The sequence below is a fragment of the Actinoplanes sp. CA-051413 genome, assembly GCF_050955795.1.
GTDB lineage: Bacteria > Actinomycetota > Actinomycetes > Mycobacteriales > Micromonosporaceae > Actinoplanes.
On record NZ_CP192100.1, the window covers coordinates 1,657,672 to 2,560,059 of the forward strand.

Genomic DNA, 902,388 nt, shown 5'->3' on the forward strand with positions numbered 1-902,388 from the left:
GGACCGCCTCGTCGACCGCGGCGTCGTCGGCCGCCGCGACCAGCGCCGCGCTGGCCTCGCGCAGTACGCGTTCGCGGGTCAGGGCCTGGCTGTTCTGCGTCACGGAGTCGGCCAGCCTGGTGAAGGCCAGCACCACCGTCAGCGCGCCCGCCACCGCGATCACCACACCGTCGCGGACCTCGCCCTGCAGCGCCTCGATGAGCAGCACCAGCGGCGGCGTGGCCACCGACAGGCCCAGCAGGGTCGCCCAGCGGCCCTGCCATGGCTTCGGCCGCATCGGCAGAGGAGTCGTCAGCTGGACCATCGACGGGTGCAGCGCCGCGCCGCCCCAGGCCAGGTAGAGGAGCATGTAGCCGGCCTCGGACCAGTGGCTCGGCGCCAGCGAGTACGCGATGTCGCTGCCCAGGCAGCCCAGCGCTCCGACGCCCAGCAGCACCGCCGACCAGTTGAACCAGACCGCCACGGCCAGCCGGGCGCAGATGCCGACCAGCAGCAGGGCGCCGAGCATGTCCTCCGGCGCTATCCCGCCCAGCCAGCTGCTGCCACCGATCAGGAAGACCCAGATCACCAGCAGCACCGCGCAGGCGAAGGCGACCAGGTCGATCACCCGGGCCCGGTCCATCAGGATCGCGCCGGCCCGGGTCAGCTGCAGCAGCGACAGCGCCACCAGGGCGAACATCGCCAGGTAGGCGATGTCGGCGGCAGCGTACTTGTGCAGGGCGTGCAGGATGTCGCCGATGGCCACCGCGACGACGGACGCCGTCAGCAGCAGCCAGGGCCCGATCCGGGCGGGCTTGTGCCGGCATATCCCGAAGATGATCGCGGCGACGCCGACGGCTCCCAGATGGATCCACTCGATGGCTTGGAGCACGACTAACTAGTACCAGTCCGGTCGCTGTCTGTCCACGTCGATGTATACGCAGCGCTATGACCAGGCAACATCGTGATCGTGACTCGTCCGGGCATGAATAAACGTGAATATGAAGGCTGATCGCCTAGCTGAAGACCTCGGCGATCACGGTGTCGTTGCCGGCGCCCTTGCCGCCGGTTACGGGCTGCCACTTACCGTCGGGTGCGTTCCACTCCCGGTCGGCGAAGCGGACCCGCTCCACGCCCGTGCTGCTGGCGTGCGCAACGAGCCAGTGGGCGTACCGCCAGCCGGCGTTGACGTCCTTGACCGCGACGGTCAGGCCACCGCTCTGGGTCGCCTCGATGGTGTTGAGGCCCTTGCCCCAGTCGAGGCGCATGCCCTCGGCCAGCGCGGCCGCCGCGGTGGCCCCGCGCAGGGCGGGCTCGCCGCTCACCGTGCACTCGACCGCGCCGGTGGCCCGGCCGGTCAGGGCCTTGGCGAGCACGGTGGACTCGTCGGCCCACTTCTCGTACGCGTTCGGGTAGGCCGACCGCTGCACCTTCTGGGCCGCGTCGGTGACCCGCATCTTCTGCCAGCCCTTGACCTTCTTGAGGGCCGAGTAGAACTTGCCCGCCGCGTACCTCGGGTCCTGGATCTTCTCCGGCGTGCCCCAGCCCTGGCTGGGGCGCTGCTGGAACAGCCCGACCGAGTCGCGGTCGCCGGTGTCCAGATTTTCCAGCTTGGACTCCTGGAACGCGGTCGCCAGCGCGATGACCACGGCCTGCTCGGGCATCTTGCGCCGCAGGCCGACGGCGGTGATCGTGGCGGCGTTGGCCATCTGCACGAGGTCGAGGGCGACCTCGCCGTCGGCGCGCACGATGCACTCCGGGCCGAGCTGCGGCAGCTTGATCTTGCCGCCGACGGAGTTGACGGCCACGACCACGCCGAGAGCGCCGAGGAGCGCGAGCAGAACGACCACGACTACTGGCTTTCTCCGCACGCACACTCCCTCCGTCGGGGGACAAGAGTAATCAACGAGTGCCCGTCTCCTGCGTCGCCGGCACCCAGGAGGCCGGGCGCTTCTCGCGGAAGGCCGCGACACCTTCGCGGCCCTCGGCCGACCGGAAGTAGCCGGCCGAGCGCTCCGACAGTTCGGCCAGGTCGGCGCGCACGGTCTCGGCCGGCCGGCGGCGCAGCAACTGCTTGGTGCCGGCCAGGGCCAGCGGGCCACCCCGGACCAAAGACTCCGTGTACGCGGTGACAGCCGCGTCCAGCCCGTCCGCCTCGACAGCCGCTGTGACCAGCCCGATCTCCGCCGCGCGCGCCCCATCGAAGACATCGCCGGTGAGATAGAGCTCGGCAGCGGCCCGAGGAGCCAGCCGGGGGAGCACGGTGGCACTGATCACGGCCGGGATCACGCCGAGGCGTACCTCGGAGAACGCGAACGTCGCCGTACGGGCGCAGACCGCGATGTCGGCCGCGGCGATCAGGCCCAGCCCGCCCGCGCGGGCCGGACCGGCGATCCGGGCCAGCACCGGCTTCGGGAACTCCCAGATCGCGGCGAGCACGTCGGCCAGCAGCTCGGCCGGGATCCGGCCGGACTCCCGGGCCTCGGCGGTCTCCTTCAGGTCGGCTCCCGAGCAGAAGACCGGGCCGGTGTGCGAGATCACCACCGCCCGGACCGCCGGGTCGGTGAGCGCGGCGCCGAGCGCCGCCAGCAGCTCGCTCATGAGCTGCGAGGACAGCGCATTACGGTTCGCCGGGCTGTCCAGCGTCACGGTGGTCACCCCGGCTGCGGTGACGGTACGGACCAACTCCATGCCGGAACCCTAACGGTGTACGTGCACACTTGACGGATGCCTGGTCCCGCGCCCGAGGGCGAGCCCGTACCGAGTGACGGCTCGCTGCCCGACAGTGCCCTGCGCGACGTCGGCGGACGCGGTTTCGGGGTCTATGTCCACGTCCCGTTCTGCGCCAGCCGGTGCGGGTACTGCGACTTCAACACGTACACGGCCAGCGAGCTGGGCGGGGGTGCCAGCCGGGAGGGTTACGCCGACGCGGTCCTGGCCGAGCTGAAGCTGGCCGCCTCGGTCACCGGCGCGCGCGTCGACACCGTCTTCGTGGGCGGCGGCACGCCGACCCTGCTCGACCCGGGTGACCTGGGCCGGATCCTCGAGGGCATCGACCGCACCTGGGGGCTGGCCGCCGACGCGGAGATCACCACCGAGGCCAACCCCGAGTCGGTCACCCCGCAGTCGCTGCAGGCCCTGCGCAAGGCCGGCTACACCCGGATCTCGCTGGGCATGCAGTCCGCGGCCCCGGCCGTGCTGCGCATCCTGGAGCGCCGGCACACCGCCGGACGGGCGCCGCAGGCCGCGATCGAGGCCCGGGAGGCCGGCTTCGACCACGTCAACCTCGATCTGATCTACGGGACGCCGGGGGAGACGCCCGACGACTTCGCCCGTTCGCTGGCCGCGGTGCTCGACGCGGGGGTGGACCACGTCAGCGCGTACTCGCTGATCGTGGAGGACGGGACGCGGATGGCGGCCCGGATGCGCCGCGGCGAGCTGCCGTACCCGGAGGACGACGTGGCCGCGGACCGCTACCTGGCCGCCGAGGCGGCGCTGGGCGGGGCGGGTTTCTCCTGGTACGAGGTCTCGAACTGGGCGACGACGCCGGACGCCCGCTGCCGGCACAACCTCTTGTACTGGACCGGCGGGGACTGGTGGGGGCTCGGGCCGGGCGCGCACAGCCACGTCGGCGGGGTGCGCTGGTGGAACGTCAAGCACCCGGCCGCGTACGCGAAGCGGGTGGAGGCCGGTCTGTCGCCCGGGCAGGGCCGGGAGATCCTGACCGATGCGGACCGCCACGTCGAGGACGTGATGTTGCGCGTACGGCTGCGCGACGGCCTGCCGCTGACCGCGCTGGACGCGGCCGGGCTGACCGGCGCGGCCGGGGCCCTGGCCGACAGCCTGCTGGACCCGGCGGCGTACGAGGCCGGCCGGGTGGTCCTCACCCTGCGCGGCCGGCTGCTGGCCGACGCCGTGATCCGCGACCTGCTGCCGTGACGCCGATGGCGCCGGGCCGGGGCCCGGCGCCATCGAAGCGCTACTTGATGAGCGAGACCGTCATCGGGTAGTTATACGGCTCGTTGTTGTTCGCCTTCACGCCGGCGACGATGCCGAAGATCGTGGCGATCGCCCAGGCCGCGATACCGACGAAGAAGCCGATCACGATGCAGGTCAGCACCCAGCCGACGATGGCGATGATCGACCAGAGGATCTGGAAGTTCAGCGCCTTGACCGCCTCGGCCCGTACGACCGGGGACTGGTTGCCCTTGGCCAGCAGCGCCACCAGCGGCGCGATCCAGCCGGAGCAGCCGCCACCGAGGAACGCGCCGGCCGCGCCCCCGAAGTGGGCGACCAGGATCCAGGTCTTGTCGTCGTTGCCCGGCGCGTAGCCACCCGGCGGGTAACCACCGGGCTGCTGGCCGTAGGCGCCGGGCGGCGGGCCGTAACCGCCGGCACCGGAGCCGGGCGGCGGGCCGTAGCCACCGGCACCGGAGCCGGGCGGCGGGCCGTAGCCACCCGCGCCGGAGCTCGGCGGCGGGCCGTAGCCACCCGCACCCGAGCTGGGCGGCGGGCCGTAACCGCCGGCACCCGAGGTGGGCGGCGGGGTGCCGTAGGTCGGCGGCTGCTGCGGCGGGGTGCCGTAGCTCGGCGGCTGCGGGGAGCCGTACGCCGGGGGCGGCGGCGGGGCCGATCCGGGAGTCGGATCGTTACCCGGATATGGGTTGAGCGGCGCGGTGGGATCCGAGGGATTGCCCTCACCGGGCGGACGCGGCGGTTCAGTCATGCGCACACGGTAGGACCGCACGTCGAACGTGGCGAGAGCAACACCCGGGTGACGTCGGAGAATAGACAGTCGGCTAAGTGGCCCGGGCCCTGACGGCTGATCATCGCGCGGCGGGCGCGGGCGACGTAGACTGGCACTCGACTTCGCGGAGTGCCAGCTGAGAGGTGGAGGGGTACGACATGAGTCTCGACGACCGCAAGCTCGAAGTACTCCGCGCCATCGTCGAGGACTACGTCGCCACCCAGGAGCCGGTGGGCAGCAAGGCCCTGGTCGAGCGGCACCAGCTGGGCGTCTCACCGGCCACGGTCCGCAACGACATGGCCGTGCTAGAGGAAGAGGGCTACATCCGGCAGCCGCACACCAGTGCCGGTCGGGTGCCCACCGACGCCGGTTACCGGCTCTTCGTCGACCGGCTCTCCCGGGTCAAGGCGCTGAGCCCGGCCGAGCGCCGGGCCATCGAGCGTTTCCTGGTCGGCGCGGTCGACCTCGATGACGTGGTGCACCGCACGGTGCGCCTGCTCGCGCAGCTCACCCGCCAGGTCGCCGTCGTGCAGTATCCCAGCCTGGCCCGTTCCGCGGTGCGCCATCTGGAGCTGGTGCCGATCTCCACCACCCGGATCATGCTGGTGATGATCGCCGACACCGGCCGGGTCGAGCAGCGCCTGGTGGAGCTGCCCGGGCCGACGCCCGGCGACGACGTGCTCGACATGCGCCGCGTGATCAACGCCAAGCTCACCGGGCAGAAGCTGGCCGACACCCCGCCGCTGGTGCAGACGCTGGTCGACGAGTGCGCCCCGGAGAAGCGCACCACGATGGCCTGCGTCGCCTCGGTGCTGCTGGAGACACTGGTGGAGCGCAGTGAGGAACGCCTCGCTCTGGCGGGCACGGCCAACCTCACCCGCGGCGGCGTGCTGGACTTCCAGGGCTCGCTGCGGCCGGTCCTGGAGGCGCTGGAGGAGGAGGTCATCCTCCTCAAGCTCATCGGTGAGGTGGAGCCGAGCACCACCCGGGTCCGCATCGGCGACGAGAACGAGATCGACAACCTGCGGGCAGCCTCGGTGGTCAGCACGGGTTACGGCCCGGGCACGACGATCGTTGGTGGGCTCGGCGTGCTGGGGCCGACCCGGATGGATTACCCCGGCACCATCGCCACGGTACGAGCCGTGGCACGCTACGTTGGCGATTTGCTGGCACAAAACTGACGGAACCGCTCAGCGCTGGGCAGACATGAGGACTCGAACCCCTGTGGCCAAGGACTATTACGGAATTCTCGGGATCAGCCGGGAAGCCACCGACGACGAGATCAAGCGCGCTTACCGCAAGCTGGCCCGTCAATACCACCCGGACGTCAATCCCGACCCCGAGGCGCACGAGAAGTTCAAGGACATCAACGCGGCGTACGAGGTGCTCTCGGACGACCAGAAGCGGCAGATCGTCGACCTCGGTGGCGACCCGCTGGCCCCGGGCGGCGGCGGCGCGGGCGGACCGGGTGGCCCCGGCGGGGCGGGCCCGTTCGTCGGTTTCCAGGACATCATGGATGCGTTCTTCGGCACGGCCGCCGGTGGTGGCTCCCGAGGACCTCGGCCGCGCACCCGGCCCGGCGCCGACGCGATCCTGCGCCTGGAGCTCGACCTGGTCGAGACGGCCTTCGGCGTCGAGGCGCCGATCACGGTCGACACCGCGGTCCTGTGCACCCAGTGCTCCGGCGCGGGCACCGCACCCGGCACCCACCTGGCCACCTGTGAGACCTGTGGTGGCCGCGGTGAGGTCCAGTCGGTGCAGCGCACGTTCCTGGGCCAGGTCGTCTCGTCCCGCCCGTGCCAGGTCTGCCAGGGCCACGGCACGGTCATCCCGCAGCCCTGCCCGACCTGCGCCGGCGACGGCCGGATCCGCACCCGCCGCTCGCTGACCGTGAAGATCCCGGCCGGCGTCGAGGACGGCATGCGCATCCGCCTGGCCCAGCAGGGCGAGGTCGGCCCGGGCGGCGGCACGGCCGGCGACCTGTACGTGGAGATCCACGAACGCCCCCACGACGTCTACTCCCGCAAGGGCGACGACCTGCACTGCCGCGTGACGCTGCCGATGACGGCCGCCGCGCTCGGCACTCGGCTGACCATCAAGACACTGGACAGCGAGGAGAACATCGAAGTCAAGCCGGGCACCCAGCCGGCCTCGACGCTGCGGATCCGGGGTAAGGGCGTGCCGCACCTGCGCGGGCAGGGCCGCGGTGACCTGTTCGTGCACCTGGACGTCAAGACGCCGACCAAGCTGACCGCCGACCAGGAGCGGATGCTGCGCGACTTCGCCAAGACCCGCGGTGAGGACATCGCCGAGCTGAGCAAGCAGGGCGGATTCTTCTCCCGGATGCGGGACGCCTTCAACGGGCACTGAGGGACCGGCGGCGTTCGGCTAGCGTGAGCGGGTGTCTGCGCCTCTTTTCCTCGTTGACGACCTGCCCGGCGGTAAGCGGTTCACGCTCGCCGGTGCGGAGGGGCATCATGCCGCCACCGTGCAGCGGCTCCGGGTCGGTGAGGTGCTGCTGCTCGGGGACGGGCGGGGCGGGACTGCTGCCGCCGAGGTGACCGGGGTCGGCCGGGGCAGCATCGACGTCGAGGTCACCGGCCGGGATTTTGTCGCCGCGCCCGATCCACGCCTGGTGGTGGTGCAGGGCATCGCCAAGGGCGACCGCGGTGAGCTGGCGGTGCAGGCCATGACCGAGATCGGCGTCGACGAAATCGTGCCGTGGGCCGCCTCCCGGTCGGTCGCCCAGTGGCGCGGCGACCGCGGGGTCAAGGCCCGGGAGAAGTGGGTCAGCACCGCGCGGGAGGCCGCCAAGCAGGCCCGGCGTCCGTGGCTTCCGGTGGTCTCGGGCAGCCCTGATGTCTCCACCAAGAAGGTCTCCGGGCTGCTGTCCGCGGCCGCTGCGGCGTTCGTGCTGCACGAGGAGGCCACCGACCGGCTCAGCCAGGCGAAGCTGCCCGATGCCGGCGAGATCGTACTGGTCGTCGGGCCCGAGGGCGGGATCAGCGATCAGGAGCTGGGCTCGTTCGTCGCGGCCGGCGCGCAGCCGGTGCGGCTCGGGGAGTCCGTGCTGCGCACCTCCACGGCCGGGATGGCCGCCCTCGCCGTGCTGTCCGCCCGCCTGGAGCGCTGGTGACGGCCGATGAGGTCGGCCGGTGGATCGCCGCGGCGCGGCCCCGCCCACCGCGGCGGTGCTGGTGACGACCGGAAGGTGACGGGTAAGGAAGGTTAGCCTAAGCTTCGCGGCATGGTGCTGACGCGGACGGCCGCTGCGACGCGACCGGGGCCCAGGGCCGCGCCGGCCGCCGCCGGGCTCGCCGCGACCCAAGCCCGCCGCACCCTCGGCCTGCTGATCTGTCTCGGCGTGCTGGCCCTGGTCTGCCTGCTCAGCGTCGCCCTCGGCACCCGCACCATCTCTCCGGGCGCCGTCTGGGACGCGTTCTTCCACTTCACCGACACCGACGACCAGTCGATCGTGCGGGACCTGCGGGTGCCCCGCACGGTGCTCGGGCTGCTGGCCGGCGTCGCCTTCGGACTGTCCGGCGCGGTCATCCAGGCCGTCACCCGCAACCCGCTCGCCGACACCCAGATCCTGGGCATCAACGCCGGCGCCGGGCTGTTCGTGGTGTTCGCGGTCGGGGTGCTCGGTCTGACCAGCCTCGCGCAGTACATGTGGTTCGGGTTCGCCGGGGTCGCGTTCGCGCTCACCCTGGTCTACCTGCTCGGGTCCACCGGGCGCGGCGGTGCCACCCCGATCCGGCTCACCCTGGCCGGGGTCGCCCTGGGCGCGGTCATGGACGGCATCTCCGGCGGCATCCGGCTCGTGCGGCCCCGCGCCTTCGACTACCTGCGGTTCTGGGACATCGGCTCGCTGGCCGGGCGGCCGCTGGACGTGGCCACCACGATCCTGCCGTTCGTGCTGGCCGGGACGGTGCTCGCGCTGATCGTCGCCCGGTCGCTGAACGCGGTGGCGCTCGGTGACGATCTCGCCCGTACCCTCGGTGCCCGGATCGGCCGCACCCGGTTCCTGGCCACCGTCTCGGTCATGATGCTGGCCGGCGCGGCGACCGCCGCGGTCGGGCCGATCGGGTTCGTCGGGCTGATGGTGCCGCACGTGGTGCGCTGGATCGTCGGCCCGGACCAGCGCTGGATCTTCGTCTACACCGTGGTCTGCGGTCCGGTGCTGCTGCTGCTCGCCGACATCGTGGGCCGGCTCGTGGTGCGGCCGGGTGAGCTGCGGGTCGGCGTGGTCACCGCCTTCATCGGCGCGCCCGTGCTGATCTGGTGGGTCCGCCGGGCCCGGGTGAGTGGCCTGTGAGCGTCGACTTCGGCCGCAAGGTCGTGGTGCTGCGCCCGCACCGCAACGCGTCCGCCCGGATCTCGCTGCGTCCCGCGCTGGTCTGTGCGGTGCTCGTGCTGGCCACGCTTGCCGTCGGGGTGCTGACCCTGGGCACGGGTGAGTTCACCCTGACCCCGGCCGAGGTGCTGCGGGCGCTGTCCGGCGAGGGCACCCGGGCCGCCCGGCTGGTGGTCGTCGAGTGGCGGCTGCCGCGGGTGCTGCTGGCGCTGATCATCGGCGTCGCGCTGGGGCTGGCCGGGGCCGTCTTCCAGGCGCTGACCCGCAACCCGCTGGGCAGCCCGGACGTCATCGGGTTCAGCACGGGCGCGTACACCGGGGTGCTGCTCGTGACCGTGCTGTTCGGCAACGGCTACTACGTGGTCGCGGCCGGTGCACTTGCCGGTGGGCTGGCCACCGCCGTCGCGGTCTACCTGCTCGCCTTCAAGCGCGGCGTGCAGGGCTTCCGGCTGATCATCGTGGGCATCGCGATCAGCGCCATGCTGGCCTCGGTCAACCAGTGGTTCATCATCAAGGTCGACCTGCAGGCGGCCTTCGCCGCCCTGATGTGGGGGCAGGGCAGCCTCAACGGCCTGGGCTGGGCGCAGGTCACCCCGGTGGCGGTCACCGTCGGCGTGCTCTGCCTGCTCCTGATCGGGTACGGCCCCCGCCTGTCCCTGCTGGAGATGGGTGAGGACGCGGCCGCCGCGCTGGGCGTACGGGTGGAACCGACCCGGCTCGCGTACCTGGTCATCGGGGTTGCCCTCACCGCGGTCGCGACAGCGGCCGCCGGTCCGATCTCCTTCGTCGCGCTGGCCGCCCCGCAGCTCGCCCAGCGCGTCACCCGCACGCCCGGCATCGCGCTGCTGCCCTCGGCCGCGATGGGCGCCTTCCTGCTGATGTTCAGCGACTTCCTCGCCCAGCGGGCGTTCGCCCCGACCCAGCTGCCGGTCGGGGTCGTGACCGTGTCGGTGGGCGGCATCTACTTCGTCTGGCTGCTGATCCGCCAGGCGCGACGACAGGGGTCCTGAATGAGCATCGCCGCCCGCGACATCACCATCGGGTACGACCGCAGGACGATCAGCGAGCACCTCGATCTCGAGGTGCCGGAGAGCCGGTTCACCGCGATCATCGGCCCCAACGCCTGCGGCAAGTCCACGTTGCTGCGCGCGCTGGCCCGGCTGCTCAAGCCCAGCGCCGGCGAGGTGCTGCTGGACGGCCGGGACATCCACTCGCGGCCGGCCAAGGAGGTGGCCCGCCGGCTCGGGCTGCTGCCGCAGTCGTCGATCGCCCCGGACGGGATCACGGTCGCCGAACTGGTCGCCCGCGGCCGGTTCCCGCACCAGAAACTGATCCGGCAGTGGTCGGCCGGGGACGAGGCCGCCGTGGTCGCCGCGCTGGCCGCCACCGGGGTGACCGACCTCTCCGGCGACCTCGTCGACACGCTGTCCGGCGGGCAGCGGCAGCGGGTCTGGGTGGCCATGGTGCTGGCCCAGCAGACGCCGATCGTGCTGCTGGACGAGCCGACCACGTTCCTGGACATCGCCCACCAGATCGAGCTGCTGGAGCTGTGCGTGCGGCTCAACCGCGAGCAGGGCACGACGATGGTCGCGGTGCTGCACGACCTCAACCAGGCCGCCCGGTACGCCGACCACCTGGTGGTGATGAAGGCCGGGGTGATCGTGGCTCAGGGCGACCCGCGCGAGGTCATGACGGCCGAGCTGGTCGAGGACGTCTTCGCGCTGGGCTGCCGGATCATCGACGACCCGGAGACCGGTACGCCGCTGGTGATCCCGCGCTCGAAGGTGACTCAGCGCGTAGGTTAGGCTGTCCTTACTTTCGGCCGACCTGTGGGGAGACGTCGTGTCCAGCAACCCGTTCGACGACGAGAACGGCACCTTCCACGTCCTCGTGAACGACGAGGAGCAGCACTCGCTCTGGCCGTCCTTCAAGGAGATCCCGTCGGGCTGGCGCAGCGTCTTCGGGCCCGCGCCGCGGCAGCAGGCCATCGACTACGTGGACGCCAACTGGACCGACCTGCGCCCCAAGTCGCTGCGCGACAGCATGGCCCAGTGAGCAAGTCCGGCGCTCGGATTCTCGTACGCACCACCACTCGTAACGCCAAGCGGCTGTGGCTCGGCACCGGCCTCATCGCGGTGCACCAGGCCTGCGAGACGTTCGTCCCGGTCCTGATCGGCGTGGTCATCGACCGGGCCGTCACGCCGGGCGACCTCGGTCAGCTGCTGCTCTGGGTGGGCGTGCTCGCCGTGCAGTTCACGGTGCTGACCATGGCGTACCGCTTCGGCGCGCGGCAGCTCATGGCCGCCATCGCCGAGGAGGGGCACCAGCTGCGCCTGGAGGTGTCGGCGAAGATCCTGCATCCGCGCGGGGTGCGTACCGACCTGCGGGCCGGGGATCTGCTGACGGTGTCCACGAGCGACGCCGACAACACCTCCTACCTGCTGGACTACGTGCCGCGGATCGTCGGTGCCGTCGTCGCCACGGTGATCAGTGCGGTGGTGCTGCTGCTGATCTCCGTACCGCTGGGTCTGGTCGTCCTGGTCGCCACCCCGCTGGTGCTGGTGCTGCTGCAGATCAGCTCGCCGCTGATCACCCGGCGGGTCGCCGACCAGCAGGAGCAGGCCGGCCGGGCCACCTCGCTGGCCACCGACCTGGTCACCGGGCTGCGGCCGCTGCGCGGCATCGGCGCGCAGGACGCCGCCGCCGGGAACTACCGGGCGGTCAGCCGCCGCTCGCTGGCGGCGACGCTGCGCGCGTCGCGCACCCAGGGCGGCTACCTGGCCGCCTCGACCGTGCTGAGCACGCTGCTGGCCTGCGGCATCGCCATCCTGGCGGGCTGGTTCGCGCTCACCGGCCGGATCACCGTCGGGCAGTTCATCACCGTGATCGGCCTCGCCCAGTTCCTCATCGAGCCGTTCGGGACGCTGGCCGTGGTGCCGAGCTGGATCGCCGAGGCGCGCGCGTCCGCGGACCGGGTCGCGCTGGTCACCGACGCCGGGCTGGTGCTGCCGGAAGGCGCCGACCGGCCCGCCGAGCACCCGTGCGACCTGCGCCTGTCCGGCGTGCGGCACGGCCCGCTCGACGGCCTCGACCTGCACGTGCGGCCGGGCGAGTTCGTCGGCGTGGTCGCCCGCCGCCCCGGCGACGCCGAGGCGCTGGTCAAGCTGCTCAGCGTCCCCGCCGACTACCAGGGCAGCGTGCTGCTGGGCGGCTCACCGCTGGAGCAGGTCGACCGCGCCCACGCGCGCCGGCTGCTGCTGGTCGAGCCGCACCACACCGACCTGTTCACCGGCACGATCGCCGCCAACGTGGCCGTGCACGCTGACGGGGAGATCCCGGCCGACGTGCTCAGCGCCGCGGCTGCCGACGAGGTGCTGGACACCCAGCCGGAGCGGCTCGACGCGCTCGTCGCCGAACGCGGCGCCAGCCTCTCCGGCGGCCAACGGCAGCGGATCGCCCTGGCCCGCGCGCTGCTCGCCCGGCCGCCGGTGCTGGTGCTGCACGACCCGACCACCGCCGTCGACGCGGTCACCGAGCACGCCATCGCGCAGGGCATCCGCGCGCTGCGGCACGGCCCGGCGTCCGGCTTCGCCACCGTCGTCATCACCAGCAGCCCGGCCCTGCTCGCCGCCACCGACCGCATCGTCGTCCTCGGCGACGGCGTGGTCACGGCCGAGGGCGAGCACGAGGAGCTGGGCGCGAGCGACGAGACCTACCGACGGTTGGTGCTGCGATGACCCAGATCCTGCCCATCGCGACCGCCCGGCAGACCCGCGGCTGGCTGTGGGCCGAGCTGCGCGGGCGCCCGGCCGAGGTGCTCGGGACGCTGCTGGTCGGCCTGCTCGCGGCCGCGGCCTCGATCGTTCCCGTGTACGCCCTGGGCATGCTCGTCGACCGGGTCCGCGACGGCGCCGGCACGGGGGCGATCGTGTCGATCTCCGTCGTCATCGTCACCGCCGCGCTGATCGGTGGGGGTGCGATCGGGCTGTCCTCGTACCTGATCGGCCGGCTCGGCGCCCGGATGCTCGCCGACCTGCGCGAGAGCACCGTCGCGACCGCCTTGCGGCTGCCGGCCCTGGTGCTGGACCGGGCCGGGCGCGGCGACCTGCTCTCCCGGGTCGGTGCCGACATCGCGGCGATCGGCAAGGCCGTCTCCGACGTGCTGCCGAACGTGATCTCGGCGCTGCTGCTGGGCGTGCTGAGCCTGGTGGCCATGGCCGGCATCGACTGGCGGCTGGGCCTGGCCGGCGCCGTGGCCGTGCCGTTCTACGTGGTCGCGCTGCGCTGGTACCTGCCGCGCTCGGCCCCCCGGTACGCCGCGGAGCGCAAGGCTGTCGCCGAGCGGTCGCAGCTGCTGGTGGAGAGCATGCAGGGGTTGCGGACCGTGCACGCGTACCGGCTGGAGCAGCGGCACCTGGCGGACATCGACACCGCGTCGGCCAAGGCGCGCGACATCGACGTCGGCGTCTTCACGCTGTTCACCCGCTTCGTCGGCCGGGTGAACCGGGCTGAGTTCTTCGGGCTGGCGGCGATCCTGACGGTCGGCTTCTGGCTGATCCGCGACGGCTCGGTGACCGTCGGCCAGGCCTCGGCCGCCGCGCTGCTGTTCCACCGGCTGTTCAACCCGGTGTCCACACTGCTGTTCACCTTCGACGAGATCCAGGCGGCCGGCGCGAGCCTGTCCCGGCTGGTCGGCGTCGAGACGATGCCGGTCGAGCAGCGCGGCGCGGGCCGCCCGCCGGCCGACGCGGCGCTGACCCTGGACGACGTCAGCTTCAGCTACGACGGCCGCACGCCGGTGCTGCGCAAGGTCAGCCTGCGGCTGGAGCCGGGAGAGCGGGTGGCCCTGGTCGGCTCGACCGGGGCCGGCAAGACCACGGTGGCCTCCATCGCCGCCGGTGTGCTGCGCCCCGCCGCGGGCGTGGCGCGGGTCGGCGGGGTGCCGGTCGCGGAGCTGCCGGGCGAGACCGTGGCGATCATCAGCCAGGAGACGCACGTCTTCGCCGGGCCGCTCATCGAGGACCTGCGGCTGGCCCGCCCGTCGGCGAGCGTCGAGGAGGTCTCAGCCGCGCTGGATACCGTAGGCGCCCTGCACTGGGCGCTCGCGCTGCCCGAGGGGTTGGAGACGCTCGTTGGTGACGGCAGCCACGAGCTGACCGCCGCGCAGGCGCAGCAGCTGGCGCTGGCCCGGCTGGTGCTGCTGGACCCTGCGGTCGCGGTGCTGGACGAGGCGACGGCTGAGGCCGGGAGCGCGGGGGCCCGGGCGCTGGAGGAGGCCGCGGCTGCGGCGACGCGGGGGCGGACGGTGCTGATCGTGGCGCACCGGCTCACCCAGGCGGCGTCGGCGGACCGGGTCATTGTGCTGGAGCATGGAGAGATCGTGGAGTCGGGGCCGCACGCTGAGCTGGTCGCTGCGGGCGGGCGCTATGCGCAGCTGTGGTCGGCCTGGGAGACGCGCAGCTCAGCGCCGGCACAGACCTAGCGAACTCTGCTCACGCATTAAGCCGCGAGGCTTGGACCGTCGCCTCGATGGTGTGCGACAAGGTCGGGCGGAAACGCTCGATCTCCGCTGCCGTGACGCCGTTGCCGCGCGCCCGGGCTTCCCAGCCGGCCGCGGCATCGGCGACTTCCCGCAATGTGGTCCGGGCTTGGGCGTCGGTGAGGCCGAAGGACGACGCGTACATGACGAGGGCCCGCAGATCATCCGCTGGATTGTCGGCTCCGCCGATGCTGGTGACCCGGTGGGCGGCGAGATCGGGATTGGGATTCACGTCGAACGCCGGGGCGAGTCGCCAACCGGCTCCTCCACGAAGGAATCCATGGTTGCGGAGATGGTCGTCGGTGTTGTGCACCGCGACCGAGAATGCGATGCGCCGCCAGAGTTGCCGCAGGTCGTCGTTTGTCGCTGAGCTGTGTTCAGGAATGGCTTCCGCGATCTCGGTGTAGTCGCGTGACTCACCGTCGCGAGCTTCGAGGAGCGTCATCGCACTGATGTAGCCGACGCGGGCCGCTCGGTGCCGATCGAATCGGTCGAGCAGCAGCACCGCGTGCCCCTCGACACCTATCAACCGGCGGTTCGGCACCGAGATGCCGGCGTTCTCCGCCAGATCAAGAGCAGTCATCTCCCACCGCATGACACTCCATCCATCGGAGGGATGGGGAAACTTGGCGATGAGAAGGCGGTCGCCGTCCTTCACCGACGCCTTGGGCCGCGCACCGCCCAGCGATCCGGTGCCGGCGTCCAGCAGCGTCTTGATCGCCGCCAGGTTGTCTGGCTCGTCCCGGGCGACCGCGGTGGCTGCGTGCAGCAGACTCGGCAACGCAATGAGTTTCGGGACCTCCGGCGCCGGATGCTGGAACTCCCCGGCGGCGTCAGTTTTGAAGCGCAACGCCCCTTGGCGCGTTTCGTCGCTCACACCGAGCAGATAGTCCCGGTCGTCGAGTGCTGGGAGCGGTCGTCCGGCGGCGCTCGCGGTCGCCCGAAGCCGCTTCGCGATCAGTCCGCGACCCCAGCGGTCGGGGGCGGCGTCACTGAACGCTCCGGGGAGCCCGTACGGCAGAGGCCATGAACCGGCCGAGAGTCGCAACGCGGGATCGACGGCATAGGCCCCACGGGCGGAGAGATAGTCACGCTCATAGGAGAAGTTGGCGGTGAGCCGGTTGCGTCGGAATGTGAAGTAGGCGTCGCCCACCTTCCGGGTTTCTCCGTCGAGGTCCAGGTAGGTGAGGATGTGGCTCACTGGCGTACCCGCTTGGGAAGGATGTCGTCGGCTCGTGCCCGGCCGAGGTCGGTCTCATAGGGATCCGTAGCCGTCACCACGGCGTCCAGCACGCCCAGAGCCCGAGCCACCCCCAGGAAGGCCTGGAAGCTGACGCCGGCGTCTCCGGTCTCGATGCGGCGCAGGGTGTTCCTGGAGATGCCGGCTCGTTCGGCCACCTGGGCCGCCGTGAGGCCTTGCAGCTTGCGCCACGCAACCGTCTGTTCGCCGATGCTCTTGGCGGCGGAAGTCACCCGGACCGATGGGGGACGAGGCACAGGACACCTCCTTAAGGGCAAGGACCTCACCATAATAGCGCTTTATGCGCAGGATACTGAGCATTATTGAGAGTGAGTGCGCAGCTAGGCGGGTCCGGGGGCCTCGGGGAAGGAGACCTGGACCCGCAGGCCGTCGTGGCCGGTGGACGACGCTGCGATCACGCCGTCGTGGGCTCGAGTGATCGAGCGGGCGATCGACAGTCCGAGGCCCGCGCCGCCGCCCTGGTGGATGCGGGCGGCCGACAGCCGGCGGAATGGTTCGAACAGGGCGGACACCGCCTCGGCCGGGACGTCGTCGCCGGTGTTTGTGACGGTCAAGGCCGGGTCGTCGCCGACCTGGACGTCGATGGTGCCGTCCGGGCGGTTGTAGCTCACGGCGTTCTGCACCAGGTTGCTGACCAGGCGTTCCAGCAGTACCTGCTCGCCCAGGACCAGGCGTGGGCGCAGGGTGCTGGTGATCGTGATGCCGGCCTCGGCGGCCCGGGCGCGGTGGGCGTCGAGGACCTCCGCGGTGATCAGGTCGAGCCGCAGCGGGGTGCGGGACAGCAGGCCGCGGTCGCTTTCGGCCAGGACCAGCAGGCCCTCGATCAGCTGCTCGTTGCGTTCGTTGGTCTCCAGCAGCTGGGCGGTCAGCAGTTCGAGCTGGTCCTCGGTGCGGGCCCGGGCCATGCCGACCTCGATCAGCGTCCGTTGCACCGCGAGCGGGGTCCGCAGCTCGTGGGAGGCGTCGGCGGCGAACCGGCGCTGGGCCTCGTACCCCACCGCGATGCGGTCCATCATGTCGTCGATCGTGCGGCCGAGCAGCGCCACTTCGTCCTGGCCGGGCCCGGGGCGCAGCCGGTGGCCCAGATTTTGCGGGCCGACGTTCGCGATCACCGGGACCAGATCGCGGACCGGCCGCATACACCACCGTGCCGCCGGGACACCCGGCGCCAGCAGGCCGGCGAGGACCAGGAACAGGACCGGTCCGGTCACGACGCTGGGCCGCCGGAAGACCTGCTCGCAGAGGAACGAGGCTTCGGCGTCGGGGGCCCGCGGCCCGCCCATTCCGCACCAGGACACCCCGAACTCCCGCGACAGGGTGAGCACCTGGTCGGCGACCGTCGGGGCGAACTGGGCCGCGACCAGGGCGATCCCGCAGACCAGGAGGATTCGGCGGACCGGGGACGGTGACCTCATGGGGCGAGCCGGTAGCCGACCTTGGGCACCGTGTGGATCACCGGCGGGTCGCCGAGCTTGCGGCGCAAGGTCATGACGGTGGTACGGACAGTGTTGGTGAACGGGTCGGCGTTCTCGTCCCACGCCTGCTCGAGCAGGTCCTCGGCGCTGACCACCCGACCGCCCGCGCGCATGAGCACGTGCAGGACGGCGTACTCCTTCGGCGAGAGTGACAGCGTCAGCCCGTCGCGGGCGGCCGTGTGCCGGGTCACGTCCAGCACGATGCCGGCCTGTTCCAGCACCGGGGGCAACGCCGGGGTCGAGCGGCGGGACAGCGCCTGCAGCCGCGCGACCAGCTCCGCGAACGCGAACGGCTTGGTCAGGTAGTCGTCGGCGCCCAGCCCGAGGCCCTCGACCCGGTCGCGGATCCCGGCAGCCGCGGTCAGCAGCAGCACGCGCGTGCCCAGCCCGGCCCCGGCGATCCGCCGGCACACCTCGTCGCCGGTGCTGCCGGGCATGTCCCGGTCCAGGACGGCGACGTCGTAGCGGTTGACGCCGAGCTTCTCCCAGGCGGTGACGCCGTCGTAGACCACGTCGACGGCCATGGACAGCCGGCGCAGCCCCTCGGCCACCATGTCGGCGAGCACCCGCTCGTCGTCCGCCACCAGCACCCGCAACGCCGCGCCTCCTCGCCGTCCGTGACCGCCCGCCAGGCTGGCACAGCCGGGATAAAGATTCCATAAGGACCGTGCTGACGTCCTCCGGACGGGCGCTTACGCAGCATGGCATCCCATGAGATCTGTCCGTCGATGTCTCACCGCGGTCCTGGTCGTCGTGGCGCTGACCGCCGCACCGGTGAGCGCACAGCCGGCGTCCGCCATCGCGCACGGTGAGGATGTGGACGCCGGCGCCTATCCGTTCACGGTGTTGCTGACCATGACCGGCCTGCCCACCGACGGCCCCGGCACCCGGGACAGTTCCTGCTCCGGTGCTCTGGTCGCGCCCCGGTGGGTGATCACGGCGGGGCACTGCTTCCGTACGGCCGACGGGCGCCGGGTGAGCCGGACCGTGGCCGACCGCACCACCGCCACCATCGGGCGCGCGGACCTGAGCAGCGGGGTGGGGCACGAGGCCGAGGTTGTCGCCGTACGCCAGGCCGAGGGCGCCGACGTGGCGCTGGCCGAGATCGACCCGGCGGTCACCGACATCACCCCGCTGCGGGTCGGCACCGCACCGCCCACGGTGGGCGAGGTCGTGCGGCTCACCGGGTACGGCCTGACCGCCGGTGACGGCTCCGAGCCGGCGCAGCGGCTGCAGACCGGGCAGTTCGTCGTCGGCCGGACGAGCGACTCGCTGATCGAGACCTCCGGCAAGGCGCCGCGGGCGGACACCAGCCCGTGCCCGCACGACTCCGGCGGGCCGTACTTCCGGCAGCAGCGGGACGGGACCACGGTCCTGGTGGCCGTGGTCAGTGGCGGGCCCCGGTGCCCCCACCCGGGGCCGGACTTCAGCGCGCGGACCGACAATCTCGCCGACTGGATCGCCGGTACGACGGGCGGGCCGGGCTCCAGCGGCCGCCACCTGGTCGCTTACGGCCTGAGTGCCTTCGCCGCGCTGGCGGCCATCGTCCTGCTGGGTCTCGCGGTGCGGTGGCGTCGGCGATGAGTTTCCTCGGTGAGGCCGTCGTCGACCTGGCGGCGGTCGCGGCCAATGTCCGTACCGTGGCAGCCGTCGCCCGCACGGACCTGATGGCGGTGGTGAAGGCCGACGGTTTCGGGCACGGCGCGATTGCGGTCGCGCGTGCCGCGATCGCCGCGGGCGCCGGCTGGCTGGGCGTGACGTCCTCGGCGGAGGCGCTGTCGCTGCGTTCCGCCGGGCTCACCGCGCCGATCCTGAGCTGGCTGCACGCCCCGGACGAGGACTTCGGCCGGCTGATCGCCGCCCGCGTCGACCTCGGCGTCTCCACCGTGCCGCACCTGCACGCGGTGGCTGCGGCCGGCCGGCGGCTCGGCGCCCGGGCGGTCGTCCAGCTCAAGGCGGACACCGGGCTCTCCCGCAACGGGGCCGTGGGTCACGAGTGGCCCGAGCTGACCGGCTGGGCCCGCAAGTACGAGCAGGAGGGCAGCCTGCGGGTCCGGGGCGTGTGGTCGCACCTGGCTGACGCCGAGACGCCGGGCTCGGTGAGCGTCGCCCGGCAGGTCTCGGCCTTCGACGAAGCGTTACGGATCGCCCGCGCGGCCGGCCTCGACCCCGAGCTGACCCACCTGGCCAACTCCGCGGCGGCGCTCACCGCACCCGCCGCCCGCTACGACCTCTGCCGGATCGGGATCGCCCTCTACGGGATCGATCCGCTCGGCGCCGGCACACCCGGCCTGCGTCCGGCGCTGACGCTGCGATCACGCGTGGTCAACGTCAAGCGGGTCGGCCGCGGCACCGGCGTCTCGTACGGCCCGGACCACGTCACCACGCGCCCGACGACCCTGGCCCTCCTGCCGCTCGGCTTCGCGGACGGTCTGCCCCGCGCGGCGCAGGGCCGGGCCGAGGTGTGGCTGCACGGTCGCAGATGCCCGGTCGTCGGACGCATCGCCATGGACCAGTGCGTGATCGACGCGGGTGAGCTGCCCGTCGCCGTCGGGGACCCGGTGACGGTCTTAGGCCCCGGCGGCACCGCGCCGACGGTCGCGGACTGGGCCCGCTGGGCCGGCACCAGCCCCCACGAGATCTTGACGGGCATCGGCGCCCGGGTGAGACGGACCTACCGGTACGGAGAGGCAGCAGCACTGTGAGAACCCGGATGGCACTGGTCTACGGCGGCCGCAACGGCGAACATGCGGTGTCCCGCGGCTCGGCGGCGAGCATCCTGGCCCACCTCGACCCCGACCGGTACGACGTCACCGAGGTCCTCATCGAGCAGGACGGGCAATGGCAGGTCGGCGGCCGGTCCGTGGCTCTGTCCGAGGCGCTGCGGGTCATGCGCGATCAGGACGTGGTGTTCCCGGCCCTGCACGGCGCGTACGGCGAGGACGGCCGGCTCCAGGCCCTGCTGGAGTGGCTGGGGGTGCCGTACGTCGGCAACGGGGTCTTCGCCGGCGCCGCGGGCATGGACAAGATCGTGACGAAGAAGCTGCTCGCCGCGGACGGGATGCGCGTCGCCGAGAGCGTGACGATCGACGGTGACGACCTCCCGCTGTCCGAGCAGCGCCGGCTCGGGCTGCCGGTCTTCGTCAAGCCGGCCCGGGCCGGTTCCAGCCTCGGCGTCACGAAGGTCCGCGATTGGGAGCATCTCCCGGCCGCCGTGCGCCTGGCCCGCGGCTTCGACGACAAGGTCCTGGTCGAGCGGGCGATCACCGGGCGGGAGATCGACGTGGCCGTCCTGGAGCATCCCGACGGCCGGGTCGAGGCCGGCCCGCCGCTGGAGATCACGGTGACGGAACGGACCTTCTTCGACTACGACGCCAAGTACCGGGGTGGCGCCGCGTTCGAGATCCCCGCTGTCCTCGACGCGGCGACCACCGATCTGCTGCAGGAACGCGCTGTGCAGGCTTTCCGGGCGCTCGGCTGCCGCGGTCTGTTGCGCGTCGACTTCTTCCTGCCGGCCGGTGGATCCGGTGAGCCGGTGGTCAACGAGGTCAACACGTTCCCGGGGATGACGGCCGAGTCGCAGTTCCCGCAGATCTGGCAGCGGGCCGGCATTCCCTTCGCCGCCCTGCTGGACCTGCTGGTCGCCGGCGTCACCCGGCCCCGAACCACCGGAGCCGGAGGTTAGGCTAACCTAATCTCGCGTCGGTGACGCGCGCCCGGCAGGGCGTCCACATCGGAGGGCGAGATCAGATGACGGCAGGGCTGCAGGGTGTCGAGGAGCTTCTCGCGCGGTGGAACAACCACACGCGGCCGGCGACCACCTCGACCGCGGTCGCCGACTTCGCCGCGCAGGCCCGGCGTACCCCCGATGCCCTGGCCCTGGTGGCCGGGGAGACCCGGCTCACCTACCGGGAGCTGAGCGGCCGGGTCTATGCCGTCGCGCGGCACCTGCGCGAGCAGGGCGTCCAGGCCGAGGATGTGGTCGGCATCGGGATGCCGCGCTCCGCCGAGATGGTCATCGCCGTCCTGGGCGTCATGGTCGCCGGCGGCGCGTTCGTGCCCGTGGACCCGGCCTGGCCCGCCCAGCGCCGCGAGCAGGTGCTGGCCGAGGCCCGCGCCGGGCTCGTGCTGACCGAGCTGCCGCCGGGGGTGGCCGAGGACCCGGAGATCCCGGTGGCGCCGGGTCAGCTGGCCTACGTGATCTTCACCTCGGGCTCGACCGGCACGCCGAAGGGCGCGATGATCCGGCACGAGGCCATCGCCGAGCGGCTGCGCTGGCAGGTCGAGCACGTGCTGCACTTCGGCCCGGGCGACGCCTCGCTGTTCAAAGCACCGCTGTCCTTCGACATCAGCGTCAACGAGATCCTGCTGCCGCTGGTCTCCGGCGGCTACGTGGTGGTGGCCGAGCCCGGCGGCGAACGGGACCCGCAGTACCTGCTCGACCTGATCGCCACCGAGGGTGTGACCTTCGTCTACCTGGTCTCGTCCATGCTGGACGTGCTGCTGCAGCTGGCTCGGGGCACCCACCTGCTGGACGGCCTCAAGCACGTCTGGTGCGGCGGCGAGGTGCTCACCCCGGAGCTGTTCGACCGGTTCCGCGCCCAGCTCAGCACCACGCTCTACCACGGTTACGGGCCCGCCGAGGCGACCATCGGCGTCTCGCACGTGATCTACCGCGACTCGGCCGAGCGGATCGCCACCTCGATCGGCCGGCCCAACCCGCACACCCAGCTCTACGTGCTCGACGACGAGCTGAACCCGGTCGGCGTAGGCGTCACCGGCGAGCTCTACGCCGCCGGCTTCCTGCTGGGTCGCGGCTATGTCAACGCACCCGCGCTGACCGGCGCCCGGTTCGTCGCCAACCCCTTCGGCGCGGCCGGCGAGCGGATGTACCGCACCGGCGACCTGGCCCGCTGGCACGCCGACGGCACCCTGGAGTTCGTCGGCCGGGCCGACAACCAGGTCAAGATCCGCGGCATGCGGCTGGAGCTGGAGGAGGTCGAGGCGGTCGTCGCGACCCACCCGGCGGTGCGCCAGGCCGTCGTGGTCGTGCACGACCGGCACCTGATCGGGTACGCCGTTACGAGCGACCCCATGACGGCCGGCGCCAGCAGCCCGGACGATTTGCGCGGCTGGTGCGCGGACCGGCTCCCGGAGTACATGGTCCCGTCCGCGTTCGTGCTGCTGGACGCGTTCCCGCTGACTCCCAACGGCAAGGTGGACCGGCGCGCGCTGCCCGCACCCGTACTGGCCGGACCGGCCTCCCGGGCACCGCGCACGCCCACCGAGGCCGCACTCTGCGAGGTTTTCGCCACCGTGCTCGGCCTGGACACCGTAGGGGCCGAGGACGACTTCTTCGCGCTGGGCGGGGACAGCATCGTCGCCATCGGGGCTGTCCGCGCGGCTCGCCGGGTTGGCTTCACGCTGCGCGCCCGGGACCTGTTCGCCAACCCCACGCCCGCCGCGCTCGCCCTGGTCGTCGCCTCCGCCGCCGAGCCCGAGACCACCGCGGTGGACCCGACCGGGCCGGTCCCGCCGACGCCGATCGTCGCCTGGCTGGACGAGGTGGGTTCGGCGACCGACGGCTTCCTCCAGGCCGTCACGCTGCGCACCCCGGAGGGCCTGACGCAGCCGGAGCTGCACGAGCTGGTGGACGGGCTGCTCGCCGCGCACGACGTGCTGCGCGCCTCGCTCGACGGCGCGGTGCTCACCGTCGCCGCGGTCGGGTCGGTCACTGCCCGTGACGTCGTCCGGGTCGGCGAGGACCTGGACGCGACTGCCGCGCGCCTGAGCACCGACCGGATGGTGGCCTTCTCCTTCCACGAGCAGGCCCGGCAGCTGATCGTGGCTGTGCACCACGTCGTCGTGGACGGGGTCTCGCTGCGCGTGCTGGCCGAGGATCTGCGGACCGGGCTGCCGATCGCGCCCGCGCCGACTTCGTACCGGCAGTGGGCGACCGCACTGTCCGAGGCGGACTTCAGCGCTGATGAGCCGTACTGGGCGGCGGTTGCGGCCGAGCCGGTGCCGCTGCTCGGCAGCCGGGCGCTGGACCCGGCCCGGGACACCGTGGCCACCGAGGAGACGCTGACCGTCACGCTGGCCCCCGGCGTCACCGAGCGGCTGCTCAGCACGGTGCCCGCGGCCATCCACGGCGGCGTCAACGACGCGCTCGTGGCCGCCCTGGCGCTGGCGCTCTCCCCGGACGCGCCGCTGCTGCTGGAGCTGGAAGGACACGGCCGCGAGGAGGACGCGGTCGACCTGGACCTGTCCCGCACCTTCGGCTGGTTCACCACGCTCTTCCCGGTCCGGCTGGACGTCACCGGGCTCTCCCTTCCGGCCGCGGTGAAGGCGGTCAAGGAGCAGCTGCGGGCGGTGCCGGCGAACGGCCTGTCCTACGGCGCTCTGCGGTATCTGGCGCCCCGGCCGGAGCTCGCCGTGCAGCCGCAGGTGCTCTTCAACTACCTGGGCCGGTTCGGTGCGGATGAGGAAGTGGTCGAGCGGCGGGACCCGCGCATGCCGTTGCCGCGGGCGCTGGAGGTCAACGCCGTCACCGTCGACACCGCGCTCTCCGCCACCTTCAGCTGGGCCGGCGGCGTGCTCACCCGGGCACGGGCCGAGGAGATCGCCGGTCGCTGGGTCGAGCTGCTCACCGCGATCGCCACTGACCCCGGCATCAGCGGACACACGCCGTCGGACTTCCCGCTGGTGGGCCTGAGCCAGGCCGATGTGGACGCGTTCGGTGCGGACGTGACCGACGTGCTGCCGCTGACCCCGCTGCAGGCCGGGCTCTACTTCCACGCCACCTACTCGCCGGGCGCCGACCCGTACGTGGTGCAGCAGCTCATCGAGCTCGACGGGCCGCTGGACGGGGAGCGGCTGCGCGGCGCCGCCGGGAAGCTCTTCGACCGGTACCCGAACCTGGGCGCCGCGTTCCGTCCGGTCGGCGACGGCGAAGTGGTGGCCGTCGTCGGTCGCCGCCCCGAGCTGCCGTGGCGCCTGGTCGTCACCGATGACGTCGACACCGTGGCCGCCGCCGAGCGCGCGCAGCCCTTCGACCTGGCCCGCCCGCCCGGCATGCGTTACGCCCTGGTCCGGCTGGCCGCCGACCGGCACGTGCTGGTGCAGACCGTGCACCACATCGTCGCCGACGGCTGGTCCGTCCCGCTGATCCTCAACGACCTGCTCGCCCTCTACGCCGGCCAGCCCCTGCCGCCCGCCCCGGCCTACCGCGACTTCCTGGCCCACCGCGGCACCGGCGACCCGGATGCTTTCGCGCGCCTGCTCGACGGCGTGGACGAGCCGACCCTGCTCGCACCCGGCGCCGACGCCCCCGCCGCCCGCCTCTCGGCGACCGTCGACGGTGCCGGTGTGCAGGCGGTCGCCCGCGCGTACGGGATCACCGTCAGCAACGTCCTCGCCGCCGCCTGGGGTGTGCTCGTCGGCCGGGTGACCGGCCGCACCGATGTGGTGTTCGGCTCGACGGTGTCCGGCCGCGGCGCCGAACTGCCCGGCATCGACGCGATTGCCGGCCTGCTCATCAACACCGTGCCCGCCCGGGTCCGCTGGACCGGCGCCGACAGCCTGGCCGACGTGCTGCGTGGCTTCGCGGCGGCCCAGCGTGAGGTGGTCGAGCACGAGCAGACCGCGCTGGCCGACGTCCAGCGCCGCCTGGGCCTGCCCGAGCTGTTCGACACCCTGGTCGTGGTCGAGAACTACCCGGCCGCCACCGCACCCGACGGCGGTGACCTGCGGATCGCCGGGATGCGCGTGATCGAGGCGCCGCACTACCCGGTGACGCTGATGGTGAAGCCGGGCGACACCATCGCCGTCGATCTGACCCACCGGCTCGCCCCGGAGATCGCCGAGCTGCTGCTGGAGCAGTACGTCCGCGTGCTGACCGCGATCGCCGCCGACGCCAACCGCCCGGTCGCCGCCCTCGACCTGCTGTCGGCGGAGCAGCGGGCCGCCGCGCTGGCTCTCGGAACGGGTGCTCCCGCGCTGGTCACGGCAACCGTGCCGGACATGATCGCGGCCGTCGATCCCACCCGGACCGCCGTGCGGACAGGCGCGGTGGAGCTCACCTACGCCGAGCTGTGGTCGCGGGCGGGCGAGGTGGCCGGTGCACTGCACGCGGCCGGGGTGCGCCGCGGTGACGTCGTCGCGGTCGCCACCCGGCGTACTGCCGAGTTGCCGGTCGCGCTGCTCGGCGTGCTGCGCGCCGGGGCCGCGTACCTGCCGGTGGACCCCGGCTATCCGGCCGCCCGCATCGAGTTCATGCTCGAGGACGCGGCACCCGTCTGCGTGCTGGTCGACGACCCGAGCGCGCGGACGCTGCCCCCGCACGAGCTGCCGACTGTCCGGGTCCGGACCGCCCGGGGTGCCGCACCGGCGGTGCCGCTGGACGGGAATGACGCCGCGTCCGTGGTCTACACCTCCGGCTCCACCGGTCGGCCCAAGGCTGTCGTCGGCACCCACGCCGGCCTGGCCAACCGGCTGGCCTGGGCCCGCGACGCCTGGGACGGCGAGGTGCGGGTGGCCAAGAGCTCGATGAGCTTCATCGACGGCACCACCGAACTGCTCGGCGGGCTGGTCGCCGGGGCCACCGTCGTCGTCGCGGACGAGACCGCGGCGGCCGACGGCACGGCCCTGGCCCGGCTCGTCGCCGAGTCCGGCGCGACCCAGCTGCTCGCCGTGCCGAGCCTGGCCGCCGCGCTGGCCGAGACCGCCCCGGACCAGGTCCGCGGGCTGCGCCGGTGGATCACCAGTGGTGAGGCCCTGGACGCGGACACCGTCGCCGCGCTGGTGGCGGCCTCGCCCGGCGCCACCGTCGTCAACTCCTACGGCGCCTCGGAGAACACCGGCGACGTGCTGGCCGGGGTGGTCATCTCGGGGGAGCCGGTCACCCTGGGCCGGCCCGTGCCCGGGGTACGGATCCACCTGCTCGACGCCGCCCTCGAACCGGTCGCCCCGGGTGCGGTCGGCGAGCTGTACGTCGGCGGTGTCCAACTGGCCCGTGGCTACCGGGGCCAGGGCGGCGCGACGGCAGCCCGGTTCGTGGCCGACCCGTTCACGCCCGGCCAGCGGCTCTACCGCACCGGCGACCTGGGCCGCTGGCTCGGCGACTCGGTGGAGTTCCTGGGGCGCAACGACGACCAGGTCAAGGTCAACGGGCACCGGGTGGAACTGGCCGAGGTGGAGGCGGCACTGCTGCGCCGCCTGGGGGTCCGCGAGGCGGTAGCGGTGGCGCGCAACCGGAAGAGCCTGCATGCCTATGTGGTCGGCGAGGACCTCGACCCGCAGGGACTGCTCGCCACTCTGCGGGAGGAGCTGCCGGCGTATCTCGTACCGGCGACGGTGACCGTGCTGGACGCCGTACCGCTGCTGCCCAACGGCAAGCGGGACAGGCGCGCGCTGCCCGACCCGGCCGCCACCGTGGCTGCCCCGCCGCGCACGCCGCGCGAGGCCCTGGTCTGCGAGCGCCTGGCGAGCGTGCTCGGCGTCGGCTCCGTCGGCGTGCACGACGACTTCTTCGCCGCCGGCGGGGACAGCATCTCGGCCATCCGCCTGGTCAATCTGCTCGCCCGGGACGGGATCGTGCTCACCACCCAGGACATCTTCCGCACCCGGACCGCCGCCGCGATCGCCGCCACCGGCGAGGAGCCGGCCACCGAGCCGGACAGCGCGCCGGCCGCCGAGGTCTGGGAGCTCTCGCCGCTGCAGCAGGGCGTCTACTACCAGGCCACGTTCTCCGACGGCGCCAGCACCTACATCGCCCAGAACGTGTTCGACCTGGACCGACGCATCGACGTGCCGGCCCTGGAGCTGGCCTTCGCCGCGCTGCTCGACCGGCACCCGACGCTGCGGGTCAGCTTCACCGGTGACCCGCGCCCGCTGCAGACCGTCAGCCCGAGCGTGCCTGCCGTCGTCACGGTGCTCGACGGCGACCCGGAGCTGATCGCCGCCGAGGACCGTGAGCGCCCGTTCGACCTGACCGCGCCGCCGCTGGTCCGGCTCACCGTCGTACGCCGGCCCGACGGCACCGACCGGCTGCTGCTGACCTGCCACTTCCTGCTCTGGGACGGCTGGTCGCGCGAGCTGGTGCTGCGCGAGCTGTTCGCCCTGTACGACTCGCGCGGCACCCGCGGGGCCCTGCCGCTCGACGGCCCCGGCTTCACCGACTACCTGGCCTGGATCGCCGCGCAGGACACCACGGCCTCGGCCGCCGCCTGGAAGTCGGCACTCGGGGAGCCGACCATCGTCGTGCCGGAGGCCGTCGGGCGCGAACCGGTGCTCTCCGACCGCGTCCTAGCCGCACTGCCCACCGGCGTCACCACCCGGCTCAACGAGCAGGCCCGCCGGGCCGGCGTCACCCTGAACTCGGTGCTCACCGCCGCTCTGGGCCTGGTGCTGGGCCACCGCACCGGCCGCGGCGACGTCACCTTCGGCACCACCGTCGCCGGGCGCCCGACCGACCTGCCCGGCATCGAGAACGTCATCGGGCTGTTTCTCAACACCGTGCCCGCCCGGGTCACCGCCACCGGTGGCACGCCGGTCGTCGAGCTGGCCCGCCGGGCCCAGCAGGACCGGCTCGACCTGGCCCCGCACGAGTACCTCGGCCTCGGCGACATCCAGCGCGCGGCCGGCCACGACCAGCTTTTCGACACCCTGTACGTGCTGCAGAACTTCCTGGCCGACGACACCTTCGCCGACCTGGAGGCCGCCCAGGGCATCGTCGACGTCGAGTACACCGACACCACCCACTACCCGCTGACCTGGGTGCTCACCCCGGGCGCGAACCTGCGGATCAAGCTCGAGTACCGCCCGGACGTCATCACCGAAGCCACCGCCCGGTCCATGGTGGACTCGGTGGTCACCGTGCTCAGGACGCTGGCCGACGGGCTCGACGTGGCCGCCGGTGCGGTCCCGCTGAGCGCGGCGCAGTATCCGGCCGGCCGGACCGCCGAGATCCCCGACGAGACCATCGCCGAGATGCTGGCGGCTCAGGCCCGGCGGACCCCCGCGGCGGTCGCGCTGGTCGCGGGCGAGCAGCAGCTCACGTACGCCGAGCTGGACGCCCGGATCGACGCCGTCGCCCGTGGCCTGGTCGCCCGGGGTGCCGGACCGGAGCAGATCGTCGCGCTGGCCCTGCCGCGCGGCGTGGACATGGTCGTCGCGCTGTTCGCCGTGCTGCGGGCCGGGGCGGCGTACCTGCCGCTGGATCTGGACCTGCCGGCCGAGCGGCGCCAGCAGATGATCGACGACGCCCGGCCGCTGCTGGTGCTGACCTCGCTGGACGGCCTGGCCCGAGACGAGGGGCCGGTGACCCACCCCGGCTTCACCGGGGTCCGGCTCGACCGGCCGGCGTACGTCATCTACACCTCCGGCTCCACCGGCAAGCCCAAGGGTGTCGTCACGCCGTACCGGGGGCTGACGAACATGCAGCTCAACCACCGGGCCGAGATCTTCGACCCGACCGTGGCGCGGGCCCGGGCGGCCGGCGTCGAGCGCCTGCGGATCGCGCACACGGTCAGCTTCTCCTTCGACATGTCCTGGGAGGAGCTGCTCTGGCTGGTCGAGGGGCACGAGGTGCACGTCTGCGACGAGGAGCTGCGGCGGGACGCGACGGCGCTGGTGGCGTACTGCCACGCGCGTGGGATCGACGTCATCAACGTGACCCCGACGTACGCCCACCACCTCTTCGCCGAGGGCCTGCTCGACGGGCACCGGATGTGGCTGGTGCTGCTGGGCGGCGAGGCCGTCACCGAGGCGGTCTGGTCCCGGCTCAGCGACCCGGACGGCCCGACCGGCTACAACCTGTACGGCCCCACCGAATACACGATCAACACCCTGGGCGCGGGTACGGCCGACAGCACCACCCCCACCGTCGGCAAGCCCATCTTCAACACCCGCGGCCACGTGCTGGACAACTGGCTGCGTCCTGTCCCGCCCGGCGTGGTCGGCGAGTTGTACATCGCCGGCGCCGGCCTGGCCCGGGGCTACCTGCACGCGCCCGGCCTGACCGCCGCCCGTTTCGTCGCCGGTCCGGACGGCACCCGCCTCTACCGCACCGGCGACCTGGTCCGCGAACGCCCGGACGGCAACCTGGACTTCCTCGGCCGCAGCGACGACCAGGTGAAGATCCGCGGTTACCGGATCGAGCTGGGTGACGTGGAGAGCGCGGTCGCGGCCGTGCCGGGCGTCCGCCAGGCCGCCGTGCTGGCCCGCGACGGCAAGCTGGTCGCCTACCTGGTCGGCCCGGTCGAGCCGACCGAGGTCCGGGCCGCGCTCACCGAACGCCTGCCGTCCTACATGGTCCCGGCCCTGTACGCCGTCGTGGCCGCCCTGCCGCTGACCGTCAACGGCAAGCTCGACACCGCCGCGCTGCCCCCGGGCGCCCCGGTCATGTCGGCCGCCCGAGGCCCGCGCGACGAGCGGGAGAGCCTGCTCTGCGGCATCTACGCGGACGTGCTGGGCCTGCCGCAGGTCGGCATCGACGACGACTTCTTCGCCATCGGCGGGGACAGCATCTCCTCGATCGCGGTCGCCGGCCGGGCCCGCAAGGCCGGGCTGCACGTCACGCCGCGGGACGTGTTCCGCCGCCGTACCGTGCAGGCGCTCGCTGCCGCGCTGCCCGCGGCGACCGTGGAGGTCCGCACCGACAGCGGTCTGGGAGACATCGCGCTGACCCCGATGCTGGCCGAGACGGTGAAGTCGGCGACCCCGCTGGGCCACTTCTACCAGTCGATGGCCTGGCACACCCCGGCCGCGCTGACCCGCGCGCAGCTGGAGACCATCCTGCAGGCGCTGCTGGATCGGCACGACCTGCTCCGGGCCACATTCGACGGCACCCTGCACGTGCCGCCGCCCGGCGTGCGGGCCGCCGACCTCTTCGCCCCCGACGAGGACGAGGCGATCCGGCGGCTGGACCCCGCCCGCGGGATCATGCTGCAAGCGGTCTGGACCGGCCGCAAGCTGACGCTGGTGATCCACCACCTGGTGATCGACGGCGTCTCCTGGCGGGTCATCACCGGTGACCTGGCCCGCGCCTGGGCCGATGTCCGCGCCGGCCGCCCGGTCGCGCTGGACGAGGTCGGCGCGTCGTTCCGCACCTTCGCCGCCGCCGGGGCCGACTACTCCGACCAGGCCGGCTTCTGGCGCGCGACCCTGGCCGACCCGGGCCCCGACCTGGGTGACCGGCCCGTGGACCCGGCCGTCGACACCGCCGCCACAGTCCGCTCGATCACGGTCAGCCTGCCCGCCGACGTGACCGTCCCGCTGCTGTCGACCGTCCCGGCCGCCATGTCCGGCGGCGTCAACGACGTGCTGCTCACCGGCCTCGCCGTCGCGGTCAACCGCTGGCGTGGCCGGAACGCGCCGGTGCTGGTCAGCCTGGAAGGCCACGGCCGTACCGGCGACCTCGACCTGTCCCGCACGGTCGGCTGGTTCACCGCCATCCACCCGGTGCGGCTGGACCCCGGGCCGGACGGCGACGTCGCCGCCGCGGCCCGCGCGATCAAGGAGCAGCTGCGGGCGGTGCCGGCCGACGGCATCGGGTACGGCCACCTGCGCTGGCTGCACGACGAGGACTTCGGCCCGGCGCCGCAGATCCTCTTCAACTACCTGGGCCGCTTCGGCGCCGAGGGCGGCGGCGACTGGAGTCCCGCCGCGCCGCTGCGCGAGGGTGTCGGCCCGGCCAACCCGGCGATGCCGCTGGAGATCAACGCGCACGCCACCGGCGACGTGTTCACCGCGACGCTGTCCTGGCCGGCCGGCATCCTCGGCGAGGACCGGGTCATCGCCCTGGGCGAGCAGTGGATGGCCGCGTTGCGCGAGCTGGCCGCCGCCGACGTCGCCGGGCACACGCCGTCGGACTTCCCGCTGGTCACGCTGACCCAGGACGACGTGGACGCGTTCGCCGACGCCACCGACGTGCTGCCGCTGCTGCCGTTGCAGGAGGGCATGTACTTCCACTGGGTGACCGCCGAGGTGGACACGTACGCGGTGCAGCAGATCGCCGAGCTGACCGGCGAGGTCGACCCAGCCCGCCTGCGCCGCGCGGTCGAGGCCGCCGTCCGCCGCCACGACGCGCTGCGGGCCTCGTTCCGCGAGCTGCGTGACGGGCGGGTCGTGCAGGTCATCGCGGCCGACGTGCAGGTGCCGTGGCGCGAGTACGTCGCGGACAGCCCTGAGCGCCTCGCCGAGATCGCCGCGGCCGAGCTGGCCCAGCCGTTCGACCTGGCCCAGGCGCCGGTGCTGCGGTACGCGCTGGTCTCGCTCAGCGCCACCGAGCACCGGCTGATCGAGACGATGCACCACATCCTGGCCGACGGCTGGTCGTACCCGCTGGTGTTCTCGGACGTGGTGGCGGCGTACCACGGGCGCGAGCTGCCGGCCCCGGCCGCGACCTTCCGCGACCACGTGGAGTCCGTCGTCACCCGCGACCGCGAGGCCGCCCGTGCCGCCTGGGCCACCGCGCTGGCCGGCGTGGAGCCGACCGCCCTGCACCCGGACATCACCACGGTGTCGCACCACGACAGCGCCTTCGCCGTCTTCGCCCGCAGCAACGAGCTGGCCGAGGTCGCGCGGGCCAACGGCGTCACGGTCAGCACGCTCGTGCACGGCGCCTGGGGTCTGCTGCTCGGCCGGCTGCTCGGCCGCGACCGCGTGGTCTTCGGCTCCACGGTTTCCGGCCGCGGCGGCGATCTCAGCGGCGTGGAGACCATCGTCGGGCTGCTCATCAACACCGTGCCGGTGCCGATGGCCTGGCGTCCGGACGAGCCGCTGGGCGACGTGCTGCGCCGGCTCCAGGAGCAGCAGACCGACGTGCTGGACGTGCAGCAGGTCGGCCTGGCCGAGCTGAACCGGCTCGCCGGGGTGCGGGAGCTGTTCGACTCGATGGTCGTGGTGGAGAACTTCCCGGCCGTCGAGGGCGGCGACGCCGAGGGCCTCGGCGTGCGCGGCTTCACCGGTACGGACTCACCGCACTACCCGGTGTCACTGGTCGCCTTCCCCGGCGACGACCTGACGCTGGAGATCAAGTACGACGCCGCGATCGGGGCGGCGGCCGCCGAACGGCTCGCCGGTCTGGTGCACCGCATCCTGGACCAGTTCACCGACGGGCTCGACCGGCCGGTGTCCACCCTGGACCTGGGCGCGGCGGCCACCGGCGGCGAGACCCTCGAGGTCCGCGACACCACCCTCGACCTGTGCCTGGACCGCCCGGACGCCGTCGCGGTGACCGCCGGCGACAGCACCCTGACCTACGACGAGCTGGAGGCCCGCTCGAACCGGCTGGCCCACGAGCTGATCGCCCGCGGAGTCGGCCCGGAGTCCCGGGTCGCCGTCGCCCTGCCCCGCGGCGCCGACCTGATCGTGGCGCTGCTCGCCGTCATCAAGGCCGGTGGCTGCTACGTGCCGGTGGACCTGGGCGCCCCGGCCGCCCGGCAGGAGTACATCCTCGGCGACGCGGCACCGGTCTGCCTGATCGGCGACGGCGGTGTGCCGGTCGACGCGCCGGGCCGCCCGGACACCCGCCCGCAGGTGGCACTGAGCAGCGCGAACGCGGCGTACGTCATCTACACCTCCGGCTCGACCGGCAAACCCAAGGGTGTCGTGGTGACCCACCGCGACGTGCTGGCCCTGTTCGCCGCGGCCGAGCGGCACTTCAGCTTCGGCCCGGACGACGTGTGGACGATGTTCCACTCGTACGCCTTCGACTTCTCCGTCTGGGAGCTGTGGGGACCGTTGCTGTACGGCGGCCGGCTGGTCGTTGTCCCGCACGACGTGGCCCGTGACCCGCAGCGCTTCCGGGCCTTGCTGCGCGACGAGGGCGTCACCGTCCTCAACCAGACACCGTCCGCGTTCTACCCGTTGATCGAGGCGGACGCGGCCGAGCCCGACCGGCTGCCGCTGCGCTACGTCGTCTTCGGCGGCGAGGCGCTGGACCTGTCCCGGCTCACCGCCTGGTACGCCCGCAACACCACCCCGCAACTGATCAACATGTACGGCATCACCGAGACCACCGTGCACGTCTCGTTCCGCGCCCTGCACCCGGACGACGTGAGCCGGCCCAGCGTCATCGGCACCGCCCTGCCCGGCCTGACCGTGCACGTCCTGGACGCCTACCTGCAGCCGGTGCCCGAGGGCGTGACCGGCGAGATGTACGTGGCCGGTGACCAGCTCGCCCGCGGCTACCTGGACCGGCCGGCGCTGACCGCGTCCCGGTTCGTGGCCAACCCGTTCGGGCCGGGCCGGCTCTACCGCTCCGGTGACCTGGCCTGCTGGGAGGACGGCGAGCTCGTCTACCTGGGCCGTTCCGACCACCAGGTGAAGATCCGCGGCTACCGCATCGAGCTGGGCGAGATCATCTCGGCGTTGCTGGCGCTGGGCGGTGTCTCCGACGCGACCGTGATCGTGCGGGACGGCCGGCTGGTCGCCTATCTGGTCGCCCGGGCCGGCACCCGGCCCGACGTCGATGCGATCCGCGCGCACCTCGCCACGACCCTGCCCGACTACATGGTCCCGGCGGCGTTCGTGACGCTGGACGCGCTGCCGCTGACCGTCAACGGCAAGCTCGACCGCGACGCCCTGCCGCCGCCGGCCGCCGAGACCCGGGCAGTGCCGACCGCCGCGGACGAGCCGCCCGCGGTCACCACGCTGCGGCAGCTGTTCGCCGAGGTGCTCGGCGTGCCGGTGCCGGCCGACGGTGACTTCTTCGCCCTGGGCGGCGACAGCATCGTCGCCATCCAGCTGGTCAACCGGGCCAAGCGCAGCGGCGTACGGATCTCCCCACGCGATGTGTTCGTCAAGCGCACGCCTGCCGCGCTGGCCGAGGTGAAGATCGCCCCGGCGGCCGCGCCGAGTGACGGTGTCGGAGAGGTGGCGCTGCTGCCGATCGTGCACCGGCTGGCCGAGTTGGGCGGCGATGTCAGCCGCGTGCACCAGTCCGATCTGCTGCGCACCCCGCCCGGCGCGACCGCGGCCCGCCTGCAGCAAGCGCTGGACGCCCTGGTCGAACGCCACGACGCCCTGCGGTTGCGCCTGAGCCGCCCCGCCCCGATGTTCTGGTCCCAGGAGATCACCTCGACCGGCCAGGTCACGCTGACCACTGTGGAGGGTCTCGACGCCATCCAGCGGGAGGCCGAAGCCGCCGTCGCCCGGCTCGACCCGGACGCCGGCCGCGTGCTGGAAGCCGTCTTCTTCGACGCCGGGCCGGACCGGCAGGGCCGCCTGCTGCTCGTCGCCCACCACCTGGTTGTGGACGGCGTCTCGTGGCACATCCTCACCGAGGACCTCCGCCAGGCCTACGAAGGCCGTGCCCTCGACCCGGTCGGCACCTCGCTGCGGACCTTCGCCCGGCTCCTCACCGAGGAGGCCGGCAGCGCGTCCCGGCTGGCCGAGTTCCCAGCCTGGCAGGCGGCTCTCGCTCCCGGCGGGGAACTCGTGCCGGGTGTGCTCGCCGGCGGGCCGACCCGAGACCATGAGATCCGCATCCCGGTGGGTCAACTCACCGGCGACGTCACCGCGACGTTGCTCACCGCCCTGCACGCCGCGGTCAACGGGTGGCGGGGCACCGGGGCCGACCTGGTGGTCGACCTCGAACGGCACGGCCGGGAACCAATCGGCGACGCGGACCTGTCCCGCACGGTCGGCTGGTTCACCTCGGTCTCCCCGGTGCGCCTGCCCGCTCTGCCGACGGACGACGGGCTGGGCTTCGGCCTGCTGCGCTACCTCAACCCGCGATCAGCGGCGGCGCTGGCCCGGCTCGGCACTCCGCAGGTGCTCTTCAACTATCTGGGGCGCTTCACCGAGGACACCACGGACTTCTCGCCCGCGGACGAGGACATCAAGGTACGGCTCGACGGGGTCACGCCGTACCTGTTGGAAGTGAACGTCTGGATCCGCGGCCGGGAGCTGCACGCGGTGCTGACCTATGCGGACGAAGGGCTGGGGCTGGACGCCACCCGGGCCATCGCGGACGGCTGGGCGGCGGCGCTGGCCCCAGCCGAGCAGCAGTGGCCGCTCTCGCCGCTGCAGGACGGGCTCTTCTTCCAGGCCAAGCTGGCCGGGGACGCGGACGTCTACATCGCGCAGAACGCCTTCGACGTCGGCTACCGGCTCGACGTGCCGGCGCTCGAACGCGCCTTCGCGGCCGTACTCGCCGCACACCCGGCGACCCGGCTGGGCTTCACCGACGAGGGCCGCGACCATGCGGTGGCCATCCTCGGCACCGAAGTGCCCGCCGTCGTCGAGGTCGTCGACACCGACGAGGCCGGACTGGACGAGATCATGGCGGCGGACCGGGCGCGCCCCTTCGACCTCGCGAAGCCGCCGTTGGCCCGGCTCACCGTCGTGCGGCGGCCCGGCGGACGGGACCGGCTGCTGTTCACCTACCACCTGCTGCTCTGGGACGGCTGGTCCCGCGAACTGGTGCTGCGGGACCTCTTCGGCGCGTACGCCGGCCGGCCGGTCCCCGGGCCTCGCGCCGGTTTCACCGACTACCTGGCCTGGCTGGCCCGGCAGGACAACGAGGCGTCCGAGCGGGCCTGGACCGAGCGGCTGGGCGAGCCGACGATCCTCTACCCGGCGGCGGCCGGCACGCAGCCGGTGCTCGCCACCAGCCTCGGCGTGCAGTTCACCGAGGCGCAGACCGCCCGGCTCACCGAGCAGGCGCGGGCCGCGGGCGTCACCCTGAACGCCGTGCTGAGCACCGCGCTGGGGCTCGTGCTCGGGCACGCCTCCGGCCGCACGGAGGCCACGTTCGGCACCACGGTCGCCGGGCGCCCCACCGAACTCGACGGCATCGAGGAGGTCGTCGGCGTCTTCCTCAACACTGTGCCGCAGCGGGTCACCTTCGCCGCCGCCGAGCCGGTCCGCGACGTGCTGCGCCGGGTCCAGGCCGAGCGCATCGACCTGATGCCGCACGAATACCTGGGCCTGGGCGACATCCAGCGCGCGGCCGGGCGCGGCCCGCTCTTCGACAGCCTGTACGTGCTGCAGAACTTCCTCGACGACGACACGTTCACCGACCTGGAGACCGAGCACGGCATCGTCGGGGTCGAGGCGGTGGACGCCACCCACTACCCGCTGACCTGGGTGGTCACCCCGGGACGGCAGCTGCGGGTACGCCTGGAGTACCGCTCCGACGTGGTCGCCGAGACCGACGCCCGGTCCCTGCTCGACCGGTTCGCCGAGGTGCTGCACACCCTGGACGCCGACGCGCCGGTGGCCGCCGTGCCGCTGTCCGGGGCGCCGGCCCTGCTCGGTCACAGCGCGGAGATCCCCGACGTGACCATCGCGGAGATGCTCGCCGAGCAGGCCGCGAACACCCCGGCCCGGGCCGCGCTGACCCACGACGGCGTGACATTGAGCTATGCCGAGCTGGACGGGCGGGTCAGTGCCGTGGCCCGCGGACTGCGGTCGCTGGGGGCCGGACCGGAGACGATCGTCGGGCTCGCCCTGCCGCGTGGCATCGAGATGGTGGTGGCGCTGTTCGCGGTGCTGCGCGCCGGGGCCGCGTACCTGCCGCTGGATCTGGACCTGCCGGCCGAGCGGCGCCAGGACATGATCGACGACGCCCGGCCGCTGGTCGTGCTGGAGTCGCTGGCCGGGCTGTACGAAGAGGTCGGCGAGCCGTGGCGGGCCGACTTCGCCCCCGGTACGCCCGGACGGCTGGACCGGCCCGCGTACGTCATCTACACCTCCGGGTCCACCGGGCGGCCCAAGGGGGTCGTGACGCCGTACCGGGGGCTGACGAACATGCAGCTCAACCACCGCGAGGCGATCTTCGCGCCGACGGTGGCGGCGGCCGGCGGCCGGGTGCTGACCATCGCGCACACGGTCAGCTTCTCCTTCGACATGTCCTGGGAGGAACTGCTCTGGCTGGTCGAGGGCCACCACGTGCACGTCGCCGACGAGGAACTGCGCCGCGACGGCCGGGCCCTGGTCGCCTACTGCGCGGCCCACCGGGTCGACGTGGTCAACCTGACCCCGACGTACGCGCAGGCCCTGCTGGACGAGGGCCTGCTCGACGGCGACCACCGGCCGTGCCTGGTGCTGCTCGGCGGTGAGGCCGTCTCCGAGAAGCTCTGGACGGTCCTGCGTGACACCGGGGGCGTGGCCGGCTACAACCTCTACGGCCCGACCGAATACACGATCAACACCCTGGGCGGGGGTACGGACGACAGCGTCACCGCCACCGTCGGGAAGCCGATCTGGAACACCACCGGCCACGTCCTCGACGCCTGGCTGCGGCCGGTCCCGCCCGGCGTCGCGGGCGAGCTCTACATCGCCGGCGCCGGCCTGGCTCGCGGCTACCTGAACCAGCCGGGCCTGACCGCGTCCCGCTTCGTCGCCGGGCCGGACGGCACCCGCCTCTACCGCACCGGTGACCTGGTCCGCGAACGCCCGGACGGCAACCTGGACTTCCTCGGCCGCACCGACGACCAGGTGAAGATCCGCGGCTACCGCATCGAACTGGGCGAGGTGGAGACGGCCGTCTCGGCGGTGCCCGGCGTCCGGCAGTCCGCGGTGCTGGCCCGCGACGGGGCGCTGCACGCCTACCTGGTCGGCCCGGCCACCCCGGCCGAGGTAAAGGCCGCCCTGGCCGAGCGCCTGCCGTCCTACATGGTCCCGTTCCTGTACGCCGTCGTGGACGTGCTGCCGCTGACCGTCAACGGCAAACTCGACACCGCCGCGCTGCCCGCACCCATCCCGGTCACCACCGAGTCAAGGCCGCCCGCCGACGACCGGGAGCGCCGGCTGTGTGAACTCTTCGCCGAGGTGCTGGACCTGCCGTCGTTCGGGGTCGAGGACGACTTCTTCGACGCGGGCGGGCACTCGCTGACCGCGCTGCGGCTGCTCGGCCGGATCCGCGCCGAGCTGGGTGGGGACCTGTCGCTGCGGGTGCTGTTCGATGCCCGTACCCCGGAACGCCTGGCCCGGGCCACCGCCGGCCCGGCGCGGGCCGCCCTGGCTGCGCGGACCCGGCCGTACGTGCTGCCACTGTCCCCGGCGCAGCAGCGGCTCTGGCTGCTAGACCAGATCGACCCCGGTTCCAGCGCCTACAACTATCCGCTGGTGCTGCGCCTGGCCGGCCGGATCGACGTGGCGGCGCTGTCGCTGGCCCTGGCCGACGTGGTGGCCCGGCACGAGGTGCTGCGCACCCTGATCTCCGGCTCGGCCCAGCACATCACCGACCCGCCCGCCACCGTCCCGGTGCTGGTCGGGGTGCCGGTGGACGAACTGGTCGCCCGGCCCTTCGACCTGGCCACCGACCTGCCGATCCGGGCCGCGGTCAACGAGGAGGGCGACAGCTCGGTGCTGGCGCTGGTGCTGCACCACATCGCGATGGACGAGTGGTCCGACGGCCCGCTGCTGCGCGACCTGAGCACGGCGTACCTCGCCCGCCTCGAAGGCGAGGCGCCGGCCTTCACCCCGCTCCCGGTGCAGTACGCCGACTACGCACTGTCCCTCGTGGACGATCCGGCGCAGCTGGACTTCTGGCGGTCCGCGCTGGACGGGCTGCCGGACGAGATCACCCTGCCCGCCGACGCGCCGCGCCACCCTGCCCGCCGGACGGCCGGTCTGGTCCGCGCCACCCTGCCCGCCGAGCTGATCGACCCGTTGCGGGAGATCGCCCGCGCCGAGTCGGCCAGCCTCTTCATGGCCCTGCACGCCACCCTGGCCGCGCTGCTCTCCCGGCACGGCGCGGGCACCGATGTGCCGATCGGCAGCCCCACCTCCGGCCGCGGTGACGCCGCCCTGGACGACCTGGTCGGCTTCTTCGTCAACACCGTCGTGCTGCGCGCCGACCTGTCCGGCGAGCCCACCTTCGCCGAGCTGCTGCGCCGGGTGCGCGCCGCCGACCTGGCCGCGTTCGAGCACGCGGCGGTGCCGTTCCAGCAGGTCGTGGAGCTGGTCAACCCGCCGCGGGTGGCGGGGCGCAATCCGCTGTTCCAGGCGATGATCGGCTACTTCCACCGGCCGGTGGAATCCGGGCCGGTGCTGGGGCTGCCGGTGCTGCCGGCCCCGGAGGTGGCGGCCGATCCCAAGGTGGACCTGAACGTCACGTTCATCGACGGCGGGGCGGACGGGGTCGAGGTCACCTGCGAGTACGACGCTGGGCGGTTCCGGGCGGAGACCGCTCGGCGGTTGCTGGACCGGTTGGTGCGGCTGCTGGGCGCTTTCGCCGCGGACCCGGCGCAACTGGTCGCCGAGGCCGACCTGCTGACCGACGACGACTTGCAGGAACTGCGTCTCCTGAACCCCGCGGCCGGTGCTCGTCCTGCCGCTGAGCCGTGGTTTGCCGCACTTGCCCGGCATGAGGGTAAGGCGCTTGTTGCCGACGGGGTGAGCTGGAGCTATGCCGAGCTGGACCGGGCGTCCGACGCCGTCGCCGCGTTGCTGGTGGCGCGCGGGATCGGTCCGGAAAGCATCGTCGGGATCAACCTGCCCCGCTCGGCTGACCTGATCGTCGCCGTGCTCGGCGTGGCCAAGGCCGGCGCCGCGTACCTGCCGCTCGACCCGGCGTTCCCGGCCGCCCGGCTCGCTTTCATGGTCGAGGACGCGCGGCCGGCCGCCGTCATCGGTGACACGGTTTTCGACGGCGTGCCCACCGTCAGGCTGACCGAGGCGGTGCCCGCCGCAGCGCCGCCCGTGCGGATCCGGCCGGAGCACGCCGCGTATGTCATCTACACCTCCGGCTCGACCGGGCGGCCCAAGGGCGTTGTTGTCACCCATCGGGACCTGGCGACGTTCCTGGCCGCCGTACCGGTGGGGGGTGATGATCGCCTGCTTGCGGTCACGACGCTGTCCTTCGACATCTCCGTGCTGGAGCTGATGGGTCCGCTGCTCGCCGGCGGGACCGTTGTGCTGGCCTCGCCGGATCAGGTCCGGGACCCCCTGCTGCTGGCCGCGCTGCTGCGGGAGGAGCGCGTCACCACGATGCAGGCAACCCCGTCACTGTGGGCGGCGCTGCTGGAGTCGTCCGATGTGGACCTGTCCGAGGTGCGGGCGTTGGTCGGCGGTGAAGCTCTGCCGGTGTCGCTGGCGGCGGATCTGGTCGCGCGGGCGGCGGCGGTGGTCAACCTGTACGGGCCGACCGAGGTCACCGTCTGGGCCACGCGCGATGACATCGACGCGAGCTGGGACGGCACCATCGGGCGTCCGCTGCCCGGGACCTCGGTGCACGTGCTCGACGAGCGGCTCCAGCCGGTGCCGCCGGGCGTGGTGGGGGAGCTCTACCTCGGCGGAGCCCAGGTCACCCGGGGCTATCTGGGGCGGCCGGCGCTGACCGCGTCCCGCTTCGTCGCCGGACCGGACGGAGGACGGCTCTACCGCACCGGCGACCTGGTCGTGCTGCGCGGCGGCCGGCTCGTTTATCTGGGCCGGACCGACCACCAGGTCAAGGTCCGCGGTTTCCGGATCGAGCTCGGCGAGATCGAGGCTGTAGCGCTGGCGCACCCGGACGTGACCCGGGCCGTCGTGGTGGCCCGCGACGACCGGCTGGTGGCGTATCTGACGACCGCCAGCCGCACGGTGCCGAACGGGCTGTGGGACGACGCGCTGCCGGGCTACATGATTCCGGCTGTGTGTCATGTGCTGGACGCGTTGCCGCTGACGCCGAACGGCAAGGTGGACCGGGCCGCGCTGCCGGACATCGCCGTCACCGCCGCCGGTACGTCGCCACGGTCGCGGGTCGAGGCAACAGTCGCCCGGATCGTGGCGGAGATGCTCGGCGTGCCCGAGGTGGGCGTCCACGACGACTTCTTCGCGCTCGGGGCGCACTCGCTGCTGCTGGTGCGGCTCGCCACCGCGTTGCGCCGGGAGGTGGCTGTGGACGTACCGGTGGCCCGGCTCTTCACCGCGCCGACCGTCGCGGGTGTGGCCCGGCTGCTGGCCGACGACGCACCCGCCGGGGATGCCCTTGATCCGGTGCTGACGCTGCACGCGGGCGGTGACCGGCCGCCGCTGTTCTGCCTGGCTCCGGCGAGCGGGTTGAGCTGGCAGTTCGCCGGGCTGAAGCGGTATCTGCCGGCGGACATCCCGCTGATCGGGTTGCAGAGTCCGCTGCTCTCCGGCGGGACGCTGCCGTCGTCGCTGACCGAGCTGGCCGCGGCGCACGCTGATCGGATCACGGCACGGCAGCCGAGTGGGCCGGTGCGGCTGCTGGGCTGGTCGTTCGGTGGGGCGCTTGCGTTGTGCGTGGCGGCCGCCCTGAGCGCGCGCGGCCGCGAGGTGGAATTCGTCGGCATGCTGGACGCACGCCGGGAGACGGTCCAGGTGCCGTCGACGGTCGCGGCCCTGCTCACCGAGATGGGGTACGCCGTCAGCGATCCTGGGCTGTTACTGGCTGACGCGGTGGGGTTCGTGCGTGCGGCTGGGGGGAGTGTGGCTGCGTTGACGGATGGCGAGATCGCGTCGGTGTTGGAGAGCTATCTGGCTGCGGATCGGCTGATGGCTTCGGCGGAGTATCCGGCTTATGGGGGGACGGTGTTCTTCGTGGAGGCGACTGTGGCTGAGCAGGGGTTCTCCGGCCCGGCTGCGCCGTCGTGGCGTCCGTTGGTGGGCGGTATGGAGGTGCATTCGCTGGCGGTTGCGCATTCGGAAGTGCTCGATCCGGCGACGTTGGAACGCCTCGGGCCGCTGCTGGCTGAGCGCCTGGGGTAGTTCACCGGACGAGGGGAACTACGTCCTCGCCGAGCAGGCTGCGCAGGCCGATCAGGGTGAGGCTGATGGCGAAGCCGAGCAGGATGGAGACGCCGATCCCGGCCCACCACTTGAGGCGGTTGTCCCGGGCGGGCGGGCCGAAGCGGGGCTGGGTCTGTGGTCGCCATGGGCGTTCCCGGGCCAGCCACCAGAGCAGGCCGAGGCCGAGCGGTACGCCGGAGACGAGCCAGAACCAGAACCACTTCGTGCCGGTGACCGGGTCGGGCGCGGAGACCAGCGCCCAGAGGAACAGCAGACTGCCGGCAATGAGCAGGCCGGCCTGAATGGCTCCGACAGGCGGGTCGGCTGGGCGCCGGGCTTCGTAAGCCTGCAGCTGCTGGTTGAGAGCGTTCGCTTCAGGAGCGCTGTCGTCGCTGGTGTTCTGCTCCTCCACGGTGGTGTGGTGGCGGCGGCCGTCGGTGGTGTGCCAGAGGAGGATGGGGCCGGGACCGCCGGACTCCTGAAGGTCGGCGGGGAAGGGGCTGACGAGGCCGCCCTGGTTCCGCCAGCCGTCGCCCCATTCGTAGTAGGTGAGGCGCTGTGCAGCGATGTCGGCTCGGACCTGCTCGGGGGTGGACTCGCGTGGGGCGGCCCACCAGGTGACGGCCGCCCAGGCGACCCAGCCGAGCACCAGGATGACGCGTAGCACCTGCCACCACGAGATTGTCGGCCGCCCCCCAACCTCCTGCACTACCGCGTCACCCGTCACGGGCACATCGTCGCAAAGAGTGGCAACGGCCGGCGCACCCGATCGCATCGACGAGGCTCGCTGAGTCGGGCACAATGCGACTGTCCGTTGTGTGCCCGCTACACAAAGTTGTAGTCGGTGTCGTGGAGAGGTTGCGACAGTGTTCGTCCGACGCCTGGGAAAGAATCCGCGTGAGCGGGGCAGCTTGAACAACGCGACATGCCCCGACATCTTCGAGTTGAGTGACGGCTCGTTCGCCGTGATCGGAACAGATCGCACCGCGGAACTGGAAGCACTGCTGCCGGCGGACGCGTCTCGTGCCCAGAATGAACGCATCGTCGTCATCACCAGGGAGACGTTGGTTGCGGCGAAGGCGGATATTCCTGAAATCTAACCGCCCGAGGGATACTTATGGGCGGTTTCGCGCTGCGGGCACATCTTGTGATATTCACTCCAGGTGCGGTCGGCGCACTGGGAGCGCAGGGGGTCAGACGGGTGGAGTTCGTTCGACGGCTGGGAAAGAGCCCGCGGGAGCGTGGCAGTATCAGCCACGACACCTGCCCCGACATTTTCGAGCTGAGTGACGGCTCGTTCGCCGTGATCGGAACGGACATGACCGAGGAACTCGAGGGTGCGCTGCCCGCGGATGCCGGCCGGGCCGGCTATGAGCGCATCGTGGTGATTACCCGCGAGACGTTGATTGCCGCGCAGAGCGATATTCCGGTCGGCTGATCATTTACGCCGCCTTGGGCGCGTCCGACCGATCCGGCACGAGTGTGGGGCCGGCCGAAGAGGAGCGCCCACTCCTGGCGACGACCTCCTCGTATTCGGCGCAGATTCTGTCCACCTGCTGTGCGTAGGAGAACTCCGCGCCATCGGGTTCGAGGTACTTTCGGCCGCTCTCCGTCGCACGCCAATATGCGCGCATCACCGGACTGGAGAACAGGTGGCGCATCATTCGGATGATCCCGGCCTCGGTGTAGATCTCGGACTGTAGTGCTCTCACCTCGAATGAGAAGATCAGGTTGGCGTAGAGGAACTGCCGTTTCGTGCTCGGGGGCAGGTCGAGGTCGAAGTCCGGCCAGACCGCGGCCAGTTCCTCGTCGTCGATGCTCATCTTCAGCAGATTCTGGTGGAGCATGCCGAGGTTGGCGTGTGACGTGCGCCGGAGCTCCGCATGGTTGTGGATCAGAAACTGCCTCTGGCGCGCGAGTTCGGCACTGTTCTGACGTGCGGTGATCACCACCGCAAGCAGGGCGAGACTGCTGATGATGGAACTGAGCACGCCGAAGGTCTGGCCCACGTCGCTCCAGGTGCGCCACTCCTCGGAGGCGCCCTGGCGAGCCAGTACGGCGGCGACGCCCACTCCCGCGAGCAGGGTGACGAGCACGACCCCGCAGACGACCGCCAGCCAGGTGGCGACGCGGCTCAGCATGGTGGTTCTTCGCGGTGCGATACCGACCGATGACTCTTTCATGGTGTCACGACCCTCAAGGACTCGCGGCAGAGATCGTCGCACACCGCGACCGCTCTCTTCTATTCTCTGCTCTCATATTGCATTGCCGTATCAAGCGGCGCCAGCATGGAGCGGTGAATGATTGTCGTGAGGGCCTTGTATCGATCGGCTAACTAGCAAGTTGCGGTGTAGCAATAATCCAGCTATATGATTTTTAAGGAGAGGAAAGGGCGGCCGGTTTCCCCGCCGCCCTTTCCGCTCGCACGTATCTGAGATCAAGCGGCGTTCGACAGGTCCGTGACGGCCGTCGCCTTGTTCCCGTCAGTCGCGTTCTTCAGCTGCGGCACCAGCACCTCCAACGCATACAGCAACGCATTGGGCCCGCTGTAAGCCAACGCCCCACCCAACGGCGTCGAGAACGACGTGTACAAAGCCCGGTCCTCACCAACCACCTTCAACCGGCTGAAAGCCGGCGAGGCCAGCATGTCCTTCTTCGTCGCCCCGTTCACGAAGAGCACATCCCGGTCCAGCAGGTCGAGCCGCTCCTCGCTGACGTCCTCCGACTCGCTCTGCGCCGCGAAGCCGAGGGCGTCGAACAGGGCCCGCCGCGGGTCCTTGGCCGGGATCAGCCAGTGCTGCCCCTTCTCCGGGCCGAAGTCCACCACCAGCGTCTTCCCCGCGAACTGGGGGTTCGCCGCCTTGGCCTCGTCGATCTTCGCGTTCACCTTGGCCACCAGAGCCTGCGCCTCGCTCGACTTGCCCAGCGCCTTGCCCGTGGTCAGCGTCTGCACGTCCCACGGGGTCTGCTCGTCCGCGTAGTCCTTGGACTGGATGACCGTCGGGGCGATCTGGGAGAGCTTGTCGTACGTCTCCTTGTTGATCGTCTCGTAGATCGCCAGGATCAGGTCCGGCTGCTGCTTGATGATCGCCTCGAAGTTGATCTCGGCCGAGAACGTGGTCAGCTGCTTGCCGGCCAGCGCCTCCTTGACCCACGGGTACGTCGGGTACTCGGTGAACCATTCGCGGGTGCTCACCGGGACCACGCCCAGCGCCAGCACCGGGTCCTGGTCGTTCCAGCCGACGGTGACGACCCGTTCCGGCTGCTTCTCGATCGTGGTCGAGCCGAACTTGTGCTCGATGCTGACCGGGAAAGCGGCGGCGGCCGAGCCCGATGCGGCGGGCGCGGCGGCACCGTCCTCTTCGGACCCGCAGGCGGTGATGGTGGTGGCGGCGAGCAGACCGGCGGCGACGGCGGTGAGGGCGCGTCGCCAGCCGCCCAGGCGGCGGTTCATCTATGTGGCTCCTAGCTGAGGGGGCGTTGGATCAAGGATGAGGTTAGGCTAGGCTAACTTTGCTTCCGCGACGACCCCCTCGCGGGCCTCATCCACCCCAGGAGGACGACACATGCAGCGGACCCTGCTCGGCGGCAAGATCCACCGCGCCACCGTGACCCAGGCTGACCTGCACTACGTGGGTTCGATCACGATCGACAAGACCCTGATGGACGCGGCCGACCTGGTCGAGGGCGAGCAGGTCCAGGTGGTCGACATCGACAACGGTGCGCGGCTGGTGACGTACGTCATCGAGGGTCCGGCCGGCTCCGGCGTGATCGGCATCAACGGCGCGGCCGCCCGGCTCGTCTCGGTCGGCGACCTGATCATCATCATGTCGTTCAAGCAGGTCGACGAGCGCGAGCGCGCCGACTACGTGCCGCGCGTCGCGCACGTCAACGCGCAGAACCAGCTGATCGAGATCGGCTCGGACCCGTCGGCACCGGTCCCCGGCGCGGACGACCAGATCTCCGGCGTTCTGGTCCACTGAGGCTGGCGGGGCCGGGGGCACTGCGATGGGCGCGCTGACGATCTGCCGGGACTGCTGCTGCGGCAGCGCCGACAAGCATCCGGAAACCGACCACGACGCCCAACTGGAGGCGATCCGCGGCGCGGTGGGTGACAGACATCGCGTACGCGTGAGCGAATGCCTACGAGTCTGCGAACGCTCGAACGTGGTCGTGGTGCACCCGACCCCGGCCGCCCGCCGAGCCGGCGCCCGCCTGGTCCACCTGGGCGACGTCCTCGACGACAATCTCGTCGGCGCGGTGGCCGCCTGGCTGGACGCAGGCGGCCCAGGCATCGCAAAGGTCCCGGAGCCCCTGACCGCCCGCATCTTCAACCCGGCCGACTACGCCGACTGACGCCCCGGCCCGAGGCTCAGTCCATGCGCAGCGGCGCGGCCACGAGCACCAAACAAGCCAGAACCGCGATCCCGATACGGACCCCGCGCAGCCCCCGCCACCAAGGCAGCAACCACAACCCCAGCCACAGCACCCCGAAGACGGCGACGTGCTGGCCGACCACTTCGAGGGTGATCTCCTCACACCGGTTGTCGGCCAATGACTTCGCGCACACCTCGGGGACCTCGCCGAAGGCTTCCCCCAGCACCATCAGCATGCCCACGGCGGCCGCGACAGCCGGCCCGAGCACCAGAGTGACCAGCGGTGTCAGCAACCACCCGGCCAGATCCCGGCGACGGTCCGTTCGCGGGCCACCAGTCGCATTCTGCACGCCCGCACCCTAGCCTCAGACCGGGTAATCAGTCCGGTGCGCGTAGGTGAGCTGGTCCGCAGCGACCCCCCACTCCACGAGGATCCGGCTCAGCTGGCCCTCGTCGCCGGCCTGCGCACTCCGCGCTTCGGTCATCCCGTCGTCCGGCCCGAAGCACCAGTCGTTGTCGATATAGGTGTTGTCGAACTCTCGCTGAAGCACGTTGAACGCACCCCCGGCGAGCGGGTAGACCGCGACCCACGCCCGACGACCGTGTACCGCCGCCGGCACCTCAGCGACGATCAGCCGGCCGCGCCGCAACGCGGTACGCAGGGGGAGGGGCCACTCGTCGATCACGGCCGGAATTGAACCACGAGGTTCTAAGCTGCTGCGGTGGGACGACGAGTGCTGGTAACCGGCGCAAGACGAGGAATCGGCGCTGCGATCGCCGTCGACCTGGCGGCGCCCGGCTGGACGCTCCTCCTGCATCACCTGGACGCCGCCGAAGAGACCGAATCCGTAGCGCGGCAATGCCGGGACCGCGGCGCCCGTACCGAGATCCTCGAAGCCGATCTCGCCGACCCGGCCGCCGTCTCCGCACTCGCCAACCGGGCCGGCCCCGTCGACATCCTCATCAACAACGCCTCCCGGGCCTCGAACGTCTCCTTCGACGCTCTGTCCCTCGACGAGTGGCAGGAGACCTTCGCCGTCAACGTCACCGCGCCGATGCTGCTCGCGCAGGCGTTCGGCGCCGGGATGGCCGAGCGGGGCTGGGGCCGGATCGTCAACGTCACCTCGGCCACCGTGGCGCTCGGCGGGCCGTCCGGGCCCTCGTACGTGGCCAGTAAGGCCGCCCTCGTCGGCCTCACCCGCTCGCTCGCGCGGTCGCTCGGCACCGCCGGGGTCACGGTCAACGCGCTCTCGCCCGGCGCCATCCTGACCGAGCGCGAGCGGGAGATCCTGGGCGACGACCCGCACCCCGGGCTCGTCGCCGCCCAGGCCGTGCCGCGCACGCTGGTCCCGGCGGACCTGCTCACCGCCGTACGGTTTCTGGTTGCCGAAGGCTCCGGGGCGATGACCGGTCAGGTGGTCGAGGTCGGTGGGGGACTGGTGCTCGGTTAGCGGTCCGGGTGGCTGGTCAGGTAGCCACCCATCGTCGTGAAGTACTCCTGAGCCGGCATCTCCACGCCCTCATCGGTGCGGACCGAGCGGATCAGCAGCGCCTTGCTGCGGCCGCGGCGGGCCTCCGCGCCCGCCACGATCGCCACGCCGTCGCCCTCGCGGAAGAAGATGCGGCCCGGCGTGCCGCCATAGACCGCCTGCGAGACCGCGGCCGTGACAATTTCCAGCCGGCGTCCCTTGTGGAAACAGAAGGCCTGGGGGTACGGCGTTGACTGCGCCCGGACCAGCCGTTCCAGTTCCTCGGCCGTCCAGGTCCAGTCGATGCGAATGTCCTCCTCCGACCGCTTGTGGAAGAAGCTCGCCTTCGAGCGGTCCTGCGGCACGAAGTCACGCCGGCCGCTCGCGATGGCTGCCAGGCCGTCGACGGTGATCGGGCCGAACAGCTCCAGCGTCTTGTGGAACAGGTCCGTCGTAGTGTCGGCCGGGCCGACCGGGACCGCGCGCTGCAACACGATCGGCCCCGCGTCCAGCGTGTCGTCCATCATGTGGGCGGTGACGCCCACTTCGCGTTCATCGTTGAGCAGGGCCCAGATCAAGGGCGAGAAGCCCGCGTACGCCGGCAGCAGCGCGTCGTGCACGTTGAGGGTGCCGAACGGCGGCAGGTTGAAGATGCGCGGCGGGATCCAGGTGCGCCAGTTGGTGGCCACGATGACGTCCGGCGCGACCTGCTTCAGCGCCTCGTACAGCTCCTCGTCGTCGGGGCGTTCGCGCAGCATGACCGGCACGCCGTGGGCCTCGGCGAGCTCGGCGACCGAGTCCGACCAGACCTTCTCGTACGCGCCCTCGCCGACCGGGTGGGTGACCACCATGACCACGTCGTGTGCCGAATCCAGCAACGCCTGCAGGGTCCGGTGCCCCCAGGTCTGGAAGCCGAACATGACGACGCGCATGAATTTTTCTCCCTCACTCGGCACTGCGGACGCCTCCGCAGATGCTTAGGTTAGGCTAACCGAAATCTGGGGTCAGGTCGGCCCCGCCGTGGAGGGGACGGACATGTCTGAACCTGAACTCGATGTCGTGGGGATCGGCTTCGGCCCGTCCAATCTGGCCATGGCCATCGCCGTGTCGGAACACAACAGCGGGCGGGGTCCGGATGCGAGGGTGCGCACCCGGTTCCTGGAACGGCAGGCCGGCTTCGGCTGGCACCGCGGCATGCTGCTCGACGACGCCACGATGCAGGTCTCCTTCCTCAAGGACCTGGTGACCCTGCGGAACCCGACCAGTGAGTTCACCTTCCTGCGCTATCTGCACAGCCAGGACCGGCTCATCGACTTCATCAACCACAAGAACCTGTTCCCGCTGCGGGTCGAGTTCCACGACTACTTCGCCTGGGCCGCCGCGCAGGTCGACGACCAGGTCACCTACGACGCCGAGGTGCTCTCGGTGACCCCGGTCGCGTCCTCCGGCGGTGACGTGGTCGCGGTCGACGTGCTCTCGCGCCACGGCGGACAGCTCAGCACCCACCGCGCCCGGAACCTGGTGATCGGCACCGGGCTGCGCCCGCGCCTGCCCGAGGGTGTGACGGCGTCCGACCGGATCTGGCACACCAGCGACCTGCTGCACAACATGCCGAAGCTGCGCGGCACCGAGCCCCGCCGCATTGTCGTGGTCGGCGCCGGGCAGAGCGCGGCGGAGGCGGTCGCGACCCTGCACCGCGAGTTCCCCACGGCCGAGATCTGCGCGGTCTTCTCCCGGTACGGCTACTCGCCGGCCGACGACAGCAGTTTCGCCAACCGCATCTTCGACCCGGCGGCGGTCGACGACTTCTACGTGGCCCCGGAGGACGTGAAGCGGCAGCTGATGGGCTACCACGCCAACACCAACTACTCCGTGGTCGACATGGACCTGATCGACGACCTGTACCGGCGGGCGTACCAGGAGAAGGTGCTCGGCAAGCAGCGGCTGCGGATGCTGAACGTGTCCCGGCTGACCGAGGTGGCCGACGGACCGGACCAGGTGGTGGCGAGCGTACGGTCGCTGGTCACCGGGGAGACCCAGCGGCTGGCCGCGGACGTGGTGGTCTGCGCGACGGGCTACCACCAGGCCGACCCGTACGCGATCCTGGGCGAACTCGCCGACCTGTGCCACCGCGACGAGCTGGGCCGCCCGAGGGTCGAGCGCGACTACCGCGCGGCGACCGACCCCCGCCTGCGGGTGGGCATCTACCTCCAAGGCGGCACGGAGCACACGCACGGCATCACGTCGGCGCTGCTGTCGAACACCGCGATCCGGGTGGGGGAGATCCTCGACTCGGTGGTGACCCGCCGTTCGGCGCCGGCCCTGGTCAGCGTCTGATATTCATTTCCTTGCACGCATAATCATGCATAGGATCGGGTCATGTCCGATCCTCAGCATGGTGCCCGGCCGGCCCGGATAGAGCAGTCGGCCGCGGCGGCGTGGCCGGCCGGCCGCACCGAGACCGCGGCCGGTTGGCTGCTGCGGCACACCCCGGGCGTGGCCCGCCGGCGCTCCAACTCGGCCCTGCCGCCGGCGCCGGACCAGCATCCGGAAGATGCCGTGGACGCGGTGGAGGCCTTCTATAGGGCGGCCGGCCTGCCGGTGACGGTCCAGGTAAGCCCGGCCGAGCAGCATTCTGCGCTGGACGCGGCACTCGCCGCCCGCGGCTACCGCCGCGAAGCCCCCACCCTCGTCCTGACCGCTCCCACCGCCGACGTGATCGCCGCGACGCCCCCGGCATCCGCGGCCGTGGTGATCCACCCAGCGGCAAGTGCCGAGTGGCTGGCTGCTTATCAGGAGCTCAACGGGCCCGAGGACACCTCGGCACTGGCCGAGCGGGTCCTCGCGCGGGTCCCGTCGCCGGCCGCGTTCGTGCTTGTCCGGGTGGACGGCCGGGATGCCGCGATCGGGATGTTCGTGGCCGATGGCGAGCGCGCCGGAGTGTTCTGCATGGCGACCCGCCAGGAGTACCGGCGTCGCGGCCTCGCGCTGACCGTCCTCGGCGCCGGAGCGCGCTGGGCAGCCACCCTGAACTGCCACTCGCTGTATCTCCAAGTCGAAGAGGGCACCGTCGCCGCCCGTGAACTGTACTCCCGGGTAGGTTTCGCCCATTCCCACCGCTACCACTACCGGGTCCACTGACGACCGAGAGTGCTGACATTGCGCTGCGTCAACCCCTGCTCTCTGACAGTGGTAAATATAACTCTGCGTGACTGATCATGAGGGGTCTGGTAAGACTTATTTCCACAGTCGACTCGTCCGATTAGTCAGTTCGCAGTGTGATCGTTGTCTTGTCGCGTGTCGTAGCGCACACTTTCGTCCGCGCGTCCGCCCCCTCCCCTGGCGCGAAGGAACCCACATGACGCAACCCCGCCAGCTCCCACCAGCACCGGTACCGCACGTCCGGAAGCGCAGCCCGATCCCTTGGGTGATCTTCGCCGTCCTCGTCGTCGTGGCCGGCATCGTGCTGGTGCCCAAGCTCCTCGACGACGGGAACGCCGACAATGGACCGCAGCCCGTAGCGGCCGCGGAGCAGGATCCGCTCCTCGTCGCGGTGCAGAAGTGCGACCCCGCCAAGAACGGTATGAGGCTCTCTGACAGCAACCGCAAGCTGACCGTCAAAGGCGTCGGGGACAAGTCCCCGGACGGCCTCTCCGCAAGCGCCATGACCTGCGTCTTCGACACTCTGCAGGTGCCCGGCGCGCTGGCCGACCGGATGTACGGCACGGTCGAGGCCGACGGCCGGTTGCAGGGCGACTGGCCCGGCTACTCGGTCTCCTGGACCAACGACCAGAACGAGGGCCTGAACCTGACCGTCACCCGCAACTGAACCACCACGCGAAAGGGGCCACGATCGCCGAGCGGTCGTGGCCCCGTCGTATGCGTCGGCGGCTAGAGCGACAGGGTGGCGGTCAGCCGCGGGTCGTCGAGGGCGTGCGCGGCGGTCACCTCGTACGGGCCCGGAACGGTCTGCCAGCCCTCGTCCCAGACCTGCCAGGTGCGCGGCGGCAGGGGGACACGGACGGTCACGGTCTCGCCGGGGTGGGCCTCGACCGGGTGGAAACCGGCCAGCCACCGCACCGGCCGTTCCGGCGCCGGCGACTCGCCCTGCGCACCGGCGTACACCTGGACGACCTCGCGGCCGAACCGGGCGCCGGTGTTCGTCAGGGTCACGACCGCCTCGGTGGCCGACACCGACAGCGTCTCGTACTGCCAGCTGGTGTAGCCCAGGCCATGGCCGAAGGCGTACAGCGGGGTGGTGCCGGCCCGCTGCCAGGCCCGGTAGCCGATGAAGATGCCCTCGTCGTAGGCCACCTGGCCGTCGCGGGGGACCACCTCCAGAATCGGGCAGTCCTGCTCGCGGCGCGGCCACGTGGTCGGCAGCCGGCCGCCCGGTTCGGTGACGCCGAGCAGCACGTCGGCCAGCGCCGCCCCGGCCTCCTGCCCCGGGAACCAGGTCAGCAGCACCGCAGCCACGTCGTCGGCCCAGGGCAGCAGCACCGGCGAGCCGGCGTTGACCACCACGACCGTGCGCGGGTTCGCGGCTGCCACCCGTACCACCAGCTCGTCCTGCCGGCCCGGCAGCGAGAGTGACGTGCGGTCGAAGCCCTCGGACTCGACCTGCTCGGTCGTGCCCACGACGACCACCGCGACGTCCGACGCCGCCGCCAGGGCCACCGCCTCCTCGATCATGCTGTCCGCCGAGACGCCCGGCGCCAGGTGGCCCAGCGTCGCGCTGACCGTGTGCGCCATGCCCGGCTGGATGCTCTGGCGCAGCACCACCTCGACCGGCTCGCCGGCCGTCAGCTTCGCGACCGCCCGCTGCTCGCGCGGGGAGAGCAGCAGGTCGGCGCGGGTGGCGCCGGGCGGGTGCAGCGTGCCGCTGTACAGCTGCTGGGCGCCCACCCGCAGGTCGAAGGTGCCGAAGCCGGACACTGCGAAGGTGTGCTCGCCGTCCTGCTCGGGCGTGAACGTCGTGCGCATCTCCAGGCCCGTGACAACGGCCGGGTCCAGGCCCGCGGGCAGGTCGCCGATCCAGCGCACGGCGGCGGTGTCGACGCCGAAGCGGTGCCCGGCACCCAGCAGCTCGATCGACGCCGGCTGCGGCAGCGCGGGCAGGAACGGGCGCGGGTCGGCGCCGACGGCGTGCACCACGTCCACGCCGGACAGCGCCCGGCTCAGGCCGTCCAGCGGGGAGATCACGTGCGGCGGCACCACCTGGGCGCTGCCGCCGCCGAGCACCCGGGCGTCCGTGGCCAGCGCCCCGATCACGGCGACCTTGGTCAGCGCCGCCGGCTCCAGGGGCAGCGTGAACTGCTCGTTGCGGGCCAGCACGAAAGACCGGGCCGCGACCTCGTGCGCCACGGCGTCGCCGTCCAGGTCCGGCGGGGGAGACCCGACCGCCGGGGGTACGCCGTCAAGCACGCCCACCCGGCCGGCCAGACGCAGCACCCGCCGTACCTTGTCGTCGATCAGCTCCTCGGCCACCTCGCCGGCCCGCACCGCCGCGACCAGCTTGGCCCCCCACGGGTTCTCCAGCGCCGGCATGGCGATGTCCAGCCCGCCCAGCGCGGCGGCGACCGTCTCCCGGGCCGCCCGCCAGTCAGAGACCACGATGCCGTCGAAGCCCCACTCGTCCTTGAGGATGTCGGACTGCAGCCGGCCGTTCGAGGCCATCGGCTCGCCGTTGACGCCGTTGTAGGCGCTCATCACACCCCAGCCACCGGCCGCCACCACCCGTTCGAACGGCGCCAGATACAGCTCGCGCAGCGCCCGCTCGCCGATCCGCACGTCGACGGTCATCCGGTCGGTCTCGAAGTCGTTGCCCACCAGATGCTTCACCGTGGTGCCGACGCCGTGCTCCTGCACCCCGTCCACGAAACCGACCGCGATCTCGCCGCTGAGCAGCGGATCCTCCGAGTAGCACTCGAAGTGCCGGCCGCCCAGCGGGGTGCGCTGCAGGTTGACCGTGGGGCCGAGCAGCAGGTGCACGCCCTTGCGCCGGGACTCCTGACCGAGCAGGTGCCCGGCCTTGCGGGCCAGCGCCGGATCCCAGGTGGCGGCCAGCGCGGTCGGGCTGGGCAGGGCGATCGACGGATCGTCGGGGGCCCAGCCGGTGCCGCGGACGCCGATCGGCCCGTCGGACATCACCAGCGAGCGCAGCCCGATCTCCGCGATCGCGGGCAGGGACCAGAAGTCCTGGCCGCCCAGCAGCGACACCTTCTGCTCGAGGGTCAACCGGGCCAGCAGGTCATCCATGGAAGCGCTCCCATCACGTCGAATACCAAGATCCTACGTGCGCAGGTAGGAGGCCCCGTTGAGGTCGATGATCGTCCCAGAAGCCCACTCCGCCTCGGCCGACGCCAGCCAGTGCACCGCACTCGCGATCTCCGCCGGCCGCGCCACCCGGCCGAACGGGCTCTGCGCCCGGATCGCGTCCCCGCGCGGCGACTTCAGGTGCTCGTTGGTCATGTCGGTCTCCACAAAACCCGGGGCCACACAAGCCACCCCGATCCCGTACGGGGCCAGCGCCACCGCCAGCGACTGCGCCATCGAGTTCATGGCCGCTTTGCTGGCGCCGTACGCGGGCTGGTCCGGCTCGCCCCGGAAAGCGCCGCGCGACGACACGTTGATGATCCGGCCCCCGCGCTCGCGCATGTGCTGCGCCGCCGCCCAGGACGCGTTCGCCGCCCCGAACAGGTTCACGTCGAAGGTGGCCCGCCAGTTGGCCAGCCACTGCTCGTAGCCGGTGCCGAAGATCGGGTGCGGGCGGTCCGTGGGGCCGAACACGCCGGCGTTGTTGACCAGCACGTCCAGGCCGTCCAGCCGCTGCGCCGCCTCGTCGACCATCGCCCGTACCGCTGTGGGGTCGGCCAGATCCGCCCGTACCACGATGTGGCCGCGGCCCGGCAGCGCCGCGGCCAGTTCCTCGGCCAGCGCGGCCGAGTCCCGGTGATGGATGGCGACCCGGTCGCCGGCCTCGGCGAACCGGGTCGCGACGGCCCGGCCGATGCCGCGGGAGGAACCGGTCACGAGGATCGCGCGTCCTGTCATGGCCTCACTCTAGGATCTTCGGCGTGGACAACGACTGCCTGTTCTGCCGCATCGTCGCCGGGGAGATCCCCGCGAGCGTCGTGCACGAGACCCCCACCACGCTGGCCTTCCGCGACATCGACCCGAAGGCCCCGGTGCACGTCCTGGTGATCCCCAAGGCGCACCACCGGGACGTCGTCGCGCTGGCCGCCGACCCCGCCGCGGCCGCCGACGTGCTGGCCGCGTCGGCCGCGGTCGCCGAGGCCGAGGGGCTCACCGGCGACGGCTTCCGGCTGATCTTCAACACCGGCAGCCACGGCGGCCAGGAGGTCTTCCACGTGCACGCCCACGTCGTCGGTGGCCGGCCGCTCGGGCCGATGGTGGCCCGGTGACCCCGGAGCAGCGCCTGGAGCGCGCCGTCCGCAGGGTCCAGGCCGACGCCCGGGTGCCCGCCCTCTCCGTCGCCCTGCACCGCGCCGACCGCAGCCTCTGGACCTGCACCGTCGGCACCTCCGGCCACCCCCGCGCCCTCGACGCGCAGAGCCGCTTCCGGATCGGCTCGGTCACCAAGACCTTCACGGCCGTACTGGTCATGCAGGCCCGCGACGACGGCCTGCTCGACCTCGACGACCCGATCGCCACCCACCTCGACGTGCCCTCGCACGGCACCGCCACCATCCGCCGGCTGCTCTCGCACACCGCCGGCTTCCAGCGCGAGCCGTACGGCGACGTGTGGGACCTGCTGGTCGCACCCGACGACGCCGCCCTGCTCGCCGACCTGGCCAAGGCCGAGCGGGTGCTGCCCAACAACCGCCGCTACCACTACTCCAACCTGGGCCTGGCCGTGCTCGGGCAGCTCGTCGCCAAGCTGCGCGGCGGCACCTGGGCCTCGGTGCTGCACGAGCAGATCCTCGAACCGCTCGGCCTGACCTCCACCACCGTCGAGCCGACCGGCGACGCCGTGGTCGGCTACCTGGTGGACACCTATTCCGACGCCGCCCGTCCCGAACCGCAGCTCGACATGGGCGGCGCCGCCCCGGCCGCGCAGCTCTGGAGCACCGCCGGCGACATGGCCCGCTGGGCGGCCTTCCTGGCCGGCCCGGAGCTCGTCGACCCCGGCGCGCTGGTGCTGGCGCCCGAGACCCTCGACGAGATGCGCTGGCCGCAGACCACGACCGACGAGACCCTCTGGTCCGGCGGCTTCGGCCTCGGTCTCATCCTCGCGCCCCAGGGCCGCCGGGTGATGCACGTCGGGCACGACGGCGCCATGCCCGGCTTCCTCGCCGGCGTCTACGGCCGGCGCGGCGGCGAGGGCAACCCGGGCGCGCTGGGCGCCGCGGTGCTCGCCTCCTCCGGCACGGCCACCGAGATCAACGACCTGGTCCACGAGCTGCTCGCCCTGGCCGTCGAGGCCGACCCCGCCGAGGTCCGTGCCTGGTCACCGGGCCGGGCCGCCCCGCCGGCGTACCGCTCGGTGCTCGGACCCTGGTGGAGCGAAGGCTTCGCGCACGTCTTCAGCTGGCACGACGGCGCGCTGCAGTCCCGCGGGGCCGACGCGCCGGCCGACCGGCCGCCGTCGATCTTCCGGCCGCTGCCCGACCAGCCCGACGTGCTCCGGACGATCTCCGGGCGCGAGGCCGGCGAGCTGCTCCGGCTGACCCGCGACGCCGACGGCCGGGTGGTCCGGATGCACTGGGCCACCTACCGGTTCACCCGGGTCCAGGAGACCTTCGACGGCGTGCCGGTCTCCGAGGGCTGACCCGCTGTTCCCGGCCCGGCCGACCCGCCGATAATGGCATCGGCGCGGGTGCCGCCGACCGGATACGATGGCACGATCCTTACGCGGACCGCCGGAGAGGCGGGCCTCTCCGAACCGGGACGAGAATGAGAGCAGGTGGCTGAGGCCTCACGGCCGCCCCTATGACCGGCACCGATCCCAGCAACGCTGCCGCCCGGGCCCAGACCAGGATCTCGGTCTCCGACCCGAAGATCATGGTGAACCTGCTCGGCGCCAAGGACGAGATCCTGCGGCACATCGAGCGGACCCTCACCAGCGACGTCCACGTCCGCGGCAACGAGATCACCATCACCGGCGTGCCCGCCGACAACGCCACGGCCGAACGACTCTTCTCGGAGCTCATCGAGCTGATCGAGAGGGGCGAGACCCTCAGCGTCGACGCCGTCCGCCGCACCGTCGCGATGCTCGAGCAGAACACGGCCGAGCGCCCCGCCGAGGTGCTGACCATCAACATCCTCTCCCGGCGCGGCAAGACGATCCGCCCCAAGACGCTCGGGCAGAAGCGCTACGTCGACGCCATCGACGAGAACACGATCGTCTTCGGCATCGGCCCGGCCGGCACCGGCAAGACCTACCTGGCGATGGCCAAGGCCGTCCAGGCGCTGACCGCCAAGCAGGTCAACCGGATCATCCTGACCCGTCCGGCGGTCGAGGCGGGCGAGCGGCTGGGCTTCCTGCCCGGCACGCTCAACGAAAAGATCGACCCGTACCTGCGGCCGCTGTACGACGCGCTGCACGACATGCTCGACCCCGAGTCGATCCCCCGCCTGATGGCAGCGGGTACGATCGAGGTCGCCCCGCTAGCCTATATGCGGGGTAGGACTTTGAACGATGCGTTCATCATCTTGGACGAGGCGCAGAACACGACGCCCGAGCAGATGAAGATGTTCCTGACCCGGCTCGGCTTCGGCGCCAAGATCGTGGTCACCGGTGACGTCACCCAGGTCGACCTGCCCGGGGGCACCACCAGCGGGCTGCGTATCGTCCGGGAGATCCTGCAGGGCGTCGATGACGTGCACTTCTCCGAGCTCACCAGCTCCGACGTCGTCCGGCACCGGCTGGTCGCCGAGATCGTCGACGCCTACGGCCGCTACGACGTCGAGCAGGAACAACAGGCCACGCAGTCCGTCCATGCCGTGCCGGGCCGGGCCGCCAGCGGTGGCCGCCCGAACCGCCGGCGCTGATAAGGGGTTACGCACTACATGTCCATCGAGATCGCCAACGAGTCGGGAGTCGAGGTCGACACCGACGCGATCCTGGCGGTGGCCCGGCACGCGCTCGAGGAGATGGGGGTCAACCCCCTCGCCGAGCTCTCGATCCTGCTGGTCGACATCGACTACATGACCGAGCTCAACCATCGCTGGATGGGCAGTGACGGTCCCACCGACGTGCTCGCCTTCCCCATGGACGAGGGCAGCGTCGACCACGGTCCCGGCGAGGCCGGCACGGGTGAGCCGGCCCTGCTCGGCGACATCGTGCTGGCCCCCGAGGTCGCGGCGAAGCAGGCCGCGGTCGCCGGGCACACCCCCGCGGACGAGCTGCACCTGCTCACCGTGCACGGGGTCCTGCACCTGCTCGGCTACGACCACGCCGAGCCCGAGGAGGAGCGCGAGATGTTCGCGTTGCAGGCCCGGCTCCTGCAGAGCTGGCGCTCCGGACGGCGGGCCGGCTGATCCCCGTGGAGCCGTTCTTACTCGCGGCCGGCCCGACCAGCGGGCTGCCCGACGTGCAACTGGTGATCTACGCCGCGGTCCTGGTCTTCCTGGCCGGCCTGGCGTCGATGACCGACGCGGCGCTGGCCACGGTCTCCTCGGCGCGCGCCGCCGAGATGGCCCGCGAAGGCCAGCGCGGTGCCGCCGCCCTGGAAGCCGTCGCCGGTGACGTCGTCCGCCACCTCAATCTTCTGCTGCTGCTCCGGCTGCTCTGCGAGCTGACCGCGACCACGCTGGTCGCGCTCGTCGCGGTGGACAGCTGGGGCGTCGGCTGGCGGGCCGCGCTGGTCACGGCCGGGGCGATGACGCTGGTCAGCTTCGTCGTGGTCGGTGTCGCCCCGCGTACGGTCGGGCGCCAGCACGCGTACGCGGTGGGTAAAGCCGCCGCGCCGCTGGTCCGCTGGCTGGGCCGGGTGCTGAATCCGCTGGCGTCCCTGCTGATCCTGATCGGTAACGCGGTCACGCCCGGCAAGGGCTTCCCCGAGGGCCCGTTCGGCAGCCAGGTCGAGCTGCGCGAGCTGGTCGACCTGGCCGAGCAGCGCGGCGTCGTCGAGCACGGCGAACGCGAGATGATCCACTCCGTCTTCGCGCTCGGTGACACCATCGCCCGCGAGGTGATGGTGCCGCGCACCGAGATGGTGTGGATAGAAGCACCCAAGACGTTGCAGCAGGCGCTGTTCCTCTTCCTGCGCTCCGGCTTCTCCCGCATCCCGGTGATCGGCGAAAGTGTCGACGACGTGCTCGGCGTTCTGTACCTCAAGGACGTCGTGCGCAGCACCCAGAACGGCGACCCGGCGGCCTCGGCCATGCCGGTCGCCGAGCTGATGCGCGGCGCGACCTTCGTGCCGGAGTCCAAGCCGGTCGACGACCTGCTGTCGGAGATGCAGGCGGCCCGCACCCACCTGGTCATCGTCGTCGACGAGTACGGCGGCACGGCCGGCCTGGTCACCATCGAGGACATCCTCGAGGAGATCGTCGGCGAGATCACCGACGAGTACGACGTCGAGCGCCCGCCCGTGGAACACCTCGACGACGGCTCGGTGCGGGTCACCGCCCGGCTGCCGATCGAGGACCTCGGCGAGATTTTCCATGTCGAGCTGCCGGCCGACGAGGTCGAGACCGTCGGCGGCCTGCTCGCCCAGACCCTGGGCCGGGTGCCGATCCCGGGCGCGTCCGTCGACGTCGGCGGCCTGCACCTGATCGCCGAGGGCACCACCGGCCGCCGCAACCGGATCGACTCGGTGCTGGTGTGCCGGGTCGAAACCGCCTCAGACGAAGCTGAGGACACCGAGAACATCCCCGAGACCGAGGAAAGACAGCACGCTGATGCCTGACCAGACCAGCCCCGCCGGACCCGCCGTCCCCGCCGCCGAGGGCGAGCTCACCGCCGAGGACGCCAAGCTGGTCACGCTGGCCCGCGGCGCCCGCGCCCGGGTGGGCGCGGTCGAAGGAGCAGCGGTACGCGACCAGGACGGCCGCACGTACGCGGCGGCAACCGTCGTCCTGCCCAGCCTGGCGGTGACGGCGCTGCAGCTCGCGGTGGCCTCCGCGGCGGCAGCCGGCGCGACCAAGCTCGAGGCGGCGGCGGTGGTGACGGAAGCATCGACGCTGGACGGCGCCGGGCACGCGGCTGTGCGTGATCTGGCGGCGGACGCCCCGATCCATGTGGCGTCGCCGACCGGGGCCCTGCTGGGCACGGTGACGGCGTGACGACGGGTGGCGAGGCTTCGGGTCGGGATGGGGACGCGGCGCGCGGTAAGGCCGGGCGCTCGTCGGGGGCCCGCGGTGGCGCTGAGGGTTCGGCTGCTGGGGGTCTCGGGCGGAAGGCTCGTGCCGGAGATGCTGAGGGCGCCGGAGGCGTCGGTGGTTCGCGAGGCGCTGGTGGCCTCGGTGGTTCGCGAGGCGCTGGTGGTGGCGCAGGTGCAGGCGGTTCTCGAGGCGGCGGAGTCGCTGGAGGCGGCGGAGGCCGCTCCGGGAGCGTCGCTGGGCGCGATGGTGAAGCCCGTGGCTCGGCCGGCGCTCGCGGCAGCGGTGGCGCCCGCGGCGCTGGGGGAGCGCGGGGAAGCGCTGGTAGGCCTGCGGGTGGTGCCGGTGCGGGGCGGCAGGTGCTGCCGACGCGGTCGGATGCTGTCAGTGAGACCGGGGAGCTTCGGCCGGCGCGTTCCAAGCCCAAGTGGAGTCCGCGGACTGCGGCCGGGGGGACCGGGCGTTCCCAGGCGGCTGCGGCTGGTGGGCGTTCGCAGAGCACCGGTGGGGAGCGGCGGGCTGCGGGCGGCCGGGGGAACCGGGCTGGTGCTGAGGTCGGTGGCGCGGAGCGTCCTGTCGTTGGCGGTGCCGAGGAGCGGCAGCTGACTGCGGGGGAGCGGAACGAGCTTCGGCGGCAGGAGCGGCGGGCGGCTCGGCGCGAGCAGGGCGGTGCGGCGAGTGGCGGGGCGAAGCGTGGCGTCGGTGCGGGCAAGCGTGGTGAGGCCGGCGGGGCTGCGAAGCGAGGCGAAGCCGTGGGCGGAGCGAAGCGCGGTGAAGCCGCTGGTGGTGCGGCTGCGGCCGCGGGTGGCGCCGCGGTGAGCGGCGGAGCAGCGGGTAGTGCGAAGCGTGGCGCGGCGGGTAGCGGCGAAGCGGCGGGTAGTGCGAAGCGTGGCGCGGCGGGTAGCGGCGAAGCCGCGGGTAGCGCGAAGCGTGGCGCTGCGGTGAGCGGCGGAGCTGCGGGTAGTGCGAAGCGAGGTGCCGCTGGAAGCGGCGGAGCCGCGAGCGGTGCACGGCAAGGCGAAGCCGTGGGCGGAGCCAAGAAGCGAGGCGCAGCGGGGAGCGGCGGAGCCGCGGGCGCGAAGCGCAGCGAAGCCGGAGGCGCAGCGAAGCGCAACACCACGAGCGGCGAGAACGTCCGTGGGGCGAAAACTCCCGCTGAGCGCGACAGTGCCAGTGCTTCCGTGCCGGCCGCCGCCGGGGCGGGCGTTGGTGCGGACGGCGCGACTGAGTCAGGCGACCTGAGCCCGGGGCCACGGGCTTCCGGCGGCGCGGCTGATGCCCGTACGGGAAGAAAGAAGCATCGGCACAAGGCGGCCAGCCGGGAGATCAAGGTCGCGGATGATGTCTACCGTGCCGGGTTTGCCTGTTTTGTTGGCAGGCCCAATGCGGGTAAATCCACGCTGACCAATGCAATCATCGGTCAGAAGATCGCCATCACGTCCAACAAACCGCAGACCACCCGGCACATCATCCGCGGCATCCTGCACCAGGAGCACGCCCAGCTCGTGCTGGTCGACACCCCCGGCCTGCACCGGCCCCGGACGCTGCTCGGTGAGCGCCTCAACGACCTGGTCCGCGAGACCTGGAGCGAGGTCGACGTGATCGGCATCTGCTTCCCGGCGGACGAGCCGGTCGGCGCCGGTGACCGGTTCATCTCGGCCGAGATGGCCGAGCTCAAGGCCACCGTCATCGCCGTGGTCACCAAGGTCGACCTGGTCGATCCGGCGACGCTGGCGCAGCGGCTGATGGATGTCAGCAAGCTCTACGACTTCGCCGACATCGTGCCGGTCAGCGCCGTTTCCGGCCACCAGGTGGAGACCCTGGTCGACGTGATCGTCAAGCAGCTGCCGGAGTCGCCGCCGCTGTATCCGGACGACGTGCTGACCGAGGAGCCCGAGCAGGTGCTCATCGGGGAGCTGATCCGCGAGGCCGCGCTCGAGGGCGTCCGGGAGGAGCTGCCGCACTCGATCGCCGTGCTGGTCGAGGAGATGGTGGTCGAGGGCCGGTCGATGAAGATCTACGCGAACCTGTACGTCGAGCGGGACAGCCAGAAGTCGATCGTGATCGGCACCGGGGGCGCCCGGCTCAAGAATGTCGGCACCAAGGCGCGCGCCGAGATCGAACAGTTGCTGGGCCGCAAGATCTATTTGGATCTGCACGTGCGGATCGCCAAGGAATGGCAGCGCGACCCCAAGCAGCTTCGTCGACTCGGTTTTTAATCGCTTTTGTGGGTCTTATCACCGGATGCCGGTTTCGGTTTGCTTTGTGGGGGCTTATTTAGATAGCCCTTTACGTCATGCGGAATCGGTACCTGGACCTGTTGCGTGCCATCGCCATCGTCCGGGTGGTGGTCTACCACTCCACCGGCTGGGTCGCCCTGACCATCGCGTTCCCCGCCATGTCGGTGATGTTCGCGCTGGCCGGCTCGCTGATGGCGGCCTCGCTCGACCGGTCCGGGCCGCTCGCCGTCGAGCGCCGGCTGCGCCGCCTGCTGCCGTCGCTGTGGGCGATGTCCGCGATCGCCGTGCCGGCCATGCTGCTCACCGGCCTCGCCTGGGACTGGAAGATCCTGTACTGGGCGTTTCCGGTGCAGGACCCGCCGGCCAACGGCTGGGGCTCGATGGCCCTGAGCGCCACCTGGTACCTGCGGGACTTCCTCTGGTTCGTGCTGCTCTCACCGCTCGCCCTGCCGGTCTTCCGCCGCTTCCCGAAACTGTCCCTGGCGACGCCCTACACCGCCCTGGCGGTCATCACCCTGCTCGGCCTCACCCCGCACCCGATCGTGCGCGACATGGCCCTCTACGGCGGCGCTTGGCTGCTCGGCTTCGCCCACCACGACGGGATGCTGCGCCGGCTCGCGCGGCGCCGGCTGGCCGGCTTCGCGGTGCTGCTGGCGACGGCCGGCGCCGGCTGGGTGCTCACCCATCCCGGACCCCGGGGGTACGACCTCAACGACATCCCGCTCGGCAACGCGCTCTGGTCCGCGGCGTTCATCCTCGTCGCGCTCGGCCTGGCCCCGGCCGTCACCGCGACCCGGGCGTCCCGGCTGGTCACCGTGCTCAACGCGCGGGCCCTGACGATCTACCTCTGGCACGTGCCGATCATCGTGGCGGTGACCCGCATCGGGGAGACGCACGGCCTGCCGGTGCGCGGCGCGACCGGGATCGGGTGGCGGCTCGTGGTGATCGTCGCGCTGGTCGGGCTCGCCGTCGCGCTCTTCGGCTGGATCGAGGACTTCGCCGCCGGACGCCGGCCCGTGCTGCTGCCCGGCGGCCGTCCACGCCGGCCGGCCGTGGCGCCGGTGTCGCCCGCTGTCGGGCAGCTCGCCGAGACCGTGCGCTCCTGAGCCGGTTTGCTCCGGTCAGCTCTGGCAACCCTCGCGACCGTGGGCGCGGAAGTACTTGGTGACGTCCTCGGGCACGCCCTTGCAGTATCCGTCGCTGCCGCCCACGAAGGTGCGCCACGCTCCGTCGGTGTAGCGGAAGGTCTCGACCTCGGTGTCGCCCTGAGGGTCGACAGCGCGCCGGGTGGAGATGGCGTAGTCCTTGTGGCAGGTGATGTCGGTCAGCTCCTGCTTGCCCCAGTCCGGGTGCTCTTTCTTGATCGCCGCCAGCAGGGTCGCGGTGGTCACCGGGCAGCTCGCCGAGCCGCCCTTGCCCTCCTCGCCGGCCTTGTCGGTCGGCTTCTGGGTGGCGGGCGCCGTTTCGGTGGCGCTGACGGCCGGTGCCGACGATGCCGCGGCCGGAGCCTTGGCAGCGGTGTTCTCAGTGCCGGTGCTGTCACAGGCGGCGAGGCCCACGATCAACAGACTGCCAAGGGCGACGAATGAACCAGAACGTGTGGACATGTGACTTGCTCCCCGTGTGACTTGCTCGATGTCGAGAACCCTATTGATCGGCGCGTCCGACGTGCTCCTGCCTTCGTGCCACCGTCCACGGTGAGACCGTGCATACATGACCATCACCGCCGCGCACGTCCGCCGGACGTACTACGTGCTCGGTCTCGGCAACACCCTGGCGGCCTCGCTCATCTGGGGCGTCAACACGCTGTTCCTGCTGGACGCCGGGCTGACCAACTTCCAGGCATTCGCCGCGAACGCGTTCTTCACCGCCGGCATGGTGCTGTTCGAGGTGCCCACCGGCATCGTCGCCGACTCCTGGGGGCGCCGGGCGTCGTACCTGCTCGGCACGGTGACGCTGGCGGCGACCACCGTGCTCTACGTCTGGCTGTGGCGCATCGACGGGCCGTTCTGGGCCTGGGCGGTGTCGTCGGCGCTGATCGGGCTGGGGTTCACGTTCTTCTCCGGCGCCACCGAGGCCTGGCTGGTCGACGCGCTGGCCGCCACCGGCTACACCGGCAGCCTGGACCGGGTCTTCGCCCGCGGGCAGGTCTTCATGGGCATCGGGATGCTCGTCGGCGCGGGTGGCGGCGGATACCTCGCCCAGGTCGCCGGGCTCGGTGCGCCGTACCTGCTGCGGGCGGCCGTGCTCGTGGTGATGCTGGTGGTGGCCGCGCTGCTGATGCACGACCTCGGCTTCACCCCGGACCGCGGCGGGGGCTACCGCACCGAGGTACGCCGGATCGCCGCCCAGTCCGTGGAGTACGGCCTGCGGGTCCGCCCGGTGCGCTGGCTCATGCTGGCCGCGCCCTGCACCGGCGGCGCGATGATCTACGTGCACTACGCGTTGCAGCCGTACCTGCTGGAGCTGTGGGGTGACGAGACCGCGTACGGGATCGTCGGTCTCTCCGCCGCGTTGCTGGCCGCCGCGCAGATCGTCGGTGGGCTGGTCGCGCCGGCGCTGCGGCGGGTCTTCGCGCGGCGCACCTCGATGCTGCTCGTCACCCTGGGCCTGAGCGTGCTCGCGGTGCTGCTGATCGCCCTGATCCCGAACTTCTGGGTGGTGCTGGCCCTGGTGGTCGCCTGGGGGCTGCTGTCGGCGGCGGGGCAGCCCGTACGGCAGGCGTACCTGAACGGCATGATCCCGTCGCAGCAGCGCGCGACCATCCTGTCCTTCGATTCGCTGATGGCCTCGACCGGCGGGGTCGTGGCCCAGCCCGCGCTGGGCCGGGCCGCCGACGTCTGGGGCTACCCGGCCTCGTACGTGATCTCGGCGGGTGTCGCCGCGCTCGCGCTGCCGTTCGTCTGGCTGTCGCGGCGCGAGCGGCACCCGGCCGACGTTCCTTAGCTGCCCGGGATGGCGGTGATGGTCGCGTCCCCGCTGCCGGTCTGCACCTCGATGACGTTCTTGGCCGTCGCGTCGTTGACGATCCCGAGCAGTTCCGCGTCGCCCGAGCCGGTGCGCGTCTTCACCTGGTAGGCACCGTCCGGCACCATGAGCTCGATGTTGCCGCTGCCGGTGCGCGCGGTCACCGAGGCCACCTTCGTGACCTCGACCGTGACGTCGCCGGAGCCGGTCTGGGCCCGGACCGCCTTGCCGCCGCCGAGGCCGTGGGCCTCGACGTCGCCCGAGCCGGTGACCAGCGTCGTCTCGCCCAGCAGGTCGTTGGCCAGGATGTCGCCCGAGCCGGCCTTCAGTGACACCGTGCCGCTCGCCCGGTCGATGGCGGCGCCGCCGGAGCCCACCGTGACGTCGGCCGAGCCGATGTCGCTGAGCGTGAGGTCGCCGGAGCCGAGCTTGCCGCGTACGGCCACCCCGGTCGGGGCCTGGATCTCGTACGAGACCTGGCAGTTCGGCCCGCAGTTGGTGTCCAGGGTCAGCACCGTGCCGGACAGCTGGTACGAGCCCTGCGGGTCGTCGGAGCCGTCGCTGCGCACGATGCGCTTGATCCGGGTGTCGGCGATCGCCGCCGTGGTCACGGTGACGTCCCCGCTGCCGCCCGTCAGGACGATCTCGGAGACCTTCACCTTCTCGGTGTCGTCGTAGGTCAGCCGGGCGCCGATCCCTCCGCCGCAGCCGGCCAGGGCGGCCGCGGTCGCGGCGATCAGGGTGACGGCGCCGGCGCGCCGGGCGAGAGTCGGGGTCATGCCTGTGACGCTAGGCGGCGCCGGCCCCCGGGCACCATCAGTCCTCCCACTGAGGCGGCCCCGAGAAGACCCTGAGATCCGGGTCAGGGTCTGTCGTACCCAGGAGGCAGAATGACCCCGTGCCCGCCGGATACCGACGCCATCTCTACCGCGACGACGCGGTGGTCCTGCGCGTGCAGAAACTGGGCGAGAGCGACCGGATCATCACCCTGCTGACCCGCCGGCACGGGCGGCTGCGCGCGGTCGCCCGCGGGGTGCGCCGCACCAGCTCCAAGTTCGGCGCCCGGCTGGAGCCGTTCGGCCACATCGACCTGCAGCTCGCCGGCTCGCCCGAGGGCGTCGGCAGCAGCCTGCACTCGGTCAGCCAGGTCGAGGCCCTGATGCTGTACGGGAAGAGGTTCCTCACCGACTACCCCCGCTACACCGCGGCCAGCGCCATCGCCGAGACCGCCGAGCGGCTCTCCCCGGTCGAGCGTGAGCCGGCCCTGCGGCTGTTCCAGCTCACCCTCGGCGCGTTCAAGGCCCTAGCGGCGGGGGAGCACGCCAGCAGCCTGGTCCTGGACGCCTACCTGCTGCGCGGCATGTCCTTCGCCGGCTGGGCGCCCGCCCTCGGCGAGTGCGCGGTCTGCGGCAGCCCGGGGCAGCACGGCGCCTTCTCGGTGCCGGCCGGCGGCGCGGTCTGCCCCGACTGCCGGCCGCCCGGCGCGGCCCATCCGGCCCCGGCGACGGTCGCCCTGATGCAGGCCCTGACCAGCGGTGACTGGCAGCTCGCCGACGCCACCGAGCAACCCGTACGCCGTGAGTGCAGCGGGCTGGTGGCAGCACACCTGCAGTGGCACATGGAGCGCAACCTGCGCGCGCTGCCACTGGTCGACCGACGGGAGAGCACTTCGTGACACGTCCGCCCACACCGCACAGCTCCGGCGCCCGGCCGCCTGCCCTGCCCGCGGCGGCGGTGCCGAAGCACGTGGCGGTGGTCATGGACGGCAACGGCCGCTGGGCCAAGGAGCGCGGCCTGTCCCGCACCAAGGGTCACGAGCAGGGGGAGCATTCGCTCTTCGACACCATCGAGGGTGCGATCGAGCTCGGCATCCCGTACCTGTCGGCGTACGCCTTCTCCACGGAGAACTGGAAGCGCTCGCCGGAAGAGGTCCGCTTCCTGATGGGCTTCAACCGCGACGTCATCCGGCGCCGCCGCGACCAGCTCGTGGAGCTGGGGGTGCGGGTGGTGTGGTCCGGGCGGCCGGGCCGGCTGTGGAAGAGCGTGATCTCCGAGCTGCAGACCGCGGAGGAGATGTCGAAGGACAACAAGACCCTCACCCTGCAGTTCTGCGTCAACTACGGCGGCCACGCGGAGATCGCGGACGCGGCGGCGGCGATCGCCCGGGACGTGGCGGCGGGCAAGCTCAAGGCCGACAAGGTCAACGAGAAGACCCTGCGGAAGTACCTGTACCACCCGGAGATCCCGGACGTGGACATGTTCCTGCGCCCGTCCGGGGAGGAACGCACGTCGAACTTCCTGCTCTGGCAGTCGGCGTACGCGGAGCTGGTCTTCCTGGACACCCTCTGGCCGGACTTCGACCGCCGCCACCTGTGGTATGCCTGCGAGCTCTACGCCCAGCGCGACCGCCGCTTCGGCGGCGCGATCCCCAACCCCGTCGCCCCGCAGTGAGCCACCGCTTCCTCTACCTGGCCCGCCACGGCGACGCCGTCAGCGAGGACGCCGGCCTCAGCGACCTGGGCCGCCGCCAGGCCGAGCTGCTGGGCGCCCGGCTGGCCGACGTGCCGTTCGCCTCGGTCACCCACAGCCCGCTGCCCCGCGCGGTCGAGACGGCCGCCGCCTGGCCGCAGGCGCAACCGTCGGAGGTCGTGGGCGACTACCCGCCGTGGGTGCCGGCTGACGTGCCGGCCCCGTACGCGATGCTGACCGAGGGCTGGAGTGACGCCGAGCTGCGGGACGGTCCGAAGCTGGCGGAGCAGGCGCTGGCGCGGTTCGCGGTGCCGGCCGAGCAGGAGACTTACGAGCTGGTGATCACGCACAGCTTCCTGATCGCGTGGTTCGTGCGGGACGCGCTGGGGGCACCGCCGGAGCGGTGGATGGGCCTGAACACGGGCAACGCGGCGCTGACGGTGATCCGTTACAGCGGGGACCGGCCGCCGGCGTTGATGCTGCACAACGACATGGCGCATCTGCCGCCGGAGCTGCGCTGGACCGGCTTCCCACCCCACCTCCGGGTGCGGTAGCGCCGGGCTTTTGGCCCTGGGCCGCGCCGGGCCGCCCTTTCGCGGCGGCCGGGCCGGCGCGTCAGGCGGTGATGACGGCGACCGCTGCGTCCACGTCGGACAGGTCGGGCAGCACGGCGTGGGCGCCGGCCAGCACCAGCTCGGCCATGCTGGTGGAGCCGGTCGCGACCCCCACGGCGAGCGCGTCGTTGGCCAGTGCCGCCGACACGTCGTTGGCCGTGTCGCCGATGACCACCGGCCGGAAGCGCTCGCCGTACTTGGCCTCGGCCCGTTCCAGGCAGCGCCGCACCAGCGTCGCCCGGACGCTGTCGTCGGTGCCGTAGCCGCCGATCTCCGCGTCGAAGGCCCCGGTCAGCGCGAACGCCGCGATCTTCGCCGCCGCGACCTGCGGCACGTTGCCGGTGACCAGCGTCTGCACCACGTCGGGCCGGCTGCCCAGCTCGTCGAGCACGGCACGCACCCCCGGCATCAGCGCGCCCTGCTCGGCGAACTCGTGCCGCGAGACGTGCACCTCCTCGACGTAGCGGGCGAAGAACCGCTCCGGCGTGCAGTCGTGACCCCGTGGGTGGCGAAGACCTCGGCGCAGATGTCCAGGTCGGTCCGCCCGCCGAAGTTCGGCGTGGCCCGCCACGCCACCCCGGTGAGCTCGGTGAAGGCGGCCTTCCAGGCCCGCGCGGCCACCCCGCCGCCGCGCAGCAGCGTGTAGTCGATGTCCCACATGATCAGGCGTTTCACTGCTCGGCCAGCCGCCGCTCGATGTGCTCCACCTTGCCGTGCAACGCGTCGGCGACCCCGGGCCTGATGTCGGCCTTCAGGGAAACGGTGACCCGCGGCGCATGCGCGGCGACGGCGTCGACAGCCTGCTTGATGACGGCCATGACCTCGTCCCACTCGCCCTCGACGGTGGTGAACATGGCATCGGTGCGGTTGGGCAGCCCGGAGGCACGGACCACGCGTACGGCCTCGGCGACCAGATCACCGACGGAATCACCCACGCCGAGCGGCGTGACAGAAAAGGCAACCAGCATGGTCCCCAATCTAGATCAAGATCAAGATTCCCCGGCCGGCGTGATGTCCGAGACGAGTCCGGTGTGCGTGGTCGGGTAGGCCACCGCTCCGGCGGTGAGTTCGTGGATCACGCCGTCGAGGAGGTCGAATGCCTTCGCGTACGCGGCTTGGGCCGCAGGCAGGTGCCAGGGCAGAGCAACATAAGCCGTCCCCACCGTCAGCCGACGCAATCCGGACCCCGCGACCGGCGGCGCGCTCGGCCCGTCCGGAAACCCGGCCTCCTCCAGCGCACCCCGCAACGCCTCCAACGCCGCCGCCTCGACCCGGCCCGTCCAGCCCCGGGTGGCGAGCGGCCCCGGGAAGTGGTGGCGCAGCGACACCCGGCCGTCCGGTTCGATGCTCAACTCGCTGCGGCCCCAGGGGTCGCCGGGGTCGCTCTCGTTGCCGACGCTGTACCCGTACCGGCGAGCTGCCATGGGCAGAGCTTAGGCCCCCGTCCAGCGGCTGCTCAGCGCCGCGATTCCCATGCTCAGGGCGGCCGCCACCGCGACGAACGCCGTCACGCCGGCCGTCGTCTCCCCGGTTCGCAACGCCCACACGCCCAGGCCCGCGAGTGCGCCCGCGTCACCGATCGCCGCCGCGCCGAACAGCGCGTAGTCGCGCCCGAACGCGAGGCCGCCGACGACGAGGGCCAGCCCGCCGCCCACGATCGCCGTGATCCCCGCCGCGCTGTGGGTGCCCAGGACCGCGAATCCACCGACGAGGGCGGCCGCACCCCAGCCCAGCACGGCCACGGCCAGCAGCAGGGAGTCGGCCCGCAGCATGGCGACCCCGCAGGCGAGGACGGCCACCCCGATGCCGGCGATCGACACGCCGGCCAGCACCGCACCGTCCTGCCCGGCCGCGACACCGGCCCGCAGCAGCGCCACTCCGATGCCCAGAGCCGCGACGCCGGGTAACAGCCCGCCCGCGTCCGTCCGGAAGGCCAGCCAGCCCACCGCGGCGATGATCAGTGCCGCGGCAGCGACGCCCGCCGGGATCTGCCACGCCGGGTGCAGCGCCGCGGCCGCCGCGACCACGGCCAGAGCGACCAGAGCCGGGACGACGCGGCCGATCGCGGCTACCAGCAGGACAACCGTCAACCACCGGTACGGGACGGCCGCGCCCGACAGGTTCACCAACTGGTTCCCGGCAGCGGCCCCGAGCAGGAACGCAGGCCCCCTCTGCCTACCCATGACGTTCACCGGTCACGTCGACGGCGTCCCAGGTCAGCTCCCGGGACTCGTCGCCGCGGCTACGGGTCAGCGTGATCCGTACCTCTGCCCGCACCTCGCCCCCGCTCTCCGGGCAGGCGCCGGTCAGCGTGCCGGCGAAGCCGTCCTCGGACTCCGCTGTCCGGTCGTCGTCGTGATAGAGCCACTTCACCGGGCCCTCGGTGCGCACCGGCGTGCCGCAGCCCGGACATCGCGCCTGGAGGACGGCCGACAACGGCAAAGAGCTGGACCGCATCGGGTACGGCCGGCGCAGCTCCAGCGCCGGGGACGGGCTCTGGTGGTGCGTGCCCACCCGCAGCGCGTCCGGGCCGTGCAGGAGCATCGGGCTCAGCGGGCCGGGCGGCAGCGGGTCGACGCCGGCGCGGAGCTGCCGGGCCGTGCAGAGGTGGGCCAGCCGGGTCAGTTCGGCCGCCCGGCTCACCCCGGCGTCCGGCCCGAGACGCTGCCAGCCGGGGGCCGGGTCGTGGCGGGCGGCCTCCTCGGCGGCCCGCACTCCCGCCGCCATGGCTTGTCGGACATCACCGGCGGCGGCGGCTTGCAGCAAGTCCGCGACCACGCCGCTGCCGGACCAGTCCAGTTCGGTCACCCGCAGGGCGGCCAACGGGTCCTGCGCATCGAGCGGTTCCTGCCCCAGCGCGATCACAGCCCAGCGCAGGACCTCGCGGAGCAGCCGGGCCTGCTGCACAGCATCCAGGCCGTCCGCCGGGTCGGCCGCGGGGATCGGCACCGGATCTGCTTGCAGCGCTGTGGCCAGCTGCCGGCGCAGCCACCCGTACGGCGTGTGCCGGTGCAGCTGCGCCAGCAGGCCGCGCAGCTCGGGGACGTACGTGAGCAGCCGCTCGTGGCCGACCAGCTCGGCCAGCCACCGCTCGTCGGGGTGGATCAGGATCCGCGAGGCGATCGCCGCCGCCACCCCGGGATCGTCGGTCTGCGTCAGGGCATCGGCGACTGTGCGCTGCCCGTACCCGCCGTCGGCCAGGTATCCCACCAGCGTGGGCCGGGTGGACTCGGTGTGCCGGCGGTGGATCAGCCCGGGCAGGAACGCCTCGCGGACCTCCGGCACGGTCTCGGTGCGCGCGGCGGTCACGTAGGCCTCGCTCTGGGTGGCGTACCGCAGATGTCTCGCTGCCGCGCGCCGCACCTGCGGGACCGGATCGGTCAGCATCCGTTCCAGCTCGGCCAGGGTGGCGCCCTTGGCGCCCTCGATCGCCTCGATGCGCAGCTCCGGCGCCGGGTCGGCGAGAAAACGCAGGGTGAGTTCCCGCGTACGGTGCAGCGACAGCACCGCCTTGAGCCCGCGCATCCGCAGCCGGGCCTCGCCGCTCGCAGCCAGTTCCTCCCGCACGGGTTCGCAGCGGGAGCCGAGGTGATACAGCAGCTTGGCGATGCGGTCGTCGTCCTCCGCCAGGTCGAGCGCCACCTCGCGGATACGTTCGTCGAGGCCGTCCTGCCGGCTCAGAATCTGCTTCAGCGCGTGGGCCGCGGTGCTGCCGACCTCCCGGTACGCCTCGGCCATGCCGCCGGCGACCTGCACCTCGCCGAGATCGTGCAGCGCCATGTCCAGCAGGGTGCCGATCAGCTCGGCGGAGCCATCGCGGGCAGCCCGCTCGGCCGCTCGCAACCGGACCATGTCCTCGGCACTGCGCAGGTCGTCGTGCAGCGACATGGCAGCAATCTAGCGGCTGCCGGCGCGGCCGCGACTCCCCTCAACGTGTCAGCCGGCCACGGCCTTCCAGCCGCGCTGCACCGACCGGCGGCATCGCTCCGGCTCGTCGCCGGTGCCGACGAACAGAGCGGTCAACATGGGTACGCCGTGAGCGAGCGTCTCGCGCGGCAGGGGACCGGGGGTGACCAGGGAGACCAGACCGTGGCCGATCACCCAGCTCTGGATCGCCAGTTCCAGCGGCACGGTAGCGGCTCGGAAACGGCCGGCCTCTCGGCCCCGGCTGGCCGCCTGGACCAGGTACTCCAGCGTCTGGTCGGCAGCCTCGGCGTCCTCCAGCTCGTAGGTCGCATCGAACATGACCCGGTACAGGTCCGGATGGTCGAGGGCGTTGCCGAGGTACGCCGCGACCAGCGCGGTCAGGTCCCGTACCGGATCGGCGGACATGGTCACCGCGGCCAGCCGGTCCGCCAGCCGGGTGAAGCCCTCCTGCCGCAGCGCCTTCCACATGCCGTCCATGCCGCCGAACCAGGTGTAGACCGCCATGGTCGAAACCCCGGTCCCGGCCACCAGGGAGCGCAGGGTGATCGGCTCGCGGGTGCGCAGCATGTGCCCGGCGCGTTCGAGGAGCAGGGTGCGGACTGCCGGGTCCTTCGTCCTCGCCATGGCCTCAGGATACATAGCATTGCACTGCTATAGTTTCGGCAGTCGAGCCCACCGGCTCCCGGAGACATGGAGGCAGCATGGCCGTCACACTGGTGAACCCCGAAGGACTGCCCAAGGTCGACATCTACCGGCAGGTGTCGATCGGCACCGGGTCGAGGATGGTGTTCATCGCCGGGCAGATCGCCCGCGATGCCGACGGCGGCCACGTCGGCGAGGGCGACTTCGCCGCTCAGGTCGAGCAGTGCTACCTCAACATCGGCACGGCGCTGGCCGAGGTCGGTGGCTCCTTCGACGACGTGGTCAAGCTGACCGTCTACCTCGTCGACTGGACGCCCGACAAGATGCCGCTGTTCGTCGAGGGCGTCGCCCGGGCCGCCGCGAAGCTGGGCGTCACCCCGATGGCGCCGCTCACCGGGATCGGCGTCGCCGCGCTGGCCGAGCCGGACGTGCTGGTCGAGGTCGAGGCGACCGCGATCCTCGGCTGAGGTGGGACCATGGTGGCATGCGCCGCGATGTGCTGGACCTGATCGACCACGTGCTCCGTGACGTCTCGCTGAGCGACGACGCGATGCGCTGGGCGCCGGACAGCGTTCCCGACCTGCGGCTGCTGATCCACCGGGAGTGGCCGGCCCGGCGCCAGGCGACGTGGCGCTGGTGGTGCGAGACGTGCCGGCAGCCGCTGCCGCAGCCGCACTGGTGGATCGACGGCGTGCCCGCCGGTGGGGTCGTGCTGAGCAGCGGCATGCGCGCCTTCCACCACACGATCGATCCGCGGACGCCGCGGCACGCACTCGTCGAGCGGGCGTCGCGAAGCTGAGTCAGTGGGCCGCGCAGCAGGGGGTCGGATACCGGGTCTCGAACGGCACCAGCCGCCCGCCCGCCGCCGGGCCGGCGAGCAAGGTCAGCTGTCCAGCCCGCCACTGTGGACGGACGAAGTCGCCCGTGTCGATCAGGGTGGCCGGGTCGGCCGCGCCACCGCCGAGGACCTCGACCTTCTCGATCGCGCTCAGCTCCAGCACCTCGGCGACGCTCAGCGTGCCGACCAGCCGCTCCACGCCCGGATAGAGCACCGCACGACCCGAACTGCGCGCCACATGCTCAGCAACAGCCTCCGGACACGCGGCACCAAGGCCAGTGGGCGAGGCGTCGGCGAAGACGAGGGTCAGTGCCACGTGTGGCCGCGGTGAGCGCACGAGGTGCGTGAAAGCCAGCACCGGCGCCGGGGAGAGCGACGCCAGCCAGTGCTCCGCCGCGACCGTGTCGGGATGCTCCAGGCTGACCCCGAGCACCGGCAAGTCGTCCAAGGCCAGGGCGGCCGCCGCCGGGGTGGTGGCGGCGGCCGCGGTCCGGTCGGGCATCACCGGGGCAGGACCCAGATCGGGTTGGTGTAGAACCACAGGTCGCCCCACGGGTCGGCATCGCCGAGCACGTCGAGCTTCGGGCCCGCCGGGTCCACCGCCGCGCCCATCAGGCCCGGCTGGGTGCGCTTGCCGTCCGTGCCGCGCAGGCGCAGGTAGAACGGCTTGTCCAGGCGGCCCAGCCGGTACGTCACCGACAGCTTGCGGGCCCCCGGCGTCACCTCGTACGACTTCACGACCCTGGTGTCCGGCGCGGTGAAGGTGTCGCGGGCGGCGACCGGGCCGGTCACCGAGCCGACGATCACGTCCACCCGGGACAGCACCGGGACGAACTGCGCCCAGTTCGGCACATCCTGGAGATCGATCTCCAGGGTCAGCTCGGTGGCTGTGCCCCGCTTGACGTGCAGGACACCGCCCAGCGGCGTACCCGTGGCGGTCCGGCGGTCGCCCGCCACCCGGACCCGCGCGTCCAGGCTCTTGATCAGGCGGCCGTGGTCGACCCACACCCGCCCGGCCCGCAGGCCGTCCATGACGGCCTGGTAGGAGAACGACGTCGAACCGACGTTGGTGCGGCCGTAGAAGCCGGGCCAGAAGTCGCCGGCGGTGGTGTTCACCTTGCCGGTGTAGACCGGGTCGTGGTAGCGGCCGTTGGCCTCGAAGTCGCTGCCCGGGCCGCGGTCGGACTGGTCCAGGTAGTTGACGTGGCTGTCCGAGTTGACCGTCACCCACCAGGCCCGGCCCTCGGCCAGCAGGCTGTCCCAGAGGCCGCCGACCGTGGCGGTCATCCAGTCGAAGCCGCCCCAGGTGCGGTAGGTCTCCGGCGGGTAGCCCTGGTACGACGCGGCCGACGGGTTGTTGTCGTAGAGGCCGCGCGCGCCGCCGCGGCCGTTCGGGGCGGGGATGCCGGCGGCCTGGTGGCCGGGGGCGCCCTCCATGCCGATGGCGATGGTCGGGTCGGCGTCGCGCCAGTTGCGGATCTCGTGCGGCGAGTCGATGCCGCGCCGCGACGGGTGGTTGGCCAGGAACAGCGCGCCCTCGACCTTGCGGGCGCGGACCTGCTCGCCGAGGAACTTGATGCCGGCGATCGCGGCGGCCTCGTTCTGCTCGGTGGTGTTGGTGGCCGGCAGCTGCGAGCCGTCGAAGGTCTGCTCGAACTGTTTGAGCACGCCGACCTCGTTGCGGCCCGGGTGCACGAAGACCGTGGCGTGCTCGGCGGCCGGGATGTTCCACTCCAGACCCTGGAAGGTCAGCAGGTCCGGCAGTTCCTCGCGGGTCCTGCGGATGTCCGGGTTGACCTTCTCCACGCCGATCTTGGCGTGCGCGTTGCTGCCGTGGTCGGTGATGACCACCCAGTCGAGGCCGAACGCGCGGCCGTGCCCGGCCTGGTCGATGACCCGGTACTGGCCGTCGGAGCTGTGCTGGGTGTGGATGTGGTGGTCACCCGCGAGCCAGCGGAACCCGCCCGTGGCGGTGCCGCCGCCGGCCGGGCCGTGCGAGTGCGGCAGCCCGGCGGCCGCGGCCGCCGACGGCGTGGCGAGCACCGACGCGGCCGCGCCGGCACCGAGCAGGCCCGCGCTGCGCAGAAAACCGCGGCGGGAGACGTCCGAGGGCGACAGCTCGCTGTCCGGGACGCTCAGATCAAGGGCCGGGGGTACGTCGGCAGCACCGCCGGCGTCGTGTGAGTGGTCGTGATCGTGGTGGTGATGGCCGTGACCCATGTCCCATGGCTCCCGAAGATCGACAAGGATGACCTGGCCAATCTCGCGGCCGCACCGCAACGCCGGATGGCGCCGGGGTGACCGGTGCGCGAACACGGGAGGGTTTCATGCACAGCCGCGCATCAAAAGGCGCGGGTGGGGCGAACTACCGGTGCCGGACGATGGAGCCGGCCATCATGTCGTGCAGGGTGCGCGCGTCCGCCCGGAAGACCATGAGGGCGTCCGCGACGCCGAAGAGGCCGAGCGTGAGCATGTTGGGGATCCAGAACAGGAGCCCCTCGATGAGGAACTCACGCAGGAACATCCGGCCCCAGCCGAACGCCTCGCCCGTGGTGGCGTCGGCGACCACGTGACCCAGCAGCTGTTTGCCGGGGGTCTGCCCGTCGCTCCAGGTGATCATCGACCAGATCAGCCAGCCGATCCCGAAGGTCACCACCATCAGCAGGACGTCCAGGACCGCCGCCCCGAGCCGGCCGCCGGCGCTGACCGTCGCGGACGCGGGCCGGGTCCAGGCCACGGCCGGGCCGGGCGCGTAGACGGCCGGAGCGTGCTGGACCGGGGGAGCGTAGGGCTGCACGGCCCGGCCGGGCGGCGGGTAGTGGGCCGCGGCCGGCGCGTGCGGGGCCCGGAAATGGGGATCGGTCATGGGGTCCACAGTGCCCTTCATCGACTACACAGCGTGGCGCCCGTGACGCTACGCGGCATCATCGCCGGTGGACAGCGCGTGGTCACCCGGCTGCGGTAGGTCACCCGGGCGGACTCGGCGGTCCCCGGGGCGGCGCGTCCCGACGTTCAGCCGATGATCGGCCGGAACAGTCCGAACAGGACGCTGGTGGTCAGGGCGGCGGCGGACACCAGCGTCGCGCCGGCCATCAAAGCGGCGTCGGCGCGGCCGAAGGTCTGCCGGCGGGCGTACGTCCTGGGCGTGCCCGCGTCGAAGCCCCGCGCGTCCATCGCCACCGCCAGCCGCCCACCCCGCCGCAGCGCCCCCACCAGCAGCGCGAACGCCGTCGACACGAACAGCCGCAGCTTGGCCACCGGGTTACGCCCGGCGTCGATGCCACGGGCGCGGCGGGCCAGGCTGAGCATCTGCCACTCCTCGCCGAGCAACGGCACCAGCCGGAACGCGGCCAGCGCGCCGATCGCAAACCGGGCCGGCGCCCGCACGTTCTGCACCAGGGCGTCGGCGAGGTCGGTGGGGTCGGTGGTGGCGAACACGATGATGCCCGGCAGCGCGATCGCGAAGACCCGCAACACCATGCCCAGCGCGGTGACCAGCACCCCGGTGGTCACCTCGAACGGCCCGAGCGTCGCCACCGTCGCCCCGGTGCGCTCGGCCGCGAACAGCACCAACGTGATCACGATGCCGCCGGCGGCGAGCACCAGCGGCCAGGCCCGCCGGAACAGGGTGCCGTAGCGCATCCCGAACAGCGGCAGCACCGCCAGCTCCACGGCCAGGGCGATGGTCGGGGTCAGCGGGTCCAGGGTGGCGATCAGCGGGGCGCTGAACAGCAGGGCGGCGGCGAGCTTGGCGACCGGGTTGCGCCGCGCGAGCGGTGCGGTGCCGGCCTCGAACGTCGGCAGGGTGAGCGTCATGCGGCCCGTTCCAGGCGGTGGACGGAACCGGCGAGAGCCGCCACGAAGTCGTCGTCGTGGGTGACCGCGACGATGCCGTGGCCGTCGTCGCGCAGCCGGGCCAGCAGGTCGACCAGCTCGATCCAGGTGCGCCGGTCCTGGCCGAACGTCGGCTCGTCCAGCACCAGCAGCCGGGGCGCGGTGGCCAGGGCCGTCGCGACGCTCAGCCGCCGGGCCTCCCCACCGGAGAGCGTGTACGGGTTCGCGCCCGCCAGCTTCTCCAACCGCAGCCGCTGCAGCAGGTCGTCGACGACCCGGCGGACCTCGGCCTCCGGGCGCCCGATCCGGCGCGGGCCCAGCGCCAGCTCGTCGGCGACCCGGTGGGTGACGAACTGGTGCTCCGGGTCCTGGAAGACCGAGCCGATCCGGGTGGTCAGGTCGGCGGCCCGCCACCGGTGCGGTGCCCCGCCCGGGACGGCGTCGATCGTGCCCGAGGACGGCTTCAGCAGCCCGCCGAGCAGCAACGCCAACGTGGACTTGCCCGCGCCGTTGGGGCCGGTCACCGCCAGCACCTCGCCCTCGCGGGCGGTCAGCGTGGTGGGCGCGAGGCGGTTGCGCAGGGTGACGGCTTTGGCGCGTACCAGAGGGGCACCCGGACCGGTGACGGCCTGGCGGGGGGCGATCGGGTGACCCGGCACCCAGACCCCTTCGTCCGCCAGCCGGTCGCCGTGCGCGGCGAAGACCGCGCCCGGCGGGCCGTCGGCCCGGACCCCGCCGCCCGGCTCGAGCACGACCACCCGGTCGACGAGCGTGAGCGCCTCCGCGACCCGGTGCTCGACGATGATCAGCGTGGTGTCGTCGCCCAGCGCGCGGGCGACCGCGGCCCGGATCAGCGCCGCCCCGGCCGGGTCGAGGTTGGCGGTCGGCTCGTCGAGCAGCAGCAGGCCCGGGCGCAGCGCGAGGGTGCCGGCCAGCGCCAGCCGTTGCTGCTCGCCGCCGGACAACGCCGCGGTCGGCCGGTCCCGGCCGTAGCCGAAGCCGACCCGGTCCAGCGCCTCGTCGACGCGCGGCCAGATCTCGCCGGCCGGTACGCCGCGGTTCTCCAGCCCGAACGCCACGTCGTCACCGCTGCGCGACATGACCAGCTGGGTCTGCGGGTCCTGGAAGACGATGCCGACCCGCTCGCGGGCCTTGCGCGGGTCGAGCCCGTCGATCTCGACCGTGCCCTCGGACTCGCCGGAGTCCTCGGGCAGCAGCCCGGCCAGCGCGGCCAGCAGCGTGGACTTGCCGGCCCCGGACGGCCCGAGCAGCAGCACCCGCTCGCCGTGCGCGACACGCAGATCGACCCCGCGCACCGCCCACGCCTTACGACCGGCGTGCCGCCACCCGAACCCCCGCAGGACCAGCTCGCCCATGGTTAAACGGCGGCGCGTTCGCGGCCGGAAGCGAAGCGGTCCAGCACGCCCGTCTGGGCCAGCGCCCGGACCAGCAGGATGCTGCCCAGACCGGCCACCAGTACGGCGCTGACCGCGGTGATCGCGATGTACGGCAGCCGCAACGTCGCCCACGACGTCCCGCCGTACCAGACGAAAGCGTCGTAGACGGACGCGGCGATCCCGGCCGCGGCCGCCGCCAGCGCCGCCACCGGCAGGTTCCACACCCGGTACGCGAACGCGGCGAAGACCAGCTCGGCCGCGGCCGCCTCGATCGGTCCCTGCAGCACCAGCGTCCAGCCCCAGCTCGTGCCGAGCGCGACGGACACCAGGGCGGCCAGGGTCAGCGTGTAGAAGGCGGCGCCCGGCTTACGGATGACCAGGGCGCCCAGGACGGCCGGCACCAGCCAGACGCCGTACAGGATGGCCCGGCCGGGCAGCGGGATGGCGTCCGCCGGGCCGTTCCAGAGCAGGCCCCAGGCCCAGAAGATGACCCCGAACGCGACCGCGATGATCGAGGCGATGACGATGTCGATGGTGCGCCAACGGTGCTGCATGTGATGTGCCTCCCAGCTCGTACCGGGAGGAGACGCGACGCCGTGGCCGGGGACGTCTCCCGGACACGGCGCGGCTGGAGAAAGACCGAGCTCCCTGCGCTGGCATTACCCAGATCAGGTTCGAGGGTCTGCGGTGTCACCCGCACTCTCAGCGCTGTGCGCTCCCCTGTCGGTGAAGTTTGTTAGCGACCTACCTCGACCCGCGCATCGCGTAGGCGATGCACCGCGTCTGGGCCGTCGCTAACAAACTTCATTGCATGTTCGTCGAACTACTTGTGTTTCGATGAACGCTAACACCGTACGGCTGTACGGGACAGCGTAGGAGGCGTCACATGCAGATCAAGGCCAGAGGTCTCACCTTCGACGTGTACGAGGGCGGCCCGGCCGGCGGTGCACCGGTGCTCCTCCTGCACGGATTCCCCCAGGACCATCGCGAGTTCGACCTGATCCTGCCCCGGCTGCACGCGGCCGGGCTGCGCACGTACGCCCTCGACCAGCGCGGCTACTCACCCGGCGCGCGCCCTCCCGCGGTCGCCGACTACCGCCTCGACGAGCCGACCGCCGACGCGGTCGCGGTGCTGGACGAGCTCGGTGTCGGTAAGGCACACGTCATCGGCCACGACTGGGGTGCGCAGGTGGGCTGGCTGCTCGCCGCCCAGCACCCCGACCGGGTCAGCACCCTGACCGCAGTGTCGGTGCCGCACCCGCGCGGGCTCGGCGTCGCCCTGCACAACCAGCCGTCGCAGAAGCTGCGTTTCGCCTACATGGGGGTGTTCCGGTCGCGGGTCGCGGAGCGGCTGCTGCTCGGGGCCGGCGGTACGGCGCTGCGTCAGATGATGCGCCCGATCGGAGCCCGGGCCGGCCTCTATGCCACGGCCATGCGCGAGCCGGGCCGGCTCACCGGCGCGCTGAACTGGTACCGCGCCCTGTCCAGTGGGCAGCTCGCCAAGGTCGGCAAGGTCACCGTGCCGACCACGTACGTGTGGAGCGACGGCGATCCGGTCGTCGGCAAGCCGGCCGCGCTGGCCACCGCGACCTGGGTGGAGGCCGACTACCGGATGGTGACGTTGCGGGGGATCGGCCACTGGATCCCGGAGGAGGCGCCGCGCGCGCTGGCGGACGTGGCGCTGGCCCGCATCGGCGTTTGACGCCGTTCACGTCCGGGCAACCATCCGTCCACCGAGAAGGAGGTTCGATGGCCGCCGAGAAGCGACGGAGCAAGCACGAGACCGAGAAGCAGCGGTGGGACCGTAACTTCGCCGACCTGCTGCAGGAGCTGCGCGTGGCCCAGACGGGCGTGCAAATCCTCTTCGCGTTCCTGCTGACTCTGCCCTTCAGCAACGGCTTCCCGAAGACGACGGCCTTCCAGAAGGACACCTACATCGTCGCGCTGCTGGCCGCCGCGGCCGCCACCGCGATGATCATCTCGCCGGTGGCGTTTCACCGGGCGCTGTTCCGCCAGGGCCGCAAGCCCGAGCTGGTCCGCTACGCGCACAAGATGGCCACCGGTGGCCTGGCGTTCATGCTGATCTCGATGGTCAGCAGCGTGCTGCTGATCACCGACTACCTGACCAACATCTGGGTCGCGTTGATCCTGACCGGCATCGCCGCGCTCTTCTTCCTGACCTTCTGGGCCGCCGTCCCGTGGGCCCGCCGCAACTGGGTCGACGATGACGACGAGGAGGAGGACGAGGAGTTCGCCGAGGACGCCGCCGAGCCTAACGAGGCTTCGCGGGCTTGAGCCCGAGGTCCTCGAGCTCGAGCGCGGCCAGCGCCTGCACCGCGGCGGCGTCGCCGTTGCGCCAGGACTGGGCGATGTCCGGGCCCAGCTTGGCCAGCTCGTTCAGCGGCCGGCTGGCCAGGGCCCGCAACGCCAGCAGGTCCTGACCGGCCGGCTCGGTGCGCACCTGGGCGGCCACCGCGGCCCGGCGCATCCAGCGCAGCCGCTTCGGCAGCCACAGGAAGAGCACCAGCGCCAGCGGGACCGCGACGATCAGCAACGCCATGGTCAGCGCCAGATTGTCGACGACCTCCTGCTGCTGACGGCCGGCCTCGGCGATCGACTTCGCGGCGTCGGCGGCACTGTTGAACGGCGCGGTGAGGTCGTCGCCGACCAGCGGCACCCGACCCACCTTGCCGCCGATGTCGCCGAGGTTGCCGGCGATCCCGGTGCCCGCCTCCTGCAGTTTCTGCCCCGGCACACCGAGTTTCTCGACCATGTCGTTGATCCAGAGACCAGCCCGGATCCAGGCGTAGACCCAGAACACGACCAGGAGATCGGTCAGCAGCTGGCGGACGGCGGTGGGCAGCCGGTCGGCGTACATCTTCACGCGCGACAGCGTCCCACGCGCGGGCTAGGAACGCTTCGCCGCGCACTCCGGGCAGGTACCGAAGATCTCCATGGTGTGCGAGACGTCGACGAAGCCGTGCCGGCCGGCGACCTTGTCCGCCCAGGTCTCCACCGCCGGGCCCTCCACCTCGACGGCCCGCCCGCAGGACCGGCAGACCAGATGGTGGTGGTGGCCCTGGCTGCACCGGCGGTAGAGGTGCTCGCCGCCGGGCGGGCGCATCACGTCGATCTCGCCGGCGTCGGCGAGACCCTGCAACGTGCGGTAGACCGTGGTCAGGCCGACCCGTTCACCCCGCTCACGCAGGATGGCGTGCAGCTCCTGGGCGCTGTTGAAGCCCTCGGCATCGGCGAGAACGGCGCTGACCGCACTGCGCTGCTTGGTGTTCCGGACAACAACGCTGTCCTCAGTCATGAGACCTCCCTCGCGTGGCTGACGGCATCGGCGACGATGTGGGCGACGTGTTCGTCCACGAGTGAGTATGCGATCTCGCGGCCCCGCCGTGCACCCCGCACCACGCCGGCGCCGCGCAACACCCGCAGGTGCTGCGAGACCAGCGGCTGCGGCGCGCCCAGCTTCTCCACCAGCTCGTGCACGCACCGTTCGCCGGCCCCGAGCTCCGCGACGATCGCCACCCGGATCGGCGCGGACAGCGCGCGCAGCAGCTCGCCGGCCGCCTCGTACGCCTCGTAGCCGCTCGTCGGCACAGGTGCCACGTTACTGCTCATCGGGCCTCCGCCTGCAGCACGACCTCGGGTGGTTCGAGCTGGGCCGCGGCGTGCTGCCGGCCCGGAGCCGAACGCCGGCGCAGCACCCGCCAGGTCCCGGCGCCGACGGTCACGGCGACGAAAGCGGCGATGGCCAGGATGACGATCGTGGCGCCCGGCGCGGTGTCCACCTCGCCGGCCAGCCAGACCCCGGCGGCGGCCGAGCCCACCCCGATCACCATGGCCGCGGCCATCGTGCTGCGGAACCCGCGGGTGACCTGCTGGGCCGCCGCGACCGGCACCACCATCAGCGCGCTGACCAGCAACAGGCCGACGGTGCGCATGGCGATCGTGACGGTCACCGCGGTGGTCACGGCCATCAGCAGATTGAGCGTACGCACGGGCAGCCCGGACACCCGGGCGTACTCCTCGTCGTTGCAGACCGCGAACAGCGCCTGCCGCAGCCCCAGCATCGCGACCAGCACAGCGATGCCGAGAACGGCGATGACGATCAGGTCCTGCCGCGACGTGGTGGTCAGCGAGCCGAAGAGGAACTGCATCAGGTTGGCGTTGCTGCTGTCCTCGGAGAGCCCGACCAGCACCACCCCGCCCGCGATGCCGCCGTAGAAGAGCAGGGCCAGGGCCAGGTCACCGGAGGTACGGCCCCGCTCGCGGACCAGCTCCACCCCGATCGCCCCGATGACCGACACGACCACCGCGGTGAGCACGGGCGACTGGTTCAGCAGCAGGCCGACGCCGACGCCGGTGAGCGCGACGTGCCCGATGCCGTCACCGATCAGCGACAGCCGCCGCTGCACCAGGTAGATGCCGAGCGCGGGGGCGATCAGGCCGATGATCAGCGCGCCGAGCAGGGCGCGCACCATGAAGTCGTAGGCAAAGAGATCCATCGTCAGCTCGCCGGCATCCGGTCGGTGGGGGCCACGCAGATCCGGGCCCGTTCGGCCTCGGCGTGCGGGTGGACGTGGTCGTGGCCGGGCTCGGCGTGGTGGCCGGCCGGCTCGGGCACCGCACCCTCGTACGCGATCCGCCCGTGGTGCACCACGACGGCCTTGTCGATGAGCGGCTCGATCGGCCCGAGCTCGTGCGCGACCAGCAGGATGGTCCCGCCGGCCTCGGCGAAGCGGCGCAGCGCCGCGGCGAAGGCGTCCTGGCTGGCCGCGTCGACGCCGGCCGTGGGCTCGTCGAGGATCAGCAGGTCCGGCCGTCCGGCCAGGGCGCGGGCGATCAGGGTGCGCTGCTGCTGGCCGCCGGAGAGGGTGCTGACCGGGTCGGCGATCCGGTCCAGCAGGCCGACGTCGGTCAGCGCGGCCCGGACGGCCTCACGGTCGGCGGCCCCGGACGGCCGGAAGATGCCCCGGCGGGCCAGCCGTCCCGACGCCACGACCTCGCCGACGGTCGCGGGCACGCCGCTGCCGGCGCCCATCCGCTGCGGGACGTAGCCGATCCGCTCCCACTGCCGGAACCGGCGCTGCGGGATGCCGAACAGCGTGACCGTCCCGGCCTCCAGCGGCACCAGGCCGAGGATGGTACGGATCAGGGTGGACTTGCCGGAGCCGTTGGCGCCCAGGATCGCGACGACCTGGCCGGGTTGCACGTCCAGGTCGATGTCCTGCAGCACGGCCCGGCCGCCGTAGGAGACGGCGGCGTGCGAGACGGTGACGACGCTCATGACGGGCATCCCAGGGCGGTGGTCAGGGCGGTCAGGTTGCTGCGCATGACGGAGAAGTAGTCCGTATCCGGCTCGGTGAGCCCTTCGAGGGGATCGAGGACGGCGGTCCGCGCGCCGACCTCCCGGGCGATGGTCTCGGCGACCTTCGGGCTCACCAGGGTCTCGAAGAAGATCGTGGTGGTGCCGGTGGCCCTGGCCTGCTCGGCCACCTCGGCGAGGCGCTGCGGCGACGGCTCGGACTCCGGCGAGATGCCGGTGATGCCGATCTCGGTGAGCCCGTAGCGGTCGGCGAGGTAGTGGAACGCGGTGTGGCTGGTGACGACCTCACGGCGGGCACAGCTCTTCAGTGCGGTCGCGTATTCCGTGTCCAGCGCGGTCAGCTCGCGGTGCAGCGTGGCGGCCCGCTCGGTGTAGCCCGCCGCCCGGGCCGGGTCGACCTGGCCCAGGCGCTGCGCGAGCTTGTCGGCGATCGCGGCGAAGCGCACCGGATCCAGCCAGACGTGCGGGTCCGTCGAGCCCTCGGCGTGCTCGGGCTCACCCGGGACGTGCTCTTCCTCGTGCTCGGCGGCGGGCAGCAGCTGCACCGCGGTGCCCACGTCGAGGGCCTTGTCCGCGGCCTCCTGCTTGACGGCCTCGTCGACGGCCGGCTGGAAGCCCTTGAGGTAGACGACGAGTCCGGCGTCGCTGATCGCGGCGACCTGGCGGGTGTTGAGCTCGACGTCGTGCGGCTCGGCGCCCGGCTTGGTCAGCTGGCTGACCGCGACCGAGTCCGCGCCGATCCGCTCACTGAGGAACTGCAACGGGTAGAAGGCGGTCACCACGTCCAGACGCCCGTCGGTGCCGAAGCCGCTCGCCTTCTCGGCGCAGCCCGCGCCGGCAGCCACCAGCAGAGCGGCGGCGGCGGCGAGCAGGCGGCGGCGCATCATGCCACCTACTGTGCGCCGTATTGGTAATGATTGTCAAAAGCGCATGTGTCAGATGACCTTGGCGACGACGGCGGCGAACAGCAGCACCAGCATCGTCACCCGCACGGCGCGCACCGGCCCGGACTGCACCGGCCAGGTCGTGAAGGTCAGCGCCACCAGGGCCGCGCCCAGCAGGAAGAGCAGCGCGGCGCCGATGATCCCCGGGAGGAACAGGCCGGCCAGCAGCACGGCCAGGGCCGCCAGGAAGGCCGTCGTCGGGCTGACCCGGGCCAGCCGGCGCAGCAGGTTGTCGGACGGAGGTGGTGTCACGTCGGCCGTACTCCTTCGGTGCGTAGGCTCAGCCCATGCTGGTGCTCAACCGCTTCATCGTCCCGGGCGACACGCAGGACTCGTTCACCGAACGGGCGCACGCCGCCCTCGCCGCCCTCGCGGAACGGCCCGGTTATCTCTCCGGCCGGCTCACCCGCGCACTGGACGACCCCGCCTACTGGACCCTGGTCACCGAATGGGAGTCCGTGGGAGCCTACCGGCGCGCCCTCGGCGGCTTCGACGTGAAGGTGCACGCCACCCCGCTGCTGTCCGAGTCGCTGGACGAGCCGTCGGCCTTCGAGACCCTCGCCGCGGCCGAGCCCGGGGCCGCGGTCGTGGTCGTGGCCAGCGACCGGGCCACCGAGCCCTGGCGCTGAGTCGTACGCTGGATCCCATGACCCTTCTCGGGCAGCAGCCGCCACCGCCGCCGCAGGGCCCGGGTGTGTTCCCGCCCTTCCCCGCCCCGCCCGTCGAGGGCCGGGGCCGGCGCGTCGGCGTGGCGCTCGGCCTGGGCGCGGGCGTGCTCGTGCTCGTCTGCGGCGCCGGCGCGGCCGCCGCCGTCGGCCTGACCCGGGTGATGAGCAGCGCGCTCAACGAGCAGGCCGAGGTGGTCGTGGGCGACTACCTCGAGGCGCTGCGCGACCGCGAATGGTCGCAGGCCTACGACCAGCTCTGCCCGCAGGCCAAGGAGCAGGAGAACGTGGCCCAGTTCACCAGCCGGGTCTCCGCCGGGGAGCCGATCACCGCCTGGGACGTCGGCAACGTCGAGCTGGTCCAGCTCTCCGCGCCGGTCACGGTCACCTACGCCGACGGCGACCGCGCCGACCTGCGCGCCTACCTCGGGCAGAACCGCCAGACGGGCGGCTTCGAGGTGTGCCGCGTCGAGGAGTAATCTCCTCATTTTGTCCGATCCCGACGTCCCCGCCGACAACCAGCCGGCGTAGGAGGAACATGCCCGCCGATCGTATCGACGCCGTCGTCAGCCTGGCCAAGCGCCGGGGATTCGTCTTCCCCTCCAGCGAGATCTACGGAGGCACCCGCTCGGCGTGGGACTACGGTCCGCTCGGTGTCGCGCTGAAGGAAAACGTCCGCCAGCAGTGGTGGAAGACGATGGTCCAGCAGCGCGACGACATCGTCGGCCTCGACTCCGCCGTCATCCTGGCCCGCGACGTGTGGGCCGCCTCCGGCCACCTGGAAGCGTTCGTCGACCCGCTGACCGAGTGCCAGTCGTGCCACAAGCGGTTCCGCGCCGACCACCTCGAGGAGGCGTACGAGCACAAGCACGGCACGCCGCCCTCCTCGCTGCAGGAGCTCAACTGCCCCAACTGCGGCAACAAGGGCACCTTCACCGAGCCGAAGATGTTCAACGGCCTGATGAAGACGTACCTGGGCCCGACCGAGAGCGCCGAGGGCCTGCACTACCTGCGCCCGGAGACCGCCCAGGGCATCTTCGTCAACTACAACAACGTGGCCACCGCCGCCCGCAAGAAGCCGCCGTTCGGCATCGCGCAGGTCGGCAAGTCGTTCCGCAACGAGATCACCCCGGGCAACTTCATCTTCCGGACCCGCGAGTTCGAGCAGATGGAGATGGAGTTCTTCGTCCCGCCGGGCTCGGACGAGGAATGGCACGAGTACTGGCTCCAGCAGCGCTGGAACTGGTACCGCGATCTCGGCCTGTCCGAGAGCAACCTGCGCTTCTTCGAGCACCCGAAGGAGAAGCTCTCGCACTACTCCAAGCGCACGGTCGACATCGAGTACCGCTTCCAGTTCGGCGGCACCGACTTCGCCGAGCTCGAGGGCATCGCCAACCGTACGGACTTCGACCTGACCACCCACTCCAAGCACTCCGGGGTGGACCTGAGCTTCTTCGACCAGGAGAAGCAGGAGCGCTGGGTGCCGTACGTGATCGAGCCCGCGGCCGGCCTGACCCGAGCGGTGCTGGCCTTCCTGCTCGAGGCGTACGACGAGGACGAGGCCCCGAACACCAAGGGCGGCGTCGACAAGCGCACGGTCATGCGTTTCGACCCGCGGCTCGCACCGATCAAGGTCGCGGTGCTGCCGCTGTCGCGCAACCCGGAGCTCTCGCCCAAGGCCCGCGGCCTGGCCGACCTGCTGCGCAAGCGCTGGATGGTCGAGTTCGACGACTCGCAGGCGATCGGCCGCCGCTACCGGCGCCAGGACGAGATCGGTACGCCGTTCTGCGTCACGGTCGACTTCGACACCCTCACCGACGACGCGGTGACGGTCCGCGACCGCGACACCATGAAGCAGGAACGGGTCGCACTGGACCAGATCGAGCGCTACCTGATCGAGCGCCTGCCAGGCTGTTAAATGGCCTCGCCTCCGGCTCGGCGGGATTGCGCCCCACGAGGTCGGTGTCGAGGGCACCAAAAATGACCACGGCAAAGAGCGCCTAGTCATTTTTGGCACCCTAGACACCGACGGGCGCAATCCGACCGGGTTGCGCTCAAAACTTAAAACTCAAAACCGCCCGGTCGGTCGTTGCGGTCGGCGATCAGGCCGGCCAGGGTCGCCACGGCGATCTCGGCCGGCGTACGGCTGCCGATGTTCAACCCGATCGGGCGGTGCACCCGGGCGATGTCGTCGTCGCCGACCCCCAGCTCCTTGAGCGCGGCGATGTGCGGGCCCTCGTGCTTGGGGTTGCCCATGATGCCGACCCAGCGCGGCTCACCGGCCAGCACCTCCTTGAGCACGGCGCCGATCTCCGGCCGGTGGTGGTCGGTCAGCACCACGTCGGTGTGCTCGTCGATGCCGGCCCCGGCCAGCTCGGCCACGTACGTGTCGCCGTGCGGCCGCGGCGGGCCGAGCAGCCGGGTCGGGTCCGGCTCGACCAGGATCGACTGGAAGCCCAGCTCGGTGCCGAACCGCAGCAGCACCTCGGCGACCGGCGAGGAGAAGACGGCGACCAGCCGCCGGGGACTCTGTTCCGCATCCACGTTTTGACTCTGCCAGATGGTCGTATGCCATGCTCGATGACGTGACTCTCGCTCTTTCCAACGCCCCGCTGACCCTGGGCAAGCACCAGGTGTGGCCGCCCGTCGTGCTCGCGCCGATGGCCGGCATCACCAATGTCGCGTTCCGCAAGCTCTGCCGCGAGCAGGGCGGCGGCGTCTACGTCTGCGAGATGATCACCACCCGGGCCCTGGTCGAGCGGATCCCCAAGACGCTCAAGATGATCGCCTTCGGCCCGGACGAGGACTTCCGCAGCCTGCAGCTGTACGGCGTGGACCCGGACGTGACCGCCGCGGCCGTGCGGATGGTCGCCGAAGAAGGCCTGGCCGACCACATCGACCTCAACTTCGGCTGCCCGGTGCCCAAGGTCACCCGCCGCGGCGGCGGCAGCGCCCTGCCCTGGCGACGCAAGCTTTTCGGCCGCCTGGTCAAGCAGGCGGTCGACGCGGCGGCGCCGGCGGGCGTCCCGCTGACGATCAAGATGCGCAAGGGCATCGACGAGGACCACCTGACCTACGTCGAGGCCGGGCTGATCGCGCAGGAGGCCGGCGTGGCGGCGGTCGCGCTGCACGCCCGTACGGCGGAGCAGCGCTACTCGGGCACCGCCGACTGGGAAGCGATCGCCACCCTCAAGCAGGCCCTGGACGTGCCGGTGCTGGGCAACGGCGACATCTGGGAGGCCTCGGACGCGATCCGGATGGTCGAGCAGACCGGCGTCGACGGCGTGGTCGTGGGCCGCGGCTGCCTGGGCCGGCCGTGGCTGTTCAAGGACCTCCAGGCGGCGTTCAACGGCGAGGTGTCGCAGGAGCTGCCCAAGCTGGGCGAGGTAGCAGCGATCATGTCCCGGCACGCGCACCTGCTCGTCGAGGCCCTGGAGGACGAGCGGCACGGCTGCGCGGACTTCCGCAAGCACGTGGCCTGGTATCTCAAGGGCTTCCCGGTCGGCGGGGACCTGCGCCGCTCCCTGGCGATGGTCAAGTCGCTGGCGGAACTCGACGACCTGCTGGCCAAGCTCGACCACGAGGAGCCGTTCCCCCGGGAGTCGCTGGGCCAGCCCCGCGGCCGCATCAACGCCCCGGGCAAGGTCTCGCTGCCGTACGGCTGGCTGGACAGCCGCGACGACGACACCGTCCCGGAAGGCGCCGAGATGGAGAACAGCGGCGGCTGACACTCACCCGTGGTGGCAGACGGCCTCGAGGTTGATGCCGTGCGGATCGAGCACAAAACCGCCGTAGTAGTCGGCGTGGTATTCGGGCCGTACCCCGGGCTCCAGCAGCGACGTCGCGCCGGCGGCTAGCGCCGCCCGGTAGAACGTGGCCACGTCCTCGCGGGTGTCGACGGTGAAGGCCAGGTGCATGTTCGTCCCGACCGTGCCGCCGTCGATGAGCCAGAAGTACGGCTTGACGTCGGCCAGCCCGAAGCCCGTCATGGCGGTCGGCTGGTTCGGGGTGGCGTTCGGCGGGATCTGCAGCATCTTGGTGATGCCGATGCTGGCCAGCACAGGCTCGTAGAAAGCCACGGCCGCGGCGAGGTCGGGCACGGCGAGGTTGAGGTGGTCGATGCGGGATCCGGATCGGTTCATGACCGCATCGTGGCAGCGGTAGCGGACACGGAATGACCGCTACTCGCGGCAGGATCGGTCCGTGGCCACCACGTCAGCGCGTCTGCTCACTCTGCTGTCCCTGCTCGGCGCGCGGGCGAGCTGGTCCGGGCCCGAGTTGGCCGGCCGCCTCGGGGTCAGCACCCGGACCCTGCGCCGGGATGTGGAGAGCCTGCGCGACCTGGGCTATCCCGTGCCCGCGGTCAAGGGCCCCGAGGGTGGCTACCGGCTCGGCGCGGGTAGCAAGCTGCCACCGCTGCTGCTCGACGACGAGCAGGCCATCGCCGTCACGGCCACCGCCTGCACCCGGGCGAACCGGGCTTCGCGCCGGCCCGGCGGGTCGAGCCGCACCACCTGGTCACCTGGGCCGGCCGCTGGTATCTCGTCGCCTACGAGCCGGCTGACGAACGGTGGACAGTCCTGCGCGTCGACCGGATCCACCCGCAGGCCGCTACCGGTATCCCGTTCCAGCGCCGCGAGCTGCCCGAGCGCAGTGTGGCCCGCTACGTCATGCGCAGCTACGACCGCGGTGACACCCCGGCCCGCTGGCAGTGCCTCGGCGTCGTGCTCATCGAGCTGCCCGCTGAGGTCGTGGCCCGCTGGGCGCCCGGCGGGTCGGTCATCGAGTACGTCGCGCCGGCCCGTACGCGTCTCACGCTCGGCGCCTGGTCCTGGGCCGGGATCGCCGGCCTGCTCGCCACCTTCGACGCCGACCTGATCGTCGTCGAGCCGGACGAACTCAAGGCCGCCTGCCGGACCATCGCCGACCGGTACCGCAAGGCCGGGCAGTAGCCCCCTGGGCCGCCCGGAACGCCCGAATGGCTGATTCCGGGCCGGAACCGGACGCCCACACTGTGCGAGTGAAAAATCAGACCTGGACCCGGCTCAGCACCGCGCAGAAGGCCGGCGTCATCGTCGCGGCCGTGGTGGTGCCCGTGGCCGGCGTACTGGCGGTGATCGGTGCCGTCGGCGGCGACTCCTCCGCGCCCACGGCCAACCCGGAGCGTCAGCCGGCCGCCTCCGCCACGGCGGTCGCGTCGGCGTCGGCCCCGGCCCCGGTGGCCGGGAAGTCGCCCGGGGTCCGCAAGCGCACGATCACCGAGACCGAGCCGATCGCCTTCAAGTCGCGCACGGTCAAGGACAACTGGCTGCCCAAGGGCACCCGCGAGCCGCGCACCGCCGGCATCGACGGGGTACGGACCAAGACGTACGAGGTGACCCTGGTCGACGGCCGCGAGACCAAGCGCAAGCTGCTCAAGTCCGAGGTGACCCGCGAGCCGGTGCTCGAGGTGGTCGCGGTCGGCACCAACACCGGCCCGGACGACAACGCCAACGGCTGACAGCCGCCCGGCACGGCGGACGGGGAGGACGCTCAGCGCCCTCCCCGAGACCGTGGCTGTGACCGGCTCAGACGTCGAGGTCGTTCTCGATGCGCTTGAGCTGATGGCGGGCCATCGCCAAGTTGGAGCGGTCCCGGCGCAGCGCCACGTACAGGAACAGGCCCTTGCCCGAGCGGCTGGTCAGCGGCCGGATCAGGTGGTACTGGCTGTCCAGCGTGATGAGGATGTCCTCGATCTTCTCGGTGATGTTGAGCATCTCCATCGCCCGCAGCTTGGCCCGGACCACGTCGGTGTTGCCGGCCGCCGCGACCGTCAGGTCGAGCTCCTTGCCGCCGCCGACAGTGCCCAGGGCCATGCCGCTGGTGTGGTCGACCAGCGCGACACCGACAGCACCGTCGATGTCCATGATCTCTTTCAGTGCGGTTTCCATGTCAGCCATGAGTGTGGTTCCTCTTTCGTGTGGGTCAGCCGGCTTGCCGGCTGCGGAAGGTGCTCTGCAGGGTGGCCATCGGCGTACGCCGGGCCAGCGGTGTGGACGGCCCCATCTGCGTCGGGATCTCGGGGCGGTGCGGCGCCGGCGCCTCCAGGACGAGGATGTTCACCAGCCGCCGTACGGCCCGGCGGGCCTCGAGGTGCACCATGGCCAGGTTGGCGTTCCCGGTCGTGACGAGGGTCAGCAGGGCGTTCGGGCCCGCGGTGTACGAGGTGATGTAGCCGCCGTCGCACTCCACCACCGACTCGCGCAGCTCGCCGTGGTTGACGGCGTGCGCGAAGCGCCGGGCGAGGGCCAGGTGGGCGGCGGCCAGGGCGGCGAGGCTGTCCGGTTCGATGCCGTGCGCGTCGTGCGCGACCACCATCCCGTCGGCGGTGGCGAGGACACTGCCGGAGAGCTCAGGCACCCGGGAGCGCAGATTGCCGAGTTCCGTCAGTACCGCCGGATCCACCGTCATCCTGGGTCTCTCCTTCCTGGTCGGGCCGCACCGGTGGGGGAGGGGCCCGGGTCATCGCAGGGCTCGCAGCGCGGTGCGGATCCGTTTCAGCAGCACCTCGTCGGTGCCGGTGTGCAGCTGGCCGGTGTCCGCGGCGACGTCTTTGGGCAGCTTCGCCCCGGGCTTGCGGCGGGCCAGCCGCGGTGGCCGGTCCGCTCCGGGCGTCGTGGCCGGGCCGGACTCCAGGGCCGGGCCGGGCGGATCGCCCGAGGCCGGAGCCGGTCGCGGCCCGGCGATGATGGGTACGGTCGGACTGTCCGCGGGCGACAGAGCCGGCCGGCGTACGTCCACAGCGGTGCCCCGGGCGCGCGGTAGCCGTACGAAATCGGGTTGGGGTGTCTCCCGCTCGCGGACCTCGGGCCGCTCGATCAGGCCGAGTGCCGCCAGCCGGCGCAGCTCCTGGATCGTCGCGTAGCCGGCCCGGCCGAGCAGCTGGGCCAAATCCGCCGGGGTGCGCTGGCCGTCGGCGTGCACCAGCAGCTCCCACTGCGCCGCGGTGAGCGTGACCCGTTCGACCGGCGGGCGCGGCACCGGGATGACCGGCGCCGTGTCGAGCTGCGGATGCGGGTAGATCTCGTCCAGCAGCCGCGCCCGCCGGCGGGCCTCGCGGGTGACCGCCGCCGGATCGACCCGCACGATCTGGCCCAGCCAGTGCGTGGCCCCGTCCAGGAAGTCGACCGGCGCCGAGGCGGGGGACAGCGCGAAGTAGGCCGCGTCGTAGGTCGCGCCCAGCACGCACAGCTCCAGCTCGCCCTGCGTCAGGTGGCCCTGGTCGAGCAGCAGCCGCCCGACCTGCGCGCGGGAGGTGCCGGCGTCCAGCGCGGCCTGCCAGGTACGCGCGGCCAGCCGGCCGGAGGCGGTCAGCAGCTCGCCGACGCCCGGCGCGGCCGCCGACTCGGCGTAGCTCACCTGACCCTCGATGAGGTAGACCGTGCCGCCGGGGTGGCCGCCGACGACCAGTGCGCCGGTCTGCCGCTCGCCCGCTGCCTGCGTGAGCAGACGCCCGGGCGCAGCGGTCTTCGAGGGCTTCACCGTCACTCCTTCTCACCGGATCGGTACGCGACATCAGGTCGCCACGAGCTCGTCGGCGAGGGTCTGCATGCGCCGCCGGGCCACGGCGAGGTTGCCGCGGATCCGGTCCAGCCACACGTAGAGCACCAGCCGGCTGTCGAAATCGGTCTGGACGAGCCGCAGCAGGTGGTAGCCCCCCGCGGTCGTGATGATCAGGTCCTCGAGCAGGTCGTGCGGTACCGCCGAGACGAACAGCGACCTGCTCTGGGCGGCCTGCACGACGTCCGCCGTGCCCGCCGCCGCTGCGTCGTGGTCCTCGTTGGGTGCGGCTCCGGTCGTCGCGACCGGGAAGCCGGTGGTGTAGTCGACGATGCTGGCGCCGATCGCGCCCGGTATCGCCATGGCCTCCTGCAGGCAGTTCTCAACCCCGGGCACATCTCTCCTCAGCCGAGTGATGTTCCCGCCGTTCGCCGTGCCCGGCCGCTGGCGGGACTGCCGGGCTTCTTTGCCGCGGCCGGCCGGGGTGGTGCTGGGTGTGGCCGGCCCGGATCTTGTCGTCCGCGCCGTCACAATGGGCCATCCTGCGGCCACCCCGATCGGGGCGGTCGCACCCGGTGTGCGTCATCGCCATCGGCGTTCATCTCGTTGTTGTCACGCGGCGGCGAGGCCGCCGGGCGGCCCGCAGCCGGTGCGGTGCGGGCCGGGTGTAGAGCCGCTTGGCGGCCTGCGTACCGAGCGAGCCGAGCTCGATCGGGGCCACCGCGCCGAACCAGTGCCGCTCGCCCGGCACGAACCGCATCGGCGCCTCGTCACTGCCCTGCAACAAGGCGTGGGTGGCCGCGGTGATCGCGGCGACGACCCGGCAGGCCAGCTCGTGATGGCCGAGGTGACCGTCGCGCACGAGCGCCCGGCCGACGGTCCCGGTGCCGCGGCCCGCCGCGTACGCGGACTGCCACGCCGCCGCGGCCAGCCGCCCGGAGGTGACCAGCCGCTCCCCGATGCCCGGGCAGGCCGCCGACTCGGCATGGGTGATCCGGCCGGCGACCAGGTAGATCACCCCGGCGGGGGCACCGCCGACGTGCAGGGCCCCGGTACGCCCGGACTCGGCCAGGTTGGTGAGCAGGCGGCGCAGTGCGTTCACGGTGGGCTCTCCTCCGGCCGACCAGGCATCGACCTTTCAGTGGAGTCTCGGCCGCCGTTCGGCAGGAGGTCGCACGGGCGGTGCGTTGTTCCGATCGTGGCCGCGCAGCCGCGTGCGCGTAACATCATCGCCACTTTCGATGGCGTCACGTGAAGGAGTGCCGATGCCCGCTCAGTGGGAGCAGGTCGTTGTCGACGCGGAGGATCCCGCCCGGCTGGCCCGCTGGTGGGCGGAAGCTCTCGGCTACCAGATCGTGCACGAGGAGCCCGGCGAGGTGGAGATCCGGCGCACCCCGGACACCATGCCCGGCCTGCTGTTCACGCCCGTGCCGGAGGCCAAGAAGGGCAAGAACCGCCTGCACCTGGACCTGCGGCCGGACGACCAGGAGGCCGAGGTCGAGCGCCTGGTCGACATGGGCGCCCGGCCGGTCGACATCGGCCAGCACGAGGTGAGCTGGGTGGTGCTCGCCGACCCGGAGGGCAACGAGTTCTGCGTGCTCTCCTCCCGCAAGCCCGCTAGTACGTGAACTGACCGATCAGCCCCTGGATCTCACCGGCGGCGGCGCTGACCCGCTCGGCCGAGCGCCGGGTGGTGTTGGCCCCGTCGGCGGTCGCCCCGGTGGACGCGGTGATGTTCGTGACCGTGCCACTGATCTCGGTGGCCGCGGTGGAGACCTCGCTGACGTTGCGGGCCATCAGCTCGGTGGTCGTGGACTGCTCCTCGACGGCCGCGGCGATGGTCCGCTGGCCGTCGTCGATCCGGGTGATGACCCCGGCGATGGTGTCGATGGCTCCGGCCGTACGCGTGGTCATGTCCTGGATCGCACCGATCTTGGCGGTGATGTCGCTGGTCGCCCGCGCGGTCTCCTGGGCCAGGTCCTTGACCTCCGAGGCGACCACGGCGAAGCCCTTGCCGGCGTCGCCGGCCCGGGCGGCCTCGATCGTGGCGTTCAGCGCGAGCAGGTTGGTCTGCTCGGCGATGGCGGTGATCAGCCGGACGATGTCACCGATCTCCCGGCTGGCCTCACTGAGCGTGGCCACCAGTGCGGTGGTGGTGGCGGCGTTCTCGCTGGCGGCGGCCGTGGTGGTGGCGGCGTCGCTGGTCTGCCGGGCGATCTCGCGTATGGAGGCGGACAGCTCCTCGGTCGCGGCCATCATGTCGGTGACGGAGTGTGACACCTGTTGGGCGGCGCTGTCCGCGTTGCGGGCCTGCCCGGAGGTCTGCTCGGCCGAAGCGTCGAGCTGGCCGGCCAGGTCGCGCAGGTCTCCGCTGGCCGAGGTGAGCGCGCCGGCGCTGGTCGCGGTGGCGGCCACGGTGGACCGGATCGCGCGCAGCGCCCGGTTCAGCGCCTCGGCCATCTCGCCCAGCTCGTCCCGGCGCACGACCTCCACCTCGACGGTCAGGTCGCGCCCGGCAGCCGCCCGCAGCGCGGTGACCATCTGCCGCAGCGGACGGCGCACGGCCCGCACGGTGAACATCGCGGCCGCGGCGGTGAGCAGCGCGCCGGCCAGGCCGGCGGCCAGGATGAGCCAGCCACTGGTACGGCTGGAGTCGACCCCGGCCTTCGCTGCATCCTGCACCGCGAGCAGCATGTCGTCGTCGATGGTGCCCAGCCCCTCCTCCAGCTGCCCGAAACTGTCCAAGAACTCCGGCAGCTGGGCGACGGCCGCGGCATGGTCCCGCTCGGCCAGCGCGACCAGGCTCTTGGCCGACTCCCCGTACGCCACCACGGCCGGGCGGACCTGCGCGTACTCGGCGGTCAGCCGGTCGGGCGCCAGCTTCGAGGCGGCGTCGTACTTGGTCACCAGCGTCGTCGCGTGCTCGCTCACCTCCGCCACGGCATAGGCCTCACGCTGGGCCGGCGTGGTCGCGTAGAGCGCCGACATCACGTCGGCGCGCAGGCCGTCGTGCATCATGTCCGCGTTCCACTGGCTGCTCATGCCGTCACTGATCGCCGCGATCTCGTCGGTGGCGTCGGCCTGGTTCGCCGATCCCCACTCCGCGGTGATGCCGACCAGGGCCACCGAGGCGACGCCTATGCCCGCCATCAGGACCAGCCGGGCGACGATGGTGAACCGGGACTGGGTGTGCGAATCGGACTCCACACCAATCGCATCGGCCGACGCGACGGACGCCTTAGGGTGGGGACATGACGGACGGCGATGCCCACCGCTGGGTGCGCGAGCCCGCCAAGGACAGCGGCTACGGGCGCACCCAGTACGAACGCGACCGGGCCCGTGTCCTGCACTCGGCCGGATTCCGCCGGCTCGCCGCCAAGACCCAGGTGCACACCGCCGGCTCCGACGACTTCCTGCGTACCCGGCTCACCCACTCGCTGGAGGTCGCCCAGATCTCCCGCGAGATGGGCGCCCGGCTGGGCTGCGACCCGGACGTGGTGGACGTGGCCGGGCTGGCCCACGACATCGGCCACCCGCCCTTCGGGCACAACGGCGAGGCCGCGCTCAACCAGGCCGCCGAGGCCTGCGGCGGCTTCGAGGGCAACGCGCAGACCCTGCGCGTGCTCACCCGGCTGGAGGCCAAAGTCGACGGCGCCGGCCTCAACCTGACCCGCGCCTCCCTCGACGCCAGCTGCAAGTACCCCTGGCCGCGCGGGCCCGGCCGGCGCAAGTTCGGGGTGTACGACGACGACCGCCCGGTCTTCGACTGGATCCGCAGCTCCGCCCCGGACGGCGAACGGCAGTGCCTGGAGGCCCAGGTCATGGACTGGGCGGACGACGTCGCCTACTCCGTGCACGACGTCGAGGACGGCGTGCACGGCCGCTACCTGTCGCTGGCCCCGCTGCTGCACGACGCCGACGAACGCGCCGAGCTGTGCGCCGACGTGGCCGCCACCTATTCGGACGAGACCCCCGAAGCTCTGGGTGAGGCCCTGCGGCTGCTGCTCGCCGACGAGGTGGTGACCGCCGTCGCCGGCTACGACGGCGGCTACCGCTCCCAGGTCGCCCTCAAACGGATGACCAGCGTGCTGACCGGCCGCTTCGTCTCCTCGGCGGTCGGCGCGACGAACAGCCGGCACGGCTCCCGCCCGGTCCGCCGCTACGACGTCGACCTCATCGTGCCGCGTACGGTCCGTAACCAGTGCGCCCTGCTGAAGGGCATGGCGTTGCGCTACGTGATGCGCGCCCGCGCGGCCGAGGACTGGTACGAACGCCAGCGCGAGATCCTCGTCGAGCTGGTCACCGTGCTGGGCGAGCGGGCGCCGGACCATCTCGACCCGATGTTCGCCGAGCTGTGGAAGGCCGCGGAGACGGATGCGGCCCGGCTGCGCGTGGTCGTCGACCAGGTCGCGTCGCTGACCGACCCGGCGGCCGTCGCCTGGCATCGGACCCTGATGGCAGCGGGCCGGTGACGCGAGGCAGTATGTAGCCGTGGCGGGCAGGGTCAAGGACGAGGACATCGCGTTGGTCCGCGACCGGACCTCGATAGCGGACATCATCAACGAGACAGTGACGCTGCGCTCGGCGGGCGGCGGCAACCTCAAAGGGCTGTGCCCGTTCCACGACGAGAAGACCCCGTCGTTCACCGTGTCACCCGCCCGAAATGTCTATTTCTGTCATGGCTGTGGCGCGGGCGGCGACGCCATCAAGTTCCTGATGGACGCCGAGCACCTGACCTTCCTCGAGTCCGTCGAGCGGCTGGCCGGCCGGGCCGGCATCCAGCTGCGCTACGACGAGTCCGGCTTCAAGAACGAGGGCCCGCGCCAGCAGCCCGGGCAGAAGCAGCGCCTGATCGCCGCGCACGCGGCCGCCGCCGAGTTCTACGCCGAGCAGCTCAGCACGCCCGGCGCCCGCAAGGCCCGCGAGTTCCTGGCCCAGCGCGGCTTCGGCCGCGACGCCGCCGAGAAGTACGGCTGCGGCTTCGCCCCCGACGGCTGGGACCTGCTCGCCAAGCACCTGCGGCAGAAGGGGTTCACCGCCGAGGAGCTGACCGTCGGCGGGCTGGCCAAGCCGGCCCGGTCCGGCTCGCTCATCGACCGGTTCCGCCGCCGCCTGCTGTGGCCGATCCGGGACCTGACCGGCGACGTGATCGGCTTCGGCGCGCGCAAGCTGTTCGACGACGACGACGGCCCGAAATACCTGAACACCCCGGAGTCGCCGCTCTACAAGAAGTCGCACGTGCTCTACGGCATCGACCACGCCAAGCGGGAGATGGCCAAGCAGGGCCGCGCGGTCATCGTCGAGGGCTACACCGACGTGATGGCCTGCCACGAGGCCGGTGAGCCGACGGCCGTGGCCACCTGCGGCACCGCCTTCGGCATCGACCACATCGGCGTGCTGCGGCGGCTGCTGATGGACAGCGACAGCTTCACCGGGGAGATCATCTACACGTTCGACGGGGACGCGGCCGGGCAGAAGGCGGCGCTGCGGGCGTTCGAGGAGGACCAGCGTTTCGTCGGGCGCACCTTCATCGCGGTCAGCCCGGACAACATGGACCCGTGCGAGCTGCGGCTGGCCCGCGGTGACCTGGCCGTCCGCGACATGATCGCGAGCCGGGAGCCGCTGGTCGACTTCGCGCTGCGGCAGACCCTGTCCCGCTTCGACCTCGACACGGTCGAGGGCCGGGTCGAGGCGATGCGCCGGGCCGCGCCGCTGGTGGCCAAGATCAAGGACCGGGAGAAGCGCCCGGAGTACGCCCGCAAGCTCGCCGGTGACCTGGGGATGGATCTGGAGCCGGTGCAGCGGGCCGTGGCCGCCGCCTCGTCGCCCGAGCAGTCCGGTGCACCCACCCCGCGCAAGCCGGCCGACAGCCCGCAGCGCCTGGTGGAACGCGAGGCCCTCAAGCTGGCTCTGCAATATCCGGTGCTGTCCGGCCCGATGTTCGACGCGCTGGGCCCGGAGTGTTACGGCGACCCGGTCTTCCAGGGCATCCGCAAGGCGATCGCGGCGGCCGGCGGCACCGCCTCGGCCACCGGCGGCGCCGGCTGGATCGAGGCGGTCCGCGACCTGTGCGACGACCTGGGCGGCAAGGCCCTGGTCGGCGAGCTGGCGGTAGTCCCGCTGCACGTCGACGGCGAGGCCGATCTGCGGTACGTGCAGGTGACGCTGGCCCGGTTGCAGGTCGGCGCGGTCACCACCCGGATCAAGGAACTGAAGTCCAAGGTGCAGCGGATCAACCCGGTCGCGCACAGGGACGAATATCTGGCTCTAGCCGGGGAGCTCTTCTCGCTCGAACAGCACGCTCGCGCCTTGCGCGACCAGGCGGCAGGTGGATTGTGAGTCTCTTTCGTCGGCGTCCGAAGCTCCCCGCCGCGCTGCGGCCGGCCCTCGAGGCGGAGGAACGCGTCCTGGCGTGGGCCTTCGTCGGGGACCCGGGTGGTGAGCAGGTGCTGGTCGCGACCAACCGCGGCCTGTGGCTGCCCGGTGGCGAGCGGCTCGGCTGGCACGAGATCCACAAGGTGGCGTGGTCGGGCCGTGAGCTCGTGATCACCCCGGCCGAGGTGGCCCAGGAGCGCGACGGCTACACGGTGCAGGTCGACGCGCCGGTGCGGGGTTTCCTGCTGCTGGAGCCCGGTGAGCTGCCGGATCAGGTGCGCACCCGGGTGACCCGCTCGGTGGCGTACACGTCGCACCACCCGTTGCCGCCCAACGGCGGGGTCCGGGTGGTCGGCCGTCGGGTGAGCGGGGTGGACGGGCTGAGCTGGGCGGTCCGCTACGACGCCCGGACGGCCGTGGACGCCGAGCCGATCATCGAGGTCACCGACCAGCTCGTCGGTTCCGCGCGGGACGCGACCACCCCGTCGCTCTGATTTTTGTCGGACCCCTTCACTAGGGTCGGCCGGGTGACGCTCATTCACGCCCGGGGGCTGGTCAAGAGGTTCGAGGGGTTCACCGCGGTCGACGGCATCGACGTCGACGTGCGCCGGGGGGAGGCGTTCGGCTTCCTCGGTCCCAACGGCGCGGGCAAGAGCTCCACCATGCGCATGATCGGCTGTGTCTCCCCGCCGACCGACGGCGTGCTGCGCATCCTCGACATGGACCCGCGGCGCGACGGCCCGGCGATCCGGGCCCGCCTCGGCGTGTGCCCGCAGCTCGACAACCTCGACCTCGAGCTGACCGTCCGGGAAAACCTGACCACGTACGCCCGCTTCTTCGGCATCCCGCGCAAGGTGGCCCGGGCCCGGGCCGACGAGCTGCTCGACTTCGTCCAGCTCACCGAACGGGCCGACAGCAAGGTGGAGCCGCTGTCCGGCGGCATGAAACGCCGGCTGACGATCGCCCGGGCGCTGGTCAACGAGCCCGAGATCGTGCTGCTCGACGAGCCCACCACCGGCCTCGACCCGCAGGCCCGCCACCTGGTGTGGGAGCGGCTGTTCCGGCTCAAGCAGCAGGGCGTGACGCTGGTGCTCACCACCCACTACATGGACGAGGCCGAGCAGCTCTGCGACCGCCTGGTGGTGATGGACGGCGGCAAGATCGTGGCCGAGGGTTCCCCGCGCGACCTGATCGAGCAGTATTCGACCCGCGAGGTCGTCGAGCTGCGCTTCAACGCCGAGTCCCAGGAGGTCTTCGCGGACAAGCTGGCCGGGGTGGGCCGGCGGCTGGAGGTCCTGCCCGACCGCATCCTGCTCTACGTGACCGACGGCGACGACGCGGTCGCCGAGGTGCAGCGCCGGGCGCTGAGCCCGGCCAGCGTGCTGGTGCGCCGCAGCAGCCTGGAGGACGTGTTCCTGCACCTCACCGGCCGGACGCTGGTGGACTGAGATGACCCGCTACGTCCTGGAGTATCACCTCGTCAGCTATCGCCGCATCTGGCGGTCCAGCGTGCTGTCCTCCTTCGTGCTCCCGCTGCTCACCATGCTGGGCTTCGGGGTCGGCGTCGGCGCGTACGTCACCAGCGGCGTCGAGGGTGTGCCCTACCTGGACTGGATGGTGCCCGGCCTGATCGCCTCCACGGCCATGCAGGTGGCGATCGGCGACTCGACCTGGCCGGTGCTGGGCGGCTTCGAGTGGCAGCGGATCTACTTCGGTCAGGCGGCCGCCCCGCTGCGCGTCGCCGACATCCTCGACGGGCATCTCGCGTTCGTCGTCTTCCGCACGCTGATCAGCTGCGCGGCGTTCCTGGTCATCGCCACGGCGTTCGGCACGATGCATTCGTGGTGGGCAGTGCTGACGCTGCCGATCGCCGCGCTGGTCGGTCTGGCGGTGGCCACCCCCGCGTTCGCGTATGCGGCGACGGTCCGCATCGACAGTTACCTGGCGGTGCTGTTCCGGCTGGGAGTGATCCCGATGTCGCTGTTCTCCGGCGTGTTCTTCCCGGTCGAGTCGCTGCCGGGGTTGCTGCGCTGGATCGCGTACGCGCTGCCGCTGTGGCACGGCGTCGACCTGAGCCGGGCCGCCACGCTGGGCGTCGCGCCGGCCTGGTCCCCGGTCGGGCACGTGCTCTATCTGGCCCTGTGGGCGGGTGCCGGCTGGCTGCTGGCCTACCGGGCGTTCCGCCGCCGGCTCGTGGTGTGAGGGGCTGACATGCTGACTCTGGTCCTGCCGCGGCTGATCTCGTTCGAGGGCGCCGGCCGGCGTTCGGCGTCCGTGGTCGAGCGCAACGTGACGACGCTGCAACCGTCGTACTGGCTGGTGATGGCCTCCGGCTTCATCGAGCCGATCCTCTACCTGTTCTCGATCGGCATCGGCGTGGGCGCGCTGGTCGGCGACCTGACGCTGCCCGACGGCCGGGTGATCGATTATGCGGCGTTCGTCGCCCCGGCCATGCTGGCGTCGTCGGCGATGAGCGGGGCGCTGTCGGAGACGACCTTCAACTTCTTCGGCAAGATGAAATTCATGAAGCTGTACGACGGGATGCTGGCCACCCCGTTACGGCCGATCGAGATCGCGCTGGGCGAGCTGGCCTGGGCGATGATCCGCGGCAACATCTACGCTGCGGCGTTCCTGGTGGTCATGGTGGCGATGGGCCTGACCACGCCGGGCCTGGCGGTGGCCGCGTTCGGGGCGGCCGTGCTGGTCGGCTTCGCCTTCGGCGGCACCGGGATGGCGCTGTCCACGTTCATGCGCAGCTGGCAGGACTTCGACCTGGTGGCGTCGGTCCAGTTCGCGCTGTTCCTGTTCTCCGGCACGTTCGTCCCGGCCCAGGCCTACCCGGCGGTGCTGCGCTGGGTGGTCGAGGTGACCCCGCTGTACCGCTCGGTCGACCTGATCCGCGCGATCACCACCGGCGAGGTCGGCTGGCTCCAGGCCCTGGACGTGCTCTATCTGCTGGCGTTGTTCGCGCTCGGCCTGGCGGTGGCGGGCCGCCGGATGGGCCAGCTGCTCTGCCGATAGCTGAAAGGTGGCTGAGATCAGGTGATTAGACGGGCATAACACCGGGCAACACCCCAGCTGAGGTCGTCTTTCGTGCGCGGTGTGTCTCCGGGGCACGAGGGCGGAAGCCGACCGAACGGACACTGCCGCAGCGCCCGGAGGGACCCGTCATGAAGCTTCACAAGGACAACGACTCGAAGAGCGAGGCCGAGGACAGAGCCCGCCACGACGTCGCGACGACCAAGACGGGGGAGGACAGGGACAACGACCTGTCGGCTCCGAGCCCCGACGAAGGCCCCGACAACCCGGCGAAGCTGAAGGGCAAGGGCATCTTCGCGGCGCTCAAGCGCACCTTCAAGCAGTTCTCCGAGGACAACGTCACCGACTGGGCCGCCGCGCTGACCTACTACGGCGTCCTGTCCATCTTCCCCGGCGTGCTGGTGCTGGTGTCGATCCTGGGCATGCTCAGCGACAACGGTCAGCAGACCGTGCAGGACACCGTCAGCGAGATCGCCCCGACCCAGATCAAGGACCTCCTCGACCAGGTCCTCACCCAGGTCTCCGACCCGGGTACGGCCGGCTTCGCCGCGATCCTCGGTCTGGCCACGGCGTTCTGGTCGGCGTCCGGCTACATCGGTGCGTTCATGCGCGCCTCGAACGCGATCTACGACGTCCCCGAGGGCCGCCCGATCTGGAAGACCCTCCCGATCCGCCTCGGCGTCACCGCGGTCGTCGGCCTGATGCTGATCCTGTCGGCCGTCATCGTGGTCTTCACCGGCGACCTGGCCCAGGCGGTCGGCGACACCATCGGCCTGGGTTCGGCCGCCGTGACCACCTGGAACATCGCCAAGTGGCCGGTCCTGATCATCCTGGTCAGCCTGATGTTCGCGATCCTCTACTGGGCCTCCCCGAACGCGAAGACCGGCGGCTTCCGCTGGGTCAGCCCCGGCGGCATCTTCGCCGTGGTGATCTGGCTGATCGCCTCCGGAGCCTTCGCCCTGTACCTGGCCAACTTCGCCAACTACAACAAGACGTACGGCACCCTGGGCGGCGTGATCGCCTTCCTGGTCTGGCTGTGGATCTCGAACATCGCCATCATGCTGGGCGCCGAACTGGACGCCGAACTCGAACGCGGCCGAGCGATCGCCGCAGGCCACCCGGCCGACGACGAACCCTTCCTCCAGCTGCGCGACGACCGCAAGCTCAAGAAGGGCAGCGAAAAAGGCCTGAGCACCAACTGACCACCCTTTCCGCCGAACCGACGGCCGCGACCCTTCGACCGGGTACGCGGCCGTCGGCCTGTCCGGGCTTTGCCTATTGCTGGATGTTGTAGCTGGTCGGGCGATGCTGACGGTCCTGCACAGCCGACCCATGTCGGGTGCCCCGAGCACCTCGGACCCTTGTCAGGTCCTGCTCAACTAACCTCACCTCTTCCGCCGAGCGGGTCGCGTCATAGGCGATGGCCTTGCGCTGGTGGGCGGTTGTGGGCCCCGAGACCTTGGTAATTTTCGGCCCCTATAGAGGCCAGATTTTCCCAAGATCTACGTTGGTGCGCGGACCCGACCTTTGGTCGGACCTCGCATGTGCTCAGCCCGATTCCGCGCGTGCCCACACGCTCCGGCCGCGCACTCGTTTCGCGCCCTGCTCGCCCCGCGCTCCGCGCTCAGTGTTCGCGCGGCTGGCGTCTCGGCGCGTGCCGCGTGCCTTGGGTCCCGCGCGTCCTGCGCGCCGCGCCTGCATGTTTGGCGTTCCGTGCGCCGCTTGTTCGCGTGCCCCGCGCTTGGTGGCCCGCGAACCTTACGTTCGGCGCGTGTGCGTGGCGCGTGCGCATGCCCGTCGGCCCAAGCCTGACTGCCCCCTGCGCTCCCTCAAGCCCGGCCCCGCCGGCAACCTCAGGCCTGAGTCGCTTCCTCGTTCTCGTCCTTGACCGCCGCGCAAGATCGCCTTATCAGACCGCGGCGGGCAGCGTTGCGTGCGTCGACGGGCACGCTCCGGATGGCTTACTGTCCAGGGCGGCGGATGCAGTTACTTTTGAATCAGGCGACAAAAGTTTGTGGTGATCATCGAGAAGGTATGGACGAGCCCACCGGAAGGGCCCTAGTGTGACGGTCGTGACACCGTCCCGTTTCGGCGGTGTGAACGGCCGGAGGTGCCCGTGCATGTCGTCGACGCCCCCCATTTGCGCTTGTTGCGCTTGTTGCGGGACGAGGGTCCGATCTCTCGGGCCGAGCTCGGTGATCGGCTCGATCTGACCCGTCCCCGACTGCTCGCCGAGGTTGAGCGACTCGTCGCCGCGGGCTACATCGCGGAGGCCGGGATGGCCGCTTCGCGGGGTGGCCGGCGTTCCACTCTTGTCGAGTTGCAGCCGCGACTTCGGTTCGCCGCTGTTGACCTCGGCGCCAGCTCCATCGATGTCGAGGTGACCAACGGGCGGCTCGAGCCCGTCGCGGCGTACCGCGAAAGCGCTGACATCCGGTCCGGGCCGAAGGTCATCCTGCACCGGGTCAATGAGCTGCTCGCCAAGGCCCGCACCGACGGTGCTTTTGACCGGCTCGATGCCGTCGGCATCGGGGTGCCGGGGCCGGTGAGTTTCCGGGACGGGGTGCCGGTGTCGCCGCCGATCATGCCCGGCTGGGACCGCTACCCGGTGCGTGAGTTGCTCGCCCGCGAGCACGGGTGCCCGGCCGTCGTGGACAACGACGTCAACATCATGGCCATCGGGGAGCGGCACGGCGGGGTCGCCCACTCTGTGGACGACTTCCTCTTCGTCAAGATCGGTACGGGCATAGGCTGCGGCATCCACCTCGGCGGCGGTGTCTACCGGGGTGTCGACGGCTGCGCGGGCGACATCGGCCACATCCAGGTCGACGCGCACGGGCCGATGTGTTCCTGCGGCAACGCCGGTTGCCTCGAAGCACTGTTCAGCGGTGCCGCCCTGGCCCGCGATGCCGGTGCGGCGGCCCGCAGCGGTGAGTCCCCGGCGCTGGCCGAGCGGTTCGAGGCCAACGGTGAGATCGGCGCCCGGGATGTGGCCGACGGCGCCGCGGAGGGCGACGTCACCTGTATCCGGCTGATCCGCGACGGTGGTCGCCGGGTCGGGGCGACGCTGGCCACGCTGGTGAGCTTCGCGAACCCGTCGATGATCGTCATCGGGGGCGGGCTCGCCCAGCTCGGCCACATCCTGCTCGCCGAGATCCGCAGCGTGGTCTACCGGCGCTCACTACCGCTGGCCACCGGCAACCTACCGGTGGTGCTCAGCGAGCTCGGCGCCCGCGCGGGCGTGAGCGGCGCGGCCGTCCTGGCCAGCGACACGGCCTTCGAGCAGGCGTCATGACCGCCCCCGAACCGGCCCGCGACGACCGGCCCACCGCAGCCCCGGCGCCGGAAACCCCGGCCCCGGCCGCAGAAAGCTCGCCCGCAACCGGCACCCAGCAGCGCGAACGCGACGGCATCGGCGAGGTCGTCCTCCGCCTGGACGGCGTGGTCAAGACCTTCCCCGGCGTCCGCGCCCTCGACGGCGTCCAGCTCGAGGTCCGGGCCGGCGAGGTCCACTGCCTGCTCGGCCAGAACGGCGCCGGCAAGTCCACTCTCATCAAGGTTCTCGCCGGCGTGCACCACGCCGACGAGGGCAGCATCACCTGGCTGGGGGAGCCCTTCGCCCCGGCCAGCCCGCAAGCCGCCATGCGGGCCGGGATCGCCACCATCTACCAGGAGCTCGACCTCGTCGACGATCTTTCCGTCGCCGAGAACGCCTTCCTGGGTCACGAGGAGAGCCGCGCCGGTTTCCTGCGGCGGGGTTCCACCGCGCACCGTACGAGGCAGATCCTGGCCCGGCTCGGGCATGAGCACATCTCTCCGCGCCGCCTGGTGCGGTCGCTGCCCGCGGCCGGCAAGCAGATCGTCAGCATGGCCCGTGCGCTCTCGCACGACGCCCGGCTGATCGTCATGGACGAGCCCAGCGCTGTGCTTGCTCATGACGAGGTCGAGAACCTGTTCCGGATCATCCGCGAGCTCACTGCGCAGGGCATCGCGGTCATCTACATCTCGCACCGGCTGGAGGAGATCCGCGACATCGGCGACCGGGTCACCGTGCTCAAGGACGGCCGTACCACCGCCGCTAATCTGCCCGCCCGCAGCACGCCCACGCGGGAGCTGGTCAGCCGGATGACCGGGCGGACCATCGAGTACGTCTTCCCGCCGCGCGAGGTCAAGACCGGCACCACGCCGCTGTTGCAGGTGGAGGGGCTGACCCGGGCCGGGGAGTTCGCCGATGCGTCGCTGACCGTCAAGGCTGGGGAGATCGTCGGGATCGCCGGGCTGGTCGGGTCGGGACGTTCGGAGCTGCTCGAGACGATTTTCGGGGCCCGGCGGGCGGACAGCGGCACGGTCACGCTCAACGGTAAGCGGATCACGTCGATCGGGGGCGCGGTCCGGGCCGGCATGGGCATGGCCCCGGAGGAGCGCAAGAGCCAGGCTCTGCTGCTGGACGAGCCGATCTACCGGAACATGACGCTGGCCACCTTCAGCGGTTACGCGCGCGGTGGTTTCACCGATGTCGGCAAGGAACGTTCGGCCTCGATGGAGACCGCCGATGCGCTGGAGCTGCGCCCGCGGGACGTGAGCCGGCCGGTGCGCACGCTTTCCGGCGGCAACCAGCAGAAGGTCGTCGTCGGGCGGTGGCTGCTCGGCGGGACCAAGCTGTTGCTGCTCGATGAGCCGACCCGTGGCGTGGACGTCGGCGCGCGGGCCGAGCTCTACCAGGTCATTGCGGATCTCGCCGCCCGTGGGGTGGGCGTGCTGCTGGTCTCCAGCGAGGTCCCCGAGGTGCTCGGTCTGGCTGACCGGGTGCTGGTCATGCGCGAGGGGCACCTGATCCACGAGGCGCCCGCGAGCGAGATCGACGAAGCCACTGTTCTTGATCTCGTCATGGCGGGATCTCTGATGGAAGGGGAGCCGGCATGACCGATCAGACGACCAAGGCGAGCCTGCCGGCGCAGAGTCCGCCGGTTGAGCCGCCACCGCCAGCGACCGGCCAGGCCCGGTCGCGGGGCAACTGGTTCAAGGGCGACGGCGCCGAGCCGCTGCGCCGCAACCTCGGCCTCATCGGGGTGCTGGTGATCCTGGTGATCATCGGTGCGGTCACCCGGCCCGAGCTGTACGGCGACGCCACCTGGGTCAAGAACAACACCTTCACGATCCTGCAGCAGGCGTCCGCGATCGGTGTGGTCACCGTCGGCATGACGTTCGTGATCATCGGTGGTGGCATCGACCTGTCGGTCGGCGCGATCATCGCGGTGGCCGGCGTCTGGTCCACCACGCTGGCGACGCAGAGCTACGGCACCCTGGGCATGATCTTCACCGCCCTGGTGGTGGGCGTCTCGGTGGGGCTGATCAACGGCGTGCTGATCTCGTACGGCCGGTTGGTGCCCTTCATCGCGACCCTGGCCATGATGGTCGCGGCCCGCGGTGTGGCGGCGCAGATCTCCGGCAAGCAGACCCAGGTGTCGGCGAACACCACGATCAACGACATCGCCAGCACCCGGTGGCTCGGCATCCCGCTGCTGGTCTACATCCTGGCGCTGGTCGTGGCCGCGGGCTGGGTGCTGCTGAACCGCACCACCTTCGGTCGCCGCACGGTGGCCGTCGGCGGCAACCCGGAGGCGGCCCGGCTGGCGGGCATCAACGTCAAGTTCCACACCGTGCTGCTGTACGCGTTGTCCGGCCTCTGCTGCGGCATCGCGGCGATCATGCTGACGTCCCAGGCGACCAGTGCCCAGGCCGCCATGGCGAACCTGTACGAACTGGACGCGATCGCCGCGGCGATCATCGGTGGCACGCTGCTCAGCGGCGGCCGCGGCACCATCATCGGCGCGCTCTTCGGCGTGCTGGTGTTCTCCACCATCACCAACCTTTTTGCGATCAACAATCTCTCCACCGAGGCCCAGAACATGGTCAAGGGCGCGATCATCGTCGCGGCCGTGCTGGTCCAGCAGTTCCGTTACAAGTCACTCACTCAACTCCTGGGTCGTACCAAGAGCTGACCTACCCCACAAACCCCCACGGCGACCGGTGACGGCCGCCCGGTCACCCCTGGAGAAAACATGTCGAACTTGTCCCGCCGCCGCATCCTCTTCGGTGGCGCCGCGGTCGGCGCCGGCGCCCTGCTGACCGCCTGCACCAGCAACACGCCGCAGGAGAACACCCAGGTCAACACCGGCAACGAGGACTCGAACCCGAACGCCGCCCCGGGCACCAAGGTGGTCATCGGCTTCTCGGCGCCGGCCGCCGACCACGGCTGGATCGCGGCCATCACCAACAACGCCAAGGCGCAGGCCCAGGCGTACAAGGACGTGGAGCTGCGCGCCGTCGAGGCCGGTGCGGACGCCGCGACCCAGCGGGCCGCGCTGGCCACCCTGATCGCGCAGAAGCCGAACGTGCTGGTGATGCTGCCGCACGACGGCAAGGAGCTGAACGCCTCCGGGCTGGAGGCCATGAAGGCCGGCATCCCGGTGGTCAACCTGGACCGGGCCTTCCCGGACCGGGCCGCGTACCGGCTGCAGATCAAGGGCGACAACTTCGGTATGGGCATCGCCGCCGGCACCTACATCGGCCAGCAGCTCAAGGCCAAGGGCGTCACCAACGCGATCATCGGCGAGATCCCCGGCATCGACTCGCTGGAACTGACCCAGGAGCGGTCGAAGGGCTTCGTCGCGGCGCTGGCGACCTTCGGCTTCAAGGTCGCCAACCGGCGGCCGGCGGACTTCACCGCCGACGGCGGCCAGCGGGCCGCGACCGACCTGCTGCAGGCGCTGCCCAAGATCGACGCCATCTGGAACCACGACGACGACCAGGGCATCGGCGTGCTCGCGGCGATCAACCAGGCCAGCCGCAAGGAGTTCTTCATGGTCGGCGGCGCCGGCTCGAAGGCGGCCATCGACGCGATCACGGCTGACAACAGCCCGCTCAAGGCGACGGTGACCTACAGCCCGTCGATGGCCTCGTCGGCGATCTCGCTGGCCCGGTTGATCGGCCAGAACAAGGGCATGTCGGACCTGGTGGAGCTCCAGGTCCCCAAGGAGATCACCCTCGCCTCCGAGACGATCACCAAGGAGAACGCCGCCCAGTACGCCAAGCTCGGCTTCTGAGCGGGTCCGTCCACTTCGGCGTAGAAGGAGATCACATGGGGCAGCTGCGGGTCGGCATGGTCGGGTACGCGTTCATGGGCGCCGCGCATTCACAGGCATGGCGCACCGTGAACCACGCCTTCGACCTGCCGCTGTCGGCACGGATGTCGGTCGTCTGCGGCCGCGACGAGGACAAGGTCGCGGCCGCGGCGGCCAAGCTCGGCTGGGAGGGGCACGCCACCGACTGGCGTGCGGTCGTCGAGCGTGACGACATCGACCTGGTCGACATCTGCACGCCGGGCGACACCCACCGCGAGATCGCGCTGGCCGCGCTGGCCGCGGGCAAGCACGTGCTGTGCGAGAAACCCCTGGCCAATTCGGTGGCCGAGGCCCGGGAGATGGCCGCGGCCGCGGCCCAGGCCCAGACCCGGGGGGTACGGGCGATGTGCGCGTTCAACTATCGCCGGGTCCCGGCGGTGGCGCTGATGCGGCAGCTGGTGGCCGCCGGCCGGATCGGCACCATCCGTCACGTGCGGGCGGTCTACCTCCAGGACTGGATCGTCGACCCGGAGTTCCCGCTGGTGTGGCGGCTGCGCAAGGACGTGGCCGGCTCGGGCGCGCTGGGCGACATCGGCGCCCACATCGTCGACCTGACCCAGTACGTCACGGGCCAGTCGATCACCGGGGTGAGCGCGCTGACCGAGACCTTCGTGAAGGAGCGGCCGCTGCCCACCGCGGCGGCCGGGCTGTCGGCGGAGGGCAACGGCAGTTCGGGCCGCGGTCAGGTGACCGTGGACGACGCGGCGTTGTTCCTGGCCCGGCTGGACGGGGGAGCGGTGGCCACGTACGAGGCGACCCGCTTCGCCACCGGCCGCAAGAACGGGCTGCGGGTGGAGCTGAACGGCTCGCTGGGTTCGCTGGTGTTCGACTTCGAGCGGATGAACGAGCTGCAGTTCTACGACGCCGCGCTGCCCAGCGCGGAGCAGGGCTTCAGCCGGATCCTGGTGACCGAGCCGGACCACCCGTACATGGCGGCGTGGTGGCCGGCGGGTCACCCGATCGGTTACGAGCACACCTTCACCCACGAGATGCGGGACCTGATCGAGGCGATCGCCACCGGACAGGACCCGACGCCCTCGTTCGCCGACGCGTTGCAGGTGCAGCTCGTCCTCGACGCGGTGGAGCGCTCGGCCGCCGCGTCGTCCTGGGTGGACGTGGAGGCCGTGCTGGCAGGTGTGTGACCCAGACCTCCGCCGTACGCCGCGAGGGACGAACCGGTTGCGCCCCGGGTCGTCGGGCGGGCGACGGAGCGGCTGTCCGGCATCGACCGTCCGGGTTCCCGGCCGGTGCCGGACAGCTGTGGGACATCCGCACGTGTGATCGTTCCGTGCGTGTCCAAGTGTGCATTTGATGCACAGATAACGCTCTCTCCGATGGTGTGTCGACTTGCCCTCGGAAGGGTCCACAAGCAGGTCATGGTGGGCGGTGGCATCGGCACGAGCCGATGCCACCGCCCTTTGTGGATCATGTCTGCGCCGGTCAGGGCGTCGCACGGCCGGTACGCCGCTGATCCGGCAGGCGGTCGAGGCTCGTATCCGGGGGCAGACAACCCACGGATGGAGGCGTCATGGCACCCCGTCGGTCCGCCACGACCGCATCGGAAAATCGCGGCCAGATGATCCATACTGGACGCTGCACGAACCGATGCACGTGCGAATGCACCGGTGACGCCCCGCTCCAGGAGGGATTCTGATGCGTTTGCGCCACCACTCGGGCCGGGTCGTCCACCTGAGCCACGGCACCCACGAGCGGCCTGCCCGGGATCTCCCGGCCGTCGTCGAGCACCTCGACGCGTACGCCGCCGTCCGTGACCGGCTGGCCGTGGACACCCTGGGGGTGAGCCTCTGGCTCCCGCCCACCCTCGCCGCCGCCCTCGCGATCGACGGGCGCTCCCGCACCCGGCTGCGTGCCGAGATCGAAGCCCGCGGGCTCGAGATCGTCACGCTGAGCGGAGCGCCCTACGCCGAGGGCGGCGACGAGGACCCCGCCGTCCCCGACTGGAGCCACCCGGCCCGGCTCGAATACACCCTCGACCTGGCCCGCATCCTCACCGACCTGATGCCCGAGGACGCCGTCCGCGGCGCGGTGACGACCACCGGCCTCGGCCCGCGCGAGGGCTGGGACGCCGCCAAGCAGAAGGCCGCCGCCCGGATCCTCTCCCGGCTCTCCGCCGGCCTGGCCGAGGTGGCCTGGCACACCGGCCGGGCGGTCCGCGTCGGCTTCCAGCCCGAGCCCGGCTTCGTGCTCGACGACACCGACTCGATCGTCGAGGCGTTCGGCCGGCTCGACCGTGACCGCCTCGGTGTCTGCCTCGACCTGGCCGACCTCGCCTGCACCTGGGAGAGCCCGGTCGCGGCCCTGGACCGGCTGGCCGCGGCCGGCATCGCGGTCATCCGGGTCGAGATCGCCGCGGCGCTCGAGGCCACCGATCCGGTCGCGGCCGCGGAGGCTCTGCGGGGGTACGTGGAAGCCGGCCACCCGCACCAGGTGACCAACCCCGCCGGCGCGAAGGTCGACGACCTGACCCAGGCGCTCGCCGACCTCCCGCCCGGCCCGTGGCGGGTGCGGTGCCACGTGCCCCTGCACAACCCGCCCGCGCCGCCGCTGACCGCCACCACAGAGGTCTGGCAGGCGGCGCTGCGGCACCTGCTCGGGGGTGAGCACCCCGGCACCGAATACCTGGCCGTCGAGTCCCCCGCTGGGGGCACCGGCGCCCAGCTCGCGTACCTGAAAAGTGCCCTGGGTGAGCTCGGGCTATCGCCGCCCGCCGAGGCCTGCGCCGCACACTGATCGCGGGGCTTTCGCGGCCGCGGCCGCGGCTCTAGAGTCGGTGCAGGCACCGCCGCGACGGGCGGGCCGGCCCGGGAGGCGCAAACCCGGCCCGGCCGCGACGTCCCGACCGGTGATGCCGCCGGCCCGCCGCCCTCGCGCGGGCCACCGGAACCCTTTTCGTGCACCGGCGAACAGGGAGTTTTGACAATGGCGCGACCCATCACGCTCTTCACCGGCCAGTGGGCCGACCTGCCGTTCGAGGAGGTCTGCCGGCTGGCGGCGGAGTGGGGCTACGACGGCCTGGAGATCGCCTGCTGGGGTGACCACTTCGAGGTCGACCGGGCGCTGGCCGAGGACGACTACGTCGACCGCAAGCGCGAGCAGCTCGCGAAGCACAACCTGAAGGTCTTCGCGATCTCCAACCACCTGGTCGGCCAGGCGGTCTGCGACCACCCGATCGACGAGCGGCACCAGGACATCCTGCCCGCGGTGATCTGGGGCGACGGCGAGGCCGAGGGGGTGCGGCAACGTGCCGCCGAGCGGATGAAGGACACCGCCCGGGCCGCCGCCCGGCTCGGCGTGGACACCGTCGTGGGCTTCACCGGCTCCTCGATCTGGCACACCGTGGCCATGTTCCCGCCGGTGCCGCCGGCCATGATCGAGCGCGGCTACCAGGACTTCGCCGACCGGTGGAACCCGATCCTGGACGTCTTCGACGCCGAGGGCGTGCGGTTCGCGCACGAGGTGCACCCCAGCGAGATCGCGTACGACTACTGGACCACCCGGCGCACCCTGGAGGCGATCGGCAACCGGCCGGCGTTCGGGCTCAACTGGGACCCGTCGCACTTCGTCTGGCAGGACCTCGATCCGGTGAACTTCATCCTCGAGTTCGCCGACAAGATCTACCACGTCGACTGCAAGGACGCGAAGGTCCGTACCGGTGACGGCCGCCGCGGCCGGATGGCCTCCCACCTGCCGTGGGCCGACCTGCGCCGGGGCTGGGACTTCGTCTCCACCGGGCACGGCGACGTGCCGTGGGAGGACTGCTTCCGCGCCCTGAACGCGATCGGCTACACCGGCCCGCTGTCCGTCGAATGGGAGGACGCCGGCATGGACCGCCTGGTCGGCGCCCCGGAGGCGCTGCAGTTCGTACGCCGGCTGGCCTTCGACGCGCCCAGCGCGGCCTTCGACGCGGCCTTCTCGTCGTCCTCCTGACGCGCTCGTCGTCCTGAAGCGCCAAAGGCCCGGTCCACCGTCGGTGGGCCGGGCCTTGAGAAGCGGTACTTGTCAGTACGTGGTGCCGGTGCCGTTCGACGAGGTCATCCCGGACCCGCTGGTGGACAGCGTGCTGGTCTCGGTGCCCGTGCTGGAGCTGGTGCTGGCGGACTTGAGCTTCTCACCGAGCTTGGACTCGTTGAGCTTGTCCTTGCCCTCGGTGTAGAGCTTGTTGGCCTGCGCCTGGGCGACTCCGGCGGCCTCCTGGACCGTCGGGTGCTCCCACACCTTCTTGGCGTTGGCCGTGATCTCTTCGTACTTCTCCCGGCCGGCACGGCTGCCCAGGACGAAGCCCGCCGCGAGACCCGTGATGAACATGAGCTTTCCGCGCATGGCGGCTCCTTCCGTTCGGTGACGCTCGTGCGTCGAACAGGTGCTTACCCATCCTGCACCGCAGTCATGCCCCTGGTCCGTGTTTCATCCCTGTTGCGCGCGCCCCGGCGCGCCGGGTCACCCGTTTTCACCCGGGGCGGGCGGTCATGTATTGTCGTTCCGGTCGCCACCACTACCGCGGAAGCGGGAGCGGAGGTGACGGTTCGATCCCCTGTAGCTCAATTGGCAGAGCAGCCGGCTGTTAACCGGCAGGTTATTGGTTCGAGTCCAATCGGGGGAGCTTTTCCGCAGGTCAGGGGCCACTTCGGTGGCCCCTTTTCCGTATCCGGCCCCCGGGCACCGCCACCTCGACGGCCGCGCCGAACCCCGCCCGCACCGGAAAACCGGTCGCGGCCGCTGCGGCGGCCCGGTATATCTGCATGACGACGCCGCGGCTGCCTGCCGTCGCGCCGGCCCGACCATCTTCACGAGGAGTGACAATGCGAGCAGCTTCCACGCTCCGGACCTTTGACCGTCCTACCGTGGAGATCTGTCTTGCCCTTGTTGAACCTCGGGATCGTCGCCCATGTTGACGCCGGCAAAACCAGCCTGACCGAGCGCCTGCTGTACGAGGCCGGGGCCGTGTCCCGGCCCGGGAGCGTCGACGCCGGCACCACCCGCACCGACTCGATGGAGCTGGAGCGGCAGCGCGGCATCACCATCCGGGCCGCCGTCACGTCCATCGCCGTCGGTGATCTCATGATCAACCTGCTGGACACCCCGGGCCACCCCGATTTCATCGCCGAGGTCGAGCGTTCGCTGGCCGTGCTCGACGCCGCCGTGCTCGTGGTCTCCGCCGTGGAGGGCGTCCAGCCGCAGACCGTGGCCATCTGGCGGGCGCTGCGCCGCATCGGCGTGCCCACCGTGGTGTTCGTGAACAAGGTCGACCGCGGCGGCGCCGACGTCGGTGCCGTCCTGACCCAGCTCCGGCGCCGGCTCGCGGCGCACCCGGTTGTGCTCACCACGGTCACCGGGCAGGGCGGGCGCGACGCCCGGGTGCACCCGGCCGGTCTCGACACCGAACCGGTGGTGGAGGCGGTGGCCGAGGTCGACGACGCGGTGGCGGCCCGGTGGCTGATGAACCGGCCGGTACGCGCCCGTGACGTCCGGCGGGCGATCCGGCGCGCGGTACGAAGCACCGAGCTCACCCCGGTCACCTGCGGCTCGGCGATCACCGGCGCCGGCGTACGCGAGCTGTGCCAGGTCCTGGCCGAGCTGCTGCCCCGCGGCGAGCACCGGGACGGGCCGCCCGCCGGTACGGTCTTCGCCGTCGACCGCGACAGCCACGGCCGGCGCGTCTGGCTGCGGTTGTGGTCCGGGCAGCTCCGCGTACGGGATCGGGTGCTGTTCCCCGGCGCCCGGCCCCAGACGGTGACCGAGATCGCCGTCACCGAGCCCGCCGGTGTGCTCGTGCGACCGTCGGTGTCGGCCGGGCAGATCGCGGCGGTACGCGGCCTGTCCGCCCGGGTGGGTCAGCTCGTGGGGGATCCGCCGCGGCGCCACGCCTACCGTTTCCCGCCGCCGACCCGGCAGGCTCTCGTCGAGCCGGTCGAACCGGCACAGCGCCTGGCGATGTTCGCCGGCCTGGCCGAGCTGGCCGACGAGGATCCGCTGGTCGACCTGCGGCTCGACGAGCAGCAGGAACAGGCGGTGGTCCGCCTGCACGGCGAGGTCCAGAAGGAGGTGCTCGCCGCCCTGCTGCAGGACCGGTACGGCGTCCGGGTGCGGTTCTCCGGCACTTTGACGGCGTGCATCGAGCGGGTCGCCGGCACCGGTACGGCCGAGGAGCGGATCCGGGAGCGGGGCAACCCGTACCTGGCGGGCGTCGGACTGCGTGTCGACACCGCCCCGATCGGGCACGGCATCGAGTTCAGTCCCGGGATCGAACCCGGCCGGCTGACGCCGGCGTTCGTCGCGGCCACGGAGCAGGGGGTACGGGCGGCGCTGCGGCAGGGCCTGCGCGGCTGGCCGGTGACCGACTGCACGGTCACCATGACGTCCTCGCAGTACTGGCCGCGACAGAGCAAGCCACATCAGAAGTTCGACAAGTCGATCTCCTCCGTGGCGGCGGACTTCCGCAACCTCGCCGCGGTCGTGGTGACCGCGGCGTTGCGCCGCGCCGGCAGCCGGGTGTGCCAGCCGATCGAGCGGTTCGAGATCAATCTGCCGCCCGACGCGGTGGATCCGGTGCTGGCCCTGCTCGGCCGGCTGGGCGCGGTCGTCCGGGACACGACGCCCGCCGGTGGATACCTGGAGGTGAGTGGTGACCTGCCGTCCGCCCGAATCCCGCAGGTCGTGGCCGCGTTGCCCGACCTGACCGGCGGCGAGGCGGTGCTCACCACGCGCTTCGACCACTACGCGGCGGTCACGGGCGAGGAGCCGCCGGTGCTGCCCCGGCGCGGACCGGACCCGGGGGACCGGGAGGCCTGGTTCCGCGCCGTACCCAGGTAGGCGCTTCTTTCTTTCTCCCTGCCGGGGACCGGTACCGCCGTTAGGCTGAGGTCTGCGTTGTTTGTCCTCCAGTGAGGTGTGCCCGTGTCGCAGCCCGTATCGGTGGACGTCGTCATCGTCGGCGGCGGTCTCGCCGGACTCGCCGCTGCCCGGCGCCTGGACCGCGCCGGGGTGAACTGGCTGCTGGTGGAGGCGGCCGACCGGATCGGCGGCCGGGTGGCCACCGACGTGGTGGACGGCTGGCGGCTCGACCGCGGCTTCCAGGTGCTCAACACGGCGTACCCGCGGGTCCCCGCACTGGTCGACGTCGACGCCCTCGACATGCGCTACTTCACCTCCGGCGTGCTCGTACGCCGCGGCCCGGGCCTGCACCGCCTGGAGAATCCGCTGCGTGAGCCGCGCTCGGCGCCCCGCACGCTGACCTCGGGGGTGGGCTCGCTCGCCGACCGCCTCAAGTTCGCGGCGCTGGCCACCCGCTACGCGACGTTCCCACCGGCCCGGCTGCTCGACGCCCCGGAGACGACGACCCAGGAAGCGCTGCGGCGTGCGGGCCTGTCGCACCGGATGATCGAAGAGGTGCTGCGGCCGTTCCTGTCCGGCGTCTTCGCCGACCGCTCCCTGGACACGTCCAGCCACGTGCTGGCGATGGTGCTGCGCTCGTTCGCGCGGGGCCGGATCGGGGTGCCGGCGAGCGGGATGGCTGCCCTGCCGGCGGCGGTGGCGGGTCCGCTGCCGTACCCGCAGCTGCTGGTCGGCGCCCGGACCCTGTCGGTCAGCCCGGGCCAGGTCGTGACCGACGGCGGGGAGCTGCGCTGCCGCGCGGTCATCGTGGCGACCGACCCGGCAACGGCGGCGACCCTGCTGCCCCGGCTGCCGGTGCCGGACATGCGCGGCCTGACGACGTACTACTTCGGCGCGGACCAGGCCCCGATCGACGAGCCGACCCTGCTGCTGGACGGCGACCGCCGCGAGATCGTGGCCAACACGGTCGTGATGTCGAACGCGGCCCCCGAGTACGCCCCCGCGGGCAAATCCCTGATCGCCGCCTCGTCAGTGGGCGTCTCAGCCCCGTCCGGCGCGTCGGAGGCGGTGATCCGGGTCGAGCTGGCCCGCATGTACGGCATCCCGACCGACGACTGGGAACTGCTGAGCGTGGTGACCCTGCCGCACGCCCTGCCCGCGGCGAACGTCCCGCAGGCGCGCCTCCGTAAGCCGGTGGCGCTGGGCGACGGCCTCTTCGTGGCGGGCGACCACCGCGACAGCCCGTCGATCCAGGGAGCTCTGGCCAGCGGCTGGCGTACGGCCGGCGAGGTCCTGTCCTCGCTGGGCGCGACGGTCAGCTCGCCGGCGGCCTGACCGCCAGCGCGGGCAGCCCCCGGGCCGGCGCGTCGGTGACCAGGACAGCTCCGTCGTCCGGTCCGGGCTGGTCGAGACCGCCGCGTCCGCTCGTGACGACCAACTGCGAACCGGCCAGGCACACACTGGTCGGCTGCCGGGCGGGAACAGGCACGATGCGATCCAACTGCCCGTCCGGCCGGTAACGCCGCACCGCGCTCCCGCCGAAACACGCCATCCACAGGAAACCGTCGGCGTCGACGGTGAGCCCGTCAGGGGAGCCCTCGCCTTTGTCGAGCTGAACAAAGTCCTGCCGCCCGCTGAGCTCCCCGGTGGCCGGGTCGACGTCGAAACGCTGCACCAGCCCGAGCGGGGTGTCGGACAGGAACATCGTCCGCCCGTCTGCGGTGATCGCGGGCCCGTTGGCGATGGTCAGCCCGGTGAGAACGGTGTGCACCTTGCCGTCCGGGTCGAAGCGGTACAGCGCGCCACCCTTCGGCGACTGGTCGCAGGCCATGCTGCCGGCCCAGAACCGCCCGGCCGGATCGGCGACAGCGTCGTTCATCCGCCACTCCTTGCCGGTGACCGGCTCAGCGCCGGCAAGCTCCCGGACCCCGGCGGGCTCCAGCAGCCAGAAACCGGTCCCGGCCGCGGCGAGCCAGCTTCCGGGCGCATCCCGTACGGGGGCCACGGCGGCCAGTGGCACGTCGAGCTCGGCGAGCAGGGTGAGGGACTGGGGGCCGGAACCGGTCGGTGTGGGCGTACCGAAAAGCCGCCCAGCCGGAATGTCGACCAGCACGACCTGATCACCGACCCAGCGGCTGCCCTCGCCGAGCTCGAACCGGTCGGAAGAGAGCGCACGCACATCGGTCATGCCCGGCACATCCCCTCAGGCGCCGGGCCTGAAACAGGCGGGGACGGGTAGAGACCGGCCATGGACAACGACAAGGAACCCGCCACTCAAGGCCCGCAGGACCCGGAGCAGGAACACCCGCTGCAGGAGGCCCACGGAGGAAGCATGGCCCCGGATCTGGTGGACGACACCGGCCACGCGAAGCCGCAGGACGACGAAAAGTAGCCGCTCACCGTGCCGTCGGCGAAGATCGGTAGCTCGGAGTTGAGCAGCCGGGATAGGATCGCCGCCGGTACGGGGCGGTAGCTCAGTGGGTTAGAGCAGGGGACTCATAATCCCTCGGTCGCGGGTTCGAGTCCCGCCCGCCCCACGGTATTGGCTCCGGGGGCGACCCCCGGACACCCCACGGTGCGATGGTTGCGCTTGGCGGGTCGGCCGCGCGGATGCCTGAGGCCGCCATGAAAGCAACCCGCGGTAGCGAATGTGAAGCGGTGGGCTCGGGCGTACCTGAGTGATCGGCGTAGGCACGGGTGGCGGACAATCGGACCGTGACAATGCCCGAGCCCGTCGGCGCTCATCAGCGGATCGTCCTCGACGTGCTCTGGGTGTTGCTGCTGCGCGGCGGCCGGTGGCCCACTTTCCAAGAGCTTGATCTACATCTGTATCGGGCTCTTGATCTTGACGCAGCGCAGCTGCTGGTGAAGGTGCCACCAGGTCTGCTTTACGGCGTCAATACCGGCAGTGCCATGCCCATCGCTGGGACTACGACAATTGGACTGACCGCTGCGGGCGCTTACGCGACCGGACGCGCGCAGCGAGAGCTCGATCTGTTTCTGGCCGTCGTCCGCCAGGCAGCCGCGATGGAACGCGACTTCGACCCACCAGCTGACCGGCCAGACCTACAGGCGGATTTGGTCTCGGCCGATGTTGCGATGCTCTTGGGACTGTCTTTGCCCGAAGACTCGGCATTGCTCAAGCGGCTCAGCGCGATCTTGTACACGGAGAGGTGGGGGTGGACCAGCTTCGGTGGCCTGGGCACCGATACGTGGAAGATCCGAATCGGCCGGGAGGTTCGCCGGTTCCAGCAGGTTCGTGACATTGCCACGTACTGGGAACTTCGCCCCAAGCACTGGCTGCCGGACAAGCCTGTGCCGGTTGCGATGCGCTCGCCGGCGGCGACTCGGCGGCAGGGTGCCGTTGTGCAGGCCGCCCGCGACAGCATCGCCAAACAGTCCCTGAGACACGTCGATGTACTGGTCGTAGCAGCGACACCCGAAGAGTTCGACGCGGCCCGAAAAACGGCGTCAGCCGCCGACCCTAGCTGCCGCGGCGTCGTCCGGTGGGAACAACGAGACTCGGACGGGCCGTCGCCGTACTTATTGGGTGAGTATCGGATTGACGGGAAGCCCCCGTTCACTGTGGCGTTGGCCCGGCCGACGCAGATGGGTGCCCGCTCGACGGGGCCGGTCGTCGCGAGACTGGTTGAACGCCTGCGGCCTGCGTCCCTGGCTATGTGCGGCGTATGCGCGGGTAATCCCGCGAGCACGGCGCTGGGTGACGTCGTGATCGGCACACCTGTCTTCGAATGGGACGAGGGCAAGCACTCAGCTGCAGGGTTCGAGGGCGCTTATCAACAATTCTCGTTGAGTCCGCGCTGGCGGCGTACTGGGGAAGACTTCAACCCTGTCAACCTTCCTAGCTATGGCAAGCCGAGCGAGCCCGAGGCTTTTCTGTGGTTGCTCGAACAGCTGTATCGCGGGCAACAAACACGCGACCATCCCGCACGCGCCCAATACTTCCCGAACGGCACCTGGCTCCCGGGTTTGGAGCGACTTGAGGAACAAGATCTAATCGGGCGCGAGCCGACCGGCGAAGCCGTCCTGACCCGCGACGGATCCGCGTATGTACAACGACGGCTGTATGACGACGTAGATGGACCGCAGCGGCTTCCGTTTCGCGTGTTGGTCGGTCCGATGGCCAGCGGCAGTGCTGTCATGGCCGACCCCGACGTCTGGAACTGGTTGAAGGCGATGGGGATGCGGAAGATCGCCGCGGTCGACATGGAGGCGGCGACGATTGCGACGATCGCCGATCAACAGGAACTTTCCTGGCTTGTCGTCAAGGGCGTGACAGACCATGCCGACGCCCAAAAAGACGACCGCTACAAACAATTCGCTGCCCGCGCCTCGGCGCAGGTGATGTTTGCCCTGCTGGAACGCTTGGTGCACGCACCCGTGGTCGCGGCCGGCGACCCAACCGTCGAGCCTGTCATCTACGTCCCCAACGAGCCCATTGTGGACCCGACAACAGTCAGGCCCACCGGCAAGCCAGTGCCGGCGGAGCAGCAGAATGCCGTCCGCTCGGCCAAGAGATATCTCCAGACCGCTGCGTTCTCTCGCAAGGGGCTCATCGAGCAGCTTTCCTCGGACGCCGGCGACGGTTACTCGTCGGAGGCAGCAACCCTCGCGGTGGACTCCTTGGACATCGACTACGACGAGCAGGCGGCCAAGTCGGCCCAGAACTACCTCCGCATGTCAGGCTTCTCCCGCAAGGGACTGATCGAGCAGCTGGAGTACGAAGGCTTCACCCACTCGCAAGCCGTCCACGGAGTCGACGAGGCCGGCCTCTAACGGGCCCTCAACCTATGGCGTGAGCGTCACCGTCACCGTCCGCGTGTAGAAGTCACGAGCCGCCGTCCCCTGCTCCCGCGGCCCGTAGCTCGACTCCTTCTCCCCGCCGAACGGTGCGTGAAAGTCCACCCCCGTAGTAGGCGCATTCACCTTCACCATTCCCACATCCAGCCGATCCGTCAGCGTCAGCGCCGCCCCCAGATTCTGCGTATACACAGCCGCCACCAGCCCATGCCGTACGTTGTTGGCCGTCCGCGCCGCAGCCTCCGCCGATTCCGCGGGCAGCACCACGCACACCGGCCCGAAGTGCTCCTCAGTCAGCAGGTCGTCGCCGGCCGGCACATCCGCCAGCACGGTCGGCGCCTGGAACCAGCCGTCGCCGGAAGGCTGCCGGGCAGCCGTCAGCACCTTGGCACCCCCTGCCCCGGCACGCTGCACCGCCGCCCGGATCGCCTCGCGGGGACGGGATTCGATCAGGGGGCCCACCACCGTCGCAGGGTCTGCCGGGTCGCCCACGGGCAGCGCCTCGACCGCTGCGGCCAGCCGCTCGGCGAACGGGGCCGGGTCGCCGACCACGATCACCCGGCTGGTCGCGGTGCATTTCTGTCCGGCGTACCCCATCGCCGCCGCCGCGATTGCCTTTGCCGCTGCTTCCTGGTCTGCGTCCGGTAGGACGATGGCGGCGTTCTGGCCGCCCATTTCGCATTGCACCGGGATGCCGCGGGTGACCGCCCGCCGGGCGACCGCCTGCCCGGCGGCGACCGAACCCGTGAACGAGACCGCATCGGCTGTGTCGACGATCGCTTCGCCTGTGCCGCCGAGGCCGGTCAGGACGGTCAATACGCCGTTCGGGAGCGTTCCGGCGAAGAGTTCGGCCAGGCGCAGCGCCACCGCGGAGGACTGTGGGGCGGGCTTGAGGAGCACCGTGTTGCCGAAGGCCAGGGCCGGCGCCGCCTTCCAGAGGGGGATCGCCACCGGGAAGTTCCATGGGGTGATCAGGCCGACGACGCCGTGGGGGCGGCGGCGGGTGTGCAGCAGGGACACGCCGTCGGCCGGGGGGTACACCTCGCCTTCGGGGTGCAGGGTCTGCTGGGCGAAGTAGCGCAGGATCGCCACGCCGCGGCCGATCTCGGCGCCTGCCTCGGCGCGGGGCTTGCCGACCTCGCGGACCACCAGGTCCGTCAGTTCGGCGGACGCGGCCAAGACCGCCTCGGCGCAGGCGTGCAGAGCGGCTGCCCGGGCGTGCGCCGGCTGGCGCGCCCAACCGGTGGCCGCTTCCCGGGCTACGTCGGCCGCTGCGGCCACCTTGTCCGGCGCTGTGTCCGGTACGCGCACAACAACGTCCGACGGCGCTTGCGGGGAGAGGCTCTCGATCGTGGTCATGCTTGTCCCTTCCCGTTGGTGGCCCCGCCGACCGCGACGACGGAGTTGGTCAGTGTGCCGAGTTCCGCCGACGTTATCTGGATCGTGTCTCCGACGTGCGTGGTGAAGTCGGCGTCCGGCACCACCCCCGTGCCGGTCAGCAGCACCACACCCGCCGGGAAGCTCAGTGCCCGGAACAGCCAGCCGGCCAGGTCCGTGAAGCCGCGGGCCATCTCCGCCGTCGACGTCGTACCGGTGTAGGCCTCCCGGCCGTCCCGCAGCACCCGCAGCCCGATCTGGAACGGACCCGGCCCGACCGCCCAGCTCGGGATGATCGCCGGGCCGATCGCGCAGCAGCGGTCGTAGATCTTCGCCTGCGGCAGGTAGAGCGGGTTCTCGCCCTCGATCGACCGGCTGCTCATGTCGTTGCCGAGGGTGTAGCCGAACACCTCGCCCGCCGCGTTGAGGACCAGGCCGACCTCGGCCTCGGGGACGTCCCAGCCGGAGTCGGCGCGGATCCCGACGGCGTCGCCGTCGCCGACGACCCGCCACGGGCTGGACTTCAGGAACAGCTCGGGGCGGTCGCTGTCGTAGACCTGGTCATAGAGGGAGCCATGCCCGGACTCCTCCTTACGGCCGTCGCGGCTGCGCAGGTACGTGACCCCGGCCGCCCACACCTCCTGCTCGTCGACGGGTGGCAGCACCTGCTGCCCGGGCATGTCGCCGCGGGTGTCGCGGGCGGCGGCCTCGACCACGGCGCGGGCCTGGTCGAGCGGTACGGCGAGCAGGCCGGCGAGCGTACCGTCGAGCTCGCCCCACCCGCCGTCCTGGCACACCGCCCAGCGCGAGGTGTCGCCGTCGCGCAGGTGGTGAATGGAGATCGGCATTGGCTATCCTCGGTGTGTAGTAGTGCGGGAAAAATGTGCGGTTACCCTCTGCAGGTGCCGGTCCGGCATTTCGAAGGGACTATCGACATGCCCCGTGTGGTACCGGCGGTCATCCGCGCTCTCGACATCCTCGAACTGTTCCTGGACCGCCCCCAGCTGTCGGCGCGCGAAGTGATGGAGCGGCTCGACCTGCCCCGCACCACCGTGCACGAGCTGCTCGTCACGCTCGAGGCCCGCTCGTACCTGATCTCCGTACCCGGCCAGCCGGTCCAGTACCGGCTCGGCATGCCCCTGTTCCAGCTCGGCGCGGCGTTCGCCGGCCGGCTCGACCTGGTCCGTGAGGCGCAGAGCGTCGCGCGGGACGTCGGCGCCGCCTGCAACGAGGCCGTCCACGTGGCCGTGCTCGACGGCCCCGATGTCATCTACCTCGTCAAGGTCGACAGCACGCACCCGGTCCGGATGGTCTCCGCGGTCGGGCGGCGATTGCCGGCGCACTGCACGGCGGTCGGCAAGATCCTGCTGGCCGACCTCGATCAGGCGGCCCTGGACGCCGTGCTGACCAAGGGCACCCTGTCCGGCATGACGCCGGACAGCATCACCGACCCGGACCGGCTGCGGGCCCATCTCGAACGCGTACGGTCCGAGGGCATCGCGGTCGACAACGGCGAGTCCGACAGTGCCATGCGGTGCGTCGGCGCGGCGATCCGCGACCACTCCGGCGCCGTCATCGCCGGCATGAGCATCTCCGCGCCGATCATCCGCTGGACCCCGCAGACCCAGGTGGAATGGACCGAGCTGGTGCGCGAGGGCGCGGCCACGCTGTCCACCCGGATGGGCTACCGGGCCCGCTCGCACTGACCGGCTTGCCCGTACTGCTCCGAAATCGCATCGAAACATTGACACCTCTCGCGGTGGTCCTCTAGCGTCGCGTCCACCCAATACGATATCTCGAACTGAGTTCGAAATCTCGAACGGCGGTGCCCGTGATGCGAATCGATCTCGACGTCAGCGCCGCCTCGACCCGGTCGCCGCTCGCAGCCTGCGAAGTTCTTCGGTCACCGGATTCAAGACACAGCTAGAGCCACGCCCTTCGGCGGCGGCGGTGCGAGGAGACGGAGGAGGCGAATGTCCATGGACAAACCGGCCTGGTCCCGGCGCGGCTTTCTGGGGATGGGGGTGGGGGTGCTCGGCGCAGCCGGTCTGGCGGCGTGCGGGGACACCTCCGATACACCCGCCAAGGTGCAGCCGGAGGTTCCGAAGGAGCTGATCGACGCCGCGGCGACGATGAAGGGCTCCTCGATGGGGGTGCTGTCGCAGAAGCTGTACTCGACGGCGGCGAACGAGGCGCTCGACAGCTCGATCGCCAAGTTCGCCAGCGCCACCGGCACGAAGATCGAGAACAGCCTGGTCCAGGCGGACGCCGGTGACGTGGTGGCCAAGATCGACGCCGAGGTCAAGGGCGGGGTGGCGCGCGACCTGGCGTTCATGACCGACTCGCGATTCGTGGCGCAGTTCCAGGCGCTGGGCGACCTGGAGGACGTGACGGACGTCGTCAAGACGCTGACGGCCCAGTACGGCGAGCCCTGCGCCGAGGCCAAGAACTTCTGCGTCTTCGACGGCAAGTGGTTCGCGATCCCGTACCACTTCATCGGGATCGGGTCGTTCCTGCGCAAGGACTGGATGCAGGACAAGGGCATCACCCCCAAGGAGGGCTACAGCTGGGAGGAACTGCGGGACCTGTGCCTGGCGATCTCCGATCCGGCCAAGCGCCGGTACGGCTGGGGCATGACCGTGAACCGGTCCGGCGACGCCAACGGCATGATCGAGGCACTGATCAACTCGTACGGCGGGGCGATCGCCTCCAACGACGGCAAGAAGGTCACCTTCGACACCCCGGAGACGGTCCAGGCGGTGACGTTCCTGGGTGACATCTACACCAATCCCAAGTTCAAGCCGATGCTGCCGCCGGGCGTGGCCAGCTGGACCGACACCAGCAACAACGAGAACTGGCTGGCCGGGATCCTCGGCTACACCCGCAACCAGTTCAGCGTCTACGCCGACTCCCGGACCAAGAAGAACCCCGTCCACGAGAACACGTACGTCTTCTCCGACTGCACCGGGCCGGCGACCGACAAGCCGCTGCTCCTCGGCCAGTCCCAGGGCTTCGTCGTCTTCAAGGGCGCCAAGAACCCCGGGCTCGCCAAGCTCCTGGCGCAGTACCTGGTCAGCGCGCCCGCGCTCGCCGGGGTGGCCAAGGAGGCGCCCGGCCTGGTCATGCCCGCCTGGCAGAAGGTCTGGGACGCCGACCCGTTCTTCACCAGCGGCGACCCGGCGTTCCCCATGCTCCGCAAGATCACTGAGCTGTCGCTGCCGCTGTCCACCAAGAACGGGCTGACCTTCCCGCAGAAGGCCAGCGCGGGCCAGCAGGCCGTCGGTGGCGCGTACGTCCTGACCGACATGATGCAGCAGGTCGTGCAGGGAACAGCGCCCGCACAGGCCGTGAAAGCCGCTCACGCCAAGATGGTGCAGATCTTCGCCCAGCAGGGGCTGCCACAGTGAGCTCCGTCCGTTCCGCGCCGGCCCCGGCGAAGCGGACATCTCCGCCGCCGGGGCCCGGCTCTCTGACGAAGACCCAACGGCGGCTGGGTCGTGACTGGCGGCTGGCGGCGCTGTTCCTGGCGCCCACGGCCCTGCTCGTCGGCGGTCTCGTGCTCGTGCCGATCGCCCGGTCGATCATCACGAGCACCACGGAACGGCACGGGCAGGAGAGCGTCTTCGTCGGCCTGGGCAACTACTTCGCCCTGGCCGGGGACCAGCAGTTCCACACGGGCGTGGTGAACTCGTTCGTCTTCACCGCGTACGCCGAGGTTTTCAAGGTTGTCCTGGGGCTGGCCGCAGCCCTGCTGCTGCACCAGCAGCGGCGTGGCCGGGCCGTGCTGGCCGGGCTGCTGCTGGTGCCGTGGGTCGTGCCGACCGTGGTGACGGCCTTCAGCTGGCGCGCGCTGCTCGACCCGATCTTCGGCAGCGTCAACACCCTGCTCACCTCCTCGGGGATCGGTCCGCTGCTGGCCGACCTGCATCTGGTCGACAGCTGGCCCGCGGGCTGGCTCTCCGACCCGTCGCTGGCCATGCCGTCGGTGATCCTGGTCAACGTCTGGAAAGGCGTGCCGTTCTTCACCGTCTGTTTCCTCGCGGGACTGAAGGCCATTCCGGCCGACCTGTACGAGGCAGCGACCATCGACGGCGCCTCGTCGTTGCAGCGGTTCGTCAACGTGACGCTGCCCGGGCTGCGCCACGTGATCACCGTGACGGTGACCCTGTCGTCGATCTGGACCTTCAACAACTTCGACCTCATCTGGTTGCTGACTCAGGGCGGCCCGGGCGACGTGACCGCGCCGTACGTGCTGGTCGCGTACTCGAAGGCGATTTTGCAGCTGCAGTACGGCGCCGGAGCGGCGGTCACGCTCGTCATGCTGCCGGTCATCGGCGCGCTGGTGTTCGTCCTGGTCCGGTTGCTGCGCCAGGACGCCGGCACCCCGCTGCCCCCGCGCACCCGCACGGGGCGGTGGCTCAGTTCGATGCAGCAGGCCGGTACGGCGCGCAAAGCGCTGCCGTGGGTCATCGCGGCGGTGGGCACCGCCCTGCTGGCCTGGGCATCGCCGCAGATCTTCTGGAAGGCGGCGGTGGTCCTCGCGGTGATCCTGCTGATCGCGGCGGCGGTCGGCCGGCTCGTCTCGGCCCTGAAGTCGAGCGGAGGCCGCCGCGCGTCGTCGCTCGTGTCGGGCGTCGGGCGGGGTGTCGCCCTGGCCGGGCTGCTCGCCTTCGTGCTGGGCCCGCTGTACTGGATCGCCGTCACGGCCTTCAAGTCCGAGAACCAGGTCGTCATGCGCGACCACGACCTGTGGCCGACGCCGTGGACCCTGGAACAGTTCGGTGCGCTGTTCAGCAACCAACCGTTCGGCCGCTGGTACCTCAACACCCTGCTGGTGTCCGCGGCGTCCACCACGGTCGCCCTGATCTGCGCCGCCCTGGCGGGCTACGCGCTGGCCCGGCTGCGGTTCCGCGGGGCGCAGGGCTTCACCGTCACGGTGCTGCTCACGTACGTGATGCCGGGCGCGCTGCTGTTCATCCCGCTGTACCAGATGCTCATCGGCGTGCGGCTCACCGACTCGTTGTGGTCGCTGGTGGTGACGTACCCGACGTTCACGCTCCCGTTCGCGACGTGGCTGCTGGTGGGCTACTTCTCGTCGATCCCGGTGGAGCTGGAGGAGGCCGCGCTGGTCGACGGCTGCACCCGCCTGCAGGCGTTCGGCCGGGTGGTGCTTCCCCTGGCCAAGCCGGGACTGCTGGCGGTCGCGCTGTTCACCCTGACCAACGCCTGGAACGAGTTCCTGTTCGCCTTCGTGTTCATCACCAAGGACGAGTACAAGACCCTCCCGGTGGGGATGCAGTCGATGATCGCCGGAGACGTCGTACCGCAGGGACAGCTCGCCGCGGCGTCGCTGCTGGTCAGCATCCCGGTGGTGATCATGTACGCGTTCGGGCAGCGCTTCCTGACCGAGGGCCTCACCGCGGGGGCGGTCAAGGGCTGACCGGCGTCACTCGCACTCCGGGTCGTCCGGCAGGTCGATCAGCGCGGCTTTGTCGTCGAGGAAGTCGCGGAAGCCGATCGGCCAGTGCACCGGCGCCGGGAACAGGCCCGGCTGGGGCTCGACGGCCAGCGCCACCCGGACCAGGATGTCCGCGACCGCCGGTGGCACCGGCCGGCTGTCGCGGGCATCCAGCAGCAGGGACCGCTCGGCTTCGCCCAGGGAGTTCCAGGCGTCCTCGAACTGCTCCATGACCCCACCGTAGGACGGCGCCGCGGGGTGCCGAGCTGGTTCGCTCCGGAGCGGTGAATTACGCCGACGTAGTTTGTTTGAGCTGGTAGCGGCCTTGATCGACAGGACGTAGCGTCGGTCGGGTGGAGCCCAAGGTCCAGTACGCGATGCAGACGGCGGACGGCGCGTGGCGCGTCGAGATCGTCAAGCGCGGGCGGACCCAGTGGTACCGGGTCGTGCACGAGGACAACGTTCTCGACTGGCTGAGCATCGCCGCCGTCCAGCGGATCCTGGGCGAGGCCGGCATCGACATGGCCGACCTCGGTGAGGCCGCCGCCTGAACGCCCTGAGCCGGCTCGCCACACCACCGTCACGGCGCCGGCGTCAGCTCCCACCCGGTGACGACCGTGTCCGACTCCGAGCCGTCGGCGGTGCGGGCGCGGGCCTGGACCTCCAGGTATTCGCCGACGAGGGTGTGCCGGAAGGTCGCGACAGAATTGGTCAGCGGTAGTGGCAGGTGGCTCCTACGCTCGGGGCGTGGACCGACAGCGAGAGACCACCGACCCGGCTGCCCTGTTGGTGCTGGCCCGGGACCTCAGGACCGCCGCCGTCATCGCCGGACGCGCTGATGTTGTCGCCAAGGTTGACGAGGTCATTCTTCTGATCGCGGGCGAGGACAAGCCGGCCGCCACCGAACGCGACAGCGACAAGGCCAACGCCGTCGTCCGGATCCTCGACGGGCTCGGCTTCTGAGCGGATTCAGTCCTGCTTCAGTGACCAGTCCGCGTCGTCGTCCTTGACCGTGCCGTCGCTGTACTGGGCCGAGTTGGATGTCGGCCACACCTTGTTCGGGAAGCTGGACGGGTCGACCGCGTCGCCGTGCAGCAATGCCAACGCCGTGACCTGTGCTCCCACGAAGGCGGTCACCGTCGCCAGGGCGGTGCCGATGATGGCCGTGTTGACACCCGCTTCCTCCAGCATCAGGGCCGCGCCGGCCCAGGAGAACGCGGCTGAGGCGTACGCGGCGATGATGGTGATGGTCGCCGCGATCAGCTTGGCCAGGACGCCCGCCAGGGTGAGGTAGAAGGCTGCTCCGGCCAGCGCGCAGGTCAGCAGGTTGGCCGAGGTGCTGGTCGCGATCGAGCCGATCCGGGAGGCCGCCGCGGCCTGCGCGCCGACCGCCGTGCCGTACGCCTCCCGCGCGTCGCCGGACCACTCCGAGTTGTCGATCGCCAGGTTCTGGTCCGTCAGGTTCGCCGCGACGAGGTTGGCCTCGCCGCGGATCTCCAGCCACTTGAAGCCGTCGATGGCCATGTAGATCGGGGCCACCGCGCCCTTGAGCAGGTCGATGAACCAGTTCAGGATGTCCTGGCCGATCTCCACCGTCTTGGTCGCCAGCCAGGTGATGCCCTCGGCCACGGCGTCGGTGATGTACCAGTGGTCGGTGGCCCGCTGCGCCGCCGGCGGGATCTTGCCGAGGTTCGCCGAGAACGTCGCCATGCCGGACTCGATCTCGGCCAGCGTCGCCTCGAACTGAGCAGTGCTGAAAGTCATCGCAGGGTCCCCGTGGTCAGTAGATGTTGCGGATGCGGTGCTCGCTCGCCTTGTCCTCGGCGTCGTAGGTGTCGGCGACCGAGCGCAGGGTGCGCCCGATGTCCGTCATCGCGGTGGCGCCCTCACGGGTCCGCGCCGCCACCGCGTCGATGATCTCGTTGTACGGGCCGACCATGATCTGGAACAGTCCCGCCTCCAGCCGGCCGAACTCCCGGGCGGCGACATCGGTGCTCATCTTGCTGAGCTTGGCGCTCTGCTCGTCCCAGATGCCCGCCTCCTGGCGCAGCACATTGGTGGCGACCGTGACCTCGTCCGGGGTGGGCAGATCACTCATGAGTTGTTTCCTCCAGCCGGGCGTCGGTCGGTGATCGCGCGCAGGGTCGCCAGCGCGTCGCCGAGCAGGCCGTCCAGGTCGGCGCTCGGCGCGGTGGGAGGCGGGACGGCGTGTCGGGCGGCGCGCAGCGCCTCGGTGAGCGCGGCCGTGATGGCGTTGCTGTCGCGCCGGGCGGCCCAGTCGGGGTCGATGGTGCAACGGGCGAGGCCGCCGGGACCGAGCGCCACTGTCACGTACCGCTGCGGGTCCGAGCCCTCGACCGCGCCCGGCGCGGTCTCCGCCGGCTGCTGCACCGTGTGCAGGGCCTTGAGCACGTCCTCGGTCAGCTCGCCGGGATCGCGTTCCGTGCCGGCCGGCGGACGGGCGACCGGGCCGGCCGACGGGTCCGGGCCGTCCTCCTCGGCGTGGGCGCGCTTGGTCCACCAGCGGTTGTCGTCGAGCTGGTCGGAGAAGGCCTTCATGCCCTGCCGGATCGCGTCGGCGTTGGCATCCATGACGGCCGCGCCCAGCCCGGCAGCCTCGATGCGGCGGTCCCAGCCGTCGCGCACGCTGATCGCCGTGGGCAGGCCGTCGCCGCCGAGCACGACCCGGACCCAGCCGGACGCGTCGCAGCCCTCGGCCTGCTTCGGCACGGCCTGGGCGAGCTGGGTCGCGAGCTCACCGAACTGGGTCACCTTGGCCTGCAGCTGCTGGAGCCGGGCGAGCATGTCGCCGTCCATGGCCGTCACCGTCCGTTCCCTGCGGGGGAGCGCAGTGCGGCCCGCCCGATCAGTGCGATGAACAGCGCGGAGTGGGCCATCAGCAGGGTGAACAACGCCAGGATGCCGGCGGTCGCGAAGCTGACGCCGAGGGCCACGGTCAGCGCCGCCGCGATGAACAGCGCGGTCGCGGTGATCCACCGGAGGGCGCCGGAAACCCCGCGCCACACCAGGATCGTGCCGACCACGGTCACCGCCAGCACGATCACCGCGAGGATCTCGGTGGCCGGGCTGCCGAACGCGGTGTCCTGCGCCAGGTCAGGCGCCGCCGCGCAGAACAGCAGCACCCCGCCCAGCTCCACCAGCGGCGCGACGAACCACAGGAAGAGCAGGAAACCACGACTGCTTCTGGTACGAGCCGACGACGCGGCCACCGCAACACCCCCGAATATGACAGAACCGTCAGCCTGCCCGACCCGGCCGCAGCTCAGCAACCCCGCTCCGGCGGCCGTACGGGCCCGCGGCTCTTGCGGTGCCGAACTAACTCAGTAAGTATTGAGTCAATGGAAACTGAGCGGAGTTCTCTGAGGGAGCGGGCGCGGATCCATGCCGCGCTCGGTGACCCGGCCCGGCTGGCCATCGTGGACGCGCTGAGCCTCGGTGACGCCTCGCCCGGCGAGATCGCCCGGGACCTGGGGATGCCCAGCAACCTGGTCGCCCACCACGTCAAGGTGCTGGCCGCGGCCGGGCTGCTGGAGCGCACCAAGTCCGAGGCTGACCGGCGGCGCACGTACCTGCGCTTGCGGCCCGGCGCTCTCGCCCGGCTGACGCCGCCCCGCCTGCCGGACACCGCCCGGGTCGTGTTCGTGTGCACCCACAACTCGGCGCGTTCGCAGCTGGCCGCCGCCCTGTGGGCCGACCGCACCCACCGGCCGGCCGCGTCGGCCGGCACCCATCCGGCCGAGCGGGTGCATCCCCGCGCGGTGCGGGTCGCCCGCCGGCACGGGCTGCGGCTCGGTCCGGCCGCGACCGCGCACGTCAGCGACGTCGTGACCGACGACGATCTGATCATCGCGGTCTGCGACCGCGCCCATGAGGACCTGACTGCGACGGTACGGCCACAGCTGCACTGGTCCGTCCCCGATCCGGTACGCGCCGACACCGACGCGGCCTTCGAGGACGCCTACACCGACCTGGCCGGCCGCATCGAACGGCTCGCAGCATGACCGGCACCGCGACCTGGCGACGGCTGCTGGCCGAGTTCGTCGGCACCGCGCTGCTGGTGACGGCCGTCGTCGGCTCGGGCGTCATGGCGACCACGCTGTCGCCGGACGATGTCGGCCTGCAACTGCTGGAGAACTCGGTCGCCACCGCGTTCGCCCTGGCCGCGCTGATCCTGACGTTCGGGCCGGTCTCCGGGGCACACTTCAACCCCGTCGTCTCGGCCGCCGACTGGTTCCTCGGACGCCGTACCGGAACCGGCCTGACCGCCGCCCAGCTGGGCGGATATGCCCTCGCCCAGACCGCGGGAGCGATCGCCGGCTCGGTGCTGGCCAACCTGATGTTCGACCTGGCGGCGGTCGACCTGTCCAGCAAGGAGCGTGCCGCCGGGCACCTGTGGCTGGGTGAAGTCGTCGCGACCGCCGGGCTCATCCTGCTGATCTTCGCTCTGGCCCGGTCCGGCCGGGCGGCGGTGGCTCCGGCGGCGGTCGGCGCGTACATCGGCGCCGCGTACTGGTTCACCAGCAGCACCAGCTTCGCCAATCCGGCCGTGACGATCGGCCGGGCGTTCACCGACACCTTCGCCGGGATCGCGCCCGCGTCGGTGCCGGGCTTCGTCGTCGCCCAGCTCATCGGTGCCGCGGCCGGGACCGGTCTGCTGCTCGCGCTTTATCCCGGCGCCGGCGCGGCCGCCGGTGACGTGGTCGTCCCCGACACCTCCGAGGAGTCCGTCCGATGAGCAAGCCCAGCGTCCTGTTCGTCTGCGTGCACAACGCCGGCCGTTCCCAGATGGCCGCCGGCTGGCTGCGCCACCTGGCCGGCGACCGGGTCGAGGTCCGCTCGGCCGGCTCCGAGCCCGGCAGGACGATCAACCCGGCCGCCGTCGAGGCGATGGCCGAGGTCGGCATCGACATCACCGGCCAGACGCCGAAGAAGCTCGAATGGGAGACCGCCGAAAGCTCTGACGTGATCATCACCATGGGCTGCGGCGACGCCTGCCCGATCTTCCCGGGTAAGCGTTACGAGGACTGGAGGCTCGAGGACCCGGCCGGCCAGGGCGTCGAGTCGGTGCGCCCGATCCGCGACGAGATCAGGACGAGGATCGAGAAGCTGCTCACCGAGCTGGTCCCGGCGACCTGACCGGCCTGCCCAGCTCAGTGCAGTGGGCGATCGTCGCGTCGTCGGCGGTCACCCCGCGGTCGGCTTCCGCCGCCCGGACCCGATCGATGACGGCGGCGGGTCCGCTCGCCGCCAGGACGGCCAGGACCTCAGGCCAGCCGGCCAGCCGGAAATCATCGACGATCCGGCCGGCGCCATTGCTGAGCAGGGCGGCACTGTCCAGCTCGGCGACCGGGCAGCTGCCGGTGAGCGCCTCGTACGCCGCCCGCGGATCGTCCTTGGCCACCCAGAAACCGCCCGGCTCGTTGCGGTTGCCGCGCAGCTCGTCCAGGACCCGCTGGTACTCCTCGGTGCCCTGGCCGGCGGCCGCCAGCGCGGGCAGATACGACCGGCTGACGACCACCTCGCGGGGATCATTGACCACCAGCGGCGCGCTGCCCACCCGGTCGAGCACCACAGTCGAGTCGCCGAGCACGAGGTAGTCGGCGCGGCCGGCGGACACCCGCAGGACGGCCACGGTCGCCGACGGACTGATCCGGCTGGCGATGTCGCAGGTGTCCCGGTGATCGTCGGTCACCCGCACGATGGCCTCGGCGAGCAGCGCCGGAAGATCGCTGTCCGGCATCAGCGCGAGCAGGCTGAGAAGACTGCCGCCCAGCCGGGTGGCATACCACGCGACACCGTGCCGGCAGACCGAGCCGGCCCCGGGAATCCCGGCGCCGTCGACCACCACCGCCGCCATCGGTACGGCACCGGCGAAGTCCTCGTTCACCCGGCCGGCCCGAGCCACGGCACTGACCATCGCCACCCGCATGCCTGCTCGGCTACTTGCTGGTCCGCGGCGTGCCCGCGGAGACCGGTGCGCGGGACCCGGCGTAGTCGTCCGGGGCGGCCGCGAAGGGATCGCCGTACTGGCGCATCGCGCTGCGGGCGTGGACCTGTTGCAGCGTGGTCACCCGTTCCGAGCGGCCGCGGCCCAGGAAGCTGACCGCCCAGTGCAGCACCGCGGACACCCGGTTCTTGAACCCGACCAGGTAGAACAGGTGCACCACCAGCCAGATCAGCCAGGCCGGGAAGCCCGACAGGCGCAGGCCGCCGATGCTCGCCACCGCCGAGAAGCGGGAGATCACTGCGAGGCTGCCCTTGTCGAAGTAGTGGAACGGCTGCCCGCCCGGCCGGCCCGCGAGGCGGCGCTTGATCTGACCGGCCGCGTGCCGTCCGCTCTGGATCGCCACCTGGGCGACCCCGGGCAGCTGCTTCCCGTCGTCACCCGGCAACGCCATCAGGTCGCCCACGACGAAGATCTCCGGGTGGCCCGGTACGGTGCCGTCCGGCTCGACGTGGATGCGTCCGGCGCGGTCGGTCCCGGCGCCGGTGACCTCGGCCAGCCGGCGGGCCAGCGGCGGGGCGGACACCCCGGCGGCCCAGACCTTGGTCATGGCGGGGATGCGCTCGTGGCCGCGTACGGTCTCGACCTCGATGCCCGTCGGGTCGACGCCGACGACCTTGGTGTTCAGCTCCACCTCGACGCCGAGCTGGTGCAGCTCTCGCAGCGCGCGGGTGGACAGCCGGTCGCCGAAGGTGCTGAGCACCGCGCCGACCGCGTCGACCAGCACGACGCGGGCCCGGTGCGGGTCGATGTGCTTGTACTGACCCGGCAGGGTGCGGTGGGCCAGCTCGGCGATCTGACCGGCCATCTCGGTGCCGGTCGGGCCGGCCCCGACGATCACGAAGGTCATCCACCGCTCGATGTCGGCCGGATCGGTCTGCAGGTCGGCGATCTCGAACGCGTGGAAGATCCGGGCCCGCAGCTCCAGGGCGTCGTCCACACTCTTCATGCCGGGCGCGTCCTCGGCGAAACCGTCGTTGCCGAAGTACGACTGGGAGGAGCCGGCCGCGAAGATCAGCGTGTCGTAGCCGACGGTGTAGGAGACTCCCGGGCCGGCCACGTCGACGATCTTCGCCTCGACGTCCACGTCCCGGACCCAGCCGAGCCGGACGTCGACGTTGCGCTGCTTGCGCAGGATCTCGCGGATCGGCGGCGCCACCTCACCCTCGGAGAGGATCCCGGTGGCGACCTGGTAGAGCAGCGGTTGGAACAGGTGGTACGTCGTACCGTTGATCAGTGTCACGTCCACATCGGCGTTCCGCAGCGCCTTGGCGGCGAAAAGCCCGCCGAAACCCGCTCCGACGATGACGACCCGGTGCCTCTGCGCAGTTCCTGACATCTTCAATTCCACCTTTCACCCAGTAGAACGCCGTGGACCGGCGGCTACTGCCCGAAAGGGGTCCCGCTGAGGTGTGATCTGCGGAACCGGGGCTGCAGGTCAGGCGCGGCCGGCGCGGGTGCGGGCGGCCGGGGCCGGGGCCGGGGCGAAGCGGGCGAAGCCGTTGTTGCGGGTGCGCCGGACCGGGGACGGCGTGGTCACCGTCGGAGCGGGCGGGGTGGAGAGCACTGGCTGGGACGGCTTGCTCGGCGCGACAGCCGGGGCCGGGGCCGGCAGCGGGACCGGGGCCGCCGCGGCCGGTGGCAGGCTGGGGGCCGGCGGTGGCGGCGGGGTGTAGCTGCCGGTGGGCTCGTCCGGGCCGCGGGTCCAGCCCGGCCGGTAGGTCAGCAGGACGCCCGAGACGGCGCAGATCGCCAGCACGCCCATCAGGATCATTGTTTGCGTCATCCCGCCACGACCTTCCGCTCCACGCCCGAGCCGTTGGTTATCTAACCAATGACGGTAGCAGTGCCTGTGTCTTCAACCAATTGCCCAGCCGAGGTGGGCCGGATCCGATCGGACTGGGCCTATCCTTGGCCGGTGACGCCTTCCACGCCGGAGGCCGGCTTCGGCGGCTACCTCAAGGAAGCGATCCAGGCTGCGCGGTTCCCGACGCCGACGCACTTCGCCCGGGCGGCCGGCACCGATCCGTCCGTTGTGCTGCGCTGGCTCAGCGGTGAGCAGCGGCCCACCATCAGGTCCATCGAGCGGATCGCGCCCGTGCTGGGCCGCAGCATCAACGAGATCGTGGTGGCCGCCTATCCCGACCGGGTCGGCGGGTCGCCGCCGGCGCCGCCGGTCACCTCGCCGATCGTGCACGAGCTGGGCCGGATCCTCGCCCCGGACTCACCCATCCCGGAGGCCGACCGCAAGGCGCTGGAGGCGGTCCTCGACCGGATGCTCGACCCGTACCGGAAGGTCCTGCGCCGGCGCCGGTCGGCATGACCGTCACGATCAGCTTGCCGGGTGTCGCGCCCGGGCTCGGATATCCGTAATCTCGGACCATGACTGAGCGGGCCCGCGCCGATCATGGGTCCACCGTGGGCGGACTGCATCTCCAGCTGAGCAAACTGCTGCTCGGCTCGCTGATCGCCGCGGTGGCCGCCACCGGCGCGCTCATTCTCACCGTGATCGTCGGGATGCCGCCCGGGCATCCGCCACCGCCCCCGCCCGGCGGCGGCATGCCTCCGCCGCCCCCGCTGACGTCGCTCGCGGTCTTCCCGGTCATCACCGGGTTGTTCGTGCTGGCCTGGCTCGCGGTCGTGGTGGCGTTCTCCCGGGACCAGATCCTGCGCCGGATCGAGCAGCTGCGCGACGGCCCGGTGCCCGACGGGCGGCAGTTCGACGAGGTCCTCGCCGAGCTGCGGGCCCAGCTCGCCGCCGACCGCGAGCGGGAGCTGCACGTGCTCGAGGAGCGCATCGCGGAGCTGACCGAGGAGTACGGCGAGCAGCGCGAGACCGACGGCTACCTCAACGGCATGCGCGTGGCGACGGGCGAGGAGCCCGTTTCGGCCAAGGTGCACTCGATCCGCCGCACGCCGCCGCAGCGCTGACGCGCCCAGGTGATTCGAGCGCCTCGTCCGTTTCCGGGGCCCTTCCGGCGGGGTACAGGGAGATCAGGAACATCCCCGAGCCGAAGGGTCAGCGAAGATGGTGACCGTACGACTGAGCACCACCCGGTCCGTGTCCGCCCGGCGGCAGGAGGTGCGGCGATGAGCGCTGTTGCGAATCCCGCCACCGTCGACGAGTGCCTGCGCGTGGGCGCCGGCTTCTCGCAGGGTGACCGGAGCTGGATCGCCGAGCAGTTCGGCACGCTCGACGCCCGGCTCGCCGGTTTCCACGCCGACACCACCGAGCTGGAGGTGTCGGTCAAGGACCGCGAGGCCCCGGGGCAGAAGGTGACCCTGGAGTGCTGGATCGCAGGCCGGCAGAAGGTCGTCACCACCTCCTCCGAGGAGGACCTGCACGCCGCGCTCAACGACGTGCGCGACGACCTGCGCCGCAAGCTCAACGACGCGAAGACCAAGCAGGAGCCGCGGCACAACCGCCACCTGCGGGAGAACGCGCTGCCCGACCCGGCGGCGATCGACGAGGGCGACCTGCTCAAGAACGACCAGATCTGAGCGTCGCGCGTCCTGCCCGCCGCTCAGCCGGCGGGCAGGACGCGGAACCGCAACAGGGACGCGAGCGGCACGCCTGAGAGGTGGATGCGCTCCAGCGCGACGGTACGGCCACCCGGCTGCTCGAACAGCCGCACCCCGTCCCCGAGCAGCACGGGCGCAACACAGGTCAGCACCTCGTCCAGCACGCCCGCCGCCAGGCACTGCCGGGCGACGTCCGCACCGAGCACGTTCACGTACTTGTCGCCGGCTGCCTCCTTCGCCTGCCGGACCGCCTCGGCGAAGTCGCTCACGAACGTGATGCCCGGCCAGGCGGTCTCGGGCACGTGGTGGGTCAGGACGATCTGCGGCCCGGACCAGCCCCCGCCGAACGCCTCACCCTCGGCCGGCGTGTCCTTGTAGGGGTCGTCGCCGCGGAACGTGCGGTTGCCGACCAGCAGCGACCCGATGTCACCGATCAGCTCGTCCACATACGGATTGGGCCCGAGGTACGGGGTCAGCCACGACATGTCCCCGCCCGGCCCGGCGATGAAGCCGTCCAGCGACATGGTGACGGAGTAGAGCAGTTTGGCCATGCCCGCCAGTCTGCCGCTTGTGCTCAATCCGGGTTCAGGGTGCAGGGTGATCGGATGATCGATCCGCTGGTTTCCGTACGCCTGGCCCGGCCGTGCCGTGATCTCGCCGCCGCGCGCCGCTTCTACGTCGACGGTCTCGGGCTGGAGGTGCTCTACGAGGGTTCGGGTCCGCACGACATCGTCATGCTCGGCTGGCCTCAGGCGGCCTGGCACCTCGAGCTGGTCGGCGGGTCGTCGAGCGAGCCGGCGCCGACCGAGCAGGACCTGCTGGTGCTCTACCTGGCCGGGCCGGTCGACGAGGAGTTGGTGGCCCGGCTGGAGGCGAACGGCGGCACCCGGGTGTCTCAAGGCGGCTACTGGGACAAGTGGGGAGTGACCGTGGCTGACCCGGACGGATATCGGCTCGTTCTTTCCACCCGGAGCTGGTGAGCAACGGCAGAAAATCCGGCATAGTTCCGTGCTGGGCAAGAAGGCGCGCCCGCGACGTCACATCCGGATGGTGATCAGGGTGCTGCGCTTCGCACAGTGAGGCATGAGCCTGACCCTCGCCCCTGGAACAGCCTGGTCCGACGTCCTCGCCCGGGTCGCGGCCGCCGCGCCCGAGGCGCTCACGGCCGACCGGCTGCGCAATCTCTACGCCGGCAAGTGGCATGACGTCGGCACGCCGGCTGAGCTCCGTACCCCCGTGGACGGCACCCTGCTCACGCACCTGGCCAAGGTCGATGCCGGCACCGCGGCCGAGGCCGTGCGGGCCGCGACCGCGGCCCACCGGATCTGGTCGGCGACGCCGCTCGCCGAACGCAAGGCCCGCGTCGCGGCCGCCGTCGAGGCCCTGGCCCTGCACCGCGACCTGCTGGCCCTGACCCTGGCCTGGGAGATCGGCAAACCGTGGCGGCTGGCCTGCGCCGACGTCGACCGGGCTCTGGACGGCGTGCGCTGGTACGCCGAGCAGATCGACCGGCAGGTCGCCGGCCGGGAACCGTTGCCTGGACCGGTCAGCAACATCGCCTCCTGGAACTACCCGATGAGCGTGCTCGTGCACGCCGAGCTGGTGCAGCTGCTGGCCGGCAACGCGGTCATCGCCAAGACGCCGTCGCAGGGCGGCGCCGTGTGCCTGACGCTGGCCCACGCGCTGATGGTGCGGGCCGGGCTGCCCGTGACGCTGCTCTCCGGCAGCGGCGAGGAGCTCTCCGAGGTGCTGGTCCGGGCGCCGGAGATCGGCGCGGTCGCGTTCGTCGGCGGCCGCTCCAACGGCGGCAAGGTGGCGGCTGCGCTGCTCGACTCCGACAAGCGGCACTTCATCGAGCAGGAGGGCCTCAACGCGTGGGGGATCTGGGACTTCTCCCAGTGGGACCTGCTGGCCGGGCACCTGCGCAAGGGTTTCGAGTACGGCAAGCAGCGCTGCACGGCGTACCCGCGGTTCGTGGTGCAGCGGGAACTCGTCGACGCGTTCCTGGACGTGTACCTGCCGGTGGTCAAGGCGGTCCGTTTCGGGCATCCGCTCGCCGTCGAGACGCCCGGCGACCCGCTGCCGGAGCTGGACTTCGGGCCGCTGATCAGCGCGGCCAAGGCCGGCGAGCTGCGCCGCAAGGTCGACGAGGCGATCCGCGGCGGGGCGGTGCCCCTGCACCGGGGCGCGAGCTCGGCGGGCCGGTTCCTGGACGGGCAGGACACCAGCGCGTACGTGGCGCCGGCCGCGCTGCTGGCACCGCCCGGCCGGTCCCGGCTCATGCACGCCGAACCGTTCGGTCCCGTGGACACGATCATCGTGGTGGACACCGAGGACGAGCTGCTGTCGGCGATGAACGCCAGCAACGGCGCCCTGGTGGCGAGCATCGCGGTCGACGACGAGGAACTGGCGGCCAAGCTCGCCCAGGACGTGCAGGCCTTCAAGGTCGGCATCAACCGGCCGCGCTCGCGGGGCGACCGTGACGAGTGCTTCGGCGGCCGCGGCGCCTCCTGGAAGGGCGCGTTCGTCGGCGGCGACCTGCTCGTGCACGCGGTCACCGAGGGCGAGCCCGGCGAGCGCCTGTACGGCAACTTCCCCGACTACAGCAGCTACCCGCCGGACATGTGAGCGCCGGGCTGCACCAGACTGGACGCCATGCCCAGGACGATGCGGATCAGCACGCGCAATGCGACGTTCCAGCAGTGGGAGGCCCTGCTGACCAACCGGAACAAGCGGCAGCGCGCCGGTGAGTTCCTGGTCCAGGGTGTCCGCCCGATCTCCCTGGCCGTGGAACGCGGCTGGGAGATCCGCACCCTGCTGGCCTCGGACGGGCCCGGCCTGTCCAAGTGGGGGCGCGAGGTCATCGAGACGGCCGGCGCGCCGCGGGCCGTGGTCGCCGCCGAGCTGATGCGCGAGCTGGGCGGCAAGGACGAGGACGCGCCGGAACTGCTGGCCGTGGTGGGCCTGCCGCCGGACGACCTGACCCGCCTGACGCCCGGCGCGAACCTGCTGGTGGTGGTGTTCGACCGGCCCACCACGCCGGGCAACATCGGCACGCTGGTGCGCTCGGCGGACGCGTTCGGCGCCACCGGCGTGGTCGTCACCGGGCACGCCGCGGACCCGTACGACCCGAAGGCGGTCCGGGCCAGCACCGGGTCGCTCTTCGCGCTGCCGGTGGTGCGGGTGCCGAGCCACCGGGAGGTCCTCGACTGGGTCGGCGATCTGCGCGCGGACGGCGTACCGGTGCAGGTCGTCGGCACCGACGAGCGCGGCCCGGTCGAGATCGCCGAGCACGACCTGACCGGGCCGACGGTCCTGGCGGTCGGCAACGAGACGCACGGGCTGAGCGCCGGCTGGCGGGAGGCCTGCGACCAGATGGTCCGGATCCCGATCACGGGCGCGGCCAGCAGCCTGAACGCGGCCTCGGCGGCCAGCGTGGCACTGTACGAGGCCGCCCGCCAGCGGCGCCGCCGTTAGGTCTGGAGCTGCTTGCCAGCTTCGCCGCCGTTAGCTCCGGGCGAACTTTTCGATGGCTGCCGGGGTTACCGGGGTGAAGAAGTTGACGAGGTTGCCGTCGGGGTCGCGCACCAGCAGCGACCGGTTGCCCCAGGGCATCGTGGTGGGCTCGGCGACGACCTCGTCGACCCGGCCGGCGATGCCGCGGTAGACAAGGTCCACGTCGTCGACGAGAAACTCGATGATCACGGTGCGGTTGTCGGCCGGCCGGGCCGCGCCGGGCGCGAACAGATCAACGGTACGGGTGCTGCCGATCGCGAGAGTGGCCCGCTCGGTGGTCAACTCGGCGAAATCCTCGGTGAACCAGTGCGCCTGCACCCCCGTGACCTGCTCATAGAAGGCGACCAGCCGCGCGGCGTCAGCGGTGATGATGCGGATCGAGACGATGTTCATGAGGGCACGCTAGAACCGATACTGGACAGAAACGGCCCAGTATTCGCGCTAAATTTTCGCCCATGGCCCGACCCACCGCCCAGGTCCTCACCCTGCTGGAGCTACTGCAGTCGGGCGGCATCCGAACCCTGACCGAGCTCGCCGACCGGCTGGGCGTCGACCCTCGCACCGTACGGCGGTACGTGGCCCACCTGATCGACCTGGACGTGCCCGTCGAATCGGTACGCGGCCGGCACGGCGGCTACCGGCTCGCCTCAGGTTTCCGCATGCCACCGCTGATGCTCAGCGACGACGAAGCACTCGCCGTGCTGCTCGGCCTGATCGCCGGTCGCCGTACGGGCCTGGCGACGACCACGGGCACGGCGAGCGAGACGGCGGCGGCCAAGATCCGGCGGGTGCTGCCCGAGCGGCTCGCCCGCAAGCTCGACACCGTGCTCGAGTCGCTCGCCTTCACGGCCGCGCCCGGCGAGTTCGCCCTGCCGGAGACCGCTGTGCTGCTGACGATCGCGGACGCGGTGCGGCACTGCCGGCCGGTCGCGATCACGTACACCGGGGGCGACGGGCGGCGCAGTGCGCGGACTGTGCATCCGTACGGGCTGGTCGCGCACTCCGGGCGGTGGTACGTCACGGGCGTCGACCCGGACCTCGGGGCGGACCGGACGTTTCGGCTCGACCGGATCGCTGACGCCAGGACGTTGCCGGGCTCGTTCGAGGCGCCCGCCGGGGTGGATCCGGTGCGGCGGGTGCTGTCCGGGTTGGCTGGGGCGCCGTACCGGCATCGGGTGACTGTACGGATCCAGGCGACGGTCGAGCACATCCGGAGCCGGCTGCCCGCGGGGGTGGCGGAGCTCGACCCGGATCCGGAGGGCGGGGGGTGGGTGCGGGCTGAGCTGCGGGCTGAGCGGCTTGACTGGATTCCGGGGGTGCTGGCGTCGCTCGACCGGCCGTTTGTGATCGAGCGGCCGGACGAGTTGCGGGGGCTGGTCGCCGCCCTCGCCGAACGACTCGCGGCTGCCGCCCGCGCCACTCCAGGCGCCGGGTAACCCGGTCGCCGGGTGTGGGCCGCGACCGTACGGTCGCAGCATGGTCCCCACCCTGCGCTCGATAGTCGACCCCACAGCGCTGGCCGGCATCGCCGCCCGGGAGTACGGCCTCGACGTCACCCGCTGCGTCCTGCTGCGCTCGCTCGTCAACGACGTCTACCGGCTGGACACGCCGTCCGGTCCGCAGGTGCTCAAGCTCTACCGAGCCGGGTACGCGTCCGCCGCCTGGGAAGTGGCACTGGCAGCGCACGTAGGGGCGGGCGTCGCTCAGGGCGTACCGCTGCTCGACGGCCGCCCGGCCGGCACGCTCACGGCGGCCGAGGGTCCGCGGGCCTTCACGCTTTGGGAGTGGGTGCCCGGTGGCAAACCGCCGAAGCCACGCACCGACGAGCCCTACCACCGTTTCGGCGTTGCCACGGCCGCGTTCCACGAGGCCGCCTCCGGCTTCCCGGGCCCGCCGGCTGTCGACGTTGGCGAGCTGGTCGACGAGGTCCTGGCCCGGGTGCCGGACGCCGCCGACCGGTCGTTGATCGCCGCGCTGGCGGCCGAGGCCGGCCGCCGGGTAAGCGCGGCCGAGCTGGACCGCGGCATCTGCCACGGCGACGTGACCCTGGACAACGTGCACCAGGACGGCGACCGGATCATCTTCTTCGACCTGGACCGGGCGGCGGACGGCTACCGGGCCGCGGATCTCGCCCCCGTGGCTGGGACGCCGCACTGGGCGGCGTTCCTGGCCGGCTACCGCTCGGTGCGCCCGTTCCGGGCCGCGGACGAGGCGGCGGTGCCCTGGCTGGGCGTGCTGCTGCGGATCGACTACCTGCACTTCCACCTGTACGCGAAACCGGCGATGCGTGGCACCGAATCGCTGACCGAGGGCTGGGTCGAGCAGAACCTCACCGAGCTGCGCGCCGCGGGGCGGCGGTTCGGCGTCTCAGCTGGGGGCTTCGCCGGCCGATGAGAGGGGCAGTCCGGCTGGACCGAGGAGGCGATCGTGCGGCACAAACGCAACGAGGCTGAGCAGCAGGTCGCGGAGTTGTTGCGGACCGCGCGGGAGTCGCTGGGGCTCAGCCTCGCCTTCATGACCCGGATGGACGGGACCACCCAGCATCTGGAGGTGGTCGAGTCGCCGCTGCCGTGGGTGTTCCGGGACGGCAACACCCAGCCTCAGGCGACCACGTTCTGCCAGGCGATCATCGATGGCAAGCTGCCCGCGGTCATGCCGAACGTCAAGGATTTTCCGGCCGCCATGAAGCTGCCCTCGGCCCGGATGCCGCGGATCCGCAGCTTCGTCTCGGTGCCGATGGTGCTCAGTGACGGCACCGTCTACGGCACCTTCTGCGCTGCCGGGTTCGCCGCCGACAAGGAGCTCAGCAAGCGGGACAAGGCGTTGATGGAGGTGTTGTCCCGGGCCGCGTCGGTGATCATCGAGCCCGGGGTGCGGGAGCGGAAGCGCAACGCCGAGATCGAGAGCCGGCTGCGGCCGGTGATCGACAGCGGTGGCCCGCTCGTGCTGTTGCAGCCCATCGTCGACCTCGTCACCCGGCGGCGGGTCGGCACCGAGGCGCTGAGCCGGTTCCCGCGGGAGTGGAACCTCGCGCCCGACCTGTGCTTCGCCGACGCTGACCTGATCGGCGAACGCGAACGCCTCGAGGTGCTGGCTCTGCGGCGGGCCGGGGAGCACCTCGACCGGGTGACCGGCTACGTGGCCATGAACGTCTCGCCGGAGACGCTGTTCACCGACGACTGCGCCGACTTCCTGGCCCGGCTGCCGCTCGACCGGGTGGTGCTGGAGCTGTCCGAGCACGAACCGATCGAGGACTACGACGCCCTGAAGGCCGTGCTGGCGCCGTTGCGGGCCCGCGGCATGCGGCTGGCCATCGACGATGTCGGCGCCGGCTTCTCCTCGTTGCGGCACATCGTCATCACCGCGCCCGACGTCATCAAGCTCGACCGCAGCATCGTCACCGGGCTCAGCGACGACCCGGTGCTCTCCGTGGTGGTGCACTCCCTGGTCGACCTGGCCCGGGCCACCGGCGCCCAGGTCGTCGCCGAAGGCGTCGAGACCGAGGCGGACGCCGCGGCGCTGGCGAAGCTCGGTGCCGGCCTCGGCCAGGGCTGGCACTTCGGCCGCGCCACCACCCCCGGCGAGCTGCACGACGAATACCCCGTGGCCGCGCCGGCGCCCGCGTTCGGCTGACCGCCGCGGCGTACCGGTGGCCGGAACGCCCCGGTCCGCCCCATTGAGCTGCGAAGACTGTCCGGTTGTCGGCAGTGCCGGACGGCCGTGCGTCAGTACGCTCGGCCGCGATGGACCTTCTGGAGCGCGACAGCGCCCTCGCCGACCTGGACGCGCTGCTGGCCGACACGGCCGGTGGCGGGCGGATCGCTGTCGTCTCCGGTGAGGCCGGCGCCGGCAAGTCCAGTCTGGCCACCGCTTTCGCCGCCGCGGCGGGTCCGCGCGCGTGGGTGCTCTGGGGCGCCTGCGATCCTCTGCTCACCCCGCGGGCCCTCGGGCCGTTGCACGACATCGCCCGCGAGGTGGGCGGTGCGCTGCGGGAACGGATAGCCGCGGGGGAGCGGAGCGCGGTCTTCGACGCTCTGCTCGACGCGCTCGACGGTCCCCGGCAGCGCCGCCGGCCCGTGGTGGTCATGGAGGACCTGCACTGGGCCGACGAGGCGACCCTCGACCTGGTGGCGTTCCTGGGACGCCGGCTGGCGGTGCTGCGGGTGCTGCTCGTTATCACGTACCGCGATGACGAGATCGGTCCCGACCACCAGCTGCGGACCGTCCTGGCCGGCCTGCCGCGGACCCTGGTCCGGCGGTTTCCGCTGGCCCCGCTGTCGGTCCAGGCGGTCGACGAGCTCGCCCGCCGCGCGGGCCGGGCTTCCTCCTCCGTGTACGCGGTGACGGGCGGTAACCCCCTGCTGGTCACCGAGGTCCTCGCCGCAACCGACTCCGCTGTACCCGCCACCGTGCGCGACCTGGTGCTGTCCCGGCTGTCCGCGCTGTCACCGGAGGGCCGGGAGGCCGCCGGTTTCGTGGCCGTCGTGCCGTCCCAGGCCGAGCCCGCGCTGCTCGCCTCACGCGGCGCCGGCGTCGAGGAATGCCTGGCCGGAGGCGTGCTGAGCGCCACCGCGGACGGGGTCGCGTACCGGCACGAGCTGCTGCGCCGGGCGGTGGAGCAGGAGTTGTCGCCGGTGCGCCGGGCCGCCCTGCACGCCGACGTGCTCGCCCAGCTCGCCGCCCGGGCCGGCGTGGACCCGGCCCGGCTCGTGCACCACGCCCACCACGCCGGGGACGCCGCCGCGGTGCTGCGCTGGGCGCCCGTCGCCGCCGTACGGGCGGCCGGGGTCGGCGCCAACAAGCAGGCCGCGGCCCACTACGAGCTGGCGCTGCGGCACGCGGCCGGCGCGCCGGCGGCGGAACGGGCCGAGCTGCTGGAGGCGTACGCGACCGTCGCCTATCTGGCCGGGCAGATCGTGGAGGCGCTGGAGGCCCGGCGGCAGGCGCTGACGTTGCGCGAGCAGGCCGGTGACACCGTACGGATCGGCGAGAACCTGCGCTGGGTGTCCCGGCTCAGCTGGTGGCGGGGGTACACCCGGCAGGCCCGGCAGGCCGGCGTCCGCGCGGTGGAGGTGCTCGAGTCGATCGCGCCCGGACCGCAGCTCGCGATGGCCTACAGCAACCTGTCGCAGCTGCACATGCTCGCCGGCGAGGCCACCGCCATCGAGTGGGGCGAACGCGCCATCGACCTGGCCCGGCACTTCGGCGACCTCGACACCGAGGTGCACGCCCTGGTCAACGTCGGCTCGACCCGGATGGAACGCGACCCCGGGCAGGGCGGCGCGGAGCTGGAACGGGCCCACGCGCTCGCCGCCGCGGCCGGGCTCGACGACCACGCCACCCGGGCCCTGGCCAACAAGGCCTGCCAGGCGGTCGAGTGGTGCGACTTCGACATCGCCGAGGACGTGCTGGAACGGGTGCTGAACTTCGCCGAGGCCCGCGACCTGGACGGCTACGTGCGCCATCTGCTCGGCTACCGGGCCGCGATGCAACTGGCCCGCGGCGACTGGGCCGGCGCCCAGGCCGACGCCGAGACCGCCATGTCCGGTCCGGAACGTCCCGGGCCCTCCCGCAGCACCGCGCAGGTCGCGCTGGGCAAGCTGCGGGCCCGCCGCGGCGACCCGGACGCCGTCGACATCCTGTTCAAGGCCGAGGGGCCGGCGTACGAGGCGGACGAGGTGCAGTTCGTCGGGCCGGTCTCGACCGGGCTGGCCGAGTACTACTGGATCGCCGGGGATCCGGCCCGCGCGGCCGCCGAGGCGCGACGCGGGTACGAGCTGGCGGAACGGTTCGGGCATGCCTGGTTCGCGGGACAGCTCGCCTACTGGCAGTGGCGGGCGGGGGAGCCGATCCCGGTCACCGAGCTGATCGCATTGCCGTACAGGTTGCTGATCGAGGGTGACTGGCGGGGTGCCGCCGCCGAATGGGAGCGGCGGGGTTGCGCGTACGCCCGGGCCGAGGCGCTGAGCTGCGGTGACGAGGAGGCGACCGCGGAGGCGCTGCGCATTGTGGACGGTCTCGGCGCGGTGGGCACGGCCAGGCGGCTGCGCGCCGAGCTGCGGGACAAGGGCGCCAAGGTGCCGCGCGGGCCTCGTCCGGCGACGGCCGCCCATCCGACCGGGTTGACGGCCCGGCAGCGGGAGGTGCTGACGCTGCTCGCCGAAGGGCTGAGCAACGCCGACATCGCCGCGCGGCTGACGCTGTCGGCGAAGACCGTCGACCATCACGTGTCGGCGGTGCTCGGCAAGCTCGGCGTACCGTCGCGAGGCCAGGCCGCCGCGGCCGCCCGCCGCCTCGGCCTGCTCGCGCCCCGCTGACGCCAACATGGGGAGAACTCCCCACGCGAGCCCCGGCCCGCCGCTCCTAGCGTCAGCCGCATGACGAGTTCACTTGCCCTTGACGGCATCAAAGCACGCCAGCAGAAGACCTGGGCCAGCGGCGACTACGGCGCGGTCGCGGCCCTGATCCAACCCATCTCCGAGGCGCTCGTGCAGGCGGCGGACCTGTCCGCCGGGTCGCGGGTCGTCGACGTGGCCACCGGTACGGGCAACGCGGCCATCGCGGCGGCCCGGTGCCTGTGCACGGTGACGGGGGTCGACTACGTACCCGAACTCCTGGACCGCGGCCGGGCCCGGGCCGCCGCCGAGCACCTCCCGGTCGGCTTCGTCGAGGGCGACGCCGAGGCCCTGCCCGGTCGCGACGGCGAGTTCGACGCGGTCCTGTCCGTCGTCGGCGTCATGTTCGCCCCCGACCAGGAACGCGCGGCCGTCGAACTGACCCGGGTGTGCCGGCCGGGCGGCACGATCGCCCTGGCCAACTGGACGCCGGACGGCTTCATCGGCGAACTGTTCCGCACCGTCGGCCGCCGCGTCCCGCCGCCGCCCGGCGTGCGCGCGCCCGTCGAATGGGGCAACGAGCCGCGGCTGCGCGAACTCTTCGGCGACCGGGTCACCGACCTGCGGGTGACCCGGCGCGAGTTCGTCTTCCGGTTCGGGTCGCCGGAGGACTTCGCCGACTACTTCCGGGCGCACTACGGGCCGACGCTGAAGGCCTTCGAGGCGCTCGGCGAGGACGGCAAGCTCCTGCACGCCGACCTGGTCGACCTGATCACCCGGTACGACGTGGCCACGGACGGCACCACGAAGGTCCCGTCCGCGTACGTCGAGGTGCTGGCCACCCGCGTCTGACCCGGCCGGGTCCGGTCAGTCGACCGGCCGGCGCTGCTGAGGGACGGCGGCCCGCAGAGCCCCGTCCCCGGCCAGCTCGGTCAGCACGTCGTTGAGGGCGTCGACCTGGTCCTCGGTGTGCGCCGCGGTCAGCTGCACGCGGAAGCCGATCTCGTCGCGGGGCACCCCCGGGTACGGCGCCAGCGTCACGTACTGCCCGGCCCGCCACAGCCGCTCGGAGACGGCGATCAGGTCGTGCTCGGGTGAGATCGGGATCTCCACGACCGGGGTGTCGTCCCGGTTCAGGGTGTGCACCCCCAGGCCCCGGACGTGCGAGAGCAGCTTCATGGTCAGCCGGTAGAGGTGCGTGCGCAGCTCGTCACCGCGCTTGTCGTTGACGTCCAGGCCGGCCATGACCGTGGCCAGCGACGCCACCGGGGACGGGCCCGAATACAGGTACGTCGGCGCGGCGACCTTCAGCCGGTCCTTCACCGCCGTCGGCAACGCCAGGTACGCCAGCAGCGACGAGTAGGCCTTGGAGAAGCCGCCGACCAGGATGATGTCGTCGTACGTCTCGCCGCTGTGCTTGACGATGGCGTTGCCCCGCAGCCCGTACGGGGACTGCTCGACGGGACTGCGCTCGCCGATCACGCCCATGCCGTGGGCGTCGTCGACGTACAGGACCGCGCCGTACTCCCGGCACAGCCGGGCGTACGTCTTCAGGTCCGGGATGTCGCCGGTCATGCTGTTGACGCCGTCCATGCAGACCATGACCGGCCGGGCGGTGGCCTCCCGGAGCAGGCGGGCGAGCTCGTCGGTGTCGCCGCTGCGGAAGCGGCGCAGCGTCGCGCCCTGCCCCCGCGCGAAGACACAGCCGTCGTAGATGGTCTTGTGCGCCCGGCTCTCCATGATCAACGTGCCCTGCTGGGCCAGCGCCGGGATGACGCCGAGATGGATCTGGGAGATGGTGGGCAGCAGCAGGACGTCCTCGGCGCCGAGCAGGTCGCTCAGGCGCTCCTCGAGCTGCGGATAGAGCCGCGGGCTGCCGAGCATGCGCGACCAGCTCGGATGGGTGCCCCACTTGCGCAGCTGCCCCTCGACCGCGCCGATGACCTCCTCGTCGAGGTCCAGGCCGAGATAGTTGCAGGACGCCCAGTCGACCAGCCAGTCCTGGCCGATCCGGATCCGGCGCCCCTCGATCTCGTCGATGACGGCGTCGTACATGCGGCTGTGCAGGCGCAGGTCTTCGATGTCGTGCGTCATTGCCGGCACGAGTGAACCCCTCTCACAGAACGAATCATGAAGCCGTACCCGGGCGGCTCGCGGATGAACCCGAGCGATGCAGAATGCAGGCCCAATCACGTCAGGCGGGCTTTCGCGGTAGTGAACTCGGTCCCGCCCACTGTGCCGTTTCGCCCGATCATGAGGCTTTCGCGTGGTGGAATCGGGGCATGCGGATGACGGTGGGGGCCGAGCACGCGGCGTACCGGGATCGGCTCTAGCCCGCGATGCAGAGCGAATCCGCCGCCCCGGCGCTGCTGCGCCCGGTCCTGCCCATCGCGGACCGGATGCGCACCAGCACCCGCCTGGCCGCCCTCATCCTGGTGCTGATGATCCCCGGCATCGTGGCCACGTCCGCCTATGTCCGCGAGGCCCGGGCGCAGATCGCCTTCAGCGAGGCCGAACGGCAGGGCCTCGAGGTGGTCCGGCCGGCTCTGCTGGCGCTGGCGAACACGGTCGCCGCCAAGGAACCCGACCTGGCCGGTGTCCGGGCCGCCGTGGCCGCCCATCCCGAGCTGCGGCTCGACGACTCCGTGCGGGCCGTGCCGGGGCGGCTGGGGCCCACCCCGATCCAGCGGTTCGCGCTGGCCACGGCGCTCGCCGGGCTGATCACCGACGCCGGCAACAACTCGAACCTGATCCTGGACCCGGACCTGGACTCGTTCTACGTCATGGATGCCCAGATCGTGCAGCTGCCGAAGGCGCTGCTGGGCGCGGCCAAGATCGCCGCGGCCGATCTGACCGGCGGGACCAACGCCATCGCGACCCAGGCGGTCCGGGCCGGGGAGCTGGCCACCGCGGCCGACAATCTCCGGTACGACGTGAGCACCGCGGCCGCCAACACGGCGATGGACGGGCTCGACGGCCGGCTGACCGAGATCGGCGCCGCGGCCGACGCCATGACCACACTGGCCGAACAGCTCACCGACAACCTGGGCCGGCCCGGCCCGGCCGACGTGGGCCCGGTGGCCTCCGCCATGTCCGGCGCGGTCGGCCCGCTCGCCGAGGTCCTGGACGACCTGCTCGAGATCCGGGTGGACGGTTTCGAACGGGAACGGCTGATCGTCCTCTGCGTCACCATCGGCGGTTTTGTGCTCGCCGCGTGGTTCGCCGTCGGCGTGCTGTGGCGTACCCGGCACGACGTGGCCCTGGCCGTCCGCGGCGTCACGGCGATCGCCGACGGTGACCTGGAGACGCGCCCGGTCCCGGCCGGCCGGGACGAGCTCGGTGACATCGGCCAGGCCCTGACCACCGCCCGGTCCCGGATGCTGGCCCAGGAGGAGGAGCTGGCCCGCGCCCAGGTCGTCCGCGAGGAGCAGCTGCGGACCAGCTTCCAGCATCAGCGGCAGGCCGAGCTGCGGCTGCGCGACCGCGCCCAGCACATCATCGACGGTTCGACCACGGTCATCGCCGAGGAGCTGCGCCGGGTCACCGATCAGGTCGGCGACGTCCGGCGGGCGGCCGAGACCATCGACAGCGGCATCTCGGCCACCGGCGCGGCCACCGAGGCGGTGGTGGCCGACGCCCGGCGGGCCGAGGACGTGATCGCCTCGCTGGAGCAGAGCCTGCGCCGGGTCGCCGAGACGGCCACCCTGGTCAAGGGCATCGCGGGCCAGACCCGGCTGCTGGCCCTCAACGCCACCATCGAGGCCGCCCGCGCGGGCGAGCTGGGGCTGGGCTTCACCGTCGTCGCTGACGAGGTCAAGGAGCTGGCCAACAGCACATCCGTCTCGACCGAGCAGATCGCCGGGACGATCAGCGAGCTCGAACGCGACACCCAGCAGATGGCCGACACCATCGCCACGATGGTCGCCGGTATCGCCGGGGTGGGCGACGCCGCGACGTCGCTGCGCGCGGTCGCCGCCGACCAGGGCACGGTGGTGGGCCGGCTGGCCGACCAGATGGGCCGCACGATCGGCCGGGTCGAGGAGATGTCGGGCCTGTCCGCGCAGCTCGAACGCCGGGAGAGCGACCGGGTGACCATGTCCGGCACCGTCCGGGTGCAGCGGGCCGGGGACACCTACACCACCGAGCTGATCAACGTCAGCCGCGGCGGCATCCGGGTCCACCTGGACGCGGCCAGCCCCCTGGGCATCGGCGACGCCGTCCGGATCGAGAGCCTGGGAACACTGCACGAAGGCATCCCGGCCCGGGTCGTCAGCCTGGGCACCGGCGACGAAGCGGGCGAGGCCGGCCTGCAGTTCATGATCCCGGACGACGCCCTGGCCGAGCGGGTCGACCGCTACGTCGCCGACCTCATCGAGGGCGCCGCCCTACCGGCCACCTAGGCCGAGCGGGCCGCGCCGAGCGGACCGAGCCGGCCGCGCCGAGCCAGCCGCGCCGAGCCGGGCCGCGCCGGTCGCCGCCGGCCGGCCGGTGGGATCGGCGTCAGGGGAACGTCCGGACGTAGCGGCGCTGCCAGGGCGTCTCGACCGCCCCGCGGTGATAACCGGCGCGGACGTAAGCCACCGCCTCCGACGGGGGCACGCCGTCGAGCACGGCCAGGCAGGCCAGCGCCGTACCCGTGCGCCCCCGGCCGCCGCCGCAGGCGACCTCCACCCGCTCGTCCGCGGCCCGCTCCCAGGCCTCGCCCAACAGCTTCACCGCCTGGGCCCGGTCGGCCGGCAGCCGGAAATCGGGCCAGCGCAGCCACCGGCTCTCCCACGCCACCGGGGCCGGTTCGGCGCCGAGCAGGTACACCCCGAACTCCGGGACCGGCCCGGGCGGCAGCGGCCGGCGGAGTCCCCGCCCGCGCACCAGCCGCCCGGACGGCAGGGCCAGGATCCCGGGTCCGGCGGGATCCCAGGTCATGCCGGGAGCAGGGACGACGCCACGGACGACAGCCACAGCACCACGGCGCGGGCGCCGGGGTCCGGGTGGCCGATCACCCGGTCGCCCAGATAGCTGGACCGGCCCAGCCGGGCCCGGATCGCCGTGGTGCCCTGCGCCCCGTTGCGGGCCGCGTCCACCGCGGCGGCCAGGGCGTCACGGCCCGAGGCGCCGTCGCGCAATGCCGCTGCCATGGCCTCCGCGGCCGGGGCCAGGGCGTCGACCATCGTGCGGTCGCCGACCTCGGCCCCGCCGACCTCGCGGACGCCGTCGGTGCCCGCTCGCAGCGCCGCCGACCACGCGCGGGCCGGGTCGTCCGGGCCGGCCTCCTCCAGGGCGGCCGCCGCGCGGAGCAGCATGATCGCGTACAGCGGGCCGGAGGTGCCGCCGATGCTGCGCCGTACGGTCGCCGACGTGGCCCGCAGCACCGCCGCCGGGCCCTGCTCGCCGGGGTATTCGGGGCACTCCGCCAGGACCGCCGCCGCGCCCCGGGCCATGCTGATGCCCATGTCGCCGTCGCCGACCTCGCGGTCCAGCTCGGTCAGCTCGTCGCGGTGGGCGACCAGCGTCTCCGCCACCGCCTCCAGGGCCCGGCGCACCGGGTCGTCAGCCGGCAGCGTGCCGGTCGGGCCCTCGGCCGGGGCCGGCGCCGGAATGACCGCACCCTCGGCCGCCGGGGTGGTGTGCGGCCAGGCCGGCGCGGTGGTCGGCGCGTCCAGCGCGGTCAGCAGCTCCTCGTCGACGGCGAGCAGGCTGACCGAGACGCCGGCCATGTCCAGCGCGGTGAGGAAGTTGCCGGCCCAGAGCCGGGCCACCGGGTTGCCGCGTTTGCGCAGCTGCCGGACGGCGGCGTCGGCCACGATGGACAGTTCCATCGGCGGGGTCGCGCCGAGGCCGTTGACCAACAGCGCGACGGGCTGATCGGGGGCGATGCCGCGGTCGTCGGCGATCGCGGTGACCAGCCGCTCGGCCACGTCGTGGGCCTCCTGCAGGGCGGCGCGTTCCACCCCGGGCTCACCGTGGATGCCCAGGCCCCACTCGGCCTCGTCGGCGTCGAGCAGGAAGCCGGGCTGGCCGGCCGCGGGCACGGTGCACGCGCTGAGGGCGAGGCCCATCGTGCCGACTGTGTCCGCGACGCGCTGGGCCCGGCGGGCCACCTCGGCCAGCGGCAGACCGGCCGCGGCAGCCGCGCCCGCGACCTTGTGGACCAGCACGGTGCCCGCGAGGCCCCGGCGGCCGGCGCCTCCCTCGGCGGCCAGCGCGACGTCGTCGGCGACCACCACGGTGGCCACGTCGACGCCCTCGGCCCGGGCCAGCTCGGCGGCGAGCCCGAAGTTGAGGCGGTCGCCGGTGTAGTTCTTGACGATCAGCAGGACGCCGCCGGGTGTCGCCACCGCTCGGATGGCGTCGAGGACGGCGTCCACGGACGGCGAGGTGAACACGTCGCCCGCGACCGCCCCGGTCAGCATGCCGGCGCCGACGTAACCGGCGTGGGCCGGCTCGTGCCCGGCGCCGCCGCCGGAGAGCAGGGCGACGTGCCCGGCCGCGCGGACGTCGTCGATGTCGGTACGGACAGCGGTGGTCGAGCCGGCCAGGCGGGCGATGCCGGCGGCGGTGAGCGTGAGTCCGTCCAGGGCCTCGCTGACGACGTCGTCAACGGCATTGATCAGCTTCTTCACCCGGATCATTCTCCTACCCATCGCGCGGATTGACCCGGTAACATCGCCGCCGTGCACAGCAACTACAGCGAGCGACGCCGGATGAGCCCCCTCCGGTTGCGTTAGCACGTGCCTCCAGCCGGCGGGTCGATCCCGCCGGCGCGAGTGGCACCGGCACCTGTCGACCCGTCTCCGCGTCGAAGTCGATGGGTCGTCATGAATCTCGAAGCTCTTCTCACCGCCCGGCTCGCCCAGGACACGTTGCGGCAGTGGCGGCACTTCGTCGCGGCGTCGCAGCGGTATCTGCTGGCCGCGTACCACCGGCTGCGGGTGACGCTCGCCCCGCAGGACTTCACCGGCGAGAGCTTCTACAACGACAAGCTGGAGCCCGTGGTGGCCGAGCTGGCCGCACAGGGCCTGCTGCGGGAGAGCGAGGGCGCGCTGTGTGCGTTCCCGCCGGGCTTCACCGGCCGGGGCGGCGATCCGCTACCGCTGATCGTGCGCAAGAGCGACGGCGGTTTCGGGTACGCGGCCACCGACCTCGCCGCCCTGCGGTACCGGACCGGTGAGCTGGGCGCAACCCGGCTGCTCTACGTCGTCGGCGCCCCGCAGCGCACCCACTTCGCGATGGTCTACGCGGTGGCGGCGGCCGCGGGCTGGCTGCCGGCCGGCGTACGGGCCGAACACGTCGGCTTCGGCTCGATCCTGGGCACCGACGGCAAGATGTTCCGGACCCGCTCCGGCGACTCGGTCAAGCTGGCGGCCGTGCTGGACGAGGCGGTCACCCGGGCCGCGGCGCTCGCCCCGTCGGCCGAGGTGGCGCGGGCGGTGGGGATCGGCGCGGTCAAGTACGCCGACCTGTCCGGCGACCGGATGTCGGACTACGTGTTCGACTGGGACAGGATGCTCGCGCTGACCGGCAACACCGGGCCGTACCTGCAGTACGCGTACGCCCGGACCCGGGGCATCCTGCTCAAGGCGCAGGCGGCGCCGGGACCGATCCGGATCACCGCCCCGGCCGAACGCGCCCTGGCACTGGAACTGCTCGGCTTCGCCCCGGTGGTGACCGGGCTGACCGAGTCGCTGGAGCTGCACCGGCTGGCCGGCTACCTGCACGGGCTGGCCCAGACCTTCAGCGCCTTCTTCGAGGCGTGCCCGGTGCTGAAGGCGCCGGCCGGCGTCCGGGAGAGCCGGCTCGGCCTCTGCGAGCTGACCGGCCGGACCCTGCGGCAGGGCCTCGACCTGCTCGGCATCGAGACACCGGAGCGGCTCTAGAGCGGACGCCCCTCCTCCTTGACGACGCCGAGCAGCGGCCGGTTGGCGCCCGCCGGGTCCCAGGTCGGGTCGGTGACGGCCGGCTGGGCCCAGTCCAGCCGGCCGAAGCCGGGCCAGATCCGCTGGGTCAGCGCGCGGGTGGTGTGCACCCGCCGGCCGGCCCGGCGGCGGCGCTCGGCCAGCACCGCGCTGAGGAACATCCAGGGCGGGGTGCCGGGCGGTGGCGTCTGGGAGATCTTCTCGGCGACCTCCTGGGCCAGCGTGTGCGCGAAGCGCCCGTTCTGCGGCTGCCGGATCTCGCCCGCCCGGGCCAGGTAGTGCCGGGTGGCCAGGGCCAGCTCGTCGTCGAGCCCGCTGAGGTCCAGCTCGGCCGCCCAGCCGGCGAGCTGTGGCGGCATCGACGGCACCCAGCCCCACGGCGCCGGGGACCGCTCGTGGATGACGAACGTGCCCGCCGCCTGGTCGCCCAGCCGCCGGCCCTGGGCCGAGAAGATCATGGTGGTCAGCGCGACCGCCCAGGTCAACGGCGGGAACAACAGCCCGGGCCACTCCACGGCCACGCCGACCAGGGTGCGGGTCAGCGCGTGCCGCAGCCGGATCGGGCCGCCGTCGACCCGGACCACCCGCAGGCCCATCGCGCGCTTGCCGATGCTGCGGCCGTTGGTCAGCGTCTCGGCGATCGTCGGGTAGGCGATGAACACCAGGATGACGCCGATGGTGAAGGCGGCCTGCATGAAGGCGCCGTCGGCCACGCCCGGCGGCAGCACCGACGTGCCGATCCCGATGATGATGACCGTCAGCAGGACGAAGACCAGCTGCATGGCGATGTCGATGATCAGCGCCAGGCCGCGCGAGCCGACCCGGGCCGGGCGTACGTCGACCTCGACGGCCTCCCCGTTGACGATCGGCTCGTCGCTCCCGCCGGTCGCCGGCACCGCCACAGTCATGCGGGTAGTTAACCCGATCGGCGTTGGCTACGCTGCGCCGGTGGACCTGGACGCGTACGTCGCCGAGCGCCGCGGGGAGTGGAACCGCCTCGAGGTGCTGGCCCGCCGCCGGCGGCTGTCCCCGGACGAGGCCGACGAGCTGGTCCTGCTCTACCAGCGGGCGGCGACCCACCTGTCCGTGGTCCGCAGCCACTCACCGGACCCGATCCTGCTGGCCTCGCTGTCCCAGCTGGTCATCGCCGGCCGCTCGGCGGTCACCGGCGGCCGCAGCTTCTCCTGGCAGCCCGTCCGGCGCTTCTTCACCTCGGCCTTCCCGGCCCAGCTCTACCAGGCCCGCCGCTGGTGGCTGACCGTGATGGTCGTCGACGTCCTGGTGGCCTGGGCCCTGATGTGGTATTTCTCCGCCAACCCGGACGTGATCAGCACCTTCGGCACCGGCCAGGAGCTGCAGCGCTACGCCGAGCAGGACTTCGTCGACTACTACAGCGAATTCCAGGCGCAGAACTTCGCGGCCAGCGTCTGGACCCACAACGCCCTGATCGCGGCCCAGTGCCTGGCCTCGGGTGTGCTGATCCTGCCGGTCATCTACATCCTCGGCCAGAACATCTTCGCCCTGGGCATGTCCGGCGGCGTGATGATCTACACGGGCCACGCGGACACCTTCTTCGGCTTCATCCTCCCGCACGGCCTGCTCGAGCTGACCTGCATCTTCGTCGGCGCGGGGGTGGGCCTGCGGATCGGCTGGGCGTGGATCGCGCCCGGCCCGCACCGCACCCGCGGCCAGGCGCTGGCCGAACGCGCCCGCGGCGGCATGCTGGTCGCGCTGGGCCTGGCCGTGACGCTGGGCGTCGCCGGGCTGCTGGAGGCGTACGTGACACCGTCCGGCCTGCCGACCGTGCTGCGGATCGGGATCGGGGCGGTGGTGTGGGTGGCCTTCATGGCGTACGCGCTGGGCGTGGGCGGGGCGGCCCACCGCCGGGGCGAGACCGGTGACCTGGCCCCGGAGCACTCGGCCACCCCGGTCCCCACAGCTTGATCAGGCTGCTGTCCATGCTGATCCTGCTGGCGGCGGCAGCCTTGCACCTCGGCTTCCAGCTGACGGTGTCCCTGGTCGTCTACCCGGCGCTGGCCGACGCGCCGGAGTCCGCCTGGCGCGAGATCCACGACGCGCACAGCCGCCGGATCACCCCGGTGGTGGTCATCGTCTACGGCCTGCTCGTCGTCGCCTGCGGCTGGGCGGTGCTGGCTGGGCCGGACGGCTGGACGAGCGTGTCCGTCGCCGCGGCTGCGGTCGCCGGGCTGCTGACCGCCTTCGGCGCGGCGCCGACGCACGGCCGACTGGGGCGGGGCTGGTCCCGGGAACTGCTGCACCGGCTGCTGCTGATCGACCGGGGCCGGACCGCGGCGGCGGTGGTGTGCGCCGTAGCCGCGTTCCTGGCCGCCCGCTGAGCGGGTCAGAGGCGCCCGGCGGCTTTCAGCATCAGGTAGACGTCGGCGACCTTCGAGGCGAAGTTCTCGCGCAGCTCGTCCACGACCAGCACCCCCTGCTGTTCCAGCAGCGCCCGTACCCGCCCGCGCTCGGCCAGGGCCAGCTCCGCCGCCGCGGCCACGTGCACGTCCGCCGCGGTGGCGCCCTCCGGCGGCAGTTCAGCCAGCTGGGCGGTCTCGGGGTCGCGCACGCTGGCCAGCACCACCCGGTGCCGGGTGGTCAGCCGAGACAGCATCGGCAGCAGGCCCTCGACGATCGGTGCCGCGTCCAGCGCCGTGAAGATGACCACCAGGGAGCGTTTGTGGTCGCGGCGCAGCAGGTCGCCGGCCGCCAGCCCGAAGTCCGTCTCGACCAGCGCCGGCTCCAGGGCGGCCATCGAGCTGATCAGGCGGGGGAGCTTGGTGCGGTGGCCGCCGCCCTCCACCTTGGCCCGGACCGCCGTGTCCAGGGCCAGCAGGTCGACCCGGTCGTCGGCCTTGGCGGCCAGCACGGCCAGCAGCAGGGCCGCGTCGATGGCGGCGTCGAGGCGCGGCTCGTCGCCGATCCGGGCCGCCGACGTGCGGCCGGTGTCCAGCACGCAGATCACCCGGCGGTCGCGTTCCGGGCGCCAGGTGCGGACCACCACGTCATGCGTACGGGCACTGGCCCGCCAGTCGATCGAGCGCACGTCGTCGCCGATCACGTACTCGCGCAGCACGTCGAACTCGGTGCCCTGGCCGCGCCCGCGGGTCACCACGGCGCCGTCGAAGATGCGTAGCTTGGCCAGCTTCTCCGGCAGCAGCCGGCGGGACGGGAAGCGCGGCAGTACGCGCAGCGTCGACTCCGGCGTGACGGCCTCGTTCCACTTCTGCCGCCGCTGCCGGTACGCGAGCCCGAGCGGCCCGTACGAGCGCAGCGTCACCCGCACCGCCCGCCGGTCACCGTGCCGGGTCGGGGTGAGCGTGGTGGTGAGCTCCTGTTCCTCGCCGGGCAGCAGGTTGAACCGGTGTTCGGTGTTGTCGGCGCCGGCGGACGGCACCCAGCGGTCGCGCAGCCGCAGCCACAGCGGCCGCCGGGCGGCGTTGCCCACGGTCAGCGCCATGGTGGTCGTCTCGCCCAGCCACACCGTCGCCTCGCCCGAGCGGCGCAGGGTGACCCCGGTGAGCGGCGCCGCGACCAGCACGTCCAGCGTTGCCGCCACGACGGCGAGCCCCAGCACGGCCGCGGTCAGCAGCCACGGGCTCGGCAGCAGCGCGGGCAGCGGGAGGCCCAACGCCAGCAGCAGCGCGAAACGCCTGGTGATCACGGTCGGCTCAGCGGGGCGCGGGCACGGCGCCCAGCACGGTCCGCAGCACCGAGTCGGTGGAGACGCCGTCCAGCTCCGCTTCGGCGCGCAGGCGTACCCGGTGCCGCAGGGTCGGGATAGCGAAGGCCTTCACGTCGTCGGGCAGCACGTAGTCACGGCCGCTGAGCCAGGCGCGGGCCTTGGCCACCGCGAGCAGCGCGGTCGTGCCGCGCGGGGACGCGCCCAGCTCCAGCGCCGGTGACACCCGGGTGGCCCGGCACAGGTCCACGATGTACTCCAGCACCGGCTCGGCGACGGCGACCCGGCGGGCGGCCTCGCGGCCCGCGGCCAGGTCGGCGGCGGTCGCCACCGGCCCGACCCCGGCGGCCTTCAGGTCCCGCGGGTCGAAGCCGTGGTGGTGGGCCTTGAGCACGCCGAGCTCCTCCTCGCGCTGCGGCAGCGGCACGGTGAGCTTCAGCAGGAACCGGTCCAGCTGCGCCTCCGGCAGCGGGTACGTGCCCTCGTACTCGATCGGGTTCTGGGTGGCGACCACGATGAACGGCTCGGGCAGCCGGCGGGTCTCGCCGTCGGTGCTGACCGTGCGTTCCTCCATGGCCTCCAGCAGCGCCGCCTGCGTCTTCGGCGGGGTCCGGTTGATCTCGTCGCCGAGCAGCAGGTTCGTGAAGATCGGCCCGGGCCGGAAGTTGAACGCGGCGGTACGCGCGTCGTAGACCAGCGAGCCGGTCACGTCACCGGGCATCAGGTCCGGGGTGAACTGCACCCGCTTGGTGTCCACGTCCAGCGCCGCGGCGAGCGCCCGCACCAGCAGCGTCTTGGCCACCCCGGGTACGCCCTCGAGCAGCACGTGGCCGCTGCAGAGCAGTGCGATGACCACCCCGCCGACCACCGCGTCCTGGCCGATGACCGCCTTGGCGACCTCGACCCGGAGGCGCTGCAGCGCGTCGCGTGCCGCCATGGCCTCCATTCCTGCGGAAGACGTCACGTCAGATTCCCCTCGTCTGTTCCCTGTTGCCAGTTCTGCTGCCCCGTCACGAACCGGACCAGGTTCTGCACGGTCGTCGCGGCGCGGGCGAGCTCCTCGTCGCTGTCCTCGACCCCGCCGCTGAGCATGTGCCGTACCTCCAGCACCGGCTGGCCGACGGTGGCCGCGACGCGCTCCGCCACCTCGTCGGCCGGGATGTCCGCGGGCAGCCCGTAGTGCTCGGCCAGCCGCGCCCGGGCCGCGCCCTGCAGAGTGGCCAGCGACGTGCTGCGCGCTCCGGCCCGCTGGTAGAGCCCGCCCAGGCCGCGGACGGTCTCGGCGGCCCGGACCCGGACCGGCAGCGGCTCGGCCACGGGGGCACCGAGCCGGCGCGCGGAGGCGGCGGCCAGCGCGAGCGCGGCCAGGGCCAGCAGGGCCAGGGTGGCCCACACCGCCGGTGGGAAGGCCCGGGCCAGTGGGCTGTCCGAGACGCGGTTGCCGCCGCCCTGGGTTGAATCGGCCTCGCCGCCGTCCTGCGGCGCACCGGTCGGCTCCTCGTCGGGCAGGTCGTCGTCGGGGCGTTCGCCGCTGTCGTCACCCTGGTCGTCGTCGGTGCCGGGATCCGGCTGCTGCGGCTCGGTGGGTGGGACGGCGTCGTCCGGGTCCGGCTCGCGCTCGTGCAGGTCGAGCCAGATCACCGTCGGGTCGCGGGCCAGCAGACCGCGGGCCAGCGCCCGGTTGCCGTGCTCGTCGGCCCGGTCGTTGCGGAACGGGTCCGCGGCGCCGACCAGGGTCATCGCGACTTGCGCGCTGCGGAACTCCACCAGGCCGTCGTTGTAGCAGCGCACGGCCTGGTAGGCGGAGACGTCGTAGCGCAGGCGCTGCGCCGCGGCCGGGCCGGCGGCGTTCACGTAGTCCGTCGAGCAGCCCGGCTGGGGCGCCGTGGCCGTCCAGCGTGGCCCGCCCACCGGAACGGAGAGACCGGCCGCGGTCAGCTGGTCCTGGCCCGGCGCGACCATGACCACCCGGACCTGCTCCGGCAGCGCGGCCAGCCGTGGCAGGTAGGACGGGTGCATCAGCTCAGGGGTGGTGACGAAGAGCGTGACCGGCCCGCCCACCTCGGCGTCGGAGAGCGCGTCGAGGCTGGTGCGGTGCACGGTGATCCGCACCCCGGCGCTGGTCAGGGCGTCGGCGAGCAGCCGCGCGCCGTCACCTTCGGCGCTGGTGGGGGACAGGAACGAGGCATCGGTCGGGTCCGGCTGCTGCACCACGTGCGCGACACCGGTCATCGTGGCCAGCCCGGCGACGACGGCGAGCGGCAGGGCGAAACGCAGCCAGCGGCGTGACTTCACGACGGGACCCCGCGCATCCGCATCCGGACGTCGCCGGTGAGGGCGCGCATGCGTTCGTCGTGGGCGGGCAGGGCGGGGCGGTTGCCGTACCAGATCTCGGAGAACAGGTCGGTGGCCCCGGCGAGCGAACCGGCGACGGCCGGGCGCTGCGCGGCCGCGGCCGCCGCGACCTCGGCGGCGGTGTTGCCGGGCAGCGGCGCGACCACGCCGGCGGCGGTGAGGTCGCCGACCACGTCGCGCAACCGCTGCCGGATGGCCTCGGCATAGCGGCCCTCGGCCGCCAGCCGGTCGGCCAGCAGCGTGCCGTCGGCCAGCACGACGGTCGGGGCGAAGACCGGCTCGACCTTGGTCTTCGCCTTCCGGGCGGCCTTCGGCTTACGGGTACGGCGCCAGCGCGGCAGCCGCCAGCGGGGCATGCGCAGGCGCGGCATCCGGGGCAGCCGGGTCGGCACCCACGCCGGGTACCAGTACCAGAGCGCGCCGGCCAGCCCCGCGATCGCCAGCAGGAGCAGGAGCAGGACCTGCGGCGGGACGACGTCGAACACCGCCGCCGCGAACTCGTCCCAGACCCGGGTCACCGGGCGTACACCAGGGCGGCGGAGTCGTCCTCGCCGCGGCTGCGGGCCCGGCCGATGGCGATGTCCAGCCCCTCGGTGCGGATCCGCGTCTCCAGCAGCAGGACGGCGGCGACGCAGGCCAGCGCGGAGTAGGCCACGGCGTTGGCGAGCACCCAGGCGGCCGGGGTGAGCCAGGTCAGCCAGGCCGGCTCGCCCCCGCTGAGCTGGGTCAGGACCCACACCCACCCGCTGCCCAGCGCGAACCGGATGACGAACCAGGTCAGATAGGCGCTGAGCAGGGTCCAGAAGCCCCGCAACGCCCCGCGCGTGGTCAGCCGGGCCGAGCGCCACAGCGCACTGAACGGGTTGCCGGCGCGGTCGATGACCAGGACCGCGGAGGTGAGGCTGAACAGGCCGTACATGATCAGCCACGGCACGAACCCGGCGAACAGCGCGACCCCGCCGGCCACGCCGAGCACGAGGGCGATGCTGACGGTGGCCAGTGGCCGGGTGCGCGACCAGAGCTCCCGATGGCGTACCGCCCGTCCGAGCAGGGCCGGAGCAGCGGCGGCCGCGGCGAGGGCGCCGAGCAGCGTGAGGATGACGGTCTCGGTGGCGAACCCGAGCGCGGTGACGATCCACCACTGCCCGAAATGGCCGCGCGCCGGACCGTAGTAGGGCGCGGTGACGAAGGCGGCGGTGCGCAACGGCACCAGCAGGGCCTGCTCCAGCAGCCCGAGGACGGCGGCCGTGGCCAGCAGGGGAAGGGCCCGGGCCCGCAGCAGGGCCATGGCGGCGTCCAGCAACTCACCGAGCGTCATCGGACGCAGCGGCAGTTCCGGCTGCGCAGGCATGGCGGCGATCCTACGAGATGCCCGCCGGTCCCGTGACATCTGCCGGGTCCCGCGGCAGCTCTCGCCTGGAAATGCATCGGCGGTTATGGTGCCTCGTGGGCGCCCACGAGGCGCGTGCACTTTTCCCCTCGAAAGGTTCCTGATGACCCTTCCCGCAGGCGTCTCGCGGCGTGGCGTTCTCGCCGCCGCAGCTGCCGGTGCCGCCGCTCCGCTCGTGCTCGGTGACGCGGCCGGCGCCGCTCCCGCGACACGTCCCGGTCACGGCCACCACCCGAAGGCGTACGACCTGACCGTGCTCGGCACCTCCGACACCCACGGCAACGTCTACAACTGGGACTACTACAAGGACCTGGAGTACGACGACAGCGCGCACAACGACGTCGGTGTGGCCAAGCTCGCCGCCCTGGTCAACCAGATCCGGGCCGAGCGGCGGGGCAAGGCCACCCTGGTGCTCGACGCCGGCGACACGATCCAGGGCACGCCGCTGGCCACGTACTACGCCAAGCAGGAGCCGATCACCTCGACCGGTGAGAAGCACCCGATGGCCAAGGCCATGAACGTGCTGCACTACGACGCGGTCACGCTGGGCAACCACGAGTTCAACTACGGCCTGCCGCTGCTCAACCTGTGGATCCGCCAGCTGGGCTTCCCCGCGCTGGCCGCCAACGCGCTCGACGCGACGACCAAGCGGCCGGCCTTCACGCCGTACGTGATCAAGAAGGTCTCCCTCGGGCACGGCGCACCGACGCTGCGCGTCGGGATCCTCGGTCTGACCAACCCCGGCGTGGCCATCTGGGACAAGGGCAACGTCGAGGGCAAGCTGGTCTTCGCCGACATGATCGCCACGGCCGCCAAGTGGGTGCCGGTCATGCGGGCCCGCGGCGCCGACATCGTGCTGATCTCCGCGCACGGCGGCGACAGCGGCACGTCCAGCTACGGCCCCGAGCTGCCGAACGAGAACCCCAGCGCGCTCATCGCCGAGCAGGTCCCGGGCATCGACGCGATCCTGTTCGGGCACGCGCACGCCAACGTCCCGCAGCGTTTCGTCACCAACAAGCAGACCGGTGCCCAGGTGCTGCTGTCGGAGCCGTCGAAGTGGGGCCAGCGGCTGAGCCGGATGGACTTCACGCTGACCCGCGACCGCGGCCGGTGGACCATCACCGACAAGAAGTCCGACCTGCTCAACACCAACACGGTCACCGAGGACCCGCGGGTGCTGGCCGTGGTCAAGGCCCAGCACGCCAAGACGGTCGCGTACGTCAACCAGGTCGTCGCCACCTCCACGGTGGAGCTGACCACGGTCGAGTCGCGGTACAAGGACACGCCGATCCTGGACTTCATCAACAAGGTGCAGACCGAGACGGTGACCGCGGCGCTGGCCGGCACCCCGTACGCGTCCCTGCCGGTGCTCTCGCTCGCCGCGCCGTTCAGCCGGACGGCGGTGTTCCCGCAGGGTGACGTCAAGATCCGCGACGTGGCCGGCCTGTACGTCTTCGACAACACGCTCGAGGCCGTGGTGCTGACCGGGGCCGAGGTGAAGGCGTACCTGGAGTATTCGGCGAAGTACTTCGTGACGCTGCCGGTGGGCGCCACGCCCGACCCGGCGACGATCAGCGACCCGGCGGTGCCGGACTACAACTACGACGTGTTCTCCGGCGTCGACTACGACATCGACATCAGCCGCCCGGTCGGTGACCGGATCACCCGGCTGGAGATCGCCGGTGCCGCAGTCGCGCCGGACGCCCAGTTCGTGGTCGCAGTGAACAACTACCGGCGCAGCGGCGGCGGCAACTTCCCGGGCATCGTCAAGACCCAGGTCTACAACGCCCAGCAGGAGATCCGGCAGCTGCTGATCGACTGGGCGCAGGCCAAGGGCGAGATCAACCCGGCTGATTTCTTCGTCGCCAACTGGCGCCTGGTCCGCGCGGGCGTCCCGGTCTTCTGACCGAGGGCCGCCGACAACAGGAGGCCGTCGTGATGTTCCCCCCGGAACATCACGACGGCCCACCCACCCCATCCCGGCCGGCCACTGTTACGGCCGGGAAGCTCGCCGCCGGCCGCTCTTTCGGCCGGGAGGCTCATTGCCGGCCGCTCTCTCGGCCGGGAAGCTCACCGCCGGCCGCTCTTTCGGCCGGGAGGCTCATTGCCGGCTCAGCGGCCCGGCCCCGAGTGCCACTGGCCGTCCTCGTCGGCGGTCAGGGTCAGCGAGGCGGTGTGCCCGTCGTCGAGGGTCAGCCGGCACAGGTAGTCACGCATGCCCTCGACATCACGCTCGCCCACGGCCCGGCACTGCGCCGCGGTGACGTTGATCCGGGCCGCCTTGAGCTGGCCGTCCCCGACGACGTTGCGCTGCACGGCCTCCAGCCGCTGGTTCTCCCGGAGCTCGGTGACGAGCGGGCCGACCAGCACCGCCGAGGCCACGAAGGAACAGAAGGCGCCGGCCACGAGGGAGACCAAGAACGTGATCCAGTACGGGGCAGTGCTGTTCCGGGTCCGCCGGGCCTGATCGGCGCGGCGCTTGGCGGAGATGGCCCCGAGGATGCCGAACAGCATGGTGAAGACGGCCACCGGCCAGACCGCGGGGGCCTGGGCGCGGGAGGCGTGCCGCATCTCGTCGGGGAACGGGACCAGCAGGCCGCCGTACTGCGGCAGCGGCTGCTCCGGCGGCGCGGGCGCCTGCCCGGCGGTGGCCCACGGCGGGGCGGTCGGATAAGCCGAGGGCGGGGGATGGGCGGCGGCCTGCGCCGGGCCGCCGGGCTGCGGATACGGTACGGGCTCCGGGTAGCCCGCCGCGCCCTCCTGCGGGTACGAGACGGCCGGGTAGCCGCCGCCGGCCGGCTGCTGGGGCGGATATTGCGCGTAGCCCGTTGTGAACTGGGGGTAGTCCTGGGGCGCGACCGCGTTCTCGGGGCCGGGGGGAACCTGAGTGGTCATGCGGGGCCTTTCCGGGGGCGGCTCGGGAGCAGTGCCGTGCCAGAGCCCCTCTCATCGGTCCACCGCCGCCCGACTTGAGAAACACTCGCCCGGCGCCGCGTCGTGTTCCCGACTCATTCGATGGACATCGATGGCAGAAGGAGGAAGGTCGAGCCGTATCGGGAGGCGCATCATGCGAAAACTTCTTGTCGCGGCGACAGCCGGCCTGCTCCTGGCGGGCCTGACCACCCCGGCCCAGGCTGACAGCGGCCCGGCGGCCGGATTCGACGGGGTGCGAGCCTGGAACTTCGACGGGGTGCGAGCCTGGAACGAGGCGGCATTCCAGGCGGTACGCACGACCCGGGCGAGCGACGCCGACGCCGCCCGCTGGTACGCGATGCTCAACGTGGCGATGTACGACGCCGTCAACGGCATCGTCGCCGGCCGTTTGGAGCCGGCCCGCCACCACGCCCTGATCCCCGGCCCGGGCCCCCGCGACGCCGACCCGTACGCGGCGGCGGTGTCCGCGGCGCACGTGGTGCTGGTGGCGGTCGATCCGGCCCGGACCGCGGCCTACGACACCCGGCGCGACGCCGACCTGGCGCGCGTACGCCCCGGACACCGCCGCGCGGCGGGCGCCCGGTGGGGCGACGAGGTCGGCCGGGCAGTCGTGCAGGCGCGGGCCGACGACGGCTCGTCACCGGTACGCACCCAGCCGGCGGGAACGGGACCGGGGGTGTTCCGGGCGGAGTGGTCCGGGGTGCAGTACCGCGATGTGCGCCCGTTCGCCGTCCGTGACCCGGCCGCGTACGTGCCCGGCCCGCCGCCGCCCCTGGCAAGCGTCGAGTACGCGGCGGCGTTCGCCGAGGTCGCAGTGCTGGGAGACGCCGCTGTGCCGGCACCGGAGCTGCTAGCGACGTACCAGTTCTGGTCGGTCCCGGCGGGCTCGGACCAGCCACCGGGCGAATGGCTGCGGATCGCGCTGACTGTGGGCGGCGATCTGTCGCTGGCCCAGGGGACACGGATGACGGCGCTCGTGAGCATGGCGCTGGCGGACTCCACCGTGACGACCGTGCGGACCAAGGAGACGTACCGGCACTGGCGGCCGACGACGGCGATCCGCGAGGCGGACACCGACGGCAACCCGCTGACCACGGCGAACCCGACGTGGTCGGCGCGGGCGGGTTCGGTGGGAGGCAGCCCGGAGTGGACGTCGGGGCACAGCTCGTACAGCAACGCGGGGGCTGTGGTGCTGGCCGGCTTCTTCTGCTCGGACAACGTGCGCTTCACGCACGTGAGCGACACGGCGCCGGGTGGGCAGGCCCGCAGCTATCCGAGCTTCTCGTCGGCTGCGACGGAGGCGGGGCGGTCGCGGGTGTTCGGCGGGCAGCACTTCGCGTTCAGCGACCGGGCCGGCCAGGCGATCGGCCGAGGCGTCGGGGATGAGGTGCTGGCCACGCGGCTGCTGCGGGTCCACGGGAGCACCCACGTCGGCTCGTGTCCGCGCTGATCGCCGGCGCGGCCATAATGACCGACCATGGACCTGGACGAGTACCAGCGCGGTGCCCTCCGCACCGCCGCTCCCCGTGACAAGAAGAACGAACTGCTCCACCTGGTCCTCGGCCTGGTCGGCGAATCCGGGGAGATCGCCGAGAAGTTCAAGAAGTGGGTCCGCGACCTCGACAGCGACGAGTCCCGGATCGACCGGGACGACATCACCAAGGAACTCGGTGACGTGCTCTGGTACGTCGCGGTGCTGGCCGACTACCTCGACCTCTCACTGGACGACATCGCGCAGGCCAACCTGGCCAAACTGGCCAGCCGGCAACACCGCGGCGTGCTGAGCGGCAGCGGCGACGACCGCTGATCCGTCAGTTGTTGCCGGTGCCCGTGCCGCCGCCGTCCTCGCCGCCGCCGCCACCTTCCGGCGGTGGCGGCTCGGTCGTGGGCGCCGCCGGGGTGGTGGTGGCCGGCTCGGTCACGGGCGGCGTTGTCGTCTTGTCCGGGGTCGGGGACGTGGACGTCGAGGCCGACGTCGACACCGACTTGCTGACGGACGGCTTCTGGGTGGGCTTCTGGGTGTTGGCCGGCGGGTTCACCGGGCGGGGGGCCGCGGTCGTCTCGGTGGGCTCCACCGGATCTTCGGTTTCGTCGTCGGCTGTGGTCGACTCGGTCGGCACGATGGTGTTCGGCTTCTGGTCCGCGTCGGCGTCGCCGCTCTGCAGGGCGATGGCCAGGGCCAGACCGCCGGCCAGGATGAACAGGCCGATCACGGTGAGCAGGACGGCGAGCTCGTTCTTCGTGCGGCCGCGCTTGCGGGGCGGGGCCTGCATCGGCGGTGCGGCTTCGAGCAGGTTGCGCTGGCCCGGCATGGTGCGGCGGGGCGCGGCCGGGCTCATCGGCCTGGTCAGCGAGGTGCCGCTCATCGACGTGCCGGTCTGTCCGAGGCCGGCGCCGGTCAGGCCCGCACCGCCCAGGCCCGCTCCGGCCACGCCGGCACCGCCCAGGGTTGTGCCGGTGGTCGACGGGCCGTGCATCGTCGGGCGGCGCAGGGCCGTGCCCGTCATCGAGGTGCCGGTCTGCGAGCGCCAGTCCAGAGTGCCGGCGGCGGCCAGTGCGGCCACGGCGAACTCGGCGGCGTCGGCGAACCGGTCCTCCGGGTGCTTGGCCATCGCGCGGCTGATCAGCTCGCGGACAGCCGGCGGCACGGTGGTCTCCGGCAGCGGCTCCGGGTCGTCCTCCAGGTGACGCAGCGCCACCTGCAGAGCGTTGTCACCGTCGAACGGTGGGTGGCCGGCCAGGCAGTGGTAGGCGACCGCGCCCAGCGCGTACACGTCGGTGGCCGGGGTGACGTTGCCCTTGGCGACCTGCTCGGGCGCCATGTACAGCGCGGTGCCGACGATCGCGTTGAGCCCGGTCACGCTGGTCACGGCGGCGGAGCGGGCCACGCCGAAGTCGACCAGGATCACCGTGCCGTTGGGCTTGACGATCAGGTTGCCCGGCTTGACGTCGCGGTGCACGGTGCCGTTCTCGTGGGCGGCGTGCAGGGCCTCGGCCGCCTGCGCCACGATCGACATGGTCTCGGCGACACCCAGGCGGCCCTGCTCCTTGAGCCGGGCCGAGAGCGGCTCGCCGTCGACGTACGCCATCACGAGGTACGCGCAGTTGTCCTCGTCGTTGACGTCACCGGCGCTGTAGTCGTACACCTCGACGACGCCGGGGTGCCGGAAGGCAGCCATCATCCGCGCCTCGCCGTAGAAGCGGGCGGCGAACTCCGGGTCGGACAGCATGGCGCTGCGCAGCACTTTGACGGCGATCGTGCGGCCGAGCACCACGTCGGTGCCGCGCCACACGTCGCCCATGCCACCCGTGGCGATGCGCTCGTCCAACCGGTAGCGGTTGTCCAGGAGACTTCCCGAACTGAGCACCAGCGGACCTATCTACTCGGGTGTCGCCACGGACGGATGACGCGGAACGGAGGCCCGGCTGCGAGCCGGGGCCAACTGTACAGATTCACGTCACCTCCAGGCGAGGTCGGTCGGTCGCCGGCCGGGCGTGGTGCCGGCTCATCGGCGGGTCAGTGGCGGCACCGTCCGGCCCGCCGCGGAGTCGGTGATCAGCTGGCCGAGGCGCCGTTGCCGGGTTTCCTCCCGTTTGGCGCTGACCACCCAGTGCACGGCAGCCCGGCGGTAGGACGCGGGCTGCGCCGAGAACCAATTCCATGCCGCCTCCTCGCCCTCGAACCGGGCAGTCTGCTCAGCGTCGAGCACCGCGTCCGCGGGCTGCTCGTACGAATACGCCGCCACCCGTTCGGGCTTGCGGGACTCGAAGGCGTGCAGCCCGGCCGGGTGCATCTGCCCCGCCGCGGTCAGCTCGGCGATCTTGGCCACGTTGACCGCGCTCCACACGCTGCCCTTGCGCCGCGGAGTGAACCGGACCTGGTAGCGCTCGTCGTCGATGCGGCGCCCGATGCTGTCGATCCAGCCGAAGCACAACGCCTGCTCGATCGCCTCGGTGTGCTGCACCGTCGGCCGGCCGGTGTGCTTCTTGTAGTAGCCCACCAGCAGCTCGGGCGCGTCGGCGTGATGCTCCAGGAACCAGGCACGCAGCTCCGACGCGTCGGCGAAGAACACGGGCTCCATGGCGAAGAGCCTAGGCGCGGGGCCCGACAGAAAACAGCGACCGCCGGGCGGCAAAGGGCTCCGTCCGGCGGCCGCCGCCGGTCAGTTGTCGTAGGTCGGTGTGACCACTACCACCGCGTCGGGCTCGGACTCGGCCAGCTCCAGCTGCTCGTTCTCCGCCTGGCGCTCCAGCGCGGCCCGGGCGGTGGTCGCGGCAGCCCAGCCCAGCGCGACACCGAGCAGGCCGGCGCCGATGAGCAGGCCCCAGGGCAGGCCCGGCTTGCGGCCGGCCAGCGCGTTCGCGGCCAGGTTGGCGCGCTCGTACGCCTCGTCGCTCACCTCGGCGAGCTTGGCAGCGGCCTTGTCGGCCAGCTTGCTGCTCTTCTTGCCCGCCTTGCCGGCGAGCTTGCCGCTCTGCTTGCTCGCCTTGTCAGCGAACTTGGTGGCGGTGGCCGCGGCGACTGCCGCCTTGGCGCTGGCCAGGTCGGCGGTGTGCTTGCCGGCGTCCTTGGCGCTCTCGCCGGCGCCCGCCATCGCGGACGACAAGTAGTCCCAGGCCTGCGCGGCTGTGCGCTCGGCAGTGTTCTTACGAGAGAGCATCTCCTCGGTACCTCCTGCGATCGCCGGTGCCGGCGGGTGGGTCGTCGACTTGTCGAACGTGCCCAAGCGCCACGAAAGGCAAACGTACCGGTGAACGGGCGACGTCAGTCGGATGTGGACAGCGTCACGTCGGATAAAACGGTGGACATCGCTGGGTACGCTTGCGTCGGTTCACACGGGGCACACAGGTGCCTGCCAGGTTCACGCACTACGGTTCGAGCAGTTTCACCGAACCCGACGGGGGTATTCATCGCGGCCCCCGACGACAGCGGCATCAGGTACGGCCGCCGTCGTGCAGAGGAGCAGACGCTCGGGGCATCCCGGGCGGGTGGAGGTAGTGGCGTGACGCTGTCGATAACGACGTCGACACTCCCCGCAGGGGTGGTGGAGATCTCCCCAGCGGGTGAGATCGACGTCGAGAACGCGTACGAGATCAAGGACGCCGTGGCGGGTCAGCTCGCCGCCGGCCGTCCCGAGCGCATCGAGCTCGACATGCACGGCGTGACCTTCATCGATTCCGTGGGCATCAGTGCCCTGGTCGCGGCGTTCCAGCTGGCCAGCGTCAGTGGCGTCAAGCTGGTCGTCACGCGTCCCAGCCGGTTCGCGCACCGCCAGCTCTGGGTCACCGGCCTGCTCGGCCTGTTCGGCGCACCCCAGCCGTGCGCGGATTGCGACGAGCCTTCTCATCAGCCCCTCGTGTCCGGCGCCTGACCGCGAGTGATCATGGAAGTTAAGCCTTCCTGAGGCGGCTTGTCCGGGTGCTCGGCGGTAGGGGATAGTGCCCTGCGTGGCGAAACTTCCGATGGGCACCGCCATCCTCCGGCGATATGTGCTGATCGGCGCCATCGGCCAGGGCGGTGTCTCGACCGTCTACTCGGCCGTCGACGCCCGCCAGGGTCGCAAGCTGGCGGTGAAAGTGCTGGCCCCGAGCCTGGCCGACGACATGCAGGCCCGCGAGGACGTACGGCGCGAGGCGCTGATCACCGACCGGCTGCGGCACCCGAGCGTGCCCCGGGTCTTCGAGTACGGCGAGGCGCCGCTGCCCGACGGCAGTGTGGTGCCGTACGTGGTGCTGGAGTTGCTGGCCGGGGTGCCGCTCACCGAGCGGCTGGCCCGGGGGCGGCTGGAATGGCCGGAGGCTGTGCGGATCGCCGCTACGGCCGCTGACGTGCTGGCCGTGGCGCACCGGCGGGGCGTGGTGCACCGGGACCTGACCGCCCGCAACATCATGGTCAGCCCGGCCGGCATCAAGATCATCGACTTCGGCCTGGCCACGGCCGCGCTGCGCACCGGCGACTCCGGCGCCCACCCGGTCCTGATCCGTCGCAGCGCCTCCCGCGAGGCCCCCGCCCGCGGCGCGGTACTCCACGGCGGCGGCGGCCCCAGGCACGGTGCCCCTAGGCATGGTGCTCCGGATCACGGTGTCGCCCGTCACGCTGACCCGGCCCGAGGAGCGGCAAGGCACAGCGACCTGGACCGCGACGGCGACGCGAACGCCCTGCCCTCGCATCCCAAGACGGCGTTCGCCCGCCCGGCCGACGACGTCTACACCCTGGGCGTGCTTCTCTACGAGATGCTGACCGGTCGTTCCCCGTACCCTCCGGCGGTCGCGGCCATGATCGTGGCCGCCGGCCGGGTCGGTCACCTCGCGCCGACCCCTGTCCTGGCCATCCCCGGCCTGCCGCCGCCGCTGCGCGATCTGGTCCGCGCCTGCATGGCGAAGCGCCCCGAGGACCGCCCACTGAGCGTCGACGTCGCCCTGGACCTCTGGCGGATCCTGGACGGCGTCACCCTGCCCGAGCCCTCGGTCAACTGACGCCGCAGCTAGATCGCCGGCGTCTGCACGACGATCGACTCGAGGTTGAACTTCACGTCGGTGGCCTCGGCCGGTGAGCGGATCGGGGTGACCACCGCGAAGCCTTCGGCCAGCGCCGCCAGGTCGGTTCCCGGTTCCAGCGGCTCGTCGGCGGCCTGCACCGCGGTGCGGACGAAGCCCTCGCCGGCCTCCGCGATGCTCATCTGCACCTGACCGAATCTGGCCAGGGTGGCCCGGCGCAGCCCGCGGATGCCGTCCACGTGCAGGTCCGGCACGTTCAGGTTGAGCACCGTGCCCGGCGGCGTGTGGGTCAGTGTGGGCAGCAGTTTCATCGCCAGGCCGGCGGCGCTGTCCCAGTGCCGGTTCTCGTCGTCGGCGTGTTCCAGGTCGGCGATGGCCTGGCCGCCGCTGGCCGCGGTGCCGTTGGCCGGGGAGAGCACGTCCAGGGAGACGGCGAGGCCGTGCAGTCCCGCGTGCGAGGCCGTCAGGGTGGCGCCGACCGTGCCGGAGTGCACGACCGCCGCGCCCGCGTTGGCGCCGCGGTTGATGCCGGACAGGACGATCTGCGGGGGCGGGCCGAAGGCGCTGCGCAGGGCGAGCAGCACGATGAAGGCGGGGGAGGCCGCCACCGCGTACGCGGGCACGTTGCGCACCCCGGGCAGCTCCCGCTGCGACACCACGATCTTGCCGTTCTTCTCCACCGCCGTCATGGCGGCGCTGGTGCCGCTGGCCTCGGTCAGCGGCGCCGCGACCACGATGTCGAGGCCCTGGCGGGCGGCGGCCCGGGCCAGGTGGCGCAGCCCGGGCGCGTCGATCCCGTCGTCGTTGGTGATCAGGATCCGTGGCGTCGTCATACCGGCACCTTCGTGTCGACGGGCGTCAGTCTCACCCGCTCGGTCAGCACCTGGACGGCGTCGATGCGTCCGGTGCCGAGCCCGTGGCGGGTCACGTTGAGGGCGCCGGCCGCGGCGCCCGTCCGTACGGCGTCACACAGCGTGCCGCCCTGGGCGAGCACCGCCGCTACTCCGGCGGTCATCGAGTCGCCGGCCCCGCGGGACTCGGCGGCGATCATCTTCGGCATGTCGACCTCGTACACCTGGTCCTCGATCAGGGCCAGCGCGCCCTCGTCGGCCCGCGAGACGAGCGCCATCTCGGCCCCGTCGTCGTGCAGTTTGTGCAGCGCGCGGGTCAGCGACTCGGTGGAGCCGTCCTTGACCATGCCGTCGCGGATGAGTTCCTCGTGGCTGACCTTGACCACGTGCGGGCGGGCTTCGAGCGCGGCGGCGAGGTGGGCCGCGGACAGGTCGACGATGACCTTGCAGCCGTTGGCGCCCAGGTCGGTGGCGAGCCGCCGGTAGATGTCGGCGGGCACGACGGACGGGTGGGCGGGCCCGCTGAGCACGGCGATGCCCGCCCGCAGCCCTTCGGCGAGCGCGAGGCTGTAGAGCTCGTCCATCTCGTGCCGCGACAACGGCTGGCCCGGGTCCTCGGCCAGCTCCTGGCGCTGGCCGCTGCGCCGGTCGTGGACGTACCAGCCGGTGCCGGAGTCGCGCTTGATCGTCTTCAGCGTCACGCCGTGGAACTTCAGCAGCGGCTCCAGCACCCGCCCGACCTCGCCGCCGGTGGCCGAGCAGAGGGTGACCTGGGCCCCCAGCAGCGTGATCATCCGGGCCTGCCAGACGCCCTGCCCGCCCGGGTGCACGTGCAGCTCCGCCTTGTCGTGCTGCTGCTCGAGCGTCACGGTCAGCTGGGGCGCAGGCACGAACACCATGACGCCTTTGTGGCTCATGAGCACAGTCTTGCGGACGGGCCCCCGCCGCCGGGCGTGATCGCTGATTTAGCCGGTCGGCTTGATTCCCAGCACGGCGCCGTTGGCTCCCGGCGCGTCGAAGCGAACCGTACGGACCTGACCGAAGCCCGCGCCGGTCAGCCAGTCGGCATACTCCGCGTCCGAGTAATTGCGTCCGCCCACCGTCTCGACCAGCATGTTCATCCCCATCAGGGCGGCCGGGGCGGGTCCGGTGCGGTCCGCGTCCAGCAGCAGCTCGGAGATGATCACCAGGCCGCCGGCCGGCAGGGCCGCGTAGGCCTTGGCCAGCAGCTCCCGGTTGGTCGCCTCGTCCCAGTCGTGCAGGATCATGCTGAACAGCACCGTGTCGTGACCGCCGGGGAGCGCGGCGTCGGCGAGGAAGTCGCCGGCCCGGGTGGTGATCCGGTCGGCCAGTCCGGCCAGCTCGATCTTGCCCGCGGCGATCTCGCAGACATGCGGGAGATCCAGCACGGTGGCGGTCAGGTCCGGCTGCTGCCGGCAGAGCTCAATCGGGTACGCCCCGGAGCCGCCACCCACGTCCAGCAGCCGCTGCCGCCCGGCCAGGTCCACCGCACCGCCCAGCGCCCGCGCGGTGAAGATCGACGTGGAGTACATCGCCTCCCAGAACGTGGCCAGCAGTTGCGGGTCGGCGGTGGTGAACATCGACTCCTGGGTGTCCGGATCCCAGGTCAGCGGCCGGTCGGTACGCAGCGCCTCGCCGATGCGGTGCCACGGCAGATAGGTGCGGTGGTCGCAGTAGGTGACCTGCCCGCCGAAGTAGTACGGCTTGCCGCGGACCAGGAACTCCTCGGCCAGCGCGGTGTTGCGGTAGCCGTCGCCGGCGCGTTCCAGCAGCCCGAGCGAGGCGCAGGCGGTGAGCAGCAGGTCGGCCGGGCGATCGGGCAGGCCCAGTTCCTGCTCGGCGGCCGCGACGGTCAGGGTGCGGCCGCCCGCGAGCCGGGTGAACAGGTCGAGCTCGACGGCGGCGGCGAAGGTCTTGAAACTCCAGAAGCCGGTGACGAGGTCCATCAGGGGTGTCGGCGTCAACATGACGCAGATCATGGCAAAGGGGCGCTCGCGGCGCGCCCGGGCAGTTATCGGGCAGCGGCCTCGGTCAGCTCGCGCAGCGGCGTGACCAGCGACGGGTCGCTGCGCAGCAGGTCCTCCAGGCGGACCCGCCACCGGCCGGCCTCGATGTCGGCGGTGAACCGGTCGCTGTCGCTGCTCTGCACCGACGCCTCGAGCAGGCGCTGGCGGGTGTTGGCCAGTTCGCCGTACATCTCGGTGCCGAGGCGGCTGAGCACCCGGCCCGCGTACGCGTCGTAGCTCGGACCGGCGGCCATCCGGACGAATGCGCGGGCGGCCTCCCAGGCCACCCGGGGCTGGTGGATGACGGATTGCGTCATGGCGATCCCCTCTGTGGTTGGCGTCACAAGGAGTGTAGGAGCCGGACGCCTTCCGGGGGATGCTTCGAACGGCTTGCTACCAACCGGCCGGGGTGCACGGGCCGCCCGCGCCGACCGGTTCGACCTGCAATGTCGCGTGATCGATGGCGAAGTCGTGGTGGAGAGCCTCCCGCGCGGTGGCCAGCACCGTGCCGAGTTCGGCGGTGGGCTCCAGGCTCAGGTGGGCCGAGGCGACGTCCATGCCCGAGGTCAATGTCCAGACGTGCAGATCATGGACGTCGCAGACGCCCGGTACGGCGGCCAGTCGCGACCGCACGTCGCCCACGTCCAGGCGCTCGGGGGCGGCCTGCACCAGGATGCGGACCGCGGCGCGACCCAGGGCGAAGGTGCGGGGCAGGATCGACAGAGCCACGACCACGGCGACGATCGGGTCCGCGTACGACCAGCCGGTGACCGCGATGATCGCGGCCGCGACGATGACGCCCGCCGAGCCCAGCAGGTCGCCGAGCACCTCCAGATACGCCCCGCGGACGTTGAGGCTCTCCTTGGCCCCGGCCCGCAGCAGCAGGAAGGCGACGATGTTGATCAGCAGACCGCCGGTCGCCACGATCAGCATCGCGCCGGCCGGCACGTGCGGAGGATCGGAGAAGCGCCGCACGGCCTCGATGAGCACGTAGATCGCGACACCGGTCAGCAGCAGGGCATTGGCCAGGGCGGCCAGCACCTCGAGCCGGTAGAGCCCGAAGGTGCGCTGCGAGTCGGTGGCGGCCCGGCCGGCGGCGTGGATCGCGGCCAGGGCCATCGCGATGCCGAGCACGTCGGTGAACATGTGCCCGGCGTCGGAGAGCAGGGCCAGTGAGCCGGTGGACAGCGCGGCTGCCGCCTCGACCAGCATGAACGCGGCCAGCAGCCCGGCCGCCCACCACAGGCGGGTGCGGTGCCGCTCGCCGGCCCGCAAGGCCTGGCCTCCGTGGTCGTGCCCGGCTCCCATGAGCCCTACCTTCCGTCGCCGCGCTGGGCCTCGGCCAATATATGTTCACATCGCTATGTATGCAACTTGAACTTGAATGCCATTCCGCGGGTACAGAGGGGTGCCAGAAAGTTCCCGCCTGGAAGGAATCACCCCTTGTCCAGAGGCACTCTCGCACTCGTCACCACGGCAGCCCTGGCCGTGGTGCTCGGCGCCGCTCCCGCCGAGGCCGCCCACCGCGGTGGCTCCCTGCAGTCCACCATCCAGCTGCCGGACGGCTTCCAGCCGGAGGGCATCGCGATCGGCAAGGCCCCGTACGCGTACTTCGGCTCCCGGGTGGACGGTGACATCTACCGGGCCAGCCTGCGCACCGGCCGCGGTGAGGTCATCAGCCAGGGCCCCGGCACGCAGTCGCTCGGTCTCAAGATCGACAACCGGGGGCGGCTCTTCGTCTCCGGCGGCAGCGGCGGCAACGCCCGCGTGATCAACGCCGCCACCGGTGCGGTGCTGAAGTCGTACACGCTGCAGACCGTCCCGTCGTTCATCAACGACGTGACCCTGACCGGTGGCGCCGCCTGGTACACCGACTCCACCAACCCGGTGCTGTTCAAACTGCCGCTGGGCCGGCACGGCAAGCTGCCCGCCGAGGCGGTCCGCGTGCCGCTGACCGGCGACATCACCTACCAGACCGGCAACAACGCCAACGGCATCGCGCCGACCCCCGACCGCCGGGGGCTGATCATCGTGCAGTCCAACACCGGCAAGCTTTTCCGTACGTCGTACAGCGGGCGCACCACCGAGATCGACCTCGGCGGCGAGTCCGTGCCCAACGGTGACGGCCTGTGGCTGCGCGGCAGCACCCTCTACGTGGTGCAGAACCGGCTCAACGTGATCACCCGGATCCAGCTCGACAAGCGCGCCACCAAGGGCACGGTGGTCAGCCGCACCACCGACCCGCGCTTCGACGTGCCCACCACCATCGCGGAGTACGGCAAGTACTTCTACCTGCCGAACGCTCGCTTCACCACGCCGGCCACGCCGGAGACCGAATACACCGCGGTAGGGGTCAAGCGCCCCTAACGAGTCGCACCGTGCCAGTCGCGGGTCCCCACCGTCGTGAGGCGCTGGGTGGCCCGCGACAAGGCCACGTACAGGGTCCGGGTGCCGCTGGCGTCGACCGCGATCTCGGCCGGCTCGACCAGCACCACCGCGTCGTACTCCATGCCCTTGGCCTGCAACGCGGTGACCACCTGGATCCGCTCGGGCAGACCGGCCACCCACCCGGCCATCTCGTCGCGGCGCAGCACCGGCGTGATCACGCCGATGGTGCCGTCGACGTCGGACAGGTGCTTCTCGGCCGCCTCGCGGACCGCCTCCGGCAGCTGCGCGGCCCCCACGACCAGGTCCACCGGCTCCACCCCGGTGCTGCGTACCGCCGAGGGCAGCGGCAGGTCCGGCATGATCGTGAGGATGACCCGGGCGGCGACCGCGAAGATCTCCGACGAGTTGCGGTAGTTCGTGGTCAGCGAGTACGTGTTGCGGCGCCGCGAGCCCAGCGCCCGGTCGCGGGCCCGGTCCAGCTCCTCGGCGTCGCCGGACCAGGCGGTCTGCGCCGGGTCACCGACGATCGTCCAGGACGCGTACGCGCCGCGCCGGCCGATCATCCGCCACTGCATCGGGGTCACGTCCTGCGCCTCGTCCACCACCACGTGGGCGTAGTCGCGGTAATCCTCGTCGCGGACGATCTGCGCGCGGCTCAGCGCCTGGCGGTCGGCGAACGTGCTGACCTCCTGCACCCCGTCGCGGACGTGGAACGGGTTGTTGCGGTTCCTCTTCGCCGGCTGCCGCGGGCGGCCCATCAGCTCGTCCAGCTCGTCCAGCAACGCCACGTCGGCGATCGTCGGCCCGTGCTCGGCCAGCCCGTCGAACGAGCCCTGCAGCAGCGCGATCTCCTCGCGGGCCAGCAGCCCGTTGGCGTACCCCCGCAGCCGGGCGGGCTCGGCCAGCCAGCGCAGCACCCGCATCGGGGTGAACCGAGGCCACCACGCCCGCAGGAAGTCCCGGAAGTCGGTGCGGTCGGCCAGCTCGGCCTCGAACTCCTGCTTCTCCGGCAGCGTCTTGACCGAGCCCTTGGCCTGCGTCCACAGCGCGTCGAAGATCCGGTCGAAGCCGGTGCCCCGGACCTCGTTGCGGCGCGCGCCCCGCGGCAGCGCCTTGCGCCGGATCCGCTCCAGGTCGGCGGAGTCCAGGCGCAGCAGGGCACCGCGGTAGAGAAGGCGCAGCTCGGTCGGGGCGCCCGGCACCGCGTCGTGCGAGGCGCGCTCCAGCACCCGGCGCATCCGCAGCGAGCCCTTGAGCGCGGCCACCGCGGTCGGGTCGGTGCGGGTGGCGTCGTACCCGGCGACCAGTGAACCGAGCGAACGCAGCGTCGCGGTGTCCTCGCCCAGCGACGGCAGCACCGTGGCGATGTAGTCGACGAACACCCCGGACGGGCCGACCACCAGGATGCCGCCGCCGGCGAACCGGCTGCGGTCGGAATAGAGCAGGTACGCCGCCCGGTGCAGCGCCACCGCGGTCTTGCCCGTGCCCGGACCACCGGTGACGATCGTCACACCGGAGGCGGGGGAGCGGATCGCGTCGTCCTGCTCCCGCTGGATGGTGGCGACGATGTCGCGCATACCCCGGCCGGTCGCCTTGGAAAGACTGGCCAGCAGCGCGCCGTCACCGACCACCCGCATGTCGGCGGGAGCGGCCTCCGGGTCGAGCAGGTCGTCCTCGATGTTGGTGACCCGCTCGCGCGCCGACTGGATCATCCGGCGCCGCACCACACCCAGCGGATCGGCCGGCGTGGCCCGGTAGAAGGCCGCCGCGGCGGGCGCACGCCAGTCCACGACCAGCGACTGCGACTCCTCGTCGCGGATGCCCATCCGGCCCACGTAGTGCACGGCGCCGCTGGTCAGGTCCAGGCGGCCGAAGACCAGGCCCTCGTACTCGGCGTCCAGGGCGTGCCGGCGGCGGGCCCGGTGGAACACCATGGCGTCCCGCTCGACCAGGGCGCCGAAGGTGCCGACGCCGGCCAGCTGATAGCCCTCCTTCTCGGCCCGGGACGCGTCCTGGCGCAGGTCGGCGAGCCGGGCGTACACCCGGTCGACGTGCTGCTGCTCGACGGCGATCTCCTGCTGCAGGACGGTGGCGTCGCTCAAGTCCGTTGTGCTCCCCGCTGGTGCTCCGCGTGCTCTTGCCGCCGCCCGGCACCGGCGCCAGGGGGCAATCGAACTTACTCCTGTTGCGGCACCTGCGTCGACGGCGGCACGCCCTTCCGCGGCCGGGACCGTCGCGGCACGCCCCTTCCGCGGCCGGGGCCGTCGGGTTCGCGTCGGAGCGCCTCGGCCGGTCGGATCAAGCCGCCTGGTCGTAGCCGGTGCGCCGGGCGGGGGCCGGCGCGCGGCTCGGGGTGCTCTTCGCTGCGCGGTCGACGACGGCGAGCAGGGCGGCGGAGACCTCGGCCGGGCGTTCCATCATGAGCATGTGGCCGGCGCCCTCGAAGACGGTCAGCTCGGTGCCCGCGAGAGCCCCGGCGATCGACTCGGCACACGGCGGCGGAGTGAGCCGGTCCCGGTCGCCGACCAGCGCGGCGGCGGGCACGTCACCGAGCGCGGCCAGGGTGTCCAGCCGGTGCTGGGCGCCGACCGAGGCCCGGAAACCGCCGATGGACCGCAGCGAGGCCCGCCCGAACGCCGACATGGTGACCTCCAGGTCGCCGGGCTCGTAGTCGTCGCCGAAGAGCAGCCAGCGCACGGTCGGACGCAGTACGGGCAGCATCGCGTTGTGCGGGCGCCAGGCGCCGAGCCGGGCCAGCAGACCGGCACCGGCCTCCTCAGCGGCCCGCAGGACCGGCGTGATGGTGGTGGGCAGGCCGTAACAGGTGTGGGTGGCGCCCTCGGCGGTGGTCGAGACGAAAACCAGCCCGGCCACCCGCCCAGCGAACTCCTGCGGATACGAGTCGGCGAACTCCATGATCGTCATGCCGCCCAGCGAGTGCCCGACCAGCACGATCGGCCCGGCCGGGGCGTACTCCCGGAGCACCTCGGCGAGATCGTCACCGAGCTGGGCCAGCGTGGCCGAGCGCAGCCGGGTCGGGGAGGAACGGCCGTGCCCCCGCGCGTCGTACGCGACCACCCGGGCGTCGACCTGCTCCAGCGCCTTGCTCTGGTGATGCCAGGTCCGCCGGTCGAGACACCAGCCGTGCAACAGCACCACGGTCACCGGCGCGTCGGCCGGGCCACTGGTCTCGACATGCAGCCGTACGCCATCGGCGAGGGTGAGCTCCGACCGCTCGGACATGGGCACCTCCGTGATTCGCACGGCCCCGTTGTACCCACGGGTAATAAGCATCACGCGCGAAAGACCGAATTGCCAGACCCATGGAAGATCTTGCGCCGACCGGCCCGTCCCAGTCGGTGGGCGGAGCGACGTGATCTGCCTCGCACAGGCTGTCCCCGGCTGGTCACTCGTAGAGAATCAGAGCCATGACGGCTTCCTCACCTGCGGAACAGGCAGCGCCGGTGCACCCGGCGGCCGCCTCGAGTTCATCGACCATGGTCGGAGCGGTCCCGGCCGCGGGGCCCGCGCCTGCGACAGTCGCCGACCGCCCGGACGCCCCGGCGCGGATCGTGCGGCCGGATGACGCGCTCGCGGAGCTGATCGCCGGCAACCGCCGGTTCGTCAGCGGCCGGCCGCTGCACGGCCACGACGTGTCGGCTGCTGCGGCGGCGTCCGGTGGGCAGCTCCCGCACGCCGTGGTCCTGGGCTGCATCGACTCGCGGGTGCCGCTGGAAGCGATCTTCGACCAGACATTCGGCTCGATCTGCGTGGTCCGCTCCGGTGGTCACGTGGTCGACCACGCGGTGCTCGGCTCGGTCGGCTTCGCCGTGTCGGCCCTCAACGTGCCGTTGATCATGGTGCTGGGCCACGTTCGGTGCGGCGCGGTGGACGCTACGGTGACCGCCCTGCGGGCGGGGGACCGCCCGGACGGGGACGTGGGGTATCTGGTGGATGAGATCGAGCCTGCGGTGCGGGCGGTCGGGCTGGATGATCCCGAGGTGACGGCCAAGGCTATGCGGGCTCATGTGGCGCGGACGGTGCAGCGGATGCAGGACGTGGCGGGGGTGCCGGCGGCGATTGCTGCGGGGAAGGTCGGGGTCGCGGGGGCGGTCTACGACCTCGACACCGGGCTGGTCGAGCTGCTCAGCTGATTGGGCCGTGGGTCGTGGCTGGCTGCACTCCGTAGCGCTCGCAACGGCAGCGACCGGTGAGGTCGTTCTGGTCTCCGTGGGTTGGCTGCGCCACGCCGGCCCGGCCCCGTCGCCCGAGCGCGCCCGGGCGCCCTGGCCACCTCACCCTTGCGGGCGACGTCGGCCGGGCCACCTCGCCCGGGCCAGGCCTGGCGCCGTCGTGCCCGTTTCGTCGGCCCGTGGTCTGGGCTGCGTCGTCCTGGCCTGGCCATCGGTGGCCTCGGCTGACGGCCGCCATTGCGCGCTGCCTTGCCGCCCGAGTGACCACGCAGCCCCCGGCGCGCTGATCAACTTGTCGTGATCTTCAGTGGGCGCAAAAAGGCGCTCCCCGGACCTCGTGGTCTGGAGAGCGCCTTTGTAGCGGGGTTGCTCAGCTCTCGAAGACGCCGGCGTCCGCGAGGCGCTTCTCGGTCGCGCCCCAGCCGTGCTGCGGGAACGAGGCGTCCAGGCCCTCGATCTCGGCGCGGATCTTGGCGCCGTGGCCGGCGGCCGCGAGGGTGCGGATCTCCTCGACGAAGGCGTCCGAGTCGGTGCGGAGGTGGTTGGTCTTGCCGTTGGTCAGGTTACGCACGTAGGCGAAGCGCCCTTCGGCGAGCGGGATGAGGTACTTGAACTCACCCAGCACGCTCAGGGCCCCGCCCTGACCGGCCTGGCCGGCGCGGACTGATGCGCGGGCGGTCTTTGAGGTGTTGCTGGCCACGGCGGTACTCCTAGCTAGGTATTCCTCGGCAAAGTTGTCGGCAGAAAATGCCGCAGCCAGCCTACACGAACCCGGCATGGCCGTGCCGCCGGACGGGGTTCGGCCGTTAGGTCAGGTGTGCCTCGACGGCCATTCACATGTCGATATTGCGGTTTCTCTGGCGCACCATCCGTACCACCCGGCATCATGGAGCACGATCAACCGCGGTCGAGGTCGTAGGGGAAGACGCACCTCGGTCTCCGGGAGGTCACCGTGCCAACGTGTGGCGTCGTATACGTCCACTCGACTCCACTCGCCGTGTGCCAGCACGTCGAGTGGGCGATCGCGCGCGTCCTGACCGCGCCGGTCAATCTGCACTGGACGGCGCAGCCGGTAGACCCCGGCATGCGGCGTTCCGAGTGCAGCTGGACCGGACGGCCCGGGACTGGCGCCGAGCTGGCTGCTGCCCTCCGGCAGTGGCCCATGATCCGTTTCGAGGTCACCGAGGAACCGAGCCCCGGAGTCGACGGGGAGCGTTTCATGCACGTCCCGGGCCGCGGACTGTTCCGCGGCACCATCGGGGCGTCCGGTGACATCCAGATCGGTGAGGATCGGCTGCGGGCCATCATGGCCGCGGCCAAGGCTCCGGAGGCGCTCTCGCATGCCCTGGAGAAGGCGCTGGGCACAGCGTGGGACGCCGAGCTTGAGCCGTACCGGTACGCCGGTGACGGTGCGCCGGTCACCCTGCTCACCCGGGTGGGCTGATCCAACGCCAGGAGTGGTCCTGCGTCATGTGGCTGGATCATGGCCGGGGAACCGGGCCGGTTACCTGCTGATAGCTGCGGGCGGGCACCCGCCGTGATAGCTGCGGGCGGTCACCCGCCGACTGCGGGGGCTGGGCGCTGGCCTACGCCGTTCCTCGCCAGCGGGACGTTGTCCTGGCGAGGCCCTACCTCGCCGACTGACCGCCTGCTGGTCAGCCGCTGGCTTCGCAGCCCGGTCGAGCGCCGACTTCCCGTCGACCTTGCCGTTCGGGCCGGAAGTCGGCCCGACCTTTCCCTTAGCGGCACGTCGTTGGTGGGGTCGGCCCGCCCGTTGTCAAGGGGGTGCGCCTGCCCCCGTTCCTGGGGTGGACCGGTTTGTCTACGCGCTCGGGAGCTGATCGAATGACAGCCGTGAAGAGGGCGTTTCGCGTTGCTGTGGCCGTACCCGTGGCTTTGTCTCTGCTGGCCGGGTGCGGCAGCAGTGATGCGCCGCAGCAGCCGCGACCTGCTCCAGCCTCAGCGTCTCCCGCCGCTTCCGCGCCTTCCGTCAGCGCTGCCCCGACCGGCGATCCTGCCGCCCGGGCGCGCGAAGCCGTCAAGACCTTCACCGACGCCCAGCTGGCCGGCCAGGTCCTGATGCCCTATGCCTACGGCGACAAGGCCGACCAGGTAGACGAGACGGCCGCCGCCGGCAACAAGCGGATCGCCGGCGTGGCGACCCCCGCCGAGATGGTCACCAAGTTCGGCCTCGGTGGGCTGATCCTGGTCGCGTTCACCCCGGACGACCCGACCGGCGCCACCAATCCGGCGACGAATGTGGACGATCCGAAGCAGGTGCGGGCGCTGACCGACGGCCTGCAGCGGGTGGCGACCGGCCTGCCCGGCGGCGCGCCGCTGCTGATCGGCACCGATCAGGAGTACGGCGTGGTCACCCGGGTCAAGACCGGCGTGACCCTGCTGCCGTCCGCGATGGCGTTCGGGGCGGCGGGCAGGCCCGAGCTGACCGAGGGCGCCTGGCGGGCGGCCGGCACGGAGCTGGCCGCGATGGGGATCAACCTCGACTTCGCCCCGGTCGCCGACACGCTGGGGCCGCAGGGCAGTTCGGTGATCGGCTCGCGGTCGTTCGGCGCCGACCCGAAGGCGAATGCCGCCCAGGTCGAGGCCGCTGTGCGCGGGATCCAGGGCGCCGGGGTGGCCGCGGCGCTCAAGCATTTCCCTGGTCATGGGCACACCGCGGGGGACAGCCACGACGACCTGCCGGTGGTCGCGCAGAGCCGGCCGAAGTGGGAGAGCGAGGACCGGCCGCCGTTCGCCGCCGGGATCGCCGCGGGTGCCGGCGTGGTCATGTCCGGGCACCTGGATGTCGAAGGCCTCGACAAGGGGGTCGCCGCGACGTTCTCGCGCAAGATCATGACGGATGTCCTGCGGGGTGAGCTGAAGTTCGGCGGGGTGGCGATCACCGACGCCATGAACATGCCGCCCGCGATGAAGTGGCCGGCGGGCGAGGCGGCGGTCCGCGCGCTGAACGCCGGGAACGACATCCTGCTCATGCCGCCGGATCTGGTCGGTGCGCGGGACGGCATCCTGGCCGGGCTCAAGGACGGCAGCCTCAAGCGGGAGCGGCTCGTCGAGGCGGTCACCCGCGTCCTGACGCTCAAGTTCCGTACCGCCGCGCAGGTGCGGCCGGAGCTGTCCGCGCTCGGTTCGGCCGAGCACGTGCGGGCCGTCGGCGCCGCCGACGCGGCCGCGATCACCCTGCTCAAGGGCCCGTGTTCCGGGCCGCTGGTGTCCGGGCCGGTCACGGTCACCGCGTCCGGCGGCCGGGAGGCCGCCCGGATCACCCTGGTCAAGGCGTTGCAGGACGCGGGCGTCAAGGTCCAGGCGGCGGGCGGCACGGTCGTGCACCTCATCGGGTACGGCGACCGGCAGACCGACCTGAGTCCGGACGCGACGATCACTGTCATCATGGACACTCCGCAGCTGCTGGCCGGGTCGCGATCGCCGACGCTGCTTGCGACCTACTCGTCCAGTCCGCTCGCGCTGACGGCCCTGGCCACGGTGCTCGCCGGCAAAGCGGCGGCGCCGGGCAGATCCCCGGTCGCGGTCGGCAAGCTACCGCGCAGCGCGTGCGTCAAGTGAGCCGCCGGAAGCGTCCCGGCGCTGACCCGTGCCGGCGCCGGAAGGCGGTGGCGAAGGCAAACTCGGAGGCGTAGCCGACCCGGTGCGCGACGGTGGCCACAGTGGCGTCCGAGTCACGCAGCAGCCGTGCCGCCACGGTCATCCGCCACCAGGTCAGGTAGGCCAGCGGCGGCCGGCCGACCAGGGCGTTGAAGCGACGGGCGAAGGGCGCCCGGGACAGGCCGGCGTGCGCGGCGAGGGTGGCCACCGTCCAGGGGCGGCCGGGGTCCTCGTGCATGGCGTGCAGGGCGGCGGCGGTCACCGGGTCGCGCAGGGCCGCTGCCCAGCCGGTCGGTGCGGCGGGCTGCTCGGCGTACCAGCGGCGCAGCAGGTAGAGCAGGAGCATCTCCAGCAGCGCGGGCACGACGGCGTCCGTGCCGAGGCGGGGGTGTTCCAGCTCGGCGGTGAGCAGGCCGACGGCGGCGCGCAGTTCGTCGGTGGGGCTCAGGTGGATCACTTCCGGCAGGTCGTGGACCAGCGGGTGGACCTGCGCCGGGTCGATCTCGTACGCGCCGCAGAGCGTGACCACCTCCTGCCCGTGCGGCCGTGTCCCGGGCTCCTCCGCGAACGGATCCGGAGTGCCGGCGCCGGGGACTGACCCCGGACGATTCCATCCGGGCGGCAACGGCGGCGGCCCGCCGATGCCCAGCCCCGAGACATTGATCATGCGGATGGTCGAAGCGTCCGTGCACGGGGCCGGCACGGCGTCCGGCCTGTCGGCGAGGGCGTGCGCACGACCGTGCGGCCGGAACACAACATCCCCGGCGTGAAGCCGAACCGGCGCGGCACCACCGGGTGGAAGCAGCCACGGCGACCCCCGCAGGACCACCTGAAAGCCCATCCCCCCGGGCACCTCGGCGAACTCCTGCGCCCACGGCGCATCCCACCCGAGCAGCATCGACCGCGGCCGCCCGGTCCGCTGCACGGCGAGCACATCACTGAGCACATCCATCGCCGCACCCGCCGAGACGATCGCGAAGGTTTCCAGGACTTGAAAGCATAGGTCGTCCTCACCGACCCGCCTACGGTCGGTGGTCATGAGAGCTGCGCGCATCCACGAGTACGGCGGCCCGGACGTCATCCGCGTCGAGGACATCCCCCAACCGCTCCCGGGACCCGGTGAGGTCCTGATCCGCGTGGCCGCCACGTCTCTGAACCCGACCGAGACGGCGCTGCGTTCCGGCTTGCTCGCAACGATGTTTCCGGTCGTACTGCCGGTAACCGTGGGCTGGGACGTCGCGGGCACCGTCGACGGCGACCCAGTTCTCGGAATGCTCGACGCAGGCGCGGCCGCCGAATTCGCGGTGGCCCCGGCCACGTCCCTGGTCCCAGCCCCCGCCACGGTCCCGCTTGCCGACGCGGCTGCCCTGCCGCTGGCCGGGATGACCGCCTGGCAGACCGTCACCGAACACGCCGCCATCACCCCGGGCGAACGCGTCCTGGTCAACGGCGCAGGCGGCGGCATCGGCGGCTTCGCGGTCCAGCTGGCCAAGCATGCGGGCGCGTACGTGCTGGCCACCGCAAGCCCCCGCAGCGCCGCGACGGTCCGGAGCCTCGGCGTCGACGAGGTGCTCGACTACACCGCCGGCCGGTTGACGGTGGGGGAGCCGGTCGACGCCGTGCTGAACTGCGCGGCGATCGACCCCGCCGCCGCGGCCGCACTCGTTCCCTTGGTCCGGCGGGGCGGCCGGATCATCACGGTTGCCACCCCGATCGAGTCGTCCGCGTCGGTGACCGCCCGGTACATGGTCACCCGCAACGATCCGGCCGACCTCGCCACGCTGGTACGGCTGGTCGACGAAGGCGTGCTGCGGTTGGTGATCACTGACCGCCGTACGCTCGACGACCTGCCGGAGCTGCACCGGCTCGCGGAATCAGGCCGTACCCACGGCAAGATCATTGTGACGCCGTCCCGCTGACCGGGTCAGAGTGGGATGTTGCCGTGCGCGCCGCGGGCCGCCGGCGCCGCGGCCAGGGCTTCCGCGATGCGGCGGCGGGTCTGGTCCGGCGTGATCACGTCGTCGACCACGCCGATCTCCAGGGCCCGGTTGACCCCGCCGGCCGTGTGCAGCTGCTCCTCGACCAGCGTCTCGCGGAGCGCCTCGCGCTCCTCGTGCGGGGCTGCCGCCAGCCGCTTGCGGTGCAGGATGTTCACCGCCGCGCCCGCGCCCATGACCGCGATCTCGGCTGTCGGCCAGGCGAACACGGCCGTGGCGCCCAGCGCGCGGGAGTTCATCGCGATGTACGCGCCGCCGTACGCCTTGCGGGTCACCAGCGTCACCCGCGGCACGACCGCCTCGGCGAACGCGTGCAGCAGCTTCGCGCCGCGGCGGACCACGCCGTCCCACTCCTGGCCGAGACCCGGCAGATACCCGGGTACGTCCACCAGCACGATCAGCGGTACGCCCAGCGAGTCGCACATCCGCACGAACCGGGCGGCCTTCTCCGCACTGGACGCGTCCAGGCAACCGCCGAGGCGCAGCGGATTGTTGGCGATGACGCCGACCGTACGACCACCGAAGCGGCCCAGCGTCGTCGACACGTTCGGGGCCCACTTGGCGTGCAACTCCACGCCGGGCTCGTCGAGCAGCGCCCGCACCACCGGCTTCACGTCGTACGCCCGGTTTGCCTGGGCCGGCATGGCCTGGGCCAGGTCATGGCCCGGCGTGCTGCCCGCCGCGACGTCCGCCGGGGTGAGCCGGCCCTGCCGGCCGAGCAGGACGGTCAGCTTGCGCGCCTCGGCCAGCGCGCTCTCGTCGTCCTTGGTGGTGATGTGCACGACGCCGGAGCGGCGGCCGTGCGGCTCGGGACCGCCGAGGCGTTCCATGTCGACCTGCTCACCGGTGACACTGCGGACCACCTCCGGCCCGGTCACGAAGATCCGGCCGGCCTTGCTCATGATCACGATGTCGGTCAGCGCCGGGCCGTAGGCCGCGCCGCCGGCGGCCGGCCCGAGGACCACGGAGATCTGCGGTACGCGCCCGGACGCGCGCACCATCGCCGCGAAGATCTGCCCCACCCCGTCCAGCGCGACCACGCCCTCGGCCAGCCGCGCCCCGCCGGAGTGCCACAGCCCCAGCACCGGCACCCGCTCGCGGACCGCGGTGTCGATCGCGTCGACCACATGCCGGCAGCCCTCGACGCCCATCGCCCCGCCCATCCGGGTGGCGTCGGTGGCGAAGGCGATCGCCGGCGTGCCGTCGACCTCACCCCGGGCCCACAGCACGCCCGAGTCGTCCGCCGGAGCGAGCAGACGCAGGGTGCCGCCGTCGAACAGCGCCCGCAGGCGAACCTGCGGATCACGGGTGTCGATGGTGGGATCGGCGGGAGATGAGGTCGTGGTCACGGCGCTTCTCCTAACGGTTCACAGCGCGGGGTGAGGAACCGGACCGGTCACCGTGCGGGGTCAAGACCGGATCGCGCGGCGTGAGCACCGGGCCGGTCACCGTGCGGGCGGAAACCGGACCGCGCGAGGTGAGGATCGGCCGGTCACCGCGCGGCGTGGAAACCCGACCGCGCGGTGACCGACCGGACCCGTCAGGCGCGGGTGAAGACCAGGGCGACGTTGTGCCCGCCGAAGCCGAACGAGTTGTTCAGCGCCGCCGGGATGTCGAGCTGGCGGGCCTTGTGCGCGGCCACGTCGAGCGACAGTTTGTCGTCGGGGTCGTCGAGGTTGATGGTCGGGGGGACGACGCTGTCGCGGATCGCCAGGATTGTGGCGATCGACTCCAGGGCGCCGGCCGCGCCGAGCAGGTGCCCGGACATCGACTTGGTGGAGGTGAGGACCGGGTGGTCGCCCACCGCCGTGAGCAGCGCCGCGATCTCCGTCATGTCCCCGGCCGGGGTGGAGGTCGCGTGCGCGTTGACGTGCACGATGTCGGCCTTGGTGAGGCCCGCGTCCTCGATCGCCCGGCGGATCGCCCGGATCGCGCCGGCGCCCTCGGGGTGCGGCTGCACGATGTCGTAGCCGTCCGAGGTGATGCCGGCTCCGGCCAGCCGTGCGTAGATCGTCGCGCCGCGGGCGATGGCGTGGTCGGCGCGCTCGAGGACGAGCGCTCCCGCGCCCTCGCCGAGCACGAAGCCGTCGCGGCCCTTGTCCCACGGCCGGGACGCCTTCTCCGGCTCGTCGTTGCGGGTCGACATGGCCCGCATCGAGGCGAAACCGGCGATCGGCAGCGGGTGGATCACGGCCTCGGTCCCGCCGGCCATGACCACGTCGGCCCGGCCGGAACGGATGATGTCCAGGCCCAGCGACAGCGCCTCGGCGCCGGTCGCGCAGGCGCTGGCCATCGAGTGGACGCCCGCCTGGGCGCCGAGCTCGAGGCCGACCCAGGCGGCGGGGCCGTTGGGCATCAGCATCGGCACGGTGTGCGGGCTGACCCGGCGCGGCCCGGAGGCCTCCAGGATGTCGTCCTGGTTGAGCAGAGTCTGCGCACCGCCTATGCCGCTGCCGAAGCTCACGGCGAAGCGCTCGGGGTCGAGCCCGGAGTCCTTCAGGCCGGCGTCGGCCCAGGCCTGGTGGGCGGCGATCAGCGCGATCGCCTCGGAGCGGTCCAGCCGGCGCAGCTTGACCCGTTCCATCACCTCGGACGGGTCGACGGCGAGCTCCGCGGCGATGCGGACGGGCAACTGCGCGGCCCACTCCTGGGTGAGGGCTCTCACCCCGGAGCGGCCGGCGAGCATGGCGTCCCAGGTGGACGCGACGTCCCCGCCGAGCGGGGTCGTCGCGCCGAGCCCGGTGACGACGACGTCAGTGGTGCTCATGTCAGTGGTTCGCCTCGATGAAGGAGACGGCGTCGCCGACGGTCTTGAGGTTCTGCACCTCGTTGTCGGGGATCTTGACGCCGAACTTCTCCTCGGCGGCCACCACGACCTCGACCATGGACAGCGAGTCGACGTCCAGGTCGTCGGTGAAGGACTTCTCCTCGGCGACGTCGTCCGGGTTCACCCCGGCGACCTCCTCGAGGATCTCGGCGAGGCCGGAAGTGATCTCAGCGCGGGTTGCCATGTTCGGTGGTTCCTCTCGATGGTGGGAAAAGCTACGGGCAGCGGATGACCTGACCCGCGTACGTGAGGCCGCCGCCGAAGCCGAAGAGCAGGACCGGGGCGCCCGAGGGCACCTCGCGGCGCTCGACCAGCTTGGACAGGGCCAGCGGCACACTCGCCGCGGAGGTGTTGCCGGACTCGACCAGGTCCTTGGCGACGACGACGTCCGGGCCGAGGCCCAGGCGCTTGACGATGCCGTCGATGATGCGGGTGTTGGCCTGGTGCGGCACGAAGGCGGCGAGCTCCTCCGGCCGGACGCCGGCCCGCTCGCACGCCTGCAGGGCGAACGGCGCCAGCGCGGTGGTCGCCCAGCGGAAAACGATCTGGCCCTCCTGCTGGATGTACGGCTGCCAGCCCTCGATCCGCAGCACGTCGCCCTTCTCCGGGGCCGAGCCCCAGAGCACCGGGCCGACACCGGGCTGCTCACCGTCGGGGACCGCGGAGACGACGGCCGCGCCGGCGCCGTCACCGAAGAGCACGGCGGTGGTGCGGTCGGTCCAGTCGGTGACGTCGGAGAGCTTCTCCGCGCCGATGACGATGGCGTTGCGGCTGGCGCCCGCCCGGATCGCGTGGTCGGCGGTGCCCAGGGCGTACGAGAAGCCGGAGCAGGCGGTGTTCAGGTCCATCGCCGCCGGGGCGGTGATGCCCAGCCGGGCGGCGACGCGGGTCGCGACGTTGGGGCAGCGGTCGATGGAGGAGCAGGTGGCCACGACGACCATGTCGATGTCGGCGGCGCTGAGCCCGGAGCCGGCCAGGGCCTTCTCCGCGGCGAAGGTGGCCATGTCGGCGACCGACTCGGCGTCGGCGATGCGACGCTCGGCGATGCCGACCCGGTCTTTGATCCACGCGTCGTTGGTGTTGACGATCTTGGCCAGATCGTCGTTGGTGACAATGCGCGAGGGCTGGTAGTGGCCCATCGCGACGATGCGGGAACCCGCGGTCATCGTGTTGCTCCTTCGTTCGCGACGGACGTGGTCACTGCTGTTGCCCGCCGATGCGGGCCACCGGCTGGCCGGGGGCTACCGGGTCGTCGTGGTGGGCGAGCCACTCGGTGAGGATCCCGGCGGCGTGCGCGGCGACCTCGACCGGTCCCTGCCGGGTGGTCACCTGGCCGATGACCTGACCCTGCCGCAGGTCCACGCCCTCGGCCAGACCCTCGGCGGGCTGGAACAGCCCGGCGCTGGGGGCGACCACGACCCGGAAGAGCGGGGTGGGCTCGTGGGTGGAGGCGGTGCCGTGCCGGGCGATGAGGTCGCGGGCGGCGGGCAGGTCGTCCGGGGTGTTGAGGGTGACGATCTCGGGGGCGTTCTCGCCCTTGAGCTCGCGCTTGGCCAGCCCGGCCAGGGTGCCCGCCGGGGGCAGCTCGATGATGCCGGTGACGCCCAGGTCGCGCAGGTTGCGCAGCACCAGGTCCCAGCGGACCGGGGCGGTGACCTGGCGGACCAGGCGCCGCAGCATCTCGCGGCCGTGGTTGACGGCGGCGCCGTCCAGGTCGGACAGCAGGATCCGGGCCGGGTCGGCGACGGGCACGCCGGCCGCGACGGCCCCGAGGGCCTGCTCGGCCGGCGCCATGTACGGCGTGTGGAAAGCCCCCGCGACCTGCAGCGCGATGACCCGGGCCTTGGCCGGCGGCTCGGCCGCGAACTTGGCCAGCGCGTCCAGCGCACCGGCGGCAACGACCTGACCGGCACCGTTGCGGTTGGCCGGGTAGAGCCCGTGGCGCTCGATCGCGGCGATCACCTCGTCGGCGTCGCCCCCCAGCACGGCGCTCATGCCGGTGGCCTCCAGCGCGCAGGCGGCGGCCATCTCGCGGCCGCGGACCCCGGCGAGGGTGATGGCGGACTCGGCGGACAGCACCCCGGCGAGGGCGGCGGCGCCGAGCTCACCGACGCTGTGCCCGGCGACCAGGGCGACGTCGTGCATCGGCAGGTGCTCGGCGGCGAGCAGGGCGGCCGCGACGAGCAGCGGCTGGGTGCGGGCGGTGTCCTTGATGTCGTCCGCGCCGGCTTCGGTGCCGAGGTGGATCAGGTCGACGCCGGAGAGCGCGGACCACCAGGTCAGCCGGGCCTCGGCCCCGGGCAGGCCGAGCCATCCGGAGAGGAAGCCGGGCTTCTGGGAACCCTGGCCGGGCGAGAGTACGGCGAGCACGGAGTCGACTCTTCCGGATGCGAGGTCGTTCCGGGGTTGCTGCACGGGACCAAACCCTACGACCGGCGTTGTAGCTTTCCTACAAACACCCCTGTGCTTCGCCCAGATTAGGCATGATATCGGGGCTCTTCCGGCGGTGCGTGAAGGACCGCGAAGCCCGGTGATTTAGCTCGCAGGGTCGAGGCGCCCGATGGTCAGAGCCATCCGCAGCGCGAACGCGTCCCGGCCGTCCAGCGGCGACAGACTGGTCACCTCGGCGACCCTTTTGAGCCGGTACCGCACGGTGTTCGGGTGCACGAACAGCTCGCGGGCGGCACTTTCCAGCACGCCGCCGGCCGCGAAGAAGGCATCCAGCGTCTCCAGCAGCCCGCCGCCGGCGCGCGACAGTGCGCCGTACACGTCGTGCCGCAGCGCCCGCCGGGCCTCGGAGTCCCCGGCCATGGCCCGTTCCGGCAGCAGGTCGTCGGCAGCCACCGGGTTCGGGGCGCCGGGCCAGGCGCGCGCCGCCCGGAAGCCGGCCAGGGCGGCCCGGGCCGACTCGGTGGCCTGGTCCAGCGAGGGGACGGCCGGGCCGACCACGATCGGTCCCTCGCCGAAGCTCGCGGCCAGGTGCCCGGCGGCGACCAGCGGGTCGGCGACCCCGCCGAGCACGACCACCAGCCGGTCGCCGTGCACGCCGCCGATGACCTCGACCCGGGCCCGCCGGGCGGCCCGGTAGACCGAGTGCAGCACCGCGGTGATGTCACCGCCGGGGGTGCGTCCCACCACCACGGCCACCGGGGGTGCGTCGGCCCAGCCCAGGGCGGCGGCCCGGCTGGCCAGCACGTCGGAGGAGTCGCCGCGCAGCAGGGCGTCGACCAGCAGCGCCTGCAGCCGGGCGTCCCAGGCGCCGCGGGACTCGGCGGCGCGGGCGTAGACCCGGGCGGCCGAGAAGGCGATCTCCCGGGAGAACTTGAGGATGGCGACCGCGAGGGCCTCCTCCTCGCCGGCCGCGGCCAGGCTGGTCACCTCGGCCTCGGCCACGTCGATGGTGACCTTGATGAGGGCGACGGTCTGGGTCAGCGTGATCGAGCGGGCCAGGGCGCGCGGGGCGGCGGCGAAGACCTCGTCGGAGATCTCCTGGGTGCCGGCCGCGGTGCCGCCCGAGCGCAGCCACTCGACCAGCGAGCGGACGCCGGCCTGGGCGACCAGCATGACCCACGAGCGCTGGTCGGCCGGCAGGGCCCGGAACCAGGGCAGGGTCTCGTCCATCCGGGCGACGCTGGCGCTGGCCAGGGCCCCGGCGCGGCGCTCGACGCGGCGCAGGGTCGCGGCCAGCGGGGGGCGTTTCGCCGTACCGCCGGGTTTCGCCTCCTCTGCCACCCGGCCAGCCTGTCACGACCGGGCTCGCGGGCGGTCGCCGGTGCCTGGCATGTCTTTCCATGGCCGTGACCTGCCTGCTGGCTGTACCGTTCCGCGCGGTTGCCGAGCATTCTTCATCTGTAACCTTTGGGTTATTTGTCCGATATAGCGGTGCGCCTTCACCGTGATTTCGGTCGGTGACCTGGCAGGGTGTCGTCCTAGCACCGCACGACTCGTAGGTGCGAGGTCTTATGACGGGCGGCGCGGTGCCGATGAGACCCGGTGGTCCGGACGGCGGGCAGGAGAGGGGGCAGGGATGACGGAACGCGAGGACGGCCAGCTGTACGCCGAAGCGGAGCAGGTCGCCGCGGAGGAGCCGTTTCCCTCGGTCGCGTCCGCACAGGCCACCGAGGAGCCGGTCGACGACATCCCGCACCGGGTCGGCTGCCGCACCGAGCTGCGCGGCTGGGCCGGTGCCCACCTGCACGGCGCGGTCCGGCCCCGGCGCCGGGCAGTGAGCCGGGGGCGTCCGCCCGGCCGCTGGTGCTGAAGCGGCGTCCCGCTCACCCTCGTGGGTGACTGACTGCGGTGTGGCGGGCTGGTTATGGCCCATCGTCCGGCCCGTCTCGGCACCGTGTGTGTCCGTGGACGACAAGAGACGACTCATCCTCGACCAGGCCCTCGCCCTCGTCGACGAACACGGCCTCGGTGCCATGTCCATGCGCGCCGTCGCCGAACGGGTCGGGCTCACCTCGATGGCCCTCTACCCGTACGTCGGTGGCAAGGACGCCCTGCTGGACGGGCTCGTCGACCTGCTGCACCTGGAGCTGGGCACCGAGTACGGCGAGGACCCCGGCGACATTGACTGGCGGCAGCGCCTGCGGGCCCTGGGCCGGGCGGTACGGGCGTTGTCCCGGGCGCACCCCGGCGCGTACCCGTTGCTGCTGAACCGCCGCTCCGCCGGCGCCTCCGCCTCCTGGCTGACCGCCGCCCTGCGCGGCTGCCTGCACGACGCCGGCGTGCCGGGGGAGCAGGTGCCGCGGCTGACCCGGATGATCTGCGCGTTCCTGCTCGGCTACACCGTCGGCGAGGTGACCGGGGGGCTGCCCGCGGACGAGGCGGCCTGCCACGAGGACGCCGCGGGGGAGTTCGACGCCGACCTGGACGACCTGGTCCGGCTGGTGGAGGTCACCGTTAGCGGCACGTGAGGCCGTTCGGCATCGCCGCCCGGGTGCTGTGGCCTATAAAGAGGCTTATGTCCGACGGGTACGTTCTGGAGCGGTACATCCAGCTGCGCCGCGCCGCGTTCCTGATGTGCGGCGACTGGGCGCTCGCCGACGAACTGGCCCGCACCACCCTGGCCCGGGTGCTCGCCGATCCCGACATCACCGAGCCGGACCTGTGGGCGTACGCCGATCTGATGGCCGCCTTCAAGAAGCCCCGCGGCCGGCGCGAGCACGTCTTCGTCGCCCCGGAACCAGCCCTGCTCACCGAACCCGTCCCGGCCGATCGAGGCTCGGGCGGCGGTCAGCTGCAACTGGCCACCGCGCCTGCCGAGGTCGACGCCGTGCACACCGTGCTGGTGCTGGACGCGCTGCACGGCCTCAGCCCGCGCTGCCGGGCCGTGCTGGTGCTGCGGCACTTCTGCGGGCTGGCCATCGACGAGACCGCCGACGCCCTCGACCTGGACGACAGCAGGGTGCTCGCCTTCGAGGCGGAGGGGCTGGGCGCCTTCGCGGGCCTGCTGGCCGCCGCCCGGCCGGTGGACGTGCGATGAGTGCGCTGCTCACGGCGGTGCTGGAGAAGGCCTGCGAGAGCGAGCCGCCGCCCGGCGACGCGGTTCCGGACATCAACCGGCGGGCCGACCGGCTGCGCCGCCGCCGGGCCTGGCGCGTGGTGCTGGCCGGCCTGGTCGCGGTGGCCCTGGTCGTGCTGCTGGGCTTCGTCCTCACGAACGTCCTGCTGCCCGGGCACAAGGCCCGCTCGACCGCCGCGGTGCCCGTCCCGCAGCCCCGCCCGTCCGCCGTCCTCGACCCGGTGCTGAGCGTGCTGGCACCGCCGGTGGACGCCAAGGGTTACCGGATCGTGCCGCGCCCGCCCAGCGCGGGCACGGGCTGGCGGCAGTACGCGGTGCTGAACGCGGACGGGGAGCCGCGGGGTCTGGTCGAGGTCGCCGTCTACGACGCGCCGGCCGGGCTCTGCCTGCCCGTGCAGGCCGAGCCGGAGGCCTGCGCGCTGCCGGACCGGACCCGCGGCGGCATCGAGTACGCGCGCTACGCCGAGACCGGCGACGTCGACTGGCAGGTCCACGAGGTGATCGCCCGCCGGGTGGTCGACGGCCGCACGGTGGCAGTGATGGCCACCGGGGAACGGGGCACCGGCAGCGCCGAGCTGGGCGAGCCTCCGCTGACCACGGTGGAGGTGGCTCAGGCGGCCACGAACCGGCGCCTGCCGGACGCCTTCGGGGTGGGTGAGCGCTGCAACGCGCCCGCCCCCGCCTGCCCGATCCTGCGGGTCCCGGTGCGCCCGGCCGGTTGAGGTCAGACCCGGCGGCGGATCAGGAACGCGATGCCGCCCAGGCCCAGCAGGATCGTGAGCAGGACCGCGCCGTTGAGCAGGTACAGCCGGCGCATGTCGGCCAGCACGTCGTTGACGCCCTCGACCGGGTCCAGCTCCTCGGCCTGCACGTCCTCGCCGATGCCGCCACCGATGCCGCCGCTGACCACGTCCGGCTTCTCCTTGAGCGGCACGCCGCTCAGACGCAGCGACTCCGACATGGTCAGCCGCCCGTAGAACCAACCGGGCGTCTTCTTGCCGGTCGGCTGCTTGGCCGGCCGGAACGCCCGCGGGCCGCCGGCGGCGTTCGGGTAGAGCTCGTAGGTCTGGTTGGCCTTGTCCTTGATCAGCACGGTGACCGTGAACTTGGGGCCGAGCTTCTTCGCTTCCGGCTTGGAGGTGGTCGGCGGCGTGGTCGCCAGCCAGCTGACCTCACTGAGCAGCTGCTTGAACAGGTCCGGCCGCTCGCTCTGCTGCACCGTCACACTGTTGCCGGGGAACTTGCCGGCGATCTGCACCGCCGTGGGCTTGGCCGGCGCCTTGGGCGCGGCCGGCGCGGCACCGGCGGCGAGCCGGTCCGGCGCGGCCTGCGCAGCGCTGGGTGCGGCGACTCCCGCGCTCAGCGCAACAGTCGCCGCGAACACTCCGGTCGCCGACAGCAATCGGGCGATCACCCCTTGAACCACCGTCCGGCCTCCCCGCCCCGTGGATGACATCCGTGCGCCGGCCGGAACGGCGCGCCCGCAAGGACCCGTCGCCGGCACGGCCCAGTCCTCACAGCCTGCCCGCAGATCGTCTCGGCCGCATCCCGGAACGGGACGAATTGGAGCTATCTGGGATCGACTGCATCGGTGGACCTTGGCCGCTGATCAGCGGGCGAATAGTACCCAGCGAGGGCAAGCCGAGGGGGTTCCGGTCACCCGTGCTGCTGACGTTCATACCCCTTTGACGGGCTGAACTGGCCAGGACGTTGCCTGGTGAGGTACGCGCGCGCCGTCATCGAAGCGCGCGCGTACCGAAATGGTCACGAAACCTCAGGCCAGGCGGGACCGGGCCGCCGCCAGCCGGGCCAGGGTGCGCTCGCGGCCCAGCACCTCCAGTGATTCGAACAGCGGCAGGCCGATCGTGCGGCCGGTCGTCGCGACGCGTACCGGTGCCTGGGTCTTGCCCAGCTTGAGCCCGCGCTCCTCGCCGACCCGCTCGAGGGCGGCCTTCAGCGGCTCGGCCGACCACGTCTCCAGCGCGCCGAACGCCGCGACGGCGGCGTCCAGGATGTCGCCCGCGCCCCCCTTCATCGCCTTGTTCCACGACTGCTCGTCGCGGACCGGCTCGGCCAGGAAGAGGAAGTCGACGTAGTCGACGATCTCGCTGAGCACGGCGATGCGGGTCTGGGCCAGCGGCGCCACCGCGGCGAACACGTTGGAGTCGAAGGCCGACGGCTCCCACGGCGGTGCCGGGATCGTGTCGGTGCCGCCCAGCCAGGGCGCGCACACCGCGGCGAACTCCTCGGCGTCCAGGGCCCGGATGTAGTCGCCGTTGAACGCCCGCAGCTTCTTCACGTCGAAGAACGCGGGGGAGTGGCTGACGTTCTCGAGCCGGAACTCCTCCTCGACGACCGACCAGGGCACGATCTCACGGTCGCCGGAGGGTGCCCAGCCGAGCAGCAACAGGTAGTTGCGCATGGCGGCGGCGAGATAGCCCTCGTCGCGGTACGACTCCAGGGCCACCTTGTCCCGCCGCTTGGAGAGCTTCTGCCGCTTCTCGTTGACGATGACCGGCACGTGTCCCCACACCGGGGGCTTGACCCCGAGCGCCTCCCAGAGCAGCTGCTGCTTCGGGGTGTTGGGCAGGTGCTCCTCGGCCCGGATCACGTGGGTGATCCCCATGGTCATGTCGTCCACGACGTTGGCCAGCAGGAAGACGGCCGAGCCGTCGCTGCGGGCGATGACGAAGTCCTCGAGCAGTTTGTTCTCGAAGGTGGGCTCGCCGCGGACCAGGTCGACGACCACGGTCTCGCCCTCGTCGGGCGTGCGGAAGCGCAGCGCCCGTCCCTCGCCGGGGCCCAGCGCCCGGTCGCGGCAGAAGCCGTCGTAGCCGATGTGGGTGTTGCCGGTGCGGGCGATCACGTCGTCGCGGGTGCAGTCGCAGTAGTAGGCGCGACCCTCGCCGTAGAGGCGGGTCGCGGCGGCGGTGTGCTCCGCGGCGTACGTCGACTGGTAGTAGGGGCCCTCGTAGGAGCCGCGCTCGATGCCGATCCAGTCGAGCGCCGAGAGGATGCCCTCCGTCCACTCGGGACGGTTGCGGGCGGCGTCGGTGTCCTCGATGCGCAGGACGAAGACGCCACCGTGCTGCTGGGCGAAGATCCAGTTCTGCAGCGCCGAGCGGGCACCGCCGACGTGGAACATTCCGGTCGGAGAAGGGGCGAAGCGTACGCGTACTGTCACCCGACCAGCCTACGGCGCTTGTCGAGTCCCTTGTCAGCGACCTTTTATCACGTCTTATATTGACGACTATTAGTTAACCTTCTTAAACTTCAGCCGCCCGATGTCATCCCCGACGGCGCCCCCACGCCGGACAGAGAGGTCCCTGATGAAGAGAAGACTGGCTGCCGCAGCCGCTGCGGTCGCCGTGGTGGCCACCAGCGCGATCGCCATGCAAGGCACGTCCGAGGCCGCCGTACTGCCCAACAACTTCAAGAGCGTCGGCTACATGCCGTCCTGGGCCGGCAGCGTCAACAGCATCCAGTACAGCAAGCTCACCCACATCAACTACGCCTTCGTGCTGCCGAACTCCAACGGCACCCTGCAGGCCGTCCCGGACCCGGCCAAGCTGCAGTCGCTGGTCTCGCTCGGACACCAGAACAACGTCAAGGTCGGACTCGCCCTCGGCGGCTGGAACGACGGCAACGACTCGGCCTTCGAGGCGCTCGCCGGCAACTCCGGCGCCCGCACCACCTTCGTCAACGCCGTCATGGGCCTGGTCGGCCAGTACAACCTGGACGGCATCGACATCGACTGGGAATACCCCGACCCGGGCACCTCGGGCAACAACTACACGGCCCTGATGCAGCAGCTCAGCACCGCCCTGCACGGCCAGGGCAAGCTGCTCACCGCGGCGGTCGTCTCCGAGGGCGGCACGGCCAACGGCGTGCAGCCGGCGGTGTTCGGCATGGTCGACTGGCTCAACATCATGGCGTACGACGGCGGCAGCCCGCACGCCAACTACGACTGGTCGATCGCCAGCGTCAACTTCTGGAAGGGCCGCGGCCTGCCCGCCAGCAAGGCGGTGCTGGGCGTCCCGTTCTACAGCCGTCCCGGCTACAAGACGTACGCGCAGATCGTCGCCACCAACCCGGCCTTCGCCAACCAGGACTGCGCCACGATCAGCGGCGTGCAGGAGTGCTACAACGGCCTGCCGACGATCCGCCGCAAGACCCAGTGGGCCATGGCCAACGCCGGCGGCATCATGAACTGGGAGCTCTCCCAGGACGCGACGGGCGCCAACTCGCTGGTCAGCGCCATCTACGCGACGGCGACCGGCGGTGGCACGCCGACCACCCCGCCGCCCTCGGGGCGCACCGGCCGGATCACCGGCATCGGCGGCAAGTGCGTCGACATCGCCGCGGCGTCGTCGGCCAACGGCACCGCCGTGCAGCTCTACGACTGCAACGGCAGCGCCGCGCAGAACTGGACCGTCGCGACCGACGGCACCCTGCGCGGGCTGGGCAAGTGCCTGGACGTGGCGGCGGCCGGCACCGCGAACGGCTCGCTGGTGCAGATCTACGACTGCAACGGCACCGGTGCCCAGCAGTGGCAGGCGCAGAGCAACGGCACGCTGCGCAACCCGGTCAGCAACAAGTGCCTGGACGCGTCGAACAACAGCTCGGCCAACGGCACCCGGCTGCAGATCTGGGAGTGCTTCGCCGGTACGAACCAGCGTTGGACCCTGCCCGCGTGACAGCTGATCCGCGCGGTTCCGCTGACTCAGGGGACCGCGCGGATCCGTACCACCAGGACCGCGCCGAGCAGGGTGACCGCCGCGGTCAGCGCGTACAGGGTGGAATAGCCGCCCAGGTGGGTGACCAGCGGCGCCGCGATGGCCGGCCCCAGCACCTGCGGCGCGGCCGTCGCGATGTTGATCACCCCGAGGTCCTTGGCCCGGTCCACCGCGGCCGGCAGCACCTGGGTGATCAGCGCGGTGTCGACCGCCAGATAGACTCCGTAGCCCGCGCCCAGCAGCACCGAGGCGACCAGGGCCACCGGCCAGGTCGGCCAGATCGCCAGCAGCAGGGCGGCGACCGCGATGACCACACCGGACCACACCACGAAGATCTTGCGGCGCCCGGACCGGTCGGAGAGCCGGCCGCCGAGCACCGCGGTCGCGACCATGCCCGCCGTGTAGAGCAGGATCATGATCAGCAGTCCGGTGTCCGGGTCGGCCAGCCGGAGCCGGTCGGTGAGGAAGTACAGCAGGTAGAGCGTGCCCAGGGCGTTGCCGAGCTGGACCAGGAACCGGGTGCCCCAGGCCCAGCCGAAGTCGGGATGCTCCCGCAGGACCCGCCACAGCCCGGTCCGCGACCGCGGCCGGGCCGGCCCGGCGGGCAGCGGATCGTCCGGGGTCAGCAGCACGAACGGCACGGCCAGCAGCAGCAGGACCAGGGCCATCACCAGGTAACCCGCGGCGACGCCGGTGACCACCGCGGTGACCAGCACCGCGCCGAGCACCAGGCCGAGCGCCTGCGGCATGCCGATCCAGCCGGAGACCATGCCCCGCTGACGCACCGGCACCCGGTCCGGGACCGCCGCGGTCAGCGTGGCCAGCATGATGTTGAGCCCGAGCTGGGCGCCGGCCCAGCCCAGTGCCACTCCCGCGAGGTGCCGCTGACCGGCCAGGGCCAGCAGCGACAGGGCGGCGATCAGGGCGCCGGCCAGCGTCCAGACGTGCCGGCGGCCGTACGACCGGCCGCCGAGGCGCAGCCGGGTCCGGTCGGAGTACAGGCCGGCCAGCGGGTTGACGACGATCGCGACCAGCGCGCCCAGGGCGGTGACCCAGCCCAGCGCGGCTTCCTTGCCCTCGATGCCCAGCTCGCTGATCTGTCCCGGGAGCAGCACCTGCACCGGCGTGAAGAACGCCATCCACAGACCCAGGTTCGCGGCGGACAGCAGGGCGACCCACGAGCGGTGGACCGGCCGTACGGGCTCGGCCAGCGCGGCGGGCGCGTCCTGCATGACGCTCATCGGACCCCCGGAGCGGGCTTCAGCGGATGACGGACCCCTCGGGCAGGGCCCGCCGGGTCGCGGCGGACAGCGGGGCGAACGGCGTGACGACTGGGTGGCCGTCGGCGAGCTCCCACACCCCCTCGATGCGGCCGTTCACCACCAGCGTGGGGGAGATCCAGCCCTGCGGCCGGGAAACCGCCGACTTCGGCCCGCTGCTCACCGTTTCGAGCCGGCGCAGGCTGCCCACCACGTACGGGTCGAAGGCCGGCAGCAGCAGCACCGTGTCCCCGCCGCCGGCGTCCGGCGCGTCGATCGGCAGGAAACCCTCGTCCCCGACGGGCCGAAGCCGGTCGGCCAGCCGGGCGAAGGACTTCTTGGCCAGCGGTGGCTTGAGGTCGAACCAGCGGGCGAACTCGGCGGCGTCGGCCGGCCCGTACGCGTCCAGGTGATGGAGCACCAGCTGGTCGATCGCGTCCTCGGCGGGCACCGGCTCCCAGTCGCCCAGCCAGGCCCGCGGCGCCACGAACGTCACGTGCCGGCCCCGGGGCGGACCCGAGCAGAGCAGTCCGCGGAAGGCCAGCGGCTTGAGGATCGCCCCGAACCCCTGGATCAGCGGCCCGCGCAGGTCCTCGTGCCCGGTGGCCTCGATGATCGCGCCGGCCAGTTCCTCGCGGGTCAGAGGCGTGGCCCCCAGCAGGTCGGGCAGCGCAGCGATGATGTCGCGCATCTGCTCCGCCGTCACGCCGTGGAACTTGAGCCACGAGCCGGTGGTCTCGCGGGTCCGGGTGCTCATCGCGGCCACCCAGAGCGGCAGGTCGGCCGCGGGCAGCAGGTGCAGCGTGCCCCGCGCGGCCCAGGTCCGGACCAGCGACTTCTGCCGGTACAGCGCGGCCTCCAGATCCGGCTCGGTGCCCAGCCGCAAGGTCGCCGAGGCGAGCGCCGAGGAGGCGACCTGGGCGTGCAGGCCGCCGACCCGCCGGGCCGCCGCGACCACGTCGCCGGCCTTGGTGCTGCCGAGGTGGTGCCGGTCGATCCGGCGTCGCAGGATCTCGTCGAGTTTCACGCGCTGCAGCGTCGCATGTTGAGGTGGCGCAGCGGGACCGGCTGAGGCAGGCTCAGCTGTTCGATCGCCATAACGCGGGAGGCCGGCAAGCATGGGAAAGACCATCGCGGTGGAGTACGTGACCCTGGACGGCGTCTTCGAGGAGCCGGCCTGGAGCGGGCCCTACTTCAACGACGAGCTCGGCGCCTGGCAGAGCAGCAACCTCATGGAGGCCGACGCGCTGCTGCTGGGCCGGCGGACGTACGAGGGCTTCAAGGCCGCCTGGCCGCAGATGGAAGAGGCGACCGGCGACTTCGGCAAGAAGATGAACGGCATGCCCAAGTACGTCGCCACCACCACGCTCACCGAGCCGGAGTGGAACGCAGAGTTCCTCCAGGGTGACGTGGTCGAAGCGGTGACCAGGCTCAAGACCGACTCCGGCCCGCTGCTGATCAACGGCAGCGCCTCGCTGGTCAACCTGCTGACCCGGCACAACCTCATCGACGAGTACCGGATCATGGTCTACCCGGTGGTGGTCGGCGAGGGCCGCAAGCTGTGGGACGAGGGCACCAAGGTCGCACTGAAGCTGAGCAGCACGTTCACCACCACGACCGGCGTCGAGGTGCTCACCTACCTGCCGGCCTGACCGCTGCCCGCGCTCAGACGGTGAACCGTCCCACCAGTCCGGTCAGCCGCCGGGCGGTCGCGTTCAGCTCGTCGGCCGCCTGGTGGGACACCGCCACCGCGGACCGGGTGCTGTCCACCGCGCCGCTGACCGCGGTGATGCCCACCGCGATGTCCTGGCTGCCGGTGGCCACCTCGCTGATGTTGCGGGCCATCTCCGCGGTCGTCGCGGCCTGCTCCTCCACCGCCGCGGCGATCGCCGTCTGATAGTCGTTGACCTGGGCGATGGTGGCGGTGATGGCGTTGATCGCCTCGACCGCGCGGGCGGTGTCCCCCTCGATCGCGGCGACCCGGGCCGTCACGTCGTCGGTCGCCCGGGCCGTCTCCTGGGCCAGCTCCTTGACCTCGCCGGCCACCACCGCGAAGCCCTTGCCGAGGTCGCCGGCGCGGGCCGCCTCGATGGTGGCGTTCAGCGCGAGCAGGTTGGTCTGCTCGGCGATGCTGGCGATCAGCCGGACCACGTCGGCGATCTTGCTGGTGGAGACCCGCAGCTCGTCGATCACGCCGCTGGCCGTCTCGGTCAGCCCGACGCCGTCGCGGCCGGCCCGCGCCGCGTCCTGGGCGTTGCTGGAGATCTCGCCGATCGAGGCGCCCATCTCCTCCGCGCCGGCCGCGACCGTCTGCACGACGTGGCTGATGCCCTCGGCGGCCACGCTGGCCGCGCCGGCCTGGCCGGACGCGTCCTCGGCGGAGGTGGTCAGCTCGCTGCCGGTGGCGGCAACCTGCCCGGCGGACCGGGAGACGCCGTCCGAGGCGTTGGTGACCTCGACCATCACCTCGCGCAGCTCGGCGACGGCGGTGTTCAGGGCCGTGCCGGCCCGGCCGATCTCGTCCTGGGCGCTGGGCGGCACGGAGACGGTCAGGTCCCGCTGGGCCAGCCGGGCCAGGGCGGCGGTCAGGCCGCCGAGCCGGCCGGAGATGCGGCGCGCCTGCCAGGCGGCGAACAGGCCGCCGGCCACGGCCAGCAGCAGGGCGGCGATGAGGAACGCGGTCAGCATGGCGCGCCGCCCGTCGCGGACCGCGTCCACCGCGCCGGAGGCGTCGGCGTCATAGCCACCGACGGCGATCGCCCACGAGTACGGCGCGTAGTAGGCGACCGTCGTGGTCGTGGGACCCGCACCCGCGCCCGCGGAACCCGGCAGCCGGTACGTCTTGCGCCAGGTGGCCCCGCCCTCGAGCTGCGGTGCCTGCGCGACGATCTCCTTGACGTACCCGGTGCCGGCGGCGTCCGTGGCGTCCAGGTCGGTCCGCCCGACCGCCCCGTCGAGACTGGAGGCGATGACCCGCCCGGTGTCCGCCTTCGCCGTGCTGTAGACGGTGACCCAGCCGTTCTCGCGGACCGAGGTGGCCGCGATCGCGTCGGTGAGGTTCTTGAGGGCGGCCGCCTGCTGCACGCCGACATAGAGCGCGCCGATCACCTTGCCGGAGGCGTCCTTGACCGGGTCGTACGCGGAGATGTACCAGGTGTCGACCACCTGGGCCACACCCCGGTACGGCTTGCCGGCCTTGATCGCGGCGGCCACGGCGTTCGGGGTCCCCTCCGCGGTCACCGCGGGGATGAACGTGCCGATGGCCCGGTTGCCGGTCTTGGCCCGGACGTTGGTCGCCACCCTCAGCAGGTCGCCGGCGTCGTTCATCCGCTGGAAGACCGTGACCGTGCCGCCCAGCAGCGACTGCACGTCGTCGACGAACGGCGTCGCCTTCTTGACGTCGGTGTTCTGACCGAGCCACTGCCCACCGACCGTGGCCCGCGGCAGCTTCACCGACTGCTTGGCCTGCGACAGCTGGTTGGTCGCAGTCCAGGTCGTGGTGTCGCCGTCCAGGCGCAGCCCGCCGCGCTGCTTGAGCAGCGCGTCGGCGGCCTGCATGTCGCTGTCCACCCCGCCCTGCACCTCGTCGCCGACCGAACCGACCAGCCGGGTCACGTTCGCGGTGGTCTGGTCCAGGTCCTCGGCATTGAGGGTGGCGACCGCGGCGCCGGTCTTGTCGGCGAACGCGTCGCTCTGCCAGGCACCGACGCCCACGAGGACGGCCGCGGTGCTGACCACCCCTCCCAGACCGAGCGCGAGCAGTTTGTGGCTGATCTGGAACCCCATGTCCGGCTTTTCGGCGGGATCCGGGCCCAGCTGAGGATCTTGGCGCAGAAAAAAGGGGAGCCCCGCGGGGCTCCCCTTTCTCGTCCGATCGCCTAGCTGTCGCCGCCGGTCTCGCCCACCGGAGCGGCGTTGACGTCGTCGATCGCGTACTTCTTGGCGGCCTCGGCCGGCACGTGCGCCGGCACCTTGCCGCTGAGCGCGAGCCGGCGCAGCGTGGCCACCGCGATGGACTCCGCGTCCACGTGGAAGTGGCGGCGCAGCGCGTGCCGGGTGTCGCTCATCCCGAAGCCGTCGGTGCCAAGCGACGTGTATTCGTTCGGGATCCAGCGGCTGATCAGGTCGGGCACGGCCCGCATCCAGTCGCTGACCGCGATGGCCGGGCCCTCGGTGCCCTCCAGCTTGGTCCGGATGTACGGCTTGCGCGGCGCGTCACCCGGGTTGAGCAGGTTGTGCTCCTCGGTCTCGACGGCGTCGCGGCGCAGCTCCGTCCACGACGTCACCGACCACACGTCCGCGCCCACACCCCAGTCCTGGGCGAGCAGCTTCTGAGCCTTGAGCGCCCACTGCATGCCCATGCCGGAGGCGAGGATCTGCGCCTTGGGACCGTTGGTCCCGGGCGCCGCCGCATAGCGGTAGATGCCCTTGAGCAGACCCTCGACGTCGACCTCGTCCGGCTCCACCGGCTGCAGGATCGGCTCGTTGTAGATGGTCAGGTAGTAGAAGACGTTCTCCTGGTGCTCGCCGTACATCCGGTGCAGGCCGTTCTCGACGATGTGCGCGATCTCGAACGCGAACGCCGGGTCGTACGCCACCACGGCCGGGTTCGTCGCCGCGATCAGCAGCGAGTGCCCGTCCTCGTGCTGCAGGCCCTCACCGTTGAGCGTGGTCCGCCCGGCGGTCGCGCCGAGCAGGAAGCCGCGGGTCATCTGGTCCGCCGCCGCCCACAGCTCGTCGGCGGTGCGCTGGAAGCCGAACATCGAGTAGAAGATGTACAGCGGGATCATCGGCTCGTCGTGGGTGGCGTACGAGGTGCCGGCCGCGATGAAGCTGGCGGTCGAACCGGCCTCGTTGATGCCCTCGTGCAGGATCTGCCCGCTCGTCGACTCCTTGTACGACAGGAAGAGCTCGCGGTCGACCGACGTGTAGGTCTGGCCGTGCGGCGAGTAGATCTTCTTGGTCGGGAAGAGCGAGTCCATGCCGAACGTGCGCGCCTCGTCCGGGATGATCGGCACCCAGCGGGACCCGAACTCCTTGTCGCGCATCAGATCCTTGAGCAGCCGGACGAAGGCCATCGTGGTGGCGACCTTCTGCTTGCCCGAGCCGCGCTTGACGTCACCGAAGGTCTTCGACTCCGGGATCGCCAGCGACTTGTGCTTGGTGCGCCGGCTCGGCACGAAACCGCCCAGCTCCTTGCGGCGCTCGAGCATGTACTGCAGCTCGTCGGACTTCTCACCCGGGTGGTAGTACGGCGGGAGGTACGGGTTGTCTTCCAGCTGCTTGTCCGGGATGTCGAGGTAGAGCCGGTCCCGGAACTGCTTGAGGTCGTCCAGGGTCAGCTTCTTCATCTGGTGCGTGGCGTTGCGGGCCTCGAAGTGCGAGCCGAGCGTCCAGCCCTTGACGGTCTTGGCCAGGATCACGGTCGGCTGGCCGGTGTGCTCGGTGGCCGCCTTGTAGGCCGCGTACAGCTTCTTGTAGTCGTGGCCGCCGCGCTTGAGGTTCCAGATCTGGTCGTCGGTCATGCCCTCGACCAGCTTGCGGGTGCGCGGGTCGCGGCCGAAGAAGTTCTCCCGGACGTACGCGCCGGACTCGCCCTTGTACGTCTGGTAGTCGCCGTCCGGCGTGACGTTCATGAGGTTGACCAGGGCGCCGTCGCCGTCGGCGGCCAGCAGCGAATCCCACTCGCGGCCCCAGACGACCTTGATGACGTTCCAGCCGGCACCCCGGAAGAACGACTCCATCTCCTGGATGATCTTGCCGTTGCCGCGCACCGGACCGTCGAGGCGCTGCAGGTTGCAGTTGATCACGAAGGTCAGGTTGTCGAGCTCCTCGCGGGCCGCCACCCCGATCGCGCCGAGCGACTCGACCTCGTCCATCTCACCGTCGCCGAGGAACGCCCAGACGTGCTGCTGGCTGGTGTCCTTGATGCCGCGGTTGTGCAGGTAGCGGTTGTAGCGGGCCTGGTAGATCGCGTTCAGCGGGCCGAGGCCCATGCTGACCGTCGGGAACTCCCAGAAGTTGTTCATCAGCCGGGGGTGCGGGTACGACGGCAGGCCGCCGCCCGGGTGGCTGAGCTCCTGGCGGAAGCCGTCCAGGTCGTTCTCGCTGAGCCGGCCCTCGAGGTACGCGCGGGCGTACATGCCGGGGGACGCGTGACCCTGGAAGAAGATGTGGTCGCCGCCGCCGGGGTGGTCCTTGCCGCGGAAGAAGTGGTTCATGCCGACCTCGTAGAGGCTGGCGCTGGACGCGTACGTCGAGATGTGCCCGCCGACGCCGATCTCCGGCCGCTGCGCGCGGTGCACCAGCATCGCGGCGTTCCAGCGGATGTACGCCCGGATCCGGCGCTCGACGAACTCGTCACCGGGGAACCAGGGCTCCTGCTCGGGCGAGATCGTGTTGATGTAGTCCGTCGACGTCAGCGGCGGGACACCGACCTGTCGCTCCCGGGCCCGCTCGAGCAGGCGCAACATCACGTAGCGGGCGCGCTTGGCGCCACCTTCGTCGATGACTCCGTCGAGCGACTCGACCCACTCGCTGGTTTCCTCGGGGTCGATGTCCGGAAGCTGGCTCGGCAGGCCGTCGCTGATCACCGGGCGCTTGCGTTCCGTGGCCACAGGCATTCCTCTTGGTCGGTGTCGGACCGTGCGACTCATTGTGTGAACCGCACGGGAATGGTTCCATCCTGCCCCCTGTCGGTGTCTGTCGTCACGCCTACCGTCCGGGTACGCGACGCTCGACACACGTACTGAGCAGTAACTTGAAGTCAACCTGCGAGAAAGCTGAACCTCACCTGGCGCGACGGGTTGTCGCCGTTCGGGTCGACCAGGCAGATGGACTGCCAGGTGCCGAGCTGGATGCGCCCGCCGATGACCGGCAGGGACGCGTACGGGGGGATCCAGGCGGGCAGGACGTGATCGCGGCCGTGCCCGCGCGAGCCGTGCCGGTGCCGCCACTTGTCCTCGGCCGGCAGCAGCTCGTCGATGGCGGTGAGCAGGTCCTCGTCGGAGCCCGCCCCGGTCTCGATGATCGCTACCCCGGCGGTGGCGTGCGGCACGAACACGTGCAGCAGTCCGTCGCCGCGGCCGCTGACGAACTGCTCGGCCTCGCCCGTGATGTCCCGGACGACCGGCCGGTCCCCGGTCCGGACGGTGATCACCGTGGTGTCCATAGCCGGGAAGTCTGCCATTCGTGCTGACACGCTACGTATAGAGGTCGAGCACGAGGAAGCAGACACCCACGATCACAAACCAGAACCCGCACTGCGCGAGCCGGCCCAGCACCGCCATGTTCCCAGCTGAGCACCTGTCCGCCGGCCCGCGCAGCCGTTCGGCGCACTGTCACCCACCGATGTCCCGGCGGCCGAAGCGGTAGACGCCCACCGCGGCCAGGACGACCGCCGTGCCCGCCAACGCTGCCGCGCCGCCCCACTGCACGCCGTTGGTCAGCGGCTCACCGCCCAGATACCAGTGGAACGGTGAGACGTTCCGGGTCCACTCCAGGGCGGCGACCTGTGGGAAGACGCTGTTGGCCAGGTACGCCAGCACCGCGACGCCCGCGCTCACCCCCAGCGCCAGGCTCTTGCTGCCGGTGGCCGCGCCGACCGCGAAGGCCAGCGTGCCGAACATCGCGCCGAACAGCGCCAGCTGGACGTTCATCGCCAGGAAGCCACCGACCGCGACCGTCTCCAGCTCGAACGGCGCCCGCAGGGCCACCAGCAGCGCGAACAGGACCACCGCGACCACCGCCATGCCGGTCAGCGCCGCGCCGAGCCGCTGCAGGGCCAGCCCGCGCCGGCTCACCGGATGGGCCAGGACGAGGTCGAGGGTCCCGGCCTCCTCGTCGCCGGCGACCGCGCGGGCCCCGGCGGCGATCATGAAGACCGCCACCAGCAGCGGCACCAGCAGCCCGTAGACCGCGCCGCCCAGGTAACCCTGCGCAGTGCCCAGGTCGCCCGAGTTGAAGGCGGCCAGCACGTCGTCCGGGTACGCCGCGAGCGCGTCCGCCATCTCCGGCGAGTTCACGGTCGGCCAGAACGCCGCGTACATCAGGGCGACCGCCGCGATCGCCACCGTCCACCCCGGCAGCGACCGCCGGGCGTCCCAGAGGGCCTTCGGGTAGACATCACGCAGGAACATGGTCGGCCTCCGGCCGCGCGTAGTAGTGGAAGAAGATCTCCTCGAGATCCGGCTCCTCGCACAGCAGGTCCCGCACCGTGTACCGCGACGCGGCCTTGACCAGCTCGTCCGTGTGCCCGGCGAGCCGTCCGCGCAGGGTCGGGCCAGCCACGGTCAGGTCGGTGAAGCCCGGCACCCGCGCGAAGTCGGCGGCGTCGAAGGCACCGTCGAAGGTGAGCGTCACGCTGCGCAGGGCGTGCGCGCGCAGCGACTCGACACTCTCGACGGCGACCAGCCGGCCGTCGCGGATGATGCCGACCCGGTCGGCGGTGTGCTGCACCTCGCTCATCACGTGCGACGACATGAAGACCGTCGCGCCCTCGCGCCGGGCTTCCTGCACCAGCCGTACGAACTCCTGCTGCAGGAACGGGTCCAGCCCGCTGGTCGGCTCGTCGAGCACCAGCAGCTCGGGGGAGTGCATGAAGGCCTGGATGACCCCGGCCTTCTGCCGGTTGCCCTTGGACAGACCCCGGATCTGGCGATCCAGCTCCAGACCCAGGCGGTCGGCGAGCTCGGCGATCCGCGCGGCCGGGACGCCGCCGCGCAGATTCCCCAGGTACGTGAGCAGCTGGCGCGACGTCTGCCGGCCGTCGACGACGAAGTCACCGGCGAGGTAGCCGATCCGCCGGCGCAGCGCCACCCCGTCGGCGCGCGGGTCCAGGCCCAGTACGCGGACGGTGCCGCTGGTCGCTCGGATCAGGTCCAGCAGGATGCGGATGGTGGTCGACTTGCCGGCGCCGTTGGGGCCCAGGTAGCCGTACACCTCATTGGTCTTGACCTCGAGGTCGAGTCCCGCCAGGCCGCGCGTGCCGCGGCCGTAGGTCTTGACCAGGTCCTGGGTGGAGATGGCCAGGTCAGCCATCACTCCGTCCTCTCTGTTCGTCCTTGAATCGCTGGATGAGCTTGGGCACCTCGACCTCGAGGAAGGCGTAGAAATCCCGGTTCGTCCGCAACCGTTCGGCGCCGGGGGCGTCCTCGCCGCCCACGACTTCGAGGCCGCGGTCCATCAGCTGCCGGAAGTAGGTGAACTTCTCCGAGCCCGCGGCGCGCATGATCGCGTCCGGGGTCATCTCGTAGAAGGAGCCGCGGCGCCCGGGCATGGCCACCCGCCGCGCCAGCCCGCTCGCCTCCAGCGTGCGCAGGCCGGCGCTGACCGAGCCCTTGGAGAGCCCGAGGGCGGCGACGAGCTCGGCGCCGCTCTGCGCGGCCGGGGTGCAGATCAGCAGCCAGCCCAGCAGCTTCCCGTACGCCTGCGGCATGCCCATGCCGGCCAGCACGACCCCGGCCTCCTCGGCGTAGCGGCGCTCGGCGCTGATGTCCACGTGTTCCCCTAGTCTTCAATGTTCAGTACGTTCTGAACTTAGTCCTCGCGGAGATCGAAGACCAGCCATAAATCCGACCGAGTGTCCTACGGCACTCACGCGCGGTGGCGGTGCTCGCCAGGGTCGGCAATGCTGGGTCGCGTGACCACCCCGCAGAACCTCGACGAGCGCTTCCGTGACGCCGTCTCGGCCCTGCAGCCGAGCGGCCGGCGGCCGGCACCCGACGAACCGATCCGCGACGGCTCGGCCCTCACCGGGGCCCGGGCCAGAGAGCTCTTCGACGCCCAGCTCACCAGCCGCCACCTCGACCTGGCCGCGCGCTGGCTGCGCAGCTTCAACGAGGGCTTCTACACGATCGGCTCGTCCGGCCACGAGGGAAACGCGGCGGTGGCGGCCGCTCTGCGGGTGGACGACCCGGCGCTGCTGCACTACCGGTCCGGCGGGTTCTACTGTGCACGCGCGCTGCAGGCCGGCGTCGAGAGCGACGACGAGTCCCGCAAGGACCCGCTGGTCGAGGCGGCCCGCGACGTGCTGCGCGGGGTGGTGGCCGCGGCCACCGAGCCCATCGCGGGCGGCCGGCACAAGGTCTTCGGCCGCGCCGACCTGCAGATCATCCCGACCACCTCGACCATCGCCTCGCACCTGCCGCGGGCCGTCGGCCTCGCCTTCGGCATCGCCCGCGGCAAGCAGACGCCCTGGCCCGGGGACGCCGTCGCGGTGGCCTCCTTCGGCGACGCGTCGGTCAATCACGCGACCGCTACCGCGGCCTTCAACACCGCCGGCTGGTACGACCACACCGGGCAGCGGTTGCCGCTGCTGCTGGTCTGCGAGGACAACGGGTACGGCATCAGCGTCCCGTCACCCGACGGCTGGACGGCTGAGACGCTGCGCGGCCGCCCCGGCATCCGCTACTTCAGCGCCGACGGCTGCGACCTGGCGGCCACGTACGACGCCGCGCGTGAGGCCGCCGACTGGGTCCGCGAGCAGCGCCGCCCGGCCGTGCTGCACCTGACCATGGTCCGGCTCATGGGTCACGCCGGCGCCGACGCCGAGGTGGCGTACCGCTCGGCCGAGGAGATCACCCGCGACCTGGAACGCGACCCGCTGGTCGGCACCGCCCGGCTGCTCGTGGAGAGCGGCACCCTCGGCGTCGAGGAGCTGCTGACCCGCTACGACGAGGTCGGCTGGCAGGTCCGCAAGGTCGCCGAGGAGGTGCTCAACGAGCCCAAGCTGACCAGCGCGGCCGAGGTCATGGCCCCGCTGGCCCCGCGCCGCCCGCTGCGCACGGCCCGGGTGATCGCCGACGCCGCCACCAGGGCGGGCGGCCCGGGCGCGCACGCCCGCTCCCAGACCTTCGGCGGCAAGCTGCCCGAGCAGGGCGGCCCGCTGACCCTGGCGCAGACCATCAACGCCACCCTCACCGACGCCCTGCTGGCCACCCCGGGCGCGGTCCTGTTCGGCGAGGACGTGGCCGTCAAGGGCGGCGTGTACGGCGTCACGAAGAACCTGCGGGACCGGTTCGGGGCCGAGCGGGTCTTCGACACCCTGCTCGACGAGACGTCCGTCCTGGGCCTCGGCCTGGGCGCCGGGCTGGCCGGCCTGCTGCCGATCCCGGAGATCCAATATCTGGCGTATCTGCACAACGCCGAGGACCAGCTGCGCGGCGAGGCGGCCACGATGGGCTTCTTCTCCAAGGGAGCCTTCCGAAACCCGATGGTCGTGCGGGTCGCCGGCCTGGCCTACCAGCAGAGCTTCGGGGGCCACTTCCACAACGACAACTCGGTGGCCGTGCTGCGCGACGTACCCGGGCTGGTCCTGGCCGTGCCGGCGCGGGCCGCGGACGCCGCACCGATGCTGCGGGCCTGCCTGGCCGCCGCGGCGGCCGACGGCAGCGTCTGCGTCTACCTGGAGCCGATCGCGCTCTACCACACCCGCGACCTGTACGAACCGGGCGACAACGAGTGGCTGGCGCCGTACGCGGGTCCTCTGGAGTGGGCGAACGCACACACGCCGATCGGGCGCGCCCGGACCTACCCGATCGGATCGGCCGACAATCTCACCATTCTGACGTTCGGCAACGGGCTGCCGATGTCGCTGCGGGTGGCGGCCCGGCTGGCCGCCCAGGGGTACGGCTCGCGCGTGGTGGACCTGCGCTGGCTGTCCCCGCTGCCCACAGCCGACCTGGTCAGGGAGGCGTCGGCGACCGGACGGGTGCTGATCGTGGACGAGACGCGACGCTCGGGCGGCGTCGGCGAGGGCATCCTGGCGGCTCTCGTGGACGGCGGATTCGTCGGCGCGGCCCGCCGGGTGGCCGCCGCGGACTCGTTCGTTCCGCTGGGTCCGGCAGCACAACAGGTCCTGATCGGGGAAGATGCCATCACACAGGGTGCCCACGCGCTGCTGGCGCGGTAAATTGCCACACACTCGGTGCGCCACTTGCGCGCAGAGCCACAACTGTGTGGACTACCCAGACCGGGACCGGCATCGGTCCCGACCACGGAACAAGGAGGCATTCGACAGTGAGCGCGACCGCTGGTCAGGCCGACGGCGTACGTAGCCCGGCGGACCGGTTCGGGATCGAACCGGACTCGGTCGTCATGGAGATGGGCTACGACGACGATGTCGACGAAGACCTCCGTGACGCCCTGGCCGAACGTTGTGGGGAGTTGGAAGACGAGGACACCGATGAGGTGGTCGACGCGGTACTGCTCTGGTACCGAGACGGCGACGGTGACCTGTTCGACCTGCTCACCAATGCTTTGGGGCCGCTGGCCGACACCGGAGTGGTGTGGCTGCTGACCCCGAAGGCCGGCCGCGAAGGCCACGTCGAGCCGAGTGAAGTGAGCGAGTCCGCGCAGACAGCCGGCCTCCAGCAGACCTCGACGGTGAACGCGGGCAAGGACTGGACGGCAGCCCGGCTGGTGTCCCCGCGAGGCGCAAAGAAGAAGTAGCTGCGGTACTTCTGCCGGCCGGCGCCCTGAGGACGGGCGACCGGCCATTCGACGTACGCCCGCTATCGTGATCCCATGCCGATCGAGGTGGGAACGCAGGCGCCGGACTTCACGCTGAAGGACCAGAACAACCAGGAGGTCACCCTCGCGGACTTCACCGGCCGCAAGGCGGTCCTGCTGGTGTTCTACCCCCTGGCGTTCTCCGGCACCTGCCAGGGGGAACTGGCCGAGATCCGCGACAACCTCCCGCAGTACGCGAACGACTACGTACAGGTGCTGACGGTGAGCGTGGACTCGGTCTACAGCCACAAGATCTGGGCGAACACCGAGGGCTACAACTTCCCGATGCTGTCAGACTTCTGGCCGCACGGGGCGGTGGCGCAGGCCTACGGGGTCTTCAACGAGCAGGCCGGCGTGGCCAACCGCGGGACCTTCGTGATCGACAAGCAGGGTCAGGTCCGCTACGCCGACGAGCAGGCCCCGGGCCAGCGCCGGGACCAGAGAACCTGGCGGGACACCCTGAAAGAAACGATCTTCTAGGCCCTCCGGACGCCGGAAACCGGAAGGGTACGATGACCACTCCGGTTACTGCGGGAACCGGGCGCGTAGCTCAGTGGGAGAGCACTCGCCTTACAAGCGAGGGGTCGTAGGTTCGAAACCTACCGCGCCCACCATTCTGGCTCCGGGAGCGACCCCCGGACTCCCCACGGCGCGGTGGTCGCGCGGGGGAGCTCCGGCGCGGCAGCCGGGTGACGCGCCCGGGCTCAACGACCGTCTCGTCCCGTCGGTCTCAGTTCGTTTGGCGGTGACCAGTCGAGCGAGCTCAAGAGGTGCGGCAGGACGCGTTCGTACTCGGCCTGCGTGCCGATAGCCGGGCGATGCTGGGGATGGGCGTTGTAGTACCGGATGGCGGCGCAGAGAAATCGTGGGTCGATGGCGTGCGGACGCAGTTGATTTCGGTACAGGTGGAGGCCGCGTCGACGCACCAGGTCAGGGCGGCCGTAGCTCAGCCGCACGGTCTTCGCGTCCGGGTCCGGCGGTAACGCCGGGACGGCGGGCGAGGCCTCCCAGGGGACGACGAGCGAACCCATAGCGCCTCGCTGCCACAGCCCATCGGGACGAAGCTGCACACCTGAATCCCGCCACGCGAGGGCGACCCACAGGATGGCGATGCACGGGTAGGCCAGCTCAACCAGCTGATCCGGCAGAAACGACTCCGATGCCCGGTCCCGGACGACGTCGGCCGCCATTCCGGTGCCCAGAACCAGGAAGGCGAGCCCCATGAAGGCGAACATCGGCTGTGGTGGAGTGCTGAATGCCGGCACGTGTGGCTGAACCATGAAGGACCGTGGTCGGCTCCAGGACGCCGCGACAACGCCCATCAGCAGAAGGACTGCCGTGGTGGCGACCATTGCCGGAAATGTGCGTCGTCCGAGAGCAGGGAACCAGAGGTGAGCCAAGACGTAGGCGGCCGACAAAACGAGACCGACGGCCAGGATGCCCCGCCGACGACGACCGACCGCGGCGAGGAGCTGTGTGATCACCCCGGCAGGGTACGGCCTTCGATGTTGTAACCATGAAGCATCAGCTGTGACGGGACACAGGCCGCCGCCGGCGATGTCAGGCTTCGCTTGATGCGTCAAGGATTCAGGTCAAGTGATCTGTAACCTCGTCGACGATGGGGTCGGCCCAAGCCGCGTGGCCGAACTCCCACGTCCAGAGAATATCGTCGGACTCGCCGGTGGCCATGTCCAGAGCGGTAGCGGTCAGGTCTCGACCGGGTTGGATGTAACCGACGCGCTCGCGGACTCGCTTGGCGTGACGGATGCAGTACTTGAGGCCCCAGGGTCGGATGCGTCGGGCGCAGATCGCGGCCGCCACCGTCGGCCCGTTGCATCGTGCCGTTGTCGAGATCAAGGTCTGTCCCACGCCCCCTACGACGTCCGATCGAGCTATGGACAGGGTCTGGGACCGGGCGGATGGTGTCAGTGCGGGGGTTCTCCACTGGCACTGAGGCCGGGGAACCATTTCGGTCTCCAGAAGCACCAAGGAGTTCCGATGAAACGCCGCCGCCTGCTCATGATCGCACCAGCCGTAGTGCTCCTGGGGGCTGCTCTCCTGCCGCCACCTGCCCTCGCATCGCCCGGAAGTGGTTTCACCGCGCCCGTCCTCGTGACGGCGGACCTCGATCACAAGGTCAAGATCAACAGCGACGGGGTCAAGGTGCTGACGAACAAGCGGACCGATGTTCGCGTCCAGCGGTTCATCTTCGAGGCCGGCGGCCACACCGGCTGGCACCACCATCCCGGTGTGGTGATCATCGCCGTCGAAACGGGCTCGTTGACGTTCTGGGATTCCAAGTGCCGTGCCAAGACGTACGGACCCGGTCTCCCTAATGGTTCGGTGTTGACCGAAAGCGGCGACGCGGCGGGGCAGGTCACCAGTGCCAACGGGGGAACGTCCTACGTGACATACCTTGCGCCGAGCGCTGACCCGCCCGTCTTCCGGATTGAGGACAACCCGCCGCGATGCGCGAGCGGTCGGCTGCTGAGTGGATCCTCGACCACAGCCCACTGATCTCAACGCCCACCCAGAACCTCATATCGCCGAGCTTCTGCCGCAGGTTGATGCAACGATCAAGTCTCACGATGGAAGGGCAGAAGTCGTGGGCGAGTCCTGGTGGGGTGAGCTCGACGTCGCGCTGAACGAGTCCGACGTGGTGGGCATTCAGGAGCGATCAGGAAGCATCGTGCTGTTGCTGCATGTCCTCTCGGTGCCTGAGTATGGTCCGGTTGATCCGGACACCCGCAGAATGCTCGTCCTGTCCAATCCGTCGAGGGTGCGGGTTCTGCTCCGTCGCGATCGGATGGGGGTGGACGCCTACGGGCCGGCCGTGCCCTTGCCCGACCTGCAATCGGTGGACGAGTTCTTGGCCTCGTTGTCACGGTCCGGGTCCATGTATGGCTGGCAGTTCCTGGACGCGCCAGAGTTGATCGACGACTGGCCGGATCTCCTGAGCCTGGACCTCGGACTGGCGTCGACGCCGGCGAGGCACAGCCTGTACTGGTTCAACGAGTGCGGCCGCGAGGAGGACGGCGACCAGGTCGCCTACTGCATCGAGGGCGTCGTGGAATTCGAAGGGCTTCGGGTCCTGCGCGCCGATGGGACTCCGGTTGCGCTGGAGGATTTTGTCGCCGACGGCAAGCGCTGGTGGTCGGGACTTCACGCCGGCGATCCTCGAGTTGGGTATGAGGCGCAGAAGGCACAGGCCAGACCCCCGTCGTGGCGGCCGGAATCAAATTCTCGCTGACCGCAACCGCCGCGGATGATCCCGGCGAAGAAGCATCCGCGGTACCACCGAACAAGAAGGATAAACACCCGGTATTCAGGACTGTTTCACCAGGACCGCGCGGGTGTAGAGAAGATCGAACCCTTGGCGCTGCACATTCTGCTGAGATTTGGAACCCGGCTGTGTCGTTACTACAGCGATGTCACAGCCCGCGGAGGCCGCATCGGCGAGCCGGGCCGAAGTCAACGCCGTCTGTACGCCTCGGCGGCGGTGCTCGAATGCCGTAGCCGCGCCGGTCAGTTGGGCGATGCCGTCGGACATGCGAAGGCTGGCTCCGCCGGCGATGACCCCATCGCGTAGTGCGGTGTAGCGCGTTGCCCCGGCCGCAGTGGCATCACGTTCGGCATCCTCGAGGATCTGGCGCGGGAACTCCTCGTGCCACGGCACTCCTTGCGTATCCGGATGGAGGGTGGCATCCACGACTACGGCGAGCCAGGCCTCGAACTCGTGGTCGTTGCTCGGCTGGACTTCGATACCGGGCGGAATGACTCGCTCGACGCGGTCGAGGGCACGACCCAGCACGTTCTCGAACGAGACGAGCCGGTATCCGCGTTCGATGAGAAAGGTGCCGATCTCAGGATCGCCGAGGTGCGCGAGCTCGATCTGGACGGGGCTGTCGCAGGCGGCGAAGGCCTCCTCGATCTCGTCCATTTCGGCCGCGCTCGGCACTCCGCTGAAGCCCAGCCCGGCGACCTTGTTGAACGGCGAGTCACTCTCGGCGAAGCTCGCCACGCCGCCGGCCACAGAGGTGACGAACCCTGTCGTGGTCCCGGTGCGACGCTGAGAGGCGCGGCTGCATTCGGTGATGAGCTGCGCCTCCGCCTGCTCGATGCGCCTGGCCAGGTTGACGTCACAGAAGAGGGGCGACCGGCCGACATCCACGGAGTCACCTTAGGCCGGGTGTTCGGGAAAAGGTGGGCGCGGAGGTTGGGGAACCTACCGCGCCCACCGCCCGGTTCTGATCGTTACCAGGTCCACTTCTGGAGTGCGTTGCCGTTGCAGGTGGCGATCAGGATCGCCGCCTTGCTGGCTGTTGAGGCCGACGCCAGGCACAGCGCCGTATTCCCTAGCGGCCGCACCGTGCCGTCCGTACGGAACTGCCACGTCTGGGCCGCTGAGTTGTTGCATCGGTAGGTCCAGATCTTCTGACCCGTCACGTACGTCGACGACGGTACGTCGATGCAGTTGCCCAGCACCCGCAGTGTGTTGTCATTCGGCAGACGGGTCAGAGCCTGCGCCTTGGTGTTGTTACACGCGTACGCCTGCAGATATGTCTTGATCGCCAACGCCGAGGACGGTACGTCGATGCATTGGGTGCCGTTCTTGACGCCGCTCATCAGCGGGTTCGGGCTCTTGGCGACCTGGACCATCTTCGCGATCGACGGCACGCCCTCGGAGTTGATGACAAAGAGCATGTAGTAGCCGGGAGGCGTCACGCCGCCGGTCGGTGGGCCGGTGACCGTCAGTGTTGTGCCTGAGGCGGTGAACTTCAGCGGGACGTAGCGCTGCCCCTGGTCCACGCCGTGCGTCACGTCGCTGAGGCCGACCAGCGCCACCTTGCTGATGTCGGTCGCGTCGCCGACCGTGACCGAGAAGTTCGCGTTGATGGCGACGCTCGCCGGTGCCGCCGAGATGGTCGGGCGGGTCGCCGGCTCGCCGGTGCCGTCCTTCTTGAACAGGTACGGCGGGCTGAAGTACTCGATGTTCTTCTCGAGGTATCCCGCCGTCATGCAAATGCCGCAGATGCCGCCGCCTCCGGTCATGACCCGCCCGTCCGGAAGCAGCGCTGCCGTCGAGTGGTACTGCCGGATACGGCTCGCGCTCGCGAGCTCCGTCCACTGGCCCGTCGCCGGATCCCACCGCTCGGCCGATGTCGCCGCGTTGTTCAGGTCGACCAGGCTGTTGGTCGCGGCACTGGTCATGCCCCCGGTCGCCAGCACCGAGCCGTCAGCGAGCACAGTGGCGTTGTGCTGCCGGCGTCTCGTTGTCATGGAGCCGGTCGCTGCGACGGTCGGGATCAGGCCGGTCGTGCTGTTCATGACGACCGCGGTCCGGCTGGGGACCTTCGCGACGCCATCCTCGGTGATGTTTCCGCCTCCGACGACGATTGTCTTCCCCACGTCGTACGTGGCGAAGCTGCCGTAGTCCCGGGTGATGGCGTCCCGGGTCGCGGTTCCCGTGATCACGCCGTTTCCCGCGGTGTTGATGGTGTATCCGGTTGTGTAAGGGCCGATCAGTCCGAGCTGCGTGTCGGGACGCGAGCCCATGAATGGATACAAGCGAGCGCCGTATTTTGTGAAGCCGGTCAGCGCGCGAATGGCGCCGTTCGCCTGGTACACCTCGGCTGTGGTCGGTCCACCGCCGATGATGACCTCCTCGCCGTTGGCCATCTGCGTCACCGCCGGATACCAGCGGGCGGCGGCCATGTCCTTGCCGCGGGTCCACGTCTCGGTCTGCCAGTTGAACACATAGGTGCGGACGGTTCCGGCGAGCTGCGCGTTGGCGTTTCCACCGGCGATCAGAATGTTGCCGTTCGCCAGGTGCGCGAAGCCGGCACAGAAGATGTTGGAGCCCTGCAGGTCGACCCGTTTGGTGGTGTTGTCGGCCGGATTCCACACCATGGCGCGGGTGAAGGTGTGATTCGGATAGGACTCGGCCGCGTTGTCGCCGACGGAATCCCAGATCAACAGTTTGCCGTTCGGCAGCACCGCCTGGAACACCGGGACGACCGACGTGGCGGTGACCGGGCTCCACGATCCCGACTGCCCGGGATCGGCGGCCAGTGCCCTGTTGGTGGCGCGCGCCGTCCCGGGGCGTACCCCGGTTCGGCGTTCGATCTGTCTAGCCTTTTCTCCGGTCTTCTGCTCGATTTCCCGCATCGGCGTGCCCACCAGGTCCTCGGCCATGTGCTCGGCGTCGTCCGCCAGATGAGCGTGCTCATGGGCCTGTTCGTGGGTGTGGGTGTGCGGCTCAACCGCCGGCTGGCCGGGTGCGCCGGCGGCCGTTGCCGAGCCGCCGAAAAGTAATGCCGCCGACAACAGAGAAGACCAGATCAACCTACGACGGGTACGCATGGCAGGGTCCTTTCGCCGGAGATCAATGATCAGCAGCTGTGGACGGCGCGCCGGAACCCACGTCGAGTTGTATCCCCGTTGGTGCGAGATCCGCGAATGTCGTCTCGCTGACCGTCTGATGTGTTCAGTGGCGTCACCTTAACTTTTATTAAATGGATCATCAATGCCTGCTGGACGTGCCTTACGGCCGATTCGCAGCTCCGTCCGGGCACGTGATACAACCGAACGGACAACGTCGGATGGCGAGTGGACAATTGGCTCCGCACGGTCCTGCGGCAAGCCGTTACACAGGCTGAAAAAGGTGGAAATTCCGAACTAGACCCAACGGGTGCCCAGCCACATCCGGTCGTACCAGTTTTCGTAGGTCATCAACTGGCCGACAAAGATCGGGAAAAAGTAGGCGAAGCACAGGGCGACCGCGACCACGTATCCCGCGGCGACGACCGTGCCGATCAACCGGCGGTCCGGATGGGCGCCTTCGTCCCGCGCGGGCGTCATGATCGCGCCCAGGACGTACACCACGGCCAGGATCAGGAAGGGCAGGGCGGGCAGCGCGTAGAACGAGAACATCGTCCGGCCGTCCTTGACGGCGTACCAGAACCAGGGCAGCAGGCCGGCCACCACGCCCGTACCGATGGCCAGGGCCCGCCAGTCCCGCCGGGCGATGCCGAACCAGACCAGCGCGCCCAGCGCGGGCAGGAACGACCACCACAGAATGGGCGTGCCCAGCAGCAGGATCTCGCGGGCGCAGCTCGGGGCGCCGCAGTCGCCGGCGCCGTTCCAATAGAACGGCACCGGGCGGCCCAGCAACAGCCATTGCCAGGGCCAGGACTGCGACGAATGCCGGTCGGTCAGGCCGCTGTGGAAGGTGTACGCCACCGAGTGGTAATGCAGCAGATTGAGCAATGGACCCAGGATCGGTGGCTCGTTCAGGCCGATCGCCTCCCGGTAATGCCGGAAATAACCGGAGTCGGTGACGAACCAGCCGGTCCACGAGGCCAGATAGACGATGCCGGTCAGAATGAAACTCAGCACGCCCCAGCCCAGATCACCCACGATGCCGGCAATGAGCGGGCCACGGATACCGGCGGAACGGCGCGCGCCCACCCGCCACGCAACGATCAGCGCGGCCAGGAACGGCAGGAAGAACAGCGCGCTCCACTTCACTCCGCATGCCAGCCCGAACAGCACGCCGGCGACGAGCAGCCACCACGGCACGATCCACGGCACTTTCGGCGTGCTGCTGGGGTCGTAGCCGTTTTTGAGCGCGCGCAGCAGGCGGCGACGGTAATGGTCGCGGTCGAGCAGCACCGCCGCGAAGGTCGCCAGGATGAACAGCCCCAGGAAGATGTCGAGCAGAGCGGTGCGGGAAAGCACCAGCTGAAAGCCGTCGAGCGTCATCAGCAGGCCGGCCGTTCCGGCCAGCAGGACCGAGCGGAACATCCGGTACGCGACCCGGATCAGAATCAGAATCATCAGCGTGCCGGCGATCGCGGCCGAAAAACGCCAGCCGAGCGGATTGTTGCCGAACACCTTCTCGCCCAGCGCGATCAACCATTTGCCCAGCGGTGGATGCACCACGTACGCGGGGCCGTTGGCCGTCTCGTCCCACTCCACGCCGCGCCGCAGCATGTCCCACGCGTCGGTCGGGTAGTACTTCTCGTCGAAGACCAACCGGCGCGGGCTGCTGATGCCGTTCAGGCGCAGGATCGCCGCCATCGCCACGATGACCGCGGTGACCACCCACGAGTACGGATCGAGCCAGTTCTCGAGCGTCGCCAGCCGCCGCCGCACGATGTCGGGCACACTGCCCGATCCCGCGGCACCGGTCGGCGCAGGTGGTGGCGGGGTGAGCGCAGTCCGAGCTGCCGCCGCGATCGTCACCGGGCGATCGTAGGGTCCGCCGTCGAGGTCTGATCGCCTTGATCGCCGGAGTTCCCTACTAACGGGGCAGGAGGCCGCCCGGCCGCTCATAGACGAATCTGCGGTGGGTGAGCGGCCAGGCGACGTACGACGCGACCGTGATCGTCGCGAAGACCAGGCGGATCCGCGGAGGCGCCAGCGGGCGGTCCGGCCGGTAGATCAGGCCGGCGTCGCTGTGGAAGCTGGGCTCGAACCTGCCGTCCCGCATCGGCAGGAGAATCATCGCCTCAAGACGCTGCAGATGCACAGAACGCATGCGGGAGGCCGCGACATTCAATACCAGGAATCCGACGAACGAGATGGCGACAGCGGGCGCCACCAACGGCAACCACGCGGGAATCTTGCCGTCGCACTTCAGGCTCTGGCAATGATCGGTGAAGAAAGCGGTAGCCGCGATCACATACGTCAGGCAGGTGGTCGTAATGGCGAACGCGACCGCCAGGGCCGTGGAGTCGTCCTGCCGCTCAATGGCATAGGCGGCCAGGAGCTCACTGCGAGTGGGCGCATCCATCGCGTCACCGTGTGTCCACCTAGGTGCGACCAGATGTAACCGGCTGGATCGGCGGGCTGGCCCGAACGGGTAGCCGTCACGTCTGATCTGTACCCGCTCGCGAATTCACGGACAGACGGATCGGTCGGGGGTTCGCTATGGTGGCGCGGCTGATCATCCACGGGGAGTGTTTGCCATGACGTTTCGCCTGCGCGCGCTCGGCGCCATCCTGCTGACCGCCGGCGTGCTCGCGGTCCCGTCGGTCGCGCATGCCGCCGACGCCGACACCGCGAAGCTTGCCGCGCTGACCGAGCTTGACAGTGACGGCAAGGTCACCTCCTACCCGGTCAAGCCCGGCGAGTCTGTCCCCGTCGTGCTGGGGGTCGCCAACCTCGGCACCGAGCCCCTGCCGGGCGTCGTCGTCAACGTCCGCGTGGTCAACGACGTCGACCTGCCGAAGGAGTTCGGCAACTGCCAGTACTACGTCGACTCCAACCTCGACGGCGCCTGGTGCGAGATCGATCGGGAGCTGGCCGTCGGCAAGACGTACGCTCTCGCGTCGTTCCCCGTGGCCGCCGCGGCGCAGGCGCGGGCCCACCGCTGGTCCTCGGTGATCTTCCAGTGGTATTCGAAGGCCTGGGCCGACCGGCAGGGCGGCATCGAAGCGCTGGCCAAGGCGGACAGCGGCCGCGGCACGACGCCCGCACCCGGCCCCGGCGCGGACATCGATCTCACGGTGCGCGAGCTCCCCGTCCCGGCCGAGCCGCGGGCGATCGGTTTCGCGCGGGTCAAGCTGGTCCTCCCGCCGACGAGCGAGCCGACCGCCACCCCGACTGCCACCGCGACCGCGACTCCGACCGCGACGCCCGCCACGACCGAGCCGACGGCGGCGCCCGCCACCACGGAACCGGCTGACGGCAGCGGCGGCGGGCTGCCGGTCACCGGCAGCCAGACCGCGACGGTCGCCGGGATCGGCGCCGCGCTGCTGCTCGGCGGCGCGGGAGCTCTGGTGGTCGCCCGGCGCCGCCGCAGGAGCTTCACCGCCTGACCGAGGGAACCACATGACTTCGCCGTTCGACGACGGTCCGGGGCAGTGGACCGGACCGCCGCTGACCGGGGACATGGTCCGGCAGGCCGAGGCGACTCTCGGCGTGCGGCTGCCGCAGGCGTACGTGTACCTTGCTGCGACTGCGCAACGGCGGCGTGCTGCGGGACACGCGTCATCCGACGAGCTTCCGGACGTCCTGGGCCGCTGATCACTTCGCGGTGGACGTCCTGCTGGGCATCGGATACGCCGAGGGTGCCGACGCTCAGTCCGCGTACCTGATCGCCGAGTGGGACTATCCGGACATCGGGGTGGTGATCGGGGTGACGCCCTCGGCCGGCCACGACACCGTCATGCTGGACTACTCCGGTTGCGGACCCGCCGGCGAGCCCGCGGTCGTGTACGTCGACGAGGACCGGCTCCCGAGGCGGGTCGCCGACTCGTTCGCGCAGTTCATGAGCGGTCTCGAGCCGGACGATGAGGAGTAGCGGCCGTTTCAGGCGACGCAGAACTCGTTGCCCTCGGGATCCTGCATGACCACGTGGTCCAGGTGACCGTAGGACTCCTCGCGGACGGCGGTCGCCCCGGCGGCGACCAGCTCGGCCACCTTCGCGCGGATGCGCTGTTCGCGTACCGCTGGATCCATCGGCTGCCCGGCGGCGACCCGGATGTCGAGGTGCAGCCGGTTCTTGGCGGTCTTGCCCTCCGGCACCCGCAGGAAGCTGATCGCCGGCAGCCTGCCCTCGGGGTCGATCAGCGCCGCGCCGTCGGCGAAGTCGTAGCCCGGCTCGTCGACGTAGCCGAGCGCCAGCGCCCAGAACCGGGCGAGCCGTTGCGGGTCCGCCGCGTCCCCGCTCACCGTCCAGTGTGTGGTCATGCGTTACATCATGGCCCGGTGGTGACGCTCTGTTCCGCAGTGGCCGACCAACTCGCCAGCAGGCGGAGCGCGTCCTGGGCCGGTGAGCCCGGCTCGGCGCTGTAGGCCGTCAGGGTCAGGCCGGGATCGGCCGGCATCGGCATCGCCTCGAAGCCGAGTTTGATCTCGCCGACGACCGGGTGCCGCAAGTGCTTCGTCCCGGTCAGGTGCAGGCGTACGTCGTGCGCGGCCCACCTGGTCCGGAAGGTCTCGCTGCGGGTGGAGAGCTCACCGACCAGGTCCGTCAGCCCCCGGTCGTACGGGTCCCGTCCGGCCTCCGTGTGCAGCAGCGCGACCGTCGTGTTCGCCGCGTCCTCCCAGTCGGGGTAGAAGTCCGTCGCCCGCGGGTCCAGGAACGCGAAGCGGGCCAGGTTCGACGGCCGGGCCGGATGCTCGAAGACCGGCGCGTACAGCGCGTAACCCAGCTTGTTGGCGGCGAGCACATCGAGCCGGCCGTTGCGGATGAACGCCGGTGCGTCGGTCATCGCGTCGAGCAGCTGCTGCACGCCCGGGCGGATCCGCAGCGTGACCGGGCGCCGCCGGGCCCGCGCCGGGGTGTTGCTGGCCCGGGCGAGGTCCGTCAGGTGCGCACGTTCGGCCTCGTCGAGCTGCAGCGCGCGGCAGATCGCGTCCAGCACGCTGTCGGAGACGCCGCCGAGGTTGCCGCGTTCCAGCCGCGTGTAGTAGTCCGGGCTCACGCCGGCGAGCAGGGCCACTTCCTCGCGCCGCAGTCCGGGGACCCGCCGGTGGCCGCCGTAGTTCGGCAGGCCGGCCCGCTCGGGTGTGATCCGGGCGCGCCGTGAGGCGAGGAACTCGCGGATGTCGTTGCGGTTGTCCACGCACTCCACGGTACGGGCGGTCCGGCCGGCGATGGAGGTTCTGTCATTACCTGCCTCCCCTGGAACAGCGGCGGGCCCGCGATCTAGCGTGGCGGTCACAGGCCGGCGCTTTCCGCCCGGCCCCCTGATCGAGGAGCGCGCATGGCGGCCGCCGTCACCCCCGGCGCCGGGCTGGCCCGCCTGGCGACCATCTACCGCGAGGGCACGCTCGGCCGGCGGCCGGTCGTGCCCGCCGACTTCGCCGAGCTCGAGCGCCGGGCCCGCCGGGTGAGCAGCAGAAAAGCCTGGGCGTACGTCGCGGGCGGGGCCGGTGAGGGCCGGACGATGCGGCGCAACCGGGCGGCCTTCGACCAGTGGGCGATCGTGCCGCGGATGGCCGCCGGCGCCGTGGAACGGGACCTCTCGGTGCAGCTGCTCGGCGCCCGGCACTCCACGCCGGTCCTGCTCGCGCCGGTCGGTGCCGCCGCGCTCATGGGCCGCGACAGTGACGTGGCCATCGCCCGGGCCGCCGCGGCGACCGGGACCGCCTACGTCTTCTCCAACCAGGGCTGCAACCCGATGGAGGAGTGCGCGGCGGCGATGGGCGACACCCCGCGCTGGGTGCAGCTCTACTGGAGCAGGGACGAACGCCTGGTGGACAGCCTCATCCAGCGGGCGGAGGCGATCGGCGCCGGAGCGTTGGTCGTCACCCTGGACACCACCGTGCTGGGCTGGCGCCCGCAGGACCTCAACCTGGGGTCGCTGCCGTTCAGCCGGGGTCTCGGCATCGCGCAGTACACGTCCGATCCGCGGTTCCGGCAAATCGTCACCGATCGGCTGGCGGCACCCCAGCCCGACAAGACACCGGTACGGGTGACGCCCGGTGCCGTTCGCGCGTTGCTCGCGATGACCCGCAACCACCCGGGCCCGTTCTGGCGCAACCTGCGCTCGCCCGTCCCGCGCGCCTCGGTCGAGACGTTCCTCGACATCTACTCCAATCCCGGGCTGAACTGGGAACACCTGGCAACCCTGCGCGACCGGACGCGGCTGCCGATCGTGCTCAAGGGGATCCTGCATCCCGATGACGCCCGCCGCGCGCTGGACCTGGGCGTGGACGCCATCGTGGTCTCCAATCACGGCGGCCGGCAGGTCGACAACGCCGTCGCCGCGCTGGACGCGCTGGTCGCCGTGCGCGAGCGGGTCGGCGCGCAGCCCACGGTGCTGTTCGACAGCGGCATCCGTACCGGAGCCGACGTCTTCACCGCCCTGGCGCTCGGCGCCGACGCCGTGCTGCTGGGCCGCCCGCACCTGTACGGCTTCGCGCTGGCCGGCCGGCGCGGCGTCGAGGACGTGATCCGCAACGTGATCGCCGAGCTGGACCTGACCATGGCCCTGACCGGTGCCCCGAGCATCGCGGCGATCACCGGGGACCTGCTGCGACGGGACAGCTGGCAGAGTGCGCCGCATGGCTGAGGTCGACGTGGTGTTCCGCAAGTTCGACGGCCGGCTGCACCGCCGCGCGGTCGAGATCCACCTCGGTGAGGACGAGTGGGGAACGTGGCTGGGCGTGCCGGTCGGTACGGAGGTGCACTACGTCGCGGCCGGTGTCACCCGCGCCGACGAGCACCGTGGCGTCCGCCTCATCCCGCACGACGGTTGGTACACGCCGCTGTTCTTCGCCCCGACCCGCAACCTCGAGATGTACTGCGACATCACCGCCCCGGCCGTCTGGTCGGGCCGGGAACAGGTCACGATCGTCGACCTCGACCTGGACGTGACCCGTACGCACCGGGGCCGCGTCACGCTGCTGGACGAGGACGAGTTCGCCGCCCACCAGCTCAGCTACGGCTACCCGGCCGAGACGGTCACCCGGGCGGCCGAGGCGGCCCAGCAGGTCCTCGCCGCGTGCCGGGAGCGGGCCGAGCCGTTCGGCACCCACTACCGCACCTGGCTCGAACGCGTCTGACCGGCCACGAAGCCGGCGATGGCCGCGACGACCGGCCGGTACGGCTCCTCCGGCTCCTGCGGCCACCCCGCGGCGTCCCAGGTGCCGAGCCGGTAGACCGCCGCCCGGACCAGCAACTGTCCCCACTCGGGCAGGTGCGCCCACCGCTCGATCACCCCTGTGCCGACGCCGTGCCACACCATCGCGTCCACCGCGGCGACGGCCGACGCCCATGCCGGCGGCCGCCAGTACGCCGGCCAGTCGATCACCGCCGGTGGCAGGCCGTCGGCGAACAGCACGTTGCCGAGCAGATCGCCGTGCACGATCTGCTCCGGCAGCGCGATCGGCCGCCGGTACGTCAGCAACTGGTCCAGCAGGGCGGAAGGTCTGCGCCGCGCCGGGGGCAGGTCGTCGCCGAAGGCCAGCTTGTTGCCGTACTCCCAGGGGTTGTCGCGGGTGTCGAGCAGCGAGGGTCGCGGCACGGCGGCGACCGCCTCGTGGAACGCGGCCCCGGTCCGGATCACGTCGTCGACGCGGCGCTGGTCCGGCTGCCCGGCGACGGCTCGGGCGGCCTCCCAGCCACCGGCCAGCCAGTCACCGTCGGCGGCCCGCACCGGCCGGGCGATCCGGAAGTGCGGCGACTCCGGCAGGGCGGCCAGCACGGCACTGCGCCAGCGGACCTCCTCGTCGCCCTCGGACGGCTTGAGGACGAGATCGCCGATTCGCCACGTGCCGCCCTTGCCGCCGGCCAGCCGTACCGCCTCGCCCTGCGCGCCGAACGCTGCCCGCACCTCGGGCGGCGGCCCTTGATCTGTCATGGGTGACCGTCTTCCAGATAGAGCGTGGTGCTCGTGTGCAGTGCGCGTAGAGCGGCCGCGGCGCGCCGGGCCAGCAGGGGAAGCAGCCGTTGCGCGGCTTCGCCGGGATCGGACCAGGCCCAGCTGCGCAGCTCGGCTTCGGGCAGCCGCACCGGATCGCCGCACCGGCCGCCGTCGAAGACCAGCATCAAACCGTCGGTGCGAGCGTCCCGTGGTGGCACCCAGTCGACGACGAGCAGCCGCCCCGGCACCACGCTGAGCCCGAGCTCCTCGGTGATCTCCCGCGCGGCGGCGGCCCGCGGTGACTCACCGGCCTCGACCACCCCGCCGGGCAGCTCCCAGTAGGGCTTGTAAGTGGGCTCCACCAGCAGAATCCGGTCGTCGCTGTCACGCAGCAGCAGCGCGGCACCCATCCGCTTGCCCGGCAACGTGGCGGTCCAGTCGGTCGTCACGGCGGCCAGAGTACGGGCCGCGTGAGGGCCGCCGGCGACGTTAGCCTGTGCCTGTGGATATCCAATCCGCGATCGCCGACGAGCGGCGCCGCGTCGCCGATCTGGTGGAGTCGCTGACCCCGGAACAGCTGGAAACCCCTAGCCTGTGCGGCGAATGGACGGTCCAGCAGGTGGCCGGCCACCTGCTGGCGGCGATCGGCAAACCGGTGACACCGGTGCTCCCGCTGCTCGCCCGCAACGGCTTCAGCATCCACCGGACGAACGCCCGGCTGGCGGTCCTCACGGCGGAGCAGCCGGCGGCCGAGCTGGCCCGCAGCCTGCGCGACAACGCGGAGAACCCGTTCCGCCCGCCGATCGTGGGATATCCGGGGCAGCTGACCGACCTGCAGGTGCACGGCCAGGACATGCGCCGGCCGCTGGGACTGCCGCACGGGCTGCGGCTGGAGCGGCTGCGGGTGTCACTGGACTTCCTGGTGGGCGGCCGGGCGGTCGGCTTCACGCCGAAGCGGCGGCTGGCCGGGTTGCGTTTCGAGGCGGCGGATCTGGACTGGTCGACGGGCGCGGGGCCGCTGGTGACCGGGCCGGCGGAGGCGCTCATGCTGGCGATGACCGGGCGCGGCGTGGCGCTGAGCGAACTGGACGGGCCGGGCGTGCCGATCCTGCGCAACCGGTTGAGCTGAGCCTGATCGGCCTGTCCTTTTCGGATAGTTGTCCGGGACGCGCGGAGACCCCGAACCGCGCGCCACGCCGGGGACAAAAATGTCAGTCGCCGGTCATAGCGTCGCGGCATGGATGACAACGAGTACGTACCCGAGAACGACCACCGCCCGCACCTCACCCTCGAGCGGCACCTGACGATCGGACCGCACGTCTACCAGCTCACCGCGTCCGGCACGGGCGACGAGAGCATCGGCCTGACCGTGGTCGGCTGGGGCCCCACGGGCGAGGTGGTGAGCGAGATCAGCGGAGGGATCTCACCCGCCGACCTCGCCCCGGTGGCGGACGCGCTGACCTCGACCCTGGCCGGCCTGGCGGCGCTGCGCCGGCAACGCCTGTCATCGGTGACACCGGCGCAGGCGACGCTCGGGGAGCGGCCGAAGCGCCACCGTAACCAAGGCACGCGGTGGTCGGCCGAGGACGACGAGCGGCTGGTCGCGCGGCACCGGGCGGGCGCGAGCCCGAGGGAGCTGATGGAGGAGTTCGGCCGCAGCCGGGGAGGCATCCTCGCCCGGCTGGAGCACCTCGGCCTCATCACCGCTGACGGAGTGCCGATCGCCGCGTCGGAGGAAGGCGGTCCCGGCGAGGGGACGGAGGTGGTCGCCGAGGCGGCGTGATGCACCCGCGCTGCACCCGGAGGTGAGCTCAGGTAGCCGAGCACCCACCCGATTCCTCCAGGTACCGGCGGACGGCTCCGCCGGTGAGCGGGCCCGGGCGTACCCCCCTCGGCGTCCGGGCCCGCTCAGCTTCCCGCAGGCGGAAAGGGTGCACCGTGGCCACACCGGGGCCCAAGGGTCTGCACATCGGCATCGACACGGAGAAGGTCGTCGTGTCGCCCAGCCCGCTCAAGATGCGTACCGGCCGGGCCCGGCGGGTCCGCTGGGGTTCCGTCACCGAGGTCGTGCCGGTCGCGCCCAGTGGACGCAGCCGTCAGGACCGGATCCGGTTCGCCTCCCAGCTCACTCTTGTCCTGGTGATGCTGTCCGGGGTGCTGAGCGCGCTCGGCATTGCCTGGTGGCTGGCGGCGGGTGGCTCGGTCGCGCTCATCGCTTTCGTGGCGGTCGAGCAGGCGCGTGCTGCCCGTACCGCGATCATCGCCATGCCCAAGGGCGACAGCGCCCACGTGCTCGTCGCTCCTGAGGAACGGGCCGCTTTCGAGCGGGCGTTCGTGGTGGCCAAGCGGGTGCGGCGCACCTGGCCCGCGCTGCGGCACATGATCGACTCCGACGACGCGGATCGCAGCCTGTCGGCGGCGCTGGAGGAGCTCGCCGCCATCATGGCCCGCCGCCAGCAGGTCCGCTGCCTGCGGGAGGAGCTCGCTCAGGCGACTCGACACGACCTGCCGGCGGACAGCCCGGCGGTGCAGGCCCTGGCTGAGCAGCGGCTGCGGGTCGAGGCGCTCTGGCGATCCACGGCCGGTGCGGCCAACCGCATCCTGGCCAGCATCAACGCCGCCGCGCTGGCGGGGGAGAACCTCATCCGCGAACAGCGCATCGGCGACACCGCCCGCGAAGCCGAACTGGCGATTTCCCGGCTGACGGCGGCCGGTCCGCCCCGCACTGAGGCCGGCCCGGAGCTCGCCGAGCGCACCGCCGCGGTGATCGCCGCCTATCGCGAGCTGGCCTCCGGCCGCTGAAGAGCGCCTCTGAAGTTGTCCGCGTTGGCGCGGGCGTTCGCGCCCAGATCTGCCAGGTGCAACGCCGCCCCCTGCAACGACTCCGGCACCAGCCGATAGAACGTGTACCGCCCCCGGGGCTCGGCCTCGACCACCCCAGCCTCCCGCAGCTGCTTCAAATGGCCGGACACGTTCGGCTGCTTGGCCCCGGTCTCGGCGACCAGATAAGCCGTACACGCCGGCCCGCCCGCCAGGATCTCCACCAACTGCGCCCGCAGCGGATCAGCCAGCAACCGGACAACATCAGATCCAGCTGATATCAGTGAATCCTGATGCGACGGCGCCGCGGAAGACGTCAGCAGACCACCCAGCAGGTTCATCGCGTCTTTCTTGACCCAGTAATAGACCCACGTCCCGCGCCGCTCGCAGTCCACCAGGCCGGTCTCCCGCAGCACCCGCAGGTGGTGCGAGATGGTCGCGCCCGTGACCTCGAACGCGTCCGTCAGGTCGCAGACGCAGATCTCCGTAGTAGCCGCGATCAGCGACAACAGCCGCAGCCGCACCGGATCACTGAGTGCCTTGAACATCGGCGCCAGCTCGACCGCGGCCTGCGGGGCGAGCGCCTGCGCCGACAGGGGAGGGCAGCAGGCCGCCGCCGGCGGGATCTCGACCACGGGAAGAACGGACATGCGGATAGCTTGACACTCGTCTAAGTCCGATGCAAGGTGGGGAAGGAGTTAGACCGCTGTCAAGCAAGAGGAGCTAGGGGCCATGAGCGAGAAGTGCTGCGGAACCACCGAGGCGACCGTGGAGCAGCGCAGCGAGGCATCAGGCGGGACTGATGAGTTGACGGCGTTGCCGGTTGTTGTCATCGGTGCCGGTCCGGTCGGGCTGGCCGCCGCCGCTCAGCTGCGGGAGCGGGGCCTCTCCTTCCAACTCCTCGAGGCCGGTGCCGGCCCGGCCGCCGCCGTCCGCAGCTGGGGGCATGTCCGCCTGTTCTCTCCGTGGCGCTTCAACATCGACGCCGCGGCGGCCCGCCTGCTGACCGACGCCGGCTGGGTGCGTCCCGCCGACGACCAGCTTCCCACCGGCGCGCAGCTGGCCGCCGACTACCTGCAGCCGCTCGCCGACCTGCCCGAGATCAAGCCGCACGTCCGCTACGGCGCCCGCGTCGTGGCGATCACCCGGCTCGGCCTCGACCGCATCCGTACCGTCGGCCGCGCCGCCGCCCCCTTCCTGGTCCGCCTCGCTGACGGCGAGGACATCCTGGCCCGCGCGGTCATCGACGCCTCCGGCACCTGGGGTACGCCCAACGTCCTCGGCGCCTCCGGCATCCCGGCCCACGGTGAGGCCGAGGCGGCCGCGTTCATGGAGTCGGCTCTGCCCGACGTCCTGGGACGCGACCGTGATCGGTTCGCCGGCCGGCACACCCTGGTCGTCGGCGCCGGGCACTCCGCCGCCAACACGCTGCTCGCCCTGGCCGAGCTCGCCGAGCAGGTTCCCGGCACCCGGGTGACCTGGGCGATCCGGGCCACCGATCCGGCCCGCAGCTACGGCGGCCAGTCCGCCGACGCGTTGCCGGCCCGCGGTGCGCTGGGCAGCCGCCTGCGCGCCCACGTCGAGAGCGGCGCCATCACGCTGCTCGACGGCTTCGGCGTCCAGCGGGTCGCGGCCCGGCCGGACGGCACGGTCGAGGTCTCCGACGGCACCCGTACGGTCACCGCCGACCGGATCGTGTCGGCCACCGGTTTCCGCCCGGACCACTCGATCGCCGCGGAGCTGCGGCTGGATCTGGACCCGGTGCTCGGCTCGACCCGCGCGCTGGCTCCGCTGATCGACCCCAACGAGCACTCCTGTGGCACCGTCCCGCCGCACGGCGTCGACGAGCTGGCGCACCCGGAGCCGGACTTCTTCGCCATCGGGGTGAAGTCCTACGGCCGCGCGCCGACGTTCCTGCTCGCCACCGGGTACGAGCAGGCCCGCTCCGTGGCCGCCGCGCTCGCCGGTGACTGGGCCGCGGCCCGCGACGTGCAGCTCGACCTGCCCGAGACCGGGGTCTGCAACAGTAACCCGGTCGACGGCGACGCCGGGCGGGGGCTGACCACGGGAGTCGCGGGCGGGCTGCTGTCCGCGCCGCTCGTTCTCGTCTCCGTGTCGGCTGGGGACAGCCAGGCCGGCAGCTGCTGCGGGTGACCGGGGGACGCCCCGGCCCGGTGGCCGCCGATCCCGCGATCGGCGGTCACCCCGGCACCCGGGTGCGCGCCCGCCGCACGGTCGCCGCGCTCGCGATCACCCAGACCGTCGGCTACGGCACGCTCTATTACTCCTTCGCGGTTTTCCTGACCCCGCTCGCCGCCGAGCTGCACACCACGACAACCGCGATCACCGGTACGTTCACCGCCTCCGTCCTGGCCGCGGCGATCCTTGCCGTGCCGGTCGGGCGGTGGCTGGACCGGCACGGCGGCCGCGCGCTGATGACCGCCGGCTCACTGCTCGGCGCGCTGCTGCTGGTGGCCTGGTCACAGGTGGACAGCCTGTGGCAGCTGTACGCGGTCCAAGTCGGTCTCGGCGCCGCCGGTGCCGCCAGCCTCTACGAAGCCGCCTTCGCCGTGGTCATCGCCTGGCACACCGCCGCCGAACGCCCGAACGCGCTGCTCGTGCTCACCGTCGTGGCCGGCTTCGCCAGCACCGTCTTCCTCCCGCTGACCGGCCACCTCGTGGAGCAGTACGGCTGGCGCACCGCCCTGCTGATCCTCGCGGCCATTCAGGCGCTGCTCACGGTCCCGTTGCACGCGCTCGTCCTGCGTCCCGCCGCGCCCGTCGCTCGTGCGGCCCGGGCCCCGTTCCGTCCCGACCGGGCGTTCTGGCTGCTCGCGCTGGGCTTCACCGCCAACACCGCCGCCATCTCCCTGGTCACCGTGCACCTGGTGGCGGCCCTGCTGAGCTGGGGTCATCCGCTGTCGTTCGCGGCGACGACCGCCGGGCTGTTCGGCCTGCTGTCGGTGACCGGCCGGCTGGCCACCACCGCACTGCAACGCCGGTTCCGCACCGCCACAGTCGTCGCCGCCGTCTTCACCGTGCAGGCCGTCGCGGTGGCCACGCTGCCGTTCACCGGCCGCACCGCGGTCGGGGCCGTGGTCGGCGTGGTCGGCTTCGGGCTCGGCTTCGGCGTCGCCACCATCGCCAAGCCGGTGCTGCTCGCCGACCGCTACGGCACCAGCCGCTACGCCACCATCGCGGCGATGCTGGTCGTGCCGGTGACGATCGCCAAGGCGACCGCCCCGCTTTGCGCAGCGGCGCTGCTGACCCGCGCCGGCAGCTACACCAGCGTCTTCCTGACGACCGCCGGCCTGTGCATCGTCGCCGCGGCAGCGCTGCGGATCACCCGAGAGCCGTGACGGCCCGGTCGGCGGCCGCAAATCAGGCCAGAGCCGGGACCGCCGGCCTGTGTGCCATCGCCGCGGCAGCGCTGCGGATCACCCGAGAGCCGCGACCGCCCGGGCGGTGTCCTCCATGATCAGGTCGGCGTTGAGCTGGGCGCCGACGTGCAGGCCGGCGGCGGCCGCGCTGACCACCTGGGCCATCTGGTCGGTGACGTTGCCGGCGACCCAGACCCCGGGCACTTCGGTACGCCCGTTCGGCTCGGCCACCACCGCGCTGCCGAAGTCGTTGTCGGTCGCGGTCAGGCCCAGGGACGGCAGCGGTTCCGTGTTGGCCAGGAAACGGGGGGCGACGACCAGGGTCTCCCGGGCGACCACGGTGCCGTCGGCCAGCCGTACCCCGGTCAGTTTGTCGCCCTCGGCCAGCACCTCGGCGACCTTCTCGGTGATCACCGAGATGCCCCGGGCGGTGAACTGCCGGGCCTGCTCGGCGTCCGGCTCGGGCGCGGTGTGCAGGAACAGCGTGATGTCGTCGCTCCATTGCCGCCACATCAGCGCCTGGTGCAGCGACATCGGCGACGAGCCGATGATCCCGATGGCCTGGCCGCGCGCCTCGTAGCCGTGGCAGTACGGGCAGTGGATCACGTTGTGCCCCCAGTGCTCGCGCAGGCCGGGGATGTCGGGCAGCTCGTCGGTGAGCCCGGTGGTGACGAGCAGCCGCCGGGCCGCGTACGACCGGCCGTCGGCCAGCGTCACGGTGAGCAGGTCGCCGTCGCGGCCCGCCCCGGTCACCCGGCCGTCGACGATCTCACCGCCGTAGTGCCGTACCTCGCTCTGCCCGGCCGTCCGGAAGTCGGCCGGCGCGATGTCGTCGCGGGTCAGGTAGTTGTGGATGCCGTCGGCGGGAGCGTTGCGGGGCTCGCCCGCGTCGATCACCAGCACCGACCGCAACGCGCGGCTCAAAGCCACCGCGCCACTCAGTCCGGCGGGCCCGCCGCCGATCACGATCACGTCGTATGTCATGGCACCACGGTCGCCCCACCCGGCGAAAAGTGGCAAGCTTTGTTGCCATGACGGCAAACGACGACGTTCTGGCGGCGGTCGGGCCCCGGCTGCGCGCGCTGCGCCAGGAGCACGGGACCACGCTCGCCGCGCTCTCGGAGACCACCGGGATCTCGGTGAGCACCCTGTCCCGGCTCGAGTCGGGGCAGCGGCGGGCCACGCTGGAGTTGCTGCTGCCGCTGGCCGGGGCCTATCGGGTGCCCCTGGACGAGCTGGTCGGCGCCCCGCCCACCGGCGACCCGCGGATCTACGCCCGGCCGCTGCGGCACAGCAGCGGCCAGACCATCCTGCCGCTCAGCCGGCAGGCCACCGGTCTGCAGGCTTTCAAGCACATCATCCCCGCCGGGGCGCGGGCCGAGCCGGACCCCAAGACCCATGAGGGGTACGAGTGGCTGTACGTCCTGCACGGCCGGTTGCGTCTGGTGCTCGGCGAGCACGACCTGGACCTGCCCGAGGGCGAGGCGGCCGAGTTCGACACCCGGGTGCCGCACTGGTTCGGCAGCGCGAACGGCGAGGCGGTCGAGTTCCTCAGCATCTTCGGCCGCCAGGGTGAGCGGATGCATGTCCGCGCCCGCTCGACCCGCTCGTAGCGGCTACCAGCGCAGCGGCAGCGTCGCGAGGTACGCCTCCAGCCGGTCGGCGATCACCTGGTGGTCGCGCAGGGACGGGTGCCAGTGGCAGCCGCCGTAGTCCAGCCCGGCGCTGTCGTAGTACCAGTACCGGACCCGGCTGTCGCCACGGTCGTTGCTCTCCTGCACGACCTGCCGCGCGGTGTCGGCGAACGCCGTGGTGCCGGAGACTGCCGTCGCGCTCACCACGATGATCGTCCGGGGTCCGTAGCGGGCCCGCAGCTTGTCGAGGAAGCCCAGGTAGGCGGTGCGGTACGCGGCGATCAGGCTCTCCGGCGTCCACTGCTCGCCCGGGTTGATCGCGGTGGAGAAGTCGTTGATGCCCAGGCCGACCACGACCAGCTGGGGCCGCCACCGGCCCGGCCGCCAGACGTCGCCGTCCACGCTGAGCAGCGCCCGGTCGTAGTAGGTGCGGTAGCTGGTCCCGGGTTCGCCGCCGTTGTAGTTGCGCACCATGCCGCGGCCGGAGAAGGCGTTGAGCTGGTAGTCGGCGTTCAGGCGCCGGGCGGTGAGGGCGCCGAAGCTCAGGTCCGCGTTCGTGGTCCGGTTGACCTCGTCGCCGGTGCAGTCGCGGGACGCGGAGAGGTTGCCGTAGCCCGCGGTGTACGAGTCACCGATGAACTCGATCTGCCGGTGCCGTGCCGGGGGACCGGGCAGGATCGCGCCGCCGGCCGCGGGCACGAATCCGCCGAACTCGCTGACCGCCCACGGGCTCTCCGACCGCTTGACCAGCCGGACCCGGTGCGGGCCGGGGGCCAGGTCCCGCACCCAGTAGGTGGTCCGGCCGGGCATGACCAGGGTGGCGACCGTCGCGCCGTCGACCTGCACGTCGTAGTCGGCGGCGGCGTCGTTGAGGACGATCCCGACGCCGGTGCCCCGGAAGCGGCCCTCGAAGTAGACCCCGGGCCAGCTGTACTGCAGCGCGTCCGCGGTCGCCTGGACGCGCCCGGCGGTGTGCACTGCGGACAGCGTGGCGGCGGGCCCGGCCGGCGGAGGTGCCGCACCGGCGCTCGTGGACAGCAGCAGGGCCGGCATCAGGGCGGCGGCCAGCAGGGTTCCGGTCAGACGGCTCGGTCGCACGGGCTCTCCTCGGGGGTCACTCCCGGCTAACTCATTCGTGAGCGTCGATGCCACCACTGAACCGGTCAAGTGTCAACGGTCAACGAAGGGCGGATAGCCGATCGGGCGAACTTCTGCGCAGAGTGATCAGGTGTTCACCCAATCGGGTGACTCGACTACCCCAAGGTAGGCAAATACGTTGTCAACTGACATGAGTGCCCCCGACCATGCCCGGATACCGTCCGCCACGTGGATCCTCGATCCGGGCGACGGGCAGTTCGCGGCGTCCGGTGGGCCTCGGTCAGGCCGCCCGGCGAGCGGTGGACATCTGCCGGGGCACGATCACCGGGGCGGGAGGCTGCGGCCGTCGGCCGAGGACTTCCAGCGCGTCCAGCAGCATCGTCTGGACGACCGCCGACTCGGGCAGCTGCCAGCCGGTCTGCTCCGGGGAGACGGCCCAGCGGACCGGGCCCTGCGGGGTACGGCTCGGTGCCGCCGGGATCCACGAGCCGCGACCGTGGCGCAGGACGTCCAGACAGGACCCGAGCTCCGGCCGCAGTTCCGCTCCCGGGCGTACCAGGAACATCCAGCGTCCGGACGGCGTCACCACGACCGGACCGCGGGCGTCCCCACTCGCCGGGCCGAGGACGCCGGTGTGCAGGCGCACCGCGCCCAGCACCCGCAGGCCGACGGCCGCAGGCACCTCCAGCACGTCGAACTTCCAGCCGGTGGCCAGCAGCACCGTGTACGGCCGGCGGTGCCACCAGCGGGCGACCCGCGCCGGGTCCGTGCTCGAATCCTCTTCCCAGGACTCGATGGCCGGGTGGCAGCCCATGATCGGGCAACCGGCCCGGCCGCAGGCGAAGCGGTGACCGGCCAGATAGGCGCCCGGGGTCACGGCCCAGCCGTGCGCGGCGTACCGCAGGGCGGCCCGTCGCAGTCGCAGCCGATCAACGTACTCCCATGGGCCGATCGGCCATCGGTTGCTCCACTGCATGGTCGGAATACCTCCGATCCGGCACTAGTGGCCGCTATAGCAGTCGCAACTGCCGTTACCAAGCTCGACACGCCTCGTTTGTCGGGGCAGATCACGTATTGCAACTTGCATGAGAAACTATCGAGCATCGGTGGGCAGACGATCACACAACCTGTGCGACCCGCACAGAGGAGTGAGGTCCAGACTGCAGCTGACACACCGCAATGCTCACCGGCGGGGGTCGCCGGATGAGTGGGGGAGGCACCGTGGACGAGCTGCCGATCGGCCGCCGAGTCGCCTACTGGCGCGGCCGTCGAAAGATGTCCCAGCAGGTCTTCGCGGACCGGCTGGGAAAGTCGAAGAGCTGGGTGGACAAGGTGGAGCGGGGCGTCCGCCGGCTCGACAAGTTCTCCGTCGTCTATGAGATCGCCGACGTCCTGCAGATCGACGTCCAGCTGCTGCTGGGCAAGGACGTCGAGCGCAGGCCGGAGACGCAGAACTGCATCGACCAGGTCGAGGTCGAGGAGATCCGCGCGGCGCTGGAACGCTACGACCAGATGAGCGCGTTCTTCCACCCGGTGCCGATGGCACCGCCCCTGGCGGAGATGCGCAAAGCGGTGAGCCACGCCTGGCTGACCTACCAGCACGCCAAGTACGGCGTCCTCGCCCGCAAGCTGCCACAGCTGCTGCGCGACGCCCAGGCCGCCGACAGTGCCCACGCCACGGGTGCGGAAGCCCGCGACGCGGCGCACCTGCTCGGGCAGGTCTACCAGATCGCGTCGTCGGCGCTGCGCAAGGTCGGCGAGCACGAGCTCTCCTGGCTGGCCGCCGACCGGTCGATCGCCGTCTCGCAACGCGCCGGCGACCAGCTGCTCGCCGGGATGGCGACGCACCGGGTCGGCATGGCGCTGCTCTCCCTCGGCCGGATCCGCTCCGCGCTCGAGGTCAACGTCAACATCGCCAACCGGCTGGCGCCGACCACGCCGGAGTCGGCCACCCCCGAGCGGCTCTCCGTCTACGGCCTGCTGCTGCTCACCGGCGCCATGGCCGCCGCGCGGATCGGCGACAGTGCCACGGTCCGCGACCTGGTGTGCGGCGCCGAGCAGGCGGCCGGCGCGCTCGGCGGCGACTACAACCACTACTGGTCGTCCTTCGGGCCGACCAACGTGGAGCTGCACCGGGCCGCCGCCGCGGTCGAGCTGGGCGACGGCGGCAAGGCGATCGAGACGCACAACCGGATCAACAAGGAGAGCTTCGCCGCCATGCTGCCGGAGCGGCGGGCCCACCACTACCTGGACATCGCGCGGGGCTACACGCAGGTCGGCGACGTGGAGATGGCCAGCGAGATGCTGCTGGAGGGCGATCGGCTGGCCCCCGCGGAGATCCGCTGCCGCCCGCTCGCCCACGAGGTCATCTCCGACGTGTTACGACGCACGCGGGGTACACCGCCGGCACCCATCGCGGAGCTGGCCGAGCAGATGGGAGTCGGCGTATGAGGTGGGTTCTCGGGTGATGGACATCAACACCTCGCCCGGCGTGCTGTACGTCCTCGTGTGCGGCTCGCCCATCGCCCGCGACGTCGGCGTGCTCGTCGACCTGGCGCAGCGGGACGGCTGGGAGGTCTGTGTGATCACCACGCCGGACGGGCGCAAGTTCATCGACGCCGCCGCGCTGCAGGCCCAGACCGGGCACGCGGTGCGCAGCTACTACAAGAACCCCGGCGACGAGGACCTGCTGCCGCCGGCCGACGCGATGATCGTGGCCCCGGCGACGGTCAACACGATCAACAAGTGGTCCGCCGGCATCACCGACACCCTGGTGCTCGGGCTGCTGGTCGAGGGGTACGGCTTCAACATCCCGACGGTCGTGGTGCCGTACACGAACAGGGTCATGGCGCTGCACCCGACGTTGCACGAGAGCATCGCCCGGCTGCGCAGTTGGGGCGTTCAGGTGCTTTACGGCGACGACGTCGTACGCCTCGGCGGACCGGGACAGAACGACCGTTTCCGGAGCCAGTTCCCGTGGCGGCGAGCGCTGCAGGCCCTGCACACCCGTTTCCCGGCCGACAACCGAGTCGAGCCCGGAGCCCGCTCCTGAAGCTGGGTAGAGTGGGCGGCCGTGAGCGACTCTGCCCTACCCCCGCCGACCGTCCGTGATGTGGTGGCTGCCCTCGACGCCCGTTATCCGCGTGCCTGGGCCGAGCAGTGGGACAGGGTGGGCCTCGTCCTGGGCGAGTTCGACACCCCGGTCAGCACGGTTCTCTGCGTGGTCGACTGCGTCCCGGAGACCGTCGAGGAGGCGGTCGAGGCCGGGGCGAGCCTGATCGTCGCCCACCACCCGCTGCTGCTCAAGGGCGTCTCGTCGGTCGCGCCGGACACGTACAAGGGCCGGATCGTGCACCGGCTGATCAAGGCGGACATCGCCCTGTACGTCGCGCACACCAATGCCGACGTGGCGAACCCGGGTGTCTCCGACGCGTTCGCCGCCCGGCTGGATCTGGTCGATCTGCGCCCGCTGGTCCCGGCCGCGCCGGGCAGCCCGGCCGCCGGCGCGGGGCGCGGCGTGGGCCGGGTGGGCGAGCTCGCCGCCCCGATGCCGCTGGCCGAGCTGACCACCTTCGTCGCCCGCCGGCTGCCGCCGACCGCCGCCGGGGTGCGGGCCGCGGGTGACCCGCAAAGACTGATCCGTACGCTCGCCGTCTGCGGGGGAGCGGGCGACTCGTTCCTGGCCGACGCCGGCCGGGCCGGAGCCGATGCGTATCTCTGCGCCGATCTGCGGCATCATCCCGCCAGCGAGCACCTGGCCACCGGCGGCCCGGCTCTGCTCGACGCTGCCCACTGGGCCACCGAACGCCCCTGGCTCGACGAGCTGGCGGGCTGGCTGCGCGCCCAGTTCCCGGTCACGTCCCTCGTGTCCGACCTCGACACCGACCCCTGGACCGTGCACGCGGTCAGTGGAAAATAAGGAGACCTGACGTGAAGGCCGCCCCGCAAGACCAGCGCCGACTGCTCGATCTGCAAGCCGTCGACATCGCCCTGTCCCAGCTCGCCCACCGCCGCAAGTCCCTGCCGGAGCTGGCGGAGATCGCGACGATCTCCCGCGAGCTGTCCGCGCTGGAGGACCAGCGGGTGCGCGCCCAGGTGGCCGTCGACGACCTCGACCGCGACATCGCCCGCTTCGAGAAGGACATCGAGCAGGTCCGCACCCGCAAGGACCGGGACCAGGCCCGGCTGAACGCCGGCGGCGCGCTGCGCGAGATCGAGGGCCTGCAGCACGAGCTGGCCACGCTGAACCGCCGCCAGTCCGAGCTGGAGGACGCCGAGCTCGAGCTGATGGAGCAGCGGGAGACCGCCGAGCAGGCCCTCAACGACGTGAAGAAGAAGCTGGCCGAGGCGAGCGAGCGCCGGGCCGCGGCCGAGGCCCGCCGGGACGAGGCGAACGCGGAGATCACCAAGGAGCAGGAGTTCAAGACGCAGGCCCGCGGGCCGCTCGTCGCCGACCTGCCGGCCGACCTGATCACGCTCTACGACAAGATCCGCGCGGACTCGGGCCTGGGCGCTGCGCTGGTGCGCTCCGGGCGCTGCGGCGGTTGCCGCATCGAGCTGTACGGCGCCGACCTGGCGCGGGTGAAGTCCGCGCCCGCCGACGAGGTCGTCCGCTGCGAGGAATGCCGCCGGATCATGATCCGCACCGCGGAGTCCGGGCTGTGAGCGACCGAGTTGGCGCGGCGGCGTTCTGCCGTAGCGCAGCGGAGGCAGGACGTCGCCCTTCCGGCGCCGCACGAGGGAGCGAATCATCAGTACAGTGACCAACGAGCTCAGGGTCGTCGTGGAGGCGGACGGGGGGTCGCGGGGCAACCCGGGGCCGGCCGGTTACGGTGCGGTCGTGCTCGAGGAGGGCACCGGCGAGGTGCTGCTCGAGCGTTACGCCTCACTGGGCGTCACCACCAACAACGTCGCCGAGTACCAGGGGCTGATCGCCGGCCTGCGCGCCGCCGCCGAGCTGGGCGCCGCCCGGGTCGACGTACGGATGGACTCGAAGCTGGTGGTCGAGCAGATGTCCGGCCGCTGGCAGATCAAGAACCCGGGGCTGCGCCCGCTGGCCGCCGAGGCGGCCAAGCTGGTCGACGGCTTCGCCGCGGTGACCTTCGACTGGATCCCGCGCGAGCGCAACAAGCTGGCCGACGCGCTGGCCAACCGGGCGATGGACGAGGCGGCCGGCAGGCCGGTGGCTTTCGACTCGCCCACCGAGCCCAAGGCGCCCCGGAACTGGGCGCCGCCGTCCCTGGACACCGCGACCCGGCTCATCCTGGTCCGGCACGGCGAGACCGCGATGACCGCGCAGGGCCGCTACTCCGGCCGCGGCGACGTCCCGCTCTCCGAGCAGGGCGAGGCCCAGGCGATGGCCGCGGCCGGGCGGGTGGCGGGCATCTCCCGCGACGTCACGGCTGTCGTCTCATCCCCCCTGGCCAGGTGTACGCGCACCGCCGAGCTGATCGCCGCCGAGCTGGGCAACGTCACGGTCACCATCTTGCCGGAACTGATCGAGTGCGACTTCGGTGACTGGGAGGGCCTGACGTTCGCCGAGGTCCGCGAGCGCTGGCCGGACGAGCTGGACCGCTGGCTGGACTCGACGGCTGTCGCGCCGCCCGGCGGGGAGTCGTTCAAGACGGTGTCGAAGCGTGTACGCGGGGCCCTGGCGACGCTGCAATCGGCGTACCCGTCGGGGACCGTCGTCGTGGTCTCGCACGTCTCGCCGATCAAGCTGATCCTGCGCGACGCGCTCGCCGCCGGCGACGCCTTCCTGCACCGGCTCTTCCTGGACGCGGCCGGCGTCTCCACCATGGACATGTGGCCCGACGGCGGGATCGCGGTCCGCTCGGTGAACGAGACGGCGCACCTGCGCTGAGGTATTGACCCCGCCGGGTGCGGACGTTTAGCTTCCTCGATTAGGAAAGTTTCTTCACCATTCCTCTTCGACAAGCTCCGTCCGCCCCTGGAGGGCTCATGCGCGGATTCTCCCGTCGTCTGCTGGCCGTCGGCGCCGCCGTACTGGTCGGCGTCACGGCCGCACCCACCACCGCCCAGGCACACCAGAAGAAGTCGTACGTCAAGGTCGGATACTTCACCCAGTGGGGTATCTACGGCCGCGATTTCCAGCTCGCCAAGGTCCAGCAGTCCGGCGCCGCCGCCGGCCTCACCCACCTCAACTACGCCTTCGGCCCGGTCACCGCGGCCGGCGTCTGCGAGTCGGCCGACTCGTGGGCCGACTGGGGCGTGCCGTTCACCGACGCGCTCAGCGTCGACGGCGTCGCCGACGTGGCCGGCCAGCCGATCGCCGGCAACCTCAACCAGCTCGCCGAGCTCAAGAAGAAGAACCCGAAGCTGCGGGTGCTGATCTCGCTGGGCGGCTGGACCGGCTCGGCGACCTTCTCCGACGCCGCCCTGACCGACGCGTCCCGCCAGAAGCTGGTCAGCTCCTGCGTGGACCTGTGGATCAAGGGCAACCTGCCCGGCCTGTCCGCGGGCGTCGCCGCCGGCATCTTCGACGGCGTCGACCTGGACTGGGAGTGGCCCGGCTCCGAGGGCAACGCCGGCAACGTGATCCGGCCGGAGGACAAGCGGAACTTCACCCTGCTGACCGCCGAGTTCCGCCAGCAGCTCGACGCGCTGGGCCGCAAGAACCGCAAGCACTACGAGCTCACGGCGTTCCTGCCGGCCGCCCCGGCCAAGATCGACGCCGGCTTCGAGGCGAAGAAGATCTTCAAGTACCTCGACTTCGGCACGGTGCAGGGCTACGACTTCCACGGCTCCTGGGAGGCGCGGGCCAACCAGCAATCCGCCCTGCGGGTCCCGCCCGGCGCGCCCGACAACCCGGACTTCTCCGTGGATGGCACCATCGACGCATGGCGTGACCGCGGCGCACCGGGCCGCAAGCTCGTGCTCGGCATCCCGTACTACGGCCAGGGCTGGACCGGCATCACCGCCGCCGGCAACGGTCTCTTCGCCCCGGCCACCGGCGGCGCGCCCGGCAAGTTCGCGGTCGGCACCGAGGACTACAAGACCCTGAAGAACCTGCCCGCGCAGGGCTTCAAGGTGCACCGGGACTGGCGTTCCGGCCACTCGTGGCTGTTCGACGGCACCACCTTCTGGACGTACGACGACCCTGCGCAGATCCTGCAGAAGACGGCGTACATCCGTACCGAGGGGCTGGGCGGCGCGATGATGTGGTCGCTCGACGGCGACGACGAGAAGGCCTCGCTCACCCGTACCATCTCGGCGGGTCTCTGGACCCCCTGGCGATAGCAGGTCCGGGGCCGGGGTGGTGTGCCGTTCGGCGCACCGCCCCGGCCGTTCGGCGCAGGGTGATCACGGCCTGGCGCACCGTCTCCGAAGCCTCTCGGTAACCTGCGGCGATGGCCGTGACCACGGTCACCACCTCGTCTGAGCTCCGATGAGGAGGCCTTGATGTCCGCACCGCGCAGCGATCGCAGTCCTTGGAACTGGCTGCTGGTCATACCGATCGTGCTTCCGCTGATCACCCCGTTCTACAACTTCGACTCACCGAGGCTCTGGGGCTTTCCGGCCTTCTACTGGCTGCAGTTCTCGTTCATCCTCGTCGGCGTCATCACGACCTCGATCGTCTACCAGATGACCCGGAAACCACCGGCCGTCCCCGCGGGGGACCGCACCACGTCGCCGGAGGCCTCCGATGAGTGACCACATCACCGAGATCGTCGTCTTCACCTTCCTGTTCCTGCTGGTCAGCGGCATGGGCTTCATCGCGGCCAAGTGGCGCCGGCCGACCGACATGGCGCACCTGGACGAGTGGGGACTCGGCGGGCGCAGCTTCGGCGGCTGGATCACCTGGTTCCTGGTCGGCGGTGACCTCTACACCGCGTACACGTTCGTCGCGGTGCCCGCGCTGATCTTCGGCGCCGGCGCGGCGGGCTTCTTCGCGGTGCCCTACACGGTGGTCATCTACCCGCTGTTCTTCCTGATCCTGATCCGGCTCTGGTCGGTGTCGCACCGGCACGGTTTCGTGACCCCGGCCGACTTCGTCCGCACCCGCTTCGACTCGCCGCTGCTGGCGCTGCTGATCGCGATCACCGGCATCGTCGCGACCATGCCGTACATCGCGTTGCAGCTGGTCGGCATCGAGGCGGTGCTCAAGACGATGGGCGTGACCGGGGAGAGCGCGCTGGCCCGGCACGCGCCGATCATCGTGGCGTTCGCGATCCTGGCCGCGTACACGTACCAGTCCGGGCTGCGGGCGCCGGCGCTGATCGCCTTCGTCAAGGACACGCTGATCTACATCGTGATCATCGTGGCGGTGCTGTACCTGCCGTACAAGCTGGGCGGCTGGGGCTCGATCTTCGACGACGCCAACGCGAAGTTCCAGGCGTCACCGGCGCCGGGCGACGGCATCACGCTGAATGCCAACAACCAGATCCAGTACATCACCCTGGCCCTGGGCTCGGCGCTGGCGCTGTTCCTCTACCCGCACAGCATCACCGGCGTGCTGGCCAGCAAGAACCGCAACGTCATCAAGCGGAACATGTCGGCGCTGCCGGCGTACAGCTTCCTGCTCGGCCTGATCGCCCTGCTCGGCTACATGGCCATCTCGGCCGGGGTGAAGCCGCTGCCCGGCAACACCGCGGGCAGCGTCGACAGCAACACGGTCGTGCCGCTGCTGTTCGACCAGCAGTTCCCGGCCTGGTTCGCGGGCGTCGCCTTCGCCGCGATCGGCATCGGCGCCCTGGTCCCGGCGGCGATCATGTCGATCGCGGCGGCGAACCTGTTCACCCGCAACATCTACAAGGAGTACATCCGCAAGGACGCCACCCACGCGCAGGAGGCCGGCGTCGCCAAGATCGCCTCGCTGGTGGTGAAGGTCGGCGCGGTCGCGTTCATCATCTTCCTGGACCCGCAGTTCTCCATCGACCTGCAGCTCATCGGCGGCATCATCATCCTGCAGACCGCCCCGGCGGTGGCCATCGGCCTCTACACCCGGTGGCTGCACCGCAACGCCCTGATCGTGGGCTGGGCGGCCGGCATGGGACTGGGGCTGTGGATGCTCTACCAGATCCCGAACGCGGCGACCAAACGCGCCCACTTCGGCGGCTCGGCGTTCCCGCTGGAGAAGTTCGGCTTCGACACCCCGAAGACGATCTACGTCGGCTTCGTGGCGGTCGCGCTGAACCTGCTCGTCGCGGTGATCATGACGCTGATCCTGCGGGCCATGAAGACCCCGGACGGCTTCGACGGCACCGAACCGGACGACTACTTCGCCGACGAGGGCGACCCGCGGCTGGAGAAGGCCCGTACCACTCCGGAGACCCTCGGCTCCTCCACCTGACCGTGACCCGCTCGCGATCCGCGGCCCCGGATGTCCTATCCGGGGCCGCGGCCTTTCAGGTACGCGTCCATGTCCCGGGTCAGCCGCTCCAACATGCCGGCCAGCTCCTGGCGCTCGTCGGCGGTCCAGTCCCGCAGCACCTCGTCATAGACCTCGCGGCGGGCCTTGCTCACGGCGTCCACTTGCGCAAGGCCCCGCTCACTGGCGGCCACGACACTGCCGCGGCCGTCCAGCGGATCAGGCGTACGCACGACGAGGCCGTCGCGGTGCAGGCCGCCGACCTGCCGGGTCACCGTGGAACCGTCCAGATTGAGGCGGGTGGCGACGGCGGAGACATTCTGCGGGCCGGCCTCCTGCAGGAAGCGCAGAATCACGTACGCGGCGCGGTCGAGCGCACGGTGCGGCCGCGGCGCGGAACGGCGGGTGGCCTCACCGAGCCGCATGAGCATGGCCACCTGGGTCTCGATGACCCTGAGAGCCGAGTCGTCGTCCGCCATCTGTCCTTCCCCGGTACTGCTTCTACTCTTCAGCGAAATGCCCGCCACAACAGGATGAGCCCGACAACGGTCCCAAAGGTGACGATCAGCACTTTCAGCACCCGCGCGGGCAACCGGCGTGCGATGTGCGCCCCCACATAGCCGCCGACAACGGTGGCCGGGGCGACGGCGAGCACCGCACCCCAGTGCACCGGCGCGAAGAACGCGAAAACCACCACGGTGACCAGCCCGACACCGGCGGAAAGCACATTCTTGAGCGCGTTGATCCGATTCAACGTCTCGTCCAGCACCAAAGCAAGCGCAGCGACGTACATGACCCCCAGCGCGGCGCCGAAATACCCCCCGTAGACCGCCCCGACGAAGACGACGATCTGAAGGGTGACCTTCTTCTCGCCGGTCGACCGCCCGACCAACGCCCGCAGCCGATCCTGGAAGAAGAGGATGGCCGCGGCGCCGAGCACCAGGAACGGCACGACGACCTCGAAGGCGCGGGCGGGCGTGCCGAGGAGGAGGAAGCAGCCGAGGGTGGCGCCGACCAGGGCGGTGGGGACGATGGCCCGCAGCCGCCGTCCCTGGCCGGTGAGGTCGGCGCGGCTGCCGACGACGCTGGAGACGTAGCCGGGGAAGACGGCGGTGGAATTGGTGACGTTGGCGTCGACCGAGGGAAGGCCGACGACGATGAGGCTGGGGAAAGTGATCAGCGAGCCGCCACCGGCGATCGCATTGACCACGCCGGCGGCGAGACCGGCGGCGACCAGCAGCACGATGTGGGCGAGATCCATGATGCCGAAGAATCTACGGGCCGGGGGTTGGGGGTGCTGGTTCGAGGCCCGGGTGTGTGGTTGGGATCCTGGTTCGGCCGGGTCATGGCCGCCGAGGCCGGGCACCGGCCGGGTTGTTGGCCGGCCCGGCCGGGCCCGGGGCGGCTTTCGGTCCGTCGCCCGCGGGGTCGTCGTTGGCGTCGGTAGGATGGTCATGCGACGGACGAGTCGACCGGGCGGTCGCGTCGGTGTTCCTCCGGGAGCACCGCCGAGGAACGTCCGGACTCCACAGAGCAGGGTGGTTGCTAACAGCAACCCGGGGTGACCCGCGGGAAAGTGCCACAGAGAAGAGACCGCCGGCCTCGTGCCGGTAAGGGTGAAACGGTGGGGTAAGAGCCCACCAGCACCCCGGGCGACCGGGGTGGCTCGGTAAACCCCACCCGGAGCAAGGCCAAGCAAGGTCACCGCCGCGAGGCGGGGGCCGGCGCAGGCATTCGAGGGCTGCTCGCCCGAGTCTGCGGGTAGGCCGCAAGAGCATGTCGGCAACGGCACGCCTAGATGGATGACCGCCGCCGGCGGCCGCGAGGCCGTCGCGCACAAAATCCGGCGTACAGGTCGACTCGTCCGTCGCCCACCTGGCCGAACCGGCATTGTGTGTCCACATATCGGAAGCCCGGGTGCAGGTCCTGAGCTGACGATGGACGCGGCCGGCGCAAAGTCAGAGTGGTGTCAAGGCAGACAAGCGAAGAGCCATCTCGTCGCCCCGTCCCAACGCTCGCCCTAGGGCCCGGAGGCCCATATAGAGCGGCATGGACACCTGGTCGCGAAAGCGGTCTTCCAGCGCCAGGAGGCTTGCTGGATCTCGGCGTAGTTCTGCGAGGTCGAGCTTGCCGTCGAATTCAAGGCGCTGAACGAATGGCGTCTCGACGAGGCGGACGTCGCGTCCGAAGAGCTCATCTGCGCTGAGCTTGAGCAGCGTTACACCGACGTATTCGGGTTTGGCTCCCTTGTTCAGCCAGCGAAAATATCCTAGTACTTCGGTCCAGGCGATGTCGTGATAGCGGATGTTGGATTCTTCCACGAGTTCGCGCTGCATGGCGCACGCCAGGAATTCGACCAGGGCGCGTTGGCCGCCGCGATGCCGTTTGACATCTCGAAGGTCGACGGACCCCGACCCGGCCGGCGCGAACAGTCCGGGCTCGGACGCTGAGCGGGCTCCCTGAAGGGTGAGGACCAACTTGCCGTCAGAGGTGAAGGCCAGAGTCGACACGCCGATTGCGTTGGCCTGCCAGCTGTCGGTCAATGGGATGATCTTGCCGTCACGGATGATGAGCTTTCCGCCGTCGACCAGCTCGCTGCCGGTCTGCCGGTCGAGGACCTGCCACCCGGTCAGGTAGTTGGAGCACATCATGCTGAAGTAGTCGGTTCGGCTCAGCCGGACCGTGCCGCCGTCCATGAGCAGGTCACCGTCGAGGTCGTCGTCCTGACGCACCAGCTTTCCATTGAAGGTGTTCTGGGATTTTGCCCGCAAGGTCAGGATCTCGTGGGCGAGTCGACTGATGCGGCCAGGCAGCTGTCTCTGCTGAGGACTGAAGCTGCATTTCGCGGGTGAGGTGGGCAAGGCGTTGTCGACGGCGTTCCACACGACAGCGAGTTCACTGCCACTGCGCGTGCCGCTGTACGGCAGTTGCACCAATTCGCTTCCTGCCTCTGTCGAATGAACCGTCGGCAGGGTGGAAGGAACCATGGCGATGGTCGACCGACGGACGCGGATCCACTCCGGCACCAGGAGCGCAACCGACAATGCGACTCCTGCCAACCCGACGCCATATCCCCAGCTCAAGCTGGCGGTACCCGCGAGTATCCCGGCCAGGCCGAGGACGAGCCCTATCACTGCGCCGTAGTAAGTGATCCGCCTTCGCAGCCCTATGCGTCGAAGGTCCCAGTTCCGTCGGAGACCCATTGCGAGCAACCACAAGCGCTGAGTCTCACGCGCGTGAGGATCTGGTTTCGGCGACATTGAGCCCCTCGTCGCTCTTGGACGATCCTGAAGACCCACAGTAGGACATTGAAGCATTGGATGGATGCCCAGGAGCGGCCACCCGAGAAGCATTCCCATCTTTGGCAAGGATGGGCCGGTGGCAGTCGACCTGCATCTGACCCCTCTCGTACCACCGGCTTCGCCGGCACCTGCCTGATCGCCGAGATCCTGGCGCCGAGCCGCTTGGGTGGATGTAGCTGGCCAATGACCTTTCCGACCGTGGACGGGCCGCCACGCCCTCGACGGGCTCAGCGTCTGCTATCGCGACGCCGGGGAGAGCGCCCGCCCCACCGAGCCGGGCCACACCTTCGTCCCCGGCAATCCGTATGCCGCCGACTGGGACTGGCCCTTCCGGCGCATCGACTACATCCTCGTCGGGTGCAGTGAGCACGGCGGGCCCACGCTCGCCGTCACCGACTGTGCGCTGGCCTTCGATCAGCCCGAAAATACCGTCAGTGACCATTACGGCGTTGTCGCCGACCTCAGGATTCCGGCTCAGCGTCGGCCGTAGAGGCTTGTGGGAGAGGCCGAGCGGGTATGAACCGGTCCGTGACCGCGAACCAGAAGGACAAGCGAGGCACCGCCACGGCGATGCATGAGACCGCCGAGGCGCTCGAGCGCAGCGAGGCCATCCTGCATGAGAGCGCCGAGGATTCTCCCGATGCCGAGACTCGGCGGCGGTTGCATCGGCTCGGCGATGAGGTCACCCGGCAGGCCATGGACATCGAGCGGCGGGCCGACCTCCTGCCGCCACCGGACAGTCAGGATCGTTGACGCCGGCCCGGCGTGGGCTCACGCTGGGTGCATGGCGGTTTTCCGGGTACGGCAGAGCGGCCGGCGGGTCTCCGCGGTCGACGCGTACGAGTTCCCCAGCGGGGTGCGGCAGCGGTTCGCGCTCCGGCACGGGGAGCTGTCCGGTGATGCCGTCCGGTCGGTTGAGGCCGCGGCCCGGCAGTGGTTCCGGCTCGCCGCCCGGCATCCGAAGGCGCGGCTGGCCATGCCGTCCGTGATCGTCGATGAGTTCTGCCGGGAGTTTCAGTTGCACACCCGGGAGTACGCGGACTTCTGTGTCACAGCACTCGGGCGTCCGGCTATGCCCGCCGCCGAGAGCCGGCCCGGGGAGCTGGCCGCTACCTTCCGGTTCGCGCAGGAGGACGAGCCGCGCGAGGCCGGGCTGCTGCCCGCGTTGTTCCGGGTCGACCGGGAGGTCGCCGTCGCGGGTGGGCGGCGCTATCTGGCCGACTGCGGCGGCCGCGGCATCTGCTACGAGCTCGAGGGCATCGTCTGCCTGCAGCATCTCGGCGGCACCGGTAAGGCCCTCACCGGCCGCCGGTGGGATCTCAAGCGAGGCGGATCCGGCGCCGATGGCATGTCCGGGGACGGCTACGGCGGCGGTGGCGGCGGTGGCTGTGGCGGCGGTAGCTGTGGTGGCGGCGGTTGTGGTAGCGGCAACTGACATCGCAGCATGAATGAACTGTGCCAATTTCGGTGACCGGCCCGGCCACTGGTGCCGACCGGGCCGGCGACAATCGTCGGAGAACGGCTTGCCGGTCGGGCCAGCGGATCGTTGGCCGGGGTCGTCGGTCAGGCCGGGTTTGAATGGTCGACGGGCCGGCCGACCATCGAAAGAGTTGACGATCAAAATCGGGCGGTAAATGCGCCGCTATACCGGGGTCGTCATCGTACCGATTCGATGCCCTTCACCTGCGCTTATTCACGGAACCGTCCGATGTGTGGTGAGCGCCGCGGTGGGCGGGGGCCGGGTGGCGGTGAGCCGGCCCGGTTACTCAAGTGGGCAGGTCAGGTCGGGTAAGCCGTTTGCCGGAGGGCAAGTATCCGCAGGTGGTCGGCACTGTCCAGTGCGGACCCGCGGGTGAGTAGACTGCTCGGCCGGAACGCCTCACCGGGTGCCCGGCTTGTGAGTTTCTCCTCTGCCCGCTCCGGTTGACGTGCAACTTGCACACTCATAGTGTCTGAAGGGTGACGGCGGGTGCTCACTGGGTAGGATCCCGGTACGGTCGCGCCACGGTACGTCCGTCGACCATCCGGCCGTAGGGAGTTCTTGGTGAGTATCGCGATCGGCATCAACGGTTTCGGTCGGATCGGCCGCAGTGTGATGCGTATTGTCGGTGCCTCAGCGGACACGGGAATCACCGTCGCCGCCATTAACGACATCGCTCCGGTCGACCGTTTGGCATACGGCCTCAAACGCGACAGCGTGCGCGGAAGATTCCCCGGAACGGTGGCCGCCGCCCCCGGCCAGCTCATCGTCAACAATCGCCCGATCTGGGTGTTCCAGGAGTCGCAGCCGAGCCGCATCCCGTGGGCCGAGGCCGGCGTCGACGTGGTCATCGAGGCCAGTGGCCGGTTCCGCAGCGGCGCCGGAGCGCGGGACCACATCACCGGCGGCGGCGCCCGCAAGGTCGTCATCAGCGCCTCGGCCGACGACCCCGACGCGGTGCTGGTCTACGGGGCCAACCACGAGCTGTACGACCCCGCCCGCCACGACGTCGTCTCGCCCGCCTCCTGCGGTGTCAACGCGTTGTCGGTGATGGCCAAGGTCCTGCTGGAACGCTTCGGCCTGCGCTCGGTGCACACCTCGGTCGTGCTGGCGATCCAGGGCTGGCAGAAGGCGCAGGACTCCCTCACCGGCTCCTCGCGCGACGACCCGCGGCTGGGCCGGGCGATGCACGACAGCATCATCCCGCACAATCACGTCGCCGGTGACCTGCTCAGTGTCGCGCTGCCGCAGCTCGGCAAGGTGCGCTACAGCTACTACTGCGTGCCCACCCCGATCGGCTCGCTGGCCGAGCTGACCGGCTTCACCGACCGGCCGGTCAGCCGCGACGAGATCAACCGGGCGATGGCCGAGGCGGCGGCGGGCTTCCTCGGCGGGGTGCTCGACTACGAGCCCGATCCGACGGTCTCGGTGGACGTCCGGGACAACCCGGCGTCCTGCCTGTTCGACCCGTCCGGCACCCAGACCAGCGCCGACGGCGGCGTGCAGGTGCGCGGCTGGTTCGACAACGAGTGGGGCTTCTCGCACCGGCTGCTGGATCTGGCGCGCCTGATGGGGGAACGTGAGGCCGTACCGGTGGGGGCCCCGTACCGGTCCGGCGTCGTGTAGAACTGATCGGTGATTGCCACCAGTGAGGTCGAGATCGCGGCGCGCCGCATCGCCGGGCGGATCAGGCGCACCCCGGTGTTCCGGGACGGGCCGGCACTGCTGAAGCTCGAGTTCCTGCAGCACGCGGGGTCCTTCAAGACCCGGGGCATGTTCAACCGGATTCTCGCCGCGGCCGAGCACGGGCTGCCGGCGGCGGGCGTCATCGCGGCCTCCGGCGGCAACGCCGGCCTCGCCGCGGCGTACGCGGCCCGCGAGCTGGGCGTGGCCGCCGAGATCTACGTGCCGGTCACGGCCCCGCCGGTCAAGGTGGCGAAGCTGGCCAAGCTCGGCGCCCGGGTGGTCCAGGTCGGCCACGAGTACGCGGAGGCGTACGAGGCCGCAGTCGTGCAGGCCGAGGTGACCGGGGCACTGTTCTGTCACGCCTACGACGATCCGGACATGGTGGCCGGCAACGGGACCCTCGGGCTGGAGCTCGCCGAGCAGCTGCCGGACGGCTTCGACACCGTGCTGGTGGCGGTCGGCGGGGGCGGCCTGATCGCCGGGGTCGCCGCCGCCCTGCACGACCGGGCCCGCGTCGTCGCCGTCGAGCCGGTCACCACCGCAGCCCTGCACGCGGCCCTCGATGCCGGTGGCCCGGTGGACATCCCGGTCTCCGGGGTGGCGTCCGACGCCCTGGGCGCCCGGCGGGTCGGGACGATCGCTTACGAGACGGCCGTTGCGGCGCAGCTGCCGTCTGTGCTGGTCGACGATCAGGCGATCGTGGAGGCCCGGCGGCAGTTGTGGGAGGACTATCGGATCGTCGTCGAGCACGGCACCGCCGCCGCGCAGGCCGCATTGACCTCGGGCGCCTACGTGCCGGAGCCGGGGGAGCGGGTCGTGGTGCTGCTCTGCGGCGCGAACACGAATCCGGCCGACCTTGCTTGAGCAGGTCCGCCTCATCGAGCGGGTGCGGGAGGTGTGCCGCGCCGACAGCCGGGTCGAGGCCGCCCTGATGTACGGCTCGTTCGCCGACGGCACGGCCGACGAGCACAGCGACATCGAGTTCTGGATGTTCTTCACCGCCGTGCCCACCGACCCGCGGGCCTGGATCGAGCTGGTCAGCCCGGTCACCCACCTGGTCCGCAACGAGTTCGGCGCGCACGTGGCGTTCTTCCCGGGGCTGATCCGCGGCGAGTTCCACTTCGCCGGCACCGCGGACATCGCTTCCGTCCGCGACTGGCCGGCCTGCGACATCGTGCCGGTCGTCGACAGACACGGTCTGCTGGAGCAGTCACGCCCGCAAGGCGTCACGGACCGTACGGCGGATGTCTGCGGTCGCTTTGCCAACTGGCTGCTGCTCGCCCATCACGTCGGGCAGCGCGGTGAGGTGCTGCGGCAGCGGGACGCCCTCGCGCACGCCCAGCGCCATCTGCTGTGGATGGCCCGGCTGGCCGAGGGCCGCACCGAGCACTGGCTCACCCCGTCGCGGCAGGCCGAGGCCGAGCTCAGCGCGGCCCCGATCGCGGCGCTCTCGCGTACCCATGAAGATGTGAGCGCGGCCTGGCAGGCAGGCCGCGCCCTCTGGATCAAGCTTGAGCCGGACCCTCCGGAGCGGCTTTTCGCCGAGCTGGACCGGGCACTCGGGAGCTGACCGCGGTCACGCCCAGCAGGACCAGCAGCACCCCGCTGAACCACAGCATCGCGGTGGTCGCCGGCAGGAAGTGGGTCGCGATGCCCAGGCCCAGCGCCGGGCCGATCAGGCCCAGGTAGGCGATGAGGAAGAGCCCGGCCAGGGCCTCGCCGCGGACCGCGGGCTCGGCCATCGCCGCGACGGCGCCGACCGCGGACTTGAAGAGCAGGCCCGCGCCGCCACCGGCGACCGCGCCGCCGAGCAGGAACAGCGCCAGCGAGGACAGGTGCATCCCGGCGCCGAGCACGACGAGCCCGGCAGCCTCGGCGGCCAGGCCGGCGGTGAACCGGTGGGCCGGGCTGAGCAGCGTCGAGCCGGCCTGGGTGGCGGCCGCGGCTCCGAAGACCAGGAACACCACGACGCCGGCGAGCAGCCGGCCGGGGTGGTGCAGCGAGCCGGCGACGAAGCTGGGCGCCAGCGAGGTGAACAGGCCGAAGACCGCGAAGCCGGCGAACGCGCCGGCCGCGGCGACCGCGTAACCCAGCCGGTCGGCGGCGGCGACCCGGATCCGCTGCGGCCGGTAGCGGGGTGCGACGGCGGGCGCGACCACCGTCTCGGGCGTGGCCGCGACGGCGACCGCGCTGAGCGCGAGCAGGACCAGAAAGACGAGGTACGGGGTACGCAGGGGAGCGTCGACGAACTGCGCCAGCGCCCCGGCGACCAGGGTGCCGGTGCCCAGCCCACCGAGGTTGGCCGCCGCGGAGATCAGCTCGAAGCGTCCCCGCCCGGCGTGCGGCCGGTGCGCGACGTGCAGTTCCAGCAGGTACGCGGTGGCGGTGGCGGTGATCATGCCGACGCCGAGGCCGGTGACGAACCGGGCGATCAGCAGTCCGGGCAGGGCCGGCCAGAGAAGGAACAGCACCGCGGCGACGGCTTCCAGGGCCAGGGCCGGCAGCAGGACGCGCTTGCGGCCCACCCAGTCGGAGACGTGGCCGGCGAGCAGCAGGCTGGTGACGACGCCGACCGCGTACACGGCGAAGACGACCGTCACGGTGAACGGGGAGAAGCCGTCCTGCTGCTGGTAGAGCGGGTAGAGCGGGGTGGGCACGGCGGAGAACGCCATCGAGATCGCGAAGACGGCGGCGATCAGCCAGAAGCCGGTGCCGTGCCGGGCGGAGCCCTGACGGACCTGCGGCGACTGGGATGGGGCAGTAACGGTCATGTCCTCACAGTGCGTCGCGGCAAGCATCATGTCCAACGAAGGTTCCTGCTCGTACCTATCACCGAATGCGATAGTTGCGGGTATGGAGCTTCGTCACCTCGCCTACTTCGTCGCCGTCGCCGAGGAGGGCAGCTTCACCCGGGCCGCCACCCGCCTGCACGTCGTGCAGTCCGGCGTCTCCGCGGCGATCAAGGCGCTGGAGCACGAACTGGACGCGCCGCTGCTGGAACGCACGTCCAAGCGGGTCGCGCTCACCGACGCCGGTGCCGCACTGCTGCCCCGGGCCCGGGCCGCACTCGACGCCGCCCGGGCGGCCCGGGACGCGGTGGACGAGGTCCGCGGCGGACTGCGCGGCACCGTACGGATCGGCACGCTGACCGCGATCGGGCTCGTCGACCTGCCGGCGCTGCTGGGCCGCTTCCACCGGACCCACCCCGCCGTGACCCTGCAACTGACCGTGTCCACCCGGGGCTCCGGCGGCCTGGTCGACGCGCTCACCGACGGCCGCCTGGACCTGGCGATGGTCTCGGTGCCCGGGCGCCCGCCGGCCGGGGTCCACTTGCGGCAGTTGCTGTGGCGCCCGATGGAACTGGTGCTCCCGGCCGGTCACCGGCTCGCCGGACGGCCGGAGGTGCGGGTCGAGGACCTGGCCGGCGAGCAGTTCGTGGACTTCCCGGTCGGCTACGGCAACCGCACGGTGGTGGACCGGGCGTTCGCGGCGGCCGGGTTGCAGCGCCACGTGTCGCTGGAGGTGGTCGACATCAGCACCGGTGCGGGCTTCGTGCGGCACGGGCTGGGCATCGCGATCCTGCCGCGTTTCGCCGTACCGGATGAAGTGGATCTTGTGGTCGTGCCGGTCGCGGACGCCGACCTGGACTGGCCGCTCGGGGTCGCCACCTCGGCGGTCCGGGCGCCGGGCGCGGCCGCGCGGGCCCTGCTCGGCATGATCGACGATCACCTGCGCCCGCCCGGCGCTCTCCGCGATGCTGGGTGAATGTCCTCCGACCAGCAGATCCAGTCGGTTCGCCAGTTCCGCCGGTTCGCCCTGGTGGTCTGCCTCGTCGGCGTGGCGGTGCAGCTGGGCCTGACCGCCTATTACCTGGGCATGGGCCACAAGGCCACCCCGCACGACGTACCGGTGGGCCTGATCGCGCCGGACGCCAAGCGGGCGCCGATCGTCGAGCTGCTGGAGCGCGACGGCGTCTTCGCGGTGAGCGACTACGCCAACGTCACGGACCTGCGGGCCGGGATCAAGAGCCGCGAGGTGTACGGCGGGGTCGACGCGAGCGCCGCGCAACCGCACCTGTATCTCGCCTCCGCCGCCGGTCCCGCCGCCGCGAGTCTGCTGCGCGCCACCTACACCTCGGTCGTCGGCCAGCAGAACGCCGAGCAGCTCGCGGCTCTGGCCGGGCAGGGCGACACGATCTCGGTCGAGCAGGCACGGGCACTCGCCGCGGCCCCGGCGGTCACCGACGTGGTGGCGCTGCCGGCCGACGACGTCAACGGCGCTTCGCTCGGCTTCCTCACCCAGGCGCTCGCGCTGGGCGGCACCATCGCCTCGGTCGGGCTGGGCCGGCTGATCCCGCGCACCCGGCGCTCCTGGAAGCGCGGCATCGGCCACCTCAGCACCCTGATCGTGTACGCGCTCGGCTCGGCGGCCGTGGTGCTCTGGTCGATGACCTGGTTCGGCGTCGGCGCGGAGGCCGACCACCCGGAGATGTTCGGCATCTTCGCGCTGATGTCGCTGGCGATCACCGGCTCGACGGCCGGCGCGGTGGCCCTGTTCGGTCCGGGCGGCGCGCTGCTCGGTGGCCTCTACTTCACCGTGGGCACGGTCATCTCCGGCGCGAGCATCCTGCCCGAGTTCCTGCCGGCGTTCGGCCGCCTCCTCGGCGAGAACCTGCCGACCGGGGCCGGCGTGCAGGCGGTCCGCGACAATCTTTATTTCCCGGCCGCCCCGATCGGCGCGCACCTGCTGGTGCTGTCCCTCTACGCCGGGCTCGGGTGCCTGATCGTCCTGGTCACGAACCTGCTGCCCAACCGCGGAGACCGCACCAGCGAGGTCGAGCTGGAGCTGCGGGACCGCATCGAGGGCGCCGAACTGCGGGAGCCGGTGCCGATTCCCCCCGGTATTTCTTGATCCGTTGTGACGTTCGGCTCGTGGTTCCCTTAACAAGTGCGGCGTAAGGTCAATCCCGTGCTTGAAGCGTCAAGTGCTAAGGGAGCTGTCATGTCTTTGGGTATTCGCAGCCGGGTCACCGTGCCGCTGAAGTTCGCGGACGGATACGTCACCACGGCCGAGGTGATCACCTTCGACGGGCTCGCCGACGGCAAGGAGCACCTCGCGCTCGCCCTCGGCGACGCCTTCGGGGCCGAGGTGCCGCTCGTCCGCCCGCACTCCGAGTGCCTCACCGGCGACGTGTTCGGCTCCGAGCGCTGCGACTGCGGCCCCCAGCTGCGCGAGGCCGTCGAGCGGATCGCCGGCGTCGGCGGCTTCCTGCTCTACCTGCGCCAGGAGGGCCGCGGCATCGGGCTCTACGCCAAGCTCGACGCGTACGCGCTGCAGGACCTGGGCCTGGACACGTACGAGGCGAACCGGGCACTCGGGCACGCCGACGACGAGCGGGACTACACCGCCGCGGCGCAGATGCTGACCGCCCTCGGTGTGGGCCCGGTGGATCTGCTCACCAACAACCCGGACAAACCGGCCCAGCTGCGGTCGTTCGGGGTCGACGTCCGCGAGGTGGTGCCGACCCACGTGCACGCTTCCGCCGCCAACGTGCGCTACCTGCAGGCCAAGGTCGCGCACACCGCGCACACCATCGACCTGCCCCTGGCGGTCTGACTTCCGGTTTCCGCTCAGTCATATTTCCGGAGCGCCGAACGGTAGGGCGACATGCCGTAGGAGCACGGAGGTATTTCGCTGTGGGGATCGAGGCCGTCAACAGCCGGATCGCGGACATCCAGAGCCGGATGATCGCGATGCAGACCCAGCAGGCCACGGCGGCCAAGACGTCGTCGGCCACGTCGACCGACCCCGCGTCGGGCGGCAGCTTCGCCACCGCGCTCGCGGACGCCATGGGCACCCAGTCCTCGGCGGCGTCCGCGGGCCCGGCCAAGTCGTACTCGCTGAACGGCAAGGGGATCCCGACCGAGCTGGTCGGCTACGGCAACGGCAAGATCCCCGCCAACGCGCTGGAGAAGGTGGGCAACACCAACCACAAGCTGTGGGCGCCGGCGGCCGAGTCGCTCAACAAGATGATCAGTGATGCCAAGGCGCAGGGTGTGACCATCGGGATCACCGACTCCTACCGTTCGTACTCCGAGCAGGTCGACGTGGCCCGCCGCAAGGGCCTCTACTCGCAGGGCGGGCTGGCGGCCAAGCCCGGCACCAGCGAACACGGCTGGGGCATGGCCACCGACCTCGACCTGAACAACAAGGCGCAGGCGTGGATGCGCGCCAACGGCGAGAAGTACGGCTTCGTGGAGAACACGCCGCGGGAGCCGTGGCACTGGGCGTACAAGCCGAAGTCCGTCTAAGCCGGCTTCTGCCAGAGCAGCTCGCCGTGCAGCAGTGACATCCAGCCGTCCGAGTGGGCGGCCCAGGCCCGCCACGCGTCGGAGATCTTCTGCAGGTCCGCACCCTGCTCGGCGGCCTGCCGGGCCAGGTCCGACTTGAGGATGCGGTCGGCCCACATGCCGCCCCACCACTGGCGGTCCTCCGGCGTCGCGAAGCACCAGGTGCTCGACGTCACGACCGGGTCGCTCAGCCCGGCGGCGTGGGCCCAGGACAGCAGCCGGCGTCCGGCATCGGGCTCACCGCCGTTGCCACGGGCGATCCGGCGGTACAGGTCCAACCACTCGTCCAGCTCCGGCAGCTGGGGGAACCAGGCGAACGCCGCGTAGTCGCTGTCGCGTACCGCGACCACGCCGCCGGGTTTGGTGACCCGGCGCATCTCGCGCAGGGCGGTGACCGGGTCGCCGACGTGCTGCAGCACCTGGTGGGCGTGCACGACGTCGAACGTGTCGTCGGCGAAGTCCAGCGCGTGCACGTCGCCGACCGCGAAGTCGACGGTGTCCAGCCCGCGCCGGGCGATCTCGGCCCGGGCCAGGTCCAGCGCCGGCCCGGTGGGCTCCAGGGCGGTGACCCGCCCGGGTGTGACTTGCGTCGCGAGATCAGCGGTGATGGTGCCGGGTCCGCACCCGATGTCCAGCAGGGTGTCGCCGGATTTCAGCCGTGGCAGCAGATACGCCGCCGAATTTTCTGCGGTGCGCCAGCGGTGCGAGCGCAGGACCGATTCGTGATGCCCGTGGGTATAGACAGCAGCCATGCCGCGAACGCTATGCCGACGTCTCGCATTTCGGGAGCATAATCCTATATTTTGAGATGACGGCGAATACCCGATTTCGTGTAGTGGCAGCCAGGCCGTAGTTTTGTGGCCATGAGGATCGGCATCGTAGGCGCGACGGGGCAGGTCGGCGGCGTCATGCGCCGCATCCTGGCCGAGCGCCAGTTTCCTGTAGACCAGCTCCGGCTCTTCGCCTCCGCCCGCTCCGCCGGGCGCACCCTGTCCTGGGGTGACGGCGAAGTGACCGTCGAGGACGCGGCCACGGCCGACTACCGCGGACTGGACATCGTCCTGTTCTCCGCGGGCAAGGGCAGCTCCAAGGAGTACGCCCCCAAGGTCGCCGAGGCGGGCGCGGTGGTGATCGACAACTCGTCGGCGTACCGGATGGACCCGGACGTCCCGCTCGTGGTGGCGGAGGTGAACCCGGACGCGATCGCGCAGCGCCCCAAGGGCATCATCGCCAACCCGAACTGCACCACGATGGCCGCGATGCCGGTGCTGCGCCCGCTGCACGACGAGGCGGAGCTGGTCGCGCTGGTCGCCACGACGTACCAGGCGGTCTCCGGCGCCGGGCTGGCCGGCGTGGCCGAGCTCGACGACCAGATCAAGAAGGTCGCGGACCGGGCCACCGAGCTCGCCTTCGACGGCAGCGCCGTCGAGTTCCCGGCGCCCCGCTCGTTCAGCCAGCCCATCGCGTTCAACGTCCTGCCGCTGGCCGGGTCGATCGTCGACGACGGCCTCGGCGAGACCGACGAGGAGCAGAAGCTCCGCAACGAGAGCCGCAAGATCCTGGGCATCCCCGGCCTCAAGGTCTCCGGCACCTGCGTGCGCGTACCGGTCTTCACCGGTCACTCGCTCCAGGTGAACGCGCGCTTCGCCCGGCCGATCAGCCCGCAGCGCGCCCGGGAGCTGCTCGCCTCGGCGCCCGGCGTGGAGCTGTCCGACGTTCCCACGCCGCTGCAGGCAGCCGGCCGGGACCCGACGTTCGTGGGCCGCATCCGCGCCGACGAGACGGTCGACAACGGTATCGCGCTGTTCCTCTCCAACGACAACCTGCGCAAGGGCGCGGCCCTGAACGCGGTCCAGGTCGCCGAGCTGGTGGCCGCCGCGCTCTGAGTCCCTGCTCCGGCCCGTTCCACCCTTGGGTGGGACGGGCTTTGTCGTTCCTTCGGGGAGTCTTTTCGACAATCCACTATGGAAAAACCGGGCTTTTTGCCTGAATCGGTAGCGCATGGTCGATTTGAGGTGCACAGTGATTGCATGAACGACAGTGGGCCCGGCGGCGGCTACTTCTGGTGCCTCCGCCACAACCGGGTCGAGACCGGGGACGACGTGTGTCCTGCGCAGTACCGGCTCGGTCCGTACGCCTCCGCTGACGACGCCACGCGGGCGCTCGAGACCGTCGAGAAGCGCAATGCGACGTGGGATGCCGAGGACGCCCGCTGGACCGGGGAGGTCAGCTAGGCCGGCTCGACCCCTGTGTCCAAGCCGGAATCCTGCAGTCTCCAGGCGGAGACGAGCCCGCAGTCATTCGCAAGGAGGAACTTCCCCATGGCCGTGCCCAAGAAGGCCCCGACCCGGACCGCCACGACCGGCGCCAGAAGCGCGCGGGTCGCCGCGTCCCCGGCAGCTGCCAAGCCTGCTGCCAAGCCCGTTGCTGCCAAGCCTGCCGCTGCCAAGCGGACTGCTGCTGCTAGTTCTGCCAATGGGCAGTCGGTTGCTGTGCGGTCTGCGGTCAAGCCCAAGACCTCGGCTGCTGCTGCCGCCGCCAAGCCTGCGGCCAAGCCGGTTTCTGCCGCTAAGTCCGGTGGGGCCAGCAAGGCTCCGGCCAGTAAGACGACCGCCAAGAAGGCGCCTGCTACCAAGTCGGCTTCGGCTTCGGCTCGGGCGGGCGCTGTGAAGCGGGCTTCCGGGGCTGCCAAGCCGGTTACTGCTGCGGCTGCGCGTTCTGGCGCGGCGGCCGGGAAGTCGTCGACTGCTGCTAAGTCGTCGACCGCTGCGCGGTCTGCGGGTGCCAAGTCGTCGGTTGTGAAGTCTGCGGGTGCCAAGGCCACCACCGCCGCGAAGTCGACTTCCGCGAAGTCCGCGGCGGGGAAGTCGACGGCTGGGAAGTCTTCGGCGGCTGCGAAGTCCACGGCCGTGAAGTCCGTCGCCGCCAAGTCCACGGCTGCGAAGTCTGCGGCTGGCAAGTCTTCCGCGGCCGCGAAGTCGACCGCCAGGTCCGCTGCTGCGAAGTCCACGGCCGCTAAGTCCACGGCTGCGAAGTCCACCGCGGCGAAGACCACGGCGAAGTCTTCCGCGGGCAAGTCGGCAGCGGCGGCCAAGTCGGCTTCTGCTCGTTCCGCTTCGGCTCGTTCGGGTTCGGCCGGTGGGACGTCGGTTCGTTCCACGGCTGCGAAGCCCACCGCGGCGAAGACCATGGCGAAGTCCTCGGCCGTCAAGTCGACGGCGGCCAAGTCGACCGCCGCGAAGTCGATCGCCACTAAGTCGACCGCCGCCAAGTCTGCTGCCAAGTCGACCGCCACTAAGTCTGCTGCCGCGAAGTCGACCGCCGCCAAGTCGACCGCCGCCAGGTCGGCTGCCGCCAAGTCGACTTCCTCGAAGGCCGGGGCCGGTAAGTCGGGTGCCGGTAAGGCGACTGCGGGTAAGGCCACCACTGCCACGTCCGCCGCCGGCAAGGCTTCGGCCGCGGTCAAGGCCGCCGCCAAGTCCGCCGCCGCGGCCAGGACCTCGGCCGGCGCGGCGAAGAAGGCCGCGGCTCGCAGCACCGGCAACGCGGCCGCCACCAAGGCCCGGACGACCACCGCCGGCAAGGCCGCCAACGCCAAGCCGGCCGGCATGACCAAGACGTCGGCCACCAACGCCGGCCGGGTCAAGAAGCCCGCCTCGGCTGCGGCCGCGCGTACCGCCACCGCCGGCAACAGCGGCCTCTCCGGGAACGGCCGCGTCTCCACCGTCGCCGGCTCGGCCCGCAAGGCGACCGCCAAGCGCTGAACCCGGGCACACCAGGGCCGCGCCGATCACGGCGCGGCCCTTCTGCGTACCGGAATTGTCGGTGCGGCCTGGTAGGAATGACCCGTGCCGATCAAACGGGTGTGGGCGCCACACATCGACTTCTCCGTGCTGCGCCGCGAGCTCGAGTTACCTGCCGAGTTCCCGGCCGACGCGATGCGGGAGGCGCAGGAGGCCGCGACCGGGGTCGCACCGCCGGGCGTCGACCGCACCGACATCCCGTTCGTCACGGTGGATCCGGCCACCTCGCGCGACCTCGACCAGGCGATGGAGCTTACCCGCCGGCCCGGCGGAGGCTATCGGGTGCGCTACGCGATCGCCGACGTCGCCTCCTATGTGCGGCCGGGCGGCGCGCTCGACACCGAGACCTGGGTGCGCGGCCAGACCATCTACTTCCCGGACGGCAAGGTCCCGCTGCACCCGCCCGTGCTCAGCGAGGGCGCGGTCAGTCTGCTGCCCGACGCGGACCGCGCCGCAGTGCTGTGGACCATCGACCTGGACGCCGACGGCGAGATCACCGGCATCGCCCTGGAGCGAGCGCGGGTGCGCAGCCGGGCCAAGCTCGACTACGCCGGCCTGCAAGCGGACGTCGACGCGGGCACCGCCCCCGAGCCGATCGCCCTGCTGCCCGAGCTGGGCACGCTGCTGGCCCGCCGCGCAGCCGATCGCGGCGCGGTCAACCTGCCCCTGCCCGAGCAGGAGGTCGAGCAGAACGGCGGCGGCTGGCAGCTGGTCCTGCGGGCGCCGCTGGCCGTCGAGGAGCACAACGCCCAGATCTCCCTGCTCACCGGCATGGCCGCCGCCACCCTGATGCTGGAAGGAGAGATCGGGCTCCTCCGCACCATGCCGCCCGCCCGCCCCGAGGCAGTGACCAAACTCCGAGCGGCCGCCGCCTCCCTCGACGTCCCCTGGCCTCCCGACGCCTCCGTCGGCGCGGTCGTAGCCTCCGTCGACCCGGCCAGCCCCCGCGGCGCGGCCTTCCTCAACCAGGCGGCCGAGCTCCTGCGCGGCGCGGGCTACACGGCCTTCGACCAGGAGACGCCCGCCGAAACCGGCCACGGCGGAGTGGGCGCGCCCTACGCACACGTGACCGCACCGCTGCGCCGCCTGGCCGACCGCTACGCGACGGAAGTGTGCCTCGCTCTGCACGAGGGCCGCGAGGTGCCGCAGTGGGCCCGCGAGGCCCTGCCCCGCCTCCCCAAGTGCATGGCGACGACCGACCGGGTTGCGTCAGCGGCCGACCGCGGCGCCGTGGGCCTCGCCGAAGCGGTGCTGCTCGCCCACCGGGTAGGGGAGACCTTCGAGGCGGGCGTCCTCGACGTCGACGAAGACCGCGCAGGCGCGAAGGGTGGCCAGGACGCCGCCCCCGCAAAGCCGGACGACCAGGCCGCTGCGAATGCGGCCGAGCCGGCGGCGGCCCCGAAGCAGAACGGACGCGACAAGCCGAACAACCGCCGTCCCCGAGGCGGCAAAGTCGCCATCGACGAACCGGCCGTCCAGGCCCGCTGCGTGGGCGAACTCCCCCTGGGCGATCGCATCCAGGTCCGCCTGACCCAGGCCGACCCCAAAACCAGAGAGGTCCTCTTTGAACGAATCTGACCCACCAGGCCGCCGCCCGCCGCGCCCGAACCGGGGTCCGCGACCCGTCGGCCGCGACGCACACGGCCCCACGAGCAAGGGCCGACATCTGCCTGCGTCGTAGACCCCCGATCAGGGGAGTTGCGGGACGCCCGCCTGGTCCAGGGGCCAGGCCGGGTTGTGGGTGATCTCCCACAGGTGGCCGTCCGGGTCCGTGAAGTAGCCGAGATATCCGCCCCACTCCGCTGCGCCGCCGGCCTTCACCAGAGTCGCGCCGGCCTGGACCGCTGAGCGCAGCGCCTCGTCCACCGCCGCTGGGCTTTCCACGTTTATCGCCAGCATTGTGCCGCGGAAGTCGGCGGCCGGGTTCGGTGGCGGCTGGCGGGTCGGCAGGCCCGCGTCCGCCGTCATGTCGTCGGTCGCTACCAGGGACAGCAGACCGCCGGCGGTGTGGAAGAAGCTGACCACGCCGGGCACCGAGGCCGTCGACAGCCGCCAGCCCAGCGACTCGTAGAACTCGGTGGCTCGGGCCACGTCGGCCACGCCGAGGGTGGCCAGGCTGACTCGGGCAGGAACGGACATGGCAGGAAGTCTGCCACTTGTCCGATCTTGCCCGGGCCGTACCCCTGGCTCAGAAGGTGTGTTCCTCCGCCGGGAACTCACCGCCGCGGACCTCGTCCGCGAACTGCCTGGTCGCTTCGGTCAGGATGCCCGACAGGTCGGCGTAGCGCTTCACGAAGCGCGGCGCCTTCCCCTCGCGCAGGCCCGCCATGTCCTGCCAGACCAGCACCTGCGCGTCCGTGTCCGGGCCCGCGCCGATGCCCACCGTCGGGATCGTCAGTTCCTTGGTGATCTGCTTCGCCACCTCGCCGGGCACCATCTCCAGCACCACCGCGAACGCGCCGGCCTCGGCCACCGCGCGGGCGTCGGCGATGACCTCTTCCGCGTCGCTGCCGCGGCCCTGCACGCGGTAGCCGCCGAGGGTGTGCTCGCTCTGCGGGGTGAAGCCGATGTGGGCCATGACCGGGATGCCCGCGCCGGTGATCGCCCGGATCTGGTCCGCGGTGCGGCGGCCGCCCTCAAGTTTCACGGCGTGGGCGCCGCCTTCCTTCATGAAGCGGACCGCGGTGCGCAGCGCCTGGGTCGGGCCCTCCTCGTACGAGCCGAACGGCAGGTCGCCCACCACCAGGGCCGTCTTCGTCGCGCGGACCACTGCGCGTACCAGAGGAAGCAGCTCCTCCGTGGTGACCGGGAGGGTCGTCTCGTAGCCGAAGACGTTGTTGGCCGCGGAGTCGCCGACCAGCAGGACCGGGATGCCGGCGCGGTCGAAGATCGCGGCCGTGTACTGGTCGTAGGACGTCAGCATCGGCCAGCGGTCGCCGCGTTCTTTCGCGGCGATCAGGTCGCGGGTGCGCACGCGGCGAGTGGCGGGGCCCCCGTACAGGGTGGGGATCTCGGACATCTCTGTCTCCTTCCCTCGAGGCCGCGGTGTGCGGTCCCCGGGTCTGCCCCAAATCGTCGCACCCGGCATGCCGCACCGGTCAGGGTTCAGTGGAGCCGGTCACACCCCTTCGCGGAAGCGGTTGGTGATCGGCAGGCGGCGGTCGCGGCCGAACGCCTTGATGGAGATCTTGGTGCCCGGCGCGGACTGCCGGCGCTTGTACTCGGCCAGGTCGACCATGCGCAGCACCCGGTCCACCAGCGCCGCATCGTGGCCCGCCGCGATCAGGTCGTCGCGGCCCTGGTCGCCGTCGATGTAGCCGGCCAGGATCGCGTCCAGCAGGTCGTAGTCGGGCAGCGAGTCGCTGTCCACCTGGCCCGGGCGCAGCTCCGCGCTGGGCGGCTTGGAGATCGAGTTCTCCGGGATGGGGGAGTCGGCCTGGGTGTTGCGCCAGCGGGCCAGCTTCCAGACCATCGTCTTCGGTACGTCCTTGAGCGGGTTGAAACCGCCGACCGAATCGCCGTACAGGGTCGAGTAGCCCACCGCCAGCTCGCTCTTGTTGCCCGTCGTCAGTACCAGGTGTCCTTCCTGGTTCGACAGGGCCATCAGGATGACGCCCCGGACCCTCGCCTGGAGGTTTTCCACCGCGAGGCCGGAGAGCGACATGTTGGCCAGGAAGGCGTCGACCATCGGCTGGATCGGCTCGCTGCGGTAGTCCAGGCCGGTGCGCTTGGCCAGGTCCGCCGCGTCGTCGCGGGAGTGGGTGGACGAGTAGCCGCTGGGCATCGAGAGGCCCACCACGCGTTCCGGGCCGAGCGCGTCGACGGCGATCGCGGCGACCACCGCCGAGTCGATGCCGCCGGACAGGCCCAGCACGATCGAGCGGAAGCCGTTCTTCTCCACGTAGTCGCGCAGGCCCAGGGTGAGCGCCGACCAGATCTCCGCCTCGTCGTTGACCCGGTCCGCGATGCCGCCGACCGCCGGGCCGTCGGTGAGCGGGCGCAGCGCTCCGGCGACGGTGACGCGGGTGATGCCCATGGCGTCGTTCGTGCGCTCCTCGACCCGAGGCGCCTCGGCGGCGGGAGCCGGGCCGGGCTCGTTCTCGACCGCGTCCGCCTCGGGCAGCTCCAGGTCGTGGATCAGCAACTCGGTGGTGAACTGGCCGGCCCGGGTGAGCAGCTCGCCGGCGGCGGTGACGATCATCGAGTCGCCGTCGAAGACCAGCTCGTCCTGGCCGCCGACCATGTTCACGTACGCGATGGTCGCGCCCGCCTCGGCCGCCCGGCGCTTGACCAGCGGCAGCCGGATGTCGTCCTTGTTCAGCTCGTACGGTGAGGCGTTGATGTTGACGACCAGCCCGACGCCGGCCCGCCGGGCCGCGGCGAACGGGCCGCCGGCCTGCCACAGGTCCTCACAGACGGTGAGGCCGACGTCGACGCCGCCGACGCGCACCACCGTCAGCGAATCGCCCGGCTCGAAATACCTGTCCTCGTCGAAGACGCCGTAGTTGGGCAGGTGGTGCTTGAAGTAGGTCGCGGCGATCCCGCCGCCGAAGAGCAGCGCGGACGCGTCGCGCCGGCCGCTGCCGGGCACGGCGTCGGCGCTGGTCGGCGCCGGGCCGTCGGCGTCGACGTAACCCACCACCACGGCGATGTCGCCCAGGCCGTCCGCGGCCAGGTCGGCGGCCAGCGTACGCAGCGCGCCCTGCGACGCCCGCACGAACGAGTCCCGGAACACCAGGTCCTCGATCGGATAGCCGGTGAGCATCATCTCCGGGAAGGCGACCAGCTGGGCACCGGCGTCGGCGGCCACCCGGGACCAGTGCCGGACAGCCGCGGCGTTGCCGGGGATGTCCCCGACGGTGGAGTTCACCTGGGCAAGAGCGACGCGCAACGAAGGCATGACGGTATTCTTCCCCAGCGCCGGCGAAGCGCGCAGCGCGCCTTACCCGGGGCAGGCTGTGCGCCATGGTCAGCGTAATCTCGGCGTAACGGGACCGGGAGACACTGAGCGCCGGCAAGTACGAGGGGTTGACGTGGACCGACAGCAGGAGTTCGTGCTTCGTACGCTCGAAGAGCGCGACATCCGTTTTGTCCGGCTTTGGTTCACCGACGTGCTCGGCACGCTCAAAAGCGTGTCGGTGGCGCCCGCGGAGCTGGAGTCCGCCTTCGAGGAGGGCGTGGGCATCGACGGCTCGGCCATCGAGGGCTTCGCCCGGGTCTCCGAGTCCGACATGGTCGCCATGCCCGACCCCACCACGTTCCAGGTCTTCCCGTTCGAGGGCGGCGCCAGCGGCGAGAGCGCCCGGATGTTCTGCGACATCCTGCTGCCCGACGGCAGCGCGGCCTGGGCCGACCCGCGGCACGTGCTGCGCCGGATGCTCGCCAAGGCGGCCGAGAAGGGCTTCACCTTCTACACCCACCCCGAGGTCGAGTTCTTTCTGGTCCAGGACGGCCCGCTGGACGGCTCGGTGCCGGTCCCGGTCGACGGCGGCGGCTACTTCGACCACACCACGCACTCGGTCGCCCGCGACTTCCGGCGGCAGGCCGTGCTCGCGCTGGAGCGGATCGGCATCTCCGTCGAGTTCAGCCACCACGAGGTCGCCCCCGGCCAGCAGGAGATCGACCTGCGGTACGCGGACGCGCTGACCACGGCCGACAACATCATGACCTTCCGGCACGTCGTCAAGGAGGTCGCGCTCTCCCAGGGCGTACGCGCGACGTTCATGCCGAAGCCGTACACGGACCAGCCCGGCAGCGGCATGCACACGCACCTGTCGCTGTTCGAGGGCGAGCGCAACGCCTTCCACGACGGCGAGGACCCGCTGAAGCTGTCGAAGACGGCCCGCGCGTTCATCGCCGGCCTGCTCGTGCACGCCCGGGAGTACACCGCGGTCACCAACCAGTGGGTCAACTCCTACAAGCGGCTCTTCCCGATGCAGCTGCCCGACCGGATCACCGAGTCGCCGGCGTTCGTGAGCTGGGGCGCGCTGAACCGTTCCGCGCTGGTGCGGGTGCCCGCCTTCGGCAAGCCCAACTCGGCCCGGGTCGAGGTCCGCTCGCTGGACTCGGCGACCAACCCGTACCTGGCCTTCGCGGTCATGCTCGGGGCCGGCCTCAAGGGCATCGAGGAGGGCTACGAGCTGCCCCCGGGCGCCGAGGACGACGTCTGGTCGCTCTCGCCGGCCGAGCGCAAGGCGGCCGGCTACGACGCCCTGCCGGAGAACCTGGCCGAGGCGATCGACGTGATGGCCAAGTCGGAGCTGATCCCCGAGGTGCTGGGCGAGCACGTCTTCGACTTCTTCCTGCGCAACAAGCGGCAGGAGTGGGAGCAGTACCGTCGCGAGGTCACGCCGTACGAGCGTCAGCGCTACCTCGGCGCACTCTGATATCCACAATCGGCCCGGCGGTGGATCACCGGAGTGCGCTGGTCCGATACGGTGCCCTCTGACGTCGTGACGAGGGAGAAGCCGTGCTGGAAGATCTGCTTGAGGGTGCCGGGCGCAGCGTTGTGTTCGGCCTGGTCGGTATCGGGCTGATGGCTGTCGGCTTTCTGCTGGTCGACCTGCTGACCCCGGGCAAGCTGCGGGACCTGATCTGGGTGGACCGCAACCCGAACGCCGCCCTGCTGCTCTCGGCGAACCAGCTCGGCATCGCGCTGATCGTCTTCACGGCGATCTTCACCAGCTACGACGAGTTCGGCCGGGGCCTCGCGTCCACGGTGATCTTCGGCCTGCTGGGCATCGCGGTCATGGCCGCGGCGTTCGTGGTGCTGGACTGGATGACCCCCGGCAAGCTGGGCGAGGTCATCTGCACCCCGGACCGGCACCCGGGGGCCACGGTCAGCGCGGCCTCGCACTTCGGCGCGGCGCTGATCGTCTGCGCCTGCATCGCCTGACCCGGCCGGCGGCTCCCCGGGTTCTCAGGAGCCCGGGGTACGCCCGAAGTCGCTGATCGCCGTGCTGCCGGTGCGCCGCACGCCCGGCAGGTCCTCGATGATCGCGGCCGCGGCCATGATCAGCGGGATCGCGGCGAGCTGGGCCACCGCCACCACGTGCCCGAGCGGGATGGTCGCCAGCACGATGAGCGCGGCCCCGACGCGGTGCCGCCAGCCGCCGATGCCGAGCCGCAGCAGGAAGCCCGCGTGCCCGAGCTGGTAGATCGCGACCCCGCCGGCCAGGGCGATCGCCTCACCCCAGTGCAGCGGCTCGAAGGCGTGCCCGACCGTCTTCTTGATGCCGACGGCGAGCACGACCACGCCGAGCAGCATCACGTAGTGCGCGTACCCCCAGCCGTCGAGCGCGAGCCGGGCGCGCCGCCGCGGATCGGTGGTGCCGGCCAGGACGTGCTCGGAGCGGTCGTTGTCGCCGGCGAAGTAGATCCACCACAGGTAGTAGGCGATGCAGAGGCCCAGGACCGCCACCAGGATCGCGCCGCCGCCGAGGTGGACCCCGCGGAAGCCGAGCCCGATGGCGACGATCGACTCGCCGATCGCGACGATCATCACCAGGCCGTGCCGCTCGACGAAGTGCCCGGCCAGGATCGAGTGCATCTCGATGTCGTGCACGTAACCGGCGGCGATCTGCACCAGCGGCGCGGCGATCCAGCACAGGTGCCGGTACGGCTCGGGCAGCAGCCCACCGGTCAGCACCAGCAGGGCGGCCAGGATGTTGAGCGGGGCCAGCTGCCGCATGGCCTTGCGCGCCGCGGGACCGGCCTGCAGGAACAGCGCCGAGTGGACCAGGTTCACCACCAGATAGCTGACGCCGAAGAGCCAGCCGTACTCGCCGAAGGCCTCGGGCACCGCCAGGGCCATCACCAGGAAGCCGGCCATGCCGGCCAGCAGCAGGGTGCGCCGGACGGAGCTGTTCGGGGCGACCGCGTTGGTCAGCCAGGCGTACCCCGAGTACATCCACCAGATGACGAAGAGCATCAGCATCACGTCGCCCAGGGTGGCCAGGGTGACGTGCTCGGCGAGCGTCTCGGTCAGCTGGGTGATCGTGAAGACGAAGACGAGGTCGAAGAAGAGCTCCAACGTCGACACCCGGACCCCGGACTCCGGCGTGGCGGTGGCTGATTCCGTCATGGCCCGCAGCCTAGGGGCCGGGGCGGGATTCTGTCGTACCCCGGCACTAGCGTCGCCGGCGTGAACCGTACCGACCGGCTCTACGGACTCGTCGAGGAGTTGCGGGCTGTCGCGCCCCGGCCCCGCAGTGCACGCTGGCTCGCGCTGCGGTTCGAGGTCTCCGCGCGCACCATCGAGCGCGACATCTCCGCGTTGCAGCAGACCGGCGTGCCGATCTATGCCGAGCCCGGGCGCACCGGCGGCTACTGCCTCGACCGCACCCGCACCCTGCCGCCGGTCAATCTCACTCCCGCCGAGGCCGTCGCCATGGCGCTGGCCCTGCAGAGTCTGGGCGGCACGCCGTTCCGGTCCGCCGCGCGTACTGCCCTGCACAAGCTGGTCGCCGCGATGCGGGAGGACGACGCCTGCGCGGCACGGGAGCTGGCCGGGCGGGTCCATCTGGTCGGCCGCGACGGGCAGGCTGCCCCGATGCCCCGGCTCGTCGCCGACGCACTCTCCGCGCGGCGCGTGCTGCGCATCGGGTACGGCGACCGCGCCGGCGCCGCCACCGTCCGGGAGATCGAGCCCCTGGGGTACGTGGGCAGCCCCACCCACTGGTACCTGGTGGCCTGGTGCCGGATGCGCGCCGCCGTACGCGCGTTCCGTACCGATCGGATCAGCACCGTGACCGTGACCGCCGAGGCCGTCCCGCCGCGCCGGCTGGCCCCCGGTGAGCTGGACATCCCCCACCACGTGGTGACGCAGCTGACTCTGGGCTGAAACCGGTCGACCCGCCCGCCCGCGGTCCGCGAGGATGCCGGGCGTGGATCTCACCCTCGAAGCCGTGACCGCCGCCAACTGGCGGTCGTGTGCCGCCCTCACCGTGCATCCCGATCAGCACGAGTTCGTCAACGCTGTCACCCACTACCTCTGCGTGTGCAACTACGGCGACACCTGGCAACCGCTCGCGGCCGTGCGCGACGGGGAGGTCGTCGGCTTCTGCATGTGGGGGATCGACGACGACCGCAGCCGGTGGATCGGCGGCGTGGTGGTGGACGCCGCGCGCCAGCGCACCGGGATCGGCCGGGCCATGATCGGCGCGCTGCTGGAGCGGCTGGCCGCCGACCCGGACTGCCCGAACGTCGCCCTCAGCTACTCCCCGGACAACAAGGCCGCCCGGGCGCTCTACGCCTCGCTGGGCTTCGTCGAGACCGGCGAGCTGGAGGACGACGAGATCGTGGCCCGCTGGACGAGATCGTAAACACCGACAGGGGGTTGTCGCCGGGCTCCGCGAAGGTCGTCACAACGACCTGAGGAGAGAAGAAGATGACCATGAACAACGGCATCGGATGGTTCGAGATCGGCACCGACCGGCCCGCCGAGGTGGAACGGTTCTACGGCGAGGTGCTGGGCTGGACCTTCGGTGATGACGACGACTCGACGGCGGCCGACGGGACGGCGTACCGGATCATCACGACGCCCGCCGCCGAGAGCGTCCGCGGCGGCCTCTACGCCACCGGCGGGAAGGTCCCGAACTACGCGGTGTTCACCGTGCTGGTCGCCGACACCGCCGCGACCTGCCGGCAGGCCGAGGCCGCCGGGGGCAAGGTGCTCCTCGAGCCGGTGACCGCGCCGGGCGGGCTGACCTTCGCGCACCTGCTGGACCCGTCCGGCAACCACTTCGGGGTCTTCACGCCCCCGGGCGAGCCACGAAGGCTGAACGACGGCTGAACGACGGGAACGGGTGGGCCGGGGTCCGGTGTCGGTCCCACCCGATAGCCTCGGAGCGTGGGTACAGCGCTGGTAATCGAGAACGATCCGTCCGACGATCTCCGCAGGCTGGGTGAGTGGCTCACCGAGGCCGGCCTGGAGCTGACCGTCGTGCGCCCGCACGCGGGCGACCCGCTGCCCGAGACGCTGGACGAGCACGTGGCCCTGATCGTGCTCGGCGGCGACCAGAGCGCCTATCCGAACGCCGCGGGTGATCCGGGCGCGTCCTGGTTCCCCGCGGTGGAGGGGCTGCTGCGCAAGGCGGTCCGCTACCACGTGCCCACGCTGGGGGTCTGCCTCGGCGGGCAGTTGCTCGCGACGGCGCACGGCGGCCTGGTCGAGCGCAGCACCTCCGGCCCGGAGATCGGGCCCGGCCTGGTCGGCCGGCGCGACGCGGCGGACGGCGACCCGCTGTTCAAGTACGTGCCGCTGCTGCCCGACGTGGTGCAGTGGCACAGCGACGAGATCACCGAGCTGCCCATCGGCGCCGTGCTGCTGGCCGCCTCCTCGCGGTATCCGCACCAGGCGTTCCGGCTCGGTGACCGGGCGTGGGGCCTGCAGTTCCACATCGAGTGCGACGCCGAGATGATCGCCGACTGGACCCGGACGGACGTGGCTGCGCTCGACGAGCTCGGTTACGACGCCGAGGCGGTCGTGGCGGCCACCGCCGAGATCCTGCCGGACGTCGAGGAGGTCTGGCAGCCGTTCGCGGCCCGCTTCGCGGCGCTGGCCCTCGGCACCCTCCCTGATGCCGACATCCCCAATCCCGGGACCATCCGCACCCTCCCGCTGCTGGGGCAGTAGGCATGACCGCCTGCACCGAGCGGCACCAGGCTGCGGCGAACGACGGCATCGCATGCGAGGGCCAGGGCATGCCGAAGGAGGGCGCCGCATGACCAGGCCCAGCCGGCTGGCCCGGTACGGCTTCGCCGACAACGGCACCCGCGCCGCCGACCTGCTCGGCCCCGGCGGTCTGCGGCTGTGGGACGCCGAGGCGCAGGCCCCGGTCGACGGCGACGCGGGTGAGCTCATCCACGCCCTGTCCCGGGCCGCCGACCCCAACCTCGCCCTGCGCCAGCTGCACCGGATGGTCGACGCGGTGGCCCGGGCGGCCCAGCGCGGCAGCGGCGGCCCGGTGACCGGGCCCGGCGAGGAGATCTCCGACAGCCCGGCGGCCGACGCCGTGCTGCACGCCATCTACACCGACGCCGGGCTGCGACGCCGGCTGGTCGCGGTGCTCGGCGCCTCCTCCGCGCTCGGTGATCACCTGGTTGCGAACCCCGATCAGTGGCGAGTGCTCGCCACCGGCAAGACCGGCCTGCCGCCGAACGCCGAGGGGCACCTGGAGTTCGGCGACTCGACGGGGGAGGGGCCGCCGACCGTCCCGCTCCTGCGTACGGCGTACCGGGTGGCCCTGCTGCGGATCGTCGCGGCCGACCTGACCGGCGGCCGGGGCCTCGAGCCGACCATGGCGGCGCTGTCCCGGCTGGCCGACGAGACCCTGGCGGCGGCGTACGCGATCGCACTCGCCGGTCTGCCCGCGAGCACCGCTCATCCGAGGCTGGCGGTCGTCGCGATGGGCAAGTGCGGCGGCTACGAGCTGAACTACGTGTCCGACGTGGACGTCATCTTCGTGGCGGCCGGCGACGAGGACCTCAGCGCGGGCACCGCCGTCGCGGCCCGGCTCATCGAGGTGTGCGGGCAGGTGGCCTGGCCGGTCGACGCCGCGCTGCGCCCGGAGGGCAACCGCGGTCCGCTGGTCCGCACCCTGGCCAGCCACCAGGCGTACTACCGCCGCTGGGCCCGCACCTGGGAGTTCCAGGCGCTGCTCAAGGCCCGTCCGGCCGCCGGTGACCTGGACCTGGCGGCCGAGTGGATCGACGACCTGGCCCCGCTGGTCTGGCACGCCGCCGAGCGCCCCGAGGCGGTCGAGGACGTCCGGGACATGCGCCGCAAGATCATCGACAACGTGCCGGCCCGGGAGGTCGAGCGCGAGATCAAGCGCGGTCCCGGTGGCCTGCGCGACATCGAGTTCGCGGTGCAGCTGCTCCAGCTCGTGCACGGCCGGATCGACGAGAGCCTGCGCGAGCCCGGCACCCTGCCCGCGCTGCGCGCCCTGGTGGCGGGCGGCTACGTGGGCCGCGAGGACGGCGAGACGCTGCTGCGCGGTTACCGCTTCCTGCGCAGCGTCGAGCACCGGCTGCAGCTGCAGAACCTGCGGCGTACGCACACCGTGCCGGACGATCCGAAGGCGCTGCGCTGGCTCGCCGCCGCGCTGGGCTACAAGGCGGTGGCCGGGCGCGACGCGGTCGAGGCGTTCCGCTCCGACTGGGTCGCGCACGCCGCGCACGTCCGGCGACTGCACGCCAAGCTGCTCTACCAGCCGCTGCTGGAGGCGGTCGCCCGGGTGCCGGCCGAGGCGCTGCGGATGACCCCCGAGTCGGCCGGCCGCCGCCTGGAGATCCTCGGCTTCGCCGACCCGGCCGGGGCGCTGCGCCACCTGCAGTCGCTGACCGGCGGGGTCAGCCGTACGGCGGCGATCCAACGCACGCTGCTACCGATGTTGCTGCAGGACTTCGCGGACTCACCCGAGCCCGACCGCGGCCTGCTCAACTACCGGCACGTGTCGGAGAAGCTGGGCACCACCCCCTGGTATCTGCGCCTGCTGCGCGACGGCGGCCCGGTCGCACGCCGGCTGGCCCGGGTGCTGAGCCTGTCCCGGTACGCCACCGACCTGCTCACCCGCGACCCGGAGGCGTTGCGCCTGCTGGCCGACGACGCCGAACTCCAGCCGCGACCCCGCGACGTGCTGCGCGACGGCTTCATCGCCGCCGCCGACCGGCACCTGGATGCGGGGGCCACCGACGCGACCAAGGCCATCACCGCCGTGCGGGCGCTGCGCCGCCGGGAGCTGTTCCGGCTGGCCTGCGCAGACATCCTCAGCCGGGCCGGCGAGCTGGCCCCGGCGCACCCGCTGGACGTGCACGCGATCGGCATTGCCCTCTCCGACGTCGCGGACGCCACGCTGGGTGCGGCGCTGCACGCTGCCCGGCGGGTGCATCCCGGACCGGAGGGACTGCGGTTCGCGGTGATCGGCATGGGCCGGCTCGGCGGGTACGAGCTGAGCTACCCCTCCGACGCCGACGTGCTGTTCGTCTACGCCCCACCGGAGGGCATGTCCGACGGCCAGGCCAGCGCGTCGGCGCACGCCATCGCGGAGGAGATGCGCCGTACCCTCGGCGCCCCGGCGCCCGACCCGCCGCTCGGTGTCGATGCCGACCTGCGCCCGGAGGGCCGCCAAGGCCCGCTGGTGCGCAGCCTCAACGCCTACGCGCAGTACTACGCCCGCTGGTCGAAGGTGTGGGAGTCGCAGGCGTTGCTGCGGGCCCGGTTCGTGGCCGGCGACGCGGAGCTGGGCCGCGAGTTCGAGCAGCTCGCCGACGGGATGCGCTATCCCAGCGGCGGCCTGACCCGCGAGCAGGTGATCGAGATCCGCCGGATCAAGGCGCGGGTGGAGACCGAGCGGCTGCCCCGCGGCGCGGACCCGAACACCCACACCAAACTCGGCCGCGGCGGCCTCGCCGACGTCGAATGGGCGGTGCAGCTGCTGCAGCTGCGCCACGGGTACGCGCTCCCGGCGCTGCGCATGACCCGCACGCTGGAGGCGTTGTCCGCGGAACTGCGGGGCAAGCTGATCGACAAGGTCGACGCGGCGGCGATGACCGCGGGCTGGACCCTGGCCGCCCAGGTCCGCAACGCGCTCACCCTGGTCCGCGGCCGCCCGACCGATCAGCTCCCGCGCCACGGCGTGGAACTGGCCGGGGTGGTGCTGCTGCTCGGCGGCGGCGACCCGGGCGAGTTCGTGGACCGGTATCTGCGCATCACCCGCCGCTCACGGGCGGCGATGGAGCGCGTCCTCGATGCATGAGGAGCAACGGCGCGGCCTCCTGCGAGTGCTGGCGCCGACGCTCGGCGCCGCTGTGGTGCTGGCCGGCGCGTTCCTGCTGGCGCCCCGGATGGGCACCGACCTGGCGGCGCAGCAGGCCCGCGCGGACTTCTTCGCCGGTCACGGCTGGGCGCCGGTCGACTTCGGCTGGTACGGCGGGGTCGGCCAGTTCGGCTACAGCCTGCTGACGGCGCCGCTGGGATCGCTGATCGGGATGCGGGTGCTCGGGGCACTGGCGGCGGTGGTCGCGTCGGTCCTGTTCGGGTGGCTGCTGTGGCGCACCGGGGTGCGGCGGCCGGTGGTGGGTGCGCTGGTCGGGGCGCTGGTCTTCGCCGCAAACCTGGCCAGCGGCCGGGTCACGTTTGCGGTAGGCCTGGCTCTCGCGGTGGCTGCCCTGTGCGCAGCAGCCGACGCCCCACCGTCCCCGGCCGAGCCGGGCGCGGGACCAGCGGACGCCGTTGAGGCGGCCAAGGGCGAGGAGAAAGAGCCGGCCGGACCGGGACGGCGGTGGCGGATCGTCGCCGTCTTCGTGCTGGGCGCTCTCGCGACCTGGGCGAGCCCCGTCGCCGGCCTCTTCGCCGGGCTGGCGGGCGCCGCCCTACTGCTCACCGGCCCGGTCCGGTCCGGCCTCCGGTCATGGCGCCCGGACCCCCACTGGCCGCAAGCGCTGGCCCTCTGCCTGGGCCCGGTGCTGGCCCTCGCCCCCATGGCCCTGCTCTTCGGCAACGGCGGCCGCCAGCCCTTCACCGCCGAGTCCATGAAGATCCACGTCGCACTCGCCGTACTGGTCGCCGTCGTTGTTCCGCCGCGCTGGCTCGCCGTGCGGATCGGTGCCGCGCTGACCGTCGTGCTGCTGCTCGGGGCGTTCTATCTGCCCAGCCCGATCGGGTCCAACGCGCTGCGCCTGCCCATGCTCTTCACGATCCCCGTGCTCGGCGCCCTCGTCGCCTTCGGGCGGGTCCGGCTGGCCCTGCTGCTCGTCGCCGTCTTCTGGTGGCAGCCGTTCGTGGTCACCGGCGACCTGGGCCGCGCGGGGTCGCCCGAGTCGCGCCCCGCGTTCCATCAGCCGCTGGTCGACGAGCTGGCCCGGCGGGAACCGGGCCGCGTCGAGGTGGTCCCGCTGCGGGACCACTGGGAGTCCGTGTACGCCGCCGCGCAGGTCCCACTGGCCCGCGGCTGGGAACGCCAGGTCGACACGGACCGCAACGCTCTCTTCTACCGCGACGTCATGTCCCCGCAGGACTACGTCGCCTGGCTGCGCGCCAACGCCGTCACCTACGTCGCCATCGCCCCCGGCGCGGTGCCCGACCGGTACGCGCGCACCGAGTCCGCCCTGGTCCTCAACGGATTGCCGGAGCTGCGACCGGTGTGGCAGAACGACACCTGGCGCCTGTACGAGGTCACCGACGCGACGCCATTGGTGTCGGCGCCGGCCGAGCTCGCGCGTAGTGACCGAGGCGGCGTCACCGTGCGCGTCCCCGCGCGCGCCGACGTGCTGGTCCGCGTGCACTGGTCGCGCTGGCTGAGCGTGCAGCAACCGGGCGCGTGCCTGGCGTCCGGCCCCGACGGCTGGACGGAGCTGCGCGTCACCACCCCGGGTGAGTTCCGGCTCACCAGCTCACTGCGGCCCGGACCGGCGTGCTGAGCGCAGGCCGATGGGTACGCTGACGCGCATGCCACGGTCACGAGGGGTCCGCACGAGGCCGTTGTCATGATCCAAGGGCTGCTGGCCCGCCCCGCGTTCCTGCGCTGGCTGGGCTTCTTCGGTGCTGTGTGCTGTGCCGTGGACGCGTTCCTCTACGGCGCCGCCCCGTTCATCCGTCGCAACGTCAACGTGGTCAGCGTGCTGCGCGAGCCGGCCGGCGCCCTCATCCTGCTGCTGTGGCTCGCGGGCCTGGCCGCGCTCTGCGTCGCCTGGTGGTACGGCCGCCGCCTCCAGCTCACTCCCCGGTGGATCCTGGTGACCGCCGCGCTCTGGTCCGTCCCGCTACTCATTGTGCCGCCGCTGGCCAGCCGGGACATGTACGCGAACGCCTGCCAGGGCGCCCTCGTGCACGCCGGCTTCAACCCGTACCTGGTCGGGGTGTCGGCCCAGCCATGTCCCTGGCTGGACTCCGTCTCGGTGGTCTGGCGCGACACGCCCACCCCGTACGGTCCGGTCTTCCTCGTCCTGGCCGGACTGGCCGCGGCGTTCGGGTCGCAGCTGGCCGCCCTGATCTCCTTCCGGGTCCTCGCGGTGCTGGGCGTCGTCGCGATCGCGGGCTGCCTGCCCGTGCTGGCGCGACGGGTGGGCGCTCCTGTGGACCGGGCGCTGTGGCTGGTGCTCTGCTGCCCGCTGGTGCCGGTGCATCTGGTCGGCGGCGGCCACAACGACGCGCTCACGGTGGCGTTCATGGTCGCCGGGTTCGCGGTGCTGGCGGCGCCGGTGAAGAGCTGGACCACCCTGCTGGTCGGCGGGGCGCTGCTCGGCCTGGCCATCTCCATCAAGATCACCATCGGGGTCGTGCTGCCGTTCGCCGCGCTGTTCGCCGTCGGTGGTCTGCGGGCCGCGGGCTGGGGCGGGCTGATCAAGCGCGGGGGAGCGGTCATGGCGTCCGCGCTCGTCGTGCTGGTGGCCGGCTCGTTCGCCTCCGGGCTGGGTCTGGGCTGGCTGACCGCGTTGTCCGGCGCGGGGGAGTCGGTGAACTGGTCGTCGCCGCCGACCGCCATCGGTCTCGCCGTCGAGGCGGCCGGCCGCTGGTTCGGCGCCGATCTCGAGGTCGTGCCCGCTGTCCGCGCGGTCGCATTGGTCCTGCTCGGGGTGTCCCTGCTGGTGATCCTCTGGCGCTCCCGGGACCGTGACCCGCTGGTCGGGGCCGGGCTGGCGCTGCTGGCCGTGATCTTCTTCGCGCCGATCACCCAGCCCTGGTATCTGATCTGGCCGCTGGCGCTGTTCGCGGTCGGCACCGCGCGGGCCCGGTGGCTGGCCGGGACGGTCGTCTTCGCGATGGCCACGATCCTGCCCGAGGGCACCGGGGTGTTCCGGCCGCTGGGCGTGCCGATGTCGTTCGCGATGATCGTCCTGATCGGCTGGGTCGCGTACCGCAGCGTGACCTGGCTGCGCGGGAGGGAACTGGTGACCGCGGCGTGAGGCTGATCCGGTGGGGCGGGCTGGCCGGGAGCGTGCTGGTCGCGGCGGCCGCCTACCTCGGCGGTTCACCGTTCGCGCGGGGCACCACGGTCACGCCGGGCACGATGCTCGCCGGGCGCGAGGGTGTGCTGCTGCCGTTGTGCTGGGTGCTCGGCCTGGCGGCGTTGCTGTGCGCGTGGTGGTTCGGGCGGCACCGGGTGCCGTCGACGCGGTGGGCGCTGGTCACCGCGGGGCTGTGGATCCTGCCGGTGCTGCCGATGCTGCCGCTGGGCAGTGAGGACATCTACTCGTACGCCTGCCAGGGTTTTGTCCAGCACTCGGGCGGCGATCCGTATGCCGGTGGCGTGCAGGATTTCGGCTGCCCGTGGCTGGGTTCCGTGTCGACGACCTGGCGCACCTCGCCGGCGCCGTACGGTCCGCTCTTCCTGCTTGTGGCAGGTTGGGCCGTGGCGCTGGGCGACTCGCTTTCCGGGGTGATCGCCGGGTTGCGGGTCATCGCCCTGGCCGGTCTGGGCCTGGTCGCGGCCGGGTTGCCGGTGCTGGCCCGGCGCGCGGGCATCGACCCGGCCCGCGCGGTGTGGACGGTGCTGGCCTGCCCGCTCGTGCTGATCCACCTGGTGTCCGGCGCCCACAACGATGCGCTGATGGTGGGCCTGCTGGTGGTCGGGCTGGCCCTGGTCGCCGCCCGGCCGTCGCCGTCGCTGCTGGTCGCGGCCGGGGTGGCGCTGGGCCTGGCCGTGGCGGTCAAGGCGACCGCGGTTGTCGTGCTGCCGTTCGCCGTCCTCGCGGCGGTGCCCCCGTCCGCACCGGTACGAACCCTGTGGCGCCCCGCCGCCCTGATCGCCGCCGGTGCCGTCGGCGCCGTGGGCCTGGTGTCCCTGGTCTCCGGGCGCGGTCTGGGCTGGATCGCGGGCCTGCTCCGCAGCGGCGACACCGTGGCGTGGACCTCACCCTCGACCGCCGTCGGACTGACTGTGCAGGCCGTCACCGGCGTGGACGCCGTGGGAGTGACCCGGATCCTCGGTGTGCTGCTGCTGGTGGTCCTGCTTCCCGTGCTGTGGTGGCGGGCCCGCGACGGCGAAGCGCTCCCGGGCGCCGGCTGGGCGCTGGGCTTGACGGTGCTCTGCGCGCCCGTCTTCCACCCCTGGTACGCGATCTGGCCCCTCGCCGTGCTGGCGGCCACCACGGCGGAACGGCGCTGGGTGCTGGGCCTGTGCGCGCTCGCGGCCACCCTGACCCTGCCGGCCGGCTACAACTGGGCGCTGTTCACCCGCGTGCCCGGTGCGCTGGCCGTCACTGCTGTGCTGCTCGGGCTGGCCGTACGGCAGGTCCGCGAGCTGCGCCACCGTAGAGTGTCCGCGTGACGCGCCGGGCCTGGACCATCGCCGCCCTCGCGGCCCTCGTCTCCGCCGGCGTGCTGTGGTGGGCCGCCGAGCTGCACTTCTTCTTCGACTCGCGGGTCTACTCGGGCGCCGTGCGGTACTGGTTCCGCGACGACGGCATGGTCTACGACTGGCTCGAGGACGGCACCCCGTACGGCTTCACCTATCCGCCGTTCGCCGGCCTCGCCATGCTGCCGATGGCGTACCTGCCGTTCTGGCTGATCCTGGTGATCGCGGGCGCGGCGACGGTGGCCAGCACCGCGCTGGTGACCTGGTGGCTGGCCGGGCCGATCATCCGGCGCTCCCGCCGGCCGCTGTGGCTGGCCGGCAGCGTCGCGGTCGCACTCGCGTTGTGCTTCGAGCCGGTCCGCGAGACGTTCGGCTTCGGCCAGGTCAACACCGTGCTGCTGGCGCTCGTGGCCGGGGACGTGCTCTTCGGGGTGGCCAGAGGGCGCAAGTGGGGCGGCGTCGGCATCGGGCTGGCCACCGCGATCAAGCTGACCCCCGGCGTCTTCATCCTCTATCTGCTGGTCACCGGGCGCTGGCGGGCAGCCGGTACGGCCATCGCCGCGGCCACCGCCGCGACCCTGATCGCCGCGGGCCTCTTCCCGGACGAGTCCCGCGAGTTCTGGACCGCCGCGCTATGGGACACCAACCGGGTCGGCAACCTCGAGTACCTGTCCAACCAGTCGCTGCGCGGCCTGCTGGCCCGGCTGCCGCTGGACAGCGTGGAGGCTCAGGTCTGGCTGGTCTGCGTGCTGGCCACGCTGGCGTTCTGGGTGTGGCGGGTCCGCGCTGCCGCCCGCGCGGGGGACTACCTGGGCGGGCTGGCCCTGACCGGTCTGCTGGGCTGCCTGATCAGCCCGGTGACCTGGGTGCACCACTGCGTGTGGCTGCTGCCGGCGATCGTCCGCTGCGTCGACACCGGCCTGTCCGCGGGCCGCGACCGGCGCGCACTGTGGCTGGGCGGGGCCGCGTACGTCGTGCTGACGTCCCGGCTCACCTGGGCCTGGGAGAACGGGCCGCGGCCGCCGCTCGCGATCATCGGCAGCAACCTCTACGTCTGGTTCAGCCTGGCCCTGCTGATCTGGATGCCGCTGCGCGCGTCGTCGCGCGTCGAAGCGCCCGACGAGCAGCGGATCGCTGCACCGGCGGTCACCTGACGACCCGGATCAGGTGGCCGGGCGCAGGCCGGTCGCCTCGATGGCAGTTGCCATGGTGATCGAGGTGCCCGAGTCGTAGGCCCGCTCGTAACCCGCGTCCCCCAGGGCGGCGCGGGTCAGCACCGTGATCCGGTCGGTGTCCGGCATCGACCGGTCCGGTGCGCCCCGGACCGCGTCGGCCGCGCCGAGCAGCATCGCGGCCCGGGCCGGTTCCCCGATCCGTACGGCGTAGTCGGCCACCCCGACCAGGACCTGGGCCATCACCGGCGCGTCCAGGGAGTCCACCGCCATCTCCACCGCGCCCCGGTGCAGGTCGTGCGCGGCGGCCAGGTTCCCGGCGGCGCCCTCGATCAGCGCCTGCGTCGAGCGGGTCATCGCGCGGAACTGCGTCATGTGGGCGGAGTTGTCGATGAGGCGCGCGGCCCGGGCCATCCGCTCTCGGGCCTCCTCCAGGGAGCCCTCCTCGCGGGCGATCGTGGCGTAGCCGTACTCGACCGACGCCAGCACCTCGGACAGCCCGACCTCCTCGGCCGACTCCCGGGCCTGTTTGAGCATCCGGCGTGCCTCGGTGCGGTCGCCGGCCAGCCAGAGCTGGTGGGCCAGCTTCATCTCCAGCTGCGGCAGGTCCTCGCGGATGCCGACCTCCCGGACCAGCGCGAGGGCCTCCCGCTGCCAGGTCACCGCGTCCTGGAACTCGCCCTGGGCCGCGGCCATGTCGCCGAGCGCGCTCAGCGTGAAGCCGACTCCCCAGCGTTCGCCGATCGCCCGGAACCCGTCGAGGGCCTCGCGCAGCTCCTCCCGGGCGACGCCGGGTCGCTGCCCGAAGTTGAGCCGCAGCTGCGCGACGATCATCCGGGCGATGGCCCGCAGCCACGGATCGGTGTCGGTGAACAGCGGCTCGACCTGCGCGAAGGCACCCAGCTGCCCGCCCGACTCGAAGATCGACGCCAGTGGCCCCAGCAGCCGCAGCACGGGATGCGCGGCGTCGGGGCCGGCGCCTTCCCGTCCGGCGGCCTGGAACCACCCCTTGACCTCGTCCATCGGCGCGGCGCCCTCCAGCCCGTTGAGCGCCGAGTACGCGTACGCCAGCGCCCGGTCCTCCGGGTCCGTCTCGCCGGTCAGCGTCAGCACGTCGCGGGCCAGCCCGCAGCCTTCGGCCCGGTGCCCGCGCAGCCACCAGTACCAGCCCAGCCGGGCGGTCAGCGCCGTCGCGGTCCGGGCGTCGCCGGCCTCGATCGCGGCCCGGACCGCCGCGTGCAGGTTGTCGTGCTCGACGCTGAGCCGGTGCAGCCAGCTGAGCTGGTCCCGCCGGCGCAGCTCCGGCTCGGCCCTGCCGGCCAGGGCCAGCAGGTAGCGGGCGTGCGCGACGCGCAGCTGCTCGGTCTCACCGGCCTCGGCCAGGCGTTCCAGGCCGTACTCGCGGATGGTCTCCAGCATCCGGTAGCGGTCCCCGGACAGCACCAGCAGCGACTTGTCGACCAGCGCGCCGAGCAGATCGATGTCCGCGCCGCAGACCTGCTCGACCGCGGTCACGTCGGCCCCGCCGTGGAAGTAGGCGAAGCGCCGCCACAGCGCCCGCTCGTCGTCGTCGAGCAGGTCCCAGCTCCAGTCCACGACCGCCCGCAGCGTCTGGTGCCGGGGCAGCGCGGTGCGGCTGCCGTTGGTGAGCAGCCGGAACCGGTCGGTCAGCCGGGCCGCCAGCACGTCGACCGGCAGCGTGCGCAGCCGGGCGGCGGCCAGCTCGATGGCCAGCGGCATGCCGTCCAGCGCGCGGCAGATCCGGACCACCGGACCGATGGTCCCGGGCTCGAGCGCGAAGCCCGGCCGGGCCGCGACCGCCCGGTCCAGCAGCAGCCGTACGGCCGGATAGTCCGCCGCCTGCACATCCGTCGGCGGCAGCGCGAGGGGCTCGACCGGCCACAGCTGCTCGCCCGGAATGCCCAGCGGCTCGCGGCTCGTGGCGACCAGCCGCAGCCCTGGCGCACACCGCAGCACCGCGTCGGCGACCTCGGCCGCGGCGGCGATGAGATGCTCGCAGTTGTCGAGGATGAGCAGCAGTTCCTTACCGGCGAGGGCGTCCGTCAGCCGGGTCAGCGGCGGCACCGGCTCGCTCGCCGGGTGACTGCCGGCCAGGCTGATCACGAACTGGCTGCGCAGCTGCAATGCGGTCAGGATGGCCTGCGGCACCTCGGCGGGGTCGGTGAGTGGCGCCAGCTCGACCCGCCACACCCCGTCCGGATGCCCGGCGGTGAGCGTCTGCCCGGCCTCCACGGACAGCCGCGTCTTGCCGCTGCCGCCGGGGCCGATCAGGGTGACCAGCCGGTGCGCGGCCACCAGGTCACGGACGGCCCGCAGGTCCGCCTCCCGGCCGACGAAGCTGCTCACCTCGGCCGGCAGGTTGCCCCGGGCCTGACGGTGCTGCCCGCGCAGCGTCTCCACGTGCAGCGCGGCGAGCTCGGCCGACGGGTCGGCACCCAGGGCCTCGGCCAGCTCGGCGCGGATCCGCTCGAAGACCGTCAGGGCGCGACCGGGATGACCGGCCGCGATCAACGCGCGCATCAGCAGGCCGGCCAGCGGCTCGTGCAGCGGGTGCTCGGCGGCCAGCGACTCCAGCTCGCCGACCAGATCGGCGTCGCCGCCGGTCCGCAACCGGGCCTCGGCCCGCTGCAGCCGGGCGGTCAGGCGGAGCTCATCCAGGCGTACGGCCTCAGCGCGCGCCACGTCGGGGAACTCGGTCGGGCCCCGCCACAACGCCAGCGCCTCCTCCGGCCGGCCCTGCGCGACCAGCCGCGTGAAGCGGTGCGCGTCGACGCAGTCCCGGTCCAGGTCCAGGCGGTAGCCGGACGGCGTGACGGCGATCGCGAGCCCGGGGGCGGCGCGGCGCAGCCGGGAGATCAGCGCCTGCAGCGCGCCGGCGGCGCTGCCGGGCGGATCGGCACCCCACACCCCGTCGACGAGCCGGTCGGTTGAGACGGCGCGGCCGGCGTCGAGGGCGAGCAGGATGAGGAGGGTACGCAGACGCGCGCCCGCGACCGGCACCGCCGTACCGGTGTCGGCCCGAAGCTCGACGGGGCCGAGCAGCGCGATGTCCACGCTGTTGATTCTGCTCCCCGTCCGCGACCCGGTTCCGGCAAGCCTAGGGTTGCCGGATGCCAGTCGCCCGCCGCAGCCCGGTCCGTCAGACCGCACCCCGCAAGCCGGCCGTGCCCGCCGCCCTCGAAGTGCCCCAGCAGGAGCTCGAGCCGGAGACCACTTTCCGCGCCGTCGCGTTCGACGGTCACGACCTGTCCGGGCGGGAGGCGGAGTCGGTGGAGTTCGCCCAGTGCCGGTTCCGCGGGGCGGACCTGTCCTCCTCGGTGCTGGCCCAGCTCACCATGACCGACTGCGTGGTGCAGGTCGCGAACTGGGCCAACGTGCGCGCCGACGGCGGGGCGGTACGGCGGGTGACCTTCGACGAGTCGCGGATGACCGGCTTCTCCGTGACGAACGGCAAGCTCGGCGACGTGACCTTCGACCAGTGCCGGCTGGATCTGTCGGGCTGGCGCTTCACCGGCTTCGACAGCGTGCGCTTCACCGGCTGCAACCTGACCGGGGCCGACTTCACCAACGCCGACCTGCGGGGCGCCCGGTTCACCGGATGCGACCTGACGGGCGCCCAGTTCCACCACGCCACCATGGACGGCGCCCGGTTCCGGCGCTGCGAGCTGGACGGCATCGCCGGGATCGCGAGCTGGCGGGGCGCGGTCGTGCACCCGGACGACCTGCCGGCGCTGAGCTACACCCTGGCCGGCGGTCTCGGCATCAAGGTCGACCCTTCGGACTGACCCGTCTCCGCGGCCTCTCGGCCGTTTTCGTTCCCTCAGGCGGTCCCCGCGGCCTTGGGCGGGTCCGCGGCCTTGGGCGGGTCCGCGGCCTTGGGCGGGTCCGCGGCCTTGGGCCGTTCCGCGACTTCGGGCCGTTCCGCTACCTCTTGGGTAGGGCTACGACGATGGAGCCGGCGGCGCGGTCGTGCAGGCCGCGGCGCTGGGCGTCCATGATGATCGCCGGGATCAGCAGGGCCAGCAGGACGCCGCGCAGCAGGCCGCGCAGGATGCCGATGGCGCCGCCGTCGGCCACGGACACCGCGCGGATCCGGGCCAGCGACATCCCCAGGGTCTGTCCGAACAGGCCGATGAACAGCGCGTTGAACAGGATCAGCACGACCACGGGCGGCCAGGCCACGACCCGCGGATCGGCGTAGAAACTGGCGATGACCAGGCACAACGCCCAGTCGATGAGCAGCGCGGCGAGGCGGCGGCCGAACTTGGCGGGCTGCAGCGTCGACAGGTCGAGAGCCGCCGCCTTCTCGGGCGGGGTGGGTGATCCGTTCGCGCTTGTCGCCACGGGGACGAGCGTAGTCGCGGGCGTACCGTTGCGGCATTTCCGCCCCCGGCGGCCCATCCCCGGCGGTAGGGTCGTCGATGATCTCGGCTCTGTAAGCCCTCGGGTAACCCAGGTCTCAGGCTCCGTAACACGGCGGAAACAATAGGGATACGCCTGGGCAACTACGGGGCCATAGCGTCGCGACAGCCTAGCCTCGTGGCGGCTCACGCCGCCCCGGTTCGAAAATCATGTGCCAGGAGGACGTGTGTTCGCCAATCCCGAGGAACTCCTGCGATACCTCAAAGACGAGGACGTCAAGTTCGTCGACGTACGGTTCTGTGACCTTCCCGGCGTGATGCAGCACTTCAACATGCCGGTGGAATCGTTCGACGACAGTGTCGTGACCGACGGCCTCGCCTTCGACGGATCCTCGATCCGCGGGTTCCAGGCCATCCACGAGTCCGACATGATGCTGCTGCCGGACGTGACGACGGCGTTCGTCGACCCGTTCCGCATCCAGAAGACGCTGGCCCTGAACTTCTTCATCCACGACCCGTTCACGCGGGAGGCCTACTCGCGTGACCCGCGCAACGTGGCGAAGAAGGCCGAGACCTACCTGGCCTCCAGCGGCATCGCCGACACCGCGTACTTCGGCGCCGAGGCCGAGTTCTACATCTTCGACTCGATCCGTCACGAGACCGCCGCCAACCAGGCGTTCTACTACATCGACTCGATCGAGGGCGCCTGGAACTCCGGCAAGGACGAGGAGGGCGGCAACCGCGGTTACAAGACCGCGTACAAGGGCGGCTACTTCCCGGTCTCGCCGATCGACCACTACTCCGACCTGCGCGACTCCATGGTGCGCCGGCTGATCGACGTCGGCTTCACCGTCGAGCGCTCGCACCACGAGGTCGGCACCGCGGGCCAGGCCGAGATCAACTACAAGTTCTCGACGCTGCTGCACGCCGGCGACCAGATGCAGATGTTCAAGTACATCATCAAGAACACCGCCTGGGAGCACGGCAAGACGGCGACGTTCATGCCGAAGCCGCTCTTCGGTGACAACGGCTCGGGCATGCACACCCACCAGTCCCTGTGGCTGGGCGGCGAGCCGCTGTTCTACGACGAGACCGGCTACGCGGGTCTGTCGGACACGGCCCGCTGGTACATCGGTGGTCTGCTGCACCACGCGCCGTCGCTGCTCGCGTTCACCAACCCGACGGTCAACTCGTACCGCCGCCTGGTGCCGGGTTACGAGGCGCCGGTCAACCTGGTCTACTCGCAGCGCAACCGCTCGGCCTGCACCCGCATCCCGGTGACGGGCAGCAACCCGAAGGCCAAGCGCGTCGAGTTCCGCGTGCCGGACCCGTCCTCGAACCCGTACCTGTCGTTCTCGGCCCAGATGATGGCCGGTCTCGATGGCATCAAGAACAAGATCGAGCCCCCGGCCCCGATCGACAAGGACCTGTACGACCTGCCCCCGGAGGAGTGGGGCAGCGTCAAGCAGGTCCCCGGCTCCCTGGACGCAGTCCTGCAGTCCCTGGAGAACGACCACGAGTTCCTGACGGCGGGCGGCGTCTTCACCGACGACCTGATCTCGACGTGGATCGACTACAAGCGCGTGAACGAGATCGACCCGGTCCGTCTGCGCCCGACCCCGCACGAGTTCGAGATGTACTACAACGTCTGACCTGTTCCAGCCGTTCGACCTGTGGTTCCGGCTCCTGCCGGAGGTGCGGCGACAACTCGCGAAGCGGCGGTCATGCCCGGCTCACAGCCGGCGTGACCGCCGCTTCTGGCTTTCCAAGAGCCGCCGTCGACCGCGCGCGGGTGCGCTCCAGCATGTCCGGCCACTCGTGAACGCAACTCCTTGAAGCCACGGGAGTCCTGCTCGAGATCGGACACCCGACACCCGACACCGGGCACCGTCTCCATCGCCGTGTCGCTACGGGCTTCTAGGTCTTGCATGATCAGGTGAGGTTGCTCAGCCGGATGCCCACCGTGCCGGATCGATGTGAAGTGACCTCGGTATCGGCAGACTCAGCGATACCCTGCGCCGTGATGACGCATCTGAACGGATGGTCGAGGGTAATTGCACCGGGCGGCTTGATGTTGTTGTCGAGTGTCCGACGCACGATCGAGTGAGTTGACGGGCGTCGAATGCTGGTACCTACTCTGTATCTATGTGGCGGTGCTATCGGCCACGATGGACTTCCGTTGTCGACGATCGTGGGGGATAGCGTGGCGAGTGCATCGATCGAGGTTGCTGGGGCGGACGCCGAGCGGCTGGCCGGGGATCTCCATGGCGTCTTGGAGAAAGCTGCGGAGCGCGGTGACACGGTGGGTGCGGTCGAGGTTGAGCGGTCCGCCGAGGTAGTTGTTGCGATCATCGGCCTGGTATTCAGCGGGGTCAGCACGGCCAAGGTGATCTGGGATTGGTGGCGCGCAAGCGAGACCACCGATGCCAAGGTCACGATCCACTTGGACGACGGCACCCGGATCGAGCTGTCGGGAGTGGATCAAAAGACGCTGGAGACAGCTCTTGGCCGTCGGGTGCAACCGGAGCTGACCGGCCGCGGCGAGTAGGGCGAGGCCGCTTCGTGGAGCGATACGACCTGGAGATCTTCAAGCAGACAACTGACCGTTCGGAGCTCCGCTTCACCCGTGACGGCAAGGTGGAGAAACGTGGGTTGGACCAGGCCGCCGTCGAGGCGCTCGTCGCGGCCGTCGCGCAGCACTATTCCGAGGGGTCACCGGCCCGGCGCGTTTTTGGTTCAGCCCTCTTACGCGATCTTGGTGAGCGGCTGTACCGGTTTCTGGACGGCGACGAGCGGTGGCTGAGTAATGTCTCCGAGGATCCGCGCGGTGTGGCTTTGCGTATCCTCACGGCTGAGGAGCGGCTGCGGCATCTCCCGTGGGAGCTGCTCGCTCGCGACGGCGCCTATCTCGCGGCCAGTCGGCAAAGACCTTTGCTGCCGATTCGGGCGTCGAGCCGCGTCGCGACACTGGGCGACAGCGTCACGGTTCATAACCGTCCGTTGCGCGTGCTGTTCATGGCGACCTCGCCAGAAGGAACGGAGCCGGTCCTCAACTACGAGGCCGAGGAAGCCAGGATCTTGTCGGCGACGGCCAACACGGGTACGGAGCTCGTGGTCGAGGAGAGCGGGACGCTGGAGGGTCTGCGGTTCACCGCGGAATCGTACGGCGCCGGCTACTTCGACGTTCTGCATCTGAGCGGGCACGCCACCATCGATGGTCAACCAAGGTTCCTGGTGGAGAACGAACTCGGCGGGCGGGTCCTGGCGTCGGCTGACGACATCGCCCAAGCCATGTTCGGTCAGTGGCCGCGGCTGGTGTTCGTGTCGGGCTGCCTCACCGCCGGCGCGCCGGGCGAGGGAACGTTCCCGTCGATGAGTGAAAGCCTGGTCAGCGCGGGCGCACCCATGGTCCTGGGGTGGGCGCTCCCGGTCGGGGACGTGTCAGCGTCTGTGTTCGCGGCACACCTCTATCAGTTCCTCGCCGGGGGCAAACCTCTGGACCTTTCCGTGGTTCTGGCCCGGCATCAGCTCTTCGCCGTACAGAACAGCAGCTGGCATCTGCTACGCGTGTACGCCGACGCGTCACCGCTCACCCCCGTGGTGACACCGCTGAACACTTCGGGGCGGGAACGAATTCGGGTCCGCCACGCCGCCGACGAGTTCCTCGACCAGCAGACCCACCTTTCCCGGGTGGCGTCACGGGCCGACTTCGTTGGACGGCGCCGGCTCATCCAGCGTTGCCTGCGCATCCTGAAACAGCCCCTCGGATCACCCGGGTCGGCCCAAGCGCTGGTGCTGCAGGGCATGGGCGGATTGGGCAAGAGCACCCTCGCCTCCCGGCTGCTGGAGCGGATGCCTACCCACCAGCGGGTGGTCTGGTTCGGACGGGTCGACATCACGAAGTTCCGGGAATTGACCTCGATGGTGGCGTTCGAGACCATGGCCGACCGCGACGATGCCGCGGCGGTGCTGGCCCGAGACGACGTGGATCTCACCGAGCGGCTCAAGTACCTGTTCCGCGGGCCGCTCGGCCGAATCTCGTGCCTGTTCGTGTTCGACGACTTCGAGGACGGCAACCTCGACGAACGCGACGGCGGCCACGTGCTCTCCGGGGAGATGGCCCCGATCCTTGCGGCTCTGCTGAAGGCGATCGACGACACGAACAGCCTCAGCCGGGTGATCATCACCAGCCGGTACCGTTTCCCGCAGCCGGCTGGGACCACGATGCAACTCGTACCCCTGGAAACCTTCACCAAGGTCGAACAGACCAAGAAGATCGCGAACCTGCCGAACCTGCGCCCCCAATCACCGGTCGACACCACCGTGAAGGCCCGGGCGATCGCAGCGGCCAGCGGCAACCCCCGCCTGCTCGACTGGCTCGACAAGATCATCGCCGACACCGGCCTGGACGTCCCCGCTCTCATCGCGGCGATCGAAGACAAGGCTGCCGAGTTCCGGGAGAGCATCTTCGCCGAGAAACTACTCGGCACCCAGCCGATCGAGCTGCAGACAATGCTTGCCCGGCTCAATGTGGTCGAACTGCCCGTTCCCCTGGCGACAGTCCACGCCGTCCACGACCACCCCGACGCGGACCGGCACATCGAACGGGCGGCTCAGCTCGGGCTGCTCGAAGAAGGCCTCGACCCGGAAACGGGCGAGCCTCGCTACTACGTCTCGAACGTTCTACGACCACTCTTCGAGCGCCTGCTCACCGCCGACGACCACCAGCAGGCGTGCGCCGCCGCCGCTCGCTCCCTCTACCAGATCTGGGTGGTCAATGACCGGCCTGGCGACCCGGCACCACTGTGATGACGACAGCAAATCGCCTGGTGGAGGTGCATCGGCTGGCGGTAGCCGGCCGGGAGGCGAGCATCGCTCGCATGGTCGGGGGTGCGCTCGGCCGGGTATGGCTGGCCCGATCCCGGTTCGCCGATGTCGCCCGGCTGGCCCAACACACCCTCACTTTGGGCGATGACGCCAGCGCCCACTACCAACTGGGCTGGGCACAACACTCGACTGGCTCCCCGTGGGCGGCGCTGGATTCCTACGCCCGGGCCCTCAAGCTTTACCAAACCGCCGAAGACCACGGCAATGAAGCAGTCACCCTCAGCAATATCGGCTTGGTCTACGACGGGCTGGGTGACAGGCGGCGGGCCCTGACCTACTACGAGCAGGCCCTGCTCATCCTGCGGGAGGTCGGTGACCGGGCCGGGGAAGCCGCCACCTTCAACAATATCGGCTTGGTCTACGACGGGCTGGGTGACAGGCGGCGGGCCCTGACCTACTACGAGCAGGCCCTGCTCATCCTGCGGGAGGTCGGTGACCTGGGCGGGGAAGCCGCCACCCTCAACAATATCGGCCTGGTCTATAAGCGGCTTGGTGATCAGGAGCAAGCCCTGTCCTACTACGAGCAGGCCCTGCTCATCCTGCGGGAGGTCGGCGACAGAGCCGGGGAAGCCACCACCCTGAGCAACATCGGCGGTGCCTACCACGGGCTGCATGACCGGGAGCAAGCCCTCTCCTACTACGAGCAGGCCCTGCCCATCACGCGGGAAGTCGGTGACCGGGTTGGGGAAGCCACCATCCTCAACAACATCGGCGGTGTCCACCTCGGGATGGGCGACCGGGAGCAAGCCCTCTCCTACTACGAGCAGGCGCTGCCCATCCGGCGCGAGGTCGGTGACCGGGCCGGGGAAGCCGCCACCCTCAACAACATCGGCATGGTCTACAACGGGCTGGGTGACCAGCAGCGGGCCCTTGGCTACTACGAGCAGGTCCTGCCTATCTTGCGGGAGGTCGGCGATCGGTTCGGGGAAGCGGTCACCCGGTACAACCTGGCGATGATCTATCGGCGGGGTGGTGAGCTCGATCGGGCTGTCGTAGAGCTGGAGCAGGTGGTGGGTCTTGACCGGCAGGTCGGTCATCCTGATCTGGAGTCTGACACCGCCATGCTGGAGCAGGTCCGGCGTGAGCAGGAGCAGGGCGGTTCAGCTGCGGGGGCTGGGTCGGCGTGACGTCGACGGCGCGGTGGGTGGAGGTGCATCGGCTGGCGGTAGCCGGCCGGGAGGCGAGCATCGCTCGTAGGGTTGGGGGTGGGCTGGGCCGGGTGTGGCTGGCCCGGTCCCGGTTCGCCGATGTCGCCCGGCTGGCCGAACACACCCTCACTTTGGGTGATGACGCCAGTGCCCATTACCAACGGGGGTGGGCGCAACACTCGACCGGCTCTCCGTGGGCGGCGCTGGAGTCCTACGCCCGGGCCTTGGAGCTCTACCAAATCGCCGACGACCGCGGCAATGAAGCAGCCACCCTCAGCAACATCGGCGGCGTCTACGACGGGCTGGGTGACAGGCAGCAGGCCCTCACCTACTTCGAGCAGGCTTTGCCCATCCTGCGGGAGGTCGGTAACCGGGCCGGGGAAGCCGCCACCCTCAACAACATCGGCGCCGTCTACAACGGGCTGGGTGATCGGCAGCAGGCCCTCAGCTACTACGAGCGGTCTCTGCCCATTCGGCGGGAGGTTGGCGACCGGGCCGGGGAAGCTGCCACCCTCAACAACATCGGCCTGGTCCACAACGGGCTGGGTGATCGGCAGCAGGCCCTCAGCTACTACGAGCGGGCCCTGCTCCTCTTGCGGGAGGTCGGCGACCGCGCCGGGGAAGCCACCACCCTCAACAACATCGGCCTGGTCCACAACGGGCTGGGTGATCGGCAGCAGGCCCTCAGCTACTACGAGCAGGCCCTGCCCATTCGGCGGGAGGTCGGCGACCGCGCCGGGGAAGCCGCCACCCTCAACAACATCGGCCTGGTCTACGACATGTGGGGTGACCGGCAGCGAGCCCTTTCCTACTTCGAGCAGGCCTTGCTCCTCCTTCGGGAGGTCGGCGATCGGGCCGGTGAGGCGGTCACCAGGTTCAACATGGCGATGATCTATCGGCGGGAAGGTGAGCTCGATCGGGCTGTCGTAGAGCTGGAGCAGGTGGTGGATCTTGACCGGCAGGTCGGTCATCCTGATCTGGAGTCTGACACCGCCATGCTGAATCAGGTCCGGCGTGAGCAGGAGCAGGGCGGTTCAGCTGCCGGGGTCGGGTCGGCGTGACGTCGACGGCGCGGTGGGTCGAGGTGCACCGGCCGGCGGTAGGCGGCCGGGAGGCGAGCATCGCTCGTAGGGTCGGGAGATCGCGAGCGTGGCGGCGAACCGCTCATTACGGTCCGAGCAACCGGGGGAGCGCGGAAAGCAGACCAGCGCACCCGCACGACAGACCGACGATCAGCGCCCCCGCGACGACGATCCTGGCGGTGCGAGGAGCCAGCGCTTCGACCACGACCGAACCCTAGGGTGGCCGGATCCAACTCGACGCACGTCAGGTGAGGGACGACTGCCGCGTCAGTGCGACACCGATGGGGCGGCTTGTGTGGTCAGCTCAGGCGGCGGTAGCGGCGGCGCGCAATGCCGGCGGGGTTGATCGCGAACACCCTGGCCGCGATGCTGGGGGCGTGGAGTACGTGTCCCGAGCGCCGCGGCCACCGCTGGACGAGCTGATCGACGACCTCTACTACCTGGAGGGCGCGCCGCCGTACGCCCGGCTGACGCTGCCGGCCAGTCCGGCGGCGTTCCTCATCGTCAACCTCGGGCCGCCGTTCCGGATCCGCGCCGGCGCCGACATCGAGGCGGCCGAGTACGCCGACGGATGCGTGGTCACCATGCCCACCCGCGCGCTGGAGTTCGGCTACCCGCCCCGGACCCGGTCCGTCGGCGTGCACTTCAAGACGTGGGGGCCGGCGCCGTTCCTGCCCATGCCCGCGGCCGAGCTGTGCGATCGGCCGGTGACGTTGGAGCAGGTCTGGGGTCGGCCCGCCGTCGCCGAGCTGCGGGACCGGCTGGCCACGGCCGGGGGACCGCGCGAGATGCTGACGCTGCTCGAGGAGGAGCTGATGCGGCGGCTGGGCGAGACCGCCGGCCTGGGGCTGGTACGGCACACGAGCCGGGTCATCGCTGCGACCAGCGGGGCGGTGGCCATCGACGACCTGAGGGTTTCAGCCGGTGTCAGCAGCACTCACCTGGCCCAGCGGTTCAAGGAGCTCGTCGGTGTCACGCCGAAGCGGTTGGCCCGCAGCCACCGCTTCGCCGCCACCGTGTTCTCGATCAATCCCGCCGAACCGGTCGACTGGGCCGATCTCGCCAGTGGCGCCGGCTATTTCGATCAGGCCCATTTCGGCCATGAGTTCCGGGCGTTCACCGGGCTCACCCCTACGCGGTATGTCGAGGTCCGGCGGCGGTTCATGCGCGAGCATCCCGGGCACGTGCTGGACGGCTGGCCGCTGCCGGCCGATTGATTTCTTACAAGAGCGGCAGCCCGTGACCCGCTAATTTGGGGGCATCCCCAAGCAGAGGAGAGTCCTGTGGGCAAAGTGGTCATGTACAGCTCGGTGTCGGTGGACGGCTTCATCGCGGACGAGAATGACCAGCCCGGACCGTTGTTCGACTGGTTGACCAGCGGTGACGTCCCGTTGGACGAGAGTGGCGTGCTGAAGGTGTCGCAGGCCTCCTACGACCACACCCGGGCGTACTGGGCCGAGATCGGGGTGACCATCGCCGGCCGCCACGTCTTCTACATGACGGACGGCTGGGACGGGAAGCCGCCGAGCGGGATCGACCACGTGGTTGTCGTGACGCACCGGCCGGCGCCTGAGGGCTGGGACCACGCGGCGCCGTTTCACTTCGTCGACGGGGTCGAGGCCGCCGTGGCCAAGGCGCAGGAGCTTGCGGGTGACCGTTTGGTCGAGGTCGCCGCCGGTGACGTCGGTGGCCAGGCGCTTGCCGCGGGCCTGGTCGATGAGGTGCGGATGGACGTCGTGCCCGTCGTGTTCGGGTCCGGCAAACGCTTCTTCGGGTCGGTCGACGCGCAGCAGCTGCTGGCGGACCCGGACGTGGTGATCCAGGGTGACCGGGTGCTGCACCTGCGCTACCAGGTGCGCCGTTGACCGGGTCCGCCAAAAGCCGCGTACCTGTTCAGCCGCGCAGCTTGTCCCGCAGCTGGACCAGCCGCTTGCGCAGTGGCTTCGGGAGCTTGCGGCCCAAGCTGTACAGCAGCTCCTTCGGCCGGGACCGCTCGTAGACGAACTCATACGTCGGCGTGGCGTTGAAGACCCGGCCGGTCGGGCGGTAGCCGTACGGCTTCAGCGCCGCCTCGATCGTGGCGCGTTCCGGCTCGCCGAAGGCTTCGGCGAAGACGATCGGGTGGTGGCCGCGGAGGATGCGGCGGGCGCCTTTCAGCACCTGCTCCTCCATGCCTTCCACGTCGATCTTCAGGACGACGACCTTGCCGCGGACGACCTTGTCCAGGGGTACGACGTCGAAGTGCTCCCAGACCCCGTCCAGGAACGACTTGGCCTGTCCGGGCTCGCTGCCCAGGCCGACGTGGTGCACCGTCACCTTGCTGGTGAGGTCGTTCACGTCGACGTTCATCTGGGTCCACCCGGCGCAGCGCTCGCGGGGGTCGAAGGCGTGCACGTGAGTCGACGGGCAGTACATCCCGAACCAGACCGTGTGGGTGCCCAGGCAGGAGCCGGCGTCCACGTACACACCGCGCTTGTTCAGGGTGCGGATGTAGTCCAGGAACTTCTGCTCGTAGAACTGGTTGGTGAAGAACGGCTTGTAGAGGGTGGGCGGGGCATCCGGCGGCCACGGTGACATGTCGAAGCGGCTGGTGATGCCGTGTCGTTTGACGGTGATCATCGGCTCTGCCGTTGGATCCATGCGACTACCCTGTCTGTTTGCGGAGCCCGCCGACATCACGGGGCTTACGCCTGTCGGTTGTCCATCGGCATCCTTTACCGGGAGCGATGAAAATACTACTGGTCATCGGGTGGGACTTTCCCAGTTGAAGCAGACGGCGTGGCGCATTCCGCGGCAGCGCACAAGGGAGCGGGTGACGGCGAGCGGGATCCCGCCGCCGCGGCCGCCGACGCGCCGTCGCCCGTACCGGAAAGTGCTTGTCGCCCTGGGGGTCGTCGCGCTGCTGGCGCAGATGGCCTTTGTGATGGTCACCGCGGCGCGGCAGCAGTCACAGACCGCGGACGAGGGTGTGTACATCGCCGCGGCCGTCATCTACCTGCGGCATCACGAGCTGCGCTACAACCCCGAACATCCGCCGCTGGCCAAGCTGGTGATGGCCGCCGGCCTCGCTTTCGCCGATGCGCGCATCGATGCGGGCCCGGACAAGAATCAATATCAGGCCGGGACGGATGTGCTCTACGAGCACGGCAACGGGGCCCAGCGCATTCTCTGGTACGCCCGGCTGCCGATGATCGTACTGACGCTGCTGTTCGGGCTGATGGTTTTCGCGTTCGCCCGCGACATCACCGGATCGGGTGGGGGTCTGCTGGCGCTCGCGTTGTACGCGTTCTCGCCGGACGTGATCACGTACGGCTCGCTGGCCGGGGTCGACCTCCCCGCAGCCGGCTTTGTGCTGGCCGCCGCCTGGCTGGTCTGGCGGATGAGGCGCCATCCGTGGGTGTATCTGGCCCCGGCCGGGCTGGCCCTCGGAGCCGCACCGGCCACGAAGATGAACACGCTCGTCGTGGTGCCGGTCCTGTTGCTGCTGGCCGCCGTGTCCGCGTGGCACGCCCAGCCGGGCCTGCGGCGCGTGCCCCGGCTGCTGACCGCGGTCGCCGCCATGGTCGGCGTCGGCGTCGTGGCCGTCGCAACGGTATGGCTCACCTATCTGATCGTTGATACGCGGCTGCACTGGGTGGCGCCGCCCGACCTGCCGGTGATCAACGGGACGGTCGGTCACCTTGTCGACTGGCTGCCGTTCCCGCGCGCCTACGGGGACGGGCTGCGCGTCCAGCTCGGACTGGAGGACCGGGATTGGGGCGGCTTCCTGCTGGGCGACACGTACTCGCGGCACCGCTGGTACTACCTGCCGGCCGCGCTGCTGATCAAGACGCCGCTGGGCATGCTGGCCCTGTGGCTGGCCGGCACCGTAACGATGCTCGCGGTGCGCCGGTTGCGGCCGGCGGCGCTCTACGTGCTGCTGCCGACGGTAGTGCTGCTGGTGGCGGCCATGCAGGGCAGCCGGGACTGGGGCGTGCGCTACGCCATCTTCGTACCGGTGCTGCTGGCCGTGGCGGCAGCTGCTGTCACCGCCGTCCGGTGGCGGTGGGTGCAGGCGGTCGCGGTCCTGCTGGTGGCCTTCGTCGCCGTCAGTTCGGTGCGCGCCTTCCCCTACTACCTGCCTTACTCGAACGAGGCCTTCGGCGGTCCGGCGAAGACCTACCTGCGACTGGGTTCGTCCAACGTGGACTGGTATCAGGACCTGTACCGGCTCGCCCTGCACCTCCAGGAGCGGTATCCGGGTGAACGGGTCTGGCTGGTGCACCGCAACCGGGCCATGGCCGGCTACTACGGCATCGACGCCGGGGATCCGCTGAAGGTGCCGCCGTCGGAGGTCAGCGGCCTGCTCGCGATATCGGTGACCCAGCTGACCAATCTGACGCCCCAGCTCCGGGAGCTCGTTGCCCGGGGCGTCCGCATCGACCAGGTCGGCCACTCGATCTTCATCTACCGGGTGCCGCCGGCCCGCTGAAGTCCAGGTGGCCGCGCAGGACGGCCCGGGTGTACGCGGTGATCGTGAAACCGTCCTTGATCGACTCGTCGCGGATCAGGCCGGCCAGCTCCTCCGGGGACACCTCCCGGATCTCGGTGATGCCTTCCTCGCGGACGGCCGCGGCGGTCATCCCGGTGTCCGGGTAGATCGTGCCCAGCTCGTGCAGCTTGGCCGCCTCGACGCCGATCTCGTCGCGCAACTCGCGCCGGGCGTCGTCGGCCGGGTCGGTGCCGGGCATCCCGAAACCGCGCGGCAGCTCCCACTGCCAGTTCCGGGTCGCGTGCCGGAAGTGGCGGACGAGCACCACGCGTCCGTTGTGGACCGGCAGGATGACCACTCCGGCCGCGTTGCCGGCCGGCACCAACCGGATGTACGTGCCGAGGTCGCCGCTCGGGCGCCGCACGCTCGGCGCGGAGAACGTCCCGGAGAGCGACCGCGAGCTGAGCCAGTGGACGCTGGAGCAGCTCCAGGCCGAGGAGAACTACCTGGAGTCGGCCCGGCTCAAGGCGACCGAGGTGGGGGAGCAGGCAGCGGCGGCGGTCGCCGGGTCGCTGCAGCGTGGCCTCGACCGTGTGCTGCTCGCCCAGTCCAGCGCGCTGAGCGCGATCGCCCTGGCCTTCACCGCGGCGCAGACCCTGGAGTACAAGCCGCCGATCCCGGACCGGACCTACGGACCGCTGGTCGCGCTGGTCGCGGCTATCGCTCTGGCCCTGCCGGTGACCGTGGTCCGCTGGTGGCGCGGCGGCGGCCTCGACCGGGAACGCTCGATCGTGGACGTGACCAGCGCGGGCCTGACCGGCGCGGCGGTGGCCTGGCTGATCGAGACCCGGTTCACCGACGACCAGCCGTGGCTGGCGGTCGGCTGCGCGGTGGGCGCCGGTGCACTGGCGGCCGCGTTCGCCTGGTGGCGGGTGAGAAAGCTGATCCGCGCCGCCGCCGCGACGTCATCGCTCGCCGGTGGCAGATCAGCGGCCTCAGCCGAATCGGGCCCCTAGTCCGCCGAGGCCGCCGACGTCCGTGTGTTTGCCGCACCGCCGGCAGACCTTCAGGTTCGGGTCCTGCGTATCGTGCCGCCGAACCCATGAATGCCACCCGAGCCGGCACTTCCAGGGCTTGCTCATGCCCTCCGACGCTACGCTCGTTCCAGCCGGCCGGCGGACGCTGTCTACCGAGGGGGCAGGAAGTCCGTCACGGGCATTTCCGCGAACGCCAGGCGGGCCTGGACGGCTTGCCGGTCCGCCTGGACGAGAGCGTCACGGCTGACGGACGGGTCCACGAACGATCCCCGGCTGCGCCGATCGCGCCAGGCGACGGACCCGGCCACCATGGCGATCGCTGCGGCGATACCGGCCAGGAAGATCAAGAGTGTCATGCCCTCACGGTAGGTGATGACCGCCACACGCTCTGAAGGGGCGACAGGACGATGAAATTCAGTTTCTGCCCCGACCCGACTCCTGCGGACTGGCTCGTCCGGTCCGGGGCGCCAGACCTGCGACTGATCACGTTCGGGCCGGCGGGTTTCGAGGCGTACGCCCGCCTTCGCTACATTCCCGACCCGGTCCGGCTCGGTCAGGAGGAGGCCGACGCCGACGTTCCCGACGATCATCCGTCGGACATCGCGCAGGCGCGGCGGACGTTGCACCGGCTCGCGCCGTTCACGAACACCCCGGACGAGTGCTACTTCTGCGTCTGGGAGGGCTACTCCGACATCCCGCTCCCGCCGGAGGCGCGCCTGATTGACCTACCCCATCGGCGCTTCGCCCTGTTCCGGAGCCGGCTGCGGGACATCGATCACTGGGAGGCCGACTTCGGCGGCGGGCAGCCCATCGCGCCGCCGGCGTTTGTCTGGCCGGCTGATCAGCGCTGGTGCTTCACGAGTGACGTCGACCCGCACTGGGCCGGGATCGGCGCCGAGCGGGCGGCCGTCGACGCCCTGGTCGCTGACCCGCGGCTCGACGTCGTCGCGGCCGATCCGGCGGAAAGCCAGCCCCGGTACTACTAGACGAGTAAGTCCTAACTGAGTCAGTGGTCGTAAGCGATCAAGGACCTGGTCAAGGGTTGGCCGGTGGCGCGGTTGTGCCAGATCGCGGCGGTCATGGCGAGGAGGCGTTGCGCGATGCGGGCACCGACGCCTTCGATGCTGCGGCCGCCGTGCAGCTCCAGGTCGAGCTGGCCTTTCAACGTGTCGTTGACCGATTCGATCAACTGCCGGACGGGTTTGAGTAGGTGCTCGCCAGGGTGTGCAGTCCGGTTGCGGTAGGAAGGGCGCAGTAGCCGGGCTCCGCGATCAGCGAGCCAACGGTCAAGTTCGGCGGAGACATAGCCTTTGTCCGCGATGATCAGCTGTCCCGGCCGGGCCTCGAGCAGGCTGGGGTCGTCTTCCAGGGCAGCGGTTAAGACCTGGCGTTCGTCGGTCTTCGCGGTCGCCAGGGACCAGGCGATCGGCAGGCCCGAGGGTGTGCAGATCAGATGTAGGCGCAGCCCCCAGAAGAACCGGGAGTGTGAGGCGCAGTAGCCGTAGCCGGCCCAGCCGGCCAGCTCGGAGCGTTTCGCCGTGGGCCGGGACCGGCCGCACTCGACCGGGGTGGAGTCGGTGACCCATACGTCGTCGTGCCACAGGTCAGTGTCCGAAGCGACCAGCCGGATAGCCTTCTTGAGTAGCGGCAGCGCGGCCCGCAGGCGCTTGTTGTAGCCGGACTGACCGGGCAGATACGGGAACGCGCCGGGCAGATGCTTGGGCAAAAACCGCAGCCACCGGGCCTCGGAACGAATCCCGAGCAGGGCCTGAGCCACCGCGATGGTCAATAGTTCGGCGTCGGACAGCTTCGGAGGACGCCCGGTCCGACGACGCTTCCCGAGCCAGTCGTCGATCTTCACGTAGAGTGCGATGAGAAGGGTGTTGATGTCTGTCGTCACAAACAGATCATCGACACCCTTCACCTTTACGCGGGCCAAGCGTCCAACCGCTCAGTGCACGTGCTCAGTGCACGTGCTCAGTAGTCACGCGTACAGACCCCACCGCAGCTCACTTGCTCAACGAGTAAGGACTTACTCGTCTAGGAGCCGACGCTGCGCGCGAAGACCAGCGGAGCGTTGTCGCCGTACCCGAAAATCACCTGGCTGCCGCCCGCCCGCTCGACCGCCTCGTCCCAGCCGGCCGGCGCGGTGTCGCCGCCGGGCGTCATCCGGGGCAGCAGGAATCCTTCGTCGCCCGGGCCGTCCACGACGACCAGGGTGACGCGGTTCATCAGGGAACATTCGCCGGTCGCGGCGTGGGCGGGCACGTCGGCGGCGAGGGCGAGCACGGGTACGCCGTCACGGATCTCGAACCGTGCGGCGTCCGGCGGGAGCATGGTCGGCATCGGGCGAGTATGCCAAGACCTTCAACGCGGCATGGCCCGGGCGAGCTCCTCGCTCAGCTGCTCACCAGTTGCGCCAGGCATCGGTCAGCTCGGCTCGGTGCGGGCTTCGCCCGGCCGTCAGCGCCGTGACGTCAACGCCCGCCTCGGTCAGCACGGCGTCGATGTACTCGCACAGTTCCTCGCGCTCGCCGGTCTCGATCACCGCCTGCTGCTCGTCGATGGCGTTGAGCGCGAGCACCACCCGTTCCACCGCCGCCCACGCCGCCTCGTCCGTGACGGCCGGGAGGTCTGCGAGCTCCTGCGCGTACGCCGCCAGCACAACGTCGACCGCCGCAGTCGCCTCGGCCGGCCACAGCTCCGCGGCGTACGCCTGGTCCTGGGGGAGCTTCCCCGCCGCGACCGCCGCTTCCTGCTCGGCCACCCGGCGCTGCCACGTCTGACTCGGCCTGTCGATCATGGCCGTCAGCGTAGAGGTCAGCGGGGGCGCGGCTGGCGCATGCCCTTGCCGCCCGGGCGCATGTTCTTCGGGATCGCGCCCTTGGGCATCTGCGGGCGGGCCATCAGCGCGCCCAGCCGCTTGTCCAGGGCGTTGACGTCCTTGCCGGTCAGGTTGCGGGGCAGCTTCATCACTGTCGTGCGCAGCTTGCGGATCGACAGCTCGCCCTCGTTGGGGCCGATCATGTAGTCGTACATCGGGGCGCTGCCGATGACCTTGGACAGGCGGCGCTTCTCCTGGCCCATCAGGTTGCGGACGCGCTGCGGCTGGCCCTCGCCCAGCAGGATCACGCCGGGGCGGCCGATCACGATGTGCACCATGTCGAACTGGGTGGTGGAGCTGGCCGCCGGGCGGACCCGCCAGTCGCCGCGCATGTTCTCCATGATCGAGGCGGCCGCGCCGGGCTGGCCCTCGGCGGCGTTCATCATCGCGGTGTTCGACCGCAGGTTGAGCACGATCAGGGCGGCCAGCAGGGTGACCATGACGCCGATCGGGATCCAGATCCAGCCCAGGCCCAGGAGGACGAGTAGCACGGTCACGGCCAGCGGGATCAGCACCGCCGCGACGATCAGCGGGACGAACCACTTGTCCTGCCGCGCCGTGAACGCGAACACCTGGCCGATCTGCTTCAGGCGCTCGACGAACGACACCTTCTCCTGGGGTTTTGCCATACCCGAAAGTGTAGTGGTCAGCCGGGTGCCTTACTCGCCCAGGACCCTCAGCTGAGGCACCCGGGCGGCGAATATGGGGGACCTTCCCCATGCGGCGCCGGCACCTTCCCGCGAAGAGTCGAGGACAGCAAGGACGACCGATCGCGAGGAGTTGTGATGTTCCCGCTCAGTGACCCCGAATTCCAGCTCGACCTCCACCGCCAGCGCTCCCGGGAGTGGCGCAGCGCCGCCGCCGCGGATCACCTCGCCCACGAGGTCGCCGCGGGCCGGCACCGGCGCTCCCGGTGGCATTGGCCCACCCGCCGGCCCCCGCACGGGCAGGCGTCCGCGTAGTCATGACCGTGCTTTTCGGGGCAGGCGCGCCGGGTCCGTGGCATGACATGCTCGACGGCGTGACGGCGCAAGCCAGCAGTGAGTTCCTGGTCGGCCGGGAGGCCGATCTCGCCGTGCTGCGCGACGCCCTGAAGCGCACCCGCAACGCCGAGCCGTCGACCGTGCTGGTCGGCGGCGAGGCGGGCGTCGGCAAGACCCGCCTGGTGGAGGAGTTCTGCCGGTTGGCCACCGCGGAGGGCGCCCGGGTGCTCACCGGTCAGTGCCTGGAGCTCGGCGAGGAGGGCCTGCCCTTCGCGCCGTTCGCGGCCGCGCTGCGCCGGCTGGTGCACACCGACGGCCCCCAGGTGCTCGACGGGCGCGAGCAGGACTTCGCGCGGCTGCTGCCCGAGCTGGGCCCGCCGCCACCGGACGCCGTCGGCGAGGCCCGCCGCGGCTACCTGTTCGAGCTGGTCGCGGCCCTGTTCGACCGGCTCGCCGAGCGGCAGCCGCTGGTGCTGGTGATCGAGGACCTGCACTGGGCCGACCGCTCGACCCGGGACCTGATCGGCTTCCTGATCCGCTCCGCCCGGCTGCCGCACGTGCTGCTGCTGGCCACGTACCGCACTGATGAACTGCACCGCGGCCATCCGCTGCGGCCGTTCCTGGCCGAGCTGGACCGGGTCCGCGGCGTGCAACGCGCCGACCTGGACCGCCTCGACCGCGACGGCACCGCCGAGATGCTGGCCCACCTGCTCGGCACCGAGCCGGAGCCGCGCACGGTCGACGCCGTCCACGAGCGCGCCCAGGGCAACCCGTTCTTCATCGAGCAGTTCGCCGCGTCCGCCGACCCGACCTGCTGCGACATCCCGCACAGTCTGCGCGACCTGCTGCTGACCCGGGTCGACCAGCTCAGCGACGCTGCCCAGCGGGTGCTGCGGGTGGCCGCGGTCGGCGGCACCAAGTTCGGTCACGAGCTGCTCAGCCGGGTCGCCGGCATCGACGAGGCCGACCTGGAGTCGGCGCTGCGGGCCGTCGTCGCGGCCCAGCTGATCGTCTTCGACGCCGACGGCGGCTACGAGTTCCGGCACGCGCTGGTGCGCGAGGCCGTCCACGACGACCTGCTGCCGGGCGAGCACGCCCGGCTGCACGCCCGCTACGCGGAGGCGGTCGAGGCCGAGCCGCAGCTGGTCGCGATGGGCCGGGCCCCGGCCGAGATCGCTCATCACTGGTACGCGGCCCACGACCATCCCAAGGCCCTGACCGCGGCCCGCCGCGCGGCGCAGGCGGCCGGCCGGCGGTACGCGTACGCGGAGCAGGCCCGGCTGCTGGAGCGGGTCCTGGAGCTGTGGGAGCAGGTCCCCGAGGCGGCGCAGCTGCTCGGCGCCAGCCACCTCGACCTGCTCGAGGAGACCGGCCTGGTGGCCATCGACGCCGGCGACCACCAGCGCGCGCTCAAGCTGACCAAGGCGGCGCTGGCCGACCTGGACGTCGAGGCCGAGCCGGTGCGCGCGGCCCGGCTGCTCGTGCGGCGCAGCAAGCTGCTCTACAACGCGGGCACCAGCGACGGCGCGGCGGAGGCCCGGGAGGCATACCGCCTGCTCCGCGCGGCGCCGCCGTCGCAGGAACGGGTCACGCTGATCGCCGACGTCGCGTACGCGCTCGGCGGGGTCGACGACGAGGAGGCCGGCCGGGTCGCCGAGGAGGCCATGGCCGCCGCTCGCGAGATCGGCGACGTGTCCGCGCAGGTGTCCGCGACCATCACGTACGGCCAGGTGTGCGGCGGCCGGTTGTCGGCCGTGGAGGCGCTGCCCGCGATGCAGGCCGCCGCGGTACGCGCCCGCGAGACCGGCGACCTGCCCAACCTCGCCCGCGCGCTGGTCAACGTCTCCGACACCCTGTTCGAGCTGGGCCGCTACGAGGAGTCCGCGGCCACGGCGGCCGAGGGCGTGCCGTACGCGGACCGGGTGGGGGTGCACCGCACCACCGGGGTGTTCCTGCTGGCCAACAACGCCGAGGCGCTGATGGCCCTGGGCCGCTGGGACGAGGCTGACGCCCGGTGCGCCGAGGCCGCGCGCCTCGATCCGCCCGGCACGCTGGCGCTGCCGTGGATGCGGCTGCGGACCGCGCTGCGGCTGGCCCGCGGGCACGAGGGCGCCGAGCCGCTGGCCCACCGGGCGATTGCGTTCCTCGGGCGCCAGTTCCTGCACCGGGAGAACAAGCTGTCCCTGCTGGAGCTGCGCATCTCGCTCGCCCGGCACACCGGCGACCCGGCGGCGGCGCTCACCGCGGCCCGGGCGGCGGTGGAGGAGCCGACGCTCGCCGACCGCCCCCGCTACGGCTGGCCCCTGCTCGCCGTCGCGGCCACGGCCGCCAGTGAGTCGGCCGACGACCAACTGGCCGCCCGGATCAGGCAACTCGCCGGGGCGATGCCGCAGCGCTATCCGAGCGACCGCGCGTACGCGACGCAGCTCGCCGCCACGCTGACCGGCCGGCCGGAGCTGTGGCGCGAGGCGGTGGCCGCGTGGCGGGTCGACGGTCAGCGCTATCCGCTGGCGGTGGCGCTGTTGGGGCTGGCCACTGCCGCGGCCGGGGCCGGCGACCGCCCGGGCGCGGCGGAAGCGGTCGAGGAGGTGGCCGCGGTGGCGGGTGCGCTGGGCGCCCGGCCGCTGGCGGAGGCCGCGGACACCCTGGCCCGCCGGATCGGCCTGCGCTCGGCGGCACATCCGGCTGTCACGGGTACGGAGACACTGACCGACCGGGAACGCGAGGTGCTGCGGCTGGTGGCCGAGGGGCTGAGCAACAGCGGCATCGCCAAGCAGCTCTACATCTCGCCGAAGACGGCCAGCGTGCACGTCTCCCGGATCATCGCGAAGCTGGCGGTGGCGAGCCGCGGCGAGGCCGCCGCGGTCGCGCACCGCCTGGGACTGCTCGACGACTGACGGCTCAGCGCCGGGCCAGCCACGCCGCGACCCCGGAGACCCACAGCAGCGCGGTGATCGCGCCGACCGCCAGGGTCAGGGAGCCAGCGGCGCCACCGCTCATCGCCCACAGGTCGCCGGCCAGCAGCGCCGTGCCGGCCACCGCGGACCCCACGGCGGCGGCCCGCTGCCCCGCGCGGCCGAAGTGCCGGGCCAGCACGTAACAGGCGGCGATCGACGCCGCGAAGGCGACCGTGCCGGCGGCCATGTGGCCGTAACTGTGCCAGCTGAGCGTCGCGGGCATCCCGTACGGTGTGCCGGCCGGGAAGCCGTCCGCGGGGTCCATGGTGAAGACGCCGGCGGCGAACATGCCGGCCCCGTTCGCCGCGACCAGCCGGGGCAGCCACCGGCTCGGCAGGGCCCGTCGCAGCCCGGCCGCCCCGATCATGGTCAGCACGCCGGCGACGACGAAGTTGGTGATCTGCAACCAGCCGAGCGAGCCGTTGCTGAGCACGCTGAGCGGATGCCGGGTCAGGTCGAAGCCGTCCCGGGTGGCGGCCTGGGCGAGAGCGACGGCCGCCCACAGCGGCCCGCCGACGGCGGCGCAGGTGAGCAGGGCCCGGGTGCGGGTGGTGGCGGTGACATTCACGGTACGGGCGGCGAGCGTGGTCATGGTCTGAGCCTCTCTGCGATTCGTAAGCTGCGGTTCTTGCCGCTACGTCGGTTCCGCGATGTGACAGGGAATGGTTCCATTACCTGTCACATGGATCGTTCGACGCTGGTGCACACGGCAACCACCGAGAACGGAGCAAGAAATGCGCTACCTGATGACGACCCGCCCCACCGAGCAGTCCGCCGACGAGAACCTGTACGCCGAGATGGGCAAGTTCATCGAGGAGCTGACCGCGGCCGGGGTCCTGCTGGCCACCGGCGGCCTGGAGCCCGGCGGCGTCCGGGTCACCTCGGTCGGCGACGAGATCACCGTGACCGACGGGCCGTTCACCGAGGCCAAGGAAGCGGTGGCCGGCTTCGCCCTGATCGAGGCCCGCTCCCGCGAGGAGGCCATCGAGCTGGCCCGCCGTTTCCGCCGCATCGTCGGTGACGGCGAGAGCGTCATCCAGCAGGTTTTCGGCCCGTGACCCGGCCGCCGAGCACCGCCGGCCCGGCCCCCGGGCCGGCGGTGACCGACGTCCACGCCCGCATCAACGCGGTCGTCAAACTCGAGTCGGCCCGGATCGTGGCGGCGCTGATGCGCGTCGTGCACGACGTGGGGCTGGCCGAGGAACTGGCCCAGGACGCGGTCGTCGCCGCCCTCGAACAGTGGCCGGCTGCCGGCGTACCGGAAAATCCCGGCGCCTGGCTGACGGCGATCGCCAAACGCCGGGCCGTCGACCACATCCGCCGGTCCCGCCTGCACGACCGCAAGGCCGAGCAGTACGCCCGCGAGCACGACCAGCCCCCGGACCTCTCCGCGGAACGCGACGACGTTCTGCGGCTGATGTTCATCTCTTGCCACCCGGTGCTGCCCACCGAGCAGCGCGCCGCCCTGACCCTGCGCGTGGTCGGCGGCCTGACCGCCGCCGAGATCGCCCGCGCATTCCTGATCACCGAGCCGGCCGTGGCCCGCCGCATCGCCACGGCGAAACGCACCCTGGCCGAGGCCGGCGTGCCGTTCGCCCTGCCGGAGGCGGACGACCTGGCCGCCCGGCTGTCCTCGGTCCTCGAGGTCATCTACCTGATCTTCAACGAGGGCTACTCGGCCAGCTCGGGCGACGACCTGATCCGCCCGGCCCTGGGCCAGGAGGCGCTGCGCCTGGGTCGCCTGCTCGCCGACCTCGCACCGCACGAGGCCGAGGTGCACGGCCTGGTCGCGCTGATGGAGATCCAGGCATCCCGCTCGGCGGCCCGCACCGGCCCGGCCGGCGAACCGATCCAGCTGCACGAGCAGAACCGCGGCCGCTGGGACCAGCTCCTGATCCGGCGCGGCTTCACCGCGATGCTCCGGGCCCGGGAGATCGGCGGTACGCCAGGACCGTACGTCCTGCAGGCGGCAATCGCGATCTGTCACGCCCAGGCCCGCACGGCTGCGGACACCGACTGGGTGCAGATCGCCGCCCTCTACCGGGCGCTGGCCGCGCTGCTGCCGACGCCGATCGTCCAGCTGAACCGGGCGGTGGCCGTGGGGATGGCCGAGGGGCCGCAGGCTGGGCTCGACCTGGCGAATGCGCTGCTGGTCGACCCGGCGTTGCGGGACTATCACCTGTTGCCGGGGGTTCGGGGTGATCTGTTGTGGCGGCTGGGTCGGGTGGGGGAGGCACGCCAGGAGTTTCTTCGCGCTGCGGGCTTGGCGCGTAACGCGGCCGAGAGTGCTTTCCTGCGCGGGCGGGCCGTGGCTGCCTTCGAGGCGGAGCCGGCGTCGGCCGCGGAGCTTGGCGCGGCGGAGTCCGTGGGCCGCACGGTCGGCGAAGCGGTGGCCGAGTTCCTGGCGCGTGATCTGGACGCGGCGACGGTGCGGTCCTACGGCCAGACGCTGACCCGGCTCTGTCGGGCTGTGGGTGCCGGGATGCCGCTGGCGTTGCTGACTGCGGAGCAGGTCAGTCAGGCGTGCGCGGCGGCCTGGGGCGACGCCGCACCCCGGACCTGGAACCGGCACGTGGCGGCGATTCGCTCCTTCAGCAGGTGGACATCAGCGACCGCTGCCGACAATTCCGCGAAGACGGCGGATATTGCGGCTGGGCTTGAACGGCGGCCGGAGACCGGGGGCCGGACCGAGGCGCTGAGTGGGCCGGCCCTGGACCGGCTATGGGTGCGCGCCGACGTAGGGCTGCGCGAGCGGACCCTGTGGCGGCTGCTGCACGAGTCAGGCGCGGGCGTCGGCGCGGTGCTCGCACTGAATGTCGAGGACCTCGATCTGGATGACCGCCGGGCCCGCAGCGGCGCCGGCTGGGTGAGCTGGCGGGCCGGCACCGCCCGGCTGCTGCCCGAGCTGCTCGCCGGGCGTACCCGTGGACCGCTCTTCCTCGCGGATCGCCGTCCGGGGCCGGCCCGGATGCCGGCGGAGGCCGACCGTTGCCCGGACACCGGCCGGGGCCGGCTCTCCTACGAGCGCGCCGAATACCTCTTCAAGCAGGCGACCGGCGCCACCCTGCGCCGGCTCAAGCCGGGCTGATCGTCAGCGGGTCGCCGCTCGCCACTCGTCCGCAGCCATCGGGTCGTAATAGCGGGTGAAGCCGCATCCCCAGGCGATGACGTCGGCCATGGTCGTCCCGCCCCAGCGGTGCTCGGCGCTGACCAGCAGGCGGGTGCCGATCCCGTACGCCGGCGCGTAGCCCGCCCAGACCAGGTAGCCGTGGGGCGAAGACATGTCGACGGTGACGGTCCCGCCGGAGCCGCCGGAGAACCACTCGTTGACGGTGAAGGTGACGCCCACGTGGGTGAGGACGCCGTTGGGGCGGTCGGAATGGGCTGGTCCGATGGCGGTCACGGTGCCGTCGAAGGTGAACGCGCGGCGGGCCAGTTCGCGCGGTGAGTAGCCGAAGGCGCAGGAGCCGTTCGCCGCATCGGGGAGTGCGCCGGTCCGCTGGGCAGCCGACGACGCAGCCAGCGGTGGCGTGGCGGTGCGTTCGGCCGGTGGTGGGTCGCTCAGGGCACCCGCGCCGACGACGGCCGCCACGGATGCGGCCACCAGGGCTCCGGCGCCCCAGGCGATCCGGGAGCGGCGGGCGTGACGAACTCGTCGGCGTGCCCCGGCGGTGAGCGCGGCGGGCCCGGGAGCGAAGGGCGCCCGGTCGGCGTCCTCGGCGAACAGCAGTCGTAGCTCGCGTTCCAGCTGGTCGGTCATGACGTCTCCTTGAGGGCGGCCGCGACGTCGCTGCCGCGCAGGGTCGCCAGGGCCCGGGAGGTGGTGGCCCGGACGGCGCTGACGGTCACCCCCATCGCCTCGGCGATGCCGGCGTCGTCCAGGTCGGCGTAGTAGCGCAGGACAAGCGCTGTCCGGGCGCGGGGAGCGAGGGTCGCCAGCACGTGGCGCAGCTGGTCACGGGCCGCCACCTCGTCGGCGGGGTCAGCCGCGCTCGGCGGCTCCCAGCCGGCCAGGTCGGTCGGCCGCTCGGTCGAGGAACGCCGCCGGTGCCAGCTCAGGTGGGCGTTGACCAGCATCCGGCGCACGTACGCGTCCGGTTCGCGGGCGGCGGCCACCTTGCGCCAGTGCCGGTACGCGTCCGCAAGCGCGGTTTGGGTCAGGTCCTCGGCCCGGTGGGCGTCACCGGTCAGCACGTACGCCAGCCGGAGCAGGGACCGGCCCTGCTCGCTCACGTACTCCTCGAACCCCACCTGCGACCTCCTCGACGCGCCTCACCAGGAGAGACGCATCGAGGCCGCGAATCCGCTGCAAAAGCGGCGGGGGTGGCTCAGCCGCGGGCGGCGAGGGCCTGCTGGTAGAGCCGGCCGGCGCGGTAGGACGAGCGGACCAGGGGGCCGCTCATGACGCCCGCGAAGCCGATCTCCTCGGCCTCCGCGTTCAGCTCGACGAACTCCTCCGGCTTCACCCAGCGCTCCACCGGGTGGTGGCGGGGGGTGGGCCGCAGATACTGCGTGATGGTGATCAGCTCGCAGCCGGCCGCGTGCAGGTCGCGCAGGGCCTGGGAGACCTCGGCGCGTTCCTCGCCCATGCCCAGGATCAGGTTGCTCTTGGTGACCAGGCCGGCCGCGCGGGCCTGGGTGATCACGTCGAGGGAGCGCTCGTAGCGGAAGCCGGGGCGGATGCGCTTGAAGATGCGGGGAACCGTCTCGACGTTGTGCGCGAGGACCTCGGGCGTCGCGCCGAAGACCTCGGCGAGCTGGTCGGGCTCCGCGTTGAAGTCGGGGATCAGCAGCTCGACGCCGCAGCCGGGCTGGAGCTTGTGGATCTGGCGGACGGTCTCCGCATAGAGCCAGGCGCCGCCGTCGGGGAGGTCGTCGCGGGCCACGCCGGTGACCGTCGCGTATTTCAGGCCCATGGTGGCGACGGACTCGCCCACGCGGCGGGGCTCGTCGGCGTCGAACTCGGCCGGCTTGCCGGTGTCGATCTGGCAGAAGTCGCAGCGGCGGGTGCACTGGTCACCGCCGATGAGGAAGGTCGCCTCGCGGTCTTCCCAACATTCGTAGATGTTGGGGCAGCCGGCCTCCTGGCAGACCGTGTGCAGACCCTCTTTTTGCACCAGGCCACGCATGTGCGTGTATTCCGGGCCCATCTTGGCTTTGACTTTGATCCACGGCGGCTTGCGCTCGATGGGAGTTTCGGCGTTGCGCGCCTCGATGCGCAGCATGCGGCGGCCCTCGGGAGCAATAGTCACAAGGCTGAGGTTACGCCGAAAGCAAGATCAACCGTTGCGGGGGCGGTGAGGCTCACACAGCAGTTTCTGTGAGTGCTCTCACGCCTGCCGGGGAAACCCGGTTTGCCGGTCGTGCGGGCGCTGTTAAGGTCCCGTCCACGGTGATGACGGAACCGAGTAGCGCCCCGATCCCGCCGGCCGAGAGAGCCACCACCAGCTGTGAAGGTGGCCCGGTGCCGGGGCGTGAAGACACTCCCGAGCCGCGCACGACAAGAGGCGCCTGAGCAAGGCGTGAAGGTGTGGTGGCACCGCGAGGATCCCGCTCGCCCACACCTCCCTGGGGCCGCGTTGCAGTCACCGAGGAGGTAAAAGCCGTGCAACGCATCCTCTCCACCGAACTGGCCCGGCACACCGGCGAGACCGTCACGGTCGCCGGCTGGGTCCACCGCCGCCGGCTGCTCAAGTCCGTGGCGTTCCTGATAGTCCGGGACGCCGCCGGGCTCACCCAGGTCGTCGTCACCGAGCCCGAGGTCCGGGCCGTGATCGAGACGCTGGGCGAGGAGTCCGTGATCGAGCTGACCGGCACGGTCACCGCGAACCCGGCCGCGCCGGCGGGGGTCGAGCTCACCGCTCCCGCTCTGCTGCGGATCCTGAACGCTGTGTCCGTACCGTTGCCTTTTGATCTGCACCGGCCCGCATTGACCGCGACCCTGCCCACCCAGCTCGACCATGCTGCTCTGTCCTTGCGGCACCCGGGCCGGGCCGGTGCTCTGCGGATCGCGGCCGCCGCGACCGCGGGCTTCCGGGCCGCGCTGGAGCAGCGGCGCTTCGTCGAGATCCACACCCCGAAGATCGTGGCGTCGACCAGTGAGTCTTCAGTCCGGTCAGGGGTGGTGGCGGGGCGGTCGGACGGGGAGTCCGGGGCGAACGTGTTCGCGCTCGACTACTTCGGCCGGCCCGCCTACCTGGCCCAGTCGCCGCAGTTCTACAAGCAGCTGATGGTCGGGGTGTTCGAGCGGGTCTACGAGGTCGGGCCGGTGTTCCGGGCCGAGCCGCACGACACGGCCCGGCACCTGGCCCAGTACACGTCGCTGGACGCGGAGCTGGGCTTCATCGCCGACCACCGCGACGTGATGGCCGTGCTCACCGAGGTGGTGGCGACGATGACCGCCACGGTGGCCGAGCGGACCGGGACCGCCGTGCCGAAGGTGCCGGCGGAGATCCCGGCGCTGCACTTCGCCGAGGCATTGCGGATCGCGGGTGCGCCGGCGGACGAGCCGGACCTGGCCCCGGCGCACGAGCGGGCGCTGGGGGAGTGGGCGCTGCGCGAGCACGGGTCGGAGTTCGTCTTCGTGACCGGCTATCCGATGCGCAAGCGACCGTTCTACACCCATCCGCAGCCGTCCGACCCTGTCTGGTCGAACAGCTTCGATCTGCTGTTTCGCGGGCTCGAGCTGGTCACCGGCGGCCAGCGGCTGCACCGCTACGCCGACTACGAGGCCGCGCTGGCCGCGCGAGGGGAGTCGGCGGAGGCTTATCGGGGCTATCTCGACGCTTTCCGGTACGGGATGCCACCGCACGGCGGCTTCGCGATCGGCCTGGAACGTTTCGTGGCCCGGCTGACCGGCGCGGCGAACGTCCGGGAGGTCACGGCCTTTCCCCGCGACCTGCACCGGGTCACGCCGTGATCGCCGCGGCCGGGCGGCGGGCGGCGCCGGCCGTCCCGTGATCCCGGCGGCGGGCAGCGCCAGGAGCAGGTCGGCGGGCAGCGCCGGGACCGGGTCGGCGGGCGGTCAGATGAAGACGGCGATCGTCATGCCGGTCACGATGATCAGCGGGATGATCGTGGTGCAGACCAGGATCCACCAGGCGATCGGGTGGCCGAAGTTCAGCACCACCCCGCCGCCCGGTTTCGGCACGAAGACCCGCTTGTCGCGCGGGTCGCGGTAGAGGCTCACAGCAGCGTCGGCAGGTGGCGTTCGACGACCGGCAGCAGGTCGTCGACCGTCACCGGTCGGCCCAGCTCCGCGCTCAGCGACGTCACGCCCGCGTCGCGGATGCCGCACGGCACGAAGCGGTCGAAGTTGCTCAGGTCGCAGTCGCCGTTGATGGCGAAGCCGTGCTGGGTGACGCCGCGGGCCACCCGGATGCCGATCGCCGCGATCTTGCGGTCGGGGCCGCGGTCGTCGGCGCGGACCCAGGCGCCGCTGCGGCCCTCGACCCGGTCGGTGGTGACGCCGAACTCGGCGCACACGTCGATGAGCAGCTGCTCGACGCGGCGGACGTAGGCCACCACGTCGATCGGGTCGGCCAGCTTGACGATCGGGTAGCCGACGAGCTGGCCCGGGCCGTGCCAGGTGATCTTGCCGCCGCGGTCGACGTCGACCACCGGGGTGCCGTCCATCGGGCGGTCCATCGGCTCGGTGCGCTTGCCGGCGGTGAAGACGCTGGGGTGCTCGAGCAGCAGGATGGTGTCCGGCTGGGTGCCGGCCACCACGGCGTCGTGCAGTCGGCGCTGGGTCTCCCAGGCCTCGCGGTAGTCGACCAGCCCGGGACGCAGCACCTGCAACGTAGAAGTCGTCACGCGGCCAAGCCTAGTCCGTCAGTTTCCGCGGGCCACCGGGTCGATGCCCGGCCGGATGCGCCACAGCAGGACGCCGCCGACGCGTTCCGGCTCACCGAGCAGGTCGATGGCCGTCATCTCCAGCGCGGCCCGGAACACCGGTCCCTGCGAGCCCGTCACCTGCGGCGCCAGGAACACTGCCTCGACCTTCCAGTAGGCCAGGTCGCTGCGGGTCTGCTCGCGGTCGTAGTCGCCGATCGGGACGATCTCGCCGTACAGGGCGGCGCGCAGGAACTTCCAGTCGGTCTGCCGGGGGCTGGCGCCGATCTGCCCGACGCCCTCCGGGCCGCCGGGGCCGAGGAAATAGCCGTCCGGCATCCGGAACTGCTTGCCGCCGCGGGCCATCGTGTACGCCTGCCAGCGCTGCCCGTCCGCGGTGTCGGTGGTCGCGAACGGCAGCGCGGTCAGCACCCCGCCGTCGCTCACGTACTGCTTCCAGAGTCCGTCGGCGATGAACGCGGGCTCGGGTGCGCGGTCGCCGGTCAGCACCGGCATCGGGAACAGCGGCACGAGCGCGACGGCGAAGGCGGCCGCCCACTGGGTGTGCTCGCGTACCGACGGCATCGGCTCGGTCAGCAGGCGGTCCGCGGTCAGCGCCAGCAGGACGCCGATCACGCAGGCCACCACCAGGGCGAAGCGGCCGGGCAGGGCGGAGTCGAAGAGCGGCAGGTCGATCAGGGCCGCGTACGGCAGCTTGATCTCGGTGGGGTCCTTGAAGAACTTGAGCTGTGGCCCCAGGGACAGCAGCAGGAAGACGGCACCCACCGCATAGAGCCCGATGAGGGTCTCGAACCGGCCGGGACGCGCGTGCCGCCGCAGCGTCACCAGGCACGCCACGGCCAGCACCATCAGCGGCAGGCCGAAGAACGACGTCTCCTCGGTCGGGTTCGGTGCCAGGTCACTGCCGAGCCCCAGCCAGCCGGCCAGCGAGCGGGTCGGGTAGCCCAGGTACGCCCCGATGTCCTCGGCGTAGTGGGCCTGGTTGAAACCGGTGCCCTTGAAGGTCTGCGGCCCGGCGAAGTGCATGTAGAGCGGGTACGCCAGCAGGATCCCGGCGACGACGGCCGTCACGCCCAGCCCGGCGAGCACGGTCGGCAGCGCGGCGCGGGCCGCGGCCCGGCAGTGCGGCATCAGCGACCGCGTCACCAGGAACACCCCGGTGGCGAGCGCGGTGAAGAACAAGCCCTCGGCAGCGATGGAGAAGCCGATCGCCACCAGTACGCCGAGGATCAGGCCGTGGCGCAGCCAGCGGCGCGGCTCGGGCAGCTTGAGCACCCACCACAGCACCAGCGGCGGGATCCAGCCGGCGGTCCAGTTGAGGTGGCCGTTGGCGTGCGAGATGAAGCCGGGCGCGAAGCCGCAGAACAATCCGCCGAGGGCCGCGGCGGCTGCCCGGTGCACCAGATAGCGGCGCAGGAACAGATACCAGGTGAAGGCGGCGGCGGCGAGGTTCAGGGTGAGGATCGTCGTGAAGCTGATCTCGGGACCGGCCAGGATGGTCAGCGGCGAGAACAGCACGATGTAGACGGTGATGGAGGTGTTGGCGGCCAGGTTCACCCCGACCGGGGTGTTCATCAGGTCGGTGAAGAACGGATCGGCGCCGTGGCCCAGGATGTAGACGCCGTAGCCCAGCAACCACTCGAAGAACGCCTGGTCACCCGCGTTCTTGGCGAGGACGTGCCCGGCCGGGTCCCGCCACAGCCCGTTGGTCACCCAGACGGCGAGCGCCAGCGCGACCACGGCGACGATCAGATGCGGGCGCCAGGAACGGCCGCCTCGGCGGGTCGGGGACTCGACCGGCGGATCGGCGGACTCGGACGGGGCTGCGGCGACGACGGACACCAGGCGCAGGTTAGCAAGCTTCGGCGCTACGGCCGGCCCGCCGTACTCGATTGCTGATCCACTGCCGCCCGCAGCGCCGTCTCCAGGGTCGGCTGGGTGAAGGTGAAGCCGGCCTTCTGCAGCACCCCCGGCAGCACCCGCTGACTGCGCAGCGCCTCGTGGGCGAACTCGCCCAGGGCGACCTGCAGGGCGATCCCCGGCACCTGCAGCACCGCGGGCCGGTGCAGCACCTTGGCGAGGACCTGGGTAAACGTGGCGTTGGTGACCGGCTCCGGGCCGACCAGGTTGACCGGGCCGGCCAGATCGTCGCGCTCCAGCAGGAAGCCGACGGCGCCGAGCCAGTCGGCCAGACCGATCCAGGGGACCCACTGCTTGCCGCCGCCGAGCTTGGCGCCGGCGCCCATCCGGAACGGCAACATCTGTGGCTTCAGCAGTCCGCCGTTCTCATCCAGTGGGAGCCCGGTGCGCAGCAGGGCCACCCGGGTGCCGGCGTCCTCGGCGGGACGGGCCGCGGCCTCCCAGACCCGGCACACGTCGGCCAGGAAACCGGTGCCCGCCGGGGCCTCCTCGGTGACCGGGCGGTCGCCGGTGTCGCCGTACCAGCCGACGGCGGACGACTGGAGCAGCACGCGGGGGCGGTCGGCGGCCGGCAGGTTCTTGATCGCGTGGGCGATCGTGCCGGCCGTGTCCACCCGGCTGCTGCGGATCAGGCTCTTGTACCGGGCGTTCCAGCGCTTGTCGCCGACGCCGGCGCCGGCCAGGTTGATCACCGCGTCGGCGCTCGCGACCACGGCCTGGTCGAGCTGGCCGGAGGACGGCTTCCAGGTGGCCTCGTCGGCGGCCTGGGCGGGGTGCCGGACGAGCCGGGTGATGTCGTGACCGGCGGCGCGCAGCCGCTCGGCGAGCCGGGTGCCGAGGAAACCGGACGCGCCGGCCAGGAGAATCCGCATATCTCCATCATTCCCGAAGTTGAACCCGCTCAAAACAAAGAAGGGGCGCCGAAGCGCCCCTTCCTCATGTTCTGTCCCGCGTCAGGCGCTGAGCCCCAGGTCGCCCTCGAACTGACCGGCCTCGAGGCGCTCCTTCATCGTCACCAGGAAGCGGGCGGCGTCCGCGCCGTCCACGATCCGGTGGTCGTAGCTGAGCGCCAGGTAGATCATCGAGCGCGGCACGATCAGCTCACCGAGGTTCGGGTCGTCGACGACCACGGCGCGCTTGACGACCGCGCCGGTGCCGAGGATGCCGACCTGCGGCTGGTTGATGATCGGCGTGTCGAAGAGCGCACCGCGGCTGCCCGTGTTGGTCAGCGTGAAGGTGCCGCCGGAGAGCTCGTCCGGGCTGATCTTGTTGTTGCGGGTGCGCTCGGCCACGTCGGCGATCCGCTTGGCCAGGCCGGCCAGGTTGAGGTCGCCGGCGTCGCGGATCACCGGGACGATCAGGCCCTTCGGGGTGTCCACCGCGATGCCGAGGTGCTCGCCGTCGTGGTAGGTGACCGTGCCGGCCTCCTGGTCGATGGACGAGTTGACCACCGGGTGCTGACGCAGCGCCTCGACCGCGGCCAGCGCCAGGAACGGCAGGAAGGTGAGCTTCGCGCCGTTCTTGGCCAGGAAGTCGGCCTTCGCCTTGTTCCGCAGGTTGGCGATCTTGGTGACGTCGACCTCGACGACCGTGGTGAGCTGCGCCGAGATCTGCAGCGACTCGACCATGCGGCGGGCGATCGTCGCGCGGGTGCGGGTCAGCTTCTCGGTGCGGCCGCGCAGCGGGCTCGGCGCGGGCTTCGCGGCGGCCGGAGCCGCGGCGGGTGCAGCCGCGGGCTTCGGCTTGGCGGCCTCGGCCTTCGCGGCCGCAGCTTTGTCGGCCGCCTCGATGACGTCCTGCTTGCGGATCCGGCCGCCGACGCCGGTGCCGGTGATCGACGACAGGTCGACCCCCTTCTCGGCGGCGAGCTTGCGGACCAGCGGGGTCACGTAACCGGCGTCGCCGGCCCCGTTGGCCTTGACCGTCTCGGCGGCCGGGGCGCTGGACTGCGCGGGCGCGGGCGGCGCGGGCTGGCCGGCCTCGACCTCGGGCGACGGGTCGGCGTAGGACTCGCCGACCTGCTCCGGGGCGGGCTTCGACTCGACCAGCGGCGCGGACTGCTGCTGCGGTGCGGGCTTCGGGGCCTCGGCCTTCGGAGCCTCAGCCTTGGGGGCCTCCGCCTTGGGAGCCTCAGCCTTGGGCGCTTCGGCCTTGGGCGCTTCGGTCTGCTGTGGTGCCGGCGCGGACGGTGCCGGGGCCGCGGCGGGTGCGTCGCCCGGGGTGCCGATGATGGCCAGCTCGGCGCCGACGTCGGCGGTCTCGTCCTCGGGGACCTTGATCTCCAGGACCGTGCCGGCCACCGGCGACGGGATCTCCGTGTCGACCTTGTCGGTGGAGACCTCGAGCAGCGGCTCGTCGACCTCGATGGTGTCGCCGACCTGCTTGAGCCAGCGGGTGACCGTGCCCTCGGTGACGCTCTCGCCCAGGGCGGGCATCTTGACGGCCGTGCCCTCGGAGCCACCGGCGGGGGCGGCGGTCTGCGGCGCGGGGGCCTCCTCCTCGACCGGCTTCTCGGTCGAGGGGGTGTCGAGCGCGGCGGGCTCGGGCTCCGGCTCGTCCTCGGTCTCGGGCTCAGCCTCGGGCTCGGCCTGCTGGGCGTCCTCGGCCGGGGCCGGGGCGGACGAGCCCGCGTCCTCACCGTCACCCGCGATGATCGCGAGCTCGCTGCCGACGTCGGCCGTCTCGTCCTCGCCGACGACGATGCGCGAGAGCACCCCGGCGGCCGGCGACGGGATCTCGGTGTCGACCTTGTCGGTGGAGACCTCGAGCAGCGGCTCGTCGGCCTCGACCCGCTCGCCCTCCTGCTTGAGCCAGCGCGTGACGGTGCCCTCGGTGACGCTCTCACCCAGCCGGGGCATGGTGACCGATACCGGCATCTCTCAGTACTCCTTAACCGCTTTGTTGGACCGAGTCGAATCAGCTGTGTGCGTGCAGGGGCTTGCCCGCGAGTGCGAGGAACGCCTCGCCGAGCGCCTCGTTCTGCGTCGGGTGGGCGTGCACGAGCTGGGCGACCTCTTCCGGGAAAGCTTCCCAGTTGTAGATCAGCTGCGCCTCCCCGACGAGCTCGCCCATGCGTGCGCCGACCATGTGCACGCCGACGACCGGGCCGTCGTTGACCCGGACCAGCTTCACGAAGCCCTGCGTCTTGAGGATCTGGCTCTTGCCGTTGCCGCCGAGGTTGTAGTTGTAGGTCGAGACCTTGTCGGCGCCGTACTGCTCCTTGGCGCGCGTCTCGGTCAGGCCGACGGAGGCGATCTCGGGGTCGGAGTAGGTGACCCGGGGGATGCCGTTCTCGTCGATGACCGCCGGGTTCCTGCCGGCGATCTCCTCGGCGACGAAGATGCCCTGCTGGAAGCCGCGGTGCGCGAGCTGCAGGCCGGGCACGATGTCGCCGACCGCGTAGATGTTGCCGACGCCGGTGTGCAGCCGCTCGTTGGTGATCACGAAACCCCGGTCGAGCGTGATGCCCTGCTGCTCGTACCCCAGGTCCTTGGTCGTCGGGCCGCGGCCGACCGCGACCAGCAGGATCTCGGCCTCGACCGTCTCGCCGCCGGCCAGGTACGCCTTGACGCCGTTCTCGGTGTGCTCGACCTTCTCGAACGGCTTGCCGACCTTGAAGTTGATCTTGCGCTTGCGGAACGCCCGCTCGACCGCCTTGGAGATCTCCTCGTCCTCGGCGGCGACCAGCCGGGGCAGCGCCTCCAGGATGGTCACGTCGGCGCCGAAGGACTTCCAGACGCTGGCGAACTCGACGCCGATGACGCCGCCGCCCAGCACAATCGCGGAACTCGGCACGCGGTCCAGGCGCAGGGCGTGCTCGCTGGTCAGCACCCGCTGGCCGTCGACCTCGAGGCCGGGCAGCGAGCGCGAGTACGAGCCGGTGGCGAGGATGACGTTGCGGCCGGTGTAGCGCTGCCCGTCCACCTCGACGGTGTCCTGCGACACGAGCTTGCCGGCGCCCTGGACCACGGTGATGTTCGGCTGCTTGAGCAGACCCTGCAGGCCCTTGTAGAGCCGGCCGACCACGCCGTCCTTGTACGCGTTCACGCCGGCCATGTCGATGCCGACCAGGTCGGCCTTGATGCCGAACTGCTCGCTCTCGCGGGTCTGGTCGGCCAGCTCGGCCGCGTGCAGCAGCGCCTTGGTCGGGATGCAGCCGCGGTGCAGGCAGGTGCCGCCCAGCTCGGCCTTGTCGATCAGTGCCACCGACAGGTTCAGCTCGGCCGCGCGCAGGGCGGCGGCGTAACCGCCGCTGCCGGCACCGAGGATCACGATGTCGAAGGTTCCGCCAGGCTGGCTCACGTCTACTCCCAGATCGCGTTCGTCTCCCCATGGGTCACATGGTGGAAACGGTCACAGCTGTCCTGGCCATCTTGTCACTTCCCGCAACGATCGATGTAGTCAGGTGCCCAAGGACACCGGGCGAGGACGTACCCTGACCGCAGTCGAACGTGAGGAGCGTGGCGTGGCGTGGTTCCGGCGGCGGAAAGAGCCGTCCCGCGGGGTGGGCCGGACAGCCGATCGTGCCGATTTCGAGCACCTCGCGGAGTTCGTCCGGTCCCGGCGGGGTGTGGAGGGTTTCATCGAGCCGCGGACGACGGTGACCGAGACCACGCTGCTGCTGGTCGCGCACGACGGTGAGTGGACCCGCCGGCGCGTCGACTCCCCGGAGGGCGCCCGGCGCTTCGCCCACCAGCTGGCGATGCCGATCTACGACATCCGGCTGATGGGCTATCCGCAGCGGATGCGCGACTACAACGAGCGCCAGAAGCGCCGCCCGGCCTCCTAGACCGGACGGCGCCCCTTAGCTCAGCCGTTGGCGGCCACGTCGTCGACGAGCGCCAGCAGCGTGCGCACCGGCACGCCGGTGCCGCCCTTGGTCCAGTAACCGTTCGGCTCGCCCGTGTGGTATGACGGCCCGGCGATGTCGATGTGCGCCCACTCGACCCCGTCGGCGACGAACTCGCGCAGGAAGACACCGCCCTGCAGCATGTGCCCGGCCCGGTCCATGCTCGCGTTGACCTGGCTGATGTCGGCGATCTCCGACTCCATGCCCTTGCGCACGTCGTCCGGCAGCGGCATCGGCCAGGCCGGCTCCCCGACGGCGTCCCCGGCCGCCTTGACCCGCTCGCAGGTCTCCGGCGAGCCCATCACACCGGCGATCCGCTTGCCCAGCGCGACCACCTGACCGCCGGTCAGCGTCGAGGTCTCGAAGACGTAGTCGGTGCCGTCGGCGCAGGCCCGGGCGATCGCGTCGGCCAGCACCATCCGGCCCTCGGCGTCGGTGTTGAGCACCTCGACCCGCTTGCCGCTGAACATGGTGATGACGTCGCCCGGCCGGTACGCCGTACCGGAAGGCATGTTCTCGGCCATGGCCAGGTAGCCGGTGACCGCGACGGCCGGCTTGAGCGCGGCGACGGCCAGCAGGGCCGCGCCGACCGCGGCGGCGCCGGCCATGTCCGACTTCATCTCCCACATGCCGGCGGTCGGCTTGATGCTGATGCCGCCGGTGTCGAAGGTGATGCCCTTGCCGACCAGCGCGACCCGCTTCGGGTCGGTCACGCCCTCAGGCGTGTAGCTGAGCTTGACCAACCGCGGCGGCGCCTCGGAGCCCTGGCCGACGGCGACGATGCCGCCGTAGCCACCGGCCTTGAGGGCGTCGAAGTCGAGCACCTCCACCTCGAGGCCGGTGCCCTCGGCCGCGGCGACCACGGCGTCGGCGAACTGCGGCGGGCGCAGCTCGTTGGGCGCGGTGTTGACCCAGTCGCGGGTCAGCCGGACGACCTTCGAGACCACCTCGGCCCGGGTCACCTCGGCCGCGGCCGCCGCGTCGGCGGCATCCGGCACGGTGACCTGCAGGGCCTTGACCGGGTCGCGGCGGGTCGGCTGCGGCTTGGTCTTGTAACCGGCGAACCGGTACGACCCGAGCAGCGCACCCTCGAGGATCGCCCGCAGCACCCCGGGCGCGTCGGTGTCGTCGGGCACCGGCAGCGCCAGCGCGACCGTCGCACTGCCGGCGAGCGCGCGCACCGCGGCACCCGTGCCCCGGCGCAGCGTCTCGGTGGCGGGCGCGGAGCCGGACGGCTCGTCACCCAGGCCGACGGCGACCACCAGCGGCGCGGCGATGGTGCCCAGCGTGGCCAGCTTGGTCACCTCGCCGGGGGCGCCGGTGGCGCCCAGCAGGGCCAGGGTCGAGGTCAGCTTGCCGTCGAACGCGGCGGCGATGCTCTCCGCGCCGGCCGCCGGCAGCAGCGCGCCACCCTCGTCGGGCTGACTGTGCAGCCCGATGACGATCGCATCGACGGCCAGTTCGGCGGGGTCGCTGTCGACCAGGGTGAGAGAGGGGGCGGGGTGGGTCACTCGGGCGCTCCGCGACGATGAGGGGCCGGAGCTCCCTCGTGGGCCGCCCCGGCGGTGTGGTCACCCCGGCGCGGGTCGCGCCGATCGGTGATGGTGTCCCGCCGATGCTAACCACATGCGAGGTCACCGGTAAGTTGCCACTCATGTCGACCGAGGCCGCAGCCCTGCTCCGTTCGCCTTTGCACGAGCGCCACGTCGCGCTCGGAGCCAAGTTCGCCGCCTTCGGCGGCTGGGAGATGCCGCTGGAGTACGCCGGTGGCGGCGTCCTGCGCGAGCACACCTCCGTCCGGGAAGCCGTCGGCGTGTTCGACGTGTCGCACCTGGGCAAGGCCCGGGTCACCGGACCCGGCGCGGCGGACTTCGTCAACTCCTGCCTCAGCAACGACCTGGGCCGCATCGCGCCGGGCAAGGCGCAATACACCCTGTGCTGCGACGACGCCACCGGCGGCGTGGTGGACGACCTGATCGCGTACCTGATCGGCCCGGACGAGGTCTTCCTGATCCCGAACGCGGCGAACACGGCCGAGGTGGTCCGCCGGCTCGCCGCCGCGGCGCCCGAGGGCATCACGGTCACCGACGAGCACCGCAGCTACGCGGTCCTCGCCGTGCAGGGCCCGCACTCCGCCGAGACGGTCACCAAGCTGGGCCTGCCGACCGGCCACGAGTACATGTCGTTCAACCCGGCCCGGATCGACGGCGTCGACCTGATCGTCTGCCGCACCGGCTACACCGGCGAGCAGGGCTACGAGCTGGTCGTACCGTGGGACGACGCGGTCACCGTGTGGGACGCGCTGGTCGAGGCGGGCGTCCGCCCGTGCGGGCTCGGCGCCCGCGACACGCTGCGCACCGAGATGGGCTACCCCCTGCACGGCCAGGAGCTGTCGCTGGAGATCACCCCGGTGCAGGCCCGCTCCGGCTGGGCGGTCGGCTGGTCCAAGCCCGCGTTCTGGGGCCGCGACGCGCTGCTCGCCGAGAAGACAGCAGGACCCCGCCGGCTGCTGCGCGGCCTGGAACTGACCGGCCGCGGCATCCCGCGGGGTCACATGCAGGTGTACGCGGGGGACGCGCTCGTGGGCGAGGTCACCAGCGGCACGTTCTCGCCGACGAAGAAGATCGGCATCGCGCTGGCCCTGCTCGACACGGCCGCCGGGCTGGCCGAGGGCGACCTGGTCCAGATCGACATCCGGGGCCGCCGGACCGAGGCGAAGATCGTGAAGCCGCCGTTCGTGCAGCCCTCGGTGCGGTGAGCGTCACCTACGACCAGGTGCGCGAATGGGTCCTGGCCCTGCCCGGGTGCGCCGAGGTCTTCGTCGAGAACTGGGGCCACAACACCCTGCGGTACGGCGACAAGATGTTCGCCTCGGGCGGCGGCGAGAGCGGCACCATCTCGGTCAAGGCGTCCCGGGAGGACCAGGCCGAGCTGATCGCCGCGGCCCCGCACATCTACGCTCCGGCGCCGTACGTGGGCCGCTTCGGCTGGGTCACGGTGGTGCTGGCCGAGGCCGACTCGGACGAGTTGCGGCAGGTCGTGACGGAGGCGTGGCGGCGGACCGCACCGAAGAAGGTCGTCAAGGCGTACGACTCAGCGCACGGCTAGACCGATCAGCGTCAGCGTGGTGGTCACCTCGACGGCCGCGCCGATGACGTCACCGGTGATGCCGCCGAACCGGCGTACCGCATGGCGCAGCAGCAGGACCGCCCCCAGCAGCGCGCCGGCGACGGCAGCCGGACCCTGCCACGGACGGCCCGGCACCGCCCAGACGGCCCCGGCCGCGACGACGGCCGCGGCCAGGATCACGACCGGCACCGGTACGGTCGCAGCGACCAGCGCGCCCAGCCCGTCGGGCCGGGCCGAGGGCACGCCGCGACGGCAGGCCACGGTGACGCCGAGGCGGCCGGCTGCCCAGGCCGCGACGATCGCCCACGGTGTCAGCTCGGTCAGGGCGGCGGCCTGGATCAGCAGGGTCAGCGCGATGGCCGCGACGCCGAACGGGCCGATGTCGGACTTCTTCATGATCGCGAGAGCGGCGTCTCCACGGCGGTAGGAGCCGAGGGCGTCGGCGGTGTCGGCCAGGCCGTCCAGGTGCAGGCCGCGGGTGAGCAGCGCGCTCGCGGCCACGGTGACCGTGGCGGCCAGGAGGTCCTCGCCCAGTAGGACGAAGAGGGCGGCCAGGAGTGTTCCGAGCAGGGCGCCGATCAGCGGGGCGGCGCTCATTGCGACGGCGGCGGTGCGGCGGTCGATGCGGCCGGTGCGGACGGGCAGGACCGTGAGGGTGGTCAGCGCCAGACGCAGTCCGTCGACCACTGGCAGCCGAGCTTTGGGCGGCTCGGCGTCTTCCGGCTGGTTTTCGGCGGGCCGGGGCTTGTCAGGCACTGGCCGGGCCGGGGCCGTGCGGCTCCGGCTCGGCGAAGTCCTGCTCGTCGTCGTCCGGCCCGTCCTCGTCCGCGGTCAGGCCGGCGTCGCCGTGTCCCGCCAACAGGGCCGGGTGCACCGGCAGCGCGCCCGCCAGAGCGATCGTCGAGCGCAGCAGCGGCAGCACTGTCAGAGCGTTCGCGCCCTCGCCGAGGTCCAGGCCGAGCTGCACGACCGGGGTCAGCCCGAGCACGTCGGCGCCCTGCCGGACCAGCGCGTGGGTGCCCGCGTCGGGCAGCAGGCACCAGTGCCGGGCCTGGCTGGCCAGGTCGCGGGCCACCAGCCCGGCCGCGATGCCCAGCGGCCCGTCCAGCAGCACCGGCATCCGCCGGGCGGCCGCGCCGAGCAGTGCGCCGGTCGCGATGGCCAGGTCGGCGCCGCCGAGCTGGGCCAGGATGTCCTTGGCGCCGCGCGGCTCCTGCCGGATGCGGTGCATCGCGTCGCGGACGGCCGCGCAGCGGACCATCCAGGCCGCGTCGTCGTAGAAGCCGCCGGGCACCAGCACCCGCGGCAGGATCGCCACCGGTTCGGCGCCGGTGGTCGCGGCCAGCACGGCCGTCGCCGCGGCCTCCGTGCCCACCCCGCAGGAGGCCAGGATCACGGCTTCCCGGCCCGCTTCGCCGGCCGCGTCGGCCAGCGCCCAGCCCTGCCGCAGCGCCGCGTCGACCGCCTCGGCGTCCATCACCGGGCCGTCCTCCATGGCACCCGACGGGGGTGTGCGGACCACCACGATGTCGGCGTCCGCGGTCGCCGCCAGGCGGGCGAGCGCACCCTCGCCGGCTTCGGCCTCGTCGGCCCGGCGGGTGGCGTCCTGCTCGTCGCCGCCGGCCGCCGCACCGCCGCCGTGCCGGCCGTCGATCAGCAGGACCCGGACCTGGCCCCAGGCGCGCGGGGTCGCGGTGCTCTGGGTGGCGGCCGCGAACTCGACGGCTTCGAGCAGCGTGCCGATGCCCGCCCCGGGCAGGTCGACGCCGGCGAGCCGGTCGCGGGCGTCCGGGCCGGCGTCGCTGTCCGGCAGCGGCAGGTCCATGCCCGCCTCGATGACCGCGCCGCTGGCGACCAGCGGCAGCACCATGGTCGGGGCGTGCAGGGCGCCTTCACCGGCGTTCGCGGTGCGGGCCCGGTGCGCCGCGACGGCCTCCTCGGCCGACAGCGGCTCGGTGCCGACCCCGGACGCGCCGGCGTCGGTGGTCCCGGAAGCGGCGGCGGCGGTCCCGGACGGGCTGGCGGGGGCGGTCCCGGACGCGCCGGCAGCGGCGGTCCCGGACGTGTCGGTGGAGGCGGTCCCCGGCGCGGCGCTGGGCGTGTCGGCAGCGGTGGTGCCGGGAGCAACGACGGAGGCCGTCCCGGGCGCGGTAGCGGCAGCGGGGGCGGTTCCGGGAGCACCGGCGGAGGCCGTCCCGGGCGCGGCAGCGGTGCCGGGCGCGCCGGCGGGCGTAATCACGGGCGTTCCGGCGGGAGGCGTCGCCGCCGTCATCGCGTCGTGCATGGCGACCTCGTCGACGCCCAGCGCCGCCCCGCGGGTCTCCGCGTTCTCGGCCTGCAGGTCGGTGACGATCGCGGGCACGTCCGGCCCGGTCTTGAGCCAGGTCGGCCGCCCGGCCACCACGAACGCGACCCGGTCACAGGCCCCGGCCAGCGCCTGGTTCGCGGTGCCCAACGCGTCCGCGAACGCCCGGCCGACCGGCGTGGCCGGCACCAACGACAGCCCCACCTCGGGGCTGACCAGCACCAGCCGGGCGGCGCACGAGCGCACCGCCTCCGCCAGGGCCGTCACGGTCGCCAGGTCGTCGTTGGGCTGCTGGGCCGGGTCGAGCAGCGCCGCCACCCAGCCGCCCAGGTCGTCCACGAGCAGTGTGTCGTCCGGCTTGGCCTCGGTGAGCAGGGCCGCCAGCCGGGACGGGTCCGCGCCGGTCTCCTCGGTGGTCCAGGACTGCGGGCGGCGGCGCTGGTGGGTCTCGATCCGGGCGCGCCACTCGGGGTCGTCCTCGCCGCCGACCGCCGTGGCGACATAGCGGACCGATGCGGCGCCGGCGACCAGCGCCTCGGCGAACGCGGACTTGCCGGACCGGATCCCACCGAGCACCAGGACCGAACTCCACCCGTCAGCAGACATGCCCCGTACTTTAGGGCCGTCCGCCGCGATCATGCGGGGCGACCCGGCTTCGATGGGCCCGGGCGTACCGGGCGTACCGGCGCGCACACCGTAGGGTGGGAACAGGACCACAGATCGACACCTGAGGGAGGCGGCGGAATGCCGTGGAGTTGGCGGTACGAGGGCGTCGACGGACAGCCGGTGGCCGGCCCGACCGAGACGTTCAGCAGCCAGGCCGACGCCGAGTCGTGGATCGGCCAGGCGTGGCGTGAGCTGGCGGCCGCCGGGGTCACCCAGGTCACCCTGGTCGAGGACGACCGGGTGGACTACAAGATGAGTCTGTTGCCGGCCGAGTGAGTTACCAGGTCTCGCGCGGCGCCCCGAAGAGCGCCTTCGTTCCCAGCCCGGTCTTCGTCGGGATCCTGGCGGTCACGGCGGTGGCCGGCTGGATGGCGTGGACCGGCTACGGCAACGTCCGGGTCGACGTCTTCCTGCTGATCGTGTCCGGCTGGGTGCTCTCGCTCTGCCTGCACGAGTACGCACACGCGATCGTCGCGTACTTCGCCGGTGACCGGGGCGTCGCCGACCGGGGCTACCTGCGGCTGAACCCGTTGAAGTACACGCACCCGGTGCTGTCCATCGTGCTGCCGCTGGTCGCGGTGGTGCTCGGCGGCATCGGCCTGCCCGGCGGCGCGGTGTGGGTGGACCACGCGCACATCCGCAGCAAGGTCAAGGAGTCGCTGATCAGCGCGGCCGGCCCGGCCACCAACGTGGTGTTCGCGCTGGTCCTGGCCGTGCCGTTCATGTTCGGTGCGGGCGACGACGTCGTGCTGCTCAGCGACGGCTCCGGCGGCTGGACCATCGGCGGCAGCCACGGTGACTTCTGGGTGGCCCTGGCCGCGCTGGCGTTCCTGCAGGTCACGGCGAGCCTGCTGAACCTGCTGCCGGTGCCCGGCCTGGACGGCGGCAACATCGTCCAGCCCTGGCTCAGCGCGCCCTACCAGCGCGCGTACAACCTCTTCGCGCCGTACGGCTTCATCTTGCTCTTTGTCCTGCTCTGGCAGTCGAAGATCAACGTCTGGTTCTTCACGCTGGTGAGCTGGCTCGCCGGGCTCATCGGGGTGCCGGACAGCATGGGCGAGATCGGCCTCGCCTACATGCGTTTCTGGCAGTCGCTCTGAGGCTCGCCCGGCGCCCCCGCACGGGGACGCCGGGCGACGCGGATCAGGGACGCTTCGCGGGGCTGACCGTCTTGGCCGGGTCCCGCTCGGTGACCGGCGAGAGCACGTCGTCGATCGCCTTCATCAGGTCGCTGTCGAGCTTCACGCCCGACGCCTTGGCGTTGTCGTAGACCTGCTCCGGCCGGGACGCGCCGATGATCGCCGCGGAAACGTTGTCGTTCTGCAGCACCCAGGCCACCGCGAGCTGCGCCAGCGACAGGCCGGCCTGCTCGGCGAGCGGCTTGAGCTGCTGCACCGCGGTCAGCACCTCGTCGCTCATCCAGCGCGAGATGAACTCGGCGCCGGACTTGTCGTCGGTGGCCCGCGAGCCCGCCGGCGGCTGCTTGCCCGGCTCGTACTTGCCGGTCAGCACGCCCTGCGCGATCGGTGAGAAGACCACCTGGCCGATGCCGAGCTCGATCGAGGTGGGCACCACCTCGGCCTCGATGACCCGCCACAGCGCGGAATACTGCGGCTGGTTCGACACCAGCTGGATCTTCAGATCCTGGGCCAGCTCCCAGCCGGCGCGGATCTCCGTCGCGGTCCACTCCGACACCCCGATGTAGAGGGCCTTGCCGGAGTGCACGATGTCGGCGAACGCCTGCATCGTCTCCTCGAGCGGCGTCGTGTAGTCGTAGCGGTGCGCCTGGTACAGGTCGACGTAGTCCACCTGGAGGCGGCGCAGCGAGCCGTTGATCGACTCCATGATGTGCTTGCGGGACAGGCTGCGGTCGTTCGGGCCAGGGCCGGTCGGCCAGTAGACCTTGGTGAAGATCTCCAGGCCCTCGCGGCGCTCACCCTTGAGCGCGCGGCCCAGCACCTCCTCCGCGCGGGTGCCGGCGTACACGTCGGCGGTGTCGAACGTGGTGATGCCCACGTCGAGGGCGGCCCGCACGCACGCGGCGGCGGCCTCCTCCTCGACCTGGGAGCCGTGGGTGATCCAGTTGCCGTACGCGATCTCGCTGATGAGTAGGCCGGAACGGCCGAGGTGACGGAACTCCATGCCTGGGACCCTACCGGCCCCTTACAGAACCGGCCGGGTACCGGAGAGCAGCCGCTCTATCTCGTCCACCACATCCGCGGGCCGGTCCCGGGTCACCTCGAGCACCGGATCGCCGTCGCGGTCCAGCGCACCCCAGCGCCCGTCCCGGTCCCCGACGATGAACGCCATCGGGTGGATGAGCAGCCGGGCGTGCACCGGAGCGACCCGCAACTGCCCGGTCCGGTCGACCACCCCGAGCCGGTCCCCGGCGTCGATCACGGCCAGCCCGTCGCCGGTGAAACCCTCGACGGGCCCGCCGGCGGTCAACTCGGTCGCGAACCGCTGATATTTGAGCTGGACAACGATCCGCCCGTGCTGGTCGACGGCACCCCACCCGCCGCGCCGCACCACGGCCAGCCCGTGCCGGAACGGCCGCACATCCTCGAACCCGCCGGGCACGATGACCCGGTTGTGCCAGTCGACGGCGAACCAGCCGCCGGCCGGATCCCGCGAAACCCAGGCCAGCCCGTCGGCGAACCGGCTGACCTGCACATAACCGCTGGACGGGTCGATGACCAGGGCGCCGGTCTCGTCGATCAGCTCCCAGGCGGCGGTGCCGGGACGGCGTACCCAGGCCACGCCCTCGTGGAACGGCTGGGCCTCGGCGTAACGCTCGGGGATGACGACTTCGCCGTTGCTGTCGGCGTACCCCTGCCACCCGGAGTCGTAGTCCAGAGCCGGATGCGGCGGCTCACTCCGCTGCAGAATCTCCTCGCGGGAGCGAGGATAAGGCCCCCACCCAGCCTCCCGGACCCGGTCCATGACCGCGTCGAGCGCGGCCTCGGTCCGAGCGACCAGCTCGGGATCCTCGACCCGCCGCAGCTCCAGCGCGGCCTCGAAATGGTTGCAGGCCTCGAGGAACCGGCCCTGCTCGTAACCGGACTTACCCGCCTGGACGTGCAACTCGGCCCGGAGCCGGTCGGGCAGCTCGACGGAACTGGCCTCCTCGAACAACCGGTCGGCCTCGGCGAAATCCCCCTGCCACTGCTGCACTTGGGCGAGCCGGGCCTGCGCGAGCGCGATCAGCCGCAGCTCACCGGTGGCCTCGGCATGCCGGAGAGCCTCCCGCGCATCGGCGAGGGCCCAGCCGAGATCACCGAGCACCCGCGACGTGACGGCCCGCAGACCGAGCAGGCCGGCGCGGACGATGTCACGCTCGGCGTACTCCAAGCGGTCGGTGAGCCGATCCCGCACGGCCAGGAGCGGCTCCGGGTCATCGACGGTCTCCCGCAGGGTGACCGGATCAACCTTCCAGGGGTACGCGGCCAGGATCTGCTCCGGGTCGGCGCGGCGACGCTCGGGCTCGGGATCGGGCGGCGCGCTGGGCATTCCGGTACGCGGGGGAGCGGGCTGCCTCCGGAGGGGTTCGGCTTGTGCGTGCTCGGGTTCGGCTGGTTGCGGTTCGGCTGGTTGCGGTTCGGCGTTTTCTGCGGACGTTGCGTTGACTGGGTCCGTTTTCGCCGGCTCGGGTTCGACCAGCTCGGCATCCACCGTCTCGGCGTCGGGCGGGCCCGCAGCGACTTGCTCAGCCTGATCCGCTTCTCCTTCAACCGGTGGGGTATCCGCCTGGTCGGTCTGGATCGGGTCGGCGTCGCTCGGGGCGGTCTCGACCAGCTCCGCGTCGACCACCTCGGCGTCGACCAGTTCCGTGTCGATCAGCTCGGCGTCGATCGGCTCGTTCTGCACCGGTTGGGCGTCGGCCGGTTCGGCATCGATCGGCTGCGCGTCGACGAGCTCCGCCTCGACGACCTCTGCGTCGACCAGCTCCGCGTCGACGATGTCCGTGTCGATCAATTCCGGGTCGGCCAGTTCCGCGTCGACGATTTCTGGACTGGTTGGTTCTTCGTCAACCAGTTCCGCGTCGACCGGCTCTGGGTCGACTGGCTCTGGGTTGGCCAGTTCCGGGTCGGCCGGCTGGGAGTCTGCCTGCTCCGCGGCTTCGGGCTGGGGGTCGGCCGGCTCGATGTCGGTCCACTCCACGTCGACCGGTTCGGAGACCCCGGGTTGCACGACGACGGGCTCCGCGTCGGCCGGTTCGACGGCGACCGGTTCGACGGCGACGGGCTCCGCGTCGGCCGGTTCGACGATGGTCGGCTCGGCGTCGACTGGTTCGGCGGCGGCCGGTTCCGGTTCGGCGGCGGCCGGGACTGCCGCGTTGGGTTCGTCGCTGGCGAAGGCTGGGTCTTCGGTGAGGTGTTCCTGCTCCGGCTGCGGATCGTCGACCTCGACCTCGGCCGCCTCCGACAGGTCGGGGCCGGTGGACTCGAGATCGGTGACATCGGCATCCGCCGTGTCGGGCGCCGCCGTGACAGGCGTTGCAACGTCGGTCGCTGCCGTGTCGGCGGACGGCTGCTTCTCCGCCGGCGCCTCGTCCTCCGGGGCGACCTCCGCGGACTTCGGCCTGACCATGCGGGTCTCGGTGGTGGGCGAGAACCAGTCCTGCTTGACGGCGGCCCCGCTGGTCGGCAGCGAACTGACCGGCGCGCCACTGACGGGACCACCGCTGATCGGGGCGGTGGTCGCGAGGGCAGCGTCGGCCGGACTGTCGTCGATCGTCGCGCCGCTGGTCTCGTCGTCGGCGATGTCTGGAGTTTCGATGATGAGATCGGTCGGATCCGGGGCGGCAGGTTCCGGTTCCGGGGTGACCGCGCCGAGGCCGCTCATCGACAGCAGCCAGCCCAGACCGTGCGGCTCTTCCGCGCCGGCTTCGGCTTCGGCAACCGGGCTGGGCTCAGCCGACACTGGCGTGACTGCGGTGTCTTCTCGGCTTGTCGCCGTCTCCGCAGCTGCGTCTTGCGCCGGTGCAGCCGCCACGAAGGGCGGGATCGGCCGGGTGACTTCCGGATCGACCGCGGCAGAACCGCCCACAGCAGGCTGAACCGTCGGCCGCGAACCGGTGGAATCAACAGGCGCCGACTGCTGCGGTGCCTCCGCGGGCCGAGCGGGAACGCCATAAGGAGGCCGCAGCGCCTGCCGCTCGTCGACCGGCGGGGTGGACACCGGCGCCGGCGGAGGCGGCGGGCCGTGCCGTGGCTGAGGCTGGTATGGCTGGGTCGGCGGAGCCGGACGATAGTGCGCGGGCTGCGCGGACGTGGGCCGGACAGCGGGCGGCGCCTGCTGCTGCCCAGCGGCTGGAGTCGCCTCCACGGGCGGCGCAGCGTAGGCGGCACGCGCCCAAGCTTCCGGCGCCGACCGGCCTTGCTGCTCAGTTCGCCCATCCTGAACCGGCGGCGTGGACTGCGCGGGCGGCGTGGACTGCGCGGAGTGCACGGGCGGCGCGGACTGCGCAGGTGGCGCCGAGCTCACGGGCGGCGCGGAATGCGCGGGCGGCGCCGAGTGGACGGGCGGCGCCGGGGATGCGGGGTGCGCGGGCGATGTTGCGAGCCCTGCGGGCACGGAAGGTCCCGGCATCGCCGACGGCGTGGACTGCGCGGGCGGCCCGGAGCGCACCGGCGGCACCGAATGCCCAGGCGGCGTCGCGAAGGCAGCAGGCACGGAAGGCCCCGGCACCGCCGACGGCGCGGACTGAGCAGGCGGCACGGACTGAGCAGGCGGCGCTGAGTGCACACGCGGCGCGGAGTGCACAGGCGGCGCCGCATAGGCGGCAGGCGCGGCAGATGTCGGCGTGGCAGGCGGCGGCGCGTAGGCAGCCGGCCGAGCCACCGGCGGCACCGACCTCGGCTGCTGAGCCTCCGGCGGCGGCACAGCCCGCATCGGCGCCGGGAAGCGCGGATCAGTCGGCGGCTCGGCACTGTGAGCCGCACGCCGACCCGCAGGCGGCGCCGACCGAGGCGCCACCGACCGCGATTCACCCTGCTCAGCGCGAGGCCCCAACGGCGTAGCAGGCCGCGGATCAACCGGCGAAGCCCAGGTCGGATCAGGCGCCACCGGCCGCGGAGCCGGATAAGGCGCCACCGGCGTAGTAGCAACCGGCCCCTGATAAGGCGGCGTGTCATGACTCACGGGCCGCGCCGGCTGGCCGTAGATCTGGTTGTCCCCTGGGCGGGCGGCCGGTTCCTGGGCGGCGGGCCGCGACGGCGACTGCGAGGCCGGACCGATCCGGTACGGAACGTAAGCATCCCCGTTCGGCCGCGCCTCGGGTCCGGAACGTTGCGCCGGACGGCCCTGCCGACCGTCCTGCGGGGCGGCGGGACGACGCTGCTCCACCGGCCGCTGCTCAGGCTCGGCTCGCGCACCGGCCGACCGCGAGTCGTAAGACCGCCCGTCCGGGAACCGGGTGTCCGCAGCGAACCGGTTGTCCGCAGCCTGCTGACCCCCCTGATGCCGCGAGTCCTGATACCGCGGATCCACCCGACGAGAGTCAGGCGGCGACTGCCGAGAATCAGGGGAAGGCGAGGACTGGCGAGGGTCCGGCGAACCCGGACGGGCCGGAGCCGCAGCCGGCCGACCCGCGGGATACGCAGGCCCCTGAGCCTGTCCCGCGGACGGCCGCTGATGCCGCAGCTCCTGCTCCGGCAGCCGCTCCGGCAACGGTACGGGCCTGTTCCACGACGGTCCCTGCTGCGGCGGCTGCGCCGCTCCCGCCACGTACGGTGTCCGGCTCGCCGGTGCGGCGTACCCCTGCTGTTCCTCCGGCCCGGTCCATGACGGCGGCGGCTGCGGTGGACGGCCGACCGTCGCCCGGCCGGCCGCCGGTGACACCGGGCGGGCCGTCGACGGGCCGCCGGACGACGGCGCCGGTGGGCCGGAGGCCTGGGCGATCGCCCGGAAGTCGGCGTCCCAGGCCGACGCTGCTTCCGCTGCTCGGGAGGCGTCGTAGACGGGGTGGTGCACGGCCCGGCGGCGGCCCGGGTCGCCCGGGTAGCGCTGGCCGGGCAGGGGTTCCCATTCCCAGGTGATCTCGTACACCCAGGCGGGTTCGTCGTCCCAGCGGTCCGCGCCGGAGTGGGAGCTCCAACCGTTCATCGGGCAGCCCTCTGGGCGGCCGATGGCTGGTTACGCTCCGTCACGACGATTATCCACCTTGTCGGAAATAGCTCGTGGCAGGGCGGTGCACCGGGTACAGTCGCCCGGCTCCGCTGCGGGGGTTGTGGAAGGAGATTAACGGCGTGGACCGGCTCGACGCCAGGGTGCCTCAGATCTCTCCGCACCGGCCGTTCCGGGACACTCTCGTTACTTCCGGTGCTCTCGCATGGTCAGGTTTCCGGAGGTACGCCACCTACCGGCAGGCGACGATAGCCGGGGCGTTCACCAACACCGTCTTCGGGTTCCTCCGCTGTTACGTGCTGCTCGCCGTGGCCGCGGGTGCGGTCGGTGGCCGGCCCGCCGGTTATGACGCCGCGCAGCTGACCACTTTCGTGTGGGTGGGACAGGGGTTGCTCAGCGTAGTCGCGCTCTGGGGGTGGACGGAACTGGCCGACCGGATCCGCAGCGGTGACGTGACGGCCGATCTGCTGCGGCCGGTTCATCCGGTGCTCAGCTATCTGGCCCCGGACCTGGGCCGGGCCCTGCACTCGTTGCTCTTCCGGTTCGTGCCGCCGGTTGTCGTCGGCGTGATCTTCTTCGATCCGTATCTGCCCGGCCGCCTGTTCACCGTGCCGTTGTTCGCGGTGTCCGTGCTGCTCGCGGTGGTCGGCAGCATGGGCATGCGGTTCCTGGTCAACGCGACCGCGTACTGGCTGCACGATGCGCGCGGGCCGCTGGTGCTGTGGACGCTGGCCGCCGGGGTGCTGGCCGGGCTCTACTTCCCGCTGCGGTTCCTGCCCGACTGGCTGGCCGTGACGCTGTGGGTGGCCACGCCGTTCCCCGGCTTCCTCCAGACGCCGCTGGACGTGCTGGTCGAGCGGGATCCCACCCCGGTGCAGGTTGCCCTGGTCGTGCTGCAGGCCTGCTGGGCGGCGGTCCTGCTCGCGCTGTGCGCGCTGGTGCAGCGCCGCGCCGAGCGTCGGCTGGTGGCTCAGGGTGGCTGAGCTGCGGGCGTACGCCGCGCTGCTGGGTGGGCAGTGGCGGTCGATGATGGCGTACCGGGCGTCCTTCGTGGTGGAGATGATCACCAACATCGGCGGTACGGCCCTCGACGTCATCGCCGTCCTGGTGATCTTCCGCGCCACCCCGACCATCGCCGGTTTCACGCTCACCGAGGCGATTCTCATGGTCAGCCTGTCCTCGTGCGCCTTCAATCTGGCGGACTTCGTGGTCGGCAACATCGACCGGCTCACCACGTACGTGCGGACCGGAATGATGGACACCGTCCTGCTCCGGCCGTTGAGCGCCCTGTCCCAGCTCGTGTTCATGGATCTGCCGCTGCGCAAGGCCCTGCGGGTGGCGCTGGCCGTCGTGGTGCTGGTGGTGGCCCTGCGGCTCAACGACATCGACTGGACGCCGGCCCGGGTGACGCTGGCGTTGCTGGTGCCGGTGGCCGGGGCGGTGTTCTTCGGCGCGATCTTCGTGCTCAGCGCCAGCCTGGCGTTCTGGTGGGTGGACTCGGGGCAGCTCGGCAACGCGTTCACCTACGGCGGGCGGGACTTCACCTCGTACCCGGTGCCGGTCTATGCGGGCTGGTTCCGGGCCGTCTTCGCGTACGGCCTGGGTTTCGGGTTTGTGGCCTACCAGCCGGCGCTGGCGCTGCTGGGCCGCACCGACCCGCTCGGTCTGCCGGGCTGGACGGGTTACGTGTCATCGCTGGTCGCGCTGCTTGCGGCGGGCATCGCCGCGCTGGTCTGGCGGTCCGGCATCCGGCACTACCGCAGCACCGGATCATGAGGGGGAGATCGTGACCGTCATCCGGATGGACGGCCTGCGCAAGGACTTCACGGTACGGGTCCGCGCCGGCCGCCTGCGCCGCACGAAACGCACGGTGGCCGCGGTCGACGGCATCGACCTGCGGATCGAGCGCGGCGAGATGGTCGGCTACATCGGCCCGAACGGCGCCGGCAAGTCCACGACGCTGAAGATGCTGACCGGTGTGCTGACCCCGTCGGCCGGCACCGTGTCGGTGTGCGGGCTGACGCCGGTGCCGCAGCGCACCCGGCTGGCGCTGCGCATCGGGGTGGTCTTCGGGCAGCGTTCGCAGCTGTGGTGGGATCTGCCGCTGCGCGAGTCGTTCAGCCTGCTGCGCCACATCTACCGGGTGCCGGCGCCGGAGCACGCCGCCCGGCTGCGGCGCTGCATCGGCCTGCTGGATCTCGACGGCTTCCTGGACACCCCGGTACGGCAGCTGTCGCTCGGCCAGCGCATGCGCGGGGAGCTCACCGCGGCGCTGCTGCACGGGCCCGAGGTGCTGTTCCTCGACGAGCCGACGATCGGCCTGGACGTGGTGAGCAAGCAGGCGGTGCGCTCGTTCCTGGCCGAGCTGGGGGCCACCGGCGACGTCACCCTGGTGCTGACCACGCACGACCTGGCCGACATCGAGCGGCTCTGCCGGCGGCTGGTGGTGATCGACCACGGCCGGGTGGTGCACGACGGCACGATCGAGGCCCTGCACAACCGGTACGGGTCCCGCCGCCGCCTGGTCGTGGACCTCGACGCACCGCTGCCGCCCGGCTTCACGGTCGACGGGGCCACGCTCGTCTCTGTCGAGGCGGACCGGCACCGCGCCTCGTTCGACCTGCTCTCGGACGAGGCGGGACCGGTGGTGGCCCGGCTGGCGGCGCTGTCGTCGCTGCGGGACATGTCCCTGGTCGAGCCGGACATCGAGGACGTGGTCGCCCGCCTGTACGCCTCTTAGCGGTGTTCCATCACCAGCACCGCCCACGTCCCGGGCTCCAGGGCCTGGTAGCTGTGCGGGATGTCGCCCGGAAAGGTCACGTAGTCGCCGGGGCCGAGGTCGAGCTCCTCCCGTTCCGGCCCGACCCGTAGCCGGCCCGCCGCGACGACCAGATGCTCGATGCTGCCGGGCAGGTGCGCGTCGGCCTGCCGGGAGCCGCCCGGCTCCAGCTCCATGACGTAGATGTCACGCCGTGCGTGGGCGCTGCCGGCGGCGAGCAGGGTCGCGAAGAAGTCGGCGTGGTCGGACTGCAGCCGCGGCCCCTCGCCGGCCCGTACCACCCGGATCTGCGGGGAGGGCGGCTCGACCAGCCGGCTGAACGGCACGCCGAGCGCCACCCCGAGCGACCAGAGCGTCTCCACGCTGGGGTTGCCGGTGCCCGACTCGAGCTGGGAGAGCGTCGACTTGGCCAGCCCGGCGCGCCGGGCCAGCTCGGCCAGCGAGATGCCGACCCGCTCGCGCTCCCGGCGCAGGGCCGCGGCGATGGTGGCGAGCGGGGGAGCGGGGTGCGACATGTTCACTCCGTCGATCGAGTCGTTCGGTTTGACGAACGCTGGGCGCGTCGTTCATTATTTTGGACCATGCGTACGCCATCCCGAACACCGGACCGCGCACTGCTGCGCGACGCAGCGGCCATCGCGGCGGCGATGATCGCGGTGGGTGCGTCGTTCGGGGCCATCGCCATCGCGTACGGGCTGCCGACCTGGGTCCCGTTCCTGATGTCGACGGCGGTCTTCGCGGGCGGCGCCCAGTTCCTCGCCGTGGGTCTGATCGCCGCCGGCAACCCGATCGCCGCGGTCTTCGCCGGCCTGCTGCTCAACGCCCGCCACCTGCCGTTCGGCCTGGCGGTCTCCGCGACCGTCGGCCCCCGCTGGCGCGACCGGCTCATCGGCAGTCACCTGATGACCGACGAAGTGGTCGCGTTCACGCTGGCCGAGCCGGACCCGGTCCGGCGCCGCCGCACGTACTGGCTGATCGGCATCACGCTGTTCACGTCGTGGAACACGGGCACGGCCCTCGGCGTGTGGCTGGGCGGCGCCACCGGCGACCCGGCGACGCTGGGGCTGGACGCGGCCTTCCCGGCCGGCCTCATCGCCCTGATCCTGCCGTCCCTGCGCGACCGCGACACCCGCCTGGTGGCCCTGCTGGGCGCGGCAGTGGCGGTGGCGCTGGCCCCGGTCCTGCCGGCGGGCCTCCCGGTCCTGTGCGCCCTCCTGGGCCTGGCCGCGGTGTTCCGCCCCCGCCGCCGCACCAGCCACCAGCCCGACACCACCGGCGTCCGGCCATCCGGGCCGGTGAGGCAGGAGACCGAGACCGGCAACATGCCGCGAGGGACGGCGGGGCAGCAGGCCGAGACCGGCGTGCGGCCGCGTGGGGTGGTGGGGCAGGGGGCCGAAACCGGCGACGGGCCGTCCGGGGCCGTGGAGCGCGAGACCGAGACCGGCGTCCGGCCGCCCGGGACCGACCGGCGCACCGAACCTGAGGAGGCGTCATGCTGATCGCGGCGATTCTGACCCTGGCGGTGGGCACCTACACGATGCGGCTGGCCGGGGTGGTGCTGCGCGACCGCCTCGAGCTCTCCGACCAGCTTCAGCGCCTGCTCCCGATGGCGGCAGCAGCGCTGCTGGCGGCCCTGGCGACCACGGCCGCCCTGATGGAGGGCACAGGCTTCGCCGGCATCGCCCGCCCGGCCGGCGTGGTGGTAGGCGCCCTGCTGGCCTGGCGCCGGGCACCCTTCGTCGTGGTCGTCCTCGCCGCGGCCGCTACCGCCGCCCTGCTCCGGCTGGCCGGAGTCGAGTAACCCCGCTCAGGGTTTCACCAAGCACGCACTTGGCGCGCGGCGGGAGTGAGCCCGCACGGGCTTTGCCAAGCACGGACCTGGCATTCGGCGGGAGCGACGGTCAGCACCATGCAACCAGGCACGACATCCAGCTCTTGCCTTGATCTAGATCTTGAGGATCAGATCTTGTCGCCGAGCTCCACCTGAGGCTTCGGGACGCGCATGCGGCGGAAGGTCAGCCCGCGCATGATCCCGTAAAGATAGAGCGACCCGATCCGCTGCGTCGTGTTCGGGAAGCGCTCCGAGACCAGCTTCTTCACCTTGCGGGCGATCAGCACGCTGTCGACGAGCACCGCGATCGCCAGGATCGCCCAGAGCAGGTTGGCCCCGATCTGGACCACCGGCGGCATCGCGCCCGTCGAGCCGATGAAGACGATGATCGCGCCGGCGAAGAACCAGGTGCCGGCGGTTCGCTTGGCGTCGACGATGTTGCGGACCAGGGCGCGTTCCGGGCCGCGGTCGCGGGCCAGCAGGTAGCGCTCGTCGCCGGCGCGCATGCCCGCCGACGCCTCGGCCCGTTCGACCTTCTGACGCTCGCGCATCTGCTTGTAGGCCTCGCGCCGGTTGGCCGGGGCCTGCGCCGTGTCGTGCCGGCGCTGCGCGTTGGTGCGCTTCGGCGTCGTGACGCCGAGCTCCTTCTTCGAGGGCGTGTAGGCCTTGGGCTTGGGCGCGGCCGACTGCCCGGCTTCGTCGGTCACCGTGGCGGTGGCGTCGGAGACGAGGTCGGTGGACTTTCGGCGAAACAGCGAGGACACCCCCGCAGCGTAGCCAAGAGCCCCCACAAACCCGAAACCGCGCCGGCCCAGAGCCGGCGCGGTTTCCTGAAAAGGGAGATCAGATGCGTTCGACCAGCGCGCCCAGGGCGGCCAGCTTGCCCTCGAAGTCCTCGTAGCCGCGGTTGATCAGGTCGACGCCGTACACCCGGGAGGTGCCCTCGGCGGCCAGCGCCGCGATCAGGTGGCTGAAGCCCGCCCGCAGGTCGGGGATGACCAGGTCGGCCGCGTGCAGCTTGCTGGGTCCGGCGATGACCGCGGAGTGCTTGAAGTTGCGCCGGCCGAAGCGGCACGGGGTGCCGCCGAGGCAGTCGCGGTAGACCTGGATGGTCGCGCCCATCGCGTTCAGCGCCTCGGTGTAGCCCAGGCGCTGCTCGTAGACCGTCTCGTGCATGATCGACAGGCCGCGGGCCTGGGTCAGGGCCACCACCAGGGGCTGCTGCCAGTCGGTCATGAAGCCGGGGTGCACGTCGGTCTCCAGCGCCACGGCGTTGAGCTCGCCGCCCGGGTGCCAGAACCGGATGCCGCCCTCGACGCCGGTCACGCCGGCCCGCCCGACCCGGGCGTCGGTGATCTCGAACTCGCCGCCGATCGAACGGAAGACGTTGAGGAACGTCATCATGTCGGCCTGCTGCGCGCCCAGCACCTCGATCTCGCCGCGGGTCGCGAGCGCGGCGGCGGCCCAGCTCGCGGCCTCGATCCGGTCCGGGATCGGCTTGTGGTTGTAGCCGTGCAGGCGGGGCACGCCGAGGATCTCGATGACCCGGTCGGTGTGCACCGTGATGATCGCGCCCATCTTCTGCAGCACGCAGATCAGGTCCATGATCTCCGGCTCGATGGCCGCGTTGCGCAGCTCGGTCACGCCCTCGGCGCGCACCGCCGTGAGCAGCACCTGCTCGGTGGCGCCCACGCTCGGGTACGGCAGCTCCAGCTTCGTGCCGTGCAGTCCGTTGGGCGCCGTCAGGTGCATGCCCTCGGGCGTCTTGTCGACGACCGCGCCGAACTGCCGCAGCGCCTGGATGTGGAAGTCGATCGGCCGCGGCCCGATGTGGCAGCCGCCCAGGTCCGGGATGAACGCGTGCCCGAGCCGGTGCAGCAGCGGTCCGCAGAACAGGATCGGGATCCGGCTCGACCCGGCGTGCACGTTGATCTCGTCGCTGCTGGCGCTCTCCACGTTGGTGGGGTCCATGACGAGCTCGCCGTCGTCGGCGCCGTCGGTGACCTTCACCCCGTGCAGGCCGAGCAGGCCGCGGACGACCTCCACGTCGCGGATGCGCGGCACGTCGAAGAGCCGGCTCGGCGACTCGCCCAGCAGGGCGGCCACCATGGCCTTGGAAACCAGGTTCTTGGCGCCACGGACCCGGATCTGTCCGTGCAGCGGCGTACCGCCGTGTACGGCCAGGACGTCGTCGGTCAACGCAACCTCCAGAGGCGGGCGCGTCAGCGCGCCCGGATGCGAACAGGGGTGCAGCCGACGGTGGGGGACCGGGCGGCTGCCGCCCGGGCAGCATAGCCCTGCGTGACCAGAGCAGAAATCATCACAACGCCCAAGGCGGCACGAATTGCTGATGATTAAGGCAACAAAAAGGTGCGACGGTGCGTACGGCTCATCGACGGTTACCGAGGGTGAGGTTTTACGGCAGTGCCAGCATCTGATCGAGGGCCACCCGCGCGTACTTCGCGGTGTCCTCGTCGACGGTGATGCGGTTGGGCACGCGGCCCGCCACGAGCTCCTCGAGCGCCCACACGAGGTGCGGGAGATCGATGCGGTTCATGGTCGAGCAGTAGCAGACCGTCCGGTCCAGGAAGGTGATGTGCTTGTCCGGGTGGGCCAGCGCCATCCGGCGGACCAGGTTGAGCTCGGTGCCGACCGCCCAGGCCGAGCCGGCGGGCGCCGCGTCCAGGGCCCGGATGATGTATTCGGTCGAGCCGACCTCGTCGGCCGCGCGGACCACCTCGTGCGTGCACTCCGGGTGGACCAGCACGCGCACTCCGGGCACCCGCTCGCGCACCTCGCGCACGCTGTCGATGGTGAACCGGCCGTGCACCGAGCAGTGCCCGCGCCAGAGGATCATCTTGGCGTCGCGCAGCTGCTCGGGGGTGAGGCCGCCGTTCGGCTTGTGCGGGTCGTAGAGCACGCAGTCGTCGAGGTCGAAGCCCATCTCCAGCACCGCCGTGTTGCGGCCCAGGTGCTGGTCGGGGAGGAAGAAGACCTGCCGGCCCTGCTCGAACGCCCAGTCCAGGGCGCGCTTGGCGTTGGACGAGGTGCAGACCACGCCGTTGTTGCGGCCGACGAAGCCCTTGATGTCGGCCGAGCTGTTCATGTACGTCACCGGGACCACATCGCCGGCGATCCCCAGATCGGTGAAGTGCTCCCAGGCGGTCTCCACCTGGCCCAGCACGGCCATGTCGGCCATCGAGCAGCCGGCGGCCAGGTCGGGCAGGATCACCTGCTGGCCGGGGCCGGTCAGGATGTCCGCGCTCTCGGCCATGAAGTGCACGCCGCAGAACACGATGAACTCCGCGTCGGGGCGGGCTGCCGCCTCGCGGGCGAGCTTGAACGAGTCGCCGGTGACGTCGGCGAACTGGATGACCTCGTCACGCTGGTAGTGGTGGCCCAGCACGAACACCCGGTCGCCGAGCGCGGCCTTGGCGGCCTTGGCGCGGGCGACGAGGTCGGGGTCGCTGGGCGCCGGCAGATCGCCGGGGCAGTCCACGCCGCGCTCGCTGGCGGGATCGGTGCCACGGCCGAGCAACAGCAGCGCCGTGGCGGTGTTCGCAGGTTCGGTCCAGGTCGACGTCACGAGATCCATGTTTCCACAACGTTGCCGCGCCGTCGGCCGCCGAAGGAGTGTCCTAGGGCACTCAGCGGCGGCGGCCCTGGAGCTTGGTCGCGAGCTTGCGGAGCCGCGCCTGGTTCTCCGGCTTGGCCAGCTGCCGCTGACCCTGCTGCACGATCTTCTGTCCCTTGGGGCTGCGCAGGAACATCTGCAGTCGCTGCATGAGAGTGGCCATGCAACCGAGCGTGACACCCCAACCTGTGTGATGCCTGTACTTTCTCCCCGTGCGCGTATTGATCTGCCCCGACAAGTTCGCCGGCACGCTGACCGCCTCCGAGGTCGCCACCGCGGTGGCCGAGGGCTGGCACGAGACCGCCCCGGACGACGAGACCGTGCTGCGCCCGCTGTCCGACGGCGGTCCCGGCTTCGTCGAGGTGCTGGCCACCGCGCTCGGCGGCCGCCGGCTCCCGGTCGACACCGTCGACCCGCTGGGTCGCCCGGCCCGCGGCGAGGTGCTGCTCGTAGGCGACACGGCCTATGTCGAAAGTGCCCAGGCCTGCGGCCTGCACCTGCTCAGCAAGCAGGAACGGGACGTCAACGCCGCCACCTCGTACGGGCTGGGCCTGCTGCTCGCCGCCGCGGTGGAGGCCGGCGCGGCCGAGGTGGTCGTCGGGCTCGGCGGTTCCGCGGTCAACGACGCCGGCGCCGGGATGCTGGCCGCGCTGGGTGCCGGCCCGGTCGACGTGAGCGGCTACGCCCTGCCGTACGGGGGAGCGCCGCTGATCACCGCGACCGCCCTGGCCGGCGAGCCCCAGCTGCGCCAGGTACGTCTCGTGGCGGCCACCGACGTCGACAACCCGCTGGTCGGCCTGCACGGCGCCAGCAACGTCTACGGCCCGCAGAAGGGCGCCACCCGCGAGGACGTGCTGCGGCTGGACGCGGCGCTGGACCACTTCGCCGGCGTGCTGGAGCAGGCGTTCGGCGTCGAGAATCTGCGCGTCCTGCCCGGTGGCGGCGCGGCCGGTGGGATCGGCGCCGCCCTGCTCGCCCTCGGCGGCCGGGTCGTCTCCGGGATCGGCCTGGTTACCGGCCTGATCAAGCTGGAGGAGCAGCTCGACGCGGCGGATCTGGTGATCACCGGTGAGGGCTCGTTCGATCACCAGTCGCTGCGCGGCAAGGTCGCCGCCGGCATCGCCAACGGCGCCCGCGACCGGGGCCTGCCCTGCGTGGTCATCGCCGGGCGCAACGAGACCGGTCACCGCGAGGCGGCCAGTGCCGGGGTCACCGAGACGTACGCCCTGATCGAGCACTTCGGCTCCGAGGAACAGGCGCTCGCCGAGCCGGCCCGGGGCCTGCGCGAGGTCGCCGCCGGGCTCGCCCGGCAATGGAGCAGATGACCAGGTGTTCGACATCTCGGCCCCAGCGATTGGGAATACGCCCGGACAGCGTTAGCGTTGGCCGGTACGGCACATCACCGGACCGGCAGGAGAACCGCAACGTGACCACTGAAGCGCACACCGAGTCGACCGAGGCCACCACGGCCGCGCCGACCGGCGTCATCTTGACCGACGTCGCGGCCGCCAACGTCAAGCGTCTCATCGCGCAGGAAGGTCGCGATGACCTGCGCCTGCGCATCGCCGTGCAGCCCGGTGGCTGCTCCGGCCTGCGCTACCAGCTGTTCTTCGACGAGCGCTCGCTGGACGGCGACATCGTGGCGGAGTTCGACGGTGTCGAGGTCGTCGTCGACCGGATGAGCTCGCCGTACCTGGCGGGTGCCACGATCGACTTCGCGGACCGCATCGACGCCCAGGGCTTCACCATCGACAACCCGAACGCGCAGAACTCCTGCGCCTGCGGCGACTCGTTCCACTGATCCACTCTGCCGAGGGCCGTTCCCGAGCTGGGGAGCGGCCCTCGACCATGTCCACCAGATGACGCCCGGGTGTCGCCCGGGCCGACGGCCGGTAGGCTCACCCGGTAATCGCACCCGACCTCGAGGGCCGACATGAAGATCGCCGTTACCGGCTCGATCGCCACCGACCACCTGATGCACTTCCCCGGCAAGTTCGCCGAGCAGCTGATCGCCGACCAGCTGCACAAGGTCTCGCTCTCGTTCCTGGTCGACGACCTGGTCGTGCGGCGCGGCGGCGTGGCCTCGAACATCGCCTACGGCATGGGCAAGCTCGGCCTGCGCCCGATCCTGGTGGGTGCGGTCGGCGCCGACTTCGCCGACTACCGGTCCTGGCTCGAGCGGCACGGGGTCGACTGCGACTCGGTGCACGTCAGCGAGGTCGCCCACACGGCCCGCTTCGTCTGCACCACCGACGACGACCTGAACCAGATCGCCTCGTTCTACGCCGGCGCGATGAGCGAGGCCCGCAACATCGAGCTGGCCCCGGTGGCCGCCCGCGTCGGCGGCCTCGACCTGGTGCTGGTCAGCGCCAACGACCCGGCCGCGATGATCCGCCACTCGCAGGAGTGCCGGGCCCGCGGCTTCGCGTTCGCCGCCGACCCGTCGCAGCAGCTCGCCCGGATGGACGGCAGCGACGTGCTGACGCTGATCACCGGCGCCGAATACCTGCTGACCAACGATTACGAGCGCTCGCTGCTGGAGACCAAGGCCGGCCTCACCAGCGAGCAGGTCCTCGAGCAGGTCAAGATCCGGGTCACCACGCTGGGCAAGGACGGCGTGGAGATCACCGGTCGCGACCTGGAGCGGATCCACGTGCCGGTGGCCCGCGACGTCATCCCGGACGACCCGACCGGCGTCGGCGACGGCTTCCGGGCCGGCTTCTTCGCCGCCCTGGGCTGGGGTGTCGGCCTCGAGCGGGCCGCGCAGGTGGGCTCGCTGGTCGCCGCGCTCGTGCTCGAGACGGTCGGCCCGCAGGAGTACGACGTCAAGGCCGACTTCTTCCTCAAGCGCCTCGCCGACTCCTACGGTGACCAGGCCGCGGCCGACGTCCAGCCGCACCTGCCCGCCCCGGCCTGACAGTAATGGTGCTAGCCGTCTTCGCCGGCCTGCCGGGCGTGGGCAAGAGCACGCTCGCCGAGCGGGTGGGGGCGGTGCTGCCGGCCGCCGTGCTGGCGGTCGACACCGTCGACTTCACCATGCGGGCGTACGACGTCACCGAGCCCCGGCCCGGCTATGCCGCGTACGGGGTGGTGGCGGCGCTCGCGGAGGCCCAGCTCCGGATGGGCCACCACGTGATCATCGACGCGGTGAACCCGGTGAAGGCGGCCCGCCAGCACTGGGTCGAGCTCGCCGAGCGCCTCGACGTCCCGTTGCGGGTCGTCGAGGTGGTCTGCGGCGACGACGCCGAGCACCGCCGCCGGGTCGAGACCCGCTTCGCCGCCCGCGCCCACGACGGCATCCCGGACTGGGTACGTGTGCTGGAACGCCAGGCCGAGTACGAGCCTTACCTGGGTCCGCGGCTGGTCGTGGACACGTTCCTGGCCGAGGAGCCGGTGGGCCCGGTCGTCGACTACCTGACTCTGCGCACCTCGTAGACGTCCGGCGCCGGGCTGCCCAGATATTCCTGGGCCTTCATCCGGCACCAGGCCGGGATGTCGTTGGCCGCCGCCGGGTCGTCCGCCAGCACCCGCACCACCTCGCCGACCGCCACCGTCGGCAGCCGCCTGGCCAGGTCGATGATCGGCAGGGGGCAGCGCCGGCCCCGCGAGTCCACCTCGATCACATTCCCGCCTCTGCCCGGAGCCCGGCGACCACCCCGGGCAGGACTGCCAGGAAGCGGTCCACCTCATCCTCGGTGGTCCCGCGGTGCAGCGACACCCGGACGTTGCCGTGGCTGAGCACGCCCATCGCCTCCAGCACGTGACTGGGCCGCAGCGTCGAGGCGGTGCACGACGAGCCGGAGGAGACGGCGAAGCCCTGCCGGTCCAGCGCGTGCAGCAGGGCCTCGCCGTCGACGTACAGGCAGGAGAAGGTGACCAGGTGCGGCAGCCGCTGCACCGGATCGCCGACCACCTCGACGTCGGGCACGGTGGCCGCGACGGTCGCCCGGATCCGTTCCACCAGGGCGGTGAGCCGCACGGCCTCGGTCTGCGCCTCGGCCAGCACGGCCCGCAGCGAGGCCGCGGCCGCGACGACGGCCGGCAGATCGAGCGCGCCGACCGGCCGCGGCCGGTGACGATCATCACCCGGGTACGGCGACAGCCACCGCACGCCCTTACGCACCACCAGCACTCCGACCCCCGCCGGACCGCCCCACTTGTGCGCGCTGGCCGTCAGCAATGACCAGCCCGGCGGCACGGGCACCCGCCCGATCGACTGCGCGGCGTCCACGAACAGCGGCACGCCGTGCTCGGCGCAGGTCTCCGCGGCAGCGGCCACCGGCTGCACGGTGCCGACCTCGTGACTGGCGCTGATCAGGCTCGCGAGAGCTACTCCGGGCGCGCCGACCGCCGTACGCCAGGCGTCCAGGTCGAGCCGGCCGGCCAGGTCGACCCCGACCGGCACCGCGTCGCCCGCCTGGGCCGCGGCGTGCAGCACCGCCGAGTGCTCGATCGCCGAGTGGACCAGCGTCCGTCCGACCCGGGCCCGCCCGGCGAGTCCGCCCAGGACAGCGGCGTGCACCGCGGCCGTACCCGAGGACTGGAAGGACACCTCGTCCTGCCGTACCCCCAGGGAGTCGGCGACGCTGCCCTGCGCCGCCTCACGCAGCTGCTGGGCCCGCCGGCCGGCGGCGTAGAGGCGGTCCGGATCGGCCCAGCCGTCCGCCAGCGCGGCGAGCAGCGCCTGCCGCGCGACGGGATGCGGGGGAGCGGCGCTGGCCGCGTCCAGGTAGGCGGGCGCACCGGCGGGATCGGCCATGAATTCCACCTTCCGAACGGTATCGTCCACATGATCAGTCGTTTCTCGGGTACGCCGAAGATCCGACCCCCGGTCAGCGGGTGGCAGGGCCAGGTCGAGTAGTGTGCGACCGTCGGTGACGCCTTGCCGCCGGTGTCCGGATTTCGCACCGGGCGGTGCTCTAGGGAGGCAGGAGCAGGTGGTCTCAAGGAGTTCGGTCGCACGGCCGCGTGTCGTACGGCTCGCCGGGCTCGGTGTCGGTGGTGCCATGCTGCTGGCCCTGCTGTCGGGCTGTTCCGTGGACAGCGTCGGAGGCGCCTTCGGCGGGTTCGGCTGGCCCGAGCACGGCATCAGTCTGCAGGCCCACAAGATGTACGACCTCTGGATCGCGTCGACGATCGCGGCGCTGGTCGTCGGGTTCTTCGTCTGGGGCCTGATCTTCTGGTGCATCATCCGGTACCGCAAGCGTGGCGACAATCTGCCCGTGCAGACCCGGTTCAACATGCCGCTCGAGGTTCTGTACACGGTGACCCCGGTGCTGATCGTCGCGGTGCTCTTCTACTACACGGCGATCGTGCAGACCGACGTGGACAAGCTCTCGGCCAAGCCGGACATGACCGTCGAGGTCGTGGCGTTCAAGTGGAACTGGCAGTTCAACTACCGCGACGCACCCGGCGCGGAGGCCAAGACGGTCGCGTCCAACCTCGGCTCGAGCGACGTCATCCCGCTGCTGGTCCTGCCCACGGGCAAGAAGATCCGCTTCGAGGAGACCAGCCGCGACGTCATCCACTCGTTCTGGGTGCCGGAGATGCTCTTCAAGCGTGACGTGTTCCCGGGCAACGTGCGCAACACCTTCGAGGTGACCCTCGACCGTGAGGGCCGCTACGTCGGTCGCTGCGCCGAGCTCTGCGGGACGTACCACGCCTTCATGCAGTTCGAGCTGGTGGTCGTCTCCCCGGAGAAGTTCGACCAGTTCCTCGCGGCCAAGGAGGCCGGCGGTTCCACCCAGGACGCGATGGGTGCGATCGGCTTCACCGGCGACGAGCGCTTCGCCGTCACCACGCAGCCATTCGACACCCGCCGGACCAACCAGTCCTGGAACCAGTCCGGCAACACCGCGGCGGGGAAGTAGGGGACCTGAGTTGAAGACCGAATACAAGATCTTCGCCGGCGTTGCCGCCTTCCTGTTCGGCGCGGCCGCCGTCTACGGTGCCTACACCTACGGCGAGATCGGCCAGCTCGAGTGGATCGGCTTCGTCGCCCTGATCCTCTCCGGCCTGCTCTGCTCGATGTGCGGCGGCTTCTTCTGGTTCGTGGCCCGGCGCATCGACCTGCGGCCCGAGGACCGCGAGGACGGCGAGATCGCCGAGGGCGCCGGTGAGGTCGGCTTCTTCAGCCCGGGCAGCTACTGGCCCTTCGGCCTGGCCCTGGCCGCGTCGACCGCCGGCCTGGGCCTGGTGTTCTGGCAGTGGTGGCTGGTCGCCCTGGGCATGATCATGGTGATCTTCGCGTCCTGCGGCCTGCTGTTCGAGTACTACTCAGGCACCCGGCACCCCGCCGAGCACTGAGCCGGAGAGAGCAACGTCAGAAGGCCCGCATCCCCTCGGGGGTGCGGGCCTTCTGCTTGCCTGTGCCGCCCGCGCCGGGGCGCGGGGTCAGGTGGGTGTGGGTCAGGCGGCCCGGCGCTGCTGGGGGGCCACTCGGGACCCGCCCGCGGACAACAGCACCCGGAAGGTGACCGGGGCGACGATCTCCGCCGCGCCGCAGCGCGTGCAGAGCAGCTCGGGGCACTCCTCGGCATGGCCGTCGGCGCAGGGTGGCGTCTCGAACGGCATCTCGGTGTTGCAGATGACGCAGCGCAGTTCTCGGTCTCGCACGGGTGGCTCCTCTTCGCCGGAAGGTGGAATTACCCGAATGTCCTTCGAACGTTGTCACGGGCCGCGACGCGGGTCAGGAACCCGGCCCGGCGTGTCAGGAAAATATTGGCCGGTCACCGGCCGGCTCCGCGACCTCAGGCGGCTTCGGCGGCCTTGGCCGCCTTCGCGGCCTCGACCCAGCGGCCGAGCAGCGCCGTGGCCGCCCCCGAATCCACCGTCTCCGCGGCCCGGGCGATCCCGGCGCGCATCGTGTCGGCGAACGTGCCGGGGAACCGCGCGTGGGCCGCGAACGCCGCCGCCGCGTTGAGCAGGACCGCGTCGCGGACCGGGCCCTTCTCGCCGGCGAACGTGCGCACCGCCGCGTCGGCGTTGAACGCCGCGTCGCCGCCGCGCAGATCACCCGGGTTGCTGCGGGGCAGTCCGAAGTCGACCGCGTCCACCACGGACTCGGTCACCGTGCCGTCCTTGACCGTCCAGATCCGGGTCGGCGCCGCCGTGGTGAACTCGTCCAGGCCGTCCTCGCCGCGCATGACCAGCGCGGAGTCGCCACGGCGGGCGAAGACCTCGGCCATCACCGGGGCCATCCGCTGGTCGAAGCAGCCGACCGCCGCCGCGCGGGGCCGGGCCGGGTTGGTCAGCGGGCCCAGCACGTTGAAGAACGTCGGGTGGCCCAGCTCGCGCCGCGTCACGGCGGCGTGCCGCATGCCGGGGTGGTAGCGGGCGGCGAAGCAGAAGCCGATCCCGGCCTCGGCGACGGTGCGCTTGACCCCCTCCGGGCCCAGGTCCAGCGGGATGCCGAAGAACTCCAGCAGGTCGGCGGTGCCGCCGGCGGACGAGGCCGCGCGGTTGCCGTGCTTGACGACCTTGACCCCGGCGGCGGCCGTGATGATCGCGGCCATCGTGGAGATGTTGACCGTGTGGGCCCGGTCGCCGCCGGTGCCCACCACGTCGACGGCGTCCGCGCGGAGGTCCTCGGGCAGCTCGACCACCGTGGCGTTGGCCAGCATGGCCTCGACCAGCCCGGCCAGCTCGCCGGGTGTCTCACCCTTGGCCCGCAGCGCCACCGCGAACCCGGCGACCTGCACCGGGGTGGCGTTGCCGGCCATGATCTCGCCCATGGCCCAGGCGGTGTCCTGCGCCGAGAGCTCCTCCGAGCGCAGCAGGGCACTCAGCAGGTTCGGCCAGGTCGGTGCTCCCATGCGGGGCACACTCCTTCGGGGGGAGTTCGGGTTGCCTTCAGTCCGGTCAAGGGCGCGGCGGGGTGGTTGGAAGGGCAGCTGTGGTTCGCTTCAGCCCAGCTTGCCCATGGTGCCCAGCGGGATCACGCCGTCGCGGCGGCCGCGGAGCATGCCGGCGATGGTCTGACCGGTGGTCACCGGGTCGAGCGGGTGCACCAGCGTCGCGTCGACCTGGGCGAACGCGGCCAGCCAGCGGTCGGCGGCGCGGGCGATCACCACGCAGGTGGGCGGCGGGTCGGCGTACTCGTCCTTGGTCTGGCGGGCGATGCCCAGACCGCCGGCCGGGGCCGCCTCGCCGTCGAGGACCATCAGGTCGATCTCGTACGTGTCCAGCAGGATCCGGCACTCCTCCCAGGTGGAGGCGTCGACGAACTCCACGGAGAGGTCGGCGGCGGGGCGGACGCCGATCGCCAGCCTGATCCGGTCCCGGACCGCTGGGTCGTCGCTGTACAGCAGGACGGTGTACTTGTCCGGCTGCGGCTTGCTGTCGTCGCTCATGTGTGCCCCGGTTCCCACGCTCGTAGGTGCCCGCTGATCGTACCGAACCGGCTAGCGGGCGTCCGGCTGTGGTCGTACCGTCGGGGCCGGCTCTGTGATCTTGGTCGCCGCCGCCGGGCCCGCGCCGGCCGGCTCGTCCGGCACGGCGCCGGCGCGGCGCTGGTCCTCGGCCTCCGCGCGGTCCAGGGCCCGGTCGATCCGCTTGGCCTCGCGCTCCGACTGCTTGATCCACTGCAGCACCAGGATGCCCAGCATCGTGACGCTGACGATCTCGCCGCCGGCCCACAGGATGCCGCCGGCCACCACCTGGTCGTTCCACGGGTTCGACCAGTCCAGGCCCAGGCTCGGGTACCAGTCGCCGCCGAGCAGGGTCTTGCTCTGCATGATGGTCAGCCCCAGCACCGTGTGGAACGGCACGGACAGCACCATGAGCAACGCCCGCGCCGGGTACGGCCAGCGGTTGGGCAGCGGGTCCAGGCCGAGCAGCGGCCAGAAGAACAGGCACCCGGTGACGATGAAGTGCACGTGGATGAACTCGTGCAGCCAGGCGTGCTCGAGCGTGGCCCGGTAGAGCCCGGTGAAGTAGAGGACGAACGGGTTGGCGACGAAGATCCCGAACGCGACCAGCGGGAACGTCAGCACCCGGGCGGCCCCGCTGTGCAGCACCGCCAGCAGCACCTTGCGGTTGGCCGCGGGCAGCGTGCGCAGCGCCAGCGTCACCGGCGCGCCGAGGGCCAGGAAGATCGGGCCCACCATGGACAGCACCATGTGTTGCACCATGTGCACGCTGAGCAGGGTTGTGTCATATGCCTCAAGGCCGGTCACCGTCACCGCGGCGATCGAGCCCAGCCCGCCGAGCAGGAAGGCGACCGTGCGGCCCCGCGGCCAGTGGTCGCCGCGCTGCCGCAGGCGGTGCACGCCGTAGAGGTAGACGGCCCCGGCGATGACCAGGAAGAGCGCGAGCAGGCTGGTCAGCCGGATCTGGGTGAAGATCTCGGCGACGCTGAACGGCGGGGGCGCAGTATCCCCCGAGGCCGCCGCGAGCGTGGGCATTTCGACTGGCTGCACCCTTCGAGGCTAGGCCCCGACCGACCGTCACCGGCGCACGGGGCGCGAACCAGGTACGGATTGGGCCCCCCGCGACATGTTCGAGTGATCGCGGGGCAATAATGAGCCCGTGACAGCGGCAGCCATCGACAAGAGCCGGATCCACTCGCTGACGAGACCCAACATGGTCAGCGTGGGGACCATCGTGTGGCTCTCCAGTGAACTCATGTTCTTCGCGGCGTTGTTCGCCATGTATTTCTCGATCCGTGCCGCCGCCCCGGAGATGTGGGAGGAGCACACCAGAGAGCTCAACATCCCGTACGCCACCACCTTCACGGTGGTCCTGGTGCTCTCCTCGGTCACGTGCCAGCTCGGTGTCTTCGCGGCGGAGAAGGGTGACGTCTTCGCGCTGCGACGCTGGTTCACCATCACCTTCGTCATGGGCCTGATCTTCGTGCTCGGCCAGGCGAACGAGTACCGCACGCTGGTCGGCGAGGGCGTCAAGCTCAACAGCGACGGCTACGGCTCGATGTTCTACCTGACGACCGGGTTCCACGGTCTGCACGTCACGGGCGGTCTGATCGCCTTCATCGTCTACATGATCCGCACCACCATGGGCCGGTTCACGCCGGCGCAGGCCACCTCGGCGATCGTGGTGTCGTACTACTGGCACTTCGTCGACGTCGTGTGGATCGCGCTGTTCGCCATGATCTATTGGCTGCAGTAGCCGCCCGCCCGTGAGTTTCAAGGTCAAAACCCAGAGGACACAGCCCATGACTTCTGACACCCCCGCCGGCCGGCGTTTCCGGGTGTTCAACCGGCGGCGGTCGGCGCCGAGCCGGGTGCGGCGGCGCCTCGGCGCGGCGGCGCGCATGCTCGCCGCGCTCGCGCTGGCCGGAGGCGTCTACACCGCTTTCGCCCCGGGCGCGTTCGCCGAGGACACCCCTCAGCTCTCCGCGTCCGCGCAGGAGGGCAAGGCGCTCTTCGACAACAGCTGCATCTCGTGCCACGGCCGCAACGCCGAGGGTGTCGAGGGTCGCGGGCCGAGCCTCATCGGCGTCGGTTCGGCCTCGGTCGAGTTCCAGGTGGGCACCGGCCGCATGCCGATGACCCGCCAGGAGGCCCAGGCCGCGCAGAAGCCGCCGCAGTTCGACAAGGCGCAGACCAAGCAGCTCGGGCAGTACATCCAGGAGCTGGGTGGCGGCCCGCAGATCCCGACCGGCGACCTGACCATGACCCTCGAGGAGAACCCCGAGGCGCTGGCGGCCGGTGGTGAGCTGTTCCGGCTGAACTGCACCTCCTGCCACGGCTTCGGGGGCGGCGGTGGTGCGCTGTCCTCCGGTAAGTACGCGCCGAGCCTGCACGACGCGACGACCGAGGAGATCTACTCGGCCATGCTCAGCGGCCCGCAGAACATGCCCGTGTTCGGCGACAACGAGCTGACCCCGGACCAGAAGCGCGAGATCATCACGTACGTCAAGATGCAGCTCCAGGAGGACAAGGACCCGGGCGGCCTGTTCAACCTGGGCCGGTACGGTCCGGTCACCGAGGGTCTGGCGATCTTCGTCGTCGGCATCACGATCCTGGTCTTCGCGGCGCTGTGGATTGCGGGGAAGTCATGACCGTTGTCAAGGAACCGCACGGCGCGCACGGCGCCGGCGAGGAGCCGCTGGACCTCAGCGACCCGCGGCTGTCGCGCTTCGAGATCGTCCGGGAGGGCGCTCGCCGGGACGACATCGAGATCGTCACGTACGAGTCGCAGTTCCCGGGGCCGAACACCCGGGCCGAGAAGCGCATCGAGCGCTCGATCGCCCTGATGTTCCTCGTCGCGGGCCTGCTCGGCCTGGTCTTCCTGATCGCGTACATCTTCTGGCCGTGGGAGTACGAGCTGGGTCACACCACCAGCGACTACTACACGCCGGTGCTGGGCATCTCGCTCGGCCTGGCGCTGCTGGCGATCGGCTTCGCGATCCTGACCTGGGCCAAGAAGCTGCTGCCGCACGAGGTTTCGATCCAGGACCGCCACGAGGCGATGTCCACCGACGAGGACCGGCAGATCACCGGCCAGACGATGCTGTTCACGGCCGACGAGCTCGCCATCCAGCGCCGGCCGCTGCTCAAGGGCGCGGTCGCGCTGGGCCTGACCCCGATCGCCCTCGCCGCGGTGGCCCCGCTGATCGGTGGCCTGATCCGCAGCCCGCACAAGCCGGACCGCGGTCAGGACCCGCCGATGTTCCGCACCGGCTTCGACCCGGTGCCCAACCAGGGCAAGCTGGTCCGGCTCACCCGCGAGGACGGCACGCCGATCCGGCCCGAGGACGTCAGCGTCGGCGGCCAGATCACGGTCTTCCCGGGCATCCCGCACGGCGCGACCAACGAGTACGCCGACTCGCCCACCCTGCTCATCCACCTGCGCGCCGGTGACGCCTCGGTGGCCCGCGCCGCGACCGACGGCGATGCCAAGAACAAGGGTGCGATGTGGGGTAACTACGTCGCATACTCGAAGATCTGCACCCACGCCGGCTGCCCCGCCAGCCTGTACGAGCAGCAGACCAACCGGCTCCTCTGCCCGTGCCACCAGTCGCAGTTCCTGATCACGGAAAACGCCAGGCCGATCTTCGGTCCCGCGAGCCGCCGCCTGCCTCAGCTGCCCATCACGGTGGACGAGGAAGGCTTCTTCGTGGCAACGTCGGACTATCGAGAGGCCGTAGGGCCAGACTTCTGGGAGCGGCCATGAAGCGCCGGAAATTCGATCTAGCAGCCGTACCGGGTAAGACAGCCAAGGGTCTCGACGAGCGCCTGCAGGTCGCCACCCCCCTTCGCGGCCTGCTCAACAAGGTTTTCCCGGACCACTGGTCCTTCCTGCTGGGCGAGATCGCGCTGTTCTCGTTCATCGTCCTGCTGCTCAGCGGCGTCTTCCTGACCCTCTTCTTCGACCCGTCGATGAAGGAGATCGCGTACGACGGCGCCTACCCGGCGCTGCGCGGCACCGAGATGTCGACCGCGTACGCGTCGTCGCTAGACCTGTCGTTCGAGGTCCGCGGTGGTCTGTTCATGCGCCAGATGCACCACTGGGCGGCCCTGCTCTTCATGGCCTCCATGATCGTGCACATGGCCCGCGTCTTCTTCACCGGCGCGTTCCGCAAGCCGCGTGAGGCCAACTGGATCATCGGCATCACGCTGTTCCTGCTCGGCTTCCTCGCCGGCTTCACCGGCTACTCCCTGCCGGACGACGGCCTGTCCGGCACCGGCCTGCGCATCGCCTCGGCGATCATGCTGTCGATCCCGGTCGTCGGCTCCTGGGTGTCGGCGTCGGTCTTCGGCGGCGAGTTCCCCGGCGAGCTGATCATCGGCCGCTTCTACATCGCCCACGTGCTGCTCATCCCGGGCGGCCTGCTCGCGCTGATCAGCGTGCACCTGGGCCTGGTGTTCAAGCAGAAGCACACCCAGTGGCCCGGCCCCGGCCGGACCAACTCGAACGTCGTCGGCGAGCGCATGTTCCCGCGGTACGCGCTCAAGCAGGGCGGCTTCTTCATGGCCGTCTTCGGCGTCATCTCGCTGATGGCCGGCCTGTTCCAGATCAACCCGATCTGGCTGTTCGGGCCGTACCGGGCCTCCGAGGTCTCCTCGGCGAGCCAGCCCGACTGGTACGTCATGTTCATGGACGGCCTGGTCCGGCTCATGCCGGCCTGGCAGATCGACATCCCGATCGGCAACGGCTACGTGATCCCGCCGCTGTTCTGGCCGGCCGTCGTCGGCCTGGGCGCGCTGTTCACCCTCCCGATGATGTACCCGTTCATCGAGGCCCGGCGGATGAAGGACAACAAGTCCCATCACCTGCTCCAGCGCCCGCGGGACACACCCGAGCGCACCGGCGTCGGCGCGATGGCGTTCACGTTCTTCATCGTGGCCACCATCTCCGGCGGCAACGACGTCATCGCCGACAAGTTCCACATCAGCCTGAACGCGATGACCTGGGCCGGCCGCATCGGCATGGTGATCCTGCCGCCGCTGGCGTACTGGCTGGCCGTGCGGATCTGCCTGGGCCTGCAGCAGCACGACCGCGAGGTGCTGGCCCACGGCGTGGAGACCGGCATCATCAAGCGGGCCCCCGACGGCCGGTTCTACGAGGTCCACCAGCCGCTGGGCCCGGTCGACGACTACGGCCACCCGCTGCCGCTGGACTACGCCGGCTGGGTCGTCCCGAAGAAGATGAACCGCCTCGGCGCCCTGGCGCCTGCGGTGAAGGGCTTCTTCTTCCCGGTCGAGAAGCCGGCCGAGGCGCCGGTGTCACCGGGCATGCCGCCGGTGACCGCCCGCGAGGAGCGCGAGGAGATCACCTCCGGTCGCTGATCGAAGAGCACGGAAAGGGGACCCCACGGGGTCCCCTTTTCATGCCCGCAGGCGGCCGACGGACTCGGCGTAGTAGAGCGACTCCGCCAGATGGAAGGCGATCTGCCGCGGCGACCAGGCCGAGCCGTCCCGCCGATCGAGCTGGGCGTCGGAGAGGGCCCGTAGCCGCACGTCGAAGATCTGCGCCAGCCGGGTGAGCCGGCTGCGGGCCTCGTCGAGGTCGGCCGCGGTGAAGGCGGCGAGATCGGCGGCGGTGGTGGTCGCGGAGGCATGCCAGGCGTCCGGGATCGTGGGCACTCCGGCGACGCGGGCCTCCATCTCGGCCAGATGGTCGATGAGGTGGTCTGCGACCCGCCGGATGGCCTTGTGCGGGGTGTAGAGGCGGTCGCCGGCCGGGACGGGGACGCCGTCCCAGGCGGTCCAGGTGGCCGCCAGGGTCAGGACCTGGTCGACCAGGCCGGTCACGACCTCGGCGGGATGCCGGTCGTCGGTCAGCGGGGTGTCGGACATCGCGGCAGCGTATCCGTGGCCGCCGACACTTTTACGGCGCTCGCCGGCGCTCGGCCGGCGCCTCATGGCGCTCGCCGGAGCTCGGCCGGGACCTCATGGCGCTCGCGGGTGCCGCGGCCGGGACCTCATGGCGCTCGCCGGCGCTGGTCGGTGGCGGCGGCGTTGGTCGGCGGCCGGCGCCTGGCGGTGCCCGGCGGTGCTCAGTCGGCGTCTGGGAGGCCGATCGCGAAGGCGTCCTCCAGGTCGTGCTTGGAGTACGCGCGGAAGGCGATGTGCGACTCCGTGTTGAGAACCCCCGGGGTCTTGGAGATCCGGCCTGCGATCACCTCGGCGATCTCGTCGAACTGGGCGACCCGGACGATCGCGATCAGGTCGACGTTGCCGGCCACCGAGTAGACCTCGCTCACGCCGGGCAGCGCGGCGAGCGCCTCGGCGACCTCCGGGATGGAGTCGGTGGCGCACTCGATGTGCACGATCGCGGTGTTCACGCTGGCGTCTCCTCGGCGATGAGGCGGATGAGTGGGACGGGTCGGTTCATGCTATCCACGGGGCGGCCGGCGGTCAGGCGGGGACGGTGAGGTCTTGGCCGGCGCGGACGGCGTCCCGCAGCGACTCGCCCTCGTGCACTGTCGCCCCCGGCCAGATCACGCACCGGGTGACGCTGCCGTGGACCTCGGCGCCGGCACCGATCACGGACTCGGCCGCTCGGCCGGTCAGCGTGGCCGTGGGGTCGGTCAGGCCGGCGGCTGCGTGCAGGTTGGCCTTCAGGTAGTCCGCCGGCGTACCGGTGTCGATGTAGACGCCGTCGTAGGTGATCAGCTCCAGCTCGCCGGCCGCCTCGGCCGGGCGCCACACCGTGCGGACCAGGTCGGACGGCTCGTCGGTGAGTTCGCGGAGGTAGCGCCACGGCACGAGCGAGAAACCGGCGAACCGGTGGCCGCTGAAGCCGCCCGTCGTGCCCGGGGGCAAGGGGCGGGTCAGCATCCGTACGGTCTCTCCGGTCCAGCCCTCCAGCAGCGCCGCGAGGTCCTTGCCCGGCTCGCGTTGCGGATCCGCCAGATAGGCGTCCGCGTTGCCGATCAGCGCTCCCCGGCCGTCGATCCACCCCCGGAGGCGGCCGAGGCCGCCGGACGTGCCCAGCGGGCCGTCAGGCTCCACGGACAGGTGCGCGCGGTCGCCGACGTGGGTGACAACCTGCTCGGCGAGGTACGCGGCGTTGACGGCCACCTGCGACGGTCCGCTCAGGCCGAGACCACTGATCCGGGTCAGCGCCCGGTCCAGCAGGGCGACGTTGCCGACCGGGCACAGCGCCTTGGGCAGCAGCTCGGTCAGGGGCCGCAGCCGCTGACCCTCGCCGGCCGCCAGCACCACCGCGGCGATGGCCGGCGTCATGACGGGCTGTGGGCCGCGTGCGGGCCCATGCCGTAGATGCCGAGGACGATCGCTGTGTTCGGGGTCAGCCGGGGCAGGTCGTCCAGCGGGAACCAGCCCGCCTCCAGGACCTCACCACCATCGACCACCAGCGGGGTCGTCGACGCCGGGACCGAACCCATGAAGATCGTGTCGACCCAGCCCTTGGCGTGCACGATGGCGTTCGGCACCGCCGGGATCAGATCGTCCGGGTCGATGACCACGCCCGACTCCTCGGACAGCTCACGCGCCGCGCCCACCGCCGGCGGCTCCGCCTTCTTGAGCAGGCCGGCCGGCAGGCCCCAGCTGCGGCCGGGCGGCTGACGCAGCAGCAGCAACCGGCCGGGCTCCGGCGCCTCCGAGTCGCGGATGATCGTCACGGCGCCGACCAGATATTTCGGCACGATCAGGCGGACGATGCGGCGGCGCACGGAATGCGGCAGCCGGTAGAACGTCTGGTACGCGACGCCACGCAACCGCCGGTGGATGTTCACCCCGCCAGGCTAGCGGCCGGGCGCGATGGGCTCAGTCCGGGTGGTCGACCAGGGCGATGAGCTGCTCGACCACCTGGTCGGGCTCGAGGTTGCGCTCGGTGACGGCCACCAGCATGGTCTCCAGGTCGGGATAGCCGAGCTCCTCGGCCAGCCGGCGCAGCGGAACCTCGCTGGCCAGCCCCCGGTCGTGCTTGCGCAGGGTCAGCCCGATCGTCGCGCGGCCCAGCCGGACCTTGTCGGCGATGCTGATGCCGGGGCTGTTCTCCTCGGCGAAGTAGCGGTTGATCTGCATCTGCGCCTGGGTCGACTTCACGAAGCCGAGCCATTCCTTGCGGGGCCCGCGCGGTGCCGCGCCCGGCTCCACCTCGACGTGGCCGTCGGTCTCGGTGAAGATCTCCACCACGTCGCCGTCGCGCAGGGGCGAGCTCAGCGGGGCCAGCCGGCCGTTGATCGTCGCGGCGAGCGTCTCGTCGCCCTTGTCGGCACTGAGCTCGTACGCCAGGTCGACGGGGGTCGAGCCGGCCGGCAGGTCGAACGTGTTGCCGTGGGCGAACACCTGGATCTGGCCCTCGGCGAGGTCACAGCGCAGCGAGGCGAGGAACTGGCCGGCGTCCGTGGTGTCCTGCTGCCAGTCGAGCACCCGCTTGAGCCAGGTGAGCTGGTCGGCGCCCCTGGCCTCGGCGCCCTCGGTCGACTTGGGGTAGCGGTAGCCGGTGGCGACGCCGTACTCGGCGCAGCGGTGCATCGACACCGTGCGGATCAGCACCTCGACCAGGCGTCCCTCGGGACCGGTCACCGTGGTGTGCAGCGAGCGGTAGAGGTTGTTCTTCGGGGAGGCGATGAAGTCCTTGAAGCGGCCGGCGACCGGGCGCCACTGGCCGTGGATGGCGCCGAGCGCGGCGTAACAGTCGGTCTCGGGCCCGTCCACGATCACCGCGATGCGGGGCAGGTCCAGCGGGACCGCGTGGCCGCCGGCGACCGTGTCCTTCCAGATCGAGTAGTAGTGCCGCGGGCGGGGCATGACCTTCGCGTCCACCCGGGATCGGCGCAGCGCGACCTGCGCCTTGGCCTTCACGTCGTCGACGTATTCGGCCCAGCCCGGGCGGTTCTTCACGTGCTCGTCGATGCGGGCGAAGGACTCCGGCTCGAGGTGGTAGAGCACCACGTCGTCGAGGTCGCGCTTGAGGGCCTGGATGCCGAGGCGGTCGCACAGCGGGACCAGCACGTCGAGGGTCGCGGTCGCGATCCGGGCCCGGGAGGCGGGGGAGCGGGCGTCGAGGGTACGCATGTTGTGCAGGCGGTCGGCCAGCTTGATGACCAGCACCCGGACGTCCTTGCCGGCGGCCACGATCATCTTGCGGATCGTCTCGGCCTCGGCGACCTTGCCGTAGAACGCCTTGTCGAACTTGGTCACGCCGTCGACCAGGTGGGCCACCTCGGGGCCGAAGTCGCCGTGCAGCGTCTCCAGCGTGTAGCTGGTGTCCTCGACCGTGTCGTGCAGCAGCGCGGCGACCAGGGTGGTGGTGTCCATGCCGAGCTCGGCGCAGATCTGCGCGACCGCGAGCGGATGCGTGATGTACGGATCGCCGCTCTTGCGGAACTGGCCGCGGTGCATGTTCTCCGCGACGGCGTAGCTTCGGCGCAGCACGCCCGCGTCAGCGGAGGGGTGGATGTGACGGTGGGTGCGGGTGAGCGTGGTGACCGGGTCGTCGTCGTTGCCCTGGAAGCTGAGGAACGAACGCAACCGGCGCGAAAGCGGGATCTCCGCGGGTGACGGAGACAGGGCACGTCCAAGGGCGGCGCCGTGGCCGGCGTCGACGTCCACTCGGACACCCCCTCACCGATCTACCGCAAGATCTGCCCGGCCCGCTTCGTTCACCCCGAACGGTACGCACGGATCCCACCGATTTTCACGGCTTCGCGCGCCGTGTTCCTTACAGCCTAAGCGAGCGAGCGTCATCCGAACGGTCAGTTACCGATGAGCGAACGGACGAGTCTCTTCTCGACGCCGCGGCTTCCGCCCTGGTGAGCAGCCTAGTGAAGCGCGCAGCGCCACGCGCCGGTGACACCCAGTCGCCAGAAGTTTCCACCAGCCGGGTGTCGGGCCGTTCCAGCCAGGCCAGAATCCGCTCGGTCTCCTCCGCCGAGGCCGCCGGGACGGGACCTGGTCCTGTCAGGACCGTCTCCGCGGTGGCACGGGCCATGTCCAGGGTCGGCCGGGGGTGCAGCCGGGGCGGTGAGGTCGCCGCGGCGGCCAGCCGGCCGTGCCGGACCACGATGATCTCCCACCCGTAGGCGTCGTTGCGCCGGGCGGCGACCAGCTCGCTGATGCCGGTGAGCGCGCCGAGGCGTTGCATCCGGACGGTGGCGCGCAGGAGCGCCACGAGCCGGGATCTGATCACCGCCGCCTCCTCGTAGCGCTGCCGGTCGGACAGCGCCTCGATGCGGGTGAGCAGGGCGTCGACCAGGGGCTGGGGGTCGCCGTAGGTGGCGGTGCGAAAGGGCAGGGCGGCTCTGCGGGCGTACTCCTCCGGGGTGATCTCGTGCTCGCAGGGCGCCGGGCATCGGCCCAGCTCAGCCAGCGCGCAGGCGGGCGTGCGGGTCTTGATCGAGAGCTTGTGGGTGCACTGGCGCAGCGGCACGGCGTCGTAGACACCCGCGGCAGCCAGCTCGGCCGTGCGGCGTGAGGAGAACGGGCCGAGATAGGCGGCGCCGTCCTCGGCCAGCGACCGGACCACCGACAGGCGGGGGTACGCCTCGGCGGTCAGCTTGAGCCAGACGACCCGCTCCGGATACTTCGACCTGCGGTTGTACGGCGGCGCGTGGGCCGCGATGAGCCGCAGCTCGCGCACCTCCGCCTCCAGTGAGTGGGCGCACTCCACCGCCTCGACCCGGACCGCGGCGCCGATCATCTCGGACATCCGGGCCCGCTTCTCGCTGGCGGTGAAGTAGCTGCGCACCCGGGTCGCGATGTCGACCGACGTGCCGACGTAGAGCGGCCGCTCGTCGGCGGCGCGGAAGACGTAGACGCCCGGGGCGTGCGGCAGGCCGTCGGCGAGGTGCCGCTGGCGCCGCTGGGTCGGGGTGACCGCCTTGGCGAACTCGATGGCGTCGCCCAGCGTGTGCACCTTGTAGCTGCCCAGCCGCTCGATCAGCCCGTGCAGCACGTCGACCGTGGCCCGGGCGTCGTCCAGGGCCCGGTGGGTGGGCTGGACGGCGGCCCGGAAGAACTGGGCCAGGGTGCCGAGCTTGCGGTTGGGCACCTCGTCCTTGGTCAGCGCCCGGCGGGCCAGCGCGGCGGTGTCGAGCACCCGCAGCTGCGGCCAGGGATGCCCGTGCCGGGCGCAGGCGGCCTTGAGGAAACCGACGTCGTACGGCGCGTTGTGCGCGACCAGGACGGCCCCGCGCAGGAACTCCAGCAGGCTCGGCAGCACCGCCTCGATCGGCGGCGCCGGGGCCAGCATGGCCTCGGTGATGCCGGTCAGCACGGTGATGAACGGCGGGATGCGCTCACCCGGGTTGACCAGGGTGCCGAGCACCCCCAGCTCCTCGCCGGCGCGCACCTTGACCGCGCCGATCTCGGTGATGCCGCCGCCGTCCGGCGCCCCGCCGGTCGTCTCCAGGTCGAGCACGACGAAGGTCGTGTCCCGCAGGGACAGCGCCGCCGGATCGACGGAGCCGTCGGCGCTCAGGAGGGTGTCCAGAGTGCCCTGCACGTATGCCGGTTGTGCCACGACGGGCAATTTAGAGAGGGGGTATGACAAACTCCGGCCCGCGGCGGGAAAACATCACTTGCTACCGCAAGCTTTTCCGCTGCCCACGGTGGGAGAATAGAGAAATGTCCGCGCCGCCGCCGTTCGACGACCGCCCCTTCGAGGAGGCGGCTCGTGGGACCGAGGGTGCTCCGGACCAGGCCGGGGACGACGACACCGGGCATAGCTACGGCCCGGGCGCGGCCGAGGCGGTCGGCCCGGACGCCTCCGAGGCTTCTGACCAGGACATCGACCCGTCCGAGGACCTGGGCCGGTCCGCGGACAGCGACCCCTCCGAGGACCTGGGCCCGTCGGCGGACAGCGGCCTGAGCGCGGATCTGGAACTGGCCGCCGGCCTCGGCGCTGCCGGGGAGCGCGGGTCGGCCTCCGGATGTGATGCAGAACCCGATCTTGCCGACGGGTCGGACGAGGATCATGGTCCCGAGCCCACCCTGCCCGAGGCTGTCCGGCAGCGGATCACCATTCTCGCCGCGGCCGCGCTCACCGGGCTGCCGGCCGAGGAGACCCCCGTGCCGTTGCGCCGGGTGGCCAAATTCGCCCCCAACCGCCGGGCCCGGCTCGGCGGGCCCGCCATCGCCGCCCAGCTCGCCGCCGACCCGCTGTTCCGGCAGCGGATCAGCGGCCGCATCGTCACCGACGCCGGTGATCTGGGCGCCGCCGTGGCCGGCGGGATGGCCCCCGCCGCGGCCGACCCGGTCGAGGTCGCCGCGCTGGCCTATCTGGCCCGGCCGGAGGGCTGGCGCGGGCTGATCGAGGCGGCCGGCGTGTCGGTCCGCGCCGAGGCCGACGTCGCCGCGATCGCCGGCCAGATCCGCGACGCCGAGCTGCGGGCCGCCCGCGCCGAGCACGACCGGGCGGTCGCCAAGGTCGAGGCCGACAAGCTGCGCGACGAGCTGGCCCGGGTCCGCGAGGAGCTCGGGCAGCTGCGTGAGGAGGCCCGCTCCACCTCGCGCGCCCTGCGCGAGACGCAGGCGGCCCAGAAGCGGGCCGCCGACCTGCTGGCCACCGAGAAGGGCCGGCAGGCCAAGGTGACGGCCGATCACGAGGCCGAGGTACGGCGGCTGAAGACCCGTCTCGCCGAGGCGGAGGCGGCGGCTGCCTCCGGCAAGCAGAGCGCCAAGGACGCCCGGGCGGCCGACGAGACCCGCCTCTGGCTGCTGCTGGAGACGATCGGGCAGGCCGCGTCCGGGTTGCGGCGCGAGCTGGCGCTGGGCCCGACCGACAAGCTGCCGGCCGACTTCGTGGCGGACACCGCGGCGGACCGGCCCGGCGCGCTCGAACGGTCGCGCCCGCGCGCCCAGGACACCGACGACCCGGGCCGCCTGGACCAGCTCCTGGCGCTGCCGCGGGCGCACCTGATCGTGGACGGTTACAACGTCACCAAGCGCGGCTTCGCCGAGATGTCGCTCGAGCAGCAGCGCAAACGCCTGATCACCGGGCTGGGCGGGATCGCCGCGCAGACCGGCGACGAGGTCACGGTGGTCTTCGACGGTGCCGAGCGGGTGCACGGGCTGCCGCCTGCCCCGCGCGGCGTACGCGTGCTCTTCTCGCACAAGGGCGACACCGCCGACGAGCTCATCCGCCAGCTGGTGCGGGCCGAGCCGGCCGGCCGCCCGCTGGTCGTGATCTCGTCCGACCGCGAGGTGGCCGACGGGGTACGCCGGCACGGCGCGTACCCGATGGGAGCCGACTCACTGCTGCGCCGGCTCGCCCGCTCCTGATTTTTGTCATACCCCCTCCATAGCGTGACTGTCACCGATGGTGGTCGGTCCGCGACAGCTCCTCTTCCCCCTGCGCGGGCCGCACCCCCCACGATGCGGAGGAAATGATGATCATCGACTGCGGGCGCTGCGCCGAGCGGACCGATGAATGCAACGGATGCCTGGTCAGCACGTTGTACGACACCCCCGACGGCATCGCCGACCTGACCCCCGGCGAGCTGCGGGCGATCGAGACGTTCGAGCTGGCCGGCTTCGAGGTGGAGCTGCTGGAGACACCGGACCCGCCGGTCTCCGTGCCGCTCTACCCGCGCCGCCGCCACGTGGCGTGATCACCATCTCTAGGATGGCTCGATGACTCCCCGGCTCTGGGCGGCGTGTGCGCTCGGTGTGCTCGTCTTGGCGCTGATCGCGTACGCGGCGACAGTGGTCCCGTGGCACCGGCCGCCGGCGCCCCGGGCCGACCAGCTCGAAGCCCTGCGCGGCCTGCCCGGCGACCAGGTGGAGCGGGCTCGCGCCTTCCACTCCGACCTGCGCCCGGGCTCGTACGGCGCCATGGCGGTCGGCCTCCTGGCGGCCCTGGTGCTCGGCCTCACACCGCTGGGGGCGCGGCTGGTGTCCCTGGTCGGGCGCCCGTTCGGCGACCACTGGATCGCCCAGGCCGTCCTCGGTGGCCTGGTGATCGTGCTGGTCGTCGAGGTGCTCACGCTGCCGTTCGCGGTCTGGCGGCACACCGTCGTGGTGCGCTACGACATCTCCACCCAGACCTGGGGCCCGTGGGCGGTCGACCTGGCCAAGTCCTATGCGGTCGGCGCGGTCATCGGCGGGCTGGCGCTGCTCGGCTTCTTCACCGTGACCCGGCTCGCCCCGCGCTGGTGGTGGGCGTTCGGGGCCGTCGGTGCGGCGGCGCTGGTGGTGCTGCTGTCGTTCGTGCTGCCGGTGGTCGTCGAGCCGATCTTCAACAAGTTCACTCCGATGGCCCAGGGCCCGTTGCGCACCGAGCTGATGAGCCTCGCCGCTCGCGACGGCGTGCCGGTGCGCGATGTCCTGGTCGCCGACGCCTCCCGCCGCACCCGGGCCGTGAACGCGTACGTGTCCGGCTTCGGGCCGACCCGGCGGATCGTCGTCTACGACACGATGCTGACCGAGGCCACGCCCGAGGAGGTCGTCTCGGTCACCGCCCACGAGCTGGGTCACGCCCAGCGCGGCGACGTGGTGACCGGCACGATCATCGGCGCGCTGGGTGCGGCCGCCGCGGTGATCGCGCTCTACCTGCTCGGCTCGCTGGGCTGGCTGCTGCGGCTGGCCGGCACGGAGTCGATGGGTGAGCCGCGGACGATCGCGCTGCTGCTGGCCCTGGTGAGTGTGGCCGGGCTGCTCGGCGGGCCGGCCCAGGCGCTGGTCTCGCGGCGCATCGAGGCCCGGGCCGACGCGCACGCCCTGGAGCTGACCGGCGACGCGGCGACGTTCGAGGCGATGCAACGCCGGCTCGGCTCCGTCAACCTCTCCGACCCCGACCCGCCGACCTGGGAGCACCTCATGTTCGCCTCGCATCCGTCCACCGTCGAGCGGATGGCCGCGGCCCGCGCGTACGCCCGGGGGGAACGCTGATGGGCCGCACGCTGCTGGTCACCAACGACTTCCCGCCGCGCCCGGGTGGCATCCAGCAGTTCGTGCACAACCTCGCCGTCGGGCAGCCCGCCGGCTCGGTGGTGGCCTACGCGTCCACCTGGAAGGGCGCGGCGGAGTTCGACGCCGAGCAGCCGTTCGAGGTCGTCCGGGAGGACACCGGGGTGCTGCTGCCGACCCCGGCGGTCGCCCGGCGGGCCGCCGAGATCGCCCGGTCGCACGGCTGCGACAGCGTCTGGTTCGGGGCGGGGGCACCGCTGGGCCTGCTCGCGGACGGGCTGCGGCGGCGCGCGGGCATCGAGCGGGCGGTGTCACTGACCCACGGCCACGAGATCGGCTGGGCCGCGCTGCCCGGGGCCCGCCAGCTGCTGCGCCGCATCGCCCGCGGCAACGACGTGATCACCTACCTGACGGAGTTCCAGCGCGTACGGCTGGACCGGGCGCTGCACGGGCTGACCGCGCTGGAACGGCTGACGCCGGGGGTGGACGTGGACGCGTACCACCCGGGGGTGGACGGCTCGCAGGTGCGCGCCCGGCACGGGCTCGGCGACCGCCCGGTGATCGTCTGCGTGTCCCGGCTGGTGCCGCGCAAGGGTCAGGACATGCTGATCCGCGCGCTGCCGACGATCCGCCGCCGGGTTCCGGGCGCGGCCCTGCTGATCGTGAGCGGCGGCCCGTACCGGGAGAAGCTGCAGGCCCTGGCCCGGGCCGAGGGTGTCGAGCCGGACGTGGTGTTCACGGGCTCGGTCCGCTGGGAGGAGCTGCCGGCCCACTACGCGGCCGGTGACGTGTTCGCGATGCCGTGCCGCACCAGGGGCGCGGGGCTCGACGTGGAGGGTCTCGGCATCGTCTACCTCGAGGCCTCGGCGACGGGTCTGCCCGTGCTGGCCGGCGACTCCGGGGGAGCGCCCGACGCTGTCCGGGAGGGCGAGACGGGTTACGTGGTCGGCGGCAGTGACGTGCCGGCGATCGCGGGCCGGCTGGCGGAGCTGCTGGCCGACCGGGAGCGGGCGCGGGCGATGGGCGCGGCCGGGCGGGCGTGGGTCGAGAAGGAATGGCGGTGGGAGACGAAGGCGGCTCAGCTGACCGAGCTGTTGCGACCGTGAATGAGTCCTCACTCCTGGTATATGGATGGACACGCTGTGTTGAGAAGGCGTAGGAACGGCTGAGAGCCCTCGGGACGGGAGCCGTCGATGCAGGACGCCATCCAGCAGCAGGACCCTCCGACACCGACACCGACACCGACACCGACACCGACACCGACTCCGACACAGACTCCGGCTCCGCCGCCTGAGGCGGCCGGCCCGGGTGACGGGCGGGTGCCGGACGTCGGGCTGGATTCCGGTGGGGACGGCGAGTGGTCCGACGACGCGGAGCTGGCGCTGCCGTACTGGCTGACCAGCACCGAGGAGGCCGCCAACACCACGTTCCTGCGGATGCTGCGGCGGTTGCCCCGGCTGCTGCGGTCGGCGTGGTCGCTGGCCTGGCAGGCGAGCCGGCGGACCACCATCGCCGTGCTCACGTTCCAGCTCGCCGCGGGAGTGGCCAGCGCGGTCGGGCTCATCAGCGTGGTCGGTGTCTTCGACGGGCTGCTGCGGGAGGGACCGACGCCGGAACGGGTGCGGGCCGCCGTACCCTCGTTGCTTCTGCTCGTCGGCTCCGCCGCCGTGCGCAGTGTGCTGACGTCGGCCGGGGCGGCGGCCAACGGCCGGCTGTCCCCGAAGGTCTCGCAGGCCGCCCAGATGCGGCTGCTGGACCTGACCACCCGCGTCGACCTGTCCACCTTCGACGACCCGGGCTGGCGCGATGCCATGGAACGGGCCCGCGACCGGGGCATCGACGCCGCCCAGTATCTCGTCGACCGGGCCATCGAACTCGGCACCAACCTGATCGGCCTGGCCGCCGCGGCCGGGGTGCTGGCAGTGCTGCACCCGGTCCTGCTACCGCTGCTCGTGCTCGCGGTGCTGCCGATCGGGTGGGCCGCCGTGCGCTCCGCCCGGCTGCGCTACCGGCGGATGCTGCGGCTCATCGCCGTCTGGCGGCGGCAGCGGATGCTCGCCGAACTGCTCGCCGCCCGGGAGCCGGCGCCCGAGCTGCGGGCGTTCACCGTGCGGGAGTATCTGCTGGCCGAAGTGCGGCGGCTGCTCGCCGTCTCCACCAACGAGGAGATCCGGATCACCACCCGGCAGATCCGCACCAACCTGGCCGGCACCGCCCTGAGCAGCGTCGCCACCGGACTCACCTACGCCACGTTGCTCTGGCTGCTCTGGACCGGCCGGATGGAACTCGCGGTGGGCGGCGCTGCCGCGTACGCGATCAGCATGGGAATCGGCAAGCTCACCGAACTCGCCCACAGCGCCAACCGGGTCTTCGAACAAGGCCTCTACTTCGCCGACTTCCAAGGATTTTGCGACCTGTCCCTGAGCCGCACCGAATCCAGCACGGGCGCCGCGGTGCCGGCGCTGGCCCGGGAGATCCGGCTCGACCAGGTCACGTTCAGCTATCCCGACGCCGAACGCCCGGCGGTCCGCGACGTCAGCATGACCCTGCGCCGCGGCGAGATCATCGCGCTGGTCGGCGAGAACGGCTCCGGCAAATCAACCCTGGCCGGCCTGCTCGCGGGCCTCTTCCAGCCGCAGAGCGGCAGCATCAGCTGGGACGGCGTCGACCTCACCCGCTACGACCCGGAGACCGTCCGCGGCCAGGTCGCGGTCGTGATGCAGGAACCAACCCGATGGCCGCTCTCCGCGCGGGCCAACATCACCATCGGACGGTACGACCACAGCGTCGAACCCGAACGCGTGCTCGGCGCGGCCCGGGCCGGCGACGCCCACGAATTCGTGATGGAACTCGCCCGCCAGTACGACACGCTGCTGTCCCGGCACTTCACCGACGGCGCCGACCTCTCCGGCGGACAGTGGCAGCGGCTGGCGGTGAGCCGGGCGTTCTACCGCGACGCGCCGCTGCTGATCTGCGACGAACCGACCGCGAACCTCGACGCGCGGGCCGAGCACGACGTGTACCAGCGGCTCCGGGAGCTGGCCGCGGGCCGTACCGTCGTGCTGATCACCCACCGGATGGCCAGCGTCCGCGAAGCGGACCGGATCTTCGTGCTCGACCACGGCGAGGTGGTCGAGGAAGGCGACCACGCGACGCTGATGGCGGCTGACGGGATCTACGCGCAGCTGTTCTCGTTGCAGGCGAGCGCGTACCAGTCGGCGTCGTAGGTCACATCGCGGCGGGGTGCGGGGCGTGCCAGAGTTGGCTGGTGGACACCACCGGGCTGATCGTTGTTGCGGCGGTTCTTGTGCTGGGCACGGTGGCCGGGTTGTGGCGGCGGCGGACCGATGGGCGGTTCGTTTCGGGCTCATCGGTTTCTGCTGGGGCGGGCGGTGGGGGATCGGCCTTGGCCGCGCCGGGGGCGGGTGCTGAGCGGTCGGCGGAAGGCGGGGCGGTGGGCAACGTCATCGGCTCGACCGGTCTATCGGATGGGCTCTCCTCTGGGCGCGACGTCGGCGTGGGCGGACGCGACGCTGGTTCGTCTGGGCCCGACGCTGATTCGTCTCGGGACGACGCCGGCTCCGGTGGGCGGGACGTTGAGGCGGAGCAAGTCGTGACCGCGGATCCTGGTGCGGCCGGTCAGTGGATAGATCCTGCCCTGCTGGCGCAGCTGGGTGTCCAGCCCGCGCAGGCCACGCTGCTGCAGTTCTCGTCCGCCTTCTGTGCGCCGTGCCGGGCTGTCCGGCGGGTCAGCGGTGAGGTCGCCGCCCTGCTCCCCGGTGTGCGGCACGTCGAGGTGGACGCCGAGAGCCACCTGGACGCGGTCCGCGCGCTGGGCATCTGGCGTACCCCCACGCTGCTGGTCCTGGACGCCGAGGGCCGGGTGGCCAAGCGCGCCACCGGCGTACCGGGGAAGGCCCAACTCATCGCCGTGCTCGGCGACCTGCTCCCAGCCACCTGACCTGGGAATCTGCACCTCCACGGCGGTGATGGGACTCACCAGGACGACGGCCGCCGGCCGTGTCACGCTCAGCGCATGCAGCTTGACCCGCGTGGGCCACGGTTCGCCGCGGCGTTGACCACCCTCGTCCTTGTCATCGTCCTGGCGACCGGGTGGGGCTGGCTCGCGCTGGTCCAGACCGCCGTCTTCGCGATCACCGCCGCTGATCCGCGCCGCGGGCCTTACGCCCTGCTCTACCGCTTCCTCGTAGCGCCCCGGCTCGGGCCGGCGACCGAGCGGGAGGACGCCGCGCCGGTTCGGTTCGCGCAGCTGGTCGGTTTCGCCTTCCTGGCTGTCGCTTCGGTCGGCTACCTGTCCGGTGCCCCGGCTGTCGGCCTGGTGTTCGCGGGGTTCGGCCTACTGGCGGCCTTCCTCAACGCGGCCTTCGGCCTCTGCCTCGGATGCGAGGCCTACCTCGCCGCGCGCCGGCTGACCGCCCGCCGCGCCTGACGCTCAGCTCGGACGCGGTGCCGCCCCACGGCTCGTCGTCTGCGGCTTGTGGCGCTGCTGCTCACCGCCTGCGGCACCGCCTGCGGCTTGCGGCACCGCCTGCGGCTTGCGGCACCGCCTGCGGCTTGCGGCACCGCCTGCGGCTTGCGGCACCGCCTGCGGCACCGCCTGCGGCTTGCGGCACCGCCTGCGGCTTGCGGCACCGCCTGCGGCACCGCCTGCGGCTTGCGGCACCGCCTGCGGCTTGCGGCACCGCCTGCGGCTTGCGGCACCGCCTGCGGCACCGCCTGCGGCTTGCGGCACCGCGTGTCGCCGCTGCTCGCGGTCAAGGGCCCCCGCTCGCCGCTTGCCGCCGCGCTTGCCGCCCGGGAACTCCCGGCTCGCCGCCAATCTGCCTCGCGGCCTCGTCGCGCGCCTCACCCGTCCTACCCAAGGCCCGTTGCTCGCTCACGTGAGGTGGTTGAGGTCAACCTTGTTCCGGGTCGGCTGGGGCGTCGAGGGCGCCCGGCGATTGAGTAGACATATCGCCCACCCGGGTGGCTCTGCCTAGCTCGACAGGGCTGAAAATAAGTAGCGCCCGGAAACGCCCAAGATGCCGTATCCGTGCCCGGAAAGACAGATCCGCCCGCCACCCTCAGCGAGGGTGACGGGCGGATGCCGTGAGCAGATCAGAACTTGGGAGCGTCCGGAGCCTCCAGCAGACCCAGTCGCAGCGCCGTCATCAGCGCCTGGGCCCGGTTGGCCGCGCCCAGCTTCTCGTACAGCTTGGAGATGTGGGTCTTGGCCGTGGACTCGCTGACGAACAGCTGCTTGGCGATGCCGGCCACGCTCATGCCGTCCGCCAGCAGGCGCAGGACCTGGCCTTCGCGGGGCGAGAGCTGCGGGCCCGATGGTGCCAGGCGTCGCTTCATGGCTTCGGCGAGGTCGGCGGCGGTGAACGCGCTCGGTGCCGAGGCGGCGTGCCGCGCGGCGGCCACGACCTCGTCGGCGGGGGCCGTTTTGGGCACGAATGCGCTGGCCCCGGCCTCGAGTGCGCCGAAGAGCTGGTCGTCGCCCGCGTACATGGTGAGCACCACGATGCCCATGTTGGCGTTGTTCTTGCGCAGCGCGCGGGTGGCCTCGAGGCCGCTGCCGTCGGGCAGCCGCAGGTCCATGATGACCACGTCGGGCTGCAAAGCGCCGGCCTGCCGGACTGCTTCGGCGGCCGTGGCCGCCTCACCGACGACCTCGAACTGCCGGTCCCGCTCGAACGCGTGCCGCAGCCCCTTACGGATCAGGTCGTGATCGTCGACGAGCAGCACCTTGGTGCGGGTCGTCGGCATCGGACTGGTCGACATGCTCGGGTTACTCCCCTTCTGGTGCGGAAACGCTATCCCGCACGCTATCGCGCCGGGCGGAGGTTCCGAGCACTACCGCAACGGTTGTCCCGCTGGGGTGTCGCGGCCGGATCTCCAGTCGGCCCCGGATACGTTCCGCCCTCTCGGCCATGATCGCAAGGCCGTAGCGGCCGTCCGGACGATCATCGGCAAATCCCTTGCCGTCGTCGGTGACCTCGATCTGCGCGTACGGCGGGTCGACCGTGCACGTGACCCACAGGTTGGAGGCGCCGGCGTGCTTGCGGGCGTTGGTGATCGCCTCCTGGGCGATGCGCAGCAGCTCGGCCTCCGTGGCGGCGGGCAGCCGGGCGGTGGACTCGTCGAACGTGAAGTGCACCCGCAGCCCGGCCGACGTGCCCAGGGTGCGGGCGTACTCGGCGATGGCCGCGGCCAGGCCGCCGTTGCGATCCACCTCGGAACGCAGCTCGAACAGGCTCAGCCGCAGCTCGGTGATCACCCGGGTGACCTCGCCGCGCAGCGTGCGCAGCTCCTCGGCCGTCTCGTCGGCGCCCTCGGGCAGGGTCGCCTGGGCGTTGTCGATGCCGTACCCGACCATGACCAGCTCCTGCGCCACCCCGTCGTGGATCTCCCGGGCCAGCCGCTGACGCTCCTCATTGGTCGCCAGCGACCGCACGTCGTCGAAGAGCAGCGCGGCCTCGAGCCGCAGCGCGGCCGGGCCGGTCACCTCGGTGACCCGGGCGACGACCGCCGACGGGTACGCGCTGGGCACGTCGGCCTCGAGGATCACCAGGCCGATCGTGCGCACCCCGGCGACCAGCGGCACGACCAGCGACGAGGCGTCCCCGCCCTGGTGGGAGCGGGCCTGCGAGCGTGAGGCGGTCTGCGGCTGCTGGGAGGCCCAGGCGTCGGCGATCGCCGAGTCGGCGTCGAGGGTGACCTCCCAGTCGACGCGTTCGGCGCCGGTCTGCGCGAGCACGACCAGCCGTCCGCCACCGCTGGCGGACAGCACGGCGGCCCGGTGACCGGGCGCGACCTGGCGGAGCTCCTCCAGCAGGTGCTCGGAGATGCCGCCGGGGTCGAGCGTGGCGCCCGGCAGTGAGCGGGCGACGCTGCGCAGCTGGGTCAGCAGGCGGGTCGCTTCCGCGTACGGTTGCGGTTTGTTCTCCACCGGGGTCATGAGCTGGCGCATGGTGTCGGCCGCGAAGGTGATGATCGCGCCCAGGATCAGCCATTGCCCGCACGCGGCCAGATAGCCCGGCTGCAGGATGACCGTGTCGCCGTGGCCGACGACGAGCCCGCCGGCGACCATCGCGACGGTCGCGACCCCGAGCAGCGCGGCGCCCTCGGTGGCCCGGCGCTGCAACCCGGCGGTGAGCAGCGGGACGACGAGGTAGGGCAGGATCGCCTCCGCGCCGAAACCGGCGGCGATGGTCCCGTTCGCGGCCACGGCCACGGATCCGGCGGCCAGGCCGACGACCGCGGCCTCGGCGAAGCGCCCGATCGGCGCGGCGATCCGATGATCCGGCGCGAACAGCGCCGGCAGAGCCGCGACCAGCAGCAACGCGATCCAGCGGAGCTGGCCGGGATCCCGGGTGGCGATGAGGGTGAGCGCCGCGACCAGGGCGAGCACGACGAGGCGGGCCGCCACCGCGAGCGGATGGACGCGCGTGGGGACGCTGGCTGAGGCTGGCACGTGACGGATCGTAGCCGCACCCTCCGACACCATCGCATCCGCGACCCGGCGGAGATCGGTGGCCGCAAGGCCGGGAGTCGCAAGGTCAAGGGCCAGATCAAGAGCTTCATGTCGTAGGTCCGTGCGGGGCCCGGGCCGTCGCTCACGCCGAGAACGGCCTGATTGCATGGGGCGGACCGCGGTGGCTGCGCCGGGCGGTCCCGCGACAGGTGGCGGTGCGGAACCGGTCGGCGACGGGCGGTGCCCGGTCGCCCGGATGTGGGCTCGTACCGGGTAGCCTGCCAGCCATGGCGGACACCTCGACGCAGTCGATCCAGGTCCATGCGCCCCTCGCTCAGGTGGCCGCGGTGATCTGCGACTTTCCGCGCTACCCCGAGTGGGCGGACGCGATGAAACAGGTCGAGGTGCTCGAGGAGTACGAGGACGGGTACGCCGCCCAGGTCCGGTTCGTCATCGACGCGGGACCGCTCAACGACGACTACACGCTCGACTACGCGTACGCGGAGGATCTGTCGCGCATCGAGTGGCACCTGGTCGCACCCTCGAAGATGCAGCGCACCCTCAACGGTTCGTATGACCTGGCCGACAACGGCGACGGAACCACGACAGTGACGTACATGCTGGAGGTGGAGCTCTCCATCGGCATGCTCGGCATGTTCCGCCGCAAGGCCGAGAAGATGATCATGGACACGGCGCTGAAGGAACTCAAACGCCGCGTCGAGAGCCTCGCCAAGGCGTAGCCGGGCAGCACGTCCGGCCGCGCCGCACACGCGGTCGCGAGCAGGGGAGCAGGACAATGGCAGAGCCCACAGGTACGGCCCGCCAGGAGGCCGAGAAGCTGGTCGCGACGGTTCTGGCCATGGCGTCCCAGGCTGGTCTGGGCGGCCCGCCCAAGGACCGCGACCCGGCTGCCCCGACCGGCCTGACCGGCTTGACCGACAGGCTCTCCGGCCTGATGGACCAGTTCCTGGGCGGCGCCCCGGACAACCAACCGGCCAGGCCGAGCGAGACCACCGACCGCGGCCACCCCACCGACCCGCGCGAAGCGGGCTCGGGCGTGGCCGCCGACTCGCGCGAAGCGGGCTCGAACGCGGCCACTGACCCGCGCGAAGCGGGCTCGGGCGTGGCCACCGACTCGCGCGAAGCGGGCTCGGGCGTGGCCACCGACTCGCGCGAAGCCGGCTCGAACGCGGCCGCCGGCCGGCGGGAAGCCGGTTCCGGCGGCGGTGATCGACACGCCACCGGCTCACCGCAGACCGGTGCGCGGGGCGCGGCCGAGCGCGGCCACGGAATGCCGGGTGCGCGGGGCGCGGCCGAGCGCGGCCGCGGAATGCCGGGTGCGGGGGGCAGCGACGAGCCGCGGGGCGGTGCTCCGGCAGACAGCGATCAGCCGGGTTTCGACTGGCGCGAGGCCTACCAGCACACGCTCGACTCGCTGGGCGCGCAGGCGCGGCAGGCCGCCGGTCGGCAGCTGTGGGCGGGTGCCACCCGCTTCGGCGGCTGGTCCACGGGCAGCGCGGAATGCTGCGTGTGCCCGATCTGCCGGGCCATCGCCGGAGTGCGCAACCCGACCCCCGAGCAGGCAGAACGCCTGGCGACCGGCGCGGGCGACTTCGCGAGCGGGGTGGCGAGCCTGCTCCGGGCCTTCTCGACGGTGACCGGCACGACCGGCACGTCGACCCACCGCAAGCCACCGCCGCGCCCGACGACAACGCCGGACCAGGCCTGGTCGACGGCGACCCGCAGGGCCAAGCCGGCCGACACCACCCCGCCCGACTACGAGGTCCGCGAGACCGACGACCCGTGGACGGCGGCAACCCGCGCGCCCCGCCCCGAACCGGCAGCGCGAGCCACCGCACCGGAAGACCCGACGGTCGGGACAGCAGCCGAACAAGCAGCCACCCAGACCGACGCAACCGGCCCTGAAACGGCTCCCAGCGAGCCGGCAACCTCACCGTCGTCGAGGTCAGGTGACCCCTGGGCGGCTGCCACCCGCACCTCCCGGCCACCCACCCGACCAGGCACCGCACCCGCCCCGACGTCCCGCCCAGCACGGAAGAAGCCCGATGCGGCGTCGGCCGAGGCAGATGCGTGGGTCGTGACGCCTGGCGGGTCCGTCTCGCACCCCGCACCCGGCGCTGAGAGCGCAGACCAGGAGCGTGCTGCCACTCGTTCGCCCCGGCGGGCCGACCAGGCCGCACCGGGCCGTCCATCCACGGAGGCCGCCCCCACTGCGGCCGCGCAACCCACCACCGACCGCCCCGGAAGCACCCACCCCGCCCCGGTCCAGGACTCCGCTGCTGCGGTTGATCAAGCCAGTGCGCGTACCGGAAAAAGGCCTCAAGAAACCGGAACCCCGACCCCCTCCGGACCCCCTCCTCTGCCTGACAATGGTCCCGGCTCCCCGCGACGCGTGACGGGGGCCACCGATGTCTGGGCGGCGGTTACCGCCGCAAATGGCGACACTGCCGGTGATACCGGCGTGGCGCATACGCCCAGCGTGGATCATGATGTTCCGGGCACTGCGCCGGCTGCTGAGGCAGCCGAGGGCCGTGGTGCCGGTTCGGGCGACGACGCCCGTCCCGGCGACGCGGTGTGACACAACAGAGGGGACGGGCAGCGTGACGCTGACCATCGGAATCGACGTCGGCGGCACGAAGGTGGCCGGCGGGGTGGTGGACGACCGCGGCGTCGTGCTCGCGCAGACCCGGCGGGAGACGCCGGCCGAGGATCCTGCCGGTACCCGGGACACCATCGTGGCCGTCGCGGCCGAGCTGGCCGCCGCCCATCCGGAGGCCAAGGCCGTCGGCATCGGTGCCGCCGCCTGGATCGACGCCGCCGGGGCCACCGTCCTGTTCGCGCCCAATCTGGCCTGGCGGGACGAGCCGGTGCGGGATTACGTGGCCAAGGCCGTCGGGCTGCCCACCGTGCTGGAGAACGACGCGAATGTCGCCGCCTGGGCCGAGTTCCGGTACGGCGCCGCCCGGCACGCCGACGACTCCATGGTCATGATCACCGTCGGGACCGGGATCGGTGGCGGCATCGTCATCAACGGCGGTTTGTGGCGGGGCGCCAACGGCATCGCCGGGGAGCTCGGGCACATCCAGTCCGTGAACGACGGGCATCCGTGCGGCTGTGGCCGGCTCGGCTGCCTGGAGCAGTACGCCAGCGGCAACGCGCTGGTGCGGTTCGCCCAGGCCGGCGCGCGGCAGGAGCCGGGGCGGGCGACGTTGCTGCTGGAGCTGGCCGGTGGTGATCCGGCGGCGATCGGCGGGCGGATGATCACCGAGGCCGCGCAGGGCGGGGACGGGGTGGCCCGGGACGCGTTCGCGCAGATCGGCTACTGGCTGGGCGTCGCGATGGCCGACCTGGCCCAGGCGTTCGACCCGCAGGTGCTGGTGGTCGGCGGCGGCGTGATCGACGCCGGGGAGCTGCTGATGGGACCCACCGAACGGACGTATCGGGACCAGCTCGCCCAACGCGGGAGGTTTCCGGTCGCCGAGATCAGGGCAGCTGAGACCGGCAACACGGCAGGTGTGCTCGGCGCCGCCGATCTCGCCCGACGTATCTGACCAACGACGAGGGAGCACGCCGTGTCCGGGGTCCCGCTGCGGGTGTTGAGCTACAACGTGCACGGCCTGCGCGACGATCGGGCGGCCCTCACCGGGCTCGTCCGCGACCTCGCCCCGGATGTCGTCGTCGTGCAGGAGGCGCCGCGCCGGTTCCGCTGGCGGCAGAAGTGCGCCTCCCTGGCCAGCGACTTCGGCATGGTCGTGGCGGCCGGCGGGCTGCCCTCGCTGGGCAACCTGCTGCTCGTCAGCCTCCGGGTACGGGTGCACGAGCAGTGGTGCCTGCGTTATCCGCTCACCCCGGGCCGGCACCTGCGCGGCGCCGCGTTCGCCCGGTGCTCGGTGCGCGGCGCCCGGTTCACCGTCTCCGGCTCGCACCTGGCCACCGACGCCCGGGAACGCCCGGATCAGGCGGCCCGCTGGAAGGAGGCACTGGCGGCGGTCGACGGTCCGCTGATCGCCGCCGGTGACCTCAACGAGGGGCCGGGCGGGGGCGCCTGGCGTACGGTCGCCGACGGTCTCACCGACGCCGCCGGTGCCGCCGCCGCGGCCCTCACCTTCCCGGCCACCCTGCCCCGGTTGCGCCTCGACGGGCTCTTCGTCTCGCCGGACATCACGGTCGAGCGGTACGAGGTCGTGGAGACCGATCAGGCCCGCCGGGCCAGCGACCACCTGCCCGTTCTCGCGGAGCTGTCCCTGCCTTCCGAGTAGCTCTCGCTTCTGCGAGGATCTCCGGGTGCCCGACACCCCAGAGATCGCCGACCGGCACGACGCCGTCTGTGTCATCGGCGCCGGCGGCAGTGGCCTCGCGGCGATCAAGAACCTCCGTGAGCAGGGCTTCGCCGTCGACTGCTACGAGCGTGAGACGTCCGTGGGCGGCGCCTGGAACTGGCGGCACGACCGCAGCCCGGTGTACGCCTCGACGCATCTGATCTCGTCGCGCCCGCTCACCGAGTTCCCCGACTTCCCGATGCCCGACGACTGGCCGGACTATCCGCACCACAGCAAGCTGCTCAGCTACCTGGAGCGGTACGCGCAGCACTTCGGTCTCGGCGACAGCATCTGGTTCGGCACCGAGGTCGTCGCGGTGACGCCGGTCGGCGACGGCCGCTGGGACGTCACCACGCGCAGCACCGGCGGCGGCGCCGAGCGGATCCAGCGGTACGCGGCCGTCGTCGTCGCCAACGGGCACAACTGGTCGCCGAAGCCGCTGCCGGTGGACACGACGAAGTACCGGGGGCAGGTGATCCACGCGTCGGCGTACAAGGACCCGGCGCAGTTGCGCGGCCGCAAGGTGCTGGTGGTCGGCGGCGGCAACACCGGCTGTGACATCGCCGTCGAGGCCGCCCAGCAGGCGAGCACGGTCTGGCACTCGACCCGCCGCGGCTACTGGTACGCCCCCAAGTACGTCTTCGGCCGCCCCGCCGACCAGGTCAACGACAAGATGCTGCAACTGCGCCTGCCGTTGTGGCTGCGTCAGTGGATCTACCACCGCACGCTGCGGCTCACCGTCGGCGACATCACCCGGTACGGCCTGCCCGCACCCGACCACCGCCCGTACGAGAGCCACCCGGTGGTCAACAGCCAGCTCGTCTACTACCTGGGCCACGGCCGGATCACCCCGCTGCCGGACGTGACCCGCCTCGAGGGGTCGATTGTGGAGCTGGCCGACGGCCGCCGCGTCGAGCCCGACCTGGTCATCACCGCGACCGGCTATCTGCCCCGGTTCGAGTTCCTGGCCCCGGAGCTGCTCGACATCGACGACGACGGCAAGCCCGATCTGCACCTGCACGCATTCGCCCGCAAGCATCCGACGCTCGCGGTGATCGGGCTGGTGCAGCCGGACGCCGGGCTGTTCCCGCTCGCGCACTGGCAGAGCGTGGCCGTGGCCCGCTGGCTGCGGTTGCGGGCCACCGACCCGGTCCGGGCGGCCGCCGTGCAGCAGCGGGAGTCGACGCGGCCGCTGCGGTCGTGGACCCGGCTGCGGGTGGTGCCGTCGTCCCGGCACTGGTTCGAGGTCAGCCACACCAGTTATCTGCGCACCCTGGAAGATCTGTTGAAGCAGCTGGAGCCGGCATGAGTTCGCAGGTGTTGCGGTTCGCGGACTGGACGTCGCCGGTGCCGCCGGTGCGGCGGGAGGTGCTCAGCGCCGTCCCGGAGACCGCCGAGGACAATCCGCCGGTGTTGTTCGTGCCCGGGCTGGGCCACGGCGCTTGGGCGTTCGCCGAGCACTGGCTGGGGCACACGGCGTCGCGGGGTTTCGCGGCCCACGCGGTGAGCCCGCGGGCGAACGGGTCGCTGCGGGCTTACGTGCACGACGTGGTGCAGGTCGCGGCCGGGCTGCCGCGGCAGGCTGTGCTGGTCGGTCACGGCGCGGGCGCGCTGGTGGTGGCGCACGCTCTCGCGCGGTATCCGGCCCGCGCCGCAGTGCTGGCCTCGCCGGTGCCGGAGGGCTGGTCGGCGCTGGGTGCCGCGTTGCGGGCCAATCCGCTCGGCACGCTGCCCGCACTGTTCGGGGCGGCGCCCCGGCTGAGCCGCAAGCAGCTGTTCAGCGCCGAGCTGGCCGAGGCCGACGCCTACCGGGCGAAGCTCGAGCGCACCCCGGCCGCGATCTACCGGCAGGTGCTGTTCGCGACCTCGCCGGCGGCGCCGGTCGGTGACCCGCCGACGCTGGTGGTGGGCAGCCCGGACGACCGGGTGGTGCCGCGCAAGGCGCTCGACCGTACGGCGGCCCGTTTCGGCGCGGCCCCGCTGCTGTTCCCCGGCATGGCCCATGACCTGATGCTCGACACCAACTGGCCGGAGCCGATCGACGCGATCCTGGACTGGCTCACCAAGGAACTCGCCGGCTGAGGCGCGTCACCGGGCGTCGGCGTAGGCGGCGAACCGGTCGACGAGGCTCTGCGGCGCGTTGTCGTCGAAGCAGAGCGCCAGGTTGTCGGCGGCCTCCCGGGCGGCTTCCGCGCTGCGGGGGAAGAGCTCCTTCTCGTACGCGGAGAGCGCAGCCTCGATGTCGCCGGGGTGCGCGGCGATGGCCGTGCCGAGCTCGGCGCCGTCGAGCATGGCCAGGTTGGCGCCCTCGCCGGCGAACGGGGACATGAGGTGCGCGGCGTCGCCGAGCAGCGTCACCCCGGGCACCCGCTCCCATCGGTGCTCGATCGGCAGGGCGTTGATGGCCCGGGGGTGCAGGGCGCCGTCGGCCTCCGTGATCAGCGCCCGCAGTTCGGGCGCCCAGTCGGCGAAGTGCTCCAGCAGGACCGCCTTGGCCCGGCCGGGGTCGGTGAAGTCCACGCCGGCGATCCACTCCTGCGGTGTGCTGACCGCGGCGTAGACGTGCAGGCTGCCGTCGGTCTCCCGGTGGGCCAGGAAACCCTTGCCCGCGCCGAGCGCGAACAGCATGCCGGCGCCGACCACCGCGGCCGGCCCGGGGTGCCGGGCGTCGGCGTCGAGCAGGTCGATCTCGACGAACGACACTCCCGCGTACGCCGGCCGGGCCTCGGACAGCAGCGGCCGGATCCGTGACCAGGCGCCGTCCGCCCCGACCAGGACGTCGCTGACCACCGTGGTGCCGTCGGCGAAGCTGAGCTCGTGCCGGCCGTCGCCGAGGGCCCGGGCGCCGGTGAGCTTGCGGCCCCAGCGGATGGTGCCGGCCGGCAGCGACTCCAGCAGCATCCGCCGCAGGTCGCCGCGGTCGACCTCCGGGCGGGTGCCGTCACCCTCGTCGGCGTCCTCGAGCAGCAGGGTGTTGTGCCGGTCCAGGACCCGGGTGGCCTCGCCGCCGGGGTGGATGATGGCGCGGAACTCGTCGATCAGCCCGGCCGTGCGCAGGGCGACCTGGCCGTTGTAGTCGTGGATGTCGAGCATGCCGCCCTGGGTGCGGGCGGCGGGGGAGTCGTCGAGCTCGTAGATGGTGGCGGGGATGCCGTGGACGTGCAGGACGCGGGCCAGGACCAGCCCGCCCAGGCCGGCTCCGACGATGGTGACGGTGGGCGTGTGCATGATGCCTCCAGTAGGTACGTGTTCGTAACGAACATGTTCGGAACGGGCACGGCTTGGTCAGCCGGCCGGGGTGCTGCTCAGTCCCTTGACCAGGGCGGTGAAAGCCCAGCGGGTGCGCTGCTCGCCGGTGCCGGAGAGCAGCTCGTCGCGGGTGCGGTGGATGTGCGGATAGGTGCCGGCGTCCGCCTCACGGACGACGGCCGCAAGTTCCTCCTCCTCGCCGGCGGCCTCGGTGGCCTCGTCCCGGCTGCCCTGCTCGGCGGCGACCGCGGTGGCGTGCTGGAGCAGCAGGTCGACACCCCAGGCGGCCTGGCGGACCGGCACTCCTTCGGCGAGCAGGAGCCCGAGGATCGTGTCGATCAGGCGGAGGTAGTGCAGTCCGCTCGGGCGCAGCGTCAGCACGGAACGCGCCAGGCTGGGATACCCGAAGAGCAGAACGGTGTACTCGTACAGCAGGTCGATCAGCTCGCCGGAGAAGTCGAGGTCGGCCAGCAACTCGTCCAGCAGTGCGCCGTGCAGCTCGGCGGTGTTGCGGACGTAGACGTACAGCGAGGCCGGGCCGGTCTCCAGTTCGCTCGCCAGCCGGCGCATGGTGAGCCGTTCCAGGCCCTCCTCCCGCATCACCCGCAGCCCGGTCGCCACCAGGACCTCCCGGCTCAGGGGGGCCTTGGCCGGACGATCGCGGCGGCTGACAGGGACTCGGCGCGGGCTCATGAACACGATCGTAGCGAACATGTTCGTCAACGGCAATGGCGCGCTGTTTGCGCAAGCTGGCCGCGCTACTTGCGCAGGCCGGCCGCCAGGCGCCCGGAGTGGTCCAGGGCGGTGAGGTAGGCGCGCGCCCAGGCCAGGATGTCGTACCGGGTCAGATGGTCGCGCATCGCCCGCATCCGGCGTCGCAGGTCCGCCGGGTCGGCGTCCAGCGCGTCCAGCAGCGTCGCCTTGAGCCCGTCCACGTCGTGCGGATTGACCAGGAACGCGTCCTCGAACTCGGCCGCCGCCCCGGCGAACTCGCTGAGCACCAGCGACCCGGTGCCGGCCGCGCGGGCGGCCACGTACTCCTTGGCGACCAGGTTCATGCCGTCACGCAGCGGGGTCACCACCATGACGTCGGCGGTCAGGTAGAGCGCGGCCAGGTCGGCCCGGTCGAACGGCTGGTTCAGATAGTGGATGGCGGCTTCGCCGACGCGGCCGTACTCGCCGTTGATCCGGCCGACCTCGCCCTCGATCCGGTCCCGCAGCACGCGGTAGCTGTCGACGCGTTCCCGGCTCGGCACCGCCACCTGCACCATCACGGTGTCGTGCACCTTGACCCGGCCGTCCCGCAGCAGCTCGCTGTACGCCGTCAGCCGGTGCTCGATGCCCTTGGTGTAGTCCAGCCGGTCGACGCTGAGCAGCACCCGCCGCGGCCGTCCCAGGTCGGTGCGCAGCTGCTCGGCGTGCTCGACGATGTCGGGGCGGGCGGCCAGCGCCTGCATCTCGCTGACGTCGATCGAGACCGGGAACGCGCCGGTGCGCACCACGCGACCGTCCAGATTGATCTGGTCGTCGGTGGACTGCGCGCCGAGCAGCTTGGTGGCCAGCTGGGCGACGTTGTGCGCGGCCTGCGGGCGCTGGAAGCCGACCAGGTCCGCGCCGAGCATCCCGCGCAGCAGCTCGACCCGGCGGGGGAGCTGCATGAACAGCTCGGGCGGCGGGAACGGCACGTGCAGGAAGAAGCCGATGAGCACGTCCGGGCGCAGCTCGCGCAGCAGCTGCGGGACCAGCTGCAGGTGGTAGTCCTGGATCCAGATCGCGGCGCCGGGCTCGGCCACCTCGGCGGCCGCCTCGGCGAAGCGCCGGTTCACGTCGCGGTACGTCTCCCACCAGCGCCGATCGAAGACGGGCTGCTCGACGGCGTCGTGGTACAGCGGCCAGAGGGTCGAGTTGGCGAAGCCCTCGTAGTAGCCGCGAAGCTCCTCCTCGGACAGTCCCACCGGGCGGATCCGCAGGGAGCCGATGTCGGGCAGGACGGGGGCGCTGTCGATGCCGCCGTTCCAGCCGACCCACGTCGCCGGGGTCTGCTCGAGGATCGCGTGCAGGGCGCTGGCAAGGCCGCCGGGGCTGCGCCGCCACTCGCAGGCACCGTCCGGGGCGGCACTGTCATCCAGCGGAAGGCGGTTGGCGACGACCACGAGCGAGCTCTGGCGCATCCACGAAAGGTTACGCGATGGCTACCGAGAGGAACAACGGCAGTGATCTATGTCCTTCTCCGGGCCTGGTTCAGACCACTGCGCCGTCGTCGAAGTCATCGTCGTCGTCGCCCGAGCGCAGCCGCCAGACCAGCGTCACCGCGCCGCCGACGATCGCGGTGAAGCCGATCAGGGTGACGAAGTTGCGCTCGATCGGCAGCAGCCACGGGAACAGGAAAAGCAGGAAGCCGAGCACCACGCCGAGCACACCGGCGACCGCGTACTTCGAGATGTGCGGCAGCGGCGGCGGAGGTGGCGGGGTGTAGCGCTCGTCGTCCTCGTCGTTGTCGTCGTCATCCGTGCCCGCGCCGGTGCCGAACGTGTCCAGCCCGTCGAGCAGGGACGGCTCATCCGTACGGCGGCGGTTGAGCGAGACGCCCGAGAAGTCGGCGGCCGACGGCAGGGTGCCGCCCGGCCGGCGCGGCTGCTCCGGCGGATCAGCCGGCGGCAGGTCCGGCGCGCGGGTCGGATCCACACCCTCGGACGCCGGCCACGGCGGGGCCGTCGGATCGATCGGAGTGTGGAAACCGGCAACGATCTTGGCCCATTCGGCATCGACGGTGCTCTGGTCGGTGCGGGTCTCGGACTTCGGAGTGACCGGGGTCGGACCCACCCCACCGGTCAGCTTGTGCAGATGCTCGCGGGCCGTGGCCAGATGGGTGCGGTCGACGTAGAGCCGGTCGGTGGGCCGCGCCGGGAACGTCGTGGCGCGCAGGATCGGATTCAGGTCCGCGGACGGCTGCAGGTATGCCGCGATACCGCCGGCGGCCAGCACATCCAGGAGGTGTTCACCGACGCGGGGATCCACGTCGCCCGCGGCCGCGTAGTCGGCCGCGTCGAGCCCGTTGTCCCGCCGCCCGCGGCGGGCGCCACCCGCTGACACCCTGCTCACTCCTCGCTTCGCGCCGTCGCGCGCTGTGCCCGCCCCGTCCGGCGGATTCGGTACCCGTTCAGCTGCGCCCGGCCGACCGTGCCTTGAATGGTGACACGTGACATGCCGGTTCCGGGAGTGCGTTGTGGCGTGCCGCTCCCGCTTCGTACGCTTTCGGTGGCCACAGACCGTGGCGCGCGGGAAAGGACACCGGTGTTCTACTGGCTGCTCAAGTACGTCGTGCTGGGACCCGTCCTGAAATGCCTCTTCCGCCCCGATGTGGAGGGGTTGCACCACGTACCGCGGAGCGGACCGGTGATCCTCGCCTGCAATCACCTCTCCTTCTCCGACTCGATCTTCACACCCCTGCTGGTGAAACGGAGGGTGACGTTCGTCGCCAAAGCGGAGTACTTCACCGGTAAGGGGATCAAAGGCTGGCTCATGCGACAGTTCTTCGTCAGCACGGGGACGATCCCGGTGGACCGTTCGGGCGGCAAGGCGGCCCGGGCGGCTCTGGACACCCAGCTGCGGGTGCTGCGCGGCGGAAACATCGCGGGCATCTACCCCGAGGGGACCCGGTCGCCGGACGGCCGGCTCTACCGCGGCAAGACCGGCGTGGCCCGCCTGGCCCTGGAGAGCGGGGCCCCGGTCGTGCCGGTCGCGCTGCTCAACACCGACGAGATCCAGCCGACCGGCAAACTGATCCCCAAGATCAAGCGAGTCCGCATCCGCTTCGGCGCCCCGCTGGACTTCTCCCGCTACGCGAACTCCCTGGGCGACCGCTTCGTCGAACGGGCGGTGACCGACGAGATCATGTACGAACTGATGACCCTGACCGGCCGCCCCTACGTAGACGTCTACGCCGCATCCCTGAAGACAGCAATCGTCGCCCCTTCTTCGAGTCGCTCGACGTCCGCGTCTGTGGAAAAAACCTGACCCTTTGCGGTACGCGTCCCGGCGTCACCCAACCGCAACACCGGGGCCGGAGTGGCGCAGTACTCGGCCCGGCGGCCGGTCCAGGCCGAGGGATAAGCCGCCGGGCTGGAGTGATGGCGTGTGCGGTCGGCCCGGTGGCCGGTCCCTCGACTGGACCGGCGGCGTGGGTGGGCCGGCCCGGCGGCTGAGCCCTCGGCTGGCTGATGGCGTGGGCGGCCAGGTTCTGGTTCTGTCCCGCAGATCACGCATAGCAGATCCCTCGGCCTGGACCGGCCGCCCAGCCCGGAAGCCGCGAAACTCCAGCCCCGGACGTGCGGTTGCCCGACCCCGGGACGCGTAAGGCAAAAAGGTCCTTACCGGTCCGCCATGCCGGCGCGGCGGCGAAGGGCCGAGACGTCCGTGACCACGATGCGGCGGCCTTCGGTGCGGAGCCAGCCGCGGCTGGCGAACGAGCCGATCGCCTGGTTGACGCTCTGCCGGGAGCCGCCCGCCATCTCCGCCAGTTGGCTCTGGTTCAGCTCGATCGTGATCATCGGGGCCTGGCTCTCCCCGGCCAGCCGGACCAGGGTCTTGGCCACCCGGCCGGGCAGGTCGAGGAAGACGTGGTCGGCGTTCTGCTCGGTGAGGCGGCGGATCAGCGCGCCCACCGAGCGCATCACCGCGTCCAGGATGCGGGGGTTGGAGTGGACCAGGTCGATGAAGGCCACGCGGGACAGGGCCAGGGCCTGGCTGTCCTCGATCGCTTCCGCTGACGCCGAGCGGGTGAGGGCGTCCAGCAGGGAGACCTCGCCGAGCACGTCGGGTGGGCGGACCACGGTCAGGACCGCGCGTTCGCCGGTCGGCGCCGTGCGGAAGACGGCGATCGCGCCGCGGCGCAGGATGATCAGGGAGTCGCCGGGGTCGTGCTCGACGAAGAGGATCTGACCTTTGCGGTACGTGCGTGGCACCGCCGCTGCGATCACCCGCTGGCGGACGTCCGGCTCCAGCCCGGCGAACATTTCCACGCCTGTGAGCGCGTCTCCTTGCTCTGCCAGTCGATGATCCACGGTCAGTCCCTCCCCGATCGGGACCCCCGTGGACACAGTTGTCCGGCGCCGGCCCCACGACGCGAACGATCACTCTTAGCATGAAGAGCCACGTCGACGCCATTTGATACATCCAGCAGACGCGTACGATCATCCCGCTTGCGTAGCTATCTGTACACCCTCTAATCGCCCGGCGTGACTATCGCCCACGGTGTCCGTCGTCATTACGGTCTGTACCGGGATAATCGCCGCCGTGCCGGATGACGACCTTCTTCGATCGACTTTGCGCGACCAGTGGCACCTCGTACCCGCCGAGATCACGGCGCTGCCCGGGGGTCTGCTCTCGCACGGCTGGGACGTGACCGCGGGCGGCGAACGCTTCGTGGCCCGCCTGGCCGACCCCGCCGCGCGCCAGCCGGTCGAGGCCGGGCTGGCTGCCGCCGAACACCTGCGGGGCACCGGCATCGAGGCGGGGGAGCCGGTACGGACCCTGGCCGGCGGCCTCACCGCGGAGACCCCGGCCGGTGCGCTGGCCGTGCTGCGCCGGGCCCCGGGCCGTACGCTCGACGGCCGCGACCCGGTCGACCAGCAGTTCTGGGGCGACCGCCTGGGCGCGGTGCACAGCCGGCTGCAGGGCTTCCACCATCCGGGGCTGCGCCGCTGGAACCTGCTCGACCCGGAGGCGGCGCACCTGGCGATCGAGCCGTGGTTGCGTCCGGCGGTCACCGAGGCGGTCACCGCCATGACCCGGCTGACGGTCACCGACCGGCTCACGTACGGGGTGCTGCACGGCGACCCGGCCCCGGAGATCTTCCTGATCGACCCGGCGACCGGCCGCGCGGGCCTGCTCGACTGCGGTGCCAGCGGCACCGGCCCGCTGCTCTACGACGTGGCGGCGGCCGTGGTCTACGCGGGCGGCACCGACACCTCGGCCGAGCTGCTCGACGGCTACCTCGCGGCCGGCCCGGTCGACGAGGGTGAACTGCACGCGGCGCTGCCGGTCCTGCTGCGGTTCCGCTGGGCGGTGCAGGCCGACTGGTCGGCGCAGCGACTCGTACGCGGCGACGACGGCAACGCCCGGGAGGCACTGGGCCGGGCGAGGCAGGCCCTGGCGGAGACCACCGGCGCGGCGTAGGCAAGGATGTCCGCGATGGCCTACAGGTATTTCTACGACTGCGAATTCATCGAGGACGGGCGCACTGTCGACCTGGTCTCGATCGGCATGGTGGACGAGTTCGGCCGCGAGTTCTACGCGGTCTCGACCGAGTTCGACGACTCCCGGGCGGTGCCCTGGGTGCGCCGCAACGTGCTCGACAAGCTGCCGTCCCCGGCCGACCCGGCGTGGCGGTCCCGCGAGCGCATCCGCGACGACCTGTACGCGTTCATGCGCGAACCGGTCCAGGGCCGCGACGAGCAGATCGAGCTGTGGGCCTGGTACGCGGCGTACGACCACGTGGCCCTGGCCCAGCTCTGGGGGGCGATGCCGGCGCTGCCCCGCGAGATCCCGCGCTTCACCAAGGACCTGCGCCAGAAGTGGGACGACCTCGGCCGGCCGCCCCTGCCGACCGCCGAGGGCCGGCACGACGCCCTGGTGGACGCCAAGCACAACCTGGCCCGCTGGCGGGCGATGGGGGGCTGATCCCCGTTCGTTTCGGGTCCCCCGCTCTGGGCACGTTTTCCTGCGTATCCGACAACGGTGAGGGGATTTGTGATGGCCGAGAAGACCGAGCAGGAGAAGCGGGAAACGCTCAAGGGGCTGGTCAAGGACGCCCGGATCGGCATGCTCACCACCATGACCGCCGACGGGCGGCACGTCAGCCGGCCGATGGCCGTGCAGGACGTCGAGTTCGACGGCGACCTCTGGTTCCTCACCTACGCCGACTCCGACCTGGTCCAGCAGGTACGCACCCACCCGCAGGTCAACGTCTCGTTCAGCGACGACAAGCAGCACGCCTGGGTGTCCATCGCCGGCACCGCCGAGCAGCTCACCGACCGGGCCAAGGCCGAGGAGCTGTGGAACCCGATGCTCAAGGCGTGGTTCCCGGACGGTCTGGAGACGCCGAACCTGACGCTGGTCAAGGTGCACGCCGACACGGCGGAGTACTGGGAGTCGGCGCACAGCTCGCGCGTCGTCACGCTGCTGGGCTACGCCAAGGCCGCGGTCACCGGGAAGACCCCTGACGCGGGGGAGAACGAAACCGTGCAGTTGTAGCGGGGCGCCTTGGTCCGGGCTGCGAGCGGCGACTACAGTGCGCTTGCGGCCCGCCCCATGACCCCGGCAGTGCAGCCGGACGACAGCTTTCTCCTCCGGAGGCGGGCATCTCGCGACCTGATCTCAGGGAGGACGAGCAATCATGCGTATCGGCGTGCTCACCGGCGGCGGAGACTGCCCCGGTCTGAACGCGGTGATCCGGGCGGTCGTCCGTAAGGGCGTCGCCACTTACGGACACGAGTTCGTCGGATTCCGCGACGGGTGGAAGGGCCCCCTGGAGGGCCTGACGAAGCCCCTCGGCATCGCCGAGGTCCGGGGTATCCTGCCGCGCGGCGGCACCATCCTGGGCTCTTCCCGCACCAACCCGTTCAAGATCGACGGCGGCGTGGAGCGGATCAAGGCCAACCTGGCCGAGCAGGGCGTCGACGCGCTCGTCGCGATCGGCGGCGAGGACACCCTCGGCGTCGCGACCAAGCTCAACGACCTGGGCGTGAACGTCGTCGGCGTGCCGAAGACGATCGACAACGACCTCAACGCCACGGACTACACCTTCGGCTTCGACACTGCGGTCAACATCGCGATGGAGGCCATCGACCGGCTGCACACCACCGCCGAGTCGCACCACCGCACCCTGGTGGTCGAGGTCATGGGCCGGCACGCCGGCTGGATCGCGCTGCACGCCGGCCTGGCCGGCGGGGCCAACGTCATCCTGCTGCCGGAGCGCAACTTCGACGTGGAGCAGGTGGCCACGTACGTGACCAAGCGCTTCCAGGTCGAGTACGCCCCGATCGTCGTGGTCGCCGAGGGCGCGCAGCCGCTCGAGGGCCAGATGAGCCTGCAGAGCCAGGAGAAGGACGCGTTCGGTCACGTCCGCCTCGGCGGCATCGGCCAGTGGCTGGCCCAGCAGCTGGAGGAGAAGACCGGCAAGGAGGCCCGTACGGTCGTCCTCGGTCACATCCAGCGCGGCGGCACGCCCACCGCGTTCGACCGGGTGCTCGCGACCCGCTTCGGTCTCCAGGCGATCGACGCCGTCCACGAGGGTGATTTCGGTAAGATGATGGCGTTGCGTGGCACCGACATCGTCCGCGTCCCGCTCGCCGACGGCACCGGTGAGCTCAAGACCGTCCCGATCTCGCGGTACGACGAGGCCGAGGTCTTCTTCGGCAGCTGAGCCGGCGTTCTTTCACAAAAGGGGGCGACCGCCGGTCGCCCCCTTTTCCTGTCCCGAAGGGGTCCGATGGGCAATCACATGATCGCGGTGATCGGTGCCGGCAAGCTCGGCGAGCTGGTGCTCTCCGGTCTGCTGCGGGCCGGCTGGCCGGCCAACCAGATCATCGCCACCACCCGGCGCCCGGAGCGGGCCGCCGAGCTGGCCGAGCGGTACGGCATCCGGCCGACCCTGAACCTCACCGCCGTCACCCAGGCCGACGTGCTGCTGGTGGCGGTCAAGCCGCAGGACGCGGGCAAGCTGCTGGACGAGTTCGGCATGAAGATCCCGCCGGGCAAGCTGGTGGTGTCGCTGTGCGCGGGCCTGCCGACGAGCTTCTTCACCGAGCGGCTGCCCGGCGGCATCCCGGTGGTACGGGTCATGACCAACACCCCGGCCCTGGTCGACCAGGCGATGACGGTGATCTCCGCGGGCCCGTACGCGACGGACGAGCACCTGGCGCTGACCGAGGAGATCTTCCAGCCGCTGGGCAAGACGATGCGGGTGCCCGAGACCCAGCAGGACGCCGTGACGGCGCTGTCCGGCTCCGGCCCGGCGTACTTCTACCTGCTGGTCGAGGCCATGATCGACGCCGGGATCCTGCTCGGGCTGCCGCGCCAGGTCGCGCACGAGCTGATCGTGCAGACCGCGATCGGCTCGGCGGTGATGCTGCGCGACTCCGGCGAGCACCCGGTGAAGCTGCGCGAGGCGGTGACCTCCCCGGCCGGCACGACCATCTCGGCGATCCGCGAGCTGGAGAAGCACGGCGTCCGTGCGGCGTTTCTGGCCGCCCTGGAGGCCGCACGGGACCGGGCTCGGGAGATCGCCGCTCAATCTGCCTGAGTCAGTACCAGATGGCGATGCGGGCGCCGTTGTTCTCCTCCGGCGGGCTGGGGTGGCTCTGCGCCGCCCCGGTCGCCATCCGGTGGGCGCTCCAGGCCACCGCGGCGGCGTCCAGGATGTCGTCGGGCGGGGCCTGCCCGGCCGGGCCGAGCTGGTCGGGCAGCACGATGCCGTGCTTGGCCAGCAACTGCCGGCGGCGGGCCTGACCGGTCCAGGTCTTCTTCGCGTACGCCAGTGGCTCGCCCGCCATCTGCCGGAACGACACCTCGGGGTGGGCCTCGAAGAGCAGCCCCGGGTGCCGTTCCCAGATGGCGTTGGCTTCGAGCAGTTTCGGTCGCAGCGCCCAGGACTGGCGGCTGAGCCCGGCGCCGGTGAGTTCGCGGCAGAGCCGGTTGGCGGCGGCGAAGTCGCCCTCCTGCCAGACCGCGCGCGGTGGCACCCGGAAGACGCTGCTGCGCCGCGGACCGAGCTGGTCGGCGGCGAGGGTGTCCGCGGCGCGCCAGCGGTCGGGGAGCATGCCCAGCGGGATGTCGACGCCGATCACGGCCGCGCCGGAGCTGCCCGCGACGATCTCGTACAGGGTGGACGCCAGCATCGCCCGGCCGAACGCGCCGTCGCGCAGCTCGACCCCCACCCAGCCCAGGGCGTACGCGTCGACGCCGATCACGTGGATGCTCATCCGCAGCTCAGCGGGGGAGCAATTTCTCGATGGCGGCGATCAGCTCGCCGTCCTGGGGGTCGGTTTGCGGGCCGAACCGGGCGGCCACCGCACCGTCCGGGCCGACCAGGAACTTCTCGAAGTTCCACTGGATCTCGGGGCCGTCGCCGACCAGTTCGCGGTAGAGCGGGTGGCGTCCGGGTCCGTTCACGTCCACCTTCTCGGTGAGCGGGAACGTCACGCCGTAGTTCACCTGGCAGAAATCTTCGATCTCCGCGGCCGTGCCGGGCTCCTGGCCGCCGAACTGGTTGCACGGGACACCGAGGACGACCAGCCCGCGGTCCGCGTAGGTGTCGGCGAGCGCCTGGAGTCCGGCGTACTGCGGGGTGAGGCCGCAGCGGGAGGCCACATTGACCACCAGGACGACATGATCGCGGTAGCGATCCATATCGGCCGGTCCGCCCGAGAGTGTGTGGATGTCGACGGCAAAGATGGTCATGACGGCAGACTACGCGCTGTGCGCGAGCGAGTGCACGCCGTGGCGGCCTCCGGGAGAAAAGTTAAGGTCGCGCTTAATCAGCGATGACGTTCTTGACTCATGTTCATAGATGTGACTACCGTCTCTTCAACTTCCCTTTGGAAAGTTTCCTAACTGTTCTTGAGGAGACGCAGTGAAGAAATCCCTCCGCCGCGCCCTATGGGCCGGGGCCATCGTGGCGGTCGCGACCGCTGCGGTCCCCGTGGTCCAGGCCTCGGCCGCCGCCGCCTGTGCCCCCGCCTGGAGCGCCTCGGCGGTCTACGTCAAGGACAACTCCGTCTCGTACCAGTCGAAGAACTACACCGCGAAGTGGTGGACCACCAACGAGGTCCCCACCGCCAGCGGCGAGTGGGGCGTCTGGGCCGACAAGGGTGCCTGTAGCGGTGGACCGACCACGCCGCCCACCACCCCGCCGACCAAGCCCCCCACGACACCTCCGACGACTCCGCCCACCACGCCGCCGACGACCCCGCCGACCAACGGCCCGGCCGGTAAGGCTGTCGTGGGTTACTTCGCCGAGTGGGGCGTCTACGGTCGCAACTACCACGTCAAGAACCTGGTGACGAGCGGCTCGGCGGCCAAGCTGACCCACATCCTGTACGCCTTCGGGAACACCACCGGCGGCCAGTGCTCGATCGGTGACGCGTACGCCGACTACGACAAGGCCTACACCGCGGCCGACAGTGTGGACGGCGTCGCCGACACCTGGGACACCGGCGCGCTGCGCGGCTCGTTCAACCAGCTGCGCAAGCTCAAGAAGCTGTACCCGAACATCAAGGTGATCTGGTCGTTCGGCGGCTGGACCTGGTCCGGTGGCTTCACCCAGGCCGCCGCGAACCCGACCGGCTTCGCCAACTCCTGCTACAACCTGATCAAGGACTCCCGCTGGTCGGACGTCTTCGACGGCATCGACGTCGACTGGGAGTACCCGAACGCCTGTGGCCTGACCTGCGACGCCAGCGGCCCGGACTCGTACAACAAGGTCGTCTCCGCCCTGCGCACCAAGTTCGGGCAGAACTTCCTGGTCACCTCGGCGATCTCGGCCGACGGCTCGAACGGCGGCAAGCTGGACGCGGCCGACTACGCGGCGGGCATCTCGAAGCTCAACTACGTCTTCCCGATGACCTACGACTACTTCGGCGCGTTCGCCCCGCAGGGCCCGACCGCCCCGCACTCGCCGCTGACCTCGTACGCCGGCATCCCGCAGCAGGGCTTCTGGTCCGACGCGGCGATCCAGAAGCTGAAGAGCAAGGGCGTGCCGTCCAGCAAGATGCTGCTCGGCATCGGCTTCTACGGCCGCGGCTGGACCGGCGTGAGCCAGACCGCCCCGGGCGGTACGGCCACCGGTGCGGCGCCGGGCACCTACGAGGCCGGCATCGAGGACTACAAGGTCCTCAAGAACAGCTGCCCGGTCTCCGGCACGGTCGGCGGCACCGCGTACGCCAAGTGCGGCAGCAACTGGTGGAGCTACGACACCCCGAGCACCATCGCCGGCAAGATGACCTACGCGAAGCAGCAGGGTCTGGGCGGTGCGTTCTTCTGGGAGTTCTCCGGCGACACCGCCAACGGTGAGCTCATCACGGCCATCAAGAACGGCCTCAACTGATCTCTTCCTAGATCGTGGGGCGCCGGGGATCCTCCCGGCGCCCCCTTTCGTTGCGCGGATTAGGCTTCTGACATGCGCCGAGAGTGGCACCAGCTCAGTCATCCCGGGGTCGGGACCACCGCCCTGCAGACATCCCGCCCGTCCACCGACTCCGCCGAGGACTCCGCCCTCGGCCTGGACAAATGGCGGGAGCTCCCGCGCCTGCAGATGCCGCCGTGGGCGGACATGGACGAGGTCGCGTCGGTCTGCCGGGTCCTCGACACCGTCCCGTCGATCGTCGCGCCCTACGAGGTCGACCAGCTCCGGCACCGCCTCGCCGAGGTCTGCGAGGGCCGCGCCTTTCTGCTCCAGGGCGGCGACTGCGCCGAGACCTTCGCCGACAACACCGAGAGCCACCTGCTGGCCAACGCCCGCACGCTGCTGCAGATGGCGGTCGTGCTGACGTACGGCGCGTCGATGCCGGTGGTCAAGGTGGCCCGGGTCGCGGGGCAGTACACCAAGCCTCGGTCCTCGGCGACGGACTCGCTGGGGCTGCCGGCGTACCGCGGCGACCTGATCAACTCGCTGGACGCCAACGAGGCGGCCCGGGTGGCCGACCCGCAACGCATGATCCGGGCGTACGCGAACTCCGCCGCGGCGATGAACATGCTGCGGGCGTACCTGGCGGGCGGCCTGGCCGACCTGGCCGGCCTGCACGACTGGAACAAGGACTTCGTCCGGGCCTCGCCGGCCGGCGAGCGCTACGAGGCGATCGCCCGCGAGATCGACCGCACCCTGGACTTCATCCGCGCCTGCGGCATGACCGAGGACGAGGCGCTGCGCACGGTCAGCCTGTACTGCTCGCACGAGGCGCTGGCGCTCGAGTACGACCGGGCGCTGACCCGGGTCTCCGACGGCAAGGCGTACGGCCTGTCCGGGCACTTCCTGTGGATCGGCGAGCGCACCCGGCAGCTGGACCACGCGCACATCGACTTCATCAGCCGCATCGCCAACCCGATCGGCGTCAAGCTCGGCCCCGGCACCAGCCCGGAGACCGCCATCGAGCTGTGCGAGAAGCTCAACCCGGACAACATCCCGGGCCGGCTCACGCTGATCAGCCGGATGGGCAACGGCAAGGTCCGCGACGCGCTGCCGGCCATCGTGGAGAAGGTCAGCGCCACCGGGGCCAAGGTGGTGTGGCAGTGCGACCCGATGCACGGCAACACCCACGAGTCGTCCAACGGCTACAAGACCCGCCACTTCGACCGGGTCGTCGACGAGGTCCTCGGCTACTTCGAGGTGCACCGCGGCCTGGGCACCCACCCGGGCGGCATCCACATCGAGCTGACCGGCGAGGACGTCACCGAGTGCCTGGGCGGCGCGCAGGGCATCGAGGACCTCGACCTGCCGGACCGCTACGAGACCGCCTGCGACCCGCGGCTCAACACCCAGCAGAGCCTCGAGCTGGCCTTCCTGGTGGCGGAGATGCTGCGTGGCTGACCTGCGGTCCGACACGGTCACCCGGCCGACCGCGGCGATGCGCGAGGCCATGGCGACGGCGGCGGTGGGCGACGACGTCTTCGGCGACGACCCGACGGTCATCGCCCTGGAACGGCAGGTGGCCGAGCTGTTCGGGCACGAGGCGGCCCTGTTCGCCCCGTCCGGCACGATGGCCAACCAGATCGCCCTGCAACTCGTCGTCCCGCGCGGCGGCGAGCTGCTGGCCGGCGCCGACGCGCACGTGGTCACGTACGAGCAGGGTGCGGCGGCCGCGCTCGGGGGCATCTCCACCCGTACGTGGCCGTCGGTGGGCGCGGCGCTGGATCCGGAGCAGATCGAGGCGATGATCCGCCCGGACGGCTACCCGTCGGTGGCGACCCGGGCCATCGCCGTCGAGCAGACCCACAACCTCGGCGGCGGCACGGTGGTCCCGCTGGAGATCCTGCGCCGCCTGCGTACGGCAGCCGACGCGGCGGGCGTGGCCCTGCACTGCGACGGCGCCCGGATCTGGCACGCGCACGTCGCGGACGGCGTGCCGCTGGCGGCGTACGGGGAGCTTTTCGACACCCTGTCGGTCTGCTTGTCCAAAGGCCTGGGCGCGCCGGTCGGCTCGCTCGTCGTGGGCAGCGCGGCCCACATCGCGCAGGCCCGGGTGCTGCGCAAGCGGCTGGGTGGCGGCATGCGCCAGGTCGGCATCCTGGCGGCGGCCGGGCAGCACGCGCTGGACCACCACCTGACGCGGCTCGCCGACGACCACGCGCGCGCCCGGCGGCTGGCCGAGGCCCTCGAGCCGCTCGGGGTGGCGCGGGCGGCGGAGGTGCGGACCAACCTGGTGCTGCTGGACCTGACGAAGTCGGCCCTGGACGCGCCGTCGCTGGTGGCGGCGGCGGCCGAACGGGGAGTGCTGATGGGGGCGATGCTGCCGCGTACGGCCCGCCTGGTGACCCACCTGGACGTCACTGACGACGACATCGACGTGGCGATCACAGTGCTGCGGGAGTTGCTCCGATGACCCGCCGCGCCATCGGCACCTTCACCACCGCATTTGAGCCGCTGACCAGCGACGACGACTTCATCGGCCGGTTGCGGGTGCGTAAGACGATCGACGGCGACCTGACCGGCGAGGGGCTCGCGGAGATGATGTCCGTGGGCACCGCTGTCGAGGGTTCGGCCGGCTACGTCGCGATCGACCGGATCACCGGCACCCTGGACGGACGTGCGGGCAGCTTCGTGTTGCAGCACTTCGGCCTGATGGACCGTGGCGCCGGCACGCTGACCGTGCGGGTCGTTCCCGACTCGGGCACCGGCGAGCTCACCGGGTTGACCGGCTCGTTCGCCATCGTGAACGAGGGCGGCGTGCACTCGTACACGTTCGACTACGAGCTGCCCACCGGGTCGGCCAGCACCTGATCCACGACGTGGCGCCAGGCCGGGGCGGCACCCGGCTCGGCCAGCATGATCAGCGCCTTCCACAGCGCCCATCCGCGGGCCCGTTGCCAGGTCTGCCGGTCGAGGCCGACCGCGTCGCGGAAGGCGGCGCGCTCGTCCCCTTCCAGGGTGTTCCAGGCGATCACCAGGTCGCAGGCCGGGTCGCCGACGCCGCAGGTGCCGAAGTCGATGACGGCGGCCAGCCGCCCGTCGCGCACGAGCAGGTTGCCGACCGCGATGTCACCGTGGAACCAGACCGGCGCCGACTCCCAGGACGAATCCAGCGCCTCGGCCCACACGGCCCGGCAGGCCCGTACGTCCACGGCGTCCCCGAGTTCCTTCAGGGCCTGCTCGACCCCGTCGGCGTAGGCGCTGGGGTGGCAGCCCCGGAAGAACGAATGCCGGCCGCCGGGCGGCCCGGCCACCGGAGCCTGCCGCAGCACGGTGAGGAACTCGCCCAGGTCGCGGGCCAGCCTGAGGCGGTCGACCGCCGCGGCGTCCTCGAGGGTGTCGCCCGTCAGCCATTGCCGGACCGACCACGGGTACGGGTAACCGGCCCCCGGACGCCCGACCGCCACCGGAGAAGGCACCGGCAGTGGTAGGTGCCCGGCCAGCTCGGGCAGCCAGCGGTTCTCCTTCTCCACCGCCGCCACGTAACCCTCGGCGCTGGGCAGCCGTACGGACAGCTGATCGCCGAGCCGGAACGTGCGGTTGTCCCAGCCCTGCCGGGGCACCGGCGTCACGGGCAGGTCGGTCCACTGCGGGAACTGCTCGGCGATCAGGGCGCGTACCAGATCGGTCGTGATCGTGGGCTTCACAGCTCGGGACGCAGCTCCTTGAGCAGGGCGATGTCCGCCGCGTGGCCCTCGTGTTCCTCGGTCGGGGTCTCCACGATCACCGGCAGGCCCGCGGTCGCCGGGTGGGCCAGCAGCTCGGCGAAGGCCGCCGCGCCGATCCGGCCCTCGCCGATGCGTTCGTGCCGGTCGCGGGTCGAGCCGCACTCGTCCTTGGAGTCGTTGGCGTGGATCAGCTGCAGGCGGTCCGGGCCGACCGTGGCCACCAGGGCGTCCAGTGTCTCGGTCATGCCGCCCGGCTTGGCCAGGTCGTGCCCGGCTGCCCAGGCGTGGCAGGTGTCGAAGCAGACGCCCAGCCACGGGTGGTGCTCCACCGCGGCCAGGTACGGCCCCAGATCCTGCACCTTCGACGCCAGGCTGCGCCCGCCACCCGCACTGGGCTCCACCAGCACCTTCGGCAGGCCCTGGGCCGCCGCGACGTCCAGCAGCGGCAGCAACGCCTCGCGCAGCTGGTGCAGCGCCTTGTCGTCGTGGGCCGGGTCGACCGAGCTGCCCGCGTGGTAGACGATCGCCGTCGCGCCGATCGCGGCACCGCGGCGCAGTGCGTGCTCCAGCGTCTCCACCGACCGCTGCACCGTCTGCTCGGTGGGTGAGCCCAGGTTGACCAGCAGCGACGCGTGGATGTACGCCGGCAGCCCCCGCTCGCCGCAGCCGTCACGGAACAGCGTGTCCTGCTTCGGGTCACCGGGCGGCAGCGCCCAGCCGCGGGAGTTCGAGACGTAGACCTGCACCGCCTCGGACCCGGCCGCGTCCGCGTACGGCAGTGCCGCCTTGGCCAGGCCCCCCGACGTCCTCGTGTGCGAGCCGACCGGCCTGCTCACGCGCACGTCAGCACCACCTCGGTCTGCGGTGGCACCGGCGTGCCGGCCGGCGGGTTCTGGATCCGGACCACGCCGTTGGGGTTGAAGTCGAGGCGGGCGCGCAGGCCCTGCGCCTCCAGGACGCCCTTCGCCTGCTGGCACGGCTGGTTGTTCACGTCCGGGACGCCGACCTGCGGCGGGCCCTTGCTGACCACGAGCTTGATCTCGTCGTCCTTCTCCGCGCCGGTGCCCGGCTTGGGGGACTGCTCGATGACCTGGTCGGCGGGCTGGTCGCCGTCCTTGTACTGCTCCACCACGGTCAGGCCGAGGCGCTGGGCCTCGCCGCGGGCGTCGTTGATGTTCTTGCCCGTCAGGTCCGGCACGGTGATCGGCGCCCGGCCCTTGCTGACCACCACGGTCACGGTCGAGCCCGGCTTGAGCTGCGCGTCGGCCTTCGGGTCGGTGGAGATGATGACGCCCTGCGGGATGGTGTCGCTGTACTTGCCCTTGCCTTCCTTGACCTTGAGCTTGGTGCCCTCGATCTCGCCGCGGGCCACGGCCAGCTCCTTGCCGACCACGTCGGGCACCGGATAGCGCTCCGGGCCCAGCGAGAGGGTCAGCGAGACGACGCCACCCTTGAGGATGCGCTCGGTGGGTGGCGGGTCCTGGGTGAGCACCACGTCCTTGGGGACGTTCTCGCTGAACGCGCCGTCGCCGATGCGCAGCTCGAAGCCCTCCTGGGCGGCGGCCTGCTCGGCCTGGGCCCGGCTCATGTTCACCAGCTGCGGGGTGTCCGTGTAGCGGCCGAGGGTGACCCACCAGGTGCTGCCGACGACGACCAGCACCATCAGCGCCACCGCCGCCATGATCAGGATCTGCCGCCGGTCGCCGCTGAAGCGGCTGAGCAGGCCGCCCGCGGCGCGCGGCGGCGGTGCCCCGGCCCGGCGCTGGCCGCCGCGGGCGCGGCCCTGCTCCGGCAGGCGGGCCCAGCCGGGGCGATCGCCGCCGGTGGCCGGGAAGGTCGTGGTGATCGCGGGCACGAGCGCGGTGGCGTCGGCGGCCGGCGGGCGGGCCGGGACCTGGCGCAGCAGTGCGGTCTCGACGTTCGCCGCGCCCAGGTCGTCGCGGACCACCTGCACCTCGGCCAGCAGCGCGCCGGCGTCGGTGGGGCGGGCGCCCGGGTCGCGGCGGGTGGCCCGGGCGACCAGGTCGTCGAGCACGGTGGGCAGGCCCTTGACGATGCTGGACGGCGCCGGGACGTCGTTGTCGACGTGCTGCCAGGCGACCTCGACCGGCTCGTCGCCGTCGTACGGGACCCGGCCGGTGAGCATCTCGAAGAGCACGATGCCGGCCGAGTAGACGTCCGTGCGCGCGTCGGCGTGCCCGTCGGTGACCAGCTCGGGTGCCACGTAGGCGACCGTGGCCATGAGCTGGCCGGACTCGTCGGTGCTGCTGGCCTCGACCGCGCGGGCCAGGCCGAAGTCGGCCACCTTGACCACGCTGTCGACCAGGTTGGCGATGCCGCCGCTGGGCGCCTCGGCGACCAGCACGTTCTCCGGCTTGACGTCGCGGTGCACCAGGCCGGCGCGGTGCGCGGCGGCGATGGCGGCGAGCATCTGCTCACAGATGGCCAGCGCCTCGACCGGGTTGAGCCGGCGGCGCTGGATCAGCAGGTCGCGCAGGGTGCGGCCCTGGACGTACTCCATGACCAGGTACGGCAGGCCCTGGTGGCGGCCCTGGTCGTACACGGCGACGACGTTGGGGTGGGTGAGCCGGGCGATCGTCTTCGCCTCGTCGGTGAAGCGGTCGACGAAGTGCACGTTCGTCGCCTGCGACGGGTGAATGATCTTCAGGGCCACCGTGCGTTCGAGCCGGTCGTCCACAGCGGTGTACACAGTCGCCATGCCACCACGGGCCACGCGACCGGTGATCCGGTAGCGCCCGTCAATCGTCGTGCCGATCAACGTGTCGGCGACAGTCGTGTCCATCGGCGTGAAGTGTATGTGTCCTTCCGGGCGCGGCAGCCCAGGATCTCACAGCTGAGACCGAACGGGTACAGCGCGCAGCCCTGACCAGGGCAAAGTGGAGAAAACGACCCGCGCGGCCGAGGCCCCGCGAGTCGTTTATCGTGACAAATCGGATCAGTGCCGTCGCGCGTGGCGTCCCCGGCGCTCGTCCTGGTCCGTCCCCGCGGTGTCGTCCGACCCGGTCGGCTCGGCCGAAACGGGCGATTCGCTCGGCGCCGGCGAGTCACTGCCGTCCGGCGAGGACGACGGCGAAGGCGTCGCCGAGGGGCTGTGCGGCGTCGGCACCGGCGCGGTGGGCGTCGGGACCGGCGGGGACAGGCAGCAGTCGGTCGGCCGGGTCTCCGGCTTCCCAGCCGCGGTGGTCCGCGGCGCCACCGGCGCGACCGCCGGCGGAGCGAGCGGCGCTTTGCCACCGGCGGTGGTGGGCAACACCCGGATCGACCCGGGTACGGGCTCAGCAGTCGTCGTGGCCGCCGCCGGAGGCCGGCCACCTGGGGCGTAGGCGGTGCCCCGGCCCAGTCCCGAGTTGGACAGATCACCCTCGGAGCCCCGCGGCGCCTCGGCGGCCAGCGGGTACGGCTCCGCCCCGGCCGGCTTCTCGCCGACCAGCGCACCGATCCCGTTGACGACCGCGAAGTAGCTGCCCGCGGCCCCCGCGACCGCGAGGACGCCGAAGGCCGAGACCGCCGCGATCCGCCGCGGCCGGGGCACGAGCTGCTCGCCGTACGAGGTGCGCAGTCCACCGGTCAGGCCGGCACCGCCGAAGGTGCTGAACCCGGTCGAGGTCACGTCCGGGTGACCGGCCCCCGGCCGGACGGCTGTCCCGCCGGCTGGGCGGTCGGCAGCGGGCCCATCGGCGTCCGGCTCGGGCCGGCCCAGGTCGTACCGCACCGAGCGCCACGCTCCGGCCACCTCGGTGCGGGCTTTGCGCCACATGGTCATCGGGACTGTTCTCCGATCTCGAGGAACCGGGGACTTCCCGGTTCCGCATGCTCCGCTTGGTCAGCCGCGGAGCGGGCATGGCACGCTGGTCGGGTGACCGATTCCGTAACCGTGGGTGAGGCGGCGGCCCCGCAGCCCACCGGCCCGACCGAGTGGATCAACCTGCCCGACGTGGCGGACAAGCTCGGCGTGTCGATCAGCAAGGTGCACCAGATGATCCGCGACGGTGCTCTGCTCGCCGTCCGGCGTGACGGTGTCCGCGTGGTGCCGGCAGAGCTGGTGGCCAACAGCACCGTGCTCAAGCACCTCCCCGGCATCCTCACGTTGCTTCGCGACGCTGGGTACAACGACGAAGAGGCGCTGCGGTGGCTCTACGAGCCGGACGCAACCGTGGACGGCTGCGGCGCCAAGGGTCTCGGCGGGGACCGCGCCCGTGAGGTCAAGCGGCGTGCCCAGGCGCTTGGTTTCTGACCGCCCACATGCGACACCTGGCGTACCTCCTCGTGCTCGCGGGATGCCTGGTGTCCGCGATCTGGCTGGAACCGGTGCTGAAGGTCAACGTGCTGCGCCGGTGGCGGCGGCTGCTGCTCACGCTGCTGCCGGTCGTGGTCATCTTCGTGCTGTGGGACCTGGGCGCGATCGCCGCCGGGCACTGGACCTTCGACCCGGAACAGACCACCGGCGTGCTGTTCCCGGGCGGCCTGCCGCTGGACGAGGTGCTGTTCTTCGTCGTGGTGCCGGTCTGCGCGGTGCTGGGCTTCGAGGCGGTCCGGGCCGTGCTGCGCCGCCCGGCCGGTGACGAATGACGTACACCGTCGCGGCGCTGCTCGGCGTGGCCGGGGCGCTGATCGTGGACCTGGCCGTGCTGCGGACCCGGCTGGTGACCCGGGTGGTGTTCTGGGCCACGTACCCGATCATCATCACGTTCCAGCTGCTGTCCAACGGCATCCTGACCGGCCGGCGGATCGTCATCTACGACCCGGCAGCGATCATCGGCTGGCGGCTGGCCTACGCGCCGGTCGAGGACCTGCTGTTCGGCTTCGCGATGGTGCTGCTGACCCTGTCGGTCTGGGTCTGGCTGGGCCGCCGCGGGGTGCAGCGCGCACCGGCGGCGGGCGAGGGCAGCCGACTGCTGAGGTGGGCCCGGGCCCGCACGGGACAGCGCGATTCGGCTGATATGTGACACCATCCCGCGGTGCGTCTGAGGCCGTGGCTGCTGACCGCCGCGGCCGGGCTGGCGGTGGTGCACGTGATCGGGGTGCTGTTCGCCCGGCCGCTGTACCGCCCGGCCGAGGTCCTGGCCACGCTCTGCCTGCTGGCTTACGCGATCAGTTACGACCTGCTGGCTGATCGCCGCCCGGCACGATGGGGGTTGAGTGTCGCGGCGGCTGTGCTGGTGGCCGGGGCCGCGCTCACCGTGCCGCCGCCGGCCAGCGACGGCGCGGGGTGGCAGTTCCTCAGCCCCGAGCAGTACGACGGCCTGATCCGGCGGAGTCAGCTGGAAAGCATGATCCCGGTAACGGTCGCACTTCTCTTTGTGCTGGTGCTGCTGGTGATCAGCACGCTCACCGAGGGCCGGCAGTGGCCGAGCCGGACCGGGCTTCTGACGGGGATCGCGGCGGCGGTCCTGGTCGTCGGTTACACGGTTGTCCGCCTCGCGGTGATCGAGTTCGAGGTCCACGAAGTCGCGATAGTCGTCACCTTCGGCGACGCGGCGCCGGCCCGGAGGCTGTCGGCCGGTGTCGTGGCTGTCCTACCGCTGCTGTTGGCGTTGACGGCGCTCGCGCTTGCCGTCGTGACGGCCACTCAGCGACGCCCGCGGGCCGCCGGTGGTGCGCTCCTGCTGGCGGTGACGGGACTGATCTGGATCGATGCGGCGATCGGGGCCGCTCGCCTGTCCTACGCCGTCCACGACGACGCGAGCATGTTCTCGCTGGACCTGTTCACAGCGACCGACACGCTGCCGCAGCCGACGCAGGCCCTGACCGCGGCCATGCAGCTCACCGCGGCCGTCCTTCTCATCGCCGGTCTGGCTCGCCGGCCGTCGGCCGATCGGGTTTGACCAAGCACGCACCTGGCATTCGGCGGGAGCGACGGTCAGTGCCATGCAACCAGGCACGACCGCAATTTGACCTTGACCTTGATCTGGATCGGGCTCAGACGGCTCGCCGGGTGGCCGCGTCGGCGAGCTCGAGCAGCACCCCCCGCGCCTCCGCCTCGACCTCCGCCGCGGCCAGCTCCGCCAGTGCCGCAGTCGTCAGCGCCGTGATCCGCTCCTCGGTCCGCGCCAGCGCCCCGCTGTCGCGGATGAGCGCCCGCAGCCGCTCCACCCCCGCGTCGTCCAGCGCCGGATCGCCCAGCCGGGCCTCCAGCTCGGCCCGCTCCTGCTGGCCGAGCGCGGCATGCGCGGCCGCCACCAGATACGTCCGCTTCCCCTCGCGCAGGTCGTCGCCGGCCGGTTTGCCGGTCTGCGCCGGGTCGCCGAACACCCCGAGTACGTCGTCGCGCAGCTGGAACGCCTCGCCCAGCGGCAGTCCGTAGCCCGAGTAGGCCCGCATCAGTGACTCCGGCGCACCGGCCAGGGCCGCGCCGAGCAGCAGCGGCCGTTCGACCGTGTATTTCGCCGATTTGTACCGGGCCACCTTGCTGGCCCGCTCCGTCGACGTGTCGCCGGTCACCACCGTCAGAACGTCGAGGTACTGCCCGGCGGTCACCTCGGTGCGCATCTCGTCGAAGACCGGGCGGGCCCGGGCCAGGTCGGCCGGTTCGATGCCGGAGGTGTGCAGCAGCTCGTCCGACCAGACGAGCGCCATGTCGCCGAGCAGCACCGCCGCACTGTCGCCGAAGCTGTCGCCGGCTCCGCGCCAGCCGGCCGCGGCGTGCCGGGCCGCGAACCGCCGGTGGATCGACGGCTCGCCGCGGCGGGTGTCGGAGCGGTCCATCAGGTCGTCGTGGATCAGAGCGCTGGCCTGCACCAGCTCGAGCGCCGCGACCGCCGCGACGACCTGCTCGGAGTCGGCCCCGCCGGCACCGCGGTAGCCCCAGTAGGCGAACGCCGGCCGCAGCCGCTTGCCGCCGAGCAGCACGAAGTCGTCGAGGGCGTCGGCCAGGTCGGCCAGCACCCCGTCGATGGCGAGCAGCCGGGACCGCTGGGTGGTGAGGAACGCGGCCAGGGCCTTGTCGACGCGGGGCCGCAGGCCGGCGCGTTCTAGCGGGGACGTCACGGGGCCAACCTAGCGGGTCTGGCCGGGTCCGCCAGCCGGTAGAGTCTGCGGTGTGTCTCTCGGACTTCCTTCGCGGCTCCCGACGTCTCCGGCGATCGGGGAGCTCATCCGTCGTCCGGGTCCCACCTTCTCGTTCGAGTTCATGCCGCCCAAGTCGCGCGAGGGTGAGCAGCTGCTCTGGCAGACCATCCGTGAGCTGGAGACGCTGCGGCCCGACTTCGTCTCGATCACGTACGGCGCCGGCGGTAGCACCCGGGACACCACCGTCGCGGTGACCGAGCGCGTCGCCACCGAGACGACGCTGCTGCCCATGGCCCACCTCACCGCGGTCAACCACTCCGTCGCCGAGCTGCGCAACGTCATCGGGCGGCTCGCCGGGGCCGGCATCCGCAACGTGCTCGCCGTCCGGGGTGACCCGCCCGGTGACCCGATGGGCGAGTGGGTGCGCCACCCCGACGGCGTGCTCTACGCCGAGGATCTCGTGCGGCTGTTGCGCGAGGCCGGTGACTTCAGCGTCGGCGTCGCCGCGTTCCCTTACAAGCACCCCCGCTCGGCCGACATCGAGGCCGACACCCGCAACTTCATCAGCAAGTGCCGGGCCGGCGCCGACTTCGCCATCACGCAGATGTTCTTCGAGGCCGACGAATATTTGCGGCTGCGTGACCGGGTCGCCGCGGCCGGCTGTGACACGCCCATCGTGCCCGGGGTGATGCCCGTGCTGCGGATGGCGACGATCGCCCGCGCCGCGCAGCTCTCCGGTGCGCCGTTCCCGCCGGCGTTGCTGGCCCGCTTCGAGCGGGTCGCCGACGACGACGCGGCGGTGCGCGCGCTCGGCATCGACCTGTGCAGCGAGATGTGCCAGCGGCTGCTCGACGAGGGCGTGCCGGGCATCCACTTCATCACCATGAACCGATCCACGGCGACCCGTGAGGTGTGGCAACACCTGGCCGCCAACGTCCCGGCTTGACCTGGCAGGAGTACGCGGCAGCCTGGTCCAGGCTGCACGGCGGCTTCGACCCCGAGTCCGCCGCACCGGTCGTGCGCGGCTGGATCCGGCTGGCCTACCGCGGCGGCAGCCTGCTGGGCCGGTGGCGGGTCAGCCCGTCCACCGTCACCGCCTGCGGGCTGTTGCTCTGCCTCGCGGTGCCGTTCGCCGCCCTGCTCGGCCGTTCCGGTCTGCTGCTCGGCGCTCTGCTGGTGCTGCTCGCGGGTTTCGCGGACGCGTTCGACGGCGCGGTCGCCGTGGTGACCGGCCGGACCAGCCGGCTGGGTTTCGTCTACGACTCGGTCGCCGACCGGCTGGGTGAGCTGGCCTGGCTGGCCGCGTTCTGGGTGGCCGGCGTGCCGGGCTGGCTGGCGGCGGCCGGCGCGGCGGTGAGCTGGCTGCACGAGTACGTGCGGGCGCGCGCCGCGGCCGGCGGCATGGACGGCCTGGGCATCGTGACGCTGGGGGAGCGCCCGACCCGGGTCTCGGTGGCCATCAGCGGGCTGCTCGTCGGCGGGGTCGCCGGCCTGGTCCACCCCGGCTGGGAGACGACGGTCGTGCTGGTCGCGGCGATCGGATGGCTGGCCCTGGGCGCGATCGGGCTGGCCCAGCTCGTCATCGCGGTACGCCGCGAACTGTCCGCCTGACGGATCTTTATTCGGTTGTCCACGATGGCGCCGCCCCCTACCTTTCTCAGCAACGACGTGTCCCGGATCACCGGGGCCAAAGGGAGATACACGTGACTGCCTTCCGGCACGAGAGCAGGGCTGACGGCCCCGGTTGACGCGCGCCCGCGCCGGCCGGCCGCCGTTCGTCCCTGTGTCCCGGGACGGACGGCTTTTTCGTGCCGAGCCGGCCAGCGCCAGAGACACAGGGAGGTGACCCGCGATGAGTGTGGTCCTCGTACTCAACGCCGATTTCGGGCCACTGCACCGGGTCAGCGTCCGGCACGCCATCCGCATGCTGTGCCGTGAGGTGGCGGTCGTGCAGGAGGCGCAGCCGGACGCCCGGATGGGTGTCTTCCCGATCCCGACCGTCGTCCGCCTGGTCAGCTACGTGGTGACGCGCTGGCGGCACGGCCGCGGCCCGGGCTGGTCCCGCGGCGGCGTGCTGACCCGCGACGGCCGGCGCTGCGCGTACTGCGGCGGCGCCGCGTCCACCATCGACCATGTCCTGCCGCGCTCGCGGGGCGGCGGCAACACCTGGCTCAACACCGTCGCGGCCTGCGGGCGCTGCAACCAGCGCAAGGGCGACCGTACGCCGGCGGAAGCGCGGATGCCGCTGCGCTGGGTGCCCACGGCGCCCGGCTGGGCGGCACTGACCGCGCACTGATGACGACGGCCGGCGGGTTCACACGGGGGTCCGTCGGTCGTCCATCAGGCCGGCAGCAGCAGTGCTTCCACCATCGCGCGGTAGGCCACCGGGTGCACGACCGGGATGCCGTACTGGCGGGCCTTCTTGGCTTTGCCGGACATCGAGTCGGGGTCGGCCGCGACCAGCAGCTGGGTCCGCTTGTTCACGGCGTCGCCGACCACCAGGCCGGCTGCTTCGGCCTCGGCCTGCCATTGCTCGCGGGCGGGTTCCATGGTCCCGGTGAAGACCACCAGGTCACCGCGCCGCAGCTGCCAGAACTGCCGGTCCGCGCCGGCCGTGGTCCGCGCGGCGTCGGCCAGGGCCTTGTCCACCGCGGTCGGGGGCAGCCCGACGAGGGCGGCGACCCCCGCCAGGTCGTGCCGCTCGGCCGGGGTCAGGACGCCGTCGGCCAGCGCCACGGTCGCGAGCCCGGTCAGATACCGCTTGTGCAGGCACCGGACGTCGGCCTGCCCGAGCCCGAGGGACTCGGCGACAGCGATCAGGCCGTCCGCCTCGGTGTTGGAGATGTGCCGGTCGAGCAGCGCCTGGTCGAGCAGGTCCAAATACGCGTCCGCCCGGGGCTCCTGCTGGCGGGGGAGGCGGTCGGCGAGGCGGGTGAGGAAGTGCGGATCCCGTACGCCGGGGGAGCGGCGCGGCACGGCGGCAGCCGTCGTGACGGGCAGCGCGGGCCACGGCAGTGACCGGGCGCCGGCGAGGGTCGGGGACCACGGCGGCGGGGCACCGGTGATGGTCAGGTAGTGGGCGAGCAGGTCGGCCGCGGCGTGGGCGTCGTGCAGCGCGGAGTGTGCCTGGTGGGTGGGCATGCCCGCGGCGCGGCGGCAGTCGAGGAGGCTGCGGCCGGCGCTGGGCAGGAAGTGCGGGGCGAGCTGCATCGTGCACAGGCCGTACCGGGCGTCGATCGGCACGGTGTGGCCGAGGCGGCGGAACTCGGCGGCCAGGAACAGCGCGTCGAAGGCCAGGTTGTGGGCGACCAGTGTGCGTCCCCGCAGCCGGCCGGCGATCACTCCGGCGAGCTGCGCGAAGCCCGGGGCCCGGCCGGCCTCGGCGGCGGAGATGCCGTGGATGTACTGCGGCCCCAGATCACGGTCGGGGTTGAGCAGGCTGCACCATTCGTCCTGCACCCGGCCCTGCTCGTCCAGGTGGACGACGGCGATCTCGATGATCCGGTCGTGCCAGCTCGCGCGCAGCCCGGTGGTCTCCACATCGATGACCGCATACATGGCTGCTCCTACGCGCTGTTAGTCCTGATTGCCCCGTGCCGTCCGGCTCGGGCCATGACGCTAACAACGCACCGCAGGCAGGGGACTCCGCTGCGTGGGGGGTCTTCTCGGCCGGTGCCCGCCGAGAAGAAGACGACACGCTGAGCCGGGAAGTCGTCCGGAAAAGCAATCATCCGGTACGGGATGATCGCGCGTTACGCTTCGGTCATGTCGTCCGCAGCCCCCGAGCGCACCGAGCGCGATGTCACCGGCCTGCTCAACATGGCTGGTCACGCCCTGTCCAACCGGCTCGCCGCCGCGCTGGCCGCCGTCGATCTCACGCCGCGCATGCAGTGCGTCCTGGTGCACGCCCTCGAGGAGGAGCGCACCCAGATCCAGCTCGCTGCCCTGGCCGACCTGGACAAGACGACCATGGTCAGCACCGTGGACGACCTGGAGCGGCTCGGGCTGGCCGAGCGCCGCCCGTCGGCGACCGACCGGCGGGCCCGGATCGTCGCGGTCACCGAGGCCGGCCGGGCCGCCGCCGAGCAGGGTCAGCGGATCGTCGACCAGGTGCACGCCGAAGCGCTGGGGGCGCTGCCGGAGCCGGCCCGCGAGGCTTTCGTCGCGGCGCTGCGGCAGTTGGTCGAGGGTGGTCTGGAGCCGGGACCCAAGCCGGTGCGACGGGCCAGGCAGTCGGCAGGTAGGTGACATCTGGATAGTCTGCTAGCGGACTATCTGCTACGGTCGCACCATGGTTGCTTCCGCGTACCCCCGTCGTGGCCCGGCGCTCGCCGTGCTCTGCGCGATGTCGCTGATGATCGTGCTGGACAGCACGATCGTGGCCGTCGCCGTGCCCGCCATCCAGCTGGATCTCGGCTTCTCGCCCGCCGGGGTGGCCTGGGTCGTCAACGGCTACCTGATCGGCTTCGCCGGTTTCCTGTTGCTCGCCGGGCGCCTCGGCGACCTGCTCGGGGCCCGCCGGGTCTTCCTCGCCGGACTGGGTGTCTTCACCGCCGCGAGCCTGCTCTGCGGTCTGGCCGGCACGGCCGGGCTGCTGGTGGCGGGCCGGTTCGTGCAGGGCGTCGGTGGTGCCCTCGCCTCGGCGGTGATCTTCAGCCTGATCGTGCGGCTCTATCCGGAGCCGGGCCCGCAGGCCCGGGCGATCGGCGTCTACAGCTTCACCCAGGCCGGCGGGGCCGCCTTCGGCTTCGTGGCGGGCGGCCTGCTGACCGAGGCCGCCGGCTGGCCGTGGATCTTCCTGGTCAACGTGCCGATCGGCGTGGCGGTCCTGGTCGGCGCGCTCCGGGTGCTGCCCCGCGAGGCGGGCCTCGGGCTGGGCGACGGGATGGACGTGAGCGGGGCGGTCCTGATCACCGCGGGACTGTCGCTGGGCGTCTACGCCATCGTGGACGGTGTCTTCTGGTACGGCGTGACGGCCGTCCTCCTGGTCGCCGCCTTCCTGCTCCGCCAGCGGTACGCCCGCCGCCCGCTCGCCCCGCTGCCCGTCCTGCGCCGCCGCTGGCTGCTGGGCACCGGTGCCGCGGTGGTGCTGATCTTCGCCACCGGCATGGGCTTCCAGTTCGTCAACGCCCTGTTCCTGCAGCGGGTGCTCGGCCTGGACGCGATCGGGACCGGCCTGGCGTTCCTGCCGACCCCGATCGTCATCGGCCTGATCTCGCTCTTCGTGGCACCCCGGGTGACGGCCCGGCTGGGGGCCCGGCCGGTGCTGCTGACCGGGCTGGGTGTGCTGGCCGCGGGCCTGTTGCTGCTGGTCCGGGTGCCGGTCGAGCCGCGGTACCTGACCGACGTCCTGCCGGCCCTGATCATCATGGGTCTGGGCATCGGCGTGGTCATCCCGGCGATCATCATGCTGGCGATGTCCGGTGCCGGCCCGGGTGAGACCGGGCTGGTGTCCGGCCTGACCAACACGGCCCAGCAGGCCGGGGCCGCGCTGGGCCTGGCGGTGCTGGCGGTGGTGGCGGCCCGGGTCAGCGATGCGAGCCTGGCCGCAGGCGCGGCCGAGGTCGCGGCGCTGCGCGACGGTTACAGCCGCGCCTTCCTGACGGCGGCCGGATTCTCCCTCGGCGCGCTGCTCATCGGGGCTGTCGTGCTCCGCCGCGGCCCCTCACCGGTTGGCGACGGCGGCGGGCTCGTCGACGACAGCAGCAGGCCGGTCGGGGAGCCGGCGGTCGCGGACGCGGCGGCGGCGGGTCCGGTCGCGCTCGAGCCACCACTCTGCCGCCAGTAGCGGCAGCGTCCACCCGAGCCACGCGGCTATCGCGGACACGACCCAGCCGAACAGCACCTCGTCACCGTGGAACGTCGTGTCGAGCTGCGGGGAGAGCGTGATCACGGCGATCGCACCCCAGATCCGGTTGGTGATGATGGACGCGGTCAGCGCGAAGCTGCGGATCATCCAGCGCCGGTGCTCGGCGAAGCGGTGCTGCCGGGCCATCCGCCAGCCGGTCAGGGTGCAGGCGAGCCACAGCACGGCCAGCAGCAGGTTGCTCGCCCGGGTCGCCGGCCCGAACGGCGTGAACGCGCCCACCACCAGCGCGGTCACGCCGGCGGGCAGCACGCCGCCGAAGACGTAGAGCCGGCCGAGCCGCCGGTGCCAGACCGGGTGCCGGGCGCGCAGCCAGGGCCAGATCTGCAGGACCGCCGTGGCCAGCGCGATGCTGCCGAACAGCACGTGCGGCACCAGCGTCCAGTAGTGCGCGACGCCGAGGGCCTCCGGCTGGGGGACGCGGGAGCGGTCCGGGTCGAGGCTGAGGTACGGCGGCAGCGAAAAAGCCAGGAACAGCGCCACCACCGCCCCCAGTGGAAAGACCCACGGTCGTCGCCACCATTTCGGTTGTGCCCTCATCGCCGTCCCCCTCCGGTTGCGTATGCCGTACGCATGTAGCGTATGGCATACGCACCAGCTCCGGAAGGGGCGCTCGTAGGATGGCCACCGTGACGACCGAGATCCCGCGTACGCTGCGCGTCCTCTGGGGTGAGCCGGACCGGCCGGGCGGCCGGGGGCTGAGCCGCGACCGGATCGTCGCGGCCGGCATCGCGCTCGCCGATGCCGACGGCATCGCGGCCCTGTCCATGGCCCGGCTGGCCGAGCGGCTCGGCAGCGCGCCGATGTCGCTCTACCGGCACGTGTCCAACAAGGACGAGCTGTTGGCCTTCATGACCGACGCCGCCCCGGGTCCGCCGCCCGACCTGCCCGCCACCGGCTGGCGGGCGGCGCTGGAGACCTGGGCCCGGGCGCTGCGCGGGGTCTACTACGCCCACCCGTGGATCCTGCAGGTCACCGCGGGGCGGCCGCCGCTGGACCCGGGTCAGCTCGCCTGGCTGGACCGGGGTCTGTCCGCCCTGGACGACACCGCGCTGAGCCCGGCCGACCGGTTCGAGCTGCTGATGACGGTGCTGCACTTCGTCCGCGGCGAGGCCGCGATCGGGGCTGTCCTGCTTCAGCGCGGGCCGGGCGACCAGGCGGAGTACGGCCGGCTCATCGCCCATTTCGTCACCCCGGAACGGATGCCCGCCCTGGCCGCGGCCTCGGCGGCCGGCATCTTCGCGGCCGGCGACGGTGATCCGGAGCCGTCCTTCACGTTCGGGCTGACCCGCGTCCTCGACGGCATCGACGTCATGGTGACGCGCGGTGGAGGCTGAGCTCGGGCACCTCGCCGAGATCGGGGCGGCCCGGGCGGCCCTGGACGAGCGTGAGCTCGAGCTGATCGACCGGGCCCGCCAGGCCGGCGCCACCTGGAGCCAGGTCGCCGCGGCGCTGGGCCTGACCAGCCGCCAGGCGGCCGAGCAGCGCCGGCAACGGCTGGTCGCGGCCGCGCGGTCGCGGCGCCACGAGCAGGACCTCCGGTACGCCCACAGCATCGTCACCCTCCGCGCGGCGGTCGACGACCTCCACCGCGGCATCGCCACCGACCGCCGCTGGACCACCCGGTTCCCGCGCGCCGCCCTGGTCCGGGCGACCGTGCGGACGGCGCTGGACGCACCACCGGGCGGCCTCTACGCGCTCGCCGCCCAGGCCGACGAGGACCTCGCCGCGGCGCCCCTGCCCGGCCACGTCCGGCTCGCCGCGGCGGCCCTGCACCAAGCGTTGTCAACAGATCATTGACAACTCCCACAGGCATTGAGTCGGAAGGACTCACCTGTCGAGGATGGGTGGCATGCGTCGCAACGTCGTGCTCTTCGTGGCGATCTCGCTGCTGTCCGGCTTCGGCAGCACCGCGATGTCCCTGGTGGCGGGCATCTGGATGCTGGACCTGACCGGCTCGGCGAGCCGGGCGGCCCTGACCGGCCTCTGCGTCTACGCGCCGGTGCTGGCCGGGCCGTGGCTGGGCGGCCTGCTCGACCGGGTGCCCCGCCGCCCGTTGCTGATCGCCACCAATCTCGTGCTGGCCGCATCCCTGTTGAGCCTGCTGACGGTGCACACCCCGGCCGGCAGCTGGCTGCTCTACGCCGTCTCCCTCACGTACGGGATCAGCTACGTCCTGCTCGACGCGGGCGAGTCGGCCCTGCTGCCGGTGGCGCTCCCGGCCGGCGCGCTCGGCGAGGTCAACGGCTGGCGGTCCAGCGCCCAGGAAGGCATGAAGCTCGTCGCCCCGCTGGCCGGCGCGGGCCTCTACGCCTGGCACGGCGGCGCGGCCGTCGCCGTCCTCAGCGCGGCGCTGCCGGTGGTCGTGGCAGTCCTCTACGCCGCGCTGCGCCTGACCGCTGCCCCGGCGACCAGCACGAAGGTCCCGTCAGGACTGCGCGCCGGTCTCGCCGTACTGGCCGGGCACCCCCTGCTGCGGGAGACTGTCACGCTGGCCGCCGTCTCGATCGCCATGTCGGGATTCGCCACCGCCGCCCAGTACGAGGTCGTGACGGTCGACCTGGCCCTGCCCGCGACCTTCCTCGGTCTGCTGCTCAGCGCGCAGGGCGCCGGTTCCGTCGTGGGTGGCCTGATCGTCGGCCGGCTGATCACCCGCGGGGGCGTGACGGTCGTCGGCGTGGCCGGGACGGCGCTGTTCGCGGTGGGCCTCGCGGCACGCTGCCTGCCGTGGTGGCCGGCGCTGCTGGTCGGCGGGGTGATCGGCGGCATCGGTCTGCCCTGGACGCTGGTCGCGGCGGTCACGGCCGTGCAGACCCACACCCCGCCCGAGCTGCTGGGCCGGGTCGCGGCGACGGCGAACACGCTGATGTTCGGCCCGATCGCCCTGGCCACTCCGCTGGGCGCGGCCGCGGTCCACTTGGGAGCCCGACCGGTCCTGCTGGCCGGCGCCGCCTTCTGCCTGGGCGCGGCGGCAGCCGTCGCCCGCCGTTCGTGGCACGGGCAGCCGGCCGGGGCAACTGTGCCCAACACTGGCAGGTAACCGGCCTTTGCCTCCCGCCGTTCCTCGCCCTCGCCGCCCGACGACGTGCCGACCGAGCCGACGGACAGCGCCACTGGCGACAGCACGCCGACCCCCACCGCGACCCCGCCGTCCCCGCCGGCTGCGGGCACCGGGACCGGCGGCGGTGGCGTGCTCCTGCCCGCTCCGATGGTCATCGACCGCCCGGGGTGGGCCGTGGCTTTCCTGGCGGCGTCGTCAGCCCGTAGTCGAGAGTTCGCGGCGGATTTCCCTCCGCCTTGAAAACGTTGTAGCCGAAATACGTCGTGCCGATGACGGCCGGGTATCGCGAGCAATAGAAATGCGTGGTCGCGCGCAGTGCCGCGCGTTTAACCGTGACGTCGGCCACTAATCCCGCGGTCTGATCCGGCATCGAGTCGTGCGCGGCCAGGGTCTGGAATCCGTATTCGACGACGATCGGCGCGCCCGGCTGAGCGGCCACCGCCCGGTCCGCCGCCGATCGCAGCCGCGGCGCGTCGATCAGCTCCTCCGCGCTGCTGCCGGCCGGCGGCACCCGGCCGCCCGGATAGCTGTAGCTGGTCAGCACGTACCCGTCGGCGCCGCTGTCGCGATAGGACGGGATGCGGTACGACCCGTCCCAGCCGTAGAACAGGCCGACGAAAACGGGTGCCGGGCCGGCGTGCGGCCGGACCAGGGCGACCAGCTCCTTCGCGTACGCGACCTGGCGGCGCGCGGACAGCTCCGAGTTGACCCCGCCCAGCCGGGCCTGCACCCGCGGGTCGTCCACCGGCATGTTCAGCGCCAGGTAGGCCACCGGCTTGTCCCGTACGTAGTCGAGCAGCTCACGATGCCTGTCGAGCACCTCGGCCGCGTCCTCGGGGCGGAACGCGAACTTCCCCGGGTCGTACGCCTCCAGCCGGACGACCGCCCGCATCGCCAACGTGGTCAACGCGGTGAAGAACTCGTCGAGGCGGGACCTGCTCCACGTCTCCAGGCCGTAGACGTTCACCGTGTCGATGGCGTGCTCGTCGCGCATCCGCCGCAGATCACCGCTCACGTCGGCGGTCGGTGACCAGGTGGCGCCCTGGATCCAGCCGGCCGGACCGGGATACGGCGTCAGCGCGGCCGAGCTGCCGATCGGGCAGGCGCGCGCCGGCCGGTCGCCGTCCGACCCGCACGCCGTGAGCGGCAGCACCGCCAGTGTGAGGGTCAACACATGGGCCAGCTTAAATGTCATGCCGCCATTTCTCCGGTATGGACACAGCGTTTCCGTGGTCCCCACAATACCCCGCTGACCTGCCCCGGCGGCCGAGCCGTCAAATATTGACAGAGTTCATCCAGGGGAAACAATGCGGGCCCGCCCCCGGCGTGAAACGCGGGCGAACGAACCGTTTTACCCGCCATTAATATCGCCCGTCCAAGGTGGAGCCCGGCAGTCACTTCCAGGGGAGGAACAATCATGTACGACAACTCGGCGTCATTGGCGCTCACCGGCAGCGGGATCACCATTCTCGGGCAGACCGCGAGCCTGACGGCGGTGACGGTCGGCGGCGCGCTGTTCGTCGGCATCGGCGCGGTCCTGGCCCTCAGCGACCGGCTCAAGCGGCGACGGGACGGCTCCTGATGACCAAGTCCCCCCGGCTCTACCTGATCATTCTGGGCGGATGGTCGGTGTTGCTCGCGGCGCTGCTGGAGACCTCGCTCGACCAGCTCGACGCGGCCACCCGGGCCGGCTGGCCGATCGTCACGCTGGTCGTGGCGAGCACCGTCTTCATCGCGTACTTCTGGCTCAACGGCACCAAGGACGTCGTCTACACGCTGTACTACCACCTGGTCTCGGCCCGGCGGTCGCGGCCGGTGCCGCGCCGGGCGTCGGCCGCCCAGCCACGGGTCGTGCTCGTCTACTGCACCTGCAACGACTTCTCCGCCGACAGCCTGCTGCGCAGCATGCGCCAGGACTACGGCAACTTCGACGTGGTCATCCTGGACGACTCGTCCAAACCGGAATACCTGGCCCAGGTCGACGCCTTCGGCGCCGAGCACGGCGTGCGGGTGGTGCGGCGGGCGGACCGCGCCGGCTTCAAGGCCGGCAATCTCAACAACTACCTGGGTACGGCGGAGTACGACTACTTCGTCATCCTGGACAGCGACGAGATCATCCCGCCCGGCTACATCGGGCGCAGCCTGGACTACTTCGCGGCGTACCCGAACGCGGGCATCGTGCAGGCCAACCACATCGCCACCCGCAACCGCAACGCGTTCATGCGGATGTTCTCGATCGGCGTGGACTCGCACTGGATCGCGTACCAGACGGTCAAGGACCGGCACGGCTTCCTGTCGCTGCTCGGGCACGGCGCGATGGTCAGCCGCGAGTGCTACACCGCGGCGGGTGGCTTCCCGCACGTGGTGGCCGAGGACCTGTGCTTCTCGATCGCCGCGCGGGACGTCGGCTACTTCACCGTCTTCGCGCCCGACGTGGTGTGCGAGGAGGAGTATCCGGTCGACTACCTGGCTTTCAAGAAGCGCCACTCGAAGTGGACCCAGGGCAACATGGAGTTCATCAAGCGCTACACCGCGGTGATCCTGCGCTCGCGGATGAGCTGGTTCGAGAAGCTCGACATCGTGCTGTTCACCTACAACCTGCCGCTGACCGCGGTGTTCTCGATCTACGTGGCGATCCACGTGGTGGTGCTGCCGGTGCTCGGCTACCGCATCGAATATCCGCTGTGGATGCTCGCCCCGACGGCCTTGTTCCTGCTGGCGCCGATGCTCAACGACGTGATCTTCCACTTCCGCGCCATGCCGAAGCTGCGCCTGGCCTGGTATCTGCTGCACACGGTCCTGCTGTACGGCTCGATGCTGTTCATCAGCTTCCGGGCCTCGGTGACCTCGGCGTTCGGCAAGTCGGTGTTCGTGGTGACCCCCAAGGAGGACCAGCGGATCACCCTGCGCCAGGCCCTGGTGGCCAACCGCGCGGAGATCATCTTCGGGGTCCTGCTGATGGCCGTGTCGATCTATCTGACCGGCAGTGCGCTGCCGGTCCTGCTGATCGCGGTCCCGGCGATCCTGTGCTTCTACCTGGCGCTGAAGCACAACACAGCCACCCCTGTGGCGGAAGGAGCCGAGCCCGAGGCGCGCGAGCCCGTGCCGGCGGCCTGACCGCCTGCACCGAGCGGCGCCGGGCCCGGTGGGCGGGTCCGGCGCCGCGCCGCTGTTCAGAACAGGCGGCTCAGCACGCCCGACTCGATGAGGATCACCAGGCCGATGGTGATGAAGACCAGCGGCACCAGCCAGTGCCCGTGCCGGCGGACCAGTTCGATGATCCGGCGGTGCGAGCCGAGCCAGGACGCCGCCGCGCACCACACCGCGACCAGCACCGCGAAGACCAGCACCACCACGACACTGCCGCCGGCTCCCAGCGTGCGGAACATCGGCGTGTAGACCGCGATGTTGTCGGCGCCATTCGCGATGGTCACGCCGGCCACCGCAAGCGCGTTCCCGGCCGCCACCGGGGAGTCGTCGTCAGCACCGCCGCGGGCCGCGCCGATCAGCCCGCGGACGCCGAGCGCGATCGGGACCAGGCCGAGCAGCCCGACCCACTCGTCGGGTACCAGGGCCAGGCCCAGGGCGGCCAGCGCGGAGACCGCCACGAGCACGGTGATGCCGGCGTACTGCCCGGCCCAGATCTGCCAGGGCCGTGGCCGGCCCGCCGCGCGGGCCGCGAGGAACAGCACGGTCAGCACGATGAGGTCGTCGACGTTGGTGCCGGCGAAGACCCCGGCCGCCGCGAGCATGGTTCCCAGCAAGCTCTACCTCTGTTCCACGACCGGCGTCGGCCGATCGATGTCGCTGTTGTCGATCACCAGATCGGCGCGCTCCCACGGCCGGCACGCGGCGAAGTACAGGCGCTGGCCCTGCACGTACCGGGCCATGCTCGGATGGTCCGGATCCGGGTGGGTGCCGTCGCGCCGGGCCATCCGCTGTGCGGTGACGGCGAACGGCGCGGTCAGGAAGATCGAGAAGTCCCAGTGGGCGGCCAGCTCGTCGCGGTGCAGGAACAAGCCGTCCACCACGAGTACGGCGTCGGCCGGCGCTTGCACCCACGGCAGAGCCAGCACCTCGTCGGTGGCGACGTCGTGCACGGCGCTGCGATACCGCCGGTCCCCACCCGGCCCGAACGGCGCCAGCACGTCGGAGACCAGCGCCGGGCAGTCATACGAGTCCAGCCAGAAGCCCTCGGGTGAGGTGCGCCCCCGCCGATGCCGGACGGCCCGTACCTGATGGAAGCCGTCGGCGGACACGTGCACGACCGGCCGCCCCAGCGCGCGCAGCGCGGCGGAGAGCTCCCGGGCGAACGTGGTCTTCCCGACCCCGTCGACGCCGTCCACCGCGACCCGCACGGCGCCGGCCGCCGCTGGGATCCGGCCCGCGACCTCGGCGATCACCTGCCCTCGGGTCACGGATTGACCAGGCCCGTGCGGTACGCGACGACGACGGCCTGGACCCTGTCCCGCAGCCCGAGCTTGGCCAGGATCCGGGCGACGTGGGTCTTCACCGTCGCCTCCGACAGGTGCAGCCGGGCGGCCAGCTCGGAATTGCTCAGCCCGTGCGCCAGCAGGCCGAGCACTTCCAGCTCGCGCGGGGTCAGGACGCTCAGGTCGCGGTGCACGACCGGCACGTCGGCGTCGCGCTGGGCGAAGCGTTCGACCAGCCGCCGGGTGATCGCCGGCGCGAGCATCGCGTCGCCGTCGCGGACCAGCCGTACGGCGTTCACCAGGTGCTCGGGGGTGACGTCCTTGAGCAGGAAGCCGCTGGCCCCGGCGGTCAGCGCCGCGTACACGTAGTGGTCGAGGTCGAACGTCGTCAGCATGATGACCCGCGGCGCCGCACCGGTGCCGGAGAGGATCTGCCGGGTGGCCGCCAGCCCGTCCATCTCGGGCATCCGGATGTCCATCAGCACCACGTCGGGCCGGTGCCGGCGGACCGCGTCGACCGCCTCGGCACCGTTCGTCGCCTCGGCGACCACCTCGATGCCGTCCGCCGTGAGGATCATCCGGAAGCCGGCGCGGACCAGCGCCTGGTCGTCGGCGACCACCACCCGCAGTGCCGTGGTCACGACACCTCCACCGGGATCCGGGCGTGGACGCGGTATCCGCCGCTGAGCCGCGGTCCCGCCTGCAGGACCCCACCGTAGACGGCGAGCCGTTCGCGCAGGCCGAGCAGCCCCCGCCCGGCACCCGTGGCGGCCGCGGCGCCGGACCGGCCACCGGTGTCGGCCACCTCGACCTGCACGTCGTCGTCGCCGTAGGCCAGCGTCACCCGCACCGAGGCGCCGGCCGCGTGCTTGACGATGTTCGTCAGCGCCTCCTGCACCAGCCGGTACACCGTGAGCTCGATCCCGGACGGCAGCGGCATCCGGTGCCCGCTGCGGGTGAGCTCGATCGGCACGCCGGTGTCGCGCATCCGCTGCACGAGCCCGTCGAGCCCGTCGAGACCAGGCTGCGGCGCCAGGTCCGCGTCGCTCGCCGGCTCCGGGCCCTCGCTCCGCATGGTGAGCAGGCCCATCACGTGGCGCAGCTCGGTCATCGCCGACCGGCCGCTGGCCTCGACCGCCAGCAGCGCCTCCTTCGCCTGCTCGGGCGCCGAGTCCATGATCTTGCGGGCGCCGCCGGCCTGGATCACCATCACGCTGACGTTGTGCGTCACCACGTCGTGCAGCTCCCGGGCGATCCGCGCCCGTTCGTGCTCGGTGGCCCGGCGCACCGCCTCGGCCTGCTCGTGCGCCATCACCGCCATCCGCGCCTGTCCCTCGTCGGCGCGGTGTTTCCACCGGCGTAGGCCGTCGGCCGCGACGGCGATGGGCAGCAGGATCAGGTACGGCACCGCGCTGTCCGACACCGAGCTGGCGTCCGACTGCAACGTGTTGTGCAGCACTGCCGCGACCGGCAGGGTGGCCAGTGCGGGCAACCGGTACGGGCTGAACACCGCGGCGGTGTAGCCCGCGACGACGCAGGCGAAGAACGACAGCCGCAACGCCGCCGGATTGTCACTGACCGCCGAGGCCAGGCCCAGCATGACCCACAGCACGCCCAGCGGATACCGGCGCCGGAACACCAGCGGCAGCACCACCAGCAGGAGCAGCAGGGTCGTCCGACCGGCGGACTGGCCGTCGTCGACCGGCAGGAACGGCGGCCACACCGGCTGGCACCGCGGCACCGGACCGGGACCGGGGTATGGGACCGGGCAGTTGACCAGCCCGACCCGCTCCTGGATGCCCTCGTCACCGGCCTGGATCGCCGCGATGCTCAGGGCCAGCGCCAGCACGGCATCGAAGACCTGGCCCCGCAGCGACAGCGGCGGCAGCGGGCCGGCCGGCCGGGTCAGCGCCCGTACCCCGGCCCGCAGCCGGCCCAGCAGCGCACGTTCGGTCACCGGCTCATTCTCGTCGCCGTGGCGGCACCGCGGTATCCGTCTCGGGACGGGTGCGCGCTACCTCGCACGCCTACATCTCAGGGATGACACCGCGCCGGGCTCATCCCATTGCGGTACCGAAGATGCCTCCCGCCGGCGATGTGTCCGGTCCGGGCCCGCACCTAGCGTCAACGCCGCCGAGCCCGTCTGCGGCTTGCCATCCGACGAGGAGACCACCATGAGTGCGCCGTTGATCGAACTGCGGGACGTGACCCGACGCTACGACGACGGACCGCCGGCGTTGCGGGAGCTGTCCCTGACCGTGCAGCCGGGGGAGTCGGTGGCGATCCTCGGCCCGTCCGGCAGCGGCAAGTCCACGCTGCTCAACCTCATCGCCGGGCTGGACCGCCCGAGCACCGGCACGGTCACGGTGGACGGCGTCGCCGTGGACAAGCTGGGCGAGGCGGCGTCGGCCAGATACCGGCGGGCCCGGATCGGCCTGGTGTTCCAGTTCTTCAACCTGCTCGACGACCTGACCGTCGCCGACAACGTGATGCTGCCGGCCCAGCTCGCCGGGATGGCCCGCGCCGCCGCGCAGCGCCGGGCCACCGAGCTGCTGACCGTGCTCGGCGTCGACCGGCACGCGGCCGCGTACCCGGGGCGGCTCTCCGGCGGGGAACGGCAGCGGGTCGCCGTGGCCCGCGCGCTGATGAACCGGCCGGCGCTGCTGCTGGCCGACGAGCCGACCGGGGCCCTGGACACCGCCGCCGGCGAGGAGGTCCAGCGGCTGCTCAACGAGCTGCACGCCGACGGTCAGACGATCGTTCTGGTCACGCACGACCTGGCGCTGGCCGAGAACTGCGCCACCCGTACGGTGCAGCTCCGCGACGGCCGGGTGGCCGCGGACACGACGGCGACCGTCCGATGAGCACGCTGGGACGGGTGGTCCGCGCCGGAGCGGGCCGCCACCGGGTCCAGACCGTGGTGATCACCCTGGTCGTGCTGATCGCGGTGACCTCGGCCGTGCTCGGCGGCTCCCTGCTGGTCGCCTCCCGGGCGCCGTTCGACCGGGCCTTCGGCCAGCAGCAGGGCGCACACCTGACCGCCCAGTTCGACCCGGCCAAGGCGACGGTGGCGCAGCTGACGGCGTCCGCGGGGGCCGCCGGGATCGACGCCGCGGCCGGACCGTTCCCCACCACCCAGATCAGCGCGCGGGGGCCGGGCGGTCACCCACGGCCACCGATGAATGTCGTCGGCCGGTCCGCCGCGGACGGCCCGGTCGACCGGGTCACCCTGACCGCGGGCCGCTGGGCCACGGCCCCCGGCGAGCTGGTGCTGGCCGAGGACAGCCGCTTCCGCGGACCACCGGTCAAGATCGGTACGGTGTGGACGGTCGCCGACCCGCCCGGCAGCCCCGACGTGACCGTGGTCGGCATCGCCCGCTCGGTCAGCCGGACCGCCGACGCCTGGGTGACTCCGGGGCAGGTCACCGCCTGGACCGGCGACCGTGGCCCGGCCGGGTGGCAGATGCTCTACCGCCTCACCGCCGCCGGCACCACGGCCCAGGTCGACGCCGCCCGTACCGCGATCGCCGCCACGGTGCCGGCCGGCGCTCTCACCGGAGCCGTGTCCTGGCTGGCCACCCGGCAGAGCGCCGTCGGCCAGGCCGCGCTGCTGGTGCCGTTCCTGATCGCGTTCGGGGTGCTGGGCGTGGTGATGGCGGTGCTCATCATCGGCAACGTGATCGCCGGGGCGGTCAGCACCGGCACCCGCCGGATCGGCATCCTCAAGGCGCTGGGCTTCACCCCGGCCCAGGTCGTCCGGGCGTACCTCGGTCAGGCGCTGATCCCCGCCGCGGCCGGCACCGTGCTCGGGGTCGTCGCCGGGAACCTGCTGACCCTGCCGGTCCTGGCCCAGACCAACCGGCTGTACGGCACGTCCGACAACGGGGTGACGCTGTGGGTCGACGCGGTGGTGGCCGGGGGCGCGCTCGCCGTGGTGATGCTGACCGCCTGGGCCGCCGCGGCGCGGGCCGGCCGGCTGCGCAGTGTCGACGCGATCGCCGTCGGCCGTACGCCCCGGCCCGGGCGCGGTCAGTGGGCGGCCCGGCTGACCGGCCGGATCCCGGTGCCCCGGCCGCTGAGTCTCGGCCTCGCCCATCCGTTCGCCCGGCCGCTGCGCTCGGCCGGCATCGTCGCCGCGATCGCCTTCGGCACCGCAGCCGTGACGTTCGCCGTGGGTCTCGGCACGTCGCTGAGCCTGATCCAGGAGGCCGAGGACCTCGCCGACGTGCGGATCGAGCCCCGGATGGCGGCGACGGGACCGGGGGCGGGCGGGCCGGGCCCGCAGCCGATGCCGGACGGACCGGGGCCGATGGCCGACCCCGCCGGCGTCGTCGCGGCGATCACCGCCCAGGCCGGGACCGGCGGGTACCTGGGCCAGGCGCGGACCGAGGTGACCGTCGCCGGGATCACCGGTCCGCTCTCCACCGTCGCCCTGACCGGCACCGACGGCGCCCGCTACTACCGGATGGTCGCCGGGAGCTGGCTGAGCGGGCCGGGCCAGATCGTGGTCTCCACCCCGTTCCTGACCGCCGCCGGCAAGAAGGTCGGCGACACCGTCGTGCTCACCGACCACGGCACCGACGTCACCGCCCGGATCGTCGGCGAGGCGTTCAACACCGACGACCGGGGCATGCAGATCCTCACCGACCTCGCGACCCTGCGCGCCGCCGAGCCGGAACTGGCGCCGGAGACCTTCTTCGTCTCCGTCCGGCCCGGGACCGACACAGCGGCGTACGCCTCCGCCCTGGACACGACGCTGCGGTCGCTCGGCGCGGAGGCCCGGACCGTCGAGCACGAGACCGACGAGCTCGTGCTCATCATCGACACGCTGACCGCCCTGCTCAGCATCCTGCTGGTGGTCGTGGCCGGCCTGGGTGTGCTGAACGTCGTCGTCCTGGAGACCCGCGAGCGCGTGCACGACCTCGGTGTGCACAAGGCCCTCGGGATGACGCCGCGGCAGACGACCACGATGGTCATCTCGTCGGTGCTGGTCACCGGCGTCATCGGCGGCGTGATCGGCGCGGCGGTCGGGGTCGCGTTGCAGCGTGCGGTGCTCAGCGCCATGGGTGGCACCGCCGGCTTCACCCTGCCCGCCGCCATCGTCGACGTCTACGGCTCCTCCGAGCTGCTGCTGTTCGGCCTCGGCGGGCTGGTCATCGCGATCGGCGGCGCGCTCCTCCCGGCCGGCTGGGCCGCCGGCACCCGCACGGTCACCGCACTCCGCACCGAATGACTCCTCGTGGAAAGGGGCCGACATGAAACTGGCCTGTGCCGCCCTCGCTGTCACCGTTGGACTACTGGCCCCGGCGCCGGCCCGGGCCGCGGACACGCCGCAGCTGGCCCGGCCGACCGGCCCCCATCCGGAGCTGGTCCGGCCGACCGGCCACCAGCCGGTCGGCACCGCCGCGATCCACCTGACCGACACGTCCCGCCCGGACCCGTGGGTGCCCGGCTCGGCCGCGCGCGAGCTCATGGTCACCGTCTGGTATCCGGCGGCTGGGCCGGGCGGGCGCCGCGCCCGGTACATGTCACCGCGGGAGTCCGAGCTGTACCTGGCCGGCAAACGGATCACCGACCTGCCGGCGGACACCCTGAGCCGGGTCCGCACCTACGCGTACACGGATGCGCGGCCCGCCGGCCGGGCCCACAGCCTGCCCCTGGTGGTGCTCTCACCCGGCTACACCCAGCCCCGCGGGACGCTGACCGGGCTGGCCGAGGACCTGGCCAGTCACGGCTACGTCGTGGCCGGGATCGACCACACCCACGAGACGTACGCGGTCACCTTCCCCGGCGGCCGCATCGCCACCTGCGCCGCGTGCGAGCTCACCGAGGACGACGCGTTCTTCCGCAAGCTGTACGCGGGCCGGGCCGCCGACGTCTCCTTCGTGCTCGACCGGCTGACCGGGCCGAAGCCGGCGTGGCGGGGCAGCTCGCTGATCGACGCCTCCCGGATCGCCATGTCGGGTCACTCGGCCGGCGGGGCGAGCGCGATCGCGGCGATGGCCGGGGACCCCCGCATCGACGCGGGGATCGACATGGACGGCACGACGCGCGGCATCGTCCCGTCCGGCGGGCTGTCCCGGCCGTTCCTGTTCCTCGGTACGCAGGCCGAGCACTCACCGGGCGGCCGGGACGTCTCGTGGGACGACGACTGGAAGCGGCTGACCGGCTGGCGGCGCTGGATCGTGGTGGCCGGCGCCGTGCACGGGTCCTTCACCGACCTGACGCTGCTGGCCGACCAGCTCGGCATCGACCTGGGCGCGACCATCACGGGCACCCGCTCGCTGGAGCTCACCCGCCGGTACAACCGGGCGTTCTTCGACCGGCACCTGCGGCACCGGCCGCAGCCGCTGCTGGACCGGGCGTCGCCGCGCTACCCCGAAGTGATCATCGCCGCGCGCTGAGAAAGGGAGGGGTAGCGCGACGCCCTGTTTATTTCTTGCCGATGGCCTTGCGGTAGTCGTTGTTGAGGCGGCCGATCAGCGTCAGCGGGATCCCCTTCGGACAGACCGTGGTGCACTCGCCCATGTTGGTGCAGCCACCGAAGCCCGCGTCGTCCTGGGCCTGCAGCATGTCGACGACCCGGCTGTCGCGTTCCGGCTGGCCCTGGGGGAGCAGGCCCAGGTGGGACACCTTGGCCGCGGTGAACAGCATCGACGAGCCGTTCGGGCAGGCCGCCACGCAGGCGCCGCAGCCGATGCAGGTGGCCGCCTCGAAGGCCGCGTCCGCGTCCGGCTTGGGCACCGGGGTGGCGTGCGCGTCCGGGGCGGTGCCGGTCGGCGCGGTGATGTAGCCGCCGGCCTGGATGATCTCGTCGAACGCGCTGCGGTTGACCACCAGGTCCTTGATCACCGGGAAGGCGGCCGCGCGCCACGGCTCGACGTCGATCGTGTCGCCGTCCTTGAAGTGCCGCATGTGCAGCTGGCAGGTGGTGGTGGCCCGCTCGGGGCCGTGCGCCACGCCGTTGATCATCATGCCGCACATGCCGCAGATGCCCTCGCGGCAATCGTGGTCGAACGCCACCGGGTCGTCACCGTCGAGGATGAGCTTCTCGTTGAGGACGTCGAGCATCTCCAGGAAGCTGGCGTCGGGGGAGATGTCCTTGACGTCGTAGGTGACCATGCGGCCCTTGTCGGCCGGCCCCTGCTGGCGCCACACGCGTACCTGGATATCCATTACTTGTAGCTCCGGGTGCTCGGGTGAACGTATTCGAAGTCGAGCTGTTCCTTGTGCAGCACGGGCGTCTCGCCGAACTCCCAGGCCGCGACGTAGCTGTACTCGTCGTCGTGGCGCAGCGCCTCGCCGTCGGGGGTCTGGCTCTCGGCGCGGAAGTGACCGCCGGCCGACTCGGCGCGGTGCAGCGCGTCGATGCACATCAGCTCGCCCAGCTCGAAGAAGTCGGCGACCCGGCCGGCCTTCTCCAGGTTCTGGTTGAGCTGCTCGCCGGTGCCGGGCACCTTGACCCGCTGCCAGAACTCCTCGCGCAGGCCGCGGATGAGGCCGATGGCCTTGGTCAGGCCCTCCTCGGTGCGTTCCATGCCGCAGTACTCCCACATGATGTGGCCGAGCTCGCGGTGGAACGAGTCCACGGTGCGATCGCCATCGACGGCCAGCAGCCTGGCCAGGCGGTCCTCGACCTGGCCGCGGGCGGCGACAACCTCCGGGTGCGACTCGTCGATCTTGTCGAACGGGCCGGACGCGAGGTAGTTGTTCAGCGTGTTCGGCAGCACGAAGTAGCCGTCGGCCAGGCCCTGCATGAGTGCGGAGGCGCCGAGCCGGTTGGCGCCGTGGTCGGAGAAGTTGGCCTCACCGATCACGAACAAGCCTGGGATGGTCGACTGGAGGTCGTAGTCGACCCAGAGCCCGCCCATCGTGTAGTGCACGGCGGGGTAGATCCGCATCGGCGTCTGGTACGGGTCCTCGCCGGTGATGCGCTGGTACATCTCGAAGAGGTTGCCGTACTTGGCCTCCACGGCCGGCTGGCCCAGCCGCTCGATCGCGTCCGCGAAGTCGAGGTAGACACCGAGCCCGCCGGGGCCGACGCCGCGGCCCTCGTCGCAGACGTTCTTCGCGGCACGTGAGGCGATGTCACGGGGGACCAGGTTGCCGAAGGACGGGTAGATGCGCTCCAGGTAGTAGTCGCGCTCGTCCTCCGGGATGTCGCCCGGTTTACGGGAGTCGCCATGGGAAAGCGGCACCCAGACCCGGCCGTCGTTGCGCAGCGACTCCGACATCAGCGTCAGCTTGGACTGGTGCGAGCCGGACTCGGGGATGCACGTCGGGTGGATCTGCGTGTAGCAGGGGTTGGCGAACAGCGCGCCCTTGCGGTGCGCCCGCCAGGATGCTGTGACGTTGCAGCCCTTGGCGTTGGTGGAGAGGAAGAAGACGTTGCCGTAGCCGCCGGAGGCCAGCACGACCGCGTCGGCCAGGTCGGTGGTGATCTCGCCGGTGACCAGGTCGCGGACCACGACGCCGCGGGCCTTGCCGTCGACCACGACCAGCTCGAGCATCTCGTGCCGGGCGTGCATCTCGATGTTGCCCAGCCCGATCTGCCGCTCCATCGCCTGGTACGCGCCCAGCAGCAACTGCTGACCCGTCTGCCCCCGCGCGTAGAAGGTGCGCGACACCTGGGTGCCGCCGAAGGACCGGTTGTCGAGCAGGCCGCCGTACTCGCGGGCGAACGGCACGCCCTGGGCCACGCACTGGTCGATGATGTTCACGCTGACCTCGGCCAGCCGGTACACGTTGGACTCGCGGGCGCGGAAGTCGCCGCCCTTGACCGTGTCGTAGAACAGCCGGTAGATCGAGTCGCCGTCGTTGCGGTAGTTCTTGGCGGCGTTGATGCCACCCTGCGCGGCGATCGAGTGCGCGCGCCGCGGGCTGTCCTGGTAGCAGTACGAGCGCACCTTGTAGCCGGCCTCGGCCAGCGTCGCCGCGGCCGAGCCACCGGCCAGGCCGGTGCCGACCACGATGACGGACAGCTTGCGGCGGTTGGCCGGGTTGACCAGCTTGGCGGAGAACTTGCGGCGCTCCCAGCGGGTCTCGATCGGCCCGTCCGGAGCGGCCTGGTCGGCGATGGACTCGCCCTCGGTCCAGAAATTCATGATCAGTCCACCAATCCGGTGAGCACGGCGAACGGCACCGACAGGTAGCCGACCACCAGGACGACGGAGAGCAGCAGCGCGGCGCCGCGGGCGATGCGCTCGCCGCGGGCGGTGCGCTGGCCCAGCGTGCGGACCGCGCTGAACAGGCCGTGCCGCAGGTGGAAGCCCACGGCCACGATGGACAGCGTGTAGAACAGCGTCACGTACCAGCGGTCGGGCGCGAAGTCGGCGGCGACGTTCGCGTACGGCTCACCCGGCTTGCCGTTCGGGTTGAGCGTGCCGGTGGTCAGGTCGAGGATGTGGTAGATCACGAACAGCAGGATGATCACGCCACCCCAGCGCATCGTCCGGGCCGCGTAGCTGCCCTGGACCTTGGGGCGGTGCACGTAGCGCACGGGCCGGGCCTTGCGGGCGCGGCGGGCCAGGATGGTGGCCGCGACGATGTGCGCGACGACCGCGAAGGTCAGCACCGAACGCTGGATCCACAGGTACCAGTCCTGGGGCAGCAGGGGCGTGCCGATGGTCCGCAGCCAGTGCGCGTAGTGGTCGAAGGTGTCGGCGCCGAAGAAGATCTTCAGGTTGCCGATCATGTGGGCGTACAGGAAGCCCACGAGGAGCAGCCCGGTGACCGCCATGAGGATCTTCAACGCCAGCGAGGAGCGCGCGCCCCGGCGCGGCTTGAGCGCCGGCTTCTCGGCCAGCGTCTTGCGGGCCGGCTCGGCCGTCGCCCGGGGAGTTGGAGTGCTGATGTCTACCGCCACACCCTGAACGCTAGGAAGCCGCGGGCGATTCGTCTAATGCATGATCGGCGGGGTCGTCATAGACGTAAGCTATCAAGGTGCAGCTTCAACAGCTCCGATACTTCGTAGCAGTGGCAGAAACCCGGCATTTCACCCAAGCCGCTGACTCGCTGAACGTCTCTCAGCCAACTTTAAGTAAGCAGATTCACACCCTCGAAGAGACGCTCGGCGCGCCGCTCTTCGAACGCGTCCGGGGCGCAGTCGCGCTCACCGCCGCCGGCGAGACCCTGCTGCCGCTCGCCCACCGGATGGTCGCCGACGCGGACGCCGCCCGCGACGCGGTGCAGGAGATCGTCGGGCTGCGCCGCGGCCGGGTCCGGGTCGGCGCCACCCCCAGCCTGTGCTCGTCGCTGGTCCCGACCGTGCTGCGCCGGTTCCGCACCGAGCACCCGGACATCGAGCTGCACGTCAACGAGGGCAGCTCGCAGGACCTGATCACCGACCTGCTGGCCCGGGACCTGGACCTGGCGCTGATCGTCCACCCGGAGCAGGGCGTCGACCCGGCCCTGCACGCGGCCCCGGTGCTGCGCGAGAGCCTGGTCGTCGCCTCGGTCGCCGCCGGACCGCCGCCGACGGCCAACCGGCAGCTCGCCCTCACCGAGCTGCGCGACACCCCGCTGGTGATGTTCCGGCCCGGCTACGACCTGCGCGACGTCACCCTGGAGGCGTGCCGGGGTGCGGGTTTCACCCCGCGCTTCGCGGTCGAGGGCGGCGAGATGGACGCGGTGCTGGCCTTCGTGGAGGCCGGCCTCGGGGTGGCACTGGTGCCGAGCATGGTGCTGGTCAACCGGCCGCTGCTGCGGGCGACGCCGCTGGCGCCGCCGGGGATGCGCCGCACGATCGCGCTCGCGCACCGGCGCCGGGCGGTGCTCCCGCACGCGGCAGAGGCGCTGCGCGCGACGCTGCTGGACCACATCGCGACGGGCGAGCTGCCTTTCGGCGTCCAGCCCCTGTGATCAGCGGAACTGCTCGGCGTGGTCGGTGGCCCATTCGGCGAACGTCCGGGCCGGCCGACCGAGCACATCAGCCACCGTCGTCGAGGCCGGGCCCGGGGCGCGCGCATAGTCGGCCAGCGAGCCCAGCAGACGGTCGGGGATCTCCGCCGGCAGGCCGGCGGCGAGCATGCCCTGGCGCGCCTGCTCCGGCGCGATCTCGGCGAAGCTCAGCTCCCGGCCGGTGGCCCGGCCGATCGCGTCGACCTTGGCCGCCTGGGTGAGTGGTTGCGGCCCGGTGAGCAGGTACGTCCGCCCGGCGTGCTCCGGCTCCAGCAGCGCCCGTACGGCCACCGCGGCGACGTCCCGCTCATCCACCGTCGAGGTCACCGCCGCCGCATGAGCCCCGCGCACCACCCCGCCCCGCCGGAGCTGCGGCGCCCAGGCCAGCGCGTTGGCGGCGAAGTCGGTGCACCGCAGGATCGTCCACTCCAGACCCGACCGCTGCGCCGCCTGCTCCGCCGCGGTGAACTCCGCGATGAAACGGGGGTCGCCGACCGGGTGCGTCACCGTGGCCGCCGACAGCACGACGACCCGCTTGGCGCCGCGCTCGGCGGCCCGGGTGAGCAGCTCCGGCGTGGCCGCCCGAGGGCTGTAGAGCACGGCCTCGACGTGCGCGATCGTCTCCAAGGGCGTGTTGCGGGCCGGGTCCCGGGACAGTCCCGCGGCCCGGTCGCCCAGCAGCCGCATCGCTTCGCGGCCCACATTTCCTGTCGCTCCGGTGATCAGCAGCATGGCGGACTCCTCAAGGCGCTTCGGCAGCCGTACGATATGAATCTCATAGTAAAGTATTTTGGAGTTCATACAATATGGCGGACGTAACATCCCGGCGGCGGCTGGTGGCCGGCGTCAAGGAGTCGCTGCGGCTGGCCCGCAACCAGCTGTCGGTGTTCAGCCGGCAGGTCGGCACCCGGCTCGAGCTCAAGGACGCCGACCTGGACTGTCTCGACCTGATCGACCGGGCCGGCCCGCTGAGCCCGACCGCCCTGGCCCGGCTCACCGGCGTGCACCCGGCCACCCTCACCGGCATCCTCGACCGGCTGGAACGCGGCGGCTGGATCGCCCGGGAGCGCGCCGAGCACGACCGTCGCGCGGTGCAGATCCGTTCCCTGCGCGACCGCCAGGGCGAGCTCTACGGGCTGCTCGCCGGGATGAACCGCTCGATCGAGGAGATCTGCGCCGGCTACTCGGACGCGGAGCTGGCCGTGGTGGCCGACTTCCTGCGCCGCACCACCGAGGCGGGCGAGACCGCCGTCCGGGACCTACCGTGACGTGGTGCTGATCTCCGGCAGGCTCACCACGAGGTCGTAGGCGTCCAGCACCGGCGTGTCCAGGAAGGTCTCCGACAGGCGGATCTTCTCCGGCCCGCTCATCCGGTTCCGCGCCGCCCGCAGATCCACCAGCACCGGCCCGGCCGACGGTTGGAACACGGCCTCCACACTGTCCGCGGGCGCCGGAGGCAGATCCTCGCTGGTCACGGCGACGCCACCCGGTGCATCCGGATCGGCGCGGCGCGCGGAGGTCCGGCCCGCCTGCGCGGTCACCGCCATCGCCACGTACTGACCGCCGAGGCGGTCCGCCAGATGGTGACCCATGGCGGACAGCGCGAACGTGGGAGTGCGCACCGGGGTGCGCTGGATATGCGTGTTGTGCGCGGCCAGCACGATCTTCGTGTCCGGGCCCAGCAGCTCGAGGACGGTCTCGGCCATACCGCGGTCGCGGGCGGCCACCTTCGGATGGGCGAAGTCCGCCGTGAAGCTTCGCAGCCCCTGGTCCAGCAGGCACGCCAGCCGCAGCTCGTGCCGGGCCGTCCGGTACGCCTCGGCACCGGCGGCCGCCGTGTAGTCGACGGCCAGCGCGTCGAAGCGGGTCGCCAGGTCGGCCAGCAGCGCGGTGGCCCGGTCCCGGTCCACCCCGTCGATCGCCGCATAGGCCCGGTACGCGAGCAGAGTGTGCTCGCCGGCGTAGGCCCGGGCGTACTCGGCGATCCGGTCGACCAGCGGCAGCGCGTCCGCGTCCACCTTGCCCAGGTAGCGCCGCAGGCTGTCGAGGGCCGGTAGGGGAGAGGCGGTCGAGCCGGGCACGTCCACTCCGCTGAACCGCAACGGCAGCGGCGACGACCGCATCCAGCGGAGCAGGTCGCGCATCTCCGGGCACCGGCCCATCCGGTACGTGATCCCGTGCTCGGCCAGCTCGTCGAGGTCACCCGGCCCGCCCCGGACCCAGTCGTCCACGGCCAGGCCCTCGCTGAAGCCGGACTCCATCGCGAAGACGGTGAAGCCGCACCGCTCGGCCAGGAACCGCAGCAGCCGGTGCCGCCACAGGTAGTACTCGCGGACGTGGTGGGCGCTCTCACCGATGGCGACCACCCGCGCGTCCCGCAGGATCTCCACCAGCGGTTCCAGGTCGTCCAGCGGCGCCGGCGGATCGGTGGTGCCGAGTAGGATCGCCCGCTCCGCGACGAAGGCGCTGAAGGCAGCTGTCACGCCGGTCCGATCTCGTCCGCGACGATCTTCGCCGAGAGGGTCACCATGGGCAGTCCGCCGCCCGGATGGGTGGAGCCGCCGACCAGGAACAGCCCGGCCAGCGGGCCACGGTTCGCCGGGCGGGTCAGGCCGCCCGCCGTACCGTAGATCGCGCCGCCCGGCGTGGCCGTGGCCTCCGCCAGATCCGCCGGGGTGCGGGTCTCGGTGAACACCAGCCGGTCCCGCACGTCCAGCCCGCGCGCGGCCAGCACGTCCAGGATGTGCCGCCCGTACGCGTCGGCCAGGCCGGGCCGCCGCCAGTCGACCGCCCCGAACGACGGGCCGTGCCGGGGCGCGTTGACCAGCACGAACCAGGCCTCGGTGCCGGGCGGGCTCACCGCGGGATCCGCCGCCCGGGTCACGAAGACGGTCGGATCCGAGGGCGGCCGGGCCCGCTCGCCGGTGCCGGGGGAGCCGAAGACGGCGTCGAACTCGGCGTCGTAGTCGCTGGGGAAGAACACGGTGTGGTGCGCCAGCTCGGGCGTCTGCCCGCGGACACCGAGCAGCAGGACGAAGCCCGCCAGGCTGCGAGCGGCCAGCCCGCCGAGGCGGGACGGCGCCGGCAGCAGATCGCGGTACACCGACAAGGCGTCCACATTGGCCACCACCACGTCGGCCGGGACCTCCTCGCCCGAGCCCAGCCGTACGCCGGTGGCCCGGCCCGCGGTCGAGCAGATCCGCTCGACCGGCGAGGACGTCACGACCTGCACGCCCAGCGAGCGGCAGCGGTCGAGCAGCGCCGTGGCCAGCACCCCGAGCCCGCCGGCGAGATACCAACCGCCGAAAGCCAGCTCCGCGTACGGGATCGCGGCCAGTGCCGCCGGGGCCCGGCGCGGATCGGCGCCGGCGTAGGTCGCATAGCGGTCCAGCATCATGCGCAGCCGCGGGTCACGCAGATACTGCCGGCCCAGCGACCGCAGCGACCGCCCGGGCGCGATGGCCGCCAGGTCACCGACCCGCCAGGACAGCGCGGCCAGCGACGCCGGGGTGACCTCGCGCTGCAGCACCGATCGCCAGGAGGCCCGCCAGATCCGCTCGGCGCGCACCCAGAACCGGGCCCAGTCCGCGCCGGCGGCCGCCCCGAAGGCGGCCTCGATGCGCTCCCGGAACACCTGCGGGTCGGACGAGGAGTCCAGCACCGAGCCGTCGGGGAAGTGGTGGCGCACCACCGGGTCCAGCGCGACCGGGGACAGCTCCAGGCCCAGGTCGGCGAAGACCTGCGGCAGGGTGAGCAGGCTGGGGCCGGTGTCGAAGCGGAAGCCGTCTCGCTCGTACCGGCCGAGCTTGCCGCCGACCTCGGCCGACCGCTCGTGCACGGTCACCCGGTGCCCGGCGGCGGCCAGCCGCGCGGCGGCGGCCAGACCACCCACCCCGGCCCCGATCACCACGACGTTGCTCATACCGGCCGCCCCCGCCAGGAGAGCGCTCCGCGCCGCCGCAGGGCGAACGAACGCACCACCAGAGCGGCGAAGAGCAGGATCGAAACCGGCTGGGCCAGGGCGTCGGGCCAGGCCCGGCCGCCGGTCGCCCGGGCCGCGGCCACCCGGCCCACAACCCCAAGCAGGTACGCCGCCAGCGCCCACCCGGCCGGCTCCACCGCCCCGGCGGCCAGGAGAACCACGGCGGCCACCGGCGGCACGACGTAGAGCAGCACCAGCAGCCCGACCACCGCGGCAGCCCCGGCCGGCGACCCGAAGGACGCCCACATCGACTTGCTGTAGCCGTCGCGCAGCTCCCGCCACGAGCTGTACATCAGGCACTCCGCCAGCGCCGAGCCGTCGGCGAGGGCGATCCGGCCGCCGGCGCGCTTGACCGCCCGGGCCAGCCCGATGTCCTCCAGCACGTCGTCCCGTACCGCCGCGTGCCCGCCGGCCCGCTCGTAGCCCGCCCGGTCCAGCACCAGCCACTGGCCACCGGCCGCCGCCAGCGACGGTCGCGGCGAGCGTTCCATCGCCCGCAACGGCAGGAAGGTCAGCCACGACCATTGCAGCAGCGGCTGCACGAGCCGCCCGGACCCGACGATCCGCGGGTACGGCGACAGCAAGTGCACCCCGGCCGAGCGCAGCAGCTCGACCCCGCCGGCGATCGCCCCCGGGGCCAGCACCACGTCGGCGTCCACAAGAACCAGTACGTCCACGTCGCCGGCCGCGGATGCGAGTTGCGCGCACGCGTGCGGTTTGCCGAGCCAGCCGGCCGGCAGGGGCGCGCCGGTCAGCAGCCGTACCTTGTCGCCGGCGACCGCCCGCACCACCTCGGCCGTGCCGTCGGTCGAGCCGTCGTCGAGCACGAGGATCTCCAGGTGCGGCACGCCGGACTGGCCCAGCAGCGACTGCAGGCACGGCGTCACACGGTCCGCCTCGTCGCGCAGCGGCAGCAGCACGGCGACCCGTTCGGTGGTCGTCGCCCCGGAGCGCGGGCGGCGCAGCAACGCCGCGTTGACGATCGTGTGGGTGGTCAGCGCGACCAGGGGGAGCAACGCCAGCCACCTCATGCCGGCACCGGCTGACGGATCCGGCGCACGGCCAGCGGCAGCACGATCGCGCCCATCAGCACGCCGCCCCACAGCGCCGAGGCCGGCAGGCCGAGGAAGACGGCGTGGGCGAGCACGGAGGAAGCGTACGTCCACCACCAGAGCGCGAGCATCGGTGTGTCGCCCGGCAGGACCACGGCGGCGCGCGGCCCCGCGGCGGCGGCGAGCCCGGCCATCAGCAGCACCGCGAAGCCCAGCCAGCCCAGATAGTTGCCGATCGGGATGCCGGGCACGCCGGGCAGCGCGGGCGTGGGGGAGTCCCAGGTCCAGTAGCCCTCGGCGACCATCTGCGGGTCGAGGAACAGGTCCCAGGCCGCGAGCCCGGCCGCGGCCAGCGCGATCCGCGCCGGCCGGGAGCGGGCCAGCCGCAGCGCGGCCAGCCAGGCCGGCCAGGCCATCCAGGTCCAGGCCAGGGGGATGATCAACGGTACGCCGAGCAGCTTGGGCCCGAGCTGGCCGGAGTAGTCGTAGGTGCCGAACGGGAACCCGGTCGCCACCCCGATCGCCTCCACGGCGAAGCCGCCCAGGGTGGCGGTCGCGATGAGCGCGGCGGCCGCCCGGACGCCCCGGGTCAGGAGCGCGTGCGAGACCGACAGCAGGTAGCCCAGCACGACGGTCAGCACGGTGAGGCCGGCGCGCAGGCCGCCACCGGTCAGTGGATAGCAGATCTGGGTCAGGATCAGGGCGCCGAGCAGCACCCAGGGGACAACGCGGATCACTGTCAGATGCCGACGATCCCGGGCGCGTCCTCGGTCGCCGGCCGGCTGGCCAGCGGCAGCTCCCGCCCGAGGATCGCGAACGCCCGCTCGTCACCGGGGAAGATGAAGTCGCGCAGCACGTCGGAGAAGCCGAAGCGCCGGTACAGCCGCCAGGCCCGCGACTTCTGCTCGTCGGCCTCGGGGGTGGACAGCAGCACGGTCGAGCCGTCGGCCATCGACAGCAGCGCGCGCAGCTGCCGGGCGCCGATGCCGTGACCCTGCGCGCTGGGCTTGACGTGCAGCTCGACCACCTCGAAGCAGTCACCGAGCCAGTGCCGGCGCCCGGGCTCGTCCAGGGCGGCGCGGACCTGGTCGTGCCACCACTGGCCGGGCCCGGACGAGTAGCCGTAGCCGAAGCCCGCGAGGTGGCCGTCGGTGGTGAGGGTGGCGACGGCGCGGAAACCGGCCCGGCGCACGTGGGCACCGATGTACCCGCGCCGGGTCTGCAGCAGCTCGGCGCGGTAGCCCATCGCCTCGCCGTACACGCTGACCACGTCGTCCAGCCGCCGGAGCATGTCGTCCGGCTGCCAGGGAACGAGCCTCATCGCTCTCCTTCTCGCCGGGGAACATCTTGCCAGCCCAGAACGGCTTTGTCGCCACTGATGCCGCGCACCGCGAACCGGGCGAACAGCTCCTCGGCGTACCACCGGGCGGCCGGGGTGCGCTGCACCACGGCGCGATGCTCCGGCTGACGGTACGCGAACCCGGTCAGATCCGCCTCGGTGCGCCAGACGCTGACCGTGCCCTGCCAGCCGAGCGGCGCCTCCCCGATGCCGAACCGGGCCAGCAGGCCGGGCGCCGCGGCGAGCTCACGCGCCACCGGAGGCACGGCCCGCCAGAACGTCAGCGCGCGCACCGGGCGCAGCCGGGCCCGGGTCAGCGCCAGCACCGGGGCGTCGGTCCGCCCGCCGGAGGGCGCACCGAATGGGGTCTGCCCGGACCACTGCCCGCGGCTGGTCAGCGGGGTCAGCTCGATCCGGGCCGACCCCTCGGCCAGCGCGTCCCAGGCAGCGCCGACCGGCCCGAGCTCCCCGCCGGCCGGACTGTCCCAGGCGACCACGGCGGCGTACCGGGTGAGATCGGCGTCGCCGGGCCCGAAGCCGGTGCCGGTCCCGGTGCCGAGCAGCTTGCCGAACCGTACGCCGGGCAGCGCGCGCAGCCGCCGCCGATCGAGCGCCATGCGCAGCAGCGCACCGCCCAGGGCCCGGCGCGGAACCCGCCACACGTGCAGGGTGACCAGCGGCGGGACGTCAATCATGGGAGCCACGCTACGTCGCCGGCGGCGTCGCGTCCTGCTCGCCCTGGCGCCGCCGCGTCCGGGCCGTGTACGCGCGGCGCATCTTGACGTGGTTGCCGCAGCCGGCCATCGAGCACCAGCGGCGCACCCGGTTACGGGAGTCGTCGTAGAAGGCCCAGCGGCAGGTGTCGCGCTCGCAGACCTTGAGCCGGGTCCACGTACCGTCCTCGGTGGCCTGCCGGACCGCGTCGATCAGCCCGGCCAGCGCCCGGTCGAAAGCCGGTCCGCCGGCGGCGACCAGGTGGTATCCGTCGGCGGTGAAGGCCGGGCGCACGGGAGCCAGGGCCTGGTTGAGCGCGGCCAGCGCGGCCGGATCCGCGGGATGACCGGCATGGGCGCGCAGAACTGACCGCAGCCCCTCCCGCACGGTCACAGCGGTGGCCAGGTCCGCCGGGCGCAGCCGCGCGCCGGGGGCCAGCAGCTGCCGCTGCGCGAGCCACTCCCGCAGCTGCTCGGGCGTGGTCAGCTCTTCGGCCCCGACCTGCGGCTCGTACGTGTTGACGAAGTCACGCACCAGCCGGACGGCTCCCGCTGCGGGCACCGGCCACCTCCTCCTGATTCACACCATCGTAACGCCTTGACAGGTGTAGCTGCCGTTTGTGATGGTCGGGACAGGTACACCGACCAAACGCCTACGGTGGTGTGAAGGAGGGCGGGATGACGGCGCTGCCCGTGCTGGTGCTGGGGTTGCTGGCGGCCCTCGGCCCGCTCTCGATCGACCTGTACCTGCCGGCGTTCCCGGCGCTGCGCCAGGACCTGCACACCTCCGCCGGGGCGGTGCAGCTCACGCTGGCGGGCATGACCCTCGGCCTGGCGCTGGGGCAGGCGGTGGTGGGCGCGTGGAGCGACCGGGTGGGCCGTCGTACGCCGTTGCTGCTGTCCACTGTGCTGCACCTGCTGGCGACGATCGGCTGCGCCCTCGCCCCCTCGGTCGAGGTGCTGGCCGCCTGCCGGTTCGTGCAGGGCGTGGGCGCGGCGGGCAGCGCGGTGCTCGTGCTGGCGATCGTCCGGGACGTGGCCGACGGGCGCACCCTGGTCGTGCTGCTGTCCCGGGTCACCCTCGTGGAGACCGTCGCGCCCCTGCTGGCCCCGGTGGCCGGCGCCGAGCTGCTGGCTGTGGCCGGCTGGCGCGGTATCTTCGGCCTGCTCGCCGCCGGTTCGGCCACGCTGCTCGTCGCGGCGCTGCTGATCGTGCCCGAGACCGCCAAACCCCCGCCCGAGCCGGTGCCCCTGCGGGCCCGGCTGCGCGCGGTGGGTGCCGACCGCGACTTCCGGCTGGCCACGGTCAGCGGCAGCATGACCTTCGCCGGGGTCTACGCGTACGTCGCCGCGTCACCGACCCTCCTGCAGGAGGTGTACGGCCTCAGCGCCCGCACCTACGCCGTCGTCTTCCTGCTCAACTCCCTCGGCCTGGTGGTGGGCGTCCAGCTCAGTTCGATGCTCACCCGCCGCGCCGGCCCGGCCCGGGTCCTGGCCGGGTGCACGGCGGTGACCCTGCTGGCCGCGGCCGCGATCGTCCCACTGCAATGGGCGCACGCCGGACTCGCCGGCCTGCTGCCCTGCCTGTGGCTGTTCGTGGCCGGCTGCGGCGGCTGCTTCGCCGGGGCGGCGGGCCTGGCCCTGCACGGCCAGGGCGCCCAGTCCGGCACCGCGACCTCGGTCTACGGGTTCGCGACCTTCGCGGTGGCCGGCCTGGTCTCCCCGCTGGCCGGCCTGGCCGGGATCACCGACGCCACGCCGCTGGCCGTCGTCCTGCTCGCCACCGCCGCGGTCTCCCTGACGGCGGCCGGCTTCCTGCTGAGGGCCGGCGCCGCTCAGGCCACCTCGGTGGCCGTGCCGCCGGTGACCCGCAGCAGCTCGGCATAGGTGATCGGGAAGACCACCTGCGGTACACCGCCCGCCGCCCAGATCTCCGGATACTGCGCCAGCGCGGTGTCGACCAGCGTGCGCACCGGCTTCGGGTGTCCCAGCGGAGCGACCCCGCCGATCGCCTGCCCGGTGTGCGCCCGGACGAACTCGGGCGTGGCCCGCCCGAGCTTGGCCACCCCCAGCGCCGCGGCGACCTTCCTGGTGTCGACCCGGTGCGCGCCCGAGGTGAGCACGAGCAGCGGCTCCCCGTCCGCGTCGAAGATCAGCGAGTTGGCGATCTGCCCGACCTCGACCCCGAGAGCGGCGGCCGCGGCGGCGGCGGTGTGCACACCCTCGTCGAAAACCACCATGCGCGGCGCGCTGCCGTCGGTGGTACGGGCATCGGCGTTCTCCAGGGCGGCCTGCACGGCCAGCACGTTGGGATGACTCTCCATCCGCCCATTGTTCACCAGCTGAATCGCTCCCGGTGCAGGTGGGCGGCGGGCACCCCGACCGCCCGGGCCGCCACGCGCACCGCGTCCGTCCACCGGTCCGGGCCGCACAGGTACAAGTCGTGCGCGGCCAGGTCGGGGGCGATCTCCCGCAACGCCTCGGCGTCCGTGTAGTCCGCGTACTCCGCCGGCAGCCACGACGTCGGGTGGGCGCGCGGCCCGATCAGCGGGACCAGCCGGACGCCGCGGCGCTGGGCCAGCCATTCGAGCTCGTCCAGGAACGCCACCTCGGCGGCGTGCCGGGCGCGGTAGACCAGTGTCGCCTGCCCGTGGCCGTACGGCAGGTCCCAGAGCAGCGCGAGCAGCGGCGTGATGCCGACCCCGCAGGCCAGCATCGTCACCGGCCCGCCGCGGTACGACTCCGCGGTGAGCCGCCCGTACGGTCCCTCGATCAGCACCCGGGTCCCCGGCGCGAGCGTGGCCACCCGGGCGCTGCCGTCGCCGAGGCCCTTGACGGTGATCCGCAACTGGTCGCCGCGGGGTGGCCCGGACAGCGAGAACGGGTTGCCCCGGGACCAGCCGCGGCCGTCCAGGAAGCGCCACACGAAGAACTGCCCCGCCCGCACCGGCAGGCGATCGAGCCGGCGACCGTGCAGGTAGACCGAGACCAGGCCGTGGGCCTCGGGGACCACGTGGTCGACGCGCAGACGGTGCCGGGCCGTGCGCCACAACGGCATGCCGAGCCGGAAGATCAGGACGCTGCCGGCGGCGGCCGCGTAGAGCGCACACCAGTACGCGCGCGCTGCCGGGCTCGCGGTGAAGTCCCGGCCTGCCGTCAACTCGTGCGGCAACGCCAGGCCGACACCCAGGTACGCGTACAGGTGGAGGAGATGCCACGACTCGTAGCGCAAGCGGCGCCGGGCCGTGCGCACCGAAGTGACGACCACCAGGACCAGGGCGGCCAGGGCGACCACCGCCAGCAGCATCCCGGGATCGCCGGCGACGAACGCGGCGAAGCTGCGGACCGGCGCCCGGCTCCAGGTGGCCAGCACGACGTGCGCGAGCAGCAGCTGGAACGAGGCGAAGCCGGTGCGGCGATGCCAGCGGGTCAGGGTGTCCTGGCCGAAAGCGCGTTCCACCAGCGGGATCCGGGCCATCAACAGCACCTGCAGGAGCAGCAGATCGGCCGACCACAACGCCGCCAGCCGGCCCGCCGCGCCCGCCGCCGGCCGGCCCCCGCCGGCCAGGTCCACGACGCCGCCGCGGGCCCACAGCACGGTGACGACCACCAGGCTCAACCCGGCCGCGGCCCGCGCGACGGGCCCCCACCAGCGCGGGGTGGGGGAGACGCGGGGGCGCACGGACGTCAACGTACAAACGGTTCCGCCCGGTGGGCAGGGGTTGGTGAGAAGGCCGACGAAAGCCCGGATATCCGTTATCCGGCGGCGCCCACACCCACTGCCGCGGCGCTGGCTTCCCACAGCCGGGCGGCCACCGCGGGGTCGGCGGCCACGGTGTCCGGCCGGGTCACCTTGTGCCCCACGTAGTAGGCGCCGTCGACGACCTCGGCGGTGCTCAGCCAGGTCAGCAGCTCGCCGGCCTGCTCGGGGGTGGTCAGGAACGGCGCGAACCGGTAGAAGAACCTGGTCGCCGCGCCGACGCCGAAGTTGCTGCGCACCACGCCCGGGTGGAACGACACCGAGGTGATCTCCGGCCAGCGCCGGGCCGCCTCGGCGGCGAACAGGATGTTCGCGGCCTTGCTGGCCCCGTAGGCGCGCCACGAGCTGTACGTGCCGGCCGAGCCGGTGAAGTCCTCCGGGTCCAGCCGGGCGCGCTGGTGCGCCCGCGACGCCGTGTTGACCACCCGGCCACCGTCGAGCGCCCCGCGCAGCAGGTGGGTGAGCAGGAACGGCGCCAGGTGGTTGCCCTGGATGGTGGCCTCGAAGCCGTCCGCGGTGCGGACATAGGACTCCACCATGCCGCCGGCATTGTTGGCCAGGACGTCGATCTTCGGGTACGCGGCCAGCAGCTTGGCGGCCAGCTCCCGGACCTCGTCGAGCACATTGAAGTCGGCGCGGAACTCGTCCGGCTCGGGCCCGGTGGCGGCGGCCCGTACGGCGGCCATCGCGGCACCCAGCCGGCGGGGATCGCGGCCCACCACGACCACCTGCTCACCCCGCGCGGCGAGTTGCCGGGCGGCGGCCAGGCCCACGCCCGAGCTGGCTCCGGTGATCACAAACGTGCGTGGCATGTGTCGCTCCTCATGTCTGCGCTGTCCCACCCATCGTGCATCCTGGCAGCGGTGATCGGTTACGTGCCGGTCTTAGGAAAAGAGAACGATGAGCACCGAGATCGTCGTGCCGGCATCCGTGGACAGTCCCGTCCAGGCAGCGCCGCCGGCACACTCTGTCACCCGCTGGCTGCTCGCGCACCGGGTGCAGCCGGTCGGGCCGGAGGCCGCCGAGGGCTCGCACCCGCAGCCCTGGTGGAAGGTCATGGCACTGACCGGCGTGGACTACTTCTCCACCCTGTCGTACCTGCCGGCCATCGCGGCGCTGGCCGCCGGGGCGCTGTCCCCGCTGGCCACCCTGCTGATCGTGGCGCTGACCCTGCTCGGCATGCTCCCGATGTACCGGCGGGTGGCGCAGGAGAGCCCGCACGGCCAGGGCTCGGTCGCGATGCTGGAAAATCTGCTGCCGTTCTGGCGCGGCAAACTGTTCGTGCTGGTCCTGCTCGGCTTCGTGGTCACCTCGTGGATCGTCACGATCACCCTGTCGGCCGCCGACGCCACCGTGCACATGTCGGAGAACCCGTACCTGCCGGGCTTCCTGCACGGCCACGCGGTGCCGATCACCATCGTGCTGCTGCTCATCCTCGGCTTCGTCTTCCTGCTCGGCTTCTCCGAGGCCGTCAAGGTCGCCATCCCGCTGGTCGTGGTCTTCCTCGGCCTGAACGCGGTGATCACCGTGGTCGGCCTGGCCGACGTGTTCACCACCGCGGGCGCGCTGTCGGCCTGGGTGGACGCGCTCGGCGCCCACGGCACCGGCTTCTTCGACCTGCTCGGCCCGTCCGTGCTGGCGTTCCCGGCGCTGGTCCTGGGCCTGTCCGGCTTCGAGACCGGGGTCAGCATGATGCCGCTGATCGCGGCGTCCGGCGAGTCCGCCGAGGATCGGATGAGGTCCCGGGTCCGCAACACCCGCAAACTGCTCACCACCGCGGCGCTGATCATGAGCGTCTACCTGATCGCGACGAGCTTCGTGACGACCGTGCTGATCCCGGTGCGGGAGTTCGAGCCGGGCGGGCAGGCCAACGGGCGGGCGCTGGCCTACCTGGCCCACGAGAAGCTGGGCGAGATCTTCGGCACCGCGTACGACATCAGCAGCATCCTGATCCTGTGGTTCGCGGGCGCGTCCGCGATGGCCGGCCTGATCAACATCGTGCCGCGCTACCTGCCCGGCTACGGCATGGCCCCGGAATGGGCCCGCGCGATCCGGCCGGTGGTGCTGGTCTACACGGCGATCAGCATCGGCATCACCATCGTCTTCAAAGCGGACGTGAACGCGCAGGCGGGCGCGTACGCCACCGGCATCCTGGCCATGATGGTCTCGGGCGCGGTGGCCGTGGCGATCTCGGCGGTCCGCCGCCGCCGGCGCAAGGCGGCGACCGGCTTCACCATCCTGACTCTGATCCTGCTGTACGCCCTGGCCGAGAACATCGTGGAGAAACCCGACGGCATCGCGATCTCGGCGGTCTTCGTGGCCGCGATCATCGTGGTCTCGCTGATCTCCCGCGTCACCCGCACCACCGAGCTGCGGGCGGACCGCATCGAGTTCGACGAGCCGGCCCGCCGCTTCATCGCGGAGTCGGTCGAGCACGACGGCGAGCTCAACCTGGTCGCCAACCGCCGGCAGGCCGGCGACGAGCAGGAGTACGCGGCCAAGGAACGCGAACAACGCGGCATGAACCCGGTCCCCGGCGCGGCCGACATCCTGTTCCTGGAGATCAAGGTGATCGACCCGTCGGAGTTCAGCGAGATCCTGCGCGTGCACGGCGAACAGGTGGGCCCGTACCGCATCCTGCGGGTGCAGAGCCCGGCCGCACCGAACGCGATCGCCGCGATCCTGCTCGCCCTGCGCGACGCGACCGGGGTACGGCCGCACTGCTACTTCGAATGGGCGGAAGGCAGCCCACTGGTGCACCTGTTCCGGTATCTGCTGCTGGGCCGGGGCGACACGGCGCCGGTGGTCCGCGAGATCATCCGCAAGAGCGAACCGGACCCGGCCCGCCGCCCCGGCATCCACGTGGGCGGCTGACCCTTCTCTTCGGCCCGGACGTCAGTGCAGGCGCGCCGTCCCGTACAGGTGATCAAAGATGATCTGATCGACCGGGGAGACGCGAGGACGATCGGCATGGGTGAGCCAGACGATCTCCTCGATCTCACTGTCCGGCCGCAGGACGCCCTGGTAGTCGGCGGTGTAGCAGGTCATCCGGACAACCGTCCCGGCGGAATGCCCGTGGGCGGGAGCCTCAAAGGTCCCGACATGCTCGGCGCTGCCGGGGGTGATGGTCACGCTGAGCTCCTCCCGGATCTCGCGGACGAGGGTGTCGATGTCGCTCTCGCCGGGCTCCCGCTTGCCGCCGGGAAGGTAGTAGACGTCCTTGCCGCGTGAGCGGGAGCTGAGGATCGCGCCGTTCTCGATGCGGATCCAGGCGATCTTGTCGATGACGGTCATGGGTTGCTGCTTCCTGAGACTTGTACGTGGCGCGTTGGGATGCGCCAGGCCGGGTGGTTGCACGGCCTGACGGCCGTCGACGACGGTAGCGCCGGCGCGGTCAACGATCCTGGGCGGTGTCTTTGAGCTTGCCGGCCACGGCTGAGGTCGGTCGGCTCGGGCTTCCCGCCTGTCCCGGCCTCGCCCGACCCGTTTCGCCCGCTTGCCCGCCCAGCGCCTAACTCGGCCTGGATCGCCCGGGTCGGCCCAACGGGCCCGCCCAGCCTGTGGGCTGGCCGCCCACCCGCTCGCCGGCCCGGCCCGGCCCGGCTCGGCCTCAGCCAGCCTTGCCTCATCGGCTGGCCCGGCCCTGCGGCGCACGCCCAGTTCGTGCGGCTCATACCGGGTCCGGCGCGGCCGCCGGCCGCCGGCTGACCGATTCGCCGGTCCTGGACAGTAATTTCCGAGTGGCCCGCATACCCTTCCTGACCAGCAAGTCCTTACCTCCACGGGCCACCCCGCCGAAGGTGATCTCCACCTCCACCGACCACCCCGCCGGAGCCCTCGCGTGTGTTGCTTTTTTGTCGTACCCGGGGTGTACTCTCATTCTTAGTTAGAACGAGTGTTCGATTGGTTCGAACTCCTGTGCCAGTAGAACACCCGGCCTGACTACTCGGGAGCCGCGTTCGCGGCGGGGCTCCCGGATGCGGCGCCCGCGAAGTGCCGCATGCGAGGTCCGGGCATTCGCGGGTCCGGACCGGCACAAAAGGCAGGACCGTCGTCCGCTGTTCTCGACCCCCGAGCGGCGGGCGACGGACCCGCCGGCAAGTCCGGCCGGGTGTGGTGTGGGGAAGCTTCACACCCGGCCGGCTGCCACAACCGCTGTGTTCTTCCTCTTGCAGCGGATCGGTTCGACCAGCACGTCGGATGCGACACACGCGAGGAGACGACCATGGTGAGCAACCAGGCCCACCCGGTGCCCACTCTCAGACCGCCGAGCGCCTTCCCGGGCCCGATCCCGGGCCAGACGGCGAGCCCCGGTCCTCTGGCACACGCGCCCACGGCGGCGGCCCAGGCGGCGCCCACCGTCCCGGCCAACCTGCTGCCGAACCGCACCCCGGCCCAGCTGCTCGCCATAGCCCGCCAAGGGCTGGCGGAAGCGGCCGGCACCCGCCCGGACGGCCTGCGCTACGCGGCAGCCCACCTCGCGGCACTGCGCGCAGCCGCAGCGGTCCTCGCTGCCCGCGCCAGGCCGGCCGCGCCGACGAAGCGCAGCCGGGTGACGAGCGCCTGGTCCCTCCTGGTCCTGGTGGCACCCGAGTTCAGCGACTGGGCCAGCTACTTCGCCCTGGGCGCGACCAAGCGAGCCGCAGCCGAAGCAGGCATCCCCCGCGTGGTCAGCCCCCGCGAGGCGGACGACCTGCTACGCGCGGCGGAGCACTTCGTCTCCCTGGTTGAGTCCACCCTCGGCGTGGCCTACCAGCCAACCCTCGAAGCCGCCTAGGCGGCGGCCCGGCGGCCCTCCCGCTTCTGCCCCTTCGGGTGCGTCGGATTGGTCAATCACCTCGGTCGGCTGCGGAATGACCGTTTCCTCGGCGTCGATGATCAAGGGCGGCAAGTGCTGAATTCTGTGGCCGGTGACGTGCGATCCGCATGGCGGCGCCCAGTGGGCGGGCCTGATCGCCAGGTTGCGGCCGGCCGCAGACCGCCTCGATGGCATCCGGTAGTCCGTCGAAGATCACCTACCGGGTGGTGCCGAAACCGGTTGAGCCTTCGGTAACGCCTTCGGTAACGCCTGCGGCTGCTACTCGTAGCTGCCGGCTCGGGCTACGCGGATCCGGCTGGCGGCAGCGTGGCGGCTGCTCACCCGGGCTCCTGCCGCACCGCCTGGGTGCTGCTCGCGGTGGGTGAGCCCTCCGGATCGCTGGTGGCAATACCTCGTTCGCGACGTCGCTTCGGCGGAGTCGTGACGATAAAGATCAACTTCAATGTACGTGTACAAACGGGGCGGACAATGGCCGGGCGCATGATCAACGGTGCTGCGGCCCTTGCTGAGCTGGTTCGGCCGGCCAGCGACACCGGCGATTTCGGGACGCACCGGGTGCTGCCGGTCCTCCCCGAACTGAGCAGTCTCCTGCCGAGCCGAGGCCTGCGCCGCGGAACCACCATCGCGATCGGCATCACCCCCGGCCCTTCCGTCCATCAAGGCGCCCTCCCCACCCCATCGCCGCCACCCGCCGGCCCCCACGAGCGCGAAGCCTCCGCCAGCGCCGCCCGCCGCAACTCGCCAAGATCCGCACCCGACCCGCATGAAGAAGTCACGAACTGGCCAGGCGACAGAGCACCCGAGCTCGACGCTGTCGGCAGCGGATCAACAAATCGGCCGGGCGGTAGAGACTTTGCGGCTGACGGCGCCGGCGGCGAATTCATGGTTGGGCGAACCGAGTTCGGCGGCGCCAGCAGCGGATCTATCGCTGGGCCGGGCGGTAGAGGGTCCGCGCTCGACGGTGTTGGTGGCGGATCCACAAACGGGCCGGGCGGCAGAGGCCTCGCCACCGACGATGCCGGCGGCGGCTCTGCTGGCGGGCCTGGCATGGCGGAGTCCGCGACCAGCGGTCCGGGCGGCCGGTTCCCGAGCGAGCCGGGCACGAGAGCGACCGAAACCGGCGACGGATCCGCGAACGGTCCGGGCCGAAGAGGACCCGCAAACGGTGACGGATCCGCGAACGGTCCGGGTCGAAGAGGACCCGCAAACGGTGACGGATCCGCGAACGGTCCGGGCCGAAGAGGACCCACAAGCAGTGACGGATCCGCGAACGGTCTGAGCGCAAGAGGATCCGCGACCGCCGGATCCGAGAATGCGCCGGCCAGGAGAGGATCCGCGACCTCGCTGCGGAGCGCTCCGCCCCTCCCAGGCGCCACCATCCGGGGCGGCGGCGCGGTGCAACCCGGAGGAGGAAGCACCTCTCTACTCCTGGCCCTGCTCGCCGCCGCCTCCAACGCCGGTTCCTGGTGTGCCGTCGTCGGCGTCCCCACGCTCGGCGCGCTCGCCGCTGCGGAGAGTGGGATCGCCCTGGATCGGCTTGCGCTTGTGCCTGATCCCGGCCCCGAGTGGCCCACCGTCGTCGCCGCGCTCATCGATGGGGTGGATGTTGTTGTTGTTGCCGTACCGGGTCAGGTTTCGGCTTCGATCACCAGCCGGCTCGTCGCCCGGGCCCGGCAGCGTGGGTGTGTGCTTGTGCCCTATGGGCGGTGGGACGGCGCGGATGTGACGCTGCAGGTCACCCAGGGCCGCTGGGAAGGCCTCGGCGCGGGGCACGGCCGGCTGCGTCGGCGCAAGGTCACCGTCGTTGCCCGGGGCCGGGGTATGGCGGCCCGCCCCAAAGAGATCACCATGTGGATGCCGGGACTCACCGTCGTACCCCCGCACGACCCCACGCCCGGCACCCGATCGCGGCCCGCCGCTGTCCTCCCGGCCGCCGACCAGCCGGCCGAGGCCGAACGCGATGCCCAGCAGCCATCGCCGGCTCCTGGCGTTGAGGGGGCGACAGGACTGGCGTCCGTCACCTCGATCCTCCCGCAGCCGCCCGGCCGTGACCGGGCAGCGTGGCCAGGGCCGCCCGCCAGCGCCGCGGCCGCGGCGGTGACCGCTGCCGCAGCAGACCCGCCGGCGTCCACACCGCCAGAAGCGGTCGGGGGGTACGCGTGAGCCCCACCACCGCCGGAGTCCGCACCCTCGTCCTCTGGTGCCCCGACTGGCCCGTCATCGCCGCCGAGATCGTCGAAGGGATCGCGGCTTCCGGAGCTGTAGCCGTTCTCCACGGGAACAGAGTTCTTGCTTGTTCCGAGGCCGCCCGTGCGGACGGGGTGCGGCGCGGGTTGCGGCGGCGGGAGGCGCAGAGCCGGTGTCCTCAGCTCGTGGTCGTCGATCATGATCCGGGGCGGGATGCCCGGGCTTTCGAGCCGGTGGTCGCCGCCGTCGAGGAGGTTGCGGTCGGGGTCGAGGTGATCCGGGCCGGGGCTTGTGCGCTGGCCGCGCGGGGGCCCGCCCGCTACTTCGGGGGTGAGGAGCTCGCCGCCGAGCGGATCGTCGAGCAGGTCGCTCAGGCCTGTGCCGTCGAGAGTCAGGTGGGCATCGCCGACGGGGTGTTCGCCGCCGGGCTGGCCGCGCGGTCCGGGACGATTGTCGGCTCCGGGCGTACCCGGGAATTTCTCGCCGCCGTGCCCGTCGAGGCGCTGGAGCGGCCCGACCTGGCCGACCTGCTCCGGCGCTTGGGGGTCAAGACCCTCGGCGATTTCGCCGCCCTGCCCGCTTCCGACGTGCTCACGCGGTTCGGGTTCGACGGGGCGCTCGCGCACCGGCTCGCCGGCGGCTTCGACCATCGGCCGCTGGCGGTGCGGCAGCCGCCGCCCGACCTGGACGTCAGCGACACCTACGACGAGCCGCTCGAACGGGTCGACGTCGCCGCGTTCGCCGGCCGGGTGCTGGCCGAACGGCTGCACGAGCGGCTCGCCGCGCACGGGCTCGCCTGCACCCGGCTCGGCATCGAGGCGGTCACCGCCGACGGCCAGGAACTGCACCGGGTCTGGCGGCACGAGGGCCTGCTCACGGCCGCGGCCATCGCCGAACGCGTACGGTGGCAGCTCGACGGCTGGCTCACCGGCGCCCGGCGTGGGGCACCGAACCGGCCCACCGCCGGACTGGTCCGGCTGCGGCTCGTCCCGGACGGTGTCCTCGTCCACCTCGGCCTGCAACCCGGCCTCTGGGGCGACACCGGCGCCGAACGCGAACGGGCCCACCGCGCACTGAGCCGCATCCAAGGTCTGCTGGGGCCGGAAGCGGTGCTGACGGCCGTGCTCGGCGGGGGGCGTTCCGCGGACGACCAGGTACGCCTGGTCCCGTGGGGTGATGAGCGCACCCCGGCCCGGCCCACCGGCGAGGCTGCCGTTCCGTTGCCGGCGCTCGAACCGGTGGTGGTCTCCCTGGTCGATCCGCCGGCGCTGGTTGCGCTCCCGAGCCCGCCTCCCGAAGCGCTCCCGGCCGGAAAAGACGAGGCCGGCGAGGAGTGGGGGATCGGTGCCCGCTTGTGGGCAGTTCCGAGTGGGGCAGTAGCCGGGTCGCGGCCGGGAGTGGCGGCCCGCAAGGAGGAACCAAAGCTGGAAGCGGCAACGCCGGGGAAGACCGTCCCGGGGGAGGCCGGCCGCAAGCGAGGACGTAAAGGCGTCAAACGGCCCGTACCGATGCCGCCCTGGCCGGGTCGCCTGCCCCGCCCCGCGCCTGCCCTGGTTCTCCCGCAGGCACTGCCCGCCGTAGTGCTCGATGCCGACCGCCGTCCCGTCGGCGTCAGCGCCCGCCTAGAGCTCACCGGCGACCCCACCTTCCTGCTCATCGGCACCGCCGCCCCCGTCGTCATCGCCGGCTGGGCCGGCCCGTGGCCGGTCGACGAGCGCTGGTGGGCCCCCGCCGAGGCCCGTCGCCGGGCCCGATTCCAGGTCTCCCTCGACGACGGCCGGGCCCTGCTGCTCTCCCTCGCCGCCGGGCATTGGGCGATCGAGGCCATCTATGACTAGGGCCGGACGATGAGTTTCCACAATCCGCGGATGCCGTGGTCCAAGCTGGAGGGCACGCTCACCGGCAAGCATCTGCAGGTCGTCGATCCGCTCGCCGTCGACGGCGACGGCGGGGATTCCCCCGCCTGGAGCCGCAAGCGGCAGCCCTATCAAGCGCCGGCCCTGGTCCGGGCACCCAGCCGCGACCGGTACGCCGAACTGCACTGCCACACCAACTTCAGTTTCCTGGACGGCGCCAGCCACCCGGAGGAGCTCGCCGAGGAGGCCGCCCGCCTGGGGCTCACCGGGCTGGCCGTCACCGACCATGACGGGTTCTACGGGGTCGTGCGTTTCTCGCAGGCCGCCCGTGAGCTGGGGTTACCCACGATTTTCGGCGCCGAGTTGTCGCTGGATCTCGCCAAGCCGCAGAACGGTGAGGCCGACCCCGAGGGCCGGCATCTGCTTGCCCTCGCGCACGGCCCCGAGGGGTACGCCCGGCTGGCCCGCACCATCTCCCGCGGGCAGCTCGACGGCGAGGAGAAGGGCAAACCGGCGTACGGGGAGCTGGAGGACGTCGCCGCGGTTCTGCGTGACCATGTGCTCGTGCTGACCGGGTGCCGCAAGGGCAGTGTGCCGCGGGCGCTGGCCGGTGGCGGGCTGCCGGCTGCCGCGTACGAGCTGGACCGGCTCGTCGGGCTGTTCGGCCGCAGCAATGTCGTGGTGGAGCTGACCGCGCACGGCGACCCCTACGACGACGACCGCAACGACGCCCTGTACGAGCTGGCCCGCAGCCGCCGGCTGGAGGTGGTCGCGACCAACAACGTGCACTATGCGACTCCGGCGCGGCGCCGGCTGGCCACCGCGCTGGCCGCCGTACGGGCGCGGCGCAGCCTCGACGACATGGACGGCTGGCTGCCCGCTGCCGGCACCGCCCACTTGCGCAGCGGGGCCGAGATGCGGCGGCGGTTCGCGGCGTACCCGGGGGCGGTGGAGAACGCCGCGATGTTCGGTGATGATCTGGCCTTCGATCTGAACCTGGTCGCGCCGAAGCTGCCCGATTTCGACATTCCGCCCGGGCACACCGAGATGAGCTGGCTGCGGGAGCTGACCATGCGCGGCGCGCGGGAGCGGTACGGGCCGCCGCAGGCCCATCCGAAGGCGTACGCGCAGATCGAGCACGAGCTGAAGATGATCGCGGAGCTGAACTTCCCCGGGTACTTCCTGGTGGTCTACGACATCGTGAAGTTTTGCCGGGACGCGGACATCTACTGCCAGGGGCGGGGCTCGGCCGCCAACTCCGCGGTCTGTTACGCGCTGCGCATCACCAACGTGGACGCCGTCGCGTACGACCTGCTCTTCGAGCGGTTCCTGGCCCCGGAGCGGGACGGGCCGCCGGACATCGACGTCGACATCGAGTCCGACCGCCGCGAGGAGGTCATCCAGTACGTCTACCGCCGGTACGGCCGGGAGCACACCGCGCAGGTCGCCAACGTGATCTCGTACCGTCCGCGGTCCGCCGTCCGGGACATGGCCAAGGCCTTCGGTTTCTCGCCCGGGCAGCAGGACGCCTGGAGCAAGCAGATCGACCGCTGGGGCAGTGTCGCCTCGGTCGACGTCGAGGAGATCCCTGAGCAGGTCGTCGCGTTCGCCAACCAGGTGCAGAACTTCCCCCGGCACCTGGGCATCCACTCCGGCGGCATGGTCATCTGCGATCGGCCGATCATCGAGGTGTGCCCGGTGGAGTGGGGCCGGATGCCCGGGCGCACGGTGCTGCAGTGGGACAAGGACGACTGCGCGGCGATCGAGCTGGTCAAGTTCGACCTGCTGGGGCTGGGCATGCTGTCGGCGCTGCACTACGCGTACGACATGATCTCCTCCGACCTGGACATCGGCACCATGCGGCTGGACGATCCCGAGGTCTACGACATGTTGTGCCGGGCCGATTCCGTCGGGGTCTTCCAGGTGGAGAGCCGCGCGCAGATGGCGACGCTGCCCCGGCTCAAGCCCCGCGAGTTCTACGACCTGGTCGTCGAGGTCGCGCTGATCCGGCCCGGCCCGATCCAGGGCGGCTCGGTGCACCCGTTCATCCGCCGCAAGAACGGCCTGGAAGAGGTCACCTATCCGCATCCGCTGATGCGCAACGCGCTGGAGAAGACCCTCGGTGTGCCGCTGTTCCAGGAGCAGCTGATGCAGCTGGCCATCGACGTCGCGGGCTTCGACCCGGCCGAGGCCGATCAGCTGCGCCGGGCGATGGGATCCAAACGGTCGGTGGAGAAGATGGAACGGATCAAGAGCCGCCTGTACGCCGGGATGGCCGCCCGGGGCATCACCGGTGAGCTGGCCGACGACCTGTTCCAGAAGCTGTCCGCGTTCGCCAGCTACGGCTTCCCGGAGAGCCACGCGATGAGCTTCGCGTACCTGGTCTACGCCAGTTCCTGGCTCAAGCGCTACCACCCGGCGGCGTTCTGCGCGGCGCTGCTCAACGCCCAGCCGATGGGCTTCTACTCACCGCAGTCGCTGGTCGACGACGCCCGCCGGCACGGCGTCGAGGTGCGCCGCCCGGACATCAACCTCAGCGACGCCGCCGCGGTGCTGGAGTCGACCGCGCAGACCCGCTGGGGCAGCGCGCCCGGGGAGCCGCCGCACGCCTGGGGACTGGGTGGCCCGGCCGTGCGGATGGGGCTGAGCAGCGTCCGTACCCTCGGTGACGACCTGGCCCAGGTCATCGAGCAGGAACGACGCGCGCACGGGCCGTACCGGGATCTCGCGGATCTCGCGCGCCGGACCGGATGCTCGACCGCCCACCTGGAGGCCCTCGCGACCGCCGACGCCTTCGCGGGCTTCGGCCTCTCGCGGCGCGAGGCGCTGTGGGCGGCGGGCGCCGCCGCGCAGGATAAACCGGACCGCCTGCCGGGTACGGTCACCGGCACAACCGCGCCGACGCTGCCCGGCATGGCCGATGTGGACAAGCTCGTCGCGGACGTCTGGGCCACCGGCCTGTCCCCGGACGCGCATCCCGCCCAGTTCATCCGGGCCGAGCTGGACCGCGCGGAGGCGGTGCCGATCGCCCGGCTGGGCCGGGTCGAGGCCGGCACCCGGATCCGGGTCGGCGGCATCGTCACCCACCGGCAGCGGCCGGCGACGGCGGGCGGGGTCACGTTCATCAACCTCGAGGACGAGACCGGGATGCTCAACGTGACCTGTTCGCCGGGGCTGTGGCAGCGGTACAAGCGGGTGGCGCGCAGCAGCGCGGCGCTGATCGTGCGGGGGCGGCTGGAGAAGTCCGAAGGGGTGCTCAACCTGGTGGCGGATCGGCTGGAGGCGGTCACCCCACCGATCAGCCCGGCGTCCCGCGACTTCCGATGAACGGACACTATATTTCCGTTCTGCGCATCCTGCACCTTTTGTGGCGTAGACCGGATGCGCACCGGAAACGTGGCATCGGGGAGAGCACCATGATCAGCACCATCGCCGCCGCAGTCCTCCTGCTCGCGGCCCCGGTCTCCCTGGCCGGGACCGTGGCCGCGCCGGCTTCCATGGCCAGGCCGGCCTCCGTGGCTGAGGCGGCTTCCGCGGCTGAGGCGGCTTCCGTCGGCGCCCGGGTGAAGAAGACTGACCTCACGGTGAGTTATCTGGCTGACGCCGGCTACGCGGCCGCGGTGAAGCTGCGGTGCGACCCGGCCGGCGGGGCCCACCCCAAGAAGGTCAAGGCCTGCCGGTCGCTGGCCGCCGTCGGCGGCGACCCGAGCCGGCTCACCCCCGCGCCGATGATGTGCACGATGGAGTACGCGCCGGTCACCGCCCAGGTCAAGGGCACCTGGCGGGGCCGCCCGGTGAACTGGTCGCACAAGTTCGGCAACCGCTGCGACATGCACCGCACGACCGGGGTGCTCACGGCCTTCTGAGCAGCGACTCGGCCATGGTCTCGGCCAGCCAGCGCTCGTAGCGGTCCAGGCTCCAGCCGCGCCGGCGGGTGAAGCGGTCCAGCAGTTCCGGGGCGGTCAGGGCCCATAGCACGTCGCCGGCCTCCGCCTCGGTGAGCCCGTCGCGCAGCCCGAAGCGCCGCGCGACGTGCCGGGCGATCCCCGCGGTGCCGATCGCCCGCTCACCCTCGATCTTGTCGACGAACGCGCGGACGTCCGGGTCGCGCCCCGCGCCCTGCACGAACACCACCGCGATCAGCGGCCCGGCCCGCTCGAAGATCTCCCGGCCCATCCGGGCGTACAGCCGCAGGCACTCGTGCGGGTCGGTGGCGGCGAGCATGGCCCGCGCGATCGGCCGGTCGATCATCGGTACGGGCGCGTCGTCGCCGGCCAGCGCCACGTCGTACACGGCCTTGAGCAGCGCCGCCTTGCCGCCGACCAGGTTGTACACGGTCTGCGGGCTGACCGCGGCCCGCTTGGCGATCGCCTCGATGGTCGCGCCGAAGTAGCCCCGGCGCAGGAACAGGTCACGGGCCGCCACCAGCACCTTCTGCCGGGTGGCCCGGACCTGTTCCGCTCTCGCCGGGTTTCTCATGCCTCGCTCAGGGGGATCGGCGCCGGTGGCCGCAACGCGCCGACCTGCCACAGCACGCTCAGCTCGTCGCGGACGCCCCAGTGCTCGGCGAGCAGGCCGTTCTCGGCGCGGTAGAGGTGCATGGTCGGCATCGCGTACGGCCTGCCGGTGGGTGCGAAGCCGAGCGTATCGACGTCGTGGACACCGTGCGCGGTGGCCCGGATCGCGACTTTGTCCCCGTCGGCGACCATGTCGTGCACCTCGTAGCGGATCTTCAGCGCGGTGGTGAGGAACGTGAGGATCTGCAGGTAGCCCGCGCGGCCCTGCGGCGCCCACGGTGGCGCGCCGTGATCGACGAAGTCCTCGGCGACCAGGTGTCCCGCGGCGGCGACGTCCCCGGTGTCGAAGACCTCCAGTACCTGACGGGCGAGCTTCTCGGCAGTGTTCATCGGTGGTGTCCCTTTCCGGTACGGCGTTGACTGGAACCACGTTCCAGCCAGGGCACCGCCGCGGGCAACGATCATGGAAAGACCGGCCGTCGTCCTCCAGCGAAGCGGCTCCGCACTCCGGCTGCGCGCCCGGCCGATACGCTGCCCAGGTGGACACCGCATCGACGCGAACCCCCCGCCCGCCCGTCACCGTGCGTACTGCTGCCGTCTGGGCCGTGCTCCGCCGCGAGCTCGAGCGCAGCGCCGGGCGGGAGCTGACCGTGCTGGACGTCGGCGGCGGGACCGGTGGTTTCGCCGTACCGCTGGCCGAGGCCGGGCACACCGTGACCGTCGTGGACGCCAGCCCCGACGCCCTCGCCGCCCTGACCCGGCGGGCCGCCGACGCGGGCGTGGCCGACCGGGTCCGCGCGGTGCAGGGCGACGGCGACGCGCTCGCCGGGCTGGTCCCGCCGGGCAGCGCCGACCTGATCCTGTGCCACGCCGTGCTGGAGGTCGTCGACGACCCGGCCAAGGTGGTCGCCGCGATCAGCGCCGCTCTGCGCCCCGGTGGCGCGGTCAGCTTGCTGGTCGCGGGCCGGGCGGCAGCCGTGCTGGGCCGCGCGGTCAACGGCCACATCGCCGCGGCGGCCGCACTGTTCGGCGACGACGAGGGTCGCGCCGGCACCCGCGACACCCTACGCCGGCGCTACGACGCGGAGACCGCGTCGACGCTGCTGAGCGCGGCGGGCCTCACGGTCGAGGAGATCCACGGGGTACGCGTACTCGCCGACCTCGTACCGGCCGCCGTGGTCGAGGCGGACCCGCAGGCGATGCTGGAGCTGGAACTGGCCCTCGCCGCCCGCCCGCCGTTCCGTGACATCGCCTCCCAGCTGCACCTCTTCGCGCGGCGCCCATGACCGATCAGCTGCCCCCGGAGGCCTTCACCCCGGTCCGGCCCGCGTACGGGAGCGCCAGCCTGGCCGACCTGATGCCCAGTGTCTCCGCGGTGCTCGGCGTGCCCGGCACCACGGATGTGCTGGGGCTGGGCGCCGAGCTCGACGGCGTGGACCGGATCGCGGTGCTGCTGGTCGACGGGCTGGGCACGTACCAGATCCCGGTCGCCGCGGCCCACGCCCCGATCCTGGGTGAGCTGCCCGCCCGGGCCCTGACCTCGGGTTTTCCCTCCACGACCCCGGTCAGCCTGGTCACCCTGGGCACCGGAGCACTGCCCGGCGCGCACGGCATCCTCGGCTTCACGCTGCACAAGCCCGACGGCGGCATCCTCAACCACATCAAGTGGGGCGACGACCCGGACCCGGCCAAATGGCAGCCGCAACCGACCCGCTTCGAGACGGCGATGGCGGCCGGATTGCCCGTCACCCAGGTGACCCGGCCCGAGTTCGAGGGCACCGGCCTCACCGTGGCGGCCAACCGAGGAGCCACCTTCTCCGGCGCCGCCGACCCGCTCGCCCTGTCCGACCGCATGCTGGCGGCCCTGTCCCGGCCCGGCCTGGTCTACGGCTACCACCCCGACCTAGATCACCACGGGCACGGCACCGGCGTCGACTCACCGCCCTGGCAGGAAGCGGCCCGGGAGGTCGGCCGGCTCGTGACGCGGCTCGCCGACGGGCTGCCGGAGGGCGCGGCGCTGCTGGTCACGGCCGACCACGGGCAGCTCAACGTGCCTGCCGAGGGCCGCATCGACCTGGGCCGGGACCCGGTGCTGGCGGCCGGGATCGTCGCGGTCGCCGGTGAACCCCGGGTCCGCTACCTGTACGTGGAGGACGGCGCCCGCGACGACGTGATCGCCGCGTGGCGCGGGGTGCTGGGGGACAAGGCCTGGGTGCTGACGCGCGAGGAGGCGATCGCGGGCGGCTGGTACGGGCCGGTGCCGCCCGAGCACGAGAGCCGGATCGGTGACGTCGTGGTGATCTGCCAGGGGCGGACGGTGATCGTGGCCAGTGGGTGGGAGCCGCCGGCGGTGGGGCAGCTGGTCGCGTACCACGGGTCGGTGACCGCGGCCGAGATGACCATCCCGCTGCTGATCGTGCGCTGACCCGGCTTTTTGTCGTACCCCGCGGATAGCGTTCCCGTCGTGGGACGAAGTCAGGCCATCGGCCGGGGGCGTGATCCGCGGTTCGGGCCGGAGGCCGACGACGCGGGCTGCACCATCCTGCACGTCGACATGGACGCGTTCTTCGCCGCCGTCGAGGTCCGTCGCCGCCCCGAGCTGCGCGGCAAGGCGGTCATCGTGGGCGGGCTGGGCCCCCGCGGCGTGGTCAGCTCGGCCAGCTACGAGGCCCGCCGCTTCGGCGTGCGCAGCGCGATGCCGGCCATGCGGGCCCGCGCCCTGTGCCCGCACGCGGTGTTCCTGCCGCCCGACTTCACCGAGTATTCGGCCGCCTCCACCGCCGTCATGCGGATCTTCCGGGATGTCACGCCGCTGGTCGAGCCGCTCTCCCTGGACGAGGCCTTCCTCGACGTGGCCGGTGCCCAGCGGCTGCTCGGCCGCCCGGCGGTCATCGCCCGGGACATCCGCGCCCGGATCGCCGAGGAGCAGCGGCTGACCTGCTCGGTCGGGGTCGCGCCGAGCAAGTTCGTGGCCAAGCTCGGCTCCACCCGGGCCAAGCCCGACGGCGTGATCGTCGTGCCGACCGGCCAGGTGCTCGACTTCCTGCACCCGCTGCCGGTCGACGCGCTGTGGGGCGTGGGGGAGAAGGCCGCCGAGACGCTGCACCGGCTCGGCCTCATGACTGTCGGTGACCTGGCTGCCGCGCCGCTGGGCATGCTGCGGTCCGCGCTCGGGGAGGCTTCCGCCGCGCACCTGCACGAGCTGGCCTGGGGGCGGGACAGCCGCCGTGTGGTGGCCGAGCACGTGGACAAGTCGATCGGCGCCGAGATGACGTACGACACCGACGTCACCGACCCGGTGACGATCCGGCGCAGCCTGCTGGCCCTGGCCGACAAGGTCGGGGCCCGGCTGCGCGCCGCCGGGCACGTGGGCCGGACCGTCACGATCAAGATCCGGGTGGCGGACTTCCGGACGGTCAACCGGTCCCGCACGATGCCGACGGGCACCGATGTGGCCCGGGAGATTTTTGCGACTTCCTGGACGCTGTTCGAGGCGCTGCGGGTCGCCGAGCCGATCCGCCTCGTCGGCGTCCGGGTCGAGGGGCTCAGCGCCGCCGCGACCACATCACGGCAGCTCACGCTGGGGGAGCCGGAGCGCGGCTGGCGCGAGGCGGAGGCCGCGACGGACGCTCTGGCGGCCCGTTTCGGCCGCTCCATCGTCGGACCGGCCAGTCTTTTGGGACAAACCGATCATCGCCGAACCGAAAATCACCCGCACTCGACGGTCGTCCCGCTTTCCGACCCGCCGACGCCCTCGTAGACTTGCGGTAAGGCAGCCGGTCGGCTGTCTCGCACCATCGGCCCGCCTGCACCACCGCCGGGGGGCCGGACATGCGCCCGGGGAGGAATGCCGTGCCGCTCTCGGAGCACGAGCAGCGGCTGTTCGACCAAATCGAGCAGTCGCTTGCCGAGGACCCCAAATTCGCCTCGGCTGTGCGGGCCAGCGACCCGCGTTTCCACGCCCGGCGCCGACTCGTCGTCGCCGCGTTCGTGATCGTCGCTGGTCTGGCGTTGGTTGTCTACGGCACGGTGAGCAGCAACACGCTGCTCGGCGTGGCGGGATTCGTGGTCATGCTGGCCGCGGCCGCGTTCGGGATGCAGAGCCGGCGGAAGGGTCAGGCTCCTGACCTGCACGCCGTCGGTGGCACCGCGACCCGTCGCACCCGCTCGACCCGGAAAGCGGGCTTCATCGACCGGCTCGAGGACCGCTGGCGTCAGCGTCCCGAGGGCCACCGCTAGCCCGGACAACCAGCGGCGACGAATGGCGGCCATCCGGCCGCCATCGCCGTATCCGCACGCTCATCACCACGATGAGCAGGAAATATCGCAGCGGCGTCCTGCAGAGGGACGCCGCTCATTGCTACGCCCGGGCCAGGCCGGAACTGCAGGATGCAGCGGACCGACCCGCCGCGCCTGGGGTTGACCTCAAGCCGGCTTCCGGTTTTACCGTCAGCCGATGACTGCGACTTTCACCCCCGTATCCGCCCCCGAGCAGGACCGGCACGACCTCATCGCCCTCGTGGCCGAGATCGAACGAGCTCAGCAGCAGGAGGACGTCGAGGGCTTCCTCTCGCTGTTCGCACCGACCGCGGTCTGGGTGAACGGCGCGGGAACGCGCCTCATCGGCATCGAGGAGATCAGCGAGTTCACCCGCGGCGTCCTGCCCGGAGCCATGGCCGACGGCTCGGTCACCTACGAGGTCGAGCACATCGCCTTCATCACGCCTGACGTGGCCTTGACCGGCGTACGCCAGCAGTACCTCGACGCGGCCGGGAGGCCTCTCGCTGAGGACGGCGCGGGAAGCCCGAGCTACCTGTGGTCCCGGACCGACGGCAGCTGGAAGATCGTGGCCGGCCAGAACACGGCCGTCGTCGCGTCGTACTGACCGCGGGGACCGGCTTGCCCATGCCTGAACGCTAATGACTGTGCAGCAGCGTTTCGGTGATCTCCTGTACTCGTGCGGCGGTGATGCCGGTGCGTTGCTCGACGGCGAGGGGATGGTCGGTCGGTTCCAACTCGATCGCGGGACGCTCGCCGAGCGATCGCGTGTGCAGATGGGTCTTCAGATTCAGCGTCGACGCCGGATAGGCCGGGATCTCGTTGGACAGCCAGCCGAAGTACGGCGGCTCGGTCTCGCGGCCGGACTGGTCCCACAGCTTCACCGCCCGGAAGAAGTTGTCCTTGCCGAGCGAGACCCAGACGTTCCAGGCGAAGACCTGATCGCTGTCGACCACGGGAATCTCGATCAGCCCCCGGACAAAGAATCCCTGATCCTTGATCACGCAGATCTCGGGCTCCAGGACGTTGAGCGGCTCGGTGGCAAGATCGTCCGACCAGTACGCCGGCGCAGGCAGCCCGAACCCCATCGCCGGCCCGGGGTGCCGTTCATGGCAGCAACGACACACAAAGCCCCGCTCCGATGACATGGGATCGAAGCTTACGGTGTGCCGTCAGCGGCGGTCGGTGAGTGCTGCCTCCAGCCGTAACCCGATCCCGGTGATCACGAGCAGGCCCGCGAAGAAGTAGCCCTTGGCGGGCGTGCTCTCCGTGACCAGCCCGATGAGCGAGATCAGCAGGCCGACCAGCAGCGCGATAGTGCCCAAGATCCTCGTCGTGTCGGTCCGTCGTCCCCGAGCGTCCACGCCGAAGACCATACGGGTCCTGATCGGACGAGGCCGCCCTGCCGGAACCTCAGGTCCGGCAGAGCGGCTCCGGGTCAGCGGGCCCGGTTCGCCAGCAGGCGGCGGGGGCTGAAGCGGACCAGCAGGTCACGGCCCCGGCTGAAGCTGCCGACCCACCGGGCCGACGTGTCTCCCATGCCCAGCCGCCACCGCAGCAACACCGACGGCGGCAGCACGACCGCCGCGAACCGCGTCCGCTTCGTCGCCGTCCTGGCCAGGCCCTTGCGGACCTGGTTCAGCGCCGCCGTCAGCTCGCCGCCCTGCAGCGGCTGCCGGGCGTACCGGGCTCGTTCCTCGGCCCGGCCCAGCAGCGTCGCCGACTCCGCCGGCGTGTCGGTCAGGTCGGCCTCGCGGACCAGGCGCTGGGCGGTGTGCCTCGGCGTTTCCGTCGGGTCCACCGGTACGCGGTAGTCGATCATCGTATCGACCAGTTCGTCCCAGGCGGCGTGGGCGTCCTCGCGGGCGCGTACCGCTTCGGTGGTCACGACGACTTCTCGGGTGCCCGGTGGGGCCGGGCCCGTCGCTGCCGTCACCGTTGTCTTCGGGGCTGTTGCCGCGTGGCGGCGTCGGCGGACCAGGACCCGGCGCAGGGCCGGCACCGCCAGCAGAACCAGGACCAGGGCGATGATTCCCGCCGTCAGCAGGGCCGTCGTCGAGGGGCCCGACTGGTTCGCCGGGTCGTTCAGGCCCTGGGCGCCGGCGTCGACGTCACGGTCCGGGCGTTCCGCCGCGCCCGGTCCGGCCGAGGCGTCGGTGCCCGGGGCCACCGTGGCGGTCGACGTCGGAGACGCCGTCTCCACCGCGTCGGTGTCCGGGGCCCAGTCGGAGCGGGTCGAGCCGACGACCGCGGCCGCCGGGGTCGCGTCGAACGGGACCCAGCCGAAGCCGTCCAGGTAGACCTCGGTCCAGGCGTGGGCGTTGCGGTTCGTCAGCACGTACGCGTCGCCGTCGCGGGTGCTGCCGCGGGTGAAGCCGAACGCCACCCGGGCCGGGATACCCGCCTCGCGGACCATCCAGGCCATCGCCGCCGCGTACTGCTGGCAGTAGCCCGCCTTGCCCTCCAGGAACGTCGTGATCACCGACGCGCCCGCCTCCGGGTCCGCGGTCTGCAGGCTGTACGTGAAGCCGTTGTCCCGGGAGAAGTAGCGGTAGATCGCCGCGACCTTGTCGTACTCGGTGCGCTCGCCCTTGGTCAGGTCGTCGACCAGCTTCTCGACCTTCGCGTCCTGCGGGACCGTGGTGAACTGGGTCCGCAGCGGGTTGTCGCGGGGCAGAGCCTCGGCGCTGCGCAGCTCGGCGGGTGTGTACTTGGCCCGCACGTAGTCGAACGAGTACTTCTTCTCCTTGGTGGTCGTGCGGTTGGAGTAGACCACCTGGGTGTTCGGGTCGTACGACCAGGCGCCGTCGAGGCCGTCTGTGTCGATCGCGGTCGCATAGACCGGGGCCAGGGTCTGACCGAAGTCCTTCGTGATCTCCACCTCGGCGTGGTACTGGCGGTACTGCGCGCCGGCGGTGGTGCCGCTCTCGCGGGGGTCGTAGAGACCGCGGGACAGCGGCTGGCCGTTCGGCGTGCGGTTGCTGAAGCCGTCCGAGGAGAGCACGTCGGCGACGCCGAAGCGCAGGTAGAACGGGTCCGGTTCGTTGGTCGTGACCCGGACGTAGTTGGTGACCTGGGTCTGGTTGAGCTGACCGCTGAGCGAGGCGAACAGGTTGATCCGGCCGGTGCCACCCTTGCCCGAGCCGCCCGTACCGTTGCCGCTGCCGGCCTGGGTGAGCGAGTTGAGCAGGCCGGTGTTGAGGCCCGGGACGATCACCGGCAGCAGCACGGCCGTGGCGACGCCGATCACGGCGAGCCGGCGTCCGGCCGCGGCCAGCGGCGACGGCTCCCAGACGTCGACGTCGCGGCCGTCGCCGGTGAAGCGACGGCCGAAGCGGCGCACCCGGTCCACGTTGTCGGCCACCAGCAGCCAGAGGAAGCCGGTCGCGCCGACGATGAACGGCAGCACCGGGACGCTGTCGACGTACACGGCGACCGGGACCGAGTAGATGGCCAGCATCGGCAGGCCGGCCAGGGCCGGCTTACGGGCCACGACGGTGAGCAGGTCGACCGCGATCGCGACCGCGCCGATGCCGAAGACGGCGACGAACAGCAGGCCTTCGCGGTCGGGGACCGGCACACCGTACGAGCGGGTGTCGTTGCCGGCGTCGCTGAACAGCGCGCCGAAGTGCTCGAACGTCGCCGGGGACGGGATCAGCGAGAGCAGTTCGTCGCCGCTGGGGAACATCCAGGTCAGGGTCAGCAGCAGCACCACGACCATGCCCAGTGCCTGCGCCCAGGACGGGAAACGCAGCGTACGGGTCAGCACCGCCGCGCCGGCCACCAGGCCGACCGCGAGGATGCACTCCAGCAGCCAGGTCCAGGTGTCGAAGATCGCCGACAGCGGCGCCGCCGCCAGCAGGGTCGCGGCCGCCGCCACGAGTCCCAGTCGTCGTCGCCCGGTCACCGTAGAACTCCCCTCATCGCCCGACCGTCTCGGCCATCGCCGCCCGGTAGGCGAAACCTTGCGAACCACGTCCGGCCGCCGGCCAGAGCGCGGCGAGCGAGTCGCCGTGCGCGACCGGCACCGAACGCCAGCCGCTGCGGACCAGGGCCAGAGCCGTGGCGCCGTGCGCCCGGTCGGCCTCGGTGCGTTCCCCGGGTGGCATGTTCACCCAGGTGGAACTGTCGATCGCGAACCCGATGCAGGTGGCGCCGTTGCCACGCAGCCCGGTGAGCACCTCGGCCTCGGCGACGCTGAGCGTGCCGAACAGGCCGATCACCAGGCCGCCGTCGGAACGCCGCCGGACCTGGTCCACCAGCACCGAGATGTCACCGGCGCGGGCCAGCTTGACGTCGGCGAGGGTGTCCAGGATCGCGCCCTCACCACCGATCTCGGTGGCGTCGACGTCGATCCCGGCCCCGGTCACCAGGCGCAGCTTGTAGCCGGCCTGGCGCAGGTGCATCGCGATGCTGGCGGCGGCCGAGACGGCCCATTCGAAGCTCGCCGTCGGGCCCTCGCCACGATGCGCGGCCTGACGGGTGTCCAGAACGACGGTAGCTCGGCTCTCCCACGGCTGCTCCTCGCGGCGCACCATGAGCTCGCCGGTGCGGGCGGTGGAGCGCCAGTGCACCCGGCGCAGGTCGTCGCCGCGCCTGTACTCCCGGGTGGCCGCGTCGTCCTCGCCGTGCACGGCCACCGACCGGGCGCGGCTGTCGCCGGTGCCCGCATACTCGCCGGCGAGACGCACGGGGGGCAGCGGGACGACCTGCGGGATGACCGTGAGCCGGTCGACGCTGGGGAACGAGCGGGTCAGCTCGCACAGCCCGAACGGGTCGGTCAGCCGGATCACCAGCGGGCCGACCGGATACCGGCCGCGCACGTCGGCGCGGACCGTGTACGCCACCGAGCTGGCCTGGTGCGCGCCGAGCCGTTCCAGCACCACGCGGGGCCGGCTGCCCAGGGCGTACGGCAGCCGGTCCTCCAGCAGCAGCGTGCCGGTGGGCAGCCGGGACATGTTCTGCAGGCGCAGGATGACGCGCGCGCTGGAGCCGACCGGGGCGCGGCCGGGCTCCAGCGAGCGGGTGCACGCCAGCTTGTAGCGGCTGCGCCCGACGTACGCCGCGGCCAGCAGCGGCAGCATGGCCAGCAGGATCGCCACCCGCAGCAGGTCCTTCTCGCCGAGGATGAACGCCGAGATGGCGGCGGCCGAGCCGGCGGCCAGGAAGGAACGGCCGCGGGTGGTCAGTCCCCGCATGGCCTCGCGCATGTCAGCGCCCCCGCGACTCGTACTGCCCGCGGGTGTCGCCGACCGCGCGCGTGTCGTACGGCGAGCGGTTGCGATCGTGCGGCAGGGGCAGCCGGTGCACGATCTCGGCCACGATGGCGTCGGTCGTACGCCGGTTGAGCTGGGCGTCCGCGGTCGGGATGATGCGGTGGGCCAGCACCGGCACGGCCAGGGTCTGCAGGTCGTCGGGCAGGACGTAGTCGCGGCCCTCGAGGGCCGCGACGACCTTGGCCGTACGGATGAGCTGCAGGGTGGACCGCGGTGACGCGCCGAGGCGGATCTCCGGTGCCTCCCGGGTGGCCGTGACGAGCGCGATCGCGTACTGCTGGACGGCCTCAGAGGCGTGCACGTCGCGGGCGGTGGCGATCAGCCGGCGGACCAGGGCGGCGTCGGCGACGGACCGCAGGTCGTTCAGCGGGTCGTGGGCGCCGTGACCGTTGAGCATCGCCATCTCGGCGCGCGGGTCCGGGTAGCCCATCGCGATACGGGCGGTGAAGCGGTCGCGCTGCGCCTCGGGGAGGGGGTAGGTGCCCTCCATCTCGATCGGGTTCTGAGTCGCGATGACCATGAACGGCGCCTGCAGCTCGTACGTCGTGCCGTCGACCGTGACCTGCCGCTCCTCCATGCACTCGAGCAGGGCGGACTGGGTCTTGGGCGAGGCCCGGTTGATCTCGTCGCCGACCACCAGGTTGGCGAACACCGCGCCCGGCTTGAACTCGAAGTCGCGCGTCTCCTGGTTGTAGACGCTGACCCCGGTCACGTCGCTGGGCAGCAGGTCGGGGGTGAACTGGATGCGCCGGACCGAGCAGTCGATCGAGCGGGCGAGCGCCTTGGCGAGCTTGGTCTTGCCGACGCCCGGCACGTCCTCGATCAGCAAGTGGCCCTCGGCGAGCAGCACGGCCAGAGCCAGCCGGACCGTCGCGCTCTTGCCCTCGATGACCTGCTCGATGTTGGCCATGATGGCCCCGCTTGCGGCGAGGAACTCATCACTCGGCAGGGGACCGCCGGGCTGGTCCCAGGTTGGCGTTGTCACGGGCCTCCTCCATGTCGTTCAAGCCCCTTCCTACGTGCTCACGTAGAAAAGGAACCGAAGGTTCGCGGGCGGCCGGCGGTCCGTGGGCCTCCGGCGCTCGCCGCCCGTTCCCCACAGGTTAGCCCGGTCACAGCAACCTGCCGAGCGCGCGCTAGCGGCAGTGACGGCTTGTGGTCAACTGGACACGCATATCGGATGGGTTACGAATCAGCACGGTTGATACCGGGTGCCGCGAGAACCGGACGCCCGGTATCATGCAGTCATGGCTCGGTCCTTCCTGCTTCTTAGCCAGCCGTGCTGATCTCATAACAGAGAACAGCGCGGCGCCCCCTCCTGCGAGAGGGGCTTTTTTGTGCCCTGAAGTAGGTGATCCTTGTCGACTGACTTTTCGAAAAGAACGAGATGGTGACGATGAGCGAGTCCGAGACCAACGCGGACGTCCCGCCGTACCGCTACACAGCGGCCCTGGCCGCGGAGATCGAGCCCCGCTGGCAGGAATTCTGGTCCGGCCACGGCACGTTCCACGCGCCGAACCCCACCGGTGAGCTGGCCGATCCCGAGCACCCGCGGGCCGGGGCGCCCAAGCTGCACGTGCAGGACATGTTCCCCTACCCGTCCGGCGCCGGCCTGCACGTCGGGCACCCGCTGGGCTACATCGGCACGGACTGCTACACCCGCTACAAGCGGATGGCGGGCTACAACGTGCTGCACCCGATGGGCTTCGACGCCTTCGGCCTGCCCGCCGAGCAGTACGCGGTGCAGACCGGCACCCACCCCCGGATCACCACCGAGGCCAACGTCGAGCGCTACCGCGGTCAGCTGCGCCGGCTGGGCCTGGCCTACGACGAGCGGCGCAGCTTCTCCACCACCGACCCCGAGTACTACCGCTGGACGCAGTGGATCTTCCTGCAGGTTTTCAATTCGTGGTTCGACCCGTCCGACGCCAAGGCCAAGCCGATCGAGATCCTGGTCTCGCAGTTCGAGGCCGGCGAGCGGGAGACGCCCGACGGACGGGCGTGGGCGGAGCTGTCCGACGTCGAGCGCCGGCAGGTGATCAACGACTACCGCCTGGCGTACGTCAGTGAGGCGCCGGTCAACTGGTGCCCGGGGCTGGGCACCGTGCTGGCCAACGAGGAGGTCACTCCGGACGGGCGTAGTGAGCGCGGCAACTTCCCGGTCTTCAAGCGCAGCCTGAAGCAGTGGATGATGCGCATCACCTCCTACGGCGACCGCCTGGTCGACGACCTGGACACGCTGGACTGGCCCGAGCCGGTCAAGCTGATGCAGCGCAACTGGATCGGCCGTTCCAAGGGTGCGCACGTGGACTTCCCGGTCGGTGGCGACGACGTGATCAGCGTCTTCACCACCCGGCCCGACACGCTGTTCGGCGCGACGTACATGGTGCTGGCGCCCGAGCACACCCTGGTCGACTCCGTCGTGCCGGCCGCCTGGCCCGAGGGCACCAAGGCGGTCTGGACGGGTGGGCACGCGAGCCCGGGGGAGGCCGTCGCGGCGTACCGGGCCGAGGCCGCGGCCAAGACCGAGGAGGAGCGGACCGCCGACGCCAAGGTCAAGACGGGTGTCTTCACCGGCGCGTACGCGACCAACCCGGTCAACGGCGCGCGCATCCCGGTGTTCATCGCCGACTACGTGCTGGCCGGCTACGGCACCGGCGCGATCATGGCGGTGCCCGGCCAGGACGAGCGCGACTGGGCGTTCGCGGAGGTCTTCGACCTGCCGATCATCCGTACGGTGCAGGCGCCCGACGGTTTCGACGGTGCTTTCACCGGCGACGCCCCGGCGATCAACAGCGACTGGCTGAACGGGATGGGCGTGGCCGACGCCAAGGCCGCGATGATCTCCTGGCTGGAGGAGCACGGCCACGGCCGGGGCGCCACCACGTTCCGGCTGCGCGACTGGCTGTTCAGCCGGCAGCGCTACTGGGGTGAGCCGTTCCCGATCGTCTACGACGAGACCGGCCTGCCCGTCGCGCTGCCCGAGTCGATGCTGCCGGTGGTGCTGCCGGACACCGACGACTTCTCGCCGCGCACCTTCGACCCGGACGACGAGCACAGCGAGCCGGAGACGCCGCTGTCGCGCAAGAAGGACTGGGTGACCGTCGAGCTGGACCTGGGCGACGGCCCTCGCGTTTATACCCGCGAGACCAACACCATGCCCCAATGGGCCGGTTCGTGCTGGTACGAGCTGCGCTACCTGGACCCGCACAACGACAAGGTGCTGGTCGACCCCGAGAACGAGGCCTACTGGATGGGCCCGAAGGACTCCGCGGACTGCGGCGGTGTCGACCTGTACGTCGGCGGCGTCGAGCACGCGGTCCTGCACCTGCTGTACGCCCGCTTCTGGCACAAGGTGCTGTACGACCTGGGCCACATCTCGTCCTTCGAGCCGTTCCGCAAGCTGTTCAACCAGGGCTACATCCAGGCGTACGCGTTCCGCGACGCGCGTGGCGTCATCGTGCCCGCCGAGGAGGTCGTCGAGCGCGACGGCAAGTGGTACTTCGGCGAGCAGGAGGTCGACCGCGAGTACGGCAAGATGGGCAAGTCGCTGAAGAACGTGGTCACCCCGGACGACATGAGCGAGCAGTACGGCGCCGACACGTTCCGGGTGTACGAGATGGCGATGGGCCCGCTGGACGTGTCCCGCCCCTGGGACACCCGCGCGGCCGTCGGCTCGCAGCGCTTCCTGCAGCGGGTCTGGCGCCTGGTGGTCGACGAGGAGACCGGCGCGGTCCGGGTCACCGACGACCCGCTGGACGCGGCGACGCGGCGCGTGCTGCACCGCACCATCGACGGTGTCCGCGAGGACATGGACGAGCTGCGGTTCAACACGGCCATCGCCAAGCTGATCCAGCTGACCAACACGCTGACCCCGCTGGGCACGACGTCCCGCGAGGCGATCGAGCCGCTGGTGCTGATGACCTCGCCGTTCGCGCCGCACCTGGCCGAGGAGCTGTGGCGCAAGCTGGGCCACGAGGACACGCTGGCCTACGCCGACTTCCCGGTGCCCGACCCGGCCCAGCTGGTGGCCGAGTCGGTCACCTACCCGGTGCAGGTCAACGGCAAGGTCCGCGGCCGGGTCGAGGTCGCGCCGGACGCGAGCGAGGAGACGGTACGCACGGCAGCGCTGGAGTCGGTGGCCGAGGCACTGGCGGGCCGGGAGCCCCGCAAGGTGATCGTGGTCGCCGGCCGACTGGTCAGCGTCGTCGTCTGATCGTCGTTCCACATGCAGGACAGTGGCAGGGTCGTCGGGAGGTCGGGCACGCCGTACCGGAACAATCCGGTACGTGCCTGATCTCCCGGACGTCCTGACCGTTGCCCCGCTGAGCTCACCCCTGGACGCAACTGTGCGCCCACCGGGGTCCAAGAGCATCACCAACCGGGCGCTGCTCTGCGCCGCCCTGGCCCCGGGCCCGTCGACGCTGACCGGGGCCCTGTTCGCGGACGACACGCGGGCGATGCTCGACGCGGTGGCCGCCCTGGGTGCCACCGTCGAGGCGGACCCCGAGGCGGCGGTGATCCGGGTGACCGGCGTCGACCCGCGTACCGGAACAGCCGACGCTGCTGTCGACGCCCGGCAGTCCGGCACCACGTCCCGTTTCATCCTGCCGGCGGCGGCGCTGCGTCCCGGCCGTACCGTTGTCGACGGCACCCCGCAGCTGCGCGCGCGCCCGTTCGGTCCGGTCCTGGACGCCCTGCGCGACCTGGGCGCGGAGGTCTCCACGACGGGGTTCCTGCCCGCGACTGTGCGCGGTCCGCTGCGTGGCGGTCCGGTGCAGGTCAGTGGCCACATCTCCAGCCAGTTCCTGTCCGGCCTGCTGATGGCCGGGCCCCTGATGACCGACGGCCTCGCCGTGGAGCTGACGTCCCCGCTGGTGTCCGTGCCATACGTGGAGATGACCCGGGCGGTGATGACAGCCTTCGGCGTACGCGTCGACGGCCTGACCGTGGCGCCGGGCACCTACCAGCCGACGGAGTACGCGGTGGAGCCGGACGCGAGTGCGGCCTCTTACTTCCTGGGCGCGGCGGCGATCGCGGGCGGCCGGGTGACCGTGCGTGGGCTCGGCAGTTCGAGTCTGCAGGGCGATGTCGGCTTCGCGGACGTGCTGGGCCGGATGGGGGCGACTGTGACCCGCTCGGCCGACTCCTTGACGGTCAGCGCGGCAGGCCCGCTGCACGGGGTCGACGTCGACATGTCCGATATTTCGGATACTGCGCAGACGTTGGCGGCTGTGGCGGTCTACGCGGACTCGCCGACCCGGGTGCGGGGGATCGGCTTCATCCGCGGCAAAGAGACAAATCGGGTGGCGGCGGTGGTGACCGAGCTGCGCCGGGCGGGGATCGACGCGGTGGAGGACGAGGACGGCTTCACGATCCGTCCGGGGGCGCCGCGGCCGACTCGGTTCGCCACGTACGAGGACCACCGGATGGCGATGAGTCTGTCGCTGCTGGGGTTACGGTCGCCGGGGATCGAGATCGCTGACCCGGGTTGCGTGGCCAAGACGTACCCGCACTTCTTCACCGACCTCGCCGCCTTGAGCTGACCCCGCCGCCTACCCTGCCTCCGCTGACCAGGCTGCTGCCCGCTGCACCAAGGTTGCCTGAGTTGGGGTGCTTGATCGGCCATCGCTGACCCAGCGGCACAGGCTGCTGCCCGCCTGCACCCGCGTTGCCTGAGTGGGGGCAGCGTGACCCACGTGGTGTTGGAGATCTTGGTAGCCGATGGCTCCTATAGCGGCCAAAAATATAAAGGTCTGCCGGTGCCAACCGCAGGGCCCGGCTGGCGGCTCCGCCTGACCTGCTCCGGCCGCGCGCGCGGCAGGGGCGGTATGAACGCCTGAGGTGGCATGGACGCCTGGGGCATTGTGGGCGGCTTGGGTGATGTGGGCACCGGGGCGGTGGGCCGCTGGTCGCCGGCGCTAGGTCCCTGGCGCTGAGCCGCTGAGCCGCTGAGCCGCTGAGCCGCTGGGCGCTGAGCGCTGAGCGCTGAGCGCTGGGGACTGGGCGTTGGGCGGCTGTGCGTTGTGCGTTGTGCGCTGTGCGCTGGGCGCTGTGCGCTGTGCGTTGGGCGGCGGGCCGCCGGGCCGGGGGCCGTTGGCGGCTGGGTGTTGGGCGGCTGGGCGTTGGGGGCGCTTGGCTGCCAGGCCCGTTGAGGTGCGGAGCTTGATCGAGTCGCCGGAAGGGCCGCGTTGTCACGAAGTAGGACCTGCGCCCGGGAGCGTTTCTAGCGCTGGGGCGGGGGACGACGGGTCAAAGGAGAACGGCCCGCCACGAATGCGGCGGGCCGTGCGCCGTTTCTCCAGCTGCGTTGGCTCAGGCGGCCGCAGCGACCGCAGCCGCGGCGTCGCGGCGGGCGGCCAGGCGCCACCGCAGCACGATAGTCGTCGTCAGGCCGATCCCGATCGCCGCCGGTGCCAGCGTCAGCGGGTTCATCGAGCCCGGCGAAGCCACCGCCGCGCCGATCACCGCGTACGAAACCGCGGACGGCACAGATGCCAGCGTCGTGCCGAGCAGGTAGCGCTTGCGGCACACCGATGTCGTGCCGTAGGCGTAGCCGATCAGGCCGAACGGGGCCAGCGGGAGGAAGCGGACCAGCAGCACCGCCGACAGGCCGCGGCGGTTCAGCCAGCCGTCCAGGCGGTCCAGTTTGCCGCCCGCCCGCGCGCCCAGGGCGCCTCGGCCGGCCCAGCGGCCCGCGTAGTAGGTCGCCACCGCGGCGATGATGGCCGCGGCCAGGGCGGTGGCCGCGCCGGTGGCCGGGCCGAGCAGGGCGCCGCAGGCCAGCGTGATTGCGGTACGGGGGACGAGCACCGACAGGAGCAGGCCGCCCACCACCGCGATGGCGACGGCTGCCGCCGGGCCGAAGCCCACGACCGAGTCCGCGATGGCCTGCAACGGCAGGACCGCGGCCGCCACGCCGAGTGCGGCAATGACGGCGGCGAGGATGCCGACGCGGGTGAACCGGCGCCGCCAGCCGAGCGGGGTCGTCGGGTGCTGCGTGCTGACCTGAGGGTCCGTGGCGGGGGTGGTGATGCCCCGCGGGGCGATCAGGGTGTCAGTCATGCAGGCGTACCCCTAAAGTCTCGTCGGTCCAGGTCTGGTGATCGGCGCCTGCAGTGCTCAGGCGGCGCCTGCCGCGGCGAGCCGCTCGCCTCTGAGCCGGTCGGCCCAGGTGTCGTCGAGCGCTTGAAGACTATCCGCGCCGATCGCCCAGCGCAGTAGCAGATCGGCTATCGCTGGGTTGCGGGCCAGCGCCGGGCCGTGCGCGTAGGTGCCGAGGATCTTGCCGTGCCAGGCGCCCTCGGTCTGGCCGTCGTTGCCGACGCCGGCGGTCACCCGGGCCAGTGGTGCCACTCCGGGACCCAGGTGGGTCCGGCCGCCGTGGTTCTCGAATCCGGTCAACGGGGGCAACCCTAGCCGGGGATCGATGTCGCCGCGAACCTCACCCACCGCGCGTGTCTCGCCCCGGTCCGAGCTGAGGTCGAGCAGGTCCAGGCCGGCGCACTTGGCGCCCTTGGCGAAGAACGAGCTGCCGAACAGCTGGTAACCGGCGCACACGGCGAGCACGGCCGCGCCCTGGTGGACGGCCCGGTGCAGGCCGCCGTCGGCGATCAGCCGCTGGGCGGCCAGCGCCTGCGGGCCGTCCTCGCCGCCGCCGATCAGGTAGATGTCGGCGGTGGTGGGCATGGCCTGGTCCGAGCGGACCTCGTACGTCTCCACCGGGATGCCCCGCAGCGCGGCGCGGCGGCCGAGGATCAGCAGATTCCCCCGATCGCCGTACGTGGAGAGCAGGTCCGGGTAGATCCAGACGATCCGCAGGGTGCTCTCAGTTGACACGGTCCAACTCCGCTCGGATGTCCTGGAACGCCGTGTAGTTGGCGATCACTTCTAGCCGGCCGGGCGGGCTGGCCTGCACCGCCTCGTCGAAGGTATGCACGTGCCGGAAGGCGACATCGTTCACTTCCAGCCGGACCGCCAGGTCGTAGGCCCGGTCGCCGGTGATCAGCACCTGCCGGCCGCGCAGCGGGGAGAAGTCGACGTCGTAGAGCCAGGACGTGTCGAAGCCGTCGGGGTCGCGGGCGTTGATCGACAGCAGGGTGGGGGCCACCTCGGCCATGTCGAACGCCTCGAGCCAGCTGGCCGGGTTCTTGGCCAGCAGCAGCCGGATGTTGCGGCCGTCGCGTTCCACCTGGGCGTAGCGGCCTGCCACCGACGAGACGCCGGCCAGCCGGGGGACGGCCTCTATCGGGCGGACGCCGAACTCGGCGGCCACGGCCAGCGCGGTGGCGGCGTTGCCCAGGTTGACGTGCCCGGGCAGCTGGAGCTTGACCAGGTGCCAGTCGCCGCGGGGGTCGATGACGCCGTCGTCCTCGACGGTCCACTGGGCCTGCGGGCGGCGCAGCGGGCACCCGGTGCAGCGCCAGTCGCCGTTGGCGCGTTCGATCGGGGAGCCGCACTCCGGGCAGACGAACGAGTCGTCGTGCCAGCGCTGGCCGGCGCTGAACCAGACGACGTGCTCGGTGTTGACCGCCGCCCAGACCACCATCGGGTCGTCGGCGTTGGCGACCACGTGCACGTCGGGGTGGGCGGCCAGGGCGGTCCGCCACATCTGGGCCATCATGGCGACTTCCTTGGCCCGGTCGAGCTGGTCGCGGGAAAGGTTGAGCAGTGCCACCACCCGCGGGGTGGTCTCGTCGATGACCCGGGCCAGGTAGTGCTCGTCGACCTCGAGCACCGCGAACGGGGTGGCACCGGCCTTGGCCAGGGCCGAGGTGTGCCCGGTGGGCATGTTGGCGCCGAAGGAGTTGGTGGCGACCGGGCCCAGCACGCCGAGGGCGGCCGCGGTGAACCGGGTCGTGGTCGTCTTGCCGTTGGTGCCCGAGACCAGCGCGATCGCGCGGCCGGCGGCGAGGTTCTTCAGCAGGTCAGGATCGATCTTGAGACCGATCCACCCGCCGATCACCGAGCCGTCGCCGCGGCCGGCCGCCCGTGAGAGCGCCGCAGCGGTTCGCGACACGGAGGTCGCGACCTTGGCCCGTAGGGGCATCTTCCCGTCCGTCACGGCGACGAGGGTACCGGAAACGGACACTACGTCGAGTGGCCCCGGGGTCTGTCCAGGGGTATCCGCCGCCGGGCCGCCCCCTCGGCCGAACGGATGATCTCCACTACGCCGCCTGTCGCCGAGTTTGCGCCGGTGGGGGCGTTTACGGTCACATTCTCCCGACCTCGGTCCGGCCCATGATCGACCCCGATGGGGCTTTTTATGTGTTGTGTTTCACCCGTAACCTTCGACCCAAAGTGATCATCCCATCACCAGGTGCACCGGCATTTGTCACGGCCTGGTTACAAACCGGACAGCGATCCACGTGCCAAATACGGAGAGTAGTCGAGCGGAGCCCTGCAGTCCGCCGGGAAATCGGGTAGCAAGGGTGAGCCGGTGAGCGCCCGCTCGCCGCTCGCACCGCATCGGACCACGCCGAGCCCTGCCCCGGTCCGGGTGGCGCGACCACACGCACGCGAACAACAACACAGGCATACGGGGGCAGGGACGGGGGACCCAGATTCGGTCCACGGGGCACGCGCCACTTGCGGCGTACCGCGGGGATCTTGGGGTGAAGCCACCATCGGTGGCCGGGCAACCTTCCCGCCCGAACCCGACAGCTAACCTCGCAGGCGTGCCGGAGGGATATCTCTACCGTGCACGAAAGCACCTCGCACCGGCGTCGTCGTACCGTTGGCACCGGTCCCATCGCTCTGTCCCTGGGTCTCAGCCTCGCGGCCAGCCAGCTGATCGGCACCCCGGCGGCCTCCGCCGCTCCGGCGCCCGTCACGGCGGCCGCGGCGGCAGCCGTCAAGCCCAAGCTCACGAACTCCTACAACAGGAGGGCAGTGAAGAAGGGTCAGACGGTCCGGGTGACCGCGAAGCTCATCAACCCGAAGACCGGCAAGGGCGTCAAGGGCGCCAAGGTCAGGCTGCAGATCCGTGGCGGCAAGGCGTGGAAGACCTGGGTCACCCGGTCGACCGACGCCAAGGGTGGCGTCTCGATCCTGACCAAGCCCGGCTCGTCGCTGTACTACCGCACCGTCTTCTCTGGCGGCAAGGGCTACACCGCGGTGCGCAGCGGCCAGACCAAGATCACCGTGCGCGTCACCCAGAACAAGGCGGCCAAGGTGCTGGCCGAGGCGGCCAAGCACAAGGGCGCGCCGTACAAGTTCGGTGCTTCCGGTCCGAACCGGTTCGACTGCTCCGGCTACACCATGTACGTCTACAAGAAGGCCGCCGGTAAGAAGCTGCCGCACAAGGCCAACTCGCAGCAGCGGTACGGCAAGGCCGTCGGCAAGGGCAGCAAGAAGGCCGGCGACCTCCTGGTCTTCCGTTCCGGCTCCTACGGCACCCACGTCGGCATCTACGCCGGCGGCGGGTACATGTGGGCCGCCCCGCACACGGGTGACAAGGTCAAGAAGCAGAAGGTCTACGGCAAGAACTACGTCGTGCGCCGCCTCGTCTGAGTTCCGCTCAGCGGTACGGTCAACGGCAGCACCAGTAAGAGCAGTACGACAGTTCAGTGGGGCGCGACCCGGTACGGGGTCGCGCCCCACTGTCATGTCCGCTCCACTTTCTCCTCCACTTTCCTCCCCGATGAGGTGCCCAAGGGCAGCCGCGCCTTCCCCAACGCCCGAATTCGGGGGACTTTCGTGCCCGGGTGGGCGGCATGTCGGAAAGTGGACCATGGTGCGGCCCGCCCGGCCCTCCACTTCCACCCCACCGGCTCTGACGTGCGGATACATCCGCGAATCGGGTTCGCGGAAGCCGTCATTCTGGTTGCGAGTGGAGGGAAGTGGAGTAGAGTGGAGCGCAGTGGCAGGGCCTGAGGAGGAGCTGAATCCGAGGGGATTTGCCGGCCCAGACGACAGGTGATCCGCACAGAGCTGGCTCTGCGGCGGCGCCCGGGGCAGGGGGGTTGGGCCGATGTTCCTCGGCACGCACACCCCGCGCCTGGACGACAAGGGCCGACTGATCCTTCCGGCGAAGTTCCGCGACGAGTTGGCGGGAGGTGTCGTGATCACCAAGGGGCAGGAGCGTTGCCTGTACGTCTTCCCGATGCCGGAGTTCCAGCGGATCGCCGACCAGCTGCGCGAACAGCCGGTCACCCACAAGGCCGCCCGGGCCTACAGCCGGGTGTTCTTCGCCAGTGCGCACGACGAGATCCCCGACAAGCAGGGCCGGGTCACCATCCCGGCGCATCTTCGGGAGTATGCGGCGCTGAACCGCGAGCTCGTGGTGATCGGGGCGAGCACGCGGGTGGAGATCTGGGACAAGCAGTCCTGGGAGCAGTACCTCTCGGCGAGCGAGGACGACTTCGCCGACATCGAGGAGGGGGTGCTGCCCGGCGGATTGTGAGGCGTGGCACCTGTGGGCCAGTGAAACGGCCCGGACGTCGCTGCCGCCGTACTGCGAGATCTCCAGCCGCTCCCGCTCCTGGCGCCTCTTCCCCGGTGCCAGGCGTGTGTCCGGTCGGGCGCGCCCGATGGCAACGGGCACGAGCGGATGGGGATCTGGCGGTACGGACAGACGACCGGGCTGTGCCGGCACCGGGGATCGGTGCGGGTCGGACCGGGTGAGCGCGGAAAGAGCAGGCAATGGGGGTCAGGATGGGCGAGCTTCGCGGCACACACGTGCCGGTGCTGCTCGAGCGCTGCCTCGAGTTGCTCGCCCCCGCGCTCGCGCTGCCGGGCGCGGTGCACGTCGACTTCACTCTGGGCCTGGGCGGGCACGCAGAGGCAGTGCTGGAACGGCACCCGGACGTGGTCCTGATCGGACTCGACCGGGACACCGAGGCGCTCGCGCACTCCCGGCAGCGGCTGGCGCGGTTCGCGGACCGGACCCACTTCGTGCACGCGGTCTACGACGAGCTGCCGGCGGTGCTGGCCGACCTCGGATACCGGCACTTCCACAGTGGCCTGTTCGACCTCGGTGTCTCGTCGCTCCAGCTGGACGAGCCGGACCGTGGGTTCGCCTACGCCCGGGACGCGCCGCTGGACATGCGGATGGACCAGTCGCGCGGGATCACCGCGGAGGAGGTCGTCAACGGCTACGAGCCCGGCGAGCTCGTCCGCATCCTGCGGGTGTACGGCGAGGAGAAGTTCGCCACCCGGGTCGTCTCGGCGATCGTCAAGGAGCGGGCGAAGGGCCGGATCGTCTCGTCGTCCCGCCTCGCGGACCTGGTCCGGGACGCGATCCCGGCCGCCGCGCGGCGAACGGGTGGAAATCCCGCGAAAAGAACGTTTCAGGCGCTACGTATTGAGGTAAATGCGGAACTCGCCGCGGTCGAGGCGGCGGTTCCCGCGGCATTGGACAGCTTGGCCCCGAAGGGGCGCCTTGTGGTGATGTCGTATCAATCGTTGGAGGACCGGATCGTCAAGCGCGCCTTCGCCGCGAGGGCGCGCAGCACCGGGCCGATCGACCTGCCGGTCGAACTGCCCGGAACGGGCCCTTCGGTGCGGCTCCTGACCCGCGGGTCGGAGCTGCCCAGCGCGGCGGAGGTGGCGGAGAACCCGCGGGCGGCTTCGGTGAAGCTGCGCGCGGTGGAACGGATCGACCAGCACGGCCAGACGGCAGGGACCGCGCGCGAACGGTCCCGACTGTCTACAACGCACGGGGGACAAGGGCGGTTACGCCCGGGGGAACGCCAGGAGGGGGAGGGGCATTGAGCGAGCGCATGACCACTGCGCCGCGGTCGGGGGGCCGGACCACGGAGCAGGTTGGCAAGGGCCGGCGCACGCCGGCCGGCAAGACGACCGGTACGACCACGGGCGGAGGCGTCCGGGGGGCACGCCGCAACCCGACGGCCGGTACCAACCGGGACAGCGCTGTCCAGAACAGCGCCGTCCAGGGCGCCACTGCCCTCAAGCTCAACACCGAGCAGCAGCGTGACCCGATCACGACCCCGCGCCTGCGGGTGGCGCCGCCCGCGCCGATCAACGCTCCGCGCGCGCCGTTCATCGCGCTCGTGGTGGCGGTCGTCGTGGCCGGCGTGCTCGGCATCCTGCTGATCAACACCAAGACGGCGGAGAACTCGTTCCGGATCGACACGCTCCAGAAGCAGCAGGCCAAGCTGGACTCCCAGCAGCAGGAGCTGGAGAACGAGATCGCCGCCAACAACAGCCCGGGCAGCCTGGACGCCGCCGCCCGCCGGCTGGGCCTGGTCAAGGCCGACAACCCGGCGTACATCCGGCTGCCCGACGGCAAGGTCTTCGGGGTGCCGAAGCCGGGCAGCGGCGAGGTGGCCGTGACCGCGCAGGAAACCGCCACCTCGGCGACCGGGCGGTAACGCATGCCGCCCCGCGCCGACGGGACACCGCGCCGGGGCCAGGAGCCCCGGCGCGGCGCTTCTGCTGACCTGCCGCCGGCCGACGGCTCCGGGCGTGAGGACGACCGGGCCCGCGGTTTCGGCGGCATCGGAGACGCGCGGGCCTACACACCGCGTGGCCGGACCGTGCGCGAGGGAGACCAGCGCACCCGGTCGCCGCGTACGGGTCGCAACACCGATCCGTTCCGTCCCGCGCTGCAGGTCCTGGACGGCGGCCGGCCGACCCGTGACCGGCGCCGCGAGGCCGAGGACGACCAAGAGCCGCCGTCGCACCCGGCCCGGGAAGAGCGGGGCCGGGAGAAGCCGGGCCGCGAGTCGCGGGCCCGCGCCAAGCAGGACCGCGAGACGGAAGACCGCGACACGGACGGCCGCGACACCGAACGCCGCGACACGGACGGCCGTGGGACGCGGGACCGTGGGACGCGGGACCGTCGGACGCGCGACCGCGAGCTGCCGGACCAGCGCCAGGAAACGCCGCGGGGGCGTGCCACTGAGGACCGTGCCACCGAAGCGCGGTCCGGGAAGCCTCGCACCGCCGACGGCCGTGCCGCCCAGAGCCGAAGCACCCAGAGCCGTGCCGCCCAGAGCAGCGCGGCCCAGGGCCGTGCCGCCCAGGGCCGCGGCGCTCAGAGCCGGGCCGCTCAGAGCCGGGCCGCTCAGAGCCGTGCTGCCCAGGACCGGGCCGCCCAGGACCGTTACGACGAGGACGAGTGGGACGAGGCGCCACGCCGGGGCGGCCGGGCCACTGCCGGTGCCACCCGGTCGCGCTCGACCGCCAACCCGCGGCGGGGCGCCGCTGGTGCCCGTACCGAAGCAAGTGCCCGGACCGGCCGGGAGCGCAAGGTCGCCGTCCCGCCCGGACCCCGGCGTGGGCCGGCCGGGCGTCCGGCCCGGTCCTCGGCGCCGGCCCGGCCCGGCACCCGGCGGCCCGCACCGCTGATCCCCGCCGAGCCGCCGCGGCTCGCCAACGGCACCCGCCGGCTGCGGCTGGGCACCGTGCTCGCGCTCACCCTGTTCGTGGCGATCGGGGTACGGCTGGTCGTGTTGCAGGTCGGCGGTTCCACCGCAGCCGCGGAGAGCCTGCTCGAGCAGCGCCAGAAGCGCCTCACCGAGGTGGTCCTCCCGGCGCCGCGCGGCAGCATCCTGGACAGCTCCGGTGCGGTGCTGGCGCACAGTGTCGAGGCGCGGTACATCTACGCCGACCCGGAGATGATCAAGGATCCGGTCGCCGCGGCCGCCAAGCTCTCCCCGAAGCTGGGCATCCCGCCGTCCAAGCTGATCTCGCTCATGGCGAAGAAGAAGCGGCCCGGCGGCGGCCCGTCCCGCTTCGAGTACCTGGCCCGCGGCGTCGACATCGCGGTGGCCGACGAGATCGCCGCGATGAAGATCCCCGGCATCAGCTCCGACCGTGACGAGCGCCGGGACATCCCGGGCGCCGACCTCGCGGCCAACCTGATCGGCTTCACCGGCGACGACCACACCGGGCTCGAGGGCCTCGAGGCCCGCTACGACGAGCTGCTGCGCGGCAGCGACGGCAAGCGGGTGTTCGAGATCGGCCGCGGTGACCTGGCCAAGGAGATCCCGGGCGGCTACCACCGGCAGGACGACGCCTCGCCCGGCTCGTCGATCCAGCTGACCATCAACCGCGACCTGCAGTTCGAGGTGCAGCGGGTGCTGAGCCAGCAGGGCGAGAAGAGCAACGCGACCGTGGCCGCCGCCGTGGTGCTGAACGCCAAGACCGGCGAGGTGCTGGCCCAGGCGAGCTACCCGGCCTACAACGCGGCCAAGCCCGGCGACTTCAAGCCCCGCGACCGGGAGGACGTGGCGACCAGCGTCATCGCCGACCCGGGCTCGACGCACAAGGCGTTCACCATCGGCGCGGCCCTGGAGGAGGGCGTCATCACCCGGGACTCGCTCATCACGGTGGGCCCGGGTCTCAAGCGGGGCGGCTACGACTTCGTGGACACCCACCGTCAGCCGTCCGGCACCCGGCTCACCATCCCCGGCGTGCTGGCGTACTCGTCGAACGTCGGCACGATCCGCATCGCCGACAAGCTCGGCAAGGCCAAGCTGTACGAGTACCAGCAGCGCTTCGGCCTCGGCCGGGCCACCAACGAGGGCATGCCGGGCGAGGCGACCGGCAAGCTGCTGGCCCCCGACGAGTGGAGCGGCTCGGCGTCCGGCTCGGTGCCGATCGGCATGAGCGTCGACGCCACGCTGATCCAGATGACAGCCGGGTACGGCGCCATCGCCAATGACGGCACCTACATCCAGCCGCACCTGATCAAGGCGACCATCTCCGGCAAGAACGGCTCCGTCGTCCCGGCCCCGGCACCGGAGACGCATCGGGTGCTCAGTGCCGGCACGGCCCGGCAGCTGCGCGAGATGATGGAGTCGGTGGTCGACGCCGAGGGCGGCACGGGTGGCCGGGCCAAGGTCGACGGCTACCGGGTCGCGGGCAAGACCGGCACCGGCAAGATGCTGGTCGAGGGCCAGTACACCAAGCACAACGCCGGCTCGTTCATCGGCATGGCGCCGGCCGAGGACCCACAGTTCGTCATCGGGGTCTTCGCCGACGTGCCCGACGGCACCGGCGGCGACGTGGCCGCTCCGGCGTTCAGCAAGATGATGTCCTCCGCGCTGCGCCACTACCGGGTGCCGCCGTCGGGTAACCCGGAGCCGACCTTCAAATTGAAGGGGTAGGCGTACCGATGGCGTTCGCAGCGGGATGCCGGCCACGGGGTAGGGTCTGACGCCGTGTCCGGCATTCCCCGTCCCCAGACAGTCCGGCCCTCTCGGCTGGCCGACCTCGCGGTGCTGATCAGCGCCGAGCTGGTCGGTCCCGATGCCGAGGTCAGTGGCGTCACGCACGCCAGTGGCGAGGTGCAGCCGGGTGACCTCTACGCCGCGTTGCCGGGTGCCCGCCGGCACGGCGCCGAGTTCGCCGGTGCCGCCGCGGAGGCCGGTGCGGTCGCGGTGCTCACCGACCCGGCCGGCCGCGACGCCGCGGTCGCTGCCGGGCTGCCGGTGCTCGTCGTGGCCGACCCGCGGGCGGTTCTCGGCGCCGCCGCCTCGCGGATCTACGGCGACCCGACCGAGCGGCTCACCGTCATCGGGCTGACCGGCACCGCCGGCAAGACCTCGACGGCGTACCTGGTCGAGTCGGGGCTGCGGGCCGCCGGGCTGACCACGGGGTTGATCGGCACCGTCGAGACCCGCCTCGGCGACCTGGTCGTGCAGAGCGTGCGCACCACCCCCGAGGCCACCGACCTGCACGCGATCCTCGCCGCCGCCCTGGAGCGCGGGGTCACCGCCGTGGTCATGGAGGTGTCCAGCCACGCGCTGGCCATGGGCCGGGTCGGCGGGGTCCGCTTCGCCGTCGGCGGCTACACCAACTTCGGCCTGGACCACCTGGACTTCCATGCCGACGCCGACGACTACTTCGCGGCGAAGGCGAAGCTGTTCGACGGCCGGTGCCGCTTCGAGGTGCTCAACGCGGACGAGCCGGCCCTGCTGCCGCTGCGCAAGCCAGCCACCATCACGTACTCCGCCGCCGGGGACACCGCGGCCACCTGGTCGGCGAGTGACATCGCCGGCGACGCGTTCGGCCAGCGCTTCACCGCGCACGGCCCGGCCGGGGCGGTGCGCGCGGGTGTCGCGCTGCCCGGCCGGCACAACGTCGCCAACGCGCTGCTGGCGCTCTCCTGCCTGGTCGCGGCCGGCATCGACGCGCAGGTCGCGGCCGACGGCATCGCCGCCTGCCCGGGCGTGCCGGGCCGGCTGGAACGGGTCGACTCGCCCGGCGACGTGTTCGGCGTGGTCGACTACGCCCACAAGCCTGACGCGATCGTGGCCGCGCTGGCCGCGCTGCGCGAGCTCGCGACGACCCGCGGCGGGCACCTGGTCTGCGTGATCGGCGCCGGCGGCGACCGGGACCGCGGCAAACGCCCGCTGATGGGGGCGGCCGCGGCCCGCGGCGCCGACCTGGTCGTCATCACCGACGACAACCCGCGCACCGAGGACCCGGCCGGGGTCCGTGCCGCGGTCCGCCAGGGCGCCGAGCAGGCCGGCGCGGCTGCGAAGATCATCGAGGTGGCCGGCCGCCGGGCCGCGATCGACGAGGCGGTACGCCTGGCCGGTCCCGGCGACGTGGTGGCCGTCCTGGGCAAGGGACACGAGCGAGGCCAGGAGGTGAACGGCGAGGTGCTGCCGTTCGACGACCGGATCGAGCTGGCCGCGGCGCTGGCCGTACGCGCGGGCGGTGCCGCTTGATCCGGATGACCCTGGACGAGATCGCCGAGATCACCACCGGCCACCTCGTCAACGCCGATCCGGCCGCCACCGTCACCGCGGCGGTCGAGTACGACACCCGGGCGGTGCAGCCCGGCGGCCTCTTCGTCGCCTTCGCGGGTGAACGGGTGGACGGTCACGACTTCGCCGCCGCGGCCGTCGCCGCCGGTGCCGTGGGCGTGCTCGGCACTCGTGACACCGGGCAGCCGGGGATCATCGTCGACGAACCGCTGCGGGCGCTGGCCGCGCTGGCCACGGTGGCCGTACGGCGGCTGCCGGAGCTGACGATCGTCGGGCTCACCGGCTCGTCGGGCAAGACCACGACCAAGGACTACATCGGGCAGCTGCTGGCCCGGCTCGGCCCGACCGTGGCGCCCGCCGGCTCGCTCAACAACGAGCTCGGCTTCCCGTACACGGTGCTCAAGGCGGACCCGGCGACCCGGTTCCTGGTGCTGGAGATGGGCGCCCGGGGGATCGGGCACATCCGCTACCTGACCGACATGGCCCGGCCCCGGATCGGCGTGGTGCTCAACGTGGGCGCCGCGCACATCGGCGAGTTCGGTTCCGTCGAGGGCACCGCGCGGGCCAAGGGTGAGCTGGTCGAGGCGCTCGGCGAGGACGGGGTCGCGGTGCTCAACGCCGACGACCCGTTGGTCGCCGCGATGGCCTCGCGCACCGTGGCCCGGGTCGTGTTCGTGGGCGAGTCCGAGACGGCCACCGTGCGGGCGGTCGACGTGACGCTGGACGAGCGCGGGCGGGCGGCGTACACGTTGCTCACCCCCGCCGGGTCGGCGCCGGTGCGGCTGGCCGTGACCGGCCGCCACCAGGTCGGCAACACCCTCGCCGCCGCGGCCGTCGCGCTGGAGGCCGGGATGACGCCGGCCGCCGTGGCCGCCGCGCTGGGTGAGGTCGGCATCGTCTCCGGCCGCCGGATGGACGTCTTCGACACCCCGGGTGGTGTGACAGTCATCGACGACTCGTACAACGCCAACCCGTCGTCGACCGCCGCGGCGCTGCGGGCTCTCGCCGCGCTCGGGGCGGGCCGGCGCACCACAGCTGTGCTCGGTTACATGGCCGAGCTCGGTCAGTTCGAGACTTCGGGACACGAGGAGGTCGGCCGGCTCGCCGCCGAGCTGGGAGTCGACAGAGTGATAGCGGTTGCGGACAATGCCGCCCCGATCCTCGACGGCGCGGCAACGGTGCCCGCCTGGAAGGGCGAGGCGGTGCTCGCGGCCGACCAGGCGGCGGCCGTCGCGGTGCTGCGGGGCGACCTGCGGCCGGGCGACGTCGTGCTGGTCAAGGGATCGCGGTACCGGACGTGGGAGGTGGCCGACGCGCTGCGCGCGGATCCGGCCACGCAGGAGGTAAGCCTGTGAGGGCAGTCATCGTCGCGGCCGCGGTCGCGTTCATCATCTCGCTCTTCGGCACTCCGCTGGCCATCCGCGTGTTCACCGCGCTGAAGGCCGGCCAGCCGATCCGGGCCGTCGGCCCGGCCAGCCACCAGGGCAAGAAGGGCACCCCGACGATGGGCGGGGTGGCGTTCATCTTCGCCACGGTGCTGGCGTACGTGGCCGGGCACATCGCCCTGACCACACTGCCGTCGGAGCAGATCGCCCAGGTCCAGCCGACGATGACGGCGCTGGTCCTGCTCGGGCTGTTCGTCTTCTGCGGCGCCGTCGGCTTCCTCGACGACTTCATCAAGGTCCGCCGGCGCAACTCCGCCGGGCTCAGCGCCAAGGGCAAACTGCTCGGCCAGCTGCTGGTCGGCGGCGGCCTGGGCGTCGCCGCGCTGTACGTGCCCAGCACCAACGGCCAGACGGTGGCGAGCGAGCACATCTCGTTCATCCGCGACATCAGCTTCCTCGACGTCGGCAAGGTCGGCTCCGTGCTGGTCTTCGTCTTCGTCATCATGTCGATGTCCAACGGCGTCAACCTCACCGACGGCCTCGACGGGCTGGCCACCGGCGCGTCGATCCTGGTGCTCGGGGCGTACGGGCTGATCGGGTTCTGGCAGTACCGGCACTGGTGCGGTGACGACACGTACGTGGCCAACCCGGCGAACTACTGCTACGAGGTCCGGGACCCGTTGGAGGTCGCGTTGATCGCGGCCGCGGCGGCCGGCGCCTGTGTCGGCTTCCTGTGGTGGAACACGTCGCCGGCCCGGATCTTCATGGGCGACACCGGCGCGCTGGGCCTCGGTGGCCTGATCGGCGGGCTCGCGATGGCGACCCGGACGACGCTGCTGTCGATCATCATCGGCGGCCTGTTCGTCATCATCACGATGTCCGTGGTCATCCAGATCATCTCGTTCAAGACCACCGGCAAGCGGGTCTTCCGGATGTCACCGCTGCAGCACCACTTCGAGCTGGCCGGCTGGAGCGAGGTCAACATCGTGGTCCGGTTCTGGATCGTGGCCGGCATCTGCGTGGCCATCGGTCTGGGCCTGTTCTACAGCGACTTCCTCGCGGTGATGGGATAGATCTCTCGCGACACGCCAGCTTCGCATCCCGGGGCTGGCGTGTCGCGCCACCATGATGGTCACCATGGGCGAGGACAAGGTAGACACCCGGCCCGCGGTCACCGTGTCGCCGGCGGCGACCGTGCAGCCCGCCGCGCCTGCCGCCCGGCCCCGGTCGCTCAGCCAGCAGCTGCTGCCCGCGGTGCACGGCCTGCTGGCCCGGCCGCTGTCGTCGTACTACCTGCTGCTGGCCAGCTCCGGTCTGCTGCTGCTGATCGGCCTGACCATGGTCTTCTCCGCGACCAGCGTCAAGGCGTACGCCGAGGACGGCAGCGCGTTCTCCGCCATCCGCAACCAGCTGATCTTCGCCGTGCTGGGCCTGGTCGGCTTCTGGGTCTGCCAGCGGCTGCCCGCCACCACGCTGCGCTTCCTCGGCAAGTACGTGCTCGGCACGGCCATCGTCCTGCTGGTCCTGCTGGACCTGCTGATGGCGATGCGCTCGGTCGGCATGATCGATGCGGATCCGCAGACCGGCATCGTCGCCCTGGGCCCGCTGAAGGCCAAGCTGCTGTGGCTCTACATCGGCCCGATCGGCATCCAGCCCTCCGAGATCGCCAAGCTCGGCGTGGTGCTCTGGGGGGCCGACATCATCGCCCGCAAGGGGGCGGCGCTGGGCCACTGGCGCGAGCTCGCGATGCCGCTGTTCCCGCTGGTCGGCCTGCTGTTCGTGCTGGTCGGCTACAACGACCTGGGCACCATGCTGGTGCTGCTCTCGCTGGTGATCGGGCTGCTGTGGGCCGCCGGGGTCCGGATGCGGGTCTTCGCCGCCCTCGGGGTGCTCGGCCTGTCCGGCATCGGCCTGCTGATCGCCGCGGCGTCGCGCGGGGCCGGCTCCGGCGCGGTCGGCGAGGAGAACTACCGGCTGGCCCGGATCACCGTGCTGTTCAAGCCGCTCGAGGACTGCCAGTCGGACTTCTGCTACCAGATGGTGCAGGGCCGCTCGGCGATCTACGAGGGCGGCTGGTTCGGCGTCGGGCTGGGCAAGGGCGCCCTGAAGTGGAACTGGTTGCCCGCGGCCGACAACGACTTCATCTACGCCGTCGTGGCCGAGGAGCTCGGGGTGGTCGGCTGTGCCGTCATCCTGGCGCTGTTCGCTGTGCTGGCGTACACCGGCTTCCGGATCGCGCGCCGGGTCGACGACCCGTTCCGCCGGCTGGCCGCCACCGGCATCACCACCTGGCTGGTGGCCCAGGCCGTGATCAACATCGGCGGGGTGGTGGGCCTGCTGCCGATCACCGGGCTGCCGCTGCCGTTCATCTCCACCGGTGGCAGCGCCCTGGTCGTGACGCTGGCCGCGATCGGCATCCTCGCCTCCTTCGCCCGCGCCGAGCCGGACGCCGCCCGGGCCCTGCACGCCCGTCCGCCCGCCCGATGGGTACGGCTACTCTGGGCCCCGCTGCCGCCGCTCCCCCCGCCGCGGCGGCCGGCCAAGCCGCGCCCGCCCGCCCGGTGATCGGGCATCCGGGCACCAGATCCGGCGGGGGAGAACTGGAGACCGTGATGGGTCTGCTGCGGTCTGTCGTGCTCGCCGGGGGAGGCACCGGCGGTCACATCTATCCGCTGCTCGCCTTCGCCGACGCCCTGCGCCGCCACTTCCCCGAGGTGCGGATCACGACGCTGGGCAGCCCGAAGGGCATGGAGAACGAGCTGATCCCGCCGGCCGGCTACGACCTGCGGGTCATCCCGGCGTTCCAGCTGCCCCGCGCGCTCAACCTGAACCTGCTGCGCACCCCGGACCGGATGTACAAGTCGGCCCACGCGGCCGGTCAGATCCTCGACGAGGTGCAGGCGGACGTGGTGGTCGGCTTCGGCGGTTACGTGTCGGTGCCGGCGTACCTGGCGGCCTGGCGGCGCGAGCTGCCCATCGTCATCCACGAGGTGAACGTGCCGCCGGGGGTGGCCAACCGGATGGGCATGAAGTTCACCAAGAACATCGCGGTGGGGTTCCCGACCCAGCCGCAGCAGGCCGAGTCGCTGCGCGACGCCCGGGTCGTCGGCGTACCGCTGCGCACGTCCATCACCCGGATGGACCGGCACGCGCTGCGCCCGCAGGCCCTGGCCCACTTCGGGCTGCGCCCGGACCTGCCGGTGCTGTTCGTCTCCGGTGGCTCGTCCGGGGCCCGCACGATCAACCTGGCGGTGGCCGGGGCGGCCAAGAAGCTGGCCCACGCGGGCATCCAGGTGCTGCACGTGCAGGGCGGGCGCAACGACCCGTTCGAGATCCCCAGCGATCTGCCGGTGCCGTACGTGGTGGTGCCGTACCTGTCCGACATGAACCTGGGCTACGCCGCCGCCGACCTGATGCTGTGCCGGGGCGGGGCGATCACCGTCGCCGAGACCACCGCGATCGGCATGCCGGCGATCTACGTGCCGTACCCGTTCAGCAACCAGGAGCAGAAGCGCAACGCCCTGCCCGTGGTCGAGGCCGGCGGCGGTCTGCTGGTGGACAACGCCGAGCTGACCCCGGAGTGGATCGAGCGTACGGTCATCCCGCTCGCCCGGGACCCGCGGCGCCTCGCCACAATGGGTGCCGCGGCGGGCGGCTACGGCCGCCGCGACGGCGACGAGGCCCTGCTCGACTTCGTGTGCGAGGCAGTGGCCCGCCGATGAGTCCTTCGACAACCAGGGGAGTGGTCCTGTGAACACGGCGGAACTGACGCCGGCCGGCGAGCTGACCGCCGAGCAGCTGGGCACCGTCCACCTCATCGGCATCGGTGGCGTGGGCATGGGCGGCCTGGCCCGGCTGCTGCTGACCCGGGGTGTCCCGGTCTCCGGCAGCGAGCTGCGGGAGTGGCCGGCCCTGGCCGCGCTGCGCGCGCTCGGCGGCACGGTGCACATGGCGCACGAGGCGTCCAACCTCGACGGCGTCGACACGGTCGTCTACTCGACGGCGATCCCGCAGGACCACGTCGAGATCGTCGAGGCGCGCCGGCGCGGGCTGCGGGTGCTGCACCGGTCCGAGGCGCTGGCCGCCGCGATGACCGGGCGCCGCACGATCGCGGTGGCCGGCACCCACGGCAAGACCACCACCACGTCGATCATGACGGTGATCCTGCAGCACGCCGGCGAGGACCCGTCGTTCGTCATCGGCGGTGAGATCTCCGCGGCCGGCTCCAACGGCCACCACGGTTCCGGCAGCTACTTCGTGGCCGAGGCCGACGAGAGCGACAAGTCGTTCCTGATCTACCGGCCGCACGTCGCCATCATCACCAACATCGAGGGCGACCACCTCAACAACTGGGGTGACCTGGCCGGGCTCAAGGCGGGCTTCCTGGAGTTCGCCGAGCTGACCGACCCGGACGGCTTCGTGGTCACCTGTGCCGACGACGAGGGCGTGCAGGAGCTGATCGGCGCGCTGCGGGCCGCCGGTCGCACGGTCTACACGTACGGCGAGTCCGAGGCCGCCGACCTGCGGGTCACCGACGTGGTCTCCTCTGTGCAGGGCGTGCGTTACCAGGCCACGCTGGACGGCAAGCCGCTCGGCGAGATCGCGCTGGCGCTGCCCGGCCGGCACATGGGCCTCAACGGCGCCGCGGCGGTGCTGACCGCGATGCGGCTGGGCATCCCGCTGCAGAAGATCACCGAGGCGCTCGCCTCCTTCCCGGGGGTGCGGCGGCGTTTCGAGCGCAAGGGCACGGTCGCCGGCGTGCGCGTCTACGACGAGTACGCGTACCACCCGACCTCGGTCAAGGCGGCTCTGCGCACGCTGCGCGAGGTGGCCGGGGACGGGCGGCTCGTGGTGGTGTTCCAGCCGTACCGGGTCTACCGCACCCGTGACCTGCAGACCGAGCTGGCCGAAGGGCTGGCCCTGGCCGACGAGGTGATCGTCATGGAGGTCTTCGGGCCCGGTGAGCAGCGTGGTCCCGGTGAGGGCGGCGTCGCGCTGACCGCGGCCGTCGACCTGCCGGCGGAGCACAAGGTCTTCGTGCCGTCGTGGGAGGACGTGCCCGCCGAGGTGCTGCGGCGCAGCCGGCCCGGCGACGTCGTGGTCACCATGGGCGCGCCGCCGATCTCGATGATGGGTGACGAGTTGCTGGCCGCCCTGGCCGAGGCCTGACCGGACCGGGAGACCACATGAGCGACGGCGGGGGCGGGCGCAGCTGGCGGCTGGTGCGGGCGGACACGGATGCCGTGCCGACCTCGGTCCGGCGGTTCATGGCCCGCGCCCGCCGGCGCAAGCTGCGTGCGGCGTTGCCCTGGGCGGTCACGGCGGGCGTGCTGCTCGTCGTGGGGGCGGTCGCCTGGATCGTGTACGGCACGTCGGTGCTGGGCGTGCGCCAGGTCGAGGTGGTCGGCACCGATTCGCTCACGCCGCTGCAGGTCGAGGAGGCTGCCGCCGTACGGATGAAGCAGCCCCTGGCCGGCGTCGACCTGGACCGGATCCGGGGCCGGGTGGAGGGTCTGCCCGCGGTCGACCGCGCCGTGGTGTCCCGCAGCTGGCCCGGAACCGTCGTGATCGAGGTCGTGGAGCGCACGCCCGTCGCCGTCGTGGCGGCGGGCAAGAATTTCACCCTGATCGACGGTGAGGGCGTCGCCTACCGCACGGTCTCCCGGCGCCCGCCCGGTCTGCCGCTGGCGCAGCTCACCGCGCCGGGCCCGGACGACATCAACACCCGGTCGGCGCTCACCGTGCTGTCGTCGCTGACCGCGGAGCTGCGCGAGCAGGTCGTCTCGATCTCTGTCCTGGCTCCCGCGCAGGTGCGGCTGGGGTTGCGCAAGGACCGCGAGGTCTTCTGGGGTGACGAGACGCAGAGCGAGCGGAAGGCTCAGGTGGCGACCGTGCTGCTCGAGCGCAAGGGCGACACGATCGATGTCAGCGCCCCGGACGTGGTGACCATCCGCTAACCGGACAAAGATGGCCGAACGGCGCATTCCGTCCAAGGTTACGGCTGAGTCGGATACTCGCCACGTAAGCGGACGCCGACACGCCGCGTCGGTCCTTGGTTGTCGCCTGTCCGCCGCTTACGTTGCCCCGAGAGGTTCGAGTAGTTGACATAACACTAAGCCTCTAGTAGAGGGTGAGGGTTTCCTCGCCCTCCCTTGTACGGCGCGGGTATCGATGGCGGTTCTTGGCCGGACCGCTGGGGCCCTCGACACCCACAACCCTGAAGGGAAGGCTGAGCCCGATGACACCTCCGCACAACTACCTTGCGGTCATCAAGGTCGTCGGCATCGGCGGCGGCGGCGTCAACGCCGTGAACCGCATGATCGAGGTTGGGCTCAAGGGAGTCGAATTCATCGCGATCAACACCGATGCGCAGGCGCTGCTGATGAGCGACGCCGACGTCAAGCTCGACGTCGGCCGCGAACTCACCCGGGGCCTCGGCGCCGGCGCGCAGCCGGACGTCGGCAAGAACGCCGCCGAGGACCACCGCGACGAGATCGAGGAAGTCCTCAAGGGCGCCGACATGGTCTTCGTGACCTGCGGCGAGGGCGGCGGCACGGGCACCGGTGGCGCCCCCGTGGTCGCCAACATCGCCCGCAAGCTGGGCGCCCTGACCATCGGCGTGGTGACCCGGCCGTTCTCGTTCGAGGGCAAGCGCCGCCAGGTGCAGGCCGAGGCGGGCATCGACGAGCTGCGCAACCAGTGCGACACCCTCATCGTGATCCCGAACGACCGGCTGCTCGCCCTGGGTGACCGCGGCATCAGCATGATGGACGCGTTCCGCCAGGCCGACCAGGTGCTGCTCTCCGGCGTGCAGGGCATCACCGACCTGATCACCACCCCGGGCCTGATCAACCTCGACTTCGCCGACGTGAAGAGCGTGATGAGCGGCGCGGGCAGCGCGCTCATGGGCATCGGCAGCGCGCGCGGCGACAACCGCGCCGTCGAGGCGGCCGAGAAGGCCATCTCCAGCCCGCTGCTGGAGCAGAGCATGGACGGTGCGCGCGGCGTGCTGCTCTCCATCGCCGGCGGCTCCGACCTCGGTCTGTTCGAGATCAACGACGCGGCCCAGCTGGTCACGGACGCGGCCCACCCGGACGCCAACATCATCTTCGGCGCGGTCATCGACGACGCGCTCGGCGACGAGGTGCGGGTCACGGTCATCGCCGCGGGCTTCGACGGGGGCACGCCCTCGTACAAGCCGGCTGAGACCGGCCGCAAGGTGGTCCAGCAGGCCTCGGCACCGCCCGCGGTCGCGCCGTCCTCGCCGGTGCCGGTGACGCCGCCGGCGCCGCCCGCCGCGACCACCCCGCCGCCGCGCCGGGTGCTCTTCGACGACGTGGACGTGCCGGACTTCCTGAAGAACGGCTCCTGAGGGCATTGGCAAAAGAGGCGCGCCGCGACGAGCTGGCGGCCTCGCTGGACGAGGTACGCCGGCGGATCGAGCGTGCCTGCACGGCGGCCGGCCGCGACCCGGGGTCGGTGACCCTGGTCGCGGTGACCAAGACGTACCCGGCGAGCGACGTCGAGTTGCTCGCCGGGCTCGGCGTCACCGACGTCGGGGAGAACAAAGATCAGGAAGCGGCGGCCAAGGCGGCGGCCGTGACGGCTGCACTGCGCTGGCATTTTGTCGGTCAGCTGCAGCGCAACAAGGCCAAATCGGTGGTCACCTACGCCGACGTCGTGGAATCGGTGGACTCGACGCGCCTGGCCGGGGCGCTCGCCACGGCCGCGGCCCGGCTGCGCGAGCGTCCGCTGGACGTGCTGGTGCAGGTCAGCATCGACGGTGATCCCGCCCGCGGCGGGGCGGTGGCGGACGGCAGCGATCCCGATCGCGACCTGTGGCGGGTGGCGGCGGCGGTCGAGGCGGCCGAGGGTCTGCGGCTGGGCGGCGTGATGGCGGTGGCGCCGCGCGGGTGGGAGCCGTCCCGGGCCTTCGAGGAACTGGCCGGCCTGGCGGCCCGGCTGCGGTCCGAATATCCGGACGCGACAGACATTTCGGCCGGCATGAGCGGCGACCTCGAGCAGGCGGTCCGGCACGGCGCGACACACGTACGGATCGGCACTTCTTTGCTCGGGATGCGAAACACGCTGCGGTAGCCTTGCGGCGGGCAGCAAACTACATACGTGTTGTTTACGCGCGACGTGCCTCGGCCGACGCGCCCGGACGACGCAGCGTCGCAGCGGGCCGCGGTCATGTTTACCGAACGCGGGATCCGTGCAAGGGGGGACGCGGCACGCCGAGGGGGCGCGGGCCGCACAGCGGACGGAGGTGGGGGCATGGACGAGCGGTTCGGCGCCGAGCAGGGGCTGGTGAAGTCATGAGCGCTTTGCGAAAGGCCGGCGTGTGGCTCGGCCTCGTGGAAGAGGACGACCAGTACGACGACCGCTACCGCGACGGAGGCGGCTACCGCGAGCGTGAGCGCGACCGGGACCGCGACTCCGGTTACCGCTACGCCGACGAGTTCGCCGACGAAGAGGACGACGTCGAGGAGGCGCCCGCGCTGCCGCGGGCCCGCCAGGAGCGCAGTGGCCGCCTGGAGCGCGCCGCCGCCCGCCTCGACCTCGACCGGGACGACCACGACCGGCCGGAACGGCAGGAGCGCGCCAGCGTGCGCTCGATCACCCGGCCGCCGGCGCCGGTCGCCGAGCCGACGGGCTACTCCACCCGCGACAACCTCGCGCTCGCCCCGCAGACCCAGGTGCACCAGCGGGTCGTCGAGGAGGACCAGCGCTACCAGATCACCACGCTGCACCCGACCACGTACCGCGAGGCGCGCACCATCGGCGAGCACTTCCGCGACGGCGTACCGGTCATCATCAATCTCACCGAGATGGATGAAGGGGACGCCCGCCGGCTCGTTGACTTCGCCGCCGGGCTGGCTTTCGGTCTGCGCGGTACGATCGAGCGCGTGACCAACCGGGTTTTCCTGCTCTCACCGGCCAACGTCCAGGTCACGGCAGAGGACAAGGCCAAGATCGCTGAGGGCGGTTTCTTCAACCAGAGTTGACCCTAACGAGGGACCCGCCTGACGTGCTGTCGATCGTGTTTCAGATCATCTATCTGCTGCTCTATGTGTTCTTCCTGACCCTGCTCGCCCGGTTCGTCCTGGGTGCGGTGCTGCAGTACGGGCGTCGGTGGCAGCCGGGCCGAGGGGCGTCGGCGGCATTGGAATCGGTGTGGAGCGTCACTGATCCACCCCTCAAGGCGTTGAGGCGTGTGATCCCACCGCTTCGAATTGGTACCGTGAGTTTGGACCTGGCGTCCCTGGTCCTGCTGGTTATCCTGTTCGTGCTTTTGAACTTCGTGTTAGCGCGTCTGATCATCGCGTTCGCGTGACAGCGTCCGCCTGATCGACTGCGCCCCACGCGGCCGCAACTGACCCGAGGAGTTTCGATGCCGCTGACCCCGGCGGACGTGCACAACGTCGCCTTCAAGAAACCCCCTATCGGCAAGCGGGGGTACGACGAGGAGGAGGTCGACGCCTTCCTGGACGAGGTCGAGCGCGAACTCGCCCGTCTGATCGAGGAGAACAACGAGCTGCGCGCCCAGGTGGAGCGCGGCGGTCGGGGTGGCGCACCAGCCGGCCCGAGCGCCGACCCGCGGATGGCGGCGGAGCTCAACGAGATGAAGGCCCAGCTCGACCGGGTGCAGCGCGACAAGTCTGCCGCTGAGCAGGCTGCCCGGCAGATGCAGGCCGAGCTGGAGCAGGTCCGGGCCCAGGGCCCGGTCGGCGCCGGTGCCGGAGCCCCCACGGGCGCCGACGGCGAGCAGCAGGCGCTGCGCGTGCTGATGATGGCCCAGCGTACGGCCGACGACCACGTGTCCGACGCCCGCCGCGAGGCCGACAAGCTTCTCTCCGACGCCCGCTCCAAGGCGGAGGAGGTCACCCGCGAGGCCCGCGCCAAGGCGGACGCCCTGGAGCGCGACGCGCGCCAGCGGCACCAGGAGGCCATGGGCGGCCTGGACGCCAAGCGGTCGGCGCTGCAGAAGCACATCGAGGAGCTCAAGCAGTTCGAGCGGGAGTACCGCACGCGGCTGAAGGCGTACCTCGAGAGCCAGCTGCGCGACCTCGACGGTCGTGGCCAGGGCCTCGAAGCCGAGATGACCCGCGCCGACGCCAACCGTTCGGTCGGCGGCTCCGGTGGCCTCGCGGCCGCGGGCCTCGCCGGCTCGTACGGCGGCAGCCGCGCCAACTCCATCGAGACCGGCCGCTGAGCCTCGGCTTGCGGAACGGTCGCACAGCGGCGGGGATGAGCCATGATCGTTGTTAGTCTGCTGCTCATCCTCGTCGCCGTCACGCTGCTCGTGCTCGGCCTCGTGGGCGGGTCGAGCTCTCTGTTGATCAGCTCCATCGTCGCCAGCCTGCTGGCCGCGGTGGCCCTGGTCATCGGTGCCCGCCAGGCCTCGGCCGCCCGGCGCGCGGCGACAGCCCCGGCCGGCGATGCCGCACGCGCGGCCCCCGCCCCCGACGCTGCTTATGCGCCCGACGCCGCCTACGTGGCAGGCCACGAGGACGCGGAGGAGCACCTGACGGGGCCGGACGCGACCCAGCGGGTGCAACCGGATGCCGACCTCTACGACTACGACGACGCTGCGGCCGGCCGGCCTTCCTCGGGTCAGACGGCCGGCCCGGCGCCGACGGAATCGGCACCGGACCCGACCGCCGACTACGAGCACGCCGCGAGTTTCATCGGCGGCGCTCGTGCGGACGACCCGTCCTCGGGTGAATTCGACGAGCCGGACCCGGACGACCCGGACGACGAGCCCCTGCCCCAGTCGGTCCGCCCGGCGGACGCGGTACGGGTGGCCAGCCTGGACGCCGAGGTGCTGGTGGTCGACGGCCGGCCCCGGTACCACCTGGCGGATTGTTCGCATTTGGTAGGGCGGATGACTGAGGGGCTGCCTGTTGCTGAGGCGGTTGAGCTCGGGTTCAGCCCTTGTGGGCTGTGCCGGCCGGTTGATCGGCTGGTCGCTGCGGCCGCCCGCCGCTGACCGTCCGCGGCTTTGGGCCCGGTCCGACGATCAAGATCAGCGGCCTGGGCTGGGGAATCTTCGTCGTCAGGTTCGCCGCCCGCCGTTGCTGGCCCCCGCAGGGTTTGTCGGCTTGCTCTTGGCGCCCGGCGGCCCGTGACCGGGCATTTCCGCCTGCCCATCGGCTCGTGACCGGGCATTTCCGCCCTGCCCCGCGGCCCGTGGCCGGGCGCGCCTGGACGTTTGCCCGGCGGCTCGTGACCGGGCTCTCGACTCTGCTGGGCGGCTCGTGGCCGGGCGCGCCTGGACGTTTGCTCGGCGGCTCGTGACCGGGCATCGGCCCTGCTCGGCGGCTCGTGACCGGGCTATTGACCCTGCTGGGCGGCTCGTGGCCGGGCGCGACCGGATTTTGCCCGGCGGCTCGTGACCGGGCATCGGCCCTGCCCGGCGGCCCGTGACCGGGCTATTGACCCTGCTCGGCGGCTCGTGGCCGGGCGCGCCTGGACGTTTGCCCGGCGGCTCGTGACCGGGCTCTTGACCTTGCTCGGCGGCTCGTGGCCGGGCGCGCCTGGACGTTTGCCCGGCGGCTCGTGACCGGGCATCGGCCCTGCCCGGCGGTCCGCGACCGGGCACTTGGCGGCGTCCGGGCGGACTCTTGGACAAATTAGGTCCGTGCTCGGCCAAGCTTGCGCTTTCCCCGGCTATTCGGGGCCTGCCTGCGGCCTCGCGCGAGGCCGCCTTCGCTTCTAGAAGACCTTGGTAAAAAATGGCCGTCATAGGGGCCAATCGCGACCAAGATCTACCGTCGCTGCGCCCGCTGGGGCCTGATCCCGCCTGAGGGGGCCCGGCGCGGCGGCGAAGAGGGCGCCGGGCGGAGCAGGGCAAGGCAGGGCAAGGCGGGGCGCGGAAGGCAGGGGGCTCGGAAGGCGGGGCGAGGCGGGGCAGAGAAGGCAGGGGGCGGGGAAGGCAGTGCGGGGTGGGGAAGCGGGGCGCGGGAAGGCGAGGCGGGGCAGAGAAGGCAGGGGGCGGGGAAGGCAGTGCGGGGTGGGGAAGGCGGGGCGCGGGAAGGCGAGGCGGGGAAGGCAGGGCGAGGCGGGGCGAGGCGGGGCGAGGCGGGGCGAGGCGGGGCGAGGCAGGGCGAGGCGGGGCGGGCGGGGGTTGGCGGAACGTCGGATTTGGTGGGGTGTCGGTGATCGGCACAATGGGGCATGGCCAAGCGGCGCGTCCCCTCACCCGATCCGGCCACCACCCGACCCGGCGCGAGCACGCCGCGAGCCGGTCAGAGCGCCGGTGACGGGTGGCGGTCCGTCGTGGTGCGGGTGCGGCCCGGCGCTGGGCGTACCCAGGTCGGTGGGCGTTATGAGGGGCCGCACGGGCCCGCGCTGATCGTCGCCGTCGGGGCGCCCGCGGTTGACGGGAAGGCTACCGAGGCCGTCAGGCAGGCGCTTGCCGTTGCGCTCGGGGTCAAGGCCCGGGACGTCGAGCTCAAGGTCGGCGCCACCAGCCGGGACAAAGTCTTTACCGTGGCCGGGGACGTCGGGGAGCGGTTCGCCGCCCTGCGTGACGGCAGCGCATGACCGGCGGGCTCGACCTTGCGTTGCTTGTCGGTGCCGCCGTGCTGCTGGTCGCCGTCGGTGCTGTTCGGCTCTCCACCCGGCTCGGACTGCCCAGTCTGCTCGTCTACCTGTTGATCGGTGTGGTCATCGGGGAGGCCGGCTTCGGTATCCGCTTCGATGATGCCGAACTCACCCGTACCCTCGGATTCTGCGCCCTGATCATGATCATCGCCGAGGGTGGGCTGACCGCCCGCTGGAGCACGTTGCGGCCGGTTCTGGGGTTGTCGGCCACCTTGGCCACCCTCGGGGTGGCCGTGAGTATCGCCGTGGTCGGCGTCGTCGTGCATTTTGTGCTCGACGTGGACTGGCGTCTCGCGTTGCTCTACGGCGCGGTGCTCTCGTCCACCGACGCCGCCGCGGTCTTCGCCACCCTGCGGGTGTTGCGGCTGCCACCCCGGCTGGTCGCCACGCTCGAGGCCGAGTCCGGCATGAACGACGCCCCGGTGGTCCTGCTGGTCGTCCTGCTGTCGGCCACTGCCGGGATGACCCACCCCTGGTGGTACGAGCTCCTGATCGTCATCTACGAGCTCGCTGCCGGCGCCGCGATCGGGCTGGCCGTGGGGGCGACCGGGCGCTGGTTGCTGCGCAATGCCGCCCTGCCGTCGGCGGGTCTCTATCCGATCGCGGCGGTCGCGCTCACCTTCCTGGCGTACGCGGCCGGCGCCGTCGCCCACGCCTCCGGTTTCCTCGCCGTCTACGTGGCCGGGGTGGTTATCGGCAATGCCCGGTTGCCGCATCGCCAGGCCATTCTCGGGTTCGCCGACGCGCTGGCCTGGGTCGCCCAGATCGGCCTGTTCGTGCTGCTCGGGCTGCTCGCCTCGCCGGCCCGGCTGGGTGAGGCGCTGGTGCCCGCGCTGGTTGTCGGGTGCGCGCTCGTGCTGCTGGCCCGGCCGCTGTCGGTCTGGATCTCGGCGTTCGTCAGCCGCAGTTTCCGGGAGCTGGGCCGGTCGGGGCGGACGTTCCTGTCCTGGGCCGGGTTGCGCGGGGCGGTGCCGATCGTGCTGGCCACCATTCCGCTGTCCAGTGCGACGCCCGGGGCCGAGACGCTCTTCGATGTGGTGTTCGTGCTGGTGATCATCTTCACGCTGGTGCAGGCCGGCACGCTGGCGCCCGTTGCCCGGCTGCTGCGCATCACCGCGCCCACCGAGGCCATCGAGATCCAGGTCGAGACCGCGCCGCTGGAGCAGATGCACGCCGACCTGTTGCAGCTCGACGTGGCGCCGGGTTCGCGGCTGGCCGGAGTGCACATCGACGAGTTGCGGCTGCCGGTCGGTGCGGTGGTGACGCTGGTGGTGCGGGAGGGGGCCGGCTTCGTGCCGGGGCCGGACACCCGGCTGCGGACCGGCGACGGCCTGCTGATCGTGACCACGGCGGCGGCCCGGGACCTGGCCGAGCGGCGGCTGCGGGCGGTGAGCCGGCGGGGACGGCTGGCCCGCTGGTTCGGTGAGGACGGCCGCGACAGATCTTGAGCGCGGGGGTTGTGGGCGTTTGGTCCTGTCTGACGATTCGGCTGCGTCGATTAGGGCGCTGGGGGCCAACCCAGCGGAAGTGGCAGGTGCGAACGAGGCGGGTGTGGTCGTCGGGTATCTGACGAGGGTGTTCGGGGCATTCGTCCCGGTTACCCGGTCACCGGGCCGGTGCGCCGTGTTGTCGCTGCTCTTCACGTTCCGTATCCTTGCCACCCTCCGGAGTGCGCGGCGATCCATGGCCGCGCCGTTTGTGCACGTGGGGGCCGGTGCACGGGTCGCGTGGGGGCGCGGCCGGGGCACCGATACGGGACGGGTGGCCGACCACGTCCCGATGACCGCTGGAAGACCGCCGATTCGCCGCGTGCAGCGCGGCTCAGGGGAGCGACGATGGCCAAGGCAACCGACACCAGGTCCGCGTCGACCGCGAAGGCCGCGCCCGCCAAGGCGCGCAGCGCGGCGGAGACCGAGAAGATCCGCGTCGCGCTCGTGGAGCGCCGCGACGAGCTGCAGGCCGAGTACGACCAGACGCTCAGCGAGATCACCGAGCTGCAGCGGGACCGGCTCACCGACTCCGCCGGCGACGACGAGGGTGACCGGGGCACCAAGACCGGGGAGCGGGAGCAGGAGATCACTCTGGCCAACAATCTCCTCGACCGGATCACACAGGTGGAACGCGCCATCGACCGGCTCGGGACGGGCAACTACGGTTGGTGCGAGCGATGCGGCAACGCCATCCCCGTCGAGCGGCTGGCGGCGTTCCCGGTCGCGACCCTCTGTGTGTCCTGTAAGCAGTTGGAGGAACGACGCTGAACGCCGACGAGGCTGCGGGTGGCACCACGGCGACCGCGTCCGGGCCCGGGTTGTCCTCCGGGTTCGCGCGCCGCGCCGTGGCGGTGCTCGCCATCACCGCCCTGCTCGCCGTCGTGCTCGACCAGGTCGTCAAGGAGCTCTCCACCAAGGGGCTGACCGAGGGCGAGCCGGTCCGGATCCTGGGCGGACTGGTCTATCTGTCGCTGCTGCGCAACAGCGGGGCCGCGTTCAGTCTCGGCAGTGGTTACACCTGGGTGTTCCCCCTGGTCACGATCGTGGTGATCGGCTGGATCACCTTCATGGTCCGCAAGCTGCGCTCGGTGCCGTGGGCGATCGCCCTCGGGCTGGTGCTCGGCGGCGCGCTCGGCAACCTGGGCGACCGGCTGTTCCGGGCGCCCGGGCCGTTCCAGGGTCACGTCGTCGACATGATCAGCCTGTTCGGGCCGTACGGGGAACACTTCGCGGTCTTCAACATCGCCGACAGCTGCCTGTCCGTCGGCGTCGTCCTCGCCGTGCTGCTGGAGCTCACCGGGCGCCAGCGTGACGGCAGCAGGGCCACCTCCAGGAAAGCCGAGACCGCATGACCTCCCGTTCCCTGCCCGTACCGGACGGTCTGGACGGCATGCGTCTCGACCAGGCCGTGTCGCGCATCTTCGGCCTGTCCCGCACCGCCGCCGCGACCCTGGTCGAGTCCGGTGACGCGCTCGTCGACGGCATCCCGCGGCCGAAGTCCGACAAGGTCTCGGCCGGTTCGTGGCTCGAGGTCACGCTGCCGCCGCCGGTGACCGCGCCGACGCTGGAAGCCACGCCGGTGCACGGCATGAAGATCATCTACAGCGACGACGACATCGTCGTGGTGGACAAGCCGGTCGGGGTGGCCGCGCACCCGAGCCCGGGCTGGACCGGCCCGACGGTCATCGGCGGGCTCGCCGCGATGGGCCAGAACGTCGCGACCAGCGGCGCCGCCGAGCGCCAGGGGGTCGTGCACCGCCTCGACGTCGGCACCACCGGGCTCATGGTGGTGGCCAAGAGCGAGCTGGCCTACAGCGCGCTGAAGCGGGCTTTCAAGGAGCGCGAGGTCGACAAGCGCTACCACGCGGTCGTGCAGGGCCACCTGGACCCGCTGCGCGGCACGATCGACGCGCCGATCGACCGGCACCCCACCGCCGACTACCGGTACGCGGTGATGAACGGCGGCAAGCCCAGCGTCACCCACTACGACACGATCGAGGCGTTCCGCTCGGCCAGCCTGGTCGACGTCAAGCTGGAGACCGGCCGGACCCACCAGATCCGGGTGCACTTCTCCGCGATGCGGCACCCGTGCGTCGGCGACATCACGTACGGGGCCGATCCGACCCTGTCCGCGCGGCTCAAGCTGGGCCGGCAGTGGCTGCACGCCCGCGAGCTCGGCTTCCTGCACCCCCGTACGCAGGACGAGGTCCGTTTCGTCAGCGACTACCCTGACGACCTGGGGTACGCGCTGGACGTGCTCCGCGACGCGAGCTGACGACCGCCGTCTGAGGGGGCGACCTCGATGAGGACAGGGGACAGGGTGCTTCCGCCGCTGACCCGCGGCCTGTCCCGCATCGGCACGGCCCCGTTGCGGATCCTCAGCGGGCTGGCCGTGGCCTCGGTGACCGCGCTGCTCATCGCGGTGGTCTGGGCGGCCGACCACGGGCCCGAGGCGGTCGATCCCAGCGGTGACGTGGTGCGGGTCGGGGTGGTCGAGGGCCAGTCCGTCTCCGGCTATCTGCGTTCCAGCCGCGGTGAGCTGGCCGCGCTGCTGCCCTCGTCGGGTTCGCCGGTGGCCGGGGAGACGTGGGCGCTGGTCAGCCTGCGGTCCTACCTGCCGCCGGACAAGCTGCAGGCGACCCTCGCCGGGGTCCCGGTGGCCGAGGTCTACGCCCGGGCACCCCTGCCGGGGGTACGCACCCCGGTGGTCAAGATGCCCGTCTACCGGATGCCGCAGGACGTGGTGACCGGCATGCTGAACGCCGCTCTGGCCCGTGACCAGGAGCAGGCCGACTATCAGAAGCTCGGCGAAGAGCTGGAGGGCGACGGCGTCGACCAGATCAGGCTGCGCCGGGCGTACGACAACGCCGCGCAGACCGCCGCCTCGGAGGCCGCCGCGTATCGCGCCCATTGCGCCTGTGTCTTCGCCGCCGTGGTGCGGGCCGCGCCCGCCGTGCTGGAGGATCTCGCCGGCCGCGCCGAGGTGCGGGTGGTCGATCCGGCCCCCGAGGTCCGCAGCCTGGACCGTACGGAGTTCCGCCCGGTCCGGCCGGAACAGACCACCACGGTCCCCGACGATCCGGAGTCAGGTGCGCCCACCGTGCCTTCGCGGTCGCGCAGTGTTGCCCCCGCCCGCCCTGCGCCACTACCCTCATCGACCGGGGCTGCTGTGACATCGGCCTCACCCGACGGCCCCGTCCTGGGGTCCGGTCCGTCTGCCCCGGCAGTTCAGGAGAGCGCTGCCGTTGCCTCCGCGTCACCCGTGGGACCGGGTCCCGGCCAGCCGCCGACCGCCTCAGGAGCATCTCGCGACGCTTCTGGGCGTTGACATCCTGAACGACCGAGTCCTGTGGTGCGTACGGGTAGGTGCACGTGCACGTGGTTTCTGCCACTGGGTGATCAAGACCGCCGGGCATTTGCGGGTTCCGGGTGTGGCCTGAATAGGGTTGGCGTCCGTAGCCTGTCGGAGAACGGGCGGCCCGTCAGGGCATCGGACAGGCGTCACAAGGGCACATCGAGTAGTCGCTGGGAGGACGAGCCGTGGATGGGACCGAGACCGGCTGGGGCCGGCCTGCGGAACCAGCCCCGCGTTGGCGGGCGCTGCTCGACCGTGCCCGGCACGGGTCACGGACGGCCGACGAGGCCGAGACGGACCGTGAGGAAGCGGAGGCCGAGGCCCGCCGTACGGCGGGCGGTCAACCGCTGCCCGGACGTCCCGGCCGGCCCTTCAACCCGCTCGATCCCCGGCAGAGCGATCCGCGGCAGAGCGACCCGGCCCGTGGTGCCTTCGACCAGCGCCCGACGGAGCGCCGCCCGGTCAACCCGCTGGATCCGCGCCGTCCCGGCCGGGCCAGCCTGGGCGAGCGGCTGGGCCAGTCCGAGCCGCTGGCGCCACCGTCCGACCCGCGCCCGATGGATCCCCGTTCCGTCGATCCCCGCCTGGGTGAGCCGCGTCCCGAGGCGCGGCCGATGAACCCGCTCGCCGAGGCCCGCCGCCAGTCGCGGATCGGTGAGGGCTTCCAGTCCCGTTCGGCTCCCGAGGAGCCGCACAGCTTCTTCAATCCGGCCACCCGGTCCGTACCGTCGTCGATCGGTCGGGTCGCGCCCGAGCTGGCGCCCCCGCCGCCGAGCCGCGGTGCCGCCTCGGTCGGGTCCGCGTCGGTCATGCCGCCGCCGGTGGCCCCCGCGCCGCCTCCGCCGGCCCTGCAGCCGCCGCCCACCCTGCCCCCGACCACCGCGCCCATGCCGACCTCGCCCGCGCCGGCGCGCATCGAGTGGCGGCAGGCCCGGCCCGAGCAGGAGGACCGCGCGGTCTCGGTGCTGCGCCGCAAGCTCGGCAAGCCGCGGGTGCTGGCCTTCGCCAATCCCAAGGGCGGCGTGCACAAGACGACCGCCACCGTGCTCGCCGCGGCCACCATCGGCAGCGTGCGGGGCCGGGGCGTGCTGGCCTGGGACGACAACGAGCTGCGCGGCACGCTGGGCCTGCGGGCCGGCAGTGCCCGGCACGCGCGGACGATCCGGCACCTGGTCAGCGAGCTGCTCGAGATCGAGAACATGCACGGCGAGCAGATGATGTCGCACCTGGACGACTTCCTGCGGCACGCCTCCGACGGCTCGTACGACGTGCTGGCCGGCGAGGAGAATCCCCGTTTCGCCCAGCGGCTCGACCAGAGCACCGTGCGCCGCGTGATGGATCTGCTGCGCCGCACCCACGACGTCATCTGCGTCGACACCGGCAACAACGTCGAGAGCGTCAACTGGCAGACCGTGATGCGCAGCGCCGACCAGCTGGTCATCACCACGGTGCCGCGCGAGGACGCCGCGTTCACCGCCGACTGGATGCTGGACGTGCTCAACGAGACCGGCATGGAGGATCTGGTCGCCAACGCGGTGACGTTGATCTCCTGTCCGTCGCCCGGCAAGCTGCCGCTGCTCGACGATCTGGCCAAGCATTTCGCCACCCGGACGCGGGCCGTCGCGGTGGTCCCGTACGACCCTGCGCTCGAGGTTGGGTCATCGATCGAGTACAGCGTGCTGCAGCCGGAGACCCGCCAGGCGTGGCTGCGCGCCGCGGCTGTGATGATCGAGCCATTCGCCGAATAGATCGGGTGTCAGCGGTGCCTCGCGGGGCCGCACCGGACTAGGCTCTGGCGAGTCCGGAAACGCCGCGGCAAAGGGGGCCCTGGGTGTCTGACTCGTTCGTGCATCTCCACGTGCACACCGAGTATTCGATGCTCGACGGCGCCGCCCGGGTCAAGGATCTGCTCGCCGAGGCCAACCGCCTCGGCATGCCGGCCGCGGCGATCACCGACCACGGCAACATGCACGGGGCGTACGACTTCTACAAGCAGGCCACGGCGGCCGGGGTCACTCCGGTGATCGGCGTCGAGGCGTACGTCGCCCCCGAGTCGCGGCTGACCAAGAGCCGGATCAAGTGGGGCCGCCCGGAGCAGAAGGGCGACGACGTCGCCGGTAACGGCGCCTATACCCACATGACCATGTGGGCCCGCAACGCCGTCGGGCTGAAGAACCTCTTCCGGCTCAACTCGCGGGCCTCCATCGAGGGCCAGATGGGCAAGTACCCGCGGATGGACTTCGACATCATCGCGGAGCACGCCGAGGGCATCATGGGCACCACCGGCTGCCCGTCCGGCGCCGTGCAGACCCGGCTCCGGCTCGGCCAGTTCGACGAGGCGCTCAAGTCCGCGGCGATGTACCAGGAAGCACTCGGCGCGGACAACTACTTCCTCGAGATCATGGACCACGGCCTGTCGATCGAGAAGCGGGTCCGCGACGGCCTGCTGGAGATCGGCAAGAAGCTCAACATCCCGCCGCTGGTCACCAACGACTCGCACTACACGCACGAGTCCCAGGCCGAGGCGCACGACGTGCTGCTCTGCGTGCAGACCGGCAGCAACGTCGCCGACCCCAACCGGTTCCGCTTCGACGGCGCCGGCTACTTCGTCAAGTCGGCCGACCAGATGCGCGCGGTCGACTCGTCCGACGCCTGGCTGGAGGGTTGCCGCAACACCCTGCTGGTGGCCGAGCGGGTGGACACCGACGGCATGTTCACCTTCAAGAACCTGATGCCGCGTTTCCCGGTGCCCGAGGGTCACACCGAGGAGACCTGGTTCCGGCACGAAGCGTTCGAGGGACTGAAGCGGCGTTTCCCCGGTGGCATCCCGGAGACGCACCTCAAGCAGGCGGAGTACGAGCTCGGGATCATCATCCAGATGGGCTTCCCGTCGTACTTCCTCGTGGTCGCCGACTTCATCCAGTGGTCCAAGCGCAACGGCATCGCGGTCGGCCCGGGCCGCGGCTCGGCCGCCGGCTCGCTGATCGCGTACGCGATGGGCATCACCGACCTGGACCCGCTGCCGCACGGGCTGATCTTCGAGCGCTTCCTCAACCCGGAGCGCGTCTCCATGCCCGATGTCGACATCGACTTCGACGAACGCCGGCGCGGCGAGGTCATCCGGTACGTGACCGACCGCTGGGGCGAGGACAAGGTCGCCCAGATCGCCACCTTCGGCACGATCAAGGCCAAGGCCGCGATCAAGGACTCGGCCCGGGTGCTGGGTTACCCGTACGCGGTGGGCGACCGGATCACCAAGGCCATGCCGCCCGCCGTGATGGGCAAGGACATCCCGCTCTCCGGCATCTTCGACAAGGACCACAAGCGGTACGGCGAGGCCGGCGAGATGCGCTCGCTGTACGACACCGATCCCGACGTCAAGAAGGTCATCGACACCGCCCGGGGCATCGAGGGCCTGATCCGGCAGACCGGCGTGCACGCGGCCGGCGTCATCATGAGCGCCGAGCCGATCATCGACCACATCCCGCTGATGCGGCGCCCGGCCGACGGCGCGATCATCACGCAGTTCGACTACCCGACCTGCGAGACGCTGGGCCTGCTCAAGATGGACTTCCTGGGCCTGCGCAACCTGACGATCATCGACGACGCGGTCAAGAACATCGAGCTCAACCACGGCAAGAAGATCGACCTGCTGGCGCTGCCGCTGGACGACAAGCCGACGTACGACCTGCTGGCCCGCGGCGACACGCTGGGGGTGTTCCAGCTCGACGGTGGCCCGATGCGCTCGCTGCTGCGGCTGATGAAGCCGGACAACTTCGAGGACATCTCCGCCGTGCTGGCGCTCTACCGGCCCGGCCCGATGGGTGCCGACTCGCACACCAACTACGCGCTGCGCAAGAACAAGCTGCAGGAGATCACCCCGATCCACCCCGAGCTGGAGGAGCCGCTCGAGGAGATCCTCGGCCCGACGTACGGCCTGATCGTCTACCAGGAGCAGGTGCAGCGCGCCGCGCAGAAGCTGGCCGGCTACTCGCTGGGCCAGGCCGACCTGCTGCGCCGGGCCATGGGTAAGAAGAAGCGCGAGGTCCTCGACAAGGAGTACGTCTCCTTCCGCGACGGCATGAAGCAGCGCAACTACTCCGACGCCGCGATCAAGGCCCTCTGGGACGTCCTGGTCCCGTTCGCCGACTACGCCTTCAACAAGGCCCACACCGCCGGGTACGGCCTGGTGTCCTACTGGACCGGCTACCTCAAGGCCAACTACCCGGCCGAGTACATGGCCGGCCTGCTCACCAGCGTCGGTGACGACAAGGACAAGATGGCGATGTACCTGGCCGACTGCCGGCGCATGGGCATCCAGGTGCTGCCGCCGGACGTCAACCAGTCCGCCGGCCCGTTCACCCCGGTCGGCAAGAACATCCGCTTCGGCCTGGCCGCGGTCCGCAACGTCGGGCACAACGTCGTCGACGCCATCGTGCGCTGCCGCAAGGAGAAGGGCGACTACGGGGACTTCTACGAGTTCCTGTCCAAGGTGGACGCCGTCGCCTGCAACAAGAAGACGGTGGAATCGCTGATCAAGGCCGGCGCCTTCGACTCGATGGGGCACACCCGCAAGGGCCTGCTCGCCGTGCACGCCGAGGCGATCGACGCGTACGCGGACGTCAAGAAGAACGAGGCGGCCGGCCAGTTCGACCTGTTCGCCTCGTTCGGCGAGGACTCCGGCGCCGGCAGCGCGGCCACCGTGGCGATGCCCACGATCGGCGACAGCGAGTGGGACAAGCGCGACAAGCTGGCCTTCGAGCGCGAGATGCTCGGCCTCTACGTCTCCGACCACCCCCTGGCCGGCCTCGAGCAGCTGCTGCACAACTCGGCCGACACGACCATCGCCGCCCTCAACGAGGAGGGCTCGGTGCCGGACGGGCAGGTCGTCACGCTCGCCGGCATCCTCACCGGGGTGCAGCGCCGGATCACCAAGCAGGGCCGGGCCTGGGCCTCGGCCACGCTGGAGGACCTGGCCGGCGGCGTCGAGGCGCTGTTCTTCCCGAACACGTACGAGGTGATCGGCCAGTACATCGCCGAGGACGCCATCGTCATCGTCAAGGGCCGGGTGGACCGCCGCGACGACACCCCGCGGATCATGGCGATGGACATGTCGATGCCCGACGTCACGCACAACCCGGACAGCAAGCCGATCACCCTGACCATGCCGATCACCCGGTGCACCCCGCCGCTGGTCGACGAGCTCAAGGAGATCCTGGTCAGCCACCCGGGCGACGCCGAGGTGCACGTCCACCTGCAGAACGGCAGCCGCACCACGATCTTCCGGCTGGGCGCGGTGCGGGTGGCCCCGACGCCGGCGCTGCGGGCCGACCTGAAGATGATCCTCGGTCCGTCGGCGGTCCTCTGATGCCCGCTGCCGCGGTGCTCGGCAGCGGGCGCACAGGCGGACCTGGCAGGATCGGGGAGTGAACCCCAGCCAGGAGCCGGGCCCCCAGCGCTACGAGCAGGCCCCGCACTACGAGCAGGCCCCGAACTACGAGCAGGGCCAGTCGTACGAGCAGGGCCAGCCGTACTACCCGTACGGCGAGCCCGTCGACGCCATGGGCTGGGTGCCGACGCGGCCGAAGCGGCGGCCGTTACGCCGTACCGTGCTTGTCGCGGTCTCGATCACGGCCGCGATGGCCGTCGCCGGCGCCCCGCTCGGCCTGCTCTGGTCCTGGCTCGCGCCGACCATCCCGGTGATCAACGCCGGGCAGAACGGCATCGTGGTCAACGACCCGTCGCCGGAGGAGTACATCGCGGCGGACGCCTGGTTCACCCTGATCGGCTTCACCTTCGGGCTGCTCGCCGCCGTGCTGATCTGGCTGGTCCTGCGCCGCGACCGGGGCCCCGGCCTGCTGCTCGGGGTGGCCCTGGGCGGGCTGGCCAGCACGCTGGTGATGTGGCAGGCCGGCCGGCTGGTCGGGCTGGCCGCCTGGAACGACTGGCAGGACAGCTCCAGCGCCGGGCAGGCCTACGACCGGCCGCCGGACCTGCACGCGCACGGCGCGCTGCTGGTGGCCGCCTTCGCCGCGGTGATCGTGACCACGCTGCTGGCCGGCTGGTCCAACGACCCGGACCTGGAGCTGCCGGGAGCCAAGCCCGGCTACGGCCACGACCTGCCGGGCGGGCCTGGTTCGGGCGGGCACAGTGCGGGCGGGCCCGGTTCGGGTGGGTTCGGTGCGGACGGCTTCAGTTCGGACGGCTTCAGTTCGGGCTCACCGGCCGGGCCAGATCCGACAGCGGCACCGGCACCGCCCGCACCTTGGCCAGCAGACCCGCCTCGCGGTTGAGCAGCCGCAGCTCGGTGCGCAGCCGGGTGGCGGTGTCGACCGCGCCCAGCAGCTCCTGGCGCTCCTCGGTGGTGAGCTGCGCGGTCGCCGCCACCAGGTGGGAGAGCACCGTGGGGTCCTCAGGGACCTGGTCGAGCACCTCGGAGTCGGGCCGCAGCAGGTCCAGGTAGGTGCGGAAGGCGGTCAGCACCCGCGGGGCGAGCAGCGCCGACACCGGGTCGCCGCTTTCCTCGTCGGGCAGCCACTCCACCTCGGCGGTCAGGTACGGATGGGTGTCCGCCGCGATCGCGAGCACCCGGAAGCGCCGGCGGCCGACGGTGACGATGTCGAAGCGGCCGTCGGGCAGCTCGGTGACCTGGCGCAGCTCCGCCGTGCAGCCGACGCCGTAGAGCTGCTCCGGGGTGATCGCCGCCTCGTCGGCCGGGCGCTCGGCGTCACCCTCGGGGGTGGCGACCTCCCAGCCGTACCGGAGGGTGACCACACCGAACTCGTGCGGTTCGTCGTCCGTCGACGCGACGAGATCGCGCACGAGCGTTCTGTACCGCTCCTCGAAGATGTGCAAGGGCAGGACCAGGCCGGGAAAGAGCACCGTGCCCAGCGGGAAGACCGGGATAATCGCGCCCACGGAGCGAGCGTATCGGCCCGGTAGCTGTCCGCGCGCGCCCCGGTCCGGTGATCTTCATTTCGGCTCGGCGCAAAAGTGGCAAAGGCCTCCTTCCCAGTGCCTGGAATGCCGCCCGGGGGCCGGCCGCGGGGCCGCCTAGACTTGACCCGTGCTGAATCGGATCGACCTGCGCGGCTCCCGTCGGGACCCCCGCGGTCTGCTGCCCCGTGCCCAGCTCGACGTGTCCGCTGCCGTCGAGAAGATCCGCCCCGTCGTGACGGCGGTTCGCGAGCATGGGTTCTCGGCGATCCGGGAGGCCACCGAGAGATTCGACGGCGTCGTGCTCGAGCGGCTGCGGGTGCCGGTGGCCGCGATCACCGCCGCCGCCGAGGAGCTCGACCCCGACGTCCGGGCCGCCCTGCTGGTGGCCATCGAGCGCTCCCGCAAGGTGCACGGCGACCAGCGGCGCACCGACGTCACCACCCAGGTGGTGCCCGGCGGCACCGTCACCGAGCGGCACGTCCCGGTGTCCCGCGTCGGCCTCTACGTCCCCGGCGGCCTGGCCGTCTATCCGTCCACCGTGGTGATGAACGTGGTGCCCGCCCAGGTCGCCGGCGTCGAGTCGCTGGTCGTGGCCAGCCCGCCGCAGCCGGAGAACGGCGGCCTGCCCGACGCCCGGGTGCTCGCCGCGTGCGCGCTGCTCGGGGTCGAAGAGGTGTACGCCGTCGGCGGCGCCCAGGCCATCGCGATGCTCGGCTACGGCTCGGACGGCGCCGACGAGACCGACCGCTGCGAGCCCGTCGACGTGATCACCGGCCCGGGCAACATCTGGGTCACCGCGGCCAAGCGCCTGCTGCAGGGCACGGTCGGCATCGACGCCGAGGCCGGCCCGACCGAGATCGCGATCCTGGCCGACGACACGGCCTCGCCCGCGCACGTCGCGGCCGACCTGATCAGCCAGGCCGAGCACGACCCGGTCGCCGCCAGCGTGCTGGTCACCGACTCGCCGGAGCTGGCCGAGGCGGTCGAGGCGCAGCTGGCCGTGCAGGTGCCGGCGACCAAGCACGAGGCCCGGGTGCGCGAGGCGCTCGGCGGCCGCCAGTCCGGCATCGTGCTGGTCGACGACCTGGAGCAGGGCCTGCGGGTGGTGGACGCGTACGCGGCCGAGCACCTGGAGATCCAGACCCGCGACGCCCGTACGTGGGCGATGCGGGTGCGCAACGCCGGGGCCATCTTCGTCGGCGCTTACTCGCCGGTCTCGCTCGGTGACTACGCCGCCGGTTCCAACCACGTGCTGCCGACCGCCGGCTGCGCGCGGCACTCCTCCGGCCTGTCCGTGCAGTCGTTCCTGCGTGGCATCCACGTGGTCGAATACGACGAGGCGGCGCTGCGCGACGTCGCCCCGCACGTGGTGGCACTGGCCAACGCCGAGGACCTGCCGGCCCACGGTCAGGCCGTGACCGCGAGGTTCCCCTCGTGACCACGATCGACGACCTGCCGATCCGGGACGATCTGCGGGGCAGGTCGCCGTACGGGGCGCCGCAGCTCGACGTCTCCGTGCGGCTCAACACCAACGAGAACTCGTACCCGGTGCCGGACGCCGTGGTGGAGGCGATCGGCAAGGCCGTGCAGGCCGAGCTGCGTGACCTCAACCGCTACCCGGACCGGGACGCGGTCGCGCTGCGGGCCGACCTCGCCGACTACCTCGGGCATGGGCTGACCACGGCGCACGTGTGGGCGGCCAACGGCTCCAACGAGGTCCAGCAGCAGCTGCTGCAGGCGTTCGCCGGTCCGGGCCGCACCGCGCTGGGCTTCGGCCCGTCGTACTCGATGCACCCGCTGCTGGCCGCCGGCACCGGCACCCGCTGGATCGGCGCGCTGCGCGACCCCGACTTCGGGCTCACCCCGGAGTCGGCGGTCGAGCAGATCGATCGGAACGCGCCGGACCTGGTGTTCCTCTGCTCACCCAACAACCCGACCGGCACGGCCCTGGACCCGTCGGTGGTCGAGGCGGTGCTGGCCGCGGCGCCGGGCATGGTCGTCGTCGACGAGGCGTACGCGGAGTTCGCCCGGCCCGGCACGCCCAGCGCGCTCGCATCGCTGCCCGGCCACCCGCGCCTGGTCGTCACCCGCACGATGAGCAAGGCGTTCGGCTTCGCCGGCGGGCGCCTCGGTTATCTGGCCGCCGACCCGGCCGTGGTCGACGCCGTCCAGCTCGTCCGCCTGCCGTACCACCTGTCGTCGCTGACCCAGGCGGCCGCGCGGGCCGCCCTCGCGCACCGCGCCGCCCTGCTCGTCACCGTGGACGCGATCAAGGAGCAGCGCGACCGGATCGTCACCACTCTGCGGGCGCGGGGGATCCGGGTCGCCGACAGCGACGCGAACTTCGTGCTCTTCGAGGTCGGCGGCGATCAGCACGAGGCCTGGCAGCGCCTGCTGGACCGGGGTGTGCTGGTCCGCGACGTCGGCCTGGCCGGCTGGCTGCGGGTCACCGCCGGCACAGCATCCGAAACCGACGCCTTCCTGGGAGCCTTGTCGTGAGTCGCTTTGCGCGCATCGAGCGCGTCACCAATGAGACCAAGGTGCTCGTCGAGATCGACCTCGACGGCACCGGCAAGGGTGACCTGGCCACCGGCGTGGGGTTCTACGACCACATGCTCAACCAGCTGGCCAAGCACGGCGGCTTCGACCTAACCGTGCGCACCGAGGGCGACCTCGAGATCGACGCCCACCACACGATGGAGGACACGGCCATCGCGCTGGGCGACGCCTTCGCGCGGGCGCTCGGCGACAAGGCCGGCATCCGGCGGTACGGCTCGGCGACCATCCCGATGGACGAGGTGCTGGTCCGCGCGGCTGTCGACCTGTCCGGCCGGCCGTACGTGGTGCACGAGGAGCCGGAGCTGGCGCCGTACATCGGGCCGGTCTATCCGACCAGCATGACCCGGCACATCTTCGAGTCGTTCGGCCACGCCGCCAAGGTGACGCTGCACGTCAGCGTGCTGCGCGCGGCCCGGGACGGCGGCAAGGCGGACGCCCACCACGTGGTGGAGACGCAGTTCAAGGCGTTCTCGCGGGCGCTGCGCGAGGCCGTGGAGATCGACCCGCGCAACGCCGGCGCGCTGCCGTCGACGAAGGGCGTGCTGTGAGCAGCATCGTCCCGATCCTGCTGCTCGGGCTGGGCGGCATGCTCGTCGGCGGGGTGATCTCGCTGTCCCGGCAGGGCGCCACCAAGTTCAGCATCGGCCTGGTCGCCGCGCTGGCGGTGCTGGCGCTGGCCGGTGGCGTCCTCTGGCTGATCCCGGGAGACAGCTGATGAGCAATGTGGTGATCCTGGACTACGGCTCCGGAAATCTGCGGTCCGCCGAGCGGGCTGTCGCGCGTACCGGTGCCGACGTGACGGTGACCGACGACCTGGCCGCCGCGGCCGCCGCGGACGGCCTGGTCGTGCCCGGGGTGGGCGCTTACGCGGCGTGCATGGCCGGCATCGAGAAGCTCGGCGCGGGCCCGGTCATCGCCGAGCGCGTGGCCGCCGGCCGGCCGGTGCTGGGCATCTGCGTCGGCATGCAGATCCTGTTCGAGTCCGGCGTCGAGCACGGCGTCGAGACCCGGGGCCTGGGCCTGCTGCCGGGCGCGGTGACCCGGCTGGCCGCCCGGCGCATCCCGCACATGGGGTGGAACACGGTGTCCGTGCCGGACGGTTCGGTGCTGCTCGACGGGCTGTCGGCGACGACACGGTTCTACTTCGTCCACTCGTACGCGGCGTCGGACCTCGGTGCGCTGCAGGCCGTCGGTGCCCGGGTGACGACGGCCGCGCACGATCAGCCGTTCGCCGCTGTCGTGGAGCACGGCCCGCTGTCCGCCGCGCAGTTCCACCCGGAGAAGTCCTCCGACGCCGGGTACGCGCTGCTCAGCAACTGGGTGTCGGGTCTGCCCTCCGCCGCCGTACGGTGAGCAAGGATCGCGCCAGACGGCGGGCCGAGCGGCTCGCCGTCCTGGAGAAGGAGAAGGCGGTCCGGGCCCGCCGGTCCACCCGGCGGCAACGCCGCCGCGCCCTGGTGCGTTCCCTCAAGCTCAAGCGCCGCCCCAGCTCCGGCACCCTGTACCGGCGCAGCCGGGCCCAGCGCACCGGCATCGCGATCATCCCGTTGATCGCGGCGCTGGCCGTGTGGTTCCTGGTGCCGGAGCTCGCGCTGCGCCTGGTGCTCATCGCCATGATCGTCCTGGTGCTGCCGGCCCTGGTGGTCGTGGTGCTGGGCCGCCGTTTCTGACCGTTCCCGCTGTCCTTGATCGGAGTTCCGCTGTGACCCTCACCCTGCTGCCCGCTGTCGACGTCGCCGACGGTCAGGCGGTCCGCCTCGTCCAGGGCGCCGCGGGCTCGGAGACGAGCTACGGCGACCCGCTCGAGGCGGCGCTCGCCTGGCAGAACGACGGCGCGGAGTGGGTGCACCTGGTCGACCTCGACGCCGCGTTCGGCCGGGGCTCGAACGCCGCGCAGCTGGCCGACGTGATCAGCCGGCTCGACGTGAAGGTGGAGCTCTCCGGCGGCATCCGCGACGACGCGTCGCTGCGGGCGGCCCTGGCCACCGGCGCGGCCCGGGTCAACATCGGCACGGCGGCGCTGGAGGACCCGGAGTGGTGCGACCGGATCTGCGCCGAGTACGGCGACCGGGTGGCGATCGGGCTCGACGTGCGCGGCCGTACCCTGGCGGCCCGGGGCTGGACCCGCGAGGGCGGCGACCTCTTCGAGATCCTCGAGCGCCTGGACAAGGCGGGCGCGGCCCGGTACGTGGTCACGGACATCACCAAGGACGGCACGATGCGCGGCCCGAACCTGGACCTGCTGCGCGAGGTGTGCGCCCGGACCGACAAGCCGGTGATCGCCAGCGGCGGCGTGTCCACCCTGGACGACCTGCGCGCCCTGGCCACGCTGGAGCCGATCGGGGTCGAGGGCGTGATCGCGGGCAAGGCGCTCTACGCGGGCGCGTTCACGGTCCGCGAGGCGATCGAGGCGCTGGCCTCCGCATGATCACCCGTTTCGGCTCGGGCGGTCCGTGGGAGGAGCGCTACGGCTACTCCCGCGTGGTGCGAGCCGGCAACCTGCTGGTCACCGCCGGCTGCACGGCCACGGTGGACGGGGTCGTGACGGGGATCGGCGATCCGCGGGCGCAGGCGCTGACCGCGTTCGGGATCGCGCTGGACGCGCTGGCCGGGGCGGGTGCGGGGATCGAGAGCGTGATCCGCACCCGGATGTACGTGACCGACGCGGCGTACTCGGACGCGGTGGCGGGGGCGCACGGGTCGCTGTTCGCGGCGGTACGGCCGGTGGCGACGCTGGTCGTGGTGGCCGGGCTGCTTGATCCCCAGCACCTGGTGGAAGTCGAGGTCGAGGCGTACGTCTGATCCGGGTCAGTCGATCCGGAAGACCGCCACCTGGTCGGCGATCGCCTCGAACTGGTCGGAGTCGGCCTGGTCGACCAGCCCCAGCCGCACGTAGAAGGTCACCCCGCCCGGCACTTCGCGGGGGAACGCCCGCAGCACCGCGCGGGCCTCCGCCGGGTCAGTGACCTCGGTCAGTGTCACCGGCGTGCGGTGGCGTCCCGCGGCCAGCTCACCGCGGCCGGCGGCTCGGATGTTGCGGGCCCAGTCGCTCTGCGGCAGCGCCGAGACCACATAGCGCCGGCCGTCCACGGTCAGCGGGGAGACCGGGGTGGGACGCGGCTCGCCGCTGCGCCGCCCCGGCACGACAAGCACCCGGACCGTGCCCAGTGGCAGGCCGAGCCGGGACATCAGCCGGACGACCCGGTTGGCGAACGGGAGCCAGGACGGCAGGCTGCCGGTGGACCGGTCCATGACTATCCCTTCGATGATCGAAGCTTTCCGGTCGACGGTAGACTCCTTCGAGTGTCGAAGCAACTGAGCGCGGAACCGCGCGACGAGGCGGCCCGGGCCGCGGCGGCCTTCGGGGCCGCGGCCGACGTGGTCGACGAGGCGGCGGCTGCCACCTTCGGAGTGAACCGCACCGATCTGCGCATCCTCGGCCTGGTCCACACCGTCGGCGCCATGTCCGCGACGGTGCTGGCCGGGGCGGCCAACCTCAGCCCGGCCGCGACCACCACGGCGATCCAGCGGCTGGCCGCGGCGGGTCACCTGACCCGTACGGTGGACGAGAACGACCGGCGGCGAGCCGTGGTGGCGCTGACCCCGCACGCCGAGGAGCTGATCAGTCGCGTCTACGGTCCGGTCGAGCGGGCCGGGCGCCGGGTGCTGGCCGCGTACTCCCCGGAAGAGCTCGCCCTGATCACCGGCTTCCTGCACCGCGGCATCGACATGCAGCTCGCCGAGGCCGACCGGATCCGCAAGATGACCGCCTAGCGCGCCGTCTCGTGGCGGCGCCACGCCTCGCGCAGGACCGCGACAGCGGCCGGCACCGCGGGCCGGGCCGCCGAGGCCTCCCGCCAGGCCACCACCACCCGCCGGGTCGGCACCGGCCGCACCGGCACCACCCGCACCCCGGCCGGCAGCGGCGGCCGGGCCAGTCGCGGGACGACCGCGATCCCGAGCCCCGCCGCGATCAGGGTCAGCTGCGTCTCGAACTCACCCACGTGGAAGTCCGGCCGCACTCCCGGCACCACCCGGATCAGCCACTCGTGACAGATGTCCCCGGCCTTCGCCGCGATCCACCGCTCGTCGCGCAACTGCGCCAGCCGCACCTCGCGACCCGCCGCGAACCGGTGGCCGTCCGGCACGACCAGATCGCCCACGTCCCGGCCGAGCTCCAGATGCGTGACCCCGGGCGGATAGCGCAGCGCCACCTCCGGCCAGTCGTCCAGCACCGCCAGATCCACGTGCCCGCGCCGCAGCATGTCCAGACCCTCGTGCGGGCTGACCTCCACCAGGCCCGTCGTCAGCTGCGGGTGCTCGGTGGCCAGGCGGTGCAACGCGTACGGCAGCAGCGCCCGGCACGCCGTCGCGAAAGCCGCCACCTCCAGCCGGCCGATGACCGTGTCCCGATGGGCCGCCAGCGCCGCCTCGGCCTCGTCGACGCTGGCCAGCACCCGCTCGGCGTGACCGGCCAGCACCCGCCCGGCCTCGGTCAGCCGCAGCCGGCGGCCGTCCTTCTCCACCAGGGTGGCCCCGGTCTCGCGTTCCAGCTTGGCGAGTTGCTGCGACACGGCCGACGGCGTGCAGTGCAGCGCCTCCCCGGCCGCCAGCACCGTCCCGTAGCTGGCCACGGCGTGCAGGGCGCGGAGCCGACCCAGATCGATCATGTAGTCACGCTACATCGTCGCTGTAGCACTATTCGCTGGTGCTTCAGCATCACCGGCGGCGACGCTGAGACCGTGAAACCGCGTGACATCGCCCTCGCCGTGGCCGTGGCCGCCGCCTGGGGCGTCAACTTCGTCGTGATCGACATCGGCCTGGACCACTTCCCGCCCCTGCTGTTCTCGGCGCTACGGTTCCTGCTGGCCGCGTTCCCTGCGGTCCTGTTCGCCGGGCGCCCACCGACCCGCTGGCGCTGGGTGATCGCGGTCGCCCTCACCCTCGGGGTGGTGAAGTTCTCCCTGCTCTTCGCCGGAATGGCCGCCGGCATGCCGGCCGGCCTCAGCTCCCTGGTCCTGCAGAGCCAGGCGGTGTTCACGACGGTCTTCGCGGTGCTGCTGCTGCGCGAACGCCCCGGCCGGCGCCGCGTCGCCGGGCTGGCGGTCGCGGCACTCGGCATCGGCGTCGTCGCGGTCCGGCTCGGCGCGGACGGACTGCCGGCCGGAGCATTCGGCCTGGTCCTGGGCGCGGCGGTGGCCTGGGGGCTGTCCAACGTGGCCACCCGGCAGGCGGCACCGACCGACACGCTGCGCTTCATGATCTGGGTCAGCGCGGTGGCGACCCTCCCGCTGGCGGCGCTCTCGCTGATCATCGAAGGCCCGGCCACGGACCTGGCCGCGCTGCGCGCGAGCAACATCCCCGCGGTCGGCGCGCTGCTGTACGTCGCGCTGATCTCGACCCTGGCCGGCTTCGGCGCCTGGGGCGCCCTGATCAGACGGTACGGCGCATCGGCCGTCGCCCCGTTCTCGATGCTGGTGCCGATCTTCGGCATCGCCTCGGCCGCACTGCTGCTGGACGAGACGGTGCACGCGACGGACGTGGCCGGCGGAGTGCTCGTGATCGGCGGCGTCCTGATCGGGGTACTGGGCCCGGCCCGGCCTGTGGATACTCCCGAACCGGCGGGCCGGCCGCTCGATAGGGTTGGGGCATGACGGTGGCGGTGCGGGTGATTCCCTGTCTCGACGTGGACGCGGGACGGGTGGTCAAAGGAGTCAACTTCGTCGACCTGCGCGACGCGGGCGACCCGGTGGAGCTGGCCGCGGCCTACGACGCCGCCGGAGCCGACGAGCTGACCTTCCTGGACGTGACGGCGTCATCCGACGACCGCGGCACCATGCTCGACGTGGTCCGGCGCACGGCGGAATCGGTCTTCATCCCGCTGACGGTCGGCGGCGGCGTCCGCTCGGTCGACAACGTCGACACGCTGCTGCGCGCCGGGGCCGACAAGGTCGGTGTGAACACGGCAGCGATCCACCGGCCGGAGCTGATCGCGGAGATCGCGGACCGCTTCGGCAATCAGGTGCTGGTGCTGTCCCTCGACGTACGCCGGCTGCCGTCGGGGCCGACACCGGAGCACCCCAGCGGCTGGGAAGTGACGACGCACGGCGGTCGCAAGAGCGCCGGGCTCGACGCGGTGGAGTGGGCGCGGCGGGCAGCCGAGCTGGGCGCGGGGGAGATCCTGCTCAACTCGATGGACGCGGACGGGACGAAGGCCGGGTTCGACCTGGAGTTGATCGCGGCGGTTCGGGCGGTGGTCGACATTCCGGTGATCGCCAGTGGTGGGGCGGGGGCGGTGGGGCACTTTCCGCCGGCGGTGGCGGCGGGGGCGGATGCGGTGCTGGCGGCCAGTGTCTTCCACTTCGGAGAGTTGACCATCGGTGAGGTCAAGGAGAGTCTGCGGGCGGCGGGCAACCCGGTCCGCTGAGCGACGGGTTGTCGCGCGGTCCGGTGGCTCGGTCCGGCCTTGCGATTGGGTCGGCGCGGGTCAGCGGCCGTCGGCCAGGCGCAGGGAGTATTCGCGGACGGCCGCGTTGTAGGTGCGCTCGTCGAGCTTCCAGTCGGATTCGCCCGGGGTGGCCGCCCGGTTCAGCTGCGTCTGCAGCGTCACGACCGCCGACGACAGACCGCTGAACGGTCTGGTGCGCCACAGCTGCTCGCCCGCCGGTGCCACCTCGACCAGGTCGTCGTCCACCGTGAGCAGGCCGGCCCCGGCCAGGCGGCGCACGGAATCCTCCAGCTCGGACCGGCTGGGCACGCTGTGGTGCAGGAAGTCGGCCGCGGCCAGCACGTCAGCCAGGCTCGCGCCGGTCACCGGGAGCGCCGCGTGCAGTGCCCGGTCGCGCTCCAGGCGCTCGGCGATGACCGCGGACACGAAGATCCAAGCGTCGTTCCAGTGCCAGTCGCCAGCCCCCATGTCGCCATGATGCCGTGCGCCCGCCGAACCGGAAAGCGATTGTGTCGCGATGATCACCAAGCTGTGTCCGCCCGCCCGGACATATCGCCCGCTTCGCCGACCCCGCGAGTGGCGCGATCAGAACAGCGCCACCGCGAGGCCGTGTCCGGCATCGGCCGCGACCGATGCCGTGACCGCCCAGGACCGCTGCGCTGCGCGCAGCTCGGTGTCAGGCCGCCACGGCCGGCGCGATCTGAGGCGCGCCCGGCTGCGGTTCCCCCTCTGTCGCCACGGCCGGATCGTCGGCCGTCGCCGGCACGGCGAAGACCGGCATGAACAGCTGCACCAGCGGCCCGATGCCCAGCGCGTACGCCACCGTCCCGAACCCGATCGTGCCGCCCAGCAGCACCCCCACGCCCAGGACCAGCACCTCGATGCTCGTCCGGACCACCCGGATGGACAGCCGCGGCCACCGGTTGACGATCCCGGTCATCAGCCCGTCGCGCGGCCCCGGCCCGAACCGGGCACCGATGTACATCGCCGTCGCGACCCCGTTCAGCGCGATCCCCACCACCAGGTACGTGATCCGCATCGCCATCGATCCGCCCGGGGTAAGCACCGCCAGGGCGCCGTCGGCCGCGAAGCCGATGACCACCAGGTTGGCGATCGTGCCGAAGCCGGGGCGCTGCCGCAGCGGGATCCACAGGAGCAGGACCGGGATGCCGGTCAGCAGCACCACCCAGCCGAAGCTGACCCCGGTGGCCTTCGACACACCCTGGTGGAAAACGTCCCACGGGTTCAGGCCGAGGTCGCTCTCCACCATGAAAGCCATGCTTATGCCGTACAGGACCAGGCCCGCGAAGAGCTGGGTCACGCGGCGGGGCAGGCGGGCGCCGGCGGGAACGAGGTTGCTCAGACGACTCATAAGTGCCACTCTGAAGGCCAATTAGCGGCGATCAAAGAGCCAATTTGTCGGAGGTGGCCATGACGACGTCGGTTCGCGGGGGCCAATTGGCTCGGTTGCTCGGTCAGTGGCACTCCTTGCCGGGGCGGCATCGCAGTCCTGACTATGCCGCGCTGGCCGGGGCGATCCGGGGATTGCTCACGGACAGCCGGTTGCCGCTGGGCGTTCGGCTCCCCGCCGAACGCGAGCTCGCCGAGGCGCTGGGCATCAGCCGGACGACGGTCACTGCCGCGTACCGCTCGCTCCGGGAGACCGGCCATCTGACCAGCCGGCGCGGCGCCGGCAGCTGGACCACCCTGCCCAACGGCCATCGCGTCGCGTCCTCGGGCCTGTGGACCCCGGACGACGACATGGACATGATCGACCTCGGCGTGGCCGCCTCGGCCGCGCCCGTCGAGCTCGTGCCCGCCGCGCGGGCCGCCGCCGAAGACCTGCCGCGTTTCCTCGGCAGCGCCGGCTACCACCCGACCGGCCTGATGGAGCTGCGCGAGGCGGTCGCGGCCGGCTACACCGCCCGCGGCGTGCCGACCAGCCCGGAGCAGATCCTGATCACCAGCGGTACGCAGCACGCCCTCGACCTGGTGCTGCGCCTGTCCGTCCCGGCCGGCGCGACGGTGCTGGTCGAGTCGCCGACGTACCCGAACGCCCTGGCCGCTCTCTCCGCCCGCCGCGCCCGGATCAACACGCACGGCCTCGACGCGGCCGCCGCCGGCTGGGACGGCGAGATGCTGCTCGGGGCGCTGCGCCAGACCCGGCCCCGGCTGACGTACGTGATCCCGGAATTCCAGAACCCGACCGGCCACCTCATGCCCGCCGAACTCCGCGAACGTCTGGTCGCCGCGGCCCACGCCGCCGGCACCGAGCTGGTCGTCGACGAGTCCTTCGTGGACCTGCCGCTGGACGGCACCCCGGTCCCGCCGCCGGTCGCCGTCTTCGACCGGCACTCCCGGGTCGTCTCGATCGGCGGCATGAGCAAGGCCTACTGGGGTGGCCTGCGGATCGGCTGGGTCCGCGCGTCCGCGCCGCTGGTGCAACGCCTCGCCGCCCTGCGCGTCGGCGTCGACATGGCCAGCCCGGTCCTCGAACAACTGGTCGCGTGCCACCTGCTGCGGGACGCGGAGAGCATCGTCGCTGCCCGCCGCGCGGAGCTCTCGTCCCGGCGGGATGCCCTGGTCGCGGCGCTGGGCGAGTATCTGCCGGAGTGGCGCTTCACGGTGCCGGCGGGCGGGGTGATGCTGTGGGCGGAGCTGGACGGGCCGATCTCCAGCGCGCTGGCCCGGGCAGCCGAGGACGTCGGCGTACGGCTCGCGCCCGGACCCCGGTTCGGCCTGGACGGCACCCTCGAACGTTTCATCCGGCTGCCGTTCGCCCTGCCCGCCGACGACCTGCGGGAAGCGGTCCGCCGGATCGCCTCGGTCCGCCACGACCTGGACCGCGCCGCCCGCCCGGCCTGGCGCACACCCGCCGTCATCGCCTGACCCGCCGGAAACGCCGGCCCGCCGGAAACGCCGGCCCGCCGGAAACGCCGGCCCGCCGGAAACGCCGGCCCGCCGGAAACGCCGGCCCGCCGGAAACGCCGGCCCGCCGGAAACGCCGGCCCGCCGGAAACGCCGGCCCGCCGGAAACGCCGGCCCGCCGGAAACGCCGGCCGGGCGGATGGCCGAACGCCGCGTCAGCCGCCGAGGACGCTCACCTCCATGCCGCCCAGATCCGCCGGGTCGGCGATCTGCTCGATCCCGGTGATCCGCCCATCGACAACGGTGAAGGCGAACGCCACCCGCACCGTCCCACCCGGCGCCCAGACCAGCCCAGCCTCCCCGTCCAGCAGAGCCGTCTCCGCACGCTGCGCCCGCCCCGAAAACGTCTCAGCCACCTCCGCAGCACCGCGAAGCAGCGAGCTGGCCCCGTACCGGACCGCCGCCGCGTCCGCACGAAGCTCCACCTCCGGGTCCAGCAGAGCGAGCAGCGCGGCGAAGTCGCCGCCGCGGGAGGCGGCCAGAAAAGCCTCGACCACGGTACGGCTACGAGCCCGATCCTCCTCCGCCGAACGCCCCTGCCCCTGCACCTTGCGCCGGGCCCGGCTGGCCAGTTGCCGGGCGGCCGCCGGTGAGCACCCGGCGATCTCGGCGATCTGCGGGAACGGCACCGCGAACATGTCGTGCAGCACGAACGCCAGCCGTTCCCCGGGCGCAAGGGTGTCGAGCACGACCAGCAGCGCCGGGCCCATCGCGTCCGCCAGCAGCGCCTCGCTCTCCGGGTGGGCGTCCTCGGCCGCCGGCGCCTCCGGGACTTCCTTGCTGTCCTCGCGCCGGGCGGCCCGCGAGCGCAGCATGTCCAGGCACACCCGGGAGACCACGGTGGTGAGCCAGCCGGTCAGGTTGCCGACGTCGGACGTGTCGCTGCGGCTGAGGCGCAGCCAGGCTTCCTGCACCGCGTCGTCGGCCTCGCCGGCCGAGCCGAGCATCCGCTGCGCCACCGCCCGCAGGTGGGGCCGGTCGGTTTCGAAGCGCCGGGCCAGCTGGTCCAGGTCGCTCATTTGTCACACCTCCGCGTCGGCATCCGTCATCACCATGACGGGCCGTGGTGGTCCGTTGTGACGCTCACGGAAGGACCATTGTCATGACGACGTCCGGCATCGGCACCATTGTCATCCCGGTCAGCGATCTCACCGCGGCGAAGGCGGTCTACGGCGCTCTGCTCGGCGTGGCCCCGGATGTGGACCAGCCCTACTATGTCGGCTACACCGCCGGTGGTCAGCACATCGGCCTCGACCCGAACGGCAGCACCGGCCCGGTGATGTACTGGCACGTGACGGACATCAGGACGGCCCTGCAGGGCCTGCTGGCGGCGGGGGCCGAGCAAGTGCAGGAGGTCAAGGACGTGGGCGACGGCAAGCTGATCGCGACGGTACGCGACAAGGACGGCACCGTCCTGGGCCTCCTCCAGCCGGCATGACACAACCGGAACCGCGCCCGCCGGCGATCCGCAGAGCAGACGTCCTCGCCAAACTGACCGCCCCGGTCGCCGACGCCTGGGTTGCGACCGGCACCGCGGACGGGCCGTACCTGGTGCCGCTCACCCTGGCCTGGCTGCGCGAGCGGATCGTCCTGGCCACCGACGGCAGGTCCCGCACGGCGACGAACATCGCGGCAACCGGCGCGGCCCGGCTGGCCCTGGGCGCGACCCGGGACGTCGTGATGATCGATGCGGTGCTGGAGGAGACCTTCCCGGTGGCGCAGGCGCCCTCCTGGGTGGCGGACGGCTACGCGACCGGCACCGACTGGGATCCGCGTACGGCCGGCGGCACCTACCTTTATCTGATCCTGCGCCCGGACCGCATCCAGGCCTGGCGTGAGGAGAACGAACTCAAGGACCGCACCCTGATGCGCGACGGCACCTGGCTGAGCTGACCAGTAGAAGGCGCGAGCGCCGCGATCAGAGATCGATCGCGGCGCCCGGTCCTGCATGGTTCAGGGCTACATCTGTACGAGCGTCCCGGCGTACATCTTGTCGATCTGCTCGGCGAAGTTGGTCTCCACGCTGCGCCGCTTGATCTTCATCGACGGGGTGATCTCGCCCTGCTCGATGCTCAGGTCGCGGGGCAGGATGGCGAACTTCTTGATGGTCTCCCACCGGTTGAGCTTGCCGTTGAGCTCCTCGATGTAGCCCGCGATCAGCGCTTCGGTCTCGGCCGCGGTCACGATCTCGCGGTAGCTCTTGCCGGCCAGCGGGCCACCCGCCGCCCAGCCCGCGATCGCTTCCTCGTCCAGCGAGATCAGCATCGTCACGTAGTTGCGGGCCTGGCCCACCACGACCGCCTGCGACGTGTACGGGCAGACCGCCTTGAACATGCCCTCGATCGCCGACGGGGCGATGTACTTGCCGCCGGAGGTCTTGACCAGGTCCTTCTTGCGGTCGGTGATCTTGAGATAGCCGTCGCTGTCCAGCTCGCCGATGTCACCGGTACGGAAGAAGCCGTCCTCGGTGAACGACTCCTCGGTCTCCTTGGGCAGATTGTGGTAGCCGCGCATGACCGGGGCGCCGCGCAGCAGGATCTCGCCGTCGCTGTCGATGCGGCACTCCAGGTCGCCCAGCGGCTGGCCGACCGTACCGATCCTGAGCTTGCCCATCCGGTTGACGAAGTTGGCCGCGCTCGACTCGGTCAGGCCGTAGCCCTCCATGATGGGCAGATTGGCCGCCGCGAAGAACTCCGCGATGTCGTGGCTCAGCGGGGCGGAGCCGGAGACCAGCACCCGCAGCCGGCCGCCGAGGCGCTGCTGCAGCTTGCTGAACACCAGCTTCTCGGCCACCGCGTACTTGGCCTTCAGCACCCCGCCGACCGGCTTACCGGCCTGCTCCAGGGCGACCTTCTGCTTGCCCACGCCGACCGCCCAGCCGAAGATCTTGGCCTTGGCGCCGCCGGCACTCAGCGCGGTCGTCACCGTCTTGTTGTAGACCTTCTCGAAGATCCGGGGCGCTGCGCACATCAGCGTCGGCTGCACCACGGCGAGCATGTCGACCAGCTTGTCGACCCGCCCGTCGACGTACGTCGGCACGCCCACGTGCAGGATGCCGCAGAGCAGGGTCTTGCCGAACGAGTGCGACAGTGGCAGCCACAGATACTGCAGGTCGGTCGACTCGAACAGGCCCAGGTCCGCCTGCGCCACGCCCTCCCAGGTCCAGCCGCGGTGCAGCAGCTGCACACCCTTGGGCCGGCCGGTCGTGCCGGAGGTGTAGATCAGGGTGGCCACGTTGTCGGGGCCGACGCCCTCGACGATCCGGTCCACCAGGTCGGGCTGCTCGGCGAGCGCCGCCCGGCCGCGCTCCTCCAGCTCGGCCAGGGTGAGCTGCGGCGGCGTGGCGTTGGCGTCGGCCAGGCCGTCGATCAGCACCACGTGGGTGACCGAGGTGTCCGCGCCGGCCAGCTTCAGGGCCTGCTGCGGGTTCTCGGCCACCAGCACCTTGGAACCGGAGTCGGCCACGATGTAGGCCGCGTCCTCGGGCTCGGTGGTGGGGTAGACCGTGGTGGTCGCCGCGCCGGCGCAGTTGATGCCGAGGTCGACCAGGACCCATTCGAGCCGGGTGCCGGACAGGATCGAGACCCGGTCCTCCAGGCCCACGCCGAGCCCGGCCAGCCCGGCGGCGATCGCCGTGGCCCGCTCGCCGACCTGGGACCAGGTCAGCCAGCTGATCGCGGTGTCGTTCGCCGTCGGTACGGCGAATGCCTGACCGTTCGGGGTCGCCCGCACACGTTGCAGGAACATGTCCGGGATTGACCGGTAGGGAACCTCGAGAGCCATCGGGCGCCGCCTCTTTGCGTCTATGGGGGATTACGTGACAGCCGTGTTACCGCAGAGTATTGCCCGGGCGTCGCGAGGGCCAGAGTGCGGTGGGTGGACCTGCACAGGTGATCCTAACCGGGTCGCCGCCCGAGGTCTTTCAGCAATGGCGGTATGGCCCTTTCGATATAGAGGAATGTCGACGTCCTGCCCCTAATCTCAGCTCAACGGACCGGGTGGGCCACAAACCCAGGACACGGGTTCGCAGGCGCGAGAGAGGAAAAGCATGGCGATTCGACGCCCCCGAAGCGGCCGGTTCCTGGCCGTGAGTTTGCTCGTCGTGGCAACGACGACCGTCGCGACGGTGACCCCGGCGACGGCAGCCCCCGCCACCGGGCAGATCCGGCTCGCCGGCACCGCCGACGCGGTGGCCGGCAGCTACATCGTGGTTCTCAAGGACAGCGTGGTCGCGAAGACCAACCGCGTGGCGGCCGTCGGCGACAAGTCGTCGAGCCTGGCCCGCGGCTACGGCGCGGAGGTCCGCCGCACGTTCGGCGCGGCGCTCAACGGTTTCGAGGCCGGGATGAGCGAGGCCGCGGCGAAGCGGCTGGCCGCCGACCCGAGCGTCGCCTACGTCGAGCAGAACCAGCGGGTCTCGCTGCTCACCACGCAGACCGGCGCCACCTGGGGCATCGACCGCATCGACCAGAAGGCCCGGCCGCTGAGCACGACGTACACGTACGACACCACGGCGAGCAACGTGACGGCGTACATCATCGACACCGGCATCAAGTACACCCACAACGACTTCGGGGGCCGGGCCCGGGTGGGCTACGACGCCGTCGGTTCCGGCGGGGTGGACTGCAACGGCCACGGCACGCACGTCGCCGGTACGGTCGGCGGCGCCACGTACGGCGTCGCGAAGGCTGTCAAGCTCGTCGGCGTCCGGGTGCTCAACTGCTCCGGCAGCGGCACCAACGCCGGGGTCATCGCCGGCGTCAACTGGGTCACCCAGAACGCCGTCAAGCCGGCCGTGGCCAACATGAGCCTCGGCGGCGGCGTCAGCACCGCGCTCGACAACGCGGTGGCCAACTCGATCAGCTCGGGTGTCACGTACGCGCTGGCGGCCGGCAACTCGACCGCGAACGCCTGCAACTCCTCGCCGTCGCGGGTCGCCTCGGCCATCACCGTCGGTGCCACCACGAGCACCGACGCCCGCGCCTCGTACTCGAACTACGGCACCTGCCTGGACATCTTCGCGCCGGGCTCGGCCATCACCTCGGACTGGTACAGCAGCAACACCGCGACCAACTCGATCAGCGGCACGTCGATGGCCTCGCCGCACGTGGCCGGGGCCGCGGCCCTGGTGCTCGCGGTCAACCAGTCGTTCACCCCGGCCCAGGTGCGCGACACCCTGGTCAACAAGGCCACCCCCAACGTGGTGACCAGCCCGGGCACCGGCTCGCCGAACCGCCTGCTCTACGTCGGCCCCTGAGTCCCGCGCAACGCGACGGAGCCCCGGACCGCCAGGTCCGGGGCTCCGCTCTTCCTGCGGTACAGCGTCAGTCGTCCGAGCCGTCGTCGTCGGAGTCGTCATCCGAGTCGTCGTCTGAGTCCGGCCCGTCGTTGTCGGTCTCGTTCTCGTGCCGCAGCACCTCGCCGGTGGCGCGGTCCACGTCGATGTCGTGCTCGACCGTGCCGGCCTGGACCTCGATGTCCCACACCGCGCGGCCGTGCTCGGTCTCCCGCTCGCTGTCGGTGACCTGGCCACCTCCGGCCGCCTTGATCGCGATCTCCTTGGCGGCGTCCAGGCTGACGGCATCGGCGGCCGCGGGCGCCGAGGAAGCCGACGAGGACGGGTCCGCCGAGGACGGGACCGACGAGGAAGGTGCGGGGGAGTCGGTGGAGGCCGAGGGCGCCGGCGCGGCGAGAACCGCCGGGCCCGACGTGTCGTCACTGCCCGCCGCCATCGCCGTGCCGCCGAGAGCGAGCGCGGCCACCGCGCCGGCGGCGAGGGCGGATGCGGTACGAAGCCTGATCATGAAAACCTCCGGTGTCGTGAACGGAACACCGACAGGTTCGCGCCCGGCGCGCTATGGCCGCGCTGTGCGATCGCTAAGACCGGGTTAAGGCCGTTCAGAGCCGGTAGACGGAGACGTGGTCGGTGCTCGTCGCGTCGAACGGGCGGCGGTGCCAGTCGGCGTAGCGGGCCTCGAGGTGCAGGCCGGCCTGGGCGGCGAGCCGGTCGATCTGCTCCGGCCACAGGTAGCGCATCCCGAACGGCTGCAGGTGTACGCCGCCCGGGGTGAAGCTCACGTTCTGGCGGATGTACGTCTGCGCGGCCCGGTCGTAGCGGTGCAGCCGCAGCGAGGCCTCGTCCTCGGTCACCGAGCGGACCTGCGGGTGCTGCTCGTCGCGTTCGAAGTCGGCCGGGTTCGGCACGAAGGCCTCGATGACGAACGCGCCGCCGGGGGTCAGCACCCGGGCGACGTTGCGGAAGCAGGCCGCCTGCCGGTCGGCGTCGACCAGGTTGAACAGAGTGTTGAAGACCAGGTAGGCCAGCGGGAACCGGCCCCGTACGGCGACGTCGGCCATGTCGCCGATGACCACTGGCAGGTCCGCGCCGCCGGGCTTGGCGCGCAGCTTGGCCACCATCTCGGGTGAGCCCTCGACCCCCTCGACGCGCAGGCCGCGGGCTGCCAGCGGCAGGGCCACCCGGCCGGTGCCGATGGCGAGCTCCAGCACCGGGCCGCCGTCGGCGATCCCGGCGAGGAAATCCACGGCCGCGGCCGGGTCGGGGTTGCTCGTCGCGTCGTACGCGGCGGCCCACTGGCGCCCGAACAGGCCGGGGTCATCGAACATCGACATGCCCGTCAGGACAACAGAGGATCAATCGGGCGGCAAGCGCTTTACCGAAGCCAGTTCCAGCCGGACCCGCGCGCCGCCGCCCGGGGCGGTCCCCACCTGCAGGGTGCCGCCACCGGCTTCGGCGGCCCGGCGGGCGATGTCCAGCCCCAGCCCGGTCGAGCCGCTGCCCGACGAACCGCGGCGCAGCGCCTCGGCCGGGAAGCCCGGGCCGGAGTCGTCGACGGTCAGCACCGCTCCGCCGCCCGGGCGTTCGGTCAGCGACACGGCCAGGGCGGTGCCGTCCGGGGTGTGCGCGAAGACGTTGCCGAGCAGGGCGTCCAGCGCCGCTGCCAGGTCGTCGGCCGGCAGTGCCACCGGCAGAGGTGCGGACGGGAGCTCACGCCGTACCTCTCGATCTGTGTCCTCGGCCAGCACCGTCCAGAAGGCGACCCGGTCCGCGACCACCGCGGTGGCGTCGGCCGCGGCCGCGCGGTCGCCGCCGCGCCGGCGGGCCTGCTGGATCACCGCCGTGACCGCCCGCTCGATGCTGTCCGCGGCCGCCGAGACCCGCGCGGCCTCCTCCTCGTCGCGCAGCGACTCCGCCTCCAGCCGCAGCGCTGTCAGCGGCGTGCGCAGCCGGTGCGACAGGTCGGCGACCTGCTCGCGTTCCTCGCGCAGCAGGTCCTGGATGCGCCCGGCGAGATGGTTCAGCGCGACGGCGACCTCGCGCACCTCGCGCGGGCCGGACGGGCTGGCCCGCGCGGTCAGCTCGGCCCGGGCCAGCCGGTGCGAGACCGCGGACAGGTCGGCGATCGGCGCCACGATGCTGCGGGCCAGCCGGTCGGCCACCACCAGCCCGAGCAGCACCAGGGCCAGGCCGAGCCCGGCCAGCACCAGCCAGGACCGGGCCACCCCGCTGGTGAGCTCCCCGGCCGGGACCACGGTCCGCAACACGTACGTCGCGTCGCCGCTGAGCACCGGCACCACGATCTCCCGGCCGGCGTCGGTGTCCACGGTGAAGGACCGGCCGTTGGCCTGGGCCAGCCGCACGGCCGGGGTGCGGTCGGCGGCCGTGCCCAGCACCGGGCCGTCCGGCGGGAAGACGCTGACCGGCAGCGGCAACCCTTGCACGGTCAGGGCCAGCGACCCGTTATCGCTGGTGCCGATCTGCGGCACGATCGTCTGGAGCACGTCGTTGGCCCGGCTGATCGCCCGGTCCTCGGTCACCTGCCGGATCAGCAGCGCGAGCGGCACCAGGAACGCGAGGAGCACCAGGCAAGTGGTGGCCGCGACCAGCAGAGTCAGCCGCCGTCTCATGCCGGACCGCTCAGCCGGACTCCCACCCCGCGGACCGTGTGCAGGTAGCGCGGCTCCTGGGCGGTCTCACCGAGCTTGCGGCGCAGCCACGACAGGTGCACGTCGACCGTCTTGTCGGCGCCGCCGTACGGGACCTGCCACACCTCGCTGAGCAGTTCCCGCTTGCTCACCACCTGCCCGGCCCGGGTCGCCAGGTGGTGCAGCAGGTCGAACTCGCGCGGCGTCAGGTCCAGGTCGGCACCGTCCAGGGTGGCCGTGCGCGCGCCCGCGTCGATGCGCAGCCCGCCGACGGCCAGCGCCACCGGTTCGGCGCCGGTCACCCCGCCGCGGCGCAGCACCGCGCGCACCCGGGCGTCGAGCTGCGCCGCGGTGAACGGCTTGACGATGTAGTCGTCGGCGCCCGCGTCCAGCACCCGGACGATCTCCTCCTCGTCGTCACGGGCGGTCGCCACGATGACCGGCATCGCGCTGACCGCGCGTAGCATCCGCAGCAGCTCCCGGCCGTCCAGATCGGGCAGCCCGAGGTCGAGCACGACCAGGTCGGGCCGCTCGGCCAGGGCGGTGCGCAGGCCGTCCATCGCGGTGTGCGAGGCGGCCACGGCATGGCCGCGCTCGCGCAGCGCACGGAGCAGAGTGGTACGGATCGCCGAGTCGTCCTCGATCAGCAGGAGGTGGGCCACGCTGCACGGTAACCCGGCACCCCGGGCGCGACGACGCTCTTAACCGTCCCTTAGCGTCCCTGCGGGCCCGGCTTAGGGTGGTGCCCGGCATAGTCGGTCAGGTGAATCGTCGAATGCTGCTGGTGACCGCCGGCTGGCTCGGCGCGGCGGTGCTCGCCGTGCTGGTCGGTCTCGCGGCGGTCAGTGTCATCGGTAACGGGCTGACCACGCCGGAGACCCGCCCGCTGAGCGCGGCCGAGGTGGCCGACGAACTGGCCCGCCAGGTCGCCGTGTCACCGTCGGCCTCGCAGGGGTCCGGCAGCCGCCCGCCGGTCACGCCGTCGGCGTCCGCCGCCCCACCCACCCAGACTTTCCCGACCCGGGCGGGCACGGTCGTCGGTCGCTGCGTGGGCTCCCGTCCGGAGGTGGTCAGCATGTCGCCGCGGCAGGGCTACGAGCTGCACGAACAGGACCGCGGCCTGCAGGACGACGACGCCGAGGGCGAGTTCCGCGCCCAGGGCGGCGGCAAGGACCGGGTGAAGTTCGAGATCGTCTGCCGGGCGGGCATCCCGGCCCTGGTCGCCGACGACTGAGGAGCTTTCGCCACCCGGGAGTAGCCGGTCAGAGGCCGATCGCCGCGGTCGTCAGCTTCGCCACCGCGTCGGACTCGCCGGTGACCTGCACCTCGGCCACCCGCTGCCGGCCGGAGACGAACAGGGCCAGCTCACCCGGCTCGCCGGTGACGGTGGCCCGGGGCTCGCCGGCACCGATCCGCAGCGAGCCGAAGCCGGGCGCCTCGACCTGCACACCGAAGCCGACCTTGCGCAGGGCCAGCCGGGCGGTGAGCTTGGTGGCGTTCCAGATCGCCTGCTGCTCGCCGTGCTCCAGGCTGCGGCGGGTGAAGCCGGGCGTGGCCCGCCGGACGTCCTCGTGGTGGATGAAGAACTCGACGGTGTTGCTCAGCGAGTCGAGCAGCGGATTGCTGACCGGGCTCCACCAGGGCGGGGTGCGTACCTCCTGGATGATCTCCGGGTACGGCTGGGCGGCCTTGGCCAGCCGTACGTGCTCGCCGTGCCCGGCCAGCGGCGGGATCAGCATGCCGATCATGGCGTCCGGCCGCCGTTCGCGGACCACCAGGTGCGCGGCGAGGTCCCGGGTGGTCCAGCCGGCGCACACCGTGGCCAGGTCCGGGCCCACCTGGTGCAGCAGGTCGGCGAGCTGCCGGCGCTCCGCGCGCGCGTAGTCGGTCATATGCCGATGGTAGGCGTGACGCGGGTCTCCCGCCCGGCGGCTCGGTCCGGGCTGCACGACGGTGTGCTTGTTGCCACAATGTAAACCTGTGGCGTTTCGCGGTCGATTCGGCAGGATGGACCGGTAAGGCCGGAGCAGCCGGTCAGCACTTACCGCAGGGCGGGGATCTTTGACCACGAGGGCCAGTCGTGACGTGCTGGGCAGAGGCCTGCGCGTGCTCGGCCGGGCGATCCGGACCGAACCGCGGCTCTTCATCATCGGCACCATCGGCAGCAGCCTGTTCGGCCTGCTGGTCATCGCGAACTCGTACGTGGTGGGCGGGGTGATCGGCAACGTCGTCGTGCCCGCGTTCGCCGAGCACCGGGCCGGCACCGGCGAGCTCGCCCTGATCGCCGCCGCCTTCATCGGCATCGCCCTGCTGCGGGTGGCCAGCATCTTCGGCCGCCGGCTGGGCGCGGGCTACATGCAGTTCCGGTTGCAGGCCCGCTACCGCCGCGCGGTGACCCGGCGCTATCTGGCCCTGCCGCCCGCCTGGCACCAGCGGCACGCCACCGGCACCCTGTTGTCGAACGCCAACTCCGACGTCGAGGCCGCCTTCGTGCCGATCGCGCCGCTGCCGTTCGCGGTCGGCACGATCGTGATGATCGCCGCCGCGCTGGTCTCGCTGTTCCTCACCGACTGGGTCCTGGCCATGGTCGGCGTCTGCCTCTTCCCGGCGTTGTTCGGCCTCAACCTGGTCTACTCGCGCCGGATGTCGCCCCGCCAGATCCGCGCCCAGCAGCTGCGCGGCAAGGTCAGCGCGGTCGCCCACGAGAGCTTCGACGGCGCGCTGGTGGTCAAGACCATGGGCCGCGAGGCCGACGAGTCCCGGCGCTTCGCCGTGCACGTGAGCGAGCTGCGCGACGCACTGATCTCGGTCGGCCGGCTGCGCGGCGCGTTCGACCCGGTGATGGACAGCCTGCCCAGCGTCGGCACCCTGGCCGTGCTGATGCTCGGCGCGTGGCGGCTGCAGTCCGGCGCGATCAGCGTCGCCGAGCTGGTCAGCGTCTCGTTCCTGTTCACCGTGCTGGCCTTCCCGGTCCGGGCGATCGGCTGGGTGGTCGCCGAGCTGCCGCGCAGCGTGGCCGGCTGGGAACGGGTCCAGGCGGTGCTCGGCGCCGACGGCGACCTGGCGTACGGCTCGGCCGCCCCGGCCCGCACCGGTCCGGCGGAGATCACTTTCGATCACGTGCGCTTCTCGTACGGCGACGGCACCGAGGTGCTGCACGACGTCTCCTTCACCGTCCCGGCCGGCCGCACCGTGGCCCTGGTCGGCGCGACCGGCTCGGGCAAGTCGACCATCGCCTCGCTCGCCGTCCGGCTGGTCGACCCCGACAAGGGCACGGTCTGCATCGACGGCACCCCGCTGCCCGAGCTGAGCGTGCCCGCGCTGGCCTCGGCGGCGGCGCTCGTGCCGCAGGTGCCGTTCGTCTTCGACGACACCGTGCGCGGCAACGTGACCCTGGACCGCGAGGGCCTCGACGACGAGGTGGCCTGGTCGGCGCTGCGCCAGGCCCAGGCCGAGGGCTTCGTCGCCCACCTCCCGGAGGGCCTGGACACCGCGGTCGGCGAGCGCGGCACGTCGCTGTCGGGCGGCCAGCGCCAGCGGCTGACCCTGGCCCGCGCGCTGGCCGGGCGGCCGAGGCTGCTGGTGCTCGACGACGCCACCAGCGCGGTCGACCCGCGGGTCGAGGCGGCCATCCTGGCCTCGCTGCGCGGGCACGACTCCGGCGCCTCGATCCTGGTGGTGGCCTACCGGCGGGCCACGATCGCGCTCGCCGACCTGGTCGTCTACCTGGAGGACGGCCGGGTGGTGGCCACCGGCACGCACACCGAGCTGATGGCCACCGAGCCCGGCTATCTCAACCTGGTCACCGCGTACGAGCAGGCCGAGGCCGCTCGCGAAGAGGACAGCAAGGTCATCGCGTGAGCACCGCTGTACTGGAGAAGCCCGCTGCCGAAGAAGGCGCCCTCGCCACGTTCCGCCGCGGCGTCGCGCTCTCGCCCGAGCTGCGCCCCGGCCTGATCGGCACGCTCGCGCTCGCGCTGGTCTCGATGGCCGGCCGGGTCGCCGTGCCGATCGCCATCCAGCAGGGCATCGACCGTGGCATCCGCGCGCCCGGCGGGCCCGACCTGGGCATCGTCGCGGTGATCGTCGGTCTGACCCTGGCCGTCCTGGTCGTCTCGACGGCCTGCGGCTATGCGATGACCCGCCGGCTGTTCACGGTCAGCGAGACCGCGCTGGGGGCGCTGCGCTCACGCACGTTCCGGCACATCCACGACCTGTCGATGCTGCACCAGCAGTCCGAGCGGCGGGGCTCGCTGGTCTCGCGGGTCACCGGCGACGTCGACCAGATCACCCAGTTCCTGCAGACCGGCGGCGTGATGCTGCTGCTCACCTCGGGGCAGCTGGTGGTCACCACGATCGTCATGTTCTTCTACTCGTGGCAGCTCACCCTGGTGGTGTTCGCCGCGTTCCTGCCGGCCGTGATCGTCATCCGGCTGTTCCAGAAGCGGCTCGCCGGTGTCTACCGGATCGTGCGCGAGCGCACCGGCGTCATGCTCGGCGCGGTCGCCGAGAGCGTGGTCGGCGCGACGGTCATCCGCGCGTACGGGGTGGCCGGGCGCACCGGCCAGCGGCTGGACACCTCGATCGACAACCTGCGGGTGGCGCAGCAGAAGGCGCTGCGGACCAGCGTGATCAGCTTCTCCACCGGGGAGCTGGCGGCCGGCGTGGCGCTGGCCGCCGTGGTGGTCGTGGGCCTGCTGCTCGGCGTCGACGGCGGACTGAGCGTGGGCAAGCTGACCGCGTTTCTGTTCCTGGTCACCCTGTTCATCCAGCCGGTGCAGATCGCCACCGAGGTGCTCAACGAGGCGCAGAACGCGGTGGCCGGCTGGCGCCGGGTGCTCGACGTGCTCGACATCGAGCCGGACGTGGCCGACCCGGACGCCGCGGGTGTGGAGCTGCCGCCCGGCCCGCTGTCGATCCGCTTCGCCGACGTGTCGTACAGCTATCCCAGCGGGCCGGTCGTGCTCGCGGACGTGGACCTGGAGATCGCACCGAAGACCCGGGTCGCGGTGGTCGGTGAGACCGGCAGCGGCAAGACCACCTTCGCCAAGCTGCTCACCCGGCTGATGGACCCGGTCGGCGGCCAGGTGCTGCTGTCCGGCACGCCGCTGACCTCGGTGCGTTTCACATCGCTGCGCTCGCGGGTGGTGATGGTGCCGCAGGACGGCTTCCTGTTCGACGCGACGGTGGCGGAGAACATCCGCTTCGCGGCGCCCGAGCTCACCGACGAGGATCTCGAGCGGGCCTTCACCGAGCTGGGCCTGGCGGACTGGCTGGCCGGGCTGCCGCTCGGCCTGCAGACCGCGGTGGGCGAGCGCGGCGAGGCGCTCAGCGTGGGGGAGCGGCAGCTGGTGGCTCTGGTACGCGCCTACGTAGCCGACCCGGACCTGCTGGTGCTGGACGAGGCGACCAGCGCGGTCGACCCGGCCACCGAGGTGCGCCTGCAGCGTGCCCTCGACACCGTGACCCGCGGCCGCACCACCGTGGCGATCGCCCACCGGCTGTCCACCGCGCAGTCCGCCGACGAGGTGATCGTGGTGGACGCGGGCCGCGTCGTGCAACGCGGCCCGCACGCCACCCTGATCCAGGACGAGGACTCGATCTACGCCAAGCTGTTCGCCTCGTGGCTGGAGCAGACCCGCTGACTCAGCGCGCGTAGAACTCGACGACCAGCTGCTCGTCGCAGACCACCGGGACCTCGGCGCGCAGCGGCTTGCGGATCACCGTGGTGCGCAGCTCCTCGACCACCGTGGACAGATACGGCGCGGTCGGGCCGTCGAGGTGCGCCCCGGTGGCCGCGATCTGGAACGGCGGCTTCTGCCGGCTGGTCTCCCGGACCTCGACGACCTGTCCGGGCTTGAGCCGGTACGACGGGCGGTCGACCTTCTTGCCGTCGACCAGGAAGTGGCCGTGCGCGACGAGCTGACGGGCCTGGTAGATGGTGCGGGCCAGGCCGGCGCGCTGCACGGTGGCGTCGAGCCGGCTCTCCAGCAGGGCGACCATGTTCTCGCCGGTCTTGCCCTCCTTGCGGTGCGCGTCCTCGTAGGCCCGGCGCATCTGCGCCTCGCTGATGTTGTACTGGTGCCGCAGGCGCTGCTTCTCGAGCAGCCGGACCTGGTAGTCCGACGCCTTGCGCCGCCCCCGGCCGTGCATGCCCGGCGGGAACGGCCGCTTCTCGAAGTACTTCACGCACTTGCGGGTCAGCGGAATGCCGAGTGCCCGCGAGAGCCGGGCCTTGGGACGGGAGTTGTTCACGGGCGATCTCACTTCGCATCAGGGGTGTTGTACGGTTAGGCTCACCTTACTAAGGCAATCCTAACCGGTGCTCGGAGGTACCTGACATGCAGCCCACGCCCGCCGAGGTCGCCCGTACCCTGGCCGCCGGTCACCTGCCCGCCGTCGCGCACATCGCCTGCCGGCAGGGTCCGTACCCGGTCCGGCACGTGACCGACAGCCAGGGCCGGGTGCTGCTGCTGGCCCCGCGCAACGGCGCGCTCACCACGGCGCTGCGCCCGAGCGAGGGCAACGACGACACCGCGCTCGTCCTCGACATCAGCGACGTGCCGCCGGTCGCCGGCGCACCCTCGCTCGGCCGGGTCTGGGTGGCCGGCTGGGCCGTGGCGCTCACCGGCGAGCAGGCCCGCGAGGCCGCCCTGGACTACGCCGACTCCGACCCGGCACCCGACCTGCTCGACGTGGGCGACTCCCAGGTCCTGCACCGGATGGAGGTCGCCGAGGTGCGCTACGAACGCAACGGCGTGCTGGTCGACGTCGACCCGGACGACTACGCCCTGGCCGGCCCGGACCCGCTGCGCACCATCGAGTTCGACCTCATCGCCGACCTCGCCGACCACCACGTCGACGAGATGGCCGGCTACGTCCGCCGCCAGCTCGGCCCGGCCGCCCGCCCCGGCGACGAGCCCAAGGTCGTACGCCTGGACCGGTACGGCTTCATGGTCCGCCTGGGCGACCGGCTCGCCCGGCTGGCCTTCCCGCGCCCGGTCACCGACCGCCACGACCTGGCCCACCTGCTGCACCCGGTGCTCTGTCACCGGTGCACCCGTGACAGTGATGCCGAAACAATCCGCTGATCGGATGTTCACCCCGAAGTGGTCCCGGCGGTAGACCGTAAGGACCAGGATGGTCGTCGGCGCAACGGCGCCCGGACCGATGGAGGCATCATGGGAACGATCACCACATCCGACGGTACGGAGATCTTCTACAAGGACTGGGGCTCGGGCCAGCCGATCGTCTTCAGCCACGGCTGGCCGTTGTCGGCCGACGACTGGGACACTCAGCTGCTGTTCTTCGTCCAGCACGGCTACCGGGCCATCGCCCATGACCGGCGCGGGCACGGGCGATCCACGCAGACCAGCGACGGCCACGACATGGACCACTACGCCGACGATCTGGCTGCGCTGACCGCCCACCTCGACCTGCACGACGCCGTGCACGTCGGACACTCCACCGGCGGCGGCGAGGTCGTGCACTACATCGCCCGCCACGGCGAGTCCCGGGTGGCCAAGGCGGTGCTGATCAGCGCGGTCCCGCCGCTGATGGTGCAGACCGAGGCCAACCCGGGCGGCCTGCCCAAGAGCGTCTTCGACGACCTCCAGGCGCAGCTGGCCGCCGGCCGGTCCGACTTCTACCGGGCCCTGCCGTCCGGCCCGTTCTACGGCTTCAACCGCCCCGGCGTGGAGCCCTCCGAGGCGATCATCCAGAACTGGTGGCGGCAGGGGATGATGGGCGGCGCCAAGGCGCACTACGACGGCATCGTCGCCTTCTCACAGACCGACTTCACCGAGGACCTCAAGAAGATCACGGTGCCGGTCCTGGTCATGCACGGCGACGACGACCAGATCGTGCCGTACGCCGACTCCGCGCCGCTGTCCGCGAAGCTCGTGCAGAACGGGACGCTGAAGACCTATGCCGGTTTCCCGCACGGGATGCCGACCACGCAGGCCGAGACGATCAACGCCGACCTGCTGGCCTTCCTGCAGTCCTGACCCGGCCACCGCCCCGGCGGCGCGGGTCATGCGTCGAAGACGCCCGGCAGGTCACCCGTCAGGTAGCGCTGCACGGTCGGGCCGATCGCGGCCACCAGCCGTTCGGCCGGGGCGGAGGCCACCGGCTCGACCTTGAGCAAGTAGCGGATCATCGCCAGGCCGCCGATCTGGGTGGCGACCAGCGCCGCCCGGGTCGGCGCCTCCTTCTCGTCGATGTCCAGCTCGGCGATCGCGCGGCGCAGCACCTGGGTGACCACGAACTCGCGCATCAGCCGGGCGGTCCACTCGTTGCTCATCGCCGAGCGCATCAGGGCCACCGCGGCCACGCCGGCGGGGGAGTCCCAGATCCTGAGCACGAGGGCGACGAGCCGCTCGCCCGCCTGCTCGCGGGGCCCGGCCATCGCCTCCGGGATCAGCTCGGCCGGGTTGATCGGTGAGTTCATCGACGCCAGGAAGAGCTTCTCCTTGGTGCCGAAGTAGTGGTGGACCAGGGCCGGGTCGACCCCGGCGGCGGCGGCGATGGCCCGTACCGAGGCCTTGTCGAAGCCGGCCTCGGCGAACACGGTGCGGGCGGATTCCAGGATGGACTGCTTGGTGTCCTGGTTGCCCGGACGCCGCCCGCTACGCCGTACCAAAAGAGCTCCTTGTCAGGGGGTGCGGCGCCGCAGCGTCGCGGCGGCCAGGACCAGCGCGACGACCACCGCACCGATCACGACCGTCAGGTCGCGCCACATCGTCGTGGTGGCGTCGGGGTGGGCTCCGACCTGGGTCAACGCCTCGATCGCGTACGACAGCGGCAGCACGTCCGAGGTCGCCTGCAGCCAGCCGGCCATCTGACCGCGCGGCACGAACAGCCCGCACAGCAGGATCTGCGGCACGACCACCACCGGTAGGAACTGTACGGCCTGGAACTCGGTGCGCGCGAAGGCGCTGCAGAACAGCCCGAGCGCCACCCCGAGCACCGCGTTCACCACGGCGATCAGCACGACCAGCCCAGCGGTGCCGACCGTGTCCAGCCCCAGCGCCCAGTACGCCACCGCCACCGCGACCCCGGCCTGCACCGCCGCGGCCAGCCCGAACGCGAGCCCGTAGCCGAAGAGCAGATCGAGCTTGCCCAGCGGGGTGGTGAGCAGCCGTTCCAGGGTGCCGGTGGTGCGTTCGCGCAGCATCGCGATGCTGGTCACCAGGAACATGATCACGAACGGGAAGATCCCGAGCATGACCAGGGCGATGCGGTCGAAGGTGCCGCCCGCCCCGTCGTACATGAAATAGAGCAGGACCAGCAGGACCGCCGGCACGACGACCAGCAGGGCCACCGTGCGCCGGTCGTGCCGCAGCTGCCGCAGGATGCGCGCGGCCGTGGAGAAAGTGATCCGCAAGCTCATGCCGCCGCCACCTGCTCGCTGTCGCGGATGAGGCGCAGGAAGGCCTCTTCCAGATCGTCGGTGCCGGCCGCGGCGCGGATCGCGGCGGGGGAGTCGTCGCCGATCAGCCGGCCCTCGCGGATCAGCAGCAGCCGGTCGCAGCGCCCGGCCTCGTCCATCACGTGGCTCGAGACCAGCAGGGTCGTGCCCGCCGCGGCCAGGGCGTGGAACTTCTCCCACAGGTCGGCCCGCAGCACCGGGTCCTGCCCGACGGTGGGCTCGTCGAGCACCAGCAGCCGGGGCGCGCCGATCATCGCGCAGCCCAGCGAGGCCCGGCTGCGCTGGCCACCGGACAGGTTGCCGACCAGCTGACCGGCCGCGCCGGCCAGGCCGACGTCGGCGATCGCCCGGTCCGCGTCGGCCGCGCCGAGGCCGTACAGCGAGGCGAAATAGCGGGCGTTCTCCCGGACCGACAGGTCGGCGTAGACGCTGGGGGCCTGGGTGACATAACCGACCGTACGCCGCAGAGCCGGCGCCCCGGCCGGCTCGCCGAGCACCGTGACCGTGCCCGACTTCACCACCTGGACGCCGACGATCGCCCGGATGAGCGTCGTCTTGCCGCTGCCGCTCGGGCCGAGCAGCCCCGTGACGCTGCCGGCCGCGACCGCGCAGCTGATCTCGTGCAACACGCGGCGCTTGCCGCGCTCGACCACGAGGTCCTCGACCTCGATGGCGCTGGTCATCATGCCTCCCCAGTTAATTCATCGTCCGATGAGTTCAACGCTAGATGAATTCCGTGGGCAGGGCAATGACAAAAGCCGCGAGCCCCTCCTCGGGGATCGCGGCTCTCGGGTCGTGCGGTGCCGGCCTACAGGGCCAGGATGCGGTCCAGGAACTCGCGGTAACCGCGCATCGCCATCCGCATGCTCTCGGTGTCCGGCGTCGAACCGGCGCGCAGCGGGTCCAGCTCGTCGCGTTCGGCCAGCATCGACTCGGTGAGCTCGTGCACCGCCTCGGTGAGCAGGTCGTGGGCGCGGGTCAGGGCGGCCACCGGGTCGTCCACGAACTGCGCCTTGACCTCGTGCCACTCAGCGCGGAACTGCTCGCTGGCCGACTCCGCCCAGAAGGTGATGGAGACGTCGTTGACGTCGCCCGGGCGCAGCGGCGTCTCGCCGGCCGCCTTCGCGGCGCGCCGGCCGGCCGCGGCCTCCTGCAGATCGTCCAGGTTGGCCGACCGCCGGGGAGCGGGCGCGAGCTGCTCGTCGGTGGCCTCGTCGTCGCGGCTGCGCCGGCCGCCGGATCCGCTGACCGGGACGCTGGCGCTGCCCGAGGCACCCGCCCGCGGGCCGGCGGTGGCCCAGCCGGTGGGCTCGAGCCGGGTCGGCGCCGACGGGTCGATCGCGGGGGCGTGCGGCGCCGGGGCCTGTGCCGTCGGGGCTTGTGCCGTCTGGGCTTGTGCCGTCGGGGCCTGCGAAGTCGGGGCTTGTGCCGTCGGGGCCTGTGCAGTCGGGGTGTGCGACGCCGAAGTGTGCGGCGCCGGGGCCGGCGCGGCGGCCGGCGGCGTGCTGACCGGACGCCCGGGCATCGGCATTGGCACCTGGGCGGAGCCGGCCGCCGACGGCGTGCCGCTCGCCGGCCGGCCGGCGGACTGCTGCGAGCTTCCCTGCTGCGGGCCCGGCTGCTGCGGGGGGATGGGCGTGGACGGGGTCACGCTCGGCGCGGTCTGCTGACCGGGGCCGGTGACCGAGGCCGAACCGGAGGCCTGCGGCGCGAACGGCGAGGGCGCGAACGGGGGCCCGGCTGGACCGGCGTCGTCGGCCGGCGCGAACGGCGACCGCGCACCGGGCTGGCTGTCACCGGCGGTGGACGCGAACGGCGACCGCGGGCCGGGCGCGGCGTCGTCCCCGGCCCCGCCGAACACGGGCCGGTCGTCGCCGGGGCCGCCGAAGACCGACCGGTCGTCGCCAGGGCTGCCGAAGGTGGACCGCTCCTCGCCGGCGCTGCCGAAGGTCGGCCGCTCCTCAGCGGGGCTGCCGAAGGTGGGCCGGTCGTCGGCGGGCATGAACGCGGACCGCATCGCCTCGTCACCGGGAGGCGCGAACGGGGACGGCTCGTCGCCGGTCGGTGCGAACGGCGAGCGCGGGCCGCCGCTCACCGGGGCCTGGCCGTTGGCGATCGGGATGCCGCCGTGCCGGGGACCGGCGTCGCCGTTGCGGTGCCCGTTGGTCTCCACCGGCGGGAAGCCGCCCTGGTTGGTCCACCGGGTGCCGTTGGTGCCGAGCAGCGCGTCCGCCGGGCGCCGCGAGCCGAGGGCCACCATCTGGGTGTCGCTGGTCAGCGCCGGGTGCGGCCGCGCGGCGAACGGGGCCGGCTGCTCGTCGGGCTCCGGCTGGTCATCGTGCGGCTGGGACTGCTGATCGCTCACCTGCGGGTGCTCCCCGTTCGGGCCGGCGGCGCCGGCTTGCTGGTCGGACGTGTGCGCCGCGGCGCCGGTGGCGTCCGGCCGGACGCCCGGGTCCTCTTCGGACTCGCGGGGCGCCGGCGTGGACATCCCGTGCACCGGCCAGAAACGGGCCAGGCCGCGGGACTGCCGGTTCTCGGGCTCGGACGTCGGCTCCATCGGTTCAAGACTCCCGTTCCAGTGGCGGCGCCATCCGCGGGGCGGGCCGGTCGGACGGCGGGCGCTGCACCTTCTCAGGTGCGGCGCACGACGACGGTACCGTCCCCGGCCTCCCGGTCACACCCCCAGTGCGGGTCCGTGACCGGATCGTGGGCTACCGGTACGGCCCCGTGGACGCTGGTACCCGATACGAGAGAATGTGACACTGTGCCCGCGACTGACCTTGTGAACGGACCTGTCTCCGCGCTGGACCCGGCGATCGCCGCCCGCCTGCGCCGCACCCCCGACGGCCTGGTGGCCGCGATCGTCCAGGAGGCCGGCACCGGCGACGTGCTGATGCTGGCCTGGATGGACGACGAGGCGCTGCACCGCACGCTGACCACCGGCCGGGCCACCTACTGGTCCCGCAGCCGGGGTGAGTACTGGGTCAAGGGCGCCACCTCGGGCCACCACCAGTATGTCCGTTCCGTGGCGCTGGACTGCGACGGTGACGCGCTGCTGATCACGGTCGAGCAGGTCGGCGCGGCCTGTCACACCGGCACCCACACCTGTTTCTCCGACGACCTGCACGCCGTGCCGGGGGAGAGCTCATGACCAGCGGCTCGGTGACACCGGACGAGGACGCCTTCGTCGCGCAGGCGGCCCGGCGCCGGGTGGTGCCCGTCGTGCGGCGGTTGCTGGCCGACGGCGAGACCCCGATCGGCGTCTACCGCAAGCTGGCCGGCGGCCCCGGCACCTTCCTGCTGGAGTCCGCGGAGCAGGGCGCGGGCTCGGCCGCCTGGTCGCGGTACTCGTTCATCGGCGTGCGCAGTGCCGCCACCCTGGTGGAACGCGACGGCCGGGCCGCCTGGCTCGGCAACCCGCCGGCCGGCGTACCGGTCGACGGTGATCCGGTGGTCGCGCTGCGCGAGACCGTCGCGGCCCTGGCCGCCCCCGAGGAGCCCGGTACGGGCGACGACCTGCCCCCGCTGACCGGTGGCATGGTCGGTTACCTCAGCTACGACCTGGTCCGCCGGTTCGAGCGGCTGCCGTCCACCACCGCCGACGACGTGCCCCTGCCCGAGCTGGGCATGATGCTCGCCACCGACCTGGTGGTGCTCGACCACTACGACGGCTCGGCCATCCTGGTGGCGAACGCGGTGCTCGACGCCGGTGCCGACGCGCGCGCCGCCCGCGCGGCGTACCACCAGGCGGTCGGCCGGCTCGACGCGATGACCACCGCGCTGTCCCGGCCCACCCCGCCGATGATCTCCACCGTCGAGCGGCGCCCGGCCGGTGACGTGCTCAGCCGCACGGCCCCGGGCGACTACCAGAAGGCGGTCGAGACGGCCAAGGAGGCCATCCGGGCCGGCGAGTGCTTCCAGATCGTCGTCGCACAACGCTTCGAACGGGCCACCGACGCCGATCCGCTGGACGTCTACCGGGTGCTGCGCGCGACGAACCCGAGCCCGTACATGTACCTGCTGCGCTTCGACGACTTCGACATCGTCGGCTCGTCGCCGGAGGCGCACCTCAAGGTCAGCGCCGAGCAGGGCGGGGTGCGCCGGGCGCTGCTGCACCCGATCGCCGGCACCCGCTGGCGCGGCGGCACCCCCGAGCAGGACAACGCGCTCGCGGCGGAGCTGCTGGCCGACCCCAAGGAACGCGCCGAGCACGTCATGCTGGTCGACCTGGGCCGCAACGACCTGGGCCGGGTGTGCCGGGCGGGCACGGTCGAGGTGCCGGACTTCGCCCGCATCGAGCGCTACAGCCACGTCATGCACATCGTCTCGACCGTCGTCGGTGAGCTGCGCGCCGACCAGAGCGCCTTCGACGCGCTGGCCGCCACGTTCCCGGCGGGCACCCTGTCCGGCGCCCCCAAGGTCCGGGCCATGGAGATCATCGAGAGCCTCGAGCCGACCCGGCGCGGCCTGTACGGCGGCACGGTCGGCTACTTCGGCTTCGCGGGCGACATGGACATGGCAATCGCGATCCGTACGGCGCTGATGCACGGCGGGACGGCGTACGTGGGGGCCGGCGCCGGCATCGTGGCGGACTCCGACCCGGCGGCCGAGGAGCAGGAGACCCGTAACAAGGCCGCGGCCGTGCTGGCGGCGATCGCGGCCGCCGAGACACTGCGCGCGGCCCGCTGATGACGCCCGGCCGCCGGCTGGCGTACGCGGTCCTGCTGTGCGCCGCGGGCGCCGGGCTGGCCGTCTACGGCGTGACCCGCACCTGGTCGGAGATCGTCACCGCGCGGCCGGGCCTGTCGTCCCTGCGCGATGCCCGGACGGGCGCCGACCTGGAGCCCTGGGTGATCGGCCTGGCGCTGGTCGCGCTGGCCGGAGCGGGCGCGCTGCTCGCCACGCGCGGCCTGCTCCGCCGCTCACTGGGCGGGCTGCTGGCGCTGGCCGGCGCGGGTGTCGCGGCCGGAGCCGTCGCCGGCCGGGCCGGCCTGGACGTCGGCGCCGCCGGGACCGGTGCCACTGTCTGGCCGGTGGTCTGCGTGCTGGGTGGGCTGCTGATCGTGCTGGGCGGCCTCTGGGCGGCCCGTTCCGGTCACGAGTGGCCGGCCATGGGCGCCCGCTACGAACGCCGGGGCGCCGCGGACGCGCCGGTCACCGACGCGGACGTGGATCAGCGGGTGGACACCAGGGCGGCCTGGGACGCGCTCGACCGCGGCGACGACCCGACGGCGCGCTGACCGTTGCGCCGCTGACCCCGGCTCGCGTTCGCGGCCAGGGCCGCCACCATCGCGTCCATGTCGGCGCGGGCCTGGGCCCGGGCGCGGTCGGCGCAGATCGCCGCCCACGCGTTGCCCTGGGCGGTCCGGACGTTCTCGTCGCCCACCATCCGGCGCTCGACCTCGGCCGCGAGCTCGGCGGCCGCCGCGACGACGGCCCGGGAGACGGCGACGAAACCAACCTCTGCAGTAGCCATGGTCATCCTCACGAGACTCGTGCCGGGGGCCGGCGTAGCTGACGCCGCCGACCAGTCTGCCGGAGTCCGATGATGCCGGAGTCGTATTTCCGATCGGTGACACCACCGTCACCGCCAGGGGGGATCAGCCGATCATCCAGGGGGTCGCAGGTAGTCGCCTGATGCATGCGAGGAGGATGTGACGGATGAGACAGCGCGCCACCCGGGTGCGCATTATGCCGCAGCCCATCTCGTGAGGCGCGCCATACCCCGGGGGGCTGGACATGTCGGCGGCCACCTAGCATCGGGCCGAGGACACCCGGAGAGGGGAGTCATTAGGTGACATCCGATCAGGCGGCGGGCAGTGGCGGACCCGCGGAGCGTGGTGCGGGACCGCAGAACGTGCTCGAGGAGATCCTGGCCGGGGTCCGCGAGGACGTCGCGGCCCGCCAGCAGCAGCTTTCGCTGGAGCAGGTGCGTGACCTCGCCGCGGCGGCACCGCCGGCGATCGACGCGTACGCGGCCCTGCGCAAGCCCGGCGTGGCGGTGATCGCGGAGGTCAAGCGGTCGTCGCCGTCCAAGGGCGCGCTGGCCGACATCCCGGACCCGGCCGAGCTGGCCGGCGAGTACGCGGCGGGCGGCGCGCGCTGCATCAGCGTGCTCACCGAGGGCCGCTGGTTCGGCGGCTCGCTGGAGGACCTGGCCGCGGTGCGGGCCGCGGTCGGCGTGCCGGTGCTGCGCAAGGACTTCGTCGTGTCGAGCTACCAGGTGCACGAGGCCCGGGCCCACGGCGCCGACCTCGTCCTGCTCATCGTGGCCGCGCTGGAGCAGAACGTGCTCACCGGCCTGCTCGAGCGCATCGAGTCGCTGGGCATGACGGCCCTCGTCGAGGTGCACAACGAGGAGGAGGCCGACCGGGCCCTGGACGCCGGGGCCCAGGTCATCGGCGTCAACGCCCGCGACCTGCGCACCCTGGAGGTGGACCGGTCCGTCTTCGAGCGGATCGCGCCCGGCCTGCCCAACAACGTGGTCAAGATCGCCGAGTCCGGCGTGCGCGGCCCCCACGACCTGATCCGGTACGCGTCGGCCGGCGCGGACGCGGTGCTGGTCGGCGAGGGCCTGGTGACCAAGAAGAGCCCCCGCGACGCGGTCGCCGAGCTGGTCAACGCGGGCAACCACCCGGCCACGCCCCGGCCGGTGCGATGAGCGCCCCGGCCCTGCCGGACCTCGCCGGGCACTTCGGCCGCTACGGCGGCCGGTTCGTGCCCGAGGCGCTGGTCCGGGCGCTCGACGAGCTCGACGCGGCGTACCGGGCGGCCAAGGTCGACCCGGTCTTCCAGGCACGGTTCACCGGCCTGCTGCGCGACTACGCGGGCACGCCCTCGCTGCTCTACCGGGCCGAGCGGTTCTCCGCCGCGATCGGCGCGGAGGTGCTGCTCAAGCGCGAGGACCTGAACCACACCGGCGCCCACAAGGTGCGCAACGTGCTGGGCCAGGCCCTGCTGGCCAAGCAGATGGGCAAGCCGCGGGTCATCGCCGAGACCGGGGCCGGCCAGCACGGCGTCGCCAGTGCCACCGCGGCCGCGCTGCTCGACCTCGAGTGCGTCGTCTACATGGGCGAGACCGACACCGAGCGCCAGGCGCTCAACGTGGCCCGGATGCGCATGCTCGGCGCCACCGTCGTGCCGGTGACCAACGGTTCCCGCACCCTCAAGGACGCGCTCAACGAGGCCCTGCGCGACTGGGTCTCCAGCGTCGACACCACCCACTACCTGCTGGGCACGGCCGCCGGTCCGCACCCGTTCCCGGAGATCGTGCGCGACTTCGTCGGCGGCATCGGCATCGAGGCCCGCGCCCAGTGCCTGGACAAGCTGGGCCGGCTGCCCGACGCGATCGCGGCCTGCGTGGGCGGCGGCTCCAACGCGATCGGCATCTTCCACGCCTTCGTCCCCGACGAGGACGTGCGCCTGTACGGCTTCGAGGCCGGCGGCGACGGGGTGCAGACCGGCCGGCACGCCGCGTCGATCACCGGCGGCTCGGCGGGGGTGCTGCACGGCGCCCGCACGTACGTGCTGCAGGACGAGGACGGCCAGACGGTCGAGTCGCACTCGATCTCGGCCGGCCTGGACTACCCGGGCGTCGGCCCGGAGCACGCCTGGCTGCACGACACCGGCCGCGCCCGCTACGAGCCGGTCACCGACGCCGAGGCGATGGCCGCGTTCCAGCTGCTCTGCCGCACCGAGGGCATCATCCCGGCCATCGAGAGCGCGCACGCGCTGGCCGGTGCGCAGCGGATCGTGCCGGCGCTGACCGAGGAGCTCGGCCGCACCCCGACGATCGTGATCAACCTGTCCGGGCGCGGGGACAAGGACGTGCACACCGCGGGCGCCTACTTCGGCATCCTCGACCAGGTCGAGACGATCGTCCCGGGGGAGAACTCGTGAGCATCGCCGACACCTTCGGCAAGGCCAAGGCCGAGGGGCGTGCGGTGCTGGTCGGCTGCATGCCGGCCGGCTTCCCGAGCGTCGACGAGAGCATCGCCTCGATGGTCGCCATGGCCGAGTCCGGCTGCGACGTCATCGAGGTCGAGCTGCCGTACAGCGACCCGGTCATGGACGGGCCGGTGATCCAGAAGGCCAGCGACATCGCGCTGGCCGGCGGTGTGCGCACCCGCGACACCCTGCGGATCATCGAGGCGGTCGCGAACGCCGGGGCCACCGTCGTGCTGATGACGTACTGGAACCCGGTCGAGCGCTACGGCGTGGACGCGTTCGCCCGCGACCTCGCCGCGGCCGGCGCCACCGGCATGATCACCCCGGACCTGATCCCGGACGAGGCCGGCGAGTGGATCGCCGCCGCCGACCGGTACGCGATCGACCGCACGTTCCTGGTCTCGCCCTCGTCGACCGACGAGCGCCTGGCCATGACCGTCGCCCAGTGCCGCGGCTTCGTCTACGCGACCGCGCTCATGGGCGTCACCGGCGCGCGCACCGCGGTCTCGTCGCAGGCACCCGAGCTCGTCGCCCGGATCCGCGCGGCCGACCCGGAGATGCCCGTCGGCGTCGGCCTGGGCGTCGGCACGGGTGCGCAGGCGGCCGAGGTGGCTGCTTTCGCGGACGGCGTGATCGTGGGCAGCGCGCTGATCCGGTGCGTGCTCGACGCCCCCGACCGGGGCACCGGCCTGGACCGGCTGCGCGCGCTCAGCGCGGAGCTGGCGGAAGGCGTACGGGTCAGCAAGGCCTCTTGATGATTCTGTCAGGGCCGGGCGGTAGGGTGCGCGCGTGAACCTCGCCGCTATCCCCAGCCCCACGACGTCGGTCTGGCACGTGCTCGGCCTGCCGATCCGGGCGTACGCACTCTGCATCGTCGCGGGCATCGTGGTCGCCGTCCTGGTCATGGAGTGGCGGCTGCGCCGTCGCGGCGTCGCGCCGTGGGCGTCGCTCGACATGGCCGTGTGGGCGGTGCCGTTCGGCATCATCGGCGCGCGGATCTACCACGTCATCACGTCGCCGGGCGACTACTTCGGCGCCGGCGGCGACCCGATCCGGGTCTTCCAGATCTGGGAGGGCGGCCTCGGCATCTGGGGCGCGGTCGCCGGTGGCGCGCTCGGCGCCTGGTTCGCCGCCCGCCAGCTCGGCCTGCCGCTGAGCGTCTTCGCCGACGCGCTGGCCCCGGCGCTGCCGCTGGCCCAGGGGATCGGCCGGCTCGGCAACTGGTTCAACAACGAGCTGTACGGCAGCGTCACCACCCTGCCGTGGGGCCTGCGGGTGCACGACATGGACCGGGCCAATCCGGGCCACGCCACCGTCATCGACGGCAAGGCCGTGACCCTGCCCGACCTCTACCACCCCGCCTTCCTCTACGAACTCGTCTGGGACTTCGGCGTGGCCGGCCTGGTCTTCTGGCTGGACCGCCGTTTCAAGTTCGGCCGCGGCCGGGCGTTCGCTATCTACGTGATGGCGTACACAGCGGGCCGCTTCTGGATCGAGATGCTGCGCGTCGACGAGGCCAACCACATCTTCGGCATCCGGCTCAACGTGGTCACGTCCGTCGTGGTGTTCCTCGGCGCGCTGATCTACTTCCTGATGGTCAAGGGTCCCCGCGAGTACGTGGTGCCGATCGACGCCCCCGACTCGGCCCCGGAGCCCGGCGCCGACAGCGACGTCTCCCAGGTCGACGTGGGCGGGGCGGCGGCCACCACCAAGCCGCCGTCGGCGTACCAGGTGGTCAGCGAGGAGCGCTTCCACGCGTACGAACGCACGGGCGTCCTGCCGCCCGCCGCCGACGCCCCCGATTCACCGACCGAGCCCGACGCCGCAGAGCCGAGTGCCACCGAGCCCGCGGAGCCCGACAGCAAGTCGTCGGCCTCCGCATCCGCCGACGAACACTGACGGCCAGGCCCCGGCGGAAGGCGGCGGCGTGCGCACGGCCGTGGTGGTGGGAGCGGGCATAGCCGGGCTGGCCGCCGCCGGAGCACTGGCCCGCGACGGCTGGCAGGTCACCCTGCTGGAGTCCGGCGAGCGAATCGCGGCATCCCCGACAGCCTTGGTGCTGTGGCCGAACGGCCGGCGCGCCCTGCAAGCCCTCGACCCCGACGGCGGCTGGTCAGCGATCGCATCTCCGCTGCCCGACGGAGGCGTCCGCCGCCCCGACGGCCAATGGCTGGCCGCACCACGTGCGCGCCCCGGCGCCGGCCCGGCCCCGGCGGTCGTCCACCTCGAGGACCTGTACGACGCACTGGTGGCGGGCCTCGGCGACCGGGTGGACATCCGCACCGGCATCACCATCACCGGCGTACGCACGGGCGGTGTCCAGCGTCCGTCAGTGACCGACGGCCGCAGCCGCTTCGAGGCGGACCTGCTGGTCGCCGCCGACGGCATCGACAGCCGGGTCCGCCGCGCTCTGGCCCCGGAGGCCGCTGCCGTGGGCTCCGGCTTCGCGGCGTGGCAGGCGGTCATCCCCGGCTACCGCGTACCGGACCTGCCGGCTGACCAGGCAGCCGGCGGCGAAACCCTCGGCGCCGGCTACCGCTTCGTCTCGATGCCCCTGGGCGGCCGCGCAGCCGGCCGAGGCGGCGTCTACTGGGTGGCCACCGCGGCCGGGGCGCCGCGCCCGGAGTCACCCGCGACCCAGCTGGAGTTGCTGCGGCGCTGGTTTGCGGGCTGGCATGCGCCGGTCGGAGCGCTGCTGGCGGCGACCCGTCCCGAAGACCTGGTGCCGCAGGAGGTCCGGGAGCTGCGGCCACTGCCGCGTGCCTACGGCTTCCGAGCGGGGCCGGGTGGCGTGGTGCTGCTGGGCGACGCTGCGCATGCCATGCCGCATCACTTGGGGCAGGGTGCTTGTCTGGCCTTCGAGGACGCGGCCACTCTGCGGGCGCTGGTCGCGGAAACGCAGCCGGGTCCGGCTTTGTGCGCGGCGGTGGAGGAGTACGACCGGGCGCGACGGCCTCGCACGACGAGCGTGGTCCGCCAGAGCCGGCGGATGTCTGCGGTCGTGCAGGCCCGGGGGAGGCTGGCGCTGCGGGCGCGGAACGCGGCGCTGGGGTCGTTGCGGCCTCGGATCCTCGGCCACGCTCACGGCCTCACGGCCGACTGGCAGCCCCCGGAGTAACCGCGTGCCGGCGACTCGGGCTCGCTGCCTACAGAGCGGCAGCGGCAGCCGGCTCCGCAATACAAGCCGTACCGATACGCCGGAACCCGACCTTGGAATACAACCGCGCCACGTCGTCGTCACCCGCGGACAGGAACACGAGCTCGCCGCCCTCCGTCAAGGTGCGCCGTGCCAGGCTCGCGGTCAGCTGCGACGCGTACCCCCGACGCCGGGCCGACGGCAGCGTTGCCACCCCGGCGACCTCAGCCACCACGCCCACCCGCTGAACCGACCCGCAGGCCAGGATTCCCTCGGTCGGGGACTCGACCACAGCGCTGAGGAAACGCCCGGACGAGTGCCGGCGTACCAGTTCCGCCACCGCCTCTTCGTTCAGCGGTGGCACCGCGTCGCGTTGGGCCGGGCCGGCGACTTCCACCACCAGCGACCCCGTCTGCACGGTCGTCGCGTTGGCCGGCGCGCCGAAGCCCAGCCGGCCCACCGCGCGGCTGGTGCTGATGTCCGCCGGGAAGGTCGGTGCCGCCGGGTCGAGGAAGCGGATCGTGGCGCCGGGCAGTGGCAGGTCCGGCACCAGCGCCGCGCTCTCCAGCACCATCAGTGGCGCGAGCAGCACGTCGAGGCCGGCCGAGCGGGCCACCGCCAGCAGGTCCGGGGTTGTCTCGTGCACCCATTCGAAAGCCTCGGGCACGCCGAGGTCTCGTTGCCGCTGCCGCACGGCGGTAACATCAGCGGCGGACGGTGTGCCGGCGCCGCCCAGGCGGGGGCGGGCGTAGTAGGGCCAGCCCTTGCCGTCGTTGACGAAGAGCACGAAACCACCGATCTCCTCCGCGACGGCGGCGTCGCGGGGTACGGCATCGTAGAAGCGTTCCAGCCGGGTGAAGACGTCGGTATCCTCTAGCGCCACCGCGCGAGACTACCCGTTGAGCCGCCGGCGCCTCTCGCCCGGCAGTGACATACCGCCCTCCGGACCGTCACCGAGGACATTTCGGTGGGGCAAAAGTGTGATCCATCCGCACCTGGCGGAGATCGGTGACGACTAACGTAGACTCTAGAGACTTTTGCAGGGCCGACGTCGTCCCGACCTTGAACGGAAACACCAGTGACGATCGGAGGCCCGGTGGCTCTTCCGCACCCCCAGGGGCTTGACCTAACCACGGCGGAAGCCCGAAGCGACGCCCAGAGCCGCGGCTTGTACGACCCGGCTCAGGAGCATGACGCCTGCGGTGTGGCGTTCGTGGCCGACCTGTACGGCCGGCGCTCCCACGACGTGGTCGCGAAGGGCCTCTCGGCGCTGATCCGGCTCGATCACCGGGGCGCCCGCGGCGCCGAGTACAACACCGGCGACGGTGCCGGCATCATGATCCAGGTCCCGGACGCGTACCTGCGTTCCGTGGTGGATTTCGAGCTGCCGCCCGCCGGTTCGTACGCGACCGGCCTGGTCTTCCTGCCCAACGACCCCGACGAGGCCGCCCGTTCCGTCGCCGTCTTCGAGAAGTACGCCCTCGTCGAGGGGGGTGACATCCTCGGCTGGCGTGACGTGCCCGTGGACCCGTCCGGGCTCGGTGAGACCGCCGAGGCCGCCCGCCCGCGGATCCGCCAGGTCTTCCTCGCCGCGCACCGGCTCACCGGCGGAAAGTCCGGCCCGGCCGGCGAGCCGCTGTCCGGTCTCGAGCTGGACCGGGTCGCGTTCTGCATCCGCAAGCAGGCCGAGCGGGAGAGTTCGCAGCGCGGCGTCGCGGCGTACTTCCCGTCGCTGTCGGCCCGCACCATCACCTACAAGGGCATGCTGACGCCCGACCAGCTGCCCGCGTTCTTCCCGGATCTGACCGACGAGCGGGTGGACAGCGCCATCGCGCTGGTGCACTCGCGGTTCTCCACCAACACGTTCCCGTCGTGGCCGCTCGCCCACCCGTACAGGTTCATCGCGCACAACGGTGAGATCAACACCATCCGCGGCAACCGGAACTGGATGGCCGCCCGGGAGGCGCTGCTCGCCTCGCCGACCGTGCCCGGCAACATCAAGCGGCTGTTCCCGGTCTGCACGCCCGAGGCGTCCGACTCGGCGAACTTCGACGCCGTGCTGGAGCTGCTGCACCTGTCCGGGCGCAGCCTGCCGCACGCCGTGCTGATGATGATCCCGGAGGCCTGGGAGAACGACCCGGCCATGGACCCGGCCCGGCGCGCCTTCTACCGCTTCCACGCCAGCCTGATGGAGCCGTGGGACGGCCCGGCCAGCGTGGCGTTCACCGACGGCAGCATCATCGGCGCCGTCCTCGACCGCAACGGCCTGCGTCCCGGCCGCTGGTGGCACACCAGCGACGGGCTGGTCGTGCTGGGCAGCGAGGCCGGCGTGCTCGACCTCGACCCGGCCACGGTGGTCGCCAAGGGCCGGCTGCAGCCGGGCCGGATGTTCCTGGTCGACACCGAGGCCGGCCGGATCGTGCACGACGACGAGATCAAGGCCGAGCTGGCCGCCGCCGAGCCCTACGACGAGTGGCTGCACGCCGGGCTGATCGACCTGCGCGACCTGCCCGCCCGCGAGCACGTCATCTACACCCACGACTCGGTCATGCGCCGCCAGCAGGTCTTCGGTTACTCCGAGGAGGAGCTGAAGATCCTGGTCGCGCCGATGGCCCGGACCGGGGCCGAGCCGCTGGGGTCGATGGGCACCGACACGCCGATCTCGCCGCTGTCGACCCGCCCGCGGCTGCTGTTCGACTACTTCCATCAGCTGTTCGCCCAGGTCACCAACCCGCCGCTGGACGCCATCCGCGAGGAGCTGGTGACCAGCCTGGCCACCACCATCGGGCCGGAGGGCAACCTGCTCGACCCGGGCCCGGCCAGCTGCCGGCAGATCGTGCTGCCGTACCCGGTCATCGACAACGACGACCTGGCCAAGCTGCTCTCCATCGACGAGGACGGCGACCTGCCCGGTTTCAAGGCGGTCCGGGTCTCCGGGCTCTACCCGCTGCGTGACGGCGCGGCCGGCATCAAGGCGCGCCTGACGCAGATCTGTCGGCACGTGTCGGAGGCGATCGAGGACGGCGTGCGCATCCTGGTGCTGTCCGACCGCGACTCCAACGCGGACCTGGCGCCGATCCCGTCGCTGCTGCTCACCGCCGCGGTGCACCAGCACCTGGTGCGGGAGCAGACCCGCACGCAGGTGGCGCTCGTGGTGGAGAGCGGCGACTGCCGGGAGGTGCACCACGCGGCCGTGCTGATCGGGTACGGCGCCGCGGCGGTCAACCCGTACCTGGCGTTCGAGAGCGTCGACGACCTGATCGCCACCGGCCCCCTCGCCGGGATGGACTCGAAGAAGGCGGTCGGCAACTACGTCAAGGCGCTCGGCAAGGGCGTCCTGAAGATCATGTCCAAGATGGGCATCTCCACTGTGTCCTCGTACTGCGGCGCGCAGGTGTTCGAGGCTGTCGGCCTGGAGAACAAGCTGCTGCAGCGCTACTTCGCCGGCACGTCGGGACGGATCGGCGGCTCCGGCCTGGCCGAGATCCACGCGGAGGTCGCGGCGCGGCACGCGAAGGCGTACCCGAAGAACCCGGCCGAGCGCAGCCACCGCCGCCTCGAGGTCGGCGGCGAGTACCAGTGGCGCCGCGAGGGCGAGGTCCACCTGTTCAACCCGGAGACCGTCTTCCTGCTGCAGCACGCCACCCGCAGCAAGCAGTACGACGTCTTCAAGCAGTACACGGCCAAGGTCGACGGTCTGGCCGAGGCGGCCGGTTCGCTGCGTGGGCTGTTCCGGTTCCGGGACCGTGAGGCGATCCCGCTGGAGGAGGTCGAGCCGGCCAGCGAGATCGTGAAGCGGTTCGCCACCGGCGCGATGAGCTACGGCTCCATCTCGGCGGAGTCGCACGAGACCCTCGCGATCGCGATGAACCGCCTCGGCGGCAAGTCCAACACCGGTGAGGGCGGCGAGGACGTCGAGCGCCTGTACGACCCCGAGCGCCGCTCGTCGGTCAAGCAGATCGCCTCCGGCCGCTTCGGCGTGACCAGTGAATACCTGGTCAACGCCGACGACCTGCAGATCAAGATGGCGCAGGGCGCGAAGCCGGGCGAGGGTGGTCAGCTGCCCGGTAACAAGGTGTGGCCGTGGATCGCCAAGACCCGGCACGCCACCCCGGGCGTCGGGCTGATCTCGCCGCCGCCGCACCACGACATCTACTCCATCGAGGACCTGGCCCAGCTCGTCCACGACCTCAAGAACGTCAACCCGGCTTCGCGCGTACACGTGAAGCTGGTCTCCGAGATCGGGGTCGGCACCGTCGCCGCGGGCGTGGCCAAGCTCAAGGCCGACGTGATCCTGATCTCCGGCCACGACGGCGGCACCGGCGCGTCCCCGCTCAACTCGCTCAAGCACGCCGGCTCCCCGTGGGAGCTCGGCCTGGCCGAGGCCCAGCAGACGCTGCTGCTCAACAAGCTGCGCGACCGGGTCACCGTGCAGGTCGACGGTCAGCTCAAGACCGGCCGCGACGTGATCATCGCGGCGCTGCTCGGCGCGGAGGAGTTCGGCTTCGCGACCGCGCCGCTGATCGTCTCCGGCTGCATCATGATGCGGGTCTGCCACCTGGACACCTGCCCGGTCGGCATCGCCACGCAGAACCCGGTGCTGCGCGAGCGGTTCACCGGCAAGCCCGAGTTCGTGGAGAACTTCTTCCTGTTCCTCGCCGAGGAGGTCCGCGGCTACCTGGCCGAGCTGGGCTTCCGCACCATCGACGAGGCCATCGGGCACGCCGAGATCCTCGACGTGCGGCCGGCCGTGTCGCACTGGAAGGCCAAGGGCCTGGACCTGGCCCCGGTGCTGTTCGTGCCGGAGCTGCCCGAGGGTGCCGCCCGCCGCGGCGTCGTCGCCCAGGACCACGGGCTGGAGAAGGCGCTCGACAACGAGCTCATCGCGCTGGCCGCCCCGGCCCTGGCCGAGGGCACCGAGGTCCGCGCCGAGGTGGCCGTGCGCAACGACCACCGCAGCGTCGGCGCGATGCTCGGCGGCGAGGTCACCCGCCGCTACGGCGGCAACGGCCTGCCCGACGACACCATCCACTTCACCCTGCGCGGCACCGGCGGGCAGTCGTTCGGCGCGTTCCTGCCGCGCGGGGTGACCCTGCGGCTGATCGGCGACACCAACGACTACGTCGCGAAGGGCCTCTCCGGCGGCCGGGTAATCGTGCGCCCGGACGAGACCGCGCCGTTCGTCGCGGAGGAGAACATCATTGCCGGCAACACCATCCTGTACGGCGCCACCGGCGGTGAGGTGTTCCTGCGGGGGCGCGCGGGTGAGCGCTTCGCGGTCCGCAACTCCGGCGCCGCGGCGGTCGTCGAGGGTGTCGGTGACCACGGCTGCGAGTACATGACCGGCGGCACCGTGGTGGTGCTCGGCACGGTCGGGCGCAACTTCGCCGCGGGCATGAGCGGCGGCACCGCGTTCGTGCACCGCCTCGACCCGGGCCGGGTCAACCCGGAGCTGGTCGACCTGACCCCGCTCAACGCCGAGGAGCAGGAACAGCTGCACACCCTGGTACGCAAGCACTTCGCCGAGACGGGCTCCGCCGTGGCGCAGCGCCTGCTCGCCGACTGGCCGGTCGCGGTGAGCGAGTTCACCGCGGTGGTGCCGCGCGACTACAAGCGCGTGATGGAACTGATCAAGACCGCCGAAGCCGCCGGTCGGAACATCGACGAGGCGGTTATGGGGGTTACCCGTGCCTGATCCCAACGGTTTCCTGCGCTACGAACGACAGCTGCCCAAGCGCCGCCCGGTGCCGGTACGCATCCGCGACTGGCGCGAGGTGTACCCGCCCGCGGGCGAGGAGCTCATCCGCGACCAGGCCACCCGGTGCATGGACTGCGGTATCCCGTTCTGTCACGAGGGCTGCCCGCTGGGCAACCGCATCCCGGACTGGAACGACCTGGTCCGCACCAGCGCCTGGGACGCGGCGGCGGAGAGCCTGCACGCGACGAACAACTTCCCGGAGTTCACCGGCCGGCTCTGCCCGGCGCCGTGCGAGGCCGCCTGCGTGCTGGGCATCGCCGACGACCCGGTGACGATCAAGCAGGTCGAGGTGGAGATCGCGAACCACGCGTTCGCCACCGGCCTGCGCCCGCAGCCGGCTCCGGCGCAGTCCGGGCGCAGCGTGGCCGTCGTCGGTTCCGGCCCGGCCGGGCTCGCCGCCGCCCAGCAGCTGGCCCGGGCCGGTCACGCCGTCACGGTCTACGAGCGCGACGACAAGATCGGCGGCCTGCTCCGGTACGGCATCCCCGACTTCAAGCTGGAGAAGGACCGCATCGACGAGCGGCTGGCGCAGATGGCCGCCGAGGGCGTGGTCTTCGAGACCGGCGTCAACGTGGGCGTCGACATCACCGCCGACGACCTGCGGGAACGTTTCGACGCGGTGCTGCTGACCTGCGGCGCCCTGGCCGGCCGGGACGCCACCGACACCCCGGGACGCCACCTCGGCGGCGTGCACCTGGCCATGGAGCACCTCGTCCCGGCCAACCGGGTGGTGGCCGGCCAGCAGGAGAGCACGCCGATCGACGCCGCGGGCAAGCACGTGGTGATCATCGGCGGCGGCGACACCGGCGCGGACTGCCTCGGCGTCGCCCACCGGCAGGGCGCGGCGGGTGTGATCCAGCTCGACCAGTACCCGCTGCCGCCGGAGACCCGGCTCGGCGAGCTGCACCCGTGGCCGACCTGGCCGGTCATCCTGCGCAACTACCCGGCCCACGAGGAGGGCGGCGAACGCATCTTCGGCGTCGCGGTCCAGGAGTTCGTCGACGACGGTACGGGCAACGTGACGTCGGTACGGGTCGCGGACGTGGTCGTGGAACGGGTCAACGGGCGCCGTACCGTCACGGTCCAGGAGGGCTCTCAGCGTGACCTGCCCGCCCAACTGGTGCTGCTCGCGATCGGCTTCGAGGGCACCGAGCAGCAGCCGCTGCTGGAGCAGTTCGGCGTGACCCGCAACGTCCGCGGCGCGGTCGACGCCGGCGACGACTGGCAGACCGGCGTGCCGGGCGTCTTCGTCGCGGGTGACATGCACCGCGGGGCCTCGCTGATCGTCTGGGCCATCGCCGAGGGCCGGGCGGCCGCCGCCGCGATCCACACCTACCTTGGCGGCTTCGGCGAACTGCCGGCACCGGTACGCCCGTCGTCGCAGCCGCTGGCCGCGGTGCGCTGATCCAGGAGTCGGTCACGGGGCGGTGCATCCGCCCCGTGACCGTATCCGTCTTCTCCGCCCACCTGGTCCGCTCCGCGCTGCCGGGCACCCCCGTGCTGTCGGTCGCGCGGATGCGGCACCTAGGCGGCCAGCCGGTGTTCCGCCCCGGCGGCGTGCCGCAACAGCCTCTCGCGTGCAGCCTCGGACTCCCGGGCCTGCTCACGTTCCGCCTGCTCCAACACCCGGCGGCGCCTCGCCGCCGCCCATCCGAACCTGTCCGCGTGCTCCCCGAACGCCATCGTCACACCTCCAGGACAACCGCCGCTGAACAACCGGCTGCTGTCAACACGTGACGATCCGTCAAACGGTTCAGGGTCACCTGCGAGGGGCGGGTCGCGCCGTACCCCGTCTGCCCGCAACCGCACCGGGGCGACCGATAAGCTGAGGCTGATCGCGGTCGCTGAAGCCCGCCGACGCCGGCCGGAACCTCACGGCGCGTCGCTACTTGCAGTTCATCCCCATGACGGGGGTCGGCCAGCGGGCCGATCCGAAAGAGAGACTAGCCTGATGGCTGTGACACGCCGCGCAAAGATCGTCTGCACCATGGGTCCTGCCACCGCCTCCCCCGAGCGCATGCTCGGCCTGGTCGAGGCCGGCATGGACGTGGCCCGGCTGAATTTCAGCCACGGCAGCCACGAGGACCACCGCCAGATCTACGACATGGTCCGCACCGCCGCCCGGGAGACCGGCCGCGCCGTCGCCGTCCTGGCCGACCTCCAGGGCCCCAAGATCCGGCTGGGCAAGTTCGCCAACGGGCCGCACATCTGGGCCAACGGTGACACCGTCACCATCACCAGCGACGACATCCTCGGCACCCCCGACCGGGTCAGCTGCACGTACACGAAGCTGCCGCAGGAGGTCAAGGTCGGCGACCGGCTCCTGATCGACGACGGCAAGGTCGCCGTCGAGGTCTCCGCCGTCGAGGGCAACGACATCCGCTGCCTGGTCACCGAGGGCGGCCCGGTCAGCAACAACAAGGGCGTCTCGCTGCCCAACGTCGCCGTCAGCGTCCCCGCGATGAGCGACAAGGACGAGGCCGACCTGCGCTTCGCCCTCAGCCTCGGCGTCGACCTGATCGCCCTGTCGTTCGTCCGCTCGCCCGACGACATCAAGCTCGTCCACGCGATCATGGACGAAGAGGGTGTCCGCCTGCCGGTCATCGCCAAGGTCGAGAAGCCCGAGGCGGTCACCCACCTCGAGGCCATCGTGCTGGCCTTCGACGGCGTCATGGTCGCCCGCGGCGACCTCGGCGTCGAGCTGCCGCTCGACCAGGTGCCTCTGGTGCAGAAGCGGGCCGTGCAGCTCTGCCGGGAGAACGCCAAGCCGGTCATCGTGGCCACCCAGATGCTCGACTCGATGATCGAGAATTCCCGCCCGACCCGCGCCGAGGCCTCCGACGTCGCGAACGCGGTCCTCGACGGCGCCGACGCGGTGATGCTCTCCGGCGAGACCTCGGTCGGCAAGTATCCGGTCCTTACCGTCAGCACCATGGCGAAGATCGTCACCACCACGGAGAGCGGCGACTTCGGCGTCCCGGTCCTGCAGCACGACCCGCGCACCCACAGCGGCGCGCTGACCGTGGCCGCCAGCCGGATCGCCCGCAACATCGGCGCCAAGGCCCTGGTCGCGTTCTCCCAGACCGGCGACACGGTCCGCCGCCTCTCCCGGCTGCACTGCGAGCTCCCGCTGCTGGCCTTCACCCCGGTCGCCGAGGTCCGCGACCAGCTGGCCCTGTCCTGGGGCGTCGAGACGTTCCTGACGGACTTCGTCGAGCACACCGACGACATGTTCCGCCAGGTCGACCACGCCATGCTCGGCCTCGGCCTGGCCAAGCCCGGCGAGTACGTCGTCGTCGTGGCCGGCAGCCCGCCGAACGCGCCCGGCTCCACCAACACCCTGCGCGTGCACCAGCTCGGCTCGCTCGTCGACCCGGCCACGGTGACCGAGCAGAAGTGAGCACCCCGCTGACGGGACAGGCCGCCGTCGATCAGCTCCTCGAGGTCCTCGACCTCAAGCAGATCGACGCGGCCACGTTCCGGGGCGAGAGCCCCCAGGTCGGCGCCCAGCGGGTCTTCGGCGGCCAGGTCGCGGGCCAGGCCCTGGTCGCGGCCGGCCGCACGGTCCACCCGGAACGCCGCGTGCACTCCCTGCACGGCTACTTCGTGCGCCCGGGCGACCCGACGGTCCCGATCGACTTCGCGGTCGAGAAGATCCGCGACGGCCGGTCCTTCTCGGTCCGCCGCTCCACGGCCCAGCAGCACGGCCGCACGATCTTCTTCATGTCGGCGTCGTTCCAGGTCACCGAGCAGGGCCTCGACCACCACACGCCCCCGCCGGAGGGCGTGCCGGGCCCGGACGAGACCCGCACGATGCTCGACTGGCTGGCCCGCTACCCGGACCGCGCGGCCGCGTTCAAGGCGGCCCCGCAGGCGATCGACGTCCGCTACGTGGGCACCCCCGGCTGGGTCCCGCCGGGCGACCGCGACGCCGCCGACGAGCAACGCGTCTGGATGCGCATCAACGGCAAGCTGCCGGACGACCCGCTGATCCACGCCTGCGCCCTGACCTACGCATCGGACCTGTCCCTGCTCGACTCGGTCCTGTCGATGCACGGCGAGGTGTGGGGGCCGGGCGGCGTGATCGGCGCCAGCCTGGACCACGCGCTGTGGCTGCACCGGCCGTTCCGCGCGGACGAATGGTTCCTGTACGACTGCACGAGCCCGTCGGCGAGCGGCAGCCGGGGACTGGCCAGCGGCCGGATGTTCACCGAGGACGGCCGGCACATCGCCAGCGCGGTCCAGGAGGGCCTGCTCCGCCGCGTCGGAGCCTGAGGCTGCCCGGAACAAGAAAGGGCCCCGCCGGGGCGGGACCCCGGCCCGGCGACTGGCCGTTCAGCGGGTCCCGCCACCAGCGGGGCAGGGGAAACTTTCAGTCCACCAGCCGGCCGCGGCCGACGCTCGACGAGTCGTCCATCCCCGCCTCGCCCGCCGCCGGCGATGCCTCATCCGACCCGGGCGCCACCCGTTGCCCCGCCGACGCCTCGGCCTGCAACTCCGCACCCTCGGCCGTGTCGGGAACCTCGACGTGCTCGTCCGCCGCCGCCTGAGCTGCCGCACCCGGCACCGCCGCGCCGGTCACCCCGGCCAGCGCCAGCATCGCGTCGAGGTCGGCGGTCGTCCGCAACACCTCTTCGTGGAAGCTGCCGGTCGGCCCGTCCTGCGGTAGCTGGGCCTGCGCCCGTACCGGTGGGGCAGCCGACGCGGAAAGGTCCGACAGCGCCGAGGCCGAGGCCGAAGGCCGGGCCGCGGCCCGGTGCCGGGGGCCCGAGGCCCGCTGCGACCCGGACTCGAAATCGGTCAGCCCGGCCGAATACCCGGCAACTCCGACAGCCCGCTGCGGCGTCAGCTCCAGCAACCGCCCCGCCCGCGCGGCGACCGAGGCCTCCCGCAGCCGCAACGAGGCGACCAGGTCGGCGATCCCGCGGCTCAGCGCGGCCCCGCCGAGCACCAGCACGACCAGCTCCGGCGTCCGCACGTACGAGCTCGCCGAGAAGAAGCCCAGCGCGGCCTCGACCACGCCGACCACCATGAGCAGGCCCCAGATCCGGTCGCTCTCGCGGGTCAGCATCGAGATCGCGATGTCGGCCGCCCCCCGGACCATGAGGTACCAGCCGATCAGCGCGGCCGGCGTGGTCCACGTCGTGTCCCCGTCCCGCAGCATGATCACGCCGGTGGCGGCGAACAGCACGGCCATGCCGGCGTTCAGCCACCAGGTCCGCGTCCCGGCCAGCGCACGCACCGCCTCGGTGACCGCCGCGAACAGGATAACCGGACCGGCCACGTGCACCAGGTCGGCGGGCTCCAGCCGCAGCACACTCCAGGCGATCGCCAGCCACGCCACACCCGCGAACAGAAGGAACCCCCACATCCCGTCGCGGACGACGGTCAGGGGCGACGAGCCGGACCACAACATGGAGCCTCCTGGCAGTGCTGGTACTGCCATGACAACACCAGCGAGACCGGCAAACCGGTCTTTCCCGGAATTCCCCCGAGGCGGTTCGCTGCCTGCTCCGGTAGTCACCCTGAGGTTTACTGGGCATCGCGTCAGTGCTTGGGTCCCACGTATTGGTCCAACTCCCGGACGTCGTCGCGGCGCGCGACCGACAGGAGGTTGCGCCGGCACATCCGCCATCGGAGGCCGAGCTGATCGAGCGATTCCTGGCAGAGCGCCATGATGTCGGCTGATTCGTTGGAGAACATGTACCTCGGATAGAGATATGTTTTGCCTGATCGCACCACCTTGTTGGTAACCCGGCAGCCATCGGAGTGAAATAGTCCGCGCAGGAAGCTTCCCGGATTCTCGTCGATTATCGGCTGCTGCCAGTCCGTCAGCCGAATGGGTCGTTCATGCTTTCGCCCGGGTCCGTGCTGAGGCAGCAGGCAGGGCCAATGTCCGGAGTAACTCTGCACATTGATGCAGCCGGTCTGCCGCACCCGCTGCACGCTCCTCGCCAGGACCGCCAGCATCGCAGTTTCGCACTGGGCGATCAGTCCCGGCCACGTAGCGGTGCAGGAGACGCGCAACACCGGCACCTTGGCGCTGGTGACCAGGTGGCCGTCGCCGAGGTAGAGGCCGAGAAGGTACGAATAGCTTTTCTGATCTTGCGGCGGGCCGGGAATCGGTCGGCAGCGCGGGCATCTTGACGGCTCGGGAGGATGCATCAGCCGCCGTCTGGCGCGCTCGCCGTAGAACCAATGCGCGACCGTGCCGCGGGGCAGCCCGACGGCCTTGCAGACCTCGCCGAAAGGGATGCCGGCCGCCATCATTGCTGTCGCGCGTTCGCGCAGATGAGGTGGATGCACCCGGGCATTGTCGAACAGGGGTACGACAGTTTTTCGTGGTGCCGGGGACGGGATTCGAACCCGCATGTCCTTTCAGACAGATGATTTTGAGTCATCCGCGTCAGCCGATTGCGCCACCCCGGCATGCCCGGTCCGATCGTGACAAGGTCACGCTGACCAGAGCACGTCGAAGCTTACCCACTACGCTGAGGGCGGTGGCACCCAGATACCCGGGTGTCGCGACTTCACCAGCGTTGGGGGTAGGGGTTCGTGGCCGACACGCAGGCGGGTGCCGAGCGCAGGCGGGTTCTGATCGCCGAGGACGAGGCGCTCATCCGGCTGGACCTGGCCGAGATGCTCGTGGAGGAGGGCTACGACGTCGTCGGTGAGGCCGGTGACGGCGAGACCGCCGTACGGCTGGCCGAGGATCTGACGCCGGACCTCGTCATCCTGGACATCAAGATGCCGATCATGGATGGCCTGGCGGCCGCGGAGCGGATCGCCGGCGGGCGCATCGCGCCGGTCGTCATCCTGACCGCTTTCAGTCAGCGGGACCTGGTCGAGCGGGCCCGGGCCGCCGGCGCGATGGCGTACCTGGTGAAGCCGTTCCAGAAGTCCGACCTGGTGCCGGCGATCGAGATCGCCCTCTCCCGGTATTCGGAGATCTCCGCGCTGGAGTCGGAGGTCGCGGGGCTGACCGACCGGCTGGAGACCCGCAAGTCGGTCGAGCGGGCCAAGGGCGAGCTGATGACGAAGTACTCGATGACCGAGCCGCAAGCGTTCAAGTGGATCCAGCGCACCGCGATGGATCACCGGATGACGATGCGTGAGGTCGCCGACCGGATTCTCGCCGAGGGCGAGGAGTCCACCGGTACGCCCGCCCCATGACCGGTGACCTCTGAGAACTGCCTGTTTGTTACACCTTCTCCGGCGGGGGATCACCGGACGTAACGGTTCGGTGAATGCCCGTGCGAACACTTACTACGGTGCCGGATCGTGGGATAGCGTCCCGCCCCATGACGGGCGCAGTTGTGTCGTGCCGGTGCGCAAGTGCCAATCGACCGGCGGTGGCTCGGTGGGTTCGGTATGGAGGAGGGTTCCAACCTTGAGGCAGGTTCTCGTACGTGCCATCGGCGGGTTGGCCGTTATCGGCCTCATCGCCGGTGCTGCTGCTTGCAACAGCGACAGCGGCAGTGATGACACGGCCAGCGGCAACTGCGGCTACAAGCTCGCGTACTTTGGCGCCCTGACGGGGTCTTCGGCGAACCTCGGTGTGAACATCGAGCAGGGCTTCGAGCTCGCGATCAACCAGTACAACACGAAGAAGGGCTCCGACTGCATCACGGTCGCGAAGTTCGACTCTCAGGGCGAGCCGGGCGTCGCGCCCGGTGTGGCTCGTAACCTGGTCGCGGACAAGAAGATCCTGGGCATCGTCGGCCCGCCGTTCTCGGGCGAGTCCGAGGCCGCGGTGCCGATCTTCGAGGCCGCCGGCATCCCGTCGGTCACCCCGTCCGCGACGCGCGTGTCGCTGACGGCGAACGGCTGGAAGACGTTCCACCGCGCTGTCGCCAACGACGACGCGCAGGGTCCGGCCGCGGCCAACTACATCAAGGACGTCATGAAGGCCCAGAAGGTCTTCGTGGCGAACGACCAGTCCGCGTACGGTGCGGGCCTGTCGGAGGTCGTGGAGAAGACCCTCGGTGCCGCGGTGATCGGCAAGGACAAGACCGAGGCCGACGGCAAGCAGACCGACTTCTCGGCGCTGGTGCAGAAGGTCGTCTCGTCGCAGGCGACCGTGCTGTTCTACGGCGGCTACTACCAGAACGCCGGCCTGATCCGTAAGGCGCTCACCTCGGCGGGCTGGAAGGGCACGCTGGTCGGCGGCGACGGCATGAAGGACGTCGGCTTGGCCAAGGCCGCGGGTAACGGCCCGGCCACCGGCACCATCGTGACCTGCCCGTGCTCCCCGCCGGAGAAGGCGGGCGGCACGTTCGTCACGGACTACAAGGCCAAGTGGAACGTCGACGCCGGTACCTACAGCGACGTGGCGTTCGACGCCGCGAACATGCTGCTGCAGGGCATCGACGCGGGCAACACCACGACGGAGAAGCTGAACACGTACCTGTCGACGGCCGAGTACAAGGGCATCGCCAACACGTACAAGTTCACCGACAAGGGCGAGCTCGACCCGAGCTACATCAAGGTGTGGACGTTCAAGTTCGACCCGACGGGCAACCAGATCGCGGACCAAGAGGTTCCTACCGCCTGATCGACTGAGTAACTTTTCGTAGGGCCGGTGCGGCCGGATGATCTCCGGCCGCACCGACCTTCTCGTTTCAGGAGCCCCTTGTGAACTTCTCCGGTCTGATTCAGGACTTCGGGCCGCTCACGATCACGGGCCTGGCCCAGGGTGCGATCATCGCTCTCTTCGCTCTGGGCTACACCCTGGTCTACGGCGTACTCCGCCTGATCAACTTCGCGCACTCCGAGGTCTTCCTGATCGGTTCGTACGCCTGCCTCATCGTCTGGGGCTTCTTCGGACTCGACCAGAACTCGGCTACCCCCAACGTCATGAGCGTCATCGGCCTGTTGTTGCTGGGCCTGGTGGTGGCGATCGTGTTCTCCGGCCTCACCGCACTCGGGGTGGAGCTGGTGGCCTACCGGCCGCTGCGTAAGCGCAACGCCCCGCCGCTCGCGTTCCTCATCACCGCGATCGGCGCGTCCCTGTTCATCTCCGAGACCGTCGGCGTCATGACCCAGCGCAACATCAAGGGTGTGCCGCCGCTGATCCAACCTCGTGACGTCTTCGTGATCGGCAACATGCATGTGACGAATCTGCAGATTCTGATCATCGTGCTGGCGCTCGTGATGATGTTCCTGCTGGACCGCTTCATCAACCGTTCGCGGCTGGGCCGGGGTATCCGCGCGGTGGCGCAGAACCCGGACAGTGCGGCGCTGATGGGCGTGAACAAGAGCCGCGTGATCTCCCTGGTCTTCCTGCTGGGCGGCCTGATGGCGGGTATCGCTGCGGTGATGTACGACCTGAAGATCGGTGTCACGCGGTTCGACGCCGGCTTCCTGCTGGGCATCGAGGCGTTCACCGCGGCGGTGCTCGGTGGTATCGGCAACCTGCGTGGTGCGCTGCTCGGCGGGCTGCTGCTGGGTCTGCTGCAGAACTACGCGGCCTCGCTGTTCGGCACCGAGTGGCTGCACGCCGCGTCGTTCGTGCTGCTGGTGTTGATCCTGCTGGTCCGTCCGACGGGCCTGCTGGGCGAGTCTCTCGGGAGGGCACGGGCATGACAACCGAGGCGACGAGTTCCCCCGCGCCGAAGACGCCGGCCCCCGGGTCGCTGTCCGCGCAGGAGAAGAAGAACAGGCGCGAGGACCGCGGCGGTGTGCGCGGCTGGTACGGCCGGCAGCCCAAGGTGGTCCGGATCGTGCTGGGTGTGGTCTTCGCCGCGCTGGCGTTCCTGCTGCCGTACGTGGGCGAGATCCCGCTGCTCGGCCCGCAGATCGTCACGCAGGGCATCGACTGGCCGAGTGCGTTGTTCAACATGTCCTACTACGTGCTGCTGGCGCTGGGCCTGAACGTGGTGGTCGGTTTCGCCGGTCTGCTCGACCTGGGCTACGTCGGCTTCTTCGCCGTCGGCGCCTACACGGTCGCGCTGCTCTCCTCGCCGGACAGCGTGCTGCGGACCGAGTGGGGCTGGCTGGCCGCGGTGCCGATCGGTCTCGCGGTGGCGATGCTCTCCGGCCTGGTCCTGGGTTATCCGACCCTGCGGCTGCGCGGTGACTATCTGGCGATCGTGACGCTGGGCTTCGCGGAGATCATCCGGATCGTGGCCACGAGCACCGAGACGCTGCGTGGTGACCGGGGCTTCTCGGACATCCCGCACCCGCCGGGTGAGTTCTCCGACGGCAAGCCGATCTTCGGCGTCGCCGACGCGGTGCCGTACTACTGGCTGGGCCTCGCGGTGATCATTCTGGTCATCTTCGGGGTCCGCAACCTGGACAACAGCCGGGTCGGCCGCTCGTGGCTGGCGATCCGCGAGGATCAGGAAGCCGCCGAGATCATGGGCGTGCGGACGATCAAGTACAAGCTGTGGGCGTTCGCGATCGGCGCCTTCATCGGTGGCCTGGGCGGCGTGATGTTCGCCGGCCAGCAGGGCTTCATGAACTCGCAGACGTTCGTGCTGCAGTTCTCGATCCTGGTGCTCGCCGGTGTGGTCATGGGTGGTTCCGGCAACATCGCCGGGGCGATCCTGGGTGGCGCGCTGATCTCGTACATCCCGGACCGGCTGCGTGGCATCGAGGACCCGATCTGGCACACCGACCTGTTCGGTTTCCGGTTCGCCATCTTCGGCGCGGTGATCATCGCGATCATGATCTTCCGCCCGCAGGGCCTGATCCCGAGCCGGCGCCGCGCGATGGAGCTCAAGGACCGCGAGAAGGAGGTGGCTCCCATTGAGTGAGCCGCATATCGAGACGCCGCAGGAGGCCGACGCGGCCAATGCGGGTCCCGTCGACAAGGCCGGGCCCAAGGACAACGCCCCGGCGAAACCGGTCGGTGACGTCCTGCTCGAGGTGGACAACGTGACGCTCCGCTTCGGCGGTGTCGTCGCGCTCAACGAGGTCAGCTTCAGCCTGCGCAAGGGTGAGATCTTCGGTCTGATCGGCCCGAACGGGGCCGGCAAGACCACCTGCTTCAACGCCATGACCGGCGTGTACCGCCCGACCAGCGGCGGGATCCGGTTCCAGGGCCAGTCGATCGTCGGCAAGAAGAAGCACGAGATCACCCGCGGCGGGATCGCCCGCACGTTCCAGAACGTGCGGTTGTTCCCGGAGATGACCGCGCTGGAGAACGTGATGGTGGGCGCGGACGCCCACCACAAGACCAGCGTGATCGCCGCTCTGTTCCGGCTGCCCCGGCACCACCGCGAGGAGCGTACGGGCCGGGACCGGTCGTACCAGCTGCTCCGTTTCGTCGGCATCGAGCACCGCGCCGGTGACGTCGCGCGCAACCTGTCGTACGGCGAGCAGCGGCGCCTGGAGATCGCCCGGGCCCTGGCCACGAACCCGACGCTGCTGTGCCTGGACGAGCCGGCCGCCGGCTTCAACCCGGCGGAGAAGACCGAGCTGCTCGCGCTGATCCGCAAGATCCGCGACAGCGGGGTGACCGTGCTGCTCATCGAGCACGACATGCGCCTGGTCATGGGTGTGACCGACCGGATCGTGGTGCTGGAGTTCGGCAAGAAGATCGCTGAGGGGACGCCCGCCGAGGTGCGGGACAACCCGGCTGTGATCGCGGCGTACCTGGGAGTGCCGACCGATGCTGCTTGAGCTGAAAGACGTCACGTTGATGTACGGGCGCATCCAGGCCCTGCACGGCATCAGCCTGACCGTCGGCGAGGGCGAGATCGTCGCCCTGATCGGCGCCAACGGCGCCGGGAAGTCGACGACCATGCGGGCGATCTCCGGGCTGCGCCCGGTCGCCCAGGGCACGATCACCTTCAACGGCGAGGACATCACCAAGCTCCGCGCGGACCTGCGGGTCGTGCGGGGTGTCTCGCAGTCGCCGGAGGGCCGGGGCATCTTCCCGGGCATGTCGGTGCGCGAGAACCTGGAGATGGGCGCCTACACGCGGCGCAACCGGGCCGAGATCAGCGAGGATCTGGACCGGGTGTTCACGCTGTTCCCGCGGCTCCGGGAGCGCGAGAAGCAGGTCGGTGGCACCATGTCCGGTGGCGAGCAGCAGATGCTGGCGGTCGGCCGGGCGCTGATGAGCCGGCCGAAGCTGCTGCTGCTCGACGAGCCGTCGATGGGCCTGGCGCCCATGCTGATCCAGCAGATCTTCGACATCGTCGTGGAGATCAACCAGCAGGGCACGACCGTGCTCCTGGTTGAGCAGAACGCCCAGCAGGCGCTGTCCCGGGCACACCGGGCGTACGTGCTGGAGACCGGCGAGATCGTCAAGTCCGGTACCGGCGCCGAGTTGCTGACCGACCCCTCGGTCAAGGACGCCTACCTCGGCGTCGCTTGAGCCCACCCGAACACCATTGAGGAGTTGACGACGATGTTCCGCACCACCCCCATGCGGCGCGCGTTCGTGGGCCTGACCGCCGCGTTCGCGATGACCCTTTCTCTGACCGCCTGCGGCGAGGAGTCGGACGACCCGGGCACCGGGTCGGGCGCTCCGGTGCCGTCGGCTTCCGCCGACACCTCGCTGGCCGACAAGGTCCCGGCCGACATCAAGGCGGCCGGCAAGCTCATCATCGGTACGGACTCCACGTACGCGCCGAACGAGTACCTGGACGCCGACGGCAAGACGGTCATCGGCTTCGACGTGGACCTGTTCAACGCGGTGGCGCAGAAGCTGGGCCTGACCACCGAGTGGCAGTCGTCCAAGTTCGACGCGATCATCCCGGGCGTGACCTCCGGCAAGTACACCGTCGGGGTGTCCTCGTTCACCGTCAACGCCGAGCGGATGAAGGAGGCCACCATGGTGTCCTACTTCAACGCCGGCACGCAGTGGGCGGCCAAGGCCGGGGCGACGATCAACCCGGACGACGCCTGCGGCAAGAAGGTCGCTGTGCAGGTCGGCACCGTGCAGCTCGACGACGTCACCGCGCGGTCGAAGAAGTGCACCGAGGCCGGCAAGGCGAAGATCACGATCGACCAGTACCAGTCCCAGGCCGACGCGACCAACGCGGTCGTCTCGGGCAAGGACGAGGCCATGCTGGCGGACTCGCCGATCGGCGCGTACGCGGTGAAGCAGACCAACGGCCAGCTGGCCCTGGTCGGCGACATCTACGACTCGGCGCCGTACGGCTACGTCCTGCCGAAGGCGCAGGCGGAGTTCGGCGCTGCGATCGAGGCCGCGCTGGAGGCGCTGATCGCCGACGGCACGTACAAGACGGTCCTCACCAAGTGGGGCGTCGAGGCCGGCGGCATCACCGACCCGGCCGTCAACCCGCAGGTCTCCTGACCCGCGCAATGACGACGGAGACACAGTCCGGACGGGCACGACCCGAGGCCATCAAGGCCGTGCCCGTCCGGCACCCCGGGCGCTGGGTGGCGATCGCGGTCCTGGCCGTGCTCGCCGCCATGTTCCTCCACCTGATCTTCACCAACGACCGGTTCAACTGGCACTTCATCTTCGTCAGCATGGGCGAGGGCAAGCGCGGGGCCATGTTCACCGGCCCGGTGCTGGAGGGTCTGCGCGGCACGCTGCTGCTGACCGTGCTGGCGATGGTGATCGGTGTCGGGCTGGGCGTCGTGGTGGCGATCATGCGGCTGTCGACGAACCCGATCCTGTCCAGCGTCGCCTTCGGCTACACCTGGGTGTTCCGGGCGCTGCCCCGGCTGGTGCTGGCGATCCTCTTCGGCAACCTGGGCATCCTGTGGGAGCGGATCGGCTTCGGGCTGCCGTTCGACGCGCAGCTCGGCAACCTGTTCGGCATCCACGACCTGAACGCGCAGTTCTACAGCATCAAGGCCACCGACCTGCTCTCCGGTTTCCTGGCCGGCGTGCTGGCGCTGGGGCTGTCCGAGGCCGCGTACATGGCCGAGATCGTCCGGGCCGGCATCCAGTCCGTGGACGAGGGCCAGTCCGAGGCGGCGTCGGCGCTGGGTCTGTCCCGCGGTCAGGTGCTGCGCCGCATCGTGCTGCCCCAGGCGATGCGGGTGATCGTCCCGCCGACCGGCAACGAGACGATCGCGATGGTCAAGGACACGTCGCTGGTGGCATTCGTACCGGTGTCGTTCGAGCTGTTCTTCCAGTTGCAGGCGATCAGCTCGCGCACGTTCATCGTGCTGCCCGTACTGATCGCGGCCTGCCTCTGGTATCTGATCATCTGCAGTGTGCTGATGGTCGTGCAGTTCTTCGTGGAGCGGCACTTCAGCCGCGGTTACGGCACCGCCGGCAAGGCCCGGATGCGGCTCAGCGGCCTCACGGCCGAGCAGGGCGGTGCGGTGCCCACGTCGGGTCCGGGAGGGGCGGCAGCATGACGGACGAGATGGTGCGCGCGGAGAGCGTGCACAAGTCCTTCGGATCGCTGGAGGTGCTCAAGGGCATCGACCTCGTGGTGAAGTCCGGCGAGGTCAGTTGCGTGCTGGGCCCCTCCGGCTCGGGCAAGTCGACGTTCCTGCGCTGCATCAACCACCTGGAGAAGATCAACGCCGGCCGGATCTTCGTCGACGGCGACCTGATCGGCTACCGCGAGCGCGGCGGCAAGCTGCACGAGCTCAAGGAGAAAGAGGTCGCCGCGCAGCGCCGGGCCATCGGCATGGTGTTCCAGCGGTTCAACCTCTTTCCGCACATGACGGTGCTGCAGAACGTCATGGAGGCGCCCTGCCGGGTCAAGCGGGAGAACAAGGGCGAGGTCCGCGACCGCGCGGCGGCGCTGCTCGACCGGGTCGGCCTGGGCGAGAAGAAGGACAGCTACCCGAGTCAGCTCTCCGGCGGCCAGCAGCAGCGTGTGGCGATCGCCCGGGCGCTGGCCATGCGGCCCAAGCTGATGCTCTTCGACGAGCCCACCAGCGCGCTGGACCCCGAGCTGGTCGGTGAGGTCCTGGACGTGATGAAGGACCTGGCCCGTGACGGCATGACCATGATCGTGGTGACCCACGAGATCGGCTTCGCCCGCGAGGTCGGCGACTCGCTGATTTTCATGGACGGCGGCGTCGTGGTCGAGCAGGGACCTCCGCGCGAGGTCATCGGCAATCCGCAGCAGGAACGAACCAAGGCATTCCTGAGCAAGGTGCTGTGAAGCAGGCGGGGCGGTCCCGGTTCTTGTCGTACGGCGAGACTAGAGTTCTGCGACGTGAGTAACGACGCCCAGACCCCCCGCTTGCTGCTGCTCGATGGGCATTCGCTGGCCTATCGCGCCTTCTTCGCGCTGCCGGTGGAGAATTTCTCGACGCAGACGGGCCAGCCGACCAACGCCGTGTTCGGCTTCACGTCGATGCTGATCAACATGTTGCGGGACGAGAAGCCCACGCACATCGTGGTCGCCTTCGACGTCTCCCGGGTGTCGTTCCGCACCGAGAAGTACGCCGACTACAAGGCCGGTCGTGCCGAGACCCCGCAGCCGTTCCAGGGCCAGGTCAGCCTGGTCAAGGAGATCCTCGAGGCGCTGCGCATCCCGGTGGTGGAGAAACCCGGCTACGAGGCCGACGACGTCATCGGCACGCTGGCCTGCCAGGCCCGCGACGCCGGCATGGAGGTCGTCATCTCCACCGGCGACCGCGACGCGTTCCAGCTGGCCGGCGAGCACGTCACGATCCTCTACCCGGTCCGCGGCGTGTCCGAGGTCTGGCGGATGACCCCCGAGGCCATCGAGACGAAATACGGCGTCCCCCCGGGCCGCTACCGCGACAAGGCCGCCCTGGTCGGCGAGGCCAGCGACAACCTGCCCGGCGTGCCCGGCGTCGGGGACAAGACCGCGGCCAAGTGGATCAACCAGTACGGCGGGCTGGACGGCATCATCGCGCACGTCGACGAGATCAAGGGCAAGGCGGGGGAGAACCTGCGCGCCCACCTGGCCGACGTCATGCGCAACTACGAGCTCAACGCCCTGGTCTGCGACCTGGAGCTGCCGCTGCGCCCCGAGGACGTCAAGTGGCAGGGCTGGGACCGTGAGGCCGTGCACCAGGTCTTCGACGCCCTCGAGTTCCGGGTGCTGCGCGAGCGGCTCTACTCGTATCTCGACGCCGTCGAGCCCGAGGCGGAGTCCGGCTTCGACCTCTCCGGCACGGTCCTGGCCGCCGGTCAGGTCGAGGGCTGGCTGAGCGAGCACGCCCGCGAGGCGCCCGTCGGCGTCGCGGTCACCGGCCGCTTCGGCCGCGGCACCGGCGAGCTGACCGGCGTCGCGATCGCCACCGGCGACGGCCCGGCCGCCTGGTTCGACCCCACGACCCTCGACGAGAGCGACGAGCAGGCGGTTGCCGCCTGGCTGGCCGACCCCGACCGCCCCAAGGTCATCCACGAGGCCAAGCCGGCCATGCTGGCGTTCCGCGCGCACGGCTGGTCCCTGGCCGGCGTCCGCGTCGACACCGCGCTGGCGGCCTATCTGGCCAAGCCCGACCAGCGCGCCTACGACCTGACCGACCTGGCGCTGCGCTACCTCAAGCGCGAGCTGCGCGTCGACGCCCCGGAGACCGGCCAGCTGACCCTGGACGGCCTCGGCGACGACGAGGGCACCGCCGAGCAGAACGTCATGCTCCGCGCCCGCGCCACCCTCGACCTGGCCGACACGATCACCGAGGAGCTGTCCCGCGACGACGGCGCCTCGCAGCGCCTGCTGGCCGAGGTGGAGCAGCCGCTGGCGATCGTGCTGGGCGAGATGGAGCACGTCGGCATCGCCGCCGACACGGAATACCTCTCCGAGCTGGAGGCGCACTTCGCCGCGGAGGTGAAGGCGGCCCAGCAGGCGGCGCACGAGGTGGTCGGCCGCGAGTTCAACCTGGGCTCACCCAAGCAGCTGCAGGAGATCCTGTTCACCGAGCGCGGCCTGCCCAAGACCAAGAAGATCAAGTCCGGCTACACCACGGACGCGGACGCCCTGCAGAGCCTGTTCGCCCAGACCGGCGACCCGGTCCTGGAGCACCTGCTGCGCCACCGCGACGTGGCCAAGCTGAAGTCGACAGTGGACGGCCTGCTCAAGTCGGTCTCCGACGACGGCCGCATCCACACGACGTTCAACCAGACGGTCGCGGCGACCGGCCGGCTCTCCTCGACCGACCCCAACCTGCAGAACATCCCGATCCGCACCCAGGAAGGCCGCCGCATCCGCCGCGCGTTCGTGGTCGGCGAGGGCTTCGAGTCGCTGATGACAGCCGACTACAGCCAGATCGAGATGCGCATCATGGCGCACCTGTCCAAGGACGAGGCCCTGATCGCGGCCTTCAACTCGGGCGCCGACTTCCACGCGGCCACGGCCTCGTCGGTCTTCCACGTCCCGGTCGAGGAGGTCGTCCCCGACCAGCGCCGCAAGATCAAGGCGATGAACTACGGCCTCGCGTACGGCCTGAGCGCCTTCGGCCTGTCCAACCAGCTCACCATCTCGACCGACGAAGCCCGCACCTTGATGGAGGAATACTTCCAGCGCTTCGGCGGCGTCCGCGACTACCTCCAGACCGTGGTCCGCCGCGCGGTCCAGGACGGCTACACGGCCACCATCCTCGGCCGCCGCCGCTACCTGCCCGACCTGAGCAGCGACAACCGCCAGCGCCGCGACATGGCCGAACGCATGGCCCTGAACGCCCCGATCCAGGGCTCGGCGGCCGACATCATCAAGATCGCCATGCTCCGCGTCGACGGCGCCCTGCGCACCGCCGGCCTGCGGTCCCGCATGCTCCTCCAGGTCCACGACGAGCTCGTCTTCGACGTGGCACCGGGGGAGCGCGAGACGCTGGAGGCTCTGGTGCGGCAGGAGATGGGCGGGGCCTATCCGCTGTCCGTGCCGCTGGAGGTCTCGGTCGGTGTCGGCCAGGACTGGAACGGCGCTGACCACTAGACGAGTAAGTCCTAACTGAGTCAGTGGTCGTAAGCGATCAAGGACCTGGTCAAGGGTTGGCCGGTGGCGCGGTTGTGCCAGATCGCGGCGGTCATGGCGAGGAGGCGTTGCGCGATGCGGGCACCGACGCCTTCGATGCTGCGGCCGCCGTGCAGCTCCAGGTCGAGCTGGCCTTTCAACGTGTCGTTGACCGATTCGATCAACTGCCGGACGGGTTTGAGTAGGTGCTCGCCAGGGTGTGCAGTCCGGTTGCGGTAGGAAGGGCGCAGTAGCCGGGCTCCGCGATCAGCGAGCCAACGGTCAAGTTCGGCGGAGACATAGCCTTTGTCCGCGATGATCAGCTGTCCCGGCCGGGCCTCGAGCAGGCTGGGGTCGTCTTCCAGGGCAGCGGTTAAGACCTGGCGTTCGTCGGTCTTCGCGGTCGCCAGGGACCAGGCGATCGGCAGGCCCGAGGGTGTGCAGATCAGATGTAGGCGCAGCCCCCAGAAGAACCGGGAGTGTGAGGCGCAGTAGCCGTAGCCGGCCCAGCCGGCCAGCTCGGAGCGTTTCGCCGTGGGCCGGGACCGGCCGCACTCGACCGGGGTGGAGTCGGTGACCCATACGTCGTCGTGCCACAGGTCAGTGTCCGAAGCGACCAGCCGGATAGCCTTCTTGAGTAGCGGCAGCGCGGCCCGCAGGCGCTTGTTGTAGCCGGACTGACCGGGCAGATACGGGAACGCGCCGGGCAGATGCTTGGGCAAAAACCGCAGCCACCGGGCCTCGGAACGAATCCCGAGCAGGGCCTGAGCCACCGCGATGGTCAATAGTTCGGCGTCGGACAGCTTCGGAGGACGCCCGGTCCGACGACGCTTCCCGAGCCAGTCGTCGATCTTCACGTAGAGTGCGATGAGAAGGGTGTTGATGTCTGTCGTCACAAACAGATCATCGACACCCTTCACCTTTACGCGGGCCAAGCGTCCAACCGCTCAGTGCACGTGCTCAGTGCACGTGCTCAGTAGTCACGCGTACAGACCCCACCGCAGCTCACTTGCTCAACGAGTAAGGACTTACTCGTCTAGCGGTCCGCTCCGGGCGGACGCTCAGCGATGCGAGTCGTCCGGCGGCACCGTCGTCGCGGTGACGATCTCCTGCAGCGCGGCGACATGCCCCCGGTTACCTCGGGCGCCGCGACCACTTCGGCCGCTGCGACCGCTTCGGGCGCCGCGACCACCTCGGCGGCCCGGCCCCGACACCGCCGCGGTCACCGTGTGTTGCTGCGGCTCACTGGCGCCGGCGACCGCATCCGAACGGCTGCCCGCGTTGTTTGGAGCCCGGTCTGCCGGCGGATCCTCGCCGGGTTCACCGCCACCGGCACCCAGCGGGCGTCAAGGTCGTATGCAACGCCCCGACACCGCAGCTCAAGACACCCGAAGCCCGCGCGCCGAACTCAAACTCCTCGTCGCACGCGGCCTGCCGACCGATGACGAACCCGGCGCCGCGGCTACTTCGGCGCGCGCTCGGTTGCCGTCGCTTGCACCGTGCGTCTCGGGTATCGGCTGACGAAGCCGGGATCTCTTGGTCGGCGAAGTCCGCCCGGCCTTCCGCATCGACGTCCGGTGGCGATTAGTGACTTAGGCCACGCCCGCTGAGGCCGAGAATTGAGGGGGTCGAGTTGCCCCTTCGGGCGGTTTCTTCGGAGCGAGAGGTCAGCTTCGATGCCTTCGGCGGTGCCAGCTGCACCGTCCACCTCGGATTCCGTAGGTGGGCGAACCGCGCGGCCCCGGCCTCGACGACCCGGCCGAACCGTTGCCGCGTAATGCATTCTGGCTTTGCGCTACAGCTCCCTGGCCGTGTGGAGTCGTGGGGTAGATCTTCTAATCCGAGATTTGCTTCGGTTTGCAAGGGTGAGCCCATGCCGAGTTCTTCGACCGAGATGACATCGTCGTCCAGTGCTTGGGCGCCCGTGGTCCGGCGGCCGCTCGACGCCGATCAGGCCCACGCCTTCGCGCCGATGTTCAAGGCGCTCGGCGACCCGGTGCGGCTGCGGCTGCTGTCGATGATCGCGTCCGCCGGCGGGGGCGAGGTGTGCGTCTGCGACCTCACCGGCTCGTTCCAGCTGACCGGCCCCACCATCTCCCACCACCTCAAGGTCCTGCGCGAAGCCGGCCTGGTCGACAGCGACCGCCGCGGCACGTGGGTCTACTACCGCCTCGTGCCGGCGGCGCTCGCCCTGCTGGCCGGCCTGCTGGACGTCAGCTCCGTCACCGCCGGGATCTGACCTCCGGCCCGGCGCCCGGCCCGAGGCGACTGCGGTTCCGGCTGCGGCTGCGGCTGCGCAAGCGTGCGATGGCTCCGCAAGCGTGCGATCGGCCGGCCGGCACCCGCGACGAGGCCGTGCAGCGGTGCTCAATCGCGGAACCGGACCCCTGGGTCTACTTCTTCAGTGGGTCGTGACCCCAGTTCATCAGCGAATACCGCCACTTCGTTTCCTTGACGTCGCCGTTCGGGCGCTGGGCCAGGTGCCGGTGGACGTACCCGGTCACCTTGCGCATGTGGGCCTCGTCCTCCTCTGTCAGGTCGCCCTTGCGGGTGTGCAGCAGCTTGATGATCTTCCGGCCCGAGTCGTGGCCCACGGATTCCGCGTTCTCCGACTTCTTCTGGCCGACCTCGCGCGACTCTTCCGTCTTCAGCCACTTCTCCAGCTCGCCGGCCGTCATGTTCACCGCCGCGCGGAAGTCCTCGTACACGTCAGTCACGGTGCAGCGCCCCCGGCTTGTGCACCGCTTCGCGGCCGGTCTTGTCGCTCTTGACCTTGTACTGCGGGTCGTCCTTCGACGCGTCGACCGTGCGGCCCGCCGCTTCCGTACGCTTGGTGATCTTCTGCTCGACCTCACCCTCGACCTTCTGGCCGTGGCTGCTCCACGACACGTGGTCGCCCTTGCCCAGGTTCTCGTCATGTGCCATGAGCTGCAGATACCCGGCTAGGACGGCAAGTAACTCACGAAGATCGCGGTGCCCGGGAACAGCCTGCCGCGCAGCGGGCTCCACTGGCCCCAGATCTGTTCGTGGCCCTCCGGCCATTCCGGCTCGACCAGATCCGTCAGCACGAAGCCCGCCGCGACCAGCTCGCGGATCCGGTCGCCCAGGGTGCGGTGCTGCTCGACATAAGTCGGCACGCCGTCGCCGTCCTGTTCCACGTACGGCCGGCGGTCGAAATACGGGTGCACTGCCAGCAGGCCGTCCTCGCCCGGCTCGTCGAGGAAGATCCATCGCATCGGGTGGGTGAGCGAGAACACCCACTTCCCGCCCGGTTTCAGCACCCGGGCCACCTCGCGCATCACCGCGCCCGAATCGGCCACGAACGGGATCGCGCCGAACGCCGTGCAGACCACGTCGAACGAGGACGTGGCGAACGGCAGGGCCAGCGCGTCGGCCTGGACCAGCGGCACCCGTACCCCTGAGCGCTCGGCCGCCTCGCGGGCGTGCCGCAGCATGCCCGCCGACAGGTCCAACGCGACCGCGTCGGCACCTTGTCCGTCCAGCCAGCGGGCGCCGGCCGCCGCTCCCGCGCCCAGCTCCAGGATCCGTTTCCCGCGCACCTCGCCGAGCAGGCGCGCGTCGGCCTCCCGCAGACCCTCCGGGCACCAGACGAAATCCACGTCGCCCAGGAACTTGCCGTGCTCGTCCTGGTAGTCGTCCGCGTCCAGATCCCACCAGTGCCGGCTGGCGACCCGGCTCTCCGCATCGGTCACCGCCCGGCGCAGGGTGCCGGCCACGGCGGTTGGTTGCGCTTCGATCACGCCCAAACGGTACGGGGACCGTACGACACTTCCCGTCCGCGGCTCCCGGACCCCTCACCGGGCGCTCAAAACGCCACAAAACGGCCGCTCAGAGCGGTTCCGCGGGAACAATGTGCCTCGGTCATCAGGAGGCCTTGCAACCTGTGGTAATGCGCACGGTAAGCTAGTCGATGCACTCGCGGATCGTGTGCCTCGGCAGGGAGCAGGTTCCGCAAGTCGTCGGTCCCAGCATGATCCTGCTCGCTTGATCTGACTCCAGTTGTCGTGATCACCGGATGTTCGTGCTGTGTCCGCCGTCAGTTCCGTGAGGGCGAGAGAGACACCACGACACCATCCGTTCGGAGCAACAGTCCACATGACGAGCAGCATCGAGGCCACCTCGAGCGCCAACAAGGTCACCGTCGACGATCTCGGCTCGGAGGAAGCATTCCTCGCAGCCATCGACGAGACCATCAAGTACTTCAACGACGGCGACATTGTCGAAGGCACCGTCGTCAAGGTCGATCGGGACGAGGTCCTGCTCGACATCGGCTACAAGACCGAGGGCGTCATCCCCTCGCGCGAGTTGTCGATCAAGCATGACGTGGACCCCGCGGAAGTGGTGTCGGTCGGTGACCACATCGAAGCCCTCGTCCTCACCAAGGAGGACAAGGAAGGTCGCCTGATCCTCTCGAAGAAGCGTGCGCAGTACGAGCGCGCGTGGGGCACGATCGAGAAGATCAAGGAGGACGACGGCGTCGTGCGCGGCTCCGTCATCGAGGTCGTCAAGGGCGGCCTCATCCTCGACATCGGTCTCCGTGGCTTCCTCCCGGCCTCGCTGGTCGAGATGCGCCGCGTGCGCGACCTGCAGCCGTACGTGGGCCGCGAGCTCGAAGCCAAGATCATCGAGCTGGACAAGAACCGCAACAACGTGGTCCTGTCCCGCCGGGCCTGGCTCGAGCAGACGCAGTCCGAGGTTCGCACCGAGTTCCTCAACAAGCTGCAGAAGGGCCAGGTCCGCAAGGGCGTCGTGTCCTCCATCGTCAACTTCGGTGCCTTCGTGGACCTGGGTGGCGTGGACGGCCTCGTGCACGTCTCCGAGCTGTCCTGGAAGCACATCGACCACCCGTCCGAGGTCGTCGAGGTCGGCCAGGAGGTCGAGGTCGAGGTGCTCGACGTCGACCTGGACCGCGAGCGCGTCTCGCTGTCGCTGAAGGCGACCCAGGAAGACCCGTGGCGCCAGTTCGCCCGCACCCACGCGATCAACCAGATCGTGCCGGGCAAGGTCACCAAGCTGGTTCCGTTCGGTGCGTTCGTCCGCGTGGACGACGGCATCGAGGGCCTGGTGCACATCTCCGAGCTGGCCGAGCGGCACGTCGAGCTGCCCGAGCAGGTCGTCCAGGTGGGCTCCGACGTCATGGTCAAGGTCATCGACATCGACCTCGAGCGTCGCCGGATCTCGCTGTCGCTCAAGCAGGCCAACGAGAACTTCGTCGAGGGCGAGGAGCACTTCGACCCGACCCTCTACGGCATGGCGGCGACGTACGACAACGAGGGCAACTACATCTACCCGGAGGGCTTCGACCCCGAGACGGGTGAGTGGCTCGAGGGCTTCGACAAGCAGCGCGAGGCGTGGGAGAAGCAGTACGCCGACGCTCGCGAGCGCTGGGAGGCCCACACCAAGCAGGTGCAGGCGTCCCGCGAGGCCGACGCCGAGGCCGCGCTCAACCCGGCTCCGGCCGGTGGCGTGACCACCTCGTCGTCCACCTCCACCACCTCCACGTCGACGAGCTCCTCCGCGGGCCCGGCGCGTGCGGCGGAGGAGCCGGCCGGCACGCTGGCCACCGACGAGGCGCTCGCTGCTCTGCGCGAGAAGCTCGCCGGCGGCAAGGCCTGAGGTTCAGCGCCTGGCTCGCTAGCTAGTTGAACGGTCCGCAGGGGCCGTCCGCGATTTCGGTCGCGGGCGGCCCTTCGGCATACTTGCCCGGTGTTGAAGGTCGGTCTCACCGGAGGAATCGGCGCGGGCAAGAGCGCCGTCGCCCAGCGCCTGGTCGCCCGCGGCGCGGTGCTCATCGACGCCGACCGGCTGGCTCGCGAGGTGGTCGCGGCCGGCACGGACGGCCAGGCCGCGGTCGTCGAGGCCTTCGGCCCGGCGGTGCTCGGCCCGGACGGCGAGCTCGACCGGCCCGCGCTGGGCGCGCGGGTCTTCGGAGACGAAGCGGCCCGGCGCCGGCTCGAGAGCATCATTCACCCCCGCGTGCGCGCCCGTACGGCGGAACTGACCGCTGCCGCCGCCCGGGACGCGATCGTGGTCAACGACATCCCGCTGCTGGTCGAGACGGGGCTGGCGGCGTCGTACCACCTGGTCGTCGTGGTCGACGCGGACCGGGAGACCCGGGTCCGGCGGCTGGTGGAGACCCGTGGGATGAGCGCCGAGCAGGCCGCCTCCCGGATCGCCGCGCAGGCCGACGACGCCGTCCGGCGCGACGCCGCCGACGTGGTGCTCACCAACGACGGTGGTCTCGACGAGCTGGACGCGCTGGTCGAGCGCCTGTGGCAGGACCGGCTGCGCCCGTACGAGAAGAATCTGCGACTCGGCCGCCATGCCCCGGCCGATGGAGTGCTCCGCGTCGTACCCCCGGATCCGACCTGGCCCCGGCAGGCGCAGCGGGTGATCGACCGGATCCGGCACGCCCTGGCGCCGCAGCTCGGCGGCGACGCCGACGTCGCGCACATCGGGTCCACGGCCGTGCCCGGCCTGCCCGCGAAGGACCTGCTGGATCTCATGCTGGCCGTGCCGACCCTGGCCGAGGCCGATCGGCTCGCCGCGGCGCTCGGGGCCGCGGGCCTGCCGCGCCGGGCGGGCGACTGGTACGACAATGCCCGCGGCCTGCCCGGCCGCACCTGGCCGAAGCGGTTGCACGGCAGCGCGGACCCGGGACGGCCGGTCAATCTGCACGTACGGGTGACGGGCTCGCCGGGCTGGCGTTTCGCACTGCTGATGCGGGATCACCTGCGGGCGGTGCCGGCTGCCCGGGACGCATATGCGCAGGCCAAGCGGGAGTGGGCGGCGCAGCATCGGGACGTGGAGGGCTACGCGGAGGCGAAGGAGCCCTGGTTCGACGCGGAGGCGGCCGCGGCGGACGCTTGGGCCCAGGCGAGCGGCTGGCAGCCGCCGAGGTCCTAGCGGTCGGCGGGTATCGCCCGGACCGGCTCGATGGCGGCCGGGCGGGTCGCTCTCGTCCGGATGGATCGCTGGGGTCCGGACAGTAAGGGGCGCTCGCGGCGGCCGGTTCGCGCGGGTGCGCGACCATCGCGGATGCGCGCGCCGGACCAAGCCGGGGCAGCTATCCGCGGGCCTGCCCGGGCGCACCGTGTGATGGTGCCGGACCGGGCCGGACGGCCGCCGCGAGCGGCCTACCCGATCACCGTATAGCCGCAGGTGAACGCTGGACAATGCTGCTTCCCGGGGCCGAATGTGCACTCTGCGAACAGGGTCACCCGGCGCCCGCGGAAACTTGTCACACCCGCGACGTACGGTGGTCTGCATGGCGCTCGACATCCCACGACTCGACGGCCGCTTCGAGGTCGTCAGCGACTACAAGCCCGCCGGTGACCAGCCCACGGCCATCGCCGACCTGGAGCGCCGGGTGCGCCGTGGCGACCGCAACACGGTGCTGCTCGGCGCGACCGGCACCGGCAAGAGCGCCACCACTGCCTGGCTCATCGAGAAGCTGCAGCGGCCGGCGCTGGTGATGGCCCCCAACAAGACCCTGTGCGCCCAGCTCGCCAAGGAGTTCCGCGAGCTGATGCCCCACAACGCGGTCGAATACTTCGTCAGTTACTACGACTACTACCAGCCCGAGGCGTACATCGCCCAGTCCGACACGTACATCGAGAAGGACTCGTCGGTCAACGAGGAGGTCGAGCGGCTGCGGCACTCGGCCACCATGTCGCTGCTCACCCGGCGCGACGTGATCGTGGTGGCGACCGTGAGCGCGATCTACGGCCTCGGCACCCCGCAGGAGTACGTCGAGCAGGCGGTCAAGATCAAGGTCGGCCAGGAGTGGGACCGCGACAAGCTGCTGCGCCGCCTGGTCGACATCCGGTACGCCCGCAACGACATGGCTTTCCAGCGGGGCACCTTCCGGGTCCGCGGGGACACCCTGGAGATCATCCCGGCCTACGAAGAGCTGGCGATCCGCGTCGAGCTGTTCGGCGACGAGATCGAGAAGCTCTACTACCTGCACCCGCTGACCGGCGACATCGTCCGCGAGGTCGACGAGCTGATCATCTTCCCGGCGACGCACTACGCGGCCGGTCCGGAGCGGATGGAGCGGGCGATCCGCGACATCGAGGCCGAGCTGGCCGAGCGGCTCGCCGAGCTGGAGCGCCAGGGCAAGCTCCTGGAGTCGCAGCGGCTGCGGATGCGCACGACCTACGACATCGAGATGATGCGCCAGGTCGGCTTCTGCAACGGCATCGAAAACTATTCGATGCACATGGACGGCCGGTCGCCCGGCGAGCCGTCGCACACCTTGCTGGACTACTTCCCGGACGACTACCTCACCGTCATCGACGAGTCGCACGTGACGATCCCGCAGATCGGCGGCATGTACGAGGGCGACGCCTCCCGCAAGCGCATCCTGATCGAGCACGGCTTCCGGCTGCCCAGCGCCGCCGACAACCGGCCGCTGCGCTTCGACGAGTTCCTCGAGCGGGTCGGGCAGATGGTGTTCCTGTCCGCGACGCCCGGCCCGTGGGAGATGGGTCAGGCCCAGGGCGAGTTCGTCGAGCAGATCATCCGCCCGACCGGCCTGGTCGACCCGCAGGTGGTGGTCAAGCCGACCAAGGGCCAGATCGACGACCTGATGCACGAGATCAAGCTGCGCACCGAGAAGGACGAGCGGGTCCTGGTCACCACGCTGACCAAGAAGATGGCCGAGGACCTCACCGACTACCTGCTGGAGAACGGCATCCGGGTCCGCTACCTGCACTCCGAGGTCGACACCCTGCGCCGCGTCGAGCTGCTCAAGGAGCTGCGCAAGGGCGACTACGACGTGCTGGTCGGCATCAACCTGCTCCGCGAGGGTCTCGACCTGCCCGAGGTGTCGCTGGTGGCGATCCTCGACGCGGACAAGGAGGGCTTCCTGCGCAGTGGCCGCTCCCTGATCCAGACGATCGGCCGCGCCGCCCGTAACGTCTCCGGCGAGGTCCACATGTACGCCGACAAGATGACCCCGTCCATGCGCGACGCGATCGAGGAGACCGACCGCCGCCGGGAGAAGCAGGTCGCCCACAACAAGGCGAACGGCATCAGCCCCGAGCCGCTGCGCAAGAAGATCCACGACATCCTGGACGACATCTACCGCGAGGCCGAGGACACCGACGCGGCGGTCGGCGGTCAGCTGGTGGGCGGCGGCGGCCGGCAGATGTCGCGCGGCAAGGGCCCGGTGCCGGAGACCCGCTCGAAGGCCCGCGCGAGCTCGGTGCCGGCCCGCGAGGGCATGGCCCGGGCGGAGCTCGCCCAGCTGATCCAGGATCTCAACGACCAGATGCTGGGCGCGGCCCGCGAGCTCCAGTTCGAGCTGGCGGCCCGGATCCGCGACGAGGTCCAGGAGCTGAAGAAGGAGCTGCGCGGCATGGACATGACCGGGGTGCGCTGAGGACGATGCAACGATCGGAGGCGGAGGCGTTCTACCGCGAATACAACGCGGTGTGCAACGCCCACGCCTTCGATCGCCTGTCCGACTTCGTGGCCGAGGACGTCCAGGTCAACGACGAGCCGCAGGGCCTGCCGGCGTACGTGGCGGGTCTGCGTGAGGTGGTCCGGGCGTTTCCTGACTACCGCTGGGAGATCCGCGGTCTGCTGATCGACGGGGACAGGATCGCGGCGCACTTCACGGACACCGGGACTCACCGGGGTGAGTTCCTGGGTGTGGCGCCGACGGGACGCAGGGTTTCGGCGCGGGAGTTCGCGGTGTACGAGCTGGAGGCGGGCCGGATCGCGCGGGTGTGGGTGGCGGCGGACAACCTGGCGTTGCTCAACCAGCTCCGCTGATCGCCGCCGGCGTCCGGTTCGCCGCCGGCGTCCGGTTCGCTGCCCGCCCGGGGCCGCTGCCCGCCCGGGGCCGCTGGCCGCTCTTGGAGCCGCGGGTGGCGGCTGCTGGTCCGGCCGCTGCCCGACTGGCGGCGAGGAATTCGGTGGGGCGCGAGCCTGGCATTCCCTACGCTGGCGCCCGTGTCAACGATGGTCACCTGGGCGCCCCTGCCGTTCGACGACGAGGATGCACTCGTCTCCCTGGCCGCGCGCTGTCTAGCCGCCGACGGCGGACTCCCGCTCGCCGCCGACCCGGCCTTCCTGCGCCGACGATGGCAAGCCCCCGGCACCACCACCATCCAAGGCCGAGACCACGACGGCCGCCTCGTCGCCGCCGGTGCCGCACGCCCCACGCCCGCAACCGGTGGCGTCACCTTCTGCGGCCTCGTCGACCCCGACGTCCGGGGCCGGGGGATCGGCTCCCACCTGCTCACCTGGGGCCTCGACCAGGACCAGCCCGTCACCGTCGAGACCGAGTCGCTGACCGGCCCGGCCCAGGAGCTCTTCGCAGCCCGTGGACTCCGGCAGATCTTCGCCGAGGACGTCATGCGCATCGACCTCGCTGACGGCGTACCGGATGCGGCCTGGCCTGCCGGCACCCAGCTTGCCGCCTGGTCAGAAGCGCATGCGCCGCGCTTTCACGACGTTTATACGGCCGCTTTCCGGGACCGGCCCGGCTTCCCCGGGTGGACCGCCGACGAGTGGATCTCCGACCTCACGGAGGATGACGACTTCCGGCCGCTGTGGTCCGTGCTGGCGACCTTGCCCGACCTGGGCGACGCCGGATTCGTCTCCGCCGCGGTCGACTGGATCGTGCAGGTCGGGGTCGTGCCCGCCGCCCGCGGCCGCGGGCTCGGCGGAGCACTCGTCGCGGAGGCCCTGCGGCGGATGCGCGCGGACGGTGCGACCCACGCCTGGCTGGACGTCAACGTCGACAACCCGGCGGTACGGCTCTACCGCAAGCTCGGCTTCGAGCACCGGGGACGGCGGGCGCGCTACCAGCTCCGTTAGGCCGGCGCGATGTCGTTGAAGTGTTCGACCAACGGCGGCCTGGCGAAGTACGGGCCGATCAGGGTCCGCCACTGGGTGAAGCGGTCCGAGTTGCGGAAGTTCTGCTCGTGGGCCTCGATCGACTCCCACTCCACCAGCAGGACGAAGCGCGACGGTGATTCCACGCCGTGGGTCATCCGGACCGAGTGGCAGCCTTCCGTGCCCGCCAGGACCGGGTGGGCTTTCCGGTACGCCGCGGTGAACTGCTCTTCCTGGCCGGGGGAGACGTCGATCAAGGCGACTTCGAGAATCATGCTCCGCAGCATGCCACACCAGGAGAACTAGCCTCCTAGGATGCGATAGAGGCTGTACAGCGGGTGTCTGAAACGTCGGCAGGTGCAGGGGTGTGTCCGGTTCGTGCGGAAAAGATGGCGAGAGCCTCGACACGGATAGCCGGGGTGATGTGCGAATCGGGCCGCCGATGCGACACAATGGCGGCGTAGGAGGGGAGTATTCCTCTGCGCCGGTCTCGTCAACACGGTCTTCACTCTTCGGGGTGAGCCCGGGGCCGGCGGTCGTCGCCCAGCCGGGCGCCGGCGGAAGAGACCTCCGACAGTCGCACGTCGCTGTCACCGCTTCATTCCGGAGCGGGAGCAGCGATGAACCGTGTCTGCCGGAGGTTCCCGTTGAATGTTTCCGCCTGGGTCTGGGTCATCACCCTCGTTGCCCTGGTCGTCGTCCTCGCCGTTGATCTGCTGATCGTCGGCCGGCGACCGCACGAGCCCAGCATGCGCGAGGCAGGCGGCTGGGTCGCCTTCTACGTCACGCTGGCCCTCGCCTTCGGGGTGGGCGTGTGGGTCGCCTGGGGTGGTCAGGCCGCCGGCGAGTTCTACACGGGCTGGCTGACCGAATACAGCCTCTCGGTCGACAACCTCTTCGTCTTCGTGATCATCATGGCGCGCTTCGCGGTGCCCCGGCAGTTCCAGCAGAAGGTGCTGCTCATCGGCATCGTGCTGGCGCTGGTCATGCGCGGCGCGTTCATCGCCGCCGGCGCCGCGCTGATCGCGCAGTTCTCCTGGGTCTTCTACATCTTCGGCGCGTTCCTCGTCTACACCGCCATCACGCTGCTCAAGCAGGGCGAGAACGACGAGGACGACTTCAAGGAGAATTTGCTCATCCGGTGGAGCAAGCGCGCGCTGCCGATCTCCTCGTCGTTCGACAGCGGCAAGATGACGGTGGTGACCGAGGCCGGCAAGCGGCTGTTCACGCCGATGCTCATCGTCATGATCGCGATCGGCACCACCGACCTGATCTTCGCGCTCGACTCGATCCCGGCCATCTTCGGCATCACCAAGGAGCCGTACCTCGTCTTCACCGCGAACGTCTTCGCGCTGATGGGCCTGCGCCAGCTGTACTTCCTGCTCGGGGGCCTGCTGGAGCGGCTGGTCTACCTCAACATCGGGCTGGCGTTCGTGCTCGCCTTCATCGGCGTCAAGCTGTTCCTCGAGGCGCTGCACACCAACGCGCTGGGCTTCATCAACGGTGGCGAGGGTGTGCACTGGGCGCCGGAGATCCCGATCTGGCTGTCGCTGCTGGTCATCCTCGGCACGCTGGGCATCGCCACGGTCGCGAGCCTGCTCAAGTCGTCGCGTGACAAAAGGAAAGAACTGATCAAGGCCTGAGCAAGCCAAAAGCCGGGGGTACGCGTGGTGCGTACCCCCGGCTTTTTGTCTGTCCGTCAGCCCTGGTGCTTGCGGCGGGCCGCAGCCCGGCCGCGGACCTGCTGGTCGAGCACGACCTTGCGGATCCGTACGTTCACCGGGGTCACCTCGACGCACTCGTCCTCGCGGCAGAACTCGAGGGCCTGCTCCAGCGACAGCTTGCGCGGCGGGATCAGCTTCTCGGTCTCGTCGGAGGTCGACTGACGCATGTTCGTCAGCTTCTTCTCCTTGGTGATGTTGACGTCCATGTCGTCCTGGCGGGAGTTCTCGCCGACGATCATGCCTTCGTAGACCTCGGTGGTCGGCTCGACGAAGAGCTGGCCGCGCTCCTGCAGGTTGGTCATCGCGAACGCGGTCACCACACCCGCCCGGTCGGCCACCAGCGAACCGTTCTGCCGGGTGCGCAGCTCGCCGAACCACGGCTCGTAGTCCTCGAAGATGTGGTGCATGATGCCGGTGCCGCGGGTCTCGGTGAGGAACTCGGTCCGGAAACCGATCAGGGCGCGGGCCGGGACCAGCCACTCCATCCGCAGCCAGCCGGTGCCGTGGTTGATCAGCTCTTCCATCCGGCCCTTGCGGGTGGACAGCAGGGTGGTGATGGCGCCCATGTACTCGTCCGGGGCGTCGATGGTCAGGCGCTCGACCGGCTCGTGGATCTTGCCGTCGATCGTCTTGGTGACCACCTGCGGCTTGCCGACGGTCAGCTCGTACGACTCGCGGCGCATCTGCTCGACCAGGATCGCCAGTGCGAGCTCACCACGGCCCTGCACCTCCCAGGCGTCCGGGCGCTCGGTCGGCAGCACGCGCAGCGAGACGTTACCGATCATCTCGCGGTCGAGGCGGTCCTTGACCATCCGGGCGGTCACCTTGGCCCCCTTGACCTTGCCGACCAGCGGCGAGGTGTTGGTGCCCAGGACCATGGAGATGGCCGGCTCGTCGACGCTGATCAGCGGCAGCGGGATCGGGTTCTCCGCGTCGGCCAGCGTCTCGCCGATCATGATGTCGGCGATGCCGGCGACGGCCATGATGTCGCCCGGGCCGGCGCTCTCGGCCGGCTTGCGCTCCAGGCCCTCGGTGATCAGCAGCTCGGAGATGCGCACGTTGCTGATCGTGCCGTCGGTCTTGCACCAGGCCACGGTCTGGCCCTTGCGGATCGTGCCCTCGTGCACCCGGCACAGCGCGAGCCGGCCGAGGAAGTTGGAGGCGTCGAGGTTGACGACGTGCGCCTGCAGCGGCGCACCCTCGGTGTAGGTGGGGGCCGGGATGGTGTCCAGGATCGTGCTGAACAGCACCTCGAGGTCGGTGCTGTCCTCCGGGATCGTGCCGTCCTTCGGCTGGGTCAGGGAGGCGATGCCGTCGCGCGCGCACGCGTAGACGATCGGGAACTCGATCTGGTGCTCGTCGGCGTCGAGGTCGAGGAAGAGCTCGTACGTCTCGTCGACGACCTCCTTGATCCGGGCGTCGGGCCGGTCCACCTTGTTGATGATCAGGATGATCGGCAGCTTGGCCTGGAGCGCCTTGCGGAGCACGAAGCGGGTCTGCGGGAGCGGGCCTTCGGAGGCGTCGACGAGCAGGGCGACGCCGTCGACCATGGTGAGGCCGCGCTCGACCTCACCGCCGAAGTCGGCGTGGCCGGGGGTGTCGATGATGTTGATGGTGACGGGCTCGCCGTCGGCGGGCTTGTAGCTGATCGCCGTGTTCTTGGCGAGAATGGTGATGCCCTTTTCCCGCTCCAGGTCCATGGAGTCCATGGCGCGGTCGGCCATCTCGCCCCGTGCGTGGGACTGGCTCCCCTGGCGCAGCATGGCGTCGACCAGGGTGGTTTTGCCATGGTCGACGTGGGCGATGATGGCGACGTTGCGTAGGTCGGTGCGGGTCTGCATATCACCATTGTCCCCGGTCTTTGTTGCGGTGACCGTCCGGGGTCACAACCCGGAACCGGTGTCGGACCTCGTCCCTGATGGGCATTTTGTCGGGCGGCACGGGCGGCGGCCCGCTGCTAGCGTTCGGGCGTCGTCTCCAGGCACCGGGAAGGACTTCGTCGATGAACCGCAGGCTTCTCGTGCTCGTCGCAACGCTGGTCGGGTCGCTGGTGGTGAGCGGTTGCGGGCTCGGCGGGCAGAAGCAGCAGCCGGTCACGGTGGCGGCGCAGCCCACGGCCTCGGTGCCGGAGAACATCGTCGACCCGGTGCTCGAGGACGAGGAGCCCAGCCCGGAGCCGACCACGGCGAAGCCCAAGCCGAAGAAGAGCACGGCCAAGCCCAAGGCCACCCCGACCGAGGACCCCAACAACTTCCAGCTGCCCGCCTGCGCCGAGCGCGACGGCAAGGAGATTCCCAAGGCCAAGGCCAAGGCGGCTCTGAAAGCCGCGGCCGGCAAGACGTACTGGCCGGGGTCCGCGCCGCAGCTCAAGGTGCCGAGCCGGCTGGTCCTGGTCACCGCCTGGCACGAGAGCGGCTGGACCTCGAACTACGTGAACTGCGACGGCGGCCGGGGCCTGATGCAGGTGATGCCGGACACCGAGGCGTTCATCAACCAGCGTTTCGAGAAGTCGTACTCGAGCAAGGACTACAAGCAGAACGCGGTGCTCGGCGCCAACTACCTGGCCTGGCTGACCAAGGCGTTCGGGGACGCGTACTTCAAGGGCAAGTACGACCTGAGCACCAAGAAGTGCAAGAGCCACTCCAGCCTGTGCCTGCTCAACATGGTGATCGCGGGTTACAACATGGGCCGCGGGGCGGTCGACGAGGCGTACGCGCGCAAGGAGCTCCCCAACGAGCAGTACGTGGACGTCACCCGTTCGCTGATGAAGTCCTGCTACTGCGACCGCTACTAGCGACCGGGTCGCCGGGCGCCGCAGGGGTCGAGCTACACTAGTCGGCGGAACCCGAGACTGTGCCCGCCGCTTTGACCCATTCTCGAGCGCGGTAGTAAGGTCTCGGGGTTGTCGTGCGTTGATGATGCTGGCGAGCTCCTGATGTAGGTTCGTGCAGCACACACTAAGGAGCTTTTGCGTAATGCCGCCCAAGAAAAAGACCCATGAGGTAACCCTCGCGCTTGAGGCGGGTAACGCCGCGATGGTCGACCTCGGCAAGATGCTCGGCCCGACCGGCGCCAACATGCGTGCCGTCAAGGTCGAGTACGACGAGGCGACGTCGAAGCAGCGTGGCGAGATCATCCCGGTCGTCGTGTCGGTCTACGAGGACCGCAGCCACACGCTGACCTACAAGACTCCGCCGACGAGCTTCCTGATCCGCAAGGCTCTGGGCATCCAGTCGGGCGCGTCCAACCCGCTGACCCAGACCGTGGGCACGCTCAGCGCCGACCAGATCAAGCAGATCGCCGAGCGCAAGCTCCCCGACCTGAACGCGAACGACGTCGACGCCGCGGTGAAGGTCGTCGCCGGCACCGCGCGCTCGATGGGCGTCAAGGTCGCCGAGTAAGTCTCGTAAGCACAAAAACGGCGCGGGTCCCGATCGGGACCCGCGCCGTTTTTTCATGCCTCTTTGCCGACGACCTCGTCGATGAGGCCGTAGTCGCGGGCCTCGGCCGCGCCGAGCACCCGCCCGGCGGACAGGTCGTCCTCGATCCTGCTGCGGGTCTGGCCGGTCACCTCGACCAGGCGCAGCACGACCTCCTCCAACTCGCGCAGGTGCTGCCCGGCGGCCGCGGCCACCTCGTCGGCGGTGCCGGTGACCCCGGCCGCGCGGGGTTCGGCCAGCTTGAAGCGGGCATGCCGGTACGCGGAGCGGCGCTCGGCGGCGGCCAGCACCGCCAGCACGGCCCCGCCGGCCTCGGAGGTGACCACCGCGTGCACGGGCGCGGCCATGGCGTCCATGACGTCGATGACGGCGTGCGCCGCGTTCAGGTCACCGCCGGAGCTGGCCACGTGCAGCTGGATCGGCTCCGGCCCGGCTGCGTCCAGGGTGAGCAGGGCGGCGGCGATCCCGGAGGCGGCCTGCCCGGTGAGCGGGCCCCGGATCATGACGATGCGCTGGTCGAAGAGGCGTTCCTCGAGCCAGCCGGGAAGGGTGGGTCCGCCGCCCGGCCACTGCTCGGGTGGGGGAGGAGGGCTGGAAGGTTGCCATCGCAGATCGGGTGTCACCGGACCTCCGCGCGTCGAGGGGTGTTCCGAGTCTAGGGACGCGCGCACCGGATGGGGGAACGGTTCAGCCGTGGGCGGACGGCGCATTGCCCGCGGCTGCCCGGAGTGCTTGCATGGACACCATGTGACCCGCCGCACACCAGGAGTTGTGATGTCCGAACCGCTGCAGCTGGACCCCGCCACGACGGCACTCGTGCTGATCGAGTATCAGAACGAGTTCGTCTCGGAGGGCGGCGTGCTGCACAACGCCGTCGCGCCGGTGATGGACAAGACCGGGATGCTGGCCAACACGATCGCCCTGGTCGACGCGGCCCGCGCGGCCGGCGTGACGATCATGCACGCGCCGATCACGTTCGCGCCGGGCTACGGCGAGCTGTCGCGGCACCCGTACGGGATCCTCAAGGGAGTCGTGGACGGCAACGCCTTCGTCAAGGGCACCTGGGGCGCGGCGATCGTCGAGGACCTGACCCCGGCCGAGGGCGACATCCTCATCGAGGGCAAACGCGGCCTGGACACGTTCGCCAGCACGAACCTGGACTTCATCCTGCGGTCGCGCGGCATCTCGACGGTGATCCTGGCCGGCTTCCTGACCAACTGCTGCGTGGAGTCCACGATGCGCAGCGCGTACGAGAACGGCTACCGCGTCATCACCCTGACCGACTGCACGGCGGCGACGTCGGCGGAGGAACACGACAACGCGATCGCGTACGACTACCCGATGTTCTCCCTGCCGATGGAGTCGACCAGGCTCACCGCCGCCCTCTGAGCCTCACCAGCCGCGCTCGCGCCACTCCTGCAGGTGGGGGCGTTCCGTGCCCAGGGTCGAGTCCTTGCCGTGGCCCGGGTAGAACCACGTGTCGTCGCCCAGGCGGTCGAACAGCTTGGTCTCCACGTCGCCGATCAGCGATGCGAAGTTCTTCTTGTCGCCGCGGGTGTTGCCCACGCCGCCCGGGAACAGGCTGTCGCCGGTCCACAGGTGGGCGATGCCGTCCGGCTCGCGGTAGAGCAGCACGATCGAGCCCGGTGTGTGCCCCACCACGTGGATCACCTCGAGCGTGCAGTCGCCCACCGCGATGGTGTCGCCGTCGCGGACCGTGCGGGTCACCACCGGGATCGCCTCGGCGTCGTCGGCGCCCGCTATCGACTCCGCGCCGGTGGCCTTGACGACCTGCTGGAGGGCGCCGGTGTGGTCCGGGTGGCGGTGGGTGGTCACGACCGCCGACAGGCCGGCCGGGCCGATCAGCTCCAGCAGGGTGTCCGCGTCGTTCGCGGCGTCGATCAGCACCTGCGTGCCGTCGGCGCGGCAGGTCAGCAGGTACGCGTTGTTGTCCATCGGGCCCACCGACACCTTGCGGACGGTCAGGCCGGTGAGCTCGCGCACGGCCGGCCGGCCGCCGCGGGTCACCTCTCCGGTGTAGGACATGTCACTTCCACCTCGGGGGCTCGGGCAGTGCGCCGTCCGGCGACACCGTGAGGTCGCTGCCGTCGGCCCGGCCGGCCAGCCAGGCCGCGATCGAGCGGGTCGGGCCGCTGATCTCCGGGGCGCCGTCCGGGTTGCCGATGGTCAGCGTGTGCTCGACGCCCTGCGGGCGCAGCACCAGGTCGAGGTCCTGGATGTTGGTGACGATCTCGCGCAGCAGCCGCAGCGCGAACGCGTCCGACCAGTCCTCGGGGGTGTAGCCGCGGCCCAGGTCGACGTGGTGCACCTCGACCTCGCGCAGCCGGGCCCACGGCACCGCGGCCGCGGATGCGCCGGTCGGGGCCAGGAAGAACGTCCACGCCTCGGCCGGCATCGCCGCGGCCGCGTCGGCGAGGCGTTCGTGGGCCTCGCGCAGGTCGGCGATCTGCTCGGCCACCGGCCGGTCGGCGCCGGCGTCGATGCCGTCCGCGCGGGCCGTCGGCGACGCGTAGGCCGGCGTCTCCACACCGGTGCGGGCCCAGGTCAGCAGATTGGTGTAGGCGTCGGCGTTGCGGGCCACGTGGGTCAGGACGTGCCCGACGGTCCAGCCCGGCAGCGCGGACGGCGCGCTCATCGCGCTGTCGTCCAACCCCTCAGCGGTACGGATCAGGCGCTCGGTGGCCTGGTCAACATCGGTCATCAGCACAAGCGGGTCAACCGTCACGAGACGACCCTAGTTGGTGGCCCCGGCGCGGGCGCCACGGAATTCGCTTTCGTGGCCGTAGCGGCGTCCGTACCGTCGGTGCAGACGCGCCAGACGATCACGGAGGGGGTGGGAATCGTGCTGTTCGTCGTTCGTGCGTTCCGGCTTCGCCCGGAGGCTGCCGCCTGACGCCTGTCGGCGCGGCCTCCCCTTCACCCTAAGGGTTCTCATGTCTGACCTGTCCGCGCTGGGCTGGGACGAGACACTCGCGTCCGCCTATCGACCCTTCGACCGTCCCGACGCCACCGCCGCCCGCGTGCTGCGGGCCGACCGCGGCGTCTGCACCGTTCTCGATCCGTCCGGGGTGACCCGGGCCAGCCTGGCCGGCAGTGTGCTGCTCAGCGCCGCCCACGACCCGGCCAATCTGCCCTGCGCCGGTGACTGGGTGGTGCTGCGGCGCTGGCCCGACCGGCGTACCACCGTCGACTGTGTGCTGCCACGGCGCACCGCGCTGATCCGCCGTACCTCGGACAAGGACTCCGTCGGCCAGGTCCTGGCCGCCAACATGGATGCCGTCGCGGTCGTCGAGCCGATGCACCCCGAGCCCGACGACGCCCGCCTGGAACGCCTGCTCGCGCTCGCCTGGGAGTCCGGCGCGCAGCCGGTCATCGTGCTTTCCAAGAGCGACACCGCGCGTGATCCGCAGGCGGTCGCGCGCCAGCTCGCCGAGCTGGCGCCCGGGGTACGCGTCCTGCCGGTCAGCGTGCATCGCGGCACCGGCCTCGAGGCGTTACGCGAGTACGTCGCCCACGGCCGCACTCTGGCGTTGCTGGGTCGTTCCGGCGCGGGCAAGTCGTCGCTGGTCAACGCCCTCGCCGGCACCGAGGTGATGGGCATCCAGGAGATCCGGCGCGCCGACGGCAAGGGCCGGCACACCACCGCGTACCGGAATCTGGTCGTCATCCCGGGCGGGGGAGCGGTCCTGGACACGCCCGGCATCCGCGGGGTGGGTCTGCTCGACACCGCCGGGGGTCTCGACCGGGCCTTCGCCGATGTGACGGCGCTGGCCGGGCAATGCCGGTTCGGTGATTGTGGTCACGACGGCGAGCCGGGTTGCGCGGTCGCGGCGGCGCTGGCCGACGGGACGTTGCTGCCGCGGCGCCTGGAGAGCTGGCGCAAGCTGCACCGCGAGGTCGCCGTCGAGAGCAGCCGGCGGGCCGCGCGGCTGGCGCAGGCCGCGAGCTCGTCACGGCGCAGGCCGCGCCGCTGAGCGCCTCTGGCACAATTCACCGGTGCCCGCGGTGGAAGAGGTCCTGGACGAGCGCGGCCTCCCGGCCGCGGCGGCGCCCCCGCCCGCGCGGCGCCGCCGCCCCGACCTCTGGGCGCTGACCAGCTATCTCGCGCTCGGCGTGCTGGTGCTGATCCAGCTCTGGATCGACCCGGCCGGCCGGGTGCTGTCGCACAACGACGACGACCACGGCTTCTTCGCCTTCGCCATGGCGCACGGCGAGCGGGTCCTCTTCCACGGCGCGAATCCGCTGTTCAGCGACCGGATGAACGTGCCCGACGGCGTCAACATGATGGCCAACACCACTGAGCTGGCCCTCAGCCTGCCGATGGCCCCCATCACCCACTGGCTGGGCGTGGGCGTCTCGGTCGTGCTGCTGCTCACTCTGGGTCTCGCCGGTACGGCCTTCGCCTGGTACCGGGTGCTGTCGCGGCACCTGGTCGAGAGTCGCCGGGCCGCCTGGATCGGTGGCCTGTGGTGCGGGTTCGCGCCGACGATGGTGTCGCACGCCAACGGGCACATCAACTTCGTCTCGCAGTTCGTCGTGCCGTTCATCGTCTGGCAGGTGCTGCGGCTGCGCGAGCCCGGCCGGGCCGTCCGCGGCGGGGTCGTGCTCGGGCTGCTGATCGTGCTGCAGGTCTTCATCAACGAGGAAGTCCTGCTGTTCACGGCGCTGACGCTGGCCGCGTTCGTGATCGCGTACGCGGCGCTGGCGTGGTCGGAGGTGCGGGGTTACTGGCGCCGGTTCCTGGCCGGGCTGGGTGTGGCGGGTATCACCGCGCTGGTGCCGCTGGCGTACCCGCTGTGGTTCCAGTTCACCGGGCCGCAGAGTTACAGCGGGCAGCCGTTCGAGCCGGGCAAGTTCGTCACCGACCTGCTGTCGCTGGGCGCGTACGCGCGGCAGTCGCTGGCCGGCAACGCGGCGATCGCCCGGGAGCTGAGCGTCAGCCCGACGGAGGAGAACACCTTCTACGGCGTACCGCTGCTGGTGTTGCTCGTCGTCTCGCTGGTGCTGGTGTGGCGCAACCTGGCCGCCCGGGCCGCCGCGATCGCCGGCCTGGTCCTGCTGATCATGTCGATGGGCCCCGAGCTGCGCGTCGGCGGCTACGACACCGGCATCCCGCTGCCGTTCGCGCTGATCGCCCACGTGCCGGTGATCGACCTGGTCAGCGTCACCCGGTTCGCGATGGTGACCACGACGATCATCGGCCTGCTGCTGGCGCTGGCCGCCGACCGGGTGCCCGCGCTGAGCCGGCGCCGGCAGACCGCGTTCTGGGTCGGCCTGGCCGTGGCCGTCGTGCCGGTGCTGCCCAAGCCGCTGCCGGTGGTCGCCGCCGACCCGCTGCCGCCGTTCATCGCCCAGCAGATGTGGCGCGACTACGTCAGCGACGACCGCACTCTGGTGACCGTGCCGTTGCCTGAGGTCACCACGGGCCGGGTCGGGATGCGGTGGTTCGCGATGTCCGGGCTGGATTACCGGGTTCCGCGGGGCTACTTCATGGGCCCGGCGGACCCGCCGCTGAACAACACCGGCTCCTGGAACGCCGCACCCCGGCGCACCTCCGACCTGTTACGCATCGCGGGGGCGTACGGTCGGATGCCGGTGGTCACGGTCGCCGACCGGATGGCCGCCAAGAACGACCTGAGCTACTGGCGGGCCGCGGTGGTGGTGCTCGTGCCGGGCACCCCGCACCACGACCTGCTCGAAAAGACCCTCACCGACCTGCTCGGGAAGGCTCCGCAGCAGGTCGGCGGGGTTCAGCTGTGGGACGTACGGGGCATCGTTCGCCCGTCCGGGTGACGGGAATGCCGGTCCCGTCCACGGCGCTGTAGTTCGCTGGCGGAAAACTTGTCGTACCCCGTGGCTAGGGTGGCGGCGCCCATTGTCTTGACGTTACGGAGTGGCTGGCTGTGGCCGACCGACTGATCATCCGCGGCGCGCGGGAGCACAACCTGCGCGACGTCAACCTCGACCTGCCCCGCGACGCGATGATCGTGTTCACCGGTCTCAGCGGCTCGGGCAAGTCCAGCCTCGCCTTCGACACCATCTTCGCGGAGGGCCAGCGCCGTTACGTGGAGTCGCTGTCGTCGTACGCGCGGCAGTTCCTCGGGCAGATGGACAAGCCCGACGTCGACTTCATCGAGGGCCTGTCCCCGGCCGTGTCCATCGACCAGAAGTCGACCTCACGCAACCCGCGCTCCACCGTCGGCACGATCACCGAGGTGTACGACTACCTGCGGCTGCTCTTCGCCCGTACCGGAATCCCGCACTGCCCGGTCTGCGGTGAGCGGATCAGCAAGCAGTCGCCGCAGCAGATCGTCGACCGGGTCCTGGCGATGCAGGAGGGCACCCGGTTCATGGTGCTCGCGCCGGTGATCCGCGGCCGCAAGGGCGAGTACGTCGACCTCTTCGCCGAGCTGCAGTCCAAGGGCTACGCCCGGGCCCGGGTCGACGGCGTGGTGCACCCGCTGGCCGAGCCGCCGAAGCTCAAGAAGCAGGAGAAGCACACCATCGAGGTGGTCGTCGACCGCCTCTCGGTCAAGGCCGGCAGCAAGCAGCGCCTCACCGACTCGGTCGAGGCGACGCTGGCGCTGTCCGGCGGCATCGTGCTGCTCGACTTCGTCGACCTGCCCGAGGACGACCCGAACCGCGAGCGCCGCTTCTCCGAGCACCTGGCCTGCCCCAACGACCACCCGCTGGCGATCGAGGACCTCGAACCGCGGGTCTTCTCCTTCAACGCGCCCTACGGCGCCTGCCCGGAATGCACCGGCCTGGGCACCAAGAAGGAGGTCGACCCGGAGCTGATCGTCCCGGACGAGGAGCGCACCCTGCGCGAGGGCGCGATCCAGCCCTGGTCCGGCGGCTCCACCATGGAGTATTTTCTGCGGCTGCTGGAGGCCCTGGCCAAGGCCGAGAAGTTCAGCGTCGACACCCCCTGGCGGAAGCTGCCGAGCCGGGCCCAGAAGACGATCCTGTACGGCTCCGAGGACCAGGTCCACGTCCGCTACCGCAACAAGTACGGCCGTGAGCGCTCCTACTACACCGGCTTCGAGGGTGTGGTGCAGTGGATCGAGCGCCGGCACAGCGACACCGAGAGCGACTGGTCCCGCGACAAGTACGAGGGCTACATGCGCGAGGTGCCCTGCCCGACGTGCTCCGGCGCCCGGCTCAAGCCCGAGGTGCTGGCGGTCACGATCGCCGGCAGGAGCATCGCCGAGGTCTGCAACCTGTCCGTCGGCGAGTGCGCCGAGCTGCTGGCCACCATCGAGCTGACCGACCGCGAGAAGATGATCGCCGAGCGGGTGCTCAAGGAGATCAACGCCCGGTTGCGCTTCCTGGTCGACGTCGGCCTGGACTACCTGTCGCTGGACCGCGGCGCCGGCACCCTGTCCGGCGGCGAGGCGCAGCGCATCCGGTTGGCCACCCAGATCGGCTCCGGCCTGGTCGGCGTGCTGTACGTCCTGGACGAGCCGTCGATCGGCCTGCACCAGCGGGACAACCACCGGCTCATCGAGACGCTGGTCCGGCTCAAGAAGCTGGGCAACACGCTGATCGTGGTCGAGCACGACGAGGACACCATCCGGACCGCCGACTGGATCGTCGACATCGGCCCCGGCGCCGGTGAGCACGGCGGCAACATCGTGCACAGCGGCTCGGTCAAGGGTCTGCTGGCCAACAAGGAGTCCCCGACGGGGGCGTACCTCTCCGGCCGCAAGAAGATCCCCATGCCGGCCACCCGCCGCCCGCACACGCCGGGCCGCGAGCTGGTCGTGCAGGGCGCGCGTGAGCACAACCTGCGCGACATCACCGTCGGCTTCCCGCTGGGGCAGTTCATCGCGGTCACCGGGGTCAGCGGCTCGGGCAAGTCGACGCTGGTCAACGACATCCTCTACACCGTGCTGGCCAACCAGATCAACGGCGCCCGGATGGTGCCGGGCCGGCACACCCGGATCTCCGGCCTGGAGCACGTCGACAAGGTCGTCGGTGTGGACCAGTCGCCGATCGGGCGCACCCCGCGGTCCAACCCCGCCACGTACACCGGCGTGTTCGACAACATCCGCAAGCTGTTCGCGGAGACCGTCGAGGCCAAGGTGCGCGGGTACGGTCCCGGCCGGTTCTCGTTCAACGTCAAGGGCGGCCGCTGCGAGAACTGCTCCGGCGACGGCACGATCAAGATCGAGATGAACTTCCTGCCGGACGTCTACGTCCCCTGCGAGGTGTGCAAGGGCGCCCGGTACAACCGGGAGACCCTCGAGGTGCACTACAAGGGCAAGACGATCTCCGAGGTGCTGGAGATGCCGATCGAGGAGGCCGCGACCTTCTTCGAGCCGATCACGTCGATCCACCGCCACCTCAAGACCCTGGTCGATGTCGGCCTGGGCTACGTGCGGCTGGGCCAGCCCGCGCCGACTCTGTCCGGTGGTGAGGCGCAGCGCGTCAAGCTCGCCTCCGAGCTGCAGAAGCGCTCCACCGGCCGGACGGTCTACGTGCTCGACGAGCCGACCACCGGCCTGCACTTCGAGGACATCCGCAAGCTGCTGCTGGTGCTCAACGGCCTGGTCGACAAGGGCAACACGGTCATCACCATCGAGCACAACCTCGACGTGATCAAGAACGCCGACTGGCTGATCGACATGGGCCCCGAGGGCGGCCACAAGGGCGGTCTGGTGCTGGCCACCGGCACCCCCGAGGAGCTGGCCGACGTGCCCGACAGCCACACCGGGCAGTTCCTGCGCCCGATGCTCGGCCTCACCGGCGAGCCGGCCGGTGCGGCCGCCGCGCTGGCCCGCGCGGCCAAGGCCAACGGCGCCCCGAAGGCCGCGACCAAGCCCCGGGCGACCCGGTCCCGGGCCAAGGCCGCCGTCTGATCCACAGGTAACACACAGCTACGCCGTCCGCCCGCCCCGCTACCAGGGGCGGGCGCTGCTGCCTGCTCGAAACCACCGCCAAATACGGCATCCATGCCGATATTTTTCCACCCGGCCCATGAACCACAACGCGGATGGCAGCGTATGTACAAGCAACGCCGCGTGACGCAAGCACGCGGCTCAGGGGTACGGGAAGGGTTCGGAACAGATGACTGACGTGCAGACGAGGCCCGACGCCGAGATCGCCGCCGTCCAGCCGGCCTGCGGGGGAGCGGGATCGTCGCGCCGCGTCGTGCTGGCCGGAGCCACCGCGCTCGGCGCCGGCTGCCTGCTGGCCGCCTGTGGCACCGACACCGGCGGCGCCGGCAGCAACGGCTCCAGCGGCGGCGACTTCAGCAACAACCCCGCGCCGGCCGGCAGCAAGGGCGCCGACACCGGCTCGACCTCCGGCGGCGACTCGGGCGGCAACTCCGGTGGCGCGGCGCTCGCGCTGGTGGCGGACATCCCCGAGGGCGGCGGCATCATCAAGGGTGACTACGTCATCACCCAGCCCGCCTCGGGCACCTTCAAGGCGTTCAGCAAGGTCTGCACCCACCAGGGCTGCGACGTGAGCAAGGTCGACGGTGGCGTGATCACCTGCCCGTGCCACAACAGCACCTTCTCCATCGAGGACGGCGCGCCGACCGGCGGCCCGGCCAAGAAGCCGCTGCCCGAGACCAAGGTCAAGGTGGACGGCGACAACATCGTCGCCGCCTGAGGCGACCCGCGAACTAGGGCCGGCGTGATCCTGCCGACACCGCCGGCCCCGACACACTCCGGCCGGAGGCCCGACGCCGTGGCGGCGGCAACGGGCCTCCGGTCGGATAATCATGTCAGGGGTCCGCACTAGTGTTGAGTCGTGCCTGACCCGTCCAGCTATCGGCCGGCGCCCGGGACCATTCCGGACGCCCCCGGTGTCTACCGCTTCCGTGACCCCACCGGCCGCGTCATCTACGTGGGCAAGGCGAAGAGCCTGCGCAGCCGGCTGAATTCGTACTTCGCCGACACGTTCGGCCTGCACGCCCGCACCCAGCAGATGGTCACCACCGCGGCCGCCGTCGACTGGGTGACCGTCAGCAGCGAGGTCGAGGCGCTGCAGCTGGAGTTCTCCTGGATCAAGGAGTTCGACCCGCGCTTCAACGTGAAATACCGCGACGACAAGTCGTACCCGTTCCTCGCCGTCACGCTCAACGAGGAATACCCCCGGCTGCAGGTCATGCGCGGCGCCAAACGCAAGGGCGTGCGCTACTTCGGGCCGTACTCGCACGCCTGGGCCATCCGCGAGACCCTCGACCTGCTGCTGCGCGTCTTCCCGGCCCGCACCTGCTCCAGCGGCGTGTTCAAGCGCGCCGGCCAGATCGGCCGCCCCTGCCTGCTGGGCTACATCGGCAAATGCTCGGCGCCCTGCGTCGGCACCGTCTCCGCCGCCGAGCACCGGGAGATCGTCGACGACTTCTGCGACTTCATGGCCGGGCGCACCGACACGTTCGTCAAGCGCCTCGAACGCGACATGATGCAGATGTCCGAGCAGCTCGAGTTCGAGAAGGCGGCCCGGCTCCGCGACGACATCGCCGCCCTGCGCAAGGCCATGGAGAAGCAGACCGTCGTGCTCGGCGACGGCACCGACGCCGACGTCGTCGCCTTCGCCGAGGATCCGCTCGAAGCGGCGGTGCAGGTCTTCCACGTCCGCGACGGCCGCGTCCGCGGCCAGCGCGGCTGGGTCGTGGAAAAGGTCGAGGACCTCAGCACGGGAGACCTCGTGCACCACTTCTGCACCCAGGTGTACGGCGACGAGCACGGCGAGAACGACGTCCCCCGCGAGCTGCTCGTCCCCGCCCTGCCGCCCGACGCCGAAGCGCTGGAGAAGTGGCTCACCGAGCACCGCGGCAGCCGCGTCAGCCTGCGCGTGCCCCAGCGCGGCGACAAGCGTTCCCTGCTGGAAACGGTGGCCCGCAACGCCGGCGAGTCCCTGGCCCGGCACAAGCTGCGCCGAGCCGGCGACCTGACCACCCGCAGCAAGGCCCTCGATGAGATCGCCGAGGCGCTGGGCATGGAAACGGCGCCGCTGCGCATCGAATGCTTCGACGTGTCCCAGATCCAGGGCACGGACGTGGTGGCCAGCATGGTGGTCTTCGAGGACGGCCTGGCCCGCAAGAGTGAATACCGGCGCTTCGCGGTCCGCGGAAACCCGGACGGCTCCGGCACCGACGACCTGGCGGCGATGAGCGAGGTGATGCGGCGGCGGTTCGCCCGCTACCGCGCCGAGGCCTCACCGGGCGGCTCCGCACCACCGTCCGACGCCCTGACCGACGGCCCAGCCGATGTCCTGGCTGGTGGTCCGGCTGATCGCCTGGCCGGTGGCGCGGCCGACGTTGCCGCTACGGCTGACGGCTCGGAGCCGGTGACCAGCGAGCTGCCCGGCATCGACCCGCTGACCGGGCGGCCGCGCCGCTTCGCCTACCCGCCCAACCTGGTCGTCGTCGACGGTGGCCAGCCGCAGGTCAACGCGGTTGCCGCGGTTCTGTCCGACCTCGGCATCACCGACGTGGCTCTGTGCGGCCTGGCCAAGCGGCTGGAAGAGGTGTGGCTGCCGGGCGAGGACTTCCCGGTGATCCTGCCCCGCACCTCCGAGGCCCTCTATCTGCTTCAGCGGGTGCGCGACGAGGCCCACCGCTTCGCCATCACGTTCCACCGGCAGCGGCGCTCCAAGCGCATGACCGCGTCCGCGCTCGACAACATTGCCGGGCTGGGGGAGACGCGGCGCAAGGCGCTGCTGCGGCACTTCGGCTCGTTGAAGCGGCTGGGGCAGGCCACACCGGAGGAGATCACCGAGGTCCCGGGCATCGGCCGCCGGACAGCGGAGGCGGTCCTCGCCGCCCTGGCCGACACCACGAAGGCCGGGGACCCCGCACCCGACCCGGCCACACCGGCGACCGGCGGTGCGGGAAAGACGAAGGCGGGAGCGAATCGCAACAGAGCCGCGCGGCCGCGCATCCCGACCCCGGACACCGTGGACCTCGGCGACCCGCCGGCTGAACCGGGGCAGGAGTCGTCCGTGGCAGCGCTGGAACGGCCTTGACGCAATCATTCCGCCGACGCCGCGGGTAGTGGCGGAATACGGGCGGTGGGGACGCGGTTCACCGGGTGGGTCGATCGGGGTGGCTCGCGGGACCCTTCGGGCACCGGATCGGGTAAAGGACACCACGTCCGGCGGTACCGGGTCGACGCTTCGGCCTAGGATGCAGTGTCCGCCCGGAGGGGGCGCAGGCGCAGTGCGGTTCAGGAGGAGTGCGTGACCGAGTCGATGCCGGAGTTCGTTCCGGAGCTGACGCCCGACGAGGCCGGTACCGACCTCGTGGTGGTGACCGGGGTGTCCGGTGGCGGCCGCAGCACGGTCGCCCGCGCCCTGGAGAACGTCGGCTTCTACGTCGTCGACAACCTGCCGCAGGCGCTCATGCTCGACATGGCCCAGCTCGCCTTCGAGGCCGGCGGGGCTGCCCGGCGTACGGCAATGGTTCTTGACGTCCGCAGCCGGGCCTTCTCCACCGACCTGGCCGGCGCGGTCCGCGCGCTCAAGGAGCGCGGCTTCTCGCCGCGCGTCGTGTTCGTCGACGCCGACGACGAGGTGCTGATCCGGCGCTTCGAGTCCGTCCGGCGCTCGCACCCGCTGCAGGGCGACGGCCGTCTCGCCGACGGCATCGCCGCCGAGCGCAAGCTGCTCGAAGAGGCACGCGAGCAGTCCGACGTGATCATCGACACCAGCCACCTGAACGTGAACCAGCTCCGGCGCCGCGTCGAGGAGCTGTTCGGTGGCGAGGACGCCCGGCGGCTGCGCATCACTGTGCTCTCGTTCGGCTTCAAGTACGGTCTGCCGCCCGACGCCGACTACGTGATGGACGCGCGCTTCCTGCCGAACCCGTTCTGGGTGCCGGAGCTGCGCGAGCACACCGGCCTGGAAGAGGGCGTCAGCAGCTACGTGCTCGGCCAGGAAGGCGCCCACGACTTCGTCGGCACGTACGCGGGCCTGATCGCCGCGACGGCGCCCGGTTTCGAGCGCGAGGGCAAGCGTTACCTGACGGTGGCGGTCGGCTGCACCGGCGGCAAGCACCGCAGCGTCGCGATCGCCGAGGAACTCACGGCGCAGCTGCGCGACATCCGCCTGTCCGCCCATTCCTCGCACCGCGACCTGGGGCGGGAGTGACGGCGGCGCAGCCGGCGGGGCCGGGCAGCAGCCCGGCAGAGCAACGCGGTGTGACCGCCGGTTCCAGCGACGACACCACGCGGCGCCGCATCAAGGTCGTGGCGTTCGGGGGCGGGCACGGGCTCGCGGCGTCCCTGCGCGGGCTGCGGAACTGCGCGCCCGCCCTGGACCTCGACATCACCGCCGTGGTGACGGTGGGTGACAACGGCGGGTCGAGCGGCCGGCTGCGAGCGGAACGGGACGCGCAGCTGCCGCCGGGTGACCTGCGGATGGCGCTCGCGGCGCTGGCCGGTGACGATCCCGGTCATCAGCGCACGGTGGCGCTCATGCAGCACCGGTTCGCCCTCGTCGGCAAGCCCGACCGGCGCGGCCCCGGCACCGACGGCGCGGGAGCGGGGAGCGGCCGGGAAGGCGAGGTCGGCTCGAAAGCTGCGGTCGGTCCGGAAACCGAGACCGGCTCGGACTCCGACTTCAGGCCCGAACCCGCATCCGGTGCCGACTCCGGCACGGGTTCCGGCCTCGGTGCAGGCTCCGGCCTCGGTGCGGGAGCGGGGGACAAGGCCGGCTGGGGCAGCGTCGATCGGCGGATCGCGTCGGTCGGGGGGAAGCATGATCCGCTCGCCGGGCACGCCGTCGGGAACCTGCTGCTGCTCGGCCTTCTCGAACTGCTCGGTGATCCCGTCGCCGCCCTCGAGCACGCCGCCGCCATGGTCGGTGCTCGCGGCCGGGTCCTGCCGATGGCCTCGCACGCCGTCGGGATCGAGGCCGAGGTGCGCGGCGGTGACCCTGACCGGCCCGACGAGGTTGTCACCGTGCGCGGGCAGCATGCCGTCGCCGTCGCCACCGGGCACATCGAGGCGCTGCGGATCGTGCCGTCCTCGCCGCCGGCCTGTCCGCCCGCCCTGGCCGCCATCGCCGAGGCCGACTGGCTGATCTTCGGGCCCGGCAGCTGGTACACGAGTGTTCTTCCGCATCTGCTCGTGCCCGAGCTGGCCGAGGCCATCGTCGCCAGTCCCGCCCGGCGGCTGGTCACGCTCAACCTCGGCGCCGACAACGAGACCTCCGGGCTCTCCGTGGCCGACCATCTGGCCGCCCTGCACTGGTATCTGCCGCGGCTGCGCGTGGACACCGTGCTGGCCGACGCGAAGTGGGTCGGCGAGCCCGATCCGGTGCACCGGGCCGCCCAGGCCCTGGGTGCACGCCTGGTACTGGCGCCGCTGGCCGTTGCGGACGGCAGTCCCAAGCATGATCCTGAGTCGTTGGGCACAGCACTGGTGCCAGTCCTCGGCTCCGATCGTTAAGCAACTGGCGTACCGCGAAACAAGCATGAGGTGACTTCGAAGATGGCGATGACGGCAGCGGTCAAGGACGAGCTGAGCCGGGTCGACGTACCCAAGCCGTGCTGCCGCCGTGCGGAGATGGCCGCCCTGCTGCGCTTCGCCGGTGGGCTGCACATCGTGTCCGGGCGGGTGGTCGTCGAGGCCGAGCTCGACACCGGCGCGGTGGCCCGGCGGCTGCGGCGGGAGATCGCCGAGGTGTACGGCTACCCCAGCGAGGTGCACGTCCTCGCCTCCGGTGGCCTGCGCAAGGGCAGCCACTACATCGTGCGGATCGTCAAGGACGGCGAGGCGCTGGCCCGGCAGACCGGTCTGCTCGACGTCCGCGGCCGGCCGGTGCGGGGCCTGCCGCCGCATGTCGTCTCGGCCAACGTCTGCTGCGCGGTCGCGGCGTGGCGGGGCGCGTTCATGGCGCACGGCTCGCTGACCGAGCCCGGCCGCTCCAGCGCGCTGGAGATCACCTGCCCGGGCCCGGAGGCCGCACTGGCGCTCCGCGGCGCCGCGCGCCGCATCGGCATCACCGCCAAGGAGCGCGAGGTGCGCGGCGTCGACCGTGTGGTGATCAAGGACGGGGACGCGATCGCGGCGCTGCTCACCCGCATCGGGGCGCACTCGAGCGTGCTGGCCTGGGAAGAGCGACGGGTACGCCGTGAAGTCCGCGCAACCGCGAACCGCCTGGCCAACTTCGACGACGCCAACCTGCGCCGCTCGGCCCGAGCGGCCGTGGCAGCAGCCGCGCGCGTGACCCGAGCGCTGGAAATCCTCGCGGACGAGGCCCCCAACCACCTCACTTCGGCCGGCCGACTGCGGCTGGAGCACCGCCAGGCCTCGCTCGAGGAACTGGGGGCGCTGGCCGACCCGCCACTGACAAAGGATGCAATCGCCGGCCGTATAAGGCGTCTGCTCGCCCTCGCCGACAAGCGCGCCCGCGACCTGGGCATCCCCGACACAGAAGCAGCAGTGACCCCAGAAATGATGGCCTGCTGACCCACCCCCACCCCTGACGCGGCCCCGGCACCACGCCTGACCAAACCCCGACACTTACGCCTGACGGAGGCCCGGCTGCGCCTACGAGGGCCCGGCCCTGCGCCTGACCGGGGCCCGGCGTTGCGCCTGACAGGGTGCCGGCGTTGCGCCTGACCGGGGCCCGGCACCGGGCGTAACCGGCGGCCTGGCATTGCGCCTGACCGGCGGCCTGGCACCGCGCCTAATCGGCAGCCTGGCACCGGGTGTGACCGAGGCCTGGCACCGCGCGTGACCGGGCCCGGCACCGGGCGTACCGGGGCCTGGCACCGCGTGACCGGCCCGGCACTGAGCGCAAGCGGCGCGGTCTATTCGCTTGACCACCCGCCGGCCTCGGCCTGCCCGACAGAATCCCCCGGCGTCACCCCAGGCGCGGCAGCCAGCCCACAAACCGCAAGGGGACCACCGCCCGGCACCGTGCACCCAGCGGCGAGCAACCATGAACCTGCCCGCCAGCGACTCGCATGCAAGGTTGGGGGCCGGGGGTGCCCAAGCAGGCATAAAAACGCTCCACCAGCCAGCTTGGGCACCCCCGGCCCCCAACCGTCAACCGCAACCGACCCGCCAACTCGGGCCGCAGCCGACCAACTCGGGCCGCAGCCGACCGACCCGGGCCGCAGCCGACCGACCCGGGCCGCAGCCGACCGACCCCGGCCGCAGCCGACCGCCAACCCCGGCGGAGCCCAACGGCCCGGACCACCACCCCCGGCCGCCGACGAAACGGCGCTCAGTCAGGTTTGCGGTTGTCGATGGGTGTGCGCGTACCGGAAACGTTTGCGCACCTTAGGTCACGATCAGGTCGCGCCCCCGGTCCAGGGGCGAGAGGGGTTCTCGGATAGGGTGGCCTCGACGGCGACGGTGCCGGCAAGCATGGCCGCCCGCGCCGGGCGCCGCCGGCAGCGCCAGCTCCGACCTGGCCGCGGCGGACTCGAGCTTCGAGGCGCGGTGGCCAGATGAAGCAACTGCCGGCCCTCGATCAGGTCGGCACGCAGACCTCCGCCGGTCCTAGATCCCGGCGGACCGAAACGAGGAGATCCACCTGTGACCATCCGGGTTGGCATCAACGGCTTCGGCCGTATCGGCCGCAACTTCTTCCGGGCGGTTTCCGCCTCCGGCGCGGACATCGAGATCGTCGGTGTCAACGACCTGACCGACAACGCGACGCTCGCCCACCTGCTGAAGTACGACAGCATCCTGGGCCGGCTGCCGCACGAGGTGAAGGCCACCGCCGACGAGATCACCGTGGCCGGCAAGACCTTCAAGGCGTTCGCCGAGCGTGACCCGGCCAACCTGCACTGGGGTGACCTGGGTGCCGACGTCGTCATCGAGTCGACCGGCTTCTTCACCGACGCCACCAAGGCCAAGGCGCACGTCGACAACGGCGCCAAGAAGGTCATCATCTCGGCGCCGGCCAAGAACGAGGACATCACGATCGTGATGGGCGTCAACGACCACCTGTACGACGCCGCCAAGCACACGATCATCTCGAACGCGTCGTGCACGACCAACTGCCTCGCGCCGATGGCCAAGGTGCTCAACGACACGATCGGCATCGAGCGTGGCCTGATGACCACGATCCACGCCTACACGCAGGACCAGAACCTGCAGGACGGCCCGCACAAGGACCTGCGCCGCGCCCGCGCCGCCGCCCTCAACGTGGTGCCGACCTCCACCGGTGCCGCCAAGGCTGTCAGCCTGGTGCTGCCGGAGCTCAAGGGCAAGCTCGACGGCTTCGCGATGCGCGTGCCGATCCCGACCGGCTCGGCCACCGACCTGACCTTCCAGGCCGGCAAGGAGACCTCCGTCGACGAGGTCAACGCCGCGATCAAGGCCGCCGCGGACGGCCCGCTCAAGGGCATCCTGGTCTACACCGAGGACCAGATCGTCTCCTCGGACATCGTCACCGACCCGGCCTCCTGCATCTTCGACGCCGGCCTGACCAAGGTCATCGGCAACCAGGTCAAGGTCGTCGGCTGGTACGACAACGAGTGGGGCTACTCGAACCGCCTCGTCGACCTGGTCAAGCTGGTCGGCTGAGCCAGTTGAAGACTCTCGACGACCTGCTCGGCGAGGGTGTCTCGGGTCGGCGCGTGCTCGTGCGCGCCGACCTGAACGTCCCGTTCGACAAGGCTGACCCAAGCCGGATCAGTGACGACGGCCGCATCCGCGCGGTGCTGCCGACCCTGATCACTCTGCGTGATGCGGGTGCCCGCGTGATCGTGTGCTCGCACCTCGGCCGCCCCAAGGGCGCGCCGGACCCGAAGTACACGCTCGCCCCGGTCGCCACCCGCCTCGGTGAGCTGCTCGGCAACCCGGTCGTCTTCGCCGAGGACACCGTGGGCCCGTCCGCCAAGGCGGCCGCCGACGCGCTGCTCGACGGCCAGGTGCTGCTGCTGGAGAACCTGCGCTTCAACGCTGGGGAGACCAGCAAGGACGACGCCGAGCGTGGCGCGTTCGCGGACGAGCTGGCCGGGCTGGCGGAGTTCTACGTCGACGACGCGTTCGGCGCGGTGCACCGCAAGCACGCCTCGGTCTACGACGTCGCGGCCCGGCTCCCGCACTACGCCGGCGGCCTGGTCCTCACCGAGGTCGAGGTCCTGCGCAAGGTGACCGAGACCCCGGAGCAGCCGTACGTGGTGGTGCTCGGCGGCTCGAAGGTCTCCGACAAGCTCGCCGTCATCCAGGCGCTGCTGCCGAAGGTCGACAAGCTGCTCGTCGGCGGCGGCATGTGCTTCACCTTCCTCAAGGCCCAGGGCCACGAGGTCGGCAAGTCGCTGCTCGAGGCCGAGATGATCGACACCTGCGCCGATCTGCTCGCGCAGGCCCAGGGCCGCATCGTGCTGCCGGTGGATGTCGTCGCGGCTACGGCCTTCGACGCAAACGCTGAGCACGACGTGGTCTCCGCCGACGCGATCCCGGCCGACCGGCTCGGGCTCGACATCGGCCCGGCGTCGGTGGCGCTGTTCGCCGAGGCCATCGGTTCGGCGAAGACGGTGTTCTGGAACGGCCCGATGGGCGTCTTCGAGCTGGCGCCGTTCGCGGCCGGCACCCGGGGCGTCGCCGAGGCCATCACCAAGATCGACGGCTTCTCGGTGGTCGGTGGCGGCGACTCGGCCGCGGCCGTACGCACCCTGGGCATCGACGAGTCCGGCTTCGGGCACATCTCGACCGGCGGCGGCGCGTCGCTGGAATACCTCGAGGGCAAGTCCCTGCCCGGCGTCTCGGCACTGGAGTCCTGATGGCTGACGTGACCCGCCGGCCGATCATGGCCGGCAACTGGAAGATGAACCTCAACCACTTCGAGGCCATCCTCCTGGTGCAGAAGCTCGCCGCGAGCCTGAACGAGCAGCAGCTGACCGACGTCGAGGCGGTTGTGCTGCCGCCGTACACCGACCTGCGCAGCGTGCAGACGGCGATCGACGGCGACAAGGTGCCGATCCGCTACGGCGCGCAGGACCTGTCCCCGCACAAGGGCGGCGCATACACCGGGGACATCTCCGGGGCGATGCTGGCCAAGCTGGGCTGCACCTACGTGGTGATCGGGCACTCCGAACGCCGCGAGTACCACCACGAGGACGACGCGCTGGTCAACGCCAAGGTGAAGGCGGCCCTGGCCAACGACCTGACGCCGATCCTGTGCGTGGGTGAGGGCCTGGAGATCCGCGAGGCCGGCAGCCACGTGCCGCACTGCTGCTCGCAGCTGGACGGCGCGCTCGACGGGCTCAAGGCCGAGCAGGTCAAGAACATCGTGATCGCGTACGAGCCGGTGTGGGCGATCGGCACCGGCAAGACCGCGACGCCCGACGACGCGCAGGAGGTGTGCGGCGCCATCCGGGCGCGGCTCGCCGAGAAGTACGGCGCGGAGACGGCGGACGCGGTGCGCGTGCAGTACGGCGGCTCGGTGAAGGCGGCCAACATCGCCGCGATCATGGCGCAGCCCGACGTGGACGGCGCCCTGATCGGCGGTGCGAGCCTGGACGCCGAGGAGTTCGCGTCGATCGTCCGGTTCCGCGAGCACGTCCAGCGCTGAGTTGTAGGCCCGGCCGCCGCCATGCGGTGGCCGGGCACCCGCTATTGTGGTGGCGCTGCTGTGCCCTTCGAGAGGAATGACCCGACCATGCCGATCGCGTTCGCGTACACGTTGATCGTGTTGCTGCTCATCTCCAGCATCCTGCTGACCCTGCTCGTCCTGCTGCACCGCGGCAAGGGCGGCGGCATGTCCAGCATGTTCGGTGGCGGCGTCACTTCCAGCCTCGCCGGCTCCTCGGTCGCGGAGAAGAACCTGGACCGCTACACGGTGCTCGTGGGCGTCATCTGGTTCGCCTGCATCGTGGGCCTGGGCCTCTGGCTCAAGGTCGCGCAGGCGGGCTGAAACACATAGTTAACGTCCGCTTCCCAAGCGTTCGTTATCAGGTCTTCCTCCAGATGCTCCACGAGTCGTAGACTCTGCCGCGCGGTCCGGTCCGTCCGGGCCGCGCGGTTGTTTTCCACCGCTTTTATACCGCCGCTTTCCCCGGCGATGAAACGCCCTCGAGACAGGAGTGACTTCCGTGTCCAGTGGCAGTGCGATCCGCGGCAGTCGTGTCGGCTCCAGCCCGATGCGCCCTGACGAGCGCAGTGAGCCCGCCCCGCGGCGGGAGGTGACGTACTGGTGCGCCGCCGGACACCCCGTGGAGGTCCGCTTCGCGGCCGATGTGGTGCCCCCGGAGACGTGGGACTGCACCCGGTGCGGCCAGCCCGGCGGTCTCGACCGGGAGAAGCCTCCCGGCCGGATGCGCAGCGAGCCTTACAAGTCGCACCTGGCCTACGTCAAGGAGCGTCGCTCCGACGAGGACGGGGCGGCCATCCTGGCCGAGGCGCTGGCCAAGGTCCGGCAGCGCCGCGGCCGCAGCGAGTAGGACGCGTCACTCGGCCGTGCCCCGGCCGAGATAGGTGGCGGTGTCCGCGCCGGGCACCGGGAGCTCGACGAAGCCCAGCCGTCCGTAGAAGGCCCGGGCGCTGACGTTGGTCACCGCCATGCCCAGATGCACCCGCGGCACCCCGGCGGCGCGCAGGCCGGCCAGGAAGGCGCTGATCAGGCCGCGGCCCCAGCCCTGGCCCTGCCACTGCGGCAGCAGGTCGATGTGCAGGTGCGCGGGATAGTCGGCCAGCTCCGGCACGATCATGCGCTCCGGGTGCTCGTGCAGCCACAGCATGCCGTCCTCGCGGGTCACCGGCGGCTCCGCCGGGTGCGGGTAACGGCCGGCGGTCGCGGGCAGCCACTCGTCGCGGTACCGCTGCGCGAAGCGGGCCGTGTCGGCGGTGCCGAGCACGTAGCCCACGGCTGCGCCGGTGCCGTCGTCGAGGACGTACGCGTGTTCCGGCTCGAGCGCCACGTACGGCGCCGCGAAGATGTCGCCCATCAGGCGGTCGGACGAGTACTGCCCCCGGGCGTCACCCCCGGCGTCGGCGGTACGGACGCAGATGTCGTAAACGGCGTCGAGGTCGGCGGGACGGTACGCGCGGATCAAGGGCTGCACAGCCGCGAGTCTAGGTAACGGCAGCCTGTGACGGGCGTCACCGTGGCAGCGCCAACCTTCCGGGGCGCCGCGCGTCTACTCCTGCGAAGGATCACCCCCGACCGCACAGGAGTTCCGTGATGCGCCTGACCCGCCGTACCGCCTCGATCGCCACCGCCGCGACTGTCGTCGTCCTGGCCGGCGTGGTGACCGCTACCAGGGCCTTCGCGGACGAAGCGCCGGCGCCGGTGCCGGCGGTTACCAGCCCGGCCCCCGCCACGTCGCCGGCGCCTACCTCCAGCGCTGCTCCTGACGAGACGAGCGCCCCAGCAACGAGCCCTGTCCCGGCGGAGGAGTCGCCGGAGCCGGCCACCACGGCCGCGCCGGGCCCGTCACCGACGCGGGGCGGCGGCAAGCCCACCGCGTCCACCGTGCCGTCGCCGACCCGGGCGGGTGGCAAGCCGAGCGCGTCCACGGTGCCTTCGCCGACGGGGGTCAAGCCGAGCGCCACCCCGGTACCCTCGCCCACCCGGACCCGGCGCTGACCCACAGGACTGCCATGACCTTCGTCGTAGCGCTGCCGGCGCTCGTACCGCGCTGGCTGCGCTCGATGCTGTCCGGACGATCGGCGGCGGTGCGCGGCGAGGGCGCGGACGGGCCCCCGGCGATCAACGAGCTGTACCACGCCCGCCGGCTCAGCCTGGTGCGGCTGGCGGTGCTCATGGTCGACGACCTGCCCACCGCCGAGGACATCGTGCAGGACGTGTTCGCCGCCCTGTACCGGCGGCACGGGGCTGACCTGCGTACCGTGGCCGACCCGCACGCGTACCTCACGACCGGGGTGATGAACGCCGCGCGGTCGGCGCTGCGGCGCCGGCGCACCGCCCGCGCCTACGTCCCGCCGCGTCCGGGCCTCGCGCCGGCCGCCGAGGACGAGGTGCTGCTCGGCCAGGGCGATCGCGAGGTGCTGGCCGCGCTGGCCCGGCTCACCGTGCGGCAACGCCAGGTGGTGGTGCTGCGGTACTGGTCGGAGCTGTCCGAGCAGGAGATCGCCGAGGTGCTGCGGGTGTCCCGCGGCACGGTCAAGTCGACCGCGAGCCGCGCGCTGGGCATCCTGCGCGGCCTGCTGGGGGAGCGCCGATGAGCACGGACCTGGAGGATCGGGTGCGCCGGGCATTGTCCGCGCGGGCCGGTCAGATCACCCCCGGCAGCCTGCAGCCGGCCGTGCCGCCGACCGCGGCGGCGCCGGCCCGCCGGTCGTGGCGTCCCCGGTGGCGCTCGCTGCTGGTGGTCGCGGCCGTCGTGGTGGCGGTGGTCTTTTCGGTACGGCGGCCCGCCGGTGATCCGCCGCTGCCGGTCCCGAACGCCCCGGCCGCCACGGTGCCCTCGCCGTCGATCGCGCCCTCACCCAGCCCGACGTCGGTCTCCGAACCGGTCCCGTCGACCGTCGGCATCAGCGACTCGCCCCCGCCGCCGTCGGCCACGACCGCTCCGAGCGCCTCCCCGGGGCGGGTCGCGCCCGAGTCCATACCGCGGACGCCTGCCCGGACGCCCTGACCGGGCTCGTCAGGGCTGTCCCGCGTGGCCGCGCCGACCCCCGCGTGGCCGCGCCGGCCCCCGCGGCCTGACCCCGTGCTGGGCGGGCCCGGGCCGGTCAGCGCAGGCTGCGGGCCTTCGGGGGGACGTTGGCCGCCGCGGCCCGGTCCAGCAGCCACAGCGTCTTGTCGGTGCCGACCGCGCCCGCCGCCGGCAGCTGCTTGGGCCCGGCACCCTCGATCGCCATGCCGACCGGGGCCGCCTTGTCCTTGCCCGCGGCGATCAGCCAGACCTCCTCGGCCGTCTGGATCGTCGGCATGGTCAGCGAGATCCGGGTCGGCGGCGGCTTCGGACTGTTGTGCACCGCCGCGACCGTGCCGGTCTCGTAACCGCCTGGGTGCTCCGGGAAGATCGACGCCACGTGCCCGTCCTCGCCGACGCCGAGCATCAGCACGTCGAAGTGCGGCAGCTCGGAGCTGCCCGGCTTGGCCGCCGCGGCCAGCTCGCGGGCGTAGCGGGCGGCGGCAGCCTTGGCGTCGTCGCCGTCCGGCCCGTCGGACGGGGGCATGGCGTGCACGCGGGCGGGGTCCAGCGGCAGCGCGTCCAGCAGCGCCTCGCGGGCCTGGGTCTCGTTGCGGTCCTGGTCACCGGCGGGCAGGAAGCGCTCGTCGCCCCACCACAGGTCGACCCGGGACCAGTCGACCGCGTCCGAGGCCGGCAGCTCTTTGACCGAACGCAGCACCTTGGCCGCCACCCGGCCGCCGGTCAGCACGACGCTGGCCCAGCCGCGCTCGGCCTGCGCGTCGATGATCTTGATGACCAGCCGCGCCGCCACCGTCGACGCCAGGATGTCGGCGTCGGGAACCACCACCACAACGGTCTCGCTCATGAAGCCCCTCGTCACCGGAGAAAGGGGCCACCCGCCGAGTCGGCGAGCGGCCCCCACGATCTTAGAGCGTCAGGCGGCGGAGCCACCCGGGCCCGCGAAGGCACCGGCCGCGTCGCCCGCCTGGGCCGCCTGCATCGGGTCCTTCCACACGTGTACGCGCATAGCCGGCTTGCTGTCCAGCCCCGCGATACCGGCCATGGCCCCCAGCGCCTCGCCGTAGATCTGGTCGGCGTCCAGCCGGCGCAGCTCCTCGGCGAGCTCGTCACCGACGGGTCGCTTCGGCAGCGGCATGTACCGGTCTTCCTGGCCGGTGCGGCTGAACAGCGCGGTGCCCTCGTCCCGGGTCACCCGGACGCAGTCACCGTTGGCGCACTGGAGCTCCACCGAGTGCATCCGCGGCGAACGGTCGGTGTGCTCCCACGCCGGGTCGATGCCCAGCCGCGACTTCAGCCAGCCCTGCATCAGCGCGGCGGTCGGGTCGTTGAGCGGCGCCACGATGGTCGCGCCGGTGACCCGCTCGTCGGTGGTGTCGAACGCGCCGGCCACCAGAGTGCGCCAGAGCGTGATCCGGGTCCAGGTGAGGTCGGTGTCGCCGGGGGCGTAGTCCTTGGCCCGCTGGCGCAGCGCGGCCACCGGGTCCGGCGCGAGCTTGCAGTCGGTGATGCGCCGGTCGGCCACCACGCCCAGGAAGTCGTTGGCGATGACGTCCGGCGGCTCGCTGTGCCACCAGGTCACCACGGGCACGTCCGGGGCGAGCAGCGGCATGACGACCGACTCGGCGTGCAGGGCCAGGCGGCCGTACATGCGCATCACGACGGCCTCGGCCGGGCCCAGCCGGCCGCCCACCACGATCTCCGCGTCCAGCCGGCTGCGGCCCTCGAGGTCCGAGCGGACCACGATGAGCAGGCGGCAGGGGTGCGCGGACGCCGCGATGGTCGCGGCGGCCTCGGCCTCGCGGACCTTCTTCTCCTCCACGACGGCGACCAGGGTCAGGGCGAGGCCGCTGGCCACACCACCCGCGCTGCGCCGTTCGGCCGCGAGAGCCTTGACGACCTCGTTACCCGTGGTGTCCCACAGCCCGATCATGCTCGCCTCCAGGCACGGCCCTCGCGGGCCAACATCTCGTCGGACGCCCGCGGGCCCCACTCACCGGAGCGGTACGGCTCCGGCTTGGTCCCGGCCCAGGCGGCCTCCAGCGGGTCGATGACCTGCCAGCTCTGCTCGATCTCGGCTGCGTCCGGGAACAGCGTCCGGTCGCCGACCAGCACGTCGAGCACGAGCCGCTCGTACGCCTCCGGGCTGGACTCGGTGAACGCCTCGCCGTACTGGAAGTCCATCGCGATGTCGCGGACCTCCATCGTGGTGCCCGGCACCTTGGAACCGAACTTGAGCACCACGCCCTCGTCCGGCTGCACCCGGATGACCAGCTGGTTGTTGCCCAGCATCTCCACGTCGGCCGGGTCGAACGGCAGGTGCGGCGCCTTCTTGAACATGATGGCGATCTCGGTGACCCGCCGCGGCATCCGCTTGCCGACGCGGACGAAGAACGGCACCTCGGCCCAGCGTCTGTTCTGGATGCCGAGCCGGACGGCCACGTACGTCTCCGTGGTGGAGTCCGGCGGGATGTTGGCTTCCTCGAGGTAGCCGACCGCGCGCTCACCGGCGACCCAGCCGGGCAGATACTGCCCGCGGACCGAGCCCTTGGCGATGTCGGCGGGCAGGCTGATGGCCTTGAGGACCTTCAGCTTCTCGGCGCGTACGTCATTGGGGTCGAAGCTCGTCGGCTCCTCCATGCCCACCAGCGCGAGCAGCTGCAGCAGGTGGTTCTGCAGCACGTCGCGGGCGGCGCCGGAGGCGTCGTAGAACGCCGCCCGGGTGCCGATGCCGACGTCCTCGGCCATGGTGATCTGCACCGAGTCGACGTACTTGGAATTCCACACCGGCTCGAACAGGTTGTTCGCGAAGCGCAGGGCCAGGATGTTCTGGACCGTCTCCTTGCCGAGGTAGTGGTCGATGCGGAACACGTCGGCCGGGGTGAAGACCTCGTCGACCAGCTTGTTCAGCGCCATCGCGGTCTTCAGGTCGTTGCCGAACGGCTTCTCGACCACCACCCGGCGCCAGCCGCCGGACTTGGCGTTGTCGGCCATCCCGGTGCGGGCCAGCTGGTTGAGCACCAACGGGAACGCGGCCGGCGGGATGGAGAAGTAGAAGGCGGCGTTGCCCGCGATGCCGTTGCGCTCACGCAGGTCGTCCAGCGTGGTCGCCAGGTGGTCGAAGGCGGCGTCGTCGTCGAACGAGCCCGGCACGAACTGGAACTGGCTGGCCAGCCTGGTCCAGACGTCCTCACGCCACGGGGTCCGGGCGCCCTTCTTGGCCGCCTCGTAGGCCAGCGACTCGAAGTCGCCGTCGCCCCAGTCGCGGCGGGCGAAGCCCAGGACCACGAAGCCGGGCGGCAGCAGACCCCGGTTGGCCAGGTCGTAGACCGCCGGGATGAGTTTCTTTCGGGACAGGTCGCCCGTGACTCCGAAGATCACCAGAGCGCAGGGCTCGGGGATCCTGGGAAGCCGTCGGTCCTGTGCGGTACGCAGCGGATTACCCACGAGTCCCATCCTGCCAGCTTTTTGGTGTCCCGCAGCGTTACGGCCAAGGGTCAGTGCCGCAACATCTCGGCGGCGGTGAGGACCTGGCGGATGCCGCCGGGCCGGTCGGTGAGGTGCAGGTGCAGCAGCGGACGGCCCCGGCCGGCCAACGCCTGACGGTCGCCGGCGGCCCGGGCCGCCTGCAGACCGCCGAGCGTGCGCTCCTGGCCCGGCACCGCGACGTCGCCGGTGACCGCGCCGGTGATCTGCAGAAACGAGCCGTGCAGCGGCCCGCCGCGGTGGTACGAGCCCCAGCCGAAGCCCGCCGGGCGGCCACTCGCCGCGGAGAGCAGGGGCCCCAACCGGGTCACCTCGGCGTCGCCGGTGCGGTCCAGGAAGGCGTGGATGCGGAGCTGATCGTCCACCTCGGCGAGCAGCTCACGCAGCGCGCCGGCGAGGTCCGTGGCAGAGCCAGTGGTGAAGATCTCCACGGCGCCCTCGACGAAGGACGGTGCCGCGGGCGCGGGATCGGCGGCCTCGGCGGGGAAGTCACGGAACGGGTCGACGCCGCGTACGTGCGCGGCGATCGCGACCGCGTACGGCCAGGCGAGGAAGTGGGCGCCCAGCGGGCCGTTGACGGCCACCATCGGGCCGGCGGCGTCGGCCAGCACCGCGGCCGGCGCCAGACTGCCGCCGTAGGTCACGGTGAGGGCGTCGCCGGGCGCGTCCTGCGGGGTCCCGGCAATGGTCACCGGCAGGCCCAGGCCCCCGGTGAGCAGGTCGGCGGCCCACTCGCCGAGCTCCAGGCCGGAGCCGTCGGGCACGAGCAGGATCCGCTCGGCGGCGGCCAGGGCGACCCCCAGGGCCAGGGCGGGATTGTCGTCGTCGGCGGCCAGCGACGGTGCGAACAGCTCGGCCTGGTCGATCAGCTCGGCGACGTCCACCCCGGCGAAAGCGGCGGGCACCAGAGTGGCGGCACCGAGTGCGCCGGGCTCGGCGGGGACGGTCACCGCGCCGGCCGCCTCCAGCTCCGGCAGCGGTCCGCCCAGCACCACGAAATGCCGTCCCGCCTCGGCCGCGGTCAGGCCCAGATCGCGGTACGCCTGCCAGAGCACGCTGCCCAGAACCTCGTCGGCCAGCACCACGACGGTGCGGCGCAGCAGGGCGGGGTCGTCGAGCAGGGCGCGGACAGGGTGCGGATCCGGATCGTCCAGCACGGTCAGTGGCCGGCCCAGCGTGCGGGCGACGGCCCCGGCGGCCCGGCCGGGACCGGTCAGCACCACATTGCTGAGATCGCCGAGCTCCTCGTGCAGCTCGGCGATCAGGGGAAGCAGCTCGGCCCCGCCCCGGTACGCGTCCAGGAAGCGGAGCCGGTCGAGTGCCCGCCCCTCGGCGGCGGGCCCCCACAGGGTGGGGTCCTTGCCGGCGAGCAGGCCGGGAACGCCGTGCGCGACCAGCTCGCGGCGGGAAGCCGTCGCCGGGCTGCCGTGAACGGCGAACCCCGCGGCGGCCTCCACGCCCGCGAGCAGGTCATCGGTCACTTAGCGGCGTCGCTCGGGCTGTCCGAACCCTTCGCGGCGGCGGCCAGTGACTTCTTCACGTCTTCGAGCAGCTCGGCCCAGCTGGCCTCGAACTTCTCGACACCCTCGTCCTCGAGGACCCGGAAAACGTCGGTCAGGTCGACACCGGCCGCGGCGACGTCGTCCATCACCTTCTGCGCCTGGGTGTACGAGCCGGTGACCGTGTCGCCGCGGGTCTCCCCGTGGTCCTCGAACGCCTTGATGACCGACTCCGGCATGGTGTTCACCGTGCCGGGAGCGATCAGCTCCTCGACGTAGATGGTGTCCTTGTAGTCCGGGTTCTTCGTGCCGGTCGAGGCCCAGAGCGGCCGCTGCGGGAGGGCACCCGCGTCGGCCAGCGCCTGCCAGCGGTCGGAGCTGAAGACCTCGGCGTACGCCTGGTACGCGAGCTGCGCGTTGGCCACCGCGGCCTTGCCCCGCAGCGCCTTGGCCTCCTCGCTGCCGATCTTGTCGAGCCGCTTGTCGATCTCGGTGTCCACCCGGGACACGAAGAACGAGGCGACCGAACCGATCTTGGTGAGGTCGTGGCCGTTGGCCTTGGCCTGCTCCAGGCCGGCCAGGAACGCGTCCATGACGGCCCGGTAGCGCTCCAGCGAGAAGATCAGCGTCACGTTGACGCTGATGCCCGCGGCCAGCGTCGAGGTGATCGCCGGCAGGCCCGCCTGGGTCGCCGGGATCTTGATGTAGAGGTTCGGCCGGTCGACCAGCCACCACAGCGTCTTGGCCTCGGAGGCGGTCTTCTCGGTCAGGTGCGCGCTGCGCGGGTCCACCTCGATGGACACCCGGCCGTCGACACCGTTCGACGCGTCGTACGCCGGCTTCATCACGTCACACGCCCAGCGCACGTCGTACGACGTCAGCAGGCGTACGGCCTCTTCGACCGTGACCTCCTGCGCAGCCAGGTCCTTCAGCTGCTTGTCGTACGCCTCCGCGTCGGCCAGCGCCTTCGCGAAGATGGACGGGTTCGTGGTCACACCGACCACGTGCTGCTCGCGCCGCATCTTGTCGAGCGAGCCGGTCTCGAGCCGGACGCGGGAGAGGTCGTCGAGCCATACCGCCACACCTGCGGCGGAAAGCTCTGCCAGCCTGTCGGTCATCGCTACTCCTCAGTTTCCGGTCGTGTGACCGGTGATTTCGCCGACCTTGGCGAGGGCGGCGTTGGCCTTGGCCACCACGTTGTCCGCGGTGAACCCGAACTGCTCGAACAGCACCTTGGCGGGGGCGCTGGCGCCGTAGTGCTCGATGCTGACCGCCTCGCCGGCCTCGCCCAGCAGGCGGTCCCAGCTCATCCGGATGCCGGCCTCGACCGTCACCCGGGCCTTGACGCCGCGCGGCAGGACCTGCTGCTGGTACGCCGTGTCCTGCTCGAAGAACCACTCCTGGCAGGGCATCGACACGACCCGGGTCGGGGTGCCCTCGGCCTCCAGCCGCTCCTGCGCGGTGAGGCAGATGGACAGCTCGGAGCCGGTGCCAATGAGGATGACCTTGGGCTCGCCGCCAGTCGCGTCGGAGATGACGTAACCGCCCTTGAGGGTGCCCTCAGCCGAGGCGTACTTGCTGCGGTCGATGGTCGGCAGGTTCTGCCGGGACAGCGCCAGCGCGGTCGGCCGGTCGGTGTGCTCCAGGGCGCCGCGCCAGGCCCACGCGGTCTCGTTGGCGTCGGCCGGGCGGACCACGTCGAGGCCGACGATGGCGCGCAGCGCGGACAGCGTCTCGATCGGCTGGTGCGTCGGGCCGTCCTCGCCCAGGCCGATGGAGTCGTGCGTCCACACGTACGTGACCGGCAGCTTCATCAGCGCGGACAGCCGGACGGCGCCGCGCATGTAGTCGCTGAAGACCAGGAACGTGCCGCCGTACGGGCGGGTGCCGCCGTGCGCCACGATGCCGTTGAGGATCGAGCCCATGCCGTGCTCGCGGATGCCGAAGTGCAGCGTGCGGCCGTACTCGTGACCCGGGAACGCCTTGGTGGCGTACTCGCTCGGGATGAACGAGGGCTCGCCCTTCATGGTGGTGTTGTTGCTCTCGGCCAGGTCGGCCGAGCCGCCCCACAGCTCGGGCAGCACCGGCGCCAGCGCGTCGAGGACCTTGCCGGAGGCGGCGCGGGTGGCGATGCCCTTGGCGTCGGCGGGGAACTCGGGCAGCGCCTCGTGCCATCCCTGCGGCAGCGTACGGGTCGAGAGCCGGTCGAAGAGGGCCTTGCCCTCGGCGTTGCTCGCGGCCCAGGCCTCGAAGGACTTGTCCCACTCGGCGTGCAGGGCGCGGCCGCGCTCGACGACCTGGCGGGCGTGCTGCAGGACCTCGTCGGCGACGTCGAAGGTCTTGTTCGGGTCGAAGCCGAGGATCTCCTTGGTCGCGCGGACCTCGTCCTCACCCAGCGCGGAACCGTGGATCTTGCCGGTGTTCTGCTTGTTCGGCGCGGGCCAGCCGATGATCGTCTTGAGCACGATGAAGGTGGGCCGGTCGGTGACCTCCTGGCCCGCCTTGATCGCCGCGTACAGCGCCTCGACGTCCTCCTGGTACTCGGTGCCCTTGTCCGGGTCACCCTTGCGCCAGTCGACGTGCCGGACGTCCCAGCCGTAGGCCGCGTACCGGCCGCCGACGTCCTCGTTCTTGGCGATCCGGGTGTCGTCCTCGATGGAGATCTCGTTGTCGTCGTAGATCAGCGTGAGGTTGCCGAGCTTCTGCACGCCGGCGATGGCGCTCGACTCGTGGCTCACGCCCTCCTCGATGTCGCCGTCGGAGCACAGCGCGTACACGTTGTGGTCGAACAGCGAGTCACCGTCGGCGTTCGGGTCGAACAGGCCGCGCTCGCGGCGGGCGGCCATGGCCATCCCGACCGCGTTGCCGATGCCCTGGCCGAGCGGGCCGGTGGTGACCTCGACGCCGGGGGTGTGGCCGTACTCCGGGTGCCCGGGGGTCAGCGAGCCCCACTGGCGCAGCGCGGCCAGGTCGTCCAGCGCCAGGCCGTAGCCGGAGAGATAGAGCTGGATGTAGAGGGTGAGGCTGGAGTGGCCACAGGAGAGAACGAAGCGGTCCCGGCCGGCCCAGTGCGGATCCGTCGGGTCATGGCGCATGACCCGGTTGAAGAGCAGGTACGCGGCGGGCGCGAGGCTCATCGCCGTGCCGGGGTGGCCGTTACCGGATTTCTCGACGGCGTCCATGGCCAGCACCCGGACGGTGTCGACCGCCCGGCGGTCTAGGTCGGACCAGTTCAAATCGTCTTTGGCAGCCACGTCGGTTGCGCTCCTCGGGCATGGTGTGTCGAATCCTTTTGACTTGACCCTATCCATTCCCGGTAAACCCCCGCCCGGGGAACGGCACAGGCCCATACGCTGAGAGCGGACAGTGAACCTTGCGGCCTGTGACGCCGTACACCCGTGCCGGGTCGACCGGAGGGCGCCCCGGGCTGCGCGTAGTCTGATCGAACGTGCCGGCCGGTCCCCATCGGCCACGGCTCTGTTCCACACCCTCGCCGATGCCGGAAGGTGGCTGTCCGTGAGCATGATCACCGAGCGTCCCGACCAGGGGCGGTCGCCCGGTCTTCTCGAGGCGGTCCCGCCCACGGCGGGCCGGCCGGGAGGTCGCCGCGACATCGGCGCCGTGGTGAAGGCGTACGTCTCGCTGACCAAGCCGCGGATCGTCGAGCTGCTGCTGGTGACCACGATCCCGGCGATGATGCTCGCCGCGGGCGGCTGGCCCAGCCTGTGGCTGATGGCGGTCGTGCTGGTCGGCGGCTCCCTGGCGGCCGGCGCGGCGAGCGCGCTGAACTGCTACATCGACCGCGACATCGACCAGCTGATGCGGCGCACCAAGCGGCGCCCGCTGCCGGCGCACACGGTCACCCCGCGCTCGGCACTGATCTTCGGCCTGGTGCTGGCGGTGGTGTCGGTCGTGCTGATGGGCGCCTTCACCAACTGGCTCGCCACGGCGATGACGGCGGCGTCCATCTTCTACTACGACGTGGTCTACACGCTGTGGCTGAAGCGGCGTACCCCGGCGAACACCTTCTGGGGCGGCATCTGCGGGGCGGCCCCGGTGCTGATCGGCTGGGCCGCGGTGACGGGCTCGGTGGCCCCGCTGGGCTGGGCGCTTTTTGCGGTTGTGTTCTTTTGGCAGATGCCGCATTTCTATGCCCTGGCCATCAAGTACAAGGACGACTACGCCCGCGCCGGCATCCCGATGCTGCCCGTGGTGCGCTCGGCCGGCCGGGTCAACGCCGAGATCCTGATCTTCACGGTGCTGATGCTGGTGGCGTCCCTGGCGGCGTGGCCGCTGGGCCTGGGCCCGATCTACGGCGTCACGGCGGTGCTGTCGGGCGCGATCTTCCTGTCCGAGGCGGTGCGGCTGGTGCTGCGCTCACGGCGCGGGGAGCCGCTCAAGCCGATGCGGCTGTTCCACTGGTCGTACACGTATCTGACGATTCTGTTCATCGCGGTGGCGGTCGACGCACTCGTCTGAGTGGTGGCAATGCGTGATGACATTCACGCACGTCGCACAGAATGCCCGTTATTTGCGTTAGCGAGGTCACGCTCCGTACCCCGTTAGGTGGAACCTGACCGGGGGTGCAATTCGGGCAGTATCGGTCGAAAACAATGTCCGTAGCGCTTAAACCCGCAGGTAATTGCCATCACAAAAACGCACTGGGTGTGCTTGCCAAGGCCGGAAGTCTGCCTAGGCTGCGAGTCATGGCAGAAGGTTCCGATACGACACTGACCGCCGACATCAAGTCGTTCGCCGTCGGCCACGGCGGCGCGAAGGCGGTCATCGAGTACGTCGGCAAGCGGGGCGCCCGCATCGTCCTGGTCGGCGAGGACGGCGAGTGGACCGACCAGTTCGCCGCCGACGGCACCGACGTCGCCCGCAAGGCATGCGAAACAGCAGGCGTCGAAGTGGAAAACGCATGGGAGCGGGAGCTCATGGAGCAGATGCGCCCGAGCAACGACCTGTGGCGCTCGATGTCCCGCCGAAGCATGGCGCGCTGAGCCCGGGGTTACTCCGCCTCCTCACATACAGTCCTTGTCCGTTACAGCGGCCCGGAAACTTTCCGGGCCGCTTTCGTATGTCCGGGGTCTTGGGGCGAGGGCGTCCGGTCGTCGGCGGGTGGGGGCGCGAGCCGGCCGAACGCCCAGCACAGCACCGCTGAGCTTGGTAAGAACGGTCAAGCGACCGCCCACCCCACGCTGGCAGGCTCAGGGACGTGAATCCGTCCGACACCTTCGCGGTGTTTCTCTCCGGGGTCGCCGACTGCCTCGACGACCACGAGGTCGACAGCGACGCCCTGGCCGGCCGGCTGCACCTTTCCCGTTCGCACCTTGATCGGCTGGTTGCCGCCGCCTCAGGTGAGACCCCGGCCCGGTTCCGGCGCCGGGTGCTGCTAGAGCGCGCCGCCTTCCGCCTGCTCGACACCCACACCGGAATCCTCGACGTCGCCGTCGAGGCCGGCTATGGCTCCCACGAAGCGTTCACGAGAGCTTTCACCCGCGCGTACGGCCTGACGCCGCAGGCGTGGCGCCAAGCTCCCACCGCCGTGCTGCTCGCTGCACCCAGCGGGGTGCATTTTCATCCGCCGGCGGGCCTGAGGATGCCCGCCCGCCACCACAACGAAGGAAGCGAGGCGAGTTCGATGGATCTGGTCAGCAAGATGGTCGAGCACCATGTCTGGTTGCTCGGGGAACTGGTCACCCAGGCCGGCGCCGTGGACGGCCGCCTCCTGGACCGGCCGGTGCCGGCGGCCGGGCAGGTGGACGACGATCCCACGGTGCGTTCGCTGCTGTCGCGGCTCATCGGTCAGATGGACATGTGGAACCGGGCTCTCGCGCTACGCGACTACGACTGGGAGGTCGAGCGGAATGAGAGCTTGGCCGGCATGCGGGACCGGCTCGGGGAGGTGGGTCCGGCTTTCCTGACCCACGTACGGCGGGCCGTCGCTGAGGGCCGGCTCGATGACACCTTCGTGCATGCGCAGTGCAGTCCGCCGCAGGTCTACACGTACGGCGGGCTCATCGCTCATGTGCTCACGTTCGCTGCCTACCGCCGCACCGTTGTGGTCGGGGCGCTCGCGGATGCCGGGGTGGGCGATTTGAACTTCGGCGACCCGCGGGACTGGGTGGCCGAGCACTGAAGTCAGGCGACGGGCTCGGGGATCGCGGCCGGGACGGGTGGGGCGCTCTGCGGTGACTCGTGGAACGGGCGTTCGCGCAGGCTCCACAGCACGCTCAGCGTCGCCACCCAGACCAGGCAGGCGCCGAGCATGTGGGCTCCCACCAGGATCACCGGCAGGTGGGTGAAGTACTGGACGAAGCCGATCAGGCCCTGGGACAGCTCGACCACGATCAGGACGCCTGCCGCCCGGATCGCCGGGGCCGGGGCCTTCACCGCGCGCAGCGCGAACCACAGGCCCACTGACAGCCCGATCAGCAGGAACACCAGGTCGGCGTGGGCCTGGGAGATCGTGGCCGGGTCCAGGCCGTTGCGCTTGGCGTTCTCGTCGCCGGCGTGCGGGCCGCTGCCCGTGACGATCACGCCGACCACGATCACGGCCCCGCTGACCAGGGCGGTCAGCCGGGCCAGGGTCGGCAGCGGGGTCCGGACCAGGGTGCGGCGGGGGCGGTCGCCCTCCCGGGTGCGTTTCCAGAGCGCGTACGTGGTCGCGATCAGCGCCATCGAGAGCAGGAAGTGCAGGCCGACCACCCACGGGTTCAGGTCGGTCAGCACCGTGATCCCGCCGATCACGCCCTGGCCGGGGATGCCCAGCCCCGCCGCCAGGGCCAGCAGGATCAGCGATCGGCGCCGGGGCTTCTGCCGCAGGGCCGCGATGAAACAGGCCAGAGCGATCAGGCCCAGCACGATGCCGAGCACCCGGTTGCCGAACTCGATGACGCCGTTGATGCCCATCTCCGGGGTCGTCGTGTACGACTCCTCGGTGCATTTGGGCCAGGTGGGGCAGCCGAGGCCCGATCTGGTCAGGCGGACCGCCGCGCCCGTGACCACCAGGCCGATGTTGGCGATCAGCGAGGCCAGGGCCAGTCGGCGCAGCAGGGTGCCATTGCTCACCTCTGGCATCGTACGCCGGAATTTGATCTTGATTGAGCGCGCCCGGGGCACGCGGTGTCCTGGATCACCAGGGTGCCGGTTTGCAGGGACTCCAGGAATTACGTAACGTTGGCGTAGTGAAAAACGGAGTGCTGGCGCGGAGCAAGGGAGTGGCCGTTGTGGCCCCTTCCGCTGACGCGCGCACCCGTGACCGGGTCGCCCAGCTGCTCTTCGAGAGCGGGGCGGCCACCGCCGCCGAGCTCGGCGCCCAGCTCGGGCTCAGCCCCGCCGCCATCCGCAAGCACCTCGACGCGATGCTCGCCGACCAGCTCGTCGAGGTCCGCGAGACCCGGCCGCAGGGCCCGCGCGGCCGGGGCCGGCCCGCCAAGGCGTTCGTGCTCACCGCGGCCGCCCGGGAGGGCTTCCCGCACTTCTACGACGGCATCGCCACCGCCGCCCTGCGGTGGATCGCCGAGCACGGCGGCCCGGAGGCGGTCACCGCCTTCGCCACCTCTCAGGTCTCGGCCCTGGAGGAGCGTTGCCGGGCCGCGTTGCTCGAGGCCGGCGACGACCCGATCGCGCGGGCGGAGGCGCTCGCGGAGGCCCTGACCGCCGAGGGTTACGCTGCCAACGCGACGACGATCGCGTCCGGCGGGCAGCTGTGCCAGCACCACTGCCCGGTGGCGCACGTCGCCGCCGAGTTCCCCCAGCTGTGCGACGCCGAGACCGCGGTCATCTCGCGGCTCATCGGCACCCACGTGCAGCGCCTGGCCACCATCGCGCACGGCGACGGGGTGTGCACCACGCACATCCCCACCCCGCCGCGCGCGATCAGCACAACCGATTCGACCGCCACCACTGTGAGGACAGATAAATGACCGAGCAGATCGTCCAGCCCGTCGTCACCCAGGAAGAGCACCTCGCCGCCCTGGGCAAGTACGAATACGGCTGGGCCGACGTCGACACCGCCGGGGCGACCGCCCAGCGCGGCCTGTCCGAAGCGGTGGTGCGCAACATCTCCGCGCTCAAGAACGAACCGCAGTGGATGCTCGACCTGCGGCTCAAGGGCCTGCGCCTGTTCGACCGCAAGCCCATGCCGAACTGGGGCGCCGACCTCACCGGCATCGACTTCCAGAACATCAAGTACTTCGTGCGCTCGACCGAGAAGCAGGCCGCCACCTGGGACGACCTGCCGGCCGACATCAAGAACACGTACGACAAGCTGGGCATCCCCGAGGCCGAGAAGCAGCGCCTCGTCTCCGGTGTCGCGGCCCAGTACGAGTCCGAGGTCGTCTACCACAAGATCCGTGAGGACCTCGAGGAGCAGGGCGTCCTGTTCCTCGACACCGACACGGCGCTGCGCGAGCACGAGGACATCTTCAAGGAGTACTTCGGCACGGTCATCCCGGTCGGCGACAACAAGTTCGCCGCGCTGAACACCTCCGTGTGGTCGGGTGGCTCCTTCATCTACGTGCCGAAGGGTGTGCACGTCGACATCCCGCTGCAGGCCTACTTCCGGATCAACACCGAGAACATGGGCCAGTTCGAGCGGACGCTGATCATCGTCGACGAAGGCGCCTACATCCACTACGTCGAGGGCTGCACCGCCCCGATCTACTCCTCCGACTCGCTGCACAGCGCGGTCGTGGAGATCATCGTCAAGAAGAACGCCCGCTGCCGGTACACGACCATCCAGAACTGGTCGAACAACGTGTACAACCTGGTCACCAAGCGCGCCACCTGCGAAGAGGGCGCGACCATGGAGTGGGTCGACGGCAACATCGGCTCCAAGGTGACGATGAAGTACCCGGCCGTCTACATGACCGGCCCGCACGCCAAGGGCGAGGTGCTCAGCGTCGCGATGGCCGGTGAGGGCCAGCACCAGGACGCCGGCGCCAAGATGGTGCACGCCGCGCCGCACACCTCCTCGTCGATCATCAGCAAGTCGATCGCCCGGGGCGGCGGCCGCACCTCGTACCGCGGCCTCGTGCAGGTCATGGAGGGCTCGCACCACAGCGCCAGCACGGTCAAGTGCGACGCGCTGCTGGTCGACACGATCTCCCGCTCGGACACGTACCCGTACGTGGACATCCGCGAGGACGACGTGTCGATGGGCCACGAGGCGACCGTCTCCAAGATCAGTGACGACCAGCTCTTCTACCTGATGAGCCGGGGCCTGACCGAGGACGAGGCCATGGCGATGATCGTGCGCGGGTTCATCGAGCCGATCGCCAAGGAGCTCCCGATGGAGTACGCCCTCGAGCTCAACCGCCTGATCGAGCTCCAGATGGAAGGGGCTGTGGGCTAAAAAGAAGCCCCCGGCCGACGCAACGCAGACGCAAAGGACGAGATGACTACCGAGGCCATGGCCCCGCCGAGCACCAAGTCGCAGGTGCTGCGCTCCTTCGACGTCACCGACTTCCCGGCCGTCAACGGCCTGGAGGAGGAGTGGCGCTTCACGCCGATCAAGCGCCTGAAGGAGCTGGTCACGGCGACCACGCTGACCGGGTCGGCGCCGGGCTTCGCGCCCGGCGACCTGCCGGCCGGCGTGTCGGTCACCCAGGTCGACGCGGGCAAGGTCGAGGCGGTGCTGACGCCGTTCGACCGGATCAGCGCGCTGGCGTACGGCTCGGCGGCGCACGTGACGCTGATCGACGTCGCCGCCGACACCGTCGCGGCCGAGCCGGTGGTCATCCGGGTCGTCGGGCAGGGCCTCGAAGCGGCCGCCGCCCGGACCTACGTCAAGCTGGGCAATTTCGCGCAGGCGACCGTGGTGCTGGAGCAGACCGGCGCGGCGACGCTGGCCGACAACGTCGAGGTCGTGCTCGGCGACGGCGCCCAGCTCACCTTCGTCACGCTCACCGAGTGGGACGCCGAGGCGGTGCAGGCCCAGCACGTCAAGTTCAAGGTGGGCCGCGACGCCAAGGTCGTCCACGTGCAGGTCAGCCTCGGTGGCAGCCTGCTGCGGCAGTTCGCCAGCGTGGAGTACGCGGGCCGCGGCGGTGAGGCCGAGCTCTACGGCCTGTACTTCGCCGACGCCGGCCAGCACGTCGAGCACCGCCAGCTCGTCGACCACAGCGTGCCCGACTGCCGCAGCTACGTCGGCTACCGCGGCGCCCTGCAGGGCCGGTCGGCGCACACCGTCTGGGTCGGCGACGTGGTCATCCGGGCAGCGGCCACCGGCACGGAGACGTACGAGATCAACCGCAACCTGCTGCTCACCGACGGCGCCCGCGCCGACTCGGTGCCGAACCTCGAGATCGAGACCGGTGAGGTGGTCAGCGCCGGGCACGCCAGCGCGACCGGCCGCTTCGACGACGAGCAGCTGTTCTACCTGATGGCCCGCGGCATCCCCGAGTCCGAGGCGCGCAAGCTGGTGGTCCGCGGCTTCTTCGCCGAGCTGATCAACAAGATCCCGGTCGAGGAGCTGCGCGAGCGCCTGGGCGACGCCATCGAGGCGAGGCTGGCGAAGGCGGGTTCATGAGTTTCGAGCTAGTGGGCCCGGCCGCGGATGTCGCCAAGGGCTCCGTCATCACCACGGAGCTCGACGGCGTGGACATCGCCGTCGTGCACGCCGACGACGACCAGTTCTACGCCGTCCGGGACGAGTGCAGCCACGCCGCCGTCGCGCTCTCCGAGGGGGAGGTCGACGGATGCACCCTCGAGTGCTGGCTGCACGGCTCCCGCTTCGACCTGCGTACCGGTGAGCCCAGCGGCCTGCCCGCCACCGAGCCGGTGGCGACCTTCCCCGTCGAGATCCGCGACGGCGACATCTACGTTTCGACCACGCCGAGTAATGGAGTCATGCCGTGAGCACCCTCGAGATCCACGACCTGCAGGTGTCGGTCAAGCTGCCCGAGGGCGAGCTGAAGCCGATCCTGGCCGGCGTCGACCTGACCGTGAAGTCGGGCGAGACGCACGCCATCATGGGCCCGAACGGCTCCGGCAAGTCGACCCTGGCCTACTCCATCGCCGGCCACCCGAAGTACGAGATCACCGGCGGCACGGTCACCCTCGACGGCGAGGACGTCCTCGCGATGACCGTCGACGAGCGCGCCCGGGCCGGCCTGTTCCTGGCCATGCAGTACCCGGTCGAGGTCCCCGGCGTCTCGGTGGCCAACTTCCTGCGCACCGCCAAGACCGCGATCGACGGCGAGGCGCCGAAGCTGCGCACCTGGGCCGGCGAGCTGCGCGGCGCCATGGAGAAGCTGCAGATGGACCCGGCGTTCGCCCAGCGCAACGTCAACGAGGGCTTCTCCGGCGGTGAGAAGAAGCGCCACGAGATCATGCAGCTCGAGCTGCTCAAGCCGAAGATGGCGATCCTCGACGAGACCGACTCCGGCCTCGACATCGACGCGCTGCGCGTCGTCAGCGAGGGCGTCAACCGGGTCCGCGCGTCCGGCGAGGCCGGCCTGCTGCTGATCACCCACTACACCCGCATCCTGCGCTACATCAAGCCGGACTACGTGCACGTCTTCGTGGCCGGCAAGATCGTCCAGGAGGGCGGCCCGGAGCTCGCCGAGCAGCTCGAGGCCGAAGGTTACGAGCGTTACGTGGCCGGCGCGCGGGCCTGAGGATCGGGGCGATCATGACCTTCGACGTGGCGCGGGTGCGTGCCGACTTCCCGATCCTGAGCCGGGAGGTCAACGGGCACCCGCTCGTCTACCTCGACAGCGCGAACACCTCGCAGAAGCCGCGCCAGGTGCTCGACGCCATGCGGGCGCACCAGGAGCAGTACAACGGCAACGTGTCCCGCTCCGTGCACACGCTCGGCACCGAGTCCACCACGGCGTACGAGGATGCCCGCGCGAAGGTCGCCGCCTTCATCGGGGCGCCCAGCCCCGACGAGATCGTGTTCACCAAGAACTCGACCGAGGCGATCAACCTGGTGGCGTACACGTCGGCGGATCTGCTCAAGCTGGGCCCCGGCGACGAGATCGTGGTCTCCGAGATGGAGCACCACTCCAATCTCGTGCCGTGGCAGCTGCTGTGCCAGCGCACGGGCGCGACCCTGCGCTGGTTCGGCGTCACCGACGAGGGCCGGCTCGACGAGTCGACCCTCGGCGAGCTGGTCAACGAGCGCACCAAGCTGGTCTCGATCGTGCACATGTCCAACATCCTGGGCACGATCAACGACCCGGCGCGGATCGTCGCCCGGGCCCACGAGGTCGGCGCGCTGGTCATGCTGGACTGCTCGCAGTCGGTGCCGCACCTGCCGCTCGACGTGGTCGAGCTGGGCGCCGACTTCATCGCGTTCACCGGGCACAAGATGCTCGGCCCGACCGGCATCGGGGTGCTCTGGGGGCGGATGGCGCTGCTGGAGGCCATGCCGCCGTTCCTGGCCGGCGGATCGACGATCGAGACGGTGACGATGGGCGGCACGACGTTCGCCGCGCCGCCGGCGCGCTTCGAGGGCGGCACCCCGCCGATCACCGAGGCGATCGGCCTGGGCGCGGCGGTGGACTACCTGACGGCGCTGGGCATGGAGAACGTTCACCGGCACGAGCAGGAGCTCACCGCGTACGCGTTGAAAGCTCTCGCGGACGTGCCGGGCGTCCGGGTCTTCGGCCCGGGCACCCCGGAAGGCCGCGGCGGCACGGTCTCGTTCGAGGTCGAAGGTGTGCACCCGCACGATGTCGGGCAGATTCTCGACGACCTCGGTGTTGAGGTGCGGGTGGGGCACCACTGCGCGCGCCCGGTGTGCGCGCGGTTCGGGGTCCCGGCGATGACCCGGGCCTCGTTCTACCTCTATACGACGACCGACGAGATCGACGCCCTGGCGCGCGGTCTGGAGCAGGTGCGGAAGGTGTTCGCCTGATGATCGACCAGCTGTACCAGGAGATCATCCTGGACCACTACAAGCATCCGCACGGCAAGGGCCTGCGGGCGCCGTTCGGTGGCGAGGCGCACCACGTCAACCCCACCTGCGGCGACGAGGTGACCTTCCGGGTCGCCGTCGACGGCTCCACCCTTAAGGACATCTCGTACGACGGGATCGGCTGCTCGATCAGCCAGGCTTCGGCGTCCGTGCTGCACGAGCTGCTCCAGGGCCGCACGGTGGACGAGGCGGCCCCGGTGCAGGAGGCGTTCGTCGCGCTCATGCAGAGCCGCGGCCAGATCGAGCCCGACGAGGAAGTGCTCGGGGACGGGGTGGCGTTCGCCGGTGTGGCGCGCTATCCGGCCCGGGTCAAGTGTGCGTTGCTGCCGTGGATGGCGTTCAAGGACGCCGCGGCGCGCGCCGGTGTGGGCGTGAGCCCGGAGGTGAAGACAGCATGACGGACAAGACGCTGGAAGAGATCGCCTCGGACGCGGCCGACACGGCGGGTCCCGACGACGCGACGGCCCCCGTGGTGGCGGAGGCGGAGGCGGCGCCCGGCACGGTCGTGTCGAAGCCGACCGTCGCCGACATCGAGGAGGCGATGAAGGACGTCGTCGACCCCGAGCTCGGCATCAACGTGGTCGACCTCGGCCTGGTCTACGACGCGCATGTCGACGACGACAACGTGGTGACCCTGGACATGACGCTGACCTCGGCGGCCTGCCCGCTGACCGACGTCATCGAGGACCAGACCCGCCAGGCGCTGACCACCGGGCCGGGCGGCGGCCTGGTCAAGGACTTCCGGATCAACTGGGTGTGGCTGCCGCCGTGGGGCCCCGACAAGATCACCGACGACGGGCGCGAGCAGCTGCGCGCGCTGGGTTTCAACGTCTGAGACAGCACCGTATCGTCAGGAACGCCGGGTCAGCTCGCTGACCCGGCGTTTCTCGTCCTTACGCCGTCACGGATCCGTCGAAGAGGGTGCACCTGGCGGTGCCCCACCCGACGATGGCGCCGTAGGTGTCGAAGACGCCGACGGTCAGCTCCTCGGCGTAGTAGTACGGGGTGCTGCCGCTCCGTGAGTGGACATAGCCGGGATCGGACCAGGTGCCGTCGGCCGCCCGGGTCAGCCGGCGCTCGGTGTCCCAGGCGCCGCCGACCAGCTCGGAGCGGAACCGGGGGTCGTACTGCTCGGTCTGCTCGGTCCGCACGATGTGGTAGCCGATGCGGGCCGGACGTCCGGCACCGTCCGGGGAGCCGGCCTGCCCGTTGACCCCGGTGACGGTCGCGGCCACCGTGCGTTCGGCCGGATCGCACGTCAGCGTGACCGTGGTCCGCTGATCGTGGTTGCAGGACACCTCGAGGCTGGTCAGGGCGATGCCGGCGGCGTTCTTGAACGTCACCAGGAGGTTCTCCCGGTAGAACAGTGAGGTCACCGGGTTGAAGGTGGTCTTGTAGCCGGTCGCGTTGACCTCGCCCGTACTGGTGCTCATGGTCTTGACCGCCAGGGGCTGGGCCGCCGACCTGAGGGGCGCGGACGTCGTGGCCGTGACAACCGTCCCGCCACGGCGCTGGAACTCGACGGTCACAGGCGCCGGCGGGGTCCCCGGCGTGAACAGAGTGCCGGAGGCCCACGTCCTGACGGCACCGGTCTGCGCGTCGCAGGTGATGTTCGCCCGCAGCGGCGGTGTCGCCGCCTGGGCCGCGGTGGGTGGGACCAGCAGCCCGGTGGCCGCCAGCACGACCAGGCCGGCCAGCGTGCGCAATCTCGACATGGGTCCCCCGGTGATCTCGGCGATGATGCGCCCCAGACGCTAACAACGATCGACGTGCGCCGCTGTCCCCGGTGGACGGTCTCAACTGGGCAGGCGGATCCCGGTCATGCCGCCGTCGACCGCCAGCAGCGTGCCCGTTGTCGCGGACGCCAGCGGGCTGGCCAGATAGGCGATCGCGTGGGCGATCTCGGCCGCCGTGACCAGCCGCCCGGTCGGCTGCCGCCCGCGCAACGCGGCCGCGGCCGCCGCCGGATCCTCGGCCGCGTTCAGCAGCCGGGCCACCCACGGGGTGTCGGCCGTGCCGGGCACCACCGCGTTGACCCGTACGCCCTGCCGGACGTGATCGGCGGCCATCGCCAGGGTCAGCGAGGCCACCGCGCCCTTGCTGGCCGAGTACAGGGCCCGCTGCGGCAGGCCGAGCGGTGCCGCGATCGAGCAGGTGTTGACGATCGCGGCGCTCGGCGAGGCCAGCAGGTACGGCAGCGCCGCCCGCGACATCCGCGCGATGCCGACCACATTGATGTTGAGCACCCGGTGCCACTCGTCGTCGCTGTTCGCGGTGACGTCGCCGACCGCGCCGATGCCGGCGTTGTTGATCAGGATGTCGATGCGGCCGCATCGCTCGGCGACCGTGGCGACGGCCGCGTCCACCGATGCGTTGTCGCCGACGTCGCAGACCACCGACAGGTCGGCGTCCTGCTCGACCAGGTCGAGGCCGGCCACCCGGGCGCCGCGTTCGCGCAGCAGGGCGGCGGTCGCGGCCCCGATTCCGCTGGCGGCACCGGTGACTATCGCGGTGAGTCCGGCGAACTCAGTCATGAGTGGGCCTCCAACGGCCAGGCGGTGATCCTGCGCTGCCGGTCATGACCGGAGCCGGGGATCGACGTGGATCTTGGGTCCGGCGCCCCAGCCGGGACGGCGTTCGCCGGCCAGCACCGCGGCCACGTCGTCGAGCCCGACGGTGGCGGCGACCAGCGGACGCGGATCGACCTCACCCGAAGCGAACAGCTCGACCGTCCCGGCAAACCCACCGGAGGCGCTGAGCACCCCGACGGCGGTGACGTCCTTGAGGGCCAGCGTCCGGGAGTCGATCAGGCTGGGCTCGGCGGAGAGCCCGACGTAGACCACGCGCCGCCCCGGCTCGACCAGCTCGGCGGCGAGCGCCGGCAGCTCCGGGCCGTTGGACGCGTCGATGACCGCGTCCCAGGCCAGGTCCGGCAGCGTCTCGGCGGTCCAGCCCTGCGGAAAGCCCACCGAGGCGGCGAACGCCAGCGACGCCTCGCTGCGCCCGAGCAGGTGCACGTCGGCGCCCTGGGCGAGCGCGATCTGGGCCGTGAGCAGGCCGATCGCACCTGGGCCCAGGATCAGCAGCCGCCCGCCCGGCGGCAGGGCCGCCCCGCGGACCGCGCGCAGCGCGTTGCCACCGGGCTCGACCAGGGCACCCAGCGCCGCGTCGACCTGCTCGGGCAGGGCCTGCAGAGCCTTCACCGGTACGGGCAACTGCTCAGCCAGTGCCCCCGGCCAGCCGTTGCGTACGCCGATCTCGTACCGGTCGGCGCAGACGTGCTGCCGCCCGGACCGGCACCGGGCACAGCGCCCGCAGCCCAGCATGGTGTCACCGGTGACCCGCCGGCCGAGCCAGGTCTCCGCCACCCCCGGCCCGACGGCGCTGACCGTGCCGGACCATTCGTGGCCGATCCGCATCGGGTACTTCGCCTGGCCGGTGTGCAGGTACGACATCGCGCCGCTGAAGAACTCCACGTCGGTGCCGCACACGCCGGCCCGTTCGACGTCGACCACGACCTCACCGGGACCGGCCGCCGGCGGCTCGACCTCCTGGACCTCGGCCCGGCCCGGCCCGGTGATCACGAAGGCGCGCATCAGCGGGCGGCCACCACGGTCTGGCGCTGGCTGCCCAGTCCGTCGATGCCCAGCTCCATGACATCGCCGGGGCGCAGCCAGACCGGCGGGTCGAAGCCCATGCCGACGCCGGGCGGGGTGCCGGTGTTGATCAGGTCGCCGGGCTCCAGCACCAGGAACTGGCTCAGGTAGCGCACGATCTCGTACGGGTCGAAGACCATCGTGGCCGTGCTGCCGGTCTGCCGCCGGACGCCGTTGACGTCCAGCCACATGCCCAGCGCGCTGACGTCGGCGATCTCGTCCGGGGTGACCAGCCACGGTCCGGCCGGGTTGAACGTCTCGGCCGACTTGCCCTTCGACCACTGCCCGCCGCGTTCCATCTGGAAAGCCCGCTCGCTGATGTCGTTGCTGACCACATACCCGGCGATGGCCTCGCGGGCGGCGTCGTGGTCGTCGAGGTAGCTCGCCCGCCGGCCGATCACGATGCCCAGCTCGACCTCCCAGTCCAGCTTGGTGGACCCGCGCGGCTGCCGCACCCGGTCGTACGGCCCGACCAGCGTGTTCGGCGGCTTGGTGAACAGGATCGGCTCGGCCGGCACGGCCTGCCCGGTCTCGGCGGCGTGGTCGCGATAGTTGAGCCCGATGCAGAGGATCTGGTGCGGGCGGGGGATCGGCGCGCCGACCCGTTCCCCGGCGAACGGGCGTACCTGCCCGGCGGCGATCCGCGCCTCGACGGCCTGCCGGAACTCCTGCGGCGCGGTGAAGAACAACCCCTCCAGGTCGGCGGTGTCGACGTAGGTGTCGTCGTCGACGCGGACGACGCTGCGTTCGAGGCCGGCGTCGCCGATGCGCATCAGCTTCATGTCTCTCCAGGGTTGGGTCCGGCCCACGGGGTCACCGGCAGCCCGGCGACCCCCACGTCGGCCAGGAAGAGCCGGCCGGACAGCGGGTGCGCGGCCAGCTGGTCCGCGTTCAGGTGGGCGGTGGCGGTGGTGATCAGCAGCCGGTCCAGGCCGGCACCGACGAACGCGACGCTGGTGGTGTGCGGGGCCGCGACCGTGACGACCCCGGCGGGACGGGCGTCGGGGGTGTAGCGGCGCACCTCACCGGCGCCCCAGATCGCGATCCACAGGTGCCCGTCCGCGTCGGCGCACAGGCCGTCGGGCAGCCCGTCGGTGATCCGCAGCCACTCCCGGCGGGGCCCGGTGACGCCGGTGGCCGCGTCGTACGAACGGACCCAGACGATGCCCGGGACGCTGTCGATGCTGTAGAGCAGGCTGCCGTCGGGGCTCCAGCACAGACCGTTGGACAGGTTGAGGTCGTCGTCGAGCAGAGTCAGCGAGCCGTCGCGCTCCAGGCGTACCAGGGTCTCCTCGCCCTCGGTGTCGCCCAGGGCGAGCGTGCCCACCAGGAACGCGCCCGCCGGATCGCAGGCCCCGTCGTTCAGACGGCGGCCGGAGCCGGCGGCGACGACCCGGGTCGGCGGCGTGGTGAGCAGCCTTTCCGCGCCCGCCACCAGCAGCTCGCCGGCGGCCGAGCAGACCACCGCGCCGACCGTGCGGTCCCACTTCTGGGTGCCGGTGACGATCACCCGGTCGCCGTCGAGCCGGCCCTCGTGCACCGTGCCGGCGTCGATGTCGACCCAGAGCAGCCGGTCGCGCGGGGCGTCCCACACCGGGCCCTCGCCGAGCAGGAAGCTCTGCGTGGAGGCGACCTCGGCGGTCCGGTTCATCGGGCCTCCACCGTGGCCCGGATGGCCTGGACCTCGGCGACCAGGGTCGCCAGCGGGGTGCGGGAGACCGGCGCGGAGACGCTGACGGCACCGCTGGGCCGGGTCGGCGACGCGAGGAACACGGGTACGGCGAGACAGACGATGCCCGGCTCGTTCTCCTGGTCGTCGACGGCGTACCCGTGGGCGCGGATGGTCCGCAGCTCCGTGGCGAGGGCCTCGGCGCTGGTCAGGGTGTGTGGCGTGCGCTGGGGGAGGGTGCGGTCGCCGACCCAGGCGGTGACCGCGTCGTCGTCCGGCAGCGCGTACGCCAGCAGCAGCTTGCCGACCGCCGTGCTGTGCACCGGGTTGCGCCCGCCGACCGTGGAGCTCAGCCGCAGCGCCCCGGCGGCCGGGTCGACCTTGGCCCGGTAGACCACCGTGTGGCCGTCGAGCACCGCGTAGTGGGCGGTCTCGCCGTAACGCTCGGTCAGCGCGGTCAGCACCGGGGCTATCCGCAGGTGGTCGGGGCGGGCCTCGTGGTGGGCGAACGCCAGCCGCAGGAACTCGTCACCGAGCACGTACCGGCCGTGGCCGTTGCGGGCGGCGAAGCCGAATCGGCACAACGAGGCCAGGGCGCGGTGCACAGTGGGCTTGGGACTGGCGACCGCCCTGGTCAGCTCCTCCAGGGAGGCGCCGTCGGCATGGCCAGCCAGCTCGGCGAGAACGGCGAGCACCCGATCCGTGCCGACCAAGGGGGGTGCGGTATCCGAGGGCACTGGCGTACCGTACCGGATATTCCAGATAGGCACCCAGCGTTCCGATTATTGGAAGTTATATGCCTGAACTGCGCAGCGCCCAGTGGTACGCCGGCCAGGACCGCAACTCCTACATCCACCGCGCCTGGATGCGCCGGGGATCACCGAACTCGGCCTTCGAGGGCCGGCGGCCCCAGATCGCCATCGCCAACACGGCCTCCGACCTGACCCCCTGCAACAGCCACCTCGACGAGGTCGCCGAGCACGTCAAACGCGGGATCTGGGAGGCCGGCGGCGTCCCGCTCAACCTGCCCGTCGTGTCGATCGGCGAGACCCAGGTCCGGCCGACCGCGATGCTCTGGCGCAACATGGCCGCGATGGCGACCGAGGAGATGCTGCGAGCCAACCCGATCGACGGCGTGGTGCTGCTCGGCGGCTGCGACAAGACCATCCCGTCGCTGCTCATGGCCGCGGCCTCCGTCGACCTGCCGGCCGTCGTGGTTCCGGGCGGCCCGATGCTCACCGGTACGTTCCGCGGCACCCCGCTGGGCTGCGGCACCGACGTGTGGCGGCTCTCCGAGGAGGTACGCGCGGGCACCCTGAGCCAGGCCGCCTTCCTCGAGTCCGAGTCCTCGATGATCCGCAGCCGCGGCCACTGCAACACCATGGGCACCGCCTCGACCATGGGCCTGCTCGCCGAGGCCCTCGGCACGGTGCTGCCCGGCACGGCGGGCACCCCGGCGCCGGACAGCCGGCTGCTGGCCCGCTCGCACGAGACCGGCCGGCTGATCGTGGAAATGATCGCCGCGGACCGCCGGCCCAGCCGGGTGCTGACCACCGGCTCGTTCCACAACGCGATCGTCGCGCTGGCCGCGCTCGGCGGCTCCACCAACGCCGTCGTGCACCTGCTGGCCATCGCCGGCCGGCTCGGCGTGCCGCTCACCCTGGCCGACTTCGACCGGATCGCCGCGGACGTCCCGCTGCTGGTCGACCTCCAGCCCGCCGGCAAGTACCTGATGGAGGACCTGTACCGGGCCGGTGGCCTGGCCGCGGTGCTGCGCGAGGTGGCCGACCTGCTCGACCCGGACGCGATCGACGTGACCGGCCGGCCCTTCGTCGAGTCGCTGACCGAGGCGCAGATCTGGGACCAGGACGTCATCCGCACCCGCGACAAGCCGCTGCTGCCGCAGGCCGGCATCGCGGTGCTGCACGGCAACCTGGCCCCGGCCGGCGCGATCATCAAGCCCGCCGCGGCCAGCCCGCACCTGCTGCGGCACCGCGGCCGGGCGGTCGTCTTCGACTCGGTGGAGGACTTCCACGCCCGCATCGACGCGCCGGACCTCGACGTCGACGCGGACTCCGTGCTGGTGCTGCGCGGCTGCGGGCCGCGCGGCTACCCGGGCATGCCCGAGGTGGCGAACATGCCACTGCCGACCAAGCTGCTGCACCAGGGCGTCCGCGACATGGTCCGGGTCTGCGACGGGCGGATGAGCGGTACGGCGTACGGGACGGTCGTGCTGCACGTGGCCCCGGAGGCCGCCGCCGGGGGACCGCTGGACCGGGTCCGCGACGGCGACTGGATCATCCTCGACGTGGAGAACAGGCAGCTGTCGGTCGACCTGCCGGACGAGGAACTGGCCGCCCGCGAGCCGTCCGCCGCCCTGCTGGCCGCGCTGGCCCGTCCCGACCGCGGCTGGCAGAAGTTGTACGTGGACACCGTCCTGGGCGCCGAAGTGGGCGCCGACCTGGACTTCCTCGTCGGCTCCAGCGGCGACGAGGTGAGCCGGGAATCGCATTGAGCCGAAACTTGTCGCACGCCGGTGGTAGACCATCGGGATGACGCAGCTGCTTCCCTTCCCCGAACTGCTGGACCTGATCGCCGAGCGCTCCGCCGCCTTCCGTCAGGCGGTCGCCACGGGTGACACCGCGGCGCGCGTGCCCGGCTGCCCCGACTGGTCCCTGCGCGACCTGGTGGCGCACCTCGGCGCCGTCCAGCGGTTCTGGGCCGAGGTGGTGGCGGCCGGCCCGGCCGACAGCGCGCCCGAGTTCGTCACCAGTGACCCCGTCGGTGACCTGGTGGAATGGTCGGCCGAGTCGACCCGGCTGCTGATCGACGCGCTGCGCGTGGCCGGCCCCGACCGCGACTGCTGGACGTGGTGGGGCGCCACGGAAGCGCCGATGACCTCCGGTGCGGTGGCCCGCCACCAGGTTCAGGAGGCCGCGGTGCACGCGTGGGACGCCCAGGAGACCGTCGGAAAGCCGGAGCCGGTCCCGGCCGCGGTCGCCGTCGACACGATCGACGAGTTGCTGGTGGTGACCCTGGGCTCGATCGGCGCCTGGCCGCACCGGCCGGCCCGGATCGCGCTGTCGGCGGTCGAGGGCCCGACCTGGCTGGTCGACCTCACCCCGTCCGGGGCCAAGTCCGGCCCGGCGGCGAGCGGCGAGCCGCTGGCGACGATGCGCGGCTCGGCCAGCGACCTGGTGCTGGCGATCTACAAGCGGATCCCGCTGGAGAGCATCGAGGTGGACGGCGACCGCGAGGCCGTCGAGGAGTTCCTGGCCTGGACCGACACGGAATAGCTCAGAGGTGGTCGACCGTGTTGTAGCGGTCCAGCACAAGACGCCCTGACGACTCCCGGAAGCTGGTGATCGAGGCGTTGCGGACCTGGCCGTGCTGCTCGACGATGCCCGGCAGCGCGGCGAGCTCCAGGCCCTCGATGACAAAGCGCATCATCAGCACCACCGAGTCGTGGGCCACCACCACGACCCGTTCACCGGCGTGTTTGCCGTTCAGGTCGGCGAGGAACGAGGAGAGCCGCTCGGCGATGTCACCGAAGGTCTCGCCGCCCGGGGGCCGGTAGGCGTACTCGCCGGCCTGCTCGAAACGGGCCGGCTCGTCCGGGAAACGCTGCCGGATCGCGGCGTCGGTCAGCATCTCCAGCTCCCCGGTCAGCCGGTCCACGAGCCGGTCGTCCGTGCTCGGCGCGGGCAGCGACAGTCCTGAGCTCTCGACGGCGATCCGCCACGTCTCCCGCGCCCGCCGGTACGGCGACGTGATCACCACCTCGGGCAGCTCACCGGACGACAGCGTGGCGAGCCACCGCCCGACCGCGCGCGCCTGCTCGACCCCGAGATCGGTCAGCTCCACATCGGTGTCCCGGCCGGTCAGGCCCGACTCCAGCCGCCCCTGCTGGTTGGCGAGCGGAAACGCGACGTTCGCCGTGCTCTGCCCGTGCCGGATGAGGATCAGCTCCGCGACCACGCCCATTCCCGGACCCTAACGTGTCCGCAGCGGCCGCCCGAAACGCGCCGGAGCACACGGCGGTCGCGCTTCCGGGTAAATCGGTGGCCTCCACCGCGGCGCCGCGGCCATCATGGCGGCGTGAAGAAGCTGAGCCCGCACCCGACCCTGTCTGCCGCCGCGCCCGTCCGGGCCGCGCGACAGCAGCGCGTCGCCGCCGGCCCGGCCACTCACCCGCCCGCGCCATGACCGCGGCGTTCCTGGCCGGCGCGATCGCCGGCTATGGCGTCGCCGTGCCCGTCGGCGCCATCGCGGTCCTGATCGCCGGCCTCACCGCCCGCACCTCCCTGCGCGTCGGAGCGGCGGCCGGGCTGGGCGCGGCCACCGCCGACGGGGTGTACGCGCTGATCGCGGTCCTGGGCGGGGCGGCGCTGGCGGCGGCGATCGCACCGATCTCGACGCCGCTGCGCTGGGTTGCCGCGGTGGTCCTGCTGCTCTTGGCGGTTCATACCGCCTGGTCGGCCTTGCGTAAGCGGGCGGCCCAGCTTTCCTCGGGTGATCCAACGCGTCCCGAGCGTGCGTCTCCCGATGGCGGCGCCCGCGCGCCGCGTCTCGCGGATCCGGATGCCGGTGCCCTCGGGGTGGGGCCGGTCACTGCCGTGCCGGATGCGGGCCGGGACAGGGGACTGGACACCACCACGGCCGCGCGCGCCTACCTCGGTGTGCTGGGGCTGACGTTGCTCAACCCGGCCACCATCGTCTACTTCGCCGCGCTGGTCATGGGGCGTGGCGGCACCGGCGGCGGGGTGTGGTTCGTGATCGGCGCCTTCGTGGCCTCGGCGAGCTGGCAGCTGCTCATCGCCGGCGGCGGCGCCCTGGTCGGCCGTCTGCTCACCGGCGACCGCGGCCGCCTGATCACCGCCATGGTCTCCAGTGCGGTGATCGCCGTCCTCGCCGTCGGCCTGGTCACCTGACCACCGTGCGGTCACAGATGCTTGGTGGCCTCACGGACCGACAGTGGCGACAGCCGGTCACGGTGGTCAGCGACGTACCGGGCCACCGCGGCCGGATCGGTGCGGGCGTAGTGCCGCAGCGCCCAGCCGATCGCCTTGCGGACGAAGAAGTCGCGGTGGCCCGCCTGCCGGGTGCAGTATCCGAACAGGCGGTCCACGTCGGTGTCCGTGCCGTAGTGCAGCTGGTGCAGGATCGCCGTACGGATCAGCCACATGTCCTCCTCCGCCGACCAGGCGTCCATCTCCGCACCCAGCTCGGGATGCCGGCGCACCAGGCCGCCCACCACGCGCGTGGCCAGCGGGTCGATCGTGTCCCACCACGACTTGGTAGTGATCAGGGTCCGCAGCGTGGCGAGGAAGCCCGGCCCCGGCACCGCAACGTGCCGGCGCAGCCAGTCGCAGGCGAAGTACTGGTACTCGCGCTCGTCCAGCTCCCAGCACGCCAGCGCCACCGCACGCAGGTCTTCCTCGGTCGGTGCGGGCAGTCCGGCGACCACCGTGCGGGCCAGGGCGCGCTGCGTCGGCGCCGGGATGCCCAGGAACGCGAACTGCTCCCGCATGTACGCCGCCGCCGGCCCGGCGCGTTCCGGATCCTCGGCCGCCTCGTAGCTGCGCACCAGGCGGTCCAGCAGTTCTTCCGCGGGCGCTCGGGTCATGCCGGGATCATCCCACCGTAGGGTGGCAGTCATGAGCGCGAGACCGGCGGCAGGCGGCGGACGGTGGGTGGACGTGGCCCCCGAGCGGCTGACTCGCTGGCTGGAGAACTTCGCCGGCCGGCACGGCCCGTGGACGGCTGACGGGCTGCTGCTGACCGCGGAGGACGGCGCGACCGCCGAGCTGGCGGCGCCGCCCGGGTCGCCGGAGACCAAGGATCTGGACGGGTTGCGCCGGGCGGCGGGGGAGTCACGCCGGATCGGTCTGCTGCTGGCCCGCAAGGGTGCGGTGGCGGTCGGCGTGGCCGACGGTCCGAAGCTCGTCGTGTCCAAGGTCGACACGCACTATGTGCAGGGCCGCACGGCCGCGGGCGGCTGGTCCCAGCAGCGCTTCGCCCGCCGCCGGGACAACCAGGCCAAAGCGGCGGCCGCGGACGGCGCCGGCATCGCGGCCCGCCTGCTCCTGCCGGAGGTACGCACCCTGAGCGCCCTGGTGACCGGCGGCGACCACACCGCGGTGGACACCATCCTGGCCGCCGTACCCCTGCAACCGCTCGCCGCGCTGCGCAGCGACCGCTTCCTCGAGGTCCCGGAGCCCCGCAAGACGGTCCTGGAGGACGCGATCGCCCAGGCCCGGGCAGTCCGCATCCTCGTCAAAGACCCCACCTGACCCGGAAGTCTCCAGGTCAGGTGGGGCCGGATCGCACGTGAGAGGTCAGCTGACCGCGCCGGCGGCGAAGGTGTCGCAGCTCTTGGGGTCGCCGGTGTCGAAGCCGCGCTTGAACCATTCCTGGCGCTGGGCGCTGGTGCCGTGGGTGAACTCCGCCGGGTTGACCGAGCCGCCGCTCTTCTTCTGCAGGGTGTCATCGCCGATCTTGGCCGCGGTGTCCAGGCCCTGCTGGATGTCCTCCTGGCTGATGCTCTTGAAGATCTTCTGGCCCGAGCCGTCGTCCGTGCCCGTGGCGTTCTTCGCCCAGGAGCCCGCGTAGCAGTCCGCCTGCAGTTCCAGCTTGACGGACTGCTCGTTCGCCCCGGTCGGGTTGCGCTCCTGCTCGCGGCGCATCGCGCCCTCGGTGCCCAGCAGGTCCTGGATGTGGTGGCCGTACTCGTGGGCCAGCACGTACGGCTGGGCGAACTCGCCCGGCGCGCCCAGCTGCTGTGACAGCACGGTGTAGAAGGTCAGGTCGATGTAGACGCGGTCGTCGGCCGGGCAGTAGAACGGCCCGACACCCGAGTCGGCGCTGCCGCAGCCGGTGCTGACCCGCTTCGAGAACAGGACGGTCTTGGACGCCTTGTACTGCTCGCCGAAGGTCGCCGGGAGGGCCTCCACCCAGTAGTCCTGGATCGAGTTGACGTAGAGCACGTTGCGGCAGTCCAGCTGCTTGACCGCCTCGGACTGCGTGCACTTCTGGGTGAGGGAAGTGTTGTCCCCGGTCTGCGTGCTCGCCCCGTCACCACCGGTGAGATTGTTGATGCCGAGGAAGCCACCGACGACCGCGATGAGCACGGTGACGATGATGCCGGTGAGACCTCCGCCACCGATGGGCAGGCCGCCGATCCCGCCGCCGCCCCCGCCGGAGGAACGCTGGTCGTCGATCTGACTGGTGTCGATCCTGGCGTTCTCGTTGAGTTCCATCGCATCCTCGCTCGCGCGTCCACCACGTGTGGCGCCATTCGTACCCGGTCGCCGCGCCCGCTAATCGGGTGGGGGGTCGTGGCCGGCGCCCGGTACAATTGCCGGGTGCTGCTCTGCGAAGGCTGACCTGCCCCGCGCCGACCGGGATCTTCCGCGATCCCGGCGGCGCTTCCGTGTGCCCTGAGCCAGCCTTCTTCCCTCGAGAGCGAGACGCTTCCTCATGATTACCGCCACCGGACTCGAACTGCGCGCCGGCTCCCGGATCCTCATCTCCCCGACGACGCTGCGCGTGCAGCCCGGCGACCGGATCGGCCTGGTCGGCCGCAACGGCGCCGGCAAGACCACCACGCTCAAGGTGCTGGCCGGCGAGGGCACGCCGTACGCGGGTGAGGTGACCCGCACCAGCGAGGTCGGCTACCTCCCGCAGGACCCCCGCACCGGCGACCTGAACGTCACCGCCCGCGACCGGGTGCTGTCCGCTCGCGGCCTCGATGTCCTGTTGTCGCAGATGCAGAAGCTCGAGGTCGAGCTCGAGGAGAGCGCCGACGAGAAGCTGATCCGCCGCTACGGCCAGTTGGAGGACCAGTTCGCCAGCCTGGGCGGGTACGCCGCCGAGGCCGAGGCCGCCCGGATCTGCTCCAATCTGGGCCTGCCCGACCGCGCCCTGGCCCAGACGATCGGCACCCTGTCCGGTGGTCAGCGCCGGCGCATCGAGCTGGCCCGCATCCTGTTCCAGAATTCCGGCCAGAACGGCAAGGGCATCCTGCTGCTCGACGAGCCCACCAACCACCTGGACCAGGACTCGATCACCTGGCTGCGCGGCTACATCGCCAACCACAAGGGCGGCCTGATCGTCATCAGCCACGACGTCGACCTGCTGGAAGCCGTGGTCAACCGGGTCTGGTATCTCGACGCCAACCGCGCCGAGGTCGACATGTACAACGTCGGCTGGAAGACGTACCTGGCCCAGCGGGAGACCGACGAGCGCCGCCGCCGCCGCGAGCGCGCCAACGCGGAGAAGAAGGCCGGCGCGCTGCTGGCCCAGGCCGACAAGATGCGGGCGAAGGCCACCAAGACCGTCGCCGCGCAGAACATGGCCAAGCGGGCCAACAAGCTGCTCGACGGCCTGGAGGACGTGCGCACCTCGGACAAGGTGGCCAAGGTCCGCTTCCCCAGCCCGGCGCCCTGCGGCAAGACGCCGCTGACCGCGCAGGGCCTGTCCAAGTCCTACGGCTCGCTGGAGATCTTCGCGGACGTGGACGTGGCGGTGGACCGTGGTTCCCGGGTCGCCATCCTGGGCCTCAACGGCGCGGGCAAGACCACGCTGCTGCGGATCCTCGGCGGCCACCTGCAGTCCGACACCGGTGAGGTGCGGGCCGGGCACGGGCTGCGGCTGGGTTACTACGCCCAGGAGCACGAGACGCTGGACGTGGACCGCACGATCCTCGAGCACATGCGCAGCGCCGGTTCCGAGCAGACCGACACCGAGCTGCGGAAGATCCTGGGTGCGTTCCTCTTCTCGGGTGACGACGTCGAAAAGCCGGCCGGCGTGCTCTCCGGCGGCGAGAAGACCCGGCTGGCGCTGGCCACCCTGGTCTGCTCGGGCGCCAACGTGCTGCTGCTGGACGAGCCGACCAACAACCTCGACCCGGTCAGCCGCGAGCAGGTGCTGGACGCCATCGCCAACTATCCGGGCGCGATCGTGCTGGTCACCCACGATGCGGGGGCCGTGCAGGCGCTGAAGCCGGACCGGGCCATCCTGCTGCCCGACGGCGACGAGGACGCGTGGAGCGACGATCTGCTGGAGCTCGTCGAGCTGGCGTGATCGCCATCGCTTGATCGAGGATCAACGGCATCGTCGGTTGTCAACTGGTGCCCACACAGACAGTGCGACTCCTGCCCGGCTCCGGTCACCGCGCGGCCGGTCCCGGGCACCCCTCAGCCGGCCTCCGCTGCCCGTTCGGGCGCCGGCCCACATCCCTGAGTGCATGCTGCGTTGACGCTGCGTGACATCGTTGTCCGTCCACCGTGTAGTTGATGTTTGTGCAGCTCAACGGGTGGTCTTGGGACGAGGTCCGGGGCGGCGGGGCCATCCTGGCGGGCGGCCGGCAAACGCTCTCCGGCGTCCGATTCCCGACCCGATCCGGCCTCCGGGGCAACGGTCTGACATTGATGCGCATGGTCACCGTCGGGTTCCTGACAGTGGTAATTGGGCACGTTGGCTAAGCCGAGATACCTAGCGCATGATCGTTGGAGGCGGTCTAATAGGTGGGACCGTATCGAACCGCACAGTCTGGGACGTGAGGATTCAACATGGCAGCCACCGGCACAGCCACCAGCACTGAGAAGGGTCGTCGAATCGTCGGCAGCGAGCGACAGACGCTCGCCAAAGACCTGGTGAAGCGATACACCTCCGGCGAGAGCATTCGGGCGTTGGCCGCCTCCACCGGGCGGTCCTACGGATTCGTGCACCGGGTGCTCACCGAGTCGGGTGTCCAGCTTCGCCAGCGCGGCGGCGCCCGTCGTCGCAAGAAGGCGTGACGACCAGCGCATCACCCGGGACCGAAACAGGCGTTCGGTATGACCAGGACGGGCCGGTCGCGACGGTGACGTTGTGCCGGCCCGATGTGCTCAATGCCCAGACTCCCGCCATGTGGTCGGAGCTCGCCGACATTTCCCGGAAAATGCCGGGGGACGTGCGAGTCGTCATTGTCCGTGGTGAAGGCCGTGCCTTTTCCGCCGGACTCGACTTGTCGGTTGCCCGGGGCGGCGGCGATTCTTCGTTGCCGGAACTGGCCGCGTTGTCCCCGGAAGAGTGCGCGGATCGGATTGCCGGCTTCCAGGATGCGTTCACCTGGTTACGCCGGCCCTCGCTGGTCACCATCGCCGCCGTGCAGGGCCACGCGATCGGGGCCGGATTTCAGCTCGCGCTCAACTGCGACTTGCGGATCCTGGCCGACGACGCCCGTTTCTCGATGGCCGAAGTCACCCTCGGCCTGGTGCCGGATCTCGGTGGCACCAAACGGCTGACCGAGCTGGTCGGGCCGTCCCGCGCCCTGGAGATCTGTGTCACCGGCCGGCGCATCTCGGCGCAGGAGGCGGACCGGATCGGTCTGGCCACCGCCGTCGTGCCCGGCGCCGACCTGTCCGGAGCGGTCTCCGACCTGGCCGCGGCCGTGCTGGCCGCCGACCAGGGCGCCGTGGCCGAGATCAAGGCACTGCTCGCCGGGGCCACCGGCCGCTCGTACGCCGAGCAGGACCGGGCCGAGCGGGAGGCGCAGACCCGCCGCCTGCGCGACCTCCTGGGTGCCGAGTAAGGACCGATCAGGAAGAAACCGGTTACCTCTCGGGTTGTCATACCCAGCGGGCAGACTGTGCCTGCCACAGACGCCCGGGAGGTGACGCATGGGTCCGAACTCCAGCGGCTCCAGTTGGATGATGCTGCGCTCGATCCAGAATTCCGAGCGCGTCTCGAAGCATCAGCTCAGCCGGGGCACGACCAAGCGCATCCTGCGCTTCGCCCGGCCGTACCGGCGCGACATCATCGTCTTCCTGATCACCGTGGTGTTCGCCGCGGGCATCGGCGTCGCCACCCCGGTGCTCGCCGGCCACGTGGTCAACGCCATCACCGCCGGCGCCTCCGACGCCGCCGCGACGGTCGTCAAGCTCGCCTTCATGATCGCCGGGCTGGCGGTCGTCGACGCGTTCCTGTCCCTGGCCCAGCGGTGGTATTCGGCCCGCATCGGCGAGGGCATCATCCTCGACCTGCGCACCAAGGTCTACGACCACGTCCAGCGCATGCCGCTGCAGTTCTTCACCCGGACCCAGACCGGCGCCCTGGTCAGCCGGCTCAACAACGACGTCACCGGGGCCCAGCGGGCGTTCACCTCCACACTGTCCGGTGTGGTCAGCAACGTCATCCAGCTCGTGCTGACCGCCGCCGTGATGTTCAGCCTGTCCTGGCAGATCACCGTATTGTCGCTGGTGATGCTGCCGGTCTTCATCATCCCCGCGCGCCGGGTCGGCAAGAAGCTCGCCGAGATCACCCGCGAGTCGTACAACCTGGACGCGAAGATGAACGCGACCATGACCGAGCGCTTCAACGTCTCCGGCGCCCTGCTGGTCAAGCTGTTCGGCCGCCCCGACGCCGAGGCCGCGCGCTTCGGTGAGCGCGCGCAGCGGGTCCGGGACATCGGCGTGCAGCAGGCCATGTTCTCCCGCACCTTCTTCGTCGCCATGCTGCTGGTCGCCTCGCTGGCCCAGGCCCTGACGTACGGGCTCGGCGGCTGGCTCGCGGTCACCGGCAGCGTCACCGCCGGCACGGTGGTCACCCTCGCGCTGCTGCTGACCCGCCTCTACGGCCCGCTCACCGCGCTGAGCAACGTACGCGTCGACGTGATGAGCGCGCTGGTCAGCTTCGACCGGGTCTTCGAGGTCCTCGACCTCAAGCCGGGCATCGAGGAGAAGCCGGACGCCGTCGCCATCCCGCCCGGCTCCGGCCGGCTCGAGTTCCGCGACGTGCACTTCCGCTATCCGAGCGCCGACGAGGTCTCCCTCGCCACGCTGGAGGACGTGGTCGCCCTCGACCGCACCGAGAACGCACCGGTGCTGCGCGGCGTCGACTTCGTCGTCGAGCCCGGCCAGATGGTCGCCCTGGTCGGCCCGTCCGGTGCCGGCAAGTCCACCACCTCCATGCTGGTCTCCCGGGTCTACGACGTGACCGAGGGCGCGGTCCGCGTCGGCGGGGTCGACGTGCGCGACGCCACCCTGGAGTCGTTGCGCGACACCATCGGCGTCGTCACCCAGGACTCGCACCTGTTCCACGAGACGATCGCGGAAAACCTGCGCTACGCCCGGCCGGAAGCGACCGAGGAGGAGATGTGGGACGCCCTGCGCGGCGCCCAGGTCGCCGAGCTGGTCCGCTCCCTGCCCGAGGGCCTGGACACGGTGGTCGGCGAGCGCGGCTACCGCTTCTCCGGCGGCGAGAAGCAGCGCATCGCGATCGCCCGGCTGCTGCTCAAGCACCCGTCGATCGTGATCCTCGACGAGGCGACGGCCCACCTGGACAGCGAGTCCGAAGCAGCCGTGCAGCGGGCCCTGACCGTGGCGCTGGAGGGCCGGACGGCGCTGGTCATCGCCCACCGGCTGTCCACGGTCCGCGACGCCGACCAGATCCTGGTCCTGGACGACGGCCGCATCGTGGAGCGCGGCAAGCACAGCGAGCTCGTGGCGGCCGGCGGTCTGTACGCGGAGCTGTACCGCACGCAGTTCGCGGTGGGCGACAGCCCGGCCATGCCGTACGCGGAGGAGACCGAGCAGGTCATCGTCCAGGTCCCGCACCCGATCGAGCCGTGAGCGCAGATCGGGGCCCGGAGCAGCCGAACATGCCCTGAGAATTGAGCTGCGGCAGCCGGTGAGGTTGTGACAGAAACATTCGATGGACCTACGCCCGGCCGGCCCAGCGGACGCCGCCCTGATCGCCGAGTTGCACGCCGCGAGCTGGCGTCGGCATTACCGGGGAGCCTTCGCCGACTTCTATCTCGACGGTGACGTGATCACCGAACGCCGGGCGGTGTGGTCATCGAGGCTGGCGGCTCCCGGCGCCGGTCTGACGCTGCTGGCGGAGGCTGGTGCCGAGCTGATCGGCTTCATCCACATCGAGGCCGACCACGACGAGCGGTGGGGAAGCTTCATCGACAACCTGCACGTGCGCCACGACCGGCAACGTTCCGGGGTGGGCCGGGCGCTGATGGCCGCGGCGGCGGAGGCTGTTGAGCACCGCGCCCGCTACCTGTGGGTGCTGGAGCAGAACGTCGCGGCGCAAGGGTTCTATCGGGCGCTGGGTGGGCGGTGCGTGGAGAAGGCCGTGGTGTCGCCGCCCGGTGGGGTGGCGGGCCGCTTGCACGGCACGCCGCACAAGCTCCGCTTCGTCTGGCCTTGACACGTTGCCGCCCGCAGCAGGGCGGCTCAGGCGGTGCGCAGGAAGTCGATCAGCAGGGGGTTGACCGCTTCGGGTCGTTCCAGGCTCGGCAGATGCCCGGCCCAGTCCAACTCGACATGCCGGGCCCCGGGGATCCGCTTGGACAGCGCCACAGCGATCTCGCGGAAGTCGATCACGTCGTGCGCGCCGGACACCAGCAGCGTCCGGGCGGTGATGGCCCCGACATCCGGCTCCGTCGCCAGCTGTGGGAACTCCTCGGTCGCCGCCAGCTGCACCTCGAAGGCGCGACGTTGCATTTCGCGTACCTTGTCGCGGGCCGCCTGGTCCGCCGCCGGACCGACCCACATCTCCACATTGAGCTCGGTGGCCGCATCCACATCCCCGGCCTCCAGCAGCGCGTCCTCGCGAGCGCCGAAGGCCCGCAGGTCGGCGCTGCGTTCCCGCTCCCACCAGGCCGTGCAGAGCAGCGCCAGGCTGGTCACCCGCTCCGGCCGGCCGGCGGCGATCTCCAGCGCCACCCGGCCCCCGCCGGACGCCGCGATCATCGCCACCTGGTCCGCGCCGAGCGAGTCCATCAGCTCGACGACGTCGTCGGCGTCGCCGGACGGCCCGTCGGGCATCGGGGAGTCGCCGAAGCCGCGGAAGTCGGCCCGGACCACCCGGTAGCCGGCCTCGACCAGCGCCGGGACCTGCGGGTCCCACATGCGCCGGTCGCACACCGTCGAATGCAGCAGTACCACCGTGGGGCCGTCGCCGGCCACGTCATGAGAAAGAGTCATCCGCGCCACCCTAGGCCCGTGGCCCGGCCCGGCACATGCGGTTTATCCCGGCAGTGCCGCCAGCGCGGCGGTGGGGACCGCGATCCATCCTTCGGTCCGGGCCGCAGGCAGCTCCCGCTCGTCGGGGCGGCAGACCTGATCGCGTACGGCGGCCCGCGCGGTCAGCGCCGCGACGACGGCGTCCAGCGCATGATCGCTGCGCCGGCACAGCTCCTCGTGCCCGCCCAGGTCCAGCCACGGCGCGGCCTGTTTCAGCTGGTCGACGACTGTCCCGAGGGCGGCCTGGTTCTTGGCGGTCTTGTAGCCGCGCCAGGGCAGACCCCACACCTTGAGCGACGCGGCGGGATAGACCTCCACGACCGCGCCGGCCCCACTGCGGTCGACGCCACGTCCGGCCTGCGCCAGCCGTGTCTGCAGCGCCGCGCAGCGCATGGCGGTGTGCCCGATCCGGTCCGCGGACACGCTCAACGGCACCAGCCCGGTCAGCCGGCGGGCCACCTCGTCGGTGTGCCGCCAGGCCAGCCGGCGCCGCCACTGTTTGGCGTCCACGCCGTCGGGGATCGGCACCCGGCCGTCGCGGTGGGCGCCGACGAAGGTCACGAACGCGTCCGGCCAGCCCAGTGGGCAGTCGATGCCGATCTTCGCGGACCGGCCGGCCAGTTCGACGATCGTCTCGTCGTCGGCGGGCACGGTCACCAGCCGTACGGTGGCTCCGGTGGCGGACCAGGCGATGGACGCGATGGCGGTCCCGGCCGGGTCGGCGGCCAGGTCGACTCCGGCGGTCAGCACGGGCCGACCATACGCGCGCCGGCGATGACGGTCCGTGGCGGCTTGGCATGAATCCGTGAGCCGGAGCGACCCTCGACGTCGATACGGTGGGGCCTCGTCCAAGGGAAGACACGGGGAGAAACCGATGCGTCAGGTCAAGAACAAGCTCACTCTGCTGGCCCTCACCGGCTGCGCCATCGCTGCGACAGCGGCCTGCTCCACCCCGTCCGACGCGCCGATCGCTGCTCCGTCCGCGTCCACGGGCGCCGGTTCCGCCGCGAGCCAGGCCGCCGGCCCGGCCCCGAGCCCCACGGTGAGCACCTCGACCCGGCCCGCGGCCCCGGCCGAGAAGCCGGCGACCAGCGAGAAGCCGTCGACCGGCCAGGGCGGGCAGGCCGACGACACCGACTGGGCCAAGGTCGCCTTCCGGGCGCTCGGCTGCAAGCGCGACGCCGACCTGCCGAAGCGGGCCGAGGTGCAGCACGTCGACCACTCCGACCTCACCGGCGACGGCCGGAAGGACACGATCGTCGCGGCGTCCTGCCCGACGACCACCTCGACCAACGCGGTGCGCGTCTTCGTCTTCGGCGCGGACTCCAGCACCGAGCCGCTGCTGACCATCGGCAAGGACTCGTACCTGCGGACGGCCGACCTGCGGGCGAAGGGACGCTCGCTGACCGTCGAGTCCGAGGCGCTCAGCGACGACGCCCCGCTGTGCTGCCCCGACCTGCGGATCACCCAGAGCTGGAAGTGGACCGGCTCGGCCTTCACGCGTACCGCGTTCAAGAGCACGGCGCTCTGAATGCAACTAATCCGGGCTCAGCTCCGTCTTGGAGGGTGGGGCCTGGGAAGCGGCCCTCGGATGCCGCCGGAGGTCAGGTCAGTGCCCCCGCTGACCTGGCTTTCGGCCGGAGCCGTCCGGCAGCGCGGCGATCCGGGCGAGCAGCATCGGGATCCAGTGCTCGCCGTAGCACGCCCGCAGGTCCGCGCGGCGCCAGTCGTCGCCGGTGACCGTGCCGCGGCACGAGGATGTGCCGCAGCGGCAGGCCATCGTGTACGCGGGCTCCGCCGTACTGGTGGCGTAGTCGTTGGTCAGCTCCTCACCCGGCGCGATCGGGCGCCTGGTGGCCAGCTCGTACGGGCCGACCCACCACAGGTTCGGGTCACAGCTGTGGTTGCCGTAGCCATTGGGGCGCCGGGGCGGCAGGACCAGATGCTCGGTCTCGCTCACGGTGATCGTGTCGACGTACGGCTGCTCCGGGTCGGCGATGAGCCGGCGCAGTTCCGCCCACGACACCAACCGCCCGCCCAGACGCGAGACAACCACGCCCGCCGGGTACGCCTGCCGGGCGAACAGCCCCCGCCCCTCGATCACCGAGTCCCGCACCTCGATGCCGGGATCGAGCCAGCAGTCGGCCTCCGGGATCACCGCTCCGCCGCCTCCCGCAGCTCCGCATACGCCGCCGCCAGCGTGTCGACCGTGTAGTGCGCGTTCAGGCCGCTCGGGTTCGGCAGCACCCACACCGGCACCCCGCCGACGGTCTCGTCCTGCGGCCCGATCCGCGCTCTGGGCCGGCCGAACGCCGCCCGGTACGCGGTCACGCCCAGCACGGCGAGATACCGCGGCTGCCAGGTGCGCACCAGCTTGTCCAGCAGCCGGCCGCCGTCGACGAACTCGGCGGGGGTGAGCTCGTCGGCGCGCGCGGTCGCCCGGGCGACGACGTTGGTGATGCCCAGGCCGAGCTCGGGCAGCTTGCCCTGCTCGGACGGATGCAGCAGCACCGGGGTGAAGCCGGCGCGGTGCAGCGCGGGCCAGAACCGGTTGCCCGGGCGGGCGAAGTGGTGCCCGGTGGCGGCCGAGTACAGGCTCGGGTTGATCCCGGAGAACAGCACCCGCAGCCCGGGCCCGACCAGGTCGGCCAGGGTGCGGTTGCCGGCGGCGGCGACCTCTTCGGCCGTCGGCGGCCGGAATGCGGGCGGCGGCACGGCGGACAGCATCCGCCAAGCGTATCGATCCGGCCGTCGGGGCCTAAGGTCCCGGCCGGTGCCGGGTCAGCTCATTGAGCAGGACCGCCGGGCCGGGAGTCATCAGGCCCACATCGATCACGAAGGAACCTCGGCGCAACCGTGGCGTCCGGGCGGCTGTCGGGGCGGAAGCGACCGCCTCCAGCGTGGTGGGGGTGACGACCAACTGGGTGAACGGGCCGGCGAACCGCAACCGGGCCGACGCGATGGCGGCCGCCGGCACGAAGGTGGCCCGGTGCCGGCTCGGCGCGAACTCCACGCCGGCCGCGGACACCCGTACCCAGCCGGGGTTCGATCCCGTGCCGGCCAGCGCACCGAGCCCGCCGGCCGCCGCGGTCGAAAGCGTCACCAGCCCGGCTTCCACGTAGTCACCGAAGTCGAGCGAGGCGCCGGCCGCGACCGCCGCGACCATGGCCAGCCCGCGGATCAGCAGAACCACCGGCGCGACGAGCAGCGCGACACCGAGACCCAGCCGCCACCGGTGCACGCGGAAGACGACCGGCTCGGTGACGCTCACAGCATCCGTAGCGCACCGCCGTCGACAGGCAGGGTCAGCCCGGTCAGGTAGCTCGCCGCCGGGGACAGCACGAACGCCGCGATCTTGCCGAACTCGTCCGGCTCACCCAGCCGGCGGAGCGGGACCGAAGCCGCCGCCTCCGCGGCAGCCGCCTCGGCGTCGCCGGTCGCCTCGAACAGCTCCTTGTTGCGGTCCGTCAGCACGCGTCCCGGGAGCAGGCTCACCACGCGTACGCCGCGCGGGCCGTACTGGTCCGCCATGTCCTTCGCCGCACCGGCCAGACCGGGTCGCAGCCCGTTGGACAGGCCCAGGCCGGCGATCGGCGTACGCGCCGACGTGGACAACACCAGGGCAATCGCCCCGCCCTCGGTCAGGGCCGCCGCGATCGTGCGCGCCGCGCGTACCGTGCCGAGAAAGACCGTCTCGAACGCCTCGCGCCACTGCTCGTCGGTCAGGTCCGCGGCCGTGCCGCGGGCCGGGCCGCCCACCGAGATCAGCGCGCCGTCGAGGCGGCCGAACCGCTCCCGCGCGGTGCTGATCAGCAGCTCCGGCGTGCCGGGATCGGTCAGATCAGCCACCACCCCCGCCGCGCCTTCGCCGAGCTGAGCGACCGCCGCGTCGACCGCCTCCTGCGAGCGCGCGGAGACGACAACCTTGGCGCCGTCGGCCACCAGCGCGCGGGCGGTGGCGAAACCGAGGCCCCGGGAGGCGCCGGTGAGGACGAAGACGCGATCAGCCAGCCCGAGATCCATGCCGCAGATCCTGCCATCCCGACGACCGTCCCGGGCACCCCGAAAGATCAATGGGCGCGCAGGAAGGCGGCGGTCGCCGCGTCCGCCGGCAGGAACGACTCGATGGCCAGCTCGTCGAGGGTGACATCGAGCGGCGTGCCGAGCACCGACGTGACGCTGAAGAACGACAGCTCCCGACCCGAGGTCGCGTACCGCAGCGGCACGACCATGCCGTCCGGCCGGGCCGCGGCCTGCCCGCCGGGCAGCGCCAGCAGCTCGTCGTGCAGCGACCGCAGCACCGGATCGCCGGTCGCCTGCGCCTGGCGGTCCAGCCGGTGCAGGACGTGCGCGCGCCACTCGGGCAGATTCCGGATCCGGGGCGCCATGCCGTCCGGGTGCAGCGACAGCCGCAGCACGTTCACCGGCGGTTCCAGCAGGTCCGGCGCGGCCCCGGCGGTCAGCAGCGGCACCGCCGCATTGCCGTCGACCATGGTCCAGTGCCGGTCGATCAGGACGGCCGGATACGGCTCGTGCCCGGCCAGCACGTCACGCAGGGACGCCAGCACGGCGGCCAGGTCCGGGCCGCGAAGATCCCCCTCGGGATAGGCCGGCGCGAAACCGCCGGCCAGCAGCAACGCATTGCGCGCCCGCAACGGTACGGCCAGCTCCTCGGCCAACCGCAGGATCATCTCCCGGGTCGGCCGGGCCCGGCCGGTCTCCACGAACGACAGGTGCCGCGTCGACACCCCCGCCTGGCCGGCGAGCTCCAGCTGGCTCAGCCGCCGGTTGCCCCGCCACCGGCGCAGCAGCACCCCCACGTCGCTCATGACCCCGATGGTAGGGAGCCGGCCGCGGACCGCCGATTACCCGCGAGGTAATCGACCGGACTACCCGGGCCGGGTGACGGTGGTCGGGCCGACAACCCGAGCAGCGAGGAGAACCGACATGAGCGACTTCGACATCGTGGTGCAGCGCTACCTGGCCGCCTGGAACGAGACAGACCCGCAGCGCCGCCGCGCGGCGATCGAGGAGGCCTTCACCAACGACATCCGCTACGTCGATCCGCTGGCTGCGGTCGAGGGCCACGCGGCGCTGGACGGCCTGATCGGGGCGGTGCAGGCTCAGTTCCCGGGGTGGGTCTTCACGCCTGGTGGGGCGGTCGACGCCCATCATGAGCAGGCGCGTTTCACCTGGCATCTGGGCCCGGCGGGGAAGGAGCCGGTGGTGATCGGCTTCGACGTGGCTGAGCTGGGGGCGGACGGACGGATCCGCACGGTGCTGGGCTTCATCGACCAGGCACCCGCGGCGCTCGGCTGATCCGGCGGCGTCAGGTCCAGAACGTGTCGTGGCGCAGGTAGAATTCCGTGCGTTCCTCGTCGGACATCTGCGCGACGGTCGAGACCCGTTCGAAGTAGTCCTCCCGGGGCGCCCCGGGGGCGAACAGGATCAGCATCGACGCCGGCTCGCCCGACTCGTTGCGGAAGCCGTGCACGCCGCCCTCCGGCACGTACAGGAAGTCGCCGGGGCGGCCGTCCTGCCACTTGGTGCCGTCGTAGAGCTTGACCGTGCCGGACAGCACGAAGAAGGACTCCGAGATGGAGCGGTGGAAGTGCGGATCGGGACCGCTGCGGGGACCCTTGAAATCCCACCGGTACAGGCCGAACTTGCCGTCCGTGCTGGCACCGGTGGCGAGGTAACTCGCGGTGGTCGCCGCTCCGTCCAGCTCCGGTTCGGCGCCGGCGACCCGCAGGGTCGCGGTCGCCTCGCCACCGTCGCCGAGGTAACGCGCATCGGGATAGGACATGCCAGCGACCGTACGCGGAAACCGCCGGGCCGCGCTGCCCGTGCCGCGGGCCGATCGACGAGATCAGTCCATGGCATGACCGCCGTTGACCGTGATGCGCTCGCCGGTGATGAACCGGGCCCCGTCCGAGGCCAGGAAGGCCACCACGTCCGCGATCTCACCCGGGGTGCCCATCCGGCCCAGCGGCACCTCGCGCCGGTAATCCTCGACGTGCTTCGGGTCGATGCCCGCGTGCCGTTCCACCGGGATCCAGCCGGGCGCGACCACGTTGACGGTGATGCCCCACGGGCCGAGCTCGCGCGCCCACGTGCGGGTCAACGAGAACTGCGCACCCTTGGCCGCGCTGTAGGCGGACATGCCCGGCGCCGCGCGCTCGAAGAGGTCCGAGCCGATCTGGATGATCCGGCCACCGCCGCGCTCGCGCATGCCGGGCGCGATCGCCTGCATCAGCAGTGTGGGGCTCTTCACGAAGAAGGTGAGCTGGTCGAGGTGGTCCTGCCAGGTGACGTCGACCGCGTCGATCGCCGGCTGCGGGCCGGTGGCGTTGGGCACCAGCACGGCCACCGGGCCGAGCTGGGACTCGACGGCCGCGACCAGCGCGGTGACCTCCGCCTCGTCGGTGACATCAGCCCGGAACGCGGCCGCGCGCCCGCCGGCGGCCTTGATGTCGGCGACGACCCGCTCGGCGTCCGCGCGGTCGGGCAGATAGTTGACGGCGACGGGCCAGCCGTCGGCAGCCAGCCGCCGGGCGATGTGCGCACCGAGCCCCCGCGAGGCACCGGTGACCAGAACCGAGCCATCCATGCCGACGAAGCTACCGCCCACCCCCGACAGTTTCCCGGCATCGGCGCCCAGCCCGACAGCAGCGCCTAGGCCGCGGACCTGGGCTCAGCGGCGCAAGCTGGGCTCAGCCGTGGCGCAGGACGCGTACCCGGCCTGCCACCTGCACGACCACGGACCCGGCGGCGCCCCGCACGGCCGGCATCCGGCGAGGACGCGGCGGATTCTCACCGTCGTAGATCAGGGACGCCTCGCGGGCCGCGAGTTCCGCCCCGGCCGCGGCCGGGAGCTCCCCCCGCGAGGCCAGCCCCCGGGCCAGATCCCAGCCGTCGCGCAGCGACCCCCGCGTAGGCCGCGTCGCGGCCCACGCCGACCACTGCCTGTACCACCCCGCACCCAGCGCGTGCACCAGATCCGGCCACTGCCGCGCGACCTCACCGGCCCGCTTCCTGAGCAGCGCGACCCGCGCGGCCTCGACGAGCCGGGCATCAAATCCCGGGGGTACGGCGGCCCCGCCGGTCAGCGCGGCCACCAGCTCGGCCTGCCGTTCCGCCAGCGTCGTCATGTCACCCTCGGGTAGCCGGAGGCGGCGGCGATCGCGTCGAGTTCGCCGGTGAGCTCCGCCGCCGATGGGTAGTCGCCGTCGCGTTCCAGCATCAGTGCCGGGGGCCGGTGCCGGGCGCACAGCTCGGTGATCAGGTCGAGCACCGGCTGGGGGACCGCGTCGGTGTGGGTGTCGTGGTAGATCCCGTCGTGTTCCGCGCCGCCGGCCACGTGGACGTAGGCGATCCGGTCCAGTGGGAGCCGGTCGAGCAGGGCCAGTGGGTCCGTGCCGCGGTTCAGCGCGTTGGCGTAGACATTGGCCACGTCCAGCAGGAGCAGGGCGTCCGTGCGTTCCAGGATCTCGGTCAGGAACGCGCCCTCGTCCAGCTCGTCGTCGGGCCAGTCGAACAGGGCCGCGATGGGTTCCAGGGCGATCGGCACCGACAGCTCCGCCTGGGTGCGTTTCACGTTGGCCACCACCGCGTCGACGGCTTCGCGGCTGCGCGGGATCGGCAGCAGGTGGCCGGCTTCCACGCCGCCCGCGCGGACGAATGCGATGTGCTCGCTGACCAGGGGTGCGCCCAGCCGCTCGGCCACGGCTGCGAGGTGGGTGACGCGGGCCGGTTCGACCGGTTCCGCGCCGCCCAGCGACAGTTTCACCCCGTGCGGCACGACGGCCACGCCGCGCTTGCGCAGCTCGGCCAGGCCCACCGGCAGGTCACCGTGGGCGTGTACGGACTCGGCGACCACCTCGACGAACTTGAGGCCGGGGAGCTGGGCGACGAAGCCGCCGATCTCGGGCCGCCAGCCGATGCCCACCCCGTACGCGGTGGTCATCCGCCGCACCCGCCTCCGCCGCCGCAGCCGCCGCCTCCACCACCGCAGGACGAGCTGCCGCTGCTGCACGAGGAGGAGCTGCCCGAGTCGCCGCCGGAGGACGAGCCGCTGTTGTTGTAGGCGTTGATGCGCTGGACCTCGGCGTCGGCGGCGAAGGCCGGGTCCATGGTGTAGAGCGTCGCGGTGCCGTACAGGGCCACGCCCATCGCTGCGCCCGTCGCGCCGTAGGTGGCGTAGGAGGGGGACTGGTGCGGCGCGAGGTAGGCGTGCTGCTGACGCAGGGCGCGCAGGCCCTTGTCGGCCGCGTGTGTCGCGCGGCGGCGGCGCGTCAGCAACATGATGGTCAGGAAGACGGCGATCACGATGGCCACCACGAGGAAGCTGACGGGCTTGTCGTTCTGCAGGCCGTCGACGAGCCGGGCCACGCCGGCCAGCACGACCAGCGCACCCACCAGGGCCCAGGCCCGGGCGGCCTTGAGCTTGGCCGGGGTCACGGCCAGGCCCTGGGCCTCCAGGCCCTCGCGCAGCTGCCGTACCGCCGCGACGACCCACTGGTCACCAGTGAGGTCACGGGCCCGCAGGCGCCGGCCCGCCGCGTTGTAGACCGCCGAGTCCAGCGGGGTGGTCCCGGCGGGCATCGGGCCCGACTGCTGCAGGGTCTTGCCCGGGCCGCCGGTGATGGCCCCGGCGCCGCGCAGGCCGCCCAGCGAGGCGTAGACGGCGAGCTGGTCGCCGCCGTTGAGGTACGCGACCTGCTGCGGGCCGAGCCGGTCGACGGGGGCGCTGCGGTTGCCGGAGAACAGGACGCGCCGGTGGATGGCCGAGAGAATCAGCACCGAGACGATCGCGGTGAAATAGAGGACGAGGAAAGCCGGTCCGGGGATGCCCCAGGTGTCACCCTGCGCCGCGAGATTCATGTCCGACCTCCCGAGCTGTGTAGTTGCTGGACCTCATTGTGCAGGTCAATGCAACATTCGGGTCACGGCCGGCGGACAGCTTCCTCCACGACGTCCAGGACCCGGCTCAGCTCGCCCGCCGGGCGCCCGGTCGCCAGGTGCAGGACCAGCCCGTCGTACGCCAGCTCGAGGAACTGGGTGAGCACCTCCACGTTCACGTCGTCGCGCAGCACACCGGCCTCGTGCTGGCGTTCCAGCCGTTCGCGGGTGGCCTCGGCGATCGCGGCGGAGCGCTCGGCCCAGCGCTTGGCGAAGGCGGGATCGGTGCGCAGCCGCCGGGAGACCTCGAGCTGGCTGCCGAGCCAGCCGGCCGTGTCGCCGTCGCTGGTCCGGGCCTGCTCGAGCAGGTCGCGCATCACCTGGACGAGGCCGTTGCGGCGGACCGTGGTGACCATGGCGGCGGCGTCGTCCTCCGCGACGGCGAGGAACAGCGAGTCCTTGTCGCGGAAGTGGTGAAAAATCGCGCCACGTGAAAGGCCGGTGGCCTCCTCGAGGCGGCGCACGGTGGCGCCCTCGTACCCGAATCGGGCGAAGCATCCGCGCGCCGCCGCGAGGATCTCGTGGCGGCGGGCGTCGAGCTGGTCTTGGCTTACCCTGGGCACGCTGCGATCGTGTCACGCCGGTTCGGACGCTTGCAATCCGTACGTACGGCTTGCCAGCCCATCGAGATCTGTCTCGCATGGTGCCAAAAGCGTCATCCGGCCCTCCCTTTGTTAACACTCTTGGACTGTCCGCGCCCGCATTCACTCACGTACAGTGCGCGGGTGCCTCTCGTCTTCCTCGCGCTGGACGACACCCTGCTTGACCGCAGCGGTGCGTTCCGTCTGTGGGCGAAAGGTTTCCTCGACGAGATCGCGGCGCCGCAGGACGATCTCGACTGGTTACTGTCGGTCGACGCGGACGGCCTCACCTCCCGGTGGGACCTGGCCGATCTGATCCGCGACCGCTACCAGCTCGACATCCCCTCGATCGACCTGCTCGAGGAGCTGCACGAGGGTCCGCTGGCCTACGAGCGTCTCGACCCCCTGGTCGCCTGTGCGCTGCAGATCGCCGGGGACGCGGGGTGGGTCCCGGTGGTGGTCACCAACGGCCCGCACGAGCAGCAGGAGACCCGGATCCGGCGCACCGGGCTGGACCGGTACGTCGCCGACTGGGTCATCTCCGAGCAGGCCGGCGTCAGCAAGCCCAACCCGCGCATCTTCGCGCTGGCCGCCCAGCGGGTCCGGATGCGTCTCGGCGGCGCCTGGATCGTCGGGGACAGCCCGGAGGCGGACATCGGTGGCGCCGCCGCGATGGGACTACCCAGCGTGTGGTTGCACCGGGGCCGGGACTGGATCGACAACCGGTTCGCGCCGACCCGGGTGGTCGGCAACGTGATCCAGGGACTGTCCGCGGTGATGGCCGCCCGTTAATTCGGTTGCGCGACCGGGTGACGCCCGGGAGAGTGCTTCCCGTACGTGATCCGCAGGTTTCTCGAGAAGAAGGGGGTGAACCTCATGGCTGTCGTTGTCCTTCGCCATGCCCAGGTTCCAGTTTCTTTCTTCTCCGAGGAGACCCTCCAGTGCGAGAGCACGACGCTTTCGGCCCGGCAACCATGCGCCGCGGCCGCCGCAAGTTCGACGACGACGACGCCGACTTCGTAAAGACGGGCAAGCTCGAGCCCGCTCTGGCCGAGGACCCCGACCTGCCCGAGACCGGCGACCGCTGGTCGACGTGGGACGGCGCCCTGCACGGCCCCCATCCCCGCCCCGACTGGGTCCGCACCGAGTACGGCGCGGTGGACACCGAGCTGGGCATGCTCAAGACCGGCAAGGAAGCGGACGTCTTCCTGGTCCGCCGGGCCGTGCCCGGCACCGACCAGCTCAGCATGATCGCGGCCAAGCGGTACCGCGACGGCGACCACCGGCTCTTCCACCGCGACGCGGGCTACCTCGAGGGACGCCGGGTGCGCCGGTCCCGGGAGATGCGCGCGATGACCAACCGCACCGCGTTCGGCAAGGAGCTCATCGCCGGGCAGTGGGCGGCGGCCGAGTTCGGCGCGCTGTCCCGGCTCTGGCAGGTCGGTCAGGAGGGCGGCACGATCTCGGTGCCGTACCCGGTGCAGCTCATCGGCACCGAGCTGATGCTGGAGTTCATCGGCGACTGGGAGACCGGGGAGGCCGCGCCGCGGCTGGCCCAGGTGCGCACCGACCGCGACGGGCTCGAGGACCTGTGGCGGCAGATGACCGACGCGCTCAGCGTGCTGGCCCGGACCCAGATCGCGCACGGCGACCTGTCGCCGTACAACACGCTGGTGCACCAGGGGCGGCTGGTGATCATCGACATGCCGCAGATCGTCGACCTGATCGCCAACCCGCAGGGCGCCGAGTTCCTGGCCCGCGACGTGCGCAACGTCGCGAGCTGGTTCACCGCGCGCGGCCTGACGGTGGACGCCGACGGGCTGATCGAACGCCTCAGCTACGAAGCGGGACTGCTGTGACGTCCCGGCGCAAGCAGCCCGGACCGCGGCCGCCGGACAAGCGGTGGCCGCGGCCGGGGCCGCGTCACTGGAGGTAGCCCTCGACCTCGTTGGTGCTGTGGGCCTGCTCGCTGTCCGGGTTGTTGCCGAACTCCCGGGCAGCGCGCCGCCGGCGCAGCAGGTCCCAGCACTGGTCCAGCGACTCCTCGAGCTCCTTGAGCTTGGCGTGCTCCTCGTCGCTGGTGATCTCGCCGCGGCTCAGCTGCTGGCGGAGCTTGTGCTCCTCTTCGACCAGGCCGTTGATCCGGCCCAGCACAGTGTTGTCATCCATGACCAAGAGCCTTGCACACGGGTTTCACAGATCAAGCGGCACTCGCGGCGCGACCGGCTCGGCCCAGTCACCGGTCAGCACGCGAGAAGTCTGCTGCGGCGGGAGCACCAGCTTGTAGCCGACCTGGCGGACCGTGCCGATCATGCACTCGTACTCGGTGCCGAGCTTGGCCCGCAGCCGGCGGACGTGCACGTCGACGGTGCGGTGGCCGCCGAAGTAGTCGAAGCCCCACACCTCGCGCAGCAGCTGGTCCCGGCTGAACACCCGGCCCGGGTGCTGGGCCAGGAACTTGAGCAGCTCGAACTCCTTGTAGGTGAGGTCGAGCTGGCGGCCCTTGAGCCGGGCGGAGTAGGTCTGCGGGTCGATGGCCAGCTCGCCGGCGGTGACCGTGCCGCTCGCCCCGCCCGCGGTGCCGCCGGAGACCCGTCCGGTGGTCATCCGCAGCCGGGCCTCGACCTCCGCCGGTCCGGCGTGGGTCAGCAGCACGTCGTCCAGGCCCCAGTCGGCGGCCATCGCGATCAGGCCCGCCTCCTCGACGACGGCCAGCAGTGGCACCCGCAGGCCGGTGGCGCGCAGCATCCGGCACAGGTCACGGGCCTCGAGCAGGTCACGGCGCGCATCCACGAGGACGACATCGGGGTCGGCGCCGGAGAGCAGGGACTGGACGTCGAAGGTGCCGACCCGCAGCGAGTGCCGCAGCAGATCGAGCGCCGGTAGCGCCCGATCCTCCGCAGCGGCGCCGGGGCGGGTGGCCAGCAGCAGGATCTCCATGGGCCTCAGCGTGCGGCACGCATGTTTCGAAACGTGTTCTTCATATGTAACACCCCGCCGTCCGGACGGACGACGGGGTGTTCTACAGCACATACAGGACCTAGCTGGTCAGCATCTTGCGCAGCACGTACTGCAGGATGCCGCCGTGGCGGTAGTAGTCCGCCTCACCGGGGGTGTCGATCCGGACGTCGGCGTCGAACTCGACGCCGGTGTCGGTCAGCACCTTGACCGTCGACGGGATGCCGCCCTCGTTGAGCGCCTCGACGCCGGTGATGGTGAACGTCTCGGTGCCGGTCAGGCCCAGCGACTCGGCGTTGGTCTTGGGCGGGAACTGCAGCGGGAGCACGCCCATGCCGATCAGGTTCGAGCGGTGGATGCGCTCGTACGACTCGGCGATGACCGCGCGTACGCCCAGCAGCATCGTGCCCTTGGCCGCCCAGTCACGCGACGAGCCGGAGCCGTACTCCTTGCCGGCCAGGATGACCAGCGGGACGCCGGCCTCCTTGTACGCCACCGAGGCGTCGTAGATGCTGCTCTGCTCGCCGGTCAGGTGGTTGACGGTGAAGCCACCCTCCACGCCCGGGACGAGCTGGTTGCGCAGGCGGATGTTGGCGAACGTGCCGCGGATCATCACCTCGTGGTTGCCGCGCCGGGAGCCGTACGAGTTGAACTCGTGCTTGGGCACCCCGTGCTCGGCCAGATACTTGCCCGCGGGGGAGTCCGCCTTGATCGAGCTGGCCGGCGAGATGTGGTCGGTGGTCACCGAGTCGCCCAGCTTGGCCAGCACCCGCGCGCCGGCGATGTTCGTGACCGGCGACGGGTCGGCCTGCATGCCCTCGAAGTACGGGGGCTTGCGCACGTAGGTCGACTCCGGCGCCCACTCGAAGGTCTTGCCCTCCGGCGTGGGCAGCGACTGCCACTGCTCGTCACCGGCGAACACGTCGGAGTAGGCCGTACTGAACCCGATCGCGCCGATGGTGGCGGCGATGACCTCGTCGATCTCCTTGGCGCTGGGCCAGATGTCGGCGAGGTAGACCGGCTGGCCGTCCGAGCCGGTGCCCAGCGGCTCGGTGGTGATGTCCAGGTCCATCGTGCCGGCCAGCGCGTACGCAACCACCAGCGGCGGCGAGGCCAGGTAGTTCATCTTGATGTCGGGGTTGATCCGGCCCTCGAAGTTGCGGTTGCCGGAGAGCACCGAGACCGCGGTGAGGTCGGCCTCGTTGACGGCCGCCGAGATGGCGTCGGGCAGCGGGCCGGAGTTGCCGATGCAGGTGGTGCAGCCGTAGCCGACGAGGTTGAAGCCGAGCTTGTCCAGATACGGCGTGAGGCCGGCCCGGTCGTAGTAGTCCATGACGACCTTGGAACCCGGCGCCAGCGTGGTCTTGACCCACGGCTTGCGGTTCAGGCCCTTCTCGACCGCGTTCCGGGCGAGCAGCGCGGCACCGATCATGACCTGCGGGTTGGAGGTGTTGGTGCAGGACGTGATCGCGGCGATGCCGACGAAGCCGTGGTCCAGCTCGAACTCGTTGCCGTCCTCGCCGACCACCCGGGTGGGCTTGGAAGGCCGCCCGGTGGCGCCGTCGGCCGCGCTGAAGACGTGCGGCTTGTCGGCGTCCGAATTCTCGTGGTTGGCCGGCGGGTCGCTGGCGGGGAAGGACTCCTCGCTGGCCTCGTCGGCGGGGCCCACGGCGCTGACGTAGTTGGCGAGCGCGTCGCGGAACATCGGCTTGGCGCGGTCCAGCGGGACGCGGTCCTGCGGGCGCTTGGGGCCGGCCAGCGACGGCACGATGGTCGACAGGTCCAACTCGAGGCGCTCGGAGTAGTTCGGCTCCCCGGCCGGGTCGTGCCACAGGCCCTGGCGCTTCGCGTACGCCTCGACCAGCGCCACCTGCTGCTCGGAGCGGCCGGTGAGCTTGAGGTACTTGATCGTCTCGTCGTCGATCGGGAAGATCGCCACGGTGGAGCCGTACTCGGGCGACATGTTGCCGATCGTGGCCCGGTTGGCCAGCGGCACGGCGCTGACGCCGGGGCCGTAGAACTCGACGAACTTGCTGACCACGCCGTGCTCGCGGAGCATCTCGGTGATGGTCAGCACCAGGTCGGTGGCGGTGGTGCCGGCCGGCATCTCGCCGTGCAGCTTGAAACCGACGACCCGCGGGATCAGCATGCTGACCGGCTGGCCCAGCATCGCGGCCTCGGCCTCGATGCCGCCGACGCCCCAGCCCAGCACGCCCAGGCCGTTGACCATGGTGGTGTGCGAGTCGGTGCCGACGACAGTGTCCGGGTACGCCTGGCCGTTCCTCTCCATGATCGTGCGGGCCAGGTATTCGATGTTGACCTGGTGCACGATGCCGGTGCCCGGGGGGACGACCTTGAACTCGTTGAACGCGGTCTGGCCCCAGCGCAGGAACTGGTAGCGCTCGCGGTTGCGCTGGTACTCCAGCTCCACGTTGCGGGCGAAGGCGTCCTCGCGGCCGAACAGGTCGGCGATGACCGAGTGGTCGATGACCAGCTCGGCCGGGGCGAGGGGGTTGACCTTGGTGGGGTCCCCGCCCAGCTCCTTGACGGCCTCGCGCATGGTGGCGAGGTCGACGACGCAGGGCACGCCGGTGAAGTCCTGCATCAGCACCCGGGCCGGGGTGAACTGGATCTCCACGCTCGGGTCGGCGGTGGGGTCCCAGCCGCCGAGGGCCCGGATGTGGTCGGCGGTGATGTTCGCGCCGTCCTCCGTCCGGAGCAGGTTCTCCAGCAGGATCTTCAGGGAGTACGGCAGGCGGTCATGCCCGTCGACCTTGTCGATCGTGAAAATCTCGTAGCTCGCGTCTGCGACGCGTAGCTCGCTCTTCGCACCAAAGGTGTCGAGGCTGGCCACGTCATCTCCTTCACACCCAGCGACCGTGAGTAGTCCTCATCAGTCTGTCCCACCGGTGACGGCCGCCCGCCGGTTAGGTTGTCCTAACTCAGGGTTCACGTCTTCCGTAAACCGTACGTCCGTCTTGTTATTCGGTGCAACCCGGGTCCGAGGTTTGCTCCTCATGATCAACGGGAACTGACCGTCCCGTGCAGGCACCCACGGATCTGGCGCACCTCACTGATTTCTTCGACCGCTACGGCTCCGCCCTGACCAGGGGCGACGTCTCGGCGGTGGCCGGCTGCTACGCCCTGCCGGGCATGGTGGTCTCGGACTCGTACAGCTTCACCTTCGCCTCGCCGGCGGCGGTGGCCCTGTCGTTCCTCGGTGCCGCGCCGGCGTACAAGGAGCAGCAGATCGTCGCCGCGCACGCCCAGCTGCGCGATGTGCAGCGGCTCAGCCCGGCGCTGGCGATGGTCGCCGTCGAATGGGAGTACCTCGACAGCCTCGGCAACGCGGTCCCCGGCGAGAGCTACCGCTACCTGATCCGGGTCGACGCGAACGGCCCGCGGATCACCACCGTCATCGCGACGCACTGAAACTGACGTACCCCGGTGCCATCATGTCCAGGTGACCACGATCGAGATCGCCTCGCCGGAGGCACCGACCAGACTCAGCAACCCGCAGTGGCTGGTCGTGCACTACCGGCGCGAGGACGAGGGCTACGGCGACTGGTCATTGCACGCCTGGGGTGACATCGCTCCCGACGCGATCACCGGCTTCCCCGGCGGGCACCCGTTCGCCGGTGCCGATCCCTACGGCCGTTTCGCCTGGGTGCGGCTGGCCGACGCCGCCCGCGAGGTGGGCTTCCTGGTGGTCGACCACACCGGCGCCAAGGACGTGGCCACCGACCGGCACGTCGATCCGGCCGTCACGCCGCAGATCTGGCTGCGCCCCGGCGACCCGACGGTCTACACCAGCGCCGCCGCGGCCGGCCACACCACCGAGATCCCCGCTGAGGACGACTTCGCGGTCATCCACTATCGGCGGGCCGACGGTGACTACGACGGCTGGGGCGTGCACGCCTGGGAGGGCACCCCGACCAAGCCGCGCTGGCACGCGCCGCTCGCCCCGGCCGCGTTCGACGCGTTCGGTGCTGTGTTCCGGGTGCCGGTCCGCCCCGATGCCGTCGGCCTGCGCTTCGTGCTGCACCGCGGCGACGTCAAGGACCTGCCCGACGACCAGCGCCTCGATCTGACCGCCGGCCGCGAGGTGTGGCTGCTCTCGGGCACCACGGCGCCCGTGCTGCCCGACGTACGGTCGCTCGGTCCCGAGCTGGACCCGGCCCGAGCCCTGGGCGTCTTCCTCGATCGCACCACGGTGGCCCTGCCACCGCAGCTCGCCGACCGGGCCGAGAGCTTCACCCTGGTCGCGTCCGCCGACGGCGGCCTGCGCCGCGACGGCGACGAGCTGACCGGCGAGCGCACCATCCTGCCGCTGACCCCGCGCCCCGGCGGCCTGTTCCAGGCGCAGAGCCGGCATTTCCCGCACCTGCGGGCCTACCGCGCGTTCGCGGTGCCGGAGCTGGGCGACGCGGCGCTGGGCTATCTGCTGCGCGGTCAGCTGCTCGCGGTCGGCCGCGACCACGCCGGCCGGGTCACGGTCCTGACGGCGGTCCAGCTGCCCGGCGTGCTCGACGACCTGTACGCGGATGCCGCCGACGCCGAGCTCGGCGTGGTCATGGAGGAGGAGCGGCCGACCATCTCGGTGTGGGCGCCGACCGCGCGCACGGTCGCGCTGGAGCTCGCCCGCACGCCCGGCGACGACGAGCCGAAGGTCCTGCCGATGGAACGGGACGCGCTGACCGGCGTCTGGTCGATCGCCGGCAAGCGCAAGTGGCTCGGCCGCTACTACCGCTTCCGGGTCGAGGTGTGGCACCCGGCGGCGCAACGCGTGGTGACCAGCAGCGTCACCGACCCGTACTCGCTCTCGCTGTCGGTCGACTCGACCCACAGCCAGCTCGTCGACCTGGACGACCCCGAGCTCAAGCCGCCGGGCTGGGAGACGCTGGTCAAGCCGCCGCCGGTCGCGCCCGCCCGGATGCAGATCGCCGAGCTGCACGTCCGCGACTTCTCCATCGCCGACACCACCGTGCCGCCCGAGCAGCGCGGCACCTATCTGGCCTTCACCCGCGACGACTCGGCCGGGATGCGGCACCTGCGGATGCTCGCCGACGCCGGGCTCACCCACGTGCACCTGCTGCCCGCCTTCGACTACGCGACCGTGCCGGACCGCCGCGCCGACCAGGCGGTGCCCAAGTGCGACCTGGCCGCCCTCCCGCCGGACTCACCCGAGCAGCAGCGCGCGGTCATGGCCGTCGCCGCCGAGGACGGCTTCAACTGGGGCTACGACCCGCTGCACTACACGACACCCGAGGGCAGTTTCGCCGTCGAGCCCGCCGGCAGCGCCCGCATCCGGGAGTTCCGGTCGATGGTCGCCGCCCTCAACGCGGCCGGCCTGCGAGTGATCATGGACGTCGTCTACAACCACACGATGGCCGACGGGCTGGCGCCGTTCAGCGTGCTCGACCGCGTCGTCCCCGGCTACTACCACCGGCTCCTCGACGACGGCACGGTCGCCGAATCCACCTGCTGCTCCAACACCGCACCCGAGCACATGATGATGGGCCGGCTGGTCATCGACTCGATCGTCACCTGGGCCCGCGAGCACAAGGTGGACGGCTTCCGCTTCGACCTCATGGGACACCACCCGCGGGCCAACATCCTGGAGACCAGGGTCACCCTGGACCACATCGACCCCGACATCTACCTGTACGGCGAGGGCTGGAACTTCGGCGAGATCGCGTACGACGCCCGGTTCGTGCAGGCCACCCAGGTCAACATGGCCGGCACCGGGATCGGCACGTTCAACGACCGGCTCCGCGACGCGGTCCGCGGTGGCGGCTCCTTCGGCGACGACCCGTCGGAGCAGGGGTTCGCCACCGGGCTGGGCGCGGCCACCCCGCTGTCGGTGCACGACCGGATCAAGGTGGGCCTGTCGGGCGGCCTGGCGACGTACCGGTTCGTGACCCACACCGGCGCCGAGCACAGCGGCGCGCAGATCGACTACAACGGCTCACCCAGCGGATACGCGGCCGCGCCGGGCGAATGCGTGACGTACGTCGACGCCCACGACAACGAGATCCTCTACGACGCGATGGCCTTCAAGCTGCCGCAGTCCCTGCCGATGATCGACCGCGCCCGCATGCAGGTCCTGGCCCTGTCCCTGGTGGTGCTCGGCCAGGGCGTCGGCTTCGTGGCGCTCGGCACGGAACGGCTGCGCTCCAAGTCCCTGGACCGCAACTCCTACGACTCGGGCGACTGGTTCAACCAGATCCGCTGGAACGGCGCCGACGGCAACGGCTTCGGCGTGGGCCTGCCCCCGGCCCCGGACAACGAGGACAAGTGGCCGTGGGCCCGGCCGCTGCTGGCCGACCCGGCGCTGGTGCCGGCGGCGGAGATCATGGACCTGACCGCGGCCCGGTACGCCGAGCTGTTGCGCATCCGCCGCTCGTCCCCGGCCTTCGGGTTGCCCACGGCCGACGAGGTCCAGCGCAGGCTGACGTTCCCGCTCGGCGGCCCGCACGAAAGCCCCGGCGTGATCGTGATGTGCCTGGACGGGACCGGTCTGGACCAGCGCTGGAGCACGGTGGTGGCGGTCTTCAACGCGACCGAGACCTCGACGACGCAGCACGTGCCGGCGCTGGCGGGGGTGCGGCTGGAGTTGCATCCGGAGCTGGTGGCTTCGGCGGATCCGGTGGTGCGGACGGCTACGGCTGAGGGGGGCACGCTGAGCGTGCCGGCCCGCTCGGTGGTCGTCTTCGTCGCCGACCTGGCCTGAGCGGTCCGGGCTGGTCCGGCTTGGGCGGTTGCGGTGGGCCTGGCTTGCGTGGCAAGAGCCGGTGAGTCCGTCGCTGCGCCGCCCGCGCTGAGCCAGGTCAGCGCTGAGCGAGGTCAGCGTTCGGGCGGTGGGCAGCTCGGCACGGTGACCGTGAAGGTGGTGCCGCCGTCCGGGCCCGCCGGCTCTGCCGTCAGGCCGCCGTGGTGGGCGTCGATGATCGCCTTGCTGATCGCCAGCCCCAGCCCGGTGCCCTTGATCCCCTGCGACACCGCGTTCGACGCGCGGAAGAACCGGTCGAACAGATGCGGGCGTTGCTCCTCCGGGATGCCGATGCCCGTGTCGGTGACCCGCAGCGTCGTCGTCGCGGTCGCGTCGTCGTGGCGGCCGGTCAGGGTCACTGTGCCGCCCTGCGGGGTGTATTTCACCGCGTTCGAGATCAGGTTGTCGAGGACCTGGCGGATGCGTACCGGGTCGGCGTGGGCGGGCAGGTGCCGGGCCACGTCCACCTCGATCGTGATGTTCTTGGCCGTGGCGTCCGGGCGGCGGGCATCCACGCTGTCCACCACCAGCCGGATCAGCGACAGCGGGCGCGGTTCCAGTTTCATCTGGCCGGCGTCGATCCGGGCCGTGTCCAGCAGGTCGTCGACCAGGCCCTGCATGTGGGCGCTGTGCTTGTCGATCACCGAGGCCAGGTGGCGGTGGTCGCCGGTGAGGCCCGCGTCGTCGAGGAGCATCTCCGTGTAGCCGCGGATCGTCGCCAGCGGGTTCCGTAGTTCGTGGCTGACCAGGGCCACCAGTTCGTCCTTGAGCCGGTCGAGTTCGCGCAGCCGGCGGTTCTGCTGCTGCTGGTCGTGCAGCACCTGCTCGCGGCGGTCGGCCAGTTCGCGGCGGGCGGTCACGTCGGTCGCGATGCCGTCGATGTACAGCCGGCCGTCTTCCGGGCGGGGCACCGAACGGATCCACACCCAGCGGGTGACGCCGTCCAGGCCGAGCAGGCGGACCTCCGCGTCTGCCGGTTCGCCGCCGAAGACGGTGTCGCGCAGCCGGGCCATGGCCGGCATGTCGTCCGGGTGCACGTTCTCGGCCATGGTCTTCGCGATGTCGGTGCCCGCCGGCAGCTGCGCACCCAGGATGCCGTGGCTGTCGGGGCTGGCGTAGACCACGACGGGCCGGCCGTCGTCCTCGATGGCGTAGGTCCACACGTAGTCGTTGACCTGGGCCACGACCCGGTCGAAGGCGCGCTGGGTGGCCGCCAGGACCTGGGTGAGCTCCTCCGCGCGGCGGCGTTCCAGGTGCCGGCCCAGGTGGGCGCAGACGCCGTCGAGCATGGTCAGCAGTTCCGCGTCGGGCTTCTCGACCGTGGTGCTCAGGAACAGCAGGACGCCGAGGATGCGGTTGTCGCTGCGGACCGGCAGGCCCACGGCGGTACGCAGACCCGCGGCGCGGGCCTCGTCGCGGCGCACCGCCGTACGGGGATCGTCGGCGAGCTCCGGCACCCACAGCTCCGCGCCGGTCTCCCAGACGATCCCGGCCAGTCCGGTGCCCCGGGGCAGGACGAACGGCTTGTCGTTGGTCACCGCCGGCAGCGGATGTCCCGGCTCCGTCCAGTGGCCGACCCGGCTGATCAGGCCGGTGTCGTCGTCGGTGCGCCAGAACTCCCCGCAGGTCCAGCCGAGCGCGGTGGCGATGGCGGTCACGGTGCCGGTGGCGGCCTGCTCGGCGGTGGTGGCGTCGGCCAGGGCCCGGGCCACGGCGTGCTGGGTCTGCTGCAGTGTCGCGGCCCGGTGCTGGTCGGTGACGTCGTGCAGGGCGGCGACCGCGCCCAGGTGCCGGCCGTCGGCGGTGGTGATCGGGCGGGCGTTCGCCACGAAACGGCGGCGCCGGCCGTCGGCGGCCCGGACCGTCACGTCCTGCCCGTCGACGTGCTCACCGGCGTACGCCCGGGCCAGCGGCACCTCGTCCGGCTCCAGCGGGCGCCGGCCGTCCGGGTCGTAGAGCCGGCCCGCCGCGGTGAGCGAGGCGACCGCCGCGGGTTCCTCGCCCGGCTCGTACAGCGCGCGCAGGGCGCTGTTGCGCAGCACGAGCCGCCCCTCGGCGTCGCAGGCGGCCACCCCGGTGTCGAGGCTGTCGAGCAGCGTGTGCAGGAACGTCCGGTCGTCGTCGGCCCGTTGTCCGGCTGCCTTGCGGTCGGTGATGTCGTGCAGGAACGCGTGGCAGATCAGGGTGTCCTCGGCCACGACCTGCAGTGTCATCTCGATCGGGAACTCGCGGTCGGAGCGGTCCACGGCTGCCAGTTCGAGGCGCTGCCCGGACAGGATCGACACGCCGGTGTCGCGTACCCGTTGCAGCCCGGCCTCGTGGGCGGCCCGGTAGCGGGCCGGCAGGATCAGCTCGCCGACCGGCCGGCCGATGGCCTCGGCCGCCGGCCAGCCGAAGAGCGTGGCCGCCGCGGTGTTCCAGGCCAGGATCACGCCGTCGGCGTCGGTGGACACGAACGCGTCGTGCGCGGTGTCCAGCACCCGGCTCATGCGCTCGGTGGCCAGTTGCAGGTCCCGGTTCGCGGTCCGCAGCGCGATCTCCGTCTCGGCCGCGGTGGCCAGGGTCTGCACGATCGAGAGTTCCTGCGGCGTCCAGTCGCGGGGCACGGTGTCGATCACGCAGAACGAGCCCAGCACCGTGCCGTCGGGGGCGTGCAGCGGATAACCGGCGTAGGCCGCCACCTGCAGATCGTCGATCGCGAGGTTGTCCCGCAGCCGGGGGTCGGCGCGGGCGTCCGGCACGATCAGCGGGGCGTCGTCGATGACCACGTACTGGCAGAAGGAGTGCGACATCGGGGTCCCGCGGCGGCTCGCCCAGGGCTCGCCCAGCCCGACCTGGCTGGCGAAGACCTGGCGGTCGGCGTCGACCATCGTGACCAGCGCTATCGGGGCGCCGGCCTGCTGCGCCGCGGCGGACGCCAGCCGGTCGAGCGACGGATAGCAGCCGTCCTCGAGCAGGCCGGTCTCCCGCAGCCGGCGCAGGCGTGCCACGTCGGTCAGCCGGGCGTGCTCGTCCACGTCTTACCCATCGTCCGATTCGCGGCCACCATGAGCGTGTGGCGGGTCACCCGCGCGGCCGGTGCGGTGGGTGCACGGCCATTGCGCCGATCTGGGAACATGGGCGCGGCCCGCCGGGTGGCGGGCGTTCTCGAGGTCGGAGGTCACCGTGCGGTACGCCCGGGCATTGTGCGGCATCGCACTCGTCGCGGCCCTGGCCGGTTGCACGGACGACAAGCCGGCGGCGTCCCCGCCCACCTTCGTCGCGCCCGGGTCGGCGCCGGCGTGGACCGAGCCGGCCGACTACGCCTTCGTCGCCGACCGGCAGTGCGAGGGCAGCCCGTCCCTGGGCAAATACCGCGTCACCGTCACCGCCGGTGAGGTCGCCGGTGTGGAGCGGGTCGACGGCAAGACCGCCTCCGGCGAGGAGGAGATCGAGGTGCCGTCGCTGGGCGGCCTGCTGGAGCTGGCGCAGACCGCGGCCGACGACGGCGGCGCGATGACGGTCAAGACGGACCCGGCGGACGGCCACCCGGTCGCCATCACCTTCGACGTCTCCGACGGCACCGATCCGGCAGCCGGTGGGGAAGGCCCCACCTGCTTCGTGATCTCCGACTACGCGCCGCGCGCCTAGCCAGCTACTCGGGGCCGGCTACTCGGGCAGGCGCGGGCCGGCCTCGCGCTGGGACGCCAGCCACGCCTCGACCTGGTCAGCGGAGCGGGGCAGACCGGCCGACAGGTTGCGGCAACCGTCGGCGGTGACCAGCACGTCGTCCTCGATGCGGATGCCGATGCCGCGCAGCTCCTCCGGGACCAGCTCGTCCTCAGGCTGGAAGTACAGGCCCGGCTCCACGGTCAGGACGTAACCCTGGCCGAGCTCGCCGTCGCGGTAGGTCTCCTTGCGGGCCGCGGAGCAGTCGTGCACGTCGATGCCGAGCATGTGGCCGAAGCCGTGCAGGGTCCAGCGGCGGTACACCGTGGACTCCTCGGACATCGCCTCGTCCACGCTCACCGGCAGCAGGTCGAGGTCGTGCAGGCCCTCGGCGAGCACGCGCATGCAGGTCAGGTGCACGTCGCGGAACTTGACGCCGGGCCTGATCGCGTCCATGCCGGCCTGCTGGGAGGCGTGCACGATGTCGTAGACCTGGCGCTGCAACGGGGTGAAGGTGCCCGAGACCGGCAGCGTGCGGGTCACGTCGGCGGTGTAGAACGTGCGGCCCTCGACGCCCATGTCCATCAGCAGCAGCTCGCCCGGCTTGGTCACGCCGGTGTTGCGAACCCAGTGCAGGATCGTCGCGTGCGCGCCGGCACCGACGATGCTGCCGTAGCCGACGTCGTTGCCGTCCGTGCGGGCACGCAGCCCGAAGACGCCCTCCAGCAGGCGCTCCTTGACGCCGCGGTCGGCCGGCAGGAGGCGGGCGACGTCCTCGAAGCCGCGCACGGTGGCGTCGATGGCGTCCTGGAGCTGGGCGATCTCCCACTCGTCCTTGACCAGCTTGAGTTCCGAGATCACCCCGGCCAGGGCGCGGTCGCGGCGGGCCCGCGGGTCCGGCTCGTACGCCAGGATCGCCCGGTCCACGTTGGCGTCGTGGCCGCGCAGCACCCGGGTGCGGGCCGGCGCGCAGTCGGCCAGGGCCGGTCCGAGCTCGCCCCACGGCGCCGTCTCGATGCCCAGCTCGGTCGACTTCTCCGCGAGGGTGTGCCGGCGGCCCACCCACAGCTCGCCGTCGCGGCTGCGGAAGAACTCGTCGGTCTCCTTGGAGGAGCGCTGGTGGCTGTAGAGGACCGCGTCGTGCCCGGAGCCGCTGGGCCGCAGCACCAGCACGCTGCCGGGGTCGCTGTCGCCGGTCAGGTAGACGAAGTCGCTGCCCGGGCGGAACGGGTAGTCGGTGTCGTTGGCGCGGACCTTCTCGGTGCCGCTGGGGATGATCAGCGTCTCGCCCGGGAACGCGTCGGAGAGCGCGGCCCGCCGCTTGGCGTAGTTGGGCGTCTCGGGACGGGGTGTCACGCTCAGCGCGTCGTCCCGCCAGCCGCCGCGCATGAACTGCAGGAACGCCTCCGGGAAATCCGGGTCGTGCGACTCGGTTTTCGGTGTCGTACCCTCGCTCTGCTCGGCCATGGCCGGCCCTCCCGTCATCCGCGCGGCGTCGCTCGTCCCGTCCTGACGTTACCGCCTCGCCAAGATCAAGAGCAGCCCGGCATCACCCGTTGCCCAGGGTGAGGCAGGCCACGCGCGGTCCGGCCGTCCCGGCCTTGCCCGCAGCGGTACGGGTGTGCTCAGCGTGCACGATCAACGAGCGGGCCGGCTCCACCTCGTCGAAGGTCCAGTTCTGGCGCGCGGTGACCGAGGCGCCGCCCCGCGCGTCGGCGGTGAAGTCCAGCCACACCTCGTTGCGCGGATTGGCGTACTCCGGATCGACCGAGGGCGGCGAGGCGGCGGCCTTCGGGTCGGGACTGTGCTGGTAGTGCGGGCCGGCGTCCTCCGGTGTCGCGGTGCACGGCCGGGTGTGCAGGTGGGCCCCGTACGCCCGGCGCGGGACCAGGCCGCCGGCGGTCAGCCGTACCGTCGTGCCCGTGGCCGTCCGGGAGATCGTGAGCTGGGCCGTCGCACCGGGCGGGACCACCTTGGGGTCGTAGGTGACGGCCCGCGCGCTCTGCGGGAACGGCAGGAAGGTGCCGGAGACAGTGCCCTCGACCAGCGGCGCCGCCAGGCCGTCCGGAGAGGGTGCCGACGACGGCAGTGCCGGGCTCGGTGCGCCGCTGACCAGCCAGGGCGTCGAGCCCGGCGGCAGCGACCCGCCGGACCCGGTCGCCGTGCCGCCCGGGCCGGTGCAACCCGCCAGGGCCGCGGTGAGCAGGAGGGGCAGGGCGAAAGCGCGCGGATGCATGGGTTGGATCATGCCAAACAACCACAAAACGGGCGAGCATTCGGGAGTGGCTGGCTTTCTCGCGTCCCGGGCGTAAGGCTGACGGCATCGGTGCGGCGTTACGTGGAGGGGATCCGGATGGGCTACGCGGTGGTGCTCGGTGAGGCGTTGGTGGATCTGCTGGAGACCGAGCGTGACGGCGAGCTGATCTATCGGCAGGCGATCGGCGGCGCCCCGCTCAACGTGTCGGTCGGCGCCACCCGGCTCGGCGGCGAGGTGCAGTACTTCGGCTCGCTCGGCAACGACACCCTGGGCGATCGGATCGCCGCGTTCCTGCGCCAGATCGGGGTGGGCACGACCGGGCTGAAGCGCGTACCGGTGCCGACCACGCTGGCCGTGACCACCTTCGAGGGCGCCGAGCCGACCTTCCAGTTCTACGGCGAGCCGCCCTCGTACGCGCTGCTGCGCCCGGAGGACGTCGACGACAAGGTGGTGGCCGGAGCCGCGGTGCTCTACACCGGGTCGATCAGCCTGATGCGCGAGCCGTTCCGGGCCGCGGCCCGCAAGGCCTGGGCGATCCCCGGGCCACTGAAGGTCTTCGACCCCAACGTACGCCCGAAGCTGCTGCCCGACGCCGCCGCGGTCGGCGAGCTGCGTGACCTGGTCGAGGAGTTCTTCGCCACCGCCGACCTGGTCAAACTCAGCTCGGCCGACGCCGAGGTGCTCTGGGACGGCGCGGGCCCGGCGGCGGCCGCGGAACGCATCCTCAAGACCGGCGCGAAGGCGGTCGTGGTGACCTGCGGCTCCAAGGGCGCGTACGTGGCCACCAGGCAGAGCACGGTCATGCTGCCGGCACCGACGGTCGACGCGGTGGACGCCACCGGCGCGGGCGACTCGGTGATGGGCGCGCTGGTCCGCCGCCTGCTGGCCGACGGCGTGCCGGCCGCGCCCGAGGGCTGGCAGAGCTACGTGCGCTTCGCGCTGGCGGTGGCCGGCCTGGTCTGCGAACGCCCGGGCGGCGCGGTGGCGATGCCGACCATGGAAGAGCTCACCGCCCGCTGGGGCGCGCTGCTGTAACGCGCACCGGGAAGAAAGTTCGCCGGGAGCGATGATTCGGCGGCGCGGTGGGAGTCACCTCTCGGACAACGCATCCCGACCGTGTCCGGAGGACCTCGATGACCACGATTCCCGTCACCGCCCAGCAGCTCGACGTGCCCGGCGCCCGGCTGCACTACGAGGTACGCGGCAGCGGCCCGCTCGTGCTGCTGTCCGGCGCGCCGATGGACGCCCGCTCGTTCGAGCCGCTCGCCGGCCTGCTGGCCCGCGACCACACCGTGCTGACCACCGACCCCCGCGGCATCAACCGCAGCTCGGTGGAGCACCCCGACCGGGACTCCACCCCGCAGGAACGCGCCGACGACCTGGCCCGGCTGCTGACCCACCTCGACGCCGGCCCGGCCGTGGCGCTCGGCTCCAGCGGCGGGGCGGTCAGCGTCCTGGCCCTGGCGCAGACCCGGCCCGAGCTGGTGCACACCGTCATCGCCCACGAGCCGCCGCTGGAGGAGCTGCTGGAGGACCGCGCCGAGCTGTACGCCGCCACCGAGGACATGGTCGCCACGTACCTCGCCGGGGACGTGCTCGGTGCCTGGGTCAGGTTCCTGCGCGCGGCCAACATCCCCTTCCCGCCGGAGATGATCGAGCAGGTGTTCCTCAGCGACCGCTCGCCGCAGACCGTCGCCGACGAGCACTTCCAGTTCGCCCACATGCTGCGGGCCACCGCCCGGTGGGTGCCCGACCTCGACCGGCTCAAGGCGGTGCCCACCCGGATCGTGGTCGGTATCGGCGAGGACTCCACCGGGCAGCTGTGCGACCGGGCGTCCCGGGCGCTCGCCACCGGCCTGGGCATCGCGCCGACCATGTTCCCCGGCGACCACATCGGCTTCGCCCAGGACCCGGCGGCCTTCGAGGTACGCCTGCGGGCCGTCCTGGAAGGCTGACCGTCGGGCACACTTCGTGAGGTGAGTGACACCCGCGCCGAACCCGCCGACCTGGCCCGAGCCCGCAACGGCGACGACGAGGCGTTCAACCGCGTCGTCGGGCCGTTGCGCCGGGAGTTGCACGCCCACTGCTACCGCATGCTCGGCTCCACCCACGACGCCGACGACGCGCTGCAGGACGCGCTGCTGCGGGCGTGGCGCGGGCTGGCCGGCTTCGAGGGCCGCAGCTCGCTGCGCTCGTGGCTCTACACGGTGGCCACCCGGACCTGCCTGGACGCCGTCGAGGCGCGGGGACGGCGGGCGCTGCCCGTCGACGTCGGGCCGTCGAGTTCCCGGGCTGTGCTCGGTGATGTGCCGTCGCACGAGGTTGCGTGGCTGGGGCCGTACCCGGACGGGCAGTTGGGCCGTGCCCGGCCGGACGCGCGCTACGAGCAGCGCGAGGCGGTCGAGCTCGCGTTTGTCGCCGCCCTGCAGCATCTGCCGGGCAACCAGCGCGCGGCGCTGCTGCTCTTCGAGGTGCTGGGCTTCTCGGCGGCGGAGATCGCCGAGGTGATGGCGACCTCGGCCGCGTCGGTGAACAGCGCGCTGCAGCGGGCCCGGGCGATCGTGGCGGCGAAGGTGCCGGCGCGCAGCCAGCAGCAGACCCTGCGCAAACTCGGCGACGCGCGGCTGCGGAAGATCGTCAGCGGCTACTCGGCGGCGCTGGAACGCGGCGACGTCGACGGGCTGGTCACGCTGCTCACCGAGGACGTGACCTGGGCGATGCCGCCGCTGCCGCACTGGTACGAGGGGCTGGCGGCCGTCACCGACTTCGCCGCCCGGGTGCCGCTGAGCTCGTGCGGATCGTGGCACAACGTGCCGGTGACCGCGAACGGGCAACCCGCGGTCGCGCAGTACCTCGACGGGCGGGCGTGGGCGATCACCGTGCTCACCCTGCGCGACGACCGGATTGCGGAAATCACCTCGTTCCTGGGCACGGAACACTTCGCCGCCTTCGAGCTGCCGGCCGCCACCCTCCCAGGCCAAGATGGGGCATGACGCGATACACGATCGACGCCCCCACCGCGATCCGTCTCGTCCGTGAAGGCGTGACAGTGGCCGCGGAACACCAGCTCGTCGCCCCCAACGTGCTGCGCTCGCAGGCGCTCTCGCTGCTCTACCGGCAGACCCGGCAGGGCGAGATCGCCGCGGCGGACGCGCGGGCGCTGCTCGACGGGATCACCACGATGAAGATCCGGCTGCTCGGCGACCGGGTCTCCCGGCAGACCGCGTGGCGGGTGGCCGAGCAGTTCGGCTGGGACGACACGGTCGCCGCGGAATACGTCGCCGTGGCGCAGCTGCAGGCCGACGCCCTCGTGACCCTCGACCCGGACCTGGCGCGCCAGGTCGAGGGCGTGGTGCCGCTGGCGCCGTTCGAGGCGCTGCTGAGCTAGTCGCCCAGGGCCTTGCTCAGTCGCCGAGGGCCTTGGCGATGAAGCGCTGCCGGTCCAGGAGCACCCGCTCGACCCGGACCTCGGCCACCAGCTCCTCACCGTCACGCACCACGACGTCGAAGATGAGCTTGCGCCCGTCCACCTTGGCCAGCGTGGCCAGCGCGGTGACCCGGCGCCCGAGCGGGGTGGGCGCCCGGTGCTCGACCTCGGCGCGGACGCCGACCGTGGTGACGCCGCCGGGCATCTGCCGGGCGGTCGCGGCGACCGTGGCGGCCTCGGCCAGCGCGAGCACCCTGGGCGTGCCGAGCACGGGCACGTCACCCGAGCCGAGCGCCTGGGCGGTGTCGGCGTCGGTGACGGTCAGCTCCACCCGGGCGCTGAGCCCGGGGGAGAACTCCGGTAGCTCCATGCGACACAGCTTAGGGCTGCGGCGGCCGGCGCCAGTAAGCGTCATCCACAGGCACCGCGTCATCCACAGGCGCTGCATCATCCACAGGCACCGCGCCGTGCGGGCCGGTCGTGGGCTGACCGGCGAAGGACGGACCCGGGACCGCCGGGGCCAGCATCGGCTGCTGCTGCCCGGCGACCTGCGCCGTCGCGGCCCGGGCGTGCCGGGCGCGGATAGACAGCTGCTCGGCGATCCACCACGCCTCGTCGACGTCCCGGTCCTGAGCCACCCCCGACCGGCCGCCCGCGGTGTCGGCGTACACGGTGGCCAGGCGCAACATCCGCTGCACCGGCCCCTGCACGACCCGTACGCTCTGCAGCCGCGCGTACGGGACCATGGTCAGCTCCTTGGTGAGCAGCCCGGAACGCGCGACGAAGACCTCCGGCGTCAACCCTGTGCCGAACGACCGCAGCGCGAACGGGTGCAGCCAGCGAGCCCGGTCCGGCGGCGGCAGCGTGGCGAGCGCGGCCAGGTCGACGCCCGGGAGCACCTCCCACACCAGCTGCCGGCCGGCCGCGAACACGCCCACCGGCAGCAGGCGGTCCGAGCGCTTGTCGTCGTTCGACTGCGGGCCGGCGTACCCGGCGATGTCCAGGCGCATGTGCAGCCAGTCCTTGGCCCGCCAGAGCAGCGGCCAGGTCACCCCGATGGACTGCACCCGGTTCAGCGGCACGATCTGGCTGCGGGTCTCCAGCAGCCCGTAGCGCACCGCGAGCCGCCCGTCGGGATCGCGGGCCAGCCGGAAGTCCCAGTCCTGCAGCACCCGCCGGACCGGTTGCAGCAGCACACCGGCCATCGCGGTCACCGTGCTGGCGATGCCGACGAAGGTCCAGGACCCTTCGAGCACGAACTGCATCACCACGAAGGCGACACCGACCGGCAGCAGGAAGGCCTGCGGGGTGAGCAGCTGGCTGATCAGCAGGTCACGGTTGCTGACCCGGAAAAGTGGCCGCTCGGGCGCGGCCGCCGCCGGCTCCGCGGCGCCCGGAGCAACAACCCCAGGGGTACGGCCGGCGAGCGCAAGCAACCGCTGCCGGAGCGCGGCGGCCTCCCGGACACTCAGGTACGCCAGCGGAGCCTCGGTCTTGCCGCCGCCGACCACCTCGAGCCGCAGTTCGGCCAGCCCGGTGAGCTGGGCCAGCAAAGGCCGCCGCATCTCGACGGCCTGCAACCGGTCGAGCGGGATGGCCCGGTTGCGCCGCCAGAGCAGCCCGTCCTGGATCCGCAGCTCCCGCCCGACGACGTGATAGCCGGTGTTCAGCCAGCCGATCACCGCGAAGATGACCACGCCGACCGCGACGACGGCCACGACGAGGGCGAAGCGCTCGATCCCGACCTGCGACAACGTCTGCCAGCTGAGGGCGGCGACGATGACGGCGATGGACTTGGCGCCGCTGAGCAGCGGGCTGAGCGGATGCAATCGGCGGCGCGGCTCTGCGACCACCGCGTCGGCGAGCGCCGGCGGCCCGGCCTCGGTGCCCGGTCCGGCGAGATCCGGTGGGCCGGCGGCATCGGACGGGCCGGCGGCGTCGGGCGGCCCGGTGGTCGCGGCGGGGTCGCCGCCGGGTCCGGGGTCCGGCTGGGGGCGGGAGTAGGCGGCGGTCACAGGCCTTCGGCCCGGTCCTCGCCCAGCGCCGTCAGCCTGTCGCGCAGGCGGGACGCTTCCTCCGGTAGGAGGCCGGGGATCTTCGCGTCGCTGGCTGCCGAGGCGGTGTGCAGCTGGACGGTCGCCAGCTTGAACGCGCGTTCCAGCGGTCCGGCGGTCACGTCGACGAACTGCATGCGGGCGTACGGGACGATCGACAGCCGGCGGATCACCAGGCCGTGGCGGACCAGGAGGTCGTTGTCGCGTTCCGCGTACCCCCAGGCTTTGACGGCCCGGACCGTCACCAGGGAGCGCCAGATCGCGGCGGCCACGACCACCGCCATGGCCGCCGGCCAGATCCAGTGGTCCGTCAGGACCGCGCCGACCGTCAGGCCGGCCAGGACGATGACCACCCAGATCGCCCTGTTGATCAACTCCACAGTGATCAGGCTGCGGGAGACCGGCCGCCATTCGACCGTGTCGGGCCACGGCTCGAGCGGGTCGGTCGGGGCGGGCGCCGGGGCGCTGGGCTCGGTCACGCTGAAAGCCTAAGCGGAGCTGTCGCGCTGCGGCGCCCGGAACGGGGTGACCTCGCGCAGGAATGCCCGCGCGGTCAGGAAATCGGTGAGGTATTCACGGTGGTCGTCGCAGGCCAGCCAGGTCTTGCGGTACGCCGGGTCGTGCAGCTTGGGGTTGTTCCACAGCAGCGACCACGCGCCGGGCGCACGGCAGCCCTTGCGCGAGCATTGCGGGGAAAGGTCCTCGACCACGGAATGAACACTATCCGGTGGGAGGGATTAGAGCGCCGGGCGACCACGGGGGAAGTCGCCCGGCGACGGGCTGAATGTTACACGCTCACGCGGGTCCCGCGTCTACCCGCCGGAGGTGCCCGTTCGAGCGCATCGCGCAGAAAGATCGACATCCTCGCCCGCGCGGCGGGCGCGTAATCCGCCTCTGCCCGACGGCTCCCAGCGTGGTCGTGTAAGTCTTGAGCGTCGGCACCCGTGCCGGCGCGACCTGAGAACCGCAGAATCTCGATGGAGGACCGGTGGCCGAGCCGACCATGCCCCAGGGCACGAGCAGCGCCGATCCGGGCAGCGCCGACCAGGCCCGGCCGGAGCAGGGCAGGCCAGAGCAGGGCAGGCCAGAGCAGGGCAGGCTCGACCAGGGCTGGCCGGCGCAGGCGCGAGCGGAGCAGAGCTGGCCCGAGCAGGCGCGAGCGGAGCAGGCGCGGCCGGAGATGGGCCGGCCGGTGACGCCCGCTCAGGACGCCACCCAGCTGGAACGGGCCATGTTCGAGGTCAAGCGGGTCATCGTCGGCCAGGACCGGATGATCGAGCGGATGTTCGTCGCGCTGCTGGCCCGCGGGCACTGCCTGCTCGAGGGCGTGCCCGGCGTGGCCAAGACGCTGGCGGTCGAGACCCTGGCCCGCGTCGTCGGCGGTTCCTTCTCGCGCATCCAGTTCACCCCCGACCTGGTCCCGGCCGACATCGTCGGCACCCGGATCTACCGGCAGTCGAGCGAGAAGTTCGACGTCGAGCTCGGCCCGGTCTTCGTCAACTTCCTGCTGGCCGACGAGATCAACCGGGCGCCCGCCAAGGTGCAGTCGGCGCTGCTCGAGGTCATGGCCGAGCACCAGGTGTCGATCGGCGGCGAGACGCACTCGGTGCCGGACCCGTTCCTGGTCATGGCGACCCAGAACCCGATCGAGCAGGAGGGCGTCTATCCGCTGCCCGAGGCGCAGCGCGACCGCTTCCTGATGAAGATCCTGGTCGGCTACCCCACCGACGTGGAGGAGAGGGAGATCGTCTACCGGATGGGTGTGAGCCCGCCGGAGCCCAAGACCATCTTCTCGTCCGAGGACCTGCTGGCCCTGCAGCGCCGCGCGGACCAGGTGTTCGTGCACAACGCGCTGGTCGACTACACGGTCCGGCTGGTGCTGGCCACCCGCGCGCCGGCCCAGCACGGCATGCCCGACGTCGCCCAGCTCATCCAGTACGGCGCCAGCCCGCGCGCCTCGCTCGGCATCGTCCGCGCCACCCGGGCCCTCGCCCTGCTCCGCGGCCGTGACTACGCGCTGCCGCAGGACGTGCAGGACATCGCCCCGGACATCCTGCGGCACCGGCTGGTGCTCAGCTACGACGCGCTCGCCGACGACATCCCGGCCGACCACATCGTCGCCCGGATCATGGCCAGCGTGCCGATGCCGTCGGTCGCCTCCCGGCAGGGCACCTCGCCCAACGGGCACCCCGGCGCCCACCCCAACGGCCATCCGGTGTCGGCGGTGCCGGCCCCGGCCAGCGGCGCCCCGGCGTTCGACTCGCTGCCGCAGCAGCCGGCCTGGCCGGGACAGCAGTGACGGTCAGCTCGTGACGACCGCCGACCTCCCGCCCGTGGTGAAGGACGCGAGCACGGCCCGCGCCGAGGCCGTGCTGTCGCGCCTGCAACTCCTGGTCACCCGCAAGCTGGACGGTCTGCTGCAGGGCGACTACGCGGGGCTGCTGCCGGGTCCGGGCAGCGAGGCGGGGGAGAGCCGCGAATACCGGCCCGGCGACGACGTGCGCCGGATGGACTGGCCGGTCACGGCCCGGACCACGCTTCCACATGTACGGCGTACGGTCGCCGACCGTGAACTGGAGACGTGGATGGCGGTCGACCTGTCGGCCAGCCTCGACTTCGGCACGGCGACCATGCTCAAACGTGACCTGGTGCTCGCGGCGGCCACGGCGATGGCGCACCTGACCGTACGCGGCGGCAACCGGATCGGCGCGGTCGTGGGCACCGGCTCGGGCCTGCCCGTCCAGCCGCCCAGCGGCTTCAGCTGGCGCCGGCGGCGGGAGCCCAGCGCCCCGGCACCGCAGACCCAGCCGATGGTGCGGATGCCCGCCCGGCCCGGCCGCAAGGAGGCGCAGGGGCTGCTGCGCGCGATCGCCCGTACCCAGATCCGGCCCGGACGCACCGACCTGGGTGAGCTGATCGACATGCTGAACCGGCCACCGCGCCGCCGGGGTGTCGCCGTGGTCATCTCCGACTTCCTGGCGCCGGTGGAGGGCTGGTCCCGGCCGATCCGCAAGCTCGGGGTCCGGCACGACGTGCTGGCCATCGAGGTTGTCGACCCGCGCGAGCTGGAGCTGCCCGACGTCGGCGTGCTGACCCTGGCCGACCCCGAGACCGGGGTGCTGCACGAGGTGCAGACGGCCGATCCGGCGCTGCGGGCCCGGTACGCCGAGGCGGCCGGCAACCAGCGCGGCGAGATTGCCCGGGCACTTCGGGCCGCCGGTGCCGCACACTTGAGGTTGCGCACCGACACCGACTGGCTGCTCGACGTCGTCCGTTTTGTGGCCGCCCAACGACACGCACGCACCCGGGGGACAACGCGATGATCCGTTTCCTGCAGCCGTGGTGGCTGCTCGCCGTCCTGTCCGTCCTGCTCGTGGCGGGCGCGTACGTCCTGCGGCAGTTCCGCCGCCGCACGTACGCGATGAAGTTCACCAACGTGGAGCTGCTGCGCACCCTGGCGCCCAAGGGCTTGGGCTGGCGCCGGCACGTGGCCGCCGTGGCCTTCCTGCTGAGCCTGCTGTCGCTGGCGTTCGCGATGGCCCGGCCGTCGATCGACCGTGAGGAGCCGCTGGAACGGGCGACCGTGATGCTGGCCATCGACGTGTCGCTGTCGATGGAGGCCGACGACGTCCAGCCGAACCGGATCGAGGCGGCCCAGGAGGCGGCCAAGGCGTTCGTGCAGGAGCTGCCGCCAACGTACAACCTGGGCCTGGTCTCGTTCGCGAAGGCGGCGAACGTGCTGGTGTCGCCGACCAAGGACCGGGCCGCGGTGCTCGCCGGCATCGACGGGCTGACCCTGGCCGAGGCGACGGCGACCGGCGAGGCGGTCTTCACCTCGCTGGACGCGATCCGCACGGTCCCGGCTGATGGTGCCAACGGCGCGCCGCCGGCCCGCATCGTGCTGCTGTCGGACGGCTACCGGACGTCGGGCCGCTCGGTCGAGGACGCGGCCGAGGCGGCCGAGGCGGCCAACGTGCCGGTCTCGACGATCGCCTTCGGCACCGACACCGGGGTGGTCGACATCCGCGGCCAGCTGCAGCGGGTGCCGGTGGACCGGCTGTCGTTGCAGCAGCTGGCCGACAAGACCAAGGGCTACTTCTACGAGGCGGCGTCGGTCTCGGAGCTCAAGCAGGTGTACGAGGACATGGGCAGCTCGATCGGCCACCGGATCGAGCCCCGAGAGGTCACCCAGTGGTACGCCGGGGTGGCTCTGCTGCTCGGGCTCCTCGCCGGGGCGATGAGTCTGCTCTGGACGTCACGCCTGCCGTAGGGGTGTCTTGATCCACGAGACACCCCTCGCGGGTCAGGGAGTGCTGTGGACGAGGACGAAGAGGACGACCACCCAGGCGGCGGCGATGGTGAAGGTCAGGGGAGCGACGAACTTGCCCATGGCTGTGACTTTCCGGTGGGTGACCGACGGGGAAAGTGCGCACACGGCTCGTCGCGGCCGGCATCCAGCTCCCGTCGCGGCGCGGCACGACACCACCCGACTCCGGTAGAACAGACGGAGTCGCTGGGCGGTTGGAGCGGGATGGGTTGCTGCGTCAGCGGGTCAGGCTCGGGGCGCACACCGGTGAAGGCGCGCGGCGGTCGAGGTCAGAGCGGCTGACGAACGGCCCGGCCACGACTGGGAGGATCGCTATCTCGCACAGCGATCACCTCCGTTAGTAGTCCGGGCTCGGGAACCGTCGAAGAGCGTACCTCTTAAGCGGGGCTTAAGGTAATCGGGCTCACCGTGGTGTCGCCCACGTGTCGCGACCGCGAGAATGCCGGCCAGCGCGGGCAGCCAGGCGAGGCGTTGCCAGGCCCAGCCGGCGCTGTCCGGGGCGGTCAGGAGGCCGGGCATCGTGGGGTTGAGCAGGGCGGCGGCGCCGGCTACGACCAGCAGCACGCTCTGGTGGCCGAGGTAGACCGGGATGGCGGCCCGGTTCAGGGCGGTGATCGGGTGGCGGACCCGGTCGTGGCGCAGGAGCCGGGCGAGGGGTCCGCGCAGCATCAGGAAGACACCGATCTGGGTGACGGCCAGCGCTACGGCGGCCAGGGTGGGCGGGTCCAGGTTGGACCGTCCGCCGCCGGGGACCCCGACCGCGCTGGCGGGGTAGCCGCTGATCAGGATCAGCGCGGCCAGGATCGCGGCGCCGTTGCAAGCGAGCGCGGCGCCGACCCACGGGCCGGCACCCGGCCGCGGGGAGGTGCCCACGGACGTGCTCGCGGCCGGGGCGCGGCGGCGGTCGCTGCCGGCCAGCATCATGCCGAACAGCCAGGGGATGGACCACGCCGCGGGGATCACCACGAGGTCCGGCAGGAGGCCGAGATCTCCGGCCGCGACGACCACCAACGGCGGCAGGACGGCCGCTACCCCGAGCCGGCGGACGACCCGGCTCAGCGGGCCGGTAACCGCGCGCAGGGCGAGATAAGGCAGCAGGAACCACAGCGGGCTCACGACCAGTCCGGCGATCGTGCGCAACGTCCCGGTGGGAGTTCCCAGCGCCGCCCCCGCGAACAGAACCAGCGCCCACCCGGCCAGCAGGAAGGTCGCCGGACGCAGCAACCGGGCGAGCGCCCCGCGGCGCCGGCGGGCCGGCTCGGCGGCGGTGGCGGTGGCGGCGGGCCGGCGTACCTGTGCCGAGCTGGCGGCGCCGGACCGGCGTGCGCGCGCGGAGCAGGCGGCGGAGTATCCACCGGCGAAGAAGAGCAACCCCAGCGTCTGCAGCAGCCACGTCGCCGGAGCCGCCCCGGGCATCGCGACCAGCGGGCTCGCGGTCGTCACCCCATCCGGGCCGGGGACCAGGCCAGTGACCAGCCAATGCCCGGCGACCACCCCGACGATCGCGTACGCACGGACCGCGTCGATGGTCCGGTCCCGCGGCGCCGCGCTCATGCCGCACCCACGGTTTGCGAGGCGGGGTGCAGCACGACCGAGGCCACCGCGGTCAGCGTCGCCGAGCCGGGGCACAGGTACCCGTCGTGGCCGCTCACCCCGGCGGTCGGCAGCGGCAGCGCCCCGAACCCAGGCGACGAAGGCCGCCGGCCGTGACCCAGATGTCCGACCCGCAGCTGCGGTATCCGCCGGATCCAGTCGTTGTCCGCGAGCGCCGACCACACCCGGGCCCCGCCCAGGCCGGCCGCCGTGTTCGTGCCCATGCCCGGCGCGCCCAGCGCGACGACGTCGGCGACGCGTGGCAGGTGCGGCGCGGCCAGGCCCACGACCAGCGCGCCGTAGCTGTGGCCGATGAGTGTCACCGCGGCCCCGGTGGGCAGCGTCTGCACGAAGGCGGTCAGTTCGTCGGCGCCGGCCCGGGCGCGCAGGTCGCGGGCCGAGTCCAGGGACAGCCCTTCCGGCGGGTCGTAGCCGAGCCAGGCCACGACGGCGACCCGGGTGCCGGGGGCGGTGGCGCGGAGTTCCGCGTACAGCGCGCGGGCCTGGACGGCTGGTGCGCGGCGGGAGACGCCGCCGAGGCCGCGGTCGAAGTCGCGCAGCCGGGTGTCGACGCCGGGGACGAGCACCGCGATCCGTTCGGCGCTCGCCAGGTCGCCGAGCACCTCGACGGCCCGTCCGTCGCCGCGCGGGTCGAGGGTGAGGAACTGGCGTCCGGAGCGGGCCCAGGACGCGTATGGCTCACCGGCGCGGGTGAGTGCCGGGGCCGGCGGTGCCGCCTGCAACGGCAGGGCCAGGGTCAACAGCAGGAGAGTCAGGGAGATCCGCATGACCTGCACCCTGCGGCGGCGGCCTGGTCCCGAGCGTCACCCCTAGGAGCCCACTGCGAGGCCCTACCGGGGTGCTACTCGCCCGCGGCGATCAGACCTGACTCGTACGCGAAGACGACCGCCTGGGCCCGGTCGCGCAGGGCGAGCTTGGCCAGGATGCGGCCCACGTGGGTCTTCACCGTCTGCTCCGCGACCACGAGGTCCGCCGCTATCTCCTGGTTGGACCGGCCGCGGGCGATCAGCCGCAGCACGTCCGTCTCGCGCGGCGTCAGACCCGTCAGTGCCGTGGGCCGCGGCGGCCGGGCCTGGGGGCGGGCCGCGAACTCGGCGATGAGCCGGCGGGTCACCGAGGGCGCCAGCAGGGCCTCGCCGGCCGCGACGACCCGGACCGCGTGCACGAGGTCCGCCGCGGGGGCGTCCTTGAGCAGGAAACCGCTGGCCCCGGCGCGCAGGGCCTCGTACACGTAGTCGTCGAGGTCGAAGGTGGTCAGGATCAGCACCCGGACCGACGCGCCCGGGGTCAGCAGCCGGCGGGTCGCCTCCAGGCCGTCCATGACCGGCATGCGGACGTCCATCAGCACCACGTCCGGGTCGAGCCGGCGGGCGGCCGTGACCGCCGCGGCGCCGTCCGGGGCGCTGCCGACCACGAGCAGGTCGGGCTGGGCGGCCAGCAGGGCGCCGAAGCCCTCGCGGACCATGGCCTGGTCGTCGGCGATCAGGACCCGGATCATTCAGACCTCCGTCAAGGGCAGCCGGGCCGCGACCCGGTAGCCGCCGTCCGGCGCGGGGCCGGCCTCGAGTGTGCCGCCGAGCAGGGCGGACCGTTCACGCATCCCGACCAGCCCGTGCCCGGGCCCGTCGGCTGCGGCGAGGGCCGCCGCGCCCGGATCGTTGCCGACCTCCACCCATAGCGCGTCGGCAGTGCCGCGGACCGAGACCCGCACCGGGCCGCCGGGCGCGTGCCGGGCCGCGTTGGCCAGGGCTTCCTGGACGATCCTGTACGCCGCGAGCCCGACCGCCTCCGGCACCTCCGCGACGTCGTCCTCGGCCAGCGTGACCTCGACCCCGGCCCGCTGAGCGGTCTCGACGAGCGCCGCCACGTCGGACAGCCCCGGCTGCGGCGTACGCAACGACTCGTCGGTCTCCGCGCGCAGCACACCGAGCAGCCGCCGCATGTCGCCCAGCGCCTCCCGGGCGCCCGCCGCGATGGTGCCGAACTCGGCCCGGGCCGGCGCGGTCAGGTCCGTGATCCGGTACGGCGCGGTTTCCGCCTGGACGGCGATCATCGACATGTGGTGGGCCACCACGTCGTGCATCTCCCGGGCGATCCGGGCGCGTTCCTCCAGCACCGCCCGCCGGGCCTGCTCCAGCTCGGTCAGCTCGGCCTGGCGGGTCAGCTCGGCCCGGCTGCGCCGGCGCCGGGACACCAGGTCACCGGCGAGGCCCATCGCCACCAGGAGCATCACGACGCTCCACATGTTGTCGCGCGGGGCGTACGCCACCACCGGCACGATGGTCAACGCGGTGACCAGGGCGATGACGGCCGACTCCTCGTGGCGCACCAGCGCGGCCAGCACGAACAGGAAGCCGAAGATCTGCACCGGCGACCAGGGCCAGGGCTCGTCCGGGGTGGCGCCGAGGATGCCCAGGAACAGCAGGGGATAGGCCAGCCGCCAGGCCAGCAGTGGCCGGCGCACGGCGACCACCACCGGCAGCACCGCCCAGAGCGCCAGGGCGCCGGCGACGAACCGGTTGAGGTCGCGGTTGTCGAGCAGGTAGGTGGCGTTCACCAGGGCCAGGCCGACCAGGGCGAGCAGGGCCACCGGTACGCCGTACAGCCGGATCCTGGCCCAGCGCCGGGTCCGGGCCGGCGGCTGCCGGCGGTCCGGGCCCAGCAGCACCCGGCGCAGGGGACCGGTCAGCTCCATCCCGGCAGGCTACGGTGACCGGCGCCGGCCCGTCGTGCCCCTGCGGGATGATCTCTGTGTCCTACTCAGGTATGACAAGGGGTGGGCTTCGTCCTACCAGCAGGTAACGCCTAGTCTGCGAGCGGTCTGTTCCTCGAGCGAAGGAGTACGCGTGGCCCGCACCGTGTTGGTGACCGGAGGTAACCGCGGCATCGGCCTGGCCATCGCGCGGGCCTTCGCCGAGCAGGGCGACCGGGTCGCCGTCACGCACCGTGGCAGCGGCGCGCCCGAGGGGCTGTTCGGGGTCCAGTGCGACATCACCGACTCGGCCGCCGTCGACGCCGCCTTCACCACCGTGGAGCAGGAGCTGGGCCCGGTCGAGGTGCTGGTCGCCAACGCCGGCATCACCGACGACACGCTGCTGCTGCGGATGAGCGAGGAGCAGTTCAGCCGGGTGCTGGACACCAACCTGACCGGTTCGTTCCGGGTCGCCAAGCGGGCCAGCAGCAAGATGCTGCGGGCCAAGTGGGGCCGGATCATCTTCATCTCCTCGGTCGTCGGCCTGTACGGCGGGCCGGGCCAGGTCAACTACGCGGCCAGCAAGGCCGGGCTGGTCGGCATGGCCCGCTCGATCACCCGTGAGCTGGGCAGCCGTAACATCACGGCGAACGTGGTGGCGCCGGGCTTCATCGACACCGAGATGACCGACGTGCTGTCCGAGTCCCGCAAGGCGGAGATCCTCAAGGCGATCCCCGCCGGACGGCTCGCGGCGCCGGACGAGGTCGCCCGGGCGGTGACGTTCCTCGCCGGGGACGGCGCGGCGTACATCTCGGGCGCGGTCATCCCGGTCGACGGCGGCCTCGGCATGGGTCACTGAGACCGCCCGCTCATCCAGCTCAGCGAAACGGAGAAACGAAAGTGTCTGGACTGCTCGCCGGCAAGCGGCTGCTCATCACCGGCATCATCACCGACGCGTCGATCGCGTTCTCGGTGGCGAAGATCGCCCAGGAGAACGGCGCGACGGTCGTGCTGACCGGCTTCGGCCGCATGTCGCTGGTGGAGCGGATCGCCAAGCGGCTGCCCGAGCCGGCGCCGGTCATCGAGCTGGACGTGACCAACCCGGAGCAGCTCGCCGGCATCGCCGACAAGGTGCGCGAGCACGTCGACGGGCTCGACGGCGTGGTGCACTCGATCGGCTTCGCGCCGCAGAGCTGCCTCGGTGGCGGGTTCCTGGACGCCCCGTGGGAGGACGTCGCCACGGCGCTGCAGGTGTCGACGTACTCGTACAAGTCGCTGGCCACCGCCTGCCTGCCGCTGATGGGCCCGGGCGGCAGCATCGTCGGCCTGACCTTCGACGCGACCAAGGCGTGGCCGGTCTACGACTGGATGGGCGTGGCCAAGGCGGGCCTGGAGTCGGCCTCCCGCTACCTCGCGCTGCACCTGGGCAAGCAGGGCATCCGCAGCAACCTGGTGTCCGCCGGGCCGCTGCGCACGATGGCCGCCAAGTCGATCCCGGGCTTCGAGCAGTTCGAGGAGGCCTGGGCCGAACGCGCGCCGCTGGGCTGGGACCTGAGCGACCAGGAGCCGGCCGCGCGGGCGGTCTGTGCCCTGCTGTCCGACTGGTTCCCGGCCACCACGGGCGAGATCGTGCACGTCGACGGCGGGTATCACGCGCTCGGCGCCTGAGCCCGTGGCGGGGGTGGCTGTGGGCCACCCCGCCGGGCGAGGGAGTATGGAGCGGTGGCGTACGACGCGTTCCTTCTGCTGTCCTTCGGTGGCCCCGAGCACCCCGACGATGTGATGCCGTTCCTGCGCAATGTGACGCGCGGGCGGGGCATCCCCGAGGAACGTCTGGCCGAGGTGGCCGAGCACTACTACCACTTCGGCGGCGTCTCGCCGATCAACCAGCAGTGCCGTGACCTGTTGGCGGCGGTGACGGCGGACTTCCGCGCGCACGGCATCACGCTGCCGACGTACTGGGGCAACCGCAACTGGCAGCCGATGCTGGCCGACACCATGGCGCAGATGCGCGACGACGGCATCACGTCGGCGCTCGGCTTCGCCACCAGCGCGTACGGCGGCTACTCCTCCTGCAAGCAGTACTGGGAGGACATCGCCCAGGCCCGCGCGAAGGTCGGTCCGGGCGCGCCGGCCGTGGCCAAGCTGCGCCAGTTCCACGACCACCCGGGCTTCGTCGCGCCGCACGCCGACGCGGTCACCGCCGCCCTGGCCCAGCTCGACCCGGCCCGCCGGGCCAGCACCCGGCTCGTGTTCACCGCGCACTCCATCCCAGTGTCGATGGCCAAGACCGCCGGTCCTGACGGCGGCCGGTACGAGGCCCAGCTGCACGAGACCGCCGCGCTGGTGCACGCCGCCGCCGCTCCCGACCTGCCCTGGGACCTGGTCTGGCAGAGCCGGTCCGGCCCGCCGCAGGTGCCGTGGCTGGAGCCAGACATCAACGACCACCTGACCGCGCTGGCCGAGAAGGACGTCACCGACGTCGTGGTGAGCCCGATCGGCTTCGTCTCGGACCACCTGGAAGTGCTCTGGGACCTGGACAACGAGGCCCGGGACACCGCCGCCGAGCTCGGCCTGGGCTACGCCCGCGCGGGCACCCCCGGCACCGACCTCCGGTTCGTCACGATGGTCCGTGAGCTGGTCGAGGAGCGGACGAACGGCGTCGGCCGGGAACGGCTCGGTACGCTGCCGGTCTGGGACCAGTGCCCGGCCAACTGCTGCCCGCCCCCGCAACGCCGAGGAGCCTCATGACCGAGCGCAAGGCTGTCGAGAGCTGGCTCACCGACATGGACGGGGTCCTCGTCCACGAGGGCGAGCCGGTCCCCGGTGCACCCGAGTTCGTCAACCGGATGAAGCAGTCCGGCAAGCCCTTCCTCATCCTCACCAACAACTCCATCTACACCCCCCGCGACCTGCAGGCCCGGCTGGCCCGGATGGGCTTCGACGTGCCCGAGCAGTCGATCTGGACGGCGGCGCTGGCCACCGCGCAGTTCCTGGCCGACCAGCGCCCGGGCGGCACGGCGTACGTGATCGGCGAGGCCGGCCTGACCACGGCGATGCACGCGGTCGGTTACGTGCTGACCGACTACGCCCCGGACTACGTGGTGCTCGGCGAGACCCGCACGTACAGCTTCGAGGCGATCACCAAGGCGGTCCGCCTGATCAACGACGGCGCCCGGTTCATCTGTACGAATCCGGACCCGACCGGACCCTCCAACGAGGGTGCCCTGCCGGCGGCCGGCTCGGTGGCGGCGATGATCTCGAAGGCGACCGGCGTCGACCCCTACTTCGTGGGCAAGCCGAACCCGATGATGATGCGCTCGGCGCTGAACGTGATCGGCGGGCACAGCGAGAGCACGGCGATGATCGGCGACCGGATGGACACCGACGTGCTGTGCGGCCTGGAGGCGGGGCTGGAGACGATCCTGGTGCTGACCGGGATCAGCACGCGGGCGGAGAGCGAGCGGTACCCGTACCGGCCGTCGCGCATCGTGGACAGCGTCGCCGATCTGATCGCCGAGATCTGAGGCTGCGTGCACGGCACGGCCGCTCCCGCGTACGGGAGCGGCCGCGGGCCCGCGATCAGCAGGCCGTGGACGACCGCATCCGGTAGGCCACGATCTTGATGATGCCGCTGGTGACGGCGTGGTTGCCGGCCGTCCAGTCACTGCCGGCGCGGATCCACTTGCCCTGCGACTCGTTCCACGTCCACCGCTGGGCGCAGTAGCCCGAGCCGATGTAGACGCCGCCGGCGTGCGGCCAGCCGAGGCTGGTGGTGTAGGCACCGGACGGCAGGACCTCGTCGTATCCCGAGGAGCGGTAGTCGTAGAGCACGCCGATCCCGACGCTGCTGCCGTTCAGGATGGCCTTGGCTGTGCTGGCCGCCTGCGCGGGTGCGGCTCCGGTCAGGGCGGCCGTGACCGCCAGCAGAGCGGCGACGATGAGCTTTCGCATGTGCACGTCCTTGGGTGAGTCGGGGCGGTCAGCAGTGGTACGGGTAGATCTGCACGAAGTAGTTCCCGGCCAGCCGGAACCGGTTGGGTCCCCGGAAGTCGCTGCCGGCCGGGTTCCAGGTCCCGGGCTGGCCGGTGGCGGAGGTGTACCGCGCGGCGCAGTAGCCGGAGCCGATGTAGACCCCGCCGGCGTGCCCCCAGCCGAGGTTGTAGTCGGTCCAGTTGCCCGAGGGCAGGATCCGGTCGTAGTTCGACCCGGACGTCCGCCAGTTCTGCAGCACACCGAGGCCGACCGACCCCGAGTTGTAGATGCCGTAGACGCTGGTCGGAGCGGCCTGTGCGGGGGCGGCGCCACCCAGCAGCAGTGGGATGGCCAGGGCCGCGGCGACAGCGGCTCCGACGAGACGTTTCACGAACACAGATAGCTCCTCACGGTGGATGGGGTTCGGTGGCCGGCCGCCCTCCATGCTGGACAGACGAAGCGCCGGGCGGAACGCCCATCCGTCCCCGGACAGCGGTTTTCTGTCCCCCGCAGACAGATAATCCGGTGCTGGCACAATGAACGCCGTCGATTCCCGGGGGTGACGTTCGTGCCGGAACCGCTGGCGCCATGGTGGAAAGAAGCTCACGACGCCGCGCGGCTGCTGGCCTCGAACCTCGAGGCGGCAGCGGCCCACGCGAGCCGCGACGGCGTCTACACACCGCCGCCGGGATCACCACCGCCGCGCCGCCGGCGCCGGCCGGGATCCCTGCGCCACCTGGCCGAGGTCATCCGCAGCCGGCGCCTGGCCCCCGGTGTCTCGGTCGACAAGGACATCGTCGCGGGCGTCCTCGCCGGGGAGCTGCGCTACATCACCGAACCGGTCCTCGTCACCGCGGTGGCCCGGGCGGCTCACCTCATCGCGCGGGTGCCCTTCGACGAGGCCGACGCCGAGCGCCTCGCCGTGGCCTGCGCCCATGTCGCCGCCCTCGTGGAGGCCGCGGAGGAGGCCGACCGGCGGGCACCGAGCCTGCTGCCCGCCGCGCGCAGTGGCGGCACCCCGCAGCCTGCCGAGCCGGCCCGGACCGCCGACGACCCGGATCTCCGCGACGGGCCGGTCATCATCGACGCCACGTTCACCACCCGCCGTCCCCGGCGTCATCGGGCGGTGCTGGCCGGCGTCGTCCTGCTGGTCCTGACTCTCGCCGCGGCGGGACTGGTCGTCGCCACCCGCGGCGAGGAGCCGGCCGGCGACGAGCCGGCCGGCGAGGCCGCGTGCCGGTCGGACACCACCGACGACGACGTCATCGTCGACACGCCCCGGGTCTTCGACGACGACCTCGCCACCCGGCTGAGCCCCACGCTGGACTTCGACCAGATGAACGGCTCCGCGCGCTACGCCCGCCACCAGGGCCGCACGTACTACTGGGGCCGGGCCGGCTCGGACGACCACGACCCGCACTCCGGCGGCGCCCGCGTCCGCTGGCGCGCCGCGGCCGGGCAGTGGCACAGCTGCCCGGCGCCGCTGGCCGTGACCGAGCGCGGCTACGTGCACACCCCGGCGGTGGCCACAACCATCGGCGGGCAGCCGGTCACCGTGCAGATCTGCCTGTGGCGCGACACGCTCCGCCGGGAGAACTGCACCCCGGAGATCCGCAACGGCTGACCCGGACGCCCGCGGGATCAAGGAGCCGCCAAGAGTGCCCGGCGGCGCGTCAAGATCGCGTCAAGATTCGCCGTGCCGGCGCGGGGCGGGGCTTCACTGGGCCCGTGCTGACCACTGTGAAACGCGTGCTGGTGGGTCCTCCGCTGCGGAGTGACCGCCTCGGTGAGACCCTGCTGCCCAAGCGGCTGGCGTTGCCGATCTTCGCCTCCGACCCGTTGTCGTCGGTGGCCTACGCCACGCAGGAGATCCTGCTGGTGCTGACCCTCGGCGGGCTGGCCTACCTGTACGTGGCGCCGTGGGTGGCGGTGGCCGTGGTGGTGCTGCTGGCCGTGGTGGTGGCGTCGTACCGGCAGGTGGTGCGGGCCTATCCGAGCGGCGGCGGGTCGTACGAGGTGGCTTCCCGGAACCTGGGCCGCTCGGCCGGTCTCGTGGTCGCGGCGGCGCTGATGGTCGACTACGTGATGACGGTGGCCGTGTCGGTGGCCGCCGGGGTGGACAACATCATCTCGGCGGTGCCGTCGCTGCAGCCGCACCGGGTGCTGATCAACGTCGGCTTCGTGGCGGTGCTGACGGCGATGAACCTGCGGGGGGTGCGCGACTCGGGCAAGACGTTCGCCTGGCCGACGTACCTGTTCATCGCCGGGATCCTGGTCCTGGTCGCGGTCGGGCTGGGGCAGGTCGTCGCCGGTGATCCGCCGGTGGCCGAGTCGGCCGGCTGGCAGGTACGCCCGGAGCAGGTGGGGCTGACCGGGCTGGCGCTGGCGTTGCTGACGCTGCGCGCGTTCGCCTCGGGGTGCACAGCGCTGACGGGCGTGGAGGCCATCTCCAACGGGGTGCCGGCGTTCCGGGTGCCGAAGGCGGAGAACGCCGCCCGCACCATGCTGGCCATGGGCGTCACGGCGATCACGATGTTCGCCGGACTGACCGCGCTGGCCCTGATCACCAAGGTGCGGGTCGCCGAGAACACCTGCGACCTGATCGGCTTCCCCGGCGACTGCACGTCCGACCCGCAGCGGACGGTGATCGCCCAGGTGGCCGCGGCGGTGTTCGGCGGCGGCGCCGGGTTCTTCCTGATCCAGGCCCTGACCGCGCTGATCCTGATCCTGGCGGCGAACACCGCGTTCAACGGCTTCCCGCTGCTCGGCTCGATCCTGGCCCAGGACCGCTACCTGCCCCGGCAGTTGCACACCCGCGGCGACCGGCTGGCGTTCTCCAACGGCATCATCGTGCTCGCGCTGATCGCCGCCGGCTTGATCTGGGCGTACGACGGTTCGGTGACCCGCCTGATCCAGCTCTACATCCTCGGCGTGTTCACCTCCTTCACCCTCAGCCAGGCCGGGATGGTGCGGCATTGGAACCGCGCGCTGGCCGGGGAACGCGACCCTCGCGTCCGCGGGCGGCTGCACCGGTCCCGGGTGATCAACGCCGTGGGCTGTGCGCTCACCGGGCTGGTGCTGCTCATCGTGCTGGTCACGAAGTTCACCCACGGCGCCTACCTGGTGGTGATCGCCGTGCCGGTGCTGTACGCGCTGATGCGCGCGATCCGCGCCCACTACGACCGGGTCAGCGCCGAGCTGGAACCCGAGCCGGGCGGGGTGGTCATGCCGGCCCACGTGCACGCGGTGGTGCTGGTCTCCCGGGTGCACCGGCCCACCCTGCAGGCGCTGGCGTACGCCCGGGCGACCCGGCCGGACACGCTGGCCGCGGTGACCGTGGCGATCAGTCCCGAGGACGTGGCGCGGCTGCGGCAGGAGTGGGCCGACCGGGAGCTGAACGTGCCGTTGACGGTGCTGGAGTCGCCGTACCGGGAGATCACCAACCCGGTGCTGGACCACGTCGTCCGGCTCCGCGCCGAGGGCCCGCGCGACCTGGTGGTGGTCTACCTGCCCGAGTACGTCGTGGGTCACTGGTGGGAGCAGCTGTTGCACAACCAGAGCGCGTTGCGGCTCAAGGCCCGGCTGCTCTTCCAGCGCCGCGTCATGGTCGTCAGCGTGCCCTGGCAGCTGGAGTCGAGCCGGCACAAGCCGCACCGGGACCCGGTTGCGGCCGGTCGGCGCCGGTCGTAGCCCCCGATCGGGTACACCTGAGCATCATGGGAACCTCAGCAGGGCCGGCCGGTCGGCGCCGCCGGGCGTGGCGGCGGGCCGGCACCGGCGTCGCGGTGGCAGCGGCCGGGCTGACCGCGGCCAGTGCCGTGCTGGTGCCCGCCCGCGGTGACCTGTCGCTGGCCGGCGTGGTCCTGCTCTATCTCGTGCCGGTGGTCATCGCCGCCATGGTCGGCGGCTGGGTGCCCGCGGTGGCCGCCGCCGGCGTCGCAGGCCTGCTGGTCAACTACTTCTTCATCGTGCCGCTGCACACCCTGGCGGTCGAGACGGCCGACGACGTCGTCGTGCTGGTCGTCTACGCCGGGGTCGCCACGGTGGTGAGCCTGGCCGTCGAGCTGGCCGCCCGGCACCGGGCCACCGCCGAGCGCCGGGACGCCGAGGCGGCCCTGCTCGCCGCGGCCAGCACCCAGCCGATCGAGCGAGCCTCGCTGACCCGGCTGCTGGAGCAGGTCCGGCTGACCTACCGGATGGACACCGTCGCGCTCACCGACGACGGACGCACGGTCGAGGAGGTCGGGCCGCCGCCGCGCGGCGAGCCGGTGCTGTCCGTCGCGGCCGGGGGAGGGGTGCGGCTCATCGGGTGGGGGCCGCAGCTGTTCGCCGAGGACCGGCGGGCCCTGCAGCGCCTGGCCGCCACCGCGGCCCGGACTCTGCAGACCCAGCGGCTCGCCGGTCAGGCCGCCCGGGCCGAGGAGCTGGCCCAGATCGACCGGGTCCGGGCCGCGCTGCTCGGCGCGGTCGGCCACGATCTGCGTACGCCGCTCGCCGGGATCAAGGCCGCGGTGTCGAGCCTGCGGCAGTCCGACGTCGAGTTCAGCGCGGACGACCGGGCCGAGCTGCTGGCCACCGTGGAGGAGTCCACCGACCGGCTGACCACTGTCGTGGACAACCTGCTGTCCCTGAGCCGCCTGGAGGCCGGGGTGCTGTCCGTGCACTCCGGCCCGACCGCCCTGGACGCCGTCGTGGCCCGGGCCGTCATGATCACCGACACCCACGGCGTCGCCGTCGACGTGGACATCCCCGACGACCTGCCCTGGGCCGAGGCCGACGCCGGCCTGCTCGAACGCGTCGTCGCCAACCTGCTGTCGAACGCCGTCGCCGCGACCCCGGCCGGACGGCCGGTCGTGATCCGTGGCCGCGCCGAGGACGACCGGCTGCGGCTGCTGGTGATCGACCACGGTACGGGCATCGCGGCCGCCGACCGGGACCGTGTCTTCGCGCCGTTCCAGCGCCTGAACGACCAGGCCGGTGCCGGGCTCGGTCTCGGCCTGGCCATCGCCAGAGGTTTCACCGAGGCCCAGGGCGGCACGCTGACCCCGGGCGACACCCCGGACGGCGGACTGACCATGACCATCACCCTGCCCGTCGCCGCTGTCCGGCCGGTCACCCCGTGACCCGGATCCTGCTCGTCGACGACGACACCCACCTGCTGCGCGCACTGCGGATCAACCTCGCCGCCCGTCGCTACGAGGTCGTCACGGCCGCCGACGGCACCACCGCGCTGGCGCTGGCCGCCCGGACCCCGCCGGACCTGGCGATCATCGACCTGGGCCTGCCCGACCTCGACGGCGTCACGGTCGTCGAGGGACTGCGGGGCTGGACCCAGGTCCCGATCATCGTGCTGTCGGCCCGGGACAGCGAAGCCGCCAAGGTGGCTGCCCTCGACGCGGGCGCTGACGACTACGTCACCAAGCCGTTCGGCATGGACGAGCTCCTCGCCCGGATCCGGGCCGCTCTGCGCCGCGCCACCCCCGGCACCGACATCGCCGTCATCACCACGGCCGACTTCACCCTCGACCTGGCCGCCAAGCGGCTCACCGGCAGCTCCGGGGAGCCGGTCCGGCTCACGCCGACGGAATGGCATCTGCTGGAGGTGCTGGTCCGCAACCGCGACAAGCTCGTCGGGCAACGGCAGCTGCTGCAGGAGGTGTGGGGGCCGGCCTACGAGACCGAGACCAACTACCTGCGCGTGCACCTGGCCAACCTGCGGCGCAAGATCGAGCCGCAGCCCGCCCGGCCCCGGTACCTCATCACCGAGCCGGGCATCGGCTACCGCTTCACCGCCTGACCACCGCCCAAATCCGACTCGGGCGGTCCTGGCCTTCACGGCTCGCGCTTCACGTACGCCTTCCCCGACCTGCGTGGCTACGGCGAGCGCCGTGACATCCCGGGCGCGTACACGATCGCGGAGGCCGCCGCCGACATGCTGGCGGTGGCCGACGAGGTCGGCTGGGATCGGTTCTCGCTGGTGGGCCACTCGATGGGCGGCATCGTGGCGCAGCGGGTGCTGGCCGACGCGCCGGACCGGGTCGAGCGGCTGGTGGGCATCAGCCCGGTGCCCGCCAGCGGCGTGCCCTTCGACGAGCAGGGCTGGGCGCTGTTCAGCGGGGCCGCCGAGACGCCGGCCAACCGGCGGGCCATCATCGATCTCACCACCGGCAACCGGCTCGCGGGCAGCTGGCTGGACCGGATGGTGCAAGCCTCCTGGGCGAGGCGGCGATGCGGGGGACCTGGCTGGCCCACTACCCGAACGCCCGGCTGGAGGTGCTGGCCGACGCCGGCCACTACGCCATGGACGAGACCCCGGTGCGCCTGGTCACGCTGCTGGACGCATTCCTGTCAGCAGAGCGGTGAGCACCCGGGTCAGCCGCGGCCCGACCTCCACGACGGCGTGCGCCAGCCGCGGGTCCTCGCGGTAGAGCGCGCTGACTTCGGGGCCGGGCGTCGCCATCTGCCACAGCGCCCCGGCCATGCTGGTCGCCGTCGCGATGACGTCGACGCTCTGCTCCTCGGTGAGCCCGAGCAGCCGGTGCAGCTCGGCCCGGATCGCCTCCACCTCGGTGAGGGTGACGAGCTTGAACGCGCGTACCGACTCGATGGACACGTTGCGTTCCAGGTTGAGCGGGGCCTGAGCGAGCAGGTCGCAGAACATCGGGCGCTCCACCAGGCTGCCGGCCAGCACGCCCGCCACCGCGGCGGCCTGCGGCGGGCATTCCCGCAACGCCGCGCACAACGCCGCCGACCAGTCCCGCCAGCCGGCGGCGGTGAGCCTGAGGAAGATCTGCTCCCGGGTCTCGAAGTACCGCAGCAGGGCGGACTTGTGCATGCCCACCGCCTCGGCGATGTCGGTGAGCGTCACCTGCCGGATGCCGCGCCGGGCGCCGAGCTCGGTCGCGGCCGCCAGGATGGCCGCCTCGCGCTGCTCCTTGGCGGCGGCGGAGCGGGCCCGCTGGAATGAGGTGCTCATCACTGGCCAATCTTAACGCAACCGTGTTTTGTTAAAGGCATGACACAGACATGGTTCATCACCGGATCCTCCCGTGGCCTCGGCCGCGCCCTCGTCGTGGCCGCCCTGGAAGCCGGCGACCAGGTGGTCGCCACCGCCCGCCGCCCCGAGCAGCTGGCCGACCTCGCCGACAAGTACGGCGACCGCATCCTCACCCTGCCCCTCGACGTCACCGACGCCGCCCAGGTGGACGAGGCCGTGGCCGCCGCGATCGCCCGCTACGGCCGCCTCGACGTGGTCGTCAACAACGCCGGATACGCCAACGTCGCCCCCATCGAGACCGGCACCGAGGCCGACTTCCGCACCCAGTTCGAGACGAACTTCTGGGGTGTCTACCACGTCTCCCGGGCGGTCATCGCGCCGCTGCGGGCCCAGGGCGGCGGCACCGTCGTGCAGTTCTCCTCGATCGGCGGGCGGGTCGGCGGCTCGCCCGGCATCGCCAGCTACCAGGCGGCCAAGTTCGCCGTCGACGGCTTCAGCCGGGTGCTCGCCACCGAGACCGCGCCGTTCGGCATCAAGGTGCTGGTCGTCGAGCCCAGCGGCTTCGCCACCGACTGGGCCGGCTCGTCCATGTCCGTCGACACCATCCCGGCCGACTACGACACCACCATCGGCGCTATGCACCGCCGGGTCCGCGCCGGGGCCGGTGGCGCGGCCGGCGACCCCGACCGGGCCGCGGAGATCATCGTGCGGACGGTCAAGAGCGGCGCCGCCCCCACGCACCTGCTGCTCGGCGTGAACGCGAGCGAGATGGCGCTGGACTACTCCCGCCGCCAACTCGACGAGGCGGGCGCGTGGCAGGACGTGAGCCGGTCGGCGGACTTCGGTCAGCCGTACCCGGCGGAGCTGCCGGTGCGGCCGGGCAGCTGAGCGCCCGCCCCGATCTGGCAGGGTGGTCGCATGGCACTGTCATGGGACGAGTCCTACTTCGGGCAGCTGCGGGCCCTGGCCGGCAACGGCCGCACCCTGATCAGCGTCGGCTCCCGCTGCGTGCTGCGCGACGACGCCGGCCGGGTGCTGCTGGTCCGCCGGTCCGACAACGGGACCTGGGCGCTGCCCGCCGGGATGATGGAGCTGGGCGAGTCGCTGCGCGACTGCGCGGTGCGCGAGGTACGGGAGGAGACCGGCCTGGAGGTCCGCGAGCTCACCCCGTTCGCGGTCTACACCCGGTCCCCGGAGCGGGGTCCCGACATGTACGGGCACACGTACCAGCACATCACCATGACGGCGCGGATCGACGCGTACGAGGGGGAGCTGGTGCGGGCCACGGACGAGACCACGGACGCCGGCTGGTTCGCGCCCGGTGCCCTGCCCGAGCCGCTGCGTGAGGGTGTCCGGCGTACCCTGACCGACCTCGCGGCGTTCGAGACCGCGGGCACCTTCACCCTGGAGTGACGACAGTGGGACTGTCCTGGGAAGAGTCGTACATCGGTGGCCTGCGCACGCTGGCCGGCGACGACCGCGTGCTGATCTCGATCGGCGCGCACGGCGTCGTCCGCGACCCGGACGGCCGGATCCTGCTGATCCAGCGCTCCGACGACCGGACCTGGGCCCTGCCGGGCGGCACGATGGAGCTGGGCGAGACCCTGCGCGAGTGCGCAATCCGGGAGGTACGCGAGGAAGCCGGCCTGGTGGCGCGGGACGTCACCCCGTTCGGCCTCTACACCCGGGCCCGGGACTGGTACCCGAACCCGTACGGGCACAGCTACCAGTACATCTCGCTGATGTGCCGGGTCGACGGCTACGACGGCGAGCTGGAGAAGGTGACCGACGAGAGCGTGGACGCGGGCTGGTTCGCCCCGGACGCGCTGCCGGAGGGCTCGGGCGGCCTGGTGCTGCGGGCCCTGCAGGACCTGGCGGCGTTCGAGACGAAGGGCACATTCGCGCTGGACTGAGCCGCGGCGGCCGATCAGGGGAGAGATTCCCTGGATGGTCGGTCTCGGTCTGTTCACCCACTCCGTGGCGGGCTCGGCCGCCGCAGGGCTGCCGGCCGGTTCGGCCGCCCGTCTGGATCTCGAGCGGCTCGCCGCCGTCGCGCTCTGGGCGCCGCTGGTCGTGGCGCCGCTGGGTGTGCTCATGCAGATGTCGGTGTGGAGCAGCATCGTCCGGGTCCTGCGGCTCGACGCCGGCGTGATCAAGTCGGCCGCCGGCGGGGACCTGAGCCCGCGGATGCCGGTGGTGGGCAAGGACGAGCTGGGTCAGATGGCCGAGGCGTACAACGCGATGATGGACCGCTTCCAGGACACCGTGGCCGGCATCCGCCGGGCCGTCGACGAGGTCACCTCGTCGGCCGGCAGCCTGCGGCAGGCCAGCAGCACGATGACGGCGGCCGCCGACGCCACCGCCACCGAACTGGAGACCGTCGCCCGTTCGGCCGCCCGCACCAGCGACGAGGTCGGGGCCATCGCGGAGGGCACCCGGCAGATGCGCCGGGCGATCACCGAGATCAGCGTCAACACCACCGACGTGTCGCGGATGACCGACGAGGCGGTGACCGGGGTGACCCGGGCGACCGGCAACGTGACCCGGCTGCGGGACTCCAGCCAGGAGATCAACGACGTGCTGCGCAGCATCAACGCGATCGCGGCGCAGACCAACCTGCTGGCGCTGAACGCCACGATCGAGGCGGCCCGGGCGGGCGAGGCCGGGCGCGGCTTCGCGATCGTGGCCGGCGAGGTCAAGGACCTGGCCCAGGCCACCGCCGCGGCGACCGAGGAGATCGCCCGCCGGATCGAGGGCATCCAGCACGACACCGGCGAGGCCGTGGACGCGGTCAGCGGCTTCTCCGCCATCATCGGCGCGATCGCTGAGCATCAGGTCACCATCGCCGCGGCGGTCGAGGAGCAGAGCGCCACCACGGGCACGATGGTCGAGGGCGCGGGCACGGTCAGCGGCGGCACCGAGCAGATCAGCCTGGCCATCGGCGCGGTCAGCTCGGCGGCGGCCGAGGTGCGGGGCGCGGCGGAGGAGACCCACCGCGCGGTCGGCGACCTCACCGGTACGGCGGACCGCCTCAACAGCCTCGCGGCCGTCTTCCGTTCCTGAGGGGCAGCCGACCGGCGGTTACATGCCCGCGGCGACCTGGGCGAAGTAGCGGTTGGCGACCCGCGTGTGCAGGTCGAAGCCCAGCGCCTGCGGACTGTGCAGCACCTCCCGGCCCAGCGCCTCCTCGTTGGGCACCACGGGCGGCAGTTCGTCCTCCGAGGACAGCGCCGGGAGCAGGCCGAAGATCAACAGGGTGCCGTCCGGGGCGCTGATCGTGTCGTACAGGCGTACCGTCTCGGGGTCGGTCCGCAGGCCGACCTCCTCGCTCAGCTCGCGCGACGTCGCCTGCTGCCAGGTCTCGCCCGTCTCGATGAAGCCGCCCGGCAGGGCCAGGGTGTCGCGGGCCGGCGGGATGCCCCGGCGCACGACCAGCAGGCCGCCACCGACCGGCTGCACCGCGACGGCGACCGGTTTCGGATTCAGGTAGCTGGTCTCGCCGCACGCGCCGCAGCGGCGCGGCCAGGGCTGTTCGGGCACGAAGCGCGCGCCGCAGAACGTGCAGTGCGCGTATCTGTCAGGCATGCAGCGGGGCATTGCAGGCCGCGACCAGCGCTTGCCGGCAGGCCGTGGTCAGCGGGCGCAGCGCCGCGTCGCGCTGCTGCGCCTCGTAGCCGTTCACCGCGCCGCCGGGGGCGTTGTGCTCGGCCAGCACCAGGACCTGGTCGAGGATGCTGGCCCGGGCGAACAGCCGGCGCGAGCGCGGGTCGAAGCCCGGCGGCAGCGTCGCGGTGCTCTCCGGGCGGCGCAACGCCTGCAGCGCGCCGGCCAGCTCGGGACGCCACTGCGCGACGTCCAGGCGGGTCAGCTGGGTCGTCGCCTCGGTCAGGGCCGTGGTCAGCTCGATCTCCGCCTCGGCCGGGCCCATCTGGAACGTCGGCTTGAACGCCGGCACCGGGTAGAAGCGCCACAGCACGGTCTCGAACTCCACGCCCGAGCCGGAGGTGTGCCGGCGCAGCTCGGGCACCACCCCGAACGACGGCGTCACCACGGCCTCGCCGGCCAGCAGCGCCGCGCCGGTGAGCTCGCCCGGGCCGGGCAGCCCGCGCGGGTCGCCGGGGGCCGGCAGCACCAGCCGGATGTCGTCGGGGTGCAGCTTGGCGAACGCGGGCAGCGCGCTGCTCAGCGGCACGTCGGTCCACGTGCCGGGGGCATCGGCGACGAGGTGCTCCTCGTCGCCGGCGATCTCGTCGGCCAGCTCGTCGAACGGGACGAGGCCGGCCCGCCAGGCGCGTACCCACGCCACGAACCGGGTGGACCGGCGTGCCGTGAGTGTCGCCGCATCTGCTGCGGGGGACATGCGAGCAAGGGTACGTGCCGTCCGCCTGGCTTGTCTCGGTCGGAGCGTCGGAAGCGGCGTGTCCGTCCGCAGGGTTTAACGTGCCTGACATGTATGGGGAGGATGTGCTCTCGGGGAACTGGCGGCGCCGCAAGGTGGTGCCCGAGGTGGACGCCGAGCCTGACCTGGTGGTCGAGGACGTCGACTCCGGTTTCTGCGGTGCGGTCGTCGGCTTCGAGCTCGGGGCGGTCGTGCTGGAGGACCGGCGTGGCAAGCGTCGCAATTTTCCGCTCGAGCCGGCCGCGTTCCTGCTGGAGGGCCAGGTGGTGACCCTGCGCCGGCCGGCCGGCAAGCCTGCTGCGGCGGCCCGGCAGCGGACCGCCTCCGGGTCGGTCGCGGTCGCGGGGGTACGCGCCCAGGTCGCCAAGGCCAGCCGGATCTGGGTCGAGGGCGTGCACGACGCCGCCCTGGTCGAGCGGATCTGGGGCGACGACCTGCGCATCGAGGGCGTGGTGGTGGAGCCGCTGGACGGTATCGACGACCTGGCCGGCGCGGTCCGTGACTTCCGGCCGGCCCGCGGGCGCCGGGTCGGTGTGCTGGTCGACCACCTCGTCGCCGGGTCCAAGGAGAGCCGGATCGTGGCCGCGGTCACCGACCCGAACGTGCTGATCACCGGGCACCCGTACATCGACGTGTGGCAGGCGGTGAAGCCGGAGCGGGTCGGGCTGAAGGCGTGGCCGGTGATCCCGCCCGGACAGCCGTGGAAGGAGGGCGTCTGCCGGGCCGTCGGCATCGCGCAGCCATACGAGATGTGGCGGCGCATCCTCAGCAGCGTGAACAGCTACAAGGACGTCGAGACGCCACTGATCAACGCGATGGAACGGCTCATCGACTTCGTCACCGAGCCGAGCTGAGCAGCGCCTCGGCCAGCGCGGTCCGGACGTTGAGCACGCTGCGGCCCTGCCGGTGCGCGGCGACCAGCCCGGCCGCCCGCAGGGCACTCAGGTGCTGGGAGACGCCGCCGGCGGTCATGCCGGTGCGCCGGGCCAGCTCGGTGGTGGAGCTGGGCGCGTCCAGCTCGACCAGCAGCCGCGTACGGCCCCGGCCCAGCACCGCGCCCAGCGCGTCCGTGCTCTCCCGGCGCGGCTCCCACAGCGTGGCCACGCCCCGGGCCGGATAGGCCAGCTGCGGCACGTCATCGGCGAAGATGCTCAGCACCGCCGGCCAGACGAACACCGACGGCACCAGGACCAGGCCGGCGCCGTCGCTGACGTCCTCGGCGGTGCAGTAGCGCTTGCTGATCGACAGCGTGCCCGCCTCCCAGCGGACTCGCTCGTGCAGGTCGTTGAGCAGACCGGCGGCGCCGTCCTCGGCCAGGGCCCGGGCGCGGGCGAAGATCTCGGCGTCCAGCAGCAGCTGGATCCGCGGCCAGTCGGGCGCGACGGCGGTGTGCCAGAACGCCTCGATCTCGGTGCTCAGGCGGGCCAGGCCGGTGGCGGGGTCGGCGTACAGCTCGCGCACGGCGGGCGGGCGGTGGCCGTACAGGTCGAGGTGTTGGCGGACCACCGCGGCGGGCGTCGCCCGCAGCCGGGCGAGCTCCGCGCCCAGCTCGGGGGTCAGGCCCACCGGCGGGGGCGTCAAAAAATCCGGGAGGTACGCCGGTTCGCGCGGCACCAGCTCCCACAGCAGCGTGTCGCGCGGCACAGCGACCCGGCGCACCCACGGCAGGTGGACCGCATGGCTGCCCGGATCGCGCAGCACCCGGATCGCCGCGACGACCTCCCAGAGGCAGGACACGGCGAAGCGGATGCGCGCCACGGCACCGGCCGACAGCCCGATCGCCACCATGCGGACCCCCGACGTTTCAGCTCCAGCTGAATCATTATCGCGACCGGCCCGGCCCGCCGACACTGGCCGCATGACCGACTTCCGTGACCTGCACGTGCCCGGCAAACCGCTGATCCTCGTCAACGCCTGGGACGCCGCGAGCGCCCGCGTGGTCGAGGCCGCCGGTGCGGCCGCCGTCGCCACCACCAGCGCCGGAGTGGCCTGGAGCCTGGGCGCGCCGGACGGCGACGCCCTGGACGCGTCCGCCGCCGTCGCGGCGGTCGCGCGGATCACCGCGGTGGTGTCGGTGCCGGTGACCGCCGACATCGAGAAGGGGTACGGCGACGTGGCGGAAACGGTCCGGCGGGTCCACGCCGCGGGTGCCGTGGGCGTCAACCTCGAGGACGGCGCCACCGCCGAGCCGGACCGGATCGCCGCCGCCCGGGCCGCCGCGCCGGAGCTGTTCCTGAACGCGCGCATCGACACGTTCCTGGCCGGCGTGGGCGGGCTCGACGAGACGGTCGAGCGGGCCACGGCGTACCTGGCGGCGGGCGCGGACGGCATCTTCGTGCCCGGGGTGACGGATCCGCCGACCGTCGCCGCGCTGGTCGACCGGATCGACGCCCCGGTCAACGTGATGGCCGGACCCGGCGCGCCCGGCCTGGCCGAGCTGGCCGCGCTCGGCGTGGCCCGGATCAGCCTGGGCTCGTCCGTCGCCCAGGCCGCGTACGGGCTGGTGGCCCGGGTCGCGGCGGCGGCACTGGGCGACGGCGGCTACGGCGAGCTGGCCGGCGCGGCCGACTACGGAACGCTCAACGCCCTGCTCACGCCAGGTGCATCGGGTCGCGGCTGAACAGGAACGTGGCGATGTCCAGCCGCTCGACCGCGCCGTCCGGGCCGCGCAGCACGGTCAGCACCTCGCCGGTGTTCATGCCGGCCGTGCCCCGCCAGCGGTCCCGCGACTCCCGGACGAACCGCCACGGCGGCTTCTCCGGCGCGGTCACCTGCCGCATCACCAGGCCGGGACCGTCGGCGAGCACCTCGTACTCGCGGCCCATCCACCACCAGCGGCCGCACAACTGGGCGACATCGGCGTCGGCCGGCGGTGCGGGGCGCCACGGCTCGGCCGGCACCGGCTCGTGGTCCAGCACCGTGGTCAGCACCTCCAGGGCCAGCGCGCGGATGCTGCTGCCGCGCAGGCCGTACGAGTTGGCGAAGGCGATCACGCCGGTGCGGCTGGGCCGGTGCACGGCCAGCTGGGAGTTGTAGCCGGGCATCGAGCCGCCGTGGCCGACGTACACCCGCTCGCCGACGCGCATCAGCTCCGGGCCCAGCCCGTGCCCGGCGGTCCAGGCGTCGTCCTGGATGACCACCGGGGTGCACATCTCGTCGACGGTCTCCCGGCTCAACACGGCCGGCGCGGGATCGGCCAGGAACGCCGCCCACTTGGCCATGTCGGTCACCGTCGACCAGAGCTGCCCGGCCGGGGCCATCGCACCGGCGTCCAGCCGCGGCTCCTCGTGCAGGCTGTCGTCGAGCTCGTGCACGACGTACCCGCGGGCGTACGGCTCGACCGGCGCGTACGTGGTCCGCTTCATGCCCAGCGGGTCGAGCACCCGCTTGCCGACCAGGTCGGTCCAGGACTCCCCGGTGACGCGCTGCAGCACCGCACCGAGCAGCCCGTAGGCCAGGTTGGAGTAGTGGTAGGTCCGGAACGGCGGCCCGGCGACCTTGTCGGCCAGCTCGGCCAGCAGCTGGTCGACGTCGCCGCCGGCGCTGCGTTCCCACCAGGGCCCGTCCGGCTCGCGTTGCAGGCCGGAGACGTGCCCGAGCAGCTGACGCAGCGTCAGCCCGCCCACCGAGGTGCCCGGCAGGTGCCGGTAGAGCAGGTCGTCGAGGGCGAAGAACCCCTCGTCGCGCAGCTGCATCACCATGGTGGCGGTCAGCGTCTTGGTGATCGAGCCGAGCCGGTACTGGGTCTTGGGGTCGGGCGGCGGGGTCTCCCCGGCGCCGGTGAAATGCAGCAGCGAGCGGTCGCGGACGACCGCCAGCGCCACGGACGGCGCGCGGCCCGCGGACTGCGCGCGGGCGACGATCCCGGTGACGCGTCGGCCGGTTTCCGGCAGCAGGGACACGGTGGGCCTCTCTCGGACGGGGACGGTCCAAGGTTTAACTGAACGGCGCCGATCTGGCTACGGAAGAACCCGACGTGACGCGACGTCGCCGTGCGAGCGCAGACGTGTCACGATCTGGGTATGGAAAGCGTTCTCTGGATCGTCCTCGCCATCGCCCTCGCGATCGGCGAGGCCTTCACCGCGACTTTCCTGATCATCTTCTTCGCCGTCGGCGCTCTCGCCGCGGCCGGTGCGGCGGCTCTCGGCGCCCCCGTGCTGCTGCAGGCGATCGTGTTCGCCATCGTCTCCGGTCTCTCCGTCGCCGCGATCCGGCCCATCATCATGCGGCACGCGAAGTCGGCCGCCGAGACGGGCGACACGCCGTTCGGCATCGAGGCCATCGAGGGGTCGCAGGCGACGGTGCTCGAGGAGGTGACCGCCGACCACGGGCTCGTGAAGATCGACGGTGAGCTCTGGACGGCGCGCTCCTTCGACGGCGACGAGAAGTACGCGCCCGGCGACCGGGTCCGGGTCATCAAAGTGAAGGGCGCCACGGCGATCGTGTGGCGCGACGAACATCCGAACCTCTGAGCAGACGGCACACATACAAGAGAAAAGAGGACGCCATGGAAGTTGTAATCGGTGTACTCATCTTCGTGATCGCCCTTTTTGCGGTGATCACGCTGGTTCGGTCGGTCCGCATCGTCCCGCAGCAGCGGCACGACGTGGTGGAGCGGCTGGGTAAGTACAAGCGCACCCTGTCCCCGGGGCTCAACCTGCTGGTGCCGTTCGTCGACACGGTCCGTACCAAGGTGGACATGCGGGAGAACGTGGTCAGCTTCCCGCCGCAGCCGGTGATCACCTCGGACAACCTGGTGGTCTCGATCGACACGGTGCTCTACTTCAAGGTCGTCGACCCGGTGCGGGCGACGTACGAGATCGCGAACTTCCTCCAGGCCATCGAGCAGCTGACCGTCACCACCCTGCGTAACGTCATCGGCTCGCTCGACCTGGAGCGGGCACTGACCAGCCGCGAGGAGATCAACCGGCACCTGTCGGGGGTGCTCGACGAGACCACCGGCCGGTGGGGCGTCAAGGTCACCCGGGTCGAGATCAAGGCGATCGAGCCGCCGCCGAGCATCCGCGACTCGATGGAGAAGCAGATGCGTGCCGAGCGGGACCGCCGCGCCGCGATCCTGACCGCCGAGGGTGTCAAGCAGTCACAGATCCTCACGGCCGAGGGTGACAAGCAGTCCGCGGTGCTGCGCGCCGACGGTGACCGGCAGGCCCGGATCCTGACCGCCGAGGGTCAGGCCAAGGCCATCCGGACGGTGTTCCACGCGATCCACGAGGCCAACCCGAGCCAGAAGGTGCTGGCGTACCAGTACCTGCAGGCCCTGCCGCAGATCGCCAACGGCTCGGCCAACAAGGTCTGGATCGTGCCGACCGAGCTGACCCGGGCCCTGGAGGGCATGGGCGGCGCGCTGGGCGGACTGGCCAACATGGTCGGCGACCTGCCGACGGGCAAGGTCGACGCCGCTGCGGTCGAACGGGAGGCCGCCGAGGCCGCCGAGGCCGCGGCCAAGGAGGCCGCCGCTGTGAACGCCCAGGTCCGAGCGGCCGAGGCGCAGGTCTCCGGCGACACCGGTCCCCGGAGTCTGGCGGCCCCGCCCACGGTGCCGCCGTCGGCGGCACTCGGCGGTGCCGACTACAACGGCGTGGGCGAGCCCGAACGCGCCTGACGTCCGCCCCGGCGGTGCAAGATCGGAGCGAATAACGCAAAACCCCGCGCTGTGCGCGGGGTTTTGCCATGCTGACCGAGGATTCCGACCGGTACCCCCGGGCCGCTCGGCTGTGAGCCCACCACGAGGCGGAGCCATGAGCCATGAGCATTAGTCAGAACCAGACTGCCAGTGGACGGCCGCTGCGGGTGGCACCGGCCTGGGTCGGCGCCGCGGGGCCGGGTGCCGTCGCGGAACATCACCTGCCGGTGCGCGAAGCCGTCTGGATCTGGTCGGTGCGTCGCTATGCGCGCGTCTCGCTCTGGGCCCTGCCGGTCGGCGCGGCCCTCTATGGCTGGTCCACTCTGGGCATCTCCGCCCCGCCCGGACCGCTGCTGCTCAAGCTGGCCGCCGGCTGGTTCTGCGCCATCGCGATGATCGGCCTCGCCGGGCTGCTGGCCGGTTCCCGCACCCGCCGCTCGGCCGTCGCCGGGCTGCTCATCGCCATGGCCGGCTTCATCATGCTGCTGCCGCTGGCCGCGCTGCCGACCGGCACCGGCCCGGACGGCATCGGCCTCAGCGCCGCCCAGGTGCACACCGCCTCGCTGGTCGCGGCGGCCGTGACCGGCACCGGCTGGCTGCTGCTGGGCTGGGCGGTCTTCCGCTCCAAGCTGGTCAACCCGGCCGACGGCGTGCTGCTGATGCTCGCGGCCGTGTCGATCGGTGCCGGGTCGCACGCGATGCGCCCGCTGCCCACCGTGGGAGCGTTGCTGCTGCTGGCCGCCGGCATGGGCCTGGCCTGGACCGGCTCACGGCTCATCCCGCCGGCCTGATCCGCCGTACCCGGGTGGCATGCTCGGCTCGAAGCCACGACGAGCCGGGGAGTGCACATGGGCAAGGTGGTCGCCGACATCTCGGTGTCGCTCGACGGATACGTGACCGGGCCGGACCCCGGCCCCGACAGCGGCCTGGGCAGCGGCGGTGCGGGCCTGCACACCTGGGCGTTCAGCACCGACCCGGTGGACCGCGAGGTGCTGGCGTCGGCCACCGACGCGACCGGCGCGGTGGTCATGGGTCGTCGCCTGTTCGACATCGTCGACGGCCCGCACGGCTGGAACGACGAGGTCGGCTACGGTGCGGGCCTGGCCGCGGCGCCGCCAGTCCTGGTGGTGACCCGCAGACCACCCGAAACGGTACGGCTGGCCGACCGCTTCACCTTCGTTGTGGACGGCGTACGCAGCGCAATCAGCACGGCCCGCGCGATGGCCGAGGAACGCGACGTGGTGGTCATGGGCGGCGCCCAGGTCATCCGGGGTGCGCTGGCAGCTGACGCGGTCGACGAGCTGCGCCTGCACCTCTCGCCGGTGCTGCTCGGCGGGGGCACGCCGCTGTTCGACGCCGGGGTCAGCCCGCGCACCCTGCGCCAGATCCACGTCCGGGTCTCCCCGCACGCCACCCACCTGACCTACCGCGTCGACTGACCGGCACTTGGGTGATGCCGTCCGGCCTACTCGTTGGCGGTCAGCGTCAGGGATTCACGAGCGGGCGCCTCGCCGGACCGGCCGGCCGGCTCGGCGCCGGCCAGGGTGAAAACCAGGCGAGCGCCCTGCTGATAAGAAGCGTCCAGGGCGATCTCACCACCGTGATGCTCGACGATTTTCTTGCACAGGGCCAGACCGATTCCGGTGCCCGGGTAGCTGTCCCGCGGGTGCAGCCGCTGAAAGATAACGAATATCTTACCGGCGAACTCGGGATCGATCCCGATGCCGTTGTCCTCGACGCCGAATGTCCAGACGCCGTCGTCAACGTCGGCAGTGATGTGGATCAGTGGGGGCTGCCCCGGCCGGCGGAATTTGATCGCGTTGCCGATCAAGTTCTGCCAGAGCATGGTCAGGAGGGTGGCGTCGCCGGGAACAGTGGGCAGGGTGGGCCTGACGATGCGGCCGCCGGACTCGCCGATGGCCAGGGCGAGGCTTTCCTCCGCCTGCGCGACGGTCTGGTTCAGATCAACCGGCTGGACGGCCTTGTGCACGCGGCCGATGCGGGAGAAGGCGAGCAGGTCGTTGATCAAAGTCTGCATTCGCGAGGCGCCGTCGACCGCGAAGCCGATGTACTGCTGCGCCCGCTCGTCGAGTCCGTCGGCGTAGCGCCGCTGCAGCAACTGACAGAACGAGGCGACCTTGCGGAGCGGCTCCTGCAGGTCGTGCGAGGCGACGTAGGCGAATTGTTCCAGGTCGGCGTTGGACCTCTGCAGTTCACGTTGCTGCTGTTCCAGCTGCTCCCGGGCGCGTTGGCTCGTCGCGAGCCCGTCGACCAGGCGCCGCCGCATCGCTTCGACGTCATGACCGAGCCGGGCCAGGTCGGCAGGGCCCGCGGGGGTCAGGCCATGAGCGAAGTCTCCTCCGGCGACGCGGCGCACCGCCCTGCTCAGCTGGATCAGCGGCCGGAGCACCACCACGCGCAGCAGGACAGCGATCAGCACGAGGAAGGCGAGCAGGACGGCCGCGAGGAAGACGAAGACACCGTTGCGGACCTGTCGAGATTGATCGAGTGCGGCCCGCCCGTCCTGCCTGATCTCGATGAGGCGACCGTCCAGTACGGCGACGCTGGCCCGTACCGCGTCGAAGGCGATCTTGCTCTGCATCACGGCTGTCATGGGCGCCGGCGCGGCGCCGTCCTGATGGCGTGCGATCAGCGGGTCGGCCACGGTGGTGCGCCACCGGCGTGCCTGCTCCTCAGCATCGGCCAGGCCGGCCGACGCGAGCGGCTCGGTGCTCAACAGCTGCCGGATCCGGGCAACGGCCGCCTGCTCGTCGGCGATTCCCTGCTGGTACGGCTCGAGGAACTGCCGTTGACCACTCAACAGGTAGCCGCGTACGCCGATCTCCTGGGTGACCAGCGCCGCGCCGAACTCCACCACGGCGGTCCGCGCCGGGGACACCCGATCGCTCAGATGGTTCGAGACCGTCGCTGTGCGCGACAGTGCCTGCGCTCCGACAACCGCACCGGCCAGCACCAGCACCACCATGGCCACCAGCACCGACGCGAACCATCGCTGGGTGGTCCAGCGGCTGCCGGGCGGACCAGTGACGGTCGCGCCATCGTCGACATCGGCCACGGCGGTGAGATTCACAGGCGCACGGTACGCGAGGGCCCACCGTCGTGCCAGGGAGCAAGATTTCAGGCTCCGCCGCGCCGAACTCGACAAGTTGCGTCGGTTGCTGCGTCGATTGATCGGCGGTATGGTCCGGGGAGTGTCCACCGGCGTCGCCCGGCGGGCAGCTCTCGACGACGGACCAGTCGCCCGTGAATGAGGTCTTCAGCATCAGTGGAAGGACGACCATGAACGTGACAGTCGCCACCTCGATGACCGACATGTCCGAGGCCCCGACCGGCCCCGGCGGCCAGCGAGACGTCACCGACGCCGTGCAGCTGGTGAAGGCCATGGCCGCCCTGCCGACGGGCGATCCGGCCAAGGCTCGTCTCCGCGAGCGCGCCATCGAAGCGTGGCTGCCGTTGGCGCAGCATCTTGCCCACCGCTACTACGGCCGCGGCGAGCCCCAGGACGACCTGACGCAGACGGCGACCATTGGTCTGATCAAGGCAGTCGACCGGTTCGACCCGGACCGCGGAGTCGACTTCGCCGGCTTCGCCATTCCCACCATTCTCGGCGAGATCAAGAGGCACTTCCGCGACCGCACCTGGTCCATCCGGGTGCCGCGGCGGCTGCAGGAGCTCCGAGCGGCGATCACGGCCGCCAACAACACGCTCAGCCACACCCTGGGTCGTTCGCCGACTGTGGCCGACATCGCCGTCCACCTCGGGATCACCGAGGAGTCGGTGCTGGAAGGGCTCGAGGGTGCCATGGCCTACAGCGCCACCAGCCTCGCCACTCCAATCGGGGCCGAGGGAGACCGGGAGCTGGGCGACACGCTCGGTGGCTATGACCACGATCTCGAACTCGTCGACATGCGCCTTGCGCTCGGGCCGGCCCTCGCGTCGCTCGACGCCCGGGATCAGAAGATCGTCGCTCTGCGGTTCTACGGAAATCTGACGCAGGCGCAGATCGCCGAGCAGCTCGGCATCTCGCAGATGCACGTCTCGAGGCTGCTCACCCGGGCCCTGCTGACGCTTCGCCACCGGATCGACGCCGGCTGACGCCATCCTCGCGGTCGCAGGAGGGCCCGCCCGGTTCAGGGGTTCGAACCGGCGAAGCCCCGGCGGGAGCCCATGCCGCTCGGGCTGGCTCGACCCGCCGGGGCCGCTGGTCGATCAGGAAGCTCAGTGGTTGTGCGAGTCGGTACGCGGGTCGGTGTCGCTGCTGCGGCTGCCGGCCTTCGCCAGGCCGCGGCTGACCATGTAGCCGATGGTGAGCAGAGTGATGTACCACCACGCCTTGTCGGCGGCGAAGATGTCGCTGCCGTCGTTGTTGGCGCGGTCGCCGACCACGTACGAGGCGATCAGTACGCCCAGAACGGCAGCCACGTAGACGATCAGCTCGGTGGTCTTGAACGAGGGCTTCGTCTCCTCGCCGTGCGTACGGGTGCGCGCAACGCCCTTGGTGTCGTTGTTCCCGCGAGTGGACGTCGTCATTTTTGCCATCTCCTGAAGCTGTCAAGATTGCTGTGGGGGTGCCCTTGGCGTAATGCCGCCGGCGAAAATGGTGTACCCCGTGCTCGGGAATCCACACGATAATCGCAGAATGAATCCGGCCCGCGGTGCGCTCAAGATACTTTTTCCTGGTCAGCGCCGGTCACGCTTTCTGAGCCGCTGAATCGGTGCCGCGGTAATTCATTCCCGTATTGACGTGCGGGTGAAACTCGCGGCCGGGGGTTGCCCCGGAACGGCTACCGCCAAACCACAATCAATCTGAGCTGTACGCCTGCTCACGGGTCGCGCCGGCCGTGCTCTGGTAGCTGAGCACGAACATGCAGCTCAAATAGAGACCGAACAGTCCCTGGTGCACCGCGATGAAGGTGAGGCCCTTTCCGGCGGGCAGCACGAGGAAGATTCCGCCGAAGTATGCGACGAGATGCAGACCGATCAGGGGCAGTTCGCGCAGCCGTTGTCGGGTATGGCTGTTGACGAGGTGGCGGGCGCCGGCGAAGTGGGCTTTCACCGCCTCCAACAGCAGCAGGGGCAGAGCCGTCCAGGCGCGATGGTGGTGGCGCGTACCGGCGGGCAGCCGGCTGAGCTGAGCAATCCATGCGGCGGAGATGAGCCCGAGGATCCCGACGTCAGGATCGTCGTCTGCGTCGTCCGGGCCGGCGGGATGGCGGGTGGGCCGCGAGGCCCACCAATCGAAGCTGAATCCCACACCCACATTGGTCAGGGAAACCCCTAGCAGGTAATTGGCCCGGGGGGACGGGAAGATCCGGCTGTGCCCCACGTCGTGGCCGAGGACGGCGAGCCGCGTGGACAACAGGGCGAAATAGGACGCCAGGGCCAGCTGCCACCAGGAATTCCCGATCAGCACAAAAGCAGTCACGGCAATGGCGAACAACGAGAGCACGACAACGGTCTGACCGACCCAATATCCGCAGTACTGGTCCGGTGCGGCCCACCGCGGGGTCGCGGTCGTCGCGCGGTCGTCGCCGGACACCTTATGGGGCTGCATTGCCGCTCCCGCTCCACAGTCATCCACATGGGCGCTGCCGGGGTCCGGAGCAGGCGGAGGGTTATTACCCGGCGCAGCACATGTCACACCCTCGACTGTGGCGTTCCCGTCTACTGCACTGCGTGGATGGCTGCGACGGCTGCGTGAGCGTCCGGCACCGTGATGGTGACAGTCCGGCCGGTGCGCAGGATCAGCCGCAGGGCCGGCCCGGAGCGGACCGTGCAGCTGGTGCGGCGCGGCGTCCACCAGAAGCCGTAGGAGACGGACCACGGTGACAGGTCAATGACCTCGGCGTGCTCGATGTGCTCGATGCGGTAGGTGCCGCGCGGCCAGCCGAACACTCCGAAGCGGACCGAGACCCCGTTCGGGCCTGCGGCCGTCCGGACGCTGCCGGCGGTCAGCACGTTGACCAGCACGGCGGTGGCCGCGACGAGCAGCGGGACCACCAGGCCGGGCCCGCTGCCGTCTCCGGCGTTGCCCAGGACGAGCAGCGGCACCACCAGGGCGATGCTCAGCACCACCATGGGCCAGTTCGTGACCCGTCCGGTGTAGAGGGAGAACGGGCCCGTTCCAGGAATCGCGGGTGCCGTCACGGGGCACCGTCCTTTCGGTTGGTCACGTGAGCTGCTCGATGAGGCGGATCAGGTCGCTGCGGCCGAGCCCGTACCGGCGGGCCACCGTCACCAGTTCCTGGGCCGCCTCGGCGACCGGGGCCGGCTCGGTCATGGTCGACGCGACGCGCGCCCCCCGGCCTCGGCGGAACTCCAGCAGGCCGTCGTCGCGCAGCTGCCGGTACGCGGTCAGCACGGTGTTGCGATCGACTGACAGCGCCGAGGCCAGTTCGGCCGCCGGCGGCAGCTGCTCGCCCACCTTGAGCTCGCCCGAGACGACGCCTTGGCGGACGCATCGGGCGATCTGGTGCTGGAGCAGCTCCCGCGACGAATGATCGATCAGCCATCTCATAGTGCTAGCATTATCAGCACCATTATTCGAGTGAGTCAAGCCGTTCGTGCACCCACGCCAGCGTCGCCACACCTTGGGCTCGCTGGAAGTCGCGGACGGTCGGCAGGCCGGGTGGGGCCGGCTGGCGGGCGGCGTCGAGGAAGAAGCCCGCCATGCCGGCGAGGAGCGCGGTCAGATCCTGCGGGTCGACGCCGGGGGTGTGCTCGGTGAGCAACCGGTCCGCCGGCTGCCCGCCGTAGAGCCGTACGTTGATCAGCAGCAGCACCGTGTCCACCCAGCCCGCGCCGCGGCAGGCCCAGGGCCAGTCGACCAGCGTGACCCGGCCGTCCGGGGCGACCAGCAGGTTGTCGGCCCGCACGTCGAAGTGCACGAGCGTGTCCCCGGCAACCGCGGTCCGCGCCCGGTCGGCGAGCGCGCACAGCCGGTCGAGGTGTTGCTCGGCCCAGGGATCGAGGTTCCCCGGCGGGTCGGCGGCGATCCGTTCCCAGCCGCCGAAGTCGTAGCCGAGGACGTCGGCCGCCAGTGGTACGTCGGTGACCGGTGATGGGGTGAGCCGGCGAGCCAGGTCCCGCAGCACGGTCAGTACGGTGGCCAGTTCGCCGGCCTGCCACGGGGTGTGCGGATGCCGGCCGGGCACGTCCTCGAGCACGAGCGCGACCCACTCGCCGTCGTCGTAGGTGCCCAGCAGGCGTGGCGCGGCTGCTTCCTGCGGCAGGCGTGCCGTGACGGCTGCTTCGCGGCGGTGCATGTCGACGCTGACCGGATTCTGTGCCGTGCTGACTGCTTTGACGAAGGCCCGGGTGCCGGCTGCGGTCCGTACCCGGTCGGCGGTGCCGGGGGAGAACCCACCCGGCTGGGACACGGCCTCCACAACGGGGGAGCCGAGCAGGTCCTCGATCGCCGCACGGACCTCGCCGGGAAGGTCCGTCCAGCCGATCCGTACGCCGGTTGCCTGGGTCATGCCGGGATTCTGCCCGCTGGGACGACCGGCTTGCGCCCCATTTATCCAGTCGCCGTGACGGCCACGGGCGCCGGCCCGGTCACCGGCACCGGGCGGGGGATCCGCACCGCGCACAGCAGCGCCCCGAACAGTGCCGCCGCGAACACCAGCATCGCGATCGTGTACGACCGAGGGCTGGGCTGGCCCGACGCGTTCACCGACCAGGTCAGCACGGTGCCGCCCAGGGTGGCGCCCAGGCTGCCGCCGACCGTACGCATGACGGTGTTGACCGCGGCCGACACCCCGGTCCGCTCGGGTGGCACCGCCTCGACCACCAGGGCCCCGACGGCCGCGAACGCGAGCCCGACGCCCGCCCCCATCAGCAGAACAGCCAGGCACACCTGCGCGATGGTCCCGTGCAGCACCGCCAGCAGCAGGTACGCCGAACCGGCCGTGGCCGTGCCCACGGTCAGCGCCGCGCGGGGCCCGTGCCGCCGGACCAACCGGCTCTGCAGGGGCATGACCAGCAGCGTGCCCAGCGCGGTCGGCAGCATCACCAGTCCGACCACGCTCGGGCCGGCCCCGAAGCCGATCCCGCTGCTCGCCGGCTGGGCCACCAGCAGCGGCACCAGCATCCACGAGCCGAACATGCCGACGCCGAGCAGCAGGGTCGCGGCGTTGGTGGCCCGGACGGTGGGCAGCGCCATGGTGCGCAGGTCGACCAGCGGGTGCCGGGCCTTGTGTTGCCGGATCAGCCACAGCCCCGCGACCACGGGTGCGGCCAGGGCGGAGCCCCACACCTGCGGGGCCGTCCAGCCGTACGAGCCGGAGAGGCTGATCGCGAGCAGCAGCAGGCCGAGCCAGGTGGCCAGCAGGACCGCGCCCGGCCAGTCGATGCCCCCGTCGTCACGGCGGCGGGTTCCGCGCGGGAGCAACGCGGCCACCGGGATCGCCGCCAGCACCGACACCAACGCCGGGATGCCGAACAACCATCGGGACGACACCACGGTGAGCAGTGGCCCGGCGGCGACCGTGCCGGCGGCGCCACCCACGCTCATCACAGTGGAGACGGCGACGAACGCCCGGGGCCGCCGTACGGGTGGCACGTGGTCGCGGATCAGGGCGAAGCAGAGCGGGAAGACCGCACCGCCGAGGCCCTGGACCGCCCGCCCGGCCACCATCAGGGCGAGCCCGTCGGCGAGCGCGGACAGCACCGAGCCGGCGCTCATCGCGGCGAGCGCGCCGAGCAGGACGCTGCGCTTGCCGTGCAGGTCGGCGAGCCGGCCCAGCAGCGGGGTCGAGACCGACGCGCTGAGCAGGAAGCCGGTCAGGATCCACGCGGCGCCGGACGGGGTCGTGCCGAGCTCGCGCTGGAAGACGCCGAGCGCCGGGACGACCAGCGACTGCAGCACCGAGTAGGCGGCGGTGGCCAGGCAGAGCCCGGCCAGGACGGCGGCGACCCGGGCTTCCACCGGGCCGCCGCCGGGCCGCGGGCCTGCTGTCACGGTCGCAGCGCCACGGCCGCGGGCGCTACGACGGTGTTGCGGTTGGCCGGGCGCGGCAGCCCGTAGTGCTCGCGCAGGGTCCGCCCGGTGTACTCGGTACGGAACCGGCCGCGTTCCTGCAGGATCGGCACCACCTCGTCGACGAAGCGGGCCAGCGAGGACGGCAGGACCGGCGGCATGATGTTGAAGCCGTCCGCCGCCCCGTTGTCGTACCAGGACTCGATCTTGTCGGCGACCTGCTCCGCCGTACCGGTGAAGGTGAGGTGTCCGCGCCCGCCGCCCAGCCGGGCGATGATCTCGCGGACCGTGAGCCGCTCGCGGCGGCCGAGGTTGACCACCAGCGTGCGGCGGCTCTTCGCCCCCTCGATCTCCTCCTCGGCCGGCAGGTGCGCGGGCAGTTCCTGGTCCAGGCGCAGCTCGCCGATGTCCACACCGAGCAGCTCGGCCAGGCCGGGCAGCGCGAACTCGGCGCGGATCAGCCGGTTGAGCTCCGCGTCGAGCTCGCGGGCCTCGGCCTCGGTGCCGCCAATCAGCGGCACGATCCCCGGCAGGATCTTGATGTGGTCCGGGTCCCGGCCGTGCTCGGCCGTGCGCCGCTTGAGGTCGTCGTAGAACTCACTCGCGTCGGCGAGCGTCTGGTGCGCGGTGAAGACCGCCTCGGCGTAGCGGGCGGCGAAGTTGCGGCCGTTCGCCGAGGAACCGGCCTGCACCAGCAGCGGATGGCCCTGCGGGGTGCGCGGCACGTTGAGCGCGCCGGCCACCCGGAAGTGGGTGCCCGCGTGGGCCGGCGGATAGATCCTGTCCCGGTCGCCCCACACCCCGCCGGCCTTGTCGGCGAGCACCACGTCGTCGTCCCAGGAGTCCCAGAGCTTGAGCGAGACGTCGACGAACTCGGCGGCCCGCTCGTAGCGCTCGCTGTGCGCCGGGAGCCGGTCCAGGTTGAAGTTGCGGGCGGCGTCGAGCCCGGCCGTGGTGACGATGTTCCAGCCGGCCCGGCCCCCGCTGACCAGGTCCAGCGAGGCGAACCGCCGGGCCAGGTTGTACGGCTCGTTGTAGGTGGTCGACGCCGTGGCGATCAGCCCGATCCGCTCGGTGGCCCCGGCGAGCGCGGTGAGCAGTACGGTCGGCTCCAGCGTGCCGGACGGCCGGCGTCCGACCTGGTCCCACAGCACCGGCCCGTCGGCCAGGAACAGCGAGTCGAGCTTGCCGCGTTCGGCGATCCGCGCCAGGTTCTTGTAGTGCTCGACGTCGACGTCGGCGCGCGGGTCGCTCTCGGGCAGCCGCCAGGCGGCCTCGTGGTGCCCGACGCCCATCAGGAACGCGTTCAGGTGCAACTGCCCGGGCCGGCTCATCGCGCTGCCTGCGGCGTGTAGTGGCCGGCCTCGTCGCCCTCGATGACGTAGCTGCTCCCGCCGTCCGCGCCCACCGGCACGGTCCCGGCGACGGTGACCCGGTGCAGTTTGCGGGGCAGGTCGCCGTAGTCGTCGGCGGCGTAGTGCTGGGTGGTGCGGTTGTCGAAGATCACGACGTCACCGACCGCCCAGTGGTGGCGCAGCGTGTTCTCCGGCCGCGTCACGTAGGCCTGCAACAGCCGCAGCAGATCCTTCGACTCCGTCCGGGACAGGCCGATGATCGTGTCGGCGAAGCCGCCGATGAACAGGTTGGGGGCGCCCGACTCGGGGTGGATGCGCACCACCGGGTGCGCGGTGCGGTACCGCTGGGCGGTGAAGACCTTGTGGTACGCCTCAACCTCTTCGGTACGGAACTGCGGGTGCTCGGCGTAGTCGTGGTCGTTGGTGTGCACGGCCCACAGCCGGTCGGCGAACAGCCGCAGGTGCTCCGGCAGGTCGGCGTAGGCGGCGGCGGTGTTGGCGAAGAGCGTGTCGCCCCCGTACGGCGGGATGACCAGGCTGCGCAGGGTCGTGGCCTTGGGCGGGGCGACCACGAACGTCACGTCGGTGTGCCACGAGTTGGCCCGGGCGCCCTCCCCGCCCTGGACCGCGAGGATGTTGGCGTGCCCGTCGACCGAGGGGACGGTCGGGTGGGCGGTGGTCAGCGGTCCGAACGTGCCGGCGAAGCGCAGATGGGCCTCGTCGTCCAGGTCCTGGCCGCGGAAGATGAGCACCTTGTGCTCGACCAGCGCGCTGTTGAGCCGGGCCGCGAGCTCGGTGTCGATCGGCCGGGCCAGGTCCACGCCGATGACCTCGGCGCCGATCCGGCCGCCGATGCGGCGCACCTCGGTGGTGGTGGGAGCGATCGTCATGACGGTGCCTCCTAGCTGGTGGTGCGCCACGTGGAGAAGCGGCGCTCGGTGATGATCAGGACCTGGTTCACGACGAGGCCGATGGCGGAGATCGTGATGATTCCCGCGTACATGTCGGGCACGGCGAAGTTGTACTGGGCGTAGTTGATGAGGTAGCCGAGGCCGGCCTTGGCGCCGACCATCTCGGCGGCGATCAGGATGAGGATCGAGTAGGCGCCGGCCAGCCGGATCCCGGTGAAGATGGTCGGCACGGCGGCCGGCAGCACGACCTTCTGGAACAGCCGCAGCGAGCCCAGCCCCAGTGAGCGGGCCGACTTGATCAGCAGCGGGTCGACGGTCCGTACGCCGCTGACCGTGTTCAGCAGGATCGGCCACGAGCAGGCGTAGAAGATGATCGCCACTTTGGACGTCTCGCCCAGCCCGAGGATGAGCACGAATACCGGCAGCAGGGCCAGCGCGGCGGTGTTGCGGAACACCTCCAGCAGCGGCGTGAGCAGGGTCGCCGCCGGCTTGTACCAGCCGATCAGCAGGCCGAGAGGGATGGCCGCGACGACGGCCAGGCCGAACCCGGCCAGCGAGCGGCCCAGGCTGGCCTGGGCGTGGTCGATCAGCTCGCCGGACTGCACCAGCTGCCACCAGGCGACCAGCACGTCCGACAGCGGCGGCAGGAACGTGGCGTCGACCAGCCCGAGCCGGGGGAAGATCTCCCAGACGGCGGCCAGGGCCGCCACGGCGACCACCCGGGTGGCGACGGCGCCGGCTCCGCGCAGAAAACGACGGATCCAGGGGTACGCGACCACGGGCGCAGTTCCAGCAACGGCCGCCGGGGTCGCCACCGGGGCCGGCCGGGACTCGATGAGGCTAGACATTCGCCTTCTCCTTCTCGTTCAGTCCCAGCTCCTCGCGGCGGGCCTGACGCACCTCGTCGCGCAGCAGGGTCCAGATCTCGTGGCGGTAGCGGGCGAACTCGGGGTCGGAGCGCAGGTCCTCGGTGGCCGAACGGGCGGTGATGGGCACGTCCACGACCTGCTTGATCCGGCCGGGCCGCGACGTCATGACCGCGACCCGCTGTCCGAGGTAGACGGCCTCCTCGATGCCGTGGGTGATGAACACGACGGTCTTGCCGGTCTTCTCCCAGATCCGCAGCAGCTCGTCCTGCAGCCCGTCGCGGGTCTGCGCGTCCAGCGCGGCGAACGGCTCGTCCATGAGCAGCACGTCCGGGTCGAAGGCGAGGCTGCGGGCGATCGCCACGCGTTGTTTCATGCCGCCGGAGAGCTCGTGCGGATAGCGGTCGTGGAAGCCGGACAGCCCCACGAGGTCCAGGTACTCACGGGCCCGGCCGGCCCGTTCGCGGCGGGGCATGTGCTTGGCCTCCAGACCGAACTGGACGTTGCCCAGCGCGGTTCGCCAGGGCAGCAGGGCGTACTGCTGGAACACGACGCCGCGGTCCAGGCCCGGCCCGGTGACCGGCCGGTCGTCGACCAGGATCCGGCCGCTGGACGGGGTGGCCAGCCCGCCGAGCAGGTCGAGCAGGGTGGACTTGCCGCAGCCGCTGGGCCCGACCAGGACCAGAAACTCACCGGCGTGGACGTCCAGGTTGATGTCCTGCAGGGCGGTGACGCTGGTGCCCCGGGCGTGGAAAACCTTGCTGACGTTGTCGAAGCGGATCTTCGGCGTGCTCACCGGGCACTGCCCGAGGCGACGTCGTTGTACTCGTTGGTGTAGAGGTCGGCCGGCTTCAGGCCGTCGTCCTTGAGCTCGCCGATGCTGTCCAGCCACTCGATCCAGGTGCTGAAGTCGGCGTCGGTGATCGTGCCGCCCTTACCGGCCACGCCGTAGCTCTTCCAGAACTTGAGCTGGCTGTCGTCCTCGCTGCGGGCCCGCTTGGTCAGGATGGACCGGAACCGGGCGATGACCGTGTCGCGCGGCTGGGCGCGGCTCCAGTCGATCGCCTTGGCCGTCGCGGTCACGAATGTGCGTACCGTGTCGGGGTTCTTCTTGAGGAAGTCGTTGCGCACCACGTAGCTGCCGCCGGTGAACGGCCCGAGCAGCTCGAAGTCGGTGTAGAGCGGGCGCAACCCGCCGTGCTCCAGCGCCTTGTCCCGCAACGCGCCGCTGAGCGAGGCGACGTCGATCTGGCCCTGCCGCAGCGACTGCTCGGTGTTGACCGGTGGCACCACGACCAGCTCCACCTGCTTGATCTCGGCGGGCGTCAGGCCGTTGCGCTTGAGGTAGGTCTTGGTGATCGCCTCGGCGTGCGCGCCCAGCGTGTTGACGCCGATCTTCTTGCCGATCAGGTCCCGGGCCGTCCTAATCGGACTGGCTTCCGGCACGAAGAAGCCGTTGTAGCTGTCCTTGTCGGCGCCGTAGTAGCCGATCACCGCGGTGATCGGTGCCTTGGACGCCTTGAGCTTGACGATCGCGCCGTTGAAGGCGCCGCCGAAGTCGATGTCCCCGGTGGTCGCGGCCTGGATGTCCTGCGGGCCGCTGATGGTGTTGCCGATCCATTTGAGCTTCACGTCGCCGAGATAGCCCAGGTCCTCGGCCAGTTCTGCCGGGGTCACCTGGCCGACCCAGCCCTGGTAGCGCAGCTCCTTGGTCTGGGCGCCGCCACCGGCGGCGGCGCTCCCGCAGGCGCTGAGCGCGGAGGTGGCCAGCAGTGCGCCGGCCAGCGCGGCAGCCACGGCGAGTCTGGGTGTCTTCATGGGATCGCTCCTAGCGATGGGTGCGGGTCAGCGACCGGCCGGCGCAGCGCCGGTCGGTGGGAGGGCAGGCGTCATCGCGCCACGTGCGTCAGCGCAGGTGGCGGTTCAGGTGCTGATGGCGGCGGTCGGTCAGATAGCTGGGTAGCTGTGCGCGGCCGTCGGACTCAACAGGTGCAGGAGCACACCCGGAGGAAGTCGACGAAGCGGCGCCGCGTGAGACGCTTGCTCCGGTTCATGGGACCAACGTAAATGTCCCGCTACCCCGCGTCAGCCACTTTGTGACCCAGAGCACATACATTTCCCATAGGTTGGATGGGATATCTAGAGCGGCGTGACGGCGGTGCGGCCGAGTTCCCAGAAGGCGATGGCGGCGGCGGTCGCGACGTTCAGCGAGTCCACATTGTTGTGCATCGGGATGGCGACGCGGACGTCACTGGCCTCCAGCGCCTGGCGGGTGAGCCCGGGACCCTCGGCACCCAGCAGCAGCGCGGGCCGTTCCCGCTGAGCGGCGGTGAGGTGCTGCAGCGCCACCGCGTCGGGCGCCGGGGTCATCGCGAGCAGGGTGAAACCGGCGGCCCGGACGGCGGCGAGGGTCTGCGGCCAGTCGTCGGCTTTCGCGTACGGGATGGCGAAGACCTCGCCCATGCTGACCCGCACGGCCCGGCGATACAGCGGGTCCGCGCAGGTGGGGGAGAGCACCACCGCGTCGATGCCCAGCGCGGCCGCGCTGCGGAAGAGCGCGCCGAGATTCGTGTGGGTGTTCAGCCCCTCCAGCACAGCCAGCCGCCGGGCCCCGGCAAGAAGCTCGTCCAGCGGCGTCAGCGCCCGCCGGTGGAAGGAGGCCAGGATGCCGCGGTGGACGTGGAAGCCGGTGACCGACTCCAGCACGTGCGGGGCGGCCGCGTAGAGCGGCGCGTCGGCGGGCAGATCACCGAGCTGGTCGACCCGCTTCTCGTCGACCAGGGCGGAACGCAGCCGGTACCCGGCCCGCAGCGCGCGGTGGATCACCAGTTCGCCCTCGGCGATGAAGAGCCCGTTCGGCGGCTCCCACTTGGTCCGCAGCTCGACATCGGTCAGCGCCCGGTAGTCGGCGATCCGCGGGTCGTCGGGGTCGGTGATGCTCAGTGCTGGCACATCCGGCATTCTGCCTGCCGCGGCCGGGCCGCCCACGACCGACCGGGTACCGGCAGGATGGGGGGATGTTCGTCGACTCGCTGGAGACTCTGCGCAAGCGCCGCAGTGCCAAGTGGCGCACGTACCCCGATGATGTTCTGCCCATGGGTGTCGCCGAGATGGACTGCTCGCTGGCCCCGGCCGTGACCGCCGCCCTGCGGGCGGCCGTCGACGCCTCCGACACCGGCTACTCGGCGGCGGAGCCGGAGCTCGGCGAGGCGGTCGCCGGCTTCGCGGCCCGGCGCTGGGGGTGGGAGGTGGACCCGGCCGCGGTCACCGCGGTCACCGACGTGGGCGTCGGCGTGGTCGAGCTGCTGCGGATGCTCACCCGCCCGGCGGACACCGTGGTGATCAGCCCGCCGGTCTACCCGCCGTTCTTCGACTGGCCGCCGGAGGCCGGCGTGCAACTGCGGGAGGTGCCGCTCACCGCCGAATACCGCCTGGACCTGCCGGCCCTGGAGGCGGCCTTCGCCGCCCACCCCGCGGTCTACATCCTCTGCAATCCGCACAATCCGGTCGGCCGCGTGCACACCCCGGACGAGCTGGCCGCCCTGGTCCGGCTGGCCGAACTGTACGGCGTGACGATCATCAGCGACGAGATCCACTCCCCGCTGGTGCTGCCGGGCGCCCACTTCACGCCCACCCTGACCGTCCCCGGCGCGGCGGAGGTCACGGTGAGCCTGGTGTCGGCGAGCAAGGCCTTCAACCTGGCCGGCCTCAAGTGCGCGGCGATCGTCACCGGCGGCCCGGCCATGGCGGCGCTGGTCGAGCGCTTCCCGCGGGACATCCGATGGCGCACCGGCCACCTGGGCGTGGCGGCCACGGTGGCGGCGTTCAACGACAGCGATGCCTGGCTCGACGACCTGCTCACCGAGCTCGGCGCCCGCCGCGCCGAGCTGGGCGAGCAGCTGAGCACCCGCCTGCCGAAGATCAACTGGATCCCGCCGGAAGCGACCTACCTGGCCTGGCTGGACTGCCGAGCCCTGGGCGACGACAACGAACCCCGAGAGCTGTTCCTGTCCCGCGCCCGGGTGGGCCTCGAACCAGGCACCCGCTTCGGTGCCCGCGGCGCAGGCTTCGTTCGGCTGAACTTCGGCACAAACGCGGATATCCTCAACGAGGCGACCGCACGTATGGCGAGCGCCACCGACAGGTAGCGGCGGCGGCCCGGACGCTGCGGCAGTACGGTTGTACTGTTCGCGTCGTTCTGCCGTCGGGGGTGTGCAGGTGTCGTCCGGTCCCGGGTCCGACCCTCATATGCTGGCGCTGCTGCGAGCCATCAGGCTCCGGCTCGCCGCACCGGACGCGGCTGCCGCGGGGGCGGCTGATGCTACGGCCGCTCTGGGTGGTGCGGAGGCCGAGGAAACGCCCGCGGGCGAGCCGGTCCACCCCGACTGGATGATGCATCCCGACTGGCCTGCTGCGTCTCCTCCTGGCCAGACCTCGCCTCCCGGCCAGACGTCTCCTTCGGCTCAGACCTCTGCTCCTGGTCAGTCCTCTGCTCCCGGTCAGAGCTCTTCCGCTCAGAGCACGTCTTCCGCTCAGAGCACGTCTTCCGCTCAGAGCTCTTCTTCCGCTCCGGCGTCTTCTTTCGCCAGCGGGGACCAAGCCGGGCCGGCCGGTGCTTTGCCTGCGGCGGATCTGCCCGGCCTGCCGGCGGCGAGCCCGCCTGACCTACCGGCGGCGCATCCCCTGCGGGACACCTCGGCCGGCGGGGTGCCGCGCGTGGAACGAGAGACGGCGGGGAACGACAGCCGGACCTGGCGCGCGAGTGTCGGGCCGATGCCCCGTGGGCCGCGGCCGCCCTATCCGGCTCCTTCCTCGCCGGGCAGCGTTCCCTCGTCGCCGGGTGGCCCGGCTCCTTCCGAGCCCGCGCCTGGGACCGGGCCCGGGCCTGGCTATGTGGTTCCGGATGCTGGTGGGTCTGTGCCGCTTCCCGGGAGTGACCCTGGTGAGCCGGTGGCTCCCGGGAGCGTCGACTCGCCCGGGTGGGCTCCCGGCCGGTCCGGGACGTCGCCGGTGCCGGGCGGTGCGCCGATCCGGCCGGGCACGGCGCCGGCCGTGCCCGATCTCGACGACTTCCTTCCGGATGCCGGTGCAGGAGACGGCGGACGGGTGATGCCCAATCCGATCGGATCGGGGCCGTCCGGATCCGGCTTTCCATTTCTGCGCGGGGGGAGTCCGGCCCTTCCGTCGGCGTTCAGCACGACTCCGGTGCCCGGTGCGGCGCCTGCGCCGGGCGGCGGCGCGGGATCCGTTCCTGGAACGTCCGGCACCGGCCCGGGAACGACTTCCGGCGCGGGCACGGCACCCGGTGCGGGAAGTGGAGTTGGCTCTGCGCCCGGCTCGGGCGGGGCGCCTGGCGCCGGTTCCGGAGTTGGACCGGGTGCCCTCACTGGCTCGGGCGGTGGGCCGGGTGCCGGTTCCGGTTCGGGAGGAGTGCCGGGTGCGGGTTCCGGTTCGGGGACGGCCCCGGGCGCGGGTCCAGGCTCAGGCATGACCCCGGGCGCCGGTCCTGGTTCCGGCCCGGGCGCGGGCGCCGGGTGGGGGTCGGTTCGCGGAGCGGGCAGAGCCTTCGGTGCAGGCATGGCCCCGGGAGGCCTCGGCACATCACCGGTCCCCGGCGCGTCCACCCCCGGCGCGACCGTCCCCGGAGGCGTAGCCCCAGGAAGTGGGCTTCCTGGCGGGGCGGGCCCTAGCGGCACGGTCCCTGGCGGCGCGGTCCCGGGTGGGGCGGGCCCCGGTGGCGCGGTTCCTGGCGGCGCGGTCCCGGGTGGGACCAGCCCTGGTGGCGTGGTCCCGGGCGGAGCGGTACCTGGCGGGGCAACCCCCGGTGGGACCAGCCCTGGTGGCGTGGTCCCGGGCGGAGCGGTACCTGGCGGGGCAACCCCCGGTGGGACCAGCCCTGGTGGCGTGGTCCCGGGCGGGGCGGTCCCCGGTGGGATGGGCCCTGGCGGCATCGTTCCCGGTGGCGCCGTTCCTGGCGGTGGAGCTCCCGGGGGCAATGGCCTGGTGCCTGGCGGCACAATCCCGGGCAGCCTTGTCCCTCCGGCAAGCTCTGGCGGCGGTCAAGGTCCCGCAGCCGGTCGGCCCCAGACCCCAGGGACCACGCCCGGCACGTCGATCGTTCCCGCGGTTCCGCCCGGCACCGTCGTTCCCGCTCGGCCTGGTGCCGTCACCCCGCCCGTGCGGGGCGGGCTGCGTCCCGGGGCCACCACCCCGTACCCGCCGGGGGCTGGGCCTTGGGCCGGCGGCGTACCGCTCATCCCGGCCACCGGTTCGTCGACCGAGCCCATCAGCGGCATTCCCGGCATCGGCGGCCCGCGGCCGGCCGGGCCGCAGTGGCCGGGTGATCCGGTTCAGGCCGTCGGTCCCTTCGGACCGGTACGCATGCCCGACATCGTCCCGCCCGTAGGCGCCCGCCCCGCCCTCCCCGCCGACGGTATGGATCCCGCCGATGACGCCGCCCTGCGGGAGATGGCGCGGCTGCTCGGCAACAGCCTTTCGCTGGCCGGCGGGCCTGAGGAGGTCGCCGACCGGTTGCGGGCTGCTCTCGCTCAGGCCCAGCCGGCGTTGTTCGCCAAGGTGCCCGGCGGACCGGCCGTTCAGGTTGCGCAGCTCGCCGATGCTCTGACCTGGCTGGTGCATCATCTGGGCCAGCCGCCGCTGCTGGTCGCGGCGTGTGGCCGGCTCGGTGCCTCGCTGGCCGAGTGTGGCGTCCTGCCGCAGCAGTTGCAGCTGGCCGGGGCCGCGCTGGCCGAGGCGATGCGGGCGGGGATGGCTGCCGGTGGCTGGCGGCAGGACTTCGACCAGGCTTGGCGGTCGACGTGGCAGCACGCGTACGAGTGGATCGCTCATGGGATGGCCGCCGCCGCTTATCAGCCGGCCGTGTGGACCGCGGTTGTGGTCGGGCACGAGCGGCGCCGGGATGATTTGGCCGTGTTGTGGTTGCGACCGTATTTGCCCATGCCTTACCGGCCCGGTCAGTACGCCCGGATCGAGTTGCCGGACCAGCCCGGCGTGTGGCGGCCGTATTCGCTGGCCGGGAACCCGCGCCGGGACAATATCGTCGAGCTGCACGTGCGGGCCAAGAGTCACAGCGGGATCAGCGGCGCGCTGGTCTACCGGACCGGCATCGGGGACACCGTGCGGATCGCGCGCGCCGAGGGGGAGATGGGGCTGCCCGAGTCCGGCCGGGATCTGCTGATGATCGCCGGGGACACCGGGGTGGTTCCGCTCAAGGCGCTGCTCACTGAGCTGGCTGCGACCGGGGATCCGCGGTCGGCGGTGCTCTTCTGGGGCGTGCGCAATCTGAGCGAGCTGTACGACATCGACGACATCACGGACATTGCCCGGGCCTGCCGGCGGGCCACCGTGATCCCGGTGGTCTCGGAGGGGGAGGCCGGCCCGTACCCGAGCGGCCTGGTCACCGACGCGGTCGCCGCCTACGGCGAATGGTCGGCCCACGAGGTGTACCTGGCCGGACCGCCGCTGATGCTGGCCGCGACCAGCCTGGCCCTGCAGGCGCTGGGCGTGGCCCCCGACCGCATCCACCACGACAAGCCCGACTGACCGGCCCGGCCTGAGCAGCCCGGGTGGCCCGGCGGGCCGGGTGGTCTGGCAGCCCGGGTGGTCCGGCGGCCCGAAGTGGTCCGGCGGCCCGAAGTGGGGCGCGGCCGGCCAAGCCCGAGCGGTCCTCGCCGGACCGCGCCCGGTCAGGCGAGGGCGGCAGCCAGGATCTTGGCGTAGGCCGGCGGCACGAAGGTCGGCCCGCCCGGCGTCAGCACCTCGTCCCGCGAAGCAGCCGCCCACGCCTCAGCCGGCACCGCCGCCCGCAGCGCCGTGATCACCGGTGCGTCCGCCCATTGCGGGTCGTCGCCCAGCATCGTCAGGGCGACCAGGGATTCCTCCACCTCGCCGACGCATTCGAACGGCTTGTGGGCGTCGATGCCCAGCAGTTCCAGGTAGCCCGGCACCTGCGCCGGCTCGGCGAAGAGGTCGCGGCCGAAGATCCGGGTCAGCCGGGCCCGGGACATGGACGGCGCCATGGCCAGCGCCACGAAGCGGCACTTGGGGCAGTCGCCGCACCAGCGGGCCGTCGGGTCGTGCAGCTTGAACGCCTTGTTGCAGCTCGTCACCACGTCGTCGTACGCGGTGTACCGGGCGAAGAGCTGGGCGATGTGCAGCTCCGACAGTGAGCGCAGCAGGGAGAAGTGCGGCTCGGTCAGGCCGGTGTGTGCCGTGACCGCGGCTCGCAGCAGGCCCTCGGCGAGCACTCCCTTGGACCACTGGTGGTTGATCTCGTGACCGTTCCAGATCAGGTTGGGGTCGGAGGCCGAGCGTTCGTTGGACATCACCACCGGGCCTAGGCCGTGCAGGGCCGCGGTTGCGATCGCGATCAGCGAGTTGATCGCGGTCACCGGGATGTGGCCGTTGAGGGCCCCGGCCTTGTTGAGCTCGAACAGGCGCGGGTCGAGCTTGCGGCGGGCGGCCAGGGCGGTCAGGCCGGAGGCGGCGTTCACGTTGACGATCACCGGGTTGGGGTTGACCGAGAACGGCACCGGGTCGAGCCCGGCGGCCCGCAGGATCTCCAGGGTGACGATCGAGTCCTTGCCACCACCGACAGCCGACAGCGGCCGGCCGTCCGAGTTGTCCACGGGGGGAGGCGGCGAATCGGGCGAAGCCGGCGAGGAGACCGACAAAGCCAGCACGTGCGGGAGCTTGTTGACGTACGCGTACTCCCCGAGGCCGTGCGTGTAGACGGCGGTGAAGAACTCGGTGACCGCAGCCGGCACCGCGACCGGCGCCTCGATCCGGGCCGGCGCACCGACCTTGTAGTAGCTCACGCCGGCCACGACGTGCAGCAGCTCGAGCACCTTGAAGAAGTGGGCCGGCGGCTCGCCGGAGCCGAGCGGGAAGGTGATGGTCTCGGTGAACTCCAGCGGGTCCGGGCCGTCGAGCAGGTAGTCGAACTCCGCGACCCCCGTCGCCGGATCGAACCTGTATGCGGGGAACCGCATGACCTCGTACTGCGCACGCACCCGGCACTCCCAACGTAGGACCAGCGAGCCATACTAGTGCGACTCGACCGAGGGAGACGATTGTGCGCCTGGCAGACCTGCGCGGCCGTTCCGTTGCCGTCTGGGGGACCGGCCGGGAGGGCCGGGCCGCCGTCACGGCCGTCGCCGCCCACGGTCCCTCGCGCCTGATCGCGGTGGACGACAGCGCCAACTTCCTGTCCGTGCCCTGGGAGGGCGAGCTGGCCGCGCTGGCGCCGCTGGCCGGTGGTGATCACGCCCAGGCCGCGCTGATGGCCGCCGACGTGGTGGTGCGTTCGCCGGGGGTGCCGCAGACCCATCCGTGGATGGCCGATCTGCGCGCCCGGGGGATCACCGTGACCGGTGGCAGCGCCCTCTGGATGGCCGACCACGCCAACCGCACCATCGGGGTGACCGGCAGCAAGGGCAAGAGCACCACGTCCAGCCTGATCAGTCACCTGCTGGCGGCGGTGGGCCGGCCCAACGTCTTCGGCGGCAACATCGGCGTGCCGCTGCTCGACCTGCCCCCGGCCGAGCAGTACGTCCTGGAGCTCTCCAGCTACCAGTGCAGCGATCTCACCGACTCGCCGCGCGTCGCGGTGGTGACCTCGTTGTTCCCCGAGCACCTGGACGCGCACGGCGGCGAGCGGGAGTACTACCGCGACAAGCTCAACCTGCTGGCCCACGGTCCCGAGCTCATCGTGATCAACGGGGCCGACGACCGGCTGGTCGCCGAGACCGTGGCGGTCAAGGACGCGAACGGCTTCGCGGCGATCCCGGCCGCCGGCGGTGACTCGCGGTTCCGGGTCGAGGCCGACGCCCAGGTGTACTGCAGCGACGAGGCCCTGTTCCCGCGGGACACGCTCAAGCTGCGCGGCCGGCACAACGAGCGCAACCTCTGCGTCGCGCTGGCCGTGCTGGACGGCATGGGCATCGACGTCGTCGGCGAGCGGGAGGCCCTGCGCGCGGCGGTCGCCTCGTTCCAGGGGCTGCCGCACCGGCTGGCCGAGATCGAGGACCCGTCGGGGCTGACGTTCGTGGACGACACGCTGTCCACGAGTCCGTATTCGGCCATGCACGCGATCGACGCGTACGAGGGGCGGCCGTTGACCGTGCTCGTCGGCGGCACCGACCGCGGCCTGGACTACAGCCCCCTGCGGGAGCACCTCAAGGACCGGGAGATCACCGTGATCGGCCTGCCGGACAGCGGACCGCGCATTCTGGCCGAGCTGGCCGGCCTGGCCGGCGTGCGCACGGAGGCGGCGGAAGATCTGCCTTCGGCGGTACGGCTGGCCCGCAAGCTCACGCCGTCCGAGGGTGTGGTGCTGCTGTCCCCGGCGGCCCCCAGTTACGGCCGTTTCCGCAACTTCGAGCACCGCTCCGAGGTCTTCGCCCAGGCGGTCCGCGACAGCGCTTAACCGGTTCTGGGCAGAATTATTGCCGGACCCCCTCCTGTTTCGAGACGCCCTCGCGGATTGCGAGGGCGTTTCGCATTGCCCGCCGGGTCCCCCGTCCGGGTCACGCCGACGCGCCGTTTGATGCCGTTGGCGACCCAAAAAGCCGATGAGCAAACCCTGCCAAAAAGCATGAATGATGGCGGTCACGCCCTATCGGCCATATGCGGATCGACGTACGTCAACCGACTGCCGGGGCACCCGCGTTCATCGACGTGCGCCAGGTAACGGTTTGAAAACTTCACCCACGGTCTTGACACAGGGGGTCAGAAAGTAAGAACTTTTACCGCGACAGTTAACACTCCTTTCTGAAGGGACGGCCCATGGTCGAGCCAGACGCAGACGGCACCGCAGCGACCGCGGTCGTCGACTCGCTGGTGCGCGACCAGGCCCCGCCGTTGCAGCACAGCATGAACAACTCGGACGGGGTACTGGTGCGGGTGCGCACCCTGCTGCCCGAGTTCACCGGCGCCCTGCAGCGCGTCGCTGAGCAGGTCCTCACCGACCCGGCGGCGGCGTCCCGGGCGACCATCGTCGAGCTGGCCGAGCGCAGCGGCACCTCGCCGGCCACCGTGACCCGGTTCTGCCGGGCCCTGGGCTTCGACGGCTACGCCGACCTGCGCCTGGGCATCGCGGCGGAGACCGGCCGGGCCCGCGCGTCCGGCTGGACCGTGGACATCGGCCGCGAGATCCAGCCCAGCGACCCGCTGGAGCGGGTGCTCGGCCAGATCATGGCGGCCGACACCCGGGCCATGCACGACACCGCCTCGCTGCTGGACCTGGCCGAGGTCGAGCGGGCCGCGGTGGCCATCGCCGCCGCGCCGCGGGTCAACATCTTCGGCGCCAGCGGCAGCGCGCTGGTCGGCGAGGAGATGCAGTTCAGCCTGCACCGCATCGGCGTGGCCGCCTGGGCCTGGACCGATGTGCACAACGCCCTGGCCGGCGCCGCGCTGTCCCGGGCCGGCGACGTCGCCCTCGGCATCTCGCACAGCGGCGAGACCGGCGAGACCATAGAGCTGCTCGCCGAGGCCAGCAGCCGCGGCGCCACCACCATCGCGCTGACCAGCTTCCCCCGCTCGCCCCTGGCCGAGCTGGCGGACATCGTGCTGCTCACCGCCACCCAGGCCACGACCTTCCGGCCGGACGCGCTCTCCGCGCGGCACCCGCAGCTGGTCGTCCTCGATCTGCTCTACGTAGCCGTCGCCCAGCGGACCCACGAACGTTCGCACGCGGCCTTCCAACGCACCGCCCAAGCCGTCCACGGCCACAAAGCCGTCAAGGACGGGAGCTCCGCCCCATGAATTCGAGATCCCCTCTCACCCGCATAACTCATTCGTCCAGGAGGACTAGCGTGAAGCGCAGAATCGCGGTTGCGGCGACCCTCGCCGCGACGCTGCTCGGTGCCGCCGCGTGCGGCTCGAACAGCGACAGCAGCGACACCCCCAATGCCGCCGCTTCCGTCAACGGTGCCGGCAAGACCATCAAGGTCTGGCTGATGGTCGACGCCCAGTCGGGCTGGCCCGAGGTCGTCAAGCAGGCCAACGAACGCTTCACCCAGGCGACCGGCGCCCAGGTGCAGGTCGACTACCAGCAGTGGACCGACCACCTGGCCAAGCTGGACACCACCCTGGCCGGCAACGACGTGCCCGACGTGGTGGAGCTGGGCAACACCGAGATGCCGAAGTACGTCTTCAACGGCGCCTTCGCCCCGCTCGACAAGGGCCAGTTCGAGAACTCGGCCCAGTGGCTGACCGGCCTCTCCGCCCCGTGTGAGCTCGACGGCAAGACCTACTGCGTGCCGTACTACGCCGGCGCCCGGGTCCTGCTCTACCGCACGGACCTGTTCGACAAGGCCGGCCTGAAGGCCCCGAAGACCTACGACGAGCTGGTCGCCGCGGCCAAGACGCTCAAGGAGAAGAACGGCAGCGACAAGCAGTTCTCCGCCTTCTACATGCCGGGCAAGTACTGGTACGCCGCGATGGCGTGGGTGCACGGCAACGGCGGCGAGATCGCCAAGAAGGACGGCGACAAGTGGGTCGGCGCCCTGTCCGAGCCGGGTGCGCAGGCCGGCCTGACCAAGTGGGCCGAGATCGCCAAGACCTACTCCAGCGGTGACCCGACCAAGGACGAGAACGACCAGGACGCGGTCTACGCGCAGGGCAAGTCCGGCATGCTGTACGGCAACGGCTGGGAGCTGGGCGCGGTCCAGGAGCAGCCGAAGGACCCCAACGACCCCGCCTCGGCGAAGGTCAAGACCAAGGTGAACGGCAAGGTCGCCACGGCGCCGCTGCCCGGTATCCCGTCCTTCCTCGGTGGCTCGGACGTCGCCGTGACGGCCAAGAGCAAGAACGCCGACCTGGCCGCCAAGTGGGCGCAGATCTTCACCGACGCCAAGTCGCAGGAGGGCCTGATCGCCAAGGGCGTGCTGCCCAACGCGACCTCCCTGCTGGACAAGGCCGCCGCGGTCAAGGGCAACGAGGCGACCGCGCAGGCCGCCAAGGAGACCTGGTTCGTGCCGATGGCGCCGAAGTGGTCGGACGTCGAGTCGGCCAACGTCCTGCAGAACATGCTGGTCAGCATCGCCACCGGTAAGGCCACCGTGCCGGCCGCGGCGAAGGAAGCCGACGCGAAGATCAACGAGATCCTCAACGCCAGCTGACCGTGATCGGGCCGCCCACCCTCCCCGGGCGGGCGGCCCGGCCCGGCACCGCATCCCCGCAGAGAGGTCAGGAACCGATGTCCGTCGTCGACTCCCCGTCCGCCCCGCCGGCCCAGCAGCCGCCGGCACCGGCGCCGGCGGGCGGGCGCGCCCGGAGCAAGCGTCGTTCGGCCACGAGCGGCGGCTTCGCCCCCCTCGCGCTCACGCTGCCCGCATTGCTGCTGCTGGCCGGCCTGCTCGGTTATCCGCTGGTACGGATGATCGTGCTGTCGTTCCAGAGCCTCGGCCTGCGCCAGCTGTTCGGCAACCTGCCCCCGGACAACGTCGGGTTGGCCAACTACGTCAAGATCTTCACGGACGCGACGTTCTACCAGGTCGTCGGGCGTACGGTCGCCTTCACCGTGGTCTCGGTGCTGCTGACCCTGCTGCTCGGCCTCGGTGTCGCCCTGCTCATGCGCCGGGTCGCGCCGAGCGTGCGGATCGCCATGATCGTCGCGATGATGTTCGTCTGGGCCATGCCGCAGCTGGTCGCCACCCAGACCTTCCGCTGGCTGGTCGACTCGGACTTCGGCGTGCTGAACTACCTGATCAACCTGCTGCCCGGCGTCGACTTCGCCAACCACAGCTGGTTCGCCAACCCGTGGCAGGGCTGGTCGGTGATCACCACCATCGTGGTCTGGGCCGGCATCCCGTTCATCGCGATCACCCTCAACGCCGGCCTCACCCAGGTGCCCAAGGAACTGCTCGAGGCGGCCGTGGTCGACGGCGCCTCGGCCTGGCAGGTGCTGCGCTCGGTGACTCTGCCGATCCTCAAGCCGCTGCTGATCATCGTCACTACGCTGTCGGTGATCTGGAACTTCGGCCTGTTCACCCAGGTCTGGGGCGTGCGCAACGGCCGGCCGGAGGAGGAGTACCAGGTGCTCGCGACCTGGTCGTACAGCACCGCGTTCAACAACAACAACTACGGGCTGGGCTCCGCGATCGCCGTCGTCACGGTGTTGCTGCTGCTCGGCGTGACAGCCTTCTACATGCGGCAGATGTTCCGGATCGGAGACGTGGACTGATGGTCGCCACCGCACCGTCGACCGCCGTACGCAAGCGGCGCCGCCCGGCCCGCGAGTCGGACACCCCCACCGTCGGCCGCAGCACCGCCGGCACGATCGCCGCGAACGCCCTCGGCGTGCTCTTCGCCTTGGTGATGTTCTTCCCGATCTACTGGATCATCAACACGGCGTTCAAGCCCGCGCCGGAGATCCTGCAGTTCGACCCGACGTTCTTCCCGCACACCTTCACGCTGGACAACTTCAAGTCGGCGTTCAACGCGCCGTTCTTCCAGCGGAACCTGATCAACGGCGTGCTGATCACCTGCGCCGCGGTGCTCGGCGCGCTGGTCGTCGGGTTCCTGGCGGCGCTGGCCATCGCCCGGTTCCGGTTCTACGGCCGCAAGGCGATCATCCTCGTCGTCCTGTCGGTCCAGATGGTGCCGTTCATCGCGATCCTGATCCCGCTGTTCCTGATGCTGCAGAAGGCCAACCTGACCAACAGCCTGGGCGGCATCGCCCTGGTCTACGTCGTGCTGATCCTGCCGTACACGGTGTGGACCCTGCGCGGCTTCATCCAGGCCATCCCGCGCGAGCTCGACGAGGCCGCGCTGATCGACGGGGCCAGCCGGTTCCAGGTCTTCTGGAAGATCATCCTGCCGCTGACCGGTCCCGGTCTGGTTGCGACCTCGGTCTACGGCTTCATCCAGGCCTGGAACGAGTTCATCATCATCAACACGCTCAACGACCAGGCCCACCAGAACCTGATGGCCTGGCTCCTGCAGAACCAGACGAGCCGTGGGACCTTCTGGGGCCCGCTCATGGCAGGGTCGATCTTGACCGCCCTCCCGGTGGTCATCTTCTTCCTGATCGTCCAGCGCAACATCGCAACCGGCCTGACGGCTGGCGCCGTCAAGGGCTGACCCGGCACCGCATCACCATCTGAGGAGAAAGCGCATGACTGAGATTTTCAAGCCCGAGGTCGACCGCCGGACGCTGCTGCGCCGCGCTGCCGCCGTGGGCCTGCTGGCCACCCCCGCCGTCACGATGCTGAGCGCCTGCGTGGGCGGCGGCAGTGACGACAAGGACGACGCCGCTGAGAAGCCCGCCGGTACGGTCTCCGCGACCAACCCGCTGGGCATCAAGGAGGACGAGCCGCTGGAGATCCTGATCTTCAACGGTGGCCTCGGCACCAAGTACGCGACCGACGTGGACATCCCGTCGTACAACAAGCTCTTCCCGAACTCCAAGGTCACGTTCAACCAGGCCGAGGAGATCTCGACCGTGGTGCAGCCGCGGTTCACCGCGGGCAACCCGCCGGACATGATCAACAACTCCGGCTCGAAGCTGATGGACCAGGGCGCCCTGGTCCAGGCCGGCCAGGTGCAGGAGCTGACCGAGCTGTACGCGGCCCCGTCGGTGGACATCACCGGCAAGACCGTCAAGGACACCCTGATCCCGGGCACCATCGAGCAGGGCACGTTCAACGGCAAGCCGTACGTGCTCAACTACGCCTTCACCGTCTTCGGCCTCTGGTACAGCGGCAAGCTGTTCAAGGACAACGGCTGGACCGTGCCGACCACGTGGAGCGACTTCACCGCGCTGCTGGGCAAGATGAAGGCCAAGGGCATCACGCCGTTCGGCTACGCGGGTGCGAACGCGCCGTACTACATGTACACGCTGCTGCTGACCAGCGCCGCCAAGATCGGTGGCGCCGACATCCTCAAGAACATCGACAACCTCGAGGACGGTGCCTGGACCAACGACGCCGTCAAGCAGGCCGCCGCCGCGTGGGCCGAGGTCGGCGCCAAGTTCTCCAACAAGGCGTTCCTCGGCCTCAAGCACACCGAGGTCCAGCTCCAGCAGAACCAGTACAAGGTGGGCCTCTACCCGTCCGGCTCCTGGCTCGAGAACGAGCAGGCCAAGGACACCCCCGACGGCTTCGACTACCAGCTCATGCCGGTGCCGAGCGTGACCTCGGCCGACAAGCTGCCCGTCACCGCCCTCTACGCCGCGGCCGGCGAGCAGTACTTCGTCGCCAGCAAGGGCAAGAACCCGCGCGGTGGCATGGAGTTCCTGCGCCACATGCTGAGCAAGGCCGGCGCCGTGGGCTTCACCCAGCTCACCAAGACGCTGACCGTCGTGGCCGGCGCCACCGACGGCATGGAGATCAGTGCCGGTCTCACCTCGGGCAACAAGGCCCTGGGCGCGGCGGGCGCGGACACCTTCAGCTTCCGTTTCGACACCTGGTACAAGAAGCTGGACGACGAGCTGCGCGCCGCCACCAACGAGCTGATCTACCAGGGCGGCACCGCCGACAAGTTCGTCGAGCGGATGCAGAAGGCCGCCGACGCGGTCAAGAAGGACTCGTCCATCCAGAAGTTCTCCCGCTGATCCTTCGCTGAGCCAACGTACCCGCAATCACGAACGGAGCTAAAGAACCATGAAGCACGGCAGGTACCCGTTCATCATTGGCTTCCTGATCGTGCCGGTGGCCATCTACGGCACGTTCGTGATCGCGGCGTACGTCCAGGCGTTCCAGCTGTCGTTCACCAACTGGCGGGGCTTCTCGCCGGACGTCAGTTACATCGGCTTCGACAACTTCACGAAGCTGTTCCAGGACAACACGTTCTGGAAGGCGATCCAGCACCACATCCTGTTGCTGATCTTCCTGCCGCTGCTCACGATTGTGCTGGCGCTGTTCTTCGCGTTCCTGCTCAACGTGGGCGGCGGCTCGAAGGGCGGCCGTACCCGAGGGGTCTGGGGTTCGAAGTTCTACCGGGTGGTGTTCTTCTTCCCGCAGCTGCTGGCCCTGGCCCTGGTCGCGGTCATCTTCTCCCGGGTCTACTCGTCCGACGACAGTGGTCTGATCAACGGCCTGCTCCACCAGGTCGGCGCCGGGCCGGTGCTGTTCCTGGCCGACAAGAACCTGGCGCTCTGGTCGATCCTGGCCGTGCTCGTCTGGCAGGCGGTCGGCTTCTACGTGGTGCTGTTCTCCGCCGGGATGGGCTCCATCCCGACGGAGATCTACGAGGCCGCCGCGCTGGACGGCGCCACCCGGGGCACCCTGTTCTTCAAGGTGACGCTGCCGCTGCTGTGGAACACGCTGCAGGTCGCCTGGGTCTACCTGGGCATCGCCGCCTTCGACGCGTTCGCCCTGGTGAACGTCATGTCCGTGGACCGCGGCGGGCCGGACGGCGCCACCACGGTGCTGGGCCTGGAGATCTACCGCAACGCCTTCGACTACGCGCAGTTCGGCTACGCCTCGGCGATGGGTGTCGTGCTGTTCTTCCTCACCATCACGTTCGCGGCGCTGACCCTGCGGGTCACCCGGCGCGACGCGATCGAGCTGTGAGCCGGACCGGGAGCATCAAGTGACTTACACGAAGACGGACGGGCCGGCGGCCTCGTACACCGGGTCGCGGCACTCCACCACCGCCTCGCAGCGGGACAAGAAAGAGATCAAGCTCTTCAGCGGCTTCGCCCACGTCGCCCTGGCGGTCTGGGGCCTGCTGGTCATCGCGCCGCTGATCTGGGTGGTCCTGGCGTCGTTCAAGAGCAACACGGAGATCTTCACGCAGGCGCCGTTCAGCCTGCCCAGCAAGATCTCGTTCGAGACGTACAAGACGGCCTGGACCGAGGCGCACGTCGGGCGCTACTTCCTCAACAGCGTCTTCGTGGTGGCGATCAGCACCGCCGGCACGATGCTGTTCGGCTCGATGGCCGCCTACGTGCTGGCCCGCTACAAGTTCGTCGGCAACCGCTTCATCTACTACCTGTTCGTCTCGGGCCTGGCCTTCCCGGTGTTCCTGGCGCTGGTGCCGCTGTTCCTGATCCTGCAGAACCTCGGCCTGCTCAACACCTACACCGGCCTGATCCTGGTCTACATCGCGTACTCGCTGCCGTTCACGGTCTTCTTCATGACGGCGTTCTTCAAGACGCTGCCGAACCAGATCGCCGAGGCCGCGATCGTCGACGGCGCCTCCCACACCCGGCTGTTCTTCCAGGTCATGCTGCCGATGGCCCGGTCCGGCCTGGTCAGCATCACGATCTTCAACATCGTCGGTCAGTGGAACCAGTACCTGCTGCCGGTGGCGATCATGCAGGGCGCGGGCGCGCAGGAGAAGTGGGTGCTCACCCAGGGCATCGCCAACATCTCGGTCTCGGCGGGCTACCAGGCGAACTGGGCCGCGCTGTTCGCGGCGCTCACCCTCTCGATCCTGCCGATGATCATCGTGTACGCGTTCTTCCAGCGTCAGATCCAGTCCGGCCTCACCGCGGGCGCGACCAAGTAGCTCAGCACGGCACACGGGCGGTGTCCTTCCACGGGGGAGGGGCGCCGCCCGGCTGCGTTCCCCGTCCGGAGGTTGTGGCCGGGTGCCACGATCGGCGGATGGCCGTCGTCGATGTGCAGCGAGTGTTCCGCGCCCTGGCCGAGGCCCGGGACAAGGACTTCTATCCGCTGTGGTGCGACCTGACGTATCTGTGGCGCCCGCTGCCCGAGATCAAGTTCCGGATCTACCAGGTCGCCGACACCGTCGATGCCCGGATCGCGCTGTGGGTGGCGGGCAGCCGGCCGGACAGTACCCAGATCACCTGGGGTCTCGTGGTGACGGCCGAAGCCGCGAAGCTCACGATCGAGACGTCGATCGACGTCGGGACGCCCGACGGCCCCGAGGTGGACGACCAGGTGTTCGAGCGGTCCGCCGAGACCGACGATGCGACCCGGGCCGCGGAGCTCATCAGGAGCATGGCGGGAGAGCTGTGCGGTCAGCGGTGGCCGATCACCCAGGAGTCGTTCCCGACGAGCTGACCGGGCAGCTCAGGCGCGGTTGAGCAGGACCCGGCCCAGCACCAGCGTGCCCAGGCCGGCGACCACCACGCTGAGCAGGCCGACCCGCAGGCTGCTGTGGTCGGCGACCAGCCCCACCAGCGGCGGCGAGAGCAGGAAGCCCACCCGCTGCAACCAGCTCACGATGGTCAGGCCGGCGCCGTGCGGCAGCCCGCGCAGTTCGTCGGCCGTGTGCATCGCAGCCGGGACCAGCGTCGCCGTGCCCAGCCCGGCCAGGGCGAAGCCGGCCAGGGCCGAGCCGACGGACGGCCAGGCCAGTGCGCAACCCATCCCGGCCGCGGCCAGCGCCCCGCCGGCCCGGGTCACCGTGCGCTGGCCGAACCGGTCGACGGCCCGGTCGCCCAGCAGCCGCCCGGCGGTCATCGCCACCTGCAGCGCCACGAAGGCGAGCCCGGCCGTCGCCGCGCCGGCGCCGAGATAGTCGGTCAGGTACAGCGCTCCCCACGAGGAGCCGGCGTCCTCCACGAGCGCCCCGAAGGCCGCCAGTGCCCCGAGCGCGGCCAGCATCCGTACCGCGGGCCAGGCGAAGGACCGCCGGCCCGGCGGGGCCGCACCCGGCTGCGGCGCCGCCCGCTCGGCGTCCTCCGGTCCGGGCAGCATTAACCGGTACGCGACCAGCAGGATCGCCCCGACCAGCACCGCGGCCACGCTCAGGTGCAGGACCAGCGGCACCCGCAGACCGGCCGCGGCCGAGCCCATGAGCCCGCCGAGCACCGCCCCGATGCTCCACACGCCGTGGAACGAGTTGACGATCGAGCGGCCGTAGAGCCGCTGCACCCGCAGGCCGTGCGCGTTCTGCGCGACGTCGACGATCGCGTCGGCCGCCCCGGCCACCAGGAACACCGCGGCCAGCACCCACCAGGCCGGCGCGACCGCGACCAGGATGAACGCCACCGCCATCAGCAGCATGCCGGCGAGCCCGGTCCGCGACGACCGGAACCGGCGGATCGCGGCGGCGGCGAACAGGCCGCCGAGCAGCGAGCCGAGTGCGCCCGCGCCCAGGGCCGAGCCCAGCGCCGCGTTGCTCAGCTCCAGCGATTCCTTGATCTGCGGGTAGCGCGGCACGATGTTGGCGAACAGGGCGCCGTTGGTCAGGAACACCGCCGCGACGGCGATCCGGGCCCGGCGGGCCTGCTCGGTCGGTCCGGCGCCGAGAGTCGCCGTCACTGCGCGCTGAACCGCTGCACCGCGGCCTCGACGTCCGGCTCGGTGACCGGGAAGCCCGGGAAGCGCGACAGCCGGACCAGCGGGATGGCCCGCATCATCTGGCCGTTGGTCGGGTCGGACAGCATGTCGGTGAACAGGCCCGTGCCGAGCTGCTCGCGCAGCCACGAGCCGGCGGCCGGGTGGGCCAGCCAGACGTCCACGGTCGACTCGGCGCTCAGCGGCACGGCGTAGCCCTGGCCGGTCAGCGTGACCGTGCCGGTGAGCCGGATGTCGCGCGAGGACGCGCCGACGCGGACGCCGAACTCGCCGCCCTCGACCACCCAGTTCCGGGCCGCCTCGTGCCAGAACGCGAATGCCCGCGCCCCCAGCGTCAGGGTGACCGGCGCGCTCTCGCCGGGCCCGAGCGCGACCTGGGTGAACGCGCGCAGCTCCTGCTCGGGGCGGTAGACAGTGGCCTGCGGGTCGGCGACGTAGAGCTGGACCGTCTCGCGGCCCGGGCGCGTACCGGTGTTGGTGACCGTCAGGCTGACCTCGACCCGCGGGTCGTCGCCGTCGGCCAGCACGGAGACGGACAGGTCGCTGTAGCCGAAGCTCGTGTAGGACAGGCCGTGGCCGAACGGGTACGCCACCTCGAGACGGTGGGCGTCGTACCAGCGGTAGCCGATCAGCAGGCCCTCGCCGTACCGGACGTGGCCGAGCTCGCCGGGGAACACGCCGATGGTCGGGTTGTCGGCGAAGCGCACCGGGACGGTCTCGGCGAGCCGGCCCGCCGGATCGGCCGCGCCGAGCAGCAGGTCGGCGGTCGCGCTGCCGCCGGCCTGGCCGAGCAGCCAGCCCTCGAGAACGGCCTGCGCGCGGTCCTGCCAGGGCGCGACGGTGACGACCGAGCCGTTGGACAGCACGACGACCACGCGCGGGTTGGCGTCGGCCACGGCGTGCAGCAGATCGAGCTGGTGGGCGGGCAGGTCCATGTGGTCGCGGTCGTAGCCCTCGGACTCGTACGACGGGGGCAGCCCGAGGAAGAGCAGGGCCACGTCGGCGGCGGCTGCGGCCCGTACCGCCTCGGCGACCAGGCCCTCGTCGGCGGCCTCGGAGTCGATCACGAAGCCGGGGGCGAAGGTGACCTCGCGGCGCCCGTCGAGGGCCTGCCGCAGGGCGTCCAGCGCGGTGTCCACCCGGGTGGGGTTGACCTGTGAGGATCCGGCGCCCTGGAACCGCGGCGTCCGGGCGAATTCACCGATGACCGCGACCGGGCCGCCGCCCGCCGGGTCGAGCGGCAGGATCCCGCCCTCGTTCTTGAGCAGCACCGCACTGGCCACGGCGGCCTCACGGGCGAGCGCGTGGTGGGCGTCGGCGTCGAAGGTCTGGCCGTCCTCCAGCGCCGGCAGGGACCGGTTGATCAGTGTCAGCACCCGGGTCGCCGCCCGGTCGACGTCCGCCTCGCTCAGCGTGCCGGCCCGGACGGCGTCCAGGATGACCCGGGTGCCGGCCCCACCGGACGACGGCATCTCCAGGTCCAGCCCGGCGGCCACCCCGGCGTCCCGGCGGTTGACCGCGCCCCAGTCGGACACCACCAGGCCCTCGAAGCCCCACTCGTCGCGCAGCACCTGGGTGAGCAGCCAGGGGTCCTCACTCGCGTACGTGCCGTTGATCTTGTTGTAGGCGCACATCACCGTCCAGGGCTGCGCCTGGGTGACCACCCGCTCGAAGGCGGGCAGGTAGATCTCGCGCAGCGTCCGCTCGTCGACGTCGGCCGAGACCGTCATCCGGTCGGTCTCCTGGTTGTTGGCGGCGAAGTGCTTGAGCGAGGCGCCCACCCCGGTGCTCTGCAGGCCGTTGACCAGGGCCGCGCCGAGCTCGCCGGCCAGCAGCGGGTCCTCGGAGAAGTACTCGAAGTTGCGCCCGCACAGCGGCGAGCGCTTCATGTTGACCCCCGGACCGAGCAGCACGGCGACCTGCTCGGCGCGGCACTCATGGCCCAGCGCCACACCGATGCGGCCCAGCAAGTCGGTGTTCCACGTGGAGGCGAGCCCGGCGGCGGGCGGGAAGCAGGTGGCCGGGACGCTGTCGTTGAGGCCGACGTGGTCCGACTCGCCGGCCTGCTTGCGCAGGCCGTGCGGCCCGTCGGTGACCATCACGCCGGGGATGCCGAGGCGCTCGACCGGCTGTGTACGCCAGAAGTCGGCCCCGTCCAGCAGGGTGGCCTTCTCCTCGAGGGTGAGTGCGGCGAGCAGCGCGGGAACGTCGAGTGTCATGACCCGACCGTAACAATGAAAACCTCCGCATGGAAGTTTTTGTGGCCTACGATGGCGCGATGGACGAGGCCCCCGAGATCACCCGGCGCGGCGCGTACGACAAAGGGGTGCGCCGCCGGCGCGAGATCCTCGACCGGGCCATCGAGGTCTTCGCCGAACGCGGCGCCGAGGGCACCTCGCTGCGCGCCATCGGAGAGGCCATCGGGGTCTCGCACGCGGCGCTCAAGCACTACTTCGCCTCCCGCGAGGAACTGCTGATCGAGGTCTACCGGGCCGCCGAGGAACGCTCGATCGCCGAGGACCGGCTGCCCCCGGACGTCTCGGTGGTCGGGCTGATGACCCACGCGGCCCGCCGCAACCACGGCGTGCCCGGCCTGGTCCAGCTCTACTCGACGCTGGTGGCGGGCGCGCTGGAGGAGGGCCACGAGCCGTCCCGCGAGTTCTTCGGCCGGCGCTTCGCCCAGCTCCGCCAGGTGCTGACCGAGCGCATCGAGGCGGACCAGCGGGCCGGCCGGATCCGGCCCGACCTCAGCCCGCCGGCGGCCGCCGCGCTGATCATCGCGGCCTCCGACGGCCTGCAGACCCAGTGGCTGCTGGACCCCGCGGTCGACATCGAGAAGTCCCTGGAGCTGCTGGAAGGCCTGCTCGGCGGCTGAATGTCATACCCGCACGGCAGAATGGGCCCGTGCTGGTGGCTGTGGTGTCCGACGACGGGAGCTGGCACGGTTCCGGCCGCTGGCAGCAGGTCCACCCCGACGGCAGCCCGGCCGGTGAGCCGCAGCGCGTCGCCGACCTGCCGGCCGCCATCGCCGCCCGCGAGGCCGCCGAGCACCCCCGCTGGCTGTGGGCGGCCACCACCGACTGCTATCCGACGCTGCTGCGCGCCGGTGTGCGGGTGCGCCGCTGCCACGACATCGAGCTGACCGAGGCGCTGCTGCTCGGCCACGCGGGCCGCTGGGGCGAGCCCCGCGCGCTGGCGGCGGCCTGGGCCCGGCTGACCGGCGCGCCGGTGCCGGCCGACCCGCCACCGCGCCTCCCGCAACCACCGGGCTTCGCCCAGGGCGCGCTCTTCGAAGCCATGTCCGGGCCGTCGGCCGCCGCCGGCTCGGTGACCCTCGAGGCCCTGACGAGGGTGTATGCGGACCAGCACGCCCGGATCGCCGCCACCGGCCAACCCGGCCGTTTCGCCCTGCTGGTGGCCGCCGAGTCCGCCGGGGCGCTGGTCGGCGCCGAGATGGGCCACGCCGGTCTGCCGTGGCGCGCGGACATCCACGACCAGCTGCTGCGCGACCTGCTCGGCGCCCCGCAGCCGGTCGGCCCGCCCCGCCGGCTGGCCGAGCTGACCGCCGAGATCAACGCGGCCTTCGGCGTGCACGGCCTGCACCCGGACTCCCCGGCCGAGGTGCTGCGCGCGTTCGCCCGGGCCGGCATCGAGGTGCCCAACACCCGGGCCTGGGTGCTGCGCCAGGTCGAGCACCCGGCGGTGAAGCCGCTGCTCGAATACAAGGAGCTCTACCGCATCTGGACGGCCCACGGCTGGGCCTGGCGCGACGCCTGGATCAGCGAAGGCCGCTTCCGACCCGAGTACGTCCCCGGCGGCGTGGTGTCGGGCCGCTGGGCCACCCGCGGCGGCGGCGCCCTCCAGGTGCCCAAGGTGGTCCGCCGGGCGGTGGTCGCCGACCCCGGCTGGCGCTTCGTGGTCGCCGACGCGGGCCAGCTGGAGCCGCGCGTGCTGGCGGCGGTGTCCGGCGATTCCCGGCTGGCCCGCGCCGGCGCCGCCGGAGACCTCTACGCGGCGCTGGCCACCGACTCGTTCAACGGCGACCGGGCCAAGGCCAAGGTGGCCCTGCTGGGCGCGATGTACGGCCAGACCGGCGGCGCGGCGATCCCGGCCCTGGCGGTGCTGAGGCAGAGCTACCCCACGGCCTTCGACTACGTGGAGGCCGCGGCCCGTACGGGGGAGGCGGGCGGCCTGGTCCGCTCCTGGCTGGGCCGCACCTGCCCGCCGGCGTCCACGGCCTGGCGTGAAGCGGGCCTGGAGCCGCCCGAGGAGTCGGGATCGGCGGAGCCGCAGGGCGGGGCATCGGGCCGGGCGCGAGGCCGCTTCACCCGCAACTTTGTGATCCAGGCGACGGCGGCCGAATGGGCGCTGGTGCTGCTGGCGACGCTGCGGACGGCGTTGGAGGGCATGCGGGCGGAGCTGGTGCTGTTCGTGCACGACGAGGTGGGGGTGCACTGCCCGGTCGAGGAAACGGAGCAGGTGGCTGAGGCGGTACGGGTGAGCGCGGCCAAGGCGGGGGAGCTGTTGTTCGGGGGGATCGAGGTGCGGTTCCCGCTCGACGTGTCGATCGTGGAGTGTTACGCGGACGCGTGACCTACCGAGCCGTCGCCTTCCGGAGGTCGCTGAGCCACTCGACGCCGAGCCGGTGACCGTCGGGGAACTGGTCGTCGCGATCCCAGCGCCACGCAGTGATCATCGCCAGCGTGACGGCCCGGCAGTCGCGGAGCAGGTCGTGGTCGACGCCCGGGTAGAGGTCTGCGACCTTGTCGGGTGCGTGGGCCAGGTCGAATTCGATCGGCCCCTGGCAGCACGTCTCGAAGTCGATGAAGAGCGGGCCGGTCGCGGTCGGGAGCAGGTTGCCCGGGTGAGGTTCGCCGTGCAGAAGTTGTTCGGGGCGGCCGCTGTCGCTGACGGCTTGGCGCAGGCGGTCCAGCGTGCCGGCGAGAAAGGCCCGGTCCTCGTCAGTGAGCTTCGGCGTTCTTTCGTGGTCGGCCACGAGCGTCTGGGCCTCGGAGATCCGGTCCGTGAAATGCGGGGTGCGCAGGTCGACCCGGCGCATCCCGGCATGCAGACGTTCGAGCGCGCTGGCGTAGTCCGCGGGTGGGATCGCTTGGGTGGTCACCGGTTCGTAGTAGGTCCATAAGGTGATGACGAAGTCGTCCCGCGCGAAGACCTCGGGTGGTTCCAGTGCGGCCACCGGGCTGCCGACCTCGAACAGTCGCTGAGCGATGTCCAGTTCGAACTGGGCGGACTGGTGTGCTGCCGGTGCGACTCGGGCCAGCACGTCGCAGGGCTGGAGGCGCAGGGTGAGCTTGTTCGAGTTGTGCAGCACGACTGCGTCGTGGGCGGTCAGGCCGAGTGAGGAGGCGGTTGATAGGGCTGCTTGGGTTGCCCGGTGGGCCGCGTACGCCTGCATCGGAGCACCGTAACTCGGCGTTGTCGGAGCAGCAGCCGTATTTCGATCTCCCTGCGTCACTGCGAAGCATCCGAGGCACGGACCAACGCTCTGAACGCACCCGGCGTTGCCCACCGCCCACGCACGTGGCAACGGCCGCCGGTTCCGGTACGAGACGGTCTCACAGCCTGTGGCCCGGCAAGGGGTGGCGAGAACCGATCGGTGTGTCTAGCCGGGGAATACTGGTGGGCGGTGCCGTACGAGCTGGGCACGTCGGCTGCCGACTTCCCGAACCGACCGCAGACCGAGGACGAACTGTGGGCTGACGAAACCGTTCAAGAGTGCGGTACGCACTCGATCCTCGACGTGCGATGGGTGGTGACCGAGCTCAAGGACGCCGACTACGGGACGGTCAGGACAGTCAGCGAGGCGGAAGCGCTTGAGCGGTCGGGTGTCACCAAGCCGACCCGGGCTCAGGTCGAGGCATTGGGGCCCCTGGCTCAGGAGCGATGGTTCGGTAGGTGTGCGGTACTGCACGACACTGCGGGGAAACCGAACGAGATCTACTTCTGGGGATTCTCCGGAGATTAGCCACCGCGACGGCCGCTAAGTGCCCGGCATCAACGCTCAGGAGCAGGCCATCGGGTTACTGCGGCTGGTCATTCGTTGTCCGAGCGATAGCCGAGGTTGGGCGCCAGCCATTTCTCCGCTTCGGCGACGGTCCAGCCTTTGCGGCGGGCATAGTTCTCGACCTGGTCGCGGCCGATCTGGCCGAGCACGAAGTACTGCGACTGCGGATGGGAGAAGTACAGGCCGCTGACAGCGGCGCCCGGCCACATGGCCATGCTCTCGGTCAGCTCGATCCCCGTGTTGGCCCGGACGTCGAGCAGTTGCCAGATCGTCTGCTTCTCAGTGTGCTCGGGGCAGGCCGGGTAACCGGGAGCAGGTCGGATGCCGATGTACTTCTCTTTGATCAGCGCCTCGCTGTCGAGGTTCTCGTCGGGCTGGTACGCCCAGAATTCGGTGCGGACGCGTTCGTGGAGCCGCTCGGCGAAGGCCTCGGCCAGCCGGTCGGCCAGCGACTCCAGCAGGATGGCGCTGTAGTCGTCCATAGCGGCCTTGAACTCGGCGATCTTGTCGCCGATGCCGAGACCGGCGGTCACCGCGAACGCGCCGACATAGTCGGGTAGGCCGGTGTCGCGGGGCGCGACGAAGTCGGCGAGGGATCGGTGTGGCACTCCGGCCCGGTGTTCGGTCTGTTGCCGCAGCTGATGCAAGGTGCTGAGCACCGCGGTGCGGTCCTCGCTGGTGTACAGCTCGATGTCGTCGCCGACCGCGTTGGCGGGGAACAACCCGATGACACCGGCCGCGGTGATCCACTTCTCGGCGATGAGCCGGTCGAGCATCGTCTGCGCGTCGTCGTACAGTCGGCGGGCGGCTTCCCCCGTGGCCGGGTTGTTGAGGATGTCGGGGAACCGGCCCTTCATCTCCCACGCGTTGAAGAACGGCTGCCAGTCGATGTACTCGCGCAGTTCGCTGAGCGGGTAGTCGGCGAACGTCTTGACGAACTGGTGTGCCGCCGGTGCCGGCCGGCCGGCCTGATGGACCCGCGGCGACTGCGCGGCGATCAGTCGGGGCCGCGGCGGGCGGTAGCCGGCCCAGTCGATCGGTGTGTGATTGTCCCGAGCTGCCGAGATCGGCAGCATCACCTTCGTGTCGTTGCGGGCGGCGTAGCGTTCGCGCAGGGACTCGTAGTCGGCGGCGACCTCGGCAAGCAGAGCGGGACGCTGCTCGTCGGACAGCAGCGCTGCGACGACCGGAACCGAACGCGAGGCGTCCTTCACCCAGATGACCGGCCCGTGGTATTTCTGGTCGACCTTGACCGCGGTGTGCGCCCGCGAGGTCGTGGCGCCGCCGAGGAGCAGGGGAATCTGCAGTCCGCGGCGCTCCATCTCGGCCGCGAAGCCGACCATCTCCTCCAGCGAGGGGGTGATCAGCCCGGACAGCCCGATGGCGTCGGCACTGTGCTCCTCAGCCGCGGCGAGGATCTTCTCGGCGGGAACCATGACGCCGAGGTCGATGACCTCGTAGTTGTTGCACTGCAGAACGACGCCGACGATGTTCTTGCCGATGTCGTGCACGTCGCCCTTGACGGTTGCCATGATGACGACACCGTTGCTTCGCCGGGCGTCTCCTGGTTTCTTGGTCGCCTCGATGAACGGGATCAGGTAGGCGACCGCCTTCTTCATCACCCGCGCCGACTTGACCACCTGAGGCAGGAACATCTTCCCGGCGCCGAACAGGTCACCGACGACGTTCATCCCGGCCATCAGGGGCCCCTCGATGACTTCGATGGGCTGGCCGCCGCGGCCCTCGATGAGCGCCCGGAGTTCCTCTGTGTCGGCCTCCACGTGATCGTCGATGCCTTTGACCAATGCGTGGGTGATGCGTTCTCCGACGGGCAGTGAACGCCAAGCGTCGTTGACCGCCTCGGCCTTGCGGCCGTCACCGGCGAACTCGGTAGCGATCTCCAGCAGCCGTTCACCGGCGTCGCGACGGCGGTTGAGGATCACGTCCTCGATGCCCTCGCGCAGTACCGGATCGACCTGGTCGTAGACGGTCAGAGCGCCGGCGTTCACGATGCCCATGTCCATGCCGGCGCCGATGGCGTGGTAGAGGAAGACGGCGTGGATGGCCTCCCGGACGGCGTTGTTGCCGCGGAACGAGAAGGAAACGTTGGACACGCCGCCGGACACCAGAGCGCCGGGCAGGTTCTGCTTGATCCAGCGCGTGCCTTCGATGAAATCGACGCCGTAGTTGGCGTGCTCCTCGATGCCGGTCGCGACCGCGAAGATGTTCGGGTCGAAGATGATGTCTTCGGCCGGGAAGCCGATCTCGTCGACGAGGATCCGGTAGGCCCGCTCGCAGATCTGCTTGCGGCGCTCGAGATTGTCGGCCTGACCGTCTTCGTCGAAGGCCATCACGACGACGGCGGCGCCGTACTTGCGGCACAGCCGGGCCTGGGCACGGAACTTGTCCTCGCCCTCCTTCAGCGAGATCGAGTTCACGATCGGCTTGCCCTGCACACAGCGCAGGCCGGCCTCGATGACCTCGAACTTCGACGAGTCGATCATCAACGGGACGCGGCTGATGTCGGGCTCGCTCGCGATCAGCTTGACGAAGCGGTCCATCGCGGCGAGGCCGTCGATCATGCCCTCGTCCATGTTGATGTCGATGACCTGGGCGCCGTTCTCGACCTGCTGACGGGCGACCGACAGCGCGGCCGGGTAGTCGCCGTCGCGGATCAGATTGCGGAACTTCGCCGAGCCGGTGATGTTGGTCCGCTCGCCGATGTTGACGAACAGCGACTCGGCAGTGATGTTGAGCGGCTCCAGGCCGGACAGCCGGCAGGCCGTATCGGAGCCGGCCGGCACCCGCGGGGCGAGGCCCTCGACGGCAGCGGCCATCGCCGCGATGTGTTCCGGGGTGGTGCCGCAGCAGCCGCCGAGCACGTTGAGCAGGCCGCTGTCCGCGAACTCCCGCACGATCCCGGCTGTCTGCCCCGGCATCTCGTCGTACTCGCCGAACTGGTTGGGCAGACCCGCGTTCGGATAGCAGGAAACGAAGCAGTCGGCCAGGCGCGACACCTCGGCCAGGTAGGGTCGCATCTCCTGCGCCCCGAGGGCGCAGTTGAGCCCGATCAGCAGAGGCTGCGCGTGCCGTACCGAATTCCAGAACGCCTCGGTGACCTGACCGGACAGGGTACGGCCGGAAGCGTCGGTGATGGTGCCCGAGATCATCACCGGCCAACGGCGCTCACGCTGCTCGAAGAGAGTTTCCAGCGCGAAGATCGCCGCCTTGGCGTTCAGCGTGTCGAAAATCGTCTCGACCATCAGGATGTCGGCGCCGCCGTCGACCAGGCCGTTGGCCTGCTCCAGGTACGCCTCGACCAGTTCGGTGTACGTGACGTTGCGCGCGCCGGGGTCGTTGACATCCGGCGAGATCGACGCGGTCCGGTTCGTCGGGCCCAACGCACCCACCACGAACCGCGGCCTGGCCGGGTCGACCGCGGTCGCCGCGTCGCACTCAGCCCGGGCCAGCCTGGCAGCCTCGAGGTTGAGCTCGTACGCGATGTCCTGCATGCCGTAGTCGGCGAGCGAGATCCGCTGGGCGTTGAAGGTATTGGTCTCGATCAGGTCCGCTCCGGCCCGCAGGTAATCGCGGTGGATCTCCCGGATCGCCTCGGGCTGGGTCAGCGACAGCAGGTCGTTGTTACCCCGCAGGTCGCTCGGCCACTCGGCGAACCGCTCGCCCCGAAAGTCCTGTTCAGCGAAAGCATGCCGCTGGATCATCGTGCCCATCGCGCCGTCGAGGACGAGGATCCGAGACCGCAGAAGCTCGGTGAGTTGTGCCGTGGCATCTGGGCGCAAGAGCATCAGAAGATGCTCTCACCCTGGACGTCGGGCCGCCAATCAGGATCGGACACGTCAGCGACACCACAGTCGCGCCCATCACTACGATGTCGCCGAGCGGCCGCCCGACCCTCGCATCAGCAGGAGGAACATGATGTTCGTCGTCTTCGTGACCGGCGTACGCAGTTCCGGCAAATCCACCCTTGCGCGGTACTTAGCGCTCAACGGGCATGACGCGGTCAGTCTCGACGACGACACGGCCTGGACGGCCGGCACTTCACGCCACTGGGATCCGGACCGCCTCGATGCCCTCATCAGCACCGCCCGCGATCGGGGCGTACAAACCCTGTGGCTGGTCGGACACGCCGACAACGCCCCGGACCTCAGCGCCCGGTTCGACGTGTGCGCCCTGCTGGACATCGATCAGACAACGGTGGTCCATCGCGTGGGTCAACGTCGCGGCGACAACCACTTCGGCGACTCCGGCGCCGCCCTGCAGAAGGCCCTCGAAAGCCACACCTCCTTCCTGGCGCAATGGCGCCGACGCGGAGCCGTTACCGTCGACGCCACCGCGCCGGTACAGGCCGTCGCCCAGCAAGTCCTGACAGCGGTCGCCGCGACCGTGCTGACCCGCGAGCCGCATTAGCGCACACCGTCGTCGAAGACATCGTCCGCCGACAGCACACCCGTCCTGCGCCGGCTCACGCACACCTGCCCGACTGGATCCTTCTGCTCGGCACCCCGAGTCCTGGCGGACAGGGCGTTGCAGATGACCGATGCCGATCTGGGCCACGTCCAGACCATCGCGGCGAACTACGAGCACCCTGGTTACGCCCTGCCGATGACGGGTCAGCGCATTACGCACAACCACGTCACTACCTTCGCAGCGATTACGGATCTCGAGGGCGAAGTCCGGCCCCTGAACCGGACTCGACGGCGGCGGCAGAAGCAACGGCCCGGCCGGTTCACGCCGCACCCTCCGAACTCTGTCTCCGGGTTGTGAACGCGAGCCTGCAACATCCGCTCACGCCGCGTTGAAGCGTGCTGATCTCCGCTGTACGTTTCATCGACCGTATTCCAAGGCCTCGTGGACGCGCTCCGCGGCGTAGCGCGTTTGCTCGTCGAAGAGTACGAGACGAACCACGTCCACGGCGGGCGGTGCGGCGTGCAGCGCGTTGACGATGGCGTCGACCGGCTGAGCCGTGATGTCGCCAGTGACCAGCTCGATCCGCACTGCCATACCTCTCAGGTCAGTAGAACTGATAGCCGTGCCATGACCGGGCCGGGCAGACGATTACCCGCCGATGCAATCCGGGAAATTGAACAAGATCATGTGCGCTCTCGTGTCTCCGAGAGGGGCATCCGGCGAGCAGCGCTGACTCTTGCTACAGGTTGCTGCGCTTGACGGGAAGCCAACTCGTGAGAGTCGGTACCAGGGCGGACACCAGCTGCTCGCCGAAGATACAGAGCGTCTGTTCCCAGGGATGTCCGAAGGTCCCCGTGCTCATGTCCTCGGTGAGGAAGATGTAGTAGTCCCCGTTCGGGAAGACCGTCGTGGGCCATTGCTGGTCCGACTGGCAGGCGAACAGGTGGGGCCAGAACCGGTACGTTTGGTGCTGCCAGTCGAGCACGACAATGCTGGTGTCGGGGTCCAGCACTCGGGTGAGCGCGACCAGCGCGAGGCTGTTGATGGCGTCCGCGCCGGCCGCGAACTGCGCGTGGCTGCCGGCGAAGATCGGTCCGAGGTCGACGGTGACCGACGGCCGGGGCTCTTCTATCGCGGGCCAGGATCGCATGCCGGGCCGGAAGGCGAAACGCTGGTAGAAGGGGTCCCAGTACGTGTCGTCGGCATCCATGGGGATCGGTTCCCAGGCAGGCCGAGCCGACGGAGTGGACTCGGTCGGGCGGTCATCTGCCCCGTGGACAATGCCGGCCAGTTTCTCCTGGATGCCGCGCAGCACCGTGATGGTGTCACGGTCGGTGAAGCCGGTGTCGGACGTCCAGTCCCGCGACCAACCCAGCGTCTCGCTGGCGAATGCCAGCTCGGTGGCCAGCAGAAGGCGGCGGCACTCACGACGCGACACGGGACGTAACGCATCGAGGAGGCCGACGAGCCGTGGCACATCCGAGCGCAGTGCGTTGCGATCTCGGTAGCCGAGAAGGTCGACGACCGCTTCCCTGTCACCGTCCGGGCGCTCCCACTCCGTCATGCCGAACCGAAGCAGTAGCCGTTCGACTGGCGTGAGGCTACTCAGATCGACCTGCGCATCCATGTCCACCGGCTGATCATCCAGCAGTCGATATCCAGCCGCGTACTCATTTGCCGCCGAGATCGCGCGCGGCGACGAGCGGTGCTCCCCATGCGTACGCTGCCCGGATGCAGATCGACCTGGTTACAGTGATCGTCGATGAGTACGACCCGGCCATCGACTTCTTCACCGGCATACTCGGGTTCGATCTTGTCGAGGACTCTCCGGCGCTCACCGATGACGGGCGCCCCAAGCGCTGGGTGGTCATTCGCCCTCCCGGCGCACAGACAGGCATCCTCCTTGCTCGTGCAGACGGAGAGCGCCAAACCGCAGCGGTTGGTGACCAGGCAGCCGGTCGAGTCGGGTTCTTCCTTCGCGTCGATGACTTCGACGCCGCATATCAAAGGATGACCATGGCCGGCGTCACGTTCGTCCGTGAGCCGCGCACCGAACCGTATGGCCGTGTCGCAGTTTTTCTCGACATCGCCGGTAACAGGTGGGATCTCCTTGGAGCTCTCCAAGCCGAAGAAGACAAGGCGGGCCACCAAACGCACTGATCTGCCGCCTGGTGTGCGCCGCCCACCGAGAGCGGTCACGCGGCGAGCGGGCTGCGTAGCTAGGGTTACCGCCGTGCCTTGAGGTTGTCGTGGCGTAGCGTGACATCGTGAGTGCCGTACGTGTATTCGAAACCAGGGAGTACCGGCCGGAGTACGGGCTGCTTCTGCTGGTCGACAACTGCGTGGCGTGGGATGCCGCCGAGGACCCGGTGGTGCCGCATCACCGTGATCGCGGAGACACCCAGGCGGGTACGTTCGCGGGATCGGGTGCCGGCTGGCTATCCGCCCAGGCGGACGATCTAGCCCCTCACGCGATACGCCTTGAGCTGCATGACGGTCCTTCTCCGGAGGACCGGACAGCCTTCGACGACTTGCTGGAGACGCCGTTCCGCTCCAGCTCAGGCGGGTTGACGTTGGCCACCCTGACAGGCGGGTACGGCGCAGCCGACTTCCACCTGGGTGACGCCGAATGGTTCAGAACACGGGTGGCCCGGTGGCGAGCCGATACCGCAGGTCAGCCGGGGTATCACTGGCTGATCTCCTGCTGGCCCGTCACCATCGTCGAACCTCCCGTCTGGCTCGCCCGTCGCGAAGCGACCGGGGCCGAGCCCACTGACGTGGCCCGTGACGTCGAATCCGTGCTGAGGTGGACGCCGCAGTTACCTGTCCGGACCACGATGGCATCACTGGCGCAACGGTTACTCCTCGGTGAGACGGCACTGCGTGACGGCTTGGCTTCCGCAGAGGACAAGGGCCTGCTGCACGTCGATGACGGACCGGAACTGCGGTTGTGGCTCGGCCGGCGAACAACATCCTGACCGGTTCGGCTCCGCATCTCAGTGGCTCAGTTGGCCAAGCGCGGCGCCAGCGACGACGTGGCAACGTCAAGGGTCTCAGTGGCGGATGTCGCGTCAGGAGAGACGGAGGTGCAGGTAGGAGCGGTCGTCGAAGCTGGTCTGGCCGGCCATGACCCCCTTGGTCCCGCGCAGCGGGCCGATGCAGTACGGGTCCTCGGCCAGCAGCTCGGCCAGCCGCGCCTCGGTCTCCGCCAACGTCGGCAGGATCACCGGATATCCGTCGCTGGCCAGCACCAATTCGTCGACGTGCGCAGGGACGTCGTGCACGACGATGAGCGAGGACGGCACCGGGCGGCCGTCGATCGCCGCGAAGCCGTAGGGGCCGATGGTGTTGCGCAGGGCGCCCTGGCGAGATATCAGTACCCGGGCCGCGGCCCGGCCCGGATCGCTGACGGCGAGATCCAGCCCTCCGATGGCGATCTCGGCCGCGATCACTGCCGCCCTGAACTCGGCGGCGATCCGGTCGAGCGGCTTGCGCGGCCGCCCCACCCCCGCCGGCATCCCGGCGTAGGAGAAGCCCACATCCCCGATCTGCCACACCTGCCGGCGCCGCCGCGAGTAGATGGTCACCGACGCGCTCGGACGCAAATGCGCCGGCAGCTCCGGGTCGATCCGCTCCGCGAGCGTCGACGTCAGGCGGAGAGTGGCCGACTCCACGTCGGCGTCCTCGGGGAGGGTGGTGATGGCCGAGACGCAGGCTGCCATCGCCCAGCGGCCGCCCGTGACGGCCGGCATGCCGTACCCCTGGCCGGTTATGTCTGTGGCGCCGTCCACGATCGCTGCGTGACCTTCCGTCACGATGACGGCGTCCTCGCAGAGCTGGGGATCGCCGGCCTTGCCGGCGACGAAGGTTTCGACGACCCGCACGCCGGTCAGCCGTCGGCCCAGAGTTCCAGGTCCAGGCGTTGCAGCACGTGCGGGGCGAACATTCCGAAGACCGACAGGATGGCGATCAGCGTGAACACAGTGCGTAGCACCAGCACCTCGCCGCGACCTCCGACCTTGATCGCTATGCCGTTCGGGACGCCGATCATGCGCCACATGCGGCGGCCCATCGGAATCGGCCACAGGATCGGTACGCCGTTCTTCGTGATCATGTCGCCCAGCAGGTGCACGACGCAGCCCACGCCGACCGCGAAGCCCAGCATCGGATAGCCGCGGTCGCCGGGCAGGTTCGCCGCCGTGAACCAGGCGATCACGCCCGACGCCAGGGTCACGATCAGCCAGCCGGCGCGTTCGGCCCACTCGTCGAACAGGCCGCGCAGGGCCAGGCCGGCCATGAAGAACACCACTGCCACGACCGCCCACTTGCCGGAGCCCGCGCACAGCGCCGTCGTGCCCCAGCCGACCAGCGCCGCGAACGGCAGCGTGTGGGTGAACGTACGGTGACCGTTGTTGCGGCGCGGGTCCTTGCTCAGTTTCGTCGCCGTGTAGATGCCGAGCGAGATCTTCTCGATGACCTCGGCCACGAACAGCGAGAACACGCCGAACGTGCGGGCCACCGTCGCGCCGCCCTGGTTGCGGGTCACCTTGCCGGACAGGTCCAGGTCGGGCAGCAGGGCGCCGCCCGCGCAGACCGTGGTGCCGACCGCGATCGCGAGCGGCGACTGGGCGTACCCCGCGAAGTGATCCAAGGCCCAGCTGCCGGCCAGCCAGACGGCCGCGCCCGACAGTGCGTGCGACGGACCCATCATGGTCGTGCCCACCCCTCCCCGTAGCCCCGGCGCGACACGGCCGGGGGTAAACCTGGCAACTGTCGCAGAGCGGGGAGGGGCGGGCAACGACCGCCACGTCTACTATGGAGTGTTTACCATCACCTATAGGTCGGTGCGTTCCACGGGGCGACGTGGTGGCGGTAGCCGTACTCGGCCCGGTAGCGGCCGTACCGCGCGTGCCGCATCAGGCCCATGACCAGGAAGACCAGCGGGATCGCGGGCCAGAAGAAGTGCGCCCCGGAGAGCGCCCAGAGAGCGGTCAGGAAGAGGGCCAGCGTCGCGACGAAGCCGGCGTGCCGGCGTACGCCCCGGCGTGTCGCGGCCTGCGCCTCCGGTGTCGCGGCCAGCGCGCGGCGGCCGTTGTCGGGCAGGTCGGCGGTCAGCGGGGCGAGCTCGTCGCGGTACTTGGCGGCGTACACCTGACCGAGCCTTTCCTCGCCCTCCTCGAGGGTGAGCCGGCCCTCGGTCATCGCGGCCCGCAGGATCTCGGCCACCTGCTCGCGCTCGGTGTCGGAGGTGCGGAGCCGATTCGGACCGGACCGGGTGGTGTCGCTGGGATACACGGTGACCTCCTGAAACGTGGCGGGACTGACTTCCAGGGTGACGGATCCGGCGCCGGGCCGCGTCGCCCCGGCGGAGCATCCGGTACGCCCACCGGTACGCCCTGAGGAGTACGCGATGGCCGGCCGTAGTACCTGAGGCGCAGGGCACCGTCGTTCTTGGTGCGGATGCCCGGGTGAGCAGCGGTGCCGTAGGTTCGGGAACGTGCCAGACCGGGGTGTACGCGACCAGCCGTCTTCCCTTCGTGGGAGACCGTCTGCCGCTGCCCGCAAGGCGGAGTGGCAGGAGTGGCGCCGCCGCAGCCGCTCGGGGCGGTTCCGGTCGGCGGACTGGCCCGGGTATGCACGCCGCCGATCGCGGCACGGGCACTGGCGCGGGGCGGTCATCACCGCTCTCTGCTTCCACATTTTCGGCAACTGGCCGTACGCCGCCCACCTGGCCCACCCCCGGGACGTCATCGCGTGCGCGTTGCTGCTGGTCGGCCCGCTGGCCCTGGCCTGGCGGGGACGCGCGCCGGTCGTGGTCCTCGCGGTCGCCGGCGCGGCGTCGATCGGGTACGCCGCCCTCGCCGTACCGTCCTGGACCTACGCCGTCGCGCCGGTCATCGCGTTGTTCACCGCGGTGCGCACCGGTCACCGCCGATCCGCCCTGATCACCGTGGCGGCCGGCTACCTGGCCTACCTCCTCGTCATGTTCCTCTGCGCCGATCCGCTCGGACTCTCGCCCGCCGCCCGCCCGACCCCGCGCGACGCCGTGCTCACCGCCTTCGGGCTGGCCCTGACCGGGTTCCTCGGCAGCGCCGCCGGGGCCCGGGCCGCCTATCTCGCCGAGATGTCCAAGGCCAACGCCGAGCGCGCCCGCGCCCGCGAGGAGCAGGAACGCCGCCAGGCCGCCGACGAGCGGTTGCGCATCGCCCGCGAGCTGCACGACGTGCTCGGCCACCACCTGTCACTGATCAACGTGCAGGCCGGGGTGGGCCTGCACCTGATGGACAACCGGCCGGAGCAGGCCCGCGAGGCGCTGACCGCGATCAAGACCGCGAGCGCGGAGGCCCTGCGGGAGGTTCGCGCCGTGCTCGGCGTGCTGCGCCCCGAGGAGGAGGCCGCACCCCGCCAGCCCGCGCTCGGCCTGGACCGCCTCACCGACCTCACGGCGGACGCCGGGCTGCCGGTGACGACCGAGACCGTGGGGGAGCGGCGGGACCTGCCGGCGGAGGTGGACCGCGCGGCGTACCGGATCGTCCAGGAAGCCCTGACGAACGTACGCCGGCACGCGGCCACCGGCGCCTCGGCCACTGTCTCGGTCACCTACGCCCCGAGCGAGCTGCGCTTGACGATCCGCAATGATGCCGGCCGGTCGGCGCCGCGACCGGACACCGACGTGGCTCCGGGGACTGACGACGGCGGCAGCGGCATTGCCGGGATGCGGGCCAGGGCCGCCAGCCTCGGCGGCTCCCTCGAAGCGGGCCCGTTGCCCGACGGCGGCTACCTGGTCTCCGCGGTTCTGCCCACCACCCCGACAAGGGAGCCTGCATGATCACCGTGCTGCTGGCCGACGACCAGGCCCTGGTGCGGGCCGGGTTCCGGGCCCTGCTGAACGCCGAGCCGGACATCGAAGTGGTCGCCGAGGCGGGTGACGGGCTGGAAGCGGCCCGGCTGGCCGCCGAGACCCGCCCGGACGTGGTCCTCATGGACATCCGGATGCCGGGCGTGGACGGGCTGGAGGCGACCCGTCGCATCGCCGCGGACCCGGACCTGGCCGCCACCCGGGTGGTCATCCTGACCACGTTCGAGCTGGACGAGTACGTCTTCGAGGCGCTGCGCACCGGGGCGTCGGGCTTCCTGGTCAAGGACACCGAACCGGTGGAACTGCTGCGCGCGGTCCGGGCGGTCGCGGCCGGCGACGCCTTGTTGTCGCCGAGCGTCACCCGGCGGGTCATCGGCGAATTCGCGACTCCGGGCGGGCGGGGTCGTCCGTCGGTGCCGCCTGAGGAGGCCGAACGCGTCCTGGAGCAGCTGACCGATCGGGAACGGGAGGTGATGGTGCTGGTGGGCGAGGGGTTGTCCAACGACGAGATTGCGGCCCGCCTGCTGATCAGTCCGGCGACGGCGAAGACCCACGTCAGCCGGACGATGGTGAAGCTGGGGGCTCGGGATCGGGCGCAGGTGGTGGTTCATGCCTATGAGGCGGGGTTGATCCGGCCGGGCTGGCTCGCCTGAGGTCGTGCGGCCGAGCGAAATGCGGTGGGGCGCGGGCTGGGGGGTGCGGCGCAAGCTGGGCGGGGCGCGGCCGGGTGAGATGCAGTGCGGCCCGGGTGATCGCGGCTGGGCGAAGCCCAGCAGCCGGTTCAGACGCCGGCGGCGACAGCCACTCCGAGCAGAACCAGCACCCCGCCGGTGACCACCTGCACCCGGCGATGCACCGCCGGCCGGGACGCAAACGACCGCCCCCGATTCACCGCCCACGTGAACAGCAGGTACCAGCAGGCCGTAACCAACGCCCACAAGCCACCGAGAGCAAGGCTCGACAACAGAACCGGCCCGTCCGCCGTCACGAACTGGGGGAGCAGCGAGATCGCGAAGACCCCGGCCTTGGGATTACCGAGGTTGGTCGCCAGCCCGGCAAGGTAGCCGCCCCACCGCACCGGCGGCTCTGGCGCTCCGGCTGCCGGCGGAGTCTTGCGCAAGGACAGCAAGGTGCTCACGCCCAGGATGGCCAGCACCGCGCCACCGGCGGCGCGGATCACTGCGTACGCGCCGGGGTTGGCCAGGACGACCGCCGACAGGCCGGCGGCGGCCGCAGTCGTCCAGACCAGCAGCCCGGTCGCCGTGCCCGCGATGCCCGCCCACGCCGCGCGCAGTCCACCGGCCAGGGTCTGGCGAACCACAAGGGCCTGTCCGGCGCCGGGGAGCATCGCGAGCAGCCAGGTCGTGACCACAAAAGCGGCAAGGTGAGTGGGCATGAACCCAGCGTGCGGACAAACGAGCGTGAAGTGAAGGCCGCATTTCCGCAGGCAGCGTTAGATATTCTTCACGCATGGAGCCGGCCCAGCTGCAACTGCTCGCGCTGATCGACCGCTTCGGCTCGATGGCCGGTGCGGCGCAGGCGCTGGGCCGCACCCCCGCAGCGGTCACTCAGCAGCTCGCCAAGGCGGAGCGCGAGCTGGGCACCACCCTCGTGCATCGCGGGCCGCGTGGCGCCGCCCTCACCGCCGCCGGCGCCCTGCTGGCCCAGCACGGACGCGTCATCGACGAGGAGACCCAGCGCGCCGCTTCCGGGCTCGACGGGCTGCTCGGACGGCTCTCCCTGCGGCTGCGCATCGGCGCTTTCCAGGCCGCCGCTCTGCACCTGCTGCCTCCGGCGCTCACCGCGTTGCGTCACCGCTACCCGGACGCCGACCTGACCGTCACCGACATCACGTCCGACGTCGGCATCGACGAGGTTGTCGCCGGCCGCCTCGACGTGGCGGTCATCGCCTCCTGGGACACCCCGCTCACGCCGCCGGAGCGGGTCACCGTTCATCCGTTGCTGCGCGACCCCATGGTCGTCGTGCTGCCTGACGACCATCCCGCGCTGGCCGCGCCGGGGCCGGTCGGGCTGGCGCAGCTGCGCGAGGAGGCCTGGGTGACCATTCTGGCCGGTCACGCCGCCCGGGCCCAGTTCGACCGGGTCACCGCCGCCGCCGGCTTCGTGCCGCGGATCCGCTTCCAGACCGCGTCGTACGACGTCGCCCAGGCACTCGTGGGCACCGGCATCGGCGTCGCCCTGGTGTCGCGGCTGGCGCTCGCCCACGCGCCGGGTACCGCCCACCGAGCTCTGCGTCCGCCCGTGCCGCACCGCGACCTGCAGGTCGTCACGATGACCGATGCCACCGTCACGCCGCTGGTCGCGGTGTTGCTGCGGCTGCTCCGGGATGTCGCGGCCAAAGGTGATGCGGACGGGTGAGGGCCCGATCGGGGCCAGTGGTGGTGCACGCCTACGAGCGGGTTGATCCGGCCGGACGGCCACCATCCTGGGCGGCCCCGCCGCGTGGAATGCGGACTCAGTAGGCGTCGGTGGAGTACAGCACGACTGCCAGGACGATCAACCAGAACAGACCGCCGCCCTCCTTGCGTACGTCTTCCTCGGTGAGGTCGAGGTCGCTCAGCAACCTCAATGCCGGCTCGCGATCGTCATTGAGGAGAGCTTCGACGAGCGCTTGCATGCGGTCCGGCGCCGACCTGAGCCGATCGGCGAGGATTTCCGCGTCACGGGTGGCGAGCGCCAATTGCTCACGCCCGATGGATTCCGGAATGCGGATTCGATTGATCTTTTCGATGATCTGTGCAGTGCTCATGGCTGAGACTCCGATTCTCCGAGTAATGGTGTCCGGTCACCCGGAGGTGCCCTGCGGACAGGGCACCTCCGGTTCATGTCGTCGGTCAGGAAGTGGAGACGTAGAGATCGGTGACGCCGCTGTTGATGGCCCACACCGGGACTCCCCACCACCACCGGTCGATGCACGCGGTGCTGCCGCTGGGCACTGACAGGTACTCCGGCCCGGCTGCCGGGCTCGTCGACTGCACCGTGAGCGTGCCGGTACGCCCGTCGTAGTTCGTCGCGCACAGTCTGGTCGCACCCCAGAACCAGGTGGAGTAGAGCTGCTGCTCACCCGGGTTCAGCTGGGTCGTGGCACCGGCCACGGCGTTCGGCTTGGCGACGACCGGGGAGCCCGTGCCGGCCTGGGCTGTCCCCGCGAGCCCGGCCACCATGCCGGCGGCGAGCAGGGTCGGGACGGCAACGCGGCGGATGGCATTTCGGATCATGTGTGCCTCCTTCGATGAACCGGCGGATTTCCCGCCGATGCCTTTTTCGGCTGAGGTCGAGCATTCACCGCAGTCGCTTCTATTTCGTCCCTTCCGGGTAGCAGTTCGTGGATCCCCGGTTTGACGTATCGCTACGGCTGAAGACGTATTCACGCCGGTGGCGGGATGCGCACCAGGCCGATTTGATACGCGGTGGTGACGGCGTGCGCGCGGTTTCTGGCGCCGAGCTTGGTCAGTATTCGACCGACATGGGTTCGCACCGTCAGATTGCTGATGAAGAGCTGCCGGGCTATCTCGGCGTCCGACATGCCGCGGCTCAGCAGGACCAGCACCTCCTGCTCGCGGGGGGTCAGCCGGTCTGTCGACGTGGACCGGTTCTGGCCGCGGACAGGCCGGCCGGCCAACTCGATGAGCAGATCGGCCGTGACAACCGGATCCAGCCATGTCCCGGCACCGGCGACGGCTCGTACGCCGCCCACCAGCGCTTCGGTGGCACTCTGCTTCAACAGGTAGCCGGCGGCCCCCGCGCTCAGGGCTTCGCCGACGATCTGGATGCTGCGGTGGACGGTGAGGACCAGCACGCGGGAGGTGCCGCAGGCACCCACCTTTCCGATGATGTCGATGTCGTCCGGCGGAACGTCCATCACGACCACGTCCGGCCGGTACGCGTCGGTGCTCTCGACGACCCGGCCGACGGACACCTTGGCGACCACCTCGATGTCGGGCTCAGCGTTCAGCAGGGCGCTGACGCCGGCGCTCACGAGCGGCTCGTCGTCAGCGACAAGGACCCGGATCATCGTGGTGGCGCCTGCTCGGTGATGATGCCCAGCGCCCACCGCATGCGTGCGACGGCAGCATCCGGGCTGTCACCGAAGACCGCTGCCATCTCGGCCGCACAACGTCTGATGCCGCCCCGCGAGCGGACCGCTTGGGCCACAGCCTCGTGAGCCTCGGCGGGGGTGAGTGGTGCGCCCGTCGGCACGAAGGAGGCGAACAGAGCCTCAGCGCGCGCGATGACGATGCACTGGCGATTGTGGTTCATCCGGCTGCTCCAGTCCTGCGACGTTGTGGCTTGCCACGTCATCGTCGAACCGGGCAGGCACCGGGGTCGTCAGGGTGACGACCCTGAAAGTTGAGTGGCGAGGGCCTCCTTGAGGCCGTCCCGGCCCGTGACGCCGAGCTTGCGATAGACGGCTGCGAGGTGCGTCTCGACGGTCTTGACGCTGACGTACAGCTCCTCGGCGATGCGTCGGTTGGTGCCGCCCTGCGCGGCCCGGTCGGCGACGATCCGCTGGCTGCTGGTCAGAGATTCAACGCCACTGATCCGGGTCTGCCGGACCCGGCTACCGGCAGATCTCAGGTCCGCCAGCACCCGGTCGTGCAGCCGGGTCAGGCCGAGGCGATCGGTCAGATCCAGCGCCGCCGCGAGGTGCTCACGGGCCTCGACCAGATGCCCGTCGCGCCGCAGCGCGGCACCGTAACTCGCGAGCACCCGGGCGCGCACGGGCAGGCGCGGTGTGTCGGCGCAGACCTGTGCCGCCTCGGCGAGAAGCGAGGTGGCGTCGTGGGGATTCCGTGCGAATCTCGCCCGTCTGCGCAGGGCGAGAGCGAGCCGGAACGACGGTCCGTGACCGCGGCGGATGGCGAGCTCCCGGTCGGCTTCGGCGAGGGCGGCAGCTTCGTCGTGGAGCATGCTGTACGCGTGGCTCGCGACGAGGTGCGGCTCTTGCTGAACTTCGGTTTCGTGCACCGGCCCGTCAGGTGCCAGGGCGTAGCCGTTCTTCGCCAGGATCGACAGCGCCGCAGCCGGTCTGCCGGACAGTAGTTCGCCGAGTGCACGAGCCAGGGTCTCGCCGGCTGGTTCGCGCAGGAACATCAGCCCTGCCTCTGCGTAGTCCCCACGCTCGAGCGCTATGCACCCTCGAACGTAGTGGCCGAGGCTCGCATAAATGGTGTAGCCGTACCGGTGCGCGAACTCTTCCGACCCGGCCAGTTGGGCCAGCGCGTCCTCGAACCGACCCCGGCGTACCAGATTGAGGATCGCCCGATTGTTGAACTCGGCCTGGAGGTCCGGCGCGACCCCCCGGAGCCGGGCTATGTCGGGCTGGATCCGGACCAGTACCTCGTCCGCCTCGGTCATCGCCTCACTGGCCGCGAGATACGCGACTGCTTCCAGGGCGGCGAAGATCTCCCGATAGGTCAGCGGCCGGTCGGCGGGCAGGTCCCGCACGGCACGCCGGAGATGGCCCAGGAACTCTGCTTCCGAGCCCGCCTGGGCGGCACGGCGATGAAGCGCAGCGCAGATGAGCAGGTGACGTTCCTCGCCGGAGCGGGCCGTGAGCTGTCCGATGTCGACGTCGGTAAGACGTGGAGGAGCTGTCGCGATTGATCCGGTCGCGGCGTGCGCCAGCAAGATGGCTCTGAGACGGATCTCGTCCGGAGTGTCGCCGTACGGTTCGACGGCGAGGGCGCGTCTGTGTACCTCGTCCACGGCGTCGTGGTCGTCCAGTTCATAGAGCACTTCGAGCAGCTCCCACATCGCCGCGATCGACGTGCCGCGCGGACCCGACCGGACGACCTCGAAGAGGTGGGCACGGGCGGCGTGGATCGCGCCCGTAGCGCGTTCCGCGAGGGCGAGTGCGAGCAGTATGTCGGGGCGGAGCTCCGGCGTCGGTGGTTCCGCGAGCGCACGGCTCAGCAACTGGACCGCTCCGGTGGCCGAGCCGGTCTCGAGATTGGTGCGAGCTTCGCTCAGCAACAGCCGGCACACCCGTGCCGACCCTGCTGCGGGAGCCGCCACCAGATGTTGGACGACTCGCGAGATCGGCGCACCGGCTTTCTGCAGAACGCCGGCGGCCCGGGCATGCAGCGCGTCGATGACGCCGGGTTCCGCGCTCTGCTCCACCGCCGCCCGGATCAACGGGTGAACGAACGCGATCGGCTCACCCTGGGCGAGTACGGCGGCTGCCGTCAACCGGGCGGCCTCACGCCGGCCGTGGGCGTACGGCAGCCCCGCGAGCTGCGAGGCGTGCTTGAGGGAGGCATCGTCGCCGAGTGTCGCCGCCGCTCGGGCGAGGCGTCCGGCGGCGTCGCCGAGCTCGGCCAGCCGAGCGCGCACCGTCCGGGTCAGTGCGTCGGCACCGCTACGTTGCACCTGGTTCGCCGTGGCGGCATCAGGGATGCCGCCTGCCGCCAGCAACGGGCGGATGATCTCGCGGAGATAGAAGACGTTGCCCCCGCTGGAGGACGAGCACACGTCGGTGAACGTCTCGTCGGGCTCCTGCCCGAAAGCGGTGCGGAGCACCGCGCGCACGCCGGCGACCGACAACGGCCCGGGCTGTAGCAACCGTGCGGTCTCGCCCATCGTCAACCTCGCCACCAGGGGTTGAACGGCCGGGTTCTCGGCCGGTCGGAGGGCGACGAGCACCATGATGCGTTCGTCGCTGAGGTCGGTCGCGAGATCGGCTATCACGCGCAGGGAGTCGGTGTCCGCCCAGTGGGCGTCATCGACGGCCAGCAGCACAGGGCCCTCGTCGGCCAATGAGGCCAGCAGGGATTGGCAGCCGTAGTCCACCCCGGGCGCCAGGGTCGCACCGGGTGTGAAGAGCGCGGCTGCGAAACCGCTCGGGCCCGTCAACGCGGACGGTCCACCCCGTCGCTCCACTGCGGCCGCGAGAAGTCGCCGTAGCAGGTCGTACGGCGCAGTTGCTTCCACCTGGTGTGCGCGGGCCGCCAGGACATCGACGTCCTGGGCCAGTGCAAGCCTGCGGGCCGCCGCAACGAGTGCCGTCTTGCCCTGACCGGCGACGGCCTCGATGATCAGGACACAACTCCTGGCGGTCCGGATCCGCTTCAGACCCGCACCGATGACGGCCAGCTCGTGCTCGCGCTCCACCAGAGAGCCGGCGCCTGCATAGTCCGTTGCCGCACCGGGTGGCCATCCGACCATGGATTTGATCCTAGGCCGTTTCGACGTTCCGACGCATGCCGATAAAACCCGCTCAGTCAGATCTTGGTAGCCGGATTGACGACGCCTCACTGCCTGCTGGAGCCTGTTGCCACGATGGTGCCGGCATGTCTCAGGTCAGGGGATAGCCATTGAGTGACGACAATGTGCCCGCCGAGGTCGACGTCTTCATCAGTCTGACCCGTGACGAGATCCGCGCGCTGCCGCGGGAGGCGCGTGATGCCCTGGAAAGACTGATCGTCGAATTGCGGGCGGCGGGGTCTGTGGCAAGGCCGCTCACCGCGATTGCCACCGAGATCACCGACATCGCCGGCTCGGTCACCGATGTGCCGACGGACGTGCTGCCTGCGGGCGTGGAGCTGCGCGCGATGTTGATGCGCTCCGCGGAGGAGCTACGACTCCACGACAGCTTCTGCGCCGGGCCGTACCCGGATTCGTCCGGCAGCGGGACGTGTACGCGGATCATGATTTCTCAACCGCCCGTCGAACGGTCGACGCCATCCCCGTACGTCATTATCGGCAGGGAGCTCATCCGTCTGCCGAGGCCTGCGTCGGCCGACGACCCGACGCGTCCCTGAGATGAAGGAATCAAGGTACAACGTCTGGGTCGACAACGGCCCGTTCCACTATGTCTACAACGGCCTGTCGGGTACGACTGCCGTCGTTCCCGCGACCCAGCGAGAACTGATCACCGCTTTCCTCGCCGGCGACGATCCGGCCGGGCTCGACGCGGCTGTGCTGCATTCCCTCGTGGTCGGGCGGATGGTCATCACCGACGAGACCGACGAAGTCGAGGTGCTCCAAGAGCGGTACCGGCGGACCCGGCGCAACTCCGACGCGTTCCACCTCACCATCGTGACCAGCCTCGGCTGCAATTTCGACTGCCCGTACTGCTTCGAGGCCAAGCACCCCTCGCTCATGGACGAGGCGGTCCAGGACCGGCTGCTGCGCGTCGTCGAGACCAGGCTGGCGTCCGTCCGGCGGTTGTCGGTCCTCTGGTACGGCGGAGAGCCGCTGATCGGCCTCGCCGGTCTGCTGCGCATGTCGGACGCTTTCCGTACCCGTACGGAGGCAGCCGGTGCCGATTACAGCGCCTCGATCCTGACCAACGGCTATCTGCTGACCGCCGAGGTGGCCGAGCAGCTGAGCGCGCACGGGGTCCGGTCCGCCCAGGTGACCGTCGACGGGCCGGCGGAAACCCATGACCGGCGGCGCGCACTCACCAGCGGCCGGGGCAGTTTCGCCACCATCCTGGCCAACGTCGTGGCCGTGGCCGACATCCTTGCTGTCTCCGTCCGCGTCAACCTTGATGCGGACAACGTCGGCGACTACGGACGGCTGCTCGAGGTGTTGGCGGACGCCGGCCTCGCCGGGCGGGTTACGATCCACCCCGGCCAGATCGTCGCCGCGGACGTCGATCCCGCGGCGCCGAGCGCCTCCTACCACGCCGGCTGCCTCGGCCGATCGGAGTTCGCCGCGGTCGAGCGTGACTTCTTCCGAGCAGCCGCGAGCTTCGGCTTTTCGGTGCCGGGTCTGCCGAGCCCGGTCGGCGCGCCGTGCACGGCGGTCCGCGACGACGAGTTGGTGGTCGGCTCCCGGGGCGAGCTCTACAAGTGCCCCGAGACTGTCGGAAACCCGGCCGAGGTGATCGGCAATCTGCTCACCTGGCCTCGCGCCGGCGACCGGCTGCTCCGCTGGCTGACCTTCGAGCCGTTCGACGACGAAGAATGCCGCTCCTGCCGAGCGCTGCCGGTGTGTATGGGGGGCTGCGCCCATCACGCCATGAACTCAGGCCTACGGGACTCGCGATGTTCGACGTTCCGCTGGCGGTATGACGAACAGGTCTCCGCTCTCGTCAGTCGCCGGGACAGGTGAGGGCTGCGCGCCTACTTCTCGACGTACTTCTTCAGGATCTCGTAGTACTGGCGGTCGCCGACCTGGCTGTAGACGTTCCGGTCCGCGCCGAGCAGCACCATGAACGGGCACTCCTCGTCCTCGCCCGACAGCGTCTTCTCGATCACTTTCTTGCCCGTCGCCACCTCGTACAGGGCCAGGCGGTACTTGGCCTCGCGCAGCGGGATCTTGAGGCCTTTGGGGTCGTCGTACTTGCAGCTCTTGAGCTTCTTGCCGGTCTGCACCAGGTCCACGCAGGCCACCAGGCGCACCTTGCCCGGCGACGACGGGTCCCACGCCTGCTGCTTCGGCTTCGTGTACCAGTTCGGGATGTCGAACAGGGTGGCCTCGTGCTTGGTGTCGAAGTCCTTGCTGTCCTGGGCGAAGATGCTGACCGGCTGGGTGCCCGACGACTTCACCTTCGGCGACTTCGGGTAGTACCACTGCTCGCAGACCCGCTTGAGGTCGTCGGCTGTGCGTACCGGATAGGTGCTGGCCCGGGGGCCGGTGACCGTCTCCGCCTCCGGGTCCGCGGACGCGCCCGGCGCGGCCGACGCGCCCGGGAAGCTCAGGCCCTTCGTCACCGGTGGCGTGGTCGACCGCATCGCGTGCACGCCCAGGAAGCCGGCCCCGCCCAGGCAGCCCAGCACGACCACGACAGCGGTGATCGTCCCCCAGACGCGCCGGCGCGAGCGCCGCGGCTGCGGCTCCGGGGCCTGCCACGGCGGAAATGCCGGCTGATCAGGTGTTGCGCGCGTTTCATCCATGGGTCGCCTCCCCGTGTACCGGCATGGAAGCGGCGATCATATCGGTGCCGGTCAGTAACCGGGGACCGCGTCCTCGCCGGGCTGGGCGAACCAGGCCGGCGCGTCCTCCGGCAGCGACGTGCGGATCCGGACCAGGGCGAACGGGTTCAGCTCGGGCAGCGCGTCCGGGGCGAACCAGCCCACCGCGATCGACTCCGAGTCGTTGACCCGGGCCTCGCCGGCCACCGCCCGGCAGCGGAACCAGGTGTTGACCATGTGGCAGCGGTCGCCGTTGCCGTAGACGACCTCGTGCAGGGCCACCCCGGCCAGGCGTTCGATCTCGACCTGGATGCCGGTCTCCTCCTCGACCTCGCGGACCAGCGCGTCCGCGGGCTGCTCGCCGGGGTCCATCATCCCGGCGATCACCGACCACTGGTGGTTGTCGCTGCGCTGCCCGAGCAGGATCTCGCCGCGGTCGTTGAGGATGATCGCGCTGACCGTCGGGAACATGATCAGGTCGTGGCCGACCCGGGCGCGCAGCTTTCTGACGTAGTCGGAGGCAGGCATGCCGCCGACCCTAGCCAGCTCGGGCTGCGACAGCGGCGCGGACGCGTCGGCGACGAACAGCAGGGCGGTGGCCCGCTCGACCGACGGCCGGTCAGCGCCCGAGCGCGACCTGACCGGCGTACAGGACCGCCACGGCCACCGCCAGCCCGCCGAGGACCAGCCGCAGGCCGCGTTCCGGCAGGCGGGGTTGCAGGTGCGCGCCGACGTACCCGCCGACCAGGCCGCCCACCCCGCAGAGCAGGCCGATGCCCCAGTCCGGGGCGATGTCGCCCGGTCCGGCCCAGCCGAGCACGGCGAAGGCGGCGGCGCCGGCCACCGACGTGACGAAGGTCGAGGCCAGCGCCGCGGGCGCGACGACCGCCACCGGCAGGCCGCGGCCGACCAGGATCGGGCCCAGGATCGACCCGCCGCCGATGCCGTAGACGCCACCGACCATGCCGACGCCCAGGGCGAGTGCGACGATGCCCCGCTGCGGTGGCCGGCCGGTCACCGGCCGCTCCGGCGGCGGCGGTGGTTCGCGCAGGCAGAGCCACACGCCCAGCGGCAGCAGCAGCACGGCGACGATGATCCGGAACACGCCGGGGCCGGGCACCGCGAAGACCCGCAGTACCGCCCCGGCCGCCACGCCGGGCAGCGTGCCGAGCAGCAGCAGCCTGGTCAGCGGGCTGGCCAGGCTGCCCCGGCGGCGGTAACGCAGCAGGGCACCCGGCCCGGACACGACGTTGAACAGCAGGTTCGTCGGCGTCACGGCCGGGTTGGGCACGTCCAGCACGCTGAGCTGCACCGGCAGCAGGAACACCGCGCCGGAGACGCCGACCGGAGTTGTCACGATCGAGATCAGCAGGCCGGCGGTCACGGCGATGATGGCGTCGGCCCAGGTCACCGGGACAGTGTGCCCGGCGATTGTTAAGCCGGGTCCGGCCGTCGACGATCTTCGGCGGTGGCCTCCGTTAGTGTTCGTAACACCTGCCAGTAACAATGCAGCGAGGTCCGGACGAAGGGGGTGGGCGGCGGCGTGGCGGAGCGCGAGCGCTTGGCGCAGGCGGACTCCGGCGAGCGGCCCTGGCGTGCGTGGGGGCCCTATCTCGCCGAACGGGCCTGGGGCACGGTCCGGGAGGACTACAGCGAGCACGGCACCGCCTGGGACTACTTCCCGCACGACCACGCGCGCTCCCGGGCGTACCGGTGGAACGACGACGGCATGGCCGGAGTCTGCGACGACCGGCAGACGTTCTGTTTCGCCCTGGCCCTGTGGAACGGGGCCGACCCGATCCTCAAGGAGCGGATGTTCGGCCTCGGCGGCGACGGCGGCAACCACGGCGAGGACGCCAAGGAGTACTGGTGGTATCAGGACTCGACGCCGACCCACTCGTGGATGCGCTGGCGCTATCACTACCCCCAGGCCCCCTTCCCGTACGACGAACTGGTCCGCGTCAACGGCCACCGTTCCCGGGAGGAGCCGGAGTACGAGCTGATCGACACCGGCGTCTTCGACGACGACCGGTTCTGGGTCGTGACGGTCGACTACGCCAAGGCCGACGTGAACGACATGTGCATCGTCGTGACCGTGTCCAACCGCGGCCCGGACGAGGCCACGCTGCACGTGCTGCCGTCGCTGTGGTTCCGCAACACCTGGTCGTGGGGACTGCCCAACCGGCCGGTCCCGGTCATCACCGGCAGCCCCGGGCGCCTCGACGGCGAGCACCGCACCCTCGGGCACATCACCCTGGACGGCGAGGGCGCACCACCCGCGCTGATGTGCGACAACGAGACCAACGCGCAGCGGCTCTGGGGCCTGCCCGGCATGAGCATGTACCCCAAGGACGGCATCAACGACCACCTCGTCGCCGGCGCCCCGACGGTCAACCCGGCGGGCGTGGGCACCAAGGGCGCGCTGCACTACGAGCTGACGCTGGGCCCGGGGGAGACCCGCGAGATCCGGCTGCGGCTCACCCGCAGCGACGACGCGCCCGGCGAGCCCGACCTCGGTGACGGTTTCGCCGCCGTGGTCCGGGACCGGCTGGCCGAGGCCGAGGCTTATTTTTCCGAGCTGATCCCGGCCGCGGCCTCGGCCGAGGAGGCCGCCGTCGCCCGCCAGGGCATCGCCGGGCTGATGTGGGGCAAGCAGTTCTACCACTTCGACGTCAAGCAGTGGCTGCACGGCGATCCCGGCTCGGCGCCACCGCCGCCCGGCCGCCGCTACGGGCGCAACAACGCCTGGTGGCACATGAACAGCTTCGACGTCATCTCCATGCCCGACCCCTGGGAGTACCCCTGGTACGCCGCCTGGGACCTGGCCTTCCACTGTGTCTCGATCGCCCGGGTCGATCCGGGCTTCGCCAAGTCGCAGCTGCTGCTGTTGCTGCGCGAGTGGTACATGCACCCCAACGGCCAGATCCCCGCGTACGAGTGGGCGTTCGGTGACGTCAACCCGCCGGTGCACGCCTGGGCCGCGCTGAATGTCTTCGAGATCGACGGCGGGCGCGACTTCGACTTCCTGGCCCGGGTCATGCACAAGCTGCTGCTGAACTTCACCTGGTGGGTCAACCGCAAGGACGTCGGTGGCAACAACGTCTTCGAGGGCGGCTTCCTCGGGCTGGACAACGTCGGCCCGTTCGACCGGTCCGCGGCGCTGCCGGTGGCCGGCGTGCTGGAGCAGTCCGACGGCACCGGCTGGATGGCCATGTACGCGCTCAACCTGCTCGACATGTCGATCCGGCTGGCGCTGCACGACCGCACCTACGAGGACATGGCCACCAAGTTCTTCGAGCACTTCGCGTACATCGCCGAGGCGGCGTACCGGCAGGGGCTCTGGGACGACGAGGACTGCTTCTTCTACGACGTGCTGCGCCTGCCCGACGGGCACCGGATGCCGCTCAAGGCCCGGTCCATCGTCGGGCTGCTGCCGCTGGCGGCGACCACCCGGCTGTCCGCCGGCACCCTCAACCGGCTGCCCGAGCTGGCCGCGCGGCTGCGCTGGCTGCTGGCCGGGCAGGCCGAGTACGCCGACGTGATCAGCGCGCGCCGGCTGTCGGCCGACGGCCGCCAGCAGCGGCTGCTGTCCATGGTGGGCCAGGACCAGCTGCTGCGGATCCTGGCCCGGATGCTCGACCCGGAGGAGTTCCTTTCCCCGTACGGGCTCAGAACGCTCTCCCGCGCCCACCTGGAGAAGCCGTTCACGGTGCACCTGGGCGGCTCGGAGTTCACCGTCGGGTACGAGCCGGCCGAGAGCACCAGCGGCCTGTTCGGCGGCAACTCCAACTGGCGCGGCCCGGTCTGGATGCCGGTCAACTACCTGCTCATCGAGGCGCTGCGGGAGTTCGCGGCGTTCTTCGGCGACGACCTGATGGTGGAGTACCCGACCGGCTCGCAGACCAAGATGCCGCTGAGCGCGGTCGCCGACGACCTGTCCCGGCGGCTGGTGTCGCTGTTCGTCCCGGACTCGTGGGGCCGGCGCCCGATCTACGGCGCCTCCGAGGTCTTCCAGAACCATCCGGACTGGAAGGACCTGATCGCCTTCCCCGAGTACTTCCACGGCGACAACGGCGCCGGCCTGGGCGCGTGGCACCAGACCGGCTGGACGGCCCTGGTCGTGGACCTCATCCTGACCTTGCACCGCTGAGTCCGGCGGACACATCACTCCGCCCCGACGGCAGCACCGCCCGGGCGGAGGATGTCTCCGGGATCAGAGAGCGGAAATCACGGCCGGGTAGATCCTCCAGGCGACCGTCGAGAGTGCCACCACCGTCGTCGCAACCACGAAGGAGGCTGCCAGCCGCCTCAGCGGCATCCGGCTGGCCAGGATGTGCTGCACCAGGTGCACAGCCGCCAGGCACAGGGACACACCCAGCACCAGCAGAACTCCGCGGAGGGCCAGCACCGCCTGGGCGGCCGGCTCATGATTTGTGCTGGCCAGGGGCTGGGTCAGGAGGCTGAGTAGCGGTAAGTTGGTCATTGCAGGTCTCTTCTCGTCTTCACCACGGACGTCAGGCTTTGCATCTGAGTCGCCTCCGGGTCGCATCCGGGGGCGATTCGCGTTTCCGGGTCCAGATCGGACGGATCGAGCGGGGCGCGGTGGCGACCGCGCGGGCGGAGTGCGTCTTCGTCGGTGGGGCTCTGTCGCCATCACTGATCTCCCTGCACTTCACTTCAGGGAACTTCGATGAAGTTATGGTAGGCGTACTTCAGGGGCCGAACAATGCTGATATCTCGATTCAGTCACGTTCACGCGCGTCCTTGAACGCCATCTGCTTCATTGAGCTAGCCTTCTGGCCTTCCCGCCAGGTAGGGCCTAAACTTCGTCGCACTTGCTTGAAGTTCAGTGAAGGAAAATGACATGCAGCCGGCAGTGCCGCCCGATGCCCGTCTCGCCCGGCGCCTGCGTGCGCTCCGGGAGCGGCACTGGCCGGGTGTCAAGGTCACCCAGCAGCAGGTCGCCGAGGCCTTGGGCGGCGACACCGCCTTGAGCCTGTCGCTCATCTCGTCCTGGGAGTCGACCCGCAAGCCGGTGCTGCCCCCGGCCAACCGCCTCGCCGGCTATGCCACCTTCTTCGCCAGCCGGCGCAGCGTGGAGTCCGACCCCGCGCGGCTGCTCAGTGAGCGCGAACTCAGCAGCGAGGAGCGGGCCGCGCGCGGCGAGCTCTACGCCGAATTGCTGAGCCTGCGCTTCCCGGAAGAGCCACAAGCCGTCGACGAACCACCGGCGCCGGCCGCGCGGCGTCTCACCCTCTCCGCCACGGGCGACACGATCGGCGGTGGTACCTGGTTCTTCCCCGACCAGCGGCCGGTCGTCATCGTGCCCGGCAGCTTGCCGAAGCGGATCCGCGACCGGATGCCGTTCACCGATCCTCAAGACCCCGACTACGTACGGTCTTACATCCTGGCGGACCTGGACGCGTTGCTGGAGTTGCACGGCCACATCCGGGCGGTGAACCCGGCCGTCGACGTCCGCATCCGCCGGTCCGAGGAGATGGACGAGGATGACTTCACCAAACACTTGGTCCTGCTCGGCGGGGTCGACTGGAACCCGGTCGACCGGGATATCACCCGCCGCCTCGACCTGCCGGTCCGGCAGCAGGTGCGACCGAACGACGAGGACTCCGGATACTTCTCGACCCTGGACGGCGCGACCTTCGAGCCAGTTCTGGACGAGATTGACGGCCTGATCGAGGACGTGGCTCACTTCTATCGGGGGAAAAATCCCTATAACACGCTCCGGACCGTGACACTATGTAATGGCATGTACGGACGGGGAACTTACGGGGCCGTCCGCTCGTTGACCGACGCGAAGTTCCGCGACCGGAACGAAGAGTATGTCCGCAAGGCCTTCCCCGACTCGTCCGCCTTCAGCATTCTGATGCGAGTCCGGATCAATCCGAACGGAGACGTGGTGACCCCGGACTGGACGCTGGCGGAGGACCGCCTGCACGAGTGGCCGACGATCGATGAGTGACGCGAGCCGCCGGGTGCACCACACGAGCCACCGGAGTCTGATCCAACCATCGGCTCCGGGTGGTCGCCGCGCGAGCGTCGACGCCATCATCGTCCCGAGCGCCCGGTCCGCCGGCATGCTCGGCGAAGCCGGGCGCCTCGCCGTCGAGCTGGGCTGCGCGCTGCTGGTGCTGTCGAGCAAACATTCGGAGGCGGAGAAGGTCTTCCGGTATCTCACCGACCGCGGGGTGAACCAGGTCATCGCCGTCGACTTCCCCCGAGCGGGAGTGCCCCGGTTGCCTGAACTGGAGACCTCGACGGTTCTCGGCCGGTCCCGGCTGCAGCGGCGGACGGACACGAGCGCGAAGCGCAACCTGGGACTGGTGCTCGCGCGGGTGCTCGGCTGGAAGAACGTGGTCTTCCTGGACGACGACATCACCGTGCCGAAGGCGACCGATCTGGAGCTGGCCGCCGGCGCGCTGCCCGGCCGTGACGGCGTCGGTCTGCACATCGGCGGATACCCCGACAACTCGGTGGTGTGTCACGCCAACCGGGTGACCGGGGCGCCGCAGAGCACGTTCATCGGTGGCGGCGCCCTGGTCGTCCCGGCCGACCGGATGGACTCGTTCTTCCCCGAGATCTACAACGAGGACTGGTTCTTCCTGCTCGGCAAGACGATGCTGCGCCCGGTCAGCCAGGTCGGTACGGCACTGCAGAAGCCGTACGATCCGTTCGCGAACCCGGATCGCGCCCGCCGGGAGGAGTTCGGCGACGTCCTGGCCGAGGGTCTGTTCGCGCTGTTCGACGACGGCCAGAAGATCGGCGACGCGGGTCCCGGTTACTGGACGGAATACCTCGCCACGCGGCTGGAACTCATCATGAGCATCCAGGAGCGCCTCGACCCCAGTGAGACGCAGGGCAAGCAGATCCTCGAGTCCTTGACCGCGGCGCGTGGCCGCTTGCAGTTCATCACGGCTGACCAGTGCACCGAGTACATCGCCGCCTGGCAGCGGGACCGGGTGCGCTGGCGGGGCTTCATGAACGGGATGCGGCCGATCCGGCGCCTGCCGGCCGGAATGACGCCGGTCGACGTTGCACTGACCCGGTTCGGCCTGCAGCAGGTCACCTGGTGGACCGGGGCGCCGCGCCGGCCAGCACCGACGCCAACAGGCTCACCACGAGAGCGAGTGGCAGTAGCGTGACGAGCGCCGACCCCAGGCCGGCCCCGTGGGCCAGCCAGCCGATGGCCAACGGCCCGAAGATGCTCGCGCTGTAGCCGACAGCCGTCATATGGGCGACCGTGGCAGCGGTTCCCACGTCGCCGGCCGCGGTCAGGGCCGCGGGGAAGACCCAGCAGATCCCCACCCCCCATCCGACCGCGCCCACGTAGCCCCACGGCTGCGGTGCACCGAGCACGACGATGCCGATGCTCATGCCGGCCAGCAGGGCTCCGGCGCGGACGACACCGGTGGCGCCGACGTGTCGATGGGGACGTTCGGCGGCCAGCCGCCCCGCTGCCATCGCGGTCACGAAGAGGGCGTAGGCGAGCGCGGCGCCGCTCTGCGAGAGACCTCGCCCCTGGTGCAGGAAGACGGCGAGCCAATCGCCCGCGGCGCCCTCGACCGTGGCACCGCAGAAGATCAGGACACCGATCGCAGCCAGGCGCCGGACCGGCCGGCGCGTCGGCGCCGGCGACCGGGCGAGGTCCGGCTCGGGCGGCTTGTCCTGGGTGAACGAGGCCAGACTGGGCCCGCAGAGCACGGCGGCCAGCACGCATACCACGATCATCTGCGCGAGCAGCGGGACCGAGAGGTGCACCGCGGCGAGGGCCAGCCCGGCTCCGGCCATGCTGCCGAGGCTCCACCATCCGTGGAACCGGCTCATCAGATGCTTCCCGAGCTCGTTCTGGATGGCATAGCCCTGCATGTTCATGCCGGCGTCCCAGATGCCGCCGCCCACGCCCAGGCCGAAGAGTACGACCGCGAGCACCTCCGGCGACCGGGTCAGCGCGATCGCGACCAGGCATCCGAGAGTCAGGCCGAAGCCGAGGGTGACCACCCGCCGGCTGCCCCAGCGCGTGGCGGCGGGACCCGTCAGGGTCATCGCCAGCAGGGTGCCCAGACCGAGCATCACCAGCGCCAGTCCGAGCCGCACGAAGTCCGTGCCGGTCCGCTCCAGAACACCGGGAAGTCGGGACATCCAGGACGCCTGCGTTGCGCCGCTGACCGCGAAGATGAGACTGACATCCCGAGCGGTCCGCACGAAGTTACCCCCGTCGATCACTGTAGCCGGGGGCGTCACCGCATCGCCGAGCTGGAGGCCCGCGCCGACCGGCCGATCCAGGTCCAGGTGCTGAGCGTCCCGCCGCAGGCCAAGGCCCTGGAACAGCTGGCCGGCGCGGGCGTGCACCGGGCGTCGAGCTGGCTGCCGTCCGGTCCCCGCGACGAGGTCGAGGCCGGCCTGGACAAGTGGGAGCGGGCGATAGCTGAGTTCACCGGCCGCTGAGTTAGGTACGCGCACTCAGGGCCCGGGCGGCCGCCGCGACGAGGATCGACGGCGTGACCTCGTACCCGTGCCCGTCGTGCCGTACCCCGGCCAACCTGACCTCCGGCTGCCCCGGCTGCGGCCGCGGCCCGGACCCCGACGCTGCCGAGGTGATCCGCCTCGACGCGGAGATCCCGGTGCTCACCGCTCGGCTGACGGCCGCGCGCGAAGCGGTCGCGGGCGCCGACGCGGCGCTGCGCCGGGCGTGGCAGCTGCGGCAGGCCGCGGTCGCGCGGATCCAGGCGTCGCTGGCCCCCGTGCCCGCAGCCCCGGTGCCGCTGCCGCCGCGGCCTCCGATGGCGGCACCTCGCACCAAGGAAGCCTCGACCCGGCTGGTGCAGAACGCGTTGTTCCTGCTCGGCGGCCTGCTGCTGGGCGTGGCCGCGATCGTCTTCACCGCGGTCGCCTGGTCGCAGTTCGGCGTGGGTGGCCGGGCGCTGCTGCTGGCGGGCTTCACCGTCGCGGCCCTGGCGGCGCCGCTCGCCGCGCTGCGCCGCGGCCTCACCGCGACGGCGGAGACCTTCGCGGCGGTCGGCCTACTGCTGGTGCTGCTCGACGGGTACGCGGCCTGGTACGTCAACCTGTTCGGCGTCGCGGACTACTCGGCCCTGGGGTACGCGGGCGCGGTCTGCGCGGTGACGGCCGCGGTGGCCGCCGGGTACGAGCACGTGACCGGGCTGATCGGACCCCGCTTCGGGGCGCTGCTCGTGGCTCAGCCGGTGCTGCCGCTGCTGGTGGCGCCGTTCCACCCGGACGCCACCGGCTGGGCGTACACGATGGTGGCGGTTGCTGTGGTGAACCTGGCAGTGGTTCAGCTGCGGCGTTCCGGGCTGACGGCGCTGGGGATCACGGCGTACGCGCTCGGCGGGGGTGCGGCGATCCTGGCGGCACTCGCCGCACTGACGGGGCTCTTCACCGACTTCGCGTCCGGCGAGGTGGCATTGGCCGGCGGGGCGCTGATCGCGGCGGCGGGCGTACCCGTGGCGGCAGCCGTCCTGGCCCGGGCCTCGCGCTGGCAGTCGATCACCGGTGGGCTGCTGGTGGTCGCGCTGGCCGTCGCGGCCGGGCGGTTCGCCGGGGTCGCCGGCGGCAGCTTCGCCGCGCCGGTGCTGGTCGCCGGGGTGGTGGCTGCGCTGGCCGCGCTGGTCACGGTCGTGAACCGACGGCTGCCGGCAGCGGTACGCCGGGGGCCGTGGATCGCCGCTCTGCTGGTGGTCGCCGGGACGGGTGTGGCGGTCGTGGGGGTCACTATCGCCGTCGCGGCGACCGGTGACGGTGACTGGCGGCTGCTCGCGGTGATCGCTCTGGTCACGGTTGGGTTGACCGTGCTGGTGCCGCGGGGGATCCAGGCGCACGCCGTGCTGGGTGGGCTGGCGGTGGCGGCTGTTGCGGCGCCGGCCGGTTTCGGGTTGCCGTGGTGGACCGCGCCGGGGTTCGAGCTGGTGGTGGTCGCGGCTGCGCTGGGGTTGGCGCTGCGGGTCTTTCCGCTGTGGCCTGTCGCGGTGGCGGTTGTCCTGACGACTCACGCGGTGGCCGTCGCCTTTGCCCAGCCGTGGGTCGCCTGCGCGACGCTCAGCGCGGTAGCCGTCATCGGGATCTCCACCGCACTGGTGGAACGCACGGCCGGGGTGCTCGGGGGAGTGGCGCTTGCCGTGGGCATGGTGGCGGTGCCCGCAGCGGCGTGGAGTGGCGCGGCTGCGCTGTCGCTGTCCGCACCGGTGCAGAGCAGGGTGGCGCTGGGCGCGGCGGCCCTGCTCGTCGGTGCGCTGTTTGTCGTCGGTCGCGGGTACCGGGCCTATGCCCTGGCGGCGGCGCTGCTGGGTGTCGTGTCGGCGCCGGTCTGGGCGGTTGCCACCGGTGACTCCCCGGCGATCTATGCGGCCACCGCGTTGTTGCTGGTGGCGCTGACGTTCTCGCGTACCGTTCGGGCCGGTCTGGCTGCTCTTCCGCTCGGGATCGCGCTGTTCCTGGCGACCGCGCCGAGCCTGTCCGCTGTGCTGCTGCGGCCCTACGAGTGGCTGGGCCGGGTCTGGACCGGACGTCCGGACGGTACCGGCGTCGGGGCGGTTGCCCTGGCCGACGTCGTTGCGCTGGGGGTGCTTGCCGTCGCGGTGGTCATCGTGGTGCAGGGCGCTCGTGGGCGGCGGATCGCGGTGTGGGCTGTCGCGCCGGTGCTGGCGGTCATCGCTCCCATGGGTCTGGCCGCGGCCGGGGTTCCGTGGCCCGGTGTGCCGGCGGAGAGCCTGGTCGTCGGGCTTGCCGGGCTGCTCGCGGTGGCGTTGCTGCGTCCGGGGATGCGGGCGGTCGGGCCGGCGGTGACGTGTGCCGCGCTGGCCGGTGCCGGGCTCGCCGGTGCGCTGGCGACGCGCGGTGCCACGCTGGCTGCGCTGGGATTGACGCTGGTTGCCGGGGCGGTGGCGGGTGTCGCCGGCCGTGCCCTTGCTGCGCGGCTGGCCGGGTGGTTGACCGGCGCCGGGGCGGCGGTGGCGTTCGCCTACACGGTAGGCCGGGCGGCTGAGCTTTCCCCGGCGACCAGCGCCTTCGTTGTGCTCGGCGCGGCCGCGGTGATCCTGGCCGTGGGTGCGATGCTCGCCGGGCGCCGGGCCGATACGGGCCGGGTAGATGCGGGCCGGGCCGACACGGGCCGGGCCGATGCGGGCCGCGCGGAAGTGGGCCGGGCAGTGAAGGGCCGGGCGGTAGAGGGCCTGGCGGTGGAGGTGGCGGCTCACGCCGGGGCCTTGGTGGCGCTGCTGCTGACCGCCGGCTCGATCCGGCACGCCGCCGCGGTGTGCACGTTCTGGGGGCTCGCGCTCGGCGTGCGGGCGTTGCGGCCGGGCGAGACCGCGCCGGTCCGGCGTGGACATGTGCTGGCCGCCGCGGTCGCGGAGCTGGGTGGCTGGTGGCTGCTGATCGCTTCGGAGCAGGTCGCGACGGTGGAGGCGTACACGTTGCCGGCGGCCGCCGTGGCGCTGCTGGCCGGCTGGCTGGCGCGGCGCTCGCGTCCGGGGCTGTCCAGCTGGGTGACCTACGGTCCGGCGCTGGCGGCGGCGCTGTTGCCGACGCTGGCCTCCGTGCTGGCGGACGAGGGCCAGCCGCTGCGCCGGTTGTTGCTCGGCCTGGGCGCGCTCGCGGTGCTGCTGGCCGGCGCCCACCGCCGGCTGCGGGCGCCGGTGGTGGCGGGTGGCACCGTGCTGGCCGTGGTCGCGCTGCACGAGGTGGTGCTGGTCTGGGACCTGCTGCCGCGGTGGATCCCGCTGGCGGCGGCCGGGCTGCTGCTGGTCGGGCTGGCCATGACGCTGGAACGGCGCCGCCGGGACCTGGCCCGGGTCCGGGCCGCCCTGGGCCGGATGGGCTGAGCGGAATCCGGCGGGCTGGCGGGAATCCGGTGGTATGCGGCCGTCAGGGCCCTGTCCGTGGCAACGGCCGTGTTCCTACGGTGGCACATGCTTCGTTACGTCATTCCCGTGGTCGTGGCGCTCGTCTGGGCCGGGGTCTTCTCGTTCGTGCCGGAACCGCACCGCCTCAGGATCAACGCGGTCCTCGTGGGCGGGGCCGGGGCCGCCTACATCAGCGGCGGGAGCTTCGGCCTCGGCGAGCTCGGCTTCGCCGCCCTGATGAGTGCGGTCGCCTACCTGGGACTGCGGTCGTGGACCTTCGTCGGCGTCGGCTGGCTGCTGCACACCTGCTGGGACATCCTGCATCACCGCCGCGGCGCGCCGCTGATCCCGTCGCTGGCCGACTCCTCGTTCGGGTGCGCCATCTGCGATCCCGTCATCGCGCTGTGGTGTTTCACCGGTGGTCGGTCACCTCGGGAGCTGGTGCTGTGGCTGCGGGGTCTTGCCCGAGACATAGGCTGACATCTATGGTTGGGAGAGTCGCTTAAAACGTTTCATAGGAGACTTCCGATGACGGCTCCCCTTGCCGCGCTCGCCGTGGCGGTCATGCTGGCCACGACGGCGGCTCCGGCGTACGCCGTCACCGGCCACAACCATGCCCCGCTGCCCGCCACCGCTCTCACCGTCGGCGACCGGGCGGAACCCGTGGACGTCGAGGGGTCGCCGCTGTTCGGCTGGCAGCCTCGTGACGTCGACGGGGGCGAGCTCCAGACCGCGTACCGGATCAAGGTCGTCTCCGGCGGTGACCCGGCGCGGACCGTCTGGGACAGCGGCAAGGTCGTCTCGGACCGCACGGCCTATGTGCCCTACGGCGGCCCGGCGCTGACCGGCGACGCGGCGTACCGGTGGACGGTCCGGACCTGGGACCGCGCCGGCGCCGCCTCCCCGTGGTCGCGCCCGGCCACCTTCGGCACCGGGATCGGTGACGCCGGGTGGCAGGCGTCCTGGATCAGGCGCACGACGGCCGTCAAGGACGACTACACGCTGGCCCGGCGGGAGTTCACCGTCGGCGCCGGCCGGGTGGTCCGCGCCCGGCTGTACGTTTCGGCCTCCCAGCAGTACCAGGCCTACCTCAACGGGAAGCTGGTCGACCGCGGTCAGGCCTTCGCCTACCCCGACGAGGGCTACTACCAGGCCACCGACGTGACCGGCGAGCTGCGCGCGGGCCGGCCGACCGCGCTGGGCATCCTCTTCCACTGGTACGACGCGGGTCAGGGTCGCCCGGCCGGACAGTCCGGGATGCTCGCGCGGCTGGTGATCGACCACAGTGACGGCTCGCAGCAGGTGGTCGTCTCCGACGGCACCTGGCGGGTGACCCGCGGCCCGTGGCAGCCCGCCGCGTACCGCAACGGCGACGGCCGCGACTACATCGAGCACATCGACGGGCGGGCCGCCCAGCCGCTGACGGGGTGGAGCCGGCCGGGCTTCGACGACTCGGCCTGGGAGCCGGCGCAGGTCGTCGGCGCACATCCGGCCGGGGTCTTCACCCACCTGCGGGCTCAGCAGACCCGGCTGGCCTACCGGGACGTGCGGCCGGTCAGCGTCACCACGCTGCCCTCGGGTGCGGTGGTCGCCGACTTCGGCAAGGTCATCGCCGCGACGCCGCGGGTGCGCTTCCGGGCCGGTGCCGCGGGCCGCGAGGTCGCCATGACCGCCGGATACCTGCTCAACGCCGACGGCAGCGTCTCCAACAGCGCGCGGGACAACCAGTCCACCGACCTGTCCTATCGCTACACCCAGCGGGACGGGACCCAGACCTTCCAGGCCTTCACGTACGAGGCGTTCCGCTACTTCCAGGTCGAGGATCCCGGCTCGGCGCCGGACATCTCCGCCGAGCTCCAGCACACCGATGCCGACCCGCGCCGGACGGCGACGTTCCACAGTTCCGACGCCACCCTCGACGCGGTGTTCGAGCTGAACCGCCGGTCCGCCCTGTACGGCTCCCAGGAGCAGTTCCTCGACACGCCGACCCGCGAGAAGGGGCAGTTCCTCGCCGACTCGGTGAACATTTCCCGGGCGCTCATGGCCGGTTCCGGCGACCGTGCGCTGACCGCCCGGGCCATCCGCGAGTTCCTGTCCTCGCAACGGCGGTACTGGCCGGACGGCCGGGTCAACGCGGTCTACCCCAACGGCGACGGCAAGCGGGACATCCCTGACTTCACCGAGCTGCTGCCCGGCTGGGTGTGGAACTACTACCTCAACTCCGGCGACCGCAGCCTGCTGAGCGAGGCGTACCCGGCCTCGCAGGCCATCGCCGACTACGTGCGCCGCTACCGCGACCCGGGCACCGGCCTGGTCACGAACCTGGCCGGTGGCAGCGGCGCCTACCAGTACGGCATCATCGACTGGCCCAACCGCTACGGCTACGACACCGCGACCGCGGCCCGGACCACCGTCAACATCCTCGCGGTCGACGTCCTGCGCAGCACCGCCCGGCAGGCTCAGGCCCTGGGCCGGCCGCGCGCTGAGATCGACGCGCTGAACGCCGACGCGGACGCGCTGACCGCGGCGATCAACTCTCGGCTGCGCCGCCCGGACGGCATCTACCACGACGGCCTCACGGCGGACGGTACGCCGAGCAGCCACGCGTCACAGATCGCCAACGTGTACGCGATCGCCTTCGGGGTCGCCCCGCCGCAGACCCGGCCGCAGATCGCCGACCACCTGGTGTCACTGCGGTTGCAGATGGGTCCGATGACGGCGAACTGGCTGCTCACCGCCCTGCACGAGGCCGGCCGCGACGACCAGGTGCTGGCCCGGCTGACCGACGCCGGGTCGCTGGGCTGGGCCAACGTGCTGGCCCGCGGGGGCACGTTCACCTGGGAATCGTGGGAGGCCCCGGAGACCGGCGAGAGCCTCTCGCACGGCTGGGGCGCCACCGCGCTGGTCGACCAGCAGGAGGACCTGCTCGGGGTGACCGTGACGGCGCCGGCTGCCCGTACCGTGCGGATCGCCCCGCCGCGCGGCACCGCGCTCAGGCACGCCCGGGGCACGGTGTGGACGCAGGCCGGGACGGTCACGGTGAGCTGGCGGATCACACCGGACGGGACGGCGATCGTGGTGGACCTGCCGGTCAACGTCACGGCCCGGGTCGAGGTGCCGGTGTCCGGCCGCACGCCGCCGCGCGCGACCGGCGGGCCGCGACTCGAAGGCGTCCACGACGGGGTCGCGACCTACACGGTCGGTTCAGGGCACAGCACCTTCATCCCGCGGAAGGACCCGTCCTGACCGGGCCCACCGAAACCGACGCGCTCGGGTAAGGTGCGCGATCATGGGCGCGATCAAACCGTGGCATCTGCTGATCTGTCTCGTCGTCGTGGCGGTGATCATCGGCGGGCTCGTGGTCGCGGGCCGGGCCAACCGGCGCAAGTAGGCGCGGCTCAGCCCGTCCGGCGGCCCGTCCACAGCAGGTAGTCCCAGTGCATGACGCCGTTGCCGCGGTCGTGGCTGCGGGCCAGGCCGGCCAGGTCCTCACCGAGCGCGGAAACGCGTTCCGGGTCGCCGGCCAGGTTGCGGTAGGCGGCGACGGTCGGGCCGTAGTGGGCCTTGAAGAAGTCGCGGAACTGCTCGCCGTCGGCGAAGCGGTCGATGACCGCGCTGTCCACCGTGGCGGTGAGCTCGGCGACCCGGTCGCCGAAGAGGTCGCGGACGTGCTCGGCGCTGCCCCACAGCGGCGGCGGCTGGGCGCCCGGCGGAGGCGGCGGCGTGTACGCCTTCATCCGGCCGAAGAGCTGCCCGATGAAACCCTGCGGCGTCCAGTTGATCATCGCGATCGTGCCGCCCGGCCGGCACACCCGCACCAGCTCGTCCGCGGCGGCCCGGTGGTGCGGTGCGAACATCACGCCGACGCACGACAGGACCACGTCGAACGAGGCGTCGGCGAACGGCAGCGCCTCGGCATCACCCTCGCGCCAGTCCACCACCGCGCCGCGCCCGGCGGCCAGGGCCCGGCCGGCCTCCAGCAGCGCCGGGGTCAGGTCGCAGGCCACCACCTCGGCGCCGGTCAGCGCGGCCGGGATCGCGGCGTTGCCGGTGCCGGCGGCCACGTCGAGCACCCGCTGTCCCGGCCCGGTACGGCACGCCTCGACCAGCGTCGCGCCGAGCCGCGGGATCACCTCGGCGGCGACGCTGGGATAGTCGCCGAGGGCCCACATCGCCCGGTGGCGGTCTTTCAGAGCACGGTCGGCCCCGGTCGTGTCCGGCTGAACGGTCATCAGCTGAGCTCCCTTCCTCAGCAGCGACGCTACGGAGCCGCCGGGAACCCGGGCCAGTACAGGATGTGTATCGCCCGGACCGGCGGCCCGGGCCTACGCTGCTGGCCATGGGCGCCTCGTATCACCAGTTCTGCCCCGTGGCGAAGGCCATGGAGCTGCTCGACGAACGCTGGACCCTGCTGATCGTCCGCGAGCTGGTGTCCGGTAGCAGCCGCTTCAACGACCTGCGCCGAGGGCTGCCCCGGATGTCGCCGACCCTGCTGTCGAAGCGGCTGCAGCAGCTGGTCGCGGCCGGCGTCGTCGAACGGCGGCCGGCCGACGGCGAGGTGCAGTACACGCTCACCGTGGCCGGCCAGGAACTGCGGCCGATCGTCGAGGCGGTGGGCGCCTGGGGAGTGCGCTGGGTCGGCGAGCTCGGCGACGCGGACCTGGACCCGAAGCTGCTGCTGTGGGACATGCACCGCAACATCGACCACGCGGCGGTGCCGTCCGGGCGTACCGTCGTCGCCCTGACCTTCCCCGACGTGCCGGCGCCGCATCCCCGCTCGTGGTGGCTGGTGATCGCCGACGGCGAGGCCGACGTGTGCGACGCGGACCCGGGCCACGAGATCACCGTCAGCCTGACCGCGGACCTGCGGGCGCTGGTCGAGGTCTGGCGCGGCGACCGCACGTGGACCGAGGCGCTGCGGACCGGGCAGATGCGGGTGCACGGACCCGAGGCGGTACGCCGGGCGCTGCCCGGATGGTTCACGCTGTCGCTGTTCGCAGCGGTGCCCCGGCCGGCGGCGGTGTGACCGGCCGGCCCCGCGTCAGATCAGCGGATTCTCTTCGCTGCCGCCGGCGCCTCGGGCGTCTCGGCATGATGCCTCCGCTGCATGCGGAGCAGCTGCCTCAAGATCGAGATGGCGGTTCGATGTCGACCAGCGAATCAGCCGCCGGTCGGCTTGCCGCGGGCGTTGCGGACAGCGAAGACAACGATCAGAACGACCGTCGCGACTCTTGCCACGAGTGCCAGAACCTGCAGAATCGCCGGACCGCCGCGCAGGTGACCCACCCCGCCTGCGGCCAGTCCCGACGCGCCAACCAGGACCAGCGCTCCGGCCAGCCTCGGGTGCCGGAATTCGCGTCCTGCCAAGGTCAACCCCGCGGGTGTCCGCCGAACCCGCAGAAGGAGCACGATCCCCAGCAGGACGAAGATGACGGCGCCGGCCGTCTCCAGCGTGCCCAGGGCGACGTCGCGTGCGGCCATCGCGGGATCAGTCGTTGTGGACGATCGCCTCGGCGACGCGGCGCAGCTCGCCCTGATCCGGGCTGAAGCCCGCGGCGATGTCCGGGTGCAGGCCCGCGCGGGTCTGCTTCAACAGCTCGCCGGCCACGGTGTCGACCGGCTCGCCCGCGTAGTCATGGCTGACCTTGTCGGTCGCGTGCTGCAGGGCGGACGTGAGCTGCTCCTCCAGCGGGCCGCGCAGCTTCTCCTCCACCGGGCTCAGCGATGCGGGGTCCAGGTGGATCTGCGGGTCTTGCATGGAGTTCTCCTCGTTGTACCGGTGACGGCGCGACGCTGTTACCCAACCACGTCGCGCCGGCAAACCTGGTGTCTAGGACCGGCCGCGCTTGAGTTCGAAGAACGTTTCGCTGCGGGACAGCGGGACGACCGCGTCCCAGATCGCCAGGGCTTCCTCGCGGTCCGGGACCTCGTCGATGATCGGCCCGTGCACGCCGCGCCCGGCGCCCTCGATCATCAGCACCGGGGAGCCGATGTCCGGGCCCGCCGAGCCGAAGGCCAGCTCGTGCGACGCGCGGACCGCCTCGTCCCAGGACCCGTCGTCGAGCACGGTCTTGGGATCGGGGACGCCCGCGGCCTCGGCGGCGGCCACCACGATCTCGTCGGTGAGTGCCTCGCCCGCCTCGAACGTCCGGTTGCCGAGCTCGGTGTAGAACGTGGCGATGGTGTCGTCGCGGTGGTCCGCGCGCAGCGCCTCGACCAGCCGCAGCGCCCGCGTCGACGCCGCCATCATGGGCTTGTACTGGTCCGGGACGTTGTCGCCGTTGAGGATGGACAGGCTGAATGCGCGCCAGTGCAGTGTCACGTCGCGCTCCGGCGCCACGCCGACCAGCCAGCGCGAGGTGCGCCAGGTGAACGGGCATGCCGGGTCGAAGAAGTAGGTGGCCTCCATGGCTGCGATCCTAGGCCGGGCTACCGGAATGCGGGCCAGTGCTCCGGCCTTCAGGTCGGAGGTGAAGGCCCGCGCTGGGAGGGCCGCCGAGGCCCGAGCAGTGCCTTAATCCGGACGGTTTTGCTGCTCGATGTACCACCGGTAGGGCACGAGCACGGCGCGCGGTTCGTCGTTCTTCGCCAAGACCGTGTGCTGGCCCGCGTAGTGGGCTGCGTCGATCAGCTTGCCGATCTCCTTGCGGGCGTCGCTCACCGCGACCTGGGGTGTCTCGCTCATCCTGCCATCGTACATGTGGTACGTTTTGTACGTGCAGCTCCGTTACAACTTCCGGCTCTACCCGGACACCGTCCAGCGCGAAGCGCTGGCCCGGTCGTTCGGGAGCGCTCGCGTGGTGTTCAACGACGGGCTGCGCGCACGGCAGGAAGCCCGCGAGCAGGGCTTGCCGTATATCTCGGACGCCGAGCTGTCCAAGCGGCTCATCACCCAGGCCAAGACGACCGAGGCCCGAGCCTGGTTGGGCGAGGTGTCCTCGGTCGTGCTCCAACAGGCCCTCGCGGATCAGAACGTGGCGTACCGCAACTTCTTCGCGTCGAACTCGGGCAAGCGCCAGGGCCGCAAGGTGGCCCCGCCCCGGTTTCGGTCCCGCAAGGACAACCGGCAGGCCATCCGCTTCACCAAGAACTCCCGGTTCAAAGTCCTGGACAACGGCCGACTGCGGTTGCCGAAGATCGGCGACGTCGAGGTGCGGTGGTCGCGGAGCCTGCCGTCCGAGGCCAGCTCGGTCACGGTGATCCGAGACGCAGCGGGCCGGTACTTCGCCTCGTTCGTCGTGCAGACCAGGCAGGACGAGACGCTGCCGCCGGTCGACCCAGAGATCGGGATCGACCTCGGGCTGACCCACTTCGCGGTCATGTCCGACGGCACGAAGGTGACCGCGCCGAAGTTCCTGCGCCGCGCGGCCCGCAAGCTCAAGCGGCTGCAACAGGATCTCTCCCGCAAGACCAAGGGATCGAACAACCGCAAGAAGGCCGTCGTGAAGGTCGCCAGGGCGCACGCCGGGTGGCCGACACCCGGCGAGACTGGCAGCACAAGCTGTCCACGAAGGTAGTTCGCGACAACCAAGCGATCTATGTCGAGGACCTGTGCGTGGCCGGTCTCGGCCGGACCCGGCTCGCCAAGTCCGTGCACGATGCGGGGTGGGCCGGTTTCACCGGCATGTTGGAGTACAAGGCCGCCCGGTACGGGCGCACCTTCGCCCGGGTGGACCGATTCTTCCCGTCCACCCGAATGTGCTCGGCGTGCGGACGCATCAACGACAAGATGGCACTGAACGTCCGGGAGTGGCACTGCCCCTGCGGCAGCCACCACGACCGCGATCACAACGCCGCCAAGAACGTGTTGGCCGCCGGACAGGCGGACAACTCAAACGACCGTGGAGCGCAGGTAAGACCAGCATTCGTGCTGGCACCGCGCGGCGAAGCGGTAACCCACCCGGACGTTGCGTGTTCCACGCGCAGCGTGGAGGGAATCTCCGTCCTTTAGGGCGGAGAGGATGTCAAAGCACGCGGTTGCGCTGGTCGAGCCCGAGCGGCCCGTACGGGTAGTCCGGCGCGTGCAGGTCGCTCGCCTCGTCCAGAGCCGCGATCTCCGCCGCCTCGAGGTGCAGCTCGGCCGCCCGCAGGTTGGTCTCCAGCTGCTCGACCGTACGGGCCCCGAGGATCGTCGAGGTCACGCCGGGCCGGTCGGTGACCCAGGCCAGCGCCACCTCGGCCATCGACACGCCGCGGGCCTCGGCCACGGACTGCACCGCGTCGATGATCGCCCAGTTCCGGTCGGTGCCGCGCCGCTCCCACGCCTCCATGCCGCGCCCGGGGTCCTCGCCGAGCCGGGTCGCGCCGCTGGGCCGCTGGTCGCGGCGGTACTTGCCGCTGAGCCAGCCACCACCGAGCGGGCTCCACGGCAGCAGCCCCAGGCCGGCGTCGCGGGCGGCCGGCACGATCTCCCACTCGATCTCGCGCACCAGCAGGCTGTACTGCGGTTGCAGGGTGACCGGGGCGGCCAGGCCGAGCTCGCGGGCCAGGTGCACCGCCTTGGTGAGCTGCCAGCCGGTGAAGTTCGAGAAGCCGTAGTAGCGGATCTTGCCCTGGCGCACGAAGCTGTCCAGGGTGCGCAGGCTTTCCTCCAGCGGGGTCACCGGATCCCAGGAGTGCGCCTGGTAGAGGTCGATCGTGTCGAGGCCGAGCCGGGTCAGCGAGGCGTCGAGCGCGCGGGTCAGGTGCCGGGCGGACAGGCCGGCGCCGTTCGGGTCGCCGGCCATCGGGAAGCGGCCCTTGGTGGCCAGCACGATCGGTTCGGTGACGTCGGCGCTGCGCGAGGCGAACCAGCGGCCGATGATCCGTTCCGACTCGCCGGCGGAGTAGACGTCGGCGGTGTCCACGAGCGTGCCGCCGGCTTCGGCGAACCGGTCGAGCTGGGCGTGCGACACCTCCTCGTCGGACTCGGCGCCGAAGGTCATGGTGCCCAGGCAGAGACTGGAGACGGCGCAGCCGCTGCGGCCGAGTGTGCGGTATTCCATTCCAGCAACCTACGTCGCGGCGGGCAGTTCCACCCGGAAGCGGGCGCCGGCCGGGCTGTCCACGTACCGGAGATCGCCGCCGTGCGCCGCGGCCAGGCCGCGGGCGATCGGCAGGCCCAGCCCGGCACCGCCGGTGTCGCGGGAGCGGGACGTGTCGCCGCGGCCGAACCGTTCGAAGATCAGTGCCCGGTCGGCGGCGGGCACGCCCGGCCCGGTGTCGGCCACGTCCAGCACCACGCGCTCGCCGGTCCGCCGCACGGTGACCGTCACGGTCCCGCCCGCCGGGGTGGCGTGCCGGGCGTTGTCGAGCAGGTTGGTGACGATCTGGCCCAGCCGCACCGGATCTCCGTGCACGACCGGTGCCGGCTCGGCGGAGACGGCGAAGCTCAGCTGCGGCGCCAGCGTGCGGGCCCGGGCCGTCTCGGCCTCGGCCAGCCGGGCCAGGTCGACCGGTTCGGTGGCGAGCCGGAGGCCGCCCTGGCCGAGCCGGGCCGTGGTGAGCAGGTCGTCGACCAGCCGGGCGGCGCGGCGGGTCTCGCGGATCATGGCGACGGCGACCCGTTCCCGTTCCGGGCGGTCGAGTTCCTCGCGCAGCAGCAGCTCGGCGTTCGCCTGGAGTCCGGCCATCGGGGTCCGCAGCTCGTGCGACGCGTCGGCCAGGAACGAGCGCATCCCGGCCTCGGCGGCGTTCGCGGTGGCCAGGGCCGCCTCCAGCTCGTCGAGCATCGAGTCGAACGCCGCCGCGGTGCGGCCCAGCTCGGAGTCGGTGCGCGGGTGGCCCAGCCGGCGTCCCCGGTCGCCGGCGGCGATCTGCCCGGCCAGGGCGGTCATGTCCTCCAGTGGGCGCAGCGCCGCGCGCGACAACCGGGCGGCGGCGAGCCCGGCGAGCAGCAGGGCCAGCAGCCCGCCGACGATCTCCAGGAAGACCAGCCGGCGGAGCGCGTCGGTGATCTGGGTGGTGTCCAGGCTGAGCGTGAGGATCTGGTTCCCGCTCAGCTCGGTGCGCACGAAGATGACGCTGCCGGCGGTCTCCACCGGCACCTCGGCCCGGGCGCCGGCGGGCCGCTGCCGGGCCGGGCCGCCGGTGGGGAAGCGCCGGCCCGGTGGCGCCGGGTCGGACGCCGCCGCGACGCAGCCGCCGCCGTCGCGCACGCACAGCCGGGCGGTCACCCCGTCCCCGCGCAGCCGGTCCACGAGCTGCTGGGCGCTGAGCTGCGGGTCGAGCTGGCCGGCGAGCGCCACTCGGTCGGTCAGCCGGGTACGGGCGTCAGCATGCAGCCGGGCGGAGAGCGCGATGTCGACGGCGGTGAAGAGCACCACCAGGATCACGGCGAGCAGGCCGAGCACCACCCAGGTGACCCGGCCCCGCAGCGACAACGGCCGCAGCAGCCTCACGGGCGGACCACGTAGCCCAGGCCGCGGGCGGTGTGGATGAGCCGGGGGCCGTGCTGCTCGAGCTTGCGGCGCAACGCGCTGACGTGCACCTCGACCAGGTTCGGGTCGTACTCGTCGTAGCCCCAGACCTGGGTGAGCAGCTGGGTCTTGGACAGGATCCGGCCGCGGTGCCCCGCGAGGTAGGCCAGCAGCTTGAACTCGGTCGCGGTGAGCTCCAGCGCCTGGCCCGAGCGCACCGCCAGCCGGGCGTCCTCGTCCACCACCAGGTCACCGACCTGCACAGTGGAGGGCACCCGGCCGAGCCGGCGCAGGATCGCCCCGACCCGCGCCAGCACCTCGACGGTGGCGAACGGCTTGACCACGTAGTCGTCGGCGCCGGCGGCGAACCCCCGGAGCCGGTCGTCGACCGCGTCGCGGGCGGTGACCATCAGGACCGCGCAGTCGCTGCGCCCGCGCAGCGCCGCGGCCAGCGCGAAGCCGTCGCGGCCGCCGGGCAGCTGCACGTCGAGCAGGGCCAGATCCGGCCGGTACGCGTCGACGACCTCCTCGAAACCGGCGCCGTCGGCCACCTCCCGCACCTCGTGCCCCGCACCGCGCAACGCCGCCGCGAGCGGTGCCCGGATCGCGTCCTCGTCCTCCACGACCAGCACTCTCGCCACCATGGCCGAAGTATCCGCAGCGTGCCTGTGCGTGTTCGAGCACCGAGCTGAAGAACAGCTGAAGACCGCCGCCGATTCAGGCCTGCTTCAGTTTCGCGGGCGACGGTGGGACGAGCACCGAAACCGACATCCAGCACTGGAGGAGCTTTGCCACCGATCTTCAGCACCCAGCGGGCCCGGCGCGTCGCCGTGGCCGTGGCCCTCGGCGGCGGTCTCGCGCTCGGCGTCGCCGGGCTGGCCCAGGCCGCGGACACGCCGGCGCCCAGCGGCTCCGCGGCGCCGTCGGCGGGCGCGGCCGCCCCGGGCCGCGGCCCGGGCCATGAGCACACACCGCACCTGCACGGCACGGTGAAGTCGATCAGCGACACCCAGATCCTGATCACGGACCGCGAGGGCTTCACCCGGCAGATCAACATCAAGAGCACGCCGGACGGCGTCGCGGTTGGCACTTCCATCCACGCCGAGGGCACGGTGAACGCGGACGGCGTCTCGCTGGACGCCACCTCGGTCGTGGTCGCGACCGAACGTGACGGCAAGCGCGGCGGCGGTCCGGGACAACGCGGCGGTAAGGGACCGGGCGGCCCCGGCGGCGAACGCGGCGGGGCATCGGCCGCGCCGGGCACGCCGCCGGCGGCCGGCTCCACTGCGCCGAGCGCCCCGGCACCGTCAGCGAGCTGATGACGTGGGTCGGTGGTCCAAGCGGAGGCTCTCGATCCGCTTGAACCACCGACACCACTACCGCTACCCCGCAGCGGCAGGACTAACCACTTGAGTGACAAGTGGCGGGATCAGTTCGGTGAGGACAGTGATGCCGTCCGCGCTGAGCACCGACTCCGGGTGGAACTGCACGCCGGCGAAACCCTGGCCGCGCAGGGCGTGCACGGTGCCGTCCGCCTCGTCGCGGGCGATCTGCACCTCGCCGTACGCGGTGCCGAGCCGGTCGTCCGGGCTGAGCGCCGTGAAGCTGGAGTAGAAGCCGACCCGGCGGACCGCGCCGAACAGCGGGATGTCGCGGGCCACTCCCTGGTACGGGCTGTCGCGGCGGTGCAGCCGAAGTCCCAGGGCGGCGGAGAGCACCTGATGGCCCAGACACACCGCCAGCAGCGGCTGCCGGGTCGCCAGCAGCTCGGCCACCAGCGCGCGTACGCGGACCATCTTCGGCTCGTCCGAGGCGGGGTCACCGGGACCGGGTCCGACGGCCACCAGATCCGCCGGCGGGACGACGGGCACGGTCCACGGCACCACGGTGACCTTCAGGCCCAGGGCTTTGAGCTGGTGGGCCAGCATCGCGGTGAACGTGTCCTCGTTGTCGACGATCACCGCCGTACGGCCGTCGAGCTCGGGGACGGTCAGGGCGCCCGGGCGGCGCTGGTCCAGCCAGAAGCGGGCGAGGCCGTCGTTGCGGGCAGCCAGTGCCGCCTGGATCGCCGGGTCGTCGTCGTTCGGGCGTACCGGTGGGTGTCGCAGCGAGGACGCGCCCAGCGCGGCCAGCACGCCCGCTGCCTTGGTGTGGGTCTCGGCCACCTCGCCCGCCGGCGTGGAGTGCCGGACCAGCGTGGCCCCGACCGGCACCCGCAGCCGGCCTGCCGGGGAGATCTCCGCCGTGCGGATCAGGATCGGCGCGTCCAGCGTCTGCCGGCCCTCGTCGTCGTGGCCGAGCAGGGCCAGCACGCCCGCGTAGTAGCCGCGGCCGCGGCGCTCGTGCCGGGCGATCACCCGGCAGGCGTTCTCCACCGGGCTGCCGGTGACGGTCGGGGCGAACATCGTCGCGCGCAGCACCTCGCGCACGTCCAGGGAGCCGCGGCCGGCCAGCAGATACTCGGTGTGGGTCAGGTGCGCCATCCGCTTGAGGTACGGCCCGACGACCTGGCCGCCGTGCTCGGCCACCGCGGCCATCATCTTGAGCTCCTCGTCGAGCACCATGTACAGCTCGTCGATCTCTTTGCGGTCGGCCAGGAAGTCAGTGAGCTCGCGGGTGCCGTCGTGCCGGAACGTGCCGCTGATCGGGTTCATCATGGTCAGGCCGTCGGCCACGCTGACGTGCCGTTCCGGGGTGGCGCCGACCAGCGTGCGGGTGCCGGTGTGGACCAGGAACGTCCAGTAGGCGCCCTGCTCGCGGGTGAGCAGCTGACGGAACGCCGACCGCGCCGCCTCCAGCGGGTCGCCGTCCACGTCGGCCGTGAAGACCCGGTGGATGACGAAGTTGGCGCCCTCGCCGTGGCCGATCTCGTCGCGCAGCACCTCGGCGACGATCTCGCCGTACGCCTCGTCGGAGAGGTCGAAACCGCCGTCGCGCAGCGAGACCGGCGTCTCGGGCAGCTCGGCGACCAGCTCGCCGAGCGGCCGGGTGGTCCGCGTGGCGATCCGCAGGCACTCCAGCGGCGCGCCGTCGTCGACGCACGCGAAGCCGCGTTCGGCGACCTGCCGGTACGGCACCAGCGCGAGCGTCTGCGGTCCTTCTCGGCCCGGGGTCAGCGGGATGTCGGCGAGCGTGTCGACGGTGACGACATCGCCGGTCAGCACGTCGACGTGGTCGGCGCCGTCACGGTGCAGCAGGGCGAAGGGTTGCATCGGGTCCTCGTTCCGGGCTGGGGTCGCCGCCGAGGACCGGGCCGTACGAAAAAGGCCGCCTCGTCGGAGGCGGCCGCGGTGGTGTGATCTACACGCGGGTGGGTGTGGCCGCCGGGTCGGCGGGCCACCACATGCTCAATCGCGCGTGCATGCCGGTCATCCTAGGGGCCGTCGCGGTAGCAGCGCCAGCTCCGGGCGTCACCGGCGCGCCCGAGATCGGCCCAGGCGGAGGCGCCGTAGCGCCAGCGACAGAGCGCGTCCATGTCGACCGTGATCCCGGCCCGGCCGATCCGGGCGCAGGTCCAGGTGTCCGCGGTGGCGGTCGCGAGGCTGAACCGGCCGTGCGTGGCCCGGCAGTAGGACCCGGCCAGCGGGCCCACGTCGGCGTCCGCGCCGGGGCCGAGCAGCACCGGTGCGGGAGCGCTGGGGGACGCGGACGGCGACGCGGAGGACGGGGCCGGGCTGAGCTTGGCGGCCTGCCGGACCGCCCGCAGCTGCGGGCGGGTGGCGGTCGGGGCCGGCGGGTCGGTCCAGGCCGGCGGCGGCGGGACGGTGACGGTCGGCAGCGGTACGGCGGCCCGCAGCGTCCGGGACTCACGGAAGGCCAGCGGGGTGACCACCGCGAGCAGGACGAGGGCGAGGACGGCCGGCACCCACAGCAGCCGGCGCCGAGGCCGCGGGACGTGGAACTCGACGGTCGCCCGGTCGGCGAGAGGAGCCCCGGCGGCGTGCCGGGGCACCGCGGTACGCACCGCGAGCAGCCGGCCGATTCCGCCGGCCCGGTGACGCGCTGTGACGTCGACTGGCACTCAGCCACCGTACGAGCAGCGCAGACTTCCCGGTTCGGTCGTCACGGTGCGTATTCGAGGCGAAGGGGTGAGCGCCCGTCGCCGTACGGGGGAGTCAGGCGGCGGCGTACGCCCGGCGGACCGCGGTGCGGGCCCACTGCATGCGGCCGAGTGCGCAGTCCGGGTGCTCGCCGAACTCCTGGGCGACCAGGGCGGCGCAGCCGCGCTCGCCGAGCCGGTCCACCGTCGCGGTCACCGCCGCTCGGATGAGCTCGGGCGTCGGCTGCTGCGAGCGCTGCAGGTCGGAGACGAACAGAGCCTCGGTACGGATGTCGTCGGGGTTGATGGAAGTCATCAGGTCCTCCTGCCGTGCGTCTCGGTCGGGTGTCGTGGTTCCAGAACACCCCGGCGGGGCTGCGAGAGCGGCTGCGCACCAGTTGCCGTGCGGTTGCGCCGAGCGGCAGTCACACCCGGTACTAACCGGATATCGTGCGATTAAGTAGCGTAAGTAGGCCGAGCTTTCCCGGGCGGCCTCGACGGGGGGAAATGGCCGTGACGGTGGTCCTGGTCGCCGACGACGACGCCGACATCCGTGACCTGGTGGCGTTCAAGCTCGAGCAGTCCGGCCTCGAGGTGATCGCGGTGGAGGACGGGCAGGCGGCTCTCGAGCAGGCCCGGGCGCACCGCCCCACGCTGGCCGTGCTGGACGTCTCGATGCCCGGGCTCTCCGGCATCGACGTGTGCCGGATGCTGCGGGCCGAGCCGGCCACCGCCGGCATGCTGATCATCATGCTCACCGCCCGGGTGCAGGAGCAGGACGTCGAGGGCGGCTTCAGTGCCGGTGCCGACGACTACGTGACCAAGCCGTTCAGTCCCCGTGAGCTGGTCTCCCGGATCCAGGCCCTGCTGAGCCGAGCCCGGGCCTGAGCCGGCTCCCATGCGCCGTGACCCCTCTGTCGGGCGCCTGCTGACGAGGTCGTTCGCCGTCCTGGTGGCCCTGATCGTCTGTTCCGGGCTGGCCGAGATGACCACGGTCCTGGTGCAGCACCGGGTGGTCCGCGAGCTGTCGACCCACGTACAGCCGCTGGAGCTGGCCAACGCCCGGCTGCGAGCGGTGCTCGGCGACGCCCAGCGGGGCCTGCGCGGGTATCTGCTGACCGGCGATGCTCAGGTGCTGGACACGTACCTCGCCGCCCGCGGCGAGTACACCCAGGCGAGCCTGAACCTGCTGGAGCTGGCGACCGCCGCCGAGGAGCCGGCCGTCGACGCCCAGCTGATCCGGGCGGACATCTGGTGGGCCCTGGCCGAGCAGCAGCGCCGGGCGCCGCCCCGCAGCGACACCGCGGCCCGCTTCGTCACCGAGGGCAAGCCGCTGTTCCAGGCTTTCGTCAGCGAGAACGAGGCCTTCGACCGGGCCCTGGCCCGGCGCGTCACCACCCTGCAGCGGCGCAGCTCCTGGCTGGGCGGCGTCACCGTGGTCGTGGTGATCGTGCTGACGCTGGTGGCGGCGGCCACGGCCGGGGTCACGGCGCTGCTGACGGCCCGCCGGATCACCCGCCCGCTCGGTGGGGTGGCGCGGGTGCTCGACGAGCGTGGTGCCGGCCGGCTCGACGCCCGGGCCGACACGGGCCGCGGGCCGACCGAGATCCGGGCGGTCGCGGCCGCGGTCAACGCCATGGCCGACGAGCGCGAACGGATCCGCGTCGCCGAATGTGACGTGGCGCGGCTGCGCAGCGAGGTCCGCGAGCTCGGCTACCGCATCCGCGCGCACCTGCGGGTGCAGGACGCGATCGGCGAGGCGATCCGGGGCCTGGCCGCCACGATGGACGCCGACCACGTGCTGGTCCGGATGGCCCCCGGGCAGACCGGCGTGCCGCAGCACGCGAGCCTCGGTGACGAGCACCTGGCCGGCCGCCTCGCCCTGCTCGCCGCCTGTGACGTCGGCTGGCTCTCCGGCGGTGACGTGTGGACCACCGACGACGCGGCGCCCGCCGGGGACGTGCAGCCGCCGGAGGCCGAGATCCGGGCGTGCGCCGAGGCCGGGGCCGAGGCGGTGCTGACCGTGGCGGTCAGCGTCGGTGAGGAGTGCCTGGGTGCGCTCACCCTGCTGCGTGATCACGGCCCGGCCTTCACCCCGGTGGACGTACGGCTGGTCGAGGTGGTCGCCGCCGACCTGGGCCGCGGCGTGCACCTGGCCCGCCTGTACGAGCGCGAGCAGCACCTCGTCGCCCGCCTGCAGGAGCTGGACACCGCCAAGACCGACTTCATGTCCACCGTCTCGCACGAGCTGCGGACCCCGCTGACCAGCATCTCCGGATACGTCGAGCTGTTGCTGGACGCCGACGCCGGCGAGCTCAACGCGCCGCAGGCCAAGATGCTGGACGTCATCGGCCGCAACACCCGGCGGTTGCGCGACCTGATCGAGGAGATGCTCATCCTCTCCAAGATCGAGTCCGGGGCGTTCTCCACCTCGCGGGAGCCGGTCGAACTGGTCTCGCTGGTCGAGCACGCGGTCGAGGTGATCGCGCCGGCCGCGGCCAAGGCGGCGGTCACTCTGCACACCGAGGTGCACGGCCCGCTGCCGCTGCACGCCGACCCCGATCAGCTCGACCGGGCCGTGATGAACCTGCTGGCCAACGCGGTGAAGTTCACCCCGGCCGGGGGCGAGGTGCGGGTGGCGGCCCGCCGCGAGGGCGCCGAGATCGTCCTGGTGGTCGCCGACACCGGCATGGGCATTCCGGCGGGGGAGCAGAAGGCGCTGTTCACGCGCTTCTTCCGGGCCAGCAACGCGGTCCGGCAGGCGGTTCCCGGCACCGGTCTGGGCCTGGCCATCGTGAGCACGGTGGTGGACAACCACGACGGCCGGATCGAGGTGGAGTCGGCCGAGGGGGCCGGTACGACCTTCACCATCCGGCTCCCGGCCGCCTGAGGCCTCCGCATCCGTGCTGAACAGGGATAGCCTGTCGGCCATGCGCACACTCGAGGGCCTGCGCGGCGCCGCGCAGGTGACCGTCGGCGGGTCCGTCGCGGTGCAGTCCGCCGGCCCGCCCGTCACGCTCACGACCCGCTTCCCGATCGCCTCGATCGGCAAGCAGTTCGCCGCCGTGGCCGCGCTCCTGCTCGCCGAGCGCGGCGAGCTCGCCCTGGACCGGCCGGTCGCGCCCTGGCTGCCCGGCAGCCCGCCCTGGTGGCGTGAGGTGACCCTGCACCACCTGCTGACCCACACCTCCGGCCTGCCGCACTGGGGTGCCGAGCCCGGGTTCGACGTGGGCGCGGCGATGGCGATCGCCGACCGGCTGGGGCTGATCCCGCAGGGGACACCGGCGAGCCGGCCGGGCCTGCGCTGGCTCTACAGCAGCCCGGGCTACCTGCTGGTGGCGTCCATCGTCGAGCAGGCGGCGCGGCAGCCGTACGGCGACTTCCTCGCCGAGCACGTGTTCGCGCCGCTCGGAATGAAGGCGACCACCATCGGCCGGCCCGCCGACGACGCGGTCGAGGGGGAAACCCTGTCCCCGATGGCCGGCACCAGCGATGTGTGGTCGACGGTCGGCGACCTGACCCGCTACCAGGAGCAGCTCCACGCCGGCGCGCTGCTGGGCTTCGAGTCGCACGCGGTGCTGACCGGCCCGCTCGCCCCCACCGCCGAGGAGCCGCGCCCGGGGCGTTCCTTCTTCGCCGCCCACTACGGCTACGGCCTGTTCGTCGGCACGGTCGGCGGCCACCGGGCCTGGTTCCACCCGGGTGACATCCCGGGATTCGTGTCCTTCGCGGCCTGGCTGCCGGAGCAGCGGGCGAGCGTGGTGCTGCTGAGCGACGACGAGCACGCCGACGTGCACGCGGTGACCCGGCTGCTGCTGACCGCCGCTGCGTTATCGTAGGCGCTCACCTACTGCAGCGAGGTCGGGGCGGATGCCGTCGAGAAGGACCGGCGAGCAGCCGCGCCGCCGCGGTAAGCCCACGTCCAGCGACGTGGCGGCGGCCGCGGGGGTGTCGCGTTCGGCGGTTTCCTTCGCCTTCAACAACCCGCAGCGCATCTCCACCGCGACCCGCGAGCGGATCCTCGCGGCGGCGCAGGAGCTCGGCTACACCCCCAACACGCTGGCCCGGATGCTGCAGTCCGGTGCCACCCAGTCGCTGGGCGTGCTGCTGCCGCAACGGCTGGCCCGGATCCTGGAGAACCCGTACTACGCCCGGTTCCTGATGGGCGTCGGGCAGGTGTGCGACCAGGAGGGCTACACGCTGCTGCTGACCCCGCCGCTGCAGGACTCCGTTCTCAAGGCGATCCCGTACGCGGCGGTGGACGGCTTCATCGTCTGCGGGCTGGAGACCGACCGCGGTGAGGTCGCCGAACTGGTGCGCCGCGACATCCCGTTCGTGCTGATCGACAGCGACCGGTACGAGAACGCGCCCAGTGTGGACGTCGACGACCACGGCGGCGCCCGCGAGGTCACCCGCTATCTGCTGGAGCTGGGCCACCGGCGGCTCGCGGTGGTCTCGATGGACCCGGGCCCGGACCGGGCGGTGCGCGGTTACCGGGGGCCGCTGGCCCGGCGGATGGCCGGCATCACCGAGGCGCTGGCCGAGGCCGGGCTGAGCCTGGCCGACATCCGGCTGGCCGAGGTGCCGGTGACCCGGACGGACGGCTACCGCGCGACCCGGGCGCTGATGGCCGGTCCGCAGCCGCCGACGGCGATCCTGGCCCTGTCCGACGTGCTGGCCTACGGGGCGGTGGACGCCCTGCAGGAGCTGGGCGTCGATGTGCCCGGCGAGGTGTCGGTGACCGGCTTCGACGACCTGGCCGAGTCGGCCTGGTTCCGGCCCCGGCTGACCACGGTCCGCCAGCCCATCGTGACCAAGGGCCGCACTGCGGCGGACTTCCTCATCTCGGCGATCCGCGGCGAGGACCAGCACCCGCACCAGTCGCTGGGCACCTCGCTGATCGTGCGTGACTCCACGGCAAAACCGGCCTGACCGGCCTCCGTGAAAAACTCGGCGCGAGCTATGTAACACGAGTTAGTAACCTGCTAGCGTCAGCCGCCATGACCGATCAACTGACCGCAGACCCGACGGCTGAGCGCGACGGCGCCACTGCGATGGCGCCCACCTCCTGGTGGCGGGACGCGGTCATCTACCAGATCTACCCGCGCAGCTTCGCCGACTCCGACGGCGACGGCATCGGCGACCTGCCGGGCATCCGCAGCCGCCTGCCGTACGTGCGTGACCTGGGCGTCGACGCCGTCTGGCTGTCGCCGTTCTACGCCTCGCCGCAGGCCGACGCCGGCTACGACGTGGCCGACTACCGCACGGTCGACCCGATGTTCGGCACCCTGGCCGACGCCCGCGCCCTGATCGGCGACGCCCACGACCTTGGCCTGCGGGTCATCGTCGACCTGGTCCCCAACCACTCCTCGGACCAGCACGAGTGGTTCCGCCGGGCGATCGCCGAGGGCCCCGGCTCCCCGATGCGCGCCCGCTACCACTTCCGCCCCGGCCGTGGCGCCGCCGGCGAGCTGCCGCCCAACGACTGGCCGTCCATCTTCGGCGGTCCGGCCTGGACCCGCACCACCGACCCGGACGGCACCCCGGGCGACTGGTACCTGCACCTGTTCGCGCCGCAGCAGCCCGACTTCAACTGGGACCACCCGGCGGTGGCCGACGAGTTCCGCACCATCCTGCGCTTCTGGCTGGACCTGGGCGTCGACGGCTTCCGCATCGACGTGGCCCACGGCCTGGTCAAGGCCGCGGGTCTGCCGGACCTGGGCGCCCGCACCGAATGGCACCTGCTCGACGTGGGCGTCAGCCCGTGCTTCGACCGCGACGGCGTGCACGACATCTACCGCAGCTGGCGCCGGATCCTCGACGAGTACCCGGGCGAGCGGATCGCGGTGGCCGAGGCCTGGGCGCCCACCCTGGACCGGGTCGCCAACTACGTCCGGCCCGACGAACTGCACCAGGCGTTCAACTTCAGCTACCTGGGCACCGCCTGGGACGTCGCCACCCAGCGGCGGGTCATCGACGAGTCCCTCGAGGCCATGCGCCGGGTCGGGGCCCCGGCCACCTGGACCCTGTCCAACCACGACGTGGTGCGGCACACCAGCCGGCTGCTCCAGGCCGACGAGGGCGACGTGGCGGGACGCCGGCCGGCCGAGGTGGACCCGGTGGCCGGCCTGCGACGGGCCCGGGCGGCAACTCTGCTGCTGCTGGCGCTGCCCGGCTCGGCGTACCTGTATCAGGGCGAGGAACTCGGCCTGCCGGAAGTGATCGACCTGCCGCCGGAGGTCCGCCAGGACCCGGCGTTCCACCGCGCGACCGGCCAGGACGGCTACCGCGACGGCTGCCGCGTCCCGATGCCCTGGGAAGGTGACCAGGCGCCGTACGGTTTCGGTCCCGAGGGCGGCGCCAGCTGGCTGCCGCAGCCGGCGAGCTGGGCCCGGCTGAGCGTGGCGGCCCAGCAGGGCGACCCGGCGTCCACCCTGGAGCTGTACCGGGCGGCGCTGGCGCTGCGCCGGGCCGATCCGGCGCTGGGCGGGGCGGACAACCTGCGCTGGTGCGAGGGCCCGGACGGACTGCTGGTCTTCGACCGCGGAGATTCCCTGCGGTGCACGGTCAACATGACCGACGCGCCGATCCGCATCCCGCGGCCGGGTCAGGCCCTGCTGACCAGCGGACCGGTGGACCTGTCGGGCGCGGAGGCGGAAATTCCGGCGGACACGACCGTCTGGTGGGTGCCAGGATCGCCGGATGGAGCAAGTTGAGCGGGTCGTCGAGCTGATCACCGAGGTCGCCGGGGCGGAGCTGATCGGTGCGTACCTGCACGGGTCAGCCGTCCTCGGCGGCCTGCGGCCGGCCAGCGACGTCGACATCCTCGCGGTCACCCGGCGCTCGCTGGACGAGGAGCAGCGGCGGGCTCTGATCGCGGGTCTGCTGCCGATCTCCGGTTCCGCGGTCGGGGCCCGGCCGGTGGAGCTCACCGTCGTGGTCCAGGCCGCGGTGCGCCCCTGGCGCTACCCACCGACCGGCGACTTCCTGTACGGCGAGTGGCTTCGCGCCGACTACGAGGCCGGCCTGGTCCCCGCGCCCGAACCCATGCCCGGCCTGGCGCTGGAGGCCGCGGTGGCCCTGGCCGGGGACCGTACGCTGGCCGGGCCCCCGCCGGCGCAGGTGATCGACCCTGTGCCCACCGAGTTGCTGGTCCGGGCCGGCGTGGACGGTATCCCCGGGTTGCTCGCCGACCTGGCGGGGGACACCCGCAACGTGCTGCTGACCTTCGCCCGCATCTGGACCACGCTGGGCACCGGCACGATTGTCGCCAAGGACACCGCGGCGGACTGGGCGCTCGCTCGCCTGGCCCCGGAGCACCGGCCGGTGCTCGCGTTCGCCCGGGACCTGTATCTGACCACCTCCTATGCCGACGAGAGCTGGAGCGACGAGCTGAAGGCTCAGGTCGGGCCGCACGTCGACGCGGTCCTGGCCCGGATCGGCCGCCTGCGGGACGCGGGAGGGCAATGACACAATCGGCATCGCCATGACCGTCCACAAGCGAGACAGGCAGAAGATGCGAATCGCACGAGTCCTCCACCGCGGCGCTGCCGCCGCGATGACCGCGGTGCTGGCAGTGACCCTGGCGCCCCAGCCGGCGCAGGCAGCCATCGGCATCATCGGCACGATCACCACGGAGGAGGACGGCTACGAGCCCCGGTTCCCGTCCTTCGTCGAGCTCCAGGACGCCAACGACCGCATCATGGCGGTCTGGCACCGGGCCCTGGCCCACGAGGCGGTCGGCCGGATCGAGCTGTCGTTCTTCGACCCGGCCACCGGCCGGTGGGACGGCCCGGTGCCGGCGCTGGACAAGCAGACGCCGTGGCAGGGCATCGACACCCGGGACCCGAACCTGACCCGGATGCGCGACGGCAAGGTCGTCATGACCTTCTTCGCGCAGGGCAAGGTCTACTACTCGTACTGGCAGGCGCCCTGGACCCGGTTCACCGATCCGGTGGAGCTGCGCGTGACGGGCATGCCGGCGAGCGTCGCCAGCCACGGCAGCGTGCTGCCCCTGACGAACACGGCCACCTCGGTCGACGAGGTGCTCATCCCGTTCTACGCCGACGGCTCCAACGGCGGCTCCTACTACATGCGGGCGAAGTACCAGCCCGGCTCCGGCCAGCTCCTCGCCCCGCGGTCGTTCCGCCGGATCATCGCGAACGACGACTCGCCGGCCCCCGAGGACCTGCGCTACACCGAGCCGAGCTTCGTGCAGGTCGGTGACACCGTCGTGGCCGGCATCCGCGCCGAGGCCATCCTGGCCGATCCGCCGGCCGGTCAGACCGGACGGCACGCCCGGGCCTTCGTCGTGGCCCGGTGGAACGCGTACAGCGACACGGCCGACTTCAACGTTCACTGGCCGCAGATCAACGGCGCCGGGTTCTACGCCAGCTCGCACCACCTGCTGAAGGTCGGCGACCCCAACGACCCGGACATCTTCCTCACCTACGGCAACCGCTACGACTACGGCCACCGGCCCACCCGCGGCGTCCTGTTCGACGACCCGCTCGCCGTGACGTGGAGCGCCACCGTCACCAAGCAGCTCTACGACTCGGGTCACTACGACCAGGCCAACCCGAGCAGCATCGAACGCGAGCGGGACTGGTACTGGACGCTCGGCTTCAACGTGAACACGAGCTCCCCGGACTACGCGAAGCTCCAGATCGTCCGCAGCCAGCGCGCGGACTTCTGACGTACCACCCGCACCCCGCGAGGCCCGGTCACCGACCGGGCCTCGCGGGGTGTCGAGAGGTAGTAGTGCCACAGCAGTTTCGCCGCGATCGCGCGCCACGGGCGCCACGCCTCGGCGATCTCCAGCAGCTGCTCGGGGGTCGGGCGGGCCGGCCGGTTCCACAGCTCCGCGACCGCCTGGGCCAGGGCGATGTCGTGGGCCGGCCACGCGTCCGGACGGCCCAGCGCCATCAGCCGGTAGATCGTCGCCGTCCAGGGGCCGATGCCCGGGATCGTGCGCAGGGCCGCGTCGACCTGCTCGTCGTCCTGCCCGGCGAGGGCGTCCAGGTCGAGGGAGCCGTCCAGCACGGCCGTGGCCAGCGCCCGGGCGTAGCGGGTCTTCTGCCGGCTGAAGCCGATCGTCAGCAGGCGGGCGTCGTCCAGCAGCAGGAATCCGCCCGGCGTGAGGGGCTCGACGACCGCGCAGAGCCGGTCATAGGCCGCCTGGGCCGAGGCCAGTGAGACCTGCTGCTCCAGCACGATCCGCAGCAGAGTGCTGAAGCCGGGCTCGCGTTGCCACGCCGGCGGCGGCCCGAAGCGTTCGACGATGCCGGCGAAGGCGGGCTCGCGCCGGCTGAGCGCGGCGAGAGCGGAGACGGGGGCCGTCACTCCTGGGACTGGCCGGTGGCTTCGTCGGGCTTGTTGGCGCCGGTCTTGTTGATGCCGGAGTTGCTGCTGCCGTGGGCCGGCGTGGTCGCGGTGGGCGCCTGGTCGGTGATGAAGTCGCCGGTCTCCGGCTTGCCGGTGATGTGCTGGTCGGTGCTGGCGGCGTTGGTGACGACGCGGTCCTCGCTGCTCACGGGGTTCCTCTCGGTGGTCGCTGCGGTGCCTCGCCACGGTTAGTACCCCGTCGGACCCGGGTGACTCGCGAACCGGCCGCGCCACCCGATCGGGCGGCGCGGCCGGTACCAGTCAGTCCAGCTTCGGTGCGTCGTGCAGGTCCTTGGCGGCCAGGCCCGCGACCGTGCTGCCGTCCGCCAGCCGCAGGGTGAGGGTCGTGCCGCCCGGTGCGTCCACCGCCTCCGGGTACCAGGCGACGAAGTAGCGGTCCTTGACCGTGGCCTGCACCTTCTTGCCGCCCGGCAGCACGACGTCGACCCCGACGACGGCCGAGCCCAGGTGCCCGGCCATCAGCCGGGCGTAGCCCTCACTGGTCTTGAGCTGCCCCCAGCCCTGCAGCTCGACGCCCTTGCGGCCGAGCGCGGCGTCGGTCACCGGCGACTCCATGATGCTGCCCTGATGCACGTCGCCGGCCTTGTCGCGGAAGCACGTGGCGGTCCACCCCGACGTGGCGATGGACAGGTAGCTGTAGTCGCCGCGGCGCTCGCCGAGCACCATCTTGGCGGCGGCGAGCTCGGCCGGGGTGTAGCCGTACTCGGGCTGCAGCTTCTCCTGGACGCACTCGCTGCTCAGCGCGCGGGTGTCGCCGGTCGGCAGCGCGGCCGGGGTGGCGGTCCAGGACGCGTATGCCTGGTCACCGCCGCCCAGGCCGGGCACGATCAGGGCGGCGCCGGTGACCGCGACGGCGGCCGCTCCGGCGAGGGCCCACCGGGTGCGATGGCTGCGGCGGGTGGCGGGCACGGCTGCACCCTCGGCGGTACGGGGAACAGTGACGATGTGCTCCAGCAGCGCCTGGGCGGACGCCTGCCGCACCCGTCCCCGGGTCACCGGCGTGGCCGCGGCGCGCAGCCGATTGTCGAGGTCGAGTCGGTTGTCGTTCATGCGGTGGCTCCCGGTTCGGTGGGGACGGCGGTGAGGTGTTTGCGCAGGCGGCGCCGGGCGCGCAGGAGTCGCAGGCTGAAGGCGGTGGCGGAGATGCCGAGCACCCGGGCGGCCTGCGGGCCGGTCAGGTCCTCGAACACGGTCAGGGTGAGCACCTGCTGGTCGCCCGGGCTGAGGCGGGCCCAGGCCCGGGTCAGGTCGATACGGGCAGCGATGTCGTCGGGTGGCGCCCCGCTCTCGGCGGCGCCGGGCTCGCGCAGGATGCGCAACGCGACGGCCTGCTGACGGTTGTCGCTGCGGCGGCTGTTGCGCAGCACATGGTGCGCCACGGTGAACAACCAGGCCCGGGCCTGATCCAGGTCGGGTGGGACGTCGTCGAGGCGGCGCCACGCGGTGAGGAAGACCTCGGCGACCACGTCCTCGGCGGCGAGGGCGTGGGTGCGCCGCTCGACGAAGAGGAGCAGATCGTCGTACGCGGCCTCGAACAGGGCTCGGAAGGCGGCCTCGGCGGCGGGCTCGGCACCCGCCGGAGGGTCGGCCGTCATAGGGGCATGGGATCTGGTCACGTCCACTCATGTCCATCACGGGGTGGATCACTACTACTCTGCCGGCATGGTCTCGCTCATCCGCAACGTCTCGTTCGACTGCGCCGACCCGTACGCGTTGGCGGTCTTCTGGGCCGAGGTGATCGGCCACCCGGTCCACCCGGAGTGCGCACCCGGCGACGAGGAGGTCGTCATCGAGCCGCCGGGCGGGCCCCGGCTGTACTTCCAGGCGGTGCCCGAGAGCAAGCAGGGCAAGAACCGGGTGCACGTCTGCCTCGAACCGAGCGACCGGGACCGCGACGCGGAGGTCGACCGCCTGCTGGCGCTGGGCGCGTCCGTGCTGGGCGACCACCGCACGCCCGACGGCGCCGGCTGGGTCGTGCTGCTCGACCCAGCCGGCAACGAGTTCTGCGTGACCCGCTCGGCCGCCGAGCGGCATGCCGAGACGGCCTGACGATGCCGGGCGAGACCTTCGACCACGCGGATCTGGCCGATGCCCGCTTCGTGGTCGCCGACCTGACCGGCGCGCGCTTCGAGCAGGCCGACCTGAGCCGCGTGGTGATGCGCGGGGTCGAGCTGCGCGACGCGGAGATCTCCGGTGACATCTCGGGCCTGCACGTCAACGGGGTGCTGGTCGCCCCGCTGATCGAGGCCGAGCTGGACCGGCGGCAACCGGAACGGGTCAAGATGCGGCCCACCGACCCGGCGGGCTTCCGCGAGGCGTGGGAGCTCCTGCAGCGGCGGTGGGACGACACCGTGGCCCGGGCCCGGCGGTTAGACCCGGCGCTGCTGCACGAGTCGGTGAACGGCGAGTGGTCCTTCATCCAGACGCTGCGCCACCTGGTCTTCGCCACCGACGCGTGGGTGGCCCGGGTGATGCTGGGCGACCCGGACCCGTGGGATCCGCTGGATCTGCCGTTCGACCAGCTCCGGGACCCGCCGGCCGGCCTGCGTGGCCGGGACGCGCGCCCGTCGCTGGACGAGGTCCTGGCGCTGCGGGCGGACCGGATGGCCACCGTGCGCCGGGTCCTCGACGGGTTGACCGACGAGTCCCTGACCGCGGGCACCACACCCGTCGAGGGCGCCGGCTGGCCCGCACCGGACAGTTATCCGGTGCGGGACTGCCTGTTGTGCATTCTCAACGAGGAGTGGGAACACCGCCTGTTCGCCGAACGCGACCTGAGCGTGCTGGAGGCGCGGCCCCGGTAGGCCGGCCCATCAGCGGTACGCCGAGATGGTCACCGGCCGGTAGCCCGCCTCCTTCTGCTGGGCCCAGCGCGGCTGGTACGTGTAGAAGTTCCAGGTGCTGAACGAGCGGGTCGGCGGCCCGTCCTCCCGGGTGGCGATCGCCGCCCAGCGCACCGCCGGGCCCACGGTGTAGACGTCCTTGTCGGTCAGCCGGAAGCCGTCGGCCGCGGCCGTGTCGAACCAGGCCTGGTACGCCGACGCCGTCGCGCCGTGGATCGCCCGGTACGGGGTCGCCGTGTGCGCGCCGCCGGTCGCGCCCGGGTCGGCCAGCCAGACCGCCGCGTAACGGGCCTGCCCGGCCAGCTCGTAGCCGTCCACCGAGATCAGGCGGTAGCCCTTGGCGTCGTAGTCGTCGGCGTGCTGCTGGTATTCGGCGCCGGTCATCCGGATGTGGCTGAGCCAGGACCGCTTGTCCGGGTTGGCCGTCCAGACCGAGGCGTAGCGCGGTTCGCCGTTGTCGAGCCAGCCGGAGACCTTGGTCATCCGGTAGCCGGCCTTGCTCAGCTCGTCGAAGCGGGTGGTGAACGCGGCGAACGTCTGCCCGTGGGTGGCGGCCCAGGGCGTGCCGTCGGTGTTGCGGACCCAGGTGCTGGCGTAGGTCGTACCGGTGTCGCCGCGGTGGCCGTTGACGTCGACGAGCCGGAAGCCGTCGGCCTTGGTGGCGTCGACCAGGGCCTGGTAGCCGGCGGCCAGGGTCGCGCGGTGCGAGCGCCAGTCGCGCCAGTCGCGCTCCCAGATGGTCGAGTAGTACGGGCCCTGGGCCAGGAAGTCGTCGGCGGCCCGGCACAGCCGTTGCTCCGCGGCGGCCCAGTCGAAGCTGCCCCAGGCGTGCTGGTTGGTCAGCAGGACCACGTTGAGCCCGTTGACGCAGCGGGCCGCCACGGTCTGGGTCGCCGCCAGCCGGCCGTTGTGCGAGTACGCGATCTTCGTGCCGGCCGGGAAGTTCCAGTAGGTCTCCGCCGTACGCGGGGTGCCGAAGTTCCACCAGTGCGCGTAGAACGTCGCCACCGCCGAGGCGGACATGGACAGCCCGCCGTGCGCGGCCATCGACTCCAGCACCCAGCCGCCGTCGGCGTAGCAGCGCCGCTGCCCGGCCTCCCCGGCGAAGGTGCTGATCGGCACGTTGGCGTTCCAGTTCTTGTCGACGCACCAGTACGCGGGCTCGCGGGTGTTACGGGTGAGCCGCTTGGTACGCGACAGCACCACGTCGCCGGACGCGATCCCGAGCGGAGCCAGCAGCCGCTGATAGACATAGTCGCGGTACGGCAGCCCGCCGGCCTTCTCGATCACCAGTCCCAGGATCAGGTATCCCAGGTTGGAGTAGTGGTACTCGGCATCGGGCGCCGCGTCGAGCCCCAGCCCGAGCATGAACTCGGTGAAGTCGCGCGGCGTCGGCGGCGCGTTCAGCTTGCGGGCCTGGTAGACCTCCCACGCGCGGAACAGGTAGTCGGTGGTCTTGTTGTTGTCGAAGCCGCCCCGGTGCCCGACGAGGTCCTTGACGGTCAGATCCGCGATCCGCTTGTCGAAGTCGTCGGGCAGCTTGACGGTCAGGATGCAGTTGGCCGGCCCGCCCTTGACGCAGAAGACGTGGTCGGTCTTCTCGAGCAGGTCGCGTTGGTCGAGGTCGTGGATCGCGGCGGCGGTCAGCGGCTTGGTGATGCTGGCGATGCGGAACAGCTCGTTGTCAGGTGTCGCCGGGCCGAGGTCGGTGACCTTGCCGGTCGGGGCGTTGCGGGCCCACCACGGGCCGACCCGGCCGTAGCCCTGGTCGTAGATGGTGCCGCACTCGTTGGCGACGGCCAGCGACGCCGTCATGAAGCCCCAGTCCTGCATCATCTTGGTGACCTGGGCGTCGAAGCCGGCGAACCGGGACTCGGCGAAGGCCGGCACCTCGCAGCCCAGCTCGCGGTGGCGGTAGAGCGGCGGCGCGGCGCCGTCGGTGAGCACGGCCGCTGGTGGTTGCCCGGCCGCCTCGGCGCGGATCGCGTCCGCGCCGGCCGACGGTGGAGTCACCTCCTCGCCGGGCCGCATCCGGTCGCCTGCCTTGTGCAGCAGGTCGCGGACGGCGCGGACGGACTGTTGGAGCCGGCCGGGATCAGGCTCCGCGGTGGGAGCGGCGGGGGCCGGGGCTGCGGCGAGCCCCAGCCAGAGGGTGGTCGCGGCGGCGACGGCCAGACCTTTACGCGTACGCATGCAGTGCCTCCTGGGTCGAAGAGCGGGTTCGTCCCAGGAGGCGTACCAGGGTTGAGCAGGCGGAACGGGCGAGTTCCGCGCTGAGCGGACGGACGCCGGGGCCGGTGGTGCCGGTGGCTACTGCCGGTAGGTCTCGAGGAAGCGGCGCAGCCGGTCGGTGGCGTCGTCGAGCACGTCGACCGGGGCCAGGAAGACCATCCGCAGGTGGTCCGGGGTGGGCAGGTTGAAGCCGGTGCCGTGGGAGAGCAGCATCAACTGCTGCTCCAGCAGGTCGATGATCATTTTCTGGTCGTCGCGGATCTTGTGGACCTCGGGGTCCAGCCGGGCGAACAGGTACAGCGCGCCGGCCGGCCGGACGCAGTCGACGCCGGGGATCTCGTTGATCTTGCGCCAGGCGTGGTTGCGCTGCTCGTAGAGGCGCCCGCCCGGGCGGATCAGCGTGGTGATGCTCTGGAAGCCGCCGAGCGCCGTCTGCACGGCGTGCTGGGCCGGCACGTTGGGGCACAGCCGCATGTTGGCCAGCAGTTGCAGGCCTTCCAGATACTCCGACGCGTGGGTGGTCGGCCCGCTGACCGCCATCCAGCCCGACCGGAAGCCGGCCGCCCGGTACGCCTTGGACAGCCCGCTCATGGTCAGCACGAGCAGGTCCGGCGCGAGCGCGGCGGCACACTCGTGCTGGGCGTCGTCGTACAGGATCTTGTCGTAGATCTCGTCCGCCAGGACCAGCAGGTTGTTGCGCCGGGCGATCTCCAGCAGGCCCAGCAGGGTCTCCCGCGAGTAGACCGCGCCGGTGGGGTTGTTCGGGTTGATGATCACGATGGCTCGGGTGTTCGGCGTGACCTGGGCAGCCACGTGCTCCAGGTCGGGCGCCCAGTCCTGGGTCTCGTCGCAGCGGTAGTGCACCGGCCGCCCGCCGCACAGCGTCACCGCGCCGGTCCACAGCGGATAGTCCGGGCTCGGCACGAGCACCTCGTCGCCGGTGTTCAGCAGCGCCTGCAGCGACATCACGATCAGCTCGGAGACGCCGTTGCCGAGGAACACGTCGTCCGGCTGCACGCTCTCGACTCCGAGGGTCTGGTAGTACTGCGCGACGGCGACCCGGGCGGAGTAGATGCCCCGCGCGTCGCTGTAACCCTCGGCGTCGCCCAGGTGCATCACCATGTCGGCGACGATCGGCTCCGGTGTGCTCAGTCCCCAGGGCGCCGGGTTGCCCAGGTTGAGCTTGAGGATGCGGTGCCCCGCGGCCTCGAGCTCCTGGGCGCGGCGCAGCACCGGGCCACGGATGTCGTACCGGACGTTCTTGAGCCTGCTCGCCTGCTCGACCATGCGGCCAGCCTAAGCCAGGTCGGCGGCCAGCAGCTCGGGTCCGGTGACCGGCGCCACCGGCGAGGCGGCCAGGGTGAACCAGAAGACGCTGCCACCGCCCGGGTTGGCCTCGACGCCCAGTTCGCCGCCGTGCAGGGCGACGATCTTGCGGCAGACGGCCAGGCCCAGCCCGGTGCCGGGGAAGCCCTCGGCCGCCGGCGCCCGGTGGAACGGCGCGAAGATCCGGGTGCGCTGCTCCTCCGGTACGCCGATGCCGCGGTCGGCGATCTCGATGCGGACCAGGCCGGGCGCTTGTTCGCGGGCAGCCACGGTCACCCGGGCCGCCGTGCCGTGCCGGACGAAGCGCACCGCGTTGTCGACGAGCTGGCTGAGCAGCTCACCGAGCAGGTCCGGATCGGCGGTGACCGCGGGCAGCTCGCCCACGTCGATGCTCGGTCGTTCGCCGTCCACGTGGTCGAGCCGCGCGGCCACGACACCCAGGGCCAGCCCGCCGGTGTCGACCGGCACGAGCTTGAGGGCGGCGTCGTTCGTGGTCGAGTAGGTCAGCAGGTCGTCCACCAGCGTCAGCATCCGGCCGGTGCTGCGCCCGATGCGGTCCAGGAAGCCGCGCGTGGCCGGGGCCAGCGACGCGTCGCTGTCCTCCAGCAGCAGCTCGGTGAAGCCGGCGATGGTGTGCAGCGGGGCGTGCAGGTGATCGGAGGCCGCCCGGGCGAAGCCGGCCAGTTCCTCCTCCTGCTCGCGTACCTGCTGCTCGGCGGCCAGCGCCTGCTCCCGCAGCCGCTGCTGGACCTCCTGCTCGCGGGCCAGCTCGGCCCGGTGCCGGTCCAGGTCGGCGCGGCGCTCGGCGGCGGCCCGCCGGGCCCGCGCCTCGGCCCGTGCCCGGCCGCGGTCCGCGGCCAGCAGCACCGCGGCGACCAGCATGCTGATCAGGGCGGCGCCGAGCACGGTGAGCGGTGCGGCGGCGGTACGGGCGGCGCTGATCAGTTCGGTCGTCGGGCGGACCCGTACCTGCCAGGTGTGCCCGGCGGTGGCCACGTCGACGGTGCTGCCGGCGTCCCCGATCGGGTCACCGCCCTCGGCCCAGCGGGCGACCTCGTGGGTCACGCCGTCCGGGGAGGTCTCGGTCAGCACGGTGGCGACCCCGGTGACGCCGGCCCCGCGCAGCGACTCGCGCAGCAGGTCGGGGGCCCGGACGGCGAGCACGACCCAGCCGCGGAACCCCTGGTCGTGCACGGGGGCGATGAGCTGGAACGCGGGCTGGCGGTGGGCCGGCGGCAGGCCGAGGTCGGCCGGCAGCACGTGCGCGGGGCTCGCGATCAGCCGGCCGCTGTCGCGGGCCACTTCCAGGCCGCGGGCCAGCTCGGGCTCGGCGGACAGGACGGTACGGGCCGGCGGGGTGCTGCCGTCGACGGTGTGCTGGGCGCGCACGGTGCGGTCGGCGCCGACCACGACGATCTGGTGGGCCCCGGGCAGGCGCTCGCCGGCGATCCGGGCCACCGTGGGGGCCAGGGAGGTGGTGGGCTGGGTGGCGGCGGCGGCCACGAGGTCGTGCATCGTGTCCGCGTACCGCTGGAAGGTCGTGTCCAGGGCGCCGCGCACGCTCGCGGTCCGCAGGGCGAGTGCCGCGGTGCCGGCGTCGCGCGCGGTCGCGGCGAGCCCGCCGGCCGCGGCCGCGCCGGTGCCGAGCCCGAGGGTCAGCACGGTCGCGGCGAGGGCGACGCCGCGCCGGCCGGGGGAGCCGGCCACCTTCCGGATGTTCACGCACCCTCTATCGACGCCGGCCCGGGACGGTTGAGGGGCCGCGCCCGGGGGTTGCCGCATTGCTACCGTTCCCGGCTAACGATGCTCACAAAACGGATATATTCGGCGGTGCACCGTCAGGCCGGACCGCGCGAAGTGGGAGGACGATGAGCACGATCCTCCTCGTCGAAGACGATCCGGACATCCGCCACCTGGTGTCGTACAAGCTCACCAAGGGCGGCTTCGACGTGGTCGAGACGGCCGACGGGCTCGCCGCGCTGCGCGCCGCCCGGGAGAACCCGCCGGACCTGGTCCTGCTCGACGTGCGGATGCCCCGGATGTCCGGTATCGAGGTCTGCCGCGAGCTGCGCGCCGGCCCGCTGCCGGCGACCGTGCCGATCATCATGCTCACCGCCCGGTCGCGGCCCCAGGACCTCGAGCAGGGGTACGCGGCCGGCGCCACCGAGTACATCGTCAAGCCGTTCAGCCCCCGTGACCTGCAGGAACGGGTGGAGGCCGCGCTGGCCCGGGTGAACAGCTGATGCTGGGCCTGTTCACTGTCGTGCTCGAGGTGCTGGCCGGTGTCGTCGCCGTGACCGTGATCGCCATCGTCGGGGTCCGGGTGGCCCGCAAGACCCGGCACCGCCGCCGGGCCGCCCTGGCCGCCGGACCACGCCGGGCGTTGCTGGCCTTCGTCGCGGACAACGGCGAGCACGGCGCCCAGGAACTGGTGGCCATCCCCGACGAGGCCTGGCGGGCCGCCGAGCCCGGCGCCCTGGCCCTGCTGGGCAAGCTGCGCGGGGAGGCGCACCTCGCGCTGGTCTCCGTCTTCCTGCAACGCGGCATCGCCCGTACGGCCCTGGGGAACCTGCACTCGCACAGCCGGGTCAAACGGGCCCGGGCCGCCCAGGTGCTCGGCGACCTCGAGCTGCGCCAGGCCGTGCCGGACCTGTGCCGGCTGCTCACCGACCGGCACGACGAGGTCCGGGTCGTGGCCGTCCGCGCGCTGGGCCGCATCGGGGACCCGGCCGCCGCCTGGCGGATCATCGCCAGCCTGGACCGCTCCGACCCGGTGCCCTCACTGCTGGCCACCCACACGTTGGTGCAGCTCGGCGCCGAGGCCGAGGTGACCCTGTCGGCCGCGCTCGACCACCCGCAGGCCCGGGTCCGCGCGGTCTGCCTGGACGCGCTCGGCCTGCTCGGCGCCACCGGATCCGTGGACCGCATGGCCCGGGTGCTGCGCGAGGACAGCTACCTCGACGTCCGGGTGGCCGCCGCCACCAACCTGGGCAAGCTCGGCACCCGCAGTGCCCTCGAACCGTTGCAGCAGGCGCTGAGCCCGTCGCGGCCCGCGGCGCTGCGGGCCGCCGCCGCCCGGGCCCTGGGGGAGCTGGGATCCCCCAGCGCGGTGCCGATCCTGGCCGGCCTGCTCGGCGACGACGAGTTCCAGGTCGCGCACGAGGCCGCGCACGCGCTGCGCCGGCTCGGCCGGGCCGGCGCCGAGGCGCTCGCGGCCGAGATCGAGGCCGAGCGGACGCAGTCCGGGGCGCACGCGCGGCCGTCGGCCTCGGCCAGCCACGCCCAGGAGGCCCTGGCGCTGTCGCGGGTCGGGGCCGAGCACGGGGAACGTGTGGGGGCCGGCGCGTGACGGCCGGGCTCATCCGCGACATCCTGCACTACACCGACGTCACGATCTTCGCCTACTTCGTCGCGCTGAACAGCAGCTACCTGGTGCTCATCGTGCTGGCCGGGCTGGAGTTCGGCCGGCACCTGCGGCGGGCGCCGTTCGCCGGGGCCGACGACATGTTCCGCAGCCCGCTGACGCTGCCCGTGTCGGTGATCGTGCCGGCGTACAACGAGGGGCCGGGGATCGTCGCCGCGGTCACGGCGATGACCGCGCTGCGCTATCCCCGCTACGAGGTCGTGGTGGTCGACGACGGCTCCAGCGACGACACGTTCGAGCTGTTGCGGGCCGAGTTCGACCTGGTCGAGGTGCCGCGGGTGGTGCCGGCCGAGGTGCCGTACCAGTCGCGGGTGCTCTCCGTGCACGTCGCCCGGGCCAACTCGGAGACCCTGACCGTGGTCCGCAAGACCAACGGCGGCAAGGCCGACGCCCTCAACGTCGGCATCAACCTGGCCCGGCACCCGCTGATCTGCATGGTCGACGCCGACTCGGTGCTGGACCCGGACGCCCTGCTGTCGGTGGCCAAGCCCTTCGGTGACGACCCGCTGCGGGTGGCGGCGTGCGGCGGCGTGGTGCGCATCGCCAACGGGTGCAAGGTCGTCGGCGGCCGCGTGGTGGACGTGCGGATGCCCCGGCAGTGGCTGGTCCGCATCCAGGTGGTCGAGTACCTGCGCGCGTTCCTGATGGGCCGCACCGGCTGGTCGCGCCTCGGCGGCCTGGTGGTGATCTCCGGCGCGTTCGGGGTCTTCCGCCGCGACCTGGTCGTCGAGATCGGCGGCATGGCCACCGACACCATCGGCGAGGACGCCGAGCTGGTGGTGCGGCTGCACCACCATCTGCGCCGGCGGCGCCAGGACTACCGGGTCATCTTCGTCGCGGAACCGGTCAGCTGGAGCGAGGCGCCCGCCAGCCTGCGGGTGCTGGGCCGCCAGCGGCGGCGCTGGCACCGCGGCATCGCGGAGATCCTGCGCAAGCACCGCGGCATGATCGCCAATCCCCGGTACGGCCGGATCGGGCTGATCGCGCTGCCGTACTACGTGGTCTTCGAGCTGCTGGCGCCGTTCGTCGAGCTGGCGGCGCTGGTGCTGCTGCCGCTCGGGCTCTGGGTGGACGCCGTCGACCTCGCGTTCGTCTGGCGCTTCGTGCTGGTCGCCTACGGGTACGGGCTGCTGGTCAGCCTGGCCTCACTGTTCATCGAGGAGGTCTCGTTCCACCGCTACCCGCGCTGGGGCGACCTGGTGCGCGGGGTGCTGGCGGCGATCCTGGAGAACTTCGGCTACCGGCAGATCCTCGCGGTGTGGCAGGTCCGGGGCGCGCTGGGGGCCCTGCACGGGCGCCGGGCCGAGTGGGGCGTGATGCACCGCGCGGGCTTCGACACCGGACGCGAGTCAGCCGAGCCCGTCAGCGTGGGCGTCGACCGCTGAGCGCGGATGCCGCAGGCCGGGGTGCCCGGTCGGCAGGCTGCGCCGGATCACCCACCAGCTCACCGCCAGGCAGGCGGCCACCAGCGGCCAGGTGAGCACGCCCCGGGCGATGCCCAGCGCCACCACGGCGTGCGCGGCCCAGAGCGGCACGAAGACGGCGAGCCGGACGAGATACTGCGCGACCCACACCCAGCTGCCCAGCGAGTACGCCCGCAGCAGCGCCGGGTCACGCCGCCAGCGGGTCCGCTGGCCCAGCACCGCGCCGACGATGACGCCCAGCAGCGGCCACCGGACGACGATGCTGACCGCCCAGGCCAGCGCGCTCGCCGCGTTGGTGACGATCTGCACCAGGAAGAAGTCCTCGGCCCGGCCGGTGCGCAGGGCGATGAGCGCGGCGACGCACACGCCGAGCAGCCCGACCAGGACCGCCCGCGGCTTGTCGCCCTGCCGCAGCCGCCAACCGGCGACGACCAGCGCGGCGACGATCGCGGCGCCGGCGCCGACCCAGATCGACCGGCCACCGGCCAGCCACCCGGCGACGAAGACGACCGGGGGCACGGTCGCGTCGAGCGCGGCCCGCCGCCCACCCAGCAGATCGGCCAGCGACTCCGGTTGCGCCACGTCCCACCCCGCTCTCGACTTAGGCCAGCCTAACCGGTGGCCATCGAGGTCATGGGGCCGAGGTGTCGCCGGCCGACCGGAAAGCTGTGCGTTCAGTGACGACGTTGCACCGTGAGATGGCGCGTACCCCTGAGGCAGAACACATGCTGCATCGAGGTGTGTCCATGGTCTCGATCGGGTGATGGTTGCGGATGACAGCCCGCCGCCGTTGACCTGATACCGCCACTCCGCCCACACTTCCCGAAGGCCGTACCCGACGATGGCAGCCGATCTGGGGAGAAGGACTGCTATGGAGGTGCATCCTCCGTATCTGCTCGACAACGGTGGGGACCACAGCGGGTCAGGCGTGTCCGTGACGTGCGACGTGGACACCGCGGTGGTCGAGATGGTGGTGTCCGGACAGTGGACCAGGCGTCTGGCCCTGGACATCTACACCGTGCTCCGGAAGTGTCTCGCCGAGCATCCGGCGGCGGTCATTGTCGATCTGCAGGGGTTGAAGGATCGGCACGCGGACAGCGCCGCGATGTGGCTGGCCGCGCACCGGGCGACCACGGGCCTGCAACCGCCTGTGCAGCTCGCCCTCGCTGTCCCCGCGTCCGGCTCGCTGTCCCGCCGGCTGCACTGGATCGGGATATCTCGCAGCGTCCCGATCTTCACCACCGTGGAACAGGCTCGCACGGCCGTCATCAGCCGTCGCCCGCTCACCGACCGGCTGCAGCTGACCCGGCTGGCGCCGGGACCGGGTGCGGCGGGACTGGCCCGTGACCTGATCGATGTCGCCAGTGAAGCCTGGGATTTCCCGAATCTGCGGCATCCGGGCCGGCTGGTGATCTCGGAGCTGGTCGCCAATGCCGTCCAGCACGCCGGCACCCCCATGGCCGTCACCGTCTGGCGCCGGCAGCGTGGACTGCACCTTTCGGTGCGCGACGGCAGTCCGCGGTTGCCCGGGCAGCCGGCCACCACGCCGGCGTCGTCACGCGCCAGCGGCGGCCAGGGTCTGCTGCTCGTGGACACGCTGGCCTCGTCCTGGGGCGCCATGTCGACCCGGGACGGCAAGATGGTCTGGGCCACGATCCGTTCGTGCCGGCACCCATCGCCATGACGGTGGCGGAACCCCACATCGATGCGACAGGGCATTCCTCGACGTGCGACGTGTTCGTCTCCGTCCGCGATGATCAGGCGTCGACCATCGCGGTTCGTGGTGACCTCGACTTCGCTGTCCAGCACGCTGTGCGTGCCGCGCTGATGCGTATCCTTGCTCGCGATCGCCCGGGCCGCGTCGTTCTTGATCTGTCCCGGCTGGATTTCTGCGACTGCGCCGGTGCCCGCATGCTGGCCGACATGCGCCAGAAGATCATCGCGCGGGGCGGGACGTGTGTCGCTGCCGACCCGCAGCGGCACGTGGCCTGGCTGATGCACTGGTTGCAGGACCCCGCGAGTTGATGCCGGGTGCACCCGGCGCGCGGAACTGCGTACCGGCGACGCGCTTCGTGATTGGCAAGGGCCCGGTTCGGGGAAGGGCATGGCGGGGGTGATCCGGGTGTCCGACTCGATGGAAGCTGTCCGGCGACTGCTCGACCTGCGCTATCGCAGCCGGCCGGAGGATCTGCCGACGGCGCTGAGCGATGTCGCGCCGCTGCTCGACGCCGTCACTGTCACCGTGCTGCTGGTCGACTACGAGCAGTTGTCGCTGTGGCCGCTGCACGGCACGCCGGGCAGTCTCGAGCCGCGGCCGGTGGACGGCACCCTGGCCGGGCACGCCTTCTGCACCGCCGAGACGACCAATGAGAAGACATGTCTGTGGCTGCCGCTGCTGCACGGCGCGGAACGCCTCGGCGTGCTCGAGGTGTGGCTGCGCGATGCGCCGGGCGAGCGGGAGCGGCGTGACTTCGGGGTGATCGCCGCGCTGGTCGCGGAGCTGATCGCGAGCCGGCGCTTCTACGGCGACGCGGTGGAGCGCACCCGGCGCCGGTTGCCGATGCAGCTGGCCGCCGAGATCATCTGGAACCAGCTGCCGCCGCTGACCTTCGCCGCGAACGGCGCCCTGGTCACCGCGGTCCTGGAGCCCTGCTACGACGTGGGCGGGGACGCCTTCGACTATGCGGCGAACGGCGACATCGTGCACGTCGCCCTGTTCGACACCGTCGGGCACGGGATCAGTGCGAGTGCGCTGACAACGCTGACTTTGAACACGTACCGTAACGCCCGTCGCTCCGGGCTGGACCTGGCCGACACGTACCGCTCGATCGACAAGTGGATCCGCGCGCAGTATCCCGGCGCGTTCGTCACCGCGCTGCTCGGTGAGCTCGACACCGGCACCGGCCGTTACCGCCGGATCGCCGCGGGACATCCCGCCGAGCTGCACATCCGCGGCGGCCGGGCGCTGCCCGCGCTGCCCACACCGACAGCGTTGCCGCTGGGCCTGGGGCACATGCTGCCGCGGCCGCCCGGCGTCACCGAGCTGCTGCTCGAGCCGGGGGACACCCTGATGCTGTACACCGACGGGATCACCGAGGCGCGCTCGGCCGACGGGGAGCTGTTCGGGCTGGACCGGCTGGCCAACTTCATCGTCAAGGCGATGGCCGAGGGCTCACCGGCCGAGACGATGCGCAAGCTGATCCACGCGATCGTGTCCTACGAGAACGGTGAACTGCGCGACGACGCGACGGCTGCTCTGGTGCAGTGGCAGCCGTCGCCGGTCGTCACGCCTTCGCCGTGGTGAGCCGGCCCGGCCGGGGGTGGGGCCCGCGGATGCCGGTGCGGTCGAGAACGGCGCGGGCCATGACCAGCACGCAGATGCCGCCGTTGAGGAACGACGCGGCCACGTCGCTGGGGTGGTGCATGCCGCGGTACATCCGGGTCAGCGCCACCCCGATGGGCACGAGCAGCAGCAGCCAGGCGGCCCGCTTGAGCCAGGTGCGGTTGGCCACCCGGAAGAGGATCACGGCCAGTCCGAGGTAGAGCGCGACCGCCGCGGAGGTGTGCCCGGACGGGAAGCTCGACGTCGGCGGGGACGTGTCCATCTTCTCCACGTCCGGGCGGGGCCGGTCGATGACCAGCGTGGTCAGGAAGAAGACGACGGCCTGGGCGCAGACCGCGGCGCAGAGGAAGATCGGCTCGCGCCAGCGCTTGAGGACCAGGCGCAGCGCGAGCGCCGCCAGCACGGTCACCGCGATGATCGCCGGGGTGCTGGCCAGGGTGCTGAAGATCAGCGAGACCAGGCTGATGTCATGGGTGCGGTCGCGCTCGAGCTCGCGGTTGACCGAGTCCTCGATCGTGAACGGCCACATGTGCATCATGACCTTGGTGATGAGCAGACCCAGGGTGATCATGACGCCGAGCAAGACGGCGACGGGGGCGAACACCCGTTTGAGGGCCTGAACCGCGATATCTGCCATGGCCGGCGCATTACCCGCAGGTGTTCGTGCGCGAAACTAGGGCCGCCTTTCCGGCTTGTCCGGAGTAATGCGACAACGGAGGTTTTCGAATCCGATGGGCGGCTCACCGAACGCGTCAATACGGTTGCCCGCGGTGAAGATCCGGCAGACTTGCCTCGGTCGATCGGTTAACCCGGGTGTCGGCGACCGGTCCCAGCGATAGGTTGACATCCGTCGACGGCACCGCAATTCATTGGCACAAATCCGTGTTGAGCTGCGGAAACTGTTGTTTCAACAACCGGACGTGCGAATTTATCGATCCCGATGGGCGATCCACCGGGCTGGCGTCTCCGAAGTAGACCTGTGGGAGTAGGCAGGCCCCGACAAGTGGACGACCCCGGCCCGGTGCCGGTCGTCCCTCGCTGAAGGGTGGTGCGATGATCCGGGTCGCGGTGGTGCGGGACGAGGGATACTTCGGTGTCCCGGTACGGGTACTTCTGGAATCCAAGCCTGATCTGCACTACGTCGGCACCCTGCCGTTCGCCGGTGATCTCGCGCAGCGGGCGGCGGAGCTGTGGCCGACGGTGATCGTCATCGACACCGAGTACATGGTCAGCCAGGTGCTGCCGATGGCGGCCGAACTGCACGCCACCATCCCGTCCTGCGCCATGCTGCTGCTCTGCGACCCGGCCAAACGCGGCATGCTCCCGCCCCGGCGCTGGGCCGGCGGGCTCAACTTCCTGCTCAAGGACGTCTCCGGGGCGGTGCTGGCCGACTCCGTGCGCCGCCTGGCCGCCGGTGAACGCGTCGTGTCGCCCCTGCTGCAGGCCGCCTCGCTCAACACCGACCGGGGCCTGAGCACCCGCGAGCTCGAGGTGCTCGGGCTGGCCGCCGAGGGGGACTCGGTCAGCGACATCGCCGGCCGGCTCTACCTGTCCGGCGGTACGGTCCGCAACTACCTGTCCGCCGTCATCACCAAGACCGGCGCCCGCAACCGCCTGGACGCCATCCGGATCGCGCGCAAGGACGGCTGGTTGCGCTGAGGCTGCGGCGGCCGGGCACGTACCCTTGACCGGGATGCCATTCCATCAGCTCGACGTGCCGGCGCTGCCCATCCTGCTGCCGCTGGGCGGCGTGCTCATGATCGTCTCCTGGGTGCTGCTGCACCGGCGCGGCCTGCTCAGCGCCCGCCGCCTGACCACGGCGTGGATCGCCGGCTGGTACGCGGTGGCCGTCGTCGGCGCGACCCTGCTGCCGCTGCACCTGGCCTGGGGTCCCGGCGCCGGTCCGCCGGAGTTCTACCGCATCATCCTGGTCCCGCTGATCACCATGCGGGTCGACGACTTCCTGCTCAACATCGTGATGACGCTGCCGCTGGCGGCCCTGCTGTATCTGGTCGCCGGCCTGCGCGAACGCCGCCGGGTGGTGCTGACGGGTTTGCTGGTCAGCCTGTCCATCGAGATCACCCAGGCCGTCATCTGCCTCGCCTGGCACGGCAACCGCTGGGCCGACGTGAACGACCTGACCGCCAACACCCTGGGCGCCTGGCTCGGCTTCCTCCTCTTCTGGCGGACCATGCGCTCGGCGCGGGTCCGCGAGCTGATGCGCGGCTGGTCGCTGGTGGAGACCGAGCCCGCGGCGCCGCCGGTTCACCGTCCCGCGACCCGGTCGTAGAGCCTGGATACCGAGGCGGCCACGGCGGCGGCGCTGTAGCGGTCACCGGCCGAGCGGGCGGGCAGCCGGGCGCCGCGACGTTCCCGGTGACAGAGGACTTCGGTACGCAGTGCCCGCACCAGCGACTGCGGATCGCGCGGGGAGAGCCGGTGGGCGCCGTCGAGGACGGTCCGGGCCGCGGCGAGTTCGTCCAGTGGCGGGCAGGTCGCGTACAGGGCGGGCAGGCCGGCGGCGAGGGCCTCGAGCACCACCAGCCCGGCGGTGTCCGGGCCGGGCGGTGACGCGAAGACGTCCATGGCGCAGAGCATCTCCCGGGCGTGGCCCACGGTGCCGGCGAACCGGACCCGGTCGGCCAGGCCCTCGATAGCGGCGAGCCGCTGCAACGCGACCCGGGCCGGGCCGTCGCCGACCAGCAGCAGGGTGACCCCGGGCAGCTCGCCGACCGCCCGGATCAGCCGGTCGAACCCTTCGCCGTGCTCCAGCCGGCCCACCCCACCGACGACGGGTACGCCGTCCGCGATCTCCAGCCGGGCCCGGGCGGCCGCGCGCAGGGCCGGGTCGAAGCGGAACTCGGCGGCGTCCACGGCCTTGGGAATGACGGTGATCCGGGCGTCCGGCACACCCCAGGCGCGCAGCCGCCCGGCGACCGTCGGCGTCACCGCGATCGTGGCCTGCCCGGCGCGCTCGCCGGCGAGGTAGAGCGCACGGACGCGACCGGACGCCGGGCGGTCCTCGACCGACCGCGCGCTCAGGTGGTGCGCGGTGGCGACGACGGGCCGGACGCCGGCCAGCCGGGCGGCGAACCGGCCCTGCACGCAGGCGCGGTAGAGGTGGGTGTGCACGACGTCGAAGCGGCCCAGCCGGATGAGCCGGCGCAGCCGCACGATCGAGGCCGGGCCGCCGTCGGTGCCGAGCTCGTGCACCGCCGTACCGCCGGCCCGCAGCGCCGTCGTGACGGGCCCCGGCCGCGCCAGGGTGACCACCTCGCAGTCGTGCGGCAGCCGGGGCACCAGCAGGCGCAGTTGTTGCTCGGCCCCGCCGGCCGCCAAAGTGCTGATGACGTGCAGCACCCTCATTTCCCCCTCTTTCCTCGCGGCCCACTGGCGACGCTGCCAGAGTCGGGGCCGACAATGAAAGTCGCAGATGTCATGCCCAACATGAATGCCACCGAACGCGCAAAACGCATTACGGGTCCGGCCGAACGGATGTATCAGCACGCCGAAAGTGCCTGCGCAGTAGGCGATCGAGAGCACGCGATCGCCTCGGGTGCCGAACGTGAACCACGCTCATGTAGGCCGTGACAATTGCTACTGTGATCGATCTGGCGCAACTGGCAACCTTTATTCGCAAGCGCTGAAAAGCGACGAGCGGCGAGCGGCACGCGCAATTCCACCAGTATTTGATGCGGTGCGCGCCCGCTCTCTTTCCTTGCCAGTTCTCACCGCGGCCGTCGACCGCCGGTATCCGTCCAGGGAGGAAATCCATGCAGGTACGGCGAGCAGCGCCCGACGCCACCGCGGGCGACCGGCTGGCCCGGAGGCCGGCCGGGACGCCCTGGTTACGCATGGTGGTACCCGGCCGGGTGGCCCGGGCCGGCGTCGACGCGGCCGCGCTGGGTCTGGCCCTGCTGATCGCCACCCTGCTGCGCCACGACGGCGACCTCAGCCACGTCCACCTGCTGCCGCTGCTGGTGCTGGCGTGCTTCGCCGCGGTCGTGCACACCGTGGCCGGGCTGCGTTTCGGCCTCTACACCGGGCGCTGGTCGTACGGCTGCTTCGAGGAGATCGCCGCATTGGCCCGGACCGCCGTCGTGGCCACCCCGGTGATCTTCGTGCTGGACACCCTGCTGGGCCGGCTCGTGCCGCGCTCGGCCATCATCGCGGCCGGCCTGATCGCCCTGGTGCTCACCGCCGGCGTGCGCTACGCCGTCCGCCTGCTCAACGACCAGCGGCTGCGCCCGTCGCCCGAGCCGGGCACCCGGGTCGTCGTGATGGGCGCGGGCGAGGGCGCCACCCAGGTCATCCGCGCGATGCTGCGCAGCCCGTTCAGCCCGTACGTGCCGGTCGCGCTGCTCGACGACGACCCGGCCAAGCGCACCCTGCGGGTGATGGGGGTGCCGGTGGCCGGCAACCGGCAGGCGATGGCCGACGTGGTCCGCCGGTACAGCGCCGACGCGGTGCTGATCGCCATTCCCAGCGCGGGCGCCGACCTGGTGCGCGAGCTGACCGAGCTGGCCGAGCCGCTCAACGTCGACCTGAAGGTGGTCCCGCCGGTCGTGGAGCTGTTCGGCCGTACCGTCAGCGTCGAGGACATCCGGCCGGTCAGCCACGCCGACCTGCTCGGGCGCCGCGAGATCGGCATCGACCTGGCCGCGGTGGCCGGCTACCTGGCCGGGCGCCGGGTGCTGGTCACCGGGGCCGGCGGCTCGATCGGCTCGGAGCTGTGCCGCCAGGTCGCCCGCTTCCACCCGGCCCAGCTGGTCATGCTCGACCGCGACGAGTCCGGCCTGCACGCCGTGCAGTTGTCCATGGACGGCCGCGGCATGCTCGACGACCGCAACCTGGTCGTCGCCGACATCCGCGACCAGCAGCGCCTCGACGAGGTCTTCGCCGAGCACCGGCCCCAGGTGGTGTTCCACGCGGCCGCCCTCAAACACCTGCCGCTGCTGGAGATGCACCCCTCGGAGGCGCTCAAGACCAACATCATCGGCACGTACCAGATCCTGCAGACGGCCCTGCGCCACGGCGTCGACCGGCTGGTGAACATCTCCACCGACAAGGCCGCCGAACCGGTCAGCGTGCTCGGCTACTCCAAGCGGATCACCGAACGGCTCACCGCGGCGGCCGACGAGGCCGCCCACGGCACCTACTGCAGCGTGCGCTTCGGCAACGTGCTGGGCAGCCGCGGCTCGGTGCTGACCGCCTTCGCCGCGCAGGTCGAGGCGGGCGGGCCGATCACCGTCACCCACCCCGAGATGACCCGCTACTTCATGACCGTGCAGGAGGCCGTCCGCCTGGTCATCCAGGCCGGCGCGATCGACAGCTCCAGCGAGGTGCTGGTGCTCGACATGGGTGAGCCGGTGCGCATCCACGACGTCGCCCGCCGGATCGCCGATGCGGCGGAACGGCACATCCAGATCGTCTACACCGGCCTGCGCCCCGGCGAGAAGCTCTCCGAGATCCTGCTCGGCCCGGACGAGCCCGACCACCGCCCGCACCACCCGCTGATCTCGCAGGCGCCGGTGCCCCCGCTCGACGGTGCCGTGCTCTCGCTGCTGGACCCCACCGTGCCGCGTAAGGACCTGATCGCCGTGCTGCGCTGGCTGGCCGAGAGCCCGGCGCTGTCGCCGGCCCGGGAGACCCCGCCGCCGATGCCGGCGACCCGCAACGGGCGCCGGCCGAGCGCCCGCAACAAGACCACCGCGCCGCGGCAGCCCGAATTCACCGTACGCCCGGGACGGCAGCCGTGAGCCGCCCCGCGCAGGAAGGGAACACGCCCATGCGGGTCGTCATCGCCGGTCAGGGTTACGTGGGGCTGCCGCTGGCGGTCCGCGCCGCCCAGGTGGGTCATTCGGTCGTCGGCTTCGACGTCGACGAGGAACGCATCAAACGCCTCGCCGCCGGGGAGTCGTACGTGGACGATGTGTCCTCGGCCGAGCTGCAGGAGATCCTCGACGCCGGCTCGTTCCACCCGTCGGCCGACCCGCGCTCCTGCGCCGGCTTCGACGTCGCGGTCATCGCGGTGCCGACGCCGCTGCGCGAGGGCACCCCCGACCTCAACTACATCGAGCAGTCCGCCCGCACCCTGGCACGCTATCTGCGCCCGGGCGCCACCGTGGCGCTGGAGTCGACCACCTATCCGGGCACCACCACCGACCTGGTCGCGCCGCTGCTGGAGGAGGGCTCCGGCCTGATCGCCGGGGTCGACTTCCACCTCGGCTACAGCCCCGAGCGCATCGACCCCGGCAACCGCACCTGGAACCTGGTCACCACCCCGAAGGTCGTCTCCGGCATCAACGCCGAGTCGCTGGAGCGGGTGCAGGCCTTCTACGCCACGGTCGTCGAACACACCGTGCCGGTCTCCGATCCCAAGGTCGCCGAGCTGGCCAAGCTCATGGAGAACACCTTCCGGCACGTCAACATCGCGCTGATCAACGAGCTGGCGGTGTTCGCCCACGACCTCGGCATCGACGTCTGGGAGGCGATCGAGGCGGCGTCGAGCAAGCCGTTCGGTTACATGCCGTTCGTGCCCGGTCCCGGGGTCGGCGGGCACTGCCTGCCCATCGACCCGTCGTACCTGTCCTGGCGGGTGCAGCGGACGCTGGGCCAGAGCTTCCGGTTCGTCGAGCTGGCCAACGACATCAACAACCACATGCCCGACTACGTCGTCCGGCGCCTGGTCGGCGCGCTCAACCAGCGGCGCAAGCCGGTCAACGGCTCGACCGTGCTGCTGCTCGGGCTGGCGTACAAGAGGAACAGCGGCGACGCCCGCGAGTCGCCGGCCCGGCGGGTCGCCTCGCTGCTGCTGGACATGGGCGCCGAGGTCCGCGCGGCCGACCCGCACGTGGTCGAGGACGCCCACGTGGACCGCCGCGTCGTCCGGGTCGCCGCCACCGCCGAACAGATCGCCGCGGCGGACGCCGTGATCCTGCTCGCCGACCACGACGCCTTCGACCTGGACCTGGTCGTCGAGCACGCCGGTTACGTCCTGGACACCCGGCACCGCATCACCGGACCGAATGTGGAGACGCTATGACTCTCTGGGATGGTCTCAACCGGCTGGCCGCCGCCGTCGCACTGATGCTGTTGTCCCCGCTGATCCTGGTGGTCGCGGCCTGGATCAGAATCGCCGACGGCCGCGGCATCCTGTTCGTCCAGGACCGCGCCGGGCTCGGCGGGGTGCCGTTCCGGATGCTCAAGTTCCGTACGATGGTCCACGACTCGGTCGCGCTGAGCGCGCAGCTGGGCATCAGCGACCCGTTCGGCCTGGTCGAGAACGACCCGCGGATCACCCGGTGCGGCCGCTTCCTGCGCCGCACCAGCCTGGACGAGCTGCCGCAACTGGTGAACGTGCTGCGCGGGCAGATGCGCCTGGTCGGGCCGCGCCCGGACGTGCTGCCGCAGGTCGCCAACTACTCGGCCGAGGACGCCCGGCGCCTGGAGGTCAAGCCCGGCATCACCGGCTGGGCCCAGATCAACGGCCGCGACGACATCGACTGGCCGCAGCGCTTCGCCCTGGACCGCTGGTACGTCGACCACCGCTCGGTGACGCTCGACCTGCGCATCCTCTGGCGTACGGTGGCCACCCTGCACCGCGAGGAGGCCCCGGTGCACGTCGACGAGCTCAACATCCAGCGCGCCCGGGACCTCGGCCGTGCGGCCTGAGGTCGGCTCGGAGTTCCACTGGGACCCGGCCGCCATCGCGACCACACCGCAATCCTTGCTGCCGCAACGGTTCGAGCTGTTCGCGACCGGCTGCGGGGCACTGAGCACCCTGCTGCGGCAGCTGGCGCCGCCGGGCCGGCTGCACGTGCCGTCGTTCTTCTGCATGGGAGTCGCCGAAGCGCTGTCCGCCGACGTGCCGATCACCTGGTACCGGCACCTGCCCGACGGCCAGGGACCCCGCCTGGAGACCTTGCGCGCGCTGCCGGGCGACGTCGTCCTGGCCCAGAACCTCTTCGGCCGCGACCAGCCGGAGCCGTGGGCCGCGTGGATGCGAGCGCACCCCGGCGTCACCGTGGTGGAGGACCACTCACACGACCCGTTCAGCGACTGGGCCCGCGCCAGCTCGGCGCCGTACGCGGTGGCCTCCCTGCGCAAGACCCTGCCGCTGCCGGACGGCGGCCTGTTGTGGTCCCCGCACGGCCTGGCCCTGCCCGGGCCGGTCGGTACGGAAAGCCCCGGCGCGCAGCTGAAACTGGTGGCGATGCTGCTCAAGGGCGCGTGGCTGGACGGCCGGGAAGTGTCCAAGGACGACTTCCGGGCCCTGCAACAGCGCGGCGAGCACGCTCTGCTCGGCAGCGAAGGTCCGGCGAGCGCGCTGACTGCGACGGTGCTGCCGCTGCTGGATCTGGCCGGGCTGCGCGCCGCCAGCGCCCGGAATGCGCATGCTCTGATCGACGCCCTGGCGGCTCGGGGCGGGGCGTGGCGGGTGCTGGCCGGTGGGCCGGCCGGTGCGGTGCCGTTCCGGGTGCAGCTGCTGTGTGAGTCGGAGCCGGTCCGTGATGGTCTGCTGGCGCATCTGGCGGGGCACGGGATTTTCGCGCCGGTGCACTGGCGGCAGGACCGGGGCGGGGTGTGGAGCGGGGATGAGGAGGCGGCCGATCTGGCGGCGAGGATCCTGACGGTGCCGGTGGATCATCGGTGCGGGCCGGGGGATGTGCGCCGGGTGGCCGAGGTGCTCGGCGCGTTCGCCACCGCGCCGGCTGCGGCCTGACCCGGAATCCCGTTGCTCCGCGGCCGCCGGGCGATACAGACTGCGCGGATGCCCCGACACGTCGCCCTGGTGACCGGCGCCAACCACGGCATCGGCGCCGCCACAGCCGAGGCGCTCGCCGCCGGTGGCTGTGCGGTCGTCTGTGCGTACCGGAAAATCCACGACCCGGTCGACCCGGCAGTCCCGGATGTCTACCGGGCCGGCCGGGCCCGGACCGCCGACGCCGTCGTGGCCGCCATCCGCGCCGGCGGCGGCGACGCGGTCGCCGCCGACGAGGACCTCACCGATCCGCAGGCCCCGCAGCGCCTGTTCGACCTGGCCGAGGCCACCTTCGGCCCGGTCGACATCCTGATCAACAACGCCACCGGCTGGGTGCAGGACACCTTCAGCCCGCAGACCGTCGACCAGCACGGCCGGCAGATGCAGCCCGTCACCGTCGCGACCTGGTCGCAGCAGTTCGCCGTGGACGCGATGGCGCCGGCGCTGCTCATCGCCGAGTTCGCCCGGCGGCACGCCGCCCGCGGCGCGACCTGGGGGCGGATCGTGGGCCTGACCTCCGGCGCCGAGCTCGGCTTCCCGCAGGAGGTCTCGTACGGCGCCGCGAAAGCCGCCCAGACCAACTACACGATGTCCGCCGCGGTCGAGCTGGCGCCTCTCGGCATCACCGCCAACGTGGTCCATCCGCCGGTGACTGATACCGGATGGGTGACCGACGCGGTTCGCGAATTCGTGGCCCAGAGCACGGCACTGGTGAACGTCGCCACCCCGGCGCAGGTGGCCGAGGTCATCGCCTACCTGGCCTCCGACGCCTCCGCGTTGATCACCGGCAACGTCATCACCTTGCGCTGAACGCTGAGCAGGTCGCCCGGGGTGCAGTCCAGCGCGTCGCAGATCGCCGTGAGGGTGCTGAAGCGCAGCGCCCGGGCGTGCCCGTTCTTCAGGATCGACAGGTTCGCCACGGTCACGCCGACCCGGGCGGACAGCTCGACCAGGGTCATGCCGCGCGCGGCGAGGAGCGAGTCCAGGTGCACCGCGATCCGGTGCCCGTCCTCACCCATCAGACGAGCGTGTCCAGCTCGGCCCGCATCGCCACGCCGCGGGCGATGAGCTGACCGAACGCGGCGAAGATCAGCGCGACGGCGAGCCAGCCGGCCAGGGACCCGTGCGTGGTCAGCGCCGCGCCCGAGGTCAGCATCGTGGTCGACAGCGTCCATTCGGCGACGACGGTGATCGCCCAGACCGCCACCCCGCCGAACGCGGTGATCTTCGCGGTCCGGTCGAGCTCGCGGACGGTCCACCGGGTGAACGGGTCGCTGTCCTGCGCGGCCCGCAGCACGGTGGCCATCCGGCGCGCGATCCAGGCCATCAGCAGCAGGCCCGGGACGGAGGTCGCCGCGGACAGCAGCCGCTGGGCCAGCGACGGGTCCGTCACGGAGAAGACCACCTCGCCGGTCGGGTCGACGACGACCCCGGGCGCGATGCCCCGGATCGTGTCCCAGCCGGTCAGCATGTCCGTCGGAAGTCCCAGCGCGACCGGCGATCCCGGGATGACGGCGATCACCAGCACCGCGACGGCCAGGCAGAGGGAGGCGACCGCGATGAACGTCGCGGTGCCGCGCAACCGCCGCAGCCAGCGGCCCAACTGTGCGTCCATGAGACCCGCCTGACGTATCGAGAAACGATATGGATATCGAGAAACGATATGCCGGTCCGGGTGGCCCGTCAACGCCGGCCGGTAGATCCGTCCTGGCCGGGGTACCTGCCCGGGGTGACCGAGCCTTTCGTCGACGTCGACCAGCCGCTCGCCCCGGACGTGCCCGCGGCCCCGCACAGCGCCAGCGGGGAGGCGGTGCGCACCTTCGACCTCAGCGCCGTCGCGCCGGCCGCGCGGCCCGCGCGCCGCTGGACGCCGCGGCGGGTGGTGGCCACCCCGGCGGCCTACGACCACCCGCACGGGCGGCGGATCATGGCGCTGGTCGAGGCCCAGGGGATCGAGGTCGAGCGGCTGCGGGCCAACCGGTTGACCGGGGTACGCGGTGAGACCGACCGGGAGACGTACGCTCGCGCGAAAGCCACCATGGCCATCGTGGTGAGCCCGCCCGCCCGGCGCACCCTGCAGCCGATCGCCCCCAGTGCTGACTGGCGGTTCGACCTGGCCGAGGGCTGCCCGGCGCACTGCCAGTACTGCTACCTGGCCGGCTCCCTGTCCGGGCCGCCGGTGACCCGGGTGTACGCCGACCTGGACGACATCCTGGCCGGCCTGGCCGCGTACGAGGGGCGCGGGACGATCACCAGCCGCCGGGCCGCCCGCCGCGACGAGGGCACCACCTTCGAGGCGTCCTGCTACACCGATCCGCTGGCCCTGGAACATCTGACCGGCAGCTGGCGTCGCGCGGTCGAGCACTTCGGGGCCTGGGACGCGCCGGTGCAGTTGCGCTGGACGACCAAGTTCGACGACGTCGACACCTTCGTGGGGCTGCCGCACGCCGGGCGTACCCGGGTCCGGCTCAGCGTCAACTGCGCGCCGGTCAGCGACCGCATGGAGGGCGGCACGAGCCGGGTGGCGGACCGGCTGGCGGCGCTGCGCAAGCTGGCGCTCGACGGCTATCCGGTCGGCCTGACCATCGCGCCGATCATGCCGGTCGAGGACTGGCGCACTCACTACGGCTTGCTGCTGGACCAGGTGGCGGCAGCGGTCGAGGGCGTACCGGGGCTCGATCTGACCGCGGAGCTGATCACCCACCGCTTCACCCCGGGCAGCAAGGAAGTGCTGCTGGGCTGGTACCCGCGCACGAAGCTGGAGATGGACGAGGAGTCCCGCAGCCGCAAGCACGGCAAGTTCGGCGCGGTGAAGTACGTCTACCCGGCCGGGACGATGGCCGAGCTGCGCGGCTGGTTCGAGGCGGAGATCGCGGCCCGGCTGCCGTCCTGCCGGATTCTCTACTGGACCTGACCGTCACCCGGCCCGGCCGGCCCGTCACGCGGCCTTTTCCCGGCCGGCCGGCGGACTAGGCTGCGGCCCAGCACGGACGCCGATGCTGGAACGGGGGCGGCGATGAGCGCCGAGGATCGGATCGAACGAGCCGGGAAGTCCTATCACCAGGCGGTGTACAACGGGGATGTCGGCGCGCTGGCCGAGGCGGAGCGGGACCTGGACGCCGTGGAGGCCGACACGGCGCTGGCCCGCGGACGAATCCTGCACGCACGGTTCCTGAGCGGCCGTGCCGACGACGGCCCGGCACCCGTCGAGCATCCGGCCGAATTGCCGCTGTTCACCCGCGCGGCCGAGTTGTACCGGGCGCTGGGCGACGTACGGGGCGAGGCAGAGGCGTTGTTCTGGATCGGTTGCCTGCACCAGGTCATCCGGCGGGACACCGACAGCGCCGTTCCGTACCTGGAGCGATCCTGTCGGCTGGCCGCACAGACCGGCGACAAGCCGACCCAGGCCGAGGCGCTGCGCCACCTGGGCATCGCCGCCCACACGGCGGGCCGGCTCGATGAGGCGCGCGACCGGCTGGAGGAGTCCTCCGGGCTGCGCCGGGAGATCGGGGCGCTGCCGGGCGTGGCGGCCAACATGGTCGGGCTGGCCTACATCGCCGCCGCCCAGAGCCGGCGCGCGGACGCGGACGCGATCCTCGACGAGGCGGACGCCATCGCGCAGTCGCAGGGGGCACTCGCCATCGTGCGGCAGATCGGGCAGGCGAGGGCGGATTTTCGCGGCGCGACCTGATTCAATCGGTGGTCATGGGGAATCTGTCGCTGTCTCGCCGCCGGCTGCTGTTCACGGCCGGGGCCGGTGCACTGGGTGTGGCCGTGCTCGGCTCCTGCTCGTCGGAGTCGTCCGGGCCACCGGCGCCGGCCGCGTCGTCGGAGCAGCCCGTCCCGGCGGCCAGCGGCGCGGTGGCCGGCGACTGGCGGCGGGTGACCGTGTCCTACGTGGCCGCGTACATCCTGGTCCGCAACGGTGAGGCGGCGATCGTCGACCTGGGCACCGCCGGCTCGCAGTCGGCGATCGAAGAGGGTCTCAAGGCGGCGGGCGCCGGATGGTCGTCGGTGAAGCACATCGTGCTCACCCACCTGCACGACGACCACATCGGCGGCCTGGCCGAAATCGCGCCGCTCGTCAAAGCCTCCATCTACGCCGGCTCCGGCGACCTCTCCTCGATCATCTCCGACAAACCGCTGAAGCCGCTCGCCGAGGGCGACGAGGTCTTCGGGATGCGCGTCGTCGAGACACCGGGCCACACCCTCGGCCACATCTCGATCTTCGAGCCGACGACCGGCGTCCTGGTGGCCGGCGACGCCCTGCGTACGAGCAACGGCCTGGAACGCTCCGACCCCCAGTACACCGCCGACGAGGCCAAGGCCAACGACTCGGTCCGCAAGCTGGCCGCGATGGACATCAAGGCGATCCTGCCCGGCCACGGCGAGCCGCTGACGGCCGGCGCCGCCCAGGCTCTGCGAACATTGGCGGCCGGCCTGCCCGCGTGAACCGGCCGCTCCGGCCCACCGCCTACCATTTCGGCATGCGGCTTCACGTGGGATGCGCGATGTGGTCACTGAAGTCCTGGCAGGGACGCTTCGTGGCGCACCCGCTGCCGTCGCGCGAGCGGCTGCGGGCGTACGCCGGCTGGTGCAACGCGGTCGAGGGAAACACCACCTTCTACGCGACGCCGGCCCGCGACACAGTGGAGACCTGGGCCCAGCAGACCGACCCGGACTTCCGGTTCGTGCTCAAGCTGCCCAAAGTCATCACCCACGAGCGCCGGCTGGTCGCGGCCGAGGACCCGCTGCGGATCTTCCTGAACGCGATCGAGCCGCTGGGCCCGCGGGCCCACGCGTTGTGGATCCAACTGCCGGGATCCTTCGGCCCGGCCGACCTCCCGGCCCTGGAGACCTTCCTGCGGCAGGTGCCGACCTCTTACCGGTACGCCGTGGAGGTCCGCCACCCGGCCTTCTTCGACGACCCCCGCGCCACTGCGCAGCTGGAAGCAGTCCTCGCCGCCGCCGACGCCGAATGGGTGCCGTTCGACACCACGGTGTTCTTCGCGAAGCTCCCGACCAGCCCGGCGGAACGCGACGCCTGGACCAAGAAGCCGCGTCTGCCGCGCCGCTCGCAGGCCCTGACCGACCGGCCGATCATCCGCTACCTGGGCCGTGACGCGGTCACGGAGACGGTCGAGGGCTGGCAGCACTGGGTGGATGTGACGGTGGGCTGGCTGCGGGAGGGTCGGGCGCCGACGGTGTTCGTGCACACGCCGGACAACGCCGATGCGCCGCAGTTGGCCCGCCGCTTTCACGACGCGGTGCGGGCCCGGGTGCCGGAGCTGGAGCCACTGCCCGAGCCGGACCCGGTCGAGCCGCTCACCCTCTTCTGAGCGAACCCCACGTGCCTGACGGTTCACCCGCCTGCTCGCTGAAGCCGCATGATCAGGCGTCCGCTTTTAGCCGAGAAGAGTGCATTACTCTCGCCACTGCGACCGTGTCAAATGGCCTCTTTGCTTGCGGCGGAAATCGGTCTTGATCCCGCAATTTTCGCCAATTGAGGCGCCTTGTAGTTCAGCGTGCTCATCTTCAGCTTCAGCGCAAGATATTCGCGGAGTATCTCCCACGCCATGATCGGCGGCGCGGAGCAAACGTTCGGTCACACTCGGCGAATCTATATCCCTCTTCCGGGCTTGACTCGCTTCCGCAGATTTCTATCATGCCTTCATCCGGATGACCCGCTCGGGAGCCGATCTCATCCCACCATCGCTCGCGATCGGCCTCGATCAGGGGAGGAACGGTCTTGGCGAGGCCGCGAAGCTCGGCAAGCTGGACCTTCACCCCCTCAAGCGGGTTCTGGTAACGCCGAATTTCTGGATACGCCGACCCTCATTGGCGGTGTCAGCCACTTACGCCCCGTATCCAGAACGCAAACCATAAACGGTCGCATTGTTCAATCACCGCCGGCCCCGACGGCCGGTTCGGTCCATTCAGCCGGCAGGATCGCCACGCTCTCGATGGGAACCTCGGGTTCCTCCGGTGACGGCGTGCTCAGATAGACGTTCATACCCGGCAGTCTGAAGTACTGATCGGGGACGAACTCCGGCGATACCCCCACCCCGCGGAGGTCGACCAGCACGTCCGCCAGCGGCCGGTCGACCACCTGAACGCCGTTCACCAGAGCGTTGGCGCCGGCGATCTCTATCGATGCGAGGCGGTCCCGCTCGTCGTAGGAGAGCATCAGGGTGCCGTCGGAGTACCCGTCGATCTCTCCCGTGCCGGGTCCGTGCTCGAAGGAGTGACGATCACCGAGACGTGCACGGTGATCGGCGCGCTGCTCGCCAAAACGAGCCTCGGCCACCCCCAGCCCAGGGAAAATTTCAAAAGTGGGAATCATCGGTATTTCCTCCTTCCACGGCACGATTCTATCCGCAGCTCCGACAGGGGGACGCTCTGCGGGCAGGGAACTCTCATGCACAGGTCGGCAATAACGTCAGCGCAAAGTAGCTTTCAGCCGTGAGCGGCTCGGTCCGGGGATTGGTACACTAAGATTTTCAAACCACGCGAGGTACTCGGGAGAGCCGGGCAGTACCGCGGTATCCCCGAGGGTAACATTCCAGACACTCGCGTACGTCGCGTAGCCTTCATGCACGACTCACGCCCTCGTCTGAAACACCGAACAATCGCTTCGAAGTTGGGCTGAGCGAGTTTCTCGACTGTAACTGGGCGGCAGCCTTCAACATAATGCCGCACTCCGTATGGCCATTCAGAAACTTGCGCGCGAATTCATGACGTGAGGACGCCTGCGCGCACATCACCACATGGATACCGCATTCAAGTCAATGGTACTGCCCCGAACGAGCTGGTGAACACCAGGCACCTCGTCTCGCGCCGCGTCGTAGAGTGTGCAATAAGTCGTCCTTCCGCACCCCGACATGGCCATTTCGCCGTCTCGCCGTGCAGCCGGCGTCGAATCAGATCCATGTGCGAGCCGGTGGATGGCACGTCAGCGTTCGACCACGCTGCCCCCGGCCTCGTCAGCCGTAACTGAGCTGGCTGAAGTGACGCCTCTCATGCCGCGATGCGCGCGGTTCGTTCACCAGCAGCCTTGCGACCACAGCCTGAATACGCCGACTTTGAGCGGGCCTCGCGTGTCGGCGGGCTGACCGCCGTACCTCAGCCGGCCCGCCCGGCCAGCGCGGCCGCAGCCGCCGCGCGCACCGCCGGGGCCAGCGACTCGGCGATCACCGCATAGCCGGCACTGGACGGATGAAACCGGTCCGCACTGAACAAGCTCGCATCCACCGCGAACGCGTCAGCCGAACCCACCTCGATGTCCGCGACCCGAGCCCCGGCGTCAACCGCAGCTCGGGTCTGAGCCTGCCGCATCGCAGCGCTGGCCGCCCGGACCAGCATCCGCGTCTGCGGCGGCACCCACGGCACCACGCTCAGATCCGGCGCCGGGGCCACGACCACCTCCGCGCCGGCCGTGCGCAGCGTCTGGACAGCGTCGCCGAGGCTCGCCGCGGCCTGCGCCGGTGGCACGAAGTGGGTGAGGTCGTTGGCGCCGATGATGATCAGCGCCAGCCCGGGGCGCCACGTGGTGGCGCTGCGGGCCTGGCTGTGCAGGGCTTGGCTACGGGCGCCGGGGACGGCGAACACCCGGACGTCGGTGGTGATGCCGGCGGTGGACAGGTCGGCGGCCAGTCGCGCGCCGATCGTGTCGGCCGGGCGGGCGGCGCCCTGCCCGTACGCGATGGAGTCGCCCAGGACGGCGAAAGCAAGGGTCACGCTGTGGTACAACACCTCGGCGCGGCGATCTATTGCGGCAGCGTCCACTGGTAGTGCGTCGAGGTGGTGATCTCGTGGAAGCCGCACCGGCGCAGGATCGGCGCGCTGGCCGGGGACGCGTCCACGTGCAGCAGCCGGAAGCCGCGGGCGACCGCCTCCCGGGCCCGGGAGGCGATCATGGCGCGGTAGAGACCGCGTCCCTGCCACTCCGGCAGTGTCGCGCCGCCGAGCAGCGCGACGAAGTCGGTGCCCGGGTAGTACGTCGCGATGGCGGTGCAGACCACCTGGTCACCGGCTTCGGCGACCAGGATGGTGATCAAGCCGGGAGCGGCCGCCACCCGGGCGCCGAGGTCGGCCGCGACCCAGGAGCAGTCCGTCCCGATCACCTCGGTCTGGTGGTCGGCGAAGCGGCGCAGGTCCTCGGCCTCGCTGACCTGCCGCAGCACCACGCCGTCGGGCAGCACCGGTTCGGCGGCCACCTCCTCGGCGTGGCCGAGCAGCACGGTTGACGGCTGCTCCGGCTCGAAGCCGGCCGCGACCAGGCGTTCGGGCAGCTCCGCGGGCAGGTCGTGGGCCGCCAGCTTCCACTCGACGCCCTGGCCGCGGGCCTGGAAGTAGTCCCGCTGCCGGGTGATCAGCCGGTCGAGCTCGACGCCCCGGACGCCCGCGTCGCGGGGCGTCCGGATCCGTCCCACGTGCGCGCCGACGATCCGCAGGATCGGGCCGTCGTACTCGTAGGTCATGCCGGACGGGACGGTGCCGTGCGCCATCCGCATCTGCTCGTCGTAGGCGGCCAGGAGAGCGGCGGTGTCGACCATGGTCACATGGTGCCCGAGGGCCGCACGGTCAGCTGGCGTACGGCGAGCAGAGTGAGCCAGAGCCAGCCGACACCGATGGTCAGGCGTTGCAGCAGACCCGCCGTCGACACCCACCGCGGGTCCTGCGCGAAGCCCGCGTTGTTGAGGACGAACAGGATGAGGAACGCGGTGGCGCTGAGCCCTGAGTAGACGGCCCAGCCGAGGGCGCGGCGGCGGGTGAACGCGTAGGCGAAGACGAGCATCGCGGCGGCGAAGCAGACGAAGCCCGGCAGCGAGAAGGCAAGGTCGTGCAGGAGGCCGTGCCGGCTCGGGACGTCCGGTGTCGCCGGCGTACCGGCCGGATAGCCGCTGACCGGGTCGGTGACGAAGACCCCGGCCCCGAGCAGGCCCACACCCCAGACGGCGATCAGCAACGGGCCGGCGGCCGATCCCGGTCCGGGTCTGAGGCTGCGGCGCAACCCCACGGCGAAGACGAGCGTGAGCACTCCGGCGCTCAGGAACGCGACGATCTGCACCCAGCCGCCCGGCCCGAGCGACAGGGAACTGACCGGATGGCGGAGCGGATCGTAGCCGTCGCGGAAAGCTCCTTCCAGCAGGAACGAGCCGACGAACAGGGGTCCGGCCAGTAGGCCGCAGAGCAGGAGGAAGCGGTGTGGCTGCGGCGGACCGGCGGGAGTCATCTGTCAACCGTAGTTGACACGGCGCCATGGTGTCAACTACGGTTGACACGGTGTCAGCCTCGCGCCGCCGCTCGTTCGCGGGGCCGGCGCACTGTCGTGCTCGCGGCGGCCAGGGCCGGCCGGCGTCGGGCCCGGTGCCAGCGCCGCCCGCTCAGCGTCCACCGGAGCAACGCCCGCGGCGCCGCGCTCTGCGTCGCCACATGCAGCAGGTACCGCCACATCGGGTATTCGCCGCGGCGGTTCGACAGCGCGTACGAGAACTGCTTGGCCGGCAGGTCCACATAGTCCGGCACCCGCTCGAACCATTCGCTGCTGGCCTTGGCCGCCCGTTGCAGCGGGGCCAGCGCCGTCTTGCGGCGGTGTTCGTAGCGTTCCAGCGCCACCGCCAGGTCGTCGCCGCCGGCCACCATGTCGGCCAGGGCCATCGCGTCCTGCATGGCCAGTTTGGTGCCCGAGCCGATCGCGAAGTGGGTCGTGTGGGCCGCGTCGCCCATCAGTACCACGTTGCCGTGGTCCCAGCGCTGGTTGGTCAGCCGGCGGTAGTTCAGCCAGCCGGTGCCGCCGATCTCGGCGCGCTGGTCGATCAGTGGTTGCCCGCCCAGGTGGTCGGCGAAGATCTCCCGCAGGCGGGCGCAGCCCTGCACCGCGTCGAGGCGGTCCAGCTCCAGCCCGGCCCAGGTCTCCGGCGCGCACTCCACGATGAACGTGCTGGTGCCGTCGTCGAACGGGTAGGCGTGGTACCAGATCCAGCCGGCCGCGGTGCGTTCGAAGCCGAAGGTGAACGTGTCGAAGACGTGCGGCGTGCCCAGCCAGATGTACTTGTTGCGGCCCGTCTCGAGCTCCGCGCCGAAGTGCTCGGCGTGCTGGTCGCGGATCTTGCTGCCGGCGCCGTCGCAGGCCACCACCAGGTCGGCGTCGGGGACTTCGGTCAGCTCGTCGCGGTAGCTGATCTCGACGCCGAGCTCGACGGCGCGGGCGGCGAGGATGTCCAGCAGCTTGTGCCGGCCCAGGCTGAAGCCGTACCCGGCCAGGTGGGTGATCGCCTTGCCGGTGGCGCGGACCTCGTACTCGTCCCAGCGGCAGGCCGCCTCGGCGATGCGTCCGGCGCTGACCGGGTCGTAGCGGAACAGGTCGTCGAGCAGGTCGTCCCAGAAGACCACCCCCCAGCCGTACGTGACGCCGGCCGGGTTGCGTTCCAGCACGGTGACCTCGTGCGCGGGGTCGGCCAGCTTCGCCAGCACCGCGAAGTACAGGCCGGCGGGGCCGCCGCCGATGCAGGTGATGCGCATGCCGGGCTCCTAACGGTAGGGCGGGAAGGTGGCGGACAGGTCGTCCGGGTCGGTGCCGGGCCGGCGGTCGGCCACCAGCCGGCGGTACGCGTCCGGGTCGGCGACGATCCGCCAGGTGTGGAACGGGTGCCGGCCCGGCGAGAAACCGGCCTTGTACGAGAACAGCGAGTCGTTGCTGCCACCCTTGCCCCCGCCGAGGTGGAAGACGGTGTCGCCCCGGCTCTTGCACCACCGCCGGACCTCGTCGTACAGCAGCTCGTCGGCGTAGCGCTTGGGGGCCCGCCGGGTCGACGACACGTAGCCGGTGGCGATGCCGTCGTGTTCGAAGAACGTGTTGCCACCGACCACCTCGTCACCCTCCAGCGCGACGGCCAGGTGCATGCGGTCGCCGACGGCGTCGTGCAGCGCGGCCAGGTGCTCGCGGGTGAAGAAGTAGTACGACGACGCGCCGACCCGCCGCATGTTGTCGTGGTAGACGGCCACCCATTCGCCGAGCCGGTCCCAGTCGTCGAAGACGATCCGGGTGCCTTCGCGGCGGGCGCGGTTGATGTGGTTGCGGTGGTCGCTGCGGGTCTGGCGCCACATCTCGTCGAGGCTGACGGTCAGGTCCATCGAGACGGTCTCGCCGTGCCGGACCAGCGCGCCGAAGCGTTCCAGCGTGCTCAGCGGCGCGTCCAGCAGCGGGTGCATCCGGACGAACGCCGTCACGATGCCCTCGGCGCGCAACGTGGAGAGCATCGCGGCGCAGGCCCGGGCCCAGAAGGCGGGGTCGCCGCCGGCGATCGGCGCGGGATAGCCGTACGGCGAGATGGCGTCACGCAGCTCCGAGCCGGGCACATCTCGCAGGATCAACGGCAGGAGCAGCCGGCGGCCCTCCTCGGCGTAGTGGAAGGCGGTCGGCGCGCCGCCGTAGAGCTTCGCGTCGAGCTCGACGTACGCGGGCTCGTGGTACATGTCGTGCGGGGTCTGCTGCAGTGCCTCCTTCCATTCCCGGGCTGTCGGGTCCACCAGCGAAGCCTTCATCGGGGATTGCCTCCTTACGACCGCAGGATCCGGGCGTTGAGCGCCATGTTGGCGGCGAACTGGTCGTTGACGACCTGGTGCTGCTCCAGCCGCAGCTGCACGGCCGCGTCGTAGCGGCCCAGTTTCACGAAACCGTCGGAGAACCACCCGTTGTCGGCGCCGGTGCCGTCCACGAAGTTGCGGTAGGTGGTGCCGCCGGGCCAGACCACCTTGGTCAGCAGCGCGCCGAAGGCCGCCATGTCGGCGCCGGTCCAGGGCCGGCCGCGGTCGCGAGCCTCGACGACGTACGCCATGACGCCGTTGGCGTGGCTGACGTCCTGCCCGGGCCGCCGGGCCGAGCCCCACACGTCGCTCCAGAAGTACGCGGTGGGCTCGACGGGGTTGCGCCGCAGCTGACCGCGCAGGCTCGCGCCGCTGCCGGGAAGATGCAGATCGATGTTGCCGACCACTTCGAGGTACCGCTTGCGGCGCGCGGGGTCGGTGGTGATCCGGGACAGGTTCAGCCCGATCAGCGCCCAGTGCGCGGCCATGTGGGTGCGCTCGCGGTAGATCGTGTCGCCGGCTCCCCGTGCGTACCATTTCTCGAAGATGTGGGTCTCCGCGAAGGCCAGCAGCCGCTCGTAGCGCGAGCGGTACGCCGGATCGCGGTGAACTTCGGGGCTTTCGCGCATGGCGACCAGCAGCGCGGTGCCGTAGCGCCAGAAGTAGCTCTCGTAGAGCGGCACCTCGTTGCCGCCCTGCCCCGAGCTGCTCGACGCCCAGCCGCGGAAGTCGTCGTGGAACCGGCTGTCCCGCAGCGACGACGAGGGCCGGGCCGAGGCGGCCACGTTCTCCACGAACTCCAGGGCCCGGTCGAGGTAGCGGTGCTCGCCGGTGGCCCGGAACATCGCGATGCAGGAGTCGACCGAGTAGGACAGGTCGTAGTGGTCCCAGCTGTCCGCCGACCGGCTCAGCGGCAGGCTGTTCTCGGCCATGTAGTCCCAGCTCTGCAGGAACACCGACGCCCAGTGCGAGACCGGCTTGAGCTTGACCGCGAGATCGGGTCGCGGCGCGGCCGGCGGCGCCGGCACCGGCTCCATGATGGACGGTACGTCGGTGCGCGGTGGCGCGCTCGCGGCGGTCAGCGAGGCCACGGCGAGCAGCAGCACCGCCCGGCGGCCGATCCTGGCGTTCGCGGTCATGACGACACCGGCTCTCTGACCGGTACGGCCAGCTCGGCGGTCACCGGGGCCAGGGGGACGACCGCCGCGGCAGCAGCCATGGCGGCGAACAACCAGGCCAGCCGGGCGTCGTAGTAGTCACCGGAGAACAAGCTGCTCAGCGCGACGAACACCGCCGCCGCCACGGCGAGCCCGGTCAGCTGCGGGCGCACGCCGCCGCCGCGCACCGTACGGGTCCACAACACGATCGCCGCGGTCAGCAGGCCGATGCCGATCAGGCCACCCTCGGCCGCGACGCCGAGCACGTAGTTGTGCGGATATTCGACGCCCTGGTTGACGCCGATGAGGCCGTAGAAGCCGTCCAGTCCCGCGCCGGCGAGCGGATGCTCGACAGCCAGACGCCAGGCGGCCGCCCAGATGTCCGTACGGTCGGAGAGGTAGCGCTGCTGCACGGTCTGCTCGACGAACCGTTCCTGGAACAGGTTGGTGAAGGCAGGCGGCGCGAACGCCCACACGGTGGCGGTGGCGAGCAGCAGCACGGCGCCCGCGGCGACGACCGGACCCGTGCGCAGCCGGCCGCGGATCTTGAAGAGCGCGACGACGCCGACGGCCACCCCGGCGAGCAGGCCGGCCCGCGACCCGGACAGCACCGCGGCGAGCAGGAACAGCGGGATGACCAGCAGCGGCAGGATGCGCCGGGTGATCAGGAACAGGGCCACCGCGCTGATCACGCCGAGGATCTCGATGCGGACGAACACGTTGGGACCGCCGCCGAACGCGGAGTAGCGGCCCTGGTCGCCGGGGCCGTTGATGAACAGCGCGGCCAGGGCGAAGATGACCGCCGCCACGAAGAACAGCAGGAACGTGGTGCGGATGACCACCGTCGGGTCGCCGATCGTGTAGACGTAGAACGCCACGGTCAGCACGCCCAGCAGGATCAGGTCGAGCGTCTGCGGGCCGACCCGGGAGGCCTGCGGCGCCCACAGTCCCGAGGCGATCTGGAAGAGGAAGAACAGCACGGTCGTCACCAGCCAGCCCTCCCGCCGGTGCCCGCCCAGCACGCGGGGCCGCCGGGCGACGTCGACCGCGAGCACGACCAGGGCGATTCCCAGCCCGATCACCCGCAGGTCGACCCAGGCCAGGTCGAGGAAACCGGCCCGGTCCAGGGTGAACCGCCCGCCGATGGCGACCAGGATCATCACCAGGCCGGGAGCCAGGAAAACGCGCGGGGTGCGCAACCAACTCATGCGGTCACCCGCGCGACCCGGTCTCGGGTGACCCGGCTGGTGACGAGAGCGAAGAGCAGGCAGGTGCCGTAGCCGATCAGCGAGCCGTACGCGGCGCCGAGGATGCCCAGCGACGGGATCAGCAGCAGGTAGGCCGCGAAGCTGACCGCGAAACCGGTGATCTCGGCGGCGGACACCAGCGCGCTGTAGCCCCGGGCGATGAGCAGGCCCAGGCTGATCCGGGAGACGGCGTAGAGGCCGGCCGCGGCGACCAGCGGCAGCACGACGGCCTTGGCCGGGGCGTACTGCTCGCCGAAGACGGGCACGATCAGCAGGTAGAGCCCGCCGGCCGCGATCGGGGCCACGACCAGGCAGTAGACGACCGCGGCGAGGACGATCGGACGCGTACGCAGCGCGCCCTCGCGGTGGCTGGCCCGCCACTTGCCGAGCCGCGAGTCCGCGTACGCGCGCAGCGGCCAGGCCAGCAGCTCGGTCATCGTCGCGACGCTGGCGTACAGGCCGAGGGCGGAGGTCGACGCCAGCACGGGCAGGGCCAGCCGGTCCGACCGCAGCATGGCCATGTTGGACAGGGCGGCCGGGAAGAGCGCGAGGCCCTCCTGGCGGACCGTGCGGTTGCGGGTCAGCGGCGCGGCGGCCGGGGCCGGCAGGCGCAGCCACAGCACCAGGTAGGCGACGGTCGGCACCGCTCCGGACAGCAGGTAGGCGAGGATCCACACGGCCGGCTGGGTGGTGCCCGCCACGAACAGCGTGACCAGCAGGGCCAGCAGGAGCAGGGATTCGATGATGCGGGCGTACAGGAAGTCGCGCACCCGGCCGACGCAGATCGCGATGGCCCGGGTCGCCAGGCTCGAGGCCTCGGCGGCCGCGTAGGCGACGATCAGGGTGATGACCACCGGCCCGGGGTTGAAGCGGTCCGGGGCCAGCACGGCGAAGGCGGCCGCGGCCGACAGGGCCAGCCCGCCGGGCACGACAAGGAGCCGGGCGTACGCGCGGACAGCCGCCGCGGGCGTGACGTCGTGGTAGCTCGCGACGAAGCTGCGTTCGGTGCCCAGCAGCAGCACCTGGGTCGCCAGGTACACGACCTGGAGGATGAGGGCGACCTCACCGCGCCCGGACGGGCTCAGCGCGCGGACCATCAGGATGTTGGCCGCCAGCGCGACCCCGCCGGTCAGCAGCTGGGAAGCGACGAGCTTGACATAGGGCTCGCGCAGCTGGGCGACCAGCCAGGCAGACGGGCTGCCGCGACGTGGGGGAGCGAGCCCCGCCTCCGGCGCGGCGCGCTCCGCCTGCAACTCACTCACCGGGCTGCGACTTCTCGTCCGGGGTCCGCTGGGCCGGCAGGTGCGGCGGCTCGGCTCCCTCGGCGGGATCCGGTGCCGGCTGGGCCACCACAACGGGCTGGACGGCTACGGGCTGGGTCACCACAACGGGCTGGACGGCTACGGGCTGGGTCACCACAACGGGCGGGACGGCTACGGGCTGGGCCACCACGACCCGGGCCTGGCCGCGGGCCGCCGCCGCACCGGCCGCGTCGCGTGGGTGCGCCGCGGCCTCCTCGGGCGTGCCGACGGTCGCCTTGACCACGGCCCGGCCCCGGGCAGTGCCGCCGGCCGGCCGGGTGGTCACCGTCTCGTCGGCGCCGTCCGCCGGGCCGGCGAACTGGTCGTCCTGGCCCGTCGCGCCGAACAACTGGGTGACCAGCTCCGGGTCGGACGCGGCCGGCACCTCGGCCCCGCGATGCCAGTTGCCGCTGGTGGGCAGCTTCTTCGGCAGGGCGTTGAGGACCGCGCCGGCGAGCCGGGCCCCGACGCGTTCGAGCAGGTCCATCGAGCGCTCGACGTCGACCGTACGGGTGCGGTTGGCCCGCACCACCAGCAGCGCGCTGTCGGTCACCTTGCTCAGCACGGCCGCGTCGGCCACGCCGTGCAGCGGCGGCGCGTCCACGATCACCACGTCGAAGCGTTCGGTGAGGGCGCGTACCGTCGCGCCCAGCCGCGGTGACGCCAGGATCTCGCCCGGATCGGGCGGCTGCTCGCCGGAGGGCAGCACCGTCAGCCGGCCGTCCAGCGAGTCCTGCAGCACGTCGGGCACGTCCGCACTGCCGGACAGCACGTCGGACAGCCCCAGACTGGTGTCCAGGGCCAGATAGCGGCCGACCCCCGGGCTGCGCATGTTGGCGTCGACGAGCACCACCGTGGCGCCGGTCTCGGCCATGGCGATGGCCAGGCCGCAGGCGACGGCGGTGGTGCCCTCCTTGGGCTGGGCCCCAGTGAGCAGCAGCGACGTGCCGCGCCCGGCGTCGCTGTGCATGCCGGCGACATCGGGCAGCAGGCTGCGCAGCCGCCGGAACGCCTCCGCGAGCGCCTCGTCCGGATAACCGTTGCGCCCGGAGCGGCCGCCGAGCGAGATGAGGCCGACCGCGCCCAGCCCGAGCCGGCGCAGGTCGTCCTCCTCGCCGATGGTCTTGCGGGTGGCCTCCCGGACGGCGACGGCGACCGCGCCGATCAGCAGGCCCAGCACCGCGGAGAAGCCGATGTTGCGGACCAGGTTGCCGGGGACCTCGGTGGTGACCGGGTTCTGCGCGATGGACACCGACGGGGTCGGCCCGTCGGTCGGGGCGGTGCTCGGCGGGTCCAGCTGCTTGGCCAGCCCGACCAGCGCCGTGGTGGCGGTGGTGACGATCTCCTTGCTGCGCTCGGCGGACGCGTCGGTGGCCGAGACCACCAGCAGGTCGGTGCCCTCCTGCACCTGCGCCGACAGGCTGGCCTGCACCTGGGCGGTGGTCATCGGCAGCTTCAGCTTGGTGATCACGCTCTCGGCCACCCGGGGTCCGGTGAGCAGCACGATGTAGGAGTTGAGCCGGCTCGCCTTGGCGTCCGGGTCACCGGTGCCGGTCGTCACGAACAGCACCATCGACGAGCGGTAGGCCGGCTGGGCGGTCAGGCTCAGGCCGGCCGCGGCGCCGGCGGCGAGCAGCACCGGTACGACGATCCACAGCCATCGCCGCCGGCAGGCCCGCACGTACTCACGCAGTTCCACTCTGGTTCTCCATCGTCACGCCTGCTCCGACAGGGCCGCGGCGACCCTGCTTCCGGCCGGCCGCCGACCGGTTCAGTACGGCCTCGAACTGCGCGAACAGCAGATCGCGGGAGAACCGTTCGACGGCGAGCCGATGGGCCGCCTCGCGCGCCTGCTTGAGCCACAGCTCGTCGCGGAGGTGCGCGGCCAGCACCGAGCCCGCCTGATCGGCGTCGTACGGGTCCAGCACCAGCCCGGCTCCGGTCTCTCGCAGCAGGTCGGCCTGCCAGCCGCCGTAGTTGACGGCGATCGGCCGGGACGCGGCGAGCGCGTCGAAGAACTTGTTGGCCGAGTTGTCCCACAGGGCGCGTACCGGCCGGACGAAACTGCTCGACATGGTCGCCGCGCCGAGGATCACCGGCAGGTCGGCCTTGGGGACCTTCTCCCACATGTGCACGGTGCGGTCGAGCAAGCCGTACTCGGCGGCGAGGCGCTTGGTGGCGTCCCATTCCTTGCCGTGCCCGACGATGAGCACCTGCGCGTCCGGGTCGGTCTCACCCATCCGGCGGGCCGCCCGCACCAGGTATTCCACGCCGTTCACCGCACCCAGGGCGCCGGTGTAGACGATCAGCGGCCGGTCGCCGAGCCAGCGGTGCTCGTCGCGGAACCGCTGGACGGCGTCCGGGGCCACGTCGAACAGCGCCAGGTCGGCGGCGTTGGGGATGACGGTGGTGCGGGTGCCCGGCCGGCGGGCGGTGACCCCCGCGGCCATCCCCGGAGAGAGGGCGATGACCTCCTCGGCGTTGCGGTAGGCGAAGTTGGCCAGGGCTCCGGCGAGCCGGCGGGCCAGCGGGTTGCGCAGCACGCCCATCTCGATCGGCACCTCGGGCCACAGGTCGCGGACCTCGAAGACGAACGGCGTCCGGCGCAGCTTGGCCGCGATCACGCCGGGGACGGCGACGGTCAGCGGGGTGCTGGTGGCGAAGACCAGGTCGGCCTTGAGTGCGGTGGCCTTGGCCGCGGCCAGGACCATGAACTCGGCGAAGGCGCGCAGCCGCCGGGCGAAGGACATGTTGTTCGAGTACGGCACGGAGAACCAGTGCACCTGGATGCCGTCGTCGTCGGTGCGCCGCCAGCCCAGCGACCGCTTGCCCGGCGTGATGTCGGTGGTGATCACGTGCACGGTGTGGCCCTGGGCGACCAGCCGGCGGGCCTGCTCGTAGGAGCGGATGCCGCCGGTCATCGTGGGATTGCAGTAGTACTGGTGGATGTAGACGATGCGCATCCCGCCGGCGTCCCTTCCCTCGGTGGTCATCGGGCCACCGCCCGCACGGCCGCGACGACGCGTTCCCGGTCGTGGTCGGTGAGGGCGGAGCCGCTGGGCAGGCACAGCCCGCGGCGGAACAGGTCGGCGCTGACCGCGCCGCCGCGCATGACGCAGTCGCGGAACACCGGTTGCAGGTGCATCGGCTTCCAGGCCGGCCGGGCCTCGATGTTCTGCCGGCCCAGGTGCTCGATGATCCGGTCGCGGTCCGCGCCGAACGTGCCGGTGTCGACCAGCAGGCAGGTGAGCCACCAGTTGGGCACTCCGTAGTCCGCCACCGGCATGAAGGTCAGGCCGGGCAGGTCACCCAGCGCGGTGCGGTAGAACCGCGCGGTGCGCCGCCGGGCCGCGATGAGCTCGTCGAGGCGCTGCACCTGGCCGCGGCCCACGGCGGCCAGCAGGTTGCTGAGCCGGTAGTTGTGGCCGACGGCGCGGTGCTCGTAGTGCGCGACCGGCTCGCGGGCCTGGGTGGCCAGATACCGCGCCTGGGTCGCGATCCGGCCGTCGTCGGTGACGAGCATGCCGCCGCCCCCGGTGGTGATGATCTTGTTGCCGTTGAACGACAGCACCCCGGCCAGCCCGAACGATCCGGCGGCGCGACCTCGGTACGACGCGCCGAAGGACTCCGCTGCGTCCTCGATCAGGGCGACGCCGTAACGGTCGCAGGCCACCAGCAGGGGCTCGTAGTCGGCGCACTGGCCGTACATGTCGACGGCGATCACGGCCCGGGGCAGCTGGCCGCGGGCGGCGCGCACGCGCAGCTCCTCGGCGACCAGCCGGGGGTCGACGTTCCAGGTGTCGGCGGTGCTGTCCACGAACACCGGCCGGGCGCCGAGATACATCACCGCGTTGGCGCTGGCCGCGAAGGTGAACGAGGGCACCAGCACGGTGTCGCCGCGCCGGACGCCGGCCGCCATCAGCGCCAGGTGCAGTGCCGCGGTGCCACTGCTGAGCGCGACCGCGTGCCGCACGCCGACCAGCTCGGCCACCTGCGCCTCGAACGCGTCCAGGTCGGGGCCGACCGGGGCCACCCAGTTGGAGTCGAAGGCGTCCAACAGCAGCTTGCGCTCGATGTCGCTGACGTCGGGCGGGGACAGGTAGATCCGGGCGTCAGTCATGGATCCGGGTCCGAACGGCCCAGCCCGGCCAGGCCGGGTGCAGGCCCTGGCGCTGGATCCACATCGGGGAGTCGCCCGGGTGCATCGCGTCGCGCAACGTGGTGGCGAAGCTGCGGTAGCCCGCCTCGCGCACGATGCGCAGCTCACGCTCGCCGAAATCGACGGCGGGATTGCCGTACGGGGCGGCGAAGTCGCGCACCTCGACGCCGAGCTCGTCCTCGATCTCCCACTTGGAACCGGCGATCTCCCGGCGGGCGGCGTCGTCACCGGCGTCCGCCAGCCGCGGGTGGGTGACGGTGTGCGAGCCGAAGCGGTGCCCGGCCGCGGCCAGCTCCCGGCAGTCCTGCCAGCTGAGGTTGCCCGGCTGGCCGACCAGCCCGGAGGTGAGGAAGAAGGTGGCCGGCACGTCCAGCTCGGCCAGGATCGGGGCGACCACGTCGCGCCAGCTCAGGTGTCCGTCGTCGAAGGACAGGCAGAACATCGGCCCGGTCAGCGGGCGGCGCCCGGCCAGGACGTCCAGCGCGTCGTCCCAGGAGACCAGCGGGCCGAGGCGGCCGAACGTGCGCAGGTGCCGGCGCAGGTCGTCGGCGTACTCGGCCGGGACGTCGTGGTAGAAGGGGAAGTAGAGCCCGGCGGTGGTCGGCAGCCGCTTGAACATCCCGGCCGGCGCCAGCACCCGGCCCTGGACGCGGGGGCGGGCCCGCAGCTTGCTGCGCAGTCCGAGCTCGTTCAGCCGTCGCTTGACGGTGGTCGGCGATCCCATGTTTCTCCCACCTGCGCTCGTCGACTTCGGGCGTCCCGTTCACCCTGACAAATGCGGGGCGGGCAGCGTCAGTAGCAATTGTCATAACGAACGTGAGAAGCGTTCACGTCAATTCGAGAAGCGTCCGGACGGTCCTTGCGAAATGGCCGGGCGGCGAGGCATCCTCCGTCCCAGGGCCTTTTATCGAGCCGCCCGGGGAGAGTCATGCTGCGACTGCGACGGGTGGCGCCGACGGCCGGGCTGTGGGCCGACCGGGCGACGTACGACGACCGCCTGATCTTCCACACCGAACAGTGGCTGCGCTTCGTCGCCGAGACCCAGCGCGCCGAGCCGGTGCTGGCCACGGTCACCGACGGCCCGCGTACCGTCGGGCACTTCACCGGGCTGGTCACCAAGCGTTACGGCCTGCGGATACTCGGCAGCCCGATGGCCGGCTGGACAACGTCCTACGTGGGCTTCAACCTCGATCCGGCGGTGCCGCGCCGGGCCGCGCTGGAAGCGCTGCTGCCGTTCGCCTTCGGCGAGCTGGGCTGCGCCCACCTGGAGATCCGCGACCGCGGCCTGACCGAGCCGGACCTCGAGGGCCTGGGCCTGCGCTGGGCCGCGGCCCCGACCGCGGTGATCGACCTGAGCCCACCCGAGGACACCCTGTTCGCCGCGATGGCCGGCGCCTGCCGGCGCAATATCCGCAAGGCGGCCAAGTCCGGAGTCGTCATCGAAGAAGCGCAGCCGGACGACGAAGCATTCGCCGACGATTTCTACAATCAGCTACGCGACGTATTCGCCAAACAAAATCTGGTGCCGACCTATTCGATCGAGCGGGTCCGCGCCCTGATCCGCAATCTCGCCCCGGCCGGCCAGATTCTGCTGCTGCGCGCCCGCGACCCCGAAGGCCGCTGCATAGCCACCGCGGTCCTGCCCTGGTACCACCGCACGATGTACTTCTGGGGCGGCGCCAGCTGGCGCGAGGACCAGCACCTGCGCCCGAACGAAGCGCTGATCTGGCATGCGCTGCGCTGGGCCAGGGAGCGCGGGGTCACCGAGTTCGACTTCGTCGGCGGCAACTCCTACAAGGCGAAGTACGGCACCACCGAGGTGCCGGTGCCGTGGGCCCGCCGGTCCCGGTCGCCCCTGGTGGCCGGCCTGCGGGATGCGGCCAAGGAGGGGTTCGCGCTCAAGCAGCGAGCGGTGGCCCGCCTGACCCGGGTGAGCCACTGACGCGGCAGCCGCCCATTGTTGCCGCGTGGCAAGGTCGTCGCCATGAACGATGATGTCGCAAAGGACTTCCTGCATGGCCGGCTCAAGACGGTTCGTGAGGCGCTGGTCTGGAAGCTCGACGCCCTATCCGACTACGACATCCGGCGTCCCCTGACGGCGACAGGAACCAATCTCCTCGGCCTGGTGAAACACATGGCGACCGGTGAGGCCTGGTATTTCGGTGAGGTCTTCGGTCGCCCGTCCCCGGAGCCACTGGGGCGATGGCAGGACGCGGACGGCAGCGACCTGTGGGCGACCCCGGAGGAGACACGCGAACAGATCAACGACTTCTACCAGCGTGCCTGGAAGCATGCGGACGCGACGATCGGAGAGCATTCCCTCGACGCGCGCGGCCACGTTCCGTGGTGGCCGCAGCCCGACGTCACGCTGTTCACCGTCATGATCCACGTCCTTCAGGAGACCACCCGGCATGCCGGTCACGCCGACATCCTGCGTGAGCAGCTCGACGGCCGGACCGGGCTGAGGGCTGAGTACGAGGAAGAGATCGACACGGCGGCCCGCGCGACCCACCGCGCGAAGATCGAGCGGGCTGCGCAGGCAGCAGCCAGCTAGATTCCTCCCGGGGCCGTGTCGATCCGCTCGCTGCTCGTTCGACATGGGGGTGCGAGGGTCGAATGCGACCCGCCGGACAAGGAGAGCGCGATGCAGAAGTACATGCTGATCATGCGGGGCACCGACGAGACCAACGCCGCCATGATGGCCCGGATCGACGAGATGATGGCCACGACCCGGCAGTTCATCGAGGAGATGGTCAAGGCCGGCGTCTACGTCGCCGCCGAGGGGCTGGACGATCCGGGTCAGGGCGCCGTGGTGCATTTCGGTGACGGCGCCCCGGTGGTCACCGACGGGCCGTACGGCGAGACCCGGGAGCTGTTCGGCGGCTACTTCACGGTCGAGGTCGCTTCGCAGCAGGAGGCGGTCGAGTGGGCCAAGCGGGTCCCGGCCGTTCCCGGTTCCAAGATCGAGGTGCGGCGGGTGCCCGGGGAGGACGAGGTCCCGGAGGCCGGCGGGGAGTTCGTCAAGCAGGGCGAGAGCAGCGGCCGGGCCTGATGGGCGCCGCCGACGTCGAGGCCGTCTGGCGGAGCGAGTCGGCGCGGATCGTTGCCACGCTGACCCGGTTCACCGGTGATCTCGGGCTGGCCGAGGACGCGGCCCAGGAGGCGGTGACCGAGGCGCTCGTGTCGTGGCCGCGGGCCGCTCCGGCCAATCCGGCCGGCTGGCTGATGGCCACGGCCCGGCGGCGGGCGATCGACGCGATCCGCCGCCGGACCGCCTTGCAGGACCGGTACGCCCTGCTGGCGGCCGAACCGGCCGCCGGTCCGGTGGTCGACGACGAGATCGACCCGGACCGGATCGACGACGACGTCCTGGCGTTGATGTTCATCAGCTGCCACCCGGTGCTCTCGCCCGAGGCCCGGGTGGCGCTGACCCTGCGGGTGGTCGGTGGCCTGTCCAGTGAGGAGATCGCCCGCGCGTTCCTGGTGCCCGTGCCGACCGTGCAGGCCCGCATCACCCGGGGCAAGAAGGCGATCGCGGCGGCCGGGGTGCCGTTCGAGCTGCCCGCGCCCGGTGAGCGGCGGGAGCGGCTGGGCGGTGTGCTCAGCGTCCTCTACGTGATCTTCACCGAGGGGTCGACGGCCACGTCGGGTGATCAGCTGCTGCGACCGGATCTCGCGTACGAGGCGATCAGGCTGGCCCGCACGCTGGCCGCGCTGGTGCCGGACGAGCCGGAGGTGCACGGCCTGCTCGCGTTGTGCGAGCTGACGGCCGCGCGCTTCCCGGCGCGGACCGGGCCGGACGGTGCGCCGGTCCTGCTGGAGGACCAGGACCGGACGCTGTGGGATTTCCCGGCGATCCGGCGCGGGCTGGCCGCGCTGGCCCGGGCCGCGGCCGGCGGGCTCGGGCCCTACGGCCTGCAGGCCGCGATCGCGGCCTCGCACGCGTCGGCGCCCTCGGTCGAGGAGACCGACTGGGCGCAGATCGTGGTGCTCTACGAGGCGCTCGGCCGGGTGTCGCCCTCGCCGGTGGTCGAGCTCAACCGGGCGGTCGCCGTGGCCATGGCCTCCGGCCCGGCGCCGGCCCTGCTGCTGGTGGACGAGCTGGTCGCCCTGGACCGGCTGCCCGGGTCGCATCTGGTCCCGACCGTACGCGGGGAGCTGCTGGCCCGCCTCGGCCGGCTGCCGGAGGCCCGCGCCGAGCTGGAACGGGCGGCCAGGCTGTGCGCGAACCAGCGCGAACGTTCGGTGCTGCTGCGCAAAGCAGCCGCGCTGGGGGCGTGAGCGGGCCCTCACCCCGTGCGCTTGGGCGTTCCCCCTACTGTTGCCGGCGTGAGAGCTGACTGCCCGGCGGAGGGATGCCCGTGGTCGACGGCATTCTGATCCTGCTCATGCTGGTCTTCGCCATCGGCGGCTACCGGCAGGGTTTTGTCATCGGGGCGCTCTCCTTCGGCGGTTTCTTCAGCGGTCTGCTCATCGGGCTCCAGCTCGGGCCGCTGATCGCCGACCAGTTCGCCGACGGTGCCGTGCGGCTGGTCGTCGCGCTCGTCACGATGCTCGCGCTGGCGGTGCTCGGGCAGACCCTCGCGAGCTGGCTCGGCACCCGGGTCCGCGCGGCGATCGTGCACCCGTCGGCGCAGCGCCTCGACGACGCCGGCGGGGCGGCTGTCTCGCTGGTCGCGGTGCTCGTGGTCGCGTGGCTGCTCGCCGTACCCCTGGGGTCGACGCCTTTCCCGGAGTTCAACAAGCAGGTCCGCAGCAGCGCGGTGCTGCAGGGGATGGACAGTCTGCTGCCGCGGCAGCCGCAGGCGCTGTCCGCCGCGTTGCGCGAATCGCTGGACAGCGACGGCTTCCCGGACGTCTTCGCCGGCCTGGCCGGCACCGCCGCCCGGCAGGTGCCGCCGCCGGATCCGCAGCTGGCCAAGGCCCGGGTCGTCGGCGACGCCCGCCGGTCGGTGCTCAAGGTGGTGGGTACGGCCTGCGAGCAGCGCATCGAGGGCACCGGATTCGTGTACGCGGCCGAGCGCGTCATGACCAACGCGCACGTGGTGGCCGGCACCAGCACCGTGCAGGTGGAGACGACCGACGGCCCCCGCGACGGCACGGTCGTGGTGTTCGACCCGGAACGCGACCTGGCGGTGCTCCACGTGCCGGGCCTGCGCGCGCCGGTGCTGCCGTTCGGGCGGGAGCCGGCGCGGTCCGGGGCGGACGCGATCGTGCTGGGTTATCCGCTGAACGGGCCGTACAACGCGCAGGCCGCCCGGGTGCGCGAGTCCGGCGACATCACCGGCCCGGCGATCGACGACTCGGCCGACGTGACCCGGCAGATCTACACGATCCGGGCCCTGGTGCGCCGCGGCAACTCCGGCGGCCCGCTGCTGGCCCCGAACGGTGACGTGCTCGGCGTGATCTTCGCGGTGGCCCGGGAGGACCGCAATGTCGGCTTCGCGCTGACCGCGGCGGAGGCGGCCGGCCCGGCGAAGCTCGGCGCGGGGCGCACCCGCGGCGTCGGGACCGGCGCCTGCGGCTGAGCGGCGGTCAGCCCGTCGCCCAGCGTTGCAGCACGCCGTCGCGTACGGCGCCGAGCTGCCCGGCGCGGCGGTGGTGGCAGGTGGGCACGAAGCCCGGCACGCTGCCGGTGCGGTGCCCGGTCACCGGGTCCCAGATCTCCAGACCGCCGGGTGCGGCGGCGTACAGGCGGCTGCGGTCCGCGAAGAGCGCGCCGGCCGGTCCGGCGATCGTGGCGACCTCGGTGCCGGTGGCGGCGTGGAAGATCCGGACGCCGTCCAGCAGGGCGATGTCGTCGGAGCCGATGCCGCTGACCGCGACCCGGTCGTCGCCGACGAAGCACATCGGCGTGTCCCAGCGGTAGGCCCGATCGCACAGCGGAAGCCAGGACGGTCCGTCCTCGGACTCCCAGACGTTGCCGTCCAGCCAGCGCTCGAGGCTCCAGACCGCTGGGACCCCGACCGGCGCCCACACCCAGCCGTCGTCGGCGAGCCACCGGCTGTCGGGGGAGACGTGCAGACGGCCGTGGAAATAGTCCAGGTAGTGCGGGGCCCGCTCGCCCTCGGCGACCTCGTCCGGGGTACGGGCGGTCAGCAGCTGCCCGGATCCGGCGTCGTGCACGTCCAGGCGGTTCCAGTCGGTGCGGTGCACCACGACGGTACGGCCGGCGTGCTCGGCGAAGACCAGCGAGAACGGTACGAGATTCGTGCGGTAGGTACCGCTGTCCAGCAGCAGCGTCGTCGCGCCCGAACGCCGCAGATCCACGACCCGCCCGTGACGCCCGTAGTCGTTGACGACCGCGGCGAACCGTCCGCCCGCCGACGTGTGCAGCCGCGGCGTCAGGGGCAGGCCCGAGTACGACTCGTAGTCCGGTTCGGCGATCAGCACGCCGGTCGCCACCACGGTGTGGCGATCACTCTCCGGTTCCAGTTCGACGATCTCGCCGGCCGCGGTCAGCACGAGCCACGAGCCGTCCGCGCCGGCGGCCAGGTCGATGACCGCTCCGACACCGGCCGGCAGGGGCCAGGACAGCACGGTCCGATCCACCGGCTCCGGGCGCTCCTCGATCCCCGGTCGCCCGCGCCAGCCGGCGAAGCTGCCGTCCTCGGCCTCCTCGTTCAGGCGCCCGACGCACCCCTCGCAGACCTCCATCAGGGTGATCGGCGATCCGGCCGCGTCGCACTGCTCGCAGGCGAGGTCGTATTCCAGCAGCCGCCCGGTCAGCAGCCGCACGTGGCTGACGTCGTGCCGGGCGGGATCCATCAGGTGCGGGCAGACTCTGGCCGGCGACTCGTGGGCGACATGCCCGCACGCCAACGTTCTCACCGCGCCAACGTAGCGCCCGGCCGTCCCGGCCGCGCACCGCGATATCTGGCACGGTCGTGCAGCCACGTGGCTGATGCCGGTCGTGGAGCCGGTCAGGACACTGGAACGGCTTGCTCTCGTAGAGATTGGCGCAGCCCGTGGGCTTCGACGGCGAACCGGACGGTGTGGTCCCGCGGACGTCGTGGTCCGCGGAGCCGGTCGACCTGCGCCTGCTGGGCCGGCAGCGGGAATGCCGCGCGCTGGACGGACTCGTCGCCGGCGTACGGGCCGGGCAGAGCGGGGTGCTCGTCCTGCGCGGCGAAGCCGGCATCGGCCGGAGCGCCCTGCTGGATCACGTGGCTGAGCAGGCGTCCGGCTGCCGCGTCGCCCGCCTCGCCGGGGTCGAGTCGGAGTCGGAGCTGGCCATCGCCGGGCTGCACTGGCTGTGCTCGCCCCTGCTGGACCACCTCGATCGACTGCCCGGCCCACAGCGGCAGGCGCTGGCGATCGTGTTCGGCATCGTCAGCGGACCGCCGCCGGACCGGTTCCTGATCGCGCTCGCCGTGCTGAGCCTGCTGGCCGACGCCGCCGCTGACACGCCGCTGGTCTGCCTCGTCGACGACGCCCAGTGGCTGGACCAGGCTTCGGCGCGGACGCTGGGGTTCGTGGCGCGCCGGCTGCACGCGTACCCGATCGCCCTGGTCTTCGCCCTGCGGGGCGACCCGGCCGAGCCGACCCTGACCGGGCTGCCCGAGCTCGTCGTCGAGGGGCTCGGCGACGCCGACGCCCAGCTGTTGCTGGCCTCGGTCCTGCCGGTGCCGGTGGACGACCGGGTGCGCGGGCGGATCGCGGCCGAGGCCGGCGGCAATCCGCTGGCTTTGCGGCAGCTTCCTTACGGATTTGCTTCCGGTGAGCTGTCCTTCGGCTTCGGCACGGCCGACCCGGCGCTGCTGCCCGGCCGGATCGAGCAGGGCTACCTGCGGCTCATCGCGGCGCTGCCGGAGGCGACCCGGCGCCTGTTACTCATCGCGGCGCTCGAGCCGGACGGCGACGCGACGGTGTTGTGGCGGGCCGCCCGGTGCCTGGGCCTTCCGCCCGACGCCATCGTCGCCGCCACCTCGGCCGGCCTGATCGAGATCAGTTCCCATGTACGGTTCCGGCATCCCCTGGTGCGGTCCGCCGCGTGCCGGGCTGCCGCGGACCGGGTCCCGGAGGCGCACCGGGTGCTGGCCGACCTCACCGATCCCGGCCGTGACCCCGATCGCCGGGCCTGGCACCGGGCCCACGCCACGGCGGGCCCGGACGACGCCGTCGCGGCCGAGCTCGAACGATCGGCGGACCGGGCGCTCTCGCGCGGGGGTGTGGGCGCCGCCGCGGCCTTCCTGGCCAGAGCGGCGCAGCTGAGCACCGATCCGGCCGCCGGCGCGCAGCTGGCGCTGGCGGCGGCCGGGGCCCGCCACGAGGGCGGCGCCTTCGACGCCGCCCTGGCTCTGCTGGCGGTGGCGCAGGCGGGCCCGTTGTCCAGCATCCAGCAGGTCCAGGTCGATCTCGTACGGGCCCGCGTCATCTCCGGCCCCGAGGCTCCCGGGCTGTTCGTCGACGCCGCCCGCCGCTTCGCACCCGTCGACCCGCAAGCCGCCCGCGACACCTACCTGGAAGCGTTCGGCGCGGCCTTCTCCGCGGCGCGTCTCGCCTCGGGCACCGGTACGGCCGGAGTAGCCCGAGCCGCCCGCGCCGCGCCCCGGACCCGCCGTCCCCGAGCGACTGACCTGCTGCTGGACGGCTGGGTGGCCGTCTGCGTCGACGGCTGCCGCACGGGTGTCCCGTTGCTGAGAAAGGCGGTGGCGGCGTTCTGCCGGGAGGACGCGGCCCAACCGCTGCACGTGCTGCCGCTCGCCTCGGCCGCGGCCGCCGACACGTTGGACGATCAAGCCTGGGAGACCCTCGCGACCCGGCACCTGCTGACCGCCCGGCAGCTCGGCGCGCTCAGCGAGCTGCCGATCGCGCTGCACGGCCTGACGATGGTGCACGTCCTCAAGGGGCAGCTGGACGTCGCGGCGGCCCTGGTCGCGGAGTCGCGGACGGTCGCTGAGGTGACCGGGGCCAAGCTCTGGCCGTACGGGGCCGTGGCGCTGGCGGCGTTCGACGGCCGGGACAGCGAGCCCGCTCGGACGGAGCTGAGCCGTCTCGCCGACGGTGGCCAGGGTGCCGCTGTGACGGTCCTGCACTGGGCCGAGGCGGTGCTCGGCAACGCCCACGGGCAGTATCAGGAGGCGGTGGTGGCGGCCACCGGGGCGATCGCGGACCCGGACGAGCTCGGGCAGCGCACGCCCGCCCTGGTCGAGCTGGTCGAAGCGGCGTCGCGGACCGGCCTGATCGACGTGGCGGCCGACGCACTGCGGCAACTGTCGGCGCTGACCCGGGCCGGCGGCACCGACTGGGCCCGCGGTCTGGAGGCCCGGTGCCGGGCGCTGGTCAGCACCGACGACGCCGCCGAGTCCTGCTACCGCGAGGCCACGCAACGCCTCGGCCGTACGCGGATCCGGGTGGACGCCGCCCGCGCCCACCTGCTCTACGGCGAGTGGCTGCGCCGGCGCAACCGACGGGTCGACGCCCGGGAGCAGCTGCGCATCGCCCACGAGCTGTTCACCGCGATGGGCACGCACGCCTTCGCCGAACGGGCCCGCCGCGAACTGACGGCCACCGGCCTGACGGTGCGCAAGCGCAGCGAGGAGAACACCACCCGGCTCACCGACCACGAGAGCCAGATCGTCCGGTTGGTCGGCAACGGTCTGACCAATCCGGAGATCGGCGCGGAACTGTTCATCAGCCCACGGACGGTGGAGTGGCACCTGCGCAAGGTCTTCAGCAAACTCGGCGTCACCTCCCGCCGCCAGCTCACCGCCGTGGTCCGGGAGTGACCGGGCGGACCTTTACGCCGGTCCCGGCCGGTCACTAGCCTCATCTTCAGCCGGGGGAGATGAGCGCTGGTGTGGACGGACCCGTTGGTCGGACGCGAGACCGAGCTGGCGGTGATCGAGGACCGGCTGGGGCGGCTGGGTGAGCGCGGCAGCGCGCTGATCGTCCGCGGCGAGGCCGGGGTGGGCAAGTCCGCCCTGCTCGACGCGGCCCGCCGCAGCGCCACCGCGCGCGGCCTGACGATCCTGAGCAGTGCCGGCCGCCGCTCCGAGACGCGGGTGGCCTTCGCCGGTCTGCACCGGCTGCTGCTACCGGTCCTCGCCGAGGCCGACCGGCTCCCGGTGCCGCAGCGCACCGCCGTCCAGGCCGCGTTCGGCGTACGCGAGACGCCGGAGCCGAACCTCTTCATGATCGCGCTGGCCACACTGGAGCTGCTGTCCGGGGCAGCTGCCGGCAGTCCGCTGCTGCTGGTCATCGAGGACGCCGAGCTGCTGGACGACGCCACCTTCGACGTGCTGACGTTCGTGGCGCGCCGCCTGGAGCACGAGCCGATCTGCATGCTGATCGCGGCCCGGGACGGCGCCGGCAGCCGGATCGACGACGCGGGCCTGCCGGAGATCCGCCTCGGCCCGCTGGACGACGCGACGGCGGCGCTGCTGCTGGACGCCACCGCGGACGGTCTGCCGCTGGACGCCCGCCGCCGGATCCTGGCCGAGGCGCTGGGCAATCCGCTCGCGCTGATCGAGCTGCCCCGGGCGGCGCCGGCCGGCTCGACTTCGAGCGCGCCGCTGCCCTTGACCCAGCGGCTGGAGCGGGCCTTCGCGATCAGCATGGCCGGCCTGTCCGCCCCGGTGCGGGCACTGCTGCTGGTCGCGGCGCTCGACGACGGCGGGGATCAGGAACGGATCCTGTCCGCCGCATCGATCCTGGCCGGCCGGGCCGTCGGGGCCGCCGAACTGGTAGCGGCGCAGGCCGTCCGCGCGTTCACGCTCGACGGTGACGCGTTGCGGTTCCGTCATCCCCTGGTCCGCTCCGCGGTCTATCAGGGCTCGCCCGCTGCGCAGCGACGTGCCGCGCACCAGGCGCTGGCCGGTGTCTATGCCGGTGAACCCGACCGTGCCGTCCGGCACCGGGCCGCCGCCCTGCTGACCGCCGACGACCGGGTCGCGGCGGAGCTGGAGGCGGCGGGGGAGCGGGCGGCCCGGCGCGGTGCTGCCGCCGAGGCCGTCACGGCCCTCGAACGGGCCGCGCGGCTCTCGACCGGGGACCTGCGGCGGGGCCGGCGACTGCTGCGGGCGGCCCGGATCGCGTACGACCTGGGCCAGCTCGACGCCGGCACCGCCCTGGTGCACGAGGCGCAGCACCTGGACCTCCCGCACCGGGAGATGACCACGGTCCGCTACCTGCTGGAGCTTGGCCGCGACGACTCCTGGTCGGGCGAGGCGGGCATCCAGTGCCTGGTGGAGATCGCCGGCGAGCTGCACCGCATCGGCGACACCGACGCCGCGGCGGAAGCGTTGCAGGCGGCCGCCGCGCGCTGCTGGTGGGAGAGCCCGGATCAGCGGATCCGGGATCTGGTCAGGTCAGCCGCGGAACGACTCGACCTGGCACCCGCAGATCCGCGATCGATCTCGATCCGGGCCCAGACCGACCCGATCGCCGCCGGGAGCGCCGTGCTCAAGCGGATCAGCGGCCGGCCGCCGGACCTGACGGACCCGGTCGGCATGTACCACCTGGGATCGGCGGCCAACGCGGTCTGGGCCTACGACGTCGCGCTCCCGTTCCTGGCCGTCGCCGTGGACGGTCTGCGGGCCCAGCGACTGACCCGCCTGCTCGCCCGGGCCCTCGTGGCGCAGGCTTGGGCGGCCGTGCACCTGGCCCGGGAGCCACTGGCGGTCTCGGCCGCCGAGGAGGGCATGGCCCTGGCCCGGGACACCGGGCAGCCGCGATGGGCCGTCGCCGCCCAGCTCGCGAAGGCCACCATCTTCGCCGAGCGCGGCGACTTCGCCGTGGCGGAGGCCCTGACCCGCCAGGCCGAAGCCGTGATCCTGCCGGCGGGCGCGACCCCGATGCTGGCCTTGGCGCAGTTCGTCCGCGGGCGCGGTGCCGTGGCCCACCAGCATTATGCGGAAGGGCTGGTGCAGCTGCGGCGCACGCTGGACCCGGCCGGCCCCGGCCACCATCCGTACATCGGCGCGTGGGGCCTGTCCGACCTGGTCGAGGCCGCCGCCCACACCGGCGCCGCCGACGAGGCCCGGGCACACCTGCGGCAGCTCGAAGACCTGGCGGCCAAGACCTCCGGTTCGCTGCTGCTCGCCACAGCGGGCTACGCCCGGGCGATCTCGGCCGGTGACGACACCGCCGAGGCCCTGTTCGAACGAGCGATCGGCCGCGACCTGACCGGCTGGCACTGCTACCGCGGCCGCATGCTGCTGTGGTACGGCAGATGGCTGCGCCGCCGGCGCCGGATCACCGAGTCCCGGGTGCACCTGCACGCCGCCCTGGACATCTTCGACGCCCTGGCCTTCGCGGAACTGGCCCGCACCACCCGCCAGGAGCTACGGGCCAGCGGGGAACGCCCGGAGCACGCCACCCCGGACGCCTGGGCCCACCTGACGCCGCAGGAGCTGCGGATCGCCCGGCTGGCCGCCACCGGCGAGACCAACCGGGCCATCGGCGAGCAACTGTTCCTGTCCCCGCGTACGGTGCAGTCCCACCTGTACCGCATCTTCCCGAAGCTGGGAATCACCGCCCGCAACCAGCTCCGCGACGTGATGTCGAACCGCGACCGTGCCTAGCAGAATTCCGTCCACAGGTACTTCTTGGAGGTGGGGAACCGCCAGCCACCGCCCCGATAGGTCACCCAGCTGAGTGCACCGCCGGATGGCTCGAGAGCTCACTCCGGTCACTGTTGCTGGTCGCGGCCGACCCGGCCGATCACGCCGCCGGTTTCGCCGCGGTCGCACCGATGGCCGCGCACGAGTCGACAGCCGACATCCGCTACCTGGCCGTGCGGCCTCGACACTGGGGTGGCGGCGTTGCCCGGCAGCTGATGCAGGCTCTGCCGGGCCTGCTCGCCGCCGGCGGCTTCGCCCACGGTGAGCTGGACGTCTACCTCGACAACCCGCGGGCGATCAAGCTCTACGAAGGCCACGGCTGGCGCCCGTACGGCGACGCTTTACCACACCCGCGCAGCGGCCGTCTCGAACAGCGCTACCGGCTCGATCTCTGAGCCGGTCACTGCCCGTCGCCGGGTCGGCGGCCCGGTGGTTGTTCCGGGGTGGGCAGGGCCGCCACCCGTTTGAGCAGGGTCACGGTCTGCGGCCTGTCGTTCGCCACCTCCAGGCTGGTCCCGGCGTGCACGAGCGTCAGCGGGCGCGGATCCTCGTCGTGCAGCGCGTAGGTGGCCTGCGTCGAGGTCACGGTGACCCGCAGACTGCGGCCCTGCCAGCGGACCGCGAAGCTGAGCCGGTCGATGCCCACCGGCAGCGCCGGGTCGAAGGACAGCACGCCGCCGTGGTCGCGCAGGCCGCCGAAGCCGCTGACGATCGCGGTCCACGCGCTGGCCAGCGAGGCCATGTGCAGGCCGTCGCGGCTGTTGTGGTGCAGGTCGAGCAGGTCCACCGTGGCCGCCTCACGGGCGTAGCGGTGGGCCAGTTCGAGGTGGCCGAGCTCAGCAGCCAGCACGGCGTGGGTGCCCGCGGACAGCGACGAGTCGCGGACGGTACGGCGTTCGTAGTAGTCCAGGTTGCGGGCCTTCTGTGCGGGCGTGAACGCGTCGCCGCACCAGTGCATCGCCAGCACCAGATCCGCCTGCTTGACCACCTGGCGGCGGTAGAGCTCGAAGTACGGCGCGCTCAGCAGCAGCGGGTACTGCGCGGTGTCGTCGGTGAAGGCCCACTCCGGGTGTTCGGTGAAGCCCGCCGACTGCTCGTGCACGTCCAGTTCGGTGTTGTAGGGCAGGTGGACCGCGGCTGCCGCCGTACGCCAGGACAGCGCCTCCTGGTCAGTGACGCCGAGCCGGTCCGCGAGGTCGGGGTGCCGGGCGACGGCGTCGGCGGCGCCGCGCAGGTTCCGGGCCGCCATCAGGTTGGTGAAGATGTTGTCGTCGGACAGGGCGCTGTACTCGTCCGGTCCGGTGACGCCGGGCAGGTGCCAGACGCCGCGCCGGTCGAAGTGGCCTAGGGAGTCCCACAGCCGGGCCGTCTCGACCAGCAGTTCGACGCCGCAGTCCCGGTCCAGTGTGTCGTCGCCGGTGACCATGCGGTAGCGCAGGACCGCATCGGCGATGTCGGCGTTGACGTGGAAACCGGCCGTGCCCGCCGGCCAGTAGCCCGAGCATTCCTGGCCCCGGATCGTGCGCCACGGGAACGCCGCCCCGCGCAGCCCGAGCGCCTGCGCGCGTTCCCGGGCCAGCCAGAGCGTCGAGTGCCGCCAGCGCAAGGCGTCGGCCGCGGCCTGCGGCTGGGTGTAGGTGAGCACCGGCAGGACGAAGCCCTCGGTGTCCCAGAACGTGTGGCCGTCGTACCCGGGACCGGTGAGGCCCTTGGCCGGGATCGCCCGCCGTTCCGCCCGGGCGCCGGACTGCAGCACGTGGAAGAGGCCGAAGCGGACCGCCTGCTGCAGCTGCGCGTCGCCCTCGATGACGACGTCGGCGTTGTCCCAGAACTCGCGCAGATATTCCTGCTGCTCGCGCAGCAGCCCGGCGAAGCCGCTGCGGCGGGCGCCGATCAGGGCGGCCGCGACCTGGTCGCGCAGCGACGGCACCGAGCGGATGCTGGACCAGCCGTACGCCATGGTCTTGACGACCGTGAGGGTCGCGCCCGGCTGCAGCACACCGGTGACATTGGTACGCGCCCAGCACGGCTCCCCGTCCGACTCGACGACAACACCCTCGCCGCCGGTGACGACGTGTTCCATGCCCGCGGCCATGAGCTGCTTGCTGACCCGGGTCCGGTGCACGAGCAGGGCGCTGTGCGTGCCCACGACGTGCTCCACGGCTTCGAGCGGGTTCTCCAGCGCGGCGGCCACCCGCGGATCCACCGAGGTGGTCGACTGCTCCTCGTTGGTGATCAGCTCGGACTGCACGATCACCCGTACGGCGGCGTCGACCGCCTCGACCTGGTACTCGATCGCGGCGACGGCCCGCTGGGTTAACGACACCAGCCGGCGCGAGCGGACCCGGACCCGCTTACCCGCCGGTGAGGTCCAGTCCGCCTCCCGGGTGAGCACACCGTTGCGCAGATCCAGCCGGCGCTCGTGGCGGTGCAGGGTGCCGTAGCGGACGTCGAACGGCGCGTCGTCGACCAGCAGCCGGATGATCTTCCCGTCGGTCACGTTGACCACGGTCTGGCCCGACTCCGGATAGCCGTAACCACCCTCGGCGTACGGCAGCGGACGGCGTTCGTAGAACGAGTTGAGGTAGGTGCCGGCGATCCCGTGCGGCTCACCCTCGTCGAGGTTGGCGCGCAGCCCGATGTGGCCGTTCGACAACGCCAGCACGCTCTCCGACTGCGCCAGCCGGTCCAGGTCGAGGGCGGTCTCGCGGACGCACCACGGCTCGACAGGGAACGGCAGTTGCCCGGTCACCGTGCCGCCTCAGGAACCGGCGGCGAGGGTGGCCCGGATCTCCCGCGCCCACTGCGCCGACGTGAAGTCCGGTCCGACCGGGTCGACGAAGATCAGATCGCTGATCGTGTTGTCGGTCCGCAGGTGCAGGATGCTCTGGTATTCCGGCGACTCGTACCACTCGACGGCCGTGCGCCGGTCGGGGAACTCCATCAGCACCACCGAGCCCGGCCAGGCGCCCTCGCGTACCTCCACCGGGGCGTCGATCGCCAGCCAGCGCCCGCCGTACGGTTTGAAGGTCGCCTCCACGCTCTCCAGATACCGCAGGGACTCGGCCTTCGGGATCCCGTTCGGGATCCGCAGATGATTGATCAGGTACGTCGTCATGGTCCTGACCCTCCCGCGCCGGCCGGGGTGTTCGCGCCCGTGGAAGACCCTGGTGCGGGTCCGGTGCCGCCGTACCCGTGCGTGCGCCAGGGTGTTGACCGGTTCCAGCCGGCCCGGCCGGGCGCGATGGTGGAGGCAGTCCCGTCGTGAGAGGAGCTGCCATGGTGCGGGGTGCGGCGATGAAAGGGCTCACGGCGCTCGACAGCGCCACTGCGTGGCTCAACACGCCACCACTGACGGCCACGGACCTGCACGGCAACGTCGTGGTGGTCAACTTCTGGACGTACACGTGCATCAACTGGATCCGTACGCTGCCGCACGTGCGGGCGTGGGCGGACCGCTACCGCGACCATGGACTCGTCCTGCTCGGCGTGCACTCGCCGGAGTTCGGCTTCGAGCACGACCTCGGCAACGTCCGGCGGGCCGTGGCCGGGATGCGGGTCGGCCACCCGGTCGCCGTCGACAACGACTTCCGCATCTGGCAGGCCTTCGACAACCGCTACTGGCCGGCGCTGTACTTCATCGACGCGCGGGGCGAACTGCGCCACACCCACTTCGGCGAGAACGACTACCAGCGGTCGGAGATGGTGATCCAGGACCTGCTGACCGAGTCGGGACGGCAGATCCCGCCCCGCGGCCCGGGCGCGGTGGACGCCGCCGGGCTGGAGCTGCCGGCCGACTGGGACAACCTGGCCTCTCCGGAGACGTACTTGGGCTACGAACGCGCCGAGAACTTCGCCTCACCCGGCGGTGCCGTCGCCGACGTCCCGCACAGCTACGCGGCGCCGGCCCGGTGGGCCGTGAACGACTGGGCGCTGACGGGGGACTGGACCGTCGGCCCGCGCGAGGCCCGGCTGAACGCGTCCGGCGGCTCGATCGTGTTCCGTTTCCACTCCCGCGACGTGCACCTGGTGCTGAGCTCGCAGCCACACAGCGAGCCGGTGCGGTTCCGCGTCCAGGTCGACGGGCAGGCCCCGGGCGCCGCGGCGGGACTCGACGTGGACGCCGAGGGCCGCGGGGCGCTCACCGAGCCGCGGCTGTACCAGCTCGTGCGCCGGCCGGGCCCGGTCAGAGACGGCACCTTCGAGATCACCTTCCTTGATCCGGGCGCCCTGGCCCACGTGTTCACCTTCGGATGACGGGCGCTTGGGTCCTGCACGCATACTCGGGGACATGAATCGCAGCGATCGCGTACCGGCAGCGCAGCTGTACCGAGGACTTCCGCAGACCGTGCACAGTGCGCTGACGCCGCTGGGCGAGATCGAACAAGCGACCAAGATCGCCGAAGGTTGGCGGCAACCGCGCCAAGGGTGGCGCCGTGCCGTTTTCGTGGTCGGTACCGTGGTGCTGGCCGTGAGTGCCGCACTCATGGTCATCGCCGGTATTTACGGCGCCGCGCAGCAGTAGGGCAGCGCGGCGGACAGCCTGTCCGATTGCGTGTGGCCATTTCTTTCCGCGGTGGTCCACACTTGCCGGGTGCCGAATTCGGAGAGCAAGTCATTGGCCGAATCGGCCTCGACCTGGATGCAGGTGGTGTTCGGCGGATTGGGAGTGGCGATCGCGCTGGTGGCGTTGGTGATCGCGTATTTCGCCTGGGTCCAGCCGCATTCCCCGGCCGCCGACGACAACAAGGCCGAGCCGCCGCCGGTCGCCAAGTCAACCACGCCTGAGACGGCCGGTCCCACCACCGCGGCGGCCGGGGTGCCGCTGGTACGGCTCACCCCCACCGTCGGCGCCGGCAACGTCCGCCCGGCCGACGATGACCTGGTGATCCACTGTGCCACCGGGCAGACCAGCGACCGCCAGCGGGTGATCGAGTACGACCTGCTCGGCCGGTACACGGCGCTCAAGGCGGAGCTGCGGGTGTCCCGGGCGCGGGACGGTGACACGCCGCTGCAGCTCAAGGTCTTCACCGATGACGCGATCGCCGCGAATCAGGTCGTCACCAAAGGCAAAAGCGCGCCGATGCGTATCCCGCTGGACGGGAAGCAGAAGATGCGGGTCCAGTTGACCTGTCAGTTCCCGGACGGCGAGATCAAACTCGGCAATCCCGAACTCGATCATTCCTGACCGGGTGTCACCCGTTCGGGGATTGGTGCTTGACGCCGGTTGCCCGTAACGTTCGGGCCTTCAGAAATGCCATTCAATCGGGGAGCGGCTTTGGCGGCGAATCCGCAGGCTCCAATTCCCGCGCGACCGGGCTCGCCGGCCGGTCCCGCACCGCACAGCGGGCCGCCTTTCCAGGGGAACGCCGGGCCGCAGAGCACCCAGCCGCCGCCCGGCGCGACCTATGGCCAGCCGCCGCAGTCCGGCGCGCCCTACGGCCAGCCGCCGCAGTCCGGCGCCCCCTACGGTCAGCCGCCGCAGTCCGGCGCCCCCTACGGTCAGCCGCCGCAGTCGGGCGCCTCCTACGGCCAGCCGCCGCCATCCGGCACGCCCACCGAAACCATGCCGACCCAAGCCGTGCCCACCCAGGCCATGCCGACCCAGGCGATGCCCGCCCCGGCCGCGCCCAGCCCAGCCACGCCCGGCCCGGCTGGGCCGTCCGGGCTGTCCGGGCCGTCTGGGCCGCCCACCCAGCCGATGTCATTCGGACCGCCCACTCCGCAGATGCCGGCCGGACAGCGCACTCAGCCGATGCCGGCTGGGCAGCCGCCGCATGCGCACCCGACGCCGGCTGGTCCGCCGGCTGCGCCTGCGCAAGCCATGTCAGGCGCTGCGGGCGCGCCGCCGACCGCAGCGGCGTCGCGGAGTCGCAGCGGTCTGCTGGTGGCCACCCTGGTCGTCGCAGTGCTCGCGCTGGTCGTCGGCCTGGCCGGAGTCGTCATCGCGGCCATCGCACTGGGCCGCAGCGACAAGGCCACCACCCTGGCGACCAGCGCGAACGAGCGCCCGCTGCCACCGGCGGCAGCCGAGCCGACGGTGGTTCCCGATCCGACGACGGATCCGGCCGATCCGCCCACCGAGACCCCGGAGCCGGGCGCGACCACCTCACCCGGGGACATCAGCCCGACCGCCGAGTTCGCGATCGCGTATCAGGACCAGCACCTGCGCGTGCAGACCGAACGCTGCCAGCCCCAATACGGCGCCGCGGTCGACTTCGACGAGCCCCGCGTGATCGGCGGCGACGCGGGAGACATGGTCTATGACCAATGCAATCCCGGCGCGATCAAGACCGGGCTTCCCCTCGCGGAGGTCTCCGGCCAGAGCGCCACTCCCGCCGACTGCCTCGAGAACATCAGGACCACGCCCGCGCAGTCGCCGGTCGCCCCGGCGGAAGGGCTGACCTTCTGTTTCCTGACCTCACGCAACGACGCTGCCGCGCGGGGCACCACCCAGAAGCTCGTCTTCGTGACCGTCGACTCCATCACGGAGAAGAATGATCACGGCATCCTGAACATCACGCTGAAGGCGTGGAACGTGCCGGAATGAGTCGCTCAGCGGGGCGGCTGAGCGTCCGCCAGCTCCGGCTCCAGTCCTTCCTCGACAACCCGTTCCGGCCGTAGCCGCGGGAACGCCGCCGCCGTCACCGCCACCACCGCGATCCCCAGCAGCCAGCCCGCCACCACGTCGCTGGTCCAGTGCACGCCCAGCACGATCCGGCTCAGCCCGGTCAGCACCGTCACCGCGATCGCCGCACCCCACAGCACCCAGCGTTTCGCGCCGCGGGCGACCGGCAGCAGCACCAGCACGAACACCCCGGCGGTCAGGGCCGCGTTGAGTGCGTGCCCGGACGGGAAGGAATACCCGGTGGCCCGGGCGACCGGATCCAGCAGGTCGGGGCGGTGCCGGCCGACCAGCAGCTTGAGCAGTGCGCCGAGCACGCCGCCGACCGCCATCGCCGTGGCCGCCCACAGCGCGAGCCTTTTCGCCTGGCGCCGGAGCAGCCAGATCACCAGGATCAGCGCCGCCGCCCGCAGCGGCATCGGGGCGAAGATGTTGGTCCACCACTTGTTGGCCTCGGTCCAGTGCGGATGGCCCAGCGCCCAGGTGTGCAGGGAGTCCGTGACCGCCCGGTCGAGGTCGTGCAGGGGTGGCCAACCGCCGGCGACGAGCGCGGCGATCAGCGCGAACGGCACCAGCCCCAGCAGAGCCAGGGCGGACGCCGTCGTGAGCCGCATGCCGAGCTTCATCTTCCCTCTCTACCCCAGAAGCGTCTTCTGAATCCATACACATATGTGGACGCGTTTCCTGTACGTAGACACGGTGTTATGCTCCGCCTCCCATAGGCATCGAGCCACGACGATTGCCCGAGGAGTACCCCGTGCTGTTCTCATCCGTTGCCTGGCTGGCCACCGCCGTCCTGGCGCTGTCACCCACGCCCACCACCGTCGCCCCCGATCCGGTCACCATCACGGTCGACACCCGGCATCCGGCCGGGCGGCTGCCCGCCGACTTCGTCGGGCTCTCCTTCGAGATGCGCGAGCTCGGCATCGGCAACCTCGACCCCGCAAAGGGCAACACCGCCGAGCTGTTGCGCACGCTGGGCCCGAGCAACCTGCGGATCGCCGGCAACACCCTGGACCGCGACACCCTCTGGGTGCCCGAGGGGCAGCAGGCCCCTGATCCGCTGCCCGAGTGGGTGCAGGACGTCGTGCGGCCGGCCGACATCCGGCGGCTGGACGCGCTGCTGCGCACCACCGGCTGGCGGACCGAGGTCGGCATCAACGTCGGCCGCTGGGACGCCGGGCTCGGCGCCGACCAGGCCGCCGCGATGACCGCCATCCTCGGCCGCCGGTTGGTCGCCGTCGAGTGCGGCAACGAACCCGACCAGTGGGCGGGCAAGGCGCTGCGCCCGGCCGGGTACGCGTACCCGGACTATCACGCCGACTGGCTGGCCTGCGCCGACGCCGTCGGGCACAACCGCATCGCCGGGCCCGACACCGCGGGCACCTCCTCGGACTGGGCGGCCTCGCTGGCCCGTGACGAGCACGAGCGGATGGCCATGCTGACCGTGCACCAGTACAGCTCCGGCCCGGACGCCACCATCGCGACGCTGCTGGCCCCGCAGACGGTCACCAACCAGCTCAAGTCGGTGGCCAAGAACCTCGCCGCCGCGCAGGCGGTCGGGCTTCCGATGCGCATCGACGAGGCCAACTCGGCCTACAGCGGTGGCGTCGACGGGGTCAGCAACAAGTACGCCTCGGCGCTGTGGGGACTGGACTACAGCATGCAGATGGCCCAGGCCGGGCTGGCCGGGGTCAACATCCACGGCGGGCTCGGCGTCTGCAACGAGCCCATCTGGAACGGCAAGTGGCAGCGCTACACGCCGATCTGCGCGGCGGACAAGGCCGACGAGGCGGCCCAGATCTACCGGGCCATGCCGATCTACTACGGGCTGTGGATGGCCCGGCAGGTGGGTCCCGGCCAGTTCCTGCCGGTCACGGTCTCGTCGGGGCGCAACATCACCGCGTACGCGGTCCGCGGCGACGACTGCAAGCTGCGGGTCGCGGTGGTGCAGAAGGACGACACGTCGGCGGCACCCGTCACGGTGACCCTCGCCGTGGGCGGGCGCGACCGGCGCGGCCAGGTGCTGCGGATGACCGGGGAGAGCCTCGGCGCCGAACCGACGGCGGTGCAGGGCGCCACCGTCGACCGGTCCGGGCACCTGCGGCCGGGGCGTCCCGACGTCACCCGGGTCCGCGGCGGCTCGCTGTCCCTCGACGTTGCCGCCGGCAGCGCCGCTGTCATCACCCTCGACCGCTGAACGGGGCTGTCATGCGTACCGTCATCGCTTTTGTTTCCGTGCTGGCCGTGGCGACGCCCGCGCAAGCGGTCCCGCCGCGGCCGGACCTGATGACCCCGGTCACGGCGGTCGCTGCCCGCAGCGACCGCCGGCCGGTCGCCGGTGGCGTCCACGACGCCGCCGTGGGCCGCACGTTCATCTCCTGGGCCGGGCAGTACGAGGACAACTACGTGCAGTCCTACGAGCACCGCACCGGCACCTGGAGCGACCCGGTCCGGGTGGCCGGCGGCGACAACGACTCGCACAACTACCCGACCATGATCCAGGCCGCCGACGGTCACCTGCTCGTCTTCCGCGGCCTGCACAACCGTGAGCTGTGGGTGGCCCGCTCGCCGCGACCGCACTCGATCGAGGGCACCTGGACCGACGTGAACATCGCGGAAGGGCTCGGGGCGACGTACCCGATGCCGTTCCGCACCGCCGACGGCACGATCTTCGTCTTCTTCCGCGAGACCGCCGGGGATTTCGACCCGGCCTTCCCGACCGACACCCGGCCGATGAAGTACGTCCGGTCGACCGACGACGGGCGCACCTGGCAGAGCTCGACCACGCTGACCGGGGACCGCTGGGCGATCGCGCCGCTGAACCGGCCGGACAACATGAACGAGATCTACCTCGGCCAGCTGCGCTACGAGCCCGCGACGCTGCTGCACCGGGAGCGGGTCGGCATCGTCTACACGCTGGCCGGCGGCGGTCCCGAGGGTCACCTGCACGACCGCTACCACCGCAACATCTACTACACGGCGTTCGATCCGGGCTCGCTGACCTTCCGCTCGGCCGCCGGGCGGTCGCTGGGCACCTCGATCGACGATGCTGACCAGGAGGCGCACCTGAAGGTGGTGGAGACGCCGCTGCAGACGGTGAACCCGCGCTCGCCGGACTACATCAACCTGGTCGGCACGACGCTCGGGGTCGCGCCGTTCGTGGTGTGGATGCAGCTCGACGCGGCCGGCGTGGTGCACACCCACACCGGGACGTGGGCCGGGCTGGGCGGCTGGCGCACCCGGGAGGTGGCCACCGGCGTGCGGGTCCGGGACATGGAGCCGGCCGGACCGGCGAGCTGGCGGATCTACGCGACCCCGGCGGACGGCACGCCCGGCATCGGCGTCTACCGGCTGACCGCCGGCAGCTTCTGGCGGTACGAGACCACGATCGCCACGCCCAAGCCGGTGCAGCGCATCGAGGTGATCGACGGCCGTCGTGACCCGGCCTGGATCCTGGCCACCGGGGCCAGCAGCGCACGCGACGTGGCGGTGGCCGATGGCGATATTTACGTCGCGGGCCGCCCCCGGCCGTGATAATCCTGGCAACCATGCTGGGTGATCTGGTGCGACTGCGAGCCATGGAACCGTCCGACGCCGAGGCGCTGTGGCGGTGGAACCACGACCCGGAGGTCATGCGCTGGATGCAGGACAGCCACCCGCAGTCACTGGCCCAGGTGACGCGGTGGCTGGGCGAGGAGCGGGGCCGCAACGAGTACGGCGACCTGCTGCTGGGCGTCGAGGTCCAGGCCGATGACAAGCTCATCGGCCTGGTCCGGCTGCACGGCACCGAGCCCGAGCTCGGCATCGCCGAGCTGGACATCTATCTGGGTGAGAAGAACTACTGGGGCAAGGGGTACGCGACGGACACGGTCCGCACGGTGTGCCGCTACGGCTTCGACAAGATGCGTCTGCACAAGATCACCCTGACGGTCGTGACGGAGAACGAGGCGGCCTGGCGCGCGTACCGCAAGGTCGGCTTCGTGCAGGAGGGCCGCCTGCGCGAGGTCTTCCGCCGCGACGGCCGGTGGTACGACCAGTACACGATGGGCCTGCTGGCCGGCGAGCTGACCGACGCCTGACTCCCCGCCCGCTCTCACCTCTACTGACAGGTCCTCTCGTACGGCACGTCGGTCACATAGCGCGCCCATTCGTCCCGGGTCAGGCCGCCGTTGACAGCACAGGCGCGCTCGGTCGCGTGCCGGCGGAGATCGTTGAGGTGCGCCAGGTCCCACACCCCGGCGGAGCGGCGCAGGCCGGCGGCCAGGCTGTTTCCGTCGGCACTGAACGCGAGCGTCGACATCGAGTTGACCTGGCCGTCGAGCTGGGCCAGGCGGCGGGGGTGGCTGCGGTCGGTCAGGTCCCACAGCAGCACGGCGCCGTCCGGACCGCGGTTGACCAGCGTGCGTCCGTCCGGGCTGAGTGCCACCGCACCGCCCGAGCCGAAGTCACCGACGACCTGGGTGAGCTGACGCGGACGACTGCGATCGGTCGTGTCCCACAGCAGCACCACCCCGTACGAGCCGCCGGCGGCGAACGTCCGTCCGTCGGCGCTCAGCGCCAGGTCGTCCAGGGCGCCGGAGGAATCGCTGAGCAGCGCCGCCTTCCGGGGCGAGGCGGGCCTGGTCAGGTCCCACAGCTGGACGTTCACGCCGTTGCCCACGGCCAGGGTCTTCCCGTCCGCGCTGAGGACCAGCACGTTCAGCCTGATCCGGACTCCCTCGAAGCGGGCCAGTCGTCGCGGTGCGCGGCGGTCGGCCGTGTTCCACAGCTCGACCGTTCCGTCGGCGAGGCCCACGGAGAGAAGCCGGCCGTCCCGGCTGAGCGCCGACGCGGCCACCGAATTCGGCCCCCCGCTCATCGTGACGACCGGGTGGCTGATGGAGAGGTCGGCGGTGTCCCACAGCCGCACGGTGTCGGTGCTGCTGGTGATGACGGTGCGTCCGTCGGCGCTGAGCGCGACCGCGTCCAGCGAGTCGCGGTGGCCCTCCAGCCGGCCCAGCAGGCGGGGGGCGGCGGGCCGGGACAGGTTCCACACCTGCGCGGTGCCGTCGAAGCTGCCCGTGACGAAGGTCCGTCCGTCGGCGCTGAGGGCAACCCCGCTGATCGCGTCGCGGTGGCCGGCGACCTCGGCGACGCGTCGCGGACCGGTGCCGTCGGTCAGATCCCACAACTGCTCGGTGTAGTTGCGGCCCTCCATGGCCAGCGTCTGTCCGTCGGCGCTGAGGGCGATCGCGTTCAGCGACCCGGAGTTGAGGGTCAGCTGAGCGATCTTCACGGGCTGGCCGGGAAGTGTCAGGTCCCACGCCAGTACGGCGCGGTTGACGTAACTGGACACGAGGGTGTGCCCGTCGGCGCTGAGCGCGATCGCGGTCACCCAGCCGGTGCCGTCGGTGAGCTGGGCCACGCGGCGGACGTCGGCGCGGTCACTGAGATCCCACACCGAGACGGGCCGATCCTGCTGGCTGACGGCGAGCGTACGCCCGTCCGCGCTGAGCGTCAGGTCGACCGACGAGCGCGTGAGCTCGTCCAGCGTGTCGAGGCGCTGCGGTTTGCCGCGGTCGCTCAGATCCCACACCACGGTGCCGTCCCACTTGCTGGTCACCAGGGTGCGCCCATCGGCGCTGAGAGCCAGATCGCCCAGTTGCGAGTCGCTCTCGGCGAGTCGGGCCAGGCGGTGGGGCTCACGGCGATCGGTCAGGTCGTACACCAGCGCGGAGCCGTCCGCACTGCCGCTGACCAGGGTGCGCCCGTCGGCGCTGAGCGCGACCGCGGTCACGGTGTCGGTGTGCTCGGCGAGCTGGGCCAGGCGGCGGGGGTGACGGCGGTCGCCGAGGTCCCACAGCAGTACGGTCCCGTCCTGACCGGCCGTGGCCAGGAGCGTGGCGTCCTCGCTGAGCGCGACGCTCTCCACGGTGTCGGTGTGGTCCGTGAGCTGGGCCAGGCTCCGCGGGGTGCCGCGATCGGGCAGGTCCCACAGCCGTACGGTGCTGTCGGCGCTCCCGGTCACCAGCAGACGCCGGTCGGAGCTGAACGCCGACGCCGTCAGCGATCCGGTATGGCCGCTGAGGGTTCCCGCGTAACGGGTTCCGACCACCGTGTTGACCAGCCCGGCCTCGGCCTGGTCGCCCGGGTTGAGCTGTGCCGCCGCGAGACCGAGTTGGGTCGCCGTACGCGGATCCTGTTGCCGGACGGAGTCGGCCTGGCTGATCAGACGCTGGCTGATGCCGATCCGCTGCTGGGTCCGGGCCGCCTGTTCCTGCCGTCGCGCCTCGGCGGCGGCCGCCGCTGCCTTGCGCCGCTGCTCGGCGGCGAGGGTTCGCTGGCGTTCGGCCTCGGTGGCGGCGCGGTCGGCCCGGGCCTGCTGCCGATCGGCGGCGTCGCGTTGCCGGCGCGCGTCGGCGGCGGCGGCCGCTGCCTTGCGCTCCTGCTCGGCGGCGAGGGTTCGCTGGCGTTCGGCCTCGGCCGCGGCGCGGTCGGCCCGGGTCTGCTGCTGACGCGCTGCGGTTGCGGCCTTGGTGGCGTTGTCCTCCTGCCGGTCCGCCTCGGCTGCCGCCTCTCCCGCCTTGCCCTGTTCCCGGCGGGCGTCCGCGGTGGCCTGCTGAGCGCGGCGCTGCTCATCCCCGGCGATCTGCTGCTGACGTTGCGCCTCGGCCGCGTAGACCGTGGCGGAGACGCGATGCTGATCGGCGATCTGCTGCTGCCGCGACGCCTCGACCGCCGACGCACTCGCCGTACGCGCGTTGTGCACCGCGAGCGCGCCGGTGACCCCGGCCAGTATGAGGAGCAGGCCCACGAGCGCGAGCACCCCGCGGCGCAGCCGGATCATCCCGCGGTGCCGGGCGACGTCCTCGCTGTCCAGGTCTTCTTTGCTCACGCCATGGATGGACGCGGCCAGTTCGGCGACGGCGTCGCGGAACCGGCCGTGGCGCAGGTCGAGTTCGCTCTCCGAGCGGGCCCAGCGCAGGTCCAGGTGACGCGGCTCCTCCTGGAACACACCGCGCAGAGCGGGCGGTACGGCCGTTGACCGCTCCCAGTCGAAGTCACCTCGGGCGGAGTCCCACACCCATTCCCCGGACGTCACGACGGGCAGCAGCCGGTCCACCGGGTGTTCGGCCAGCCAGGCTTCGATCTCCTGGTTGACCCAGCGTGATCCCGCTGCCTCCGGGCAGGCCAGCAGGACGAAGTGCTCCGATCCGGCGAGGGCCTTCTGAATGGACGACCACAGCGCCGGGCTGGTGCCGAGGCCGGTCTGGTCGCGGAACACCTCCAGCGCCCGTCGGCGGTGCCACGGCCGCGCCAGCCGTTGCAGACCACGCTGCAAAGTGGGTGCCAGTGCCCCGTCGGCCGCATGACTGTAGGAGATGAAAGCGTCATAAGGCATGTCGAGGCCCTTCCCCGTAGCAAGGTCGCGCCAGATTGTGCCGCACCACCAGGCGTACGTCGATGGGTTAGTTGCTCCACGGCAATTGACGGCACCGGCGCGGCGCCACCCGGACGGCCGGATGATCTAGGATCTCCGGCCATCACGGGGAGGAAATTGCACATGTGGCCCTTCAAGAAGCGCGGCCCGGCGACGGCCGGCCTGATGATCGACCCGACCAACGGTGACCCGCAGGTACGGGCGCTCGTGGCGGCCGTGGCGGCCCGCGACAGCGCCACGATCCGGGCCATCCTGGACGGAGCGCCGGATCCCGACACGCACGCCTACCTGATGGAGGCCGCCGCCGAGGTCGACGGCGTGCAGGACTGGATCGGCGGGTGGATCGCCGCGGAGCCGCACTCCACGCTGCCGACGCTGCTCAGGGGCTGCCACGGCGTGTTCTGGGCCTGGGAGGCCCGCGGCGCCGCGCGGGCCGAGTACACCCGCGAGGAGCAGTTCCGCGAGTTCCACCGCCGGCTGCGGATCGCCGAGAACGCCCTGGACGAGGTCGTCGACCGCGACCCCGGCAACGTGACCGCGTGGACCTGGCTGGTGACCTCGGCCCGCGGCCGGCAGGTCGCCCCCGACGAGGCCGCCGCCCGTTTCGCCGAGGTGGTCAAGCGCCACCCGGCGCACGTCGTCGCGCACGAGCAGCACCTGCAGTATCTGTGCGCCAAGTGGTTCGGCAGCGACGAGCAGATGTTCGCCTTCGCCCGGCAGGCCACCGTGGCCGCCCCGGACGGCAGCCTGGTGCCGGAGGTCCTGGTCGTCGCGCACATCGAGAAGTGGCTGTCCCTGCCGCGCGGCGAGGACGGCCAGTACCTGCGCAGCGCGCCGGTCCGCGCGGACATGCTGGCCGCGGTGCACAAGTCACTGTTCCACCCGGCGTTCCGGCCCGGCCTCGGCTGGTTCCCGCGGGCCAACTCGTTCGCGATGGGCCTGGAGAAGGCCGGCGAGTTCGACGCGGCGGCGCGGGTCTTCGCCATGATCGGCGACCAGGTGACCGACTGGCCGTGGAGCTACTGCGGCAACGTCGTCAAGGAGTTCGCGGCGGCGCGGGAAAGGGCGTACGCGAACCGCGTCGGGTGACTGTGCGAGGATGTCGCGAACGATCTTGTCCAGTGTGGACATAAGCACCGCTAAAACTGCGCTTGCTACGCGTTATCGGTCCTTGTCGCCCGGGACATCGCGGGATAGACACTCGTAGTTATGGTCCGGCCATGACATCCGAGAAAGTCCGCAGAGGACTGAGATCCGTCCGCACTCTGGTAGGGACGGTGGCGGCCACGACGGTCGCTGCCGGGATCATCGGCTTCGCGTGGATGGGTTCGGCCGGAGCGGCGCAGCCGGCCGAGCCCGCCGGCCCGGCGGCCCCGGCCGCCCAGCCGGCCGACGCCGAGCCGGTCAACCCGAAGTCGTTGCAGCCGGCCAACATCAACCCCGAGAAGTCGCCGGTGCTCAACCCACCCGCGGTCAAGAAGGCGAAGCAGCCGTCGAAGGCGGAACTGCTCCATGAGGCAAAGGACCTGGCGGCGGAGGATCCGGGTTCCAGCCTCATCTGCTTCCGGCCGGACGGGACGGTCGCCGGCGTCGCCACGGTCAGCAAGGTCGACAAGAACGCCCCCATCGCGGATCCGAAGGCGATCTGTGACCGCGGCTGGCCCGGGAGCCACTCATGAAAATGTCGCCCCGCCGATTCGGCGCCCTGCTCGTTCCCTTCGTCCTGCTCTTCGGCCTGCTGGTGAACCAGTCTCCGGCATCCGCCTCGCACGTCACCGGTAACCACTGGGCGCACGACGGTCTGGCCCACTCCCAGATCTACTTCGTCGACCACACCCCGGCGTTCTGGCCGGTCTCCTCGTCGGTCTACAAGTGGAACGAGGCCCGCGGCGTCGACTCCTACTACAACTGGGCGAACTGCCCCAACACCCGGCTGCACTGCGTCGACGTGTACGAGTACCTCAACGACGACGGCAACTACGGGGTGACCTACCGTTCCGTCTCCGGCGGGCACTACACGAGCGCGACCGTCTATCTGAGCCGGGTCCGGGTCACCAACGCCCACCAGGCCCGCAAGACCACCTGTCATGAGCTCGGCCATGTGCTCGGCCTGGAGCACCGGACCGTGTCGAGCAGTTGCCTGCGTTCGGGAAATGCCGTTGATCTCAACATCTCCCGGTATCCCGACACCCACGACTTCGATGCCCTGCACACCCTGTACAACCACGCCAACTGAGCTTTCGCGGACGTCATGCCGGCGGTCGGGCCGCACTGCCCGGCCGCCGGTGCCGTGTCAGTCGCAGGGCTCGGGTTCGCCGGCCAGCGGACGGAAGGTGGCGTCCACCGTCGGTGTGTCACTGGTGAAGCGGGCCTCGTCGGCTGCCACCAGCGCCATGGTCCCCGGCACGTAGAGGCCGCCGCCGTACGTTGTCCGCGGTTCGGGCTGCCTGGGCTCGGCCTGCCACCATCGCCCGCCGAACTTGGCGTACCGGATCCCGCAGTGCACGAACAGGTCGTACCGGTAGGAGCTGCCGACGGCCGGGTCGGCCGGCCCGGTCGCCAGCTCGGTTCCCGGCGGCGCGGGTGGTCCACTGTCCACTGTTTTCTCCTCGACGGTCGAAGGGCTCGGCGCGGACGGTCCCGCCGCGGTCGGGGCCGGTGGTGTCCCGGCGTCCCGCGTCATCAGCACACTCGGTACGGCGATCGCGGCCACCACCAGCACCGCGAGCCCGGCCAGCCCGGCCCGGTCCCGTCGGCGCCGGGCGTGCGCGGACGCGATCGCGTCGGTGGCCGGAGCGACCCGCGGCGGATCGGCCACCATCGCGTGCAGCCCCCGGCGCAGTGCGTTCTCTTCCTGCTCGTTCATCGCCCCTCCACCGCCGTGTCGTGCAGGTCCGCGCTCTGCCGCAACCGGGCCAGCGCGCGGAAGGTCAGGCTCATGACTGTCCCGGGTGGGCACTGCAGGGCGCGGGCGGCCTGCTCCACCGACAGGTCGTCGTAGTACCGCAGGACCACCGCCGCCCGCTGCCGCCGGGGAAGATCCGCGAGCGCCCGGGCCAGCGCGTCCGTGGTGGCCACGGTGTCCGCGGTGTCCCGTTCGCCGGCGCGGTCGGGCAGTCGTTCCCGGGGCAGTTCGTGCCGCCAGCGCCGCCGGTGCCAGGTGCAGTACGTGTTGACCATGACGGTCCGGGCGTAGCCGGTGGGGGAGTCCCACCGGTCGGCCTGCGACCAGCGCAGGTAGACCTTGGTCAACGTGACCTGCAACAGGTCCTGGCCCAGGTGCCAGTCGCCGGTGAGCAGGCGCGCCGTCCTGAGCAGCGGCAGGTTCGCGGCCTCGGCGAACTCCTGGAACTCCGGGTCGGACGGCTTCACGGGCTTCCCCTCGGCGAGCCGGCGGGTGCCGGGCCCTCACTTGTTCCAGACAACCTCACCCCCCGGCCGCATTGCACCTGCCGGCGACGAAGTTTCCTCAGGCCGGGCTGAGGTTGCGGGCGCAGGCGGCCAGCGTTTCGAGGAGGTCCTGCTGTCGGGCGGGGCTCAGGCCCGCGCACATCCTTTTCTCGACGGCGCGGACCGCCGTGCTGGCCGCGAGCAGCTGATCGCGGCCGGCCGGGGTTAGCTGGGCCGGGAGCTCGCGGCCCCGGGCGGCGGTCGCGGGCCGGGTGACCAGCCCCCGTTCCTCGAGGCCGTGCAGCACCACGTTCATCGACTGGCGGGTGACGAAGGTGCCGCGGGCCAGTTCGGCGTTGGACAGGCCGGGCCGTTGGCCGAGCAGTTCCAGGCAGGAGTACTGCGGGACGGTCAGCTCCAGCGGCCGCAGCACCGCGTCCATCGCGGTGCGCAGTGCCACCGCGGCCTCCTTGAGGACGTAGCCGACGGCGTTCTCCACCGGCCCGACAGTCTCCTGTTGCACCATGTCAGCATCCTGACATACGCTGCCGGATGTCAGGACTTTGACATAGCAAGATTCGAGACGCCAGGAGTGAGCCATGACGGTTACCGGACCCGACTTCGTCGCCCTGCAGGTGCGTGACCTGCCACGATCCGCCGCCTTCTACGAGCAGCACCTCGGCCTGCACCGGATCCCGGCCGGCCCGCCCGGCGCAGTCGTCTTCGCCACCCAGCCCGTGCCCTTCGCGGTGCGCGAGCCGCTGCCCGGCGTTGACCTCGACGCCGGCCGGCCCGGGCTGGGGGTCGCCCTGTGGCTGCACAGCACCGACGCCCAGGCGTTGCACGACGCGCTCGACGCCGCAGGTGTGCCGATCGTGACGCCGGCCTTCGACGGTCCGTTCGGCCGCACCTTCACCTTCAGCGACCCCGACGGTTACGCCGTCACGATCCACGACAAGGCGTGACCACCTTCCGGATGCGGGCGCGCGGCCCGTTCTCGCTGCGCAGTGCGGCCCGCTTCGTCGCGGGGTTCTCGGCCGGGCAGGGCGGCGGCGACGAGGCGCGGCTCGACCTCGCGTTCCCCGCCGAGCACGGCTGGACCCCGGTCGGCGTCCGCGTCACCGGTGACGGCGCCGAGCCGGTCGCCGAGGTCGTGGCCAACCCGGGCCCGGTGCCGGCCGAGCGGATCCGCGCCCAGGTCGAGCGCATCCTGTCGCTGGACGTGGACGGCACCGGCTTCCCGGCGGTGGGCGAACGGGACCCGGTCGTCGGCGAGCTGCAGACGCGTTATCCAGGGCTGCGGCCGGTGCAGTTCCACAGCCCGTACGAGGCCGCGGTGTGGACGATCATCGGGCAGCGCATCCGCCGGAGTCAGGCCGCGGGCATCCGTACCCGACTCGCGACGCAGCTGGGCGAGCAGATCGACTTCGGCGACGCGCAGCTCCCGTCGTTCCCGGCGCCCGACCGGCTCGCCGGCCTGCGCGAGTTCCCCGGCCTCACCAGCCGCAAGATCGAGCAGTTGCAGTCCGTGGGCCGGGCCGCCGACGACGGACAGCTCGACGCCGCCACCCTGCGCGCCCTGCCGGCCGCGGAGGCCCTGACCCGGCTGCAGACCCTGCCCGGCATCGGACCGTTCTCCGCCGAGCTGATTCTGCTGCGCGGGGCCGGCGACCCCGACGCGTTTCCCCGCAACGAGAAACGGCTGCACCACGCCATGGCCGGCGCCTACCGGCTCGGCGACGACCCCGGCCTCGCGCAGCTCGAGGCCATCGCCGAGCGCTGGCGTCCGTACCGGACGTGGGTCGCGCTGTTGCTGCGCGCGTCGCTGGCCGAGGCAGGCCAGGCCGATCAGGTACGGCTCAGCCGATGATCACCGTCTGCAACTCGGTGAACGCCTCCATCGGGTGCGCGCCACCGACCCGCCCGAGGCCGCTGTCGGAGCCGGACCGCCCACCGAACGGCAGGTGGCTCTCCCAGTAGTTGGTGGACTCGTTGATGTTCACCCAGCCGGTACGCACCGCGTCGGCGAAGGCCAGCCCGGTGCTCAGGTCGGCGGTGTAGACGGCGGCCAGCAGCCCATACCGGGAGGCATTGGTCAGCTCGATCGCCTCCTCGACGCCCGACACGGCGACGATCGGGGCGATCGGGCCGAAGGTCTCCTCGGTGGCCGCCGCTGCGTCGGCCGGCACGTCGGTGAGGACGGTGGCCGGCCAGTACAGGTCGGTGGCGAAGCCGGGGGCGCGGGCGCCGCCGGTCAGCGCCGAGGCCCCGCGGCGCAGGGCGTCGGCGACGTGCTCATCCATCTTGGCCGCGACGCCGGCGTTGTTGAGCGGGCCCATCGTGGTGGCGTCGTCGAGCGGATCGCCCAGCCGGATGCGCTCCGTGACCGCGCGGGCGAGCCGTTCGGCGAAGTCGTCGCGCACCGCGTGGTGCACCAGCAGCCGCTCGCCGGCGGTGCAACTCTGCCCGGCACACAGGAAACAGGCCTGCAGAGCGCCCTCGACGGCCCGGTCCAGGTCGGCGTCGGCCAGCACCACGAGCGGGCCGTTGCCGCCCATCTCCAGCAGCGTCGCCTTGCCCGCCGCCGCGCTCGCCACCGACCGGCCGGTGGCCGTGGAGCCGATGAAGGCGACCGCGTCCGTGCCGGGATGGCGGGCGATCTCGTCACCCACCACCGGCCCGGGACCGGTCACCAGGTTGAGCACACCCGGGGGCAGATCGGCCTCGGCGACACACCCGGCCAGCGCGACCGCCGAGATCGCCGTCGACGGCGCCGGCGTCCAGACCACGGTGTTGCCGCTGGCCAGCGCGGGCGCGATCAGCTCGGCGGGCATCGTGTACGGCCAGTTCCACGGCGTGATCACCCCGACCACCCCGCGCGGGCGCCGGACCAGCAACGCCCGCTTGCCGGTGCTCGCCGAGTTCGGCAGCAGCCCGCCCAGCCGCTTGCCGTCCTCGGCGGCCATCCGCCAGTACGTGACCAGCTCGTCGACCTCGTCGTAGGCCTCGGCGCGCAGCGGCTTGCCCTGGTCCAGGGTCAGCGTGCGGGCCAGGTCGTCACGCCGGGACTCGATGACGTCCGCGACCCGGTGCAGCAGGGCGGCGCGCTCGAAGGCGGACAGCCGCGCCCAGCCACCGGCGGCCCGGCGGGCGGCGGCGATGGCGGCGCGGGCGTCCTCACGGTCACCGTCGGGCACGGTGCCCAGCTGCTCACCGGTCGCCGGGCTGGTCGCGACGGTGGTGGCGCCGGACAGCGCGGAGATCCAGGCGCCGTCCACGAACATCTGATGGTGCATGACTCTCCCAGCCGGCCGGACGATGAGGCGAGCCCACCCTAGTCGGCCGGGATGACCGCAGGACCGCCCGGACGCCACCCCGCAGCCGTCAGCGCGGCCCGGACCGCCGGTGCCCCGGCCGGGAAGTCCCGGGCATTGAGCAGAGCCGCGGAACCCATGCCCAGCAGTTTCCGGGCGTGCTGCAGGATCGTGCGGGGCAGCGTGCCGTCGGCGGCGCTCAGCGCGGCCAGGGCACCGTCGACCTGACCCACGTCGGTGACCATCATCAGGTCCGGGTCGGCCGGGAGCCGGACCGTCGTGAACGGCGTGCCGCGGAACTCGCAGCCGTCGAACTCGGCGCCGCTCAGGTCGACCTCGGTCATCGGGTTGGTGTCCGGCTTGTCCTCGCCGAGGTGCCGCCCGTCGAAGACCACGTCCCGCAGCGGCCCGGCGAACGTGCACCGCACGAGACTGGACTGCCAGAAGTTGACCCGGTCGAGCCGGGCGAACGAGAAGTCGCAGTCGGTGTACGTCGCGGCGCTGGAACCGACCGCGGTGAGGTCGGCCCGGACGAAGCTGACGCGCTCGTAGCGGTTGCCCCGGCCCTCGCGCCAGGCGCCCAGCGACGAGCCGCGCAGCTCGGCACCGGTGAACGTGGTGTCCGCGACCGTCGAGCCCCACAGCCGCCAGTCGTGGCAGACCGCCCGGTCCAGGCGGACGGACTCCAGCGTGCAGTCGAACAGCCGTACCCCGGCCAGCGACGCCCCGGACAGGTCGATCCCCGCGAGGTGGGCGCCCCGCCACTGCGAGACTGGCGGGGAGGCCGGGAACCCGCGGAGGTCGCGCTTGCCGTCGACCTCCGCGAGGTCCAGGTCGTCGAGCCCGGCCCCGGCCGCCAGACGGGACTGGATCTCCCGTTGCAGCAGCCGTCCGTCCGGTGTCGACCATCGTTGCCGTAACGCTCTCACTGCCACAGGATGCCCACTCCCGGGCCGTAGCGGGGGCCGTAGTCGTACACGTGCTGACCCCAGCTCTTGGTGGTCGTGAGGTCGTACCAGCCGACGAGCGGGACCGGTCCGGTGTTGGCCCAGTCCGGGCCCGGGTAGCCGTTCGGCGTGCTGAACAGCGGGGCGAGCGAGGGATCGTCGTCGGCCATCCGCTTCACCTCCGCGTCGAGGATGTTGCCCTTGATCGCGTTCTCCAGGTTGGGGTTCTTGTCGATCCTGGCCTGGTCCTTGGCCGAGAAGCCGATCTCGTTGTTCTCCCACCGGCGCAGCGCGTCGTTGGTGAAGTCGCGCAGCTTGCCGGCCAGCGGATCCGGGTTGGTGATCTCGTTGCCGTAGAGGTCCACCACCTTGGCGCCGCAGTTGTGCACCAGGATCCGGAAGGCACCGGCCTGCGCGTAGAAGGTGTGGAAGCCGCCGACGCTGAGGTTGTGCACGGTGACCCTCGCGGTACGGGCCTTGACCGCGGTGACCTCCGCCTGGCCGCCGACCTCGGTCCGCAGCCGCGAACCCGGGCGCAGGTCCTCGGCGTCGATCCACCGGCGCGCGTCCGGCGCCCAGAACGGGTGACTGTCGGCCGCGGTCAGGGTCGCGGTCCGGCCGTTCGACTTGATCGTGAGGTCGACCAGCTTCTTGACGCCCCGGTCGGTGACCACGTCGGTGACCGGGCGAGCCGCGGTGCGGTTGGTCTCCGGGTCGGTGGCCAGCACCTTCGCCCCGATCGGCACGTCCTCGATCGGCACGGTACGGCCGTCGGCGAGCAGGATCGGCGTACCGGCCAGGAAACTGTTCGGGATCTGGCAGGCCTGCGCCCGTTCGGCGATCTCCAGCAGGTCGTCGATGCGGTCCCGGGCCAGCGCCGCCCGCTCGATGAAGTTCTGGATCTTGGGCGCCAGCTTGGCGAGCTTGAACGCCGTGGCGAGGACCCGGGGCCCCGGGATGAGCCCGACGGCCGCCCACAGGCAGGCCATGATGTCGCCGTTGCCGAAGCAGGCCTCGAACTCGGCCAGCCCGGTCAGTTCCTTGAGCAGCTCGCCGTCCTCGGACGCCAGGAAGTCCCACACGCTCATCCCGGCCAGCGCCTGATCGCTCTGCAGCTGGGCCCGCTGCTCGGGGGTCAGGCCCCCCAGCTGCTCCGGCGCCGGCAGCGCCGGTGGGTTGCCGGACACCTGGGCGGCCAGGGTCAGGGCCCGGCGCCGGCGGTCGGTCTCCTCGGCCCGTTCGGCCGCCGCCTGCGCGTCGATGGCGTGCTGCAACGCGTTCGCGGCCGCCGTGGCCGCGCTGTCGGCCGCCGCGCGGGCCGTGGTCGCCGCGCGTTCCGCCGTCGTCGCATCGGCTTCCGCGGTCGTCGCCGCGTCCCGGGCGTCTGCCGCGTCCCGGGCCGCTGTGCGGGCTGCGCCGGCGGCGCTGTTCGCCTCCTGCTGGGCCGAGGCCGCGCTGCGTCCGGCGAGGGCCGCATCGTCGGCCGCCGCGTTCGCCGCGGACCTGGCCGTGCGGGCGTCCGCCTTCGCCTGGGCGTCGGCCCGGCCTGCCCCTTCCGCGGCGCTGCGGGCGGCGGCGCCGTCCCGGGCCGCCGCGGCAGCGGCCTGCTTGGCCTCCGCTGCGGCCGTGGCGGCGTCGGACGCCTGCCGGGCGGCCTCGGCCGCGGCCTCGAACGCCGGCTTGACCTGGCCGTTGGCGAGTGCGGCGGCCTCCTCGGCCCGCCGGGCCGCGGTCAGAGCCTCGGCCGCCCGGGCGGTGGCCGCGGCGGCCTGCTCGGCGCCGATCGTGCGGGCCTGCTCGGCGACCAGGACGACGAAGTCCGCGTCGATGTCGGCCCCGGTGAACGGGCTGACCATGCCCAGGGCGTTGTTGAGCGGCTCGGCGATGCCCGCCGACGAGGCCCGCGCCGCCGCGGCCGCGGTCACCGCGATCTCGGCCTGGGCCGCGGCGGCGACCGATTCGGTGGTCGCCGCGTCGGCCTCGGCCTTGGTCCGCTGGGCCGCCCACAACGACTGCACCGCTTCGTCGGCGGCCTGCTCGGCGAGCCGGACGGCGGCGCGGGCGGCCTCGGCGGCCCGCGCCTGCTGGGCGGTCGCCTCGGCGGCCCGCGCGTCGGCCTCCAGCCGGGCCTGATGGGTGGCCTTCGCCTCGGCCTCGGCCCGGTCGGCGGCGGCGTCCGCCCGCACCGCGGCGGCCCGGGACTCCGCGGCGGCGGCCTCGGCACGGTCCGCCGCCCGCTGGGTCTCGGTGGCCTCGGCCTGGGCGTTGGCCGCGGCCCCGGAGGCGGTGTTCGCGGCGGTCCGGGCCGCGCGGGCCGCACCCCGGGCGGTCTGCGCCTCCCGGGCGGCCGCGTCGGCCTGGCGTTCGGCCTCCACCTTGGCCTCGCCGGCCGGTGTGGCCGCCGCCCACGCCCGCAGGGCCTGGGCCTTGGCCTCGGCCGCCTGCAGGGACAGCTCGGCGCGAGTGGCCGCGTCGCGGGCCCGGCGGGCGGTGCCCTCGTGTTCCCAGGCGGTGTCCTGGGCCGACACGGCGGCGTCCTTGGCGCTGTCCGCCCGCTGCCGGGCGGTTGCCGCGGTCGCGGCCTGGGCCTGGGCGTTGCGGCGGGCACCGGCGGCGACCGCGGCCTGCTCGTCGGCGTGCTTGCGGTGGGTCGCCGCGGTGGCTCGCTCCTGGTCGGCCCGGATCCGCGCGTCCCGGGCGGCGGCCGCCTCGGTCTCGGCGGTGATCCGGTGCTGCCGGGTCCGGGCGGCGGCCGCCCAGGCGCGGGCCTCGGCGGCCTGGGCCTGCTCGCGGGCGGTCTTCGCGCGGGCGGCGGCGGTCTTGGCCGCGGTGGCCTGGGCGCGGGCAGCCGCGGCCAGCTTCGCCGCGGCCAGGGCGTGCTGCTCGGCGTGCGCGCGCCACTTGACGGCCTGATCGGCGTGGGCAGCGGCGCGGGCTTCGGCGCTCTGGGCGTTGTTGGTGGCGATGGTGGCGTCGACCGCGTGCAGCGCGGTGGTGGCCGAGCCGACCGCCGCGACGGCCGCCTGCTGCATCCCCTGCACGATCAGCGACCACTCGGCGCCGTACTGCAGGCCGGTGTCGATCAGGGTGTCGGCTGCGGCGGTCGCGGCGAGGGCGGCGTTGCGGGCCCGGTCGGCGGCCTGCTGGGCGTCGTCGCGCTGGACGGCGGTGTCGGTCCGGGCGGCGGCCAGCCGGGTGGCCTTGACCGCGGTGGTCTCCCCGCCGGCCAGGATGCGCTCGGCGGACCGGGCCGCGTTGGCGGCGCCGGCCATCGCGTTCGCCGCGCGTTGCAGCTCGCGGATCGCGTTGCCGTGGGCGATCAGCAACTGCCGGCGCGCCTCGGACGCCCGGGCCGCGCGGCGGGCCAGCTCGGACAGCTCCTCCGCGGCCTTGTTGCGGGCCTCCAGATCGGCCAGATACTGCTCGCGGGCGGCGGCGTCGGCGTTGGCCGCGGTCAGGTAGCCGCCGTTCCAGAACGCCGCGACCGCGGCGTCGTCGCCGGCCAGCGCGGCCTCGGCGGCCCGCTTGACCTGCGACTCGGCCGGGGCGGCGGCGACCAGCGCGGCCACGCGTTCGCGCAGCACGGTACGGCGGTCCCGCTCGGACTTCGCGGCCTGCTCGTCGCGGCCACGGGCGATCTCGGCCCCGTACGCCAGGAACATTGCCCGGTCGTTGTCGGTGGCCCGCAGCACGCGGGCGATCTCGGTCTCCAGGTATCCACCCGGCACGCCGGTGCCGGCCATCGCCCGGATCGTGGCGGTGTTCTGCCGGGCCGTGTCGCGGCGCCGCTGGTCGGACTGCTGTTGCAGGCGCGGGTGCGTCTCGGTCAGGAACCGCGTCAGCGCGTCCGGCACGTCGGAGGCCAGCGCCGCGGCCGCCGCCTCCCGGAACTCCGGTTCCTCGTGCGTCTCGGCGATCTCCACGATCAGCTCGCGGGTGACCGGATCGGCCGGGAACTCCACCCCGGCCCGGCCGTCCCACGTCCCGATCTCCAGCGGCGGCACGACCAGCGGCGTGTGGTCGTCCAGCGGCGCGGTGACCGGCGGGGGCGCGGCCGCCGCGGGTGGTGCGTTCAGGAAGCCGGTCGACAGCAGCAGAGCGGTGGCGAAGACCGCGAGGCGCCGGCTCATGCCGCGCCGCCGGTCATGCGCTGCTCGCCGGCGACCGCCTGGGCGAACAGCTCGGCCCAGTGGGCGGCCTGTTCGGCCGCGTGGACCTGTTCGGCGGCCCAGCTGTCCGCGGTCACCCCCGCGCTGCCGGCGATCGCCGTCCAGTTCACGCCGGTCGCACCGCCGGCCGCCTGGGCCACCTGATGCCAGTTGGCCGCCTGCGCCTCGGCGACCTGCTGGGTCTGCGCCCAGGCAACCCGGGCCGGGCCGGTCTGCGCGCCGGCGGCGGCCCAGGCGCGCGCTGCCGCGGCCCGGGCCTGCTCGGCGGCCTCACCGGCGGTCTTCAGCGCCGCCTCCTCGGCGGTGCGGGCCTCGGCGACCAGCCGGGCGGCGGCAGCCCGCCAGGCCATGTCCTCGTCGGCGACGCGGATCCGGAACGCGTCCAGGTCCAGCGCCGCGGCGTTGACCCAGTCGTAGGCGAAGAACTCCACCAGGTCGGCGTCGGTGGCCGCTGGGCGTAGTGCGAACGTGGCGGCGGCGCGTACCTGCTCACCCGGCGCGGTGTCGCGCAACAGCGCCACGAAGTCACGGTCGGCCTGCACGAGCGCGGCCGCCTGCGCGCCGGTCGACTCCCGCGCCTGCCGGTCGCGGTCCTTGGCGGCGGCATATCCGGTACGCGCGAAGTAGTCCAGGTCGGCGGCGGTGCCGTCGAGGGCGTACCGGGCGGCGGCGTGCACCTCGGGAGCGAACTCGGCGGTGTGCGTCTCGAGGACCCGGCGGGCGAAGTCGGCGTTGCGCACCTTGGTCTCGGCGGACCGCCGTACGGCGTAGGGGTAGCCGGACAGCACGAACCGGGCGACCGCGGCGTCCACGTTGCTGCTGATCAGCGCCGACCAGGCTGCCGCCCGTACGGTGGAGCGGGTGTCGTAGCCGGCCAGCAGGCGCGTGCGGGACCAGTCGGCCGAGTGCGCGGGTGTTGCCGCCGGCCCGGCCGGTTGCGCGGGTGAGGCGGCGGCCCACGCCGGACCCGGGGTGACCAGGACCCCGGACAATGCGACGGCGGCGACCATTCCCGAAAGCCGGGTTCTCGCATTCATGGCATTCCCATCCACGCAGGACACGCGTCGCGGCAAATCGACGGCCGTCACAGCGGAACACTTTTCCGGCGGTGTTCTCCGGGCGTGGCCGGAAGCGGCCTTCTCCTTGCCGGCAGGGGCTCAGAGGGCTAGGGCCGGTCCTGGGCGGCGGCGTCCGTACCGGTCCTGGACGGTTTCTGTATGCGGGCCGCTATAAGTGGTCTGCCGATTCCGGGAGGAACAATGAAATCGTCGGGAACACTGAGACGGGCGGTCACCGTAGCCGCCGTACTGCTGACCGCTCTGGTCGTGGGCGATCCGGGCGCGCTCGCCGCGCCCGGCGCGCCGAACCGTGCGGCCGCGGCCCGGGCTGCGGGTCTGGAGTCCTCGATCGAGGACCGGGTCCGTGCCGCCGCCGTCGTCGGTGTCGTCGCGCCGGACAGCTGGCTGGTGCTCAACGAACGCGACTTCGTCTTCCAGCTGTGGCAGAACGCGACGAACCTGCCCGAGGTGCGCGGCTCCGCCGAACTGGCACTGATGAACAGCTCCACCGATGACTTCGTCGAGTGCACGGTGTTCATCGAGTCCGGCATCCATGACGCCAAGAACCGCGACGTGGCCAACGAGGTCCGCGACGCGACCGCCGCCCGGGAGGCCCGTGAGCTCAAGCAGCGCGCGCTGATCACCGTGCAGATGCCGGTGACCCCGGAGCTGCTGCTGCTGGCCGACCGCGAGTTCGTGTACGAGATCTACCGCGGTCCGACCGGCCCCCGGGTGAAGGCCGCCGCGCTGACCGCGTTCGGCGGGACCGCGCAGCAGCAGCGCGACTTCATCACCACCGGCATCGCGCAGGCCCGCGAGCAGGACCGGCTCGCCGAGATCGCCGCGGACCAGGAACGCACCGAGGCCGAACGCCAGGCCCTGCGCGAGCGCGAGGAGCGGATCGCCGCGGCCGCGGTGCTGGGTGTGGCCGCCGACGAGGGCAAACTTGTGCTCAGCGACGTCAACTTCGTGCGCTGGGTGTGGAACACCGCGGCCGAGCCCACCGAGGTGTACGCCGCGGCCGAGGCCGCCCTGCGCAGCAACAACCCGGCCGACTGGCGGGCGTTCATCACCACCGGCATCCACGCCGCCGACGAGCGCGACCGGCTGGCGGCGCTGAAGAAGAAGGCCGAGGAGTACCGGGTCATCATCCGCGGGATCGAGGCCCGGGCCGAGGCGGCCGGGCAGGGCAACCTGGCCCGGGCGGCCCGTGCGGCGCTGGCCGGCCCGGACAGCGAGCTGGCCCCGTTCGTACGCGTCGGGCAGTACCAGGTGTCCGACAACGAGTGCGCCAACCCGGTGCTCGGCACCGACGCGGCCGGCTGGGGCAGGCTCAGCAGCAGCCTGGTGGTCACCCGGCAGGCGGTCACCGACCATCCCTCGGCGGCCTGGGAGCTGGGCGTGGCCAACGGCGCCGCGACCACCGCCGGCATCTACCTGCCGGAGCAGAAGGTGCAGCCCGGTGCCGTGTGGGAGGTCGGGGCGGACGCGCGGACCAACGATCCGGCGCGCCTGCGGATGGAGATCGACTGGCAGGATTCGGCCGGCGTGTACCTGGGCCACACCAACGGCGGCTACCTGCCGGTGGCCGGCACCCGGGCCTTCACCCGGATCTCCGGCCGGTTCACCGTCCCGGCGGGCGCCGTCCGGGCCAAGGTGCTGCTGCGGGCCACCGAGCTCGACGCGAACAAGGGTTTCGCCGCCACCATGTGTGCGTACAAGGCGACCCCGGACGCGGACGTCAAGCTGACCGGGACGTGGGCGGACGGCACGGCGACGGCGATGTGGACCACCAGGCGCACCGACATCATCGGCTGGAACGTGGGCCGTGACGGCACCGACACCCGCGAGAGCGGCCCGTGGTCGACCGAACGAACGACCGACATCAGCAGCCACCAGTTCAACCTGCTCAAGAACGGCTCCTGGTATTCGCTGATCCTGATCCCGAAGACCGCCGCCGGGCCGCTGACGCCGCTGAGCATCAGCGTCAGGCCGGGCACCGCGCCGCCGCCGGGCCCGGAGCCGGAGCCGGGCGACAGCGACGGCGTCACGGCGGCCAAACGACTCAACTGGGGCGCGCCACTGGCTCAGCACAGCGACGAGTTCAACTACACCGGTACGCCGGACCCGGCAAAATGGAGCGTGGGCAGCGGATGCTGGCCCAACCAGCACGCTGCCGGCACCCGCCGGTGCGCGGACCGCACCACCGTGGCCGACGGCAAGCTGATCATGACGGGTCTGGCCAACGGGGACACGGCCTGGATGCAGAGCGACTACAGCACCCGCTACGGGCGGTGGGAGGCCCGGGTGCGCTCCCGCAACACCGGTACGGACAACGGCCGCTACTTCCGGACCCTGCTCATCGTGTGGCCCGACGACGACATCTGGCCGGAGGAGGGTGAGTACGACTTCCTGGAGAACACGAGAACGGCTGCCCCGTGCGTGAATGCGGTGCTGCACTACCCGGTGAAGTCCGGCGGCACCCAGCAGGAGGACCGCGAGAAGACCGATTGCCGTGAGCCGATGAGCGAATGGCACAACATCGGCTTCGAGTGGACGCCGGACCACGTCCGCGGCTTCCTCGACGGGGAGCAGTGGTTCAGCATCTCCGGCGGCGAGTCGTCGACCCGCAAGGCGATGCAGTCGATGTGGCGTGGCCACCTGACCATGCAGTTCGACAACTTCCGCGGGCAGAACATGACCCCTGGGTCGTACGAGGCCGAATGGATCCGGATGTACCCGGTCTGAACCCGGCAGCCGGGGGCGGACCGTCGCCCCCGGCAAGTCGTGTTCGCGACTTCACGCGGCGTGACGACGCGGTACGGTCGCCGCACCCCGCCCGCGCGCGCATCGGAGTCGCCATGACCGCCACCAGCACCCCGGCCGACCTCGCCGGCGCCGTCCGGATCCTGCGCCCGCTGCTCGCCGAGCGCCTGCTGCTGACCCAGGACCCCGGATTCCCGGCCGCCCGCCAGGTCTGGAACGCCGCGGTGGCGCACCAGCCGGCGGCGATCGCCCGCTGCGCCACGGTGGCCGAGATCAGCGCGGCGGTGCGTACCGCCCGCGACGCCGGGACGCCGCTCTCGGTGCGGGCCGGCGGACACGACTGGGCCGGGCGGGCCCTGCGCGACGGCGGCCTGGTCATCGACCTCACCGGCATGCGTGACGTCACCGTCGACGCGCCGGCCCGCACCGCCACGGTCCAGGGCGGCGCGATCACCGCTGACCTGCTGGCCGCGACCACCCCGTACGGGCTGGCCACCGCGACCGGCGTCGTCCGCGCGGTGGGCCTGGCCGGCCTGACCACCGTCGGCGGCTACGGCCCCCTGATCGGCCGGTACGGCCTGGCCCTGGACAACCTGCTGGGCGCGACGGTGGTGCTGGCCGACGGCACGACGGTCGTGGCCGGCCCGGACGACGACACCGAACTGTGGTGGGCCCTACGCGGGGGAGGCGGCAACTTCGGCGTCGTCACGGAGCTGCGCTACCGGCTGCACGAGGTGCCGTCGATCCTCACCGGCATGCTGATGTTCCCGTTCGAACAGGCGGCCGCGGTGCTGTCCGGCCACGCCGAGCTCATGGCCGACGCCCCGGACGAGCTGAGCGTCATGACCGGCTTCCTGCCCGGTCCCGAGGGTCGTCCGCTGGCGTTCCTGTGCCCGTTCTGGTGCGGCGACCTGGCGGCGGGCGAGCAGGCGATCGCCCGGCTGCGCGCCCTGGGCCACCCGATCGTGGACCAGATCGGCCCGATGCCGTACGAGGCGGCGCTGAGCATGTTCGACCGCAGCATGGTCGACGGCAACCACTACCTGCTGCGTACCCGCTGGCTGCCCGACGTGCCGGCCCCGGCGGTGGACGCCCTCGTCACCGCCGCGAACGAGATCAGCTCCCCGGTCTCCGCCCTGATCCTGAACCGCTTCCACGGCGCCGCCGCAAGAGTGGACCCGTCGGCGACGGCCTTCGCCCAGCGCTCGCCGCACACCGTGCTGGAGGTGATCGCCGCCTGGCCGCCCGGGCAGCCGGTCGAGCCGCACCGCGCCTGGGCCGACGCGGTGGCGACGTCGCTGGACGAGCTGTCGCTGCCGGGCGGCTACCCGAACCTGCTGGGCCCGGACGACGAAGACCGCTCCCGCGACTCGTACGGCGCCAACCTGAGCCGGCTGCTGGCCGCGAAACGCCACTACGACCCGGACAACTCCTTCGCCTCGGCCACCCCGTCTCTCCTCGGCTGACCCCTGTGATTCAGCGCGCGCGGCGGTAGTGCAGGGCCACCGCGCCGTTGCGGAGCGGCTGCGCCGAGAGCAGCTCGAGCTCGCGTGTGCCGGGCAGCCCGCCCTGGTACAGCGTCGGGCCGTGGCCGGCGATCCGGGGATGGACGAGCAACTGGTACTCGTCGATCAGGTCCAGCCGGTCGAGCTCGGCCGCGAGATTGCCGCTGCAGAGGAGAACCCCGGCCGGATTCGCGTCCTTGAGCTTCTGCACTTCCGCACGCAGATCACCGGCGACGTGGTGGCTGTTGGTCCACGGGAAGTCCTTGCGCGTCGACGACACCACGTACTTGGGCTTGGCCTCCAGCTTGGCCGCCCACTCCCGCAGGGCCGGCGGCGCCTCCACGTCGCCGCGGGCGACGGCCGGCCAGTGGACCTCCATCATCTCGTAGGTGACGCGACCCCACAGCATCGCCCCGCTCTCGTCCATGAGACGGGTGAAGAGGGCGTGCGTCTCATCGTCGGCGATCCCCTCCTGGTGGTCGACACAACCGTCCAGGGTGACGTTGAGGGTGAAGGTGAGGAGTCCCATGGCCGCAGAGTCTAAAGCCACCACGGCGTCCCGGCGCCCAAGTGGATCGAGGGTCAGTCCAGGGTGAGCAGCCCGTTGTCCAGCGCCGCCGGGGTCAGGTGCCGATAGCCCACCGAGTCGAACACCACCGTCAGCTCATGCTCGTCGCGCGTCAGCAACGTCCCCGCACCCCACAGCCGGTGGTGCACCCCCACCCCACCCGGCACAGCCTGCCGCGACGGCGAAGGCTCCGGCTCAGCCCCCGCCGCATCGTTGTCGCACGACCCGCACGGTGCCTCGTAATGCTCGCCGAAATACCCCAGCAGCTCGGCCCGCCGGCACCGCACCGTCTCCGCATAGTGCCGGGCCGCGTCGATCCGGCTGGTCAGCACCGCCTGCCGCCGATCACCGGCCGCCGCCACCGCCGAGAACGTCGTCCTCGGCAGCGCTTCCGGGACCCGCACCGCGTCGTTGCCCTGCGGGACCAGCGCCCCCAGCTCCAGCAGCTCGTCGACCACCCGCTCGACCACATGCCGGCTCATCCCGCTGCCCTCCGCCAGCTCCCGCAGGCTCATCCGCCCCGGTGCGGCCTCAAGCGCGTCGACCACCGCGTGCACCGCGTGCGGCGCGAGCCGGGACCGCGCCGCCAGCAGCCGCGGGATCCGTACCGTGCGCGGGTCGTACACCAGCACCGCGCTGGCCGGCGCGCCGTCGCGGCCGGCCCGGCCGATCTCCTGGTAGTACTCGTCGAGGCTGCCCGGCACGCCCGCGTGCACCACCGTGCGGACGTCCGGCTTGTCGATGCCCATGCCGAAGGCGCTGGTCGCCACCACGATCTCCAGGGCGCCGGAGAAGAACCCGTCCTGGACCCGGCCGCGTTCCGCTGCCGGCATGCCCGCGTGGTACGCCGCCACCCGGTACGAGTCCAGCCGCAACCGTTCCGCCAGGCTCTCGCAGCGCGCGTGGGTGAGCGCGTACACCAGGGTCGGGGTGTCGTGGGCCAGCACCACCTCGACGGTCCGGTCGTCGACGGCCCGGGCCTCGGGCAGTCCGTGCCGGGTGCGCCGCACCGCCAGGGTGATGCCGGGCCGGTCGAAGTCGGCGACGATCACCTGGGGCTCGCGCATCCGCAGCTGCCGGGTGATGTCGGCCTGCACCGGCGGCGCGGCGGTCGCGGTCAGGGCCAGCACCGGCGGGCGGCCGAAGGTGTCGATGACGTCGGCGAGCCGCAGGTATTCCGGGCGGAAGTCGTGGCCCCATTCGCTGACCAGGTGGGCCTCGTCGACGGCGACCAGGGTGATCGGCCGGGGGCCGCTGGTCAGCTCGCGCAGCGTCTCGTCGTTGGCGAGCTGTTCGGGGCCGAGCATCACGAAGTCGGTCCCGCCGGCGCGCAGGGCGATGAGGACGTCGGCGCGTTGACCGCTGTGCAGGCTGGAGTTGAGCAGCACGGCCCGTAACCCCAGCGCGGTCAGGGAGCGGACCTGGTCGCGTTGCAGCGCGATCAGCGGGGAGACGACGACGGTCACGCCCGTACGGGCCAGCCCGGCGACCTGGTAGATGGCGCTCTTGCCGCTGCCGGTGGGCAGCACGGCCAGGGTGTCGCGGCCGGCGGCGACCGTCTCGGCGGCGCGGCGCTGGGCGGGCCGCAGGTCGAAGCCGAACACGGACCGGGCCAGCTCAGCGACGTCGGGCATGGGCCGACTCTAGCTAGAACGGGTCCAGGTAGGGGCGGCTGCGCACCCGGTCATGGAGCTCGCCCAGCCACGGCCGGCGGATCTCGGGCAGGCGCGCCAGGGTGGCCACGAAGACGCCCCAGTCGGGCCGGAACGGTCCGGCCGGCTGCCGCGGCGGCGGGTCGTCGCGCCGGGCCTCGTCGGGCATCGCGCCGGCCCCGGGCACCGGCCGGCGCTCGCGGTGGAAGGCCAGGTAGCGCCACACGTCATAGGCCAGCGGGACGGCCGGGGGCGCCGGCCAGTGCTCGCCGTTCTGCGGGTGCTGAGGCACGAGGACGAGGTCGGCGGAGACGACGGGCAGCCCCGGTCCGGCCACTGCCAGGGACATGGCCGGCGTTCCCGGCGGCAGCAGCATCTCGATCGACCGGCGGAAGACGTCGGCGACCGGGCCGTCGGGCACCGTCACCGGCGTACCGTCGGACTCCGCCAGCAGGTGGGCCAGGGCGGCCGCGACCGCGGCCGCCCAGATCGGGTTCCACCAGCCGTCCGGGTCGATCGGCGGCAGCACCGGCCGCTGCGCGGGCAGCGCCTCCCAGCTGGTCACCGGCTGCGGGTCGTCGTCACCGGCGAGACGGTGCACCGCCGGCGGGTGCAGCCACACCGCCTGCCAGTACGAGCAGTCGTCGATCCGCGTCGCCACCTCCTGCCCGCACCGCTCGCAGGCCAGGTTGGGCCCGTCCCGGCCGTCGAACCCGCAGCAGTAGCCCTCGCTGCGTCCCGGGATGAAAACGGTCCCGCGCACGTCACCCGGTGCGATGACCACAGCCCCGCCTTCGGGGTTCATCGCATACGTGCCGGGCTCCATGAGCGGACCCAGCAGGTCGTGGCCGTACTTCTGCTCGGCGTGCACCGGCAGCGCCACCCGCGACACCGGCACGGTGAGCACGGCACCGCAGCCTGCGCACGCGAACACCGTCACAACCTAGCGGCCGGGCAGCTCGACGGTGATGGCGAGGCCGCCGCCGGGGCGCGGCTCGGCGGTGATCGTGCCGCCGTGAGCGGTCACGATCGACCGGACGATGGACAGGCCCAGGCCGCTGCCCTCGGTCGAGCCGATCCGGTCGGTCAGCCGGCGGAACGGTTCGAACAGGCCCGGGATCTCGTACGCGGCGATGACCGGCCCCGGATTGGTGACGGTGAGCCGCTGACCGGCGCAGGTGATGCGCACCTCGCCGTCGGCCACGTTGTAGGTCATCGCGTTGCGCAGCAGGTTCTGCACCAGGCGTTCCAGCAGGATCGGATCGCCGTGCACCGGTGCCGGATCCAGCGCGGCGTGCAGGGTGATGCCGGCGGCCGCCGCCTCGGGCCGGGCCACGCTCACGAGCCGCTCGGTGACCGCGGCCAGGTCGACCGGTTCGCGGGTCGTCAGGTGCTGTTCGGAGCCCGCCAGCACCAGCAGGCCCTCGATGAGCCGTTCGTGGCGGGCGTTGACGCTGAGCAGGGTCTCGCCGAGCCGGCGGGTCTCGGCGGGCGCGCCGGGCCGGCTCATGGCGACCTCGATCAGCGTCCGGTTGATGGTCAGCGGGGTGCGCAGCTCGTGCGAGGCGTTGGCGACGAAGCGGCGTTGCGAGCCGAACGCCGCGTCCAAGCGGGCCAGCATGTCGTCGAAGGTGTCGGCCAGCTGCCGCAGTTCGTCCTTGGGGCCGCTGAGGCCGATGCGTTCGTGCAGGTTGCGGTCGGCGACCCGGCGGGCGGTCGCGGTGATCTGCTGCAGCGGGCGCAGGGTCCGCCCGGCCATCAGCCAGCCGAGCCAGATGCCGATGATCGCCACCCCGGCCAGTGCGATGGCACCGCGCTGCAGCAGCGAGGTCAGCGTCTGCCGGCGGAACTGCGTCTGCAGCTCCCCGGCCAGCCGCACCAGCTCCACACTTTCCGCGTCCTGGGTCGCGGCGAGGCCCTGCGGGTAGGTCTCGAGGGGGGCGGTAGGCGCGGCGGCGACCCGCATCCCGGGTACGGCGAGCACGGCGCTCTCGCTGAAGGAGCTGGTGTTCAGCGCCTGCGCGAGCAGCAGGTAGGTGATGGCCAGCAGCGCGGCCCCGGCCAGCAGGAACACCCCGCCGTAGAGGGCGGTCAGCCGGGCCCGGACGGTCAGTCGGTGGGTCGTCACGTGATCTGGTACCCCACTCCGGTCACGGTGGTGACCACCTGCGGCGGTCCGAGTTTGCGGCGCAGGTTCAGGATCGTCACCCGGACCACGCCGGTGAACGGGTCGGTGTGCTCGTCCCAGGCCTTCTCCAGCAGCTGCTCACTGCTGACCACCGCCCCGTCGGCGCGCAGCAGCTCCTCCAGCACGGCGAACTCCTTGCGGGACAGGGCGACGTGGTGGCCGTCGCGGTAGACCTGGCGGCGGTTGGTGTCCAGGCGTAGGCCCGCGCGTTCCAGCACCGGTGGTGCCGCCGGGCGGGCCCGCCGGCCCAGGGCCCGGACCCGGGCGATCAGCTCGACGAAGGCGAACGGTTTGGGCAGGTAGTCGTCGGCGCCCAGGCCCAGACCGGCCACCCGGTCGGCCAGACCGCCCGAGGCGGTGAGCATCAGCACCCGTACGGGCGAGCCGGAACTGACCACCGCCCGGCACACGTCGTCGCCGTGCACCACCGGCAGGTCCCGGTCCAGCACGAGCACGTCGTAGCTGTTGACCGCGAGCCGTTGCAGCGCGGCATCCCCGTCGTACGCGGTGTCCACGGCCAGCGACTGCAACCGCAGACCCTCCGCGATCGCGTCGGCCAGCACGACCTCGTCCTCTGCCACCAGTATCCGCACCGGCACATGGTGCCTGGCCAACCCGTTAGAACCCTGTTAGCGCCGGCGCTAATGATCCATTAACCGGCGTTCTGGTGTCGTGGCTCCGACCCGAGAAGGAGCTGTGATGACACACCGATACCGGATGCGGCTGATCGCCGTACCCCTGCTGCTCGTGGCCGCGCTCAGCGGATGCGCCGCCGACAAGAAGGAGCAGCAGGTGGCCTCGGCCGGCGGCAAGCCGAGCGCGGGCGCGTCGGCCCCGGCCGACGACGCGGCCCTGGGCCGCAAGTTCGCCCAGTGCATGCGCACGGCGGGGATCGACATGCCCGACCCCGGCCCCGACGGGATGGTCGGGATGCCCGCCACCGCCGTCGGCGACGCGGCCTCGGGCAAGAAGATGGATGCCGCGATGGAGAAGTGCCGCGAGTTCCTGCCCAACGGTGGCGAGCCGCCGAAAGCCACCGCCGAGGACCTGGCCAAGGCCCGCGACTACGCCAAGTGCGTGCGGGAGAACGGCGTGCCCAGCTTCCCGGACCCGGACCCGGAGACCGGCGGCTTCAAGATGGATACGGACAAGAACGCCGACCTGGAGAAGCTGTCGAAGATCGGCGACAAGTGCCCGCAGTTCGGCACGGGAGTGATGCCGGGCATCGAGGTGCGCCGGTGACCCGCCGCACCGCGCTGGTCGTGATCGCGGCGGTGGCCACCCTGGGCGCGACGGGCGCGGCCGCGGTCGTCCTCGACGACGAGCCGGACACCCCGCCGGCGGCTGCGGGACCGGCGGCCACCACCACGGTACGGCGTCAGACGCTGGCCAAGTCGGTCACCGTCGACGGCGAGCTCGGCTACGGCGAGCCCGTCCCGATGAAGTCGGCGGCCGGCGGCTCCGTGACGTGGCTGCCGAAGCAGGGCCGCACGATCGAGAGCGGCGGCACCGTGCTGCGCGCCGACAACCGCCGGGTCGTGCTGCTCACCGGCGTCCTGCCGCTCTACCGGCCGTTGTCGCCGGGCGTGGAGGGCCCCGACGTCCTGCAGTTCGAGCGCAACCTGCGCGACCTGGGCTACGGCGGCTTCACGGTCGACGACGAGTACAGCGCCGCGACCGCCCGCGCGGTCCGCACCTGGCAGAAGAAGCTCGCGCTGCCGCGCACCGGCACCGTCACCTCGGCGTGGGTGGTCGTGGCCACCGGCACGATCCGCGTCGCCGAGCACAAGGTCCGCGTCGGTGATCCCGCCTCGGGCGAGGTGCTCACCTACACCGGCGCGGCCGCGGTCGTCACGGTCGACGCCGAGGCCGACGCCGCCGACTGGGCCCGGCCCGGCGCCAAGGTGTCGGTCACCCTGCCCGACGGCAGCAAGACCCCCGGCACGGTGACCCACGTCGGCGCCAAGGCAACCGCCGAGCAGGGCAAGGACCCGACGGTCCCGGTCACCATCAAGCTGCGCGACCCGAAGGCCGGCGGCGGGCTGCGCGAGGCCCCGGTCGAGGTCACCTACACCGGCGAGCAGCGCAGGAACGTGCTGAGCGTGCCGGTCGCGGCGCTGGTCGCGCTGGCCGAGGGCGGGTACGGCCTGCAGGTCGTCGAGGGCGGCGCCACCCGCTACCTGCCGGTCCGGGTCGGCATGTTCGCCGACGGCCGCGCCGAGGTCAGCGGGGACGGGCTCGCCGACGGCATGACCGTGGGGATGCCGGCATGATCCGGATGAGCGAGGTCGGCAAGACCTATCCCGGCGGCGTCGCGGCCCTGAACGCGGTGTCGATGCGCGTGGACGCCGGCGAACTGGTCGGCATCGTCGGCCCGTCCGGCTCCGGCAAGTCCACGATGCTGCACCTGCTCGGCGCCCTCGACCGCCCGTCGACCGGCACCGTGAGCATCGACGGCCACGACGTGGCGAGCCTGCCCGACCGGGCCCTGTCTGCGTTGCGGGCCCGCACGATCGGCTTCGTCTTCCAGCAGTTCCACCTGGCGCCGGGCGTGTCCGCCCTCGACAACGTCGCCGACGGCCTGCTCTACACCGGCGTACGCCGCCGCGAGCGCCGCCGCCGGGCCGCGAGCACCCTGCAACGCGTCGGCCTGGAGCACCGGGCCCATCACCGCCCGCACGAACTCTCCGGCGGCGAACGCCAGCGCGTGGCGATCGCCCGGGCAGTCGTCGGTGACCCGGCGGTGCTGCTGGCCGACGAGCCGACCGGCAACCTCGACTCCGTGGCCAGCGCGGGCGTGCTGGAGCTGCTGCGCTCGCTGCACGCCGCCGGCACCACTGTCGTGCTGATCACCCACGACCGGGAGATCGCCGGGGGACTGCCGAGATGCCTGCACATGCGCGACGGCCGGCTGGCAGCGTCATGACCGCCCGCTTGCGTCCCGCCCGCCTGGCCCCCGGCGACGTGCTGCGGGTCGGGGCGGCCGGCCTGCGAACCCGGCCGCTGCGGATCGTGCTGTCCGCGTTGGGGATCGCCATCGGCATCGCCGCGATGCTGGCCGTGGTCGGTATCTCGGCGTCCAGCCGCGCCGATCTGAACCGCACCCTGGACCAGCTCGGCACCAACCTGCTGACGGTCGCGCCGGGGCAGACGATGGCCGGCGAGGACGCGAAGCTGCCCGCGGAGTCACCGGCGATGGTCCGGCGCATCGCCCCGGTCGAGTCGGCCACCGCCACCGGCCGGCTGGCGGCGAAGGTCTACCGCAACGAGTACATCCCGGTGGGGGAGAGCGGCAGCATCGCCGTCCTCGCCGCCCGGCCGGACCTGCTCGGCACGGTCGGCGCGCGGCTGTCGGCGGGCCGCTGGCTCAGCGACGCCGTCGACGGCCCGGCCGTCGTGCTCGGCGCGGCGGCCGCCCGGCGCCTCGGCATCGAAGCGCCCGGCCCGCGGGTGTGGCTGGGCGGGCAGTGGTTCAGCGTGGTCGGCGTCCTGGAGCCGGTGCCGCTGGCCCCCGAACTGGACTCGGGCGCCCTGGTCGGCTGGGCAGCCGCCCAGAAGTTGCTCGCCTTCGACGGCTCACCGACCACGGTCTACACCCGCGCGGCGGAGGAGTCGGTGGAGCAGGTCCGCCAGGTGCTGGCGGCGACGGCCAACCCCGAGGCCCCGAACGAGGTGAAAGTGTCGCGGCCCTCCGACGCGCTCGCGGCGGCCCGGGCGGCCGACAGCGCCCTCAACGGCCTGCTGCTGGGCCTGGGCGCGGTGGCCCTGATCGTCGGCGGGGTGGGGGTGGCGAACACCATGGTCATCTCGGTGCTGGAGCGGCGGGCGGAGATCGGCCTGCGCCGGGCGCTGGGGGCGACCCGCGGGCAGATCCGGCTGCAGTTCCTGTGCGAGTCGCTGCTGCTGGCCACGCTCGGTGGTGTCGCGGGTGTGCTGATCGGTGCTGCGGTCACCGCGGGCTATGCCGGGTACCGATCGTGGTCGCCGGTCGTGCCGGGGTGGGCCCTCGCCGGTGGTGTCGCGGCGACGATGCTGGTCGGGATGGTGGCCGGTCTGTATCCGGCGGCCCGCGCGGCGCGGCTGCCGCCGAGCCAGGCTCTGTCGCACTGACCCGGCCACCCGCTGCCGATGCGGCGGTACCTGCTCCGAGCGGCTCGGGTCGCCCGGTCCGGTGATGGACTCTGCGTGGCGGCTGCCTTTCAATGAGCAACAGCGCGGTGACCTGCGGGACCGGCCCGGCTACCAGGCGTACCGTCGCGCCCGGGGAATCGCACATCCCGGTAATTCCGGATTGAACCGGGATGGTCATCGCCGGCCGGGGTACTCACGCGGCTCGCATCCGAGCCCCATGCGGTCCACCCCCGGACCGATCCCCCGAAACAGGAGCGAGACGCGATGACCGAGCCGTCCCCGGAGAGACAGGCCCCGCAGGAGCCGCAGTTGTCCCCGGAGCAGATCGAAGCCGGCGACAAGTACGCCGACCTGCACGATCCAGGCCCTGGCGAGCAGTACGCGGGTGAGGCCGTCCCCGACCCGTGGGAGGAGGCGTCCGATGGCGAGCTGGATCCTGGTGCCGTGCCTGGTGACCCTCAGAACTGAGTTCAACACGCTGTCACCCGGCCGGGACAAGTCGAGCGACGGGTCCATCGGCGACACTGCGCACTCGCAGAGCTCGTCGGATCACAACCCGGACGAGACGGGCAGCACCCCGTACGAGGACGCCGACTCGATCAACGAGGTCCACGCCATCGATGTGGACAAGGACCTGCGCAAGGCCGGCTGGAGCATGCAGAAGGCGGTGGAGATCATCGTCATGCGGCACCGCGAGGGCCGCGACAACCGCCTGCAGAACGTGATCTACAACCGCCGGATCTGGTCCCGGTCGTGGGGGTGGACGACCCGCACCTACACCGGGGCCAACGCCCACACCCAGCACGCGCACTTCTCCGCCCGCTACACGACCGCCCAGGAGCGCGACACCCGGCCCTGGGGCCTACTGGAAGCCGAGGACGACGACATGGCCACGATCTCCCAGTCCGACTTCAACGCCCGCATGGACGCGTGGTGGACCGCCCGGATGAGCCCGAACGCCCGCGAGAACCCGCAGCGCGCCGCCCTGCGGGTGGCGCCGTGGCAGCAGAATGTGGGCCGCACCGGGCGCAGCGCGCACGAGGTGGTGTTCACCGACATGCTGCAGTTGCTGCAGCAGGCCGCCGGGCAGGACCCGCAGGCGGTGGGAGAGCTGGTGGTGGCCGGGATGGAGGACGAAGCCGTCGCGGACGCGGTGATCGGCGCGCTGGCCGATCCGAAGCGCTCGGACGAGGAGATCGCGGCCTCGCTGCGCACCGCTCTGGGCGACCGCGCCGGGGAGGTCGGCCGGCTGCTCGCCGCCTGAGCAGGCACGGTTATGGGGCTCGGCGTGCCGAGATGCCCGCCAGCACCGTCCCCACGCAGAGGGCGGCGGCGCTGAGCCCCAGCGACCAGTGGATCCCGACAACCGCGCCGAACAGCCCGACCGTGACCCCGCTGCCGAACCGCAGCCCGTTGGCCGACATCCCGTAGACCCCGATGACCCGCCCGCGGTCGGCGGACGGGGCGAGCAGCTGCACCAGGGTCTGCCCGATCGACATCGACGCCAGGTTGGCCACCCCGCCCACGACCAGCAACAACACCGACAGTGGATAGCTGGTCGAGACGGCGAACAGCACGGTGCTCAGCCCGTAGACGCCCGTACTGAAAACGGCCGCGGCCACGGTCGGCCGCAGCCGCCCGGTGGCCTCGAGCAGAATGCCGCCGATCACCCCACCGGCACCATTGGCAAAAAGCAGGATCCCGTACGCCGTCCCGGCGCTCCCCGCCCCCAGATCCTGCGCGAAGATCGGCATCGACGACTGCATCGAGGCCCCGACGAAGAACGACCCCAGCCCACCCAGAATGATCATGCTGACCAGCGTCCGGTTGGCGCTGACCTCCCGCAGCACCCGCACCGAATCGACGATCCCCATCCGCCGGCGCGGTGCCCGATCGTCGCGGGTGTGCCCGGTGAACTTCGTCCGGAAGAGGAATAGCGTCAGCGGCAGATAGAACGCCACATTGACGAAGATCCCGGCCGTCGGCCCGAGCCCGAGCAGCAACGCCGACCCGATGACCGGCCCGAACAGCACACCGAGGCTCTTGAAGGTGGCATTGAGCCGTACGGCGCTGGGCACCTCGTCATCGCCGACGAAATCGTGCAGCATCAGCTGCTCGGCCGGGCCCCACAACGACCCGGCCAGCCCGTGCAGCACCAGCAGCACACACGCCGACCACACCTGCAGCGAATCGGTCAGGAACAGCACACCCCAGGCCACCGAGACCAGCGCGAACAGCGTCTGCGCGACCTGGATCACCTTGCGGCAGTCGAACCGGTCGGCCAGCCCGCCGAAGTACACGGAGAAGAACAGAAAAGGCAGCCAATGGCTGATGACCTGGAAGCCGGCCAGGGCGGGGGAGTGGAACTTCTCCCAGAGCACCCAGTACGTGATGACGTGCTCGATGTTGTCGGCCATCATCGCGAGCGCCGCCCCGAAAAGATAAGGACGACAGTCCTTGTTCCGAAGAGCAGCAAACTTCCGGGGTACGACGGCAGCCGCCGGCGCGTGCGCGGGTACTCCGCAGGCGGCACACATGACAGTCAGACCTCCCAGCGGGCAGCCTCCCCGACCCGACCGCCGACCGCACCGCCGGTGCCTCACCAGGTGACGTGAATTACCCGTTGTTGGCGCGTCGCGCCGCTGTCTAGGGTCTGGTGATGCACCTGCTCGCCGTGACCATGGAAGCGCCCGACCCGGCCCGGACGGCCCAGTTCTGGGCTGGTCTGTTGCGCCGCGAGGTCATCCAGGACTCCGGCGGTCTGCTGCTGCCGGGCGAGGACGCCCAGCTCGGCCTCCGTTTCGTCCCGGGCCGCCCGGGCCTGCTCGGAGCGAGCCGCATGCACCTGCACCTGACCAGCGCCGACCTCGAAGAGCAGCAGCACACGGTGGCGACGGCGCTGAAGCTCGGCGGCCGCCACCTCGACGTCGGGCAGAAGCCGGAGGAGGACCACGTCGTCCTGGCCGACCCCGCGGGCTACCCGTTCTGCGTGATCGAGCCCGGCAACGCCTACCTGGAGGGATGCGGCCCGCTCGGCGAGCTCACCTGCGAGGGCAGCCGCGAGGTGGGCGTGTTCTGGAGCAAGGCGCTGGGCTGGCCGCTGGTGTGGGACCAGAACGAGGAAACGGCGATCCAGTCCCCACAAGGCGGCACCAAGATCGCCTGGGCCGGCCCACCCGTGCCGCCAAAAACCGAACCGAACAGGCAACGCTTCGAACTCACCGCCGCAGCACCCGACGACCTGATCTCCCTTGGCGCCACTCGCCTGGATAACGGTGTCCTGACCGATCCGGACGGCAACGAGTTCCACCTCAGGGAGCACTGACCCGCAGCGTTTACTCGCGTCGGCCACACTGACATCCCAGAGCTGGCAGCTGGTCAACCTTCGTCGCGGCGCGGGCCGAGCAGCCGTTCCAGCAGCCGCGGTTCGCCGGGCCAGGCGGCCATCAGCACCTCCCGGGGCACCTGCCGCCCCGCGTACCGCAAGGCCAGCGCCACCACGACGATGTCATCCAGCGGCCCGATCACCGGAATGAACTCGGGAATCAGATCGATCGGACTGGCAACCCAGATCCCGGCAATGACGATGGCGATCCGAGCCCGCCGCGGCACCCGAGGATCCTTGCGCAACCGCCGCACAGTGGTGACACAGTCCGGAATGAACGCAGCCAGATCCCGCAGAATCCCCGGCGGCAGCCGCCGAGCAAGGACCAGCAGCAACGCCCAGCTGAACACAAGACAGGCCGCAGCGACACCAAGCCCGATAAGCCAGTCCCGCAAGCTCGTCACCCACCGAACCCTACGGCGCCGCAGCCGTCCCCGAACCCCAGTCCCGCCGCGTCAGTCGCGGTGCCAGCGCAGCGGACCAGGGTGCAGGCTCCACCAGAGCCGCCGCCACCAGGACCTCTTGGCCCGCAGCGCCTCGGCATACGCGACAGCCTGCTGCCCCGCCCGCTCAGCCTGCTCCCCATCAGCCGCCCCGGGCGCGAACCCCACCGTGTTGACGGCGCCCACCAGCTCATCCAACGGCGGCATTTCATAACCCGCAGGCGGCGCAGCCGCCCGCACAGCACCGAGCCCGCCACCATCCGGCGCATCCTCCGGCCGCCACCCGACAGACGCGGCATCCACCGCGACAGCGCCCCCTGTCTCCGACGCGGACCCAGCGCCGACGCCGTTACCCGGCCCCGGCCCGTCGGTCACGCCGACCTGCCCCGCTTCGCTCCCGTCTCGACCGGCGACGGCGTCCCGCCGAGCCGACCCGCTCAGGCCCAACCCGCTCAGGCCTACATCCGATCCGCCCCGGCCCGTGCGTGACGTGCGCGCATCCGCACCTGATCCGTCCGAGTCCACGCTAGAATCGCTCAGACCCGTGCCCGACCCGCCTGAACCACCCGGCTTTGAGCCTCCCGAACCAGAACCGCCCGGACCCAGTCCGCCCGCACCCGGTCCGCCGGACTTCGAACCTTCCGGATCCGATGCGGCGCGCGACCGGCCAAACCGCCTCGCCTTCCGCTGCCGCGGCACCGGCGGCAACGCCGCAAAAGCCGCCGCCTCAGTAGCCGCGAGATGCCCAGGAACCGGCCTCCCCGCCAACCGCAAAGCGTCCGTGAACTCCAACCAAGCCCCAGTAATCCGCTCAGCCGGCGCCCCCACCCCGAGCCGCCGCTGCCGCAACCCCCGCCGCATCACCACCACAGCCACCGCCGCCGCGATCAACACCAGCAGCACCGACCCCGAAGCCCCGGTAGCCACCAGCACCCCGGACGCTCCACCGCTCCCAGCCACCGGCCCCTGAGCAACCACCGGCGGCGCCGAAGCACTCGGCGCCTCGGAAGCCGGCGGCGGCTCAGAAGTAGGCGGCGGCGACGGCTTGGGCGTGAAGTCCTCCTCAACCGGCCGCGGCTGATCACTCTTGGGCGACGGATCAAACGCCACCCACCCCAGCTCGTCGAACAACACTTCCGGCCAAGCAATAGCATCACCACCGGTGACCGTGCCCCCGCCCTCGGGCACGTCGAAGCCGACCACCACCCGCGCCGGCAACCCGGTCAGCCGCGCCAGCAACGCGAATGACGCCGCGAACTGCTCCGACGTACCGCGCTGCCCGCCCTGGTTCCGCGGCCCGAACAGGAAGAACTGCAGATTCGGGTACGCATGCCCGCTCGGCGAGTCCGCGACCTTGCGGTAGTGCTCGGCCACGAACTCCTCGATGGCCGCCGCCCGGTCGAACGATCCGGCGTTGCCGTCGGACAGCTGCTCAGCCAGCCGCGTGATCGAATCGGGCACTCCCGCACCGACGGTCAGGAAACGCGCCACCGCATCACCGGTGGGAGAGTCCGCCGCGGGGAGCAGGTTGAAATCAGGTTCCTGAGCTTGCGACGTCACCGTGTACCGCAGCCCCGGCTTCAGTCCCTCCGGGCTGATCAACGTGCCGCTCGCCGGGTCGTACGCGACGCGTACCCCGTCCACGCCGGTCGGCGTCGGGACCACCGGCAGGAGCCGCCCGGTCAGCTCATCCACCGTGATGTCCTGCGTGACCTGCCGCGACGGCACGTCGGGCAGCGCGGCCGCGGCCGGCAGCACCCGCCCGGCGTTGCGGTAGGTCGCGCCGACCCGCCACGTCACCCCGTCGTAGTCGGGCAGCACCGCGAGCCGCAACCGCGTCCGCCCCTTGCCGGCAGCGTCCGGGGTGACTTCG

Annotated in this window: 856 protein-coding genes, 4 tRNA genes, 1 other RNA gene, 6 pseudogenes and 2 riboswitches (2 of these 869 cut by a window edge); of the genes and pseudogenes, 482 read left to right on the forward strand and 385 right to left on the reverse strand. The window is 71.7% G+C overall.

The genetic code is table 11. The features are described from left to right. The 3 genes from ACQP2Y_RS07910 to ACQP2Y_RS07920 form a co-directional block, all read right to left on the reverse strand. Positions 1-871: the 5' portion of a PAS domain S-box protein gene (locus tag ACQP2Y_RS07910; protein WP_433725925.1), read on the reverse strand. The gene continues 782 nt to the left of window position 1, outside the view; 871 of the gene's 1,653 nt are visible here — the first part of the coding sequence; the start codon lies at positions 869-871; its stop codon lies off the left edge, out of view. 124 nt (positions 872-995) lie between these two features. Beyond that, positions 996-1,856: a hypothetical protein gene (locus ACQP2Y_RS07915; protein WP_433725927.1), complete on the reverse strand. Its 861-nt coding sequence runs from the start codon at positions 1,854-1,856 to the stop codon at positions 996-998. A gap of 25 nt (positions 1,857-1,881) precedes the next feature. Further along, the gene (locus ACQP2Y_RS07920; protein ID WP_433725929.1) at positions 1,882-2,670 is read right to left on the reverse strand and encodes an enoyl-CoA hydratase-related protein; all 789 of its coding nucleotides are present in this window, start codon (positions 2,668-2,670) and stop codon (positions 1,882-1,884) included. Positions 2,671-2,706: 36 nt separating this feature from the next. Here ACQP2Y_RS07920 and hemW point away from each other — a divergent pair, with 36 nt between their 5' ends. Beyond that, a complete protein-coding gene (gene hemW / locus ACQP2Y_RS07925; RefSeq protein ID WP_433725931.1) occupies positions 2,707-3,918 on the forward strand; it encodes a radical SAM family heme chaperone HemW in 1,212 nt (403 codons plus the stop codon). 40 nt (positions 3,919-3,958) lie between these two features. Here the strand turns inward: hemW and ACQP2Y_RS07930 are convergent, their stop codons facing one another. Next, on the reverse strand, positions 3,959-4,705 hold the full coding sequence (locus ACQP2Y_RS07930) for a DUF4870 domain-containing protein (protein WP_433725933.1): 747 nt from the start codon (positions 4,703-4,705) through the stop codon (positions 3,959-3,961). A gap of 179 nt (positions 4,706-4,884) precedes the next feature. Here ACQP2Y_RS07930 and hrcA point away from each other — a divergent pair, with 179 nt between their 5' ends. The 9 genes from hrcA (at position 4,885) to ACQP2Y_RS07975 (ending at position 14,565) form a co-directional block, all read left to right on the forward strand. Beyond that, positions 4,885-5,907, forward strand: a complete 1,023-nt coding sequence (gene hrcA / locus ACQP2Y_RS07935; RefSeq protein ID WP_360818315.1) for a heat-inducible transcriptional repressor HrcA — start codon at positions 4,885-4,887, stop codon at positions 5,905-5,907. Positions 5,908-5,950: 43 nt separating this feature from the next. Continuing rightward, positions 5,951-7,096, forward strand: a complete 1,146-nt coding sequence (gene dnaJ, locus ACQP2Y_RS07940; protein ID WP_433725935.1) for a molecular chaperone DnaJ — start codon at positions 5,951-5,953, stop codon at positions 7,094-7,096. Between the two features lie 31 nt (positions 7,097-7,127). Beyond that, a complete protein-coding gene (locus ACQP2Y_RS07945) occupies positions 7,128-7,862 on the forward strand; it encodes a 16S rRNA (uracil(1498)-N(3))-methyltransferase (protein ID WP_360818312.1) in 735 nt (244 codons plus the stop codon). 111 nt (positions 7,863-7,973) lie between these two features. Then, complete coding sequence (locus tag ACQP2Y_RS07950) at positions 7,974-9,044, forward strand: iron chelate uptake ABC transporter family permease subunit (protein ID WP_433725937.1); 1,071 nt, start codon at positions 7,974-7,976, stop codon at positions 9,042-9,044. Further along, positions 9,041-10,093, forward strand: a complete 1,053-nt coding sequence (locus ACQP2Y_RS07955) for a FecCD family ABC transporter permease (RefSeq protein ID WP_433725939.1) — start codon at positions 9,041-9,043, stop codon at positions 10,091-10,093. Before ACQP2Y_RS07950 ends, ACQP2Y_RS07955 begins: the two co-directional genes overlap by 4 nt. Further along, positions 10,094-10,888, forward strand: a complete 795-nt coding sequence (locus ACQP2Y_RS07960) for an ABC transporter ATP-binding protein (protein WP_433725941.1) — start codon at positions 10,094-10,096, stop codon at positions 10,886-10,888. 37 nt (positions 10,889-10,925) lie between these two features. After that, positions 10,926-11,138 (forward strand): MbtH family protein, encoded by a 213-nt coding sequence (locus ACQP2Y_RS07965; protein ID WP_212989933.1) that lies wholly within the window; start codon positions 10,926-10,928, stop codon positions 11,136-11,138. Then, positions 11,135-12,820, forward strand: a complete 1,686-nt coding sequence (locus tag ACQP2Y_RS07970) for an ABC transporter ATP-binding protein (protein ID WP_433725944.1) — start codon at positions 11,135-11,137, stop codon at positions 12,818-12,820. The genes ACQP2Y_RS07965 and ACQP2Y_RS07970 overlap by 4 nt, the downstream gene beginning before the upstream one ends. After that, positions 12,817-14,565 carry an ABC transporter ATP-binding protein gene (locus ACQP2Y_RS07975; protein WP_433725946.1) on the forward strand — a complete coding sequence of 583 codons (1,749 nt, stop codon included), beginning with the start codon at positions 12,817-12,819 and terminating at the stop codon, positions 14,563-14,565. The genes ACQP2Y_RS07970 and ACQP2Y_RS07975 overlap by 4 nt, the downstream gene beginning before the upstream one ends. A 10-nt stretch (positions 14,566-14,575) precedes the next feature. On the opposite strand, the gene ACQP2Y_RS07980 is transcribed toward ACQP2Y_RS07975, so the two are convergent. From ACQP2Y_RS07980 to ACQP2Y_RS07995, 4 genes are all read right to left on the reverse strand, one after another. After that, a complete protein-coding gene (locus ACQP2Y_RS07980) occupies positions 14,576-15,823 on the reverse strand; it encodes a type II toxin-antitoxin system HipA family toxin (protein ID WP_433725948.1) in 1,248 nt (415 codons plus the stop codon). Further along, complete coding sequence (locus ACQP2Y_RS07985) at positions 15,820-16,119, reverse strand: helix-turn-helix domain-containing protein (RefSeq protein WP_433725950.1); 300 nt, start codon at positions 16,117-16,119, stop codon at positions 15,820-15,822. The genes ACQP2Y_RS07980 and ACQP2Y_RS07985 overlap by 4 nt, the downstream gene beginning before the upstream one ends. An 84-nt stretch (positions 16,120-16,203) precedes the next feature. Continuing rightward, positions 16,204-17,298 carry a sensor histidine kinase gene (locus ACQP2Y_RS07990; protein WP_433725952.1) on the reverse strand — a complete coding sequence of 365 codons (1,095 nt, stop codon included), beginning with the start codon at positions 17,296-17,298 and terminating at the stop codon, positions 16,204-16,206. Then, a complete protein-coding gene (locus ACQP2Y_RS07995; protein WP_360818290.1) occupies positions 17,295-17,954 on the reverse strand; it encodes a response regulator transcription factor in 660 nt (219 codons plus the stop codon). Before ACQP2Y_RS07995 ends, ACQP2Y_RS07990 begins: the two co-directional genes overlap by 4 nt. Before the next feature lie 115 nt (positions 17,955-18,069). On the opposite strand from ACQP2Y_RS07995, the gene ACQP2Y_RS08000 reads away from it, so the two are divergent. From ACQP2Y_RS08000 to ACQP2Y_RS08015, 4 genes are all read left to right on the forward strand, one after another. Further along, on the forward strand, positions 18,070-18,942 hold the full coding sequence (locus ACQP2Y_RS08000) for a S1 family peptidase (RefSeq protein WP_433725955.1): 873 nt from the start codon (positions 18,070-18,072) through the stop codon (positions 18,940-18,942). Next, on the forward strand, positions 18,939-20,063 hold the full coding sequence (gene alr, locus ACQP2Y_RS08005) for an alanine racemase (protein WP_433725957.1): 1,125 nt from the start codon (positions 18,939-18,941) through the stop codon (positions 20,061-20,063). The genes ACQP2Y_RS08000 and alr overlap by 4 nt, the downstream gene beginning before the upstream one ends. Beyond that, positions 20,060-21,043 carry a D-alanine--D-alanine ligase family protein gene (locus tag ACQP2Y_RS08010; RefSeq protein WP_433725959.1) on the forward strand — a complete coding sequence of 328 codons (984 nt, stop codon included), beginning with the start codon at positions 20,060-20,062 and terminating at the stop codon, positions 21,041-21,043. Before alr ends, ACQP2Y_RS08010 begins: the two co-directional genes overlap by 4 nt. A 65-nt stretch (positions 21,044-21,108) precedes the next feature. Then, entirely contained in the window at positions 21,109-42,027 is a 20,919-nt protein-coding gene (locus tag ACQP2Y_RS08015; RefSeq protein WP_433725961.1) for an amino acid adenylation domain-containing protein, read from the forward strand. 1 nt (position 42,028) lies between these two features. Here ACQP2Y_RS08015 and ACQP2Y_RS08020 read toward each other — a convergent pair whose 3' ends face one another. Continuing rightward, positions 42,029-42,775: a hypothetical protein gene (locus ACQP2Y_RS08020; RefSeq protein WP_433725963.1), complete on the reverse strand. Its 747-nt coding sequence runs from the start codon at positions 42,773-42,775 to the stop codon at positions 42,029-42,031. 139 nt (positions 42,776-42,914) lie between these two features. Here ACQP2Y_RS08020 and ACQP2Y_RS08025 point away from each other — a divergent pair, with 139 nt between their 5' ends. Together ACQP2Y_RS08025 and ACQP2Y_RS08030 are read left to right on the forward strand one after the other, a co-directional pair. Further along, the gene (locus ACQP2Y_RS08025) at positions 42,915-43,148 is read left to right on the forward strand and encodes a hypothetical protein (RefSeq protein ID WP_433725965.1); all 234 of its coding nucleotides are present in this window, start codon (positions 42,915-42,917) and stop codon (positions 43,146-43,148) included. Between the two features lie 101 nt (positions 43,149-43,249). Beyond that, positions 43,250-43,486, forward strand: coding sequence for a hypothetical protein (locus tag ACQP2Y_RS08030; protein WP_433725967.1), 237 nt, complete (start codon positions 43,250-43,252; stop codon positions 43,484-43,486). Positions 43,487-43,490: 4 nt separating this feature from the next. Here the strand turns inward: ACQP2Y_RS08030 and ACQP2Y_RS08035 are convergent, their stop codons facing one another. Next, on the reverse strand, positions 43,491-44,189 hold the full coding sequence (locus tag ACQP2Y_RS08035; RefSeq protein WP_433725969.1) for a DUF6082 family protein: 699 nt from the start codon (positions 44,187-44,189) through the stop codon (positions 43,491-43,493). Between the two features lie 296 nt (positions 44,190-44,485). Beyond that, entirely contained in the window at positions 44,486-45,502 is a 1,017-nt protein-coding gene (locus ACQP2Y_RS08040) for an ABC transporter substrate-binding protein (protein WP_433725971.1), read from the reverse strand. A gap of 112 nt (positions 45,503-45,614) precedes the next feature. Between ACQP2Y_RS08040 and panD the strand changes: the two genes are divergently transcribed. Next, positions 45,615-46,031, forward strand: coding sequence for an aspartate 1-decarboxylase (panD, locus tag ACQP2Y_RS08045; RefSeq protein ID WP_360548847.1), 417 nt, complete (start codon positions 45,615-45,617; stop codon positions 46,029-46,031). A gap of 25 nt (positions 46,032-46,056) precedes the next feature. Continuing rightward, positions 46,057-46,404 (forward strand): hypothetical protein, encoded by a 348-nt coding sequence (locus ACQP2Y_RS08050; RefSeq protein WP_433725973.1) that lies wholly within the window; start codon positions 46,057-46,059, stop codon positions 46,402-46,404. Positions 46,405-46,420: 16 nt separating this feature from the next. Here ACQP2Y_RS08050 and ACQP2Y_RS08055 read toward each other — a convergent pair whose 3' ends face one another. Beyond that, complete coding sequence (locus ACQP2Y_RS08055; RefSeq protein ID WP_433725975.1) at positions 46,421-46,774, reverse strand: hypothetical protein; 354 nt, start codon at positions 46,772-46,774, stop codon at positions 46,421-46,423. Between the two features lie 15 nt (positions 46,775-46,789). Beyond that, complete coding sequence (locus tag ACQP2Y_RS08060) at positions 46,790-47,110, reverse strand: hypothetical protein (RefSeq protein ID WP_433725977.1); 321 nt, start codon at positions 47,108-47,110, stop codon at positions 46,790-46,792. Positions 47,111-47,146: 36 nt separating this feature from the next. Between ACQP2Y_RS08060 and ACQP2Y_RS08065 the strand changes: the two genes are divergently transcribed. After that, entirely contained in the window at positions 47,147-47,875 is a 729-nt protein-coding gene (locus tag ACQP2Y_RS08065) for an SDR family NAD(P)-dependent oxidoreductase (protein WP_433725979.1), read from the forward strand. Here the strand turns inward: ACQP2Y_RS08065 and ACQP2Y_RS08070 are convergent. Further along, complete coding sequence (locus ACQP2Y_RS08070; protein ID WP_433725981.1) at positions 47,872-48,825, reverse strand: methionyl-tRNA formyltransferase; 954 nt, start codon at positions 48,823-48,825, stop codon at positions 47,872-47,874. The genes ACQP2Y_RS08065 and ACQP2Y_RS08070 overlap by 4 nt on opposite strands. A 103-nt stretch (positions 48,826-48,928) precedes the next feature. Here ACQP2Y_RS08070 and ACQP2Y_RS08075 point away from each other — a divergent pair, with 103 nt between their 5' ends. The 3 genes from ACQP2Y_RS08075 to ACQP2Y_RS08085 all read left to right on the forward strand — a co-directional run bounded on the left by ACQP2Y_RS08075 (position 48,929) and on the right by ACQP2Y_RS08085 (position 51,722). Further along, positions 48,929-50,230, forward strand: a complete 1,302-nt coding sequence (locus tag ACQP2Y_RS08075) for a lysine N(6)-hydroxylase/L-ornithine N(5)-oxygenase family protein (RefSeq protein ID WP_433725983.1) — start codon at positions 48,929-48,931, stop codon at positions 50,228-50,230. Between the two features lie 42 nt (positions 50,231-50,272). Continuing rightward, entirely contained in the window at positions 50,273-51,034 is a 762-nt protein-coding gene (locus ACQP2Y_RS08080) for a GNAT family N-acetyltransferase (protein WP_433725985.1), read from the forward strand. 217 nt (positions 51,035-51,251) lie between these two features. Then, positions 51,252-51,722 (forward strand): hypothetical protein, encoded by a 471-nt coding sequence (locus tag ACQP2Y_RS08085; protein WP_433725987.1) that lies wholly within the window; start codon positions 51,252-51,254, stop codon positions 51,720-51,722. A 62-nt stretch (positions 51,723-51,784) separates the two neighbouring features. On the opposite strand, the gene ACQP2Y_RS08090 is transcribed toward ACQP2Y_RS08085, so the two are convergent. Together ACQP2Y_RS08090 and ACQP2Y_RS08095 are read right to left on the reverse strand one after the other, a co-directional pair. Further along, a complete protein-coding gene (locus ACQP2Y_RS08090; protein WP_433725989.1) occupies positions 51,785-54,151 on the reverse strand; it encodes a beta-glucosidase H in 2,367 nt (788 codons plus the stop codon). 33 nt (positions 54,152-54,184) lie between these two features. Next, positions 54,185-54,946 carry an SDR family NAD(P)-dependent oxidoreductase gene (locus ACQP2Y_RS08095; protein WP_433725991.1) on the reverse strand — a complete coding sequence of 254 codons (762 nt, stop codon included), beginning with the start codon at positions 54,944-54,946 and terminating at the stop codon, positions 54,185-54,187. Between the two features lie 23 nt (positions 54,947-54,969). Here ACQP2Y_RS08095 and ACQP2Y_RS08100 point away from each other — a divergent pair, with 23 nt between their 5' ends. From ACQP2Y_RS08100 to ACQP2Y_RS08135, 8 genes are all read left to right on the forward strand, one after another. Beyond that, the gene (locus ACQP2Y_RS08100; RefSeq protein WP_433725993.1) at positions 54,970-55,317 is read left to right on the forward strand and encodes an HIT domain-containing protein; all 348 of its coding nucleotides are present in this window, start codon (positions 54,970-54,972) and stop codon (positions 55,315-55,317) included. Beyond that, positions 55,314-56,684 (forward strand): serine hydrolase domain-containing protein, encoded by a 1,371-nt coding sequence (locus ACQP2Y_RS08105; RefSeq protein ID WP_433725995.1) that lies wholly within the window; start codon positions 55,314-55,316, stop codon positions 56,682-56,684. The genes ACQP2Y_RS08100 and ACQP2Y_RS08105 overlap by 4 nt, the downstream gene beginning before the upstream one ends. A 161-nt stretch (positions 56,685-56,845) precedes the next feature. After that, the gene (locus ACQP2Y_RS08110; protein ID WP_433725997.1) at positions 56,846-57,907 is read left to right on the forward strand and encodes a PhoH family protein; all 1,062 of its coding nucleotides are present in this window, start codon (positions 56,846-56,848) and stop codon (positions 57,905-57,907) included. Positions 57,908-57,925: 18 nt separating this feature from the next. After that, the gene (gene ybeY / locus ACQP2Y_RS08115) at positions 57,926-58,396 is read left to right on the forward strand and encodes an rRNA maturation RNase YbeY (RefSeq protein ID WP_212989908.1); all 471 of its coding nucleotides are present in this window, start codon (positions 57,926-57,928) and stop codon (positions 58,394-58,396) included. A 5-nt stretch (positions 58,397-58,401) separates the two neighbouring features. After that, entirely contained in the window at positions 58,402-59,769 is a 1,368-nt protein-coding gene (locus tag ACQP2Y_RS08120; RefSeq protein ID WP_433725999.1) for a hemolysin family protein, read from the forward strand. After that, the gene (locus ACQP2Y_RS08125) at positions 59,762-60,145 is read left to right on the forward strand and encodes a cytidine deaminase (protein WP_433726001.1); all 384 of its coding nucleotides are present in this window, start codon (positions 59,762-59,764) and stop codon (positions 60,143-60,145) included. The genes ACQP2Y_RS08120 and ACQP2Y_RS08125 overlap by 8 nt, the downstream gene beginning before the upstream one ends. A 1,361-nt stretch (positions 60,146-61,506) precedes the next feature. After that, the gene (gene era, locus ACQP2Y_RS08130) at positions 61,507-62,400 is read left to right on the forward strand and encodes a GTPase Era (protein ID WP_433731825.1); all 894 of its coding nucleotides are present in this window, start codon (positions 61,507-61,509) and stop codon (positions 62,398-62,400) included. Between the two features lie 77 nt (positions 62,401-62,477). Beyond that, positions 62,478-63,527, forward strand: coding sequence for an acyltransferase family protein (locus ACQP2Y_RS08135; protein ID WP_433726003.1), 1,050 nt, complete (start codon positions 62,478-62,480; stop codon positions 63,525-63,527). Positions 63,528-63,542: 15 nt separating this feature from the next. Here the strand turns inward: ACQP2Y_RS08135 and ACQP2Y_RS08140 are convergent, their stop codons facing one another. Beyond that, a complete protein-coding gene (locus ACQP2Y_RS08140; protein ID WP_433726005.1) occupies positions 63,543-64,028 on the reverse strand; it encodes a hypothetical protein in 486 nt (161 codons plus the stop codon). 106 nt (positions 64,029-64,134) lie between these two features. Between ACQP2Y_RS08140 and ACQP2Y_RS08145 the strand changes: the two genes are divergently transcribed. Beyond that, a complete protein-coding gene (locus ACQP2Y_RS08145; RefSeq protein ID WP_433726007.1) occupies positions 64,135-65,367 on the forward strand; it encodes an MFS transporter in 1,233 nt (410 codons plus the stop codon). On the opposite strand, the gene ACQP2Y_RS08150 is transcribed toward ACQP2Y_RS08145, so the two are convergent. Further along, a complete protein-coding gene (locus ACQP2Y_RS08150) occupies positions 65,364-66,167 on the reverse strand; it encodes a DUF4097 family beta strand repeat-containing protein (protein WP_433726009.1) in 804 nt (267 codons plus the stop codon). The two genes, ACQP2Y_RS08145 and ACQP2Y_RS08150, sit on opposite strands and share 4 nt — an antisense overlap. Before the next feature lie 119 nt (positions 66,168-66,286). Between ACQP2Y_RS08150 and recO the strand changes: the two genes are divergently transcribed. From recO to ACQP2Y_RS08165, 3 genes are read left to right on the forward strand one after another with little or no spacing between them, the layout of a single operon-like run. Further along, on the forward strand, positions 66,287-67,063 hold the full coding sequence (gene recO, locus ACQP2Y_RS08155; RefSeq protein ID WP_433726011.1) for a DNA repair protein RecO: 777 nt from the start codon (positions 66,287-66,289) through the stop codon (positions 67,061-67,063). Next, the gene (locus tag ACQP2Y_RS08160; RefSeq protein WP_433726013.1) at positions 67,060-67,839 is read left to right on the forward strand and encodes an isoprenyl transferase; all 780 of its coding nucleotides are present in this window, start codon (positions 67,060-67,062) and stop codon (positions 67,837-67,839) included. The genes recO and ACQP2Y_RS08160 overlap by 4 nt, the downstream gene beginning before the upstream one ends. Further along, positions 67,836-68,411: a histidine phosphatase family protein gene (locus tag ACQP2Y_RS08165; protein WP_433726015.1), complete on the forward strand. Its 576-nt coding sequence runs from the start codon at positions 67,836-67,838 to the stop codon at positions 68,409-68,411. The genes ACQP2Y_RS08160 and ACQP2Y_RS08165 overlap by 4 nt, the downstream gene beginning before the upstream one ends. A gap of 61 nt (positions 68,412-68,472) precedes the next feature. Here the strand turns inward: ACQP2Y_RS08165 and ACQP2Y_RS08170 are convergent, their stop codons facing one another. Genes ACQP2Y_RS08170 through ACQP2Y_RS08200 form a run of 7 tightly spaced genes read right to left on the reverse strand, consistent with a single transcriptional unit; the run spans position 68,473 to position 73,022 of the window. Then, positions 68,473-68,922, reverse strand: coding sequence for an HAD family hydrolase (locus tag ACQP2Y_RS08170; protein ID WP_433726017.1), 450 nt, complete (start codon positions 68,920-68,922; stop codon positions 68,473-68,475). Beyond that, positions 68,880-69,146 carry a hypothetical protein gene (locus ACQP2Y_RS08175; RefSeq protein WP_433726019.1) on the reverse strand — a complete coding sequence of 89 codons (267 nt, stop codon included), beginning with the start codon at positions 69,144-69,146 and terminating at the stop codon, positions 68,880-68,882. Before ACQP2Y_RS08175 ends, ACQP2Y_RS08170 begins: the two co-directional genes overlap by 43 nt. After that, positions 69,143-69,439: an MTH1187 family thiamine-binding protein gene (locus tag ACQP2Y_RS08180; protein WP_360548802.1), complete on the reverse strand. Its 297-nt coding sequence runs from the start codon at positions 69,437-69,439 to the stop codon at positions 69,143-69,145. Before ACQP2Y_RS08180 ends, ACQP2Y_RS08175 begins: the two co-directional genes overlap by 4 nt. Positions 69,440-69,460: 21 nt before the next feature. Beyond that, on the reverse strand, positions 69,461-69,895 hold the full coding sequence (locus ACQP2Y_RS08185) for a hypothetical protein (RefSeq protein WP_433726021.1): 435 nt from the start codon (positions 69,893-69,895) through the stop codon (positions 69,461-69,463). Between the two features lie 9 nt (positions 69,896-69,904). Next, a complete protein-coding gene (locus ACQP2Y_RS08190) occupies positions 69,905-70,654 on the reverse strand; it encodes a hypothetical protein (RefSeq protein ID WP_433726023.1) in 750 nt (249 codons plus the stop codon). Further along, entirely contained in the window at positions 70,647-72,359 is a 1,713-nt protein-coding gene (locus ACQP2Y_RS08195) for a hypothetical protein (RefSeq protein WP_433726025.1), read from the reverse strand. Before ACQP2Y_RS08195 ends, ACQP2Y_RS08190 begins: the two co-directional genes overlap by 8 nt. Before the next feature lie 48 nt (positions 72,360-72,407). Next, a complete protein-coding gene (locus ACQP2Y_RS08200) occupies positions 72,408-73,022 on the reverse strand; it encodes a TetR/AcrR family transcriptional regulator (protein WP_433726027.1) in 615 nt (204 codons plus the stop codon). A gap of 77 nt (positions 73,023-73,099) precedes the next feature. Here ACQP2Y_RS08200 and ACQP2Y_RS08205 point away from each other — a divergent pair, with 77 nt between their 5' ends. Continuing rightward, a complete protein-coding gene (locus ACQP2Y_RS08205; RefSeq protein ID WP_433726029.1) occupies positions 73,100-73,507 on the forward strand; it encodes a RidA family protein in 408 nt (135 codons plus the stop codon). Between the two features lie 17 nt (positions 73,508-73,524). Beyond that, positions 73,525-73,839: a hypothetical protein gene (locus ACQP2Y_RS08210; protein WP_360831804.1), complete on the forward strand. Its 315-nt coding sequence runs from the start codon at positions 73,525-73,527 to the stop codon at positions 73,837-73,839. 1 nt (position 73,840) lies between these two features. Here the strand turns inward: ACQP2Y_RS08210 and ACQP2Y_RS08215 are convergent, their stop codons facing one another. The 6 genes from ACQP2Y_RS08215 to ACQP2Y_RS08240 form a co-directional block, all read right to left on the reverse strand. After that, on the reverse strand, positions 73,841-74,380 hold the full coding sequence (locus ACQP2Y_RS08215; RefSeq protein ID WP_433726031.1) for a hypothetical protein: 540 nt from the start codon (positions 74,378-74,380) through the stop codon (positions 73,841-73,843). Continuing rightward, entirely contained in the window at positions 74,380-76,098 is a 1,719-nt protein-coding gene (locus tag ACQP2Y_RS08220; protein ID WP_433726033.1) for a histidinol-phosphatase, read from the reverse strand. Before ACQP2Y_RS08220 ends, ACQP2Y_RS08215 begins: the two co-directional genes overlap by 1 nt. Before the next feature lie 145 nt (positions 76,099-76,243). After that, positions 76,244-76,744 carry an RDD family protein gene (locus ACQP2Y_RS08225; protein ID WP_433726035.1) on the reverse strand — a complete coding sequence of 167 codons (501 nt, stop codon included), beginning with the start codon at positions 76,742-76,744 and terminating at the stop codon, positions 76,244-76,246. Positions 76,745-76,890: 146 nt separating this feature from the next. Further along, positions 76,891-77,694: an energy-coupling factor transporter transmembrane component T family protein gene (locus ACQP2Y_RS08230; protein WP_433726037.1), complete on the reverse strand. Its 804-nt coding sequence runs from the start codon at positions 77,692-77,694 to the stop codon at positions 76,891-76,893. Further along, positions 77,691-79,088: an ABC transporter ATP-binding protein gene (locus tag ACQP2Y_RS08235; RefSeq protein ID WP_433726039.1), complete on the reverse strand. Its 1,398-nt coding sequence runs from the start codon at positions 79,086-79,088 to the stop codon at positions 77,691-77,693. The genes ACQP2Y_RS08230 and ACQP2Y_RS08235 overlap by 4 nt, the downstream gene beginning before the upstream one ends. Before the next feature lie 2 nt (positions 79,089-79,090). Continuing rightward, positions 79,091-79,663 carry an ECF transporter S component gene (locus ACQP2Y_RS08240; protein WP_360548779.1) on the reverse strand — a complete coding sequence of 191 codons (573 nt, stop codon included), beginning with the start codon at positions 79,661-79,663 and terminating at the stop codon, positions 79,091-79,093. Positions 79,664-79,736: 73 nt separating this feature from the next. Continuing rightward, positions 79,737-79,841, reverse strand: a riboswitch (TPP riboswitch). Positions 79,842-79,995: 154 nt separating this feature from the next. On the opposite strand from ACQP2Y_RS08240, the gene ACQP2Y_RS08245 reads away from it, so the two are divergent. Next, positions 79,996-80,811 carry an alpha/beta fold hydrolase gene (locus tag ACQP2Y_RS08245; RefSeq protein ID WP_433726041.1) on the forward strand — a complete coding sequence of 272 codons (816 nt, stop codon included), beginning with the start codon at positions 79,996-79,998 and terminating at the stop codon, positions 80,809-80,811. Between the two features lie 47 nt (positions 80,812-80,858). Then, positions 80,859-81,404: a DUF6328 family protein gene (locus tag ACQP2Y_RS08250; RefSeq protein WP_433726043.1), complete on the forward strand. Its 546-nt coding sequence runs from the start codon at positions 80,859-80,861 to the stop codon at positions 81,402-81,404. On the opposite strand, the gene ACQP2Y_RS08255 is transcribed toward ACQP2Y_RS08250, so the two are convergent. The 7 genes from ACQP2Y_RS08255 to ACQP2Y_RS08285 are packed head-to-tail and all read right to left on the reverse strand — an operon-like array spanning position 81,382 to position 85,643. After that, a complete protein-coding gene (locus ACQP2Y_RS08255; RefSeq protein ID WP_433731830.1) occupies positions 81,382-81,987 on the reverse strand; it encodes a hypothetical protein in 606 nt (201 codons plus the stop codon). The genes ACQP2Y_RS08250 and ACQP2Y_RS08255 overlap by 23 nt on opposite strands. A 30-nt stretch (positions 81,988-82,017) precedes the next feature. Continuing rightward, positions 82,018-82,425, reverse strand: coding sequence for a Fur family transcriptional regulator (locus ACQP2Y_RS08260; RefSeq protein ID WP_433726045.1), 408 nt, complete (start codon positions 82,423-82,425; stop codon positions 82,018-82,020). Next, on the reverse strand, positions 82,422-82,739 hold the full coding sequence (locus tag ACQP2Y_RS08265; RefSeq protein ID WP_433726047.1) for an ArsR/SmtB family transcription factor: 318 nt from the start codon (positions 82,737-82,739) through the stop codon (positions 82,422-82,424). The genes ACQP2Y_RS08260 and ACQP2Y_RS08265 overlap by 4 nt, the downstream gene beginning before the upstream one ends. Beyond that, positions 82,736-83,626: a metal ABC transporter permease gene (locus ACQP2Y_RS08270; RefSeq protein ID WP_433726049.1), complete on the reverse strand. Its 891-nt coding sequence runs from the start codon at positions 83,624-83,626 to the stop codon at positions 82,736-82,738. Before ACQP2Y_RS08270 ends, ACQP2Y_RS08265 begins: the two co-directional genes overlap by 4 nt. A gap of 2 nt (positions 83,627-83,628) precedes the next feature. Beyond that, positions 83,629-84,408: a metal ABC transporter ATP-binding protein gene (locus ACQP2Y_RS08275; RefSeq protein WP_433726051.1), complete on the reverse strand. Its 780-nt coding sequence runs from the start codon at positions 84,406-84,408 to the stop codon at positions 83,629-83,631. Continuing rightward, positions 84,405-85,331 (reverse strand): metal ABC transporter substrate-binding protein, encoded by a 927-nt coding sequence (locus tag ACQP2Y_RS08280; RefSeq protein ID WP_433731832.1) that lies wholly within the window; start codon positions 85,329-85,331, stop codon positions 84,405-84,407. The genes ACQP2Y_RS08275 and ACQP2Y_RS08280 overlap by 4 nt, the downstream gene beginning before the upstream one ends. A 51-nt stretch (positions 85,332-85,382) precedes the next feature. Further along, entirely contained in the window at positions 85,383-85,643 is a 261-nt protein-coding gene (locus ACQP2Y_RS08285; RefSeq protein WP_433726053.1) for a DUF6703 family protein, read from the reverse strand. 35 nt (positions 85,644-85,678) lie between these two features. Here ACQP2Y_RS08285 and ACQP2Y_RS08290 point away from each other — a divergent pair, with 35 nt between their 5' ends. The 3 genes from ACQP2Y_RS08290 to ACQP2Y_RS08300 are packed head-to-tail and all read left to right on the forward strand — an operon-like array spanning position 85,679 to position 87,974. Beyond that, positions 85,679-86,020 (forward strand): antibiotic biosynthesis monooxygenase family protein, encoded by a 342-nt coding sequence (locus tag ACQP2Y_RS08290; protein ID WP_212989870.1) that lies wholly within the window; start codon positions 85,679-85,681, stop codon positions 86,018-86,020. Positions 86,021-86,037: 17 nt separating this feature from the next. Next, entirely contained in the window at positions 86,038-86,535 is a 498-nt protein-coding gene (locus ACQP2Y_RS08295; RefSeq protein WP_433726055.1) for a hypothetical protein, read from the forward strand. A gap of 59 nt (positions 86,536-86,594) precedes the next feature. Continuing rightward, positions 86,595-87,974, forward strand: a complete 1,380-nt coding sequence (locus ACQP2Y_RS08300) for a glycine--tRNA ligase (RefSeq protein ID WP_360548761.1) — start codon at positions 86,595-86,597, stop codon at positions 87,972-87,974. Positions 87,975-88,117: 143 nt separating this feature from the next. On the opposite strand, the gene ACQP2Y_RS08305 is transcribed toward ACQP2Y_RS08300, so the two are convergent. After that, positions 88,118-88,600, reverse strand: a complete 483-nt coding sequence (locus ACQP2Y_RS08305) for an XdhC family protein (protein ID WP_433726058.1) — start codon at positions 88,598-88,600, stop codon at positions 88,118-88,120. Between the two features lie 29 nt (positions 88,601-88,629). On the opposite strand from ACQP2Y_RS08305, the gene dusB reads away from it, so the two are divergent. Continuing rightward, the gene (gene dusB / locus ACQP2Y_RS08310; RefSeq protein ID WP_433726060.1) at positions 88,630-89,784 is read left to right on the forward strand and encodes a tRNA dihydrouridine synthase DusB; all 1,155 of its coding nucleotides are present in this window, start codon (positions 88,630-88,632) and stop codon (positions 89,782-89,784) included. Between the two features lie 3 nt (positions 89,785-89,787). Here the strand turns inward: dusB and ACQP2Y_RS08315 are convergent, their stop codons facing one another. Continuing rightward, on the reverse strand, positions 89,788-90,198 hold the full coding sequence (locus ACQP2Y_RS08315; protein WP_433726062.1) for a VOC family protein: 411 nt from the start codon (positions 90,196-90,198) through the stop codon (positions 89,788-89,790). Positions 90,199-90,259: 61 nt separating this feature from the next. Here ACQP2Y_RS08315 and ACQP2Y_RS08320 point away from each other — a divergent pair. Both ACQP2Y_RS08320 and ACQP2Y_RS08325 read left to right on the forward strand, forming a co-directional pair. Then, positions 90,260-91,008 (forward strand): annotated as a pseudogene (locus ACQP2Y_RS08320) (helix-turn-helix transcriptional regulator). A 68-nt stretch (positions 91,009-91,076) separates the two neighbouring features. Continuing rightward, positions 91,077-91,556 (forward strand): G5 domain-containing protein, encoded by a 480-nt coding sequence (locus ACQP2Y_RS08325; protein ID WP_433726064.1) that lies wholly within the window; start codon positions 91,077-91,079, stop codon positions 91,554-91,556. Between the two features lie 67 nt (positions 91,557-91,623). Here ACQP2Y_RS08325 and ACQP2Y_RS08330 read toward each other — a convergent pair whose 3' ends face one another. The 5 genes from ACQP2Y_RS08330 to ACQP2Y_RS08350 all read right to left on the reverse strand — a co-directional run bounded on the left by ACQP2Y_RS08330 (position 91,624) and on the right by ACQP2Y_RS08350 (position 94,697). Then, entirely contained in the window at positions 91,624-91,995 is a 372-nt protein-coding gene (locus ACQP2Y_RS08330) for a hypothetical protein (protein ID WP_360548746.1), read from the reverse strand. A gap of 25 nt (positions 91,996-92,020) precedes the next feature. Then, entirely contained in the window at positions 92,021-92,506 is a 486-nt protein-coding gene (locus tag ACQP2Y_RS08335) for a roadblock/LC7 domain-containing protein (protein WP_433726066.1), read from the reverse strand. A 51-nt stretch (positions 92,507-92,557) separates the two neighbouring features. Beyond that, entirely contained in the window at positions 92,558-93,577 is a 1,020-nt protein-coding gene (locus ACQP2Y_RS08340; RefSeq protein WP_433726068.1) for a MarR family transcriptional regulator, read from the reverse strand. Positions 93,578-93,610: 33 nt separating this feature from the next. Further along, the gene (locus ACQP2Y_RS08345) at positions 93,611-93,991 is read right to left on the reverse strand and encodes a hypothetical protein (RefSeq protein ID WP_360833309.1); all 381 of its coding nucleotides are present in this window, start codon (positions 93,989-93,991) and stop codon (positions 93,611-93,613) included. A 202-nt stretch (positions 93,992-94,193) separates the two neighbouring features. Continuing rightward, entirely contained in the window at positions 94,194-94,697 is a 504-nt protein-coding gene (locus ACQP2Y_RS08350) for a DUF4388 domain-containing protein (RefSeq protein ID WP_433726071.1), read from the reverse strand. A 163-nt stretch (positions 94,698-94,860) separates the two neighbouring features. Between ACQP2Y_RS08350 and ACQP2Y_RS08355 the strand changes: the two genes are divergently transcribed. Further along, complete coding sequence (locus ACQP2Y_RS08355) at positions 94,861-95,223, forward strand: VOC family protein (RefSeq protein WP_360833312.1); 363 nt, start codon at positions 94,861-94,863, stop codon at positions 95,221-95,223. Here ACQP2Y_RS08355 and ACQP2Y_RS08360 read toward each other — a convergent pair. Next, the gene (locus tag ACQP2Y_RS08360; RefSeq protein ID WP_433726073.1) at positions 95,213-96,802 is read right to left on the reverse strand and encodes a methyl-accepting chemotaxis protein; all 1,590 of its coding nucleotides are present in this window, start codon (positions 96,800-96,802) and stop codon (positions 95,213-95,215) included. The genes ACQP2Y_RS08355 and ACQP2Y_RS08360 overlap by 11 nt on opposite strands. Before the next feature lie 44 nt (positions 96,803-96,846). Between ACQP2Y_RS08360 and ACQP2Y_RS08365 the strand changes: the two genes are divergently transcribed. The 14 genes from ACQP2Y_RS08365 (at position 96,847) to ACQP2Y_RS08430 (ending at position 114,141) form a co-directional block, all read left to right on the forward strand. Beyond that, a complete protein-coding gene (locus ACQP2Y_RS08365) occupies positions 96,847-98,067 on the forward strand; it encodes a deoxyguanosinetriphosphate triphosphohydrolase (RefSeq protein ID WP_433726075.1) in 1,221 nt (406 codons plus the stop codon). Positions 98,068-98,086: 19 nt separating this feature from the next. Beyond that, positions 98,087-99,934 (forward strand): DNA primase, encoded by a 1,848-nt coding sequence (gene dnaG, locus ACQP2Y_RS08370; RefSeq protein WP_433726077.1) that lies wholly within the window; start codon positions 98,087-98,089, stop codon positions 99,932-99,934. After that, on the forward strand, positions 99,931-100,464 hold the full coding sequence (locus tag ACQP2Y_RS08375) for a hypothetical protein (RefSeq protein WP_360548728.1): 534 nt from the start codon (positions 99,931-99,933) through the stop codon (positions 100,462-100,464). Before dnaG ends, ACQP2Y_RS08375 begins: the two co-directional genes overlap by 4 nt. A 33-nt stretch (positions 100,465-100,497) precedes the next feature. Continuing rightward, positions 100,498-101,418 carry an ABC transporter ATP-binding protein gene (locus ACQP2Y_RS08380; protein WP_360822050.1) on the forward strand — a complete coding sequence of 307 codons (921 nt, stop codon included), beginning with the start codon at positions 100,498-100,500 and terminating at the stop codon, positions 101,416-101,418. A gap of 1 nt (position 101,419) precedes the next feature. Then, entirely contained in the window at positions 101,420-102,172 is a 753-nt protein-coding gene (locus ACQP2Y_RS08385; RefSeq protein ID WP_433726079.1) for an ABC transporter permease, read from the forward strand. A gap of 9 nt (positions 102,173-102,181) precedes the next feature. Further along, positions 102,182-102,991 carry an ABC transporter permease gene (locus ACQP2Y_RS08390; protein WP_433726081.1) on the forward strand — a complete coding sequence of 270 codons (810 nt, stop codon included), beginning with the start codon at positions 102,182-102,184 and terminating at the stop codon, positions 102,989-102,991. 149 nt (positions 102,992-103,140) lie between these two features. After that, positions 103,141-104,211, forward strand: a complete 1,071-nt coding sequence (locus ACQP2Y_RS08395) for a YihY/virulence factor BrkB family protein (protein WP_433726083.1) — start codon at positions 103,141-103,143, stop codon at positions 104,209-104,211. A gap of 914 nt (positions 104,212-105,125) precedes the next feature. Next, a complete protein-coding gene (locus ACQP2Y_RS08400) occupies positions 105,126-106,304 on the forward strand; it encodes an ROK family transcriptional regulator (RefSeq protein WP_360825255.1) in 1,179 nt (392 codons plus the stop codon). After that, the gene (locus ACQP2Y_RS08405) at positions 106,301-107,932 is read left to right on the forward strand and encodes a sugar ABC transporter ATP-binding protein (protein ID WP_433726086.1); all 1,632 of its coding nucleotides are present in this window, start codon (positions 106,301-106,303) and stop codon (positions 107,930-107,932) included. Before ACQP2Y_RS08400 ends, ACQP2Y_RS08405 begins: the two co-directional genes overlap by 4 nt. Further along, positions 107,929-109,011 carry an ABC transporter permease gene (locus tag ACQP2Y_RS08410; RefSeq protein WP_433726088.1) on the forward strand — a complete coding sequence of 361 codons (1,083 nt, stop codon included), beginning with the start codon at positions 107,929-107,931 and terminating at the stop codon, positions 109,009-109,011. The genes ACQP2Y_RS08405 and ACQP2Y_RS08410 overlap by 4 nt, the downstream gene beginning before the upstream one ends. Positions 109,012-109,071: 60 nt before the next feature. Next, a complete protein-coding gene (locus tag ACQP2Y_RS08415; RefSeq protein ID WP_433726090.1) occupies positions 109,072-110,115 on the forward strand; it encodes a substrate-binding domain-containing protein in 1,044 nt (347 codons plus the stop codon). A gap of 35 nt (positions 110,116-110,150) precedes the next feature. Beyond that, the gene (locus tag ACQP2Y_RS08420) at positions 110,151-111,335 is read left to right on the forward strand and encodes a Gfo/Idh/MocA family protein (RefSeq protein WP_433726092.1); all 1,185 of its coding nucleotides are present in this window, start codon (positions 110,151-110,153) and stop codon (positions 111,333-111,335) included. A gap of 511 nt (positions 111,336-111,846) precedes the next feature. Then, positions 111,847-112,944, forward strand: a complete 1,098-nt coding sequence (locus tag ACQP2Y_RS08425; RefSeq protein WP_433726094.1) for a TIM barrel protein — start codon at positions 111,847-111,849, stop codon at positions 112,942-112,944. Between the two features lie 189 nt (positions 112,945-113,133). Next, positions 113,134-114,141 (forward strand): sugar phosphate isomerase/epimerase family protein, encoded by a 1,008-nt coding sequence (locus ACQP2Y_RS08430; RefSeq protein WP_433726096.1) that lies wholly within the window; start codon positions 113,134-113,136, stop codon positions 114,139-114,141. A gap of 72 nt (positions 114,142-114,213) precedes the next feature. Here the strand turns inward: ACQP2Y_RS08430 and ACQP2Y_RS08435 are convergent, their stop codons facing one another. Then, positions 114,214-114,534, reverse strand: coding sequence for a hypothetical protein (locus ACQP2Y_RS08435; protein ID WP_433726098.1), 321 nt, complete (start codon positions 114,532-114,534; stop codon positions 114,214-114,216). Between the two features lie 207 nt (positions 114,535-114,741). Here ACQP2Y_RS08435 and ACQP2Y_RS08440 point away from each other — a divergent pair. The 3 genes from ACQP2Y_RS08440 (at position 114,742) to ACQP2Y_RS08450 (ending at position 118,380) form a co-directional block, all read left to right on the forward strand. Then, a tRNA-Asn gene (locus ACQP2Y_RS08440) sits at positions 114,742-114,814 on the forward strand. Positions 114,815-115,068: 254 nt separating this feature from the next. After that, positions 115,069-117,024, forward strand: coding sequence for a GTP-binding protein (locus tag ACQP2Y_RS08445; RefSeq protein WP_433726100.1), 1,956 nt, complete (start codon positions 115,069-115,071; stop codon positions 117,022-117,024). 84 nt (positions 117,025-117,108) lie between these two features. After that, on the forward strand, positions 117,109-118,380 hold the full coding sequence (locus tag ACQP2Y_RS08450) for an NAD(P)/FAD-dependent oxidoreductase (RefSeq protein WP_433726102.1): 1,272 nt from the start codon (positions 117,109-117,111) through the stop codon (positions 118,378-118,380). Here the strand turns inward: ACQP2Y_RS08450 and ACQP2Y_RS08455 are convergent. Further along, the gene (locus ACQP2Y_RS08455; protein WP_433726104.1) at positions 118,361-119,233 is read right to left on the reverse strand and encodes an SMP-30/gluconolactonase/LRE family protein; all 873 of its coding nucleotides are present in this window, start codon (positions 119,231-119,233) and stop codon (positions 118,361-118,363) included. The genes ACQP2Y_RS08450 and ACQP2Y_RS08455 overlap by 20 nt on opposite strands. Before the next feature lie 60 nt (positions 119,234-119,293). On the opposite strand from ACQP2Y_RS08455, the gene ACQP2Y_RS08460 reads away from it, so the two are divergent. From ACQP2Y_RS08460 to ACQP2Y_RS08470, 3 genes are all read left to right on the forward strand, one after another. Beyond that, on the forward strand, positions 119,294-119,437 hold the full coding sequence (locus tag ACQP2Y_RS08460; protein WP_433726106.1) for a hypothetical protein: 144 nt from the start codon (positions 119,294-119,296) through the stop codon (positions 119,435-119,437). A 71-nt stretch (positions 119,438-119,508) separates the two neighbouring features. Further along, positions 119,509-119,582: transfer RNA gene (locus ACQP2Y_RS08465), tRNA-Ile, on the forward strand. A gap of 184 nt (positions 119,583-119,766) precedes the next feature. Beyond that, a complete protein-coding gene (locus ACQP2Y_RS08470) occupies positions 119,767-121,842 on the forward strand; it encodes an Ltp family lipoprotein (RefSeq protein ID WP_433731834.1) in 2,076 nt (691 codons plus the stop codon). Positions 121,843-121,854: 12 nt separating this feature from the next. On the opposite strand, the gene ACQP2Y_RS08475 is transcribed toward ACQP2Y_RS08470, so the two are convergent. Then, positions 121,855-123,225 carry an aldehyde dehydrogenase family protein gene (locus tag ACQP2Y_RS08475; RefSeq protein WP_433726108.1) on the reverse strand — a complete coding sequence of 457 codons (1,371 nt, stop codon included), beginning with the start codon at positions 123,223-123,225 and terminating at the stop codon, positions 121,855-121,857. Beyond that, positions 123,222-124,091 carry a fumarylacetoacetate hydrolase family protein gene (locus ACQP2Y_RS08480; protein WP_433726110.1) on the reverse strand — a complete coding sequence of 290 codons (870 nt, stop codon included), beginning with the start codon at positions 124,089-124,091 and terminating at the stop codon, positions 123,222-123,224. Before ACQP2Y_RS08480 ends, ACQP2Y_RS08475 begins: the two co-directional genes overlap by 4 nt. An 87-nt stretch (positions 124,092-124,178) precedes the next feature. Between ACQP2Y_RS08480 and ACQP2Y_RS08485 the strand changes: the two genes are divergently transcribed. The 3 genes from ACQP2Y_RS08485 to ACQP2Y_RS08495 all read left to right on the forward strand — a co-directional run bounded on the left by ACQP2Y_RS08485 (position 124,179) and on the right by ACQP2Y_RS08495 (position 128,683). Then, positions 124,179-124,949, forward strand: coding sequence for an IclR family transcriptional regulator (locus ACQP2Y_RS08485; protein ID WP_433726112.1), 771 nt, complete (start codon positions 124,179-124,181; stop codon positions 124,947-124,949). A 267-nt stretch (positions 124,950-125,216) separates the two neighbouring features. After that, positions 125,217-126,650 (forward strand): extracellular solute-binding protein, encoded by a 1,434-nt coding sequence (locus ACQP2Y_RS08490; protein WP_433726114.1) that lies wholly within the window; start codon positions 125,217-125,219, stop codon positions 126,648-126,650. Further along, positions 126,647-128,683, forward strand: a complete 2,037-nt coding sequence (locus tag ACQP2Y_RS08495; protein ID WP_433726116.1) for an ABC transporter permease subunit — start codon at positions 126,647-126,649, stop codon at positions 128,681-128,683. Before ACQP2Y_RS08490 ends, ACQP2Y_RS08495 begins: the two co-directional genes overlap by 4 nt. Before the next feature lie 6 nt (positions 128,684-128,689). Here the strand turns inward: ACQP2Y_RS08495 and ACQP2Y_RS08500 are convergent, their stop codons facing one another. Further along, on the reverse strand, positions 128,690-128,932 hold the full coding sequence (locus ACQP2Y_RS08500) for a hypothetical protein (protein ID WP_433726118.1): 243 nt from the start codon (positions 128,930-128,932) through the stop codon (positions 128,690-128,692). A 122-nt stretch (positions 128,933-129,054) separates the two neighbouring features. On the opposite strand from ACQP2Y_RS08500, the gene ACQP2Y_RS08505 reads away from it, so the two are divergent. Further along, positions 129,055-129,252 (forward strand): hypothetical protein, encoded by a 198-nt coding sequence (locus tag ACQP2Y_RS08505; protein ID WP_360817226.1) that lies wholly within the window; start codon positions 129,055-129,057, stop codon positions 129,250-129,252. 196 nt (positions 129,253-129,448) lie between these two features. Next, positions 129,449-129,664, forward strand: coding sequence for a hypothetical protein (locus ACQP2Y_RS08510; protein WP_360817217.1), 216 nt, complete (start codon positions 129,449-129,451; stop codon positions 129,662-129,664). Positions 129,665-129,670: 6 nt separating this feature from the next. On the opposite strand, the gene ACQP2Y_RS08515 is transcribed toward ACQP2Y_RS08510, so the two are convergent. From ACQP2Y_RS08515 to ACQP2Y_RS08530, 4 genes are read right to left on the reverse strand one after another with little or no spacing between them, the layout of a single operon-like run. After that, complete coding sequence (locus ACQP2Y_RS08515; RefSeq protein ID WP_433726120.1) at positions 129,671-130,465, reverse strand: hypothetical protein; 795 nt, start codon at positions 130,463-130,465, stop codon at positions 129,671-129,673. A gap of 16 nt (positions 130,466-130,481) precedes the next feature. Continuing rightward, positions 130,482-130,799, reverse strand: a complete 318-nt coding sequence (locus ACQP2Y_RS08520) for a hypothetical protein (protein ID WP_433726122.1) — start codon at positions 130,797-130,799, stop codon at positions 130,482-130,484. Next, positions 130,796-131,527 carry a hypothetical protein gene (locus ACQP2Y_RS08525; RefSeq protein WP_433726124.1) on the reverse strand — a complete coding sequence of 244 codons (732 nt, stop codon included), beginning with the start codon at positions 131,525-131,527 and terminating at the stop codon, positions 130,796-130,798. Before ACQP2Y_RS08525 ends, ACQP2Y_RS08520 begins: the two co-directional genes overlap by 4 nt. Beyond that, entirely contained in the window at positions 131,524-131,931 is a 408-nt protein-coding gene (locus tag ACQP2Y_RS08530) for a hypothetical protein (protein ID WP_433726126.1), read from the reverse strand. Before ACQP2Y_RS08530 ends, ACQP2Y_RS08525 begins: the two co-directional genes overlap by 4 nt. Positions 131,932-132,060: 129 nt before the next feature. Here ACQP2Y_RS08530 and ACQP2Y_RS08535 point away from each other — a divergent pair, with 129 nt between their 5' ends. From ACQP2Y_RS08535 to ACQP2Y_RS08545, 3 genes are read left to right on the forward strand one after another with little or no spacing between them, the layout of a single operon-like run. Then, the gene (locus tag ACQP2Y_RS08535) at positions 132,061-132,723 is read left to right on the forward strand and encodes a helix-turn-helix domain-containing protein (protein ID WP_433726128.1); all 663 of its coding nucleotides are present in this window, start codon (positions 132,061-132,063) and stop codon (positions 132,721-132,723) included. After that, complete coding sequence (locus ACQP2Y_RS08540) at positions 132,720-133,457, forward strand: aquaporin (RefSeq protein ID WP_433726130.1); 738 nt, start codon at positions 132,720-132,722, stop codon at positions 133,455-133,457. Before ACQP2Y_RS08535 ends, ACQP2Y_RS08540 begins: the two co-directional genes overlap by 4 nt. Beyond that, positions 133,454-133,858, forward strand: a complete 405-nt coding sequence (locus ACQP2Y_RS08545; RefSeq protein ID WP_433726132.1) for an arsenate reductase ArsC — start codon at positions 133,454-133,456, stop codon at positions 133,856-133,858. The genes ACQP2Y_RS08540 and ACQP2Y_RS08545 overlap by 4 nt, the downstream gene beginning before the upstream one ends. Here the strand turns inward: ACQP2Y_RS08545 and ACQP2Y_RS08550 are convergent. From ACQP2Y_RS08550 to ACQP2Y_RS08560, 3 genes are all read right to left on the reverse strand, one after another. Beyond that, a complete protein-coding gene (locus ACQP2Y_RS08550) occupies positions 133,833-134,651 on the reverse strand; it encodes a hypothetical protein (protein ID WP_433726134.1) in 819 nt (272 codons plus the stop codon). The genes ACQP2Y_RS08545 and ACQP2Y_RS08550 overlap by 26 nt on opposite strands. Positions 134,652-134,661: 10 nt before the next feature. Next, on the reverse strand, positions 134,662-136,065 hold the full coding sequence (locus tag ACQP2Y_RS08555) for an NAD(P)/FAD-dependent oxidoreductase (protein ID WP_433726136.1): 1,404 nt from the start codon (positions 136,063-136,065) through the stop codon (positions 134,662-134,664). Positions 136,066-136,164: 99 nt separating this feature from the next. Then, entirely contained in the window at positions 136,165-136,512 is a 348-nt protein-coding gene (locus tag ACQP2Y_RS08560) for a hypothetical protein (RefSeq protein WP_433726138.1), read from the reverse strand. Positions 136,513-136,644: 132 nt separating this feature from the next. On the opposite strand from ACQP2Y_RS08560, the gene ACQP2Y_RS08565 reads away from it, so the two are divergent. The 3 genes from ACQP2Y_RS08565 to ACQP2Y_RS08575 all read left to right on the forward strand — a co-directional run bounded on the left by ACQP2Y_RS08565 (position 136,645) and on the right by ACQP2Y_RS08575 (position 138,227). After that, on the forward strand, positions 136,645-137,049 hold the full coding sequence (locus ACQP2Y_RS08565) for a helix-turn-helix domain-containing protein (protein WP_433726140.1): 405 nt from the start codon (positions 136,645-136,647) through the stop codon (positions 137,047-137,049). Between the two features lie 59 nt (positions 137,050-137,108). After that, positions 137,109-137,657, forward strand: a complete 549-nt coding sequence (locus tag ACQP2Y_RS08570) for a hypothetical protein (protein WP_433726142.1) — start codon at positions 137,109-137,111, stop codon at positions 137,655-137,657. A gap of 159 nt (positions 137,658-137,816) precedes the next feature. Further along, positions 137,817-138,227 (forward strand): HPF/RaiA family ribosome-associated protein, encoded by a 411-nt coding sequence (locus ACQP2Y_RS08575; protein WP_433726144.1) that lies wholly within the window; start codon positions 137,817-137,819, stop codon positions 138,225-138,227. Positions 138,228-138,250: 23 nt separating this feature from the next. Here ACQP2Y_RS08575 and ACQP2Y_RS08580 read toward each other — a convergent pair whose 3' ends face one another. Next, positions 138,251-138,799 carry a dihydrofolate reductase family protein gene (locus ACQP2Y_RS08580; protein WP_433726146.1) on the reverse strand — a complete coding sequence of 183 codons (549 nt, stop codon included), beginning with the start codon at positions 138,797-138,799 and terminating at the stop codon, positions 138,251-138,253. Positions 138,800-138,853: 54 nt separating this feature from the next. On the opposite strand from ACQP2Y_RS08580, the gene ACQP2Y_RS08585 reads away from it, so the two are divergent. The 3 genes from ACQP2Y_RS08585 (at position 138,854) to ACQP2Y_RS08595 (ending at position 141,725) form a co-directional block, all read left to right on the forward strand. Beyond that, positions 138,854-139,228, forward strand: coding sequence for a VOC family protein (locus tag ACQP2Y_RS08585; protein ID WP_433726148.1), 375 nt, complete (start codon positions 138,854-138,856; stop codon positions 139,226-139,228). 103 nt (positions 139,229-139,331) lie between these two features. Then, positions 139,332-140,876, forward strand: coding sequence for an aldehyde dehydrogenase family protein (locus ACQP2Y_RS08590; protein ID WP_433726150.1), 1,545 nt, complete (start codon positions 139,332-139,334; stop codon positions 140,874-140,876). 27 nt (positions 140,877-140,903) lie between these two features. After that, entirely contained in the window at positions 140,904-141,725 is an 822-nt protein-coding gene (locus ACQP2Y_RS08595; RefSeq protein ID WP_433726152.1) for a TrmH family RNA methyltransferase, read from the forward strand. A 30-nt stretch (positions 141,726-141,755) separates the two neighbouring features. Here ACQP2Y_RS08595 and ACQP2Y_RS08600 read toward each other — a convergent pair whose 3' ends face one another. Beyond that, the gene (locus ACQP2Y_RS08600) at positions 141,756-142,157 is read right to left on the reverse strand and encodes a VOC family protein (RefSeq protein WP_433726154.1); all 402 of its coding nucleotides are present in this window, start codon (positions 142,155-142,157) and stop codon (positions 141,756-141,758) included. A gap of 62 nt (positions 142,158-142,219) precedes the next feature. On the opposite strand from ACQP2Y_RS08600, the gene ACQP2Y_RS08605 reads away from it, so the two are divergent. The 5 genes from ACQP2Y_RS08605 (at position 142,220) to ACQP2Y_RS08625 (ending at position 148,951) form a co-directional block, all read left to right on the forward strand. Further along, positions 142,220-143,200 carry a helix-turn-helix transcriptional regulator gene (locus ACQP2Y_RS08605; protein WP_433726156.1) on the forward strand — a complete coding sequence of 327 codons (981 nt, stop codon included), beginning with the start codon at positions 142,220-142,222 and terminating at the stop codon, positions 143,198-143,200. A gap of 40 nt (positions 143,201-143,240) precedes the next feature. Next, positions 143,241-144,158, forward strand: a complete 918-nt coding sequence (locus ACQP2Y_RS08610) for a phosphotransferase enzyme family protein (protein WP_433726158.1) — start codon at positions 143,241-143,243, stop codon at positions 144,156-144,158. Positions 144,159-144,191: 33 nt separating this feature from the next. Next, positions 144,192-145,397, forward strand: coding sequence for a sensor domain-containing phosphodiesterase (locus ACQP2Y_RS08615; RefSeq protein ID WP_433726160.1), 1,206 nt, complete (start codon positions 144,192-144,194; stop codon positions 145,395-145,397). 110 nt (positions 145,398-145,507) lie between these two features. Beyond that, positions 145,508-148,081 (forward strand): ATP-binding protein, encoded by a 2,574-nt coding sequence (locus ACQP2Y_RS08620; protein ID WP_433726163.1) that lies wholly within the window; start codon positions 145,508-145,510, stop codon positions 148,079-148,081. Between the two features lie 60 nt (positions 148,082-148,141). Further along, positions 148,142-148,951: a class I SAM-dependent methyltransferase gene (locus ACQP2Y_RS08625; RefSeq protein WP_433726165.1), complete on the forward strand. Its 810-nt coding sequence runs from the start codon at positions 148,142-148,144 to the stop codon at positions 148,949-148,951. A 15-nt stretch (positions 148,952-148,966) separates the two neighbouring features. Here ACQP2Y_RS08625 and ACQP2Y_RS08630 read toward each other — a convergent pair whose 3' ends face one another. Continuing rightward, positions 148,967-150,193 (reverse strand): aminotransferase class I/II-fold pyridoxal phosphate-dependent enzyme, encoded by a 1,227-nt coding sequence (locus ACQP2Y_RS08630; protein WP_433731836.1) that lies wholly within the window; start codon positions 150,191-150,193, stop codon positions 148,967-148,969. 245 nt (positions 150,194-150,438) lie between these two features. Between ACQP2Y_RS08630 and ACQP2Y_RS08635 the strand changes: the two genes are divergently transcribed. Beyond that, positions 150,439-152,499 carry a methyl-accepting chemotaxis protein gene (locus tag ACQP2Y_RS08635; RefSeq protein ID WP_433726166.1) on the forward strand — a complete coding sequence of 687 codons (2,061 nt, stop codon included), beginning with the start codon at positions 150,439-150,441 and terminating at the stop codon, positions 152,497-152,499. 100 nt (positions 152,500-152,599) lie between these two features. Here ACQP2Y_RS08635 and ACQP2Y_RS08640 read toward each other — a convergent pair whose 3' ends face one another. Beyond that, positions 152,600-153,022, reverse strand: a complete 423-nt coding sequence (locus ACQP2Y_RS08640) for a protein-tyrosine phosphatase family protein (RefSeq protein WP_433726168.1) — start codon at positions 153,020-153,022, stop codon at positions 152,600-152,602. Further along, a complete protein-coding gene (gene dhaL, locus ACQP2Y_RS08645) occupies positions 153,019-154,719 on the reverse strand; it encodes a dihydroxyacetone kinase subunit DhaL (protein ID WP_433726170.1) in 1,701 nt (566 codons plus the stop codon). Before dhaL ends, ACQP2Y_RS08640 begins: the two co-directional genes overlap by 4 nt. Before the next feature lie 231 nt (positions 154,720-154,950). Between dhaL and argS the strand changes: the two are divergent. Beyond that, positions 154,951-155,973: pseudogene (gene argS / locus ACQP2Y_RS08650) on the forward strand (arginine--tRNA ligase); the annotation flags it as partial. On the opposite strand, the gene ACQP2Y_RS08655 reads toward argS, so the two are convergent. Next, positions 155,970-156,920: an RDD family protein gene (locus ACQP2Y_RS08655; protein ID WP_433726172.1), complete on the reverse strand. Its 951-nt coding sequence runs from the start codon at positions 156,918-156,920 to the stop codon at positions 155,970-155,972. The pseudogene argS and the gene ACQP2Y_RS08655 overlap by 4 nt on opposite strands. Before the next feature lie 40 nt (positions 156,921-156,960). On the opposite strand from ACQP2Y_RS08655, the gene ACQP2Y_RS08660 reads away from it, so the two are divergent. Further along, positions 156,961-157,956 (forward strand): stage II sporulation protein M, encoded by a 996-nt coding sequence (locus ACQP2Y_RS08660; RefSeq protein ID WP_433726174.1) that lies wholly within the window; start codon positions 156,961-156,963, stop codon positions 157,954-157,956. 14 nt (positions 157,957-157,970) lie between these two features. Beyond that, positions 157,971-158,369, forward strand: a complete 399-nt coding sequence (locus tag ACQP2Y_RS08665) for a hypothetical protein (protein WP_433726176.1) — start codon at positions 157,971-157,973, stop codon at positions 158,367-158,369. Between the two features lie 5 nt (positions 158,370-158,374). On the opposite strand, the gene ACQP2Y_RS08670 is transcribed toward ACQP2Y_RS08665, so the two are convergent. The 5 genes from ACQP2Y_RS08670 to ACQP2Y_RS08690 are packed head-to-tail and all read right to left on the reverse strand — an operon-like array spanning position 158,375 to position 163,418. Further along, on the reverse strand, positions 158,375-159,694 hold the full coding sequence (locus ACQP2Y_RS08670; protein ID WP_433726178.1) for a DUF58 domain-containing protein: 1,320 nt from the start codon (positions 159,692-159,694) through the stop codon (positions 158,375-158,377). Between the two features lie 7 nt (positions 159,695-159,701). Then, entirely contained in the window at positions 159,702-160,658 is a 957-nt protein-coding gene (locus tag ACQP2Y_RS08675) for an AAA family ATPase (protein WP_433731838.1), read from the reverse strand. Positions 160,659-160,672: 14 nt separating this feature from the next. Further along, positions 160,673-162,007, reverse strand: a complete 1,335-nt coding sequence (locus tag ACQP2Y_RS08680) for a DUF4350 domain-containing protein (RefSeq protein WP_433726180.1) — start codon at positions 162,005-162,007, stop codon at positions 160,673-160,675. Beyond that, positions 162,004-162,585, reverse strand: coding sequence for a DUF4129 domain-containing protein (locus ACQP2Y_RS08685; RefSeq protein ID WP_433726182.1), 582 nt, complete (start codon positions 162,583-162,585; stop codon positions 162,004-162,006). Before ACQP2Y_RS08685 ends, ACQP2Y_RS08680 begins: the two co-directional genes overlap by 4 nt. Continuing rightward, positions 162,582-163,418, reverse strand: a complete 837-nt coding sequence (locus tag ACQP2Y_RS08690; protein ID WP_433726184.1) for a hypothetical protein — start codon at positions 163,416-163,418, stop codon at positions 162,582-162,584. The genes ACQP2Y_RS08685 and ACQP2Y_RS08690 overlap by 4 nt, the downstream gene beginning before the upstream one ends. A gap of 142 nt (positions 163,419-163,560) precedes the next feature. Between ACQP2Y_RS08690 and ACQP2Y_RS08695 the strand changes: the two genes are divergently transcribed. Further along, the gene (locus ACQP2Y_RS08695) at positions 163,561-165,363 is read left to right on the forward strand and encodes a bifunctional metallophosphatase/5'-nucleotidase (protein ID WP_433726186.1); all 1,803 of its coding nucleotides are present in this window, start codon (positions 163,561-163,563) and stop codon (positions 165,361-165,363) included. Between the two features lie 206 nt (positions 165,364-165,569). Here ACQP2Y_RS08695 and ACQP2Y_RS08700 read toward each other — a convergent pair whose 3' ends face one another. Further along, positions 165,570-166,352 carry a hypothetical protein gene (locus ACQP2Y_RS08700; protein ID WP_433726188.1) on the reverse strand — a complete coding sequence of 261 codons (783 nt, stop codon included), beginning with the start codon at positions 166,350-166,352 and terminating at the stop codon, positions 165,570-165,572. Between the two features lie 172 nt (positions 166,353-166,524). Between ACQP2Y_RS08700 and ACQP2Y_RS08705 the strand changes: the two genes are divergently transcribed. Then, a complete protein-coding gene (locus ACQP2Y_RS08705) occupies positions 166,525-167,841 on the forward strand; it encodes a vanadium-dependent haloperoxidase (protein ID WP_433726189.1) in 1,317 nt (438 codons plus the stop codon). 27 nt (positions 167,842-167,868) lie between these two features. Next, positions 167,869-168,198: a nucleoside triphosphate pyrophosphohydrolase family protein gene (locus ACQP2Y_RS08710; RefSeq protein ID WP_433726191.1), complete on the forward strand. Its 330-nt coding sequence runs from the start codon at positions 167,869-167,871 to the stop codon at positions 168,196-168,198. A gap of 4 nt (positions 168,199-168,202) precedes the next feature. Here the strand turns inward: ACQP2Y_RS08710 and ACQP2Y_RS08715 are convergent, their stop codons facing one another. The 3 genes from ACQP2Y_RS08715 to ACQP2Y_RS08725 all read right to left on the reverse strand — a co-directional run bounded on the left by ACQP2Y_RS08715 (position 168,203) and on the right by ACQP2Y_RS08725 (position 171,052). Continuing rightward, the gene (locus tag ACQP2Y_RS08715) at positions 168,203-169,759 is read right to left on the reverse strand and encodes a serine/threonine-protein kinase (RefSeq protein ID WP_433726193.1); all 1,557 of its coding nucleotides are present in this window, start codon (positions 169,757-169,759) and stop codon (positions 168,203-168,205) included. A 138-nt stretch (positions 169,760-169,897) separates the two neighbouring features. Continuing rightward, positions 169,898-170,473 carry a YdeI/OmpD-associated family protein gene (locus tag ACQP2Y_RS08720; protein WP_433726195.1) on the reverse strand — a complete coding sequence of 192 codons (576 nt, stop codon included), beginning with the start codon at positions 170,471-170,473 and terminating at the stop codon, positions 169,898-169,900. A gap of 81 nt (positions 170,474-170,554) precedes the next feature. Beyond that, positions 170,555-171,052 carry a hypothetical protein gene (locus ACQP2Y_RS08725; RefSeq protein ID WP_433726197.1) on the reverse strand — a complete coding sequence of 166 codons (498 nt, stop codon included), beginning with the start codon at positions 171,050-171,052 and terminating at the stop codon, positions 170,555-170,557. Positions 171,053-171,394: 342 nt separating this feature from the next. Between ACQP2Y_RS08725 and ACQP2Y_RS08730 the strand changes: the two genes are divergently transcribed. Both ACQP2Y_RS08730 and ACQP2Y_RS08735 read left to right on the forward strand, forming a co-directional pair. After that, positions 171,395-171,763, forward strand: coding sequence for an STAS domain-containing protein (locus tag ACQP2Y_RS08730; RefSeq protein ID WP_360548518.1), 369 nt, complete (start codon positions 171,395-171,397; stop codon positions 171,761-171,763). 76 nt (positions 171,764-171,839) lie between these two features. After that, a complete protein-coding gene (locus ACQP2Y_RS08735) occupies positions 171,840-172,868 on the forward strand; it encodes a serine/threonine-protein kinase (RefSeq protein WP_433726199.1) in 1,029 nt (342 codons plus the stop codon). An 8-nt stretch (positions 172,869-172,876) separates the two neighbouring features. Here the strand turns inward: ACQP2Y_RS08735 and surE are convergent, their stop codons facing one another. From surE to ACQP2Y_RS08760, 5 genes are all read right to left on the reverse strand, one after another. After that, positions 172,877-173,722 (reverse strand): 5'/3'-nucleotidase SurE, encoded by an 846-nt coding sequence (gene surE / locus ACQP2Y_RS08740; RefSeq protein ID WP_360548512.1) that lies wholly within the window; start codon positions 173,720-173,722, stop codon positions 172,877-172,879. Further along, the gene (locus tag ACQP2Y_RS08745) at positions 173,719-174,657 is read right to left on the reverse strand and encodes a 1-phosphofructokinase family hexose kinase (protein ID WP_433726202.1); all 939 of its coding nucleotides are present in this window, start codon (positions 174,655-174,657) and stop codon (positions 173,719-173,721) included. The genes surE and ACQP2Y_RS08745 overlap by 4 nt, the downstream gene beginning before the upstream one ends. Positions 174,658-174,705: 48 nt before the next feature. Next, complete coding sequence (locus tag ACQP2Y_RS08750) at positions 174,706-175,728, reverse strand: methyltransferase (protein WP_433726204.1); 1,023 nt, start codon at positions 175,726-175,728, stop codon at positions 174,706-174,708. A 44-nt stretch (positions 175,729-175,772) separates the two neighbouring features. Further along, positions 175,773-176,084 (reverse strand): hypothetical protein, encoded by a 312-nt coding sequence (locus ACQP2Y_RS08755; protein ID WP_433726206.1) that lies wholly within the window; start codon positions 176,082-176,084, stop codon positions 175,773-175,775. 76 nt (positions 176,085-176,160) lie between these two features. Continuing rightward, positions 176,161-177,075 (reverse strand): cation diffusion facilitator family transporter, encoded by a 915-nt coding sequence (locus tag ACQP2Y_RS08760; protein WP_360823023.1) that lies wholly within the window; start codon positions 177,073-177,075, stop codon positions 176,161-176,163. A 135-nt stretch (positions 177,076-177,210) separates the two neighbouring features. Here ACQP2Y_RS08760 and ACQP2Y_RS08765 point away from each other — a divergent pair, with 135 nt between their 5' ends. Beyond that, the gene (locus tag ACQP2Y_RS08765; protein ID WP_433726208.1) at positions 177,211-178,134 is read left to right on the forward strand and encodes a superoxide dismutase; all 924 of its coding nucleotides are present in this window, start codon (positions 177,211-177,213) and stop codon (positions 178,132-178,134) included. Here the strand turns inward: ACQP2Y_RS08765 and ACQP2Y_RS08770 are convergent. Then, positions 178,131-180,257, reverse strand: coding sequence for a HelD family protein (locus tag ACQP2Y_RS08770; protein WP_433726210.1), 2,127 nt, complete (start codon positions 180,255-180,257; stop codon positions 178,131-178,133). The genes ACQP2Y_RS08765 and ACQP2Y_RS08770 overlap by 4 nt on opposite strands. 196 nt (positions 180,258-180,453) lie before the next feature. After that, positions 180,454-181,398, reverse strand: a complete 945-nt coding sequence (locus ACQP2Y_RS08775) for an alpha/beta fold hydrolase (protein ID WP_433726212.1) — start codon at positions 181,396-181,398, stop codon at positions 180,454-180,456. A 185-nt stretch (positions 181,399-181,583) separates the two neighbouring features. On the opposite strand from ACQP2Y_RS08775, the gene ACQP2Y_RS08780 reads away from it, so the two are divergent. Beyond that, positions 181,584-182,309, forward strand: a complete 726-nt coding sequence (locus ACQP2Y_RS08780) for a carbonic anhydrase (protein WP_433726214.1) — start codon at positions 181,584-181,586, stop codon at positions 182,307-182,309. Positions 182,310-182,718: 409 nt separating this feature from the next. Here ACQP2Y_RS08780 and ACQP2Y_RS08785 read toward each other — a convergent pair whose 3' ends face one another. Continuing rightward, complete coding sequence (locus tag ACQP2Y_RS08785; protein WP_433726216.1) at positions 182,719-183,048, reverse strand: hypothetical protein; 330 nt, start codon at positions 183,046-183,048, stop codon at positions 182,719-182,721. A gap of 252 nt (positions 183,049-183,300) precedes the next feature. Between ACQP2Y_RS08785 and ACQP2Y_RS08790 the strand changes: the two genes are divergently transcribed. Together ACQP2Y_RS08790 and ACQP2Y_RS08795 are read left to right on the forward strand one after the other, a co-directional pair. Further along, positions 183,301-183,792: a DUF3145 domain-containing protein gene (locus ACQP2Y_RS08790; RefSeq protein WP_212991880.1), complete on the forward strand. Its 492-nt coding sequence runs from the start codon at positions 183,301-183,303 to the stop codon at positions 183,790-183,792. A gap of 401 nt (positions 183,793-184,193) precedes the next feature. Continuing rightward, positions 184,194-185,930, forward strand: coding sequence for a glycoside hydrolase family 3 protein (locus ACQP2Y_RS08795; RefSeq protein ID WP_433726218.1), 1,737 nt, complete (start codon positions 184,194-184,196; stop codon positions 185,928-185,930). On the opposite strand, the gene ACQP2Y_RS08800 is transcribed toward ACQP2Y_RS08795, so the two are convergent. After that, positions 185,923-186,921, reverse strand: coding sequence for an AraC family transcriptional regulator (locus ACQP2Y_RS08800; protein WP_433731840.1), 999 nt, complete (start codon positions 186,919-186,921; stop codon positions 185,923-185,925). The two genes, ACQP2Y_RS08795 and ACQP2Y_RS08800, sit on opposite strands and share 8 nt — an antisense overlap. An 85-nt stretch (positions 186,922-187,006) precedes the next feature. Here ACQP2Y_RS08800 and ACQP2Y_RS08805 point away from each other — a divergent pair, with 85 nt between their 5' ends. Further along, the gene (locus ACQP2Y_RS08805; protein WP_433726220.1) at positions 187,007-187,888 is read left to right on the forward strand and encodes an NADP-dependent oxidoreductase; all 882 of its coding nucleotides are present in this window, start codon (positions 187,007-187,009) and stop codon (positions 187,886-187,888) included. A gap of 5 nt (positions 187,889-187,893) precedes the next feature. Here ACQP2Y_RS08805 and ACQP2Y_RS08810 read toward each other — a convergent pair whose 3' ends face one another. The 6 genes from ACQP2Y_RS08810 to ACQP2Y_RS08835 form a co-directional block, all read right to left on the reverse strand. Further along, positions 187,894-189,282, reverse strand: coding sequence for an acyl-CoA carboxylase subunit beta (locus ACQP2Y_RS08810; protein WP_433731842.1), 1,389 nt, complete (start codon positions 189,280-189,282; stop codon positions 187,894-187,896). A gap of 224 nt (positions 189,283-189,506) precedes the next feature. Continuing rightward, entirely contained in the window at positions 189,507-190,733 is a 1,227-nt protein-coding gene (gene fabF, locus ACQP2Y_RS08815; protein ID WP_433726222.1) for a beta-ketoacyl-ACP synthase II, read from the reverse strand. Position 190,734: 1 nt separating this feature from the next. Next, positions 190,735-190,977, reverse strand: a complete 243-nt coding sequence (locus tag ACQP2Y_RS08820; protein WP_023359558.1) for an acyl carrier protein — start codon at positions 190,975-190,977, stop codon at positions 190,735-190,737. Positions 190,978-191,008: 31 nt separating this feature from the next. Next, positions 191,009-191,959, reverse strand: coding sequence for a beta-ketoacyl-ACP synthase III (locus ACQP2Y_RS08825; RefSeq protein ID WP_433726225.1), 951 nt, complete (start codon positions 191,957-191,959; stop codon positions 191,009-191,011). Positions 191,960-191,990: 31 nt separating this feature from the next. Beyond that, a complete protein-coding gene (locus ACQP2Y_RS08830; protein ID WP_433726227.1) occupies positions 191,991-193,163 on the reverse strand; it encodes an acyltransferase domain-containing protein in 1,173 nt (390 codons plus the stop codon). A gap of 165 nt (positions 193,164-193,328) precedes the next feature. Further along, positions 193,329-194,414, reverse strand: coding sequence for a PucR family transcriptional regulator (locus tag ACQP2Y_RS08835; protein WP_433731844.1), 1,086 nt, complete (start codon positions 194,412-194,414; stop codon positions 193,329-193,331). Positions 194,415-194,820: 406 nt separating this feature from the next. On the opposite strand from ACQP2Y_RS08835, the gene ACQP2Y_RS08840 reads away from it, so the two are divergent. From ACQP2Y_RS08840 to ACQP2Y_RS08855, 4 genes are all read left to right on the forward strand, one after another. Next, positions 194,821-195,054 (forward strand): hypothetical protein, encoded by a 234-nt coding sequence (locus ACQP2Y_RS08840; protein ID WP_360833876.1) that lies wholly within the window; start codon positions 194,821-194,823, stop codon positions 195,052-195,054. Positions 195,055-195,148: 94 nt separating this feature from the next. After that, a complete protein-coding gene (locus tag ACQP2Y_RS08845) occupies positions 195,149-195,712 on the forward strand; it encodes a TetR/AcrR family transcriptional regulator (protein WP_360548477.1) in 564 nt (187 codons plus the stop codon). 47 nt (positions 195,713-195,759) lie between these two features. Beyond that, on the forward strand, positions 195,760-196,281 hold the full coding sequence (locus ACQP2Y_RS08850) for a sigma factor-like helix-turn-helix DNA-binding protein (protein WP_433726230.1): 522 nt from the start codon (positions 195,760-195,762) through the stop codon (positions 196,279-196,281). Then, positions 196,278-197,042 (forward strand): hypothetical protein, encoded by a 765-nt coding sequence (locus ACQP2Y_RS08855; RefSeq protein ID WP_433726232.1) that lies wholly within the window; start codon positions 196,278-196,280, stop codon positions 197,040-197,042. Before ACQP2Y_RS08850 ends, ACQP2Y_RS08855 begins: the two co-directional genes overlap by 4 nt. A gap of 2 nt (positions 197,043-197,044) precedes the next feature. Here ACQP2Y_RS08855 and ACQP2Y_RS08860 read toward each other — a convergent pair whose 3' ends face one another. Further along, positions 197,045-197,734, reverse strand: coding sequence for a hypothetical protein (locus ACQP2Y_RS08860; RefSeq protein ID WP_433726234.1), 690 nt, complete (start codon positions 197,732-197,734; stop codon positions 197,045-197,047). A gap of 360 nt (positions 197,735-198,094) precedes the next feature. After that, complete coding sequence (gene gltX, locus ACQP2Y_RS08865) at positions 198,095-199,504, reverse strand: glutamate--tRNA ligase (protein WP_433726236.1); 1,410 nt, start codon at positions 199,502-199,504, stop codon at positions 198,095-198,097. Between the two features lie 145 nt (positions 199,505-199,649). Here gltX and ACQP2Y_RS08870 point away from each other — a divergent pair, with 145 nt between their 5' ends. Then, positions 199,650-201,017, forward strand: a complete 1,368-nt coding sequence (locus ACQP2Y_RS08870; protein ID WP_433726238.1) for a glycosyl hydrolase family 18 protein — start codon at positions 199,650-199,652, stop codon at positions 201,015-201,017. Between the two features lie 26 nt (positions 201,018-201,043). Here the strand turns inward: ACQP2Y_RS08870 and ACQP2Y_RS08875 are convergent, their stop codons facing one another. Continuing rightward, the gene (locus tag ACQP2Y_RS08875; protein WP_433726240.1) at positions 201,044-202,297 is read right to left on the reverse strand and encodes an MFS transporter; all 1,254 of its coding nucleotides are present in this window, start codon (positions 202,295-202,297) and stop codon (positions 201,044-201,046) included. Between the two features lie 19 nt (positions 202,298-202,316). Continuing rightward, positions 202,317-203,342 carry a winged helix DNA-binding domain-containing protein gene (locus tag ACQP2Y_RS08880; RefSeq protein ID WP_433726242.1) on the reverse strand — a complete coding sequence of 342 codons (1,026 nt, stop codon included), beginning with the start codon at positions 203,340-203,342 and terminating at the stop codon, positions 202,317-202,319. A 91-nt stretch (positions 203,343-203,433) separates the two neighbouring features. On the opposite strand from ACQP2Y_RS08880, the gene ACQP2Y_RS08885 reads away from it, so the two are divergent. Next, positions 203,434-203,967 (forward strand): dihydrofolate reductase family protein, encoded by a 534-nt coding sequence (locus tag ACQP2Y_RS08885; protein WP_433726244.1) that lies wholly within the window; start codon positions 203,434-203,436, stop codon positions 203,965-203,967. 13 nt (positions 203,968-203,980) lie between these two features. Here the strand turns inward: ACQP2Y_RS08885 and ACQP2Y_RS08890 are convergent, their stop codons facing one another. The 6 genes from ACQP2Y_RS08890 to ACQP2Y_RS08915 all read right to left on the reverse strand — a co-directional run bounded on the left by ACQP2Y_RS08890 (position 203,981) and on the right by ACQP2Y_RS08915 (position 211,814). Further along, positions 203,981-206,101: a methyl-accepting chemotaxis protein gene (locus ACQP2Y_RS08890; RefSeq protein ID WP_433726246.1), complete on the reverse strand. Its 2,121-nt coding sequence runs from the start codon at positions 206,099-206,101 to the stop codon at positions 203,981-203,983. 92 nt (positions 206,102-206,193) lie between these two features. After that, positions 206,194-208,932: a pyruvate dehydrogenase (acetyl-transferring), homodimeric type gene (gene aceE, locus ACQP2Y_RS08895; RefSeq protein ID WP_433726248.1), complete on the reverse strand. Its 2,739-nt coding sequence runs from the start codon at positions 208,930-208,932 to the stop codon at positions 206,194-206,196. 149 nt (positions 208,933-209,081) lie between these two features. After that, complete coding sequence (locus ACQP2Y_RS08900) at positions 209,082-209,486, reverse strand: YjbQ family protein (RefSeq protein WP_360548456.1); 405 nt, start codon at positions 209,484-209,486, stop codon at positions 209,082-209,084. 169 nt (positions 209,487-209,655) lie between these two features. Continuing rightward, a complete protein-coding gene (locus ACQP2Y_RS08905) occupies positions 209,656-210,453 on the reverse strand; it encodes an ABC transporter permease subunit (RefSeq protein ID WP_433726250.1) in 798 nt (265 codons plus the stop codon). After that, on the reverse strand, positions 210,440-211,354 hold the full coding sequence (locus ACQP2Y_RS08910) for an ABC transporter ATP-binding protein (protein WP_433726252.1): 915 nt from the start codon (positions 211,352-211,354) through the stop codon (positions 210,440-210,442). Before ACQP2Y_RS08910 ends, ACQP2Y_RS08905 begins: the two co-directional genes overlap by 14 nt. Further along, entirely contained in the window at positions 211,347-211,814 is a 468-nt protein-coding gene (locus tag ACQP2Y_RS08915; RefSeq protein ID WP_433726254.1) for a GbsR/MarR family transcriptional regulator, read from the reverse strand. The genes ACQP2Y_RS08910 and ACQP2Y_RS08915 overlap by 8 nt, the downstream gene beginning before the upstream one ends. Positions 211,815-211,943: 129 nt before the next feature. On the opposite strand from ACQP2Y_RS08915, the gene ACQP2Y_RS08920 reads away from it, so the two are divergent. The 4 genes from ACQP2Y_RS08920 to ACQP2Y_RS08935 all read left to right on the forward strand — a co-directional run bounded on the left by ACQP2Y_RS08920 (position 211,944) and on the right by ACQP2Y_RS08935 (position 215,439). Next, positions 211,944-214,226 (forward strand): thiamine pyrophosphate-dependent enzyme, encoded by a 2,283-nt coding sequence (locus tag ACQP2Y_RS08920; RefSeq protein WP_433726256.1) that lies wholly within the window; start codon positions 211,944-211,946, stop codon positions 214,224-214,226. Between the two features lie 107 nt (positions 214,227-214,333). Further along, complete coding sequence (locus ACQP2Y_RS08925) at positions 214,334-214,765, forward strand: DUF3052 domain-containing protein (RefSeq protein ID WP_360820325.1); 432 nt, start codon at positions 214,334-214,336, stop codon at positions 214,763-214,765. 75 nt (positions 214,766-214,840) lie between these two features. Next, positions 214,841-215,305, forward strand: a complete 465-nt coding sequence (locus ACQP2Y_RS08930; protein WP_433726259.1) for a peroxiredoxin — start codon at positions 214,841-214,843, stop codon at positions 215,303-215,305. 59 nt (positions 215,306-215,364) lie between these two features. Then, positions 215,365-215,439: transfer RNA gene (locus ACQP2Y_RS08935), tRNA-Val, on the forward strand. A 90-nt stretch (positions 215,440-215,529) separates the two neighbouring features. On the opposite strand, the gene ACQP2Y_RS08940 is transcribed toward ACQP2Y_RS08935, so the two are convergent. Then, complete coding sequence (locus tag ACQP2Y_RS08940) at positions 215,530-216,309, reverse strand: hypothetical protein (RefSeq protein ID WP_433726261.1); 780 nt, start codon at positions 216,307-216,309, stop codon at positions 215,530-215,532. Between the two features lie 514 nt (positions 216,310-216,823). On the opposite strand from ACQP2Y_RS08940, the gene ACQP2Y_RS08945 reads away from it, so the two are divergent. Continuing rightward, entirely contained in the window at positions 216,824-217,342 is a 519-nt protein-coding gene (locus ACQP2Y_RS08945) for a cupin domain-containing protein (RefSeq protein ID WP_433726263.1), read from the forward strand. 88 nt (positions 217,343-217,430) lie between these two features. Further along, positions 217,431-218,075 carry a hypothetical protein gene (locus ACQP2Y_RS08950; protein WP_433726265.1) on the forward strand — a complete coding sequence of 215 codons (645 nt, stop codon included), beginning with the start codon at positions 217,431-217,433 and terminating at the stop codon, positions 218,073-218,075. 75 nt (positions 218,076-218,150) lie between these two features. Here the strand turns inward: ACQP2Y_RS08950 and ACQP2Y_RS08955 are convergent, their stop codons facing one another. The 4 genes from ACQP2Y_RS08955 to ACQP2Y_RS08970 all read right to left on the reverse strand — a co-directional run bounded on the left by ACQP2Y_RS08955 (position 218,151) and on the right by ACQP2Y_RS08970 (position 223,622). Continuing rightward, entirely contained in the window at positions 218,151-218,996 is an 846-nt protein-coding gene (locus tag ACQP2Y_RS08955; RefSeq protein ID WP_433726267.1) for a GNAT family N-acetyltransferase, read from the reverse strand. An 83-nt stretch (positions 218,997-219,079) separates the two neighbouring features. Continuing rightward, positions 219,080-221,188: a galactose oxidase-like domain-containing protein gene (locus tag ACQP2Y_RS08960; protein ID WP_433726269.1), complete on the reverse strand. Its 2,109-nt coding sequence runs from the start codon at positions 221,186-221,188 to the stop codon at positions 219,080-219,082. A gap of 315 nt (positions 221,189-221,503) precedes the next feature. Next, positions 221,504-223,072, reverse strand: coding sequence for a dolichyl-phosphate-mannose--protein mannosyltransferase (locus ACQP2Y_RS08965; protein WP_433726271.1), 1,569 nt, complete (start codon positions 223,070-223,072; stop codon positions 221,504-221,506). A 58-nt stretch (positions 223,073-223,130) separates the two neighbouring features. Continuing rightward, a complete protein-coding gene (locus tag ACQP2Y_RS08970) occupies positions 223,131-223,622 on the reverse strand; it encodes a hypothetical protein (RefSeq protein ID WP_433726273.1) in 492 nt (163 codons plus the stop codon). Between the two features lie 175 nt (positions 223,623-223,797). Here ACQP2Y_RS08970 and ACQP2Y_RS08975 point away from each other — a divergent pair, with 175 nt between their 5' ends. Genes ACQP2Y_RS08975 through ACQP2Y_RS08985 form a run of 3 tightly spaced genes read left to right on the forward strand, consistent with a single transcriptional unit; the run spans position 223,798 to position 225,134 of the window. Next, a complete protein-coding gene (locus ACQP2Y_RS08975) occupies positions 223,798-224,649 on the forward strand; it encodes an LPXTG cell wall anchor domain-containing protein (protein ID WP_433726275.1) in 852 nt (283 codons plus the stop codon). Positions 224,650-224,662: 13 nt separating this feature from the next. Beyond that, a complete protein-coding gene (locus ACQP2Y_RS08980; protein ID WP_433732437.1) occupies positions 224,663-224,857 on the forward strand; it encodes a hypothetical protein in 195 nt (64 codons plus the stop codon). Then, on the forward strand, positions 224,805-225,134 hold the full coding sequence (locus ACQP2Y_RS08985) for an SMI1/KNR4 family protein (protein WP_433731846.1): 330 nt from the start codon (positions 224,805-224,807) through the stop codon (positions 225,132-225,134). The genes ACQP2Y_RS08980 and ACQP2Y_RS08985 overlap by 53 nt, the downstream gene beginning before the upstream one ends. An 8-nt stretch (positions 225,135-225,142) precedes the next feature. On the opposite strand, the gene ACQP2Y_RS08990 is transcribed toward ACQP2Y_RS08985, so the two are convergent. Together ACQP2Y_RS08990 and ACQP2Y_RS08995 are read right to left on the reverse strand one after the other, a co-directional pair. Then, a complete protein-coding gene (locus ACQP2Y_RS08990; RefSeq protein ID WP_433726277.1) occupies positions 225,143-225,523 on the reverse strand; it encodes a VOC family protein in 381 nt (126 codons plus the stop codon). An 8-nt stretch (positions 225,524-225,531) separates the two neighbouring features. Further along, positions 225,532-226,401 (reverse strand): helix-turn-helix transcriptional regulator, encoded by an 870-nt coding sequence (locus ACQP2Y_RS08995; RefSeq protein ID WP_433726279.1) that lies wholly within the window; start codon positions 226,399-226,401, stop codon positions 225,532-225,534. A gap of 141 nt (positions 226,402-226,542) precedes the next feature. On the opposite strand from ACQP2Y_RS08995, the gene ACQP2Y_RS09000 reads away from it, so the two are divergent. Together ACQP2Y_RS09000 and ACQP2Y_RS09005 are read left to right on the forward strand one after the other, a co-directional pair. After that, positions 226,543-227,853 (forward strand): alpha-hydroxy-acid oxidizing protein, encoded by a 1,311-nt coding sequence (locus tag ACQP2Y_RS09000; RefSeq protein WP_433726281.1) that lies wholly within the window; start codon positions 226,543-226,545, stop codon positions 227,851-227,853. Next, positions 227,846-228,346, forward strand: coding sequence for a DUF402 domain-containing protein (locus tag ACQP2Y_RS09005; protein WP_433726283.1), 501 nt, complete (start codon positions 227,846-227,848; stop codon positions 228,344-228,346). The genes ACQP2Y_RS09000 and ACQP2Y_RS09005 overlap by 8 nt, the downstream gene beginning before the upstream one ends. On the opposite strand, the gene ACQP2Y_RS09010 is transcribed toward ACQP2Y_RS09005, so the two are convergent. Next, on the reverse strand, positions 228,319-229,143 hold the full coding sequence (locus ACQP2Y_RS09010) for a TIGR02569 family protein (protein ID WP_433726285.1): 825 nt from the start codon (positions 229,141-229,143) through the stop codon (positions 228,319-228,321). The two genes, ACQP2Y_RS09005 and ACQP2Y_RS09010, sit on opposite strands and share 28 nt — an antisense overlap. After that, entirely contained in the window at positions 229,140-229,595 is a 456-nt protein-coding gene (locus ACQP2Y_RS09015; protein WP_433726287.1) for an NUDIX domain-containing protein, read from the reverse strand. The genes ACQP2Y_RS09010 and ACQP2Y_RS09015 overlap by 4 nt, the downstream gene beginning before the upstream one ends. A 53-nt stretch (positions 229,596-229,648) precedes the next feature. Here ACQP2Y_RS09015 and ACQP2Y_RS09020 point away from each other — a divergent pair, with 53 nt between their 5' ends. The 3 genes from ACQP2Y_RS09020 (at position 229,649) to ACQP2Y_RS09030 (ending at position 231,948) form a co-directional block, all read left to right on the forward strand. Beyond that, positions 229,649-230,275 (forward strand): maleylpyruvate isomerase family mycothiol-dependent enzyme, encoded by a 627-nt coding sequence (locus ACQP2Y_RS09020; protein WP_433726289.1) that lies wholly within the window; start codon positions 229,649-229,651, stop codon positions 230,273-230,275. Between the two features lie 108 nt (positions 230,276-230,383). After that, entirely contained in the window at positions 230,384-230,929 is a 546-nt protein-coding gene (locus tag ACQP2Y_RS09025; RefSeq protein ID WP_433726291.1) for a hypothetical protein, read from the forward strand. A gap of 155 nt (positions 230,930-231,084) precedes the next feature. Next, a complete protein-coding gene (locus tag ACQP2Y_RS09030) occupies positions 231,085-231,948 on the forward strand; it encodes a hypothetical protein (RefSeq protein WP_433726293.1) in 864 nt (287 codons plus the stop codon). Here ACQP2Y_RS09030 and ACQP2Y_RS09035 read toward each other — a convergent pair. After that, positions 231,921-232,616, reverse strand: a complete 696-nt coding sequence (locus ACQP2Y_RS09035; protein WP_433726295.1) for an ArsR/SmtB family transcription factor — start codon at positions 232,614-232,616, stop codon at positions 231,921-231,923. The genes ACQP2Y_RS09030 and ACQP2Y_RS09035 overlap by 28 nt on opposite strands. Before the next feature lie 82 nt (positions 232,617-232,698). Here ACQP2Y_RS09035 and ACQP2Y_RS09040 point away from each other — a divergent pair, with 82 nt between their 5' ends. Next, a complete protein-coding gene (locus tag ACQP2Y_RS09040) occupies positions 232,699-234,120 on the forward strand; it encodes an NAD(P)-binding domain-containing protein (protein WP_433726297.1) in 1,422 nt (473 codons plus the stop codon). Further along, positions 234,117-235,325, forward strand: a complete 1,209-nt coding sequence (locus ACQP2Y_RS09045) for an MFS transporter (RefSeq protein WP_433726299.1) — start codon at positions 234,117-234,119, stop codon at positions 235,323-235,325. Before ACQP2Y_RS09040 ends, ACQP2Y_RS09045 begins: the two co-directional genes overlap by 4 nt. A 78-nt stretch (positions 235,326-235,403) precedes the next feature. Here the strand turns inward: ACQP2Y_RS09045 and ACQP2Y_RS09050 are convergent, their stop codons facing one another. Continuing rightward, the gene (locus ACQP2Y_RS09050; protein WP_433726301.1) at positions 235,404-236,330 is read right to left on the reverse strand and encodes an NAD(P)/FAD-dependent oxidoreductase; all 927 of its coding nucleotides are present in this window, start codon (positions 236,328-236,330) and stop codon (positions 235,404-235,406) included. 47 nt (positions 236,331-236,377) lie between these two features. Between ACQP2Y_RS09050 and ACQP2Y_RS09055 the strand changes: the two genes are divergently transcribed. Beyond that, positions 236,378-236,959: a helix-turn-helix domain-containing protein gene (locus ACQP2Y_RS09055; RefSeq protein WP_433726303.1), complete on the forward strand. Its 582-nt coding sequence runs from the start codon at positions 236,378-236,380 to the stop codon at positions 236,957-236,959. Between the two features lie 3 nt (positions 236,960-236,962). Here the strand turns inward: ACQP2Y_RS09055 and ACQP2Y_RS09060 are convergent, their stop codons facing one another. Continuing rightward, the gene (locus ACQP2Y_RS09060; protein ID WP_433726305.1) at positions 236,963-238,078 is read right to left on the reverse strand and encodes an SGNH/GDSL hydrolase family protein; all 1,116 of its coding nucleotides are present in this window, start codon (positions 238,076-238,078) and stop codon (positions 236,963-236,965) included. 280 nt (positions 238,079-238,358) lie between these two features. Further along, positions 238,359-239,054: a bifunctional DNA primase/polymerase gene (locus ACQP2Y_RS09065; protein ID WP_433726307.1), complete on the reverse strand. Its 696-nt coding sequence runs from the start codon at positions 239,052-239,054 to the stop codon at positions 238,359-238,361. Between the two features lie 245 nt (positions 239,055-239,299). On the opposite strand from ACQP2Y_RS09065, the gene ACQP2Y_RS09070 reads away from it, so the two are divergent. The 8 genes from ACQP2Y_RS09070 to mctP all read left to right on the forward strand — a co-directional run bounded on the left by ACQP2Y_RS09070 (position 239,300) and on the right by mctP (position 247,391). Continuing rightward, positions 239,300-240,529 (forward strand): helix-turn-helix domain-containing protein, encoded by a 1,230-nt coding sequence (locus tag ACQP2Y_RS09070; RefSeq protein ID WP_433726309.1) that lies wholly within the window; start codon positions 239,300-239,302, stop codon positions 240,527-240,529. A gap of 16 nt (positions 240,530-240,545) precedes the next feature. Next, on the forward strand, positions 240,546-241,130 hold the full coding sequence (locus ACQP2Y_RS09075; protein WP_433731848.1) for a flavoprotein: 585 nt from the start codon (positions 240,546-240,548) through the stop codon (positions 241,128-241,130). A 21-nt stretch (positions 241,131-241,151) separates the two neighbouring features. Next, positions 241,152-241,997, forward strand: a complete 846-nt coding sequence (locus ACQP2Y_RS09080) for a Nif3-like dinuclear metal center hexameric protein (RefSeq protein ID WP_433726311.1) — start codon at positions 241,152-241,154, stop codon at positions 241,995-241,997. A gap of 11 nt (positions 241,998-242,008) precedes the next feature. Further along, positions 242,009-242,743 (forward strand): zinc ribbon domain-containing protein, encoded by a 735-nt coding sequence (locus tag ACQP2Y_RS09085; RefSeq protein WP_433726313.1) that lies wholly within the window; start codon positions 242,009-242,011, stop codon positions 242,741-242,743. A gap of 94 nt (positions 242,744-242,837) precedes the next feature. Further along, positions 242,838-243,941 carry a bifunctional RNase H/acid phosphatase gene (locus tag ACQP2Y_RS09090; RefSeq protein ID WP_433726315.1) on the forward strand — a complete coding sequence of 368 codons (1,104 nt, stop codon included), beginning with the start codon at positions 242,838-242,840 and terminating at the stop codon, positions 243,939-243,941. Positions 243,942-244,039: 98 nt separating this feature from the next. After that, positions 244,040-245,338, forward strand: a complete 1,299-nt coding sequence (locus ACQP2Y_RS09095) for a glycoside hydrolase family 18 protein (protein WP_433726317.1) — start codon at positions 244,040-244,042, stop codon at positions 245,336-245,338. A 162-nt stretch (positions 245,339-245,500) separates the two neighbouring features. Continuing rightward, the gene (locus ACQP2Y_RS09100; protein WP_433726319.1) at positions 245,501-245,752 is read left to right on the forward strand and encodes a DUF3311 domain-containing protein; all 252 of its coding nucleotides are present in this window, start codon (positions 245,501-245,503) and stop codon (positions 245,750-245,752) included. Continuing rightward, positions 245,745-247,391 (forward strand): monocarboxylate uptake permease MctP, encoded by a 1,647-nt coding sequence (mctP, locus tag ACQP2Y_RS09105; protein ID WP_433726321.1) that lies wholly within the window; start codon positions 245,745-245,747, stop codon positions 247,389-247,391. The genes ACQP2Y_RS09100 and mctP overlap by 8 nt, the downstream gene beginning before the upstream one ends. 35 nt (positions 247,392-247,426) lie before the next feature. Here mctP and ACQP2Y_RS09110 read toward each other — a convergent pair whose 3' ends face one another. Continuing rightward, positions 247,427-247,888: a MarR family winged helix-turn-helix transcriptional regulator gene (locus ACQP2Y_RS09110; protein WP_433726323.1), complete on the reverse strand. Its 462-nt coding sequence runs from the start codon at positions 247,886-247,888 to the stop codon at positions 247,427-247,429. A gap of 29 nt (positions 247,889-247,917) precedes the next feature. Then, a complete protein-coding gene (locus ACQP2Y_RS09115) occupies positions 247,918-248,670 on the reverse strand; it encodes a sulfite exporter TauE/SafE family protein (RefSeq protein ID WP_433726325.1) in 753 nt (250 codons plus the stop codon). 203 nt (positions 248,671-248,873) lie between these two features. Here ACQP2Y_RS09115 and rnpB point away from each other — a divergent pair. Further along, positions 248,874-249,276, forward strand: an RNA gene (rnpB, locus tag ACQP2Y_RS09120) — RNase P RNA component class A. Positions 249,277-249,367: 91 nt separating this feature from the next. Here rnpB and ACQP2Y_RS09125 read toward each other — a convergent pair. Further along, positions 249,368-250,453 carry a hypothetical protein gene (locus ACQP2Y_RS09125; protein ID WP_433726327.1) on the reverse strand — a complete coding sequence of 362 codons (1,086 nt, stop codon included), beginning with the start codon at positions 250,451-250,453 and terminating at the stop codon, positions 249,368-249,370. Positions 250,454-251,239: 786 nt separating this feature from the next. Here ACQP2Y_RS09125 and ACQP2Y_RS09130 point away from each other — a divergent pair. The 5 genes from ACQP2Y_RS09130 (at position 251,240) to ACQP2Y_RS09150 (ending at position 255,447) form a co-directional block, all read left to right on the forward strand. Further along, positions 251,240-251,464, forward strand: coding sequence for a hypothetical protein (locus tag ACQP2Y_RS09130; protein WP_433726329.1), 225 nt, complete (start codon positions 251,240-251,242; stop codon positions 251,462-251,464). Between the two features lie 31 nt (positions 251,465-251,495). Then, a complete protein-coding gene (locus tag ACQP2Y_RS09135) occupies positions 251,496-252,146 on the forward strand; it encodes a hypothetical protein (RefSeq protein ID WP_433726331.1) in 651 nt (216 codons plus the stop codon). A 660-nt stretch (positions 252,147-252,806) separates the two neighbouring features. Further along, positions 252,807-253,817 (forward strand): type I glyceraldehyde-3-phosphate dehydrogenase, encoded by a 1,011-nt coding sequence (locus ACQP2Y_RS09140; protein WP_433731850.1) that lies wholly within the window; start codon positions 252,807-252,809, stop codon positions 253,815-253,817. A gap of 9 nt (positions 253,818-253,826) precedes the next feature. Continuing rightward, the gene (locus ACQP2Y_RS09145) at positions 253,827-254,741 is read left to right on the forward strand and encodes a threonine/serine dehydratase (RefSeq protein WP_433726333.1); all 915 of its coding nucleotides are present in this window, start codon (positions 253,827-253,829) and stop codon (positions 254,739-254,741) included. After that, the gene (locus ACQP2Y_RS09150; RefSeq protein ID WP_433726335.1) at positions 254,734-255,447 is read left to right on the forward strand and encodes a hypothetical protein; all 714 of its coding nucleotides are present in this window, start codon (positions 254,734-254,736) and stop codon (positions 255,445-255,447) included. Before ACQP2Y_RS09145 ends, ACQP2Y_RS09150 begins: the two co-directional genes overlap by 8 nt. Here the strand turns inward: ACQP2Y_RS09150 and ACQP2Y_RS09155 are convergent. Next, entirely contained in the window at positions 255,383-256,648 is a 1,266-nt protein-coding gene (locus ACQP2Y_RS09155; protein WP_433726337.1) for an MFS transporter, read from the reverse strand. The genes ACQP2Y_RS09150 and ACQP2Y_RS09155 overlap by 65 nt on opposite strands. Before the next feature lie 82 nt (positions 256,649-256,730). Between ACQP2Y_RS09155 and ACQP2Y_RS09160 the strand changes: the two genes are divergently transcribed. From ACQP2Y_RS09160 to ACQP2Y_RS09175, 4 genes are all read left to right on the forward strand, one after another. After that, positions 256,731-257,642: a LysR family transcriptional regulator gene (locus ACQP2Y_RS09160; RefSeq protein ID WP_433726339.1), complete on the forward strand. Its 912-nt coding sequence runs from the start codon at positions 256,731-256,733 to the stop codon at positions 257,640-257,642. Then, positions 257,643-258,788, forward strand: a complete 1,146-nt coding sequence (locus tag ACQP2Y_RS09165) for a hypothetical protein (protein WP_433726341.1) — start codon at positions 257,643-257,645, stop codon at positions 258,786-258,788. 90 nt (positions 258,789-258,878) lie between these two features. Then, entirely contained in the window at positions 258,879-259,493 is a 615-nt protein-coding gene (locus ACQP2Y_RS09170) for a GTP cyclohydrolase II (RefSeq protein ID WP_433726343.1), read from the forward strand. Positions 259,494-259,573: 80 nt separating this feature from the next. Continuing rightward, positions 259,574-260,188: a M15 family metallopeptidase gene (locus ACQP2Y_RS09175; RefSeq protein WP_433726345.1), complete on the forward strand. Its 615-nt coding sequence runs from the start codon at positions 259,574-259,576 to the stop codon at positions 260,186-260,188. Here the strand turns inward: ACQP2Y_RS09175 and ACQP2Y_RS09180 are convergent. Beyond that, positions 260,185-260,979 carry a class I SAM-dependent methyltransferase gene (locus ACQP2Y_RS09180; RefSeq protein ID WP_433726347.1) on the reverse strand — a complete coding sequence of 265 codons (795 nt, stop codon included), beginning with the start codon at positions 260,977-260,979 and terminating at the stop codon, positions 260,185-260,187. The two genes, ACQP2Y_RS09175 and ACQP2Y_RS09180, sit on opposite strands and share 4 nt — an antisense overlap. A gap of 111 nt (positions 260,980-261,090) precedes the next feature. On the opposite strand from ACQP2Y_RS09180, the gene ACQP2Y_RS09185 reads away from it, so the two are divergent. Both ACQP2Y_RS09185 and ACQP2Y_RS09190 read left to right on the forward strand, forming a co-directional pair. Then, complete coding sequence (locus tag ACQP2Y_RS09185; protein ID WP_433726349.1) at positions 261,091-262,113, forward strand: aspartate-semialdehyde dehydrogenase; 1,023 nt, start codon at positions 261,091-261,093, stop codon at positions 262,111-262,113. 144 nt (positions 262,114-262,257) lie between these two features. Next, positions 262,258-262,461, forward strand: coding sequence for a hypothetical protein (locus ACQP2Y_RS09190; RefSeq protein ID WP_360823314.1), 204 nt, complete (start codon positions 262,258-262,260; stop codon positions 262,459-262,461). Here the strand turns inward: ACQP2Y_RS09190 and ACQP2Y_RS09195 are convergent. Further along, positions 262,458-263,837 carry a hypothetical protein gene (locus tag ACQP2Y_RS09195; protein ID WP_433726351.1) on the reverse strand — a complete coding sequence of 460 codons (1,380 nt, stop codon included), beginning with the start codon at positions 263,835-263,837 and terminating at the stop codon, positions 262,458-262,460. The two genes, ACQP2Y_RS09190 and ACQP2Y_RS09195, sit on opposite strands and share 4 nt — an antisense overlap. Between ACQP2Y_RS09195 and ACQP2Y_RS09200 the strand changes: the two genes are divergently transcribed. Continuing rightward, positions 263,836-263,991, forward strand: a complete 156-nt coding sequence (locus ACQP2Y_RS09200; RefSeq protein WP_433726353.1) for a hypothetical protein — start codon at positions 263,836-263,838, stop codon at positions 263,989-263,991. The two genes, ACQP2Y_RS09195 and ACQP2Y_RS09200, sit on opposite strands and share 2 nt — an antisense overlap. Before the next feature lie 84 nt (positions 263,992-264,075). Then, positions 264,076-265,608, forward strand: coding sequence for an RNB domain-containing ribonuclease (locus ACQP2Y_RS09205; RefSeq protein WP_433726355.1), 1,533 nt, complete (start codon positions 264,076-264,078; stop codon positions 265,606-265,608). Between the two features lie 111 nt (positions 265,609-265,719). Here ACQP2Y_RS09205 and ACQP2Y_RS09210 read toward each other — a convergent pair whose 3' ends face one another. The 3 genes from ACQP2Y_RS09210 to ACQP2Y_RS09220 form a co-directional block, all read right to left on the reverse strand. Beyond that, a complete protein-coding gene (locus ACQP2Y_RS09210; protein WP_433726357.1) occupies positions 265,720-266,169 on the reverse strand; it encodes a VOC family protein in 450 nt (149 codons plus the stop codon). Between the two features lie 49 nt (positions 266,170-266,218). Next, positions 266,219-267,049, reverse strand: a complete 831-nt coding sequence (panB, locus tag ACQP2Y_RS09215; RefSeq protein ID WP_433726359.1) for a 3-methyl-2-oxobutanoate hydroxymethyltransferase — start codon at positions 267,047-267,049, stop codon at positions 266,219-266,221. A gap of 99 nt (positions 267,050-267,148) precedes the next feature. Beyond that, positions 267,149-268,930: an NAD+ synthase gene (locus tag ACQP2Y_RS09220; protein WP_433726361.1), complete on the reverse strand. Its 1,782-nt coding sequence runs from the start codon at positions 268,928-268,930 to the stop codon at positions 267,149-267,151. 133 nt (positions 268,931-269,063) lie between these two features. Here ACQP2Y_RS09220 and ACQP2Y_RS09225 point away from each other — a divergent pair, with 133 nt between their 5' ends. Next, positions 269,064-270,416: a glutamine synthetase family protein gene (locus ACQP2Y_RS09225; protein WP_433726363.1), complete on the forward strand. Its 1,353-nt coding sequence runs from the start codon at positions 269,064-269,066 to the stop codon at positions 270,414-270,416. 83 nt (positions 270,417-270,499) lie between these two features. After that, positions 270,500-270,925: a DUF350 domain-containing protein gene (locus ACQP2Y_RS09230; protein ID WP_433726365.1), complete on the forward strand. Its 426-nt coding sequence runs from the start codon at positions 270,500-270,502 to the stop codon at positions 270,923-270,925. A 24-nt stretch (positions 270,926-270,949) separates the two neighbouring features. Here ACQP2Y_RS09230 and ACQP2Y_RS09235 read toward each other — a convergent pair whose 3' ends face one another. Then, positions 270,950-272,113, reverse strand: coding sequence for a low temperature requirement protein A (locus ACQP2Y_RS09235; RefSeq protein WP_433726367.1), 1,164 nt, complete (start codon positions 272,111-272,113; stop codon positions 270,950-270,952). Between the two features lie 60 nt (positions 272,114-272,173). Here ACQP2Y_RS09235 and ACQP2Y_RS09240 point away from each other — a divergent pair, with 60 nt between their 5' ends. The 9 genes from ACQP2Y_RS09240 to ACQP2Y_RS09280 all read left to right on the forward strand — a co-directional run bounded on the left by ACQP2Y_RS09240 (position 272,174) and on the right by ACQP2Y_RS09280 (position 283,483). Beyond that, the gene (locus ACQP2Y_RS09240) at positions 272,174-272,872 is read left to right on the forward strand and encodes a helix-turn-helix transcriptional regulator (RefSeq protein ID WP_433726369.1); all 699 of its coding nucleotides are present in this window, start codon (positions 272,174-272,176) and stop codon (positions 272,870-272,872) included. A gap of 34 nt (positions 272,873-272,906) precedes the next feature. Continuing rightward, entirely contained in the window at positions 272,907-273,353 is a 447-nt protein-coding gene (locus tag ACQP2Y_RS09245) for a GNAT family N-acetyltransferase (protein ID WP_433726371.1), read from the forward strand. Positions 273,354-273,424: 71 nt separating this feature from the next. Further along, positions 273,425-273,823, forward strand: a complete 399-nt coding sequence (locus tag ACQP2Y_RS09250) for a VOC family protein (RefSeq protein WP_433726373.1) — start codon at positions 273,425-273,427, stop codon at positions 273,821-273,823. Positions 273,824-273,880: 57 nt separating this feature from the next. After that, positions 273,881-274,666, forward strand: coding sequence for a type 1 glutamine amidotransferase (locus tag ACQP2Y_RS09255; RefSeq protein ID WP_433726375.1), 786 nt, complete (start codon positions 273,881-273,883; stop codon positions 274,664-274,666). Positions 274,667-274,754: 88 nt separating this feature from the next. Further along, positions 274,755-277,790, forward strand: coding sequence for a bifunctional [glutamine synthetase] adenylyltransferase/[glutamine synthetase]-adenylyl-L-tyrosine phosphorylase (locus ACQP2Y_RS09260; protein WP_433726377.1), 3,036 nt, complete (start codon positions 274,755-274,757; stop codon positions 277,788-277,790). Next, the gene (locus ACQP2Y_RS09265; RefSeq protein ID WP_433726379.1) at positions 277,783-279,453 is read left to right on the forward strand and encodes a hypothetical protein; all 1,671 of its coding nucleotides are present in this window, start codon (positions 277,783-277,785) and stop codon (positions 279,451-279,453) included. Before ACQP2Y_RS09260 ends, ACQP2Y_RS09265 begins: the two co-directional genes overlap by 8 nt. A gap of 66 nt (positions 279,454-279,519) precedes the next feature. Beyond that, positions 279,520-280,938, forward strand: coding sequence for a polyprenol phosphomannose-dependent alpha 1,6 mannosyltransferase MptB (gene mptB, locus ACQP2Y_RS09270; RefSeq protein ID WP_433726381.1), 1,419 nt, complete (start codon positions 279,520-279,522; stop codon positions 280,936-280,938). Between the two features lie 2 nt (positions 280,939-280,940). Continuing rightward, on the forward strand, positions 280,941-282,302 hold the full coding sequence (gene mptB / locus ACQP2Y_RS09275) for a polyprenol phosphomannose-dependent alpha 1,6 mannosyltransferase MptB (RefSeq protein WP_433731852.1): 1,362 nt from the start codon (positions 280,941-280,943) through the stop codon (positions 282,300-282,302). After that, a complete protein-coding gene (locus ACQP2Y_RS09280) occupies positions 282,299-283,483 on the forward strand; it encodes a glycosyltransferase family 87 protein (RefSeq protein WP_433726383.1) in 1,185 nt (394 codons plus the stop codon). The genes mptB (ACQP2Y_RS09275) and ACQP2Y_RS09280 overlap by 4 nt, the downstream gene beginning before the upstream one ends. A 9-nt stretch (positions 283,484-283,492) precedes the next feature. Here ACQP2Y_RS09280 and ACQP2Y_RS09285 read toward each other — a convergent pair whose 3' ends face one another. Next, entirely contained in the window at positions 283,493-286,576 is a 3,084-nt protein-coding gene (locus tag ACQP2Y_RS09285) for a BTAD domain-containing putative transcriptional regulator (RefSeq protein ID WP_433726385.1), read from the reverse strand. A gap of 56 nt (positions 286,577-286,632) precedes the next feature. Between ACQP2Y_RS09285 and ACQP2Y_RS09290 the strand changes: the two genes are divergently transcribed. Then, the gene (locus ACQP2Y_RS09290; RefSeq protein ID WP_433726387.1) at positions 286,633-287,307 is read left to right on the forward strand and encodes a pentapeptide repeat-containing protein; all 675 of its coding nucleotides are present in this window, start codon (positions 286,633-286,635) and stop codon (positions 287,305-287,307) included. A 139-nt stretch (positions 287,308-287,446) separates the two neighbouring features. On the opposite strand, the gene ACQP2Y_RS09295 is transcribed toward ACQP2Y_RS09290, so the two are convergent. Then, entirely contained in the window at positions 287,447-287,866 is a 420-nt protein-coding gene (locus ACQP2Y_RS09295) for an RDD family protein (RefSeq protein WP_433726389.1), read from the reverse strand. A 244-nt stretch (positions 287,867-288,110) separates the two neighbouring features. Between ACQP2Y_RS09295 and glnA the strand changes: the two genes are divergently transcribed. The 7 genes from glnA to ACQP2Y_RS09330 all read left to right on the forward strand — a co-directional run bounded on the left by glnA (position 288,111) and on the right by ACQP2Y_RS09330 (position 296,865). Further along, positions 288,111-289,535, forward strand: a complete 1,425-nt coding sequence (gene glnA, locus ACQP2Y_RS09300) for a type I glutamate--ammonia ligase (RefSeq protein ID WP_433726391.1) — start codon at positions 288,111-288,113, stop codon at positions 289,533-289,535. A 527-nt stretch (positions 289,536-290,062) separates the two neighbouring features. After that, entirely contained in the window at positions 290,063-290,431 is a 369-nt protein-coding gene (locus ACQP2Y_RS09305; protein WP_433726393.1) for a hypothetical protein, read from the forward strand. A 14-nt stretch (positions 290,432-290,445) separates the two neighbouring features. Then, positions 290,446-292,692, forward strand: a complete 2,247-nt coding sequence (locus ACQP2Y_RS09310; RefSeq protein WP_433726395.1) for a CHAT domain-containing protein — start codon at positions 290,446-290,448, stop codon at positions 292,690-292,692. Between the two features lie 20 nt (positions 292,693-292,712). Next, positions 292,713-293,897: a tetratricopeptide repeat protein gene (locus ACQP2Y_RS09315; protein ID WP_433726397.1), complete on the forward strand. Its 1,185-nt coding sequence runs from the start codon at positions 292,713-292,715 to the stop codon at positions 293,895-293,897. Then, entirely contained in the window at positions 293,894-294,979 is a 1,086-nt protein-coding gene (locus ACQP2Y_RS09320; RefSeq protein ID WP_433726399.1) for a tetratricopeptide repeat protein, read from the forward strand. Before ACQP2Y_RS09315 ends, ACQP2Y_RS09320 begins: the two co-directional genes overlap by 4 nt. A gap of 398 nt (positions 294,980-295,377) precedes the next feature. Further along, entirely contained in the window at positions 295,378-296,217 is an 840-nt protein-coding gene (locus tag ACQP2Y_RS09325) for a helix-turn-helix domain-containing protein (RefSeq protein WP_433726401.1), read from the forward strand. A gap of 66 nt (positions 296,218-296,283) precedes the next feature. Further along, on the forward strand, positions 296,284-296,865 hold the full coding sequence (locus tag ACQP2Y_RS09330; RefSeq protein WP_433726403.1) for a dihydrofolate reductase family protein: 582 nt from the start codon (positions 296,284-296,286) through the stop codon (positions 296,863-296,865). 28 nt (positions 296,866-296,893) lie between these two features. Here ACQP2Y_RS09330 and ACQP2Y_RS09335 read toward each other — a convergent pair whose 3' ends face one another. Then, on the reverse strand, positions 296,894-297,640 hold the full coding sequence (locus ACQP2Y_RS09335; protein ID WP_433726405.1) for an FkbM family methyltransferase: 747 nt from the start codon (positions 297,638-297,640) through the stop codon (positions 296,894-296,896). 232 nt (positions 297,641-297,872) lie between these two features. Between ACQP2Y_RS09335 and ACQP2Y_RS09340 the strand changes: the two genes are divergently transcribed. Beyond that, positions 297,873-299,471, forward strand: coding sequence for an ArnT family glycosyltransferase (locus ACQP2Y_RS09340; protein WP_433726407.1), 1,599 nt, complete (start codon positions 297,873-297,875; stop codon positions 299,469-299,471). On the opposite strand, the gene ACQP2Y_RS09345 is transcribed toward ACQP2Y_RS09340, so the two are convergent. Further along, complete coding sequence (locus ACQP2Y_RS09345) at positions 299,443-299,799, reverse strand: NUDIX hydrolase (protein ID WP_433726409.1); 357 nt, start codon at positions 299,797-299,799, stop codon at positions 299,443-299,445. The two genes, ACQP2Y_RS09340 and ACQP2Y_RS09345, sit on opposite strands and share 29 nt — an antisense overlap. A gap of 22 nt (positions 299,800-299,821) precedes the next feature. On the opposite strand from ACQP2Y_RS09345, the gene ACQP2Y_RS09350 reads away from it, so the two are divergent. Then, complete coding sequence (locus ACQP2Y_RS09350; protein ID WP_433726411.1) at positions 299,822-300,487, forward strand: hypothetical protein; 666 nt, start codon at positions 299,822-299,824, stop codon at positions 300,485-300,487. 170 nt (positions 300,488-300,657) lie between these two features. On the opposite strand, the gene ACQP2Y_RS09355 is transcribed toward ACQP2Y_RS09350, so the two are convergent. Next, positions 300,658-300,864 carry a hypothetical protein gene (locus tag ACQP2Y_RS09355; RefSeq protein ID WP_433726413.1) on the reverse strand — a complete coding sequence of 69 codons (207 nt, stop codon included), beginning with the start codon at positions 300,862-300,864 and terminating at the stop codon, positions 300,658-300,660. 51 nt (positions 300,865-300,915) lie between these two features. Between ACQP2Y_RS09355 and ACQP2Y_RS09360 the strand changes: the two genes are divergently transcribed. Next, complete coding sequence (locus ACQP2Y_RS09360; RefSeq protein ID WP_433726415.1) at positions 300,916-301,494, forward strand: hypothetical protein; 579 nt, start codon at positions 300,916-300,918, stop codon at positions 301,492-301,494. Positions 301,495-301,514: 20 nt separating this feature from the next. Here ACQP2Y_RS09360 and ACQP2Y_RS09365 read toward each other — a convergent pair whose 3' ends face one another. The 4 genes from ACQP2Y_RS09365 to ACQP2Y_RS09380 form a co-directional block, all read right to left on the reverse strand. Beyond that, the gene (locus ACQP2Y_RS09365; protein WP_433721220.1) at positions 301,515-302,408 is read right to left on the reverse strand and encodes an IS982 family transposase; all 894 of its coding nucleotides are present in this window, start codon (positions 302,406-302,408) and stop codon (positions 301,515-301,517) included. Between the two features lie 140 nt (positions 302,409-302,548). After that, the gene (locus ACQP2Y_RS09370; RefSeq protein ID WP_433726417.1) at positions 302,549-302,854 is read right to left on the reverse strand and encodes a hypothetical protein; all 306 of its coding nucleotides are present in this window, start codon (positions 302,852-302,854) and stop codon (positions 302,549-302,551) included. A gap of 61 nt (positions 302,855-302,915) precedes the next feature. Further along, entirely contained in the window at positions 302,916-303,311 is a 396-nt protein-coding gene (locus ACQP2Y_RS09375) for a hypothetical protein (protein WP_433726419.1), read from the reverse strand. Between the two features lie 17 nt (positions 303,312-303,328). Then, entirely contained in the window at positions 303,329-304,021 is a 693-nt protein-coding gene (locus tag ACQP2Y_RS09380) for a DUF4191 domain-containing protein (protein WP_360548290.1), read from the reverse strand. 156 nt (positions 304,022-304,177) lie between these two features. Between ACQP2Y_RS09380 and ACQP2Y_RS09385 the strand changes: the two genes are divergently transcribed. Together ACQP2Y_RS09385 and ACQP2Y_RS09390 are read left to right on the forward strand one after the other, a co-directional pair. Further along, entirely contained in the window at positions 304,178-304,354 is a 177-nt protein-coding gene (locus tag ACQP2Y_RS09385; protein ID WP_433726421.1) for a hypothetical protein, read from the forward strand. 59 nt (positions 304,355-304,413) lie between these two features. After that, complete coding sequence (locus ACQP2Y_RS09390; RefSeq protein ID WP_433726423.1) at positions 304,414-307,272, forward strand: helix-turn-helix transcriptional regulator; 2,859 nt, start codon at positions 304,414-304,416, stop codon at positions 307,270-307,272. A gap of 4 nt (positions 307,273-307,276) precedes the next feature. Here ACQP2Y_RS09390 and ACQP2Y_RS09395 read toward each other — a convergent pair whose 3' ends face one another. Further along, positions 307,277-307,924: a DUF998 domain-containing protein gene (locus ACQP2Y_RS09395; RefSeq protein ID WP_433726425.1), complete on the reverse strand. Its 648-nt coding sequence runs from the start codon at positions 307,922-307,924 to the stop codon at positions 307,277-307,279. 142 nt (positions 307,925-308,066) lie between these two features. Between ACQP2Y_RS09395 and ACQP2Y_RS09400 the strand changes: the two genes are divergently transcribed. Continuing rightward, on the forward strand, positions 308,067-308,390 hold the full coding sequence (locus tag ACQP2Y_RS09400; protein ID WP_360820475.1) for a YciI family protein: 324 nt from the start codon (positions 308,067-308,069) through the stop codon (positions 308,388-308,390). Beyond that, on the forward strand, positions 308,387-310,420 hold the full coding sequence (locus ACQP2Y_RS09405; protein WP_433726427.1) for a sigma-70 family RNA polymerase sigma factor: 2,034 nt from the start codon (positions 308,387-308,389) through the stop codon (positions 310,418-310,420). The genes ACQP2Y_RS09400 and ACQP2Y_RS09405 overlap by 4 nt, the downstream gene beginning before the upstream one ends. Positions 310,421-310,423: 3 nt before the next feature. Here the strand turns inward: ACQP2Y_RS09405 and ACQP2Y_RS09410 are convergent, their stop codons facing one another. From ACQP2Y_RS09410 to lipA, 3 genes are all read right to left on the reverse strand, one after another. Continuing rightward, positions 310,424-311,092 (reverse strand): hypothetical protein, encoded by a 669-nt coding sequence (locus ACQP2Y_RS09410; protein WP_433726429.1) that lies wholly within the window; start codon positions 311,090-311,092, stop codon positions 310,424-310,426. Further along, positions 311,089-311,583, reverse strand: coding sequence for a SigE family RNA polymerase sigma factor (locus ACQP2Y_RS09415; RefSeq protein WP_360820466.1), 495 nt, complete (start codon positions 311,581-311,583; stop codon positions 311,089-311,091). Before ACQP2Y_RS09415 ends, ACQP2Y_RS09410 begins: the two co-directional genes overlap by 4 nt. 77 nt (positions 311,584-311,660) lie before the next feature. Next, positions 311,661-312,557 carry a lipoyl synthase gene (gene lipA / locus ACQP2Y_RS09420; RefSeq protein WP_360820483.1) on the reverse strand — a complete coding sequence of 299 codons (897 nt, stop codon included), beginning with the start codon at positions 312,555-312,557 and terminating at the stop codon, positions 311,661-311,663. A gap of 380 nt (positions 312,558-312,937) precedes the next feature. Here lipA and aspS point away from each other — a divergent pair, with 380 nt between their 5' ends. Next, positions 312,938-314,251, forward strand: a complete 1,314-nt coding sequence (gene aspS, locus ACQP2Y_RS09425; RefSeq protein WP_433726431.1) for an aspartate--tRNA(Asn) ligase — start codon at positions 312,938-312,940, stop codon at positions 314,249-314,251. A gap of 105 nt (positions 314,252-314,356) precedes the next feature. Here aspS and ACQP2Y_RS09430 read toward each other — a convergent pair whose 3' ends face one another. The 6 genes from ACQP2Y_RS09430 to lpdA form a co-directional block, all read right to left on the reverse strand. After that, positions 314,357-314,521: a peptide ABC transporter substrate-binding protein gene (locus ACQP2Y_RS09430; protein WP_433726433.1), complete on the reverse strand. Its 165-nt coding sequence runs from the start codon at positions 314,519-314,521 to the stop codon at positions 314,357-314,359. Further along, positions 314,518-315,147: a lipoyl(octanoyl) transferase LipB gene (gene lipB / locus ACQP2Y_RS09435; protein WP_360820457.1), complete on the reverse strand. Its 630-nt coding sequence runs from the start codon at positions 315,145-315,147 to the stop codon at positions 314,518-314,520. The genes ACQP2Y_RS09430 and lipB overlap by 4 nt, the downstream gene beginning before the upstream one ends. A gap of 18 nt (positions 315,148-315,165) precedes the next feature. After that, a complete protein-coding gene (locus tag ACQP2Y_RS09440) occupies positions 315,166-317,028 on the reverse strand; it encodes a DUF2079 domain-containing protein (RefSeq protein WP_433726435.1) in 1,863 nt (620 codons plus the stop codon). A 26-nt stretch (positions 317,029-317,054) separates the two neighbouring features. Beyond that, on the reverse strand, positions 317,055-317,978 hold the full coding sequence (locus ACQP2Y_RS09445; RefSeq protein WP_433726437.1) for a TIGR01777 family oxidoreductase: 924 nt from the start codon (positions 317,976-317,978) through the stop codon (positions 317,055-317,057). 81 nt (positions 317,979-318,059) lie between these two features. Then, on the reverse strand, positions 318,060-319,982 hold the full coding sequence (gene sucB, locus ACQP2Y_RS09450; protein ID WP_433726439.1) for a 2-oxoglutarate dehydrogenase, E2 component, dihydrolipoamide succinyltransferase: 1,923 nt from the start codon (positions 319,980-319,982) through the stop codon (positions 318,060-318,062). A 40-nt stretch (positions 319,983-320,022) separates the two neighbouring features. After that, entirely contained in the window at positions 320,023-321,408 is a 1,386-nt protein-coding gene (gene lpdA / locus ACQP2Y_RS09455) for a dihydrolipoyl dehydrogenase (protein ID WP_433726441.1), read from the reverse strand. Positions 321,409-321,511: 103 nt separating this feature from the next. Between lpdA and ACQP2Y_RS09460 the strand changes: the two genes are divergently transcribed. Continuing rightward, positions 321,512-321,895 carry a hypothetical protein gene (locus ACQP2Y_RS09460; protein WP_433726443.1) on the forward strand — a complete coding sequence of 128 codons (384 nt, stop codon included), beginning with the start codon at positions 321,512-321,514 and terminating at the stop codon, positions 321,893-321,895. Positions 321,896-321,915: 20 nt separating this feature from the next. Here the strand turns inward: ACQP2Y_RS09460 and ACQP2Y_RS09465 are convergent, their stop codons facing one another. Then, positions 321,916-323,466: a leucyl aminopeptidase gene (locus tag ACQP2Y_RS09465; RefSeq protein ID WP_433726445.1), complete on the reverse strand. Its 1,551-nt coding sequence runs from the start codon at positions 323,464-323,466 to the stop codon at positions 321,916-321,918. A 143-nt stretch (positions 323,467-323,609) separates the two neighbouring features. On the opposite strand from ACQP2Y_RS09465, the gene gcvT reads away from it, so the two are divergent. Together gcvT and ACQP2Y_RS09475 are read left to right on the forward strand one after the other, a co-directional pair. Beyond that, entirely contained in the window at positions 323,610-324,713 is a 1,104-nt protein-coding gene (gene gcvT / locus ACQP2Y_RS09470) for a glycine cleavage system aminomethyltransferase GcvT (RefSeq protein WP_433726447.1), read from the forward strand. Further along, positions 324,710-325,063 carry an MmcQ/YjbR family DNA-binding protein gene (locus tag ACQP2Y_RS09475; protein ID WP_433726449.1) on the forward strand — a complete coding sequence of 118 codons (354 nt, stop codon included), beginning with the start codon at positions 324,710-324,712 and terminating at the stop codon, positions 325,061-325,063. The genes gcvT and ACQP2Y_RS09475 overlap by 4 nt, the downstream gene beginning before the upstream one ends. Here the strand turns inward: ACQP2Y_RS09475 and cobS are convergent. Then, entirely contained in the window at positions 325,049-325,771 is a 723-nt protein-coding gene (gene cobS, locus ACQP2Y_RS09480) for an adenosylcobinamide-GDP ribazoletransferase (protein WP_433726451.1), read from the reverse strand. The two genes, ACQP2Y_RS09475 and cobS, sit on opposite strands and share 15 nt — an antisense overlap. A gap of 61 nt (positions 325,772-325,832) precedes the next feature. Further along, complete coding sequence (locus ACQP2Y_RS09485) at positions 325,833-327,995, reverse strand: bifunctional adenosylcobinamide kinase/adenosylcobinamide-phosphate guanylyltransferase (protein ID WP_433726453.1); 2,163 nt, start codon at positions 327,993-327,995, stop codon at positions 325,833-325,835. 138 nt (positions 327,996-328,133) lie between these two features. Between ACQP2Y_RS09485 and ACQP2Y_RS09490 the strand changes: the two genes are divergently transcribed. After that, positions 328,134-328,331 (forward strand): hypothetical protein, encoded by a 198-nt coding sequence (locus ACQP2Y_RS09490; protein WP_023359740.1) that lies wholly within the window; start codon positions 328,134-328,136, stop codon positions 328,329-328,331. Continuing rightward, entirely contained in the window at positions 328,328-329,155 is an 828-nt protein-coding gene (locus ACQP2Y_RS09495; RefSeq protein WP_433726455.1) for a site-2 protease family protein, read from the forward strand. Before ACQP2Y_RS09490 ends, ACQP2Y_RS09495 begins: the two co-directional genes overlap by 4 nt. A 43-nt stretch (positions 329,156-329,198) precedes the next feature. Here the strand turns inward: ACQP2Y_RS09495 and ACQP2Y_RS09500 are convergent, their stop codons facing one another. Together ACQP2Y_RS09500 and ACQP2Y_RS09505 are read right to left on the reverse strand one after the other, a co-directional pair. Then, positions 329,199-330,197 carry an aldo/keto reductase family protein gene (locus ACQP2Y_RS09500; protein ID WP_360826349.1) on the reverse strand — a complete coding sequence of 333 codons (999 nt, stop codon included), beginning with the start codon at positions 330,195-330,197 and terminating at the stop codon, positions 329,199-329,201. Positions 330,198-330,218: 21 nt separating this feature from the next. Beyond that, positions 330,219-332,978 (reverse strand): WG repeat-containing protein, encoded by a 2,760-nt coding sequence (locus ACQP2Y_RS09505; protein ID WP_433726457.1) that lies wholly within the window; start codon positions 332,976-332,978, stop codon positions 330,219-330,221. Positions 332,979-335,335: 2,357 nt separating this feature from the next. Between ACQP2Y_RS09505 and ACQP2Y_RS09510 the strand changes: the two genes are divergently transcribed. From ACQP2Y_RS09510 to ACQP2Y_RS09520, 3 genes are read left to right on the forward strand one after another with little or no spacing between them, the layout of a single operon-like run. Next, complete coding sequence (locus tag ACQP2Y_RS09510; RefSeq protein ID WP_433731855.1) at positions 335,336-336,166, forward strand: ABC transporter permease; 831 nt, start codon at positions 335,336-335,338, stop codon at positions 336,164-336,166. After that, positions 336,159-336,959, forward strand: a complete 801-nt coding sequence (locus ACQP2Y_RS09515; RefSeq protein ID WP_433726459.1) for an ABC transporter permease — start codon at positions 336,159-336,161, stop codon at positions 336,957-336,959. Before ACQP2Y_RS09510 ends, ACQP2Y_RS09515 begins: the two co-directional genes overlap by 8 nt. A 10-nt stretch (positions 336,960-336,969) precedes the next feature. Then, entirely contained in the window at positions 336,970-337,923 is a 954-nt protein-coding gene (locus tag ACQP2Y_RS09520; RefSeq protein ID WP_433726461.1) for an ABC transporter ATP-binding protein, read from the forward strand. Here the strand turns inward: ACQP2Y_RS09520 and ACQP2Y_RS09525 are convergent. Further along, positions 337,920-338,477: a helix-turn-helix domain-containing protein gene (locus ACQP2Y_RS09525; protein WP_433726463.1), complete on the reverse strand. Its 558-nt coding sequence runs from the start codon at positions 338,475-338,477 to the stop codon at positions 337,920-337,922. The genes ACQP2Y_RS09520 and ACQP2Y_RS09525 overlap by 4 nt on opposite strands. Positions 338,478-338,543: 66 nt before the next feature. Here ACQP2Y_RS09525 and ACQP2Y_RS09530 point away from each other — a divergent pair, with 66 nt between their 5' ends. Further along, positions 338,544-339,461: an AzlC family ABC transporter permease gene (locus ACQP2Y_RS09530; protein ID WP_433726465.1), complete on the forward strand. Its 918-nt coding sequence runs from the start codon at positions 338,544-338,546 to the stop codon at positions 339,459-339,461. Further along, positions 339,455-339,763, forward strand: coding sequence for an AzlD domain-containing protein (locus tag ACQP2Y_RS09535; RefSeq protein ID WP_433726467.1), 309 nt, complete (start codon positions 339,455-339,457; stop codon positions 339,761-339,763). Before ACQP2Y_RS09530 ends, ACQP2Y_RS09535 begins: the two co-directional genes overlap by 7 nt. A gap of 158 nt (positions 339,764-339,921) precedes the next feature. Here the strand turns inward: ACQP2Y_RS09535 and ACQP2Y_RS09540 are convergent, their stop codons facing one another. The 4 genes from ACQP2Y_RS09540 to ACQP2Y_RS09555 form a co-directional block, all read right to left on the reverse strand. After that, a complete protein-coding gene (locus ACQP2Y_RS09540) occupies positions 339,922-340,557 on the reverse strand; it encodes a DUF3043 domain-containing protein (RefSeq protein ID WP_433726469.1) in 636 nt (211 codons plus the stop codon). A gap of 79 nt (positions 340,558-340,636) precedes the next feature. After that, positions 340,637-341,992: a UDP-N-acetylglucosamine 1-carboxyvinyltransferase gene (murA, locus tag ACQP2Y_RS09545; RefSeq protein WP_433726471.1), complete on the reverse strand. Its 1,356-nt coding sequence runs from the start codon at positions 341,990-341,992 to the stop codon at positions 340,637-340,639. 217 nt (positions 341,993-342,209) lie between these two features. Continuing rightward, complete coding sequence (gene nadA, locus ACQP2Y_RS09550) at positions 342,210-343,379, reverse strand: quinolinate synthase NadA (protein WP_433731857.1); 1,170 nt, start codon at positions 343,377-343,379, stop codon at positions 342,210-342,212. 61 nt (positions 343,380-343,440) lie between these two features. Next, positions 343,441-343,590, reverse strand: a complete 150-nt coding sequence (locus ACQP2Y_RS09555) for a hypothetical protein (protein WP_433726473.1) — start codon at positions 343,588-343,590, stop codon at positions 343,441-343,443. Positions 343,591-343,639: 49 nt separating this feature from the next. Here ACQP2Y_RS09555 and ACQP2Y_RS09560 point away from each other — a divergent pair, with 49 nt between their 5' ends. The 4 genes from ACQP2Y_RS09560 to ACQP2Y_RS09575 all read left to right on the forward strand — a co-directional run bounded on the left by ACQP2Y_RS09560 (position 343,640) and on the right by ACQP2Y_RS09575 (position 346,862). Then, complete coding sequence (locus ACQP2Y_RS09560) at positions 343,640-344,752, forward strand: glycerate kinase family protein (RefSeq protein ID WP_433726475.1); 1,113 nt, start codon at positions 343,640-343,642, stop codon at positions 344,750-344,752. Positions 344,753-344,853: 101 nt separating this feature from the next. Next, positions 344,854-345,228, forward strand: coding sequence for an iron-sulfur cluster insertion protein ErpA (gene erpA / locus ACQP2Y_RS09565; RefSeq protein WP_360548229.1), 375 nt, complete (start codon positions 344,854-344,856; stop codon positions 345,226-345,228). 132 nt (positions 345,229-345,360) lie between these two features. Beyond that, entirely contained in the window at positions 345,361-346,344 is a 984-nt protein-coding gene (locus tag ACQP2Y_RS09570) for a carbohydrate kinase family protein (RefSeq protein ID WP_433726477.1), read from the forward strand. 5 nt (positions 346,345-346,349) lie between these two features. Continuing rightward, positions 346,350-346,862, forward strand: coding sequence for an AAA family ATPase (locus ACQP2Y_RS09575; protein ID WP_360814484.1), 513 nt, complete (start codon positions 346,350-346,352; stop codon positions 346,860-346,862). Here ACQP2Y_RS09575 and ACQP2Y_RS09580 read toward each other — a convergent pair. Together ACQP2Y_RS09580 and ACQP2Y_RS09585 are read right to left on the reverse strand one after the other, a co-directional pair. Next, positions 346,838-347,050 carry a sulfurtransferase TusA family protein gene (locus ACQP2Y_RS09580; protein WP_433726480.1) on the reverse strand — a complete coding sequence of 71 codons (213 nt, stop codon included), beginning with the start codon at positions 347,048-347,050 and terminating at the stop codon, positions 346,838-346,840. The two genes, ACQP2Y_RS09575 and ACQP2Y_RS09580, sit on opposite strands and share 25 nt — an antisense overlap. Beyond that, positions 347,047-348,186 carry a cysteine desulfurase family protein gene (locus ACQP2Y_RS09585; RefSeq protein ID WP_433726482.1) on the reverse strand — a complete coding sequence of 380 codons (1,140 nt, stop codon included), beginning with the start codon at positions 348,184-348,186 and terminating at the stop codon, positions 347,047-347,049. The genes ACQP2Y_RS09580 and ACQP2Y_RS09585 overlap by 4 nt, the downstream gene beginning before the upstream one ends. A gap of 247 nt (positions 348,187-348,433) precedes the next feature. On the opposite strand from ACQP2Y_RS09585, the gene ctaC reads away from it, so the two are divergent. Continuing rightward, positions 348,434-349,297 carry an aa3-type cytochrome oxidase subunit II gene (gene ctaC, locus ACQP2Y_RS09590; RefSeq protein WP_433731859.1) on the forward strand — a complete coding sequence of 288 codons (864 nt, stop codon included), beginning with the start codon at positions 348,434-348,436 and terminating at the stop codon, positions 349,295-349,297. Between the two features lie 10 nt (positions 349,298-349,307). Beyond that, positions 349,308-349,733: a cytochrome c oxidase subunit 4 gene (locus tag ACQP2Y_RS09595; protein WP_433726484.1), complete on the forward strand. Its 426-nt coding sequence runs from the start codon at positions 349,308-349,310 to the stop codon at positions 349,731-349,733. Between the two features lie 102 nt (positions 349,734-349,835). On the opposite strand, the gene ACQP2Y_RS09600 is transcribed toward ACQP2Y_RS09595, so the two are convergent. The 4 genes from ACQP2Y_RS09600 to ACQP2Y_RS09615 all read right to left on the reverse strand — a co-directional run bounded on the left by ACQP2Y_RS09600 (position 349,836) and on the right by ACQP2Y_RS09615 (position 352,831). Then, positions 349,836-350,042, reverse strand: a complete 207-nt coding sequence (locus ACQP2Y_RS09600; protein WP_212990342.1) for a hypothetical protein — start codon at positions 350,040-350,042, stop codon at positions 349,836-349,838. A gap of 134 nt (positions 350,043-350,176) precedes the next feature. Continuing rightward, on the reverse strand, positions 350,177-351,241 hold the full coding sequence (trpD, locus tag ACQP2Y_RS09605; protein WP_433726486.1) for an anthranilate phosphoribosyltransferase: 1,065 nt from the start codon (positions 351,239-351,241) through the stop codon (positions 350,177-350,179). A gap of 90 nt (positions 351,242-351,331) precedes the next feature. After that, positions 351,332-351,778: a hypothetical protein gene (locus ACQP2Y_RS09610; RefSeq protein ID WP_433726488.1), complete on the reverse strand. Its 447-nt coding sequence runs from the start codon at positions 351,776-351,778 to the stop codon at positions 351,332-351,334. Positions 351,779-351,829: 51 nt separating this feature from the next. Next, positions 351,830-352,831, reverse strand: a complete 1,002-nt coding sequence (locus ACQP2Y_RS09615) for a cytochrome c oxidase assembly protein (protein ID WP_433731861.1) — start codon at positions 352,829-352,831, stop codon at positions 351,830-351,832. Between the two features lie 124 nt (positions 352,832-352,955). Here ACQP2Y_RS09615 and ctaE point away from each other — a divergent pair, with 124 nt between their 5' ends. Genes ctaE through qcrB form a run of 4 tightly spaced genes read left to right on the forward strand, consistent with a single transcriptional unit; the run spans position 352,956 to position 357,178 of the window. Continuing rightward, entirely contained in the window at positions 352,956-353,552 is a 597-nt protein-coding gene (gene ctaE, locus ACQP2Y_RS09620; protein WP_433726490.1) for an aa3-type cytochrome oxidase subunit III, read from the forward strand. 46 nt (positions 353,553-353,598) lie between these two features. After that, positions 353,599-354,447 carry a cytochrome bc1 complex diheme cytochrome c subunit gene (gene qcrC, locus ACQP2Y_RS09625; RefSeq protein WP_433726492.1) on the forward strand — a complete coding sequence of 283 codons (849 nt, stop codon included), beginning with the start codon at positions 353,599-353,601 and terminating at the stop codon, positions 354,445-354,447. Next, entirely contained in the window at positions 354,444-355,562 is a 1,119-nt protein-coding gene (qcrA, locus tag ACQP2Y_RS09630; RefSeq protein WP_433726494.1) for a cytochrome bc1 complex Rieske iron-sulfur subunit, read from the forward strand. Before qcrC ends, qcrA begins: the two co-directional genes overlap by 4 nt. Continuing rightward, positions 355,559-357,178, forward strand: coding sequence for a cytochrome bc1 complex cytochrome b subunit (gene qcrB / locus ACQP2Y_RS09635; protein ID WP_433726496.1), 1,620 nt, complete (start codon positions 355,559-355,561; stop codon positions 357,176-357,178). Before qcrA ends, qcrB begins: the two co-directional genes overlap by 4 nt. Positions 357,179-357,217: 39 nt before the next feature. On the opposite strand, the gene ACQP2Y_RS09640 is transcribed toward qcrB, so the two are convergent. From ACQP2Y_RS09640 to ACQP2Y_RS09665, 6 genes are all read right to left on the reverse strand, one after another. Then, entirely contained in the window at positions 357,218-357,688 is a 471-nt protein-coding gene (locus ACQP2Y_RS09640; protein WP_433726498.1) for a hypothetical protein, read from the reverse strand. Between the two features lie 200 nt (positions 357,689-357,888). Then, entirely contained in the window at positions 357,889-358,176 is a 288-nt protein-coding gene (locus ACQP2Y_RS09645; RefSeq protein ID WP_433726500.1) for an Lrp/AsnC family transcriptional regulator, read from the reverse strand. A 73-nt stretch (positions 358,177-358,249) separates the two neighbouring features. Continuing rightward, positions 358,250-359,080: a sugar phosphate nucleotidyltransferase gene (locus tag ACQP2Y_RS09650; protein ID WP_433726502.1), complete on the reverse strand. Its 831-nt coding sequence runs from the start codon at positions 359,078-359,080 to the stop codon at positions 358,250-358,252. Continuing rightward, positions 359,077-359,592, reverse strand: coding sequence for an NUDIX domain-containing protein (locus tag ACQP2Y_RS09655; RefSeq protein WP_360814467.1), 516 nt, complete (start codon positions 359,590-359,592; stop codon positions 359,077-359,079). Before ACQP2Y_RS09655 ends, ACQP2Y_RS09650 begins: the two co-directional genes overlap by 4 nt. A gap of 31 nt (positions 359,593-359,623) precedes the next feature. After that, positions 359,624-361,417, reverse strand: a complete 1,794-nt coding sequence (locus ACQP2Y_RS09660; RefSeq protein WP_433726504.1) for a RelA/SpoT family protein — start codon at positions 361,415-361,417, stop codon at positions 359,624-359,626. A 109-nt stretch (positions 361,418-361,526) separates the two neighbouring features. Continuing rightward, positions 361,527-363,326, reverse strand: a complete 1,800-nt coding sequence (locus tag ACQP2Y_RS09665) for a DEDD exonuclease domain-containing protein (protein ID WP_433726506.1) — start codon at positions 363,324-363,326, stop codon at positions 361,527-361,529. A 104-nt stretch (positions 363,327-363,430) separates the two neighbouring features. Between ACQP2Y_RS09665 and ACQP2Y_RS09670 the strand changes: the two genes are divergently transcribed. The 7 genes from ACQP2Y_RS09670 to ACQP2Y_RS09700 all read left to right on the forward strand — a co-directional run bounded on the left by ACQP2Y_RS09670 (position 363,431) and on the right by ACQP2Y_RS09700 (position 371,162). Beyond that, positions 363,431-365,086 carry an NYN domain-containing protein gene (locus ACQP2Y_RS09670; protein ID WP_433726508.1) on the forward strand — a complete coding sequence of 552 codons (1,656 nt, stop codon included), beginning with the start codon at positions 363,431-363,433 and terminating at the stop codon, positions 365,084-365,086. A gap of 107 nt (positions 365,087-365,193) precedes the next feature. Continuing rightward, positions 365,194-365,415, forward strand: coding sequence for a hypothetical protein (locus ACQP2Y_RS09675; protein ID WP_360549028.1), 222 nt, complete (start codon positions 365,194-365,196; stop codon positions 365,413-365,415). Between the two features lie 22 nt (positions 365,416-365,437). Next, positions 365,438-366,694, forward strand: coding sequence for a M48 family metallopeptidase (locus ACQP2Y_RS09680; RefSeq protein WP_433726510.1), 1,257 nt, complete (start codon positions 365,438-365,440; stop codon positions 366,692-366,694). Beyond that, a complete protein-coding gene (locus ACQP2Y_RS09685; RefSeq protein ID WP_433726512.1) occupies positions 366,694-367,818 on the forward strand; it encodes a glycosyltransferase family 4 protein in 1,125 nt (374 codons plus the stop codon). The genes ACQP2Y_RS09680 and ACQP2Y_RS09685 overlap by 1 nt, the downstream gene beginning before the upstream one ends. A 213-nt stretch (positions 367,819-368,031) precedes the next feature. Continuing rightward, positions 368,032-369,939: an ABC transporter ATP-binding protein gene (locus ACQP2Y_RS09690; RefSeq protein ID WP_433726514.1), complete on the forward strand. Its 1,908-nt coding sequence runs from the start codon at positions 368,032-368,034 to the stop codon at positions 369,937-369,939. 386 nt (positions 369,940-370,325) lie between these two features. Next, complete coding sequence (locus ACQP2Y_RS09695) at positions 370,326-370,673, forward strand: TlpA family protein disulfide reductase (protein WP_433726516.1); 348 nt, start codon at positions 370,326-370,328, stop codon at positions 370,671-370,673. Positions 370,674-370,748: 75 nt separating this feature from the next. Beyond that, positions 370,749-371,162 carry a DUF4395 domain-containing protein gene (locus ACQP2Y_RS09700; protein ID WP_433726518.1) on the forward strand — a complete coding sequence of 138 codons (414 nt, stop codon included), beginning with the start codon at positions 370,749-370,751 and terminating at the stop codon, positions 371,160-371,162. A gap of 668 nt (positions 371,163-371,830) precedes the next feature. Here ACQP2Y_RS09700 and ACQP2Y_RS09705 read toward each other — a convergent pair. Both ACQP2Y_RS09705 and ACQP2Y_RS09710 read right to left on the reverse strand, forming a co-directional pair. Further along, the gene (locus ACQP2Y_RS09705) at positions 371,831-372,499 is read right to left on the reverse strand and encodes a response regulator transcription factor (protein WP_023359837.1); all 669 of its coding nucleotides are present in this window, start codon (positions 372,497-372,499) and stop codon (positions 371,831-371,833) included. 7 nt (positions 372,500-372,506) lie between these two features. After that, positions 372,507-374,192 carry a GAF domain-containing sensor histidine kinase gene (locus tag ACQP2Y_RS09710; protein WP_433726521.1) on the reverse strand — a complete coding sequence of 562 codons (1,686 nt, stop codon included), beginning with the start codon at positions 374,190-374,192 and terminating at the stop codon, positions 372,507-372,509. A gap of 287 nt (positions 374,193-374,479) precedes the next feature. Here ACQP2Y_RS09710 and ACQP2Y_RS09715 point away from each other — a divergent pair, with 287 nt between their 5' ends. Genes ACQP2Y_RS09715 through ACQP2Y_RS09740 form a run of 6 tightly spaced genes read left to right on the forward strand, consistent with a single transcriptional unit; the run spans position 374,480 to position 380,614 of the window. Beyond that, a complete protein-coding gene (locus tag ACQP2Y_RS09715) occupies positions 374,480-374,932 on the forward strand; it encodes an SRPBCC family protein (protein ID WP_360548179.1) in 453 nt (150 codons plus the stop codon). A gap of 56 nt (positions 374,933-374,988) precedes the next feature. Beyond that, positions 374,989-376,791, forward strand: coding sequence for a hypothetical protein (locus ACQP2Y_RS09720; protein WP_433726523.1), 1,803 nt, complete (start codon positions 374,989-374,991; stop codon positions 376,789-376,791). Between the two features lie 22 nt (positions 376,792-376,813). Continuing rightward, positions 376,814-377,764: an ROK family glucokinase gene (locus ACQP2Y_RS09725; protein WP_433726525.1), complete on the forward strand. Its 951-nt coding sequence runs from the start codon at positions 376,814-376,816 to the stop codon at positions 377,762-377,764. Positions 377,765-377,785: 21 nt separating this feature from the next. Further along, positions 377,786-378,472 (forward strand): endonuclease/exonuclease/phosphatase family protein, encoded by a 687-nt coding sequence (locus ACQP2Y_RS09730; RefSeq protein WP_433726527.1) that lies wholly within the window; start codon positions 377,786-377,788, stop codon positions 378,470-378,472. 25 nt (positions 378,473-378,497) lie between these two features. Next, the gene (locus ACQP2Y_RS09735) at positions 378,498-379,841 is read left to right on the forward strand and encodes a flavin-containing monooxygenase (RefSeq protein ID WP_433726529.1); all 1,344 of its coding nucleotides are present in this window, start codon (positions 378,498-378,500) and stop codon (positions 379,839-379,841) included. Next, the gene (locus tag ACQP2Y_RS09740; protein WP_433726531.1) at positions 379,838-380,614 is read left to right on the forward strand and encodes an alpha/beta hydrolase; all 777 of its coding nucleotides are present in this window, start codon (positions 379,838-379,840) and stop codon (positions 380,612-380,614) included. Before ACQP2Y_RS09735 ends, ACQP2Y_RS09740 begins: the two co-directional genes overlap by 4 nt. Positions 380,615-380,620: 6 nt before the next feature. Here the strand turns inward: ACQP2Y_RS09740 and ACQP2Y_RS09745 are convergent, their stop codons facing one another. The 4 genes from ACQP2Y_RS09745 to ACQP2Y_RS09760 form a co-directional block, all read right to left on the reverse strand. Then, positions 380,621-381,760, reverse strand: a complete 1,140-nt coding sequence (locus ACQP2Y_RS09745; RefSeq protein ID WP_433726533.1) for an FAD-dependent oxidoreductase — start codon at positions 381,758-381,760, stop codon at positions 380,621-380,623. Positions 381,761-381,817: 57 nt separating this feature from the next. Then, a complete protein-coding gene (locus ACQP2Y_RS09750; protein ID WP_433726535.1) occupies positions 381,818-382,474 on the reverse strand; it encodes a TetR family transcriptional regulator in 657 nt (218 codons plus the stop codon). 65 nt (positions 382,475-382,539) lie between these two features. Beyond that, positions 382,540-383,952, reverse strand: a complete 1,413-nt coding sequence (locus ACQP2Y_RS09755; protein ID WP_433726537.1) for an alpha,alpha-trehalose-phosphate synthase (UDP-forming) — start codon at positions 383,950-383,952, stop codon at positions 382,540-382,542. A 70-nt stretch (positions 383,953-384,022) separates the two neighbouring features. Then, entirely contained in the window at positions 384,023-384,874 is an 852-nt protein-coding gene (locus ACQP2Y_RS09760) for a DUF308 domain-containing protein (protein WP_433731863.1), read from the reverse strand. Positions 384,875-385,075: 201 nt separating this feature from the next. Between ACQP2Y_RS09760 and ACQP2Y_RS09765 the strand changes: the two genes are divergently transcribed. Next, complete coding sequence (locus ACQP2Y_RS09765) at positions 385,076-385,798, forward strand: lysophospholipid acyltransferase family protein (protein ID WP_433731865.1); 723 nt, start codon at positions 385,076-385,078, stop codon at positions 385,796-385,798. 353 nt (positions 385,799-386,151) lie between these two features. Here the strand turns inward: ACQP2Y_RS09765 and ACQP2Y_RS09770 are convergent, their stop codons facing one another. Next, complete coding sequence (locus ACQP2Y_RS09770; RefSeq protein WP_023359859.1) at positions 386,152-386,844, reverse strand: Crp/Fnr family transcriptional regulator; 693 nt, start codon at positions 386,842-386,844, stop codon at positions 386,152-386,154. Between the two features lie 232 nt (positions 386,845-387,076). On the opposite strand from ACQP2Y_RS09770, the gene ACQP2Y_RS09775 reads away from it, so the two are divergent. From ACQP2Y_RS09775 to proC, 5 genes are all read left to right on the forward strand, one after another. Further along, entirely contained in the window at positions 387,077-387,958 is an 882-nt protein-coding gene (locus ACQP2Y_RS09775) for a phosphotransferase enzyme family protein (protein WP_433726539.1), read from the forward strand. A 15-nt stretch (positions 387,959-387,973) separates the two neighbouring features. Continuing rightward, positions 387,974-388,462, forward strand: coding sequence for a polyadenylate-specific 3'-exoribonuclease AS (locus tag ACQP2Y_RS09780; RefSeq protein WP_433726541.1), 489 nt, complete (start codon positions 387,974-387,976; stop codon positions 388,460-388,462). Between the two features lie 72 nt (positions 388,463-388,534). Then, complete coding sequence (locus ACQP2Y_RS09785) at positions 388,535-389,035, forward strand: pyridoxamine 5'-phosphate oxidase family protein (protein ID WP_433726543.1); 501 nt, start codon at positions 388,535-388,537, stop codon at positions 389,033-389,035. 142 nt (positions 389,036-389,177) lie between these two features. Continuing rightward, complete coding sequence (locus tag ACQP2Y_RS09790; RefSeq protein WP_360548156.1) at positions 389,178-390,206, forward strand: 6-phosphofructokinase; 1,029 nt, start codon at positions 389,178-389,180, stop codon at positions 390,204-390,206. 66 nt (positions 390,207-390,272) lie between these two features. Then, a complete protein-coding gene (proC, locus tag ACQP2Y_RS09795) occupies positions 390,273-391,085 on the forward strand; it encodes a pyrroline-5-carboxylate reductase (protein ID WP_433726546.1) in 813 nt (270 codons plus the stop codon). Position 391,086: 1 nt separating this feature from the next. Here proC and ACQP2Y_RS09800 read toward each other — a convergent pair whose 3' ends face one another. After that, positions 391,087-391,764 (reverse strand): DUF429 domain-containing protein, encoded by a 678-nt coding sequence (locus tag ACQP2Y_RS09800; RefSeq protein WP_433726548.1) that lies wholly within the window; start codon positions 391,762-391,764, stop codon positions 391,087-391,089. 7 nt (positions 391,765-391,771) lie between these two features. After that, a complete protein-coding gene (locus ACQP2Y_RS09805; RefSeq protein ID WP_433726550.1) occupies positions 391,772-392,242 on the reverse strand; it encodes a glutathione peroxidase in 471 nt (156 codons plus the stop codon). A 172-nt stretch (positions 392,243-392,414) separates the two neighbouring features. On the opposite strand from ACQP2Y_RS09805, the gene ACQP2Y_RS09810 reads away from it, so the two are divergent. The 4 genes from ACQP2Y_RS09810 (at position 392,415) to ACQP2Y_RS09825 (ending at position 396,776) form a co-directional block, all read left to right on the forward strand. Next, entirely contained in the window at positions 392,415-393,887 is a 1,473-nt protein-coding gene (locus ACQP2Y_RS09810; RefSeq protein ID WP_433726552.1) for a glycosyl hydrolase family 18 protein, read from the forward strand. 72 nt (positions 393,888-393,959) lie between these two features. Continuing rightward, complete coding sequence (locus ACQP2Y_RS09815; RefSeq protein ID WP_360827986.1) at positions 393,960-395,366, forward strand: class II 3-deoxy-7-phosphoheptulonate synthase; 1,407 nt, start codon at positions 393,960-393,962, stop codon at positions 395,364-395,366. Positions 395,367-395,403: 37 nt separating this feature from the next. Next, positions 395,404-396,378 (forward strand): threonine aldolase family protein, encoded by a 975-nt coding sequence (locus ACQP2Y_RS09820; protein WP_433731867.1) that lies wholly within the window; start codon positions 395,404-395,406, stop codon positions 396,376-396,378. Further along, positions 396,375-396,776, forward strand: a complete 402-nt coding sequence (locus ACQP2Y_RS09825; RefSeq protein ID WP_433726554.1) for a DUF3224 domain-containing protein — start codon at positions 396,375-396,377, stop codon at positions 396,774-396,776. Before ACQP2Y_RS09820 ends, ACQP2Y_RS09825 begins: the two co-directional genes overlap by 4 nt. Here the strand turns inward: ACQP2Y_RS09825 and ACQP2Y_RS09830 are convergent. From ACQP2Y_RS09830 to ACQP2Y_RS09845, 4 genes are all read right to left on the reverse strand, one after another. Continuing rightward, positions 396,743-397,612: an aminoglycoside phosphotransferase family protein gene (locus tag ACQP2Y_RS09830; protein ID WP_433726556.1), complete on the reverse strand. Its 870-nt coding sequence runs from the start codon at positions 397,610-397,612 to the stop codon at positions 396,743-396,745. The genes ACQP2Y_RS09825 and ACQP2Y_RS09830 overlap by 34 nt on opposite strands. Then, a complete protein-coding gene (locus ACQP2Y_RS09835; protein WP_433726558.1) occupies positions 397,609-398,475 on the reverse strand; it encodes a deoxyribonuclease IV in 867 nt (288 codons plus the stop codon). The genes ACQP2Y_RS09830 and ACQP2Y_RS09835 overlap by 4 nt, the downstream gene beginning before the upstream one ends. Beyond that, positions 398,466-400,436, reverse strand: a complete 1,971-nt coding sequence (gene pknB, locus ACQP2Y_RS09840) for a Stk1 family PASTA domain-containing Ser/Thr kinase (protein ID WP_433726560.1) — start codon at positions 400,434-400,436, stop codon at positions 398,466-398,468. Before pknB ends, ACQP2Y_RS09835 begins: the two co-directional genes overlap by 10 nt. Positions 400,437-400,589: 153 nt before the next feature. Beyond that, entirely contained in the window at positions 400,590-401,417 is an 828-nt protein-coding gene (locus ACQP2Y_RS09845) for a hypothetical protein (RefSeq protein WP_433726562.1), read from the reverse strand. A 93-nt stretch (positions 401,418-401,510) separates the two neighbouring features. Between ACQP2Y_RS09845 and ACQP2Y_RS09850 the strand changes: the two genes are divergently transcribed. Genes ACQP2Y_RS09850 through ACQP2Y_RS09865 form a run of 4 tightly spaced genes read left to right on the forward strand, consistent with a single transcriptional unit; the run spans position 401,511 to position 403,479 of the window. Then, entirely contained in the window at positions 401,511-401,888 is a 378-nt protein-coding gene (locus ACQP2Y_RS09850) for an Rv2175c family DNA-binding protein (RefSeq protein WP_212993845.1), read from the forward strand. A gap of 8 nt (positions 401,889-401,896) precedes the next feature. After that, a complete protein-coding gene (locus ACQP2Y_RS09855) occupies positions 401,897-402,223 on the forward strand; it encodes a lycopene cyclase domain-containing protein (protein WP_433726564.1) in 327 nt (108 codons plus the stop codon). After that, on the forward strand, positions 402,220-402,600 hold the full coding sequence (locus ACQP2Y_RS09860; protein WP_433726566.1) for a lycopene cyclase domain-containing protein: 381 nt from the start codon (positions 402,220-402,222) through the stop codon (positions 402,598-402,600). Before ACQP2Y_RS09855 ends, ACQP2Y_RS09860 begins: the two co-directional genes overlap by 4 nt. 12 nt (positions 402,601-402,612) lie before the next feature. Beyond that, the gene (locus tag ACQP2Y_RS09865; protein ID WP_433726568.1) at positions 402,613-403,479 is read left to right on the forward strand and encodes a hypothetical protein; all 867 of its coding nucleotides are present in this window, start codon (positions 402,613-402,615) and stop codon (positions 403,477-403,479) included. A gap of 94 nt (positions 403,480-403,573) precedes the next feature. Here the strand turns inward: ACQP2Y_RS09865 and ACQP2Y_RS09870 are convergent, their stop codons facing one another. After that, positions 403,574-404,641, reverse strand: a complete 1,068-nt coding sequence (locus ACQP2Y_RS09870) for a polyprenyl synthetase family protein (protein WP_433726570.1) — start codon at positions 404,639-404,641, stop codon at positions 403,574-403,576. Between the two features lie 52 nt (positions 404,642-404,693). Between ACQP2Y_RS09870 and metF the strand changes: the two genes are divergently transcribed. From metF to ACQP2Y_RS09885, 3 genes are all read left to right on the forward strand, one after another. Further along, the gene (gene metF, locus ACQP2Y_RS09875; RefSeq protein ID WP_433726572.1) at positions 404,694-405,608 is read left to right on the forward strand and encodes a methylenetetrahydrofolate reductase [NAD(P)H]; all 915 of its coding nucleotides are present in this window, start codon (positions 404,694-404,696) and stop codon (positions 405,606-405,608) included. Next, positions 405,605-406,273, forward strand: coding sequence for a CDP-alcohol phosphatidyltransferase family protein (locus ACQP2Y_RS09880; protein WP_433726574.1), 669 nt, complete (start codon positions 405,605-405,607; stop codon positions 406,271-406,273). The genes metF and ACQP2Y_RS09880 overlap by 4 nt, the downstream gene beginning before the upstream one ends. Before the next feature lie 241 nt (positions 406,274-406,514). After that, positions 406,515-406,958 carry an HNH endonuclease gene (locus tag ACQP2Y_RS09885; protein WP_433726576.1) on the forward strand — a complete coding sequence of 148 codons (444 nt, stop codon included), beginning with the start codon at positions 406,515-406,517 and terminating at the stop codon, positions 406,956-406,958. Between the two features lie 44 nt (positions 406,959-407,002). On the opposite strand, the gene ACQP2Y_RS09890 is transcribed toward ACQP2Y_RS09885, so the two are convergent. Further along, on the reverse strand, positions 407,003-408,220 hold the full coding sequence (locus tag ACQP2Y_RS09890; RefSeq protein WP_433726578.1) for an exonuclease domain-containing protein: 1,218 nt from the start codon (positions 408,218-408,220) through the stop codon (positions 407,003-407,005). Positions 408,221-408,427: 207 nt separating this feature from the next. Here ACQP2Y_RS09890 and ACQP2Y_RS09895 point away from each other — a divergent pair, with 207 nt between their 5' ends. Both ACQP2Y_RS09895 and ACQP2Y_RS09900 read left to right on the forward strand, forming a co-directional pair. Next, positions 408,428-408,910, forward strand: a complete 483-nt coding sequence (locus tag ACQP2Y_RS09895) for a MarR family winged helix-turn-helix transcriptional regulator (protein WP_433726580.1) — start codon at positions 408,428-408,430, stop codon at positions 408,908-408,910. Positions 408,911-408,953: 43 nt separating this feature from the next. Continuing rightward, positions 408,954-410,450 (forward strand): MFS transporter, encoded by a 1,497-nt coding sequence (locus tag ACQP2Y_RS09900; RefSeq protein ID WP_433726582.1) that lies wholly within the window; start codon positions 408,954-408,956, stop codon positions 410,448-410,450. Positions 410,451-410,525: 75 nt separating this feature from the next. Here ACQP2Y_RS09900 and ACQP2Y_RS09905 read toward each other — a convergent pair. Then, positions 410,526-411,068: pseudogene (locus ACQP2Y_RS09905) on the reverse strand (DUF2306 domain-containing protein); the annotation flags it as partial. An 89-nt stretch (positions 411,069-411,157) separates the two neighbouring features. Here ACQP2Y_RS09905 and ACQP2Y_RS09910 point away from each other — a divergent pair. The 3 genes from ACQP2Y_RS09910 to ACQP2Y_RS09920 are packed head-to-tail and all read left to right on the forward strand — an operon-like array spanning position 411,158 to position 413,568. Then, on the forward strand, positions 411,158-411,865 hold the full coding sequence (locus ACQP2Y_RS09910) for a TetR/AcrR family transcriptional regulator (protein ID WP_433726584.1): 708 nt from the start codon (positions 411,158-411,160) through the stop codon (positions 411,863-411,865). Beyond that, complete coding sequence (locus ACQP2Y_RS09915; protein WP_433726586.1) at positions 411,855-412,328, forward strand: hypothetical protein; 474 nt, start codon at positions 411,855-411,857, stop codon at positions 412,326-412,328. Before ACQP2Y_RS09910 ends, ACQP2Y_RS09915 begins: the two co-directional genes overlap by 11 nt. A 52-nt stretch (positions 412,329-412,380) precedes the next feature. Next, complete coding sequence (locus ACQP2Y_RS09920) at positions 412,381-413,568, forward strand: MFS transporter (RefSeq protein ID WP_433726588.1); 1,188 nt, start codon at positions 412,381-412,383, stop codon at positions 413,566-413,568. A 172-nt stretch (positions 413,569-413,740) separates the two neighbouring features. Here ACQP2Y_RS09920 and ACQP2Y_RS09925 read toward each other — a convergent pair whose 3' ends face one another. After that, positions 413,741-414,763: a hypothetical protein gene (locus ACQP2Y_RS09925; RefSeq protein WP_433726590.1), complete on the reverse strand. Its 1,023-nt coding sequence runs from the start codon at positions 414,761-414,763 to the stop codon at positions 413,741-413,743. Positions 414,764-415,006: 243 nt separating this feature from the next. Here ACQP2Y_RS09925 and ACQP2Y_RS09930 point away from each other — a divergent pair, with 243 nt between their 5' ends. Both ACQP2Y_RS09930 and ACQP2Y_RS09935 read left to right on the forward strand, forming a co-directional pair. Continuing rightward, the gene (locus ACQP2Y_RS09930) at positions 415,007-415,171 is read left to right on the forward strand and encodes a hypothetical protein (protein WP_360834204.1); all 165 of its coding nucleotides are present in this window, start codon (positions 415,007-415,009) and stop codon (positions 415,169-415,171) included. Then, entirely contained in the window at positions 415,171-416,706 is a 1,536-nt protein-coding gene (locus ACQP2Y_RS09935) for a glycosyltransferase (protein ID WP_433726592.1), read from the forward strand. Before ACQP2Y_RS09930 ends, ACQP2Y_RS09935 begins: the two co-directional genes overlap by 1 nt. A gap of 56 nt (positions 416,707-416,762) precedes the next feature. Here ACQP2Y_RS09935 and ACQP2Y_RS09940 read toward each other — a convergent pair whose 3' ends face one another. Genes ACQP2Y_RS09940 through ACQP2Y_RS09955 form a run of 4 tightly spaced genes read right to left on the reverse strand, consistent with a single transcriptional unit; the run spans position 416,763 to position 419,979 of the window. Beyond that, positions 416,763-417,353, reverse strand: a complete 591-nt coding sequence (locus ACQP2Y_RS09940; RefSeq protein WP_433726594.1) for a cadmium resistance transporter — start codon at positions 417,351-417,353, stop codon at positions 416,763-416,765. 3 nt (positions 417,354-417,356) lie between these two features. Beyond that, complete coding sequence (locus ACQP2Y_RS09945; RefSeq protein ID WP_433726596.1) at positions 417,357-418,007, reverse strand: uridine kinase; 651 nt, start codon at positions 418,005-418,007, stop codon at positions 417,357-417,359. Continuing rightward, positions 418,004-418,600 carry a response regulator gene (locus ACQP2Y_RS09950; protein WP_433731869.1) on the reverse strand — a complete coding sequence of 199 codons (597 nt, stop codon included), beginning with the start codon at positions 418,598-418,600 and terminating at the stop codon, positions 418,004-418,006. The genes ACQP2Y_RS09945 and ACQP2Y_RS09950 overlap by 4 nt, the downstream gene beginning before the upstream one ends. Positions 418,601-418,659: 59 nt before the next feature. Beyond that, positions 418,660-419,979 carry a sensor histidine kinase gene (locus ACQP2Y_RS09955; protein WP_433726598.1) on the reverse strand — a complete coding sequence of 440 codons (1,320 nt, stop codon included), beginning with the start codon at positions 419,977-419,979 and terminating at the stop codon, positions 418,660-418,662. Between the two features lie 217 nt (positions 419,980-420,196). On the opposite strand from ACQP2Y_RS09955, the gene ACQP2Y_RS09960 reads away from it, so the two are divergent. The 3 genes from ACQP2Y_RS09960 to ACQP2Y_RS09970 are packed head-to-tail and all read left to right on the forward strand — an operon-like array spanning position 420,197 to position 424,426. After that, entirely contained in the window at positions 420,197-420,886 is a 690-nt protein-coding gene (locus tag ACQP2Y_RS09960; RefSeq protein ID WP_433726600.1) for an ABC transporter ATP-binding protein, read from the forward strand. Next, on the forward strand, positions 420,883-423,255 hold the full coding sequence (locus ACQP2Y_RS09965; protein WP_433726602.1) for an ABC transporter permease: 2,373 nt from the start codon (positions 420,883-420,885) through the stop codon (positions 423,253-423,255). Before ACQP2Y_RS09960 ends, ACQP2Y_RS09965 begins: the two co-directional genes overlap by 4 nt. 22 nt (positions 423,256-423,277) lie before the next feature. Then, positions 423,278-424,426 (forward strand): alpha/beta hydrolase family protein, encoded by a 1,149-nt coding sequence (locus ACQP2Y_RS09970; RefSeq protein WP_433726604.1) that lies wholly within the window; start codon positions 423,278-423,280, stop codon positions 424,424-424,426. A 28-nt stretch (positions 424,427-424,454) separates the two neighbouring features. On the opposite strand, the gene ACQP2Y_RS09975 is transcribed toward ACQP2Y_RS09970, so the two are convergent. From ACQP2Y_RS09975 to ACQP2Y_RS09985, 3 genes are read right to left on the reverse strand one after another with little or no spacing between them, the layout of a single operon-like run. Then, positions 424,455-425,198 (reverse strand): succinate dehydrogenase/fumarate reductase iron-sulfur subunit, encoded by a 744-nt coding sequence (locus ACQP2Y_RS09975; protein WP_360548086.1) that lies wholly within the window; start codon positions 425,196-425,198, stop codon positions 424,455-424,457. Then, positions 425,198-427,126: a fumarate reductase/succinate dehydrogenase flavoprotein subunit gene (locus tag ACQP2Y_RS09980; protein WP_433726606.1), complete on the reverse strand. Its 1,929-nt coding sequence runs from the start codon at positions 427,124-427,126 to the stop codon at positions 425,198-425,200. The genes ACQP2Y_RS09975 and ACQP2Y_RS09980 overlap by 1 nt, the downstream gene beginning before the upstream one ends. A 2-nt stretch (positions 427,127-427,128) precedes the next feature. Continuing rightward, positions 427,129-427,761 (reverse strand): succinate dehydrogenase cytochrome b subunit, encoded by a 633-nt coding sequence (locus ACQP2Y_RS09985; RefSeq protein ID WP_433731871.1) that lies wholly within the window; start codon positions 427,759-427,761, stop codon positions 427,129-427,131. A 197-nt stretch (positions 427,762-427,958) separates the two neighbouring features. Here ACQP2Y_RS09985 and ACQP2Y_RS09990 point away from each other — a divergent pair, with 197 nt between their 5' ends. Next, positions 427,959-428,882, forward strand: coding sequence for a LysR family transcriptional regulator (locus tag ACQP2Y_RS09990; protein ID WP_433731873.1), 924 nt, complete (start codon positions 427,959-427,961; stop codon positions 428,880-428,882). On the opposite strand, the gene ACQP2Y_RS09995 is transcribed toward ACQP2Y_RS09990, so the two are convergent. Then, entirely contained in the window at positions 428,883-429,653 is a 771-nt protein-coding gene (locus ACQP2Y_RS09995) for an NAD(P)H-binding protein (protein ID WP_433726608.1), read from the reverse strand. Positions 429,654-429,727: 74 nt separating this feature from the next. Between ACQP2Y_RS09995 and ACQP2Y_RS10000 the strand changes: the two genes are divergently transcribed. Beyond that, positions 429,728-430,189 (forward strand): MarR family transcriptional regulator, encoded by a 462-nt coding sequence (locus ACQP2Y_RS10000; RefSeq protein ID WP_433726609.1) that lies wholly within the window; start codon positions 429,728-429,730, stop codon positions 430,187-430,189. On the opposite strand, the gene ACQP2Y_RS10005 is transcribed toward ACQP2Y_RS10000, so the two are convergent. Genes ACQP2Y_RS10005 through ACQP2Y_RS10035 form a run of 7 tightly spaced genes read right to left on the reverse strand, consistent with a single transcriptional unit; the run spans position 430,181 to position 436,569 of the window. After that, entirely contained in the window at positions 430,181-431,404 is a 1,224-nt protein-coding gene (locus ACQP2Y_RS10005; RefSeq protein ID WP_433726611.1) for an erythromycin esterase family protein, read from the reverse strand. The two genes, ACQP2Y_RS10000 and ACQP2Y_RS10005, sit on opposite strands and share 9 nt — an antisense overlap. Then, positions 431,401-432,843: a phytoene desaturase family protein gene (locus ACQP2Y_RS10010; RefSeq protein ID WP_433726613.1), complete on the reverse strand. Its 1,443-nt coding sequence runs from the start codon at positions 432,841-432,843 to the stop codon at positions 431,401-431,403. Before ACQP2Y_RS10010 ends, ACQP2Y_RS10005 begins: the two co-directional genes overlap by 4 nt. Next, positions 432,840-433,934: a glycosyltransferase gene (locus ACQP2Y_RS10015; protein ID WP_433726615.1), complete on the reverse strand. Its 1,095-nt coding sequence runs from the start codon at positions 433,932-433,934 to the stop codon at positions 432,840-432,842. Before ACQP2Y_RS10015 ends, ACQP2Y_RS10010 begins: the two co-directional genes overlap by 4 nt. Continuing rightward, positions 433,931-434,692, reverse strand: coding sequence for a carotenoid biosynthesis protein (locus ACQP2Y_RS10020; RefSeq protein WP_433726617.1), 762 nt, complete (start codon positions 434,690-434,692; stop codon positions 433,931-433,933). The genes ACQP2Y_RS10015 and ACQP2Y_RS10020 overlap by 4 nt, the downstream gene beginning before the upstream one ends. Positions 434,693-434,694: 2 nt before the next feature. Next, positions 434,695-435,276 carry a GNAT family N-acetyltransferase gene (locus tag ACQP2Y_RS10025; protein ID WP_433726619.1) on the reverse strand — a complete coding sequence of 194 codons (582 nt, stop codon included), beginning with the start codon at positions 435,274-435,276 and terminating at the stop codon, positions 434,695-434,697. After that, a complete protein-coding gene (locus tag ACQP2Y_RS10030) occupies positions 435,273-435,989 on the reverse strand; it encodes a monooxygenase (RefSeq protein WP_433726620.1) in 717 nt (238 codons plus the stop codon). Before ACQP2Y_RS10030 ends, ACQP2Y_RS10025 begins: the two co-directional genes overlap by 4 nt. A gap of 10 nt (positions 435,990-435,999) precedes the next feature. Beyond that, entirely contained in the window at positions 436,000-436,569 is a 570-nt protein-coding gene (locus ACQP2Y_RS10035; protein ID WP_433726622.1) for a CGNR zinc finger domain-containing protein, read from the reverse strand. A 116-nt stretch (positions 436,570-436,685) separates the two neighbouring features. Between ACQP2Y_RS10035 and ACQP2Y_RS10040 the strand changes: the two genes are divergently transcribed. Further along, positions 436,686-437,894, forward strand: coding sequence for a Bcr/CflA family efflux MFS transporter (locus tag ACQP2Y_RS10040; RefSeq protein ID WP_433726624.1), 1,209 nt, complete (start codon positions 436,686-436,688; stop codon positions 437,892-437,894). Here ACQP2Y_RS10040 and ACQP2Y_RS10045 read toward each other — a convergent pair. The 3 genes from ACQP2Y_RS10045 to ACQP2Y_RS10055 all read right to left on the reverse strand — a co-directional run bounded on the left by ACQP2Y_RS10045 (position 437,843) and on the right by ACQP2Y_RS10055 (position 440,579). Continuing rightward, positions 437,843-438,331, reverse strand: coding sequence for a YbaK/EbsC family protein (locus ACQP2Y_RS10045; protein ID WP_433726626.1), 489 nt, complete (start codon positions 438,329-438,331; stop codon positions 437,843-437,845). The two genes, ACQP2Y_RS10040 and ACQP2Y_RS10045, sit on opposite strands and share 52 nt — an antisense overlap. Before the next feature lie 11 nt (positions 438,332-438,342). After that, complete coding sequence (locus tag ACQP2Y_RS10050) at positions 438,343-439,689, reverse strand: ferredoxin reductase family protein (protein ID WP_433726628.1); 1,347 nt, start codon at positions 439,687-439,689, stop codon at positions 438,343-438,345. 74 nt (positions 439,690-439,763) lie between these two features. Continuing rightward, positions 439,764-440,579: an SDR family NAD(P)-dependent oxidoreductase gene (locus tag ACQP2Y_RS10055; protein ID WP_433726630.1), complete on the reverse strand. Its 816-nt coding sequence runs from the start codon at positions 440,577-440,579 to the stop codon at positions 439,764-439,766. Between the two features lie 88 nt (positions 440,580-440,667). Here ACQP2Y_RS10055 and ACQP2Y_RS10060 point away from each other — a divergent pair, with 88 nt between their 5' ends. After that, positions 440,668-442,641 carry an amino acid transporter gene (locus ACQP2Y_RS10060; RefSeq protein ID WP_433726632.1) on the forward strand — a complete coding sequence of 658 codons (1,974 nt, stop codon included), beginning with the start codon at positions 440,668-440,670 and terminating at the stop codon, positions 442,639-442,641. A 21-nt stretch (positions 442,642-442,662) separates the two neighbouring features. On the opposite strand, the gene ACQP2Y_RS10065 is transcribed toward ACQP2Y_RS10060, so the two are convergent. Continuing rightward, a complete protein-coding gene (locus ACQP2Y_RS10065; protein ID WP_433726634.1) occupies positions 442,663-443,061 on the reverse strand; it encodes an NUDIX hydrolase in 399 nt (132 codons plus the stop codon). Between the two features lie 931 nt (positions 443,062-443,992). On the opposite strand from ACQP2Y_RS10065, the gene ACQP2Y_RS10070 reads away from it, so the two are divergent. The 5 genes and pseudogenes from ACQP2Y_RS10070 (at position 443,993) to ACQP2Y_RS10090 (ending at position 452,495) form a co-directional block, all read left to right on the forward strand. Continuing rightward, positions 443,993-444,544 (forward strand): SAV_6107 family HEPN domain-containing protein, encoded by a 552-nt coding sequence (locus tag ACQP2Y_RS10070; protein ID WP_360832853.1) that lies wholly within the window; start codon positions 443,993-443,995, stop codon positions 444,542-444,544. A gap of 1,317 nt (positions 444,545-445,861) precedes the next feature. After that, positions 445,862-446,530 (forward strand): annotated as a pseudogene (locus tag ACQP2Y_RS10075) (hypothetical protein); the annotation flags it as partial. Positions 446,531-446,745: 215 nt separating this feature from the next. Then, entirely contained in the window at positions 446,746-448,611 is a 1,866-nt protein-coding gene (locus ACQP2Y_RS10080) for a DNA polymerase Y family protein (protein WP_433726636.1), read from the forward strand. Between the two features lie 9 nt (positions 448,612-448,620). Then, complete coding sequence (locus ACQP2Y_RS10085) at positions 448,621-451,956, forward strand: error-prone DNA polymerase (protein WP_433726637.1); 3,336 nt, start codon at positions 448,621-448,623, stop codon at positions 451,954-451,956. Between the two features lie 89 nt (positions 451,957-452,045). Further along, a complete protein-coding gene (locus tag ACQP2Y_RS10090; protein WP_433726639.1) occupies positions 452,046-452,495 on the forward strand; it encodes an SSI family serine proteinase inhibitor in 450 nt (149 codons plus the stop codon). Here the strand turns inward: ACQP2Y_RS10090 and ACQP2Y_RS10095 are convergent. Then, the gene (locus ACQP2Y_RS10095) at positions 452,482-453,108 is read right to left on the reverse strand and encodes a TetR/AcrR family transcriptional regulator (RefSeq protein WP_433726640.1); all 627 of its coding nucleotides are present in this window, start codon (positions 453,106-453,108) and stop codon (positions 452,482-452,484) included. The two genes, ACQP2Y_RS10090 and ACQP2Y_RS10095, sit on opposite strands and share 14 nt — an antisense overlap. After that, the gene (locus ACQP2Y_RS10100; RefSeq protein WP_433726642.1) at positions 453,105-453,536 is read right to left on the reverse strand and encodes an ester cyclase; all 432 of its coding nucleotides are present in this window, start codon (positions 453,534-453,536) and stop codon (positions 453,105-453,107) included. Before ACQP2Y_RS10100 ends, ACQP2Y_RS10095 begins: the two co-directional genes overlap by 4 nt. Before the next feature lie 149 nt (positions 453,537-453,685). Here ACQP2Y_RS10100 and ACQP2Y_RS10105 point away from each other — a divergent pair, with 149 nt between their 5' ends. From ACQP2Y_RS10105 to ACQP2Y_RS10125, 5 genes are all read left to right on the forward strand, one after another. Further along, positions 453,686-454,432, forward strand: a complete 747-nt coding sequence (locus ACQP2Y_RS10105) for a methyltransferase domain-containing protein (RefSeq protein ID WP_433726644.1) — start codon at positions 453,686-453,688, stop codon at positions 454,430-454,432. After that, positions 454,429-455,571 carry an alkaline phosphatase family protein gene (locus tag ACQP2Y_RS10110; RefSeq protein ID WP_433726645.1) on the forward strand — a complete coding sequence of 381 codons (1,143 nt, stop codon included), beginning with the start codon at positions 454,429-454,431 and terminating at the stop codon, positions 455,569-455,571. Before ACQP2Y_RS10105 ends, ACQP2Y_RS10110 begins: the two co-directional genes overlap by 4 nt. 39 nt (positions 455,572-455,610) lie before the next feature. Further along, positions 455,611-456,906 (forward strand): DNA polymerase IV, encoded by a 1,296-nt coding sequence (locus tag ACQP2Y_RS10115; RefSeq protein ID WP_433726647.1) that lies wholly within the window; start codon positions 455,611-455,613, stop codon positions 456,904-456,906. A gap of 92 nt (positions 456,907-456,998) precedes the next feature. After that, the gene (locus ACQP2Y_RS10120) at positions 456,999-457,385 is read left to right on the forward strand and encodes a DUF3040 domain-containing protein (RefSeq protein WP_212993889.1); all 387 of its coding nucleotides are present in this window, start codon (positions 456,999-457,001) and stop codon (positions 457,383-457,385) included. 217 nt (positions 457,386-457,602) lie between these two features. Continuing rightward, entirely contained in the window at positions 457,603-458,031 is a 429-nt protein-coding gene (locus tag ACQP2Y_RS10125; RefSeq protein WP_433726650.1) for an SgcJ/EcaC family oxidoreductase, read from the forward strand. A gap of 31 nt (positions 458,032-458,062) precedes the next feature. On the opposite strand, the gene ACQP2Y_RS10130 is transcribed toward ACQP2Y_RS10125, so the two are convergent. From ACQP2Y_RS10130 to ACQP2Y_RS10150, 5 genes are all read right to left on the reverse strand, one after another. Further along, positions 458,063-458,572, reverse strand: coding sequence for a DUF2199 domain-containing protein (locus ACQP2Y_RS10130; RefSeq protein ID WP_433726652.1), 510 nt, complete (start codon positions 458,570-458,572; stop codon positions 458,063-458,065). Positions 458,573-458,596: 24 nt separating this feature from the next. After that, positions 458,597-458,749: a hypothetical protein gene (locus tag ACQP2Y_RS10135; RefSeq protein WP_433726654.1), complete on the reverse strand. Its 153-nt coding sequence runs from the start codon at positions 458,747-458,749 to the stop codon at positions 458,597-458,599. A 113-nt stretch (positions 458,750-458,862) separates the two neighbouring features. Further along, on the reverse strand, positions 458,863-461,331 hold the full coding sequence (locus tag ACQP2Y_RS10140) for a transglutaminase TgpA family protein (RefSeq protein ID WP_433726656.1): 2,469 nt from the start codon (positions 461,329-461,331) through the stop codon (positions 458,863-458,865). 13 nt (positions 461,332-461,344) lie between these two features. Beyond that, on the reverse strand, positions 461,345-462,634 hold the full coding sequence (locus ACQP2Y_RS10145; protein ID WP_433726658.1) for a DUF58 domain-containing protein: 1,290 nt from the start codon (positions 462,632-462,634) through the stop codon (positions 461,345-461,347). A 1-nt stretch (position 462,635) separates the two neighbouring features. Next, a complete protein-coding gene (locus ACQP2Y_RS10150; RefSeq protein ID WP_433726660.1) occupies positions 462,636-463,685 on the reverse strand; it encodes an AAA family ATPase in 1,050 nt (349 codons plus the stop codon). 411 nt (positions 463,686-464,096) lie between these two features. On the opposite strand from ACQP2Y_RS10150, the gene leuS reads away from it, so the two are divergent. Then, positions 464,097-466,916 carry a leucine--tRNA ligase gene (gene leuS, locus ACQP2Y_RS10155; protein ID WP_433726662.1) on the forward strand — a complete coding sequence of 940 codons (2,820 nt, stop codon included), beginning with the start codon at positions 464,097-464,099 and terminating at the stop codon, positions 466,914-466,916. 73 nt (positions 466,917-466,989) lie between these two features. Then, complete coding sequence (gene aroA / locus ACQP2Y_RS10160) at positions 466,990-468,246, forward strand: 3-phosphoshikimate 1-carboxyvinyltransferase (protein ID WP_433726664.1); 1,257 nt, start codon at positions 466,990-466,992, stop codon at positions 468,244-468,246. Positions 468,247-469,015: 769 nt separating this feature from the next. Here aroA and ACQP2Y_RS10165 read toward each other — a convergent pair. Genes ACQP2Y_RS10165 through ACQP2Y_RS10175 form a run of 3 tightly spaced genes read right to left on the reverse strand, consistent with a single transcriptional unit; the run spans position 469,016 to position 471,749 of the window. Then, positions 469,016-469,765, reverse strand: a complete 750-nt coding sequence (locus ACQP2Y_RS10165; protein ID WP_433726666.1) for a TVP38/TMEM64 family protein — start codon at positions 469,763-469,765, stop codon at positions 469,016-469,018. Positions 469,766-469,822: 57 nt separating this feature from the next. After that, the gene (locus ACQP2Y_RS10170; RefSeq protein ID WP_433726668.1) at positions 469,823-470,539 is read right to left on the reverse strand and encodes a type 1 glutamine amidotransferase; all 717 of its coding nucleotides are present in this window, start codon (positions 470,537-470,539) and stop codon (positions 469,823-469,825) included. Next, positions 470,529-471,749, reverse strand: coding sequence for a MurT ligase domain-containing protein (locus ACQP2Y_RS10175; RefSeq protein WP_433731875.1), 1,221 nt, complete (start codon positions 471,747-471,749; stop codon positions 470,529-470,531). The genes ACQP2Y_RS10170 and ACQP2Y_RS10175 overlap by 11 nt, the downstream gene beginning before the upstream one ends. A gap of 523 nt (positions 471,750-472,272) precedes the next feature. After that, positions 472,273-472,393: riboswitch (cyclic di-AMP (ydaO/yuaA leader) on the forward strand. A gap of 6 nt (positions 472,394-472,399) precedes the next feature. Here ACQP2Y_RS10175 and ACQP2Y_RS10180 point away from each other — a divergent pair. From ACQP2Y_RS10180 to ACQP2Y_RS10310, 27 genes are all read left to right on the forward strand, one after another. Then, on the forward strand, positions 472,400-473,212 hold the full coding sequence (locus ACQP2Y_RS10180) for a C40 family peptidase (RefSeq protein WP_433726670.1): 813 nt from the start codon (positions 472,400-472,402) through the stop codon (positions 473,210-473,212). Between the two features lie 460 nt (positions 473,213-473,672). Then, a complete protein-coding gene (mraZ, locus tag ACQP2Y_RS10185) occupies positions 473,673-474,104 on the forward strand; it encodes a division/cell wall cluster transcriptional repressor MraZ (protein WP_212993900.1) in 432 nt (143 codons plus the stop codon). A gap of 251 nt (positions 474,105-474,355) precedes the next feature. After that, positions 474,356-475,414: a 16S rRNA (cytosine(1402)-N(4))-methyltransferase RsmH gene (gene rsmH / locus ACQP2Y_RS10190; RefSeq protein ID WP_433731877.1), complete on the forward strand. Its 1,059-nt coding sequence runs from the start codon at positions 474,356-474,358 to the stop codon at positions 475,412-475,414. 8 nt (positions 475,415-475,422) lie between these two features. Then, positions 475,423-476,034 carry an FtsB family cell division protein gene (locus ACQP2Y_RS10195; protein WP_433726672.1) on the forward strand — a complete coding sequence of 204 codons (612 nt, stop codon included), beginning with the start codon at positions 475,423-475,425 and terminating at the stop codon, positions 476,032-476,034. Positions 476,035-476,037: 3 nt separating this feature from the next. Next, positions 476,038-478,776, forward strand: coding sequence for a penicillin-binding transpeptidase domain-containing protein (locus ACQP2Y_RS10200; RefSeq protein ID WP_433726674.1), 2,739 nt, complete (start codon positions 476,038-476,040; stop codon positions 478,774-478,776). A gap of 54 nt (positions 478,777-478,830) precedes the next feature. After that, the gene (locus ACQP2Y_RS10205) at positions 478,831-480,345 is read left to right on the forward strand and encodes a UDP-N-acetylmuramoyl-L-alanyl-D-glutamate--2,6-diaminopimelate ligase (RefSeq protein WP_433726676.1); all 1,515 of its coding nucleotides are present in this window, start codon (positions 478,831-478,833) and stop codon (positions 480,343-480,345) included. Continuing rightward, positions 480,342-481,739, forward strand: coding sequence for a UDP-N-acetylmuramoyl-tripeptide--D-alanyl-D-alanine ligase (locus tag ACQP2Y_RS10210; RefSeq protein WP_433726678.1), 1,398 nt, complete (start codon positions 480,342-480,344; stop codon positions 481,737-481,739). Before ACQP2Y_RS10205 ends, ACQP2Y_RS10210 begins: the two co-directional genes overlap by 4 nt. Next, the gene (gene mraY / locus ACQP2Y_RS10215; protein ID WP_360548009.1) at positions 481,736-482,842 is read left to right on the forward strand and encodes a phospho-N-acetylmuramoyl-pentapeptide-transferase; all 1,107 of its coding nucleotides are present in this window, start codon (positions 481,736-481,738) and stop codon (positions 482,840-482,842) included. The genes ACQP2Y_RS10210 and mraY overlap by 4 nt, the downstream gene beginning before the upstream one ends. 64 nt (positions 482,843-482,906) lie before the next feature. Next, positions 482,907-484,334 (forward strand): FtsW/RodA/SpoVE family cell cycle protein, encoded by a 1,428-nt coding sequence (locus tag ACQP2Y_RS10220; RefSeq protein ID WP_433726680.1) that lies wholly within the window; start codon positions 482,907-482,909, stop codon positions 484,332-484,334. Positions 484,335-484,381: 47 nt separating this feature from the next. Next, complete coding sequence (murG, locus tag ACQP2Y_RS10225) at positions 484,382-485,491, forward strand: undecaprenyldiphospho-muramoylpentapeptide beta-N-acetylglucosaminyltransferase (protein ID WP_433726682.1); 1,110 nt, start codon at positions 484,382-484,384, stop codon at positions 485,489-485,491. 28 nt (positions 485,492-485,519) lie between these two features. Continuing rightward, complete coding sequence (gene murC, locus ACQP2Y_RS10230; RefSeq protein ID WP_433726684.1) at positions 485,520-486,938, forward strand: UDP-N-acetylmuramate--L-alanine ligase; 1,419 nt, start codon at positions 485,520-485,522, stop codon at positions 486,936-486,938. 17 nt (positions 486,939-486,955) lie between these two features. After that, positions 486,956-487,726, forward strand: coding sequence for a cell division protein FtsQ/DivIB (locus tag ACQP2Y_RS10235; protein WP_360826182.1), 771 nt, complete (start codon positions 486,956-486,958; stop codon positions 487,724-487,726). Between the two features lie 281 nt (positions 487,727-488,007). Then, on the forward strand, positions 488,008-489,141 hold the full coding sequence (gene ftsZ, locus ACQP2Y_RS10240; protein ID WP_433726687.1) for a cell division protein FtsZ: 1,134 nt from the start codon (positions 488,008-488,010) through the stop codon (positions 489,139-489,141). Next, on the forward strand, positions 489,138-489,866 hold the full coding sequence (locus ACQP2Y_RS10245) for a YggS family pyridoxal phosphate-dependent enzyme (protein WP_433731879.1): 729 nt from the start codon (positions 489,138-489,140) through the stop codon (positions 489,864-489,866). The genes ftsZ and ACQP2Y_RS10245 overlap by 4 nt, the downstream gene beginning before the upstream one ends. Before the next feature lie 221 nt (positions 489,867-490,087). Then, positions 490,088-490,777 carry a cell division protein SepF gene (locus tag ACQP2Y_RS10250; RefSeq protein ID WP_433726689.1) on the forward strand — a complete coding sequence of 230 codons (690 nt, stop codon included), beginning with the start codon at positions 490,088-490,090 and terminating at the stop codon, positions 490,775-490,777. 23 nt (positions 490,778-490,800) lie between these two features. Further along, positions 490,801-491,106 (forward strand): YggT family protein, encoded by a 306-nt coding sequence (locus ACQP2Y_RS10255; RefSeq protein ID WP_203762600.1) that lies wholly within the window; start codon positions 490,801-490,803, stop codon positions 491,104-491,106. A gap of 57 nt (positions 491,107-491,163) precedes the next feature. Continuing rightward, positions 491,164-491,985 carry a DivIVA domain-containing protein gene (locus tag ACQP2Y_RS10260; RefSeq protein WP_212993913.1) on the forward strand — a complete coding sequence of 274 codons (822 nt, stop codon included), beginning with the start codon at positions 491,164-491,166 and terminating at the stop codon, positions 491,983-491,985. 42 nt (positions 491,986-492,027) lie between these two features. After that, positions 492,028-492,762, forward strand: a complete 735-nt coding sequence (locus ACQP2Y_RS10265) for a hypothetical protein (protein WP_433726692.1) — start codon at positions 492,028-492,030, stop codon at positions 492,760-492,762. A 1,187-nt stretch (positions 492,763-493,949) separates the two neighbouring features. After that, complete coding sequence (locus ACQP2Y_RS10270; RefSeq protein WP_433726694.1) at positions 493,950-494,318, forward strand: DUF167 domain-containing protein; 369 nt, start codon at positions 493,950-493,952, stop codon at positions 494,316-494,318. After that, on the forward strand, positions 494,315-495,826 hold the full coding sequence (locus ACQP2Y_RS10275) for a potassium/proton antiporter (protein ID WP_433726696.1): 1,512 nt from the start codon (positions 494,315-494,317) through the stop codon (positions 495,824-495,826). The genes ACQP2Y_RS10270 and ACQP2Y_RS10275 overlap by 4 nt, the downstream gene beginning before the upstream one ends. A gap of 387 nt (positions 495,827-496,213) precedes the next feature. Further along, positions 496,214-496,636 (forward strand): TraR/DksA family transcriptional regulator, encoded by a 423-nt coding sequence (locus ACQP2Y_RS10280; protein ID WP_360547991.1) that lies wholly within the window; start codon positions 496,214-496,216, stop codon positions 496,634-496,636. Further along, a complete protein-coding gene (lspA, locus tag ACQP2Y_RS10285; RefSeq protein ID WP_433731881.1) occupies positions 496,633-497,220 on the forward strand; it encodes a signal peptidase II in 588 nt (195 codons plus the stop codon). Before ACQP2Y_RS10280 ends, lspA begins: the two co-directional genes overlap by 4 nt. Next, on the forward strand, positions 497,217-498,143 hold the full coding sequence (locus ACQP2Y_RS10290; protein WP_433726699.1) for an RluA family pseudouridine synthase: 927 nt from the start codon (positions 497,217-497,219) through the stop codon (positions 498,141-498,143). The genes lspA and ACQP2Y_RS10290 overlap by 4 nt, the downstream gene beginning before the upstream one ends. Positions 498,144-498,188: 45 nt before the next feature. Next, complete coding sequence (locus ACQP2Y_RS10295) at positions 498,189-499,196, forward strand: hypothetical protein (protein WP_433726701.1); 1,008 nt, start codon at positions 498,189-498,191, stop codon at positions 499,194-499,196. Between the two features lie 212 nt (positions 499,197-499,408). After that, complete coding sequence (locus tag ACQP2Y_RS10300; RefSeq protein WP_433726703.1) at positions 499,409-500,971, forward strand: AAA family ATPase; 1,563 nt, start codon at positions 499,409-499,411, stop codon at positions 500,969-500,971. Between the two features lie 83 nt (positions 500,972-501,054). Next, positions 501,055-504,591, forward strand: a complete 3,537-nt coding sequence (gene dnaE, locus ACQP2Y_RS10305) for a DNA polymerase III subunit alpha (RefSeq protein WP_433726705.1) — start codon at positions 501,055-501,057, stop codon at positions 504,589-504,591. A 58-nt stretch (positions 504,592-504,649) separates the two neighbouring features. Continuing rightward, positions 504,650-505,516, forward strand: coding sequence for a hypothetical protein (locus tag ACQP2Y_RS10310; protein WP_433726707.1), 867 nt, complete (start codon positions 504,650-504,652; stop codon positions 505,514-505,516). On the opposite strand, the gene ACQP2Y_RS10315 is transcribed toward ACQP2Y_RS10310, so the two are convergent. Next, positions 505,431-506,141 carry an LON peptidase substrate-binding domain-containing protein gene (locus ACQP2Y_RS10315; protein WP_433726709.1) on the reverse strand — a complete coding sequence of 237 codons (711 nt, stop codon included), beginning with the start codon at positions 506,139-506,141 and terminating at the stop codon, positions 505,431-505,433. The genes ACQP2Y_RS10310 and ACQP2Y_RS10315 overlap by 86 nt on opposite strands. 148 nt (positions 506,142-506,289) lie before the next feature. On the opposite strand from ACQP2Y_RS10315, the gene hisD reads away from it, so the two are divergent. The 8 genes from hisD to ACQP2Y_RS10355 are packed head-to-tail and all read left to right on the forward strand — an operon-like array spanning position 506,290 to position 511,523. Beyond that, on the forward strand, positions 506,290-507,600 hold the full coding sequence (hisD, locus tag ACQP2Y_RS10320) for a histidinol dehydrogenase (RefSeq protein WP_433726711.1): 1,311 nt from the start codon (positions 506,290-506,292) through the stop codon (positions 507,598-507,600). After that, entirely contained in the window at positions 507,597-508,661 is a 1,065-nt protein-coding gene (locus ACQP2Y_RS10325; RefSeq protein WP_433726713.1) for a histidinol-phosphate transaminase, read from the forward strand. Before hisD ends, ACQP2Y_RS10325 begins: the two co-directional genes overlap by 4 nt. After that, positions 508,658-509,269 (forward strand): imidazoleglycerol-phosphate dehydratase HisB, encoded by a 612-nt coding sequence (hisB, locus tag ACQP2Y_RS10330; protein ID WP_433726715.1) that lies wholly within the window; start codon positions 508,658-508,660, stop codon positions 509,267-509,269. The genes ACQP2Y_RS10325 and hisB overlap by 4 nt, the downstream gene beginning before the upstream one ends. Next, complete coding sequence (locus ACQP2Y_RS10335; RefSeq protein WP_360547969.1) at positions 509,266-509,436, forward strand: hypothetical protein; 171 nt, start codon at positions 509,266-509,268, stop codon at positions 509,434-509,436. The genes hisB and ACQP2Y_RS10335 overlap by 4 nt, the downstream gene beginning before the upstream one ends. After that, positions 509,436-510,074 carry an imidazole glycerol phosphate synthase subunit HisH gene (hisH, locus tag ACQP2Y_RS10340; RefSeq protein WP_433726718.1) on the forward strand — a complete coding sequence of 213 codons (639 nt, stop codon included), beginning with the start codon at positions 509,436-509,438 and terminating at the stop codon, positions 510,072-510,074. The genes ACQP2Y_RS10335 and hisH overlap by 1 nt, the downstream gene beginning before the upstream one ends. Beyond that, positions 510,071-510,391 (forward strand): hypothetical protein, encoded by a 321-nt coding sequence (locus ACQP2Y_RS10345; RefSeq protein WP_433726720.1) that lies wholly within the window; start codon positions 510,071-510,073, stop codon positions 510,389-510,391. The genes hisH and ACQP2Y_RS10345 overlap by 4 nt, the downstream gene beginning before the upstream one ends. A gap of 32 nt (positions 510,392-510,423) precedes the next feature. Further along, complete coding sequence (gene priA, locus ACQP2Y_RS10350; RefSeq protein WP_433726722.1) at positions 510,424-511,149, forward strand: bifunctional 1-(5-phosphoribosyl)-5-((5-phosphoribosylamino)methylideneamino)imidazole-4-carboxamide isomerase/phosphoribosylanthranilate isomerase PriA; 726 nt, start codon at positions 510,424-510,426, stop codon at positions 511,147-511,149. Then, positions 511,146-511,523, forward strand: coding sequence for a Rid family hydrolase (locus ACQP2Y_RS10355; protein WP_360547961.1), 378 nt, complete (start codon positions 511,146-511,148; stop codon positions 511,521-511,523). The genes priA and ACQP2Y_RS10355 overlap by 4 nt, the downstream gene beginning before the upstream one ends. Positions 511,524-511,529: 6 nt before the next feature. Here ACQP2Y_RS10355 and ACQP2Y_RS10360 read toward each other — a convergent pair whose 3' ends face one another. After that, on the reverse strand, positions 511,530-511,973 hold the full coding sequence (locus tag ACQP2Y_RS10360) for a nitroreductase family deazaflavin-dependent oxidoreductase (protein ID WP_433726725.1): 444 nt from the start codon (positions 511,971-511,973) through the stop codon (positions 511,530-511,532). A gap of 51 nt (positions 511,974-512,024) precedes the next feature. On the opposite strand from ACQP2Y_RS10360, the gene ACQP2Y_RS10365 reads away from it, so the two are divergent. Then, on the forward strand, positions 512,025-512,495 hold the full coding sequence (locus ACQP2Y_RS10365; RefSeq protein WP_433726727.1) for a MarR family winged helix-turn-helix transcriptional regulator: 471 nt from the start codon (positions 512,025-512,027) through the stop codon (positions 512,493-512,495). Here ACQP2Y_RS10365 and ACQP2Y_RS10370 read toward each other — a convergent pair. Then, on the reverse strand, positions 512,492-513,391 hold the full coding sequence (locus ACQP2Y_RS10370) for a LysR substrate-binding domain-containing protein (protein ID WP_433726729.1): 900 nt from the start codon (positions 513,389-513,391) through the stop codon (positions 512,492-512,494). The genes ACQP2Y_RS10365 and ACQP2Y_RS10370 overlap by 4 nt on opposite strands. Positions 513,392-513,463: 72 nt before the next feature. Here ACQP2Y_RS10370 and ACQP2Y_RS10375 point away from each other — a divergent pair, with 72 nt between their 5' ends. Both ACQP2Y_RS10375 and hisF read left to right on the forward strand, forming a co-directional pair. After that, positions 513,464-514,375, forward strand: coding sequence for an EamA family transporter (locus ACQP2Y_RS10375; protein ID WP_433726731.1), 912 nt, complete (start codon positions 513,464-513,466; stop codon positions 514,373-514,375). Continuing rightward, positions 514,372-515,148: an imidazole glycerol phosphate synthase subunit HisF gene (hisF, locus tag ACQP2Y_RS10380; RefSeq protein WP_360825925.1), complete on the forward strand. Its 777-nt coding sequence runs from the start codon at positions 514,372-514,374 to the stop codon at positions 515,146-515,148. The genes ACQP2Y_RS10375 and hisF overlap by 4 nt, the downstream gene beginning before the upstream one ends. 60 nt (positions 515,149-515,208) lie before the next feature. On the opposite strand, the gene ACQP2Y_RS10385 is transcribed toward hisF, so the two are convergent. Together ACQP2Y_RS10385 and ACQP2Y_RS10390 are read right to left on the reverse strand one after the other, a co-directional pair. Continuing rightward, a complete protein-coding gene (locus ACQP2Y_RS10385) occupies positions 515,209-515,637 on the reverse strand; it encodes a hypothetical protein (protein ID WP_360547949.1) in 429 nt (142 codons plus the stop codon). 208 nt (positions 515,638-515,845) lie between these two features. Then, positions 515,846-516,541: a YczE/YyaS/YitT family protein gene (locus ACQP2Y_RS10390; RefSeq protein WP_433726733.1), complete on the reverse strand. Its 696-nt coding sequence runs from the start codon at positions 516,539-516,541 to the stop codon at positions 515,846-515,848. A gap of 59 nt (positions 516,542-516,600) precedes the next feature. Between ACQP2Y_RS10390 and ACQP2Y_RS10395 the strand changes: the two genes are divergently transcribed. Next, entirely contained in the window at positions 516,601-518,058 is a 1,458-nt protein-coding gene (locus ACQP2Y_RS10395; protein WP_433726735.1) for a PLP-dependent aminotransferase family protein, read from the forward strand. A 194-nt stretch (positions 518,059-518,252) separates the two neighbouring features. Here the strand turns inward: ACQP2Y_RS10395 and ACQP2Y_RS10400 are convergent, their stop codons facing one another. Continuing rightward, positions 518,253-519,116, reverse strand: a complete 864-nt coding sequence (locus tag ACQP2Y_RS10400; protein WP_433726737.1) for a sigma-70 family RNA polymerase sigma factor — start codon at positions 519,114-519,116, stop codon at positions 518,253-518,255. Between the two features lie 83 nt (positions 519,117-519,199). Here ACQP2Y_RS10400 and ACQP2Y_RS10405 point away from each other — a divergent pair, with 83 nt between their 5' ends. Continuing rightward, on the forward strand, positions 519,200-519,535 hold the full coding sequence (locus ACQP2Y_RS10405) for a VOC family protein (protein ID WP_433726739.1): 336 nt from the start codon (positions 519,200-519,202) through the stop codon (positions 519,533-519,535). Then, positions 519,532-519,990, forward strand: coding sequence for a pyridoxamine 5'-phosphate oxidase family protein (locus ACQP2Y_RS10410; protein WP_433726741.1), 459 nt, complete (start codon positions 519,532-519,534; stop codon positions 519,988-519,990). Before ACQP2Y_RS10405 ends, ACQP2Y_RS10410 begins: the two co-directional genes overlap by 4 nt. A 66-nt stretch (positions 519,991-520,056) precedes the next feature. Here ACQP2Y_RS10410 and ACQP2Y_RS10415 read toward each other — a convergent pair whose 3' ends face one another. Next, positions 520,057-521,880 (reverse strand): AMP-dependent synthetase/ligase, encoded by a 1,824-nt coding sequence (locus ACQP2Y_RS10415; protein WP_433726743.1) that lies wholly within the window; start codon positions 521,878-521,880, stop codon positions 520,057-520,059. Between the two features lie 319 nt (positions 521,881-522,199). Between ACQP2Y_RS10415 and ACQP2Y_RS10420 the strand changes: the two genes are divergently transcribed. Then, entirely contained in the window at positions 522,200-523,354 is a 1,155-nt protein-coding gene (locus ACQP2Y_RS10420) for a S8 family peptidase (protein WP_433726745.1), read from the forward strand. A gap of 67 nt (positions 523,355-523,421) precedes the next feature. Here ACQP2Y_RS10420 and ACQP2Y_RS10425 read toward each other — a convergent pair whose 3' ends face one another. From ACQP2Y_RS10425 to ACQP2Y_RS10440, 4 genes are all read right to left on the reverse strand, one after another. After that, positions 523,422-523,901, reverse strand: coding sequence for a PepSY domain-containing protein (locus ACQP2Y_RS10425; protein WP_433726747.1), 480 nt, complete (start codon positions 523,899-523,901; stop codon positions 523,422-523,424). 94 nt (positions 523,902-523,995) lie between these two features. After that, positions 523,996-524,727, reverse strand: a complete 732-nt coding sequence (locus ACQP2Y_RS10430) for a class I SAM-dependent methyltransferase (RefSeq protein ID WP_433726749.1) — start codon at positions 524,725-524,727, stop codon at positions 523,996-523,998. 21 nt (positions 524,728-524,748) lie between these two features. Continuing rightward, positions 524,749-526,023: a sensor histidine kinase gene (locus ACQP2Y_RS10435; protein WP_433726751.1), complete on the reverse strand. Its 1,275-nt coding sequence runs from the start codon at positions 526,021-526,023 to the stop codon at positions 524,749-524,751. Beyond that, on the reverse strand, positions 526,020-526,703 hold the full coding sequence (locus ACQP2Y_RS10440) for a response regulator transcription factor (RefSeq protein WP_433726753.1): 684 nt from the start codon (positions 526,701-526,703) through the stop codon (positions 526,020-526,022). Before ACQP2Y_RS10440 ends, ACQP2Y_RS10435 begins: the two co-directional genes overlap by 4 nt. A 101-nt stretch (positions 526,704-526,804) precedes the next feature. On the opposite strand from ACQP2Y_RS10440, the gene ACQP2Y_RS10445 reads away from it, so the two are divergent. Further along, the gene (locus ACQP2Y_RS10445; RefSeq protein ID WP_433726755.1) at positions 526,805-527,275 is read left to right on the forward strand and encodes a hypothetical protein; all 471 of its coding nucleotides are present in this window, start codon (positions 526,805-526,807) and stop codon (positions 527,273-527,275) included. Positions 527,276-527,303: 28 nt separating this feature from the next. On the opposite strand, the gene ACQP2Y_RS10450 is transcribed toward ACQP2Y_RS10445, so the two are convergent. After that, complete coding sequence (locus ACQP2Y_RS10450; protein ID WP_433726757.1) at positions 527,304-527,933, reverse strand: TIGR03085 family metal-binding protein; 630 nt, start codon at positions 527,931-527,933, stop codon at positions 527,304-527,306. 193 nt (positions 527,934-528,126) lie between these two features. On the opposite strand from ACQP2Y_RS10450, the gene ACQP2Y_RS10455 reads away from it, so the two are divergent. After that, positions 528,127-529,902, forward strand: a complete 1,776-nt coding sequence (locus ACQP2Y_RS10455) for an ABC transporter ATP-binding protein (RefSeq protein WP_433726759.1) — start codon at positions 528,127-528,129, stop codon at positions 529,900-529,902. Then, positions 529,899-531,686 (forward strand): ABC transporter ATP-binding protein, encoded by a 1,788-nt coding sequence (locus tag ACQP2Y_RS10460; RefSeq protein WP_433726761.1) that lies wholly within the window; start codon positions 529,899-529,901, stop codon positions 531,684-531,686. The genes ACQP2Y_RS10455 and ACQP2Y_RS10460 overlap by 4 nt, the downstream gene beginning before the upstream one ends. Position 531,687: 1 nt before the next feature. Here the strand turns inward: ACQP2Y_RS10460 and rpsD are convergent, their stop codons facing one another. After that, the gene (gene rpsD, locus ACQP2Y_RS10465; RefSeq protein ID WP_433726763.1) at positions 531,688-532,296 is read right to left on the reverse strand and encodes a 30S ribosomal protein S4; all 609 of its coding nucleotides are present in this window, start codon (positions 532,294-532,296) and stop codon (positions 531,688-531,690) included. Positions 532,297-532,382: 86 nt separating this feature from the next. Here rpsD and ACQP2Y_RS10470 point away from each other — a divergent pair, with 86 nt between their 5' ends. Both ACQP2Y_RS10470 and ACQP2Y_RS10475 read left to right on the forward strand, forming a co-directional pair. Then, positions 532,383-533,132, forward strand: a complete 750-nt coding sequence (locus tag ACQP2Y_RS10470) for a DUF2470 domain-containing protein (protein ID WP_433726765.1) — start codon at positions 532,383-532,385, stop codon at positions 533,130-533,132. 90 nt (positions 533,133-533,222) lie between these two features. Then, the gene (locus tag ACQP2Y_RS10475; protein ID WP_433726767.1) at positions 533,223-534,047 is read left to right on the forward strand and encodes an alpha/beta fold hydrolase; all 825 of its coding nucleotides are present in this window, start codon (positions 533,223-533,225) and stop codon (positions 534,045-534,047) included. Between the two features lie 26 nt (positions 534,048-534,073). Here the strand turns inward: ACQP2Y_RS10475 and ACQP2Y_RS10480 are convergent, their stop codons facing one another. The 4 genes from ACQP2Y_RS10480 to ACQP2Y_RS10495 all read right to left on the reverse strand — a co-directional run bounded on the left by ACQP2Y_RS10480 (position 534,074) and on the right by ACQP2Y_RS10495 (position 538,031). After that, positions 534,074-534,682 (reverse strand): TetR/AcrR family transcriptional regulator, encoded by a 609-nt coding sequence (locus ACQP2Y_RS10480; RefSeq protein WP_360832289.1) that lies wholly within the window; start codon positions 534,680-534,682, stop codon positions 534,074-534,076. Between the two features lie 12 nt (positions 534,683-534,694). Continuing rightward, complete coding sequence (locus ACQP2Y_RS10485; protein ID WP_433726770.1) at positions 534,695-535,432, reverse strand: ABC transporter permease; 738 nt, start codon at positions 535,430-535,432, stop codon at positions 534,695-534,697. Next, the gene (locus tag ACQP2Y_RS10490; RefSeq protein WP_433726772.1) at positions 535,429-536,154 is read right to left on the reverse strand and encodes an ABC transporter ATP-binding protein; all 726 of its coding nucleotides are present in this window, start codon (positions 536,152-536,154) and stop codon (positions 535,429-535,431) included. Before ACQP2Y_RS10490 ends, ACQP2Y_RS10485 begins: the two co-directional genes overlap by 4 nt. 125 nt (positions 536,155-536,279) lie before the next feature. Then, on the reverse strand, positions 536,280-538,031 hold the full coding sequence (locus tag ACQP2Y_RS10495) for a hypothetical protein (RefSeq protein ID WP_433726774.1): 1,752 nt from the start codon (positions 538,029-538,031) through the stop codon (positions 536,280-536,282). Positions 538,032-538,256: 225 nt separating this feature from the next. Between ACQP2Y_RS10495 and hisI the strand changes: the two genes are divergently transcribed. Genes hisI through ACQP2Y_RS10510 form a run of 3 tightly spaced genes read left to right on the forward strand, consistent with a single transcriptional unit; the run spans position 538,257 to position 540,714 of the window. Then, a complete protein-coding gene (gene hisI, locus ACQP2Y_RS10500; RefSeq protein WP_433726776.1) occupies positions 538,257-538,625 on the forward strand; it encodes a phosphoribosyl-AMP cyclohydrolase in 369 nt (122 codons plus the stop codon). Continuing rightward, positions 538,622-540,163 carry an anthranilate synthase component I gene (locus ACQP2Y_RS10505; RefSeq protein WP_433726778.1) on the forward strand — a complete coding sequence of 514 codons (1,542 nt, stop codon included), beginning with the start codon at positions 538,622-538,624 and terminating at the stop codon, positions 540,161-540,163. The genes hisI and ACQP2Y_RS10505 overlap by 4 nt, the downstream gene beginning before the upstream one ends. After that, positions 540,163-540,714, forward strand: a complete 552-nt coding sequence (locus ACQP2Y_RS10510; RefSeq protein WP_433726780.1) for a Trp biosynthesis-associated membrane protein — start codon at positions 540,163-540,165, stop codon at positions 540,712-540,714. Before ACQP2Y_RS10505 ends, ACQP2Y_RS10510 begins: the two co-directional genes overlap by 1 nt. On the opposite strand, the gene ACQP2Y_RS10515 is transcribed toward ACQP2Y_RS10510, so the two are convergent. Continuing rightward, positions 540,648-540,950, reverse strand: a complete 303-nt coding sequence (locus ACQP2Y_RS10515) for a hypothetical protein (RefSeq protein ID WP_433726782.1) — start codon at positions 540,948-540,950, stop codon at positions 540,648-540,650. The two genes, ACQP2Y_RS10510 and ACQP2Y_RS10515, sit on opposite strands and share 67 nt — an antisense overlap. Before the next feature lie 381 nt (positions 540,951-541,331). On the opposite strand from ACQP2Y_RS10515, the gene trpC reads away from it, so the two are divergent. Genes trpC through ACQP2Y_RS10540 form a run of 5 tightly spaced genes read left to right on the forward strand, consistent with a single transcriptional unit; the run spans position 541,332 to position 546,539 of the window. Next, positions 541,332-542,135 (forward strand): indole-3-glycerol phosphate synthase TrpC, encoded by an 804-nt coding sequence (trpC, locus tag ACQP2Y_RS10520; RefSeq protein ID WP_360549008.1) that lies wholly within the window; start codon positions 541,332-541,334, stop codon positions 542,133-542,135. Further along, complete coding sequence (gene trpB, locus ACQP2Y_RS10525) at positions 542,132-543,373, forward strand: tryptophan synthase subunit beta (RefSeq protein WP_433726784.1); 1,242 nt, start codon at positions 542,132-542,134, stop codon at positions 543,371-543,373. Before trpC ends, trpB begins: the two co-directional genes overlap by 4 nt. After that, complete coding sequence (gene trpA / locus ACQP2Y_RS10530) at positions 543,370-544,176, forward strand: tryptophan synthase subunit alpha (protein ID WP_360547895.1); 807 nt, start codon at positions 543,370-543,372, stop codon at positions 544,174-544,176. Before trpB ends, trpA begins: the two co-directional genes overlap by 4 nt. Positions 544,177-544,210: 34 nt before the next feature. Continuing rightward, positions 544,211-545,320: a prolipoprotein diacylglyceryl transferase gene (gene lgt, locus ACQP2Y_RS10535; protein WP_433726786.1), complete on the forward strand. Its 1,110-nt coding sequence runs from the start codon at positions 544,211-544,213 to the stop codon at positions 545,318-545,320. A 28-nt stretch (positions 545,321-545,348) separates the two neighbouring features. Continuing rightward, positions 545,349-546,539, forward strand: coding sequence for an FAD-dependent oxidoreductase (locus ACQP2Y_RS10540; RefSeq protein WP_433726788.1), 1,191 nt, complete (start codon positions 545,349-545,351; stop codon positions 546,537-546,539). 28 nt (positions 546,540-546,567) lie between these two features. Here ACQP2Y_RS10540 and ACQP2Y_RS10545 read toward each other — a convergent pair whose 3' ends face one another. Continuing rightward, entirely contained in the window at positions 546,568-547,440 is an 873-nt protein-coding gene (locus tag ACQP2Y_RS10545; protein WP_433726790.1) for a GNAT family N-acetyltransferase, read from the reverse strand. 285 nt (positions 547,441-547,725) lie between these two features. Here ACQP2Y_RS10545 and gltB point away from each other — a divergent pair, with 285 nt between their 5' ends. Beyond that, complete coding sequence (gene gltB, locus ACQP2Y_RS10550) at positions 547,726-552,252, forward strand: glutamate synthase large subunit (protein WP_433726792.1); 4,527 nt, start codon at positions 547,726-547,728, stop codon at positions 552,250-552,252. Continuing rightward, positions 552,245-553,720, forward strand: coding sequence for a glutamate synthase subunit beta (locus ACQP2Y_RS10555; protein ID WP_433726794.1), 1,476 nt, complete (start codon positions 552,245-552,247; stop codon positions 553,718-553,720). The genes gltB and ACQP2Y_RS10555 overlap by 8 nt, the downstream gene beginning before the upstream one ends. Positions 553,721-553,839: 119 nt before the next feature. Here ACQP2Y_RS10555 and ACQP2Y_RS10560 read toward each other — a convergent pair whose 3' ends face one another. Next, positions 553,840-553,998 (reverse strand): hypothetical protein, encoded by a 159-nt coding sequence (locus ACQP2Y_RS10560; RefSeq protein ID WP_433726796.1) that lies wholly within the window; start codon positions 553,996-553,998, stop codon positions 553,840-553,842. A 268-nt stretch (positions 553,999-554,266) separates the two neighbouring features. On the opposite strand from ACQP2Y_RS10560, the gene pyk reads away from it, so the two are divergent. Continuing rightward, positions 554,267-555,715: a pyruvate kinase gene (gene pyk / locus ACQP2Y_RS10565; protein ID WP_433726798.1), complete on the forward strand. Its 1,449-nt coding sequence runs from the start codon at positions 554,267-554,269 to the stop codon at positions 555,713-555,715. Next, positions 555,712-556,590, forward strand: a complete 879-nt coding sequence (locus tag ACQP2Y_RS10570) for an acyl-CoA thioesterase (protein ID WP_433726800.1) — start codon at positions 555,712-555,714, stop codon at positions 556,588-556,590. The genes pyk and ACQP2Y_RS10570 overlap by 4 nt, the downstream gene beginning before the upstream one ends. Before the next feature lie 97 nt (positions 556,591-556,687). On the opposite strand, the gene ACQP2Y_RS10575 is transcribed toward ACQP2Y_RS10570, so the two are convergent. From ACQP2Y_RS10575 to ACQP2Y_RS10585, 3 genes are all read right to left on the reverse strand, one after another. Next, entirely contained in the window at positions 556,688-557,731 is a 1,044-nt protein-coding gene (locus ACQP2Y_RS10575) for an HdeD family acid-resistance protein (protein WP_433726802.1), read from the reverse strand. 131 nt (positions 557,732-557,862) lie between these two features. Further along, the gene (locus ACQP2Y_RS10580) at positions 557,863-558,621 is read right to left on the reverse strand and encodes a transcriptional regulator (protein WP_433726804.1); all 759 of its coding nucleotides are present in this window, start codon (positions 558,619-558,621) and stop codon (positions 557,863-557,865) included. A 36-nt stretch (positions 558,622-558,657) separates the two neighbouring features. Next, positions 558,658-558,744, reverse strand: a tRNA-Leu gene (locus ACQP2Y_RS10585). A gap of 126 nt (positions 558,745-558,870) precedes the next feature. Here ACQP2Y_RS10585 and ACQP2Y_RS10590 point away from each other — a divergent pair. The 10 genes from ACQP2Y_RS10590 to polA all read left to right on the forward strand — a co-directional run bounded on the left by ACQP2Y_RS10590 (position 558,871) and on the right by polA (position 570,116). Next, positions 558,871-559,488 (forward strand): ANTAR domain-containing response regulator, encoded by a 618-nt coding sequence (locus ACQP2Y_RS10590; RefSeq protein WP_360547871.1) that lies wholly within the window; start codon positions 558,871-558,873, stop codon positions 559,486-559,488. A gap of 250 nt (positions 559,489-559,738) precedes the next feature. Beyond that, positions 559,739-560,869, forward strand: coding sequence for a branched-chain amino acid ABC transporter substrate-binding protein (locus ACQP2Y_RS10595; protein WP_433726806.1), 1,131 nt, complete (start codon positions 559,739-559,741; stop codon positions 560,867-560,869). An 80-nt stretch (positions 560,870-560,949) separates the two neighbouring features. Then, positions 560,950-561,900: a branched-chain amino acid ABC transporter permease gene (locus tag ACQP2Y_RS10600; RefSeq protein ID WP_433726808.1), complete on the forward strand. Its 951-nt coding sequence runs from the start codon at positions 560,950-560,952 to the stop codon at positions 561,898-561,900. Next, positions 561,897-563,072 (forward strand): branched-chain amino acid ABC transporter permease, encoded by a 1,176-nt coding sequence (locus ACQP2Y_RS10605; protein ID WP_433726810.1) that lies wholly within the window; start codon positions 561,897-561,899, stop codon positions 563,070-563,072. Before ACQP2Y_RS10600 ends, ACQP2Y_RS10605 begins: the two co-directional genes overlap by 4 nt. Before the next feature lie 103 nt (positions 563,073-563,175). Then, positions 563,176-563,940, forward strand: a complete 765-nt coding sequence (locus ACQP2Y_RS10610) for an ABC transporter ATP-binding protein (RefSeq protein WP_433731883.1) — start codon at positions 563,176-563,178, stop codon at positions 563,938-563,940. After that, a complete protein-coding gene (locus ACQP2Y_RS10615; protein WP_360818377.1) occupies positions 563,930-564,640 on the forward strand; it encodes an ABC transporter ATP-binding protein in 711 nt (236 codons plus the stop codon). Before ACQP2Y_RS10610 ends, ACQP2Y_RS10615 begins: the two co-directional genes overlap by 11 nt. Positions 564,641-564,673: 33 nt before the next feature. Continuing rightward, positions 564,674-565,585 carry an ABC transporter substrate-binding protein gene (locus ACQP2Y_RS10620; protein WP_360818392.1) on the forward strand — a complete coding sequence of 304 codons (912 nt, stop codon included), beginning with the start codon at positions 564,674-564,676 and terminating at the stop codon, positions 565,583-565,585. An 8-nt stretch (positions 565,586-565,593) separates the two neighbouring features. Further along, on the forward strand, positions 565,594-566,607 hold the full coding sequence (locus ACQP2Y_RS10625; protein ID WP_433726813.1) for an amino acid ABC transporter permease: 1,014 nt from the start codon (positions 565,594-565,596) through the stop codon (positions 566,605-566,607). Then, positions 566,604-567,368, forward strand: a complete 765-nt coding sequence (locus ACQP2Y_RS10630; protein WP_433726815.1) for an amino acid ABC transporter ATP-binding protein — start codon at positions 566,604-566,606, stop codon at positions 567,366-567,368. The genes ACQP2Y_RS10625 and ACQP2Y_RS10630 overlap by 4 nt, the downstream gene beginning before the upstream one ends. 54 nt (positions 567,369-567,422) lie before the next feature. Beyond that, positions 567,423-570,116, forward strand: a complete 2,694-nt coding sequence (polA, locus tag ACQP2Y_RS10635) for a DNA polymerase I (protein WP_433726817.1) — start codon at positions 567,423-567,425, stop codon at positions 570,114-570,116. 20 nt (positions 570,117-570,136) lie between these two features. On the opposite strand, the gene ACQP2Y_RS10640 is transcribed toward polA, so the two are convergent. Beyond that, complete coding sequence (locus tag ACQP2Y_RS10640) at positions 570,137-571,030, reverse strand: IS982 family transposase (protein ID WP_433721220.1); 894 nt, start codon at positions 571,028-571,030, stop codon at positions 570,137-570,139. Between the two features lie 998 nt (positions 571,031-572,028). On the opposite strand from ACQP2Y_RS10640, the gene ACQP2Y_RS10645 reads away from it, so the two are divergent. Beyond that, positions 572,029-572,373 carry an ArsR/SmtB family transcription factor gene (locus ACQP2Y_RS10645; RefSeq protein ID WP_360549002.1) on the forward strand — a complete coding sequence of 115 codons (345 nt, stop codon included), beginning with the start codon at positions 572,029-572,031 and terminating at the stop codon, positions 572,371-572,373. A 154-nt stretch (positions 572,374-572,527) separates the two neighbouring features. Here the strand turns inward: ACQP2Y_RS10645 and ACQP2Y_RS10650 are convergent, their stop codons facing one another. Genes ACQP2Y_RS10650 through ACQP2Y_RS10660 form a run of 3 tightly spaced genes read right to left on the reverse strand, consistent with a single transcriptional unit; the run spans position 572,528 to position 573,895 of the window. Further along, positions 572,528-572,851 carry a DUF3140 domain-containing protein gene (locus ACQP2Y_RS10650; RefSeq protein ID WP_433726819.1) on the reverse strand — a complete coding sequence of 108 codons (324 nt, stop codon included), beginning with the start codon at positions 572,849-572,851 and terminating at the stop codon, positions 572,528-572,530. Then, the gene (locus tag ACQP2Y_RS10655; RefSeq protein WP_433726821.1) at positions 572,844-573,059 is read right to left on the reverse strand and encodes a DUF2945 domain-containing protein; all 216 of its coding nucleotides are present in this window, start codon (positions 573,057-573,059) and stop codon (positions 572,844-572,846) included. Before ACQP2Y_RS10655 ends, ACQP2Y_RS10650 begins: the two co-directional genes overlap by 8 nt. A gap of 17 nt (positions 573,060-573,076) precedes the next feature. Next, positions 573,077-573,895 carry a class I SAM-dependent methyltransferase gene (locus tag ACQP2Y_RS10660; RefSeq protein ID WP_433726823.1) on the reverse strand — a complete coding sequence of 273 codons (819 nt, stop codon included), beginning with the start codon at positions 573,893-573,895 and terminating at the stop codon, positions 573,077-573,079. A 355-nt stretch (positions 573,896-574,250) separates the two neighbouring features. Between ACQP2Y_RS10660 and rpsA the strand changes: the two genes are divergently transcribed. The 5 genes from rpsA to ACQP2Y_RS10685 all read left to right on the forward strand — a co-directional run bounded on the left by rpsA (position 574,251) and on the right by ACQP2Y_RS10685 (position 580,985). Then, the gene (rpsA, locus tag ACQP2Y_RS10665) at positions 574,251-575,771 is read left to right on the forward strand and encodes a 30S ribosomal protein S1 (protein ID WP_433726825.1); all 1,521 of its coding nucleotides are present in this window, start codon (positions 574,251-574,253) and stop codon (positions 575,769-575,771) included. Between the two features lie 90 nt (positions 575,772-575,861). Continuing rightward, a complete protein-coding gene (gene coaE / locus ACQP2Y_RS10670; protein ID WP_433726827.1) occupies positions 575,862-577,061 on the forward strand; it encodes a dephospho-CoA kinase in 1,200 nt (399 codons plus the stop codon). 361 nt (positions 577,062-577,422) lie between these two features. After that, on the forward strand, positions 577,423-579,540 hold the full coding sequence (gene uvrB, locus ACQP2Y_RS10675; RefSeq protein WP_433726829.1) for an excinuclease ABC subunit UvrB: 2,118 nt from the start codon (positions 577,423-577,425) through the stop codon (positions 579,538-579,540). 5 nt (positions 579,541-579,545) lie between these two features. Next, on the forward strand, positions 579,546-579,935 hold the full coding sequence (locus tag ACQP2Y_RS10680; protein ID WP_433726831.1) for an ester cyclase: 390 nt from the start codon (positions 579,546-579,548) through the stop codon (positions 579,933-579,935). 189 nt (positions 579,936-580,124) lie between these two features. Next, positions 580,125-580,985 carry a GNAT family N-acetyltransferase gene (locus ACQP2Y_RS10685; RefSeq protein ID WP_433731886.1) on the forward strand — a complete coding sequence of 287 codons (861 nt, stop codon included), beginning with the start codon at positions 580,125-580,127 and terminating at the stop codon, positions 580,983-580,985. Here ACQP2Y_RS10685 and ACQP2Y_RS10690 read toward each other — a convergent pair. Further along, positions 580,982-581,278 carry an antibiotic biosynthesis monooxygenase family protein gene (locus ACQP2Y_RS10690; protein WP_433726833.1) on the reverse strand — a complete coding sequence of 99 codons (297 nt, stop codon included), beginning with the start codon at positions 581,276-581,278 and terminating at the stop codon, positions 580,982-580,984. The two genes, ACQP2Y_RS10685 and ACQP2Y_RS10690, sit on opposite strands and share 4 nt — an antisense overlap. Positions 581,279-581,650: 372 nt before the next feature. Between ACQP2Y_RS10690 and ACQP2Y_RS10695 the strand changes: the two genes are divergently transcribed. Next, entirely contained in the window at positions 581,651-582,646 is a 996-nt protein-coding gene (locus tag ACQP2Y_RS10695; RefSeq protein WP_433726835.1) for a TerC family protein, read from the forward strand. Positions 582,647-582,702: 56 nt separating this feature from the next. On the opposite strand, the gene typA is transcribed toward ACQP2Y_RS10695, so the two are convergent. Then, entirely contained in the window at positions 582,703-584,568 is a 1,866-nt protein-coding gene (typA, locus tag ACQP2Y_RS10700; RefSeq protein ID WP_433726837.1) for a translational GTPase TypA, read from the reverse strand. Between the two features lie 161 nt (positions 584,569-584,729). On the opposite strand from typA, the gene ACQP2Y_RS10705 reads away from it, so the two are divergent. Next, entirely contained in the window at positions 584,730-585,521 is a 792-nt protein-coding gene (locus tag ACQP2Y_RS10705; RefSeq protein ID WP_433726839.1) for a transglycosylase SLT domain-containing protein, read from the forward strand. 181 nt (positions 585,522-585,702) lie between these two features. Beyond that, complete coding sequence (locus ACQP2Y_RS10710; RefSeq protein ID WP_212993075.1) at positions 585,703-586,128, forward strand: uL11 family ribosomal protein; 426 nt, start codon at positions 585,703-585,705, stop codon at positions 586,126-586,128. Positions 586,129-586,181: 53 nt separating this feature from the next. Here the strand turns inward: ACQP2Y_RS10710 and ACQP2Y_RS10715 are convergent, their stop codons facing one another. Next, a complete protein-coding gene (locus ACQP2Y_RS10715) occupies positions 586,182-586,790 on the reverse strand; it encodes an ATP-dependent Clp protease proteolytic subunit (protein ID WP_433726841.1) in 609 nt (202 codons plus the stop codon). Positions 586,791-586,941: 151 nt separating this feature from the next. Here ACQP2Y_RS10715 and ACQP2Y_RS10720 point away from each other — a divergent pair, with 151 nt between their 5' ends. Further along, positions 586,942-587,556 carry a cysteine hydrolase gene (locus ACQP2Y_RS10720; protein ID WP_360819467.1) on the forward strand — a complete coding sequence of 205 codons (615 nt, stop codon included), beginning with the start codon at positions 586,942-586,944 and terminating at the stop codon, positions 587,554-587,556. A gap of 3 nt (positions 587,557-587,559) precedes the next feature. Here ACQP2Y_RS10720 and ACQP2Y_RS10725 read toward each other — a convergent pair whose 3' ends face one another. Both ACQP2Y_RS10725 and ACQP2Y_RS10730 read right to left on the reverse strand, forming a co-directional pair. Beyond that, positions 587,560-588,213 carry an MBL fold metallo-hydrolase gene (locus ACQP2Y_RS10725; protein ID WP_433726843.1) on the reverse strand — a complete coding sequence of 218 codons (654 nt, stop codon included), beginning with the start codon at positions 588,211-588,213 and terminating at the stop codon, positions 587,560-587,562. Between the two features lies 1 nt (position 588,214). Further along, the gene (locus ACQP2Y_RS10730) at positions 588,215-588,913 is read right to left on the reverse strand and encodes a maleylpyruvate isomerase family mycothiol-dependent enzyme (protein WP_433726845.1); all 699 of its coding nucleotides are present in this window, start codon (positions 588,911-588,913) and stop codon (positions 588,215-588,217) included. 208 nt (positions 588,914-589,121) lie between these two features. Here ACQP2Y_RS10730 and rsgA point away from each other — a divergent pair, with 208 nt between their 5' ends. From rsgA to ACQP2Y_RS10795, 13 genes are all read left to right on the forward strand, one after another. Beyond that, positions 589,122-590,162, forward strand: a complete 1,041-nt coding sequence (gene rsgA / locus ACQP2Y_RS10735) for a ribosome small subunit-dependent GTPase A (RefSeq protein WP_433726847.1) — start codon at positions 589,122-589,124, stop codon at positions 590,160-590,162. Between the two features lie 22 nt (positions 590,163-590,184). After that, the gene (locus ACQP2Y_RS10740) at positions 590,185-591,981 is read left to right on the forward strand and encodes a glycosyltransferase 87 family protein (protein ID WP_433726849.1); all 1,797 of its coding nucleotides are present in this window, start codon (positions 590,185-590,187) and stop codon (positions 591,979-591,981) included. Positions 591,982-592,091: 110 nt separating this feature from the next. Beyond that, positions 592,092-595,049, forward strand: a complete 2,958-nt coding sequence (uvrA, locus tag ACQP2Y_RS10745; RefSeq protein ID WP_433726851.1) for an excinuclease ABC subunit UvrA — start codon at positions 592,092-592,094, stop codon at positions 595,047-595,049. A 208-nt stretch (positions 595,050-595,257) separates the two neighbouring features. Beyond that, on the forward strand, positions 595,258-595,806 hold the full coding sequence (locus ACQP2Y_RS10750) for a Rieske (2Fe-2S) protein (RefSeq protein ID WP_433726853.1): 549 nt from the start codon (positions 595,258-595,260) through the stop codon (positions 595,804-595,806). 141 nt (positions 595,807-595,947) lie between these two features. After that, positions 595,948-598,167 (forward strand): excinuclease ABC subunit UvrC, encoded by a 2,220-nt coding sequence (gene uvrC, locus ACQP2Y_RS10755; protein WP_433726855.1) that lies wholly within the window; start codon positions 595,948-595,950, stop codon positions 598,165-598,167. 225 nt (positions 598,168-598,392) lie between these two features. Continuing rightward, entirely contained in the window at positions 598,393-599,289 is an 897-nt protein-coding gene (rapZ, locus tag ACQP2Y_RS10760; RefSeq protein ID WP_360822008.1) for an RNase adapter RapZ, read from the forward strand. Positions 599,290-599,378: 89 nt separating this feature from the next. Then, positions 599,379-600,590, forward strand: a complete 1,212-nt coding sequence (locus tag ACQP2Y_RS10765) for a gluconeogenesis factor YvcK family protein (protein WP_433731888.1) — start codon at positions 599,379-599,381, stop codon at positions 600,588-600,590. Positions 600,591-600,632: 42 nt separating this feature from the next. After that, positions 600,633-601,613, forward strand: coding sequence for a DNA-binding protein WhiA (gene whiA, locus ACQP2Y_RS10770; protein ID WP_184996434.1), 981 nt, complete (start codon positions 600,633-600,635; stop codon positions 601,611-601,613). A gap of 1,077 nt (positions 601,614-602,690) precedes the next feature. Beyond that, entirely contained in the window at positions 602,691-603,686 is a 996-nt protein-coding gene (gap, locus tag ACQP2Y_RS10775; protein WP_433726857.1) for a type I glyceraldehyde-3-phosphate dehydrogenase, read from the forward strand. A 5-nt stretch (positions 603,687-603,691) separates the two neighbouring features. Next, positions 603,692-604,888 (forward strand): phosphoglycerate kinase, encoded by a 1,197-nt coding sequence (locus ACQP2Y_RS10780; protein ID WP_433726859.1) that lies wholly within the window; start codon positions 603,692-603,694, stop codon positions 604,886-604,888. Continuing rightward, the gene (gene tpiA / locus ACQP2Y_RS10785; protein ID WP_433726861.1) at positions 604,888-605,679 is read left to right on the forward strand and encodes a triose-phosphate isomerase; all 792 of its coding nucleotides are present in this window, start codon (positions 604,888-604,890) and stop codon (positions 605,677-605,679) included. The genes ACQP2Y_RS10780 and tpiA overlap by 1 nt, the downstream gene beginning before the upstream one ends. Before the next feature lie 87 nt (positions 605,680-605,766). Continuing rightward, complete coding sequence (gene secG / locus ACQP2Y_RS10790) at positions 605,767-606,021, forward strand: preprotein translocase subunit SecG (RefSeq protein ID WP_360547801.1); 255 nt, start codon at positions 605,767-605,769, stop codon at positions 606,019-606,021. A 178-nt stretch (positions 606,022-606,199) separates the two neighbouring features. Continuing rightward, the gene (locus tag ACQP2Y_RS10795; protein ID WP_203763021.1) at positions 606,200-606,547 is read left to right on the forward strand and encodes an RNA polymerase-binding protein RbpA; all 348 of its coding nucleotides are present in this window, start codon (positions 606,200-606,202) and stop codon (positions 606,545-606,547) included. A 6-nt stretch (positions 606,548-606,553) separates the two neighbouring features. Here the strand turns inward: ACQP2Y_RS10795 and ACQP2Y_RS10800 are convergent, their stop codons facing one another. After that, complete coding sequence (locus ACQP2Y_RS10800) at positions 606,554-607,168, reverse strand: GNAT family N-acetyltransferase (RefSeq protein ID WP_433726864.1); 615 nt, start codon at positions 607,166-607,168, stop codon at positions 606,554-606,556. A 91-nt stretch (positions 607,169-607,259) separates the two neighbouring features. Next, positions 607,260-607,658 carry a hypothetical protein gene (locus tag ACQP2Y_RS10805; protein ID WP_433726866.1) on the reverse strand — a complete coding sequence of 133 codons (399 nt, stop codon included), beginning with the start codon at positions 607,656-607,658 and terminating at the stop codon, positions 607,260-607,262. 48 nt (positions 607,659-607,706) lie between these two features. Between ACQP2Y_RS10805 and ACQP2Y_RS10810 the strand changes: the two genes are divergently transcribed. Continuing rightward, positions 607,707-608,291: an RNA polymerase sigma factor gene (locus ACQP2Y_RS10810; RefSeq protein ID WP_433726868.1), complete on the forward strand. Its 585-nt coding sequence runs from the start codon at positions 607,707-607,709 to the stop codon at positions 608,289-608,291. 49 nt (positions 608,292-608,340) lie between these two features. Here ACQP2Y_RS10810 and ACQP2Y_RS10815 read toward each other — a convergent pair whose 3' ends face one another. The 7 genes from ACQP2Y_RS10815 to tkt form a co-directional block, all read right to left on the reverse strand. Beyond that, entirely contained in the window at positions 608,341-608,676 is a 336-nt protein-coding gene (locus ACQP2Y_RS10815; RefSeq protein WP_433726870.1) for a hypothetical protein, read from the reverse strand. Between the two features lie 125 nt (positions 608,677-608,801). Beyond that, complete coding sequence (pgl, locus tag ACQP2Y_RS10820; protein WP_433726872.1) at positions 608,802-609,572, reverse strand: 6-phosphogluconolactonase; 771 nt, start codon at positions 609,570-609,572, stop codon at positions 608,802-608,804. Positions 609,573-609,641: 69 nt separating this feature from the next. Next, positions 609,642-610,658 carry a glucose-6-phosphate dehydrogenase assembly protein OpcA gene (locus ACQP2Y_RS10825; protein ID WP_433726874.1) on the reverse strand — a complete coding sequence of 339 codons (1,017 nt, stop codon included), beginning with the start codon at positions 610,656-610,658 and terminating at the stop codon, positions 609,642-609,644. Next, positions 610,655-612,172: a glucose-6-phosphate dehydrogenase gene (zwf, locus tag ACQP2Y_RS10830; protein ID WP_360547787.1), complete on the reverse strand. Its 1,518-nt coding sequence runs from the start codon at positions 612,170-612,172 to the stop codon at positions 610,655-610,657. Before zwf ends, ACQP2Y_RS10825 begins: the two co-directional genes overlap by 4 nt. A 50-nt stretch (positions 612,173-612,222) precedes the next feature. Further along, positions 612,223-613,692 (reverse strand): glucose-6-phosphate isomerase, encoded by a 1,470-nt coding sequence (locus tag ACQP2Y_RS10835; protein WP_433726876.1) that lies wholly within the window; start codon positions 613,690-613,692, stop codon positions 612,223-612,225. Beyond that, positions 613,689-614,828: a transaldolase gene (gene tal, locus ACQP2Y_RS10840; RefSeq protein ID WP_433726878.1), complete on the reverse strand. Its 1,140-nt coding sequence runs from the start codon at positions 614,826-614,828 to the stop codon at positions 613,689-613,691. The genes ACQP2Y_RS10835 and tal overlap by 4 nt, the downstream gene beginning before the upstream one ends. A 9-nt stretch (positions 614,829-614,837) precedes the next feature. After that, the gene (tkt, locus tag ACQP2Y_RS10845; RefSeq protein WP_433731892.1) at positions 614,838-616,892 is read right to left on the reverse strand and encodes a transketolase; all 2,055 of its coding nucleotides are present in this window, start codon (positions 616,890-616,892) and stop codon (positions 614,838-614,840) included. A 334-nt stretch (positions 616,893-617,226) separates the two neighbouring features. On the opposite strand from tkt, the gene ACQP2Y_RS10850 reads away from it, so the two are divergent. From ACQP2Y_RS10850 to ACQP2Y_RS10860, 3 genes are all read left to right on the forward strand, one after another. Beyond that, a complete protein-coding gene (locus tag ACQP2Y_RS10850; RefSeq protein ID WP_433726880.1) occupies positions 617,227-618,189 on the forward strand; it encodes a heme o synthase in 963 nt (320 codons plus the stop codon). Positions 618,190-618,416: 227 nt separating this feature from the next. After that, positions 618,417-618,713, forward strand: a complete 297-nt coding sequence (locus ACQP2Y_RS10855) for a hypothetical protein (RefSeq protein WP_203763057.1) — start codon at positions 618,417-618,419, stop codon at positions 618,711-618,713. Positions 618,714-618,928: 215 nt separating this feature from the next. Further along, a complete protein-coding gene (locus ACQP2Y_RS10860) occupies positions 618,929-619,852 on the forward strand; it encodes a helix-turn-helix transcriptional regulator (protein ID WP_433726882.1) in 924 nt (307 codons plus the stop codon). A gap of 2 nt (positions 619,853-619,854) precedes the next feature. Here ACQP2Y_RS10860 and ACQP2Y_RS10865 read toward each other — a convergent pair whose 3' ends face one another. After that, entirely contained in the window at positions 619,855-620,793 is a 939-nt protein-coding gene (locus ACQP2Y_RS10865) for a COX15/CtaA family protein (RefSeq protein ID WP_433726884.1), read from the reverse strand. Positions 620,794-620,900: 107 nt separating this feature from the next. Between ACQP2Y_RS10865 and ACQP2Y_RS10870 the strand changes: the two genes are divergently transcribed. The 8 genes from ACQP2Y_RS10870 to ACQP2Y_RS10905 are packed head-to-tail and all read left to right on the forward strand — an operon-like array spanning position 620,901 to position 627,476. Beyond that, on the forward strand, positions 620,901-621,641 hold the full coding sequence (locus tag ACQP2Y_RS10870) for a helix-turn-helix transcriptional regulator (protein ID WP_433726886.1): 741 nt from the start codon (positions 620,901-620,903) through the stop codon (positions 621,639-621,641). Next, positions 621,638-623,071 (forward strand): Fe-S cluster assembly protein SufB, encoded by a 1,434-nt coding sequence (gene sufB, locus ACQP2Y_RS10875; RefSeq protein ID WP_433726888.1) that lies wholly within the window; start codon positions 621,638-621,640, stop codon positions 623,069-623,071. Before ACQP2Y_RS10870 ends, sufB begins: the two co-directional genes overlap by 4 nt. 42 nt (positions 623,072-623,113) lie before the next feature. Further along, positions 623,114-624,247 carry a Fe-S cluster assembly protein SufD gene (sufD, locus tag ACQP2Y_RS10880; protein ID WP_433726890.1) on the forward strand — a complete coding sequence of 378 codons (1,134 nt, stop codon included), beginning with the start codon at positions 623,114-623,116 and terminating at the stop codon, positions 624,245-624,247. After that, complete coding sequence (locus ACQP2Y_RS10885; RefSeq protein ID WP_433726892.1) at positions 624,244-624,576, forward strand: non-heme iron oxygenase ferredoxin subunit; 333 nt, start codon at positions 624,244-624,246, stop codon at positions 624,574-624,576. Before sufD ends, ACQP2Y_RS10885 begins: the two co-directional genes overlap by 4 nt. Then, positions 624,573-625,337, forward strand: a complete 765-nt coding sequence (gene sufC / locus ACQP2Y_RS10890; protein ID WP_433726894.1) for a Fe-S cluster assembly ATPase SufC — start codon at positions 624,573-624,575, stop codon at positions 625,335-625,337. The genes ACQP2Y_RS10885 and sufC overlap by 4 nt, the downstream gene beginning before the upstream one ends. Positions 625,338-625,351: 14 nt before the next feature. Next, positions 625,352-626,581 carry a cysteine desulfurase gene (locus ACQP2Y_RS10895; protein WP_433726896.1) on the forward strand — a complete coding sequence of 410 codons (1,230 nt, stop codon included), beginning with the start codon at positions 625,352-625,354 and terminating at the stop codon, positions 626,579-626,581. Continuing rightward, a complete protein-coding gene (sufU, locus tag ACQP2Y_RS10900; protein ID WP_433731894.1) occupies positions 626,578-627,039 on the forward strand; it encodes a Fe-S cluster assembly sulfur transfer protein SufU in 462 nt (153 codons plus the stop codon). The genes ACQP2Y_RS10895 and sufU overlap by 4 nt, the downstream gene beginning before the upstream one ends. Further along, positions 627,036-627,476, forward strand: a complete 441-nt coding sequence (locus ACQP2Y_RS10905; protein ID WP_433726898.1) for a metal-sulfur cluster assembly factor — start codon at positions 627,036-627,038, stop codon at positions 627,474-627,476. Before sufU ends, ACQP2Y_RS10905 begins: the two co-directional genes overlap by 4 nt. Positions 627,477-627,534: 58 nt before the next feature. Here ACQP2Y_RS10905 and ACQP2Y_RS10910 read toward each other — a convergent pair whose 3' ends face one another. From ACQP2Y_RS10910 to ACQP2Y_RS10935, 6 genes are all read right to left on the reverse strand, one after another. Further along, positions 627,535-628,356: a hypothetical protein gene (locus ACQP2Y_RS10910; protein ID WP_433726900.1), complete on the reverse strand. Its 822-nt coding sequence runs from the start codon at positions 628,354-628,356 to the stop codon at positions 627,535-627,537. Positions 628,357-628,437: 81 nt separating this feature from the next. Beyond that, positions 628,438-629,175, reverse strand: coding sequence for an SDR family NAD(P)-dependent oxidoreductase (locus tag ACQP2Y_RS10915; RefSeq protein ID WP_433726902.1), 738 nt, complete (start codon positions 629,173-629,175; stop codon positions 628,438-628,440). Between the two features lie 42 nt (positions 629,176-629,217). After that, a complete protein-coding gene (locus ACQP2Y_RS10920; RefSeq protein WP_433726904.1) occupies positions 629,218-630,237 on the reverse strand; it encodes a zinc-dependent alcohol dehydrogenase in 1,020 nt (339 codons plus the stop codon). Further along, positions 630,237-631,079, reverse strand: a complete 843-nt coding sequence (locus tag ACQP2Y_RS10925) for a fumarylacetoacetate hydrolase family protein (protein ID WP_433726906.1) — start codon at positions 631,077-631,079, stop codon at positions 630,237-630,239. The genes ACQP2Y_RS10920 and ACQP2Y_RS10925 overlap by 1 nt, the downstream gene beginning before the upstream one ends. Then, a complete protein-coding gene (locus ACQP2Y_RS10930) occupies positions 631,076-631,948 on the reverse strand; it encodes an SMP-30/gluconolactonase/LRE family protein (protein ID WP_433726908.1) in 873 nt (290 codons plus the stop codon). Before ACQP2Y_RS10930 ends, ACQP2Y_RS10925 begins: the two co-directional genes overlap by 4 nt. Then, positions 631,945-632,679 (reverse strand): IclR family transcriptional regulator, encoded by a 735-nt coding sequence (locus ACQP2Y_RS10935; protein ID WP_433726910.1) that lies wholly within the window; start codon positions 632,677-632,679, stop codon positions 631,945-631,947. Before ACQP2Y_RS10935 ends, ACQP2Y_RS10930 begins: the two co-directional genes overlap by 4 nt. Before the next feature lie 83 nt (positions 632,680-632,762). On the opposite strand from ACQP2Y_RS10935, the gene ACQP2Y_RS10940 reads away from it, so the two are divergent. Together ACQP2Y_RS10940 and ACQP2Y_RS10945 are read left to right on the forward strand one after the other, a co-directional pair. Beyond that, entirely contained in the window at positions 632,763-634,481 is a 1,719-nt protein-coding gene (locus tag ACQP2Y_RS10940) for an IlvD/Edd family dehydratase (protein ID WP_360814532.1), read from the forward strand. A 37-nt stretch (positions 634,482-634,518) separates the two neighbouring features. Continuing rightward, positions 634,519-635,262, forward strand: coding sequence for a maleylpyruvate isomerase family mycothiol-dependent enzyme (locus ACQP2Y_RS10945; RefSeq protein ID WP_433726912.1), 744 nt, complete (start codon positions 634,519-634,521; stop codon positions 635,260-635,262). 1 nt (position 635,263) lies between these two features. Here the strand turns inward: ACQP2Y_RS10945 and ACQP2Y_RS10950 are convergent, their stop codons facing one another. Further along, positions 635,264-635,950 carry a histidine phosphatase family protein gene (locus ACQP2Y_RS10950; protein ID WP_433726914.1) on the reverse strand — a complete coding sequence of 229 codons (687 nt, stop codon included), beginning with the start codon at positions 635,948-635,950 and terminating at the stop codon, positions 635,264-635,266. 218 nt (positions 635,951-636,168) lie between these two features. Here ACQP2Y_RS10950 and ACQP2Y_RS10955 point away from each other — a divergent pair, with 218 nt between their 5' ends. Then, positions 636,169-636,897 carry a LysE family transporter gene (locus ACQP2Y_RS10955; protein WP_433726916.1) on the forward strand — a complete coding sequence of 243 codons (729 nt, stop codon included), beginning with the start codon at positions 636,169-636,171 and terminating at the stop codon, positions 636,895-636,897. 11 nt (positions 636,898-636,908) lie between these two features. Here the strand turns inward: ACQP2Y_RS10955 and ACQP2Y_RS10960 are convergent, their stop codons facing one another. Continuing rightward, entirely contained in the window at positions 636,909-637,592 is a 684-nt protein-coding gene (locus tag ACQP2Y_RS10960) for a DNA alkylation repair protein (protein ID WP_433726918.1), read from the reverse strand. Between the two features lie 31 nt (positions 637,593-637,623). Here ACQP2Y_RS10960 and ACQP2Y_RS10965 point away from each other — a divergent pair, with 31 nt between their 5' ends. Continuing rightward, entirely contained in the window at positions 637,624-638,259 is a 636-nt protein-coding gene (locus ACQP2Y_RS10965) for an acVLRF1 family peptidyl-tRNA hydrolase (protein WP_433726920.1), read from the forward strand. Positions 638,260-638,304: 45 nt separating this feature from the next. On the opposite strand, the gene ypfJ is transcribed toward ACQP2Y_RS10965, so the two are convergent. Continuing rightward, positions 638,305-639,225, reverse strand: coding sequence for a KPN_02809 family neutral zinc metallopeptidase (gene ypfJ / locus ACQP2Y_RS10970; RefSeq protein ID WP_433726922.1), 921 nt, complete (start codon positions 639,223-639,225; stop codon positions 638,305-638,307). A 220-nt stretch (positions 639,226-639,445) separates the two neighbouring features. Here ypfJ and ACQP2Y_RS10975 point away from each other — a divergent pair, with 220 nt between their 5' ends. The 5 genes from ACQP2Y_RS10975 to ACQP2Y_RS10995 all read left to right on the forward strand — a co-directional run bounded on the left by ACQP2Y_RS10975 (position 639,446) and on the right by ACQP2Y_RS10995 (position 645,166). Next, the gene (locus ACQP2Y_RS10975) at positions 639,446-641,050 is read left to right on the forward strand and encodes an ABC-F family ATP-binding cassette domain-containing protein (protein WP_360547737.1); all 1,605 of its coding nucleotides are present in this window, start codon (positions 639,446-639,448) and stop codon (positions 641,048-641,050) included. A 488-nt stretch (positions 641,051-641,538) separates the two neighbouring features. After that, positions 641,539-641,766, forward strand: coding sequence for a helix-turn-helix domain-containing protein (locus ACQP2Y_RS10980; protein WP_015620263.1), 228 nt, complete (start codon positions 641,539-641,541; stop codon positions 641,764-641,766). Then, positions 641,763-642,542: an enoyl-CoA hydratase/isomerase family protein gene (locus ACQP2Y_RS10985; RefSeq protein WP_360821834.1), complete on the forward strand. Its 780-nt coding sequence runs from the start codon at positions 641,763-641,765 to the stop codon at positions 642,540-642,542. The genes ACQP2Y_RS10980 and ACQP2Y_RS10985 overlap by 4 nt, the downstream gene beginning before the upstream one ends. Positions 642,543-642,630: 88 nt before the next feature. Next, positions 642,631-644,580 (forward strand): ABC transporter ATP-binding protein, encoded by a 1,950-nt coding sequence (locus ACQP2Y_RS10990; RefSeq protein WP_433726926.1) that lies wholly within the window; start codon positions 642,631-642,633, stop codon positions 644,578-644,580. 82 nt (positions 644,581-644,662) lie between these two features. Beyond that, positions 644,663-645,166, forward strand: a complete 504-nt coding sequence (locus ACQP2Y_RS10995; protein WP_433726928.1) for an N-acetyltransferase family protein — start codon at positions 644,663-644,665, stop codon at positions 645,164-645,166. A 26-nt stretch (positions 645,167-645,192) separates the two neighbouring features. Here ACQP2Y_RS10995 and ACQP2Y_RS11000 read toward each other — a convergent pair whose 3' ends face one another. Both ACQP2Y_RS11000 and ACQP2Y_RS11005 read right to left on the reverse strand, forming a co-directional pair. Continuing rightward, on the reverse strand, positions 645,193-645,945 hold the full coding sequence (locus ACQP2Y_RS11000) for an alpha/beta fold hydrolase (RefSeq protein WP_433726930.1): 753 nt from the start codon (positions 645,943-645,945) through the stop codon (positions 645,193-645,195). Positions 645,946-645,987: 42 nt separating this feature from the next. After that, on the reverse strand, positions 645,988-646,734 hold the full coding sequence (locus ACQP2Y_RS11005; protein ID WP_433726932.1) for a DUF429 domain-containing protein: 747 nt from the start codon (positions 646,732-646,734) through the stop codon (positions 645,988-645,990). A 124-nt stretch (positions 646,735-646,858) separates the two neighbouring features. Here ACQP2Y_RS11005 and ACQP2Y_RS11010 point away from each other — a divergent pair, with 124 nt between their 5' ends. Next, positions 646,859-647,515 (forward strand): hypothetical protein, encoded by a 657-nt coding sequence (locus ACQP2Y_RS11010; RefSeq protein WP_433726934.1) that lies wholly within the window; start codon positions 646,859-646,861, stop codon positions 647,513-647,515. 78 nt (positions 647,516-647,593) lie between these two features. Here ACQP2Y_RS11010 and ACQP2Y_RS11015 read toward each other — a convergent pair whose 3' ends face one another. The 5 genes from ACQP2Y_RS11015 to ACQP2Y_RS11035 are packed head-to-tail and all read right to left on the reverse strand — an operon-like array spanning position 647,594 to position 650,813. After that, positions 647,594-648,142, reverse strand: coding sequence for an SET domain-containing protein (locus tag ACQP2Y_RS11015; RefSeq protein ID WP_433726936.1), 549 nt, complete (start codon positions 648,140-648,142; stop codon positions 647,594-647,596). Then, positions 648,139-648,711 carry a G/U mismatch-specific DNA glycosylase gene (gene mug, locus ACQP2Y_RS11020; RefSeq protein WP_433726938.1) on the reverse strand — a complete coding sequence of 191 codons (573 nt, stop codon included), beginning with the start codon at positions 648,709-648,711 and terminating at the stop codon, positions 648,139-648,141. The genes ACQP2Y_RS11015 and mug overlap by 4 nt, the downstream gene beginning before the upstream one ends. 31 nt (positions 648,712-648,742) lie before the next feature. Beyond that, positions 648,743-649,255, reverse strand: a complete 513-nt coding sequence (locus tag ACQP2Y_RS11025) for a hypothetical protein (protein WP_433726940.1) — start codon at positions 649,253-649,255, stop codon at positions 648,743-648,745. Further along, complete coding sequence (locus ACQP2Y_RS11030) at positions 649,252-650,007, reverse strand: SDR family oxidoreductase (protein ID WP_433726942.1); 756 nt, start codon at positions 650,005-650,007, stop codon at positions 649,252-649,254. The genes ACQP2Y_RS11025 and ACQP2Y_RS11030 overlap by 4 nt, the downstream gene beginning before the upstream one ends. A gap of 47 nt (positions 650,008-650,054) precedes the next feature. Further along, complete coding sequence (locus tag ACQP2Y_RS11035; RefSeq protein WP_433726944.1) at positions 650,055-650,813, reverse strand: helix-turn-helix domain-containing protein; 759 nt, start codon at positions 650,811-650,813, stop codon at positions 650,055-650,057. A 118-nt stretch (positions 650,814-650,931) separates the two neighbouring features. Here ACQP2Y_RS11035 and ACQP2Y_RS11040 point away from each other — a divergent pair, with 118 nt between their 5' ends. After that, on the forward strand, positions 650,932-651,303 hold the full coding sequence (locus ACQP2Y_RS11040) for a nuclear transport factor 2 family protein (RefSeq protein ID WP_433726946.1): 372 nt from the start codon (positions 650,932-650,934) through the stop codon (positions 651,301-651,303). A 10-nt stretch (positions 651,304-651,313) separates the two neighbouring features. Here the strand turns inward: ACQP2Y_RS11040 and ACQP2Y_RS11045 are convergent, their stop codons facing one another. The 6 genes from ACQP2Y_RS11045 to ACQP2Y_RS11070 form a co-directional block, all read right to left on the reverse strand. Continuing rightward, on the reverse strand, positions 651,314-651,790 hold the full coding sequence (locus ACQP2Y_RS11045; protein WP_433726948.1) for a cupin domain-containing protein: 477 nt from the start codon (positions 651,788-651,790) through the stop codon (positions 651,314-651,316). A gap of 63 nt (positions 651,791-651,853) precedes the next feature. Beyond that, positions 651,854-652,594 carry an SDR family oxidoreductase gene (locus ACQP2Y_RS11050; RefSeq protein WP_433726950.1) on the reverse strand — a complete coding sequence of 247 codons (741 nt, stop codon included), beginning with the start codon at positions 652,592-652,594 and terminating at the stop codon, positions 651,854-651,856. A gap of 103 nt (positions 652,595-652,697) precedes the next feature. After that, entirely contained in the window at positions 652,698-653,135 is a 438-nt protein-coding gene (locus tag ACQP2Y_RS11055; RefSeq protein WP_433726952.1) for a hypothetical protein, read from the reverse strand. After that, positions 653,132-653,950, reverse strand: a complete 819-nt coding sequence (locus ACQP2Y_RS11060) for a DUF692 domain-containing protein (RefSeq protein ID WP_433726954.1) — start codon at positions 653,948-653,950, stop codon at positions 653,132-653,134. Before ACQP2Y_RS11060 ends, ACQP2Y_RS11055 begins: the two co-directional genes overlap by 4 nt. Then, on the reverse strand, positions 653,947-654,867 hold the full coding sequence (locus ACQP2Y_RS11065; protein WP_433726956.1) for a TIGR04222 domain-containing membrane protein: 921 nt from the start codon (positions 654,865-654,867) through the stop codon (positions 653,947-653,949). The genes ACQP2Y_RS11060 and ACQP2Y_RS11065 overlap by 4 nt, the downstream gene beginning before the upstream one ends. A 62-nt stretch (positions 654,868-654,929) precedes the next feature. Then, the gene (locus tag ACQP2Y_RS11070) at positions 654,930-655,508 is read right to left on the reverse strand and encodes a TetR/AcrR family transcriptional regulator (RefSeq protein ID WP_433726958.1); all 579 of its coding nucleotides are present in this window, start codon (positions 655,506-655,508) and stop codon (positions 654,930-654,932) included. 162 nt (positions 655,509-655,670) lie between these two features. On the opposite strand from ACQP2Y_RS11070, the gene ACQP2Y_RS11075 reads away from it, so the two are divergent. Together ACQP2Y_RS11075 and ACQP2Y_RS11080 are read left to right on the forward strand one after the other, a co-directional pair. Continuing rightward, a complete protein-coding gene (locus tag ACQP2Y_RS11075; RefSeq protein WP_212993014.1) occupies positions 655,671-656,318 on the forward strand; it encodes an HAD family hydrolase in 648 nt (215 codons plus the stop codon). A gap of 149 nt (positions 656,319-656,467) precedes the next feature. After that, a complete protein-coding gene (locus ACQP2Y_RS11080) occupies positions 656,468-657,385 on the forward strand; it encodes a serine protein kinase RIO (protein WP_433726960.1) in 918 nt (305 codons plus the stop codon). Positions 657,386-657,449: 64 nt separating this feature from the next. Here the strand turns inward: ACQP2Y_RS11080 and ACQP2Y_RS11085 are convergent, their stop codons facing one another. The 3 genes from ACQP2Y_RS11085 to acnA form a co-directional block, all read right to left on the reverse strand. Beyond that, complete coding sequence (locus ACQP2Y_RS11085) at positions 657,450-657,695, reverse strand: DUF2630 family protein (RefSeq protein ID WP_433726962.1); 246 nt, start codon at positions 657,693-657,695, stop codon at positions 657,450-657,452. 24 nt (positions 657,696-657,719) lie between these two features. Then, positions 657,720-658,466 carry a winged helix-turn-helix transcriptional regulator gene (locus tag ACQP2Y_RS11090; RefSeq protein WP_433726964.1) on the reverse strand — a complete coding sequence of 249 codons (747 nt, stop codon included), beginning with the start codon at positions 658,464-658,466 and terminating at the stop codon, positions 657,720-657,722. 100 nt (positions 658,467-658,566) lie between these two features. Next, complete coding sequence (gene acnA, locus ACQP2Y_RS11095; RefSeq protein WP_433726966.1) at positions 658,567-661,338, reverse strand: aconitate hydratase AcnA; 2,772 nt, start codon at positions 661,336-661,338, stop codon at positions 658,567-658,569. 188 nt (positions 661,339-661,526) lie between these two features. Between acnA and ACQP2Y_RS11100 the strand changes: the two genes are divergently transcribed. Both ACQP2Y_RS11100 and pulA read left to right on the forward strand, forming a co-directional pair. Further along, positions 661,527-661,916, forward strand: a complete 390-nt coding sequence (locus tag ACQP2Y_RS11100) for a hypothetical protein (protein ID WP_433726968.1) — start codon at positions 661,527-661,529, stop codon at positions 661,914-661,916. Positions 661,917-661,947: 31 nt separating this feature from the next. Then, positions 661,948-665,217, forward strand: a complete 3,270-nt coding sequence (gene pulA, locus ACQP2Y_RS11105; RefSeq protein ID WP_433726970.1) for a pullulanase-type alpha-1,6-glucosidase — start codon at positions 661,948-661,950, stop codon at positions 665,215-665,217. Positions 665,218-665,330: 113 nt separating this feature from the next. Here pulA and ACQP2Y_RS11110 read toward each other — a convergent pair whose 3' ends face one another. Continuing rightward, positions 665,331-668,273 (reverse strand): ATP-binding protein, encoded by a 2,943-nt coding sequence (locus tag ACQP2Y_RS11110; RefSeq protein WP_433726972.1) that lies wholly within the window; start codon positions 668,271-668,273, stop codon positions 665,331-665,333. A 148-nt stretch (positions 668,274-668,421) separates the two neighbouring features. On the opposite strand from ACQP2Y_RS11110, the gene ACQP2Y_RS11115 reads away from it, so the two are divergent. After that, positions 668,422-668,886 carry a DUF6174 domain-containing protein gene (locus tag ACQP2Y_RS11115; RefSeq protein ID WP_433726974.1) on the forward strand — a complete coding sequence of 155 codons (465 nt, stop codon included), beginning with the start codon at positions 668,422-668,424 and terminating at the stop codon, positions 668,884-668,886. Positions 668,887-668,904: 18 nt separating this feature from the next. Here ACQP2Y_RS11115 and ACQP2Y_RS11120 read toward each other — a convergent pair whose 3' ends face one another. After that, positions 668,905-670,371 (reverse strand): aminopeptidase P family protein, encoded by a 1,467-nt coding sequence (locus ACQP2Y_RS11120; RefSeq protein ID WP_433726976.1) that lies wholly within the window; start codon positions 670,369-670,371, stop codon positions 668,905-668,907. An 82-nt stretch (positions 670,372-670,453) separates the two neighbouring features. Continuing rightward, entirely contained in the window at positions 670,454-671,140 is a 687-nt protein-coding gene (locus tag ACQP2Y_RS11125; RefSeq protein WP_433726978.1) for a superoxide dismutase family protein, read from the reverse strand. 117 nt (positions 671,141-671,257) lie between these two features. On the opposite strand from ACQP2Y_RS11125, the gene ACQP2Y_RS11130 reads away from it, so the two are divergent. The 4 genes from ACQP2Y_RS11130 to ACQP2Y_RS11145 all read left to right on the forward strand — a co-directional run bounded on the left by ACQP2Y_RS11130 (position 671,258) and on the right by ACQP2Y_RS11145 (position 674,549). Next, positions 671,258-672,196 (forward strand): carbohydrate kinase family protein, encoded by a 939-nt coding sequence (locus ACQP2Y_RS11130; protein WP_433731896.1) that lies wholly within the window; start codon positions 671,258-671,260, stop codon positions 672,194-672,196. A 98-nt stretch (positions 672,197-672,294) separates the two neighbouring features. Next, entirely contained in the window at positions 672,295-673,116 is an 822-nt protein-coding gene (locus ACQP2Y_RS11135) for an alpha/beta fold hydrolase (RefSeq protein ID WP_433726980.1), read from the forward strand. Positions 673,117-673,137: 21 nt separating this feature from the next. Beyond that, complete coding sequence (locus ACQP2Y_RS11140) at positions 673,138-674,154, forward strand: sigma-70 family RNA polymerase sigma factor (RefSeq protein ID WP_433726982.1); 1,017 nt, start codon at positions 673,138-673,140, stop codon at positions 674,152-674,154. Further along, positions 674,151-674,549, forward strand: a complete 399-nt coding sequence (locus ACQP2Y_RS11145; RefSeq protein WP_433726984.1) for a hypothetical protein — start codon at positions 674,151-674,153, stop codon at positions 674,547-674,549. The genes ACQP2Y_RS11140 and ACQP2Y_RS11145 overlap by 4 nt, the downstream gene beginning before the upstream one ends. Positions 674,550-674,565: 16 nt before the next feature. Here ACQP2Y_RS11145 and ACQP2Y_RS11150 read toward each other — a convergent pair whose 3' ends face one another. The 4 genes from ACQP2Y_RS11150 to ACQP2Y_RS11165 are packed head-to-tail and all read right to left on the reverse strand — an operon-like array spanning position 674,566 to position 677,352. Continuing rightward, positions 674,566-674,958: a thioesterase family protein gene (locus ACQP2Y_RS11150; RefSeq protein WP_360547680.1), complete on the reverse strand. Its 393-nt coding sequence runs from the start codon at positions 674,956-674,958 to the stop codon at positions 674,566-674,568. Between the two features lie 10 nt (positions 674,959-674,968). Then, positions 674,969-676,603, reverse strand: a complete 1,635-nt coding sequence (locus ACQP2Y_RS11155; protein WP_433726987.1) for a PH domain-containing protein — start codon at positions 676,601-676,603, stop codon at positions 674,969-674,971. Further along, positions 676,600-677,121, reverse strand: coding sequence for a PH domain-containing protein (locus ACQP2Y_RS11160; protein ID WP_433726989.1), 522 nt, complete (start codon positions 677,119-677,121; stop codon positions 676,600-676,602). The genes ACQP2Y_RS11155 and ACQP2Y_RS11160 overlap by 4 nt, the downstream gene beginning before the upstream one ends. Before the next feature lie 9 nt (positions 677,122-677,130). Next, positions 677,131-677,352, reverse strand: a complete 222-nt coding sequence (locus tag ACQP2Y_RS11165) for a hypothetical protein (protein WP_433726991.1) — start codon at positions 677,350-677,352, stop codon at positions 677,131-677,133. A gap of 470 nt (positions 677,353-677,822) precedes the next feature. Here ACQP2Y_RS11165 and ACQP2Y_RS11170 point away from each other — a divergent pair, with 470 nt between their 5' ends. From ACQP2Y_RS11170 to ACQP2Y_RS11180, 3 genes are read left to right on the forward strand one after another with little or no spacing between them, the layout of a single operon-like run. Next, positions 677,823-678,941: an AAA family ATPase gene (locus tag ACQP2Y_RS11170; protein WP_433731898.1), complete on the forward strand. Its 1,119-nt coding sequence runs from the start codon at positions 677,823-677,825 to the stop codon at positions 678,939-678,941. A gap of 10 nt (positions 678,942-678,951) precedes the next feature. Beyond that, the gene (locus tag ACQP2Y_RS11175) at positions 678,952-679,965 is read left to right on the forward strand and encodes a DUF58 domain-containing protein (protein WP_433726993.1); all 1,014 of its coding nucleotides are present in this window, start codon (positions 678,952-678,954) and stop codon (positions 679,963-679,965) included. Next, positions 679,962-680,912 carry a VWA domain-containing protein gene (locus tag ACQP2Y_RS11180; RefSeq protein ID WP_433726995.1) on the forward strand — a complete coding sequence of 317 codons (951 nt, stop codon included), beginning with the start codon at positions 679,962-679,964 and terminating at the stop codon, positions 680,910-680,912. Before ACQP2Y_RS11175 ends, ACQP2Y_RS11180 begins: the two co-directional genes overlap by 4 nt. A gap of 33 nt (positions 680,913-680,945) precedes the next feature. Here ACQP2Y_RS11180 and ACQP2Y_RS11185 read toward each other — a convergent pair whose 3' ends face one another. The 5 genes from ACQP2Y_RS11185 to ACQP2Y_RS11205 all read right to left on the reverse strand — a co-directional run bounded on the left by ACQP2Y_RS11185 (position 680,946) and on the right by ACQP2Y_RS11205 (position 685,278). After that, positions 680,946-681,077 (reverse strand): hypothetical protein, encoded by a 132-nt coding sequence (locus ACQP2Y_RS11185; RefSeq protein WP_360824646.1) that lies wholly within the window; start codon positions 681,075-681,077, stop codon positions 680,946-680,948. A gap of 204 nt (positions 681,078-681,281) precedes the next feature. After that, on the reverse strand, positions 681,282-682,523 hold the full coding sequence (locus ACQP2Y_RS11190) for an acyltransferase family protein (protein WP_433726997.1): 1,242 nt from the start codon (positions 682,521-682,523) through the stop codon (positions 681,282-681,284). Then, positions 682,520-683,350 carry an alpha/beta hydrolase gene (locus ACQP2Y_RS11195; RefSeq protein WP_433726999.1) on the reverse strand — a complete coding sequence of 277 codons (831 nt, stop codon included), beginning with the start codon at positions 683,348-683,350 and terminating at the stop codon, positions 682,520-682,522. The genes ACQP2Y_RS11190 and ACQP2Y_RS11195 overlap by 4 nt, the downstream gene beginning before the upstream one ends. A gap of 74 nt (positions 683,351-683,424) precedes the next feature. Further along, entirely contained in the window at positions 683,425-684,081 is a 657-nt protein-coding gene (locus tag ACQP2Y_RS11200) for a response regulator (RefSeq protein WP_433727001.1), read from the reverse strand. Next, positions 684,082-685,278 (reverse strand): sensor histidine kinase, encoded by a 1,197-nt coding sequence (locus ACQP2Y_RS11205; protein WP_433727003.1) that lies wholly within the window; start codon positions 685,276-685,278, stop codon positions 684,082-684,084. Positions 685,279-685,429: 151 nt separating this feature from the next. Here ACQP2Y_RS11205 and ACQP2Y_RS11210 point away from each other — a divergent pair, with 151 nt between their 5' ends. The 4 genes from ACQP2Y_RS11210 to ACQP2Y_RS11225 are packed head-to-tail and all read left to right on the forward strand — an operon-like array spanning position 685,430 to position 688,802. Further along, complete coding sequence (locus tag ACQP2Y_RS11210; RefSeq protein ID WP_433727005.1) at positions 685,430-686,134, forward strand: beta-ketoacyl-ACP reductase; 705 nt, start codon at positions 685,430-685,432, stop codon at positions 686,132-686,134. A gap of 41 nt (positions 686,135-686,175) precedes the next feature. Next, positions 686,176-686,943, forward strand: a complete 768-nt coding sequence (gene fabI / locus ACQP2Y_RS11215; RefSeq protein ID WP_212992990.1) for an enoyl-ACP reductase FabI — start codon at positions 686,176-686,178, stop codon at positions 686,941-686,943. Between the two features lie 54 nt (positions 686,944-686,997). Beyond that, the gene (locus ACQP2Y_RS11220) at positions 686,998-688,026 is read left to right on the forward strand and encodes a ferrochelatase (RefSeq protein WP_433727008.1); all 1,029 of its coding nucleotides are present in this window, start codon (positions 686,998-687,000) and stop codon (positions 688,024-688,026) included. After that, on the forward strand, positions 688,023-688,802 hold the full coding sequence (locus ACQP2Y_RS11225) for an HAD-IIA family hydrolase (protein ID WP_212992989.1): 780 nt from the start codon (positions 688,023-688,025) through the stop codon (positions 688,800-688,802). Before ACQP2Y_RS11220 ends, ACQP2Y_RS11225 begins: the two co-directional genes overlap by 4 nt. A gap of 55 nt (positions 688,803-688,857) precedes the next feature. Here ACQP2Y_RS11225 and ACQP2Y_RS11230 read toward each other — a convergent pair whose 3' ends face one another. Together ACQP2Y_RS11230 and ACQP2Y_RS11235 are read right to left on the reverse strand one after the other, a co-directional pair. Continuing rightward, complete coding sequence (locus ACQP2Y_RS11230; RefSeq protein ID WP_433727010.1) at positions 688,858-689,229, reverse strand: hypothetical protein; 372 nt, start codon at positions 689,227-689,229, stop codon at positions 688,858-688,860. A 28-nt stretch (positions 689,230-689,257) separates the two neighbouring features. Beyond that, on the reverse strand, positions 689,258-689,647 hold the full coding sequence (locus tag ACQP2Y_RS11235) for a hypothetical protein (RefSeq protein ID WP_433727012.1): 390 nt from the start codon (positions 689,645-689,647) through the stop codon (positions 689,258-689,260). Between the two features lie 171 nt (positions 689,648-689,818). Between ACQP2Y_RS11235 and ACQP2Y_RS11240 the strand changes: the two genes are divergently transcribed. The 6 genes and pseudogenes from ACQP2Y_RS11240 to ACQP2Y_RS11265 all read left to right on the forward strand — a co-directional run bounded on the left by ACQP2Y_RS11240 (position 689,819) and on the right by ACQP2Y_RS11265 (position 695,613). Then, positions 689,819-690,874 carry a hypothetical protein gene (locus tag ACQP2Y_RS11240; RefSeq protein ID WP_433727014.1) on the forward strand — a complete coding sequence of 352 codons (1,056 nt, stop codon included), beginning with the start codon at positions 689,819-689,821 and terminating at the stop codon, positions 690,872-690,874. 104 nt (positions 690,875-690,978) lie between these two features. Then, positions 690,979-692,940 (forward strand): APC family permease, encoded by a 1,962-nt coding sequence (locus ACQP2Y_RS11245; RefSeq protein WP_433727016.1) that lies wholly within the window; start codon positions 690,979-690,981, stop codon positions 692,938-692,940. Between the two features lie 26 nt (positions 692,941-692,966). Next, positions 692,967-694,373, forward strand: coding sequence for an ATP-binding protein (locus tag ACQP2Y_RS11250; protein WP_433727018.1), 1,407 nt, complete (start codon positions 692,967-692,969; stop codon positions 694,371-694,373). Beyond that, positions 694,370-695,047, forward strand: coding sequence for a response regulator (locus ACQP2Y_RS11255; RefSeq protein ID WP_433727020.1), 678 nt, complete (start codon positions 694,370-694,372; stop codon positions 695,045-695,047). Before ACQP2Y_RS11250 ends, ACQP2Y_RS11255 begins: the two co-directional genes overlap by 4 nt. A gap of 69 nt (positions 695,048-695,116) precedes the next feature. Further along, positions 695,117-695,482: pseudogene (locus tag ACQP2Y_RS11260) on the forward strand (alpha/beta hydrolase); the annotation flags it as partial. After that, complete coding sequence (locus ACQP2Y_RS11265; protein WP_433727022.1) at positions 695,479-695,613, forward strand: alpha/beta fold hydrolase; 135 nt, start codon at positions 695,479-695,481, stop codon at positions 695,611-695,613. The pseudogene ACQP2Y_RS11260 and the gene ACQP2Y_RS11265, both read left to right, overlap by 4 nt. Here ACQP2Y_RS11265 and ACQP2Y_RS11270 read toward each other — a convergent pair. Further along, positions 695,576-696,226, reverse strand: a complete 651-nt coding sequence (locus tag ACQP2Y_RS11270; protein ID WP_433727024.1) for a TetR/AcrR family transcriptional regulator — start codon at positions 696,224-696,226, stop codon at positions 695,576-695,578. The genes ACQP2Y_RS11265 and ACQP2Y_RS11270 overlap by 38 nt on opposite strands. Before the next feature lie 39 nt (positions 696,227-696,265). On the opposite strand from ACQP2Y_RS11270, the gene ACQP2Y_RS11275 reads away from it, so the two are divergent. Genes ACQP2Y_RS11275 through ACQP2Y_RS11290 form a run of 4 tightly spaced genes read left to right on the forward strand, consistent with a single transcriptional unit; the run spans position 696,266 to position 699,310 of the window. Then, positions 696,266-697,135 (forward strand): SDR family NAD(P)-dependent oxidoreductase, encoded by an 870-nt coding sequence (locus tag ACQP2Y_RS11275; protein ID WP_433727026.1) that lies wholly within the window; start codon positions 696,266-696,268, stop codon positions 697,133-697,135. Positions 697,136-697,165: 30 nt separating this feature from the next. Further along, entirely contained in the window at positions 697,166-697,660 is a 495-nt protein-coding gene (locus tag ACQP2Y_RS11280; protein ID WP_433727028.1) for an NUDIX domain-containing protein, read from the forward strand. Between the two features lie 5 nt (positions 697,661-697,665). Beyond that, positions 697,666-698,160, forward strand: coding sequence for an NUDIX domain-containing protein (locus ACQP2Y_RS11285; protein ID WP_433731900.1), 495 nt, complete (start codon positions 697,666-697,668; stop codon positions 698,158-698,160). Positions 698,161-698,194: 34 nt separating this feature from the next. Continuing rightward, entirely contained in the window at positions 698,195-699,310 is a 1,116-nt protein-coding gene (locus tag ACQP2Y_RS11290; RefSeq protein ID WP_433727030.1) for a methyl-accepting chemotaxis protein, read from the forward strand. Positions 699,311-699,328: 18 nt separating this feature from the next. Here the strand turns inward: ACQP2Y_RS11290 and ACQP2Y_RS11295 are convergent, their stop codons facing one another. Beyond that, on the reverse strand, positions 699,329-699,832 hold the full coding sequence (locus ACQP2Y_RS11295) for an NUDIX domain-containing protein (RefSeq protein ID WP_433727032.1): 504 nt from the start codon (positions 699,830-699,832) through the stop codon (positions 699,329-699,331). Next, positions 699,825-700,607, reverse strand: coding sequence for a hypothetical protein (locus ACQP2Y_RS11300; RefSeq protein ID WP_433727034.1), 783 nt, complete (start codon positions 700,605-700,607; stop codon positions 699,825-699,827). The genes ACQP2Y_RS11295 and ACQP2Y_RS11300 overlap by 8 nt, the downstream gene beginning before the upstream one ends. Positions 700,608-700,696: 89 nt before the next feature. Here ACQP2Y_RS11300 and ACQP2Y_RS11305 point away from each other — a divergent pair, with 89 nt between their 5' ends. After that, positions 700,697-701,500: a DUF3097 domain-containing protein gene (locus tag ACQP2Y_RS11305; RefSeq protein ID WP_433727036.1), complete on the forward strand. Its 804-nt coding sequence runs from the start codon at positions 700,697-700,699 to the stop codon at positions 701,498-701,500. On the opposite strand, the gene ACQP2Y_RS11310 is transcribed toward ACQP2Y_RS11305, so the two are convergent. After that, a complete protein-coding gene (locus tag ACQP2Y_RS11310; RefSeq protein ID WP_433727038.1) occupies positions 701,484-702,434 on the reverse strand; it encodes an ArsR family transcriptional regulator in 951 nt (316 codons plus the stop codon). The two genes, ACQP2Y_RS11305 and ACQP2Y_RS11310, sit on opposite strands and share 17 nt — an antisense overlap. Positions 702,435-702,504: 70 nt before the next feature. Here ACQP2Y_RS11310 and ACQP2Y_RS11315 point away from each other — a divergent pair, with 70 nt between their 5' ends. Further along, the gene (locus tag ACQP2Y_RS11315) at positions 702,505-703,266 is read left to right on the forward strand and encodes an isocitrate lyase/PEP mutase family protein (RefSeq protein ID WP_433727040.1); all 762 of its coding nucleotides are present in this window, start codon (positions 702,505-702,507) and stop codon (positions 703,264-703,266) included. Here ACQP2Y_RS11315 and ACQP2Y_RS11320 read toward each other — a convergent pair. Next, entirely contained in the window at positions 703,238-704,548 is a 1,311-nt protein-coding gene (locus ACQP2Y_RS11320; RefSeq protein WP_433727042.1) for a serine hydrolase domain-containing protein, read from the reverse strand. The genes ACQP2Y_RS11315 and ACQP2Y_RS11320 overlap by 29 nt on opposite strands. A 120-nt stretch (positions 704,549-704,668) precedes the next feature. On the opposite strand from ACQP2Y_RS11320, the gene ACQP2Y_RS11325 reads away from it, so the two are divergent. From ACQP2Y_RS11325 to ACQP2Y_RS11340, 4 genes are all read left to right on the forward strand, one after another. After that, complete coding sequence (locus tag ACQP2Y_RS11325) at positions 704,669-705,118, forward strand: NfeD family protein (RefSeq protein WP_433727044.1); 450 nt, start codon at positions 704,669-704,671, stop codon at positions 705,116-705,118. Positions 705,119-705,153: 35 nt separating this feature from the next. Then, positions 705,154-706,269: an SPFH domain-containing protein gene (locus tag ACQP2Y_RS11330; protein WP_433727046.1), complete on the forward strand. Its 1,116-nt coding sequence runs from the start codon at positions 705,154-705,156 to the stop codon at positions 706,267-706,269. A gap of 143 nt (positions 706,270-706,412) precedes the next feature. Then, positions 706,413-707,081: a hypothetical protein gene (locus tag ACQP2Y_RS11335; protein ID WP_360833048.1), complete on the forward strand. Its 669-nt coding sequence runs from the start codon at positions 706,413-706,415 to the stop codon at positions 707,079-707,081. Between the two features lie 57 nt (positions 707,082-707,138). Continuing rightward, positions 707,139-707,729, forward strand: a complete 591-nt coding sequence (locus ACQP2Y_RS11340; protein WP_433727048.1) for a dihydrofolate reductase family protein — start codon at positions 707,139-707,141, stop codon at positions 707,727-707,729. A 26-nt stretch (positions 707,730-707,755) separates the two neighbouring features. Here ACQP2Y_RS11340 and ACQP2Y_RS11345 read toward each other — a convergent pair whose 3' ends face one another. Continuing rightward, positions 707,756-709,366, reverse strand: coding sequence for a sensor histidine kinase (locus ACQP2Y_RS11345; protein ID WP_433727050.1), 1,611 nt, complete (start codon positions 709,364-709,366; stop codon positions 707,756-707,758). A 257-nt stretch (positions 709,367-709,623) separates the two neighbouring features. On the opposite strand from ACQP2Y_RS11345, the gene ACQP2Y_RS11350 reads away from it, so the two are divergent. After that, entirely contained in the window at positions 709,624-710,406 is a 783-nt protein-coding gene (locus tag ACQP2Y_RS11350) for a SigB/SigF/SigG family RNA polymerase sigma factor (RefSeq protein ID WP_433731902.1), read from the forward strand. A gap of 123 nt (positions 710,407-710,529) precedes the next feature. On the opposite strand, the gene ACQP2Y_RS11355 is transcribed toward ACQP2Y_RS11350, so the two are convergent. The 12 genes from ACQP2Y_RS11355 to ACQP2Y_RS11410 all read right to left on the reverse strand — a co-directional run bounded on the left by ACQP2Y_RS11355 (position 710,530) and on the right by ACQP2Y_RS11410 (position 721,384). Continuing rightward, on the reverse strand, positions 710,530-710,841 hold the full coding sequence (locus tag ACQP2Y_RS11355; protein ID WP_212994802.1) for a hypothetical protein: 312 nt from the start codon (positions 710,839-710,841) through the stop codon (positions 710,530-710,532). Between the two features lie 271 nt (positions 710,842-711,112). Next, positions 711,113-711,850, reverse strand: a complete 738-nt coding sequence (locus ACQP2Y_RS11360) for a hypothetical protein (protein WP_433727052.1) — start codon at positions 711,848-711,850, stop codon at positions 711,113-711,115. A 125-nt stretch (positions 711,851-711,975) separates the two neighbouring features. After that, positions 711,976-712,458, reverse strand: coding sequence for a hypothetical protein (locus ACQP2Y_RS11365; protein WP_433727054.1), 483 nt, complete (start codon positions 712,456-712,458; stop codon positions 711,976-711,978). Between the two features lie 22 nt (positions 712,459-712,480). Next, positions 712,481-712,828, reverse strand: a complete 348-nt coding sequence (locus ACQP2Y_RS11370; RefSeq protein ID WP_433727056.1) for a GntR family transcriptional regulator — start codon at positions 712,826-712,828, stop codon at positions 712,481-712,483. 22 nt (positions 712,829-712,850) lie between these two features. Continuing rightward, the gene (locus tag ACQP2Y_RS11375; RefSeq protein ID WP_433727058.1) at positions 712,851-713,789 is read right to left on the reverse strand and encodes a phosphotransferase family protein; all 939 of its coding nucleotides are present in this window, start codon (positions 713,787-713,789) and stop codon (positions 712,851-712,853) included. A gap of 41 nt (positions 713,790-713,830) precedes the next feature. Continuing rightward, positions 713,831-715,273 carry an MFS transporter gene (locus tag ACQP2Y_RS11380; protein WP_433727060.1) on the reverse strand — a complete coding sequence of 481 codons (1,443 nt, stop codon included), beginning with the start codon at positions 715,271-715,273 and terminating at the stop codon, positions 713,831-713,833. Continuing rightward, positions 715,270-716,625, reverse strand: coding sequence for an LLM class flavin-dependent oxidoreductase (locus ACQP2Y_RS11385; RefSeq protein WP_433727062.1), 1,356 nt, complete (start codon positions 716,623-716,625; stop codon positions 715,270-715,272). Before ACQP2Y_RS11385 ends, ACQP2Y_RS11380 begins: the two co-directional genes overlap by 4 nt. Next, a complete protein-coding gene (locus ACQP2Y_RS11390) occupies positions 716,622-717,536 on the reverse strand; it encodes a TauD/TfdA dioxygenase family protein (protein ID WP_433727064.1) in 915 nt (304 codons plus the stop codon). Before ACQP2Y_RS11390 ends, ACQP2Y_RS11385 begins: the two co-directional genes overlap by 4 nt. 11 nt (positions 717,537-717,547) lie before the next feature. After that, positions 717,548-718,405: an ABC transporter permease gene (locus ACQP2Y_RS11395; RefSeq protein WP_433727066.1), complete on the reverse strand. Its 858-nt coding sequence runs from the start codon at positions 718,403-718,405 to the stop codon at positions 717,548-717,550. Beyond that, the gene (locus tag ACQP2Y_RS11400) at positions 718,398-719,219 is read right to left on the reverse strand and encodes an ABC transporter ATP-binding protein (protein ID WP_433727068.1); all 822 of its coding nucleotides are present in this window, start codon (positions 719,217-719,219) and stop codon (positions 718,398-718,400) included. The genes ACQP2Y_RS11395 and ACQP2Y_RS11400 overlap by 8 nt, the downstream gene beginning before the upstream one ends. Then, positions 719,216-720,241: an ABC transporter substrate-binding protein gene (locus ACQP2Y_RS11405; RefSeq protein ID WP_433727070.1), complete on the reverse strand. Its 1,026-nt coding sequence runs from the start codon at positions 720,239-720,241 to the stop codon at positions 719,216-719,218. The genes ACQP2Y_RS11400 and ACQP2Y_RS11405 overlap by 4 nt, the downstream gene beginning before the upstream one ends. A gap of 321 nt (positions 720,242-720,562) precedes the next feature. Then, entirely contained in the window at positions 720,563-721,384 is an 822-nt protein-coding gene (locus ACQP2Y_RS11410) for a TrmH family RNA methyltransferase (protein WP_433727072.1), read from the reverse strand. Positions 721,385-721,440: 56 nt separating this feature from the next. Between ACQP2Y_RS11410 and ACQP2Y_RS11415 the strand changes: the two genes are divergently transcribed. Both ACQP2Y_RS11415 and ACQP2Y_RS11420 read left to right on the forward strand, forming a co-directional pair. Further along, complete coding sequence (locus ACQP2Y_RS11415) at positions 721,441-722,571, forward strand: MalY/PatB family protein (RefSeq protein ID WP_433727074.1); 1,131 nt, start codon at positions 721,441-721,443, stop codon at positions 722,569-722,571. 2,233 nt (positions 722,572-724,804) lie between these two features. Further along, positions 724,805-725,986, forward strand: a complete 1,182-nt coding sequence (locus ACQP2Y_RS11420) for a globin (RefSeq protein WP_433727076.1) — start codon at positions 724,805-724,807, stop codon at positions 725,984-725,986. Between the two features lie 143 nt (positions 725,987-726,129). Here ACQP2Y_RS11420 and ACQP2Y_RS11425 read toward each other — a convergent pair whose 3' ends face one another. Beyond that, the gene (locus ACQP2Y_RS11425) at positions 726,130-727,434 is read right to left on the reverse strand and encodes a hypothetical protein (protein ID WP_433731904.1); all 1,305 of its coding nucleotides are present in this window, start codon (positions 727,432-727,434) and stop codon (positions 726,130-726,132) included. 83 nt (positions 727,435-727,517) lie between these two features. Between ACQP2Y_RS11425 and murD the strand changes: the two genes are divergently transcribed. From murD to ACQP2Y_RS11470, 9 genes are all read left to right on the forward strand, one after another. After that, the gene (murD, locus tag ACQP2Y_RS11430; RefSeq protein WP_433727078.1) at positions 727,518-728,870 is read left to right on the forward strand and encodes a UDP-N-acetylmuramoyl-L-alanine--D-glutamate ligase; all 1,353 of its coding nucleotides are present in this window, start codon (positions 727,518-727,520) and stop codon (positions 728,868-728,870) included. Between the two features lie 359 nt (positions 728,871-729,229). Then, on the forward strand, positions 729,230-730,207 hold the full coding sequence (locus ACQP2Y_RS11435) for a MurR/RpiR family transcriptional regulator (RefSeq protein ID WP_433727080.1): 978 nt from the start codon (positions 729,230-729,232) through the stop codon (positions 730,205-730,207). Positions 730,208-730,257: 50 nt separating this feature from the next. Beyond that, the gene (locus tag ACQP2Y_RS11440) at positions 730,258-731,565 is read left to right on the forward strand and encodes an extracellular solute-binding protein (protein ID WP_433727082.1); all 1,308 of its coding nucleotides are present in this window, start codon (positions 730,258-730,260) and stop codon (positions 731,563-731,565) included. Between the two features lie 77 nt (positions 731,566-731,642). After that, positions 731,643-732,629 (forward strand): carbohydrate ABC transporter permease, encoded by a 987-nt coding sequence (locus ACQP2Y_RS11445; RefSeq protein WP_433727084.1) that lies wholly within the window; start codon positions 731,643-731,645, stop codon positions 732,627-732,629. Further along, a complete protein-coding gene (locus ACQP2Y_RS11450) occupies positions 732,629-733,528 on the forward strand; it encodes a carbohydrate ABC transporter permease (protein ID WP_360826830.1) in 900 nt (299 codons plus the stop codon). The genes ACQP2Y_RS11445 and ACQP2Y_RS11450 overlap by 1 nt, the downstream gene beginning before the upstream one ends. 34 nt (positions 733,529-733,562) lie before the next feature. After that, positions 733,563-734,999 (forward strand): N-acetylglucosamine/diacetylchitobiose ABC transporter substrate-binding protein, encoded by a 1,437-nt coding sequence (ngcE, locus tag ACQP2Y_RS11455; RefSeq protein WP_433727086.1) that lies wholly within the window; start codon positions 733,563-733,565, stop codon positions 734,997-734,999. 49 nt (positions 735,000-735,048) lie between these two features. After that, complete coding sequence (locus ACQP2Y_RS11460; protein WP_433727088.1) at positions 735,049-735,960, forward strand: carbohydrate ABC transporter permease; 912 nt, start codon at positions 735,049-735,051, stop codon at positions 735,958-735,960. Between the two features lie 19 nt (positions 735,961-735,979). Next, positions 735,980-736,900, forward strand: a complete 921-nt coding sequence (locus tag ACQP2Y_RS11465; protein ID WP_433727090.1) for a carbohydrate ABC transporter permease — start codon at positions 735,980-735,982, stop codon at positions 736,898-736,900. A 98-nt stretch (positions 736,901-736,998) separates the two neighbouring features. Then, positions 736,999-737,418 carry a hypothetical protein gene (locus tag ACQP2Y_RS11470; protein ID WP_433727092.1) on the forward strand — a complete coding sequence of 140 codons (420 nt, stop codon included), beginning with the start codon at positions 736,999-737,001 and terminating at the stop codon, positions 737,416-737,418. A gap of 9 nt (positions 737,419-737,427) precedes the next feature. On the opposite strand, the gene ACQP2Y_RS11475 is transcribed toward ACQP2Y_RS11470, so the two are convergent. Both ACQP2Y_RS11475 and ACQP2Y_RS11480 read right to left on the reverse strand, forming a co-directional pair. Further along, positions 737,428-738,624 (reverse strand): MFS transporter, encoded by a 1,197-nt coding sequence (locus ACQP2Y_RS11475; RefSeq protein WP_433727094.1) that lies wholly within the window; start codon positions 738,622-738,624, stop codon positions 737,428-737,430. Then, the gene (locus tag ACQP2Y_RS11480; RefSeq protein WP_433727096.1) at positions 738,621-740,879 is read right to left on the reverse strand and encodes a glycoside hydrolase family 3 C-terminal domain-containing protein; all 2,259 of its coding nucleotides are present in this window, start codon (positions 740,877-740,879) and stop codon (positions 738,621-738,623) included. The genes ACQP2Y_RS11475 and ACQP2Y_RS11480 overlap by 4 nt, the downstream gene beginning before the upstream one ends. Before the next feature lie 59 nt (positions 740,880-740,938). Here ACQP2Y_RS11480 and ACQP2Y_RS11485 point away from each other — a divergent pair, with 59 nt between their 5' ends. Both ACQP2Y_RS11485 and ACQP2Y_RS11490 read left to right on the forward strand, forming a co-directional pair. Beyond that, a complete protein-coding gene (locus ACQP2Y_RS11485; RefSeq protein ID WP_433727098.1) occupies positions 740,939-741,535 on the forward strand; it encodes a TetR/AcrR family transcriptional regulator in 597 nt (198 codons plus the stop codon). Positions 741,536-741,564: 29 nt separating this feature from the next. Then, positions 741,565-743,253, forward strand: coding sequence for a bifunctional 3'-5' exonuclease/DNA polymerase (locus ACQP2Y_RS11490; RefSeq protein WP_433727100.1), 1,689 nt, complete (start codon positions 741,565-741,567; stop codon positions 743,251-743,253). Between the two features lies 1 nt (position 743,254). Here the strand turns inward: ACQP2Y_RS11490 and ACQP2Y_RS11495 are convergent, their stop codons facing one another. Then, positions 743,255-744,076 carry a phosphotransferase family protein gene (locus ACQP2Y_RS11495; protein ID WP_433727102.1) on the reverse strand — a complete coding sequence of 274 codons (822 nt, stop codon included), beginning with the start codon at positions 744,074-744,076 and terminating at the stop codon, positions 743,255-743,257. A gap of 231 nt (positions 744,077-744,307) precedes the next feature. Between ACQP2Y_RS11495 and ACQP2Y_RS11500 the strand changes: the two genes are divergently transcribed. Beyond that, on the forward strand, positions 744,308-744,646 hold the full coding sequence (locus ACQP2Y_RS11500; RefSeq protein WP_433727104.1) for a hypothetical protein: 339 nt from the start codon (positions 744,308-744,310) through the stop codon (positions 744,644-744,646). Between the two features lie 68 nt (positions 744,647-744,714). Here the strand turns inward: ACQP2Y_RS11500 and metH are convergent, their stop codons facing one another. Continuing rightward, complete coding sequence (metH, locus tag ACQP2Y_RS11505) at positions 744,715-748,491, reverse strand: methionine synthase (protein WP_433727106.1); 3,777 nt, start codon at positions 748,489-748,491, stop codon at positions 744,715-744,717. A gap of 127 nt (positions 748,492-748,618) precedes the next feature. Here metH and ACQP2Y_RS11510 point away from each other — a divergent pair, with 127 nt between their 5' ends. Together ACQP2Y_RS11510 and ACQP2Y_RS11515 are read left to right on the forward strand one after the other, a co-directional pair. Further along, a complete protein-coding gene (locus ACQP2Y_RS11510; protein ID WP_433727108.1) occupies positions 748,619-749,113 on the forward strand; it encodes a hypothetical protein in 495 nt (164 codons plus the stop codon). A gap of 123 nt (positions 749,114-749,236) precedes the next feature. Continuing rightward, positions 749,237-749,470: a hypothetical protein gene (locus tag ACQP2Y_RS11515; protein WP_433727110.1), complete on the forward strand. Its 234-nt coding sequence runs from the start codon at positions 749,237-749,239 to the stop codon at positions 749,468-749,470. A gap of 60 nt (positions 749,471-749,530) precedes the next feature. On the opposite strand, the gene ACQP2Y_RS11520 is transcribed toward ACQP2Y_RS11515, so the two are convergent. Next, on the reverse strand, positions 749,531-749,701 hold the full coding sequence (locus ACQP2Y_RS11520) for a hypothetical protein (RefSeq protein WP_433727112.1): 171 nt from the start codon (positions 749,699-749,701) through the stop codon (positions 749,531-749,533). 151 nt (positions 749,702-749,852) lie between these two features. Further along, positions 749,853-750,740: a DUF2716 domain-containing protein gene (locus tag ACQP2Y_RS11525; RefSeq protein ID WP_433731906.1), complete on the reverse strand. Its 888-nt coding sequence runs from the start codon at positions 750,738-750,740 to the stop codon at positions 749,853-749,855. 104 nt (positions 750,741-750,844) lie between these two features. Here ACQP2Y_RS11525 and ACQP2Y_RS11530 point away from each other — a divergent pair, with 104 nt between their 5' ends. Both ACQP2Y_RS11530 and ACQP2Y_RS11535 read left to right on the forward strand, forming a co-directional pair. Beyond that, entirely contained in the window at positions 750,845-751,273 is a 429-nt protein-coding gene (locus tag ACQP2Y_RS11530; protein WP_433727114.1) for a VOC family protein, read from the forward strand. A gap of 107 nt (positions 751,274-751,380) precedes the next feature. Further along, complete coding sequence (locus ACQP2Y_RS11535) at positions 751,381-752,091, forward strand: hypothetical protein (RefSeq protein WP_433727116.1); 711 nt, start codon at positions 751,381-751,383, stop codon at positions 752,089-752,091. A 93-nt stretch (positions 752,092-752,184) separates the two neighbouring features. On the opposite strand, the gene ACQP2Y_RS11540 is transcribed toward ACQP2Y_RS11535, so the two are convergent. The 3 genes from ACQP2Y_RS11540 to ACQP2Y_RS11550 form a co-directional block, all read right to left on the reverse strand. Beyond that, complete coding sequence (locus ACQP2Y_RS11540; protein WP_433727118.1) at positions 752,185-752,997, reverse strand: hypothetical protein; 813 nt, start codon at positions 752,995-752,997, stop codon at positions 752,185-752,187. Positions 752,998-753,002: 5 nt separating this feature from the next. Next, complete coding sequence (locus ACQP2Y_RS11545) at positions 753,003-753,824, reverse strand: metal-dependent hydrolase (protein ID WP_433727120.1); 822 nt, start codon at positions 753,822-753,824, stop codon at positions 753,003-753,005. A gap of 119 nt (positions 753,825-753,943) precedes the next feature. Then, complete coding sequence (locus tag ACQP2Y_RS11550; RefSeq protein WP_433727122.1) at positions 753,944-754,408, reverse strand: DUF1707 SHOCT-like domain-containing protein; 465 nt, start codon at positions 754,406-754,408, stop codon at positions 753,944-753,946. 202 nt (positions 754,409-754,610) lie between these two features. On the opposite strand from ACQP2Y_RS11550, the gene ACQP2Y_RS11555 reads away from it, so the two are divergent. Together ACQP2Y_RS11555 and ACQP2Y_RS11560 are read left to right on the forward strand one after the other, a co-directional pair. Further along, positions 754,611-755,942: a sensor histidine kinase gene (locus ACQP2Y_RS11555; protein WP_433727124.1), complete on the forward strand. Its 1,332-nt coding sequence runs from the start codon at positions 754,611-754,613 to the stop codon at positions 755,940-755,942. After that, positions 755,939-756,625: a response regulator transcription factor gene (locus tag ACQP2Y_RS11560; RefSeq protein ID WP_360547558.1), complete on the forward strand. Its 687-nt coding sequence runs from the start codon at positions 755,939-755,941 to the stop codon at positions 756,623-756,625. The genes ACQP2Y_RS11555 and ACQP2Y_RS11560 overlap by 4 nt, the downstream gene beginning before the upstream one ends. Before the next feature lie 128 nt (positions 756,626-756,753). Here ACQP2Y_RS11560 and ACQP2Y_RS11565 read toward each other — a convergent pair whose 3' ends face one another. After that, positions 756,754-757,368 (reverse strand): LysE family translocator, encoded by a 615-nt coding sequence (locus ACQP2Y_RS11565; protein WP_433727126.1) that lies wholly within the window; start codon positions 757,366-757,368, stop codon positions 756,754-756,756. A gap of 74 nt (positions 757,369-757,442) precedes the next feature. Here ACQP2Y_RS11565 and ACQP2Y_RS11570 point away from each other — a divergent pair, with 74 nt between their 5' ends. Continuing rightward, positions 757,443-758,351, forward strand: a complete 909-nt coding sequence (locus ACQP2Y_RS11570) for a LysR family transcriptional regulator (protein ID WP_433727128.1) — start codon at positions 757,443-757,445, stop codon at positions 758,349-758,351. A 97-nt stretch (positions 758,352-758,448) separates the two neighbouring features. Here the strand turns inward: ACQP2Y_RS11570 and ACQP2Y_RS11575 are convergent, their stop codons facing one another. The 5 genes from ACQP2Y_RS11575 to ACQP2Y_RS11595 all read right to left on the reverse strand — a co-directional run bounded on the left by ACQP2Y_RS11575 (position 758,449) and on the right by ACQP2Y_RS11595 (position 763,160). Continuing rightward, positions 758,449-758,742 carry a hypothetical protein gene (locus tag ACQP2Y_RS11575; RefSeq protein WP_433727130.1) on the reverse strand — a complete coding sequence of 98 codons (294 nt, stop codon included), beginning with the start codon at positions 758,740-758,742 and terminating at the stop codon, positions 758,449-758,451. A gap of 85 nt (positions 758,743-758,827) precedes the next feature. Beyond that, entirely contained in the window at positions 758,828-759,211 is a 384-nt protein-coding gene (locus ACQP2Y_RS11580) for a hypothetical protein (RefSeq protein ID WP_433727132.1), read from the reverse strand. A gap of 149 nt (positions 759,212-759,360) precedes the next feature. Then, positions 759,361-760,008 (reverse strand): LuxR C-terminal-related transcriptional regulator, encoded by a 648-nt coding sequence (locus ACQP2Y_RS11585; RefSeq protein ID WP_433727134.1) that lies wholly within the window; start codon positions 760,006-760,008, stop codon positions 759,361-759,363. Beyond that, entirely contained in the window at positions 760,005-760,253 is a 249-nt protein-coding gene (locus tag ACQP2Y_RS11590; RefSeq protein ID WP_433727136.1) for a hypothetical protein, read from the reverse strand. Before ACQP2Y_RS11590 ends, ACQP2Y_RS11585 begins: the two co-directional genes overlap by 4 nt. A 69-nt stretch (positions 760,254-760,322) precedes the next feature. After that, positions 760,323-763,160: an AAA family ATPase gene (locus ACQP2Y_RS11595; protein ID WP_433727138.1), complete on the reverse strand. Its 2,838-nt coding sequence runs from the start codon at positions 763,158-763,160 to the stop codon at positions 760,323-760,325. A 149-nt stretch (positions 763,161-763,309) separates the two neighbouring features. Here ACQP2Y_RS11595 and ACQP2Y_RS11600 point away from each other — a divergent pair, with 149 nt between their 5' ends. After that, complete coding sequence (locus tag ACQP2Y_RS11600; protein ID WP_433727140.1) at positions 763,310-763,756, forward strand: hypothetical protein; 447 nt, start codon at positions 763,310-763,312, stop codon at positions 763,754-763,756. Between the two features lies 1 nt (position 763,757). After that, on the forward strand, positions 763,758-765,053 hold the full coding sequence (locus ACQP2Y_RS11605) for a radical SAM protein (protein ID WP_433727142.1): 1,296 nt from the start codon (positions 763,758-763,760) through the stop codon (positions 765,051-765,053). An 11-nt stretch (positions 765,054-765,064) separates the two neighbouring features. On the opposite strand, the gene ACQP2Y_RS11610 is transcribed toward ACQP2Y_RS11605, so the two are convergent. The 3 genes from ACQP2Y_RS11610 to ACQP2Y_RS11620 form a co-directional block, all read right to left on the reverse strand. Then, positions 765,065-765,838: a hypothetical protein gene (locus ACQP2Y_RS11610; RefSeq protein ID WP_433727144.1), complete on the reverse strand. Its 774-nt coding sequence runs from the start codon at positions 765,836-765,838 to the stop codon at positions 765,065-765,067. Between the two features lie 51 nt (positions 765,839-765,889). Then, a complete protein-coding gene (locus ACQP2Y_RS11615; RefSeq protein ID WP_433727146.1) occupies positions 765,890-766,384 on the reverse strand; it encodes an NUDIX hydrolase in 495 nt (164 codons plus the stop codon). 91 nt (positions 766,385-766,475) lie between these two features. Next, the gene (locus ACQP2Y_RS11620) at positions 766,476-767,267 is read right to left on the reverse strand and encodes a TSUP family transporter (protein WP_433727148.1); all 792 of its coding nucleotides are present in this window, start codon (positions 767,265-767,267) and stop codon (positions 766,476-766,478) included. A gap of 132 nt (positions 767,268-767,399) precedes the next feature. On the opposite strand from ACQP2Y_RS11620, the gene ACQP2Y_RS11625 reads away from it, so the two are divergent. Then, positions 767,400-770,006 (forward strand): MGH1-like glycoside hydrolase domain-containing protein, encoded by a 2,607-nt coding sequence (locus tag ACQP2Y_RS11625; RefSeq protein ID WP_433727150.1) that lies wholly within the window; start codon positions 767,400-767,402, stop codon positions 770,004-770,006. Between the two features lie 63 nt (positions 770,007-770,069). On the opposite strand, the gene ACQP2Y_RS11630 is transcribed toward ACQP2Y_RS11625, so the two are convergent. Next, complete coding sequence (locus ACQP2Y_RS11630) at positions 770,070-770,339, reverse strand: hypothetical protein (protein WP_433727152.1); 270 nt, start codon at positions 770,337-770,339, stop codon at positions 770,070-770,072. Positions 770,340-770,720: 381 nt separating this feature from the next. On the opposite strand from ACQP2Y_RS11630, the gene ACQP2Y_RS11635 reads away from it, so the two are divergent. Further along, the gene (locus ACQP2Y_RS11635) at positions 770,721-771,836 is read left to right on the forward strand and encodes a helix-turn-helix domain-containing protein (RefSeq protein ID WP_433727154.1); all 1,116 of its coding nucleotides are present in this window, start codon (positions 770,721-770,723) and stop codon (positions 771,834-771,836) included. Further along, the gene (locus ACQP2Y_RS11640; protein ID WP_433727156.1) at positions 771,829-773,016 is read left to right on the forward strand and encodes a hypothetical protein; all 1,188 of its coding nucleotides are present in this window, start codon (positions 771,829-771,831) and stop codon (positions 773,014-773,016) included. The genes ACQP2Y_RS11635 and ACQP2Y_RS11640 overlap by 8 nt, the downstream gene beginning before the upstream one ends. On the opposite strand, the gene ACQP2Y_RS11645 is transcribed toward ACQP2Y_RS11640, so the two are convergent. After that, positions 772,937-774,013: an MFS transporter gene (locus ACQP2Y_RS11645; protein WP_433727158.1), complete on the reverse strand. Its 1,077-nt coding sequence runs from the start codon at positions 774,011-774,013 to the stop codon at positions 772,937-772,939. The genes ACQP2Y_RS11640 and ACQP2Y_RS11645 overlap by 80 nt on opposite strands. Before the next feature lie 150 nt (positions 774,014-774,163). On the opposite strand from ACQP2Y_RS11645, the gene ACQP2Y_RS11650 reads away from it, so the two are divergent. From ACQP2Y_RS11650 to ACQP2Y_RS11665, 4 genes are all read left to right on the forward strand, one after another. Further along, complete coding sequence (locus ACQP2Y_RS11650) at positions 774,164-774,319, forward strand: hypothetical protein (protein ID WP_433727160.1); 156 nt, start codon at positions 774,164-774,166, stop codon at positions 774,317-774,319. 53 nt (positions 774,320-774,372) lie between these two features. Next, on the forward strand, positions 774,373-777,714 hold the full coding sequence (locus ACQP2Y_RS11655; protein WP_433727161.1) for an SCO7613 C-terminal domain-containing membrane protein: 3,342 nt from the start codon (positions 774,373-774,375) through the stop codon (positions 777,712-777,714). 87 nt (positions 777,715-777,801) lie between these two features. Next, a complete protein-coding gene (locus tag ACQP2Y_RS11660; RefSeq protein ID WP_433727162.1) occupies positions 777,802-778,215 on the forward strand; it encodes a DUF6010 family protein in 414 nt (137 codons plus the stop codon). A gap of 48 nt (positions 778,216-778,263) precedes the next feature. Next, positions 778,264-780,981, forward strand: coding sequence for a family 78 glycoside hydrolase catalytic domain (locus tag ACQP2Y_RS11665; RefSeq protein WP_433727163.1), 2,718 nt, complete (start codon positions 778,264-778,266; stop codon positions 780,979-780,981). 152 nt (positions 780,982-781,133) lie between these two features. On the opposite strand, the gene ACQP2Y_RS11670 is transcribed toward ACQP2Y_RS11665, so the two are convergent. Continuing rightward, a complete protein-coding gene (locus ACQP2Y_RS11670; protein WP_433727165.1) occupies positions 781,134-781,967 on the reverse strand; it encodes a class I SAM-dependent methyltransferase in 834 nt (277 codons plus the stop codon). A gap of 107 nt (positions 781,968-782,074) precedes the next feature. Between ACQP2Y_RS11670 and ACQP2Y_RS11675 the strand changes: the two genes are divergently transcribed. Further along, a complete protein-coding gene (locus tag ACQP2Y_RS11675; protein ID WP_433727167.1) occupies positions 782,075-782,761 on the forward strand; it encodes a winged helix-turn-helix transcriptional regulator in 687 nt (228 codons plus the stop codon). 134 nt (positions 782,762-782,895) lie between these two features. Here ACQP2Y_RS11675 and ACQP2Y_RS11680 read toward each other — a convergent pair whose 3' ends face one another. The 4 genes from ACQP2Y_RS11680 to ACQP2Y_RS11695 all read right to left on the reverse strand — a co-directional run bounded on the left by ACQP2Y_RS11680 (position 782,896) and on the right by ACQP2Y_RS11695 (position 784,420). Next, positions 782,896-783,216, reverse strand: a complete 321-nt coding sequence (locus ACQP2Y_RS11680; protein WP_433727169.1) for a hypothetical protein — start codon at positions 783,214-783,216, stop codon at positions 782,896-782,898. A gap of 7 nt (positions 783,217-783,223) precedes the next feature. After that, positions 783,224-783,493: a hypothetical protein gene (locus tag ACQP2Y_RS11685; RefSeq protein WP_433727171.1), complete on the reverse strand. Its 270-nt coding sequence runs from the start codon at positions 783,491-783,493 to the stop codon at positions 783,224-783,226. Positions 783,494-783,565: 72 nt separating this feature from the next. After that, positions 783,566-784,144 (reverse strand): DsbA family protein, encoded by a 579-nt coding sequence (locus ACQP2Y_RS11690; protein WP_433727173.1) that lies wholly within the window; start codon positions 784,142-784,144, stop codon positions 783,566-783,568. Between the two features lie 105 nt (positions 784,145-784,249). Further along, complete coding sequence (locus ACQP2Y_RS11695) at positions 784,250-784,420, reverse strand: type II toxin-antitoxin system Phd/YefM family antitoxin (RefSeq protein ID WP_433727175.1); 171 nt, start codon at positions 784,418-784,420, stop codon at positions 784,250-784,252. A 13-nt stretch (positions 784,421-784,433) separates the two neighbouring features. Here ACQP2Y_RS11695 and ACQP2Y_RS11700 point away from each other — a divergent pair. Next, positions 784,434-785,686 (forward strand): annotated as a pseudogene (locus tag ACQP2Y_RS11700) (RNA-guided endonuclease InsQ/TnpB family protein). A gap of 13 nt (positions 785,687-785,699) precedes the next feature. Here ACQP2Y_RS11700 and ACQP2Y_RS11705 read toward each other — a convergent pair. The 3 genes from ACQP2Y_RS11705 to ACQP2Y_RS11715 are packed head-to-tail and all read right to left on the reverse strand — an operon-like array spanning position 785,700 to position 788,776. Next, positions 785,700-786,719: an aldo/keto reductase gene (locus ACQP2Y_RS11705; protein WP_433727177.1), complete on the reverse strand. Its 1,020-nt coding sequence runs from the start codon at positions 786,717-786,719 to the stop codon at positions 785,700-785,702. 9 nt (positions 786,720-786,728) lie between these two features. Continuing rightward, positions 786,729-788,114, reverse strand: coding sequence for a sensor histidine kinase (locus tag ACQP2Y_RS11710; RefSeq protein WP_433727179.1), 1,386 nt, complete (start codon positions 788,112-788,114; stop codon positions 786,729-786,731). After that, positions 788,111-788,776: a response regulator transcription factor gene (locus ACQP2Y_RS11715; protein WP_433727181.1), complete on the reverse strand. Its 666-nt coding sequence runs from the start codon at positions 788,774-788,776 to the stop codon at positions 788,111-788,113. The genes ACQP2Y_RS11710 and ACQP2Y_RS11715 overlap by 4 nt, the downstream gene beginning before the upstream one ends. Positions 788,777-788,920: 144 nt before the next feature. Between ACQP2Y_RS11715 and ACQP2Y_RS11720 the strand changes: the two genes are divergently transcribed. Beyond that, a complete protein-coding gene (locus ACQP2Y_RS11720) occupies positions 788,921-789,451 on the forward strand; it encodes a hypothetical protein (RefSeq protein WP_433727183.1) in 531 nt (176 codons plus the stop codon). Between the two features lie 63 nt (positions 789,452-789,514). On the opposite strand, the gene ACQP2Y_RS11725 is transcribed toward ACQP2Y_RS11720, so the two are convergent. The 3 genes from ACQP2Y_RS11725 to ACQP2Y_RS11735 all read right to left on the reverse strand — a co-directional run bounded on the left by ACQP2Y_RS11725 (position 789,515) and on the right by ACQP2Y_RS11735 (position 792,487). Beyond that, the gene (locus tag ACQP2Y_RS11725; RefSeq protein ID WP_433727185.1) at positions 789,515-791,344 is read right to left on the reverse strand and encodes an anthranilate synthase family protein; all 1,830 of its coding nucleotides are present in this window, start codon (positions 791,342-791,344) and stop codon (positions 789,515-789,517) included. Positions 791,345-791,505: 161 nt separating this feature from the next. After that, the gene (locus ACQP2Y_RS11730) at positions 791,506-792,153 is read right to left on the reverse strand and encodes a hypothetical protein (RefSeq protein WP_433727187.1); all 648 of its coding nucleotides are present in this window, start codon (positions 792,151-792,153) and stop codon (positions 791,506-791,508) included. A gap of 94 nt (positions 792,154-792,247) precedes the next feature. After that, positions 792,248-792,487: a hypothetical protein gene (locus ACQP2Y_RS11735; RefSeq protein ID WP_433727189.1), complete on the reverse strand. Its 240-nt coding sequence runs from the start codon at positions 792,485-792,487 to the stop codon at positions 792,248-792,250. Positions 792,488-792,684: 197 nt separating this feature from the next. Here ACQP2Y_RS11735 and ACQP2Y_RS11740 point away from each other — a divergent pair, with 197 nt between their 5' ends. The 7 genes from ACQP2Y_RS11740 (at position 792,685) to ACQP2Y_RS11770 (ending at position 800,866) form a co-directional block, all read left to right on the forward strand. Continuing rightward, complete coding sequence (locus tag ACQP2Y_RS11740) at positions 792,685-793,059, forward strand: response regulator transcription factor (protein ID WP_433727191.1); 375 nt, start codon at positions 792,685-792,687, stop codon at positions 793,057-793,059. A gap of 10 nt (positions 793,060-793,069) precedes the next feature. Beyond that, the gene (locus ACQP2Y_RS11745) at positions 793,070-795,061 is read left to right on the forward strand and encodes an ATP-binding protein (protein ID WP_433727193.1); all 1,992 of its coding nucleotides are present in this window, start codon (positions 793,070-793,072) and stop codon (positions 795,059-795,061) included. Between the two features lie 40 nt (positions 795,062-795,101). Then, on the forward strand, positions 795,102-796,010 hold the full coding sequence (locus tag ACQP2Y_RS11750; RefSeq protein WP_433727195.1) for a serine hydrolase domain-containing protein: 909 nt from the start codon (positions 795,102-795,104) through the stop codon (positions 796,008-796,010). 31 nt (positions 796,011-796,041) lie between these two features. Then, positions 796,042-797,103, forward strand: coding sequence for a LacI family DNA-binding transcriptional regulator (locus ACQP2Y_RS11755; RefSeq protein ID WP_433727197.1), 1,062 nt, complete (start codon positions 796,042-796,044; stop codon positions 797,101-797,103). 68 nt (positions 797,104-797,171) lie between these two features. Continuing rightward, positions 797,172-798,887, forward strand: a complete 1,716-nt coding sequence (locus tag ACQP2Y_RS11760) for a glycoside hydrolase family 13 protein (protein ID WP_433727199.1) — start codon at positions 797,172-797,174, stop codon at positions 798,885-798,887. After that, entirely contained in the window at positions 798,874-799,641 is a 768-nt protein-coding gene (locus ACQP2Y_RS11765; protein WP_433727201.1) for an aminoglycoside adenylyltransferase domain-containing protein, read from the forward strand. The genes ACQP2Y_RS11760 and ACQP2Y_RS11765 overlap by 14 nt, the downstream gene beginning before the upstream one ends. A gap of 46 nt (positions 799,642-799,687) precedes the next feature. Further along, positions 799,688-800,866, forward strand: a complete 1,179-nt coding sequence (locus tag ACQP2Y_RS11770) for a sialidase family protein (protein ID WP_433727203.1) — start codon at positions 799,688-799,690, stop codon at positions 800,864-800,866. On the opposite strand, the gene ACQP2Y_RS11775 is transcribed toward ACQP2Y_RS11770, so the two are convergent. From ACQP2Y_RS11775 to ACQP2Y_RS11790, 4 genes are all read right to left on the reverse strand, one after another. Continuing rightward, positions 800,821-801,513, reverse strand: a complete 693-nt coding sequence (locus tag ACQP2Y_RS11775; RefSeq protein ID WP_433727205.1) for a DNA-3-methyladenine glycosylase family protein — start codon at positions 801,511-801,513, stop codon at positions 800,821-800,823. The two genes, ACQP2Y_RS11770 and ACQP2Y_RS11775, sit on opposite strands and share 46 nt — an antisense overlap. Continuing rightward, a complete protein-coding gene (locus ACQP2Y_RS11780) occupies positions 801,510-801,704 on the reverse strand; it encodes a hypothetical protein (RefSeq protein ID WP_433727207.1) in 195 nt (64 codons plus the stop codon). Before ACQP2Y_RS11780 ends, ACQP2Y_RS11775 begins: the two co-directional genes overlap by 4 nt. A 112-nt stretch (positions 801,705-801,816) precedes the next feature. Continuing rightward, on the reverse strand, positions 801,817-802,626 hold the full coding sequence (locus ACQP2Y_RS11785) for a hypothetical protein (RefSeq protein ID WP_433727209.1): 810 nt from the start codon (positions 802,624-802,626) through the stop codon (positions 801,817-801,819). Continuing rightward, positions 802,623-803,171, reverse strand: coding sequence for an RNA polymerase sigma factor (locus ACQP2Y_RS11790; protein WP_433727211.1), 549 nt, complete (start codon positions 803,169-803,171; stop codon positions 802,623-802,625). The genes ACQP2Y_RS11785 and ACQP2Y_RS11790 overlap by 4 nt, the downstream gene beginning before the upstream one ends. Before the next feature lie 67 nt (positions 803,172-803,238). Here ACQP2Y_RS11790 and ACQP2Y_RS11795 point away from each other — a divergent pair, with 67 nt between their 5' ends. Then, positions 803,239-803,625 (forward strand): VOC family protein, encoded by a 387-nt coding sequence (locus ACQP2Y_RS11795; RefSeq protein WP_433727213.1) that lies wholly within the window; start codon positions 803,239-803,241, stop codon positions 803,623-803,625. A 2-nt stretch (positions 803,626-803,627) separates the two neighbouring features. Next, positions 803,628-804,380, forward strand: a complete 753-nt coding sequence (locus ACQP2Y_RS11800) for a DinB family protein (RefSeq protein WP_433727215.1) — start codon at positions 803,628-803,630, stop codon at positions 804,378-804,380. Between the two features lie 9 nt (positions 804,381-804,389). Here ACQP2Y_RS11800 and ACQP2Y_RS11805 read toward each other — a convergent pair whose 3' ends face one another. The 3 genes from ACQP2Y_RS11805 to ACQP2Y_RS11815 all read right to left on the reverse strand — a co-directional run bounded on the left by ACQP2Y_RS11805 (position 804,390) and on the right by ACQP2Y_RS11815 (position 809,699). After that, on the reverse strand, positions 804,390-806,612 hold the full coding sequence (locus ACQP2Y_RS11805) for a serine hydrolase (protein WP_433727217.1): 2,223 nt from the start codon (positions 806,610-806,612) through the stop codon (positions 804,390-804,392). A gap of 117 nt (positions 806,613-806,729) precedes the next feature. After that, complete coding sequence (locus ACQP2Y_RS11810) at positions 806,730-807,938, reverse strand: pyridoxal phosphate-dependent aminotransferase (RefSeq protein WP_433727219.1); 1,209 nt, start codon at positions 807,936-807,938, stop codon at positions 806,730-806,732. A 9-nt stretch (positions 807,939-807,947) separates the two neighbouring features. Continuing rightward, positions 807,948-809,699, reverse strand: a complete 1,752-nt coding sequence (locus tag ACQP2Y_RS11815) for a sensor histidine kinase (RefSeq protein ID WP_433727221.1) — start codon at positions 809,697-809,699, stop codon at positions 807,948-807,950. A gap of 146 nt (positions 809,700-809,845) precedes the next feature. Here ACQP2Y_RS11815 and ACQP2Y_RS11820 point away from each other — a divergent pair, with 146 nt between their 5' ends. Genes ACQP2Y_RS11820 through ACQP2Y_RS11830 form a run of 3 tightly spaced genes read left to right on the forward strand, consistent with a single transcriptional unit; the run spans position 809,846 to position 812,786 of the window. Continuing rightward, positions 809,846-810,220 carry a response regulator transcription factor gene (locus tag ACQP2Y_RS11820; protein ID WP_433727223.1) on the forward strand — a complete coding sequence of 125 codons (375 nt, stop codon included), beginning with the start codon at positions 809,846-809,848 and terminating at the stop codon, positions 810,218-810,220. Then, positions 810,220-811,326, forward strand: a complete 1,107-nt coding sequence (locus ACQP2Y_RS11825) for a HEAT repeat domain-containing protein (RefSeq protein WP_433727225.1) — start codon at positions 810,220-810,222, stop codon at positions 811,324-811,326. Before ACQP2Y_RS11820 ends, ACQP2Y_RS11825 begins: the two co-directional genes overlap by 1 nt. Continuing rightward, positions 811,323-812,786: a glycosyltransferase family 2 protein gene (locus ACQP2Y_RS11830; protein WP_433727227.1), complete on the forward strand. Its 1,464-nt coding sequence runs from the start codon at positions 811,323-811,325 to the stop codon at positions 812,784-812,786. The genes ACQP2Y_RS11825 and ACQP2Y_RS11830 overlap by 4 nt, the downstream gene beginning before the upstream one ends. Here ACQP2Y_RS11830 and ACQP2Y_RS11835 read toward each other — a convergent pair. Then, positions 812,751-813,407, reverse strand: a complete 657-nt coding sequence (locus ACQP2Y_RS11835) for a DUF3159 domain-containing protein (RefSeq protein ID WP_433727229.1) — start codon at positions 813,405-813,407, stop codon at positions 812,751-812,753. The genes ACQP2Y_RS11830 and ACQP2Y_RS11835 overlap by 36 nt on opposite strands. A gap of 289 nt (positions 813,408-813,696) precedes the next feature. Between ACQP2Y_RS11835 and ACQP2Y_RS11840 the strand changes: the two genes are divergently transcribed. From ACQP2Y_RS11840 to ACQP2Y_RS11850, 3 genes are all read left to right on the forward strand, one after another. After that, positions 813,697-814,509, forward strand: a complete 813-nt coding sequence (locus ACQP2Y_RS11840) for an ATP-binding protein (RefSeq protein ID WP_433727231.1) — start codon at positions 813,697-813,699, stop codon at positions 814,507-814,509. Then, complete coding sequence (locus ACQP2Y_RS11845; RefSeq protein ID WP_433727233.1) at positions 814,488-814,850, forward strand: STAS domain-containing protein; 363 nt, start codon at positions 814,488-814,490, stop codon at positions 814,848-814,850. Before ACQP2Y_RS11840 ends, ACQP2Y_RS11845 begins: the two co-directional genes overlap by 22 nt. A 97-nt stretch (positions 814,851-814,947) precedes the next feature. Beyond that, positions 814,948-816,129 carry a PP2C family protein-serine/threonine phosphatase gene (locus tag ACQP2Y_RS11850; protein ID WP_433727235.1) on the forward strand — a complete coding sequence of 394 codons (1,182 nt, stop codon included), beginning with the start codon at positions 814,948-814,950 and terminating at the stop codon, positions 816,127-816,129. Here the strand turns inward: ACQP2Y_RS11850 and ACQP2Y_RS11855 are convergent. Beyond that, positions 816,110-816,805 carry a phosphatase PAP2 family protein gene (locus tag ACQP2Y_RS11855; protein ID WP_433727237.1) on the reverse strand — a complete coding sequence of 232 codons (696 nt, stop codon included), beginning with the start codon at positions 816,803-816,805 and terminating at the stop codon, positions 816,110-816,112. The two genes, ACQP2Y_RS11850 and ACQP2Y_RS11855, sit on opposite strands and share 20 nt — an antisense overlap. Before the next feature lie 416 nt (positions 816,806-817,221). On the opposite strand from ACQP2Y_RS11855, the gene ACQP2Y_RS11860 reads away from it, so the two are divergent. Both ACQP2Y_RS11860 and ACQP2Y_RS11865 read left to right on the forward strand, forming a co-directional pair. Next, positions 817,222-817,827, forward strand: coding sequence for a response regulator transcription factor (locus ACQP2Y_RS11860; RefSeq protein ID WP_433727239.1), 606 nt, complete (start codon positions 817,222-817,224; stop codon positions 817,825-817,827). 34 nt (positions 817,828-817,861) lie between these two features. Further along, a complete protein-coding gene (locus tag ACQP2Y_RS11865) occupies positions 817,862-818,458 on the forward strand; it encodes a VanZ family protein (protein WP_433727241.1) in 597 nt (198 codons plus the stop codon). On the opposite strand, the gene ACQP2Y_RS11870 is transcribed toward ACQP2Y_RS11865, so the two are convergent. Next, complete coding sequence (locus ACQP2Y_RS11870) at positions 818,434-819,534, reverse strand: glycosyltransferase (protein ID WP_433727243.1); 1,101 nt, start codon at positions 819,532-819,534, stop codon at positions 818,434-818,436. The two genes, ACQP2Y_RS11865 and ACQP2Y_RS11870, sit on opposite strands and share 25 nt — an antisense overlap. 407 nt (positions 819,535-819,941) lie before the next feature. Here ACQP2Y_RS11870 and ACQP2Y_RS11875 point away from each other — a divergent pair, with 407 nt between their 5' ends. The 5 genes from ACQP2Y_RS11875 to ACQP2Y_RS11895 are packed head-to-tail and all read left to right on the forward strand — an operon-like array spanning position 819,942 to position 825,742. Then, positions 819,942-821,927 carry a polysaccharide biosynthesis protein gene (locus ACQP2Y_RS11875; protein WP_433727245.1) on the forward strand — a complete coding sequence of 662 codons (1,986 nt, stop codon included), beginning with the start codon at positions 819,942-819,944 and terminating at the stop codon, positions 821,925-821,927. 29 nt (positions 821,928-821,956) lie between these two features. After that, positions 821,957-823,213 carry a nucleotide sugar dehydrogenase gene (locus tag ACQP2Y_RS11880; RefSeq protein ID WP_433727247.1) on the forward strand — a complete coding sequence of 419 codons (1,257 nt, stop codon included), beginning with the start codon at positions 821,957-821,959 and terminating at the stop codon, positions 823,211-823,213. Continuing rightward, entirely contained in the window at positions 823,210-823,842 is a 633-nt protein-coding gene (locus ACQP2Y_RS11885) for a sugar transferase (protein WP_433727249.1), read from the forward strand. Before ACQP2Y_RS11880 ends, ACQP2Y_RS11885 begins: the two co-directional genes overlap by 4 nt. Further along, a complete protein-coding gene (locus ACQP2Y_RS11890; RefSeq protein WP_433727251.1) occupies positions 823,832-824,893 on the forward strand; it encodes a hypothetical protein in 1,062 nt (353 codons plus the stop codon). Before ACQP2Y_RS11885 ends, ACQP2Y_RS11890 begins: the two co-directional genes overlap by 11 nt. A 48-nt stretch (positions 824,894-824,941) precedes the next feature. Further along, positions 824,942-825,742: an SDR family NAD(P)-dependent oxidoreductase gene (locus ACQP2Y_RS11895; protein WP_433727253.1), complete on the forward strand. Its 801-nt coding sequence runs from the start codon at positions 824,942-824,944 to the stop codon at positions 825,740-825,742. Here the strand turns inward: ACQP2Y_RS11895 and ACQP2Y_RS11900 are convergent. Next, positions 825,685-825,951, reverse strand: a complete 267-nt coding sequence (locus ACQP2Y_RS11900; protein ID WP_433727255.1) for a helix-turn-helix domain-containing protein — start codon at positions 825,949-825,951, stop codon at positions 825,685-825,687. The two genes, ACQP2Y_RS11895 and ACQP2Y_RS11900, sit on opposite strands and share 58 nt — an antisense overlap. Continuing rightward, on the reverse strand, positions 825,951-826,547 hold the full coding sequence (locus tag ACQP2Y_RS11905) for a DUF2975 domain-containing protein (protein WP_433727256.1): 597 nt from the start codon (positions 826,545-826,547) through the stop codon (positions 825,951-825,953). Before ACQP2Y_RS11905 ends, ACQP2Y_RS11900 begins: the two co-directional genes overlap by 1 nt. A gap of 114 nt (positions 826,548-826,661) precedes the next feature. Here ACQP2Y_RS11905 and ACQP2Y_RS11910 point away from each other — a divergent pair, with 114 nt between their 5' ends. The 4 genes from ACQP2Y_RS11910 (at position 826,662) to ACQP2Y_RS11925 (ending at position 830,271) form a co-directional block, all read left to right on the forward strand. Beyond that, a complete protein-coding gene (locus ACQP2Y_RS11910) occupies positions 826,662-827,846 on the forward strand; it encodes a spore photoproduct lyase family protein (protein WP_433727258.1) in 1,185 nt (394 codons plus the stop codon). Between the two features lie 102 nt (positions 827,847-827,948). After that, positions 827,949-828,623, forward strand: a complete 675-nt coding sequence (locus ACQP2Y_RS11915; RefSeq protein WP_433727260.1) for a tetratricopeptide repeat protein — start codon at positions 827,949-827,951, stop codon at positions 828,621-828,623. 14 nt (positions 828,624-828,637) lie between these two features. After that, complete coding sequence (locus tag ACQP2Y_RS11920) at positions 828,638-829,384, forward strand: MBL fold metallo-hydrolase (RefSeq protein ID WP_433727262.1); 747 nt, start codon at positions 828,638-828,640, stop codon at positions 829,382-829,384. A 59-nt stretch (positions 829,385-829,443) separates the two neighbouring features. After that, positions 829,444-830,271 (forward strand): DUF72 domain-containing protein, encoded by an 828-nt coding sequence (locus ACQP2Y_RS11925; RefSeq protein ID WP_433731908.1) that lies wholly within the window; start codon positions 829,444-829,446, stop codon positions 830,269-830,271. A gap of 560 nt (positions 830,272-830,831) precedes the next feature. Here the strand turns inward: ACQP2Y_RS11925 and ACQP2Y_RS11930 are convergent. The 13 genes from ACQP2Y_RS11930 to ACQP2Y_RS11990 all read right to left on the reverse strand — a co-directional run bounded on the left by ACQP2Y_RS11930 (position 830,832) and on the right by ACQP2Y_RS11990 (position 845,109). Then, a complete protein-coding gene (locus tag ACQP2Y_RS11930; RefSeq protein WP_433727264.1) occupies positions 830,832-831,275 on the reverse strand; it encodes a hypothetical protein in 444 nt (147 codons plus the stop codon). Positions 831,276-832,054: 779 nt separating this feature from the next. Next, on the reverse strand, positions 832,055-832,669 hold the full coding sequence (locus ACQP2Y_RS11935; RefSeq protein ID WP_433727266.1) for an SGNH/GDSL hydrolase family protein: 615 nt from the start codon (positions 832,667-832,669) through the stop codon (positions 832,055-832,057). Between the two features lie 29 nt (positions 832,670-832,698). Next, entirely contained in the window at positions 832,699-833,487 is a 789-nt protein-coding gene (locus tag ACQP2Y_RS11940; protein ID WP_433727268.1) for a GNAT family N-acetyltransferase, read from the reverse strand. Between the two features lie 2 nt (positions 833,488-833,489). Next, positions 833,490-834,167, reverse strand: coding sequence for a DUF998 domain-containing protein (locus tag ACQP2Y_RS11945; protein ID WP_433727270.1), 678 nt, complete (start codon positions 834,165-834,167; stop codon positions 833,490-833,492). A 53-nt stretch (positions 834,168-834,220) separates the two neighbouring features. Further along, positions 834,221-835,456: an FAD-dependent monooxygenase gene (locus tag ACQP2Y_RS11950; RefSeq protein ID WP_433727272.1), complete on the reverse strand. Its 1,236-nt coding sequence runs from the start codon at positions 835,454-835,456 to the stop codon at positions 834,221-834,223. Between the two features lie 9 nt (positions 835,457-835,465). Then, on the reverse strand, positions 835,466-836,479 hold the full coding sequence (locus ACQP2Y_RS11955; RefSeq protein WP_433727274.1) for a GNAT family N-acetyltransferase: 1,014 nt from the start codon (positions 836,477-836,479) through the stop codon (positions 835,466-835,468). A gap of 14 nt (positions 836,480-836,493) precedes the next feature. Beyond that, positions 836,494-837,660 (reverse strand): hypothetical protein, encoded by a 1,167-nt coding sequence (locus ACQP2Y_RS11960; protein ID WP_433727275.1) that lies wholly within the window; start codon positions 837,658-837,660, stop codon positions 836,494-836,496. After that, positions 837,657-838,886 (reverse strand): O-antigen ligase family protein, encoded by a 1,230-nt coding sequence (locus tag ACQP2Y_RS11965; protein WP_433727277.1) that lies wholly within the window; start codon positions 838,884-838,886, stop codon positions 837,657-837,659. Before ACQP2Y_RS11965 ends, ACQP2Y_RS11960 begins: the two co-directional genes overlap by 4 nt. Next, positions 838,883-840,187 carry a lipopolysaccharide biosynthesis protein gene (locus tag ACQP2Y_RS11970; protein WP_433727279.1) on the reverse strand — a complete coding sequence of 435 codons (1,305 nt, stop codon included), beginning with the start codon at positions 840,185-840,187 and terminating at the stop codon, positions 838,883-838,885. Before ACQP2Y_RS11970 ends, ACQP2Y_RS11965 begins: the two co-directional genes overlap by 4 nt. Continuing rightward, entirely contained in the window at positions 840,180-841,925 is a 1,746-nt protein-coding gene (locus ACQP2Y_RS11975) for a polysaccharide biosynthesis tyrosine autokinase (protein ID WP_433727281.1), read from the reverse strand. Before ACQP2Y_RS11975 ends, ACQP2Y_RS11970 begins: the two co-directional genes overlap by 8 nt. Then, positions 841,912-843,219, reverse strand: coding sequence for a glycosyltransferase family 4 protein (locus tag ACQP2Y_RS11980; protein WP_433727283.1), 1,308 nt, complete (start codon positions 843,217-843,219; stop codon positions 841,912-841,914). The genes ACQP2Y_RS11975 and ACQP2Y_RS11980 overlap by 14 nt, the downstream gene beginning before the upstream one ends. Continuing rightward, positions 843,216-844,346, reverse strand: a complete 1,131-nt coding sequence (locus ACQP2Y_RS11985; protein WP_433727285.1) for a DegT/DnrJ/EryC1/StrS family aminotransferase — start codon at positions 844,344-844,346, stop codon at positions 843,216-843,218. Before ACQP2Y_RS11985 ends, ACQP2Y_RS11980 begins: the two co-directional genes overlap by 4 nt. Then, positions 844,339-845,109 carry a polysaccharide deacetylase family protein gene (locus tag ACQP2Y_RS11990; protein ID WP_433727287.1) on the reverse strand — a complete coding sequence of 257 codons (771 nt, stop codon included), beginning with the start codon at positions 845,107-845,109 and terminating at the stop codon, positions 844,339-844,341. The genes ACQP2Y_RS11985 and ACQP2Y_RS11990 overlap by 8 nt, the downstream gene beginning before the upstream one ends. 204 nt (positions 845,110-845,313) lie before the next feature. On the opposite strand from ACQP2Y_RS11990, the gene ACQP2Y_RS11995 reads away from it, so the two are divergent. From ACQP2Y_RS11995 to ACQP2Y_RS12015, 5 genes are all read left to right on the forward strand, one after another. Next, positions 845,314-846,327 carry a lipid II:glycine glycyltransferase FemX gene (locus tag ACQP2Y_RS11995; RefSeq protein ID WP_433727289.1) on the forward strand — a complete coding sequence of 338 codons (1,014 nt, stop codon included), beginning with the start codon at positions 845,314-845,316 and terminating at the stop codon, positions 846,325-846,327. Between the two features lie 42 nt (positions 846,328-846,369). After that, positions 846,370-846,939 carry a DinB family protein gene (locus tag ACQP2Y_RS12000; RefSeq protein WP_433727291.1) on the forward strand — a complete coding sequence of 190 codons (570 nt, stop codon included), beginning with the start codon at positions 846,370-846,372 and terminating at the stop codon, positions 846,937-846,939. 90 nt (positions 846,940-847,029) lie between these two features. Further along, positions 847,030-847,437, forward strand: coding sequence for a YciI family protein (locus tag ACQP2Y_RS12005; protein ID WP_433727293.1), 408 nt, complete (start codon positions 847,030-847,032; stop codon positions 847,435-847,437). After that, positions 847,437-848,666: an RNA polymerase sigma factor gene (locus ACQP2Y_RS12010; RefSeq protein WP_433727295.1), complete on the forward strand. Its 1,230-nt coding sequence runs from the start codon at positions 847,437-847,439 to the stop codon at positions 848,664-848,666. Before ACQP2Y_RS12005 ends, ACQP2Y_RS12010 begins: the two co-directional genes overlap by 1 nt. A 74-nt stretch (positions 848,667-848,740) precedes the next feature. After that, positions 848,741-849,913 carry a MarP family serine protease gene (locus ACQP2Y_RS12015; RefSeq protein ID WP_433727297.1) on the forward strand — a complete coding sequence of 391 codons (1,173 nt, stop codon included), beginning with the start codon at positions 848,741-848,743 and terminating at the stop codon, positions 849,911-849,913. A gap of 7 nt (positions 849,914-849,920) precedes the next feature. On the opposite strand, the gene ACQP2Y_RS12020 is transcribed toward ACQP2Y_RS12015, so the two are convergent. Then, positions 849,921-851,216 (reverse strand): hypothetical protein, encoded by a 1,296-nt coding sequence (locus ACQP2Y_RS12020; RefSeq protein ID WP_433727299.1) that lies wholly within the window; start codon positions 851,214-851,216, stop codon positions 849,921-849,923. 125 nt (positions 851,217-851,341) lie between these two features. Here ACQP2Y_RS12020 and ACQP2Y_RS12025 point away from each other — a divergent pair, with 125 nt between their 5' ends. From ACQP2Y_RS12025 to ACQP2Y_RS12035, 3 genes are all read left to right on the forward strand, one after another. Next, complete coding sequence (locus ACQP2Y_RS12025; protein ID WP_433727301.1) at positions 851,342-854,116, forward strand: AAA family ATPase; 2,775 nt, start codon at positions 851,342-851,344, stop codon at positions 854,114-854,116. An 84-nt stretch (positions 854,117-854,200) separates the two neighbouring features. Beyond that, positions 854,201-856,912 carry an AAA family ATPase gene (locus ACQP2Y_RS12030; protein WP_433727303.1) on the forward strand — a complete coding sequence of 904 codons (2,712 nt, stop codon included), beginning with the start codon at positions 854,201-854,203 and terminating at the stop codon, positions 856,910-856,912. A gap of 113 nt (positions 856,913-857,025) precedes the next feature. Beyond that, a complete protein-coding gene (locus ACQP2Y_RS12035; RefSeq protein WP_433727305.1) occupies positions 857,026-857,346 on the forward strand; it encodes a GNAT family N-acetyltransferase in 321 nt (106 codons plus the stop codon). A 5-nt stretch (positions 857,347-857,351) separates the two neighbouring features. Here ACQP2Y_RS12035 and ACQP2Y_RS12040 read toward each other — a convergent pair whose 3' ends face one another. Together ACQP2Y_RS12040 and ACQP2Y_RS12045 are read right to left on the reverse strand one after the other, a co-directional pair. Further along, positions 857,352-859,703 carry a glycoside hydrolase family 65 protein gene (locus ACQP2Y_RS12040; protein ID WP_433727307.1) on the reverse strand — a complete coding sequence of 784 codons (2,352 nt, stop codon included), beginning with the start codon at positions 859,701-859,703 and terminating at the stop codon, positions 857,352-857,354. 9 nt (positions 859,704-859,712) lie between these two features. Beyond that, the gene (locus tag ACQP2Y_RS12045) at positions 859,713-860,069 is read right to left on the reverse strand and encodes a DUF1330 domain-containing protein (RefSeq protein ID WP_433727309.1); all 357 of its coding nucleotides are present in this window, start codon (positions 860,067-860,069) and stop codon (positions 859,713-859,715) included. A 179-nt stretch (positions 860,070-860,248) separates the two neighbouring features. On the opposite strand from ACQP2Y_RS12045, the gene ACQP2Y_RS12050 reads away from it, so the two are divergent. The 3 genes from ACQP2Y_RS12050 to ACQP2Y_RS12060 all read left to right on the forward strand — a co-directional run bounded on the left by ACQP2Y_RS12050 (position 860,249) and on the right by ACQP2Y_RS12060 (position 862,139). Further along, complete coding sequence (locus ACQP2Y_RS12050; RefSeq protein ID WP_433727311.1) at positions 860,249-861,208, forward strand: redoxin domain-containing protein; 960 nt, start codon at positions 860,249-860,251, stop codon at positions 861,206-861,208. Positions 861,209-861,242: 34 nt separating this feature from the next. Then, the gene (locus ACQP2Y_RS12055; protein ID WP_433727313.1) at positions 861,243-861,476 is read left to right on the forward strand and encodes a hypothetical protein; all 234 of its coding nucleotides are present in this window, start codon (positions 861,243-861,245) and stop codon (positions 861,474-861,476) included. Positions 861,477-861,545: 69 nt separating this feature from the next. Continuing rightward, a complete protein-coding gene (locus ACQP2Y_RS12060; protein ID WP_433727315.1) occupies positions 861,546-862,139 on the forward strand; it encodes a hypothetical protein in 594 nt (197 codons plus the stop codon). A 338-nt stretch (positions 862,140-862,477) separates the two neighbouring features. Here ACQP2Y_RS12060 and ACQP2Y_RS12065 read toward each other — a convergent pair whose 3' ends face one another. Continuing rightward, entirely contained in the window at positions 862,478-862,645 is a 168-nt protein-coding gene (locus ACQP2Y_RS12065) for a hypothetical protein (RefSeq protein WP_433727317.1), read from the reverse strand. Positions 862,646-862,859: 214 nt separating this feature from the next. Between ACQP2Y_RS12065 and ACQP2Y_RS12070 the strand changes: the two genes are divergently transcribed. After that, positions 862,860-863,501 (forward strand): hypothetical protein, encoded by a 642-nt coding sequence (locus ACQP2Y_RS12070; RefSeq protein WP_433727319.1) that lies wholly within the window; start codon positions 862,860-862,862, stop codon positions 863,499-863,501. Between the two features lie 5 nt (positions 863,502-863,506). Here the strand turns inward: ACQP2Y_RS12070 and ACQP2Y_RS12075 are convergent, their stop codons facing one another. Further along, a complete protein-coding gene (locus tag ACQP2Y_RS12075) occupies positions 863,507-864,202 on the reverse strand; it encodes a phosphatase PAP2 family protein (RefSeq protein ID WP_433727321.1) in 696 nt (231 codons plus the stop codon). 131 nt (positions 864,203-864,333) lie between these two features. On the opposite strand from ACQP2Y_RS12075, the gene ACQP2Y_RS12080 reads away from it, so the two are divergent. From ACQP2Y_RS12080 to ACQP2Y_RS12090, 3 genes are read left to right on the forward strand one after another with little or no spacing between them, the layout of a single operon-like run. After that, positions 864,334-865,776 carry a glycosyl hydrolase family 79 C-terminal domain-containing protein gene (locus ACQP2Y_RS12080; protein ID WP_433727323.1) on the forward strand — a complete coding sequence of 481 codons (1,443 nt, stop codon included), beginning with the start codon at positions 864,334-864,336 and terminating at the stop codon, positions 865,774-865,776. 11 nt (positions 865,777-865,787) lie between these two features. After that, positions 865,788-867,113 carry a BNR-4 repeat-containing protein gene (locus tag ACQP2Y_RS12085; protein WP_433727325.1) on the forward strand — a complete coding sequence of 442 codons (1,326 nt, stop codon included), beginning with the start codon at positions 865,788-865,790 and terminating at the stop codon, positions 867,111-867,113. A 14-nt stretch (positions 867,114-867,127) separates the two neighbouring features. Further along, the gene (locus ACQP2Y_RS12090; RefSeq protein WP_433727327.1) at positions 867,128-867,658 is read left to right on the forward strand and encodes a GNAT family N-acetyltransferase; all 531 of its coding nucleotides are present in this window, start codon (positions 867,128-867,130) and stop codon (positions 867,656-867,658) included. Between the two features lie 20 nt (positions 867,659-867,678). On the opposite strand, the gene ACQP2Y_RS12095 is transcribed toward ACQP2Y_RS12090, so the two are convergent. Further along, positions 867,679-870,960: a TIR domain-containing protein gene (locus ACQP2Y_RS12095; RefSeq protein WP_433727329.1), complete on the reverse strand. Its 3,282-nt coding sequence runs from the start codon at positions 870,958-870,960 to the stop codon at positions 867,679-867,681. Positions 870,961-871,122: 162 nt separating this feature from the next. Between ACQP2Y_RS12095 and ACQP2Y_RS12100 the strand changes: the two genes are divergently transcribed. The 3 genes from ACQP2Y_RS12100 to ACQP2Y_RS12110 all read left to right on the forward strand — a co-directional run bounded on the left by ACQP2Y_RS12100 (position 871,123) and on the right by ACQP2Y_RS12110 (position 873,235). Beyond that, positions 871,123-872,088 carry a DUF4034 domain-containing protein gene (locus tag ACQP2Y_RS12100; RefSeq protein ID WP_433727331.1) on the forward strand — a complete coding sequence of 322 codons (966 nt, stop codon included), beginning with the start codon at positions 871,123-871,125 and terminating at the stop codon, positions 872,086-872,088. Between the two features lie 131 nt (positions 872,089-872,219). Beyond that, positions 872,220-872,678 (forward strand): hypothetical protein, encoded by a 459-nt coding sequence (locus tag ACQP2Y_RS12105; RefSeq protein WP_433727333.1) that lies wholly within the window; start codon positions 872,220-872,222, stop codon positions 872,676-872,678. Continuing rightward, positions 872,675-873,235, forward strand: coding sequence for a hypothetical protein (locus ACQP2Y_RS12110; RefSeq protein WP_433727335.1), 561 nt, complete (start codon positions 872,675-872,677; stop codon positions 873,233-873,235). The genes ACQP2Y_RS12105 and ACQP2Y_RS12110 overlap by 4 nt, the downstream gene beginning before the upstream one ends. A gap of 57 nt (positions 873,236-873,292) precedes the next feature. On the opposite strand, the gene ACQP2Y_RS12115 is transcribed toward ACQP2Y_RS12110, so the two are convergent. The 3 genes from ACQP2Y_RS12115 to ACQP2Y_RS12125 all read right to left on the reverse strand — a co-directional run bounded on the left by ACQP2Y_RS12115 (position 873,293) and on the right by ACQP2Y_RS12125 (position 874,915). Then, on the reverse strand, positions 873,293-873,865 hold the full coding sequence (locus tag ACQP2Y_RS12115) for a hypothetical protein (RefSeq protein WP_433727337.1): 573 nt from the start codon (positions 873,863-873,865) through the stop codon (positions 873,293-873,295). Continuing rightward, positions 873,862-874,371 carry a SigE family RNA polymerase sigma factor gene (locus ACQP2Y_RS12120; protein WP_433727339.1) on the reverse strand — a complete coding sequence of 170 codons (510 nt, stop codon included), beginning with the start codon at positions 874,369-874,371 and terminating at the stop codon, positions 873,862-873,864. Before ACQP2Y_RS12120 ends, ACQP2Y_RS12115 begins: the two co-directional genes overlap by 4 nt. A gap of 97 nt (positions 874,372-874,468) precedes the next feature. Beyond that, on the reverse strand, positions 874,469-874,915 hold the full coding sequence (locus ACQP2Y_RS12125; RefSeq protein WP_433727341.1) for a MarR family winged helix-turn-helix transcriptional regulator: 447 nt from the start codon (positions 874,913-874,915) through the stop codon (positions 874,469-874,471). A 73-nt stretch (positions 874,916-874,988) separates the two neighbouring features. On the opposite strand from ACQP2Y_RS12125, the gene ACQP2Y_RS12130 reads away from it, so the two are divergent. Together ACQP2Y_RS12130 and ACQP2Y_RS12135 are read left to right on the forward strand one after the other, a co-directional pair. Next, positions 874,989-875,354, forward strand: a complete 366-nt coding sequence (locus ACQP2Y_RS12130) for a VOC family protein (RefSeq protein WP_433727343.1) — start codon at positions 874,989-874,991, stop codon at positions 875,352-875,354. Beyond that, positions 875,351-876,259: a DNA-3-methyladenine glycosylase family protein gene (locus ACQP2Y_RS12135; protein WP_433727345.1), complete on the forward strand. Its 909-nt coding sequence runs from the start codon at positions 875,351-875,353 to the stop codon at positions 876,257-876,259. Before ACQP2Y_RS12130 ends, ACQP2Y_RS12135 begins: the two co-directional genes overlap by 4 nt. Here the strand turns inward: ACQP2Y_RS12135 and ACQP2Y_RS12140 are convergent. The 4 genes from ACQP2Y_RS12140 to ACQP2Y_RS12155 are packed head-to-tail and all read right to left on the reverse strand — an operon-like array spanning position 876,249 to position 883,856. Further along, positions 876,249-877,685, reverse strand: coding sequence for an aldehyde dehydrogenase family protein (locus tag ACQP2Y_RS12140; protein WP_433727347.1), 1,437 nt, complete (start codon positions 877,683-877,685; stop codon positions 876,249-876,251). The genes ACQP2Y_RS12135 and ACQP2Y_RS12140 overlap by 11 nt on opposite strands. Before the next feature lie 38 nt (positions 877,686-877,723). After that, complete coding sequence (locus tag ACQP2Y_RS12145; protein ID WP_433727349.1) at positions 877,724-878,632, reverse strand: pentapeptide repeat-containing protein; 909 nt, start codon at positions 878,630-878,632, stop codon at positions 877,724-877,726. Continuing rightward, positions 878,629-882,780: a Hint domain-containing protein gene (locus ACQP2Y_RS12150; protein WP_433727351.1), complete on the reverse strand. Its 4,152-nt coding sequence runs from the start codon at positions 882,778-882,780 to the stop codon at positions 878,629-878,631. Before ACQP2Y_RS12150 ends, ACQP2Y_RS12145 begins: the two co-directional genes overlap by 4 nt. Beyond that, the gene (locus ACQP2Y_RS12155; RefSeq protein ID WP_433727353.1) at positions 882,777-883,856 is read right to left on the reverse strand and encodes a hypothetical protein; all 1,080 of its coding nucleotides are present in this window, start codon (positions 883,854-883,856) and stop codon (positions 882,777-882,779) included. Before ACQP2Y_RS12155 ends, ACQP2Y_RS12150 begins: the two co-directional genes overlap by 4 nt. A gap of 222 nt (positions 883,857-884,078) precedes the next feature. Between ACQP2Y_RS12155 and ACQP2Y_RS12160 the strand changes: the two genes are divergently transcribed. Both ACQP2Y_RS12160 and ACQP2Y_RS12165 read left to right on the forward strand, forming a co-directional pair. After that, a complete protein-coding gene (locus tag ACQP2Y_RS12160; protein WP_433727355.1) occupies positions 884,079-886,625 on the forward strand; it encodes a glycoside hydrolase family 16 protein in 2,547 nt (848 codons plus the stop codon). Between the two features lie 113 nt (positions 886,626-886,738). Continuing rightward, positions 886,739-888,109, forward strand: a complete 1,371-nt coding sequence (locus tag ACQP2Y_RS12165) for an FAD-binding oxidoreductase (RefSeq protein WP_433727357.1) — start codon at positions 886,739-886,741, stop codon at positions 888,107-888,109. A gap of 10 nt (positions 888,110-888,119) precedes the next feature. On the opposite strand, the gene ACQP2Y_RS12170 is transcribed toward ACQP2Y_RS12165, so the two are convergent. From ACQP2Y_RS12170 to ACQP2Y_RS12190, 5 genes are read right to left on the reverse strand one after another with little or no spacing between them, the layout of a single operon-like run. Continuing rightward, a complete protein-coding gene (locus ACQP2Y_RS12170) occupies positions 888,120-888,677 on the reverse strand; it encodes a dihydrofolate reductase family protein (protein ID WP_433727359.1) in 558 nt (185 codons plus the stop codon). Positions 888,678-888,730: 53 nt separating this feature from the next. Continuing rightward, positions 888,731-890,350, reverse strand: coding sequence for a RecQ family ATP-dependent DNA helicase (locus ACQP2Y_RS12175; protein ID WP_433727361.1), 1,620 nt, complete (start codon positions 890,348-890,350; stop codon positions 888,731-888,733). 13 nt (positions 890,351-890,363) lie between these two features. Then, complete coding sequence (locus ACQP2Y_RS12180) at positions 890,364-891,302, reverse strand: hypothetical protein (RefSeq protein ID WP_433727363.1); 939 nt, start codon at positions 891,300-891,302, stop codon at positions 890,364-890,366. 9 nt (positions 891,303-891,311) lie between these two features. After that, positions 891,312-892,496, reverse strand: coding sequence for a sensor histidine kinase (locus ACQP2Y_RS12185; RefSeq protein WP_433727365.1), 1,185 nt, complete (start codon positions 892,494-892,496; stop codon positions 891,312-891,314). Beyond that, positions 892,493-893,149 carry a response regulator transcription factor gene (locus ACQP2Y_RS12190; protein WP_433727367.1) on the reverse strand — a complete coding sequence of 219 codons (657 nt, stop codon included), beginning with the start codon at positions 893,147-893,149 and terminating at the stop codon, positions 892,493-892,495. The genes ACQP2Y_RS12185 and ACQP2Y_RS12190 overlap by 4 nt, the downstream gene beginning before the upstream one ends. A gap of 106 nt (positions 893,150-893,255) precedes the next feature. On the opposite strand from ACQP2Y_RS12190, the gene ACQP2Y_RS12195 reads away from it, so the two are divergent. The 6 genes from ACQP2Y_RS12195 to ACQP2Y_RS12220 all read left to right on the forward strand — a co-directional run bounded on the left by ACQP2Y_RS12195 (position 893,256) and on the right by ACQP2Y_RS12220 (position 897,951). Next, positions 893,256-893,798 (forward strand): hypothetical protein, encoded by a 543-nt coding sequence (locus tag ACQP2Y_RS12195; RefSeq protein WP_433727369.1) that lies wholly within the window; start codon positions 893,256-893,258, stop codon positions 893,796-893,798. Further along, complete coding sequence (locus ACQP2Y_RS12200; RefSeq protein WP_433727371.1) at positions 893,795-894,829, forward strand: peptidoglycan-binding protein; 1,035 nt, start codon at positions 893,795-893,797, stop codon at positions 894,827-894,829. Before ACQP2Y_RS12195 ends, ACQP2Y_RS12200 begins: the two co-directional genes overlap by 4 nt. After that, the gene (locus ACQP2Y_RS12205) at positions 894,826-895,482 is read left to right on the forward strand and encodes an ABC transporter ATP-binding protein (protein WP_433727373.1); all 657 of its coding nucleotides are present in this window, start codon (positions 894,826-894,828) and stop codon (positions 895,480-895,482) included. The genes ACQP2Y_RS12200 and ACQP2Y_RS12205 overlap by 4 nt, the downstream gene beginning before the upstream one ends. Further along, positions 895,479-896,666, forward strand: a complete 1,188-nt coding sequence (locus ACQP2Y_RS12210; protein WP_433727375.1) for an ABC transporter permease — start codon at positions 895,479-895,481, stop codon at positions 896,664-896,666. The genes ACQP2Y_RS12205 and ACQP2Y_RS12210 overlap by 4 nt, the downstream gene beginning before the upstream one ends. A 285-nt stretch (positions 896,667-896,951) precedes the next feature. Beyond that, the gene (locus tag ACQP2Y_RS12215; RefSeq protein ID WP_433727377.1) at positions 896,952-897,155 is read left to right on the forward strand and encodes a hypothetical protein; all 204 of its coding nucleotides are present in this window, start codon (positions 896,952-896,954) and stop codon (positions 897,153-897,155) included. Beyond that, the gene (locus ACQP2Y_RS12220; protein ID WP_433727379.1) at positions 897,109-897,951 is read left to right on the forward strand and encodes a hypothetical protein; all 843 of its coding nucleotides are present in this window, start codon (positions 897,109-897,111) and stop codon (positions 897,949-897,951) included. The genes ACQP2Y_RS12215 and ACQP2Y_RS12220 overlap by 47 nt, the downstream gene beginning before the upstream one ends. A 10-nt stretch (positions 897,952-897,961) precedes the next feature. Here the strand turns inward: ACQP2Y_RS12220 and ACQP2Y_RS12225 are convergent, their stop codons facing one another. Next, positions 897,962-899,104, reverse strand: coding sequence for an MFS transporter (locus ACQP2Y_RS12225; RefSeq protein WP_433727381.1), 1,143 nt, complete (start codon positions 899,102-899,104; stop codon positions 897,962-897,964). A gap of 242 nt (positions 899,105-899,346) precedes the next feature. Here ACQP2Y_RS12225 and ACQP2Y_RS12230 point away from each other — a divergent pair, with 242 nt between their 5' ends. Next, positions 899,347-900,012 carry a VOC family protein gene (locus tag ACQP2Y_RS12230; RefSeq protein WP_433727383.1) on the forward strand — a complete coding sequence of 222 codons (666 nt, stop codon included), beginning with the start codon at positions 899,347-899,349 and terminating at the stop codon, positions 900,010-900,012. Between the two features lie 53 nt (positions 900,013-900,065). Here the strand turns inward: ACQP2Y_RS12230 and ACQP2Y_RS12235 are convergent, their stop codons facing one another. Together ACQP2Y_RS12235 and ACQP2Y_RS12240 are read right to left on the reverse strand one after the other, a co-directional pair. Further along, positions 900,066-900,467, reverse strand: coding sequence for a YkvA family protein (locus ACQP2Y_RS12235; RefSeq protein ID WP_433731910.1), 402 nt, complete (start codon positions 900,465-900,467; stop codon positions 900,066-900,068). 60 nt (positions 900,468-900,527) lie between these two features. Further along, positions 900,528-902,388, reverse strand: the 3' portion of a protein-coding gene (locus ACQP2Y_RS12240) for a DUF3488 and transglutaminase-like domain-containing protein (protein WP_433727385.1). The gene runs 821 nt beyond the window's last position; 1,861 of the gene's 2,682 nt are visible here — the last part of the coding sequence; its start codon lies beyond the right edge, outside the window — the gene reads right to left on this strand; it ends in the stop codon at positions 900,528-900,530.

Coding starts and splice junctions, on each gene's coding strand:
- ACQP2Y_RS08185 (WP_433726021.1), bottom strand. CDS start 69,895: ATGGCAGCTCGCCGGTACGGGTACAGCGTCGGCAACGAGAGCGACCCC.
- ACQP2Y_RS08295 (WP_433726055.1), top strand. CDS start 86,038: ATGACCCTTCTCGGGCAGCAGCCGCCACCGCCGCCGCAGGGCCCGGGT.
- ACQP2Y_RS11630 (WP_433727152.1), bottom strand. CDS start 770,339: ATGACCAACTTACCGCTACTCAGCCTCCTGACCCAGCCCCTGGCCAGC.
- ACQP2Y_RS10685 (WP_433731886.1), top strand. CDS start 580,125: ATGGTCACCTGGGCGCCCCTGCCGTTCGACGACGAGGATGCACTCGTC.
- panD (WP_360548847.1), top strand. CDS start 45,615: ATGCAGCGGACCCTGCTCGGCGGCAAGATCCACCGCGCCACCGTGACC.
- ACQP2Y_RS11205 (WP_433727003.1), bottom strand. CDS start 685,278: ATGGAGCTGACCGGTCCCCTGCGCCGGGTGCTGCTGGGCCCGGACCGC.
- ACQP2Y_RS09960 (WP_433726600.1), top strand. CDS start 420,197: ATGAGTGCGCCGTTGATCGAACTGCGGGACGTGACCCGACGCTACGAC.
- ACQP2Y_RS09570 (WP_433726477.1), top strand. CDS start 345,361: ATGAAGATCGCCGTTACCGGCTCGATCGCCACCGACCACCTGATGCAC.
- ACQP2Y_RS11885 (WP_433727249.1), top strand. CDS start 823,210: ATGACTCTCTGGGATGGTCTCAACCGGCTGGCCGCCGCCGTCGCACTG.
- ACQP2Y_RS12140 (WP_433727347.1), bottom strand. CDS start 877,685: ATGCACCATCAGATGTTCGTGGACGGCGCCTGGATCTCCGCGCTGTCC.
- ACQP2Y_RS08905 (WP_433726250.1), bottom strand. CDS start 210,453: ATGTTCCTGCGTGATGTCTACCCGAAGGCCCTCTGGGACGCCCGGCGG.
- ACQP2Y_RS12095 (WP_433727329.1), bottom strand. CDS start 870,960: ATGCCTTATGACGCTTTCATCTCCTACAGTCATGCGGCCGACGGGGCA.
- ACQP2Y_RS11875 (WP_433727245.1), top strand. CDS start 819,942: ATGCAGGTACGGCGAGCAGCGCCCGACGCCACCGCGGGCGACCGGCTG.
- pgl (WP_433726872.1), bottom strand. CDS start 609,572: ATGAGCGAGACCGTTGTGGTGGTGGTTCCCGACGCCGACATCCTGGCG.
- ACQP2Y_RS09980 (WP_433726606.1), bottom strand. CDS start 427,126: ATGAATTTCTGGACCGAGGGCGAGTCCATCGCCGACCAGGCCGCTCCG.
- ACQP2Y_RS09245 (WP_433726371.1), top strand. CDS start 272,907: ATGCCGGGCGTGGATCTCACCCTCGAAGCCGTGACCGCCGCCAACTGG.
- ACQP2Y_RS11225 (WP_212992989.1), top strand. CDS start 688,023: ATGACCGAGCGCAAGGCTGTCGAGAGCTGGCTCACCGACATGGACGGG.
- ACQP2Y_RS08420 (WP_433726092.1), top strand. CDS start 110,151: ATGGGGCAGCTGCGGGTCGGCATGGTCGGGTACGCGTTCATGGGCGCC.
- ACQP2Y_RS09290 (WP_433726387.1), top strand. CDS start 286,633: ATGCCAGTCGCCCGCCGCAGCCCGGTCCGTCAGACCGCACCCCGCAAG.
- ACQP2Y_RS11900 (WP_433727255.1), bottom strand. CDS start 825,951: ATGGGTGAGGACGGGCACCGGATCGCGGTGCACCTGGACTCGCTCCTC.
- ACQP2Y_RS08335 (WP_433726066.1), bottom strand. CDS start 92,506: ATGACGGTGGATCCGGCGGTACTGACGGAACTCGGCAATCTGCGCTCC.
- ACQP2Y_RS08980 (WP_433732437.1), top strand. CDS start 224,663: ATGACTTCGCCGTTCGACGACGGTCCGGGGCAGTGGACCGGACCGCCG.
- ACQP2Y_RS08805 (WP_433726220.1), top strand. CDS start 187,007: ATGAGAGCTGCGCGCATCCACGAGTACGGCGGCCCGGACGTCATCCGC.
- ACQP2Y_RS09825 (WP_433726554.1), top strand. CDS start 396,375: ATGACCCGCCGCGCCATCGGCACCTTCACCACCGCATTTGAGCCGCTG.
- ACQP2Y_RS10430 (WP_433726749.1), bottom strand. CDS start 524,727: ATGTCGATGTTCGATGACCCCGGCCTGTTCGGGCGCCAGTGGGCCGCC.
- uvrB (WP_433726829.1), top strand. CDS start 577,423: ATGGCGCTCGACATCCCACGACTCGACGGCCGCTTCGAGGTCGTCAGC.
- dusB (WP_433726060.1), top strand. CDS start 88,630: ATGCTCGATGACGTGACTCTCGCTCTTTCCAACGCCCCGCTGACCCTG.
- ACQP2Y_RS09610 (WP_433726488.1), bottom strand. CDS start 351,778: ATGAGCGACGACAGCAAGCCGCAGCCGGACAAGTACACCGTCCTGCTG.
- ACQP2Y_RS12155 (WP_433727353.1), bottom strand. CDS start 883,856: ATGAATGCGAGAACCCGGCTTTCGGGAATGGTCGCCGCCGTCGCATTG.
- ACQP2Y_RS11330 (WP_433727046.1), top strand. CDS start 705,154: ATGGAAGTTGTAATCGGTGTACTCATCTTCGTGATCGCCCTTTTTGCG.
- ACQP2Y_RS09220 (WP_433726361.1), bottom strand. CDS start 268,930: ATGCCTTCGTTGCGCGTCGCTCTTGCCCAGGTGAACTCCACCGTCGGG.
- gcvT (WP_433726447.1), top strand. CDS start 323,610: ATGTCGACCGAGGCCGCAGCCCTGCTCCGTTCGCCTTTGCACGAGCGC.
- ACQP2Y_RS10925 (WP_433726906.1), bottom strand. CDS start 631,079: ATGAAGCTGATGCGCATCGGCGACGCCGGCCTCGAACGCAGCGTCGTC.
- ACQP2Y_RS10490 (WP_433726772.1), bottom strand. CDS start 536,154: ATGACCAGCGCCATCGAGGTCGAGGACCTCGTGGTCGAGCGCGGCAAG.
- ACQP2Y_RS11295 (WP_433727032.1), bottom strand. CDS start 699,832: ATGCCTGACAGATACGCGCACTGCACGTTCTGCGGCGCGCGCTTCGTG.
- ACQP2Y_RS11810 (WP_433727219.1), bottom strand. CDS start 807,938: ATGGTCGAGCAGGCGAGCAGGCTCAAGAACGTCCGGTACGACATCCGT.
- ACQP2Y_RS10825 (WP_433726874.1), bottom strand. CDS start 610,658: ATGATCGGGCTGTGGGACACCACGGGTAACGAGGTCGTCAAGGCTCTC.
- ACQP2Y_RS09755 (WP_433726537.1), bottom strand. CDS start 383,952: ATGCGCCAGAGCTCGCTCGTGGTCGTCGCCAACCGCCTTCCGCTGGAT.
- ACQP2Y_RS11340 (WP_433727048.1), top strand. CDS start 707,139: ATGGGCAAGGTGGTCGCCGACATCTCGGTGTCGCTCGACGGATACGTG.
- ACQP2Y_RS10940 (WP_360814532.1), top strand. CDS start 632,763: ATGCCTGAACTGCGCAGCGCCCAGTGGTACGCCGGCCAGGACCGCAAC.
- ACQP2Y_RS11190 (WP_433726997.1), bottom strand. CDS start 682,523: ATGAGCGCGGCGCCGCGGGACCGGACCATCGACGCGGTCCGTGCGTAC.
- mraZ (WP_212993900.1), top strand. CDS start 473,673: ATGTTCCTCGGCACGCACACCCCGCGCCTGGACGACAAGGGCCGACTG.
- ACQP2Y_RS12205 (WP_433727373.1), top strand. CDS start 894,826: ATGATCCGGATGAGCGAGGTCGGCAAGACCTATCCCGGCGGCGTCGCG.
- ACQP2Y_RS10965 (WP_433726920.1), top strand. CDS start 637,624: ATGAGCGCGAGACCGGCGGCAGGCGGCGGACGGTGGGTGGACGTGGCC.
- ACQP2Y_RS08600 (WP_433726154.1), bottom strand. CDS start 142,157: ATGAACATCGTCTCGATCCGCATCATCACCGCTGACGCCGCGCGGCTG.
- sufD (WP_433726890.1), top strand. CDS start 623,114: ATGACTACCGAGGCCATGGCCCCGCCGAGCACCAAGTCGCAGGTGCTG.
- ACQP2Y_RS11425 (WP_433731904.1), bottom strand. CDS start 727,434: ATGCGGTTCCCCGCATACAGGTTCGATCCGGCGACGGGGGTCGCGGAG.
- ACQP2Y_RS11040 (WP_433726946.1), top strand. CDS start 650,932: ATGAGCGACTTCGACATCGTGGTGCAGCGCTACCTGGCCGCCTGGAAC.
- ACQP2Y_RS11585 (WP_433727134.1), bottom strand. CDS start 760,008: ATGATCCGGGTCCTTGTCGCTGACGACGAGCCGCTCGTGAGCGCCGGC.
- ACQP2Y_RS08135 (WP_433726003.1), top strand. CDS start 62,478: ATGCGGAATCGGTACCTGGACCTGTTGCGTGCCATCGCCATCGTCCGG.
- ACQP2Y_RS08545 (WP_433726132.1), top strand. CDS start 133,454: ATGAGCAAGCCCAGCGTCCTGTTCGTCTGCGTGCACAACGCCGGCCGT.
- ACQP2Y_RS08210 (WP_360831804.1), top strand. CDS start 73,525: ATGCGCCGCGATGTGCTGGACCTGATCGACCACGTGCTCCGTGACGTC.
- ACQP2Y_RS10360 (WP_433726725.1), bottom strand. CDS start 511,973: ATGGACCGGTCCACCGGCAGCCTGCCGTCCTGGCTCCCGTTCGCCAAC.
- tal (WP_433726878.1), bottom strand. CDS start 614,828: ATGACCGACAGGCTGGCAGAGCTTTCCGCCGCAGGTGTGGCGGTATGG.
- ACQP2Y_RS09375 (WP_433726419.1), bottom strand. CDS start 303,311: ATGATCGACAGGCCGAGTCAGACGTGGCAGCGCCGGGTGGCCGAGCAG.
- ACQP2Y_RS09165 (WP_433726341.1), top strand. CDS start 257,643: ATGTCCTCCGACCAGCAGATCCAGTCGGTTCGCCAGTTCCGCCGGTTC.
- ACQP2Y_RS11010 (WP_433726934.1), top strand. CDS start 646,859: ATGCGTCAGGTCAAGAACAAGCTCACTCTGCTGGCCCTCACCGGCTGC.
- ACQP2Y_RS10165 (WP_433726666.1), bottom strand. CDS start 469,765: ATGACTGACACCCTGATCGCCCCGCGGGGCATCACCACCCCCGCCACG.
- ACQP2Y_RS09780 (WP_433726541.1), top strand. CDS start 387,974: ATGGCCTACAGGTATTTCTACGACTGCGAATTCATCGAGGACGGGCGC.
- ACQP2Y_RS12165 (WP_433727357.1), top strand. CDS start 886,739: ATGACCGCCACCAGCACCCCGGCCGACCTCGCCGGCGCCGTCCGGATC.
- ACQP2Y_RS08870 (WP_433726238.1), top strand. CDS start 199,650: ATGAAGAGAAGACTGGCTGCCGCAGCCGCTGCGGTCGCCGTGGTGGCC.
- ACQP2Y_RS11315 (WP_433727040.1), top strand. CDS start 702,505: ATGACCGACTTCCGTGACCTGCACGTGCCCGGCAAACCGCTGATCCTC.
- ACQP2Y_RS11200 (WP_433727001.1), bottom strand. CDS start 684,081: ATGATCCGGGTCCTGATCGCCGACGACCAGGCCATGGTCCGCGAGGGC.
- ACQP2Y_RS10475 (WP_433726767.1), top strand. CDS start 533,223: ATGGGAACGATCACCACATCCGACGGTACGGAGATCTTCTACAAGGAC.
- ACQP2Y_RS08820 (WP_023359558.1), bottom strand. CDS start 190,977: ATGGCAACCCGCGCTGAGATCACTTCCGGCCTCGCCGAGATCCTCGAG.
- ACQP2Y_RS10680 (WP_433726831.1), top strand. CDS start 579,546: ATGCAACGATCGGAGGCGGAGGCGTTCTACCGCGAATACAACGCGGTG.
- ACQP2Y_RS12100 (WP_433727331.1), top strand. CDS start 871,123: ATGTGGCCCTTCAAGAAGCGCGGCCCGGCGACGGCCGGCCTGATGATC.
- ACQP2Y_RS09995 (WP_433726608.1), bottom strand. CDS start 429,653: ATGCTGCTGATCACCGGAGCGACAGGAAATGTGGGCCGCGAAGCGATG.
- ACQP2Y_RS08095 (WP_433725991.1), bottom strand. CDS start 54,946: ATGACAGGACGCGCGATCCTCGTGACCGGTTCCTCCCGCGGCATCGGC.
- ACQP2Y_RS09705 (WP_023359837.1), bottom strand. CDS start 372,499: ATGTCGACCAGTCCGATGCCGACGACCCGCACCAAGGTGCTGCTCGTC.
- ACQP2Y_RS11940 (WP_433727268.1), bottom strand. CDS start 833,487: ATGGTCGACACCGCCGCTCTCCTGGCCGCCTACGACGAGCAGATGCGG.
- ACQP2Y_RS11680 (WP_433727169.1), bottom strand. CDS start 783,216: ATGGCCGCACGCGACGTCGCCCTGGGCACGCTGGAGACGGCCGGCGCC.
- fabF (WP_433726222.1), bottom strand. CDS start 190,733: ATGAGCACCACTGACGTCGTCGTCACCGGGCTCGGCGCGACGACCCCG.
- ACQP2Y_RS11690 (WP_433727173.1), bottom strand. CDS start 784,144: ATGGAGGCCACCTACTTCTTCGACCCGGCATGCCCGTTCACCTGGCGC.
- ACQP2Y_RS12170 (WP_433727359.1), bottom strand. CDS start 888,677: ATGGGACTCCTCACCTTCACCCTCAACGTCACCCTGGACGGTTGTGTC.
- ACQP2Y_RS09720 (WP_433726523.1), top strand. CDS start 374,989: ATGGCAGAGCCCACAGGTACGGCCCGCCAGGAGGCCGAGAAGCTGGTC.
- ACQP2Y_RS09000 (WP_433726281.1), top strand. CDS start 226,543: ATGGCGGCCGCCGTCACCCCCGGCGCCGGGCTGGCCCGCCTGGCGACC.
- ACQP2Y_RS08085 (WP_433725987.1), top strand. CDS start 51,252: ATGACGCAACCCCGCCAGCTCCCACCAGCACCGGTACCGCACGTCCGG.
- ACQP2Y_RS08405 (WP_433726086.1), top strand. CDS start 106,301: ATGACCGCCCCCGAACCGGCCCGCGACGACCGGCCCACCGCAGCCCCG.
- ACQP2Y_RS11035 (WP_433726944.1), bottom strand. CDS start 650,813: ATGAGCGACGTGGGGGTGCTGCTGCGCCGGTGGCGGGGCAACCGGCGG.
- ACQP2Y_RS08725 (WP_433726197.1), bottom strand. CDS start 171,052: ATGCTCTCTCGTAAGAACACTGCCGAGCGCACAGCCGCGCAGGCCTGG.
- ACQP2Y_RS11180 (WP_433726995.1), top strand. CDS start 679,962: ATGATCCGTTTCCTGCAGCCGTGGTGGCTGCTCGCCGTCCTGTCCGTC.
- ACQP2Y_RS10655 (WP_433726821.1), bottom strand. CDS start 573,059: ATGGCACATGACGAGAACCTGGGCAAGGGCGACCACGTGTCGTGGAGC.
- ACQP2Y_RS11575 (WP_433727130.1), bottom strand. CDS start 758,742: ATGAGCACTGCACAGATCATCGAAAAGATCAATCGAATCCGCATTCCG.
- ACQP2Y_RS09065 (WP_433726307.1), bottom strand. CDS start 239,054: ATGCAGTGGAGCAACCGATGGCCGATCGGCCCATGGGAGTACGTTGAT.
- ACQP2Y_RS08490 (WP_433726114.1), top strand. CDS start 125,217: ATGTCCATGGACAAACCGGCCTGGTCCCGGCGCGGCTTTCTGGGGATG.
- ACQP2Y_RS09920 (WP_433726588.1), top strand. CDS start 412,381: ATGCGTCGCAACGTCGTGCTCTTCGTGGCGATCTCGCTGCTGTCCGGC.
- ACQP2Y_RS10950 (WP_433726914.1), bottom strand. CDS start 635,950: ATGGGCGTGGTCGCGGAGCTGATCCTCATCCGGCACGGGCAGAGCACG.
- ctaC (WP_433731859.1), top strand. CDS start 348,434: ATGCTGCTGGCCCTGCTGTCGGGCTGTTCCGTGGACAGCGTCGGAGGC.
- hemW (WP_433725931.1), top strand. CDS start 2,707: ATGCCTGGTCCCGCGCCCGAGGGCGAGCCCGTACCGAGTGACGGCTCG.
- lipA (WP_360820483.1), bottom strand. CDS start 312,557: ATGCTGCGCATCGAGGCGCGCAACGCCGAAACTCCCATCGAGCGCAAG.
- ACQP2Y_RS08720 (WP_433726195.1), bottom strand. CDS start 170,473: ATGGAGCCCGTGTTCTTCGCCGACGCGTCGGAGCTGCGTGCCTGGTTC.
- ACQP2Y_RS07975 (WP_433725946.1), top strand. CDS start 12,817: ATGACCCAGATCCTGCCCATCGCGACCGCCCGGCAGACCCGCGGCTGG.
- ACQP2Y_RS09075 (WP_433731848.1), top strand. CDS start 240,546: ATGGACATCAACACCTCGCCCGGCGTGCTGTACGTCCTCGTGTGCGGC.
- ACQP2Y_RS10280 (WP_360547991.1), top strand. CDS start 496,214: ATGGCCAAGGCAACCGACACCAGGTCCGCGTCGACCGCGAAGGCCGCG.
- ACQP2Y_RS08230 (WP_433726037.1), bottom strand. CDS start 77,694: ATGACGCTCACCCTGCCGACGTTCGAGGCCGGCACCGCACCGCTCGCG.
- ACQP2Y_RS09115 (WP_433726325.1), bottom strand. CDS start 248,670: ATGGATCTCGCCCACATCGTGCTGCTGGTCGCCGCCGGTCTCGCCGCC.
- ACQP2Y_RS11495 (WP_433727102.1), bottom strand. CDS start 744,076: ATGCAGGCGTACGCGGCCCACCGGGCAACCCAAGCAGCCCTATCAACC.
- ACQP2Y_RS08220 (WP_433726033.1), bottom strand. CDS start 76,098: ATGGGTCACGGCCATCACCACCACGATCACGACCACTCACACGACGCC.
- sucB (WP_433726439.1), bottom strand. CDS start 319,982: ATGCCGGTATCGGTCACCATGCCCCGGCTGGGTGAGAGCGTCACCGAG.
- ACQP2Y_RS09785 (WP_433726543.1), top strand. CDS start 388,535: ATGGCCGAGAAGACCGAGCAGGAGAAGCGGGAAACGCTCAAGGGGCTG.
- ACQP2Y_RS11130 (WP_433731896.1), top strand. CDS start 671,258: ATGGGCTACGCGGTGGTGCTCGGTGAGGCGTTGGTGGATCTGCTGGAG.
- ACQP2Y_RS10400 (WP_433726737.1), bottom strand. CDS start 519,116: ATGAGCGACCTGGACCAGCTGGCCCGGCGCTTCGAAACCGACCGGCCC.
- ACQP2Y_RS10810 (WP_433726868.1), top strand. CDS start 607,707: ATGACCTTCGTCGTAGCGCTGCCGGCGCTCGTACCGCGCTGGCTGCGC.
- ACQP2Y_RS11860 (WP_433727239.1), top strand. CDS start 817,222: ATGATCCGGGTCGCGGTGGTGCGGGACGAGGGATACTTCGGTGTCCCG.
- ACQP2Y_RS09370 (WP_433726417.1), bottom strand. CDS start 302,854: ATGCCGACCATGCTCCCGCCGGACGCCGCACGGTTCGAGATCCGTGAC.
- ACQP2Y_RS11665 (WP_433727163.1), top strand. CDS start 778,264: ATGACGGCTCCCCTTGCCGCGCTCGCCGTGGCGGTCATGCTGGCCACG.
- ACQP2Y_RS11395 (WP_433727066.1), bottom strand. CDS start 718,405: ATGTCTAGCCTCATCGAGTCCCGGCCGGCCCCGGTGGCGACCCCGGCG.
- ACQP2Y_RS09410 (WP_433726429.1), bottom strand. CDS start 311,092: ATGACCGACCAGCTGGAACGCGAGCTACGACTGCTGTTCGCCGAGGAC.
- ACQP2Y_RS10260 (WP_212993913.1), top strand. CDS start 491,164: ATGCCGCTGACCCCGGCGGACGTGCACAACGTCGCCTTCAAGAAACCC.
- ACQP2Y_RS11995 (WP_433727289.1), top strand. CDS start 845,314: ATGCTGCGACTGCGACGGGTGGCGCCGACGGCCGGGCTGTGGGCCGAC.
- ACQP2Y_RS09005 (WP_433726283.1), top strand. CDS start 227,846: ATGGCTGAGGTCGACGTGGTGTTCCGCAAGTTCGACGGCCGGCTGCAC.
- ACQP2Y_RS08570 (WP_433726142.1), top strand. CDS start 137,109: ATGACTGAGCGGGCCCGCGCCGATCATGGGTCCACCGTGGGCGGACTG.
- ACQP2Y_RS10485 (WP_433726770.1), bottom strand. CDS start 535,432: ATGAGCTTGCGGATCACTTTCTCCACGGCCGCGCGCATCCTGCGGCAG.
- ACQP2Y_RS10095 (WP_433726640.1), bottom strand. CDS start 453,108: ATGAGAAACCCGGCGAGAGCGGAACAGGTCCGGGCCACCCGGCAGAAG.
- rsmH (WP_433731877.1), top strand. CDS start 474,356: ATGGGCGAGCTTCGCGGCACACACGTGCCGGTGCTGCTCGAGCGCTGC.
- ACQP2Y_RS11580 (WP_433727132.1), bottom strand. CDS start 759,211: ATGATCCGAAATGCCATCCGCCGCGTTGCCGTCCCGACCCTGCTCGCC.
- ACQP2Y_RS10930 (WP_433726908.1), bottom strand. CDS start 631,948: ATGAACCGGACCGCCGAGGTCGCCTCCACGCAGAGCTTCCTGCTCGGC.
- ACQP2Y_RS09040 (WP_433726297.1), top strand. CDS start 232,699: ATGAGCGAGAAGTGCTGCGGAACCACCGAGGCGACCGTGGAGCAGCGC.
- ACQP2Y_RS11565 (WP_433727126.1), bottom strand. CDS start 757,368: ATGCCCACTCACCTTGCCGCTTTTGTGGTCACGACCTGGCTGCTCGCG.
- ACQP2Y_RS11895 (WP_433727253.1), top strand. CDS start 824,942: ATGCCCCGACACGTCGCCCTGGTGACCGGCGCCAACCACGGCATCGGC.
- ACQP2Y_RS11840 (WP_433727231.1), top strand. CDS start 813,697: ATGGAGGTGCATCCTCCGTATCTGCTCGACAACGGTGGGGACCACAGC.
- ACQP2Y_RS10705 (WP_433726839.1), top strand. CDS start 584,730: ATGAACCGCAGGCTTCTCGTGCTCGTCGCAACGCTGGTCGGGTCGCTG.
- metH (WP_433727106.1), bottom strand. CDS start 748,491: ATGCTCTTGCGCCCAGATGCCACGGCACAACTCACCGAGCTTCTGCGG.
- ACQP2Y_RS10885 (WP_433726892.1), top strand. CDS start 624,244: ATGAGTTTCGAGCTAGTGGGCCCGGCCGCGGATGTCGCCAAGGGCTCC.
- ACQP2Y_RS11055 (WP_433726952.1), bottom strand. CDS start 653,135: ATGACGACGCTGGCGGAACGGCAGGCCGAGCTGGTGGCCGCGCTGACC.
- ACQP2Y_RS10220 (WP_433726680.1), top strand. CDS start 482,907: ATGGGCGAGGACAAGGTAGACACCCGGCCCGCGGTCACCGTGTCGCCG.
- ACQP2Y_RS08280 (WP_433731832.1), bottom strand. CDS start 85,331: ATGCGCCGCCGCCTGCTCGCCGCCGCCGCCGCTCTGCTGGTGGCTGCC.
- ACQP2Y_RS09355 (WP_433726413.1), bottom strand. CDS start 300,864: ATGACACTCTTGATCTTCCTGGCCGGTATCGCCGCAGCGATCGCCATG.
- ACQP2Y_RS08625 (WP_433726165.1), top strand. CDS start 148,142: ATGACGAGTTCACTTGCCCTTGACGGCATCAAAGCACGCCAGCAGAAG.
- ACQP2Y_RS08590 (WP_433726150.1), top strand. CDS start 139,332: ATGAGCCTGACCCTCGCCCCTGGAACAGCCTGGTCCGACGTCCTCGCC.
- ACQP2Y_RS11250 (WP_433727018.1), top strand. CDS start 692,967: ATGGGAACCTCAGCAGGGCCGGCCGGTCGGCGCCGCCGGGCGTGGCGG.
- ACQP2Y_RS08195 (WP_433726025.1), bottom strand. CDS start 72,359: ATGTCGCTGCACGACGACCTGCGCAGTGCCGAGGACATGGTCCGGTTG.
- ACQP2Y_RS10975 (WP_360547737.1), top strand. CDS start 639,446: ATGATTACCGCCACCGGACTCGAACTGCGCGCCGGCTCCCGGATCCTC.
- ACQP2Y_RS12000 (WP_433727291.1), top strand. CDS start 846,370: ATGAACGATGATGTCGCAAAGGACTTCCTGCATGGCCGGCTCAAGACG.
- ACQP2Y_RS08665 (WP_433726176.1), top strand. CDS start 157,971: ATGCTGATCCTGCTGGCGGCGGCAGCCTTGCACCTCGGCTTCCAGCTG.
- ACQP2Y_RS11735 (WP_433727189.1), bottom strand. CDS start 792,487: ATGACTTCCATCAACCCCGACGACATCCGTACCGAGGCTCTGTTCGTC.
- ACQP2Y_RS09965 (WP_433726602.1), top strand. CDS start 420,883: ATGAGCACGCTGGGACGGGTGGTCCGCGCCGGAGCGGGCCGCCACCGG.
- ACQP2Y_RS10620 (WP_360818392.1), top strand. CDS start 564,674: ATGTTCCGCACCACCCCCATGCGGCGCGCGTTCGTGGGCCTGACCGCC.
- ACQP2Y_RS08365 (WP_433726075.1), top strand. CDS start 96,847: ATGACGGACGGCGATGCCCACCGCTGGGTGCGCGAGCCCGCCAAGGAC.
- ACQP2Y_RS10865 (WP_433726884.1), bottom strand. CDS start 620,793: ATGCCAGAGGTGAGCAATGGCACCCTGCTGCGCCGACTGGCCCTGGCC.
- ACQP2Y_RS08385 (WP_433726079.1), top strand. CDS start 101,420: ATGACCCGCTACGTCCTGGAGTATCACCTCGTCAGCTATCGCCGCATC.
- ACQP2Y_RS09380 (WP_360548290.1), bottom strand. CDS start 304,021: ATGGCAAAACCCCAGGAGAAGGTGTCGTTCGTCGAGCGCCTGAAGCAG.
- ACQP2Y_RS09525 (WP_433726463.1), bottom strand. CDS start 338,477: ATGTCGCACCCCGCTCCCCCGCTCGCCACCATCGCCGCGGCCCTGCGC.
- ACQP2Y_RS08395 (WP_433726083.1), top strand. CDS start 103,141: ATGAAGCTTCACAAGGACAACGACTCGAAGAGCGAGGCCGAGGACAGA.
- ACQP2Y_RS09500 (WP_360826349.1), bottom strand. CDS start 330,197: ATGGAGTTCCGTCACCTCGGCCGTTCCGGCCTACTCATCAGCGAGATC.
- ACQP2Y_RS11635 (WP_433727154.1), top strand. CDS start 770,721: ATGCAGCCGGCAGTGCCGCCCGATGCCCGTCTCGCCCGGCGCCTGCGT.
- ACQP2Y_RS08555 (WP_433726136.1), bottom strand. CDS start 136,065: ATGTCAGGAACTGCGCAGAGGCACCGGGTCGTCATCGTCGGAGCGGGT.
- ACQP2Y_RS11605 (WP_433727142.1), top strand. CDS start 763,758: ATGAAGGAATCAAGGTACAACGTCTGGGTCGACAACGGCCCGTTCCAC.
- ACQP2Y_RS10090 (WP_433726639.1), top strand. CDS start 452,046: ATGATCAGCACCATCGCCGCCGCAGTCCTCCTGCTCGCGGCCCCGGTC.
- ACQP2Y_RS10720 (WP_360819467.1), top strand. CDS start 586,942: ATGTCCGAACCGCTGCAGCTGGACCCCGCCACGACGGCACTCGTGCTG.
- ACQP2Y_RS10250 (WP_433726689.1), top strand. CDS start 490,088: ATGAGCGCTTTGCGAAAGGCCGGCGTGTGGCTCGGCCTCGTGGAAGAG.
- ACQP2Y_RS09155 (WP_433726337.1), bottom strand. CDS start 256,648: ATGACCGTTACTGCCCCATCCCAGTCGCCGCAGGTCCGTCAGGGCTCC.
- ACQP2Y_RS08750 (WP_433726204.1), bottom strand. CDS start 175,728: ATGTTGACGCCGACACCCCTGATGGACCTCGTCACCGGCTTCTGGAGT.
- ACQP2Y_RS08415 (WP_433726090.1), top strand. CDS start 109,072: ATGTCGAACTTGTCCCGCCGCCGCATCCTCTTCGGTGGCGCCGCGGTC.
- ACQP2Y_RS08875 (WP_433726240.1), bottom strand. CDS start 202,297: ATGAGCGTCATGCAGGACGCGCCCGCCGCGCTGGCCGAGCCCGTACGG.
- ACQP2Y_RS10450 (WP_433726757.1), bottom strand. CDS start 527,933: ATGACCGACTACGCGCGCGCGGAGCGCCGGCAGCTCGCCGACCTGCTG.
- ACQP2Y_RS08605 (WP_433726156.1), top strand. CDS start 142,220: ATGGCCCGACCCACCGCCCAGGTCCTCACCCTGCTGGAGCTACTGCAG.
- ACQP2Y_RS08410 (WP_433726088.1), top strand. CDS start 107,929: ATGACCGATCAGACGACCAAGGCGAGCCTGCCGGCGCAGAGTCCGCCG.
- ACQP2Y_RS10915 (WP_433726902.1), bottom strand. CDS start 629,175: ATGACTGAGTTCGCCGGACTCACCGCGATAGTCACCGGTGCCGCCAGC.
- ACQP2Y_RS08425 (WP_433726094.1), top strand. CDS start 111,847: ATGCGTTTGCGCCACCACTCGGGCCGGGTCGTCCACCTGAGCCACGGC.
- ACQP2Y_RS12105 (WP_433727333.1), top strand. CDS start 872,220: ATGACATCCGAGAAAGTCCGCAGAGGACTGAGATCCGTCCGCACTCTG.
- ACQP2Y_RS09615 (WP_433731861.1), bottom strand. CDS start 352,831: ATGCCCACGCTCGCGGCGGCCTCGGGGGATACTGCGCCCCCGCCGTTC.
- ACQP2Y_RS08705 (WP_433726189.1), top strand. CDS start 166,525: ATGCGAAAACTTCTTGTCGCGGCGACAGCCGGCCTGCTCCTGGCGGGC.
- ACQP2Y_RS09160 (WP_433726339.1), top strand. CDS start 256,731: ATGGAGCTTCGTCACCTCGCCTACTTCGTCGCCGTCGCCGAGGAGGGC.
- ACQP2Y_RS08900 (WP_360548456.1), bottom strand. CDS start 209,486: ATGGACACCACGGTGATCACCGTCCGGACCGGGGACCGGCCGGTCGTC.
- ACQP2Y_RS11855 (WP_433727237.1), bottom strand. CDS start 816,805: ATGGCAGATATCGCGGTTCAGGCCCTCAAACGGGTGTTCGCCCCCGTC.
- ACQP2Y_RS11385 (WP_433727062.1), bottom strand. CDS start 716,625: ATGAGCCGGCCCGGGCAGTTGCACCTGAACGCGTTCCTGATGGGCGTC.
- ACQP2Y_RS10505 (WP_433726778.1), top strand. CDS start 538,622: ATGACCAGCGGCTCGGTGACACCGGACGAGGACGCCTTCGTCGCGCAG.
- ACQP2Y_RS11920 (WP_433727262.1), top strand. CDS start 828,638: ATGGGGAATCTGTCGCTGTCTCGCCGCCGGCTGCTGTTCACGGCCGGG.
- qcrC (WP_433726492.1), top strand. CDS start 353,599: ATGACTTCTGACACCCCCGCCGGCCGGCGTTTCCGGGTGTTCAACCGG.
- ACQP2Y_RS07950 (WP_433725937.1), top strand. CDS start 7,974: ATGGTGCTGACGCGGACGGCCGCTGCGACGCGACCGGGGCCCAGGGCC.
- ACQP2Y_RS08470 (WP_433731834.1), top strand. CDS start 119,767: ATGCCCGAGCCCGTCGGCGCTCATCAGCGGATCGTCCTCGACGTGCTC.
- ACQP2Y_RS11230 (WP_433727010.1), bottom strand. CDS start 689,229: ATGCGAAAGCTCATCGTCGCCGCTCTGCTGGCGGTCACGGCCGCCCTG.
- ACQP2Y_RS09050 (WP_433726301.1), bottom strand. CDS start 236,330: ATGACATACGACGTGATCGTGATCGGCGGCGGGCCCGCCGGACTGAGT.
- ACQP2Y_RS09670 (WP_433726508.1), top strand. CDS start 363,431: ATGTCCGCGCCGCCGCCGTTCGACGACCGCCCCTTCGAGGAGGCGGCT.
- ACQP2Y_RS09250 (WP_433726373.1), top strand. CDS start 273,425: ATGAACAACGGCATCGGATGGTTCGAGATCGGCACCGACCGGCCCGCC.
- ACQP2Y_RS08125 (WP_433726001.1), top strand. CDS start 59,762: ATGCCTGACCAGACCAGCCCCGCCGGACCCGCCGTCCCCGCCGCCGAG.
- ACQP2Y_RS10290 (WP_433726699.1), top strand. CDS start 497,217: ATGACCTCCCGTTCCCTGCCCGTACCGGACGGTCTGGACGGCATGCGT.
- ACQP2Y_RS11590 (WP_433727136.1), bottom strand. CDS start 760,253: ATGAACCACAATCGCCAGTGCATCGTCATCGCGCGCGCTGAGGCTCTG.
- ACQP2Y_RS12230 (WP_433727383.1), top strand. CDS start 899,347: ATGCACCTGCTCGCCGTGACCATGGAAGCGCCCGACCCGGCCCGGACG.
- ACQP2Y_RS11265 (WP_433727022.1), top strand. CDS start 695,479: ATGCGGGGGACCTGGCTGGCCCACTACCCGAACGCCCGGCTGGAGGTG.
- ACQP2Y_RS11615 (WP_433727146.1), bottom strand. CDS start 766,384: ATGCCTGCCTCCGACTACGTCAGAAAGCTGCGCGCCCGGGTCGGCCAC.
- ACQP2Y_RS08180 (WP_360548802.1), bottom strand. CDS start 69,439: ATGCTGGTTGCCTTTTCTGTCACGCCGCTCGGCGTGGGTGATTCCGTC.
- ACQP2Y_RS11805 (WP_433727217.1), bottom strand. CDS start 806,612: ATGCGTACGCGTAAAGGTCTGGCCGTCGCCGCCGCGACCACCCTCTGG.
- ACQP2Y_RS10045 (WP_433726626.1), bottom strand. CDS start 438,331: ATGGAGAGTCATCCCAACGTGCTGGCCGTGCAGGCCGCCCTGGAGAAC.
- ACQP2Y_RS09860 (WP_433726566.1), top strand. CDS start 402,220: ATGACGTACACCGTCGCGGCGCTGCTCGGCGTGGCCGGGGCGCTGATC.
- ACQP2Y_RS11280 (WP_433727028.1), top strand. CDS start 697,166: ATGGCACTGTCATGGGACGAGTCCTACTTCGGGCAGCTGCGGGCCCTG.
- ACQP2Y_RS09035 (WP_433726295.1), bottom strand. CDS start 232,616: ATGTCCGTTCTTCCCGTGGTCGAGATCCCGCCGGCGGCGGCCTGCTGC.
- ACQP2Y_RS11915 (WP_433727260.1), top strand. CDS start 827,949: ATGAGCGCCGAGGATCGGATCGAACGAGCCGGGAAGTCCTATCACCAG.
- ACQP2Y_RS09750 (WP_433726535.1), bottom strand. CDS start 382,474: ATGAGCCCGCGCCGAGTCCCTGTCAGCCGCCGCGATCGTCCGGCCAAG.
- ACQP2Y_RS07990 (WP_433725952.1), bottom strand. CDS start 17,298: ATGAGGTCACCGTCCCCGGTCCGCCGAATCCTCCTGGTCTGCGGGATC.
- ACQP2Y_RS11125 (WP_433726978.1), bottom strand. CDS start 671,140: ATGCATCCGCGCGCTTTCGCCCTGCCCCTCCTGCTCACCGCGGCCCTG.
- ACQP2Y_RS11795 (WP_433727213.1), top strand. CDS start 803,239: ATGGTCTCGCTCATCCGCAACGTCTCGTTCGACTGCGCCGACCCGTAC.
- ACQP2Y_RS11370 (WP_433727056.1), bottom strand. CDS start 712,828: ATGAGATGGCTGATCGATCATTCGTCGCGGGAGCTGCTCCAGCACCAG.
- ACQP2Y_RS11510 (WP_433727108.1), top strand. CDS start 748,619: ATGATGTTCGTCGTCTTCGTGACCGGCGTACGCAGTTCCGGCAAATCC.
- ACQP2Y_RS09845 (WP_433726562.1), bottom strand. CDS start 401,417: ATGACCATGTGGCGCAAAGCCCGCACCGAGGTGGCCGGAGCGTGGCGC.
- ACQP2Y_RS11930 (WP_433727264.1), bottom strand. CDS start 831,275: ATGATTCCCACTTTTGAAATTTTCCCTGGGCTGGGGGTGGCCGAGGCT.
- ACQP2Y_RS08655 (WP_433726172.1), bottom strand. CDS start 156,920: ATGACTGTGGCGGTGCCGGCGACCGGCGGGAGCGACGAGCCGATCGTC.
- ACQP2Y_RS11530 (WP_433727114.1), top strand. CDS start 750,845: ATGCAGATCGACCTGGTTACAGTGATCGTCGATGAGTACGACCCGGCC.
- ACQP2Y_RS11695 (WP_433727175.1), bottom strand. CDS start 784,420: ATGAGCGAGACACCCCAGGTCGCGGTGAGCGACGCCCGCAAGGAGATC.
- ACQP2Y_RS11955 (WP_433727274.1), bottom strand. CDS start 836,479: ATGAAGGCTTCGCTGGTGGACCCGACAGCCCGGGAATGGAAGGAGGCA.
- ACQP2Y_RS08215 (WP_433726031.1), bottom strand. CDS start 74,380: ATGCCCGACCGGACCGCGGCCGCCGCCACCACCCCGGCGGCGGCCGCC.
- ACQP2Y_RS12045 (WP_433727309.1), bottom strand. CDS start 860,069: ATGACGACGTACCTGATCAATCATCTGCGGATCCCGAACGGGATCCCG.
- ACQP2Y_RS11485 (WP_433727098.1), top strand. CDS start 740,939: ATGGACGAGGCCCCCGAGATCACCCGGCGCGGCGCGTACGACAAAGGG.
- ACQP2Y_RS10015 (WP_433726615.1), bottom strand. CDS start 433,934: ATGAGGTGGCTGGCGTTGCTCCCCCTGGTCGCGCTGACCACCCACACG.
- ACQP2Y_RS09585 (WP_433726482.1), bottom strand. CDS start 348,186: ATGGCCGATCCCGCCGGTGCGCCCGCCTACCTGGACGCGGCCAGCGCC.
- ACQP2Y_RS10510 (WP_433726780.1), top strand. CDS start 540,163: ATGACGCCCGGCCGCCGGCTGGCGTACGCGGTCCTGCTGTGCGCCGCG.
- ACQP2Y_RS11545 (WP_433727120.1), bottom strand. CDS start 753,824: ATGATGGGTCCGTCGCACGCACTGTCGGGCGCGGCCGTCTGGCTGGCC.
- ACQP2Y_RS08580 (WP_433726146.1), bottom strand. CDS start 138,799: ATGGCCAAACTGCTCTACTCCGTCACCATGTCGCTGGACGGCTTCATC.
- ACQP2Y_RS09260 (WP_433726377.1), top strand. CDS start 274,755: ATGACCAGGCCCAGCCGGCTGGCCCGGTACGGCTTCGCCGACAACGGC.
- ACQP2Y_RS11305 (WP_433727036.1), top strand. CDS start 700,697: ATGTATGGGGAGGATGTGCTCTCGGGGAACTGGCGGCGCCGCAAGGTG.
- ACQP2Y_RS08710 (WP_433726191.1), top strand. CDS start 167,869: ATGGACCTGGACGAGTACCAGCGCGGTGCCCTCCGCACCGCCGCTCCC.
- ACQP2Y_RS10010 (WP_433726613.1), bottom strand. CDS start 432,843: ATGAGCAACGTCGTGGTGATCGGGGCCGGGGTGGGTGGTCTGGCCGCC.
- ACQP2Y_RS10275 (WP_433726696.1), top strand. CDS start 494,315: ATGACCGGCGGGCTCGACCTTGCGTTGCTTGTCGGTGCCGCCGTGCTG.
- ACQP2Y_RS08245 (WP_433726041.1), top strand. CDS start 79,996: ATGCAGATCAAGGCCAGAGGTCTCACCTTCGACGTGTACGAGGGCGGC.
- ACQP2Y_RS11645 (WP_433727158.1), bottom strand. CDS start 774,013: ATGTCCCGACTTCCCGGTGTTCTGGAGCGGACCGGCACGGACTTCGTG.
- ACQP2Y_RS11925 (WP_433731908.1), top strand. CDS start 829,444: ATGTGGTCACTGAAGTCCTGGCAGGGACGCTTCGTGGCGCACCCGCTG.
- ACQP2Y_RS12125 (WP_433727341.1), bottom strand. CDS start 874,915: ATGGTGCAACAGGAGACTGTCGGGCCGGTGGAGAACGCCGTCGGCTAC.
- proC (WP_433726546.1), top strand. CDS start 390,273: ATGGGCAATCACATGATCGCGGTGATCGGTGCCGGCAAGCTCGGCGAG.
- ACQP2Y_RS10425 (WP_433726747.1), bottom strand. CDS start 523,901: ATGATCAGGCTTCGTACCGCATCCGCCCTCGCCGCCGGCGCGGTGGCC.
- qcrA (WP_433726494.1), top strand. CDS start 354,444: ATGACCGTTGTCAAGGAACCGCACGGCGCGCACGGCGCCGGCGAGGAG.
- ACQP2Y_RS11870 (WP_433727243.1), bottom strand. CDS start 819,534: ATGAGGGTGCTGCACGTCATCAGCACTTTGGCGGCCGGCGGGGCCGAG.
- ACQP2Y_RS11765 (WP_433727201.1), top strand. CDS start 798,874: ATGGAGCAAGTTGAGCGGGTCGTCGAGCTGATCACCGAGGTCGCCGGG.
- ACQP2Y_RS10560 (WP_433726796.1), bottom strand. CDS start 553,998: ATGGCGTTCGGGGAGCACGCGGACAGGTTCGGATGGGCGGCGGCGAGG.
- alr (WP_433725957.1), top strand. CDS start 18,939: ATGAGTTTCCTCGGTGAGGCCGTCGTCGACCTGGCGGCGGTCGCGGCC.
- ACQP2Y_RS12010 (WP_433727295.1), top strand. CDS start 847,437: ATGGGCGCCGCCGACGTCGAGGCCGTCTGGCGGAGCGAGTCGGCGCGG.
- ACQP2Y_RS08890 (WP_433726246.1), bottom strand. CDS start 206,101: ATGGGGTTCCAGATCAGCCACAAACTGCTCGCGCTCGGTCTGGGAGGG.
- leuS (WP_433726662.1), top strand. CDS start 464,097: ATGAGCGAGTCCGAGACCAACGCGGACGTCCCGCCGTACCGCTACACA.
- ACQP2Y_RS10370 (WP_433726729.1), bottom strand. CDS start 513,391: ATGATCGATCTGGGTCGGCTCCGCGCCCTGCACGCCGTGGCCAGCTAC.
- ACQP2Y_RS08355 (WP_360833312.1), top strand. CDS start 94,861: ATGCCCGCTCAGTGGGAGCAGGTCGTTGTCGACGCGGAGGATCCCGCC.
- ACQP2Y_RS08630 (WP_433731836.1), bottom strand. CDS start 150,193: ATGACGCACGACATCGAAGACCTGCGCCTGCACAGCCGCATGTACGAC.
- ACQP2Y_RS09895 (WP_433726580.1), top strand. CDS start 408,428: ATGTCGTCCGCAGCCCCCGAGCGCACCGAGCGCGATGTCACCGGCCTG.
- ACQP2Y_RS10645 (WP_360549002.1), top strand. CDS start 572,029: ATGACATCGTCGTCCAGTGCTTGGGCGCCCGTGGTCCGGCGGCCGCTC.
- ACQP2Y_RS09900 (WP_433726582.1), top strand. CDS start 408,954: ATGGTTGCTTCCGCGTACCCCCGTCGTGGCCCGGCGCTCGCCGTGCTC.
- ACQP2Y_RS12015 (WP_433727297.1), top strand. CDS start 848,741: ATGCCCGTGGTCGACGGCATTCTGATCCTGCTCATGCTGGTCTTCGCC.
- ACQP2Y_RS10070 (WP_360832853.1), top strand. CDS start 443,993: ATGGTGAGCAACCAGGCCCACCCGGTGCCCACTCTCAGACCGCCGAGC.
- ACQP2Y_RS09400 (WP_360820475.1), top strand. CDS start 308,067: ATGCGCTACCTGATGACGACCCGCCCCACCGAGCAGTCCGCCGACGAG.
- ACQP2Y_RS08430 (WP_433726096.1), top strand. CDS start 113,134: ATGGCGCGACCCATCACGCTCTTCACCGGCCAGTGGGCCGACCTGCCG.
- ACQP2Y_RS10920 (WP_433726904.1), bottom strand. CDS start 630,237: ATGCGCGCCTTCGTGATCACCGGGCCGGGCCGGGCCGAGGTCCAGGAG.
- ACQP2Y_RS08610 (WP_433726158.1), top strand. CDS start 143,241: ATGGTCCCCACCCTGCGCTCGATAGTCGACCCCACAGCGCTGGCCGGC.
- ACQP2Y_RS10415 (WP_433726743.1), bottom strand. CDS start 521,880: ATGGCTCTCGAGGTTCCCTACCGGTCAATCCCGGACATGTTCCTGCAA.
- ACQP2Y_RS10605 (WP_433726810.1), top strand. CDS start 561,897: ATGACAACCGAGGCGACGAGTTCCCCCGCGCCGAAGACGCCGGCCCCC.
- ACQP2Y_RS10815 (WP_433726870.1), bottom strand. CDS start 608,676: ATGGACTCGGGCGCGACCCGCCCCGGGGAGGCGCTCGGAGCGGTCGTG.
- secG (WP_360547801.1), top strand. CDS start 605,767: ATGCCGATCGCGTTCGCGTACACGTTGATCGTGTTGCTGCTCATCTCC.
- ACQP2Y_RS10690 (WP_433726833.1), bottom strand. CDS start 581,278: ATGATTCTCGAAGTCGCCTTGATCGACGTCTCCCCCGGCCAGGAAGAG.
- ACQP2Y_RS08200 (WP_433726027.1), bottom strand. CDS start 73,022: ATGGCGAGGACGAAGGACCCGGCAGTCCGCACCCTGCTCCTCGAACGC.
- ACQP2Y_RS09010 (WP_433726285.1), bottom strand. CDS start 229,143: ATGACAGATCAAGGGCCGCCGCCCGAGGTGCGGGCAGCGTTCGGCGCG.
- whiA (WP_184996434.1), top strand. CDS start 600,633: ATGGCGATGACGGCAGCGGTCAAGGACGAGCTGAGCCGGGTCGACGTA.
- ACQP2Y_RS09800 (WP_433726548.1), bottom strand. CDS start 391,764: ATGAGCATCCACGTGATCGGCGTCGACGCGTACGCCCTGGGCTGGGTG.
- ACQP2Y_RS11980 (WP_433727283.1), bottom strand. CDS start 843,219: ATGACCACCGAGGGAAGGGACGCCGGCGGGATGCGCATCGTCTACATC.
- ACQP2Y_RS11290 (WP_433727030.1), top strand. CDS start 698,195: ATGGTCGGTCTCGGTCTGTTCACCCACTCCGTGGCGGGCTCGGCCGCC.
- ACQP2Y_RS08035 (WP_433725969.1), bottom strand. CDS start 44,189: ATGCTGAGCCGCGTCGCCACCTGGCTGGCGGTCGTCTGCGGGGTCGTG.
- ACQP2Y_RS09180 (WP_433726347.1), bottom strand. CDS start 260,979: ATGGCTGCTGTCTATACCCACGGGCATCACGAATCGGTCCTGCGCTCG.
- ACQP2Y_RS11405 (WP_433727070.1), bottom strand. CDS start 720,241: ATGAAGACACCCAGACTCGCCGTGGCTGCCGCGCTGGCCGGCGCACTG.
- ACQP2Y_RS09790 (WP_360548156.1), top strand. CDS start 389,178: ATGCGTATCGGCGTGCTCACCGGCGGCGGAGACTGCCCCGGTCTGAAC.
- ACQP2Y_RS08260 (WP_433726045.1), bottom strand. CDS start 82,425: ATGACTGAGGACAGCGTTGTTGTCCGGAACACCAAGCAGCGCAGTGCG.
- ACQP2Y_RS09815 (WP_360827986.1), top strand. CDS start 393,960: ATGCGCCGAGAGTGGCACCAGCTCAGTCATCCCGGGGTCGGGACCACC.
- ACQP2Y_RS08755 (WP_433726206.1), bottom strand. CDS start 176,084: ATGACGCAATCCGTCATCCACCAGCCCCGGGTGGCCTGGGAGGCCGCC.
- ACQP2Y_RS11905 (WP_433727256.1), bottom strand. CDS start 826,547: ATGGACGCACAGTTGGGCCGCTGGCTGCGGCGGTTGCGCGGCACCGCG.
- ACQP2Y_RS09485 (WP_433726453.1), bottom strand. CDS start 327,995: ATGTCTGCTGACGGGTGGAGTTCGGTCCTGGTGCTCGGTGGGATCCGG.
- ACQP2Y_RS08265 (WP_433726047.1), bottom strand. CDS start 82,739: ATGAGCAGTAACGTGGCACCTGTGCCGACGAGCGGCTACGAGGCGTAC.
- ACQP2Y_RS11390 (WP_433727064.1), bottom strand. CDS start 717,536: ATGACGATCGCTCCCACCACCACCGAGGTGCGCCGCATCGGCGGCCGG.
- ACQP2Y_RS09185 (WP_433726349.1), top strand. CDS start 261,091: ATGAGGATCGGCATCGTAGGCGCGACGGGGCAGGTCGGCGGCGTCATG.
- ypfJ (WP_433726922.1), bottom strand. CDS start 639,225: ATGGAACTCAACGAGAACGCCAGGATCGACACCAGTCAGATCGACGAC.
- ACQP2Y_RS10410 (WP_433726741.1), top strand. CDS start 519,532: ATGACACAACCGGAACCGCGCCCGCCGGCGATCCGCAGAGCAGACGTC.
- ACQP2Y_RS09555 (WP_433726473.1), bottom strand. CDS start 343,590: ATGGCCACTCTCATGCAGCGACTGCAGATGTTCCTGCGCAGCCCCAAG.
- ACQP2Y_RS09235 (WP_433726367.1), bottom strand. CDS start 272,113: ATGACGGAATCAGCCACCGCCACGCCGGAGTCCGGGGTCCGGGTGTCG.
- typA (WP_433726837.1), bottom strand. CDS start 584,568: ATGCAGACCCGCACCGACCTACGCAACGTCGCCATCATCGCCCACGTC.
- ACQP2Y_RS08390 (WP_433726081.1), top strand. CDS start 102,182: ATGCTGACTCTGGTCCTGCCGCGGCTGATCTCGTTCGAGGGCGCCGGC.
- ACQP2Y_RS10955 (WP_433726916.1), top strand. CDS start 636,169: ATGACCGCGGCGTTCCTGGCCGGCGCGATCGCCGGCTATGGCGTCGCC.
- ACQP2Y_RS08930 (WP_433726259.1), top strand. CDS start 214,841: ATGCCGATCGAGGTGGGAACGCAGGCGCCGGACTTCACGCTGAAGGAC.
- ACQP2Y_RS11960 (WP_433727275.1), bottom strand. CDS start 837,660: ATGACCGCGAACGCCAGGATCGGCCGCCGGGCGGTGCTGCTGCTCGCC.
- ACQP2Y_RS11045 (WP_433726948.1), bottom strand. CDS start 651,790: ATGTCCTATCCCGATGCGCGTTACCTCGGCGACGGTGGCGAGGCGACC.
- ACQP2Y_RS09885 (WP_433726576.1), top strand. CDS start 406,515: ATGAGTGTGGTCCTCGTACTCAACGCCGATTTCGGGCCACTGCACCGG.
- ACQP2Y_RS08635 (WP_433726166.1), top strand. CDS start 150,439: ATGCAGAGCGAATCCGCCGCCCCGGCGCTGCTGCGCCCGGTCCTGCCC.
- ACQP2Y_RS08835 (WP_433731844.1), bottom strand. CDS start 194,414: ATGGACGAGACCCTGCCCTGGTTCCGGGCCCTGCCGGCCGACCAGCGC.
- ACQP2Y_RS11880 (WP_433727247.1), top strand. CDS start 821,957: ATGCGGGTCGTCATCGCCGGTCAGGGTTACGTGGGGCTGCCGCTGGCG.
- ACQP2Y_RS09985 (WP_433731871.1), bottom strand. CDS start 427,761: ATGGCGGTCACCGGGCTGCTCCTCGTGGGCTTCCTGTACGCCCACATG.
- ACQP2Y_RS11085 (WP_433726962.1), bottom strand. CDS start 657,695: ATGGATGACAACACTGTGCTGGGCCGGATCAACGGCCTGGTCGAAGAG.
- ACQP2Y_RS11445 (WP_433727084.1), top strand. CDS start 731,643: ATGTCCGTCGTCGACTCCCCGTCCGCCCCGCCGGCCCAGCAGCCGCCG.
- ACQP2Y_RS09100 (WP_433726319.1), top strand. CDS start 245,501: ATGTCCGCACCGCGCAGCGATCGCAGTCCTTGGAACTGGCTGCTGGTC.
- ACQP2Y_RS08910 (WP_433726252.1), bottom strand. CDS start 211,354: ATGGCTGACCTGGCCATCTCCACCCAGGACCTGGTCAAGACCTACGGC.
- ACQP2Y_RS08620 (WP_433726163.1), top strand. CDS start 145,508: ATGGACCTTCTGGAGCGCGACAGCGCCCTCGCCGACCTGGACGCGCTG.
- ACQP2Y_RS08000 (WP_433725955.1), top strand. CDS start 18,070: ATGAGATCTGTCCGTCGATGTCTCACCGCGGTCCTGGTCGTCGTGGCG.
- ACQP2Y_RS10265 (WP_433726692.1), top strand. CDS start 492,028: ATGATCGTTGTTAGTCTGCTGCTCATCCTCGTCGCCGTCACGCTGCTC.
- ACQP2Y_RS10100 (WP_433726642.1), bottom strand. CDS start 453,536: ATGAACACTGCCGAGAAGCTCGCCCGTCAGGTACTGGAGGTCTTCGAC.
- ACQP2Y_RS09200 (WP_433726353.1), top strand. CDS start 263,836: ATGACCAAGACGTCGGCCACCAACGCCGGCCGGGTCAAGAAGCCCGCC.
- ACQP2Y_RS10395 (WP_433726735.1), top strand. CDS start 516,601: ATGACGACGTCGGTTCGCGGGGGCCAATTGGCTCGGTTGCTCGGTCAG.
- ACQP2Y_RS10270 (WP_433726694.1), top strand. CDS start 493,950: ATGGCCAAGCGGCGCGTCCCCTCACCCGATCCGGCCACCACCCGACCC.
- ACQP2Y_RS10235 (WP_360826182.1), top strand. CDS start 486,956: ATGAGCGACGGCGGGGGCGGGCGCAGCTGGCGGCTGGTGCGGGCGGAC.
- ACQP2Y_RS11145 (WP_433726984.1), top strand. CDS start 674,151: ATGACGCGATACACGATCGACGCCCCCACCGCGATCCGTCTCGTCCGT.
- ACQP2Y_RS10060 (WP_433726632.1), top strand. CDS start 440,668: ATGAGCACCGAGATCGTCGTGCCGGCATCCGTGGACAGTCCCGTCCAG.
- ACQP2Y_RS08070 (WP_433725981.1), bottom strand. CDS start 48,825: ATGCGCGTCGTCATGTTCGGCTTCCAGACCTGGGGGCACCGGACCCTG.
- ACQP2Y_RS08255 (WP_433731830.1), bottom strand. CDS start 81,987: ATGTACGCCGACCGGCTGCCCACCGCCGTCCGCCAGCTGCTGACCGAT.
- ACQP2Y_RS10470 (WP_433726765.1), top strand. CDS start 532,383: ATGCAGCCCACGCCCGCCGAGGTCGCCCGTACCCTGGCCGCCGGTCAC.
- ACQP2Y_RS11820 (WP_433727223.1), top strand. CDS start 809,846: ATGAGCACGATCCTCCTCGTCGAAGACGATCCGGACATCCGCCACCTG.
- hisF (WP_360825925.1), top strand. CDS start 514,372: ATGACGGTGGCGGTGCGGGTGATTCCCTGTCTCGACGTGGACGCGGGA.
- ACQP2Y_RS08315 (WP_433726062.1), bottom strand. CDS start 90,198: ATGAACCGATCCGGATCCCGCATCGACCACCTCAACCTCGCCGTGCCC.
- surE (WP_360548512.1), bottom strand. CDS start 173,722: ATGACGACGCCACGGATCCTGATCACCAACGACGACGGGATCGACGCG.
- murG (WP_433726682.1), top strand. CDS start 484,382: ATGGGTCTGCTGCGGTCTGTCGTGCTCGCCGGGGGAGGCACCGGCGGT.
- ACQP2Y_RS09685 (WP_433726512.1), top strand. CDS start 366,694: ATGGGCCGCACGCTGCTGGTCACCAACGACTTCCCGCCGCGCCCGGGT.
- ACQP2Y_RS08850 (WP_433726230.1), top strand. CDS start 195,760: ATGTCCGACGGGTACGTTCTGGAGCGGTACATCCAGCTGCGCCGCGCC.
- ACQP2Y_RS10895 (WP_433726896.1), top strand. CDS start 625,352: ATGACCTTCGACGTGGCGCGGGTGCGTGCCGACTTCCCGATCCTGAGC.
- ACQP2Y_RS09490 (WP_023359740.1), top strand. CDS start 328,134: ATGCCGTGGAGTTGGCGGTACGAGGGCGTCGACGGACAGCCGGTGGCC.
- ACQP2Y_RS10995 (WP_433726928.1), top strand. CDS start 644,663: ATGGACCTACGCCCGGCCGGCCCAGCGGACGCCGCCCTGATCGCCGAG.
- hisH (WP_433726718.1), top strand. CDS start 509,436: ATGAGCAATGTGGTGATCCTGGACTACGGCTCCGGAAATCTGCGGTCC.
- ACQP2Y_RS11170 (WP_433731898.1), top strand. CDS start 677,823: ATGGGCCGGCCGGTGACGCCCGCTCAGGACGCCACCCAGCTGGAACGG.
- ACQP2Y_RS08240 (WP_360548779.1), bottom strand. CDS start 79,663: ATGCAGCACCGTTGGCGCACCATCGACATCGTCATCGCCTCGATCATC.
- ACQP2Y_RS12195 (WP_433727369.1), top strand. CDS start 893,256: ATGACACACCGATACCGGATGCGGCTGATCGCCGTACCCCTGCTGCTC.
- ACQP2Y_RS11785 (WP_433727209.1), bottom strand. CDS start 802,626: ATGAACGACAACCGACTCGACCTCGACAATCGGCTGCGCGCCGCGGCC.
- ACQP2Y_RS11150 (WP_360547680.1), bottom strand. CDS start 674,958: ATGGAGCTACCGGAGTTCTCCCCCGGGCTCAGCGCCCGGGTGGAGCTG.
- ACQP2Y_RS09935 (WP_433726592.1), top strand. CDS start 415,171: ATGACCAAGTCCCCCCGGCTCTACCTGATCATTCTGGGCGGATGGTCG.
- ACQP2Y_RS10980 (WP_015620263.1), top strand. CDS start 641,539: ATGGCAGCCACCGGCACAGCCACCAGCACTGAGAAGGGTCGTCGAATC.
- ACQP2Y_RS08330 (WP_360548746.1), bottom strand. CDS start 91,995: ATGGCTGACATGGAAACCGCACTGAAAGAGATCATGGACATCGACGGT.
- qcrB (WP_433726496.1), top strand. CDS start 355,559: ATGAAGCGCCGGAAATTCGATCTAGCAGCCGTACCGGGTAAGACAGCC.
- tkt (WP_433731892.1), bottom strand. CDS start 616,892: ATGGACGCCGTCGAGAAATCCGGTAACGGCCACCCCGGCACGGCGATG.
- ACQP2Y_RS11800 (WP_433727215.1), top strand. CDS start 803,628: ATGCCGGGCGAGACCTTCGACCACGCGGATCTGGCCGATGCCCGCTTC.
- ftsZ (WP_433726687.1), top strand. CDS start 488,008: ATGACACCTCCGCACAACTACCTTGCGGTCATCAAGGTCGTCGGCATC.
- mug (WP_433726938.1), bottom strand. CDS start 648,711: ATGCTGTCCGCCGTGCCGCCGCCCGCATTCCGGCCGCCGACGGCCGAA.
- ACQP2Y_RS08690 (WP_433726184.1), bottom strand. CDS start 163,418: ATGCCTGCGCAGCCGGAACTGCCGCTGCGTCCGATGACGCTCGGTGAG.
- ACQP2Y_RS12150 (WP_433727351.1), bottom strand. CDS start 882,780: ATGAGCCGGCGCCTCGCGGTCTTCGCCACCGCTCTGCTGCTGTCGACC.
- ACQP2Y_RS08800 (WP_433731840.1), bottom strand. CDS start 186,921: ATGGATGTGCTCAGTGATGTGCTCGCCGTGCAGCGGACCGGGCGGCCG.
- ACQP2Y_RS08290 (WP_212989870.1), top strand. CDS start 85,679: ATGCTGGTGCTCAACCGCTTCATCGTCCCGGGCGACACGCAGGACTCG.
- ACQP2Y_RS08675 (WP_433731838.1), bottom strand. CDS start 160,658: ATGGAGGCCATGGCGGCACGCGACGCGCTGCAGCGCCTCCGGGTCGAG.
- ACQP2Y_RS12075 (WP_433727321.1), bottom strand. CDS start 864,202: ATGAAGCTCGGCATGCGGCTCACGACGGCGTCCGCCCTGGCTCTGCTG.
- ACQP2Y_RS10110 (WP_433726645.1), top strand. CDS start 454,429: ATGACCGATCAGCTGCCCCCGGAGGCCTTCACCCCGGTCCGGCCCGCG.
- ACQP2Y_RS12110 (WP_433727335.1), top strand. CDS start 872,675: ATGAAAATGTCGCCCCGCCGATTCGGCGCCCTGCTCGTTCCCTTCGTC.
- ACQP2Y_RS12210 (WP_433727375.1), top strand. CDS start 895,479: ATGACCGCCCGCTTGCGTCCCGCCCGCCTGGCCCCCGGCGACGTGCTG.
- ACQP2Y_RS09745 (WP_433726533.1), bottom strand. CDS start 381,760: ATGCACACGCCCACCGTCACCATCGTCGGAGCCGGCCTGGGCGGGCTG.
- ACQP2Y_RS10030 (WP_433726620.1), bottom strand. CDS start 435,989: ATGATTGACGTCCCGCCGCTGGTCACCCTGCACGTGTGGCGGGTTCCG.
- ACQP2Y_RS08075 (WP_433725983.1), top strand. CDS start 48,929: ATGTCTGAACCTGAACTCGATGTCGTGGGGATCGGCTTCGGCCCGTCC.
- ACQP2Y_RS08475 (WP_433726108.1), bottom strand. CDS start 123,225: ATGACCACGATCGAGAGCCTCTCCCCGCAAGCGCCGTCGGACGTTGTT.
- ACQP2Y_RS09975 (WP_360548086.1), bottom strand. CDS start 425,198: ATGGATATCCAGGTACGCGTGTGGCGCCAGCAGGGGCCGGCCGACAAG.
- ACQP2Y_RS08795 (WP_433726218.1), top strand. CDS start 184,194: ATGACAGCCGTGAAGAGGGCGTTTCGCGTTGCTGTGGCCGTACCCGTG.
- ACQP2Y_RS10145 (WP_433726658.1), bottom strand. CDS start 462,634: ATGCGCGAGGCCATGCGGGGACTGACCACCCGCGGCCGTTCCTTCCTG.
- ACQP2Y_RS08140 (WP_433726005.1), bottom strand. CDS start 64,028: ATGTCCACACGTTCTGGTTCATTCGTCGCCCTTGGCAGTCTGTTGATC.
- ngcE (WP_433727086.1), top strand. CDS start 733,563: ATGACTGAGATTTTCAAGCCCGAGGTCGACCGCCGGACGCTGCTGCGC.
- ACQP2Y_RS09195 (WP_433726351.1), bottom strand. CDS start 263,837: ATGCCGGCCGGCTTGGCGTTGGCGGCCTTGCCGGCGGTGGTCGTCCGG.
- ACQP2Y_RS08050 (WP_433725973.1), top strand. CDS start 46,057: ATGGGCGCGCTGACGATCTGCCGGGACTGCTGCTGCGGCAGCGCCGAC.
- ACQP2Y_RS08585 (WP_433726148.1), top strand. CDS start 138,854: ATGATCGATCCGCTGGTTTCCGTACGCCTGGCCCGGCCGTGCCGTGAT.
- ACQP2Y_RS10960 (WP_433726918.1), bottom strand. CDS start 637,592: ATGACCCGAGCGCCCGCGGAAGAACTGCTGGACCGCCTGGTGCGCAGC.
- ACQP2Y_RS11755 (WP_433727197.1), top strand. CDS start 796,042: ATGCCGTCGAGAAGGACCGGCGAGCAGCCGCGCCGCCGCGGTAAGCCC.
- ACQP2Y_RS08515 (WP_433726120.1), bottom strand. CDS start 130,465: ATGACTTTCAGCACTGCTCAGTTCGAGGCGACGCTGGCCGAGATCGAG.
- ACQP2Y_RS11030 (WP_433726942.1), bottom strand. CDS start 650,007: ATGGATCTCGGGCTGGCTGATCGCGTCTTCGTCCTCACCGGCGCCTCC.
- ACQP2Y_RS10725 (WP_433726843.1), bottom strand. CDS start 588,213: ATGTCCTACACCGGAGAGGTGACCCGCGGCGGCCGGCCGGCCGTGCGC.
- ACQP2Y_RS08780 (WP_433726214.1), top strand. CDS start 181,584: ATGACGGCTTCCTCACCTGCGGAACAGGCAGCGCCGGTGCACCCGGCG.
- ACQP2Y_RS08960 (WP_433726269.1), bottom strand. CDS start 221,188: ATGCGTACCCGTCGTAGGTTGATCTGGTCTTCTCTGTTGTCGGCGGCA.
- ACQP2Y_RS11790 (WP_433727211.1), bottom strand. CDS start 803,171: ATGACGGCCGACCCTCCGGCGGGTGCCGAGCCCGCCGCCGAGGCCGCC.
- ACQP2Y_RS10175 (WP_433731875.1), bottom strand. CDS start 471,749: ATGCCCCTACGGGCCAAGGTCGCGACCTCCGTGTCGCGAACCGCTGCG.
- ACQP2Y_RS11985 (WP_433727285.1), bottom strand. CDS start 844,346: ATGACTGACGCCCGGATCTACCTGTCCCCGCCCGACGTCAGCGACATC.
- ACQP2Y_RS11355 (WP_212994802.1), bottom strand. CDS start 710,841: ATGACGACGTCCACTCGCGGGAACAACGACACCAAGGGCGTTGCGCGC.
- ACQP2Y_RS09170 (WP_433726343.1), top strand. CDS start 258,879: ATGTCTTTGGGTATTCGCAGCCGGGTCACCGTGCCGCTGAAGTTCGCG.
- ACQP2Y_RS08640 (WP_433726168.1), bottom strand. CDS start 153,022: ATGACCTGGGATCCCGCCGGACCCGGGATCCTGGCCCTGCCGTCCGGG.
- ACQP2Y_RS11560 (WP_360547558.1), top strand. CDS start 755,939: ATGATCACCGTGCTGCTGGCCGACGACCAGGCCCTGGTGCGGGCCGGG.
- ACQP2Y_RS10615 (WP_360818377.1), top strand. CDS start 563,930: ATGCTGCTTGAGCTGAAAGACGTCACGTTGATGTACGGGCGCATCCAG.
- ACQP2Y_RS11270 (WP_433727024.1), bottom strand. CDS start 696,226: ATGAGCACCTCATTCCAGCGGGCCCGCTCCGCCGCCGCCAAGGAGCAG.
- rpsA (WP_433726825.1), top strand. CDS start 574,251: ATGACGAGCAGCATCGAGGCCACCTCGAGCGCCAACAAGGTCACCGTC.
- ACQP2Y_RS11120 (WP_433726976.1), bottom strand. CDS start 670,371: ATGGCCGAGCAGAGCGAGGGTACGACACCGAAAACCGAGTCGCACGAC.
- pknB (WP_433726560.1), bottom strand. CDS start 400,436: ATGGACACGACTGTCGCCGACACGTTGATCGGCACGACGATTGACGGG.
- ACQP2Y_RS11480 (WP_433727096.1), bottom strand. CDS start 740,879: ATGACACTCGACGTTCCCGCGCTGCTCGCCGCACTCACCCTCGAGGAG.
- ACQP2Y_RS10575 (WP_433726802.1), bottom strand. CDS start 557,731: ATGTTGTGGTCCGGCTCGTCGCCCCTGACCGTCGTCCGCGACGGGATG.
- ACQP2Y_RS11570 (WP_433727128.1), top strand. CDS start 757,443: ATGGAGCCGGCCCAGCTGCAACTGCTCGCGCTGATCGACCGCTTCGGC.
- ACQP2Y_RS08480 (WP_433726110.1), bottom strand. CDS start 124,091: ATGCCGATCTCCATTCACCACCTGCGCGACGGCGACACCTCGCGCTGG.
- ACQP2Y_RS11325 (WP_433727044.1), top strand. CDS start 704,669: ATGGAAAGCGTTCTCTGGATCGTCCTCGCCATCGCCCTCGCGATCGGC.
- ACQP2Y_RS08270 (WP_433726049.1), bottom strand. CDS start 83,626: ATGGATCTCTTTGCCTACGACTTCATGGTGCGCGCCCTGCTCGGCGCG.
- ACQP2Y_RS08145 (WP_433726007.1), top strand. CDS start 64,135: ATGACCATCACCGCCGCGCACGTCCGCCGGACGTACTACGTGCTCGGT.
- ACQP2Y_RS10195 (WP_433726672.1), top strand. CDS start 475,423: ATGACCACTGCGCCGCGGTCGGGGGGCCGGACCACGGAGCAGGTTGGC.
- ACQP2Y_RS10385 (WP_360547949.1), bottom strand. CDS start 515,637: ATGGGGGCTGGCGACTGGCACTGGAACGACGCTTGGATCTTCGTGTCC.
- ACQP2Y_RS10025 (WP_433726619.1), bottom strand. CDS start 435,276: ATGAGGCTCGTTCCCTGGCAGCCGGACGACATGCTCCGGCGGCTGGAC.
- ACQP2Y_RS09110 (WP_433726323.1), bottom strand. CDS start 247,888: ATGGCGGACGACGACTCGGCTCTCAGGGTCATCGAGACCCAGGTGGCC.
- ACQP2Y_RS09930 (WP_360834204.1), top strand. CDS start 415,007: ATGTACGACAACTCGGCGTCATTGGCGCTCACCGGCAGCGGGATCACC.
- ACQP2Y_RS08840 (WP_360833876.1), top strand. CDS start 194,821: ATGACGGAACGCGAGGACGGCCAGCTGTACGCCGAAGCGGAGCAGGTC.
- ACQP2Y_RS08700 (WP_433726188.1), bottom strand. CDS start 166,352: ATGACCACTCAGGTTCCCCCCGGCCCCGAGAACGCGGTCGCGCCCCAG.
- pyk (WP_433726798.1), top strand. CDS start 554,267: ATGGCTGTGACACGCCGCGCAAAGATCGTCTGCACCATGGGTCCTGCC.
- hrcA (WP_360818315.1), top strand. CDS start 4,885: ATGAGTCTCGACGACCGCAAGCTCGAAGTACTCCGCGCCATCGTCGAG.
- panB (WP_433726359.1), bottom strand. CDS start 267,049: ATGTCCGAGATCCCCACCCTGTACGGGGGCCCCGCCACTCGCCGCGTG.
- ACQP2Y_RS07920 (WP_433725929.1), bottom strand. CDS start 2,670: ATGGAGTTGGTCCGTACCGTCACCGCAGCCGGGGTGACCACCGTGACG.
- ACQP2Y_RS09530 (WP_433726465.1), top strand. CDS start 338,544: ATGCGTACGCCATCCCGAACACCGGACCGCGCACTGCTGCGCGACGCA.
- ACQP2Y_RS11770 (WP_433727203.1), top strand. CDS start 799,688: ATGCGAATCGCACGAGTCCTCCACCGCGGCGCTGCCGCCGCGATGACC.
- ACQP2Y_RS10435 (WP_433726751.1), bottom strand. CDS start 526,023: ATGAGACGGCGGCTGACTCTGCTGGTCGCGGCCACCACTTGCCTGGTG.
- ACQP2Y_RS11460 (WP_433727088.1), top strand. CDS start 735,049: ATGAAGCACGGCAGGTACCCGTTCATCATTGGCTTCCTGATCGTGCCG.
- ACQP2Y_RS10990 (WP_433726926.1), top strand. CDS start 642,631: ATGGGTCCGAACTCCAGCGGCTCCAGTTGGATGATGCTGCGCTCGATC.
- ACQP2Y_RS11610 (WP_433727144.1), bottom strand. CDS start 765,838: ATGGATGAAACGCGCGCAACACCTGATCAGCCGGCATTTCCGCCGTGG.
- ACQP2Y_RS10710 (WP_212993075.1), top strand. CDS start 585,703: ATGCCGCCCAAGAAAAAGACCCATGAGGTAACCCTCGCGCTTGAGGCG.
- ACQP2Y_RS10905 (WP_433726898.1), top strand. CDS start 627,036: ATGACGGACAAGACGCTGGAAGAGATCGCCTCGGACGCGGCCGACACG.
- ACQP2Y_RS09190 (WP_360823314.1), top strand. CDS start 262,258: ATGAACGACAGTGGGCCCGGCGGCGGCTACTTCTGGTGCCTCCGCCAC.
- ACQP2Y_RS08040 (WP_433725971.1), bottom strand. CDS start 45,502: ATGAACCGCCGCCTGGGCGGCTGGCGACGCGCCCTCACCGCCGTCGCC.
- ACQP2Y_RS08150 (WP_433726009.1), bottom strand. CDS start 66,167: ATGACCCCGACTCTCGCCCGGCGCGCCGGCGCCGTCACCCTGATCGCC.
- ACQP2Y_RS09055 (WP_433726303.1), top strand. CDS start 236,378: ATGACGGCAAACGACGACGTTCTGGCGGCGGTCGGGCCCCGGCTGCGC.
- ACQP2Y_RS12160 (WP_433727355.1), top strand. CDS start 884,079: ATGAAATCGTCGGGAACACTGAGACGGGCGGTCACCGTAGCCGCCGTA.
- ACQP2Y_RS12115 (WP_433727337.1), bottom strand. CDS start 873,865: ATGAACGAGCAGGAAGAGAACGCACTGCGCCGGGGGCTGCACGCGATG.
- ACQP2Y_RS08225 (WP_433726035.1), bottom strand. CDS start 76,744: ATGACCGATCCCCATTTCCGGGCCCCGCACGCGCCGGCCGCGGCCCAC.
- mptB (WP_433726381.1), top strand. CDS start 279,520: ATGATCCAAGGGCTGCTGGCCCGCCCCGCGTTCCTGCGCTGGCTGGGC.
- ACQP2Y_RS08250 (WP_433726043.1), top strand. CDS start 80,859: ATGGCCGCCGAGAAGCGACGGAGCAAGCACGAGACCGAGAAGCAGCGG.
- ACQP2Y_RS10855 (WP_203763057.1), top strand. CDS start 618,417: ATGGCAGAAGGTTCCGATACGACACTGACCGCCGACATCAAGTCGTTC.
- ACQP2Y_RS11435 (WP_433727080.1), top strand. CDS start 729,230: ATGGTCGAGCCAGACGCAGACGGCACCGCAGCGACCGCGGTCGTCGAC.
- ACQP2Y_RS08745 (WP_433726202.1), bottom strand. CDS start 174,657: ATGAGCCACAAAGGCGTCATGGTGTTCGTGCCTGCGCCCCAGCTGACC.
- ACQP2Y_RS08775 (WP_433726212.1), bottom strand. CDS start 181,398: ATGTCCGAGCGGTCGGAGCTCACCCTCGCCGATGGCGTACGGCTGCAT.
- ACQP2Y_RS09950 (WP_433731869.1), bottom strand. CDS start 418,600: ATGATCCTCACGGCGGACGGCATCGAGGTGGTCGCCGAGGCGACGAAC.
- ACQP2Y_RS09445 (WP_433726437.1), bottom strand. CDS start 317,978: ATGCGGATTCTCCTGGCCGGCGCGTCCGGTTTCCTCGGCACCCGGCTC.
- ACQP2Y_RS11965 (WP_433727277.1), bottom strand. CDS start 838,886: ATGAGTTGGTTGCGCACCCCGCGCGTTTTCCTGGCTCCCGGCCTGGTG.
- ACQP2Y_RS08275 (WP_433726051.1), bottom strand. CDS start 84,408: ATGAGCGTCGTCACCGTCTCGCACGCCGCCGTCTCCTACGGCGGCCGG.
- ACQP2Y_RS11050 (WP_433726950.1), bottom strand. CDS start 652,594: ATGGATGGCTCGGTTCTGGTCACCGGTGCCTCGCGGGGGCTCGGTGCG.
- ACQP2Y_RS12005 (WP_433727293.1), top strand. CDS start 847,030: ATGCAGAAGTACATGCTGATCATGCGGGGCACCGACGAGACCAACGCC.
- ACQP2Y_RS11090 (WP_433726964.1), bottom strand. CDS start 658,466: ATGGAGATCCTGCTGCTGGCCACCCGCCCCGGCGCCGCTGCGGAGGAT.
- ACQP2Y_RS09535 (WP_433726467.1), top strand. CDS start 339,455: ATGCTGATCGCGGCGATTCTGACCCTGGCGGTGGGCACCTACACGATG.
- tpiA (WP_433726861.1), top strand. CDS start 604,888: ATGGCTGACGTGACCCGCCGGCCGATCATGGCCGGCAACTGGAAGATG.
- ACQP2Y_RS10625 (WP_433726813.1), top strand. CDS start 565,594: ATGACGACGGAGACACAGTCCGGACGGGCACGACCCGAGGCCATCAAG.
- ACQP2Y_RS10630 (WP_433726815.1), top strand. CDS start 566,604: ATGACGGACGAGATGGTGCGCGCGGAGAGCGTGCACAAGTCCTTCGGA.
- ACQP2Y_RS10200 (WP_433726674.1), top strand. CDS start 476,038: ATGCCGCCCCGCGCCGACGGGACACCGCGCCGGGGCCAGGAGCCCCGG.
- ACQP2Y_RS08455 (WP_433726104.1), bottom strand. CDS start 119,233: ATGACCGATGTGCGTGCGCTCTCTTCCGACCGGTTCGAGCTCGGCGAG.
- ACQP2Y_RS12050 (WP_433727311.1), top strand. CDS start 860,249: ATGAAAGGGCTCACGGCGCTCGACAGCGCCACTGCGTGGCTCAACACG.
- ACQP2Y_RS08825 (WP_433726225.1), bottom strand. CDS start 191,959: ATGACCGCGGGTTCCCGCATCGTCGCGATGGGCCACTACCAGCCCTCG.
- ACQP2Y_RS11670 (WP_433727165.1), bottom strand. CDS start 781,967: ATGACCGTTCAGCCGGACACGACCGGGGCCGACCGTGCTCTGAAAGAC.
- ACQP2Y_RS08435 (WP_433726098.1), bottom strand. CDS start 114,534: ATGCGCGGAAAGCTCATGTTCATCACGGGTCTCGCGGCGGGCTTCGTC.
- ACQP2Y_RS11335 (WP_360833048.1), top strand. CDS start 706,413: ATGAGCATTAGTCAGAACCAGACTGCCAGTGGACGGCCGCTGCGGGTG.
- ACQP2Y_RS09025 (WP_433726291.1), top strand. CDS start 230,384: ATGGATGACAACGAGTACGTACCCGAGAACGACCACCGCCCGCACCTC.
- ACQP2Y_RS09135 (WP_433726331.1), top strand. CDS start 251,496: ATGGCGGTTTTCCGGGTACGGCAGAGCGGCCGGCGGGTCTCCGCGGTC.
- ACQP2Y_RS11715 (WP_433727181.1), bottom strand. CDS start 788,776: ATGGTGGCGAGAGTGCTGGTCGTGGAGGACGAGGACGCGATCCGGGCA.
- ACQP2Y_RS08990 (WP_433726277.1), bottom strand. CDS start 225,523: ATGACCACACACTGGACGGTGAGCGGGGACGCGGCGGACCCGCAACGG.
- ACQP2Y_RS08090 (WP_433725989.1), bottom strand. CDS start 54,151: ATGGATGACCTGCTGGCCCGGTTGACCCTCGAGCAGAAGGTGTCGCTG.
- ACQP2Y_RS08520 (WP_433726122.1), bottom strand. CDS start 130,799: ATGAGTGATCTGCCCACCCCGGACGAGGTCACGGTCGCCACCAATGTG.
- ACQP2Y_RS12215 (WP_433727377.1), top strand. CDS start 896,952: ATGACCGAGCCGTCCCCGGAGAGACAGGCCCCGCAGGAGCCGCAGTTG.
- ACQP2Y_RS09385 (WP_433726421.1), top strand. CDS start 304,178: ATGTTCCCGCTCAGTGACCCCGAATTCCAGCTCGACCTCCACCGCCAG.
- ACQP2Y_RS08460 (WP_433726106.1), top strand. CDS start 119,294: ATGGACAACGACAAGGAACCCGCCACTCAAGGCCCGCAGGACCCGGAG.
- ACQP2Y_RS09335 (WP_433726405.1), bottom strand. CDS start 297,640: ATGGATCCAACGGCAGAGCCGATGATCACCGTCAAACGACACGGCATC.
- ACQP2Y_RS11945 (WP_433727270.1), bottom strand. CDS start 834,167: ATGACTCCCGCCGGTCCGCCGCAGCCACACCGCTTCCTCCTGCTCTGC.
- ACQP2Y_RS12220 (WP_433727379.1), top strand. CDS start 897,109: ATGGCGAGCTGGATCCTGGTGCCGTGCCTGGTGACCCTCAGAACTGAG.
- ACQP2Y_RS11300 (WP_433727034.1), bottom strand. CDS start 700,607: ATGTCCCCCGCAGCAGATGCGGCGACACTCACGGCACGCCGGTCCACC.
- ACQP2Y_RS10390 (WP_433726733.1), bottom strand. CDS start 516,541: ATGAGTCGTCTGAGCAACCTCGTTCCCGCCGGCGCCCGCCTGCCCCGC.
- ACQP2Y_RS09700 (WP_433726518.1), top strand. CDS start 370,749: ATGCAGCTTGACCCGCGTGGGCCACGGTTCGCCGCGGCGTTGACCACC.
- ACQP2Y_RS11065 (WP_433726956.1), bottom strand. CDS start 654,867: ATGAATCTCGCGGCGCAGGGTGACACCTGGGGCATCCCCGGACCGGCT.
- ACQP2Y_RS09640 (WP_433726498.1), bottom strand. CDS start 357,688: ATGTCCGACACCCCGCTGACCGACGACCGGCATCCCGCCGAGGTCGTG.
- ACQP2Y_RS10125 (WP_433726650.1), top strand. CDS start 457,603: ATGACTGCGACTTTCACCCCCGTATCCGCCCCCGAGCAGGACCGGCAC.
- ACQP2Y_RS12175 (WP_433727361.1), bottom strand. CDS start 890,350: ATGCCCGACGTCGCTGAGCTGGCCCGGTCCGTGTTCGGCTTCGACCTG.
- ACQP2Y_RS10055 (WP_433726630.1), bottom strand. CDS start 440,579: ATGCCACGCACGTTTGTGATCACCGGAGCCAGCTCGGGCGTGGGCCTG.
- rsgA (WP_433726847.1), top strand. CDS start 589,122: ATGTCTGACCTGTCCGCGCTGGGCTGGGACGAGACACTCGCGTCCGCC.
- ACQP2Y_RS11375 (WP_433727058.1), bottom strand. CDS start 713,789: ATGACCCAGGCAACCGGCGTACGGATCGGCTGGACGGACCTTCCCGGC.
- ACQP2Y_RS11865 (WP_433727241.1), top strand. CDS start 817,862: ATGCCATTCCATCAGCTCGACGTGCCGGCGCTGCCCATCCTGCTGCCG.
- rapZ (WP_360822008.1), top strand. CDS start 598,393: ATGCCGGAGTTCGTTCCGGAGCTGACGCCCGACGAGGCCGGTACCGAC.
- ACQP2Y_RS10750 (WP_433726853.1), top strand. CDS start 595,258: ATGACTGACGTGCAGACGAGGCCCGACGCCGAGATCGCCGCCGTCCAG.
- sufB (WP_433726888.1), top strand. CDS start 621,638: ATGACCGAGCAGATCGTCCAGCCCGTCGTCACCCAGGAAGAGCACCTC.
- mctP (WP_433726321.1), top strand. CDS start 245,745: ATGAGTGACCACATCACCGAGATCGTCGTCTTCACCTTCCTGTTCCTG.
- ACQP2Y_RS09680 (WP_433726510.1), top strand. CDS start 365,438: ATGACTCCCCGGCTCTGGGCGGCGTGTGCGCTCGGTGTGCTCGTCTTG.
- ACQP2Y_RS09855 (WP_433726564.1), top strand. CDS start 401,897: ATGCGACACCTGGCGTACCTCCTCGTGCTCGCGGGATGCCTGGTGTCC.
- ACQP2Y_RS09890 (WP_433726578.1), bottom strand. CDS start 408,220: ATGTATGCGGTCATCGATGTGGAGACCACCGGGCTGCGCGCGAGCTGG.
- ACQP2Y_RS11595 (WP_433727138.1), bottom strand. CDS start 763,160: ATGGTCGGATGGCCACCCGGTGCGGCAACGGACTATGCAGGCGCCGGC.
- ACQP2Y_RS08500 (WP_433726118.1), bottom strand. CDS start 128,932: ATGGAGCAGTTCGAGGACGCCTGGAACTCCCTGGGCGAAGCCGAGCGG.
- ACQP2Y_RS09575 (WP_360814484.1), top strand. CDS start 346,350: ATGGTGCTAGCCGTCTTCGCCGGCCTGCCGGGCGTGGGCAAGAGCACG.
- ACQP2Y_RS09095 (WP_433726317.1), top strand. CDS start 244,040: ATGCGCGGATTCTCCCGTCGTCTGCTGGCCGTCGGCGCCGCCGTACTG.
- ACQP2Y_RS12090 (WP_433727327.1), top strand. CDS start 867,128: ATGCTGGGTGATCTGGTGCGACTGCGAGCCATGGAACCGTCCGACGCC.
- ACQP2Y_RS11450 (WP_360826830.1), top strand. CDS start 732,629: ATGGTCGCCACCGCACCGTCGACCGCCGTACGCAAGCGGCGCCGCCCG.
- ACQP2Y_RS08550 (WP_433726134.1), bottom strand. CDS start 134,651: ATGCGGGTGGCGATGGTCAGTGCCGTGGCTCGGGCCGGCCGGGTGAAC.
- ACQP2Y_RS11135 (WP_433726980.1), top strand. CDS start 672,295: ATGACCACGATTCCCGTCACCGCCCAGCAGCTCGACGTGCCCGGCGCC.
- ACQP2Y_RS11760 (WP_433727199.1), top strand. CDS start 797,172: ATGACCGATCAACTGACCGCAGACCCGACGGCTGAGCGCGACGGCGCC.
- ACQP2Y_RS08970 (WP_433726273.1), bottom strand. CDS start 223,622: ATGGATGCGCCCACTCGCAGTGAGCTCCTGGCCGCCTATGCCATTGAG.
- ACQP2Y_RS09350 (WP_433726411.1), top strand. CDS start 299,822: ATGACCACTCCGGCCGCGTTGCCGGCCGGCACCAACCGGATGTACGTG.
- ACQP2Y_RS11525 (WP_433731906.1), bottom strand. CDS start 750,740: ATGGATGCGCAGGTCGATCTGAGTAGCCTCACGCCAGTCGAACGGCTA.
- ACQP2Y_RS09140 (WP_433731850.1), top strand. CDS start 252,807: ATGCGTATTGTCGGTGCCTCAGCGGACACGGGAATCACCGTCGCCGCC.
- ACQP2Y_RS08110 (WP_433725997.1), top strand. CDS start 56,846: ATGACCGGCACCGATCCCAGCAACGCTGCCGCCCGGGCCCAGACCAGG.
- ACQP2Y_RS09675 (WP_360549028.1), top strand. CDS start 365,194: ATGATCATCGACTGCGGGCGCTGCGCCGAGCGGACCGATGAATGCAAC.
- ACQP2Y_RS08760 (WP_360823023.1), bottom strand. CDS start 177,075: ATGGGAGCCGGGCACGACCACGGAGGCCAGGCCTTGCGGGCCGGCGAG.
- ACQP2Y_RS11350 (WP_433731902.1), top strand. CDS start 709,624: ATGTCCGAGGCCCCGACCGGCCCCGGCGGCCAGCGAGACGTCACCGAC.
- ACQP2Y_RS09210 (WP_433726357.1), bottom strand. CDS start 266,169: ATGTCCGTTCCTGCCCGAGTCAGCCTGGCCACCCTCGGCGTGGCCGAC.
- ACQP2Y_RS08485 (WP_433726112.1), top strand. CDS start 124,179: ATGCCCCGTGTGGTACCGGCGGTCATCCGCGCTCTCGACATCCTCGAA.
- ACQP2Y_RS10515 (WP_433726782.1), bottom strand. CDS start 540,950: ATGGCTACTGCAGAGGTTGGTTTCGTCGCCGTCTCCCGGGCCGTCGTC.
- ACQP2Y_RS10355 (WP_360547961.1), top strand. CDS start 511,146: ATGATCACCCGTTTCGGCTCGGGCGGTCCGTGGGAGGAGCGCTACGGC.
- ACQP2Y_RS10945 (WP_433726912.1), top strand. CDS start 634,519: ATGACGCAGCTGCTTCCCTTCCCCGAACTGCTGGACCTGATCGCCGAG.
- ACQP2Y_RS10130 (WP_433726652.1), bottom strand. CDS start 458,572: ATGTCATCGGAGCGGGGCTTTGTGTGTCGTTGCTGCCATGAACGGCAC.
- ACQP2Y_RS11410 (WP_433727072.1), bottom strand. CDS start 721,384: ATGCCGGATGTGCCAGCACTGAGCATCACCGACCCCGACGACCCGCGG.
- ACQP2Y_RS11750 (WP_433727195.1), top strand. CDS start 795,102: ATGCGCACACTCGAGGGCCTGCGCGGCGCCGCGCAGGTGACCGTCGGC.
- trpD (WP_433726486.1), bottom strand. CDS start 351,241: ATGGGAGCACCGACCTGGCCGAACCTGCTGAGTGCCCTGCTGCGCTCG.
- ACQP2Y_RS11745 (WP_433727193.1), top strand. CDS start 793,070: ATGCGCCGTGACCCCTCTGTCGGGCGCCTGCTGACGAGGTCGTTCGCC.
- ACQP2Y_RS08595 (WP_433726152.1), top strand. CDS start 140,904: ATGCCCAGGACGATGCGGATCAGCACGCGCAATGCGACGTTCCAGCAG.
- ACQP2Y_RS09740 (WP_433726531.1), top strand. CDS start 379,838: ATGAGTTCGCAGGTGTTGCGGTTCGCGGACTGGACGTCGCCGGTGCCG.
- ACQP2Y_RS09970 (WP_433726604.1), top strand. CDS start 423,278: ATGAAACTGGCCTGTGCCGCCCTCGCTGTCACCGTTGGACTACTGGCC.
- ACQP2Y_RS11685 (WP_433727171.1), bottom strand. CDS start 783,493: ATGCAAGACCCGCAGATCCACCTGGACCCCGCATCGCTGAGCCCGGTG.
- ACQP2Y_RS11310 (WP_433727038.1), bottom strand. CDS start 702,434: ATGGTGGCGATCGGGCTGTCGGCCGGTGCCGTGGCGCGCATCCGCTTC.
- ACQP2Y_RS08945 (WP_433726263.1), top strand. CDS start 216,824: ATGAAACGCCGCCGCCTGCTCATGATCGCACCAGCCGTAGTGCTCCTG.
- ACQP2Y_RS11060 (WP_433726954.1), bottom strand. CDS start 653,950: ATGACCACCGCGTACGGGGTGGGCATCGGCTGGCGGCCCGAGATCGGC.
- ACQP2Y_RS12085 (WP_433727325.1), top strand. CDS start 865,788: ATGCGTACCGTCATCGCTTTTGTTTCCGTGCTGGCCGTGGCGACGCCC.
- ACQP2Y_RS11000 (WP_433726930.1), bottom strand. CDS start 645,945: ATGACTCTTTCTCATGACGTGGCCGGCGACGGCCCCACGGTGGTACTG.
- trpB (WP_433726784.1), top strand. CDS start 542,132: ATGAGCGCCCCGGCCCTGCCGGACCTCGCCGGGCACTTCGGCCGCTAC.
- ACQP2Y_RS12130 (WP_433727343.1), top strand. CDS start 874,989: ATGACGGTTACCGGACCCGACTTCGTCGCCCTGCAGGTGCGTGACCTG.
- ACQP2Y_RS12225 (WP_433727381.1), bottom strand. CDS start 899,104: ATGGCCGACAACATCGAGCACGTCATCACGTACTGGGTGCTCTGGGAG.
- ACQP2Y_RS08235 (WP_433726039.1), bottom strand. CDS start 79,088: ATGGGCGAGCTGGTCCTGCGGGGGTTCGGGTGGCGGCACGCCGGTCGT.
- ACQP2Y_RS07930 (WP_433725933.1), bottom strand. CDS start 4,705: ATGACTGAACCGCCGCGTCCGCCCGGTGAGGGCAATCCCTCGGATCCC.
- ACQP2Y_RS07960 (WP_433725941.1), top strand. CDS start 10,094: ATGAGCATCGCCGCCCGCGACATCACCATCGGGTACGACCGCAGGACG.
- ACQP2Y_RS09360 (WP_433726415.1), top strand. CDS start 300,916: ATGAAATTCAGTTTCTGCCCCGACCCGACTCCTGCGGACTGGCTCGTC.
- ACQP2Y_RS08015 (WP_433725961.1), top strand. CDS start 21,109: ATGACGGCAGGGCTGCAGGGTGTCGAGGAGCTTCTCGCGCGGTGGAAC.
- ACQP2Y_RS10040 (WP_433726624.1), top strand. CDS start 436,686: ATGACGGCGCTGCCCGTGCTGGTGCTGGGGTTGCTGGCGGCCCTCGGC.
- ACQP2Y_RS08855 (WP_433726232.1), top strand. CDS start 196,278: ATGAGTGCGCTGCTCACGGCGGTGCTGGAGAAGGCCTGCGAGAGCGAG.
- ACQP2Y_RS11515 (WP_433727110.1), top strand. CDS start 749,237: ATGACCGATGCCGATCTGGGCCACGTCCAGACCATCGCGGCGAACTAC.
- ACQP2Y_RS11705 (WP_433727177.1), bottom strand. CDS start 786,719: ATGGAATACCGCACACTCGGCCGCAGCGGCTGCGCCGTCTCCAGTCTC.
- ACQP2Y_RS08885 (WP_433726244.1), top strand. CDS start 203,434: ATGGGAAAGACCATCGCGGTGGAGTACGTGACCCTGGACGGCGTCTTC.
- ACQP2Y_RS09805 (WP_433726550.1), bottom strand. CDS start 392,242: ATGACCATCTTTGCCGTCGACATCCACACACTCTCGGGCGGACCGGCC.
- ACQP2Y_RS11470 (WP_433727092.1), top strand. CDS start 736,999: ATGGCCGTCGTCGATGTGCAGCGAGTGTTCCGCGCCCTGGCCGAGGCC.
- ACQP2Y_RS10910 (WP_433726900.1), bottom strand. CDS start 628,356: ATGTCGAGATTGCGCACGCTGGCCGGCCTGGTCGTGCTGGCGGCCACC.
- ACQP2Y_RS08190 (WP_433726023.1), bottom strand. CDS start 70,654: ATGGGTAGGCAGAGGGGGCCTGCGTTCCTGCTCGGGGCCGCTGCCGGG.
- ACQP2Y_RS09650 (WP_433726502.1), bottom strand. CDS start 359,080: ATGACGCCGGCCATCGCCGCGGTGGTGCTGGCGGCCGGCGAGGGTCAG.
- ACQP2Y_RS09715 (WP_360548179.1), top strand. CDS start 374,480: ATGGCGGACACCTCGACGCAGTCGATCCAGGTCCATGCGCCCCTCGCT.
- ACQP2Y_RS11275 (WP_433727026.1), top strand. CDS start 696,266: ATGACACAGACATGGTTCATCACCGGATCCTCCCGTGGCCTCGGCCGC.
- ACQP2Y_RS09820 (WP_433731867.1), top strand. CDS start 395,404: ATGCGCGAGGCCATGGCGACGGCGGCGGTGGGCGACGACGTCTTCGGC.
- ACQP2Y_RS08535 (WP_433726128.1), top strand. CDS start 132,061: ATGGAAACTGAGCGGAGTTCTCTGAGGGAGCGGGCGCGGATCCATGCC.
- ACQP2Y_RS08575 (WP_433726144.1), top strand. CDS start 137,817: ATGAGCGCTGTTGCGAATCCCGCCACCGTCGACGAGTGCCTGCGCGTG.
- ACQP2Y_RS11195 (WP_433726999.1), bottom strand. CDS start 683,350: ATGCGGATCTCCCTGACTCTCCTGCTGTTGACCCTGGCCCTGCCGTTG.
- ACQP2Y_RS11675 (WP_433727167.1), top strand. CDS start 782,075: ATGGGCGCCTCGTATCACCAGTTCTGCCCCGTGGCGAAGGCCATGGAG.
- ybeY (WP_212989908.1), top strand. CDS start 57,926: ATGTCCATCGAGATCGCCAACGAGTCGGGAGTCGAGGTCGACACCGAC.
- ACQP2Y_RS09265 (WP_433726379.1), top strand. CDS start 277,783: ATGCATGAGGAGCAACGGCGCGGCCTCCTGCGAGTGCTGGCGCCGACG.
- ACQP2Y_RS08975 (WP_433726275.1), top strand. CDS start 223,798: ATGACGTTTCGCCTGCGCGCGCTCGGCGCCATCCTGCTGACCGCCGGC.
- ACQP2Y_RS10000 (WP_433726609.1), top strand. CDS start 429,728: ATGGCGGACGTAACATCCCGGCGGCGGCTGGTGGCCGGCGTCAAGGAG.
- ACQP2Y_RS11990 (WP_433727287.1), bottom strand. CDS start 845,109: ATGGGATCGCCGACCACCGTCAAGCGACGGCTGAACGAGCTCGGACTG.
- ACQP2Y_RS08920 (WP_433726256.1), top strand. CDS start 211,944: ATGCTGGGTCGCGTGACCACCCCGCAGAACCTCGACGAGCGCTTCCGT.
- ACQP2Y_RS11825 (WP_433727225.1), top strand. CDS start 810,220: ATGCTGGGCCTGTTCACTGTCGTGCTCGAGGTGCTGGCCGGTGTCGTC.
- ACQP2Y_RS10065 (WP_433726634.1), bottom strand. CDS start 443,061: ATGACCGTCATCGACAAGATCGCCTGGATCCGCATCGAGAACGGCGCG.
- ACQP2Y_RS08695 (WP_433726186.1), top strand. CDS start 163,561: ATGACCCTTCCCGCAGGCGTCTCGCGGCGTGGCGTTCTCGCCGCCGCA.
- ACQP2Y_RS10405 (WP_433726739.1), top strand. CDS start 519,200: ATGACGACGTCCGGCATCGGCACCATTGTCATCCCGGTCAGCGATCTC.
- ACQP2Y_RS08560 (WP_433726138.1), bottom strand. CDS start 136,512: ATGACGCAAACAATGATCCTGATGGGCGTGCTGGCGATCTGCGCCGTC.
- ACQP2Y_RS09395 (WP_433726425.1), bottom strand. CDS start 307,924: ATGACCACGCTCGCCGCCCGTACCGTGAATGTCACCGCCACCACCCGC.
- ACQP2Y_RS10495 (WP_433726774.1), bottom strand. CDS start 538,031: ATGGAGCCGACGTCCGAGCCCGAGAACCGGCAGTCCCGCGGCCTGGCC.
- ACQP2Y_RS11640 (WP_433727156.1), top strand. CDS start 771,829: ATGAGTGACGCGAGCCGCCGGGTGCACCACACGAGCCACCGGAGTCTG.
- ACQP2Y_RS08205 (WP_433726029.1), top strand. CDS start 73,100: ATGGCCGTCACACTGGTGAACCCCGAAGGACTGCCCAAGGTCGACATC.
- ACQP2Y_RS08080 (WP_433725985.1), top strand. CDS start 50,273: ATGTCCGATCCTCAGCATGGTGCCCGGCCGGCCCGGATAGAGCAGTCG.
- ACQP2Y_RS11950 (WP_433727272.1), bottom strand. CDS start 835,456: ATGCGCATCACCTGCATCGGCGGCGGCCCCGCCGGCCTGTACTTCGCG.
- ACQP2Y_RS08540 (WP_433726130.1), top strand. CDS start 132,720: ATGACCGGCACCGCGACCTGGCGACGGCTGCTGGCCGAGTTCGTCGGC.
- ACQP2Y_RS10085 (WP_433726637.1), top strand. CDS start 448,621: ATGAGTTTCCACAATCCGCGGATGCCGTGGTCCAAGCTGGAGGGCACG.
- ACQP2Y_RS11420 (WP_433727076.1), top strand. CDS start 724,805: ATGCCCGACATCGTCCCGCCCGTAGGCGCCCGCCCCGCCCTCCCCGCC.
- ACQP2Y_RS11415 (WP_433727074.1), top strand. CDS start 721,441: ATGTTCGTCGACTCGCTGGAGACTCTGCGCAAGCGCCGCAGTGCCAAG.
- ACQP2Y_RS12055 (WP_433727313.1), top strand. CDS start 861,243: ATGAATCGCAGCGATCGCGTACCGGCAGCGCAGCTGTACCGAGGACTT.
- ACQP2Y_RS11660 (WP_433727162.1), top strand. CDS start 777,802: ATGCTTCGTTACGTCATTCCCGTGGTCGTGGCGCTCGTCTGGGCCGGG.
- ACQP2Y_RS08300 (WP_360548761.1), top strand. CDS start 86,595: ATGCCCGCCGATCGTATCGACGCCGTCGTCAGCCTGGCCAAGCGCCGG.
- ACQP2Y_RS11725 (WP_433727185.1), bottom strand. CDS start 791,344: ATGCAACCCTTCGCCCTGCTGCACCGTGACGGCGCCGACCACGTCGAC.